Genomic DNA, 922,746 nt, shown 5'->3' on the forward strand with positions numbered 1-922,746 from the left:
GGCAGCTACCCGCGCTTTGCAGGCAGCTACGAAGTGGAGCGGATGAAAGAGGGGAATTATTACGATGATTTTTCCATGTGGGATATTTACCGCGCGCAGCTGCCCCTGTTCGAAATATTGCAGCTCGGCCTTATCAATGATTTTGTGCGCTCCATGATACTGAAAGGCGAACAGGGCGGATGGCTGCCTATTTTCCCCTGCTGGAACAATTACACCGCCGCCATGATAGGCGATCATGTTACCGCCTTTATTGCATCTGCCTGGAACAAGAACATCCGGGGGTATGATGCGGAAAAAGCCTATGCCCTCATGCGCAGGAACGCTTTCAACCCAGCCCCAGCTGAAGATTACAAAAACGGTAAAGGCCGCCGGGCGCTGGATTCCTACCTGCAATACGGCTATGTACCGCTGGAAGACGGCGTGCCGGATGCCTTCCATAAAAATGAACAGGTATCCCGCACACTGGAATATGCTTATGATGACTATGCCTTGTCTATTGTAGCCGCGGGCCTGGGCAAAAAAGCAGACCAGCAGGCGCTGGCAAAACGCGCGCAAAACTATCGTAACATATTTGACCGCAGGCAGGGCTTAATGAACGGCCGCTCTGCTACCGGCAGCTTTTACACACCTTTCCATCCTGACAAAAAGCTGTCTTTCATCACCGAAGGCACGCCCCGCCAGTATACCTTTTATGTACCGCATGATATTAAAGGCCTGCAGGCATTGATGGGCGGGGAAAAGGCATTTGAGAACGCGCTGGACAGTCTTTTCCTTAAAAACGAATACTGGCATGGCAACGAGCCGGGCCACCACATTCCTTTCCTCTACAACTATACCGCATCGCCGTATAAAACCCAGCGGGTGGTGAAACGCATCCTGGAAGAAGAGTACAGCAACGGCACCGGTGGCCTCAGCGGCAACGACGATGCTGGCCAGATGAGCGCCTGGTACGTGTTTGCGGCCATGGGCCTCTACCCGGTAGATCCCGTAAGCGGGGAGTACCAGCTATGCACGCCGTTGTTTGAACGCATCAGGCTGAAATTACCCAATGGTAAAACAATGGAGATCACGGTGAAGGGGGGCGGTGATCATATCCGTTCCATCCGCATCAACGGGCGTACCCATGCCGGCATGAGCATTACGCATGCCATGCTGACGGCAGGAGGGAAGATGGAGATCACAACGGGGAATGATTAGCACTGACAAAACAGTTGCTCTGAGAATATCTCTATCTTAGTTGTATGAAAGGCTTTTGGAAATACTTCTGGATCGTCTACACCCTGTTTTTTGCCATTCCTTTCCCCATGATCATCTACTACAACACCGGTTACCGGTTAGATGGCACGGGAACAAACCCCTGGCTGGCGTTGTTTTACCTGCTGCTATCCATGGTGGCCTGGGGGCTGGTGCTCTGGAGCTTTTTCCGCAGCTTCATCTGGGCCCCGGTGAGGGCTAAACGGGATGTTGCGTACCTGCTGCGCGAAGGGGCCCGTAAAGAGGCGGTGATTGTACAGGCGGACCAGAAAGGCCCGATGGTAGATGGTTTCTCTACTTATGTCCTCACGCTGGCGCTGCGCAATTTCGTCGGGGAGGAAATAACGGAGCAGGTGGCGGTGACAGACAGCCGCCCGGAAGAACGGCGGTTTGAAAAAGGCAAAAGAGTAACACTGCGCATAGATGAACGCCTGAAAACCAATCCTTTGCTGGTACTTGAAGACGCCAGGGCCAGCCTGCGCCCCGGTGTGCTCTTCCTGCTGGCGCTGGTATGGCTGGCCATTGCCGCTGCTATTGTGTGGTACTACGTGTATTCATACAGGTTGCAAAGCGGCGGTACGGGCTGGCGGTTCCTGGTATTTTACCACCCGCTGGTACTGTGCCCGCTCATCCTGCTGTTCACCGGCTTTGGCATTGGCAGGCTGTTGAGGGCATTGGCCGGCATTCCCCGAAACGCACAGCAACTTAAATATTACGGCCGCCGGGCATCTGCCAGCGTGCTTTCTGCCTCACAAACAGGCACTTATATCAATAACCAGCCGCAGGTACGCTTTGAGCTGCGGTACACGGACCACCTGGGGCAAGCGCATACCGCCAGCCTGAAAAAAGTGGTGCCGCTGATTAATATGGGAATTACACAAATGCCTTATCTTCCTGTTTTTTACCTGGAAGACCAGCCAGGGCAGGTAGTTCTGGCCAGTGACCTGGAAAGTTAAACGCGGAAACATGAAAAGAACAGCATTTTGGGTACTTGCTGCCGCTGGCGGCCTTTTAATGACCGCCTCCTGCCAGCAGTTCACCAATACTATCAGGGACACCTTCAACCCGGCCGAAGGCCCAACGGCCGCAGATGCTGAGGGAACATACCTTCCCAGGCGCCCGCGCCGCACCGTTGATTTCCTGAAGGATGCCGGCCGCCTGGGCGCCGCGCAGCAGAAATTGCGGGCGCTGCCGGCTTTTGCGGGCAAAACCATTTATCTCTGCCAGCACGTGCACTTTTATGACGATGGCCGCATTATGGCCAGGTTGCAGCACCCTGAAAACCCGGAATATGCAGACCAGTACAACTATGAAGGGGGTGAATGGACAGGCCCCGTGCCCGTGCAGCTCTCTGTAAGTGAAAATATTGCGGAGCACCGGGTGCCGCTTGACTCCGTGCAGTTTGCCACCATAGCCACCATTTACCGCAACTACACGCAGAAGGCAGACAGCATACAGGGCGCCATGCCGTTCACGCACGCGTACATGATTATCCGGAACCGCAACTTCCAATGGTACCCCCAGCACATCAGCGGCAGCCGGGAAATTTACTACATCAGCTTCCGGCATGATGGCGCTGTTGACCGGTTTTACCGCAAATAGGGCCCCGGTATCTGCCAAAAACGCTTAACTTTGCGCAAAAATTATCGTTTCCGATGCCGTTGAAGAAAGGAAAACTGGTTGGCTGGGGTAATTATCCCGTTGCAGAATCATACATATTAACCCCTCGCAGCGAAAACGACTCCCGGAATATTTTACAGGATACCCCGCTGATTGCCCGCGGGCTGGGCAGAAGCTACGGAGACCAGGCGGTGAACAACAACCGCTATGTGGCCCTCTGCACCCATCTCAACCATTTTATTTCCTGGAATGAGGCGGAAGGCATACTGACCTGCCAGGCCGGTGTAAGCCTGGACGAGATCATTACCGTATTCGCCCCCAAAGGCTGGTTTCCCATGATCTGCCCAGGCACCAAATTCGTGACCCTGGGCGGGGCCATTGCCAATGATATTCACGGCAAGGCCCACCATATAGACGGCTCTTTCGTCAACTGTGTCATTTCTTTCACCATCCTGCTGGCAGACGGCACCATCGTCACCGCTTCCCGAACTGAAAACGCAGACCTCTTCTGGGCCAACTTCGGGGGCCTGGGCCTGCTGGGCATCATACTCACCGTTACGATGAAAATGCGGAAAATAGAGACCACCTATTTCCGACAGAAGTCCATTGCCATCCGCAACCTGGACCATATGCTGGAGGCGCTGGAAACCTATGACCAGGAATACAACTACTCCGTAGCCTGGATAGATGCGGTGGCAAAAGGCAAAAAACTGGGCCGCGGCGTGCTGTCACTCGGCAATGGCGCAGCTTTCAACGAGCTGCCGGAAAGGCTGAAACACCATCCTCTCAAGCTGCATTCTCCCACCAAACTCACCGTGCCCTTCTTTTTACCAGGCTTTGCGCTCAACAGCCTCACGGTAAGAGTGCTGAATAAAGTGATTGCCGTGGTACAGAACTCCCCGAAAGAGTTTGTGCACTACGACAAGTTTTTCTTCCCGCTGGATATGATCAACAACTGGAACAAGGGATACGGCAAAAGAGGCTTCATCCAGTACCAGTTTGTGATACCGGAAGAAGACGGGAAAAAGAACCTGACGGAAATACTGGAGATGATAGCCGATAGCGGATGTACGCCTTTCCTGAACGTATTCAAGAAAATGGGCGAAGGTCAGGGCATCCTTTCTTTCCCTTTCCGGGGTTATACGCTGGCCATAGACTTCCCCGTAACTTCCCGGCTGCTGGCCTTTACGCCGAAGCTGGATGAGAAAGTGCTCTCCTGCGGCGGCCGCCTCTACCTGGGCAAAGACGCGCTGCTGGAAGAAAAAATGTTCAAGGAAATGTACCCCCAATACCCGGAATGGCTGTCTGTGAAGCAGAAATACGATCCCCAGAACAAGTTCAGCTCCGATATTTCCCGCCGTTTGGGGTTGGAAGCCATGTAATTCATACGCGTTAACGTTCCTTATACGCCAGCAACCGCAGGGCATTAAACACCACTACCAGCGTAGACCCTTCATGCGCCATTACCGCCGGGCCAATAGACGCCACGCCGAAAATGGTGAGCGGTACCAGCAGGGCTACCATGCCCAAACTGATCACCAGGTTTTGTTTGATGATGCGGCGGGCCTGCCGGCTGAGGCCTATGGCAAAGGGCAACAGTGTCAGCTGGTCGCCCATCAGCGCAATGTCTGCCGTTTCAAGGGCCACGTCGCTGCCTGCCGCTCCCATGGCAATGCCTACGGTACTTTTGGCCATGGCCGGGGCGTCGTTCACGCCATCTCCCACCATGGCCACTTTATTTTCCCTTGCGGCCAGTTGCTGAATGGCTTCCACCTTCTGCTCAGGCAACAGGTTGCCCCGCGCCTCGGTGATGCCGGTTTGCGCTGCAATGGCTTCGGCTACCTGCTGGTTATCTCCCGTGAGCATGATCATTTTCTGAATGCCGGTTTGCTGCAGCTTTTGCAGGGCTTCCTTTGCTTCCTTGCGAGGGGTATCCATCACGGCAATAATACCGATGAACTGCTTGTCTTTCCTGATCAGCATGGTAGTGTTGCCTGCCGCTTCCAGTTGCTGGACCGCGGTTGTGATCTCTGCATTGTCCAGCGGTGCAAAAAGCGCCATGTTGCCTGCTACAATGATGCTGCTGCCCAGGGTTGCTTTGATGCCCTTACCCAAAACAGCCTCCATGTTCTGCGCTTGCGGTATAGGGGTGTTGCCCAGTTTCTCCAACCCGTCACGAACAATGGCTTTGGCCAGCGGGTGGTCACTCAGGGCTTCTACCGCTACTAAGGTTTTAAGCAGTTCTGTTTCATCCGTACCGGCCAACGGTACTATATGGGTGAGCTTGGGTTTGCCTTCTGTAAGCGTGCCCGTTTTGTCAAATGCCAGGGCTGTGAGCGTTCCAAGATCTTCCAGCGGCCGGCCGCCTTTTATCAGCACACCTGCCCGCGCTGCCCTGGCTACGCCGCTCAGCACCGCACTGGGCGTGGAAATGGCCAGTGCACAGGGGCTTGCGGCCACCAGTACCGCCATGGCCCGGTAAAAACTGCGGCTGAAGGGTTCATCTATCACTACAAAAGCAAAACACAGCAACGCCACCAGTATGAGCACCGCCGGCACAAAGTAGCGTTCAAAGCGGTCTGTGAACTGTTGGGTAGGCGATTTCTGCGTCTGGGCTTCGTTCACCATTTTTACCAGTCGCGCCAGGGTAGAATCTGCCGCCTCTTTGGAGACCTTGATCTCCAGGAGTTCATTGCCGTTGATGGTGCCGGCAAATACACGATGTTTGGCATCCATTTGCGCAGCGTCCGCATCCGGGTTAGCTGCCGCCACCTTATCCACCGGCATGCTTTCTCCCGTAATAGGCGCCTGGTTTACGCTGCCGCTGCCGCTTACCACAATACCATCTGCTGCAATTTTAGTGTGTGGCCGTACAACAATTACATCCCCTTTCCGGAGCTTTTCCAGCGGTACTTCCTGCGTTTGGCCGCCTGTTTTCAGCAGGGCAGTTTTGGGCGCGAGGTCTGTAAGTGCGGCAATGGATTTGCGCGCCTTTTCCATCGCGAAATGTTCCAATGCATGCCCCAGGCTGAACAGGAAAAGCAATAGCGCCCCTTCCGCCCAGCTGCCCAGAATGGCCGCGCCAACAGCCGCTGCCAACATCAGGAAGTCGATTTCGAAACCGCCTTTCCGGATAGTTTCAAAAGCCTCTTTGGCAGTGAAGAAACCGCCAAAGAAATAGGCCGCTATATAACACAGCAGGGCGGGCAGGTCCGCAACGTAAGACAGCCCGTAGCCGGCGCCCAGTAAAGCGCCGCAAAGAAGACTGAAGACAAGCTCCGTGTTTTTGCCGAAGATGCCACCATGTGCGTGATCATGGTCATGTTTGTGCTCATGCGCCTTTATTTGCAGGCCTTCCTTTTTGACAAGCGCTTCAATTTTTTCTTCGCTGGTTATTTCGTTGTCATATTCTATCATAACGGAGCCCGCCGCAGAAACAGCGGCGGAAAGAATACCCTTGTTGCGCAGCAGGGAAGTTTCGATCAGCCGCGTTTGCCGCTGGTGCCGGATGCCTTCCACTTCCAGCAGGAGATGGCCATACCTGCGCGTAATGCCCGCTCCTGCCTGTTCTGCCATTTTCTGTACATGCGCCAGCGTGATCACGTCCGGGTTGTAGTGAAAACAAAGCTGCGGCCGGGTGTTGGCCGTACCGGGTATCACATGTATCTTTTCTATGCCGGGCCTGCCTTCCAGCGTAGTGATGATGCGCTGTACACAGGCGTCCTTTTCGTCAGGAACATCGGGTAGCACCAGGTCTATATTGATCTTGAGTTTTTCCATGTCAGGTTTATTGATGGGGTGGGATAACAATATGAAATTAGGGAATTAGTGGTAATGGGGTTGAAATATTAAATATACGTGGTTGCAGAAATGGGGTGTTCGTTACTTTTTAACCTAACTACCCGCATGCCATTGGAGCAGGTCAATGAAACGGCTTTTAGCGTATTCATTTTCAGTTGGTCTGCATGTGAGCCCAAGCCAAACTGATACGGTCAAATTTGTCAAAACTGCATCTGTACTGAAACGGATATTTTCCGCAATTTTATTGTTATGAAAACATATATCATCGGCTCCGGGGCCATTGGGAAAGCATTGGCCGTAGCGCTGCAGCTGCAGGGGAAAGATGTGGTGCTGATCCGGGGAAGCGTTGATAACGCGGCCGCGCACACGGAGCGTATACAGATCAGGCTGGAAGATGACAGCGTACAGGAAGCCACCGTGCCGGTGAGCGCCATCGGTAACTTTGAGAGGCTGGATGGCCTGATAGCACTAACCAGCAAGTCTTACGGCAACGAAGCCCTTGCCCGCAGGCTCAAAGATAAAACCGGCGTTTCACCGCTGGTGATATTGCAGAACGGGCTTGGTGTGGAGCAACCGTTTATTAGCGAAAACTACCCGGAGGTTTACCGTTGCGTACTGTTCGTTACCAGCCAAACGATGGCTGAAGGGAGTGTCCGGTTCAAGCCGGTGGCTACATGCCCGGTAGGGATTGTGAAAGGTAATACTGATACGTTGAAAATAGCGGTAGAGCAGCTGAGCGGCGGATACTTCCAGTTCAAAGCAGAGGAGCATATTGAAACAATTGTCTGGAAGAAAGCTATCATCAACAGCGTGTTCAATTCCATATGCCCGCTGCTGGAAATGGATAACGGCATATTTCACCGCAACGCCGCCGCGCTTGCAATGGCGGAAAGAGTGGTGCTGGAGTGCCTGGTGGTAGCGAGGGAAAAAGGCGTTTTTCTTGAAGCGGAAGATGTACTGCAAAACCTGCTGCAGATCAGCAGGCTGTCAGACGGGCAGCTCATTTCCACTTTGCAGGACATCCGCAATAAGAGGCAGACGGAGATAGAAACGCTGAACCTGGAAATAGCCCGTATTGCGCAGGAATTGAAAAAGGAGGATGCAGTGAAGGAAACAAGATTGCTGGGTGAACTGACGAAACTAAAATCGGAGTTAAGCATATGAAAGTAATGTTGATCACAGGCGGCAGCCGCGGTATTGGTGCGGCAACCGCCCTGCTTGCGGCGGAAGCCGGCTATGCCGTTGCCGTGAACTATTGCAGCAATGAGGCCGCGGCGGCGCAGGTTGTGGAAAAGATCAGGGCTGCCGGCGGCACGGCCGTAGCTATTCAGGCGGATATTTCAAAAGAGGAGGAAGTGCTGAAGCTGTTTGCTGAAACTGATAAGCTGCCGGGTACACTGACCGTGCTGGTCAACAACGCCGGCATACTGGAGCACCAGATGCGCCTGGAGAACATGACCGCCGCTCGCCTCAACCGGATATTTGCGGCCAACATTACCGGTCAGTTCATCTGCGCCAGGGAGGCCGTGAAAAGGATGTCAACCAAACATGGCGGCAGCGGCGGCGCCATCGTCAACGTTTCCTCCGTGGCCGCCAAAACAGGGTCGCCCAACGAGTACCTCGACTATGCGGCCTCAAAGGGCGCTATGGACACTTTTACCATCGGGCTGTCTAAAGAAGTGGCGGAAGAAGGGATACGGGTGAATGGCGTGAGACCAGGATTTATTGCTACAGACATCCATGCGGCAGGCGGTGAACCTGGGCGGGTGGAGCGGTTGAAGAGCAGCATTCCGCTGAAAAGGGGTGGAACGGCGGAGGAAGTGGCGGAAGCTATTTTGTGGCTGGCTTCGGATAAGGCGGGGTATTCTACAGGTACTTTTATTGATGTGAGCGGGGGGAGGTAGGCAATGCGGAATTGACAGGTTCATCTGGCTTATTGTCCCTTTCATGGCCGTGGTACAACGCTTCATGGAACAATTTGGTATTTTTATGGAAAAGGAACGTGAGCTGCTCCCACAGGGGCCGTCCGCCGTTTTCCTGCTTTCCGTAAACAAATACCCATGCGTAGAAAATCCATCGTCACCGGCATTATTATCTCGCTGTTTGTAGCCCTGTTAGGTTATGTGCTGCGGCTGAACCGCGAGAACGTGAGCGCGTCGATGGTTGCGCTGCTCTCGTCATTTACAGGAAGCTTCCTGAGCTGGTTGTTCATACAGGCCGTGCTGCAATGGCACAAGCCTGCGGGAAAGCTGCAGAAAGCGGCGCTTGCGGTGATGGGCTGTATGCTGATTTCCACAATTCCTTTCAGCATTACCCGCCATTTTACCGATGTGCAGGAACGCATTGAACTGCTGCCAAGAGGGCTGAAGGCAGTGTATTTTCTTTTACTGATGCGAGGGGCCGTTGTTGGCGGCTTTCTTTATTTTATAGCAGACCTGCTGCGGATGTCTGACATGAAACAGCAGGCACAGCTGGAAAACGAGCGGCTCAAACAGGAGAACCTGCAGGCTAAGCTGAGCATTCTGCAGCAGCAGGTCAGCCCTCACTTTCTCTTCAATTCGCTTGGCACCTTGCGCAGCATGGTGCAGGAAAAAGCGCCCCGCCAGTTCATACAGCGCCTGTCTGACGTTTACCGTTACCTGCTAAGTAACAGGATGGCCGGACTGGTAACGTTGCGGGACGAACTTGATTTTACCCGCGCCTATTTGTACATCCTGCAAGAACGGCTGGAAGACGCCCTGGTAACTGAGATCAATATAGGGGAGGAAGCATTGCAGCAAAAACTCCCTCCCGCAAGCCTGCAGCTGCTGGTGGAAAACGCGGTGAAACACAATGTAGCAAGTGTTGAAACGCCTTTGACCATCAGGGTATATGTAGATGAAGAAGGCTGGCTGGTGGTCAGCAATACCCTGCAAAAGCGGGATACGGTGATAGACAGCCTCGGGCGTGGCCTGGGTAATATAAGGGAAAGATACAGGCTGCTGGCCGGACTGAATATTTCAGTAACTGAAACCAATCACGATTTTACTGTACGCACTCCTTTAATAAAATAGCACCCCGCGCATATGAACATTCTAATCATAGAAGACGAAGCCAAAACGGCGAAGGAGCTTAAACAGATCATCCAGCGGCTGGATGACAGGCTGGTGGTGCTGGATATACTGCCATCCGTAAAAGCCGCCGTAAAGTGGCTGCAAACAAACCCCGCGCCGCAGCTGATATTGTCTGACATACAACTTGCAGACGGGTTGAGCTTTGAGATATTCAGATCGGTAAACATACAATGCCCGGTTGTATTTTGCACCGCTTTTGACAGCTATGCTATTGAAGCCTTCGGATCTTACGGAATAGATTACCTGCTGAAGCCTATTGATGAAGACAAGCTTGCCGCAAGCCTCAGAAAATATGAACAGATGAAACAATGGCTGGCGCCGGGAAGCAACCTGAACGGAGACCGTATGGAGGCTTTGCTGGAGAAGCTGCAGGCTTCAACATACAAAAACGCTTTGCTGGTTTTCAGCAATGAAAAGATCATTCCGGTAAAAACAGCGGATATCGCTTTTATATATTCCGTTGGTGGGGCCATCAAAGTATATACGACGCAGGGAAAAGTTTACCCGGTTAATGAAGTGCTGGACGAGCTGGAACAGCAGCTTGACCCCTCGCGGTTCTTCAGGGCCAACCGGCAATATATCGTGAGCCGGAGCGCAGTAGTGATGGCCGCTCATTATTTCAACAGAAGGCTGGTGCTGAAACTGAACATGGAAACTCCGGAGCCAGTGATCATCAGCAAGATGAAGGCCCCGGAGCTGACTGCATGGTTGCAGCGTTAGACGGGCGTCTTATTCCAGCCTGTATTGCCTGAAAAAGTCCCAGATGAGATCGTTTGCATTAATGGCCGTGGAGGGTGGCGCGGCCCGCGGCCGTACCTGTTTGCCGCCCGGCCAGGAGTGCCCGCCGTCTTGTGTCAGGTAGTGATTGATCATGACGGCGCCTTCCCCGTTTATCCATTGTATTTGCTTGTAGTTTGAATTGTCCGTTACCACCACCGGCTCCTGCCGGCAGCCGTTCCTTAGCGCCCAAACGTTCAGTACCGAATCTACAGGCGGGAAGTAGTAGCCGAACCGGTTGCTGCCGCCGTGGTAGGGAACAATACTATCCAGTACGGAGTGCAGGTGCAGAACAGGTACGTGGCGCGGCTGACTCGCAGCCGGGCTGTACACCATGGAGCAGCTGACCGGCGCAATGGCCGCTATCTTGCCTGACAGTTCAGCCGCCAGGCGGTAGGCCATCATGCCGCCGTTAGACATACCTGTTACATACACTCTTTCGGGATCGATGCGGTAATTGGCGGCCATTTTGTCAATAAGGCCGTTGATGAACGATACGTCGTCTATGCCGTTTTTCATAGCATAATCGCAGCAGGCGCCCGCGTTCCAGGTGCGGAGGCGCAGCCTGTTGGTGCTGGCAACGCCGTCAGGATATACGGCTACAAAACCTGCTTCGTCTGCTTTCCGGGAGAAACCGTAGTCTGCCTCAAATTGTGCTGCGCTGCCGCCTGTCCCATGAAGCGCTATGATCATCGGGTAGAGCATGGTATCGCTATTTTGATAGTACCCCGGCGGCAGGTTTACGATATAGCTGCGTTTCAGGCCATTCACGTTCAGCGTAGCGTCAAAATTCCGCCTGGGTGGCTGGGCATCTTTGCTGCACCCGCTGGAAATATATGACAGGCAGAGCAGGAGTATGCCTGAAAGCGGCCGGATGATTGTTTTCATTTGCATGATTTTCGTTTAAGGTGAAGTAGATACGTTACCGCTTTTTCCTGGTTTTAAGTTCCTCCCGCATCTCTTGCTGCATTTTGCGGTAGGTGTCGTACTGCCGGCTGTCCAGCACAGATTTCATCTGTTTGTCTTTTTCATCATTCAGCTTGCGAAAGGTCTTTAACCTGGACAGCCGCGGGGCGCCTGATTCTTTAAGCCCGGAGAGCGCCTCAAAATAGCGGGTGTTGATCTTCTTTACTTTTTCTTCCTGGGCTTCTGTCAGGTTGAGCTTTGCCTTGTAGCTCTCCATCTTTGCCAGCAGATCCTTTTTTTGCGTTTCGCTCAATTTGGACTGGGCGGTTGCGAAGTATGGGGCAGCACATCCAAGCAGCAACAGCATGCATTTTAATAGTACGTTCATGGTCTTTTTCAGGCAAACTTCCGGGAGATGGGGAAAGAAGGGAAGTGGAAACTGGATGAAGCGGACAGATTGGGGGATGTAACGGCCCAGGTGGAGAGAAGCGCTTGGGGAAACGCTTTGAAGGAATTGCAGTGCCGGGAATTATTTAATTTTCTTCTCCACCCATTTATCCGTCTCATTTACCAGCAATGACAGCACATCCTTTTTCCCTGCCTTGAAAGAATGATCTGCCCCTTCAAATTTTACAAGGGTGGCTTTCCGTAAAGATTTGCATACGGCTTCAATCAGCTCCCAGGTAGCCAGGGTATCTTTGGAGCCCTGTAAAAACAGCATCGGTATTTTTAATGCCTTGAGATGCTCCGCACGCTCTGTAGAAGGTTTGCCGGACGGGTGAAGCGGAAAGCCAAAGAAAATAATGCCGGCAACCGCGCTGTCCGGATGTTCCGCCAGGTATTGGGAGCTCATTCTTCCACCAAAAGATTTGCCGGAAGCAAAAAGCGGGAGGCCAGGGGCCAGTTCATGCGCCTTCGCAATGGCCGCTGCTATGGTTTGGTGGGCAACGGCGGGAGTGTCTGGCCGGCCCTTTTTGTTTTCCGCAAAGGGGAAATTGAACCGCAGCACTGCAATGCCTGCACTGGCCAGCGCATTTGCGAGTGTTTCCATAAATGCATGGTCCATGCCTGCCCCGGCGCCATGCGCGAGCGTGATGATGCACTTTGGTTTGTCAGGGGCGGTGTATTTGGCTGAAACGGCGCCAATGGAGGGGGAGATATTTATTTTGATGGACTTTGTGTTCATACTAAGGTCGGAATTAAGTTGCAAAGAGGGCCAGACAAACTAAAAAGGCTCTAAGTTCAATCACTTAAAGCCTTTCTGGTTTTTGTAGCCCCGCCAAGAATCGAACTTGGATCTAAAGTTTAGGAAACTTCTATTCTATCCATTGAACTACAGGGCCATACCGCCATCAGCGGGAGGGCAAAAATAAGCGTTTTTGGCAATTTTCCTTAAAAATTATGCGTAAATCCGCTCAATGGCGTCCCGGTACTTTTCCTGTATCACTCTCCGTTTGAGTTTGAGGGTGGGGGTCATTTCCCCGCTGCTTACCGTCCATTCATGCGGCATCAGCTCAAATTTCTTGACCTGTTCAATATGGGAAAAGTGCTGGTTATACTTTTCAACAGACTGGCGGTACAGTTGCCGCACCTTCGTGTCATGCAGGGCTCTTTCGGGGCCGGGATAGGTGGCGCCCTGGCGGGTGTACCAGTCTTCCAGGTTCCGGAAGTTCGGAACTATCAGCGCGCCGGTGAATTTGCGGTCTGCGCCCACCACCATGATCTGTTCAATGAAGGGCGATTCCCGGAATTTGTTCTCAATGGGCTGCGGGGCTACAAATTTGCCGCCGGAGGTTTTGAACAGTTCCTTCTTGCGGTCAGTGATCTTGAGGAATTTACCGTTCACCAGCACGCCGATGTCGCCGGTGTGGAACCAGCCGTCTGTAAAGGCATCCGCGGTCAGGTCAGGACGTTTGTAGTAGCCGCTGGTTACGTTGGGACCTTTGCAGAGGATCTCTCCATCGTCTGCCAGCTTCACCTCCACATTACTGATCACGGGGCCTACCGTACCGAACATCCGGTCTTTTTCGGGCATGCGGTTTACCGCAATTACGGGAGATGTTTCTGTAAGGCCGTACCCTTCCAGTATGGGTATACCGGCAGCGGTAAATATTTTCAACAGGCGCACCTGGCAGGCGGCCGCGCCGGTTACAATGCATTGCAGCTCGCCACCAAGGGCTTCGCGCCACTTTTTATATACCAGTTTATCTGCAATGGCCAGCTGCAGGCGGTACCAGGGCGGCAGGGGTTTGTTGATCTCAAATTGTTTGGCCAGGTTGAGGGCCCAGAAGAATAGTTGTTTTTTGATGCCGGTCAGTTCCGTGCCACGTGCAGTGATCTTTTCATAAACCTTTTCCAGCAGGCGGGGCACGGTGGTAAAAATAGAGGGTTTTACCTCCCGGAGATTGTCTGAAATAGCCTCCATGCTTTCTGCATAGTATACGGATACGCCTGCAGTGAGATACACGTAGGTGACCATCCGTTCAAATATGTGGTTGAGCGGCAGAAAGCTGAGAGCGCGGCCGCTGCTGGTTACCGGCAATACAGGCAGGCAGGCCTCTACGTTGCTCATGATGTTGTAGTGGGTGAGCATCACGCCTTTGGGCGTGCCGGTGGTGCCGGAGGTATAAATGACGGTGGCCAGATGATGGGGCGTAATGCTGTTTTTGAGCTCTTCTATCCGCGTGTTGTCCGCATCCCTGGCCAATGATGTAATGGCTGACCAGTGGGGCACGCCGGGAATGATGTCAAAGGAGTAGATATGCTGCAGCCGGGGGAGTTTACTGCGCAGGGCGTCTACCTTTTCATACAGGTCCTGGTTGCTGACAAACAAAACGCCGGCCTCTGCGTCATTCAGCACAAATTCCAGCTCTGCATCGCTGATGGTAGGATAAATGGGTACCAGCACAGCGCCTATTTGCTGGCAGGCCAGGTCTGTAACTATCCATTCCGGGCGGTTGGTGCTGATAATAGCCACCTTGCTGTCCGGCTCAATGCCTGATTGCAGCAGGCCGGAGCTGTACCGTTGCACTATCCCGGCCACTTCGTTGGTGCTGTAGGTTTTCCAGGCGCCTTGCTCCTTGGCGGCCAGCATATCCGGTTTTGAATAGTGGGCCTGCTGATGTGGAATTACATCAAATAAGCGGGTGGGGTGGTGCATGATGATGAGGTTGTCTTAAAGGCCTCGCTGTTGTTTTTCCTGCTGCAACTTTTCGTATTCGCGGGTGGCATCACCAAAAGGGTCCCGATGGTAAGCGTTATAATAAGCAAAGGCCAGGCCAAGCCCCCAGCCGCACATGGGCCATACCGGCCAGGGTACGCCCTGGTGGTGATCGTTGGTAAGGAACCAAATGGCCCAAAGGAAGGCGTTAACGATGGGGTAGGTCATCAGGTGAGTGCGGAATCCGGCCCGGGCTTTGGCTATGCGCCAGAGGCGTTCATCTCTTTGTTGATTCGTTTCCATGTGTAGTGTATTTAGGATCGGAGATCTTACTAAATATACTGAAAAAAAACGGTCCGGGACAGCCTCATTGCTGCCCCGGCGCCTATTTTGTAACTATTTCGAAGCGGATATTGACAATAGAATTGATGAGCTTGTCTTGTAAGGATTTGTCTGCACGGTAGGTCATGCCCCACTGGGTACGGTCTATATTAAAATTGGCGGCGGCCATTACTTTCCCCTCCTTCAGCACAATTTTAGCGGGGAAGCTGATGTTTTTGCTTACGTTTTTGATGGTCAGGTTGCCCTTTATCATGTGGGTGGCATCTTTCAGCAGTACGCTTTTATCTGTGGCGGCAGGGTGGTATTCTTCAACACTGGTGATCTCGAAGCGGGCAGTGGGGTACTGCTGCGCATCAAAGAAATTGGCGCCCCGCAGCTCGTCTTCCAGCTTTGTCCGCATGTCGGGCTGGGAGGCCAGGTCAAGATTGCGGAGGCTGTTGATATCAATCACAAACTGGCCGCTGGTCAATACACTGTCTTTCACATGCAATTTTCCCTGGCTGAAACGGAAAGAGCCTTTGTGTTCACCGGTAGGTTTGGTGCCTATCCAGTACAGGATGCTGGCGGCAGTATCCAGCTGGTGGCTGCGCCCGCTCTCGTCCGGCTGTTTTACGGCCTGGGCGTCCGTTACTTCAGCCTTGTCAGCCTTGGGGGCCTGCTGGCAGGCAACGGCCATTGCCATGAAAAAAAGTAGTCTGACTGTACGCATAGTATGTTTTTTATTCCAGGTACGTTCTGTTGCCCACCCATACAAACCGTTTCACAATAAACTCCTGGTTGGTGAAACTGGCGTTGCCGGCGGGATTGCCGCCTGTTACATGAAAATCTGAAAAGGCGGCATGCTGGTTCACCCAGATGAAACCGGTGAAATTAAAAGAAACGGGCGTGAACGCGCTGTTCATGGCATCTGCGATCTTGTCTTTCACGGTTTCGTCAGTAGTGTATGCGGCGCAGGTAATAGCGCCATGTTTAGCCGCCATTTGCCGCGCCAGCTGTATGGAATGGTCTGTGTCCTTTGTTTTGATGAGCAGTATTACCGGGCCAAACAGCTCTTTTTCATAAATACTGCTGTCTGCCGAGCTGACCTCCACAATGGCGGGAGAAAAAGTGCGGGCATTCCGGTATTCTTCATTAACCACGGGCATGCCGTTGAGCAACACTTTGCCGCCCAGCTGGTGAATGTCTTTGGCGCGTTGCAGCGTGGCCTCATTCTGCACGGCGCCCAGGGTGCCGGCGCCCATTTTCGGGTTGTTGACGAGGGTCATAATGGCGTCTTTCAGCCTGGTGGCCACTTCATTAAAGCCCAGTACGCCGCCGGGCGTAGTGATACCGCTTTCGGGTATAAAAAAGTTCTGCGGGGCGGTACACATTTGCCCGGAGTAGAGGCTCACGGAGAAGGCGAGGTTCTGTACCACGGCGTCTATGTCTTTGACAGCATCCAGTATCACGGAGTTGACGCCTGCTTTTTCGGTAAAAACGGTTTTGCCGCGGGCGGTAAGAGACTCCACGTAGTTGCCGAAGCTGCTGCTGCCGGTGTAGTCTATAAGCACCACGTCCGGGTGCTCGCAAAGCTCTTTGGTAATAAGGTGGTCGCTGCTGTCTGCGGCCAGCTGGCAGGTGTGGGGATCTTGCCCGTTTTCTTCCAGTACCTGCTGAATAACGGCCACCACAATGGCAATGGGCAGTACGGCTTTGGGATGGGGTTTTACCAGCACGGCGTTACCGGTTATAAGGTCTGCGTAAATGCCGGGCAGGGAGTTCCAGATGGGAAAGGTGGAGCAGCCTATCACCAGGCCCAAACCCTTGGGTACGGCGCGGAAAGACTTTTCCAGGCGAATACTGGATTTGCCCATCGGTTTTTCCCATGTCTGTTTTTCCGGGTAGGCCTGCAATTGCTGGTAGCCCATGGCAATGGCCTCCAGTGCGCGGTCGTTAGCGTGGGGGCCGCTGGCCTGGAAGCTCATCATGAAGCTTTGGCCGGTGGTGTGCATGGTGGCGTGGGCTATCTCGAAGAAATGATGCTGTATCTTCTCCAGGGATTCTGTGAGAATGCCCGCCCGGTCTGCAACACCCAGCTGCGCCCAGCGCCGGCCGGCCCTTTTCCCGGCTTGCACCAGCTCTTCCGTATCTGTCAGGGGGTAGGTAATACCGAGGGGCTCACCGGTGTAGGGAGACACTTCTTCGCCCGCCCAACCGGTCACAATTTTTTGTTTCAAACGTGAAAAAGGCTGTTGCAGCAGGCTTTTAAAGGAGGCTTCGCCCTGCGGGGGCGCTTCTTCTCCGTACGCTTTGGGGTGCTCAGGGTACTGCGCGTAAAAAGTTCTGTTCTGGTTGGCTTTTACCGCGTTGTCAATAATGTTTTGGTGTTTTGCGATCAGCATAAGCTCTATGTTTAAGATGTTGTTGTAATTAAACGCGGCCTTCTATGCTGTTCTTCTGCTCCTGCGCTACTTGATAACGGCCAGTTTGCCGGTATTGTAAAACTCGTCTTCCCGGAGCTTCAGCGGGTGGTTGCGCTGCCAGGCAGAAAAGGCATCGTATTCGGTTTTATGCAGGCTGGTCCAGGCTTTGTATTCCGCCTGGTTGGCCACGGGGCCGAACAGCCATTGGTTGTATGACTCAAACATTCCTTCCTTCAGCAGCTTGCGCTGAAAATCAAAAAGGGCGTATGGGTAACGTACACCGTAAAAACTGTACCAGTCCAGCAGAAAGCGGGTGCGCAGCATGATGAGGGACTGCGGCTCAATACCCGTGGCTATTACGCTCACCTGTTTGGCGATGGTGCTTTTGAAGGCATCCATAAACCCGTTGTCATTGCTGCCTTTCCGGCTTTTTTTGTTATCTGTGGTTTCCACCGGTACGCTGTTGAAAATGGCCGGGTCGTCAAATAACTTTTTATAACATTCCACTATCACTTCCCTGATCTCGGCCGTGCGGGTGGTGTAACTTTCCAGGTTCACAAAAGTTTCTCCATAAAGAATGGCCCAGATGGGCTCTTTGGTCCACAGGTAGCTGCGGGCGGCGTGGTAGTAGTTGCCGGGGAAATTGGGGTCTGTTTCGATGCCTTTTACCCACTGGCGCAGCGCGCCGTCAAAATTCTTCATGTTCTGCAGCAGGTCGCCATAGTCGTTATACAGCTCGCCGCTTTTGGGGAACTTCTTCAGGCCGCGAACGTAGAGCTTTTCGGCCCCCTTCCAGTCCTGCTTGCTCTGGTAAATGTTCCCGGCAATCTGGTAGAGGTGAATGTCTGCCTCCTTGCTGTCTACCAGCGGAGATACCACGGTGTAGGCGCGGTTATAGTCCCCTTTCAGGTAGTAGGCAAAGGCCAGGTTCTTTTTCAACTGAATATCGTCAGGCGCATTTTGAATAGCCTGGTTCAATACCAATATGGCATTGGCATAATCTCCCGTGCGGAGAAAAGAATTTGCCGTTTGCTGCAGTTCCGCATTGTCCTGTGCAATGCTCCACTGTACGGTCAATATCCCTGCCAGCACAAGGGCACATTTTTTAGCAACCTTTTGCCATTCCATCATTCAGTTCGTTTTATGTAAATGTAAGAAAAAAGCGTTGACCCCGGAGCAAGGCGGGGCCAACGTTTCAGATGATGATCAGATCAAATGTGTTAAGAGCCCGTCACGCAGCTTGGGCTCAAACCAGGTAGATTTGGGGGGCATCACGTTGCCGCTGTCCGCAATATCAAAAAGCTGCTGAATGGTAACGGGGTAAAGGGCAAAGGCCACTTTCATTTCCCCGCTGTTCACCCTTTTTACCAGCTCTCCCAGGCCGCGGATGCCGCCTACAAAGTCTATACGCTTGTCTGTGCGCGGGTCTTTGATGCCCAGTAATTTGTCCAGCACATTGTTTTGCAGGATGGTAACGTCCAGGATGCCGATGGGGTCAGCGGTATAGGTGCCTTCGCGGGCTACCAGGCGGTACCAGGTGCCGTCCAGGTACATGCTGAACTCGTGCAGCATGCTGGGTTTCTGCTCGTGGTGGCCTACCGGTTCCACAATAAAGTCATACTCCAGCTGGGAAAGGAAATCTTCCTTGCTATGGCCGTTCAGGTCTTTCACCAGGCGGTTGTAGTCAAGGATGGCCAGCTGGCTGGCGGGGAATATGGTGGTGAGGAAGTAGTTGAGATTGGCGCTGCTGTGAACGTTCTCGTTGGTGGCTTTTTGCACCAGTGCGGCGGAGGCGGCGCGGTGGTGGCCGTCAGCAATGTAAGTGGCGGGCACTTTTTCTGCAAACAGCTCCGTGATCTGGTCTCCGGTGGCGGCTTCGTTAATGACCCAGATGGTGTGGGAAATGCCATCGTCAGCCGTAAAGTCGTACACAGGGGCATGATGCTGCTGCCATTGGTCTATGATGGCGTTCAGCTCCGGCACGTCGTTATAGGCGAGGAACACGTTGCCGGTTTGTGCGCGGGTATGGGTAATGTGGTTGATCCGGTCCAGCTCCTTGTCTGGCCGGGTAAATTCGTGCTTTTTAATGATGCCGTTGTTGTAGTCCTCTATGGAAGAAACGCATACCAGGCCGGTTTGGGAGCGGCCGTCCATCACCAGTTTGTAGATATAATAACATGGCTGTTCTTCGTGAATGAGGGTGCCGGAGGCCTGCAGGGCCTGGAGGTTTTCCGCTGCTTTCAGGTACACGGCCTCGCTGTGAATGTCTGTTCCTTCGGGCAGGTCTATTTCTGACTTGGACACATGATAGAACGAATTCGGGTTGCCGGCAGCTTCGGCCGCGGCCTCTTTTGAGTTCAGTACATCATATGGCCTTGCGGCTACTTCTTTTGCTAACGCCGGTTGCGGACGCAGCGCCCGGAAAGGTTTGATAATTGCCATGATATAGTATTTTCTGTTAAGAGGGGGTAAAAATAAGAAAAGCAGGTATAAAAAAGGGCCGGTCTTTTAGACCGGCCCTCATATAAAGAATATTTTATGACTATGCCTTTTTGAGAGAGAAGAATTTCATGGCTTCTACCATTACTTCTACACTTTCTACGGGCAATGCATTGTACAGGGATGCGCGGAAACCGCCAGACAAGCGGTGGCCCTTGATGCCTACGATGTCTTCTTTTTTGCAGAACTTCAAAAACTCCTCTTCCAGTTCGGGTTTGTCTATGGTAAAGGTGACGTTCATTTTGCTGCGGTCTTCCTTTACCACATTGCCGCGGAACAGCGGGTTGTGGTCAATCTCGTCATACAGGAGGGCTGCCTTTTTGGTATTGAGCTTTTCAATAGCGGCAAGGCCTCCCTGGCCTTTCAGCCAGCGCAGGGTGAGCATGGAGATGTATACGGCAAATACGGGCGGGGTATTGAGCATGGAGCCGTTTTCCACGTGCAGGCGGTAATCCAGTATGCTGGGTATTTTGCGGGTTACGCTGCCCAGTATGCTTTTGCGTACGGCCACCATGGTGGTACCGGCGGCGCCCATGTTCTTCTGTGCGCCCGCGTAGATGAGGGCGTACTTGTTGAAGTCCATCTGGCGGCTGAGAATGTCGCTGCTCATATCTGCTATCAGGGGCACGTCCGTTTCCGGGGTGTGCTGCCACTGGGTACCGTAAATGGTATTGTTGGTGGTGATGTGCAGGTATTTGGCTTGCTGGGGTACCGTAAACTGTTTGGGGATGTGATTGTAATTACTTTCCTTGGAGCTGGCTACAACATCTACATAACCGAACAGCTTGGCTTCTTTAATGGCTTTGTTGGACCACACGCCGGTGTCTACATACGCCGCTGTTTCCCCGCTGTCAAGCAGGTTCATGGGCACCTGCATGAACTGGGTGGTAGCCCCGCCCTGCAGGTACAGGATCTCGTAGTCGTCCTCCAGTTGCATCAGTTCCTTTGCAAGGCTGCGTGCTTCCTCCATTACGGCTATAAATGGTTCCGTGCGGTGTCCTATTTCCAGTATAGACATGCCCGTACCGTCAAAGTCAATAAGTGCTTTACTGGCTTTGTACAGTACTTCGTTCGGTAATACAGAAGGACCTGCATTAAAATTGTGCACCTTCATGTTGCGATCTAAATTGAATACGTTTTCTTGTTCCACGTTCTATGGTTTTTCGAAGGAATTGGTAAAAAATCGCGGTCGCATTTAAAAACCGGAAGGATTGGTCAGTGAGGACAGGTTAAAAAGATAGATAGAAGGCCAAAGATAAACTTTCTTTTGTTATTTCTTAGTGGTCCCTCCCAATTATTTTACCAGCCCTCCACAGGCTGTCCAGCCGCGTTGCCGCCGCGTGTTCATCGTCTGTAATACCCGCTGTTCCCGGCTTTCCCAGGGGCGGTTGGCCTGCGTTCACCCAGGCGGTATACCAGCAGGCGGCCACGGCCTGTATGGATGCGCGCATCCGCCTTTCCACCATATTGCCCAGTGCCTGGTGGTAGGCCCTGGTATAGGCTTCGGAGTAGTTGCGGACCAGCCGGCCTTTCCGCAGCTCGTAGGCAAACCGCCTGTCTGCCGGGAACCGGAGGCTGAGCGCCTTCTCCAGGCGGAGCACGGTATCGGCCGCGGCGGCGCTTTCGCCTATTACCTGCCATACCAGCCCACGGAAGTTCCTGATATAGCCGGCGCTTCCTACCCAGTAGTCAAACCGCCCGTCTGCCAGCAGCTCCGGGATGCGGGACTCCCACAACCCGTGGATGCCCTGTTGCCCGGTAAACTGCCCGTTGTGGTTGGAGCTGGCGTGCAACGGCACATGGGCATCGCTCATATAGTGCCCCAGCTCCGCAGACAGCCGCAGGATGCGGGCGGTATTCCGCTGCTCAAAGGCCGCTGTAAGCTGGTGCATCACCCTTTCCAGGTGCCAGGGCAGCACCCCGTAGCGCTCCAGGGTATCTGCCGAAAACCGCTCCACGGCCTCCTGCCAGTGCCGGGGCAGCCCCGGGAAGGGCCAAAGGCCGTAGCGGTCAGCGTCCAGGTAGTGGCGGGCGCCCTCTTCGGCTATCATATACCGTCGTTTATCCGGCGCCGTGGATTGCTGTACGATATATTCAATATGCGGCTTATATAAGAGCAGCATTTCCGGTGGAAGTGCAAACACCGCCAGGCGGTTAATGCGCTCATGGGCAAAAAAGCCCCAGCCCTGTACGTCCGAAAAAGAAAAGATCAACAGCAGCAATACCGCCGCCGGGCGAAACAATGGATGCATTGGCTATAATTTGGGCGCGAAGATCGTGTTTCATCCACACCCGCCTCTCACACCTGTGCGTATTTATTTTGCCGGTTGTGCTGCCTGCGTTTCCGTAATATGCGTAACCCCGCCAGACACCGCAAATTTCATGGCCTCACCGGCTGAAATATTGGTCAGTGGCCGCACTTTCTCCTGCTTCACTATAAAAACCTTGCCTGTAATGGCATAAGCATGCGGTACATACACTGCCAGGTACCCTTCCAGGCCCAGGCTCCTCACATTTTCCTGGGTAATAAACCCCATTTCCCACACATCTTCCCCGTATACGTTCACCAGCACCGGGTGGTCAAACTTCTTCTTTTCCCCCACAAAAGCGTCAAATACGTCTTTCACGGAAGAATAGATGTATTTAATGAACGGTGTACGCTCCAGTATATGGTCAAACATATCTATCAGTCGCCCCACAATGAAAGATGAACTGAGGTATCCCACAAATACTATGAGTATCAATACAATAGCAAATCCTACCCCCTTGTATTTCAGAAAGTTCATGGGGTGGTCTACCGGCAGGATGTCACGCGGCAGCAGGTTGTCAATGGTAATAAACCCCCAGTACAACGTAAAGGCAGTTATACCAATAGGCGCCAGGATGAGCAGACCCTGGAAAAAATAGCGCAGTATCCGCGATAATAATAGCCTGAACCTCAGTTTTGGAGACATGTGATGTGTGTTGAAAGCGCAAAGTTACTGCTTTCATACCCATTCCCCAGCGTCAAATGACAAGTCGGGTTGGTAAGCGGTAAAGCTGTCTCCCGTAACGGGGCAGGTCGTTTTCAGGTGCACCCCCCCGGTATTGCTGCAAAAACTCTCCGGAAATGCCGTTTTCTGCGGGTACCACCCGCAAATGCACCTGACAAACCGCATTCATCATAAAATCTAAAAAATTCATACTGGAAACTTTGGCGGTTTAAATAGTTTCCATAGTTTTGCCCGACTATTTACCAGACCACCCCGTTTTAAAACTGATGGAAGTACAAGAACGAATACTGGACACGGCATTCAACCTGTTCCGGCAATACGGCACGAGGTCTATCACCATGGACGATATAGCCCTGAAGATGGGGATTTCCAAAAAGACGCTCTATGCCCATTTTGCGGACAAAAGTGACCTGGTGGTGAACGTAATGAGCCGCCACCTGAAGCTGATGGAAGACCAGTGTAACGAAAGCCGTGTAAAGAGCAAAGATGCTATAGAAGAACTGTTTATGGTGATGAAAATGCTGGAGGACAAGCTCAGGAACATGAACCCCGTGGCCATGATGGACCTGCAGAAGTTCCACGCCAAAGCTTTCCAGCTGTTTGAAACGCACCGCAATGTGTTCATGCTCCAGACTATCCGGGAAAACCTGGTGCGGGGCATACGGGAAGGGCTGTACCGTGAAGACCTTGACCTGGACATTCTCAGCCACTTCCGCGCGGCTTCGTCTATGTTCTGCTTCCAGCCGGAGCTGTTCCCCATGAACGGGTACGACATGACGCGGGTGCAAAGGGTGCTGCTGGAGCATTTCCTCTATGGTGTGGCCAGTCCAAAGGGTTACAGGGAAATCGAAAAATGCAAGACTAAGGATTATTCGAAATAAACACACGAACTATGCAGTTTAAATGGAAGCTCATCGCCCTTACAGGAACGATGGTGCAGTTTTTAACCTACGCTAATGCCCAGCAGCAGCCCTCAGCGGAAATGGCCCGTTTTTCCGTGCAGGAAGCGGTCCAATATGCGCTGACGCATCAGTACGCCGTACGCAACGCCAAACTGGAAGAGTTGTACACGATTGCCCGTAATAAGGAAGTAAGCGGGCTGGCATTGCCGCAGGTATCTGCCAGCGGTACTTTTCAAGACAACCCGATTATCCAGAAGCAGCTCATTGACGCGTCCAACTTTGACCCCAACGTACCGAAAGGCACCCTGGTGCCCTTTGCCTTCGGCCTCAAATTCAATGCCGCCGGAACGGTAAATATTAACCAGACGTTGTTTGACCCCAGCGTACTGGTAGCCCTCCAGGCCCGGAAAACTTTGGAAGAACTGGCCAGGAAAGGCGTACAGAAGTCAGAGATCGATGTAAAGACCGAAGTATATAAAGCCTATTACAACGTGGTGGCGGCAGACAAGGCGCTGGCCATACTGGACGAAACCACGCAGCGCATCCGCAAAACGCTTGACGAAACCAAAGAGATCTACAAAAACGGCCTGGTGGAAAAGCTGGACGTAGACCGCCTGGTAGTTCAGTACAATAACATCCAGTCTGAAGTAGTGCGCATCCGCAACCTGCGCGAAGTTGGCCTGGCCGCCCTGAAATTCCAGATGGGCATGCCCATAAAGCAGCCGCTGGAACTGACAGATACCCTGGGCAACGATGCGCTCAAGGCAGACATACAGGAAACTGCCGGCTTTAACTACAGCAACCGCATTGAATACCAGTTGATGCAGGCCCAGAAGAAAACGCAGGAATACAACCTGAAAAGATACCGCATGGAAGCCTTGCCTTCCCTTTCAGCCTTTGGCCAGGGCGGCGCTTCCCGGCAAACCAACAGCTTTGACTTCTTCCAGTCGCAAATGTGGTACGGCTACGTGTCCTGGGGCCTCAACCTGAACATCCCCATCTTCTCCGGCATGCAGCGCAGAAGGCGGGTAGACCAGGCCATGATAGACCTCAAGCAGGCCGACCTCGAAATAGAGAATATCAAGAACGTAATTGACCTGGACCAGGTGAACTCCACCACCAACCTGCGCAACAACATCACCACCCTGGAAAACCAGGAAGAGAATATGCAGCTGGCCAAGGACGTACATGCTACCACGATGATCAAATACCGTGAGGGCGTAGGCTCCAGCCTGGAAGTGATCACTGCGGAAACGCAGCTGCTGGAAGCGCAGAATAATTATTTCACCGCCCTGTTCAATGTAATCGTATCTCGCATTGAATATATGAAAGCATATGGCAAACTCTAATCTTTTAAATCAGCATCCGCCTAAAATCTATCATACAATGAACAGCAAATATTTCATACTCCCCCTCGTAACACTTGTACTGGCTGCCTGCGGCGGCGGTGAAGGTAAACCGGAAGAGCAGATCCAGAAAAAGAAACAGGAGATAGCCAAATTGCAGCAGGAGATCAAGGAGCTGGAGAAAAAAACATCGGGATCAGATACTGCGGTAAAAATGAAAACGGTCACCATCGCGGCGGTGGAAGATACCTTGTTTGAGCACTACATAGATGTACAGGGTGCTGTTGACGCGAGAGAAAACGTAGATGTATCCCCGCAGGTGCCTGGTGTGATCAGGTCCATTTTGGTGCGGGAAGGACAGGCTGTATCCAGAGGCCAGGCGCTCGCGCAACTGGACGATGTGGTGATACGCGCTGGAATAGCAGAGCTGCAAACACAGATAGACCTGGCCAAAACGCTTTTTGAAAGGCAAGCTAACCTTTGGAAACAGAAAATAGGCTCCGAAGTGCAATATCTCAATGCCAAAACAAATGTGGAAGGGCTGGAAAGGAAAATGGCTACTATGAAAGAGCAACTGGCGCAGACCCGGATCGTATCGCCCATCAACGGTACGGTAGACGCAGTGATCGCTAAACTGGGAGACGCGGCATCTCCAGGCATGGCGGCCTTTCGCGTGGTGAACAGCAGTAATTTGCGGGTGTTGGCTAATGTAGCAGAGTCTTTTGCCGGTAAGATAAAAACCGGAGATGATGTGATCATCAACTTCCCCGATATCAACAAACAGATCAGAACAAAGATCGGGTTTGCAGCCAAAGTAATAGACCCAGTAAGCCGCACCATTAAAGTAGAAGTGCCGCTGAAAGGCTCTGCAGAGATACGGCCGAACATGACGGCGCAATTGCGGATAGTTGACTACCGCGCCAAAGATGCGATTGTGGTGCCGGTAAGGGTGATCCAGTATTCTCTCGGTAAACCTTATGTGATTACCGTGAAAGGCAGCGGGAACAAATTACAGGCTGTTCGCAAAGATGTTGAGCTGGGCCGTACCTATAACGACCAGGCAGAGATCAAATCCGGCCTGGAGGCAGGAGACAGGATCATCACCGCCGGCTTTCAGGGCCTGAATGACAATGACCTGGTGAAACTGTAAGCATCCACTTCTAAAAAACAACCCGATGAAGGACATAGAAAAAGAGTTTAAACCCACCAGTTGGGCAATTGATAACAAGGTCAGCATCTATGTGGCTACCCTTATCATTTGCGTGATGGGTATACTGAAGTATAATTCCATGCCGAAGGAGCAGTTTCCTGAGGTGGTGTTCCCGCAATTCTATATCAGCACCATCAATGACGGTACTTCTCCGGAAGATATGGAAACCCTGGTAACTAAGCCGCTCGAGAAAGAACTGAAATCAATTCCCGGTGTGAAGGAGATCAAAAGTACGTCCATACAGGACTTCTCTGCTATCATCATAGAGTTTAACCCGGACAAGAATATGATGGAGGCCAGGATGGAGGTACGTGAGAAAGTGGACGAAGCCAAAAAAGACCTGCCCAAAAATCTTACAGAAGAACCGCAGATCACCAAGATAGACGTGTCTCAGATACCGATCATGAACGTGAACATGAGTGGTGATTTTGACCTGCAGACGCTGAAGAAATATGCTGACGAAATGCAGGACAGGATTGAAGCGCTGAATGAGATCACCCGTGTGGAAATTGTGGGGGCGCTGGACAGGGAGATTCATATCGACCTTGACAAATATAAAATGGACGCCGCGAGGATCAGTTTTGATGATGTGATGATGGCCGTGGCCAGTGAAAACAAAACCACATCTGCCGGCCTTGTAACCATGGACGGTCAGAAGCGCTCTCTCAGTGTAAAGGGAGAGTACAAGGACCCGCTTAAATTAAGGGACCTGGTAATTCGCGGCAGCTCCGGTGCGGTAGTTTATCTCCGTGATATAGCCCAGGTAACGGATAGCCATAAGGAGCAGGAAAGTTATGCGCGTTTGAACGGAAAGAGCGTAATTACCCTGAACGTCATCAAGCAGAGCGGGCAGAACCTCATCAATGCCTCCGATAAAATCTTCCAGATCGTGGAAGACATGAAAGCCAATTACCTGCCCAAAGGCCTTGATGTAACCATTACAGCAGACCAATCAGAGTCTACCCGTGTTACGCTCCATGACCTTATCAATACCATCATCATCGGGTTTATTCTGGTAACAGTGGTGCTGATGTTCTTCATGGGCGCGGTAAACGCGATCTTTGTTGCGCTGTCTGTTCCCATATCCATGTTCATCGCCTTCACCGTACTGCCCGCCTTCGGGTTTACGCTGAACATGATGGTGCTGTTCTCCTTCCTGCTGGCGTTGGGTATTGTGGTGGATGATGCTATTGTGGTAATTGAGAACGTGCACCGTATATTCTACGAGCGGAAAGACCTTGGTATTGTAAAGGCAGCTAAAATAGCGGCAGGTGAAGTGTTTTTGCCCGTATTGTCAGGCACTATGACAGTACTGGCGCCATTCTTCCCGCTGCTTTTCTGGCCCGGCATTATCGGCAGCTTCATGTACTTCCTGCCGGTAACACTGATCGTAACTCTTACGGCATCATTGATAGTAGCATATCTCATCAACCCGGTGTTTGCAGTAGACTTTATGGACCGCCATGAAGGGGAGAACCATCCTAAGCCGCGCTTCGATAAAAAGTTTGCGATACTCACCGCAGTATTCGTGTTTATTGCGCTTATCGGGTATTCGGCCGGCAGTATGGGAACCGGTAATCTCGTGCTGTTCATTTACCTGATGATAGCGCTCGAGAGGTTCTGGCTGGGCGGCGTGGCCCGCAAGTTCCAGACCAACTTCTGGCCGCGGGTGCAGAATCGTTACAAGAGAATATTAAGCTGGTGCATTATTGGCTGGCGGCCGGTATATATTCTTTTGGCTACTTTTGGCTTGCTGGTGTTCAGTATTGTGCTCACCGGTATCAGGAATCCGAAAGTAGTGTTCTTTCCTACTTCCGATCCCAACTTCATTTACGCATACATTGAGTTGCCTATCGGTACAGACCAGAAGTATACAGACTCGATTACGCATATTATTGAAGACAGGATTACGAAAGTGGTTGGCGGTACAAAGAACCCCCTTGTAAAATCCATCATTTCCAACGTGGCCGTAGGTGCGGGAGACCCTGCACAAATGGACATGAGCACCGCTTCCAACAAGGGTAAGGTAACCGTAGCCTTTGTGGAGTTTGCCAAACGTAACGGCCAGTCTACCGTAGAGTATCTCGACAAGATCCGCGAAGCGGTAAAAGGTATTCCTGCCGCAGACATTGTGGTGGAGCAGGAGCAGGGTGGCCCTCCCACCGGGAAGCCTATCAATATCGAGATATCGGGAGATGACTTTGAGTTGCTGGCCAGCACGTCAGACCGTCTCAAGCGGTACCTGGACAGCTTGCAGATAGGCGGTGTAGAGGAGCTGAAAAGCGACTTCCAGAGCAACAAACCGGAAATTGTATTGAATATAGACAGGGAGCGGGCTAACCGCGAAGGTATATCCACCGAACAGATCTCTAACTCCCTGCGTGCGGCACTCTTTGGGCTGGAAGTGTCCAAGTTCCGCGATCCGGACGATGATTACCCGATCATTATCCGCCTGCAGGAGCATCAGCGGAATAATATCAATACCCTCATGAACATGAATCTCACTTACCGGGACATGAACATGGGCGGCCAGATCCGCCAGGTGCCGCTGAGCTCCGTAGCAGACATCCGCTACTCCAATACTTACGCAGGTATCAAACACATTGATGAAAAGAGGGTGGTAACACTGTATTCCAACGTGCTTACCGGCTACAACGCCAATGAAGTGGTAATGGCTATCAACGCCGCAGTAACGGAATTTGCGCCGCCAGACGGCATCTCTGTAAAAATGACGGGTGAGCAGGAAGACCAGGCGGAAACCATGAACTTCCTCCTGCTGGCCATGCTGGGCGCCATTGGCCTCATCTTCATGATCATGGTAACGCAGTTCAACTCCGTTGGCCGCGCCCTGGTGATCTTCCTGGAGATCCTGTTCAGCATCATCGGCGTGTTCCTGGGCTTCGCCATCTTCGGTATGGACATTTCCATTGTAATGACCGGTGTGGGTATCATGGCCCTGGCAGGTATTGTGGCCAGGAACGGTATTGTGCTGGTTGAGTTTACAGACTTGCTGGTGATGCAGGGCGTGCCCATGAACGAAGCTGTTGTGGAAGGGGGCAGAACGCGTATGACGCCGGTATTGCTGACCGCTATAGCCGCCATCCTGGGTCTTATTCCGCTGGCCGTGGGCCTCAATATAGACTTCTGGAAAATGTTTGACGAGTTCAACCCGCACCTGTTCTTCGGAGGTGACAACGTGGCCTTCTGGGGCCCGCTGGCCTGGACCATGGTGTTCGGCCTCATTTTCGCCACCTTCCTCACCCTGGTGCTGGTGCCGGTAATGTACTACATGAACAAGCGCTGCATAGACATTCTGGATTATTATGGCTGGCCGCGCGGGCTCAAATACGTGCCCTTCCTGCCGCTGATCCTGAAATTGTTCACCAGAAAAGAAGTGATCCGGAAGCTGCACGACCCGAACTACGTTTCTCCCCGCCCCTATAACTTCTTCAACGGCGAAGCCCACGGAGAAGACAAGGAGCAGGCTAAATCCGCCAAAGGAGTAGTAATGCATTAAATCGTACTGTTTTCTGGTAATAATAAAAGCAAACAGTGTAACAGTTGTAGGTTAACTAGTACCGTCCTGATTCTTCGGGACGGTTTTTTTATATTATTTTTCGGCGGCCCATTCAAAGGCCTTTAAAAAGAAACCACTATACTATGCGTTATTTACTTTTCCTGTTATTACCGTTTACCTGCGCCTATGGCCAGGAAAAAGACAATGCCCGTTATACGGACGCGCGCTCCCTGATGATCATCGGCAAGGGGCTGCCCACAGACCCTGTGTACGTCCGGCTGGATGTGGAGCAAACCAAACCGCTTACGCCTGCCGTCAAGGGCCTGAGCAAGCATAGCGCCGGCATTGCCGTGCTGTTTGAGACCAACTCTACGTACATCCGCGCCAAATGGTCACTGCGGGGCCGCAAGTACTATGCTAACATGACGCCCATCGTGCATAGCGGGCTTGACCTGTATGCGCGCAACAAAAGCGGCAAGTGGCAATGGGTGAGTGTAGGCCGCCCGGCAGATAAAGACACGCTTAACAACCAGCTGATAGTGGAGCATATGGATAACAGCATGAAGCAGTTCATGCTCTACCTGCCTACTTATAATGAACTGGTATCTCTCGAAATAGGGGTGGCGCCTGAAGCCACACTGGCCAAGCCTTCCCGGCCGGCTATAGATACCACCAAACGGGTGGTGATATACGGCTCCAGCATTCTGCAGGGCGCTTCCGCCAGTCGCGCCGGCATGACGTACCCTTCCATCATCAGCCGCAACACTGGCTGGGAAGTGGTGAACCTGGGCTTCAGCGGCGCCGGTAAAATGGAGTTTCCAGTAGCGGAGCTGTTGGCTACCATGAAGGCTTCCTGCTTTGTGCTGGACTGCATTCCCAACCCAACGGCGGCTGAAATCACAGAGAGGGCCTATCCCTTTGTAAAGCACCTGCTCACCAAACGCCCGGAAGTGCCCATTTTGCTGGTGGAGAGCCGCATTCATGAAACCGGTTACTGGAACCTGCGCGTGGGGGAAAGCACGGCTGAAAAGAACCGGTTATGGAAAGAAGTGTACGAGCGGCTGAAAAAGGAAGGGTACAAACAGCTGTATTACCTGCGGGCTACCAACCTCCTGGGACATGACCATGAGGGCACTATTGACGGCTCCCATCTTACAGACCTTGGGTTCATGCGGCAGGCGGCGGAGGTACAGCCTTTGCTCGAAAAGCTGATGAAAAAATCCGGGCCGGCCAGATAGCCATTTTATGTAACTTGCCATTATTAAAACAGCAACAACACCTATGCTTAAAAATCATGAGATCGACTACCATATTCATGGTGAGGAGATGCAAATAGTAGAAATAGAGCTGGACCCGCAGGAGAGCGCTGTGGCGGAGAGCGGCAGCTTTATGATGATGGACCAGGAAATCAGGATGGAAACCCTGTTCGGTGACGGCTCCGGGGCGCAGCAGGGCTTTTTCGGCAAGCTGATGTCTGCCGGTAAACGCCTGATCACGGGGGAAAGCCTTTTTATTACAGCATTTACCAACATAGGGCAGGGTAAAAAGAAGGTGAGCTTTGCAGCTCCTTACCCCGGCAAGATCATACCGATGGACCTCAGCCTCCTGGGCGGCAAGGTAATTTGCCAGAAAGACGCATTCCTTTGCGCGGCCCGTGGGGTAACCGTAGGCATCGAGTTCCAGCGGCGGCTGGGTACCGGTATTTTCGGCGGGGAAGGGTTCATTATGCAAAAGCTGGAGGGCGACGGGCTGGCCTTTGTGCATGCCGGCGGCTATGTAATAGAAAAAGAGCTGCAGCCCGGTGAAGTGCTGAAAGTAGATACCGGCTGTATTGTGGCCTATACCCAGCAGGTAGACTTTGACGTGGAATTTGTACGGGGTATTAAAAATATGGTATTCGGGGGCGAAGGGCTGTTCTTTGCCGTACTGCGGGGCCCCGGCAAGGTATGGATGCAGAGCCTCCCCATCAGCCGTTTGGCCAGCCGCGTGCTGGCTTATGGCATGGGCGCCCGGAAGGAAGAAGGCAGCATCCTGGGCGGACTGGGCAACCTGCTGGACGGGCGGGAGTAAAAATCTGATGGAAGTCCGGCCTGCAGGGCTTTCCCGGCGGGCCGGACTCCCTATATTTGTCACAAAATCTTCCGTTTATCCTTTTTTTGCAAATTATTAACGAACAGATTGCTAGTATTGTATTAATATTGCCCGGAGGCTTAACCAGATACACCGGATTTTTTTGTATATTAGAGTCTGAGAACAGCGGCTGGCACTGTGTGGGTGCCACTACAGTTTTAACTGGCGCAGGCGAAAGACATATTTATCCTGGTGCTATGAAATATGAATAAGATTGAAAAACTTACTCATGTAGAAATTCAGGTGAATCCGAGGCAAAAATAATTTCCCAGGTCTTCTAACGGTAGCCCTGAAAGCATTCCAAAACGCAATTGTGACTGGCATGCCAGGTTTTAGGATCAGATCCGGTTAACCAACTACCTTAAATGCCTGTCGAGACGGTGAGAAAACGAATATTTCCGGACTTTTAAATTTGTAATGCAGGCTACGCTCATTTATTGTGCTCCTGGAAAAAAGAAGTAAAATCAGTATCAGACAACGGAAGCCGGTATAATTTTTATTGAAAAATGGTATATCCTGACGTTATGCAAGGATCGCTCCGGCGCCTGAGTATTATAAAACCTAAAAAAAGTAGGTGAATTTCATTTTTATGAAATCATTGAAAATTCCTTCAACACGCTTTAATCAAGTAAGATGAATTTTGAGAGAAACGAACGCCCCCGAAAGTATTCTCCTGGCTACAGCAGAGACCAGCAAGAACCCAACCAAGACCAGGATGGCGGCAATTCCAAGAAACCCGAATTTGGCAAAGACGAAGACCGTCCGTACACTCCACGCTCTGAAGGCGGCTACACTCCCCGTGAAGGTGGCTATCGTCCGCGCAATGAAGGCGGTTACACGCCCCGGGAAAACAATTTTAACCGTGAAGGTGCCTATAACCGCGAGGGCGGCGGGTACACTCCCCGCAACGAAGGCGGCGGCTACCGCGACCGTGATGGCGGCGGTTACAACCGTGACCGCGACTTTAACCGCGATGGCGGTTACGACCGTGGCGGTGGTGGTTATGACCGTGGCGGCGGTGGCTACAACCGTGGCGGCGGCGGATACGACCGCGGTGGCGGCGGTGGCTATGACCGCGGCGGCGGTGGTTACGACCGTGGCGGTGGTGGCTATGACCGCGGTGGCGGAGGCTACAACCGTGGCGGTGGTGGATACGACCGCGGTGGCGGCGGCTATGACCGCGGCGGCGGTGGTGGTGGTTACAACCGTGGCGGTGGCGGCGGTGGCTATGACCGCGGCGGCGGTGGCGGTGGTTACAACCGTGGCGGTGGCGGCGGTGGCTATAACCGCGGTGGCGGTGGCGGCGGTTTTAACCGTGGCGGCAGCCAGGGCCGTGGCCAGGGTGGCCCCAGAGGAGGCAACCGTCCCCCGAAAGTAGATAACAAGATCTATTTCATTGCCCTGCTGCCCACAGCAGAAGTAGGCAAGGAGATCATTAAAATAAAGCAGGACTTTGCCGAGCAATATGGCCCGGTATACGCCCTGAAAGTACTCCCGCACATTACCCTGCAGGTGCCGTTCACCGCAGATCCCAGCCTCGAAAGGGCCTTCTGCGAAGAACTGACGGAGTTTGCCAAAACCCAGGCGCCTTTTGAAGTGTCTCTGAACGGTTTCGGTACTTTCCCCAACAAGCAGAACCGCGTGCTGTTCATCAACGTGGAAAAAAGCGAGACCATGAGCGCTATGCACAGGCAACTGATCAACTTCCTCCGCAAGGAATTTGGATTCAGCACCATGCTGGCCCGCACGGGCTTCACGCCCCACGTAACCGTAGCCTTCAAAGACCTTGAAGACGCTGTGTTTGAAAAGGCATGGCCGGAGTACGAAAACAAAGAATACAAAGCTTCCTTCAAAGTGAACAACCTTTACTTCCTGCGCCACAACGGCAAATCATGGGAAGTACTGCAGAAATGCAAACTGGGCGGCGCCTGATAGAAGCGATTGGATATTAAAAACCCGGGCCTCCATGAGCACCCGGGTTTTTTATTGCGGTAAAAAAAAGCCCGGGCCCACTTACTGGCCCGGACTCATTTATCAAAAGCTGGCAATTACCGGCTGATGCGGTACACTCCCTGCCCGTCTTCCGTCACTTTTACATCCGCCGCTTTCGAGATCACTTCCAGCAGCTCCTGCAGACCGGGATTTTCGAAGGTACCGTTGAAGTCAAGATTTAGAAGGCTGCTGTCTGTAACAACAATACGTACATTGAAGTAATCTTCCATAGCCGTGAGCGCCTTGTATAGCGGTACTTTCCGGAAAGCCAGGCGGTTTTCCTTCCAGGCCATGAAGTTGGGATCTGTATTCTGCACTTGCTGCGGGGCCTTGTCAGATTGCAAAATGGCGGTGTGGCCGGCAGTAAGCACCAGTGCGCCTGCGTCACCGCTCTTGCCTGAAAAGGCCACCTTACCCGTTACTACGTTCAGCTGTACCGTTTTATGCTCGTACGCCTTGATCACGAAAGAAGTGCCCAACACCCGCGTTTGAGAAGCGCCTGCCTTTACCGTAAAGGGCCGGCCCGCATCGGCGGTTACCTCAAAAAAGGCCTCACCTTCCAGCGTTACGCTGCGGTTGGTTTTGGCGAAATTTTTATTGTAGCTCAGCTGGCTGTTGCGGTTCAGGAATACCTTGCTGCCGTCTGGCAGTATCACCTCTTTTTTGTCTGCGCCGGCCACCAGGGTAGTAGTGCCTGAGCCTTTCAGCAGGGCAAACGCCAGGCCGGCGGCCGCTACCATAACTACCGCCGCGGCAGAAAGACGCCACCAGGTGTTGCGTTTGGCCGCTACCCGCAGCGGGGAGGGGCCCTCCAGGGTGGTACGCGTGAAGCGCTGCCAGTTGGCCTCCACGTCTGGTTCCGGTACGTTTTTGTATGCGTCTGCCGTAAGGCCCCAGGTATCTTTGAGGGCCTCATAATATTGCCGGTTGGCAACATCCTGCTGCAGCCAGTCTTCCAGCTGAGCCCGCTCCGCGGTAGTGATCTCCCCTTCAATTTCCCGGGCAATCAGTGTTTCTATGTGATCGTTGTTCAACATGCTCTTTAATTCAATGACGAATGATTTGGATCTGGTTGATGTGACAGTGTTATTCCAGGAATTCCCGGAGGGACACGCGTAGTTTTTTAAGTGCCGTGATCATCTGGTTCTCCACCGTTTTCACGGATATCTGTAGTGTTTGCGCTATTTCCTTGTAACTCATTTCTTCATACCTGCTCAGCACGAATATTTCCCGGCATTTCTCCGGCAGCGCGTCTACCGCCTGCTGGATGCGGGCCCTTGTTTCCTTTACGTGTACCATCGGCGCGGTGGCCACCAGTTCTTCCTGTGCCGGGCTGATCTCCTGCGGAGCGCCGCCCCGGCGTTTATTTTTGTCTATGTGATCCAGGGCCATATTTACCGCCGCGCGGTGCAGGTAGGCCTTGAAATAGATGTCGCCCAGCTGGTCGCGGCGGTTCCATATCTTGATGAACACTTCCTGGGCCAGGTCTTCCGCCGTGGCCATATCCGGCACCAGGCGGTAAATGGCCTTGCATACCAGGGGGAAAAAGGTTTTGAAAAGCGCCTCCATGAACTGGCGCTCGTCTTCCTGCAATAGTTTTTGTAACCGGGCGTTTTCGGGCATGGTACAAAAATAACCTTTACTGTGATTGACAGTGTGGGCATTCATGCCTAGTGCAGTGGGTGACAGTATTCCGGTAGCTTTCATGTGACAATCCGTTCGCTATAACTTGGTTACCTTGCCGGAGCCGCTCACGGACGTGTTGACCGTGGCGGGCGTTCCTTTGTATCGAATGTTGCCGCTGCCCTGTATGCGGGCATCCAGCTTTTCCGTGACCCATATCTGCTGCTCGCCGGAGCCGTTGATGCGGATGCTGGCATTAACAGATTGAAGGCCGGCCGCGCTGATGTTGCCGCTGCCATTGATCTCAGAGCTGTAGTCTCCGGTGGTGCCCTCCAGTTGCAGGTTGCCGGAGCCATTGACCCATATGTTCACCTCATTGGCCGCTACTCTCAGGTTGGCATTGGCGCTGCCGTTGATCTCGTAACTGAACAGCGTGGTGTTGATGGTGTCTGTACCGGTGCTGTTGAGCGAGCCGGAGCCGGAGAAAACTATTTTGCGGTACTTTTCGCTGTCCACATACACGTGAATGGGTTTGATCCGCTTAAGGTTCACATGGTCCCGGATCTTTACGCGGAGGGTGGCGCCGTTCACAGTGGTTTCTATGAACCGCATCACATTGTCTTCCGCTTCAAGGCGCAGGGGAGCGCCCGTACCTTGTTTGAGGTGCACTTCCAGCGGGCCTTCCAGCACCAGGTCTTCAAACCGTGCCACGGTGCGCTCTTCAGTCACCACCCTGCCTGAGCCGTAGAGATTTTCCTTGGCGCAGCCGGTGAGAATAAGTCCGAAAATAACCAGGAGGCAGAGCAGGAGACCCGTGCAAAGCCCGCTGTAGGTAACGATGGTTTCTTTTTTAGCCGTCATTTTCATATCAAATTGTTTTAGGGATAGCCACAATGGGTGACTTGTATACCCTGATAACGGCAATACGGACGGCTACCCCTAGAAAAGGGCAAAAAAAATGAGCCGGTTCCCGACTTGGCGTCGGAAACCGGCTCGATTAACCCCTATGAAAACCAACTATTGCGCTAACTTGATTTCTCCAAGATCGGTACCTTTACCGTCTTCCACTTTCACGTCTGTGATGGTTGCGTCTTTGAAAGGTTCCTTGGCGTCAACAACTACGGTGTAAGTGCCAGCTTTGGCATCCGCAATGGAGAATGCTCCTTCTGCTATGGGTGCTTTCAGCGTGTCTGTACCAGATACGGCCCATACTTCAGTTGCGCCGTCTGCAGGTACTACTTTACCAGTGATAGATCCGCCTTGGAATCCTTTGAAGGCGAAGGCGCCGAAAGCTACGGCCGCCAGTGCTAACAGGCTCATTTTTGTCCTTTTCATAGCATACAATTTTAAAAGGTTTAATAATAAAGAAATGGTTCAAGTAGTGTTTTCCCGATAGTGATTAAAATTTAGCGATTGTATGTTGAATGAGATTCAGTGTAAAATTTACAATTACCATGCCATAAGCGCCATTCAACGCTATTTAACATTTCTTTAAAGATCCTTTAACATTCAGGCCTGTACTGGATTTGCTGTTTTAACATTTTCGTTTATCCGGGCCCGTTGTAACCGTTCATCCCGGTACGATGGATCTTCTTTTTATTTCAATCAGAGCGGCGCAGCGCTTTTTTCTGCGTGGCTTAGGCAGCACAAATATTTTGCCAAAAGTAACAACAGTAAGGTTTTTGGGACGCTGAAAGCCGCGCCTGCAGGGCATGTCAGGATATTTTCTGAAAAGTCTACCGACTTTGTGTACTTTTGCTCCGGGGAAGGCCGGAAAGTTACCGGTTGATTCCCTAATTTTACGGACTTTATTATTATATATATTCATTATAAAGAATCCACCAATGTCCAATAAAACGATTCAGCAGATAGAGGATGTAGTGATCAAGTTTGCGGGAGACAGCGGGGACGGGATGCAGCTCACCGGCACCCAGTTCTCCAATAATACCGCCCTGATCGGGAACGACCTCAGCACCTTCCCTGACTTCCCGGCGGAGATCCGCGCCCCGCAGGGTACCCTGCCCGGTGTGAGCGGATTCCAGCTACACTTTTCTTCCAACCGCATATTCACCCCCGGAGACGCCTGTGACGTGCTGGTGGCCATGAACGCCGCCGCCCTCAAAGCCAACCTGAAAGGGCTGAAAAAAGGGGGGATCATTATTGCCAATACAGACGGGTTTGACTCCAAAAACCTGCGCCTGGCCAACTACCCTGACGGTGTGAACCCGCTGGAAGACGGCTCCCTGGCCAACTACCAGCTCCATACCATGGACGTGACCAAAATGACCCGGGAGGCCCTGAAAGAGTCTACCCTGGGCATGAAAGAAAAAGACCGCGCCAAAAACATGTTCGTGCTGGGTTTCCTCTACTGGTTATATGACCGGGATATGAGCAGCACGGTGAACTTCCTCACGGATAAATTCGGCAAAAAACCGGAGATACTTGACAGCAACCTGAAAGTTCTGCAGGCAGGCTACAATTTTGCCGAAACGGTAGAGGCCTTCTCCACCCGTTTCAAGGTAGAAAAGGCCCGCATGGAACCCGGCACTTACCGCAGCATTACGGGCAACACGGCCCTGGCTTACGGCCTGGTAGCCGCTTCCCAGAAGGCAGACCTGCCTATTTTCCTGGGTACCTATCCCATTACCCCGGCCTCAGACATTTTGCATGAGCTGAGCCGGTACAAGAACTTTGGCATCCGTACCTTCCAGGCGGAAGATGAAATAGCGGGCATTACCTCCGCCATTGGCGCCTCTTACGGCGGCCATATGGGCGTTACTACCACCTCCGGTCCCGGCATGGCCCTGAAAGGAGAGGCCATGGGCCTGGCTGTAATGCTGGAAATACCGCTCCTGATAGTAGATATTCAACGCGGCGGCCCCTCTACGGGCCTGCCTACCAAAACGGAACAGTCAGACCTGCTGCAGGCTTATTACGGCCGCAATGGCGAGTGCCCTATGCCCATTGTGTCTGCCTCCACGCCGTCAGACTGTTTTGACGGCATTTATGAAGCGTTCCGCATTGCGGTGAACCATATGACCCCCGTTATTTTCCTGAGTGACGGGTATATTGCCAATGGGGCAGAACCCTGGCGCTTTCCGAAGAGCGATGACCTGCAGCCCATTACCGTGAAGTTCAAAAGAGGGCTGGACGAAGGGGAAGAGCAGTTTTTCCCCTACCAGCGGGACGAGAACCTGGTGAGGCCCTGGGCCGTGCCCGGTACTCCCGGCCTGGAACACCGCATTGGCGGCCTGGAAAAGCAGAATATTACCGGTAACGTGAGCTACGATCCTGAAAACCACCAGTTAATGGTGAAAATCAGGGAGGAGAAGGTGAACAAGATAGCAGACCATATTCCCCTGCAGAAAATTGAAGTAGGCCCGGAAAAGGGCAAGGTGCTGGTACTGGGCTGGGGCTCTACTTACGGGGCCATCAAGAGCGCCGTGCTGGAGCTGCTGGCAGAAGGCCACCAGGTAGCCCATGCGCACATCCGCCACCTGCGCCCCTTCCCCAAAAACCTGGCAGAGATACTGCACAGTTACGAGCATGTACTGATCCCGGAAATCAACAACGGTCAGCTGATCAAGATCATCCGTGACCAGTTCCTGATACCGGCTCAGGGATATAATAAAATTATGGGCGTGCCCATTACCAAGGGTGAACTGGTAGCCCGCATCAAGGAGCTGCTGTAATAACCGGTTACCGCAATTTATCCGTAACGGGGCGCGTTGAATAGGAAAGCTTACACCGCGTTTCGTTACGGATTTTCGTATATTGCTATACGTAACAGGCAGCGATGCTTCGCTCATGCACATAACCCGAAAGCCAAACCAACTGAAAAGGATACTGATTATACTGATATTCCCTTTCCTTGCCGCCATGGAGGCCGCCGGGCAATCCCATACATACGAGATATTGTTTGGCAACAACGCCGTAGGCCAGCTTGACGTGAAGCAGGAAACTACCGGCCCCTCCCGCCGCATCACCATCCGCAGCCGCGTCCAGTCCAAGCTGCTTTCCCGTATGGAAACGGATATTGAAACAGTATACCAGCATAATGTGCTGCACCGCGGCAGGGTTACCCGTATACAGGCCCGTCCCAATGACGACAACCGGGAAACGCTCACTGAAAAGGCAGACAGGGGCTATAACGTTACCCGTAAAGGAGTGCGTACACCCTTTCCTGTTCCCCAGATCACTTTTTGCGTTAGTGACCTTTACTTTACAGAACCGAAAGAAATAAAAGAGGTATACTCGGAAACACTGGGCCGCTTTCTGCCCATCAAGCGCCTGGCAGACGGCCGCTATGCCCTGGGCCTGCCGGAAGGCCGGCAGAATTTTTATACCTATTCAAAAGGCCGCCTCATGCAGGTGGAGATCAATCATTCCCTGGGCCGCGCTACCTTCCGGCTGCTGGAGAAAAAATAAAAGCGGGCCGCCATCTGCCGATGGGCCCGCTGTATAAGTAATTATCCTGCCGTTTTACATCACCTGCTCAACGATCTGACCGGTTTTTTTGTCTTTCAGTATCAGCTTGCGGCTGCCGAAGTGGGTCACTTCGTCTTTGATAAGATAAAACTGCTCGTTGTAGCTGGTCAGCGCCTTTTCCTGGTCTGCTCCTTCTTTCCCGCGCCACACTTCCAGCTTCACCGGTTCCCACAGTTTGGACTTGGCTGATCTGTACGCCGCGTCCAGGATGGCGTTCACCACGTACCCGTCGTAAAACGTTTCCTGCGGCTGCTTGCCGGCCTCTACGGCGTTGAACATATCTGCAAACATGTGGTTGTAGCCCAGCTCGTTCAGCTCGTCACCTACGGGAAACAGCCAGCCGGTGTTGCTCTCCGCTTTTTCCGCCACATAATCTGCCCCTTTGCCGGTGGTGAACATGTCAAACCCGGTGCGCAGGAAGCTGTTGAGCCAGATGGTGCCTTCGGAGCCCATTACCTCGTCACGGAGGTCGAGGCCGCCCCGGAAGGTCCAGCTCACTTCAAACTGGCCTATGGCGCCGTTCTCATATTTTACCAGGCCAATGGCATGGTCTTCCGCATCTATGGGTTTCACCTGCGTGTCTGCCCAGCACATTACCTCAAGGGGTTTGATGTCTTTGCCGATGAAGCTGCGGGAAATTTCCACGCAGTGGCAGCCCAGGTCAAGTATACATCCGCCGCCGGCCTGCTCTTTGTCCCAAAACCATTCGCTGTGGGGGCCAGGGTGCGTCTCGCGTGATTTGGCCCAGAGAATACGTCCCAGGGAGCCGCTTTTCACGCTGGCCAGTGCTTTCAGGAATTTAGGGGTGTACACCAGGTCTTCCAGGTAGCCGTTAAAGATGCCGGCTTTCTCTACTGCTTCCAGCATACGTTTGGCTTCTTCCGCGTTCCTGCCCAGCGGCTTGGTGCACATAACGGCTTTTCTGGCCTTGCAGCAGGCCAGTACGGCAGCCTCGTGCAGGTTGTTGGGCAGGGAAATGCAAACCATGTCCACATCAGGGTGGTTAATGGCTTCTTCCATGTTGGTGGTCCAGTGCGCGCAATTATAGTCTGCCGCAAACTTTTTGGCGCTTTCCTCGCGGCGTGAATAGATGCTTACAATTTTGTCCCGGCTGCGTTGGCCCTGCAGAGAGTCTGCATAGAACCGCCCAATGAACCCGGAACCCAGCATTGCAATTTTTGCCATAGTCAATTAGTGTTTTTATAAGTTTCAGACTGGTTTTTTATCTCTGAATGCCAGCATAAAGTAGATCATTACCGCTGCGGCAATATAAACGGGTACCATCCAGATGCTTTGCCACTGGCGTGTGCCGTTGAGCATGTAATAGTCTGCCACCATCCCTGAAAACAGGGTGCCTATCACCATGCCCAGGCCGTAGGTGGCAAAAGTAAAGAGGCCCTGCGCGGCGCTTTTGATCTTTTCCCCGGCCCTGTTCTCCGTATACATATACCCGGTAACGAAGAAAAAGTCGTAGCAGATGCCGTGGAGGATGATGCCGGTGTAAAGCATCCACAGGTTGGCGCCAATATCTCCGTAGGCAAAGCAGATGTACCGCAGCACCCAGGCCGCCATGCCTACCAGCAGCATCTTTTTTACGCCGATGCGGCGCAGCAGGAAGGGAATAGCCAGTATGAACACTGCTTCGGATATCTGCCCGTAGATCATTTTGCCGGCTGCATTCTCCATGCCTGCCTCATTGAGGTAGAGATTGGCAAAGCTGTAATAAAAGCTGAGGGGAATGCAGATGAGCACGGCGGAAATGAAGAATACCACGTAAGACCTGTTCCTGAACAGCACAAATGCTTCTGTGCCCAGTACCTGCGCGGCGGAATCTCCTTTGCCTTTGGGCGGCACGTCTGGCAGGGAAAAGCAGAAGAGGCCCAGTAGAGCGGAGGCGGCCGCGGCTATATAAAAGATGGCGGCGGTCTTTTCAATGGCCAGGTAGCCGATGAGCAACCCTGCAACTATCCAGCCAACGGTGCCGAATGTACGAACGCCGGGGAACTGTTTGCCCGGGTCGGACATCTGGCTGAAGGCCACGCTGTTGCTAAGCGCAATGGTAGGCATGTACAGCAACGAGTACACCAGCACTATGCCGATGAACAGGTAGGTATTGCTGGTAAGGGAAGCCAGCAGCAAGGCTGCGGCGCCGGCGAGGTGCAATACGCCCATGATTTTCTGCGCGGAAAAATAACGGTCTGCTATCATGCCCACAATAAACGGGGAGATCATGGTGGCAATGGCCAGGGCCATATAGGCATAGCTTACCTCCTGGCCGGTGGCCTGCAGGTTGGTAACCATGTAAGTATTAACGGTAACGTACCATGCTCCCCAAATGAAATATTCGAGGAACATCATGAAGGATAATTGAAGTCTTATGCTGGTATTCACGTGGCGAAGGGTTTTGCTATCAAGATAACGAAAACAATTTATCCTTTCATCCGTTGCTGATTGATTTTTTCACTGCCCGGATGGCGTTTGTTAGTACCTCTTTCAGCCAGGCTTTACCAGGGTGCGATAATATTTGCACACCGGCCGCAGCCCGCATTCGCCGCATTTGGGATTGCGCGCCACGCAGATATAGCGGCCATGGAGTATAAGCCAGTGGTGGGCAACATGCACTTTTTCTTCAGGAATGTATTTTAGCAGTTGCTGCTCTGTTTGCAAGGGCGTTTTGGCGTTGGTGGTGAGCCCCAGCCGGGCAGATACCCTGAACACATGTGTATCTACCGCCATATTGGGTTGCTGGTATACCACGCTGGTAATAACGTTGGCAGTTTTGCGGCCCACACCGGGCAGCTTGACCAGTTCCGGTACTGTGGAAGGTATTTCTCCATGAAAATCTTCCATCACCATATTGGCCATGCCAATGAGGTGTTTGGTTTTATTGTTGGGATAGCTGATGCTTTTGATCAGGGGAAAAAGCTCGTCAAAGGTGGCATGGCTGAGGGCTTCCACGTTCGGATAACGTGCAAATATGGCCGGCGTGGTCATGTTCACCCGCTTGTCTGTACACTGGGCAGACAATATCACGGCTACCAGCAACTGATACGGGTTGTCGTAAATAAGTTCTGTTTCTGCGTTGGGGGCATGGTGCTCAAAATAGTCGATTACAAACTGGAACCGTTCTTTTTTCGTCATGCCTGCAAAATAATAAAACTAACGCTGTTCCTCCTGAACATTCCCGGCATGCTCAAAAATGGCCACCAGGGTACTGGTACGGGGGGCGTACTGCAGCGTGTCCAATATTTGCAACGTTTGCAGCTCTTCACGCGTCATTTCCTGTTTCTCTTGCATAGTTTTCCCTTGCGGGTCAGTTACAGCACAGTTAGGAGTTGAATAGGGGAGTGTAAAATTGCTCATGCGATTGATTTGTTAAATTAAATGGAATTTATGTAGATATAACACTTAAATAACGACGAATGACGGGATAGTATTGTTAATTTAAGCCAATTTTTTGGAAAAAGCAATTTTTTAACAATTTGTTGGGGCTTGTAGCGGGTTGAAAACCAGTTGGTTACTTGTTTTTGGGAGGAAGGGGTACAATAAAGAGGTCTTCATCGTCCTTTTTCATGCGGTATTGTTCCCGGGCAAATTTTTCCAGCTTTTCCGGGCTGGAAAGCAGCTCAAACTGGTCTTGCCGGGCGCGGTCTATCTCCTGCCGGTAAAAGGCCTTCTGGGTTTCCAGCTGGTTTACTTCGGAGTAGAGCTGGTATTGGGAAAAGGAGTTATGCCGGTCTAAAAATATCAGCCAGGCAAGGAAGAGAGCGCCGCACACAATGTATTTGTTGCGGAGATAAGAGGGGAGAGTAAAGCGCTTCTTCGTTTCCATGCCCTGCGTTTTAAAGGTCCGGGTACCGGCAGGCCGGCACCCGGAAAATTTTGTATTGATTGACCACTAAAAAGGTGCGTGGTGATTACTTACCAAATTTAATTGAATTTTTCGGATAAAAAGCGCTGCTGTCCAGCAGTTCTTCAATCCTCAGCAACTGGTTGTACTTGGCCATACGGTCTGTACGGCTGGCAGAACCGGTTTTTATCTGGCCGCAGTTGAGGGCCACGGCAAGGTCAGCAATAGTGGTGTCTTCCGTTTCGCCGGAGCGGTGGCTCATAATGGAGGTATAACCTGCCTTGTGCGCCATGTTCACTGCGTTGATGGTTTCGGTAACGGTACCTATCTGGTTTACCTTGATGAGGATGCTGTTGGCAATATTTTGCTCAATACCCTGTTTCAGGCGTTTTACATTGGTCACGAACAGGTCGTCTCCCACCAGTTGCACGCTGCCGCCAACGGTTTCGGTGAGTTTTTTCCAGCCGTTCCAGTCGTCTTCCGCCATACCGTCTTCAATAGAGAGGATGGGATATTTTTTGCACCATTCCGCCCAGTAAGCCACCATTTCATCGCTGCTGATCACTTTCTGGGAGCTTTTATAGAATTTGTAGGTGCCGTCCTTGTCGCTATACATTTCGCTGCTGGCCGCGTCCAGGGCAATGCCTATCTGGGAGCCTGCCTTGTAACCGGCAGCTTCAATAGCCTGCAGCACGGTTTCAATGGCTTCTTCGTTGCTCTGGATCTCGGGGGCAAAGCCGCCTTCGTCACCCACGTTGGTGCTATAGCCTTTTTTCTTCAGTACGGATTTCAGGTGGTGGAAAATTTCCACGCCCCAGCGGAGGCCTTCAGAGAAGCTGTCGGCGCCTACGGGCACAATCATAAATTCCTGGAAATCTATTTTATTATCAGCGTGCGCACCGCCATTCACGATGTTCATGAGGGGAATGGGCAGGGTGGTGGCGTTTACGCCGCCCAGGTAGCGGAACAAGGGCAGGCCGAAGGCTTCTGCAGCGGCTTTGGCTACGGCCATGCTCACCGCCAGGGTGGCATTGGCGCCCAGTTTGCCTTTATTTTCAGTACCATCCAGTTCAATGAGCAGTTTGTCTACACCGGCCTGGTCACTGATGTCCCAGCCAATCAGTTCATCAGCAATTACTTCGTTCACATTGGTCACTGCTTTGATCACGCCTTTGCCCATGTACACGCCCTTGTCGCCATCACGCAGCTCTACGGCCTCATGCTTGCCCGTGGAAGCGCCGGAAGGCACCGCGGCCCGGCCTACGTGGCCGTCTTCTGTGGTTACATCAACTTCTACCGTGGGGTTGCCGCGGCTGTCTAAAATCTGTCTGGCATGGATCTCTGAAATGATACTCATGGGTAAAATTTTTTATTGTTAAATCTAGAAAAAGTGAATTTTCAGCCGCCGGCGCCTACCCGGCTGCGTGTACCACTAGTTTGTCAGTTCCCTGAACACCGCTTCGAGCGACTGCGAATTGCTGTGCAAAGAAAGGATGTTCCGGTTATTATTCAAAGAGAATTGAAGCAGGTTTTTCCGTACGGTTTCCGGTTCGGCCGTATACAGCCGCCATACATGCCCTTCCGCCGCCACGGCGCGGGTTACGCCCGGCAGCTGCTCCAGTTCCCCGGCAGGCACCGCCTCGCTGAACTGCACCTGTATGTAGGCCCCGCCCCCCTGCTGCAGGGCGCTGATGGCGTCGTCTGCTATAATGCGGCCCTTGTTGATGATGATCACCCGGTTGCACATGGCTTCCACTTCCTGCATGATATGGGTGGAGAGCATCACTGTCTTGTCTTCTCCCAGGCTTTTGATGAGAGCCCTTATCTCCGCCAGCTGGTTGGGGTCAAGGCCGGAAGTGGGCTCATCAAGAATCAGTACTTCAGGGTTGTGCAGCAGTGCCTGGGCCAGGCCTACACGCTGTTTATATCCTTTGGAAAGGGCGCCTATCTTTTTGTGCTGCTCCGGTCCCAGCCCGGTAAGGCCTATCATTTCCCTGATGCGCGGCCCGGTTTCCCGCCCCAGGCGGTGCAGGCCGGCCGTAAATTCCAGGAACTCCTTTACGTACATGTCAGGGTACAGCGGGTTGGCTTCCGGCAGGTACCCTACCCGCCGCCGCACTTCCATGGGCTGTTTGGCCACGTCAAACCCGCACACGCTGGCCTGCCCCTCGCTGGGAGGAAGGTAGCTCGTGATGATCTTCATGGTGGTGGATTTGCCGGCGCCGTTAGGCCCCAAAAAGCCTACAATACCGCCCTTCTGCAACTCAAAAGAGATGCCGTCCACTGCTTTTTGCTGCCCGTACAGCTTGGTGATCTGCGATACGATGATAGACATGGATAGTTTTTGCGGAGACTAAAGTAAGACGAAAAAACAGAAAAAACACGGCCCGTGCCCTGGAAGGCACAGGCCGCTCATAAGGCGTCTGTAATGCAATAAACAGTTGTAGGTTGATATTAGCGTTAAGATGCCTTGTTATTAGTAGGAAATGGCCGGCTCCAGGTCTTTGGCCTGGCTGATCATTCCTGTTATTTCTGCCAGGGAGGGCACCCTGCCGCTCAGGTTCTTAAGGGCGTTCAGCTCTGTCACCTTGGCGTGCAGGTTTTCCGGAACGCGGTTGCGCAGTTCCTTTACGGTATCAACGCCGGCGGCTTCCAGCAGTTCTGCAAACTGGTCTCCCACACCGTTGATGCGCATCAGGTCTGCATGGTTCACCCACTTCAGCAGCAGGCTTTCCGGAATGCCGGTAGACTCGGCCAGGCGCAGCCTGCCGGTACGTGTATTGCCGTCTTCCAGCAATTTGGCCACGGTATCTATACCGATGCCTATCAGCTTGCTGGCATAATTGGGGCCAATGCCCTGTATTTCATGAATCGGGTAGCTCATAACTGTTGTTTTGGTAGTTGGAAATTAAGGAAACTCTGTCACCTTTAGTTGAAAAATATGTTAAATGATTGTGTTTCATCGTAATTTTAAACCTTCACAGCATATCAATTACTTTTACAGGATGAAAAGACAGCTAGTTTGGTTGCTAATGATGCCCCAGCTTGTGTTGGCGCAGGCTTTACCGGAAAAACAGTACCCTAAAGGATATTTCAGGAACCCGCTGAACGTGCCCATTGAACTGGCGGGCAACTTCGGGGAATTGCGCCCCAATCACTTCCATTCCGGGCTCGACCTCAAAACCCAGCAACGGGAAAACCTGCCGGTACATGCCGCGGCAGACGGGTATGTCAGCCGTGTTGGGGTATCACACCTGGGCTTCGGCAATGTGCTGTACATCACTCACCCCAACGGTTATACGACGGTGTATGCCCACCTCAACCGGTTCTACCCGCTGCTGGAAGAATATGTGACCCGCAAGCAGTATGAGCAGGAAAGCTGGGCGGCAGACCTTACCATACCGGAGGGCCTGTTTCCCGTTAAAAAAGGTGAGTTTGTAGCCTGGAGCGGCAACACCGGTGGCTCCGCAGGCCCGCACCTCCATTTCGAGATAAGGGACACTCAAACCGAAAAACCGTTGAACCCCATGCTGTTCGGCTTCAACATACCTGACACGAGAGACCCGGAAATATCGCGCATAGTGGTTTACGACCGTAACCGCAGCTTTTATGAACAGACGCCCATTGTGGTGCCGGTGAAAAAGACCGCCGCAGGCTATACGGCCACCCGCCCGGTGGTTACCGTTCCTACAGACAAGGTGGGGCTCGGCATTTCCGCACTTGACAGGCAGAGCAATTCTCCCAATCCCAACGGCATCTATGAAGCCATGCTGATACAGAACGGGGAGATTGACTGCGGTTTCCAGCTGGACAATATCGGCTATGACGAAACCCGCTACCTCAATGCCCATATAGACTACAAAATGAAGAAGGGGGGCGGCCCTTACGTGCAACTGCTGTTTGCGCTGCCCGGCAACCAGCTGGGCATTTACAAGGAAATGATAGGTGACGGCACCATCGATCTGTCTGACAAACAACCGCACCCGGTTACGCTGCGCGTAACGGACGCTTACGGCAATAAATCTGATGTGAAGATTACGCTGCAGCAGTCCGGCACCCCGCCTGCGGTACCGGTTTGCGCCAATACGATGTACCCGGAATCCCGTAATATTTTTGAAAATAATGCTGTGGAATTTTATCTGGAAGAAGGATCTTTGTATGACGAAATTTGTTTCCGGTATGTTGAAATTCCTAACGCTACAGCTTATTCCAACACCTACCGGTTACATACTGCGCTGGTGCCGGTCCACTACAACTTCGGGCTGCGCATCAAGCCTGTAAGGCCGGTGCCCGCGGAGCTGCAAAATAAAATGGTGATTGTGCGGAAAGGAGCGGGAGAAAGCATTTCCGCGGCCGTGTATGAAAACGGCTGGTATAAGGGCACCTTCCGCGACCTGGGAGATTTTTATCTCACGGCGGATACCGTGAAGCCGAGGATCACCCCGCTGGGCGGGCTGAAACCTGGCATCAACCTGTCAAAGGCAGGAAAAATGTCTTTCTCCATGAGTGATGCCAGCGGCATCAAGTCTTACCGCGCGGAGCTGGACGGGAAGTGGCTGCGGTTTTCACGGAGAGGGAATGTGCTCAGCTACAGCTTTGACGAGCACTGCCCCCCCGGTAGCCACACCCTGAAGCTGACCGTAACTGATATTGCGAACAACGAAACCACATATACTTTGACGTTTAAACGCTAGAAACCGTGAAGCATCTTAAACCCGGGGACATTGCTCCCGCCTTTACAGCCAAAGACCAGCATGGCCAGGATGTATCGCTGGCCGACTTTTCAGGAAAGAAAGTGATCCTCTATTTTTACCCGCATGACATGACCCCCGGATGCACCACCCAGGCCTGTAACCTCCGGGACCATCACGCGCGCCTGCTGCAAAAGGGCTACGCCGTGATCGGGGTGAGTGAAGACGACGAAAAGAGCCACCGGAAATTTGCGGAAACATATGATCTGCCTTTCCCGATACTGGTAGACGAAAGCCATACCATCCTGAACGCTTACGGCGTATGGGGTGAGAAGACATTTATGGGCCGTACTTATGACGGTACGCACCGCACCACCTTTCTCATTGACGAGAACGGCGTTATAGCCCACATCATTGAAAGGCCCGACAATGGGGACCATGCCGCGCAGATACTTGCGTTGTGGGAAGGTGAAGAAGCGGCGGGACCGTTCCGGAGCGAGCCTGTTGAAGAAGCCGCGGCTGCGCCTGTGGCAGAAGAAACCAACACGCCTGACGCAGAGGCCATTGAAGAGATCCATGATGTGATGAGCAAGGCCAAAGAAATTTCGACAGCTGCATCCGAGGAAGCGGCTGAGCAGGAAAAAGCTGCTGCTGTAGCAGCTTCGAAGAAGGCTGCGGCGAAGAAAAAGACGGCAGCGAAACCTGCAGCACCGGCGCCCGCGCCAGCAGGAAAGAAAGCTGCCGCCAAAGTGAAACCTGCCGCCAGGAAAGCAGTCACCAAGGCTGCTCCTAAGAAGGCAGCAGCCAAAGCAAAGGCGGCTGCTCCCAAGAAAGCGGCGCCTAAAAAGGCAGCGGCTAAAGCAAAACCAGCAGCAAAGAAAGCCACTCCTAAGAAAGCCGCAGCTAAAAAGGTAGCAGTGAAAGTGAAGCCAGTTGCAAAGAAGGCCGCACCCAAAAAAGCGGCAGCAAAGAAAGCAACTCCTAAAAAAGCTGTAGCTAAAAAGGTGGCAGTGAAGGCAAAACCGGTTGCGAAAAAAGCAGCGGCAAAAAAGGCGGCAACCAGGAAGGTCACTCCTAAAAAAGCTGCGGCTAAAAAGGTAGCGGTGAAAGCGAAGCCGGTTGCAAAGAGGACCGCACCTAAAAAAGCAGCCGCAAAGAAAGCAACTCCTAAAAAGACCGCAGCTAAAAAAGTCGCGGTGAAAGCAAAGCCGGTTGCGAAAAAAGCGGCGCCGAAAAAGGCAGCAGCTAAAAAAGCAGCAGCGAAGAAAGCGGCACCTAAAAAAGCTGCAACCAAAAAGGCCGCGGCCAAAGCCAAATCAAAACGCTGATTCAAACGTAGCAGCCATAAAAGCAAAACGGGAAAGAAGATCATCTTCTTTCCCGTTTTTTTATACCGATAATTGTATGCTGCTATCTTTTCTGGCGTTGTTTCTTGAATACCTGGCCGGTTTTGAACTTGTTGCCTTCGGGGCTGCCCACGCGGTCCATGGCGCAGCGGAAACCAACGGTGTTGGTGGCCATGTCTTCCTGCATGTGGCGGCGGTTACCGGGCGAAAGCCAGTATGCACGGTCATTCCAGCTGCCGCCTTTGATCACCCTTGACTTGTCGTTGATCAGGGAGGTAATGCCGTAGCCGTATTCCACCAGGGAGAGGGAGTCACCGTCAAGGTAGTTGATCACGTCACCTTTCTGGTAGTTGAGGCGGCTGGCAGACTCTTCGTCTGTTACATCACGCATTTTTAGCGCGCCCAGGCTGTCTTTTTCAAATTCTTTTTCTGCGTTCTGGTAAACCGTCTGGAACTTGTTACCGCGGAAGTAGTTGAAGTCGTCACCGTCAATGGTGGTGAGCGGCCTGTATACGTCCTGTACCCATTCGCTTACGTTGCCAGACATGTTATAGATGCCAAAAGTGTTCGGGAAGTAAGATTGAACGGGGGCCGGAATAGACGCACGGTCATTCAGGCCACCGGCCATACCCATGTTGTCACCGGAGCCGCGCTTGAAGTTGGCGAGGAACTGGCCTTGCCAGTTGCCGCGGCGAATATCGCGCAGGCCGCTGTTGTTGGTGCCCCAGGAATAGATCTGTTTGTTGAGAATCAGCTCTTCACCGCGTTTACCTTCTTTTTTGGAAGGGTTCGGGTTCTGGCCTATGTAGCCCAACGCCGCATATTCCCATTCAGCTTCCGTAGGCAGGCGGTAGTTGGGCAGCATGATGCCGTCTTCAAACTGCGCGCCGCGGGGAGACCCGTCAGGATTGCTGAATTGTTTCTTGGCGCTTTTGCTCATTTTACCGGGCGTGCCTTCGTAGAGGCCCGCCATGTATGATTTGCTGTCAAAAGTATTATCGTCTGCCTGGTTCATGATGTCTGCTTTAGAAAGCAGGCCCGCGTCCATCAGCAGCTTTTCATTCACGCGGTTGGAGCGCCATTTGGCATAGTCTGTTGCCTGTTTCCAGGTTACGCCTACAATCGGGTAATCGTTATAGGCCGGGTGGCGGAAATAATATTCCACCAGCGGCTCGTTATAAGCCAGCTCGCTACGCCATACCAGCGTGTCCGGCAGGGCGTTGCGGTATACGTCGGGGAAAGATTCGCCGTACATGCGGGTAAGCCAGTACAGGTACTCGCGGTAGTTTACGTTGGATACTTCCGTTTCATCTATGTAAAACGAAGACACCGTAATACGGCGGGGTATATTGTTCCAGTCAGACATCACGTCCTGCTCCGTAGCGCCCATGGCAAAGGTGCCGCCCTGTACAAATACAAGGCCGGGGCCGGTAAACTGGTCTTTATTTTTGGCAACGGAAAACCCGCCCATCTTCGGGTCGTTATACGTCCACCCGGTAGCGGATGAAGATTCTTTCTTCTTTCCGAAAAGGCCCCCGTTCTTACAGGCCGACATGGACAACATCACACCGGTGCCTACAATCAAGGATAAGGAGGTTAATCTGCGCATGCGATAACAGCTTTTGATCGATACAATTTAGGTATTCAATTAGGTAAACGCAAATGTATGCTTTTTTATTTTATAGCAAAAAAAATTAATCTATAAGCAGGTGGTACATTGCTCCTCCCCCGGTTGCGAAATCCCCTGAGATACATTAGGTTTGTATCAAATATACAAATCCTGCCATCCTGATGACAACCACCCGCTCCGTTCTTTGCGCTCTGGCATGCCTGCTTTGCTGGCTGGGTGAGGCTTACGGGCAACGGGGCTATGCCTCCCGGTCTGTGCTGGCGGATGGCAACTGGTACAAACTGGCGGTCAAAGAGGCCGGGGTGTACCGGGTAGATGTGCCCCTGCTGCAAGCCATGGGCATCAATACCACCAACCTGGCCTCCGCTTCCCTGCGGGTGTATGGTACGGGTGGGCAGATGCTGGCAGAAGACAATGCCTTGCCCCGCCCGGACGACCTTCCGGAAAATGCCGTTTGGGTGGCAGATGGGGGAGACGGGGTGATGAACGGGGGAGACTACCTCCTGTTTTACGCCGAAGGCCCGCATACCTGGGCCAATACTCCTGAAGGGTTCCGCCATGCAAGGCATTTGTATGCAGATTCCGTTTGTTATTTCCTGCATGTCAGTCCGGGCGGTCTCCGTATCGGGGAAGACGCTTCCGCCGCTCCCCCCGGCCCTCCCGTTACCACCTACAACTACCGCGCTTTCTATGAAAAAGATCTTTACAACATCCTTTCCAGCGGAAAAGACTGGCTGGGCGAGGAATTGAACGCCACCCTGCAGGAAAGGAACTTCACCCTGCCCATGCCGGCGGCCGGGCTAACAGATGCGCATCTCCGCATAAGGGCGGTAGCGCGCAGTACGGGCGGCTCCCAGTTCGAGATAGCCGGGCAGCGGCTGGTACCCGGCCCGGTGAGCGGCAATATTTTTGACGAGTATGCCACGGCCGTAGAAGCGTATTTCCCCTATACGGGCGGCGCTGCCATTACCCTCCGGTACCAGGGCAATGCCGCCGCACGGGGCTGGCTGGATTACATAGAAATACTGGGCCGCAGCCCGCTGGTTATGCCCGCGTCTGGCTCGCTGCCTTTCAGAGATACGCGTTGCGCCGGCCCCGCCACCTTCGAGATCACCAATGCCGCCCCTCAAACCCAGGTGTGGGACGTAACGGCCCCCCTGCGGCCGGTGCAGCTGAAAACCCGGCTGGCTGGCAATACCCTGCGTTTCGACCGAAACTGCGGCAGCCTGCGGGAGTATGTGGCCTTTAATCCCGACGCATTGCCCCAACCGCAGTATGTGGGCCCGGTGCCCAACCAAAACCTGCATGGCAGCGCCGTTTCCGGCATGCTGATAGTGACCACCGCCGCCCTGCGCCCGGAAGCGGACAAGCTGGCGGCCTGGCACGGCAGCGCCGGCCTGGATGTGGGGGTGGCCACAACGGAAGAGATCTATAACGAGTTCGGCTCCGGCCTGGCAGACCCTACGGCCCTGCGGGATTTTGTCAAGATGCATTATGACCGCAGCGGCCTGAAGTACCTGCTCCTCTTCGGCCGCGCTTCCTTTATGTACAAAGACGCATCCAACATGGTGCCTACCTGGCAGAGCACGGCCTCGCTGCATGGTATCAACACGCATATGTCTGACGACTATTTCGGATTTCTTGACGACAGTGACCATATTGGCGGCAATCCCCTGCTGGATGTGGCCATTGGCCGCCTGCCCGTGCGTAATATAGCGGAAGCGGCGGCGGTGGTGAACAAGATCATGCAGTATCATTCTCCCGCCGGCTTTGGGCCCTGGCGTAATGAAATGACGTTTGTGGCGGATGATGAAGACGGTAATCTCCATTTCGAGGATGCGGAAAAAGTAAGCCGCATTATTGAACAGGAGCAGCCCCGCTACAACATCGCCAAATATTACCTGGATGCCTTCCCCCAGGTGTCCGGCGCTTCCGGCAGCCGTTACCCCGCTGCCAATGAGGCCATTAACCGCCGCATGTTCAACGGTACGCTGGTGTGGAACTACACCGGCCACGGCAGCTTTTCACGGCTGGCGGAAGAAGCCGTGATGGATGAAACATCCTTGAACGCCTGGAATAATGAGCACCGTTTGCCTTTATTGGTAACTGCCACGTGCGACTTTGCGCCGTTTGACAACCCGCAGTTCCACTCCCTGGGAGAGAAGTTGCTCAGCCGGGAAAAAGGCGGCGCCATAGCGCTGATGACCACCACGCGCCCCGTGTTTGCCAGCTCCAACCTGGTTATGAACGCCAACTATTTCCGGCTGGCCTTTCAGCCCGGCGCGGGCGGGCGCCTGCCTACGCTGGGAGAGGGGGCCATGCGGGCTAAAAATGAAACCTATGCCACCCTGGGAGATATTGTGAACAACCGCAAATTCCAGCTGCTGGGAGACCCGGCCCTGTCACTCGCTTTCCCGAAATGGACGGTGTATACCGACTCCCTTAACGGCCGCCCCGCCGGCACGGCAGACACCTTGCGGGCCCTGGGGCAATACACGGTAGCGGGCAGCGTGAGAGATGCCGCCGGCAACGTGCAAACCGGTTACAACGGCATGCTGTACATGACCGTGTTTGACAAACCTGCCACCTACCGCACCCTGGGCAATGACCCCGGCAGTACGGCGGCAGATTACCAGGTGCAGAACAGGGCCCTGTTCCGGGGCAGCCAGCCTGTGCAGAACGGCCAGTTCCGTTTTACTTTTGTAGTGCCTAAAGACATTGCCGTTACGCCCGGAGCCGGCAAGATCAGCTATTATACCAGCAATGAAACCGAAGACGGCGGCGGCACCTACGCCAACCTGGCTGTTACCGGCACTGCCGCCAATGCCCCCGCAGATAACCAGGGCCCGCTGATCAGGGCCTGGATGAACGACGAGTCTTTCCGGGACGGCGGCCTTACCGCTGAAGATCCGCTGCTGCTGGTGTACCTGCATGACGAGAGCGGCATCAACGCCACCGGTAACGGCATCGGGCATGATATTGTAGCGGTGCTGGATGACAGCACGCAGTTCTACAATATGAACGAATTTTATACCACCGCTCCCGGCAACTTCCGGGAGGGCCGGGTTACCTTCCCGCTGGCAGGCCTGGCTCCCGGCAAACATACCCTTACCATCCGGGCGTGGGACAGCTACAATAATTCTTCAACCATTAACATCTCGTTTACTGTTGTGCCCAAATCCGTGCTGGCAGTGGAAAAAGTATACAATTATCCCAATCCTTTCCGCGGCCAGACCCGTTTTATGTTCAGCCACAACCAGCAAAACACTGATCTTGATGTGCTTATACGTATCTTTACAGCCACCGGCCGGCAGGTGAGCACAATCAAAAGCACAATAAATGGAACAAACGGCCGTTATTCTGGCATTCCGTGGAACGGAAGGAGCGATTCGGGAGTACAATTGACCCCTGGCGTCTATTTTTATCAGGTTATAGTTAAGAGCATGGGTAAGGAAAAAGTGTTTGGAGGAAAAATGATATTATTGTAATTTATATATTAAAAATTGTGTAAATTTGAAATGTAATTATGATGTGTTTTTTTGTGCCCCCGTCACTTGTTATTCATAAATTAGACGTTATTTTTACATTTAGCTATTAAACATATTTTGCATGTTTTCAAGGATTACGACGGTTGCAATATGCGTGTCTGCCCTATTCCTCAGCCAGCAGTCTTTTGCCCAGCAGGACCCTCCCAGCAGAGATGAACTGGACGGGCGCATGAATACCATTAACACAGCCGTACCTTTTCTTCGTATATCCCCTGACGCCAGAAGCGGTGCTATGGGCGATGCCGGCCTTGCCATTTCGCCGGATGCCAACTCCGTTTACTGGAACCTTTCCAAATTGCCTTTTGCCCCTAAGAAATCGGCGGTAGCCGTTACATATACGCCCTGGTTAAAAGAGCTGGTGAACGACGTGTTCCTGGCGCAGCTGGCCGGATACACGCAGATTGACGAACTGCAGGCCATTGGCGGTTCTCTCCGTTATTTTTCACTGGGAGATATTGAGTTCCGCGACATTGGCGGCGCAGACAACGGCACCTTCCGCCCCCGTGAATTTGCCATAGACGCCGGTTATGCCCGTAAGTTGAGTGACCACTGGTCTCTGGGCGTGGCATTGCGTTACATCCACTCCAGCCTGGCCACCGGCCTTACGCCAGACCAGCAGACCATACGCCCCGGCCGCGCCGTGGCAGCTGACCTCAGCGGTTTTTACACCAGGGATTTTGAGAAAGATAATGGCCTGGTGAATAACTGGAGCTTCGGTTTTGCCATTACCAATATCGGTAACCGTATTTCCTACACGCAGTCCGCACAAAAAGACTTCCTGCCCACCAACCTGGGCCTGGGTACCTCTTATACCATCGGGATAGATGAATACAACAAAGTGACCTTTTCGCTGGATGTGAACAAGCTGCTGGTGCCTACGCCCAGGCTTGACAGCACTTATCCTGACAAAAGCATGCTGGAAGGCATGTTCTCCTCTTTCGGGGACGCGCCGGGGGGCTTTAAGGAAGAACTGCATGAGCTGATGTATTCCTTCGGCGGCGAATACTGGTATAACGACCAGTTTGCAGTACGCGCCGGTTATTACAACGAGCACAAGACCAAGGGCAACCGCCGTTATTTTACAGCGGGCCTGGGCGTGAAATACAATATTTTCGGGCTGAACTTCTCTTACCTGGTGCCTTCCGGAACGGGTATACAGCGCAACCCGCTGTCTAACACGCTCCGCTTCACCCTTACATTCGACCTGTCCGGGAATGACGAATAGTGCAGTATCTTTGCCATAATAATAATCGCAAACAACGAATAAATCCTCCGGTACCAAGGGAGGATTTATTATTTTAACAGATCGTAATATTTTTTTTTGACTACTATGAGCAAATTAAGGATTGGATTAGGGGTGGATTTTCACCAACTGGTACCGGAAAGGGACTTTTGGCTGGGCGGCGTGCTGGTGCCTCATCACAAGGGCGCGCTGGGCCACAGCGATGCAGACGTGTTGCTGCATGCTATTTGTGATGCCATGCTGGGCGCGGCAGGCCTTGGAGATATTGGGGTGCATTTCCCCGATACAGACCAGGCGTACAAGGATATAGACAGCAAGATACTGCTGGGCCGCTGCCGGGAGCTGATCGGGGAGAAGGGCTACGGTGTGGTGAACGTTGATTCCTCATTGTGCCTGCAGGCGCCTAAAATAAAACTCTATGTTCCGCAAATGCAGGAGGTAATTGCCCGCCTGCTGGGGCTTACGGTAGAAGAAGTGTCTATCAAGGCCACCACAACGGAAAAGCTGGGCTTTGTGGGCCGGGAAGAAGGGGTAGTGGCCTATGCTACCGTGCTGCTGGAAAAGCAGTAGTGTTTATTTTTAACTGTTTACCTTTGTTCAAATGGCTGATATACAAGTAAAGATCATTAACCGTTCGGAAAATCCGTTACCATCTTACGCCACGGCTGATGCCGCTGGTATGGACCTGCGCGCCAACCTGGCCGCGCCGCTCACCCTGCAGCCGCTGGAGCGCACGCTGGTGCCCACCGGCCTGTTTATGGAGCTGCCTGCCGGCTTTGAAGCGCAGGTACGCCCCCGCAGCGGGCTGGCTATCAAGCAGGGGCTTACCCTGCTGAACACTCCCGGCACGATAGATGCTGATTACAGGGGTGAGATCAAGATCATAATGATCAATTTGTCTAACGAACCGCAAACCATCCAGCATGGAGACCGCATTGCACAGATGGTGATTGCTCCTTTTGTACAGGCAACGCTGGCAGAAGTGCCTGAGTTGTCAGATACAACAAGGGGCGTAGGCGGCTTTGGCCATACGGGAAAATCCTGAGTATGCGTTTAACCGTTATCGTTATAACAATTGCTGTCGCCTTAACGGCCGCAGGCTGCGGAAGCAACCGCAAAGTTGCCTCCGTGCCCGCCGGCGTGCAGCAGCAGGTGCTGGAGCAGCGGGCAGACAGCCTGTTCTTTGCGGCCCAGCGCTCCAAAATGTTAGGCGATTACAAAACGGCCATCACCCAGTACTCTGATTACATCCGCCTCAACCGCAACAACCCCACCGTTTATTACGAGCTGAGCCGCCTCTTCATGGAAGTGCGCAACCCGGCCTACTCCCTGGGCTTTGCCCGCAGGGCCGTACAGCTGGACACTTCCAACAAATGGTTCCGCATGGCCCTGGCAGACGCATATACCGTCAACGAAATGTTTGACAGCGCCGCCGTGGTGTATGACCAGCTGAGCCGGCAATACCCGCAAGACGATGACCTGCTTTTCAACAAAGGCATGTCCCTCTCCAAAGGCCGCCATTTCTCTGAAGCGCTGGAGGTGTTTGATACTATTGAAAGCCGTGTGGGCGTGGTGGAAGACCTGGTGTTCCAGAAGCAGCGCATTTTTATGCGGCTGAACATGGTAGACAAGGCCGCCGCTGAAGTGCGCAAGCTCACCCGGCAGGAACCGGGAGAACTGCGTTACTGGGGCCTGCTGGCGGAAATTTACGATGCTGCGGAACGCGTTCCGGAAGCAAGGGCCGTGTATGATACCATTCTGCAGATAGACCCGTACCACCCGCGTGCCCTGATCGCCATTGCCAACTACGAAAAGAAGAACGGCAATGAGCCCAAGTACCGGGCTTTTTTGGTGAAGGCGTTCCAGAACAAGGAGTATAATATTGACGAAAAGATATCTTTCGTATACCCCTATCTGCAAATGCTGGAAACAGATACTACCAAACGTGCGGAAGGGCTGCTGCTTACCGGCCTCATTGTGGAAGCCCACCCCCGGGAAGCCAAGGCCTATGCCCTGCGGGCGGACATGTTTTCACAGGCAGACCGGCCAGACAGTGCGCTGGTGAACTATAAAAAAGCCATTGCGCTTGATTCTACCCGTTTCAGCGTATGGTACCAGCTAATGTGGATGTACTCCCGCACGGAACAGACGGATTCCCTGCTGCGCGTGAGCGCCCACGTTACCCGCCAGTTCCCGAAAGAGTTCATGGGCTTCTATTTCAATGGTCTTGCCAATTATTTCAGGCAGCGGTACGATACGGCCATCCAGTCTCTCAACACGGCGCTGGCCATCGGTGGTGAAAAACGGTTTGTGGCAGACGTATACGCCCTGCTGGGAGACGCCTACCATGCCAGCGGGCTGCATGCCCGCAGCGACAGCAGTTACGATATGGTGCTGACGCTCCGGCCCAAAGATCATATCGTAATGAACAACTACAGCTATTACCTTTCCGTGCGGGGAGACAACCTGGAGAAGGCTGAGGAGCTCAGCCGCCGCTCGCTGGAGCTGAAGCCGGAAAGTCCTACGTATATGGATACCTACGCCTGGATCCTTTTCAGGATGGGCAAGTATCAGCAGGCCCGGAGCTGGATAGAGAAAGCAATGCAGTACCCGGAAGCGCGGCAGGACCCTGATGTGCTGGAACATTACGGCGATATCCTTTTCAATCTCAACGAAAAAGATAAAGCCGTGGAGTACTGGCAGCTGGCCAAGGCCAGGGGCGCCAACTCGCAGGGGCTGGCCCGCAAAATAGCAGAGAAGCGTTATATCAAAAGCCTGGACCGCTGACCGCATAAGGCACGGGCCATGAAAACTATTACACGTATAATGGAGCAAAAAGCAGTACTACAAATTGTTGCATGTTTATTCAGCCTCGTATTATTTTCATGCAAGGCTACCAAAATAACCCGCGCCACTTTTCCTTCGGATACTACCGGCCGCAGTACAGACGCGCTCAGCCGGGAAAAGGAAGCCGCCCTCGCTAAAGACATTCTCGAAAAAGTACGTGCCAACCGTATTGAGTTCAAAACCTTTTCCGCAGAGCTGAAAATGGACTATGACGATGACCGGGGCAAACGCATGAACAACCTCGGCGTTAACATCCGCATGGAATATGACAGCGCCATCTGGATAAGAGTGGCCGGCCCTGCCAACATTGAAGGCGCCCGCATACTGGTTACGAGAGACAGTATCAAGATCGTGAACCGCCTGGAAGGTACCGTTACCCTCCGCAACGTACAGGAAGGGCAGGAAATGCTGAAGCTCAATATGGACCTCAGAACCCTGCAAGACCTGATTGTGGGGAATGCTGTGTTCCTGTCAGATTCCATTTCCAATGTGGTAACCACCCAGTCAGTGATCTCTTTTGCCTCCATACAGCCCACGCTGGTGAGCCTTTTTAATGTTTTTGCGGACGATTATGTGATACAGCAATGCCGCATTACAGACCGCGACAGCACTGCTGCCAATACCCGCGTGGTAGAACTGACCTATGGCGCGCACAAGATGGTAGACGGGCGAAAGATAGCCTTCCAGCGGAAGATCTATGTGGAAGACAAGAGCGTGGTGAAAGTAGCGCTGGATTTTAAACGGATGGAGTTCAACAAACCACAGTCTTTCCCCTTCCCGGTGCCTGACAAGTATACGCGCCAGTAATTGGGCGCGGCTGGCAATTTCGTAGTATATTTAACGTTATAAAACATCATTGAACATAAAAATGCTGCAATTGAAAAAGTTTATCCCTGTTTTACTGATGGCGTTGACGCTGATGCCGGCTATGCTGCAGGCGCAGAACCAGCCGTCCCGGGAAGAACTGGAACGGCAGAAGCGGGCAATACAAAAGCAGATGGAGGAGGCGCAGAGCATGCTGCGCGAAACCCAGAAAACCAGCAAGGAGAGCCTGGGCCAATTGCGCGCGCTCCGCAACAAGATAGACCTGCGTGCCCGCATGATCCGCAATATCAATGAAGAGATCAATTTCATCAATGGAGATATCAACGCCGCCCTCCGTGATGTGAAAACCCTTGAAAGAGACCTCGATACCCTCAAACAGCAATATGCACAACTGATTGTAGCAGCTTATAAAAACCGGAGCAGCTATGCCATGCTCAACTTTGTTTTTTCGGCAGACAGTTTTAATGAGGCCATCCGCCGCTACCAGTATCTCAAACAATACCGCGAGTTCCGCAAGCGCCAGGCAGATAACATTCTTGAAACGCAGGAGCAGTTGAAGCTGAAGGTGAAGAATTTGCAGGAGCAACGGGGTAAACGTTCTACCGCATTGAAGTCTGAGCAGGAGGAAAGGGCAACGCTGGAGAAAGACCGGAAGGAGAAAGATGAGGTGGTGGCCAAGCTGAAAGGCCGCGAAAAGGAACTGCTGCAGGATATCAATGAGAAAAAGAAAGCACAGAAGAAGGTGCAGGACGCTATCCGCCTGGCCATCCGGAAAGAAATAGAAGACGCCCGCCGCAAGGCGGAAGCTGAAGCGTTGGCTAAGAAGAAAGCCGCCGAAGCGGAGCGCAAGCGCAGGGAAGAAGAGCGGAAACGCGCCCTGGCCGCTGCTGCAGAGGCTGCCAAAAACAACCCTACTGCCGCGGTTACGCAGCCGCCTCCGCCCCCGCCGCCCGTCAAAGAGCCGGAAGTGGCCGCAGAAAAACCAAGCAGGGTGCTGAACGTACTGGAAGCTTCTCCTGAAGCGGCCGCGCTGTCAGACAACTTTGAGGCCAACCGGGGCAAGCTGCCCTGGCCCGTAGAGTCAGGTATGATAGTGAGCTACTTCGGCAAGCAGAAAAATGCCGACATGGAGCGGATCACCGTAGAAAACGATGGTATTGTGTTTGGCACCCGCAAGGGCGGTGCGGTAAGGGCTATATTTGAAGGCACGGTATCCCGCGTGTTCTCCATTCCCGGCGCCGGCTTTGTAATCATCATGAAGCACGGGCAGTACTTCACCAACTATGTAGGTATTCAAAGCCCCAGCGTGCGTGCGGGAGACAAGGTGAGAACAGGCCAGGTGATAGGTTCCGCGCGTTCCAATGAAGATGAGTCTATGGGTGAGGTGGAAGTGCAGGTGTATAAAGGCGGTGCATTGCAGAACGCCAATAACTGGATCAAACTGAGATAAACGGACAATACGGTATGCAAAAAAGGCTGGCCACGTCACATGGCCAGCCTTTTTTTATCAGGCGTCTGCGCAACAGCGCGTGCCGTTTATGATTTTACCAGGGCTTGTTGCAGCACTGCATCATACAGCGCTTCATACTGGGGAATGATATTGTTGATATGGAAGCGGGTGGCCTGTTCCAGCGCGCCCCTGCGCAGGCGGGAAAGCAGGCTTTCATCTTCCAGCACGCGGATGGCGTGGGCGGCCATCTGGTCTACATCGCCCACCGGGCTGCTGAAGCCGGTTACGCCGTCTATATTGATCTCCGGGAGGCCGCCGGCATTGGAAGAGATCACCGGCACCTGGGAGGCCATGGCTTCCAGCGCGGCGAGGCCAAAGCTTTCGTACTCCGAAGGCAATAAAAACAGGTCGCTGATAGACATTACGTCTTCCAGTTGTTCCTGCTTGCCTACAAAGCGGACGTCTTCACAAATGCCCAGATCGCGGCACATGCATTCTATAGTGGGGCGGTCTGGCCCGTCTCCCACCAGCAGCAGCTTGGCCGGCATCACGTCACGTACCTGTTTGAACACCTTCACTACATCAGGTACTCTCTTCACCTTGCGGAAGTTAGACACGTGCAGCAGCACCTTTTCGTTATTGGGCGCTATGGCCTTGCGGAAATGCGGCAGCTCGCGGCGGGCAAAGCGGGCCGTGTCTACAAAGTTGTAGATCACCGAAATGTCTTTTTCGATAGGGAAGTACTTGAAGGTTTCTTCCCGCAGGTTTTCAGATACAGCGGTGATGGCGTCTGACTCGTTGATGGAAAAGGTAACCACAGGGGCGTAGGTTTTATCCTTGCCCACCAGGGTAATGTCTGTGCCGTGCAAAGTAGTGATGAACGGTATATAACGGCCCTGCTTGGCTACTATCTGCTGCGCCATATATGCGGTGGAGGCATGGGGGATGGCGTAATGCACATGCAGGAGGTCCAGTTTCTGGTTCAGGATCACGTCTACCATGGTGCTGCTGAGCGCGCTTTCATAAGGCGGGAAGTCAAACAGCGGGTATGTGGGCACCTGTACTTCGTGATAATAAATATTGGCGTGAAATGCGTTGAGGCGCACCGGTTGCTGGTAGGTGATGAAATGTACCATATGACCTTTGTCTGCCAGTGCTTTTCCCAGTTCGGTAGCCAACACACCGCTACCCCCGTAAGTAGGGTAGCAAACTATTCCTATGCGCATCCTTCTTGTGGATTTTATGAAGTGCTAAGGTAAGTAATTTCAAAACACGGGGCTGCCGGCTCTGTCATGGCAGCTTCATTTGGGGTTGAGTGGCGGATTTATTAGTTTTAATTTTACATCAACAATCTATAATCCGTATATGAGAAAACCAATTCTGGCGCTGGCCGCCTGCTGCATGGCGCAATTTGCCTTTGCGCAGCAGGAAGACTCCCTGGCCATCCGCCGCCTCAGCGATGAGATACTCACCCGTAGCCAGGCTTATGAAAACCTTCGTGTGCTCACCAAAACCATTGGCGGCCGCCTGGCAGGTTCACCGCAGATGGTGAAAGCCGAAAAATGGGGAGAGGCGGCCCTGAAAGCCGCCGGGGCAGACAGGGTGTTTACGCAGGAGTGCAAGGTGCCTCACTGGGTACGCGGGGAAAAGGAGCAGGCCCGCATCATCAGCAACCGGCGAGATCTTGTGCCGCCGCTGAACGTGCTGGCGCTGGGCAACTCTGTTGGTACCGGCCCACAGGGCGTTACCGCGCCCGTGCTGGAAGTACGGTCTTTTGAGGAACTGGAGCAGAAAAAAGACCAGGTGAAGGGAAAGATCGTGTTCTACAACTATCCGTTCAACAACAAATTCATTAAAACCTTCCATTCCTACGGAGATGCGGTACGTTTCCGCTCCCAGGGCCCCAGCCGGGCCTCCAGGTACGGCGCGCTGGCGGTGATTGTACGCTCCATGAGCCACAGTACAGACAACCACCCCCATACCGGCGCTACCCGCTATAACGATTCATTCCCCAAGATAGCCGCTGTGGCCATTGGCCTGCAGGATGCAGACCGCCTCAGCAAAAGGATTGCCGGAGACCCCAGCGCCAGGGTGTTTTTGCGCACCACCTGCCAGATGCTGCCAGACACTATTGGCCACAACGTGATAGGCGAACTGAAAGGCAGCGAGTTCCCGGATGAGTACATCACCGTGGGCGGCCACCTTGACTCCTGGGATGTATGTGAAGGCGCGCATGACGATGGCGCCGGCTGCGTACAGTCCATCGAAATACTCAGGGCCTTTAAAGCCGCCGGCATACGCCCCAAACGTACCCTGCGCGTAGTGTTGTTTGCCAATGAAGAGAACGGCACCCGCGGCGGTCTCAAATACGCCGAGCTGGCCAAAGCCAACCGGGAAAAACACCTTTTTGCCCTGGAGAGCGATGCCGGCGGCTTCACGCCCCGCGGTTTTATGATGGAAGTGACGGAGGCCCAGCGCAGCAAGGTAAAAAGCTGGCTGCCCCTGTTTTTACCCTATGGCCTCTATGATTTTAACGAAGTAGGCGGCGGGGTGGACATAGGCCCGCTGCGCCGGGAGCTGGGCACGCCCGTGGCCGAACTTTCTCCTGATTCCCAGCGTTATTTTGATTACCACCACGCCGCATCAGACGTGTTTGAAGCCGTGAATAAAAGAGAACTTGAACTGGGTGCGGTAGGAATGGGCGCATTGGTGTATCTTGTAGATAAATACGGTTTATAAAAAACCAACAACACCCAAATGAAAAGATTTGTAGTCATCCTTGTGAGCATGCTGCTCCTGATTTTTGCGGCCTTTTTCTTCTACCGCTATTACTTCGTGTTCGGGCGCGGCGCCAAGGCGGGGGAGCTGAACTTTTTTGTGCAGAAAGGCTATGTCTGGAAAACCTATGAAGGCCGCCTGATACAAACGGGCTTCAAGCCCCAGAACCTGGGCGGCGTACAATCTAACGAATTCCAGTTTTCCGTTACGGACGAAAGAATTGCCCAGAAGCTGATGAGCAGCAGCGGTAAGTTCCTGGAGCTGCATTACAAGGAATACCTGGGCGCGCTGCCATGGCGGGGGTACAGTACTTTCATTGTAGACAGCATTATTTCCATTACGGACCCGGCAACGGGAAAGCGGGTGGCGTTCTGACGGTTTAAGATAACAGGAAAGCCGGGCTGTGGTGCATTGCACCCGCAGCCCGGCTTTTTTATTGGAGCGCATCGGGAACGGCCCGGAGCCGGCAAAACAGCCTTTGCATAAACAACGCCATTGTTGCCAGACAGTTCTCCCTCACTCCGCCGCTATCAAAAATATAGCAGGCCTTTTATGAAAGTCAAACGCCTGTTTTGCCCACTGGGCTACGCTTTGCGTACGGATGTACTCTGTGGGCGCAGTGAGGTCAACCGCCACGCATACCTGTGTAGACGGTTTGCAGCTGGCCAGTATATCTTTCAGCAACTGGTTATTACGATAAGGGGCTTCAATGAATATCTGCGTTTGCCCTTTTTTTGCGGATGCCGCCTCCAGCTCGCGGATGGCTTTAGCGCGCTCCGCAGGCTTTACGGGCAGGTAACCTGCAAACTGGAAGTTCTGCCCGTTCATGCCGGAGGCCATCAGGGCCAGCAGCATGGAGTTGGGGCCTACCATGGGTATAACGGCAGCGCCTATACTGTGCGCTGCTTTTACCACCAATTGCCCGGGGTCTGCCACGGCCGGGCAGCCCGCTTCGCTGATAACGCCGATGGAATGCCCTTCTTTCAGCAGTTGCCGGGCCTTTGCCAGGTCTGGCGGCTCATGTTCATTCATGGGCAGCAGCTGCAGGCTGTCTATATCGATACTTTTATCCAGCGCCTTCAGGAACCTGCGCGCCGTGCGCTCATTTTCGACGTAGAAGATGCGCAGCGTGCGCACGGTGTCTGTAATGTAGGCGGGCAGGGAAAACAGGGCGTCTGCGCTGAGCACTGTGGGTACCAGGTATACTTTACCGTACATCGGGCAGCTTTTGTTGTTGTAAATGAATAGTGGCGGCAATTACAGCATAGCAGGGGGCCAGTATCCAGCCCAGGAGCGGAATGAACATGCCCAGGTAAAACACCAGGCCGTTGCCGATGGCCATGCCTTTGTGCTGGCCAATATAGGTGATGCTCTGCCCCATCGTCCACCGCCGGCGCTCAAAACTGTAGTCCATCATGGAAAAGCCAAAATAATAACATTCCACAAAAAGGGCTATCAGCGGCGTAAGCCAGCCCAGTATGGGAATAAATGCCAGGATGGCAATAATGAGCATGAACAGCGTCTGGTACAGCAGGTTGCGGAACGAGAGCCGGATGCCGCGCACCACGTCTTTGAGCAATTGGGAAAAACTGAACGGAAAGTCCTTGTTTTGCATAATGGCTTCCGTTTTTTCCGACAGGTAGGCAAAAAGCGGGGAGCCGATGATGAGGAACAGGTATTTGAAGAAAGAAAAATACATGAGCAGGAACACCATGCGCACCGCAAAGCCTACCAGCAGGAAGAGGAAGTTCACCCAGCCGTTCTGCAGCTCTTCTATCCAGGTTTTGAGGGTGAAGAGGTTCAGCACGTAGTCAATAAAAACACCGGAGTACTGCCAAACGAAATAGATGCCCGTTACGAACAGGATGCAATAGATAATGCCGGGAATAATGATCCACTTCCACAAGCGGTGGCTGGAAATGAATTGATGCGCTTTGCCGTAGGATTGCACTGCTCCCAGTACTTCTCTTAATGAAAACAAAGGTTTAGCTTTTTATGTATGACAGAAATAAGATATGAGGGAGTAAACCTGGAACAACGAATGTAACGCAACTAAATTAATAATATTTTGCAGCATGGCTAAACTTGAACTTGCTTTTTATGAACAGGATGATGTTGTGAAGGTGTCCAGGGCATTGCTTGGTAAGTTGCTGGTAACGGAAATAGACGGTGTGCGCACCTCCGGCCGCATAGTGGAAACGGAGGCCTACGCGGGTGTTACGGACAAGGCATCACACGCATACAACAACCGGCGTACCAACCGCACGGAAATTATATATGCCCCGGGCGGTGTGGCATATGTATACCTCTGTTACGGCATTCATCATCTTTTCAACGTGGTAACGCACGGCAGGGATGTGCCCCACGCCGTGCTGGTGCGCGCGCTGGAGCCCGTAGAAGGGCTGGAGCAGATGCTGCTGCGCACCGGTAAAACGAAAGTAGATTATACGTTGACGGCGGGCCCCGGCAGTCTCACCAAAGCGCTGGGCATCACCACCGGCCATACGGGCCAAAGCCTGCTGGGCAATACGGTGTGGATAGAAGACGCGCCTGCCTTGCCTGCCCGGCAGATTGCCGTTGGCACGCGCGTAGGCGTGGCCTATGCCATGGAAGACGCTTACCGGCCATACCGGTTCTGGGTGAAAGACAATAAATGGGTGAGCAGGGGAAAAGGGCTGGTGCGGAAATAACAACGGCCGGCCGTGTGGCCAACCGTTTTTCAATAAGATATGTGTCTGGTACATCAGAACTTCGGGCAAAGCGTGCCGTTCTTCCTGCTGTCCCCTTTGGTCATGATATAGATGAGTGATAGTTCCGTACCGCCGCGGTAGTTGGAGGCGGGTTTGAGGGTAGATACGTTCAGGTCATAGCTCAGGCCGGCTTTGAAGCTCTTGAACTCCAGCCCCAGGTAAGGGTTGATGGCGTCTTTGAGCCGGTACCAGGAGCCGATGTAAAAGATGGTGGGAGCATCCTGCATGTCATTCAGCATAAACCCGTAGGCCCCGCCGAAGGTGGTTTCTACCGCCTGGTTCTGGCGCATGTAGTGGGCGCTGATGTGAATGCGGTTATTGCCGTTTACCGGGAAAGAGCCGCCGCCGTGTATGGTGTACCGGTAGCTGAGGCGGTTATTGTCTTGCGTCATGAACGTTTCTGTGGGCTGCGTAAAGTGATAGTAGGAAACGCCCAGGTAGAGGTTGGATGATTCTCCTATCAGCCCGCTGTACAATAACCCCACGTTATAGTCCATGTAAGATATTTTCAGGTTGGTCAGCGTTTCGCCGCTGGGCAGCGCAGGGTCATAACCGTTGTCATTGAACTGCGATTCGAACTGCAGCTTGCTGGGGTCTACCCGTTTCTGCACAAAAGCGGCCTGCAGGCCCACGCCCAGGGTATGGTTGCCTTCCACGTCCAGCCCCTTGTGATAAGCCGTGCTCAGGCCAACAAAAGAAGAATTGAGCGCACCTGCGCCCGTTTTGTCATACAAGCCCAGGATGCCCACGCCCCAGGTGTCAGTATAGGAGATCACATTTTTGAGAATGCCGAAGTCTGCAGATACGGTACCCGTGATGTAAGGAGAGGCAATGCTGCGCCATTGGGAACGGTAGTTGCCCGCCAGGCGGAGATCACCTGAAAAATAGCCTGTAAATGCAGGATTGAGCGTAAGCGGTGAGGCGAAGAACTGCGTAAAATGTGGATCCTGCGCTTTAACAGGGTTAAAAGCATACATCAATGCCAATATGGTTAATAGGAGTAGTCTTTTTTTCATCACTTTCAACGGTTAAAGCATATAGGGACACTATATAATGTGAAGGTACAAAATTACTATCATATTTCAAATTAAATCTATATAACAAATTGCCGCTGATATAACTGTTTCATTATGAATTGGCAATCGGTTTTTCCTGTCTGCAACGGATAGTGCCTTCCTGGTGATAACTATAGAACGCAAAAAAATGATATTTGTTACTGCTGCACCTTGGTGCCGAAGGCCAGGTCTCCGGCATCTCCCAGTCCCGGCACTATGTACCCCTTGGCCGTCAGCTCATCGTCTATGTCTCCCGCCCAGATGCTGATGTTGGCGTCTGCATGGCGCTGCACGTATTCAATGCCAATGGTGCAGGCTATGGCGGTAACGATGTGGATGTGGGCGGGTTTGCCGAATTCCACCAGGTGATCTATGGTTTTCACCAGGGAAGCGCCTGTGGCCAGCATGGGATCAGAGAGGATCAGCACCTGCTCGTCAAGCGGCGGGCAGCTTACATATTCCAGGCTGATCTCGAAAGTACCGTCCCGGTTATGTTTGCGGTAAGCGGAAATGTAGGCGTGGTCTGCCTTGTCAAAGTAATTTACCAGCCCCTGGTGCAATGCCAGCCCTGCACGCAGGATGGTGCCCAGTATGGGCTGCTGCCTGATCACCCGGCAATTGGCCGTGCCCAGCGGCGTTTGCACTTCATTATCAACATAAGTGAGCGTTTTGCTGATCTCGTAGGCCGCTACTTCTCCCAGCCGCTCCAGGTTGCGGCGGAAGCGCATCCTGTTGGTCTGGATCTCAGCGTCACGGATCTCGCTCATCCAGTCGCCCACCAGCGAATTGGTTTCACTTAAGTTGATTATCATAGCCCGGTTACGTTTGTTGCTGCCAAAATAGCATTTTTTCAATTAGGAACGCCCAAATATGCATTACGATTTGGTTACAGCGGTAGTTGCCTTCCCCGCAATTCATTCTATATTTGTTGCATGGTATACAATGTTATAGGCTTGATGTCAGGCAGCTCGCTGGACGGGTTGGATATTGCTTTTGTGGAACTGACCGAAACCGGCGGCGTATGGACGTACGAGATACGCCAGGCGGAGTGCAGACCGTATTCACCGGAATGGGTACAGGCGCTGAAAGGCGCGGTAGACCTGCCGGCACGGGAGTACCAGCTGCTGCATACGGACTATGGCCGCTATATAGGTACGCAAGTAAAGGATTTTATTGCCAGCCATGGCCTGGAGCATAAAGTGCATTTTATTTCTTCCCATGGGCACACTACGTTCCACATGCCGGAGCGGCATATGACGGCGCAGCTGGGAGACGGTGCAGCCATTGCGGCCGCCGTGGGCCTGCCTGTGATCAGTGACCTGCGGGCTATGGACGTTGCCCTGGGCGGCCAGGGGGCGCCCATTGTGCCTATCGGGGAGAAGCTGCTGCTGGGCGGGTATGACTACTGGCTGAACCTGGGCGGCATTGCCAACCTCTCCGCCAAAGAGGGCGATACGTTCCGCGCTTTTGACGTATGCCCGGCCAACCGCGTGCTGGACGCGCTGGCAGCCGCGCTGGGAAAACCCTATGACGAGAACGGCGCCCTGGCGGCAGGCGGCGTTACGGATGCTGCGCTCCTGCAGGAACTGAACAATCAGCCCTACTATGCCCAACCTTATCCAAAATCATTAGCTAACGATTTCGGCACCGAAGTGCTGCTGCCGCTGATAGGCCGCTACAGCCTGTCCGTACAGGGCAAGCTGCGCACTTACGTGACCCATATTGCCACGCAGGTGGCTGCTGCCGCGCAGGCGCTCAGCACATCGAAAGAAGGGGAAAAGAAGCTGCTGGTAACGGGCGGCGGGGCATTCAATGCGTTCATGGTGCAGTGCATCAGTGAGCAGCTGGCGCCCCTGGGCATCACCGTGCTGGTGCCCGACGGGCAAACTGCCGCTTACAAGGAAGCGCTCATCATGGCGCTGATAGGCGCCCTCCGCTGGCGCCAGCAGGTGAACGTGCTGGCTTCTGTAACCGGCGCTTCACGAGACAGTGTGAACGGCGCGCTGTGGTTAGGGGAGAGTTAGTTTTTCGAAGGTAAAGGTATCCCCGTTAAACAATCCCTGGTCGCTGAGCTTGAGGCGAGGTATCACCAGCAGGGCCATAAAAGAAAGTGTCATAAAAGGAGCGTCCAGGGTGCTGCCCAGCGCTTTGGCCGCTTTGTCCAGCTGGCTGTAGCGGCGTGCGGTGGCATAACCGTCTTCCGCGCTCATCAGTCCTGCTACAGGTAATGGCAGCACGGCGTTGCCATTTTGCCCCGTTACGCAAATGCCGCCCTGGCAGCGTACCAGCTCGTTAACGGCGTCGCATATACGTTCATCGTTCACGCCCACCGCAATAATGTTGTGGCTGTCATGTGCCACGGTAGAGGCAATGGCGCCTTCTTTCAAACCGAAGTTTTTGATGAACCCGATGGCCGGCGCTTCGTTGCGGTAGCGGTTCACTACTGCTATTTTCAGCACGTCCTGCGCAGGGTCTGCGGCCAGTTGCCCGTTTTGCACCGGCAGCATGGCGGTAATACTGTTGGTGATGAGCTGGCCTTCCAGCGCTTCTATTACCCGCACGGCGGCAGACGTTCCGCTGGCCGGCACCCGGAAGTCTTCCGGCTTTTTCAGCTCACAGCTGAACTGGTTCAGCACCGCCACAGGAACAGGTGCTATCAGCGTTTTGCCTGCTTTTGCTACCAACTGTCCGTTCACATAGGTTTCCAGCACGCGGAGCTCCTCCAGGTTGTTCACCACTATGAAGTCTGCCGCGTGGCCAGGCTGCAGCAGGCCCACGGGCATCTTGTAATGTTGTACGGGGTTGATGCAGGCGGCCTGCAATACGTTATACAGATCGTAGCCTTTGGCCAGCGCCCGTTTTACCAGCTGGTCAATATGACCTTCTTCCAGGTTGTCGGGATGTTTGTCGTCACTGCAGAACATCACCATCTGCGGCTGGCTTTGCAGCAGGGGGGCCAGCGCTTCAAAGTTGCGGGCGGCGCTGCCTTCCCTGATGAGGATGTGCATGCCGTGCTGCAGCTTGTCAAGCGCCTCTTCCAGCGTAAAACATTCATGGTCTGTGCTGATGCCTGCGGCAATGTAAGCGGCCGCGTCAGCGCCCCGGAGGCCGGGGGCATGCCCGTCTATCGGTTTGCCTGCCTGCCGGGCGGCGGCTATTTTGGCCAGTACTTCCGGATCCCGGTGCAGCACGCCGGGGTAGTTCATCATTTCGGAAAGGTAGTAGATGTCCGGCCGCTGCAGCAGGGCTGCTACCTGGGCCGCGTCAATGGCCGCCCCGGCCGTTTCGAACACAGTGGCCGGTACGCAGGAGGGCGCGCCGAAACAGCATTTGAAGGGCACCTGCGCCGCGTTCTCCAGCATGTACTCCACGCCGGCCGTGCCCAGCACGTTGGCTATTTCATGCGGGTCGGAAATGGTGCCTACCGTGCCGTGCACCACGGCCAGCCGCGCAAATTCCGACGGCACCAGCATGGCGCTTTCAATATGTACATGGGCGTCTATAAAACCGGGCAGAATGTATTGCTGCGGCACTTCCTGGGCGGCGGAGGGCCTGATGCCGGCAATGCGGCCGCCTGCAACGGTAACCACGGCGGGGTAGGTGCGTTTGCCGGGAATGTCCACCAGGTGGCCGGCTACCTCAAACTGATTCATGGCCGTAAAACTAAATGGATTTTGCCATTTTCATGAAAAGGATACATTTGTAGCATAATTTGACACTATCACTAAAAACTTTTTTATGAGAACATTACGCGCGTTAACCCTATCCCTCCTCCTGGCAGGCGGCGCGGTCAGCGCTCAGGCACAAACGGCTGACGAAGTGGTGAACAAGCACGTGGAAGCCCTTGGCGGTGCAGACAAGGTAAAATCTTTGCAGTCACAGATCATGGAAGGCACCATGAGCATCCAGGGAATGGAAATACCGCTGAAGGTATCTACCAAGCAGAAAAAAGGCGTACGGGTGGAATTTGAAATAATGGGCACCAAGAACATTACGGTAATGACGCCCACTTCCGGCTGGATGTTTATGCCAATACAGCAGCAAACCGCACCGGTAGACGCTGATGCGGCCGCGGTGAAAGAAGGCGCCATAGATCTTGACCTTACCGGAGAACTGTTCGACTATAAGAACAAAGGCTTCAAGGTGGAGATGAACGGCAAGGAAACCCTGAACGGAGAAGAGCTGTACAAACTGAAGCTGACCCGTGCAGACGGCTCCAGCAGTGATTATTACCTGGACGCTGCCACGTATTACATTACAAAAAGGATCACCAAAAAAGACGTACAGGGCCAGCAGGTGGAAGTGGTGGAACAATTCACCAACTACAAGAAAACGCCGGAAGGGTTCGTGTATGCGGAGTCTGTTGAGCAGCAGCCGATGGGCATGAAAATGAGCTTCAGCAAAGTGCAGAGCAACCCGGTGGTAGATGACAAGATATTCGAGAAACCAGCACAACCATAATTGTTCTAAAAAAGGAAAAGCCGGGCACATAGCCCGGTTTTTTTATGCATATCTTTTGGCGATCTCCCTGGCCTCTTCTGCAATTTTATCTGCCAGGTGTTGCGGCTGTATCACTTTCACGCGGCTCCCCGAACTGAGCAGCAGCATGATCAGCTCCTGGTTCACCACAATTTTTAACCCGATGCGGCATTCTTCCTCATCATCTTTCAGGATAGTCTGGGAGGGGTGCAGGGGCTGCGTTTTCACGTACTTGCCCTGCAGGGGCGTGTAGGAAAGAATGATGTCTTCCGGTGTGTCTGAAGATACGGTGATGCCGATGGCGTGCTGGAAATAGCTGGCATCGTCAAAATTCTTTTCGTCAAAATGTTTGTTGGTAGGCCAGGTGTTCACGATGCGGTCAAGCGCAAAGGTAAGCACGGTACCGCCTTTCGCCTTCTGGCTTTTGCCGATGAGGTAAAAGCGGTGATTGTACTCCCGCAGGTGATAGGGCTCTACCCAGTGTTCCTTGGGCTCTTTACGGTCAAAGCTCTGGTACGCAATACGGATCACTTCCCGTTCCTTGATGGCGTCAACAATTTCCGGTATCAGCTCCGCGCCTTTATACTGGCTGGCCCTGCTGAATTTGATGAGGCCCTGGTTTTCCAGTTGCTGGCGGTTCATTTTCAGGCTGGCCGCAATTTTCAGGATGGCATCTTCAAAACGCTGTATCACCGGCAGGCTGCGGAACTGCTCCAGGATGCCAATGGCCACTTCCAGGCCCTGCAGGTCTGCTTCGTCTATAGGGTTGTTGCTGATGGAATACGATTCGTCTTCATAGTGATAGGCCTTTGAGCTGCGGTTGTATTTAATGGGCGCAAGATAATTCAGCTCAGGGTCGTTGCGCATGTCTTCCAGGTCTTTCTGGATGGTGCGCACTGCAATGGATTTGTCCAGCTTGCCGGACACGAACTCCACGAGGTCATCCAGCGTAGGCTTGGGAAGGCGTTTGTTGCGTAATCTTTCGTCTATCCACCGATACCGGGAGAGGGCATCTTTATTTTTGGGCATGTAACCGGTTTTTTTTCCGGGGTAAAAGTAAAACAATTTTACTACGCAGTTCCCCTGCGCAGTGCACGGATATTTTTGTATCGTTATTAAATCAGCTACTATGAAAAAGGTATCCGTAAACATTGCACAGACCGAGGAAGCAACAGCCATCAAAGTAGGCCAGATCATACTGGATGATTCCCATTACCTGACCTGCTGGGGTTACCTGCAAACGGAAACAGGCTGGCGCAAATGTGATTTTGTAACGAATTACGAAGTGCTCAACACCATGCTGCGCGCTATTGAAGACAAGAGCGAGGCCGTACAGATGGCTATTGTGCAGAAGCTGGAAAACATGGAGCAGATCCCGGAAATGATTGATTTTGAGGCGCAGCTGGGCGAAGCGGTTACTTTTGACAACCTCCGCTTTTACCTGTCCCGCCCCCAGTTCCAGCCCGGAAGTGACTATATGGAATATGCCGGAGACAGCTGTTATTACATCCGCAAGGCAGAATACTGCACCTCCACGGAACTGTACGCCCGCCGCATAGACCAGTGCATGCTGGCGCTGCATAAAAATTACGAGCTGTACCTGGGCTACCTGGAGCTGGAGTTTGAGGAGAACGAAGCCCGGGCCGCCGCCAACCTGGACGATGACATGAAATATACACTGGCCTATTACGCCTGGAAGCAGGCCAACGGCCGTTAACCCCGAAAGGTTGACCCCAAAGGTTTCCATCAGGGGGTAATGGTGCCGCTCAACAAGACCCCAAACGCCATTGCCCCCGCTTACCTTTCTGCCCCGACTGTTCCTGCATCCGGCTTGCCCCACCCGAAATGTCCGCCCGCGGCCATCGCGCCCGCGGCCCTTTCTGCTTCCGGCCCGCTCCACCCGAAATGTCCGCACAGGCCCATCGTCCCCGCTTATCTTTCTGCTTCCGGTGCTTCCGCACCCGGCCCGCTCCGCCCGGAACGCCCGCCCAGGGCCACTGCTCCCCGGTTTTTACCCCTTTCGCCCAAAACCGGAAAAAAATTCCTTAAAGTCTATAAAATTTGTAGGAAATTAGTATTTTTGATTTCTATAAACAGGTGAAATATGAGTTTAAGATTAGGCGATACGGCTCCCAACTTCAAGGCGAAAACAACCGTGGGAGAAATTGATTTTTACGAATACCTTGGCGACAGCTGGGGCGTACTGTTTTCCCATCCTGCGGATTTCACTCCCGTTTGTACAACAGAACTGGGTAAAACAGCCCTGTTAAACGGCGAATTTGCCAAGCGCAATGTAAAAGTGCTGGCGCTCAGCGTTGACCCGCTGGACAAGCACAAGAACTGGATCAACGATATTAACGAAACCCAGCAGTGCAATGTGGACTTCCCCATCATCGCTGACGAAGATAAAACCGTGGCTAACCTTTACGGCATGATCCACCCCAACGCGTCCGAAACCTTTACGGTACGTTCGCTGTTCGTGATCGGGCCGGACAAGAAGGTGAAGCTCACCATTACCTACCCCGCTTCTACCGGCAGAAACTTCTTTGAAGTACTGCGGGTAATCGATTCTCTCCAGTTAACGGCCAACTACAGCGTGGCTACGCCGGCAGACTGGAAAGACGGCGAGGATGTAATTGTGACGGCTGCAGTTAAAACCGAAGACATTCCGGCCAGGTTCCCCAAAGGGCACAAGATCATCAAGCCCTACCTGAGAACTACGCCGCAACCGAATAAATAATCCCGCAAGGGTAAACATATTACAGAAGGGTACGCCCTTCTCACCGATTTTTTTAATGGTTGGTTTTTGATTTTACGAAACGGGGATTTTTCCCCGTTTTTTTTTATGCCTTTTAGGCATGGCAGAACAGGTTTTTGACTTACCGAATAATTGGGTTACTATAGGGCAGGTATGGACCAGCTATGGACCATCCATAGCCAAGGTCATGGGCAGCCATGGAGAAACCCCGGTAATAGGTTAGTTATCAGCTGGTTGTGTGATACTGTAAAGCATGCCAGTATGGCGGGGGGCGAACAAAAAAGCCGCAACTCAAATGAGTCTGCGGCTTGGTTATTTTAGGGGATTTGAACCTGTTTATTTCAGCACCCGGCGGTCTTCCACCAGGCCGGTGAAGCCTTCCGCCCCGGCTGCCTGCATTTGCAGGTTTTCTACAGGGGCCACGGTGCGGGCGTTAGATAACAGCAACTGGTCACGGCCGGTCACTATGCCCGTGTTAATGTAGGAGAGCGCTTTGGAGAGGGAGGTTTCTTCCGGGTCGCCAAAGTCACGCGTGAAATCGTCAAAGGTGATATAGTCAGGCGCGAAGCCGGCGTAATACTCTCCCTTGTCTTCCGAGTTCACACTGGTGAACTGGCTCATGTACACGGTGTATTTGTCTATGCCGATGCCGAAGAAGCCTACGGGTTTGCCGTAGGTGGTATCTCCCATGATCTTTACGTTCATATGCGGCTTCAGGCTGTTGATGGTCAGCTCGCTGGCAGACGCGGAAGCGCCCGTTACAATGAACACTACGTTGGTAATGGCCCCCAATGATCCTTCTTTCTTGAATTTGAAGGTGTTGCGGGCGGGTGTGAAGTCTACATTGGCGTAGGTAAGCGGGTTGCCGCTGTTATCTTTCTTCTGCTGGCCGTTCTCGTCCAGCAGGGGAATGGCTTTCAGAATAGGCGCGTTGCCTTCCTGCAGCAGTTTGTTGAAGATCTCTTTGTACATCACCTTGTCTGTCAGGCTGGCCGGCGCTATCAGGTTAGCCAGGTACTGGAAGGTTTCCACGTAGCCGCCGCCGTTATAACGGAGGTCTATCACCAGGTTGTTCACGCCTTTGGTGGCAAACTCGCTGAAAGCGTTCTGCAGGCTGGCTTTGGCAACGGTGAGGCGGCTGAAACGGCCCAGGTTGATGTACCCGGTTATTTTGCTGCCGTTGGTGAATACCTTCCAGGTATATACGGGGTCATTGGTATAGGCGGTTTTCGTCAGCGTGGCGGCAACACTGGTGGTGGTGCCGGGTTTGCGGAATTCCAGGCTGAGCGTACTGCTGTTCAGCGCGGCGGTTACAGCTGCGTTGGTGAGCACTACAGGAGCCCCGTTTATTTTGGTGATCTCGCAGCCGCGGGTAATGCCCGCTTTGTCTGCCGGGGAACCTCTTTCTACCAGCCTTACGTATAACCATTTGGCCGGTCCGCCAGACCGCTCGCTCACCAGGAAGGTTCCCAGCCCAAGGTCATTGCCTTTGCCTTCCAGGTCTACTACGCCCTGAATGCCCCTGGCGGCATTGCCCTTTTCCACAAAAGAGTATTTGGGAGCGCTGCCGCCCGTATATTCGTAAGGTTTACCGGTAACGGTGTTGATCTTGTACTGGGAGATCTTGAACAGCTCGCTTTGCAGGCTGGCATATTCGTCACTGCCTTCAAAGGAGCGCGGATTGAAGGTGTTGTAGTCTGGCAGCACATCGTACCAGAGGTAGGTTTCTTTGGCATAGAGGTATAACGAATCCAGGCTTAGCTGGGTGCGGGTACCGTCGGCAGGGGGGCCGGACGGCCCGGGGTCCTGTTTTGAGCTTTTTTTACAGGCAGATGCAGCGGCCACGATCAGTAAGCTGAATATGGCAATCCGTGTTCTTCTCATACAAGGGGACGATTTACTTTGAAATTTACTATAATTCGATCAGATTCTGCGGCCTAAACCGGCCAGTAACATAAATTTCACGGCGAACGGGCTTTTTTGCCGCCTGTCTGATATAAACGGTAAAAGCGCATCATTAGTTGCCCTTCCGGGTAAATAAAAAGAGGCCTGGGGGCCTCTTTCGTTTATGCTTTCTTGTGTTTCCGCAATTGTTGCAGAACAGCCGTCATGTCTTTGGGCAGGGGGGCTTCCAGCACGTAGCGGGTGTCATCCATACCTGTAAAGCTCAGTTGCCAGGCATGCAGGGCCAGCCGGGCCAGCAGGGGCGTTTCCTCTTCGGTGAATTTGCCCAGCTTGAATTTCTTTTTGATGGCAGACAGCTTCACCGGCTCCTTGCTGCCGTACAGCTCGTCAACAGCAATGGGGTGGCCCAGGTGTTTCATGTGCACCCGTATCTGGTGGGTGCGGCCGGTGTGGATGCGGAGCTTTACGAGGCTGAAGATGCCGAATGATTCCACCACTTCATAGTCTGTAAGAGAAGGGCGGCCCTTGGCGTTGGTCACCATTTTGCCGCGCTGGACCGGGTGCTCCATAATAGGGGCGTTGATGCTGCCGGCAGGCGTCGGCAGTTCCCCGTTCACAATGCCGAGGTAATACTTCTCCACGTCCCGCGATTCAAATAACTGGGAGAGGTACTTATGGGCGGTTTCGTGTTTGGCGAAGACCACCATGCCGCTGGTATCCCTGTCCAGCCGGTGTACGGTGAATATTTCGCCGTAATGTTTTTTGAGCCGGGTAGAGAGGGCATCCAGCGTAGTGTCGTGCCGGTCGGGAATGGTCAGCAAACCGGAAGGTTTGTTAACCGCTACAAAATCATCGTTCTCGAATATGATGAGCTGTTCTATGCGCATATGCTGAAAACGGGCCGTACCATTGATACGGTCCGGAAGGGAATTATTTGAAATGTTTGAGCAGGATCACTTCCTTGTCGGTAAGGAAGCGCCATTTGCCACGGTTCAGGTTCTTTTTGGTAAGACCGGCGTACATCACCCTGTCCAGCTTCTCCACGGAATATTGCAGGTGTTCGAAGATGCGGCGTACAATGCGGTTTTTACCGCTGTGGATCTCGATGCCGATCTGTTTTTTGTCTTTATTGTCCACGTACCCCAGCGCATCTACAAAGGCCGGCCCGTCTTCCAGGGTAAGCCCGCCCAGTATCTTTTCGAAGTCCGCTTTGGTGAGCGGCTTGTCAAGCTCTACGTGGTATATTTTTTTGATGTTGTGTTTGGGATGGGCCAGCTTCTGGGCCAGCTCTCCGTCGTTGGTGAGCAGCAGCAGGCCGGAGGTGTTCCGGTCAAGGCGGCCAACGGGGTAGAGCCTTTCTTCCGCGGCTTCTTCCACCAGCTCCATTACGGTCTGGCGGCCCTCGGGGTCATCTGTGGTGGTGATGTAGCCTTTCGGTTTGTTGAGCAGTACGTACACCAGGTTCTTTTGGAGGTGGATGCGTTTATCATCCAGCTTCACGGCGTCTTTGCCGGTTACCTTGAACGCAGGTTCTGTTATTTTTTCACCGTTGACGGTTACCCTGCCTTCCTTGATATAGTCTACCGCTTTGCGCCGGCTGCAGATGCCGCAGTGGGCAATGAACTTGTTCAGCGGCATTTCGGCGGTGTCTGCTTCCGCAGGGGTTTCGATGGCTATGCGTTTGCGTGTGCTTTTCGGTTTGTTGGATTTGGTGCCGTGAACGGCGGCCTTGCGTTCGCTTTTGCGGGGACGGGCATCGCTCTTTGAAAAGGACTTTTTAGGGCGGTCTTCTTTGTTTCCGAAAGTTCTTTTCGGTCTGTCGTCGTCATCTTTTGTGAAGCGCTTTTTGGGGCGGTCTTCTCCGTCACCGAAAGTTCTTTTGGGCCGGTCGTCATCACTTCCGAAACGTTTCTTTGGCCTGTCATCATCACCGCCAAAGCGCTTTTTAGGGCGGTCTTCTCTGTCACTGAAAGTTCTTTTGGGCCTGTCGTCATTATCTTTCGCAAAGCGCTTTTTGGGCCTGTCTTCTCCGTCACCGAAAGTTCTTTTGGGCCGGTCGTCATCACTTCCGAAACGTTTCTTTGGCCTGTCGTCATCACCGCCAAAGCGCTTTTTGGGGCGGTCTTCTCTGTCACTGAAAGTCCTTTTCGGCCTGTCGTCATTATCTTTCGCAAAGCGCTTTTTAGGACGGTCTTCTCCGTCACCAAAAGCCCTTTTAGGCCTATCGTTCCCATCCCCGAAACCGCGTTTCGGGCCACGTTCAAATGCCGGTTTGTTGCTGGATTTATTTTCTTTGAAAGGTGTAAACCCTTTTTTGGCGGGCTTGCTTTTTTTCATGCTGTATGTTTAAAGTTGCTGCATTCCTGCAGTAATATCTTTTATGCTTTGTTGGCCAGCTGCCCGCAGGCGGCGTCTATATCTTTCCCACGGCTGCGGCGTAAACGCGCGTTCACCTTGTGTTTGCCGAGGTACGCCATAAACTCGTCTGCCGCCTCCGGTGAGGGTTTCTGGAACCGCGCGTTGTCAATGGGATTGTACTCGATGATATTCACCAGGTCTACCGGTACCTGCCGGTATATTTTGATCAGCTCGTCTGCATCCTGCACCGTGTCATTAAAATCCTTGAAAAGGATGTATTCGAAAGATATTTCATTCTGCGTAGCCTTGTAAAAATAGTTCAGGGCTTCCACCAGCACCTTCAGGTTATTGGTTTCATTGATGGGCATAATTTCGCTCCGTTTCCTGTCATTGGCCGCATGAAGGCTCAGCGCCAGGTTGAAGCGCACCTCGTCGTCTCCCAGTTGTTTGATCATTTTGGCTACCCCCGCGGTAGATACGGTAATGCGTTTGGGGCTCATGCCCAGGCCTTCCGGGGAGGTGATGCGCTCTATGGACCTGAGCACGTTCTTATAGTTCAGCAGGGGCTCGCCCATGCCCATGTATACGATGTTGGTCAGTTTTTTCCCGGATTGCTCCAGCGCCTGTTTGTTGATGAGGGCCACTTCGTCAAATATCTCGTCAAAATCCAGGTTGCGCTTGCGTTCCATATACCCGGTGGCGCAGAACTTGCAGCTCAGGCTGCAGCCCACCTGGGAGGAAACGCAGGCCGTTTGCCGGGTGGCGGTAGGGATCAGCACCCCTTCCACCAGGTGGCCGTCGTGCAGCCGGAAGCGGCTTTTAATGGTACCGTCAGCACTGTGCTGGGTGGCATCCACTTTAATGGAGGGCAGGGAGAACCGCTCTTCCAGGGCGGCCCTCAGGGGCTTGCTCAGGTTGGTCATGGCCTCAAACTCCGGGGCCTGCTTTGCCCACAGCCATTCGTACACCTGTTTGGCCCGGAACGGCTTTTCGCCCATTTCCGCAAATACGTCCTGTATTTCCGGGAGGCTCAAATGCCGTATGTTCTGCTTCTTCATCATCCCGCAAAGGTACGTCCATATTTCGGATTTGGAATTGCGGGGCCGCGGGTAATGCCGAATACTTGCAATAAATTCGCAACTTTAACAAAATACCCACATGCAAGCAGCTTACATCACAGATGCCGTCAGGAGCCCCATAGGCCGCTACGGCGGCGCTTTAAGAACAGTAAGGCCGGATGACCTGCTGGCCCTCATGCTCCGCTCGCTGTTAAAACGCAGTCCCTCCCTTGACCCCGCCGCCATTGAGGACGTGATTGCGGGGGCCACCAACCAGGCCGGGGAAGACAACCGTGACGTGGCCCGCATGGCCGTACTGCTGGCCGGACTGCCCGTTTCTGTGGGGGGCAACACCGTAAACCGCCTCTGCGCCTCCGGCCTGCAGGCCATTATGGACGCCGCCCGCGCCGTGATGTGCGGGGAGGGAGACGTATACATGGCCGGCGGCGTGGAAAGCATGACCCGCGCGCCCCTCGTGATGCCCAAGGCGGAAGGGGCCTTCAGCCGCAAAACCGAAATTTACGACTCCACCATAGGCTGGCGCTTCACCAATGAAAAGCTGGCCGCCCTGTATTACCCCTTCTCCATGGGCGAAACGGCGGAAAACGTGGCCAGGGAGTGGAAGATCAGCCGGGAAGACCAGGACCGGTTTGCCTTTGACAGCCAGCGCAAATACAAACTGGCGCTGGAGGCCGGTACCTGGAAAGAGGAGATCATACCCGTAGAAATTACGCCCAATAAAGAAGAGCAGGTAGTGTTCTCGAAAGACGAGCACCCGCGGGAAACCAGCCTGGAAAAGCTGGCCGGCCTCAAGCCGGCCTTCGCCAAAAACGGCACCGTAACGGCCGGCAACTCCTCCGGTATTAACGACGGGGCCTCCGCCGTGCTGGTAGTATCAGAAAGCGCGCTCAAACGGTTCAACCTGCAGCCCATAGCCCGCATTTGCTCCATGGCCATAGCCGGGGTAGACCCTGCCATCATGGGCATGGGCCCCGTGCCTTCCACCGCCAAGGCCCTGAAACGGGCCGGCCTCCGGGCGGCAGACCTGGACGTAATTGAGCTGAACGAAGCTTTTGCCTCCCAATCCCTGGCCTGCATCCGCGAGCTGGGCCTTGACCCGCGGAAAGTGAATTGCAACGGCGGCTCTATTGCCATTGGCCACCCGCTGGGCTGCAGCGGCGCCCGCATTACCACTACCCTGATGCATGAAATGAAACGCCGGGCGGGCGCCCGCTACGGGCTGGCCACCATGTGCGTGGGAGTAGGGCAGGGAGCGGCCATGGTGTTTGAAAAGACGTAGGGCAACCCGCATTCGTCATTCCGTTGCGGAAAATTGCCGCCGGATGCCCGATCTTTGCGCCATCGTGCCATGAAAAGATCCAGCTTTGCCCTTGGGTTTACCATGGCCCTGGTTGGGGCCATGATGTTTTCCGCCAAGGCTATTTACGTAAAATTAGTATACCGGTCGGAGCCTGCTATTGATGCCATTTCCATGCTGGCGCTGAGAATGCTGTTTTCCCTCCCATTTTACCTGGTCACCGCCTGGCTGCTGGCGCGCCGGCCAGACAATGTAAAGCTCACGCCCCGCCAGTGGGGCGCCATTGCCATACTGGGCCTGCTGGGCTATTACATGAGCAGCCTGCTGGATTTTATGGGCCTGGCCTACATTTCCGCCGGGCTGGAGCGCCTCATCCTCTTCCTGTACCCTACATTTGCCCTGCTCATTGGCGCCCTGGCCTTCAAAAAGAAGATATCCCGCACCCAGTGGCTGGCCCTGCTGATAGCCTATGTGGGCATGGTGATCGCTTTTATGGGAGATGTGCAGGAGCGGTGGGATGCTACCGTGCTTACCGGCAGCCTGCTGGTGCTGGGCTGTGCGGTTACTTACGCCTTTTACATTGTGGGCGGCGGGGAAGTGATCCCCAAAGTGGGCTCCATGAAATTTACCGCCTACGCCCTGGGGTTCTCCTCCATCGGGGTGTTCACCCAATACCTTGTCAAACACGGGGTACAGCCGCAGCAGTTCTCCGGCCACACCTACTGGCTGTGTTTCCAGATGGCCATCGTTTCTACCGTTATCCCCACCTTCCTGACCAGTGAGGGCATCCGCAAAATAGGCTCCGGCAATACGGCCATCATTACCAGCGTAGGGCCGGTGGCCACCATTGTACAGGCTTATATTTTCCTGGGGGAGCCCATTACCTGGCCGCAGCTGCTGGGTACGGCGCTGGTACTGGCGGGCATTCTGCTGATAGGGAAGAAAGGGAAGGAACAGGCCCCAAAGCCGCTGCAGGAGCGGTAAGCAGGAAACAGGGCCGCCATGGGCGCGGCTTACGGCCGACCCGAACGAAGCTACAACGAAGCTACAACGAACCTACAACGAACAATCAAACTTTGGGTGCTTGTTCGTTCTTCTCGGGGGGAAGCTTCGTTGTAGCTTCGTTCGGAACGGTGAAAAAGGGAGGAAAGCAGGGGTTTTCAGCGGGAAAAGCTGAAAGGCATAAAAAAAACGAGCGGTAGACATTACATCCCACCGCCCGTTCATGGCAAGCAAAAAAGGGTACTCACAAACAAATCTGCTTCTCCGTCATCATCTTCCGGAGATTGATCAGGCCGTAGCGCATACGGCCCAATGCAGTATTGATGCTCACATTTGTGAGGTCGGCAATTTCTTTGAAGCTCAGTTCAGCATAATGGCGGAGAATGATCACCTCCCGCTGCTCTTCAGGCAGCAGGTCCAGCATTTTGCGCACGCTGTTGTGGCTTTGCCGGGTCATCATTTTTTCTTCCGCGCTCGGCTCGCTGAAACCCAGCACATTGAAAATATCTTTATCGTCGCTGGTTTTGATCACCGGCGTACGTTTGATCTTGCGGAAATGGTCTACACAAAGGTTATGTGCTATGCGCATGGCCCAGGGCAGGAACTTTCCCTTCTCGGTATACCGCTCCGCGCGGATCGTATCAATAATCTTGATGAATGTATCCTGGAAGATATCTTCGGCGAGAAAGGCGTCTTTAACGAGCAATACGATGGAAGTATAAAGTTTATCCTTGTGGCGGTAAACCAGCTCCTCCAGGGCAGAAGATTGCCCTTTCTTGAACAGCGTGATCAGTTGTTCATCATTCAGTTTGTACATTACTTGCATATACGACTACCAATAGCGTTTATTAAATAGTACGGACTTCAACAGTCAGTAGGTTGTGTGATAGCGTAAAGTTTTACTTATAATGTACAATTTTTAAGTTCAGAATGCTAACCGCGGTTCCAGGTATAAGATGGCGGTTATTGCAAATATAAAGGAATACTTCAATAAAACAACACCCCGCCGGAAATTTGCCGGAAAGAGACACAGCCCGCCCGTATTCCGGGATTTGGGGAAACTTATACCCCTTCAAAAAGCGCCCAAACCCTTAAATTTGTGTTTCTATGTGCGCAAAAGAAAAAACCAGGAAAGTAACCGTTGAACCTGAACCAGTTAGCTCTCCGGACCATATTTTTATCAAAGGGGCCCGGGTGCATAATCTCAAGAACGTCAGCGTTTCCATACCCAGAAATAAATTAGTGGTGGTAACCGGGGTAAGCGGCTCCGGGAAGAGCAGTCTTACCATGGACACCCTCTACGCCGAAGGCCAGCGCCGCTACGCGGAAAGCCTCAGCGCCTACGCCCGCCAGTTCCTCATGCGGATGAACAAGCCGGATGTAGACTACATCAAGGGCATTTGCCCGGCCATTGCCATCGAGCAGAAAGTGGTGACCCGTACCCCCCGCTCTACCGTGGGGTCTATGACGGAGCTGTACGACTATCTCCGCCTGCTGTTTGCCCGTGCCGGCCAGACCTTTTCCCCCGTTTCCGGCCAGCTGGTCAAAAAACATGAGGTGAGCGATGTGGTAGACGCCATTGCCAACCTGCCCAAAGGCAGCAAGGTGCAGATACTGGTACCCTTCCGCCAGCATGCCAACCGCAAAAGCGGGGAAGAACTGGGCATCCTCATGCAGAAAGGCTTTTCACGCCTGTATGTAAAGGGCGCCCTGGTGCGCATTGAAGAGCTGCTGGAAGAAAAAAGCCCCAAAATACCCGCCGGGGCCTACGTGCTGGTAGACCGTATTGTGGTGAAGGACTTTGAGGAAGATGACAAACACCGTATTGCTGATTCCGTGCAAACCGCCTTTTATGAAAGCGAGGGAGACTGCTTCCTGGAGGTAGACGGCGATATATCAAGGCATTTCTCCAACCGGTTTGAGCTGGACGGCATCCAGTTTGAAGAGCCGGTGCCCAATCTCTTCTCTTTCAACAATCCCTACGGCGCCTGCCCCACCTGCGAAGGTTTTGGCCAGGTGCTGGGCATAGATGCGGACCTGGTGATACCAGACCGCCGCCTCAGCGTCTTTGAAGGCGCCATTGCGCCCTGGCGGGGGGAAAAAATGGGAGAATACAAGGAAGCGCTCATCAAAAGCGCCCGCAAGTTCAACTTCCCGGTACACAAACCCGTGGCAGACCTTACAGACGAGCAGCTGAAGCTGCTGTGGACGGGTAACGAGCACTTCTACGGCCTCAACGAGTTCTTCAAAATGGTAGAGCAGAACCTCTACAAAGTGCAATACCGCGTAATGCAGGCCCGCTACCGCGGCCGCACCACCTGCCCCACCTGCAACGGCGCCCGGCTCCGCAAAGAGGCGCTGTACGTGAAGGTAGGCGGCGCCGGCATTGCAGACCTGGTAGACATGCCGGTGGAAAAACTTAAAACCTGGTTCGATAACCTGCAGCTGAATGAATACCAGCAGCAGGTATCGAAAAGGATCATGATAGAGATCAATCACCGTATAAAAACCTTACTTGACGTAGGTTTGAGCTATATCACCCTCAACCGCGTGGCCAATACCCTCAGCGGCGGCGAAAGCCAGCGTATACAGCTCACCCGCACCCTGGGCAGCAACCTCACCAACTCGCTCTACATTCTTGACGAGCCCAGCATTGGCCTGCACGCGCGTGATACCCACCGCCTCATACGCGTGCTGCACGAGCTGCGGGACCTGGGCAATACCGTGGTGGTAGTAGAGCATGACGAGCAGATGATGGAGCAGGCAGACCACATTATTGACATGGGCCCCCTGGCCAGCCACCTGGGCGGAGAGGTGATCTTTTCCGGCTCTTATCCTGAAATTCTGAAAGACGGGAAAAGCCTCACCGGCAAATACCTCAGCGGCCACATGCGCATTGAGCCGCCTGCCCACCTCCGCAAATGGAAACGCTCCATTGTGCTGGAAGGCTGCCGGCAAAACAACCTGAAGAACATAGACGTGGAGTTCCCCCTGGGCATCCTCACCGTGGTAAGCGGCGTAAGCGGCTCCGGTAAAACCACGCTCATCAAACAGATATTATACCCCGCGCTGATGAAGCTGAAAGGGGAGTTTACAGACAGGGTGGGCCATCACCGCCTGATGCGGGGAGACCTGGATTATGTGACGCAGATAGAGATGATTGACCAGAACCCCATCGGCAAATCTTCCCGCTCCAACCCGGTTACCTACATCAAGGCGTATGACGAGATCCGCGATCTCTTCTCCAAACAGCCCCTCAGCAAAATGCGCGGCTTCCAGCCCAAACATTTTTCATTCAACGTAGACGGCGGCCGTTGCGATACCTGCAAGGGAGAGGGCGAAGTGGTAGTGGAAATGCAGTTCCTTGCAGACGTACATCTTACCTGCGAGACCTGCGGCGGCAAACGCTTCAAGGATGAGGTGCTGGAAGTGACCTTCAAGGGAAAGAACATTTACGAGATACTGGAGATGGGCGTTGATGAAGCCATTGAATTTTTCAAGGACGAGAAGGAAGTAGTGAACAAGATACGCCCGCTGAGTGACGTGGGGCTGGGTTATGTGAAGCTGGGCCAGTCGTCAGACACCCTGAGCGGCGGCGAAGCCCAGCGTGTGAAGCTGGCTTCCTTCCTGGGCAAGGGCAAGGCGCAGGGCCACATCCTTTTCATTTTTGACGAGCCCACCACCGGCCTGCATTTCCATGATATCAAAAAACTGCTCAACTCTTTCAATGCGCTGATAGACCAGGGCCACAGCGTGCTGGTAATAGAGCATAACCTTGACGTGATCCGCTCAGCAGACTGGGCCATAGACCTGGGGCCGGAGGGCGGCGAGGGCGGCGGAAGCCTGCTGTACGCGGGCGCGCCGGAAGGGTTGAAGAAGGTGAAAGAAAGTTATACGGGGAAATTTTTATAAAAAAGAAAAGAGGATGTTCACTTAACCGAACATCCTCTTTTTTTATGCGTTCACATCACGCTTACCGCAACCGGTCAAGCGACTTGATGAGCTTCTCGTCTTTATAAATACCCCGCGCCGCCAGGAACAAACATACTATCATCACGATGGGCAGGAAAGCGGGCAGCAAGTAGGTGGCGGAAATAATGGTGGCCCCTTCGTTCTGCAGTGCATTGGCCTTGTCCTGCACCTTGAAATAAATGAGCGCCAGCACGGCAACGGCCAGCAGTATGTTCAGCACCGTTAAACGGAACTGGAGCTTGCGTTTCTTGTAGAGGAAAATGCAGACAAAGGCCAGTATGGTGCTTACCATTAGTACAATGAATATCAGATAGCTGGAGGTAGCGTTGAAATAGTCTTCAACAGCCACATTCCCTTTGGTCAGCTTTGCTTTCCAGAGGTTAAAGCTGCCCATGGCGCCTCCCGCAATGGCGGCGAGCAATAAAAAGAGGCTTTGTATACGTTGTATCATGATATTTGTAAATGTTTAACGTCGTAAAAGTAAATAATTATTGCGAACCTGCACGAACGTATTAGGCCCCGTTCCTCCTTTACTTCGTATATTGCACGCCCAATAACAATCTTATATGGCCAAGAAACTCAATAAACAGGATGCGCTGGACTATCACGCCAAAGGCAGGCCGGGTAAAATAGAGGTGGTGCCTACCAAAGACACCAAAACCCAATGGGACCTTTCACTGGCCTACTCTCCCGGTGTGGCGGAACCCTGCAAGGAAATAGCCCGTGATGTAGAGAACGTTTACAAGTATACCGCCAAAGGCAACCTGGTGGCGGTGATCAGCAATGGCACGGCTGTGCTGGGCCTGGGAGACATTGGCCCCGAGGCAGGCAAGCCTGTAATGGAAGGGAAAGGCGTACTGTTCAAGATATTTGCGGATATAGACGTGTTTGATATTGAGCTGAATACCAGGAACGTAGATGAGTTTGTACAGGTAGTGAAAGCCATGGAGCCCACCTTCGGCGGCATCAACCTGGAAGATATCAAGAGCCCGGAATGTTTTGCCATTGAAGAACGCCTCCGCAAAGAGCTGAAGATCCCCATCATGCATGATGACCAGCATGGTACCGCCATTATTTCCAGCGCGGCCCTGCTTAATGCCCTGTACCTCGTAAAAAAGAAAATAGACAAGGTGAAGTTTGTGGTGAACGGCGCCGGCGCCGCGGCCATGGCCTGTGTGAGGCTCTATGCGTCGCTGGGCGCAAAGCCCGAGAACTTCATTATGTTTGATAAGGACGGGGTGCTTAACAAACAGCGGACAGACCTGGACGAGATGAAGCTGCAGTTTGCCACTTCTTCCAAAGTGACCACCCTGGCGGAAGCCATTAAAGGAGCAGACGTTTTTGTGGGCCTTTCCGTAGGCAACGTGGTAACGGCGGAGATGGTAAAAAGCATGGCCAAGAACCCCGTGGTGTTCGCCATGGCCAACCCTGACCCTGAAATACCCTGGGATACGGCCGTTGGGGCCCGGAAAGACGTGATCATGGCCACGGGCCGCTCAGACTATCCCAACCAGGTCAACAACGTACTGGGTTTCCCTTACATCTTCCGCGGCGCGCTTGACGTGCGCGCCACGCAGATCAATGAGGCCATGAAGCTGGCGGCCGTACATGCCCTGGCAGACCTGGCCAAATCTCCCGTACCGGATATTGTGAACCTGGCCTATAACGAACGCAACCTCGTATTTGGCCCGAACTATATTATACCCAAACCGCTGGACCCGCGCCTGCTCAGCACCGTGGCGCCCGCAGTGGCCAAAGCGGCCATAGAGAGCGGCGTAGCGCAGGCCCCCATTACAGATTGGGACGCCTACCGCGAAGTGCTGAACAACCGCCTGGGCCTTGACAACCAGCTGTTCCGCGCAATAGGTTCCAAAGCCCGTAAAGACCCGCGCCGCGTAGTGTTTGCGGAAGCAGACAACCTGAAGATACTGAAGGCCGCGCAGGTGGTGGAAGAAGAAGGCATTGCCATCCCCATTCTGCTGGGTAATGAAAAACGCATCCGTGGCCTGATGGCGGAAAACGGCATCGAGATAGACAATGTGCAGATCATAGACCCGAAGAGCGATGAAATGTCTCCTACCCGCCACCGCTTCGGAGAACTGTTTTTCCGCAAACGCCAGCGCAAAGGCTTCAACCTGTACGAAGCCAAAAAGATCATGCGCGAGCGCAACTATTTTGGCTGCATGATGGTAGAAACCGGCGAAGCAGACGCCCTTATTTCCGGCCTCACCCGCAAATACCCTGACACCATCCGCCCCGCGTTGCAGGTGATAGGCATGGAGGAAGGCGCCAAACGCGTGGCCGGCATGTACATTATCAACACCAAACGCGGCCCCCTCTTCCTGGCAGACACTACCGTGAACTTCAACCCCACGGCGGAAGAGCTGGCAGACATCACGATGCTGGTAGCCAAGGAAGTACGCCAGTTCAACATCACGCCGCGCATTGCCATGGTATCTTATTCCAACTTCGGCTCCAGCCAGACGCCGGAAGCGCAGATGGTGAGCCGCGCCCGTGAAATTGTAAAACATATGGACCCCACGCTCATAGTAGACGGGGAAATTCAGGCGGCCATGGCCTTTAACAAAGAGATACTGAAAGACAACTATCCCTTCTCCGAACTGATAGATGAAGATGTGAACACCCTCATCTTCCCTAACCTGGCCGCAGGCAACGTGGCTTACAACCTGCTGCAGGAAGTGGCGGGTTTTGACTCCATAGGCCCCATTCTGCTGGGCATGAAAAAACCGGTACACATCCTCCAGCTGGGCTCTACCGTAAGGCAGATCGTGAACGTGGTGCTCATTGCCGTGGTAGATGCGCAGACCAAATGCTGCCGCGAGGTGGAAACGAAGAACGGAAAGAAGAAATAAGCGAAAGGGCGGCGCTGTGGAGGCGCCGCCTTTTTTTTTAAAGCATCATGATTCCGGTACTGCCCCAGTCTTGTTTCAGGAAATTTGAAAGTTCAACTTTCAAATTTCACGATTTTGATAAACAAGGCAGTTTAATGATTCTTCATTAATTTAGCCTAATCAGAGAAACCACCATGCAGTCCATCTCCCGAAAGAAAATATTTTTCCCGCTCAACCCGGCCTTCAGGAAATACCTGAAGCTCTACGAACGTGAGGTGCAGCTGCCCGTTTCTTACGAGGAACTGAAGTACTATGATTACGGCATCCCGCTGTATGACAAGGCCGGCAAAGACACCCTCTGGGAATCTGTGCTCTACCCCCAGAGCATGACGCCCGCGCTCCACGCCGGCCTCAAACGCATCTACTCCATCATGAAAGCCGGGGGAGACCAGGCAGCGGAAGAGCATCTGCATATTGAGCGCATAGACTATTGCACCTTCGGCAACTCCCATCCTTTCCGGATCAAGATCGTCAACAACTACAATGAGGTATACGACTATTTCTACATCAAAATAGCCGATGCCTCCCGTATCTACGGGCTGGAGCTGGAGCACATCCTGTCTCCCTACTGGATGAACTTCCTGGTAGACGGCAACACCCTCGTAGAAGAACATATTGCCGGCGTGCCGGGAGACCAGTTTGCCAAAGACTACCTGTACCGGCCCGAGTTCAACCCGCGGCGTATCGCAAAAGAGTTCGTGAAGTTCAACGAGCGCTGCTTTGTGCGCCTGCTGGGAGATATGCGTTCCTATAACTTCATTTTCGACATCACCCCTGACTTTGATGACGTGCAGTTCCGCATCAGGGCCATAGACTTTGACCAGCAATTCTACGAAGGCAAAAAAACGCTGTACATGCCGCAGTTCTTCAAGGAGAACCGGGTGTTCGTAGAGCTGGCCATGAAGCACCTCAACGCGGAGGTGGTGAAGCAGTACCAGCAGGAAGAGCGTTCCCTGATTGCCCGGCGCATCAAGGCGCAGCGGCACCGCATCAAAGACCTGCGGGACGTGATCATGACAGACCGTGTATCCTTCCCTGAAAAGATCAGCCAGCTGGGGGAAGAGCTGGCGCAACATTATCATGATCCCGTTTTTGCCCGCTGCCGCACCATGGGAGAGATCATAGAAAGGAGCCTGAAACGCCTCCTGGTCAGCAGCTTGCGATAAATATAAATAACTATCTTTGACAGGTTATGGAGTTCAAATTGTTTTACCATTTCGGCAGGTACCTGATGATGCTGAAAGGGATGTTCTCCCGCCCGGAGAACTTCAGGATGTACTGGAAGGAATTTATGCATCAATGCGTGGAGATCGGCATCGGTTCTCTGGGCATTGTGGTGATCATTTCCCTTTTCCTGGGTGCGGTAACCACCGTACAAACAGCTTACCAGCTGGTAAGCGGCTTCATCCCCAAATCTGTAATAGCGCAGGTAGTGCGTGATACCATTATCATAGAGCTGGCCCCCACCATGGTATGTATCGTACTGGGCGGTGTGGTAGGTTCCAAAATTGCTTCCGAGCTGGGCAATATGCGCATATCCGAACAGATAGACGCGCAGGAGATCATGGGCATCAACACCAAGGCTTACCTCATTCTTCCCAAAATACTGGCCGCCATGGTGACCATTCCCTGCCTGGTGGTGATTGCCGCTTTCCTCGGCATCTTCGGCGGCCTGGAAGCGGGCAAGCTGAGCGGCATCATCTCCCACGAGCAGTTCATGGAGGGCCTGCGTGCTTCCTTTGACGGGTACAACGTATTTTTTGCTCTCAGCAAGGCCTATACGTATTCTTTCATCATATCCAGCATTCCCGCCTACTACGGCTACAACGTAACCGGCGGCGCGCTGGAGATAGGACGGGCCAGCACCACCGCGGTAGTGGTGAGCTGCGTGCTCATCCTTTTTGCAGACTACGTGCTGGCGGCCATTTTGCTCTAACAAATTTTGAAGACGGAGTTATGATAGAACTGAAAAATATCAGGAAAAGCTTTGGAGAAAAGGAGATACTGAAGGACGTGTCTTTAAAGATGGAAGCCGGCAAAACCAATCTCATCATAGGCGCCAGCGGCAGCGGTAAAACGGTGCTGATGAAGTGCATGGTGGGGCTGATGAGTGTTGACAGCGGGCAGGTGATCTACAATAATGAAGATTTCACCGCCATGACAGACAAGGAAAAGAAACCCATCCGGCAGGAAATAGGCATGCTGTTCCAGGGCTCCGCCCTCTTTGACAGTATGACGGTGGAGCAGAACGTGATGTTCCCGCTGGACATGTTTTCCAATAAAAGTTACAAGGAGCGCAAGAAGCGCGTGCAGGAAGTGCTTGACCGCGTGCAGCTGAAAGACGCCAACAACAAGTTTCCCGCGGAGATCAGCGGCGGTATGAAAAAACGGGTAGGCATTGCCCGCGCCATAGTGCTCAACCCCAAGTACCTGTTCGTAGATGAGCCCAACTCCGGCCTTGACCCGCAAACATCCCTCGTAATAGATAAACTGATCAAAGACATTACGGTAGATTTTAACATCACCACCGTGGTGAACACCCATGATATGAACACCGTAATGGAAAGCGGTGACCATATCATCTACATGCACCAGGGCAAAAAGCAGTGGGAAGGCAGTAACGAAGACATCATCTTTTCTGATGACAAGCTGCTGAACGATTTCATTTTTGCCTCGGAGTTCTTCCAGGACATCAAGGAAATGCGCAAAATGGAGGTGTTCCGTGACAAGGCCTGGCGGAAAAAAGGGGGAGAAGCTTCATCAAATAGTTAATATTCTTCAACTATCAGGGCTATCCTTTTCTTTTTAGCCATTATCTGTTATTTTTGCCCCACCTTAACGTAAATTAATTAAATCAAGCGCGATGAGTGTTTTAGTAAATAAGCATAGTAAAGTGATTGTGCAGGGATTTACCGGTACCGAAGGTACTTTCCATGCCACCCAAATGATTGAGTACGGCACCAACGTGGTAGGTGGCGTAACGCCCGGCAAAGGCGGCAGCTCCCACCTGGACCGCCCGGTATTCAATACTGTGGCTGATGCCGTAAAGGCCACCGGTGCGGATGTGTCCATCATTTTTGTGCCCCCGGCATTTGCTGCGGACGCCATTATGGAGGCCGCTGACGCGGGCATCGCGCTGGTAGTTTGTATTACGGAAGGCATTCCTGTACAGGACATGGTGAAAGCCAGGAATTACCTGAAAGCATACAGCACCCGCCTGGTTGGGCCTAACTGTCCCGGTGTGATCACCGCGGAAGAGGCCAAAGTAGGCATCATGCCCGGCTTTATCTTCAAGAAAGGCCGTGTGGGCATCGTTTCCAAATCTGGCACCCTCACTTACGAAGCGGCAGACCAGGTGGTGAAAGCCGGCCTGGGCGTATCTACCGCCATCGGTATTGGTGGAGACCCCATCATCGGCACCCCCACCCGTGACGCAGTGGAACTGCTGATGAACGATCCTGAAACCGATGCCATCATCATGATAGGCGAGATCGGCGGCAGCATGGAAGCTGAAGCAGCCCAGTGGATCAAGGAGAACGGCACCAAACCCGTGGTAGGCTTCATTGCCGGCCAAACAGCGCCTCCGGGCCGCCGTATGGGCCACGCCGGCGCCATCATTGGCGGTGCGGACGATACTGCCGCCGCTAAAATGAAGATCATGCGCGAATGTGGTGTTCACGTGGTAGACAGCCCGGCAGACATCGGCAAGAAAATGGCAGAAGTACTGAAAGGCAAGGCTGTGCCCGCCTGATAACATATTGCTGAAAAAGCGCGTCCCCGCTGCCGGAAGGCGGCGGGGACGTTTTGTTTTGCGCCCGGTATATTACTTTTGAGCCTTCAACCATGCATTCATACGACTATATCATCATAGGACAGGGCATTTCCGGCACGGTGCTCAGCTGGCAGCTGGTGCAGGCAGGGCAGCGGGTGCTGGTGTATGACGATGGGCGGCCGGGTACCGCCTCCCGCACGGCCGCAGGCATCATCAACCCCGTATCTGGCCGCCGTTTTGAGCTGGCCTGGCTGTACGATATTATTTATCCCGAAGCGGAGCGCTGCTACCGGGCCATGGAAAAGGAGCTGGGCATAACCTGCTTTCATGAGCGGGATATCTGGAGCGTGTGGCCGTCTGCACAGATGCAGGAGGCGTTTGAGCGTGAAGTGTCTGCACAGCCGGCCGGCTACATGTTCAGGCCCGCCGCCCCCCGCTACGAAGGTTTGTTGCACCAGCCCCACGGCGCCGGCATCATCAAAGGCGCCAATGTACAGCTCAACCACCTGTTGCCCGCCTGGCGGGCATGGCTGCAGCACAGGGGCCTGTTGCGGGAAGAACGGTTTGACATATCCGTACTGGAGATGAAGGAAGGAAGCGTGCAGTATAAAGACGCAAGCGCCAGGGCCGTAATCTTTTGCGAAGGCGTGGAGAGCCCCGCCAATCCATATTTTACCGGGCTGCGGTTTTTGCCGAACAAGGGCGAAGTGCTGCTGGTGGAGATCCCGGGCTTGAACGCCACAGACATCATCAAAAAAAGCATTACCCTGGTGCCGCAAAACGGCCATACCTGGTGGGCAGGGGCCACCTTTTCCTGGGATTATGCAGACGCCCTGCCCGGCGCGGCGGCACGCGCCTCCCTGGAAAATAGCCTGCAACAGTTGTTACGCATCCCCTACACCGTAAAAGACCATATAGCAGCCGTACGCCCCTCCGGCATGGACCGGCGGCCCTTTGTAGGCATGCACCCCCGCTTCCCGCAACTGGGCATTTTCAACGGCATGGGCTCCAAGGGCTGTTCCCTGGCGCCCTGGGCCGCGGGCCAATTCTGCAGGTACCTGCTGCAGGGGGAGCCGCTAAGGCCTGAAATTGATATTAAACGGTATTTTAATGCTTTGAGGTAGAATTTCAGGCATTCATATCTTATCTTTGACCTCCTTTATTAAAAGAATCAGAACAAATGTACAGATCGCACACATGTGGTGAATTGCGCATGGAACATGCAGGCCAGCCCGTGACGCTGGCGGGTTGGGTGCAAACCGTCCGCAAGTTTGGAAGCATTACGTTTATAGACCTGCGTGACCGCTACGGCATTACGCAACTGCTGCTGGGCGAATCGCTGAACGCGCAGCTTGACCAGCAGCCCCTGGGCCGGGAGTTCGTATTACAGGTGAAAGGGACCGTAACCGAACGTACCAACAAAAACCCCAACATCCCCACCGGCGATGTGGAAATAACCGTTTCGGAATTTACCGTGCTGAACGGCTCCAAAACGCCGCCCTTCACCATCCAGGACGATACGGACGGTGGTGACGAGCTGCGCATGAAATACCGCTATCTCGATCTGCGCCGCAACCTCGTGAAACAGAACCTGACCCTGCGCTACCGGGTAAACCGCTCCGTGCGGAACTTCCTGGACAGCCGCGGGTTTATGGACATAGAAACGCCCTACCTCATCAAATCCACGCCGGAAGGGGCCCGGGACTTTGTGGTGCCGAGCCGCATGAACCCCAACCAGTTCTATGCCCTGCCCCAGTCTCCCCAAACCTTCAAGCAGCTGCTGATGGTGAGCGGGTATGACCGGTACTACCAGATAGTGAAGTGCTTCCGGGATGAAGATCTGCGGGCAGACCGCCAGCCGGAGTTTACACAGATAGACTGTGAAATGAGCTTCGTGGAGCAGGAAGACATCCTCCACACCTTCGAGGAAATGACCAAACACGTGTTCCGGGAAATCAAAGGGATCGAGTTCAATGAGCCCTTCCCCCGCATGACCTGGGACGATGCCATGAAGTACTATGGTAACGACAAGCCGGATATCCGCTTCGAGATGAAGCTGACAGACCTGGGCGAGACCGCCCGTGGCAACGGCTTCAAGATATTTGACGAAGCGGAGCTGGTAGTAGGGATCAATGCCGCAGGTTGCTCTGAATACACCCGCAAACAGCTGGATGAGCTGACGGAGTGGGTGAAGCGCCCGCAGATAGGCATGAGCGGCCTGATTTACGTGAAGTACAACACAGACGGCTCCCTGAAAAGCTCTGTAGACAAGTTCTTCAACGAGCGTGGCCTGAAGCTGTTTGCAGAGCAGTGTAACGCCAACCCCGGAGACCTGATACTGATACTGGCGGGTAAGGAAGAACGCACCCGCAAGGCCATGAGCGAGCTGCGCCTCGAAATGGGAGAACGCCTGGGCCTGCGCAATAAAGACGAGTACAAACCCCTCTGGGTAATAGACTTCCCCCTGTTCGAGTATGCGGAGGAAGAGAACCGCTGGGTAGCCCGCCACCATCCTTTCACCGCACCCAAGCCGGAACAGCTCCACCTGATGGACGACCCCTCCAAATTCGGGCAGATCAAGGCCAATGCGTATGACATTGTGCTGAACGGTACCGAAATAGGCGGCGGCTCCATCCGTATTTTCCAGAAAGACCTCCAGGAGAAAATGTTTTCAGCTTTGGGCATGAGCAAGGAAGAAGCGCAGCATAAGTTCGGCTTCCTGCTGGGCGCTTTTGAGTACGGCGCCCCGCCCCATGGCGGCATTGCCTTCGGCTTTGACCGCTTCTGCTCCCTGCTGGGCGGCAGCGAAACCATCCGTGACTTCATTGCCTTCCCGAAAAACAACTCCGGCCGCGATGTTATGCTGGACGCTCCCAGCGAAATTGACCAGGTGCAGCTGGATGAACTGAAATTGTCCCTGCTGAAATAGGCGGGTCAGAATACTGTAACACCGGCCCGGAGCAGATAGCTTCGGGCCGGTGTTTTTAGTCTTAACCAGGTCTAACCTAGGTGTGATATAGGTCTGATATAGGTCTAACATAGGTCTGATATAGGTCTAACATAGGTCTAACATAGGTGTGATATAGGTCTGATATAGGTAGGAACTAGGTCTGACATAGGTACTGGCTGTGTGAACCTATATCAGGGCAAGACCGTTCAGGCAGGATTAATATCCAGCCTGTAAAGGCAAAGCCGTATTAACCTATTCCGCTGTAAAGTTTTTTCAGGATAAGACAAGGATAAGACACTTGCACGTTGCTAGCACCTTACTCCCACCTTACTCCGTAGTAACCCCCACCATACTCCCAGTATACTCCCAGGATAGTGCATAGGGAGTGCGTGTTTTAGGCATAAACGCAAAAAAGGGAAACAATCAACCAGCACATTATCAATCAATTAGGCCCGTTTTTTCGCAAAATGACCCTTATTTTGACGCACTCCGGTACCGAAAACAGGACTGTAACGGTTATCCACAGCATAACTTTTCCACTTTATGACGACTTCCAACTGAATATCATCGTTTTCATGGTAAAATAGTATCGGATAATTGATGAATTATAACTTATTAACATATCAATTACAATTCATGTTTGCGTTTTGTCTTAATATTGCCCCGTGAATCCCGACCGGTGCAGATAGGTAGATTTAAAAGAACAGCATGTTTTTAGTTAAAAGAAGAAACCTGTTGCTCAGCGGCTTGCTGGTATCCGGCCTGGCCGCTTCGGCACAGAAAACGCCCCAAAAGTACTTGGCACAATTTGAGCCCGTTGCAGTTAACCTCATGAAAGAAACCGGTGTTCCGGCCAGTGTGATACTGGGAGTGGCCATGCTTGAATCAGGCATGGGCACCAGCAAAAACGCCCGCCTGCTGCGTAACCATTTTGGTATAGTAGGCAAAAACAACCTGGCCAAAAGAGGCGGCACCTACCGCTCCGTATACCGCGAGTTTGCGTCAGATACGGCCTCTTACCGGCAGTTCGTGAAGCTGGTCATGAAACGTAGATGGTACGCCGGCATGAAAGGGAACGATGATTACAGCGCCTGGCTGGCCAAACTGATCCAGTCTGGTTACTCCTCAGCCGGGCAGATATGGGTAAACAGGGTATCAGGCATGATCAGGCGGTATAAATTATATGAACTGGATGATGAATTAAAGCTGGCAAAACAATAGATTTGCAGCTTAACTGTTACGGTTATACGTAACACGTTGCAATACGCCTACTTATGCCCTCCGGAAACAAACATCCCTACCCGTTCCTGATTACCCTCGGCACATTGGGCTGCCTGGGGCTGTTGTCGCTTTTTAATAATTCCTTTTCGGTAGCGGGCCATACCCTGCGCCCGCTTGACGTGCTGGCAGACCTGCGGGCCGTAGAGGCGGCTCCGGCAGACAGCGTAGTGGTGGCGGCAGTGCCCGATTCCGCAGCCGGCTCTCTTGAGCGGCCCGTAGACTATACCAGCTACACCGGCATTCTCAATTACGGCTATAACAACGGGCGGCAGGGCGCCGGCCTGAAAAATTTTATAGATGCGCTCCGCGCCCTCCGGGCGGGCCACCGCAAAAAAGTGCGTATTGCTTACTTCGGAGATTCCATGATTGAGGGAGACCTCATTACGCAAGACCTTCGTGACAGCCTGCAGGCCAATTTCGGCGGCAAGGGCGTAGGGTATGTGCCGGCCACCTCCGTGGTATCGGGTTTCCGCACCACCATTGCCCACAGCTTTTCTGAAGACTGGATGGATTATCATTTCAAGAACACCCCTCCGCCCGGCACGGAGCTGGGTATTTCCGGCCATGTGTTTGTGCCCGCCCCGCAAAGCTGGGTACGCTACCAGCCGGTGAGGCGCAAGCGGCTGAACGAGTTTAACGAAGTAAGCCTGCTGTACGGTCGCGGCAGCGGAGATGTAAGCATCAACCGCCGCCCCATCAAACTGCAGGGGCAGAAAGGCATCAACGCGTATACTTTTGTGACAGACAGCACAGAAAGGGCCATCACCCTGCGTTTCAACAGCGAAGGCGCGGCGCCCTTTTACGGGGCCTGCTTTGAGAGCAGCAACGGCGTGTTCCTCGATAACTATTCTTTCCGGGGCATCAGCGGCATAGAGCTGGGCAAGCTGAGCCGCCGCGTCTGGCAAGATATGCAGGCTGTACGCCCGTACGATCTGATAGTATTGCATTACGGCGCCAACGTACTGTTCCTGCCTGAAAACACCCGTTTTGACTGGTACGAGAAACCCATGGTGAAAGTGGTAGATTCCCTGCGGCGCATGTTCCCTGAAACGTCTATCCTCATCGTAGGCACGGCAGATAAGGCTTACAAGAAAAAAGGACGGTACATTACGGCGCCCGGGGTAAAGGCGCTTATGAAAATACAGCACAGCTTTGCCGAATCAAGAGGCATGGCGTACTGGAACCTCTTTTCCGCCATGGGTGGGGAGGGGGCCATGGCGCGCTGGGTAGAGGGAGACACCGCGCTGGCCAACCGTGACTATACGCATTTCAACTTCAGGGGCGCATCAAGAATAGGGGCGCTGTTGTATAAAGCCATTATGGATGAATATGAAGACGGCCAGATGTAAGGCGGCCGTTTTGATACTGCTGCTTGTTGCGCTGCAAGGCAATGCCTCGGCGCAGCGCAAGTTCCTGTATAACGATACGGCGCTGTACCGCTTCTACGCATTGCTGCAGCAGGCAGACAGCCAGGTAGTGCGCATCCTGCACCTGGGAGACTCCCATGTACAGGCCGGTTTTTTACCGGCCGCCGTGGCAGCGCCGCTGAAAGCCAAATTTGGTGATGCCGGCCCCGGCTGGGTGTTTCCCTACAACCTGGCGGGTACCAACGGGCCCAACGGCTACCGCTGGAGCAGCAATGTACGCTGGGAAGCCGAGCGGGCGGTGGAAAAGGGCAACAGTGTAATGGAGAGTCCTTCGGGGATGTTCATCCGCAGCAGCCATAGCGCTCCGGTGCTGACCTTCAGCAGCAACCCCGCCATGCCGCTGCGCAGCGCTGCCTGTTTTTATAAGGGGCCGGAGATGGTTGTAACAGGAGAGCATGCCGCGGCCGGAGGAAAGGCCGGTGAGGCAGGGGCCGGAGAGAGCAAGAGGCCTTACGTGCGGGGCGAACAAGCTTCGGGTGAAAGCACCAGGCCTTCCACGGAGAACGGGGAAGACGCCGGTGAAAGCAGCGCGCCTTCCATGCCGGAAAATATTAACCGCACTCTCATTGAATGGGACACCGCCGTTTCCGCCTTCTCCCTCCGCTGGCCCGGCGCAGTAACGTTTTACGGGGCGGTGCTGGCAAACGGGGAGCCCGGCGTTTTGTATCACGGCATTGGCGTAAACGGGGCGCAGTTTGCGCACTACAATAAACCGGGAGAAGCAGTGGCGGCGCAAATGAAAGCACTGGCCCCGCAGCTGGTTATATTGTCTCTCGGCACCAATGAAGCCTTTGGCGGTGTGAGCGCCGCGCAATTACGGCAGGAAATGGGAACCACTGTGGCCGCCATCCGGCGGCACGCCCCGGAAGCCTGCATCCTGTTCACCACCCCGCCCTCCGGCATGATGAAAAAGCGGCAGGTGCCTTACCGTAAAAAGGGCTCGCGCCGGGTGTACTACCGCACCACCTATGCGCGCAACCCGCAGGTGGCCGTTATCAGGGAGGCCATGGTGCAATACTGTAAAGAAAAGGGCTTTGCCTGGTGGGACCTCTACCAGGCCATGCCGCAAGATAAAAGGTTTGCCCGCGCCTGGAGCGGAGACCGTGTACATTTCAACGCCTATGGATACACCCTGCAGGGCACGCTGCTGTATGAAGCGCTGGAGGCAGGCTATTCCGCTTTTAACCGTTAACAGATGTCTTTTGTAGAAAACCTGGCCAAACAACTGCTGTACGATCCTGAGGAGCCCATCCTCTTCAACAGTGCGTTTTTCCTGTACTTTTTTGCGGCCTTCCTGCTGTGTTACCAGCTGGTGCGCAACCACGAACGCGGCCGCGTGTGGGTGTTCACGCTGTTCTCCCTGTATTTTTTTTACAAGGCCTGCGGAATGTTTGTGGGCCTGGTGATTCTCAGCGCCATTGTAGATTTCTACCTCAGCAACCGCATATACCGGGAAGAGAAGGAACGCACACGCCGCGGCCTGCTCTGGTTCAGTATCGTGATCAACCTGGGCATGCTGTTCTACTTCAAGTACACCAACTTCTTTATAGACATCATCAACGGCATCAGCAGCGGCCATATCAGTCCGGTCAACATCCTGCTGCCCATCGGTATTTCATTCTATACTTTCGAGAACCTCAGCTACACCATAGACGTGTACCGCAGGGAAATAAAACCCGTAGGGCGCTTCCTGGACTATCTTTTTTTCCTGTCTTTTTTCCCGAAGCTGATGATGGGCCCCATTGTGCGGGCGGCAGACTTCATTCCGCAGATATACAAACCCTACGTGCTCACGCGGGAAGATGTGGGCAAAGGGTTGTTCCTGATCATGGGCGGCCTGTTCAAGAAAGTAGTGATCTCCGATTTCATTTACCAGAACTTTGTACAGTATATTTTTGACGACCCTACCCGCTACACCGGTATTGAATGCCTCTTTGGCGTGTACGGCTACGCCCTGGTGATCTATTGCGATTTTTCAGGGTATTCAGATATGGCCATCGGCATTGCCCGCTGGATGGGTTTTGTGATCCCTCCCAATTTCGCCAGGCCCTATCAAAGCAGCTCCATCACGGAGTTCTGGCGCCGCTGGCACATCTCCCTTTCCTCCTGGCTGCGGGATTATGTGTACATTCCCCTGGGCGGTAACCGCAAGGGCAAATGGCGGCAGCATCTCAACCTGATGCTCACCATGCTCATCGGCGGCTTCTGGCACGGGGCCAGCTGGAACTTTATTTTCTGGGGCGGCGTGCACGGCGCGGCGCTGGGGCTTGACAAACAATGGAAAAAGCTGGGCCTGCACAAAAACGCCACCGGCCTCAAAGCCCGGCTCTGGAAAATTGGCGGCGTGCTTTTCACCTTCCACCTGGTGTGCTTCTGCTGGGTGTTCTTTAAATGCGAAACTTTCAGTACCGCCGGTAACCTGCTGCACCAGGTGGCTTTCAACTTCCAGGGCGGCCTGGGCCTGCAATTGCTGCAGGCATACCCAAAGGTGTTTGTGATAATGGGCATCGGATACCTGCTGCATTTTCTGCCTGAAAGGGCGGAGCGCCAGGTGGAAACGGGCCTGGTAAAGCTGCCGCTGTGGGGCAGTGTGGCCGTACTGACCCTCTTCATCTGGTTCCTCAACGAAGTAAAGACCCTGGAGCCCATGCTGCCCATCTACCTGCAATTTTAAAGGTGTTGATATAAATCCAAAGTACATACTAAAATAATTACATGTGTATGCGTTTTACTGATAATAAGTGACTAACTTTGCGACCTAACTTTTGTCATTCAAAGTAAAACTTATGCGTACTGTTACACTGAGGAGAGTAGTGATCACCGGAATGGGAGCAATCACACCGATTGGTAATGATGTAAACACGTTCTGGAATAACATGAAAGCCGGGATGAGTGGTGCGGGCCCTATTACCAAATTCGATACCACTGAATTCAAAACAAAATTTGCCTGTGAACTGAAAGGACTTGATATAGATGCATTCATAGAAAAGAAGGAAGCGCGTAAGATGGACACCTTTACGCAGTATGCCATGGTGGTGGCCCAGGAAGCCATCCAGAGCAGCGGGGTAGACCTGGAGAAGATCGACCGCAGCCGTTTTGGCGTGATCTGGGCATCCGGCAACGGGGGTATGCAAACCTTCGAAGACCAGATAGTGGAATTTACGCAGGCCAACTTTGTGCCCAAATTCAGCCCCTTCTTCATTCCCCGCCTTATTTCAGACATTGCTGCCGGCCAGATCGCTATTAAATATGGCCTGATGGGCATCAACTATTGTACCGTGTCTGCCTGCGCTTCTTCCAACAGCGCGCTGGTAGATGCATTCAACTATATCCGCCTGGGCAAGGCCAACATGATCATGGCCGGCGGTTCAGAAGGCCCCATTACCCGCGCAGGCATTGCCGGGTTTAACGCCCTCAAGGCGCTCTCTACCCGTAATGACGATGCCGTGCATGCTTCCCGCCCGTTTGACAAAGACCGGGACGGTTTTGTGATGGGAGAAGGCGCCGGCGCCATCATACTGGAAGATTATGAGCATGCCATTGCCCGCGGCGCTACCATCTACGGAGAAATGGTAGGCGGCGCCATGAGCTGCGATGCATATCACCTCACGGCTACCCATCCCGAAGGCGCAGGCGCGCAGCTGGGCATGAAAGAAGCCCTTGACGATGCCGGCCTGAAGCTGGAAGATGTGGATTACATCAACGCGCACGCCACTTCCACCCCGCTGGGAGATGTGAGCGAGCTGAAAGCCATCAAGGCCCTCTTTGGGGAACATGCTTCCAAGCTGAACATCAGCGCCACCAAATCCATGACCGGCCACCTGCTGGGCGCTGCCGGCGCTATTGAGGCCATTGCCTGCATCAAAGCCATACAGGACGATGTAGTGCCTCCCACCATCAATACCACCGAGCCGGGAGAAGACATTCCCGCAGGCCTGAACCTGACCATTGGCAAAGCGCAGCAACGTGTGATCAACGTTGCGCTGAGCAACACCTTCGGCTTTGGCGGGCACAACGCTATTGCTGCTTTTGCAAAATTCAAGGGGTAGTTTTTATCCTGACAGATACTGTAAACGGAGGCCTTATGGCCTCCGTTTTTTTTGCTGCCGTCTTTGTGTAATGCGTGTGTTTTCCATACGCTGCCCCAACGGCCTCCGTTCCTTGCATCCCCAGCCTCATACGTATGTCAAAAAATAATATCCGCGTTAGCTCTCACTGCTGCCAACCTGCTGCCATTCTGCTGTTCAAGCTCTTCCGGCCCGTTTTTATTTTTCATTCAACCCACAAAAGCGTAGTTTAGTATCTTGAATTTCGTGTTCGGGAACTATATGGCAAAGCAAAAGCAACAAACAGCAGAAAAACCCGCTCCAGTGGCCGCTCAGGAAGAAATGATAGAGGTGTACGGCGCCCGTGAGCATAATCTTAAAAATCTTGACATCCGCATCCCCAAGAACAGCCTGGTGGTAATTACCGGTATCAGCGGCAGCGGCAAGTCTTCCCTGGCCTTTGATACCATCTACGCCGAAGGGCAGCGCCGGTATATGGAAAGTTTTTCCGCCTATGCGCGCCAGTTCATTGGAGACATGGAACGGCCGGATGTGGACAAGATCATGGGGCTTTCTCCCGTGATCTCCATTGAGCAGAAAACTACCAATAAGAACCCGCGTTCTACCGTAGGCACTATTACAGAGATATATGACTTCCTGCGCCTGCTCTACGCCCGTGTGGGAGAGGCCTTTTCCTATAACACCGGCAAACGCATGACGCGTTTTTCCGAAGAGGAAATACTGGCGCATCTGTATTCGCATTACCCGAAAAAGAAACTGGTGATACTGGCCCCCCTGGTGCGCGGCCGCAAAGGGCATTACCGGGAGCTGTTTGAGCAGGTGAGAAAACAGGGCTACCTCAAGGTAAGGGTAGACGGAGAAGTGCTGGATCTCAAGGAGCGCATGCAGGTAGACCGTTACAAGATACATGACATTGAGCTGGTGATAGACCGCGTACAGGTACAGGAAGACGCCCGCACCCGCATCAGCCAGAGCGTGCAGAAAGCGCTGCAGATGGGCAAGGGGCTGATGTTTGTGATGGACCATGACACGGCAAAGGTATCTCAGTACAGCCGCCAGCTGATGTGTGAGGATACGGGCATTTCTTATGAAGAGCCGTCTCCCAACACCTTTTCTTTCAACTCCCCCTATGGCGCCTGCCCCCGCTGCAAGGGGCTGGGCACCATTTACCAGATCAATATGGACGAGGTGCTGCCTGACCGCAGCAAATCCATCAACGAAGGCGGCCTGGTGCCCCTGGGTGAAGCAAGAGATACTTTTACTTTTAAACAGGTACAGCAGCTCGCCAGGAAATACAAGTTCTCGCTTTCCGCCCCTATCGAAAAAATACCGGAAAAGGCCATGAACGTGCTGCTGTTCGGTGACGAGAACGGCAAGCTGGAAGTAGACATGGGTTTTGACGATAACGGCGGGGAAATGTACGCCACGGAGTACGAAGGGGTGGTGAACATGGTGCGCCGCTACTTTAACGATTCCTCTTCAGATGCCGTACGCAGCTGGGCGGAAGGTTTCATGCAGCTTTCCACCTGCCCTGAATGTAACGGCAGCCGCCTGAAAAAGGAAAGCCTGATGTTCAAGGTAGACGGGAAAAATATTTCGGAGCTGGGAGACATGAACCTCAACGGCCTGGCAGCCTGGTTTGCAGACATAGAGAAACGGCTTGATAACAAGCAGAACGTGATTGCCAAAGACGTGCTGAAAGAAATACGGGAGCGGCTGGGCTTTTTGCTGGACGTGGGTTTGACCTACCTCACCCTCAACCGCCCCACGCGTACGCTGAGCGGCGGAGAATCTCAGCGCATCAGGCTGGCCACGCAGATAGGCTCCCAGCTGATGGGCATCACCTATATTCTTGACGAGCCCAGCATAGGCCTGCACCAGCGGGACAACATGCGGCTGATAGAGGCCCTGCGCAACCTCAAAACCATGGGCAACACCGTGATAGTGGTAGAGCACGATAAAGACATTATGCTCAGTGCAGACCACCTGATAGACATCGGCCCCGGCGCGGGTATACACGGCGGCAGCGTGGTGGCCCAGGGCCGCCCTGCTGATATGCTGAAGCTGGGCACGGCCACGGCCGGCTACCTCAACGGGCGCCGGGAAATACCCGTGCCGGAAAAGCGCCGCAAGGGCAACGGCAAGTTCCTGGAGCTGAAAGGCGCCAGCGGCAACAACCTCAAGAACGTGAACCTGAAGCTGCCGCTGGGCGTGTTTATTTGCGTTACCGGCGTGTCCGGCAGCGGCAAGTCAACCCTCATCAACGAAACATTATACCCTATTCTCTCCCGTCATGCGTATGATTCCAAGCTGGTGCCCATGCCTTACAAAAGCATCAAGGGGCTGGAGGAAATAGACAAGGTGATAGAAATTGACCAGTCGCCCATAGGCCGCACGCCGCGCAGTAACCCGGCCACCTATTGCGGCTTTTTCACGGAAATAAGGCAGCTGTTTGCCGCCGTGCCCGAAGCCAAGATAAGAGGCTATAACGCCGGTCGTTTTTCCTTTAACGTTAAGGGCGGCCGCTGCGATGTATGTGAAGGCGCAGGCGTACGGGTGATAGAAATGAACTTTTTGCCGGATGTGTACGTGCATTGCGAAAAATGCAACGGCCGCCGCTACAACCGGGAAACGCTGGAGATACGTTATAAAGGCAAATCTATTTCAGACGTGCTGGACATGACGGTGGAAGAGGCCGTTGAGTTCTTCCAGCCGGTGCCCTATCTTTACCGCAAAATAAAAACCCTGCAGGATGTAGGGCTGGGGTACATCACCCTGGGGCAAAGCGCGGTGACGCTGTCCGGCGGCGAGGCCCAGCGCGTGAAGGTGGCCACGGAGCTGTCCAAGAAAGACACCGGCAAAACCATCTACATCCTGGATGAGCCCACCACCGGTCTGCACTTCCAGGACATTCAGCTGCTGCTGAACGTGCTGAATAAACTGGTGGAAAGAGGCAATACCGTACTGGTGATCGAACATAACCTGGACGTGGTAAAGGTGGCGGATTACGTGGTAGACCTGGGGCCCGAAGGGGGCGAAGGCGGAGGCCGCATACTCTGCACCGGTACGCCGGAAGAAGTAAGCAATTGCAAGGAAAGCCATACCGCCGTATTTTTGAAAAAAGAACTGAAGAAATAGACCGCTGTGCCAACAATGCGCCATATGAAATATTTTCTGCTGATTGCCGGCCTGCTGCTGGCGGGCCTTACGGCGTGTGACGATGATACCAAGGTTTGTGATACGGACACGCGCACGGAGCTGCGCGTAGCATTTGTATATTTCAGGGATTCCACAGACCTGGAAAGGGATACCATTTTCCCGAAGGTAACCTTCGGCGCGCTGAACAAAGACACCATATACCGCCGGCAGCCCAGCCTCACGGGCCTGCAGTTCCAGCTGGACAGGGTGGCAGACAGCAGCCGGTTTTACCTGCAAACAGATTCTACCGCCGCTATAGATACCATTACTTTCCGCTACAGCCGCCAGCCAAAGTTTGTATCTGCCGGCTGCGGCGTGGTGATGCATTATCACCTGGACACCGTTTTTTCTACCCGGAGGGTGATCAGGCGCATACAGATCAATCAACCGGCCATAACCACCGTCAATGAAAAGAATGTCACGCTCCATTTTTAGTACCCTGCTGCTCTTGCTCACCCTTGGCGCCGCTGCCCAGGAGGCGCAGAAGCCCAAAAAGGATACCGCAAAGCCGGTGACCATGATGGTGCCCGCGGGCCTGCGCATAGGGCTGGATATTTCCAGGATAGCCGTGCATTATTTTCAGCCCTACCGTACAGACGTTACCGTTAACCTGGATGCGCGGTATAACGACCGCCTGTACTTTGCGTCAGACCTCAGTTATAACCGCACGTCTCACGAAGACGAGAATTATACCTACCGCAGCAGCGGCATAGGCCTTACGCTGGGCATCAACTACAACTTCCTGAAAAGGCAGGTGCCGAAAGAGAACTTCATGATCTACGGCGGGGCCCGCTACGGCCTGGCTTTTTACAGCTATGAAGTGCCGGAGTACCATGTTTCCAGCGATTATTGGGGGAACTATACCGGCAGTGTGCCTAAAACCAGCCAGCTGGCCCACTGGTTTGAGCTGACGGTAGGCATCAAGGTAGAAGTGCTCAAAAATTTCTACCTGGGCTGGAGCCTGCATGAAAGGCTGCTCATCAGCCGCAATGTATCCAAACAAGATTTTCCGCCGCTGGTGATTCCCGGCTATGGCAAGGGTTACAAGAATAGCAGCTTTGACATGCAATACTCCGTTGCGTACCTCATACCGCTTTACAAGGTAAAACAGGCCATTAAGTTATAGCATGAAATGCAAACGCCGGGAACTGGTCCCGGCGTTTGCGTAATATGTTCTGTGAGATGTATTATTCCTGGTCAAAGTTTTCGGGGGCTGCGCCGCGGTTGCCGCTGTCTTGTCCGCCGCCGTCATAACCGCCGCGTTCCGGGCCGCGGTCATAACCACTGCCACCACGGTCATATCCGCCACGGCCGCCTTCATATCCGCCGCCGCCACGGTCGTACCCGCCGCGTCCGCCACCACGGTCATAGCCGCCACCGCCTCCGCGGTTGTAGCCTCCGCCGCTGCCGCCACGGTCGTACCCGCCGCCGCCGCCACGGTCATATCCGCCGCCACCGCCGCGGTTATAACCTCCTCCTCCGCCCCCACGGTCATACCCGCCGCGGCCGCCGCCGCCTCCGCGGTTGAAACCACCGCCACCGCCGCGGTTAAAGCCGCCACCGCCACCGCGGTTGAAGCCCCCGCCGCCACGGCCGCCGCCAAAGCCGCCGCGCTGCTGCTTTTTCTCTATGCCCCAGAGGTAGCCCTCCCGGTAACGGATAATGCCGCGCGGGTCAGTACTGAACTTGCCCCAGGCAAAACCGGCGCCTACCGGCTGGTTCCGCAGGTCCCCGATGTAATAGTTGTACGGCAGCTGCTCCGCAAAGGCGCGCAGCTCCTCATCTTCAGAATAACGGGCTTCATCACGGGGAATGAGGCCGTCTTCGCGGTTCCAGATATCGTTCACCACTATTTCGTGCACCATGTCAATGCTCGATTTACGGGTTTCTTTACCGTACTCGTGCAGCTGCTGCAGGAATTCCGTGAGGTTTTCAGATTGTTTCACAATAACGGCAGGGTCTGTACATACATAGAACACACTGCCCCAGTTACCCTGGCTGTCTACGTCCAGCACCCAGTAGTTGCCGTAACCGTCACCGGCAATGCGGATAGAGTTGGGGATGAGGTTATAGATCTCAAAATCGCGGGTGCCGTCAAAGGTGATAGCGTCCAGGCCGTAAAAGAGAAAGCCGCTGCTGAACTGTAATAGTTCCCGTATTTCTTCGGGAATATGTTTGGTGCGCAGGTGTTTCGCTATGGTGTCAATTTCCTGGTCAGATAAACCAGGCATCAATTCTACGGTATATTCTTCCTGTTTGTTGGTTTGATACTTCTCATGCAGCATCGTATTCAACTGTTCGAGTGGCCTCATTGTATATGTAATATATTTTAAAAATTGTCTTTTACGCCGGAGTTCTGATCATTTCTATATGCGGGATGTCATCTTCCAGGTACATTTCACTGCTTTTTACAAAACCCAGGGATTCATAAAATCGTTGCAGGTACAGTTGTGCGCCAATCTTAACCGGTATTTTACCCCAATGCGTCTCAAGCGTTGAAATGGAAAACTGCATCAAGATACGCCCAATTCCTTTATTTCTTGCAAAAGGTGCTGTAACAACCCTCCCGATGGCTGCCATATCGAACTTGACACCCGGCGCAAACAACCTTGTGTAAGCGGCCAGCCGCCCGTCTATCCACCCCATTACGTGTATAGCTGCCTGGTCTGCGTTATCCATATCAAGATACGCACACTTTTGTTCCACTACAAATACTTCGCTCCTCAGCCGCAGCACCTGGTATAGTTCCTCCGCGCTTAATTCGTTGAATTGCTTGATTTTCCAATCAATATGCATGCATTCGTTTTTTGGGGGAAGCCCACACTTTTAATACAATTTTATGCTATTGCCGTTATGATTTATCAAAGAGGTTGCCGAAATTGGGCACGGAAACCACTTTTTTTGAATTCAATCAGCGGCATGCTACCATTTCTGTCCCTGGAGCACGTTACCGTGCGCCATCTTGATAAAACGCTTTTCCACAACCTTTCCTGGCAGATCAATACCGGGGAGCACTGGGCCATTACGGGCAACAGCGGTTCCGGTAAAACCAGCCTTCTGCACACAATTCTTGGCAAAAATAATGTTATCAATGGCAGTATCCGACATTATTTTTACGACCGCTACCGGCAAACGCATGAAATTACGGACCCGTATTTCAATTATCGCCGCCTGATTGCCATGGTAGGGCATCATCACGATTTCCGCAACCTGTCTCATACCACGGATTTTTACTACCAGCAACGTTTTAACAGCATGGATTCCGGAGATGCGCCCACCGTGAACGAGTATCTCGAAGGCCGCGCCGCAGACCCTGAGCTGGCGCCCCTGCAGGTGGCCGGGCTGGCAGACAAGGAGCTTATCAAGCTGTCTAACGGGGAAACCCGGCGGGTGCGCATTGCCGGGGCCCTGCTCAGGAAACCCGCCCTGCTGCTGCTGGACAATCCTTTTATTGGCTTGGACGTGCAGGCCCGCAAGGCCTTTCATGGCATTGTAGACCATGTAGCGCAATCAGGCACCACCGTAGTGCTGGTTACTTCTCCCGCTGAAATCCCTCCCGTTATTACCCATGTGCTGCACCTGGAAGAAGGCCGCATTGCCGGCGCCTATACGCGGGAGGCCTTCCTGGAGCAATACCGGGAAGAAGAGCAGCCCGCCGCAGGCCTGCAAATAGACCCCGCCCTGCTGGCCGGCCTCATTGCAGACGCACCGGCAGCCCGCTATGAGCACATGGTGCGCATGGAGAATATTTTTGTGAAGTATGGGGAGAACGTGATACTGGACGGTATCAACTGGACCATCCGCCCCCACGAGCAGTGGGCCCTGCTGGGGCCTAACGGCTCCGGCAAATCTACCCTGCTGAGCCTCATCAATGCAGACAATCCCCAGGCCTACGCCAACAAGATTGAGCTGTTTGACCGCCGGCGCGGCAGCGGGGAAAGCATCTGGGACATTAAAAAGAAAATAGGCTTCGTCTCTCCCGAACTGCACCAGTATTTTAAATCAGACGCTACCTGCCTGCAGGTGGCGGGCTCCGGTTTTTTTGATACTATCGGCTACCTGCGTACCTGTACGCCGGAGCAGCTGCAGAAAGCGGAAGGCTGGCTGAAGGTGCTGGAAACAGACAGGTTTGCGCACGAAAAATTCCAGCAGGTGCCGGAAAGCGTGCAGCGCCTGGTGCTGCTGGCCCGCGCGCTGGTAAAGAACCCGCCCCTCCTCATTTTTGATGAACCCTGCCAGGGGCTTGACGCGCACCAGAAAAATCATTTCAAGAGCGTGGTGGAAGAATTGTGCCGCCACCTGCCCGTTACCCTCATTTATGTAACCCATTATGAAGAAGAGCTGCCTTCCGGCGTACGGCATTTTTTACGCATACGGAACGGTAAGATGATTTAAAGTGATATCTTTATCCATATTCTTAAAACCTCATATATTATGTACCCTCAAAAGTGGCGCATTGCCCTGACCGCCTTGTTTGTTTGCGGCGCCATGGCAGTAATAATATCTGCCTGCAGCACCAAAGCAAAAGAAATGAACCCCGCGTTTGCGAAGTACATTGAAGCGTTTACTTCCGGCGTGATCTCCAAACAAAGCGCCATCCGCATACAGCTGGCCGGAGAAGTGAATGTGACCCATGCGCAGAACGAGCCGCTGGAAGACGATGTTTTTTCCTTCAGCCCCTCCATTAAAGGCAAGGCCTATTGGGTAGATGCCACCACTATTGAGTTCAGGCCGGAGAAAAACCTGGAGCCGGGCCGGGCTTATACCGCAAAGTTCAGGCTGGGCAAGGTGATGAGCGTGCCCTCGGAACTGAAAACATTTGAATTTGATTTCCAGGTGATCAAGCCCTCCTTTGAAGTGGAGCTGTACGGCCTCAAATCTGCCGGCAACAGCGGGGAGAAAATGGTGCTCACCGGCGCCGTGTACACCGCAGACGCGGAAGAGGTGCAGGTGGTGGAGAAGCTGGTAACCGCGCAGTATGCCGGCAGCAATATTACCTGGCAGCACGATGCGGCCAACAGGCTATACCGGTTCACCGTCAACAATATTGCCCGCAAATCTGCCGAAGCCACGTTGAAAATAGGGTGGAACGGCCAACCCATTGGCGCTGATGACGTTAAAGACGAAAGGGAGATCAAAGTGCCGGCAGTGGGTGATTTTAAGGTGCTGGACATAAAACCCATGTATGATCCGGAAGATTATGTGCTGGTGCAGTTCAGCGACCCTGTGAACCAGGGCCAGAGCCTGGACGGCCTCATAGGCATCAGCGGGGCCAGTGACCTGCGGTATACCGTTGAAGGCAGTGAAGTGAAAGTGTTCACCGCACAGCGCCTGGAAGGCAATTACACCGTAGTGGTGAATGAAGGCATTCTCAACGCCTTCGATAAACGGCTGGAAAAATCTTTCACCGGCAGCGTGAACTTCGAGAACCGCCTGCCCTCCGTGAGCATTCCCGGCAAAGGCGTGATCATGCCGCAGAGCGGCAAGCTGGTGATGCCTTTTGACGCCGTAGGCCTCAAGGCGGTAGACGTGATGGTGATCAAGATATACGAAAACAATATTCCTCAATACCTGCAGCGCAACAACCTTAACGGAGATAACGAAATACGGCGTGTAGGCAGGCCAGTGGCCGTGAAAACCATCCGGCTGGACGCAGACCGGTCTGTTAACCTCCATAAGCGCACCCGCTTCAGCCTTGACCTGGAGCAACTGGTGAAAGCGGAGCCGGGCGCCATTTACAGGGTCACCATCGGTTTCAGAAAGGAATATGCGGTGTATGCCTGCAAGGGAACGGCTGGAGAACAAGGTGAGGACGAAGGAAGCGAAAGTGAAGACGACGGCGAATACTACGGCGAAAAGATAGATGAGGAAGATGCTTTCTGGCAGCGGTATGACAGCTACTACCCTTACGGCTACCGCTGGTCTGACCGGGATAACCCCTGCACCAATTCCTATTATAACAAAGAACGATGGGCCTCCCGCAACATCATATCTTCTAACATAGGCCTGATAGCCAAGCGCGGGAATGATAACAGCATGGTAGTGGCCGTTACAGACATCCGCGATGCCAAACCCCTTTCCGGGGTGGAGCTGGAGTTGCTTGACTACCAGCAGCAGGTGATCTTTTCCACCAAAAGCGACGGAGACGGTTTTGCGAAGTTTGAACTGAAACGCAAGCCTTACCTGCTGGTGGCCAAACGAGACGGTGAGCGCGGCTACCTCAAGCTGGATGATGGCAGCTCCCTGCCCCTCAGCCGTTTTGATGTAAAGGGCGAAGAAGTGCAGGAAGGCATGAAAGGATTTATATACGGAGAACGCGGCGTATGGCGCCCCGGAGATTCCATATACCTGACGTTCATGCTGGAAGACAAAGACAGGAAACTGCCGGCCAACCACCCCGTGATGCTGGAGCTGTATAACCCTAAAGGGCAGTTGTACAAACGTATCAACCAGCACCAGTCGCTCAACGGGTTTTACAACTTCCACACCGTTACAGAGCCGGAGGCGCCTACCGGCAGCTGGCTGGCCAAGGTAAAAGTAGGCGGCGCGGAGTTCAGGAAGAACGTACGTATAGAAACCGTGAAGCCCAACCGCCTGAAAGTAAAGCTGGATTTTGGCAACAAAGATTACCTGGTGAAAGATGAAGGCCCGAAGGGCACCCTCACGGCGGCCTGGTTGTTCGGCGCGCCGGCCCAGAGCCTCAAGGCCAAGGTAGACGTATCGCTCACGGCTGCCGCCACGGCCTTTCCCAAGCTGGACGGCTACCATTTTGACGACCCCACAGAGCGCTTCAGCGCGGAGAACAAAACTATTTTTGACGGCAGCCTCAGCGCAGACGGCAACGCCCCCGTGGCCGCCAATATACCGGTAGGCGAGCGCGCCCCCGGCGTGCTGAAGGCTAACTTTGAAGTGAAAGTATTTGAGCCCGGGGGAGATTTCAGCATAGATCATTTTTCCATGCCCTACCATGTGTTTGACTCTTACGTGGGCGTGGCCGCGCCGGAAGGAGACCGCCTCACCGGCATGCTGGTAACCGGTAAAACGCACCAGGTGAGCATTGTGAACGTAGACCCTTCCGGCAAGGCTATTGCCGGCAGCCGCAATGTAGAGGTGCAGTTGTACAAGGTGCGCTGGCGCTGGTGGTGGGATGAGAGCGAGAATGACTACAGCAATTTTACAGACGATAATTACAACCAGCTGCTGCAAACCAGAACAGTTACGCTGCAGAACGGTAAAGGCACCTGGCCCCTGCGCATAGACCAGCCCGAATGGGGGCGCTACCTCATCCGCGTAAAAGACCTGGAAAGCGGCCACATCACCGGCCAGAGCGTGTACATAGACTGGCCTGACTATGCGGAGCGCCTGCAGAAGGAGAACCCCGCGGAAGCCGCCATGCTGGTATTTACATCAGACAAAACCAAATACAAGGTAGGAGAGGAAGTAACGCTCACCATTCCCAGCAGCGAAGGCGGCCGCGGCCTCATCAGCATCGAGTCCGGCAGCAAGGTGCTGAAAACGGACTGGATAGGCACGCAGAAGGGCCAAACCGTGTACAAGTTCAAGGCAGACAAAAACATGGCGCCTAACATATACGTGAACGTGAGCCTGCTGCAGCCGCATGCGCAAACGGCCAACGACCTGCCCATCCGCATGTACGGCACCATTCCCGTACTGGTAGAAGACCCCTCCACCATTCTTAAACCACAGGTAAGCCTGCCCGCTACCCTGCGGCCCGAAACGGAAGCGGCCATCACCGTGTCGGAGGCGTCCGGCAAAGCTATGACCTATACCATTGCATTGGTAGATGAAGGCCTGCTGGACCTCACCCGCTTCAAAACCCCTGACCCTCACAGCGCCTTCTACGCCCGTGAAGCCCTTGGCGTAAAAACCTGGGACCTCTTTGATTACGTGCTGGGCGCCTGGGGCGGAGACCTGGAGCGGATACTGAGCATTGGCGGTGACGAAGGGCTGAACAAGAACGCCAGCACCGCCAAGGCCAACCGGTTCAAGCCGGTAGTGAAATTCATGGGCCCCTATTACCTGAAGAAAGGAGCTAAAGCCACCCATAAAATGCAGTTGCCGCCCTACATAGGTTCGGTAAAAGCCATGGTAGTTGCCGGGCAAGACGGGGCTTACGGCTTTGCGGACAAGACCGCTGCCGTTAAAAAACCGCTCATGCTGCTGGCCACGGTGCCAAGAGTACTGGGCCCCGGAGAAACCATACAACTGCCCGTTACCGTGTTCGGCCTGGAGCCGCATGTGCGGCAGGCCAGCGTAACGCTCAGCTCCAACCCTTACTTTGAAGTAGTGGGAGAAACCACCAAACAGGTGAGCTTCCCCAAACCCGGAGAGCAAATGGTATACTTTGATGTGAAGATCCGCCAGCAGGTGGGCATCGGTACGTTCAAGGTAGTAGCCACCAGCGGTAAGGAAAGGGCGGAAGAGAATGTGGAGCTGGATGTGCGCAATCCCAACCCCTATCTCACCAACGTAATGGAACAAACGCTGGAGCCCGGCGCATCGTGGAACACCGCGTTTGCGGCCGTGGGGATGACCGGCACCAATACCGGCGTGCTGGAAGTATCTACCATTCCCGCCATGAACCTCGGCAAGCGGCTGGAGTACCTTATTCAATACCCGCACGGTTGCCTGGAGCAAACTACTTCTTCCGTATTCCCGCAGCTGGCCCTTTCTCAGCTGATGGACCTCAGTGAGCGCCAGGCCGCGGAAGTAGACCGCAACATCAAGGCGGGCATTAACCGCCTGAAAGGCTACCAGCTGACGGATGGCGGCATGGGCTACTGGCCCGGCGCATCTGAAGCCAATGAATGGAGCACCAACTACGCCGGTCATTTCATGCTCGAAGCGCAGGCGCGCGGCTACACGCTGCCGCCCGGTTTCCTTGACCTGTGGAAGAAATACCAGCGCAATAAAGCCGTAAGCTGGTCTCCCTCCAGCTATACTTATTACGGCGGAGACCTGGTGCAGGCCTATCGTTTGTACCTGCTGGCCATGGCCAAAACGCCGGAGCTGGGCGCCATGAACAGGCTGAAAGAATTCCAGCATCTATCCGTACCCGCCAGGTGGCGGCTGGCCGCGGCTTACCGCCTGGCCGGGCAGGTGGAAGCAGCCAACACGCTAGCCAAGGGCCTGAGCACCGACGTGCAGCCGTATGCGCAACTCAGCGGTACCTTCGGTTCAGACCTCCGCGACAAGGCCATGATACTGGAAACGCTCACCATACTGGGGCAGCGCAATGCGGCCAACGGGCTGGTGAAACAGATTGCAGCAGAGCTGGGACGGGATTACTGGTACAGCACCCAGTCTACCGCCTACAGCCTGATTGCCATTGCCAAATACTGCGGTGAAAACAAGGCTGCCGGTAAAATGACTTATACTTACCGTCTGAACGGCGCTTCAGGTAATATCAACAGCGCCTCATACATAACGCAGACGCCCGTCAATTTCAATACGCTCAACGGCAATGTGAGCCTGCAGAACAAAGGCCAGAACGTACTGTACGCGCGGCTCATACTGCGCGGCCAACCGGAAGCAGGGCAGAACCCGTATGCAGACAACAACCCGGAAATACTTGACATGCATGTGCAATACACCAGCCGTAACGGCCAGCCGGTAAACCCGGAGCAGCTGCGGCAGGGAACAGACTTTGTGGCCACCGTAACGCTGAAGAACCCCGGCAAACGCGGGTTCTATGAGAACATGGCCCTAACGCAGGTATTCCCGTCAGGCTGGGAGATCATCAACACCCGGCTCATCGGCAATGACAGCACCATGCGCTCATCTCCCTACACTTACCGTGACATCAGGGATGACCGCGTGTATACTTATTTCAACCTGGAAGAAACCAAAATGGTTACTTACCAGGTGCTGCTGAACGCCGCTTACCTGGGCCGGTACTACCTCCCGGCAGCTTCCTGTGAGGCCATGTATGACAACAACATTCATGCGTTTGTGCCGGGCAAGTGGGTGGAGGTAACGAAGTAGCGTGTTTTTTGTGATATTATTTTTTGCGCAGATCAAATGTTGAAGCGGTTCAAACAATGGGCAGTGAGAAGAAAGTGGTGGCTGGCTGCAGCGGCAGTGCTGCTGGTGGCGTACTATTTCATGCTGCCCCGCCAATTGTTTACCGCGCCTACTTCTTATGTGATCGAAGATGTAAAGGGAGAGCTGCTGAACGCCGCTATTGCGGCAGACGGGCAGTGGCGCTTCCCGGCAGACAAAACGGTGCCTGATAAATTTGCGAAGTGTATTGTAGCGTACGAAGATAAACGTTTTTATTACCACTGGGGTATAGACCCGCTGGCCGCCGGCCGCGCGCTGAAGCAGAACATGGGCGGCGGCAAGGTGGTGAGCGGCGCCAGCACCATCACCATGCAGGTGATACGCCTGTACCGCAACAAACCGCGTACCCTCTGGCAGAAGCTGGTGGAAATGGTGCTGGCCACGCGGCTGGAATTCAGGTATTCCAAAAAAGCCATCCTGGGCCTGTACGCAGGCAATGCTCCTTTCGGCGGCAATGTGGTGGGGTTGGAGGCCGCATCGTGGCGGTACTACGGCCGCAAGCCGGATCAACTCTCCTGGGCAGAAATGGCCACCCTGGCCGTATTGCCCAACAGTCCAGCCCTGATACACCCCGGCCGCAACCGCCAAACGTTGTTCGAGAAAAGGAATTTGCTGCTGGAAAAGCTGTGGCGGAACGGTACCATAGACAGCGCTACCTGCGCCCTTTCTTCCGCAGAACCGTTGCCAGACAAGCCGCATGCCCTGCCGCAGGAAGCGCCTCACCTGCTCTACCGTTTCCGGCAGGAAAGAAAAAGCGGCAGCACACGCCTGCGCACATCCCTGGAAGGCGCGCTGCAACGGAATGTGAATGACATCCTGTACCGCCATCATCTTCAGCTCAAGGCCAACGGCATCAACAACGCCGCCGCGCTGGTGCTGGACGTGGAAACCGGCCATGCGCTGGCCTACGTAGGCAACGTGTACAACCCGGATAACCCGGAGCTGGAAAGTTATGTAGACATCATACAGGCGCCCCGGAGCCCCGGCAGTACGCTGAAACCGCTGCTGTATGCCGGTATGCTCAACGACGGCCTCATACTGCCGCATACCCTGCTGCCGGACGTGCCCACGCAAATTGCGGGCTACACCCCCCAGAACTTTGACCGCAATTACGACGGCGGCGTGCCCGCTTCCCGCGCGCTGGCCCGCTCCCTCAACATCCCGTCTGTGCGCATGCTGCAGCAATACCGCGCAGAGCGGTTCCTGGTGTTGCTGAAGCGCCTGGGCATTACTACCATGAACAAACCTGTGGCCCACTACGGCCTGTCAATGATATTGGGCGGCGGTGAAACCACGTTGTGGGAGCTGACCGGCGTATACGCCAGCCTGGCCCGTACCCTGCTGCACCAGGAGCAATACAACGGGAAGTATGATGTGGATGATTACCATGCCCCCGGCTACCGCCCTGATGAAACGCTGCCCTCCCGCCAGGCCCCCGAAAAATTCGGGGTGCTGGACGCTGGCGCCATCTGGTACGCTTTTCAGGCCATGGAAGAGGTCATGCGCCCTGGTGAGGAATTTATCTGGCAACACTTTGCCTCTTCCCGCCCTATAGCCTGGAAAACCGGTACCAGCTTTGGGTTCAGGGATGGCTGGGCCATTGGCGTAACCCCGCAGCATGTGGTGGGCGTATGGGTAGGCAATGCAGACGGCGAAGGCCGCCCCGGCCTCACCGGCGTATCTACCGCCGCACCGGTCATGTTCGATATTTTTCGTTTGCTCCACACCGTTAGTTCATTTTCCGCACCTGCAGACAAGCTGCATAATATAGCCGTATGCCGCCAGAGCGGCTACCGCGCAGGGGAGTATTGCACGGAAAAAGACAGCCTGGCCGTTCCCGCTGCAGGCCTCCGCTCCGCAGTATGCCCCTACCACCAGTTGATACACCTGGATGCCACCGGCCGCTACCGCGTAACGGCAGACTGTGAGCGCCCGGAGCTGATGCAGCACCGCCCATGGTTTGTACTGCCGCCTGCCATGGAATATTTTTACAAAGCCACGCATACCTACGAGCCCCTGCCGCCCTTCAAGCCCGGCTGCATCTCCGCCCCGGAGGCCCGCTCCATGGAGTTGATCTACCCGCGCGCGCATGCACGCATCTATGTGCCCATTGAGCTGGACGGCAGCCTTGGTGAAACCGTGTTCAAAGCCACGCACCGGCAGCAGGGCGCAAAGATCTTCTGGCACCTTGACAATAAGTTTGCGGGCACTACATCTGATTTTCATCAGCTGTCACTAAGGCCGCAGCCGGGGAAGCATACCATTACGCTGGTAGATGAAGAGGGTGAGCAGGTGGTGCAGGAGTTTGAGATTTTGGGGAAGGAGACCAGTAAGTTGCCATAAAGTTATTAAGGGAAATTTCTACCATATTATTTCACCCCTATCACAGATAATTTTCATCTATAATAACGGCAAACATTGAATGTCGTTAAAAAAGAAAATTATGGTCAGACGGAGGGAAATAATTGTAAATAATACCGTTATCTGTATAGTCAACCACAATAATGATGACTATATTTCACTTACAGATATGGTGCGGGATATGTCCTCCAGCAATGTTATTATCGGCAACTGGCTTAGGAAGAAAGATACTATTGAGTATTTAGGCCTATGGGAGCAGCTTTATAATCCAAATTTTAAACTCATCGAATTCGATGAGTTTAAAAATGCTGCTGGAACGAACAGATTTGCATTATCTCCTCAGCTCTGGATAAGCAAAACTAATGCTGTTGGGATTATTTCAAAATCCGGCAGATATAGTGGCGTGCCCAATTTCCGGATGGCATGCATAAGTGTAAAACTATACGTGATTGCGCGGATACACATCAGTTAATAGTTTTATCAAACCTGGAAAGCCTGAATGCCACATTCATACGGAAAGGGATCGAAAAGAAAGAGAGGTATGATTTAATGCGCGAAGCCGCTCTCAATCAACTGGAATCTTTAAAAAAAGCAATAGCTGATCCCAAAACCATTGAAAGTCCAAATAAAAGAACTTCTCAATAGTTATACTTCTCCTTCCACAACGCCTTCAGATACTTCCGCAATTCATCCTCCCGCGCGTTCTTCCCCGGATCATAGAATTTCATGCCGCTGATCTCTTTCGGCAAATATTCCTGCGGGGAAAAGTTGTTCTCATAGCTGTGAGAGTACTCATAGCCTTTGCCATAACCCTGCTGTTTCATCAGCTTGGTAGGCGCATTGCGGATGTGGAGCGGTACGGGCAGGTCCCCGGTTTGGGATACCACGCTTTGCGCGTTGCCTATAGCCATGTAGGAGGCATTGCTTTTGGGGGAGGATGCAAGATAGGTGGCGCATTGCGAGAGAATGATGCGGCCTTCCGGGTGGCCTATCATGTTCACGGCGTGGAAGCAGCTGGTGGCCAGCAGCAGGGCGTTGGGGTTGGCGTTGCCGATATCTTCAGAGGCCAGTATCACCAGGCGGCGGGCAATGAACTTCACGTCTTCTCCGCCCGCCAGCATGCGCGCCAGCCAGTATACGGCGCCGTTGGGATCGCTGCCGCGGATGGATTTGATGAAGGCGGAAATGATATCGTAGTGTTGTTCTCCTGCCTTGTCGTAAATGGCTACCCTTTGCTGGGCAATGTCCATTACTTTTTCATTGGTGATGATCACGGGGTGCTCGTCCTGCAGCGTGTCTACCACCAGTTCAAAGAGGTTGAGCAGCTTGCGTGCGTCTCCGCCGGAAATATTGAAGAGCGCTTCTGTTTCGTTCAGTTCAATGGTTTTGGTGGCCAGCCATTCATCTTTGGCCATGGCCTGCTCCAGGAGCTGTTTAAGCTGCGGCTCGTCCAGCGGTTTCAGTACGTATACCTGGCAGCGGGAGAGCAAGGCCGCGTTCACTTCAAACGAAGGGTTTTCCGTGGTGGCGCCAATGAGGGTGATAATGCCTTTTTCCACCGCGCCCAGCAGCGCATCCTGCTGGGATTTGTTGAAGCGGTGTATCTCGTCTATGAACAAGACGGCATGCCGTGATTTGGCGAGATCAATTACTTCGCGGATGTCTTTTACGCCGGAAGAAATAGCGCTGAGCGTGTAGAAAGGTACCTGCAGGGTGTGCGCAATAATATTGGCAATGGTGGTTTTGCCCACTCCCGGCGGGCCCCAGAGTATCATGGAGGGCACTTTGCCTTGTGCCAGCGATTTCTGCAGGATGCTGCCCTGCCCGGTAAGATGTTCCTGCCCTACAAGATCGTTCAATGTGGCGGGCCTTAGTCTTTCTGCCAATGGTGCTCGCATGGTGCTGGTTATTCTTCAGGAAATGAATCAATATCAGTGTTGTCTGCATACAGCTTTTTCCACCTGTTCAGGAATACGCTGCTCAATACGCAGTTTACCGCAATTGCCAGGCCATGTATGAAAGCCAGCACGGTCACAAACTTGCGGATGGCGTTCACCAGCTCCAGGGGGGCCTGCTGGCCGCTCAGCGCGTTCTGGTCCATCATCTTCATAAACTCGTTATCGGAAATGCTCATGAGGAACATGATATTGCGGAATACCAGCATAGCGTAGATAAAGCTCAACACGCTCATCACCATCAGCAAGGTGGGGAAATTGCGCGGCAGCGGTATGGTGGGCCTTACCAGTGACCTTTGCAGGCGAAGGCAGAGAATATTATGGTACAGTACGGCGCCCAGCACCAGCAGGGAGATCAGTACGGAAGACATAGACGGCGCTACTATCATGGCCATGGCTACAAAAAGCATAAAAAATCCCACCACTACCAGGTTTCCATAGGTCAGAAAGCGGAAAAGTCCGAATGAAAAAGCCATACTTGAATTGTTTTGTCCCTGCAAACCTACGAATTATCCCCCTACGCCGGGTTAAAAATCAGGAGCTTCCGGTGGGGGCCGGGGCCACTTTTTCACCCGTTTATCCATCACTTTTAGCAGTAAGTGCCAAATGTTCAATAAATTTAAGCTGCTAAACCTGATTTATATGTACAACCAACGTTCCGCAGGCCGTGCAGTGGTAGCGGGCATTTTGCTGGTGGCAACGGCCGCAGGCGGTGCCATGGCCCAATCTGCCAAAGTACCTGCATTCGATGTTTCTTCAATAGACCGTAAAATTCAGCCCTGTGCTGACTTTGACGGTTTCGCCAACGAAAACTGGAAGAAGGCCAACCCCATACCCGGTACAGACAGCCGCTGGGGCGCATTCAATATTCTTGACAAGGAAAACAAGGAAGTGCGCCTTAAAGGCATTATAGCAGCCATTGCCCAAAAACAGGGGCTGGCAAAAGGCACGGAAGAGCAGCAGATAGCGGATTACTACGCTTCTTTCCTGGATACCGTTACCATTGAAAAAAGAGGCATCAGTCCCCTGAAGCCTTACCTTGACAAGCTGAACAGCGTGAAAGACCTGGCCGCTTACGCCAAAGTGGCGGGCGAGCTGCAGAACCTGGGCGTGAGCACCTGGGCGGGCTTTGCCGTAGAGGCGGATGCGCGCAACAGCAAAATGAACGTGCTGTACGGCGGGCAGGATGGCCTGAGCCTTGGAGAACGCAGCTATTATGACCGTGAAGATGAAAGCACCAAAAACGTACGGAAAGAATTTGTGGCGCACGTCAATAAAATGTTCGCCATGGCAGGTTTTCCGGAGAAAGACCCCGGACAAACCATTCTGGCCTTTGAAACCGCGCTGGCCAAGCTGCAGCTGACCAACGTGCAGCTGCGTGACCCGGTGAAAACCTACAACAAGATAGGTTTCCGCGAGCTGAACACGCTGGCCCCGGAGTTTGACTGGGCCAGCTTTACCAGCACGCAGGGCATTGCGTCAGATTCTGTGGTGCTGCAAGACAAGCCGTACATTACCAATGCGGCCAAATTGCTGAAAAGCACGCCCGTCGAAACCCTGAAAACCTATTCCAAATTCCAGCTGCTGACCTCTTTTGCCGGTTACCTGCCCAAGAAGTTTGACGATGAGAATTTCCGCTTCTTCGGTACCGTCATGACGGGCCGGAAGGCGCAGCGCGCACGGCCGGAGAGGGCCATCCGTTCTACAGACGCCACGCTGGGCATGCCTTTGGGCAAGCTGTTCGTGAAGCAGTATTTTCCTGAAAGCAGCAAGCAGAAAGTGTCTGCCATGATAGAGAACGTACGTACGGTATATGGGGAAAGAATTGACAAGCTCACCTGGATGAGCCCCGCCACCAAACAAATGGCGCATAAAAAACTGGCCGCCTTCACTTACAAGATAGGTTACCCTGACAAATGGAAAGATTATTCTGCTATCAACATACAAAAAGACAAACTGGTAGAGAATATTATCAGCGCCGCGGCTTACCGTGTAGCGGAGCGCAATAAAAAGATAGGCAAGGAAGTAGACCGCTCTGAATGGTACATGACGCCGCAAACAGTGAACGCCTACTACAACCCGTTCAACAATGAAGTGGTGTTCCCCGCAGGCATCCTGCAGCCGCCTTTCTTCAACCCCGATGCAGACGATGCCATTAACTACGGCGGCATTATAGCCGTGATAGGCCACGAGTTCACGCATGGTTTTGACGACCAGGGCTCCCAGTTTGATGCAGAAGGCAACCTGCGTAACTGGTGGACGGAGGAAGACCGCAAAAACTTTGAAGGCCTGGCCAAAAAGTACATCGATTATTTCAGCGGGCTGGAGCCGCTGCCGGGTTTCAAGATCAACGGAGCCCTCACCATCGGCGAAAACATTGCAGACCTGGGCGGCCTTACCCTGGCCTATTACGCCTTGCAAAAGTCGCTGGAGGATAAGCCCGAGCCTGCGCTGATAGACGGCTTTAACTGGAAGCAACGTTTCTTCCTGGGCTGGGCGCAGGTTTGGCACGCCAATATAACAGACGCCGGCCTTCGCAACCAGATACAGACAGACCCTCACAGCCCGGAGCGCTACCGCGTTAACGGGCCCCTGCCGCATATGTCGGAGTTTTCCAATGCCTGGAGCTGCGGGGAGGGCGGCAAAATGGTATTGCCGGCCGCAGAGCGTGTGGTGATCTGGTAAACAACCGGTTATAAAGATATGGAAGGGCTGAAGGCTACGGCTTTCGGCCCTTTTTGCGTAGTTCTACGATGCCAATTTCCAGTAGTACTACGCTTTCAGGAGTAAGCTGAATAACGGAAATTTGGGGAGGATCAAAAAGGTGGTCCAGCGCCGGTTGTGATGCGCGATTATCCCGGATGAAATAACACTGAATTTGCACAACCGGCCGTGCCGTCCGGCCTGTCCGCCGTTGTAACCCCAATTCCAAGGAGCCGGTGCAGGTCCCGTACAACCTGTACCGGCTACCAACGGTGCCGCTTTTAGCCTTATTTTTGCAGAAGATATGACCCCTACAGAACAACCGATACTCCTGCTGGGCGGCACCGGCCGCCTTGGCCGTGAGATTGCCGCCACGCTTTATGCGCACGGGTATGAAACCCATGCCCTGGTGCGCAATATGGCGCGCGCCGGCTCCATCCGCGGGCTGGCCAAACATATTACCAAAGTACAGGCGCTGCAGCCGGCCCACTTCCGTGGTATGGACACCGTAATATCCGCCCTGGGCAAAAGCATCAGCCCGCTTGACAGAGGGCGTTTTTCCTTTGCACAGGTAGATGAGGCCATAAACCTGGCCGCTATTAAAACTGCCGTGGAAGCCGGTGTGCGCAAGTTCATCTATGTGTCTGTATACAATGCGGAGCGGCTGACCCACCTGGAGTATTGCCGCGTGCATGCCAGCGTAGAAAAGGCGCTGGCCGCCAGCGGGCTGGAATATACCATCGTAAAGCCGGTTGCGCTTTTCAGCGCCTTCCGGGATTTGTATGACATGGCGCTGAAGGGCCGCCTCATGAACATGGGCAAGGGCGCCTGCAGGATCAACCCCATTCATGAAAAAGATGTGGCGCGCCTTTGTGTGCAGGCTATTAACGGCCACCGTAAAAGCATCAGCGCGGGCGGCCCTGTGGTATACACCCGCGCCGAGATCAACGAAATAATTGCGGCCGGCGCCGGCCGGCAAAAGCTGCGCAGCATGCCGGCGTGGCCGGTAAAAGCGGCCCTGCCCCTGATGCGCCTGGCTGATGCCAATCTTTACCATAAAATGAAATTCTTCGTCAAAATGATGGAAGAGGACGTGATAGCCCCGGTAGAAGGGCATTTACGCCTGGAGACCTACATAGACGTTCTGTCAAAGTCTACCCGCCGGTTCTGGGACTTACCCTCCGGTGTCTGATAAATTCGGTTAAATAGTATCAGCAACCGGCAATTATCTGGCAATACAATTTTGCAGCCTTTCTTATTCTTGTGCAAAATTACCACGGTATGAGAATTTCAGATTGTAAAAAAGCGTTGTTCCTAACCTGCGGCCTGCTTGCGGCTGCCTGTACAACAGCCATGGGCCAGCAACCGGACCAGCTTTGGGGTAAGGAAGCGGAAGCCGGTAAAGGAGAAAAAACCAAATGGTTCACAGATGCAAAGTTCGGGCTCTTTTTACATTGGGGCCCATATTCCCATTTTGGCGGCGAGATACGCGGGAAGCGGTATTATGGCATTACAGAATGGATCATGCACCGTGACAAAACGCCCGCTGCGGAGTACGCCAAACTGGCCGCTGGTTTCAACCCGGTTGAATTTGACGCGGAAGAGTGGGTAGACATTGCAAAAGCCTCCGGCGTAAAATACATTGTGCTCACCTCCAAGCATCACGACGGTTTTGCCATGTTTGATTCCAAAGTGACAGACTTTGACATTGTGGACGCTACTCCTTACAAAAAAGACCCCATCAAAGCCCTGGCCGCCGCCTGCAAAAAAGCAGGCATCAAGCTGGGCTTTTATTACTCCCAGTACCAGGACTGGCATGAGCCTAATGGCGGCGGCAACAGCTGGGACTTTGATCCTAAAAAGAAAGATTACAGCGCTTATTACCGCGGCAAGTCATTACCGCAGATCACAGAGCTGCTCAGCAATTACGGAGACCTGGGCATCATCTGGTTTGATACGCCCGGCAATATGAGCAAGGAAGAATCTGCCGCCTTCCTGGAAAAGGTGCACCAGTTGCAGCCCGGCTGCCTGGTGAGCAGCCGCGTAGGCAACGGGCTGGGAGACTTCAAGGATTTCGGGGACGGCGAAGTGCCGCCGGGCGTTGTAAAGGGAGCCTGGGAAGCCATTTTCACGCATAACGACAGCTGGGGTTATTCCGCTTTTGACCAGAACTTTAAAACGCCGAAAGAAATGATACGGCTGCTGGCAGAAGTGGCTTCCAAGGGCGGCAACCTGATGATGAACATAGGGCCCATGGGCAGCGGCAAGTTCCCGGAAATGTCAGAAAGGTATTTCAGGGCTGCCGGCGCCTGGCTGAAACGCAATGGTGAAGGCATTTACGGTACCACTTATGGACCCATTCCCCCGCAGCCATGGGGCGTAACCACCGCCAGGCCCGGCAAGCTGTACCTGCATGTGTTTGAACGGCCACGCAACGGGCAGCTGCTGGTGCCCGGCTTTACCGCCAGGGCCACCCGGGCAGATATACTGAGCCTGCCCACCAGGCGGGGCCTGGCCGTCACCCAGCGGGGGAAAGATGTATTGATACAGTTGCCGCCTGTATTGCCTGATGACCGTAACACCGTGATAGTGCTGGATTACAAGGGCCAGCTGGAAGAGCAGACGGCCCTGCCTGTTACCATAGACCCTAATTTTAAAAAGATCAGCCTGCCCGCGCAGGATGCCAAAACCAATGGCAACGCCAAAACCACCCGCTTCACGCACCGGTATTATTTTGGTGACTGGAAACACGCCATTTGCCTCGTAGGCCAGCAGGCACCTGAAGACGAGATCAGCTACCGCCTGCGTTTTACCGCTCCCGGAGATTATAAGATCAGCCTGCAGTATTCCGCAGACAGTTCTCACGAAGGCCGGGAAGGCTTGCTGGAGCTGGCTCCGCCAGACGGGCCGCAGCAAAGCTACCCCTTCCAGGTGCTGCTGAGCGGCAAATTTGATCATAACAAGCCACTGTTGTTCCTTGACCAGGCCGTAGCCGTGGTAAATGTAAAAACGCCGGGAGAATGGACGCTGAAGGTGCGCCCGCTGCGCAATGCCGGGGAACTGTTCCGCCTGCGGCAGATCAACGTGGAGCCGGTGGAGTGATTTTATTGCCTGCATCATAAAAAAGCAGGCCGCTTTTGGAAAATTGCAAATAATTCCTATTTTTGCAGCCCTGCAAGAGCAGGTGAGGTGCCTGAGAGGCCGAAAGGAGCAGTTTGCTAAACTGTCGTACGGGTAACACTGTACCGCGGGTTCGAATCCCGCCCTCACCGCTGATAAAACAAGAAGAAGGTGCCTCAGATATTGGGGCACCTTCTTTAGTTAGCCCCGGGTAATTTTTTTTCATTGATCCGCTAAAAAGCGTAAGTTAGCGGCCATTCAGAGGGGAATAGCAGTTTTTCACGTGATGGAATAACGGAACATCAGCCAAAGTTCACATTTTTATAATACGGCATTTAAAGCCAGATTTGCGAGGGTTTTTAATTTTGCCTTTCTGCTTGGCAATCAAACGGGTTTCAAAATCTTGCATTTTTCTATGGATGAGCGTTTACTCTTGCGCCAGATCGCATCAGGGAATGAGCGGGCCTTCCGTATCATTTTTGACAGATACCGGGCAACCATCTATACCTACGTTTTGAAAATTATCAAATCAGAACAGAAAGCGGAAGAAATTTTACACGATACATTTCTCAAGCTCTGGCAGCAACAAAATACAACGGAAATAGACAACGTGGAAGCTTACCTGCGGGTGGTAGCCCGGAACGCTACGCTTAAAGCGCTCCGGAAAAGCGCGCTGGACGCAAAAATGGCGCTCGCCGTTCAAACGGACGCCGCCAGCGCTTACAGCGAATCCGAAGAAACCTTCATCGGGAAGGAAGCGGAGCAAATACTGGCCCAGGGCATCAGTTTATTACCGCCCCAGCAAAAGCTGGTATACGAGCTTTGCCGCTTCAATGGCCTGAAATATAACCAGGTAGCCGAAAAATTGTCCATCTCTCCCCTGACCGTAAAAACACATATGCAGCACGCCCTGCGCTTTCTCCGGCAGTATTATCTTGATAAGCAGATCAGCATCATCCTGTTGCTGTACCTGCTGTCGTAGCGTGCGGGAAATTTTTTTCATTCCTGACTACTCCATCTGCATTTCCCGGGGATCTTTATAGTATACGGGGAAGCATACACCCTTAAAATATTCAAACAAAGATGAGCGAGCGGCTGAAACTCCTTTATCAACGATACCTCAATGACGACTGCACACCGGAAGAACTGGATGAGCTGCGGGAAATGCTGGCCCTGCCGGAGCACCAGCAACAGCTGCAAGCGCTCATGGACCATACATGGGAGGAGGTAAAGGGAGGCGTTCAGCAGGATTTGGCGGATGAGAAAGCGCGCGGCATCTTTTCGGACATTGTACGGCACAAAAAACGGCGTCCCGTAGTGCGGCTGTGGCTGCAGGCGGCTGCATCGGTGGCCATTATATTGCTGGCGGGTTATTACGTGCTGCATAGAGCAGGGCAAAATTCCCGGCAGCAAGGCTCTACGGAACTGGCCATGGCGAACGATGTGGCGCCGGGCTCCGACAAAGGAAAGCTGCTCCTGGGAGATGGCGCCGTCATAGACCTGGAAAAGGTGAATGAAGGACAGATATGGAAGAATCCCACCGTGGAGATCATCAAGAAAAAAGGAGAACTGGTATTTGTAGCCAATAAAAACGCCGCCGCAACAGACACCATCTGGAACGTGATCACCACGCCCAACGCCGGGAAATATATGGTAGTGCTGCCGGATCAGACGAGAGTATGGCTGAACGCCAACTCCTCCCTGCGCTTTCCGTCCGCATTCTCCGGCAAGGAAAGAAATGTGACGCTCACCGGCGAATGCTACTTTGAAGTAGCAAAGAACAGGCACGCGCCGTTTAAAGTCCATGTAAGGAACACGGTTGTAGAAGTGCTGGGAACGCATTTCAATGTCATGGCGTACGAAAATGAACCATCCGTCAATACAACACTGCTGGAAGGCTCTGTGAGAGTGAGCAACGGCCGGCAGTCCAAAGTGATCGTGCCCGGCCAGCAGGTAGCTTCCACGGAAGAAAGCCTGCAGCTTTCCACAGCAGACACCGAAGAAGTGATTGCCTGGAAGAACGGCCTCTTCCAGTTTAACAGCGCCGGCCTCGCATCCATCATGCATCAGCTGGAACGGTGGTACGACGTAAAAGTGGTCTACAGGAACAACTTTACCGGTAAACGGTATACAGGGTTGATATCCCGGCAGACCAATCTCTCGCAGGTACTTAAAATGCTGGAACTGGCGGGAGGCATTCATTTTACCATAGAGGGCAAAACAGTTATCGTTTCATCATAAGTAGACCGGTTTCTAAAGACGGCCTGATTTCCAAAAAATAATATTTATACAAAATGAAGCTTTTGATCATGTCATTAGCCGCTATGTGCATGCTGTCACATACCGCAGCGTTTTGCCAGAACATTACGCTCGGAAGGAATAATGCAACGCTTAAAGAAGTATTCAAAGACATTCGCGAACAAAGCGGCTATTTCTTTATCTATGATGATGCGATCCTGAAAAACACGAAGCCGATATCGATCCGTGTTGACAACCGGCCGCTGGATGAAGTGCTGAAGAAGTGCCTGGAAGGACAGCCGCTCACCTACGAGATAGTGGCAAAGACCATTGTAGTGCGGCCCGCCAAAAGCGGCCCGGCCACGCAGCAAAAAGGTGTGCTGAAAGGAAGGGTCACGGACGCTGAGGGGCACCCGCTCGCGCGGGCTACTGTAGCGGTGGCCGGCACTGCCACGGGGGCGCTGACGGATTCCAGCGGGTATTACAGTCTTGCTTTGGAACAAGGCACGTACGATATTATAGTCAGCTATGTGGGGTATGACAAGGTGACCCGTTCCCGTGTGCAGGTCAGCAGCGCGGTACAGGTGCTTGATATCAGCATGAGCAGGAACACCCAGCTGCAGGAGGTGGTGGTGTCTTACGGCAGGCAGCGCAGCCGCGAAGTAACAGGCGCTATTGCGCAGGTGAACGCAGACCAGCTGCAGGATATGCCGGTTACGCAATTCTCGCAGCAGCTGCAGGGCAAAGTGGCCGGCGTGCAGATCAACCAGGTGTCTGGCCAGCCCGGCAGGGGAATGGCCTTCCGCATACGCGGCGCCGCTTCTTTAACCGCCGGTTATCAACCGCTATTTGTGGTGGATGGTATCCCGATCACAGGCGATATCAATAATATCAACCCCGCGGAGATCGAAAGCTACACCGTATTGAAAGACGCCGCCGCGGCGGCGCTGTATGGCTCTCGCGCGGCGAACGGCGTGGTGCTGATCACCACGCGGCATGCCAAACCGGGTACAATGCAGGTGGATTTCAACGCCAATTACGGCATTCAGACCATCCCCATGGGCAAGGTACCGAAGATGATGAACGCGAGGGAATTTGCTGCTTTTTATAATGAGCTGTATGAAGACAAGCGGAAGTATGAAAACTCCAACGCCCAGGTGCCCGAAATTTACACCAACCCCGAACGCTACGGCGAAGGCACCAACTGGTTCGATGTGGTAACGCGGCAGGCGCCCATCCAGAACTACGACATTGCCGTGTCGTCCGCCACCGCCAGGTCGCGCTCCACCGTAATTGCCGGGTACCAGCGGCAGGAGGGGGTGATGGTGAATACCGGCACGCAGCTCTTTTCTTTCCGCATTAACCAGGACTTTCATCTGAATGACGATAAGCTGAAGATCGGGTTCGGCCTTGCACCCAGCTACCGATTCGATCATAATAACCGCATGAGCACAGACGGCCTGGCCGGTTTGTTCCAATGGGCGCTGGAAGCTAGTCCGCTCGCCCCCGCCGTGAACCCTGACGGCAGCTATCCCATTCATGCCAACACCGCCGGCATGGTCACCAACGTCAACCCATACGCACAGCTGATGCTGGTAAAGGACGATTATAAAACCAGCCGCCTGCTGGGGAATGCCTATCTTGATTATGAGTTCCTGAAAGGGCTTTCTTTGAAAACGAACATTGCGGTAGACAAGGGCAATGAAACAAGGAACCGCTTTGCGCCGTCCACTATTTCCACCACTTCCATTGCCACCGGCAACAGCAACTCCTGGGACAATTATTCCTGGACGGCGGAAACCAACCTGCAATACAGGCTGCTGCTGAAAGACCATTCCTTTGAGGCGCTGGCCGGCTATTCGGCGCAGAAGTACGAAGGAGAAAGCAGTGGCATCAGCGCGCAGAACTTTCCGGACGATGAAATAAAATGGATCAGCGTGGCTACCAATATCACCGGCGCTACCAGCAACTACACCGCTTATTCCCTGCTGTCCATGATCTCCAGGCTGAACTACGCTTATAAAGGAAAATACCTGCTCTCCGGCGCCATCCGGCGCGATGGCTCCTCCCGCTTCGGCTCCGCCAGGCGGTACGGTAACTTCCCGTCCATATCCGCCGGCTGGATCATCAGCGATGAAAACTTCATGCGGAAGGCTTCTTTCCTGAACCTGTTAAAGCTGCGCGGCAGCTACGGCATCACGGGAAATAACTACTTCGGTAACTATACGCATATTTCTACCATAGGGCAATATAATTATGTAGTGAACGGCGCTGTTGACTTCGGCGCCACAGTGAACAAGCTGGGCAATTCGGAACTGGCCTGGGAAAGGAACAAGCAGTTCAATATCGGACTGGATGTAGTGGCATTCGACAACCGCGTTTCTTTTACATACGACTACTACCGGAAAACATCGGACGGCATGATCCAGGAGCGGAAGATCCCGCGTTCTTCAGGCTTTACCTCCATCAACTTCAATACCGGCGTATTTGAATTCTGGGGGCATGAGCTGACGCTGAATACCGTTAATATCGACGGCAGGCTGAAATGGACTTCCAACCTGAACCTGGCCTTCGAGCGGAACCGGATAAAATCGCTGGTAAGTCCCGGGTTCATTGCCTCCAGTTCCAGCATTACCGGAGACTATTACCGTCACCAGGTAGGGCGCAGCATTGGCGAGTTCTATGGTTTCGTGAACCTTGGTTTCTATAAAGATGCGGCTGATCTGGGCAGCTCCCCGCAATACCAGACCGGCAATTTCCATTCTGATGTGGGAACGATAAAGATGAAAGATGTTTCCGGCCCTAACGGTGTGCCGGACGGTATTATCGACAATATCAACGACCGCACGTTCATCGGAGATCCCACGCCTGATTTCAGCTTCGGCTTCACCAACAATTTCACTTACGGCAACTGGGACCTTAATATTTCCATGGCGGGCGCTGTGGGCGGCAAGATATTGAACGTTGCCAAGTGGACGCACATGGCTAACCTGGACGGTGCGCGCGGATTGCTGGCGGATATAAAGGACCGCTGGCGCTCCGAGGAAAACCCCGGCGCCGGCATGTACCCGCGCACAAAAGCCAACACCACCGTGCTGGCCCGGTACGCCAATTCCCAATGGGTGGAAGACGGCACTCACCTCGCTATTAAGAACATATCGCTCGGTTACACCTTTGCGCTCGGCAACCAGCTCCTGCTGAAAAACCTGCGCGTATATGCTTCCGTTCAGCAGGCGCTTGTATGGTCCGCCTACTCCGGCATGAACCCGGAGATCAGCCTGAGCGGCCTGGACGCTACACGCGGGCTGGGTGTGGACGTGATGGCCTACCCGGTGCCCCGCACATTTTCTCTTGGTATTAATGCAAGATTCAAATAAAGTATATGAGAAAGCTATATATTCTCTTTATCGCGCTTACACTGACAAACGTAGCTTGTAAAGATGATTTTATTGACCTGGCGCCTGAAGATTCGCCGTCCGGAGCAACATATTTCAAAGACGAAGCTGGATTGCGGCAGGCGCTGCTGGCCACTTATAACGCATTGCGCGGGCTGGCGAACGTTGATTACAATATGGCCGAAATGCGGTCGGACAATACGCACTACGAAGACTATACCGTGAACCGCGGTGATGGCTACGTACATCGCGAGAACATTGCTGACTTCCTGGACAACGCCGGCAACTCCTATTCCGCCAACACTTACTTTGCCTGCTACGAGGGCATTGCGAGAGCCAATATTGTGCTTACAAGGGCCAAAGCCGCATCGATAGACGAAGCTGTAAAAATGGATATCGAAGCACAGGCAAAATTCCTCCGCGCCTATTTCTATTTCAAGCTGGTACGGTATTTCGGCGGCGTGTCGCTGCACCTGAAGGAAGTGGAGAAAGCAGACGATGCTTTCGTGGCCCGGTCATCTGCCGAAGAAGTGTATGCACAGATCATTGCGGATGCTGCCGATGCGGTAGATCAGTTGAAGCCGCCCGCCAGCTTCCCGCAGACCGGGCTGGCTACGAAAGGATCTGCCACCATGCTGCTGGCGGAAGTATATATGACCCTGAAGCGGTACCAGGATGCGGAGCTGCTGTTGAAGACGCTGCCGGGGATGGGATACCAGCTGCTGGGTAATTATGGAGATGTGTTTTCAACATCCAGTAAGAACAGCCGCGAGTCCATCTTTGAAGTGCAATACCTGCAAGGCATCGAACAGGGCCAGCAAAGCAATTTTATCTACCAGTTCCTTCCCCGCTCGATGGATACACAGATCATCACAGGCGTGAAAACCAACAACGTCAACACCGGCGGTTACAATATTCCCACGCAGGACCTGATCAACGCCTATGAACCGGGAGACAAAAGGCTGGAAGCTTCCATCGGCATGGCGGAAGGCAGCTATAATACCAGCCTGATCTTCGCTTTTTCCGCTAAAAAGAGCGTAGTTGATTATACGCCCGCGCCGGGGAAAACAGGAGTGCCCTACATCAAAAAATTCCTCCACGCGCACAGCAGCGCCAACAATACAAATGACAACTGGCCGGTTTACCGGTATGCGGATGCATTGCTGCTGTTGGCCGAAGCATTGAATGAACAGAACAAGGCGCCCGAAGCGTTGCCTTATCTGAACCAGGTGCGGGTGCCGCGGAGCGGGCTGAATGCCATCACGGAAACAAATCCTGCATTGCTCAGGCCCATTATTGCCCATGAACGCCGCGTGGAGCTGGCATTTGAGAACCACCGCTGGCACGACCTGGTGAGGACCGGCACGGCCATGGAAACCATGCAGGCGTTTGGTAATGACCTCAAGCTGCGGCTGCACTATTTACCCGCCAATGCCTTCCAGCTCGAATCATATAAGCTGCTGTTCCCCATTCCGCAATCTGAGCGGGAGCTGAACCCGGCATTGACACAGAACACCGGCTATGAGCAATAAAAAAATTTAAAACCCGTCCCCATGAAAACACACACAAAAATGCGTTGCAACGGCCTGGTGATGATCATTTGCATGATGGTTGCCGTGCAATGTAAAAAAGCGGCCGGCCCGGAAGTGGATGCAAAATCCGCCGCCGGCAGCGAGGAGAACACCGTGAATGACATCACCACCTGGACGCCCTGGATCGCCATCAGCAATACGGCTGACAAGACGATAGAAATCTACCGGTACAACCACACTACCTGGGACGCCGCCACCCGCGAGTGGTCGTTTAAGCCCACCACCGCGCTGGGATATTCTTCAGGCGCTGTTTCCGCCATGGGCGTAGGCGTGGGAGACATGCGGCTGCACTATGTCAGCGGCTTTTCCGGTAAAGCGGAATCCGCGTTCGCCATACAGGGCGGGCGTTACCTGGCTATCGGCGCTTACATCCCATCGGGGAGTTATGTGAAGGGGCAGAAATTGTGGGAATATACTTTCCCCACCAACGAGAACCCGAATAACCACGCCATTGAGCTGTTGCCCAACGGCAACCTCGTAGTGGCGGGCTTTGGAGACGGTACAGCTTCCAGCACATACGGCAACTGGGTGCGCATTTACAACACGGCAGACGCTACCGGCGCCAGCTACGCGCAGGTCAATATCCAGGGGCCGCACGCCTTGCTGCTGGACACCATCTACCACCGGCTGTGGGTGGGCGCGGAGATCAATATCGGCGGCGTACGGCACCAGGGGCTCTTCGCTTATATCATCGGGGGCACCAGAACTAGTCCTACGCTGACAGAAGATGTCAGCCTGCGCGCCGTTTTGCCGTTCGGCCATCCCTCCAGCATCCTGGCCGATGCCAACCGTTTGATGTATCCGCATGATCTTACCGCGGAGTATGACAATGATGATGTGCTCATTTACGGTGATCATACGGGCGTGTACCGGTTCAACAAACAAACGAAGGCTTTCACGCCCACGCCCGGGGCTTCCCATTTGTATACCGGCAGCCAGGTGCGGCTGAAGTCCGCTTCCAAAATGCAGGGAGGGTATTATGTCACCACCCATGCCTATAACCCCACCGTTCACGAATATCACACCAATAAGGTTGATTTCTTTGATGCGTCTACGGGTGCTATCGCTTTTTCGAGATACGTGCCGGGATACACCATTTACCGGGCAAGGGTATGGACACATGTTTACCAATAACAGACTGATTATGTACAAGATCATCATCACCATATGCTGTATCATCTCGTTGCAGCCGGCGCTGGCGCAGCAGTTTGATGCACAGGCCCACAGGGGCGGGCGCGGCATGATGCCGGAGAATACCATCGCGGCCATGAAGTACGCCCTTGACCTGGGCGCCACGCTGGAAATGGACCTGTATTTCAGCAAGGACAATAAGATCATCGTATCGCATGATGCGTACATATCGGGCATATTTGCCCGGCACCCGGATGGCCGCCCGGTGCTGAAATCCGAAGAAGCCGGCCTTAAGCTCAATCAGCTTACCTACAACGATATCCGGCAATTCGATGTAGGGCTGCGGCCGCACCCGGAGTTCCCGCAACAAAAAAAGATGGCGGCTGTTATTCCGCTGCTGGCGGAGCTGATAGATTCCGTGGAGGCGTACGCGGCAAGGAAAGGTATACAACCGTCATACAATATTGAAGCGAAAGTGCCTTCTCCCGCAAGCACCGCCACGGATGAATTCCGCGAGCAATTCATCAAGGCAACGATGGAGATCATCCGGAACAAAAAGATACAAAGCCGCGTAATGGTCCAGTCATTCGATCCGGGCATGCTGGAAATCGTGCACAGGGATTATGCGGGGGAAGTAAAAACCTCGTTCCTGACAGCCCGGAATGATGTGGAAACAAACCTGCGGCGGCTAACGTTCGTTCCGGACCTCTATAGCCCGTATTACAAGCTGGTAACGCCGGAGATGGTGAAGGTATGCCATCAGAAAGGCATGAAAGTGCTCCCGTGGACCGTCAATACCAAAGAAGAAATCAACAAACTGAAATCTCTGGGGGTGGATGGCATCATCTCCGATTACCCCCACTTGTTTTAACCATTACGTTATGAAGCTGAAAGCGCTGTTGGCGGCATCTCTGCTGGCCTGCCTGGCCGCATCCGGGCAGAACGTGCATCAATTCCAAGATCCGTCCGACGACTACCGCCCGTGGATATTCTGGGACTGGATCAATGATATGGTGACGAAAAAAGGTATTACTTCCGACCTTGAGCAGTTCAAAAAATTCGGGTTGAGCGGCACCCTGGTCATGCTGGTGGGCAGTGAAACAAACGACCGGCAGATGTGGAGCGATCATCACATGCCCCACCCCATCATCTCGCAAACACCCGCGTTTTTCGATGCCTGGAAATTTGCCGCGGAGGAGTCCGCGCGTGTGGGCCTCACCATTTCCTCCCAATGCGGGCCGGGATGGTGCCATAGCGGCGGGCCATGGGTGAAGCCGGACCAGGCGGTACAGCATATTGCCTATACGGAAATAAAAATAGCGGGAGGGGACCGCGCGGTTACCTTACGGGTGGATGATCAGCCTGTAGGAAAGGCCAAGGCATTTCATTCGGCATTTACTATTGATGATCTTCCCGTTCAGCTGCGGATAGATCTTGATCAGGCTGTTCCTGTAGATGCGGTCTATCTTCATCCTTTCGATAACAATGATAAAAAGCGGTTTGGCATGCCGGCAGCGTTTAACATTACGGTTGCCGGGAAAGAAGATTTTTCGGACAGCGTTACTTACACGCTGCGTACGGAGGATGCGGTGCCGGCGCTTTTCCTGAAGAAAAATAAAAAGAAGGTACAACACATCCGCATCACTACAGCGGGCAACTATTCCGTTTTGCGCGAAGGTAAAACACAATACCTGCTGGCGCTGGAAGAGATCGTGGTGATGTCTGGCGGCCGGAATGTGGCACGGAACGCAGCGGTGCATACCTCCGGTTCAATTGAAGCTTTCGGTTACAGCGCCGCCGCCATCAACGACGGTTTCGGCATGACCTTGTTCAACCGCGTCAACGATAACACCTACACCCTGCTGCGCCCGGGATTTGATTATTATACCAGTGATATTGCCATCGTTGCTTTTCCTGACAAAACGCAGGTGTCTCCCGCGGAAGTCATTGATCTGACCCGCAAAGTGCGGCAGGGAAAGATCACATGGAAGGCGCCCGCGGGCAACTGGGTGATCAGGCGGTATGCTATGCGCAATGCATTGGCATTTAACCGCCCGCCGCCCGTTGGCGGCAAAGGGCTGGAATGCGACAAGCTGGACAAGCTTGCCGTGAACGCAATGTTTGACAGTATGGTGGGACGGTTCATCCGTGAATCGCCGCAGCTCGCCGGCAACACCATCAGGGCCTTTGAAGCGGACAGCTGGGAAGTGGGCAACCCGGAGTGGACGGCGCACTTCCGTGAAGAATTTATCAAACGGAGAGGATACGACCCCGCTCCCTGGCTGATCACGTACAAGAGCGACCGGGTGCTGGGAAATGAAGACCTCGGCAAGCGCTTCGCGAATGATCTTTACCTCACACAGACCGACCTGTTCGCGGAGAACTTCTTTTCAAACCTTTCCGGCAAGGCGGACTCACTCGGCATGCAGTTCATGACCGAACCTTACACCGCGCCTTTCGATCCTGTGCGCATGGCCGGAAGGGTGCAGGTGCCGATGTGCGAGTTCTGGGTGAGCACGGAAAGGATGCACACGGCCAGATGGGCCGCCAGCGCGGCCAATACTTACGGCCGCAAGGAAGTAGCTGCGGAAGCTTACACAGGCCGCTGGAATGATGGAAACTGGAAGATGGACCCTTATGCTATCAAGCGCGTTGGCGACCTGGCTTTCTGCAACGGCGTCAACAAAATGATATTGCATGGAACGGCGTTGCAACCGTGGGGAATGGACCACAAACCGGGCATGAACATGTTCTTCTGGGGAACGATGTTCGTTCCCGCGCAAACCTGGTTGCAACCGGGCCGGGCATGGACGAATTATCTATCCCGGTGCCAGTACATGCTGCAGCAAGGGCGTAATGTGGCGGATGTGGCGGGGCTGCTGCCTACGCTAGACTGGGAATATACCATGCCGATGGGATTGCATAAAAAATATAATTACGACCTGGTGTCCGAAGAGCTGTTGTTAAATAAAATGGATGTGAAGGACGGCTACTTCACGCTTCCTTCCGGTGCAAAATACCGGGTGCTGCTGCTGCCGGAAACGAAAGGGAAAATGTCGCCGGAGATGCTTCGAAGGATCGGGTATCTTTTGCGGAAAGGAGGGAACATTGTGTGTAGGGACAAGCCATATCACGCCCCGGGATTATTGAACTATCAGCAAAACGACAGCCTGGTGCGGCAACTGACGGATGAATTGTGGGGCCGGATGGATGGCAGCACCATATTTGAAAATAAAGTGGGCGCGGGCAGATTGATATGGATGAAAGAGATATGGAAAGATGAATTTGATGCGGAACGGGATTATTTTTTGCGGACACGCACAAAGGAGAAAGAATTCTGGGAAGAGCCGGCGATGACCACCAGATGGTCTCCTGCTTTCATGGAGCTGCTGGCGTCTGTTACGCCTCCTGATGTGGAGGTGCTGCATGCCTCCGGTAAGGCCATGGGCTGGGGCGGCTTTCCTGAAACCGCCGCCGGCATCCGCCAGGGTGAAGATGCGGTAGCATGGACGCACCGCCTGCTGGGTAACACGGATATATACTTTGTATCCAGCCAGGTGGCCACGGAGCAGCAGGCGGAGCTGATGTTCCGGGTGAAGGATAAAATACCGGTGATATGGGACCCGGAAACCGGAAAACAATACCGCTGCAAGGAGTGGGCGCAGGAAGGTGACCGCATCCGTGTTAAAATTCCGTTTACGCCTTTTGGCGCTGTTTTTATCCTATTCAAGTCTGCCGGGAACCTCCCTGCGGGCTTGTACGGCATGCCCGAAATAAAAAATTCCATGCCGCTGGAACTGGCGTGGGACGTGCTTTTTCCTGAAGGCTATGGCGCGCCGCCGCGAGCCCGTTTGACGGCGGGGTCCTGGTCTGCCAGCAAAGAGTTTGGCATTAAATACTTTTCCGGTACGGCAACGTATCATGCGAATATCAACTGTACGAAAAAGCAACTGCGGTCCGGCGTCATCCTGTCGCTCGGAACTGTTAAAAACCTGGCGGAGGTCATCATCAACGGCTCGGTGGTGGATACGTTGTGGAAGCCTCCTTACCAGTCGGACATCAGTGATTTTCTGCATCCCGGGGAGAACAGCGTCACCCTTAAAGTAACCAATACCTGGTGGAACCGCCTGGTGGGAGATGAGCAGCTGCCGCCTGACCTTGCATGGCGGGAGAATCTCCGCTATGCCGGCAACGACTTCAAAGGGTATGAGTTAAAAGAGTTCCCGGCATGGGTGTGGTCGAATGAAGCGAGACCATCCGGCGGGCGGGTGACCTTTACGCCGTGGCGCTTTGTAGAGAAGGATTCAGAATTGCTGCCCGCAGGGTTGATAGGGCCGGTGAAGCTGCTGTTCTACGAGCGGTAAGCAACGGGCCCGGATCCCGCCCTCACACTGATAAAACTGGAAGCCTGTAAATAGATATTTGCAGGCTTTTTTTGTTGAATTTCCCCGGCAGCTTGTTCTCAGCATGTTTCCGTTTTAACCGGGTTTGATGGTCAGCAAATAAACGATTACTTATATGGCTGCAGCGCTTCCTGCAATTCCCGGTAGTCTTTCCGTGTAAGCCCCGGGCCATCGGTAATTTCCCACAAGGCCGCCTGCACCAATGTATAGATCACCCGCCACTCCGGTGTCTGGTATTCTTCACTGAACATTTCCTGCGGATTGTAATGCCGGGTGAGCCGTAAGCCGGGATAGCCTTTCAGCAATGCCAGCAGCTTCAAGAGGTTGGGGTCAGTTGTAACAACGCCCGGCCTGTACATGTCCTTGCCGATGGGGTAATCCCGTGTATCCCACTCCTGATTTTCTTCCCAGGGGAAAGCCATGGAATAGTTGAGGCAGCCCAGGCCCAGATAAACAGTAGTAGTATCATCGGCCGAACCGTCATCTTTAAATGTGGGTGGGACTTCTATGTTCACGGTGGATGTCAGTATGCCGTTCTGCACCCGGCCTTCCCGCTTGAAGAGGCAGATCAGCCCGGCCGGTATCTCAACCGTGATGACCGTATTTTTCCTGTTGACGAAGCTGAGGTCAGCATAGAATGTATTGATGCTGCCAAACAGCAGCCTCAGGTCAGGGTTGAACGGCTTGCCGGGCCGGTCTGTTATTTCAATGCCTTCCGGCAGCTGCCAGCTGGCGCCGGCTGGTGTACCGGCGGTTGGCCCAATGCCTGGCTGATTTTTTGAAGACGCTATAACAATGTCCCAGTCATTCCCTTCACCCGGCTCTTCCAACTCCCCTCCTTTTTTACTGCATCCTGCAAAAATTAAAAGAAGCCCGGCGAAATAAATTAGTTTGTTCATATGCACTGTAATCTGGTTTAATATTCCCGCCGAAGGTAAAGCGTGTACCTCCGCTTCATTCGTTTATTCTACCAACTGCACGTGGGGAAGACGAAGTGCAGCGGGAAGGGGTTTAGTGGCAGCGGTTCCGCAGGCATATAAAAAAATGCAGCCGGAGGGCTGCATTTTTAATTCAGGGGTTAACTGCCAGTGTTGAAGCGGCGTTCCGGTTAACCGGGTTTACTTATCTCGCTGGCAAGGTTATGTTGTCAGTATATCACGATGTATGCATTAATCATCCTCACTCATGATTTTGGGCGCGAGGCGGAAGGTGATCTCCACTTCACTGTCTATGGCCGGGTTACAATCATTGTGGCCATTCCACAGAGTGGAGGTGATCTTTCCTTCCACATATACCACGCCTTTCAGCTCTTCAACTTTCGTAATGGAGATGCCGCCGGGAGAAGCCCGGTGCTCCCGGACGTCATCATTGCAGAACAGCCACCAGGTTTCCGGCGCGTAGAGCTGGCGGTTCACATCAAGGAAAAGCATATAGCTTTTGTGCAGATCAGTATCATAAGAATCCCCGTTGTGCCATGGAAAGTTGCCCACCCTGGGTGCAGACAGGCCGTAGATAATGCCGGAGAAACCCTGTGTTTCACTATGCCAGCCGGCAATCCAGAAATGACCGTCCCCGTCTTGCCCCGTGATGTAGGTGCATTTGCCGGGAATGCCTTCATGAACGCGGCCGCGGTGTTTCACCAGCCAATAGGTATCGTCAGTGATGGCAATTTCTTCCATCAGGATCAGTTTGGTGGCGGGGCCGCCCCTGTTGTCATACAAGGCGGGGGGAATGAAGTTGTGGATCTCCACGCTGACTACGGCAACCGGGTCTAACGGTTTGCGGCCCGGAGCGGTATACACCGCAACATCTTGCGAGGCAACCACGGTGCCCCTGGTAGCGGACCAATTCCTGATATTTTTACTGTTCCGGAGCATGCGTTCCCTGGCTATGCCAATTTCAGACAGGTCAGGTTTCAAGTCTGCAAAGTCATTGGCGGAGTAGACATCAACGCCTGTAGCTTCGCCTACTTTCAGCACTTTCTTTTCCGCGCGTAACCAGAAGAGCGCATAAGGCGTCCAGTCGGAAAAATGCCGGGTTTCAACGGACAGCTTCCGGGAGGCTTTGTCCAGCCTTGTTTTCGGGATGAATTTCCATATGCCGTTGGCAGACTGGTAAGCCATAAACAGCGCATCTTCCGCCGTGCTGTCCAGGTCTGCTGCTTCATAAGCGAAGGTGAGCGTTACCGGTTTCTGAAATTCTATTCCTTCCGGCAGTAGCCGGTAGGTGGGGCATGGGCTGCCTGGCAGCGTATTGCTTACCTGCTGAACGCTGACCTCGGTGGGTGCGGCCAGTGCACCTGCAGGTACGGTCAGCTGGATGCGGTTATCCTGGGAGGTAAGCGTGCCGCCTTCCTGCCCGATGGTCTTTTTAACGGCCTCACCAACGGGCGTGCCCCTGTCATAAACCGCCGGTTCGCTTTGGCCCGGCTCCTGCTGGTCCTGGGCGCCTTTTTTACAGGCCGCGTTGAACAAAAGGAGGCAAGCGCCCAGAATAAGGGATAGATTTTTTGAGATTGTCATTTGCAATGGTGTTTAAAAACAATTCCGCTTCGGGAATGTGGTTGCAAAAATGCGATGGCACGAGACAAAAAAACAGGCTAATCTATAGCCTGCGTTTTTAGACCGATGAAGTACATATAGTGTCTACAAATGACTTTTAACGGGCGGAAATGGAAGCGGTTGAGGGAATAGAAAATTCGAAACACAGACCCTGACGGGCATTGCGGCTAACAAGCAATTTTTCGCCGTAATGCCGCTCCAGCCGACGCGCCATGTTGGAAAGGCCAATGCCCCCGCTTTGAAAGAGGCGGTCTAGCGGCCCGGTATACGGCATGCCGGTGTTGCTGATCATGATAACAACTTTTCCATGGCCGGCCTTGCAGCTGATATCTATATCGCCGCCGTCTAAAGACGGCTCAATGGCGTGTTTAAGGGCATTCTCCACCAATGGCTGCAGCAGCATGGGAGGGATCATGGTTTGCCTGACACCGGCATCGCTCTCAATGCTGAACCGCAGGCGTTTACCGAAGCGGGCCCTTTCCAGCGAAAGATAGGTTTGCATGAAATCCAGCTCGCTGGCCAGCGGAACAACACTTTCTTTTGTGGAAACCAGCGCATAACGGAAAGTATCCGCCAGGCGGGCTATCAGCACCCTGGTGTTTTCCTGTTCCGGCGGCACGGAAGCGCTGATGCTGCTCAAGGTGTTGAACAGGAAATGCGGCTGTATCTGGGCTTTCAGGGCACTGATCTCGCCGGCGTGGGCCAGCTCCCGCAATTCATTCTCCCTGTTCAACTGCGCTTCGCGCTCGCGGAAAAAATGATAGATGTGCAAAATGCTGAATACCTGGATGTAGAACAGCAGGTTTGGGCCCAGGTTCTGCAGCATTTGCAGGCCGGTCATTTTCGGTTTCCCGTCAAGCGGGTTGTACACCTGGTAAAGCATTACCCAGAACATATAATACACCGCCGCGGTAACCAGGTGGAGGAAGAACCTTTTTTTCAGCGACCAGTGCGCCAGCTTCCGAAAATGCAGCCACCATACCGGCAGGCAGGCAATTGCCATGATGAGGCAATCTACGGCCAGCTCCTTCAGGTAATGAGGCGTTATGCCTGCGCTTACCAGGCCCGGCGTGGCATAGAGCACGCTCATGGTAATGAAGCAGGAAACGAACAGCAGGATTTCCTGCCGGGTTGCACGGGTGCGGTAGATTTGCTGGTGCATACGTAATTATCGGGTAAAAGTTTCCAAGTTTACTATAAATAGTTGAAGAAAGCCATTTCTGCCATGCAAGACGGCAAATGGCCGGGAAATTGGCAGAACACTGTTGCAGCTCGTCGACCCATATGGTTGCTCATCGAAAATTTGATTAATTTGGCATATCCACCATAATTTGGCCCCTTATGTCCCGAAAATCTGTTTTGATAGTTGATGACGAAGAACATGCAAGGCTGCTGATCAGGCAATACCTGGCGGCCCACGCCGGGTTTTTCCTGGCGGGGGAGTGCCACAACGGTATCGAGGCCATCAAGTACATCAACATGCTGGAGCCCGACCTGGTATTCCTTGACATCCAGATGCCCGGAGCAAACGGCTTTGAAGTGGTGCAGCGGGTAGAGCATGTGCCCGGTATTATCTTCACCACCGCTTTTGACAGTTATGCCATACAGGCGTTTGAGATCAACGCAATTGATTACCTGCTGAAGCCATACACAAAAGCCCGGTTTGATGATGCCATGGCCCGGGTGCAGCCTGTGCAGCCCCAGTTGCCCGGCCTGGTGGCCCATGTTGCTGCCGGCAAAGGTACCTACCCTGAATACATCATGGTAGAAAACAAAAAACGGTTCGTAAATATCCGCGTGGCCGACATCATTTATATGAAAGCAGACCGCGACTATACGGAAGTATATACCAGCGCCGGCAGCTACATCAGCTCATTTGGCATTGGCGCCATTGGCCAGCGTTTTGACCCCAGCCTGTTCATACGCGTTCACCGCTCCGTTATTGTGAACATGGCGCATGTGCGCGAGCTGTATAAAGACATTCACAAAACTTTCCTGGTGATGGACAACGGCATGGAAATAAATGTGGGAAGGAATTACCTCCCTGATATCAAAAGCCTGATCATTTAGCCTTGAAGGTAGCGGTCAGCACATGCCGTTTGTTTTTGCCCTCAACGTTCTGCTGCAGCACCAGTTTGCCGCCGGTGGCCTCCACCACTGTGTATACCACCGGGCGCGAGCCCTCACTGTTCCTGGTCAGCTGCCGGGTAGCCGGTGCGTATTGCCATGTACCCGCTTCTTCTGTTTCCTCCTCATCTTCATCACACCGGTTGGCCCCGTGATGCCGCAGCACCTGGTTATCTTTCCGGAACATGATGGCATCATCTTTTTCACAAGGTTCCAGTTTGGCCAGGATGTCTGTTTCCGTAGCGCCGTCAAGGTCCCAGTCTATGCCGGGCGCCGCAGTGAACGCGGTCATTACCCAGTACTTGTCCATAAAAGAAGAATTGACTGATGGGCTCCGGGCCGCGCTGTTCTGGCAGCCGGTAACGGGGCAGGCCAATGCAATGGCCAGACATAGCGGTGCTATTGCCGCAAGGTGTTTTGTTATGCTCTCCATACTTTCCGGTATTAGATATTGTCTGCGCCAAAGGTAAAACGGGTGCTTTCCCTCCGTTCATTTATTCTACCAACTGCATATGGAGCAGACGAAAAGCAGGCTGGCGCTGCGGATACATTTGTCGCGCCGGAAGGTATTTTATCCCTGCTATAACAGCATTGGTAGAAATGATCAAAATGAGGTTGCAGGGGGCAGTATTATTGCACCCCGATAAACGAATCCTGATTATGATGAAAAAAACAGTAAGTATTTTATGCGTGTGCCTGGCTCTTCTTGCGGCCTGTTCGAAAACAGATGGCCCCGGGGCAGACGGGCAGAACGATGACCCTGCGGACGTGGTAAGGGAGCCGGTACCTTTTGACCAGCTGCCGTCAGTATCCCGCACGTTTGACGTGCCGGGAACGGTAACACATGTAAATGTAATGGACAACAAACGCAGCGTGCTGCCCGCCTTTCGCAAACTGAACGTGAAAAGCAACACGCTGCGAGGGTATATGAAAGACGTTTACGGCCGGCCGTTGCCCGGCGCGGAAATTGGCGTGCGTTCCTCACTGGTTGGCGGGGCCTACACCTCCGCCGTTGCTCAATCAGACCAGAGCGGCTATTACGAAGTGGTTTTACCGGTGGGCAGTGCAGACATTTTCAAGGCCGGTTGCACCATTGACTACCAGAACGGGCGGGCACCCATTTCCCTGTTCCCGGCAGATAGCAATCTGACACATTTTGTTTCAACAGCCGGCGCTGTCAAGAATTTTGTGCTGTTGCCCTACGGCCGGCGGCACCCGGACGATGTGAGCGAAAGCCCCTGGTGGAGCAGCAACTACCTCGGAGGCTCCGTTCATATCAGCTATAACATCCGCACGCAATCTCTCCCGCTGCCGGGCAGCATACCGGCAGGGGCTGTTATTGTTGTAAAGCTTACCCCTGAGGCGCTTTTTCACGCGGATGAAAAAGTTACTTTCGTTGTGAGGAAAACAGTGGAGAACAACGGTTTTTATATCAACAATATTCCGCTGGGGCGGTACCATATGGAAGTGGGCCTGGAAAACGGCCCTGCGCTACAGCTGGAAGAAAGCATCAACCTGCGCCCTGAATTCGGGATGAGCCCCAAAAAAGTGACCGGCAGCTGCAGTGTGACCTTCATTCCGGGAGACGGGGATGTGTTGCCCTGGTACGGGAACTGGAAAACCGTTCCTGTCAACGCAAGCATACCTGAATAGAACGGCCGCAGTGGCGCTACGCTACAGTTCCTGAAAATCTGTTGTTTTGTTAATTTTATTTTTATACCTTTGCAGCCGATAAAGTGGAGGGGTTCCCTTTCACCGCCAGCTTTAACTATAAAGTGTTTGATGTTCGGGATGTAGCGTAGCCCGGTTATCGCGCCTGGTTTGGGACCAGGAGGTCGCAAGTTCGAATCTTGCCATCCCGACGGAAATTCTAAAAGCCCGCTCTTTTTAAGAGCGGGCTTTTTAGTGCCCCCTACCGGGGAGTATAGATCAATTGCACCACGCCCGCCTTGAATGCCTTTGCATATCTTCTTCCAATATGCACCAATCCAGCTCTCCATTGGCTCCTTCAATAAAGCCGTCCAGTGTTGCGGCTTTGGAAAAAGGCGACAAATTACAACCCGGAAGGAGGCAGGCCGGTATACCGCTTTATTTCATTTGTTAAATGCGCGTGATCGTAATAACCATGTTCAATGGCAATGTGAGCTGCCGGCAGAGCAATTAACACAATTCTGTCACTGTTTTTTATTATATTTAACATACGATTGGTTATTACGCCCCAAAGAAACATCCCGGTTTAACAGCACAACCTTTATTCAACCCCAAATCCTTTTCGTATGTCAATACCTGTAGTAATATTGATCATGCTGGCTGCCGGCGTATTCGGCGGTATTGTGAGCTTTCTGCTGCCTGCTAATGAAAGCTCGGACACCGGCAAAAAACTGAAACCCTGGTGGCAATGCGTGATATTGGGCATTGGAGCAACCGTGCTGGTGCCCCTGTTCCTCGAATTTGCACAAAGCAAGCTGCTGGACAATGGCTATTTTGCCTGGAGCTGGAAAAACCCCGATGTGCCCGCCGCAACGGTGCTCACCAAAGACTACCTGCTGTATGCCGCATATTGCCTGCTGGCCGCTTCTGCAGGGTTCAAGTTCATCAATATGCTCATTAATAACGTGGTAAAAGAAGAGCAGTTCAATAAACTGAAAACAGAAAAGGAAGAGCTGGAGAAACAAAGCATCAAACGCATCAAAAACAACCAGAGCGAATCTCTGAAGGCAGAAGAGAACATCCTGAAGAAGGTGCCGGTCAGCCGGGGCATTGAATCCGCCTCTGACAATGAAAAGCTGCGCAGCGTCATAGCCGGCCTGCCGCCCATCAAAGACCCTAACGACCCGCAGAAGGGCCGCTTTGGCGGCAAGCCGGAACGGAACGGCCGCCGTCTCTCCGCCAGCGTGAAAGCATCTGCCGTTCCCGGTTTCTATAATGTAACGCTGCAGGTGGAAAGCACTGACCCCCAAAAGCCGCTGGATGCGCCCGTAATATTCTACATTCACGATTCTTTCACGCCTTCCGTATATACCGTCAGGCCGGATGAATTTGAGAACGGTGTGGCGGTAGATGACGAAGTGCTTTCTTATGGCGCATTTACAGTGGGTGTTATTGCAGACAACGGGGATACCCTGCTGGAGCTTGACCTCTCTGAAGACAGCAAATTCCCCAAAGAGTTCAGGATGCGCTAGGCTTTTAGTACATTAGCAGGTGTCACAAACGGACGCCATGCAACAGAATAAATACGACGATCCTGAATTTTTCCTGCGTTACAGCAGCATGCCCCGCTCTGTAGAAGGCCTCAACGCTGCCGGAGAGTGGCAAGTGTTCCGCTCGCTGCTGCCGCCTTTGGCACACAAGCGGGTGCTGGACCTTGGCTGCGGCTTCGGCTGGCATTGCCGCTACGCGGCTGAGCAGCAGGCGGCGCAGGTAACCGGCGTAGATATCTCCGAAAAAATGCTGGCGCAAGCCAGGGCACAAACCAGCAGTCCGCTGGTTGAATACCTGCGGATGCCCATAGAAGACATTCAATTCGCCGCCGGCGCATTTGATGTGGTGATCAGCTCCCTGGCATTGCATTATGTAGAAGACTTCAAAAAGGTCTGCCACCGGCTTTACCAGTGCCTGGCCCCCGGTGGTCACTTTGTACTTTCTGTGGAGCACCCCGTTTTTACGGCGCGCCCGGAGCAGGACTGGTACTATAACAAGGAGGGCGCCCGGCTGCACTGGCCGGTGGATGACTACCAGCAACAGGGCCTTCGCCAAACCCGTTTTCTGGATAGTGATGTTATAAAATATCACCGCACTGCAGAAACCTATATCAATACCCTGCTGGATGCAGGTTTTAAGCTAACCCGCCTCTGCGAACCGCAGCCCGCTCCTGAAGTGCTGCAACGGTACCCCGAAATGAAAGACGAAACAAGGCGGCCTATTTTTTTACTGCTGGCAGCGGTGAAACAATAGCCGTAAAAAATGCACTTCAGCAACAATCTTGTTAACAGGTTGTAAATGTTTGCTGTCCCGGAACATGCTCCGTATGCCTGTAATCCTTTGCTGTATTGTATTCCAGCTAAAAAACGTATAAATACCCGACTTTTATTGAGACTCACCCTTTCAGAATGAAAGTTGCATCTTACTTATATACGGGAGAGGGAATTTGAATATCAGATCAACAAAGAACCAACAAAAACAATTAAGAGATGATGATGAATTTAATCACAATGCCCCCGCATGCATTTCTCTGCCTGCTGCTTTCCTGCGCAGGCCTGCCGGAAAAATGGAGCAACTCCAACCTGTTTGAGGTAACTTTCCGTTTCACATCTTTCAAGGCTGATATACCGCTATGGGCACTGTTTGGTGCTGCAACTATCTTTGCGCTGGCAATGCTGGCCGTGCATATCCTGCACTACCGTTTTCTGTTCAAAAGCAAAGTGCAGCCCGCCTGGTTGTTTGCCCTTTTTTTGCTGATGAAATACTTTTTACCGTGGCTGGCGCTGAAATTGACGCTGGTGAACGGAGCGGGGTGGCATACGCTGGCGCCGGCAAGCACCTATGTGATTTACCTGGTGTTCTGTTGCGCTTTCTTGCTGGACAATGTGATCTATCTTTTTAACTGTGGCGCCCGGGATAACCTGCTGCCTGGCATTTCATTTGGCCAGGCATACAAATGGGTGGCTGTGTTGTTATGGGGCGCCATGGCCTGGGTGCTTGTTCAGGAATACCCTGATAACGGCTAGGGAAGGGCGATGGTGAGGGTGTTGAAATGAAAGTTTTGTTATTGAATTGCAAAACAGCCTCATGGTTTAACCCTTCATCAGCAGAAAAATGATCTAGACATAAAGGGTGTGAGAAAAACTGGTAATGTAAACATATCTCACTGCAATCAACCAATTGAGGGTACATAAAATACTAACTATTCACTATGCACTGGCATAGGAGGCGCTGCTGTATCAATCCAACATTAAAAAATTTAAACCATCCGGTATGAAAAAGAGTATGCTAGACGATCTGAGCATTATGCTGCAAACGGCCAGGGACTTCAAGCAAGAATTTATCCTGTACAGGCAATACGCCGAAAAGTCAGGCAGCGGAAGTTACGCAGAACGGAATTTTATTTCAAATACGCTGATGCGTATGTCTTTCATTAACCTGCACCAGTTGACCAGCTTGTCAGGTTACGACTATTTCAGTCTTTGGAATTTCTGGGCAAGAATTGAAAGGGGAGAATACATGGAGGGGGCTATTTGCCCGCTGACGCTTTCAAGATGGCGGCAGTCACTGCTGGTATGGCGAGAACAGATAGAGATAGTGAAGAACCTGAGATGTAAATACGCCGCGCATCCTATGCCGGACGTAAAAGCAAAAGAGTGCGTAATTGCGTTGAAGGATGTGGATGATATGTTCAGTTTCATTGAAGCGGCCATACTTGAAGCATTCAACTCCCTGGTGAACGGTAATTTCACGCATATCGGCACTTTCATTGATCCTCCCTTTGTTGAAGCCGGCAACAACACTGCGCCGGTGGTTAACCTGACCTTTAACGCGGCGTAACTCCACTGCCACACAGAGGGGAAATGCCACCTTCCGGGAACCCGGCCACACGCCGGGCTCCCGCATTTATTGCCCCTGTGTTTGAATTATCCCGATATTGCTTACATTTATAGAATACCACACAACTACCGATACCAATGAATACTACTCAAGCGGCGCCGGCACCCCAGGGCATGGGGCGGCTCTACTCCCTGGATGCGCTTCGTGGTTTTGATATGTTCTGGATAATGGGGGCGGAAGAAATTTTTCACGGACTGGGAAAAGCCACCGGCTCTCCCTTTTGGCAAACCATTGCACAGCAGTTTGTGCATCCTGCCTGGAACGGCTTCCGTTTCTATGATCTTATTTTCCCCCTCTTTCTCTTCATGGCCGGTGTATCTACGCCATATTCCGTAGGCCGCGAGCTGGAAAAAGGCGTACCCAGGCAAAAACTGCTGCTGCGGGTGATCAGGAGGGCCATGATACTGGTGTTGCTGGGCCTGATAGTGAATAACGGCCTGGAGCTGCGCCCTGTTTCAGAGATCAGGTTCGGCAGCGTGCTGGGCCGGATCGGGCTGGCCTATATGTTTGCCAATATCATTTACCTCTATAGCCGGCAGCGCACACAGATCATTTGTTTCTGGGGTTTTATTATTGGCTACTGGCTGCTGCTGAAGTTCACCGCGGCTCCCGGTTACGCGCCCGGAGATCTCAGCATGGAGGGCAATTTTGCTTCTTATGTAGACAGGCTGATAATGCCCGGCAAACTGTACCTGGGCATTCATGACCCGGAAGGCCTCATGTCTACCATCCCCGCCATCAGCACGGCGCTGTTGGGCATATTAACAGGCAATTTGCTGAAACACAGCCCCCTTACGCCGGAAAAGAAAACCCTGCGCATGCTCAGCTGGGGAGTGATCTTTCTTGCACTGGCGCAATTGTGGAACTATGATTTCCCTATCAATAAAAACCTCTGGACCAGCTCCTTTGTATTGCAGGTAGGCGGCATCAGCCTCTTGTTGCTGGGACTGTTCTATTACGTAATAGATGTAAAAGGCTATCGGGGGTGGACGCTTTTCTTCAGGGTAATAGGCATGAACTCCATTCTCATTTACATGTCAGATCACTTTATTAATTGGGGCTACACCACTAACGCCGTATTTGCCTGGTTGGGCCAGCTGGTGGGCAACCCTTTCAACGTGGTAGTGATGGCCATTTGCATGGTGGGCATCAAGTGGCTGTTCCTGTACTTTATGTACCGGAAGAAAGTATTCCTGCGGGTGTAAAGGCCCGCTTGATTTTATGTAATTTCGGTAAAATGAAATATCTGCTCCTTCTGCTCCTGTTTTCCTGCGCTGCCGGCGGCCCCATAGATAAGGCCGGCTGGCTGACCGGTACATGGCAAAGCAATGCCTCCGGCCGCCAGATGCTGGAGACCTGGGTGAAGCTGGATGATTCCACCTTTGCGGGCAAGGGGCTGCTGATCAGGGAAGGTGATACCCTATTGCTGGAGTCCGTTAGCCTGGAGCAGAGAGGCGGGCAATTGTATTATGTACCTACGGTAACCGGGCAGAACAATGGGTTGCCGGTGCGGTTTGCGCTCACGGCCATAGACAGCCGGCGGATGGTGTTTGAAAACCCTGCGCATGATTTCCCCCAAAAAGTAAGTTACACATTGGTGAACCCCGATTCCCTGCTGGCGGAAATTTCAGGTACCGTGAACGGTATACTGAAAACAAGGCAGTTCCCTATGAGGCGGCTGCGCTAAATAGCGCTGTTCCGAGGCGGGGTCGGGCGCTGTTATATGCGGCCAGCTGCCGTTCTTCCCTGAGGTACTTCCGGCCCCCGCCGCAGCAAAATATCGTTGCTGCACGGGCCCTGCTGCTTCAATTCTTCTCTGGGAAATACCTGGTCTCTCTCCGTATGCCAAACACAGATTATGCTCCCTCCAACCGCTTGTCAAATTTTTACCGGGTACGTACACAATCTGGGAAAAATGAGTAATATTATACCGCCGAAATCGAATTTGCCGATGTTAAAAACTATCCACGTCACTGCTGCCAGCTCAAATTTTGAACGGGAACCGCTGGTACGCCCCTTCGGGTTCAAAGGCAACTACCTGACGGAATTATGGCAGGTGGCCGCACACCTGCAGGCTGCTTCCGGCGCTACCGGAACCGGCCTGGCCACGCAAAGCGTGCTGTACGGAGATGCGGACTTTTTTGCCTCACAACAGGAGGCAGGCGGCAACGCACTGATGTATGCCCTTTGCAACCGCGCGCTGGAGCTGGTGAGGAAAACCCCTTTCACCACCCCCGTAGATCTGCTGCATGATATTTTGCCGCCACTAAGGGCAGCAGCAACGCAGCTTACCGGCTGTAACGTGAATGACAATTTTATATTGAACGCACTGGTGAGCGTGGATAACGCAGCCTGGCTGCTGTACGCGGCGGAAAACGGATTTGCCTCTTTTGACGATATGCTGCCCGAAGCCTTCAGGCCGGCGCTGCAGCACCGCAACCAGCACATAGCCATCCTGTACCAGGTATCTTATAACATGCCGGTGGCAGACATTGTGCGCGCAGCCGGGGAAGGTTTTTTTGTGTTCAAGATAAAAACAGGCCACCCCGGCAGCCAGGAAGAAATGCTGCGCCTGGACATGGAGCGCCTCACCGCCATTCACGCGGCGCTCAAAGACCTGCGCACGCCCCACACGGCCAGCGGCAAGCTGCTGTACACGATGGACGCCAATGCGCGGTACGAAAAAAAAGAAACGCTGCTGCGTTACCTGGAGCATGCCCGCAAAATAGGCGCCTTTGACCAGGTGCTGCTGTATGAGGAACCTTTGAACGAAACCAATACGGAATATGTAGGCGATGCAGGCGTAAGGATAGCGGCGGATGACAGCATTCATAACGAGCAGGACGCGCAGGCCCGGCTGGAGCAGGGGTATGGCGCGCTGGTGCTGAAAGGCATTGCCAAAACGCTCAGCCTTTCATTGCCGGTGGCCCGCCTGGCGCATGAAAGAAATGTGCCCTGCATGTGCTCAGACCTGACAGTGAACCCGCTGCTGGTGAACTGGCACAAAAACCTGGCCGCCCGCCTGGCGCCTTTCCCCGGTATTGGCATGGGGCTGATGGAAACCAATGGAGACGCCAATTATTGCAACTGGCAGCAGATGAAGCAGCATGCTCCCGGCTGGCAAGATCCTTCCGGCGGCATGTTTCAGCTGAATAAAGACTTCTACGAACGCAGCGGCGGTATTTTTGAGCCGGTTGCACATTACGAACAAATGTTCCGCAAGCAATCCCGCATATGAAAAAGTTACTCTGGCTGCTGGCCTGCTGTTATGCCGGCTGCTGCATGGCGCAAGACACGCCGGTTATCATTCACATGAAAGTATTGCAGGGCCTGCAGTACGATGTGGTGCGCTTCCACGTGAAGCCGGGCGCTCGCGTAAAACTGGTGTTCACCAATACGGACGATATGAACCACAACCTGCTGATCGTTCGTCCCGGTACGCGGGAGCAGGTGGTGAATATGGCGCAGGAACTGGGCGCACAGGGGCCTGCCACGGATTATATTCCCGCCGGCGAACAGGTGCTCTGGTCTATTCCGGTTACTGAACCGGAACAGGAAAGAACGCTGGAGTTTACAGCGCCCCGGCAGGAAGGCGTGTACCCGTATGTATGTACCTACCCTGGCCATGGCCTCATCATGTATGGCGCCATGTACGTAAAGCAGCACGCGCAGCTGCCAGACCTTGCGGCGGATGTGAACATTCCCCCTTCGCGGCGGCAGTCTGAAGAAAGCCTGGAGGAAGATGAAACGCATCACACGGCTCATCACGGGCATGCGTCCAAGGCATTGCACCCGTACAAGCCGGTACCGCCTTATCATTACCGCGTGTTTATTGAGGGCGCCAGTCCTGCCGCTATAGCCGTAAACCTCCCGCAAAACCTTTCTTATTGCTGGGACGCAGGCAGCTGCAAATTGCGTTTTGCCTGGCAGGGCGGTTTCCTGGATAACTCGGACCTCTGGAAAGGGAAAGGTGATGCGCTGGCGAAAGTGACAGGCAGCATCTTTTTTACAGAAGCGCCTGCATACCCGCTGGCCTTCCTAGGCGCGCCACAGGCGGCGGTTATCCGCTTCAAAGGCTACAGGCTGGTAAACCGGTATCCTGAATTTCACTATACGGTAAACGGAGCTCATGTGTATGAGCTGATCAAACCGAAAGAAGACGGCAAAGGCATTGTACGTTATTTCAGGATCACCGGCCATGCAAAAGGCCTGGTGTTCCGCACTGCGCCGCAAAAAGGCGTTGCCTACACCGCTTCTGCGGGCAAGTGGGAGCAGAACAACCTGTTGTTAACAGCCCTGCAGGCCAGGGAATTTAATGTCACAATTACCGTTTTATGAAGTACCGGGTGCTTTTGTCAGCATGGCTGTTGAGTGCGGGTAGCATTTTTGCGCAGTCATACAAAGTGGAAACTATTCCCATGCCGGAAGGCCTCACCGCGGAAGTGGGCGCTATTGAATTTCTGCCGGACGGCAGGCTGATAGCAGGGTTTACCCGCGGCGAAATAATGACGTACCAGCCTGCAACAAAACAATGGAAACTGTTTGCTGAAGGCCTGCATGACCCATTGGGCATACTGGTGGTCAGCAGATCGGAAGTGCTGGTGATGCAGCGGCCGGAGCTGACACGGTTGAGAGATACGGACGGAGATGGCGTGGCAGACCTGTATGAAACGGTAACGGACGATTTCGGGATTTCGGGCAACTATCACGAGTTCAACTACGGCCCGGTGAAAGATAAGGCGGGTAACCTGTTCATTGCGCTCAACGCATCTTCACCCGGCGGCTCCATGCGGCCGGAAGTACGGGGCGCCATCAGGCCGGAAGGAAGGGACGGCGCAGACGGGCAAAAACAGATGTTCTCCGCCGTACCATACCGCGGCTGGGTGATGAAGCTCACGCCATCCGGCAAGCTGCTGCCTTATGCCAGCGGTTTCCGCTCGCCCAACGGCATCGGGTTCGACCTGGCAGGCAACCTCTTTGTGACGGACAACCAGGGAGACTGGATAGGCACCAGTCCGCTGCTGCATGTAAAAGAAGGCGGCTTCTACGGCCACCCGGCCAGCCTGGTGTGGAAGAAAGGATGGAGCAAGGGCAGCCCCTTTGCATTACCGGTAGCATTGCTTGACAGCATGCGCACCAAACCCGCTGTGCTGTTCCCGCACGGTATTATGGCCAACTCGCCTTCCCAGCCGCTTTGCGATATAACCCGCGGCAAGTTCGGCCCCTTTGCAGGCCAGTTGTTGATAGGGGAAATGAACCAGGGCCGCATTGTAAGGGTGATGCTGGAAAAAGTGGATGGCGAACTGCAGGGCGCCTGCGTGCCTTTCCTTGACGGGCAGGGCCTCCGGAAAGGCAACAACCGCCTTGCCTTTGCGCCTGACGGCAGTTTGTATGTTGGCCAGAATGCGCACGGCTGGCTGGGAGACCTGGGTATTCAACGTATTGTCTACACCGGCACAACGCCGCTGGACGTTCATTCCATGAAAATAACCCGGCAAGGTTTCGACCTTACGTTTACCCTGCCGGTAGACGCTGCTACGGCGCGTAATGCGGCCAATTACTCCATGCGTCATTATAACTACAACTACCATAAAAAATACGGCTCTCATCAAATGCACCTGGACAGTGTGCCCATTAAACGCGTCATGCTGTCTCCTGACCGCAAGCGTGTATCCATCATCCTCAACAGCCTGCAGGCCGGTTATGTGTACGAGCTGAAGCTGGCCAACATCCGCACCACAAGTGGGAAAGAACTGCAGAATAAACTCGTCTGCTATACGGCAAACAGGTTGCTGCCAGACAATACGCCAGCCGTGAAAACACCGGTGTTCGCCAAAAAAGATATTGAGGAAGGCCGGCTGCTGATCACCAAATCAGACTGCGTTGCCTGTCATAAGCCCAACGAAAAGCTGATTGGGCCATCTTATGCGGATATTGCCAAAAAGTACAAGCCTACTGAAGCAAACGTAAACCTTATTGCCCAGAAGATCATCAAGGGTGGCAGCGGCGTATGGGGGCCGGTGCCTATGTCTCCCCACAGCAATATTTCACTGGCAGATACGCGGAAGATAGCCCGCTACATCCTCTCTTTGTAACGAAGTGCTGAAAAAAGCGTAATTTAAATGAGCATTAAACCTGATACACCATGTTTAAAGTACCCGCTCAACCTACAGCAACTTCCACTGCTCTGTTTGTACTGCGCCTGATAGTGGGCATAGCGTTCATTATGCACGGCTGGGGCAAGATCCAGGCTCCGGCGTCATGGATGCCTTCAGGCGGGCCCGTATCTTTATCACCTTTCTGGCAGGTGATGGCCGCATTGTCTGAATTTGGCGGCGGCATTCTCCTGGTGCTGGGTTTAGTTACACCCATTGCATCTCTGGCTATTGGCATCACCATGGCGGTGGCCGTGTATTTTCACAGCGTTGTTTTTAAAGACCCGTTTGTGAACATGACCGGCGGCAGCTCTTTTGAACTGCCTCTTACTTACTTTGGCGTGGCATTGCTGTGCCTCTTTGCAGGGCCGGGCAAAATTTCGCTGGACTACAAGATTTTCGGAAGGCGGTAAAACGGTTCACAGTGTATAATACGGCGCCAGCAGCTTATCTACTTCAGCGTAGCCGCTGGGATATTTTACACCGTCTGTAACGGCGCCTGCGTTCAGCAGCGCGGTTACGGATTCGGGGCTGCGGCGGTCTGTCCAGTAAGAGTCTGTACAGGCCAGCACAGCGAGGGCCAATGCAGTGCGCCCCTGCCCGTCTTTGGCGTTTACGGCGGCGTGGTGTTTGAGCAAAAGTTTTACCGTGTTGTGTTGCGCCCGCCAGGCCGCTACATGCAAGGCGGTGCTGTTTCTCGCAATGCCGAAATACCCGTTGCCGTGTACATAAGGAGCATCTGCGTGGGCGCCCAGCTGCAGCAGCAGTTGCACGCCTTCTGTATTCCCGTTGCCCGAAAATTCCGCCAGCAGCGTACCTTCTTCTGCCAGCAATGCCGTTAGCAGGGCAGGTTCTCCATCAATTATGGCTTGTGCGCGGGCGGCATCGTTGAGGGCGCAGGCGGCTATCAGCGCATCTACGCCATGCAGCTCAAAAGGTTCGCCCCATTGTTCAAACAGGCGCAGCAGGTCTCCCCGGCCGCGCCGCGCTGCCATGACGAGGGAGGAGCGGCCATCAAATTTATTTTCCAGCAGGGGGGTGGCCCCGTGTTCCATCATCAACACTACAATGCGCAGGTCGTTATCCCGCAGTACGGCCTGCTGTAGCGGGCTGCGGCGCCATTGCGTCATAAAGTCAGGGTCCGCTCCCGCGGCCAGCAGGTAACGGATGCCATTGTAGTCGTGCCAGTCCGCTTTTCGCAGCAGCATGGCGTTGAGGCTTTCAGGGCTGAGCTTGCCCGTTTCCACCAGCGCTTCCATGGCATCGTTATGATAGCTTTCCGGTGTATGGTACACTGTTTCCCCGTCATTAGGGTCTGCGCCGTATTGCAGCAGCAGGCGGGTAAGCGGGCCATGGTGGGCAATGCCGGCGGCGCCGTACAGCACGCTTTCCCATGCCGGTTCAGGCAGGTGGTTCTCGTCTGCCCAGCCGGTGTTGGCATTAGCCCCGTGCTCCAGCAGCATGCGGGCGCAGTGTAGATGCCCATTGCCGCCGCGGCGTGTTGAGGGCATCCAAAGGTATCTTGAAAAACAAAGGTAGGTGAGCGCGTCCCAGTGATGCGGGCCGCCCTTTGCGGTGGCGAGCGCCGGCTGCTGTGCAAGCAGTTCTTTCACCCGGTTTTTATCCCCCAGTATGGCGGCCGTGTAAATGCTGTCGGTTGCTACTTCCGGATGCGCTGCCAGTATGGCTTCTGCCGCTTCCAGCGTGCCTGATACATGCGTGTCCCCAACCGGCACGCAGGCCGCTGCTATAAAGGCCGATGCAGGGTTTTGTACAGTTTGCATACAGGGAGGTTTGTAATAAAATTAGGCAAAAATTCAACGGGCCGCTGTATATCAAACATTAAATGATAGTTTCGTTCAATGATCATCAGACCTTACCTCCCGGCTGACAAAGCGGCTTGCCTGGAGGCATTTGAAAGCAACATGCCCCGTTTTTTTGCGCCGGATGAACTGGCGGATTACGCCGGCTGGCTGGATGAGCTGGCGGTGCGGGAAAACAATGAGATTACAAACGGCGCGGAGCATTATTACGTAATGGAGGAGAACGGAGCAATAACAGGCTGCGGAGGTTTTTCTGTTAACCTGCAAAAGCAGGAAGCCTTCATGGCCTGGGGCTTCATCACCAACGCCCTGCATAAAAAAGGGCTGGGCAAGGCGCTGTTCCTGTACAGGCTCCATAAGATCAGGGAAATTTGTCCCGCCTGCACCATTATCCTCGACACTACGCAGCATTCATATCCGTTCTTCGAGAAGCTGGGTTTCCATACTGTCCGTATTACCAAAGATTCCTACGGGCCAGGACTTGACCGGTACGATATGATGCTGCGCCCCGGCCAGTAATTGTTTATATATATTTGCAACGAATTTTGATATGGAAGAACGTCAGCAATCGATCATCAGAACGGTAGATGTAACACGCTACGTAACCCCGCTGCGGGAAGGCGGCTCGCTGCCGGCCATTGCGGAGGCGGACGACGGCTTTTTGTACGTGCTCAAGTTCCGTGGTGCAGGCCAGGGCGTTAAAGCCCTCATTGCGGAGCTGATAGGCGGCGAAATTGCGCGCGCGCTGGGCCTGAAGGTGCCTGAAATAGTGTTTGCCAGCCTCGACGCCGCTTTTGGCCGTACGGAGCCTGACGAAGAAATTCAAGACCTGCTGAAAGCCAGCGTAGGCCTTAGCCTGGGGCTGCATTACCTTTCCGGCGCCATTACATTTGACCCTACGGTTACGGCCGTAGAACCGGCGCTGGCATCACAGATAGTATGGCTGGACAGCCTGCTGACCAATGTAGACCGCACCGCGCGTAACACCAATATGCTGATGTGGCACCGGGAGCTGTGGCTGATTGACCATGGCGCTGCGCTGTATTTCCACCATGCCGGGCAAAACTGGGAGGAGCCTGCCAAACGGCCTTTTGTGCAGGTGAAAGACCATGTGCTGCTGCCGCAGGCCAGCGAGCTGGAAACTACAGACGGCGCTTCCCGTAAAATACTCACGCCCGCCTTCATCCGCGGCGTGGTATCATTGCTGCCGGATGCCTGGTTCCCGGAAGGGGAAGCAGGCGCATACCGCGATATGTATTATAATTTTCTGACCACACGTATAGCCAACTCCGAAGTTTTTGTAAATGAAGCACAACATGCCAGAAAAGCACTCATTTGAATATGCCGTTGTACGCATTGTGCCGAGGGTGGAACGGGAAGAGTTCCTGAACGTGGGCGTGATCCTTTATTGCAAACGCCCCGTTTTTCTGCAGGCCATGATCACGCTGAACGAAGAGCGGCTCCGGGCATTTTGTGCAACCATAGATGTGGAAGAAATAAAGGCATACCTGCATGCCATAGACAATATCAGCAAAGGCGGGCCGGGCGCAGGGCCCATCGGCGCGCTGGACGCCGGCTCCCGTTTCCGCTGGCTCACCGCCACCCGCAGCACCATTGTACAAACCTCAAAAGTGCACGCGGGCCTGTGCACAGACCCGCAGCAAACCCTTTCACAACTGCATGAAGAACTGGTAATGTAGCAATAGCGCTGCACCGGCAAAATCAGGCAACTGCCGGCCGGGGCTGCTTTCTCCTTAGTATCCAGGCGGAAATAAGGGCAATCAGCGTACCCAAAGGCAGCACCTCCAGGTAGGTGATCACTATCACCAGCAGGGGGTTCTTGTACATCTCCTTGAATTTGGCCATTTCTGCGGCTTTGCTGGTCAGTTCCGCGGCCGTGGCCCCTTTTTCCTGCGCCTGCCGCAATACGTTGGCCGTATACCTGTCCATGAAGTCAGGAATGAACACGTAATAGTCCACCAGCCATACCACTGTATACATCGTGGAAGCTACCAGGGCAATGAGGAAGCCCGTTTTGAAAGCCTTGCCGAAGGTGATCACGCCATTGCTGTACTTGTCACGGTAATTTTTGATGCCTACAAAGATCAGGGAGAAGATGAGGATCATACTCACATACCCCACCGTTTCATTTCCTTCAAAATCCGGGTTGGTGTAACACATAACAGTGGAGAAGATCATCATGGCGGTAAGGAGAAGGCCGGCTATTGACCCGAAAATGAGCACATTCTTTTTCATCAGGTTTTGTTTTAAGGTGATGGCCCAAAAATGGCATATCCGCCGCTTTTTTCATTCATACTTTAGCATGAATTTGGCCCCGGAGGGCATTTTTGTACCAAAGCAGGACGCAGCGTCAGGGTATGATGCGCAATCTTTTCCCCATTTCAACCGCCTGGGTGCGCCGCTTTACGTCCATTTTCTCAAAAAGGCGGGAAGTATGGGTTTTGATGGTGCTGAGAGATACGAACAGCCGGGCGGCTATTTCCTGGTTGCTCAACCCTTCCGCCATAAGCTGCAGCACTTCCAGCTCCCGGTTGCTGATGGCCAGGCGCGCCAGCTCCTTTTCATTGAGCTGAAAACTGTTGCCGTTGGGTTGTACCAGTACCTCCTTTTCTACCACAATGGTCCTTACTTTGGGCCGGCTCAGCCGGAGAGCCAGCCAGATGCCCAGCAGGGTGAACAGCAGGGCAATGGCCCCGATGTACAGTTCAAGGGCATGGTTGATGATCATCAGCCGCAGTTCCAGCCATTTCAGCAGAAACAGCAATATGGCCAGTGAGAGACCATAGAGAATGATGTGTTTGTTCTTTGAAAGAAAACCGGGAACCATATACAGTATGTGATTCCCGTCAAAATTAAACATTTTGGCATGAGTAGGGAAGCGGCGGCGCCCTTATTCCCCCGGCGCCGAATACTGCACAATGTCAATACCCACCCCGTTGGGGTCACAGATGGCAAAGTGTTTATCTCCCCAGGGCTCTTCCCGGATGTCTATCGCTATTTCCACGTTCTTTTTCCGGAGGTCTGCGTACACACTGTCTACATTGTCTACCTCAATGGTGAGATACACGCCCTTGCCTTCGAAAGCGGGCTGGAAGAGCGGCTGCTGGCTGGGGTGGTTGGGCAGCAGAAAGCTGATTTCTCCCGTATGACCGGGCGTATGCAGCAGCAGGTAGAATTCATTTTCAAAAGTAACCCCGAAGTTGAGCACTTTCAGGTAGAAATCTTTGGTTTCGCTGAGTTTGGCGGTAATGATGCCTGCGTTGAGTTTCATGGCCTGTTTGTTTGATGGTTTAATGATAACACAAAATTCGGTACAGGCAGGTTGCCGGTATTGTAAAAAACGGACAAATTACCGGAGGGCAATAGTGGGGGTGAGGCCGTACATGGTTTTGAATTCCTTGATGAAATGGGCCTGGTCATAGTACCCGTCATAAAACAGCTTGTTCTTTTTCAGGCTTTCAACGGAAGGTTTGGCATGCAGGATGTGCTGGAAGCGCACCACTTTACTGAAAGTTTTAGGCGTGTCACCAATATAGAAGCTGAACAGGCGCCGCAGCTGCCGGGGGCTGATGCCGGTATCCAACGCGCTTTCTACGGCAAGGGTGCCTTTGGCGTCCAGGATGATGTTGATGGCGTTGAACAGCCGGCTGTCTGCCTGCAGGGAAGCGTTGCTGAGCACCTGCAGAAAGAAGCTGTTCAGGACGGATGGCATTTCCCGTGCAAATGACTGCTGCATGGCCAGTCTGGCCAGGCCTTGAGCAAGGCGGGGCGCTACCAGGGCCAGGTGCTCAAAACGGTTGGTCAGTTCCGCGGCATTGACATTGAAGAGCAACGGAAAAGCGGCGGGCAGAAAGCGGATGCCTGCATAATGGAAAACCGGCGGCAGCGGAAACTCCGTATAGGCGGTGGAGAAGCCCATCACATAGTTGTGCTCCGGCTGATGCAGGTCAAAGAAAATATCCATACAACCATCCGCCACCACCCGGTAGGAAAACGGGCTGGTGAGCGGCTGCAGGGTTTGCAGCTGCCAGTAGCAATAAATGTAAGGCGCCAGGCGCATGTTAGGCAGCAGTTCTGCATACGTAACCTGCCCTGCGGCATCTTTCACCGTGGGTTGCACGGGCTGGAAGCGTTGCCTGAAATCCGGTATCTGCATAGTGAGGGCGTTGTTTTCAACGCCCGGGTAAAAATAACGTTTACCCTGGTTTCAGCGCCATCGGGCAAAAGAAATATCCGCGCAGGGATGTTTGCCCCTGAATACAAGGGAACAGCCCCATCACTTTTTATGCTTCCTGTTTTTCAGATAGTTTTCCAGGTTTTGCATTTTGGCATGCCAGTATACTTCAAAGTAGCTGATCCATTGCTGCACCTCTTCAAAGCCACTATGGTCAAGCTCGCAAAGCCGCTCCCGCCCCTGCTCGCGGATGGCTATGAAGCCGGCCCGCTCCAGCACCTTGATGTGCTTGCTTACCGCAGGGCGGCTGATGTTGAAGTTCTCCGCAATGGCATTGATGCTTTGCTTTTCTTTGGCCAGCAGCAGCAGTATTTCCCGCCTGTTGGGGTCTGCCAGCGCCTGGAAACAATCCAGTGTATTATGCGCCGGCATGGAAGAATTTTTTTACGGTCCTTGCCAGCTTGCGTGCCACGCCGTTCTTCCAGCCCAGCTCCATAATAAAACTGGTAAATACGGCCCGCATGCCTTTGAAGCCGCTGTGCACCAGTTGCAGCTCAGTGCCGTCATTTTTAGGTACCAGCGTCCAGGTCACAATGGTATCCAGCGTCAGGGTGCCGTCTCCCGGGCCGCCCCTGAAGGAGTAGGAGAGCTTTTGCAATGGGACCACTTCCAATACCTCAAAATACATTTTACCGTCCCACTTCATGCGGGGCTTCGGCGGGCGGCTTTCCATCCACCGGAAGCCAGGCTCCGCCCTGAAATCACCTGTGCTGAGAGACCATTCTTTCAAAATGTCTGGCTCGGTAAGGCATGCCCAGATGGTTTCCGGCGGGTGCGGATAAAACCAGCTGAGCCTGATATCTCTTTCCATAATGCGTAACTTTTAAGTTACACAAAATAACATGTAACTTTTGAGTTACGCAAATTTATTTTGCTAAGGCTGTAGAATTTTTTCCCCGGTTACCAGGCCTTTGCCTTGTGCAGGCGGTACGGCACGGTATATGTTTCCGTATCGGCAAACAGCATTTCATGAAAAAAGCAGCTTATCTATTATTGTTAGTGCTGGCCGTTACGCTCAGCAGTTGCGACCTGGTAGAAGGTATCTTCAAGGCTGGTGTATGGACTGGTCTCCTCATTGTAGCGTTGGTACTGGGCCTCATCATCTGGCTATTGTCTCGGGGAAGGAAGTAGCCTGAAAACCGTTATATTCGGGCCATGAACATCCAGCAGACAGACAACGGGAAAAAAGGCAGCTTCAGGGCCCTGAGCAACAACGTGCAGGCCGGTGAAATGACGTACACCTGGGCCGGTACAGACAAATTTATTATTGACCACACAGATGTAGATGAAGCCTTTGCCGGCCAGGGCGTTGGCAAGCAGCTGGTAATGGCCGCTGTGGGCTTTGCCCGCGAAAAGGGCGTGAAAATAATGCCCTTGTGCCCTTTTGCCAGAAGCGTGTTTGATAAAGATGCTTCGCTGGAGGATGTGTTGTTTTGACCGTTACACTTCCCGCGTTATTTCCCGGAAAGATTTTTCATAATCCTGCCCGTAACTTTCCTTGTATTCCTTTGCGAATTTGAGGTAAGCGTCTTGTGCTATTTTATGCCTGCCGGAAAGAATGAGGCAGCGGCATTTGTACGCCAGCGCTTCTTCATTCAGCTGGTCAAACTGGAAAACGGCGTGGGCAAGCTGCAGCACAAACTCCGTTTCGCGCTGCAGGTCCGCATGCGCCATGTAATCCAGCAGCAGGTCGGTTATCCTGATAGAAACGTCTGACTTGATGTTATCCAGCCATTCGTAAGGCACATTTTTCAGGAAGCTGCCCCTGTCGGCAATTTCCCGCAATACAGGTATAGACGCGGGGCCTGCCGCCTGCTGCATGTACACCTGGTAGTCTATGTACAACGCAGGGTCTGTTACCTCCAGCTTCCACCGGCCGGCATCTTTCAGAATCTGCATGCCGCCTGTTTTTTCCAGGATGGCTTTCAGCTTCACCACGTTTACCGAAAAATTGTTGCGCGCGTCTTTCAGCGGCTTGTCTTCCCACAGCAGCTCATACAGCTTTTCAGGCGTGATGCCTTTCCCGTTCCTGATGGTGTGGATGAGCAGCAGCAGGAACAGCTCTTTCAACAGGGGCGTAAACAGTTTGGTACAGTCGTGGCCCTCCTTGTCTACCACTTCAAATTCCCCGAAGAGATAAATGGCAGGGCTTCTTTCTGCAGGAGCCGCGGTCTCCGGCGTTTTTTCAGCAGGCGGGGCCGGGGCAGTTTCCTGCTTGGGCGTATCTGTCTCGTCCAGGAACTGCCAGCGTTTCCACACAAAAAAGAACAGGGCGCCCGCCGTAAGCACGCAGGCCAGGCCCAGCAGCACACGGCCCCGGTTGAACGGCCGCGGCGCGGCAGGTACGGCGGTTATGGCAGGGTTGGGGGGAAAATCAAGCGTATAGGCGTTGAGTTGGGTCACATTGTTTTTGGCGGTATAAAAAGTAACGGCCACCAGTTTTTTGCTGGCGGGCGCATAATAAAGGTCTGCAAAAGACCGGATGTCATGAAAAGAATACGGGATGGAATCCCCCATCCGCTGGTACTCCGGTTTTTGCAGGGAGCCTTTGATGAGGTGGAGCTGTGAGTTGAACCTGTCTTTCGGGTGCACCAGCGCATAAAAATGATGGCGGGCCGCGTCTATCACCAGGCTGTTGGCAAAGCAGAACTGTTGCTCCGGTTCGGGCAACTGGTACACATGGTGGAATGAATGGTCTTTTACACTGTAGGTCAGCAAGTCATACACATATTTGGGGTTAATGGCCTGGTTGCCGGTGATGCTGCCGTAACCGCCTATAATGAAGGCCGTATCTGCGCCTGGCGTAGTGCCCAGCGCGGCCAGGTAGCGCGGCATAAAGCTGTCTCCACGGGAGCCCACCAGCTCCCAGCGTTTGGTGGGGAAGTGATAGCGCTGCACCTTGTTTTTGTATTGCAGCTGGCCGTAGCCGGCAATGATATATAAAGAAGAATCTGCCGGGGAAAGGAACTTGTTGGCATGCCAGTATTCCCCGAGCTCCGCCGGCATGAAGTTATCGCTCCATTCCTTTTCTGCAGGGCGGTAAGTGCTCACGCGCTGCTGGTCTATATAAAAATCATGCAGCAGGCCGGTGTGAACATCATAAACGCCCTGGTGGCCGGGCAGTAACGTATCCCGGCTGCGGGCCAGCTTTTCACCGCCAAACTGCCCGTCTTTAACGGAAAGGTGGTACAAGGTGTCTTTGGTAATAATATAAAGCACTTCCTGCCGCGCATCAAACGCCAGGGCGGGAGAGCTGCCGGTATACATGCGGTGCGCCAGCTCCCAGTGCTGATGGCGTGGTTTGATCCATACCGGGTTCTTGATGGCGGCGCGCAGGCCTTTTACTTCGTCTGTGCCATTGTCTGCCAGCGGAAAAAAATGCGCCAGCCGCCCGTTTTGGGTGATGCGGATGTCTTTCAGGCGCATGGGCGGCAGGTCAAGCGTCTGGAACCTGTCAAGACTGCTGGCGCCAAAAAGCAGGTGGCAGCAGGCAGAAGGCGGCAATGTTGCGCGGCCTTTGCACATCAGCCGGTTGTTGAAGTAGCAGGCCGCTTCCTGCCGCTGCGGGTTGAGGTGTATCCTGAAACGGTTCCAGCCGCCGTAAAGCTGCAGGGTGTCTGCCACAAAACTGCGGGTAAACGTTTCGCCAATTACAAAGTTGAAGGAGAACAGCCGCTGGTTGTACACCAGGTCTATGTTTTGCCCTTCAGTAGTGATGAGCCGCATCACATACCCGAAGTAGGTTTCCATGCCCGGCCTGAACTGAAGGTCGAAAGAGATGTCCGTCTCCCCGTCAATACATATGGGCTTGCCGGCGGTCAGCTGAAGGCCGGTCCTTTTCTCAGGCACTGCCTCATGGCTGGAAAATTCCAGGCCGTGAGACTGCGCAAACCCGGTGCAGTAACAAATAAACGTACAGATTACACTAAGAATATACTTCCCCATGGGACCACAAGCGGCTTGGTTGAATACTTTGTATAACGCGTTTTTAAGATAAGGATAATTTGCAAGAGCAGAAATCAGTTGCGCTTAATACTGGATTAATAGGTTTGAAAATCAGCTATTTAAGCGATTATTTAAAATTAATTTCCCCGTTAGTGCTCCCGTTAATCCTTTTGTTAGTGCCCTGCCGGTTACTTGCAGGAGGTTATGAAAAAACGAGATAAAGCCTGAGAGACCTATTCCGTAATCTATTCCTTCAGCCAAAGAAATCAAATCGTTATGAAAAAAATCTATTATTTATGGATGCTGCTATGCAGCCTGCCGCTATGTGCCCTTGCGCAAGGGCAGTCCATCGGCGGTAAAGTAACCGATGCAAAAGACGGCGCCCCTTTACCTGGCGTAAGTGTTTACACGGTAGATGCGGCGGGAAAACGAACGGGCGTTACCACCAATGCCCGCGGAGAATACCTGCTGCAGGCGCCGGCTGGCGCGGCCGAGGTGTTTTTTGTGTACCTGGGCATGGCCACCGTCAGGGAGCGCATCAACGGCCGGAGCACCATTGACGTAAAAATGACGGCCACGGACGAAATGCTGAGCGGGGTAGTGGTAGTGGGCTACGGCACCCGGCGTAAAGAAACGTTGACGGGCGCGGTGAGCAACATCACGGCCAGGGAGATACAGACCACTACCAATATCAGCCTGGCGCAAAAGCTGCAGGGCAAGGTGGCAGGCCTGCAGATCAGGCAGCTGGGCGGCGAGCCGGGTACTTTCGACAATATGATCAACCTGCGCGGCTTTGGCACACCGCTCTTTGTAATTGACGGTATTGCGAGAGACGGGGCCTCAGAGTTCCAGCGCCTGAATGCGGACGATATTGAAAGCATCTCTTTCCTGAAAGATGCTTCGGCCGCCATTTACGGCCTCCGCGCGGGCAACGGGGTGGTGATAGTAACCACCAGGAAAGGCGCCCGCGGCAAAACCAGCTTCAACTACAACGGCAGCGCAGGCTGGATCAGCCCAACCGATGTGCCTACCATGGCCAATGCGTCCCAGTGGATGCAGATGCGCAACGATGCGGACATTTTCAGCACCGGCACGCCATATGTAACCAAAGACGAGCTGCAGAAATGGATAGCCGGCGGCCCCGGTTATGAAAGCACAGACTGGTACAGCGTGGCCATGAAAAACGCGGCCATGCAGACACAGCATACCTTGTCTGCTTCCGGCGGCTCTGAAAAAACACAATATTTCGTGAGCCTGGCTTTTGCCAACGAAGACGGCCTGCTGCGCAGTAACGACATGAACTACAAACGGTACAACATCCGCTCCAACCTCACCACGGAGCTGCACAAGAACCTGAAAGCGGAAATACTCATGGCCGGACGGTATGACAACCGCACCGTACCCGGCGAGAACTTCTTCAACATCTTCAAAGGCACCCGCGTAACGCTGCCCACGGAAAAGCCTTACGCCAACAACAACCCGGAGTACCCGGCTTTTGTAACGCCTTCCACACAAAACCCGCTGGTGCTTTCGCAGCGCGGTATTACGGGGTATAACGAGAGCGTGACGCGCAACTTCCAGTCGTCTATGGCCCTCACCTACACCGTGCCTTTTGTGGAAGGCCTGTCCATCCGCGGGCTGGCTGCTTATGACATGACAAGTTATTCCAACAAAGACCTGCAGAAAGGTTACAAGCTCTACACGTACGTAAACGGTGCGTATGTGGCGCAGCCGCAGCGGGTGGGCAATTCCAGCATTGCCAACAACTACGGCAACAACAATCGCCTCACCCTGCAGGCGCAGGCCAACTACAACCGGCAGATTGCAGGCCACCACAATGTGGCCGCCACTTTTGTGGTGGAACAGCAGCAATACTGGAGCCGCGACGCCTACCTGCGCCGCTTCTATGATTTTTATACCAATGACCAGATCAATGCCGCGGGCACGGCCAAAATGGAAACCGCCGGCGGGGAAGATCAGCAGGCCAACCTCTCTTACATTGGCCGCCTCAATTACGACTACAAACAGAAATACCTGTTTGAATTTGCGTTCCGGCAAGACGGGTCTTACCGATATCATCCCAGCCAGCGCTGGGGCTTCTTCCCCGTGGTGTCTGCCGGCTGGCGGATGTCTGAAGAACCCTTCATGAAAGAGGCAGTGCCCGTCATCTCCCACCTCAAACTCAAAGCATCTTACGGCCGCGTGGGGCAGGACGCCGGTAACCCTTTCCAGTATATTGCCGGTTTTTCCACGCAGGGCGGCGGGCGTTATGAGTTCGACAACGGCGCGCTCACCAATGGCGCCGCATCACCAGCTATCGTAAATGAAAAGCTGAGCTGGTTCACTTCTACCATTACAGACTTTGGCATAGAGCTGGGCCTCTGGAAAAACAGGCTGAGCGTTGAATTTGACGTGTACCGGCGAGACAGGGAAGGCCTGCTGGCCTACCGCAATGTATCTCTGCCCAATACCTTCGGCGGCACACTGCCGCAGGAAAACCTGAACAGTGACAGGGTGCAGGGTTTTGATCTCACCATTGCCCATCAAAACACCATCGGCGGGTTCCGCTACGGCGTTTCCGCCAACCTCAACTATTCCCGCGGCATGAACCTGTACGTGGAAAGAGGCGCCTACACCAACAGCTACAACCGCTGGCGCAACGGGGCAGACTACCGGTATAACGACCTGGTGTGGGGCTACACCTACCTGGGCCAGTTCACCTCAGAAGAGGAAATTGCCAAATATCCACTGCAGAATGGAGACCAGGCCAACATCCGCGAGCTGCCCGGAGATTTTAAATATGCAGACGTGAACAATGACGGGCTGGTGAACGGCAATGACATGCTGCCGCTCTGGTATGGCGCTGTGGGCACCAACGATAACCAGAACCCGCCCGGCAAAAACCCGAAGTTCAACTACGGCCTCACGCTCAATGCGGCATACAAAGGCTTTGACATCAACGTGCTGTTCCAGGGAGCGGCTGTGTACACCGTGCGTTTCAGTGAAGTGTATGCAGAAGTGATGGCCTTCCGGGGCAACACGCCGGCTTATTTCTTTGACCGCTGGCACAAGGCAGATCCGTATGACCCCAACAGCGAGTGGGTTCCCGGCAAGTGGCCCGCGTCACGCTTCAATTTCAATGTGGGCGCCATGTACGCTGAAAGCTCGGTTTGGCGGAAAGACGCATCGTACGTCAGGTTAAAAAGCCTGGAGCTGGGCTACACCATCCCCACACAACTTTACAAATCTGCCGGCATCAACAGGATCAGGATATATGCCAACGGCTTCAACCTGTTCACCATTGCAGACCCTTTTGTGAAAGCGTTTGACCCGGAGCGGCTGGAAGGTTTGTTCAATGCAGGCTTCAACTACCCGCTTACCAAGAATTTCAACGTGGGCGTCAACCTTAACTTCTAAAACACTGAAATATGCGCAGATTAATATTACTGGCCGCCGGCCTCATGTTGTTCAGCTGCAACCGCGTGCTGGAGCTGCGGCCTACAGACAAGATCAGGGCGGAAGACCTGTTCGGGGATCCCGCCGGCGTTAAACTTTACATGGCCAACCTGTACTACCAGCTGCCCATAGAAGATTTCACCTACTTCCGCGCCGGCTTCAACCAGAACGGCGGAGACCCCAACAACGGCGGCTTTGCGCCGGCTATGGTAACAGATGAAGCGGTACACAGCGAGTTTGGCGACTTTATTGGTAATAACGATTTTGCCTGGTGGGAGCCGGCTTACAAGCTGATACGTGACGTCAACATCCTCTCGGACGCTATTCCTTCATTGCCCATTACGGAAGACGAAAAGAAGGCCCTCACCGGCGAGAGCGCCTTCATCAAGGCCTTTGCCTACTTTGGGCTGGCCAAACGCTACGGCGGCGTTCCGCTCATCAAGAACACGCAGAAGTACGAAGGAGATGTGGAAGCGCTGAAAGTACCCCGCAGCACTGAAAAAGAAACGTGGGACTATGTGATGGAGCAATGTGACGTAGCCATTGCCAGCCTGGGAGAAGGCACGGGCCGCCGCGCCACCAAATGGACGGCCTGCGCGCTCAAATCAAGGGCCGCCCTGCATGCCGCATCTGTTGCCAAATTTGGCCCGCGCGCTGTTATGAGCGGAGACGCGGTAACGCAGCAGCTGATTGGGCTTGATGCGGCTGCCGCCAGCGGTTATTATGATGCCTGTATCAAAGCCAGCGAAATGCTCATGGCTTCCGGTAAATTCGGGCTGTACGAGCCCAACCCTGCTACGCCAGAAGCGGCGGCGGAGAACTACCGGAAGATGTTCCAGGACCCCAACAGCGCGGCAATAGAAGCTATTTTCATCAAAGGCTTCACGCTTCCCGGCAATAACCAGGGCCACAACTATGACATCTGGTACCAGCCCGCACAGGTAGCCAACGGCTGGCCCCACCCCGGCCGCATGAACCCCACGCTTGACCTGGTAGACCTGTACGAGCGGTACGACAATCCCGGTCAGCCCGCTCCCGTGGTAACCACCGCGGAAGGCAACGTGAATGACTACAACGGCTACAACCCCGCGCTCACCTATCTCCGCTTTGACACGCCCAACGATATTTTTAAAGGCAAAGACGCACGCCTCTGGGGCACGGCCATTTTGCCCGGTACCACCTTCAAGGAAACGCCCATCATTATACAGGCCGGTTTTGTAAAGCCAGACGGTCAGGCCGTGATCCGCACTAACGATCAGGTTACGGTAGACGGTACTACCTATTACACTTACGGGGCGCCCAGCACCACCATGTACTCCGGCTTCGACACCTATGGCGGCAATAACACCCGCTCCGGTTTCTCCTTCAAAAAATTCATGAACCAGTCCAGCCCCATTACCGCCGGCTGGAACCAGAGCACTACAGATTTTATGGAGTTCCGCTTTGCTGAAATTCTGCTCAACTATGCGGAGGCCGTGGTGGAAAGCGGCCAGGGAGATGCCGCCGCCGCTGCCAAAGCGCTGAACGACATCCGCAAACGCGCCGGCCACACCGTTAACATACCGCTCACCTCCGCCAACGTGCAGCGGGAAAGAAGGGTGGAGCTGGCCTTTGAGAACAAACGGTATTGGGACCTCATCCGCAGAAGGGAATACCATACTGAATTCAACAACCGCATGATGCATGCCCTGCTGCCTTTGCTTGACCTGCGTGCGCTGCCGGCCAGAAAGTACATTTTTGTGCGCGTCAACGTACCCAATACCAATTCAAAGACCTTCGAGCCCAAACTGTATTATAAACCCATACCCGGCATAGGCGCCAATGGCCTTGTGCAAAACCCGCAGTACTAACCGGTTAAAACAGACTGTTATGAAAAACATAATAATATATATGGCCGCGCTCATTTTTATGGCCTGTGAAAAAGACAATTACGATGGCCCCAATGCCGCCCTCTCCGGCAGTTTCATAGACGCGGAAACAAAGGCGCTGGTAGAGCAGGATATTATCAGGGGTACTACCATAGAAATTGCCGAACATGGTTATGACCCCGTGGAGAAACAGATACTGATCGTAAAGAACGATGGCACTTACGCCAACTCCCTGCTCTTTGCCAACACCTACACGGTGCAGCCCGTGCGCGGCAACTTTATTGACGTAGCGCCGCAGGACGTGCAGATATCAGGCAATACCAGACTGGACTTCACGGTAGTGCCCTATATTCGTATAAAAGAAGCCAGTATTGTGAAGAACGGCACCAAGGTGGTGGCCACTTTCAAGCTGCAGCAAAACGTTACCACCAATGTGAAAAAGATAGGCCTTTATGCTCATCAGGACTCACGCGTGGGAGAGCCTATGCGCTTTGTGGCCGCAGAAGCGGATATCAACGCGGTGGTAGACCCGGGCCATGTTTACACGCTTAGTATAGACCTGCCCTCCAACAGCTCGCAGCTGAAGCCGGGCAAGGCCTACTATTTCCGCATAGGCGCCGTCATAGACAAGGGAGATGCCAAGTTCAACTATGCTCCTGTGGTACAACTGGATATTTGATCACTAAAAGATTCAACATGCGTTTAACAGCTTGCCTTTTATTCATTTTTTTTGTTTCCGTCAGCTGCGCCAAAAAATCAGGCGGCTCCCCCGTGGGACCGCCCATGGCCAAAGACACGGTGTACGATGAAACCGGTTGCCTGTACACGGCTTATCAAAATCTTGTAATGGCCGGCTACCAGGGCTGGTTTGCCGCTGAAGGCGATGAATCGGGCCGTGGCTGGTACCACCTGCAAAACGGTAGCTGCGGCGGCTTCAAGCCCGGCTGCTCCACCGTAGATTTTTTTCCTGACATGGCGGAGTACACCCGGAAGTACAAAACTGCTTTTAAGTATCCAGACGGCAGTGATGTGTACATGTACAGCCCGTATGATGAAGAGACCATAGACCTGCATTTTAAATGGATGAAAGATTACGGGATAGACGGCGTTTTTATGCAGCGTTTTGTAGTGGAGGTGAAAGACAGCAACCCCAAAGGGAAGCGCCATTTCAACAAGGTGCTGGAGAACGCGCTCAAGGCCGCCCGCAAGTACTCGCGCGCCATTTGCGTGATGTATGACCTGAGCGGCTGTACTCCGGCAGACGTAGCCTGGGTAGAAAAAGACTGGGCGGAACTGCAGCAGTTGTTCCATCTCTTTGACAACAAAACCCATCCTACTTACCTGCGTCACAATAAAAAGCCGCTGGTGGTAATATGGGGAGTGGGCTTCAACGACAACCGGAAATACACCATTGCCGATGCTGACCAGCTGGTTACCCGGCTGAAGGGCAATAACAACCGCGTGTCTGTGATGCTGGGCGTACCTTATTACTGGAGGAGCATGACGAAAGACACTGAAAACTCCCCGCTGCTGCACAGCCTTATCAAACGGGCGGACATTGTGATGCCATGGGCCGTGGGCCGCTACAACAACGATAGTTATAACAACGTGGCCGGTACAGAGCTGGCCGGAGATCTGGCCTGGTGCAATGCCAACAAGGTAACCTATGTGCCGCTCGCATTTCCCGGCTTCAGCTGGGGCAATCTCAAAAACGATCCGTCCCTGTACAACGCCATTCCACGCCTGAAGGGGGATTTTCTGTGGAAGCAGGTGGCCGGCGCCAAACTGGCCGGGGCGCAATCTCTCTACGTAGCCATGTTTGATGAAATAGACGAGGGCACCGCCATTTACAAATGCGCACGGGAGGCGGAAGTGCCGCTGCATGGAGACAGAAAGTTCGTAGGCATAGAAAATGATCTCTCTTCGGATTATTATCTCTGGCTCACGGGCCAGGCGGGGCGCTGGTTCAGGGGAGAAAGCGGCTTCAGCGCCGTTAAGCCGGTGCGTTAAGCGGTTGTTGGAAAATTGTGGCCGGCTGGAAGTTTTCTTTCAGCCGGCTTTTTATGCCGCGACGGTAATGGATGCTGTTCTGTAAAAGAGGGGAATCTGCTATATTGCAGTAAATCTTTCAGCCATGGCCTTAAACGAAAAATTAATGGCCCGCGTAAGGGAATTAATTGCAGCAGAAGAGAACGATGTGGAGGAGAAAAAGATGTTCGGCGGCTGCTGTTTTATGGTGAATGATAAAATGTGCGTATGCGTGCGGGACAGTCACATCATGGTACGGCTAAACCCTGCGGGCGTAGAAGAGGCGCTGGAGCTGCCCGGCGCTTCGCAGATGGTGCTGAACGGGCGTACCATGAAAGGGTATGTGTACGTAGATGAATCTGCCCTGGGTACCAGGAAACAGCTGGCCTGGTGGGTTGGCAAGGCACTGGCCTTCAACCATCTGGCCCGGTCTTCAAAGCAAAAGAAAAAATAAAAGATGTTTACCGGAAAAATGTGGAAGCGCCTTGCCTGGTCTGTGCTCAGCCTGTTTGTGCTGCTCAACGTATTTGCCGCCTTTCACGCGTGGAAATTCACCCATTTCACAGATACCGCCGCTCCCCGTACAGACCCTAATAAGCTCGGTATTGCCGGAAAGCTGAAAACCATCTGCTTTGGGGTAGACAATCCGCGCCCCGTCAACAAACGCAAACCAGACCGCCCGTACAAAACAATACACCTGCAAAGCCGGGAACGCCTGGAGTGCTGGTACATGCAGGCGCCCGCCGCGCGTGGCACAGTGGCGCTGTTTCATGGCTATAGCGGAGAAAAATCGGCCATGCTGCCCCGCGCATACGAATTGCTGGCGCTGGGGTATAATACCATGCTGGTAGACTTTATGGGCTCAGGCGGTTCCGGTGGCAACCAGACCACCATCGGTTATAAGGAGGCCGCAGATGTGGCCACCGCCTACCGTTACCTGGCGGCGCAGGGGGAGCAGAATATTTACCTGCTGGGCACTTCACTGGGCGCTGCCGCTGTATTGAAGGCCCTGCACGATGAGCCGCTGAAGCCCAAAGGCATTATCCTGGAATGCCCCTTTGCCACCTTGTACGATGCCGCCTGCGCGCGTTTTGAAGCGGTAGGCGTGCCGGGCTTCCCGCTGGCGGGTTTCCTGGTGTTCTGGGGCGGGGTGGAAAACGGGTTCTGGGCCTTTTCTCACCGCCCTGTTAGCTATGCCGCGGCCGTTACAACGCCTGCCCTGTTTTTTTATGGTGATAAGGATGAAAGAGTGCGCAGAGAAGAAACAGATGCTGTATACGGCGCGCTGGCCGGCAAAAAAAAGCTGGTCGTTTTCCCGGGGGCGGGCCATACCAATTATCTTCCCCGGTACCGGGAAGAGTGGGTGCAGGCCGCAAAAGAATTTTTACTGGAAAATTAATGGATACGGAGCGCCCCGGTTTGGCCGGGGCCGCCGTATCTGAGTTTTTGTCTCAAGTTGGGAAAGGGAAGGGATTTGCCTAATTAGTTCGGCTGTATTATTAGCTAAATTGGAGAAAAACACTACTAGTTATATTCAAAAGAGGGCGTCTGTCAATCCTGATGAAACAAAGATGACAACATTTCCCCACTACATGGTTGTATTTGCTGCGCAAATAATTGTACGAATTGATTTTCCCTCTTGCAGATTAAGAGCCACGGTATTTAGCGCGGTATTGCGCCGGGGTGAGGCCGTATTCGGCCTTGATCAGTTTGGTGAGGTGCGAGGGGCCTGACAAACCCGTTTCGGCGGCTATGGCGCTCAATTTGTTATCTGTACGGCGCAGGCGGAAACGCGCCTCCGCAAACCGCAGGTCTGTAAGGTATTCCCGCATGTTTTTACCGAAGGTTTCATTGAACTGGCGGTTCAGTTCCCGAGGGTCTGCCTTCAAATGCGCCACTACGTCAGTAGGGGTAACGGGCTGATGGTTTTTATTGAGGGAGGCGTAGTGGGTCTGCATATAGTCTACCGCGCGCAATACATCTTTGGGCAATGCGCCGCGTTCCGTCATCAGGGCAAAGTAGCTGACAATCATGAGCCATATCTGTCCGTACAGGTAAGGCGTCAGCCAGCCCGGGTTCTGATCGTACCCTACCATCTGCCTGATTATTTCCGTGTGTTCGCTGCCAAGCGGCAACAACAGGCCCTGTACGCCTTCTGCTTCCTGCTTCTCCTGTTTGTCTACCATGGCCCCAAACTCCCGGTAGCCTTCATGCCCTTTGGCCTGGGCCGCCTTGATGGCGTCCGAGTATTGCTGGTATTGTTGCAGGGGTACGTCCAGCAAGGGCTGGAACAATGTGTACTTTTCCCGGAAACGGGTAATGAAGGCATGTGAGAACGAAATGTACAATGATGTGTAGTGGTACGGCTCAAATTCAGCCTTGTTAAAGCCGCTGGGCGGTACGTAGTAGAAGCCCAGGCGCTTTTCCGGCAGCATCAGCTTGAGCGGGGAACCCTGCAGGTCACAGGGGATATTACCTTCCAGGCCAATATAAAGGGCCAGCAGCGGGTCTTTTGTGATAGGGAAAAGGTTTACCTTCTTTTTGATGTCAAAATTCAGCCAGCCAATGATCCAGTCCTTATCTACCACTTCCTGTTTGAAAAACGCGCCGAAAGGCCCTTCACGGTAAGTTACGTCGGTGCCTTTAATACTGTAATGCTTATACTTTTCAGGTAAGGTATGGGAGGTAATAGTATTACGCTCCATTTCAGGAGGAACGTTGAAATTCATAACGGCTGGATTATCCAGAGTTGACATGGGTATCAGGATTTGGGACTCGTAATTTACTGAATTTTTTCCTTGCTACAGCAAATACTGCTTGCCTACCGGCTCTACCGGTGATGGCAGCGGCTGGTGGCCCAGCATTTCAAGCAGGTTGATCTCTATGGTGCGGCTGATGCTGTCCAGCGGCAGAGACATGGGGTTTTGTTCAAAGGGGTTCATGAGCGCATTGCCGTTCTGGTGGGTGACATGAAAAACGAAACCTACTGCCCAGCCGAAGATAACTGACCAGAAACCGATTGATTCTGCCAGCATGAAAGTATTGAGTATCACAAAGAACCAGATGAAAACACGGGTAAAAAAAAGATAGCTGGGCGGGTAAATAGTGTTACGGATGCGCTCTGAAGCGCCCATGTGGTTGCAATGAGCTGCCAGCATGGTGTTCAATTCACGGAAACAAAACCCGTCTACCGCTCCCAGCATCCTTAGCTGCTGCAGGTCTGCCGCCTGTATGTCAAGTATGGCGTTGGGAATATTGCGGCTGCCGCTGACATCTTCCGCTTCCTTCTTGCTGAGGTAGCCTTCGTAATACGGGTCGGTGGTTTTGCGGAGAGTTGCCTTCAACGCGTAAAGGAAAGCGATATGCCTGAAAATCATACGGCGCGCAATATGCGGCACTTCTCCCGCTTTGGACGCATCACAGTAGTGGAGCAGGTTGCGGGCCCAGGAGCGGGAATCATTCACCAGCGCTCCCCATATTTTACGGCCTTCCCACCAGCGGTCATACGCCTGGTTGTTATTGAAGCCGATAAAGAAAGCAAGGGCCGTGCCTAGTACACCGGTTATACTGGCGGGGATGGAAATATGCCTTTTCAGCCAGTAGGTGTCTGCCACATATGCAAGGGTGCATACCAGTATGATCATGATATCCAGCTTCCACGTTATCCTGAAAACTTCCACCAGGGAAAGCCTGTCTCGTAGCAGCATACGAAGGGGTTTGATTCAGTATTCGGTTATATGGAATTAAGGTAAGATTTCCTGCTGAAATGAACAAGAAATGCATGACGCCGGGCAGCATTATCAACGCCCGGAACTGCATTGGAGTTTCCTCCTGCATGAGCCCGGAATAATTCGTATCTTTCTGTAAATACTGTCATATGGACCAGCGTATCATCAACCTCTTTGACGAGTATACCCACAAGCCGCTCCGGCGCGAAGAATTCCTGAAACGCCTGGTGCAGCTTACCGGTACCATGGCCGCGGCCATGTCTGTGCTGCCCTTGCTGGAATCCAACTATGCCCGCGCAGCGGCAGCGCCACTCCCCGAAGATCTTACGGAGGAAGAGATCACCTATCCCGGAGAAGGTGTCACCATGAAAGGGCTCCTGGTAAAACCGAAGGCACAGGGTAAATACGGCGGAGTGGTGGTGATACATGAAAACCGCGGTCTCACGCCCCATATCAAAGACGTAACGCGCCGCGTGGCGCAGGCCGGTTATATTGCGCTGGGCGTGGATGCGCTCTCTGTTTTCGGGGGTACGCCGGCTAATGAAGATGATGGCAGGAAGCTGATAGGCGAGCTGGATATGGCGCAGAACCTGCAAAACTACCTGAAGGGGCTTAGCTACCTGAGAAGCCGGCCAGACTGCAATGGAAAAACAGGCTGCATCGGGTTTTGCTGGGGCGGCGCCATGGCCAATCAGCTGGCCGTGCACGACCCTGAGCTGAAAGCCGCTGTGGCCTATTACGGCCGCCAGGCTGACGCAGCGGACGTACCCAAAATAAAAGCCCGCCTCCTGTTGCACTACGGGGAAATGGACGAGCGCGTGAATGCCGGCATACCGGCGTATGAAGCCGCCCTGAAAGCAGCGGGCACAAAATATGAGCTGTACATTTACAAGGGAGCGCAGCATGCGTTCAATAACGATGCTTCACCGGCGCGTTACAACGAGGCGGCAGCCAAACTGGCATGGGAACGTACATTGCAGCTTTTTAAGGAAACTTTGCGGTAAACTTTTCATACCACCACCGCGTGAGCAACACAATAGGAATGCCCACCAGCACCATATGTATCAACCAGCCCGTTATTGCGCCCTGCCAGGTGAATTTCAAGGGCGGGGCCTGTGTAAGCGGCACCATTACCAGGTTCATCATCAGCCATACAAACAGGCCGTAGAGGCAGCCTGTTACCCACTTGTTGCCATGCAGCAAAGGCCAGTAGCGGTACGCTACGAAAAATACAACACTCCACAGCACCGCCACCATAAAGTGCAGCGCAACGCCTGCCACCACCATAGTGCCGTCTCCGGTGTAAGCCGCGTTGCCAAACATGGCGCTTGCAATGTATCTGAAAACTCTTTCCGGCGGGGTACCGGACCTTAGCCAGGCATTGATCAATGCCGCGGCCCCATCCAGCACGCCCACGGCGCAGCCTGTAACCAGTACCGCTACTGCGCCGGGGCGCTTGGTGGAAAATTGCATAAGGCAAGATTTAGATTTAGATTCTGGCTGATGCAGCGGGTATATTACAATTTAACTAATTCAAGCTGAATACGGACAACACCCGAAAAACAAATTTGTAATTATATATTTTCCATATGTGTAGGAGGTAAAATATCAGCTGGTTCTTAGGAAATGTAGCGTTTCCTTGAAAAATTAATTTTTCGGTGTTACCTTCACTGCATGAAAGCACACAATTTCATACAGGATACGCAGGTGGCGGCGGCCATGATGAACCCTCTCCGCATCCGCATACTGGAAGAGCTGCGTGAGCCCAATTCCGCCGCAGGCCTTTCACGCGTGCTGAACATGCCGCGGCAGCAGCTGAACTACCACCTGAAGGAACTGGAGAAGAATGAACTGATAGAGCTGGTGGAAGAAAGAAAAAAAGGCAATTGCACAGAGCGCGTATTGCGCGCCACTTCCCGTTCATATATGGTGGTGCTGAACACGGCCGGCGCAGATGCCTCCGCCGTGCAGGACAAATTTTCTTCCGCCTACCTGGTGGCCGCTGCTTCGCAGCTGATACAGGATGTGGCGGCCCTGCAAACGGGCGCGCAGAGGGCCCGGAAAAAATTGCCCACTTTCACCATGCAAACAGAAGTGCGCTTTTCCAGCCCTGAGCAGTTGCAGGCTTTCACGGAAGAACTGGCCAGGGTTATCAGCAGGCTGGCCGTCAAATATCATACAGACAAGGAGCCAGACGGCAGGGCTTACCAGTTCCACTTGTTTTCTCACCCTGTGTTAAAAAAATAGTATCATGAAAAACAGTAACAGGGCCATTCACATGGCCCGGGAAATTAATGCGCCCATAGAGGCGGTATGGAAAGCGCTCACGGAAGCGGGAGAGCTGGAGCGGTGGTTTCCGCGCAGGGCCCGTGTAAAAGACGGGAAGATAGCGCTCTCCTGGGGCAGCGGGGTAGACTGGGAAATGGAAATAGAAGAGCAGCAGGAAAATAAATACCTGCGCCTGGGTTATAACGAAGACCATTACAAAATGGTATCAAACGTACCAAGGCGGCTGGCGGTGGAGTTTTTCCTGGAAGCAAAAGAAGGGAAAACCCTGTTGCGCATTGTACATGCAGGCTTTGGCGGCGAAAGCAATTGGGACGAGATCTATGATGGCGTGCGCCGCGGCTGGGACACAGAATCTCTCAGCCTTCAACATTACCTGGAGCACCATGCCGGTAAAGACCGCCTGGTGGCGCTGGCGCAGATCAAGACAAAACAGTCCCTGCAGGAGGCGTGGAACTTGCTGACCCGTGAGGGCATTACCGTGCAGGGAGACCGTTACGTGTACACCACCCCGTTAGGCGGCCGCTATGAAGGCACGCTGGTATACCTCAACCCCCCGCAAGACCTGTGCGGCACCCTGCTGCAGCTCAACAACGCCATGTTCCGCCTTACGGCAGAACGTTTCACGCCCGGTGCAGACGTTACCATCTGGGCCTGGATAGGCGCTTACGGCGTACCTGCGGAAGATGTAAAAGCAGAGGAGGGGCGCTGGCAGCAACAGCTGAACGAGTTATTTGGATGATGAGGCCTGGAGGTAATCAGCCAGTCCGTTCACCTGGTCTGTATTGATATAGTCTATCCCCAGCCGCATCATGGCAGCCCAGGCGGTGGTTGTATCTGGCGTGGCCCAGAAACGGAATTTCTTTTGCAGGCCGTGCACCTTGTTCACAACAGCCGCTATTTTGGCTTCATCCTGCGCAGGCAATCCGTTTTGCCCCTTCCATTGTGTATAGCTGCGGAAATTGTCGCTGAAAAGAGGAATACGCTGCAGCTGTTCCGCGGTGTAGCTTACATTGGGCAATCCGTCAAACAGGATGTAGGGCGGATACCCCTGCCAGAGCGCCGCATCCGGCCGGCTGCCGCTAATGACCAGTTGTACCTGCGGGTTGGAGGTAATGAGCGGGAAGTCTTGCAGCTGCTGCAGCAAGGCCTGCATGGTAGGCACACCGGCAGTTTTGAAATCTATCAGCAGCAGCAGGCTGCGCCCTGCGCCGGCAGATTCCGCAAACAATCCCCTTTTTTCCGTGATCATTTGCTGCAGCGGCTGCAGGTAAAGCTTGCGCAACGTGCGTGCCGTATCTATTTCAGCAGCTGTATGCGCCACATACAGCGCTCCGTTGCGCTCAAAAACATCTGCCTCCACAGCGCCGAAGCCCCTGTCAAAAGCCAGGTGGAAAGGCCGGGCCTGCAGATAATCGTTATGGGAGTGGGCGTTGGCCGTGGTGTATTGTGCCGTGGCGGGCAGCAGCGCAATGCAGCAGCAAAGGGCGGTGAAGAGGTGGCGTAGCATGATGACGGATGTAAGTTGTGGCCATAAGGTACCAAAAAAAGCGTGGCCTGTCAAGTGACAGGCCACGCCGAATTACTTTGCATTGGTTGCAGGGGTTACATGGCAGCGAGTTGCACTTTTTGTTGCAATTCAATAACGCTGTCCCGGAAGCTGTTGTCAGTATCCATCAGGTCTTTTACAGTCTGGCAGGAGTGGATCACGGTAGTGTGGTCACGGCCGCCAAAGTGCTCGCCAATGGTTTTAAGAGAATTTTTGGTGAAACTTTTTGCCAGGTACATGGTGATTTGCCTTGCCTGCACAATTTCCCGCTTGCGGGTTTTTTGCAGCAATTTATCGTACGGCACATCAAAATACTCACAGACCATTTTCTGGATGCTGTCTATGGTAATTTCCTTGGAAGATGTTTTGACGAAAGACTTCAGCACGCGTTTGGCCAGCTCCAGGTCAATTTCTTTCCTGTTGAGGGATGACTGTGCCAGCAGGGAAATGAGCGCGCCTTCCAGCTCCCTTACGTTGCTCTGGATGTTGTAGGCTACGTACTTCACTACTTCCTTGGGCATTTCCAGCCCGTCATTCCGCATCTTCATTTCCAGTATCTCCATGCGCGTCTCGAAATCAGGCAGCTGGATGTCTGCGCTCAGGCCCCAGCGGAAACGGCTGAGCAGGCGTTCCTGCACCCCGTCCAGGTCTTTGGGCGGTTTGTCTGATGTCAGTATCAGCTGTTTGCCGCTCTGGTGAAGGTGGTTGAAGATGGCAAAAAACGCGTCCTGCGATTTTTCGGCGCGGGCAAAGAACTGGATATCGTCTACGATCAATACATCTATCAATTGGTAAAAATGTATAAAGTCGTTGATGATGTTGTTCTTGGAATGGTCAATGAACTGGTTGATGAATTTTTCCGCGCTCACGTACAGCACCGCCTTGTTGGGGCTTTGCCTTTTCACTTCATTGCCGATGGCCTGCGCCAGGTGGGTTTTACCGAGGCCTACGCTGCCATAGATCACCAGGGGGTTGAAGGAAGTGCCGCCCGGCTTGTCAGATACGGTTTTACCCGCCCTGCGCGCCACGCGGTTGCAGTCGCCTTCAATAAAGGCCTCAAACGTATAATTATGGTTCAGCTGGGAATCTATCTGCACACGTTTGATGCCCGGTATCACAAAGGGATTCTTGACCGGGTTCTGTATCGTCAACGGGAAATCAACTTCGCTGTCTTTCTGCGGCTTGGTAAACTGCGTAGGCATATTCACCGTTTTGGGATGTTGATGGGGAGTACCATTTTCAACCACTATCCGGTATTCCAGCCTGGCTTCCTTTCCTAATTCGCGTTTGATGGTTTTTCCTAACAGACCTACATAATGCTCTTCCAGATATTCATAAAAAAACTGGCTGGGGACCTGAATGGTTAAAACATTGTTTTCAAGCTTTACGGGTTTTATCGGTTCAAACCATGTTTTGAATGGCTGCCATTCCACAATATCCCTGATTATATTCAGACACCTTTCCCAAACTTGTTCGCAAGTTTTGTTCATTTAGATAAAAAAAATTAATCGTGTTTATAATTTGGGTGTTCTCGAATACAAATTCTTCAATACGGGCGGTTGAAGAATTTTTTTGACAGGACGACGAATATCTGATTAAAATGTTGAAAAAAAAAATAAATCTGCCCTTGTTTTATTTCCAACAATTACAGTGTGTAACGCTCCTGTTTATTCAAGTTTTTTCGGCTAAAACACCCGTTTAGCCAGCAATTCCACCACAATGAAAAGTGTTAAACCGTACAAGCATGATTAACAGGTATTTTGTCAAACTGTTTACTGGTTTACATCAAAAACCCAGCTTAACAGGTAAAATACCATTGCTTATAAATCTGGTTGTAGAGGTATGGTCCAGCGGGTATTTAGTTGGCTGTAGACATCTCACTTTTTTGGATACTGCTTTTCTGTTATTCTCAAATTCCGTGCAAATGTATGGTGTTGTTCGCTAAAAAAGTAGAATAACTTGTGCAAAAGTAATTAAGCAATCCTACACTGAAAAACTTATCTTTGGCGCAATTGAAATTTTAAATTTGTTTTTATGAGTTTTGAAATTACCGGAAAGCTGGTAGTGAAGTATAACACCGTTCAACGCAGTGAGTCTTTTAAAACCCGGGAGTTTGTGATTGAGAAAACAGACGATATCAATGGCCGGGTCATCACCAACTATATCAAGTTCCAGTCCGTACAAGATCGCACTACCATTGTGGACCGTCACAATGAAGGAGAAATGGTTAAAGTTTATTTTAATATAAAAGGCACCCGCTGGGAGAAAGACGGCAAGGTGAATTACATCACCAACCTGGACGCCTGGCGCATGGAAAGTATGATGCAGGCCCAACCGGGCGCTGACCGCATGCCGGATTACAACACTTCCCAGGAAGCCCCTTCTTCAGGCAACAGCGGGGACGATCTGCCGTTCTGATAAATACCCGTCAAAATATGAGGCAAAGGGGATACCGTACAAGCGGTATCCCCTTGCTGCATTTATACTATCTTTGTGGCCAGTTTTAGGATAAATACCTAACCGCGCATGATACACCAGCTCTCTCTCAAGCTGCCTCCCCGTGAGGCTGCCCATCACCAGCATATTACACGGCAGGCCGCCGCCGCCCTGGGTGTGAAGCCCGGCGCCATTACCGGCTACAACCTGCTCAAACGCTCTATAGACGCCCGCTCGCGGCAAGTATATTTTGTACTGACGCTGCAGGTGTTTGTGAACGAGCCTTTCCAGGAAAGAACATCCCCACAGTTCCACTACAAGCGGCTTGCCGCCAACGCGCCACGCGTAATAGTGATAGGCGCCGGCCCTGCGGGCCTCTTTGCCGCGCTGCGCCTGGCAGAGCTGGGTTACAAGCCAGTAGTGCTGGAGAGGGGCAAGGATGTACGGGCCCGCCGGCGAGACCTGGCGGCGCTTAATAAAACCGGAGAGGTCAATCCTGAATCTAATTACTGCTTTGGAGAAGGCGGCGCCGGCACCTATTCAGACGGCAAGCTGTACACGCGCTCCAACAAGCGCGGCAGCATCAACCGTATTCTTCACATCTTCCAGCAGTTTGGCGCTGAAGAGAACATTATTACAGACGCTCATCCCCACATAGGCACCAACAAGCTGCCGCATATCATCACCGCCATGCGCGGGCAGATTGAAGACTGCGGCGGAGAAGTGCATTTCGAACAAAAGGTAACAGCCCTGCTGCTACAGGGCAGCCAGGTAACAGGCGTGAAAACGGCGGATGGCGAAAGCTGGCAGGGCGTAGCTGTCATATTGGCTACCGGCCACTCCGCGAGAGATATCTTCACCATGCTGCACCGCCAGCAGGTGCTGATAGAGGCCAAGCCTTTTGCCCTGGGCGTGCGCGTAGAGCACCCCCAGGCGCTGATAGACAGTGCGCAGTACCACAGCCCTTTCAGAGACGAGCACCTGCCGCCCGCCAGCTACAGCCTGGTAGAGCAGGTGCAGGGCCGCGGCGTGTTCTCTTTCTGTATGTGTCCCGGCGGCATCATAGCCCCGGCCGCCACGGCGCCCGGTGAGCTGGTAGTGAACGGCTGGTCTCCCTCCAAACGCAACAATCCCTACGCCAACTCCGGCATGGTAGTAACAGTAGATGAAACTGACTTTGCGCCCTTTGCAAAAGAAGGCCCGCTGGCGGCCATGTATTACCAGCAGGCGGTAGAGCGTGCGGCGTTTGAGGCAGGGGGCGGAAAATTTGTGGCGCCGGCACAACGCATGACGGATTTTGTGAACGGCAAAGTGTCTGCCTCTTTGCCGGACTGTTCTTACATTCCCGGCGTAAAAAGCACAGACCTGCGGCAGGTGCTGCCCGGCGCTGTACATTCCCGCCTGCGGGACGCCTTCAAGGCTTTCGGCAAAAAAATAAAAGGCTATTATACGGAGAACGCCATACTGGTGGCCACAGAATCCCGCACCTCCTCCCCGGTGCGCATTCCCCGCCACGCAGATACACTGGAGCACCCGCAGCTCAGGGGCCTTTACCCCTGCGGGGAAGGCGCCGGTTATGCAGGCGGCATTGTGTCTGCCGCTATGGACGGAGAGCGGGTGGCTGAAGCCATTGCAGCTAAAACCGGTTTGTACCGCTAATCTGCGCGTTGGTGTATTATTACGAAAATCAATCATAAATTCCTTGGCCGCAATATCTCAAATGGGTAATTTGCCGCCATGAACGTACTGGAACTTCAGCATCTGAAAAAGCACTACGCTACCCATAAAGCGGTAGACGATATCAGCTTCTCCATCCCCAAAGGAAGTATTTTCGGCCTGCTTGGCCCCAACGGCGCAGGAAAAACCACCCTGCTGCGCATGATCACCGGCATCTTTTATCCTGATGCAGGCAACATCATCTTTGACGGCAGAGCTTTTGACCCGCAGAATGACGTACAGTACATTGGCTACATGCCGGAAGAACGCGGGCTGTACAAAAAAATGAGAGTGGGAGAGCAGGCCCTCTACCTGGCGCAGCTCAAAGGCCTCAGCCGGAAAGACGCGGAGGAGAAAATAGATTATTGGTTCAACAAGTTCGAGATATCCTCCTGGGCCGGCAAAAAAGTAGAAGAGCTGAGCAAAGGCATGCAGCAGAAAGTACAGTTCATTTCCACCGTAATGCACCACCCCAAGCTGCTGATACTGGACGAGCCCTTCTCCGGCCTTGACCCCATCAATTCCCAGCTGATCCAGAACGAAATATTCGACATGGCCCGCAACGGCACCACCATTATTTTCTCCACGCACCGCATGGAACAGGTAGAGGAGATATGCGACCACATTGTGCTGGTGAACAAAGGCCGCAAGGTGCTGGACGGGCCGGTGAAACAGATCAAGCAGGATTTCAAGCAGCACCTATTTTATATATCGCTGGAGCAGCAGCCCAACCCCGCGCAGATGGCCACCCACCATTTCACCATCATCCAGCAGCACGAAAAGGCTTACACCGTCAAGCTGAACGAATACAGCCAGACGAACGACATCCTCCGTCACTTTATTCATCATGACATACAGGTGAACGCATTCAGGGAAATACTCCCCACCATTCATGAGGTATTTATTACCCAGGTAGCGCAGGCAGCTGTTTAACATTCCTATTATCTCAACAAATTCTGAACAATGAACAAGATCTGGATCATCATAAAAAGAGAATACCTCACCAGGGTGAGGAAAAAATCCTTTATCATCATCACCCTGCTGTTACCCCTGATGTTTGTGGCCATGATGCTCATTCCCGTTTTTGTGATGATGGGAGGAGACGATGAAAAGGTGGCCGTGGTAGACGAGAGCAAAATATTTGAAGGCAAGCTGGCAGATGATGGTGGCGTGCATTATAAATTTATTGATGCCCGGATAGATACGCTCAAAAATACGTACCAGCAACTGGGCTATACCGGCGTGCTGCACATCCCGGCTATGGACATCAACCGTCCGCCCAGCGTGATCTATTACAGCAAGGGCCAGATGAACGTGATGCTGAAAACCAATATGGAGCGCAGGCTGGAGAGCGTGCTGGAAGACAAGCGCATGGAGCTGGCCGGTATAGACAAGGCCAAACTGGAAGGCATCCGCGCAGATGTAGATATCATGAACCTTACCGGCAAGGAGGAAAAGAAAGGCAGCGCGGGCCTGGCCTATGGCATTGGTTATGGCGCGGCTTTCCTGGTGTACATCATCCTGCTGATATTCGGCACCACGGTGATGCGGGGCGTCATGGAAGAAAAGATGAACCGCGTGGCGGAGGTGATGGTGTCTACCGTGAAACCTTTTCAATTGATGATGGGAAAAATAGTAGGCATAGCCGGCGTAGGACTTACGCAGTTCCTGATATGGCTGGTGCTCATCATTGGCCTCTACTCCCTGATGGGCCTGTTCCTCAGCCCTGAAACCATGAACGCCGCTGCCGGCAACGGCATGGCGGGCGGGCAGAATGAGGCAGCCATGAAAGCCATGCAGCAGGTTACCTTTGTAGTGGAAAGCGCCAACTGGCCGCTGATCATTGCCAGTTTCCTCTTCTATTTCCTGGGCGGGTACCTTTTCTACGCGGCGTTGTTTGCAGCGGTGGGCAGCCTGGTGAATGAAGACCCTAATGATGCGCAATCGCTTACTTTCCCTATCACCCTGCCGGTGATCATTTCCATCTTTATCATGTTTGCCGCCGTGCGCAATCCCAACGGGCAGCTGGCGGTGTGGGGCAGCATTATCCCCTTCTCGTCACCTGTGGTCATGATGGCGCGCATCCCCTACGGGGTACCCGGTACGGTGCCCTACTGGCAGCTGGCGTTGTCGGTGATATGCCTGATAGCCGGTTTTATCGGCACTACCTGGGTGGCTGCCAAAATTTACCGCACGGGCATTTTGCTGTACGGCAAAAAGGTGACGATGAAAGAAGTGGTGAAGTGGCTGGGCAGGAAGAATTGAGAAGAACAGTTAAAACAGATATTCGGGACAACAGGGCTCCGGGCAACCGGGGCCTTTTTGTTTTTCAGGGCCTGTTTCATGCTTACGCGCCGGCTTCCGCCAGCCTTTTGCGTACGGTGTTGAACTCTTCCCAGATATGTTGCAGCACGTCTGCCGCGGGCTGAATGTCACGAATGAGCGCGCTCACCTGGCCTATTTCCAGCTCCCCTTCCTCCAGGTTGCCTTCAAACATGCCGCGTTTGGCCCTGCCGCGGCCCAGCAGCGCGGCCAGGGCTTCTGTGCCTGCGCCGGACAGTTCCGCGCGCCGCACTTCGTCAAAGAACGCATTCCTGAGCAAACGTACCGGCGTCAATTGTTTGAGAGACAGCAGTGTGTCTCCCTCTCCGGCTTTCACTACGGCCTCCTTGAAGTTGATGTGTGACGAGGCTTCAGGCGTAGCCACAAAGCGGCTGCCTACCTGCACGCCCTCTGCGCCCAATGCAAAAGCCGCTGCCATGGCCCTGCCGGAGCCTATGCCGCCGGCTGCTATTACGGGAATGCTGACGGCGTTTGCCACGGCGGGAGTAAGCACCATGGTGGTGGTTTCTTCGCGGCCGTTGTGGCCGCCGGCCTCAAAACCTTCGGCTACCACCGCATCTACGCCGGCCTCCTGGCTCTTGACGGCAAATTTTGAGCTGGACACTACATGCACCACGGTAATGCCGTGCTGCTTGAGCAGCGGCGTCCACGTTTTAGGGTTGCCTGCGGAGGTGAACACAATGCGCACGCCTTCGTCCAGTATCACTTGCATATGCTTGTCTATATCAGGGTAGAGCAGGGGCACGTTTACGCCAAAGGAGCGGGTGGTGGCCTGTTTGCATTTTCGGATATGCTCGCGCAGCACTTCCGGGTACATGCTGCCGGAGCCGATCAGCCCCAGACCGCCGGCATTGCTCACCGCGCTGGCCAGGCGCCAGCCGCTGGCCCATACCATGCCGGCCTGCACAATGGGATAGTCTGTTGAGAAAAGCCTGGTGATGCTGTTGCTGAATGCGGCCATGTGTTGTATGATTGGTTAGCCAAGATCGATCTCCGTATTATCCCCGATGTTGAGGCTCTGGCTCAGCCCGCGGATATTGGCATCGCTGCCTATGAGGGAAGATTTCAGCACCACTTCGTACAGGTTGCTGAAAGAGCCGATAATGGAATCTTTCACGATGGAATAGCTCACCACCGTATTGTCTCCGATGGCCACGTTGGGGCCTATGATGCTGTTTTTGATATTGCAGCCTTCTCCGATGCTGACGGGGGGAATGATGATGGTATTTTCATACGGCAGCACCGGGTTGGTGGCCGCCTTGTATTTTTTAAGCAGGGTGGCGTTGGTTTCCAGCAGGGTATCTTTCCGGCCGCAGTCAAACCAGTTGCTCACCTTGAAGGCGTTGAACTGCACGCCGTGCTCTATCATGCACTCCAGCGCATCTGTAAGCTGAAACTCGTCATGAGAGCGCAGCTGCCGCTCAATGTTGTCTTGCAGGCATTGGTACATCTGCTCCGTTTCCCTGATCTTGTACATGCCCACCAGCGCCAGGTTGGATTTGGGTATCTGGGGTTTTTCCACTACCCGTGTAATGGTGTTGTTCTCATTGATCTCCGCCACGCCGAAGTTGCGCGGGTCATCCACCTTTTTAACACCCAGCAGGGAATGGGGGAAGTTGATCACTTCCTTGAAGTCACATTCTACAATGGTATCGCCCAGCACTATCAGCACTTCATCGTTCTGCACCACCTCCCGCGTGAGCAGAATGGCATGGCCGGTGCCTTCCCGCACGTTTTGCTGTACAAAGTGCATGGTAAGGTCAGGGTACTTCTTTTCTACATAATGCTGGATCTTTTCACCCAGGTAGCCTACTACAAATACAAATTCACGGATGCCGGCTTCCACCAGCTGGTCTACAATGATGCTGAGAATGGTGCGGCCCGCCAGCGGGATCAATGCCTTGGGCTGCGTATATGTATGGGGGCGCAGTTTGGTGCCGGCGCCCGCCACTGGAATAATTGCCTTCATGTACCGGGTTTAGATGTGGTTCACTGCTGCGAATAAACCGTTGTCTCATTACTATTTGCGGGCAAATTACGGAATCAATTATTAATAACCGATTAGGAAATCAGATAAACCTACTTATATTAAGAATTTGACCTATATAGCCGGAGTCCTCTTTTCATCAATTCCTAGTTTATAATTAATAAGAAGATGATTAATTTTGCGTCTTAAATTTTCCTTCACCATGCAAAGAGACCAGCAGATATTTGATATCATTGGCCAGGAACTGGAAAGGCAGCGCCATGGCATTGAGCTGATAGCTTCGGAGAACTTCACCAGCCTTCAGGTTATGCAGGCCATGGGCAATGTAATGACCAATAAATACGCGGAAGGGTACCCCGGCCGCCGCTACTATGGCGGTTGCGAGGTGGTAGACCTGAGCGAGCAACTGGCCATTGACCGCGCCAGGCAGATGTTCGGGGCCGTTTACGCCAACGTACAGCCGCACTCCGGCGCACAGGCCAATGCCGCAGTAATGCTGGCCATTCTTCAGCCGGGTGATAAAATACTGGGCCTTGACCTGAGCATGGGCGGCCACCTTACCCACGGCTCTGCCGTCAACTTCTCCGGCAAGCTGTACCAGCCCTTCTTCTACGGTGTGAACAAAGAGACCGGCCTGGTGGAATACGACAAAATGGAGGAAGTGGCCCTGCAGGAAAAGCCGAAACTGATCGTTTGCGGCGCTTCTGCTTACAGCCGCGACTGGGACTATAAACGCATCCGCGAAATTGCAGATAAAGTAGGCGCTTTTGTGCTGGCAGATATTGCCCACCCCGCGGGCCTCATTGCGAAAGGGCTGCTGAACTCTCCCTTTGCGCACTGCCACTTCGTAACCACCACCACCCACAAAACCCTCCGCGGTCCCCGCGGCGGCATGATCATGATGGGACAGGATTTTGAGAACCCCTTCGGCCTCAAAACCCCCAAAGGTGAAATACGCATGATGAGCTCCCTGCTGGATACCGCCGTTTTCCCCGGCATACAGGGCGGCCCGCTGGAGCACGTAATTGCCGCCAAGGCAGTATCTTTCTTCGAGGTGCTCTCTGATGAATACGACGCTTATGCCCGCCAGATGATCCGCAACGCCCAGGCCATGGCCCGTGCGTTCATGGAGAAAAACTACCAGATCGTTTCAGGCGGTACAGATAACCACCTGCTGCTGATAGACCTGCGCAACAAGAACATCAGCGGTAAAAAAGCGGAACAGGTGCTGGTAACGGCAGACATCACCGCCAACAAGAACATGGTGCCGTTTGACGATAAATCTCCCTTCATCACCTCCGGTATACGCGTGGGCGTGCCCGCCGTTACCACCCGTGGCATGAAAGAAGAGCACATGCCGCAGATAGTGGAGTGGATAGACAAGCTGCTGCTGGATGCCGACAATGAAGGCCTGATCAAAAAAGTACGCGGCGAAGTGAACGAGTTTATGAAACAGTTCCCGCTCTACCCTGAGCTGGGTTAAGAAAATATGATGATGTTGTACAAAGGGCTGATCGTTTGTTCGATCAGCCCTTTGTCATTTACTTGCTCACCTGCAGTTCCTGCTGCTGCTGGTTGCGGAATACAACCACGGAAACAGACTGCTTCCAGGCATGCTCCTGGTACAATGAAACAAAATCTTTGATGTTGTTAACCGGCGTGCCCGCAATCTTTATCACCACGTCTCCCGTTCTCAGGCCGGCTTTGTAAGCCTCGCTGCCTTCCGGCACCTGTACAAAATATGCGCCCTTCTCGTCTGGCAGGCCGGTAGCAGAGCGTTCGCCCAGGCCTTCAACATTTTTTGCCGTAGCGCCTTTCCATTTGATGGAAGCGCCGCTGCCTCCCTGTTGTGAAAACAGCTGCGCCGGCAGCGGCACCGGCGCGGCCAGCGCTTTTAAGCGGGCAATGCGGGTGCCGAAGCGCATGCCGAAGTTTTTGAAACCTACGGCCAGCGCCTTGCTGCGGGGTTTTACACGGTAATCTCCCGTTGCAAAATTTTCAAACTGCGGGTCGCCGGCCAGGGAGTGAGCGTCTGTGCCGTTGGCCTGCGCGGCTTTCAACGCGGCCTCATCAGGGAAGAGGTTGTAATCGGTTTCCTTGCCCCAAACCGGCACGTGTATGGGTTTGTAGGCGGTGGTAACAATATTGTGGCGGAACACGTCCCCGCTGTTTTTGAACCATACATGGGGGTGGAAGGAGTTGTTGATCATGATATTGTTTTCCACCGTCCTGAAAAAACCTTCGCGGAGCTTCAGGCCGCCGTTGAGGCATACGTTGTTGTAAATGCGGTAGTTGCCGGAGCCGTCGTCCAGGTCAATATCCCAGCCATGGTCACAGCGGAAGCGGTTGTTGTAGATCACGGTGGGCTGCACGGCGTCAAGCAGGGCCAGCTCGGGGTTGTTGGCGGTGGCGCTGTCCATCACCCGCCTGTCAGGGTGCCAGAAGCGGTCTCTCCCCCAGGAGTTGAAAGCCCCATGGTCTCCGGTTTCCAGCACGGTGTTGTATACATCGTTATACCCTATCATGTGGCCGCCCCAGGTGCCTTCGCTGATGTTGATGCCCGCCCGCGGCACGTTATGGATGGTGTTGTGCTCTACGGTAATGTGCTGGGCCATGGATATCTGCACGCCGGCAGACTGTTTTTCTACTTCGCCGGTATATTGAATGAGGTTGTCCCTGGCATCACATTCCCGCGGGTATTCTTCTGTTTTGGGCCCTTTCGTATAGTCCATCTGGTGGTAGGGCACGAACTGGTTGTACTCAAAAGCGGGAGAACGCACGGCGGAGGGGCTGCCCACAAACGCAATGCCGCTGGCGCCGGCTTTGTAGATGCGGCAGCTGTCTATGTTCACATTTTTGTTGTAGTTGTTGACGAATATGGCATTGCCGCCTACCTCATTGAAAAAGCAATTGCCTACGTAACAATGTTCCGCGTTGTCTATCAGCAGGGCGCCGCCGCGGTAGATCGTCCAGTCGCTCCGCAGCAGCGGCTCCTTTGTCAGCATAAAGCTGCGGGCGTTTTGTGCAAACTGCAGGTTGTTCAGCATCACCTGCCTCACGGGTTCACCGGGCCGGCCTTTGATCACCACCAGTTCTTTCAGTCCGGCGTAAGCGATGGTTGCGGGCGGCGGTGTGCCGGGCGCAGGTTTATAGTATAACTGGTGCTGCGCGGGATCAAAATACCATTCATGCGGCGCGTCCAGCTCTTCCAGCACATTTTCCACGAAGCGGTATTTCGGGTGCAGGCCCATTTGCCGGTTATTTTGCCAGCCGCCTTCCAGCACGGCTTCTCCCTTGTCATTCACACCTGTAATGCGGTAATGATAGCCGCCCCACTCCGCGCGGTGCAGTGCATGCACAATGGCGCCTTCCGGCTTTTTCCACCGTTTGATGCGGTTGGGTGAAATGGCATCTTCAGCTGTGCCATGGTAAAAGCGGGCAGTGGAGTCGTAATCGGGATAGCGGGCCAGCACCTGCTGCCTGCCGTTCACGAACAGGCGGTCCATGCTTTTTACATGCTCCGGCACCCGCGCCCTGAAAATGCCCTGCTGCCAGTGCTCCCATTTTGGCTGCAGCGGCCTGGCGCCGCTGAGCACGGCCTGCTGGCCAACAGCGCCCATAATGAAAAGCACGCGGTCCATGCTGTTATTATCTTCCGGGGTGAGCACCAGTGTGCTGTCCAGGTAATAAGTGCCGCCTGCCAGTACTACCATCACGTTTGGACTGTTATCAGCCCGCCAGAGCTGCTGCGCGCGGTGCAACCCTGCCACCGGCTGCTGCCGTGTGCCGGGATTGGCGTCATTTCCCTGCGGGGATACGTAGATGCGCCGGGTTTGGGCCATTGCGGGCAGCGTTGCCAGTATACAATAAAGAGAAAGCCATTTCAACATAATTGTGAAAATAAGGGCTTCTTCCGGTACAGGGTGATATTTATTACGCAAAAAATGAGTCTGAATGAATGGATGACAATGATTTAGGCAGGAATCCGCCTTTGACACGCTTCATTATTCGCAAACATGTTTGAGTGGAACCGCTTCCGTTATTTCCCTGAATGCTTCGGTCATCCTTCGGTGATCCTTCGGTCAACCTTCGGTTAAACACCCTCAAACCCGTACTGCTACCGAACACCACCGAAGGATCACCGAAGGATGGCAGCAGGATGTCAGTAGGTTGGCCAAAATGGCTGCTGGTAATCAGGGAGCTACATATAAGACGGGTTTTAGCCTGAACAAGCGGATAACAACCTGTGCCGGTAGCATGAATGCATTGTGTGAAAAAAGCGGCTTTGGCAAGCTTAAAACATGAGAAGCGGGGGCCTTGGTTATCTTGCTTTACCCCAATAAAAAAAATCGCCCGCAATTTGGAAATTCGAAAAATCGATCTACATTTGTAGTGTACTATTTAACTAGTACACTATGTTGATCTAAAAATTGCAACGCATGATATCCCTTCAAGATCTCACATTTTCCTACCGAAAAGGCCACCCGGTGCTGAGCAGCCTGCAGCTCAGCTTTGCGCCGGGACGTATTTACGGCCTGTTGGGAAAAAACGGCGCCGGCAAAAGCAGCCTGCTGTACAACATCTGCGGCCTGCTGTACCCCCAGGCCGGCCACTGCCAGGTAATGGGCTTCAACCCCGCCAAACGGCAGCCCGCCTTTCTGCAGCAGATTTACCTGCTGCCAGAGGCCTTTCACCTGCCGGACGTAGACATAGACCAGTATGTACGCCTGAACGCACCGTTCTACCCCGGCTTTGACCGCGCGGCTTTTGACAGGCACCTGGGCGTGTTTGAAGTGCCCCGCCACCAGCAGCTGCATGCCCTCAGCCACGGGCAGCAGAAAAAAGTGCTCATCAGCTTTGCCCTTGCCACTACTGCCCGCGTGCTGATCATGGACGAGCCTACCAACGGGCTGGACATCCCCTCCAAACGCCAGTTCCGCAAGGTGATTGCCGGCTGCCTGCGGGAAGACCAGTGCATGATCATCAGCACTCACCAGGTAAAAGACCTGGACAGCCTGATAGATGAGGTGCTGATACTTGAAAGCGGCCGCATCATTCTCAAAGAACCGGTTACCCGTATTACTGAAAAGCTCTCCTTCCGCCAGGTCATGAGCCTTGAAGAAACGGAAGCGCCCCTTTACAGCGAAGGCGCCTTGAAAGGATACGCCGTAGTAGCTGTTAACCGCAGAGAGGAGCATTCCCGCCTGGATATGGAAATGTTCTTCAACGCGGTGATGGTTGAAAAAGAAAAGATACTTCCCCTGTTTACCCGGTAAATTTTTTTGTATGCAATTTTCATTTTCCCGTTTCATTAATCTTTTCAAACTGCAGCTGGCGGCCAACCGCAGGTTGTACCTGCTGGGCATGGCCGCGCTGGCTGGTATGTTGCTGGCGTTTATGCTGTTTTTCCTGATCACAGACCGTGAGCTGAATTTCAAAACACAGCAGGCCGTGTACCTGGTTGGTCTGGTGCTTTCTTCCGCAGTGTTTACTACCACCGTTTTTAAACAGTATGCGGAAAGAAGCCAGCGCGCACAAGCGCTTATGCTGCCGGTATCCGCGCTGGAGAAAATGGTGCTGGCAGTGGTGCTCACACTGGTGGTGTACCCGCTGGTGTATACTATTATTTGTATTGCCTGTCTCAAGGTGATTAATTACCTGGACATTTATTGGCTGGGGAATCCAAATGCTCTCTACATGCTCAATGACGAGTACACGCCGGGCCTCCTGGTGATTTATTTCTATCTACAATCTTTCGTATTACTGGGCGCCATCTGGTTCAGGAAACAGACGTTCGTAAAAAGCGCCGTGATGATTTGCCTGATTATTATAGGCATGCAGGCCTTTAGCAGCTTCCTTGGAAGAAAGATCATAGGCAGAACGCAGCCGGCCAACGTAGAGGCAGTGTCTCAAAAGCTGGGGGCCACGAAGATCAGACATTTCATGTATGATGGTGCAACACCATATGTTAACACATTACTCATGGCGAATACGGAAATAGAAGGCAAAGTGGATTGGGAGTACTACAAAGTAGAACTGCCCCAACCCGCATTTTCCATCATGCTCGTTGTGCTTATTGCGGTGCCCTTTTTCCTCTGGTTCATCACCTTGCTCAAATTACGTGAGCAGCAGCTTTAAAACTTGACAAATGGAATTCAATAATACGCAGGCCATTTACCTGCAAATAGCAGATTACGTGTGTGACCAGGTGCAGCTGCGCCGCTGGCTGCCGGATGCCAAGGTGCCTTCCGTACGAGATCTGGCGGTAACACTGGAAGTGAACCCCAACACCGTGATGCGTTCTTATGAGCACCTGCAGCAGCAAGGTGTGATCTATACCCGCCGGGGAATGGGATATTTTGTTTCCGAAGATGCGGTGAAAAAAATTACTGCCCTGCGCCGGGAGCAATTCCTGCAGGAAGAGCTGCCGCAGTTTTTCCGGAAAATGTACCTGTTGGGTATTGAGCTGGACGAGCTGAAAACACGGTACGAAAAATACAAGCAGCAACATGCAAAAATCCACTAACCAAAAAGATGTTTACTTATGAAAGCAAGTAATAAATTGTTGATCGCCTTCTTTGTTTTTATGCCCCTGTTGCTGGTGGTGTTCTTTCTCCTGGCCAAAGACCAGATTGTAAAAGGCAACATCAGCAAACGTATAGTGATCAAAAACGAAAAACCAGTTGTACACGAGCTGAAACCCTTCCGCCATGTAGTGTTTGACGGGCGGGTAATATACAAGATCGGCAACCTTGAGAAACCGATGGGTAGCACGGAGCGTTTGGGAATGATCGTGGGCGGGCCCGGAGGTTTCCGCCTCGAGGTAAATTCTAACCGGGAGAAAATCCTGAAGTATGCATACATAGGAGATACACTTTTTATCCGGTACAGGTTGGAAAACTTTAATGACAGGGATCACTGGTGGCGTGGAGGAGTTACTATTTATGCACCTGAAATAGTGTCTATAACCGGCGCTGCAGGCAGAGTGGTAATGGAGTCTTTCCGGCAGAACACGCCGCTGGAGGTGAATGCCGGCCAGGAGGGGGAGTTTTCCGCTTTTGCCTTCCATGTACCCCTGCTGCAATTAAACATGGAAACCGGTTCCAAGCTGGAGCTGCTAAGTGCGCAAATAGATTCACTGGTATACAACATGCAGTCTGCCAGCGAGCTGGTGATCAAACAACCTTATACCATCCGCGCATTGAAACCAGGGAAGGTAGATAGCCTCAGCAACATTACCCTCTCCGGCAGGGCATCATTGATGCAGCCACTGGTACCATTTGAAATGGAAAGCGGGAAGAAGATATCGATAACACAATAATTCTAGTCTCAAAAGATGTAACAACCGTTCCGATGTCTATCGGAACGGTTTATATTTTTCAGAATTGCGTAGCCAGGTAAGCCATGGTGCCGCTGCCTATTTCCAGGGCGCTTTCGTCTACATCAAAGAGAGGGGTATGCACGCCGTGGGTAATGCCGCGGGCCTTGTTGCCGGTGCCGAGCCTGAAGAAGCAGGCGGGTATCACCTGTGAATAGAAGGCAAAGTCTTCGGCGCCCATGCGCAGCTCCGTGTCTTCCACATTGTCTTTGCCCATATAGTCTTCCGCCAGCGAGCGGGCGGTGGCAGTAACGGCTTCGTTGTTGTATACCATGGGGTAGCCCACCAGTATGTCTATATCTATTTCCGCGCCCATGGCCCGCACCAGTTCCGTGCTCTGCTTGCGGATCAGCTCATGCGCCCTGAAGCGCCAGGTTTCGTCCATAGCCCTGAAAGTGCCCATCAGCTTCACTTCACTGGGTATCACGTTGGTGGTGAAACCGCCGTTGAAAGCGCAAATGCTGAGCACAGACGGGGAGAAGGGGTTGTTGTTGCGGCTGACGATCTGCTGCAGGCTCACCACCAGGTTAGACGCAATGAGTATGGTATCTGCCGTGAGGTGAGGCGCTGCGGCGTGCCCGCCTTTGCTTTTTACGGTGATATAAATTTCATCCGCGCTGGCCATGTACTGGCCGGCCCTGAAGCCCAGCTTGCCGGTTTCCATGGTGGGCAGCACGTGCAGGCCCAGGATGGCATCTGGTTTCGGGTTTTCCAGCGCGCCGTCTTTGATCATCAGGCTGGCGCCGCCGGGGTGTTTTTCTTCTCCCGGCTGGAACAATATTTTGACGGTGCCCTCAAATTCGTTGCGCAGCTCCTGTAAAATACGGGCGGCGCCCAATATTACAGTGGTATGCACATCGTGCCCGCAGGCGTGCATAACGCCGGGAGTTTGTGATTTGTAAGGCACATTGTTGGCTTCCTCTATAGGCAGGGCGTCTATATCCGCCCGCAGGGCAATCACTTTCTTTTCAGGGTTTCTGCCCTTGATAAGGGCTACCACGCCGGTTCCCGCCACACCTGCCGTGTAGGGAATACCGTATTCGCCCAGCTTTGACTGGATGAACTTTGATGTTTCATATTCCTGGAAAGAAAGCTCCGGGTGGGAGTGTAAATGTCTTCTGCAGGCTATCAGGTCAGGTGCATAGGTTTTGGCCAGGGATTTGATCCGCTCCTTCATTCTAATTCTTTTTCCGGTGATACGTTGATGATGGTGGGCACTACAAACACGCCCCCGCTGAACTGGCCAGACAATTTTTCGCGCAGCTCTGTGGCCTCCGGCCTGGTTTTAAAATCGCCTACCCGCACTTTGAAATAAGGCGCTTCCCAGTCCAGGTAAGTACGGTACTCCGGGAACAGCTGCATGGCTTTTGCCTTGGCGTCATTGGCCTCATTGCGTTTGTTGGTGGTGAGTATCTGCACCCTGAAGCCGGGCTGGTTGCGGATGGCCAGGGTGTTGATATAGATCTGTTTTTTGATGAGGATGTCTATCCGGCTGTCTTTCACTACTTTCACGCCTCCTGCGGTGCCGGTGTTGTCCTGTGCCCGCAGCATGCCCGCCGCGGAAAGCAATACGATCAATAAACAGCCTGTTCTTAACATCATATATAAATAGTTAGTTTTCAGTTTTTATGGGCCTGGGCCGCTTCTTTCATCAGGGCCACGCCTGCGCTGGTGCCGATGCGGGTGGCGCCTGCATCGATCAGCTGCTGCGCAAAGGCAAAGGTACGAACTCCGCCGGAAGCCTTGATATGAATACCGGCGGGAAGATGTTGGCGCATTAGCGCTACGGCTTCCACGCTGGCCCCTTTTTCCGCGTAACCGGTGGAAGTTTTGACAAAGTCCACCCCGTACCGGGCATACAGCTCGCAGCACCTGATGATCTCATCCTCCAATAATATGCCACTTTCAATGATCACTTTGACAGACCGCTGTTTATTACGTATCAGGGGCATTATGGTGGCTATTTCTTTTTCGAGGTAAGCCCAGTCTCCGTTGCGGATGGCCAGCAGGTTGGCAACCATATCCAGCTCATCCGCCTCATCAATAATAGCCAGCACTGTTTCGGCCACTTTGGCCTCAATGGCGGAGTACCCGAAGGGGAAGCCGGTTACGGTGGCCACTTTGGTAGTGGTGCTGCCTACAAATGTCCTGGCAATTTTCACGAAGGGAGGGGGCACGCAAACGGCGGCAAAATCATACTCAACGGCCTCCATGCAGAGTTTTTTGATATCCTCCAGGGTGGTAAGGGGTTTGAGTATGGTATGATCAATGTAGCGGTTCAGGTCCATAGCGGAGGTTTATGCTGAAAGCAAAACGGAGTTACGCCGGGCGGGCCGTGTAACTCCGTTTTTTGTATTGTTCAAATATGGTTATTACACGTCTTTACCATGACAGTTTTTGAACTTCTTGCCGCTGCCGCAGGGGCAGGGGTCGTTACGGCCTACTTTGGGGCCTACGCGTACCGGCTCAGGGCGGTGTGGCTCTTCAGCCGGCGCATACTCTTCCCGCTGCTGCGGGCCGGGCCTGCCGCCGCCACCGTTCTCGAACTCCTGGTGGGAGGCGCGCATGCGGCTCATGTCCGTTTTTTCTTCACGGCCTTCGGTAATGGGCGCGGCGCTGCTGTCATCGCTTTGCTGGCTGGGAATGCCTGATTTGCAGAGGAAGGAAACAATTTCCTTGCTGGTATCTGCGCTCATTTGTTTGAACAGCTCAAACGCTTCGAATTTATAGATCAGCAGCGGGTCTTTCTGTTCGTATACGGCGCTTTGTACAGACTGCTTCAGGTCGTCCATGGCCCGGAGGTGCTCCTTCCAGGCCTCATCTATCAGGGCCAGGGTGATGCTGCGCTCCAGGGCGGCCACGGTTTCCTTGCCTTCGGTTTCCACTACTTTTTTCAGCGGGGCCAGTACATTGATGCCTTTGCGCCCGTCTGTAAAGGGAATGGAAATATTTTCGATGTGGTGGCCTTGCTCCTTGTGGATCTGCTTGATCACCGGCAGGGTGCCGCTGATCAGCTCTGCCGTTCTGCGGTGGTAGTTGGCCACGGCCTCCCCATACAGTTTCTCAGCAATTTCATTGGGCTGCCCTTTCTGCAGCTCTTCTTCGGAAATAGCGGTGTCTACCGCAAAGTTCATGATCACGTCCAGCTTGAAGGCTTCATAATCCCCGCTTTCACGGTGGGTGGTCACAATGTTCTCTGCTACTTCGTAGAAGGCATTGTCCGTATCAATGGCCAGGCGCTCGCCGAAGAGGGCGTGGTTGCGTTTGGCATAGATCACGGTACGCTGCTTGTTCATCACGTCATCATATTCCAGCAGGCGTTTACGGATGCCGAAGTTATTCTCTTCCACTTTTTTCTGCGCTCTTTCAATGGAGCGGGTGATCATGCTGTGCTGGATCACTTCTCCTTCCTTATAGCCCATACGGTCCATCAGCGCGGCAATACGGTCTGAACCGAACATGCGCATCAGGTCGTCTTCGAGGGACACAAAGAACTGGGAGCTGCCGGGGTCTCCCTGGCGGCCGGCACGGCCGCGCAGCTGGCGGTCTACACGGCGGCTTTCATGGCGTTCCGTACCGATGATGGCCAGACCGCCGGCTTCTTTCACACCGGGGCCCAGCTTGATGTCCGTACCACGGCCGGCCATGTTGGTGGCAATGGTCACTGCGCCGGGCAGGCCTGCTTCCGCAACGATCTGTGCTTCACGGGCGTGCTGCTTGGCGTTGAGTACGTTGTGGGGTATCTTTTCGAAGGTGAGCATTTTGCCCAGCAGCTCGGATACCTCCACGGAGGTGGTACCTACCAGCACGGGGCGGCCTGCGGCCTTCAGCGTTTTGATCTCTTCAATAACTGCCTTGTATTTATCTCGCTTGGTTTTGTATACCAGGTCTTCCGCGTCTTTACGGGTTACGGGCAGGTTGGTGGGGATGCTCACCACGTCCAGTTTATAGATCTCCCAGAACTCGCCGGCTTCCGTGGTGGCCGTACCGGTCATACCGGCCAGCTTGTGGTACATCCTGAAATAGTTCTGGAGGGTGATGGTGGCAAATGTTTGCGTGGCGGCTTCCACCTTCACGTTCTCCTTGGCTTCAATGGCCTGATGCAAACCGTCTGAATAACGGCGCCCGTCCAGGATACGGCCGGTCTGCTCGTCTACGATCTTCACCTTGCCGTCCATCACTACGTATTCCACGTCTTTGTCAAAGAGGGTATAGGCTTTCAGCAGCTGCTGCACGGAGTGGATGCGTTCTGATTTGATAGCGAAGTCTTGCAGCAGCTGGTCTTTCCGCGCCAGTTTCTCTTCGGCGGTGAGGTCCAGCTTTTCCAGTTCCGCAATTTCGGAGCCTACGTCCGGCATGAGGAAGAAGTTAGGATCTTCGCCGGCGCCGGTGATCAGGGCAATGCCTTTCTCCGTCAGCTCCACGCTGTTGTTCTTTTCTTCAATATGGAAATACAGCCCTTCGTCTACTTTCGGCATTTCGCGCTGCTGGTCGGCTATGTAGTAGTTTTCCGCTTTTTGCTGCAGCACCTTGATGCCGGGCTCACTTAAATATTTAATAGTGGCGCTGTTCTTCGGCAAACCGCGGTGCGCCCGCATCAGGGCCAGGCCGCCGGTTTTGGGATCGTCTTTCCCTTCTGCTATCAGCCTTTTGGCTTCCTGCAGGTAGCCGTTCACCACTTTTCTTTGTTCTTCCACCAGGCGCTGGATGCGCGGTTTCAGCGCATGGAACTCCTGCTCGTCCCCGCGGGGAATGGGGCCGGAAATGATGAGCGGGGTACGCGCATCGTCAATCAGCACGCTATCCACCTCATCCACCATGGCAAAATGGTGTTTGCGCTGCACCATTTCCTCAGGGCTGTGTACCATGTTATCACGCAGGTAGTCAAACCCGAACTCGTTATTGGTACCGTAGGTGATATCTGCCTGGTAGGCGGCGCGGCGCTCCGCGGAGTTGGGCATGTGTTTGTCTATACAGTCTACCGTAAGGCCCAGGAACTCAAACAGGGGGCCGTTCCATTCAGAGTCACGTTTTGCCAGGTAGTCATTCACGGTTACGATGTGCACGCCTTCACCGGCCAGTGCGTTGAGGTAGGCGGGCAGCGTAGATACCAGCGTTTTACCTTCACCCGTGGCCATCTCGGCAATCTTGCCCTGGTGCAGCACGCTACCGCCAATGAGCTGAACGTCATAGTGCACCATGTTCCAGGTTACGGGCGTGCCGTTGGCATCCCAGGAGTTGGCCCAGGTCACTTTGTCACCCTCAATGCGGATGTACTGGCGTGTAACGGCCAGCTGCCGGTCCAGTTCCGTGGCGGTGGCAGTGATACTGCTGTTTTCTTTCAGCCTGCGGGCGGTTTCCTTCACAACGGCAAATGCCTCAGGCAACAGCTCCTGCAGTATTTCTTCAATTTTTTTATCGCGGTCTTTGGTGAGTTTGTCTATTTCGCGGTAGGTGAGGTCTTTGGTGTTTACATCTTCTTCAGTTTCGGCGGCTGCTTTTTTATCGCTCAGCTGCCGGTCAATGTCTGCCAGGTGTGATTGTATACGTGCACGGAAATCCTGCGTTTTACGGCGCAGGTCGTCTATAGGCAGGGAAGACAGTTTTTCATACTCCTCATTAATCTGCTTCACAATGGGGAGAATCAGCTTGATGTCACGATCAGACTTGTTTCCTCCAAAAAGCTTTGTTAAAAAACCTAGCATGTTAAAATTTTCGATTTCGTAAGATAAAAGTAACCTCTGCGGCCGTTCTTCTATATAGTCAAATATTGCGCCCGGCCGGGAGGTTGTGCCAAGGTGTCAGGCCGGGGCCTGTTTCCGAAGGCTCGTAAAATTAGGAATTTTTAGGTGAAAACATTGAAAATAGCGGACTAGGGAGGGTTTTAATGAAAATTTAAGGGAAAGCAGTTACAACCGTTGATCAAAAAAAGTTTAATTTCCCGCTCTTTCCGGAAACGGATTGTTAATTTGTTCAATAATCCGGGGTTATCTGGGATAAAAAGATAACAATGTGTAAATACTTTTTATAAATTTAAACGTTTTAAACTAGCTGTTGAATTTTGTACAAAACACGTCTATGAAGCAGATACGGCCTGGGAGTCTTTTCGTTGCAAGTTGTCTTGCCTTGCTTGTTACATCACTATCATTCGGCATCCGCGCCGGTATTCTCGGGCAGCTGGGAGTAGAGTTCCATCTCAGCGGCCAGGAGCTGGCCATTATAACAGGTACGGCCTTCTGGGGCTTTCCGCTGGCAGTAGTAATAGGAGGGTTCATTGTGGATGTTATTGGTATGAAGCGTTTGCTGGTAGCGGCTTTTGTACTGCATCTGCTGGGTATTGTGCTCACCGTGAGCACGCCTTATTTTTCATCCGGCTTCTGGCCGCTGTTCATCTCCACCCTGTTCATAGGCATGGCCAACGGAACGGTGGAAGCCGCCTGTAACCCGCTGGTGGCCACCATTTTCCCCGACAATAAAACCACCAAACTCAACCACTTCCACCTCTGGTTCCCCGGCGGCATCGTAGTGGGTACTTTGCTGGTGTTCCTCTTTAATGAAATTGGCCTGGGCTGGCAGGTGCAGGTGGCTACCATGATCATTCCCACGCTCATTTACGGGTACCTCTTCCTGAAGCTGGACTTCCCCGTTACGGAACGTGTGGCGGCAGGGGTATCTACCAGCCAGATGTACCGCTCCATCGGCAGCCCGCTTTTTATATTTATGTTCATCTGCATGTTCGGCACGGCTATTACAGAGCTGTTCACCAACCAGTGGGTAGATATATTATTGAAGAACGTGACCAGCTACGGTATTCTCATCCTGGCGCTTACCGCCGGGGTGCAGGTGCTGGGCCGCGCAATGGCCGGGCCTATTGTACACCGCATGTCTCCCGCCGGCGTTCTGCTGGCCTCTGCCATGCTTTCCGCCCTGGGCCTCTACCTGATGGGCAGCGTAAGCGGCAGCATGCTGTTTGTGGCCGCTATCATATTCGGCATGGGCATCACCTATTTCTGGCCTACCATGCTGGGTTTTGTATCGGAGAACATCCCGGAGTCAGGCGCCCTGGGCATGAACCTGATGGGCGGCGCGGGCATGTTTGCCGTATCGCTCTACACCATTTTCATGGGCGGGTTTTATGACAATATTATTGCGAAAAACCTGCCGGCAGGCGCTTCGCTGGATGCATACCGCTCCGCCGCCGCGGGCACTGCGGAGGCCACCGCCTTTTCGCAGGCGCAGGCCGTAGCCGGCCCGGAGATCATTAACGTAACACTGGTGATCCCCATGGTCCTCATTGTTGCGTTCGGCGGCCTCTTTTTCTATATGAAAGGCAAAAGAAAACAAACATTACAAACCGCATAAAATCATACGTGAAACATATGAACAGGAAACTCAGAATGGGAATGATCGGCGGGGGGAAAGACGCTTTCATTGGCGCCATTCACCGCATCGCCGCTAATATGGACGGCCTCATTGAGCTGAAGGCCGGCGCTTTGAGCATCAACCCTGACATTGCGAAAGATTCAGGGCGCTCCCTCTTCCTAGATGAAGACCGCATCTACCTCGACTTCAAGACCATGCTCGAAAAAGAAGCGGCCATGCCGGCAGACAAGCGGCTGGACTTCGTCACCATCGTGACGCCTAACTTCGCTCACTTTGAGCCTGCCATGATGGCGCTGGACAAAGGTTTTCACGTAGTGATCGAAAAGCCCATCACCTTTACGCTTGACGAAGCCAAACAGCTGAAGGCAAAAGTGGAGCAAACCGGCCTCACCCTGCTGCTGACGCATACTTACACCGGCTACCCCATGGTAAAACAGGCCCGCCAGATGGTGAAGAACGGCCTGCTGGGCAAAATACGCAAGGTGTGGGTAGAGTACCCGCAAGGCTGGCTCAGCAAAATGAGCGAGCGCGAAGGCAATGCCCAGGCCGCCTGGCGTACAGACCCCAAGCGTTCCGGTAAGAGCGGCTGCATGGGAGATATTGGTACCCATGCTGCAAACCTGGCAGAATATATTTCAGGACAAAAAATCGATAAATTGTGTGCCGATCTGAACATCATGGTAGAGGGCCGCGCGCTGGACGATGACGGCGCCGTACTGCTCCGCTTTGACGGCGGCGCTGCCGGTGTGCTCATGGCCTCCCAGGTAGCTGCCGGTGAAGAGAACGCACTGAAAATACGCGTGTATGGCGAAAAAGGCGGCTTGGAATGGGCGCAGCATGAGCCCAACACGCTGCTGGTAAAGTGGCTGGAAAAACCCACGGAAATTCTCCGTGCCGGCGCCGGCAACCCGCACCTGGATGCCTTTGCCACGCATAATTGCCGCACCCCCGGCGGTCACCCTGAAGGGTACCTGGAGGCGTTCGGCAACCTGTACCGCAACTTTGCGCTCACCCTGCAGGCGAAAATAGACGGGCAGCAGCCCACCAACGCCATGCTGGACTTTCCGGGCGTAGACGACGGTATCCGCGGTATGGCTTTCATAGACAACGTGGTGAAGTCTTCCGCCAGCGAAGCCAAATGGACAAAGTTCGAAATCTAGGAACTGAGCAAGATCAGGTCCCAACAAGAGACAGATCAGCGGCGCCCTGCGGGAAAGCACTGATCTTGGTTCATCGATCATAAGGAAAGAGCACATATGAAACCGGGCATGATGGAATGCGAGGTTCCATATGGCCCGAAAAAAAATAAAACTAACAGATGAAAACTATCAAAGGACCCGGTATTTTCCTGGCGCAGTTCCTTGACGATAAAGCGCCTTTCAATACCCTGGAAAGCATCTGTAAATGGTCTGCCGGTCTCGGTTTTAAAGGTGTGCAGATACCCACGTGGGACAGCCGCGTGATAGACCTGCAGAAAGCCGCCGAAAGCAAGACCTACGCAGACGAGATCAAAGGGATTGTGGAAAGCGCCGGCATGCAGATCACGGAATTGTCTACCCACCTGCAGGGACAACTGGTGGCCGTACATCCGGCTTACAACGAGCTGTTTGACGGCTTTGCGCCCAAAGCGGTGCACGGCAACGCCAAAGCCCGTACCGAATGGGCCGTGCAGCAATTGAAATACGCCGCTAAAGCCAGCGCCAACCTGGGCCTCAACGCCCTGGCCACCTTCAGCGGCGCGCTGCTCTGGCACACCGTATACCCCTGGCCGCAGCGCCCCGCAGGCCTGGTGGAAACAGGCTTCAAGGAGCTGGCCGCACGCTGGCTGCCTATTCTCAACGAGATGGATGCGCACGGCGTAGACCTCTGCTACGAGATACACCCCGGAGAGGACCTGCACGACGGCATCAGCTACGAGCAGTTCCTGGCTGCCACCGGCAACCATAGCCGCGCCTGCCTCCTGTACGATCCCAGCCATTTTGTGCTGCAGTGCCTCGACTACCTGGCTTACATCGATATCTACCATGAAAAAATAAAAATGTTCCACGTAAAAGACGCGGAATTTAACCCCACCGGCCGCTCCGGCGTGTACGGCGGGTACCAGGGCTGGATAGACAGGCCCGGCAGGTTCCGCTCCCTGGGAGACGGGCAGGTGGATTTTAAGGCCGTTTTCAGTAAATTGACACAGTACGGCTTTGCCGGATGGGCGGTAATGGAATGGGAATGCTGTATGAAGCACCCCGAAGACGGCGCCCGCGAAGGCGCGCCTTTTATTAAGGAACATATCATCCGCGTAACCGAAAAAGCGTTTGACGATTTCGCAAATACAGGAACGGATGAAAACTTAAATAAAAGAGTGTTAGGTTTGTGAAATGTATAATGCTAAAACGATTTTCTCAATTATAACAAACAACCAAATAAAGATGAAGAAAAACATATGGATGCCGGCTTGCCTCAGCCTGGCAATGTTCCTGGCAGCGTGCGGGGGCGGCAGTGAAAAGAAAGCAGAAGAAAAAAAGGCGGAAGAAACCGTAGCGCCTGCGGCTGACAACTCCATGGTGCAAAGCGTGGAAGGTAAAGGCAAGGAGCTGATGGCTGCGCAGGATTGCGCTACCTGTCACAAGGAAACTGAAAAGGTGATAGGCCCTTCCTTCAAGGAAATTGCGGCAAAATATCCCAACACGGATGAAAATATCAACACCCTGGCAGACAAGATCATCAAGGGTGGCTCCGGCAACTGGGGCGAAGTGCCCATGGCGCCGCACTCCGGCATTTCTCATGATGATGCCAAGGAAATGGTGAAATACATCCTCACGGTTAAATAGCGCTAAACATCATTTATGAAAAAGATACTATCCTCCGCGCTGCTGGTAGCCCTGCTTGCAGGTTCAGCAGCCACATACGCCCAGAGCGGCCCCACTCTCAGCAAAAAAGAGAAAAAGGCCGGCTGGAAACTGCTGTTTGACGGCACTTCCACCGCAGGGTGGCGCGGTTACCTGAAAAAAGAAACCCCCGGCGCCTGGAAGGTGCAGGACGGCGCGCTTTTCCTGGATACCGATGCCAAAAAGGCCGGCGCTTCCGGCGGTGATCTCATTACAGACGGCGAGTATGAAAACTATGAGCTGGAGCTGGAATGGAAAATATCCGAAGGCGGCAACAGTGGCATCATCTTCGGCGTGCATGAAGATCCGAAGTTCAAGGCCACCTATGCTACCGGCCCTGAAATGCAGGTGCTGGACGACGATAAACATGCAGACGGAAAGATCCACAAACACAACTCCGGTGACCTGTATGACCTGATAGCCTCACCTGCCCGCTACGCAAAACCGGTAGGCGAGTGGAACAAGGCCAAGATCATCAAAAAAGACGGCAAGCTCACCCTCATCTTCAACGGCCACAAAACCGCTGAAGTGACCATGGGCAGCGCGCAGTGGAAAGAGCTGGTAGGCAAAAGCAAGTTCAAGACCTGGGAAGGTTTCGGCGCGTATGCCAAAGGCCACATTGCCCTGCAAGACCACGGTGACAAAGTATGGTACCGGAATATCAAGATCCGCGAACTCTAAACTATGACAAGGCATAAATACCTCCTGCTGCTGGCAGGGCTGCTGATAGCAGTGGCCGGCTCCGCTTTCAAAAAAGCGAAGCCCCGCCTGCTGGTGTTTTCCAAAACGGCCGGCTTCCGGCATGATTGCATACCCGATGCCAAACTGGCCATGCTCAAGATGGGCGCGGAAAACGGCTTTGAGGTAGATACCACGGAAGATGCCGGCCTGTTCACAGAAAAGAACCTGCAACGCTACAAGGCCGTGATGTTCCTCAACACTACCGGCAATGTGCTGAACGATGCGCAGCAGGCCGCCATGGAATCATATATCCGCAAGGGTGGTGGTTACATAGGCGTGCATGCGGCTACTGATACAGAATATGACTGGCCCTGGTACAACCAGCTGGTAGGCGCGTATTTCCTCAGCCATCCCAAACAGCAAACGGCTACCTTGCATGTGGTAAACCGCCAGCACCCGGCTACGAGGCATCTTGACGATACCTGGGTACGGCGGGATGAATGGTACAATTTCAAAAGCATAGTGCCCGGCCTCAACGTACTGATCAAGATTGATGAGAAAACTTATGAGGGCGGCAAAAACGGGGAAGACCACCCCATGAGCTGGTACCGCGAGTTTGACGGCGGCCGTACATTTTACACGGAGCTGGGCCATACCAAAGAATCCTACAAGGAAGAAGCATTCCTGAAACATGTGCTGGGAGGAATTGAATATGTAACCCGTAAAAAGAAATGATTCAGCCACCCGGCATACCATATTACCGTAGAGACGCATCCATATGCGTCTCTACTCGCTTTAACAACCGCCACGTTTACATTACAATACAATCAAGCATTCTTTCATGAAACAACTATCTCTCGTTCTGTTGCTTGCAGCCTTCGGTTTAGGCATAGCAGCATGCAGCAAATCCCGCCCCGGTAAACCCAAAGTGCTGGTATTCACCAAAACCGCCGGTTTCCGCCATGCTTCTATACCCGCAGGCATCAAAGCTATTCAGCAGCTTGGCCAGGAAAACGGTTTTGATGTAGACACTACGGAAAATGCGGCCCGTTTTACGGAAGACTCCCTGCAACAATATTCCGCCGTGATCTTCCTCAACACCACCGGTGATGTGCTGGATAACCGCCAGGAAGCGGACTTTGAGCGCTATATACAGGCCGGCGGCGGTTTTGTAGGCATACATGCCGCAACAGATACGGAGTATGACTGGCCCTGGTACGGCAAGCTGGCAGGCGCCTACTTCAACGGCCACCCGGAAGGCACGGCCAAAGCAAAACTGGTGGTAACCGATAAAAGCCATGGCTCTACCAAAGACCTGCCGGATACCTGGGAACATACAGACGAGTGGTACAACTTCAAGAACTTCAATAAAGAAACCAAAGTGCTCATCAAGGTGGATGAGAAGACCTATAAAGGCGGCACGATGGGAGACGATCATCCCATCAGCTGGTATCACGAGTATGATGGCGGCCGCGCTTTTTATACCGAACTGGGCCATACAACAGAATCCTACACAGAGGCCAATTTCCTGAAACATGTGCTGGGCGGCATCCAGTACGCTATTGGTAAAAACCTGGTGCTGGACTACGCAAAAGCCACCTCACAACGGGTGCCTGATGAAGACCGCTTCACCAAACAGGTGCTGGCCAGCGGCGAGTTTTTTGAGCCGACGGAAATGACCATACTGCCCAACCTTGACGTACTGGTGGCGCAGCGCCGCGGCGAAATACTGCTTTATAACAACACCACCAAGGCGCTCACGCAGGTAGGCTTCCTGAACGTGTACCACAAAACGGACGTACCCAAAGTGAACGCGGAGGAAGGCCTGATGGGCCTGGCGGCAGATCCTGACTTTGCCAAAAACAATTTCATCTACGTTTTCTATTCCCCCTCAGATACTTCCGTGAACCGCCTGAGCCGCTTTGAGTTCAAAGACAACAAGGTGGTGCCGGAAAGTGAAAAAGTGATCCTGCAATTTTACTCACAACGCCAGATCTGCTGCCACACCGGCGGTTCCATTGCTTTCGGCAGTGACGGGCTGTTGTACCTCTCCACCGGAGACAACACCACGCCTTTTGACGAGCCCGGCCAGCCGTATGTAAGCAAAGGGTACGGCCCGGTAGACGACCGCCCCGGCCACCTGCAGTATGATGGCCGCAGAACGTCTTCCAACACCAACGACCTGCGCGGGAAAATACTCCGCATCCGCGTGAAGGCAGACGGCTCTTACGAAATACCCGAAGGCAACCTCTTTAAAGCGTCTGATAAAACAAAACCGGAAATTTATGCCATGGGTACCCGCAACCCTTACCGTATTTCCGTAGACCCGAAAACGAATTACCTCTATTGGGGAGAAGTAGGCCCAGATGCGGCTAACGACGATTCTACCCGCGGCCCGCGCGGTTATGATGAAGTGAACCAGGCCAAAAAAGCCGGTTATTACGGCTACCCGCTGTTTATTGCAGACAACAAGCCTTACCGCGCTTTCAATTATGAAACCGGAGAATCAGGCCCTTATCACAATCCTGAGAAGCCCATCAACAATTCCCGCAATAACACCGGTTTAACGGAGCTGCCGCCCGCGCAGAAAGCCTTCATCTGGTACCCTTACGCCAAGTCTGAAGAGTTCCCGCTGGTGGGCAGCGGCGGCCGCAACGCAGAAGCCGGCCCCGTATATTACAGTGACCTGTACCCCGCCGCCACGCGCTTCCCTGACTACTACAATGGCAAGCTGTTTATTTATGACTGGATACGCGGCTGGGTGATAGCCGTTACTATGGACAAAGACGGCAACTACCAGAAAATGGAAAAGTTCATGCCTTCTACCAAGTTCAACGCGCCGATAGATATGGAAATGGGGCCCGACGGGCGCATGTACATCCTCGAATACGGCAAGGGCTGGTTCAGCAAAAACCCTGACGCCGCGCTGGTACGCATAGATTATAACGGTGGTAACCGTGCGCCCAAAACAGGTTTGAAGGTAGACAAGCTCACCGGCGGCCTGCCCTTTAAAGTGAAGCTGGAAGCAGAAGGCGCCACAGACCCTGATGGAGATGCCATCACGTTTGTATGGAACTTCGGCAACGGCACCAAAAAAGAAACGAAAGAGCCTTTTGTAGAACAGACCTACACCGTGGCCGGTGAATACCCTGTGTTCGTTGATGTAACAGACAGCCATGGCGCTACTGTGCGCAGCAAGATGATCAACCTCTATGCCGGCAACGAAACGCCGGAAGTGCAGATCAACCTCACCGGCAACAGCATGTTCTACTTCCCCGGCAAACAGGTGCAGTACAGCGTTACTGTGAAAGATAAGGAAGACACTGTGCCTGACCCGGCCAATCTCTACATCAAGGGCATGTACATAGAAGGGAAAGACAAAGCGGCCATGCCGCAGGGCCACCAGATTGTTTCCGGTGCTATTGCGGGCAAGAACATTATAGAATCATCAGACTGCCGCACCTGTCATAAACCCGATGAAAAATCCATCGGCCCCAGCTTTATGGACATTGCAGGCAAGTACAAAGACGATCCCAAATCTCCGGACTACCTGGCTGAGAAGATCATTAAAGGCGGTGGTGGCGTTTGGGGAGAAACGGTAATGTCTGCCCACCCCTCTATCAGCACGGGTGAAGCCAAACAAATTGTTGAGTACATTTTCTCCCTGGCCGGCAAGGCCCGGCAGGAGCCTTCACTGCCGGCATCCGGCAGTGTATCTCCCACCATGGGCGGCGAGCTGAAAGACGGCGGCGTCCTTTACCTGATGGCCAGCTATACAGACAAGGGCGGTGCGGGCATACGCCCCATCACCGGTTTGGCAGACGTGGAACTGAGAAACCCGCGGTTCCAGGCAGAGAACTATAAAACTGCAGACGGCGCTGCCGTGGTGGAGATCAGCGGTATGAAGCTGCTGATACCTACGGCCAATGCTGTAGTAAGGTATAAAGACATGGACTTTGCCACGGTGGACGGCATTGAGCTGACCTATTTCGTACAGGAGCAGCCGCAGTACGGCTACATTGTGTCAGCACACCTTGACAAGCCTGACGGTGAAAAGCTGGGTGAGGTGAACATTGGCGCAGGCGCCAAAAAAGAAGCCCCCAACACTGCGGTGATCAGCTTCCCCGCCCGTACAGACAACAAGCGGCGGGCGCTGTACCTCGTATTCAAGGCAGATGCTGCGGAGAAAGCGCCGGTAGGTATAGACGTGATCAAGCTGCTTTCCAGGTAGTATTTCCTGCAGGCAAAGAGAAAGGCCCGGTGCAATTGCGCCGGGCCTTTTTCTTTATTATCATTTGATTTTCATCATTTTCTTTCGCATCTTTTTAGCCGTTTTCTGCCCGGCATTTACATAATTGATCAATAGTACAAGAATGATGATGAACAAGCCGAAGAACTCGCGGGTATCTTCTATCCAGGGCTTTTCCGCCTTCATGCTGCCGGCAATGTTTTCGGCATGGTGCTCCGTCATCCAGCTCAGCACGCCGTCTTTTGCAAAAAACAAGGTTACCGCATATACCAGGCAGGCCACTATGCCAAACAGGTACCAGCCTTTGTAATACCGCCCGGTGACGGCCAGGGCGCAAAAAATGGCCCCGTAGAGGTAAATGGGCACCCAGATGTACGGGTCAGGGTCATTCCATTGCAGTGCGGCAAACAGCACAAACAGCACACAAAAAACAACATTGAAGATTTTCATGATAAATTGAATGAAAATGAAATAGCTAAATTGTTTAAACTTACGTAAATTCCATCATACAAAGCCATTTCGGTCTTTGTAAAAAATATTTTAGAAAAAATGAGCCAGATGTTTGCGGTTGTTAAATTAATGTTATAATTTACAAACAGATCAAACGGAACTCGAAACTAAACCTTTTGCATTTATAAGAAACATCCACACTTTGACCGGTTATCCAGAAAAATATTTGCCTTTATAAATTCCACTTTGTTCAGCCTGAATTGCTGATCCACACGCAATAAACGGGCAACCGGTCAATTTTTTCTTTTCTTGCAAAATCGTTTTTCCAAAGAGAATGTTAATATTTTGACACGTTGGGGTGAGCGTTGAACGGTTTTTAATCATTATATTGCATTGCAAAACTGCTTAAAATTATAGGGCATAGCCCTTGAAGAATATCCTGGTTACTAATCAGGTTTTAGAATGGCGGAAGGAGAGGCACTAGTTGCCTCTCTTTTATTTTACGGAAACAGCTTCCCTGCGGGCTATGCGGCATACGGTAAAGGCCGGCCGGGCTTGAGGCAGGGCGAAAAAAATAGTACATTAGCTACATGGGATACGTATACGACGAGCAAACAACAGCAGCACTGTTACGCCAGATCATTTCCCGCCACACTACGGAAAGGGGAGCACAATGGCTGGAGGACCGCCTCACCGAATGGCAGCAGCAACAAGCTTTATCCGTTTTCAACATGGCCTTTGCCGCAGCCCCGCGTTTCCTGGGCCGGGAGCCGGTAGCCGCCACTCTGGCGGAACAAGCCGCCCTGCCGGTTCACCTGGAAGGTTATACCGCAGACCGCCTGTTCCGCATCTGGTGGCTGCTGCAACTACCTGTAAATGACAAAAAAAAGTATATCGAAATAATTGAAAACCTGTTTCATGCCGCAGAAATGAACGAACTGGTAGCCCTGTACGGCGCACTGCCGCTGCTGGCGTTCCCTGAAGCCTGGCGGCTGCGCACCGCGGAAGGCATCCGCTCCAACATCGGCAACGTGCTGGAAGCCATTATGCTCCATAATCCCTACCCGGCGTCCAACCTGGACCAGCCGGCCTGGAACCAGCTGGTGCTCAAGGCGTTCTTTACGGAAAAACCGGTACACCTCATTGTAGGGCTGGACAGGCGCGCCAACCCTGAGCTGGCCCGCATCCTGCTGGATTACAGCCATGAGCGCCGCGCCGCCAGCCGGCCTGTGCACCCCATGCTGTGGCGCCTGGTAGGCCCTTTCCTGGAAGAAACGGGTTTTGAGGACATTGAACGGCTCTGGCTCTCGGAGTATAACGTGGAAAGAGAAGCCGCCGCGCTGGCCTGCCATGCTTCCGGCTATGGCCCGGCCCGTGAGCTGCTGGAAAAAAGGCCGGAACTGAAAGCGGAAATAGAGGCCGGCCAGCTTACCTGGGAAACAGTGGCCCACCGCGTGAATATGGCCAATTAATGCTATTCTCCGGTAGCGGTTTTATGATTAATTTAATGACAATTGTAATTTATAATTTATATGTGTTGCAGTGCTCAGTTGACGGAAAAAGACCTGGCGCCCGAAGCGATGAACCCGGCTTACCTGGACGCCATTAAAGGAATGCGCTTTTTTGACCCGCATATTCATATGACCTCCCGTACAACAGATGACTACCAGGCCATGGCGGATGCCGGCGTGGCAGCCATTATAGAGCCCGCCTTCTGGCTGGGCCAGCCCAGAACGGGCGTGGATACCTTCAGGGATTATTACAGCAGCCTGGTGGGCTGGGAACGCTTCCGCTCCTCCCAGTTCGGCATCAAACATTATTGCACCATCGGCCTCAATTCCAAAGAAGCCAATAATGAAAAGCTGAGTGAACAGGTGATGGAAATACTCCCGCTCTTCATTTACAAGGAAGGCGTGGTAGGCATCGGCGAAATTGGTTTTGACGACCAGACGGCGCTGGAAGAAAAATATTACCGCGCCCAGCTGCAACTAGCTAAGGACGCAGGTTTGCCCGTGCAGATACATACGCCCCACCGGGATAAAAAACAAGGCACCCAGCGCAGCATGGACATTGCCGTGGAAATGGGCCTGGACCCCTACATGGTGATCGTAGACCACAACAATGAAGAAACGGTGAAAGAAGTGCTGGACCGTGGCTTCTGGGCAGCTTTCACCATTTATCCCTTCACCAAAATGGGTAATGAACGCATGGTGGAAATAGTGAAGCAGTACGGTACGGAGCGCATTATGGTCAACTCCGCGGCAGACTGGGGCATCAGTGACCCGCTGGCAGTGCCGAAAACCGCCGCCCTCATGCTGGAAAGAGGCATCAGCCGGGCAGACGTGGAGCTGGTTACCTACCGCAACGCCATCACGGCCTTTGCACAAAGCGGGCAGATCAACGAAGCTGATTTTGAACGCGTGCAGGAAATTGATCAGAGCCTGAAATATAACGGCAGCACCATTTTGCGCGGCGGGCAGCAGCCAAGGCCCAACAAACAGTCCACCATTATCAGGTAGCGCCAAACCACAGATCCTTTGTACCCGGAAAACCTAACTGAAAACGTGAACTATATCTTGCATAAACTGGGCGGCTACCTCCGTTTAATGAGGCCCGCCAACATCCTGACCGCTATCACAGATATCATGGCCGGCATTGCCATAGCCGGTTTTCTGACGCATGGCCTGCAAGACCTGCAGGGCGTGTTGCAGGTGATTTGCCTGGCCATTGCGGCCATAGGGCTGTATGGCGGCGGCGTTGTATTTAACGATGTATTTGATGCGGAGCTTGACCGCATAGAGCGGCCGGAAAGGCCCATTCCCAGCGGGGTGGTATCCCGTACGCAGGCTACCGTGCTGGGCATATACTTATTGCTGCTGGGCATACTGGCAGCTTTCTCCGTAGGGGAATGGCCGGGTGGCCTGGCTACGGGCGTGGCCATTTCTGCCCTGGTATATAACAAATGGGGTAAACACAACGCCCTGTTAGGCCCGCTGAACATGGGGCTTTGCCGTGGGCTGAACCTGCTCATGGGCATGAGCATTTTACCGGAAGCGCTTGCCGTTCACGGATGGCTGGCATTTGTGCCCATTCTCTACATTGCCGCTATTACCATGATCAGTCGTGACGAAGTGCACGGCGGCAAAAAACGCACCCTCTACTGGGCTGCTATTGGCTACGGCGCCGTGTGCGCCATCATACTGGCGGAGGCGGTCAAGCAGCATAAGCTGCCGGAAGTGGTGCCTTACATGCTGGTATTCGCCTGGCTCATTATGCGCCCCCTGCTGAGGGCCATCCGCGAGCCCGTTGGGCCTAATATAGGCAAGGCCGTAAAAGGCGGCATTATAGGCCTTATAGCCATGAACGCGGCCTGGGTGGCAGCCTTTGCCATATTCCCCTATCCCCTGATCGTACTGGCTTTTCTGCCCCTGTCTTTCCTGCTGTCACGCGCTTTTGCCGTTACCTGATCCCTTTTGCCGGCAGGGGAGAAAAATGGCCGTATTATCCCCCTTTTTTGTACATTTAAACGTTTTTAAAATTTCAACGGACCTGCGTAGGGCGATTCAGCTATGTCATACATTCAGCAATCTTTCAAAGTTCAGTTTGAATACAAGGTTTTCTTCACAGAAAAAATATTCGATCCCACCAATACCTGTTTTGCCGGCTTCCTGGGTTCGCTTGCGGATGAAGGAACAAGAAGGAAACTTTTGTTCATTGTAGATGACGGCGTTACCAAACACCACGAGCAGCTGCAAAGCCAGATAACGGCCTATTGCAGCGCGCTGGACAATTTTGAGCTGGTGGAAGACATTATTGTGATACCCGGCGGAGAAGCGGCCAAAAACGACCTGCAGCTGTTTTACTGGCTGGTGAACGAAGTAGACCAGCATGCCATAGACCGGCATTCTTTTATAGTAGGCATCGGCGGCGGCTCCGTGCTTGACCTGGTAGGGTATGTGGCCGCAGTAAGCCACCGTGGCGTGAAACACGTTCGTATACCCACTACGGTATTATCGCAAAACGACTCCGGCGTGGGCGTGAAGAACGGCATCAACTACCATGGCAAAAAGAACTTCCTGGGCACCTTTGCACCGCCCGCGGCCGTGTTTAATGACGCGCAGTTCCTGACCACGCTCGATGAGCGGGACTGGCGCTCCGGCATGATAGAAGCAGTGAAAGTAGCGCTCATCAAAGACGCGGCTTTTTTTGAGTGGATGGAAACCTACGCGCACCTGCTTGCAGAAGCGGATGCGCAAAGCATGCAATACCTTATTTACCGTTGTGCGGAGCTGCATATGGCGCACATCGGCGGCGCCGGAGACCCGTTCGAGAGCGGCTCTTCACGCCCGCTTGACTTTGGCCACTGGAGCGCGCACAAGCTGGAACAGCTGACGGATTTTGAGCTGCGGCACGGTGAAGCCGTGTCTATCGGCATTGCGCTTGACAGCGTGTACTCATGGCTGTTGGGCATGCTGGACGAAAAATCGCTGCACCGCATCATTCACCTCCTCAAAACGCTGCGGCTGCCCCTGTACCACCCGCTGCTGGAAATTGAAGACGGCGAGTCCGCCATTGTGGCCGGCCTGGAAGAGTTCCGCGAACATCTGGGCGGAAGGCTTACCATTTCCCTGCTGCGCGCCATCGGCAAAGGAGAGGAAGTGCATACCATGGACCTTGAGCTGCTGTGCAAGGCCGTGAACATGCTGCGCGAAAAATGGTGATATACCTGATCTGTTTATTTGAACAACTATATACGTCATGAACACTCCATTCGGGCACCTTACGTATTGTACCAACATTCACGCGGGGGAAAACTGGGGAGAGCATTTTTCTCAATTGAAGCAGTACATCCCTGCCGTGAAAGCGCAGGTATCGCCCGATGCCCCTTTTGGCATTGGCCTGCGGCTTAGCAACCTGGCCAGTCTTGAACTGGCCAAAGAACCGGCGCAGCAGGAGCTGAAGGAATGGCTCCAGGCAAACGGCTGTTATGTGTTTACCATGAACGGCTTCCCCTACGGCGGCTTTCATGGAGAACGGGTGAAAGACCAGGTGCATATGCCGGATTGGGCTACTGCCGAGCGCGTAGCCTATACCATCCGCCTCTTCCGTATACTGGCCGCATTACTGCCCGCAGGCATGGAAGGCGGTATCTCTACTTCGCCCCTGTCTTACAAACTATGGCACCGCTGCGGGGAAGAGCACAAGGCTATTATGGAAAGCGCCACGCTTAACATGCTGCTGGTGGTAGAGCAGCTCATTGCCATACACCGCAACGGCGGCCCCTTGCTGCACCTGGATGTGGAGCCGGAGCCGGACGGCATGCTCGAAAATTCCAAAGAGTACATAGACTGGTATTTTCAACACCTGCTGCCTGCAGGCGTGCTCATGTTCGGAGATAAATTCGGCATGGGAGAAGAGGAAGCCATTGCCGCCATCAAGCAGCATGTACAGCTGTGTTATGACGTGTGCCACTTTGCCGTGTCTTATGAAGACCCGCTGGTAGTGCTGGAGCGCCTGCATTACTTCGGGCTGAAAGTAGGCAAGGTGCAGATCAGCGCTGCCCTCAAAGCCATGCTGCCGAAAGATGGCGGCCGGCAGCAGATAGTGGCCGCTTTTAAAGACTTTAATGAGTCTACCTACCTGCACCAGGTGATAGCCCGCAGGAACAACGATACAAAAATTCATTATCCTGATTTGCCGGAGGCCCTGGCAGACGCTGAAAACCCTGATGTGGAAGAATGGCGCGCACATTTTCATGTGCCCGTGTTCGTCAAAGACTTTGGTGTGCTCAGCTCTACGAGAGATGATATCAGCCGCGTGCTGGCGCGGCAAACGGCCAAACCCTTCACACAACACCTGGAGGTGGAAACATATACCTGGGAGGTGCTGCCCGCAGGCCTCAAGCAGGAAATGGGCGGCTCCCTGGCCCGTGAGATGAAATGGGTACTGCAACAGTTGGAATTATCCTGAGAGCGCGGTAGCTTTGAAACGGATTAGAAACGGAGAACGATATCTATGAGAAAAACTGTGGTATTAGACGTTGTAGGCCTTTCTGCAACACTGGTTGGAGAACATACGCCATTTCTGGCAGCATATGCAAAGAAGCACCATCAATCCACGATAGCGCCCATGCTGCCGGCGGTGACCACCACTGTGCAATCTACCTACCTCACCGGGCAGTGGCCCGGCGAGCACGGCATTGTGGGCAACGGCTGGTACGACAGAACAGACGCAGAGATCAAATTCTGGAAACAGTCCAACCACCTGGTACAGGCGGAGAAAGTGTGGGAGCGCGCCAGGCGCCTGCATCCCGGCTTTACCTGCTCAAAAATGTTCTGGTGGTACAACATGTACTCCAGCGCAGATTTTTCCGTAACCCCGCGCCCGCAATATTTGTCTGACGGCCGAAAAATGCCGGACTGTTACGCCCATCCGGCGTCTCTGCGAGACGCGCTGCAAAAGGAACTGGGCCAGTTTCCGCTTTTTCAGTTCTGGGGCCCCGGCGCCAACATTGTTTCTTCCAAATGGATCGCAGACGCATCCATCTTAACTGATAAATGGTATAACCCTTCCCTCACGCTTATCTATCTTCCCCACCTGGACTATTGCCTGCAAAAATACGGGCACGATGATACGAAGATTGCGCCTGAGCTGCGGGCCATTGACGAGCTATGCAGGCAGTTGGTGGAACATTATGAAAAGCAGGGCTGCGAGATCATTATTCTGTCTGAATACGGCATCACCAACGTCAGCAAACCTGTTCACCTCAACCGCCTGCTGCGGGAGCATGGCCTGATCGCCGTGCGGGAAGAGCGGGGGCTGGAGCTGCTGGATGCTGGCGCTTCGCGGGCTTTTGCGGTGGCAGATCACCAGGTGGCGCATGTGTATGTGAACGATGGCTCCTGCTTCAGAAAAGTCAGGGAGCTGGTAGAACAGCTGCCCGGCGTAGAGCTGGTACTGGACCGTGAAGGTAAACGCAAACATCACCTGGCGCATGAGCGCAGCGGAGACCTGGTGCTGGTAGCCGATGCAGACAGCTGGTTTACGTATTATTACTGGCTGGATGATGCCAAGGCGCCTGATTTTGCCCGCATTGTAGATATTCACCGCAAGCCCGGCTATGACCCTGTTGAAATGTTCCTCAACCCGGCAGATCCTTTCGTAAAGCTGAAAGTGATCGGGAAAGTGCTGAAAAAGAAACTGGGCTTTCGTTACCTGATGGATGTTATTCCGCTGGATGCCACGCTCATCAAAGGCTCTCACGGCAGAATGGCGGAAGACAGCCGGCATCACCCCGTGCTCATCACCACCCAGCCCGTGAAAGAAAAGGTGGTGGCTACAGATGTGCATGATATTATCCTGCAGCACCTGGGGCTGTAACACGCCTTATGAAGTCATATGTGTTGATTTCACACTTCCACCCATCATTATTTGCGTAAAAACTAATCAAGCTGTTTTATATCTTTATTATAACGGTTACTATTGACCGGCATAATTCCACGTAAAAAAGATATCAGCATGAAACGAAGAGACTTTCTCAAAACCGGTACCATGGCCGGCGTAGGGGCAGGGCTTACTATCCTCAACTTTCCCGTATTCGGGAAGAACGCCCCCAGTAATAAAATAATAGTAGGTGTGATGGGCGTCAACTCCCGCGGTAACTGGCTGGCGCAGGTAACCTCCAAACTGCCGGGCGCGGAAATCGGTTTTATCTGTGATGTGGAAGACGGCGCTGTGCAAAAGGGCCTCAAGGCCGTTAGCGCCCAGTCCCGCAAACCGGAAGTGATCAAAGACATCCGCAAGCTGCTGGCCCGAAAGGATATGGACGGCATTATGATAGCCGCTCCTGACCACTGGCACGCTCCCGCCGCCATCATGGCCTGCGCTGCCGGCAAACAGGTATACGTGGAAAAACCCCTGAGCCACAACCCGCAGGAGGGGGAGTGGCTGATAGAGGCCTCCCGCAAATATAACCGGCTGGTGCAAATGGGCAACCAGCGCCGCTCCTGGCCTAATATGCAGCAAGCAGCAAAAGAAGTGCGCGAGGAAGGGATCATTGGCCGTGTATACTACGCCCGCGGCTGGTATGCGAATGACCGCAAGCCTATTGGCACAGGCAAAAAAATAGCGGTGCCTGCCACCCTGGACTGGAATCTTTGGCAGGGCCCTGCGCCACGTACAGATTACCTGGACAATATTGTGCATTATGACTGGCACTGGCGGTGGGTATGGGGCACAGGCGAAGCCTGTAACAATGGTACACATGAAATAGATTGCATGCGCTGGTTCATGGGCGTGGATTATCCCGTTAAGGTCACTTCTTCAGGCGGCCGCTTTGCTTACTCCGGAGACGATTGGGAAACGCCGGACACACAATCCATCACCTTTGAATTTGAAGGTAACCGCGCTATTACCTGGGAAGGCCGCAGCTGCAACCCTTACAAGCTGGAAGGTACCGGGCGCGGCTTTGCTATTTTCGGAGACAAAGGCGCGCTGTACTGTGATGGTGGGGACAGCTACCGCGTGCTGGACAATAAGGGAAAGGTAGTGAAGGAGGTGAAGCAGAATACAGCAGAGAACCGGGAGTCTACCAATGTGGTAAGCCCTGCCGGCGAGTTCCTGGATGCTGTACATATCAACAACTGGCTGGAGAGTATCCGCGGCAAGGCAAAGCTTAATTCAGCGGTTGCTGAGGGGCACAAGAGCGTACTGCTTTGCCAGTTGGGCAACATATCGCAACGCACAGGAGACATACTGCATACAGACAGTAAAAACGGTCACATCCTGCAGAATGAGGAAGCGGCCGAACTCTGGGGCCGCAGTTATGCGGAAGGGTGGCGGCCGAAAGTATAATACCGGAGAAAGGCGGAACGTTTGTTCCGCCTTTCTTTTGCAACACCCCCAAAAAAAGGACATCCCGAAGAATCGGGATGTCGGTTGAAAAACAGTGAACAATGAAATAGTCGCTGACTATCTCAAAATCTTTATCAGAGTGTTTTTATTTTGATGCTGCGGAAGCTCACGGCATTGCCATGGTCTTGCAACAAAATACGTCCTTTTTGCGCCAGGCCAAAATTATCGAACTTGGCATATTTACTACGGGCCACCAGGGCCTTGTAAATGTTGTCTCCACGCTTGTAGCTCACTACCAGGTGCCCGTTCAGCCAGTGCTCCACCCGGTTGTCCGGGTAAACTACCACCCGGCCGTGGTTCCATTCACCAATTTTTTTGTGGGAATTGTTGAATTTATAGGCCGGTATCAGGTCGTACAGGGAACCTACCTTGCGGTTACCTGCTGCGCCCAGCTTGGCATCAGGGTGCTTGTCATCGTCCAGCACCTGGAACTCCAGGCCAATGGCGGAGCCGCTGTTGCCTTCTTTTTCCGTTACAAAATATTTCACACCGCTGTTGGCGCCTTCCGTGAGTTTAAAATCAAATTCCAGGTCAAAAGCGCTGAATTCTTCTTCCGTCACAATATCCCCGCCGTTGGTAGACTCGCCGCCGTCTGAGGGAGCTACGTTGAGCGTACCGCCTTTAATTTCCCAGCCTTTGGAAGGGAAAGCCGGTTTGTAAGCCCCGCGCCAGCCTTTGGTGGTAGCGCCGTCCCACAGCAGGCGTACGCCGTTGCGTTTTTCCTGCGGAGACAGGTTGTTGGGGATGTTATTCACCACGTAAATGCTGTCATACGGGGAATACTGGGAAGCCGCCGGATTCTCTATGATCCGGATGTTGCGCCAGCGGATCTTTTTGCCTACATCCTCCTGTTTTTTGCCGATGCCGTGCACCTGCAGGGCTATGAAGCCTGAGGGCAGCTCCGGGTCTATCAGGTGCGCTGCCGGTACTCCGTTGATAAATGTACGGATTTCCGGGCCGCGGCACTCAATGCGGTATTTGTTCCAGTTATTGGCCTTGTAGGCGTTCTGTGCCGCCGGGTTCAGGTCCAGCGGGTACAGCCAGCCACGGCGCGCCTCTTCGTAAATGCCACCGCTCCAGCGGCGGGCTGAAGGATCTACCTCCATCTGGTAGCCATACACCCGGCCGTTGTTAAACTCCGGTTTGCTCTGGCTGCGGAACTGGATGCCGGAATTGAAGTCCTGGTCCAGCTTGTACTCCACCTCAAAAATAAAATCGCCGTAATTTTTTTCTGTTGCCAGGAAAGAATTAGGCTCTGCAATTACCGTTGTGCCTATGATCTCGCCGTTCTTTACTTCATAGGTGGCTTTACCGTTCAGTTGTTTCCAGCCTTTGAGATCTTTACCGTTGAACAGGTTCTGCCATTTGCCGTTCTGTGCCTGCGTGGCTGTCATCAGAAGCAATCCACAGCCAAGAAGGAAATACTTTTTCATGGAATTTTGTTTGTATCAGAAAAGCCGCTGTATGCAATACGGGCTTTTTGCACTGCTGCTCTCTTGTTTAGTTGACCATCCGCGCACGCTGCCCGTGGTGGCGCGCCGCCAAGGCCCAATACTCTAGAAAATTGGCCTCCGCGAAGCCAAGATAGAAAATTCCTGCCAATATTTGCAAACGATTGCAAAAAAGATATTCCACATGATTTCCGGTTCCCAAGATAAGCGAAAATCTCGTTTTGGTGGTATGCCCGGGCAGAAATATCTTTATACAGATAAGTTGACCTTAAAAAAATCATACATATGGCAAAGAAAAAGATAGTGTTCCTGACCGGGGACTACGCTGAAGACTATGAAACGATGGTGCCTTTCCAGATGCTGCAGATGATAGGGCACGATGTGCATGCCGTTTGCCCGGACAAGGCCGCCGGGGAAAAGATCGTAACGGCTATTCACGATTTTGAGGGAGATCAGACCTACAGCGAGAAGCGGGGGCACCTGTTTGTGCTCAACGCCTCCTTTTCAGATGTGAACCCGGCAGAATATGACGCCCTGGTGATAGCCGGCGGCCGTGCTCCTGAATATCTCCGGCTCAACAGGAAGGTGATTGACATGGTAAAGCACTTTGCGGCCGCCAATAAGCCCATAGCGGCCGTATGCCATGGTATTCAGATACTTACCGCGGCAGATGTGGTGCGCGGCAAAAAATTGACCGCCTACCCGGCCGTGGAGCCGGAAGTGACCATGGCCGGAGGAACATATGAGGCTGTAAATGTATATGAGGCGGTTACGGACGGCAACCTGGTAACTGCGCCCGCCTGGCCGGCCCATCCGCAGTGGATGGCCGCTTTCCTCAAGGTATTGGGCACTACGGTTACTTTGTAAAAATCCTGACCAGAATCAGGGAAATATATCGGGCGGGGATTTCCGAATTATACCGCCTTTACTTACCTTTGCAGCCAAAATTTCATACATAATATATGTCTGGACAGCTTAAAGAAGTTCGTAACCGCATTAAATCCATCCAATCTACCCAGCAGATCACCAAAGCCATGAAAATGGTAAGTGCTGCCAAGCTGCGCCGTGCCCAGGACGCTATTCTCCAGATGCGCCCCTATGCTGAAAAGCTGCAGGAAATGCTGCAGAACATTGTCAGCAATTCCGAGGGAGACATCAATATGGCACTGGCGGCTAACCGTGCGGTAGAAAAGGTATTGATAGTGGCTATCACGTCAGACCGCGGATTGTGCGGGGCTTATAATGCCAACGTGATCAAGCTGGCCAAACAGACCATCCGCGAAAAATATTCCGCCCAGTTTGCCAAAGGCCACGTAGAAGTGCTGCCCATCGGCAAAAAAGCATATGAGCATTTTTCCAAGAACGGTTACAAGGTGAATGATCACTTCTGGAACCTCTTCGGCCACCTCACCTTCGAAAACGTAAAAGAGGCCGCTGCCGTGGCCCTCAACGGTTTTGTAAAAGGAGAGTATGATGCGGTGGATATTGTGTACAGCGAATTTAAAAACGCTGCTACCCAACGCTTTAAAGTGGAGCAGTTCCTGCCCATAGCCAAGGTGGAGCAGCAGGAAGGCGCCAAACAAACCAAGGCAGATTTTATTTTTGAGCCGGCAAAAGACACCCTCATCACGGAGCTGATGCCGAAGATCCTCAATACCCAGTTTTTCAAGGCCGTACTGGACGCCCACGCCTCCGAGCATGGCGCCCGTATGACCGCTATGGACAAGGCCACGGAAAACGCCGGGGAACTGCTGCGCAGCCTGAAGATAGAGTACAACCGCGCCCGCCAGGCCGCCATTACAACGGAGCTGACGGAGATCGTAAGCGGCGCCGCTGCGCTGATGGGTTGATCTTATTCACAACTAATCAACAACAGGATATTTATATTTCTAAAAGAATGTCAAAGGTCTTATTTTCGGCCTTTGACATTTTTGTTTACGGCCCGCGCACCGGGCAAATTGAAGAACCATGGAAATTTCCCAGCTCATACCGCATGTAGAAGCGCTGATATTTGCCGCAGACCGCCCGCTGCCGGCGGCAGACATACTGGAGCTGCTCAATAATGCCCTGGCTTTCCTGGAAGACCGCGCCACCCCCGAACAGGTAGACGCGGCCATAGAGGCCATCCAGGAAAAATACAACTCGGAATTTTATGCCTTCAGCGTACGCGAAAGCGGCGGCGGGTACCAGTTCCTGACCAAAAAAGACTATTACCAGACGGTGGCCCAGCTCAATGGCGAAAAGTTCCTGAAACGCCTCTCCACAGCCGCCCTGGAAACCCTGGCCATTATTGCCTATAAGCAGCCCATTTCCAAAGGTGAAATAGAGCACATCCGTGGGGTGAGCACAGACTATTCCATTACCAAACTGCTGGAAAAAGAACTGATAGTGATCTCCGGCCGCAGCGAAGACCTGCCCGGAAAACCGTTGCTGTACTCCACTTCCAAGGCCTTCATGGACTATTTCGGCCTCAATTCTCCGGCAGACCTGCCCAAGCTGAAAGAAGTGTTTGAGGAAGATTTTGTAGCGCCCACCCAGTTAACGATAGACAACGTTGAACAGGCTGAAACCGTGGCGGAAGATGAAGATGGCTTCCTGGTGGTATCTGAAAACGGGGAGTTGACCGAAACCACTACCACTATTATGATGGATGATGATACCGTGCCCGAAGAGCCAACAGAAGAGCACGAAGCGGATAGTACAGAAGTGGAGAACGTGGTGATGGAGAGTGATGAGGTGGAAGAGGAGCCGCGGAGAGAGGAGGATGAAGATGAGGAGGACGAGGAAGAAGACGAAGATGATGACGATGAAGACGATGATGAGGAAGATGAAGATGATGATGAGGAGGAAGATGATGATGAGGAGGAGGATGAGGAGGAGGAAAAAGACGATGAAGATGATGAAGAAGCAGGGAATGACGAGGAAGAGGATGATGAGGATGAAGGCGAGGAAGGGGAAGAAGACGAGCCGGAAAATGAAACAGTAGAATTTAAGGACGACACGTATGATGAGAATGATATAGAAAAAGAAGACGATGCAGACGCTGAGATAGAAGATGCTGACGACAGGTTGACTGATGAAGAGTCTGACGAAGAAGAGGACGAAGAACCAAAAAACTGATTCCAGGAGTAAACTGCTTATCCTTGCAAACAAGGCACATGCCTGGTTTGCAAGGATTTTTTTATTATATTTAGTAGCGTATTGTAGAAACCCATATACCCAAACCTAAAACCCGAAAAAATGAAATTATCCCGTACCTGTGGCCTGTTACCCAAGGCCGCTTTGTTATTGACCGCCCTCTTTTTTACAGCATATCACAGCGCCCGGAGCCAGCAGCAGGAGTACTTCCAGGGCATGGTACAAATATTCGGCAATGAGGAGGGGGCAGCGTTTGTCAATTCCCAGCAATGGACGGCGGTTACTAAAACGCTTTATACTTATATGGTTGGTGAAATGTTTCCTACGCAGGTGCCCGGTACTATTAGGGAATACTATTTGGTGATCCGGAAAGCAGACGATGTATACAACTGTGCTGTGGGGCCTTCTTTCAGATTCTGGTTTACCCATATGGGAAAGGCGGGACACGAATTTGTAGCCGGTTTTGACTGGGGGAGTATTGAAGCAGGTACCGTTAGATGGTATAAAATACCTGACAACATTGAACAAGTCAATGCGGTACGGGCTCGGGATGGCATTGTGGGTAACTATCAAGACTTCTATTTCCGCCTGGATGCAAAATTACCTTCCACCTGTCCGGCGGACCGCAGGTTAAGAATTTTCTCAATCTACATAGCGGCAATCGATAAAACAACAGGTGGTAGTACTGCTCCCATTAACCTGAATAACGATCCGGTTGCTACGCAGTACCCAATTTATACGCTGGGTGCACCGGGAGGCGGGCTGCTGGTCACACAGGAGAGCATAACCAATAATACTTTAAAACCCGTCACCAATCTCGATATGAACGGCACACTCACCGCCAGAAAAGTAAAGGTTACCATGAACGGCTGGTCAGATTTTGTATTGAAAGAAAACTACCCCCTCCGCTCCCTCGAAGACCTGGAACAATTTATCAAAACCCATCAGCACCTGCCGGACGTGCCATCTGAAAAGGAAGTGCTGGCGCAGGGAAATGACCTTGGCGAGATGGATAAAAAGTTGCTGCAGAAAATAGAAGAACTGACTCTCTACATGATTGAGCTGAAAAAAGAGAACGCGGCAATCAGGAGGAAGCTGGAGGAGTTGAAGAAATAGCTACAACCCCATCACCACCTCCGCAAAAATCCCGCTCAGCACTTTATCCGCTTTGGCCGCCACTGCAAGAATTTCTGCAAGAGACACAGGTTGCAGGTTGTCAGGGTCGCACTCATCTGTTACTACTGAAACGGCGGCGCAGGGAAGCCCTACCTGGTTGGCAACAATTACTTCCGGCACGGTGCTCATGCCTACTACGTCTGCGCCAATCATCCGCAGAAAGCGGTATTCTGCCCGCGTTTCAAGGTTGGGGCCCATTACGGCGGCGTATACGCCTTTGTGCAGGATGTTGCCGGAGGCGGCTTGCAGCCGCGCGCTGAGGTCTGCATCGTAAGGCCGGCTCATGTCCGGGAAGCGGGGGCCGAAATCCGGGGAATTTAAACCCCTTAAAGGGTTTTCAGGTTGCAGGTTGATATGATCGTCCAGCAGCACCAGGTCACCCTTTTTCAGGGCCTTGTTCATGCCGCCTGCCGCATTGCTCAGCAGCAGCTTTGAAACACCCAGGGCTTTCATGACGCGGATGGGGAAAGTGATCTGCTGCATGGTGTACCCTTCATAGTAATGGAACCGGCCCTGCATGGCAATCACGGCCGTTTTACCGATGTGGCCGAAAATGAGATGCCCTTTGTGAGATTCTACGGTAGACTCAGGGAAGTGGGGAATGTCTCCGTAGGCAATACTTTTTACGATATCTATTTTATGGACCAGTTCGCCAAGGCCGGTGCCAAGCACAATGCCCGCTTTTGCGCCTTCGAACCCTTGCCGGCGCAGGTGCAGAACGGTTTCTGCCAGTTGCTGTTGTAAAGTCATGCTGCAAATTAACGGAATAAAACGTGAGCTTGCACCGGCGTGGCGGTACACAAAAAAGGCGGCCATGCAGCCGCCTCTTCATATCGATCTTCGCAAATTACGATTTCAGTTCCTTGATCCTGATATTTTTCCAGCGTACTTTGATGCCGCCGCCGGAGTGTATCTGCAGGGCGATCTGTCCGCCTTTGGCGCCAATTTTCTCATCATCCAGCGTAATCATTTCCACGCCGTTGAGATAGGTAGTTACGTTGTTGCCTTTCACCACCACTTTCATGGTATTCCATTCGCCCATTTTCAGGTTCTTGTCTTTTTCCGCAGCGGGTTTAATGAGCCAGCCGCGACCGTAAGATTCGTAGATGCCGCCGGTGTTGTGGCCGGGAGGAGCTACTTCCGCCTGCCAGCCGGCTATTTTGGTGCCTTCCAGTGAAGAGTGGAAGAATACGCCGCTGTTGCCGTTGGCTTCCTGTTTGAATTGCACGGTCAGCTCAAAATCCTTGAAGGTCTTTTCCGTGGCCAGGTAGCCGTACTCTTTGTCGGGGCCGCTTTCGCACACCAGTTCACCTTTCTCTACATACCATTTTTCTGTACCGTGTATTTTCCAGCCGTCAAGGTTCTTGCCGTTGAACAGCTTTTGTTGTTTTTGCGCAAACGCAGTGCTGATGGAGAGCAGGCCCAGTACTGCCAGCGTCATGAATCTCTTTTTCATACAACCGTAGTTTTTTTGATGGGGTGAAAGATAGCCATTATTGAAATCAGAAGCAATAAAAAAAGGCGCACCGGTAAAGTGCGCCTTTGAAGTGTAAATATCCTGTATAATTAACGTGCAACGTTTACGGCGCGGCGTTCGCGGATGACGGTCACCTTGATCTGGCCGGGGTATTGCATGTCGTTCTGGATCTTGTTGGCGATTTCGAAGCTGAGGCGGTCTGCATCGTTGTCCGATACTTTTTCGCTTTCCACAATTACGCGCAGCTCGCGGCCTGCCTGGATGGCGTAGGCTTTTTCCACACCGTCATAAGCCATGGCCAGGTTCTCGAGGTCTTTGATCCTTTGCAGGTAGCTCTGCATAATTTCGCGGCGGGCGCCGGGGCGGGCGCCGCTGATAGCGTCACAGGCCTGTACAATGGGGGAGATCACGTAAGCCATTTCCATCTCGTCGTGGTGAGCGCCGATGGCGTTCACAATGGCGGGGTGCTCTCCGTATTTTTCGGCCAGTTTGGCGCCCAGCAGGGCGTGGCTCAGTTCAGATTCTTCATCGGGCACTTTACCGATATCGTGCAGCAGGCCTGCGCGCTTGGCCAGTTTGGGATTCAGGCCCAGCTCTGCGGCCATCACGGCGCAAAGGTTGGCGGTTTCCTTGGAGTGCATGAGCAGGTTCTGGCCGTAAGAGGAACGGAAACGCATTTTACCTACCATGCGCACCAGTTCTTTATGCAGGCCGTGAATGCCCAGCTCTATAACGGTACGCTCGCCTATTTCCATCACCTGCTCTTCCAGCTGGCGTTTTGTTTTCTCTACCACTTCCTCAATACGGGCGGGGTGAATACGGCCGTCCTGCACCAGGCGTTGCAGGCTGAGGCGGGCAATTTCGCGGCGCAGCGGGTCGAAGGAAGACAGTACGATGGCCTCCGGGGTGTCGTCAACGATCAGGTCTACCCCTGTTGCGGCTTCAATGGCGCGGATGTTGCGGCCTTCACGACCAATGATCTGACCTTTGATCTCATCGCTTTCCAGGTTGAACACCGTAATGGCGTTCTCAATGGTCTGCTCCGCAGCGGTGCGCTGAATGGACTGGATGATGATCTTTTTGGCTTCCTTGTTCGCTTTTATTTTGGCGTCTTCTATAATTTCCTGGATGTGGCTGAGCGCCTGGCTGCGGGCTTCTTCTTTCAGGCTTTCTATCAGCTGGTGGCGTGCTTCTTCAGCCGTGAGGGCGGCTACTTTTTCGAGGCGGCGGATGTGCTCTTCCTGGTGTTTCTCCAGCTCTGAGCGTTTGATGTTTACCAGCTCTATCTGGCGGCCGAGGTTTTCTTTAATGGCCTCATTTTCGGCTGCCTGTTTCTGCAGTTGTTCTGTTTTCTGGTTCAGGTTGTGCTCTTTCTGTTTGATGCGGTTTTCGGACTCTGCCAGTTTCTGGTTACGCTGCATCACCTCTTTCTCGTGCTCCGATTTCATCTGCAGGTACTTTTCTTTTGCTTCCAGCAGCTTGTCCTTTTTCAGGGTTTCGGCGGTGAGTTGCCCTTCGGCTACTATCCGCTTTGCCTGTTCTTCCGCTTCCTGGATCTTTATCTGGGTGTTTTTTGAGAAAATCAGTTTTCCTAGCAGTATACCTAACGCCAGCGCAACAACTCCGGCCACTATGATCATTAAAGGATCTGTCATATTTTAATTAGTTTAAGAAAGTATTTATAAATGCCTCCCCGGCCCATTTTTTGTGAACAGGCGGGAACAGACCCGCGAAAATAACAAAAAAATGGCACCAAAGCACAGGAGGTTGTGATAATGAGTGGATTAGGGATTAAAAATGCAGCACGGGCGGTTATTTTAAATGCTCATCCAGCAGATTGTCAAGGTGTTGCAGTTTTTCCAGTAAAAAAGGCGCCACGCCGGCCTGGGCCTTTCCGCCGCTGGTGGCGGGATGGGTGGCGTACATGATGAGGGCCATGGCAATATAATCCTGGATGTCTTTGCCCGCATACGCAGCTTTGAACTCAATGATCTTTTCGTTCACCTCCTTCATGACACGGCGTACATCCTCCTCCTCTTCCGTCCGGATCTTGATCCGGTAAGTGCGGTCTGCCACCACGATATTTACAGGTATGAGTGTTTCCATCAGTATTGTATTGTTGTACTTGTGTGTGATGTTTACAAATGTAAACAAAAGGAACGGGATAGCTGCGGCTGCTGATTTTTTTCTGCACAGTGCCTTCTGCCGTACTGCGCCCATGGCTGCTTTGAATTTTTTCTTTCTTATATGTGAATATCTTCAGAAGAAATAACGCAGCGTTTCAATAATATTGGGCAGTCATGCGCACAAAAATGTGCATGTATTTGTTCAATATTTAAATCGCTGTTCTGAATGAATGCATTGCCTGGCAGGGGCAAATCCGGGAAAGAAGATAGTGGAAAGGGGGCTTTTTTTGCGAAAAAAAACACAGGTGATCTCTTGAGTACATTTGAGTCTATTCTGGGTTTGCAAACAATTCCATTTACAGAAAAGGAAAAAATTGTAAAGCGCGGTATTTCGAAAGACGAACTGGCCACGCTGAAGGAAATTTTTGAGTTTGACTATAACACGCTCAGTGACCTGCTGGCGGTAACAGACCGTACGTTGCACCTGAAAAAAGGGAAAGACACGTTCAGCCTGATCGTGAGTGACCGCATTATGGCCATTGTAGAGCTGTACAGCCATGGTTATACCGTTTTCGGTGACCGTGAGCTGTTCCATACGTGGATGAAAAGCCCCAACCGCGCCCTGGGCGGCCGCACCCCGCTGGAGGCCATAGAAACGCATCCCGGGCTGCTGGAAGTCAGAAGCCTGATCCACAAAGTAAAAAAGGGGGCGTAAGGTATGCGGTTGTTCAAACTCGGGCACTGGGAAGAGGCGTATGACCTGAAAGGGGCGTACCTGGAAAGCGGCCGCTGGAACCTGGCGGCAGACAGCTGCATTTATGTGTTCGATTCCTGGCCGCTCTGCATCCTGGAAAGCAATATTTACGCCGCCACCGGAAAACTGCCGCCCACCATGGTAATATCCGAACTCGACGTGCCTGACGGCAGTTGTGAACTGTTCGATGAAGAAAGCCTGCCGCCTCACTGGCGGGAAGAGCCGCGCCCGCCGGCCGCCCTGGAATTTGGTTCCGCCGTACTGCAGGCGGGCCGCACGCTGGTAGTCGGTTTCCCTTCTATCTACTGGCCGGGACAAAAAAATTACCTCCTTAATCCGAAGCATGAGCTGATGAAGGAGGTAAGTATTGTGAAAGTGGATAAATGCAGCTATTGATCAGGAATTCAACAATGCAATACACCGGTCTATTTCCCTGATATAATCATTGATCTTCCCACGCACTTCTTTCCGGAAGGCTTCTTCTTCTTCAGACAAGCCATTTCCCTGCGTAACCGTGGCTATCCTGGCCAGCTTCAGCTTTTCATCAAGGCCGGCAATAACGGCTTCCTGCCGGCGCAGCTCCTCCTGGTGTTCCAGCAGCTGCGTGCGCAGCATGGCATTATCTGCCTGCGACTGCTGCAGCTTTTTAATGAGCTGCTGCAGTTTGTCCTCAATGCGTTGTATGGTTTGTTCCAGTGCCATTATTTGCGGATCTCCGCCTGTAATTGCGTTTCAAATGCTTTGATGAATTTGCCCATCAGTGCGTCCGTTTCCTGGTCAGTAAGCGTTTTTTCCCTGTTCTGGAAAGTAAAGCTCACGGCGTAAGACTTTTTGCCGGCGCCCAGCTTCTCGCTCTCAAAAACATCGAACAGGTTGATATGTTGCAACAGGTTCGTTTTCACAGAGCGGGCGGCTGTTTCCACGGCGGCAAAGCTTACCTGTTTATCCAGCACCAGCGCAAGGTCTCTTCTTACAGCAGGGAATTTAGGTATTTCTTCGAAGAAAGTATCTTTTACCTGCAATTGCTGCAGTATTACGTCCCAATAAAAATCCGCGTACCAAACGGGTTGTTTGATGTCAAAGGCTTTTAGCTGTTTACCGTCCACGCCGCCTAATACCGCTACGGTACGGCCGTTTACGCTTACTTCAAAAGCAGGCTGAAGGCCGTGTACGGTGGTGGCCGTCATTTGCGGAGCGGGCAGGGCCAGCTGCTGCAATATGTTGGCCACATAACCTTTCAGGTAGTAGAAGTCTACCGCCTGCGGCTTGTGCACCCAGTTCTCCGGCAGCTTCTGCCCGGTAAGGTAGAGGCTGAGGTGGGCGGCTTCCGGGTATTGGCCGGTGGCCTCACGTGTGTAGGTTTTCCCGAACTCGAAGAACAGCAGGTCATCGTTGCGGCGGTTCAGGTTATACGCAATCCGCTCCAGGCCAGATTCCAGCATGGAGGGGCGCATCACGTCCAGCTCAGCGCTCAGGCTGTTCAGCATTTTCACTAGGCTGTCAGGGTCAAGGTGCGTGTAGTACTGGCTGTTGGTGATGGAGTTGGTGAATATCTCGGAAAAGCCGTTGGCGGCCAGGTAGTCGGCAATTTTTTCCTTTACCCGTTCCTTGTCAGGCTGCGCCTGGCGGGAGGGCACCATGTTGACGAATTCTGGGATGGGGATGTTGTCCAGCCCGTCTATCCGCATAATTTCCTCCACAATATCAGCCGGAATGGTAATATCGGGCTTGTACAGGGGAGGGCTTACCCGCAGTTCCTCATCAGATTCGGCATGGATGGTGAAACCCAGGCTGTGCAGGATGTTTTTTACCTGTTCCGGTGCGTACTGGTGGCCGCTGAGGCGGTTAATGTACGCATAGGTAACGGTGATGGAGGGGCTTTCTACGGGTTTGGGATATACGTCCGTAATGCCGGAAGCCGGCAGGCCCTGCGCTATTTCAGCAATAAGGGCTACGGCGCGTTCCAGCGCAAAAGGCGCCAGGCTCACATCCAGCCCTTTTTCGAAGCGCACGGCGGCGTCTGTACGAAGGCCGTGGCGCATGGAGGTTTTACGAATGCCGGTTGCACTGAAGTAAGCGCTTTCCAGGAAGATGTTGACCGTGGTGTCTTTCACGCCGGAGTTCAGTCCACCGAAAACACCTGCAATACAAAGCCCGTTGTTCTCCCCGTCGCAGATCATGAGGTCTCCCTCATCCAGCTTGCGTTCCTTGCCGTCAAGAGACACAAAGGGCGTGCCGGTGGGCAGGTTCTGTATCACCACCTTGCCGCCCTTGATCTGGTCTGCGTCAAAGGCATGCAGCGGCTGGCCGGTTTCGTGGAGCACATAGTTGGTGATGTCAACAATATTATTGATGGGCCGCACCCCGATGGCCTGCAGGCGGTGCTGCATCCAGGCCGGGGAGGGGCCGGTTTTAACGCCGGTAATGGTTTGCCCGCAGTAACGGGGACAGGCTTCGGTGTTTTTCACCTCCACGCCTATCTGCAAGGGTTGTTCCGCAGCGCAGGCCGTATTGAGGCCGGGCCTGCGCACGTGGTAGGCCTGGGTCTTTTCCCGGTTATTAAGGTAGGCGCATACGTCACGGGCCACGCCTATATGGCTCATGGCGTCCATATGGTTGGGGGTGAGGCCAATTTCGTATACCCAGTCCTGTGCGGGCTGGAACAGCTCCCGCGCGGTGAGGCCCGGTTTCAGGGCGGGGTCCAGCACCATAATGCCTTCATGGCTGGCGCCAAGGCCAATTTCGTCTTCCGCGCAGATCATGCCGTAGCTTTCTTCCCCACGGATCTTTGCTTTTTTCATGGTCATGGGCTCGCCTGAAGCGGGGTAGATGGTGGCGCCAACGGGGGCTACCACTACCTTCTGGCCGGCGGCTACGTTGGGCGCGCCGCAGACAATGCTGAGCGGCTCGCCGTTGCCGATGTTCACCCGCGTCAACCGCAGCTTGTCTGCATTGGGGTGGGGCTCCACGCTCAGCACTTCGCCAATTACCAGGCCTTCCAGGCTTCCTTTCACGCTTTCAAACTTTTCCAGGCTCTCTACTTCCAGGCCTATTGCCGTCAGTATCACAGAAAGTTCCTCCGGGCTGGGTTTTACCGGCAAATAGTCACATAACCAGTTATACGAAATTGTCATCTGTTCTTCCTATCAGCACCCAGGGCGCTGTTTTAATTTTGTGAAAATCAATTATTTCCATCACTTTTGCAGCCTTTGCGCTGGCGTGGTGGCGCCGCGTAAAGTTAACAACTTCCGCTGTATGGAACGGGGGAAATTTACGCAAGGAAAATGTGGAAAATCTTTTTACACAAGAAATGTGAATAATCGGAACTTTGCTAGGGATTTTTATTGTTTTTGGTGGATAACTCCCCCTTAAACGGTGGATAACCCGGTATACGTGTTGGCATAACCTGTGCGTTATTGATTGATAAATATAGTTCCGGAGAATGAAGGTTATATTGGAAAAATGCCGTTACCTTAGTTTTCCCGGCTTAAAAAAATTTACAATTTGTTAAAGTTGATGAACGCCATGACATGCCCGAAAAGTTGTAAACCTATAGAGTCACAAGGAGCCTTCGGTAACCATTTTTTTAACCTTCTTTAACTAACTGATATAAATGGATCTTAATCTTAAGAAAGACCGTAATACACGTCGCAAGCCGGGTATCGACATTTCCACAATGGTGTATGGCAAAGTTCCGCCCCAGGCCAAAGAGCTGGAGGAAGCGGTGCTGGGCGCCCTGATGCTGGAAAAAGGCGCATTTGATACGGTCATAGAGATCCTTAAAGCGGAGTGCTTTTACGTAGAGGCGCACCAGAAAGTATTTGCCGCCATGCAGCGGCTGGCGGCCAAATCCATGCCGGTAGACATCCTTACAGTTGTTGAGGAACTGAAGTCTACCGCGGAGCTGGAAGCCGTGGGCGGCCCGTTTTTTATTACCCGCCTCACCAACATGGTGGTTTCTTCTGCCAACATTGAAGCGCACGCCCGTATTGTGCTGCAGAAGTTCATCCAGCGGGAGCTGATCCGTATTTCGGGCGAGATTATCAGCGAGGCGTATGAAGACACGGCGGACGTGTTCGACCTGCTGGACGCAGCAGAATCCAAGCTGTTTGAAGTAACCAATAACCATCTCCGTAAGAATTACGATTCCATTGACCGCATTCTCGTAAATACCATCAAACGTATTGAAGACCTGCGGAACAAGGGAGATGATATTACCGGGGTGCCTTCCGGCTTTCCCACGCTTGACAAGATCACCTACGGGTGGCAGCCTTCTGACCTTATCATCCTGGCGGCGCGCCCCGCGGTGGGTAAAACGGCCTTTGCGCTCAACCTGGTGCGCAACGCCGCCATGCACCCCAAGTTTGCGAAAGGCGCGGCGGTGTTCTCCCTGGAGATGTCCAGCGGACAGATCGTACAACGTATCCTCTCCGCGGAATCAGAGATAAAGCTGGAAAAAATTACCCGCGGCAAGCTGGAAGAGCATGAAATGCGCAAGCTGATGACGCATGGTATTGAAAGGCTGGCCAAAGCGCCCATCTTTATAGACGACACCCCGGGCCTCAACATCTTCGAGCTGCGCGCCAAAGCGCGCAGGCTGGTGCATAACCACGGCGTGGGTCTCATCGTGATTGACTACCTCCAGCTGATGAGCGGCGCCAATGACGGCCGCAATACCAACCGTGAGCAGGAGATCAGTAAAATTTCGAGAGACCTGAAAATGCTGGCCAAGGAGCTGCACATCCCCGTGATAGCACTTTCCCAGCTGAGCCGCGACGTGGAGAAACGTAAAGACGGCAATAAAATGCCGCAATTGAGCGACCTTCGTGAATCAGGCGCCATTGAGCAGGATGCGGACATGGTAATGTTCATTTACCGCCCCGAATACTACGACATCACCACCAATGAAATGGGGGAGTCTAACAAAGGGGAAACGCACGTGCGTATTGCCAAGCACCGTAACGGCCAGCTGGATACCGTAAAGCTCCGCGCCATACTGGAGTTTCAGCGCTTTGAAGACGACGGCTTCGTAGACGGCCCCCCGCAACCCGCCAGCAATCCCTTTGCGGGCATGAAAGGCCATGGCGGCGGCGGGCATGATGAAGCAAAGATCTTCATCCAGAAAGGGTCGAAGATGAACGACATGAATTTTGATGACGACGCATTCGGAGATGCTCCATTCTGATAAAAGGAGCAGGGAAATATACAGAGAGCCGGCGTCAGTATACTGAACGCCGGCTTTTAATTTGAACGGAACCATGAAGCAGCTTTTTAACAAGTACAAGGCACATTACCAGGACAATTTTTACCTCGCCTACCCCGTAGTGATATCGCAGCTGGGCCACACGCTGGTGGCGCTGAGTGACAGTATTATCATAGGCCACACCGGCAAAGTGCCCCTGGCCGCCGTTTCTCTGGGCAACAGCATGTTCACCGTGTTTATGGTAACAGGCATCGGCATGTCTTACGGCCTTACCCCGCTTATTGCACAGGAAAACGGCCGCGGCAACCGCAGCAACTGCGGCAACCTGCTGTCTCACAGCCTGATCATCAATATTATTACCGGTATTGTGCTCTTTGGCGCCATCTGGCTGGTGGGCCAGAACCTGGAAAGAATGGACCAGCCCGCAGATGTGGCGGCGGAAGCCAAGATCTTCCTCCGGTACCTGGCCTTCTCATTTTTGCCGCTGATGATATTTCTCACCTTCAAACAGTTTGCGGAAGGGCTGGGTTTTACGCGGCAGGCCATGAACATCAGCATTATCGGCAACATACTCAACATTCTGCTGGGCATAACACTGGTGTACGGCCTGTTCGGCATTCCCAAAATGGGCATTGCCGGCGTGGGCATTGCAACGTTTACAGACCGGCTGCTGATGGGCGTTACCATGACGTGGTACGTGATGAGATCTCCCCGCTTTAAGGAATACCTGCAAACGTTCAGCCTGCGTAACATCAAAGCCGCCACCCTGCGTAAAATAGCGGGCCTGGGCACGCCCGTGGCGCTGCAGTATATTTTTGAAGTGAGCGCTTTCAGCGGTGCGGCGCTGATGGTGGGTTGGATAGGGGCCACAGAACTGGCGGCACACCAGATAGCCATCAGCCTTGCCGCCATGACGTATATGATGGCCAGCGGTATTTCAGCCGCGGCCGGCATCCGCAGCGGCAACAACCTGGGCCGCGGCAATTTTACAGACCTGCGGCGTTCCGCCATTGCCAGCTATCATATGGTGCTGGTGCTGATGGGCATTACGGCGCTCATTTTTATGTTCGGCAGCCGGCTGCTGCCCGCCATGTATATCAATGACCCGGCGGTGATACACGTAGCGTCCGGCCTGTTGCTCATTGCTGCCTTCTTCCAGCTGTTTGACGGTACGCAGGTAGTAGGCCTGGGCGTGCTGAGGGGCTTGGGAGACGTGAAGGTGCCTACCATCATTACCATGCTGGCCTACTGGGGCCTGGGGCTGCCTGTAGGTTATGTGCTGGGCTTCACTTTCAACTTTGGCGTGCAGGGTATCTGGTGGGGCCTCTTGCTGGGGTTGCTGGGCGCTTCGGTGCTGCTGTTCTTCCGTTTCCAGTCTATTACCCGCGGGCTGGAAAGGCAGGCGGAAACCGGGCATGAAAAATCAGCTATGAACGGATGAAAGCTATAATTTTACAGCATGGAACTACCGGTTTTTTACGCCAGGGATGCGCAGGCGGGTCTTTATACCATGGATGAGCCAACATCCAAATACTGTATACAGGTGTTACGGAAAGAAAAGGGCGATGGGGTGCTGCTGGCCGACGGGCGCGGCACGCGGTACGATGCCGTGATTGTGGACGATCATCGGAAGAAGTGTGTTGTAGAGGTTACTGCGCAAACCCTCATGCCGGCGCCCGCCGTTGCATTGCGTATAGCCATTGCCTTTACCAAAAACGCCGCCCGCATGGAGTGGTTCCTTGAAAAAGCAGTGGAAATAGGCGTGCAGGAAATTGTGCCGCTCCTTACCCTGCGCACGGAAAAGGAAAAGCTAAAAGCCGAAAGGCTGCAGAATATACTGGTATCTGCCATGCTCCAGTCACGGCAATGGTATTTACCGCTGCTGGCGGAGCCTGCGCCGCTGGAAAGCCTGATGGCTGCCACGGAGCAGCGGTTTATTGCGCATTGCCTGCCTGATGAAAAGAAACACCTGCTGGATGCCATGCAGCCGGGGCAGAACAGCCTGCTGCTGATTGGCCCGGAGGGAGACTTTGCGCCCGCAGAAATAGAACTGGCGTTGCAGTACGGCTTTGTGCCGGTTACGCTGGGCAACACCCGGCTGCGCACGGAAACGGCAGGGCTGGTGGCTTGTACGCTGATGGCGGCGGTGAACAGGTGAGGGGTTTTCTTGAAGAGCTTTCTGATATAAAAAACGCGGGCGTTCCATTGAGGAGTGCCCGCGTTCGTTTTTCAAAACGGTATCTTAACCCTTGCCATCGGTGATCTTCGGTTCCCGCAGCTCCACCGGGGGTGCTGTTTTCTTCCGCATCCGCATGTTCAGCAGCTCTACAGAGAAAGAGAAGGCCATGGCAAAGTATACATAGTTCTTGAGGTGGAAATCATGCACTACAGTGGGGTTCCAGCCTTCAATGATGAGAATGCCGCCCACCATGATGAGGAAAGAAAGCGCCAGCATCTTGAGCGTGGGGTGCTTGTGGATGAAGTTGCTGATGCGGGGTGCAAAGGAGAACATGATGAACATGGCAATGATCACTGCCACTATCATGATCTCCACATGTTTGGCGAGGCCTACGGCCGTAATGATGCTGTCAAAGGAAAACACCATGTCTATGAGGATGATCTGCCCCACCACGTTCATGAGCGTGGCCGCGCCTTTGCCGCCTGCCTTGGGTGAGGTTTCTTCCTCTCCCTCCAGTTTGTGGTGTATTTCAAGTGTGGTCTTTACCAGCAGGAAGAGGCCGCCGGCCAGCATAATGAGGTCGCGGAGGCTGATGCCTTTTCCGAAAATGTAGAAGAGCGGGTTCACGGCCTTTACAATATAGCCGATGCAGAGTAGTAATATCACGCGCACGGCTATGCCGGTAAACATCCAGATGCGGCGGGCTTTCAACCGCTGCTGTTCCGGGAGGCGGTTCATGACAATAGATACGAAAATAACATTGTCGATACCCAGCACTACTTCCATGAGCGTAAGCGTAAGCAGGCTGATGAGCGCATCGAGGGTGAGGAGGTCTTGCATATATTATGGATGTTGAGATAATCCCTGGCAAATTTTCTTCACAATGGCGGGCCCTTCATAAATAAAACCGGTGTATACCTGTACGAGGGAGGCCCCTGCGTCCAGTTTTTCCTGTGCATCGGCGGCGGTGAAAATGCCCCCTACGGCAATGATGGGTATTTTGCCGCCTGACTGTTGATGAATATAACGGATCACTTCAGTGGCCCTTTCCTTTACGGGCAGCCCGCTTAGTCCGCCGGCGCCTATCTGCTCCAGGGTTTCTGCCGGTGTTTCCAGGTGCTCCCGGCTAATGGTGGTATTGGTGGCAACAATGCCGGCCAGGCCGGTTTCCGTTACGATCTCGATGATGTCGTTCAACTGCTCGTTCGTAAGGTCAGGCGCTATTTTAAGCAGAATGGGTTTCGATTTGCTTTTTTGCTTATTCAGCGTTTGCAGGTGATGCAGCAGTTGCTTCAGGGGTTCCTTTTCCTGCAGGGCACGCAGGTTGGGCGTGTTGGGAGAGCTGACGTTCACCACAAAATAGTCTACCACGTCAAACAGGGCATGGAAACACTTTTCGTAGTCACTGATAGCCTCCTCGTTAGGCGTGGTTTTGTTTTTGCCGATGTTGCCGCCGATGATGATGTTGGTACGGCGCTTCTGCAGGCGTTTGGCGGCAGCCCTGGCCCCTTCGTTGTTAAAGCCCATGCGGTTGATGAGCGCCTGGTCTGCCGGCAGTCTGAACAGCCGCGGCTGATCATTACCGGGTTGCGGCAGGGGCGTTACAGTGCCTATTTCCACGAAGCCGAAACCCAGCCGGGCCAGCTCATCTATATATTTACCGTCTTTATCGAAGCCGGCAGCCAATCCAACGGGATTGGGGAAACGAAGTCCCCACAAAATTCTTTCAAGCCCGACATTTTTTGGCTGGCAGAAAGCGTCCAGCAGGTTCTTGCCAAAGGGCAGGCCGTTCACTACCTTTAAGCCCCGCATCACGCTGTGGTGAATGCTTTCAGGAGGGAAACCGAAGAGTATTTTTTTGATGAAACCGTACATGTAGGGGCAAAGATATAAAATCGATGCCTATTTGGTTAATCAGCCGTAGCCGCCTAATTTTGCCAGCGTTGTAACATGCTGGACCTCCGCACCTTCGAAAGGATATTCAAAGAGCATCACCCGCACTGTCTCGCCTTCGCCATTCATTACACCGGCGATCCCCACGACGCAGAGGAAGTGGTGCAGCTCGTGTTTTCCCAGTTATGGGAGAAGCGGGAGCATATTGCCATTACCGGCTCGGAACGTTCTTACCTGTTTACCGCCATCCGCAATACGGCCATCAGCCAGTGGCGCAAGCAGACGGTACGGTCTGAGAAGGAACAGTCTTTCGGCCAGATGCAGGAAGTGGAGGTGCATTTGTCACTACAGGCCCGTGAGCTGGAAAACCGGCTGGAGCAGGCGCTGGAAAAGCTGCCGGAACGCTGCCGCGAAGTATTTCTCCTGAGCCGCCGCCAGCAGCTGAAATACGCTGAAATTGCCGCGGTGATGGATATTTCTGTTAAAACTGTTGAAAACCAGATGGGTAAGGCGCTCAAAATACTCCACCAGGAGCTGAGAGAGTACCTGCGCCTGTTTTTATAAAGTGCCGGCATAGGGGGAGCGCGCAGCCGCAAACGTCCTCTAACCGGAAAATCTGTTAACATTACAACTGTACATGAGCAATTTGCAACCTGATGAGGCTTTATATTCCCTGCTTTGCAAGTACCTGCTGAACGAAGCGGATGCTACGGAGCGCCAGTGGGTGGAAGCATGGCGCATGCAACAGCCTGTTAATGAGGAAGTGCTGAACGCCGTTAGCCGTGTGCTGGAGGCTTCCATGCAGGCTGCCGCGCACCCGGCCAGGGATACGGAAGCCAGCTGGCAAAGGTTGCTGAAAGATATTGGCCGCGGGCAGGCGAAAGAAAGGCCGGAATCTCCTGACGGAAGCCGGCCGCAACCGGAGGCTGCAATTATCCCGATGCAGGGCCGTGAACCGGAAGCTTCAGCAGAAGCCGCCGTCATCCCCATGCGCCGCCGCTTCACCTGGCCCGCCGCCGCAGCCATATTAGTAATAGCCCTGGGCCTGGGTTACTGGCTCTGGCCCGGCCCCGCCGCGGAACCGCAGGTATTTGCCGGCGGCCAGCAGGCCGTGCTGGAAGACGGCAGCCGCGTGGCCCTGGAACAAAATGCCGCGCTCAAAGTAGCGGAAAGCTTCGGGAAGAAGGAACGCCGCGTCCAGTTCTCCGGCAAGGCCGTGTTCAACGTTGCTCAAAACCCGGGAAACCCCTTTGTAGTGGAGCTGGGGCAAACAGAGATCAAGGTGCTGGGCACGGAGTTTTCTGTAGATTATGACGGGCATGCGGAACTTACCATACACGTCAGCAGCGGCAAAATACTGGTAACAGACCGGCAGCAGGGAGACAGCGTGGTGCTCACCCAGGGCATGATGCTCCGCCGCGAAGAGCAGAAAGCTCATTTTTCAGTGGCCGAAAATATTCCGGACCTGTCCGGCAAACAATTGGTGTTCCATAATGTACCTTTACACAAAGTGCTGGCCGCCGTTGAAGCCGTGTATAATATACAGGTATCAGTGGCGGACTCCACGCTGTTGCAGAAAGAGGTAACCGCCAATTTTGAGAATGAGTCTGTAGATAACGTGATGGCCACTATCGCCTATATGACCAACTCACAGGCCGAAAAAACCGGTGAGCAGCAGTTTTCCATCAAATAGAGGACCTAACTAAAAAAAACTTGTATAATGTCGTTGGCGAGGAAGCTCCTGCTTGGGCTGGTCATTGCTTGTATTCCTATACAGGTTTTTGCCTGGAACTGGCGCACAAAAATTTCTTTATCGCTCAAAGACCAACCCCTTTCCGTTGCTTGTGAATGGATGGAGAAAGAATACGGTATTCATTTCTCCTACAGCCGCGATGTGGTGACCATGACCCGCCGCGTGAACATCCGGGTGAAAGACGTACCCCTTCGCCGTGTATTGGACCAGTTGTTCACTGAAAACGGCATCCAGTACAAACGCATCGGCGATCAGCTGGTGCTCACCGTGAAACATTCCGCCAGCCGCACCATCAGCGGTTTTGTGGAAGACGCCGTAACGGGAGAAAAGCTGATTGGCGCCACCGTATATGCCCCCGGCCTGCATACCGGCACCACCTCTAACCAGTACGGCTTTTACAGCCTCACTACGGCAAAAGATACCAGCAGCCTGTCCGTCTCCTACATCGGCTATAAACCCGTGAACATCCCGCTGAAAGACGGCGAAAGCCGCCGCGTGAACATCAAACTGTCTCCCGCCAACACCCTGCAGGAAGTAGAGGTAACAGACAATTTCCCCAAGCTGCAGGAGCAAACGCAAATGAGCAAGGTGAACCTGGCCGTGTCACAAACCAAGACCATGCCCCGCATGCTGGGAGAAGCAGACGTATTGCGCACCATACAGGCCATGCCCGGCGTGAGCGGCGGTATGGAAGGCTCCAGCGGCATTCATGTGCGGGGCGGCAGCCCTGACCAGAACCTCATTTTGCTGGATGGCACGCCGGTATACAATTCCACCCATGCCTTCGGTATCTTTTCCGTATTCAACCCGGATATGGTCAAGAACGTGGAGCTGTACAAAGGCGCGTTCCCCGCGCGGTATGGCGGCCGCCTTTCTTCGGTGGTGGATATTTCCATGAAAGACGGTGATATGCATGAGTATCACGGAGAAGTATCGCTGGGCCTGCTGGCTTCCAAAATAATGGTGGAAGGCCCCATTGCCAAAGGCAAAACATCTTTCATTGTTACCGGCCGCCGCACCTATGCAGACCTGCTGGCGCAGGACGTGGCCAAGAACCAGCTGAACCTGGGAAAAGAAGGGGAGTTCTGGCTTTATTTCTTTGATGCCAACGCCAAGATCAATCATATCTTTTCACAGAAAGACCGGCTGTACCTCAGCGCCTACGGCGGCAGAGACCATCTCAGCGTAAAACGTGACCATGAGTTTGATACCATGAACGGAGAAGCCAAGCGGTATCATGAACAAATGCGTTTCCGGCTGGGCTGGGGCAACCAGGCTTATTCCCTGCGCTGGAACCACATTTTCAGCCCGCGCCTTTTTTCCAACACTACGCTCAACTATTCGCAATTCAATTTCAATACAGACTACCAGTACAACTACCTGGCGCTGGATACGCCGCGGGTGCGGGAATCTGACAATATGAACGGCCGGTATTTTTCAAAAGTGCAGAACGCCGGCGGCAAAATAGATTTCGATTATCGCCCTAATCCCAATCATGCCGTGCGTTTCGGCCTGCAGGCCACCTACAATATCTTCCAGCCCGGCATCCTCCGTTTCAACAATATTTCAGACAACCAGCAGCTTACAGACACGTCTTATAACGATGAAACCTCCGGCGGGCTTGAGCTGGCCGTGTACTTTGAAGATGACTGGAGAATAGGGGATTCCGTTCACCTCAATCTGGGCGTGCACGCATCGTCTTTCCTGGTGCCGGGGCGCTCCTACCTGTCTGTGCAGCCCCGGCTGGGCTTTCGTTACCTGCTGCCGCGCAGGTGGGCATTGAAGCTGTCTAATACCATGATGACGCAGTATCTCCACCTGCTGACCAACAGCGCCACCTATATGCCAACAGACCTTTGGGTAGCCGCAACAGACAAGGTGCCGCCCATGTTTGCCAACCAGGTGGCGGCAGGCCTGGCAAAAACCAGCCAGAGCGGTACGTATGAAATATCTGTGGAAGGCTACTACAAAACCATGCTCAACGTAATAGAGTACAACGAGCTGGCAGACAACTTCCAGTCAGCCACCCGCAGCTGGGAAGACAATGTGATTGTTGGCCGGGGCTGGAGCTACGGCGGGGAATTCTTCCTGCAGAAAAAGAAAGGAGATTTCCGGGGATGGGTGGGTTATACCCTTGCCTGGTCTCAGCGCGCATTCCCCAATGTGAACCAGGGCAGGGTATTCCCGTACAAGTATGACCGCCGGCACGATGTAGAGCTGGTGCTTACCCAGCGCCTGGGCAAACGCTGGGAGCTGTCTGCACAATGGCAGTACTCCAGCGGCGCGCCGCTTTCCCTGCCCGTGGGCAGCTATGAAGAAACGGGAGAATCGTCTCCACACATGCCGCCGGGGCTGGAGCCGGGTGGGGAAGTGGATGTTGCAGGCAACCGCAACATGCTGCGCATGCAGGACGTACACCGGCTTGACGTGGGCGCCACGCACGTAAAGGAAAGGAAGAACGTAAGGTATACGCTGAACATCAGCCTGTACAATGTGTACAACCAGCAGAACCCGTTTTTCTATTATTATAAACGGAACAACGAGACCAGGGAGCGGGAGCTGACCATGCTCAGCATATTGCCCATACTGCCCAGCGTTTCCTACTCAATCAGGTTTTAACATGAGAAAGATATTGTTTTATATCATCCTGGCCTTTTCATTGGCTGCCTGTGAAAAAAAGGTAGACATACCCACTCCTTATGACGGAGACAAGATTGTGGTGAACGGGCTGATGCAGCCAGACAGTGTGCTGTACATCCGCATTACCCGCTCCCAGCCGCCGGGCGCCAGCGTATTCCCTGAAATTACGGATGCCGGGGTGGAAGTTAAAGCCGGTGGACATTTGCTGCTCATGCAGCGGCAGCAAATAGGCGGCAAGGGATACTTTGTATCAACAGAGCCGGTAGCGGCCCATCTTTCATACAGCATTACCGTTACCGCGCCGGGCCTCGATACGGTACATGCCGCAGATACCCTGCCCCGCAGTCCCGCTATCAAGGAGCCGTTTGCACAGGCCGGTGGCAACCGGGTGAAGTTTTTATTGAAAGACCTCCCCGGCAAGGATTTTTACCGGTTCAGGCTCTTCAGCGGGGAGAAAAATGCCGCAGGGGCAGTGATGCCGGTGAAAAGATTGCGGTACCGTTTTGACCCTTCGTACAACAACAGCTTTACAGACCTCATTACCAACAATTACCTGGAAAGCACGCTGATACCTGATGAAAGGTTTGACGGCCGGGAAACCACTATTGTGATGCAAACGGAGCAGATGAACAAGGCGGGTGATTACCTGCTGCTGGAAGTAACCGGGCTTACTTATGATACCTGGCATTACATGAAAACGCTGGAAGTGCAGAACGCCAACGAAGGCAACCTGCTGGTGGAGCAAAACCGCGTACACAGCAACGTAAACGGCGGCTATGGCATCTTTGGCGGCCTCAATGCAGCGTATTTGGAGATAGAGATCAAATAAGGGCTAAAATCCTTAAATTTGAATAGTATCAAAAAAAAGGAGTAGATCATGCAGGACGCATATATAGTAGCAGGATTCAGAACGGCGGTAACAAAGTCCAAAAGAGGCGGTTTCCGCTTTTACCGGCCGGATGACCTGGCGGTGGACGTTATTACCGGGTTATTAAAAACCATTCCGCAGCTGGAGCCGAACAGGGTAGATGATCTGATTGTTGGCAACGCCGTGCCGGAGGCAGAGCAGGGCCTGCAGATAGGCCGTATGATCTCCGTACGCGCCCTCGGCATTGAGGTGCCCGGCATGACGGTGAACAGGTATTGCGCTTCCGGCCTGGAAACCATTGCCATTGCCACTGCCAAGATACAGACGGGGCAGGCGCATTGCATCATTGCCGGTGGAACGGAAAGCATGAGCCTGGTACCTGTGGCCGGCTGGAAAACAGTGCCCGCCTACAGTGTGGCTTCCACCACGCCAGACTATTACCTGAGCATGGGCCACACCGCGGAGGCAGTAGCCAAAGAATTTTCGGTAAGCCGCGAAGAGCAGGACGCTTTTGCCCTCCGCTCTCACCAGCGCGCCATCAACGCCATCAAAAACGGGTATTTCAAAAACGGTATTCTTCCCATCAACGTGGAAGAAGTATATGTGAACGAAAAAGGGAAAAAACAAACCCGCAGTTACGTAGTAGATACAGACGAAGGCCCGCGGCCGGACACTTCACCCGAAGCCCTGGCCAAGCTCAAGCCGGTGTTTGCCGCAGGCGGCTCCGTGACGGCCGGTAACTCTTCCCAAACCAGTGACGGCGCTGCGTTTGTGGTAGTGATGAGTGAAAAGATGATGAAAGAGCTGAACCTGCAGCCCATTGGCCGCCTGGTTTCCTGCGTGAGCGCAGGCGTGCATCCGCGCATCATGGGCATAGGCCCCGTGGCCGCAGTGCCCAAAGCCTTGCAGGTAGCCGGCAAAACCCTGCAGAACATAGACCTGGTGGAGCTGAATGAAGCCTTTGCTTCGCAGTCCGTGGCCGTTATCCGCGAGCTGGGCCTTGACCCTGAAAAAGTTAACATTAACGGCGGGGCCATTGCCTTGGGCCACCCCCTGGGCTGTACCGGCGCCAAACTGACCGTACAATTGCTGCATGACATGAAGCGGCTGAACAAAAAGTACGGCATTGTTACGGCCTGCGTGGGCGGCGGACAGGGAATTGCCGGCGTAATCGAGAACCTTGCCTAGAAAAATATGTTCCCCCGTAAAAAGCCTGCCATTAACGGCAGGCTTTTTTATGCCCGGTCACCACATTTCATATAAAATAATATGATTGAATTAAACTTTTTACTAATTTGCTTCCGGAAAACCGCTATTGCCTTGCCTTAAATTAAGGCAACAGCCGCCTAAAACCGTATCCCAGATGGACCGTAGAGACTTCTTAACACTAGCCCCTTCCCGCAAAAAAACGGTGAAAGTGAACGCTGCCAGAACTTATTCCGGCCTTACGCCTTATACAGGCGAATGGGGTACGGCGCAAGTGGTGCATTTGTTGAAAAGGGCCATGTTCGGCGCCAAACCCGCCGATGTAAAGCATTTTGCCGCCATGAGCCTGGATGCGGCGGTAGACGCGCTCCTGCAAACCAATGTGGCAACGCCGGCCCCGCCTGTCAACAACTACAGCCAGGGCGCGCCAGACAGTACGGGCGTTGCGCCGGGGGCCAGCTGGGCTGCGGCCCCGGAGGGAGATGAAGATCTGAATAACGACCGCCGCGGTTCTTACAAAGCCTGGTGGATAGGCCTCATGCTCAACCAGGAACGGAACATCCATGAAAAACTGGTGCTTTTCTGGCACAATCACTGGGCCACAGAAACACAAACCATACAGGATGCACGGTTCATGTACCTGCATAACGTGACCCTGCGCAACCACGCGCTGGGCAACTTCAAGGCCATGGCCAAAGCCATTACTCTTGACCCCGGCATGCTGGTATACCTGAACGGTTACCTCAATGAAAAGACAGCGGCAGACGAAAACTATGCGCGTGAGCTGCTGGAGCTGTTTACCTGCGGCAAAGGCCCTGATTCACTTTACCAGGAAGAAGATGTGCGCGCCGCCGCACACGTGCTCACCGGCTACAAGGTAGACAAGGTGAACATCCGCTCCTACTTCGACCCCAGCAAGCACGACATCACCAACAAGCAGTTCTCCAGCTGGTTTTCCAATAAAGTGATCAGCGGCAAAACGGGAGAAATGGGCGCTACCGAGCTGGATGATATGCTCAATATCATTTTTACGCAGCACGAAGTGGCGAAGTTCATCTGCCGCAAGTTTTACCAGTTCTTTATTTACTACGAAATAGACGAAGCGGCGGAAACCAACGTGATAGAGCCGCTGGCCAAGGTGTTCCGCGATTCCGGGTATGAGATAAAACCCTTGCTGCAGGCGCTGTTCAAAAGCGAGCATTTTTACGACCCGCTGAACATGAGCTGCCTCATCAAAAGCCCGGTAGACTATACCGTGGGCCTTTGCCGCGAATTTGGCGTTGCCTTTGCCCCGGCCGCGGATTATGCCAACGCTTATCCGCAATGGGCCGCCGTACAAAGCGCCGCCGCCCGGCAGCAGCAGAACATTGGCGATCCGCCCGGTGTATCAGGCTGGGAAGCGTATTACCTGGCGCCGCAGTTCCATGAGCTGTGGATCAATACAGACACGCTGCCGCAGCGCAACATGTTCGCAGACCAGATGATAGGCCCCGGCTTTCGCGGGTTGCGCATAGACCCCATAGTGTTTGCAGACCAGATGTCTGAGCCCGGCAATCCCGTAACGCTTGTAAAAGATTCGCTGGACGTTCTTTACAGGATGGGCGTTTCAGACACCACCAAAGCTTTCCTGAAAGACAAGATATTGCTGCTGGGCCAGGAACAGGACTATTACTGGACGGAAGCCTGGAACCTGTACAAATCGGACCCCTCCAATGCTGCCAACAGGAACGTAGTGGTGAAACACCTGACCGACCTGTACAAATACATCATGAACCTGTCTGAATACCATTTAGCCTAGATCACGTTGAAAACCTATTTATGAAACGTAGAGACTTCCTTAAATATACCGCACCCGCAGCCATACTGCCTTCTTTCATCAACGGCTTTGCGGTGAAGGCCTTCGGCGCCTCGCCCTTGCTGGCGGCCTTGCAGGGCGCGGCGGAGGAGAATGATCATGTGCTGGTGATGATACAGCTGAACGGCGGTAATGACGGGTTGAACATGGTGATACCGCTTGACCAGTACGGCAAGTACCAGGCCGCCCGTACAAATATCGCTATTCCGGAAGGAAGCGTGCTGAGGCTGGCGGGGCAAACCAAAACAGGGCTGCACCCGGCCATGACCGGCGTTCGTGACCTGTATAACGACGGGCATGTGGGCATCATTCACAGCGTAGGCTATCCCTCCGCTAACTTCTCGCACTTCCGCGCTACGGATATCTGGCTGACAGGTTCGGATGCCAATGAAGTGCTGCCTACGGGCTGGGGCGGCCGTTTCCTGGAAACGCAATACCCCGGCTTTCCGCAGGGTTATCCCAATGCAGAAATGCCTGATCCGCTGGCCATACAGATCGGTTCTGTAGTGTCTCCCGCCTTCCAGGGTACAGACGTGAACATGGGCATGGCGGTAACCAGCGCTACTGATTTTTACAATCTCATCAACGGCATAGAAGACCCCGTGCCCAACACCAGGGCCGGCAAGGAATTGAAATACATCCGCCTCATCCAGCAGCAAACCAACAAATTTGCAGACTCCATCAAGCTGGCCGCTTCAAAAGTGACCAACCAGGGCGCCTACCCGGCCAACAACCACCTGGCGGAACAGCTGAAGATCGTGGCAAGGCTGGTGGCAGGCGGCCTCAAAACGCGGCTGTACATGGTGAGCATTGGCGGGTTTGACACCCATGCCAGCCAAACCAACAGCGGAGATACCACCACGGGCGTGCACGCCAAACTGCTGGGAGATGTGTCTTCCGCCGTGAAGGCTTTTATGGATGACCTGAAAGGCCTCAAAAAATCGCAGCGCGTAGTAGGCATGACCTTCTCCGAATTTGGCCGCCGCATCCGCTCCAATGGCAGCATGGGCACAGACCATGGCGCCTCCGCCCCCATGATCATTTTTGGTGACTATGTGAACCAGCAGGTGCTGGGCAACAACCCCACCATGCCAGACGCTGCTTCTCCCACAGATAATGTGCCCATGCAATACGACTTCCGTTCCGTATATGCGTCTCTGTTAGAGCAATGGTTCTGCGTGAAAAGCGCAGACCTCAACCACATCATGCTCCGCAACTACCAGAGCCTGCCGCTTGTGAACGGCCTGGCCTGCGGCGTGGTGACCAATGTGCCCGGCATTAATGACGGGCTGGAGTTCATCAGCAACTATCCCAATCCCTTCTCTGCAAAAACCACTATCACCTACAAGTCCAAAGGTGGTCATACCATGATCCAGATCTTTGACACCATGGGCCGGCTGGTAGCTACGCCGGTAGATAAAGTGCATGCCGCGGGAGACTATACCATTCCCTTTGACGGTGAAAGGCTGGCCAACGGCGTATATTATGCCCGCCTGCAAAACGGTGTGATACAGCAGGTGAGAAGCATGCTGAAGGTGAGATAGGGCTGCAACGGCGTTGCATTCTTCTGATTTTATGTATCTTTGCCCTGCAAACCAGGCAGGTGAAGAAGCTTTTACAACAAATAGGGGCCATTATACTGCTGGGCGTGTTTTGTTTATACATTACGCCCCGGGATTATGTGCACCATTTTGTAGGGCATGAAGATACGGTAGACGAGGCCTGCAGCCTGGTATATGCAGATGCGCCGGTACTCTCCGGGCAGCACCAGCACTGTGACTGGCTGCATTGGGAAGTGGAGGCCTACCTGCCTTCCTACCACACCAGCATCCCCGCTGTGCCGCATCAATATGCGGTGGTGAACCAGCCGCTTCCCCTGCATTTCTTCTCTTACCCCGCCTATTATTTTTCGCTCCGCGCGCCCCCATTGGCCTGAGCCCTCATCCTCCCCATCAGGTACCTGATTTTATATGTGGCGGCAGCATGCTGCCAATGATCTTCTGTTCACATGCAAATGATTAGAAAATTCGCATTGACGGGCGTTTTGCTGCAATTGTTGTTTGTAGCGGCGGCCAGTGCGCAGTGTACCATCCGCCTCAGCGGTACGGTAACAGACAGCGAAACAAAGCAGCCGCTGCCGGGCGCTACTATTGTGGTAAAGGAAAACGGCATGGCGGTAAAAAGTGACGATAAAGGTTTTTACCGGCTGGAAGGCCTCTGCCCCGGTTTCTACACGGTTCACATCAGCCATATCGGCTGTCTGCCGGTAGAGGTGGCCTGGCAGGTGAGCGCGGACGAGCGCCGCAATATTTCCCTGCCGCACAGTGTTACGCAGCTGCAGGAAATAGCCGTAACCGGCCACGCCGCCAAGGAAGTAACTACCGCCCCGGTAGAATCGCTCAGCGGCAGGGAGCTGGAAAAAACGCGCGGCCTCACGCTGGGCGAAGCGCTGAAAAAAGTAAATGGCGTTACCTCCATGACCACCGGGCCCAATGTGTCGAAACCCGTCATCAACGGGCTGCATAGCAACCGCGTGCTTATCCTCAACAACGGCATCCGCCAGGAAGGCCAGCAATGGGGCTCGGAACACGCGCCGGAAGTAGACCCGTTCCTTGCCAATAAAATGGTGGTGATCAAAGGCGCAGGGGCGTTGCGTTATGGCGGAGATGCCATTGGCGGCGTGGTGCTGGTAGAGCCCAAAGCCCTGCCGGTGAAACCGGGGCTGGGCGGCGAGCTGAACCTGGCCGGGTTCTCCAATAACAGGCTGGGCGCGGTGTCTGCCATTATTGAGCAGCAGGTGCCGAAGCTGCCTGCCCTCAGCTGGCGGCTGCAGGGTACCCTCCGTAAAGGCGGCAACGTAAAAACGCCGGGCTACTGGCTGGATAATACCGGTGTGGAAGAATACAACTTCTCCGGCGCCGTGGGCTGGAAAAAACCGGCGTATGGCGTGGAGCTGTTCTACAGCCAGTTCAATACCAACCTGGGGGTGTTTGAAGGCTCACACATCGGCAACCGGGAAGACCTGGAGCAGGTTATTCAGCAAGAACGCCCGCTGCCGGAATTTACAGAAGGCTTTACCTACAAAATAAACCGGCCGTACCAGCATGTGGAGCATGAGCTGTTCAAAATAAAAAGTTACCTGAACACCGGCAAGGCCGGCCGCCTCAACCTGGTGCTGGCCCGCCAGTTCAATTATCGTGATGAGCTGGATGCCAAGTCTGCACTGTCTGTGAACCAGATGAACCTCAACCTCACCACTTACAACGGGGAGCTGTTGTGGGACCATTTCAGCTGGAAAGGCCTGCGCGGCACCATTGGCGCTACAGGTACCTATCAGCAGAACAGCTACCGCAGCAGGCTCTTTGTGCCGAATTATGAAAGCCTGCAGTGGGGCGCCTTCTGGACGGAAAAATGGGAGAGCGCCAACCAGAAATGGCTGGTGGAGGGCGGTATCCGTTACGACAACAAACAATACTACAACATTGGTGACAATGCCGGCAGCATCAACTATCCAGAACAGGACTATGCCAGCATTTCCGGCTCGCTGGGCGCGCAGTACCGCGTTACAGACAACTTTCACGTATCTGTGAACGCCGCCCGCGCATGGCGCCCGCCGGGGGTGAACGAATTGTATGCCAGCGGCCTGCACCACGGCGCGGCCGTATATGTAGACGGTGACGCATACCTCAAGGCCGAGAACGCCGCCAAATTCAACACTACCCTGCATTATGATATCAGTGACAAGCTGGAAGCAGATATGAACCTGTATTACAACTACATCCGCAATTTCATTTTCCAGCAGCCTACAGACAGCATAGTGGTCACCGTACGCGGTGCTTTCCCCTATACTTTCTTCCGCCAGGCAGACGTGAGCATGAAAGGGCTAGATGCGCAGCTGCGCTGGCAGTTCCTTCCCAAATGGCAGCTCACTTCCAAGGCGTCCATCTTGCGGGCGTACAACGAAACGGAAAAAGACTGGCTCATCAATATGCCGGCAGACCGGTTCGAGAACGAGCTGAGCTTTTCACCGGGGAACTACAAGGCATTCACCGAGAACTATATATCCGTTTCCGTTAGTAACGTATTGAAACAGACGCGTACGCCGGCTAACCCGGATAATAAAAACGATCCCCGCGGGCAAGACCTGATAGCACCGCCTTCCGGCTATACATTACTGGGCCTGGAAGCAGGCAGCACCGTGCACTTCGGCCGGCAGCCGGTATCCTTCATTGCAGGCGCCGCCAACCTGCTGAACGCACGCTATCGCGATTACCTGAACTTCTTCCGCTACTTCGCGGACGAACCGGGCAGAAATATTTATCTCAAAGTAAAGATGCCGCTCCTGTTCGGGAAAAAAGCATCCTAGTAAAAACATTATAACCGAAAAAACATGAAAAAGAACCTTCGACTGACTTTGTTTGCCGCCGCGGCCGCACTGGTATTTGCAGCCTGCAAAAAGGAAAAGAACGAGAAACCGAATGAGAATGAGAACGAAGAAATTACAACCGTGAAACTGACGTTCACCAACACGGCCAATGAAGCGGAAAAAGTGGTGGCCAACTGGAAAGACCTGACCGGCGGCAACCCCGTGATAGATAAAATTGTGCTCAAAGCCAACACCACCTATCACCTCACTACGGAGCTGTTTGACGAGCGCAAGAACCCGGCAGACACCATTACGCATGAAGTAGAAGAGGAAGGGGACGAGCACCGCCTGTTCCACCTGTTTTTCAGCCAGGCCAACGCCAATGTAGCTGATTCTCTTACTACAGTGGCCACGGTTACCCCGCTTGACAAGGATGCCAACAACCTGCCCATCGGGCTGGAAGTGAACGTAGCCACTAAGGGTGCGTTTACCGGCTTTTTGCGCATGGTGGTGCGCCACCAGCCCGGCAATAAGAACGGCAGCTACGGCCCCGGCAGTACGGATGCGCAAACGGAGTTTCCGCTGGAGATCAAATGATTTTTCCCTGAAAACCCTGTAAATTGATACTATTTTAACATAGGGCTTTGAGCGAACCTCAAGCGAACGAGAAGCGAAGGTGAAGCGAAGGAGAAGCGAAGGAAAACAGGGGGGAGACGAGGTTAAAATAGTATTGTCACAAACAAGTTAGAGGCCGGCCTGAAAGACCGGCCTCCTGCATGCCTGGATGGTTGTTCTAATGCTCATCTACGTCCAGGCCTTCCTGGTCTCCAATAACCAGCACCTTGAACGGTTTGTTGCCCACCGGTATGGAACCGAGCTCTTTCAGGCTGGCAGCCTCAAACATTTTGATAGCGCCGCCCGCCTGGTCTGTTACATAAATGCATTTGCGCGATACGCCGAAGTAAGGCTTTTGTGCGGCCGTTGCCCCTGCGGGGATAGCGGGCGCAATTTTGCCTTCTTTTTTCAGCTGGGCGGCGGCAGCGTCAAATATTTTGATGGTGCCGTCCGTGAGCAGCACATACAGGTTGCGGCCGTTTTCATCCAGCATGTACTGGTGAATGTTGCTGTTTTCGTTTTTCAGCACCAGCGAGATCTTTTGGGTGGCCGGGTCTATCTTGTAAAGGCCCAGGGCCAGGTAGCCGAAGAAGTGAGGCAGCGCCTTGTTGCCCAGCACCGTGCCTATCCAGGCCGTACCGAAATTTGCAGGATAGGGAATGAGGGATTGTTTGCCGCCTGGCTCCACTATCAGCACGCCGTCAGGACTGCCAAAGGCGGCCAGCTTGCCGTTGCCCGCGTCACCATGAATGCCCTGGGTGGCAATGGTGCCCTCATGCAGCACGGCGCCAAAGCGGTCTATGATCCTCACTTTTTCCGGCAGGGTACCGCTTACCGGACCGTCTTTTTGTGTAACGGCAATGGTCTGATCGTCAAAGATCACCATGGCGCCATGGTGCGGGGCCGCTACGGGCAATATTTTGCCGGTGGCGCTTTCCAGCTCGCTGTCTTTAAACAGGCTGAGGCTGCCGGTGCCATCATTAAAAATGGCGTTGAGACCGTTATGTGCAAAAAAGTGTGTAGGGCCTGCTTCTGTGAACTGCTGGGCGGCCATTTCCGCGTCGTGTACGTGCAGGTGGCCGCCGTGTTTCTCAATACCGGAATTAAAGAACTCCACCGTATTGGCCGCCCGGCTGAGAATGGCCGCAAACTGGCCGGTGCTGGTAGCATACAGGGCAGGTTGCGCGGCCTTTACAGGGTAAACGGTGGTCTTCTTTGTTAAAGGCTCCAGTACGGTGATCTGGGCTTTGTCTACATCAGACACTACCAGCCGGAGGTACGCCGCTTCCGGCTGCTGGGGGGCTGCGGGTTTGTCGTTCTTGCGGCAACCGGCTGCCACGAGGGCCAGCAACAAACCGGGGATCAGGATTTTTTTCATATAAGAGGGTGTTTTTAGAAGTGCAACAAAGTTGCAAATTTATATATTTGCAACAAAGATGCAAATAGTCTTTTCAGCTGCAGGGCAAGGCAGGGTGTACCGGTCATAACAAAATCCCGCCGGGCAGGAGAGAGTTTCGTAACCGCTCACATAAACAGGGCCGGAAAAAGTAAAGGAGAAAAATTATATTTGTTAGTTATTGCACCGTTAACCGGGAAACCGGTTTCAACATATTGAAATGCACTAAAGATGATCTGACATACTGCTCAGATTTTGGATGAAAAGCAAAAAGGGCCGTTTTTACGGCCCTTGATAAACAAAATGTCTTTATGTCTTTTTAATGTGAATGCCCTGCCGGATGCGGAGAGGAGTGTTCACCATGCTTATGAACCGTGTCCGGCAGGCGCTCCGTCTCTTCATCGTAATACACGAAGAAATAGAGATAGATGGTGCGCGAAATTCGCATCAACCAGGGTTGCAATACCAGCAGTATAACCCCGTTCACCCCCAGCCAGTAGAAGATGCTGTTGTCTTTCCAGGAAATACCGAACAGCAGCCAGTACCAGATCAGGTTAAAAACAGACAGGGCCACGGCAAGCGCATAGCTGACGTAACCGGTACCGAACCAGAAACCCGTTTCCAGCTCATATTGCTGGTTGCAGACGGGGCAGCGCTCATACATGTCAAAAATCTTCGAAAAACGCCAGTGAAAAGGGTTTTTTGTACGGTACATGTTGCCCCTTCTGCAACGGGGGCATTTCATTTTGAGCATGCTGAGAAAGTAGTTCGGTCTTTTGGCCATGGTACCGCAAATTTACAAATTTCCCCCGGCTATGCGGGTTGTATGCTTTCCTGGGTTTTGCGCTCGCCTATCTGCTGGCGCCACATGGCATAATAAAGGCCTTTCTCTGCCAGCAGGGCATGGTGTGCGCCGGTTTCCACAATGCGGCCTTTTTCCAGCACGTAAATGCGGTCTGCATGCATGATGGTAGACAAGCGGTGGGCAATCATTACCGTAATATGTTCCTTGCTGGAAGTAACGTTCCGCACGGTTTGGGTGATCTCTTCTTCGGTGATGGAATCCAGCGCGGAGGTGGCTTCATCAAACACCAGCAGCCGCGGTTGCCGCAGCAATGCGCGGGCAATGGAGAGGCGTTGTTTTTCCCCGCCTGATATTTTGATACCGCCTTCGCCTATCACCGTATCTATCCCTTTTTCCGCACGCGCCAGCAAGCTGTAGCAGGCGGCCCGCTGCAGGGCGCTCATCAGTTCTTCTTCTGTGGCCCTGGGGTTGACGAACAGCAGGTTTTCCCGGATGGTGCCGGAGAACAGCTGGGTGTCTTGCGTAACAAAGCCTATCTGGTGGCGCAGTTCCTCAATATCAATGTCTGACGCGTTCATGCCGTTGTACAGGATGCGGCCTTCACCGGGCTTGTACAGGCCTACCAGCAATTTTACCAGCGTGGTTTTGCCGCTGCCGGAGGGGCCTACAAAGGCAATGGTCTCGCCTATTTTTACATCAAAATTGATATCGTCCAGCGCCTTGTTGAGCGCCGTGAGGTGCTTAAAGCTTACGCCGTCAAATTGCAGCTCCCGTATACCGGAGAGCTTCGGCGGGTTTTGCGGCGTTTCTTCTACCGGCGTTTGCAGGATGCGCTCAAAATTACCCAGCGATACTTCTGCTTCGCGGTAAGCCAGTATGATGTTGCCCAGCTCCTGCAAGGGGCCGAACAGGAAGAAAGAATACAGCTGGAGGGTGAATATCTGCCCCAGCGTGGCCGTATCCCTGTACACCAGGTACAGCAGCAGGAAGAGGATGCTGGAGCGCAGCAGGTTCACAAACGTGCCCTGCACAAAGGCAATACTGCGTACGCTTCTCACTTTCTTCAGCTCCAGCAGCAATATTTTCATGGTGTTGGTATTCAGGCGGCGTATTTCCTGGTTGGTGAGCCCCAGGCTTTTTACCAGCTCAATATTGCGCAATGACTCGGTAGTGGCGCCGGCCAGCACGGTAGTCTCCTTTACAATGTTTTTCTGGATGAACTTGATCTTTCTGCTCAGCACGTTCATCAGCCAGCCCAGCAGCACGCAGCCGCCAAAGTATACGAACACTAATGACCAGTGCACGCGGTAAGCGAACACCATTACAAACACCACGCCCACCAGGGTAGTGAACAGGATGTTAATGAACTGGGAAATGAACTTCTCGGAATCGAGCCGCACCTTTTGCAGTATGGCCAGCGTTTCACCGGAGCGCTGGTCTTCAAACTCCTGGTAAGGCAGGCGCATGGAATGCCGCAAGCCGTCTGTATACATCTGCGCCCCCAGCTTCTGGGTAATGGCGCTCACAAAATAATCCTGGAAAGCCTTGGCAATGCGGGATACCATGGCCACCCCTATGGAGGCCAGCAACAGCAGCAGCACACCGTACAGGTACTGATTTTCGCTGCGGGGTACTACCGTTTCGCCTATCTTGTTGAATGAGTGGGGATGGGCGGCAAACTGGTCTACTATTTTCCCGAATATCCAGGGGTCCATCAGGGAAAACACCTGGTTCACCGTAGCCAGCAACAAAGCCAGCGCAATCAGCCATTTATAGTTCCGGAGGTATTTCAATAATAATTTCATGCGTATATAAGTGGTCTTTTGGGGGCATGGCATTGTAGTTCCCACCGCAGGAGAAATACAGCGGCCCCGGGTTATGCCGCAAAGGTAGGGGAAAATGGGCCTGTAATGATGTTGGAACATCAATTTTAAGCTGCACTTATCACGGTATTTACCCTAAAAATTGCGTAATTTAATAGTACAAGCCGGGAAATCTAAGCAGCATGTTGTAAGCCTGGAAAACTGATATTTTACCCCCTTGACCGGTCATACGCAATAACCCGGCATTGCTCACCACGTTAAAATGCCTGCCGTATGAAAATGTATGATGAAAAACACTTGAAAAACGTTGTGCTCATTGGCGCTGCCAAGAGCGGCAAAACAACGCTGGCTGAGGACATGCTGTTCGAAGCCGGCATCATCAGTAAACGGGGCACCGTAGAAGAAATGAACACGGTGTCTGACTATCACGAAGTGGAACACGAAAGGGGCAATTCCGTATACGCCACTACCCTGCATACGGAATGGAAAGATTACAAGATCAATATCATAGACACGCCGGGGCTGGAGGACTTTGCGGGGGAGCTAATATCTTCCATCCGCGTTTGTGACACGGCAGTAATGCTGCTGCATGCTTACAACGGGGTGGAAGTAGGTACGGAACTGATCTGGGACTATGTTGACCGTTACAACAAACCGACCATTCTGGCCATTAACCACCTGGACCATGAGAATGCCAATTACGCCCAGGTGCTTGAACAGGCCAAAAAGTTTTTTGGTAACGCCGTTACCGTGATGCAATACCCGGTGAACCAGGGCCCGGGGTTCAATGCCATCATAGACCTGCTGAAAATGACCATGTACCGCTTTCCGCCCGGCGGCGGCAAGCCGGAAAAGCTGCCTATACCCCCGGAAGAAAAGGAGCAGGCGGATGCCCTGCATAATGAGCTGGTAGAAAAAGCAGCTGAAAACGATGATGCCCTGATGGAACTGTTCTTTGAAAAAGGAAGCCTGGATGAAGATGAGCTGCGGCAAGGCCTGAAAATAGGCATGATGAAACACCAGGTGTTCCCCGTTTTCTGCCTCAGCGCGCGCAACAACATGGGTAGCGGCCGCCTGATGGGTTTTATTGACAACGTGGCGCCGTCCGCCGTGGAAATGCCGCCTGAACAGGCGGAAGACGGCAAGGAGATACCCTGTGACCCGGCCGGCCCCACCTGCCTGTTCGTTTTCAAAACCTTGCTGGAACCCCACATTGGCAAGCTCTCCTTTTTCAAGGTAATGAGCGGCGAATTAAAAACAGGGCAGGAACTGTACAACGAAAAAGGCGATACTACCGAACGGCTCAACCAGCTCTTCATTGCAGACGGCAAAAACCGGCAGCCCGTGGAGCGCCTCCGTTCAGGGGACATTGGCTGTACCCTCAAGCTCAAGAACACTTTCACCAATCATACGCTGAATGAAAAAAACTTTACCGCGCAAATAGACCCTATCCACTTTCCGCCGCCCAAGGTCAGAGTGGCCATAGTGGCCAAAAACAAGGGAGACGATGAAAAGCTGGGAGAAGTGCTGGCGGAGATCCATACGGAAGACCCTACCCTGGAAATAGAGTATAACCGCGAGCTGAAACAGGTCATATTGCACGGGCAGGGAGACCTGCACCTGGCGGTTACCAAATGGCGGCTGGAAAATATCTACAACATGCAGGTGGAATACCTGCCCGCCCGCATCCCCTACCGCGAAACCATCCAGAAACCCGCCATGGCCTCTTACCGCCACAAAAAACAATCAGGCGGCGCCGGCCAGTTCGGGGAAGTATACATGAAAATTGAACCTTATTATGACGGCATGCCGGTGAGCAAAGAGTTTCCCGTTCGTGAAACGGAAGAAATAGCCCTGAACTGGGGCGGCAAGCTGGTGTTCAATAACTGCATTGTAGGCGGCGCCATAGACGCCCGTTTTCTGCCTTCCATTCTCAAAGGCGTGATGGAAAAAATGCAGGAAGGCCCGCTTACCGGCTCCTACGTGCGTGATGTACGCGTGAGTGTGTATGATGGCAAGATGCACCCCGTAGACAGCAACGATATTTCTTTCAAAATAGCCGGCATGATGGCCTTCCGCGACGCCTTTCACCAGGCCGCCCCGCAACTGCTGGAGCCGGTGTATGACCTCGAGGCCACTGCTCCTGATGTAATGATGGGAGACATTATGAGCGAGCTGCAAACTCACCGCAGCGTCATCACCGGTATGGACAGCGGCAAGGCCAGCCAGGTGATCAAGGCCAAAACCCCGCAGGCCGAGCTGGACAAACTGTTTGCCGCCCTGCGCAACGTTACCCAGGGCAAAGCCAAGGTGAAGGCTGTATTTGCGGAATACGCCCCCGTTCCGTCTGATGTACAGCGGAAACTCAGCGAAGAGTACAAAAAGGTGGAGCAGCAGAACGGTCAGCATTGAAAGCGGCCCCAGTTCCCCCTGTCCAGCGTTCTGAACTGTATGGCCTCCGCAATATGCTCCGCTGCAATATCCGTGCTGCCCGCCAGGTCTGCAATGGTGCGGCTCACCTTCAGAATGCGGTCATACGCCCGCGCTGAAAGCTGCAGGCGCGTCATGGCATTTTCCAGCAGTGATTGAGCGGCCTGGGGGAGGCGGCAATGCCGCTGAAGCAGGCGGTTGTTCATTTGTGCATTGCGGTGGATCTCTTGCGCATTTTTCATGAAACGTTCCAGCTGAATGGCACGCGCGGCCACTACCCGTTCACGGATCGTCTGGCTTGGCTCCTCCGGCAATGCGGAGGTGCGGGCTATGTCAGAGGGAGCTACCGGAGTGACTTCCACATGCAGGTCAATCCGGTCAAGCAGCGGGCCGGATATTTTGTTCAGGTATTTCTGAACAATACCCGGCGGACATGAACAGTCCTTTTCCGGATGATTAAAATATCCGCAAGGGCAAGGGTTCATAGAAGCTATCAGCATAAATGCAGCGGGAAAGTCAACAGAAAAACGTGCCCTCGAAATCGTGATCCTTCTTTCTTCCATGGGCTGCCTTAGTGCTTCAAGCACTGAGCGTTTAAATTCAGGAAGCTCATCAAGGAATAATATGCCATGATGGGCCAGCGATATTTCTCCCGGAACGGGCATACTGCCTCCTCCTGCCAGCGCAATGTCACTAATGGTATGATGGGGTGAACGGAAGGGAGGGTTGGTAATGATGCTTGTGCCACCGGGCAGCTTTCCGGCCACAGAATGTATTTTTGTGCTTTCCAGGGCCTCATCGAGCGTCAGGGGAGGGAGTATGGTGGGCAACCGTTTGGCCAGCATTGTTTTGCCCGCGCCGGGAGGGCCTATCAGAATAAGGTTGTGGCCTCCGGCGGCAGCAATTTCCATGGCCCTTTTAATAGAACGCTGGCCTTTTACTTCATCAAAATCTATGTCAAACTGCCTGGCACCGGTTGTTTCACAATTGCGCACGCCTGAACATTGCCTTTCCATCGCCTGTGAATGATCCGTGATCGGGCTCTCCTGCCCCTTAGAAAAATCCACCTCAAATCTTTCCTGTATGGCATGGCTGCCGCGCGGCTGCGGCTCAAGCGTTTCCTTACCCTGCAAAAAATCTGTCACCTCGCCGCAGTGCTTCGCGCCATACACTTCCAGGCCCTCTACCATAGCGGCTTCCTGCGCGTTCTGGTATGGCAGTATAATGCCCCTGAACCCTTCTTTTTTTGCCTGCAATGCCATGGAGAGCGCTCCCCTGACGGGGCGCAAAGAACCGTCCAGCGATAGCTCTCCCATGATGATGTATGCCTCCGGAGAGCGGGTGTATACTACCTGTTTTGAGGCGGCCAGTATGCCGGCGGTGATGGGAAGGTCATATGCTGCGCCCGCTTTGCGGATGTCTGCCGGCGCCATGTTGACCACCGTGCGCAGCCGCGGCATTTTGTAGCCGGTGTTCTTGATAACGGTCTCTATGCGGTAGGCGCTTTCTTTTACCGCGTTATCAGGCAGGCCCACCAGGAAGAATTTGGTGCCCTGGCCTACGTTGACCTCAATGGTGATGGTGATGGCTTCCACGCCATGTACGGCGCTTCCGAATACTTTAGTGAGCATGTAACAAACAATGGTTGGTGCCCTCCGAAGATAGTCAATTTCCTTCTTTCATCGCTGCCAGCAGCTCAATAACTTTTTCTTTTTTCAGGATCAGGTAGCCCAGTTTCTCTTTCGCAATGCCGTTCTTCAATTCATAGGTGAAGCGCAGGTTATCATCTACCACTTCTGACTGGAAGTATTTGAAAATGATCTGGTCTTCCTGCTGCAGCTCTTCCGCAATTTCGTACAGGTGGGTGGAGAGGATGTAGAGGCACTGGTGGTTATGCAGCAGCCCGTGAATAACGGCCAGGGAACAGTTTTTGGCGTCTTCCACATTGGTGCCCTTGAACATTTCGTCTATCAGTATCAGCCAGTTTTTTTGGTTGCTGATCTTGATGATGGTGTTCTTGATACGCTGCACCTCGTTATAGAAGTAACTTTCGCCCTTGAAAATATTGTCTTTCACATCAATATTGCTGAGTATGCCGTGGAAGAAGCTGAGCTGCATTTCTTTGGCCGGCACGCCCAGGCCCAGGTGGGCCAGGAATACGGAGATGCCTACAGCCTTGATGAAGGTGGTTTTACCGGCCATGTTGGCGCCCGTCAGGAAAATGAAATGGCGGTGCGGGTCCATGGCCACATCGTACGCTACCGGCTGCGGTAATATGAGGTGATACAGTTGTTTGATGGCAATGTGCGGTTTGTTCTCTTCGGAGAAAACCGGAAAGTTGAGCGAGAAGTGGCGCATGGCCATGGCCATGCTGTGATACGCATCCAGGCGGGTGTAAAGCTCCGTCAGCTCCCACAGCGCTTTTTTGTGACGGCTGCGGATCAGCTTATCGTACCGCAGTATCTGCACGAAGTTAAAATTGTCGTTGGCCTTGAGCTGCACCACGTCCTGGAATTCCTTGTGCTGTATCAGCACCCGCGCTCTTTCCAGTATGGAGCGCAGGGTAACGGGCGCGTGCTCAACATCTACCGTTTGGGTGAGATGGGTGAAGCCGTTGATGAGGTTGATGATCTGGTCAAAGGAAAATTTGATGAACCCGAAGTCAGGCGCATAAATGGTTTTGGTGATCACCGCGTTCAGGTAGAGGGCGGGGCCTTCTGAATTGGAGATAGGCTCTATTTCCGCGTTCAGGTAGTTCTCCACCACTACAATGGTACCATTGGAGATCATGGGCGGCCAGGCATCCGCATGGTCAAGCAGGTATTGCAGCATTTGCTGGCGGTTGTGGATGGAGGCAATGTCCTTCAGCGGGTTGCTGAACAACGTGCGCAGGTACTCGCGGCCGCCGGAGGTAGTGGTGAAATCCAGTTTATGGAACAGGGAGTATTCGTCTTCACGGTTGAAGATAGAAAGATCGAGATAGGTTGTTTTATCCAGCTCCATTCGCAGAAATTTATGTGAATTTACAGTGAATCGTATTACGGAGGTAGATGCAGGATAGTAAAAATTCCATATAAATTTTATACGGCAGGGCAGATTTTTTCCTGCCGTATAAAATTATGCGTTGAACAGGAGGCGCTGTCCTAACTGATTTTCATTGAATTGCCCGTTTTCGTAAGCCAGGTGGCCGTTTACGAAGGTATGCGTAACGGCCGCCGGGAAGGTGTGGCCTTCAAAGGGGCTCCAGCCGCATTTATAGTAGATATTGTTTTTGTTTACCGTTGTGGAGGCGGCCAGGTCTGCTATCACGGCGTCTGCATAGTATCCTTCACGCAGGTAACCCCTTTCTTTAATGCGGAAGCACTCCGCCGGGGCGTGGCTCATTTTCTGCACCATTTTTTCTATGGTAAAGCGGCCTGCCTTTACCTGCTCCAGCATCATCAGCAGGCTGTGCTGTACCAGCGGCACACCGGAGGGCGCCTGCAGGTAGGGCTGCTGTTTTTCGTCCCAGGTATGGGGCGCATGGTCTGTGGCAATGATGTCCAGCCGGTCATCCAGCAAGCCTTTCCAGAGCGCTTCGCGGTGGTGAGGCGCTTTAATGGCGGGATTGCATTTGATGAGGTTGCCGTATTTCGTATAGTCATCTGCGGTAAACCACAGGTGGTGCACGCATACTTCCGCCGTAATCCTTTTTTCCTGCAGGGGCAGCAGGTTGCCGAACAGCTGCAGCTCCTTTTCAGTGGAGATGTGCAGGATGTGCAGGCGGGAGTTGTGCTTTTTGGCAAACTGGATGGCTACCAGGGAAGATTCAAAACAGGCTTCCTCATTGCGGATGAGGGGATGATCTGCCGCGGTGAGGGCATCTCCTTTTGCCTGTTTGAACTGTTCCATATTGGCGCGGATGATCTTCTCATCTTCACAGTGGGTGGCAATGAGCAGTTCCGTTTCCGAGAATATCTTTTCGAGGGTGAGGTAATTGTCTACCAGCATGTTGCCGGTAGACGAGCCCATGAATATTTTTACGCCTGCTACGCGGTCTTTTTTGGCGTTGGTTTTCAGCACTTCCTCCGCATTATCATTAGCCACGCCCATGAAGAAAGAATAGTTGGCGAGGGAGCCGGCGGCCGCAATGCTGTATTTATCTTCCAGCCTTTCCTGGGTAACGGCTTCCGGCTTGGTATTGGGCATTTCCATGAAGCTGGTGGTACCTCCTGCCACGGCGGCGCGGGCTTCTGAGGCTATGGTGGCTTTGTGGGTAAGGCCCGGCTCACGGAAGTGCACCTGGTCATCTATAACCCCGGGGAGCAGATGTTTCCCTTCCCCGTTTATTTCCCTGCCTTGGGCGTTGATCTGCGACGCTATTTTTTCTATGCGGCCATTGCGGATGAGTACGTCCTGCACTTTGGTGCTGCCCTCATTCACTACGGCTATATTGCGGAGGATGATATTTTGCATGGCGCAAAGGTAAGAACTTTACCCTTGCAGATGGATGGAAAACACGATCATGCGGGAATGCAGCTGGTCTATCACGTTGGAGTAGCGCAGGTTGGGGTCTTTCACATGCACGTTGTTAAGGCCGTTGCTGATCTTGAACTCAGGGGTGAAAATGAAAGACGGGAAATAAAATTCGAACCCGGCGCCAAGTTCAAAGCCGTAGGTGGTTTTGTTGATCTTCACCAGGTCTTCCGCCATGCGCGCGCTTTTGTTCGAAGCAAGGTCATGGTCTACCTTCACGCCGGCTATAGTATATACCCGCATGTTGTTGATGCGGTCTGATTTGAACTTGATCTGGAGGGGAAAGCTGACTACAATAGATTCCACTTTCTTTTCCGTATCTCTCTTGGGATAGTTTTCCTTGAAAAAGAGGTTTTTATTGGCAAACAGCAGCTGGGGGTTCACCCGCAGGTCAAAACGGTTGCTGAGGCGCAGGTTGGCCAGCAGGCCCAGGTTAAAGCCCACGGTTTTCAGCGGTTCTGCCACCATGATGGAATCCTGGTGGAGGAAAATATCGGAATGGGTCAGCCGGAGGGAAGACTGGTTGGCCGCCAGGGTGATGCCGAAATAATAAGGTTTGCGGTCATGTTCCTCCATATTGATCTGTGCCCTGGCCGGCAGTGCACTGAGCAGGAGCAACAACGCGCCCGCTAGCGGGTAGCGCAATAAATGGAACATATGCCGAAGGTTAGCGTTTTGCATGTAACAGCCTGAAACCCAACTTTGTGTAAAATATCGCACATTGCCTGGCCCTGGGGGAACGCCTTTACGGAACTTGGCAGGTAGGTGTAGGCTGCTTTATTACGTGCGATCCATTTCCCGATCCAGGGAGTAATATAACGAAAATAAAAATTATATAATTGTTTCACGGGCGTTTTGGTGGGATTGGAAAACTCCAGTATCACCGCCTTTCCGCCGGGTTTGAGCACCCTGCACATTTCAGACAGCCCCTTTTCCAGGTTTTCAAAGTTCCGCACGCCAAAGGCCGCCGTTATGGCATCAAACGTTGCATCGGGAAAATTTATTGTTTCGCTGTCTCCCTGCTGCAGCGTGATCTTGCCGTCAAAACCGGCTTTGCTCACCTTGGCGCGGCCCAGCTCCAGCATGCCTTCGGAAATGTCTATGCCGGTGATATGGTCAGGCTGCAGCATGCGCTGGGCCATGATGGCCACGTCTCCGGTGCCGGTGGCCACGTCCAGCATCTGTTTGGGCTGCAGGCTTTTCAGCATGCGGAGGGCTTTTTTACGCCAGGTAACGTCAATGCCAAGGCTCATAAAGCGGTTCAGGAAATCGTACCGGCCCGCAATGTCGTCAAACATGTGGGCTATCTGCTCCTTCTTGCTTAATTTTGACCCTTCAAACGGGACCACCTTCTGTACATCTTTACTGGCCATAGTGCCGCAAAGGTAGTTGAGGGGCCGCAAATGGAAAAATTATGGTGATCAAATCTGCAGAATACCTGATCAGTAATGTAGACTGGGAAAAATGCCCGGTGGCGGACAAACCGGAATACGCCTTTATCGGCCGTTCCAATGTGGGCAAGTCCAGCCTGATCAATATGCTGGCCAATCAGCAAAAGCTGGCCAAAACGTCCGGCACGCCGGGTAAAACGCAGCTGATCAATCATTTCCTGATCAACAAGGAATGGTACCTGGTAGATTTGCCGGGCTATGGTTTTGCAAAAGTATCTCAAAGCCAGCGCAGAAGCTGGGAGCAGATGATCGAGAACTATCTGCGCAAGCGACCTAACCTGGTGAATGTATTTGTGCTGATAGACAGCCGGTTAACGCCGCAGAAAATAGATATCGAGTTTATCAATCAGTTGGGGGAGTGGCAGATACCTTTCCAGCTGGTGTTCACAAAGGCAGACAAGAACACGCAACTGGAAACCAGTCGGAATGTGAAGGCTTTTTTGAACAAGCTCCGGGAAACCTGGCAGTTCCTGCCCGCCAATTACGTTACGTCAACGGTAAAAAAGACAGGCCGGGACCAGATCCTGGCGTTTATTGAGGAAATGAACGCGCGCTTCCGCGGAATAGCCTAGTTCACTATTTTGTTGGCACAGCTGCTGCTGGCAAAGGCTTCAGGCTTGGCCTTGAAAGCAAAGCCCATACCCAGGATGTAGCCCATGGCCTCACGCAGGGCCAGGTTGCTCTTGAACTGCGGATTGGTGTTGATGTCCGCATGCACTTCCATATCCACGTCATACTCCGTGAACAGGTCGCACAGCTCATAAGCGATCTCGATGCTTTTGGCTACTTCTACCAGCATTCTTTCTTTGATGGAATACACATCGCGGGTCCTTTCATTGTGGATGAACATGAACCCGCCGTGCCCCTCGCGGAGGAACACAATTACGGTGGCAAATTCCGTATCAGGCCCTTTAACCTGGGAGTCTGTGCCGATGCAGACTTTTAAGCGGTTGCCAAGGCCGGTTTCCCGGACAATGGCATGCCGCACTTCCTCCTTAATGGGCAGGTGAATAGGATCGCCATTAAATCTTCTCCATTTCATGAGATGATGTTTGAGAGTGAAATACTAACGGTAACGGATATCCGGTCTGATGGGTCTTTATGCCGAGAGGGTCAACAAGAATGCATGTAAGATTATCCGAATATACAACTTTTTACTGCAGTTACAGCAAAGGGCGGGGAGCAGGGGCCCGGTTTGGGGAAACGATGTGGATTATTATGCGGCCAGCGCCTGGCATATGGCAGTGAGGTCAGTACTGCCCCGTGCTCAGCATCACCAGGGTGCAGGCCTCTTTGGCCTCAATGCCGTTTTCCCCGGCCTTGGCGATCAGTTCGGTGTTTTCCGTGCCGGGGTTGAAAATGATACGTTTCGGGTGCAGGCCCAGGATGTAGTCGTAATACTCCTGCTGCAGCGTGGGGTTAAGATATAACGTAACGGTATCAACGTTTTGAAGGGGCGGATGTTCTTTGGTGATGGGCGTATCGCCTATCTGCCCCGCTCTTTTCCCGATGGCCACCACCGGATGCCCGTTGGCCCGCAGGCGGTTCACGGCCAGAAAGCTGTAGCGCTGCGGGTTTTCTGATGCGCCAATTACCACGGTCAGTTTAGGAGTGCTCATATGGCTACAGCAGCAAAACACATACCAAGGCCAATTACCGACGTACTGTCAGTTGATTCAGAACAGGTGGTAACGCCGGCGCGGCAGGCTGCCGATGATCTGCGCCATGGCCCCTTCCAGCTGCGGGTACCGGAAGCTGAAGCCGGCCTGTGTAATGCGCGTGGGCAACACCCAGCGGCTTTTCAGGAGCAGTTCTGTTTCCGTGCCTATCAGCGCAGCGCCTATTTTCAGCATCCACGCGGGGGCGGGCAAGCCAAAGAGGTGGCCGGCGGCTTTGCGCAGGGTGGCCATGAACTCACGGTTGGTAACCGGGCCTGGCGCGGCGCAGTTATAGGTGCCGCTGCACTCCGGGTGCTCAAACAACCATTCCATCATACGGGCCACGTCTGTGATGTGCACCCAGCTATACATCTGGCGGCCGTTGCCCTGGTAACCGCCCAGGCCGAACTTCACCAGGTTGAGGTAAGGTTCCATCACGCCCTGTTTGCCGAGCGTAATGGCAATGCGCAATACCGCTTTACGTGTATGCGGCAGGGTGAGATCATTGAAGGTTTTTTCCCAGAGCCGGCACACCTGCACGGAAAAATCGTCATGGAACTCGCCCGTAAATTCATCCATGGGCCGGTCTTCCGCATGGCGGTAAATGGTAGCGGAGGCGGCATTGATCCAGAGCGCCGGGGGCTTTTGCAGGCTTTTGACGGCTTCGCCCAGTATGGCGGTACTTTGCCGGCGGCTGTCGAAAATGGCGGCTTTATTGGCTTCATTATACCGGCAGTTCACGCTTTTGCCCGCCAGGTTCACCAGCAGATCTGCTCCCTCCAGCTCCTGCACCCAGGGGCCGGGGCTTTTCCCGTCCCACTGCACGTAGCTTACTGTACCGGAACGGCGGGCTTTGGCCCTGCTGAGCACTACAATGCTGTTCTCCGGGCCGAAGTATTCTATCAGGCCTGCGCCTATGAACCCGCTGCCGCCGGCAATCACGATCTTTTTATTTTTCATGGCAAGGATATTTTAAATCTTTCAGAAAACATTGAAACATTGTGGTATAATGAAAAACAATGGATGGAAGGCTCCGTTGTTAGCGGATCACTTTCAGCAAAGTGCTGTAAAACCAGTTCTCTTCTGACTTGATAAAGGCGTTGAGGGCCGCGTCTGTCTGGTTGGCGAACTTCTGGATGTTCTGTATGGTTTCGCGGAAGGCCTTTACGTGTTTATCTTTTTGGTCCCCTTCTACTTTGTTGAGCTGCAGTAACACTTTGAGCACCGGGTCCAGCTCGCGTTTTTTTCTTTCCCTGGCAATGGCAATGCCTACTTTCCAGATGTCTTTTTCGGCAACGAAGAATTCTTTCCTTTCGCCCGGCACCAGTATTTTTTCCACGATGCCCCAGTTCATGAGCTCGCGCACGTTCATGTTGGCATTACCCCGCGAAATGTCAAGCGCTTCCATGATCTCTTCGGCGCTCAGCGGGTCAGGGGCAATCAGCAGCAGGGCATGTATCTGGGCCATGGTGCGGTTAACGCCCCATTGCGCGCCCAGCAGGCCCCATGCCTGGATGAATTGTGCTTTGGCTTCTGACAATTTCATATACCAAAGCTATAGAATGTTTTTGAACTTTCAAAACTTATTGAAATATAAATGGGGGAATTATTCATCTCCGTACAGGGCTACCCGGTTGCCTTCGCTGTCGAGAATAATGGCGTACCGCCCCGCATCGGGGAACGGGGTTACTTCCCGTTCAATACGCCCGCCCGCAGCCACCACGCGTTCCAGCACGCCGGTTACGCCGTTGCCGCAGTAGAGGTAAACGAGGCATCCGCGCTGGCTGCTCAGGAAATCGGGGCCCTGCACAATGGCGCCGCCTACTCCGCCTTCGGCCGCATCAAACTGCAGCAGCCCCCGGCGGTCTGCGCCCTGGAAGTATTCCTGGATGTCTGCCTGGAGTATGGCGCTGTAGAACTGCTTCGCCCGTTCGAAGTTCATCACAGGAATTTCAAACCAATGTATAGCATTTTTGGCGTGCGGCATTGCGTTACGTTTGGGGGTACGAATATAAATTTAGCAAAATATGGTGGGATTTTTTAGGATTTTTCCAAGAGTGGCAGGGATGGCGATGCAGGCGGAAACAGGATTGCCGGTTACCTGGCTTGGGCGTGAAAAACACACCGGGCCGGGGTAGGGAGCCGGCCGGAAACGGTGTTGCATCCAGCTTGCTATCTGGGCCGGGCATTTTTAGAACATTCCGGCCAGGGTACGTCAAAAAAGAACGCCCCCGGTTGTACCGGAGGCGTTCAGGCATATGCTGCAATGATCTTATACGAACATGGTTACCGGGTTTTCCAGGAAACCTTTCAGGGTTACGAGGAAACGGGCGCCCACAGCTCCGTCTACCGTTCTGTGGTCGCAGCTCATGGTCACTTTCATGATGTTGGTGGCCTTGAACTGGCCGTTTTCCACCACTACGGTCTCTTTAATGCCGCCTACAGCCAGGATGGCGGAGTCTGGCGGGTTGATGATGGCGGTGAACTCTTCAATGCCCATCATGCCCAGGTTGGACACGGTGAAGGTATTGCCGGTAAACTCCTGCGGCTGCAGTTTTTTGTTTTTGGCTTTATCGTTCAGGGCTTTGGTTTCAGCGGCAATCTGTGAGAAGCTCTTCTGGTCGGCAAAGCGGATCACCGGAACAATCAGCCCTTCGTCTACCGCTACGGCGGAGCCGATGTGGATATGCTGGTTGTGGCGGATGAAATCACCCATCCAGCTGCTGTTCACGTCAGGGTGGAGGCGCAGGGCCATAGCGCAGGCCTTGATCACCATGTCGTTGAAAGAAACTTTCACGGGAGATACCTTGTTGATGCCTTCGCGGGCTTCTATGGCCTTGTCCATGTTAATTTCCATGGTAAGGTAGAAGTGCGGCGCGCTGAACTTGCTTTCTCCCAGGCGGCGGGCTATCACCTTCCGCATCTGGGAAACGGGGGTATCTGTATAACCTTCCTGGCCTGCGGGGGCAAACGGCGCCACTTTGGGGGCGGCGGCGGGAGCGCCTGCTGCGGGGGCAGCGGCTGGCGCGGCTTTGGAAGGTACAAAACTGTCAATGTCTTTTTTCACAATGCGGCCGCCATCTCCGGTACCGGTTACCTGGTTGATGTCTATGCCTTTTTCCTCTGCCAGTTTTTTGGCAAGGGGAGAGGCTTTCACCCGGCCTCCGTCTGTACCGCCGGCAGCGGCGGGTGCTGCTTCAGCGGCGGCCTGTGCCGGCGCGGCAGCAGCTGCTTCAGGGGCTGCGGCCTTGGCGGGAGCGGCGCCACCTGCTTTTTCAGCGGCCAGGATGGCTTCTATATTGGCTTCCTTTTTACCTACAATGGCAATAATACCGTTCACCTTGGCGGCTTCGCCTTCGGGAACGCCTATGTACAGCAGGGTACCGTCTGCATATCCTATCACTTCCATGGTAGCCTTGTCGGTTTCCACTTCCGCCAGCACATCATCACTTTTAACGGTATCGCCTACTTTTTTATTCCAGGCCACGATCTTGCCTTCCGTCATGGTATCGCTAAGCAGGGGCATACGGATCACCGTAGCATCTTTCAGCGCTTTTTCCAGGGCGGCGTTATCAACGGCAGGTTTTTCTTCTGCTGCGGGAGCGGCTTCTTTGGCCGGCGCCTCTTTTGCGGCCGGAGCGGCGGCTGTGGCGGCGCTTCCGTTGCCTTCCAGCAGCGGCTTGTAATCTTCTCCCGGTTTACCCACAATGGCAATGATGTCATTTACCTTGGCGGCCTTTCCTTTCTCCACACCTATATATAACAACGTTCCGTCCACGTAGCCGATCACTTCCATGGTGGCCTTGTCGGTTTCCACTTCTGCAATCACATCGTCTGACTTAACGGTATCGCCTACCTTCTTATGCCATTCCGCAATCACCCCTTCCGTCATGGTATCGCTTAAAAGGGGCATTCTGATAACTTCTGCCATAGTGTTTCTTCGAAATTTTGCCCAAACCTACAAGTTTTTGCGCAAAAACGCAAAGCATACGGGTGAAGGGTGTTTAAAAAATAGATATTATCAAAAACGGACTGCCTAAAAGTCCAGTTCCATGTTCAGCCTGTCTTTCAGCTCTTTCACCAGCGGGTATTTTTCAACCATGCGGGCGTACTGCTCCCGGCTTGAAAGCGGTGCGGGGCCGGTATCTGCTACTTCCTGCTGGCTTTCGTCCAGCGAGAGGGTGAGCACCAGGTCTTTGTTCCTGAATTTCTTTTTGAAGAAATCTGATATTTCGAGCTTTTCTTCTTCCATGAACCGGTACTGCACAATGTTACGGCTGATGAGCCCTATTTCTTCAGGCCCCAGCAGCACTACCTGTGCCAGTTGCAGGTTGCCCACCACGGTCATTTTATTGGCCTGGCGGAAGCGGTCTATAAATTCTTCCCAGTAAACTGCCAGTGCGCCGGCGGTAAGGGGTACGCTGGCGGAGGCGGCCGCCGCGGCTGCAGCGTTCTCATGCTGCTGTTTTGCGGCCAGGGCTTCTCTCATGGCGGCCAGGCCGGTGAGCTTGGTGGTGGGTGCCGTGGCGGGATTGCCTGATGCGGGCCGTGACGATGGCGGCGGCATGGCGCCGGATACCGGTGATTGGCCAACGCTTCCCGTACCGGGAGCACCGGCTGTGTGAGCCGCGCCTGAAACGCCTGCAGGCGCAGCTGAACCTGCAGTTCCTGCACCAGCTGGCGTAGCCAAACCTGAGGCGCCCGTTGCCGGGCTCGCAGTGCCTGCCGGCGTAGCCATAGCGGCGGCTGCTACGGCGCCATGAGCGTGCGTTGCAGAACCGGTTGCAGTTTGTACGCCCGGTTGCGGCATATTGCCCGTGCCCGCCTGCCCCTTCTCCACTTCAATGGTCAGCCGGGGGGTATCTGCCGCAATACTCTTGCTGGTAGCGGGTTTGCCATAAATGGGCTGGGCCATCGGAGCCCGCAGCCGTTGCGGCGCCCCTTCAGGGATCAGGTTTTTTTTTACCACTTCGCCGCTCTGGTCGTTGCTGACGAGGGTAACGGCCTGCTGCAGGTAACAGAGCCTGATCAGCGCCATTTCCACATGCAGGCGCTTGTTGCGCGCCATGCGGTAGCCTATTTCATTTTCATTCAGCAGGTGCAGGGCGGTAACCAGGTAGGCGGCGCTCACCCGGCCGCTCATCTGCTTGTAACGGTCTTTCAGGTTGGCGCTTACTTCCATCAGGTGCAGCACCTTCTCGTCTTTACACACCAGCAGGTTGCGCAGAAATTCCGCCCAGCCGCCGAGGAAGTTGTCTCCTTCAAAACCCTTCTGCAGAATTTCGTCATAGATCAGCAGGGCGCCGGCTACATCCTGTGTCAGCACGGCGTCCATTACCTTGAAGAAATAATCGTAGTCCAGTATGTTGAGGTGCTCCAGCGTATTCTGGTAGGTGAGGTGGCCGCCGGTAAAGCTCACGATCTTGTCAAGCGTGCTGAGGGAATCCCGCATGCAGCCGTCGGTTTTCTGGGCTATCAGGTGCAGCGCGTCGCCTTCCGCCGTCATACCTTCCTTGCCCACGATCTCCTGCAGGTGGTCTACCGTATCCTGTATGGTGATGCGCTTGAAGTCGAATATCTGGCAGCGGCTCAGGATGGTGGGCAGAATTTTGTGCTTTTCCGTGGTGGCCAGTATAAAAATGGCATAGGAGGGGGGCTCTTCCAGCGTTTTCAGAAAGGCGTTGAAGGCCGAAGAGCTGAGCATGTGCACCTCATCTATGATATAGATCTTGTACTTGCCGGCCTGGGGAGCAAACCGTACCTGGTCTACCAGGGTGCGGATATCGTCTACGGAGTTATTGGAGGCCGCATCCAGCTCATGAATATTAAAAGAGCTGCCCTCATTGAAGGTGCGGCAGGAATTACACGCGTTACAGGCCTCCCCGTCTGGCTGCAAATTCTCGCAGTTGATGGTTTTGGCCAGTATGCGGGCACAGGTGGTTTTACCTACGCCGCGCGGCCCGCAAAACAGGAAGGCATGCGCCAGCTGGTTGTTGCGGATGGCATTTTTAAGCGTTGTGGTGATATGGGCTTGCCCAACTACCGTTGAGAAGTTCTGCGGACGGTACTTACGGGCGGATACAATAAAATTTTCCATGATGGGACTGACTCCTTTCCAAAGTTCGAAAGTAACGCAAAAAGTAGGAACTAAAAAGTGATTTCGCGGCGGCCCGCCGGCAAGGCTTCACGGCCTACACTATAGGGTGCCGCCTGAACTCCTTCTCCCGGTCAAACAGGTAGCGGTAGGTAACCAGCCGCCGGCTGCGGTAGGTGCCCAGGCTTTCTGCGATATTGATCATTTTGGGGTTAAAATCCCCTATCCACTGCATCTCATAGTCATCATACAACATTTGGCCCTGGATAATGGAAGCCCCCTCCATGATCAGGTAGGCGTCTACCCCCTTGCCCTGGAACTCAGGCACCACGCCAAACACAATGCCCGTGAACTTGCGGCAGGCCCCGGTCATTTTCAGCCACAGGAACTGCAGCTTCTGCAGCAGGCCAAACTTGCCGCCCATGTGTTTGAAGTACTGGTTCAGCTCCGGCAGGTTCAGCCAGCAGGCAATGGGCTCGTTGTTATAGTAGGCAAACCACACTATTTTCTCATCCATCACGGGTTTCATCTTTTTGAACAGCACCAGGGTCTGTTCTTTGGTAATTTCCTTGCCGCCGCCATGGCCTGCCCATGCCTTATTATAAATGGTGGTAAAATCTTGCGCAAAATCTTCCAGCCGGTCCTTTTTGATATGCCGGGCCGAGTAGGCCGGGTCTTTGGCCAGCGCGGCATGCCGGGTGTAGAATTTTTCCTGTACGCGGTCTTTCACGTTCAGGGCAAAGCAGATCTGGTTAAAAAACAGCCTGAAACCGTAATTCTCAAACAATTGCTGGTAATAGGGCGGGTTGTAAGACATGCCGTAGGGCGGGTTTTTATAGCCTTCCACCTGCAGCCCCCACCACCGGTCCCGGTCCCCGAAGTTAATAGGGCCGTCCATAGCGCCCATGCCCCTTTCCTGCAGCCAGGCTTTGGCGGTGTTGAACAGCAGGTTGGCCGCCTCCTGGTCATTGATGCAGTCAAAAAAACCAACGCCGCCAACGGGCACGTCGTCTCCCTTGGAGCGGTATTTTTTGTTCACAAATGCGGCAATGCGCCCGGCAAGGCGCCCCTGCGCGTCCGTCATCACCCAGCGGATGCACTCCCCCGAGCGGAAGGCCTTGTTCCTGGCAGGGTCGAATACTTCTTCTATATCCTTGTCCAGCGGCTGGATCCAGCCATCCTGCTCCCGGTTCAGCTCCACGTGAACATCCAGGAACTGACGGGCGGTTTTTTCATTTTCTACAACAATTAATTGCATCGGGCGCATTTTACAAAAATAAAAGTTAATGTTGTTCCGTTAATTATTTCTGCAGAGATATCCGGTCTTTTCAGCACTTTATCCCAGCGCCCGTGCAGTCTGTCACAATTAACATTTCGTTTAGTCTTCGGCGTCTATATTTATGAAAAGAATCCGCGTAGAGTTGGATGGAAAGAAATCCCTGAATTTTTTATGGAAAAAGTGATCCCGTGCATCCCGGTTAGGAAACCATAGAAGCAGCAGAATGGACGCAGCGCTCAATTGACCCTTTGATAACTTAACTATTCACACACGCATTTTGCCTATGTTCAAGAAAAAATGGTGGCTCATTGCCGCATCCCTCATTGTTTGCCTGGTAGTGTTTTACTACGTATTTGCAAATAAGCCTGCGGGCGTTATCCCGATCATTGAAGTAAAAAAAGGCAATTTCCGCGATGTGGTGGTCAGCCCCGGGGAGCTGATGGCGGAAAACACCGTTTACATCCAGGCCCCCTCCGGCCTCCAATCCAACCAGATCTACGAAGAGATCAAGATACAGGACATGGTGGCTGAAGGCAGCCATGTGAAGGAAGGCGACTACATTGCCTCTCTTGACCCTGCCGTGGTGAACAAAAAGATAGGGGACGTGCAGCTGGAGCTGGACAGGGCCGTTACCACCCTGTCTCAAACCTCCCTGGACACTACCCTGCAGATGCGGGAATCACGAGACAATATGCAGAACCTCAGGTTCCAGATGGAGCAGAAGAAGCTGGCCCTGGAGCTGAGCAAGTTTGAGCCCCCGGCCACCATCCGCCAGGCGGAGCTTGACCTGGAAAAGGCCCAGCGTGACCTTGACCAGCTCGTGGAGAAATACAAGATCCAGCAGCGGCAGGCCGCCGCCAAAATGGACCAGGCCGCACGTGAAGTGAAACGCCGCCAGGAGCAGGTAAGCAGCCTGGAAGAGCTGCGCAGCAAATTCCGCATTACCGCCCCCAAAAAAGGACTGCTGGTATATATAGTAGATTATGCGGCAGGCGGCAAAAAGAAAGCCGGCTCCGCCATCCGCTCCTGGGACCCCCGCCTGGCCATGCTGCCAGACCTTTCCAGCATGATGTCCAAAACCTACATTAATGAGGTAGACATCAGCAAGATCAAAAGAGAACAGAAAGTGACCATGGGCCTTGACGCCTTCCCCGAAGTAAAGCTCAGCGGCATCGTCACCTCCGTGGCCAACATCGGCGAGAACCGCCCTGGTTCCAATGCCAAGGTGTTTGAAGTGATGATCAAGCTGGACAAGGTAGATTCCATTCTCAAACCCGGCATGACCACCTCCAACAACATCCTCATCAACCAGATACCTGACAAAATGATCATCCCGCTGGAATGCGTGTTCAGCGAAAAAACGCACAGCTACGTATACTTGAGCAAAGGCAACGCCATAGAGAAGCGCGAAGTAAAGCTGGGTAAAAGCAACGATGAGGAAGTGGTGGTAGAAAAAGGGCTGGAAAAAGGGGACAGGCTGTACATGGCAGAGCCCCCCGCCGCAAAAGACAACAAGCTCACTCTCCTCAAATAAAAACCAACAGCATGCGAAAAATATGGGGAGCCCGTAACATGAACAATCTCAACATTGCGCTGGATTCGCTCGTGGCCAACCGTCTCAGGTCTTTCCTGACCGCGCTGGGCATTATTTTCGGCGTAGGCGCGGTAATAGCCATGCTGGCCATTGGCCGCGGCGCCAAAGAAGAGATCATGAACCAGATGAAACTGGTGGGCGTTAATAACATTGTGATCAAACCGGTGCTGGAAGACAAGAAAGACGAGGAAGAAAAAGCAGCGCAGGGCAAGAATACGGAAGAAGAAAAGAAAAAGTTCTCCAAAGGCCTCAGCCTGCAGGATGCGCACAGCATCCTGAAAATGGTGCCCACCGTGGAAGCCATCAGCCCTGAAATGATACTGGAGCAGGATGTGATTTACAGCGGCAAAAGCAAACGCCTGAAAATGGTGGGCGTGGAACCGTCTTTTTTTGCGCTCAACAACATCGGCCTTTCCTCCGGCAAAATGTTCAATGAACAGCACCTGGGCGGCGGGGAAGGCGTATGTATCATTGGCGCGGGAGTGAAAAGAAAGTTCTTCATTTCTGAAGACCCCCTGGGCAAAGTGATCAAATGCGGCCAGCAGTGGCTCAAGATCATAGGGGTGACGGATGAAAAGCTGATCAGCAGCGCCACCAAGCAGAACCTTGGCATCCGCGACTATAACATGGACATTTACGTGCCCATCCGCACCACCCTGGTGCGTTACCGCAACCCGGCCATCCGCATCGAGCACCGCAGCTGGTTTGAAGATGACGATAGCCGCAACCAGCCCGTTAACCAGTCTGTTCACCAGCTGGACCAGCTGGTGGTAAAAGTACAGCAGCCGGAGCAGCTCACCGCCTCCGCCGGCATCATCAGCCGCATGCTGAAGCGCCGGCACAGTGATGTGATGGACTTTGAAGTGAGCATACCGGAGCAGCTGCTGCAGCAGCAACAGAAAACGAAAGACGTGTTCAACATAGTGCTCAGCGCCATTGCAGGCATTTCCCTGCTGGTGGGCGGCATCGGCATTATGAACATCATGCTGGCCTCCGTGCTGGAGCGCACCAAGGAAATCGGCATCCGCATGGCCCTGGGCGCGCAGAAAAGGGACATTGTGATGCAGTTTCTCTTCGAGGCCGTGCTCATCAGCCTCTGCGGCGGTTTTATAGGCATTATCCTGGGTGTGCTGGGCGCTTATATTGTAGACAAGGTGGCCGATATCAAAACCATCATTTCCGTTATTTCCATCTTCTTATCTTTTGTACTGGCTTCTTCCGTTGGGCTGATATTCGGAATATCCCCCGCCCGGAAGGCGGCTAACCAGAACCCGATTGAATGTTTACGTCATGCCTAGATTCAAATTCTTTTTATGTTCCCTCTGCGCTATGAGTATTGCAACGGCAGCCGCTGCGCAGCAAAAAATGGTATTGCAGGATGTAGTGGGTATGGCGCAACGCAGTTCGCCCTCCTATTACCGCGCGCAAAGCCGGGCGCTGAACTCGTTGTACGCTTACCGGTATTTTAAAGCGGGGCAAATGCCGCGCCTGGTGCTGAACTTCAACAACGCCAGCAGCCCTATGGGAGAAACCACTACCATAGAGCAGCCGAACGGTGAAATAGAAGTGCGCCGCCGCTCTACTTCCAACTCTACGCTGGGCCTGGGCCTGCAGCAAATAGTACCGTGGACGGGCGGCATCTTTTCAGTGCGCTCGGACCTGGGGCGGGTAGACGTTTTTTCACCGGAAAGCAAAACCAGCTACTGGGCCACTCCCTTTACCCTCAACTATAACCAGCCCACTTTCCTGTACAATCCTTACAACTGGGAGCGTAAAATATCGCCGTTGATGTACGAGGAAAGCAAACGCACCTACGTAGAAGACCTGGAGCGCGTGGCGCTGGATGCTTCCGCCTTTTTCTTTGCCGCCCTGTCCGCGCAGACGCAGGAAAAGATCTACCAGCTGAATGTACAGAATACGGACACGCTGTATAAAATATCCAAAGGCCGCTTTGACCTGGGTAGAATTGCGGAGAACGAGCTGCTGCAGATAGAGCTGAGCCTGCTGAACGCGCGCAACTCCCTGGAGCAGGCCACCCTGCAGAAAGAGATTGCCTACCAGGAGCTGAAACGTTTCCTGAACATGCCGAAAGACGCGGATATAGAGCTGACGCTTCCCAATAACACGCCCACTTTTGACGTGCCGCTGGACAAGGCCGTGGCCGAGGCCGGCAACAACCGGCAGTCCGTGCTGGAATTTCGCCGGCGGCGGCTGGAAGCGGAGCAGGATGTGGCCCAGGCGCGTGGCAACAGCGGCTACGAGCTGAACCTTTCCGCGCAGATGGGGCAAGCCGGCGGCGGGCTGGACCCCAGTACCATAAAAGGCGCGTACAGCGGGGGAGAGGTGCAGCAGCGGTTCAATGTAGGCGTTTCCATTCCCGTAATGGACTGGGGCCGCGCCCGCAACCGCGTGAGGCAGGCCAAGGCCAACCGTGACCTGATAGAGATAGACGTGCAGCAGGCGGAGCGCTCCTTTGAGCAGGAGGTATACCTGCAAACCCAGCAGTTCAATATCCAGAAAAAGCTGCTGGCCAGCGCCACCAAGGCAGATACGATTGCCCAGCTGCGTTACGAGATTACCAAACAGCGCTACCTGATCGGTAAAATATCTATTACAGACCTCAACCTGGCGCAGCAGGAAAAAGACCAGGCCAGCCAGGGATATATTTCCGCCCTGCGCAATTTCTGGAATGCCTACTACACCGTGCGCAGGCTGACCCTGTATGATTTTGAACGGGACGGGAAGATACGCTACGAGTTTAATGAAGAGTAAGGAACTACCACCGCTTCCCGCTCTTGTAACGGGCAAGGAAGCGCTCAAAGATACGTGAGGAACTGGTTGCCATCAACTGCGCAATTTCGCTTCCGGCCGCGCAACCGGTACGGGAAAAGCTCGCTGAAATACGCATATGGCCTCCAGATGCCCGTCAAATGCCGGGTTTTACCAAATCCGGCATTATTTTTTCTGTAACAACCGTATGACGCAAAGATGGATCTTGTTTGCCGTATTGGGCATTTTTATTATAGCGCTGGGGGTCAAATCCTGTGCAGAACAGAAACGCGCGGGCCAATTGCTCCGGGAAAACGAAAGGCTGATCAGGGAAAACCGTGACCTGCGCAACAGCCTTACCCTCAGTAGCCGCAACGCACAGCAGATAGCAGACCGTAAAGACCTGCAGGTGCAAGCCCAGGCCCAGTTCGTAGACAGGCGGGAGTATTACCGCCGCAACTGGAAACAATACATCTCCGTGAATACAGGAGATTATAAAACCGGTTTCCTGGGCGGCATCAAAGACCTCAAGATCACCGTCCGCAACCAGACCGAGTACCCGCTTGATAATGCAGTAGTGGCCGTGCAATACCTCCGTGGCAACGGCAACGTATTCAAAACCGAACAGTATACCGTACACAACATCCCCGAAAAAGGCACCGGCTCCGTACAGGCCTCCAACTCCCGCAAAGGCACCAAAGTGAACATTGTGCTGGTGAGCGTTACCAGCCAGCCTATGAACTTTTGCTGGTCTAAAGACAAGCGCGTGGCGCCGGGAGACCAGGACCCGTTTGCATGCGTGCCGGCTAAATAAGCTGCAAAGCCTGCTCTTTTGCGTGTATAGCTTATCGTTTGCTCTTCAGATCTACCCGCCCCACTTCCGTACCATCATCCTTGATCATCACCAGGTTCAGGTCCTTCTCCGTAGCCTTCACCCGCATGATCGTGCGGAAGCCTTCCTTGGGCCCGCCGCCAATCACGATGGGGTAGGAATGTTGCCCGGCTACCGGCTGGTGAATGCCGTAACGGTGCGTATGGCCGGATATGCTGAGGTCTACCTTGTGTTTTTCGAACAGCGGCGCAAAGAGGCGGCGGCATTCCATGGTGCCGTGCCAGTCCCCGGAATAATAATGCGGGATGTGCATCATCACCACCCTGAAGGCCGCTTTTTTGAAGGCCGGCGTTTGTGCCACCCGGGCAAACCATTGCGCCTGTTTTTCCCGGTACTGGTCAAAGTTGACGATGCCGGCGTATACGGGGTGGGTATCTTCCTTGTCTTCTCCCGTATCTATCACCGTAAAATGTACCGGGCCCCAGGTTTTGGCGAAATAATAGGGGCCGTCAAAGTAATTGCCCAGCTCCCGGCGGTATTTGCCGCGGGTTTCGTGGTTGCCGCGGGTGAAGATGAACGGCTTTTGCGAGGCGAAGGCCTGGCCGGCCGGCAGCAGCAGGTGGTCTATCACCTGTTGTTCATCTACCTGGTAATCAAATATATCGCCGTTGAAAAACACAAAATCGTACGGGTCTTTGTTCAGGCCCACCAGGTGGGGGATGCTTTTGGGCCGGTCGTGAATATCGTTCATCACCAGCCAGCTTACCTCCTTGGGCTTCAGGGCGGGTGTTTTGAAGCTGAATACCTCGCTGGTAATAGTTTCGCCGTAGGTGAGCTTATATGGCTGGAATTCAGCTATTTCCTTTGATTTTACGGCGTAATAATAAGTAGTGTCCGGCTTCAGGTTTTCCAGCCGTACGCGGTGCAGGCGGTTGTACGAGTCTACAATGCCCCCTTCTGCGTGATGGGCAACATTGCCCAGCGCGGAGGTTTCGCCGTGCTCTACCCAGCTGTAAGACGGGCGGTTGCTCATCCACATGATGGTGACGGCGGTAGGCTCCGGGTTTTGCAGGTAGGGCGGGCAGGCAAAGGCGTAAGGCGCCGGCTCCGCGGCCTTGTCTTCTTTCACCGCCGCGGCGGCAACTGCAAGGGGCGAGAGGCTGATGCTGCCGGCAATACCGGCCTTGGCAAAGGCGCCCAGGAAACTGCGGCGGTCTACAACTTGCTTATCTTCCATGGATCGGGTTTTTTAAAGGTTGAGTAGCCATGTAAAAGTAGTGCGCGGAAAGGGAAAATTCTATCTTATAACACAAACTTAATATATTTGCCGCGCGGCCGTAAACCTGACGAAAATCACCCCAAATCAAATTCTCATAATTTTGGGTTTTCAGGCTTCAAATATTACCTTTGCGCAAAATTTTGCTTTAGCATTAATAAACTTCTAAGAAATATGCCTAACACAGGTAAGATCAAACAAATCATCGGTCCCGTTGTGGACGTGCATTTTGAAGGAAAATTGCCCGAAATTTATAACGCCCTCGAACTTACCCGTGAAAACGGCCAGAAAGTGGTGCTGGAAGTACAGCAACACCTGGGAGAGGACAGCGTTCGTACCGTAGCGATGGACTCTACGGACGGCCTGGTTCGCGGAATGGCCGTTGTTGACAAGGGCGCCCCCATCAAAATGCCTACTGGTGATGCCATCAAAGGCCGTTTGTTCAACGTGGTAGGAGAAGCTATTGACGGTCTGGGCCAGCTGGACGCTACCAATGGCGCTCCCATCCACCGTCAGCCCCCCCGTTTCGAAGACCTCGCCACAGATACAGAAGTGCTCTTTACCGGTATCAAGGTAATTGACCTGATCGAGCCTTATGCAAAAGGTGGTAAGATCGGTCTGTTCGGTGGTGCGGGTGTAGGTAAAACCGTATTGATCCAGGAACTGATCAACAATATCGCCAAAGGCCACGCCGGTCTGTCCGTATTTGCCGGTGTAGGTGAACGTACCCGTGAAGGGAATGACCTGATGCGCGAAATGATCGAGGCAGGCATTGTGAAATATGGCGAGAAATTTAAAGAATCCATGGAGCATGGCGGCTGGGACCTGTCTGCAGTAGACAGGGAAGAGCTGAAAGAATCCCAGGCCACCTTCATTTTCGGCCAGATGAACGAGCCCCCCGGCGCCCGTGCGCGTGTAGCCCTCTCCGGTCTTACCATGGCGGAATACTTCCGTGATGGTGACGGTACTGCAGGCGGCGGCCGTGACATCCTCTTCTTCGTAGATAACATCTTCCGTTTCACCCAGGCAGGTTCCGAAGTATCCGCCCTGTTAGGCCGTATGCCTTCCGCGGTAGGTTACCAGCCCACCCTGGCCACTGAAATGGGCCTGATGCAGGAACGTATCACTTCCACCAAAAACGGTTCTATTACCTCCGTACAGGCGGTATATGTACCGGCGGATGACCTGACCGACCCTGCTCCGGCCACTACCTTCTCCCACCTTGACGCTACCACGGTACTGTCCCGCAAGATCTCCGACAAGGGTATTTACCCCGCGGTAGACCCGCTGGACTCTACCAGCCGCATCCTGAGCCCCGCCATCGTAGGTGAGGCCCACTACAACTGCGCACAGCGTGTGAAAATGATCCTCCAGCGCTACAAAGAGCTGCAAGACATCATTGCCATCCTGGGTATGGACGAGCTGAGCGACGAGGACAAACTGACCGTATCCCGCGCCCGCCGTGTGGAACGTTTCCTCAGCCAGCCCTTCCACGTGGCAGAGCAGTTCACCGGCCTCAAAGGCGTACTGGTGCCCATCGAAGAAACCATCCGCGGTTTTAACATGATCATGGACGGCGAGGTGGACGAGTATCCGGAAGCAGCTTTCAACCTGGTTGGTTCTATTGACGATGCCATCGAAAAAGGCAAAAAACTGCTGTCTTCCGCCAAATAAGGCAGCCGGACGATCCATCATTAAACTGATTAACATGTTATTGGAAATATTAACACCTGAAAGAAAGCTGTACACAGGCAATGTGTATGGAATCCAGTTGCCGGGTGTAGACGGCTCCTTTGAAGTGCTGGACCGCCACGCTCCCCTTATTGCGGCGCTGGGCAAAGGCAAAATGAAGGTGCTGAAAGACAAGAACCAGGCGGAGCATTACACCATTGAAGGTGGCTTCGTAGAGGTGCTGAACAACAAGGCTACCGTACTGGTAGAAGGCGCTACTGTTGCTTAAATCACCTTACAGGTAAAGATACCAGAGGGCCGGGCTATATGCCTGGCCTTTTGTTTTTAGTTCAGGGAAGGGTCTATGGGGAAATTGGCCATCATGGCAAAGTTGTTGCCTTTGTCCTGCAGAGACTGTTTCCAGATTTCCTGCTCGTTCTCCGAAAACAGCAGTGGCGGGTTAATGTTGGAAATGATCCAGCTTTTTTCCGTCAGTTCCCCTTCCAGCTGGCCGCTGCTCCAGCCGGAGTAGCCAATGAAAAACTTGATTTTCTGGAGGTCAATTGCGCCGGCATTGATCAGCTCTACTACGGCCGCAAAGTCGCCTCCCCAGTAAATGCCGGGAAATACTTCAAAACCGCCTTCTATCAGCTCGGGCAGCTGGTGTATGAAATGAATGGTGTCCATTTGTACGGGGCCGCCAAAAAAAACGGGGATATTGGGGGTTAAAACGGCCGGTATCAGTTCGTCCAGCTTCTGTTCAAACTGCCGGTTTACTACAAAGCCGAAGCTGCCTTCCTCCTGGTGCTCGCAGAGCAGCACCACCGTTCGGGCAAAATTCGGATCTTTCAGAAAAGGGTCCGCTATCAGCAATATTCCAGGCGCCAGTGTATCCATACCTTTTTTCCTTAAGCTCTGACCAAATTTAGCCAAGAAAAGGGAAAAACCGGGGTTATTTTTCGGGTAATTTGCCGGGGGAGGTTTGTTGACCATGGTTATTTCGGGACAATTTCCAAGTACCCGGGCGCCCCTGCCTGCACCCTGCTTACACCCTGTTTTGACCCTGCTTTGGTACTGTAAACAGGGTCAAGACAGGGTGTAAGCAGGGTCAAAACAGGGTATGGCCCTGATGATATGAAGAATAAATTGAATGAGTGTTAAGGATCTCCGGTAAGGTACCCGCTCCGGGGCAGGGGCAAAAGAAAAAGGGACCTAGAAAGATCCCTTACCATTTTATCAACCAAAATCTAAATCGCTTATGGAACGAATCCACGTCGATGTATGTAGAAAGTTTATTCGCTTGTTTTGTGTGTTATCTGAATACATCAAATTTGGTACCAGATGACAATGCAAAGTTATGGAAACTGGAAATAATTACAGCATAAAATCCGCGTTAAAATTACGTTAAAGTGGTAGTTTATAGCAGAGCGGGCCACGGATAAGCCTTTCCACGGATTAATTTTGTACCATAGTTGCTATAGCAATTAGTTCACCAGGAGGGGATTTTCCCTATATTTATCGTTTTATTACCAGACCGTAACATGCTGCCGTTAAAGAAGATATTTCCTGTCATCATTGCATTGATCACCTTGTCCCTGTTGGGGATCATATACATTCAATACAGCTGGATAGACAGCGTGGCCCGTATCAAAAGGGAAGAGAAGGAACAGAAAACGCAGGAAGCCATTTTTGCCGTAGGAGAGGCCATGGTGAACCGCCAGATACAGGTACTGAACCGCCTGAAAATAGATGCTTATAAACAGACCGGACCGGCCGGCTCCCTCTTCCTGCCGGAAGTAGTGAATCCTAACATTTCTGTGGGCCAGCGTTTTGACCAGCAGGAAGTGTCCGAGATGCTGAAAAGTGCATTTAAAGATCGAAAACTGGACACTGTGTTTGAATTTGGCGTATTGAACAAAGGGTATGCATTGTTCAGTTCTCCTCGTTTTTTAGACAGGTTATTAGGTGCCGCAGAAGACTCGGCGCTATACCTGCAATACATCACCCCCCTCTCTGACATTGGCACTACATCCACAGAAGCGCTGGTGGTATTTGTACCGCAGAGCAGCCTCACGGTATTTAAATCTTTGGGATGGATGATATTCGGCGGTATCCTTTTCACCATCATCATCGTCACCGCTTTTGCCCTCACCATCCGCACCATGCTGGGACAGAAAAAACTGTCGGAGATCAAGAGCGATTTCATCAACAACATGACGCACGAGCTAAAAACGCCGCTGGCCACCATTTCCCTGGCCATAGACGCCATCGGCAACGAGCGCGTGATGGACAACCGTGACAAGATCCGTTACTTCTCCGGCATCATCAAGGAAGAGAACCGGCGCATGAACAAACAGGTGGAATCCATCCTGCAATCTGCGCTGATGGAAAAGGAAGAAATTGCGCTGAACCTCCAGCCCATAGACGTGCACCAGCTGATCAACAGCACGGTAGAAAATCTGCAGCTGCAGCTGGAGGGCAAGAACGGCAGGGTAGACCTGCAGCTCAACGCGGTGCAGCCCATCATCAAGGCGGACGAAGTGCATTTTTCCAATCTCATTTTCAACCTGCTTGACAATGCCATCAAATATTCCAAAGACAACCTGGAAATACGCATCACCACCGGCAATACCCGCAAGAACCTGGTGATCTCCATTGCAGACAATGGTATTGGCATGAGCAGGGACACGGTATCCCGCATTTTCGAGAAATTTTACCGCGCGCATACCGGCAACGTGCACAACGTAAAAGGTTTCGGCCTGGGCCTGAGCTACGTAAAGGCCATTGTAGATGCGCACAAGGGCAAGATCAGGGTGGAGAGCATACTGGGCAAGGGAAGCCGCTTTACCATGGAGTTCCCGCAGGAGTAAAAAGCGCTTTCTCCCTATCTTTGCATTATTGAATCAATAGCTTCGCTCTCATGCTGTCAGAAAAAGAACTGGAACGATATAAACACCCCATTGCAGTGCCGGGTATGGGCATAGGCCTGCAGGAAACGCTGAAAACGTCCCGCATCCTGGTAATAGGGGCCGGCGGTTTGGGCGGCCCTTTGATACAATACCTCAGTGCGGCCGGTACCGGTGTAATCGGTATTGCGGACTATGGCGTGATACTGGAAGAAGACCTGCACCGCCAGCCGCTTTTCAACATGCAGGACCTGCGCAAGCATAAAGCCAAAATGGCTGCCAGCCGCCTCTTTTCCTTCAATCCCTGGAACAAGCATTACCCCCTGCTGGTGCAGGTGAAGCCGGATAATGTGGAGCAGGTGATCAGCGGGTTTGACCTGGTGATAGACTGTTCCCAGCACCGCGCCACCCACCTGGTAGTGAGTGATGCCTGCCTGCTGCATAACAAACCGTTCATGACCGGTGAAGTGCATAACTGGATGGCCTGGTGGGGCGGCTTCAACATGGTGCTCGACACTGGCGCCCGCTCAGGCTCTTACCGCTGCAGCGAGCTGCAGATAGACGAGTTCCGCAACTTCGACGCCGGCGCCATGGGCGCCACCCACGGCGCTACCGCCCTGCTGATGGTGAACGAAGTGATCAAGTACCTGGCCGGCGTGCCGGGGCTGGCAGGCAAGCTGCACACGTTCGATTACCTTCACCAGAAATTTGAAGTGTCTGAACTGGCGGCAGACGCCGCGGGTATAGCGGCCGTGAAAACGCGCGGCCTGCTTACCGCCGAGGAGTACGGGCTGGAAGTGGTGCCCGATGTGGAAGACTAGAAATGTCCCCCACCGTTATATACATTATTGCCGCATACCTGGTGCTGCTGCTCCTGGTCTACTTCGTGCAGGAACGGTTTATTTTCAAACCGGAAAAACTGCGGCCTGATTTTGTGTTCCGGTACGATCAGCCTTTTAAAGAACTGTTTTTTGAACCGGCCGCGGGCGTGCGCATCAACGGGCTGCATTTCACCGTAGCGCAGCCGCGGGGCATACTGCTGTACTTCCATGGCAACACGCGCAGCATCAAAGGCTGGGGAAAATTTGCGCGTGATTTTACCCGTTACGGCTATGAAGTGGTGATGATAGACTACCGCGGGTTTGGCAAAAGCACCGGTAAAAGAAGCGAGTCCCAGCTGATGCACGATGCGCAGTTTGTTTACAGCTCCCTGGTGGCCGTACATCCGGAAAACCACATACTGGTGTACGGGCGCAGCATAGGCAGCGGCTTTGCGGCCAAGCTGGCCAGTGACAATCATCCCCGTTATCTCATACTGGACGCGCCGTATTACAGTTTTGCCAGGGTGGTAAAGCGTTTTTTGCCTATTTTACCGCTGCGCTGGGTGCTGCGGTACCATTTGCGGACAGACCTGTGGATCAGGAAGGTGCAATGCCATACCTACATCCTGCACGGCACCCGTGACCGGCTGATACCCATCCGCCACAGCCAGCGCCTGCAGGCGCTCAACCCGCGCAGGATCACGCTGATACGCATTGAAGGCGGCGGCCACAACAACCTGCCTTCCTTCCCGGAGTATCATGCGTTCATCAGGGATATTTTACAGGAGTAATTGTATGGAAAAGACGAAAGTGCTGAAATACGTAAAGAAAATTGCCATCTGGGCCATCGGGCTGTACTTTGCCGCCGGGGTGATACTTTATTTTGTGCAGAACAAGCTCCTTTTCCACCCGGAGGTGCTGCCGGTGAACTACCAGTACAAGTTTGACATTCCCTTCCAGGAACTGCTGATACCCGTCAATAAAAAGGTAAAGCTCAGCGCCGTATTGTTCAAGGCCAACCGGCCGCGGGGCATGGTGCTGTATTTTCACGGCAATTCCACCAACATCAACCGCTACGCCAAAGCGGCGCCTGATTTTACCAGACATGGTTACGACGTGCTGATGATGGATTACCGGGAGTTTGGCAAAAGCACCGGCCGCCTCACGGAAGCGGCTATGTATGAGGATGCGCTGCTGATGTACAAGGTGGCGCGCAGCCGGTTTGCGCCCTGGCAGATAGTGATCTACGGCAAGTCACTGGGAACGGGCATTGCCGCCCACCTGGCCTCCGTGCGGGATTGCCGGCGCCTGCTGCTGGAAACGCCGTATTACAGCATTGAAGACGTAGCCTCCAGCGCGGCGCCCATTTACCCTTACAGCCTGATGCTGGATTTTAACCTGCCCACCTATGAATACCTGCCGGCCGTAACGGCTCCCGTCACCATTTTTCATGGTACGGAAGACGAAACGGTGCCGTATAAATCCGGTAAAAAGCTGGAAGAATTGTTGAAGAAAGACGATGAATTTGTGACTATTCCCGACGGCGGGCATAACAACCTGCGGGATTACCCGCTGTACCGCCGCAAGCTGGATTCCGTGATGGCGTTGTAGGGTTATTTCATCTCCTCCAGGCTCACGCCTTTGCTGCTCACTTTCAATTCATGCGGAATGCCCAGCTTCAGGGCAAAATTTTGCTCCTGGTGGCCTACAGGAAAGCCGTATGCCACCGGGTAATCATACTCCTGTACCAGGTTGCGGATAATTTCATACTCCGTTTGGCCGAAAGGGGTCTCTGTTTCCCTTTCGTCCGTAAACGAGCCTACCACCAGCCCGGCCAGGTTATCCAGCCAGCCGGCGCGTTTGAGGTTGTACATCATCCGGTCTACATTGTACCGGTACTCCCCGATGTCTTCCAGCACCAGTATTTTTCCTTTGGTATTGATCTGCGAGCGGGAGCCGGAAACATTGGCCAGCAGCGAGAGGTTGCCGCCTACCAGGGCGCCTTTGGCCTTGCCGCCGCGGTCCATGGCATGGGGCTGGCAGGTGTAGCGGCTGCGTTTGCCCAGCAGGGCTTCCCGCAGGCTGTTGACGTATATGTTCTCGTGCGTGGCCATGGTAATGCCGCTGCACATCATGGAGTGGATGCTGGCTATTTTCTGCCGCTGCTGCAGGTGGGCGTGCAGTGCGGTAATGTCGCTGTAGCCGCAGAGCCACTTGGGGTGCTTGCGGAAACGGCTGAAATCTATACGGTCAAGGATGCAGATCATGCCATAGCCCCCACGGCCGAAAATGATGGCCTTGATGTCCGGATGGTCCATCATATCCTGCAATTCCTCCAGCCGCAGCTCGTCAGGAGCGGAAAAATTATGAAAACTGGTGCCCACCGTAATGCCCAGGTGCACCCTGAAGCCCCAGCTTTCTATCACACCGGCCGCATATTCGGCCGCGGCCAGCTCCATTTTGCTGCTGGGGCAGGTGATGCCTATCAGGTCGCCTTTTTTGAGATAGGGCGGAATTTTGATCATTCTATAGCGCTTTAGTTTACCTTTGCTGATTAAAAATCGGGTACTTTTACCCGGCGCACAAAATAAATGATATTGCCACAATTTTAATTTTTAAATAGACGAATCATATTCAGATGCAAAAATTTAACAGATACCTGGTGACCGCAGCACTACCTTATGCAAATGGCCCCGTACACATCGGCCACCTGGCCGGGTGTTACCTGCCGTCGGACATCTATGTGCGGTATCTGAGAGCCAGGAAAACAGATGTCAAATTTGTGGGCGGTACAGACGAGCACGGCGTTCCCATCACCATCAAGGCCATGCAGGAAAACGTAAGCCCGCAAGACATCGTAGACAAATACTACGCTATCATCAAAGACAGCTTCGATGCCATGGGCATCTCTTTCGATATATTCTCCCGCACTTCCCGCCCCATTCATCACCAGACGGCTTCAGACTTCTTCCTGAAAATGTATAACGACGGCGTTTTCGAAGAGAAGGAGTCCGAACAGTATTTTGACGAAGTGAAACAGGTGTTCCTGGCAGACCGCTACATCATCGGCACCTGCCCCAAGTGCGGGAACGAAAAAGCTTATGGTGACCAGTGCGAGCGCTGCGGCAGCGCCCTCAGTCCTGACGAGCTGATCAACCCCCGCTCCGCCCTCAGTGACGCTGTGCCCGTGAAAAGGAAAACCAAACACTGGTACATGCCGCTGCAAAACTATGAGCCCTGGCTGAAACAATACGTCATTGAAGACCATAAGGAATGGAAAAATAACGTGTACGGCCAGTGCAAGAGCTGGCTGGATAACGGGCTGCAGAGCCGCGCCATGACGAGAGACAGTAACTGGGGCATCAAGGTGCCGCTGAAAGACGCCGAAGGCAAGGTGCTGTACGTATGGTTCGATGCGCCTATCGGCTACATTTCCGCCACCAAGGAGCTGACGGAAAACTGGGCGGATTACTGGTGCAGGGAAGATACAAGGCTCATCCACTTCATCGGGAAAGACAACATTGTGTTCCACTGCATTATTTTCCCGGCCATGCTCAAGGCCCACGGCGGTTTTGTGGTGCCAGACAATGTGCCTGCCAACGAGTTCCTGAACATAGAAGGCGAAAAAGTGTCTACCTCCCGCAACTGGGCGGTATGGGTGCATGAGTACATCAAGGATTTTCCCGACCAGCAGGACGTGCTGCGCTACGTGCTTTGCGCCACGGCCCCTGAAACGAAGGATAATGACTTTACCTGGAAAGATTTCCAGGACCGGAATAACAACGAACTGGTAGCTATTTTCGGCAATTTTGTGAACCGTACCATGGTATTGATGCACAAACTTTGCGGCGGAAAAGTGCCCCCCATGCATGCTGCGGCGAAAGACGCGGCAGACGATGCCATTTACGCCATGCTGCAGGAAGCGAAAGTGAGAATATCGGAATCACTGGAAACTTTCCGCTTCCGCGACGCCCTGGCCGAAGTAATGAACGTGGCCCGCGAAGGCAACCGCTACCTGCAGGAAAAGCAGCCCTGGATACTGGCCAAAACGCCTGAACTGCAGGCGCAGAACCAGCAGGTGATAGACAATTGCCTGCATGTATGCCTGCAGCTGACGGCCAACCTCGCCATTTTCGCCAATCCCTTCCTGCCCTTCACCGCGCAGAAGATCTGCCACATGCTGAAAGTGGTAGACCGTATGCTGGAATGGGAAAATGCCGGCAGCATGAAGCTGGTAAGCGTGGGTTATTCCCTGCGCGCGCCGGAGCTGCTGTTCAAAAAAGTGGAAGACGAACAGGTGAAAGCGCAGGTAGACAAGCTGCACGCCGGCCTGCAACAGGCCACTGCCCAGCAAGCTGCGCCCGCCGCCGCTCCCGCGCCGGAAAAACCAACAAAAGCGGAGATACAGTATGACGACTTTGCCAAACTGGACCTGAAAGTAGGTACCATAGTACAGGCAGAGAAAGTGGAAAAGGCGGATAAACTGCTGAAACTGACGGTAGACCTGGGAGATGAGCAACGCACCGTAGTGAGCGGCATTGCCATGCACTACGCACCCGAAGCCATTGTAGGCAAACAGGTAACGCTGGTGGCCAACCTGGCGCCGCGCAAAATGAGGGGTATTGAAAGCCAGGGCATGATACTGATGGCGGAAGATAAAGACGGCCGCCTGGTGTTCGTGAACCCCTCGGAAGCTGTAGCTCCGGGCAGCGGTGTGAGCTGAGAAAAATTGACATATACTTATAAAGTGAAAGCCCTGCGGCCATATAACGCTGCAGGGCTTTTTGTTTGCCGGCCACCGTCTCCCTCCGCGGCTGTTTTGCCGCAGGGTTTTTTCATGCCCTTCGCCGTTCCAAGCGCAAAAAATGCTAAATTCATCATTCAAAAGCTGGAATACTATGCAAAGAAGGATCAACAAAGTTGCCGTGCTGGGCTCAGGCGTAATGGGATCAAGAATAGCCTGTCACTTTGCCGGTGTAGGCGTGAAGGTGCTGTTGCTGGATATTGTGCCCAAAGAGCCCAACGATGCGGAAAAAGCGAAAGGATTAACCACAGACCATCCGGCTGTTAGGAACAGGATCGTGAACGAGGCGCTGCAGGCTGCCATCAAGTCCAATCCCTCTCCACTGTATACAAAATCTGCCGCCAAACATATTACCACCGGCAACTTTGATGACAATATGAAAGATATTGCGGGTTGCGACTGGGTGATTGAAGTAGTGGTGGAAAATCTCGATATCAAGAAAAAAGTATTTGATCAGGTAGAGCAGTTCCGTAAACCCGGCACGCTCATCACTTCCAATACTTCCGGCATTCCCATTCACCTGATGGCGGAAGGCCGCAGTGACGATTTTAAGAAACATTTCTGCGGCACGCACTTCTTCAACCCGCCGCGGTACCTGCGACTGCTGGAAATCATTCCCACCCCGCATACAGACCCTGCCGTAACAGACTTCCTGATGCATTACGGAGACCTGGTGCTGGGCAAAACCACCGTGCTGTGTAAAGACACGCCGGCCTTCATTGCCAACCGCGTTGGTGTGTTCTCCATCATGGCCATTTTCCACATCATGCAGCAGATGAAGCTGGGCATAGATGAGGTAGACGCGCTTACCGGCCCTGTGATCGGCCGGCCCAAATCAGCCACCTTCCGCACGGCAGATGTGGTGGGCATAGACACGCTGGTGAAAGTGGCGAAGGGGGTGGAAGAGAATTGTCCAAATGATGAAGCGCGGGACATCATGAAAATCCCTCCCTTCCTGCAAAAGGTAGTGGAGAACAACTGGCTGGGAGATAAAACGGGGCAGGGGTTCTACAAGAAAACAAAAGGGGAGGGCGGCAGCAAGGAGATACTGACCCTCAACCTGGATACCATGGAGTACGGCCCCAAACAGAAAGCGAAATTTGCCAGCATTGAGGCCGCCAAACCGGTAGAAGACCTGAAGCAGCGCATTAAAATGCTGGCCGGCTCCTCTGACAAGGCGGGGCAGTTCTACCAGCAGTTCCATGCACGGCTGTTTTCCTATGTATCTCACCGCATCCCTGAAATTGCGGACGATCTCTATAAAGTGGACGATGCCATGAAAGCCGGCTTCGGCTGGGAAATAGGCGCGTTCGAAACCTGGGACCTGCTGGGTGTGGAAGCCGGTATCAAAACCATTACAGACAACGGCCTCACGGTGGCAGACTGGGTGAAAGACATGCTGGCCGCCGGTATCAAACAATTCTACAAGGTAGAGAACGGCAAAAAGTTTTACTACGACCTGGCAGCCAAAGGTTACAAGGCGGTACCGGGCGCAGACAGCTTCATCATTCTCGAAAACTACAGCAGCAATATTGTCTGGAAAAACAGCGCCGCCAATGTGTATGACCTGGGAGACGGCATACTGGGGCTGGACTGGAAAACCAAAATGAACTCCATTGGCGGGGAAGTGCTGGAAGGCGTGCACAAGGCCATAGACCTCGCGGAAAAAGACTTCCGCGGGCTGGTGATCGGGAACGACGGCGCCAATTTCTCCGCGGGCGCCAACGTGGCCATGATCTTCATGCTGGCGGCAGAGCAAGAGTATGATGAGCTGGATATGGCCGTTCGCCTCTTCCAGCGCAGCACCATGCGCATCCGCTACTCTTCCATACCTGTAATAGTGGCGCCGCATGCCCTTACCCTGGGCGGCGGTTGTGAAATGAGCCTGCATGCAGACAAGGTGCAGGCCGCGGCGGAAACCTACATAGGCCTGGTAGAGCTGGGCGTAGGCCTCATTCCCGGCGGCGGCGGCACCAAAGAGCTGACGCTGCGGGCCTCGGACGAGTACCAGGAAGGCCGCATCGAGATGCCCATTTTGCAGGAAAAATACCTCACCATTGCGCAGGCCAAGGTAAGCACCTCCGCGCATGAAGCTTTTGAGCTGGGCATTTTGCGCCATGGCGTGGATGATATCAGCTATAACCAGAGCCGCGTCATAGCAGATGCCAAGGAGAAGGCCATAGAGCTGGCCAACGAAGGGTACGTACGCCCTATAGAGCGTACAGACGTGAAGGTGATGGGCCGCTCCGCCCTGGGCGCCATGCTGGCCGGCGTAAACGGCATGCGCTTCGGCAACTACATCTCTGACCACGATGTGAAGATTGCCCAGAAGCTGGCCTACGTCATGTGCGGCGGAGACCTCAGCGAGCCAACGCTGGTCAGCGAACAGTATTTGCTTGACCTGGAAAGGGAGGCTTTCCTCAGCCTCTGCGGAGAGCGCAAAACCCTGGAAAGATTGCAGAGCGTGATCAAAACCGGTAAACCGCTGCGGAATTAGTTATATATTGCATTAATTATAATATAAATTTTCATTGGAACAGCAGCAACAAATCCTATCCCTAAACCAGGTATCCAAACGGTACGGGCGCATTCAGGCGTTGAACACGGTGTCTTTCACCGTACCCGCCGGCAGCGTCTATGGCGTACTGGGCCCCAACGGCAGCGGCAAAACCACACTGCTGGGCATTATCATGGACGTATTGAAGGCAGACGCCGGTACGTACACCTGGTTTGGGCAAACCCCGCATGAAGACCTCCGTAAAAGGATCGGCTCCCTGTTGGAAACCCCTAACTTTTATCACTATTATTCCGCCATCCGCAACCTGCAGATCACCGCCGCCATCAAAGGCCGCGGGGAAGATGACATAGAAAGGGTGCTGAAGCTGACGGAATTGTGGGAGCGGAGAGATTCCCGCTTTTCCACCTTCTCCCTGGGCATGAAGCAACGCCTGGCCATTGCCAATGCCCTCCTGGGGCGGCCGGAGGTGCTGCTGCTGGACGAGCCCACCAATGGCCTTGACCCCGCCGGCATTGCAGAGATCCGCGAGCTGATCCGCAACCTGGGGCAGCAGGGTACTACGGTGATCATGGCCAGCCATCTGCTGGATGAAGTGGAGAAGGTGTGCAGCCACGTGGCCATCCTCAAAAAAGGCGTATTGCTGACCTCCGGCCATGTAGATGAAGTGCTGGCCAATGAAGACATGATAGAAATAGGCGCCGCTGACCTGGGCAGGCTGGAAGGCCTGCTGAAAAGCCTGCCGGAGCTGAAATCCATCCGCCGCCACAACGGCAGCTTCCAGGTGGTGTTTTCAGACAGCCGCTCCGCGGAGCAGGTGAACCGCTACTGTTTTGAGAATGGCATTACCCTCAGCTACCTGGCCGTAAAACGGAAAAGCCTCGAAGCCCGGTTTATAGAACTCACCAACTAACCCTCTTCCAGCATGATACAATTACTGAAAATAGAGTGGATGAAAGTAAAGGCCTACCGCACTTTCTGGATACTCATCGCCATCTTTACCGTGGCAGGCCCGCTGCTTACCTCCGCCTACAAAAGCGTGAACACGCAGGTGTTTTCCAAGCTGCCCATGTTTCAAAACCCCTTCACCTTCCCGGAAGTGTACGAAACAGTAGCCTGGCTCACCAGCTTCATGACGCCCGTTATGGGCATATTGCTGATCATACTGCTCACCAACGAAAATAATTTCCGCACCATCCGCCAGAACATTATAGACGGCTGGAGCCGTGACCAGTACATTGCCGCCAAATTCGGCGTGATGCTGGTGATGGTATTGTTCATTACCCTCATCATCACGCTCACTGCCCTGGTATTTGGCGCGCAGGCCGGGGGAGACCCTTCGGAGAACACCTATATCATTCTCTGGTCTGCCCTGCAAAGCCTCACTTACCTTTCCGTTGCATTTTTCCTGGGTACCTTTATGAAGCGCTCCGGCATTGCCATTGCCATTTACGTGTTCTACGCTTACGTAGGAGAGTTTATGCTGGCCATGACGCTTGACTTCAAGGTGAAGTTCCACTCCGGCGCCTTTCTGCCCATGGAGTGTACAGACCGTTTGCTGCCGGGGCAGGGAAAAATATTCAGGCAGCTGATGCAGAAAGCCACGCCGCCTTCAGATACCACGTACATACTGATAGCCGCCGCTTACATCCTGCTGTTCGGTTATCTCAGCTGGCGTAAAATGAAGAAAGCAGACCTGTAACAACGGTTTATATAAATGTTAATGTGAGGAATTGTAAAACACAGCCTGTAAATTTGTTGATAAAAGTAAAATAGTGAAGAAGCAACCGCTCATATTGGTAACGAACGATGATGGCATTACTTCGCCGGGAATAAGAACGTTGATAGAAGCGGTGAAGCCGCTGGGCAAGGTGGTGGTGGTAGCGCCAGACAGTCCGCAGTCCGGCAAGGGCCACGCCATTACACTGGGTTTTCCGCTGCGCCTGAGCGAAGTGAACATTTTTGACGGCGTGGAAGCCTGGACGTGCTCGGGTACTCCGGTAGACTGTGTGAAGCTGGCGCGTGACAAAATACTCGATCATGTGCCGGACCTTTGCGTGAGCGGTATCAACCATGGCGCCAATCATTCCATCAACATTATTTATTCAGGCACCATGTCTGCCGCCATGGAAGCCGCTATTGAAGGCATCCCGTCCGTAGGCTTCTCTTATCTCAACTATTCTTACGATGCAGACCTGAGCATTTGCAAGCAAGTGGCAGAAGAAGTGACCAGGAAAATGCTGGCCACGCCCCTGCCGCCGCATACTCTGTTCAACGTGAACATACCGGATGTAGAAGCTTCCCAATACAGAGGCATCCGCATTACCCGCCAGGCCAACGCCAAATGGGTAGAGGAGTTTGACGAGCGCAGAGACCCTACCGGCAAAAAATACTACTGGCTCACCGGCGAGTTCAAGAACCTGGATGCCGGCGAAGACACAGACGTGTGGGCACTGGACAACGGCTACACCTCACTGGTGCCCGTACAGTTCGACCTCACGGATTTCCGATTGAAGAAAAAACTGGAAGATGAGTGGAGCTTCCAGGCCTAATCCTATAGCCATGTTGAAACAGGACAAATTATCGCTGGGTATTTTGCTGGGGTTGTTAACCCCCGGCATTGCCTTTTTTATCTATTACCTGGCAGTTTTCCTGCCCCGCGATCTGAGCCTGCCTGATTTTTTTGTGATGCTGAAGAACAACAAACAGCTTATCCCCAAGATCATCAGCATCTGCCTGCTGGCCAACGGCGTGGTGTTTTACCTGTACACCCGCAAGCGGCGGGACCTTACGGCCCGCGGCATTTTCCTCATTACATTATTGTACGCAATCGTTATCTTGCTGCTCAAAATTATCTGAGTTGAAGTATTACCTCATAGCCGGTGAAGCCTCCGGAGACCTGCACGGCAGCAACCTCGTCAAACAGATCAGGCGGCTGGACGCTGCTGCCAACATCCGTTGCTGGGGCGGAGACCTCATGGAGCAGGCAGGCGCAACGGTAGTGAAACATTACCGGGAGCTGGCGTTTATGGGCTTTATTGAGGTGGTGATGAACCTGCGCACCATCCTGAAAAACCTTGACCAGTGCAAGGCGGATATACAATCCTTTCAGCCTGACGTGCTGGTGCTGATAGACTACCCCGGCTTCAACATCCGCATAGCGGAATGGGCGAAGCAGCAGGGATTGAAAGTAGTGTATTACATCAGTCCGCAGGTATGGGCCTGGAAAGAAGGCCGTGTGAAAAAGATCAGGGAGTATGTAGACAAGATGCTGGTTATACTGCCGTTTGAAAAGGAATTTTACCGCAAGTGGGAATATGAGGTGGAGTATGTTGGCCACCCGCTGATAGAAGCTGTAAAGGCCGCCAGGGAAGCCCCGGCCTTACCCCGTTTTTCGGACAAACCCATTATAGCCCTGTTACCCGGCAGCCGCAAGCAGGAAGTGAAAGAAAAACTGCCGGTGATGCTGTCTATGGCCAAATATTACCCGGAGTACCAGTTTGTGATGGCGCAGGCCCCCAGCCTTGACGATAGTTTTATCCGCCCCTTTACCGCCGCTTACCCCAATGTATCCGTAGTAAAAGGGCAAACCTACCAGCTGCTGCTGCAGGCTTCCGCCGCGCTGGTTACCTCCGGCACGGCCACGCTTGAAACGGCGTTGTTCGGCGTACCGGAAGTGGTGTGTTACAAAGGCAGCCCCGTATCTTATTTTTTTGCCAAACGCCTCATCAAGGTAAAATACATTTCGCTCGTTAACCTCATTATGGACAAACCCGTGGTGAAAGAGCTGATCCAGCATGACCTTACGGAAGAGAACCTCCTGAAAGAACTGACGTTGCTGCTGAAAGATGAGGCGCGCCGGGAGCAGATGAAGGCAGACTACGCCATGCTCTGGACGCTGCTGGGAGACGGTACTGCTTCACGCAAGGCTGCGGAAGCCATCGTTGGCATGCTTAATGCCTGATCAGTTTAATAATCAGAATAATAATGGCCACCAGGAAAAGGATGATGGAGATCCTGTTCATGCCGTGCATCAGTTTGATGTTGGTGTTAGTGGGATCATTGGGATCTCTTTTCCGGATATAGAGGTATTGCAGTATTTGCCGCCAGATGCTTTTCATAAAGCAAATATCCGCATTTCGGCGCTCCCGGAGAACAGGAATCCGTATTTTTACGCCGCTATGAGGAATATACTGAAAGGCCTGCTGTTCTCCCTGCTGGCCGTGCCTGTATTTGCACAGGAAAAGATCGAACTGAACAGGAACTGGGAGTTTCGCCGCGCAGACGAAACTGAGTGGAAGAGCGCAACCGTACCCGGTACGGTGCATACAGACCTGCTGCGCCACCAGCTGATACCCGACCCTTTCGCCGGCGCCAATGAGAAAGGCCTGCAATGGATAGACAAAAAAGACTGGGAATACCAATGCACTTTTGACGTTACACCCGCACTGCTGGCGCATGATGCGCTGGCGCTGGACTTCACCGGGCTGGATACCTACGCAGATGTATATGTGAACGATGTACCCGTGCTCAAGGCCAGGAACATGTTTGTGGGCAAGGAAGTGATGGTGAAACCCCACCTGAAGGCCGGCCGCAACCGTCTGCGTATCTACTTTCACAGTCCTGTTGCATATGATATGCCCAAATTCCTGGCAGAGCGGCTGGTATACCCCGCCGGCAATGACGCCAGCGATATTCCCCTGAGCATTTACGCCCGTAAAGCACCCTACCACTACGGCTGGGACTGGGGCCCGCGGTACGTGACCAGCGGCATCTGGCGGCCGGTGTACCTCAAGGCATGGAACAAGGTGCAATTGCAGGATAGCTGGCTGCGCCAGCAATCTCTCGGCAAAGAGGCCGCGGCCATCAACGCGGAGCTGACGCTGAACGTACAGCAGGCCGGTACTTACCGCCTGCTGGTAATGCATGAAAAGGGTATAAAAGAACTCAGCCGTACGCTGCAGCCCGGCACGCAAAAGATCACCATCCCCTTCACCATCCGGAAGCCGGAACTGTGGTGGCCCAACGGGCTGGGGGCGCAACGCCTGTACAATATCAAAGTAGCGGTATTGCAGGAAAAAGACACGCTGCAACAGCAGCAGCGGCGCATTGGCCTGAGAACCATTGCCGTGCGCAATGAGCAGGACGCGCAGGGCACCAGCTTCACCGTGGTGGTCAACGGCCATCCCGTTTTTATGAAAGGAACCAACTACATTCCTTCAGATAATTTCCTGCCGCGCGTTACGGAAGAACGTTACAGGAAAATGTTCGCAGACATGCAAACATCCCATTTCAACATGGTGCGCGTATGGGGCGGGGGCATTTATGAGAAAGACCTGTTTTATGACCTCGCGGATGAAAAGGGCATACTGGTGTGGCAGGATTTTATGTTTGCCTGTACCCTCTACCCATCAGACAGCGGCTTTCTGCAACAGGTGAAGGAAGAAGCGGCCTATAACATCCGGCGGCTGCGCAACCACCCGTCCCTGGCGCTGTGGTGCGGCAACAATGAAGTGGCTGTGGCCATTAAGAACTGGGGCTGGAAAGAAGGTTATGCCTATACAGACGGGCAATGGGCCAGGCTGCTGAAAGGTTATGATACGCTGTTCCGGGACCTGCTGCGGCAGGAGGTGGCCACTCATGACCCCGGCCGTTTTTATTTTCCTTCTTCTCCCATCAGCAACTGGGGCAAGCCGGAAGACTTCCTGCATGGAGATAATCACTACTGGGGCGTATGGCATGGCATGGAATGGTTTGAGGCCTTCACTACGCATGTTCCCCGTTTTATGAGCGAATACGGTTTCCAGTCATTCCCTGACATCCACACCGTACGCCGCTATGCGGATACCAGCCAGTGGAACGTTCACAGTTACGTGATGCAGGCCCACCAGAAGAGTTTCACCCGCGGCAACGCCGCCATTCAAACGTATATGGAGCATTATTACCATGCCCCGAAAGATTTCCCTTCCTTCCTCTACCTCAGCCAGGTATTGCAGGCCGAAGGCATGAAAACAGGTATGGAAGCACACAGGAGAGCCATGGGCTTTTGTATGGGCACGCTCTACTGGCAGTTTAACGACTGCTGGCCAGGCGCCTCCTGGAGTGGTATTGATTATTACGGCCGGTGGAAAGCGCTGCAGTATTACGTGAAAAAAGCCTATGCCCCGCTGCTGGCAAGTACAGTGCAGGAAAATGGGAAAGTGAGCACCTATATAGTGAATGATTACCTCAGCAGCCAAACCCTTACGCTGGATATGCGGCTGACAGACCTGAACGGCCGCCTCATCTGGGAAAAGCAGGTGCCGGTAAAGACAACAGCCAATGCCAGCGCGGTGGCCCACAGCATTGGGCGAAACGAGATGCTGAAGGGGGAAGACAGCACAAGGGTAATATTGTACACCAAACTGTTAAAGGACAATAAGGTAGTGAGCGATAATGTGTTTTACTTTGCTGCACCCCGCCAGATGCCGCTGCCCGATGCAACGGTGCAGGTGCTGGCGGAGGAAAAGAACGGCGTGAAAACGCTGCGGCTGAAAAGCAGCCAGCTGGCCAGAAACGTGTACCTGTTGCTGAACGGGGACAATGAAAGCCATTTTTCCGACAACTACTTTGACCTGCTGCCCGGGCAGGAAACGGCCGTAACGGTACAAACCACGCTGCCGCTGGAAGAAGTGAGGAAACAATTGCAGGTGCAACACCTGGCCAATGCATACCGGTAGAAAAACAGTGACAATATGAAAAAGATCATGCTGGCAGGCTGCCTTCTCATGGCTGGCCTTGCCCTGAAAGCACAGCAGGAGCCTTATGTAAAGGAGAAAGACCCGCAGGTGCTGCAAAAACTGGAAGAGTGGCAGAACTGGAAGTTCGGCCTCATGATGCACTGGGGCACTTACTCCCAGTGGGGCATAGTGGAATCATGGAGCCTTTGCCCGGAAGATGAGGGCTGGACGCAGCGCAAGCCCGCCGGTATTCCTTACTACGAGTACGTGCAGAAGTATGAGGCCCTGGCCAATACCTTCAACCCCGTCAGGTTCGACCCCGCCAAATGGGCCGCCGCCGCAAAAAAGGCCGGTATGAAGTACATGGTGTTCACCACCAAACATCACGACGGGTTCAACATGTTTGACACCAAACAGTCCAATTACAAAATAACCGCGCCCAATGTGCCCTTCAGTAAAGACCCGCGGGCAGATGTTACCAAAGAAACGTTCAACGCCTTCCGCAAGGAGGGTATCCACATCGGCGCTTATTTCTCCAAGCCAGACTGGAACGTAGACAGTTACTGGTGGCGCTATTTTCCGCCAAAGGACCGCAACCCCAGCTACGACCTGGAAAAGTACCCCGAGCGCTGGAAGCAGTTCCAGCAGTTCACCTACAACCAGATAGAGGAGCTGATGACAGGTTACGGCAACATAGACATTCTCTGGCTGGACGGCGGCTGGGTGCGCCCGCTCACCATGCAAACGGAGGAATCCCGCTCCTGGAGCAAAACACCGCCGCAAAACCAGGACATCAACATGCCCGGCATTGCGGCCATGGCCCGCAAACACCAGCCCGGCCTCATTGTGGTAGACAGGAGCGTGCACGGCCCTTACGAGAACTACCGTACGCCGGAGCAGCAAATTCCCGCCCAGCCGCTGGATTTTCCCTGGGAAACCTGCATGACCATGGGCGGCTCCTGGTCTTACGCGCCGGATGATCAATACAAGCCGGTGAACACCATTATTCACAACCTGGTAGATATTGTGGCCAAAGGCGGCAACTACCTGCTCAATATCGGCCCCGGTCCTGACGGTACCTGGCATGATGAGGCTTACCGCAAGCTGGACAGCATCGGCGCCTGGATGCAAAGGAACGGCGAAGCTATTTATGACACCCGTTCCGTAGCGCCCTACAAAAGCGGTAATGTATGTTTCTCTCAAAAGAAAGACGGTACCGTGTACGCCATTTACCTGCTGAAGGAAGGAGAAACGCTGCCTGCGGAGATCCGCTTCAGCGGCTTTACGCCCCGCAAGGGCGCGGCCATGCAGGTAGTAGGGGAGAAAAAGAAATTGAAATGGAAAAAAGAAGGAGAAGAGATAGTGGTGCAGTTACCTGCGGCCTATACCGGCCAGGGATGGAAACATGCCGTGGCAGTGAAGATCAAATGATCAAAGCACATACATAAAAAAAGCAGGCTGCTCCAAGGGCAGCCTGCTTTTTTTATGTATGAGAAACGGTTATTTTCTTCCCGCATCTTTCACCCACTGCCCGAAGTTGAGTGTAACGCCCATGGTAACGGACACCGGCTGGAAATAATCGTTCACGTTGTAGTTGTTGTACGTTTCATCGTTCATTGGAACGGAGAACATCAGCTGCCCGTACCACTTGATGTAACGGTACCCCGCGCGCACCGTAAAGGTGGGCTCAAAGAAAGGCACGGCCTTGTCTCCCAGCCGCATGAAGTTGTCGCGGCGCTGCGTGTCATTTTCAAAGGCTTTGACGCCCAGCGTCTGGTCGTGAAACTTCACGATGGAAAAGCGGGAGGTAAACGCCGCTTCCACCACTTTGTGGGCCAGGCCGAAGCTGGGTTGCACAAAAAATTTATGGAAGCGGGTACGCAGCAGGTAATCATTGGCCACAGAGCCGTCAGGGGCGGAGTTGTACGCCCTGTCCAACGTTTTGAAGGCCCCTGCGCCATAACCGGCGTATACGTCAAATACGGCCCTTTTGCGGGTGTCTACGGCCTTGAAGAAACCTACGCCGCCTTCAATCAGCCCGCCGCGGGTGTTTTTGTCTACAAACAGATCGTCATCGTTGTCATTATCATTATCATCCACATCCAGCCACCCGCGGTGTACGTACTGGCCGTTCACCATCAGGGCAATATTGTCTGTGATGGAATAGGCCGCCTGCCAGTTGGTGAGTGACAGGTTGGCTTTCAATTCATTTTTCTCCTTCAGCAAAGGCACGTTCACCTGGTTGGGCACATAAATGTCACGGCTGCAGGAAAACAGCGCACACACAGGCAGGGCCATCAGAAAAAGGCGGAATTTTTTCATGTTTAAGTGGTTGTAGGGTTTAAGTAATGCCTATCGTTTGGAAGACTCCCTTTGGATAAGCTCTACTTCAAATACGAAATTTTTGGTGACTTTGATTTTTTCGTCCTTGTTGATCAGTTGTACCAGCGTTTCCACGGCCTTTTCGCCCATTTTGTAGCCGGATTGCTCAATGGTGCTGAGAGACGGGCTGATGATGCGGGAAGACAGGTCGTTAGAATAACCCACTACCTTCACCTGTTCCGGCACCTTGACCCCTTTCTTTTTGGCCTCCTGGATAAAGGCCACTGCGGAAGAGTCGTTAGCGGCAAAAAGCCCGTCTGGCAGGGAGCCGGCGGCAAAGATCTGGCGGGCTGCTTCCGCGCCTGCATCTAACGTAAGGTTATGCACGTACACCAGAGACTCGTCAAAAGGGATCTTGTACTTTGCCAGGGCGGCCTTGTAGCCGGCCAGCCTTTGCTGGTAAAGGTTGCAGGTAAGCACGCCGGCATAGTGGGCAATGCGTTTGCAGCCTTGCTGAATCAGGTGTTCCGTGGCAAGGTAGCCGCCTTTGAAATCGTCCCCGGTAATGGTATAGCCCGGAAAGTCGAGCGGCACGCGGTCATAAAAAACAAGGGGAATGTTATTCCTGATAAATGGAGAGAAATGGTCAAAGTTGGTGGTAAACATGGAGGATACCGCCAGCAGGCCGTCTACGCGCAGCGAAAAGAAGGTTTGCACCAGTTCTTTTTCCATGGCCACCGTTTCATCAGACTGCCCTATTACAATGCTGAACCCGTACTTGTGCGCTTCGTGCTGAATACCGCTGATGGCGGTGCTCTGGAAGTACATGCTGGCACGCGGCACTATCAGCCCCAGGATGTTGGAGCGTTTTTTACGCAGGCTCGAAGCTATCCAGTTGGGCACATAATTCATCTCGGCAGCCAGCTCCTGCACCTTGTTGCGGGTTTCCTCATTGATCAGGGGATTGTTCTGCAAGGCCCTTGATACCGTGGAAGCGCTGAGGCCCAGCTTCTGCGCTATGTCGTAAATGGTGATCTTGTTGGTATTATGTCGATCTTTCACTTGGAGATGAATAATGTAGGGCGATATTAAGAAAATTTATTGATAGGTGTATTTTTGCACCCCAAATGAAACAACGAATCAAACGCAGCTACCGGATTGCCCGATACGTGATCTACAGGGAAACGCTGGTAGACAAGGGGGATATAGCCTGGTCTTTCACCGGGGCCTTCCTGGGAGTGGGCCTCATTGGCCTTTTGAACCATTTTTACCTGCCCGCGCGGGACAATCTTTTTATGCTGGGCTCTTTCGGAGCATCGGCCGTGCTGATCTACGGCCACACCCAAAGCCCGCTGGCGCAGCCGCGGAACGTGGTGGGCGGCCACGTGCTGAGCGCGGCGGTAGGCGTTGCTATCTGTGAGCTGATACCCTGGGCAGACTGGGAGTGGCTGGCAGGGGCGCTGGCGGTAGCCTCATCCATTGTGGTGATGCAGGTCACCAAAACGCTGCACCCTCCGGGCGGCGCTACAGCCCTGCTGGCGGTGGCCGGCAGTGAAAAGATCAGGGCATTGGGGTTCTGGTATGTGCTTTCGCCCGTGGCCAGCGGAGTGTTCCTCCTGCTGCTGGTGGCTTTTATTGTGAACAATATTCCCGGTAACAGGAGCTATCCGGCCCGGGGCAAATGGTGGTAGCGCTGCGCAAATAGGCTGCATACCGCCGGCATATCTTTGCCCTGTACTTTTATTAGTATAGGGAAATATTACGGACCGCCTAGTCATAGGCGGTCTTTTTTATGCTTGTCTGCAGGATGAAGAAAGGGCCGTCTCCGGATGAGAGACGGCCCTTTGTGTATGCTGATGGCAGCGTTTATTTCTTCGGTTCCAGCAGGTTGGTGATCCTTTCAGCAAGGTCTTGCAGGTGATAGCGGCTCATGTTGTCAGCAGAGCCTGCGGCGGCGGCGCGTACATCATTACGCAGCGCCACCAGGTGCGCACGGCCTACACTTGATACGTCAGACTTCTGCGGGTTGGGCATCATGCTGGCAAAAGCTGCAGGGAAGCCGGCTGGCATTTGCGGCTCTTTCAGCAGGTTGCCCAGGCTGTTCACATAGGCTTTCTGCAGGTTGCGGCGGTAAATGTCTATTGGCTTGCGGGAATAAAGCTCGCTGAAAATACCTTTTTTCATATCGTTCATATACTCCGTTACCGTGTAGGTATTGCTGTACATGGTTTCTGCGTTCAGCAGCTTGGTAAGCGTGTTTACACCCAGCAGGCGGCCCAGGACAGCCTCCTGGCGGTTCAGCACCAGCGTGGTGGGGTTGCCGTTGATGCGGGCCAGTATATCTTTATCCAGCAGCCAGACGGGCGTGGTGAAGAACTGCGCCTGCAGGAACTGTACGGCTTCTTTCTGGGTGGCTTTGGGCACTACTTCATACACAGCGCCGGCCTGCTCTACCGTTTTGGGCGTTTCGTAAATGCCGCCCACGTTTTTGGCCACGTGGCCCATATAGCGGCTGTACTGTCCCCATACTTCAGTGTACAGCTCGTTGAGCGTAGCGTAACCTTCATTGTCCTGGCGCGTCCAGGCCATCAGGTTGGGCACAATGCGTTTCAGGTTCTTTACGCCGTAAGCGCTGGCCTTCATGGCATCGTCTCCCAGGTCTTCGTTCTGTGAACGAGGATCGTCAGGATTGGTTTCCGTACCGAACCAGAATTTTTTGTCTTGCAGGCGGTTAATGGTCCACTGGTTCAGGATGGGTTTTTCGCTGTCTGCATCTTTGCCCGGAATGATCTTGTAGCCCCATTCAATGGCCCATTTGTCGTAGTAGTTGATGCGGGGGTAGAGGTCAGCCCCGGTAATACCGTCTCCCGGCTGCGCCACGTAGTTGAAGCGGGCGTAGTCCATAATGGAGGCGGCATGGCCGTTCTTTTTCACCCATTCCTTGTCACGCAGCTTTTCAACCGGGTAGGTGGAGCTGGAGCCAAAGTTGTGGCGCAGGCCCAGGGTATGCCCTACTTCGTGAGAAGATACAAAGCGGATCAGTTCACCCATCAGCTCATCGTCAAACTGCATTTTACGGGCGCGCTCATCGTTGGGAGAGGCCTGTATGAAGTACCAGTTGCGCAGCAGGCGCATTACGTTGTGATACCAGTTGATGTGGCTTTCCAGTATTTCACCGGAGCGGGGGTCATGTACGTGCGGGCCGCTGGCATTGGGCACTTCAGAAGGTTTGTACACGATGGCGGAAAAACGGGCATCCTCCAGGCTCCAGGTGGAATCTTCCGCCGGGGTGGGGGCCATTTTGGCGTAGATGGCATTTTTGAAGCCCGCCTGTTCAAAGGCGGATTGCCAGTCGTTCACCCCCTGAATGAGGTATTTGCGCCATTTTGCCGGGGTAGCCGGGTCTATATAAAATACGATGGGTTTTTTCGGTTCTACCAGTTCCCCTTTGCGGAACTTCTCCATGTCTTCCGGTTTGGGCTCCAGGCGCCAGCGGGTGATCATGGTAAGTCTTTTTACGCTTTGAGGGTCAGCGTCAAAGTCGGTAAGGCTGGTGGCAAAGTAGCCCACGCGCGGGTCAAAATAACGGGGCTGCATGGGTACCAGGGGCAGCAGCACCAGGGAGCTGTTAAGCTCAACCGTAGCGTAGCCGCCGCCAACGGGCGGCATGCCCGGCATGGGGGAACTGCCGCTTTTGGTGTAGGTCTTCACTGTTTTGATCTCCAGGTTTTCCGGGTAAGACCTTACGTCCTGGATGTAGGATTTGTCTGCCTGGGGGGCGCCCAGCTTCGCCTGTGATTTGAGGCGGGAGTCAAAGAAGAGCACATCATTGTCGCCATTGATGTAATCCGTCATATCCACCACGGCGCCGTTGTTGTTTTTGGAAAAGGCCTTGATGTCAAAAGAGGCCACAATGGGCTGGATGTTGGAGTTCATGACGGAGATGAACATGGGCTGGGTGGAGTCTTTAGACCTTTCGGCAAACGAAATGTTCTTGAGGAATATGCGGTTGTTGGGGCCTTTTTCGAAGCGGATCACGTTTTCGTTGATCTGGTCTCCCCCGAAGCCGAACATGCCTACGCGCATACCGGCGGCAGCTTTGGACATGCGGCTTACCACCAGGATGTCGCGCCCCAGCAGCTGGTCAGGTATCTCGATGAACACGCGGTCGTCCTGTTTGTAGACGTTGAACATGCCGGAGTCCGCTTTGGCTTTGGGCGTAATAACGTCCGTAAACTTCTTGGGCGCTGCTTTGGGAGGGCCGCCGGGGCCCATGGGCGGGCGGGCGGTAGAGTCTTTGGCCGGAGCGGTGGCAGGTACGGGAGTTTTTCCTTTTTTCTTCCGCTGGGCCAGGGCAGAAGTGGCTGTGAGCAAGCAGGTTGCGCACATCAAACCCGCCAGCGCAGCAGCAAAATTACGCTGTAAATGCATGGGAATAGTGTTGGTTTATTTGATTTGTAAAGACAGTTTAAGACAGATTTAGCAGCAGCAAAAGAAAGCGGAAAGGTTGATAAAAAATCGTTAAAATCCACAAATGTGCAAAAAGATGTTAAGAGCGGAAATAAAAAGCCGTAAATTGCTCAAATGAGGTGGGAGCACAGAAAATGCAGGTTTTAAAAATTTAGTTGGAACATTTGGAAATTTTCTTAAATTGTGCGTCCAACTTTGAAAAAAAATCAATCGATTTCGGTTGCCACGGACTAGAAGTTGGAGGGACAGTAAGAACAATATTATTCTTTTTGTTTATTTAAGTGTTTGCTCAACAAAGATGTGAAGATGGAAATGCCCCACAGGTGGGGCTTTGACGGGTTGGTTAAATTTTTTGGGTGACACTTGTTTTTTTGAGTAAGGCTTATAACTTTGCGAATCACTGATTATGAGCCACTAAGGGCGTGAATTTGAATAAGCAATCGATCTAAATCTTAATTACTAACAAACAAACAGTTTAATTTTTAACACTAAAATTCAATCAACATGGCTGAGACTAAAACAACTGTGACTGCAGCTGCTGCCAAAACCTCTTCACATCAGGCAAAAAAGTCGTCCAACTTGTTTGCTTTACTGGCTGTGCCCATTTGCATCGCCATTGCTTATGTATTTTTCTACCTTGTACTGGGTAATCCTGACAACTTCCAGGGCGGCAATCCTGCAAATCACCCTGTTGAGGAAGGTATCGGCAAATGGTTCGGTACTGTTTATAAAGGAGGTCTCATTGTACCCATCCTGATCTCAGTACTGTTGATCTGTCTGACTTTCGTGATCGAGCGTTTCCTGTACCTGGCCAAAGCAAAAGGTAAATTCAGCGGCGCCGAGCTGGTACGTAAAGTACAGTACCACCTGGCCAACAAGAATGTTGACGCGGCCCTGGCTGAGTGCGACAAACAGAAAGGTTCCGTTGGTAACGTGATCAAAGCCGGTCTCCGGAAATACAAGGAGATGATCTCCAACACCGAGCTGGACACTGACCAGAAGATCCTGTCTATCAAAAATGAAATTGAGGAGACCACTGCGCTGGAACTGCCTATGATGGAGAAAAACCTGGTGTTCCTGTCTACCATTGCTTCCGTGGCTACCCTGCTGGGTCTGTTCGGTACGGTACTGGGTATGATCAAGGCGTTTGCGGCTATGTCTTCCGGTGGTGCGCCCGATTCTGCCCAGCTGGCATTAGGTATCTCTGAGGCCCTGATCAACACGGCGCTGGGTATCGGTACTTCCGCTGTGGCAATCATCATGTATAACTACTTCACTACCAATATCGACAGCATCACTTATGCTATCGACGAGTCTGGTTTTACTTTAACGCAGAGCTTCGCTGCAAATCACAAATAATTTTCGTAAATTATCTGTGGAAATAGCGGAGAATTGAATCTTATAAGTGAACCAAATTAAAAAGGAGTAAAGATGCCAAAAGTAAAAATGCCCAGGAAAAGCACGAACATCGACATGACGGCGATGTGTGACGTGGCGTTCCTGCTGCTGACTTTCTTCATGCTGGCAACCAAGTTCAAACCGGACGAGCCGGTGGCCGTGGTTACTCCGTCTTCTATCAATACCCAGTTACTGCCTGATTCCGATGTTATTCTGCTGACAGTAGCAGCGGATGGCAGGGTGTTCTTTAGCATGGACGGTCAGCCCAAAAGAAAGCAGCTCATAGAAGATCTGAACACCAACTTCAAACTGGGGTTGGAGCAAAAACAGATCAACAGCTTCATAGTTGGTTCAAGCGTAGGTACAGACTTCAAGAACCTGAAACAGGTGCTGAGCATGAGTGCTGACCAGCGTAAGGCCTCCAATATCGAGAAGGGCATTCCTCTTGACTCAGCCAATAACGAGCTGGCCATCTGGATAGAATATGCCCGTGCTGCGCAGGGAGGTATGAACAACAAACTGAAGTATTGCATCCAGGCGGACAATGACGTGCCTTACCCGGTTATCAAAAAGATACTGGACACCTTCAAGGAAAAGAAGATCCAGAAGCTGAACCTGGTAACCAACCTGGAAGCAAAACCGGCAGGCTCTGCCGCCGCTATTTTTGAAGCGGAACAGCAGGCGCTGGAAAAGAAAAAGTAGTAACGGGGGGACCGTTAATACAATTGTTTCAACAAAAAAAAGTATGCTACCATGGCTGAAATGGATACCAGCAGTAGTGGCGGTGGTAAGAAACACCAGGGTACGAAATCAAAAAAGCTTTCTACCCGTGTTGACATGACCCCGATGGTGGATTTGGGTTTTCTCCTGATCACCTTCTTCATGCTCACCACCACTATGTCTAAGCCGAAAACGATGGACCTGGTGATGCCCAAGGATACCGAGAAGGAAGAGGAGCAGAACAAGGTGAAGGAAAGCACCGCGCTTACCATCCTGCTTGGCAAAAAGGACCAGGTTTATTACTATGAGGGATTGGCGCAAGACCCCAATGCCTCTAGCAACCCGGACTTCTTTAAAGCAACTTCTTTTGCCAACACCAACGGCATCCGCGATGTGATCATCAAAAAGCGTGATGAGGTGGCCAGGCTGAGAAACGCTAAAGGCGAGCCCGAGGATGTGGTGGTGATCATCAAGGCAGATGACGGCTCCACATACAAGAACTTTGTAGATTTATTGGATGAAATGGCTATCAACCGTATCCAGCGTTATGCAACGGTGGATATCAGCGACCAGGACAAGCAATGGATCAAGTCTACTGAAGCCAGCAACGGCATACAGTAGTAGTATGGAAAAACTAATTTTTTTGCATCCATCAATAAACATGTAACAATGGATTCAGCTAAAATCCTTAAGGCCGAGTTTCTTGACATCCTGTTTGAAGACAGGAACAAGAGCTACGGTGCTTATGAACTTCGCAAGAAGTACGACAAACGCGTGCGGAATTCCATTCTGGGAACGGCGGGCCTGGCCCTGCTGATTGTTGGCGGCTATTTCATTTATTTAAATGCAAAGGGCGACAACACGGAAATGGTAAAGAAGCCGGTTGTGGAGGATATCAAACTGGAGGACGTAAAGTTGCCGGATGACCCGAAAACACCGCCTCCGCCGCCCCCGCCGCCCGCACCGCCGCCGCCGGTGAAGCCGTCTGTGCAGTTCACGCCGCCGGTGATTAAAAAAGACGAAGAAGTAAAAGAAGAAGAGGAACTGGTGAAGATCGAAGAGATCAAAGATAAAGCCGTAAGTACCAAAACCGTAGAAGGTGACCCGAACGGTATTGACCCCGGGTTGATCAATGACAGTAAAGGTACCGGTGTAATCGACGCCCCTGCGCCTCCCCCGAAAGACGAGATCTTCACGTTCGTGGAGCAACCTCCAACCTTCCCGGGTGGTGAAGAGGCACTGGCCAAGTACCTCAATAACAACATCCGTTACCCGCCAATGGCAACGGAAAACGGCATCTCCGGTACGGTATTCGTGTCATTTGTGGTAGACTCTGAAGGTACCATCAAGGATGTGAAAACCGTAGGTGCGCCCAAAGGTGGTGGTCTTGAAGAAGAAGCCATCCGCGTGGTGAAAAAAATGCCGAAGTGGAAACCGGGTAAGCAAAACGGACGCCAGGTATCTGTGCAGTTCAACCTGCCCATCCGCTTTACCCTGCAAGAATAGTACACAGACACAGTCTCACGCTAGTAGGAATAAATGTTCCCCCGGCCGTCAGCCGGGGGAATTTTTTTATGGGTACTTCCTTTTTCATACCTAACGCAGGATTAGTTAATTTCGGCCTATGATTGGAAAAACCGGAGGTCATGACGATACCATCGTAGCTATTGCAACCGCGCCAGGAGTAGGCGCCATAGCCGTTATCCGCCTGAGCGGCCCTGAAGCCATACAGATCACTGACAAACTGTTCCCCGCCAAACAACTGGCCGAACAGCCCGGCCACACCCTCCACTTTGGCAGCCTGCAGCAATACGGCAGGGTGATAGATGAAGTGGTGGTCAGCCTCTACCGCGCTCCAAAATCCTACACCGGTGAAGAAGTGGTGGAAATATCCTGCCACGGCTCCCCTTACATCCAGCAGCAAATACTTGAAGCCTGCATTACCAGCGGCGCCCGCATGGCCCGGCCGGGAGAATTTACTCAGCGCGCCTTCCTCAACGGTAAGCTTGACCTGACGCAGGCGGAGTCTGTGGCAGACCTCATTGCCAGCAATACTGCTGCTTCCCACCAAACCGCCATGCAGCAAATGCGCGGCGGCTTCTCCCGCGAGCTGTTTGCCCTCCGGGAACAGCTGATCAAATTCTCCGCCCTCATAGAGCTGGAGCTTGATTTCAGCCAGGAAGATGTGGAGTTTGCAGATCGCAGTGCGCTGTATACGCTCGTAAATGAAGCGCTGGCTGAAGTGGAACGGCTGGTGCAGTCTTTCAAGGCTGGTAATGTGATCAAGAACGGTGTTAACACCGCTATTATAGGCCGCCCCAACGCCGGCAAGTCCACCCTGCTTAATACTCTTCTCAACGAGAACCGCGCCATTGTCAGCGATATTGCCGGTACCACGCGGGATACGATTGAAGAAGTGCTCAACATCGGCGGCATCCTCTTCCGCCTCATAGATACCGCCGGCATCCGGGAAAGCACGGATACCATTGAAAGCATCGGGGTGCAGAAATCGCTTGAGAAAATGCGCGAAGCTGGCATTGTGCTATACCTCTTTGACGTGTCTGAGCTGTCCGTAGACGAGCTGCTGGCGCAGGTGCGGGAGTTTGATAAGGAGGGGCTGCAGTTCATGCTGGTCGGGAATAAGGCGGATGTGCTGGGGTTTGAGGAAGCACGTGCCAAGTTTAGCCTGGTACCGGGCGTGATCTTCATTTCTGCGAAGGAGCATGGGCATATTGACGAATTGAAGGAGAAGCTGGTGGCACATGTGATAGGTGGGGCCATCAACACCGAGAATACTATTATTACGAACGTGCGGCATTATGCGGCGTTGCAGGAGGTGTATGCGGCGTTGAGGGATGTGAAGAACGGGATGGATAACAGGTTGCCGGGGGATTTGCTGGCGTTGGATATTAGGAGGAGCTTGCATTTTCTGGCGGATATTGCCGGGGAGGTGACGAATGAGGATAGGTTGGATTATATTTTTTCGAAGTTTTGTATCGGGAAGTAGCTATTTCTCCTTGATTAAAATATTTAAATATGCGGCCTTGGTATAATAAAATAGACCCCGTATTGAAAGACGTTGTCCAATCTATCTTGGTTCTTGATAGTGCCGATCCTCCCGGGTCCGAAGACTTGCCAATATTTACCAACGGTATGCCCGCCCTATTGTGTACATCACAAAACAACCAACACCACCTGTCACTGTATGGAAAAACCGTTCCAACAGAAAGATTGGCCGAATGGAGGAATGGTACCCTGATCGCTTTTTTCTTCAAACCGTTTGCCATGGGGCCTGTTTTTAAATTATCAGCCCAACAGCTCAGGAATGAAGCCGTAGAGCTGAACAGGTGGAATGCACAAAAGGCAATGGCCTTGACCATTCAATTGACCTATGCTCCATCTGCGGCCGAAAAAATGAAGGCGCTACAGCAGTTTATTATTTCCCAGGTTACAGCGAATCAGCGGGAGTGTATGATCATCTGGTATGCTACGGACAAAATATTAGAGAACCCGGAAGTTGATGTGCTGGCTCAAATGTTGCCCGAACTTAACCTCACAGAAAGAACATTTCAACGGATATTTAAAAAATATGTGGGTATAACGCCCAGCGAGTACCGGAGAATTTGCCAGTTTCAGCTGGCTTTTTACCAGTTAAAGTCGGGCCAGTTTGATAAATTGACCGATGTGGCTTATGCCAACGGTTATTTTGATCAGAGCCATTATATCCGTTCTTTTAAAGAATTTACAGCAACCACCCCCCATGATTACCTGCATTTTGGGCTGAAGAAAAAATAATGTCGGTTTTATACAAGGCCATCTTTTGTGGCTGAATCATCTTTACATAAAATTTATAATGTATGAAAGAACTGATCACTCCTTGCCTTTGGTTCGATAACCAGGCAAAAGAAGCAGCTGCTTTGTATAGCAAATTAATTCCGGGTACGAAAGTAGTAGCGCAGTCTCCAGTTGTAACGGAAATAGAGATAGCCGGGCAGCATATTACTTTACTGGATGGCGGTCCAATGTACAGACCCAACCCGTCCATATCGTTGTATTACGTCTGCGAAACAGAAGAAGAGTTGAAGCGTGTTTGGGAAGGATTGTCCGAGGGCGGTTTTATAATGATGCCGCTTGACAAATATCCCTGGAGTGAAAAATACGGCTGGCTGAGCGACCGGTTTGGCATTTCATGGCAGATCACTCTAGGCGCAATAGCAGCCGTTGGGCAAAAGATCACGCCCTTTTTAATGTTTGTTGGAGATCAATATGGCCGGGCGGAAGAGGCCATCCAGCACTATACCTCCATATTTAAGAATTCGGGAACAGATGGTATACTCCGCTACGAACAAAATGAACAACCTGATGTAGCGGGAAAAGTAAAGCATGCAATGATAACCCTCAGCGGCCAGAAGTTTATGCTGATGGAAAGCGCACATGCCCATAAATTTGCTTTTAACGAAGGCGTTTCCCTGACAATCCATTGCAATACGCAGGAAGAAATAGATTACTACTGGGAAAAATTAACGGAAAGCGGCATGGAAAGCAGGTGCGGCTGGTTAAAAGACAAATTCGGCGTTTCCTGGCAGGTAATACCTACTATTCTCGGCAAGTTAATGACAGACCCGGACAAGGCCGGTAAAGCCGCCCAGGCGTTTATGCAAATGCGAAAGTTTGACATCGAAAAGATTGTGCAGGCAACGCTTGAGTAAGCATGTTACCTGTCGTCATACCCGAACTTTCCGTGAAGTTTTAGTGTTTCAAACAAACGTCCTGGCCAGCGCAAGGCCCGTTAGTTCTTTTGCTACCGGGCCTTTTCGCTGGATGAAAACTTTCAGTTTTGTCCCTATGCCATTCAGCAGGCTGTGGATGGCTATCGCTTTTTCGTGACAGCGGGAGCCGGCTTCTGCATTTTCTTCGGATGTTCTCAGGTAATCCATTAGTCCGAGGGCCCGGAGGAAATAACCCTGGCCGGCAATGGATATTTTACCGGCGGGAGCGACAGCCCTGTCTGGTTTGTTCAATACTGGTTTAAGCTGGACGATAATTTCGATTGGGGCAATAGCACTTATGGTGGTGCCAATGCTAATCTTTCCAATGTGAAATACTTCCGTATGTGGACTACAGGCTCGGCTTCTGAAAATTTCGTTATTGCCACCCACGGCTTTTCCGGAGGTAGATCTATCTGGACGAATGAATACATCGACAGCAGCAGCGGCTATTTCTGGAACACCAGCGGGCAAACTACGCACAATGAAATGACCAAAGGCGTGTGGCATAGTCTTGAATTTGAATTTAAAGATTCCGATGTGAATGTACCCAACGGAGAAATACGTGTCTGGTTTGACGGCGTGAAAAAGCTTGATGTGAACAACATGATCACACGTAAAGCTTCTTCAAGCTACAAACGCCCATACCATGTCGGCTTCTATGATTCCTGGAACGATAGCAACACTGATTCTGATTTCTATTATATAGACGACGCATACATTGACAATTCCTGGTCGCGTGTGGCGCTCGGCAATGCTGCTAGCTACGCATCCTGTACTGTACGCGAAATACAGCCTACCCGCAGTTGATCAGGAACGTCCATTACGGTGAAAGCAAACCCTGGAAGCTTTACCTCCGGCCAAACAGCATACCTCTACGTGTTGGATTCCGCCGGTGTTGCCAATGCAAACGGTTTCCCGGTTACAATTCCGTAATCAGGCGGGGCGTTGGTTAGTGTTCCAGAGACGCCCGCCTTTTATTATCTGACTTTTGTTTGTTGATATAATGTGTTTATCAGCAGGGCAGCCCTTCGGGGTTGCCTTTTTTTATCTGACAGGGTTCCCCTCCATATTCCGGCTTTTCAGAAAGTCAGCTACAAAAACATCGTCAATTTGGTCGGGGTACGCCGCTCGTACACGGTCTATTTCAGCTTGCTGGCCCTCCGAAAGTTTTTCGTCAGCCCGGAGGCACCATGTTCCTTTCATCAGGCCCTGCTGGTACAACACCTGGTGGATGCCGGGAATGCAGCCGTGGAAGTGGTTTGCGGGGTCGAAGATGGCCGCGTTCATATCGGTTACTGCCGCGCCCTTTTGCAGGAGAGCGGACGCATTACCTGCGCCATGCCGCTGAAAGGCCTTGATTTCAGCGAACAGCTTTACTGCAGCCTTTGTCCAAACGGCCCAGTGTCCCAGCAGTCCCCCGGAAAAGTGTTTGACAACCGGTTTGCCATTGGCCTGAAGCCGGAACGGCGTTATCAGGTCTGCCACAATGTTATCGTCATTGCCGGTATACAAGGCAATGTCATTGCTTCTTTCCGATCCGGCCACAGCCCTTACCACATCCAGCGTCTGATACCGGGAAAAAGCCGCCACCTTGATGGCATGTACATTTTTAATTTCTGCGAAAGCCCGCCAGAATGAGTAACTGAACACCCGGCCGCCTACCGCAGGTTGCAGGTAGAATCCGAATACAGGAATAACCTGAGCAATGTCTGCAATGTGGCGTAATATTTCTGCTTCCGACATATTCCGCAGCCCACCAGGACTTACCAGTCCGAGGTGATAACCGCAATCCACCGCGAGCCTGGCTTCGTGCAGGGCTTGCGCCGTATTGCCGCAAATGCCGGCTACCTTGATGAAATTGGCAGGCGTTTTAACACGGGCTATTTCTTCTGCTGCAAGCTGTAAAACGGGGCGCAGCAAGTCAGTTTCCGGATTTCTGATCTCAAATTGGGTGGTGTGTACACCCACGGCAATGCCTCCGGACCCGGCCGCCATGTAATATTGGGTAAGCAGGCGCTGTCCCGCCTCATTGAGGCTGCGGTCTTCGTGCAGCGCAAGCGGGTGAGCCGGTATTACGGTGCCTTCTGATAAAAGATATTTGATGTCTTGCGAAAGTTGCATAAAAGATTATTTGATCAGTATTTTCCGTCGCGTTGTTGATAGTGGGTTGGTTTGTTGATTGTTTTTCTGCCTTCCAGCAGCCATTTTGCCTGCACTTCGATCATTTGCAGCAGGCTTACTTTAGGATAGCCGAACAGTTGCAGGCTTTCTGCCGCATTGCTCAAAAGCGCTGAAGGCTGCGGCTCGTTAAGGAATACAGGCTGCTTGTCAAAACAGCGGCCAAATGTCATAGCCGCCCATTGCACGGAAATTGTTTCCGGCCCCGTGACATTGAGCGTTTTTGGTGGCGCTGAGCAATGAAGCAGCGACCGGATAGCCATTTCATTGGCGTCAGATTGCCAGATGGCATTTACATGCCCCATGCTGAGATCAATCGGCTTCCCCTGCAATACAGAACGCCCTATTTCCAGCAGAACACCGTACGTCACATCGTTGGCGTAATTCAAACGGTATATCAGCACAGGCGTTTGGTGAACACTGCTGAAATGTTCGAATACCCGCTCACGCCCAAGACAGGACTGTGCGTATTCTCCTACAGGCCCCGGCGGGTATTTTTCAGTTGCTCCCCCGGAAGCAACCGGCACCAGGGGATATACATTGCCGGTGGAGAACACTACGATCCGTGATTGCCGGTAGTGATTGGCCACCCGCCCGGGCAGGTAGCTGTTCATGGCCCAGGTCAGATGTTCCTTGCCTGCCGTTCCAAACTTTGTACCTGCGAGATAAAGCACATTGGGTGCGTGGGGCAGGGCTTGCAGTTCCTCGTCGTTCAGCAGGTTGGCGTTGATGGTTTTAATGCCTGCCTGTTGCAGTTCTTCCTGCGTCTGTTTGTCTGAAAACCTTGATACGGCAATGATGTTCCGTGGTGTCTCCGCTACATCGCTGGAATGGCGTGCAAGCCTGCAAAGGTCTGGCCCCATTTTGCCGCCGGCTCCGAGAATAAGGATATCTCCTTCGATGCGCCGTAAGTCTTTGATCAAGGCCGCAGACGGCGCTAACAGTTGCTGATAATGGGATAAAGTGTCGGTCATATGAAATATTTTAAAAAGGCTAAAAGAATAATTGGCGTGCGTTCACGATGGCTAGTATGATCAATATTGCCAGGCCTGCGAATCCCAACGCATTTTGAATAAAGCTGTTGGCCGAATTGCTCATCACGGCTTTATCGTTGGCAAGCAGGAGCAAGCCGGCCCCGATAACAGGGACAATAAAAATTGTGAGGCTCTGCGCTATAACAATAGCCTGTAACGGTACCCGGCCGAATACGATGGCGATGGCAGCGCCCGCTATCATGATAAATGCAATGGACCAACGCACCTTTGGGGATTCCAGCCCGGATTCGTTATATAACGCGTCTGCCAGCATTGTGCCGCCTAAAGTGGCATTGCCTACAAGCGACGAAAAGGACGCGCCGAACAGTCCGGCCAGGAACAGGTGTGCGGCATAGGGGCCAAACAGTGGTTCAAGCGCACTGGCCATGTCCATAGCTGAACTGACGGAAACGCCCCGGCTGTATAGTGCTGTGCCGGCGCACAACATTACGATCAATACAAGTAGCCCAAGCAGAAGAATCCCAGGAATGGCGCTCCGGGCGGAGCCTCCGGATAATGGCAGTCCCTGTTTCTTTTGTTCCTGAACGAGGTATGCCTGATAGAATGCCGCCACCAGTGAAAAGCAGCTCGCCGTAAAGGCGATTACAAGCCCGATGGACCCGTCGGGAATGTGTGGGACAAAGCCGCCTAAAATATCTTCCCCGCCAGGCCGGATAACGGTCAGCGTTGCGCAGAATGCCAGCAACATCAAAACGACTAACGCTATCATCAGTTTTTCGAGGATGTGGTAAAATGCTCTGAAAAACAGGAGTGATAAGGCTAATATAGTAAAAACAAGCACCCACCAGTCCGCAGGCGTTTGTGTCATTTCCGCTACGGCTATGCCTGTTCCGATAGCGTTGCCGGCCTGGAAAGAAGTGGTGACAAGAAAAATGCCCACACCGACCGTAATGCTGGCCCAACTGCCCCATTTGCGTCGGATCGTGGCGAGAAGGGATACGTCTGTTGCCTGCGCAATACGGGTGGCCATGCCGGTATATACGATCATAAAAAGGATGGCGGCCGCTACCACCCAAAGAAGATCGTAGCCGTAGCTGGCGCCCATCTTGGATGTAATAGTGATCTTGCTGGGGCCGAATACGATTGCTGCAGTGATAATGCCAGGTATAATTTGCCTGGCCCATTTGGTGATGGCAAAAGGTTGTTTGATGGAACGCATGTTTGAATTGGGGATCAGGATGAGTATTGAGGAAGCCAGTATTGCGTGTTGCCTTGTTCCGCCGCCAGGTTGCCCATATGAATTGCGATGGAGCTGTCTTTGGCAGTCTGGATGTCAGACAGGGGCGAGGCGCCTTCCCGTATGCACCGCAGGAAGTCTTCCAGCGCATACCGGGTAGGTTCCAGTACGGGAGCGCCTTTTTCCATCCACCCGATCTCTTCAGCTTCTCCATGTGTTTTAACACTAATGGTGGCGTCTGTTACACCGTCTACCATTCCGCGCCTGTTAACCCTGCTTTCTGCGTAGATGAAGGCTTTCTCCCGCTGAATCTCCACAGTAGCCTTCTCGCCGAATATTTTGATGTTGTACCCGTTGTAGGCATTTGACAATACGGAGGATACGCTGGATTGTATGCCGCCGGGATATTCATACACCGCGCGGATGTGATCGTATGTATCCCGCCCGTCATTCCAGTAATTGATGCCGCCCATGGCCACTACTTTTGCGGGATTGCTGTCCAGGAGGTACCGGATGATGTCGATCTGGTGGGCGCATAGTTCAGACAGCGGCCCGCCGCAATATTCTTTATACATACGCCAGTTGATGATGCGTTCCTGTGCCGGATTTTTTACAGGGTTGCGCCAATCGGAGTTCCGGTTGTACTGGCTCTCCAGGTGAGTGATTTTCCCCAGCCAGTTTTGTTGTATTATCTCTTTTATCCTTTTATACAGGCCATAATAGCGGTATTGGTATCCGACCTGAAAAACCAGCCGGCTTTTTCTGACGATGCCTGCCAGGTGCAGGGCTTCCTGGATATTATATGACAACGACTTTTCCAGGTATACATGTTTGCCTGCATCGAGTGCGGCGGTAGCCATGGGGCAATGCAGAAACAGCGGCGTGGCTATAATGACGGCATCCACTTCCTTGTCATTCAGCAAAGCCCTGTAATCTTTATAGGCCCGGGCCTTGCTGCCGGCTGCCAGAATGGCCCTGCTCAGGTTTTCGGGAATGATATCGCAACAGGCGATTACTGTAAAGCCGGGAATTTTCTGTAAAAGGGAAATCAACCCGGTACCCCTGCTGCCGGTGCCGATAACGCCTATTCTTACAACGGCGCTTGCGGCCTTTGTTGTCAAGGGCTGACGGAGCACCAGGCCGGCCAGCGTAGCGGCGCCTGTTCTCAGGAAGCGCCGGCGGTGAATGCTGAATTCGCTCATAACTTTTATGATAACGTTAGAAAAGGTCTCAGGAAATAAAAATCAGACCATGTGAAAATTTTAAGTTCGGCAAATGTAGAAGAAAATTTTATTTTTTCTTGTTTTTGGGTCGTTTAATCAAATTTTTCGCCTCTTTTATCTTTTGTTTCTTTGTTTTTAGACATTTTATCCTTCGTTTTTGATGTGGGATGGTGAAAAAATATAAGAAATATAATAGTGAATTCCCACTTAAGTAGGAAAATTTCAAAAATAGGGTAAATTTTAATAAGGAAATGAAAAAATGTTTGTTTCCGAAAGCTTTTTATTTACTTTTATGGAGGTGGGTTTTAAAACATAACGACATGATGAAAGAAAAAATTCAACTAAAATTTCTAATCGCTTTCCTTGCCTTTATTGCTGTTTCCCTATACGCAACAGGGCAAGATGTAACCGTTGCTGGAACCGTAACCAGCGAAAAAGACGGGCAACCACTCCCTGGTGTTACGATTACCGTAGTCAATTCAACCAAAGTTGCCATTACCGATGAACAAGGACAGTACCGGATTTCCCTGCCTTCCTTAACAGGCGCGCTGGAGTTCTCTTACATCGGGTTTGAAAAACGCAGGGAGGAGATTAACGGCCGGCAGGTTGTTAACATTCAACTGGTCCAGGCCGCCGGCGCTCTCCAGGAAGTAGTGGTAACTGCCATCGGTATTGAAAGAAAACGGGCCGCACTCGGTTATTCGGCGCAGGTCATAAAAGGCAGCGAGCTTACCGAAGCCCGTGAAACCAACGTGGCTAATTCACTGAAAGGTAAAGTGGCCGGGGTGTTCGTGAGTGCATCTGCTACGGGCCCGGGCGGTTCCAGTTACGTCAATATCAGGGGCGCCAGCTCGTTCCAGGGCAACAACCAGCCGCTTTATGTAATTGACGGTGTGCCGATAGACAATCAGACCATCGGCGCGCCGGATCTCGGCAACGCGCGCGGTACCTCCCGCGATTACGGGGATGGCATCGGCAATATCCTGCCGGACGACATCGAAACCATTACCGTATTGAAAGGGCCGAACGGTGCATCGCTCTATGGCGCCCGTGGAGCTAACGGCGTTATCCTTATTACCACCAAAAAAGGAAAAGCCGGTAAACGTGCCAAGATCGAATTCAATTCCAACGCCACCTATGAAAAACCGCTGGTTACACCCAAGCGTCAAAACGCCTACGGCCCCGGATATGGTCAGTCTATCGACTCGTGGGACCTTGTCACCATCGACGGCCAGCAGGTAAGAAGGCTGCCCGACTGGATCCCCGATATGTGGGGCGCGAAGTTTGACGGGCAGCCCATTGCCTTGCTGATGTGGCCGGACCTGGGTGTGATACCTTATACCGGCCGGGGTGATGACGAAGCCCGGAAGTTTTATCAGACCGGCAGTACTTACACCAATTCTCTCGCCGTGTCTGGCGGTACAGACAAGGTTAACTACCGCGTGTCTCTCTCCGACCTCCGCAATCAGGGCATTTATCCCACTTCTACGTTAAAACGCCAGACGGTAAATACTACTCTGGGCTTTCAGGCCACTGATAAACTATATGTAGAAACCAGGGTCAACTATATCCGTCAGGCCGGGGAAAACAGGCCCGGCTATGGTACAGATATTAACACAGTAGCCATGGCGCTGAACCGCTTCCCTGCCTTTCTGACCATGGATATGATGAAAAACTACAAAACGCCTGCGGGTATTGCCAATAACTGGACAGATGGACGGCCTTATAATCCTTACTGGGTGGTGAATGAATTTCTCAGTACGGATAGCCGGGACCGTGTGAACGGTTACCTGTTGGCCAGATACCGCTTCACGCCCTGGCTTACGCTTCAGGCCCGCGGTGGTACCGACTTCTTTATGGACGTAAGGGATTCGCGCATTGGCATTAACACGCCTACCAGCTCGGGCAATCTGCGCCGCGGCCAGGTAAATAACGACCGGATCAAGATGCGGGAAGATAACTTCGACGTGCTGCTTACTGCCAATGGTAAGCTCAGCGACCGCTTTACGGGTACGTTTTCTCTCGGCGGCAACCGTCTTGAGCGCAGGCAGCAGGAGATGTCCCTGCAAGGCAATAACCTGATCATTGACGGGCTGTACAATATTATTAATGCAGGTTTGGTAGTGCCGGCTGACCGCATTGTGAGGAAGCGGATGAACTCCGCATATTTCACCGGGCAGCTGGGTTATAACAACTATTTGTTCCTTGATATCTCCGGAAGGAACGACTGGTCGTCTACCCTCGGCATCAATAATTATTCATTTTTCTACCCCGCCGTAAGCGCCAGCTTTGTTTTTACCGATGCTTTCAATATCAGGAGCGATGCGTTTAATTTCGGAAAGCTGCGCCTTTCTTACGCGCAGGCGGGTAAAGATGCCAGCGCTTACCAGACGCAGATAGGTTATAACCTGAGCACCATCAGTTTCAGCGGGCAACGGATGGTAAGTACGCCGTCTACTATTCCGCTGGTGGACCTTAAGAATGAACTGACGACCTCCATAGAAGGTGGCGTGGAGCTTAAATTCCTGAAGGATCGCGTGGGGCTCGATTTTACTTATTACACCGCAAGGGCGAAGAACCAGATACTTGGTGTAGATGTGCCCGCGGCAACCGGTTTTTCCCGTAAGCTGATCAACGCCGGCGAGATCCGTAACAGGGGTATTGAGGTAATGTTGTCTGCTACGCCGGTGAAATCCGGGAATTTCAACTGGAACCTCTTGCTCAATGTTTCACGTAACAGATCGGAAGTAGTGTCGCTGGCGCCTGATATCAATTCGCTCAATCTTTACAGCACAGCCGAGATGAGCATTGAGGCGCGGCCTGGATTGCCTTACGGTAATATTGTAGGTTATGCGTACAAACGGACGCCAACAGGTGAGAAATTGCTGACATCTGCAGGGAAATACCAGCGCGAAACCACTACTTCGGTGCTAGGCAATATTCAGCCGGATTATCTGGCGGGCATTACCAACAACTTCTCGTATAAGGGGGCCAGCCTTTCTTTCCTGATAGACGTGCGGCAGGGAGGCAAGATATTCTCTTATTCCAAGTTCCAGCAATGGTCAGTGGGTACGGGCAAGGGTACGGAAAACGGGGATAATCTCATTTCTGACGGCGTGATCGAAGGCCCGGACGGCAAGTTTACCAAAAGTACTATCGTATTAGGGCGGGAAGCGTATTATACCAGCATGAGTTATGGCAACATCGGGGAGGAATTTGTGCTTGACGCTTCTTATGTGGCGCTGCGTGAAGTGACGGTAGGTTACAATATCGGCAAACATTTCAGGCAAAACTTTTTCCTGAAATCCGCCAAACTTTCCGCTGTATGCCGGAATGTGCTGTACCTCTATCAGAACAAGGAGATAAAAGAAATGGGGGCTAATCCGGAAGGTGGCTTCGGGCCGTTTACAGTGGCGCAGGGCTTTGAGTCCACAGGTGTTCCGGTTACCCGCAATTTTGGCGTCAATCTGTCTTTTTCTCTTTAATTCAAACCTGAAATCAAACTCTATGCGAATCAAAAAAATGATGTACATACTTGCAGCAGGAAGCATGGCTTTTTCAGGGTGTACGAAAGACTTTAAGGAAATAAATACCAATCCCACGCTGATCGGGAAAGATATTGTGCAGCCCCAGCTGTTGTTTACGACGGCCATTCGGGGATTCGTGTTCCAAAGCCAGACGCATTCGCTTATTGCGGATTATGCGGGGTATTACAAGAATCCCGCATCGGGGAATATTTTTTTGAACAGGGATTGGTCCAACCCTTACAATACGCACTACAGGACCTATCTGATCAATTTGTCTGAAATGATGCGGCTCACTGAAAGTGACACGCTCCGCCGGAATCAGCACCATATTGCCAGGATAGCCAGGGCAATGGTATTTCAGCAACTCACAGATTGTTACGGTGATGTGCCTTATTTTGATGCTGTGAAAAATGTGGAAGCGGTTATTGTGCAGCCCAAATACGATACGCAGGAAGCTATTTACCGCGATATGCTGAAAGAATTGAAAGAAGCGTATGATGGCCTGGTGAGCAGCCCCACACAGCTATCGTTGGGGAATGCGGATATTTTGCTGAAAGGGAATGTAGACGGCTGGAAGCGCCTGGCCAATTCGTTGCGCCTCCGTATGGCCATGCGCGTGCGCTACGCCGCGCCTGATCTGGCCAGAGAGCATATTCAGGATGCGTTAACCAGGCAACTGATCACCACAAATACGCAAAACGTCAAACTTGCAACGCTCAACGATGGCAATGCAGACAATGCCAATGTATTCTATACGAGAAACTCAACTTCCCCGAATAACATGCTGGTATCTTTCACGGTAACGGATAACCTGAAACGGTTGAACGATCCGCGTTTGCCGTTGTTTGCCAGGCCGGCCACCGCACCGGCTGCGGGTTACAGGGGCGTGCCGCTGCAGTTTGAAGTGCCCCCTAACGTGCCAAGCCCTTACCAGACAGACTCGGTATCCCGTATGGCTACGTCCTTCCTTCAACCGGTGATCGATATTGTTGTGATGAATGCCGCCGAAGTGTTTTTTCTGCGCGCTGAAGCGGCGCTGGCGGGCATTTCTACTGAAGATGCCGGGGGCATGTACCGGCAGGGCATTCAGCTGGCAATGGCGCAGTATGGTGTTGCCGGTGCGGCTATTACAAGTTATATGGCATCGCCTGCCGCAACGCTATCGGGAACAGACGAGGAAAAGCTGGAGCAGATCATTGTTCAGAAATGGTTGGGCATTTATTATAACATCTACGAAGGATGGGCCGAGTTCAGAAGAACCGGCTATCCGCGGATATGGACCGGTAAAGTGCCGGGCGATACCGAAGGTAATGTGCCGCGGAGGCTCACTTATCCTGTTGCCGAATCGCTGCGGAACGGGCCTAATCTGAATGAGGCGCTGGCCAGGCTCGCCGGCGGAGACAAGCTGATGAGCAAGGTGTGGTGGGATAAAAAAGGAGGTCTGCCGCTGCTGCATCCAAAGCAAGGACAGGATTTTCCCGAATAAACCGGAACTCTTTAGTTATAACATGGAAATTCAAGCGTTTGTTTGCCCTCAAAAGCCCTGATGCAATTGCAATCAGGGCTTTCTTTTGGTTTTGGGAGAAGTTATTTCCCGCCAACTGTGATGCTGAAGGTGCCCCAGGTGACGTTGCGTTTAATGGTTTTCCATTCTTTTACCTCGTAACAGGCAAGAAAGCGGATAACGTGCCCGGGTGGGCAGTCTTTCGATATGCGTATCAGGGAGGAGAGCGCATATCCGTCTCCCCATTTGTCAGGCTGAAGGTCGTCGTGCAGCTTTTCGCTTTCAATGTAAGGATCTTCGAAGTAGAGTTTTGTGCGGTGGCTGTATTGGTAGATCATGACCGTTTCTCCCGGCTCCGCAATGTTGTTCCCGTTCCCGCTGCCAAATATCTCGCTGTCCCCGTCGTCAACACCAATCTCTGTAAATTCCGGAACGTTGAACATTGCGAGGGATTCAAATTCATCTTTCCAGACATGGCCCTCCTGATCAATTATTTCTACCTGGAAGCGGATGTAAGGAGAGCTGCCGTCGCGGGGCGGCTCGTTGGCTGCGGTAACCTGGAATGCGGCCGGGCTCCAGGCAAGCTGACCTGCCGGTATTTCACGGAGCTGCAGGTGCGGATTTTGAATGGATACACCGGGCGTGGTGGTGGAGAGTTTTATAGAAAGCCCCCGCGCAGTTTTACCGCCTCTGTTTAACAGGCGTAAACGGAGGGTGGCCGGTTGTTGATGAGGAAGAAGATGTTTACCGCCCGCTGCCTGGAAATCTGCGAGCACAACTTCAGGTGGTGAGTTTTTGTTGTAGATGCCGAAAACGTGCGGTTGGTAATCTGTGGAAAACCGCAAGGCGCCGCTGGCATCGGTGGTGACTGTTTGGAGGCGGATAGTATCGGCCTGCCGGTTGAAATCCAGCAGCGTGTAATTTGTGTTGGGCCGGTACAGCGGTGAGGTTTTGATGTGTAGTTCCGTGCCCGGAATGCCGCCGCCATCCGGTTGCCATTTCCGGGTCATGGTGGTTAGCCCGCCGGTGGTTACGCCCCGCAATTCGATAAAGCCCGGTGTTTTCAGGTTGCTGGTAACGTGATAACCCCAAATGTCAAACTCCGGATAAATGTCCGCATGATGCCAGCGGTCAGGTTTGGGGAGCGGGTGTTTTAGCGCTTCGGCCGTAAAACGGAATGCGTCGCGGAACTGCTCAAAATTAAGTTCATGCGGACCGCCATAAGCCTCGTAATCGTAATGCAGGAACGGTTCCTGTGATGCCGCTTTATGTACTTCGGTGTTGAGGTGCACCAATTCTTCATCTGGGCCGCCGTTCTGAAAACGAAGATGCAGGCCTTTAAGGTTCCTGAACATATGACGTTGCTGGTAAAGTGTATGCCGGGCGTGCATGCCCACAAAAAACTCCGGCGATCCCTTTGAGTTAACGGCAGCGCTGATCATGTCCGGATATTTGCCGGCCAGGAAAAAAGACATGAAGCCACCCATACTGTGCCCGATCACGGCCCGGTGAATACGGTCAGGCTGCGTGCGGTAGCTGGAATCTATATGGTGTACCAGTTCAGGGAAATAGTCCTTGAACTGGACGGCGTAGTTAATATTGGAGTGATAGCCGATATTGTACGGCCGGTCATCTTCCGGAACCGAGCGGCCATTCCAGCAAACGAGTATCACAGCTGAACTGTCCACGAGGCTGGCAACGCCGTCAAAAGGGAGCCGATGGTCTCCTTTATTGCCATGGAAATAGTAGATCACGGGATATTTTTTTGCGGGTTGGGCTTCGTATTCCGCAGGCAAAAAAATCCGGTATGGTTTCGGGCCGTTGAAAACGGCGCTGTAGTGCAGGGTATCCTTTTGTGCCTGGATCGTGCCCGGCAGCAACGCCAGGCTAATGAGCCACGGTTTGGCGAATAAATTACCAGTCATTTTTATAATCTTATTTTCTAAAACTTGATTTATATAAAAATAAGGTTTTGAAATGAATGAAAGAAGTATTTTATTTGCGTTATCTTGTTTTTTCTATTCTTTATTTTTAAAAAATTGACATTTGTTTATGAAGGGTTTTCTGTTTTTCCTGGTAGCAAGCCTTGTTCTGGAGGCTTCCGCTGTTGCGCATACGGGGAACGCGTCGGCGGATACCGGACGGGTGTTTATCATTAATGCGCCTGTAAAGGACCTGGGGGAATTCAAAATCCTGGTGCGGCAACTGGAGATGCTCAGGCCCTATGGCAAAATCCAGGTAAACGTCAGTACGCTGGCGGATAAAAGTTTTCATGAAATACCTCAAACGGGAAGCGCCTGGCATGAGTACGCTTCAAGTAATCCTACGCCGTTTAAATTTTTTCCGGATGCCCGTCTCGCTCCTTTTATTCCCGCCGAATTTGTCAGGAAAAACAGGGCACTGCTGCTGGAAAAAACAAAGGTGCTGCGAGAAGCCGGTATGGAGGCGGCCTTTATAGGCTACGAACCCAACTTTATGCCGGCGGCGTTCTTTGATGCTTATCCTGCTTTTATGGGCCCCCGCGTGGACCATCCCCGGAGAAGCGCGCAAAAAGAGTTTGCCCCCTGCATCCATATGCCGGAAACACAGGAAATGTTTGCTGGAATGATGGAACAACTGCTTAAACAGGCTCCTGAGATCACGTCCTTTTCATTCAAAACAAATGATGCGGGCGCTGGCATTTGCTGGGCGGATTGGCTGTACACAGGGTCGAATGGCCCGGCCCCCTGCAGGCATCTGAACATGGGCGAAAGAATGGAAGCGCTGCTGCAGGCATATCAGAAAGGTGCGGCGCGCGCAGGCAGGAAACTGTCTATCTATATTGATGAAGCTTCATCCAATTTCTCTGCACAGGAACGTACGGAAATTGAAGCCCGTCTTCCCGAAAACTGTTATTTCCGCGGCAATGAAGTGCGTGCGCTTGCCAGCATTAGCGGTACGCTGGCCAGTTTATACCCGGTTACGGGAATTATTAACCCGGTTTTATTGCAGGCGCAACTGCGCTCCTTGCCGGCCAACCGGAACAAAACGATTTTTATCCATTTGCGCGCGGCATATGACAGAGGATTGGAGCCGCAGGATGTGACCGGCCTGTTCCTGGGGCTGATTACCCGGCAATTCAGCCACCCACGGACGGAGACAGGCCCTGATGCGGAACTGAACTGGCTGAAAGACCTGTGTGAAGCATGGGGAGGAAAACAATCGGGCCCGGTACTGGTAAACGCATTCATGGCCCTGAATGAAGCCATGACATATAAAACTGCTACTTTTTCCCGCGTGCATTCCCTGTATTGGGGTGTAACTGAACGCCTTATCACGCGCCCGCTTGTGATAGCACCGCAACGGCTCGCAGCAAATGAAGAAGCTTACTTTCTGCCATATGTGTTTAATGTCAATACCGAGGAAGCCAGAATGGACTACATGGATATTCATGGCGGCCGGTTTACCGTTCCACCTGGCGTAACTGAAAACTATGCGGCCCGGATCCTGCGCGCTGCCATGCTCTTTAGCGAGCTGGACCCCGCTGCGCCTCAAAAGGCTTTTTTTGACCGCATGGCGCTCTCTCTGAAAATTCATGCAAGCATCATCCGCAGCTGCGGGAATTTTGCCGCCGCACAGGCCATCCGCGACCGCAATAATGACCTCGTGCGCGGCCATCCGCAACGGCCTGATAAAGAACCCAGTTGGACGGGGCATCCGGACTTCATTGCATTCAATAATATCATGCGCAATGAGCTGGACAATACCGTAGAGTTGATCCGGCTGCTGGAAGGCGGCGGGCTTAAACAGGTGGTCGTAGCTTCGCAGTCACTGTATGAAGACAGGTTCCTGCTGGGGCCGGACCTGGTAGGTCAGCTGAAGAAAAAACGGAAGATCATGATGGGCCACTGGCGGGATGTGGAAGATTATCTTGCCTCTCCGCTGAAATAGTTTGCCTCACAAATAATTCTCACTGCATGAAAAAAATAATCATCAGCGTACTTTTTATTGCGGGGCTCATCCTGCTGGTAATCAATATTACAGGTCTGTTCAAGACCATGCGCAATCCCGAGCTGTACACGCTGGAAAACCAGATTAAAAACAGGATTGGCGACGTCAAGATACCTTACCCTGATATCAGGGAGCGCCTGGTCCGGAGGGAAGGTGAGTCGGAGAAGGATTTTATGACCCGTGTCAACAGCCTGGTGCACGACGGGTTTGCGCACTATTGGAAAAAAGAGGGGATTGACAAGTTTTACATGCGGGTACCCATATGGGAGAATTACTTGCTGTATGCGGCGTCTTACATTAACCCGGCGCGCTATGAGCGGTACGAGTTCAGTAGCTACAAAAAAGGGCTTGAAAGAGGGGTCGGTGTATGTTCTGGCCATTCTATAGTAGTGAAGGGTGTGCTGAAGGAAAATGGCATCAATGCGGAATTGCTGGATGTGGGCGGGCGCCACGTAGTTGTGCGTGCCGCATTGGGCGATTCGGCCATTATTCTGGACCCGGATTTCGGCATAGTAGTGCCATTTGATACGGCATCCCTGACGGCCAACCCGGAACTGGCGAGGGCGCCTTATTCGCGGATGGCCGCGCTTTACTACCCGGAAGCCAAAGAGCCGTATACAACTGAACTGATGGTAGAAATTTTCGGCAAACACAAGCATGTGTATGATGTTAACAACTGGTTTGAGTATTTTTCATATTGGGCAATCTGGTTTATTCCCCTGCTGTTGATGCTGCCTTTACTGCTGGCGCTTCTCCGCAGGAGCAATTAAAAATGATTGTCAGAAAATGTAAAATATAAACAATGCGAAGATTCGTTGCCGGTAATTTGATCTTTTTTATGGCATTGCCTGCTCTTGCGCAGTATAAACCAGCTCCGCACCGCGCGCTAATGCCGGGGGAATTACCGGTGAGCGGGCCTGGCAACTACACCGGGCCGGGAAAGACCTTCGTGCTGACAAATGATATTGTGTCTGGTACAAGTGCTATCTTCCTGGGAAAAGATGTAACACTCGATCTGAACGGCTACACTATCAGGTATGCCGATGCTGGTTATGCCCACATTCCTAATCGCGGGTTTGAAGAAGGATTAAAAGGATGGGATGTTTCCAAAGCGCCGGGCGCACGGGTGATGAACACGGCAGACGTGCATGTGTTTGTAGGAGAAAAACTGCTGAGCCTTGAGGCGGGTGATGAAATCACATCATCTTACGTGCACCTGCCGGTGGCGAACCGTTCCTACGTTGCCATGTGCGGCATCACTGGCCGCCACTATCACGATCCGCGCATGAATGCCGATGTGCGCAACGAAATGAAAGTAAGTGTGTTTGTGGAGGACGAGCAAGGCCGCGAAGTACGCTGCAAAACGCAGTACCGTGACTCGGCGATGATCAGCGCACCGGTAGAACGCCGTAGCCCGCGCCTTGGCGGCGGTTTTGTATACGCGCACCTGACGGGCCTTCCGGCTGGGAAGTACCGTATACGGGTGCGTGCGGATACAGATTGCCTGGTGGATGAAATAGACATTCGCCCGGCGTTTGACGTGGGCATCGGCGTAGTGCATGAAACCTGGGCAAGGGGGCATTACGATCATCTCTACCAATCGCTGCCGTCCGCTTTTTTTGACTATACGCAAGATGCGGCACGGGGCGCTCCTTTGCCGGGCATTCCTATTGTGGAAGGGTGTGGCTCCGTGACTATCCGCAATGGGAGCATTGAAAGCGGGGCGGTGGGCGCCATTTCCTGGGGGATCCAGTCTACCGCGCCTGAAGCGAGGATGGTTTTATCCAATTTGTCAATAAAGACTGCCGGCATTAATGCCATTGCCATAGACGTTCCCCAGGCCACTATCACCAGCTGCCGTTTTGATGTGGATAATCCCTTTCTTGTAAATCGGCACGGCAGCAGCTTTTATGGAGTTGACCTGCGCGGGGAGCAGGCTTCGCAAGTAGCTTACTCGGAATTTTACGGTGGGCAGGGCTGTCTTGTTTTTAAAGGGAAACATTCGGATATACATCACAATCGTTTTGTCAACCGGCAAATGGTCACCAACCACTACAGCATCATGGCTATGGGTGACAGCTCGCGGGTATTCGACAATCATATTGAGCCCGAAACCGGTTCCGGCATCGAGATATTTTCCAGGAAGTACATCGATATATTCAATAATACCATCAAAATAAAATCATCTCCGCCTACCTGTGAATATGGCCGTGAAGAATATAGCGCCAATGCGGTGCGGATTGCCGACTACCGTGCGCTGCCGGGAGCGCCCAACGGCGCTTATGGCAACAGGGTGTATAACAACAAGATCTTTATCAGGGCGGTCAATTATCCGGAACCTTCGGAGTATATACCGCTTTCATGGGCTTTTTTCTATAGCGCGAGTGGCGGAGATAATGACATTTTCGGGAACGACATCGTGATAGAACATACTGCGCCGGCAAGCAAGGCCCTTGCGGCGGCATTTTTCATTACAGGAGGTGCCGAAGGTTTTGGCGGCAATTTTTATAATAACCGCATTACGTCCAATGTACCGGCCATATGGATAGCAGGCAAATACGGCGGCGCAAGCCGTACCCGCATAGCAGGGAATACGATCATCAGGTCCGCAGGCGCACCGCCTGATTATACGCCATTCCTGATGGGGTATAAAGGGTGTAAAGATTGTACCGCTAAAAATGTGGTGATCAGTTCCAACAAGATCGTTAACGATACCTTTGCGATCAGGGTTGCCGGCAGCGAACATAGTTATGCGGTGCGCTGGCAGTTGCTGTTGAAAGTTACTGATCGTGAAAATGTACCGCTTGCAGGCAGGGAAGTGCAGATTGTTGACAAGGCCGGCGAAATAGTGCTGCGACGGCAGACCGGCCCCCGAGGCGAGCTGGAATGCGAATTGGAGCAATTTGCCGTTAATGACGACGTAAGAAGCAGCCGCGCCCCTTATACAATTCAAGTAGGGAATACGGTGCGCTCCTTCCATCCTGTATCGGATACCACATTAAGGATAATGGTGAAAAAATAACTGTTCAGAAGGATGACAAAAGCAGTACTTGTACTATGCTGCCTGTGTGCCGTACTGACCCTTTTGCCGGGGTGCCGCCACCAGATGGCCGCATTGCAAACGGCGGAAGGCGTGGAGCTCCGGGAGGGCGACAAAAGGATATTGTTTTACCGGACACGTCCGTTGAAGATGGAAGATAAGTATGAACGGGCCGGATATGTTCATCCACTGTATGACCTCAACGGAAACGTGATGACCGAAGATGGGCCGGCAGATCATCCCTATCACCGGGGCATATTTTGGGCCTGGCACCAGGTGGCAAGCCGGGGTGTATTGGTGGCTGATGGCTGGATGTCTGAAGGCGTGGCGTTTGTGCCTTTGTCTGTCAAGTGCGGGGCAGGCCGCGGGAGCACGTTCTTGTCGGCCGGGATGCTATGGCGCGCTACCGCTGCTCCACATGATCTGTTGCGGGAGCATGTCATCATCCGCGCATACCCGGCTAAAAAGGGCTACCGTATTGTGGATTTCGATATCAGCCTGGTGCCGCTGACGGATAGCCTTGCATTGGGCGGTGCTGACGATGTCAAAGGGTATGGCGGCTTCTGCCTCCGGCTGTTGTTGCCGCCGGATATTTCCTTTTGGTCCTGCGGGCAAGAAGTAGAGGCGCAGGAGGCGGCGGTAGCTGCCGGGCCGTGGATGGATTTTTCAGGATCGCATGAGGGTATGCGCCGAGGGTTGACGGTGTTTTGCCATCCGGGTAGCACCGGAGCTTCTCAGAATTGGATTTTGCGGAAGCGCAAAAGCATGCAAAATGTAGTATTTCCCGGCCGGCATCCCAAAATGCTTCCGCCCCAGGGCTGGAGAATGCGGTATCGGCTGATTGTGCACAATGGTGAAATGACGCAAGTGGAGCTGGAAGAGTTGTACCGCCTATATAACAAAAGGTGAATTCCCGGCGTTTATGAAAACATAGATGAACAGCCGTATGGCCCGAGGGGTTATACGGCTATTTCTTTACCCTACCGTCCGGGATGGCCTGACCGTTTCAAGTTTGGCTTTTACCAGTTCGCTGACAGCGCTTATGGCGAAGGGGAATATTTTGCGTAGGTCTATTTCGGGATTGTTGCTCAGGTGCTGCTGCAGTGTTTTCATGAAAATATTTTTGATCTCCGTTGCCAGGTTGATCTTGCAGATACCGCGCTGAATGGCTTCCTGCAGCATATTGGAGGGGATGCCTGAAGACCCGTGCAAAACCAAGCTGGCGGGAGTATTCTCATGAATGGCAGAGAGCCGTTGCATATCCAGCCTTGGGGCGTCTGTATAAAATCCGTGTGCGGAACCGATGGCGATGGCAAGCGCATGTACGCCGGTGGCTTCTACAAAATGGGTGGCTTGCCAGGGCTCGGTGAAGCCGGTTTTTTTGGTAGATTGGCCGAGTTTGGCAACATAGCCCAGCTCGGCTTCCACGTGGGCATTGTATTTTTCCGCGAGCAGCACTACTTTCCTGGTGAGGGCAATGTTTTCTTCGAACGATTTTTCGCTGGCGTCTATCATTACAGAATCGAAGCCCGCGTCCAGGCATTCATGAATAAGATCGTATGAATCGGAGTGGTCGAGATGAAGCCAGCCAGTGACGTTGTTTTCCAGGAGAGTGGCCCTGGCCATCTGAACGGCGGTTTTCAGGCCGATGTATTCGATAGAGCTGCGTGTAAGCTGGAGGATGACTGGGGAGTGGGCGGCGGCGGCGGAATGGATGATTCCCTTGAGCGTTTCAAAGTTGTAAAAATTGGTGGCGAGCAAGGCGCCTTGTCTGGACTGCATATGCTGCAGTTCTCTATGTAACGCAGGCAACAGGGTATCCGAATTTTTCTTTTGCATATTGATCTAGGCTTTTTAATTCTTGAAAGGCGGCGGTGCCCCCGCACGCGGTGGTAGAAATGGCGCCGGCCATATTTCCATAATCCTGGCAAATGTTGACCGGGGCATTCTTCAGGTACTGGTACAGGAATCCCGCATTAAAGCTGTCACCGGCGCCTATGGCGTCTACCACTTCTGTTACCTGAAAAGCAGGGCGCATGATCCGCCTGCCGCCATGCACAGTGAGTGATCCCTTTTCTCCCAGTTTCAGGGCAAGTATGGGCACAAGATGGCTGATGGCCGTAATAGCTTCTTCCGTATCTTTTTTACGGGTAATCTGCTGTATTTCATTCTCGTTGGGGAAAAAGATGTCTACATGCCGGAGTATGTTGTGATAATCAATTTCCCAACGGTGTTCAGGGTCTGTCTGCATGTCAAAAGAAGTGGAGAGCCCCAGTTTTTTGGCGGTTGAGAACAGGCTCTTCAGGCCGGGTTGCATGCCCGGCTGGAAAAAATATGACGAGAAGTGGAGGTGCCGGGCCAGTTGCAGCGAGTTTAGCGGGATGTCATTGAGAGACAGGTGCTTCATGGCGCCGGCGTATGTTACCATGCCACGGTCACCATTGAACTGAAGGCCAATGCTGGCGCCTGTGTTGAGCAATGCGTCCCGGATGATCATGCCGGTATGTACGCCCGCTCTTTCAAGATGGGCGATGACCACGTCACCGAACAGGTCTGTGCCGATTTTGCCGATCATGGCCACTTTCATTCCGAAACTGCTAAGATTGCTGGCGAGGATGGCAGCGGAACTGCCCAGGGTAAGCGTCATCTGTCCGGCAAAAATTTCACGGCCCGGTACCGGCATTTCCGGCAACTGGTTGAGGATGAGGTCTACATTCAGCTCTCCTACTATTATTACGTCGTATTTTTTTTCAGTGCTCATGTAAATGAATTGTAGGCGTAAATGTATTAATTCATACAAGCTTTACGCCTATGTCCGTCAGGTATCAGCTTTTTTTTCCTGTCCGTTCCCAGGTTCTGGCGGAGTATATATAGTAACGCCCTGCACTACGCGGGTAATGGTGCCGTTAAGGGAGGGTGAGTCTGGGTTCAGCCCCAGCGCAAGCGACCGGAATAAACCGAGCATTTGCGCGGGCAGCACGTAACAAATGGCGAGAAATTCTTCGTCGAGCCGCTCCTGACCGTTATTCAGTATAATTGATGCATCTGTATAGGGCCTGGCCTCGCCGGTGTGTTCGCTGACCATGATGCGGAGTACGCCTTTTTCGCCATGGTGGATGGATTTGATAAGGTCCAGCTCATATTGCGCCACATACGGATCATTGGAGCACAGGTACACGATCAGGGTGGAGGGGGTGATCACTACTTTCGGGCCATGCCGGAAGCTGAGAAATGAATCGTATTTGCAGATTGTTTTGCCGTCTGTCAGTTCCTGGACCTTCAGATGTGATTCCAGCGCGGCGCCATACAGGGGGCCTGAGCCAAGAAAAACCGTGCGGTCAAAATGCAGCTCCGCGATGTTTTGAAGGAGCGGGCCGTATTCTTCCAGGATTTTTTTGCCGTAGCGCCCGAGCAGGTCCAGTTCCTTCTGCAAGGAGGGCAGTTCGTTGAGCCGCGCAATGAGAAGGCCTGCGAGTAGCATGGAAGTGAAACTGCCGGTCATGGCCAGGCCCTGATCGTTGCTTTCCGGCGGCAGCAGCAGTACATAGCCCGGGCGGATGTGCTGGCTCTGCCCAAGTTTGCCGGAGGCGCTGCAGGTAATGATAAGATGATATACTTTTTTGCAATAACGGTTGGCAAGGTGAACAGCGGCTTCGCTTTCGGGACTGTTTCCCGAACGGGCAAACGAAACCAGCAGTATTGTTTTCCCTTTCCCGAAATAGTTCTGTGGATGCGTCAGCAAGTGCGTGGTGGCGTAAGCTGACGATTTCCGGCCAGTATATTTTTGATAGGCCCCTTCCAGGATCACGCCAATAAAAGCGGAGCTGCCTGCGCCTGTCAGTACAATTTCCAGGTCCGGGTGGCTGAATGCAATGTCCAGGAATTGTCGGATGGAGGCTTCCTGTGAGCGCAGAACATCAGCTGTTTTCTTCCAAAGCCAAGGCTGCTGGGCAATTTCGCCGGCGGTGTGCCCCGCCTGAGATTGCTGCCATTCTTCGAGGGATTTCCCGAAAATCAGGGGATTGTTCACATTTTCAACATGGCTATATGCCATAATTTTTATTTTTTCTTGTTAATTGAGTTTCGTTTCGTTGTTTTGCAAATATATAAATTGTATTTCCTTTTATAAAGAATTATTTAGCCTTGTTTTTTCTTTTTTAATATTTTTGTTACGCGGGTGGGAAAAAAATATTTTCGTTTCATTATTTTAATATTATTATTGTTTGCAGTTCATCCGGTTAATTCATATATCATGACAGATGTAAAAAAGACTTCAACAGTTGGTCGCCGCGCCGTTATCCTTGAAAAACTGGAAAAAGACGGCCAGGTAGACGTGCTTTCGCTAGCCTCGGAATTACAGGTAAGCGATGTAACGATCCGTAATGATCTTATCAGGCTCGAACAAAAGAACATGCTGATCAGGGCGCGTGGCGGGGCAATCAAAATTGACCGGGTTGGGATCGATGTGGCCCTGTCAGACAAAAACAAGCAGCATTACGAAGAAAAGAGGAGGATTGGCAAGGCTGCCGCGGGGCTCGTGGAAGATGGGGATACCATCATTCTCGATTCAGGTTCTACCACCATGGAAATTGCCCGTAATCTCAGCAACGTGCATAATCTCACCGTGATCACGAATGCCTTGAACGTGGCGAACCAGATGGCCGACCATCAGCACGCCAACGTCATCATACCTGGTGGTTTCCTTCGGAAAAACTCGCTGAGCCTGGTTGGCGGCGCCGCCGAGGAAAATTTCAAAAATTATTTCTGTGACAAATTATTCCTGGCTGTAGACGGTTTCAGTACCGACCACGGCTTGTCTACCCCCAACGTGGAAGAAGCGCATCTCAACCGCGTCATGATCGAGATATCCAAACAGGTAGTGGTGGTAGCTGATTCCAGCAAATTTCACCGTAGAAGTTTCGCGTTTATTGCCCCCATCACGGAAGTGGATATTGTGGTAACGGATGCCGATATTCCCCTGGACGACAGGAAAAAGCTGGAAAATGCCGGCATCAAAGTGATCATTGTCTAACATGGCAGTACTGCCATTCTTCAACATTACAGCATTGAAAATAAAACCCTGGCAACTCTATACCCTCACTACAACTTTGTTCTGGGGGGTATGGGGGGCTTTTATCGAAATCCCGGAGAAGAACGGGTTCCCCGCCACGTTAGGATACGCCGTATGGGCGTTCACCATGGTACCTTGCGCAATTGTGGCCTTATATATAATACGCTGGAAAGTGGAATGGAACTTAAGCGCCGCAGTTGCCGGCTCTATTGTGGGGTTTTCCGGTGCTGGCGGCCAGCTGATGTTGTTCCAGGCTCTCCGGGACGGCCCTGCGTACATTGTTTTTCCCATCGTTTCGTTGTATCCAGTGGTAACAGTGATATTGTCGGTGCTTTTCCTGAAAGAGACCACTAACCGCCGTCATTGGGCGGGAATTGCCCTCGCACTTGTGGCTATTCTGCTTCTGTCCTACTCCCCGCCCTCACATACCGGCGCCCGCGGATTGCAGTGGTTGCTGCTGGCTATCGGCGTATTTCTGTCCTGGGGTGTGCAGGCATATGTTATGAAAGCGGCCAATGCTACAATGAAGGCGGAAAGCATCTTTTTTTACATGATGCTCACAGGGCTGCTCCTTGTGCCGGTAGCCGTGGCTATGACAGATTTCAGGGTAGCGGTCAACTGGGGTTGGAATGGCCCAGGCCTTGCGGCGGCCATACAGGCCCTCAACGCAATCGGCGCGCTGACGCTGGTGTACGCGCTCCGGTATGGAAAAGCGATCATAGTAGTGCCCATCACAGCGCTGGCACCGGTCATTACCATCGTTTTGTCTCTGGTGATTTATGGCGTTTTTCCCGCACCGGTGATCATTGCCGGGCTTTGCCTGGCTGTACTGGCCATCTATCTGCTGGCGGAGTAGTGTAAGAATTTTGTACCCAAAACGCGACAATAAAACAATAGAAACCCCGTCCTTCCTCATATCGCTACAATTCTTACAGATTTGAATACAATAGTGATAAGTCCGGGAGGAAGCTGCTTTTATCTTAGGCACATCAAATTCTATAAGAGTGCCTGTGACAAAATTTCATGGTTTCTTAGTGCTGGCTGCCGTTTTGTTCAGTCAGACCGTTTGCGGCCAGGTCCGGAAATCTGAAGGCGCGGCCGTCAGAAAACCGAACGTGCTGTTCATCGTGGCCGATGACATGAACCGGTACAGCGTGTTGAAAAACTACCCGGTGCTGCAGACCCCGGCCATTGACAAGCTCGTGAGCCAATCTTACCTGTTTACCAATGCCAGCTGCGCAGCCCCGGTATGCATTCCTTCAAGGACCTCTTTTTTCAGCGGCCGTTATCCGCATAACACCGGCGCATATTTTAACGGCGTGAACCCCTGGGAGAACCCCTTGCTTGCCGCCACCGAAGTAATTCCTGAAACATTTAAAAAGAACGGCTATGAAACATGGGGCCGTGGAAAGAGCTTTCATGTGGAGTTACCTGATGGCCGGGAACAGGCCATGTTTGACAATAAGATATTCAAAGGCGGCTACGGCCCCTTCGGGCTTAAAAAAGATTGGTACGGCCGCAACAGGTGGTCGGTGATCAAACCCTGGGAAGGCCCCGATACCGATTTCCCCGATGTAAAAAATGCGGACGCTGCCATAGCATTCCTTTCACAGGCTCATGACAGACCCTTCTTCATGTACCTGGGCCTCTTCCGGCCGCACACTCCCTATACGGCCCCCAAGCGGTTCTGGGACTTATATAAAGACGTTCAGTTCACCCTGCCGCCGGGCTACCTGGAGAGCGACCTGGATGATGTACCGGGTTTAGGCCGGGAGCTGGTTGATTCCATGAAAAATTATTCAAGGGAAGGAATGACCAGGGAGGAAGTATTGCTGACCATGCTGAGGGCCTATTGTGCCAACACCTCCTTTGCAGACTGGAATCTGGGCCGGGTGCTGGAGGCCTTGAACAAGAGCCCCTTCGCTCAAAATACTATCGTCATTTTTTGTTCTGACAACGGTTTTCATACAGGCGCCAAGAATCACTGGGTTAAAAGCACCTTGTGGGACCAGGCCGATATGGTCCCCATGTTAATAAGGTTGCCTGACGGCAAAGCCTACCGCTGCCCCCAAACCGTAAGCCTCATTGATATTTACCCAACGCTGGTAGACTACTGCGGCTTGAAAGGGCCCGGTCATCCGCTGGATGGCAGGAGCATGGTGCCCATCCTGAAAAACCCTGCGGCAAAATGGGAAAGGAACGGCTATACCGTTTACGGGGCCGGATATTCCGGCGTATGTGATGAACGCTATCGTTACATACGTTATCCTGACGGCTCGGAAGAATTGTATGACCATAAAAGTGATCCTTACGAGCATAAGAACATCGCCAGTCAAAAGGGAATGGAAACCGTGAAAAAGAGATTGGCGGCAACCATTCCGGCAAAATTCGCGAAGTCAATGGGCGGGCGGGGAGAGATCAGGTCTGAAGAGTAAACAACAACAAAGCATAGCACCTTTATTAAATACAAAATCATATTGAATGAGGCATTTCCTTTTAACAGCACTGATAGGCACTGCGCTAACAGCAAACGGTCAAAGTTATCATCCGGCAAAAGTCAGCTTAACAACGAGGTGGGGCAAAGAACTTACGCCGGCCAACGCCTGGAAGGAGTACCCGCGGCCTCAGCTGCAGAGAGAATTATGGATGAACCTGAATGGCTTGTGGAATTACGCCGTTGTTAATAAAGGTCAGCCTGCACCCGCAAAGTTTGATGGTGAAATACTGGTGCCATTTTGTATTGAGTCTTCCCTTTCGGGAGTAGGGAAGCCTTTATTGCCCACGCAGGAATTGTGGTACCACCGCACTTTTATCGTTCCCGCCGAATGGAAGGGAAAAGATATTGTGCTGCATTTTGATGCGGTAGACTGGGAAGCCAAACTTTGGGTGAACGGCAAAAAAGTGGGCGAGCACAAGGGCGGTTCTGATCCGTTCTCGTTTAACATCACCCCTTATCTCAATAAAACCGGTCAGCAGGAAATAAAACTTTCCGTGTGGGACCCTACTGATTCCGGCTTGCAGGCAAGAGGCAAACAGGTGTTGGACCCGAAGGGCATCTGGTATACCGCCGTTTCCGGCATCTGGCAAACAGTGTGGCTGGAGCCTGTGAATAAAACCACGGTGCAGCAGTTTGTTCCTGTAGCGGATATAGACCAGAACACCATCAGCTTCAACACCACAGCCGCCGGCCTTACCGGTAAGGAAAAGCTGCATCTGGTAATCAGGAACGAAGGGAAGCTTGTAAAAGATACCATTGCCGCTTTCAGCAACAAGGTTACGGTGAATATTCCATCCGCCAGGCTCTGGACACCAGAACATCCCAATATTTATACGGTGGATGTGGAATTGTTAAACAATCGCGGCACGGCAGATAAATTCAGCACGTATTTCGCCATGCGCAAAATTTCACTGGGGAAAGACAAAAACGGCTACATGCGGCTGATGTTGAATAACCAGCCTGTATTCCAGTACGGCACCCTTGACCAGGGGTGGTGGCCGGACGGTTTGTTGACGCCTCCTTCTGATGAAGCCATGCTGTTTGATATGGTGAAGCTGAAGGAAACGGGCTTTAATATGCTGCGCAAGCACATCAAAGTAGAGCCGTCACGTTATTATTACCATGCTGATACCATGGGCCTCTTGTTGTGGCAGGATATGCCATCGGGTTTTGAAGGAGGGGGTACACCATCTCACGTAGCGGCAGATGCGGCAACGGACTGGGTGCGCCCGGCTGAATCTGCCAGGCAGTTTGAAACGGAGTGGAAGGCCATTATGGACCATTTGCGGTTTTTTTCCAGCATAGTCATGTGGGTGCCGCTGAATGAAGGCTGGGGACAGTACGATACCAAAAGAATTGCCGAACTCACTAAAAATTATGACCCCACAAGACTGGTGGATGCGCCAAGCGGCTGGACAGACCGCGGCGTAGGTGATGTATATGACGTTCACCAGTACCCTGGGCCGGGCATGGAGCCTCCTGCGGCCAACGAGGGCAGGGCTGTTGTATTAGGTGAATTCGGTGGTCTTGGGCTGGTGGTGAAAGATCATATCTGGGACCCCAACAAACGCAACTGGGGCTACAAAACCTACCTGGAAAGCCAGATACTGATATCGGAATACGCACAGCTGATGTATAACATGGAGTTGATGATACCCAGGGGCCTGGCTGCGGCCATCTACACCCAGACCACTGATGTGGAAGGCGAAGTGAACGGGCTGCTTACATATGACCGGGAGGTGGTGAAGATACCGGAAGACCTGCTGCGCATATTGCACGCGCCGCTGTACAGGCAAACGGACGGCAAGATCAGTTTTATCAATATGGAGAATGAGCTGACCCCCAACAAGTATAAGGTATTGCTGGGCAAAGCGGGTAACGGCTGGCTCCAGAACGCCACCCCTGCAGGTTTTGCGGACAATAATAAAAAGGTGGAACTGAAGAAAGGGGAATCGGTGTATGCCTACCAGGATTTTACCGTGAGCAATATGCCACGGGGGCTGGGCATGAAGCTCTTTGGATTTGGTGACGCAAAAGTGTATCTGAATGGTAAACTGATATGGCAGGAAGACAAGATCAGGACCAAAAGGCATTACGATGACATCAACCTTTCGGACAAGATCAAATTGCTGAAGCCGGGCGCCAACCGCATTGCTATTGAATGTACCAATGCCACCCAGAACACGAAATTTGATTTTTCACTGTACCGCCTGGATTAATATAATGCCTGTTATGCTGACAAGAAGCTGTTTATTCTGCTGTTTGCTGGCGCTGGTAGCGGCACTGCGCGCAGAGGCCCAGCAAAATGACGTCCGCCCCAATATCATCATCATCATGGCGGATGATATGGGTTATTCCGATATTGGTTGTTATGGCGGCGAGATTGCAACGCCTAACATTGATTACCTGGCCAGGAACGGCCTGCGGTTCTCTCAATTTTATAATACATCCCGGTGCTGTCCAACGCGCGCTTCGCTGCTGACCGGTCTGTACAGCCACCAGGCAGGTATCGGTAACATGAGCTTTGACCAGGGCGTGGCAGGCTACCGGGGATATATCATGGAAAACACCATCACCCTGGCTGAGTTGCTAAAAACCGGCGGCTACAACACGGGCATGGTAGGCAAATGGCACGTGGCCAATACTGTACAGCAAAAATCGAAAGAGGAGCACCTCGCCTGGCTGAATCACCAGGCTGACCATGAGTTGTTTGCGCCATTGGAACAATACCCCACCAGTCGTGGTTTTGATAAATATTACGGTACTATCTGGGGCGTTGTCAATTTTTTTGACCCGTTCAGTCTCGTAAATGGTACAGAGCCGGTAAAGAAAATACCCGAAGGTTATTATTATACAGACGCCATTAATGATACGGCGGCAGCTTATGTGAGGCAGTTCAGCAGGCAGAAGGCCCCCTTCTTTTTATATGTGGCGCAAACCGCTCCGCACTGGCCACTGCACGCTCTGCCGGAAGATATAAAAAAGTACAGGGACGTTTATAAAGCGGGCTGGGACGTTATCAGGGAAGCGAGATACAAAAAAATGATCAGTGAAGGTGTATTTTCTGCGGATAAGAATATTTTATCTCCCCGTTTTGACAAGGAACGCAGGTGGGAAGACAATCCTGACAAGGAGTGGGATGCTTATGCCATGGCTGTTCGTGCTGCCATGGTAGACCGGATGGACCAGGGTATTGGCCGGATCATCAATGCGTTGCGGGAAACAGGGGAGCTCGAAAACACGCTGATCTTTTTTTTAAGTGATAATGGCGCCAGTTCCGATGATGCACAGAGATACGGCCCAGGGCTTGACCGGCCGGGCGAAACGAGAAACGGGAAAAAGATCATTTACCCGGTAGATAAAAAAGCCTTGCCGGGTACTGAAACCACCTTTGCTTCTACGGACAACATGTGGAGCAACGTGGCCAATACACCCTTCCGCTACTGGAAATCGGAATCTTACGAAGGCGGCATCTGCACACCGCTGATCGCTTACTGGCCCGCGGGGCTGAAAGCGCAGAAAGGGAGCGTGACAGACCAGCCGGGCCATGTGATGGATTTTATGGGCACGGTGCAGGAGCTGGCTGGCGTACCTTACCCGAAAGAGTTTAAAGGGCATGTCATTACGCCTGCAGACGGGCAAAGCCTTGTGCCGGTACTGAAGGGTAAACAGCGAAAGGGGCATGAGTATTTGTTTTTCGAACATATTGGGGGCAGGGCCGTGCGCTGGGGAGACTGGAAGCTGGTAACGCTGGACGCAAAAAAAGACTGGGAGCTGTACAACATCAAGGATGACCGTACGGAAGTTAACAACCTTGCTGCCCAACATCCCCAGCTGGTAGAGCAGCTCAGGAACAAATGGATGGAATGGGCCAGGGCCAGTCATGTATTGCCAAAGCCCAATGCGCGGTAAAGAGAGTAGAAATGGCGATCATCATTATTGTTATTGATATATGAAGAAGTTTTTTTATTCCTTTTTGTTGCTTGCGGTATTTTTACCTGCCGCCAGGGCACAACAGCCGAAGCCAAACGTTGTCATCATTTTCATTGACGATATGGGCTATGGTGATCTTGGTTGTTATGGCAATACACAGGCGCAAACAAAAAATATTGATGCGCTGGCCCGGCAGGGCACGCGGTTCACGCAGTTCTATGTGAACTCGCCTGTATGCTCGCCATCCCGGGTGGCTATGATGACGGGCCAATATCCCGCCCGCCACCAGTTCTATACTTACCTGGCAGACAGAAAAAAGAACGCGGAAAATGGAATGCCCGATTTTTTGCCGGCTACGGTGCCAACGCTCGCTAAAATGATGCGTGCAAACGGGTATGCCACGGCGCATATCGGTAAATGGCATTTGGGCGGCGGAAGGGATGTAGGTGACGCGCCACTCCCGTCTGAATATGGCTTTGACAAATCGTTTACCAGCTTTGAGGGGTTGGGAGACCGCACCCTGACCATGGCAGATAACCTTAACAGGCAAAGTGCGGCATTGGGCAGAGGACACATCACGGAGGCTCCGCAGCATCAACAAACCGAAATGTATGTAGACAGCGCGCTCGTTTTTGTAAAAGGCATCGGTGACCGGCCGTTCCTGCTGAATTTTTTCCCCAACGATGTGCATGACCCCTATAATCCTGTTGAAGGGGCGGAAAAAGAGTTTGCCGCATTAACAGATAATGTGCACCAGCAAAAATTCCTGGCAACGCTTAAAGAATTGGACAAACAGATCGGCCGCCTGCTGGCTGGCCTTGATAAAATGGGAAAGCTGCAGAATACCCTGATACTCCTGACAAGCGACAATGGCCCTACAGACTGGCCGCACTACTACAAAAACGGAGGCCTGCCGCCCTGCAGCGCCGGAGATCTGCATGGCAGGAAATGGAGCTTGTATGAAGGGGGTATCCGTGTACCCTTCATTGCCGTATGGCCCGGCAATATTCCAGCAGGCAAGGTAAATGACAGGGCCGTAATGAGCGTAGTAGATATTGTGCCCACCGTTGCGGCATTGACGGGCGCGGCAACACCGGCTGGTTACCGTTCAGACGGGGACAATGAAAGCAGAATACTGCTTGGCGGGAAGCAAAAGGCGGGCAGGGACATTTACTGGTATTACACCAACAAGCCGGTACCCGGCAAGGCAGAGAATATTTCTCCCGTATTGGCCATTCGTTCAGGTAAATGGAAATTGCTGATGAACCCGGACGGCTCGGATATGCAATTGTTCAACCTCGAGGAAGATCACAGGGAGACAAAGGATGTTGCTGCTGAAGAAAAGAAAAAAGCAAAAGCGCTGCGTGCCAGGCTGGAGAAGTGGTATGCGGAAGTAGTACAGAAAAGTGCGAAGCAGCCAAGTAAACGAATATAGCTGCTATTCCGTGCGGTCACTATGGTATTTTATTATTCGATATACGTATTGTGCTGAATGATATTTAGACACTTCTAATCAGACAGATTCAACCAATGTAGGCCAATCAAGGCTCCTGATACAAATTTTACATTCAAAGAAACAATTGTGACAGCGTGAACGGGGTGAGCAGCCTTAAATTGCTGTCAGAACAACCGCGCCTTTGAAGATCCCGTTGAAGCCCTTCGTGAGCTTCCTTAAACCATTATTTATCAACTGTTAAATTGCCACGATGACTAAAGCCAATTCCACAACCACTTCCCTTGCACCAAACGATCTGCGGGGCATGTCTTCCGCCACGTTTTTCCTGCTGATGGTTTTACTGGCCATTTTATTTATTCCCTTTTCGGGCCGGGGCCAGGAAAAAGACCACCTGGTTAAAGGTATTGTGACGGATAGTGACGGTAATGCCATTTTTGGCGCCAGTGTTAATATAAAAGGAACGAAAACCGGAACGGTAACGAACGAGAAGGGAGAGTTCCTTTTGGCGGCTACGCCCAGAAGCATATTGGTGTTCACACACCTGAATTACAAAAGGCAGGAAATAGCTCCGGGAAACCGAAGACAGCTGGAGGTTACAATGGAGTCTTCAGTTTCCAATATGAATGAAGTGATGGTGGTGGGTTATGGTAAACTAAAGAAAAGCGATATGTCAGGGGCTATCAGTACCTTAAAGATAGACCGGATAGAAAATAAGGCGGTATCTCTCCCGGAAGCGCTGCAGGGCAGGGTGGCCGGCGTGCAGATCATCACCAATACCGGTGAGCCGGGTTCCGGTATCACCTTCAACATCCGGGGCAAAACGTCCGTAACAGGCAGCAATCAGCCCCTGATCGTTCTTGACGGTCAGCCCATTGAATCAGGCTTGGGTACCACCATGGCCGGCATTGCCGTAGATGGCGGCGCCGAAATTCCGCCTGCAGACCCGCTTGCCGGCATCAATCCGAATGATATTGCCTCCATTGAAATATTAAAAGACGCCTCTTCCACAGCCATCTATGGTTCAAGGGGCGCAAATGGCGTGGTGCTGATCACCACCAAGTCCGGCAAAGCGGGGAGAGACAAGGTTACCTACAGCAACCGCTTTGACGTTGGGCGCCTGCCTAAAAAGATAAAAATGCTCAGCTCCATGGATTATGCCCATTTCAGGAATGAGGCCTACCTCAATGAAGGAGGCGATTCTACAGAACTGGGCACAGCCGCCGGCACCTATTCACTGGCGCAGATAGATTCACTGGGAACAACAAAAAACGTCAACTGGCAGGATGAGATCTACCGCAGCGCCCTTTCCCAGGATCACCAGATTACGATTTCAGGCAGAGATGCCAAAAACAGGTACCTGGTGTCAGGAAATTATTCGGACCAGCAAAGCATTGTCAGAAAGGCAGCCTTTCAGCGCTACGGCCTGAGGGTTAACTACCAGAGGGAAGTGTCCAAAAAACTGACAGTTGGCGTTCACAGCTATCTCTCGCTGGCCAACCGGATTTACGGGCAGCAATCCAACTGGACAGGTATCCTGGGCTCTTCTGCCGTAATGGGTGCGCTTGCTTTCAACCCTTTACGGACGGCCTACGAGCCAGATGGTACGCTGGATGAGGAATTTGCCAACAACCCCTTGCTGGTGACCGAGCTGGTGAAAGACAAAACCCAGATACGTACCATACTGGTCAATCTCTCTGTTGATTACAAGATCACCAAAGACCTTACCTATCAACTCAAGGGCGCCGTCAATGATCTGTACTCCCTGAGAAATTTATACTATCCAACAGGTACTTTTATCGGCAACACAGCCCCCGGCGGTTCCGCCACCAGAGCAGACCAGACCAACTCAAATGCCCTGCTGGACAATATCCTGACCTTTAATAAAGTGTTTGCCAAAAAACATTCCGTCAACTGGGTAGCGGGGTTCTCATACCAGGCCTGGAAAACGGCGCAAACCAGCGTAACAAGCATGGATTTCCCGTCCAATGCGCTGGAATACTACAATTTTGCTGCGGCCTCTGCGCCGGGCAGGTTTTACAACCCGGAAAAAACAAGGGCCCTGGCCTCTGTGATCAGCAGGCTTAATTACACCTACGATAGACGGTATATACTCACCCTCACCGGCCGGTACGATGGCGCCACCCGCCTGGCAGACGGCAATAAATGGCAGCTTTTCCCGTCCGTGGGCGTGGGTTGGAACGTGTCTAACGAGAAATTCTTTGATAATCTTTCCAAATCCGTTTCCCTGTTTAAAATAAGGGCCAGCTATGGCATTGCCGGCAACGAAAATATTGCCATTGGGGCTACGCAGGCCAGTTATGGGATCAACTATGTGGTGATAGGCGGCAGCATCCAGCCGGGATACGTGGTGGGGGATTTTGCCAACGGTACCCTGGGCTGGGAAACCACCAGGCAACTGAATGTAGGCACAGACCTGGGTTTCCTGAAAGACAGGATCACGGTTACAGCCGATGTTTATAAGAAGACGACCACGGATCTGCTCATCAACCTCTCCCTTCCGGGTTCTGCCGGGTATGCAAATTATTACACCAACGTAGGGAAAGTTGAAAACAGGGGCCTTGACCTGGAAGTGAGTGCAGATATTTTAAGGGGAAAACTGAAATGGGACGTGAGCGGCAACTTTTCCATTTTTGATAACAAGGTATTGAACATGGGGGCGTCTGATATAGTTTATGGCCGTACTTACCTTGCAGGCGGTGCGGTGCTGTTGGGCCAGCCTTTACAGGTAGCCAAAGTAGGGTACCCGGTTTCATCTTTCTGGGGTTATAAAACCAATGGCGTGTATCAGAACGAGGACGAAGTAAGCAAGGGGCCTGAAGCGTCTACCGCTAAACCTGGTGATGTGAAATGGGTGGATGTGAGCGGGGACGGGCAGATAACGGATGCTGATAAAACCATTATCGGTAATCCCAATCCGGATTTCACATACGGGTTCAATATGGGCTTTTCTTACAAAGGTTTTTCACTCAATATGTCTGTGTTCGGGAGCCATGGCAATGAGTTGCTGAACATTAACCGCTGGATTGTTGGCGGGGGCAGTACCAACGGCAACTACAACCTCATGCAAGACAGGTGGGACGGCAGATGGCACGGAGAAGGGACCAGCAACCTCTACCCGAAAGTTACCACCAACCCGGTAAGGCTCAACCAGCGTTTCCCTGACTGGATGGTGGAAGATGCTTCCTTCATCAGGCTGCAAAGCCTGACGCTGGCTTATAATTTTACAATGCCCCGCCGCTCTCCGCTCTCTGCTTTAAGGGTGTTTGCAAGCGGCACCAACCTGATCACCATTACAAAATATACCGGCTATGACCCCAACGTAAACTCATTTGGCCATAATTCGCTGAACAGTGGGGTAGATTTTGGTACGCTGCCGCAACCGCGCACGGTTTCAGCAGGCTTAGAAGTTTCGTTTTAATTTTTAAAACTACCAACATGAAATCTTTACAATATATATATCTGCTGTTGCTGGCCACTGGTTTGCTGACCGGCGCCACTTCCTGCCTGAAAGAAACAATAAGAGATACGCCCAACCCTTCCCTTATTAAAAATGAAGCGGATGTGGCCGCTGTTATCAGGGGCGCTTATGCGGAGCTGAATGACGCCGCCACTTTTAAATACCAGGGCATGATGATGCTGTTCCTGGGCGCAGACGATATCTATACCCAGGCAGGCTCCGAGCTGGGGGCATATGGGAGCAAGGTGTTTACAGGCGCCCATACCCAGCCTTTCTGGAACCGCTTGCATGCCACAGTGGCCAATGCCAACGCATTGATGGAAGTATTGGACAAGCTGGAGCTGGAGAGCGAATTTGAAAAAAGAGCTTATGGGGAAGCCTATTTTTTAAGGGCTTTCAGCTATTATTACCTGGTCCGGTTATATGGTGGAGTGCCTATCCGGACGGAGCCCGTTAATGTGGGCAGCAATTTCTACTTGCCCAGGGAGACGGTAGACAAAGTATATGAACAGATCTTTTCAGACCTGAAAACAGCCTCCGGGCTGCTTCCCTTGTCTTCCCAGATACCCGGTACCGAGCTGGGCCGTGCTTCCAAGGGCGCCGCGCAGGGCATTCTGGCACAGGCGTACCTTACTTATGGTAACCAGTTGTCATTAAAAGGCCAGTCGCCTGTAGAACAGTATCAAAATGCCGTATTATATGCTGATTCGGTGATCAACAGCGGCCAGTACAGGCTGTTGAATAATTATGGGGACCTGTTTGACATCACCAAAGAAGCTGGCGCTTACAATGAAGTGCTGTTTGGCGTACGTTTCCAGGTAGACCAGCAGGCAAGGGCCCAGCCGGCCGCGGGTTCGGAGTTCGCATTGCGTTTTGGCGCGCCTAACACCCATTTTATCAGCGGCAACGGGGAAATCGGTAACGGAGACGGGTCTATGCGCATAATGCCCTGGATAGCGGATTACTACCGTACGGGAGATTACGCCGCCGGGACGGGACCTGCCAAAGTGATAGACTACCGTAATGAAAAGGCCTTTTACCAGAAAGGGTTCCACAGTGTTCAGAATAAGTACTACGCCGTGTATCCCAATATTCCGGCAGCAAACGAAGGCGTTATAGAAACGCCGCTTCTGTCCAAATATATAGACCCTAACGGCAAGGATTCCCGCAATAATGGCAATGACCACTTCATCACCCGGTTGGCCGAAGTCTACCTTATAAAGGCAGAAGCCGAAAATGAGCTGAACGGGCCCACGACCAGTGCACTGACCGCTTTCAACGCCGTAAGGGCAAGGGCCAGGAAGGCGGATGGTACTGCAAGGGTTGTGCCTGCAGACCTTCTTCCAGGTCTTACACAAGACCAGTTCAGGATGAAGGTATTTGACGAGCGCGGCCTGGAACTGATAGGAGAAGGCCAGCGGTGGTTTGACCTGGTGCGGATGCGCAGCCCGCAGAGCCCGTCTCAAACAATGTATGAATACCAGTTTAAGGTGGTGTTGCCAACCAAGCCGAAAGCATTGCCCAAATACCAGCCCGCCACCCAGAAATACAGCAATTCAGGCGCAGTATACGCGGGGGCGCTGAATGTAACGGTACCCAAATTCCTGCTGTATCCTGTTCCTTTCAGTGAAATGACGATCAATCCCAATTTTGGCGATCAGAATACGGGATGGTAAAAGAACGGCAAGAGCATTAAATTTATAACATGAGCAGACACCACCTTTTTGTTTTTTTTATACTCCTGAGCCTTCAGGCCTTTTCGCAAAAGAAGCCCAATATTGTACTGATAATGGCGGACGATATGGGGTACTCGGACATCGGCTGCTACGGCGGAGAAGTGCATACCCCCGCTATTGACCAGCTGGCAAAAGAAGGGCTTCGGTACAGGCAGTTTTACAATGCCGCACGTTGCTGCCCAACCAGGGCGTCCCTGATGACGGGACTTTACCCCCACCAGGCCGGCATGGGGTGGATGGCCGCGGCAGACCTAGGTACAAAAGCCTACCAGGATGATCTGAACAAGGAATCCGTTACCATTGCAGAAGTGTTGAAGGGGGCGGGCTACAGCACCTTCATGACCGGCAAGTGGCATTTAACCAATGAAAGGAAAATTGATGGTATGGTGACAGACAGCTGGCCGTATCAACGGGGTTTTGACCGCTATTTTGGGATCATTCCCGGCGGCGCCAATTATTTTACCCCGGTTATTTACAGCAACAACACCCGTTACCAGGCGCCCGACAATTTTTACCTCACCAATGCCATCAGCGATACCAGCGTGAAATTTATTGAAGAGCACCTGGCCGGTAAAAAAGAAAAGCCTTTTTTTATGTATGTGGCCTACACAGCCCCCCACTGGCCCCTTCACGCTTTACAGAACGATATTGAAAAGTATAAGGACGTTTACATGAAAGGCTGGGACGCCATCAGGAAGGAGCGCTTTGAACGGCAGAAAAAAACGGGGCTGATCCCTCAAAATGCTGTTCTCTCTCCAAGAGACACAGTGGTGGCTGCCTGGGATGCGCTTTCTGAAAAAGATAAAAAGGAGTTTGCCATGCGCATGGCCATCTATGCCGCGCAGATAGATGCTATGGACAGGGGCATCGGTAAAATTGTAGCCACCCTGAAAGAGAAAGGCGTGCTGGATAATACGCTGATCTTTTTCCTGAGTGATAACGGGGCTTGCGCTGAATTTATCAGCAGCGGCAAAAGCAAGGAAGTAGACGGCACGGCCGCAACCTTCGAAAGCTACCGGATCAACTGGGCCAATGTGAGCAGCACTCCCTTTAAGGAATATAAGCATTACACATACGAAGGTGGTATTGCCACACCGCTGATTGTTCACTGGCCTGAGGGAATCGCCAAAAACCTGGCCAATTCCTTTGTTACCGGCTACGGGCATTTGACAGATATTATGGCCACCTGCGTGGATGTGGCCGGGGCCACCTATCCGGCGGTGTTTCAGGGCAACAAGATCCACCCCATGCAGGGGAAGAGCCTGACCCCGCATTTTTCCGGCCAGCCGAACAACCGCGGCAAGATCTACTGGGAGCACGAAGCAAATATTGCACTGCGTAACGGCAAATGGAAAATGGTGGCCAAAACCGGCCAGGGAGAAGAATTCAACATGAACACGGTGCATTTGTACGACATGGATGCCGACCCCACCGAGATGAACAACCTGTCTGCAAAATTCCCTGACAGGGTGAGCAGCATGTATGCAGATTGGCTGCAATGGGCTAAGGACGTGGGCGCTTTTCCGCTTGATACACGCGAATATGGTGAAAGGATGCAGGCCTTCAGGCGCAAGGTGAATGGAAGCTTTGATGACAACCTGGGCGGCTGGAATATTAGAAAAACCCCTGATGTTGATGGTGACATAGCTGTAGATGCCACAGCGCAGGTAACGGGGAAGAAATCTGCGCTGGTTACTGTCGGGAAACCTGGTAACCGGCCCAATGACCTGGTGATGAACTGGCCCTTTAAAGCGGAGAAAGGCGAGAAGTTCATTGTAAAACTTTCTGCAAAGGCCAACAGGCAAACTACCTTCCTGGTACGCCTCGAAAAAGCAGGAGAGGGCTCCGGCAAGGTGATTGACAGGGAGCTTGTTGCTTCACCTGCTGTCAAACAATCCGTTTACCGTTCAGATGAGGTGCCGGAAAATGGCATGTACCGGATTGCGCTGTATTTCGGCAAACTGGCAGCAGGTGATAAAGTGTGGATAGATGACATAGAACTGGTGCCCGTAAAATAGATACGTATGAAAAAAATGATCTTGTTTTTAGGAATGCTTTGCAGCGCGCCCGCGCTTACTGCGCAGGTAAAACATGTGATCCTGATCAGCATTGACGGTTTCCGGCCAGATTTTTACAAAGACGCTTCCTGGCCGGCGAAGCACCTGCAACGCTGGAAGGAAGCAGGCGTTTACGCTGACGGCGTCAGGAGTGTTTTCCCTTCTGTAACTTATCCTGCTCACACTTCCATTATAACAGGCGCTTTACCAGCGCGTCATGGCATTTATTATAATGTTCCTTTTGGTGAGAAAAAGGGGCATTGGTATTGGGAAGAAAGCTACATCAAAACCCCTACCCTGTGGGATGCCGTGAAAAAGGCAGGCCTGCGTTCGGGCGCTGTAATGTGGCCCGTGACCGTGGGCGCCCCCATTGACTATAACTTCCCGGTGCGCCGGGCAGATAAAGATGAAAAAGCAGATCAGCTGACCATCACCCTCCCTTATGTAACGCCAGCCGGGCTGATGGACGAAATACAGGCCAAGGCCACCGGAAAGTTATCCGCTAAAAGTTTTGATGACGAGCATCTTGATGTCACCATCGGGCTGATGGGAGCATATATTTTTAAAACATACCACCCCAACCTGCTGGCCCTGCATTTTCTGGGAGCGGACCATATGCAGCATCAGCACGGCAGGGACGCGGCTGAAACAAAACACGCCGTATCGGTTATTGACAGCATGGTCAACGTGGTGATGAAATCTGTTACAGATGCCGGCCTGCAAAACCAGACGGCGGTTATCATTACCGGAGATCACGGCTTTGTGGATTCAAAGTATACGTTCTCGCCCAATATTTTATTGCAGCAGGCGGGCCTGATCCGGGAGAACGGCTGGGCCGCTAAGTTCCACGGTGTGGGCGGCTCCGCTTTCCTGTATGTGAAAAACAAAAATGATAAAGCAACGGTAAATAAAGTGAAAGAACTGTTGAACGGGCTGCCGGAAGAACAGCGGAAGCTGTTCTGCATTATTGACCGGGACGAGCTGGACAAAGCCGGCGCTAACCCGGAAGTAGCCATGGCATTGGCTATGGAAAAGGGCATAGTTGTCAATAATGATGTTTCCGGGGAATTGATCAAACCAAGAAAAAATGGTGGTAATCATGGTTACTTCCCTGATTTTGACGAGATCAACACCGGATTCATCGCCTTTGGCGCCGGCATAACAAAACAACAGCGGATTGGAGAAATGGGTGTGAAAGACATTGCACCGCTGGTTGCAGCGCTTCTTAACCTTCCGTTCACCGCTCCGGACGGCGTTCTGACGCCGGGAATCTTAACCGAAAAAAAATAAAGTATGAGAAATCTGTTTGTGAAATCTTTTTACGGCTGGATGGCCTGCATGCTGTGCTGCTGCCTTGTTTCGGCCAAAGACTCTCTGGTGGTGGAAAAGAAACGGCCGAACATTGTCATCATCATGGCGGACGACCTTGACTCGCGGCAATTGAGCTGTTATGGCGGGAAGAACATCCGGACAAAAAATATCGACCAGCTTGCCGCCCAGGGCATGAGGTTTGACCAGATGATTGCTTCGGAAGCCATGTGCGTGCCCACCAGGGCTTCTCTTTTCACCGGCCTCTACCCGGTACGGCATGGCTCGTTTCAGAACCATAAACCAGTATACGATGGACTGAAAAGTGTTTGCCACTACCTGGGAGACCAGGGCTATACCGTAGCGCTGACGGGCAAGAACCACAGCACAAAACCCGCCTCTGTATTCCCGTTCAAGTTTATTGAAGGCTTTCAGCCTAATTGCGTGGCGCCTACTGATGACTACTCTCTTGATGAAATAAAAAAGTTTATCACCAGCAAAGAGACGGGGCCGTTTTGCCTCTTCGTGATGAGCATCAATCCACATGCCCCCTGGACTATGGGAGACCCTTCCGAGTTTGACGCCGGCAAACTGGTACTTCCGCCGCATTGGGTAGATACCCGTGATGTACGGGAGGCATTCACCAAGTACCTGGCCGAAGTGAGGCGGCTGGATAACCAGGTAGGCGATGTGATGCAATTGTTGAAAGAAACAGGCCAGGAAGATAATACCATCTTCATTTTCCTGGGAGAGCAGGGGCCGCAGTTCCCCGGCGGCAAATGGACGCTTTGGGATAACGGCCAGAGAAGTTCCATGATCGTAAAATGGCCTGGAAAGGTCAAGGCTGGTACGCATACAGACGCCATTGTACAGTATGAAGACATTACGCCCACACTGGTAGCTATTGCTGGCGGCAAACCTGTAAACGGCCTGGACGGTAAAAGCTTTTTACCGGTGTTAGCGGGTGAAAGCAGCCAGCACAGGGAGTATGCCTTCGGCATCCATAATAATGGGCCGGAGGGCCCGTCCTATCCCATCCGCGACATCAGGGACCAACGCTATAAGCTGATACTCAATCTTACCCCGGATAAAAGTTATTACATCAAACACATGATGAACCCGGAAAAGAAAAAAAGCTACTGGAATACCTGGAAGGCACAGGCAGAAGTGTCTGCCGCAGACAGCAAGCTGGTAAAGCGTATAGAAACACGGCCTGCCGTTGAATTTTATGACCTGAAGAATGACCCCTTTGAATTGAATAATCTGGCTGCCGACGCCCGGTACAAGAGCAAGATAGAAGAATATACCAGGCGGTTGAAAGAGTGGATGAAACAACAGGGAGATACAGGCGCCGATATTGATAAGTCATATGCAAAAGAAAAATAAGCTGATTAATATGAGGAAGAACCATATAGGGTTAATATGTGCGCTGCTGCTGACGCAGCTGATGACTTATGCGCAAGACCGGAAGCCTAATATCATTTTTATTATGGCAGATGACCTGGGATGGGGAGAATTAGGCTGTTATGGCAACAACTTCAATGAAACGCCCAACCTGGACAAGTTGTCAATGCAGGGAATGAAGTTCATGCAGGCCTATGCAGCAGCTCCTCTTTGTTCACCCACCAGGGCCAGCATCATGACCGGGCAATACCCCGCCAGGGTGGGCATTACCGATTTTCTGCCGGCAAAAACGGAACGTTTCCTTGACCCGGCAAAGTACGTTACGGTGAATGAAGCCCTGTCTAAAGCGGGGTACCATACCGGCATTATCGGTAAATGGCATCTTGATACGGATTATCAGGACCCGAAAGGCAGTCCGCAGCAACATGGTTTTGACGAGGTGATCGGTTCTGAAACCAAATACATTGCAGACGGGGATTATTTCTTTCCTTATGACAAGATCAGCACATTTGCAACGGGCAGGGACAATGAATACCTGACAGACCGGCAATGTGAGGAGGCCTCACGCTTCATAGAAAAAAACCAAAAAGCCCCTTTCTTTCTTTATCTTTCTTTTTACAGTGTACATACGCGGCTGGATGCGCCGGAGCACCTTGTAGAGAAATACAAAAAGAAATTCGATGCCCGTTACGGCGAAGGCCAGGCGGAAAAGTTTTATGGGGCCGGGAATAAAAGGCATGAAGCGGATCATAAAGATAATCCTTACCTGGCAGCCATGTTGGAAAGCATTGACGCCGGTGTGGGATTGATCATGGAAACGCTGGAAAAACATGAGCTGGACAAAAACACGCTGCTGGTATTTTTTTCCGACAACGGAGGGGCGGGCAAAGTTGCTAACAACGGGCATCTGAGGGCCGGCAAAACCTGGCTGTATGAAGGCGGCATAAGGGAGTGCCTGATCATGAAATGGCCCGGAAAGATAAAGCCAGGTACTACCAGCCAGGAGCCCGTTACCAGTCTTGATTTTTACCCAACCTTCCTTGAAGCGGCCGGCGGTAAAAACGCTCCGGGCTACCTGCTGGACGGCAAAAGCATCCTGCCCTTGCTCACCGGCGGCAAAGCGCCGCAAAGAGACGCTTTTTTCTGGCACTACCCGTCTGAAACAGGGAAGTGGAAACCGCGCATGGCAAGCGCTGTCAGGAAGGGCAATTATAAATTACTGGAGTTTTACCTGGATAAGCGGATAGAATTGTACGACCTGAAAAACGATCCCGGAGAAAAAAATAATCTGGCAGGTAGTGCGCCTGCAAAGGCAAAAGAGCTGAAGGAGCTGCTGGACCGGTGGAAGAAAGAGGTAAATGCTGAAGCGCCAGATTTGTCTGCAGGCAAACCTCAGGCAAAGCACTAGCATCCAGGGTCCGCGTATATTGTCAAACGAAGGAGCGTGTTATGATGATCCACCTTAAAAAATTGATTCCTGTCCTGCTGACGCTGCTTTGTACGCAGGCGTTCGGCCAGCAGATACTTCTCCGGAACTATTCCGCCATAAATGGTCTTTGTTCCAATACAGTATGGAATATCATGCAGGATGACAGAGGCTATATGTGGTTTGGTACTAAAAATGGGCTGAACCGGTTTGACGGCTACCAGTTTAAATCTTACCAGGCAGGTAAGGGGAAACAAACACTGGGTAACAATTTCATTCATGCTATTTGCCGGTTTGACAGTAAAACGTTCTGGCTGGGAACTGCGGGTGGGGTTTACATCCTGGACCTGGAAACTGAAAAGTTTACGTTGCTGGAAGCCATGGGCAGAAAACCCGTTTTTGAGATACTCAAAGGCAGCAACGGCATCATCTGGATGGGAACAAAGGGCGGCGGTTTGTGGAGGTATGATCCGGACGGGAAACAGCTCAGGCAGTTCCGGGCAATACCCAATGACAGCAATACGGTGTCTGTGAACCAGATACGCAAACTGGTTGAGGACAACGAAGGCAATATCTGGATCGGTACTTTTGGCGGTGGCATAGACGTGCTGGACCCCAAAACGCTCTCGTTCAGGCATTACAAAGCAGGAAACAAGGATGGTGATCTGTCCAGCAACCAGATTCTCACCATGTACAAAGACCTGAAAGGCGACATTTGGGCGGGCACGCTGTCCGGCGGGTTGAGCGTATGGTCGAAAAGCACCGGCAAATTCAGAACGTATAAAGCAGGCGGCTCCAATGCCATCAGCGACAATATAGTGCGCGCCATTTTTCAGCCCTCTCCTGACAAGTTGTATATCGGAACAGAAAAAGGGCTGAATATTCTTGACATAGCTACGCAACGGTTCACCGTTTACACTAATAAAAGCAACGATCCGTTCAGTATAAGCGACAATGCCGTGTATGCTATTCACCCTGACAAGGAAGGCGGCATATGGGTGGGTACTTATTTTGGCGGCGTTAACTATTTCCCCGGCAAAGGGTCAAATTTTGAATTGTATTACGCTACCGGCGAAAGTAATTCTTTGTCGGGGAATGCTGTAAGCAGCTTCCTGGAAGACAAGCCAGGCTATTTCTGGATCGGTACGGAAAATGCCGGGCTCAATTATTTTGATGCGCATAACAAAACGTTCAGGCATTTCCCCTTTGTTTCCTCACAGCAAAATCTCTCTTACCATAACATACATGCTTTATTCAAAGACAAAAAAGGCAGGTTGTGGATCGGTACCTTTACGGGCGGCCTGAATATTTATGACCCTCAGACCGGGGCTGTAAAAAAATATACTCATAATCCTCATGATACTACGTCGTTAAGCAATAATAGCATCTATACCATTTATGAAGACAGGCAGGGCGTAATTTGGGTAGGTACCGTGGCAGGCCTGAACATTTACAACCCGGAAAAAGACGCATTCATCAGGGTACACGAAATGAACCTACGGAATAACTGCATATACGCGGTATATGAAGATGATTTTAATAATATCTGGATTGCCACGTATGACAACGGTCTCATCGGCAAAAACAGGAAAACCAACAGCTGGATGCGTTTTTCCGCAAATGGCAGACCTGGCAGCATTAGTTCCAACCGGGTTATCTCCCTGCTGGACGATCATGAAGGAAATTTATGGCTGGGCACCGATGGCGGAGGGCTGAACTGTTTTAATATAAAGAGCAAAACATTCAAGGCGTATAACGGGCAACAGGGAATAAGCACCATTGTGTTCGGCATTTTGCAGGATGGTAACAGCGATCTCTGGTTATCTACCAACGAAGGCATTATTAAATTTTCTCCCGGGTCGCAAAAGAGCAGGCTGTTTACCAATTGGGATAACCTGCAGAGTAAACAATTCAACTACAAGGCTTACCTCAAGGCTTCTGACGGCAAATTTTATTTCGGCGGTGTTCACGGCTTCAATGCTTTTTCACCGGATAGTATTCATGACGCAGTGCTCCCGAGTTATATTGCACTCACCAATTTTCAGCTGTTCAATAAAGATGTAGCCATTGACGGGGAAAAAGGCCCGTTGAGCAAGCTGGTAGGGTTTGAGCAATCAATTACCCTGCAGCACCACCAGTCTGTTTTGAGTTTTGAATATGCCGCATTGAGTTACCTGGCCCCTGAAAAGATACAATATGCTTACAAAATGGAGGGGTTTGACGATAACTGGAATTATGTAGGCACCCAGCGTAAGGCCACCTACACCAACCTGCCGCCCGGAAAGTATGTTTTCCACGTAAAGTCAACCGATAACGCCGGTAACTGGAATGAAAAGACGGCCAATATTGCCGTGATCGTAAAACCTCCCTTTTACCGGTCAACGCTGGCCTATATCTTTTATACCATTCTGCTCATAGCCGCCATTATTGGTTTCAGGAACTTTTCGATCAGGCAGGCCAGGAAGAGAAATGAAGCTAACCTGGAGCGGTTAAAAATTCAGCGGGAAAAAGAATTCTATAACCAAAAGATCGAGTTCTTTACCACCATGGCGCATGAGATCCGTACTCCCTTGTCGCTCATTATTGCGCCGCTGGAAAAGCTGATGGAAATAGAAGAATGGAAACCGGAGGTAAAAGAGCAGTTGGAGATCATGGACGAAAACTCTGACCGCCTGCTGAAGCTGGTGAGCCAGCTGCTTGATTTCAGGAGGATTGAAAGCGATATTTATACCATCCGCACGGAGGAGATAGAGCTGATCTCGTTCATCCACTCCGTCTACTCAAGATTCTCCGCTATTTCTTATCAAAAGGGCATCCGTTTCACCATGGTTACCAATATCAACCGGCTGATGGTGCATGCTGACCCGGAAGCGGTGATAAAGATCCTGAACAACCTGCTGATCAATGCTTTTAAATTTACGCGCAGCAAGGTGGAGATCCGCGTCAATGAGCCTGTTACCAATGAACAGGGTCAGCAGCTGTTTTCCGTAAGCGTTGAAGATGATGGTATAGGCATACCCGCCAGCCAGCTTGATAATATTTTCAAGGCATTTTTCAAGCTGCCGTCTGAACAGCAGCACAATAACATGGGCGGAACGGGCATTGGCCTTGCATTGGCAAAATCACTTACTGAAAAGCACGGCGGAAAGCTGAAAGTGGAAAGCAAGGAAGGTGTGAAAACCGTTTTTACTGTGCTTATCCCCTATGAGGCAAAAGAAACGGGAGCAATTGTGCAGGACATTCCCAGGCAGGAGCCAAAGGAGCAGACGGAAGACCAGCAGGTGATACTTATAGCAGAGGACGATCTTTCCCTGCTTGAATTCCTTTCGAAAAGCCTTAAATCAGAAGGTTATAAATGCCTTTGCGCTACCAACGGTAAAGAGGCCCTGAAGCTGCTGGAGACAAATGCCGTTGAGCTGATCGTTTCAGACGTGATGATGCCTGAAATAGACGGGATCGAATTTTGCAGGGAGGTGAAGGGCAATATCAATTACAGCCATATTCCCCTCATCCTGCTGACGGCAAAGGGTAATACAGACTCAGAGATATCCGGTATTGAAAGCGGCGCAGATGCCTACATCACCAAACCTTTCAAGTGGAAGCACGTGGCTGTGGTTATTAAAAACCTGTTTGAATCGAGAGCCCGGCTGATGCATAAGTTTACCCAACAGCCCTTTGCCGATGTGAACACGCTGACCACCAATACACACGATAAGAAATTTGTAGAGAAACTGATCACTATTATTGAGGAAAGGATTACCGATTCACAATTGTCAGTAGAAGAACTAAGCCGGGAAATGGCCATGAGCCGGTCAAGCCTGCATAAAAAATTAAAGGCTATTTCAGGGCATGTGCCCAACGAGTTTATCCGTTTGATCCGTTTGAAGAATGCGGCCAAATTGTTGCTGAGCGGTGAACACAATATTTCCGAAGTAGGCTATCTCACCGGCTTCAATTCACCGTCTTATTTTTCCAAATGTTTTATGCAGCAGTTCAACCTTACGCCCCGTGAGTTCACAGAAAAGTATGCAGGAAAATCAAATATTACGATAGACGATATTACCGGGTAAAAAAACGTTTTTGTTCTTGTATGAAAATAGGTTTCCTTTTTATGGTGCTTGCCCTTCTGACGGGCAATTTGAAGAATGCCTGCGGCCAATCGGCCCGGCGCCCCAATATCATCATCATACTGGCTGATGACCTGGGTTGGGCCGATGTAGGTTTTCATGGCAGTAAAATAAAAACACCTCACCTTGACCAGTTGGCCAGGGAAGGGGTTATTCTCAGCCGTTATTATACCGCCCCTATTTGCTCGCCTACAAGGGCCGGGCTGATGACGGGCAGGTATCCCAACCGTTTCGGGCTCCGCCAGACGGTGGTGCCGCCATGGAGCAGTTTTGGGGTAGACGTGACGGAAGAATACATTCCGCAAATGTTGCAGCAGGCAGGGTATGCCAACAGGGCCGTTATCGGTAAATGGCACCTGGGCCACGCGTCACGGAAATATCTTCCGTTGCAAAGAGGTTTTACTCATTTTTATGGGCATTACAACGGCGCTATCAATTATTTTACACATGAAAGGGAGGGTGAGCTTGATTGGCACAATGATGAGCAAACTTCTTATGACAAAGGCTACTCTACAGACCTCATTTCCGATGAGGCGGTGAGGTGTATAAAGAAATACGCTGCGGAAGACCCGCCTTTTTTCATGTATGTGGCCTACAACGCGCCGCACGGCCCGCTGCAGGCCAAAAAGGAAGACCTGCTTCTGTATGGTTATGATGAGAGTAAACCCGGCTTCGGGAAGCCCGGTGGCGGCGAAGCGGATGGCGAAGGCGCAGAAGGCAGGGGAAACACCCGCTGGCAAACCTACGCAGCCATGGTTACCTGTATGGACAGGGGCATTGGAAGAATATTGCAAACACTCAAAGACCTGAATATAGATGATAACACCCTGGTGTTGTTTCATAGCGACAACGGGGCGGCGCCGGGAGAAGGCGGCAGCAGCGGCGAGCTGAGAGGATTGAAATTCCAGGAATGGGACGGCGGGGTAAGATCTCCGGCAATCATTAAATGGCCGAATGGTTTTAAGGGGGGAAGAACAGTGAGGCAGGTGATCGGTTACGTAGATGTGGCGCCTACCTTGCGTGCAATTGCAGGTGTAAAAACAGCGCCTGCCAAACCTTATGATGGCGTTGACATGCTTGCTGTTTTAAAAGGTGATAAAAAAGAAATTGACAGGAACTTTTATCTGGGGTACGGGAGCATTATACACAATCAATGGAAACTGGTAAAGGCCAATAGCGGCAACAACAAAATGGTGCATACGGAGGATATGCTTTTTAATATCCTGGCCGATCCTTTCGAAAAGAAGGACGTAAAGGCGCAGCATCCTGATATTTACTGGCAACTGAATGAGCTGGTGGCAACGTATGATGAGATCAAACCGGCTGTAGAAGTGCCTCCTTATGGCCAGGGGCGGAAGGGGTACAAGGCGCCCAGGGAATGGAAGATCACGCAATAACCTCCAGAGAATACAAATGAAAAAAATATGGCTGCCTGATGGCAGCCATATTTTTTTCATTACTACAGCTTTTGGCCGTCTATCTTCACCCCTTCCACCGGTTGCCGGCCAAATTCTATCAACTGCGAGTTGCCGCCATGGCTGACAATGTTCCTGAAGGTTGCGTTCTTCAGGGTGCCCACGATCTTTACGGCAGATTTGGCTCTTGTCCGTACATTGTCTACCACTATGTTGTATGTTTCTCCGAGCACGTTCATCCGGGATGACCAGTAGTGCTCTTCGCCTATCCTGATGCCGGCAGCGGGCCTGATCTCATTTTCAGTAGATGTATCCAGGATATCGGATACAAAGATGTTATAGAGTTTGATCCCGTCCTGGTTCAGCAGGCGTACCAGCGCGTGCCCGCCTATTACCTTGGCTTGTATATTGCGGATGGTGATATTGTAAATATCATCGTTAGCGCGCGGCAGGCGCCCGCCTACCTGCATGCTGGTTTTGGCGGTATCATTAGGAGTGGCCAGGCCGGTGAGCGCAATCACGTCATCGCCGGTTACGCCGGTAATGTTCTCGATTACAATGTCGTGGCAGCCTTTGCGTACATCCACGCCATCCTGGTTAGGAAACTTGTTGGTGTTGGCAAAATTGATATTGGCCACCCTGCCGTAGGCGCAACCGTGTTCCATGGAGATGGCCCAAGCCTGCGTTTCTTCCATCGTGAAGCCTTCTATGGTGAAGTGTTCTGTGTCATACAACAAAATCCCGATGGTGCGGTAGCCGCTCTTGTCTCCCGGTGGGTTGAAGTGAGCCTGCAGGCCTCCGCTGAGCACAGCGTTGCCTTTACCAATGATGCGGATGTTTTTGTTGGATGACAAGGGTGTGGTACGGGCCCCGGTATTGGTGATAATGTTGTCTGCCGTGCCGGGCGAAAGCCTTATAAGGCAATCATTCAATACCAGCGTAAAATCAGACGGCACCAGTATAGCCCTGTCTATCAGCCATTGCGCCGCCTTGCGCTGCTGGTTCCACCGGGGGATCTCGATGGAATTAACACCGGTGCGCAGCGCTTCGCGTATGGCCGCCTCAATCCGGTCGCTATCAGTTCCTTTCTTAAAATCGTTGGGAGTGACCGGGTTGGCCATTGCCGCAGTACAGCATAGCAAACCCAGCAACATTGCAATTAACCTCATATCTGTGCTTGTTTAACTCTTCAATAAATCAATCGTACCCTTCGTTCTGCGACAGCGCAGGGTTCAGGCTCCGTTCCCTGAACGGTATGGGATACAGTACATTCCGGTCCTTAATATCGTAGTTCTCCACGAGATACCCAACACCGGTATACTTTTCCTTGTAATCCCTCATTACCTGCAGCATGCTGCCGGTACGCAGCAAATCAAGCCAGCGGTGGCCTTCAAAACAAAGCTCTACGCGGCGCTCTTTCTGGATAATGTTGCGCAGTGCCGGCTGTCCCTCATCTGCTACATTTCCCAGGCCGGCGCGTTTGCGCACTTCGTTCAGCGGCTTGATAGCTTCGCCGGTGGCCCCGGTTTCGTTGAGCGCTTCCGCGTACATCAGCAGCACGTCTGCATACCGGATTACGGGCCAGTTGTTCCTGCCTTCGTTGGAGGCAATGGGCCGGTCTATGAACTTCCGGGTGTAAAGGGCATTGGTGGAGGGATAGCGCGCAATAGCCACGTTTTTACGAAGGTCTCCCGTCTCAAAGGCATTAAACAGGTCTTCCGTACCCTGGTTGGAGCCCGCAGGGAAACCGCCTGTTGTCACTTCCGTACCAGAGCCGAACGGGGCAAAGGCGATGCAGAAGTTGCTGCCCTCGCCGTTGCCGGCGGCGAGATATTGCACGGAGTAAATGATCTCCCGGTTGTTGCGGTTGGTAGCGCTGAATACCGCCTCATAGCTGTCAAGCAGCCCGAAATTGCCCGCTTCTGTAATGGCTTTCAATACAGGCACAGCTTTTCCGAACTGCCTGGTGGCAATATACATTTTGGCCAGCAATGCCTGCGCGGCAGCTTTGGGAGCACGGCCCAGGGCGGTGCCGGTATGAACAGGCGGCAGCCCTTCCGCAGCAGTCTGCAGGTCTGTTTCCAGCTGCGCATAAATTTTGCTGACTGCTTCACGCTGGTAGCTATAAGCTTCGGCTTCCGTTTTTACTTCCTTCAGAATGAGCGGCACGTCCCCAAAAAACTGGGCCAGCTGAAAATACATTAGCGAGCGCACGAAGAGGGCCTCACCCTTGTACTGGTTCTTCAGGTTATCGTTCATTGTTACCCCGTCTATCTTGTCGAGGATAATATTGGCGCGGCTGATGGTGGAGTAGGAGTTCAGCCAGAGCGACTGCACGTACCCGTTATTGTTCAGCCAGGTTTGCTGGTCCATATCTGCATAACCAAGGTTGGCGCCGTTTGCTTCCGTATTGTCTGATGGTATTTCCGCTACAATGAAGTAGTTGCCATAGTACCCGCGGAGGCTGTTGTACATGCCGTTAACAGCGGCCGTTATATCTGATTCGCGATTGAAATAGTCGTCCCTGTTCACAACCGTGGGCGATTTCAGGTCCACAAAGTCCTTGCAGCTCTGCCCCAGGGCCAACGTCAGCGCGGCTATGCCCATCAGTTTATATGTATGCGATTTCATCTGCTCTTAATTTTTTCGTGATCAATTAAAACCCAATGTTGATACCAACCATAATGCTTTTTGCAAGCGGATAGCCGCCCTGGTCTGTACCCGGCTGGTAAACGGACGCGCCGTACTGGCTGGGTTCAGGGTTGAAGCCGGGGTATTCCGTGAGGGTAAAGAGGTTCTGCGCCGTTACATACAGGCGGGCAGATTGCAGCATCATTCTTTTAGCAATGGCGTCCGGCAGGCTATAACCCAGCGTAACGTTCCTCAGCCGGAGGAATGACCCGCTGTACACGGCATAAGAGCTTAAATGGCTGGCCGTGGCAAAACCTGCGCGGGGGCCTACACGGGCGTACTTTACATCCCTGTCAGGCTCTTCCGGACGGAAGTAATTATTGGCCATATCCTTAACGGCATTGAACTTGCCTATCCACAACTGGGAGTGGCGCGCCGCGCCGTTAATGATGCCATTACCCAGGGTACCCTGGAACAGGATGCTCAGATCGAAGTTCCTGTAAGAGAAATTGTTGGTGATACCGTACACATAATCGGGGAAACCGTTGCCCAGCAGGGTGCGGTCTCCTTCGTTGATCTCGCCGTCACCATTCACGTCACGGATCTTGTAATCACCTACGCCGGAACCAGGCCATTTCGGGCTTTTTTGCAGTTCTTCAGCATTCTTGAACACGCCATCTATAATGAACCCGTAGAAGCTGCCCAGTGGTTTGCCTACCTCTACCCGGTATACGTTGGGCCAGCCGCCGGTACCGGCAAATGTATTGAGTGACGACCTGCCACCCAGGTCCATCACCTCCGAGCGGTTGTAAGCAATGTTGAAATTGGTGTTCCATTTGAAGGCACCCTGCATGTTGCGGGTATTGAGCTCTACTTCAAAACCCCTGTTGCGCAGTTTGCCGATATTGGTCTGGAAAGAAGTAGCATAGCCGATTACGCCGGGCAGTTCTTTGGAGAAGAGCATGCCGTCGGTTTCCTTGTTGTAAAGATCTACCGTCAGGTAAATCCTTTCCTTGAGAAAAGCCGCTTCCAGGCCAATACCCAGCTGCTTGTTCTTTTCCCACGTCAGTTCCTTGTTCATGTACCCGCTTTGGAACACACCGGGTACCCGCTGGTCTCCCAGGCTATAGTTGGCATAACCGATGCCGCTCATCCAGGTAAAGTCACCGATGTTGGCATTGCCGGTTTCGCCATAGCTGGCCCTTATTTTCAGTTCGTCGAAGATCCGCTGGTTTTGCATGAAAGCTTCTTCAGTGATGCGCCAGCCGGCGGAGTAGGACTGGAATACCCCGTACCGGTTGTCAGGGCCGAAGCGGGAAGAAGCGTCTGTACGAATGGAGGCGGAAAGGAGATATTTGTTCTTGTAATCGTAGTTCACGCGCGCGGCATAAGAAAGAAAACTGTTCAGCTCATAACCCAGCGAGCCGATCTGGTCGGTGGCCGCAGCGGGGTTATGTACCTGGTCGTTCACGAATGAACCTGCCCTGCCGCGCGTGGCAGTGCTGGTACCGCTGTATCGCTGCATGGAATACAGCAACATACCGGAAAGGTTATGACCGCCTTTCAGGCTGCGGCTGTAGTTGAGAGTGTTTTCCCACAACCAGCCGGCTATGCGGTTGCTCGATACCTGGCTGGCGAGGCCGGTCAGCAGGGGATTGGAAAGGTTGGCGAAGGGCGCGCTTGCGTACGCGAGCGTAGAAGGTGTGTACTCGCTATACGTGGTGGCGCCGGCGGTTACACCGCCCTGAGATTTGAATTGCAGCCCTTTTATGGGTTCCCATTGCAGGAAAATATTGCTGAGCAGGCCGGAATAATTCTGTTTGTTCTCATACAGTTCCAGTACTGCCAGCGGGTTGTGAATACCCGGCTCGCTGAAGCCGTACTGTGTATACGGCAGCACGTTGTTTTGCCCATAGTCGCCATTGGGCAGGTGTACCGGCACTACCGGTGGCATCAGCATGGCTGCGTATACCGGCACATAAGAAGCAGGGCCGCCCGTACCGGGGCCTGGCTTCAGGTTGCGGGTAGTAAAAGAAGGGGCAAAGCTTGCGCCGATTTTCAGTTTTGAGCTGAGGTCCGCATCTATATTGGCATTCACGGTACCCATCTTGTAGTCGGTACCGATCATCACGCCTTTTTGCGTGGTATAGTTGCCCGAAATAGAGAAGCGCACCTTTTCGTTGCCGCCGCGGGCGCTTACCTGTATGTCTGACATAGGGGCGGAGCGGAAAATCACATCCTGCCAGTCGGTATCCGGCAGCAGCTCAGGCGTGTCAAATATGTCCGGGTAACGGCCGTTCATGGCCCTGGTAGCATCTTTCGCATATTGCAGGTACTCGCTTTTGTTCATCATGTCCATTTTACGGTATACGCTTTGCACACCGGTATAGGCGCTGACGTTAAAGCTTGTTTTACCAGCCTTTCCGCGTTTGGTTGTAACGATCACCACGCCATTGGCGGCACGGGAGCCGTAAATAGCGGCAGAAGCAGCATCTTTCAGCAGTTCAATGGATTCTATATCGGCCACGTTGATACGCTGGAACTGTGCGGCATTGGGCAGAGGGTAGCCATCTACCACGTACAGCGGATCGTTGGCTGCGCCCATGGAGCCGATGCCGCGAATGCGGATAGTAGGCGTTTCACCCGGCATGCTGCCTGAAGCGGACTGCACCTGCACACCAGCGGCCAGGCCGGCCAGTGCGTCTCCGGGATTGGTAACTGGTTGTTTGGCGATATCAGCGCCGGACACTTTGGCGATAGCCGTGGTCAGTCGGCGTTTGGAAGAAGTGCCATACCCTACCACCACCACTTCATCAAGGTCTGACAGGCTGCGTTCCAGCACTACGGCGGGAATTCCCTTGTCCCCAACAATTACGCTGAGCTCTTTGTATCCTACAATACGGAACACGAGCACATCTCCTTTGGCGGCGTCCAGTTCAAAACGGCCATCTTCATTGGTGGCGGTTCCCCGCTGCGTACCCTTTACAAATACGGATACCCCCTCCAGCGGCTGGCCGGCGGCATCCGTTACCCTGCCGGTTACAGGCGGGCGGGCCGCGGTGTGGCTGATGCCGGCAGGCTGTGTGATTCCGGGGGCCGGTGCGGCGTTGGCGGCGCCGGCCATACCCAGAGACATTGCGATCATTAAAACAGCTGATACATTCATAGCGGTATACTTCAAAAAATTCAAAAAAAAGTCACCGAGCCGTTTGCGGAAACGGCTGTGCGTGGTTGATAATGCTTATTTGTTCTGGTTGAAAAAGGCTCCCTCAAGCCTTTTCAAAAATAGTTCGTATTCCATTCCTAAATGGACACGTGGTTATCCAAGTATGACATCATATTTGCATCGTACAAAAGAATTGTTGCCATTTGATGCAAATGGCAAGTGCGGCCTGATTCATCCCTTTGCCGGTAAACCAATGATCTTGTGCCCTATATGCCTGTAGGGCAGCCTTGCAAGATTGCTGGTACACAGACCGGGACTGTCAATATAAAACGATGCGGCGGCCACCGGGTCATACGCCTGCTTGTGAGACACCGCGGCTTTTACAATGATGTAGTGCGCCGCCTCCGGTACAATTCCCTGTGAACGTAACTGCCCCAGGTCCATTGGCGGTGTTTTATGCGTAGTGAGCAATATGGTGGCCTGTTTGTTCGATACCACGGCGCAGGGGCCCATGTTCACATGCGTACCGGTGATGGAAGCCAGGTGGGAGTTTTTATTCTCCAGTTCAAAGCGGCCGTCAGTCAGATTCTGTACTGTTCCTTCAAATTCCACCGGCTCTCCGTGAAAACTGTCTGTTTTTGCGCCTATCCGCAACAATACATTTCGGCCCGTACCTGCATTAAAACATTCCTGCACGGCCGCAGCATCATTCAATACGGCAACTACCCCTTTTTTACCAGCAGCCAGCAGCGGCAAAAGAATACCGGTGCCATCTCCAGGCGTACCACCGCCGATATTATCTGATGCTTCTATCAGCAATACGGGTGTTTGTTGCCCGGTAAGCGCCAGCACCTCGTCAAGTGTGTTCTCTTCGGGATATGCAGCATACAGGTATTTTGTTAATTCCAGTTCCAGCTCCGCGAGCCATGCCTCTGCCTGTTCCGCACTTCCACGGGTGCAGCAGGTAAAGCTGAAACCACAATCTTCGATGTCAGCGTAGGCGAACCCTCCCAATACGTTGATGCAAAGTATTTCCGGGTTAGCCGCCTCTATAGTGGCAGCTTTATGCAGCACCGCTTTCATTGGGTCTGCATCTGTCCCCAGGCCGGTGGGCGGAATAATGTAGGGAGTGGCATGGAACACCTGCTGTACACCCGGCTTCATCATGATCTTTTCCAGCAGCATGGCAGCCCTGATGGCTGCTTCCCTGGCATCCGTATGCGGATTTTTCCGGTACGCATACAGGCAGGTGCTGTTTTCAACCATTAGTGGTGATATATTGGCATGCAGGTCCAGCACAGCCACTACTGGTATATGTTTTCCCCGGCTGGAGAGAAATTGCTGCAGTTCCTGCAGTACCCGGCCTTCTACATCGTGCGTGTTTTCGCAGACCATTGCGCCGTGCAGTACCAGGTACACTGCGTTCAGCGAGGCCCAGCTTTTCTCCAGCGCAGCAAAAAAATGCTCCCTGAAATAGTTCAAAACTTCCTCTTCCACCATGCCGGAAGGCATGGCCGCCATCTGGATGCCTGGTATTACATGCCAGTGCCTTTCCCTGGCAAAGGAGAGAAAGCCGTCCATTGGAGAACCGGAGCCGTTGTTGTTCGCAATGATCTCCTGCCCATGGAACAGCGCCATTTTCCTGAAGCTGTCCAACCCGGTTCTTTCGTTAAGAAAGGTATGCGTTTCATGAAAGAGGCCGGCAACAAAAACAGTTGGTACCATATCTGATGTTTATGACTTGCGCATTGCCGCAAAAGTATGATCAATAGCCTGCCGGGTGGCAGCCAGTTCCACATCCGTATGCGTAATGCCAATATACCACCGTCCGTCTGGCAGCAGGTGAATGCCTTCTTCGAGCATCAGGCCCCTGAATTTTGCAAATAGCGTGGTATCGGCCGCCAGGGTATCTGCATAGTTACGTGGCGCCTCCGTTAAGCCGAAGTGCATGCTGAATACACTGCCCGCGCCGGTGGTCACCAGGTTGAGGCCTGCATTGGCAGCGGCCAGCTGCAGGTGCTCGCGCAGGGCATGGCCGTACGCATGCAGCTGTGCAAAACAATTTTCTCCGGATAGAATATTGAGCGTAGCCAGCGCCGCCGCAAGGTTCACAGAAGCGCCGTTGTAAGTGCCCGCGTGAATGGTTTTACCTTCGCGTATCACCTCAAAGATATCTTTCCGGCCGCCAAGCGCCGCCATGGTAAAACCGCCCGCTATCGCTTTTGCGTAGACTGACAGGTCTGGCCGGAGACCGAAATACTCGCGCGCGCCCCCAAGTGCCAGGCGGAAGCCGGTGATCACTTCATCGAATATAGATACCACACCGTGCTCCTGGCAGCAATCGATGATTCCCTGCAGATACCCGTCATTGGGCATGCAACAGCCTGAATTGGCTAGCACCGGTTCTGTGATCACACAGGCAATTTCGTGGCCGCGTGTGGCCAGCAGTTCTTTTACCGCCTCCAGATTATTCCAGGGCAATACCAGCGTATCCTCGAATTCAGGCGCAGGCTGACCGCCGCAGCTGGCCGAGGGACTGCCCAGCTGGGCGGGCTGCGGTTTATAGCTGACCAATATGTTGTTCAGCCACCCGTGATAGTGGCCCTCAAATTTCACGATCTTGCTGCGGCCCGTATAAGTGCGGGCAATCCGGATGGCGGACTGCACCGCTTCGCTGCCCGTGTTGCTGAAAGCTACCTGCTCCAAACCCGGCAGGATACTGGTGAGTTTTTGGGCCAGCGCTACCTCCAGCGGATGCTGCGCACCCAGCGTATAACTTTTCTGCAATTGCTCGGCCACCGCTTTGTTAATCAATGGATGATTGCTGCCTGCTATCAGCGGGCCCCATGCCAATGTGTAATCTATATACCGGTTGCCGTCCACATCAAAATAATACGGCCCGTCTGCCCGCTCAAAAAAAAGCAGGGGCTTCACATTTTTTCGCATTGAGCTGGATACGCCGCAGGGTATGATCTCACATGCTTCCGCGTACAATTGTTCCGAACGTATATGTTCCATGCTTTCAATTTTTATGGTTGCCACACAGTTGCCCTGTAGGCGGGATTTGTTTCACTGAATAATTCAGGCAGCCAGGCCGCGCCGATTCCCGGCCGCAGCGGGGCCGGTATGCCGCCCTTTTCCACCGTAATGTCTGTATCTATCAGTTTTTTATAGGCTACGCGCAGGTGGGCGCGAACGCTCTCCTGGTATACCACGTTATGATTACTGATGCCTACATGTACGCCGGCAAGCAGGGTAAGCGGGCCGGTACAATCGTGCATGGTAACGGGTATGTTATAGGGAATGGCCATTTCCGTGATGCGGCGTGTTTCGGAAATGCCGCCTACCCAGGTGGGGTCTATCATAATATAGTCTGCCCCTCCGTTTTCCAATACCTGGCGGTAATCATCGCGTACGGTGAGCATCTCGCTTACCGCAATGGGAACGCCGGCCGCGTCCCGGAAGCGTTTCAGTGCGTCCATATTGTCTGTGCGGAGTACGTCTTCCATCCAGAGCGGCTTGATGTCCCGCATTACTTCGGCTATGCGCATGGCGGCGGGCCATTGGAAGAAGCCGTGACCGTCCAGCATGATCTCGATATCGTACCCCACCTTTTCCCTTACCTTGAACAGTGGCGCCAATGCCGCCTTCAGCTCTTTCCAGCCCAGGTGCAGGGTTCCCCCGGCGCGGTGCGCGAGCGGATCAAGCGCCCACATTTTCATGGCGGTGTATCCTTCGCGTATCAGTTCTTCCGCATATTCTGCCGGCCGGTGAATGCTGGCCCAGTTGTCTTCCAGCGGGCCATCAAATCCCGCGCTGCCGTGGCCGGGCCAGAAAAGCGGCTGCCTGCGCTGGTCTGCGCCACCGGAAACGGGAACGCCATAGCTGGTACCGCCGGCGCTGTTGTAGGCAGGCAATATGGCTTGCGTGCAACCGCCAAGCAATTGCCACACGGGCAGGCCGCAGCTTTGCCCCAGAATGTCCCAGAGCGCGAGGTCAAGCGCTGAAATGGCGCGAATTTCCGCTCCCCGGCCGCCGAAGTTCATGAAGCGCTGATAAAAAAAACGCCAGTGTTTTTCTATGTCCAGCGCGTTGGCGCCAAGCAGTTTTTCAGACATCCAGTCGTGCAGCATGGCGGCTACTGCGCCTGGTGCGTAATATGTTTCGCCGCAGCCGGTAATGCCTGCGTCTGTATGCACGCGCAGCATCAGCAGGTGAGAGATGTGTACGGTTTCTATTTTTGTGATCCTGATCATTGACATCGTGCTTTTGTATGATTGACTTATCCCATGTACCATCCGCCGTTCACATGCAGTTCGTGGCCGGTGATGAAGCGGCTTTGTTCCGATATGAGGAAAAATACCGCATCTGCTACGTCTTGCGGTGTGGCGCGAAATTTCAGGGCCTGTTTGTCGAGAATGAATTTGTCCAGCTCCTCACGGCTGTCTGTCCAGAATTTACGTTCCATATTGGTGGGGATGGCGCCGGGGCTGACCGCGTTCACGCGAATGTTGAAAGGTCCCAGCTCCCGTGCCAGTGCACGGGTAAGGCCGAGCAGAGAGCCTTTAGACATGGCATATGGCACGCGCGCGTTCCAGCCGCCACTGAGTATAATGCTCATGATGTTCACGATCTGCCCGCCTCCCTGTTGTTTCATGCCCGGGCTCAGCGCCTGCGAGAGCACAAATGCTGCGCTGGAGTTGATAGTTTGCGTGTCCTGGAATTCATGAAGGGAGACGCCATCCAGTTCCCCAATGGTATCGATGCCGCCGTTGTTGACCAGCACATCAATGTTGCCTTCTTCCTGCAGCAGCAGGTCTGCCTGGCAGCGGAGGGCATCCAGGTCTGCAAGGTTGCCGGAGAGGAATGTAACGCGCGGGGCGCCTGCTGCAGCATTGATCTGCGCTGCCACTTCCGCTCCGGGTGATGTAGGGAGGTCATGCAGGAACACACGGTACCCCGCCATGCAAAGCGTAGTACAAATAGCTGTGCCCAGGCCTCCCGCTCCTCCTGTTACCAGGCACTTCTTTCCCGGCCCGCCATCGTTATTTTCTTTCATTGAATATTGAATTAGAAATGCTGATCGTATAACAACAAAAGTATCCAGGAGGCTGCATTTAATCAGCCACTATAGTTTCATATCGCGACACTATATTCGTATTAATGAGGGAAGGGGTGGTAATGTCTAGAACAACCCGTTGATCAGCCGCAGCGTTTCTTCCACCAGCACAGCCCCGCCGTCTGGCCCAACAGGCGTGGCTATGGCGCTGTAGCCACCACCTTCAATGGCCGTTTGTGTAGGCAGGTAGTCATAGTAATCGTCGCTGAGTTGTACAATGAAAGTTTGTGCCGCTTTGCTGCGGCCTTTGATGCGGGCGCCGTAGTCAACGAACAGTTCAAAAGGGTTGGTTGCCATCACCGCGTTGCCAATGCGGATAGCATGTATGAGCACGGGGTAGAAGGGCTGTTCTTTATGCCTGGCATATTGCGAGAGGATGATCTCTTTTTTACGGAGGATGCCGTAATCTGTATTTTTGTTATCCCAGGGGCCGTATTCACGTAGGGCCTCATTGGCCCTGATCTCTGCGAGGAAGCGGTTGAATGCTGTATGTGGAGAGGCAGGGTCTTCCGGTTCACGGGAACGGATATCTTCCACCATGATTTTTGCTTCTTCAAATTCCTGCTCTGTTACAGTCCTTGCCGGAATCTGCACTTCGGCCACAGCATGTCTGAAAACGGGCTGGTACTGAACGGCCTTTTCCGCTGGCGGATATGCGGCCATCAAGGCGCGGGCCAACCTGCGGCCGGCTTCTTCCATGCCGGGGAGGTCCCACATATTAGGTTCGTCTGGTGTATAGGGGCGCGTGAGGTTACGGGGAGAAATATCTCCCGCGGCGCCGCATTGCGGGAGCAGGTGCACTCCTTCACCAAATTGTTGCCGGAGATGTCTTCTTACTTCACTCCAGAAATCGGCAGATACAAAATACTTTGCTTCCGTTACCTGTGCTGGGCAGGGTACGTTCATCACAACGCCGGTGAGCCGGCCGGCGGCATCCCAGCAAAACAGCATATCCACCGCGCTGTCTGTGGGGCCTTCTATACCTGTGAAATCAGGCCGGTCGATTGCGCCGTACATTTCAGCAGACCCGTCTGCATACCGCACGCGGCGGTTATGGCCTACCACGGCATATTCCAGTGCGCGGCTGATGCCTGCGGGCTTCCTGTTCTGCCATGCCTTTACGGCCAATGCCCCTAGCTTATCCAGCAATTGCCGCCCGTAGTCCGTTTCAATGTCAGGCGCCGGTGCAGAATGGGTATGAGTGGCGTTAACCACCAGGTACCGGCTGTCAAAGCCGGGAAGTTGCGTTTGCAATACCGATTTGAGCGCCTGCAGCAGGGCGGCGGTACACCAGATAAGATCTACCGAGATCAGTATGGCCTGCTCTTTCCCGTTGCCAGACTCCATAGCGCATGCCGTAGCAGTGAGCGCACTTTGCACGTAACGGGAATGCCTGTCATAATACTGCCCGAAAAGCACCACAGGGCCGTGAGGAGTAATGTCCTCTACGGCCCAGCCAATTAACAGTTCATCACTTTTCATCATAAAAACACTGCCTGGTCATTTGATCTCTCAATTATATCCAAATCAAATGTAAAAAGCAATAGGCTTCAGTGGCTTCATGTATGCTCCAGCAAATTATTTTTCACATAGCTGCTTTCCGTGCCTTTCTTTCCCCAGAAACTACCTATTTCTTCAAGGCTGAGGCCTTTGGTTTCAGGCACTTTTTTCCAGGAGAACCATACGCAGGCAGAACATACAGCGGCAAACAGCAGGTATACACCGGCCGCGTTGCCAAAGTTGCGGGTGAAATAATCCGTTATTACGGGGAAGAACTGCGCAATGAGGAAAGATGACAGGTAGAGGAAGAAACAAACCACTGCCAGCGCCTTGCTGCGGATGCGCGTGGGGAATATTTCTGACACAATGATCCAGCTGAGCGGCGCAAAACCAAGCGTGAACGCGCCTGTACCGATCAGCATGGGTATAAGCGTATACATGGGCGGCCAGCCCAGTTGTAAGTTAACGGCCATTACCAGGTGCCCCAACGCCATCAGTGAAACGCTGGCAATCAGCAAGCCGCGGCGGCTGAACTTTTTGATGAGCGGAAAAGCCAGCAGGGTGCACAGGAAGATGACGAAATATACGGGAATGGAGCTGAGAATAGCGCTGGAGCCCATGCTCACGCCAGCCTCCGCCATAATGGTGGGCGCATATAACAGGATCATGTTCACACCGTTGATCTGTGAAAATATCATGAGGATAGTGCCAATGATCACCGCCGTTCTGATACCCGGCTGGAAGAGCTCACCGAACCCTCCTCCCGCTTCCTGCTGCAGGCCGGCTTGGATCTCGCCAAGCTCCTGCTCCGCACGTTTTCTTCCGTTGATCTTCTCCAGTATTTTCAGGGCCTCCCCGCCGCGTTGCCGGGTTACCAGCCAGCGGGGGCTTTCGGGTATCACCAGCAGACCCAGTATGAGAAACACCACAGGCACGCCTTCGGAAAACATCATCCACCGCCAGCCCCAGCCGTCAAAAGAAAAAAAGTAGCCCGCTATTACCGCCAGGTTGATGCCGATAACGTTGGAAAGCTGGTTAACATTCACCAGCACGCCGCGCATCTGCGGGGGCGCCAGTTCCGCAATGTAGATGGGGGATGACATCATGGCCAGCCCGATTCCCAGGCCGCCCACGAACCGCCATAGCCCAAAGTCCCAGATGCCTGCAGCAAGCCCGCTGCCAATGGCCGATATCATAAAGAAGAAAGAAGCAAGCATCATTGTTTTGCGGCGGCCCAGCCTGTCAGCAAACCACAGGCCCACCAGGGGGCCTGATATGGCGCCAAGGATAGCGCTGCTCACGGCAAAACCCTTCAGAGCGGGTGTAAGACCAAAATCCTGCTCCAGGAAGGGTAACGCGCCGGAGATGATCACAAGATCGTACCCGAACAGAAACCCGCCGATAGACGCTACCAGCGATATGATGTAGATGTAGAATTTTCCTGAGCCTTTGTCTGTCATAATCAACAAAACTATCCTTCAACCATGTTGAAAGCAACGCCTATATTTTCTGCTTACGACACTATATTTGCATGTATTTCCTTTATTTCTTATTTTCACAAGCAATATAAATGTGTAATTGATGCAACCGGCCCTTGAAAAGATCTTTTTGAGCGATTCTTCGTCCCTGGCTGTAAAGCGGGAAATTACGGATTACATGGATTATCCATGGCACTATCACCCGGAGTACGAGATCATTTTCGTAGAAAAAAGCTATGGCATCCGGTTCATGGGCAACCATATCGGCAACTTCACGGATGGGGACCTGATGTTCATCGGCTCCAATCTGCCGCATGTATGGCGTAATGACAAGGATTTCTACCAGCAAAATGAAGACCTGAAGGTGGACGTATACGTGATACACTTTAAAGAAGATTCACTGGGCAACGGTTTCTTTGACCTGGTGGAGTTCACGCATATTCAAAAGCTGTTCCAGCGCGGGCAGCAAGGTGTACTGATACAGGGCGGTGACCATGCGGAGATAGCAGAGCTGATCAAAAGCACCTACCGGGCTTCCGGTATTGAGCGGCTGAGCCTCTTTCTGAAAACGCTGGACAAGATTGCGCACACGAAAGATTACACGTTGCTGTCCAGTCCCGGTTACGCCAATTCCGTCAATACCAACGATACGGAGCGCATCAACACGGTGATGAATTTCCTGATGAAAAATTTTAACCGGGATGTAACCATTGAGGAAGTGGCGGCGCTGGTGAACCTGAGCAAGGCGTCTTTCTGCCGGTACTTCAAGTCACGTACCAACAAAACCTGCTTCCAGGTGCTGAACGAGATCAGGGTGCTCAATGCGTGCAAGCTGCTGATCAAAAATGACATGACCATTTCTGAGATATCATTCGAGTCTGGCTACAACAACCTTTCCCATTTCAACCGGCAGTTCAAGCTCATTACGGGGCTTACGGCCAAGGCCTATGCCAAGAAGTATCTGAAAGAGATATAGCAATATCTACCGGTTACGGCCTGTACGAAACACCACCCCGTTAATTTCAGTATCTTGTTATAGCATTCAACAAGATGGCCTTTATGCAAAGAAGGGATTTTCTAAAGAATACACTGGTCACAGCAACGGGCATGCTTATACTACCGGCATTGAGCCATGGTGCCAATGCCGAAGAAGCGCTGAATGAAACCGGTTTCTTGCGGCCGCCCGGCCGGTACCGCCCGCAGGTGCTCTGGATCTGGCTCAATGGCCATATATCTGAAGAAGGCATCCGCAAAGATCTTGAAGCAATGCGGCAAATGGGGCTTGGCGGCGCTTTGCTCTTTAATACGGAAGGCGCAGTGCCGCGCGGGCCTGTAGATATGGGAGGGCCGCAATGGCGCAGCCTGTTGTTATATGCCCTGCAGGAAGCCAGGCGGCTGCAGTTGCAGATCATGTTACACAATTCGGCGGGCTTTTCCGGCACCGGTGGTTCATTTGTAAAGCCGGAGCAAAGCATGCAGCAACTGGTGTGGCGTACCGTGCAGGCTACAGCCGGCGGCAATCAGCACCACATTCCTCAACCCTTCACCAAACTAGGCTACTATCGTGATATTGCCGTTCTGGCCTTTCCTGAACCACCTGCTCCACCGCTGCTGAAATTATGGTTGAACGGGAAAGAAGAAAATCCTGGCGCATGTACTGACCAGCACCCGGAAACAGCCCTGCGGCTGGAGAAAACCGGTGATATGGTATTTGAATTTGCAGAAGAAGGTACTTTTCAGTCCGTTACCATCTGGCGCAGGCCAGAAGTGCCGCCGGATGTGTATGACGGCCCGCCAGACAGCCCGCCCACTTTCCAGCTCGAAAGCTCCGGTGACGGGCAGCATTATTCCACGGTATGTACTATTGTAATGCCACAATTGCGAAAAATGAACGCACCCGGTGCAGCGGTTTTTCCTGCCGTACGGGCAAAATATTTCCGGCTGCGTACTAATATCAGCACCTGGTTGTCCGAGGTGCAGTGGCATGCACATGCTGGCGTGCGTAACTGGCCTGGCAAGGCCCATTTTTACCAGTATGTGGCGGAAGGCGCCACCACTGTTGCGGACGCAGAAGGAGGCATAGAGAAGAGCAAAGTGTTGGACCTTACCCGCCTGCTGCAGCCAGATGGGATGCTGCAATGGGAAGCGCCGGCTGGCCACTGGACAATATTGCGCATCGGGCATACCGCCACGGGCCAGCTTGGCGCATCACAACCGGATGCTGCGGTGGGGCTGGAACTGAACAAGTTCAGTAGTGAGGCGGTAGACGATTGGTTCCGGCATATGGATGAATACCTGTTCAACGCGGTGCAGCCCTATTCCTCTTTCCGCGGCCTCCTGATAGACAGTTGGGAGGTAGGTGTGCAGAACTGGACGCAGCGGATGCCGGAGGCTTTTCTTCAACAGAATAATTATAACATCGTCCAATGGCTGCCTGCGTTAACCGGCCGCATTGTAGAAAGTGCAGCGGCTACCAATGCTTTCCTGTTCGATTTCAGGCATACGCAGGCCACGCTGGTGGCAAAGGAATACTACGGCGGCTTCAGGGCCCATTGTGTTGCCAAAGGCTGGCAGTTGTGGGGAGAACCCTATGGCGACGGCATGTTTGACAGCCTGCAGATATCACAGGCGCTTGACCTGCCCATGGGTGAGTTCTGGACAAGATATGCGCCCGGCACTATGAACAGTATCAGTGTGGCGCTTTCTGCCGGCCACACCGCTGGTAAACGGGTAATTGGCGCAGAGGCATTCACCGGCCTGCCGGAAACATCACGGTGGACGGAGTACCCCTATGCGCTTAAAGTACAGGGAGATCATTTTTATTCCCTTGGCATCAACCAGCTGATGCTTTCTGTAATGGTGCACCAGCCATACCGGTATGGTATGCCCGGCTTCAGTATGGGGCCCTTCGGTTCCCACTTTGACCGTACCAGCACATGGGCGGCCTTTATGCATGGATGGACGGGCTACATGACCCGTGCGCAATACATGCTGCAGCAAGGTCATTATGCAGCAGACTTTGTGTTCTTTAAGGGAGAAGAACCGGCCGCTTCCATTCCGGATATTGACCATGTGATGCCAACCAACCCTACCGGATATGGCGCCGATGTAATAGGGCCGGACGCATTGATGCAGGACATCCAGATCCGTGACAACCAGATCTTTTTCCCGGACGGGATGCAGTATAAAGTGATGGTGATGATACAATTGCGCCAGGTATCGCTGCCTGTGCTGCAAAGACTGAAAACACTGGTCGAAGCCGGTATGTGGCTGGCGGTCAATGAACAGCCGGAAGCCGCGCCGGGCCTTGGCGGGGACGCAGAAGCTTTGCTTGCGCTTGTCAAAGAAATGTGGGGTGATCTGGATGGTGTAACGGTACAGGAGCGCAGGCTGGGAAAAGGAATGATGTTCAGGGGCAAGCTGTTGGCTGATATTGTACAACTGCCGCCTGACTTTACCTATACCGCTGCCCGCCGCGATGCGGCCATCCGTTTTACCCACCGCCGTATGGCGGGCGCGGATATTTATTTTGTGAGCAACCGGCTGCGCCGCCACGAGCGCATTACTGCTGAATTTCGTGTAAAGGGCATGTTGCCGGAACTATGGAATGCGGAAGACGGTAGTATAACAGAAGCAGTCATGTACCAGTCTACTACAAACGGCATCCGCTTGCCGCTGGAGTTTACGCCTGCAGGCTCGTGGTTTGTAGTGTTCCGGAAACCCTTGCCCGGCAAGGGAATTGAAGCGCTTGCAAAGAACGGAGAACTATTGTGTTCTGTGCTGCCTGCTGCCGTGCCGGATGCGGCTTACTGGGGGCAGGTGCAGCAGACGTTTTCAATAGAAGTATGGATCAAGCCGGATACTTATGCTATGCCGGGAAAAGGTTTTGTAGTGTTTCCGGCAGAAGGAGAATCGGTTTATGGCAAGGGGTATGTTTCCGCAGGAATTGCGGCGGGGCAGAATGTGATCCGCATTTGTGAACGTACAAAAGGCCCTGCCTATTTCTCAAAAAATGTAGTAGCCGTAAATCAGCCCGTTTCCGGCTGGACGCACGTGGTGGCAGTATATGACCAGGGAGCGCCTGCATTGTATGTCAACGGACAACTGGCTGGCCATGCCGCTGCGGGTGAAAATAAAGTAGTGCCGGGCCTTGATACCAAGCCTACCGGTGAACTGCATTCCAGCGTTTTTGAAGGTAATGCCACTACGCCAAAGTTGTACCGCGAGGCGCTCAGCCAGCAGAAAATAGCGGCGTTGTATGCCGAAAAACTTCCCCCGCCTGAATTGCCGGATGGTCTTATGCTCCGGCGGCAGGGAAACAATATCAAAGCGCTGGTATGGCAGAACGGCAGTTATCATTTAGGCACACACGAAATCAATGTGGTGGATAAATGTACCATGCAAACTGTAGAGGGCCCCTGGCAACTGTATTTTGAGCCGGGCCGCGGCGCACCGCAGCACATAAGCCTGCCTCAACTGGCGTCCCTGCACCGGCATCCAGACTTTGGCGTGCGTCATTTTGCCGGCGTGGTAACGTATAAAAGGCAAATCACTATTCCGCCGGCAGCACTGCAGAAAGGCAAACGGGTATTTCTTGACCTGGGCAGGGTAGAGGTTATTGCCAGCATAAGCATCAATGGAAAAGAAGCGGGTTTGTGCTGGAAAGAGCCTTACCGCCTTGATATCACCCGTTCCATCAAACCGGGAGTGAACCACCTGAGCATACAAGTAGCCACGCTTTGGCCCAACCGCCAGATCGGGGATGAACATCTGCCTGCCGAGCATTCTTTCACGCCTTCCCACTATATATCTGCCATGCCAGAATGGTTCGTGCAAAACAAACCAAATCCCGGCAGGCGCATCACGCTTGCTACCTGGAACAATTACAAAGCGGGCGACCCCTTGCTGGAAGCAGGTTTGTTGGGACCGGTACGTTTGGTTACGGCCTGGGAGTGGGAGTGCCAATGCCCGCCAACAGCAGAACAGTAGTCAGCAATAAGTGATGTGTCCATGCTGCGCACCAATTCGCCGAGCGCTTTCATTCAGGCATTCCGGGTCATTCTCTCACTTCAAAAGCACCAATAGCCCGTTGCCGCCGGAACTGCCGGCCGGCATGATCTTTCTCCGGTTGCGACAACGGGAGCCCGGCCAGTGCGGCAGGACTGTTGGGTGCAATCGAAAAATCTTCCTTGTTTATATTGTTGAACAGCGGATCTTTGCCGGTCAATGCGTCTTTATCAGGCGCGGGCAATTGCGGGCCGGCCCAGCGGTCGTTACCGGCATGGTACCACAGGTTGTTGGAGAAGGTAAAACTTTCCGGCGCCGTGCCGGGCCCAATGCTGCAGGCGGTGCGCAGCTGGTTGTCTACTGCAACCATATTATTGCGGAAAGTATTGTTGCCGCATTTTCCAAAGCGGGCCGTATCCTTATTTTCCTGCAGGATGCGGATGACCCACCTGCCAGGGTTGCAGATGGTGTTGTTCACCACTTCAGACCTCGTACAGCCTACAAAAGCTACCGATACTTCCGACCCGATAAATACATTGCTGTAAACCTGCAGATCAGCCGCCTCCCAGGCGGCATTGGCTGGCCTGAAGAAAGCCAGGCCCGTGCTGCCGCCAAGATTGATGGCCCTGCTGCCTGCGTTTTTAAATAAACAGGCTTCTACACGGATGTGACTGCTGCCGCCTTTCATTTGCACCGCATTAGCGCCCATGTTTTCAAACCGGCATTGAAGGATGAGGCTGTTGTGACAACCCACCATGTCAATGCCGCTGCCGCCGGGAGAGCCGTTCAGGAAGGTGCATTGCTGAATGGTGACATCATCCGCGCCTGACAGTTTAAGCAGGTCATTGTTGCCGGTGGCGGCCATATCGCGGAAAGTGCATTGCTGAAATATAATATGATGTGCGGGAGAGGCGTAGGTGCCGCCATCATCCATATTGACACCATTGCCTGTTTGCCCGGTAAATACGATCCCCTCAATTTGGATGTATGCCAGATCACTGCCCCGCCAGGCCGCCGCTCCTCCTTTGAACAATACGCTCCCTTTTTTTTCTGCAATGATGTATATCCATTTACCGGGGGCTCCGCGCAGGCCGTCCAGTAACTGATCTCCGGGGTAAGTGCCATTATGCAGCAGGATGGTGTCTCCGGGAATAGCTGCTTTTGCGGCCGTGGCAACAGTGGTGTACCGTTGCCCGTGGCCTGTATGCAGCACTGCAGCATATAGAGGGCATTGGCATGCAATGAGCAGGAGTGTAATGAGAAGGCGCATAGCGGCAGCATTTGCCTAAAAGTAGTAAAAAACTGTTCGTTAAATAGTGGCGCGGCTCCTGATCCTGCTATGCACCGCGCCGCCATAGAGGAGCTTGCATCAGTCAGTCTTCCAGTTGAATATGGGCAATTCCGCCGGTGTTTTTGACTGCCGGGCGAGTGTATAGAGCTCCTTCACCTTTGCCGGGTGCTGCCGGGCGATGTTGTTTGTTTCGCCAATGTCTTTCCCGAGATCATACAGCTCCATTATTTCCGGCTGTCCTTTCGGTTTCAGCCGCACCAGTTTCCAGTTGCCTTGCACCACCGCCTCCTTGTACTGTTTTTCATTGAATTGCCAGTAGAGATGGGAGTGCTGCTGCGGCTGCTTTTTGCCATGCAGCACGCTGCTGAAGCTGATGCCGTCAATGCCTGCGGGAACAGGTGTATTGGAGATGCCGCAAAGGGTAGGCAGCATGTCCCAAAAAGCCCAAACGTCGTCACGGACAATGCCGGCGGGCACTTTCCCCGGCGCTCTCACGAGCAGGGGCACGCGGATGCCACCTTCGTAGAGATCCCGCTTAATGCCCCGCAGCGGGCCATTGCTGTCAAAATATTCGGGGTCTGCGCCGCCTTCCTTATGCGGCCCGTTGTCACTGGTAAAAAAGATGTAGGTATTGTTGTCCAGTCCCAGCTCTTTTACAAGCGCAAGCACGCGGGCCACGTTTTCATCCAGCTTGGTGATCATGCCTGCAAAAGCGGCGTGAGGCTGCTTTTGCGGATGGTACGATTTTACTTCGCTTGTCCCGAAAGGCGTTTCCGGCTGCAGTTTGCTGCTGCCGTCCGCATTCAGCCAGGGTTGCATGTATTGTTGCGGCACATGCAGCTCCGCGTGAGGAATGGTGAGCGGCAGGTAGAGGAAGAAAGGCTTTTCCCTGTTTTGTTTTATGAAGGCCAGGGCTTTCTGCATAATCAGTTCATCTGTGTACTCCGTGGAGTCCAGCGCCACGCGTACCGTTTTGCCGTTCTGTATCTCAAACAGGCGGTTGGTGTAATAATGATGTGCGTGAGTCTGGTTGAGATAGCCGTAGAAAGCGTCAAAACCATGGTTTTCAGGCGCGCCTGTGGTATTCTCTTCTCCCAGCCCCCATTTGCCGAACATGCCGGTCGCATACCCGTTGTTATGCAGGCGGGAGGCCATGGTAGTGTCTTGCAGGCGTAGCGGAGCCCGGCTGTTGCCCCTGATGTAGGCGTGCCCCATGTGTTTGCCGGTCATCAATGCGCAGCGGCTGGGAGCGCAAACAGTGCTTCCGGAGTAGAAACGCGTGAACTTTATGCCTTCTTTTGCCAGCCGGTCTATGTTAGGGGTTGGTACCTTGTGCTGCGGGTTGTAGGCTGTGAGGTTGCCATAGCCCAGGTCATCTGCTATGATGAAAATGATGTTGGGCCGTGCCTGCTTTTGCTGGGCTTGCGCAGCCTGCGCGAACAGGAACAGGCAAAGGCCGGTAACGAGCATTCTGGTGGTCATATAAAAGTGTTGATAGTTATGTGGTTTTACTCCGGATACATTCCGGAAACAATAAACAAAATAGAAAAGTCCTCCGGATTATTTATGCCATGCCGCCGCAGCGAGCTTGTTTCGATCATGAAGCTTTCTATATTTATAGTACATAATAGCAAAATAATCGGAAAGATGAAAGAAGCATCCAATGAAATTTCCGGCCACGCAGGACATTGCTGGGCCAATTGCACGCTGCACGGGCCCAGAATAACAAAATCGCACACTCTCCCCATTCTCAAACCGAATCCCGAATGCCAGGAATGAAAAATGCCGTAATGCTTGTGTTGCTATGCTGTACGCTGCTGGCAAAGGGCCAGGACCCGCCCGGGAAAACAGAATTGTGGAGGGCCAATGAAGAGGGGATTTTTGCTCATTTTGTTTATGGGCTGGTGGTTACCACACAAGGTACTATACTGGCCTTTGCTGAAGCGCGAATCAAAGATGGCAAGGATGACGGAGCGCACCATATTGTAATGAAACGTAGTACGGACGGGGGCAATACTTTTTCCGCATCCCGGGTACTGGTAAACAGCATGCATGGCCAGTCCTGGGCCAACCCCACCATTGTGCAGGATAAAAAGACGGGGGAGCTGTTCCTCTTCTATGCCCTGAATCAAAAAAACGACAGCAGCCAGGTGTTCTATATGACCAGTACAGACGATGGGCTCACCTGGCAAGATGCCAAAGAGGTTACGCACCTTTTTGCCGGGAGCCAGCAGGGATGGACGTTTCATTTGCCCGGCCCGGGACACGGCATTCAGTTAAAGAACAAGCGGCTGATCGTTCCGGTGTGGCACCGGAAATCTGTTTCTTTTGCAGCGGCCGACCGCAAATACGGGGTGAATTGCATCTACAGTGATGATCATGGTAAAACCTGGAAGAGCGGCGGAGATGCTCCGGTAGGAGAATTTAACGAGTCACAGATAGTGGAAAAAGCTAATGGAGACATTTTGCTGCTGGGGCGTACACATTCCCCGGAAAACGGTTCATTCCAGGCAAAGGTGATCAGCAGAAACAGGGGCGCCAGTTGGTCTGCCCCCATCGAGTATGACGAAGGCCTTGCCGGAGCCGTTTGTGACATCGGGCTGACCCGTTATTCACTTAAGCCTAACATTATTCTTGTTTCGCAGCCCGCAGACCCTAAAAAGAGGCGGGACCTTACTATCAGGCTTAGCAGGAACGAAGGCGCCACATGGCCCGTGAGCAAACTGCTCCAGCAAGGTAGCGCCACGTATTCAGACCTGGCGGTGCTTCCTGACGGTACCATTGTATGTTTATACGGCCACGGTGGAAGCAGGCATATGCCGGACGTTGTCAGCCTCGCACGCTTCAGTTTAAAATGGATACTGCGAAACGGGGAATAATCAGACAGCCATATTTAACCCAAACTTTAAAAAAATAGTTTGTAGTTTGGTTGCTTTGCTATTAATTTTACAGCCTGTCTAATAATATCGAAGCCAGATGATACGGCTGCTAATTGGATTTATTTTATCGTTATATGTGTTCTCGCCAGGGGGCCATGCTCATGCTTTTCAGCACTCCATAGATCATGCGCCCAAACGGACGCATGTAGTATATGCTTTTTTTGACGACTTTCAACTTTGCCCGGATGGTTTGCCGGGCGCAAGAAGAGCAAGCGAGAAAATAAAAGCAGTGGAAATACAGGAAGACGATGAGCCTGGCTCTTCCCGGAAACACCCCGAAGTCCACAACCCCTATATTACTTTACGTAGCATGCTGGCCCATCAATGCGCCCCCCGCGACCTGAACCGCCAGTTACCGCTCTTCGCACATTCTTTTTCCTCTTCTTCTCACAAATTTATTGTTCACCGCGTCATCAGGATCTGATCTGACGGTTTACGTCAGGAACAGGCTTCATCTGGTCTTCCTGGCCGTTATCTTATACGCTTCCCGCATGGCACCGGCTATGATGGGTGGCTGTGTTATACCCCGTCTCAAATAAATAACCGAAAAAAGCATTAAGAACATATATTATTTATGAAGCAAATTCTCGTGCTAATGGGCTTGTGCGCCTTGTTGTGTCATACAGGCTGCAAATCCAAAGAAGAAACCAGGGAAGAGTCAGCAAAACTGCTTGTGACCAGTGCCTTGAAAATGGATACCACCATCACCAAAGAATATGTGTGCCAGATACGTTCCATCCGCAATATCGAAATAAGGGCACAGGAGAAAGGGTACCTGCAGAACGTTTTTGTAGATGAAGGGCAGTTTGTAAAAGCAGGGCAGCTGCTGTTCAAGATCATGCCCAAACTGTATGAGGCTGAATTACTGAAGGCGGAAGCAGAAGCGCAGGCCGCTGAAATAGAAGTACAGAACACACGGTCACTGGCAGAAAGGAACGTTGTGTCCAAAAACGAACTGGCACTGGCCAATGCCAAACTTAAAAAAGCCCAGGCGGAACTGGCGCTGGCGCAGGTACACCTGGCCTTCACCGAAATCAGGGCGCCCTTTGACGGTATTATTGACCATCTTCACCTGAAGCTGGGCAGCCTGGTGGAAGAGGGTGACCTGCTTACCAGCCTGTCAGACAACAGCCGCATGTGGGTGTATTTCAACGTATCGGAACCGGAATACCTGGATTATGCCGGGAATATTAAACCTAAAGAAAAACTGAAAGTAAACCTGCTAATGGCCAACAAACAGGAATTCAGTCACCCCGGCGTGGTAGAAACTATTGAAGGCGAGTTTAACCACGAAACAGGCAACATTGCTTTCAGGGCCACTTTCCCTAATCAGGAAGGATTGTTGCGGCATGGGGAAACAGGTTCCATCCTGATCCGCGAGCCGCTCAAAGACGCCATCATCATACCGCAAAAAGCCACCCTGGAGATCCTAGACAAAAAATACGTGTATGTAGTAGGTAAAGACAACGTAGTGCAGCTGCGGCCCATCACCATTGGCGCGGAAGTGCCAGACCTGTATGTGGTGAAGGAAGGGCTGGCTGAAAACGAGAAGATATTGCTGGAGGGGCTGCGAAAAGTGAAGAATAACGACAAGATATCTTTTGACTACGAAGCGCCCAGGCAGATCATTTCCCAGCTGATGCTGCCGTCGGAATAATGTAAGGACTCAAAAAAAAGACAACAACATGTTTAATATATTCATGAAAAGGCCGGTGTTCGCTATTGTGATCTCCCTTTTCATTATTTTCCTGGGGGTACTGGCCATCAATACGCTGCCTACCTCCCAGTTCCCTTCCATTGCGCCACCCAGGGTAATTGTTAGTGTGGCGTACCCCGGCGCCAGCGCAGACGTGCTGGTACAGTCCGTTCTCATTCCCATGGAAAAGGCGGTGAACGGTGTTCCGGGCATGAAGTACATGACGTCTGACGCTACCAGCGCGGGGGAAGCCAACATTCAGGTGGTTTTCGACCTGGGTACAGACCCTAACCAGGCGGTGGTGAACGTAAAGAACCGCATTGAACAGGTAACCAGCAGGCTCCCGCCACTGGTGCAGCGGGAGGGCATTGTGGTAAATATCCTGCAGCCCAACATGCTGATGTACGTGAATGTATACAGTACAGACGCGAAAGCGGATGAAAATTTCCTCTACAACTATGCCAACATCAACATACTGCAGGAGCTGAGGCGGGTGAAAGGAATAGGCAGCGCACAGATCCTGGGCAGCAGGCAATACGCCATGCGCATCTGGCTGAAGCCAGACAGGATGAGGGCCTACAACGTTTCAACAGATGAAGTGATGGAGGCCCTCAGCAACCAGAGCATTATAGGCTCGCCGGGCAGGCTGGGCAGAAGTGACGGCAAACGCTCTGAAGCGCTGGAATACGTATTGACGTACCAGGGCAGGTATAACAAACCGGAACAGTACAAAGACGTGATCATCCGCGCTAATTCAGATGGAGAGATACTTTACCTGAAAGACATAGCAGACGTAGAATTTGGGAGCGAGTTTTACGACATCTATTCCAACCTCAACAACCATCCCTCCGCGGCCATTGTGCTGAAACAAACCTACGGCAGCAATGCCAGCGAAGTGATCAAAAGCATCAAGGCCAAGCTGGAAGAGATCAAAGGCAGCTCTTTTCCACCGGGCATGGATTACGAGATCAGCTATGACGTGTCCAGCTTCCTGAACGCCTCTATTGACAAGGTGCTGCATACATTGGGAGAGGCTTTTGTGTTGGTGGCCATTGTGGTATTCCTCTTCCTGGGAGACTGGCGCTCTACGCTTATCCCAACGCTGGCGGTGCCGGTTTCACTGGTAGGCGCGTTCTTTTTCATGCAGTTGTTCGGCCTTACCATCAATCTCATCACCCTCTTTGCGCTGGTGCTTGCCATCGGTATTGTGGTAGATAACGCCATTGTGGTGATAGAGGCCGTGCATGCCAAAATGGAAGAAGAGCATCTTTCCCCGTACCAGGCTACCTATAAGGTAATACATGAAATAGCCGGCGCTATTGTGGCTATCACCTTTGTGATGGCCGCGGTGTTCATTCCGGTGGCCTTCATGTCTGGCCCAGTGGGCATCTTCTACCGGCAGTTCTCCATTACCATGGCCACTGCCATTATACTGTCCGGCCTTGTAGCGCTTACGCTCACGCCGGTGCTTTGCGCCATGATCCTGAAAAACCCGCATGGGAAGCCGAAAAAGAAATCTCCGGTAGACCGGTTTATGGACGGCTTTAATAACGTATTCGGGAAACTGACCGGCAAATACGAGCGCCTGCTGAGAATGATCGTGAACAGGAGAGTGGTTACGTTTGGCATACTGCTGGCGTTCTGTGCCGGCATTGCGGGCATATTCAAAGACCTGCCTTCCGGTTTTATACCCAATGAAGACCAGGGTATGATCTATGCCATCATCCAGACCCCGCCGGGCTCTACGCTGGAGCGTACCAATGACCTGGCGCGGAAGCTGCAGGAAATTGCGGAACATGTGGAAGGCATCCGGTCTGTTTCGGCGCTGGCGGGTTATGAAGTGTTGACAGAAGGGCGCGGCTCCAACGCCGGTACCTGTCTTATCAACCTGAAAGACTGGTCTGAGCGGAAACATTCTGTCAACGAGATCATCCGGGAGCTGGAAGAAAAAGCGCATGAAATTCCCGGCGCCACCATAGAATTTTTCGGCCCGCCGGCGGTGCCCGGCTATGGCGCGGCGGGTGGTTTTGCCTTACGCCTGCTAGATAAAACCAATAATGACGATTACCGGGAACTGGAAAAAGTGAATGACCAGTTTATGGCAGCGCTGGAAAAACGCAAGGAGCTTACCGGCCTGTTCACCTTCTTCAGTGCCAACTATCCGCAGTACGAGCTGGAGATAGACAACAAGGCAGCTATGCAGAAAGGCGTTTCCATCGGCAAGGCCATGGATAACCTGTCTATCCTGATAGGCAGCACCTACGAGCTGGGCTTTGTACGGTTCGGCACTTCTCTCAAGGTATACGTGCAGGCCTCCCCGGAATACCGGCGGCTGCCGGATGACCTGATGAAACTTTATGTGAAGAATGACCGGGATGAAATGGTGCCCTATTCGGCATTTATGAGCATTAAAAAGTCACACGGCCTGAACGAGATCACCCGTTACAACATGTACACCTCATCAGCCATCAGGGGCGAGCCCGCACCGGGTTACAGCAGCGGAGAGGCCACCAGGGTTATCCAGGAAGTAGCGGCCCAAACCTTGCCCCGTGGCTATGACATAGACTGGGAGGGACTTTCCAAAGACGAGACGGAGCGTGGCAACGAAGCGCTGTACATCTTCCTGGTGGTACTGGCATTTGTGTACCTGATACTCGCTGCGCAATATGAAAGCTTCTGGCTGCCGCTGGCGGTGTTGCTATCCTTGCCGGCGGGCGTGTTCGGATCATTCCTGCTGGTGAAAGTGATGGGGCTGGCCAATGATATTTATGCCCAGGTGGGATTGGTAATGCTGGTTGGTTTGCTGGGTAAGAATGCCGTGTTGATCGTGGAATTTGCCGTGCAGCAGCACCGCGCCGGCAAGTCTTTATTTGAAGCAGCCGTAGAAGGCGCCAGGGTGCGCTTTCGCCCCATACTCATGACGTCCCTGGCCTTTATTGCCGGCCTCGTTCCGCTGGTATTTGCCACCGGACCGGGCGCTATCGGCAACCGTACTATTGGCGCGGCTTCAGCCGGAGGCATGCTGATAGGTACGGTTTGCGGTGTGATAGTGATTCCCGGGCTGTACTACATATTCGGTGGCCTGGCATCCAGGCGGAAGCTGATCAGGGACGAAGATGAGAATCCATTAACAGAAGAAATCGATCATAATGTTTAAAAGCAATTTATACAGGTACATCATCATTGGCTGCATCTGCATGACCTATGCAGCCTGCAAAATACCCACGCTGGTGGGAAGGGCGGAAAACAAAGCGGTGCCGGCGCAGTACGGCAGTTCCGCGGATAGCCTGAACGCGGCGCATGTACGGTGGAAGGAGTTTTTTGCCGACCCCTACCTGGCAGCCATCATAGATACCGCTTTAGAGCACAACCAGGAGCTGAACATTGCCCTGCAGGAAATTGAAATGGCCCGCAACGAGGCCAGGGCCAGCAAAGGAGAATATCTGCCTTTTGTTGGTTTGAAAGGCGGTGCGGGTGTGGAAAAGGTAGGCCGGTATACCAGCCAGGGCGCCAATGACGCCAATACAGACATCAAGCCTGGAAAGGAAATGCCGGAGCCGCTGGCAGACTACATGATCGGGGCCTACGCTACCTGGGAGGTGGATGTGTGGCATAAGTTGCGGAACGCCCGGAAGGCGGCGGTAACCCGATACCTGTCTAGCATTGAGGGCAGGAATTTTTTGATGACCAACCTCATTGCCGAAATCGCCAATTCCTATTATGAATTACTGGCGCTTGACAATCAGCTGAACATTGTAAAACAAAATATAGAGATACAGAACAACGCGCTGGAGATAGTGAAACTGCAGAAAGATGCTACCCGCGTTACAGAATTGGCAGTACGCAAGTTTGAAGCGGAGGTGTTGCATACCAGAAGCCTTCAGTATGATATTTTGCAGAAGATAACGGAAACCGAAAACCGTATTAACTTCCTGGCAGGCCGCTACCCCGCGCCTGTTCCCAGAAAAGGCGGGCAGTTCGGGAGCAACATGCCCGGCGCCATTCATGCCGGTCTTCCTTCCCAGCTGCTGGCTAACCGTCCTGATATAAAGCGGGCGGAGCTGGAGCTGGCTGCGGCCAGGCTGGACGTGCAAGTGGCCAGGGCCCGGTTTTACCCGTCACTGGGTATTTCCGCTTCTATTGGTTACCGTGCGTTTAACCCGGCATACCTCATAAAAACACCTGAATCCCTGTTGTATTCGCTAACCGGAGACCTGGTAGCGCCGCTGATCAACAGGAATGCCATCAAGGCGGCTTACAGCAATGCCAACGCAAAGCAGATGCAGGCGGTTTACAACTATGAGCGCACCGTTCTGAACGCGTATGTGGAAGTGGCCAACCAATTGTCAAAGATCGGCAACCTGGCAAAGCGTTATGACCTGAAAGCGCAACAGGTAGCAGCGCTGACGCAATCCATCACTATTTCGAACGACCTGTTCAGATCAGCCCGTGCAGATTATATGGAGGTGCTGATGACCCAGCGTGATGCGCTGGAATCGAAATTTGAGCTGATTGAAACGCAGAAGGAACAAATGGGCGCCATGGTGCAGATCTACCGGGCGCTGGGAGGAGGATGGAATTAACTCACCGCAGCTGAATGAGCATGCCCGTGAGGCAGCCGGCGGAAGGGAGCTCCTTTCCGCCGGTTTATTTTGCAGATCATATACGCTATGTGACATCTTGATAAGAAGCAGGAAGATGCCTGTATGAAATTACCCAGATTCACTATCTTGGGAGTAAATATCCCTTACCATGAAAAGAGCATTTGCAACCTATGCTGTCACTGCCATTGCGGCATTGAGCCTTTCTTCCTGCGCTACTATTTTTTCCGGCACCAAACACACCTTTGTTCTCAATACCAAACCTGAAGACGCCAAGGTAACCGTAACAGATAAAAAGGGAAAGGAGGTTTTCTCCGGTCAAACGCCTGCGCAGGTACGCCTGAAATCCGGAGCTGGTTATTTCTCGCCTGCGCGTTACGTGATCACGTTCAGCAAACCGGGGTATGCAGACCAAACCGTGCCGGTTGATTTCAAGATCAGCGGCTGGTATTTTGGCAACATCTTTATTGGCGGCGCTTTGGGCATGTTGATAGTAGATCCGCTTACAGGTGGTATGTGGACGGTGGGCAATTCTGCCAAGAACATTTACCGGCCTCTTCGGCCGCAGGGTGTAGCACTGGAGATCATAGACATCCGTGATCTAAACGAAGAACAGCGGCAGCAGTTAGTGAAGGTTAAATAAGACTGGCAAGGGGTTGAATGTACCCTGTTCTCCACAACCTGTAGAAAAATTCCCATTATTCCACCGCCGGCAGCAACAGTAATGGAACAGATGAATTGTAAGCCAGCTTTTTTGAAATGCTCTTGTGGAATAAGGCAGAGAAGCCGCCGTGTTTTTTGGGAACAGCCATGATCAGTGAAGCCTGGCGCTCATCAGAAAATGTGAGTATGCCCTCTACTACATCGTTCCTGCTGATGTAACCGAAGGTGGGCTCGTATTTTTCCAGCAGCCGGTGCAGGTCTGTAATGGCTTCAAAGGTTTCGGGGTCATATTTCTCCTGGGTTTCGGGCATTACGTTCACAACGTATAGGCGGGCGCCGAACGCGTCCAGGAAAGCATATAGGCGGCTGAGAGACACCTGGGTAACTTCTTCCAGGTCTGTTGCAAAAACAACTGTTTTCATCGGCCGCCCTACCAGCGCGTTTTGCGGTACAACCAGCACCGGCATTTCGCTGCTCTTCAGTATTTGCGCCGTCATGCTGCCTACCAGCAGTTTCTCGAGGTTGGATTTACCGGAAACACCCATCACCACAGCTACTATTTCCTCCTGCCGGTATCGTTCGTTGAGCCTCTCTCCCAAAACAGCTTCCTCCGCTACCAGCTCAATTTCCAAGGAGGTGCCTGCCAGGGCCTTCAGCCTGTCATGCAGCAACCCCAGGGATTGCATGCTTTCGATGTAGACTTCCTGGCTGTCTTGCACAACAGGTATTTCCGTACCTCCTACAATGGTCTGGTAAGCATGATAGAGGATGAGCCGCCTTACCTGTAGTGAGGCTGCAATGCCGCAGGCATATTCCGCAGCGCGGAAGGCAGCTTCTGAAAAGTCTGTGAGTATCAGCAGTGATTTCATCAGAAAAGAACGCGGAAAAATTGTGCCAGCCTGTTTGCAGGTCTGGATTTTGAGAGGAAAAGGGCGGATGGAACAACCGTTATCATTACTGCACCGCTACTGGCAGGCGGCCAACTATCTTGCCGCCGCTCAGATCTATCTCAGGGCCAATCCGCTGCTGCGGGAGCCTTTGCGGCCGGAGCATATCAGGCCCCGCCTGATGGGGCATTGGGGGACCTGCCCCGGTCTGAACCTCGTTTATGCGCACCTGAACCGGCTGATCAGCAATACCGGCGCAGATGTGCTGTTTATTGCAGGGCCGGGACACGGTGCGCCGGCGGTTCTGGCTAACGTATACCTGGAAGGTACATACGGTGATATGTATCCGTCGTTTACGGCAGATGAAAAAGGAATGGCCCTGCTGTGCAGGCAGTTTTCCGCACCAGGCGGCATACCCACGCACGTAAACGCCGCAACACCCGGCGCTATTCATGAAGGTGGAGAGCTGGGCTACTGCCTGATGCATGCTGCCGGCGCTGTATTTGACAACCCCCACCTGCTGGCCGTGTGTGTGGTAGGAGATGGAGAGGCGGAGACAGCGCCGCTGGAAGGCAGCTGGAAATATACCCGCTTTCTTAACCCAAAGAAAGATGGTGCGGTATTACCTGTTCTTCACCTCAATGGCTATAAGATATCCAGCGCCACTGTACCTGCGAGGTTGAATAAAAAGGATCTTGCAGCGCTACTCGAAGGTTACGGTTATGCTGTTCATTTTGTGGAAGGTGATGATCCCTTAACTATTCACACGCCGCTGGCGGAAGCTTTTGACGGCGCGTATGCTGCCATCAGGAATATACAGGCGGCCGCCCGCAATGGAGAGGAGTATCTTCATCTGCGCTGGCCGCTGATTGTATTGGATACGCCCAAAGGATGGACGGGGCCGGAAAAATGGAAGGATACACAAATAGAAGGTACGTTTCACGCTCACCAGGTACCCTTGATGCGCGTAAAGGAAGACCCGGAACAGTTGCAGGTTTTGGAGGAATGGCTGCGCAGCTATCAGCCTGAAACATTGTTTGACCGCAATGGTACCCTGCTGCCGGAGTTATATGCACTTGTTCCCGCCCGTAGCAAAAGAATGGGAAACAACCGGCACGCCAACGGAGGGGACTTATGGAAGGAGCTTCGCTTGCCGGGGGCGCACAACTACGCCCTGAGCGTGCCCCAGCCCGGCAGGGAGGTGGCGGAAAATACCCGGCAGCTTGAGAAGTACGTCAGGGACGTGTTCCGGCTGAACAGTGATACGGAAAATTTCAGGATGTTTTGCCCTGACGAAATGGAATCCAACCGGATGGAAGCAGTTTTTGAAGCTACCGGTCGCGCTTACACCGGGCGTATACGGCCGGAGGACGAGCATTTGTCTCACCAAGGAAGAGTAATGGAGGTACTGAGCGAGCACCTCTGCCAGGGCTGGATGGAAGGGTACCTGTTAACCGGCAGGCACGGGCTGTTTGCCTGTTATGAAGCTTTTGTGGTGATCATAGATTCCATGTTCAATCAATACGCGAAATGGCTGAAGAACAGCATGGAAACAGGCTGGCGAAAGCCCCTTGCATCTTTTAACTACCTGCTTACTTCACACACCTGGCGGCAGGACCATAACGGCTACAGCCACCAGGGGCCGGGCTTTATAGACACCGTTGTCAACAAAAAAAGCGAGGTGATCCGCATTTACTTCCCCCCTGATGCCAATTGCCTGCTGAACATAATGGAGCACTGCCTGGCCAGCAGGGACTATATTAACCTGGTGGTGGCCGGCAAACAACCCCAACTGCAGTGGCTTGATATGGAAGAAGCACGGGTACATTGCGACGCCGGCGCCTCTCAATGGCATTGGGCCGGTAATACAGACGGTGAGCCAGACGTAGTACTGGCGGGTTGCGGAGATGTTCCTACGCTGGAAGTAGTGGCCGCTGCCTGGCTGTTGCGGAAACATGTCCCCCAGCTGAAAGTGCGGGTAGTGAATGTGGTGGACCTGATGTCCCTCTCGCCTCCGGAGCAGCACCCTCACGGAATGGAGAATACGCCGTTCAATGACCTGTTCACGTCCGCAGCGCCGGTTATTTTTGCTTTTCATGGTTATGTGCGCATCATTCATGACCTGATACATGGCCGCTCCGAACCTGAACGCTTCCATGTAAGGGGCTTTATGGAAGAAGGCACTACCACTACACCTTTTGACATGGTGGTGCTGAATGAGATCAGCCGCTACCACCTGGCCATGGAAGCCATCCGCAGACGCGGCTACGGCCCGGAACATACCGCCGTGCGTTTGTTTGAGCAGAAATTGCAGGAGCATTATCAATATATCAGGGAGCACATGGAAGATATGCCGGAGGTCAGGGAATGGCGGTGGGAGGCGGTTTGAACTCCGCGTACGGTGGTACTTTCGTGAGCATACCGCATATTGACGCCATCGGCAAAGTACTGGCAGTGGATGCACTATCTATTGCAGCAGCTCATTAAACTTCGCATAAGCAATATTGTTAGCCGCAAAACCGAATGTTCCCTTGTTCCTGATCTCTTCCGCCGCATGCAGGAAACCGCTGTAGGCAGCCCGCACCAGGGACGAGCCAAGGCTTACGCGCTTGACGCCAAGCGCTGCCAGCTCCTCCAGTGTGAAAACACCAGGCCCCAGTCCCATCACCACATTCACCGGTTTGGGCGCTACGGCCTTTACCACAGCTGCTATTTCTTCACGGGTTTTCAGGCCAGGGGCAAATAACACATCAGCGCCCGCTTCTGCATAGGCAGCCAGGCGGCGGATGGTGTCTTGCAGGTCTGGCCGCCCATAGATAAGGTTTTCTGCGCGTGCGGTAAAGGTAAACGGCTGTGGCAGACTGTGGGCAGCAAGCGCAGCGGCGCGTACCCTCTCCACCGCCAGTTCAAAGGGGTAGATAGGATCATCCGGCCGACCGGTGGCATCTTCAATAGAACCACCAGCAAGCCCTGCCATACCCGCTTGTACAATCGTTTCCGCACAGCTCTCCGGCTTGTCTCCATACCCGTTCTCCAGGTCCGCGGAAACCGGCAGGGCGGTGGCGGCAATAATGTCCTGTACGTTTTTCAGCGTTTCTTCCCGTGTAATGGCGCCCTGCCCGTCTGGCTTGCCGAGTGAAAAAGCGAGGCCGGCGCTGGTGGTGGCCAGGGCTTCAAAACCAAGACTTGCTAATATTTTGGCGGAGCCGGCATCCCAGGGGTTGGGAGCTACAAAAATACCGGGCCGCTCATGGAGCGCCCTGAAAGCAACGGCGCGTTGGTATGCAGGTGTTTCCATGACAGAAAGTTACTGAATCAGTACGGGGCAGAAAAAACAAATTGTTTCCGCTGGAAAGAAACACGGCGTATTCCTGCCGAATGTTCAATTGATTGAAATACAAGTCGTTAATATCTGCATATAAAAACCTCTAGCATGCCAGTGATACATTTCACCGGTAATTCAGCACATTTTGACCGGCATTTGCAATAGCGTGGTGCAGTAGTTTTAGGATGATAAAAACTGTTTTTCAACCAAAACCTATTCTATGTTATTGAATGCTACCTTGAAACCTGTATGCAGGGGGCTTTGTGCCATCCTGCTATGGCTGCTCGCCACGTTACCCGCACTGGCCGCCGCGCCTCCCTCCGGTTACTTCAACATGATAGCCCGCAACGTTTGGGAACTGACGCAAATACCCAATATTGCCACGGAGACCGGCCGGATTAAGACCTCGCTGCAAGTGGCCGATTTTGAGCCGGTGGGCCTGAGAGCTACGGCCAATACAGCGCTGACCGTATATGTGGAGCAACTGAGCGGCACCGGCCTGCCCAAACTGATCATGGGTACCTATGACCGGCAGACAGTAGCTACCTATGACCTGGTGGCGGGTGTGAACACCATCACCAATGTAAATGGCGGAGACCTTTACTTGCAGTATTCATCCGCCACGCCCTCCGATAATAATAAGGTAAGGGTCACTTTCCAGGGCGGTTACCAGCAAATGCCGCTCTATATATTAGGCTCCACCACACACCAGCAGTGGCTGGATATGCTGGATGCCGACAGCCTTTCGCCCAATGCTACCCTGGTGTCTGACAGGGTCTTTATTGTAGTGTCCCGCATCAAGGCAGACGCTTTCCGGAACGAGAACCAGGACACCCTGCTCACGCTTATGGACAGGGTGATGCAGGCAGAAGGTGATATCAGCGGGCTGGACAACAGTTCCCCGCTGCATGCGCCCATTGTAAAAAACAAACTGATGCTGCTGGAAAAGGCGAGCGGTAACCCGGATGCCACTTCCCTGGGCAGGGTACGCATCCCTACCGGCAGCATTAACTGGATATTGTCTCCCTCCTATATTCTTGACAGCGGAGGCTGGGGCGTGTTTCACGAAATAGGCCACCATCATCAGCATTGGGCCTGGACTTGGTCTACCTGCATTGAGGTGTGTGTGAACATCTATTCCCTGGCGGCCAAACGGGCCATTCATCCTGGCCAGCAAGGCATGAGCACGGGTGACTGGAACACGGTGATGAACTACCTGGCCCTGCCGCAGGCCTCTAAAAATTTCAATGCCTCCAGCGTGTCGCTGTTTACGCGGCTGGGTATGTTCCACCAGTTGTGGCTGGCTTATGGTGATGCATTTTATCATACCCTGCATAAACGTGTAAGGGAAGAAGCGCCCGCCCCCAGCGGGGATGCAGCTGAAATGCGTTTGTTCATGCTCTACGCCTGCCAGATCAGCGGGGAAAATCTGGGGCAGTTTTTCCGTAATTGGGGCCTCAACGTGAACCAGTCTGTTTACGATGAAATTGATGCGCTGGGCTACCCATCGCCGGCTATTGAACCCTCCACCCTGCGGGAAGACCTGGTAGCCACCATTACCTCTCCCGCTAATGGTGCTGTATTTGCTGCCGGTTCAGACATTCCGCTCACCGCTACCGCGTTTGGCCCCCGCGCTGTAACGAAGGTGGAATTTTTTGAAGGCAGCAACAAACTGGGTGAAGATACCTCCGCCCCTTATACCTTCCAGTGGACGGGCGTACAGCCAGGTGCCTATGCCGTCATGGCCAGGGTTACCGCGCAAAACGGTACCACGGTAACCTCCGCAGCGGTGAACGTTACCATGGAAGCGATCTCTGTTACTGCGCCCGTAGAAAACACCGCATTTGCCGCAGGCACGGCCGTTAATATTACGGCCAGCACCGGCGGAGGCGGAAGCGCTGTCAGCAAGGTGGAGTTTTATGCAGACAGTGTCAAGATAGGTGAAGCGGCCGCTGCGCCTTATTCCTTCTCCTGGCAGAACGCCGCGCCGGGCGTACATACGCTGACCGCCCGCGCCCTTTATCAGAATGGGGATACGGCCAGCTCTACCGGCGTGGGCATAGTAATAGGCGGCGCCTTTCCTGTTGCGGATGCTTATGTGCGGGATGGCGGCAGCGCTGGCACCAATTTTGGCAATGCCACCTCCATAGTGGTGAAAAAAGACGGCAATAACGGCTACAGCAGGATATCTTACCTGAAGTTTGACTTGAGCGGCCTCACCAACCCGGGCATTACCAAACTTCGTTTGTCTATTATCGGTGCAGGGTCCAGCGTAACAGGTACGCAGTGGCAGGTCTGGAAGTGTGATAATGACAGCTGGACGGAAACCGGCATCAACTGGAATAACAAGCCCGCCACCACCACACTGCTGGCCAGTTTGCCCGGCAAACGCAGTGGCGTGGCGGAATGGGACATCAGCGCGCAGGTGGCCGAAGAAGCGGCCGGAGACAAAACGCTTACCCTGGCCATTGTTTCCTCCGTGTCTGGCCAGACCAATGATGCCACTTTCCACTCCAGGGAGGCCGCAGAAGCCATATTGAGGCCGGTGTTGCTGGTAGACAACTATCCGGGCATCACCCTCATCCAACCCGCTAACGGAGATACATTAACAGAGCATCAGCCGCTTTCTGTAAAAGCAGATGCGGGAGATGACCGGCAGGTAGACAGTGTAACGTTCTACATGAACGGCCAGCAAAAAGCTGTGGTGACCACTGCACCATATGAATGGAATTGGGCAGATGCCGCACCCGGTACGTATGGCTTGCGCGCCAGGGTAACAGACAGTGCGCAGCTCAGCACATGGTCAGATTCTGTAACTGTGGTTGTAGTAAAAGATACCATTGCCCCCCTTGTGACCGCTCCACCAGCTATTACCGCCTTTACAGAGGCCGGTGCGCCGGAGATGCCGGTCAGCATTGGCCAGGCCACGGCTACAGACAATGGCAGCGTAGCCACCATTACGCATAATGCCCCCGCGTTGTTCCCCCTGGGCCTTACTACTGTAACCTGGACGGCTACAGACCGCAGCGGTAATACTGCCACCGCTACACAGGCAATAACGGTGCAGCATCCCAAAAGCACTTTTGGCCCGCTCACCATTTTTGCCGGTACAGCAAACGGGAATGATAACACCCGGCGTGTAGACTTTATGGCCAGGTTGTACCTGAACGGCGCATTGGTAAGTACCGGTACTTTGCTGAATCAGCCTATATCTGGCAATGGCCTGGGCAACTGCCAAAAATTCCTTTTGCCGCTGAATGCAGACAGCATCACCTACACGGCCGCTGATGTGCTGCAACTGAAAATACTGGTACGGTGCGCAGGCGGCAATGGTAGTTTCAGTATCAAATGCTGGTATAATGAAGATTCTGTGAACGCGGCATCAAAAGGGTTTAGCCGTTTTGTAAAATATACACCCACACAACCGGCCGGTACCTTCTTCTATCTGGGCCGGCAAATGGAGTTGAGTACATCGTCCGAAACAGGAGAAGCAGAAAGGATTATTTGCCTTGCGGGGGCAGATTTCCGGGAAGTAGGCACCTGGTCTACCGTGCCTGATGCCGGGCCTGCCGGTGCCGCCGTAACTATCAGTCGCATGCCGGGGCACCCGTACACCACAATGCCGGCGGAGTTCAGCATCAAGGCTTATCCCAACCCCAGTGCGCATGAATTTACGCTTACAGTGCAAAGTGAAAGCAGTAAAGTTATTCACGTAAAGGTGATGGACGTGGCCGGCAGACTGGTGAAACAATTATACACCACCTCCGGGCAGTTGCTCCGGTTCGGACAAGACCTCAAGGCCGGAATTTATTTTGTAGAAGTGCAGCAGGCAGAAAAACGGGAAGTAGTGAAGCTGATAAAACAGTAGAGAGAATGTGATATACCAAGGGGGATGGGGCTTTGCTTCATCCCCCTTGCCGTTGAACGTCCGTTTCGGGGAAGCTGCCCGGTTTCGAAAAGTGCATTTCACCGAAAACCGGTTAATACCGGTGCCTGATAGCGGACAACGGGCCTTTAAACCGGCTACAAAGTAGTAAAAGTGACCGGCAACAGCTTCAAAATTGCAGGTTTCTGACAAGCCATAGGAGCCTTGCCTGCTAAAAATTCCGAAGGGCTTCACCAGGAAACTGGTGGGCCTTTTGTAGTATATAGATAATGCAATTAAAATAATACATTGCAGGCTGTTATGATCAGCAAAAAAAATATATCCGGATGGGTTATAACAGGGGCCATGCCGCTGCTGTTTTCTTGCGGTATGTTTAATCAGTCAGCGCCGCTGCGGCAATGTTATGTGAAAGACAGCCTGAAAGTGGTGTTGCGCGGGAAAGATGCAACAGGTGGCGAACTCTATATTTACAGGAATGGGCAACAAATACATGCAGAAGGCTTGCAGCCTTATGCTGCCATCATCGGTCATATTGATAAAGACACAATTCACTTGTATTATTTCCAGGGGAAAGAGGACGTCCTAAAGGAAGGGCGCACCCATGCAGGCGGCAACATATGGCTGAAGTGGGAGCTTCGCCCACGCCGGGAAATGGCTACGGCAAGCACAATAGAGGCCGCGAAGTTCGACTTCGCGAAGAACCGGCTGGAGGTACAGTCAGCCGGGGCAGATGTCAGGCTTTCTTTTCCGCTGAATAATATTCTGCTGGAGCAAAACAGGGTAGTGGCGGTTGCCCACGGGCCGCTTAAGAGCACCGTCCGGGAAATCCGGTTGCCGGAAGATGGATTGAAAATATTTGTAAAGAAGTTTGAAAAATATGGCGATGAAGGGGTAACGAAAGAAAAATAGCGCCCGGCCACTGCACGGTTTTTACTGGGAAATCCTCTTAATTATTTTAATATCAATAAGTTAACCCGTTTCTGCATCTCCCTTCTGACTTTTTTATATGTTATACATAATACAATCAGATTATTTTCCCTACCTTTATTATGTTATACATAATACAACCAAAATTCGTCCCGTATGAAATTCGCTAGATTACAAGGCTTATTATTACTGGTATGCCTGTTGGTATCCGGCTCTGCCTGGTCACAGGCACTAAAGGTCTCAGGCAAGGTAGTGTCTGATGATGACAGCCAGCCGCTTATTGGAGTGAACGTGGTGATAAAAGCCACTAAAAAAGGAGTGCAGACCAATGCCAACGGCCAGTTCTCCATTGATGCCAGCCCGGGAGAAGTGCTGGTGTTTTCCTACATCGGTTTTGAACAGCAGGAAATTACTGTAGGAAGCAGCAACACCGTAAATATCCGCCTGAAAGCGGGTGCGTCCAAAATGGATGAAGTGGTGATTACCGGCTATGGTACAGCCAAACGTTCCAAACTCACATCTTCTATTTCCAAGCTTGACAAAAAGATACTGGAAACGGGGATGCGCGCCAACCCGGCACAGGCCCTGGCCGGTACCATTCCGGGCCTGCGGGTGTCTACCACCTCCGGCCGCCCCGGCGCCCTGCCTAACATCATTCTGCGCGGCGGCACCAACTTTGACGGCAGCGGCAGTCCTTTAATTATGGTAGACGGGCAAATGCGTGGTTCTCTCAGCGACATTAACCCGGAAGACATTGAAAGCATGGAGGTATTGAAAGATGCCTCCGCCACGGCCATTTACGGCGCCCGCGCCAGCAATGGCGTGATCCTCATCACCACCAAACGTGGCAAGGAAGGGAGCTCGTCCATCTCCTTGAAGGCGCAAAGAGGTTTCAGTTACCTGAATGTTCCTTACAAATTTCTCAATGCGGAAGATTATATCACCTGGCAACGCCGGGCCGTAGTAGAGGCCATTAAAAACGGAACACTGGCGCCCAGTGCACTGGCGGCGGTAGGTCCCAGGGGTACCGGCAATCTTTATAAAGATGCGGCGGGCAATGTGCTGGACGGGAATTATGATTCCCGCGCAGTATGGAGCACCATGCGCCTTACAGATGCCAATCGTGAGCTGCTGGACATGAATGATGGCTGGAAGGTGATGAAAGACCCATTGCCCACCAACGCAGCAGGCGTTTACGATCCCAACGGCACACAAGCAGAGCTGATCTATAAGGATTTTAATTACGGAGACTATGCATTCAACTCCCCCGCCAGCTCGCAGGATTATAACATCGGCATGACGGGCGGTAACAACAAGGGACGGTATTATGCCAACATCGGTTACTTTGATGAAAAGGGGCTTCCGCTCAAAACCTTCTACCGCCGCATCAATTTTACCTTGAATGGTGACTACAAAATCAAAGACTGGCTCACCTCTGAAAGCAGCGTGCAATATACGGTAGCCAACTGGCGGGACCAGGCGCTTACCAACGGCGAAGGTAACTACTGGGGCCGCATGCTGTCTGCGCCGCCCACCATGCGCGGCACGAATGCTGCCGGAGAGCTGATACTAGGCAGAGACGCCAGTGATGGTAACCCGGTTATCAATATAGATAAATACATCCGTAAAAATCAGACGGACAAATTTACCTTCTCCCAGGCTTTCCGCTTTGATGCAGGCCATGGCCTCAGCTTCAAGCTGGGCGGCATCCTGTATTACAACGAAGGCTTCAACGAGAGTTTCAACCGCGATTTCCGTACGGGCCTGCTCAGTTACACCAATCCCAATACCGGCTGGAACAGAACAAGGGCCAGCTCTGCTGCATTTGACAGGACCATCAATCAAACCTACAATGCCATAGCCAGTTACAAAAAGCAGTTTGCCGGCCGGCATAACATAGACGCCATGGCGGGGTTTGAATTTTTTGATGCGTACCAGAAAGGTGTTAGTGCCAGCGGCTCTCTGGCGCCCACTGATGATTTTATGGACCTTGGCCTGACACTCAACAATGCTACCACCCAAACGCGCGGCACGGATTCTTATCACTCCCGCGAGCGTATCATGTCAGGCTTCGGGCAATTGCTGTATGATTGGGACGGCAAATACCTGGCTTCTTTTACTATTCGCCACGACGGGTATTCCCGCCTAATTGGAGATAACCAGTACGGTACCTTTCCCGCTGCGTCTATAGGCTGGTTGGCCCATAATGAACGTTTCATGAGCCCGCTTAAAAACTGGCTCTCCTACCTGAAGCTGCGTGGCAGCTGGGGCATCAACGGCAACATCGGCATCGGTACCAACAACGCCATCGGCATTTATGAGCTGCAAGGCGCTTATGGTGCGCAAACGGCGTACAACGGTACCATCGGCTTCCTGCAAACCAGCGTGGCCAACCCTACACTGAAGTGGGAAAAATCTAATACAGTGGAAGTGGGTGCTGACATGGGTTTCTTCAATAACCGGCTCACCGCTTCGGCCGCGTATTACAACCGCCTCACTTCAGACAAGATCACCTTTGTGAACCTGCCTACTTCTGCGGGCGTAGCCAGCATCCGCACTAATAACGGCTCCCTGCGCAACAAGGGTGTGGAGCTGGAAGCGGCTTACAAGGTGGTGCAGAAAAAAGATTTCACCTGGCAGGTAGCGGCCAATGCGGCTTATAACCGTAACACCGTGGTGAAGCTGCCTTACAACGGCAACGAGAATAACCGCCAGGGAGGCCAGCAGGTATATGACCCAGCCAGCGGAAAGGTAATATGGGTAGGCGGTCTGCAGGAAGGCCAGGAGTGGGGCGCTATCTACGGTTTTGTGAGTGATGGCATCATCCGCAATGAGAAAGACCTGGCGGACTACAATAAAATTGACATGGCCGCTGGTGAAGTGCAGTTCGGGGCTTCAGCAGGTAAACGTGTAGCCAGCCAGAAGCTGATTACCGAAAGGGGGCTGACCAATTTTATCAGCACTAAACCGGGAGACATGATGTGGAAAGATATTGACCGTAACGATACTATAGATTACCGTGACATGGTGCAGATAGGCCGTGTACTGCCCCGCTGGACAGGCGGTTTCAATACCACCCTCACCTACAAGGGCCTCCGCCTCTTTGCCCGTTTTGACTTTGCTACCGGCCATAGCCAGCAGGACTTTATGCAAATGTGGGCACTGGGCAGCTTCCAGGGTGAGTTTAATGCTACCGAAATAGTGAAAGATACCTGGACGCCGGAAAACCCTGACGCCAAATACCCGCGCTATACCTGGGCAGACCAGTTGAACACTAAAAACTTTGACCGGCCCAGCAATATGTTCTACGTGAAATCCAACTACCTGGCCATCCGTGAAATATCGCTCAGTTACGGTATTCCGGCCCGCCTGCTGAAACCGCTCAGAATTTCAGCGCTCAACCTGAGCGTGAGCGGCCAGAACCTTGGCTACATCACCAACAGCATGATCAAGCTGCCGGAACGTACAGGCGAGCAAAACAGCGCCTACACCGTGCCCACGCAACTGATTTTTGCAGCAAACCTTACTTTTTGATAACGGCTTCTTAAAAATATTGACATGATAAAGTACAGATATTTATGCTGGATGCTGATAATGGCCATCTCCGCCACATCTTGCCACAAGTCACTGGAGCTGGCGCCGGAAGATTATTTCGGGGACGGCAACTTTTGGCAGAACGAGTCGCAGATCAGCAATTTTATGGTGGGCCTGCACAAGCAGCTGCGTGACAACCAGTTTATGTTTTACCGCCTGGGCGAAATGCGTGGCGGCAGTCTCAGCAATGTTGACGTACAGAATACTTCCCTCAATGAGCTGCCGGTGGTGGAACAGCGGCTGGAGGAAACCTCTGCCGGCGTCAGCAGTTGGGCAGGCCTCTACGGCCCCATTTTGCAGGTAAACCTGTTTATCCAGAAGGTGGAGCCGGTTACCTTCCTGACAGAAGAACGGAAGAACTTCTTGCTGGGCCAGGCCTATGCATTGCGCGCCTTCTATTATTTTCACCTGTTGCGTACCTATGGCGGGGTGCCACTGCGCCTGAGCGCTGAAGTGCTCAACGGGGTTACTGACCCGGTGGCCCTGCGGAAAGCAAGGGCTACAGAAGCGGAGGTGCTTGCGCAGGTGAAAAGCGATGTAGACAAGTCTCTGGCACTCTTTGGCGGCTCTGCCTCTGCAGACAAAAGCATGTTTACGCCCAACGCGGCGCGCATGCTGAAGGGCGAAATATACCTCTGGTCTGCCAAAATATACGGTACGGCGGCAGACCTTTCGGAAGCCAGGTCCGCTTTAACAGCTGTTACCGGCTACTCTTTGCTGCCAAAATTTGCGGATGTGTTTGCCTATGCCCAAAAGCGGAACAGCGAGATCATCCTGTCTTTAAACTTCCGGGTGGGTGAAGCGGAAATGAGCGGCGTATCCATGTTCACCTATTCCACTTTTAACTTCAACGGCCTGCATTACAAAGATTCCACAGTGAGCGCCGGCCCCGGCAACTTCCTCATAGACCCGTTGAAAATTGCTGATGTAAACTCGCAGCAGATCATACAGCGCTACCGTTACAAGTTTGAATTTTTCCAGTCTTTTGATGTGGCAGATACCCGCCGCAATGCTACTTTTTATGATTATTACCAGGTCAATACGTCCGTAACGCCCTACGTTACTACGGTGAGAAACACGGCGCTGGCGAAATTCCTGGGTACCATTGATGCCAATAAACGGTATTTTTCTGATGACTGGCCTTTGTACCGCGAGGCAGACCGTTTGCTGATGCTGGCGGAAATTGCGAATGCACAAGGTGAAGACCCGGCTCAGTACATAAAACAGATCAGGGACAGGGCGTACGGGGGCGCCGGTAAAGACCCCTCACCATTTGTGAACGGGAGCAAGGATGCCAATGAGCTGGCTATTTTTAACGAAAGGAGCAAGGAGTTTGTATTTGAAGGCAAACGCTGGTATGACCTGAGAAGGATGAAATACGGCACTGAGCCGCTCGTATACAAAAGCGCACAGCATCCGTACGGCGTGCTTGATAAAGGAACCAACGGCTACAAAATACTTTGGCCGGTGGAAACGGCCATCTGGACAAATGACCCGCTGGTGAACCAGACGCCGGGGTATATGACGGCCAAGCAGTAACCGGTACCCTGAAAATATCAGCCACACTGATTGGAAGTGCCCCTGGAAGCCTGGCTTCCAGGGGCACTTCGCTTTTTTTTAATATCCCTTTTTCAAGAACCTTCACCCCGCAAACAGCCTTTTTCATCACATTTCTTTCCGGCCGGGAAAGAGAATTGCGAGCTTTATAACGTGCAACCGCTGCGGTGCCTGTGGTAAACATTTTATGCTTTTCTTATGCTGAAATATTATTTCAGAACGGCCTGGAGAAACTTGATGCGAAGCAAGGCATATGCCGCGGTAAACATTACCGGGCTAACGCTGGGCATTGTGGCCTGCCTGGCTATTTTTATGATTACCCGCTTTGAGATGGGGTTTGATACTTTTCACCCTGCCAAAGAGCGCATTTACCGTGTGGTGGGCAGCCAGCAGGTGGCCGGAAATCTTTACCATCACGGTTATGTGCCCGGGCCGATGGTGGCGGGAGCTTACCAACCGCTCACCGGCATTGAAAAGGCCGCCGGTTTTTACAATTATTATGCAAAGGTAACCGTCCCCCGTTCCGACGGTGATGCGCTGCAATTTGACAGTCCTGCCAGGGAAGCCGCTTCCCCGGTTATCATTGCCCAGCCGGGATATTTTGAAATTTTCCAGTATGAATGGCTGGCCGGTAACCCCCGTACCGCCCTGCAGGCGCCTTTCTCAGTAGTGCTCACAGATAAAGAGGCGCGGCGTTACTTTGGTAGTGAAGCTCCCCGGCAGCTAACGGGCCGCCAGCTGATCTATAATGATTCGCTGCGCGTTACGGTAACGGGTATCGTAAAGGCCTGGCAAGGCCATACAGACCTCGCTTTCAGCAATTTTATCTCGTTTGCCACCATTGCCGGCAGTTTTTTGAAAGAGGAAACAGACCTGCATAACTGGCGCAACTGGAACTCTTATGCGCAGCTTTTTGTGAAGCTGGCACCCAACGTGCGTCCGGAACAGGTGGCAAGCCAGTTCCCGGCTTTGGTAAAAGAACATTTTGGGCCGGGAGAAGAGCACAATGTCAACCTGCAGCTGCAGCCGCTGCACAACCTGCATTTTAACAGTGTTTATGAAGATGCTTATATCCGCAAGGCTCACCAGCCTACCTTGCGCATATTGATGGCAGTTGCGCTGTTTATATTGGTGATTGCGGCTATTAATTATGCCAATCTCACCGCCGCGCAAGCGGTTAAAAAAGAAAGAAGCGCCGGTATCCGTAAAATTATGGGAAGTAGTCGCACGGGGCTGGCACTGCAGTTTTTTTGCGAAACAGCACTGGTAGTGCTGGCGGCCATTGTATTGTCTGCTTTGCTCGTTAGCCCGGTGCTGCGCCTGTTCGATGCCTTTTTGCCGGCAGGCATTCACCTGCGCCTTTTTAGTGTATCTACCTGGGCATTTTTTGCGGGAGCATTACTGTTCACGGTACTGCTGGCCGGTGCTTATCCGGCGTATATACTTTCATCTCCCCGGGCCGTGCAGGCGCTGGCCGGTGGCAGGGCACAGCGGCAGCAGTTCCGCGGCATACTGGGCAAATCACTCATTGCCGCGCAGTTCACCATTTCACTGGTGTTTGTAACGGCACTGCTGATAGTGGAAAAACAAGTGCATTATATGATGCATAAAGACCTTGGTTTTAAGGAGGAAGGAATTGTGACAGTGCCGCTGCCTGCCGGCTCAGCCGCTGCGGGTAGGTTGTTTGCAGAAAAAACAAGGCAACTGCCCGGTGTGGAGGCGGTGAGCCTTCACCGCGGCGCCCCGCTTTCTGCCCGGCATGGGAACACCAGCATTAAAAAGGCGGCTGGGGGCGAAGATGTGATGTCCGCATTCGAGTTTTGTGATGAGAACATGCTACCCCTATACGGCATACAGCTGGCTGCCGGCCGGAATCTCTTGCCGGGTGACACTATACGGGAATTTCTGATCAATGAGACCTGCGCCAAACGCCTTGGTTTTGCCATTCCGGCAGATGCAGTGGGCCAGCTGGTGCAAGTAGGCATTGGCGGCAAAACGGGCCCGGTGGCAGGTGTGGTGCGAGACTTCCATACTGCATCACTACATCAGCCCATAGCGCCCTTTTTTATGACCAGCAACGCCAACGCTGCACGTACGGTAGGCATCAGGCTGCACCATTCGGCTCTTTCGGATGTTCAACGGGCGTGGGACCAGGTATTCCCCGGTCAAAAATTCAGCTTTGCTTTTCTTGACGAGACCATTGCCGGCTATTATGATACAGAGCAAAGGACCAAACAACTCATCCGCTTTGCCATGCTCACGGCTATTATTATTTCCTGTATAGGGCTGTTTGGTATGGCTGCCCTCACCGCGGGCCACCGCACTAAAGAGATCGGCATTCGCAAGGTGTTGGGCGCCAGTGTGGGCAGCATTGCTGCCCGGTTCATGCTGGAGTTCCTGAAGCCCGTAATGGCCGCCATTATGCTGGGCTTGCCGCTGGCCTGGCTGGGCGCACGGCAATGGTTGCAGCATTTCCCGTTCAGAGTCAGCCTTGGACCGTCCATATGGCTGGCTGCGGCATTGGCAGGCATTGGCATTGCCATGCTCACGCTCTGTTTTCAAACCATGAGAACGGCAACCGCCAACCCGGTGAAGGCACTGCAAAGCGAAAGCTAGGCTGCCAGGAGCGTTTTATTTCCTTTGAAGCACATACTGACTGGGGCTCATCCCGAACTGCTTGATGAAGTTTTTGCCGAAGTGTGTCTGTGATTTGTAGCCCACCATCATGGCTACCTCGTAGATTTTATACTGCTGCGTGCTCAGCAGTTCAGCCGCTTTTTTCAGCCGGGTAACGTTGATCAGCTCATGGGGGGTAAGGTCTGATATGGCTTTGATTTTACGGTAGAGGCTCACCCGGCTCATGTTCACGGAGCGGGAGAGATGCTCTACGTCCAGTTCCGTATTCTCAATTTCCCGCAGTATGCAATTGTGGATGTTTTCAAGAAAGGCCTCATCTTCCCGCGTGTGTGCCATGGTATTGATATGTACCAGCGGGGTTTGCGCAAAGTACTCCCTTATTTTGTGGCGGTTCATCAGCAGGTTGGCCATCTGCACTTTGAGGTGCGCGGGTGAGAAGGGTTTTTCAATGTAAGCGTCCGCACCGGTTTCAAGCCCCTCTATTTTTGACTGCAGCGTGTTTTTGGCTGTGAGCAGAATAACGGGTATGTGGCTGATCTCAAACGTGGTTTTGATGCGCTTGCAAAGCTCAAAGCCGTCCATCACAGGCATCATGACATCGCTGATCACAAGATCTACGCTTTCTGTATGAAGAATGGAAATGGCCTCCTCCCCGTTTTCCGCGGTCAGAATAGCGTAGTCCGCCAGCAGAATGGAAGTTACAAATTCAACAATTTCCTCATTGTCGTCTACAAGCAAAATAGTAGGTTGCATAGCGTGGTTAAATTTTGGTCAATCAATCAGGATGTTACCGCCAGCACGGGAAACCTGAAGATAAATACGTTCATGTTGTGTTGCTGTGTAACGGAAAGGCTGCCCCGGTGCAGGTCTGCCAGCGAGCGGCTGATGGACAGCCCTATGCCGGTGCCTTTCTGTTTCTCATTCTCTTTCAGCCGTACAAAAGGAACAAATATCTTTTCGCGCATATTTTCCGGTATCAGCAGCCCGTCATTGCTCACTTCCAGCTGAAGCATGCTGCCGTTGTCCGTTTCCTTCAGCTCTGCCAGCACCGTTGCCTCTGCGTACTTCAGCGCGTTGCTGAACAGGTTGCTGAATATTTTGTTGATCCCTTCTTCGTCTGCATAGGCATACAGTTCCTTTTCGGGCATCCGCAGCCGGAAGTGCAGCTTCTTCTGCTGCGCGGGCAGCTTGAAGTTATCATATGTGTCTTGCAGAATAGCGGAAATATTGAGGTGCGAGAAGTGCAGGCGGAAGCCGGTAGACTCTGTTTGCCGGAAGTCAAGCAACTGGTTGGTAAGCTGCACCAGGCGGTTGGTGTTGCGTTCCATAATGAGCAGGTTGTGATGGTTGGCCCGGATGTTTTCCGGGTGCTCTATTACCTGCTCCAGCGGGCCCTTGATCAGGGTCAAAGGAGTGTTGATCTCATGCGCCACGTTGGTGAGAAAATCTATTTTGGCCTGGTACAGTTCCTTTTCCTTTTTATGCTGCAGCTCTTCCAGCTTGCGTTTGTGCTTCAGGTTTTGCCTGTGGTGGTATTGGCTGATGAAATAATAAAGCAGGTTGATGCCCACCAGGAAGTATAGCAAATAAGCCCAGGAGGTGGCCCAGAAAGGAGGTTCTATCACTATTTCCAGGGCGGCATGTTGCGGCGCCAGCCGGCCGTTATTGTCTGTGGTGGTAACCATAAAGGTGTACTGGCCTGGTTTGAGGTCTGTAAAGTAAGCCAGCCGGTTGGTTTTCAGATATGTCCACTCCCGGTCAAGCCCCTCCATTTTGTATGCGTAGGAGATCATATCCGGCGCGGTGAAGCTGAGGGCGGAAAAATCTATACTGAAAGAAGACTGGTAATGCGGAAGGGTTATTTTCCTGGTGAAGAGGATGGCTTTTTTATGGTTGAGGCTGGTTTCCCCGTCTTGCAGATGAAAGCCCGTGATGTAGATGGGGGCAGTGAATGTGTCTTTCATAAAACGGTCCGGGTAAAAGCTGATCATGCCTTTTACGCTGCCGAAGTACATTTTCCCTTTTTTGTCTTTGTAGCCGGAGTTGTAGTTGAACTGGTCGTTGAGCAGGCCGTTGATGCTGGTGTACACCTGCATTTCGCCGGTGGCGGGCGTAAGGCAGGCCAGCCCGCGGGAGGTGGTGATCCACATGCGGTTGCTGTTATCCTGCAGTATTTTGAACACATAGCCGCTGGGCAGGCCGTGTTGCGTGCCGTAGTGGGTGAAGCAATTGCTGCGCCTGTTGAGCATGCTGAGGCCGGCGCCCTCGCTGCCAGCCCAGATGTTTTGCCGGCTGTCTACCATCAGGGTATTGATGGTGTTGCTGATGAGGCTGCAAGGGTCTTTTTCGTCATGCTGGTAATGCCCCTTCAGACCGGTGTGGGTGTTGTAGTAAAATATACCCTGGCCTGCCGTGCCTACCCAGATGGTGCCTTCTCCGTCTTCCACAATGGAGCGGATATTGCTGTACGGCACTTCCTCCACCTTCACAAAGTTGGCGCGGGCCGTATCGTAACGGGCCAGTTCGCGGCCGGTGCCTGCCAGCAATTGCCCCGTACGGGTTTTATGAAAGGTGAGAATAAAATTGTCGCGGAAGGTTTCCGGGCTGGCGGAATAGTGGCGTATTACTTTGCCGGTACGGATGTCCATCTGGTCCATTCCATTGTCCAGCGTGCCTATCCAAAGGTTATTGCCTTCCGCATACAGTCCGTGTATGTTGGTGTGTGAAATGCTCCGGCCTTTCTGGCTGGGGGTGTATTGGGTGATTTTACCGGTGGCCGGGTCCAGCTTGTTGATGCCGTTGTCTTCCGTGCCTATCCACACATTGCCGTACATGTCTTCACATATTTCACGCACGGCGTTGCCGCTGATGGAGTTACTGCTGTTGTCAGGAAAGTGTTTTTCAAAGTAGGTGTACTGCCGGGGGTAATAGTTCACCCCACCGAAATAGGTGCCGGCCCACATGCCGCCTTCCTTGTCTTTTTCCAGGAAATAGATGGCATTGTCTGACAGGGAATAGGGGTTGTTGTATTGCTTTCGGAGGTTGATGTAGCGGCGGGTGGCCAGGTTGTAGATGTATATGCCTGATTCTGTGGCTATCCAGTATTCATCTCCATTATAATGATGAATGTCTCGCACGTACACAGGCAGTTCATCAGGGTTGTAGCAGAGCAGGTCTTCATACTGGCCTGTATTGGTATGCAGCAGCTTCAGGCCCTGGTTAGCCGTGCCTACCAGCAGGCTGCCGCCGGCCGTTTCCATGATCCGGCAGATGTGGCGGCTCAGGGAACGCGGGGAGCGGTTAAACAGGTCAAACTTTTTTTCCGGGTGCTGAAAACAGCTTACCATGCCCTGGTAGTTGGCCAGCCACAGCGTACCGTCTTTGGCCCGGTGCATGTCTGTAATACCATCCAGGCCGCCGGCCTTTTCGTATTGAATGGTGGTGTCGCGCAGGGGATCGTACCGCATCACGCGGCCGCCGAAGATGTACCACACATGCCCTGCAGTATCGCAATGCAGGGCGCCAATGTTACCATGGCCGGAGCTTTCCACGCGTTTAAAACTTTCTGTAACAGCTATATACCGGTACAGGCCGTCTCCGGTGCCCACCCATATCTGCCCGTTGGTATCTTCACAGAGGTTGAATACAAAGTTGTGGCCAATGCTGGTGCTGTCTCCCGGTACGTGACGGAATATTTTGAAGATATTACCGTCAAACCGGTTCAGGCCGTCTTTGGTGCCTATCCATACAAATCCCCGCCGGTCTTGCAGCACAGAAAATACCGTGTTGTGAGACAAGCCGTCTTCCACCTGGTAATGCCGGAAATAATATTGCTGTGCTGTTCCCCCGCGGGCGGAAAGCACGAAGAGCAGTAGCAGGATGTGGAATTTGTATTTCAACAGGAGTTGTTTACGCGCTTTGTCCAAATATAATTATAAAGGCATAATGTTTATAGCAATTCGAAATTGTTACATTTTAACGAAAGAATGAAATGAATTGACCAATGCCTGTAAAAAGATTGTTCTTTCTTTGACCCGCATTCAAAAGTTGATTAACCGGTTAGCACAGCAGATGCCTTAGAGAAACAAAAGAAGATACCCACGTTGATGGAATTGATACCATGAAGACCCGGCGTGTGCGCTGTATTCAATTCCGCTGATTATTTCCAAACAATTGACTGGCGTTTTAAACAGTGAAAACAGCCTGGAGGGAATACCATGTCTTCCTCATCACCAAAATCCATTTCACATTATGAAAGAAATTAAACACTCATTCCACTTTACAACATGCCGTTCCGGCGGAAGCGCCGGTAAATTGTGGCTGTTGTTGCTGCTGGCATGTACATCGTTTCTCAGCCCCGCCTTTTCACAAACAGCCGTAAAAGTGTCCGGTACGGTAAAAGACAGTGCGGGCGCGGTATTACCCAACGTAACCATCTACGAAAAAGGCACGCGCAACGGCACGCTCTCCAGCGCAGACGGTGCCTATACTATTTCCGTAAAACCGAACGGTATACTGGTGTTTACCATGGTAGGCTTCAAAAACCAGGAGGTAGCCGTGGAAGGCCGCAGCAGCCTGAACATAGTGCTGCAATCTTCCGCTACAGACCTTACAGACGTGGTGGTGGTGGGTTATGGATCTACCAAAAAACAATCGCTTACCAATGCTATTTCCGTGGTATCCGCGGAAGACATCGGTAATGTGCGGGGCGGCGCCACTACCAGTACCACGCTGGCGGGCAAGGTGCCCGGCGTGTCTTTCCGCATGCCTGACGGCAGGCCGGGAGCCTCTGCCAATATAGAGATACGCAACATGGGCGCGCCCCTGTACGTGATAGACGGGGTGCAGCAGGATGCAGGACAGTTCAATAATATCGCCGCACAGGACATCGAAAGCATTTCCTTCCTCAAAGATGCGGCCGCGGCTATTTACGGCGTACGCGCCGCCAACGGGGTAGTGGTAGTGCAAACCAAAAGAGGCCGGCTGGGCAGCCGCAGCTCCATCAATCTTGATGTCAGCCTGGGCATGCAAAGCTGGACGCGCTTCATAAACGTGCTGGACAATTCTTACGAATACATGAGCCTGCGCGCGGAAGCGGAAATGAACCGCACCCTTGCAATTGGCGCCAACCCCATCACCACCAACATTACCCCTGAGGAGCTGGCCAAATACAAAGCAGGTACGGAATACGGGTACAAGAGCTTTAACTGGCGGGATTTTATAGTGAAAGAAAATACGCCGCTCAATGTATACAATCTCAACTTTACCGGCGGTACGGATAAGGTAACGTACTACGTTTCTGCCACCCGCACTTTCCAGAACTCTGTACTGGGCCGCGAGTATAAATTTGAACGGACCAACATACAGTCTAATATCACGGCCAGGGTAGCCAATGGCCTGAAAGTGGGCAGCTCTATCAACGGCCGCATTGAAACGAGGGACAACCCGGGCGTGCCGGGCGGAGACGACTACTGGCAGGCGCGTTTTGCCATTCTCCGCAACACGCCTATGGAAAGGCCTTACGCCAATGATAACCCGCAGTACCTTAATGACATCAAGCACAATGAGACCAACTGGGGTTACCTCAATACCCAGTACGCCGGCAAGTTCAAGAGCGAATGGCGGCAGTTGCAGATGAATCTTGATGCGGAGTGGGAAATACCCGGCATTGACGGCCTCAAGCTTTCCGGATTATACTCTTATTACATTGCAGATAATTTACTCAATAACCACGAATACACGTACGACACATATACCTACAATCCCGCCAACGACACCTACACCCGCACCGGCGGCAGTACCAACCCCTGGAGGGAGCGTAACCAGGAGAAGGTGATCAACATCAGCTCTCAGGTAAGCCTCGCCTACAACAAGACCTTTGGCAAGCACACGGTTTCTGCCATGATAGTATCTGAACGTATCAGGAACCAGCGGTTGCGGAACTGGATACATGCCGTGCCCATTTCCAATAACCTGCCGCTCATCTATTTTAATACGGCAGATACTTATACGGATGAAGACTTCCGCCAGGCCAGAACAGGTATTGCGGGCCGCCTGAATTACGTATACGGCAACAAATATTTCCTGGAAGGCATTATGCGCCGCGATGCCTCCTACCTTTTTGCTCCCGGTAAAAGGGTGGGTTATTTCCCCAGCGTGTCAGCCGGCTGGCGTATTACAGAAGAATCTTTCATGAAAAACCTGCTGGGAAACAACAAGGTACTGACAGACCTCAAGCTGCGCGCTTCTTACGGTTTACTGGGAGATGACGGTTTGGCGTTGGGCCTGGGCGAATTTGCCTACCTGGAAGGTTATGGATACAACGTAGGCATGGCTATCCTTGACGGCAAGGTAGTGTTGGGTTCCCGTGACAGGGGGATTCCCATTACCAATATTTCCTGGCTGGAAAGCTCCATTTTTGACGCAGGTTTTGACTTCAGCCTCTTTGGCGGCAAGCTCAACGGCTCCTACGATTATTTCTACCGGAAGAGAACAGGCCTGCGCGGCCGGAAATCTGACGTGCTGATGCCCTCGGAGTTGGGGTATGCCTTGCCGGATGAGAACATCAACAGTGATGCGCGCTACGGGCAGGAATTTTCACTGAACTACCGTGCAGACCTGGGGGATGTAAAACTGACCATCGGCGGTAACGTGTCTTATTCCCGCGGCAAGTTCCTTAAATCTTACAACCCCGTTTTCTTCAACTCGGTAGACCGTTATTTTTCCTCCAATGAAGGCCGTGTGCAAGGTTTTGAATGGGGATGGGAAGCCATAGGCCAGTTCACTTCACAGGAAGAGATCAACAACTACCCGGTTAATATTGATGGTGAAGGCAACAGAACGCTGCTGCCCGGAGACCTCATTTACAAGGATGTAGACGGAGACGGCAGAATTACTGACAATGACCGCCGCCCCATTGGCTGGGCTACCTGGCGTACGCCCAATATGAACTTCGGCTTGCAGATAGGCGCCACCTGGAAGGGTTTTGATTTTACCGCGGATTTTTCAGGAGCCTCCCACTTTACCTGGTTCCAGGAATGGGAAATGAAAGTGCCTTTCGTTAACGATGGTAACCTGAACAAGATATTCACAGACCGCTGGCACAGAACAGACCCGTTTGACCGCAACAGCGCCTGGGTGCCCGGCAAGTACCCGGCCCTGCGCTACAACGACAACGGGCACAGCAACAACCGCTGGTCTACCTTCTGGGGGCATGATGTGAGCTATTTCCGCGCGCGAACCATAGAAATTGGGTACACACTGCCTGCGTCTCTCGTGAGCAGGGCTAAAATGCAGCGCGCCCGTTTTTATGTGAACACGTTCAACCTGTTCTCGCTGGATAATATGCGGCAGTATGATACAGACGCGGAAATAACGGAAACCAACGGACTGCAATACCCGCAGAGCAAGGTGTTCAATGTAGGCGTTAACCTGTCCTTTTAAATTAATCTTACCACTATGCACACAAGGAATATTTTATATACCGCAGTATTGGCCGCTACCATTGCAGGGGCGGGCAGCTGCAAAAAGGAAAGTGACTTCCTGAACGTTCAGCCCACCAATATTTTCACGAACGAGCAGGCATTGTCAGACCCTGCGCAGGCGCTTGCCATCCTGGCCAACCTGTATAGCCGGCAGCTGGATATTTCAACGGTGAAAAGCTGGCAGTCTATGGCTGATTTCAGTGAAAGTTTCCCGTCCCAGAACGGGGGAGACCTTGACATTGTACGGCGTACCGGCTGGGGATATGGCAGCTGGAGCAATTGGGACTATGCTTACATCCGCGAAATGAACCTGTTCCTGGAACGCTGTGAGGCGGCGGAAAAGTTGTCTGCAGACGACAAGAAACGCTTCCTGGCGGAAGGCCGGTTCCTGCGGGCCAACTTCTACTTTGAGCTGACGAAGAGAATGGGAGGAGTGCCGCTGATCCTGGAATCTATGGAGTACGATTACAAGGGAGACCCTACCTACCTGCAGCATCCGCGCGCAAAGGAGTCAGAAATGTATGATTTTGTGATCAGCGAAGCGGAAGCCATCAAGATGGACCTGCCGGCAGATGTTTCCGTAAAATCGCGCGCTTCAAGAGGCGCGGCGCTGGCCATGGCTGCACGCGCCGCCCTGTATGCAGGCTCCATTGCCAAATATGGTGTGAATACCCCGCAGGTGAGCCTGCCCGGTGGCGAAGTGGGTATACCCGCGGCAAAGGCCAATGAATATTACACCAAAGCTCTCACGCTGGCGCGGGAAATAATCAGCGGTTCTGCCGGCGCTTATGCCCTGTATACTTTCAAAACCGATCTGCAGGAGAATTTTGCCGCTATTTTTTACGATAAAGGCAATAATCCTGAGTCTATTTTTATTGAAGACTTCAAGCTGAAAAGCGGCAAGGTACATGGCTTCACGCAGTGGAACCAGCCCCGTTTCGGCGCGGAGGAAGAAGAAGGCGGCCGCATCAACCCCTCACTCAACCTGGTGCAAAGTTTTGAAAAGCTGGACAACACCTTTGCGCCTCTTCCCGTAAAAGACGGCAACGGCAATCCCATCTACTATAACAACCAGCTGGATATTTTTGCCGGCCGTGATGCCCGCCTTGGAGGCACGGTAATGCTGCCCGGCACTTCCTTTAAAGGCCGCCCTGTAGACATATGGGCCGGCTACATATTGGGAGACGGCGGCATTGTAACCGGAGATGACCGGGGCCAGCAAAAGGTATTGCCCGGCACCACCTCTCCCGTGCAGGTAGTAGGCTTTGACGGCCCCATCACCGGCAAGGAACACACCGCCCAATCCGGCTTTTACCTCCGCAAGTACATAGATCCTGCTATAGGCTCCGGCTCACGGGGTACCGGCAGTGAAGTGCCGTTCATCCGCTACCGCTACGCGGAGGTATTGTTGAATGCCGCAGAAGCTGCTTTTGAGCTGGGCCAGGCAGATGTAGCAGCAGGGTATATGAACGAAGTGCGCAAGCGTGCCGGGCTGGTGGTGCCCCTGGCCGCCGGAGACATTACATTTGACCGTATTGTACATGAACGCCGCGCCGAGCTTTCTTTTGAAGGGCACGTGCTGTTTGACAACAAACGCTGGAGAAGGGCTCATACGCTGTGGGACGGCGTGCCCCTGTCGGAATCGGACCTGCTTTCCAACATTGGCTCCGCTGCCAAGCGGAACACCCAGCCCTGGGCGCTGTGGTCTTACAAGGTGCACAACCCCGGTGGCGCCAACCACGGCAAGTGGACGTACAGGGTAGTAAAATCGTCCCTGGTAACGGGTACCAACCGGTTCCTGCTCGGGAACTACTACTCGTTCATCAATGATGACATCCGTTCCAACAATCCCAAAATTGTGAAACAACCCAACCAGGACTAACCGTAAAAATGACATCATGAAAAAACTCGCAATATTAGTAGGCGCTCTTACGCTATTTGCCTGCAAGAAAGACAACTATGACCCGCCCACGTCCAAACTGAGCGGCCGCGTGGTATACCAGGGAGAGCCCATTCATCTGGAGTTTAACCAGGTGCCGTTTCAGCTCTACCAGTTCGGCTTCGGCAAGGTGGGGCCGGTGAGCAACACCACCTTCACACAGGAAGGTACTTTCTCCGTGCTGCTTTTTGACGGGGAGTACAAACTCATCATCCCTGACAACCAGGGGCCTTTCCTCTGGAAGAAAAACGCAGCTGGCGCGCCAGATACCGTAGTGGTGAATATGAGCGGCAACAAGGAGCTTGACCTGGAAGTAACGCCTTTTTATATGATCAGGGACCATCAGTTCAGCGCGGCGGCGGGCAAGGTGACCGGTACTTTCAAAATAGAAAAGATTATTACCGGTACCGGCGCGCGTAACATAGAAAGAGTGAACCTCTACATCAACAAAACCGCCTTTGTGTCCGGCAACGGCGCCAACTACAGCATTGCTTCCGCATCTATCAGCGGCGGCAATATTACGGACCCGAACAATGTATCCATGACGGTAACCGTACCAACGCTGGTGCCCGCGCAATCTTACGTATTTGCGCGCATCGGCCTGAAGGTGGCCGGTGTGGAAGACATGATTTTTTCACCAGTTGTAAAGCTCTCGCTTTAAAGATAATACCGGCCGGTGGTTGCCCGCAGAACGTGGACACGTGGGTAGCCATCCGGTTCCGGTATCTTAATCGGATTCAATGGACATAGCATCAACAGCAGCGGGGCAGCAGATAAAGGTACAGGCAGCGCACCATCAGGAAAACCACCGCATTCTTTTCTGGGGCTGCTTTACCGTACTGGTGGCCTCCGCCTTCGGCTTTGTGTTCCGCTCTTTTCTTATGGATGGCTGGGGCGTTCAGTTCGGGCTCAGCAAAACGCAGCAGGGAGAAATTTTCGGTGTCAGCTTCTGGCCGTTCGGCATCAGCATTGTGCTGTTCAGCCTTATCATAGACAAGGTGGGATATAAAATGGCCATGGTGTTTGCTTTTGCCTGCCATGTGCTGTCTGTGCTGCTCACCATTATGGCCGGTGGTTACTGGATGTTGTATTGGGGCACTTTGCTGTTTGCGCTGGGCAACAGAGCGGCGGAAGCTGTGGTAAACCCCGTAGTAGCCACCATGTACCCCCATGAAAAAACCAAGTGGCTCAACATCCTGCACGCAGGCTGGCCTACAGGGCTGGTGCTGGCCGGGCTTGCCGGTATTGCCATGATGCACGGCGGCCTCCGCTGGGAGTGGATCATTGGTGTAATACTGGTACCCGTGCTGTTGTACGGCGGTATGATCTTCAAACGCAGCTTCCCCGTCAGCGAGCGGGTGCAGGCCGGTGTCAGCTACCTTGATATGGTGAAGGAAGTAGGCATAGGCGGCATGTTCATCATTATCAGCCTGTGCACGTTTCAGCTGGGCAGCTTGCTGGATTGGTCACTTACCGGTAAAATAGTGATCACCCTGGCGGCTACTGCCATCTTGGGCGCGGTGGTGCGTTCCTGGGGGCGGCCGATGTTCATATTGTTGCTATTGGTAATGATATTGCTGGCTACCACAGAGCTGGGTACAGATAGCTGGATCACAGACCTCATGACGCCGGAAATGGCGAAAGCCGGCTTGAGTGGCGGCTGGGTGCTGATCTATACATCACTCATCATGGCGGTGCTGCGTTTTTATTCAGGCCCTTTCGTACACCGCTTTGCGCCGCTGGGCCTGCTGGCATTGAGCGCGCTGATAGCCATTGCCGGTTTGCAGTTCCTTTCTTATGCCGCCGGTTTTATGATCATTGTGGCGGCCACCGTGTACGCCCTGGGCAAAACATTTTTATGGGGCACCATGCTGGGCGTAGTGGCGGAGCAGTTTCCCAGAGGGGGCGTGCTGGCGCTCAACTTTACCGGCGCCGTGGGGCAGGTGGGCGTTGGCGTTATTGGCGCGGTAGTACTTGGTTTTGTGCAGGATAAGCAACTGGATGCCAACCTGGAAAAATATGATGCGCTAAACGGCACCGCATTGCATAGCACCTATGTGACAGAGCAGCGCACCAGCTTCTTTGGTGATTACCTGGTGATAGACCCCGACAAACTCACCACCGCCGCACCGCAAACGCTGGCCACCATCCAGGCCGTAAAGGAAAATGCCAAGAAAGACGCATTGCGCACCGTGTCGCTGTTTCCCGTAGTGATGCTGGCGGCCTATGTTTTTATGATCCTGTATTACCGGTCAAAAGGCGGGTACAGGGCCGTGCTGCTTCCCCGGCTGAAGCAGCCAAAGTGATTATTGTTTTTTCAAATAGAAAGAGAAGATGAAAAGAATTGGATTTTTATTGCTGGTAGTGGTAGCATGTTCTTTTGCATATTCCACAATGGAGAAAAAAGGAAGAGCGGAAATTCTGTTCCTGGGGCAGGCTGGTACCTCGCAACACGCCACCTGGATGGCCACCAAATTATTCAAGAGCGGCATCAACCTCACCTTTACCGCTTCGCTGAATGACCTGACGCCTGCCCGGCTGGCGCATTATGACGCACTGGTGATTCATGGTAACTTTCCCGCGCTGCCGGCCGCCGGTGAAGCGGCACTGAAAGGTTTTGTAGAAGGCGGGAAGGGGCTGATATTGCTCAACTCCGCCTCCGGCAGTTTTTTAAACTCCGCCTGGTATGCGGGCGCTCTTGGCGGCCGCCTGAAGAACAGTAGGGAAGGAGCTGCCGCCATGCAAATAGAAAATCCGTCCCACGCGGTAATGCAGGGGGTGCATACATTTTTCACCAAAGATGCATTGCTCTCGCACCAGCAGCTGGCATCAGATATAACGGTACTTACTAAACGAAGTGCAGAACCTACCACCTGGACGCGTACACAGGGCCGGGGCCGTGTCTTTTACACCGCCTATGGCAGCAGTGACGATACCTGGAAGAACCGTGATTTTCTGAACATGCTCCGCAACGGTATATGCTGGGCAATGGGAGATGAGGTGATGCAACGGGTGGCGGCCCTCAATATTCCTGATGTGGACATTTACCAGTCGGATACTATTTCAGACTACACCCGCCGTTACCTGGTGCCTAAAATGCAGGAGGCGCTTTCCCCCGCGGAGTCCAATAAACTCACCCAAATGCCGGCAGGTTTTGATATAGCGCTGTTTGCAGCGGAGCCTGATATTACCAAACCCATTGCCATGACCTGGGATGAAAGGGGAAGACTGTGGATAGTGGAGTCTGTCGATTACCCCAATGCATTTACTGAAATAGACAGTGTGGCCAACGACCGCATCAAGATATGTGAAGATACGGACGGAGATGGCAAGGCAGACAAGTTCACCGTGTTTGCGGACAGTCTCAACATCCCTACCAGCATCGTATTGACCAATGGCGGTGCCATTGTGTCTATGGCCCCGCATTTTCTTTTTCTGAAAGATACGGATGGGGATGACAAGGCAGACGTCAGGGAAACGCTGATGACCGGCTGGGGCAAGCAAGACACACATGCCGGCCCCTCCAACCTGCAATACGGCTTTGACAACAAGATATGGGGTGTGGTGGGTTACTCCGGTTTTGACGGGAAGATAGGCGGAAAGCCTTTCCGCTTCCCCATGGGCGTATACCGCTTCAAGCCTGACGGGAGCGATTTTGAGTTCCTGGCCAAAAGTTCCAACAATACCTGGGGGCTTGGCTTCACGGAAGATAACCATGTATTTATTTCTACCGCCAACAACACACACAGCGCATACTATTCCATGCCCGCCCGGCATATGCAGCGTGCTGCCGGCAGCCAGGAGGCGCTGGACGCCATCCAGAAGATAGACGGCCACTACGATGTGCATGCCATGACGCCTAACCTCCGGCAGGTAGATGTGGTGGGCGGTTTCACTTCCGCCACCGGCCACCATTTTTACACCGCCCGCAGTTTCCCGAAAGAGTACTGGAACAGGGTGGCCTTTGTGAACGAGCCTACTGTGCGCCTGGTGCATAATGCTATCATAGAGCCGGATGGCGCGGGCTTCCGCGAAGCAGACGGCTGGAACCTGCTGGCCAGCTCAGATGAATGGTTTGGCCCTGTGCAGGCGCAAACCGGCCCTGATGGCGCGGTGTGGGTAGCAGACTGGTACAACTTCATCATCCAGCATAATGTATTCGTAAAAGAGCAGGCCCCGCGGGAAACAGTGCTGCCCTTTACAGAGCAGCCGCACGGCAAGGGCAACGCTTTCGAGAGCAACCTGCGGGATTCGGCGCATGGCCGCATTTACCGCGTTGTGTACAAAGATGCAAAACCGTACCAGCCGCTTCATTTATCTGCTTCGGATGCACCGGCCCTGCTGGCCGCGCTGGAGAACGACAATATGTTCTGGAGAATGACGGCTCAGCGTTTGTTGGTGGAAGGTAAGCGGCTGGAGGTAATACCCGGTCTGTACAAGATCATCAACAATCAGAAGGTAGACGCAGTGGGATTGAATAGTCCCGCCGTACATGCCCTCTGGGCGCTGCACGGTTTAGGTGAGCTGAACGCCGCCTCCATGGCCGTTGTGAGCAGGGCGCTCCACCACCCTGCGGCAGGCGTACGCAAAGCGGCCGTGGAAGTATTACCCAAAAACAAAGCCGGCCTTGACGCCATTGTTAAAAGTAACATCCTGAACGACAAAGATCTGCATGCCCGCGTAGCCGCCTTCCGCGTACTGGCAGATTTCCCGGCTTCCGGTACCGCCGGAGCAATGGTATATAAAGCCGCCGGCCTCAATCAGAATGCGAAAGACCCCTGGCTGGCACGTGCATTGTTTGCCGCTGCCATTGCCCATGAAAAAGGTTTCCTGGCCGCCGCCGCGCTGCAGACCGCAGGCAGCAATGCGTTCAGGACCGCCATTCTTAAAGGCCTCCATCATGCTGCTTACAAGGTAGACAGGGGCGGCACGCCTTTCTCTGCAGACGCGGCAGGAAAAGAGATATCCATCAAAGCCATGGTAAGCAAGCCGAGGGAACGCGCGCTGAATGGTATGATACTGGCGCACGGCAATGGGCAGAACGGCTACGGCCTTTATATTGCCGACGGCGCCGTGCACATGGTTGTGAACCAGAAAGGCATTACCTATAAAGCCAGTACCACCGGGCCCTTGCCAGACAAGTTCGAAGCCGGCGCCACCCTGCTGAAAAACGGCAGCATTCAATTGCTGATAGACGGCAAGGAAGTGGCCCGCGCCAAAGCCCCTGCACTGTTTACCGTTGCGCCGGAGGCGCCGGTGCGGGCCGGGGAAGATGTGCTGGAAGATAGTCACATTGCAGACTACAACGGGCGGTTCCCCTTTGCCGGCGGCCTCCAGAACATTACGCTGGAGCTGAACCGGCCCGTGGCTAAAGCTACGGAAGCTGCCGGGGCAAGCGCGGCGCCGCCGCTGGTGATAGACCTTAAAGTGGTGAAAGACATCATGCAGTATGACAAAAAGAAGATTGCCGTAAAGGCCGGCCAGCAGGTAACCATCCGCCTGGAGAACCCTGACGGTATGCAGCACAACCTGCTCATCATCAAACCCGGCTCCCTGCAAAAGGTAGGCGCCGCCGCAGATGCCATGGTGCGTGATCCTAAGGCATCTCAAATGCAGTACGTGCCCAAAGTACCGGAAGTACTCTGGGCAACCCGCCTGGTGAGCCCGGGAGAAACGGTGACGCTCAGGTTTACCGCCCCAAGGGTACCGGGCGACTATCCCTTTGTATGCACCTTCCCCGGCCACTGGCGTGGTATGAACGGAATTATGCAGGTGACCAGATAACTTAATTACTCCAGATATGAAAATGTTTATCCGATGTATGATTTGCTGTGCTGTGCTGCTCAACGCCGGCCTGTACAGTTTTGCACAATCCATCCGCGTACTGATGGTAGGCGGCGGCGGTTCGCACAACTTTGAACGCTGGTACGGGCAGGAAGACGCGGCCACGCTTGAAAAAGACGGTCTTGCCACTGTAACCTACACGCAAGACCCCTCTACCATCCTGCAGCACCTGCCGCAAACAGACGTGCTCTTCCTTTGTAACAACCAGCCTATCAAAGACTCTGCTACCCGCAATGCCATTTTTGATTTTGTGGAGCAGGGTAAGGGCCTGGTGCTGGCGCATGCGGCCATCTGGTACAACTGGCAAGACTGGCCTATGTACAACTTTAAGCTGGTAAGCGGCGGCAGCCGCGGGCATGAGAAGTACGGCGAGTTCAGCGTAACGGTGAACAACAGGAAACACCCGGTGACCAAAGGCCTGCCGGCAAAATTTACCCTTAAGGATGAGCTGTACTACTACAAGGAAGACGTAAGCGGTCCCGGAATAAAGGTACTGGCCACTACCAGTCCCGATGCTTCCGGGCAAACCTATCCCAGCCTGTTTGTGGTAAATAACCCGAAAGCGCGTATTGTGGGTTTTGCGCTGGGGCACGATGCGGCGGCGCACGAGCTGCCGGAGTACCGTACCATTTTGAGGAACGCTGTAAAGTGGGTGGCGAAAAAATAATTTTATTCATCTTAATAAGCATTTGTAATGAAACAGATCACTGTAGTTATTGTAGGCATGGGCTTTGGCAAGGAATTCATACCTATTTACCAGCAACACCCGGCTATCAAAAAAGTGGGTATCTGTACCCGCAACCGCAAAACGCTGGACGAGCTGAAAGCCCGCTTTAACCTGGACGAAGATCTACTGTTCACCAATTACGACGACGTGCCCAAACGCGCAGATGTAGATGCCATCCATATTGTAACCCCCGTGCCCGAACATGCCCGCATGACGCTGGCCTCCCTCAACGCCGGGAAACATACCGCCTGTACCATTCCGATGGCCATGACGGTAGAAGACTGCAAGGCCATTGTAGAAGCCAAACGCAAAGCCGGCAAAGTGTATATGATGATGGAAACCGCGTTGTACACCCGCGAGTTCCTGTATGGCCTGCAACTGGCAGAAAGCGGGCAGCTGGGCCGCATCCAGTTTGTACGCGGCTCCCATATCCAGGATATGAGCATGGAAGGATGGGATGAATACTGGAAAGGTTTCCCGCCCATGCTCAACGGTACTCATGCCATATCGCCCCTGTTGCGCATCAACAATACCAAGGCGGAAACCGTGGTATGCCATGGTTCCGGCCGGCTCAGTGGAGACCTGGCTAAACGCTATGGTTCTCCCTTTGCCGTGGAAACCGCCACGTTCACGCTCAAAAATTCAGATGTGGTAGCGGAAGCCACCCGCTCCCTGTTTGACGTAGTGCGCCAGTACCGGGAGAGTTACGATGTGTATGGTACCAAGATGTCTTTTGAATGGGAGCAGCTGCAGGATGAAAGCCACGTGGTGTTTGACGGCGGCGAGAACGCTGCCCGCGTGGAGGTGCCAGACACAGACGCTATGCTGATCCCGGAAATTGCGCACTTCACGCGCCGTGAAAAAATTGACGACCCCAATCACGTGTCTTTCCTGCAGGGGGCCGGCCACGGCGGCTCACACCCGCACCTGGTACAGGAGTTCCTGGCGGCCATCGTAGAAGGAAGGGATTCCGCGGTAGACGCCCATATAGCGGCCAACTATACCTGCGCCGGCATCTGCGCGCATGAGTCTGCCATGAAGGGCGGCGTGCGCATCAATATTCCGGATTTTGAAGCATAAGCATATTTTATACGGGGGCTGCCATGCCCCCGCTTCCTGTTAAACACCTTATTCATGACATTCGGCATCAGCACCTTTGTATGGGTATCTCCATTTTCCACCGCACATTTTCACCTGCTACCCAAAATAAAAGAAGCAGGGTACGATATTGTAGAAGTGGCGGTAGAAGACGCATCACTGATCAACTGGCCGGAGCTGTTGCTGCGCACGCGTGACCTTGGGTTGAAAATCACCATCAGCGGCGCTTTCGGGCCAGACAGGGATATTTCCTCCACGGACGCGTCTGTCCGGAAGAACGGCCTGCGGTACATCACAGATTGTGTGGCCATAGCCGCGCAAATGGGCAGCCCTGTGTTTGGCGGCCCGGTATATTCCGCCGTGGGTAAAACAAGGATAGTACCTCCCGAACAAAAAAAGCAGGAGCGTGCCTGGTGTATAGAAAACCTGCGGGAAGCGGCCAAAGTGGCGGCAGACCATGGCGTTACCATTGGGTTAGAACCGCTCAACCGTTTTGAAACGGATATGATCAATACCGTAGACCAGGCGCTGGAGCTGCTGCAGGAAACGGGCAGCCCGCACATCAAGCTGCTGCTGGATACTTTTCATGCCAACATAGAAGAGAAGAACATTCCCGCTGCCATCCGGAAAATTGGCAAAGACCGGTTGTGCCATATACAGGGCAATGAAAGTGACCGGGGTACGCCGGGAACCGGCCATCTTGACTGGCCGGGCATCAGGGCGGCGCTGGCAGACATTGGTTATACCGGCGCTATTGTGCTGGAAACGTTCGGCGCCCCGTCTAAAGAGCTGGCGCGGGCGGCCTGCATCTGGCGGCCGCTGGCGGGTAGCGCGGATGAACTGGCTACTGAAGGGTTACAATTTTACCGGGCTGCTTTTTAAAAGCGGCCTTTTTGCCAATGCCCTGCCACCCGCCATTATCACAGCACCGAGCAGGAGAAAGAGCACCAATATCAGCGCGGCGTTCTGCAGCGCTTTGGGATAGCCCAGCTGCACTACGTCAATAAAAGGATAGGGGTAGAAGCCGGAGAAAGCGCCGCGGATAATGACGTATATCATATAAGCCAGCGGGTATAGCAGCCAGGAGGGGGCCTGCTTCCAGGCCAGCCCTTGTTTGGGCGCAAATACCAGCCAGTACGCCAGGTACAGTAAAGGTATCACCGCGTGCAACAGTTCGTCTACCAGCCGCTGTATGCCCTGCGGCGCCCATAAAAAACGGAGTATTACATTGTATACCAGCCCCACTATCAGGATGTACAGCAACAATGCTGCCTGGGTAGACGCTCTGGCAAAGAAACCGCCCGGTTTCAGCAGCAGAGCCGTACTGCAAACTGCAATCAATATGTTGGTTTGTACCGTAAAAAAGCTGAAGAACCGGATAATGGCTTCTCCCAGGGGAAGCTGGCCGTTGGCAATAAGCAGGTAGAGCTGGGCAATAATGGCAAACCAGCCCAATAAGGCCAGCAGGGTAAGGGTGTAACGTTTCGCTTGTTGCATATGTTTAAATTACGCTTTATCCGGCATTGTTGCAAGCGGTCCGGATTTCCTGAAATCAAAGATTAAGGTTAGTTTTGGGCGCAACAAAAAATGTTTGGACATGAGCGCAAAAATCCTGAAAGACGAAATCTATGAGCAGGTAGAACTGATTTCAGAAGCCGGTAACGATTTTGCCGACGATGAGGAGTATGCTGCCGCCGCGGAAAAATTCAAAGAGGCGCTGCAACTGGTGCCGGAGCCTAAAACAGACTGGGAAGCTTCCACATGGCTGTATTCCAGTATTGGTAATATGTATTTTATGCTGGATGATTTTGAACAGGCCGGCGAATATTTTCAGCAGGCTATCATTTGCCCTGATGGAAAGATCAATTCATTTATACAGATGAGGCTGGGCCAGGTAGCGCTGGAGCAGCAGCAGGAAGACAAGGCGCTGGAGCACCTGCTGAAAGCCTACCGCCTGGGCGGCAAAAGCCTGTTTGCTGAAGAGGATACCAAATACCTTGCTTTCCTGGCCAAGCGGGTGAAATTGTAAACCTGAATAGTATGGTAAAAGCGGACGTATCACCGGTACGTCCGCTTTTTTATTTTAACGAAAAGATTTCTTTCTGCGCCTGCATTTCAACTCTCAAAAGACGCTTTTTCAGGATAACTGCCGGAATATCCGGACGGGCGGTTCGGCTTTGCGGAATTTTGCGCTTATTTTAGGCCATGTGTTTAGATGACCTCACGGGGAATATTTATATCGATTATGAAAAGAAGGAATTTTTTAGGCATGATGGCCATGAGTACCGGCGCAGCATTATCCGCCCCGCTGGCAGGTTTTACTCCTCCGGCAGATACTTCTGCTGAAACCGGCAATACTCCGCCTCCGGCGGGCAACCTGATGCAGGCGGACCTGGTAGTAGCCGGGGCCGGCTTGGGCGGCTGCGCGGCAGCTCTGGCGGCCCTGCGCAATAACCTCACTGTGATCATGACGGAAGAAACAGACTGGATAGGAGGGCAGCTCACCCAGCAAGGCGTTCCCCCAGACGAGCACAGCGCTATTGAAACGCACGGCGCCACGCAATTGTACCGCAATTTCAGAACGGCCATCCGCCAATACTACATTCGCCACTACCCGCTTACGGAAGCGGCTGCCCAACGGCCTCACCTGAACCCGGGAGACGGCGCGGTGTCTCGCCTCTGTCACGAGCCGAGAGCGGCGGTGGCAGTGCTGGAAGCCATGCTGGCGCCTTATATCAGCGCCGGCAAGCTGGTGCTGCTGCCCGAGCATAAAGTAAAAAAAGCTGCTGTATCCGGCAACCGTGTGCAGAGCCTGCAGGTAGTGAACCTGCGCAGCAAGCGGGAGTATACGCTGGCTGCACCATATTTTGCGGATGCCACGGAAACGGGAGAATTGCTGCCGTTGACGGGTACGGAATTTGTGACCGGCGCCGAATCAAAGAAGGACACCGGCGAGCTGCATGCGCAGGAAACGGCTAACCCGCGCAACCAGCAGGCGTTCACCGTTTGTTTTGCGATGGATTATGTACCGGGAGAGAATCACGTAATAGAAAAGCCGCGGGAGTATAACTTCTGGCGCAACCACGTTCCCGCGGTTACGCCCGCCTGGCCGGGCAAGCTGCTGGAGCTGCATTACCCCCGGCCTACCACCCTGAAGCCCACTAAGCTGGGTTTTCATCCGGAGGGTATCAAAACAGGCAGCATGCTCAACCTCTGGAACTACCGGCGCATCATCAGCAAGGAAAATTTTGTGCCCGGCGCCTACAAGGGAGACATCACCATCGTGAACTGGCCGCAGAATGATTACATGCTGGGCAACCTGGTAGGCGTGAGCGATAAGGAGTTTAACCAGCATGTTGAGCGCGCCAAACAGCTGAACTTGTCCCTGCTGTACTGGCTGCAAACGGAAGCGCCACGACCGGATGGTGGCAAAGGCTGGCCCGGGCTGCGCCTGCGGAAAGACATCATGGGCACGGAAGACGGGATGGCCAAATATCCATACATCCGCGAATCCCGCCGCATCAAGGCCGTTTTCACGGTGCTGGAAGAACATGTGGGCAGCCTCAACCGTGCGCAGGTAACCGGCCAGGCCACCGGCAACAAGGCAGCGGAGTTTTTTGACAGCGTAGGTGTGGGGCATTATAGCATAGACCTTCATCCCAGCAGCGCCGGCAATAACTATTTCCACCTTGACTGCCTGCGTTTCCAGATACCGCTGGGCGCGCTGCTGCCCGTGCGCATGGAAAACCTGTTGCCTGCCAATAAAAACATCGGCACTACCCACATCACCAACGGTTGCTACCGCCTCCACCCGGTGGAGTGGGGTATTGGGGAGGCTGCAGGCATGCTGGCCGCCTATGCGCTGGAAAAGAACGTGATTCCCCGCCGGGTGCGTGAAGACAGGGAGCTGCTGACGCAGTTCCAGCAACGGATCCGCTCCCAGGGTATTGAAACGGAATGGCGGCAACAGTAGCTGGAGGAGCGCCGCCGGCAATTATGCCCCTTTCGGGTAGAGAACGGAATGGTTGCCATTATTGCGCTTTGTTGGGCTGGCTGCGGTGCCCGGTCAAAGCCGGCACTGCCCTGCGCGTCAAAGTTGCATCCACCGGAAATCTGTATTATTTTAAAGCCCATGAAAAAAATTCCCGTTATGCTCATTATGCTGCTGCTGGCACAAGCCGCCGCCGCGCAGCAACCCCGTTTTATCAATGAGCCAGATTCAGGCTACCGCGGCATCTGGTACAGCATTGGCCCAACCGGTAACGAATATGCCTATAAATACGGCGGAGGCCTGGGCACGTACCCTTCCAATCACTACCCCTTTTCGGTGTATGCGCCTGCCGTTAATAAAACGTTTTTTTGTTATGGCGGCACAGATTCTTCCGGCAAAACCCTGTTGCATGAAGTGGGTTGTTTCGATCATGCTACCGGCATGGTATCACGCCCAACCGTGGTGATGGACAAAGCTACGGATGATGCGCACGATAACCCGGTGATACAGATAGACAGCAAAGGCTATATCTGGTTATTCTCCACCTCTCACGGCGTTACCCGCCCGTCTTTTGTATACCGCAGCAGCCAACCTTACAACATCAGCAGCTTTGAAAAGGTGCAGGCGTACAAGGGAGACCAGGTGATGGATAACTTCTCTTACCTGCAAATGTACTACCAGCCCGGGGATGGTTTCCTGGGTCTTTTCACCCATTATGAAACGCAGGCGCTGCGGTACGGCAAAAAGAACTGCCGCATTATTGCCTATATGACCAGCAAAGACGGCATACACTGGTCTCCCTGGAAAGACCTGGCCAATATGGAAGAAGGCCATTACCAGACAACCGGTCAGCAGGGCCGCCGGGTGGGCAGCGCGTTCAATCATCATCCCAATGTTCAGAAAGGCGCCGGGCTGGACTACCGTACCAACCTTTATTACCTGCAGACAAATGATTTCGGCCGTACATGGACAACCGCAGATGGCCGCCCCGCGGCCCTGCCGCTGCGCACGGGAGACACTTCCGCGCTGGTGAAAGACTATGCGTCTGAAGGCCTGAACGTATATATCAATGATGTGAACTTTGACGCAGCCGGCAACCCCGTGATCCTCTATGAAACCTCCCGCGGCCCCGCGCCCGGCCCGGTGAATGGCATGCGCCAGTGGTATACCGCCCACTGGAAGAACGGGCAGTGGCAGATATTGCCTTTTGCCGCGTCAGACAATAACTATGATATGGGCTCGCTGATAATAGAAAAAGGCGGCGTATGGCGGGTGATAGCTCCCACAACCGAGGGCCCGCAGGCGTACAACACCGGAGGGGAAATAGTGATGTGGGAAAGCAGGAATGAAGGAAAACGATGGACGTCCAAACAACTTACCCGCAACAGCACCCGCAATCATTCCTATCCCCGCCGCCCCGTGAACGCCCATGAAGGGTTCTATGCCTTTTGGGCAGACGGCCATGGCCGCCAGCCATCCGCATCCAGGCTGTATTTTTCAGACCGCAACGGCAACGTATATATGTTGCCGGAAAAGATGAGCAAGGAATGGGAGCGCCCCCGGCGCCTGAAACCCTGACCTGCAAAATATACCGGGTAAAAAATACCTGAACAACAGATGATTAACAGGGCTGCGGTCCATTCCCGGACATGCAGCCCTGTTTTATTTCTTAACCGTTTCATAATCTTCTCTTTACATTCCGGTTACGCTGCCGCCGTATTATTACGGCGGAATGTTCGTATCCAAATTCGCTGTAACAATATCTCATGCTAAAAGTAAAGCCCGGTATCTACCGGGCTTGCGCTTTATCAGAAATGATCATGATCGTTCTGGTCTGTCAGTATTTTTCTTTCCACCAGCGATTTATGGTACACAGAATGCTTCACATACCTGCGGGTAATGAAATAAGAAATAGCCGTTACGATCATGAGCGGGATGAACAGTTTGTACCCGCCTGAAATTTCCGCCAGCAAAAAAATGGCTGTGAGCGGGGCATGCATAACGCCCGCCAGTACTCCTGCCATGGCCGTAATAATGAAGTTGGGCGTATTGAGGTGATAAATGCCGGAAAGGTTGACGAGATAGGCAAAGAGGAACCCCGTAAGCCCGCCGGTGATCATGGATGGCGCAAAAATGCCTCCGTTGCCGCCCGCACTGATGGTAAGGCAGGAGCATACTACCTTGAATACCAGCAGCAGCACCGTCATTAAGACGATAGCCCAGGAATAGCTGCTGTATTGCTGCAGCAGGGAATGGGCGGTAAGGCTGTTGTAGTCTCCGCGGAGAAGGCTGGTAATAGTGGAGTACCCTTCCCCATAAAGGTTAGGCAAAAGGAAAATAAGCACGCACAAGGGCACGCCGGCAATCAGCCAGGTTTTCCAGTTCATGGTCTTTTTTTCGAAATATCCTTCAATGTAGTCTACAGAACGGGTGATGTATACAGATACCAGGCCGCAAAAAATACCCAGCAGAATGTAAAACGGTATGGCTGGTATGCTCCAGCTTTCGCTGGCCACAAACATAAACTTGCCGGGATAGAGCAATTGCGAAACAACGGTGGCGGTAGCCGTGGAGATCAGGAGGGGAATAAAGAAAGGAATGCTGAAATCCAGCAGGAAGATCTCCAGCACAAAAATGATACCTGCAAAGGGGCTGTTAAATACGGCGGCAATGCCGCTGGCGGTGCCGCAGGCCAGCAGCAGAACAGTGTCCTTTTCGGAGAGGCGGAGATCATGGCCGGTGTTGGAGCCAATGGCCGCGCCGGTGGCCACAATGGGCGCTTCCAGGCCTACGCTGCCGCCAAAGGCCACTGTAATGGCACTGGTAAGAATATGGCCGTAGGTATGCCGCTTCTCAATGCGGCCTTTGTTGGTAATGATGTTATGTATAATGAAACCTACGCCCCGGTTCAGCCTGTGCCTGAAAAAACGGGTGAGCAGGAGCAGGGAAATACCGGTGCCTATGAGCGGGAGCGTGGCAGACAACCAGTTGCTGTTCATCCAGTTGTTCATCACATCTACCCTGTGCTCGAAGAACTGTACGGTTATTTTCAGCAAAACCGCTGCTACGGCGGCTATTACGCCAACAATAAAGCTGAGGATGATGAGAAAATTGCGGTGAGACGTATATTTTGTTCTATACCGCCCTATCTTCACCAATAGCCTGTAGAACCTGTTTCCCGTTACTTCCATGGCCCGAAAATAGGGAATCCGCTATAAAACGGTTTTACAGGGAATAAAAAACCCGGCAGCTGTGCAGCGCCGGGTTCCGGAAAGATTTCTAAATGCATGTTACTGGTAAGTTTTGAACACCACCTTGTCTACCACCACGCCCAGCTTTTTCAGGCCGCTGTTATCTGAGCGGAATTTCTTTTCGCCGGTAAACTGGTCATAGAGCTTGGGGTCTCCGCTGTTAATGGCGCGGAAGAGGATCTGCACGCCTTTTTTATCCATGGCGCCGCCTTCCCAGCTGTCTACAATGCCGCCGTTGGTCCATTCAAAGCCGTTCACCCTGAAGGCCCGGGCATTTACCTTGTTTACCTTATCTATCGGGTCTCCGGGTTTGATGCCGAAGGGCGATTTCCATTTGGAGCGTTCATGCGTGAAGGTGATGGTTTTGGAAGAGTCTGCGTTGAAGATCACCTGCATTTCATTGTCAGTATCAGGGTATACGTACCAGGCCTTGCCGGTGTAGTTGCCGTCCAGGTCAGTGGCATCCCTGAGCTCTACGTTCTCTTTTCCGTACAGGGCCTGCAGGTCATCAGGCCTGGTCATCGCAAATACGCTGCGAACTTCCCAGTTGCGGGTATCTTCTACCGGCGCTGCGGCCGCGGGAACGTTGCCCTGGGCGGCCGGTGCTGACGCGGGCTGGGTAGCGCCGGCAGGCGTTTCTGTGGTGGCGTTAGCCACTACGCCGGGCTGGTTGGCGGGCGGGGCCACCATTACGGAAGTAACGGCCGGAATGGCGCCTATGCGCAGCAGTTCAGCCTTTTCATCCTGCAGTGCTTTGGTTTCCCCCTTATTCTTGTTTACGATATAAGTGGCCAGCGGGAACACGTTGCCGGATTTCACGTCCATATTGCGCAGGTTGGCAATCAGGGTCTGCCGGTTGCAGTCACTGTACTGGTACAGGAACTTCAGCGCAGCATCCAGGGCGGCGGGGTCTTTTCCCAATTCCATCATGGTTTTGTCTACTTCCAGTCCACCGGAGCCAGATCTGCTCATTTGTTCCGTCACAAACACCAGCGCCGGGTCATTGCGGAGCTGGAACTTTGCGGCCATCTTTGCAGAAATGTCTTCCACCGCAGACTCAGACAGCGTTTGGGCGCCGGCAGCCAGCGGCAGGGCAAATAACAGGAATAACAGGAACCGTTTCATGTAAGATCGATTTATAACTGGATGTATATAACGTACATCATTCTCACTAAATTATGCAATATTCCCCATTCTGCTGCAAATAGCAGGCCAGCCGCTGTTTTTCCCAATTGCGTAAATCAAATTTCCGATTGGAGTTGCCGTCCCTGCCGCGGGCCTTTACTTTTACCGCAAAAAAAAAGATGCACTACAGATCGATGATGATGGCGGTGCTGCTGGTCCTGGCCGGCCTCCGCGTATCCGCCCACGCTCTCTGGATTGAGACCAGCCCCACCGGCAAGAAAGGACAGCCGCAGGAAGTAAGGGTTTTCTGGGGCGAATTTGCAGATAAGGACATTTCCCCGCTGGACAAATGGTTCTCCGACACCAAATCTTACAAACTCTCGGTTATTACGCCTGATAAAAAAGTGATACCGCTCACTTCCGCCCCCGGAACAGACCACTATAAAGCGTTCTTTACGCCTGAATCTGACGGTGTGTATACGGTGGTGATGATCCACTCTGTAAAAGACCTTTACCATGGCAGCCGGCTGGATTATCATGCCAGCGCCGCCGTTGTGGTGGGCAATAACGCCGCCGCTGCCGCTTCCGCCAATGCCAACCCGCTGAAAGTGGAAACGCCCGCCCGCCATACCTATAAAGTGAATGAAAGCATCAACCTGGGCGTGCTGGCAGACCAGGCGCCCGCCAAATCAAGTGAAGTAGAGGTGGTTGCACCCAACGGCTGGATCAAAAAGCTGTATACAGACAGCACCGGCACTACTACCTTCACGCCCCTCTGGCCCGGCCGTTATATGGTTGAAGTAGCCAAAACAGAGAAAAAAGCCGGTGATCACAACGGCAAGCCCTATGAGGCTATCTGGCGTTGTGCTACTTACTGCATTGAAGTAGTTGAAAAATAGCTCATACAGGAATTAGAGAGGGCTGACCATTTTTTGGGTCAGCCCTTTTTTGTTATCTCAGGAGGGCCGTGGCGCACCACAGCAGCGGCGCCTGTCCGTGCATATCCCCCGTAAGGCGTTTTCTGTCAAGGTAATACTGGTGATCGTTTTTCATATTGGTGCCTTCGCAAACATCGCTGATGTCTCCGTCTTCATTAATGTAGGTGATCAGCTTCAGCCAGGCTTTCCTGGCGGCAGGGCCGTACACTTTCTTGTCCAGCCAGCCGTTTTTTACGCCGGTGATCATGGCATAGGTGAACATACCGGTACAGGAAGTTTCAGGCCATGACTGCGGGTCGTCTACCAGCTGCCGCCACATGCCGTCTTCCGCCTGGTATTTGAGCAGGCTGGCCATCATGGTCTGGTAAGCTTTCAGAATGCGGGGACGGTTGGGGTTGTCTTCCGGCACAGAGCGCAGCAGCTCGCTCATGCCTGCCGCCATCCAGCCATTGCCGCGTCCCCAGAAGAAAGGAGCGTTGGGGGCATGGTAAAAAAGACCGTTGGGTTTTTGCAGCGAATCAAGGTAGAACACCATTTCGTTGGCCGCCTTATCTATATAAGACCGGTCTCCGGTGGCGCGGGTGGCCTGTGACTGAACTGCCGTGATCATGAACATGTCATCTATCCACAGCCGGGTTTGCCAGGTATAGCCTTTGGCGTAGAAGCGGCGGGAATCGTCTGTTACCCGCTTGCCTTCCGGCGGGCCCCATTGTTTGTCTGCAAACCGTTTCCCGATGGCCAGGTAACGCGCATCTTTGGTTTGCTGGTACAGTTCCAGGGGTACAGCGCCGAACACGGTGTAGTCCACATGGTCCGGTACAGGGACCAGTGTATCCCGGGCGCCGAACAGCGGCTCAAAACGGGCCGCCAGCTGCTGCAACAGGGCTTTGTTGCCGCTCTCTTTTGCAAAGGTCAGAGAGCCGTACCAGGCGCAGGTTTCCGGATACGTGATAACCCTGGGCGGGGTAGGGCGGCCGAAATTAGGGTGCGGGGAGGCCACAAACCGGCTGGCAATGCGCTGCCCTATTTCCTGCGGCGTAGCGCCTTTAGGGAATTTGGTGAGGTCTCCGGACTGGGCGTGGCCATTGCCGGCAGACAGCAGCAAGCAAGCCACTGCCAGCCCCTGAAGGAATGATGTAGTTTTCATATCGTGAAATCATGGAATTTTAAAGAACCAAGTTATGCAAACGTTTGCGTTAATCCAAACCGTATAATGATATACGCCGGTGCGTAGAAATACGCATTGTTGTAAATCAGCGGTTGTACTGGTGTCATTATGAAAACCGGCCACTAATTTTGCGACAGCTAGTCTGAATAATTAAACTGTTTGTTATCCCGCTCCCTTTAGTGAATGCGCATTCCCCGATGCGCATTTTTTTTATTCCCCCGGCTGCCGTATTCCGCGCTATAGTGAGTTTTTCCGGTCCATTTGCTAATTTTAGGGATGCGCTATCTGTTTTTCCTCTGCTGCCTTTTCTGCAGCTTCTCATCCAACGCCCAGTTCTTTAAAAAGGGAGACCGTGTTTGTTTTGTCGGTAATAGCATTACCCATAACGGAGATTACTGGCACAATGTTCAACTGTATTACAGCACCCGTTATCCGCAACTGGGCGTGCAGTTCTTCAACTGCGGCATTTCCGGAGATGTGACAGGGGGCATTCTGCGGCGTATGGACCACGACATCCTGGTACACCGCCCCACCTGGGCTGTGATCATGATAGGCATGAACGACGTGAACCGGCCGCTGTATGATGCCAAACGGAAAAATGAAGCCGGCATACGTGAAAAACAGCAGGCGGCGCTGGCCACCTATCGCAAAAACCTCGACAGTATTATACGCATCTTCCTGGCAAAGAATATCCGCGTGGTGTTGCAAACACCGTCCATTTATGACCAGACCTCAAAAATGGCCGGCAACAACCTCCGCGGCGTAAATGATGCATTGAAAGTATGCGCTGGCTATGCCAGGGAATTTGCCGGGCGGGATAGCCTGCTGGTGGTAGACTACTGGGGCATGCTCACCAAACTGAACGCGGAAGTACAGGCAACAGACAGCACAGCCACCCTCATCGGGAAAGACCGCGTGCATCCGGGTGGGGTAGGGCACCTGCTGATGGCCTGGGAGTTCCTGAAAACCATTAAAGCGCCGGCTACCGTGGCCAATATAGTGGCAGACCGGGATGTGAAGAGCAGCCAGGCCAAAAGCCAGCAATGCACCATTTCGGATTTTTCCCGCAAAGACGGGCAGATACAGTTCACCGCCCTCGAAAAAGCCCTGCCGTTCCCCATCCGGGAAGACCAGTTGAAGGCAACTGAACTGGTACCTTTTGTGGACAATCTCAACCGGGAGATCTTGAAGTTCAATTACCTGGTACCGGGAAATTATGTGCTGGCCATAGATGACGTGGAAATTGGCCGTTTCTTTTCCGGGGAGCTGGAAAGGGGCATCAACCTGGCCACCGTACAGCAGACACCGCAATACCAGCAGGCCCTGAAAGTGCAGGCGCTGCTACAGAAGCGCTGGCAGCTGGAAGCCCAGCTCAGGGCGCTCCGGCTGATAGAGCATCGTTATATCAATACACTGCCGGGTAACGAAAACATTGAAACTGTGCGCCGGTTCTACGATACGGCGCATGCGCAGAAGCCTGATTCGGATTATGTAAAAAAGATGTTCGTCACTTATCTTGACAGCAAGCCCAAAGAGGCGCAGATCAGGCAGCAGTGGGAACGGTCGCTGGACTCTTTGCCGGCGCTAAGCAAGCCCAGACCGCACCGCTACTTGCTGAAAAAGGGTTGAGACCATTCAGTTGCGTATACCGTCACTTCCGGGCATCGTTCACCTCTATCCAATACCCGTCAGGGTCTTGCAGGTAGATCTGTTTCACCCCGTCTACCCGCAGAGTGATCTTTTTCTTTTCCCCTGCCCAGTTCATATATTCCATGCCGGCTTTTTCCAGCCGTTCAATAAACGCTTCCACGGAAGGCACGCTGAAGCAGATGTGGGTATTACGGTCTCCCCGGTGCGGAGCTTTGGCGCCGGCAATCAGGTGCAGGTGGCTAACAGGGCCTACGGCAAACCAGGTATGTTTGCCGTCATGAAAGGGCTCCGGGATAGTGTCCAGTCCCAGCAGGTCACGGTAAAAGCCGGTAGCCTTCCCCAGGTCTTGCACATAGAGGGCCAGGTGGTTCAGCACGGGACGGGCTGATGTTTGCGCCTGCGCGGAAACAGCGGTAGCGCCGCAGCAGAATAAAATGAGCAGGAAAAACGTTTTCATGACATACAAGATACAGCGCCGGTTTTAATTGAACAATCCCGGCAACAAGCTGTTGGTATTGACGTCCTGCTCTCCCCATATCCATTCCGGCACCTTTAAACCACATATCATGAAAAACCTGCTACTTGCCTGCCTTTGCGTTATGGCCGTTTTCAGCGCCTGCAACAGTAATGACGACACGCCGGCCCTGCCCGTTGCCAAACTCCAGATCACCCATGCCTCACCCGGTACCGGCGGGCTGGACCTTGGAATGGACGGTCTGCGCATCAACAACCTGCCTTTCAACTACCTGGCCAACACCGGCTACCTGGATGCCTACACCGGGCAGCGCCAGTTCCAGGCCAACCTGGCCGGCACCAGTACCAGCGTGGTAAACCAGCGTATTCAGCTGCAGGAAGACCACCGTTATACCATGTTTGTGTATGACACAGGCTCCCGCGTGAAAGGGTTGTTTGTGGAAGATGTGTTCCCGGCAGTGGAAGCCGGCAAGGCGCATATCAGGTTTTTCCATTTTACGCCAGACGCCCCTGCAGTTACCATCGGGTATGTAAAAGACGGGGCCTTTACCCCCATTTTCCCCAACCGCTCCTTTGAAACGCCGGAGAGCGGCGTGGCCAACCAGGGTTTTACGGCGGTAGCCGCCAGTACCTATACCATTGAGGTAAGAAGGGCCTCAGATGACTCCCTGGTGTTCACCCGGCCGGGCGTTACCCTCACGGAAGGAAAAATATACACGGTGTACGCCAAAGGTCTGATAGGCTCGCAGGCAACGCCGCTGGGGGCGGAGATGGTCATTAACCGCTAACCGGCTATTTCCTGTTATATAGCGGCATTCTCCGGGGCAGGTGCAGGGGAATGATGAGCAGGATAGACATACAGAATGCCCCGGCTATAAAAAGAATAGCGCTCCGGAGCCCGGCCGAGGGCGTGCCGCCCGCTGCGCGGACATCTACCATTTCATCAAACCAGGCCAGTGAAAAATAAAGGGAAAGGAACAGCATGAGCAGCCCCACCGTCATGCGGGCGTATGTACGCCTGATGAAGAGCAGTGCCAGGAAGAGGACAAGCATGGCTGGCGCTATAATGTTATTATGAAATTCAAAGAATATACATAACGCAAGGAAAATGAAATACAAGCATGGCAGGTAATGCTTAAAAATGGTTCCTGTTTTCATGGGGTCGGGATTAATACTGTAATTTATGCCGCTTATACCACTTTTCCTATAGCATTTTTGTGCCTATTTTTGTTGAATGAGTGCACCTGTACATATGTAGGCATTTCCGGCAATAGCCGATTTCCCAACACAATTGCAAAAATAATAGTGGCTAAATGGCTAATTTCGCCGCACAATTCAGTTAATATACTCTATGGCAAACAGCTTGTATGAATTTGGAATGATCGGCCTGGGCGTAATGGGGCGCAATCTCCTGCTCAATATGGCAGACCATGGTTTTGCCGTGATCGGGTTTGATAAAGACACCGAAAAGGCACAGGCCCTTGAAACTTCGGCATCTGCCGGCACCCGCGTAAAAGGGGTGGTATCGCTGGAAGAAATGATCAGCCAGCTGCAGAAGCCCCGCCGGGTAATGATGCTGGTGCCCGCCGGCAAACCGGTAGATGACGTGCTGGCATCTCTCCGCCCGTTGCTGGAGCCGGGGGATATTGTGATTGACGGGGGCAACTCCCATTTTACGGATACCCTTCGCCGCGTGTCTTCCATGAAAGATGCCGGGTTCCATTTTATGGGCGTGGGCGTTTCCGGCGGCGAACAAGGGGCCCGTACCGGCCCCAGCATTATGCCGGGGGGTGACCAGGAGGCCTATGCGCATGTAAAACCCATGCTGGAAGCCATTTCTGCCAAAGTGAACGGGGAGCCCTGCGTGGCGTACCTTGGCAAAGGTGCTGCCGGCCACTACGTTAAGATGGTGCACAACGGTATAGAGTATGCCATCATGCAGCTGATCAGCGAAAGCTACCGCCTGCTGAAAGCCGTCGGTCTCAACAATGACCAGCTGCACCAGGTATACAAGGAATGGAACGAAGGGGAAATGCAGTCTTTCCTGCTGGAGATCACTGCAGACATCTTCCTCCAGAATGACGATAAATCAGGCCAGCGCCTCATTGATGTCATCTCTGACAAGGCTGGCTCCAAAGGCACGGGTAAATGGACGTCTCAGGAGGCCATGGACCTGGGCGTGCCTGCTACCGTCATTGATACTGCCGTAGCCATGCGTACCATCTCCGCTTTCAAAGAGGAAAGGGTAGAAGCGGCAAAGGTGTACGAAGAGCCTAAAATACCGGTTTCGGCCGAAACGAAGCTGTTCATATCCCAGGTGAAAGATGCCTTGCAATTTGCCACCATTATGTGTTACGCGCAAGGCATGGCCATGCTGTACAACGCTTCCACCGCTCACCAGATGGACATTCCCCTGCCGGAAGCCGTGAAGGTTTGGCGTGGCGGCTGCATCATCCGCTCTGCCCTGCTGGGTACCTTCTACTCCGCGCTCAAACAGGCGCCGGAGCTGCCCAACCTGCTGCTCAACAAGGCGGTGGCAGACATCGTGAAAAGCAAGGAGCATAACACCCGCGCCGTAGTGGTACAGGCGGCACAGGCCGGCCTGCCAGCAGCAGGGTTCATGGCGGCGTTGTCTTATTTCGATGCCTACCGCAACGAAAAACTGCCCACCAACCTGGTACAGGCACAGCGGGACTATTTCGGCGCCCATACATATCAGCGTATAGACATGCCCGGTAGCTTCCATACTTCCTGGCAACACCATTCATAATTTTTGATTTTTTATGCAACATCATAAACGCCCGCCTGCCTCCATTCTCTTTATCTTCGGCGGCAGCGGGGACCTGAACTACCGCAAGCTGACACCGGCGCTGTATAATCTTTTCCTGGACGAGTGGATGCCGGAGCAATTTGCCATAGTAGGCATCGGACGTACAGAGTACAGCGCGGAAAACTACCGCGCCCATTTACAGGAAGGCATTTCCAAGTTCAGCCGCCGCAAGGCGGAGGCCAACGGCCACTACAAGGAGTTTTTCGAACATGTGAACTACCTGCAGCTGGACGCGGGCGATATCGAATCCTACCAGCGCATAGCAGAGTACGTACAAACAAAGGAACAGGAATGGGGCACTCATCCCAACGTGATCTTCTACCTGGCCGTAGCCCCGCAGCTGGTGCCTTCCATTGCGCAGGAGCTGGGTACGCTCAACCTCTGTAAAGACAAGAGCACCACCCGCATTGTGATCGAAAAACCTTTCGGCCACGACCTTGCCAGCGCGCATGAGCTGAACGACCTGCTGGCCGGCCTTTTTGCTGAAGAGCAGATATTCCGCATAGATCACTACCTGGGCAAGGAAACGGTACAGAATATCCTGGCGCTCCGCTTTGCCAACGCTCTTTTTGAGCCGGTATGGAACCGCCATTATATAGATCACATCCAGATCACGGCGGCGGAAAGTGTTGGACTGGAAGGTCGCGGCGGATATTACGAGCACTCCGGCGCCCTGCGTGACATGGTGCAGAACCATATTCTGCAGCTGATGTGTATGGTAGCCATGGAAGCCCCTGTTTCTTTCGACGCTAACGAGATCCGCAATAAAAAGGTGGACGTGCTCAACGCCATCCGCCCCATCAAAAAAGAAGACGTGCATGAGAACGCCGTGCGCGGCCAGTATGGCGCCGGCTGGATGAAAGGCAAGCAGGTAACAGGCTACCGCGAAGAAAAAGGCGTAGACCCGGTTTCCAACACGGAAACATATGCCGCCGTCAAGTTTTATGTAGATAACTGGCGCTGGCAGGGCGTACCGTTTTATGTGCGTACCGGCAAACTGATGCATCAGAAATCCACCCACATCACCATACAGTTCAAAGACGCCCCCACTTTCGCCTTCCCTTCGGAAGCCGCGGAATCCTGGCGCTCCAACCGCCTCACCATCAGCATACAGCCTGAAATGGACATCCGCATCCGCTTCCAGGCCAAACGTCCGGGCCAGACCATGACGCTTGACCCTGTGAATATGACCTTCAACTATGAAGGCTCTGATGATCATACCCCCGAAGCGTATGAAACGCTGCTGCTGGACGTGATGGAAGGTGATGCCACGCTCTTCATGCGGGCAGACCAGGTAGAGGCGGCTTGGAAAGTGATCATGCCCATCCTGGAAACATGGGAGCACCGCAGCCCGCAAGATTTCCCGAACTATGTACCGGACTCATGGGGGCCTGAAGATGCTGATGCGCTCATTGCGCGGGACGGCCATTCATGGATCAACCTGCCGCCGGCGAAATAACATTTTTTCTAACCTGTAATTCAACTCATGGAACTGCATGTAGCAAAAGACCCGCAGCAACTCAGCGAAAACCTGGCCGCTTTTATCAGCCAGCAGATACAGGACGTGCTGCAGCAACAGGACCGGTTCACGTTTGCCCTCTCCGGCGGCAATACCCCCAAGGCATTATACGCCCTGCTGGCAAAGGAACCTTATGTGAATATGATAGACTGGCAGAAAGTGCATTTTTTCTGGGGCGATGAAAGGGCCGTGCCTTTTGAGGACGCCCGTAACAACGCCCGCATGGCTTATGACGTACTGCTGGACAAGGTGGGCGCCCTGCCGGAAAACATCCATGTGATGCGCACAGACATTGAGCCGGAAGCCGCGGCCGCCGAATACGAAAAAACGCTTCACCGTTATTTTGACGGTAAACAATATACGTTTGACCTGGTGTTGCTGGGAATGGGAGATGACGGGCATACCCTCTCGCTGTTTCCCGGCCTGCCTATTGTACATGAGCGCAAAGCCTGGGCAAAAGCCTTCTGGCTGGAAGCACAGAACATGTACCGTATTACCCTCACGGCCCCTGTTACCAACCTGGCCCGTTGCGTGGTGTTCATGGCCACCGGCGCCGGCAAGGCGCTCACGCTCAAAAGCGTGATAGACGGCGCCCCCGACCCCGACCGTTTCCCCTCCCAGCTTATCCGACCGGAAAATGGCGAGCTGCACTGGTTTGTAGATGAAGCGGCGGCGGAGGCGTTGCAGGTGTAAACGAAAAAAGCAACCGCCTGATAATAGACCGAATTTAGAAGAAGTCTTATGGTACATCACCATAAGACTTTTTTTACCCCTGAGCATTTTGCCTCCCCCGGTATGTTGCCTTGCAAGGTCAAACGCATGCAGCGCCCCGCTCCACTTCCCCGGAATTTCTCTAACTTTAGCACAGCAGGCCCCCCTGAGGCCGCCTGCGGGCACTAACCAATTTATAATTCCTAACTCATTGTTATCATTGAAGATCCTCGTTCTTTTCGCCCATCCGGCCTTTGAACGGTCGCGCATACACGCCCGGCTGCTGCGGGCAGCAGCTACTGTGCAGGACGTCACCATCCGTGACCTCTACCAGGTCTACCCTGACTTTGACGTGTCTCCCCAGGCCGAACAACCTATCGTGGAGCAGCATGATGTGATCATTTTCCAGCACCCTTTTTACTGGTACAGCGGCCCTGCGCTCATTAAACAGTGGATGGACCTGGTGCTGGAGCACGGCTGGGCCTATGGTAAAAACGGCACCCGCCTGCAGGGAAAACGGATGATGAACGTACTGTCTATGGCGGGCAATGAGCAGGCGTACAGCACGGAGGGGCATCACGGCCACCCGGTGAACGCTTTCCTGCTGCCTTTTGAACAGACGGCCCGTCTTTGTTACATGCAGTATCTGCCTCCTTTTGTGGTGCATAGTTCCAATACCCTCAATGACCAGCAATTGAATGAACATGCCAACCGCTACATACAACTGCTGGAACAACTGAAAATGAACACAGCCGCTTTGATCGTTAACCCGCAGCCAGATCCATCAGGCCATTCCTAATTCTAATTCGCAATTAACTATGTCTAACGAATCATTCTTCTATCAGGCGCTAGTTTATCTCGCTACCATGGTAGTCTTTGTGCCCCTGGCCAAAAAGCTGAACCTGGGCTCCGTGCTGGGTTACCTTATGGGTGGCATCATTATAGGGCCGGCGCTGCTGGGGCTTATCGGGCATGGCGGGGAAGACCTGATGCATTTTGCGGAGTTCGGGGTGGTGATGATGCTTTTCCTGATTGGCCTTGAGCTGGAACCGTCCCTGCTCTGGAAATTGCGGGCGCCTATTCTGGGTCTTGGAGGTCTGCAGGTAGTGGTTACGGCCGTGGCGGTAGCGGGCCTGGGCATAGCTTTCGGCTTGCCATGGAACCAGGCGCTGGTGCTGGGTATGATCCTTTCCCTTTCTTCTACGGCCATAGTGCTGCAAATATTGAATGAAAAAGGGCAGATGGGCTCTGCCGCGGGACAAAGCGCTTTTTCCGTGCTGCTTTTCCAGGATGTGGCGGTGATACCCATGCTGGCTATTTTCCCGCTCCTGGGCCCGGCGGGAGCCGCGGGTACGGTAGAAGACGGGCAGTCTCTCATAGCGCACCAGCCCGCCTGGGTGAAAACCCTGGTGGTGTTCGGCGCTGTGTCTGCCCTGGTGGTAGGAGGGCGTTATATCGTGAAGCCCATCCTGCATATTGTGGCCCGCACGCGGCTGCGGGAGCTGTTTACGGCATCTGCCCTGCTGCTGGTAGTGGCTATTGCCGTACTGATGACGCTGGTGGGCCTGAGCCCTGCGCTGGGCGCTTTCCTGGGCGGGGTGGTACTGGCCAACAGCGAGTACCGGCATGAGCTGGAGAGTGACATTGAGCCTTTTAAAGGCCTGCTGCTGGGGCTGTTTTTTATTGGTGTGGGCGCTACCATCAACTTCGGGCTCATTGTAGAGCAACCCTGGCTCATTGCCGGCCTGGTGGCCGGCGTTTTAGTGGTGAAGTTCCTGGTGCTGGCGGGATTGGGGAAACTGTTCCGCCTTAGCGGGGAGCAAAACCTGTTGTTCGCCTTTGCATTGCCGCAGGTAGGTGAGTTCGCTTTTGTGCTGTTCTCCTTTTCCGAAGAGTCCAAACTGCTGCCGCCGGCGCTGGTAGACATTATGACGGCCGTGGTGGCCATTACCATGGCGCTTACGCCCTTGCTGATGCTGGTATATGACAAGGTGATTGTGCCGCGCTTCGGCTGCACGGCCAACCGCGAAGAGCGGGAGCCGGATGCCATAGACGAAAAGAACCCCGTCATCATTGCCGGCTTTGACCACTTCGGTACGGTGGTAGGCCGTTTTCTGCGCGCCAGCGGTGTTCATGCTACCGTGCTTGACCTTGATTCTGACCGGGTAGACCTCTTGCGGCAGATGGGGCTGAAAGTGTACTATGGTGATGCGGCGCGCGCAGACATGCTGAAGTCTGCGGGAGCAGAACAGGCGCGCCTGATCGTGATCGCCATGGCTACGCCCGAGAAGAACCTGGAGGTGGTAGATACCGTAAAAAAACATTACCCGCACCTGCAAATGCTGGTAAGGGCCACGCAGAACGCTGATGCCTTTGATCTCATGAACGCGGGCGTGCTGCATATTTACCGGGAAACAGTAGACACTTCCCTGCGCCTGGCGGCTGATGTGCTGGAAATGCTGGGCCGCCGCGCCTACCAGTCACAACGCGCGGCGCGCATGTTCCGGCGCTTTGACGAGAAATCGCTGAAAGGGCTGGCGGCTTACCGTGACGACAAGCAGTACGTCAACATAGCGCGGGAAAGAATGGAGGAGCTGCAAAAGCTCATACAGGCAGATGCATATACCAACATGCTGATCCGCGACGGCGGATGGGACAAGGAGAACGCTGAAGAAAGGAATTGATCAATGCTGCGGTGCGGCGGGCGGCGGGTTCTTCCTGCCCTCTTCCTCCAGCTGCGCCAGCTTCTTTTTACCGTACGCCAGCCGGGTGATCAGCACATACAATACCGGCACGCTGAAAATGGCCAGCAAGGTGGCTGCCAGCATGCCGCCTATTACTGTGAAACCGATGTTGACCCTTGCGGCAGCGCCCGCGCCTTTGGCCAGTGCCAGCGGCAATACCCCCAGGATGAACGCAAAGGAGGTCATCAGGATGGGCCTGAAACGCAGGCTCACCGCCTCCAGGGTGGCCTGGATCAGCGGCATGCCTTTGTCTACGCGTTCTTTACAGAACTCTACGATCAATATGGCGTTTTTGGCAGATAACCCTATCAGCGTGATCAAACCGATCTGCGAATAAACGCTGTTTGCCTGGCCGGTGAGCCACAGGGCAATAATAGACCCGAACAGGGCTACCGGTACGGCCAGCAGTACAGAGAATGGGACAGACCAACTTTCATATAATGCAGTGAGCAACAGGAATACGAACAGGATAGACAAGGCAAAGATCATGGTGCTTTTATTGCCGGCCTCTATTTCCTGCTTGGAAATATTAGACCATTCATACCCGAAGTTAGCGGGCAGCACTTCTTTGGAAACTTCTTCCATGGCCTTGATGGCGTCACCGCTGCTGAAGCCGGGGTTGCTGGTGCCGCTGATCTCCGCGGAGCGGTACAGGTTGAAGTGGTTGATAACCGGTGCGCCTGCGCCCAGCTTGGTTTTAATGAGAGAGCTGAGGGGTACCATTTCACCGTTCTGGTTGCGTACATGGTAAAAGCTCAGATCGTTAACCGTTTGGCGGAAGCTGCTGTCTGCCTGCAATACCACGCGGAAGCTGCGCCCGAAACGGGTAAAGTCGTTCACATACATACCGCCCAGGAAGGTTTGCAGGGCATTGAACACATCGTTTACCGCCACGCCCATCTGTTTGCAGCGCTCGCGGTCTACTTCCACGTTAAACTCCGGTGTAGTAGCGCTGAAGAACGCATAGGCCCTGGCTATTTCCGGGCGCTTGTTGGCGGCCACCAGCAGGTTTTGCAATACCTTGGAAAACTCGGCCACGTCTGTACCGCTGCGCTGCTCCAGCACATAGGTGAAGCCCGTGGAGGTACCCATGCCGCGCAGGGTGGGAGAAGGCAGCGCCAGGGCCGTGGCCTCCGTGATCTGCGCCAGCTTCATCTGTATGCGGCCGGATACGGTGTTGATATCGTCTCCATACGCAAGCCGCTCGTCCCAGGGTTTAAGGTTCACGAAGAACGTGGCGGAGTTGGGCTTGATGGCATTAGCCACGAAATTGATGCCGGATACGCCCATAAAGTGGGCTACGGAAGTGTCTGCCAGCAATATGTTGTTGATGCGCTCTACTACTTCACGTGTGCGTACGGAAGAAGATGCGTCAGGCAGCTCCACTACCAGGAACAGGGCGCCCATATCTTCCTGCGGCACAAAGGTGGTGGGCACCTTCTTGAACAGCGCAAACGCGGCGCCGAACAGGATGCCCAGCAATATCAGTACAAAGGCCGTTTGTTTGATGGCACGGCGTACGCCATGGGTATATCTTTCCGTGAAGCGGGTAAACCACTTGTTGAACTTGTAATGCAGCTTGTTGATACCCCTGGAGTTCTCATCCAGCCGGCTGGGGCGCAGCACCACGGCACAAAGGGCCGGTGTAAGCGAGAGCGCCAGGAATGCGGACAGTATTACAGAGAACGCAATGGTCAACGCAAACTGCTGGTACAACTTGCCGCTCACGCCGGGAATGAACGCCACGGGCACAAACACCGCGGCCAGTATCAGCCCGATGGCAATTACCGGCGCCTGTACCTCCGTCATGGCCTTGTACGTGGCCTCCAGCGGGTTCATGCCGTTCACGTCAATATGGTGCTGCACGGCCTCTACCACCACAATGGCATCGTCTACCACTATCCCGATGGCCAGCACAAAGCCGAACAACGTAAGGGTGTTGATGGAAAAACCCAGCAGCGTAAAGAAGATGAACGTGCCTATCAGCGAAACGGGAATTACCAATACCGGTACCAGCGTAGCCCGCCAGCTTTGGAGGAAGAGGTACACCACCAGTATTACCAGTATCATGGCCTCAACAAAGGTCTGTATTACCTCGTTGATGGATATTTTTACGAAAGAGACGGTTTCAAAAGGCACCAGCCAGTTCACATCTTCCGGGAAGGACCGGGCCAGCTCCTTGAACTTGGTTTCCACCCTTTCCGCCACGTCAAGCGCATTGGCGCCGGGCGCCAGGTAAATGGCCATACCGGTACCGTTTTTCCCGTCTGGCTTCACTTCCACGGCATAGGAGAAAGAGCCGAGCTGCTGCCGGGAAATATCCTGGAGCCGTACCAGCGAACCGGTTTGCGGGTTGGTGGCCACAATGATGTTGCCAAATTCTTCCGCCGTGAGCAGGCGGCCTTTCACTTTTACGGTGTATTCAAATGCTTGCCCCTTTTTGGCCGGCGGCGCGCCGATGATGCCTGCCGGGGCTTGTGTGTTCTGCTCCTGTATGGCGCGGGCCACGTCTGCCGCGGTGATGTTGAGCGCGGCCATCTTGTCCGGGTTCAGCCAGATGCGCATGCTGTAGTCTTGCGAAAAGGCGTTCACGTCGCCTACGCCAGGTACGCGCAATATTTCAGGCCTTACGTAGATATTGAGGTAGTTGTTGAGAAATTCGGAGTTGTGGGTGCCGTTGGGAGAATTAAGGGCCACCACCATCAACATGTCGTTAGACCGTTTTTTGGTGGTTACGCCTACCCTGCGCACATCGTCTGGTACGGAAGGCAGCGCAAAGTTCACACGGTTTTGTACGTCCAGCGCCGAAATATCCGGGTTGGTGCCTATTTCAAAGGTAACGGTGATGCTCATGGAGCCGTCGTTAGCGCTTACGGACTGTATGTACATGGCGCCGGGCGTACCGTTCACCTGGTTCTCAATGGGCGTGGTGACCGTTTCTTCTACCGTTGTGGAGTTGGCGCCGATGTAATTGGCCCTCACGTCAACAACGGGCGGGGCAATATCCGGCAGCTGGGCAATGGGCAGGTTGATCATACAGATCAAACCTACAATCACCAAAATGACCGCAATAACAATAGTAGTATTTTTCCTTTCTATGAACGTTTTTGAGATCATGCTGCCCTGCTGTTAACTGTTATTTGATATTGACCGTGTCTCCCTGGTGCACTTTCTGAATGCCGTCTACCACTACGCGGTCTCCCGCCTGCAGTCCGGAATGCACAATCATCATGCTGTCTACCACCGCGCCGCGTTCAACCGGGCGCATCTGCACCACGTTGTTGCGGTCTACCACGTAGGCCTTCACTTCTCCCAGCAGTTCCACAATAGCCCTTGAGGGAATGGCCACCTGGTTGCTGCCGGCTGCGGAATGTATCTCCACCGCTCCCGTCATGCCGCTTTTCAGCGTGCCTTGCGGGTTGGGGAAGGTGAGCCGCATACGGATGGTACCTGTTCTTGGGTCAACCACGTTGTTGACCAGCAATATTTTCCCTTCATGTGCGTAGCGCTCGCCTGTGCCGGAGAGCAGGTAGAACTGCTGCCCGCCTTTGCTGAAATCTGCATACCTGCTTTGCGGCAGGTCTATGTCTGCATAAATCGGATCTTCATTCACCAGGGTGTTGATCACCGTTTGGCCGGCCGTTACCAGGTCGCCTATACGAATGGTGGCAATGCCTATTTTACCGTTAATGGGCGCGCGCAGCACGGCATGGTTAATATCTGTGCCGCTGCGGGCACGGGCTGCCTTGGCCGCTACCAGGTTGGCTTCCGCGGTGCGGAGGGCGGTTTCTGCCTGGTCTACCGTCTGGCGGGAAATAGCATCCTGTTTCAGCAGGTTGCTGTAGCGCTCAAAATCTTTCTTTTTCAGCGCAAGGTCTGCCTCCGCCAGCCTTACGCTGGCCTCAGACTGCTCGTAGGTGGCCTGGCTGCGGCTTTTGTCCACCTCATACAATACCTGCCCCTTTTTAACGGTGCTGCCGTCTTTGGCACGGATGGCCTCCAGGAAGCCGGTTACATCGGATTTGATATCTACTATCACATTGCCTGTCAGCGTGGCCGGAAATTTTTCTGTTACCTTGAACGTAGCCGGTTTCACTTCATACACAGACACAGAAGGCTTGGGCATAGGGCCGGCCGGGGCCTGCTTTTTGCCGCCGCAGGCACTGAGCAGCGGCAGTAACAGACCTATATAAATGTTCCGGGTGCGGTGCATAAAAAATATTTTATTGTGGTTTGATTTTGCCCATAGCCTGGTCAAGCTTCACTTTGCTCACCAGCGCATTGATCAGGGCCTGTATGTAATCGCTCTGGGCCTGCTTCAGGTCACTGTCTGCCGTGGTAACGTCAAGGCTTGACGATACGCCTTCCTTGAACTTCAGCAATACCCGGTCATACACGCCCTGCGTGAGCGCCATGTTCTTTTCTTCGGTGGCCAGGGAAGCGGTGTTGTTCCGGTAGGTGGTCCACGCTTCTTTTACCTCCAGTTGTATCTGCTGGCCCAGGTAGGCAAGATTGTTCTCAGACTGTTGCAGGGCGATCTGCCGCTGCCGTACCTGGTAGAGTCTTTCCGTGCCGGTAAACAGGGGCATGGAAAGACTTACGCCCAGGGCGGATACGCCGAAGCCCTGTTTGTACAGGTCGGAAAAAGAATCGGAGAACCAGTTCACGCCATAGTTGATGTGGGCGTTGAGGGAGGGCAGTATTTCCAGCTTTTTGCTTTTCAGGTTCAGCCTGTCCAGTTCCACCTGCGTGCGCTGCATGGAGTATTCCGGCCGGTCCTGCACGCTGTAGTTCGTGCTGTCCGGCATTTCCGTGGTAAAACTTTTGAGATCGTCTTCCAGCTCCAGCGTTTCCTGCAGGGGCATGCCCATTTCAAATTTCAGCACGTCCATGGAGAATTGCAGCAAGCGCTCCAGGTTGGCCCGCTGGGTTTCAGATTTATTGTAAGATACCTGCAGCCTGTCAACATCGATCCTTTCAGAAACGCCTTGCTCGTAACGGGCACGGGTGTCTTGCAGGGCTTTGGAGGTTTGCACCAGGTTGGCGTCCGTAAGGCGGATGCTTTCCCGGTTTACCAGCACGTTAAAGAACGCGTTGCTCACGGCCACGCGGGTGGCAATGGCAGTGCGTTCAAAATCCTTCACGGAAAGCTGGTCATACACCCTGGCCGCCCGCAGCCCCAGGAAGTAATTGCTGTTCAGCAAGGTTTGCGTGGCTTCTGCCTGTACCATAGAAGAATACTTGGTGCCGAACTGCACGGGTATCTTGTTATTGGGATCATTGGCGAAGTCAGGAATATAGGAGGTCTGCAGTTTAAGATTGTCCGTAAAGCTGCCGTTCAGGTTTACATGGGGGAACAGTTTGCCCCTGCTTTCCCGGATCTTTTCAAGAGATGCCTGCCGGTTGAGACGGGCATTTACCACATCATTCTGGTGGCGGAGCGCATACTGAATGGATTCTTCCAGTGTAAAGGAATGGGCCCCGGAGGTGTCCTGCTGGGCGGAAAGGGGTTGCAATGTTGCCACTAGAGCGGCCAGCAGCAACCATTTACGGAGCTTTTTATGGATAGTCGAACGCGTCATAGTTCCCGGGTGCAATACTTGAACAATTACAAATATAAAAGGTTCAACGGTTTATAAAAATATTATGGAAAAGAAATATGCCCGCATCTTCCTGTTAAACTAACTGCCATGGAAACAACCAAACTCCTCAAATCAGATTTTCTCGACATTCTTTTTGATGACCGGAACAAGGATTATGGCGCTTATGAGCTGCGGCGCCGGTACAACGGGCGTGTACGCAGCGCCGTGCTGGGCATGTCTGCCATTGTGCTGATAGTGATAGGGGGCTATACGGCAAGCTCGCGGCTGATGGCCTCCAACGAGGTGAACGTTCCCCTGAGGCCGGTCATCACAGAAACAAAACTGACTAACATTGTAGAGGAAAAACCGGTGTTTACGCCGCCGCCCACGGTACGGGAGCCGGCCCCGGCCATTTCCAGGCCCACCGTTAAGCATGCCACTTTTGTTATTAAGCCGGATGAAGATGTACGGCCGGAAGATGAGCCCGGCAAGAACGCTGACCTGGAAAAGGTGGCCATTGGGGTGAAAACAGACCTGAGCGGTGACCCCAACGGCGCGGACAACGGCATTCCTGAAGGCGTTACCGGCGGCAGCAACGTAGTGGAAGCGCCCAAAGTAGAGAAGAAAGACGAGGTGCAGACCTTTGTGGAAATAATGCCTGAGTTTCCGGGCGGGGAAGCGGCGCTGGCCAGATTTTTAACAAATAACCTCCGCTACCCGGGCATGGCGGCAGAAAACGGGGTGCAGGGCGTTGTATTTGTAAAGTTTGTAGTGAGGGCTACCGGGGAGATCAGTGACGTGGAGCTGATAGGTGCCAAAAAAGGGGCAGGCCTGGATGAAGAGGCGCTCCGCGTGGTGAAAAGAATGCCGAAATGGAAGCCCGGCAAGCAGAACGGGCAGCATGTGTCTGTGTATTTCAACCTGCCTATCAACTTCAAGTTGCAGGACCAGTGAAATTATTATAACCCCATTTATGGAATCATGGGAAACCATGCATCCACCCCGTAGCATCTCAGCAGTAGATGACGCTAAAATGTGGAAATGATATAGCCATCCCGGTGTCTACCGGGGTGGTTTTGCTGATGGCAGGGAAATACGCTATATTTATTGTATGCGTTATCTATCCTTGCCAGCTAAAAGCGCCATAGTGGCGTTTTTGTTTGTTTTGACGGGTTCCACGGCCTTTATTCCCGCCCCGCCGAAAGCTCCCCGGCCGGTTGTTATTGCCTATGTAGGCGGCTTCCGCGGGCTGGTGCAAAACCCTTCCTCCATTATGGCGGAGAAGCTCACACATATCAATTATGCATTTGTAGACGTGAAAAACGGGCAGGCCTGGCTCACCAACGAGGCCACGGACTCCATTAATTTCCGGGAACTGAACGCCCTCAAACTCCGTAACCCCGCCCTGAAAGTTCTCATCTCCATTGGCGGATGGGCCTGGAGCGAAAACTTTTCCGATGCAGTGCTCACGGAAGAAGGGCGAAAGCTTTTTGCCTTCACCGCCGTGGATATTGTACGCCGCTACAAGCTGGACGGGGTGGACATTGACTGGGAATACCCCGGCGTACCGGGGGAAGAAGGGAACGTTTTCCGCCCGGAAGACAAACAGAACTATACCCTGATGTTCAAAGCCCTCCGCGAGTCGCTGGACTCCCTGCAGCAGGAGACCGGGCGCGTTTATCAGCTCACCACGGCCGTGGGCGGCGGGCGGTATTTCACAGACCACACGGAAATGGCCAAAGCCCAGCAGTACCTGGACTACGTGAACATCATGAGCTACGATTACAAAACCAACCCCACCGGCATTGCCGGCCATCATACTAACCTGTACGGTTCTACGAAAGATACGGCAGAATCTTCCGCCCACCGCTCTGTGCAGATCTTCATGGAAGCGGGAGTGCCGGCGGAAAAGCTGGTGATGGGCATTGCCTTCTACGGCCGCGCCTGGGCCATGAAAGACGGTACAGCCAGGGGCCTTAACCAGCCGGCCCTCAAAGGCGCCAGGGGCGGCGGCTACACCCGCCTGAAAGACAGTTTGATGCAGCAGGGGTATAGAAGGCACTGGGACAGGCGGGCCCGCGCTCCCTATCTTTTTCACCCCGTTCAAAATATTTTTGTCACCTTCGATGATGAACGCTCCGTGCGTGCCAAGTGCAGATACGTGAAAAAGCACAAGCTGGCCGGGGTCATGTTCTGGGAGTACTCCAGTGATCCGAAAGGGTACCTCCTGAACACCATTCACAACGCATTCAATTAAAAGTAATTGCGCCGGTTAAACCGGGAAAGGGCTTCCTCACAGGCGGCTTTTCTCTTTTTTGGCCCCGCAGTTAAATCCTGATCATATGCAGTTCAGATTCACAAGCATGCTTTTGCTGCTCTCCGGTTTTTCTTTCGCACAAGCTCCCGCCTTTCCGGCGGGCGGCCTGCAGGTAAAGTGGGAGGTGGTGGAAAACGGCTACCAGGGCAAGGCCCAAACGCTCTCCACTTTTACGCTCATTAACAAAACCAAACAGGCGTTCCCCGCTTCCGGCTGGACGTTCTATTACAATTTCATCCGCTACGTGACACCGGGCGAAACCAGTCCGGGTATTGAGGCCGCACACATTAACGGCCCGCTCTTCACCCTGCGGCCGAAGGCCGGCTTTAAAGGCATTGCGCCCGGAGATTCATTGAAGGTCAACATTGTATCTGTGGCCTGGGTAACCGGCATTACAGACGGGCCGGAAGGCCCTTACCTGGTGTGGGACCAGCAGCCGGCCAAAGGTTACGCCCTCACGGACTATGTGGTGGTACCGTCTGTTACAGATAAACAATTGCGCCGCACCACGGCAGACCGCCACCCGCAAACCACCGCGGAGGAAATTTACCGCCGCAATGCGCTGGTGAGCAACGTGCCGCTGGAGCAGCTGCCCAAAATATTTCCCACCCCTGCCAGTTACGAAGAAAAGCCCGGCGCTTTTGTGCTGGATGCGGCCACTACCATCGGCTACGATCCAGACTTCAGGCAGGAAGCCGCCTACCTGGCGGCTGTATTGGGTGAGGCATTGGGCAAAACCGTACGCCTGGCGGAAGGCAGCGGCCAGGGCCGGATCAGGCTTGAGAAAACAGCTGCCGCAGACGCGGTGGCCGGCGCTTACCAGCTGCAAGGTAACCCAGACGGCTATACTATTTCCGCTGCCAACGCTACGGGAATTTTTTATGGTATCCAGTCGCTGCGCAGCATGCTGCCGGCCGGCAAGAGCGCTTCCATCCGCCTGCCGCTGGTAGAAGTGAGAGACGCACCCCGCTTCGGTTTCCGTTCCCTCATGCTGGACGTGGCCCGCAACTTCCATCCCAAACAGCAGGTGATGAAGGTGCTTGACCTGATGGCGCTTTACAAGCTGAACGTGCTGCACCTCCATATGAGTGATGATGAGGGCTGGCGCGTGGAAATACCCGGCTTGCCGGAGCTGACGGCCGTTGGCGGCCGCCGCGGGCATGGAGTGGACGAGCTGTCTGCCCTGCTGCCTTCCTACGGTTCCGGGCCTGATGTCAACAATACTACCGGCAGCGGTTTCTACACCCGCGCAGATTACATCGAGATACTCCGTTACGCCCGCCAGCGGCATATCAAAGTGATACCCGAAGTGGAAATGCCCGGCCACGCCCGCGCCGCTATAAAATCTATGGACGCGCGCCATGCCCGGCTCATGAAGGAAGGCAAAGCCGCCGAAGCGGCGGAATACCGCCTCAGTGACCCTGAAGACAAAAGCGAGTACCGCTCCGTGCAGGAATGGAAAGACAACGTGATGAACGTAGCCCTGCCCTCCACCTACAAATTCCTGGAGAAGGTGGTAGACGAGCTGGTAGCCATGCACCGGGAGGCCGGCGCCCCGCTCGATATTATTCACATGGGCGGAGATGAAACGCCCGCCGGCGTGTGGGAAAGATCTCCCGCCTGCTCCACGCTCATAGCCCGCGAAAAACTGGGCGACGTAAACGATCTCTGGTACTACTTCTATGACAGGGTGGCCAGAATAGTGAACCAGCGCGGCCTGCAGCTGTATGGCTGGGAAGAGGCCGCCATGCGTAAAACCCGGAGAGACGGGCGTACCGTGATGATTGCCAACCCTGATTTCGGGAACCGCAATTTCCAGGTAGACGTGTGGAACAATGTAATGGGCGAGGGCATGGAAGACCTGACCTACCGCCTCGCCAATGCCGGGTATAAAGTTGTGCTGTCAGGCGTCAGCAATTATTATTTCGATATGGCCTATGTGAAAGATTATAACGAGCCCGGCTTTTACTGGGGCGGGTATGTGGATGTGGACAAACCTTTCTATTTCATCCCCTTCGACCTCTACAAGAACGCCAAAGAAGACGATCAGGGCAACGCCCTGCCGGCCAGCACCTTCACAGGAAAAGACCGGCTTACGGAGTACGGCCGGCACAACATAGTAGGTATACAGGCCGCGCTCTGGAGCGAAACGGTAAAAACCGCTGCTCGGCAGGAGTATATGCTGCTGCCTAAATTGCTGGGCATGGCGGAACGGGCCTGGGCGCCAGACCCGGCCTGGGCGCGGGAAAAAGACGAAGCCGCCGCGGCCCGCCTCTATGCGGAGGCCTGGAGCAGCTTTGCCAGCATTGTGGGTAAAAAGGAACTGCCCCGCCTGGCCACCCTCAACGGCGGGTACCAGTACCGGATACCCACGGCCGGCGCCATGGTGGAAAACGGAAAAGTTTTGGCCAACGTACAACTTCCGGGCATGGTGGTCCGTTATACAGTAGACGGTAAGGAACCCACGGCTAAAAGTCCCGTGTATACGGCGCCGGTAGCGGCAAAGGGTACCGTTAAGCTGAAGGTGTTTGACAGTGCGGGAAGGAGCGGCAGGACCGTTGCAGTGCAGCTATAGCACGAATATTACGAAAATGCATACCGCAAAGGGAAGGCGCTGACGTTACGTTCACCTTCCCTTTGTTGTTCCCGACCGTGCTGAAATTGGTTAGAAATTTGTATTGTTGTCACAATTAAACGCAAATTTGGATCGTTGCCTGAAAATAACCATCATTGCGTCCCTAAGCTGTTACCTGATATTGTTTTGCCTTCCGCAACAGTCTTTTGCGCAGGCAGATACCCTTCCTCCGCAGGGAAAGAAGTGGTTCAAAAAACTGAATGAGTATGTAGATTCCCTGAAGAGCCGGCGTTACCGTGATTCGCTGTTGTCCAGCATTTCCCGGCATAATGACCCGCCGCCTTCAACGGATGACAGCAGCATGACCAGGAGCGAACAGGGATTTTTGCCGCATGCCGGTAAAGTGATCCGTCATATCCGGTACCGCCGCGTAAAGGTGTTCGGCCCGCGCAATATCAATGATACCACCTTCACTACCAGCATGAAGTTGATACACCTGGCCAACCGCCTCCACTTTGACTCCGAGGAGTGGGTGATCAGGCAATCCCTCTTTTTCCGGCAGAAAGATACCGTGAATGCCTACCAGCTGGCAGACAACGAGCGTTATCTCCGTAACCGCCCGTTCATCCAGGATGCCCGCATCATTACGGTGGAAACGGGGTATCCTGATTCGGTAGACATTGAAGTAGTGACCAAAGACGTGTTCGAATATGGCCTTGACCTCCGGGAACTGACCCCCACGGTAGCCGCCGCCCGGGTGTACAGCAATAACCTTTTCGGGGCGGGGCAGGGCCTCACAGTGGGCTTCCGCTGGGATAATTCCTATACCCGCCCCTGGGGTACGGAAGCACGGTATACCAAATACAACCTGCTGGGCAGTTTTACAGACATAACACTTGGCTATTCCGCCCTTAATAACCAGATACCGATTGACAGCGGCGTGTATGAAGGCTCTTATTTCATACAGGCCAGCCGCCCGCTGTACCGTACCTCCGCCCGGTATGCAGGCGGCTTCAGCCTGGCGCGCAATTATTCCATTAATATTCATGGCTACCCTGATACCGTTTTCAGGGATTACGCCTATAAAACGCTGGACGTATGGAGCGGCTACAGCTTCCGCAACCGCTATGCGAAAGACGGCAGTTTTGACAACAAGCCCAATATAGCCCTGCTGTTCCGGTACAATAACCTGCGTTTTGACAAAACGCCGGAGCAGGAGAAATATAAAGAAGACCCGCTTTACAACAACCGCCACTACTACCTGGGGCAGGTTCTGCTCTTCAAGCAAGACTTCTTCAAGGCGCATCAGTTCTTCGGCTTCGGGCGTACGGAAGATATTCCCTATGGTTATTCCGCCAGCCTCACCGGGGGCTGGGAAAACTGGATGGACCGGCGGCGGTTCTATACCGGCGCAGAGGTGCAAAAATACTGGCATACCCGGCTCAACGGGCTGCTCAGCCTCAACGCGGGCCTGGGCTCCTTCTGGCAGCGGAATGTTTCTGAAGACATGGTGATACATGCCAACATCAGTTATTACAGCAAGCTGATGCCCATGTGGAAGGGCCACTGGCGCCTGTTCCTCAGCGGAGATTACCTGGGCAATCCCAATAACTATTTTTACAGGCCGCTGAACATCAATATGGAAAACGGCATCTGGGGCTTCCGGAATACCCTGGTCAGCGGATTTCACCGCCTGACGGTCCGCTCTGAATCAGTATACTACAGTCCGTGGAAAGTATATGGCTTCAAGTTCAATTTTTTTGCCTCCGCAGAGGCCGTTCAGCTCTCCCACGAAAAACATTACCTGGTGGAAAACCCCGTGTACTCGGGTTTGGGGCTGGGCGTGCGTATCAGGAACGAAAACCTCTCCCTGAACACCCTGAAGCTGGCCGGCTACTATTACCCCAACGCGCCGCAACCCATGCGTAACCTCTATTTCGAGATCACCACCGTGGTAGACTTCCGCTTTGACATTTACGGCATGAAGGCGCCTTCTTTCCTGCAGTTCAGGTAGCGGCGTTACGGCATTATGATTTTTCAGGGAGGATGAGTAATTTAAGACCCTCAAACTATAAATGCCCATCATGCCACGTTTACTCGTTACCGTATGCCTGTTATTGGCCTCACTGGGGGCTTTTGCCCAGCTTCGCCTGCCTGCATTGATTGCTGACAATATGGTGCTGCAGCAGAATGCCACCGTTAAATTATGGGGATGGGCCAGCCCCGGAGAGAAAATAAAGGTGCGTGTGCCGTGGAGCAACCGCGTGGATTCCGTGGTCACCAGCCGTGACGCCACCTGGGGCCTTTCCGTGCAAACGCCCGCTGCCGGTGGCCCTTACACCATTACCATACAAGGCAACACCAGCATAGAGCTGAAAAATGTGCTGATAGGGGAAGTGTGGGTATGCAGCGGCCAAAGCAACATGGAATGGAGCGGCAACCACGGTTTGAAAGATATCAAAGCTGAGCTGCCTGTTTGTGCAGACAACAACATCCGCTTTTTTCACGTGCCCAAATCTACGTCTCCCTATCCGCAAGACGATGTGAAGGCGAAATGGGCGGCCTGTGATTCCAACGTGCTGAAAAGCTTCAGCGCGGTGGCCTATTTCTTCGGCAAAACACTGAAGAAAAACCTCAATGTGCCCATCGGTCTCATCAACACCAGCTGGGGCGGCACGGCAGCCGAAGTATGGACGCCGGCCGAAGCGGTGGAAAAAGACGCCACGCTCAAAGCCGCTGCCGCCAAGCTCACGCCCAGCAACCACTGGCCGTACCACCCCGGCTACAGCTATAACGCCATGATCTACCCCCTCATACAGTTCCGCATTGCCGGCTCCATCTGGTACCAGGGAGAAAGCAATGTTGGCACAGCTTCAACGTATACACAATTGTTCAATACCATGATAGGTGAGTGGCGCAAGGCGTGGGGGTACGATTTTCCGTTCTATTATGTGCAGATTGCACCTTACCGCTACGGCCCCGGCATTAACGGCGCCCTGCTGCGTGAAGCGCAGACCGCTACGCTGAAATACCCCCGCACGGGCATGGCCGTTATTACAGATCTGGTAGATGATACCACCAACATTCACCCGCAAAACAAGCATGACGTAGGCTTGCGCCTGGCCAACTGGGCGCTGGGAGATACCTACGGCAAAACCGGCCTGGTGTACAAAAGCCCGGTGTATGAAAGGATGGAACAGCAGAAGGGGAAAATAGTGGTGTATTTCACCAATGCTGAAGGCGGCCTCAAAACCAGCGGCGGCAAACCAGCGCTGTTCTTTATTGCCGGGGCGGACAAAAAATTTGTGCCGGCCGATGTAAAGCTGGATGGCAACAAAGCCATTGTGTCTGCCAAAACAGTGAAACAACCGGAGGCGGTGCGGTTCTCGTTCACCAATTCAGGCATCGGGAACGTGTTCAATGCGGCCGGGCTGCCGTTGAACCCCTTCCGTACGGATAGCTGGGCAGAGTAAACTCTTTCGATGCAAACATGTTTGCGAGATATGCGGAGCCGGGTAAATCCCGGCTCCGTTTTTTATGGCCGTTTTGCGATAAACGCCCGGAAAAAGGTGCGGGGAAAGCCCCCTCACTTATCTTCATTCCCTTTACTGTAGCGGGTTTGAAGGTGTTTGCGAAGTTGAAATGCTTGTTCATGGCCGTTTCCAACGAAGAAGTAACGAAGGAGTAACGAAGGAGTAACGAACAAGTAAACTTTGGTTACTCCTTCGTTCGTCTCCGAAGGAAGGTTCGTTACTTCTTCGTTGAAAACCGTTTATTCCCCGGCAAGTAAGGGGAGAATCTGCAGTTAGGCTAAATAAATCTCCCTTTATGCTAAATCTCCCTCAGCAGCAACCCCGAACTTTGGCAGTAAAAAGGATGTCCAAGGCTGTTGCAGCACGTTGAACAACACCCCGCGCATCCGCGTTGGTATTACTGATCAAAGTTGCACTCATGAAAAAGATCGCCTGTTTCATACTGCTGTTTTCTTCCGCCGCCGGCGCCAATGCCCAGCAAAGCACCTTTATCCGCAACCTGCTGCAGCGCATGACGCTGGATGAAAAGATCGGGCAGCTGAACCTGCTCACCAGTGACATGGACGTTACCGGCCCTTTCATGAAGGAAAACTATAAACAGGACATCCTCAGCGGCGCCTGCGGCGCTATTTTCAACGCATATACCCCGCAATACACCCGCAAGCTGCAAGACATGGCCATGCAGACGCGTCTCAAAATTCCCCTGCTTTTCGGGTACGACGTGATTCACGGGCACAAAACCATCTTCCCCATCCCGCTGGGAGAAGCCTGTACCTGGGATATGACGCTCATGGAAAAAAGCGCCCGCATAGCGGCGGAAGAGGCCAGCGCAGATGGCCTGCACTGGACGTTCTCGCCCATGGTAGACATAGCCCGCGATCCGCGCTGGGGCCGCGTGGCGGAAGGCGTGGGGGAAGATACCTGGTACGGCATGCAGGTAGCGAAAGCCAAAGTGAAAGGCTACCAGGGCAGCGATCTTGCCGCGAACAATACCATACTGGCCTGTGTGAAGCACTTCGCCTTATACGGCGCGGCGGAGGCCGGCAGGGACTACAATACGGTGGATATGAGCCGCCGCCAGATGTACCAGTTTTACCTGCCTCCCTATAAAGCGGCCGTAGACGCCGGGGTGGCCACGGTGATGACCTCGTTCAACGAAATAGACGGCATTCCCGCCACCGGCAATTACTGGCTGCTGTCGGAATTGCTGCGGAAGGAGTGGGGTTTTAAGGGATTTGTGGTAACAGACTATACTTCCATCAACGAAATGATTCCCCACGGCATTGTGAAAGACGAATATGAAGCCGGTGCGCTGGCGCTCAAAGCCGGTGTGGACATGGATATGCAGGGCAGCATCTACGCCGGTCAGCTGAAGAAGCTGGTACAGCACAAAAAGATCAGCATGCCGGAAATAGACCGGGCCGTAACCCGCGTGCTGGAAGCCAAATACAAGCTGGGCCTCTTTTCTGACCCCTACCGCTATTGTGACAGCCAGCGGGCTGCCCGCCAGATCATGAGCGCCGCTCACCTGCAGGCGGCTCGTGAAATAGCACAACGCTCTATTGTGCTGCTCAAAAACGGCAACAACCTGCTGCCGCTGAAAAAAGGCGCCAAGGTTGCGCTCATAGGGCCGCTGGCAGATTCGAAAAAAGACATGATCGGCAACTGGTCTGCCGCCGGGGATTACAAGAAAGCCGTTACCCTGCGGGAAGGGCTCCAGGGCCGTGTGAACCTCACTTACGCGCAGGGCGCCAACATTACCGGAGATACCGCACTCCTGAAAAAACTCAACATCACAGACACCGGCAGAACGGAGGAATTGCTGCAGGCCGCCGTAGACGCCGCCCGCAAGGCTGATGTGGCCGTTCTGGCACTGGGAGAATCTCAGGGTATGAGCGGGGAAGCCGCCAGCCGGTCAGACATTGGCCTGCCCGCCAGCCAGCGGCGCCTGCTGGAAGCGGTACTGGCCGCGGGAAAACCGGTGGTGCTGGTATTGATGAACGGCCGGCCCCTCACGCTGGAGTGGGAAGATGCGCATGTGCCGGCCATACTGGAAACCTGGTTCCTGGGAACGCAGGCGGGCCATGCCATAGCAGACGTGCTGCTGGGAGATTACAACCCTTCCGGGAAGATCACCATGACCTTTCCGCGCAACGTAGGCCAGGTGCCCATCTACTACAACCATAAAAACACCGGCCGCCCCCTCGACCCGAATAACAAATACACCTCCAAGTACCTGGATGTGAGCAACGAGCCGCTCTACCCCTTTGGCTACGGCCTGAGCTATACCACCTTTGCCTATGATAACCTGCGGCTGGACAAGAACGCCTTGCGCATGCAGGACAAATTACGTGTGACCGTTACCGTTACCAACAGCGGCGCATATGACGGGGAAGAGGTAGTACAGCTGTACATACAGGATGTGACCGCCAGCGTAACCCGGCCGGTGAAGGAGCTGAAAGGCTTTCAGAAAATTGCGCTCAAAAAAGGGGAAAGCCGGGAAGTGGTGTTCACCATCACGGCGGAAGACCTCAAATTTTACGACAGGAATATGAAGTACACGGCAGAACCGGGCGCGTTTAAAGTATTTGTAGGCACCAACAGCCGGGATGTGGCGGAGGCGGTGTTTGAGCTGCAATAGCGTCTTGCCGGCGCATAGTATGGTTCACGGTAGCAGGAATAGCTGCAAGGCTCCGGCGGCAATCGTACACATGGCGTAATTTTCTCAGTACAGCAGTTTCCTTAGCAAATCAGGCTGCACAATGCGGATGCGCGTGCCCTGCATTTCAATCAGTTTTTCAGACTTGAAATCACTCAGCGTGCGGATCAGGGATTCTGTGGCGGTACCTACAAACCGGGCAATATCATCGCGGGAAAGTTCAATGAGGGCGCCGGGTTGCTGCTCCAGGTGCAGCTTGTCATGAATGGCCAGCAAGCCGTTGGCCACGCGTTTGCGGAGGGAGTCATAGGCCAGTTGCAGCAGGCGGTCTTCTTTCTCCTTCACCTCCGAAGCAATGCGTTTAATGAAAGTACGCGCCACGCCTATGTTGTTCAGCAATTGCTCAAGGAACACTTCTTTGGGTATCTGCACCAGCTCTGTGTGTTCCAGCGCTTCCGCGTTTTCTTCGTAAGGATGGTCTTCCAGCAGCGGTACATAGCCAAAGTAATCACCCTGGCCAAAGAGGTTGGTGATGTATTCCTTGCCATCGTCATTCAAACGGAAGGCTTTCACTTTCCCGCTTTTTACGTAGTAGAGGAACTGCGGGTGTTTGCCTTCCCGGTAAACGGGCTGCTTTTTGCTGAACTGCGCCACGTCATAGGCGTCAAGGTCGAGGTGCAGCAAGCCGGACGCCTGCCAGTCCTGCAGCATTACGCCAATTGACTGTGACTGGGCGGCCGCAAATTTTTCCTGCAGGAACTGCTGCTTCCTCAGCCGGGTTTCCACGGCGGTGAGCAGCTCCACGTCTTCAAAAGGTTTGGTAATATAATCGTCCGCGCCCATTTCCATGCCTTTCCGGAAATCGCTGCGGTCTGTTTTGGCGGTGAGGAAAATGAAGGGAATGTGTTCGGTTTCCGGGTATTTGCGCAGCATATGCAGCACGCCGTAGCCATCCAGCTCCGGCATCATAATATCACATACAATGAGGTCAGGGCGCTGTTCCTTGGCCATTTCCACGGCCTGTTTCCCGTTTTCTGCTTCCAGGGCGTTATACCCCGCAAGCGTGAGGATTTCCGCAACGTTCTCGCGGATACCGGGGTGGTCGTCTACTACCAGGATGGTGGCTGTCATGATGCTTTCAGATTTGGAAAATGAATGAATATGCTCGTGCCTTTGCCCAGGGCGCTTTCAACGCTGATCTCGCCTTCCAGCATGTCTACATACCGCTTTACGATGTGCAGCCCCAGGCCGGTGCCCTGTATATTGGTCACATTGCGGCCGCGGAAGAAGCTGCTGAAAAGGTAAGCTTTATCTTCTTCCGGGATGCCCATGCCACGGTCTGCCACAATAGCGTTGATCTGCCCGTTTTCCTGCCACAGCTTCCACTCAATGGGCGTATCTGCGGGAGAAAACTTGGAGGCATTGGTGAGCAGGTTCACGAATATATGCTTGAGCAATCTTTTGTCTGATGTCACTTCCAGTGACTGGTCCACCTCCGGATGCAGTACCTGCCCGGCTTTCAGGAGGCCCTGCACCTCTTCTACCGTTTCAATGGCAAAGTTGTGGAGAGATATTTTTTCGGGATGCACATGGATCTTGCCCTCTTCTATGCGGCCCAGCGAAAGGAAGTCTTCCAGCAGTTCATTGAGGTGCGTAACTGCTTCACGGATCTTCTGCACGTGTTTTTCCCGCCGGGGCTGGTCTTCCTGCGCAGGGTATTTGCCGATCAGCGCGGCGGAAGAAAGGATGGCGCTCAGCGGTGTTCTGAACTCGTGGCTGGCCATTGATACAAAGCGGGATTTGATCTCGTTCAGCTCTTTTTCCTTCTCCAGCGCGTCTTTCAGCTCCGCCTGCGAAGAGGCCAGGTGGGAAAGCGCCAGCTCCAGGTTGGCGGTACGTTTCTCCACTTCGCGCTCCAGCGCCTGGTTCAGCTCCTGCATGGTACGGTACAGCCGTTTCAGGAACAGCACCAGCAGGGTAGAGCTGATCACCAGTATCAGCGAAAAAAAGTGCTCGATGAATACTTCGGCCAGGTTGGGGTTTTTATGCGGCAAACAGGCTATCACCACCACCAGCAGCGTACAGGCAATGCCCATAAAATAGGTGGCCCCGTCTTTTTTGATAAAGATGGTGAGCAGTATGGCCGTGATGAGGCCGCCGTCAAAAAAGTTGTAGTCCGGCCGCCACACCAGCAAACATGCTGTCAACAGCATGATGAGGATAGAAATAATGAGCGTGGTGCGCTGGCTGAAGTGAAACATGAACGGGCACAATTTATGTGAATGGCAAAGATAGCACTTGCGGCCGTATTGCCAGCGGGTATGACGAATGTCAGGATTCCTGCGTATTCGCCTCCGGCGGCTATTCTACCCGGTATGTTTCCCCTTTGGCCGTGGTAAAGCTCACCTGTTGCCCGTTATCTGCGGCTTGCGCCAATATTTTCCCGCGGCGGTCTTTTACCTTTTTGCCGGCCGGCAACAGCAGGCGGCAGGTTTCGCCTTTGAGGGAGGTGATGGCAGCGGTGGAGATGCGGCCCTGCTGCCAGGCCATATCCACTACAAACGCTCCCCTTGCCCGCAAGCCTTTCACACGGCCGCTTTGCCAGTCTGCATGCGTGGGCAGGGCGGGCAGCATACGTATTACCGCGGTGTCTCCGTGGCTTTGCAGCAGCATTTCTGCAATGCCGGAGGTACCGCCAAAATTGCCGTCTATCTGGAACGGCGGATGCGCGCAAAACAGGTTGGGATAAGAGCCGCCGCCGGCCGGTTTGACGGGGTCTACCGGGCGCAGCAATTGATGCAGCAACAACAGCGCATGGTCTCCGTCTCCCAGGCGCGCCCAGAAGTTGATCTTCCATGCCAGTGACCAGCCGGTACCGTTATCGCCACGCTGGCGCAGTGTTTCGCGGGCGGCTTGGGTGAGCCCGGGCGTACCCCAGGGGGTAATTTCGTCGTAGGGGTGCAGGCCGTAGAGATGGCTCACGTGGCGGTGGTGCGGTTCGGCGTCTTTCCAGTCGTGCAGCCATTCGTTCAGGTCTCCCGCAGCGCCCACCTGGTTAGGGGCCAGCTGTTGCCGCACTGTTTCCATTTCCTGCTTCCAGGTCTGGTCTGTTTGCAGGATATCTGCCGCGGCTATGCAGGCGCCAAACAGCTCCCTGCATATTTGCATGTCCATAGCCGGGCCCATGGCGGTATTGCCCCGCGTACCGTCTGGCATCACGTAGGCATGTTCCGGGGAGTTGGAGGGCGCGGTTACCAGCCAGCCATGTTGCGGTTCTTTGATCAGGATGCTGCGCAGGAACTCGGCAGCGCCTTTCATCACCGGATAATACGTACGGAGAAAAGCAGTATCACGCGTGTAGCGGAAATGCTCCCATACGTGCTCGCAGAGCCAGGCGCCGCCGGTGAGGGTAGAGCCCCATTCCGCGCCTTCTCCCGGAGAGGTGAAACCCCAGGGGTTGCAGATCACGTGTGCCACCCAGCCAGGGGCGTTATAATATGCCTTGGCCGTTTTGGCGCCAGGAGCCTGGAGGTTTTTGATGTAGCGGTGAAGCGGCTCGGCCAGGTCATCCAGCCCGGTGATGGGAGCCAGCCAGTAATTCATTTGCAGGTTGATGTTGATGTGATAGTCGCCGTTCCAGGGTGTTTGATATTCCGGCGCCCAGAGGCCCTGGAGGTTGGCAGGCAGGCTGCCGGGGCGGGAAGAGCCGATGAGCAGGTAACGCCCGTAGTTGTAATATAACACGGGCAATTGCGCGTCTGACCGGCTGGTATAATAGCGGGCCAGCCGCTCCGGCGTGCTCAGTGTATCGGTGGGCAAAGGCGCATCCAGGTAAAAACGGTTGCGGTTGAAAAGTTGGCTGTGGGCCTGTATTTGCGCTTTGTGAAGATCATTGTAAGATTTACCGGCTGCCGCCGCCAGTACTTTCTGTACAACAGGCGCGGGTGCGGGGCCTCTTTGCGTATAGTCGGTATGGTTATAGTCTGTTGCGGCCGTGAACAGCAGCAGGCACTCATCTGCATTTTCAATCCGGATATCCTTTTCTGTTACCACCTGCTTGCCGCCGCTGGTGCTGAGCTGCAGCGCGGAGGCATAACGCAGTCCGGGCAATTGTCCGTTGGGAAGCTGGCCTTCCAGGGTGATCAGGCCTTTTTGCGTGCGGACGGTGGCATGTTCTGCCCGTTGCAGGCTGGCAGCCAGTGATATTTTCCCTTTCCGGGAGGCGGTGAGGCGGATGGCTATTACGTTGGCCGGTATGCTGGCCCAGGCTTCCTGTTTGTAGGTAACGCCGTTGCGTTCCCAGGTGGTGGTAGCCACGGCGTTCTCCAGGTTGAGCGTGCGGCGGTAGTTGCGCCAGGCGCTGATACTGTCTTGCCACTGTAGCTGCAGCGTGCCCAGCACCTGGTAAGCGCCGTAGGGCACATTTGCACCGCTGCCGCGGCCGGAGCCTTCTCCCTTGCAGATAAAATACTGCTGCAGCAATTGCTGCGCCGCCTTGTTCTCTCCACGCAGCAGCTTTTCCTGTATGCGGGGAAGAATGCGGTAAGCGGTATCACTATCGGCGTCCTGCACGCCGCCAGACCACATGGAAATTTCATTGAGCACAATGCGGTCTTTGACCGGGTGCCCGCCAATGAGCGCGCCAATGCGGCCGTTGCCCAGGGGCAGCGCTTCAAGATAGCTGGCGGCGGGTTGTTTGAATTGCAGGCTAACGTCTGGTTGCTGGGCAGACGCAAACAGGGGAAGGGCCAGCAAGCCCAGTAACAGTTTGACGTGGTTCATGAACTAAATATATCCACTGGCCCCGTAATTTGGAAACGGCCGCTAAAATGGTATCAGCATCAGCCAGTAAAATATTAAATTACAGCATGCCCCTCAAACCCCTCATATCCATTCTTGCATTGGCGGCTTTGGGCGCCTGCCGGCAGCTGCCTGCCCCGCCGCAGAAAGCGGGATATCTGTTGCTGGAAGACTACCGTTTTCACCAACCCTGCGGCCAGCCGGTGCTTTCCGGCAATATGCCCGGCGGTTATTATTTTGCTTTTGTGCTGACGGACAGCTTACAGGTAGCAGATTGTGTAGATAGCAGCAACCGGGAGCCCGCAGTGCTGCGGAGCGGCCGGGATTTCCTGCTCATCCTGCAAGGCAGCCGGCCTTGCGCCTTTGATCTGCAAGGCATGGAGCTGGCAGACAGTATCCTGAACATCACCCTGGCGGCAGACACGGTTGCCAGGGGCGCCAACATTTGGAAAATAGACGGGGAGGGCGTAAAGCTGATACGGCTTATGGCAGACCCGCTGCATTATGCTTACGTGCCGGGCCCGCAATGGGATGGGATAGCGCCGGGGCTGGAAAGCCTCTACCGGAAAGAACGGTCGGCAGGTGACTGAAAAGAAACCTGCCTTACCCATTTAAGTCATTTTGAGAATCTAAACCTTTGTTATGAGAAAAGAAGTTTGCCGGGAATGCTGAAAACAAAAAAAGGCACTTCTATTTTGATGCCTGCTGAATGACGGGCATCAAAATAGTACAGTGCCTGAAATGGCGGAGTTAATAGTTCGTTAACCAGCCGCCCTGTTTGTTAATTGAACATGTTTACGCAAACATGTTGGTCTAGTCGTTCACAAGAAACGTCACATCATGGGAGCGGCAGTCATCAAACTTTTGGTGAACTTGATGTTAAAGCCACCTTTTTCTCCATAATAGTAACTTTCCTTGTACCTATCGTATTCTATAGGCGCGCCCAGGTCTTTCATGAGTTTGAGGAACTCATAAAGCGTACGTTCTGAAATGCGCATCCGCTTGGCCAGCTGCGAAGGCTTGCCGGTACCTTTGATGCGAATAAGATAGTCGATGGTCTGTAGTCTTTCGAAATAACGCTTTGGCATGGATCAACAGGGGGTTTAAGCTAAATTGTAAATCGGGTTTCAGTCAAAAATTTTATCAGGCCAATGGTAGCAAATGTCTTTAATGTTATGCATATCCCTTGTTGCAATGGATTTATACGGGTAACTGATACTTCGAAGTTAACATACCTCACTGCAACATTTTTACAGTAATTATTTTATCCTGCCTAAAAAAAAGCAACCAATCATGAACGGGACCGGTTGCCTTTTAATCAATGGTTAACATGGGCTTGATGCATATTGTGATAAATATGTGTTCAAACGCATATCCAATATTACGCTCATCTGTTTGTGGTAAATGTTAATGCCGTGTTAAAGAAATGTCATATTTCGGGGTTTTTGTTAACAGAAGTATGAAACCGGGGGTGTCAAAATAATAAGGCCGCCCTTGTATAAAAGCGGCGGCCTGTGGTCGAAAATCAAATTGGAGCGCTAGCGGGTAGCTATATAAAAAGATGATTTCGCTGCAGCAATGTTACAGTGAAAATATTTTTATCAATGTTAATCGGTTGTTAATCACTGTTAACTGTTGATGACCACACGACGGGTTAAAATTGCGGAAGCATCGGCGTAAATAATACCTTTGGAATATTTGCACTTTGTTTACTTTGTCTAAACATCGAAACGGTTCTTTTTTTTACATGCCGCAACACGTTCTAACAGTAAATTGAAGCATGATAAAGCAATTCCTTCTGCTGCTGGTCTGCAGCATTTCAGGCGCCTTTTGCCTGCATGCGCAGCAGCGCGACTGGCTGATAGACAATTCCGCTTACAAGGCCAGGGTAGAAACCGGCCAGCCTGGTACCATCACCCTCAGCAACGGTCTGCTTTCCCGCAGTTTCAGCCTGCGGCAGAACCTGGTGTGTACTGACTACCGCAACCTTATGAACGGGGAGCAGTTGCTGCGGGCCGTACAGCCGGAAGCGCGCGTTACGCTCAATGGTACCACCTACCGTGTGGGCGGCCTTCATGGCCAGCCGCAGCAAGCTTACCTGGTGCCCGCATGGCTGGATACCATGAAAGCCGGCGACGGGGATTTTGTGTACACACGTTATGCCCTGCCGGCAGTGCAGCCTTACGTGCAATGGCAACCGCGGCGCTGGGCCGGTAACCCGCGGCAACCGGCATGCAAGGCGCTTGACCTGGTGTTCACTTCCGGCCAGCCAGCCATGAAAGGAGTAGAGATCACGGTGCACTATAAAGTATACGATGGCATTCCCCTTCTCTCCAAAAGCATCAGCATCCGCAACAACAGCGGCCGGCCGTTGGAGGTAGACCAGGTGGTGAATGAAATACTGGCCGCGCCTGAAGAAGAAAGCGCCGTGGTAGGAAGCGTACAGCAAATGAAAGTGCCGCACGGCATTTACGTGGAGAGCAACTATTCGTTCAACAACGCCATGAAGGCCAGCCTGAGTGACCAGACCACCCATTGGAAAACAGACAGCTCCTACACTTCTCAGGTAAACTATAATTACCAGACGCCCTGCCTGCTGGAAGTGTATCCTGAACAGGGTATTCACATCACGCTGCAGCCAGGCGGAACGTTCAGCTCCATCACTACGTATGAACTGCTGCTGGACAGCTATGACCGGGAACGCAACGGGCTGGCGCAACGAGCCATGTACCGCACCATAGCGCCATGGACCACGGAGAACCCCATCTTCATGCACCTGGTCACCACAGCGCCAGACAAAGTGAAGGCGGCTATTGACCAGTGCGCGGAAACCGGCTATGAAGGCGTGATACTGAGCTTCGGCAGCCGGCTGAACATGGAAGATACCAGCGCCGTCAACATCAGCCGGTTCAGGGAGCTGGCAGATTACGCGCACCGGAAAAATATACTGCTGGGCGGGTATTCCCTTTTTTCCAGCCGCCGCATCAGTGATGAGGATGACGTGATAGACCCGGCCACCGGCAAGCCGGGCGGCGCCATGTTTGGCGGCCATGCGCCCTGCCTGGGCAGTAAATGGGGCATTGCCTACCTGCAGAAGATCAAATACTTCATTAAAGCAACAGGCTTCGATATTTTCGAGAACGACGGGCCTTACCCCGGAGACCTTTGCGCCTCCACCTCACACCCCGGCCACAAAGGTCTTCACGACTCCCAGTGGACGCAAATGGAGCAGCAGAAAAGATTCTACCGGGAGCTGAACGCCATGGGCGTGTACATCAACGCGCCTGACTGGTATTTCCTGGACGGTACGCATAAAATTGCACTGGGCTACCGCGAAGTGAATTTTTCCCTGCCAAGGGAGCAGCAGGTAATACTCAACCGCCAGAATATTTTTGACGGCACCTGGGAAAAAACGCCCGCCATGGGCTGGGGGTTCGTGCCGCTTACCCAGTACCATGGCGGGGGCGCCGCAGCCACGCTGGAGCCGCTGAAAGACCACTTGCATGCCTATGAGAACCTGATGATGCAATACTACGGCGCCGGCGTGCAGGCCTGTTACCGGGGCCCGCGCCTGTATGATACAGACAGCACGAAAAAGCTGGTGCAGCGGGTAGTTAGCTGGTACAAAAAATACCGCAACATTCTCAATGCAGACATCATTCACCTGCGCCGGGCAGATGGCCGGGACTGGGACGGCTTTATGCATGTAAGCCCCCGCCTGCCGCAAAAAGCGCTGGTAATGCTGTTTAACCCGCTGCCGGTAAGCATTACGCGGGAAGTGGCTTTGCCGCTGTACTACACCGGCCTGGATAAAACGGCCAGCATACGGGTACAGGAAGGCCCTGCCCGCAAGTACACGCTTGCGCGCAACTACGCCGCGGCAGTGAAGGTGAACATACCTGCACAGGGTTATACCTGGCTGGTGGTAGAATAAAAGAGATGGAATAAAATACGCATACCGGCCAATATCCTATGAGTGCAGGCTGTTCCGAAAACCTAACTTGTACGCCTCTTAAATCTATATGAGCATGAAACGCAACGTTCTGCTGCTTGTTTGCGGCCTATTGCTGGCAACAAGCGCCACGTCACAGGAAAAGAAACTGTTTAACGAAACACCGCAGCAAAAAGAAAAACGCCTGGCATGGTGGACGAATGACCGCTTCGGGATGTTTATCCACTGGGGTTTGTACGCCCTGCCCGCCCGGCACGAATGGGTGAAAACACGGGAGCAGATACCTGATTCCGTTTACCAGCAGTACTTTGATTATTTTAACCCCGATCTCTATAACCCGCGTGAATGGGCCAGGAAAGCGAAAGAAGCGGGCATGAAGTACGCGGTGATCACCACCAAGCACCACGATGGTTTCTGCCTCTTCGATTCCAGATTCACAGACTATAAAGCTACCAATACGCCCATCAAAAAAGACCTTATCAAAGAATGGGTGGATGCCTTCCGGGCGGAAGGGCTGAAAATAGGGTTCTATTATTCGCTGATAGACTGGCATCATCCTGACTTTACCATAGACCGCAGCCATCCCCTGCGCCCGAAAAATGAGGCGGATTATGCCGTACTGAACAAAAACCGGGATATGGGCAAATACCGCACTTACCTTTCCAACCAGGTAAAGGAGCTGCTCACCAACTACGGCAAAGTAGACATTCTCTGGCTTGACTTTTCATACCCCGGCAAATTCGGGAAAGACCATAACGACTGGAACTCCGTAGAATTGATCAAAATGGTGCGCAAGCTGCAGCCGGGTGTTATTGTGAACGACCGGCTCGACCTGAAAGAGTATGCGGATGGGGGAGATTTTGTAACGCCTGAGCAGTACAAGGTGACCGCCTGGCCCACAGAGAATGGCCAGCGCGTACCCTGGGAAACCTGCCAGACCTTCTCGGGCTCATGGGGCTACTACCGCGATGAAACTACCTGGAAGAACGTAAAGCAACTGCTGGTGCTGCTGATAGAATCTGTGAGCAAAGGCGGCAATGTGCTGCTCAACGTGGGGCCCACCGCCCGCGGGAAGTTTGACAACCGCGCCAATACCGCCTTAAGCGGCATGGGCGCGTGGATGGAGCTGAACGGCCGCGCTATTTACGGCTGCACCCAGGCGCCAGACCAGTACACCCGGCCAGATAATACCCTGCTTACCTATAATCCCGTTACCAAACGCCTGTACGTGCATTTGCTGGACTATCCCCTGCAAAACTTCACGCTGCCGGGGTACAAGGGCAAGATCAAATATGCGCAGTTCCTGCACGATGGTTCGGAGATCCGTTTCAGCGCCCCTGTGGGTCATGGATATAAAACCGGCGGCCTGGCGGAGAACGATCTGAACCTGAGCCTGCCCGTGCTCAAGCCGGATGTAGAGATACCGGTAATAGAGCTGATGCTGGCAGATTAAAAATTGCCGTAAATTATAAATACTGGGAACACTGCGTTAAATTTAGCGCAGTGTTCCTTTTTTTTAGTAAAAACCCGCTCAATGTATGATAAAGAAAATTTTGGCCAGCCTAATACTCGCCGCCGCTGTGGCCGGTATTTGCAGCTTTGTTCCTCCCAAAGCGACCACGCCTAATGTGGTCATCATTTTTATGGACGATATGGGGTATGGCGATCCTGCCAGCTACGGCGGAGGGCCCTACAAAACGCCGAACCTTGACCGTATGGCCGCCCGCGGTATGCGCTTTACGCATTTTTACGCGGCACAAGCCGTATGTTCCGCTTCCCGTGCAGGGTTGCTCACAGGTTGTTATCCCAACCGCATTGGCATTCATGGCGCATTGTTTCCCACGGCGCCTACCGCGCTCAGTAATGACGAAGAGACCATTGCGGAGCTGCTGAAAGCAAAAGGCTACAGCACCGGCATGGTAGGCAAATGGCATTTAGGCAGCAAGCCTCCCTTTTTGCCCCTGCAAAACGGTTTTGACGAGTACCTGGGGCTTCCTTATTCCAATGATATGTGGCCGGTAGATTACGATGGCAAGCCTATTACGGACACCGCCAACCGGCGTGGCAAGTACCCGCCGCTGCCGCTGATTGAGGGTAACAATACACTGCGCATCATCAAAACGCTGGCTGACCAGGCGGAGCTGACCTCTTTGTACACAGAACGCGCCTGCCGTTTCATCCGCGAGCACAAGAAACAGCCATTTTTCCTGTACATGGCGCACAGCATGCCGCACGTGCCCATTGCCGTGTCTTCCAAATTTAAAGGCAAAAGCGGCGCGGGCCTCTTCGGGGATTTGATGGAGGAGCTGGACGCCTCCGTGGGCGCGGTGCTGAAAACACTGGAAGAGAACGGGCTGGATAAAAATACGCTGGTCATTTTCACCAGTGATAACGGCCCCTGGCTGAACTTCGGCAACCATGCCGGCAACACCGGCGGCCTGCGGGAAGGCAAGGGCACCAGCTTTGAAGGCGGCCAGCGCGTGCCCTGCATCATGCAGTGGCCGGGCCAGATACCGGCCGGCGCCGTTACCAGCGCGGTGGCTTCCACTATTGATATTTTGCCTACCGTGGCCAACATCTGCGGCGCAAAAATGCCCGCCAAAAAAATAGACGGCCTTAACATTCTGTCCCTCCTGAAACAGGAAAAAGGCGCTAATCCGCGAGACCATTTTGTGTACTACTATGGCACCAACAACCTGGAAGCCATCCGCAAAGGGAGGTACAAACTGGTGTTTCCCCACAAAGCCCGCACGTACAAAAACAACCTGCCGGGCTACGATGGTTTCCCCGGCGCGCAGCCCAATATTCCCGTTCCCCTGGCGTTGTATGACCTCCATGCAGACCCTGGAGAAACGCTGGACGTGCAGGCGAAGTTCCCCGAAGTGGTGAAGGAGCTGGAAGCGCTGGCAGACCAGTACCGGCAAACGCTGGGAGACGATCTGAAGAATATGAAAGGAACGGAGCGGAGGGAACCGGGAAGAGTGGCCATGAACTGATAAACTGATCACCTGGTTAAAAGCGGGCTGTATCGTATTGATACGGCCCGCTTTTTTTATGGCAGTTCCAGTTCCTGCTCCACAAGATATTCCAGTTGTTACTGAACATTCACCCCGCTCTGTTGTAGTACATGATGTACCCCCTGAAACCCGGCCTGTCCTTTTTCTCTCTGTACATCTCTGCAAAAACCAAAAACTGCTTGTGTATGAAACCATGCTTACTGCTACTGTATTTACTATTCATTTCAAGGCTGGCGGTTGCGCATTACGTGCCCGTAAAAGGCACGGTGAAAGATGCGGAGGGCAACCCCATTCCCGGCGTTACCATCCAGGTGAAAGGCACCACCCAGGGCACCGTCTCCCAGCCTGACGGCACTTATACGCTCGAAGTGCAGGATGCCAACGCCACGCTGCTGTTCTCCTTCATTGGCTACGAACCGCAGGAAATTCCCCTGGAAGGCCGTACCACGCTAGACGTAACACTGGCCACTTCCGCCAGCCAACTGGAGCAGGTGGTGGTGGTGGGTTACGGCACGCAGCGCAAGCGGGACCTTACCGGCTCCATCGGCAGCGTGAAAGGGGAAGAGATCACCAAACAACCGGTGAACACGGCTACCCAGGGCATACAGGGCAAGCTGGCCGGTGTGCAGATCATCAGCTCCGGTGCGCCCGGTTCACAGCCGCAGGTGCGCGTGCGCGGTACGGGCAGCATGCTGGCCGGCGCAGAGCCGCTGTACGTGGTAGACGGTGTGCTCACCAATGATATCCGCAACATCAATACTGCAGACATAGTGACCATGGACGTATTGAAAGACGCATCCTCCGCCGCCATCTACGGCGTAAGGGCGGCCAACGGCGTGATCATCATCACCACCAAACGCGGGCGCGCCGGTACCATGGAAGTGAGCTACAACGTGAACGTAGGCTGGCGCGAAGTGGCCAACCTTGTGAAAATGGCCAACAGCACGCAGTATACGGAATACCTCAGGGATGTGGCGCCAAACGCCAGCATTCCGCCGTATAACGTATCAACTGACTGGTATGATGCTATCCTGCGCAAAGGCTTCCAGCAAACGCACAACATTTCCCTCTCCGGCGGCAGCGAAAAAGTGCTGTACTACTTTAACGCAGGCTATCTCACGGATGCGGGCGTGGTGAACAAGAATAATTTTGAACGGCTCACCATCCGCTCCAATACGGAATACAGCATCACCAAAGAGCTGAAATTTGTAGCGCAGCTGTCTTACATGCGCAACAGCACTGACTATGTAGACCTGCAGGGTATCTACACCAATACCTATCGCGCAGCGCCTGTAATACCCGTGATGCAGAACGGCAAATACGGCAATACGTCCGCATTCGGCAACGTGGGCAACCCCGTGCTCACGTCAGACAAAACAAGCGATAACCTGAAAGAAAGCCGCCTGCAGGGCACCACCTACCTGGAATACTCGCCCTGGACCTTCCTGAAATTGCGCAGCAGTCTGAGCGTGAACCAGGGCGTATTTAACCGCAAACGGTATAACGATAAATATCTTAATGATGAAAGCACCTTCCTGGTGGCAGGCGGCAACCAGCAGCGGCCGGAAAGCCAGCTTACCATGGTAAAGGAAGAAGGCTTGGAATGGGTGTGGGACAATACGGCCACCTACCAGCAACGTTTCGGAGATCATGATGTTACTGCGCTGGTGGGCTTTACCGCGCAGAAGTACCGGGCAGACTACCTGGAAGCAGCGCGGCGCAATGTGCCCAACAGCGTTAACCTCTGGTACCTCATTGCCGGAGACCCCAATACCGCTACGAATACTTCTGACGGCGATATGTACTCCCGTACTTCCGTGCTGGCGCGTGTCAACTACGGGTATAAAGACAAATACCTGCTCACTGCATCTTTCCGGAACGACGCTTCTTCCCGCTTCCCGTCAGATAACCGGCAGGGTTACTTCCCCGCCGTAGGCCTGGGCTGGGTTATTTCCGAAGAGCCTTTTATGAAAGACAGGGAAAACCAGGTGTTCGATTTCCTGAAGCTCCGCGGCAGCTGGGGGCGTATCGGCAACGACAATATTGCTTCCAATCTCTATATACTTACCGCCAACTCCGGGCTGCTGTACTTTTTCAATGGCACGCCTACCCTGGGCACCAGCCTCTCGGACATCAAGAACCGTAACCTTAAATGGGAAACTACGGAAGAATATGATGTAGGCCTGGAATTTTCTACCCTGGCCAAACGCCTCACCGGTGAGGTGAACTACTATCACAAAAAAACGATAGATGCCCTGGTCAGCGTGCGCATACCCGGTTTGCTGGGAGACCCGGACAATGAATACACCACCAACGCCGGCTCTTTCGTGAACAAAGGCTGGGAATTCACCCTGCAGTGGCGCGATAATATTTCGGAAGATTTTAACTACACCTTTGGCGGCAACCTTACGCTGAACGATAACAACGTAACCGGTCTCAACCAGGGCCAGCCGCTGTTCCGCGGCGGCGTAGGCCAGCAGGGGCCTGTTACGCAAACTGCCAGCGGCCACCCTATTGGCAGTTTTTATGTGTATGATGCCGCAGGTGTATTTGTAGATCAGGCGGCGGTAGACGCATGGGTGAATAAAGACGGGCAGAAGCTGCAGCCCAATGCACAACCCGGAGACCTCCGCTATCGGGACACAGATGGCAATGGTGTGATCAATGATAACGACAAGATATTTGCCGGTTCTTACCAGCCCAAGCTCTACTACGGCATCAACGCCGGCCTGAACTACAAAGGCATAGACCTGAGCATGGATTTTTACGGCAATGCCGGCAACAAGATATACAATGGTAAAAAAGCGTTCCGCTATGAGCTGACAGATAACATAGAAGCGTCTTACGCAGATAAACGCTGGACGCCCACGCGCCCGTCTTCCACAGACCCGCGTGCCTTGCTGGCCAGCACGCTGCCTTCCACCTACTTCGTGGAGTCAGGTAACTTTTTCAGGTTGAACAATCTCACGCTGGGTTATACGCTGCCCAAAAGCTGGCTTGATCAGATCAAAATTGAGCGCATCCGCGTATACCTCACGTCGCAAAACCTGTTCACCGTGAAACGGTTCAGCGGCTTCTCGCCTGAAATGATCTCCACCAATCCCAAGGCAGACGGGTTCATTTCCCTGCAAAACTCTACCAGTCCGCTGGAGGCCGGTATTGAGCTGATGCCGTACCCCACCACCAGAACGTACGCAGCGGGGTTGAACGTCACTTTTTAAACCATGCAGGCCGGTTCACCCGGCCGTTAAAAAATATAGCCATGAAAAAACTGATCATACTTGCTGGTATAATGTTTTTAGCGGGATGCAAGGATTTCCTGGACATCCCTCCGCAGGGCCGCGTTACGGAAGAAGAGATAAGAACGAACCCCACCGCCGCGCAAGACCTCGTGAACGGCGTATACAACGTGATGTGGCTGGGCGGCTTTGGCCCCGATGTACATGGCCTGCAGTTTATCACCATCACATCTATTGTGAGTGATGATGCCGACAAAGGCAGCACGCCCACAGACTATGGGCCCGCGCTGGAAATAGATAATTTCACCTACGGCGCTTCCAACGCCAATGTGCAGAACTTCTGGACGGGCTACTACCAGGCCATAGCCCGCGCCAACCAGGCGTTAGACAAGCTGCCGCTGTCTCCGCTGGAAGAAACGGAGAAAAATAAACTGATAGGGGAAGTGCGTTTTCTCCGCGGTTATTTTTATTTTAATCTGGTACGCACCTTTGGCGGGGTGCCCAAGCTGGATAGAGTGCCTACGCCGGAAGAGGCCAATTCTGACCAGTTCCAGACCAGGGCCAGCGCGGCAGAGATCTATGAGCTGATCATCGGAGACCTGCAGTTTGCCGTAGATAACCTGCCGCTGAAGGGCGCCACCCCGGTGGGCCGCATCACTAAAGGAGCGGCAGAAACGCTGCTGGCCAAAGTGTACCTGTACCAGAAGAACTGGCAGAAAGCCTTTGAGCTGTCCAAAGCCGTTATTGATTCAAGGCTGTACGATACCTTGTCCAATTACGCGGACATCTGGCGGGTAAAAGGCGCCAATTCTATTGAATCGATCTTTGAAGTGCAAACGGGTACCAATGCCGCCTGCAACGCCGCTATTGAGCTATACGCCAACAGTCAGGGCATCCGCGCCCGCAGGGGCTGGACGGATTTCGGTTTCGGGTTCAACAATCCCACGGCAGACCTGGCGGCGGCATATGAGCCGGGAGACAAGCGGAAAGATGCCACCATCATCACCATTCTGCCGGCCGGCACCGTGTTGTGGGATGGTTTCAGGGTACCTTCCCGTGATTCTGTGGAGAATGACCGGTATAATTACAAAGCGTACCACAGCCGCTCTATGGAGCCGTATTGCGGCAGTCCCGACCGTACGCCCAAAAACCTGCGGGTGCTGCGATACGGGGAGTTGCTGCTGATCTATGCAGAGGCGGCCAACGAGCTGGGCAATGTTACAGAAGCGCTTGACAAGCTGAACATTGTGCGCAAAAGGGCCGGTTTGCCGAATGCTGCCGGCGGGCAGGCAGAGCTGCGGCTGAAGATATGGAATGAAAGAAGGGTAGAGCTGGCCATGGAGCATGACCGTTTCTGGGACCTGGTGCGGCAGGGAAGGGCAGGGCAGGTAATGCGCGCGCACGGAAAAAATTTCGTGGACGGGAAACATGAATTGTTCCCTATTCCGCAGGAACAGATACTTTTGAGTAATAACAGGTTGACACAAAATCCAGGCTATAATTAATGAGAACATTCCTGACCGTAGTACTGCTGCTCAGTACGTTTATGCAAGCTGCCGCGCAAAAGAGGCCGCAGCTGGGAGATTCCGCTTTGCTCACACTGGTGCAGCAAAAAACTTTTGATTACTTCTGGTCATTTGCCCACCCTGTGTCTGGCCTGGCGCCGGAGCGCACGGCTACGCCCAATGTGGTGACCATTGGCGGCTCCGGCTTTGGCGTAATGGCCATACTGGTAGGGATAGAGCGTGGCTTCATTACGCGCGAAAAAGGGCTGGAGCGGATGCTGAAGATCGTGAACTTTTTATCAAAAGCAGAGCATTACCACGGCATCTGGGCGCACTGGCTGGACGGTACCACCGGAAAAACCGTGCCTTTCAGCCGGAAAGACGACGGGGGAGACCTGGTGGAGTCTGCCTTTATGTTCCAGGGCCTGCTGGCCGTGCGCCAGTATTTTGACCGTGACGTGCCTAAGGAAAGGGAATTGCGCAACAAGATCAACAACCTCTGGCGGGATGCTGAATGGGACTGGTATACGAGAGACGGACAGGATGTATTGTACTGGCACTGGTCTCCCAACAACGGATGGGCCATGAACCACCAGGTGCGCGGCTGGAACGAATGCCTGATAGCTTATGTGCTGGGTGCTTCATCTCCCACTTATCCCATCTCTCCCCGCGTGTATCACCGCGGCTGGACCGTGAGCAACCATTTCCTGAACGGCCGGGAGTACCTGGGCATCAAGCTGCCGCTGGGCTTTGATTACGGCGGCCCGCTGTTTTTTACGCACTACTCTTTCCTGGGGCTTGACCCGCGCGGGCTCAAAGACCGTTATGCGGATTACTGGGAGCAGAACCGCAATCATACACTCATTAACCGGCAATACTGCATCAACAATCCCAAAAAGTACAAGGGCTACGGCGCAGACTGCTGGGGGCTGACCGCCAGTGACAATCACCAGGGCTACAGCGCCCATTCTCCCACCAATGACCTTGGCGTGATCACGCCTACGGCCGCTCTTTCCGCTTTCCCGTATACGCCTGAGTACTCCATGCAGGCCCTCAAATACTTCTATAATAAGGTGGGCAACAAGCTGTGGGGCAAATACGGGTTTTACGATGCGTTCAATGAAACCGTCAACTGGTACGACCATCAGTACCTGGCTATTGACCAGGGGCCCATTGTAGTGATGATCGAAAACTACCGGAGCGGGCTGCTGTGGCGGCTTTTCATGAGCTGCCCGGAGGTAAGGCAAGGGCTCCGTTCACTGGGTTTTACCAGTCCCGCGGTGCCCGCCGGCTAAAATTTTAGCAGGTACATGTGAATTTATTACTAGTAAAAGATAAAATAAAGGCTAAATAAGTGCAACCGATTGCATAATTTGCATATCATATTCAGGGCGATAAATTTTATCCCCGCAGCCAGAATAATGCAAACGTTTGCAACAAATCTAAACGCACGGTCATTCAACTAAACTTTTTTTAAATATGCCCTCGGAGGGCACCGCGTTATGAAAACTAGGTCATGTTTATTTTTATTCTGACATGCCTTTGCTGCATTCCATGGGAAAGTACAGTATGTAGATGAACTGTACTCCCATGGAGCAGCCGTTTCAGCGCCCTTTTAATTCACGCTACATGAAGAGATTATTTTTTCCTGTTTTCTTATTGGTCACAATGTCTATGCCGGGGTTCAGCCAGGACCCCTTGCTGAAGCTCTGGTACCAGCAGCCGGCAAAGAACTGGAATGAGGCGTTGCCCGTCGGGAATGGCCGCGTTGGCGCTATGGTGTTCGGACAGGTACAGGAAGAAAGATTGCAGCTTAACGAAGGTTTTTTATGGAGCGGCGGCCCGCGGGACGGGAATAATCCCGGCGCCAAAGCCATGCTGCCCAAAGTGCGGGAAGCATTGTGGAAGGGGGAGTACATGCTGGCAGACTCGCTCAGCCGCCAGATGCTGGGCCCTTATTCTGCCCGGTACATTACGCTGGGAGACCTGCTGCTGCGCAACACGGCGCCCGCGGGTAAACCGGAAAAATATGAACGCAGCCTTGATCTGAATACGGCCATAGCCACCGTAAAATATACAGATAAAGGGGTGGAATACACGAGGGAAACCTTCGTCAGCTACCCTGACCAGTTGCTGGTGATCCGCTGGCGGAGCAGCCGCCCCGGCGCCCTGAATTTTCATGCCGGGTTCAACAATCCGATGCCTTCAAAGATCACCAAACGCAGCGATGCGCATGTAGTAATGAGCGGCCAGGCGCCATCTTACGTGCCTCACCGCCCATATGAAAAAAGGCAAATAGAGTATGATGGCAAGACAGGCACCAAATACGAAGTGCATGTACAGGCCAGTCTGAAAGGCGGCAGCAGCAAGGCAGACGCACAAGGGCTGCAGATCAGCAACGCTACGGAAGCGGTGCTGCTGGTGTCTATCGGCACCAGTTACAACGGCCCGTTCAAAAATTCTGCTACGGAAGGCAAAGACGCTGCGGCGGCCGCACTGCAATACCTGTCGCGCTCCAAAACCTATGACGCTTTGTTAAAAAGCCACCTGGATGACTATACGAAGCTCTTCAACCGGGTACGCCTCGATCTGGGGGATGACGGCAGCTCATCCAAAGCCACGGATACCCGCCTGATAGCATATACCAAAGCCGGCGGCAACCGTGATCCACAATTGACCACCCTGCTCTACCAATACGGCCGTTACCTCATGATAGCCGGTTCCCGCAAGGGCGGCCCGGCCATGAACCTGCAAGGGCTCTGGAATGACAAGATGCAGCCGCCATGGGGCTCCAACTATACTACCAACATCAATACTGAAATGAATTACTGGCCGGCAGAAACGGCCAACCTCAGCGAATGCGCGCAGCCCTTGTTCGAGTTCATAGGCCAGCTGGCGCAAAATGGCCGCAAAACGGCCACGGTGAACTATGGCATGAAGGGCTGGGCCGCGCATCATAACGCAGACATCTGGGCGCTCACATCCCCCTCCGGCGGCTTTGACTGGAAAGACCCGAAGGGAGACCCGCGCTGGGCTATCTGGCCCATGGCGGGCGCCTGGTTCTGCCGCCACCTCTGGGAGCATTACACCTACACCGGTAATACCGCTTTCCTGCGTACTACGGCGTATCCGCTGATGAAAGGCGCTTCGGAGTTTATGCTGGACTGGCTGGTGAAAAACCCGGAAGGGCAATGGGTGACCAATCCTTCCACTTCCCCGGAAAATAATTTCCTCATCAATGGCCAGCGCAAAGGCTCCGTGAGCATTGCCTCCACCATGGATATTTCCATTATACATGATCTTTTCACCCGCACCATTGCGGCAGCGGAAGAGATCAAAACAGATGCGGCGTTTGCCGCCCGGCTCAGACAGGTGCTGAAAGAGCTGTATCCGCTCCACACCGGCCGCCTTGGCCAGCTGCAGGAATGGTACCTGGATTGGGATGATCCTAATGACAAACACCGTCATCTTTCTCATCTATATGGTTTGTTTCCCGGCAATATGATCAGTCCCCGCAGGCAGCCGGAACTGGCGGCAGCCGCCAAACGCAGTCTTGAGCTGCGCGGAGACGGCGGGACCGGCTGGTCCAAGGCCTGGAAGATCAACTGGTGGGCACGGCTGGAAGATGGTGACCATGCTTACCTGATGCTTAACAAACAATTGTTCCTGGCGGAGTCAGACTCCATCAGCGTGGCAGACAACAGCGGCGGTTCTTACGCCAATCTGTTTGATGCGCACCCGCCCTTCCAGATAGACGGCAACTTTGGCGTTACTTCCGGCATCACGGAAATGCTGGTGCAAAGTCATGACGGCGCCATTCACCTGCTGCCCGCGCTTCCTTCAGCATGGCCTGACGGCAGCGTGAAAGGGTTGAAAGTAAAAGGCGGCGGAGAAGTAGACATCACCTGGAAAAACGGGAAACTTGCCGCAGCGGAGATCCGCTTTGACGGCTCGTTTGGCGGACAGTTCACCTTGCGCACCTTTGAGCCGGTGAAAGTAGCTGCACCAACTACCGGACAGGCCCCGCAGAAATCTTTCAAAGACTACGGCACGGCGGTGAACAAGGTGGTCAAAGACCGGGGCCAGCTGCCTGCGTTACCACTGAAAAAGGTATACGATACCAATATTACCATCACCAAAGGCACCATGAAGATTACAGTGATATGAACCGCAGGATGAATAGAGGATGGCTGGCAGCAGCACTGCTGGGACTTTCAGTACAGGGTTTTTCCCAGTACAAGGGAGATGATGACGGTATTCTCATGCAGCAAGCTGCCGCGAGAGACAGCGTGGCCATGGCAGACGCCGTGCACGGCTGGTGGAAAGCTTCCATGAAAGGCCACAACAGCCGCATTGCCTGGTGGAGAGAAGCGAAATTCGGATGTTTTATTCACTGGGGCGTGTACTCCGTACCGGGCGGGGAGTGGAAAGGCAAAAAGGTAGGCGGCTATGCGGAACACCTGATGCGAAAGGAAAAGATCTCCAGGGAGGAGTACAGGGAAAAACTCGTCCGCACTTTCAATCCTGTGGAGTTTGACGCGGAAGCATGGGTGAAGCTGATCAAAGAAGCGGGCATGAAGTACCTGGTGATCACCGCCAAACATCACGATGGCATTGCCATGTACCCTTCCGCCATTGGCGATTACACCCTTTCGCAGAGCGCATTCAAACGAGACCCTATGCAGGAACTGTCAGACGCCTGCAAAAAATACGGCATCCGCTTCGGGTTTTATTACTCCCATGCTTTTGACTGGGAACACCCGGATGCGCCGGGCAATGACTGGGACTACAACAATCCCGGTGGGGACAAGAACCTTTTCGGGGGTACCAACTGGTATGACCATCACCCGGAGCTGCTGCCGAAAGCGGTGAAGTATGTAAATGAAAAATCCATTCCGCAGATACAGGAACTGCTGAAAAAATACCATCCGGATATTATCTGGTTCGATACGCCGCATAAGCTGCCCCTGTCTGAAAACATCCGCATACTCCAGGCCATCCGGGAAACAGACCCGAACGTGGTGGTAAACGGGCGCCTGGCGCGTAGTTCCGCAGTGTCTTTCGGGGATTATAAGAACACGGCAGACAGGCCTGCGGAATTTTATCCCGTGGAAGGAGACTGGGAAGCCATTCCCACTACCAACGAATCTTACGGGTATTCCCGCTTTGACAACAGTCACAAGCCGCCGGGTTTCTTCATTCAGCTCATGGCAAAGGCAGCCGCCAAAGGCGGTAACCTGCTGATGAACATTGGCCCAATGGGCAATGGCCTGATTGACCCGCGGGATACAGTGATACTGCACGGCATCGGGCAGTGGATGGGCAAATATGGCGAGAGCATTTACGGCACTACGGCGCTGAACAGGCATGAGCAGTATTGGGGTGTTATAACGCGAAAGAACGCCCGGGCATATCTCCATGTTTTTGAGTGGCCGGCCAACGGCAAGCTGGTGGTGAACGGTATCAGCGAAATAAAGAACGCTGTCCTGCTGGGTAACGGCAAACCGCTGCAGGTAAAGAAAACAGCGCCCGCCCGTTGGGAAATTGCCGTGCCCGCCACAGCGCCAGACCCTTACAACAGTGTGGTGAAAATTACTACTTCCGGCGGCGAAGAACCGGTAGTGCCGCGCCTGCTGGCTACCAGCGGCTCGGCCAACACGTTGCTGGCCTTTGATGCGGAGCTGCAGGGAGAAGGCTGGGCTTATGGAGACGGGAAAGCCGCAAAATATTACGTGCAGCGCTGGAGCAGCAAAACGCAAACCTTGCGTTGGCAGGTGACCACAGACGCACCGGTGCGGTATAAAGTGAAGATCAAATACGCTGTAGATGCAGGAACAGAGGGTGCTTTCCGCTTGCTGGCAGACGGGAAAGGCGCGGAGTATGCGGTGAAGCCGGCGGCAAAGGGAGAAAATATAGTGGAGCAGGAGCTGGCAGATATATTGCTTGCGCCCGGCCATCATATTTTACAGATTGAACCGGTCAACATCAAGGGAAAAGAACTGATGAAATTATTCGGGATCACATTAACGCCGGCAGGCCGGCAATAAAAAAGACAGAACATCATGAAACAACGGCTGCTGATCATCATTGGTATATTGCTGACGCAACTGGCGCAGGCGGCAGATACAGACTGGCTGAAAGAGGCGGTGATAGTACGCCGGGCAGACATTATGGCCAAGGCCGAATGGGCCATGCAGCAACAGCCCGTAACCGTTACCGCATCCCGCTGTGAACGCAGCGCCGGTGGCCTGCACGATTTTTATTCGGAAGGGGATTACTGGTGGCCCAACCCCGTGCATCCAGATAGTCCGTATATCCAGAAAGACGGGCAAACCAACCCGGATAATTTTCTGGCGCACCGCCAGGCCATGGTGCGCTTCAGCCGGGTGGCCGGCGCATTGGCTGCGGCCTATGTAGCCACCGGCGATAAAAAATACCTGGCGCATGCGCTCACGCATATACGCGCATGGTTCGTTACACCCGCTACCCGCATGACCCCGCATTTGCTGTACGCACAGGCCATCAAGGGCAGGGTTACCGGCCGCGGCATCGGCATCATAGATACGGTACATTTTCTGGAAGTAGCGCAGGCGCTGCGTATCATGGAAAAAGCAGGCGCCATTCCTCCCGCAGACCTCTCGGCTGTTAAAGAGTGGTTTGCCGCCTATCTGAAATGGATGACGGAGCATAAATACGGCATTGACGAAATGAATGCCGCCAATAACCACGGCACCTGCTGGGTGATGCAGGTGGCTGCCTTTGCGAAGTTTTTGAACAACACCGAATGGCTCAACTTCTGCACAAAACGGTATAAAGAAGTGCTGCTGCCCCGGCAAATGGCAGACAATGGCAGCTTCCCGCTGGAGCTGCGCCGAACAAAACCTTACGGTTACGCGTTATTTAACCTGGACGCAATGGCTACCGTTTGCCAGATACTCAGCAGCTCCGGCAATGATCTGTGGACGTACACCGAAACAACAGGAAAATCAATATCCAAAGGCATTGCGTACATGTACCCTTATGTAAACAACAAAAACACCTGGCCTTTTGCCAAAGACGTGATGTATTGGGACGAGTGGCCGGTGGCACATCCCTTCCTCCTTTTTGGAGCGGCGGCTTACAATAACAAAGACTATTTCACTCTGTGGCAGCGGCTGGAACATGACCCGCAGGTGGAAGAAGTACTGCGCAACCTGCCGGTTCGCAATCCTGAAATATGGATGGTGAAATTATAAACGTAAAAAGATAATCATAAACGTAGTAAAGATTTTACTGTAGACGTGGAATATGATAACGCCGGTCTCGTCTGAGCCGGCATCTTTTTTCTACAGCTCTTTCAGCAACTGCTGCGCCCGTTCGTAGTTGTCCGCCCCTTCCGGGATTTTCAGCAGCCACTCCCGGCATGCTTTCCGGTTCCTTTGTTTCAGATAGCTCAGCGCTGTATAAAAAGCCCCGTCATATTTAAACGCAGACGAGCCGTTATAGATGATCTCAAGATCAGGCCGGGAAAGCGCCGGCTGGTGGTTTTCAAGATAAGCCAGGCCCCTGTACAGCCGTGCATAAGCATCATCTGGCCGCTGCCCGAGCACCGTATTGAGTGAGCTGATGGCGGCAGGGTAGTGGCGGTGGTTGAATTGCAGGGCGGCCTGCTCCATGGTGCTGTCAGGTTCTTCACCGCGCTCCTCGGGTGTCATCATGGCTTCGGAGGCGTACTGGATAGAAAGGTCACGCTTCCAGGGGCCCAGGAATAACAACAACGCAGCTACGATAGCCAGGGAAGCGATTCCGATTGAAAAGCGCCGAAGCTTCACCACGGCAGAGCGGGCACGCAGCTTTGACACTTCACTTGTCTGCGCAGCCGGTACACGACGCTGCAGTTCTTCCTGCAAGGCCGGTTCCACCCGCAGCCTGTCTTCAAAGGCCTGCCTCGCCGCCTCACTCATATCTCCTGAAATGTAGCGGTCTATCAGCTCATGATCAAGCGTGTTCATGTCAATCCTTTTTTTCTACAGCCGAGGGAAAAATTACCTGCACCAGCCTGTAAAGGACGTCCCGCAATACCTCCGCGTCAGATTCTCCTATGATGCTGGTGTAATATCGCTGCACCTCATGCACCACTTTGTTGGTATCTATCACCAGTTGTTTGCCTTTGTCACTCAGAAAGATCACCGTAGCCCTGTTGTCTGTTTCATGTTTACGGGTATAGATGTACCCGGTAGCCTCCAGGTTTTTTACCACTTTGCTCATGGCCTGCTTGGTAATGCGTGCTTTCTTGGCCAGTTCATTGTTAATAGTGCCTTCCTGCGAAATGTTCACAATGAGCACCATGTCTCCAATTTTAAAGTCTTTGTAACCAGCTTGTTGCAGTTTTTCCGTAAGCCGGGCGTCGAAGTCCTTTTTCACGATGCTAAGCAGCCGTATCAGTAAACGGGGCCGGTTGGCCACTATTTCGGCCAATTGTTGGTCTAAGGTCGCTGTGGTCATATAACAGTTGTTTGAGGCTGAATTGTCATGCAAAGATAATAATTTACCTATATAGTCAACTTAATTGTCTAATATGGTAAGCTTGGTTTACCTTTGCGTCCATCAAATACAATACTACAAAACACATACTACAATGGAAACTGCAAATTCCAATCCAAGCCCGCGTAAGGGTAAATTAGCGGTGCGTCTTATTTTCATCGGCATCCTCATATTGGCCGGTATTTTCGGCGTTCGCCAGTGGTTGTACGCCCGTCATCACGAAACTACGGACAACGCCCAGGTAGAAGGCCATGCGGCCCCGGTAATTGCCCGCGTGTCTGGTTACGTGAAAGACCTCTACGTGCAGGATTACGGCACGGTAAAACAAAAAGATACCCTCCTGGCCATTGATGATGAAGAGTACCGCATTGCGTTGCAGCAGGCCGAGGCGGATTATCGTCAGGCCGTGGCAGACCTGCAAACGGCAAAGGCCAACCTGGGCAATGCACAGGCCGGTATTGACGTAGCCAATGCCAATGCACAGGTGGCGCTGGTACACAAAAACAAGGCGGCGGCAGACCTGAGCCGTGACCAGAACCTGTTTAACGACCAGGCTATTACCAACCGCCAGCTGGATGACACCAAGGCTGCCAGCCTCACCAGTGAAAAACAATACCAGGCTGCGCAGGACAATATCACCCTGGCCCGTTCCGGCGTACAGGTAGCCACGGCCAAAGTGGCCCAGGCGGAAGCGCTGGTTGCCAGCAAACAGGCAGCTGTGGAGCAAATGAAGCTCAAGCTGGGCTATACCAGCATTACCGCCAACATTTCCGGCCGCATCGGCAAAAAGAACGTGGAGCCGGGCCAGTTTGTGCAAGCCGGCCAAAGTCTTTTCACTATTGTGGATGAAAACGGTTTTTACATTGTGGCCAACTTCAAGGAAACACAACTGGCGCATATTCACCAGGGCCAGGAAGCGGAAATTGAAGTGGACGGCTTCAGCGATCTGAAGCTGACGGGCCATGTTACCGCCATCTCCAAAGCTACCGGCGCCAAATTTTCCCTGCTGCCGCCAGATAATGCTACCGGCAACTTTGTGAAAATCGTGCAACGGGTACCTGTTAAAATTTCTATCGATAACGCAGACCAATACCTCGACAAGCTCCGTGCAGGCCTGAGCGTGGAAGTGGCCTTAAAATACTAGCCATATGTCACCCAAACCGAAAGGATTTGCCAAGTGGATCATAGTGGCCACGGTCATTTCGGCTACCATGCTGGAGCTGATAGACACCACTATTGTGAACGTGGCATTGTCGCAGATCAGCGGCAACCTGGGCGCAACCATTGAAGATGCCTCCTGGGTCATTACCGCCTATGCAATTGCGAACGTGATCGTGATCCCCATGACGGGCTTCCTGGCTTCGTACTTCGGGAGGAAAAATTACTACCTCGCGTCCATCCTCATCTTTACCTTTTCTTCCTACATGTGCGGCAACGCGGGCGGGCTCTGGGAGCTGGTAGCCTGGCGCTTTCTGCAGGGCGTAGGCGGCGGGGCGCTGTTATCTACCTCTCAGTCCATTCTCTTTGATACATTCGAAATATCTGAAAGACCTATTGCCTCGGCCATTTTCGGGATGGGCGTGATCATTGGTCCCACCATAGGCCCTACCCTGGGCGGCATCATAGTAGACAACTACCACTGGTCGCTCATCTTTGACATTAACGTGCCGGTGGGCATCATTGCGGCGTTCCTGGTATTCAATTACATTGACAAGCAGCCCAATGAGTACAACATCAACCGCAAGGCCATCAAGATAGATTATGTGGGTATTCTGCTGCTGATCATCTGGGTGGGCAGCCTGCAGTACATACTGGAGAAAGGACAGTCTGAAGACTGGTTTGCGGCCCCTCATATTGTAGTGCTTACAGTTGCGGCGGCGGTGGCCTTCATCCTGTTCATATGGTGGGAGCTGAGAACGGATGCGCCGGCGGTTAACCTGAGCGTACTGAAAAACCGCACCCTGGCCATTACCACGCTGCTTACCTTCATCATGGGCATGGGCATTTATTGTTCCATGTTCGTATACCCGGTATGGATGCAGCGCATCATGGGCTTTACGCCCACACTCACCGGTGAGTCATTATTTCCCGGCGCTATTATGGCGGCGGTGATGATGCCGCTGGTGGGCAAGGCCATACAACGCGGCGTACCGCCTAAATACCTGATCACCGCAGGCTTCCTCACGTTTGCCATTTTCTGTTTCTGGATGTCTGGCGCCAGCCCGGAGGCAGGTGTGCTCTTTTTCTTTACACCACTGCTGCTGCGCGGCGTAGGCTCGGCCATGCTGAGCGTACCGCTCACCAACCAGGCGGTATCTGGCCTGGCGCCGCAGGAAATGCCGCAGGGCATTGCCATCAACAACATGCTGCGGCAACTGGGCGGCTCTTTCGGTATCGCCTTTATGAACACCTATGTGGCGCGGCAATACGCGCTGCACCGCACGCAGCTATTGAACTATGTAACGGCAGACAGTCCGCAGGCCATAGACCGGCTCAACCAGACTGCCGGCGCCCTGACGGGTAAAGGCATCAACCCGCTGCAGGCGCACCAGGTGGGCCTGAATATACTGGACGGGCTGGTAACCAAACAGGCGTATGTACTGACGTACCTGGATGCTTTCCGCATTGTGGGCATCTTCTTCGTGTGCGTGCTGCCTTTAATGTTATTCGTCAAAAAACGTAATCTCAGCGCAACGGCCATGAAAGAAGCGGCAGAGCATGCGCACTAATAAAACACATTACAACAGATGAAAAAGATATTATTCATGATCTGCACCGTTTCCGCCCTGGGGGCTTCCGCCCAGCAGGTACCGGAAAACCTCAAAAGCATGGTGCAGCATACTTTCGATCATTTTGCGAAAATAAAAGCAATGGAAACGCAACAACGCATTGCGGCAGACCAGACGCAGCTGGCCAAAGCCAGTCGCCTGCCGGAAATCAGCGGCGTTGCCTCCTATAACCATGTATACCCGGTGCCCAAGGTGCAATTGCCGGGCAGCGATTTTACCTTTCAGCCGGTACCTTCAGAAAATGTGAACGCCGGCGTGGAAGCACGGCAATTGCTGCTGGATTTCGGCAAGTCAGGCAGCCAGATCAAACAAAGCGAGGCTCAAGCCAGCTTGCTTACCCTGCAAACGGCGGAGCTGCGGGAGCAGCTGGCTTACCAGGTGGCCAACGTGTACCTGGGCATTGCATTCCTGAACAACAACATTGCCGTGCAGAACGCCAACATCCACCTGCTGGAAGAAACGGAGCATATGGTGGAAAACAAGCTGAAGCATGGAGACGCTATTGACCTTGACCTGCTGAACACGCGCGTGAAGCTGGAAACTTACCGCAACCGCAAGGTAGATTACGAGAATTCCCTGCAAAAACAACTGGCCAACCTGGAGTACCTCACCGGCGAGCCGTTGCAAGACTCCATCAGCACATCATTTGAATGGCCCGCACCGGTTGTGCAGGTGGCAGATGACTATAATAGCAATGCTACTGTAAAGTCTTCACTGGAGCAGGAGAAAGTGGCGGAGCTGGGGCTGGATGCGGCCAAATCGCAATATAAACCATCTCTCTTCCTGGATGCCGGTACGGGTTTTAAAAACGCCTACCTGCCTGATATCAACACACCAAAATTCAATTACGCCGCGGGCGTAAGCCTTTCCGTGCCCATTTTTCACGGTAAGAAGCTGCGCACGCAGGAACATATGGCTGCCGCCGAAGTGGAAGTGGCCAAGTGGAACACGAAGAGTATAAAAGATAATATACGGAAAGAGGTGCTGCAGCAGCAGTCAGATATTGCGGCCAACAAACAGCGGCTGCAAACTGCGGAGGTACTGCTGCAGCAGGCGCAACGCGCGCTGGAGCTGGCGCAAAGCCGCTACAGGAACGGGGTGATCACCTATCTCGACCTGCAGAACGCGCAAACCTCCATGCTGGAAGCGCAGCTGTCAAAAATACAATACCAATACCAGTTGTCTGTTTCAAGCCTGGCATTGTTACAACTGAATGGCAATGAGTTCTGGAAATAGAACTTGTTGTTTTTGTAGTGTGTGTTAATAGAAAAGCCCGGCCCATCTGAGCCGGGCTTAATTATTTGGGGGATAGTCAGTTTTTACCTGCTATGCCCATTTCAAGGCCGCGCAGCTCAGCCAGCCCGCGGAGGCGGCCAATGGCGCTGTAGCCGGGGTTGGTCTTTTTGTGAAGGTCATCCAGCATCTGGTGGCCGTGGTCAGGGCGCATGGGGATGGATACGTTCCTTTTTTGCATAACGGCCAGTATGTTCTTCACCACACTGTACATATCTACGTCCCCTTCCAGGTGGTTGGCTTCGTAGAAATTACCCAGCGCATCGCGCTTGGTGGAGCGGAGGTGAATGAAGTGGATGTGGTCTCCCAGGCGCTCTACCATGCCGGGCAGGTCATTGTCTTCCCGCACGCCGTAAGAGCCGGTGCAGAAACAAAGCCCGTTGGCCGGTGAGGGGGCTGTGGCCAGCAGCTCACGCGCATCTTGCTCTGTGCTTACCACGCGGGGCAGGCCCAGAATAGGATACGGGGGATCGTCAGGGTGGATGGCCAGCTTGATGCCCACTTCTTCCGCTACCGGAACGATCTGTTGCAGGAAGTAAAACAGGTGCAGCTTCAGCTTGATGGCGTCCACGTCTTTATACTTGTCAAGCGCGGCCTGGAACTGCTCCAGCGTGAAGCTTTCTTCAGAGCCCGGCAAACCGGCTATGATGTTGCGTTGCAGCAGGGCTTTCTCTTCGTCCGTCATGCTGTCGAACTGTTCTTTGGCGCGGGATATTTCTTCTTCCGGGTAGTCGTTTTCCGCACCCGGCCGCTGCAGCATGAACAGGTCAAAGGCCATGAACTGCGCCTTGTCGAAACGCAGGGCTTTGGAACCATCTTCTACGGTGTAGGAGAGGTCTGTACGCGTCCAGTCAAGCACGGGCATAAAATTATACGTTACCGTATACACGCCGCAGGCAGCCAGGTTACGCAGGCTCTGCTGGTAGTTTTTGATATATTCCTTGAACCGGCCGGTTTGCGTTTTAATGTCCTCATGTACGGGAACACTTTCAACAACAGACCAGGTGAGGCCCGCCGCTTCTATTTCCTGTTTGCGCTGCATGATCTCTTCCTTGCTCCATACAACGCCGTTGGGAACGTGATGCAATGCGGTAACGATGCCCGTGGCGCCCGCCTGGCGGATATCTGAAAGGCTTACAGGGTCTTTGGGACCGAACCAACGCCAGGTCTGTTCCATTCTCAACATACTCTGAATGTTTTTTTAGTTTCCCAAAAATAGAATCAAAAGTGAGATATGCAAATAATCCGGGTGAAATATCCGTGATATGATAAAAAACGGAGGCGTAATGAAGGTGTGTATATAACGCCTGCATGGTGGCTGCTACGGTGGGCCGGCACTATGGGAACTCCGGCGGCTGCTGCAGCAGTATTACCACCATATCCATTACATTGGTGTGCGTATGGCCGGTTTTGAGGAGGGAACCGGTTTTTTCGAAAAAGTGATACGCGTCGTTGTTGTGAAGAAAGGGCAGCGGGTCTGGCGCGCCTTGCAGCAGATGAGCGTTGATGACGGCGCCTGCGGCGTCTGTTGGCCCGTCTATGCCGTCAGTACCGGCGGCCAGGAACGTGATGTGGCGCGCGTCTTTGATGGTCATGCCGGCCGCCAGCGCCAGTTCCTGGTTGCGGCCGCCTTTACCGGTGCCGCTTACCTGTACGGTGCTTTCCCCTCCGGCCAGCAGGCATGCGGGAAAAGGGCCGTTGTAAGCCAGCGCTTGCCGCGCCAGGCGCTGCGCCAGTTCCCGCGCTTCTCCGGTGGCCGTGTTTGTTAATATGGTGGTATGATAACCCAGTTGCTCCGCCTTTTCTTTGGCGGCGGCCAGGGCTATGCTGTTGCTGGCGGCTATGCAATATTGTGCGTGCGGAATGCTGCCGGGCTTGGGCGTTTCCGCTACCGCGCCAGTGAGCCCTTGCTCCAGGTGATGGCGGATGCCGGCGGGCAGCGTATCAATGAGCCGGTATTTTTCCAGCACGGCCCAGGCTTCCGTAAAGGTAGACGGGTCTGCCACTGTGGGGCCGGAACCTATTACGGCAGGGTCGTTGCCGGGCACGTCTGACAGAATGATGGTGTAAATCCTGGCCGGGTGTAGCCGGCGGGCCAGCTGGCCGCCTTTGATGGCGGAGAGGTGCTTGCGCACGGTATTCATTTCGCGGATGTCTGCGCCGCTTTTCAGCAGCGCATTGAACAATTGCTGCAGCTCTTCCATGGTAACGCCATCGGGCACATCGGCCAGCAGGGAGGAGGCGCCGCCGGAAAGCAGGAACAGCACCAGGTCTCCCGGCTGCATGGCGCCGGCCATTTCAAGCATGGCGGTGCCGGCAATGAGGCTGTTCTCGTCTGGCACCGGGTGGCCGGCAATAACGGTTTGTATGCGGGAAAGCGGAGCGGCGGCGGGGTCATTGGTCACTATCAGGCCTTGCATGATTTTGCCGCCCAGGAGGGATTCAGCTTCCCGCGCCATAGCGGTGGCGGCTTTGCCGGCGCCCAGCACAAAAATGCGGGTGGCTTCCTGAACAAATTCCATGGGCAGGCAGCTGCGCATAAACTGCTGCGGCTGCACCGCGGCCACGCCCTGCCGGAATATCTGGTATGCCTGTTGCGCAAAATGCTCCATCAGCGGTTGGCTTTACGGGCCAGCTTCTTGTCTTGTTTGCGGTCCATTTTAGCCTCCAGCTGCTCTTTCTTCTGCAATTGCCAGTCATTCCACTTTTTGTATTGCGCAGGCGTAAGCACTGTTTTAAACCGGTTGCTGCGCTCGGCGTCCAGCTGCTGGCGGAGCTGCATTTTACGGCGGGTGTCGAGCGTGGTGTCTCTGCGGGAGGCGTCGCGGCGGCGGGCAATGTCGTCATTGATAGCATGTATCTGCTGGTTCTGCTCTTTGGTGAGGTTCAGCTCACGGTACAGCTTGTCAGACATCTTGTCTGCCTTGGAAGCAGCGTCCCATCTTTCTTTTTTGACCCTGGCTGGTTCCTGGGCCTGCCCGGCCAGTGCTGCAAGCAGCAGAAGCACCATCATAATGCCTGTATTCTTTTTCATAAACGATCTGTTAACCGGTTTTCCGCAACTTTTATACCGCTTGTAAAATTTCTACTAAAATAGGCGATAAGCGGTCAATCATTTGTTAAATTTAACGCTTGTAGCTGTATTGTGACCTGATGCCGGACATAATTTAATCTAAACCTGTACCGGTGGTATGATTATCAGCCATCAACTAATTTCTAAAAGTAAATCGAACATGAAACCAGATTTGTTACAACAGAGGCCGCAACGCTACCTCTCCCGGCTGGCGCATGCGCGCCGCCGCGCCGTATTGGGGGCCGTTGCCCTGCTGCTGGCGGGCTTCAGCGCCCGGGCGCAGGAAACCTGGCCGGTAAACGGCGTGGCAGACCCGAAAAACGATTGTTACGCCTTTACCCATGCCACCATCGTAAAAGATGCACAAACCACGCTCAACAACGCCACTCTTGTGATACGGGACGGCAAGATTGCCGCAGTGGGGGCATCTGTGTCCATTCCGAAAGATGCCGTGGTGATAGACTGCAAGGGCAAATTCATCTATCCTTCTTTTGTAGACGTGTACAGCGACTATGGTATGCCGGCCGTGCAGCGGCGCAGCGGCGGTTTCGGCAGCAGCACCGGCCCGCAGTTCCTCTCCAATACCAAGGGCGCTTACGGCTGGAACCAGGCCATTAAAAGCGAAGTGAACGCCGTACAATTGTTCAACACAGACGAAGCCAAAGCCAAAAGCCTGCGGGAACAAGGGTTTGGCGCGGTGCTCACCCACCAGAACGACGGCATTGCCCGCGGTACCGGCGCGCTGGTGAGCCTGGCGGCAGAAAGGGAAAACAAAATCGTACTGCTGCCCAGGGTATCCGCACATTACTCATTTGATAAAGGAACTTCTACGCAAGATTATCCTTCTTCCCTCATGGGCACCATTGCCCTGCTCCGCCAGCAGTACCTTGATGCGCAATGGTATAAGTCAGGCCCCGCCAAAGAAGGGCTTAACCTCAGCCTGCAGGCCTGGAATGAAAACCAGCCGCTTCTCCAGGTATTTGAGGCTAACGATAAATGGAACGCACTGCGGGCAGATAAAATAGGTGATGAATTTGGCGTTCAGTATGTGATCAAAGCCGGAGGCAACGAGTACCAGCGCCTGCCGGAAATGGCTGCCACCAAAGCCACCTTCATCCTCCCGCTGAACTATCCCCAGGCTATGGACGTGGAAGACCCTAATGACGCACGTTTTGTAGCACTGGCAGATATGAAACACTGGGAGCTGGCGCCCACCGCCGCGGGGGCTTTTGAAAAAGCCAATATCCCCTTTTGCCTTTCAGCCGCAGATCTGAAAGACGTGAAGACCTTCCTTGGCAACTTGCGTAAAGCGATAGAATATGGTCTTTCAGAGCAAAAAGCACTGGAAGCGCTGACTAAAACCCCGGCCACGCTCATCAAGGCGTATGATAAAATAGGCAGCCTTGAAGCCGGCAAACTGGCCAACTTCCTCATCACCTCCGGCCCTATCTTCGCGGAAAGCACCGCTATTCATCAAAACTGGGTGCAGGGCATTAAATATGCGGTGAAGGAAGACGGCTGGAAAGACCTGCGCGGCTCTTACAACATCACCTTCAATAACACCACCTACCCCATTGAAATTAAGGGAACGCCCGCCTCACTCAGCCTGGTGAACAAAGACAGCATAGCCGGCAAAATTGAGGTAGACGGGCAACTGGTGAAACTGGTCATCAACAGATCAAAAGACGGCAAGCAGCAACTGCGGCTGAGCGGCGCCATAGGCCCGGACAATACCTGGAATGGTTCCGGGCAGGACGAAAAGGGCACTTACGGCAACTGGACGGCTTCCCTCACCAAAGCCTTTACGCCAAAGGCGGATACCGCCAAAAAGAAAACCGCGCCGGAGCTGGGTAAAATATATTACCCGTTTGTAGGGTACGGATATGAAACCCTGCCCAAACAGGAAGACATCCTGATCCGCAACGCCACGGTGTGGACCAACGAGAAGGAAGGAAAGCTGGAAGGCACGGACGTGCTGGTGCGCAATGGTAAAATAGCACAGGTAGGGAAAGGCCTTTCCGCCGGTAATGCCCGCGTGGTAGACGGTACAGGTAAACACCTTACGCCCGGCATCCTGGACGAGCACTCCCACATCGCTATTTCCCGCGGGGTAAATGAAGGCTCACAGTCTGTTACATCCGAAGTGCGCATTGCAGACGTAGTGAACCCTGATGATGTGAACATTTACCGTCAATTGAGCGGCGGTGTTACTTCTTCCCACCTGCTGCACGGCTCCGCCAACACCATCGGCGGCCAAAGCCAGCTGATCAAGCTGCGCTGGGGCGCCAATGCCGAGCAGCTGAAGTTCCAGAACTGGGATGGTTTCATCAAGTTTGCATTGGGCGAGAACGTGAAACAGTCTAACTGGGGAGAACGCCAGCGTAGCCGTTTCCCGCAAACCCGCATGGGCGTGGAGCAGGTGCTGGCCGATGCCTTTACCCGCGCCAAAGACTATGAAAAAGCAGGCGCCAACAAGCGGCGAGACCTGGAGCTGGACGCGCTGGTGGAGATACTCAATAAAAAACGTTTCATCACCTGCCACTCATACGTGCAGAGCGAGATCAACATGCTGATGAAAACCGCGGACCGCTTTGGCTTCAAGGTCAGCACCTTTACGCACATACTGGAAGGGTATAAAGTGGCGGACAAGATGAAGGCCCATGGCGCCGGCGCTTCCACCTTTGCAGACTGGTGGGCTTACAAGATGGAGGTGGTAGACGCCATTCCCCAGAACGCCGCCATCATGCAACGTGTAGGCCTTACCGTGGCCATCAACTCAGACGATGCGGAAATGGCCCGCCGCCTCAACCAGGAGGCTGCCAAAAGCGTAAAATACGGTGGCATGTCTGAAGAAGACGCTCTCAAAATGGTAACCCTCAACCCCGCGCTGCTGCTGCACGTGGCAGACCGCATCGGCAGCATCAAAACCGGGAAAGACGCAGACCTGGTACTCTGGAGCGACCATCCGCTGAGCATTTACGCCAAACCGGAAAAAACCATGGTAGACGGTATTGTATACTTTGACAAGGAAAAAGACCTGGAGCTGCGGGCCCGTATTGCAGCTGAGCGCAGCCGCCTCATCGGCAAAATGCTGGGAGATAAAAAGAAAGGGCTGCCTACACAGCGGCCGGTGCCCAGCAGGGAAGAGATCTACCATTGTGAAGATCTGCAGGCCGGCCACCAGCATCACATCCTTGACGAGCATGGCCTCGAAACGCTTAACCAGTAAACTGTATTTAACATGAACAAATTTCTCAGCTATATACTTGGTTTCACCGCCTGCAGCCTGCAGTTACAGGCGCAGGAAACGGTGTACCCTGCCAAACCGCAGCAGGGCCCCATTTACCTGAAAAATGCCACTATTCACACAGGCAACGGGGAGGTGATCACCGGCGGCACCATTGGCTTCAACGGCGGAAAAATTATTGCCGTGGGCGGCAACGTGCCCATTCCCGCGGACGATGTAAAGGTGTTTGACATGCAGGGGCAACATGTATACCCCGGCCTGATTGCGCCTGAAACCACGCTGGGCCTCACGGAAGTAACCAGCGTACGCGCTACTAACGACTACCAGGAAGTAGGAGAGATCAACCCCTCCGTGCGTTCCATCGTATCTTACAACACAGACTCCAAAGTGATAGGCACACTGCGCACTAACGGCATACTGCTGGCGCATACCGTGCCCCAGGGCGGCCTCATCAGCGGCAGCTCTTCCGTGGTGCAGCTCGACGCCTGGAACTGGGAAGATGCGGCCTACAAAACAGACAACGCCATCCATTTCAACATGCCCCGGCTCATGGCCAGGAGCAATCCTTTTGGCGCAGCGGCCAGCGGCCCCAGCACGGATGCTGTAAAGGCCGCCATGGCCAGAATTGAAGAAGTGAAAGATTTTTTCCGCGCCGCCCAGGGTTACCTGCAGCAGCCCAAACACGGCGCTACCAATCTTAAGTATGAAGCCGTGAAAGGCCTGTTTGACCGCTCACAGAAGCTTTTCATTCACTGTGACCTGGTGAAGGAGCTGATTGTGGCTGCAGACATTGCCAGGGAATTTAAATTTGATGTAGTGATAGTAGGTGGTACAGACGCCTGGCTGATCCCTGATGTGCTGAAGAAAAACAACATTCCTGTGGTGCTGACCCAGCAGCACAGCCTGCCCGTAACGGCAGACGATGATGTAGACCAGCCGTACAAAACGGCGGCACAGCTGCAGAAAGCCGGCATCCTGTTCTGTATCAGCAACGAAGGTTTCTGGCAGCAGCGCAACCTGCCGTTCAATGCCGGCACCGCCGCGGCTTATGGCCTCAGCAAGGAAGAAGCGCTCAGCGCGGTTACCCTCAACGCCGCCAAAATTCTGGGTATTGCAGATAAAACCGGCTCGCTGGAAGCAGGAAAAGATGCCAATATTGTAGTAAGCACCGGAGATATCCTGGACATGAAAAGCAGCGTGATCACCCGCGCTTACATACAGGGGAGAGAAGTAAGCCTGGAAGACAAACACAAACAATTGTACGAAAGGTATAAATACAAATATGGCCTTAACTAGGTGTTTAGATGATATAAAAAGGGCTGACCGGTTTTATGCTGGTCAGCCCTTTTCTTATTTTTTCTTCTTCGCTTCAAAAGTGCCGTTGGGCTGGAGGAAGGTAATCGTTTCCACCTCCTGGCCTTTCAGCCCGAAACGCACCCGGTAGCCGTTCAGTTTTGTTAACGTAAAGGTATGGTTACCCGTGGGGGTGGTTTCATATTCCGGCTGCCCCGGTACAAACACATACAACACATCTCCTTTCATGTAAACGCGTACGCTGGAAGCGCCCAGCATGTATTCTCCCGTATATTTTTCCAGCGTGCTTTTGGGAACGGCTGCCCGTTTGGGTTGGTAGGTAAATTCCAGCGGGTTTTTCAGGGAAGATTCAAGCGGCGCCAGCAACTTTTCTACACGCCCCGTATCATTATAACGGAACGTGAAACGGAGGCCGGTACCGGTGGTATCTATCACTCCTTTATCATCTATCCCCCTTGCCTCAAAAACATCGTAATGAAAATGGGAGAGGTACATGGAATCTTTCTCCGGCGCTATTTTCAGATAGAGGCCATTCTTGTGTTGCACTATTGAGATAGTGCCGTACCCCGGATGATAGAAATCACCTTCGTAAGCTGAAAGCTGGTGAGAGGGCTTTGTGCCTTTAATGCGGTCATGGTCTTTACTCTTGCCGGAATTCTTCCGGTTGGCAATGGCCTTCCGGATGTTGTCTCTTACTTCGGCATTCCAGTCTACCGGCTTCAGCTGCAGCATACGGTCTGCAATGATCTTGCGGGCGTAGTCGGGCACGGCAGAACCGTTCTGGTTGCTGAGCACTACAATACCCAGCTTGTCTGAAGGGTAAAAACCAACGCTGGCGGAGAAGCCATCTATATTACCGCCGTGCTCCACTTCATAGTGGCCCCGGTAGGAATCAATAAACCAGCCCAGCCCGTAAGACAGGAGGTGGATATCACTATGCTTTTTGGGCAATGCCGCGCCTGGGATGACCATTTGCGGTGCCGCGGCTGCTTCAATGTAGGCGGGGGGCAAAATGTCTTTCCCGTTGTATTTTCCTGCGTTGATCCACGTCATCAGCCATGCCGCTATTTCGTTGGCGCTGCTGTTGATACTGCCGGCCGGCCCTATCACCGTCAGGTCATGAAAGTCCATTTTTTCAATAATGCTGTCTTTTTTAACGGTATAGCCATAGGAAAAATCTTTGTCTTGCTGCATCTCTGCCACGGAAAAGTTGGTGCGGGCCATGCCCAGGGGCGTTAGTATCCTTTCCCTGATATTGTCTTCCCATGACTTGCCGGTTATTTTTTCGGCAATCATGCCCTGCGCCAGGTACATCAGGTTGTTGTATTGCCAGTACTCGCGGTTTTCCCTGTTAGGTTCCAGGTATTGCAACCGTTTCATCAGGCTGTCTCTCGACCCGGTTTTGAAGGCGTACCAGCTCCAGTCGTGCCGCGGCAGGCCGGTGCGGTGGCTCATCATATCGCGGATGGTGATGTTGGCGTCCATTTTTTCATTGTAAAAATGATAACCGGGCAGGTAGCTGAGAGCCGGCTTGTCAAGGCTCAGATCGCCTTTATGGGCCAGCTGCCCCATAAGCGCACAGGTAAAGGCTTTGGTGCTGGAGCCGATGGCGAAGAGGGTATTGGGCGTTACCGGCAGTTTTTCTGCATAATTACGGTAGCCGAATCCCCTGGCGTAAACGATCTTGTCTTTCTCCACCACGGCTACGGCAAAGCCGGCGGCCTTGCAATCTGTAAGCAGGGCGGAAAGCAGGCTGTCTACTCCTGCCAGCCTTTTATCGGTCAGGGAATCGCTTTGCTGGGCTTTTGCATGGGTAAAGGCCAGCAAAGCAAGGCCAAAGAGGGGAATCAATTTCATGGCGGGTTGAAAGGTTTAGGATGTGAAAATAAGATTTTTTCCGCCGCTGCCGTTCCTGCTGACATACCCTTGTCACCATCCGGTGCCACATTTGTATAAAAAAGTATGAGAATCACCACTACCAGGCTCTTCGGGCTTGCGGAGATAAGTCCTGAAGATGTAAAACAAAAGCTGGGGCAGCCCGGATTCATTGCCATAGACAATAATACTATTTCCTCCTTCCGCCGCCACCACCTCCCGGGGGCCAGGCACCTGGACCCGGGAGACTATGGCCCTGAAGACCTGGGGCCGGACAAAAAAGCCCTGATCGTGTTCTATTGTTCGGATGCGCTTTGCGGCGCGGGGCCTTATGCCGCCAAGCGGGCGCGTAACATGGGGTATGAGAACGTGTTTGTGATGACGGCGGGCCTTTCCGTATGGCTGCGGAAGGGATACCCGGTAGAGGCTGAAATAAAAAACGGCGCAGTACCGGAGTAGCTGCGCCGCTGTTATCGTAAAATGCTGGTTTACACTACTTTTACGAGAATATAATTTTTCTTCCCTTTCTGGAACAGGATGTTTTTGCCGATGATGAGCGCATCCTGGTTTACCGGCTGGTCAATGGCGGTCACTTTGCTGCCGTTCATGCTCACGCCGCCGTTCTGGATGGTTTTGCGCGCCTCTCCCTTGCTGGGGAAAATACCGGCATCCGCCAGGAAGCTGACCACGTCTTTACCCTCCGCCAGGTCTGCCGCAGGTACTTCAAACTGGGGCACGCCGGCCATCACCTTCAGCAGCTGCTCTTCTGAAAGTGACTTCAGCACCTCTACAGACGCGTTGCCGAACAGTATCTGAGTAGTGGTAATGGCAAATTCATACTCCTGCTCGCCGTGGATGAAGCTGGTTACTTCTTTGGCCAGGCGCCGCTGCAGCACGCGTTTGCCGGGGTCTTGCCGGTGTTCTGTAATGAGCGCGGTAATGGTGGCCTCATCCAGGAAAGTGAATATTTTGATATAGCTCTCCGCGTCTTCGTCTCCCGCGTTCAGCCAGAACTGGTAAAACTCGTACGGGCTGGTTTTTTGAGGGTCCAGCCAGATGTTCCCTTTTTCTGACTTGCCGAATTTGGTGCCGTCTGCCTTTTTAATGAGCGGACAGGTAAACGCGTAGGCCTCCCCGCCACCGATGCGGCGTACCAGCTCAGTGCCGGTCACTATATTGCCCCATTGGTCTGAGCCGCCCATCTGCATCTTGCAGTTTTTGGTATTGTACAGATGGTAAAAATCGTAGCCCTGTATCATCTGGTAGGAAAACTCCGTAAAAGACATCCCGTTATCTCCTTCCAGCCGCTTCTTCACAGAATCTTTAGCCATCATATAGTTTACGGTGATGTGTTTGCCCACGTCACGGATGAAGCTGAGAAAGCTGATGTTCTTGAACCAGTCGTAGTTGTTCACCATTTCCGCTGCATTGGGCTTTGTGGTATCAAAGTCCAGGAAGCGCTCCAGCTGGGCTTTAATGCAGCGCTGGTTGTGCAGCAGCGTGGCCTCATCCAGCATCTTTCTTTCCTCAGCCTTGAAGGAAGGGTCTCCCACCATGCCGGTGGCCCCGCCTACCAGCGCCAGCGGCTTGTGCCCGGCCTTCTGCAGGTGCACCAGCAGCATAATAGGCACCAGGTTACCCACATGCAGGGAGTCTGCCGTAGGGTCAAAGCCCACGTAAGCAGTGGTCATTTCCTTCTGCAATTGTTCCTCCGTGCCCGGCTTGATATCCTGCACCATTCCTCTCCAGCGCAGTTCCTTGATAAGATCCATGAATAAGAAAAATTTTTGCAAAGCTACGCATTCAATTACGAATAACGAAGATTGAAGCGGTAACTGTTTGGTATACAGCGTGTTTGATGTGGCTGGTTACTTCCTGGGCCTCCAGGGGATTTCTTCCACCTGCAGCCGGTGGCCGGCGTAGCGGGCCAGCACAAAAAGATAATCGCTCAGGCGGTTGATATACTGCAACACCAGCGGTTCTATATACATGTCCTGCTCCTGCATGTTCACGCACAGCCTTTCCGCGCGGCGGCATACGCAGCGGGCCACGTGGCAGTGAGATACGGCTTTGTGGCCGCCGGGCAGCACAAAGAACTTCATTTCCGGCAGCACCGTGTTCATGGCGTCTATGTGGTTTTCCAGCAGCTGTACGTCAGCTTCATGCAGGTCTGGCACCTTCATTTTGCTGTCTTTATCAGGGTCTGTGGCCAGGGAGGCACCTACCGTGAAAAGGCGGTCCTGTATTTCCCGGAGCTGTTGTCTGACGGCATCTTCCTCCACATAATCACCTACCAGGCCCAGCCAGGAGTTCAGCTCGTCTACCGTGCCGTAGGTTTCTATGCGGAGGTGGCTTTTGGGCACCTTGGTGCCGCCAATCAGTGAAGTTTTGCCCTTGTCACCCGTTTTGGTGTATATCTTCATTGCCATAACAGCCTTTTTTGCGAAGGTAAAGAAATAAAAAAGGCGGCAGTTGCTGCTGCCGCCTTCCATATAGTTGATGAGTGTCAGTGGCTGTGTGCCGCTGCTACTTCATTCAGTTTATCTGATTCTATCAGGCCGTCTCTCAGCCTGATGATGCGGCGGGCGTGGGCCGCAATGTCTTCCTCATGGGTTACCAGCACCACCGTGTTGCCGGAAGCGTGGATGTTACCGAAAATTTCCATGATCTCCACGGAAGTTTTTGTGTCCAGGTTACCGGTAGGTTCGTCTGCCAGGATGAGGGAAGGGTCGTTCACCAGGGCGCGCGCAATGGCCACACGCTGGCACTGGCCGCCTGAAAGCTCGTTAGGCTTATGTTTGTAACGGTCCCCCAGGCCTACTTTCTCCAGCATAAGCCGGGCTTTGTCTTCCCGCTCCTTTTTGCCGATGCCAGCGTAGATCAGCGGTACGGCCACATTTTCCAGGGCGGAAAGGCGGGGCATCAGGTTGAACTGCTGGAATACGAAGCCGATCTCCTGGTTGCGGATACGGGCCAGCTCATTGTCTTCCATCCTGCTTACATCATGGCCGCTCAGCACATACTTGCCGGAAGTAGGCGTGTCAAGCGCCCCCAGTATGTTCATGAGAGTAGACTTGCCGGAGCCGGAGGGGCCCATCAAGGCTACATACTCGTTTTTGAAAATATCGAGCGAAACGCCTTTCAGTACGGGCAACTCGTTCTTTCCGATAAAATAGCTTTTACGGATTTGTTCAAGATGGATAACAGACTGGGCCATATTTATTTCTTGATTACTTTAGGGACGCTGAAATATTCTTCGGTATGGGCAGGCGCATTTTTAAGGCCTTCTTCGCGGCTGATACCGGGCAGTACTTCATCGTTCCTGAGCACATTGGTATCTGCCGTCATATGCAGCAATGGTTTCACGTTGGCGGTGTCAAGCTCTGCCAGCTTTTCTACAAAGGTGATCATCCGTTGCAGGTCCTGCCGGATCTCTTCACTTTCTGCCGGGTTAATGTCCAGCCTTGCCAGGGTCCCCAGTTGCCGGATCAGGGCATCATTCACTTCCATGAGTTCAAATTAACGATTAAATCTAACAAATAGTATTAATATCTCCGATAAATGTTGACCGGTTCGGCAAAATTAGGGATAAATGGCGGTCAATTTTCTTAAATTGCGCCCCGATATGGGAAAGGAAAAAGAAATCGTTGTGAGCGGCATCCGCTCTACCGGCATTTTACACCTTGGTAACTACTTTGGCGCCATCCGGAATTACATCCGCATGCAGGAGGAATTTAACTGTTATTTCTTCGTGGCAGACTGGCACTCGCTGACCACTCACCCGGACCCCAAGGCCCTTCGCGGCAACGTGTTCAGGGTGCTGGCGGAAAACATCGCTTCCGGGCTTGACCCGGAAAAGGTGACCCTGTATGTACAGAGTGACATCCCGGAAATTGCCGAGCTGTATCTCCTGCTGAACATGATGGCCTATAAAGGGGAGCTGGAAAAGGTGCCTACCTTCAAAGACAAGGTGCGCCAGAACCCGGATAATGTGAATGCCGGCCTGCTGACCTACCCGGTGCTGATGTCTGCAGACATCCTCATTCACCGCGGTCTGAAAGTGCCGGTAGGCAAAGACCAGGAGCAGCACCTGGAAATGAGCCGCAACTTTGCGCAACGTTTCAACAACCGTTACGGTTACCTTTTCCCTGAGCCCGTTCCTTTCAATTTCGGGAGTGACCTGATCCGCATCATGAGCCTTGACGGCAATGGTAAAATGAGCAAGAGCGAAAACCAGAACGCCACCATTTACCTCAATGACACGGACGATGCCATCCGCAACAAGATCAAAAAAGCCAAAACGGACGCCGGCCCGCAAGCGCCCAATTCCGCGAAGCCAGACTATATTGCCAACCTCTTCACCATTATGGGCCTGGTATCTACACCTGATACCGTGCAGCATTTTGAAGATGCGTTTAATAACTGCAGCATCCGCTACGGCGATATGAAAAAGCAGCTGGCTGAGGATACGGCCGCATTCATCAGGCCCATCCGCGAAAAGGCGGAGGCCATTGAGCACGACTCCGCTTACCTGAACCGCATAATGCGCATGGGCGCTGAAAAAGCGCGTGAATCTGCCGCGCTTACCCTGCGGGAGGCCCGGAAGCTGATGGGTATTAACTTTTACTGATTCATACACCCCCTTGCATGGCAAAGAACAAGATCAAGCACATTGCAATAGCCGGCAATATTGGCGCAGGAAAAACCACGCTCACTGAAATGCTGGCCCGGCACTACAAATGGACGCCCCAGTTTGAGGATGTGGAGCATAACCCCTACCTGAGCGACTTTTATGACGACATGCCCCGCTGGTCTTTCAACCTGCAGGTGTATTTCCTGCATAGCAGGCTCAAGCAGCTGGTAGACATACAGCATGGAAAAGAAACCGTGATCCAGGACCGTACCATCTATGAAGACGCCCACATTTTTGCGCCCAACCTGTATGAAATGGGGTTGATGACGAAGCGCGACTTTGACAACTACTTCAATTTCTTTGAAACGTTGAAGTCTATGGTGAAGCCGCCGGACCTGCTCATTTACCTGCAGGCTTCCGTGCCAACACTGGTGGCGCAGATACAAAAAAGGGGGAGAGAGTATGAGGAGAACATTCGTTTGGACTATCTTAAACGGCTAAACGAATTTTATAATTCCTGGATAGAGAAGTATAAAGACGGGCCGCTGCTGATCATAGATGTAGACAAGAACAAGTTTCCCGAAAAAGAGGAAGACCTGGGCGAGATCATCTCCCGTATTGACTCTGAGCTGTACGGGTTGTTTTAAATAACCGCAATCGTTTGTATCTCCGGAACAGGAAAAAGACATCCTGTTTCCGGAGATATTTTTTTTGGTGGGAGTGCTGATGACGATTAATTTGCTGCCGAGAAAAAAAAGTTTGTTAACCAGCAAAAGCGCATATGAAATTCCTTGTTTGTTTATTGGGCATGCAATTCAGCATGTATTTTCCGCAGGTTTATGCCGTCAGAAATTTCCCGGTTGCCTCTTCCCAGAGCGTGCAGCCACCGGTGTTCCCGGCCAGCAGTTTTTCTCCTGTTATGCAGGTGTTCCGCAATCCCGGTGCTCTCGCAGACATGCAGCATTTGGCGGCTGGCTTGTATACTGAGCGGCGTTTCCTCCTGAAAGAACTGAACGTGTATTCGATGGCGTTAGGTATACCGCTGGCCGCCGGTGTTTTGGGTTTCAAGCTATGGCAATTGGGCTACCCGTTATATCGTGAGCAACTGGCAGGTTTGGGTTATGCCTTGCCGCTGGGCAGCCGGCTACGGGCCGCGGTTTTCCTGGATTATGGCACTTATGGTATGGATGCAGAGCTGGGACTGGCATGGCAACTGACAAAGGAAGCCGGTCTAAGCCTGCACCTGTGGGGGCCGGGCAAACGCTATGGCGTGTATACGGCCTGGGTGAGCTACATGCCTTCCGCCGGTTTACGGCTGGAAGGTGAGTGGCGGAAAGAGGCACAATGGCCGGTGTTTATGAGGGTACAGTGCCTCTACAGGCCGGCCGGCGCCATATGGCTGCTGGCCGGTTTTTCCGCCGCTCCCGCCACGCAGTTTGCCGGTGCGGCTTTCAGGGCAGGGCGGCTGCAGATAGGGGTTACAGGCAGCTATCATTCGCTGCTGGGCATTACACCGGGTATTATGTTGGTATGGGAAAAAGAGTAAGCAGGCTGCATGCCATGGCGGTAGCGTTGTTGCTGTGGGGTACATTGAAGGCTGCCGGGCAGGAAATACCGCAGGAAGAGAACCAGCACGAGCCACCCTACGAAGCGGAACTGGAGCAGCTGCCGGAGGAAGAGCAGGCACGGCTGGAGAACGATGAGGCGTTGCAGCAAAGAGAAGCGCTGGCCGGCAGGCGGCTCAACCTGAATACGGCCGACGAAGCGGCACTGTACACGTTGGGGTTGCTTTCCGGTTTGCAGGTACAACAGTTCCTGGCATACCGGCAACTGCTGGGCCCTTTGATCAGCCTGTACGAGTTGCAGGCGGTACCCGGCTTCGACCTTCCGCTCATCCGTTCTTTGCTGCCTTATGTACGTGCAGGTACAGGCCTGGAGCCGGCTTATACCCTGAAAGATTATTGGACGAAGGGAAAACATACAGTGTTGTTGCGCTATCAGCGGCCATTACAGGAAGTGGAAGAGAACAAATATAACGGCAGCGTTGACAAGGTGATGCTGCGGTACCGCTACCAGTTTTCCCCATACATGAGTTGGGGCGTGGTAATGGAAAAAGATGCAGGAGAGCAGTTTTTCAGTGGAGCACAAAAACAGGGATTTGATCACTATGGCGCCCACCTTTTTCTGCGCAGAGGCAACATCAAGGCGTTGGCGCTGGGAGATTATACTGTCAACATGGGGCAAGGGCTTATTCAGTGGCACGGCCTTTCATTCGGTAAAAGCGGGCAGGTAATGCAGGTGAAGCGCGAAGGAGAAGTGCTTCGGCCTTATGCTTCCGCGGGAGAATTTTATTTCTACCGTGGAGCGGGCATTACAGTAAAGGACCGCCGCAGCGAGTGGACGGCATTCCTTTCCCGCCGCGCGCTGGATGCGGCAGACAGCAGCGGCTCACTTACCACCGGTGGCTACCACCGCACGGCTGCCGAAGCAGGCAAGCGCGGGAGCATGCTGCAATACACTGTCGGCGCCGTATACAAAAGATGGCTGCCACATGGGCATGCTGCCTTGAATGTGCTGGCTCACCGGTTTTCTAGGCCTTTTGTGAAAGGGGATGCGCCGTACCGGCTGTATGGCGCTGACGGGCGTAACTTCCTGAACGCAGGGGTTGATTATGCGTGGGGCTGGCGCAACCTGCATTTTTTTGGTGAGGCGGCGGTGGATAAAAACAGGCAGTATGCTGTTTTACAGGGACTGTTGGCTACGCTTTCCCGCGGAGTGGATGCGGCTTTTGTATACCGTCATGAAACGCCCGGTTACCAGGCGTTTTATGCAGATGCGCTTGGGGAGAACGCCGCTGCAGGTAATGAATCCGGATTTTATACAGGGCTGCAGGCACGATGGGGCAGCCGCTGGCTGATAGCGGCCTATGCTGACGTATTCCGCTTCCCCTGGCTGCGGTATCGCATTAATGCGCCGTCTGAAGGGCATGATGCTTTGGTGATGTGTACCTGGCAACCCGACAAGCTCACAACTCTCACCCTGCGGTATTACTATAAACGCAAAGCCTCAACAGATACACTACCCGCCAATGTTGAACAATTGATACGTTGCCAGATGAGCCTGCCGGTGATAACAAAGTGTCTTCAGTGGAAGTGCCGCATGCAGGCCAGTGCTGCTGCGTGGCTGGTACATCAGCAATGGGAAGCCCGCTGGGAGCAGTGGCGTTTCAGTGCAGGATACACCTGGTATGAAACAGCGGAGAAAAAAGCAGTGTTTCTTGCCGGACAGGGATTTCCGGGAGATAATTCACTGGCCCGTTATTCCGGCAGTGGCTGGGGGCTGCAGGTACAGGCCCAGCGGCGTATTGGCCGGGCTGTTACACTATGGTGCCGCTGGCAGCTGACGCCGGGTGTCAGTTCGGTTCAGGTGCAATGGCGTTGTGATTTATAGCGGGCCTCAGCAAAAAAGACTGCGAAACTGCGCAGACAATGTGAAAAAATGCCCTCACTGCGAAATGGGTGAAGTGGGAATAAATATTTTTTAAAATAATGTGATAATCTTATCTAGTTGATATTCATTTGATTATAAAGTTATCTTGTAAGATTTTTTAACAAACTTTTAACCGGCGCATTTTTGAAAATAAAAAATACACTATCTTAGAAATATCATCCAAAATTTGATACTGACTGAAGGGAGAAAAAGAAGTCAAAAACTTTTTAGAGTATTTCAGAAAAACTAAAGCCAAAATTTAAACCGAGAAAAAGATCCAGAGCATCTAAACGTTTCATCAACCGACGGTAAAGACTGCCATTCTATTACCTAGACACTACTTTATTACCATAACCCGGATTTGGATTAGAAAACAGTTTTTAATCACGGGATACCTGTGTACAAACTAACCGTAAAACCTATATGACAAAAACATCGTGTCAATCTCTGTATCAATTTGAGCAACATCTGGATACCTGCATCACCTAGCTTCAGTTTCAATAATAAAAATTGCGTCAACCACTATATCAATTAAACAAAATCTAAATCGCTATGACTTAAATCTGCTCATGTATTTTTTCATTTCCGCCAATTTTTAGAATTAAAAGTTCATCATCCAAAATCTGAATCTTTCTTTTATGAAACAAGCTTTACTGTTCATCACCATGCTTATGGTGAGTGTCAGCCTTGCGTATGCACAGCAGCGCAAGGTGACAGGTAAGGTGGTAGGAGACGACGGCGCTCCAATTCCTTTTGCCACCATACAGATTAAAGGCACAACATCGGGAACCACTGCTGACCAACAAGGCAATTTCAACCTCACCGTTTCCGGAGACAATGTTGTAATCATTATCAGAAGTGTTGGGTTCACCCAACAGGAAATTCCCCTGGGAAGCCAGACGTCTGTCAACGTAACGCTGGCCTCAGATTCCAAAAGCCTGCAGGAAGTAGTAGTAACAGCGCTTGGTATGAACCGCGCAAAAAAATCACTGGGCTACGCCGTGCAGGAAATCAAGGCAGACAAAATCACCCAAACCAAACAGGCAGACCTCAACACCGCTATTGCGGGTAAAGTGGCCGGCGTGCAGCTACGCGGCGGCTCCGGCGCCAAGTTTGGTACTACTACTATCCGCCTTCGCGGGGTAAACAACCTCACCGGCGGTAATCCTATTTATGTGGTAGATGGGGTAATTACTCCTTCCACCGCTATCAACCCTGACGATGTAGCTTCGCTCACCGTACTGAAAGGCCCCGCTGCCACTGCATTGTACGGCCAGCGTGCTTCTGAGGGCGCCGTGGTGATCTCTACCAAAAAATCAAGCGGCTCCGGTATTGGTGTTACGCTGAACCACACCACTACTTTCGAAAGGGTATACGTGCTGCCGGAATACCAGAATGAATACGGTGGCGGTAGCTCACAGAGCTGGCGCACCTTTGTATTCAACCCGGCCTCGCACGATCCGGCTTTGCAAGTGCTGGACGGAGCCAAGTACTACAACTATGAGGTGGATGAAAGCTGGGGCCCCCGCATGGATGGTACTATGCATGCTCCCTGGTACGCGTGGGACAAAACAGTGAGCCCGGAAGACTTCGGCAAACAGAAGCCCTTTGTAGCGCACCCCAATAACGTGCGAGACTTTTTTGAAACGGGCATTGCCAACAACACCACCGCTTCTTTTGCCAAAAGCGGCGAAGGGTACAGCAACCGCTTTTCCTTTACCAATCTTACCCGTACCGGCGTGATCCCCAATTCCAAACAACAAAAGAACTGGCTCACCTACACCGGCTCACTTAACCTGACAGACAGGCTGGTAGTATCTACCGGCATCAACTACGTGTATGAATATCTTTTCAATGTACCGCGGGAAGGGTACAGCACGCAAACAACCGGCTCTTTCAACCAGTGGTTTCACCGTAACCTCGAAACAGACAAGCTCAAACAGTACTACAAACGCCCTGACGGCAGCTTCCGCAGCTGGAACATCACCGGGCCTACCAATCCTGCAGTGAAATATTGGGACAACCCTTACACTGAAGCGTATGAAAATGTGAGCAACAACTGGGAACAGACCATTTTCGGCCATGCAACCCTGGCGTACAGCTTCCTGGACGGGTTCAAGGCCCAGGTGATCACACGCGGAACATTCATCAACGAGAACGCAGATAACCGCGTGGCCTCCTTTACGCTGAACCCCGCGTTCTATGGCACCAACCAGGACAAACGCACGGAAACGGCCTTCCTGGGCAGCCTGGAATATGAAAAGAACGTGAACGACTTTTCTGTCAGGGCAGGTATCTGGGGTGAGATCAACAAACGCAAACGCAATCAGGTTTCCTCTCAAACCGCGGGCGGCTTCATTGTGCCCAACGTATACAATGTCAGCAACTCGCTGAATGAAAAAGTGACCAGCAATTTTGTTCAGAACCGGCAGATCAACAGCTTGTTCGGGTACGCCTCCGTTGGCTACCGCGATATGGTGTTCCTTGACGGGTCTTTGCGGAACGATGTGTCTTCCACCTTGCCCGCAGATAACAACTCTTACGTGTACGGCAGCTTGTCAGGTTCTTTTGTTTTCACGCAATTATTTGAGAACAAAAACTTCCTGAGCTTTGGTAAGGTGCGCGCATCTGTAGCCCGCCTGGGTACAGATACCGATCCTTATGGTTTGTTTGAAACATTCCCGCTTGGCACCAACTACAGCAAACCTATTGTATCTCCTTCCGGGGCTACAAGCACTGTGGTGTATTCCCGGCAGAATGTGCCTGATACAAGGCCAAATGATGAGCTGCGCCCTGCCATGTCTACCAGCTATGAGGTGGGTACGGAGCTGCAATTTGCAAATAACAGGGCCCGCCTGGATGTAAACTACTTTTACCGCAACAACAAAGACCAGATCGTGAACGTAACCGTGCCCAGTTCATCTGGTTACGGCAGCCGCCTGATCAACGCCGGTGAAATGGAAAACAAGGGATGGGAATTCACCATCGGCGCAAGCCCCCTGAAAAGCAAGGACTGGAATTGGGACGTTGATATCAATTTTGCGTTCATGAAGAACAAGATCATTTCCATAGCGCCTGGTGTAGACAACCTGCAGGTAGCGCTGGACGGTTCCGCTCTTTCTTTCGGGTTTGTAGGCTCTCCCCGTGTTTCCCTGAACGCCACCAAGGGTAAATCTTACGGCCAGATATTGGGAGGAGGCTTTGAGCGGGATGAAGCAACCGGTAAAATACTGGTAGATGACGATGGGTATCCCCTGATGAAGAACCAGGTGGAACTGGGTTATGTAACGCCAGACTGGACCGGTGGTCTTGCATCCGGTTTAACGTACAAAAACTTTTACCTGAACTTCTCACTTGACTTCCAGAAGGGCGGCCGCTTTGTATCTATCTCCAAGATGTTCAACGCCGGGTCTGGCCTGGGCATAGAAACCGTAGGGAATAACGATAAAGGCATTCCCAAACGTGACCCTGTGGAAGATGGCGGCGGCATCAAGCTGGATGCTATCAATGCCAACACCGGTAAGCAGAATGAGGCCTACGCTGATACCAAAGATCTCTATGAATCTTATCTGTTCTCTATGTGGGAGAACTGGACGTATGATGCTTCTTATGTTAAACTTCGTGAACTGTCTTTCGGATACTCCCTGCCGGCAAAGATCTTTAACAGAACGCCTATTAAAGGTATTAACGTGGCAGTGATAGGTCAGAACCTCTGGCTCATTTATTCAAAAGCCAAAGGCCTTGACCCCTCAGAACTGGAATCCTCCTGGATTGAGGGCGGCCAGCTGCCCGGTACACGGTCAATCGGCTTTAATGTAAAAGTTAATTTCTAATATCTAAACCGCAGAAGAAATGAAACAGATCAGGTTTAAATATATAACATCGGCGGTGATGCTTGGATTAATGCTTACATCCGCCGTTTCCTGCAAGAAGGATTTTGGGAACATGAACGTGAACCCGAATACTCCCGCGGAGCCCAGCACCAAGTTCCTGTTCGGCAGCTCCGTGTTAGGTCTCGCCGGCGTTACCAATGCCGCGGGCGGCGTATTGTACGTACAGCATCTGGGAGAATTCATCTATAACAATGAATCCCGTTATTTTAACCGGGAATACAGCTATAATGGAATTTACGCCGGCCCGTTAATGGACCTCACCCGTATGATCCAGCTCAATACCGACCCGGCTACGAAAGACACGAAAGCAGTAACGGATAACGGCCCTAACGATAACCAGCTGGGCCATGCCAGGATATTGCGTGCATTCCTTATGATGCATATGACAGACAGATGGGGAGCCATTCCCTATTCTGATGCATTGAAAGGGATAGAACAGTTGCAGCCCGCATTTGATCAGCAAAAAGCCATTTATGCCGATTTGCTGAAAGAATTGAAAGAGGCGCCGGCGCAGATTACACGGGCTATGCCCAATGACCCGCTTTTCGACGGTAATTTTCAGCGCTGGAAAAGATGGGGCAATTCACTGAGGGCCATAGCAGCCATGCGTATTGTTAAAACAGAAGATGCTGAGGCCGGCAAAGCTGCTTTCCAGGAAGCTGTTGCGGCTGGCATCATGACCAGTTCTGATGACGATGCCGCTTACGCCTACCTGGCGCAGCAGGCATTTGAAAGTCCCTGGTATACCAACTACCGTAGCCGCTACGACTATGGCGTAAGTGAAACGTTCATAAACAAGCTGACTGCGCTTTCTGACCCCCGTTTGCCCATCATGGCCCGTGCACCCAAGTTGGCGCCCGGAACATTTAAGGGGGTGCCATATGGGAGAAATGTTCAATATCAAACCGACGAGTACAGCCTTATTGGTACTACGCCGGCAGCCCAGGCTTTTCCCGCGGTATTGACCTCCTACGCCCAGATGTGCTTTACCATGGCTGAAGCGGCATTGCGCGGATGGGTCCCGGGAGGCGATGCTGAAGTGATTGCCTGGTACAATAAAGGCATAGATGCGTCTATCAGGAAATGGAAAAAGCTGGCCGGCGCCGTTGCTACAGACGTTGAGATTGCCACTTACCAGGCCCTGCCGGTGGTGCTTTTGCAGCCTGCGCAAACCTTTGACCAGAAACTGGAACGCATCATGACCCAGAAATGGATCAACTTCTATCTTGGCAACGGCTACGAGGCCTGGGCAGAATGGCGCCGCACCGGCTACCCTGTGCTGTCTCCTGCGCCTGATGCCGTGAATGTGGACAAGCAGATTCCCCGCCGCCAATGCTACATTGGTACAGAGCGGGACCTGAATAAGGCCAATTATGATGCGGCCCTTGCCGCGCAGGGCCCGGACGAACTGTCTACCCGCCTCTGGTGGGATAAACCCTGAACTGTCATCCTTACCGCGACTTTAGCCTGTTGTGGCTTTTTTATAGCATGATTTAGATTTTGAAGTCACCCGGCTACAATGTCAAAGGTCGGCCTCTTCCGGGGCCGGCCTTTTTTTCGTGGCATTCAGCAGGCTTTTTATATTTTTGTACCACATTAATCCACACATAATGGAAAAACAAGAAGAGCAACAGCAGCTCAATATTGAGCTGAGTGAAGAAATTGCAGACGGAACATACGCCAACCTGGCAATTATTACGCATTCTCCTTCTGAGTTTGTGGTTGATTTTATTAATGTGATGCCCGGCCTGCCGAAGGCCAAGGTAAAATCGCGCATTATTCTTACGCCGCAGCATGCCAAACGCCTGATGAAGGCGCTCGTAGATAACATTAAAAAATATGAATCCGCTCACGGCACCATCCAGGACCAGGAGCCGGTTTCCATTCCCATGAACTTCGGAGGCCCTACCGCGCAGGCATAATTGAACAGAATGGAGCAAGTTTTTCCTTACGAGCACCTGCACGCATTTACACAGGATGTTTTTATAAAGATGGGCTGCCCGGCAGACCAGGCCAGCCTGGCTACCACTGTATTATTATCTGCAGACCTCCGGGGCATAGATTCCCACGGCGTGGCGCGGCTTTCAGGGTACGTGCGGCTGTGGGAGGCAGGGCGTATCAATGCCCGGCCCAATATACAGGTGGTGCACGAAACGCCCAGCACGGCCGTTGTTGACGGAGATAGCGGCCTGGGCCTGGTGGTGGCGCCCTTTGCCATGCAAGTGGCCATGGATAAAGCCCGCAACGCCGGCACCGGCTGGGTGAGCGTACGCAATTCCAACCACTTCGGCATAGCCGGCTACCACGCCATGATGCCCCTGGAGCAGGATATGATAGGCATGGCCATGACCAACGCCAGCCCGCTGGTTGCGCCCACCTTTGCTACGGAACGCATGCTGGGCACCAATCCCATTGCCGTGGCCATCCCCGCCGGCAGCCAGCCCGCTTTTGTAGCTGATTTTGCCACTACTACGGCCGCCAACGGCAAGCTGGAAATTCTGCAACGCAAGGAGCAGGAGGCGCCGCTGGGCTGGATCCAGGACAAAAGCGGCACGCCCAGCACTAACCCCAATGAGCTGAAAAGCGGCGGGGCTTTGCTGCCGCTTGGCGGAGACCGTGAGCATGGAAGTCATAAAGGGTATTGCCTGGGTGCAATAGTTGATATATTTTCGGCCGTGTTTTCAGGCGCCAATTACGGCCCCTGGGCGCCGCCGTTCGTAAGTTTTCTGCCGCTGCCGCCAGACCCGGTGGGCAAAGGCCTGGGCCACTTTTTCGGCGCTATGCGCGTAGATGCGTTCCGTCCGGCAGACGAGTTCAAGGAGCATATGGACAAGTGGATAGGCCGCTTCAGAAGCGCCGCCACGGTAAGCGGGCAGGAAAAAGTACTGATACCGGGAGACCCGGAGCGGGAAATGGAAGCGGAAAGGAGAAAAACGGGCATTCCCCTTTTAGGGCCGGTAGTAAAGGACCTGGGAGAAATAGCCATGAAGTTTAAAATCGATTTTTAAGTAATACATATTATACCTTAACTACAAATGAAAGTCTTGAAATTTGGCGGGACCTCAGTGGGTAAACCTGAGCGTATGCATGCCGTAGCGAAGTTGATCACCGCAGATACCGATGCCAAAATAGTGGTATTGTCTGCCTTGTCTGGTACCACTAACGCCCTCGTGGAAATCAGCCAGTCACTGCTTGACGGTAAAAAAGAGCAGGCCAAACAGCAGATAGACAAACTGGAAACCCATTACCGCAGCTTCTGCAATGAGCTGGTGAAGGGAGAGGCCGCCCGCGAAAAAGCCAAAGAGATCGTAGACGAACATTTTGAGTTTCTGAACATTATCCTGAAAATATCTTTCAACGAAGCGCTGAACAAAGACATCCTGGCGCAGGGAGAGCTGCTCTCTACCAAACTGTTCTGCGTCCACCTGGAGGATGCCGGTATAAAGGCCGTGTTGCTGCCGGCGCTGGACTTCATGAGCATAGACGAGTTTGAGGAGCCTGAAATTCCCCGCATGAAGGTGAAGCTGAGCGCACTGATAGACAAACATAAAGGCGAAACCCTCTTCATCACCCAGGGTTACATTTGCCGCAATGCGCGCGGTGAGGTAGACAACCTCAAACGCGGCGGCAGCGATTATTCCGCTTCTCTTATCGGCGCGGCCATCAGGGCGTCCGAAATCCAGATCTGGACAGACATTGACGGCATGCACAACAATGACCCACGGGTGGTGAAAAAAACCTTCCCCATTGAGCAGCTGTCTTTCGACGAAGCGGCAGAGCTGGCCTACTTCGGCGCCAAAATTCTGCACCCTGCCTCTATCTGGCCGGCGCAGCATTTCAACATCCCCGTGAAATTGCTCAATACCATGCAGCCGGAAGCCAAAGGCACCATCATCACGGAATTGCCGAACGGAAACGGTGTAAAGGCCATTGCCGCCAAAGACGGCATCATTGCCATCAAGATCAAGTCCAGCCGCATGCTGCTGGCTTACGGTTTCCTGCGCAAAATATTTGAGGTGTTTGAAAAGTACCGCACGCCAATTGACATGATCACCACGTCTGAAGTGGCGGTATCACTCACTATTGACGATCAGAAGCACCTTGACCAGATACTGAAAGAGCTGCAGCCTTTCGGCACCGTGGAGCTTGACCATCACCAGGCCATTGTATCCATTGTAGGTAACGAAGTGGCGGCTACGCCTTCCATCCTCAAAAAACTGTTTGAGGCCATGAATGAAGTGCCCCTGAGAATGATCTCTTACGGTGGCAGCCGTCATAACATTTCCATTCTGGTAGGCGGGCAGTACAAGGAAAAGACCCTGCAACTGCTCAATAAAGGGTTGTTCGGGCTGGATTGAGCCTGGTAACTGCTTTTCACTCGTATAAAGATATCACGAACGCTCCGCTTCACGCGGGGCGTTCTTCTTTTACAGCGCAGGGTCCAGCGCCTGCATTGCGGCCTTTAACGCCGGCTGGTCTTCAAAATATCCTATCTTCCGCATATAACCCACATCCAGCGTATACACGCCAAACTCTTCCGTTACCCTGCCTTCCAGTATATAAAAACCACCTTTCATAAATGGATATTTGCGGATGCTGTCCGGGAAATGTACCGTGTCCAGGAAGTCACCTTGACTGTCAAGGAAGGTGCCGAAACACATCGGTTCATTTTTACTGGTATACACGTGTTTGAGGCAGACAAAATAGCCCAGCATTTTCACCTGCTGTCCCTGATGGTCTTTCATGGCAGACACGGGCAGGTAACCCCGCTGGTCGTGCTGCAATATGTCAAACGGAGAGCACAGCGGAAAGCCCAGCAATTCTATTTCGTCAAAGGCGTCTTCGTGATGATGATAGGAGAGCGCCGGCAAATCCCAGTTCCGGGATGCTTCCCGGAAAAGGCGCGGTTTGTCATCTTCGTGGCCAGACAATTTCAGCAATGCGGAGCTTTTCCACAGCAGCTGTTTTTTGGTGTGGCCGGTAAACCTGAATGCGCCGATGCGCACCAGTATTTCCAGTTGTTCCGGTTTGGGATGGGTGCGTTCGGTAAAGTTTTCCAGGCTCGCGTATGGGCCATTGGCAGTGCGTTCCCGGAGCACGCGTTCTATAAACGCCTGCTCCAGGCTGTCAACATGAATAAAGCCTGTATACACATCGTTCCCGGTAATACGGGTAGCATATTCGCTGTTGTTCATACATGGCGGGTGCAGGTTGACGCCGGTTTTCTGCAGTTCGCGGAAATAAAGCTCGCGGTTGTAGAAGCCGCCGAAATTATTGATCACTGCCACCATGAACTCGGCGGGGAAATGCGTTTTCAGGTAAAGGCTCTGGTAGCTTTCCACGGCAAAGCTGGCGGAGTGAGCCTTTGAAAAGGAAAAATTGGCGAAGCTGGATATCTGCCGCCATACTTCCTCACTCACCGCAGCGTCGCGGCCCAGGCGGGCGCAGTTGTCAAAGAATTGCTGCCTGATCTTTTCAAAATTGTTGTGGCCGCGGTATTTGCCGGCCATGGCGCGCCGCAGGATGTCTGCGTCCGCCAGGTCGAGATCAGCAAAGTGATGCGCTACCCTGATCACATCTTCCTGGTACACCATCACCCCGAAAGTTTCTTTCATCAGCTCTTCCATCACTGGGTGCAGGTACTTCACTTCCTGGGGGTGATTGTAATTGTATACATACTGCCGCATCATGCCCGCCTGCGCCACACCCGGGCGTATAATGGAGCTGGCGGCCACCAGCGTAAGGTAATCCTCACACCGGAGCTTCTGCAGCAATTGCCGCATGGCGGGAGACTCTATATAAAAGCAACCGATGGTGTTCACCGTTTTCAGGTTGTTTTTTACAGCTTCGTCTTCCATAAAAAACTCCCGGTTATGAAAATCGTTGAGCTCGATAGTGATACCCCGGTTCTCCCTGATATAGTCCAGCGTGTTGCGGATGTGCCCAAGGCCACGCTGGCTGAGGATGTCGAATTTATGAAGCCCGATGGCTTCGGCCATATGCATGTCCAGCTGCGCGGTGGGAAATCCTTTAGGCGGCATATGCGTAGTGCAATGCTGGAAAATGGGGGCTTCGCTGATGAGAATGCCGCCGGCGTGTATGCTCAGCTGGTTGGGGAAGGGTTTGGACTTTCCCTGGCTGTCTTCCACCAGCATTTTACCGAACCGGATGATACGCTGGTGTATGTTGTCTCCGCCCAGCGTTACCTGGTAGGGGTTTTCCAGTATTTTATCTATCTCCCGTTTGGGCAGGCCGTATACTTTGCCCAGCTCTCTCACAATGGAATTGGTCTGGAAAGTAGACACCGTGCCCAGCAGCGCTGTATGGTCTGGCGTGTATTTATCGAAGATGTAACGGGTCACCTCATCCCGGTCACGCCAGGAAAAATCAATATCAAAATCCGGCGGGGAACTGCGGTAGGGGTTAAGGAAGCGTTCAAAATACAGGTTGAGGCTGATGGGGTCTACATCTGTGATACCCAGGCAGTACGCAACAATGGAATTGGCCCCGCTGCCCCGGCCCACGTGGAAGAAGCCACGGTGTTTGGCAAAACGGATAATGTCCCAGGTGATCAGGAAATAGGCGTTGAACTGATGATGATCAATAATGTTCAGCTCTTTTTCCACCCGCTCCCGCGCTTCTTTGTGATGCAGGCCATAACGGTATTCCATGCCTTCAAAAGCGAGATCGCGCAGCAGGTCACGGTCTGCCTGACGGCTATGCGTAAAACATTTTTTATTGAGCTGCCGGCCGGGCGGTAAACAGATCTCGCATTGGTCCATTACCAGCAGCGTGTTCCGTACTATGTGCGGCAGTTCTTTAAAATGTTCGAGCAACTGCCACGGCGGCATAAAACATTCATCGGCGCCGGCCGCTTCCCCCGCCGGTAACTGGCTGATGAGCAGGTTATTGTCTATGGCGCGGAGCACGGTGTGCAGCTCATGTTTTTCCGCGTTCTGAAAGGTGAGCGGTTGCAATATCACCAGTTTGTGCGCATATTTTTGTGTATCGAACCGGAACAGCTTGTTGATTTCCCGCGGCCGGATGCCTGCAAGCTCGTGGGCCTCCAGGCTGTCCGGTGTGCGGGCGCCCCAGCCGTATATCACATAGGTATGCGGCAGGAAGGGGGCTTTATCGGGGAATGGAATATTTTGCTGCAGGTGGCGGGAGAGAAACTGGTTGATATGCAGCCAGCCTTCCATATTGCGGGCCAGCAACACGTACCTGAACGCCGCACCGTTCCGGCATTCCAGACCAAGAATGGGTTTGATGCCCGCTTCCTGGCACTCCAGCACAAAAGTCCAGGCATCTGTAGTGGCGTTGATATTGGTCAGCGCCAGTGACGTGATGCCGTTATCTTTCGCCAGTGCCACCAGCTCCGATGTACGGATGGTACCGTAGCGGAGGCTGAACCATGTTTTGCAGTTGAGATACATGCAGTTTGTTTATACGTTTACATCATTTCCACCGTTCACGCCCTGCTCCCCGGGTACCGCCGTTTAAACACCACGCTCCGCTCCGGCGGTCTTTTATCTTTCATAAATGGCTGCAGGCCCGCCTCAAACCTGGGCGCGCTGCTGCTGCCGCGCATGATGTACTCCCAGCCGAACTGGCTTTTAATGCTGTCTATGGCCTGGTAGAGGGAGATCATTTCATGTGTGTCCTCAAACAGGCTGATCTGGTAATTGCCGGACACCAGGTGGCTGAAACGCACGCCTATCAGGCGCACCAGCAAGCGCCTGTCATACAGCCGCTCAAAGAGCTCCTTCACTTTCTCCAGCAGCACATGGTCACTGGAGGTGTAGGGGATGCTCACCTGTTTGGTAACGGTCTCAAAATCGGAGTACCTTATTTTGACGGTCACACAGCCGGTGAGGCGGTTCTGCTGCCGCAGCTCGAAGCCGATCTTTTCCGTCATCCGCACCAGCTCGCTGTGCAGGAACTGCAGGTCTATGGTATCAGCGGAAAAAGTATTTTCCGTCGAAATGGATTTCTGTTCGTGGTAGGGAATCACCGGCGTCTCGTCAATCCCGTTGGCTTTTTTCCACAGGGAAATACCGTTCTTCCCCAGCCAGGCCTCCAGGAGCCCCACCGGTATCTCGCTCAGCGTTTTCACCGTTTCCACCCCCCGCCGCCGCAACTGCGCGGCCGTTTCTTTCCCCACCATGGGAATTTTTTCAACGGCCATAGGCGCCAGGAAGTTTTTTTCCTGCCCGAATGGAATGGATAGTTGCCCATTGGGCTTGGCCTCATTGGTGGCTACTTTAGACACCATTTTGTTGGAGGCCAGCCCCAGGGAAATAGGCAACCGGGTTTTACGGATAATTTTTTGTCTCAGCTCGCTCGTCCATTTCATGGAACCGAAATATTTGTCCATCCCGGTGAGATCGAGATAAAATTCATCAATGGAAGATTTTTCATACAAAGGCGCCTCTTCCGCAATCATGCCCGTTACCTCTGCCGAAAAACGGCTGTACTCTTCGGCGTCCCCACCGCGCACAATGGCATGGGGACATAAACGCAACGCCATCTTCATGGGCATGGCAGAGTGGATGCCGAACGTGCGCGCCTCATAGCTGCAGGCCGCCACCACGCCCCGGTCTCCCCGCCCGCCTACCAGCAGCGGCTTGCCAACAAGGCTCCGGTCCTTCAGGCACTCCACGGACACGAAAAAACAGTCCATGTCAAAATGAGCAATGGTCCTTTGACCGTCCAGCAACATAAGCCAGTGTATTTATTTTATTTCAAAAATACTAAAAATATTAGTAAAACTAAAGTTGTTAGCATAAAAAATTTTAAACCATTTTGGCACGAAGGGTGTAGTATTATATAGCACTAATCCAATCTGCCCCCCTGCTTTCACGGGCCATTGAAAAACTTTTAAAACATTTTTTTCATGAAACATCCGGATTATGTCAAAGAATTGCTGTTGCTCGCCTTGTTATTAGGTCCCATGGTCTACCTGGGCATTATCTGGGGCAGCCTGCCGGAAACCATCCCCACCAATTTTAACCTGAACGGGGTGCCGGACAGGGTGGGAGACAAAAGCGAGTTCCTGCTGCTGATGATCTTCCTGTTCTTTACCAATTTTTTACTGTACGCGCTGTTCCGCTACATTCCCAAGCCGGAGGAAGACGAAGAGCACCCGGAACATACGCCCGAGCACATCAGGGCCTACTATCGCATCCGTTTCCGCATTCATATCTACCTCGCTGTTTTCACCACCATTATCATTTACCTGGTGAGCGTTGGCCGGGAAATTTTCCTGGAAAAATGGGTGTTTGTGGGGGTGGGACTGATGATCGCTTTCATCGGGGTTTACCTGCGGCACCTCAAACCCAACAATTTTGTAGGCGTGCGTACGCCCTGGACGCTGAAAAGCGACGAGATCTGGGTGGAAACGCATGATATGGCAGGAAAGTTGTGGCTTTACGGTGGACTGGTCATCATCGTGGCAGGCATGTTCCTCCCCGTGGTGAGCGGCGTGTTCCTGTTCATTTTTGCGGCCGGCGCGCTGGCCGCGCTGCCTTACATTTATTCTTACCGTTTATTTTACAAAACACAGGGATAAGGCAAGCATCCCTGCATAAAAAAAGTAAGGGCCATATTACAATATGGCCCTTACTTTTTTTACATCGTATTGAAATAATATCAGAAGGATGGGAACAGCGCCCTGCCTATTACTTCCCGGCCGGGCCAGGGAATGAGTGCAAGCAGGAGCACCAGCGCCAGCCCGAAAAATATGAGAGCGGTCTTGTGCTTTTTGCCGTCATCCGCCAGCTTTTTGATCTTGCTGCGGCCAATATGTACAAGGGCTATGGCAGCAATGGCCAGCACGGTGTGCTCCACACTGAAGAAGCGGAGGCCTTTGTTGCCCATGGCCGCGCCCATATCACTGAAGGCTGTTTGTGCAATGGGGCTTATGAAGAGCAGGATGATGCCCAGCAGGAACTGGATGTCTAGAAAGATCATGAAAAAGAGGCCGGCTTTGGTATCTGCGGCGGTGTAGGCAGATTTGCCGCTAACGCCCATGATTGCACGAATAACGGCCCAGAGCCCGAAGAGCAGTATCAGCCATCTTACGATGGAGTGAATACCCAGTACAGTTTGCATATGAATTGAGTTTGTCCAACAACAAAAATAAGCCTTGCAAAGAGAATAATTTGGTAATTACAAAAAATATTTGCTAATTTTGTTAGCATTGTTGTACTAAATAATTTAGGGATGTCTACTGTTTGCCGTAATCTGAAATACCTGCGCAAGCAAAAAGGTTGGACGCAGCAGGAATTTGCCGACCGTCTCAACATCAAACGTTCTTTACTGGGAGCGTATGAAGAAGAACGTGCGGAACCTCGTACGGAAGTACTGGAACAGGTCAGTGATATGTTCCGCGTATCGATTGACGACCTGTTGCGCCGTGACCTCAGCTCTCAGAAAGAGAGTTTCCTGGAAAGGCGCCGCCAGCAAAAGCTGGGGAATACCTCCCGCCAGAACGTGGTGTTTGTGCCGGTAAAGGCCGCAGCCGGTTACCTGGCCGGGTTCAATGACGATGAGTTCATTGAAGAGCTGAACACCTTTACCCTGCCCATGCTGGGTGCAGGCAGCTACCGCGCTTTCGAGATAGCGGGAGATTCCATGTTGCCCACCCCTTCCGGCTCTGTAGTAGTATGCCATAAAGTAGAAGGCTGGGATGATATCCGGAACAATGAGGCCTACATTGTAGTCACCAACCGGGAAGGCATCGTGTACAAGCGTGTGGTGAAAAGCAACCGCTCCAAAAGCAAGGTCACCCTCGTGTCAGACAACCCCCAGTACGATCCGTACCCCGTAAATATGGATGAAGTGCTGGAAATCTGGCAGGCCGATGCCGTTATCCAGAAAATGGGCCAGCAACACCGCATGAGCGTCAACCACCTGGCAGGCATGGTCAGCCAGCTGCAGGAGCAGGTAAGCATGCTCAAAAAGCAAATGAAAAATTAATGGGAACTTTTTAGACCACGGAAGAATGCGATCCTGAGGTCTTTATATGCAAGGGAACTTCATCTATGATTTGTACCCCGGAAATGTTATGCCTTATATTAAGGCAGACAGTTGTTCAGAGTTGTTTGTTCGCCTCTCCTTCAGCCATTGCTCCCCAAGTTAGCCATTGACAGGTGCCGGAATGTTTTCCGGCACTTTTTTATGCGTATCAAACCCGCAACACCTTCTTCTCCGCAATCACAAACACCTCCGCCGCAGCTTCCCGCTCCAGGGCATAAGTGCCGGTAAAACCGCTGAAAGCAGGCAGTATGGCCACCTCTTCCCCAAAATAAAAACAGGGCAGCCGCAGGCTCTGGCGCCCGTAACCTACCAGCCGCACACCGGGATGGATGTGGCCGGAGAGTACATAGCTGTTGGTGAGCGTGGCGGGTTTGTCTTCCGCGTCATGTATAAAGTAAATGTCCTGTACCTCCAGGAAATCATGCTGCCGTATGTCAAGAGCGGCATATACGGCGGCTTCCATAATGTCATGGTTGCCGGTTACGAGGTCAAATGTAATATGCGGGAACTGTTGCCGCCATATCCTGAAATACTGTACATCATTGTTGGCGGAGCTGTGGAACATATCTCCCACCACAATGATGCGCTGCGGCAGGTATTGTGTGATGAGCTGCTGCAGGCGGTAAAGGTCTTCCTGCACAATATTGGCGGGCACCGCAATGCCTGCTTTCCGGAAGTGCGCGGATTTTCCCACATGCAGGTCTGCCACTATCAGCAGCTGTTCCTGCTCCCAATAAATGGCCCTGCCGGCGGAGAGTTTCCAGCTATGGCCCCTGAAATCAAATGTCACATCCTCCACGTCTTCAATTGCAAATTAATAGTTACGAAAATAGTCAGCCGGCTTTATCCGCGTTTGGAGCGCATGGCTTTTACGTGTTGCAGGCGTTTGTCTTTCGCCAGTTTTTTATATTCGGCAGATTCCACGGCGTACAGGGCTATTCTTCCTTTTTCATCTGCATGCACGCCCCAGCCGTAGCGCTTTGTCAGCGGGGAGGCCCGGAAACAGGGCTGCCCCTTCGAAAAGAACTTTTCCCGCTCGGCGGCCAGCGCGCTGCCATTGATCTTGTTCTTTTGCGCATACACTTTAAACAATACATCATCCGAGGTGAACTGGTAGGGATGGTCTATCAACGTTTCAAACTGGATATTGGCGGCCGTTTTTTCCGTACCGCGGGTACCGGGTACTTCAGCGGCGGTAACGGGACAATCATCCGCTACTTCAATAAACGTGTTGATGTAATTGGTCGTTTTCATATGCGCTTCAAATTTATTGAAATCTCACCATACGATCATTTTTTTGATGCGGTCTTCCAGCTTCTCGCTGGTAAGCTGTTCCCGCAGGCTGTCTACCTTGATGGGGAAGCAGAAAGGCGTAAGCCGCCGGGGGAAGGTGATCACTATCTGCTGCCCGGCAATTCTCTCCAGCGTGTCCCGCAGGCGGGCTTCTTCCATCTGGTAAAAGAAGGCTTCGTTGAATGCCTGGCGCAGCAACAGGTTCTGCGGGTCGTAGTCATGGAAAACGTTGAACAGCAGGGAAGCGGAAGATTGCAGGTGGCGATTGGCCTTGTGTTTGCCGGGGTATCCCTGGAAAATGAGGCCGGCTATCACGGCTATATCCCTGAACTTGCGGCGGGCCATTTCTGTAGAATTTACGCTGCTTTGCAGGTCTGCGGCCAGGTTTTCCGGGGAAAGCAGCTCGTGGGCGTTGGTATCGTCTACCGGGATGGGCTGGTCAGACAGCAGCTCAAAACCATAATCATTCATGGCAATGGAAAACGAAATGGAATGCTGCTGGCTGATGCGCCAGGCCAGCAGGGCGGCCATCACTTCATGCACCAGCCTGCCTTCAAACGGGTATACAAAAAGATGGTAACCGTCTTTTGTTTCGATGTGTTCCATCAGCAGCTCGTTTTCCTGCGGAATATGCGAGAGCATTTGCTGCAGGTCAAACAGCGGCCGCAGGATGGTGATCTCTTCTTCCTGCGCAATGCCGTTCATGGCCTCGTGGAACTTGCGGCGCAGCATCATGCCCAGGTTGGCGGAAAGCGGCATGCGGCCGCCGTTCCAGCTGGGTACAATGCTTTTTTTTGATTTGGACTTGCGCACCAGCACCGTCATATCCTTGATCATCACAAACTCGAGGTTATTGCCGCTGAGGCTGAAGCTGTCGCCGGGAGAGAGGCGGGAAATAAAATATTCTTCAATAAGGCCAATGAAGCCGCCGGTCATGTACCGCACTTTCAGCATGGCGTCGCTCACAATGGTGCCGATGTGCAGGCGGTGGCGCATGGCCAGCTGGCGGCTGGTGCAATAATAGCGGTCGCCTACCAGGTGAAGTTTATGGAACTCGTCATAGCTGTTGAGCGCTTCTCCGCCGGTGGTCATGAAAGCGAGCATCCACTGCCATTCTTCGGGCTCCAGGCTCTGGAAGCAAAAGGTAGATTTTACTTCGGCCCATGTTTCTTCGGCGTTGAAGCCGTCAGATACGGCCAGCGTCATGAGGTACTGGAGCAGCACATCGTAGGCCAATACAACCGGCATGCGGCTTTCAATGAGGTTGGCTTTCATGGCGTCTTTGAGGGCAGCGGCCTCCACCAGCTCCAGGGAGTGGGTGGGCAGGAACCAGATGTGGCTCACCGCGTCCGGCTGGTGGCCGCTGCGGCCGGCCCGCTGCAGGAAACGGGCCACGCCTTTGGGGCTGCCTACCTGTATCACCGTATCTACCGGCCTGAAGTCAACGCCCAGGTCAAGGCTGGAGGTGCATACCACCAGCTTCAGGGTGCCGGTGTGCAGCGCTTCTTCCACCCAGATACGCAGCTCTGCATCAATAGAGCCGTGGTGCAGGGCCATGACGCCGGCCATTTCAGGGTAGGCCTTTAATATCTGCTGGTACCAGATCTCCGACTGGCCGCGGGTGTTGGTGAACAGCAAGGTAGTGCGGCTGTTCTGGATAACGGGCAGCACTTTGTGCAGCAGCCGTATGCCCAGGTGGCCGGCCCAGGGATATTTTTCAATTTCATCCGGCAGTATGCAATGCACCTCTATGGCCTTGTTTACTTCCGCGCGTACAATGGCCCTGTTGGCGGTGGTGGCGCCCATGAGCACGTCCAGCGCTTCATCCAGGTTGCCGATGGTGGCGGAGATGCCCCAGGTCTGCAATTGCGGCCGCAGGCTGCGCAGGCGGCTGAGCCCCAGCTCTACCAGCACGCCGCGCTTGCTGCCCAGCAGCTCGTGCCATTCGTCTATCACTACGGTATGCAGGCCTTCAAAGCGTTTGGCGTATTCTTTTTGCGCCAGCAGTATGTGAATGGATTCCGGGGTGATGATGAGTATTTCCGGCATGCGGCGTTTCTGCTGCTCGCGCTCGCTGGTGGCCGTATCTCCGCTGCGGATGCCCACCTTCCAGGGAATGTGCAGCTCATGCAGCGCTTCTTCCATGGCTCTGCCAATATCTTTGGCCAGCGCGCGCAGCGGGGTAACCCACAGCATTTGCAGGCCCGTGGTTTTTGGGCTTCCTTCGTTCACCCACCGTATCAGCACGGCCAGGAACAACGAAAATGTTTTACCAAAACCGGTAGGGGCGTTCACCAGGCCGGAGCGGCCATGGAGGTAATTTTCCCATGCTTCTTCCTGGAATGCGAACGGCTTCAGTTCCTTTGCCGCCAGCCACTGTTCTATCTTTTGCCAGCCGGGTGTGTTTTTCATGCGGAATGAAATTAGGAAAAAATTACTCAAACGCTACCTTTGTTGCATGCGTGATTTTTTTCGCCTGAAAGAGCATCATTCAAACCTGAAAAAAGAAGTGCTGGCCGGACTGACCACCTTCTCCACCATGGCTTACATTCTGGCCGTCAACCCCATGATCCTTTCCAAAACAGGGATGGACTTTAACGCCCTTATTACCGCCACGGCGCTGGCTGCGGCCATCGGCACGCTGGTAATGGGCCTGTACGCCCGCCTGCCTATTGGTCTGGCGCCGGGCATGGGCCTCAATGCGTTTTTCGCCTACACCATTGTGCTGGGCATGGGCTACAGCTGGCAGTTTGCGTTAACGGCCGTTTTCCTCGAAGGCATTATTTTCATTTTCCTCTCGCTGTTTCATATACGGGAAGCCATCATCAACAGCATCCCCGAAAATCTCAAACACGCCATATCCGTAGGCATCGGTTTGCTGATTGCGCTCATTGGCATGGCCAACGCTGGTATTATTGAAACGGGCATGCGGCATGTGGGAGAGGGGAGGCTGGAAGGGGTGATCCTCAAGATAGGGCATATTACCGGCCCCGGCCCGCTGATAGCGCTAACGGGGCTGGTGGTCAGCGCCGTATTGATGTACCGGAAGGTGAACGCCGCTTTGCTGCTGGGCATCCTGGCGGCCACGCTGGCGGGTATTCCGCTGGGCATCACTGCCTGGCCCGCTTCGGGCTCCCTCATCAGCCTGCCGCCTTCACTGGGACCTATTGCCTTTCAGCTGGAGTTCAGCAAGGTATTTACGATGGATATGGTGGTGATCCTCTTCACCCTGCTCATGGTGAACCTGTTTGATACCGTCGGCACGCTCATAGGCCTTTGCAGCAAGGCTGGTTTGCTGGATGCGCAGGGCCGCATTCCGCGCGCCAAGCAGGCTTTGTTTGCAGACGCGGTAGGCACTACAGCGGGCGCCCTGCTGGGCACCAGCGTGGTAACGGCTTACGTGGAAAGCGCCAGCGGCATTGCTTCCGGAGGCAGAACGGGCCTCACGGCGGTAACGGTGGCCGCCATGTTTTTGCTGGCACTGTTCTTTGCGCCGCTCTTTGCCATGATCCCTCCCGCGGCTACGGCCCCGGCCCTGATCATGGTAGGCATGCTGATGATGGGAGCGGTGGTGAAGATCAATTTTGAAGATACTACAGAAGCCATTCCCGCCTTCCTGGCCATTGTGATGATGCCCTACACCTACAGCATCGCGGAGGGGATCGTATTCGGCATGCTGTCTTACGTGCTGCTGAAAGTATTTACCGGCCAGCACCGGAAAATAAGCCCGGTGATGTATGTTTTGTCCGTACTGTTCGTGTTGAGCTTTTTATTGCAGTGATCAGGCAAAGATCAGCCGGATGCCCACCAGGAACAAGGCGCCTGCCAAAGCCAGTATGATGCCTTTAGGCTTCACCTTGCTGCTGAGGCCCGCGCCCAGCTGCGCACCCGCTATCACGCCAATGCCAATGGCCAGCGCGGTTTGCCAGCCCTCCCAGAAACTTCCCTGGATCATATGGACTACGGTGCCGGAGGCAGACATGATGGCCAGTATCAGGTGGCTGGTGGCGGTGGCTATGTGAATGGGGAAATTGAGCAGGCTGATCAGCGCCGGTACGTGAATAATGCCGCCGCCAATGCCCAGCAGGCTGCTGAGAAAACCCACTACAAAGCTGATGCCGATGCCGTACCAGATGTTGAATGAAAAATGATGGGCTTCCCCGCTTCTTTCCGTAATGTGACGGTCTACAAGCCGCCCTTTACCTGCTGTTCCCGCATAACCGCCCTGCCTTGGTTTCAGCATCAGGAAAATGGCGATCACCATCAGCAGGCCGCCCAGTATCATGTTGAAGGTATGCCGGGAAATTGCGGTGGTGGCCAGCGCGCCCAGGATGGAGCCGGGCAGGGTGGCTACGGAAAATACCAGGGCGGATTTGTAGTCTATCCGTTTTTTACGGGCGTATGCAATGGAGCCGGAGGTGGCGTTGAGGCATACTACGGCCAGGGAAATGCTGGTGAGCACGTCCGGCGGCATGTCAGGGTAGATCAGCAGCAGCAGGGGCATCAGTATGAAGCCGCCTCCCGCGCCAATGAGGGTGCCGAAAGTGCCGATTAAAAATCCTAATCCTACCAGTAATAAAGCAGACAGCAGGTCCATGCCCGTACGTATTTTTCACGTGAATAGTTAACAAAGCATCCGGTGCTGCAAAGGGGAAAAAGAAACAAATATCATAGCAATGGTTGGTGGTCGCCTGCGTATGCGAACAATTGCGTTTTTCTTAATGTTGGTTTGCGTATGATTGGTTCCTTTTCCTTAATGCTCCTTCACATTAAGGATGTTTTGGCGGCCGGTTTTTACCCGGCGCAATAAAGGTAAATCAGTTTTCCGACACTAGTTCTGTAGACTAAAGGGAGATTCCGTTCAGCAGCTGTTTGAGATCGTCCAGCGTATTGATCTCTTCTACCGGTTTGTCTTTCCGCCAGCGGTGTATGCGCGGAAAACGCAGGGCAATGCCGGACTTGTGGCGGTTGGAGGCGGCAATGCCTTCAAAGGCGATCTCGAACACCAGTTCGGGTTTTACCGTGCGCACCGGCCCGAACTTTTCTATGGAGTGGCGTTTCACCCAGTTGTCTACCTCCGCGATCTCCTTGTCTGTAAGGCCGGAGTAAGCCTTGGCAAAGGGCACCAGCTGATCTCCGTTGCGCACGGCAAAGGTGTAGTCTGTATACAGGTTGGAGCGGCGGCCATGCCCTTTCTGGGCGTAGATCATTACGGCATCTACGGTGTAGGGGTCTATTTTCCACTTCCACCAGTCGCCCCGCCGCCGGCCGGTTTGATACGCGGAGCTTTTTCTTTTGAGCATAATGCCTTCACTGCCGTTATTGCGGGAAAGCTCCCGCAGCTGCGCCAATGCTTCCCAGTCTGTGAATTCGATCAGGGGCGATATTTTGAGCGCCGGCTGCGCGGCTTGGGCCACCAGCTCTTCCAGCAGCCGCCTGCGCTCGCTGAGCGGGCGCTCCCGCTGGTCTTGCTGCTGCCACTCCAGCAGGTCATAACTGTAAAAGATCACGGGGGCTTCCTGCAATTGTTTTTTGGTAACATTTTTCCGGCCAATGCGGGTCTGCAAGGCCTGGAAGGGCAGGGGGCGGCCCGCCGCCTCATCAAACGTGAGTATTTCCCCGTCTATAGCCGTACCGTCTGGCAGTGAGCCGAACAAGGCGGTCAATTCGGGGAATTTGTCTGTGATCAGCTCTTCGCCCCTTGACCAGATGAACAACTGGCCGTTGCGGCGTATGAGCTGCCCGCGGATGCCGTCCCATTTCCATTCCGCCTGCCAGTCTGCCGGCGTGCCCAGCTCCTGCGGCGGTGTTTCCAGCGCGTAGGCGAGGAAAAACGGGTAAGGCCGCGAATCATCCGCGTTCCGCAGCTCTTCACTGAGCAGGGCGGCCATGGTGGTCTGCTGCGGGTCCCAGTTGCCGCTGATCATGTGGGAAACGGTGGCAGGCGGGAGCTGGTAGGTTTGCGCCAGGGCATTCACTATCATGCTTTGCGACACGCCGATGCGGAAGCCGCCGGTGATCAGTTTGTTGAACACGAACCGTTCCGGGGGCTGCATCTGGTCCCAGGCGTTCCTGATGAAAGCCGCTTTTTCGGCTTCGGGCGCCTCGCCCAGCCGGATGAGCGCTTCCAGCCAGTAGTGCAGCGGCTGCGTGCCGGTATTGACAGAGGGCGGGGGCAGCAGCAGGGCAATGGTTTCCGCCAGGTCTCCCACCGTATGGTAACACTCTTCAAACAGCCAGGGCTGCAGGCCGGTGGCATCGAGGCACCACTGCCGCAACTGCGTGGAGTTAACGGCCCTTTTGGGCCGGCGGCCGCTGAAAAGGGCCAGTACCCAGGGCTTGTCCCGCTCATCCGCCGTGGCAAAGTAGCGGCGCAGCGCTTCCAGCTTTTCATTGGTTTTGGTGCGCTGCGAGAGGGTGGATATGAGTTGTGAAAAGTGTTGCATATGCTGAAATGTGCGGTTCGTTTATTGCGGGGCCACTGTGAACGCCGTTCCGCGGCGAAGAGGCGTTGCAGCGCTGGTGCCCAGATGAAGGTTGCGGCGCATCCCCGGCTTTGTGGCGGTCCTTCGCTCCTTGTGCCCGATGTTCCCGCTTGCCGGGCTTGCTTCACAGCTTCATGCAGGCGGCGCTTCCTCCCTTGTTTCCACAGCCGTTTCCTCCTCCCCGCCATACGCCGTTCTCACCTCTTCGGCCGGCAACCCGTTTTCCTGCAGGTACCGTGCCAGCACGCTGCTGAACCCGTGGGTAACGTATACTTTTTCCGCTCCCGTTTGCCGAATGGTTTGCAGCAGCCCCTGCCAGTCAGCATGGTCGGAAATGGCAAAACCGGCGTCCGCATTTTGCCGCCGTGCGTTGCCGCGCACCTGCATCCAGCCGCTGCACACGCCCAGCGCGTAGGGGCTGAACTTTCGCATCCACGCGGAATCCGCAGCGGAAGGCGGGGATATGATGAGGCTGCCCGCAAAGTGCTCTTTGGGCGTATTGGGCGTGATCAGCTCCACCGGCGGCAGGGGCCAGCCATGCTGCAGCAACGCTTCGTGCGCGTTGTATATGGCGCCGTGTACCAGGAAGCGCTCCACCACCCCGCGGAGGTTATAGATCAGCCGCTGCGCTTTGCCGAGGCTGTACGCCAGCAGTACGCTGTTTTTTCCCGCCTGGCGGTTTTCGTATATCCATGCCTGTATGTCACTCATCACTTGCTGCTGCGTTTTCCAGTGGTAAATGGGCAGCCCGAAAGTAGATTCGGTAATGAACACATGGCATTTCACGGGCTCAAAGGCGCCGGAAATACCGTCGTTCTCCGTTTTGTAATCTCCGCTGGCTACCCAGGTTTGTCCGTCTACCGCCACTTTCACCTGTGCGGAGCCGATCATGTGCCCGGCGGGGTGGAAAGATACCCGGGCGCTGTTGAACCGCAGTGTTTCTCCATATGAGAGGCCCTGCACGCTGATGTCTTTCCCCAGCCGCAACTGCAGCAGGGGCACACTGTCTTTGGTGCAGAGGTAATGCCGGTTGCCCCAGCGCGCATGGTCTGCGTGGGCATGCGTGATCACCGCACGGGGAACGGGTTTCCAGGGGTCTATGTAAAAATCCCCGGCGGGGCAATAAATGCCGCTGTCTGTAAAAGTGAGTACGGCTTGCATGTGGTAATGAAGTTAACGAGAAAAAAAATGCGGCCCGCCATTATTAAACAGCCATATCGTGCATGCAACAAAAAAAAGCTATAAAAATGCAGGAGCAGCCACTATATTTGTAGCAATAGTTGAATAACTGAAATTTAAATCGGGACCATATTCGCAACAGTGAACAGGACCTATCGTACCATGCAGCTATCATGCCGTTAACCTGGTATTGACCTGCGAAAACCTATTTGTTCCATTTCAAAAATATTGCACCGGCTAAAGACAGCATAGCGCAATGCGCCGGCGTTTTCCGTTGCAACATGAAAAACTAACATTATGACATGCCGATCGAGAGGGCCATGAGCATTGTTATGCGCATGACCATTATTCTTTTACCGCTATCCAACTCTGGCGGGTTTCCGTGATGGAACCATTTCTCAACGAACAAAACCTATTATGATGCATTCAACTATTCCAGGCGCAGGGCGCAGCTACCCACCGGCTGCAGACGCCCGCCGCAACGCGCAAGGTATGGGCCGCGCCCTTTTCCGTTGCCTGCAGGTACTGCTCTTTTTTTGCTGCGTAGCCGCCAGCACCGGCGCTTACGCTTATGATCAACGTATTACGGGTAAAGTAACGGACGATACGGGCTCCCCCTTGCCCGGCGTATCTATTGCCATTAAAGGTACCACGCAGGGCACTGTTACGAATATTAAGGGCGAATATGCCCTTACCGTGCCGGATACCAGCGCCGTACTGGTTTTCCGCTTTGTGGGCTTTGAGCAGCAGGAAGTGCCTGTTGGCGCCCAAACCCAGATAAATGTGACCATGGTCACTGCTGCCAAAGGCCTCAATGAGCTGGTGGTGGTAGGGTACGGCCAGCAGAAAAAAGTGAACCTCACCGGCGCTATTACGGCCGTTAAAGCGGCAGACATCCAGAACATTGCGCCCTCCAACCTCTCCAATGCCCTGGCGGGGCGCGCACCGGGCGTAAACGTTACCAATACTTCCGGCCTTTCCGGCGCCAGCTCTTCGGTGCGCATCCGCGGCAGCTTTGCTGACCCGCTGTATGTGATAGACGGGGTGGTGCGCGAGAAGGCGGACTTTGACGCGCTGGAAGCGGCGGAAGTAGACCAGATGAGCTTTCTGAAAGATGCGGCCACGGCTTCTGTATACGGCTCCCGCGCGGGTAACGGCGTAGTGCTGGTGACCACCAAAAAAGGGGCTAACCAGAAACCGGTGTTCAACTTCCAGACCAACTACACCACCAGCCGCCCTACCATGACGCTGCTCTCTGATAAAACCACCGCTACGGACGAGCTGATCTACCAGAACCGCGTGGCGGAATTCAACGGTACAGCGCTGCCCAACGGGCAGGAGGAGTTCGACTATTTCAGGAACAGGAGCTATAACGTGCACGACTTCATCTGGCAAAATCCCTACAGCCACCGCCACTCCCTGAGCGTAGCCGGCGGTACGGACAGGATCACGTATTATTCACTGCTCAGCTACCGCGGGGAGGAAGGCTCTTACAAAAACCTTTCCCACAACAAGTTCAACCTGCGCAGCAACGTAACCGCCAAAGTGAGTGACGCTATCAAAGTGAGCCTCAATGTGGCCGGTACACAGCAGAACCTGGACAGGTTCTACTGGCCGTTTACGGGAGATGACGACTTTGATGTGTCTGACCTCTACCGCGTTACGTTCAACTGGCCTAAAACCTATCCCTTCTACCTGGAGGCAGATGGTACGCCGGCTGATCACGTAACGGAGTTTCCCGTGCAAACGCCCATGGGCAGCTGGCAGGCGTGGAGCGTGATAGACCAGGTGATAGGCAACCGCTACATCAAAACGCGGGAGCGCCAGATGAGCAGCATCCTGACGCTTGACATCAGCCTGGACAAATACGTGAAAGGCCTTTCCACCAAAGTGATGGGTAACTACGTAGGAGAAGACTTTATGCGCAAGCGTTTTCTCACCTACCAGAAAAACTATGTGTTCAACCAGGCAGACCCTACGGGCAACCGCTTTCTGCCCGCCCCGCCTGACCCTGACAAGACCAATATTTTTACCTTCAGCCAGAACCAGCCGTTCATGAACTACGAGATCTTCACCACCTGGAGTTATCAGTTCAACTGGTTCGTGAACTACAACCGCAACTTCGGCAAGCACGGCATTGACGCGATTGCCGTGTTCGAGCAAGCGGAAATGGGCGGTTATGGCGCCATGGCACGCGCTGAGAACCCCGTTGCGCCTATAGACCAGTTTTTTGCCTACCCTTCAGACAGGCAGTTCAGGAACTCCGGTGGATGGGACTCCATTGGCGCCCGCCAGTCATGGATAGGCCGTATCAACTATAACTATGACAGCCGCTACATCGCGGAATTTTCTTTCCGGTACGATGGGAATGCCCTCTTTCCGCCTGAAAGCCGTTGGGGCTTTTTCCCCTCCGTGTCTGCCGCATGGCGTATTTCTGAAGAGAGCTGGTTCCGTAATCTGACCAAAGCGTTTGATGATCTGAAGCTCCGCGCTTCCTACGGTACAACGGGTAACGACCTGGACGTGTTCGGCCGCAGGATAGGGCCTTTTATGTTCAACGAAGTGTTCATCAACTCCGGCGGTTACATGTTTGGAGACCGGCTGTACCAGGGCATTTCACCCGGGGCTACGCCCAACCCCAACCTCACATGGACTACCTCCCGCTCCTATAATGCAGGCCTGGACTTTGCCACGTTGAGCGGCCGCCTGACCGGTAGTGTGGATGTGTTTGTACGCAAGGAAACAGATATTCTTGGCCTCCGCCAGGAAACCGTGCCGGACAACTACGGGCGGCAGCTGGCGCCGGAAAACTATGCTGCGCGCTCTTACCGCGGCGGCGAACTGTTCCTGGAGTGGAGAGACAAAGCGGCCGGTAACAAGATCAACTATTCCGTTACCGCCAACATGGGTTATGCGCGTGACCGCTGGGATATTTATGACGAGCTTCCCACGTTTGCGCCCGGCGGAGACCGTCATTTCCAGAGCCGCATAGGCCGGCCGGAGAACCGCATCATCGGCCTCAAATCCCTGGGCATTGTGCGCACGCAGGAGCAGCTGGATGAGTTGCTGGCCAAAGGCTTCACCCAATACGGCCGCAAGCCTTACCTGGGCGGGCTTATTTTTGAAGATGTGCGGGGTGATGGCTATAAACCCGGCCCAGACGGTAAAATTGACGGGAATGATATTCAGCTGCTGAGCGAGAACGCCGCTCCCCGCATCAACTTCGGCATAGGGCTGAACATCTCGTGGAAAAACCTGGCGCTGCAATCGCTCTTCCAGGGTGTAAGCGCGTATGACCGTATCATCAGCAACCAGGAGGGCGAAGGCATGCGTCAGCACGGCGGCGCCATCCGCCCCTACTATCCCATCTGGGCAGGTGACGTATGGACGCCGGAGAACCCGAACGCCAAATACCCGCGCCCCATCGGCCAGAACTGGTACGAGTCGGGCACAGGCGCCACTTCTTTCTGGATCCGCAACGGCGCCTACATGCGCCTGAAAATGCTGAACCTGTCTTACACGCTGCCCAGAACATGGATGAGTGCTATCGGCGTAAGCAGCGCGCAGCTCTATTTCAACGGTACCAACCTGTTTGCCTTCTCGGCCATGAAAGAGTTCCATGACCCGGAGCAGAAGAACTATGATTCTTACCCCGTCATGAAAACGTTCACCATAGGCGCAGACATTAAATTCTAGTGGTAAAGCATGATGATTATGAAAAAGATAACCTTAGCAATATTGCTCTTTGCAGGTACGTTCGCTTCCTGCAAACGGGTGCTTGATATAGAAGATCTCAAAAATTACAACCCTGACCAGGTCTGGAATGATGAGAATCTTGCCAATGCCTACATGACGGGCATCTACCCGATGTTCGGGAACTGGAGCCCTGGGCTGGAGCAGAAAAGCGAGCAGCTGGCCGGTATTTACTGGTATGCAGACCGCATTACCATTTCCAACGGCGAATTTAAGATATGGCCTTATGACCGTATCCGCCTTATTAATACCGCTATCCAGGATGTGGCAAAAGGCTCCCTGAAGCAGGAAATTAAAGATGCCATCACCGGCCAGGCGCTGTTTATGCGGGCGTACACGTATTTTGAAATGGTGACCTACTACGGCGGGGTGCCTTACATTACCGTGCCGCAGGATAAGGATGATCCCAACCTGGCCACGCCGCGCAACTCCACCAAAGAATGCTTTGACCTCATCATCAAAGACCTGGATGAGGCCATTGCCAAGCTGCCGAAGCACAACCTGCCCTCTTCTCCCGACTATGGGAAAATAGACGGCAATTTTGCGCTGGCCTTTAAAGCGAAGGTGCTGCTGTACAAGGCATCCCCCCAGTTCAACCCCGCCAACCCATGGGGCAACGCCTACTGGGCGGAAGCATATACGGCCAGCAAACAGGCGTATGACGAGCTGAAGGCCCAGGGTTACAAGCTGGTGGAAGACTACAGCAACATTGCCCTGGTGGAGAAAGGCCCGGAAACGGTGTTTGCCGTAGTGAACCAGTACCCTAACAAAACCACGGAGTGGGACAATGGCGTGCGCCCCGGCTCTGAAAGCCGCGGCCCGGCCAATTCCTGCCCCACCTGGGAGTTTGTGAAAGCCTTCCCCATGAAAGACGGCAAGCTGTACAATGATCCCTCGGGGTTGTACTACAGATCCGACGCGGACTTTCTGCAGCGCTACTGGGAAAACCGAGATCCCCGTTTCAATAAATCCATTGTATGGAACGGCAAGGAGTACCCCGTATCAGGCAAGGCCGGCAAGCGCCAGTACACCGCATTGGGCGTTGCCCATGAGCTGGACGATTTTGGCGTTAACCCGGCAGCGCAGACCAACTCTACCAACCTGAACCGCTACACCGGTTTCTTCATCCTCAAAAACAGCCTGCTGCGCCTGAAACAGGCGGAAGTGCAGCAGTATGACGTAGATTTTGTGCTGATGCGTTTTGCGGAGGTAATGCTGAACTATGCGGAAACGGCCAATGAAACCGGCCACATGGCGGAAGCGCTGGCCATATTGAAAGAGATCCGCCAACGTGCAGGCATTGAGCCCGGTGCGGATGGCAACTACGGCATTGCCGCCGCCACCCGTGAAGAAATGCGCGAAGCTATTCTTGCTGAACGCAATATAGAACTGTGTTTTGAAGGCCAGCGCTTCTGGGACCTCCGCCGTCTGCGTATGCTCAATCGCCTCAACGGTACTACCAAAACCGGTGTGGAAGCCATTGCCGTCCGGCCTGACGGTACAGACATGCCGATCAACGAGGCACGTGACCAGGCCAATGCGTACGCGCTGACGGAAACGAACTTCAAGTACAGCCTGTTGCAGATACCCCGCAGCGGCGTACAGGTAAGCACGCTGCCTGACACGTACTATTTCTTCCCCATCCAGAGCGATATCCTGGACAGGAACCCCAACCTGGAACAGAACGCCAACTGGGGCGGGTCATTCAACCCAACGCTGGAATAATTTTTGTATATTCGTACAGCACAGGCTGGCCAAAAGGTATTACACCTTTTGGCCAGCCTCTTTTTTATGATACTATTTTAACCATTGGCTCGGGACTACCTCAAGCGAACCTCAAGCGAACGAGAAGCGAAGGAGAAGCCTCCGGGTACACAGGTAAAATAGTATCAAAAACAAGGGCGGCCAACCTGGCCGCCCTTGTTTTGTCATTTTTGTCATATCCGGGAGGATTACATTACAAAGCCGAATTCATCTTGAAATCAGCGCTGTCTCCCTTCTGGATGATATAAATATTCTTGTTCTCGAAATAGTCCGGCATCACTTCCGTTGATGACTCACCATCTTTCAGGTACACCGGCTGAAAATTGAAGCTGGTGAACACACGGTTGCCCGGTTTGTTCAGGTCTTTGTTGAAATATACCCCATCCTGCGTGAGCAGTTTTACAAAGTAGTAAGTAAGCTCAAAACCTTTGAAGGCCATGTCTGAGGGGCGGGATTTGTATACCCTCCTGAAATGGTCTGTAATGTAGCGGCTGTACAGGTCTGTTTTGTCGTTGTAATATGGGGAGGAGTAATACATGGTGATGCCTGCAAACTCCGGTTCTTTAAACTTCATCACGTCCCAGGTGGGCATGCCGAACACATGCATGGGGTAAGTGCCCCTGTGGGGAGCCAGCTTGCGCAGTATGGTTTTGGCGCCCGCTTCGTCCAGCGCGGTGATGATGAGCAGGTTGGGCCGGTCTGCCAGCAGGTATTGCGTCAGCTGCTGGTCTGTAGTGGCATCGCTCCAGATCACCTCGCGGACGCGGCTCTTTTTGTCATAGTTCAGCCGGTCATGCGCTGCCTTGATGCTGTTGGCTATGCTGGCCTCAAAGCTGGAAGCGCGCCGTACCACCAGTATGTTCTTGTTGGCAAAACCTTTCTGCGCATAGTCATGAATAGCCTCCACGTGAGAGCGGAGGGTGCTGTTGCTGATGAGCAGAAAGGGGTTATCCGTAATGCCGCCATCGTTAGGGTAGGTGGCAGATACCAGGTTGATCTCTTTTTGTTTGGCAAAATCGCTGAGCGGCTTCAGCTCCGGCGTGCTTACCGCGCCAATGATCAGGTCTGTATTGTCAAGCCGGTGCGTGCGGATGAGGGAGGCCACGTCTGTATTGCGTGACTTGTTGTCAAATACCTGTACGTTCAGCTGCGCGCCTTGTGTTTGCAGGCTGTCCAGGGCCAGTTGCACGCCTTCATAGAACTCGAGGCCGGGCAGTACATACCGGGGCATGGTACGGCCGGGAATTTCGAGGGAGGTGGCAAATACGGAATCCAGGTAGAGCGGTGCAAAAACGGCAATGTTGTAACTGCTGCGCTTCACTTCCCTGGCAAAGGCCGGTACGTTGAACGGAGCAGCTTTCGCCTCCGGCTTTTTCTCTTCAGGTTTTTTCTCCTCTGGTTTCGGCTTGGACAGCTCCGGGGGAGGCCCGTCCGTTTTTGCCGGCGCCGAGCGGAAAATGCTACAGGCTTGCAGTACTACCAGGAAAGATGCGAGAACGGCAAGACTGGTTAAAGTTTTCATTCGGTTCATAAGCTGCCAAAATTGCAAAAATCATTCCGCAATGGTCAATGACGGCCCGGAATTACCGGGCCGCCCCGTTCCGCTATTCCCATTCAATAGTAGCGGGCGGTTTGGAACTGATGTCGTACACCACGCGGTTGATGCCTTTTACTTTATTGATGATGTCGTTAGATACTTTAGCGAGGAACTCGTAAGGGAGGTGTGCCCAGTCTGCCGTCATGCCGTCTGTAGACGTTACGGCGCGCAGCGCCACGGTGAACTCGTACGTTCTTTCATCTCCCATTACGCCAACGCTCTGCACCGGCAGCAGAATGGTACCGGCCTGCCAAACCTGGTTGTACAGCTCGGCTTCGCGGAGGTTCTCTATATAGATGGCATCTGCTTCCTGCAGCATGGCCACTTTTTCAGGCGTGATCTCTCCCAGTATGCGGATGGCCAGGCCAGGGCCGGGGAAGGGGTGGCGGGCCAGGAAGATGTCGCTGATGCCTATTTCCTTGCCTACGCGGCGTACTTCGTCCTTGAACAGGAAGCGCAGGGGCTCCACCAGGCCCATGTTCATTTTTTCGGGCAGGCCCCCTACGTTGTGGTGGCTTTTGATGGTGGCGGAGGGGCCGTTTACGGAAACAGACTCTATCACGTCAGGGTAAATGGTGCCCTGGCCCAGGAAGGCAATGTCTTTCAGGGTAGTGGCCTCCTGCTGGAACACCTCGATAAAGAGGCGGCCAATGATCTTGCGTTTGGTTTCCGGGTCTGTAACGCCTTTCAGCTCGCCATAGAACAGGTCTTTGGCATCTACGCCTTTCACGTTGAGGCCCATGTGCTTGTAAGAGTCCAGTACGGTGCTGAATTCGTCTTTTCTCAGCAGGCCGTTGTCTACAAAAACGCAGTACAGGTTCTGGCCAATGGCCTTGTGGATCAGCTCTGCGGCCACGGTAGAGTCAACCCCGCCGCTGAGGGCCATCACCACTTTTTTATCACCCACTTCCTGCCGGATGCGGGCCACGGTTTCCTGTACAAAAGCTGCGGGCGTCCAGTTCTGCTGCATGCCGCAGATGTGTACCAGGAAGTTGCGGATAATGAGCTTGCCTTCCAGGGAATGTGTTACTTCCGGGTGGAACTGCAGGGCAAAGAGCGGGTGTTTGGCCAGCGTAAAGCTTTTGAAGGCCGCTACCGGTATATTTTCCGTATGGGCAATGGGTGTAAAGGCTTCCGGCAGGCGCACAATAGTGTCTGCATGGCTCATCCACACCTGGCTTTTAGGTGAAATGTCGTATAACAGGGGTTCTTCCTTGTCCGCATGCTCCATGAAGGCGCGGCCGTACTCGCGGTGGCTGCTTTTGGCCACTTCCCCGCCAAATACCTTGGCCATAAGCTGCGCGCCGTAGCAAACACCCAGCACGGGCACCTTGTCTGCCATAGCGGCAATGTCTACCACAGGGGCCTGCGGGTCGTTCACGGAGAACGGGGAACCGGAGAGGATGATGCCTTTAATGCTGCTTTCCCAGGTGACGGGTTTGGTACATGGTTGTATTTCACAATAAATGTTCAGCTCCCGGATGCTGCGTGCAATCAATTGTGTGTATTGGGAACCGAAATCGAGGATCAGGATCTTTTCTGTCATGGTGGTGCAAAGATAGCGTTTGCCTATTAAATACCCTGCGCTTCCGGATTGAAGAATTCTTTGTATTTTTCCCCCGCACCATTTATCTATAAACCTTATTATATGAAAGCAACTTACCTGCCCCTCTTGCTGCTGCCTGTTATGGCGGCCTGCGATTCCGTGAGCGGAAGCCGCCATATGGCCAGGGAAGAACGCCGCCCCGGCGAGTTCTCCCAGGTGGAAGTAAGCGGTTCTATGGATGTTTACATTACCCAGGGCAGCGCTCACCTGCTGTCTATAGAAGCAGAAGACAATATTGTTCCGCTGGTGGAAACAGACATAGACGGCGGGGAGCTGCGTATCCGCTTCCGCCGCAATACCAACATCCGCGCGCATAAGCCGGTAAAGGTATACGTTACCACGCCCGTGCTGGAAGGGATAGACCTCAACGGCTCCGGTGATGTGGAGGTGAAGAGCCATTTCTCTTCTCCCGGCCGCATGCATTTTGGCCTTTCCGGCAGCGGAGACCTCTCCGGCAGCTTCAACGCACCGATAGTGGCGGTAGACCTGGCCGGCTCCGGCAATGTAGAGCTGAAAGGGCAAACGCGGGACCTGCGCATCAACATTGCCGGCAGCGGCAACTGCGAGGCGGATGAGCTGCTGGCGGAAACGGTGGATGTGAACATAGCCGGCAGCGGTAATGCGCAGGTGCATGCCAGCAGGGAGCTGAAGACCAACACCCTCGGCTCCGGAGACGTGCGCTACAAAGGCGAGCCTTCTATCAAGAGCAGCAAGCTGGGCTCCGGCTCCGTCAGAAAGCTATAGCATAACAAATTCGAAATCTTTTGTATGTTTACAGATTTTTTGGAACATCAGACCCGTTTATGAGTCAACTACCGAAGATACTTGTAGTCTATTTCACACAAACCGGCCAGCTGAAAAGGATCATTGACAACGTGCTGGGCCCCCTGCAGGGGAAGGCCACCGTGGTGTATGAAGAAATTGAGCCGGTAAGCCCCTTTCCCTTCCCCTGGTCCAAACAGGCTTTTTTTGACGCCATGCCGGAAACCGTGCTGGCGCGGCCCAGGGCCATTAAACCCCTGAAAGTCAACCCCGATGAACATTTTGACCTCGTGATCATGGCATACCAGCCCTGGTTCCTTTCCCCTTCACAGCCTACCGCCGCCTTCCTGCAAAGCCCGGAAGCCGCCAGGCTGCTGAAAGGCAAACCGGTGGTGACCCTGCTGGGCTGCCGCAATATGTGGATCAATGCGCAGGAGAAGATGAAAAGGTACCTGCATCAGCTGGGCGCCAACCTGGTAGGTAATATTGCCATGGTAGACACGCATCACAACCTGGTATCGCTCATCACCATTCTCCGCTGGTCTACCAAAGGAAAAAAAGACGCGTTCTTTATATTCCCTCCGGCCGGCGTGCAGGAGAAAGACATCGTGGAATCTGCACGTTTTGCCGCTCCCATAGCGGAGGCACTGGAGAAAAAGGAGTTTGGCGGGCTGCATGCGCAGCTGCTGGCGCTCCGGAGCGTGGAAATGAGGCCCGGCCTCATTGTGCTGGAAATGCGCGGGGTAAAGCCGTTCCGCTTTTTTGCCAATTTTATCAGCGCCAAGGGCGGGCCGGGAGATGCCGCGCGCCAGGGCCGCGTTACCCTGTACCGCGTAATATTGCTGCTGGCCATCCCCTTCCTGTCGCCCTTTACCACCGTAGCCTCCTGGTTAAAGCTGTTATTGCGCCGCAAGCAGCTGAATGAGGACGTGACCTACTACAAAGGCGTCTCGCTCCGGGAAGGATGATACTTTCTGCGTAAATTTGCCGTTAGGAAAATGCCGCAGGTGAAGTGTTATTTTCAGGTTACTGCATGCCCGCAGAGTTAATTAATTCATGCAAAATTCTATATTTACGGCCGTTTAAACTGTCACCAGCATTGATCTGGCCTGATAAAGAAGCCAATTAAAAAGACGAATAACTACAAATGAAAGAAGTATATATCACGAGGCTCTCCAAATTTCTGCCGAATGAGCCAGTAGGGAATGATGAAATGGAAAGCATCCTCGGAATGGTGGATGGCAAGCCTTCCCGGGCGCGCAACATGATCCTGGGAAATAACAAGATCAAGACCCGGTATTACGCGCTGGATAAAACAGGGAACTCTACCCACACCAACGCTGAGATGACTGCCGAAGCCGTTAGAACGTTGTTTGACAACAAGTTTCCCATAGAACGTTTACAGCTGCTGGCCTGCGGCACCACGTCTCCTGACCAGTTGCTGCCCAACCATGCCGCCATGGTGCACGGCCTGCTGAAATGCCAGCCCGTGGAGCTGATTGCGGCCACCGGCGCCTGTGCGGCCGGCATGCAGGCGTTCAAGTACGCCTATATGTCTATTAAATGCGGCAACACCAGCAACGCCGTGAGCACCGGTTCGGAGAAGTTCTCCGCCTGGATGCTGTCTCGCAAATTTGAGCCGGAAACCGAAAACCTCAAATCACTGGCGGAAAACCCCATCATCGCCTTTGAAAAAGACTTTTTAAGATGGATGCTCTCTGACGGCGCCAGCGCCGCCCTGTTTGAAGACAAACCCAACCCTGACGGGTTGTCTCTCCGGGTAGACTGGGTAGAGATAGCCTCCTACGCCAATAACCTGGATACCTGCATGTACGCAGGCGCCATCAAGAATGAAGACGGCTCCACCAAGGGCTGGACGGACATGACGCCCGAAGAATGGGCCGCCAACAGCGTGTTCTCCTTCAAGCAAGACACCCGCCTGCTGGGCAAGAACATTGTGCCTTCCGGCGCCCAGATGTGGAAAGAGCTGGTAGAAAAATATAATATCGATATTGACAAGATCACCTACTTCCTGCCCCACCTTTCTTCCGAATATTTCCGCTTCAGGATAGATGAGGAAATTGCCAGGCTGGGCGTGCACATCCCGCAGGAAAAATGGTTCACCAACCTCACCCGCGTGGGCAACGTAGGCACCGCCTCCCCGTACTTCATGCTGGAAGAGCTGCTGAACCAGGGCCTGCTGAAGAAAGGCGATATCATTGTGATGATGGTGCCGGAGAGTGCAAGGTTCTCCTATGCATACGCACACATCACGGTAGTGTAAGTCAATTACCCGTTACGGACCAGGTTGCGTGTTACGGAAGTACACCCTGGTTCGTATTTGTTTTAAAGCTGTATATATGAAGAAAGATGAAGTTCCGCAGGACGGCGACAACCTGCACCATGGTACATTCAAACAGTTATTCTATGCAGTGGATGCTTCCGGAGACTACACCCCGGTGTCGAGCGTGGGTTGGGAGCCGGAAAACGTAGCGTTGGGGCAGGCCTGGGAAGAAGTGGAGCACCGCGTGGAAGCCACCCGCGGCAAGGTGCTGAAAGGAGAGCTGAGCCCCGTGGCGTTCTATATGGAACGTACCCTGCTTGACCTGCCGCTGCTGGCAAGGAAAGTGGGCAAGTTCCAGTGGCAGGTGAAAAGGCATATGAAACCCGCCGTGTTCAAAAACCTGAGCGCCGCCATGCTGGCCAAATATGCCGCGGTGTTCGGCATTGCCGCCGAAACATTGCAAAAGGGAGAGCTGCTGCCTTTTCAGCGCCCCGAATAAAAAAAGACCATGACACAATTCAATCACGTACAGACAGCACATTGCGAGAGCGGCGTAATATCCAATATCTTCCGGCACTATGGCTTGCAGATCAGCGAGCCTATGGCCTTCGGTATCGGGGCCGGTATTTTCTTCGGCCATTTACCCTTTGTGAAAGTGAACGGTGTGCCCGGCACTACGTACCGCATATGGCCCGGCGCCATTTTTTCACGGGTGTGCAAACGCCTGGGCGTTAAAATGGAGTCCCGCAAGTTCAGCAGTCCTGCCAAAGCCAAACAGGCGCTGGATGAGGTGATTGCCAGGGGCATACCGGTAGGCATGCAGTCAAGCGTGTATTACCTCCCGTATTTTCCCGCTTCTTACCGTTTTCACTTCAACGCGCACAACCTGGTGGTGTTCGGTAAAGAGAACGGCCACTACCTGGTCAGCGACCCGATTATGGACACCGTGACGCAGATAGACCCTGAAAGCCTGGAGCAGGCGCGCTTTGCCAAAGGTTTCCCGGAGCCGAAAGGGAAAATGTACTACCCCGTAAGCGTTCCACAACAGGTAGATTTTGCCGGCCCCATCCGGGAAGGCATCAGGCAAGCCTGTCATTATATGCTGAAGATACCCGTGCCGTTCTTCGGCGTAAAGGGCATCCGTTTCCTGGCCCGGCGCGTGAAAGATTATCCCGCCAAAGAGGGAGACCGCAGGGCCGCCCTGTACCTGGGCAACATCATCCGCATGCAGGAAGAGATCGGCACCGGCGGCGCCGGTTTCCGTTTCATGTACGCCGCGTTTCTCCGGGAAGCCGGCGCCTACCTGGGCAGCCAGGAGCTGAAAGACCTGGGCACCGAGCTGACCGCCGTGGGCGATCTCTGGCGCAACTTTGCCTTTGCCGCCGGCCGCGTATGCAAGGCCCGCTCGGCAGATAACGTGTCTTACGCGGAGCTCAGCAATATGTTGCTGCACATAGCTGATGAGGAAGAAAAAGTATTCCGCCGCTTATCCAAAGTGAAATTCTGATGAACAGCATTGTGGTGAAAGAGTTGCACAAAACCTACGCAGGAGCCCTCGTGCCAAGCCTGCAGGGGCTTTCATTTGCTTTTGAAGCGGGCAGGATGGTGGGTTTGCTGGGCCCCAACGGCGCCGGGAAAACCACCACCATTTCCATTCTCTGCGGGCTGGTGAAAGCAGGCAGCGGCCATGTGCAGATCTTTGACCTGCCGCAGGACGCGGCGCACCGCGAAGCCATTAAACGCATCATTGGCGTGGTGCCGCAGCAGATAGCGCTTTTCCCGCAGCTGACTGCGCTGGAGAACCTGCGGTATTTCGGTAACCTGTACGGGTTCAAAGGCAAGCCGCTGTTGCAGAAAATACATCATTACCTGGAACTGTTCGGCCTGGAGAAGGCCGCCAATAAAGAAGTAGGCCGCTTCTCCGGCGGCATGAAGCGCCGCGCCAACATTATTGCCGCCATTCTGCACGAGCCCCAACTGCTGGTGCTGGATGAGCCTACCGCCGGGGTAGACGTACAATCCCGCAGCATGATACTGCAGTTCCTGCGGGATTATAACCGGCAGGGCAACAGCGTGCTCTATACGTCTCACCTGCTGGAAGAAGCACAGCAATTGTGTGAAGATGTGGTGATCATAGACGAAGGAAAAATGGTGGTGCAGGGCAGTCCTGCCGCACTGATACAACAAAACCCCGACAGCCGCAACCTGGAAGATGTGTTCCTGCATTACACCGGGCATGCGGTGAGGGATTAACCGATCACATGTTAAGGCTCATTGCTACCATACGGAAAGAATGGCTGCTGCTGCTGAGAGACAGGGCCGGGCTTGCATTGCTGTTTGCCATGCCCGTGGTGCTCATTACCGTGATGGCCCTGATACAGGATGCGCCTTTTAAAGATTACCAGGAAATAAAGTTCGATATACTGACGGTAGACAATGACCAGGGCCGCCTGGGCCGCTACATCCGGGAAGGGCTGGGCAAGAGCGGGCAGTTCAACGTGATAGACTCCCTGCAGCAGCAACCCGTTACTGAAACACAGGCCCGGCAGCTGGTGGCGGAAGGAGCGTACAAGATCAGCATCACCATACCCAAAGGCGCCACGGGAGAGATTGTCAGCAATGCCAACAAGATCGTGAACGATATTTCCAAAAGGATGGGCATGGCCGCACAGCTGCCGGTAAAAGCCGCCGAGGCAGACTCGCTGGCCGTACAGCTGTATTTTGACCCCGCCGCCAAAAAAGCGTTCAAAAGCGCCATCCAGCAGGCGCTGGACAATTTCCTGACCCAGGTGCAGACAGACCTTTTGCTGGAACGTATACAGCTGCAGCTCCGCAAGCGTGACAGTACCGCTGCTGCAGACACTTTCCCCGCCATCAAACTGAAAGCCGTAGGCCTGCAGGAAACCAGCATCGGTACCGGCAAACAGATAGACGTGATATCCAACTCCGTGCAGCATAACGTGCCCGCCTGGAGCATCTTTGCCATGTTCTTCATCGTGATCCCCATTGCCGGCAACATGATACGGGAGCGGGAAGACGGCAGCCTGGTGCGGATGAAGCTGATACCCGGCAATTATGGCGATATACTCGGCGGCAAATTGCTGTTCTTTGTAGGCGTTTGCGTAGTGCAGTTCTACCTCATGATGCTCATCGGCATTTACGGCATGCCGCTGCTGGGCCTGCCCCGCCTGCAGCTGGGAGTAGACCACCTGGCCGGTTTCATCACCGCTTTCAGCATCGGCATCACCGCCACGGCTTACGGCATACTGGTAGGCACCCTCTTCAAAACCCCCAACCAGGCGCTCAACTTCGGGGCCATTTCCGTAGTGATACTCAGCGCCATTGGCGGCATATGGATACCGCTGGAAGTGATGCCGGAAAAGATACAAAGTGTGGGCCGCCTGTCTCCCTTAAGCTGGGGGCTGGATGCCATTAACGATATTTATTTGCGCAACGGCAATACCCGGTATATTCTGCCGGATATTGCACGGTTATTGAGCTGTGGTTTGATAATGCTGGGAATAGCGGCATGGGTGGAACAGCGCCGGACCGGTTGAGCAACAAACATTTTCAAAACAACCGTAAAACCTTTATTTTTGATCCCTTGGAATGCGCCATGGGCAATACCCTGAAGCGCAGCAACCTACAACATTATGGAAGCGTTAAAATTGAAATTGAAACAGCAGATAATTGAGGCATTGAATTTGCAGGATACCCGCCCCGAAGACATTGATGACAACGCGCCGTTGTTTGGAGAAGGGCTGGGGCTTGACAGCATTGACTCCCTGGAGCTGATGGTGCTGCTGGAAAGGCAATACCAGATCAAGGTGGAAGATCCCCGCGAAGGCCGTAAAATTCTGCAGTCTGTACAAACAATGGCTGAGTTTATCAAAAGTAAACAAGCAGCATAACACCAGGTAAATGGCGGAAAGGGTTTTTATTACCGGCATGGGCATGATATCCGCCATTGGCAACAATGTGGTGGAAAACCTGCGCAGCCTGCGCTTGCAGCAGAGCGGCCTGGGCTATACCCGGTATATTGACACCATCCACAAGAATGTGCTGCCCGTGGCGGAAGTGAAGCTGAGCACGGAAGAGCTGGCTGCCCTGGCCGGTTTTGAAAATGCCGGCGGTTACACCCGCACCACGCTGCTGGGCCTCATGGCCATCAGCGAAGCCCTGGTCTCCGCCGGCATTGCCGATGCCAGGGAGCTGCCCGCCGCCCTCATCAACGCCTCTACCGTAGGCGGCATGTGCGATACGGAAAAAGTATATTTCGATATACTCGATCCCCAAAAAGAAGGCACCTTCCTGCAATACATAGATACGCTTGACTGTGCGGACTGTACCCAGCGGATGGTAGACATTACCGGCATCCGGGAATATGTGACCACCATTTCCACCGCCTGCTCTTCCTCCGCCAACGCCCTCATGTACGGCGCCCGCCTTATTCAGCAGGGCATGGTGCAACGGGCCGTCTGCGGCGGCACGGAAGCGCTCACCCGTTTTACCATCAACGGTTTCAACTCGCTCAAGAACATAGACAAACAATTCTGCCGCCCCTTTGACCAGCAGCGCAATGGCCTGAACCTGGGGGAAGGCGCAGCGTACCTCGTACTGGAAAGCGAATCGCTGGCGAGGCAACGCGGCGCCAGGGTACTGGCGGAATTGACCGGATGGTGCAACACCAACGAAGCATTTCACCCCACCGCCCCCTCTCCCGAAGGAGACGGCGCTTATGAAGCCATGAAGAACGCGCTGGCCATGAGCGGCAGAACGGTAGGTGAAGTGCAGTATGTGAATGTGCACGGCACCGCTACTTTAAATAACGACGTGTCAGAAGGGAAAGCATTGGAAAGGCTGTTTGGCGCCAGCGTGCCGCGTTTCAGCTCTACCAAGCCTTTTACAGGGCATACCCTGGCCGCGGCCGGCGCCATAGAAGCCATCTATGCCGTGCTGTCCATCGGCCAGCAAATGATCTTTCCCAACCTGCATTTCTCTGAAAAAATGGAAGAACTGGCCATTGTGCCCGAAACCCGGTTGCTGGAAGAGTATCCCGTGCAGAACGTGATCTCCAATTCATTCGGTTTCGGCGGCAACAATGCATCGCTGGTGTTCAGCAAATATGAAGGGTAAGGTTTACATACAGGGCTGCGCCGCCATTTCTCCCCAGGAGAGCTTCAGCGGCAGTTTTGTACCGCAGCCGGTGCTGGCGGAAGATAACATCCTGCGCGCAAAAGAGCCGGACTACAAGGCCTTCATTGCGCCCAACAACCTGCGCCGCATGAGCCGCATGCTCAAAATGGGCCTCACGGCCGCGCTGCAATGCCTGCAAAACGCCGGCATCACCGTGCCTGACGCTATCATCACCGGTACCGGCAGGGGAAGCCTGCAGGACACAGAACGTTTCCTGCATGACATCCGCCAGTATGCCGAAGCAGCCCTCAACCCCACGCCTTTCATACAATCCACCTACAATTCCGTAAACGGCCTCATTGCCCTGCAGCAGCAATGCACCCGCTACAACAATACCTTCGTGCACCGCGGTTTCTCTTTTGAACACGCTGTGCTGGACAGTCTCATGCTGCTCCAGGAAGGCAACGCCGCCAACGTGCTCACCGGCGGTTTTGACGAGATCACCAAAGAACACTTTTATATCAAAAGCCGCATCGGCTACTGGAAAACAGATCAGACCCAGCCTGCAGACCTCTTCAGCAGCAACACGCCCGGCGCCCTGGCTGGTGAAGGCGCCGTATTTTTTGTGCTCGGCACCACACCGGCAAACATCAGCCTGGAAGGCATAAAAATGATGTACAAACCCACGCAGGAAAGCCTGGGCCGCTCGCTGGAAACCTTCCTGTCCCAACACCAGCTTACGCCTGCAGACATCCACCTGCTGGTAACCGGGCAGAGTGGAGACAGTAATCACGACCATTGGTATCAATACCTTCAACAAACATATTTTCCTTCCACCGCCTCCACGCCATTTAAACACTTATGCGGCGAGTACGATACCGCCGGCGCATTCGCCATGTGGATGGCAGTGCAGCAAATGCAGCAGCCGCAGCTGAAACATGTGCTGATCTACAACCAGTTTTTCGGGGAACAGCATACGTTTATTTTGCTGGGGAGATGATGTGTGGTCTTTTTAAAACTTGCCCCATGCGCTACTTTTTATGGATCATCTTCGGCGCCTGCCTCGGAAGTTGCAGGACCTATCCGGCCAATGTAACCGGTCATCTTTATGTACAGAAAGAAGGACGTGCTGACAAGAAATGGACGCTGGTATGGGAAGATAACTTCAACAGCCCGGAACTGGACACCTCCAAATGGACGAAAATACCGCCCAACAAAGCAGACTGGGGAAGGCACATGAGCAGCCACCCGGATTGTTTTGCATTAAAAGACGGTAAAATATTCCTGCGCGGCATCAATAATCCTGACACGCTCTCAGACCCGCGCCCCTTTCTCACTGGCGGTATCTATACCAAAGGCAAATTCGCTTTCCAGTACGGCAGAATTGAGATACACGCTAAACTGGAAGGCGCACAGGGCGCATGGCCGGCCATGTGGATGCTGGCGGAAACAGACAGGTACGGCAAATACCCGAAGAACGGCGAGATAGACATCATGGAACACCTCAACCACGACAGCCTCATCTATCAAACCACCCACTCCTGGTATACGCTGGAACTGAAACAAACCAAAAATCCCCCGCACGGCGGCACTGCCCGCATGGACCCCGGCATATTCAATACATTCGGGTTAGAGTGGTACCCTGACAAGCTGGTGTTTACGCTGAACGGGAAAGAAACCTTCCGCTATCCGCGGGTGCAGGGTGTTGACCCGTCTCAATGGCCGTATGATCAGCCTTTTTATGTGCTGATAGATCAGCAGCTGGGCGGTAACTGGGTGGGCAAGGTGGATACGAAGCAGCTGCCTGTGCAGATGGTGGTGGATTGGGTGAGGGTGTATCAATAAATTGGGATAATTGGTATATTGAGGTATAAACCCGGTATCTATGAAAAAAAAAGTACTCTCCATTGTGTTGCTATTATCCAGCATTTCCGTTTCTTACGCGCAGATCTCGTCCAACACACATTTTATAACAGGAGATAACCGTCCAGCCGGCGATCCGCCAGGTGGAACATTAGGCCTGGAGTTTAGACAAGCTGTCGGCTATATATTTGCGCATAACTATGCCACCGGCTATTATCTTCCCGTATCTACCAGCCACTCCCGGTTACTTGTATGTAACGCTGCAGACGATGGTTCTTCTGCACTTCAGGTAAACGGGGTATCCACTTTCCGCAGTGGAATGCAGCAGATAGCTTTGCTGACTGGAACTAACACTTCCGGCTACGCACTGGGCATTGGAGTCAACGACGATGGGATCAACTTCACCAATGACAGCCAGGTGCGCGGTTTCAACTTCAGCAATGAGCGGGGCCGTATAATGACCATGGCCTATAATGGATGGGTGGGCATTGGTACTTCCAATCCTCAGTCTCTGCTGGCCGTTGCCGGAACGGTTACTGCACAAAAGGTAAAGGTGACCAGCAACGGCTGGGCGGATTTTGTGTTTGGAGATGGGTATCGTCTGCCCACATTGTACGAATTGGAAAAATTTGTCAGACACAACAAACACCTGCCTGATGTACCCTCTGCCGCAGAAGTGGCCGAACATGGAGTTGATTTGGGCGAGATGGACAAAAAGCTGTTACAGAAAATAGAAGAGCTCACGTTGTACATCATTGAGCTGCAAAAGCAAGTGGACAGGCAGCGGAACGAGATGGATCAATTTACAAAAAAGCTAAGCGACAGGTAGCACTTTTATATGAAGCAAGCGCAAGCTTTACTTCACTTTAGGCTTATTGAGGAACACCCTTTCCATTTCAGCAATGATCTCAGCCAGATCGCTTTGTTCGATGAGTTCCGCTCCAATAGCATCCTCATTGCTCCAAACACGTTTTTCATAGTCTGCAATCAGATCTCGCAGTTTCTTGCGGAGATTTTTAAAGTGGCTGCTTGTTTTTGCGAGCAGACGTAATTTTCTATCGGCAATCATAGCCCTCTGGTAATCCAGCTCATTATTAATGATGCCGGATTTAATTAGCTTTTCAATATCCATTTGCGTTTTCATTGTTCTATGTACCCGTTTTTTCTAAGCCACTTTTCGATGGGGGGCTCATTGTCTCCGCAGTGCGGAGAAATTCTGGATAGAGATACTTTTGCCAATAATTGGAGATAGACGAAGGTAAGTTTTCATTTTGTTACGGGTAAACAATTTCAGTATAGCTCAGAAATTCCCGCTCATTCCTTTTGCTTCCTTCTGCCCAACTTCCACAACCACCCTCCAATCACCGCCGCAGTTATACGCGCCGGCCAGTTGTCAAGGCCCAATGAAAGCATCAGGATAAAAGCTGTGCAAAGAAAAATCTGCAGCAACGTGGGCTCTTCCGCAGAGGCCGGTTTGCTGCTCCGGCGCAATGCAGCAGCCAGCAGAAAGAGATGCAGCAATACTACTGCCGAGGTCAGGGTTGTCATAGGTACAGTTTTCAGGATGCAATTTATTTCACTACGCGGAAGACGGGGTACCGCATAAAGCCCGGCTCATTCCAGGGCGAGAGGCGATACACAAAATTGAGCTGTGCCTGGGCGCTGTTCGCAAAGGCCGTGTCTGTGGCGCGTTTTTCTTCCAGCGCTTTTTTTATTTCAGGGTGGGATTGCAGGAATTCCGCCGCCGTGTCTTCAAACACATAGGTAGAATAACCTTCCTTCTGCCCCAGGATGGCGTCAAAGAAATTCCATGCAAAAAAAGAATCTCCGGCTTGCGGTTCCAGTGTTTCTACCAGGTAGCGGTTGGCTTCCTGGTTCATCGGGATATAATAATCCCCTTTCAGGAATTTGATGGTTTGTTTGCTGGTGCTTACCGTGGTGCCGGAGTGCAGGTAGTGTTTTTCGTATGGGCGCTGAGGCGTGTTGTAGTTCTCAATTTTGTAAGCCTCTACCGTAATGGTGGTGTCTTGCGTGAAGCGCCGCATTTTGACGCCGTTGAGCTGCAGCAATTCCGTTACGGCCCACCAGCCCTGGGGAACGATGTACGCTTCCGGTTTGGTCACAAAATCTCCCGGCAGAAAGGTGTTGTATATCTTGATCTGTTTTTCGTAGGGCTGAGCACGGTCATAGTAGAGACGGGGCAGGCCGGAAACGGCGCTGGTTTTCATGCCGGCCTTATATCCCTTGAAAGTATAAAGATCGTATTGCGTTTTGTCAGGCGCCCAGCTCAGGGGGAATTTTTCCTGCGTTTTCACGGCGTTTTTGGTTTGCTGGCGCAGCTTGTTGATCTGTTCGCTATACCGGGAGGTAAACTCGATAAAACATTCCATGAGCGCGTAGGTGGCGGCTACCCGTTGGGGGTAGGGCTTCAGCATGTGAGTTTCCGGTACAAAGCCGAACGTATGAAAAAGGGTGGTATAGCCGCTGGAGTAGCGGGGGCCGTCTGCGTAGGCCGTCCAGCCGCTGTCTGGTGTGCTGCCGAAATGATTGACGTACGGTAGCAGATCGTATCCCTTGGTTTTCATCATTTTATATAGCTCGGGCTCAAAGGTTTGATGCAGGAACTCGCCCATGGGCCCGCCCATTTTGCCGTGCTGGGTGGTAAGCAGGGTCATGACGTGTTGATAATCAGCGCCGTTGCTCACATGGTTGTCAATGAAAACGTCCGGGTCGGTGAGGTGGTATATTTTGTGGAAAGCGCGCGCATTGCGGGAATCGGCCTTGATAAAATCCCGGTTCAGGTCAAGGTTCTGGCCATTGCCACGGGAGCCGAACTCGGCGGGGCCGTTCTGGTCTACCCGGTAAAAGGCGCTGCGGTTGAGCGCTCCGCCAATATTGTAGAGGGGTATTACCGCCAGCACCACGTTGGCGGGCAGTTTCTTTTTGCCTTGCAGAATATCGCGTAGCAGCATCATGCTGGCGTCTACACCGTCCGGTTCACCGGGGTGAATGCCGTTATTGACCAGTATGACCCGTTTATTCTTCTTTTTAAGGCTGGGGAAGGAGAAATCCCTGTCTTGGGACAGAACGGCCAGGTGAAGGGGATATCCGCTGTCTGTTTGCCCAATTTCCAGCAGCTTCAGCTGGGGGAAGCGGGCGGCCAGGGTTTTGTAATAGGCAATGCACTCAAAGTAAGTGGCCGTTTCTTTGCCTTTGCTCCGCTCGTAACGGGTAATGAGGTCTTGCGCGGAGAGGGAAAGGGTAGCGGCCGTCAATGCCAGGGTAACCAGGAGATTCCTCATAAAATATTGAAAGTCAGAATGTTTAGATTTGTTGATGGATGTTGACGGGGTAAATGTACGATGTGAGGAGGAAAAATGGAAGTGCGTTGGTTTTTTCCGGGTATTGTTGGGTAAGAGCCTTTGCCTGCAGCGGGTTTGAGGGTGCTGGCAGGCATCAAACGCTTACCTGGTAAGGAGTTGAACGAAGAAGTAACGAACAAGTAACGAAGGAGTAACGAACAAGTAGATTTTGTCTGCTTGTTCGTTCGTCTCCGGGGGAAGGTTCGTTATTCCTTCGTTGAAAACGGTAAAAAGTGGCGATGGAGACGGATTGGCGGGGAAAAAAGGCGCAGAAGCCGCCCGGGCCGCCGGACTGGAATGGGAGTAGCGGTGCCCAGCTTCGTATGGGATTGAAAATAAACCAGTTAGGGGGTATGGGCAATAAAAAAAGCCCTTCCCGTTTGCAGGGAAGAGCCTGAATATGTTAAAACTGCGGTAGCAATTAAGCCAGTGTATTCACTTTTTTGGCGAGCTTGCTCTTCAGGTTGGCAGCTTTGTTCTTGTGAATAACATTGCGTTTCGCCAGTTTGTCAATCATGGAAATTACATCGGGTAAATTCTCGGAAGCGGCAGCCTTGTCGGTCAGCTTCTTCAGGTCCCGTATGGCATTACGGGTAGTTTTACCGTAGTAACGGTTACGCTCATTACGCTTTCTGCTCTGACGTACGTCTTTTTTCGTTGCTTTATGGTTTGCCATTGTATAAATTTCAAGTTTCGGACGGCAAAGGTAAGTTTTATCTTTTTATAAACAAAAATAAAAAGCAGGTATTTCCAGACGCCGCCCGGATTAATAGCCCGTAAAAATAATAAATTATATACATATCATGCTGTTTTAAATCATAAAACAGCTATGGGAAATACCTTAAAATCCCAAATCTTTAGCGATATTTGCAATCCCGTTTGCCGGTTTTTTGTGTTAATAAACAGGTAAAGGAGAAAGAGAATAAAAGACCAAGCTTAAATTTCGTTGTAAATGAAGGACTTTTCGTTTGTCACCAACTCGCACCCGGCGTATATTGAATCGTTGTACCAGGAGTACCGCAGAGATCCGGCCGCTGTAGACCCGGAATGGATCAAATTTTTTGAAGGCTTCGACTTTGCGGTGAGCAATACCAACGGGAAAGCGGCCACAGCCACGGGTGCCGCTTCTTTGCCGGTGAGCAGCGAACAGCTTGTGAAAGAACTGGGAGTATACCGCCTCATACAGGCGTACCGTAAAAAAGGGCACCTGGTTGCCAAAACCAACCCCATCCGCGAGCGGAAAGACCGTCAGGCCAATCTTGACCTCAACTTCTTCGGCCTTTCCGATGCCGATCTGAAAACCGAATTTTTTGCCGGCCAGGTAATAGGGCTGGGCAAAACCTCCCTCGAAAAAATTGTACAGCACCTCAAAGAGGTATACGCCGCTTCCGTAGGCATTGAATTCACCTATATCAACGACGCCGCTAAAATTGAGTGGCTGCAGAAGGAGGTAGAAGCCGCCGTCCGCAAATCGCTGGCGCCGGAGCAGAAAAAACGCATCCTGATGAAGCTGAACCAGGGTGTGATGTTCGAAAAATTCCTGCATACAAAATATATCGGCCAGAAACGTTTTTCGCTGGAAGGCGGTGAGACCACCATTCCCGCGCTGGACGCCATGATCAACACCGCCGCGGAATACGGCGTGCAGGAAGCGGTGATAGGCATGGCCCACCGTGGCCGCCTCAACGTGCTGGCCAACATACTTGGCAAAACTTACGAACAGATATTCTCGGAATTTGAAGGCACCGCCACGCCGGATACTACCATGGGCAGCGGTGACGTGAAATACCACCTGGGTTTCCGCGCCAGCATTCAGACGCCGGCAGGCAAAGAGGTGAACGTGCAGCTCACGCCCAACCCTTCCCACCTGGAAGTGGTAGACCCCGTAGTGGTGGGCTTTGCTCGCAGCAAGGCAGATGTGATCTATGACAGTGACTATGACAAGATACTGCCCATCCTCATTCACGGAGATGCGGCCATTGCGGGCCAGGGCGTCGTGTATGAAGTGGCCCAGATGAGCAAGCTGAGAGGTTATTACACGGGTGGTACCATGCACTTCGTGATCAACAACCAGATCGGCTTCACCACAGATTTTGAAGACGCCCGCTCGTCTGACTACTGCACCAGCGTTGCTTCAATAGTGCAGGCGCCGGTGTTCCATGTGAACGGAGACGATGTGGAAGCCGTCATAAAAATAGCGGAAATTGCCACCCGCTACCGCCAGGAATTCAATTCAGACATTTACATAGACATGGTGTGCTACCGCAAGCACGGCCACAACGAGGGCGATGATCCGAAGTTCACCCAGCCCAAGCTGTACGCCGCTATTGACAAGCACCCCAATCCCCGCGAAGTATATTCCCAGCAGCTGATTGCCAAGGGAGATGTAGACGCGGCCATTGCCCAGGAAATGGAAAAGGCCTTCTGGGCAGACCTGCAGGAGCGGCTGGATGAAGTAAAACAACACCCGCTGCCCTATACGTACCAGAAACCTGAAAAATGGTGGCAGGAGCTGCGCAAGTCTACCCCGGAAGATTTTATCAAATCTCCGGACACCGCCATTACCAAAGCGCAGCTGGACAGCCTGTTCAAAGCCATCATGACCATTCCGGAAGGTTTCAAGCCTTTGCGTAAAGTGGAAAAGCTGCTGCAGGACAAACAGAAGCTGTTTGATGAACAGCATTTGCTGGACTGGGCTTCCGGCGAACTGCTGGCTTATGGCAGCATACTGGCCGAAGGCCGTGACGTACGCCTGAGCGGGCAGGATGTGAAGAGGGGCACCTTCTCACACCGCCACGCCGTGTTAAGAAGCGAAGAAACAGACCAGGAATACAGCCGCCTCAGCCAGGTAGCCGAGAAGCAGGGCAAGTTCCGCATTTATAACTCCCTGCTCAGCGAGTTTGCCGTGCTGGGTTTTGAGTATGGCTACTCCATTGCCAACCCTTACGCGCTCACCATCTGGGAAGCGCAGTTTGGCGATTTCATGAACGGCGGACAAACATTGATAGACCAGTTCATTACCTCTGCGGAAACCAAGTGGCAAAAACAGAGCGGCCTGGTAATGCTGCTGCCTCACGGTTACGAAGGCCAGGGCCCGGAGCACTCCAGCGCCCGCCTGGAACGTTTCCTGCAGCAGTGCGCGGAATACAATATCATTGTAACCAATTGCACCACGGCAGCCAGCTTCTTCCATGCGCTGCGCCGCCAGCTGGCCATGCCGTTCCGCAAGCCCATGATCAATTTCTCACCCAAGGCCAACCTGCGCCACGTGCGCAGCTACAGCCCGGTAACCGAATTTACGCAGGGCGGTTTCAAAGAGGTGCTGGACGATCCGTTCATCACCGATGCATCACGCGTGAAGAAGGTGTTGCTTTGCAGCGGCAAGATGTACTTTGACCTGAGCGAAAAACAAATGAAAGAAGACCGGAAAGATGTGGCCATTGTGCGGCTGGAACAATTGTACCCGCTGCCCGTTGCCCAGCTGGAAGGTATTCAGCAGAAATACAAAGGCGCCACCTGGTTCTGGGTGCAGGAAGAGCCGCTGAACATGGGCGCCGCCAGCTTCCTGCAAATGAACCTGAAGCAGTTCAACTACGGCGTGATCAGCCGTAACCCCAGCGCAGCAACGGCCACAGGCTATGCAAAAGTGCATGCGCAGGAGCAGCAGGAGATCATAGACACGGCTTTTAACATCTAATTATTTACTTATCTGGAGGGTATAACACATGATCATCGAAATTAAAGTTCCTACGGTAGGAGAATCAATCAGCGAAGTGACCATTGCAAAATGGCTGAAGAAAGACGGCGATTTTGTTCAGCAAGACGAAGTATTGTGCGAAATGGAATCAGAGAAGGCCACGTTTGAACTGAATGCGGAAAAGCCCGGCGTTTTGAAAATAATGGCGGAAGAAGGCGCCACGTTGAAGATAGGGGATGTAGCCTGCACCATTGATACGGATGCCCAGGGCGCCGCCCCGGCCCCCGCAGCCGCTCCCGCCGCCCAAGCCGCGGAAGCAGCGCCCGAAAAAACGGAAGCCGCCCCCGCAGCCGCCGCGCCTGCCGTGAACAAAGGCACTATAGATATTAAAGTGCCTACCATCGGTGAATCCATCAGTGAAGTAACCCTCATCAAATGGACGAAACAGACCGGTGATTATGTAGAGCGGGATGAAGTGCTCTGCGAGCTGGAGTCTGAAAAGGCCACCTTTGAGCTGAACGCGGAAGAAGCGGGCGTGCTCAAAACCATTGCCAAAGAAGGTGATACCCTCAACATAGGCGACGTAGCCTGCCAGATAGATACCTCCGCCGCCCGCCCTGCCGGTAAAGCGCAACCCGCGCCGCAACCACAGGCCGCTGCGCCCCAAGCCCAGCAACAGGCCCAGCAGGCGCCCGTTACCAGCATCCCCAACGATATTAAAGCAACCCCCGTAGCCGCCGCCGTTATTGCGGACAAAAAAGTAGACCCGGCTACCATCAAAGGTTCCGGCGCACAGGGCAAGATCATGAAAGATGACGTGTTTGCCGCCCTGCAAAACCCCGGCGTAGCCATCGGCCACGAGCTGTTCTCCCGGAACGACCGCCGCGAGAAAATGAGCAACCTCCGCAAAGTGGTATCCCGCAGGCTGGTGGAAGCCAAAAACACTACGGCCATGCTCACTACTTTCAACGAAGTAGACATGACCAACGTGATGGCCATCCGCAGCAAATACAAAGAAACGTTCAAAACACAGCACGGTGTAAACCTTGGTTTCATGAGCTTCTTCACCAAAGCATGCTGCTTTGCCCTGCAGGAGTTCCCGGCTGTAAACGCTTATATTGACGGGGAAGAGATCGTGTACCACGATTATTGCGATGTATCCATTGCCGTATCAGCACCGAAAGGCCTGGTAGTACCGGTGATCCGCAACGCGGAAAGCCTGGGCATGGCGGATATTGAGAAAAAGGTGCTGGAACTGGCTACCAAGGCCAGAGACAATAAATTGTCCATGGAAGAAATGACCGGCGGTACTTTCACCATTACCAACGGCGGCGTATTCGGTTCTCTCATGAGCACGCCCATCATCAACATTCCGCAGTCTGCTATTCTCGGCATGCACAAAATACAGGAGCGCCCCATGGCCGTGAACGGCCAGGTAGTGATCCGCCCCATGATGTACGTGGCCCTCAGCTACGACCACCGCATTATTGACGGCCGCGAGTCTGTGAGCTTCCTGGTACGTGTGAAAGAAATGCTGGAAAACCCTGAGCAGCTGCTCTTTGGTAAAGACCCGCTGAAAGCGTTGTTGAAATTGTAATTATTTGTAACTGATATCGTCATAAACCGTTCCGCTATGCCGGGGCGGTTTTTTTTATTTATGGTGTGCCCTGCTTTGCCTGTTTCGGGAACCGCATTTCCTGTCCCATTTGCCTGGCCACCAGGTCAAAGCCGGAGCTGGTTTTATCGAACCGCAAATACATCGGCATCTCCGTTAGTACAAAATTGCCTGGAGCAGTGAAATGCGCTTGCATGGGTGTGCTGCCGTTCAATGCAAGATAGAGCCGGCCGCCGTTGAGCGTCACGTCTATTTTTTGACCCCGGCCGGCGTACTGCCCCGTATATTGCTGCAAAGTATCAGCCGGTATTTGCACGCTTTTCTCCACAACAGGGTCATAAAAGTCATTCCAGCCATAAGTGATGGCAATGCTGCGCATTACTTCGCTCACAATGCCGAAATCATCTGAATTGGTCATCACCACAAAACCGTACCCGCCGTCAAGACTGCCGTAGTAGGTGCATTTAAACCCTTCGTTGCCGCCGTTATGACTGAAGTATTTATTGCCATTGGTGAGAAATACGCCCAGCGCCGCTTCGTTCATAAAAGGTGTGAGCCGTGTTTTGGTGGTGGTCGGTGTCAGCACTTTGGAGGATTTACCGGCGTAGGAAAGTTGTGTTTCAATTATGTAGCGGGCCAGGTCTGTAGGGGTGGTCCACAGCCCGGCAGCGGCCATTTCTGGGTATACATGGTATTTGCCTTCTACCGGTTTGCCATTCTGCCGGTAGGCCGTGGCCAGCAGATTTTTTTTGGCGGCAGGTGCGGGCTGGGTAAAGAAGCTGCTTGTCATACCCATAGGGTCTAACACCTCGCGCTGCAGGAACTGGTCATACGGCATGCCCGTTACGGTAGTGAGTATCAACTGCGTAACAGTGGTGCCGCCGCCGGAATACTGCACTTTTTTACCCGGCGCAAATGCAGGTTTTACTTCTTTGGTATTGGCAGGCGGTACGCCTCGCAATATCTGCTCCACCGCTGGCAGTGTATCTGTTATGGCATACCCCGGGAAGCCATGTATGGTAAGCCCTGCTGTATGGCTTAGCAGGTGGGCCAGCGTTATTTTCCCTGAATCTTCGGAAGGATGCCAGGTTTTGAGATACCGGTTGATGTCTTCGTCGAGGCGCAGCTTGCCTTGTTGCACCAGCTTCAAAATGGCCACCCCGTTCAGTGATTTGCTGATGGAAGCCGCCTGGAAGAGTGTTTGCGAAGTAACTGGCCTTTTTCCCTCTATATCGGCAAAGCCATACCCGCGGGCCCAATGTACCTTGTAGTCTTTTATGACCGCTATGCTCACACCGGGCAGCTTGTTGGCCTGCAATCTTTCCTGCAGGTTCCAGCGGGTGGGTGGTTCGTTTTCAAAAGTGACCCAGCTGGCCAGGTTGTTTTCCACCTGGCGGATGGTGTCTTCAACAGTCTGGCCTTTTACCAACAGGGGCAGGCATAGCAAAAGAAGGATCTTGAACGGGGATATCATACAGCAAGGTTATAACATATAAGTTACGCAGAAATCCTGGCCCGGAGAAGGGCCCGGCGGCTAGGATTTTCTGGAAAATATCACTACTATTGTCTGAAGGGCAGATGTCATACGGAGATGTCTATAATGAACGAGGCGTTATTTACCGCAACATACGAGCAATACTGGTCCAGATTATACAGTATATGTTATTTTACGATAGGATCGAGAGAGGCCGCGGAAGACACGGTGACGGAAATATTTCTTTCACTGTGGAAGAACCGCGACCATGCTGTTATTGATAATATGGAACACTACCTGGTGCGGGCAGCAAAAAATCTCTCCCTTAAATACCTGGTCAGGCAACGAAAAATGGATGCGGCCTTGCTGCGGATGGTAGATACCTTGCAGGGCCAGGATCTTTATGATGCTTCAGACCACCCGCTGAAAGTGAAGGAAATTACCGCCGCTGCCCGGGAAGCGCTGGCCCTGCTGCCGGAAAAGACCCGCCAGATATTTCTGCTTAACCGGGAAGAAGGGCTCACCTATCAACAGATCGCAAAACATACCGGCCTTTCCGTGAAGGCTGTGGAATACCATATCTCCAAAGCGCTCCGGGCGCTTAGCCGCAGCATGCTGATCACGCTGCTGGAATTCATCCGCCAAACTTCCTGAAAAAAAATCTACATCTCTTTTAGGGTACCTGGTCCGAAAAGGAACTTGTTAGTAGGACCCGTCCGGAAATTACCATGAACAGAATAAAAACGCTGATCGACAAGTTTAGCCGTGGAGAGTGTACACCCATGGAGCTGGAAGAGGTGGCCCGATGGCTGCAGGATGGGCAGGCGGAAGATGTTCCGCCCGCAGCAGGCAACCGCGAAGCGATCTGGCAAAAAATTGAGCGCCGCCGCCGGCCGCCGCTGCTTATGCGGCTGGCGCGCTGGGCGCCCGCCGCTGCGGTATTGCTGGGCCTTATTGTCCTTTACTGGCTTTGGAAGCCGGCCGTACAGGAAAGAACGGTGCGTGCCGCCGCGGCGCAAAGCATAAAGGTGGTGCTGCCAGACAGCTCTGTAGCTTTCCTGCGGGGCCCGGCAGTACTCCGTTACCCGGCGGAATTCGAGCATGGCAAGCGGGTGGTATGCCTGGAAGGGGCGGCAACGTTTGAAGTTAAAAGCAGTCCCGGCCACCTGTTCACCGTTGTCAGCGGGAAAGTAAGCACCACAGCGATGGGTACTTCGTTTGAAGTAATAGCCCCGGCGGGCAGCGACTCGGTGAATGTGATGCTGCGCTACGGTAAAGTGGTGGTGGCGCGGGATCGGGACAGCGTTTACCTGCGGCCCGGGGAGGGCTTGCATTACACCGGCGCGCACAGAACAGTGCGGCGGCTTGAGCCGGGCAGCTCCCGGAACGGGGTGCTGTATTTCCAGGAAGCCGGCCTGAAAGAAGTGATGGGCAAACTTGCGGCCCACTACGGTCTCCACGTAACGGCGGATACCGCACTCTATAACCGCCCATGGCGCATAAACGGCGAGTTTACCGGGAAAGATGCGGCATTCGTTACACGGTCTATCGCCTTCATCGCAGACGTGTCTTACCGGCTGGAAGGGGATTCGCTCCGGTTTGTACCAGTTGCGCAGCAACCATGATACACAATATAGCATACATGTCATGACATCGTAAAGCCATCATCTTGCCTTTTGTTAACCTGCGGCGGTACGGATGTGCCGCGGGGAATCGTATTGCCCATATTAAAGTATACGTCCAAAGTCAACTATGTAGAAACATGCAACATGTTCCACCACGTAACACAAGAAAAACGGCATCCCGGCTGTTGCGGCTATTGCTGCTGCTAGCCATGTTGCCCCTGTCTGTTCTGGCGCATTCCCAGGAACTGGATACACGTAAGGTGTACCTGACACTATCTTATGAGCAACTCACCCTGAGCCGCGTGTTTGCCGAAATAGAAAAACAGGCGCAGGTCCGCTTCTTGTATGATGCGGCCATGTGTAATGCTGAGCAGACAGTTAAGCTACATGTGAAAAATGAGTCGCTGTTTAGCCTGCTGAACTACCTAAGGGAAGCCACCGGCCTGGAGTTCCGGCAAGCCGACCGGTATTTTTCGGTGCGGCCGGTAAAAAAGAAGCCGCTAAATACCGCTCCGGTTGCATCCGCGGCCGCTGTTGTAGCGGACAATGTTATCAGCGGCAAGGTGACAGACGCGGCTGACATTCCGCTCATAGGCGTAAGCGTGCAATTAAAAGGCACCACTACAGGCGTTGTTACGGACAATGAAGGGAAATACCGCATTACGGCGCCTGCAAATGCCGTGCTGGTCTTTTCTTATGTGGGTTATGAAAAACAGGAGATCGAACTTTCCGGCGAAACAACGGTGAACATTATGATGAAAACCAACGCTGGCGGGTTGGACGAAGTAGTGGTAGTGGGCTACAGCAAGCAGAAGAAGATATCCATTGTAGGATCGCTGGTGACGGTAACGGGCGATGAGCTGAAACAAAGCCCGGCCTCTAATTTATCTAACGCCCTGGCCGGTCGCCTTCCAGGCCTGATAGCCATGCAGAACAGCGGTGCGCCGGGGGCGGATCATTCCCGCATCCTGATCCGTGGATATTCCACCTCGGGAGATAATACACCGCTCATCCTGATAGACGGGGTGGAGCGGAGCATGAACAATATTGATGTGCAGGAAATCGAATCCATTACGGTGTTGAAAGATGCTTCCGCAACAGCTCAGTACGGTATACGCGGTGCCAACGGCGTGGTAGTGGTAACCACCCGCCGCGGCAAGGCCGGGCCGCCGAAAGTAGACTTCAATGCCAACTACGCCGTTAACCAGGCTACGCAGCTCCCCAGGTTCCTGGGCAGCTATGACCACGCATTGTTATATAACGAAGCGCTGGCCAACGACGGGAAGGCGCCGCAGTATAACGAAGAGGTATTGCAAAAGTTCAGGGACGGATCAGACCCCATAAAATATCCCAATACGGATTGGGTAGGCCTGCTCTTCCGGGAAACCTCCCCCACACAGCGTTATAACCTGAATGTGAATGGAGGGAATGACAAGGTGAAATACTTTGTATCTGCCGCTTATCTCAACCAGCAGGGCATTTTGCGGAAGTACAGCAATCCGGATTACGATACGAGGGACGTGTTCCGGCGCTGGAACTTCCGGTCTAACATCGACATTGCGTTGTCGAAGGACTTTAACATCGCCGTAGACCTTGCGGGCATGATCACCAGCAAACATGCGCCAACGGCAGGAGTGGAGGCAGACATGCTCCGCCAGGTGTACTGGTACCAGCCTTCCTACCTCGCCCTCCTGCCAGACGGCAAAATTGCGCAGCCCGGCGCACATACGCAAAACCCCATCGGAGATCTCAGTCGCACAGGGTATACGGAAACATTTGACGGCACCGCGCAAGGTACCGTGCGGGCGGTCCGGAAGCTGGATTTCATTACTCAAGGGCTCAGCACCGGCCTCAACTATTCTTTTGACCGGGCCTTCACCTATCAAATGAACCGTACGCAGGGGTACGGCATGTACGTATGGGACGAAGCCACGCAGTCTTCAAGACTGTCTATCGGGAACGACACCAACCTGGAGCCCATCACCGAATATTCCAGCTCGCCCAACTATGCGCTGAACTTCGAATATTTTTTTAACTACCAGCGCCAGTTCCGCAAGCACAATGTATCAGGTATGGTGCTCTATAACCAGCGGAAAAGGGTGATACAAGGTTCCCAATACGGCAAACCGTTCATGGTGCAAGGCGTGATGGGCCGGTTTACCTACAACTATCACAACAAATATTTTCTTGACCTCAACGGCCGGTACGACGGGTCTGAGAATTTCCCCGAAGGTTCCCGTTTCGGATTTTTTCCGTCTGTAGCTGCGGGCTGGGTATTGACCAGCGAGCCGTTTATGCAGCAGGTTACCTTCATGAACTACCTCAAGCTGCGCGCTTCTTACGGCGTGGTGGGCAACGACCAGATCGGCGGACGGCGTTTTCTCTGGCAGAGCATTTACCAGCAAGGCACCGGGTATAACTTCGGGCAAAACGGAGAAGTAGTGCAAACAGGCCTTACCGAAGGTTCTGTAGGCACACCTGACGTAACCTGGGAAAAACACAAGATATTCAACGGCGGCCTGGAAGCCCGGTTCTTCCGGGATAAGCTGGCCGTTAACCTCGACGTTTTTGCCAAAAATGTAACAGACATCCTGATTACGCCCGGCACTATTGTGGGTATCTACGGCGGCCCGCTGCCCGCTATCAACATGGGAGAGACCCAAAGCCACGGCTTTGAGCTGGAGGTGATGCACAACAACGAGGTGAACAAGAACTGGGGATACTATCTCAAAGGAAATATCAACTTCACCAAAAGCCAGATCGTTTTCGCAGACGAGCCGCCGCGGCTTTACCCCTGGCTGAGGCGCACCGGCCATCCCATCAACCAGTATTTTGGTTATAAAGCGCTGGGCTTTTTCAACGACCAGCGCGATATTGACAACAGCGCCAGGCAATTTGGCCAGGTGATACCCGGAGATATCAAGTATGCAGATCTGAATGAAGACGGTGTGATAGACCCGAACGACCAAGCGTCCATAGCCGGCACGGATATTCCCACCCATACGCTGGGCGCATCTTTTGGTGTGCATTACAGGCAGTTCGACTTCAGTGTCCTCTTTCAGGGCGCATTAGGGGCCTTTACGCTGATGGAAGGATTTGCCGCGTACGAATTTTTCAGCAACGGCAAAGTAACAGAAAAACATCTTGGCCGGTGGACGCCGCAAACCGCAGCAACCGCCACCTACCCTGCGCTGCACGCTACTCTGAACACGAACAATACGGTGGTGTCTGATTTCTGGTTGAAACGTACAGACTACGTGCGCCTCAAGAACTTCGAGATAGGGTACAACATGCCGAAGTACCTTGTTAACCGCCTGAAGCTGCAAGGTGTGCGTTTCTACGTTAACGGGCAAAACCTGTGGACGCATATGAAGGGGATGAAAGATTTCCAGTTTGACCCGGAAGCCCCTTCCGGCAACGGTACTTTTTACCCACAGCAAAAGATCTACAACTTCGGTGCAACAGTGAGCTTTTAATGTCTGATCTCAAAGAAAACATCATGAACAAAATAAACGCGTATCTTCTCCTGCTGGCCTGTCTTACAGGGGCGCTGTCCTGCAAAAAGGTGCTGGACCAGGCCCCCCAGCTGGATTATGACGAAACCAAGGTTTTCGGGGACATCGATCTTACCAACCGGTTCCTGACGGATGTATATGCCTTTACATTCACTAAACCTGGCAACTTTATGGATATCGGCAACTCCACTACCGGTGCGGCCACGGATGAGCTTGACCAGTCTTTTGGCGGTACGCCGGTAGAAAAATACCAGAACGGGTCCTGGAGCCCAAGTGATAACCCGGACGATGTCTGGAACTATACTTACCAGACCATCCGTAAATGTAATCTGCTGCTGCAGAAGATAGACCAGGTGCCGAACAAGCATGAGGGGCTTACTACGCAAACAGATCTGACCCCTAAACGGATCAAGGGCGAAGCTTTTTTTCTCCGGGCCTGGAACTATTTTGAGCTGTTTAAGCGATACGGAAGGGTACCCCTCATCAGCCTGCCGCTGGGCGCGGATTCTGAAGAGCTGCGCAGTGCGCCCCGCGCCTCAGTGGATGAAGTAGTGCAGTTCATCCTGAAAGACCTGGACAGCTGTTATGCCAATCCTGAGATACCACTGGTATGGTTCGGCGCCGATCCCAACAACCCTTCCCGGGAAATGAACCGAGGTAATATAGGCCGCGCTACCAAGTCGCTCGTAAAGGCGTTGAAATCCCGGCTGCTGCTGTATTATGCAAGCCCGCTCCATAACCCGGCCAACGATGCGTCACGCTGGAAAGATGCGGCGGATATCTCGAAGTCCCTTATTGACGACGGCAAGTACAAACTGTTTTCGTCCTATCAGAATATATTTCTGTTCACCGACAACCAGGAGGTGATCCTTTCCAGCAACAGGCCGGCTTTTTCCGAAGCCATTGCAGACCCGGCCGGTATGGGCTGGGGTGGTACCAATCCTGCCCAGAATATGGTGGACAAGTACAATATGATCAACGGCAAGGAAATTCATGAAGCCGGGAGCGGGTACAACCCGCAGGAGCCATATAAAGACCGGGACCCGCGTTTTTACGCTTCTATCAACTACCATGGCGCCGTGCACAAGAACGTTACGCTGAACATGCTCCCGGGTGGCAACCAGGATCCCGCTATTGGCGGAGACTGGAGTAAAACCGGGTACTATATGCGTAAATTCCAGAACGCGAACAACCAGAGCGGCGTATTGCGCTTCTTCCCCATCATCCGCCTGGCGGAGATCTACCTGAACTACGCAGAGGCGCTGAACGAATTTCAGGGGCCTGTACCGGATGTTCACGCCATGATGAACGCCATCAGGCGGAGGGCCGGTATTACGCAAGACCTGCCCGCAGGCCTCAGCAGAGATCAGATGAGGGAGCGCATCCATAACGAGCGCGCCGTGGAGCTGGCGTTCGAGAAACATCGTTTCTGGGATGCCCGCCGCTGGAAGAAGGGCCCGGAAATACTGGGCTCGGACATCTTCGGCGTACGCGTTACAAAAAATGCGGCAGGTACGCTGGTATTCAGCTATATCAAGATAGAATCCCGCGCGTTCAGTGACAAGATGTACCTCTTTCCCGTACCGCAGTCCGAAATAGACAAGAACCCAGGTGTGCTTAAACAAAACGAAGAGTGGCAACCATGATACAATATCTGATAATGATGGCCGGCCTTTTGCAGCAGTCCCCAGGCCCAGGCCCGGCGCAGCCTGAAATGCCCAAATACATGTGGTTTGACGCCGAAGCAAATTTTTCTCGTTTCTCCAGCAAAGATTCCATAGCGTATTACCTTGATAAAACAAAGGCTGCCGGCTTTAACCAGGTGGTAGTAGATGTACGCCCCATTTATGGGGACGTGCTGTATAAAAAGACCCGCAGCATGCAGCAACTGAGGCAGATCGGGAAGATAAGGCGCACTGGTAAGTGGGACTATTTGCAGGTATTTATCCGTGAGGCGCGAAAACGGAACCTGAAAGTAAGTGTTTCTACCGCCATTTTTCCCGCAGGCCGCCCGGAAACCAGCGAAGGGCCTGCCTTTCGTGACAAACGCTTTGCCGGCAAAACAACCGTGGAGCACACTCCCGGCGGTATGAAAGACATCCGGGAAGATACCCGCAAAGTAGCCGCATTTCTGAACCCGCTGATGCCGGAAGTGCAGGAGTACGCGCTGAACTTTATCAGGGAGATCGTAAGCGGGTATGACATAGACGGGTATGTGCTGGATTATTGCCGATTTGCGGATGTGGAGAATGATTTCTCACCTTACACCCGGCAGCGGTTTGAACAGCACATCGGCAAAAAAATAGAGCGTTTCCCGGAAGATATTTTCTCTTGGGAAACACATAACGGGAAAGCCGTACGGAAAGACGGACCGTATGCCAAAGCCTGGTTTGCGTTCAGGGCCGGTATTATCCATGATTTTATTGCGCGCGCTAAAAAAGAGATCAAGGCCATTCAACCAGACGTGCAGCTGGAATATTGGGCCGCATCCTGGTACGGCCATCTATACAGCAATGGCCAAAACTGGGCCAGCAACACGTATGACGCTACGGCAGAATACTCCTGGGCTTCTCCCGCTTATAATAAAGCCGGTTTTGCAGGGGAGCTGGATGTGTTCATGAACGGTACCTATCTGGAAAAGACGTATGGCATGGATGACCCTGAATCTATAGAGTTCGGGCTGGCAAGAGGGAAACGCCTGATCAACGGTGCATGTAAAATGTACGGCAGCCTGTATGCCCTGAACCATAAAGACATTGAAGACCAGATATACGTTTGTATGACCCAGAGCGAAGGCCTCGTGATGTTCGATATTGTGCAGGTAATCGAATTTAACCTGTGGGGCCGCTTAAAGGCCGGTATAGACCGTGCGGAGAAGGAACTATCTGGAAAGCAGGATAGGCACGAACTGTAAGACAAGGGATGCCAGGCGAAAGATTGGAACTGGAGGGCTCCAATTCTTTCCGACGGCATCCCTATCTTTGCGCACATGACACGCTGGGAAAATTACATGAATGCAGCTGAAAAGGTGATAACAGGGTACGATGGCTCGCTGCCGCTGCATCACTACCTGAAAACCTTTTTCAAGGCCCATCCCCACATGGGCAGCAGAGACAGGAAATGGGTGCAGCAACTGGTATATCAGTATTATCGCCTGGGGTGCTGGCAAAAAGAGCGGCCGGTGCAGGAGCGTATTCTGCTAGGCGCCTTTCTCAGCTCGCAAGGGCCGGATGAACTGCTGGCTTTTTTCAACCAGGAGTGGAACCAGCAAGCCGCCGCTACGCTAGAACAAAAGCTGGCATTGACAGGTATAGCGTGGGACGCGAAAGCCGCATTCCCTTTTCTGGACCACCTTTCCGCGGGTATAGACGGTGAAGCTTTCACCCGTTCCCACCTGCAGCAGCCGCATCTGTTCATTCGCGCAAGGCCCGGTAAAAAGGCCGCCATATTGCGTTTGCTGGACGCGGCAGGTGTCCCGGCACAACAAATAGCGGAACATACACTGGCGTTGCCTAACGGCACCAAAACAGACAGCATTATCGCAGACAAAAGCTGGTACGAAGTGCAGGACCTTTCTTCGCAGGAAACAGGCCTGCGTTTCCAACCAAAGGCCGGAGAGCATTGGTGGGACTGCTGCGCAGCCAGCGGCGGCAAGTCTATCCTGCTTTTCGATAAAGAACCCAACATTCATCTCTTTGCCAGCGACGTTCGCGCCAGCATTCTGGAAAACCTGAAAAAACGGTTTGCGGAAGCCGGCCTGAAGAATTATTCCTCCAAAGTGCTAGACCTCACTTCCCACGCGTTACGCGCGCAGATGCCGCGTACCCGTTTTGCCGGCATCATCCTGGATGCGCCTTGCAGCGGCTCCGGCACCTGGGGCAGAACGCCGGAGAATATCTGTTATTTCAAAGAAGCGCAGATAGCTGAGTACGCCATGCTGCAAAAAAACATTGCCGCCAATGTAACGCCATTCCTGCAACCCGGTGGCACGCTTGTGTATATTACCTGCTCGGTGTTCCGGGAAGAGAATGAAGAGGCGGTGGAATTTCTTCGGGGCCATTGCGGGCTGGAGATAGCGGAGAGCGGGGTGATCAGCGGGTATGAACGCGGGGCGGATACGATGTTTGTGGCGGTGGGGAGGAAAATAAAAACGATTGAGGCATGACATGTACACCGTTAAACCGTAATTTAATGATATGAACATTGATAAATCTGTAAAAAAGGCCATAGATAGCGACTGGCTGAATGAATTCCCACAATGGTCGTCATATGGCGTAAACAGATACTACAAGATCATTGGTCCGGTTTTGGCGGGAGTTGAGTTGATAAGATTACGAGGCGGGGATGAGTACAGGCCACATTTTACAATTTATCCCTTGTGGAAAAAGGATATAAATGATTGTTTTAACTATCCCATTGTGATGTACGAATTCCACAATGAAAGGAATCTTCAATTCTCAATAAAATATCTAAGACACGCTGTTTATTTTGAGGAGATGGTAAAAAACGTAAAGGCACAGATACCCGGAATACTAGAGGGCAATATTCAACTAAATGCGGTACTTAACTTTTTTGATGAGTATGCAAGAACGCCGCCACTAAGCGCGGCATTGAATTCATTTTTGCAGGCAGAACTTAAGGCAGATAAACTTGCCATTGCATTATATATAAGTCAGGAAGAAGCTCGCAAGGTTTTTTTTGACATAACACAACAGGACTGGGATCTTCAGCATTTTAAAGCCTGTGGCATTGATATCAACAAATGGCTGCATGAGCTTCAAGACCGAATCAATAATCGTGAGGCATTTCTCCGGCAAATCATCACAAACACCAATCACAAGAAGCTGGTAAAACTGAAACGGTCGGAACTAATACTATAGTACCACTCACTTTTTTTCTTTCATCAACGCGTCAATCAACACCTGCTGTTTCTCCAACTTTTTGTTCAATTCAATGATATACAGCGTCAGCTCCTCAATCTTCTTCATCTGTTGCCGCTGCATCTCCCCAACGTCAACACCTTTTTCCGCCACTTCCCCTGCGGATGGAATTTCCGGCAGCCGTTTATTGGCCCTGATGTACCGTTCCACATCCGCCAGGGCAGGCAATTGATAGGTGGAATCGAATACGTAATCCGGCCAGTTGTTGTAATTCTTTACAATTGCTTTCGTAAAAATTGCGGAGCCATTCACGGCCAGTTGGTGGCCTTTGGTGTCCGTAGTACCAATACCAACATTACCATTACTGTTCCAAATGCCATTTGCCGGCATGAATACATTACCGGAAAAGCGGTTTTCATAAGGCACCTGGACAACGGCCGTAGCGCCCGCGGTCAGTGCTTCATCCACAACCGTCCAGCCGGAGAAGTTGGCCGGCGTTTCGCCGGTGCCGTTTCCTGAGAACACCCTGATGGAAAACCGTTGAAAATACCCACGGTCATCCAGCATAATCACCACCTTCCCGCCTTCATTAGCCAGGTAAATAGGAGGGGCATAAGCCCCAAAAGAGGAGGCTTTGTAGGCATAAAATCCGTCAAACCAGGTATGGTAAGTCAATAATATGCCTATGGGAGATGCGGAAGTGTAGTTAAACCCCTCTATGATGATTGTAGGTTGCTGGTTACCGTTCTCTACCGGCAAATTCGTTTTGATCTTGACGGCGTTTGTTGGTGTTACCTGACTGTAGTGGTTGTATACTTCATTGAAAAACTGTTGAGCATTCACTTCAAAAAAACATAGCATGAGCGGGATCAGGATGATTTTTTTCATGGTAAGGGTGGGTTTTACGAATGGAATATATAAAAAAAAAAGGCCAATCATTACAATTGGCCTTCATCTATCAAAAAAAGATATCATCTCCTGATAATCCCCCCTGCAATCACATCATCCCCCTCATAGAAAACAGCACTCTGCCCAGGGGCAATCCCTTTCACCTGCTCATAAAAATGCACTTTTACCTGTCCGTCCGCACTGTTGTACACATTGGCGAGGGCGCCTTTGTCTTTATACCGGATCTTCACGGTAGATTCAAAGCCTTCCGGCATATGGTCATATTTCACATAGTTGAGGCCGCCCACGTTCATTTCGCTGCGGTTCAGCTCATGTTCGTCTCCCAGCACCACGGTATTGGTTTCGGGGATGATCTCGGTCACGAAGATGGGCCTGCCAAGGGCAATTTCAAGGCCTTTGCGTTGGCCGATGGTATAGAAGGGGTAACCTTTGTGCTTGCCTACAATAGTGCCGTCTGCCAGCACAAAATTGCCGCCGTTCACTCTTTCTTCCAGGCCGTCTACCTTGCGTTTCAGGAAACCGCGGTAGTCGTTGTCAGGCACAAAGCAGATCTCGTAGCTTTCCGCCTTTTTGGCCAGTTCGGGGTAGCCGAAGTCAAGCGCCATCTGGCGGATCTCCGTTTTCCGGTAGGTGCCCAGGGGCAGCAGGGTGCGTTTCACCACGTCCTGGTCAAGCCCCCAGAGCACGTAGCTCTGGTCTTTGGTCTCATCAAGGCCCTTGCTGATCACCCCACGGCCGTTTTCCATGCGCAGGCGCGCATAGTGGCCGGTGGCAATGAACTCGCAGTCCATGGCGTCTGCCCGCTTCATCAGCGCGCGCCATTTGATGTGCGTATTGCACAGCACGCAAGGGTTGGGCGTGCGGCCGGCTATATATTCGTCTACAAAATTGTTGATCACAAAATCGCCGAATTCCTCCCGTATATCCAGTATGAAATGCGGAAAACCATGATGCACGGCGGCCGCGCGGGCATCGTTGAAAGAGTCCAGGTTACAGCAGCCGGTCTCCTTTTTGGAAGGGCCCGCACTCGCGTAATCCCAGGTCTTCATGGTGATGCCCACCACTTCATACCCCTGCTCATGCAGCATGAGGGCAGTAACCGTACTGTCAATGCCCCCGCTCATGGCTACCAACACTTTTCCATGCTTGCTCATCAGTTCATTGAATTAAGGATGCAAAATTACTGAAATCCCCGTAAATCGGGGTATTGACCCCATAGATACTCGTAATAGGGTCATAGATACACTTGTTTCTAAAATGATTTACATCGATTGATTCCCACAAATCTTTAGTAAATTGTCAAAAATTTCCAAGGCTAGTTATATATTTATCTGGAATTGGCTATGTTATTTAATAAATTATCCATGCATGCTACCAAGACTGAATAAGCAACACGTTATGAACAACCCCTCCTGGGGCATTACACCTGACTATTTTCAATTTCCCGAGAAGATCCTCCAATTCGGCACCGGCGTGCTGCTGCGCGGCCTGGTAGACTACCTCGTAGACAAGGCCAACAAGGCAGGCGTTTTTGAAGGCAGGATAGTGGTGGTAAAATCTACAGATGGCGATGCGGGCGCTTTCGGCACGCAAGACGGCCTTTACACTACACACATCAAGGGCGTTGCCCAGGGGCAACCTGTTGATCAGCGTCTGGTGAACGCTTCTATTAGCCGCGTTTTGCAATCGAATGCAGAATGGGAGGCTATATTAGCGGCCGCCACACAGCCTTCACTGAACATTATTATTTCCAACACCACAGAAGTAGGCATCCAGTATGTGGAGGAAAATATTGCCGCAGGCGTGCCGGCTTCCTATCCTGGCAAACTGCTGGCTATCTTGTACGAGCGCTTCCGCAAGGGCATGGGCGGTTTGGTGATCATCCCCACGGAACTGGTGGTAGACAACGGCAAACTGCTGAAAGAGACCGTGCTGCAGCTAGCCGCATTCAACAAGCTGCCGGAAGATTTTATGCAGTGGATCTCCGCTGCCAACCGCTTCTGCAGCTCGCTGGTAGACCGAATTGTGCCGGGCAAGCCTAAAAACCTGCGGGAATGCTGGGAACAGGCGGGTTATGAAGATGAATTATGGATAGATGCCGAGCCTTTCCTGCTCTGGGCTATTGAGGGAGATGCGGCAGTGGCACAGCAGCTGGCTTTCCATCAAACGGACGACCGGATGCTGATTGCCCCCAGCATCACTCCTTACCGCGAGCAGAAATTGCGCATCCTCAACGGCAGCCATACGGCGGCGGTATGCGTAGGGTATTTGTCGGGCCTCAACACCGTATATGAGTGCATGCAAGACGCATACATGCGCCGTTTCTTTGAAACCGTGGTAACAGAAGAAATTCTGCCTACCCTCAGCGCTCTGGGGCCGCAAACGGCCGTTTTTGCGCGGGATGTGCTGGACCGTTTCGCCAACCCGTACATAGAACATAAACTAATCAGCATCACCTTCCAGCAAAGCTCTAAAATGAACGCCCGCAATGTGCAAACGCTGCTGCGTTACCGGGAGGCCAAAGGCGTTCTGCCGGAAATGATGCTGCTGGGGTTTGCGGCCACCCTGCTGTTCCTCAGGCCGGCCCGTGAAGTAAATGGTAAATACCAGGGCCAGCGCGGCAAAGATGCTTTCTATGATATTACGGACGATAATGCGGCCGTATTTGCAAGCCACTGGCAATCCGTGGAAAAGACCGGCTACCCGGAAGTATCGGCCATGGTGCGTGCTGTCTGCAAAGACAGCCGCCTCTGGGAAACAGACCTGAACAATATTCCCGGGTTTGCCGACACTGTAACAGACCACCTGGTGGGCATGGTGCAGAATGGCGTTCAATCATACATCACTCATCACTCTAAGGTATTATAAGCAGCATAATGAAAACTTTTTTGTCAGAAGATTTTCTGCTCCAGACGGAGACAGCTAAACGGCTTTATTTCGATTTTGCGAAAGACATGCCGGTGATAGATTACCATAATCACCTGCCGCCGGACGAAATTGCCGATAACAAACAGTTCCAGAACATTACGGAAGCCTGGCTGAAAGGTGACCACTATAAATGGCGCGCTATGCGGGCCAACGGGGTGAACGAAGACCAGATTACCGGCAGCGCGGATGATTTCACCAAGTTCAAAGTGTGGGCGGAAACCGTGCCCTATACCATGCGCAACCCGCTCTATCACTGGACGCACATGGAACTGCTCAATCCCTTCGGCGTGAAGGAAGTGCTGAACGGCGGCAATGCGGCCAAAGTATACGAAACCTGCAACGCGCAGCTGCCGCGGTTTACCACCAAAGCCCTGCTGCAGCATTTCAAGGTAGATGCGTTGTGTACTACTGACGATCCTTCGGATTCACTGGAGCACCACATCTCCATCCGCCAGCAAGGTTTTGCAGTAAAAGTGCTGCCCACCTTCCGGCCTGATAAAGCCATTGCGGTAGAAGATCCCGCAGCTTTCCAGGCATACATGAAGAAGCTGGGTGCAGCGGCCAATACAGACATCAACAGCTATAGTGCACTGCTGGACGCTTTGAAGAAACGCCATGATTATTTTCATGCGCAGGGCGGGCGGCTGTCTGACCATGGCCTGAACTTCTTTATTTATGCAGACTTCACGGAAGCGGCGCTGGAAAAATCCTTTGCCGCACTGATGGCCGGCAAGCCGCTGTCAGCCGCGGATGCGGATATGTTCAAATCCGCCACCCTTCACTTTATCTGCACCTGGAACCACGAGAAAGGCTGGACGCAGCAGTTCCATGCAGGCGCTATCCGCAACAATAATTCCCGGCTGCTGAAAAGGCTGGGGGCTGATGCTGGTGTAGATTCTATTGGCGACTGGCCGATGGCGGAAGCCATGAGCCGCTTTTTTGACCGGCTTGACAAGAATGACCAGCTGGCCAAAACCATCGTGTACAATCTCAATCCTTCCCATAACGAAGTGTATGCCACCATGGTAGGCAATTTCCAGGATGGTACCGTAGCCGGTAAAATGCAGTTCGGTTCCGGCTGGTGGTTCCTTGACCAGAAAGACGGTATGGAAAAACAGATGAACACGCTCAGCAACATGGGCCTGCTTAGCAGGTTTGTGGGCATGCTCACAGATTCCCGCAGCTTTCTTTCTTACTCCCGCCATGAGTATTTCAGGAGAATATTGTGTAATTTGATCGGTAATGATGTGGAGAACGGTGAACTGCCGGCTGATATTCCCTGGTTGGGGAAAATGGTACAGGATATTTGCTACAACAACGCCAAAGCCTATTTTAATTTCTGATGCAACCGGTTTCTGTAATTACGTTTGGAGAATTATTATTGAGATTAAGCCCGGATTGGGCGGCGCAACGTGCATCACTTTTTGTCGGTGGCGCGGAAGCGAATGTGGCTGCGGCTTTGGCCACATGGGGCAACCCGGTGGCATATATCAGCAAAGCGCCTGATAACGGGCTTTCCCGGCAGGTGCTGGCGCAGCTGGAAGCTGTTGGCATTCATACAGACAGGATGTTGTGGGGCGGAGACCGCATCGGCGCTTATTACCTGGCGCAGGGGGCAGATCTGAAACATGCGGAAGTAGTGTATGACCGCAAGTATTCCAGCTTTTCTGAAATAAAGCCTGGAACGGTGGATTGGGACGCCCTGCTGGGTGATGCCTCCTGGTTTCACTGGAGCGCCATTTCTCCGGCGCTGAACAAAGATGCGGCGGTAATTTGCAGGGAAGTGCTGGAAGCGGCCACCCGTAAGGGAATGACCATTTCCACAGACCTCAACTACCGCAGCAAGCTCTGGCAATACGGACAATCACCGCTGGAGGTAATGCCGGCGCTGACCCAATACTGCCATGTGATCATGGGTAACATCTGGGCCGCCAATATGATGCTGGGCACGCCGCTTAACCAGGAAGCGGTAAAGGAAGATACCAGAGATGCCTACCTCCGCGCCGCGCGGGAATCTGCACAGGCCATAGTGCAGCAGTTCCCGAAATGTGACCGCGTGGCCTTCACTTTCCGTTTTTCTTCAGCGCCCACGCATAACCTGTATTATGCGGTGTACTGGAAAGACGGGGAACTGTACGTATCCCGGCAGTACGAGACCAATGAGGTGGTAGACAGGGTAGGCAGCGGAGACAGCTTTATGGCAGGGCTTATACATGCTAACCTGAACGGGCACACGAACCAGGAAACAATTTCATTTGCCGCCGCGGCAGCCTATTCCAAGCTGTTCCGCACCGGCGATTTTAACCTTACCGCAAAGGAATCCATTGCGCAACTGATGTAGCATATGACACCACAACCAGATATAGTTCTACAAGCATTTGAGGCCACAAAAGTGGTCCCGGTGTTTTATCACGATGATCCCGCAGTGTGCGCGGAGGTAATGAAGGCCTGTTACGAAGGCGGCATCCGTGTATTTGAGTTTACCAACCGGGGAGAGTATGCCCGGCAAAACTTTGCACAGCTCCGCGATCTGAAAACCAAGTCTATGCCGGATATGCACCTGGGCATTGGCACCATTAAGAACGCGGGTGATGCCAGAACATTTACGGAAATGGGGGCAGACTTCATTGTAAGCCCGATCATAGACGAGGCTACCGCTACTTATTGCAAATCTGCCGGTATTCTGTGGGTGCCCGGCTGCATGACGCCTTCGGAAATTGCGATGGCGGAAAAAAGCGGCGCGGCGTTGGTGAAACTCTTCCCCGGCAGCACGCTGGGCCCTGGTTTTGTAAAAGCTATCAAACCGCTGTTCCCCGGCTTGCGCTTTATGCCTACCGGCGGGGTGGAGCCGGAGCAGGCCAACCTGCAGGCGTGGTTTGAAGCGGGCGTAGTGTGTGTAGGCCTGGGTTCTAACCTTTTACCCAAGTCTGTGATTGATAAACAGGACTGGAAAGGGCTGACCGGAAAAGTAACGCAAACGTTTGCATATATAAAGGCATTGAAGTAATTTGTTGCCAACATGTATTTATCCTAAACAATCAACGAAATGAATTCCACTGTAATTGGCCGGTACCGCTGGCGCATTGTAGCTTTATTGTTTTTTGCCACAACCATTAACTATATTGACCGGCAGGTGATCGGGATTCTGAAACCGCTGTTGGAAAAGGAATTTCACTGGTCAGAAACAGAGTATGGTGAAATTGTGATGGTGTTCTCCGCCTGCTATGCACTTGGCTTGCTGGTATTTGGCCGGTTTGTGGACAAAGTAGGCACCAAAATGGGATATACGGTTTCCATTGTAGTATGGAGCGTTGCGGCCATGGCGCATGCACTGGCTAAATCTACTTTCGGCTTTGGCGCTGCCCGTGCTTTGCTGGGGCTTGGTGAAGCCGGCAACTTTCCGGTAGCGGTAAAGTCCGTAGCGGAGTGGTTTCCGAAGAAGGAAAGGGCTTTTGCCACCGGTCTGTTCAACTCCGGCGCCAACATTGGCGCAGTAGCGGCCCCGGCTGTAGTGCCCTGGCTGGCTTCTGCGTACGGATGGCAGGAGGCCTTCATCTGGACCGGTGTGATCGGTTTTATATGGCTTATTTTCTGGCTGGTGATGTATGAGCTGCCTACCCGTCATAAAAAAGTAGGCGCGGCCGAACTGGCGCATATCCAGAGTGATGGGGAAGAAGAAGTAACGGTGGAAAAGAAAGTATCCTGGGGCAAATTATTCGCTATTCGTCAAACATGGGCTTTTGTGTTCGGCAAGCTGCTGACAGACCCTATCTGGTGGTTCTTCCTGTTCTGGCTGCCATCTTATTTCTCTACCACGTTCAACCTCGATATTAAAAACCTGGGCCTGCCCCTGATCATTGTGTACACGGCTACTACCGTGGGCAGCATTGGCGGCGGCTACCTGCCGGGCTGGTTGATCAGCAAGGGATGGCCGGTGTTCAAAGCCCGCAAAATGTCTATGCTGTTTTTCGCTATCTGCGTAATTCCCATCATGACGGCGCGTTATGCGGAAAACATGTGGGTGGCTGTGGCGCTGATCAGTTTAGCTGCCGCGGCGCATCAGGCCTGGTCTGCCAACATTTTCACCACCGCGTCAGACATGTTCCCGAAATATACGCTCAGCTCTGTAGTGGGCATTGGCGGTATGGCCGGTTCCCTGGGCGGCATGTTGTTCCCGCTGGTGGTGGGCGCGCTGCTTGACCACTATAAGGCACTGGGCAATATCAATGCAGGGTACAACATCCTCTTCCTGATCTGCGGCTCCATGTACCTGCTGGCATGGATCACGATGCACTTCTTTGCACCGCGTATGGAAAAGGTGGAAGTAAACGCATAACAACTTCGTTGTAACATAAAAAAAGGCTTCCTGCAGAGGAGGCCTTTTTTATGCTGAGCTGGCAGCAATAAAAAACGGTGCGGGATTCAATGCCGCACCGTTTTCATATATCTTGTATTGCTTTACAAACTTACGCCGCGTTTCCAGGGAATAAAATCATCCTGGTGCAGCAGCTCGGCTTTGGTGAAAACTTCCCCGCTGGCTACTTTCACAACATAGTCAAGAATGTCTTCTCCCATTTGGGCAATCGTTTTCTGACCGCTGATAATGCTGCCGGTATCGATGTCTATGATATCCGGCATGCGCTGGGCAAGGCGGGTGTTGGTAGATAATTTGATTACCGGGGCAATAGGGTTGCCGGTAGGCGTACCCAAGCCGGTGGTAAACAGTACCACAGAAGCACCGGAGCCAACTTCGGCGGAGGTGGATTCTACGTCATTGCCAGGCGTGCAAAGCAGGTTGAGGCCTGGTTTGGTGGCGTATTCCGTATAGTCCAGCACATCTTTCACCGGAGAGGTGCCGCCTTTCTTGGCCGCACCGGCAGATTTGATGGCATCCGTAATGAGGCCGTCCTTGATGTTGCCGGGAGACGGGTTCATGTAAAACCCTGAGCCTACAGATTGGGCCTGGGTTTCATATGCCCGCATAATGGAGATGAACTTGTCTGCCGTGGCATTGTTTTCGCAACGGTTGATCAGCTCCTGCTCCACACCGCAAAGCTCCGGGAACTCAGATAAAATGGTGGTGCCGCCAAGGGCTACCAGCAGGTCTGAAGTATGGCCGATGGCCGGGTTGGCGGAAATGCCTGAAAAGCCATCTGAGCCGCCGCATTCCAGGCCTATCACTATTTTGGACAGGGGAGCGGGTTTGCGTTCCTGTTTATTGGCTTCGACCAGTGCCAGGAAAGTTTCCCGGATGGCGGTAGATAACATATTGAATTCGGAGCCGCTGGTCTGCTGTTCATACACCAGCACCGGCTTGTTGAAGTTCGGGTTCAGCCTTTTGAGGGCATCCTGCAGAATAGACACCTGCGCATGCTGGCAACCCAGGCTCAGCACGGTAGCGCCCGCTACGTTGGGATGGTGTATGTAACCTGCCAGCAGGGCGCAGAGCGCGTCAGAATCCTGCCGGGTGCCGCCGCAGCCGCCTTCATGTATAAGAAACTTGATGCCGTCTATGTTGGGGAACACCGCGTTTTTGCGAGATTCAGCGGAGGCTTCTTTTGGCTTGTAGTCACGGATGGCATCCAGCCGGCCGCTTTTATAGAGGCCCACCAGGTCGTTCACCTGCTCATTGTATACCTCCGGCGGCGCAAAACCAAGGCCTTTTTCAAAGGCTGTTTTAATAACGCCCACATTCCTGTTCTCACAAAATACCATGGGTATTACCAGCCAGTAATTACGGGTGCCCACCTGCCCGTCTTCCCGGTGAAAACCCTGGAAAGTCTGGTTGGCCCAGCGGCTCACGTCGGGCGCCTGCCACTGGAAGCTGGCGTCTTTTTCATGGAAAGCATTGGCGTCATGCTGCAAATTCCTGACCGTAATAGTTTCCCCTTCCTGGATGGGCGCCACCGCCTTGCCTACCAATACACCGTACATCAATACGGGATCTCCCGGCTGCAGAGGTTTTAATGGGAATTTATGTTTAGCGGGAACGTTCTGCTTCAATTGTATTGTTGAACCATTGAACTCTATTTGCTTTCCAGCCGGCAGGTCCTGTAAAGCCACCAGCACATTGTCTTTCGGGTGAATCTGAAGATACGTGTTCATGATTTGCTAAAATAGCGTATTTGGGAACTTGCCGTTAATACTAAAATCTGATTTCTTGATTGGATATTAACCAACTGCAAAGTTAACGAAACACTATAGTATTTTGCGGCTGAAGCCCCCGTGTCACCGTTATTTGACGCTTTTATAGCAATTTAATGCAAACGTTTGCATTTCTCGGTATTTCATATTACCTTTCCATGAATATTGTTAATTTTTGGTTATACCTTATCGAAAACGGAATCTCTTAAAATTTTATGATGAGCACGTCTATAGAAACCAGATATGCCAGCAGTCCCGCAGAAGCCAAAGCATGGGACACTGCGCAGGCCAGGGAAGCATTATTGATCACCCCGCTGTTTGAGGCCGGCAAGGTACGGCTGGTATACAGCCATTACGACCGTTTTATTACCGGCGGCGTAATGCCGGCAGACAAGCCGGTGAAGCTGGAAACAGTAGACCCGCTGAAAGCGGAATACTTCCTGGAACGCCGGGAGCTGGGCATTATCAATACGGGCGGAGATGGTACTGTTACGGTTGATGGAGAGGTGTTTGAAGTGGCCTTCAAGGAAGCGCTGTATATTGGCAAAGGAAAGCGGGAGGTGGTGTTTGCCAGCAAAAGCGCGGCAAGTCCCGCCCGGTTCTATCTCAATTCCACGCCTGCGCACATGAACTACCCTACCCGCCGCATCACGCGCGCGGAAGCAGACGTGGTAACGCTGGGTGCACAGGAAACCTCCAACCACCGTACCATCAACAAGCTGCTCGTTAACTCCGTACTGCCTACCTGCCAGCTGCAAATGGGCATGACGGAGCTGAAACCAGGCAATACCTGGAACACTATGCCGGCACATACGCACGACCGCCGCATGGAGGTATATTTTTATTTTGAGGTGCCGGAAGGCCAGTCTGTTTGCCACTTCTGGGGGCAGCCGCAGGAAACCCGCCACATCTGGATGCAGAACAACGAAGCGGTGATCTCCCCGCCCTGGTCCATCCACTCCGGTGCGGGCACCAGCAACTATACCTTCATCTGGGGCATGGCCGGTGAAAACCTGGACTACGGGGATATGGACCATTGCGCCATTACTGAATTACGGTAACGACTATACGTATAATAGAAAATCATGAAGAAATTCATCATCAACTGTTTATGCGCGGGTATACTGTCCGGCACGGCACTGGCTGCCGCCGCCCAGGCCCCGCTTTCTGTAGCGCTCCACAACCCGGCCGGGGTAACTGGCGGGCTGGTGGAAGTAGACTATGCAATGGTAGCCGCCCAATGGTCGCCCCTGGGCAAAGGCGCCTTCAAGGTATTGAACGCCGCTACGGGCAAGGAAGTACCTTACCAGGTGCTTACCGAAGGCACCGGCCGTCCCGTAAAAATATTGCTGGATATTCCGCTGAAAGCGGGCGCCAGCGCTACCATCAGGTTTGTGGAAGGCAAGCCGGCCCCGGTAGCGGCCAAAACCTACGGCCGTTACGTGCCGGAGCGGAAAGATGATTTTGCCTGGGAAAATGACCGGGTGGCTTTCCGTATGTATGGCAAGGCCCTGGAAGCTACACCCAAAGAAATGGCCTATGGCGTGGATTTCTGGAATAAACGCACGGAAAACCTGGTGATCAACAAATGGTACAAACGCGCCAACTACCATAAAGACGAAGGTGAGGGGCTGGATTATTATCATGTAGGCCTTACCCTGGGTGCTGGCGGCATTGCGCCTTACCTGGAAGACAGCATCTGGTTCTCCAGGAACTACACCGGCCACCGTACGCTTGATAGCGGGCCCCTCCGTACTACCTTTGAGCTGAGCTACGATGCCTGGCAGGTAGGCGGCAAGCCTGTAACCGTTACCAAAACCGTGTCTCTGGACGCGCACGCGCAACTGAGCAAAATGCAGGTGCGTTACAGTCAAAGCCTGCCCGTGGCCATTGGCATCATCAAAAGGAAAGAGCCCGGCGCTATTTTGCTGCAGGAAGCCAGCGGCGTAATGGGCTACTGGGAGCCGCAGCATGGCGCAGACGGTACCACAGGCATAGGCTGCATTGTACTGGCGCCGGTGAAGGAAATGAAGGTGGAGAAAGGACACGTGCTGTCGGTTTCAGCTACAGACGGGAGCGGGGCTATCACGTATTACACCGGCGGCGCCTGGGATAAAGCCGGTCTTATTAAAAACGCAGACCAATGGTTCCGCTACCTGCAGGAGCAGGCGGAAACACTGCGGCAGCCGGTTACAGCTAAAATTATCCAGAAAAAATAATTTGACATCATGAGTGTTTTAAACCTGTTCAGCCTGAAAGGGAAAACGGCCATTGTTACCGGGTGCAAAAGAGGCATCGGAAAGGCCATGGCCGTGGCATTGGCAGAGGCCGGCGCGGATATTATAGGGGTGTCTGCCTCCCTGGAGTTATCAGGCAGCGATGTGGAAAAGGAGGTGCTGGCCACCGGACGCCGGTTCAAAGCCTATCAATGTGATTTTGGGAAGCGCCAAGCATTGTATAATTTTATCGGAACGGTACAAAAGGATTTTCCGGTAATCGATATCCTCGTGAACAATGCTGGCACCATTATGCGCAAACCGGCTGCAGAACATCCGGACGAATATTGGGACGAAGTAATTGCCATTAACCAGAGCGCACAGTTCATCCTCACCCGCGAAATCGGGAAGCAGATGATAGCGCGGGGCAGCGGCAAGGTGATATTCACCGCTTCGTTGCTCACCTTCCAGGGCGGCATCAATGTTCCGGGCTATGCGGCCAGCAAAGGCGCGGTAGGGCAGCTCACCAAGGCTTTTGCCAATGAATGGGCGGCCCGCGGCGTAAATGTGAACGCCATTGCGCCGGGTTATATTTCCACGGATAACACGGCCGCCTTGCGCGCAGACGAAAAACGCAGCCAAAGCATCCTGGAACGTATACCTGCCTCCCGCTGGGGAGAGCCGGAAGATTTTATGGGACCGGTAGTATTCCTGGCATCTGCCGCGTCTGACTACATGCATGGTACCGTTATGACGGTAGATGGCGGTTGGATGGGCAGGTAAAATCCCCTAAAAAGCAATCATATGTCGTCCCTTCGTTCTGAAAAAACAATTGTAGACATTGCCGAAGAACTGGAACTTTCAGTGTCTACCGTATCCCGGGCATTGAATGACCATCCCAACATCAGCGCCAAAACCAAAGAGCGCGTTAAAAAGATGGCGCGTAAAATGGGTTATCGCCCTAACGCCATGGCCGCGGGCCTGCGCAACAACAAGAGCAAGACCATAGGCCTCATTGTTCCGCGCATTTCCATGTTCTTCCCCGCCGCCATCAGCACCATCATCCAGAACAAACTGCAGGAGTTCGGGTACAACCTGATCATTTGCCAGAGCAATGACTCCCTGCAGCAGGAAATAGAACTGGCCAATACGCTGTATTCTGCCAGGGTAGACGGGCTGGCGGTGTCTGCCACGCTCTATACCACGGATTTTTCCCACTTCGACATATTCAAGCAGCAAAACACGCCCATCGTGTTTTTTGACCGTACGCCCAAAGATTACAATGTAAAAGTGATCAAGGGAGATGATTTTCTGGGCGGCTTCAAAGCCACGGAGCACCTGGTGGAAAAGGGCTGCAAGGATATTGTGCACATCTCGGGGCCGCTTACCTGCAACCTGTACACAGAACGGCTGGCAGGCTACAAGGAAGCTCTGCAGAAAAACCGGCTGCCCTACAAAAAGAACCGCGTGTTCTTTCATGAACTGACAAGGGAGAACGCCTGGCAAACCGCAGAAAAAATATTCTCGCAAAAACCTTATCCTGACGGCATTTTTGCCACTAATGACACTACTGCCATCACCATACTGGAGTATTGCCGCAAGCACGGCATCAGGGTGCCTGAAGACTGCAAGATAGCAGGGTATTCCAATGACCCGCGTACGGAAATTGTGACGCCTTCCATCACTTCGGTAGACCAGTATCCTACCACCATGGGTGAACGGATAGTGGCCGCGCTGATGGACCTGATCCAGGCCCGGCATCCCGCAGCTTACCGCCACTCGCAGGAGATAGTGCCCATTCAGCTGATAGAAAGGGAATCTACCGGGGGAATGCCCAGGGAAATTGTGGCGCCTGCAGGCATCAAAGTGCCCGCCGCCAACGGAGCGGCCGTAAAAGCCGTCAAAAAGAAAAAATAACACGCCCGGTGCGCAGCCACCGGGGCATAAAAGTAAAATTCACACGGAATGAAAAGCAAGATCGTTTTTTTGTTACTGATGGCCTGGGGCGCCGGCGCCCACGCGCAAACGAAATTATCAACCAAACAGATGAAAGCGCTGGTAGACGAAAGTCTCCGCTTTTCTGCAAAGCAGTACAAACACATGATGCAGGCGCTGCCTGACTCATTGTTCCCCCGCTCCACCAATAAAGACGGCAGCCTGATGACGGCCAAATACAACTGGTGGACGGCAGGTTTTTACCCCGGCTCCTGCTGGTACCTGTACGAATACACGAAAGACCCGGCTTTTAAACAGGAAGCGGAAAAGCGCCAGCAATACCTGCTGCCGGACCAGTACCGCACCAATACGCATGACCTCGGCTTCCTCATGTACTGCAGCTTTGGCAACGGCCTGCGCCTTGTTGGCACACCGGCTTACAAGGATGTGCTGATGACCAGCTCCCGTTCCCTCATCACCCGCTACAAACCCACCATAAAAGCCATCCGCTCCTGGGACCACCGCGGCTGGAAGTGCCCGGTGATCATAGACAATATGATGAACCTGGAAATGCTGGCATGGGCCACCCGTAACAGCGGAGATTCCACTTTCATCAAAATAGCCATTGACCACGCCAATACCACTATCAAGAACCATTTCCGGGATGATTACAGCTCTTACCATGTAATAGATTATGATACCACCACCGGCCAGGTGCTGGCCAAAAAGACCCATCAGGGCCACTCGGATGCTTCTGCCTGGAGCCGCGGGCAGGCCTGGGGCCTGTATGGTTACACCATGATGTACCGGGAAACGAAAGACAAAAAGTACCTTGACCAGGCGCGCCATATTGCGGACTACATGCTCAACCATCCCCGCATGCCGAAAGACCTGGTGCCGTACTATGACTATGATGCGCCTGAGATACCGAACGCCATCCGCGACGCTTCCGCCGCTGCTGTTATGGCCTCGGCACTCCTGGAGCTGAGCAAGTACACAAATAAAGCGGAAAAGAAACGCTACTGGAACGCCGGTGCAGATGCGCTGGCCAGCCTGGCCTCGCCCGCCTACCGCGCAAAGGAAGGGCAGAACAATAACTTTATTCTCATGCATAGCACCGGTTCCATGCCCGGCAATTCTGAAATTGATGTGCCGCTTTCCTATGCGGACTATTATTTTATAGAAGCGCTGCTCCGGTATAAAAACTGGGCCGGTAAATGATATTTTAATGTTATTTTAATGCAGAATTGACAAGGAATGTGTGCTTTTGGCCGCATTCCTTGTATTTTATTACCCCTCCCTCCCGCATTTTTTTATTATTTTGCCAACATCATATATAAAAGAAAACAGACGGGCGGATGATCCATTTACCAAACCTTATTATAGACCTTGCCCTTCTGCTGGGCTCGGCGGCCATAACAACCCTGATCTTCAAAAAATTAAAGCAGCCCCTGGTACTCGGTTATCTGATAGCCGGCTTCCTGGTGGGGCCGTATTTTGACTTGTTCCCCACAGTCAGGGAAGAAGGCAACATCCGCGTATGGTCAGAAATAGGGGTGATCTTTTTATTATTCAGCCTGGGCCTTGAGTTCAGCTTCAAAAAGCTGATGAAGGTAGGCGGCGCCTCTTCCATTACGGCGCTGGTGGAGGTGGCTTTTATGCTGGGGCTGGGTTATGCCACCGGGCAGCTGCTGGGCTGGTCTATGATGGACAGTATTTTCCTGGGTGGCGTGCTGTCGGTATCTTCCACCACTATTATTATACGGGCGTTTGAAGAGCTGGGCGTGAAAGGGCAAAAGTTTGCAGGGCTGGTGTTCGGCATATTGGTGGTAGAGGACCTGATTGCTATTGTGCTGTTGGTATTATTATCTACTCTGGCCGTCAGCCAGCAGTTTGCCGGCACCGAAATGCTCATATCTGTAGTGAAGCTCGTGTTCTTCCTTATACTCTGGTTTGTGGGCGGTATCTTCTTCATCCCTACCTTGTTGAAGAAAACCAAATCGCTCATGAGTGAAGAAACCATGCTGGTAACGGCCATTGCCCTTTGCCTGGGCATGGTGGTGCTGGCTACGCAGGTAGGTTTTTCCCCGGCGCTGGGCGCTTTCATCATGGGGTCCATTCTGGCAGAAACCACGCAGGCGGAGAAGATCGAGCACCTGGTAAAGTCTGTGAAAGACCTGTTTGGCGCCATTTTCTTTGTATCGGTAGGCATGCTGATAGATCCTGCCATGCTGCAGAAGTACCTGGGGCCGGTGGTGTTGCTTACGCTCATCACCCTGGTGGGCAAAACGGTGAGCACCACGCTGGGTGCGGTTATTTCCGGGCAGCCGTTAAAAACTTCTGTGCAGGCCGGCATGAGCCTGGCGCAGATCGGGGAGTTCTCTTTCATTATTGCCACCCTGGGCCTCACGCTGAAGGTAACCAGTGATTTCCTGTATCCCATTGCGGTGGCGGTTTCTGCCGTTACCACCTTTACCACGCCGTACCTTATTAAAGTAGCAGAGCCGTTTTACGGGTGGCTTGACAAGCGGATACCCGCCGGTTGGAAGGCGGCGCTGGCCCGCTATAGCACCGGTGCGCAAACCATTTCCCAGGCCAGTGACTGGCAGGTGGTGTTGAAAGGATATGTGATCAACATGATAGTGTGTACCGTTATTATACTGGCTATAGGACTGCTTTCTTCCCTGTATGTGCTGCCGGAAATGGAAGAGCTGGCCGGGCTGAAATGGGGAAGGGCCATCACTGCCATTGGCACCTTCCTGGTAATGATGCCCTTTTTGTGGGCGCTGGCCGTAAGGCGTGTGGAAACCACGGCATTCTCCAACCTCTATGCGCAAAACAGGTACAAAGGCCCGCTCTGGCTGCTTCGTATAGCCAGGATAGTGCTGGCCGTATTTCTCATAGGTTTGATGCTGGACAGGTTCTATTCATTTGCGGTGGCCTTTTCCGTTACGGCCGTATTCCTCATAGTACTGGTTATTTTTTCCCGGCGTATACAGGTGTTTTACGACCGGCTGGAAGCCCGGTTCTTTACCAACTTCAATGCCCGCGAAGCGGCGCAGGCAGCGGCGGAAAAAGAACGCACACCCGTGCTGGCGCCCTGGGATGCGCACCTGGCCTCATTTAACGTGCGGGCTGACTGGGAGGGGGTGGGCAAAACGCTGGAGGAGCTTGGGCTGCGGGAGAAGTACGGAGTTAATATAGCCGTAATTGAAAGGGGCGAGCGCCTGCTGCCCATTCCGCCCAAATCAGAGCGTTTGTACCCTGGAGACCGGCTGCAGGTAATAGGCACTGACGAACAGATCAGCTTGTTCAGGGAATATATAGATCAGCACCTGCCTGAGATCAAGCCGGTGAAAACGGAAATAGAGCTGCGCCGTTACGAGGTGCTGCCGGGCTCGCATGTGTTCGGGAAAACCATCCGCCAGTCGGGCATCCGCGAGCAGGCCCGCGGCCTCGTTGTAGGCATTGAGCGCGATACGAACCGTATATTGAACCCCGTTTCAGATATGATGTTGGAAAACGGGGATGTGGTGTGGGTAGTGGGTAACCCCAAACGTACAGCCGCTTTGTTCAGGGTAAAGGGAGAATCGCAGAAACCGGTAGCATAGTTTTTTCAGCCGTAGAGGAGGCGGCAAGATCTTTGTACCTTTGTATGGTAAACAGAAAAGGTATGAAAGTGATCTATCGCAAACTTGGACGTGAAAAAGCGTACGGTATGTCTGATTACGGTTGTAATACCATAGTGATAGACAGCCGGTTGCAAGGCCGTAAACATCTCGAAGTAAGTCTGCACGAAGCATTGCACATCTACTTCCCCGAAAAGAGCGAAACTTTTGTGAAGAACACAGCACGCAAACTTGCGAATGTGTTATGGAAGATGAGTTACCGCAGAGTGGATAATTCGCTTGGGATCTAGTGTATATATGCCCGTTGAGGCTTACCGGCCATGCCGGTACAGCTTTTTCATGAGCCTTCGTCTGCAAAAATCAGCCCTTATCCCGATTTTTCATTGTAAATTCCCTACCTGTATACCAATTGTCAACCTCGCGCCGCATACAGGCCATTAAAAAATTAAAAGAAGTACAGCAAAATCATGAAAGAGAAGAAAGGCCAGGGCATGAAGCGTTTATCTCTCAAAGATGTAGCACAGATGGCAGGCGTAGCCCCATCCACCGTATCTTTTGTATTGAATGGGAAAGCGCGCCAGATGCGCATTAGCGACGAGCTTGCTGAAAAAGTGCAGGCCGTGGTGAAAAAAACGGGCTACCAGCCGCATTCCGTTGCCGTGAACCTGCGCACGGGCCAGTCCAAAACCCTGGGCCTGATGGTAGAGAGCATTTCCGGCAGCTTCTTTGCCGCCCTGGCTAGGGTCATAGAATCGGAAGCAGACCGCTACGGGTACAATATTGTATACTGCAGTACGGAAAATAACGCGCAAAAAGGCGCGGAACTGATCCGCATGCTGAACCGGCAGCAGGTAGACGGCTTCCTGATCACCCCTGCGGCCGGTATGGAGAAGGATATAGAACAGCTGCTTGCGCATAAACGGCCGGTAGTGTTAATGGACAGCTATTTCCCCGAAGTGGCTGTTCCGTATGTATTGATAGACAACTACGGCGGGGTGCGGCAGGGCATGAAACACCTGCTGGAAAAAGGGTACAGGAAGATCGGTTTTATTACGGTAGATATGGAGCTGGTGCAGATACAACAGCGTTTCCAGGGATATAAAGATGCATTGAAGGATGAAGGCATAGCCTTCAGAAGCAAACAGGTGCTGAAAATTTCTTACAACAGTCCGCGTGAAGAAGCGGTAAAGGCCATACAGGACTTTATTGCCGCAAACAAGGGAATGGACGCCCTGTTCTTTTCCACCAACTACCTGGGCATATTGGGACTGGAAAGTCTTGCAGGCCTTGATATGCGGATGCCTGATGACATTGCCATGATCTGCTTTGATGACCATGATATTTTCCGCTTGTACCCACCGGGTATTACTGTTGTTCAACAACCTGTGGAAGAAATTGCAAAGACTGCCATCAGTTTGCTGATGCATCAGCTGGATAAAGGAGTGCGTGTAACGAAAAAGAGCCAGGTGCAGGTGCCTGGGAAGTTTATCAAACGGGGGTCTGCCTGAGAAATATAAGCGGCTGCAGTGTTTACCTGTTGTTATTAGACAGCCTGCATTACTTTCGTTCTCATCATCACATGTGTTAAGCGTATCTACTACATCATTCTTGCTGCTCTTTCGGGTTTTGCTTCCATGACTTCCGCCCCCAAGAACCTTTGCTGCACTGTATTTGCAGTAAACTAAAAGCACCGTTCAAATAATTTTTGAGAAAAATATTTTGAATGCCATAAATTAATTCTACATTTATGGTGCGTATTACTTCCTTTGGTGACGCTGGTACAGGTCCTTCCGGATCTTTTTTTAAGAGACAATGCTAAATCGATTTTGCATTTAGTGCAAAAACAAGGAGGGTAACGCGGAGAAATTCCAGGTTATTATAGCCTAACTATATACTGTAAACTCAGCGGAAATACCCCGGCCGGCCCAATGCCTTTTAGAAGCAGTGAACTGTGAAAACCGCGGCCGTTAGGGGGTTCAGGGTGTCAACAGCGAACAGGAATAGTAAACAGTGAAACTAGAATTAAAACAGGAGTGGTGCTTTCCGCCAACGCATCATCATTATATGCGCTAACTAAACTTAGATATCAGGAAATCCATTGGAAACGTTATGACGATTCCTCAACTAGCAATCATTTAATTATCATCAAAAAATTTACGCAACAATGAAAGGATAGCAACCGGCACCATATTGCCGAAAATTCCAGCTTAAAGTCCTTTAGCTAAATCGATTTTGCAGGCATGACAGCACTCATGCATGCGGGGAGTTGTTTGGCTTTCCCCAAGGTTTCTTTCCGTGAAGCCCTGGAGATCCTTTGCCCGGCGCCCGGCATGTGCAGCTATCAGGCATGCATAAAAGGAGTGGTATGCCCTGTTCGTAACGGTGTCAAAATGCATTTCGAATAGGTTTTCGCCATCCGGTATGCAGCCCATGATGTTAGCATGCAGCAGGAGCATCTGCCTCACGGCTCCCCGCAAGGGCGCCGAATGGAATTGCTATTGCTAAAAGACTTCACCAGAACTGTTTCCAGATTATTAACCAAATCAATTTCAATTGCAATGAAAAAGACATCTACGTTTTTCATGCGTGTGAGTTGGCTGGGTGCCCTGATGCTCCTCACAGCCTCCCTGGCCTATTCCCAATCACGGACCATCCGGGGCACTGTGAAAGACGCAAAAGACCAGTCGCCCCTGCCCGGTGTAACCGTCAGGGTAGTGGGTACCAGTACCGGTACGCAAACGGGCGGTGACGGTACTTACAGCCTCAACATCACCAACGGCTCCCAACTGGAGTTTTCCTACATCGGCTACGAAACGCTGACGGTAGCGATTGGCAGCGGCAACACTGTGAACGCATCGCTCTCCCTTTCTTCCAAAACACTGGAAGATGTAGTAGTGGTGGGTTACGGCACCTTGAAGAAAAAAGAAGTGACCTCCGCGGTTACTTCTATCAAAGCTGAAAACTTCAACCCGGGTGTGGCCCGCTCTCCCATGGACCTGGTGCAGGGTAAAGTGCCCGGCCTCAGCATTACCCGCGTAAGCGGCAACAATCCTAACGCGGGCGCTTCCGTGCAGATGCGCGGCATCACCAGCCTTAGCGGCACCATTGGCCCGCTGATAGTGATAGACGGCGTGCCGGGCGGCAACCTGGACCTGCTGCAGCAGGAAGACATTGCTTCTATTGACGTGCTGAGAGACGGCTCGGCCGCTGCTATTTACGGCACCCGCGCCAACGGCGGCGTAATATTGGTAACCACCAAAAAAGGCCGCTCAGGGGAGCCGCAGTTCAATTTCTCCAGCTACCTGCAGCGGGACGCCATTGCCAAAAAGCCGCGCTTCCTCAATGCGGAAGAATTTAAGGCCAATGCCCCGGCCGGCAATGACCTGGGCAGCAGTACAGACATTTACGATCTGCTGATCAACAAAAAGAACCTTTCGCAGTATTATACCCTTTCTGCTACCGGCGGCACCGACAAGTCCAATTATCGCGTAGCGGGTTATTACAACGAAGGTGAAGGCATTGCCAAACGCAATAGCCGCAAGCAGTATGGCGGACGCCTGAACGTGAACCAGACCGGTTTGCAAGGCAAAATGACCCTGCAGGCCAACCTGGCGGCAAACTTCAACAAGGCAGACCTGCTCGGCGGCTCCAACGGAGACTTTGAGCAGGCGGTTCAAAGAAACCCCACCGCGCCGGTTAAAAAACCGGACGGTACTTATCTCGAAACCACGGGCTTCAATAACTTCAACCCTATAGCCCGCCTGGAGCAGGAACTGTCTGAACGGGACCAGCAAACCATACAGGGAGACGGCAAGGTATCAATAGAGGTATACAAAGGTCTCCGTGTATCTGCCTTTGGCGCCGTGGTACGCAATACCTGGAATGACCGCCAGTACAGGCTGCGGGCATCCCGTTCGTCCCAGCAGGATTACCAGGGCGGCGGCTATGCCTACAAGGGCAACCGGGTGGAGCTGGATAAGACCTTCGAATCAGTGATCGATTACAACAACAACTTTGGTGAGCATGGTATTACGGCGCTGGCGGGCTACAGCTACCAGTACAGCACCATTGAGACCTATAGCGCCAACAACGCAGGTTTTCTCACAGATGCTTTCCAGGACTGGAACCTGGGCAACGGCCTTTACCGCACCCTGGGACGTGCAGGCATGGCCAGCAATAAGGTGGATAATACGCTGGTGGCCTTCTTTGGCCGCGTGAACTACACGTTCCGCCAGAAGTACTTTGCCCAGGCCATTCTCCGGCACGAAGGCTCATCCCGCTTCGGCGCCAATCACAAATGGGCCAACTTCCCGGCTTTCTCCGCGGGCTGGACCATCAGTGAAGAAGATTTCCTGAAAGGCAACCGCGTCATCAACCAGCTGAAATTGCGCGCAGGTTACGGCGTTACCGGCAACCAGGGCTTTGCCAACTACCAGTCGCTCATCCTCCTGAGCACCGGTGGCGCATACCTGCAAAACGGCTCCTGGTTTGAAACATACGGGCCTTCCCGCAACCCCAACCCTGATCTTCGCTGGGAAAAGAAAAAGGAATGGAACATTGGCGTAGACTTCAGCCTCTGGAGCAACCGCCTGGGTGGTTCTTTCGATGTGTACCAGCGTAAAACGGAAGACCTGCTGGCCAACTATGACACGCAGCTGCCGCCGTTTGTGACCAGCCAGATCTTTACCAACGTGGGCACTATTTCCAACAAAGGTTTCGAGATCGTATTGAACGCGGTGCCGGTACAAACCAAGAATTTCACGTACAACATCGACCTTACCTTTAACCGCCAGCAGAACGAAATGACCAGCATCACCAATGACCAGTACCGCCTGGAGAAGCTGGAATTTGGCGGTCTGCCGTCTCCCGGCGCGCTGGGCAACGCCATCAGGGTAGTAGAAGGCGGCGCCCTGGGTAACTTCTTCGGAAAACGTTTTGCCGGTTTTGATGATAACGGCAAATGGCTGTTCTATAAAAAAGATGGCTCCAAAGTGCCCGCTGGCCAGATCACGCAAGATGATCTGACCGTAATAGGCAACGGCGTACCCAAAATGATGTTTTCCTGGAACAACGTATTCCGTTACAAAAACTGGGACCTGAGCCTGTTTTTCCGCGGCAAGCTGGGATATGACATCCTGAACCTGCAGGAGCTGTATTTCGGCAACAGGGCCTGGTTCCCCAACAACGTGCTGCAAAGCGCTGTCACCAAACACAAGGCCCTGAACGATGTGCCGCAGTACTCTGATTACTACCTGGAAAAAGGCGGCTTCATGAAGCTGGACAATATAGCGCTGGGCTACAACTTCAAGCTGAGGTCCAGCTACGTGCGCAGCTTGCGTATTTACGCGGCCGGCCGCAACGTGCTGACCTTTACCAAATACAGCGGGCTTGATCCGGAACTGGAAGACAATGGCCTTACCACAGGTATAGACGGCCGGGGTTTTTATCCCAGGACCCAGTCTTACACGATTGGTCTTAATCTTGGATTTTAAAAATTCCTAAAAATGAAGAACATGCAAAAGAAATATATCGTAGCAGGCCTCGCTTCCCTGATGATAGGCATGAGCGCCTGCACCAACCTGGAAGAAACAGTGTACAGTGAAATACCGGCGCAGAACTTTTACAAGAACCGGACGGAGGTGATGGCGGCGGTGCTCCGCCCCTTCACCCACGCCAACGCCTGGGCAGCTCCCACCGGCCAGGTAGGCCACTGGCGGGTGAGCGAGCTCTCTGCGGACCAGCTTGCCTGGCCGCAGAAAGGCCGCCACGGCTTTGATGGTGGCGACTGGATACGCCTGCACAACCATGCCTGGATAGCCAATGACAACAACGCCTGGAACCCATGGCGGCTGATGTTCTGGGGCATGGGGTTCTGTAACAACACCATTAAAGACCTCTCCGCCATTGACTTCAAGACCATTGGCATGACGGACGAGGACAAGGCGGCCATTATTGCCGAAACCAAGGTGCTGCGCGCCTGGCACTACCTGAAGCTGATGGACCTGTATGGGAACATTCCCATTGTAACGGAAGTAGGCGTGCCCGTTAGTCCGGCAAACGCCCCGCGGGCAGAGGTGTGGGCCTTTATTGAGAAAGAGCTGAAAGAGAACGTAGACCTGCTGCCCCCCCTGGCGCCCGCGCTGGTGGGCCGTGTTACCCGGGCTGCCGGTTATGCCATGCTGGCGGAGCTGTACCTGAATGCGGAAAAGTGGGCTGGTGCGCCCAAATGGGACGAGTGCATTGCCGCCTGCAATAAAATACTGGACGGCTCCTGCGGTTCCTTGTCTGGCGCGGCTCCCAGGCTGGAAACAGACCTGCTCAAACCTTTTGACAACCTGAACCACACGTCTCCTGAAAACCTGTTCCAGATCACTTATGACTATACGGTGGGCAACTTCCGTTTTGGCTGGAATGGAGATCTGTGGCATTATGAGCAAAAAAAGCTGTATAATGCGAACTTTAACGGCAATAACGGTATTGTGGTGATACCCACAGCTTTTGATGCATTTTCAGATAAAGACCTGCGGAAAAAGACCTGGCTGCTGATAGATACGGCTAAAATAGACGTGGCTTTCCGGACTAACTTTAACGATAGTATTGTAAAAGGCACTGAAGAATATGCCGGCAGACCGCTGGTATTTGTGAAGGAAATACGCCGTAACTCGGAAGGAGAGGCCGGAGAAGGCGGTATGACGAGGGGAGAGGAAAACAGCGGAGCGCGCTTTAACAAGTACCGGCCCGGCCCGCAAACCTCCAGTGTATACTGGAACAATGACTTTGTGCTGTACCGCCTGGCGGAGATCTATTTTAACAAGGCCGAAGCACTTATGAGGAAGAACGGCGGCACCGCCACCCAGGAAGCAGTAGACCTGGTGAACGAAGTGCGTAAGCGGGCGTTCTCTGCAACAGATTGGCCCACAGAGGCTTATACAGTTGCAAAATTAACTTTGGACGAATTCTTGGCAGAACGGGGCCGTGAGTTTATTTTTGAGGGGAAAAGAAGAACAGATATGATCAGGTTCGGTAAATTCACTACCGCTTCCTGGTGGGACCACCCGGCGTCAGGACAAGATAAATGGGAGCTTTTCCCGATCCCTTATAATCAGATGATCCTGAACAAAAACCTTAAACAGAATCCGGGGTACGAATAACTGTTATTAACAAGTGCTTATCATACAAACAATAAAGAGTAGCATCTAACGGCTGGCCCAATCCTGGGCCGGCCCCTTCTTTTTGAAAAATCGATTTTGCAATCAAAACATCACGTCAAGGCGATATGAAAAAAATTGGATGGATTTTTTTGCTGGCTTCCTATGCTGCGCCGGCCGTACAGGCTCAAACGGTATCCCGCATTACAGACCCGGTAGAATGGGTGAACCCGCTGATGGGAACAGACTCCAAGGGAAGTTTGTCTAACGGCAACACTTACCCGGCTATTGCCACGCCCTGGGGAATGAACTTCTGGATGCCGCAAACCAACACCATCGGCAATGGCTGGGCTTACCAGTATAGTGCAGACAAACTCCGCGGCTTCAAGCAGACGCATCAACCCTCCCCATGGATCAATGACTACGGGCAATTTGCCATTATGCCGGTTACCGGCTCGCTGAAGTTCACGCAAGATGACCGTGCCAGCTGGTATTCCCACAAAGCGGAAACTGCCAAACCTTATTATTACAGCGTGTACCTGGCAGATGCAGACGTCACCACGGAAATTACGCCCACAGAAAGGGCCGCCCAGTTCCGCTTCACCTTTCCGCGTACAGACAGCGCTTTTGTTGTGGTAGACGCCTTTGACCGCGGGTCATACATCAAGGTCATTCCCAAAGAGAACAAAATAATAGGCTACACCACCCGCAACAGCGGGGGCGTGCCGGAAAATTTCAAGAACTATTTTGTGCTGGAATTCAGCAAACCCTTCAGCATAGCCCATACCTGGAATGGCAACCGCCTGGCGGGAGATACGCTGGAACTGCAGGCCGGCCACGTAGGGGCCGTGGTGGGCTTCAAAACCGGCAAAGGTGAAAAGGTACACGTGAAAGTGGCTTCCTCCTTCATCAGCTTTGAGCAGGCTGCCCTCAACCTGCAAAGGGAAGTTGGGAAAGACAGCTTTGAGGCCACGCAACAGAAGGCCAAAGCCGCCTGGAACAAGGAGCTGGGCCGTATACTGGTAGAAGGCGGTACGGTAGACCAGGTGCGCACTTTTTACTCCTGCCTGTACCGCGTGCTGCTGTTCCCCCGCAAATTTTACGAATATGACGCGCAGAACCATATTGTGCATTACAGCCCCTACAACGGCAAAGTACTGCCCGGCTACATGTTTACGGACAATGGTTTCTGGGATACCTTCCGCGCCGTATTCCCCTTCTTCACCCTCATGTACCCGGAGCTGAACAGCCACATTATGGAAGGTTTGGCAAATACGTATAAAGAAAGCGGATGGCTGCCGGAATGGGCCAGCCCCGGCCACCGGGACTGCATGATAGGTTCCAACTCTGCATCTATTATTGCAGACGCCTACCTGAAAGGCATCCGCGGTTTTGACATCAATACGCTCTACGAAGCCATCCTGAAAAATTCAGAGAATGAAGGCCCGCTATCTTCCGTGGGCCGCAAAGGTGTTAAATTTTATAACGAGCTGGGGTATGTGCCGTACGATGTGAATGTGAACGAAAACGCCGCCCGCACGCTGGAATATGCGTATGACGATTTCACTATTTACAAGCTGGCCACCGCCCTGGGCCGCCCGCAGGCGGAAATAGACCGCTTTGCCAAGCGCAGCCAGAACTTCCGCAACCTGTTTGACCCGGAAACCAAACTGATGCGCGGTAAAAACAAAGACGGCCGCTTCCAGGCGCCTTTCAATCCTTTTAAATGGGGAGATGCTTTTACCGAAGGCAACAGCTGGCATTACACCTGGTCTGTGTTTCACGATGTACAAGGCCTGGCAGACCTGATGGGCGGCCGGGAAATGTTTGCCCGCATGCTTGACTCCGTGTTCGTGATGCCGCCGGTATACGACGAAAGCTACTACCGCAGCGTTATTCACGAGATCCGCGAAATGCAGATCAGCAATATGGGCCAGTATGCACATGGCAACCAGCCCATTCAGCATATGATCTACCTCTACAACTACGCCGGCCAGCCCTGGAAAGCCCAATACTGGCTGCGGCAGGTAATGGATAGATTGTACCATGCCGGGCCAGACGGGTATTGCGGAGATGAAGACAACGGGCAAACCTCTGCCTGGTACGTATTTACCGCCATGGGTTTTTATCCCGTTTGTCCGGGTACGGACCAGTATGTGCTGGGCGCGCCCCTGTTCCCTAAAATGACCGTTACGCTGGAGAATGGGAAACGTTTTGTAGTGGAAGCACCGGGCAATAGCGCCACCAACCTGTATACGCAAAGCGTGCTGCTGAACGGAAAGCCGCACTCCAAAAACTGGATCAGCCACCAGGCCATTCAGCAGGGTGGCGTAATGCGTGTCAACATGGGGCCGCAGCCTCAAAAAACAAGAGGCACCCAGCCGGATGCCTTCCCGTATTCTTATTCAAACGCTAAAAAATAATCAAGATCCTGGAGTAGCAGCAACTTGCTATTTCATTGTTCACTGTATACATATTACATCCCGATTCTTCGGGATGTTTTTTTATGTCTACTTCACCGGTTTGCGGCTCATGTAAAATACCAGCTTTCCGCCGGCCATTACATCACTATGATTGATGAAGGGCTGCCGCAGCGGTTTGCCGTTCAGTTCCACTTTCCTGACATATACGTTTTGCGGGCTTTGGTCAACAGCTTCAACCGTAAAGGTTTTGCCGTTCTCCAGCTGCAGGCTGGCCGAGCGAATGGCCGGGCTGCCCAGCGCATACTCCGCAGAGCTGGGGCATACGGGGTAGAATCCCAGCGTGCTGAAAAGATACCAGGCACTCATCTGCCCGCAGTCATCATTTCCTCCCAAACCGTCTGAGGCTGGTTTGTACATTTTTTCCAGTATCATACGCACTCTTTCCTGTGTTTTCCAGGGAGCGCCCGTCCAGTTGTAGAGATAGGCGGCGTGGTGGGCGGGCTCGTTGCCGTGTACGTAATTGCCGATGATGCCGTCCCGGGTAATGTCTTCCGTTTCGGCGAAAAAGGCGTCCGGCAGGTGCATGGTAAAGAGCGAATCAAGATGCTGTGTGAACTGTTTTTTGCCGCCCATCATCTCAATCATTTCAGCCGGGTAATGTGGTACGTAGAGGCTGTAGTTCCAGGCATTGCCTTCAATGAAACCCTGGCCGTGGGTGCTGAGCACGTCAAACTCTTTCCGGAAAGTACCATTGCCGAGCCGGGGCCGCATAAAGCCGGTAGAGGCGTCGTACACATTACGGTAGTTTTGGGAACGTTTGATGAACTCGTTGTACAGGTCTGTTCGGCCCAGTTTTTTTGCCACCTGCGCAATACACCAGTCGTCATACGCATATTCCAGCGTTTTGGAAACGGAGGAGCTGTTTTTATCTTCGGGCACATAACCCAGTTCCATATAGTATTCAAGGCCGTCATACTTTTTGTAGCGGGCCGTATTGGCACAGGCTTCCAGTGCCTGCATGGCATCATATCCCCTGATGTTGCCTTTCATAATAGCATCTGCAATTACAGAAACGCTGTGGTAGCCTATCATACACCAGTTTTCATTGGCATGATGGCTCCACACGGGCAGCATTTTGTGTACGCTCTGGTTGTAGTGTTCCAGCATGGAGCGTACCATGTCCGCATTGCGTGCGGGTTGCAGGATGTTGAAAAGCGGATGCAGCGCGCGGTAGGTATCCCAGAGGGAGAACGTGGTGTAGTTGGTGAAACCTTGGGCCTGGTGGTTCAACTGGTCAAGCCCGCGGTAGGCGCCGTCTACGTCCATATACGTGGTAGGACTGAGATAGGTGTGATAAAGCGCGGTGTAAAAGTTGATGAGGTCATTTTCGGAGAGCGCTTTTACGGTTACTTTAGACAATTCCCGGTTCCAGTCTTCCCGGCTTTTTCTTTTCGCCGCTTCAAAGTCCCAGCCCGGCGCTTCAGCCGCCAGATTGCGAAGTGCGCCGGCAGTGCTCACGGGTGAAAGCGCGAATTTTATCTGTAGCTGTTCATCCGCTTTGGCATCAAAATCGAACCAGGCCGTTATGCGGCGGCCGGCCATTTCGGGGAAGTTGGTTGTTTGGTCAAATTTGCGGTAAAAGCCTTTATACACGCTGCTGTCGGTATTTTGATGCCCGTACCGTTTAATGGGTTTTGAAAACACCATGGCAAAGTACAGGGTGCGGGTGCGCGCCCAGCCGCTGGTTTGGCGGTAGCCGGTAACGAGCGTATCGTTTTCCACCCTTACAAAAGTCCAGACGTTCTTTTTATCGTAATTATAGATCCCTGATACCAGGTCAAGAATAATGTGCGCCTGGTCTGCCTGCGGAAAGGTGTACCGGTGAAGCCCAACGCGATTGGTGGCGGTCAGCTCCGCAAGAATGTTGTGATCATCCAGCTTCACCTTGTAATACCCCGCCTCTGCCGTTTCGTTCTCATGAGAGAAACGGGAGCGGTAGCCGCTTTCCGGCCTGTTTGCCGTACCAGGGTTGAGCTGGAGCGGCCCGGTGGTGGGCATAATAAGAAAATCTCCCAGGTCTGAGTGGCCCGTGCCGCTGAAATGTGTATGGCTGAAACCTACAATCGTTTTGTCTGTATACTGGTACCCCGCGCAATATTTATACACGTCAGGGTTGTACTTCCCGTTCATTTCGTAGGGAATGGTATCCGTATCCGGACTGAGCTGCACCATGCCGAACGGCACGGTGGCGCCGGGGTAGGTGTGCCCCATTTTCTGGGTGCCGATGATGGGCTTTACATATTGTGCCGGATCTTGCGCGGGCAGCACATAAGGCAGCAGCAGCATGGGCAGGAAAAGAGATTTTCTCATTGCTTCGGGTGATTGATTTTGCAAGCTAAAGATAAAGGGTTTTAAGGTTCGGAGGTAATGATTATGGGTAGCAAAATCGATTGAGCAAAGGGAAAACAAGATAACCTGGGTATGGTATTTATCCCGGAGGGGTGAACAGCAGTGCAGTACAAAGGCAATTGCGGTGTTGTTTGGAGCAAAGGATATGGTGGTTCACGCAGCTGCCGCAGCCTTCCCAGAAAAGCGGGTCTGCCGGCAGCGCAGCGTAGGTAACCGGTACAAAGCCCAGACGGGAGTTGAGTTTCATAACGGCGGCGCTGGTGGTAATGCTGAAGAGGCGCGCGGCAGGGTAGAGCAGGCGCGAGAGCTGGAAGATCTTTACTTTAAGGAGCGCCGCCAGGCCCCTCTCGCGGAATGCCGGGGCTACAATGAGGCCGCTGTTGGATACAAATATTTCCTGCTGCCAGGTTTGCAGGTAAGAAAAGCCCGCCCAGATGCCGTTTCTACAGAGCGCAATGACGGCTTTGCCCTGGAGTATTTTTTCCCGGATGAGAGATGGAGGACGTTTAGAAATGCCGGTGCCGCGGGCCAGGGCGGAAGCTTCCATTTCGGCGGAGATCGTTTCCGCATATATAACGTCGCTGGCCTTCGCCACACGAACAATAATGTCTCCCATGGTTTCCGGGGCAACGTCTTCCTCTGTTTTTGCTGCTGTTTCCATTATTGATGATTGATGTTCAGGTGCAGTTGCATGAACTGGTTATAAAGACTGGCGGGTATCAGTGAGTACAGTTTGATCTGGCTCATGTTATCCGGCAGTATCTCACGGGAGAGGCCGGGCAGGATAATGTCTGCCACCGCTTGCCGTACCTGCGGGTTGCCCCGGTCATATAGCCTGCCGGTCAGCCTGAGGCTTTTTTCAAGGAGATCATAGTTCCTGTTGCGAAGCTGCTGTAGCAGGAAATTATGCAGGCACTGTACAGTTTCGTATATGTGAAATATGGCCGGGAACTGGTGCAATGCCTTGCCGAGCTGCGGAAGTGCGTCTTCGATCAGTGCGGGCACTTCAAACCGATTGATCATGTTAGTATTTTTATAAGTACCTGTACAATGATGGCCAGTGCTACCGCGGAGGTAAGCACGTAATACATTGTGTGTTTTTCAGGTGCCGGTTTCATGTGAATTGTTTTACCCGGGTATGCCAAAAGGCATTCCATTCGGGCATAAAAAACCGGAAGGGGGATGGGATGCAGTACGGTAAAGGATTTGAGGAGAAGACGGGAATAACGGCGGCAGCGGACACCCTTCCGTTTCTGCATGGTGAGTGCAAAAACGGAAAAATCCTTAACTTCCGGTACACCCTACCGGGTTTGAAAATCCGTCTTAAATATAGACCCCCGATAAAAATATGGAAGCAGATCTCGAATACATCAGGCAATTGTACCTGCAAAAACTGACAGGTACGCTCTCCGAAGAGGAGGAGAAAGAGCTGGAGGCTGCTATGATGGAGCCCCGTGTACGTAAGATGTGTAAGGAGCTGGACGAGCTGTACCGCTCGCCGGATATGCTGGAACTGCTGAGAGTACGCCCCACCAGCAAGCGTTGGAACGAACTGGCCGAGAAGGTAATGGAAAACACCGGAGAGCCGGTGCGGTACCTGCGTATATTCAGATGGCTTGCGGCAGCTTGTGTGCTGGCGCTCGTCGGTTTTGCCGGTTATGTGTTCCTGGCGCCGCCACGGCTGGGGGAAGGGCAGCTGGCCGCCAACTCAAGGGAGGAGCCGGAAATGTATGATATAAGGCTGCGCTTGTCAAACGGGGAGCGCATGGCGCTGAAACCTGACCATTCCATGCTGCTGGGGGATGTACAGCTTCAAACCGAGGGCAATACCCTGCGGTTTCACCAGCGGCATGACGGTGTGAGCCAGTGGAGCACCCTGGAAATACCCGTAAAAAAAGATTACAAGGTAATACTGGCAGATGGCACGGAAGTATGGCTGAATGCCGCATCTACCCTGAGGTTCCCGTTCTCGTTCAAGGGAAATGTCCGGGAAGTGGAAATTGAGGGAGAGGCCTACTTTAATGTGGCCCGGAACGCGGAGAAGCCGTTTATTGTGCATACCCCTGACGGAGACATCAGGGTACTGGGCACTGCGTTCAACGTAAATACTTACCGGGCTGGCAAAGTTACGGCTTCACTGGTGCGGGGCAGCATTCAGGCCGTTTCCGGGGCCACTGCGGTAGTGTTGCAGCCGGGGCAGGTGGCGGCCTGGAGTAAGGGCGCGGAGGCCATTGACGTAACCCGTTTTGAACAGGGAGAAGTGCTGGGCTGGATGCAGGGGGTGTATTATTTCAAGGGGGCCGGCCTGGTGGAGCTGTCTGAGGCCATCCACCGTTTGTACGATATGAAGGTGCAGATCGATAACCCTTTGTTAACAAATTTCCGCTTTGCTGGTAAGCTGGACAAGAACAGGCCTATTGAAGATTTTCTGGAGGTGTTGAACATTACCAGGGGCGTGAAGCACCGGATAATGGGCAATACCCTGCATTTATTCTAAAATTGGTTGAACTACTAATAATAATGTATTATGAACAACGTTAATCTCACAAACCGCCTGCAGTATATTTTCCTGGCAGACAATCTGACCTGGGAAGAATTTGCGTACCGGGCCGGTGAAAACGGCAACAACCTGCGGGATGAGTTGCTGGAGTTACTGGATGGGGCCAGTGAGCTGTTAACCCATATTGGTTACCATATCGAAATTGTAAAGAATACGGAAAGAATCCGTTAAAAATCGTATATTCATCACAGGTTTTGCCTCGTCAGGGGGGTGTTGTCCCCCTTGCCAACGGGCGGGGCTGTTAACTGAAGATTAACAACTTCGGTCTCTCCCGACTGTCCTTTTTTCACTATCTTGAGTGAAAAGTTCCTTGCCATTTGCAGGTTTTTTTTCAAGGTACGCATCCGAAAAACGGACGTGCGGGTTGGACTTTATCCATTTAATGTTCACCATATTACAATAGCCATGAGTGAAGAATGCATATCACCGAACAACCCGCGGCATTTGCCTGAAGTGTTCAAGCACCTGTTTTTCAAATACAGGGAGCCGCTGATACTGGAAGCAGTGTCTATCCTGCACGATGTAACGGAAGCTGAAGATGTAGTGCAGGAAACTTTTATTGTGCTTTGGGAGAAGAACCATCTGGCCAATGTGATGCCGGCCAATTACCGCAGCTATTTGTTTTCCGCCGTAAGGAACAACTGTTTAAGCCAGCAGCGCAAGCTGCAGACGGCAGAACGGAAAAAGGCATTTTTCCTGGAATCTGCGCCTATGTTTGATTTGACAAACCAGGGAGATGCCTGGGAAGTACGCCACCGTATCAATCAGGCCGTACAGGAATTACCCGAACAAAGACGCTGGGCGTTCATCAAAGCCCACCTGGACCGGAAATCCTATCGCGAAGTAAGCCAGGAAATGGGATTAAAAATGGAAACAGTGCGCAGTCATGTGAAAATTGCCCTACGAAACCTCCGGATGATGCTGGCCAATCTGAAGTAGCATCCGGGTACTTATGGAGCTTTAGACATGATGCTAAATCCTATCAGGCATAGGATTTTATTCATTTTAGCAAGTCAGTTCCCCCAATGTGAAAACCGTTTGAGACAACCGAAATTTACCATGCCCGACAACGAGAAGAGATTTTCTATCCCGAAAAATATACCCGGATGGGTTACATTGCTGACTTAAAGATGATACGGCACCATTTTCTCCCAAGGCTCCACAGGCTTCTGGTGCTGACCGTATTGTTTTTCCTCAGCATACAAATTCACGGCCATGCCCAGCAACCCCCGGAAGGGCGTACTTTAATACTCTCCGGCACCTATACTATAGAAGATATTTTCAGCGCCATACAGACACAAATGGGTTTAACCGTTACCTATGAATATTCTGTGGTAAACCGGCTGCAAAAGTTGCGTGTCAGTTTCAAAAATGCTACACTGAAGGAAGTAATGGAACGGGTGCTGCGCGGCCAGAAAGTGGGCTGGGCACTGGTGAGAGGAGAAGTGCTGTTGTTCGGCAACAAAGAACCCGCTGTGGTTAAAAAAGAAGAAGAACCCGAACAGGTCACCGTTGCCGGCGTCATAACAGATCCGGAAGGGAATCCCATCCCCGGCGTAACCGTAATGGTAAAAGGTGGTTTCAAAGGCACCAAAACAAACGCACAGGGCCGCTTCCGCCTGGAAGGCGCCCCGCGCAACGGCATACTGGAAATTTCTTCCATGGGCTACCTGGCCCGCCAGTTCAGGCTGGAAGGGGAAGAGCATCTCAAATTTGTACTCACGCCCGCCGTTACCCAAATAGCGCCCATCGTTGTAGTGTCTACCGGTTACCAGGACCTGCCCAGGGAACGCTCCACCGGCTCTTTTGTGTTCATAGACAGCGCCTTGCTGCACAGGCGGGTAGGTATGAATATCCTTGACCGGCTGGAGGGCGTCACCAGCGGCTTGTTGAATTATAAGACGGCTACCATGAACAGCGTCTCAAAAATGCCAACCGGTGTACCGCTGGGAATTTCCCTCAGGGGTTTGAGCACTTTATCGCCAAACCGGGTTAACACCAACCCGCTGGTAATATTGGACAACTTTCCCTATGAAGGGGATATCCGGAATATAAACCCCAATGATATTGAGTCTGCCACGGTTTTGAAAGACGCGGCGTCTGCCGGTATCTGGGGCGCCCGAAGCGGTAATGGCGTAATTGTGCTGACTACCAAGAGGGGAAGGTATGGACAGAAAATGACGGTGGACTTCAATACCAACCTTACCATTGTCAGCAAGCCCAATTTGTATAAGGACCGGAACTACATGAGCGCGGAAGATTACATAGATGTAGAAACCACCTTGTTCAATAACGGATATTTTGATGCTGATATTAATAACAGGATCACCCGGCCCCCTGTTTCCCCTTTAGTAGAAATACTGGCCCAGCAAAGAGAAGGATCTATTACGGGCGCAGAAGCGCAGAACCAGATCAATGCGCTTACATCCAATGATTTAAGAAGGGATATGCTGAAGTATGTGTATCAACGTGGGGTACGCCAGCAGTACCAGGTGAATTTGAGGGGCGGCATAGATAAACTGGCTTATTTTTTCTCGCTGGGTTATGATCACGAGAAAGACAATTTAGTGAGGAATGGCGCCCGCAGGGCTACAATGACATCCGCAATCAAGTACCGGCCCGTTAAAAGGCTTGAGATAGAGGGTTATGTGAACTATAGCCACAATACAATTTTGCAGCATAACGAACTGGGATATGGAGATATACTGGTCGGGGGCTCAAAGTACAGGTTATTATACCCTTATGCCAGCCTGGCGGATGGTAATGGACATCCGCTTCCCACTGTTAAGGACTACAGGGCGAACTATGTGGACAGCACGGGAGGATTGGGCTTCCTTGACTGGAGATACCGGCCGCTGGATGAGATCCGTAATGCAAAAAGGTATATGAATTTAAGCGATCTTGTATTAAGGGGCAGCTTGAAGTACCGGATAGCCTCCTTTTTATATGCGGATGTGCAGTTTCAGAACGAAACGCAGACCATTTTCTCAAAGAACTACAGAAGTGAGAACAGCTATTTTACGCGCAACCTGATAAACAGGTTTACAGTATATGATGATGCCAATAATCAGTTATCATATAATTTTCCCCGGGGAGGTATACTTGAGGCTGAAAATTATGATTGGCGGAGCTATAGCGTCAGGGCCAGCTTAAATTACAAACAGCAAATAGGGGACCATTCGGTGACAGGTATTATTGGCAGTGAGATGAGGGAGCTTTCTGCTACGGGAACAGAGCTAAGTACCGTGGGGCATGCTGATGAACACAGTGCAGCCGCATCGGGGCTTGATTTAACAACCCTGTTCCCGGTAAATCCTGCCGGCCAGTCAACGCTTAATTCTGCGTTATCAATGAGGGGAAGCGTCTTCGGATTGCTAAACCGGTTTATATCGTACTATACTGTTGCGGGTTATTCATACAAAAAGAGGTACGATATAACTGCCAGCGCCCGCAGAGATGGCGCAAATCTATTTGGAGCCCGTACTAACCAAAAACTGGTACCGCTGTGGTCTGTTGGTGGAGGATGGAGCATAAGTAAGGAACCCTTTTATAAATCGGATTGGCTGCCAAATTTGAGGCTACGGATGTCATATGGGTTTAACGGGAATGTATATAATGGAGCCGCGTATCTGACAGGTACCCGTATAACCGATCCTTTGACGGGCTTGCCCTCAATTGTCAATCTTGTCCCTCCAAATGAAGAGCTACGCTGGGAGAAAGTTAAAATAATCAATACCGGATTGGACTTTTCACTTTGGAACTCCCGGATTTCAGGAACGATTGAATATTATCGCAAAGAAGGTCTTGATCTGGTAGAACAGATTTCCAATCCGTTACAGACGGGGCTAGGCGCTGTCAACAGGAATTCAGGCAGCATTCTGACGAAAGGGTTTGATATAAACCTTAATGCCAGGATTATGGATAAGAAACTTATCTGGGATGCGACATTTATTGTCAGTCATCTCAAAGACGAGATTACGCAGTATTCCAAAAAGCCAACGGCTGCATCTGTTGTGTTTCAAGACCCCTTGAACCTTTTATATGTTGTAGGAAAGCCCTTACGTGGGGTACTAAGCTACAGATGGGCTGGCCTGGATCCTAAAAACGGAGATCCTCACGGCTATCTGAATGGCCAGGTGAGTAAAGATTATGCAGGTATAAGGCAGAACTTTAACCCGGACAGTTTGGTTTATCATGGATCAGTAACTCCTACTTTTTTTGGCGCGTTAAGGAATGACCTCGCATTTAAAGGAATTCGGCTTTCCTTTAATATTACCTATAAATTTGGGTACTATTTTCGCAGGCCTAACCTCAATTTGAACTATCAGAATGTTTTAAACGAAGGCATGAATGCTGACTATCCCAGACGATGGAAGGCTCCGGGAGACGAGAAATATACTGATGTTCCTTCCCTTTCCTATCCATCGAATTTAGACAGGAACTTATTTTACCGGTTTTCTGAGATAATGGTAGAAAAGGGGGATCACATAAGGCTTCAGGATGTTAGGTTGGGATACAATATTCCATTGCGGGAAAATGCTTCATTAAAGAAGATAGAGGCATATTGTTACCTAAACAATGTTGGGGTTATCTGGCGGGCTAATAAACTTAATCTTGATCCGGACGTGTATTCTACTCAGTTTGCAAATAATGTTCCAATTCCTTTTTCGGTCTCAATTGGTTTGCAGGCAAATTTTTAATCAATGAAGTATGAAAGATTTTCTTGTCATAGTGGTTGCTTTTTTCTTTTTCGGCTGTACGAAGCAGAACGAATGGCTGGACGCAAAAAGGCAGGAATCAGATGTTGTTCCAACAACACTGGAAGACTTTCAGGCTATTTTGAACAATACGATACTAATGAATTCAAGTTATCCTTCTATTGGCCTTTTGGGGTGTGATAACTATTATTATGCCGACGAAACCATCAATTCATTGAATTCAATAAGCAAAAATTCATACTTCTGGAATAAAGAGATCTTCGAAGGTCAGAATTCTAGCGATTATTCGAATAGTTACAATATCATAGCCGCTGCTAATATAATACTGGAGCGATTGGAGCCAGAGCGTTTCCCCAATAACCAGGTTGAAGTGAACAATATAAAAGGGCAGGCACTTTTTTTTAGGGCAATGATTTTTTCCGAACTGGCAAGTGCTTTCTGTAAGCCGTATATCCGATCAACTGCGACCACAGATCTCGGTATTTGCATGAGATTAAAATCTGATATCTATCATATTGAGCCAAGGTCAACTGTTCAAAAAACTTACGAGCAAATAACAGAAGATTTGAAAAAAGCAGCCGACTTATTGTCAGTGGCTTCTCTTTACAAAAATCGCCCCATCAAACCGGCAGCTTTTGCTTTACTTGCACGCATATATTTGTTGATGGACGATTATGCACTTGCGAAAAATTATGCGGACTCATCGCTACACTATTCGAATAAATTGCTTGATTTCAATAGTGGAGAAGTAACGCTTGCGCGACCATACAGATTCCCTGCTTTTACAGAAACAAACAGTGAAATTTTATTTTATGCTACAGGTGTGGGGCATGTGGCAATTGTTCCTGATGAAGCATTTAATCTCTCGCAGGTAGATAGTCTCCTTTATAAGAGCTATGATGATAACGATCTAAGAAGAACTTACTATTATAATCGAGACGCTTCTAATAGAATAAAGTTCAGGGGAACATACGCTGGTGCAGGAAAAATATTTTCAGGACTGGCAACAAACGAAGTTTATTTTATCAGAGCCGAGTGCAATGCGAGAATCGGAAATCTTGAATTGGCCTTAAAAGATTTGAATAAGGTATTAATGAACCGCTATAAGCAAGGTTCGTACGTTGATTTTTTCACTAACGATGAAGAGGCTCTGCTGAAAAAGATACTGGAGGAGAGAAGAAAGGAGTTTCCCTTTACAGGGCAGATCCGCTGGCAGGATTTAAGGAGATTAAACAGAGATGCACGTTTTGCTACAACACTATATAGAAAAAGCTTTGGGATGACTTATGAGCTTTTGCCTAACGACCGAAAGTACATCTATCCATTGCCACAACGTGAAATAGACGAGTCCGGCGTGCAGCAGAACGAGCGATAAAGGGGGGATTTTTGCCTTTTATAGAGATGGAAAGATGATTTTTATTCATATACGGTCAGAATCATGGCATCCTGTGACGGAATTGCATAAGTTGGAGGAAGATTTTCTTCGGCCAAAACAGTGCAAACCCAGCCTGATTCTCCGGCTATGCAATCAGGAGAAGGCGGATTAGGAGAAACAATGAAATAATCTGCAGCAACAGAGGTTGTTGGCGCAATGTAATACACGTCCATCATCTTCTTATACTTCCCATAAGCCCCAATTCCCCCGCATAACAATGCCAGTGCCAGTACGGCCAATTTGATCTTTTTCATAGTAAAATGGTTTTAAAAAAGGTGAGAGCAATAGACTGTTTACCGGAAACAGCCGTGTTCCAATTAAAAGGTGTGTAGATTTATTGACGACTTTCTACGACAGTTTAAGCTGCGGCTGCTGTGGTGCAGATGGCGGCAGCTTGTAAAGCACTATTCCCGCAATATTGATCCCAATAAAGAACAGGTTGAAAAATAGATGCTGTGTCCAGCTGAGGCGCTCTATTACCCCGCCGCAGGAGCACGGGATGGAGCCAAAATAATTTAGTTTTATCAAAATGATATACGCCGTGAAAGCTATGAGCATGCTGAGTGATGCCCACAAACCGGCTTTTATCGTTCTCTTGAATATCAGGCATGCGGCAATGGCAAATTCCATCAGCAACAGCCCTACTGCCAGCGGGAGGGTATACTGGTTATCGAACGGCTGGGCGTCCATCTGGAAAAGGAACAGTTTATAGTTTGCAAGTTTGCTGCCGGCGGCATAGGTAAACAGGATAAAGAGCAGCATGGTAATTGATTCCAAGGTCCACTTACGTGTCATGGCTAGCGCTTTTATATGGTTATTAACTTAGGAGCTGTACTGTGGCTGCACTGCCACGAAAGGATGACCGGATGTGCTTCGACGCGTTTTTTACGGTACTCATGTCATCTTCTCAGTGCTGACCCGTTTATGAAGGTGATATAAAATTCGTTTCTCTGTTTAATAATGCGATAGCCGATTTGATCGAAAAGCTATCAAAATTATCAAACAATTTTAATAATGGTTTTGCGGAAGTCGCTTGGAGATTGCTGGAAATGCATTGTAAATACCCTGGTGAAGCTGGTAGACGATTCGTACCCTACCTCCCAGGCTATTTCATGCACGCTGAGCGTGGTGTTTTGCAGCAGGTTGCGGGCATGGGCCAGGCGCACTTCGCGGATATAGTCGCACAGGTGCCGGTGAAACACCTTCTTGTAGCCCCTTCGCAGAAAGCTGGGCTCAATGGAGAAGCGGGTGGCAAGTGTCTGTACGGAGAGTTTCTTGTGGATGTTGCGTTGCACGTAGTCTTTTACCTGTTTCAGCGTATCGTAATCGCGGTGATAGGTGGACGCTTGTTGTTTCTTGTAGCTCACGCCTATTTCGTCCAGCGTTTTGAAGAGCAGGTCAAGTATGATCACCTGCCTTTTGAGCTGCCATATTTCGCCGGAGTAATGGTGCTGATGAAGGCTGCGCAACAGTTTCCGGCATTCTTCCGTGATCTGGCCGGGCTGGTGGTCTTGCAGTGGAATGTTGATATGGCTTTCGTCCAGCAGGGAGCGGAGCGGGGCTGTGAGCTGCAGGAAGAGCACCCGGCAATGGCCCGTGGCGTCCAGCGTATGTTGTTGTGGTTGCAGGGAAAAGAAGCTATAGCTGTTCTCAAAAAGGCGCGTGGTGTGAAACGGCCTTGTTTTCAACGTTACTTCACCCTGCAGTACATATACCATCATGGCGGCGGTTTGCGGCAGGGCAACGTGCAGCGTGGTTTCCTGCTGCAGTTGCATATCATACAGCCAGGCGCGGGCATAATGGTCGTAGAAGTGCTGGGCCAGTATGTTGCCGGTTTCATTGCTTGCGCGGGCTGCCGTGGTTTCATTGAGCAGTTGCGGATAACGGGCTTCAGGCGGCAGGGGCAGAAATTGAAAGTTCTTTCCCTGTAGAATACTCCAGGTGTTCTTCATGTGCTTTGGCATTGGTTTTCAGGTAACGAAAAATTGTGGCATAAGCTAGTCGGCAGAAAAAATGGCCGTGCATTACGGCAGTAGAATGTTGAAACATTCATGTATCATACTGAAACAATACCGCAGTGAAAATGTTCTAAGCGGCTGTAGCGTTAGTTATGCGGGAGATCGTGTTTTATCCCTGTGAACTACACAACTTCTTTTTTTAGCTGGCTGCGGATCTTTTCGCGGTGCATGGTACCCCATTCCCGAAGGGCGTCTACCACGTTGCCAAGGGTGTTGCTGTAATCCGTCAGCTCATATTCCACCGCAATGGGCGTGGTATTGTGCACGCGGCGTATCACAAAACCGTTCAGCTCCATTTCTTTTAATTCGTGCGAAAGTACTTTTGCAGCAATGCCTTTCACCGTTTTCTGCAACTCGTTAAAACGTTTGTTGCCGGAGCTGAGCGCAACAATAATAGGCAGTTTCCACTTGCCGTTCAAAACATACAGGGCGTCCTGCACGGCACTTAATGCTGTACAGGCTTCCCATTCTGCCGAAATTGTCTGTAACTTTACCATGATCCCGGATTTTAACTTACCTGAAAGTAAGTGCTTACCTTTAGGTAACTGCTAACCAATTGTTAGCGAATATACATAAGTTTGCATTCCGTAAAAAAACAAACACATATTTATGAAAAAGATCACCTGCTTAGCATTGCTGTTGGCTGTTGCTCTCAGCTCCTTTGCGCAATCTTCCTGGAAATCGGACAAGGCACACTCCCAGTTGAAGTTTGATATTCAACACCTTGGCGTATCTACCGTTTCCGGCGCTTTTACCGACTTTGACGCTACCGTTACTGCTTCCAAGCCGGATTTCAGCGATGCCACCTTTGAGCTTACCGCGCAGGCTACTTCTATCAATACCGGTATTGAACAACGGGACAACCACCTGAAAAGCGCTGACTTCTTTGACGTGGCCAACATCCCCACCCTTACTTTCAAAAGCACTTCCCTGAAGAAAGTAAGCGAAGGCAAGTACCAGGTAACCGGCAACCTGACCCTCCATGGCGTAACCAAGCCCGTAACGCTGGACCTCTGGTACCGCGGCACCATTGAAAACCCGATGAGCAAAAAGCCCACAGCAGGTTTCCGTGTAACCGGCAACATCAAACGCTCTGACTTCGGTGTAGGCGCCAAATTCCCTGCTCCCATGCTGAGCGAAGAAGTGGCTATTGTGGCCGATGGCGAGTTTGTGAAACAATAATTCTCCCCCAGCAAAATTTTAGAGGGCTGACCGGATTCGGTTAGCCCTTTTTTATTCCCGTAAATCAGCCACCATGGCTGAAAGCTGTTTTATTTCATATAAAGTCTACAGATTTAGTAGGATAATAGAAATATTCCCCTTATCTTTACATCGCAATACCCGTTTTAAAGATCAAAACCATCATTAAAAGTATAGTATGCGCACCACCAACCCTTATGCAGATTTTCTGCCACTGTACCCCGACATCAGGAGCACCAAACCCCTGAACGACAGAACACGCATCAAACCTGCCGTAGCCGGCAGCACCTTGCCGCTGTTCCAGCTACATAAAGATGCTTTCATCACTCCTTTCCCCTTCCTGAACCGGGAAAACAATTACATGGTAGGCAGTGAGCTGCTGAACCAGCCGCTGGTACTGGCTTTCTTTTCCATTCACTGGAACGGGTATGGAGACCGCTACCTGCAGCAGTTGCAAGACCTTTATGCGGATATACAGGTAATGGGCGGCCAGTTGCTGGTAATATCTGCAGACAGCCGTAAGGAGCTGGAATACCTGGTTAAACAACATCAGCTGACTTTCCCGCTGGCTATTGATAATGACCACCAGATAGCGAGGGCAGCAGGCCTTTACCGGGAGTCTGACCCGCTGTGGGACAGGGTGAGCGGCATTGAAGAAAACGCCCCCCTGCCGGCAGTATATGTTATCGGGCAGTCTCAGCGCATCAGCTATCACTTCCTTGACCACTACCTGCAGCAATCAATCAATACCCGTGACCTGCTCAGCCAGGTGTACAGCACCGGGCAGGCCCAGGCTTTGAGCCGCGCCATAGCCTAGAGGTATTGTTTCATTTCGTCCTCAATATTCTTGCGGAGGTCCATCAGCCGGTGGGCGTACTGCTCCATATTGCGCTCATCTTCCGTTTCCGGCACCCATTTGGGAACGGGCACTGTTTGCCCTTTTTCGTCTATAGCCGCAAAAACCATAATACAGTGGGTGGTTTTGATCTTTTCCTGCTGGCGCGGGCTGCCGGCATACACATGTATGGAAATATGCATGCTGGTAGTGCCGGTATAAATGATAGACGCAGATATCTCCACCAGGTCACCAATGGCAATGGGCTTGTAGAAGCGGATGCCCCCCACGTAAACGGTTACACAATACTGGCCGCTCCAGTTGGCGGCACAGGTAAAACCGGCCTGGTCTATCCATTTCATCACGGAACCCCCGTGTACCTTTCCTCCGAAATTAACATCCGAAGGCTCTGCCAGGAAACGTAACGTAACGGTGTGTTGCGGTCTGCTCATATAATAAATGATTGTGAGGATGATTTAACGGGCAGGGGCGTAGTGAGTGCCTTTTTTCTTGCGCCAGTTCCAGGGCGCCACCGGCGACGCATCTGCCCAAAGGCCCAGTTTTTCCTGCCGTGCCTTTTTCTCCGCCAGTGCCAGCGATTCGTTTTTGCTGAACTTTTTATAATGCCAGGCGTAGCCCGCTTTTACCAGCGTTGCATTCAGTGAACGCTGGTCTGGCAGATACACTTCCGCCACTACCCGGCCATAAGGGTCTCTGCTTTGCTGTACGGCTTTCACCTGTTTGCCAAAACAAAGGCCGGCCGTATACTGCCGGGCTTTTTCGCCAAAGGGCTGGCCCTTCTCCGGGCAATCCACTCCAAACAGCCGCACACGGATGGTTTTGCCGGCCACCAGCATTTCTATGGTATCGCCGTCTTTTACGGCGGTCACTTTGCCGGTATAGGTTTGGGCGTGCAGGCAGGAGGAAAATAAAAAAAGTAGTACCGGGAGTATGTATCGCATGCACAAGTATAAAAATAATACTTGTGAAATTCGATGCATTTGTTATTTTTATGCAAACGTTTGCACAGTATTATCACGTTTACGGTCATTAAAATTATTCCACAACATGACATCCACTTTAGGAAAACTGACGAAAGCGGCCGCCCTGGCCATGTTACTGCCACTGGCCACGCAGGCGCAGAAAGCCTCCAAAGCACAAATGCGGCAGCTCATTGACGAGAACATGAAATTTGCGGTGAAACAGTACGCCGTACTGAGAGACAGCACGCCCGCCGACAAGATGCCCCGTACTTTCCAGAACGGCCGCTCTGTCAACGCCAAAACAGACTGGTGGTGCAGCGGCTTTTATCCCGGTACGCTCTGGTACATTTATGAGTACACGAAAGACGCCGGTATCAAGGCGGAAGCGGAAAAACGCCTGGCCATCCTGGAAAAGGAGAAACGTTATACCGGTAATCATGACATCGGCTTTATGATCTTCTGCTCTTTCGGCAATGCCTACCGTATCACCGGCAACAAACAATATAAAGACGTGGTAGACACGGCAGCGGTGTACCAGATTACCCGCTACCGGCCTTCTATTCATTCCATCCAAAGCTGGAACAAGAGTGATAAATTCAACTGCCCCGTGATCATAGACAATATGATGAACCTGGAGCAGTTACTGTGGGCCAGCCAGCAAGGCGGCAGCCCCCGCTTCCGTGAAATAGCGGTAACGCATGCCAATACCACCATGAAAAACCACTACCGGCCGGACTTCAGCTCTTACCATGTGGTAGATTACGACCTGGGTAACGGCCAGATACTGGGCAGAAGAACGCACCAGGGCGCGCACGATACCTCGGCCTGGAGCAGGGGGCAGGCCTGGGGGCTGTATGGATTTACCATGATGTACCGCTTTACAAAAGACAAGGCCTACCTGCAGCATGCGCAGAAAATAGCCGACTTCGTTCTCAGCCATCCCAACCTGCCGGAAGACAAAATTCCTTACTGGGACTTTAACGCCCCGGAAATGCCCACCAAACGCGATGCCTCCGCCGGCGCCATTATTGCCTCCGCACTGCTGGAGCTGGGCCAATACACGGCCAAAGCAGACCGGGCCCGGTATGTAGATGCGGCCACCGTTATGCTGAAAGCCCTTTCCTCAGACGCTTACCGCGCCAAACTGGGCAGCAATGGTGGTTTCCTGCTGGAACACAATGTAGGCCACTACCGTGCCAACAGTGAAGTAGACGTGCCGCTTACCTACGCGGACTATTACTTCCTGGAGGGATTGCTGCGGTATAAGAAATGGTACCTGTAGTTTTTGATGATAAAAAGGAAAGGGGAAACAATTTGTTTCCCCTTCTTTTATAATGTAATGGCCTCCGCTTGTTGTGGTTGTGGCTGTATCCGCCTGAATGCCGGCGTTTTCTTCTTTTTCTGTTTCTTCTTTTTACCCCACCAGATGTAGAAGCCGGTGATGGGGAGGCTGGCACAGATGAGGCTCACAAGGAACATGAGCACCTTGCCGGGCAACCCCGCAATGGCGCCTACGTGAATATCATAGTTCATCCGGTAGAGTTTTTCCCCGCGGGAGGTAGCCTCGTATGGCGTGGCGAACGAACCGCCGCCAGGCACGCGCTGCAGCGTGTACCGGTCATAAAACCAGAACTCCCTTTTGTAATAAGTGCCTTCTTCCGGGTTGTAGGTAACGCTGATGGGGTCTGCGGGCTTTTGGGCAAACTGTATTTGAATGTTCCCTTGCAGGTGGTTCACTTTAGCCCATATCTTGTCTTCCGCGTATTGGAGATCGTTGATGCCTGTAGTGTCTGACTTTCCTCTCTCCCAGGCTACAAAAGATTTGCCGCCGGTTAACGTCCAGTAATAAGACTTGGAGAACCACTGAAAACCCCACACCAGTCCGGTGATACCCAGTACCAGCGCAATGGTGAGCGCATAAAAGCCGAGCACATTGTGCAGGTCATAATTCACCCGTTTGGCGCCGGCGGTGGTTTTGATCTTGAAACTCTTGTTACGGTTGGCTTTGTTCCATTTTTTAGGCCACCACATAATGAGACCGCTGATGAGCAGCACAATAAAGATGAGGGTAGCCGTGGCCACAATGGGCTGCCCTATGGGGCGGGGAAGCCAAAGGTTGAAGTGCCCTTCCAGGATGATCCTGAAAAAGTCGTTTTTTAATATTTTTTCCTTGAGGATGGCGCCGGTATAGGGGTTCATGTAGATCATGGTATACCCGTTCTCCTTGTCCATATAGGCTGCAATGGCCGCTTTACCTGTGTGCCCGTAGTTAACGCCCAGCACCGGGTTTTCGCCCGCCCGGGCGGCGGCTGCTTTTTGGAGTACAGACGGAGGGAGGAAAGGCCGGTTTTCAACTTCTACGAAGCGGTAAGGCTGTGTGAGATCGGAAATCTCTTCCTGGAAGGCATAAATACAGCCGGTAATGCTGACAATCACGATGATAATGCCCGATACAAGGCCCAGCCACAGGTGCAACCAGTCATTAATACGGCGGAAAAGAGATTTGCGTTTGGCCATCCGGATAAAAACTTTGGGCAAAAATCGGGCAGGCTGGCCAAAAGGACCTTCGCAATCGGGAAAAAGATTTACGCAAAAGGGAAACTTATTGCTTTTCCATATAATAAAAATCTCTCAGGTAACTGCAGCGGTCGAATGTTTCCTTGTAAAAGGCGGTATTGCCGCAATCCCTGATCAGCTGCCGGAAATGCGGGTTTTTTCCTGAGGCCAGGAGGTACCAGTCCGTGTCGGGAGCGTACAGGTGCTTTTGGGCGCAGCGGGCGGCCATATAGAGGCTACGGGCCTTAAACTCAGGGTCTTGCGCGGCATCGGCGGCCTTTTTATAGTACTCTTCGGCACGGTAGCAGCCAAAATACTGCTTCAGGCCTGGGTGCTCGTCGTACCCCGGCTGGTACCAGCAGGTGCTGGGCCGATAGGAGGCCGAAAAGTGATAGGAATGGCCGTAATAAGAAATACTGAAGAGGCCGGTGGCATATTTATAGTAGTCCTGGGCGGTAGCCTTGCCGTTTTTCATCTTTTTCTCCAGTTCCACCATGGTGGCGGCGTACTCCAGCTGGGAAATGCCGGTTTCCGCGGTGTCAAGCCCATAGTCTTGCAGCTGCTCCGTGAAAACCATGCCCGCGGAAAGGCTGCTGCGGGATTTCTTGAACCAGCTGACGGCATCGGCAAAATTGTGCTGGCGCACGTAGTTGATGGCAATGGCTTCGCCCACTTCATCTTCCGTCATCTGAAATTCATCGCAGAGGTATTGCTCAAAAGGCGTTTTCCTTTTTTGCTGCAACAGGCTGTAGAGGTTTTCAAGCTGAGGCGCCTGCATGCTGTCTTTTATAAAATCCGTGGCGGATGCGTAGTCAAAATTGAAACTGTAGGACAATACCTTGTCCCGCTTGGAGAGCACCAGCGCCATGCGGTTAATGTCTCCCTGCTCCTGGTAGCGGGTGGCTACCACATAGTCCAGCAGGTTGCGGTACATGACCGTATAAAAATTGCGGTTGATGGCCTGGTTATCAGGACTGGAGTAATAATGGTCTTTCCGGGCGGAGGTATCCAGCCGGCTGTCCAGCCAGTTGAAAGAGGCCAGCAGCTCCGCCTCAAACTTCCTGTCTATCCGCGGTTGTTCGCTGATTGCCACCAGCAGGCGTACTATTTCCCATTGATCTTGCAGTTGGGGGCGGCCTGTGCCCGCTTTGGCGGCAGCCAGTTTCTGACGGGCGCCCGCATAATCTTTCAGCATATAGGAAAGGTAGGCAGATGAAACCTGCCAGAGGGCGGGCTCATTCACCCGGCCGCCGGCGGCCAGGCTGTCTGCCAGGTGCTGCAGCTCCGTGACCTGGGTGGCGGGAATTTCTGAGTAGTGGTAGCCCGCACTGCCATAGCGCTCCAGGTTCAGGCGGTTGTGTAGATAACCGTCTTCCAGCTTGCTGATCTCCCGCGCCAGCAGCACGTCCAGCATGGGAGATTGGGGATGGAGACCATATATTTTGCGGATGCCCTGAGGATACGGCTCATATTGCCGGAAAGCGAACATAGCTGCTACAGTGGCTTTTTCTTCATTGTTCCTGCACAGTTCCATCACCTGCTGCTCCGTAGCGCCGGCCCATCTCACGTTGAGGAAGGCCATCTGGCGCTGGGAGGGGGCTTTTTCGAATACCTGTGAAAAAATATAGGCGCTCTGGGCCCCGGCGCCGGTCCGCATCAGGGCGCCCGCTTTGAGGGCCAGCGTTTTGTAGTGCATCAGGGAAGTGGAGCGGATGGGGGCGGCCAGCGAATCATAATATTGGAGGGCCTGGGCGTAATTGCGGCCATAGTGGGCCAGGCGGGTGGCCTGGAAGGCGTACCGCTCGCGGATGCGTTCATCTTTACAGGCCTTGTATAGCTGAACGCCGTTGCGGGAGAGCTTGAGCATGGTGGAAGAGTCCCGGACGGGCGTTTCCCAGCTGTCTTTCCCGCCGGTGTGGGCTTCGCATTGTTTGGCATACATCAGGTAACCCAGCGTTTCCCGGTCTTTACTGCCGATGAAATACTGTGTGAGCGTGTTTTTCCTGACGCTGTCAGGCGCTTCCAGCGTACTGCCTTTTTCAATATGGTTGTAGAGCGTCGCCATCTGCGGGCGGGTGTAAGTATAGATAAACTCCCGGATGTCTTTTTCAGTGGCCTTGCCGGAAAAGAAGGCATGCCAGTCGCGCAGGTTGAGGTCTTCTTCCGATGCTTCACTGCCGTAATATTCCGCCAGCCCGGTGTAATAAAACGGTTCAAAGCCGTTAGCGGCAGGGAGGGCCGGGTTGTAGAAGCTGGTGTAATAGTCATAGGGATCCGGCTCCGGGCCACAGGAGAGTACATACACGGCCCCTGTCAGAAAAATGGCCAGGAAACTAGCGCAAAATATCGTAAATCTCTTCCAGTTCATGCACTTGATGCTTGGTAAGGGTTAGTGAATCCAGGTGATATAAAATGATGACGGGCGAATACGTCTGCTGCTGCCGGGCCAGGTACTTTGCCGCCTTTTGCAGCACCGCCGGGTCGGAAGTTTCGTGACGCAGCACTTCCCCCGCCCGCAGGGGATAGCCATTCAGCACGGTATCTTTCAGCACCGTGTACAGGAAACTGCCTTCGGGCCGGAAAACCTTGCGGTCTTCCAGCTGCCGCCGCTCCAGGTTGCGCAGCAGCCCGGCATATTGCCGGTTGCGGAAAAGCACCGTCCATTCAAACAGCGGCAAAGCCAGGTCCAAAGGTAAGGGATAACTGCTGATACGGTTGTTACCGGTGTAGGCTTTCAGGGATTCCATGTTCAGGATGGAATTATGGTCTCCCCATTTGCGCAGGTCTCCCATGTTATAACACATCAGCAGGCCCTTTTCCACCGGGGGGATTCCGCTGCTTTGCAGGTATTTGACCTGGTGCATGCGGATGGTGGCGGATAGTTGTTTGCCAGCAAAGAACGGCTGGCTGCGCAGGTGCCGGAGAAAGGCAAAGTAGGCTGCCTGGCTGTTGCGCGTCCAGTCGCAGTCCAGCTGAATTTCCCAGATGGGCCTTTTGGGGGTAGCCTGCTGCAGGAGCCCGGCTACCTTTTGCGCCATGGCGGCGGGCCAGGCGGTGTCTCCGTGTTGCCACACGTCGTTCACCAAAAACACTACCGGCACCAGTTCCACACTGTCCGGCAGCGCTTCCCGGAAATCTGCAATGGCCACGGGGTAGGCTACACGCCTGGGGGCATCCCAGTTCACATCGAACATTTTCACATACAGCTTTCGGGCGCCGGTAGCCTGCAGGACCTGCTTTTCCGTGCCGTTCAATTGCACCCGCTGCTTCCAGAAATAGAAAGCAGGCGTGATCTTCCGCTCCGGCCGGGTGCAGGCAGCCAGCAACAAGGCCATGAAGAAATGGTACCGGTACTTTTTCATCCGGGTGCAAATATCGGGTGCCGTGCCGTAACAGCAATGGGGGACGGTTTACTTGTTGATGGCAATGATCCGGTAACCTTCCGGGAAGGAGCTGAACCATATTTCCCCATTGCCCAGCATGGCACCCTGGTAGTTCCGGAAAATGCGGTCCAGCCGCTGGGTGTCTACCACCGCTTTCAGGGAGGCGTCAAAAATCTTGTTGTACTGCTGGCGGAAGGCGTCTGCCGTTTTATATTTTTTGAGCGGGAAGCGGATGTGGGCGGTGATGCTGTCTACCTGGTCTGCCTTTACCCAGTTTTTGAAAGATACCAGGAACTGTTTGAATTCCGCCGGCTGGTCGAAGCCGGCATCGGCCCAGCTGGTGGGTTTGCTGCCGTCATCAAACAGGGTGTCCTGCGCGGCAATTTCCGCCTCGTAGGGGTTGGCGGGGGGAGGCGGGGGCGCTACGGGCACCAGGGTTTGGGCGCCGTCTACAATGGTGCTGTCTTCAGATTTCTTTTCCGGGGCGGTATTGCAGGCGGCGGCCAGCAAGAGGGCGGGTATCAGTAAGCGGTAGGTCATAGCAGCGCGTTTTATTATATAGTGAAATTAAGGAAGATTTATATGTGGCTGTGCAGTATGAAAAAACTGTAAAAAGATTTGCAGGAATGATTTTTTTGTACTTATCTTTGCAGTCCCAAAACGGAAGAGCTGAAAGGCGCTGAAGTTTTTGCGGAGGATCGGTAGTTCAGTCGGTTAGAATGCCGCCCTGTCACGGCGGAGGTCGCGGGTTCGAGTCCCGTCCGGTCCGCAAGAGTTTTCAGAAACCCGCGCATTAGCGCGGGTTTTCTGTTTTTAGTCGAGTATTAGCTGACCCCCTTTTTGGGATCAAGATGAAATCTTGGGGAGTGAAGGGTACTGGATTTTACAAAATGATTTTTTTGGTAAATTTGGGTGTATTCCAATACAAACTATTAGCTTAACGTTATGAATCATTTCCATACATCGATAATACAAGACCCAAAGGGGCTTGCTGTTTATGCCAGGATCAACTGGTAGCTTTTACACGATCCAAATTGCGGTTATCTGTTCACCAAAATAAATTTCAATTAAGTAGTTGGAAAAAGATAGAGTAATTATGAATGATAGCATTCTTGTTATTGACGACAATGAGGATGTCCTGGATTTCTTATCTATTATTTTAGGTGAGAACTACAAGATCCTGCTGGCCTCGAATGGAGAAATTGCAAAGGGCATACTGGACACAGAGGTGGTAAACCTTATTATATCAGACATTATGATGCCGGGTATTGACGGCTTTGAACTATGCAGGCTGGTTAAGTCTAATGTTGAATACTGCCATATCCCCATCATTTTATTAACTTCCAAAAATACTTATCAGGCCCACATTGAGGGATTGGAAGTAGGTGCGGATGCGTATATCCAGAAACCTTTCTCACAAGAACTATTACTGATGCAGATTTCCAATCTGCTTAAAAACCGGTTGAAAATAAAAGAGCATTTTGCCAGTTCTCCTTTTGAAGATGTAAGGGTAATGGCGCATTCAAAAACAGACGAAGCATTTCTTAAAAAGCTGGATGAATATATTCGTGACAATATCAAAGATCCCAATATTGATATTGATAAACTGGCTGAGCATATGTTTATGAGCCGCACTACCTTCTACCGGAAAATAAAATCTCTTTCTTCATTATCGCCCAAAGAACTAATTGACATTACACGCCTGAAAAAAGCCGCCGGTTTGGTTGCTGAGAATGAATTTTCTTTATATGAAATTTCAAAAATGGTGGGGTATAGTTCACAAAGCCTTTTTACCCGGAATTTTCAAAAGTATTTTAAGGTTAACCCTTTGGAATATGCTAAATCTCTCCAGAAAGAACGATAGACCAAGTTATTTAGTTTATACGCTTTATTCTATCTTTTTCCAACTACTTAATTGAAATTCAATTTTTTGGTGTACGGGCAATTGCAGTTCAAAAATAATTAGGTCCTGCTTGCCGGAAACCAGTTCCAGCGATCCGTTGTGCAGCTCAGTGAGCGCTTTTGCAAGCGATAGTCCGATGCCGGTTCCCGGCTTGCTGTTACCCCTCAACCTGACAAAGGGCTCGAATATCTGCTGTCTGAACTCTTCAGGGATGCCTTTACCATCATTCATAAAAAGAATAGTAAAGTGTTTGTCGGAGTCTTTTACGGGATTGATAGTTACTGTTGCCTTCTCAGCTGCATACTTAACAGCGTTCGAGATCATATTAGTGCATATTTTAATAAGGGCTTCTCTATCAACATATGCCATAATGCGGCTTTCCGGTAATTCCAGGTTTAAATCAACATTCTTACTGTCAGCCTGTTGTTTGAATACAGTGACAAGATCAGCAACCAGCGTATTGATATCTGTTTTTACAAAGTTTAGGCTGAACTGGTTGGCCTCGGTTTTCCTGAAATCAAGCAACTGGCTGGATAATGCTACCAGTCTTTTGATATTCTTTTCGGCTATTGTAAGGCTTTTCTTAACGTCCGGCTCTTTACCAAATTTTTTGATCAGCCACTCGATGGGGCCCGCAATGAGTGTAAGCGGAGTTTGAATTTCGTGAGTGATATTGGTAAAGAACTCGATCTTTGCCTTGTAAATTTCTTTTTCTTTTTCGTGCTCAAAAAGTTGCAGTTTTCGAAGATTTTTTCTTTCGAGATGCCGGTGATAAAACCGCACCAGGAAATATAAGCAGGTAACAAGGGCTATTGTATATAATATATACGCTGCATTACTCTTCCAAAAAGGTGGCAGTATCCTGATGGTCAAATGACGTTCTTTGCTTACCCAGCTTCCGGTATTGCTTTCGGCTTGTACTATAAACTCATATTTCCCTGGCGCCAAATCTGTAAAATAAGCGTTGCGATTGGTGCTGAGATAGGTCCAGGATTCGTCAAGGCCTTTCATCCGGAATTTATATCTTGTTACTTCGGGAGCAGAAAAATTTAATGCTGCAAATTCAATGCTGAAATTATTTTGGTTGTATTGAAGTACGATGGTATCGGTATATAAAATTGATTTGGAAAACGGGCTGTTTGTTGCATCAGGTATAACTTCTTTATTATTGATCTGGAATCCTGTAATAAAGATAGGAGGGCTTGGTTCTTTTTGGTCAAATGAAGACGGGTGGAAAGCGATCATCCCTTTAACTGAACCGAAGTACATTTTCCCGTCGGTGTGTTTATACGCAGAGTTATAGTTGAATTGGTCAGTTGTCAATCCATTGGCCTGAGTATAAACATTTACTTCTTCTGTTTCGATATTTAAACGGATGATGCCCTTGAGAGAGCTGATCCATAAATGTTTCGAATCATCTTCCAGGATAGCATATAATACATTCGTGGGCAGCCCGTTTTTTGTAGTGTACTTTTTGATGATTTTCCTGTCCGGGCTTAATTTTATTAATCCGCCGCCGGTTGTAGCAAACCATAAAGAATGATCGCTGTCTTCAAAAATATTATATACTGCAAATTCATTTATAATTTTGTTATTCAAAGTGTCACCGAATCTTACGTTGCCATGCAGGCCTGTTTTAGGGTTGTAATAAAATGCCCCGCATGCTACGCTGCCTGTCCAGATATTACCCTGGCTGTCTTCTGTTATGGCGAATGTATAAACGTTGTGTGGAATTTGTGGAACATTGCTGAATGTCTTGTGCAGAGGATCATAGACAAACAAACTCGGCCCACGATAGGCTGTGCCAATAAGTAAAGTGCTGTCCTTTGTGAGGTAAATACAGCTTACAAAATCACTGGTTTCATCGCCGTTGTTTTTTATGAGTTTGAACCGGTCTGTAATCTTGCCGCTACGCGTATCCATTATGTCAAGGCCATTATAAAACATCCCGATGAAAAGCTGATTGCCTAAAGCCAGTAATCCATGTACGTTATAGTATGAGATGCTTTCTTTTTTTTCATGTGTAGTGTAATTAATGAACTTTTCTGTATTCAGATCAAGCTTATTAATTCCCGCATCTTCGGTGCCGATCCATAGGTTGTTATGTTCATCAGGAACAATTTTTCTTACGGCGTGCCCTGATATGGAGTTAATCCCGGGAAGAGGATAGTACTTTTTAAATTTTGCATTTTCTTTTGAATAATAATTAATGCCGCCAAAATAGGTGCCCACCCACATGCTGCCCTCGCGGTCTTTGAAAAGGGTATACACTGCATTATCTGATATCGAATATGGGTCTCCGGTTATTTTTTTCAGGTGCTGCACAACATTAGTGGCGAGGTTGTAAATATATATGCCAGACTCTGTTGCTATCCAGTATTGCTGCTCATCTCCCTTTATAATATCCCGCACGTATATTGATGCCCGGTTGTTGCTTTCCAACGTTAAAGACCTGCAGACCTTGGTTTTATGATTGTAAATTTTAAGCCCCTGAGTGAAATACCCTACCAGCAGTTCATCTTCATTAATGGGGTATATCCTGCTGATAGATCTTAAGTTCAAAGGAATGTTTTGGTCAATTATACTGATATTCTCAATAGACCGTGTCTCAAAATCATATCTGCCAATTGTGCCGTCTTCTCTTCCTATCCAAAGCTCTTTGCTCCCATCAACCGCAATGCACGACCCGGTAATTTCCAGGTTTTCCACCATTTGGGTGTTGTTGTTATACCTGTATAAACGGTTGCCGGTTAAAAACAAAAGATTATTGTGGTTATCCATTGCCAGGTGGCTGATATAAGTTGCAGGTACAGCTTCTATTTTTGTAGAAACTTCTTTGTATTGGTCATATTTAAATAAACCTTTTCCTGTCCCTACCCATAAAGCTTTATCAGGGTCTTCCAGGAGGACCGTTATTACATTATTGCCGATATTGTTGATGGGGTGTTTTTGGTTTTCATAGGATTTAAATGTATAGCCATCAAAGCTGTTTAAGCCTCCCCTTGTTCCTATCCAGATCAAACCGTTCCTGTCCTGTATTATTGAAGAAACTGCATTATGAGCCAATCCATTTTCTACCTGGTAATGTCTGAAGTAATATTGGCCATGGCATGGGAAAATGGTAATGGACAGTATTAGGTTCAGCAAGGCAATATAACAGCGGAATTTCATCATGATTAAATTCAAATATAAAAAATGATCGTAGAATATGTAAACTATTGTATAAGGTACCTGCTATTTGACACAATTCGTCAAAATATTGAACAGCGCATTTCGTACAGGTTTATTTATTTTGACAAGTTGACTTACCCAGGGTTATCTGGCAGAACTGATGAGTAATAGCTATTGGCTTTACTAATTGGGAAGAATTGCTATCTGAGGATTGTAGCTATTACTAAAATTGATATTATGCGTTTGTTTTTATCGTTGCTGTTGTGCGCTCTTTTTACTATAACTAAAGCACAGCAGTTGGTGTTGCCGGGAGATCATCCTGACCCTTCAGTAGTAAAAATTGGTGATGAATACTGGGCCGCAGGCACCACTTCTAACTGGTTCCCGATTTTTCCACTGTATCGTTCTAAAGATCTTGTAAACTGGAAAGCGGCAGGGCATGTGTTTACAGAGAAGCCGGTATGGGCTGATTATTATATGTGGGCCCCCGAAATCACTTATGATAACGGGAAAGTATACATGTATTATACGGCTCATAAAAAAGATGGAAGTTTATGTATAGCGGTTGCAGTGGCAGACAATCCTGAAGGTCAGTATAAAGATCTGGGCCCGCTTGTATGTCAGGAGTATGGATCAATAGACGCTTTTCCAATGAGGGATGAGAACGGTAAATTGTATATGATATGGAAGGAAGATGGGAATAGTGCAGGTAAACCTACGCCTATATGGGCCGCGGAAATGCGGGAGGACAGAACAGCGCTGGCAGGGGAGAAGAAAGAGCTTTTTCGTGCAGATGCGCCCTGGGAAAAAGGTTTGGTGGAAGGCGTTTCTGTAATAAAGCACAACAATTACTTCTATGCACTGTATGCAGCAGCGGCTTGCTGCGGCAAGAAGTGCAATTATGGAACGGGTGTTGCCAGGGCAAAAAAGCTGCTGGGGCCCTGGGAGAAATTTCCGGGGAATCCAGTATTGTCGGATAGTGACGATTGGAAGTGTCCCGGCCATGGAACACCTGTTGAAAAGGATGGCAGGTTTTATTTTCTTTATCATGCGTACAGCACAAGTAGCGGGGCTTATGGCGGACGGCAGGGTTTGCTGAACGAATTCGAGTTTACGCCCGATGGATGGATCCGGTTTTTAAACAATAATAATTATGCGGATCTGACAACAACCCAAAAATTTGTGGATGATTTTTCCGCCGTCAAGCTTGCTGATAGCTGGTATTGGAGCATATTTCAGGACGTGCGGTATGCCATTTCACAAAATACTTTAAAGCTAAAGGCTCTTCCTGCCATTTGCGGCGCATATCTTGGCCGCTCCGTTTTGTCCGGGAATTATAGTGCGGAAGTTACCATACTGAAAAAATCCACATCGCAGGCTGGGCTTGCCCTGATAGGGGATGACATGAATATGGTATATGCAAACATTTACAACGGTCATATTTGCCTGGTAGAACTAAAGAAGGGTAAACCAGCTATAATTGCCCAAAAGGCAATCAAAATGCCTTCACAGCTGGTGCTGAAAGTAAAGGTTGAGAACAACACACAGGCCTCATTCATGTACAGTACCGATGGCGTTCAGTTCAAAACATTGAATGCCAAAGCGGCTGATATTTCTTTCCTGCCGCCGTGGGACAGGGCGGTGCGTGTAGGATTGGTTTCGAAAGGGCCGCTGGGATCGGAGGCGCTCTTCCGGAAGTTTGCCCTTGTCAGCGAGTAGCACCATAAATACGGAACTGCGAGCGTGATTTGATACGATTCGACAAAATGTTGAACAGAATTTATGATCGGGATATATTTCCTTTGTACAGTGTTACATCCACAATGCATTGGATGACTGCGTCTGACCGGTGACCGGGATTTTAGGCCCATACTTATGCCCATACTATGATAGACCGGGTAATAATAAATATAAAGGAAGCGGTATGAAAATATCTGTTTTGATTGCCGGAGTATTTTTCACTTCGGTTTTGCTGGCAGGTTGCAGCAAAGGAAGTGGTGGCCCCAAGGCAGACCCCGGCCCGGATGTAAAAGATGACTCCGCGGCGTATGACCTGAAAAACTTTCCGGAAGGGGCGCAGCCTGAAAAAATAGGCGTAAAACTAACAGAACGTTTTCTGCAGACAAAGTACTCCTATTGGGGCAATGTAAATTCCCAGTATACAGCCGATCATATTACCTATCCAGATGTATGTGCCTGGCTGGGAGCATTCTGGTTTGCAAAGGCCGTCAAAAATGAGGAGCTGCAAAATGCGCTGGTCGGCAAGTTTGAGCCATTATTTACGACGGAAAAGCACTTGCAGCCAAACTTGAATACCACCGCTGGCAATAAGGTGGATTATTATGTTTTTGGTGCCGTCCCGCTTGAGATATATAACGGGAAAAGAGAAAGCAGGTATAAGGAACTCGGAATGAAATACGCCGACGGGCAATGGACCTTGCCTTCCAATGCAACGCAACCGCAAAAAGACTGGTACGCAGATGGTTATTCCTGGCAGACCCGCCTGTGGATTGATGACATGTTTATGATAACGGCATTGCAGGCCCAGGCATACCTGGCTACAGGAGATGAAAAGTACATTGAGCGTACTGCAAGGGAAATGGTGCTGTACCTTGACCGGCTGCAACGCGGCAACGGCTTGTTCTTTCACGCTCCTGACGCTCCGTTTTTCTGGGGGCGCGGCAATGGCTGGATGGCTGTCGGGATGGCAGAAGTACTGCGCATCCTGCCTAAAGAGCCCCGTTATAATGTTTACCGGGAAAGAATTATGAAGGGCTATCAGGCAATGATGGCCACTTTACTGAAATACCAGATGAGTGACGGCATGTGGGGACAGTTGATTGATAATATGTCGGCATGGAAAGAAACATCCGGGAGTGCCATGTTCACATACGCGCTGATCACGGGTGTCAGGAACGGTTGGCTCGAGAAGGAAAAATATGGCGTTGCTGCCCGCAAAGGGTGGCTGGCGCTTCTGACATACCTGGATGCAAACTACGATATCAGGAATGTGTGCGAAGGTACCGGGGCCAAGAACGATTATCAATACTATCTGGACAGAAGGCGGTGGACAGGAGACCTGCATGGCCAGGCAGCCCTTTTGTGGTGCGCTTATGCTTTGTCTGGTCCGGATCAGCCTGACTGATACAAAGAAACCAAGGAAAAAAATAACGAGAATATCAAATCCACGATTATGAGAAGACTTCTAAAGAAAGTAAAAGGCCCGCAGTGTGCTTCAGCACTGCGCAGGATACCGCGTCTTGGAGCGCTCGCCATGCTCTTCCAATTGCTAGGGACAGGTATCGCCTATTCACAAAATGATCCTGTTGTGCCAAAGGAGACGCAACAGAACAAAAAGCGTATTACGGGCCGGATAACGGCTCCTAATGGAGAGCCGCTGCCAGGGGCTTCCGTGAGGATCCGGAACACAAGTATCGGCACTGCCGCGAATAATGACGGGCTCTATGTTATTGACGCGCTTGCTACGGATGTGCTTTCGTTCAGCTATACGGGCTTCCTGGCAAAAGACACTACCTCGAATGGCAGCAACGTTTTGAATGTTATACTTCAACCGGATGTTCTGTTGAACGAGGAGGTGGTAGTAGTAGGTTATGGCAAGCAGAAGAGGGCGGCTATGGTTAGCTCGATAAGCACAGTCAGCTCGCAGGAATTGAGGTCTCCTTCCGGTAATCTTACAGGTAATCTTGCCGGTCAGCTTTCGGGTCTTATAAGCATACAGCGTACTGCGGAGCCTGGCAGGGACGATGCGGAGTTCTGGATCCGGGGCATCAGCACCTTTAAGGGAGGCTCCAAACCTTTGATCCTGGTGGATGGCATACCACGTGAGATAAATGATATTGAACCAGACGAAATCGAGACATTTTCCGTGTTGAAGGACGCGGCGGCCACGGCGGTTTACGGTGCTGAAGGCGCAAACGGCGTTATTCTTGTAACCACCAAGCGGGGCATTGTATCCAAGCCCAGGATATCTTTCCGTGCCGAACACTCAATGGCCAGTCCTCAAAGGCTGCCCAAGTTTGTAGATTCATGGGAATACCTTGAACTGGCCAATGAAGCCTTGTTTAACGATGGCTTTGACCCCTATATGACCAAGGAGCAGATAGAAAAGTACCGCAGCCGGGAGGATAATGATTTGTATCCAAACACCAACTGGATGAATGAACTGCTGTCGAAAAACGTGCAGAACCAGCGCTACACTTTAAATTTCAGGGGCGGAGCGGAAAATGCCCGGTACTTCGTATCGATGGCTTATTTCAACCAGGAAGGGGTGTTTAAGAAAAACCCGTTGGGCAAGTATGACAGCGACTTTGACTTTCAGCGGTATAACCTCCGCAGCAATATAGATCTGAAAGTAAGCAAGACCACTCAACTGAATATCGACCTTGGCGGCCAATATGTCAACAGGCTTACCGCCAACCGGTCGCCCGATGACATTTTCGGCTTTATGCTCAATACGCCGCCACACCTGTTCCCCGCTATTTACAGTGACGGGACCCTGGCTACCTACCAGATACAAAGTGATGCCAACAACCGCAGCCCGTACAATATGCTGTACAACCAGGGGTACCGGAAGGAGTTTAGCACACAGATACAATCCAACGTAGGTCTTACACAGGATTTGAAGGTGATCACCGCCGGCCTGAGCGCCAATGCCAAGGTCAGCCTGGACTATGAGGGTAATGCGTCTACGCTGCGTAACTACTGGCCCAGCCTTTATCACGCCACCGGGCGCGATGCAGAGGGTAATCTTGTTTATATTACTTCTGTTTCCGGCAGCCCCCAGCTGACAGATCCTGAATTTACAGGTACCAGTTCCTATCGCAATTTATATGTGGAAGGCTCGCTCAACTATCTGCGTTCTTTCGGACGGCATAATGTGGGAGGCATGTTGCTCTATATGCAGAAGGAGAACCAGCGGAGCGATGCAGTGCTTCCCTACAGGAAACAGGGCATTGTGGGACGTGCAACCTATTCTTTCGATAATCGTTATTTTATCGAAGGGAATTTCGGATATACCGGTAGCGAAACATTTGCGAAAGGAAACCGGTTTGGATTTTTTCCCGCCGTGGGCGTAAGCTATTTTGTTTCCAACGAGCCTTTTTATCCCGAAGCACTGAAGAATGTGCTGAACAGCGCCAAGATCAGGCTGTCCTACGGCCGTACCGGTAATGACAATACAGGCGGCTCCCGTTTCCTTTACCGGGCCACCTTCAAAACAGACGGTTATACATTCAACCAGGGCATAGGTTCTACAGGCGGTACCAATGGCATGGGAGCGGGCATCAACGACCTGCTGTTCGTCAATAATACCATTGCCTGGGAAATTGAGAACAAACGTAACGTGGGCCTTGATCTGGGATTTTTCAACAACAGGATCGAGCTGACAGCAGACTACTTCAACAACCGCCGTTCGGGCATCCTGGTACAGCGTAATACCATCTCTGCTGTAGCGGGATTCCATGCCAACCCGTGGGAAAATTACGGTATTGTGGATAATCATGGTGTGGACGCAAGCCTGAAAAGCAGCCATAATATCGGCCAGGTCAGGATAACTACCAGGGGGACTTTCACTTTTGCCCGCAACAAAATTGTAGAATACGATGAGCTGCCGCAAAACCATCCCTGGATGGCAGTTACCGGTACGCGGGTGGGAGATCGTTCTGTCTATATTGCAGAGAGACTCTATACAGATGCCGATTTCGTCAAAACACAAAATGCCAACGGCACTTACTCCTACCAGTTAAAGCCGGGGTTGCCTGTGGTATCCATGCAGGGAACACTGGGGCCGGGCGATATTAAATTTGCTGACCTGAACCATGACAATATTATTGACAACAATGACAGGAAAAGAGGAGTAGGCCATCCCGAAAACCCCGAGATCAATTATGGTTTTGGTATAAATGCAGAGTATAAAGGAGCCTATATAAGCGTCTTCTTCCAGGGGACCGGCAATTCCGCTACTTTGCTGGGCGAGGGTAACAGTACTTTCTGGCCTTTCAACTGGGGTGTGGAGAAAGCGAATTACCGGACGGCCTTTCTGGACCGCTGGACGGCAGACAATCCCCGGCAAGACGTTGTTATGCCGAGAATACACAGTCATTATTCCTATAACGTGAACAAAGAGCCTAATACCTGGTGGTTACGGAACAGCAGCTTTCTTCGTTTGAAGAATGTTGAGATAGGCTATACCCTGCCAAAAGCGCTGGTCCAAAAACTCAGGCTGGGCGGGGCCAGGGTGTACCTGATGGGGTACAATATTTATGTTTGGGATGATGTAAAATATTGGGACCCGGAAATGGGCAATCGTAACAAGGGCATGAGCTACCCCATGTCCCGCTCTTTTACGTTCGGTCTTGAGCTGAACCTGTAGCATTCGGAAGGAAAATTACCATTTAGGCAGTGCAGGCTATCAGGCCTTAAAATTTACGAATGAAACCGGGCATGATACATTTTATCACACAGGGCTATGTTAATGCCAGGTTCCATCCGGCCCCTGAAAAATTAAATATTAACAGATGAAAACAAAAATTATAAATACGCTTTTGATAACACTTTCCCTGGGATATTTTACTTCCTGTAGTAAGTACCTGGATGTGTCCGATGAGCTGGCGGGCGGCATCAGCGATATCTCCCAGGTATTCGATAACGTGGACCGTACAAGGAAGTGGTATTCCCAGGTTTTTAACAGCCTACCCGATTATTCTATGGTATGGGTAGAAACAGACGGTATGGGCAACCCGTGGACTGCTTACGCCGATGAGATATATACAAGGCTGGCCAATAACTCCGGAAAATACAACGAGTGGAACTCCTCAAACTCCGCCGCGCAAAGATGGGGAAGGCTTTATGAAAGTATCCGGCAGGCCAATATATTTCTGGAACAGGTAAAGCCTATTGTTGAAGAAGGCGGCCCCGGCGCTGCAGTGCTTACCGAGCCGGAAGTAGCGAGGTACAAAGCCAACGTGCGGTTTATGAGGGCGTTGTATCACTATTATCTGATGGAGCTTTATGGGCCCATACCGATTGTTGACCATTCTATGACTTTGACAGATGAGCTGGACCTGCCCCGGAATTCGCTCGATGAAGTGATAAACTTTATCGATGCGGAACTGCTCGCAGCTATGCAGGGCATGGAGCAGGAGCCTTACCACAACAATGAATCTTATCGTGCCGTTCCCACTAAGGGAGCCGCACTGGCCGTCCGGGCAAAGTTGTGGGCCTACGCCGCCAGCCCGCTCTTCAACGGAGGGTTTGCCGAGGGGAAACAATTGACGAACAAGGACGGCAAACGCCTGTTCCCCGACCGCGACGAAAGCAAACTGCAGAAAGCTTTGCAGACGTGTAAAGATCTTATCGAATATGCCGGGCAAGGCGGCCGGTATCAGCTTTACAAAAATGCCGGCACGTTCGATCCCGCTAAATCTGTATACGAACTGTTCCAGCAATACAATACAGAAATCATCTGGGCCAACTCGGCCACATCCTGGAAGGCCTACAATGGCGGTGGTTTTGATCAGTACGCCACTCCAAGAAGCGAGCCTTCTGGTCTGGGAGGCTTTCACGTATTGCAGGAGCTCGTTGATGATTTTTATATGACGGACGGTTATCCTGCCAAAAGCACTTCTTTCCTTCCCGCATCTCCTTCATACAGCGAGAGCGGCTTTGGCATGCTGGATGGCGTGGAAGTTTCCAGAATGTATATCGGACGTGAACCCCGTTTTTATAACACAGTCACTTTTTCAGGCAAAAAATGGCATGTCAGCAATAATGAAGTGCAGTTTTATAAAGGTGGTAATTCGGATAACTCGGTAGGAGATGGCGCCCCTTTTACGGGATATCTTTTATACAAGCGGATGAACCGTACGGTGTATGGCCGCTCTCCTGGCGTAACCTCCATGTACAGGCCTTCCATCATTTTCCGCCTGGCAGAGTTTTACCTGTTGTATGCCGAAATGCTCAACGAAGTGTCGCCTTCAGATCCGGATGTGCTGAAATACGTTAACCTTATACGGGACCGTGCCGGTTTGCCGAAGCTGGAAGATCTGAACCCTGCCATAACAGGCAACCAGGAGTTACAGCGCGGGGCCATACGCCACGAAAGGCGTATAGAGCTGGCTACCGAAGGCCAGCGTTATTTCGATGTACGCCGGTGGATGATAGCCGAAAATGCACCCGGCCAGGGTGGCCAGGGCGGTGACTTTACAGGTATGACGCCGGATGGGAACAAGGCGGCATATCATGTACGCAGAAAGGTACAGACCCGGAGCTTCAAACGTAAGAACTATCTGTTCCCTATACCACTGGCCGAAATGCAAAGAAGTGAAAATCTTGTACAGAACCCTGGCTGGTAACATAAAAAACCTATGTACTTTAAATTGAATTGTATGTTGAACAATAATAAAGTATTCGCATTTGCGGCTACGTTCCTGCTGTTTGGCCTGTTGCTCGCAGGCTGCGGCAAAAATATCCCGGAGGTAAGAGAAGTAGGCGTGGAAAGCATTACGTTAAGCGAAGAGCTCACCAATGGCGTTACGCTGCTGAAAGGCACTACGCTCAATGTTGGCTGGAAAGTGACCGTACTGCCAGAAAATGCAACGGACAGGGCGGAGAACTTTTCTTCCGCTAACCCGGATGTGGCCTCAGTAAACGGTAATGGCCTGGTAACAGCCAATACCGAAGGTACTGCTGCCATTACCATATCAGTAGGTGGAAAGAATGTTGAATTTACGGTAACAGTGGTAAACAAAATTATTGTACCGGCTACAGGCATCCAATTCATGTCATCCGAACTGAAGCTAAAAAAGGGAGAAACGCTCAGCTTGCCTGGCCAGATTACGCTTACGCCGGCTGATGCAAATGACGGGTTGAATTATACCTCTTCTGATCCGGGCGTGGTTTCAGTAAACGCGGAAGGCCTGCTGGAAGGCATTTCGTTGGGAACGGCAACCATCACTGCAGCATCCATAAAAAATCCATCTGTTAAGGCTACGCTGACGGTGCAGGTAATGCCCTTCAGCGGCGATTACCCAAGGGCCGGCTGGACGATGACGGCCTCTCATGAGCTGATGATAGCCACCAACAATCCGGAAGGAAATTCATTGCTGGCTGCCATTGACGGTGATCTCGCCACCAATTTCTGCCTCGTAAGGCCGGGTAAAACATCCGGCACTACTACTAAAGTAACGGTGCCGTCAGGAGCGGCTATTTATTTTGTTGTAGACATGAAGACCGCACAGGATGTGAATTACTTTAGAATACGTCACAGGGACATTACGCAAGCCTTTATAAGATGGTACGCATTCGATGAAATATCAGGCAGCAACGATGGTACAAATTTCGAGGTGATTGCAACAGATGTGGCTATTCCCAATGCCGCAACAGCATCCGTGCAGGAGACTGTGAATATAGCCCTGCCAAAATCCAGCTACCGTTACCTGAAGTTCTATGCGCAGAAAGCACAATGCTTTAACCAGTCATCGTACACATCACAGGGCAATACGGTACAAATACAGGAGTTATACCTGGGTGTAGCACCCTAAGCCCTGTAAGAGAACATAAAAGGTGGTTAATTGAATATATAAATGCATTATATGAAACGATTCATAGTTGCGGTATGCATGCTCGCCGGTGTATTAATGGGCAATGCCTGCCATAAATCATCGGATACTCCCGGTGCGCCGCCGCCGGAAAACCCGCCTCCTTCATCCGGAGGAGATGATTTGTCCGCATTTACCATAGACAGTACGTTTACCAACCCGCTCATGCCCGGCGGTGCTGATCCCTGGGTGATCGAAAAAAACGGGACATACTACTATACTTATACCCAGGGCAGCAAACTGGTTATCCTGGAAACCCGAAATATGTCATCGCTTGCATCGGCCCGCAGGCATGAAGTTTGGACACCCCCCTCCGGTCAGCCTTATTCAAAAAACCTGTGGGCGCCCGAGCTTCATGAGATCGACGGGAAATGGTACTTTTATTTTGCTGCTGATGACGGCACGAATGCCAACCATCGCATGTATGTGCTGGAGAACTCTTCGCCCACTCCTGTAGAAGGGAACTGGTTGATAAAGGGGAAAGTATCGGACGCGTCCAATCAATGGGCAATCGATGGTACCGTATTGCGGCATAACGGCCAGATGTATATGATCTGGTCAGGAGGTAATGCCGGGGCGCCGCCGCAGCACATTTATATTGCAAAGATGAGCAATCCCTGGACCATCTCAAGCGAAAAAGTGATCATAGCTTCGCCTGCCTATGATTGGGAAAAGAAGGGTAACCCTATCAATGAAGGACCGCAGGTGCTGATCAATCCACAGGGCCGGGTATTTGTGGTGTATTCAGGCAGCGGTTACTGGGTAGATGGCTACTGCCTGGGGTTACTCACGCTTAAAGAAAACGGGGACCCTATGGACCCTGCTGACTGGACGAAGAAAGACCAGCCGGTTTTTTCCATGAGAGCTGAAAGCAGCGCCTATGGCCCGGGACACAATGGCTTTTTTAAATCGCCCGACGGCAAAGAGGACTGGCTTATTTACCATGCACGTACACGCCCGGGCGGGGGGGATGATAATGGCCGCAACCCGCGGATCCAGCGTTTTACCTGGAACGCTGATGGTTCTCCCAACTTTGGTGCCCCGGTGAATATTGCCATACCGCAAAACCGCCCTTCCGGTGAGAAATGGCGATACATATACCCCAAGGCTAAATGGACTATTGCAGCATTTAGCTCGGAGGAAACTGTTAACGGCCGTTTGGCATCCCGCCTGATAGATAACAATACGGCTACTTTCTGGATTGCACGGTATTCTTCCGATCCAACGGATTATCCCGGACATTGGGTTACAATAGATATGGGAGAAGTATCCGGTGTTGATGGCGTTATCATCAACCAGAAAGAAGGTGACCGCAAAATAAAGGAACTGCAGTTGCTGATCAGTAATGATAATAATTCCTGGGAAAGCCTGGGGGTATTTACCCTCAATAATATCGATCTGTTGAAACAATACATAGATCTGCCCCAACGCAAGCAGTTCCGGTATTTCAGGCTGGCTCCCAGGTCCGGCTACGATACGCAGCGTCAACCCGGTCTGGCAGAAGTATCCGTATTCAGGTTTAAAGATCAATAGTGGAGAACAGAAAGACGTTTGATAAAAAAATAAGTATAATGTACAAGCACATCCTTACGTTATTATTGTTATTGCCTTTTCAGCTTTTATTTGCTCAAAAAAGCAGTCTGAATAAATTTCCCGAAGGTTATACGCCTGAAGAGGTGGGTAAGCTAATAGCATACCGTTTTATAGATGCGAAACATGCATTACATGCGGGCAAATGGATTAGCTATCCTGAAACATTCTATTGGAATGGGGCGCTTAAATTTGCATCGTTAACCAATGATGCGGTGCTGCTTGATCTTTTAGAAAAAAAATTCCAACCGCTTTTTACAACAGAAAAAGCGCTTTTGCCGGTTAAAAATCATGTTGATCTGAATATGTTTGGCAGCCTGCCGCTGGAACTTTATCAAATAACAAAAAACACGAAGTATTTGGAGCTGGGTTTGCCTTATGCCGATACTCAGTGGGAAGTTCCTGCAACCGCCAGTACTAAAGAAAGATCATGGGCGGAAGATGGGTTCTCCTGGCAAACACGCCTCTGGATCGATGATATGTATATGATCACTATAGTACAGTCACAGGCATATAAAGTAACCAAAGATGTGAATTATATTGATCGTGCTGCCAAGGAAATGGTGCTTTATTTAGAAAAGCTGCAACGGCCGAATGGCCTGTTCTATCATGCCCCGGATGTTCCGTTTTACTGGGGGCGTGGTAATGGATGGATGGCTGCGGGCATGGCAGAGTTGCTACGTTTTTTACCCCCGGATAATAGATACCGCCCGCGTATTATGCAGGGCTACCAGGCAATGATGGAGAGTTTAAAAGCGCATCAGACACCTGGCGGTTTATGGAATCAGTTAATTGATGAAAAGGATAGTTGGGCGGAAACATCAGGGTCAGCGATGTTTACTTATGCATTAATTACAGGCGTGAAGCAAAAATGGCTGAATGCTAAAAGGTATGCTCCTGTGGCCCGGAAAGCCTGGATGGCTTTAGTGCCTTATGTTGATAAAAAAGGAGCGGTTGCTGAAGTTTGTGTGGGGACCAATAAAAAGAACGATAAACAGTATTATTATGACCGTCCGCGCAGAACGGGTGATTATCACGGGCAGGCGCCATACCTTTGGTGTGTTGCGGCGCTGCTTGAGAAATAAACGTCACAGCGCGGTGAAGTGCCTGCGGGAGCAAAAAAACGCCTGGTCCAACCCAGGCGTTTTTTTTGCTTACCGTGCTGCTTTTACCGCAGCCAGGTTCTCCTTTTTCCGGAACTCAATGATCTTCCTGATCAGCTTCTCTGGTAAAGGCCGGTTGTGGGGGATCTGGATGGCCGATTTGCTTGTTTTGTACCCTTCCAGGTCTGCCTTGAAGTGTTCCCAGAATGCCGCACTATATGGGTGTGAGATGGTGAGGTGTTTGGGAAATGCACAGTAGTAGATCAAATAGCCATGGTACTTGAAACACGGTATTTGATAACTGATCGTCTCTTCTGCATCAGGCGCCACATTGTGAATGATTTCCCTTATGGTTTTCATTCTGTCCAGTACGTCTCCCGAAAAATTCTCGTGGTACTGATCAATTGTTTTGTAGTCCGTCTTTGCCATTTTAGTCAGGTTTGATGTATGCAATTTGGTTAATTACTCAGGCAATGCTCCCCTGCAGTACCCTGGCATCCTGCTTTTGTTTGCTATAAGCCATTTGCATTTTTCCGCTGCTGAAATAAGACAGCGCCAGAATGATCATCACCACTACAGGCGTGAGTATAAACGCTATGTTCCCATCTACGACAATGTGGCTGATAACGGCGAACAGCAGGTTGAACGTAAGGCCAGCGTAGGCCCATTCTTTTAACCGGGCGGGTATTGCGGGCAGCAATATGGCTAATGCGCCTGAAAACTTCATAATGATCAGTGAGATGGCAAAGTAGTCAGGGTAGCCGAGCGGCCTGGTGCCCACATAGGCATATGCTGGTGTGAACAACAAAGTACTGAGAGGCATGATGCCTTCAAATAGAAAAATAAAAACCGTAGATACCCAAAAGATGATTTTAGTCTTTTTCATTTTTGCATAATTTATTAATTAACACTCAGGATCCAGTTGATACGGTACATGTCAATGATATTAACTAACGGGCTGTTATTTTCCATGGAACAGCAGTTTCTGCCTATGAGCTTGCCAATCAGTCTCGTCCGCTCGGTAAAAGAGGCGCATGCTATCAGGATACTTACATTGTTGCCTGAGACAATATTGCCGTCATCGGTCAGGTCTGTTCCCACCAGCTTGAAATACTGGTTTTCCAAAGTAGCCCATACAACCGCCTTGCACATTTCCTGGCTCATTCCGCTGCAATGTGGCATGTCCGCCAGTGTTTGCACCGTCAGTTCTCCTCCAAAACATGTTTTGTAATAGTTGAAAGCCTGTCTGCAATTCCCGTTAAAGGACAGATGTATTGCGAATGCGAATTGATCTTTCAACACTCAGTTGTTTTTTTATTAACCGGGAAGCTTGCTCATATCCATGTATAATACTTCCCAGTGGTTGCCATCCAGGTCAGTAAAGCTTCTTTGCTGCATGAACCCGTAATCTTTCGGGGAATTGGGCTCGCTGCCGCCGGCGTTTAAAGCAGCATCAGCCATGGTATTGACTTCCTCCAGGCTGTCAACCGAAACAGAGTTGATCACGCCAATGCCCGTTTTGGCATCAATGATCTTTTTGTTTGTGAAGTCAGAGAACTTGTTGTGCGTCAGCAGCATAACGTAAATCTCTTCGCTCAATACCATGCAGGCCGCCGTATCGTCCGTAAAGGCCGGGTTGTTGGTGAAGCCGATCCTGGTGTAGAATTCCATTGACTTTTTAAGATCAGTTACCGGTAAGTTGATGAATATTTTCTTTGCCATGTGTGTGAATTTTAGTGGTTATTTTGATAAGGCAAAGATGGGGCAAATACAGGAAACCGGTGTTGTATGAATGCGTCAAAATAGGGGGGTGAAAACGGCAACCATGCATTATCTTTACTAATAAGTATTCAGCATCTATGCAAGTAACAGTTTTTGCACCTGAAAAAGGCGTTATTGAAGCCGTAACGCCACCGTACCGGGCTTTTAAGGCAGCCAATGATTTTTTGACGGCCCTGGGCAAAGAGCCGATATTCCAGGTGGAGTATGCCGGCCTTACCCAATTTGTATCTGCCAACGACGGCGAGTATACCATAAAGACCGACCGTTTGCTGCAGGATGTGAATGAAACCGATTTGCTGATTATTCCCCCCGTATATGGGAGTATTGAGGATGGAATAAAAATAAACAGCGATGCGATCCCTTACATCCGGAAGTTGTACAAACAGGGCTGTAGCGTTGCCAGCCTGTGCCTGGGCGCTTTCCTGCTGGCCGAAACGGGTTTGCTGACCGGCAAAAAATGTTCCACGCATTGGGCCTACCTTGACGAGTTCAGAGCGCGGTACCCGGACATAGACGTGGTAGACGGCGCTATTATCACTGAAGTAGGCAATATATACAGCAGCGGGGGCGCCAGCAGCCTTTGGAACCTGGTCTTATACCTGATTGAGAAATTTTCAGACAGGGAAACGGCTGTATTGATCTCAAAAAACTTCGCCCTGGATATTGGCCGCAACAGCCAGGCTGTATTTACGGTGTTTAAAGGCCAGAAGAAGCATGCAGATGAGGAGATTATGAAGGTCCAGGAGTACATAGAGAAGAATTACAACGAAAAAATGACGATAGACGAGTTGGCCGCCATCGTTAATTCCGCACGCAGGACCTTTGAACGGAGGTTCAGACTGGCAACCAACAACACGCCTCTGGAATATATACAAAGAGTGCGCATAGAAGCCGCCAAGCGCTTCTTTGAAGCTTCCAGGAAAAATGTGGGCGAGGTAATGTTTGATGTGGGATATACCGATACCCGCGCTTTCCGGGATACGTTTAAAAAAGTGACCGGGCTAACACCTGTGGAATACCGGAACAAATATGCCAAGGTTGCTGCGGAAGTGTAGCCGCCGCCTCTTTAAACCCCGGTATGCCTTTACAGGCTTTAAGAAAACCCCATTGCCCGTCTTTCGTCATTTGCCCAAAAACGAAAAAGCTGCATAGATCTACAGACCTATACAGCTTTTCCGGAATCCCGCATACAAGTCACCGAAGCTTTGTATTCCTTACTTCCGGCAGGTAAACAGGCGGCACATACCGCCCATGTTCATCCAGCGGCGGTTTATCTGCAATGGCTGGAATAAAGAACTTTGCGGCGGCAGAGTCTTTTTTGAACCGCGCCGTCATTTCCGTTTGCAGCCGCGCTGCCCGTGGGTTGTTGTAAAGGTTCTTTTTTTCGCCGGGGTCATTTTTCAGATCGTATAGCTCAGACCAGTCTGGCTGGCCGGGGTAATAGATCAGCTTGGCGTGTTGCGTGCGCTCCGCGATGATGGTGGGAATGGCATACGGCGTTTCGTAAAAGTATTCGTAAAAGAACGAAGTGCGCCATTTGACGGGTTTGCCTTTGGCTAGTGCCAGCCAGCTATTGCCCTGAAAACTTTCGGGCGTTGGCGCACCGGCCAGTTCGGTAAAGGTGGGCGCAAGGTCCAGGTTGAGCACCAGTTTGTCAACCACCTTGCCGGCGGGCAGCTGGGCGGGGTAACGCACCAGCAAAGGCACCCGCAGCGATTCTTCGTATGCGGCCCGCTTGTCAGACAGGTTGCGTTCTCCAAGAAAGTACCCGTTGTCCGATGAATAGACCACCACGGTGTTTTCCGCGAGGTGGAGAGAGTCCAGCAGGTCCAGCACGCGGCCTACGTTTTCATCTATTGCGGCCAGCACGGTAAAGTATTTCCTGATAATGGTATCGTTGGTTTCCGCCCACGATGCGGGAGCAGCCGGTGGGCGGGGTATTGCCCTCCCATCCCCGATCTTGCCGCGGTATGCAACATTCGCCGCTTCATTGGCCGGTTTTTTCAGGGGTACATGGTCAAACCGGTGTGCAAGCCTTTCCGGCGGCGTCCAGTTGTAGTGGGAAGATTTAAAGGCGAGCGACAGCTGGAAAGTGGTGTCTTTACAGCGGCGGATGAAGGCCAGTGCACTGTCTGTCGATACATCATCTACCCAGCCCTTTGTTTCCACCACCCGTTCACCGTTCAGCTCAAAGGGGCAATCAATGTAACGGCCCTGCCCCACAAAGCTGAATGAGTGTGTAAATCCCGGCCGTTTGCCCTGCTGCCGGGCCATGTGCCACTTGCCGAAAAAAGCGGTCACATATCCCGCAGCCGTCAGTGCGGTGGCATAAGTGTCTGTTGTATCCGCCAGTTCCGTATGATTGTTGGTAACGCCGTTCAGATGATTGTAGCGGCCGGTGAGCATCGTGGCGCGACTGGGGGAACAGAGCGAGCTCACCACAAAAGCATTGCTGAAGCGAACCCCTTCTCTGGCAATTCTGTCCATATTCGGCGTTTTAAACCAGGGAAACCGGGCTTTGATGCCCTGCGCCTGTTGCACTACGCTCATGGCATCGTACCGCTGATCGTCCGTATAAATGTAGATGATATTGGGCCGGGTAGGCATCTTCGCTTTCCCGTTTTGGGCAACGGCGGCGGGTGGCAGCCATGCCGCGCATAACAGGAAGAGGAAATAATATGGTTTCATATGTAGTTGTTTAGTCGAAAAATTCGCTGGGCGCGGTGTCTATGGTATGGGTGCTGTCTTTCGCGGCTTCATGCATTTTTTTGTTCTGCCTGCCTTCCCATCCGCTTTTGCCGTTGTTCATATATACTTCTTCCAGCGTCCGTGACACACGTTGGTCTACTTCTTCCACCAGTTGCAGGCGCAACGGGTGCTGGAGGCGTTTTTGCCATGCCTGCACGGGGGCATAGGGTGTGCTGCCTTCGTTGGTGCGGTACACGAGATAGGCCCATTTTTCAGAGAACATACTGCCCTTCATGGCGGGTACTACCTGTTGCATGTTGGAAGAAAGGTAAGTGTGCGAAAGCCCGCGTGCCCAGTAGATCCATGGGCCGGCGGTGATATAGAAGAAGGGGTTCAGCAAGCGGGGACCGGATTCAAGGCCCGCGTTGGCGTATTCGAGCTGTATGCCAGCAAAGCCGATACCAGTGGTCTCATTGTAAAAAGCGATCCACGGAACGTCGGCTTCCATCCGCAGATCGGTCAGGTCGGGCATGTGCTGCACGTCGCAGGTAATTACGGTATCCCTGATCACATCATACCAGGCAGCATGGGTGATCAGCTCACGCTTGAACACCATTTCGGCGTTGCGCAGGGCAAGGCAGTTCACGGTTTCGTTGATGCGCATGGATGTACTGGCAATGAAATAAGGCACGCCGGGGAAAAATTCATACCGTACGGATGCATCTACTTCCGGCACCTGGGGCATGGGGCCCCATATTTCGCTTTGGGTGATGACCGGGCCGGTTACCGAATGCATGTGGGCCGGCGGAGACCAGTCTGAGGTATGCGTCCATGGCCGTGGGGGAATATACACGTCCGGGTTCCAGTGTATGGCGCCGTTGGTTTCCAGGTGGTGGAACAGCGGCGCCTGCGGCAGGCTGTTCAGCTTCACTTCATCGAGGTGGCCGGATTTGGGGTGGAGCGTGAGGGAGAACGTGTTATTGCGTACCTGCAGCCCGGGCATTTTACCGGTTGTTTGCAGATCGCTGCCATACCGCGGCGCCGGCGCGTCCGCATTGTTATAGTAGATGAGGTATACGCGGCTTTGACGGGCGGGCACGGTGGCGGAGAAAGCAACCTGCGCTGTGACGGTGGGCAGCCATAGCGGAACGGCGCGCGTGGGTTTGCCGTTTTTGTCCGGCGCGCGGTCGTCTTCCTGCAGGTGCTGTTGTACGTCAAACACCTGTGAGCTCACCTCCGTGGCCGCATGTGTTTCCGGGTCTATGGCTACTACCCGTACTTCTTTCACCAGCCCGTGCTGCTCGTCCGGGTAAAACGCCAGCAGCGCTTTTACGGGCTCGTTGGTCCTGCTGATGCCGGCCGTTTCGCTCACCACCACGGCTTTGTAGTTTTTCCATTTGGTGCTGAACACGGCAGGGCCGGCGGGCGCCCGCAATGTTTTGACGGCAGAGAGTATTACATCATCTTTCGATGCATGGGCGGTTTTCTTTAACCGCACGGTAAGGCGCACCGTATAGGTTTTGCCGGGTTCCCACCGCGCCCAGCCTATCACCTGCGGTTGCTCGTACACAGACCCGTCTTGCGCCATGCTATAGCCGGAGGGAGACCGTGACGCTATGGGCGGGCGTGCCGGCGTTTCCAGGCCATCTGTTTTCCGCAGGTCCGTGGCCCGCAGTGGTTTGCCGTCAATGGCGGCCTCCACTTCTATGATGGAAGGGTGGGGCAATTGCAGCACAGCTTTGAAATGATAGTAAGGAATATTAGGGCTGGGGTAGTCCAGCCTGATATCCGTAATGTTGAGCTGCCCGGTTTTTGCCGGCTGTTGCGCGCTGGCCGGTAAGGCCAGGATAACAGCGGCGAAAAGGAGGCGGCATATGCCTGTTGTATAAGTTTTTATTGTCGGGTAATGCATGGTGGATCATTTAAAAGGTCAATGGTGGCTGAGGGTTACCAGGTTCCTGCCCCGCAATGCTGCCACTCCGCGCTGCCAGGGCCCGGCGGAAGCCCACAGGTAATACGAGAAATACATGGTGCTTTTCTGGTAGATGCGTACCCAGGGCTGCATTTCCGAATAGAAATAGTGGGAGCCGGGGTTTGAGGGGTGGTTCATCCACAGGTGCAGAAAAATCGGCTGATCTACCGGGAAGGCCCCTACAAAGGTGATGTCTTCGTTACGGTCATATGCGGCGTTCCATCCTTCACGGGGAAAGAACACCCTGCCGTAATATTTCGTTGGGTCCATCGTGAACTCGCGCAGCCCGCCGCGGTCGGGGAAAATATGTACGTCTTCCGGCCCATGCGCTTTACCAAGCGCCAGCATGGGCTGAGGCCCCAGCATCTTGAGCTCCGGATTCTTAAACGTAAGGGCAAAACGTGCCTCCACTAAAGGGGAGCTGCCGTACAGCGTGTATATTTTTTCAAGTTTGTTGCCGTAGTAGTCTGCCGTCATTTTCACCTGAACATAGTCGCCTTCTTTTTTCAGGACGGTGACATCGTAGTTTTTACCCGTTTCAATACTGGGCTGGCCAAGAAAATCTTCAAAACCTCCATAGGGGTAGAACTCCTGCTTCCTGAAAGGGCGCCGGTCATCTACCGGTTTGTCCGGCCATAGTTTGAACAGCACATTGTCTTTCTTCTCTTTGACGATGTATTCGATGATACGTGCGCCGGTGGACAGCAGCGTAACTTTTACGCTGTCGTTCTCCAGCATGTATTCATTAATGCCGTCGTTGTTGAGGTCCGCCTCCGTCAGTTTTGCCGTGCCTGCGGCGGCGCCCACGCCCAGCTGGCTGGTGGTTTCCGTGCCCAGGGCGGTCACTTTTACTGTATAGTTTCCTGGAGGGACTTTCAGATCGAATTGCAGGTTGCTGAATTGTGATGTGGCGGTGGTGCAGTTTTGGCGCGCTTCAAATACGGGGCGGGCGGGTTGTGCGCTGTCTATTACTGTAACAGTAACGGGAAACGCCGTGTCTTTACTGAAGTTGTGGACGGCAACGGGGTACGTGACTACCGGCGTGTGCCCATACAGCAGGCGGTGTACGGAAATGGTGGGCGGCAGGTCCAGCATGGCGAGCGTGCTTTTTTTTGTGTTGCCCCATTTGTAATGTACGGCAATGGGGTGTGCGGCGCCCATGGCGGCGGCTTCTGGCTGCAGGCGGAAGGAGAGCTGTTTTGTGCCGGCGGCGGGTATCTGTACCGGTATTACGGCATCACCGGCTATTTTCAGCCCGCCCGGCAGCCTCAGGTCTAGGGCGCCCGAAATTTCCTGCGGACAAGTGCTCCGGAGTGTTATCTGCAGGTTATATCCGTCTACCGCAGCTTCAATGTTTACCTGGTCTCCGAAGTACTTTTCGAGGAATGCCCGGTCAAGCAGCAGCATGTTGAGCGCATGCCGGTAAGTGGCCGGGCCCATCATTTTGCCTTCCGCCAATACAGCTACGCCCCGCCGGTCCAGTATCGCTTTCCACAGCGCGGCGGCAGACAAAGGTTCGCCTTTGGGATGAAACAGCACCATGCTGGGTACTGCGCCTGATTCCAGCAGGCCGGTGGTATACACGAAGGGAATGCTGTCCCGGTCTATCCATTCCTTGTCTCCCTCCGTGGCAAAGTACCCGTCATACGGCAGGTGGGCGGCATCAGCAAGCGTATCATACACTTTCCGGAAGGCATACCCTTTTTTGCTGTGCGCGTAAGCTACCCACCACTCAGGCCCGTTCATGGCCTGCACCTGCAGGCTGTCATAGTTCTCGCAGGCGAAGATGGCCGGAAAGGGGCCGGCCACGCCAACGTCTGTCACCACCGGCAGCGTCACTTTTTCCATCCAGTCCCGCAGTTCATTTTTAGACAGGAACTCCATGTAGCCGTCAAACACGAACCAGCTGTTGCCTTCGTTCATGCCCTTGCCGATCACCTCCAGCGGGTGGCCGGGTGAGCAGGTAACGCTGTTGTAGAGCGTTTGTGCACCAAACCAGCCGCGGTGCAGGTCATACTTTTTCAGCAAGGCTATGGTGCTGGTAGAAAGTTGCTGCACCTGGCGGGCAACGCCCGGGTTGGGAGATGATATCACAAACAGCCGGCGGCTGCCATTCTTCAGCACATAGGCATTTACCCGTTCGCTGCTGCCGGAATGGCTGGTAATGAACCGCAATGCTTCGCTGTTATCTGTGAATTTTTTATCCAGCGCCTGCCCCGTTTCGGAAGCGGGCGTAGTGATGACCAGTACATTGTTTTGCTGCAGCGAATCTTCCAGCTGTTGCAGGCCGGGTTGGTCCAGTACGGTATATGGCGCGGCCTGCAGCTCATCCAGAAAACCCTCCTGCATAAAGAGGCCCGGTATGCCGAGGTCGTCTGCTACGTCCAGCTTGCTGCGCAGCACCGCTTTTTCCGGCGCGGCGGAAAGGGTCTTGAACAGATTGCCATACCTGCTCCATTGCTGGTGCGTGCCGTGCCAGTGGTCAGTAAAACCGTCAAAGTCAAAATCGTTACGTACAATGTGCTCGCGCGGATGAAAGGTTTCCGTGTAGGTAAACCCTTCAACGCCCCGGCGGGTGCTGCAGCTGCTGACAATCAGGGCAATGAGCGCCGGTAGCAGTATCAGTTTATGATGTGTGTGCATGAAATGGTATTTGCGTTATCTCACTTCTATTTCGTCTATGTAGGTGCTGACGGGCATGCCGGCCTTTCTGCCGGAGAATGCCAGGTCATGCCGGGTTATTTTCAGCTGAATGTATCTTGCTTCCGTATCGGTTTTGAAAGAATATACATATCGCCAGTCTGCCTCTCCTTTTTTCTCCTGCCCGTTCTGCCACGTTTGTGTGCCGATGGGTGAAAAATCTTTGTCCGCAAAGCGGGATACGGAACACTGGACGGATGCGGGCGGTATGGTAGGCCCGTCCCGCCAGAGCGTACCCATGTCTATCGAAGAGATCTTTTTCACAGCGCCAAGGTCTACCGTGAGGGTAAATTCCTTGTCAGGCCAAATGAGCCAGAACAGGTTGCGGGTAGCATCGTCCCCGCGGGCGCCATCGGTCAGCATGCCGAGGTCAGCGCTGTAAAACCGGTGCTGTTTTTCGCGTGGCATTATGTCAGCGCTCACTTTCTGGCGGAAGGCGAGGTTGCCGGTAGCGGCTTTGTTGGACGTGCTGAAGAGGGTATGTTTTTTATAGTCTTCGAGGCGGTAGTGGTTCTCGTTGATGTCGGTGATGCCCTCCCGTTGAAGGGTGTTGTAGAAATCGTTGAGCAGCCCGTCCAGCCGCTTGTTTCTGACCGTACCGGCCTTGTTCCACCAGCCTGCGGGGCCGTACATGTTGTGCTTGGCTATTTCCATTTCAGCGAAGTTCAGGGGCATGCGGGCCAGGTGCACATGGCGGGCAAAAACGCTGTTGCCTTTCACGGCGGCTTCAGCTGCGTCAAACGCGAGGTTGTAGGCTTTGAGGTTTTCGGGGCTCAGATAGGTGTCCTGGTAATAGGAAGGGGGCGTGTTGATGATCAGCGGTTTGACGGCTTTGGTTTTTTCATAAGCCGTGCTGATGAGGTCTATGTATTGGCGGATGTGTGGCGCGGCGGGCCCGTAGTAACCTTTCAGAAATTCGTTGATAGTGGCCGATACGTCAACGTTGGGGTTCCAGGCAATGCGCGAATAGAGGTAAAGGCGCAGCTCGGCGAACTCCATGCCGTAATCTATGTTCCCCTGGATGAAAAATTCATTGGCGCCTTTGCTCACCTGGTCCTGCACCTGCGGCTGGGCCAGGAAAAGGCTGGGATAGGGGCTCTGGTAGTGGAAATAGTTGACCACATAATCCCATACGTAAATATGTTTGGCTATTTTACCCCAGGCGGCAAGGTCTCCGCCGCAGTACATGATCTGCACATTGTCAAGCGGTTTGGTGACAGCGGGCGGTACCAGCGAATAATAATAGGCGAGGGTGGAAATGATCTTGTCAGGAAACTCCGCGGCCACCTGGTTCACAAACCGGATAATGGGGCCTGCCACGCTTTTTTCTTCTTCAATGGCTTTTTTGCAAAGGGCGCACTGGCAGTACAACGGCCCGTCTGCCTGGCTGACCGACCAATACAGCCTGTCCGGCTGCAGGGGAATGTCTTTTTTCAGCTGTTTGATCACTTCCTGCACTACATCGGGGTTCGACATGCAAAGCTGATCGCGGATGCGCTGGCCGCCTATTTCGGCAAAATATTCCGGGTGGCTGGCATAAAAAACGTCGGGCGGCACCAGCCTGTGTGTAAAGGTGTGGCAGTAATAGTCATCGGCGAAAGGAGGAAAGCGGTTGGTGGTGCGGTGCCAGTCAAGCAGGTCTTCGTCTTTGCTGAATTCGTTCATCGTAAATACGATGCGGAGGTTGTTGACAGACGAATCTGCTTCGTGAACATCCGGCAGGCGCAGGGTTTTACTGGCGGGTATCACCTTGTACCGCGGGCTGTACAAGCGGCAGCCGAAGTACTTGTCGAGCAGCTGCACCGCGCCGTAAATGCACCCGCGGCTTTTGCCGCCTTCAATGTGCAGCGAGCCGTCCGGCCGGGTGTTGATCCTGTACCCGTCGTACAGGAGGCCGCCTGTTTCCCTGATGAAAACGCCTTTCTGGCCGGGCGCAAGCGCTGTAACTACCGGCAGCCTGCAGCCTGACATTTTTTCGATATACCGCTGAAGTAGCGTAGCGGCCCGCTGTTCCTGCGCAGCGGGTGTGGCGGGTATCACTACGGCGTAATTGCTTTTGCCGTTGTTGACGAGCGTTACGGCTGGCTGGTCATTTACAGGCTGCGCTGTAGCGGGCAAGCGCTTTGCAAACGCCGGTATGATGGCTGCAATTACCGCTATCAGTATGCCGATGCGTACGTATTGATGCGTTCTGGTCATCTTGAATCAGTTTTAATGTTGCGTTGGGCGGGCTGCCCATGAATATTACTGACCGGCATAGTCGCGGCCTTTTTTATTAGCGGTTTCCCATTTTCTGCCGGTGGCAAACACTTTTACCTGGAAGGGGCGCAGCCGCGTAACGAACTGTCCGTTTTTTACCTGTACTTCGTCCGTGCCGTACAGCTCTACCAGCTGCTGGCCGTTCAATAAGTGAAGGTCCTGCACAACGGCGGCAAGCTGGGACGTGTCTGCGCTGTTGACGATCACCACCATCCAGTCCCGGCCATACTGCCGTGCTGTGGCCGCCACGCGGTTGTCTCCGCTTAGTTCCGGCTGCCAGGCGGTGACGGTAACGGCTTTCGGCTCGGTTGACAGCAGGGGCTGCAAGGCTTTGAATTCCCTGGCCAGGCCGTACAGCGACTGGCGGAACGGGTCAGACGTGAGGTACCGCATATCCCAATACAGGATACCCGCTGCGCCGTTGGCAATGGCGTCATACGCCATAAAGCGGGACTCTTCGAAGGAGGGATAGGCTACCGGCCTGCCCACTGCGTTCTCCGGCTCAACGGCCAGCAGCTCGTTCCATGAAAAGCCCTGCAGCACCATCCACACCGGTTTCTGCTGGCTGATGGCGGTCCATTTGCGGGTGGCTTTGCCGATGATCTGTATTTCCTTGCGCGGAGCGGTGCTGCCGGCGGGGAGCCTGGTCTTGATCGGGTAAATATCGCAGCCGGCAATATCTATCGCGTTCATATAGTCGCCCACATACGCCATGTCGCTGGCTTCGGCTTCATTCATCCATATCTGCAGGTTGCCGCGGTCTGCGCTTCTCACATAGGCGGCTGCTTCCTGCAATTTGGGCAGCAATGAGGCTGCCTGTTGCCTGCCGTAGGCGAGCGCTTCCGGCGTGAGCTTTTTCCAGGCGCCCGGCACGCTGTGAATGCCTTCTTTCCGGTACAGCTTGCTATGAGCGGTAAAGTTCCATACCAGTTCATCCGGCCCGCTCCATAAGGCCAGCGCCGGGTGGCCGGCGTTTTCGGTAACGGTTTTTTTCAGTTCAGGCGTTATGCCTTTGTGCAGGTGCACCCACATCCAGCCCTGCACGCCGCGTTTTTGCAGCCGGTCAAGCTCCTGCTTGTTCCTGCAGGAGAACAGGTTGAAGCCCGCATCTGTCATTTCTTTCAGCGTGTCGTCAGCGGCGGGCAGGTAATAGCTGCCGAACACAAATGTGCGTTGCCCGTTCTTGTATATAAAGCCGTCTCCCTGCGCAAGCGTGCGGCCGTGCCGGCAACACAGCAGGAGCGCGATAAAAACCGTCAGTTTCGTGTATACATGCATGTGATAATGGTTTTTGCAATGGCATGCCCTGCCTGTGCGCCTTTACAGGCGCCAGGCAATGGCGGTGATATTTGTAAATGGATGTTAAAGCTGCACGTACCCGGTATTTTGCGTCAAGGCACCGGGGGCGGTGAGCATGGCGTTTTGCGGAATGGGCAGCGCATAGTCGCGGTCGTTCCAGCTAACGTTCGTGTTCTCGTCTGCGGCGAGGGCGGGCGGCATTACCTGCGGTGCGCGTTGCGTCCTGACAAGGTCGTACCAGCGTTTGTTCTCAAGGGCAAACTCCACTCTTGATTCGTTCTCGATGGCGAGGAGGAACGCAGCGTCAGACGCAAAGTCTGCCAGCACATAATCCTTGAGCGTAACAGCCGGGTTGCCGGTGTTCCAATCCGGGAACTGTGTTTCTATTACGCCGATGGTGACGTCTTCGGTTTTGCTGGTAGTGCGGGCGCGTTCCCTTATTTTGTTGAGGTACAGCAGGGCGGTGTTTTTGTCCCCTCCGGAGCGTATCAGTGCTTCTGCATACAAGAGGTATACTTCCGCAAGGCGCATTTCTTTCCAGTTGCAGTTCCAGTTGAGATAGCTGTCTACGCTCGACTTTTCTTCGCCCAGCTTCTGCCAGTATTTATGCCCGTATGCTTCCCTGCGGTAAACGCCGCCGGCATCTTTATACCCCGGGCGAAAAGCCACTGATTTACGCGGGTCGCCCGCTGCGTAAGCACTCAGCAGGGAGGAGGCGGGTTTGTTGTCTCCGCTGCCCGCATCACCCGCCGGTACCAGCGCCGCGGCGGCGGCATTTGATAACATTTGTGACTGGAAGGCGTTGCCGGTCTTGTTGGTAAGGTCAGACTGGTATTGTATTTCTATGATAGATTCTTTCGAGTTCTTGTTGGCCGCATTAAAAAGCTGCACATAGCTGGGAACGAGGCTGAGCGCCGAGTTTTCGGCCACTGCCTTCAGTTCCGCCGCCGCTTTGGTGTAATATTCAGTGCCCTTGTTGAGCGGGTAGCCTGCCATGAACATGTACACCTTGCCCAGGAGCGCGCGGGCAGACACGCCGGTGAAACGGCCGCCGTTGTCTCCGGGGGCCGTGGCGGGCAGGTTTTGAACGGCATCGGCCAGGTCATTGGTGATCAGTTTATAAGTATCTTCCAAAGAGGCCCTGGGCATTTCCCTCGCGGCCTGTGCGCCTACCTGCCGGGTAACCAGCGGCACGCCCAGCAGTTTGCCGTCCAGCGCATATCCGCCGTAGGTGCGGGCCAGGTAAAAATAGGCGAGCGCCCTGATCACTTCCGCCTCACCAATGTGCTGTTTCTTCACGTTCTCGTCTGTATAAACAGCGCCGTCTGCTTTCTCCAATATGGCGTTGGCGGCTATAATGGCCATGTACAGGCTGTTCCAGAAATTTTCTACTTCAGCGTAGTTCTCCCGTACCGGTATCAGCAGGTTTACGCTGTTCTTATCGATGGAGGGATTGTAAAAACCGGTATTGTCAGACCGTATTTCGCCCCAGAAATAAAAGTGCCCGTTGTATACGTCCCGAAGTTTGCCGTAGGCGCCAATAACGGCGGCGTCCATATCGGCTTGTGTTTTATAGAACAACTGCGGTGTGAAATTGCCGGGGTCGTTCAGGTTCAACATATCTTTCCCGCAGGCGCATAACCCGGCGGTGATGATGAGGAAATATAATGTTCGTTTCATGATATACCAGTTAAGCAGATCAAAAGGTCAGGTTCAAGCCAATGCTGTATGTGCGGGAAGACGGGTAGGCCAGGTAATCCGCCCCGCTGACGGACGAGCCGCCGGTACCGTCTGGCGAATCGTAGAAATACGAAGTGTTCGCTTCCGGATCGTACCCGAGATATTTGGTAAAGGTGTACAGGTTGTACGCGGAAGCGTATACCCGCAGCCTCGTGATGTTCATCCGTTTGGGCAGCATGGGGGAGAAATCGTAGCTGAGGCTTACGTTGCGGATGCGCAGGTAAGAATTGTCCTGCACCCAATAAGACGAGCCGTTGCCTTCAAACCCTCTGCCAACACTTGTTACCGCCGGCACTTTGCCGTTGCCGGGCTGCTCCGGAGAGCGCCACCGGTCATTCAGGAACTTCGGCATGCCGCGGGCGCCATCGGTGCCCTTTACCAGTTCCTTGAACAGGAGGTTGTATGTTTGGCCGCCATAGCTGCCGTTCAGCTGAATGTCAAGCGCAAAGTGCCCGTACGTGAAATGATTGGTGATACCGGCGGTAAAGTCCGGGTAGTTGTCACCAATGGTGGTACGGTCGTTTACGTCTATAATACCGTCGGGTTTACCGGCGGGACCGCTGACATCCCGGTAATACAGCTGCCCGGGCCGGTCTTTGCCGGGGCTCACCTGCGGGTGTTTGGCAAGGTCTGCTTCATCGCGGAACACGCCGTCTGCCTGGTAGCCCCAGAAGGTAGCCAGCGGGTAACCCACGGCCGTTCTGAACCAGGGCCCGCCCGCAATGAACGAGCGCGGAAAAATGGGCGCATCACCCGGGCCGAGGGCCAGCACTTCGTTTTGGTTGTGAGATATGTTAAAGTCAGTGCTCCAGGAAAAGCGCGGCTTCGCAATGTTTTGTGTAGACACGGTGAGCTCTACGCCCCGGTTGCGCATTTTGCCATTGTTGACCAGGAAAGTTGTTTGACCGGTGAGAATGGGCACCGGCACGCTCAGCAACAGGTCGTAAGACGTTCTGTTGTAATAGTCCCCATGCAGCGTAACGCGGTTGCGGAACAGGCCGAGGTCGAACCCGATGTTATATTCCCGCGTTTTTTCCCAGGTCAGCGCATCGTTTTGTGCCTTGCTGCCGGGCGGTACGCCCAGCGTGCCTTTTGCGGGATTGCCGAGCGGGTACCAGTTGGTACCCATGTTGCCCTGCCACTCAAAATTGCCGATGTTGTTGTTGCCGGAAATACCCCACCCGCCGCGGAGCTTCAGGTCGCTGACAGTACCTGCATTTTCCATGAATGCTTCCTGTGAAATATTCCATGCGGCAGATACAGAGGGGAAAAAGCCCCATTTGTGCCCTTCGCTGAAACGGGAGGAGCCGTCCCACCGCACGGTGGCCGTGAGCATATAACGCTGGTCGTAATTATACATCACCCGGCCGAGGGCAGACAGCAGCGAATATTCAGAAGCGCCCGTAGCGGCGGCAATCGGCGTGCCGGTTACCAGCTGCACATAGTTGGTGGCTGCGTTGTTGGCAGATGCGTTGATGTTGCCGAACGTTGCATTTTCTACCGTAAAGCCGCCCAGCAAGGCGATGTTGTTTTTGCCGCCAAGGGTGAGGTTGTAGTTCACCAGGTTCTCTACCAGGTAGGTGCTGCTGCGGTTTTGCATGTTGGTGGAGGTGGTGCCGGTAGTGGAAATGCCGTAGTCATTTACGCCTTTCGGCTCGAAGAAGCTGTTTTCGTTGTTGGCATACTGGCCGTTCAGCGTGAACTTGTATTTGAGCCGCGGCACTATTTCCCATTCCACAAAGCTGAAGGCAGACCAGCCGGAGCTTTTTTGATAATGATAACGGTTGTTGGCCAGTTCTACCGGGTTAAAACCGGGTTGCCCGGCGCCAAGAATATCAGGGTTCCTTTGCATGTCTGCATAAGAACCATCGGGATTGGTAACGGGGAATACCGGCGCAATGGACAGGGAGGCGAGGTTTACGCCCCAGCCGCCGCCAAAACGTTCGTTGCGCCCCTGCGCCTGCAGGCGGCCGTTGCCGGAATAGCCCATCAGCTGCAAGCCGATGGTAAGGTTCTTGCGCAGCTTTGTTTCAATGCGCGCCCTTGTATTGAAACGCTGGAAAGTAGAGTTGATAACGATGCCGTCTTGTTTTTCGTAGTTGCCTGAAATAAAATAACGGGTATTGTCCGTGCCGCCGGAAACAGACAGCTCATTCTGGGTTACCAGCGCGTTGCGGTATATCTCGTCCTGCCAGTCGGTATCCGGCATCCTGGCTACATCGGCGGGGTCAAGGATATTGTATTTGAAGGTGCCCCAGGAGTTGTTGCCGCCGTCCGGGATGATGTACTTGATGCTGCCGCCGTTGCGCGCTTTGCGGGTGGCGTTATCGTCCGTTGGTTTGTTCAGCGCAGGGTTCAGGTCTACCCACGAGTTGTTTTTGGCTTCAATGAGGGCCTGCAGGTATTCATCACGCCCCATCATCGGTATTTTGCGCGCTATCTGCTGCATGCCCACGGAGGTGTTGAGCGATACCACGGGAGCGCCGCTTTTCGCCCTTTTCGTAGTAATGAGCACCACGCCGCTGGAGCCGCGAGAACCGTAAATGGCGGTGGCGGACACGTCTTTCAGCACGGTAATGTTCTCAATGTCGTTAACACTCACTGCGGCTAGCGCATTGGGCATGGGCACGCCGTCTACCACGTACAGGGGGTCGGAGCTGCCGCTGATGGAATTGGTGCCCCGTACCCTTATTTTGGTGTTGGCGCCACCGGGCTGGCCGCCGCCCTGCTGAATGTCTACCCCGGCCATTTGCCCGGCCATGGCTTCAAGCGCGCCCATTACCGGGCGGTTTTCCAGTTGTTTGGAGGTAACCGTGGCAACGGCCGTGGTTACATCTGTTTTTTTGATGGTACCGTACCCCACTACCACCACCTCATCCAGCCCCTTGGTTTTAGGCTGCAGGACCACGTTCACCGCGCCGTCTGCAGCTACGTTCAGCTCCGTTTCCGCATAGCCGATGAAAGAGAAAAGCAGTGTTACGGGATACTTGTCTACCGTCAGCAGGAACATGCCGTTGGCATCTGTGGCCGTGCCATTGGCGGTTCCTTTCACTTTTATGGTAACGCCGGGGAGAGGGACACCTTCCGGCGTTGTCACTTTCCCTTTCACCTGCCTGGCTACGACGGCCGCGGTAACGGGAGAAGGACGGGCGCGCCGGATGAAGATGGTGTTGGCCTCTATCGAGTACTCGAAAGGCTGACCGGTTAATGCCCGCCTGATGAAGCGTTCAACCGGCTCGTTGCGGGCGGAGATGGTAACAGGCCTGGCAAGGCGAAGCAGTTGTTCATTGTAGGCAACCAGGTAGCCGGTTTGCTGTTTTACAATGTTCAGGACCTTCACCAGCGAAACGTTTTCTCCTGAATAGGTAACGGTTTGCGACGCGGTGCGTGCACTTACGTGCAAGCCGGCTACCAGCAGGAGCAAGGTAGTGAGTCTCATGACGCGCATAATTTTGGTTGAGTGCCTGTTTTTCAGGCGCAACATGGCGTTACAAAGAGCATTTTTCATTACTTTTGTAAAGTTTTGGGTTTGGAATAAAGCTGTTTCTGGCAATCAAGAACAGGCAGACCCGAAACGTCCGCCGGGCGTGGTCTCAACACTCCCGGTTTTCTTTTTTTTCAGGAAACCTGTTAATAATATCGATGTTGTTTTTGAAGACGTCAGGGCAGCACCACCAGTCTGTTACCCGGCTCAAGCCGGCAATTCACTTCCAGGTCGGCCAACCCTTTTATTACCTGCTGCAAGCTCAGGTTCATGCCCATTTCCCCCCTTAGTTTGATATCCGGAATATCCTTTTCGTATACAATGGTCAGGTCGTACCACCTGGCCAGTTCGCGCAATACCTGCTTTAATGTTTTCCCGTCGAAAGAGAACACTTTGTTTTTCCAAGACATCACCTGGTTTACATCAACCGTTCCGTTCATCTGCGCGCCGGAAGATTGCTGGCCGGGGCGGAGAATGAGCGAGGTGCTGCCTTCCGTTACTTTTACCTTGCCTTCAAGCAGCGTAGTGGTAACGGCTTGCTCGTCGTTGTATGCATTGATGTTGAAATGTGTGCCCAGCACTTCTACTTTGTTTTGCCGGCCGATGCTGATGGTGAACGGCCGGTCTTTGTCAGGCGCCACTTCGAAGTAGGCTTCCCCGGTGATGGACACGTTGCGCTGGCCGCCGGTAAACCGCGCGGGGAAGGTGATAGACGATGCGGCGTTGAGCCAGACCGCCGTACCATCAGCCAGTGTCAATTGGTATTGCCCTCCCCTGGGTGTTTTGACCACATTTTCCAGTTCGGTTTCCCCCGCGCCGCTTTCCTCCGCGCCAGCAGGCACGTACCGGATATTGCCGTCTGCTCCTTTTATGACCTTCATGCCTCCCTGCACCACCGATGCGCCGTTGCCCAGACTGTCAAGCGAAACCACCGATTTGTCACCCAGTATCAGCACCGCTTTATTGCCGCCCGGCGGCACATCCCTGAGGGGCGTTGCCGGTGCTTCCGCAACAATGCCGGGCGGTTTGGGCTGCAACAGCTGGTAAACGCCTATTGCCAACACCAGCATGGCCGCTGCGGCGCCCGCAAGCCACCATACTTTTGCCGGGGAGCGTTTAATGGCCGGTGTATCCGTGTTGCCCACGGGGATGTTGCCGGCCCGGACAATATTGCCGTACAACCGTTCGCGCTGCTGTTTGCCCAGCCAGCCGGTCCATTCCGCTTCCAGGAAATCCATGTCTATGCGGTCTGCGTACCGTGCACGGAACGCTTCATCCTCCAGAAAGGAGAAGAACAGCGGAATTTCTTCAGCGGTTAGTCGCTCGCTGATGAAGCGCTCTATGAGCTCATCGTAAGAATTGGATGCCGGCATATAATAGTAAGTCGCGCGAAGTTGTCAGAAGTATTAGTGCGTCAGCATATTTTTTTAAAAAAAAGCGGTTCAGCCGTTTTTCCGCTGGTCTATCAGGAAAAAGATGGCCGCCAGCAGGGAGGCATTGCCGCGGTGAGCCAGCATAAAGCGGCGGAGAGACTCCATGGCTTTGAACAAGTGGACCCTCACCGTATTGGGGGAAATGCCCATCCGCTGCCCTATCTGCGCATAGCTCAATCCTTCTTCGTGCTGCAGCAGCAGGGCTTTCTGCTGCTGGGCGCTGAGCTGCCCGATGGCCTCCCGCATGAGGTGCTGCCGCTCTTTGCGCAGCAGCCCGGCCTCCGGTTGCTCCCCGGCCAGTTCCATGCGCTGTTTCAGGAAATTGAGGTAACTGGCCTGCGTACCCTGTTTGCGCAGGGTGGAAATGATGGTGTTGCGGGTGAGTGTATGCAGCCAGCCTGCAAAGGCCTGTACATTCGCCAGTTGCTGGCGGCTTTCCCAGATGGTAAGAAAAACGGACTGTACAAGGTCTTCAGCGAGGTCTATCCGTTTGAGATGTAGTATGGCCATGGAATATACGCTATCGGCATAGTGGTGGTACAGTTGCCTGAAGGCATATTCTTCTCCCGCGGCTAGTTTCCGGAGAATGATCTGCTCGTTGTCTAATGGTTCAAATTTCACAGATGGTGGAACTACAAGACTAATATAGAAATTATTTGCGACAAAACGGGAAAAGGGAATTTTTGGGGAGTTGCGGCCTATCATAAGTTTATACACTGGAATGCTGCATTCACAATATCCCGCTTCTCTTCCTAAATCGTATCTTTAGACAAACCGTAAACCCGGAACGCATGTGGTACCAATTCCTGAACATCTTCTTCTTTGTATTTCACACGGTTTTTACCCTGTTCAATATCACAGGCTGGATGTTCCCCGCAATCCGGAAGTGGAACCTCATCACCCTCCTGTTAACTGCCTTCTCATGGTTCGTATTAGGGATCTGGTATGGATGGGGGTATTGTTTTTGTACAGACTGGCATTGGGATGTACGGGGACGGCTAGGTTACCACGATGCACAGAATTCATATATACATTTCCTGCTAGTGAAGCTTACAGGCCTTGATATGAATGCGCAAACGGTTGAACTGCTTACGCTCATTGTGTTCCTAGCAAGTTTGGTGTTCAGTGTGTGGCTGAACGTCAGGGATTATAATGGAAACAAAAAAGGAGATTATAGGCACTACTAAGCAAGCTTAATATATTATGCCTGCGCAATTCTTCTTTGCCATGCATTTACTTCATTAGAAATAGATGATTTCCACTGCGGAGCCCGAACATTGCGAAGTACCAGGCATTTTTCAATTAGATTTCTAAAATCCACATTAGTATAGCGTCTAATGGTCAAACTTTCAACCACTTTAATGAAATCGGAGAGATTCATTGGAACAATATTGACAAATTCCTCTCTATCCTGCTTGTACCAAACTCCTATTCTAAATGTTTCCGCTACGTTGTTATCTACGTTTGGTGCAATAAATAAGCAATACACATCTTTGTCAGGGAACTGTTCTTTGTATTGTACTGTGTGTCTCCTCACAGGCTCGCTTTCAACTGCCATTTGCCGATTGGAATTAGTTAAAGTAACTTCAACAACGAGCACATATGTTTCAAATTCGAATAACAGATCTGCTCCACCCCCGGGAGCTGTGCTGCGAGGTTGAAAGTCTTGATCAACAAGGAATCTCCTAGTTTTATATACAGGGGAAACAATTTCATTTATTGCAAGGAAGCTTCTCCAGACGGCCCATTCCAAATAAGCCGGCCTGTCGTCAATTTCTGGCCCGTCTGGTACAGCCTCACCATTTAAAACTTTCAGGTACCTAAGAATGTCTGCTATAGCCCCAGGTGATTGTTGCTCAGCCGCAAAGTCTGTTTCACGCTCTCGGTTATTATATTCAGTTAACAAAAATCTTACTGTTTGAACTTCTTGTATATCAGTGTCTTCATTCAAAACATTTGCTTCTGCCCACAAGGGACTTGATCTGTCTCTGATTTCGTTCTTTAGGATGTTAATTTCTTCAAGTGCAAAAATAGTATTGTCAGTAGGTAAAGGGAATGTGCCCTTGTAAAAATATTCTAAATATCTAGTTGGATTAGTGGAATATAGAAAAGCTGGCTGTGATTCAAGCAAAGAATTTACAAAGGCCATCTTATTATGTCTGATAGTTATACGTTGACCTATAAGAGTGAATAACCCTGATAGGGAAAAATACCGGAACGTGGTATCTGCATAGTCACCTACTACCGAATTCGGGTTGATGCCTACTTCCCGTCCCAACGCTTCCTTGTGCCTGTTTCTAAGTTCCCTGGCTTCGGCTGACGATGTACATTCAGCTAATTGCCTTCTGAAGTCTAAAACTTCATGAGCAATTTGCTGTGGCAATTGCGGAGTATGATTCCTGAATCTTTGTAAAAATAAACCGGTTTCAAATTTATTGAGACCTTCGTGTCCTTCGTTTTGAAGCAATTTTAAAACCTGAAGAAATAATATAAAAGGCTTCATTGATGCACGAGCGAAATTGCTTTCCAAAGCATTCGGTAACTCATAACAAGCAAATTGGCGAGTATATATTTCTTCCATTTCAGGAACCAGTCTGGCATTTATCAGCTTGGTACCCGCAGGTGTAAGTTGATAGCTGGAATGAATGTCAGGTACTCCGATAGTAGTAAAAAAACCTTCAACTGAAAATCTGGTGCCGCCTATATTGTACCGCTCGTAACTGATGAAGCCAAGCTGATAAAATGCAGCCCGCCATTTTCGGCCGTTCCAATCAGACGGGTTTCCTTCAAATTCAAGCACTCCTTTTTCTTTTAGCTTTGCGTGCAGGCGTGCTTCAGCCTCCGACCCTTTTGCATTTCCCGAAAAACCTTCCTCAACAAATATTTTTAGGGCGGTTTCAATTCGTTTAGGATTTCTAACAGTTGTATTTCCTATGTTCCAGACGTTAGGCATATAAGTTAATTGAATATGTTAGCGTTGTAAATTAAGGAAGGGCAACTCGGCTGATGCTCTTTCGCTTCCATGCAGTGTATTATCTCCGTTCCATATGAGGTGAATGCCTCTGTCCTGTTCAAGATATTCCAGTCTCCACCCTTCAGTTATTGATAATTGGTTTTCGATTACAAGTATAAGCTGTGCCTGGGGCTTGTTTTGCAAGTATCGATATTCATATAGTTGGCTTATGCCTGCTCGTATTTGGGACCTTTCATTATTTGCAGTTGTTGATTTCATTTCAAAAATATAATCGACATTGTTGAGATGAGCCGCTAAGTCAATAAACTGGTTGTATTTCGGTATTGATCCCGCATTCCTGATCTTTTCCGAAGTCAGGTTTACCAAATGCCGGTGGGCATTGTCAGCTCTTTCAATCTGTGCTGCATTGCTATAACTAATTAATGATTGATTAGCAGCTCTAGCTCTTTGTCGAACGGTAGTGTACTCATTTAACCTATTCGTACCAGGTAGCAGAGGCTCATCAGAATTCTTAAACTCAATCATATCAACCCGCTGATTGATGGCTGGGGTAGAAAGTATATACCTGTCATTAACAAGTTGCACTATCTTCAGATCAATTAACCAGCTTGTAATCGTGCTCATTCTCCTATGGGCCACTGTTTGGGTGCCCAAATCAGCTATGTTGACAACAAACATCTCCAGTTCATCCTTTGAAACTCCAACATTACTTCTTGATTCAAGAAAAGGAATTATTCTTTGAAAAATTCTTGAATTCAAGATGCCATGTAATAGGAGCGGGTTTGTCAGGAGAGGATTTGATCGAATAAACTGCTCTCCCAATGCAGTTAGGGCTGCGTAATTTGGCCTGGGAGTGCTAATCATTCCAATGATTTCGGCGGCTTTTCTGTAATACCTGCCTTGTCGCTCACCTTTGTCAACAGACGCTGCAATTTGTTGAAATGTATGCGCCCCATGAGAGACGGCCAGCACGGTTTTGATAACATCAGTCAGATTGTCTGCCTGGGGAATATCTTCACTTGGTACTTTCATATTAAAACCCAACAAATAGGTATTCCTTAACTCTATTGGCAGTGTTGCCAATCTTGTGGTTTTGATTTCCAAAGGAATACACGTGATCAATTTCATGAACAACCACATTTTCCTTGGCTTCTGCCAGCATTTTTAATAATTCATTCTTACCTGGTTGAGAATTCGAACTATAAGAAATAGCGATAACAGAATTTTTAAATTTTTCAATAAGCTTTTCAAATGCATTATATGCTCCACTTCTTTTTGAAAAAGGTGAATAATAGCTTTTGAATTTTTTAGTTTTTGTATGTTCTTGAATATCTATGCCTTGCCAATTTTTTACCAAACCTTCAACAAAGTGGTAACGCCGAACGTAGTCATTATCTGAATTTGGTGTAAAATACGGCGGATCTAAATAGACTAGGTCTGCTTTGACGTTTAGATTTTCAGTTTGAACATTGTGGGATCGACAACTTTTTTGATTATCAAAAACGGCTCTATTGAAAAGATCGACATTTAGTATAAAATGCTCTTCCAATGTCAGTAACATATCCTGTCGCCCATCGTCATACCGGTGCCCAGTGAAAGTGAATATGCCCCTGGGCCTTTTCTTCATGCATGAACGGGTCAGGGCGGACAATGCAAGTGCTTGCTTATATTCTGATGTAAGGCATGGGATATTGTTCCTTACTTTATCAAGGAACTGATTATCTCGGTCCTCAAAATAAAGTCCCTGAAACTTTTCGGCAATGAATGTTTGATTTGAAGGATTGTTCAATAGGAGGTCGATATCAGCACTTGATAAGGTTTCTTTATGGTTTTCAATAATTGCCTTTGAAAGTGTGTAACTTAGAGCCATAAAGTCATTTGTGATCACCTCTTTGCCAAGCGACTTGAAAAAGTAACCTACCACATTGCTCCCTGCAAATGCGTCATAAATAGAGTCAAATTTATATTGAAGAAGTATTTCTCCTATTTCTTGGATGATCTTGTTCTTGCTCCCCATGTACCTTGTCCCGGGGAAAAGCCTGAATTGATCATTGAGCAAATCAGTTTCAATTTCTTTATTAGTCATTACTTCCAATTACAATTATGTCTTTTCCTGTTCTTGTTTTGGCATTACTGCTAATCATTCTTTTGGTATTTATGGTTTTTATCTCATAATTTGCATAAAGGTCAAGTATGATTTGGTGGTCTGAATTAGTGAGCAAAACATGACACCCCATGTTAACCAGTCGGTCAAACTCTTTTTTCAGATTGATTTGATCTTCCAAGTGAAAAAATTCTTTGGTGTACCTTTTAAAGTCTGAATATTTGCTTATAGGATAGTACGGGGGATCTAAGAAGATAAAATCGCCGGGATTAGCATTTTCCCTCAGAATATTCAAATAGTCTCCATGTTGAATAACAGCATTTTGAAGGAATCCATTGGCATTTCGCAAAACCTCTTCATGTAGAAACTTAGTGGTCTTTTTGCCGAAAGGTACATTGAAATGTCCTTTTTTGTTTACACGATAAAGACCATTAAAGCAGGTTTTATTCAGGTAGATCAGTCGAGCTGCTCTGAAATCAGGCGTTAGCTGGGATGGATCCATTTGTCGGATCTCATAGTAATATTCCTCATTGTTATGAAATGTTCTTAAATGGTTTATTACTTCTTCTACATTAGATTGGACTTGTTGGTAGGCAATGATTAGTTCTTCGTTTGAGTCGGCTATGATTGATTGCTCTGCATTGAGGCTAAAATACATTGCACCACCACCGATAAATGGCTCTATGTACTTGTTAAAAGTCTTTGGAGCATAGTGGTGTAGATGTCGTAAAAGTTGAGTTTTCCCACCTGCCCATTTTAAAAATGGTCTTATTCCTGTTTCATTGAATAATAGTTCGAGCGGTTCTTCTATCGTCATTTCGGTATTTGAAATTTCCTTATGCATGCATCGTAGGTTTACAACGTTTCGAAAGATTATTTACAATTTGAAACCTCGTTAGTTTTATGATCTTTAAAATGCTGTGACGCTATATTGGGCAAGCTAAGTTGTCAATTGTTCAATTGATATGTTTTCAACGCTTTAGTTAGTTGCATTGCCTGCCATTTGTTCCGGTCGATTTTACCAAATGAGCGCCTCAATTTTAGAGTGCCGCTAACCAAGTTATAGGAATTCTTTGCTTCCAAGAGTGCGTTGATATGCTTGCCAAAACGTAGTGCCTTTCACATATAACTTATCAAATTTTTGCTAATTTAAGAAAAGAAATAGTAACAGTCGTACGGAACATCCTAGCTTACTTCTTCCGCGCCACCAGCAAATCCTTCGCCTCCACATCCAACGCCTCCGCAATCCGGAAAAGCATCTCAACAGTAGGCTGCATACTATTCGTACACCATTTGGACACGCTCACCCTGTTAACGCCCAATTGATCAGCGAGCCAATTATTAGTTTTCCCCCTTTCGGCCAGTACTGCCTTAATCCTGTTAAATACTTTATCACTCATAAACGAAACCAAATAAAGACAATTTCCTTCAATTAACGTAGTAAGCGGATAAGTAATGTTAATAACTTTATTTGTAGCTTTTAAAGCTAATTTTGTAAATTAGTGTATTACTCACAAACACCATTGTTCATGCACCTCCTTCAACATACCCACCTCTCCGAAACAGAACAACAAAACCCGCAACTGGCCCTTTCCCGCTTCTGCAACCGGAACGATCTGCCTCATCTACGCCATCAATTATGGGCCTGGCTTCGGGAATCGCTCTCCGCAGATAATTCCTCCTACGACTCCGCCCCCGCCCGTGACGAGCTCCTGCACACCTTCGAAGAACTTAACCGCCTCCTGGATGCCGTTTTCCTCCTGCACAATATGGAGACCACCCAATTATTGAACACAGCCTGAAAGACGAACCTACAACGAACCCAGAACGAACCTACAACGAACCTACGTAAAAAACCGTAGGTTCGTTATTCCCCCTATGAAGCTTCGTTGTAGGTTCGTCTTTCACGGCCAGAATCTACACAAAAGCTAAATCTTTCTGCACTTATGCTAAATCCGCGCCAGCCGCATGAAATAATTTCGTGGAAAAAAAGATGGCAAAGAGCATTGACAACGTTATGACCTACGGCGCCAGCGGCCTGCTGGGCAATGTGGTATTCCGCCGGGTGGGCAACAAGGTATTCATCTGCAAGCGCCCCACGCCTTCAGACAAACCGCCCACTGCGGAGCAGCTGGAATGCCGAGAACATTTCAGAAAGGCGCAGCGCTACGCCGCTGACGCTATCAGAACGCCTCACCTGAAGGCCTATTACGAGACGGGTAAAGGTTCCGCCTACCACGCTGCGCTCCGAGACGCGCGCAAGGCGCCGGAAATCAAAGACATCCGGCCAGGCCCCGTGATCCGCATCAAGGCGCGGGACAACTTCCGGGTACAAGCTGTTTGGGTGGTGATCCTCCAGCCGTCTGGCGCATTATGGGAAGAAGGGCATGCCGTAAATACAAACATGTTTGAATGGGAGTATACGGTGAAGAAAACACCGCCAACGGATATGATACTGCACGTGAGTGCTACAGACCTTCCGGGAAACGTTACCCGGCAGGAAGTGACGCTCCCGGTGGCCCTGTTTGCAAGCCCTCAAGAGGATTCACATAATATACCGCCGCGTCCATGGGAACATTCCCTCAAGCTGGGAACATTCCCACTGAAAATATTATTCCTGTTTTGTTGGGCCCACATGGCTTTTTACGTTACTTGGTTGCTTACAAGTAATTCCACATGAAAAAAATTGTCCACGTTCTCACCTATGTATTATTCGTGTCCAATTGTTTTGCCCAGTCATTTACTCCTGGAAATTTTGTGGTGGTCAGGATCGGTTCGGGGGCAGATTCCCTGGCGGCCGGTGTAGCCCAGCCTGTGTTCCTGGATGAGTACAATCCCTGCGGCAACCTGGTACGAAGCATCCCGATGCCCGTGTCCGTGTCGGGCAGCAACAAAAGGCTTACACTGCCTGTTTCAACAAGCGATTATACCGAAGGGTATATCAGCCTGTCTGAAGACGGGGGCAAGCTGGCATTAGCCGGTTATGATGCTGATCCTGGTACGGCCGGCGTGTCTTCGTTATCCGCCAATACGGCCAAAAGGGTGGTTGCGGTGGTCAATAACGATGGTACCGTCAATACCGCCACCGCGTTAAGCGCGTTCAGCGGCCAGGTGGTGCGGGCAGCGGTGATTGACGGTTCAGGTATTTGGGTGAGCGGCGGCTCCGGCGGTGTTATGTATACCACGCTGGGCGGCACTGCCCATGTACAGCTGACCAATGCCACCGCGCGCTGCCTGGTGGTATCAAACGGGCAGCTGTACGCCACTTCCACCTCCGGCTCGTTGCGGCTGGCTGCTGTGGGCACGGGCCTTCCGGTAACCGCGGGGCAAACCATGGTGAACCTTCCCGGCCTTCCCGCCACCGGCAGCCCCTACCAGTTCCTGATCGTCAACGCCGGCAGCGGGTCTGACGTGTTGTACGTGGCGGATGATAACCTGCTGCGGAAATATTCGTTATCAGGCGGCGCATGGCTGAGCAACGGCACTATCGGCGTAGCGTCTGACAAATACCGCGCAGTTACGGGGCAACGCAATACCGATGGAACGGTGAAATTGTACGCCATCCGCAGAAACGATAATGCCACCGGCAAAGGCGGGGAAATAGTTACGTTGACAGACAGCACCGGCTACAACAGCAACTTCTCCGCTATTGTGCCTACCCTCATCGTCAAAGCTAACGACAACAACGTTTTCAGGTCTGTAGTAATGGCGCCTGATCAAACAGCGGCCAATGTGCTGGCCCGGAAGCATGAGCCGGCAGATTCCCTCGGCCTGCAGCTGACCCCGAATGCGGCGAGGGAAAAGGTGGTGGTCACCTTCCAGGCAAAGCAACTTTCCAGTCCCCTTATTATCATCACCAATACCACCGGGCAGATAGTACGGCAGGTAGCGCCTGCGTCCATACAGGCGGGAAAGGTTACAATAGACGTACAGGGCCTGCCCAAAGGCGTATACTATGTAACGTTAAGCGACGGGAAGAAAAAAGAAACGAAGACGCTGCTGGTGTTGTAACCTGCGCAGTATCGAACCATAAAAACAAGCAGAAAAATGAAACTTACTTACAGGCTCTTGCATCTTTGTGTTTGGCTGGCGGCCGCCATCGTTTCCAAAGCCCAGGAACTGCCGGATCTGAAAACCCTCCTGGATGCGCAGCAAGGCAACCCGGTTATTGAGATACCGGCAGGCAAATACCGGCTGAACAATATGACATATGGCGCGTACCAGTTCACCAACCTGAGCAATGTAGAGATCAGGGGGAATGGCGCTTCCATCATTTGCAACTCCCAGGAGCTGGCGTTCCGGTTCTATAATTGTACGAACATTAAAATATCCGGGTTCTCTATTGACTATGACCCGCTCTGTTTTACGCAGGGCGCTATTGTGGCCAAAGACAATGTGAGTAACCTGTGGTTTGAGGTAGAAATTGACCCTGGCTATCCCGTAGACAACGTAAAGAACCACCGGGTGCAATTCTATGACGCGGCTACCCGGCAGTTAAAGAGGAACAGCATCACCACCGGTGAAGGCCACTATTCATCCTTTCAGCGAATTCCAAACACCAGGCGCTTCAAGCTGACTAAAAGCAATGCATGGGTGGCGAATGAAAAGGTAGGTGACCTGGTGGTGCTGGATGTAGTATCTACCAAAGCCAATGCCGCCGCACACGCCTTCCAGCTGGAAAAATGCACGAACGCCACGGTGGAGGATGTGACCATCTACGGTTCCAACAGCTTCTCCTTCTTTGAAAGGGATTGCAGCGGCACGCATTACAACCGCTGCAAGGTAGACCGCGGCCCTGTGGCGCCGGGCATGCCGGCCCGCCTGCGCTCCAGCAATGCAGACGGTATTCACAGCAGCCTGGCCAGTGTTGGCCCGCTGGTGGAGAACTGTGATATTAAACATAACGGGGACGATTGCATCATTGTATGCGGCCGTTCCTTCCCCGTATGCAGAATTGACAGCGCTGCCAAATCCATCTACCTGCTAGCGCGCGAAGCCAACCTGGTGTTCTATGTGGGAGACACCCTGCAGCATGTGCTGTATGCCGGTACAAAAAGCGGCAAGGTAAAGGTGCAGGCGGTTGAACCGTACACGCCCACCACAGCAGAGCGCGAGGCCATCGTTGCGCTGTACCCTGACTTGCTGTTCAAACCTAACTACACGCGCGGCGTGCGTATTACGCTGGATGCGCTGCCGGCCATGGGGATCGGCGATATCATCTACAATGAAAGCCATACCGGGAAAGGTTTTGTTATCCGCAATAATAAAGTGGGATATAACCGCTCCCGTGGTATTCTCATCAAAAGCAGCAACGGTGTTGTGTACAACAACGAAATTACCGGTACGGCCATGAACGGCATACTGGTGGCGCCGGAAATTCACTGGATGGGCGGCGGTTTTGCAGACCATGTGGAGATCAGCTACAACCGTTTTTTTGAATGCATGTTTGAGAAAACCAACCAGGGCATGCCGCCGGGCGTATTGTCTGTATTTTATGCCAATGGAGCAGCCAAGGTACCGGCGGCCGGTGCGTTTGGGCAGATCAACGTGCATCATAACACCATCCAGAAATCACCGTATCCCGGATTTGTGTTTACTTCCGTGATCGGGTTGCAGCATTCGGCCAATACGGCGGAGCCGTATCCATGTACCAGCAGGGAGCATGGGAAGAAGTTTGAGGTGACGTTTGATGCGCCGGTGTGGGAGAAGAATAATACGCCGTAGGTGAAGTATTGGAATGAAGAGATTTTATAAGACCGCGCCCTTTTCCTGGTGCGGGTCTTTGTTTATGAAAGGTCGCCAACAAAAAAAGGGGCCGCCTCCCGGCAGCCCCCGTCCTCTCGATTCAAACAGGTTGTTCACTACTCTTCAACCGTTATGGTTTCTTATCCCACCATACTCTTGAAACGTAAGAGTCTCCCTGCGCCAACCGGCTCACAGCAGCCTGGTAGTTATCACCGTTCAGCAGCACCTCCAGCGATGAATACACCGCCCTGCGCGGAATGGTGCCATTGGTGGAGCCCTGGTTGCCGCCGGGTGTCAGTACCGGGTAGCCGGTGCGGCGCCATTCGGTGAAGGCTTCATAATCCCGGCCAAAGAGCAGTATCCATTTCTGGGTCATGATCTTTTCAAGCTGCTGTTCAGTAGTGAGGCCGGCGAAGCTGAGCTCTGCGGCTTCATAAGCGGGCGGTATGGTGGTAATGTTATATGGTTGCAACGCCATGGCTGCCTTTACGCCGTCTTTGAAGAACGTTTCAGCATTGGCGGCGGTGGCGCCCCAGCCCAGCAGGGCGGCTTCGGCCTTGAAGAAACAAACGTCTGCATACGTGAACACATAACAGGGGATGGGCGTGCTGAGCGTTCTGTTAAAATAGGTGGTGGTAGATGCGGTTGAATAATCGTCTTTGATGATGGCCAGCAGCTGCGCATCGGTGAGCGCTACGCCCATGCCGCGGTAATCCGGCGTGCCGGCTTTCACGGAGTTGACGGTGGGGGCGGCTATCAGGGGCAGGCGCGGGTCGTTTTTGGTTTTCAGCGTGCGTACCAATGCATCGGCCAGGTAACGCAGGTCAGGACTGCCGCCTATGAATTGCTGCAGCACCGGGTGTGCGTTGGTGGTTTGTGCGTTGTTGTAAGTGGGGATGGCGGCATTGTCTGCGTTGCCGGTAAGCAACGGCTGCGCCATGGCCTCACGCACGGTTTTTTCCGCCAGTTGCGGCGCCGCGTAGCGGATGCGCATGCCCAGGCGCAGTTTCAGGGAGTTGGCAAAACGTTTCCACTTGGCCACATCTCCTTTGAAATAGAAATCTGCGTTGCCGTAAGAGGCGTCGGCCGGGTTGAGCTGTGCCATGGCATTGTCCAGGTCTGCAATGAGGCGGGTGTAAATGGCTTCCTGTGTATCATACACCGGTTTGGTGTTAACGTGAGAAGCGTCTTCGCTGGTTTCGGAAGAGGGTACGTCGCCAAACAGGTCTGTCAGCCTTTGCCACACGGTCACTTCCATAATTTTGGCGATGGCCAGTTTGCTTCTGCCGGCGGGATTGCTTTCCATGCCTTTGAGGCTCTGGGTGCGTATCTGCATCAGGTTGCGCAGCAGCGCGTAGTGGGAGGCCCACACGCCGTCTGTAGGCTGCTGAATGTAGCGGCTCACCGGCGCCACCTGGCCCCCGGCCCAGTGTTGTATCCATGAGCCGAACTCGATGTTGGCCCTTTCGTTGCCTTCCACCATGGCCGCGTCTTTCTGCACTTTGGACAGCAGCAGGCCGGCGTCTACGTCTGTTACGGAAGTAGGCGGCGTGTTCAGTTTTTCAAAATCTTTGGTGCAACCGGTCGTGAGCAGCATGGTACTTACCAGGCCGCCCGTGATGTATGTCAGAAATTTCCTGTTTTTCATGTTCTTGTTTTTTACAGCTTAAAACTCCAGGTTCAGGTTAATGCCAAAATTCCGCATCATGGGCAGGGAGGTAGACTCCAGGCCCAGGGAGGAATTGTTCACGTTAAAGGACGATGCTTCAGGGGAGATGCCGTCTGTTTTACGCTGGAAGTAAAAGAGGTTCCTGCCGTACAGGCCTATGCCCGCGCGTTTGATGAACTTGCCGTTCAGCATCTTTGACGGGAGCTGATAGCTCAGGCTTATTTCCCGCATGGCAATGTAGCTGGCGTCGTTGAGCATTTCTTCAGACACTACGCTTTCCTTATCGCTGGCCACTACATTCCAGTAGTCTTGCGCAAATACGGGTTTGGTATTGGCCTGGCCGGTGCCTTCCCAGCTGCCGTCTGCCTTCTGCTGTGCTACCACGCCGGAGGCTACGTAGCTGCCGTCACGCCCGGGGAGCGTTTTTTTGGTGGTGCCGTAGATCAGCTCTTCGCGGTTGCTTTGGGAGTATACCATGCCGCCCTGGCGGATGTCTATCAAACCGGTGAGCTGGAAACCCTTGTAACGGAAGCTGTTGAAGAAGCCGCCTGTCCAGTCGGGCATGGCGTTGCCCAGTTCTTCCTGCACGCGGCCGCTGGTGCGCAGGGGCAGGCCGGTGTTGGGATCGATGAGCCTTCTGCCCTGATCGTCTTTCAGCCATGCAAAGCCATTGCTCACTATTACGCCAAAGGGTTTGCCGGGCTCCGCCTTTACAATTACGCCGCGGTCTGAGCCCAGTACAAAGGCATCTACGCCGTCTGCCAGGGATACTACCATGTTGCGGTTACGTGCAAAGTTAAAAGAGCTTTCCCAGGTGAAGCCGTTTGCCAGTTTGAGCGGTGTGCCGTTCAAAGACAATTCGATGCCCCGGTTACGGATCTCGCCGGCATTCACGCGGCGGTATTCGAACAGGCTGGAAAGCGGCAGGGGCACGTCCAGTATCTGGTTTTTGGTGGATGCGTTGTACCAGGTGAAGCTGGCGCCCAGCCTGTTGTTCAGCACACGCACATCCGCCCCGAACTCTGTGGAGGTGGTCAGCTCGTTCTTCAGGTTAGGGTCAGGGATGATGGAAGAGAAAGAAGCCATGGGCTGGCCGCCGTGCGTAAACTGGTCAAGGCTGTAGGTGCCGGTGAGCTGGTAAGGGTTACCGCTGCTGCCGGCCTGCGCCCATGAAGCGCGCACTTTGAGGAAGCTGAGGGTGTTGCTCTGTATTTTTAACGCGTCTGTGAGTATCACGCTGGTGCTGACAGACGGGTAGAAGAACGAGTTGTTTTCCGGTGAAAGGGTGGAAGACCAGTCGTTCCGTGCGGAGAAATCTACAAACCAGAACTCGCGGAAGCTGAACTGGCCGGAAGCATAGGCGGAGTTGATCTGCGACTCCTGCAGGTCAAACAGGTAGCTGTTGGTGAGCGTGTTGTTGATCACATACAGTTTGGGAACGATGAACTCCTGCCCGGTGTTGCCCGTGAGGCGCATGAACCGTTTCTGGTGGCTGCCGCCCAGGTTGAGGCCGAGGCCGATGTCTTCGGAGAGCTTCAGGTTGCTGCTCAGTAACAGGTCGTAGTTATCTTCCCGCACGCGGGTTACCTGCTCTTCAATATCCCCGTTCCTGTTCCGGCTCTGGTAGGTGCCTATCTGGCGGTAGCGCTGGCGCTGGTCTGTATAGAAATCAGTACCGCCGCGGGCCGTCAGTTTGAGCCAGTTGGTGAAATCGTAAGAAAGGCGCAGCATGCCTATCACACGGTCACGGTTGTCTTCGTTATGCGTGTTGTAGATGGTCCAGTATGGATTGGCGGTAGAGCTGTTGGTGGCGTATGTTTTTTCCAGGCCGGGGAATACGCCGCTGTAGCCGAACTGTTTGGCCACGTCTTCCGCCGTCCAGGTATAGTCGGCCAGGGTGTGCATGGGCATGCTCCGGGGCTGGCTGATGAAGAGGTAGGCCGGGTTGTCTGATGCATCGGAAAGGGTGGGACGGTTTTTCCCTTTCTGCGCAATGTAGTTGATCTTGGCGTCCAGCTGCAGCTTGGGCGTAATGCTGGCCTGCGTGCGCAGGTTGAAAGTATTACGGTCAAGTGTATTGGTGGGCACGTAGCCATTCACATGGGTGTTGGAGTAGGAGAAACGATAGTTGATCTTCTCATTGCCGCCGTCTACGCTGATGTTGTTGATAAACTGTTTCTCGGTATTGAAAAACTCCTTGTAGGTGTTGGGTTGCGGCGTCATCCTCAATACGTTGCCCCATTGGTCTTCATACTCCTGCCCTTCCATTTTGGCGCCCCAGCTGCTGCGCATGATCCTGTCACGCCCGGCGCTCATTTTGGGCATGCCCTGCAGGCCCAGTGTTTTGGCTTCCGCCATGGTGTATACTTTACCATCGGTGGCGCGGAAGTGGGTGAAGTCGCCATTGAGGCCCTGGCCGTATTCGTTCTGGAAATCCGGTGTTACCAGGGCGTTGCCGATGGAATAGTCTGAGCTGAAGCGTACGCCCAGGCCTTTGCCGGCCGAGCCGGTTTTGGTGGTGATGAGCACCACGCCGTTGCTGCCCCGCTGGCCGTAGAGGGCTGCGGCGTTGGGGCCTTTCAGCAGGGAGATGCTTTCAATATCTTCCGGGTTGATGTTGGAAATACCGTCGCCGTAATCTATACCGCCGGTGGCGCTGGCGGGCTTCAGGTTCTGGTTGTCCAGCGGAATGCCGTCTACCACGTACAGGGGCTGGCTGTTGCCCTGCAGGGAGTTATTGCCGCGAATCACTATTTTGGAAGACCCGCCGGCGCCGGATGCGGCACGGCTCACCTGTACGCCGGCCACTTTACCGGAAAGGGCGTTGGCCACGTTGGCCTCCTTGCCCTGGGACAGCTCTGCGCCTTTCAGTTCGGCCACAGTATAGCCGAGCGCTTTTTTATCCCGTTTAATGCCAAGTGCCGTTACTACCACTTCGGAGAGGGCCTTGGTACTTTCCGCCAGCTTTATCTGCAGGTTGGTGGCGCCGGTCAGTTCCACCCGCTGTTGCGTAAACCCCATGAAGGAAAACACCAGCGCGCGGGCCCCGGAGGGCAGGCGCAGGGAGAAGCTGCCGTCAGCATTGGTGATGGCGCCTTGGGATGAGCCTTCTACCGCAATGGTAACGCCCGGCAAGGGGTTATTCTTTTCGTCAGTCACCTTGCCGGTGATCACCGTGTCTGCCGCAGGCTTATTAACGGGAGCCGGCTCCGGCGCTTTTTCCTGGATGGTGATGGTCTGGTCAATGATCTTGTACGTCAGCTGCCGGCCGGCCAGGCATATTTTCAATACCTTGTCTATGGCGGCGTCTTTTACATCAATGTTCACCTTTCCTGCTTTTTTCACAACATCGTTGCTGTACAGGAAGTAATAACCTGTTTGCTGCCTGATGGCGCTGAACACCTGTTCAAGCGTAGCATTGCGCATAGATAAGGAGATCTGCTGCTGTGCCGCCGCGGAAACCCGCAGGCAGATGACCAGCAGCAGGCAGGAGCCGATCATTACGGCCCGCTTTGCGAATGTCAGTTTGTTCATCATCGGTTTTTTAGATTAAAAGCGATTGAATAGTATGGTTGATCGTTAAAATTGAATAGTGACGGTACGGCCTTCTACAGCACTTTTGGCGCCGCTCACGTAACCCAGCATGTCAAGCACCTGCGCCAGGGAGGCCTGCCGGCGGATGTTGCCCGAAAACAGGCGGGTGGGCATGGGGCCTTTTACGCTAACCTCCACATCGTACCACCTTGCCAGTTGCGCAATGATGTCTGCCATGGCATCATCTTTAAAATAAAAGAGCCCGTTTTTCCAGGCCAGCGCCTTGTCAATATCTGCCGGCATTATTGTTACGTCATTGCCTGTGGCTACTAGGGCTTGCTGGCCCGGCTTCAGGTTCCAGCTGCGGTCACCGGCGAGCTGTATTTTCACGGCGCCTTCGGTGAGGGTGGTCCTGGTAATCCCGTTGTATCCCATCACGTTGAAGCGGGTGCCCAATACCACTACTTTCATTCCGTTTATGGACACGTAAAACGGCTTATGGTCTTTGGCCACTTCAAAATATCCTTCGCCGGTCAGTTCCACGGTGCGGTCTTTGGCCGTAAAACGGGTAGGGAAGCGGATGGAGGAGGAGGCATTGAGCCATACCTGCGTGCCGTCTGCCAGCGTGAGCCTGAACTGGCCGCCCCTGGGCGTAGTGAGGGTATTGTAGGTAACGGCTTCACTGGCCGCAGCCTCATCGTACACCAGTTGTCCGCTTTGTCCGCTGATGCGGGAACCGCCTTCGCTGAGCACGGTATCTCCCGCCAGCTGGCCGAGGCTTACGGTTTGGCCGTTGGAAAGCTGCAGCATGGCTTTATTGCCACCGGGCTGAGGGCTGGCAGCGGGAGCAGCGGAGGCCAGTTGGGCGGGGGCAGTGGCCGGCCGGTTGGGCCAGAGCAGGAAGGTGCCTGCGGCCAGGAGGATGCTGGCAGCGGCAGACCAGTACAGCAGGCGGCGGCGTGGACGGGCGCTGCGGCTGGTATCATACCCGGCGCGCACGGCCACGGCTTCCCAGTCGGCCGCCATATCAAGCCGGTCAAAAAACGCCATCTCCTTTTCGAGGATGGCCGGGTTGCTGAAAGACTCAAACAGGGCGCGGTTCTTTGCATCGGCTGCCAGCCAGGTATTTAGCCGGGCCTGTTCATCCGGGTGCAAACCTTCCCTGAAGTGTTTGAATATCAGTTCCGCAATGTTGTACGGTAATTGCTGCTGTTCCATATCGGGTATTAAGAAACGCAGCGGGGTGAAAAGGGTGACAAACGAATAAAAAAAATTTCGGGACCCGGCAGTCAGCTCATCAGTACATATGCCACCAGCATATATGTTTCCGGCGGCAGCCGCAGCCGGAGCAGTTGCAGGCCGCGCCGCTTCTGGGTTTTGACGGTGTTTACGCTGATATTGAGCATCCTGGCTATCTCCTGGTTTTTCAGGCCGTCAATATACCCCATGCGAACAATGCGGCCGCATTCTTCCGGCAGGCTTTCCAGCGCCTGGTGTATGGCGGCCAGCACCTCCGTGCGGATGATGGCGTTAATAGCGGCGGTTTCTGTTTCAGGCGCCCCGGCGGCCTGCTCCTGCACAAACTTTTCTATCACCTTGTTGTGGCGGAGGGTATTGAGGCAGGCGTTGCGTACAGAGCTGTACAGGAAGTTACGGACAGCGGAGGGGTGAGTGGAAACCTCCGCCTGCCGGGCCAGGTAGCTTACAAAAGATTCCTGCGCAATGTCCCGCGCCAGCTCCGCATCTGCCGTGAACTGGAAGGCGTAGTGGCACAAACGGGCATAATACTCCCTGAACAGCGTTTCTGCTGCCGTCACGTTCAATTTCACCGTTGCTTTACGTGGCGCCCCCATGCGTATTCATTTTTTAAGCCCCTTGTTTGACCTGGTACAGCGGGATTTAAATATACACAAAATACAGGAAGGCCTTTCTTCCCGTGTATCATAGCGGAGTAATAACTAACAGGGATGTTATCTTGTACTGATCATCTGGTAGGCCTTTGGTGTGATGCCTTCCATCTTTTTAAAGATCCTGATAAAATAATTGGCATCGGTAAAGCCGCATTCCGCGCTGACCTTGTTAACACTGTTGCCGGGTATGGCCAGCAGTTTTTTGGCCATGTTCACCCGCTCGCGGTTGATGTAGTCCAGCGGGGTGATGCCAAACTGGTCGCGGAACCATTTGAAGAACATGTTGCGGCTCAGGTAGGCCTTCCGGCTCAGGGCGTCTACTGCTATCTTTTCCGTCAGGTGCTCATGAATGTATTGCAGTACAAAATGGTGACGGCTCCGGTTGCTGCCGGAAAGGGCGGCTTCCTGCGCTACCTGTTGCAGCTGTTGGCTTTGCAGGAGGCGGATGAGCAGCTCCTTCAGGTTCAGGTCCGCAAAAATATTCTTGTCCCCATTGCCGCTGCTGCAAATGCGGATCAGCTTGTTGATGAGCGCGCTCACCTCCGTATCGTTCTCAAAATGATATTGGTTGAACTGCAGCTTCCATTGGTGCCGCTCGTCTGCGGCATTGTAATAATTGTTGAGATAATCTACCGTTTCGTGAATATACCCCGCGTCTACCGCCAGCGCCACGCACTGGGTGGGCGCTTGCAGCGCCGCCTCCGGGAAGTCTATGATCATGGTTTCATTGGCCGGTACTATCACCGTTTCTCCGGGCAGGTAGTCAAAAGACGGTTTGTCGAACAGGTGCATCACCTTTTTGCCCCGCACCATGCTGGTGATCACCAGGTCATTAAAAGTAAGGGGGATGTGGTAAGCCTGCTGGTAGCTTTCATATACGTTCAGCTCGCAATTGTCAAGACTGAACACACGGCGGTTCTCCACCAGCGTCTGCAGCTGCTTCGGGTGGGTAAGGTCTATTTTATCCAGCTCGTTCCTCCGTTTCATGACGGTAACAATTTAAGGCTATTTTGCCACTCCGGACAGGAGCGGGTACAATTGTGCTATAAAAAGATACAAAAATACCCTGTATTTGGTTTTTAGTGACGGAACTTGCCGGCACGGTTTCATAGTAGAATTTTACGTTATGAGTCTGCCCTCCCGGCTGAACCGGCCAACAAAATCGTGCTCATATCCTATCATATACAACAGACCGGCTCTTTTTAACACAGGATGGATTTGTTTGAATTATCAATATAGCATGGGCGGCCCGCTGTCGGGGTTGCCCGTGCTTTTCCTGGGCTGGCACCGCTTTTAGGTTAAACGGATACCAGAGAGGCTGACCGGAAAGTGGTTTGGGAACGGAAGTACGCTCAACAGGCGCTCCATCCCAATCCCTTTTGGGTCAGCCTTTTCTGTGCCCTTCCGGGTAAAAAATTCCGTTTTGCGTAAATGAAACTCCGCTTTTGACACACCCTGCCCCGCCCGGTTCCGGAACTTTGCAGCCTGAATCGACCAAAATAGCCTCCTCATGCGAATATTTACGATAGTCTTATTGCTGCTTTTGGCAACCGGCTCCTATGGCCAATCTGTTAAAGGCACGGTGAGAGACCAGGAAAACAACCTCGTACCCGGCGTGAGCATCATGCTGGGAAAAGGGAAAAATACCGTAACAGACGCCGAAGGCCGCTTTTCCTTCAGCAACGTGGAGCCCGGTAAATATACCCTTCGCTTCACCTTTGTAGGGTACGAGCCCACGGCCCGCAGCATAGACCTGAAGGCGGGGGAGACCCGGGTGGTGGATGTGGTGCTCAGCTCTTCTGCGGAGCAATTGCAATCTGTAGAGATCACCGGCCGCAAGGAATCCGGTTACAAGAACACCAATTCTTTTGTAGGCACCAAAACGGCCACCGCCTTGAAAGACGTGCCCCAGTCTATCAGCTATGTTACCAAAGAGCTGATGTATGACCAGCAGGCCATGCGCGTGGGAGATGTAGTGAAGTACATGAGCGGGGTGAACCAGTACACGGCGTATGATGACTTTACCATCCGCGGGTTCCGCACGCAAAACAACTCCTCCGTTCAGCTGCTCAACGGCCTGCGCACCATCACCGGTTTCTGGAAACAACCGCTTACCAATTACCTGGAGCGGGTGGAGGTGATCAAAGGCCCGGCAGCGGCGCTCTTCGGCAACAGCTCTCCCGGCGGCATCATCAACCGCGTTACCAAAAAGCCGTTGCGGGAAAAACGCCAGAGCATCAGCTTCACCACCGGCAGCTTCAACACCTTCCGCACCCAGGCAGATTTTACCGGCCCGCTGAATGAGTCCAGAACGCTGCTGTACCGCCTCAACCTGGGCTACGAGAATGCCCAGAGTTTCCGTGACCTGCAATTCGACAAGAATTTCATTGTGGCCCCCTCCATTTCTTTCATCCCTACAGATAAAACCCAGGTAAACTTTGACGTGGTGTACAACCGGAGCATGAGCCGCCTTGACAGGGGACAAGCTGTGTTCGGCAATAACGATATCTATTCTACTCCCGTCTCCAAAAGCCTCAACGCGGTTAACGACCGGCTGAATGAGGACAATCTCATGATCACGGCCTCCCTCATCCATAAGTTTTCGGAGCGGATACATTTCAATATTGCTTACCTGCGCACCGCCTGGGATGAAGACCTGCTGGAGCACCGCAGCTCCAACACCTACGCGAAAGACAGCGCAGGCAATAACATCCCCACGCTGGTGGAAATGCAGGTGTTTGACCGCAGGCGCCGCATGTTCTCGGACAATATTTCCACCTACTTTACTTTTGACGTGAACACCGGCCCGCTGAACCACAAGCTGCTGGCAGGGTATGATTTTGCGCAGTCCAAAACGCCCTGGGGCGCTTCACAGCTTACGGCCAGCGGTTACCGCAATAATGCCAATACGGCCGCGGGCAGTTACAATGCCGCACAACCGGGCCGCTTCCTGTACGAGACGGTCAACGGCATCAAACGCCCCGTACCCAATGTTCCGCACTTTGACCTCACCGCCGCCAGCCCGTACCAGTTGTATGATATGAGCAAGTACTTTTTTGTTAAAGCCGCTTATGACCCTACGCTGTACAACGCGCACGGCATTTACGTGCAGGACCAGATCAAAATAGGCCGCTTCCAGGCCCTGCTGGGCCTGCGGTATGACGCCTACCGCGACTGGAAAGATTACCAGAAGCCCACACAGGAAGTGGTGAAGCAAGACGCTATTATTCCCAGGCTGGGCCTCGTATACGCCGTTACGAAAGACATCAACCTGTACGCCACCTATTCCAAAGGGTACAACCCGCAAACCTCCGTAAGCCTCACCAACCCGAACGCCGGCGGCCCGTTTGACCCCGTGAAGAGCAACCTGGTAGAAGTGGGCGCCAAGGGAGATTTTTTCCAGAACCGGTTGTCCGCCACCTTGGCCGTGTACCGCATTTACCAGAAAAACATGCTGATCAACGCCCAGGCACAGGGGCAGCCGGATTTGCTGCGCGCAATAGATGTGGAATCCAAAGGTGTGGAGCTGGACGTGAAAGGCCAGCTTACGCCAGACTGGTTCGTGACCCTGGCATACGCCTATAACGATATGCCCATCAAAGCCAGCACCAAACCCAAAGAGATAGGCCGGCAGAGCCCCGGCGCACCGCAGCACCAGGGTTCCTTCTGGACGAAGTACACTATATCCGCCGGCGTGCTGCGCGGCATCGGCTTCGGCGCCGGCGGCAATTTTGTAACACAGCGGTTTATGGACTCCAATGTAGACCAGACGCTGCCTGCGTACGAAATATTAAATGCCGCCGTATATTACAGGGTAGACAAGTTCCAGATACAGTTCAACCTGAACAACGTGCTGAACAAAACGTACTGGGTGGGCGGGTATGATTACCTGCGCCTCTTCCCCGGCGCGCCGCGTAACTGGCTGACGTCTGTAGCATACACATTCTGATGACCGCAAAAAAGATCATACGGCAATTGCATCTGTGGCTGGGGCTTGTCTCCGGCCTTGTTGTGCTGGTGGTTACCCTTTCCGGCGCCGTACTGGTATTTGAAAAAGAAATTGACCACCTGGCCAGCGCTGGCCTGTACTTCGTTGAACCGGGCGCGCAACGCCTGCCGGTAGACAGTTTAAAGAAACAAGCGGAGCGCTATAACCCGGCCATGAAGCTGGTGCGTGTGGAAATGGAGCCGCATGCCGCCAACCGCACCGCGCTGTTTTTCGGCAAGGAGGGCAGCGTTACCTGGATGCTGGCCATCAACCCTTACACTGGCGCCGTTATTAAAGCGGTGGATTATGAAAAGCGTTTTTTCCGCATCATGCTCAACCTGCACCGCTACCTGCTGGCCAATGAGGTGGGCAAGGCCGTTACCGGCGTATCCTGCCTTATTTTCCTGGCGCTGATCGTCTCCGGTATTGTGCTTTGGTGGCCCCGCCGCTGGAAATACTTCCGTCAGCGTACCACCATCAAATGGAGCGGCAGCTTCAAGCGGGTGGTGTGGGACATGCATGCGGCAGGCGGCTTTTACGTGCACCTCCTCATTTTTGTGATTGCGCTCACCGGCCTCACCTGGAGTTATAAATGGTTCAACAACGCCATCTTCCTGTTCTTTGACGGCAAGCCTATGGTAGCTTACAAAGCGCCCGCCAACAAGGTGCAGCAGCCTCCGGCCGCCGGCTTCTACGAGCAGGTGTACCAGCAGGCCAACCGGGAGCTGGCTTACAAAGGGCTGATGGTGATCCAGTTCCCGCCGTCAGACAGTGTGTCTGTTACCGTTACCAAGGAAAATTACGAGGCCCGTATCACCAATGTGGTAGATTTCATCTATTACGAGCAGGGTACGGGCAACCTGCTGCAGAAGCGGTTGTATAAAGACCAGAGTACGGGCATGAAGGTGCGGCGGGCCGTATACCCCATACACACCGGGGAGATCTTTGGCTGGCCTACCAAGCTGCTGGCTTTGCTGGCCTGCCTGGTGGCGGCTTCCCTGCCGGTAACGGGCCTGCTCATTTGGCTGAAAGGGGCCAGGGGAGGGGAGCCGAAGAAAAAAGTGAAAAGAAAAAGGATTGTGCTGCATACATTGGCGGAGGTGGAGGCAGCACGCATAAATAAGGGCTGACCGTTTTTGCCGGCCAGCCCTTTCAGGTATGAGGGATCAATACCTAGTTGATCTTTATATTGGCCACTACCGGCCTGTGATCTGATGAATATACCTTCTTCTCTGCATGATACCCCGTAATGGCATTGTAGAACGTTACCGTAAACTTCCCCGTGGGCGCCGTCATGATGTAGTCAATGGTGCGGTTGGGATTGTCTGAAGGAAACGTAAGCGGGCACTGCTGCAGGCAGCCCAGGTTCATGAAACTTTTCAGGATGCCGATGGTCTGCGATTCCGGCACGGCGTTGAAATCACCACCCATGATCACCGGCAGGTCAAGCGCCGTGACTATTTTCTTCAGCTCCTGCGCCTGCAGTATCCGGCTGTCTTCCTGCTGCAGATGGTCAAGATGGGTGGAGGCGAAATAAAAATCCTTTCCTTCCTTGTTTACCCTGATCATGGCCACAGACCTGAACTCTCCGCTAACGTTCGGCGCAACGGGCAGCGCATAGCGCTTGCTCTCTTTAATAGGCAGCTTTGACAGCACAGCGTCCCCATATTCCCCGCCGCCCTGGTCTATGGCTTTGGTGAAGAACCATTCCATGCCGGTAAGCGCGGCCAGGTCTTTTGCCTGGTGAACGTTCTTACCGGTGCGCTGGGTGTATACGTCTACCTCCTGCAAGGCCACCAGGTCAGGCTTTTCATCGTTGATGATCCTGGCCAGCACTTCCAGGTCTGCCGGCGTACCGGAGGAAGCGCGCGCGCCATAGATGTTGAACGTCATCACTTTCACCTGCGGCGCCGGCGGAGGTGGTTCCGGGTTGTCAGGAGCGGGGGCGGATTTTTTGCCGCAGGCCATGGCCAGCAGCAGGGCGGCGCCCAGGAGCAACTTTTTCATGTGCGGGTCAGAAAGCATTTATTTCAGCAATATTGGTGAGGTATACATCTCCCTGGCTGGTGTTGATGGTGATCCTGAAATACCGGGCCTGCTGTGAATAGGCCAGGTAGAAGGTGCTGAGCTTGATGTTTTCCAGGGTGAAATTCTCTGCGTAATTCCAGGTAGTGCCGTCCAGGCTGGTTTCCACAATGATGTCTTTCGGGTTGCCGGTGGCCTTTACGTTGCCGGTGCTCTTGTCTGTACGGCCCGTGAGGGTAAAGCCATGTATTTTGGTGGCAGCCTGCATATCCACTACAATGTGATGCGGCGGCCCGGGTTTGGCGGCTTTCCATTCGGTTGTCCAGAAAGTATCATCGTTACCGTCCAGCGCATGAATGGTACGGCCATTGGCGGTACCTTCCCCGGTTTTTTCTTCAGAAGAGAAGCCGGTCACTTTCCAGGCCGTTCTGTCTATGGCCGGGAAGGGATTGGTGTTGTACAGCGCTTTTACCAGGAAGAAGGTGGTGCGCAGCTTTTCATTCACCTTTGAATTGGCCTGTACGGTTACGGGCAGCAGGTAGCCGCCCACGCCGTCCAGCTTGTCGAGGTGCAGCGTGATGCTGAGAGGCGCGGTGTTCACTTTGCCAGCAGGGATAACGGCACTGGTCTGTTCCAGTTCATAGCTGCCTGCGGGCATCAGCGGGTAGCTGGTAAAGTGCTCGTTGTTGAAATGGCCCGCCAGGGCAGGGTCTGTGGAGAACTGTACCTGTATCTCACCTTTGGGCATATGCGGCCCGCCATAGCAGGCGCCATAGGTGAGCTGAACGGTGGCTTCGCTGCGGTCAAAAGTGAACGCTGCTGGCAGCCTGGCGGCTTGCGGCATGTACACCACGGCGGTGCTGTCTGATATATGGCTTATCAGGTCCCGGTTGCGGCCGCAGCTGCTGAGCAGCACTACGGCGCAGAGAGGAGCGAGAATATATTGTTTCATGGTTTGTAAGGTTTACAGTTTGCAATAATTACCAACCGGGGTTTTGTACCAGGTTAGGGTCCCGGTCTATTTCAGACTGGGGAATGGGCTGCAGGTAATAGTTCTTCAAGAACACCCTTCTTTCAAATACGGTACGCTGGTAAAACACCAGGTCTGTCAGTTTGGTGCCTGCGTCTACATTCATGCCATAGAAGGGGCCGCCGTCTGTTTGCTCCGCAATTTTCCAGCGGCGGGTGTCAAAATAACGGAGGTTCTCCAGGCAGAGCTCCACCCTTCTTTCATGGCGGATCTTTGCGCGCATGTCATCCTGCCCCAGGCCCGGCGCCACATCCGGCAAACCGGCGCGGTTGCGGATCTCGTTGAGGTATTTGGCGATGTCTGCATTGCCGGGCTCGTATTCGTTGAGCGCTTCAATGTAATTGAGCAGGAACTCCGCATAACGCATCATCACAAACGGCCGTGCCACGTACTGGCTGATGCGCGGGTTGCTGTTGGGGTGCAGGTTCTTGCGGGCTATGTAACCGGTGCGGGGATGGTCCCACGAGCCTTTCTTTCCCGTGTTGCCGGTAAAGAAGGTTTCGATCACCTTGGTGCCTTCGCTCGTATTGATCCAGGGGCTGCCATTGTAGCTTACGTTCACGTAGAAACGCGGCTCACGGCCTACGTACATATTGTAAGTGCCTTTGAGCGCGTATTTGGTAGCTGCCGTAGAAAAACCGGTTTCCACGTAGCCGGAGCCTGCTTCTTTGATCCCTTTCCCGTTTTCCATTTCAAACTCGTCTACCAGCTGCTGGGTAACGGCAACTGCTGCATAACCATTGCACAGGCGGGGAGAGATGGAACGCTCCCATCCGCTAAGGCCATTGGTAGTGCGGGCAAAGATCACTTCGGTGTTCCATGGGTCGAGGAACACATCGCGGGTGGAAAGATAAGGGTCGAAATTGCCGGACGCGTCATTTTTACGGTACAGCGCCAGGCCGAAACCGGTCATCAGTTCTTTGGCCGCGTCTGCCGCACGTTTCCACTTATTAGCATCGTACTGCTGGCTGATGAGCTGTTTGCCGTCTTTATTCCTGAAGCCGGCGTAGTCTGTATTGCCGTTGAATTGCGGGCTGGCTGCCAGCAAAGTTACCTGGCTTTTTACGGCCTTGCAGAAGGCCTGTGTAACGCGGCCGTATTCTGTTTCGCTTTGCGCGGTAAAATGTTTGGGAAGGTTTTGAGCGGCCATGTCCAGCTCGGATACTATGTAGTCCACACATTCATCGTAGCTGTTGCGCGGCAGCTGCATCTCTTCCGCGGAAGGGGCCAGGTCTCCGGCAATGGGCGTATCTCCCAGCAGAATAACGGGGCCGTACTGGCGCAGCAGGCAGTAGTAGTAATAGGCGCGCAGGGCGCGGGCTTCCGCTTTGTATTGTTCAATGAGGTCGCCGCCATTGGGAAGCGCCAGTATTTCTACGTTTTCGCCAATGCGTTGCATGAAATAGGTAGCGGAGCGGATGCCCTGGTAGTACTTGGCCCAGTAGTTGAAATAGTTGGACGCGGCGCTCCAGTTGCCCAGGTTGGCCGGGTAAGTATCGTAGCCGGAACCGGGCCTGTCATAGGTAATGTCCGCATCGTCAGACATGCCTTCCCAGGGAGAAGTGTTGCGGTACGCATCGTTGGGCAATGTATTGTAGATATTGGCCAGGTATTCTTCAGAGTATTTGCGCCGGGCAAACACCTGGTCTATGGTAATGCGGTCATCCGGCACCTGGTTCAGGAAGTCCTTGTTGCAGGCCGGTAATATAAATACAGCGGCAATAAGCAGCAGGCTAAAATGTGTTATTTTCATCAGTAGCTGATTAAAAGATCATAATGGATTTAGAAATTCACGGCAATACCAGCGGTGTAAGAGCGGGTGCTGGAATAAGCCGCGCCGCGCCCGTTACCTACTTCCACATCCCATAGTTTAAAGGGAGAAATGGTGAACAGGTTCACGCCCTGTACAAACAGGCTGGTGGATTTTAGCCGCATCCGCCGCATCCAGGAAGACGGGAGGTTGTAGCTGAGCTGCAGTGTTTTCAGGCGCACGTAGTTGGAGTTTTTCACCCACCAGGTGCTGGCAGCGTAGTTGTCGTTCAGTGACCCGGCCATTAACCGCGGATAAAATGCGTTCGGGTCCGGATTATCTTCCGTCCACCGGTCAGTAATATTGCTGAACAGGTTGCCGCGGGCAAGGCCCTGCTGGAACGGCATAGTGCCTTCTCCGCTGAGCAGTACATCTACATTGGCCGCGCCCTGGAAAAGGGCGGAAACCGCAAAAGCTTTGTAACCAATGGTGAAGCCGGCCCCGTACATGATTTCCGGAACGTCTCCAAAACCGATAGGCACCTGGTCATAGGAATCTATCACGCCATCGCCGTTGATGTCTTTATACTTGATATCGCCGGCACGTACATCGCCCGTCTGGCGGGGAGAGTTTTCCACTTCTTTATCGCTTTCAAATAGCCCCAGTGCCACGTAACCAAAGCGCTGGTTCACTTTCTGCCCTTTGCGGTTCAGCCAGGGATATTTCCAGGCCGGGTCATCGTTCTCTACCGCTTTGTTGCGGTTAAAGCTGAAGTTGCCCATCAGCTGCAGCGAGACGTCTCCGATCATATCATTGTAAGTCAGGGAAACGTCTATGCCTTTGTTTTCTATGATGCCCACGTTGCCGAACGGCGCATTGATCATGCCTATGTAAGCAGGCAGTGAGCGGCGGCGGAGGAAGATGCCGCTGCGGTATTCCTTGAACAGGTCTACCTGTACGGACAAGGCTTCTTTCAGCACGCGGATGTCGAAGCCCAGGTTGGTTTTGCGGGAAGTTTCCCATTGAACGTCTACTGAATATTCGCCTATTTCCTTGCCGGTAAAGGACGTGTTGGGTGTTTTGCCGAATGTGTAAGTACCCGTATTAGCCACCGTGGCCAGGTACGCAAATCGTCTTCCGTCTATCTGGCTATTGCCCACAATACCGTGTGAGAAGCGGGCCTTGAAAAAAGGAATAATGCTCTTAATGGGACGGTAAAAGTTTTCTTCGGATATCACCCAGCCAATACCACCTGAAGGGAAGAAGCCATACCTTCTGTCCGGATAAAAGTTTTCGGAACCATTATATCCGAAGTTGGCTTCCAGGAAGTACCGGTTGTTATAAGCATAAGTAGCACGCCCCGCCAGGCCCTGGAAACGGTAGGGCATAGACTCTTCAAGGTTGCCCGCATAGGTATTGATCTTGTCATTCTTGTTGTAAAGCAGCATGCCGCTTACATCGTGCTTGCCAAAACTGCGGTTGTAGTTGAGGGCCAGTTCGGAATAGATGATACGTTCGCCCTGGTTAGACTTGGTATAAGCGAGGAATTCCGTACCAATGGCGGTTTGCTCAAACATCAGCTCTCCGTTTGCATCTCTGCCAATGGCCAGCCATGTATCCGGTGTTTTAGTATAGCGGTTGCTGGTATAATTGTAAGCATCGAAAGCGAACATGCCGGTAACGGAAAGGCCTTTGGTGATGAAGGGCAGTTCCTGCGTAAGGCGCAGGTTGGAGTTGATCTGGCTTCTCCACTGGTTAGCATAGCCTACTTGTGTAAGACTGGCCCAGGGATTGGAAAGGCTGCCGCTGCGTACGTCTGCTACTTTGCCATCAGGATAGCGGAGCGGGATCTGTACCGGGGTCATAAAGTAGGCATCCGCAAAAATATCATTCACACCGGTGGTAGGCAGGTTGATATTGTCAAGATAGCCGTTGATGCCCAGCTTCACTGTAGTTGTAGAAGATGGCTGCAGGGTGAGGTTAGACGTAACGTTATATCTTTTTTTGAAGATGGAAGAATTGTACTTGGCAAGTTCGTCAATATTATACAATCCCATTTCGTCATAAAAGCCCAGTCCCACGTAATATACGGCTCTTTCAGAACCACCGCTGATGTTGGCGTTGGCATTGCGAATACGGCCGTGTTTGTTGAACAGCTCTTTGAACCAGTCTACGTTGGGGTAGAGGTAGGGATCGCTGCCGTCACGTGTTTTTTGGATGGCTTCTTCGGAGTATTGCGTGGCATTGCCGCGGGTGGTAAGCGCTTCATTAGACATTTCCATGTAAGTGGCGCCGTCTGCAAAAGAGGGCAGCTTGGCGAAGTTTGTAACACCTTCCGTATAACGAATGTTGTAGCTGGGCTTACCCGCCTTGCCGGCCTTGGTGGTAACAAGTATCACCCCATTGGCGCCCCGTACGCCGTACACGGCGGTAGCGGCAGCATCTTTCAGCACGGAAAAACTCTCAATATCTTCCGGATCGAGGTTGGCAATATTGCGCGGCACGCCGTCTACCAGCATCAGCGGAGCGCTGAGGCTGCTGGTGAAGGTGGAAATACCGCGGATGTAGATATTGGCATCGTTATAACCCAGCTCGCTGCTGCGCTGCACGCTCACCATCCCCGCAATGCGGCCGCCCAGCGAATTGGTAAGGTTGGAAACCGGCTGTTTCAGGTCTTTGGGCGAAACAGTGGTTTGCGCGCCTACCAGGCTCACTTTTCTCTGCTGCCCAAAGCCCACTACCACTACTTCTTCCAGGGCAGAAGAAGCTTCGTGCATCACCACGTCCAGCTTGCTGCGGCCGGCCACCGGAATTTCCTGCTTGCGGTAGCTGATCATGCTGAACACCAGCACGGCATCATCCTCCACGGAAAGAATATAACGCCCGTTAATGTCTGTACCGGTGCCGTTGCGGGTATCTTTTATCATAATGGTAACGCCTACCATGGGTTGGCCCGTGGAGTCCCGCACAATGCCGGTGATCTCCCTTTTGCCGTTGCCGACGGGGGCGGTGGCGGCAGGTTGCTGGCCGCGGGTGGTTACCGAAATATTGTTGCCGGTGGTTTTGAACTGCAGCCCGGCCTGTTTGCCAATTTCAGACAGCAGCTTTTCTACGGTAATGGTCTTGTAGTTCAGCGTGAGGTTGCGGGGAGCAGCCTCCAGGGATTTGTCATACAGGAACCGGAACGTAGTTTGTTTTTCAATACTGCGGAATACTTCCGTTACCCCGGCATTTTTCACTGAAATGCTAACGGTTTGTGCTTCTGTGCCTTGCGCCAGGGAGGGCATGGCAAGTGCCAGCAGCGGAATAGCGAAGAGCAGCAGCCTGAGATGCCGCAGCTTTCTTTGTAGAACTGGATTCATACACTCTGTTTTGAACGTGTTAGGTGGTTATTTTTTGCGGATAAGAACGGTATTGCCATCCTGCGTATACTGCAGTTGGAAAATGAAACAAATAGATTCCAGGGTGCTGTTCAGGGAAGTGTTGGCCTGCGTGCCGGACAGGATATAGTCTCCTATGCCGGGCGTTTCCAGCACCACCTTGATGCTGTACCATCTTTCCAGTACGGCGCTTACCTCCTGCAGCGTCAGGTTGTTCATATTGATGATACCCTGCTGCCAGTTGCTCATCAGCGCCGGGTCTGCCGTGGCGCTGATGAAATGGTCATTGTCCGTGTTATAGGAGGCCTGCTCTCCCTGGGCCAGCACAATGCTTTTGCCCTGCGGGTCAGCCACTTTTACCTTACCCGTAAGCACTGCTATGCGGGGCGTTTCCCGCGGGTAAGACCTTACATCGAATGAAGTGCCGAGCACCTGCGTGCTTAGTTCTCCACTGTGTACCACAAAGGGGCGGTGCTGGTCCTGCCGCACGTCAAAGTATGCCTGGCCTTGCAGGTATACCGTGCGGGCGCCGGTAGAGGAGAAACTGTAGCGGATGCTGGAGCGGGCGTTGAGCGTTACTACGGAGCTGTCTGGCAGGCGGAGCGTTCTGATCTCTCCATCTGCGGTGCTGGCGGTCATCCAGTCTGTGGCAGGCTGCGGCGTGGAGGCTGGCCATAATAGCCGGATGGCTACCAGCAATACCGCGGCTGCGGCAGCGTAGGGCAGCAGGCGGCGGAGCAGCGGCTGTTTGGGCGCAGCCTTGCGGAGGATGCGCTGTTCCAGGCGGGCAGGCAGCTGCTGAGGGGATGCCTGTTCCCACTCCTGGTAAGGCAATGTTTCCTGCTGGTCTTCCTTTTCCGTCAGTTCAAGAAAAAGGCGCAGTTCCTCCGGTGTGGCGGTGTTTTGCTGTATCTTTTCAAATAGTTCCCTGATACGCGTGGAATGGCGTTGGCTCATATGGTAAGAAGCTTCTTTCCCATATATACACGGAAACCGTCCTCACTACTTAGCCGGGAGTTAAATTTTTTTAGCGGAGGAAAAGGAGCACCAGTAGTATATAGCTGTCTTTCAGCTCTGCCCTGATCACTTTGAGGCTGCTGTGAATGTGGGCTTCCACAGTGCGGATGGAGATGCCGAGCCGGTCTGCAATTTCGCGGTGGGAGAGGCCTTCCTCCCTGCTCATTTTGAATACTGTGCGCTGTTTGTCACCCAGCTTGCCCAATATATTATTGTACTGGCGGTACAGTTCATTGTAATCCAGCTTGCGGAGAATGCCGTCTTCCTGGTGCAGGGCGGCATCTGCCGGGCTGGCAGCGGCCAGCTGGCGCACGGCCTTGTTGCGCATGAAATTGATGATATGGTTGCGGGCTATGGTAAATATGAGTATTTCCGGGTTGGCCTCAGGGTCCAGCTTGTCCCGGAAATGCCAGAGCTTGAGGAAGATGTCCAGCACCAGCTCTTCTGCATCTTCATCGTTCCCTGTTTTCTTTTTACAATATCCCAGTACTTTTGGGCCAAGGATGCCGAGTAATTCCCGGAGCGCGTTCTCCTCGCCCTTTTTGAACCGGAGCATCAGGCCCGGCGGCATGTGGTTCACACTAGTCTCCATGATGAACGCAAAATTAAAAAGCGAATGTTATCGTAAGGTTATGCTTCGTCTGTAGAAGTGCCTGTCTTTCATTTGACCTGAAATGTGGAATTAGCTACGGCCAATATTAGTAAAATAAAAATTAAGTTTTCACCGGTAAATTCGCCTTCCCCTGATTATGGGTGGTGCTGGCCGGTAATTTTGTATTGATATGGGGCAAATATTTATGCGTAGAAATTTGGCTATTTGAAATAAATATTTCTATATTTGCAGCCCCGAAAGGGAACAACAGATAGGCTGAAAGGCTTGTCTGTGGTGAGGATCGGTAGTTCAGTCGGTTAGAATGCCGCCCTGTCACGGCGGAGGTCGCGGGTTCGAGTCCCGTCCGGTCCGCACGATTTAGAAGAGACCCGCGCCAGGCGCGGGTTTTTTGTTTTTGGGTCGGGTTCAAACGAACTTTGAATGCTCGTTCTCCGCCGGTATGCCTTCGCATTCCCTTTCTTTTACCTGCTGGGCTGCAATCTCCAGGTGCATATTTGAGTAGTACGGGAAGGCCCCTTTACGCCTGTATTTTTATTTTTGTTAAATTTGTTTAATATAATACTGGGTTTACCAGGGAAGGGCGGCTGATTTGTTGTACCCGTTACGCTTGCCCAAATTTTGGCTATATATGTCAAAGTCATTAGCTTTATAAAAACTTACTCACCATTAATGCCTAAAAGTCAAAACATTGAAGATCATCGGCAATGGCGGCTATTACAAACGGGGAATATGAGTGCGTTAACCTATTTCTACGAGAAATATGTACATCTCATATTTAACTATGGGCAGAGATTCACCAGGGAAGACGATCTGATCGATGATGCTATACAGGACCTTTTTATTCGCATCTGGCAAAAACGGGAGAATCTGACTACGCCTGATTTTGTTGAATATTACCTGCTTAAATCCTTCAGAAATATTCTTTTCAGGAAATTGTCCCAGAGAGTTAAACGTGCCCATAGCGAGTTGGAAGAAGAACATGTAGTTGATGCCGAACCATCCTTTGAAGCACAATTGATCGTGGCGGAGCATGCAATTGAAACGGGCGAAAAATTAAAAAGGGCCTGGCAGCAATTACCTGCCAGGCAAAAGGAGGCTTTGTACCTGCGTTTTTATACGGATGCTTCTTATGACGACATAGCCGGGATCATGGGCATTTCGGTAAAAGCTACCTATAAAACGGTTTTCAGGGGCCTCGAGAAGCTGCGGGAAATGGTGATCATCACACTGGTATTGCTCCTGTGCGCGGGCGGCATACTTTCTTTTGAAAGATTGCCGCTATCAGAGGGTAAAATAGCTTCGGCCAGGTGTCTTTTTCTTAAATTATATAAAATAATACCTTCGAATGACGGTAGTTGGAGAGATTTATGAAAAATGATCATTCCATAGGGACCTATGCCGGATACGGGCTGAATGACTTTCTTGCGGATGAGGATTTCCAGGAGTGGGTGAAGAAAGATCTTCCACAGGACAGCGAATTCTGGCAAAAGTTTATACAGACCTATCCCCACAAAGAGAAAGAGGTGAGGGAAGCGCATCAGTTGCTTAGCAAATTGAAGTTTGTTGAAACACCTCCTGATCATACCCGCTATCAGCGTATTTGGGAAAATATCCAGGCTGGTGCGGAAGCTGCTGGAACAGTAACCCCGGAAACAGTGGTACGCCGTATGTCTCCGGTAAAAATGTGGATATCTGTTGCTGCGTCTGTAATCATACTGTTTTCCCTGGGTATGTGGTGGCTGAACAGCAGGACCCTCACCCTCCAAACCGGTAGCGCTGAAGTACAGGAGTTTGTACTGGCAGACCAGTCGACCGTTACGCTGAATGCAAATAGCAGCCTTGATTATCGCAAAAGCTTCAATCGTACCGCCAAACGGGAGGTATGGCTGGAAGGGGAAGCATATTTTAACGTTAGGCATTTTGCAGAAGGTGCTGCCGAAGCTCCGCGCCGTTTCATTGTACATACGCGGGAGCTTGACCTGGAGGTACTGGGTACCACCTTTAATGTCAAGACGCGCCGCTCGGCTACCAGTGTTATGTTAGCGCACGGAAGCGTGCTTGTCCGCTTCAGGAATAAATCTCATGATACCGTGCTGCTTAAACCCGGGGAAATGCTGGAGTTCACGCCAGGCCAGCCACCCGTATTGCATAAAGCTGTAGATTCTCTTCATATCAGCGCATGGAAACAGAAGCGGTTCGTTTTCTCCAATACCCCCCTTGACCAGGCCATACAACAGGTGGAGGATTTTTACAATTGCACGATAACGGTGAAAGACCCCTCGCTGCTTCATTACAGGATTACCGCTGCGGTAACGGCGCCGCCGGCGCAGGAGCTGGAAACAGCGCTTTCTGAAATATTGAATGTGAAAGTAAGCAGGAAGGGAGATGTATTTGAGATCGTCAGTGTACAGCAGTAGCGCCCGAGCGTTCTTATACAACAGCCTTATTTAGGGATATGATCAAAAAATGGTTATGTTGGTCATTGTACATTACCCTTACCTTGTTCTTTTCCCGGCAAGCGGCCGCCCAGGGCCGGTTATCGCTGGGTTTTGACGGGGCCGGCCTTGAAGAGGTTTTTCTAAAGGTCGGGGAGAAGTACAATGTTACTTTTTTGTACCCCCCTGCCGTAATGGCGACCGGAATAAAGGTTGCCTTGCCCGCCAAAAGGCGAACCCTGGCTGAAATGCTGGACGTTCTCGGAAAGGAGACGCGTCTGCGGTTTGACCTCGCAGGAAGGACGGTAACCGTACATCGGCCCTTTCCTTCACCGGCACCAACTGTGCCGGCTGAGACAAGCCTGTTGCTTCGCGGCAGGGTCCTGGACAATATGGGAACACCCCTGGCAGGCGTTACCATACGCAATCATAACAATGGTACCGGCAGCCTTACCGGTGAAAAGGGGGAGTATAGCATTCACACCTTCCCAGGCCATCAACTCAGCTTCAGCCTTATTGGTTACAAAACCCGGCAGGTAATGGCCGGACAGGAAACATCATCAACTATTCTTTTGGAGGAAAATATTTTAAACCTTGAAACTACCATAGTAACAGGATATACTGTTAAACGTGTTGAAGAACTTACCGGTGCGCTGTCAAAATTGAAGGGGGAAGAGATCAGGCGCGGTGTAACCAGCGCTGACGCAACGTCTATGGTCAAGGGAAGAGTAGCAGGCCTATATATCACTGAACAGCTGTCTGCAAACCCCGCCGGCGGAGGTGGAAAAATGCTGATGAGAGGCCAGAGTACGCTGCTGGGAACACAGGCCGTTCAGTTAACGACCAGCAATGGTGCTCCTTATCCGATAGTTCCCAACACCGTATTCGGGCCTTTGATAGTAATTGACGGCATTATCTCGCCCTACGGGGAGCTGAAAGACGCCGTTAACCCGGGGGATATAGAAGAGCTGGTAGTGCTGAAAGATGCGGCAGCTACGGCCATCTATGGATCAAGGGCGGCGGCAGGCGTTATAGACATTACAACCCGGCGGGGCAAGCCGGGAAAGATAAAAATTGACCTGGAAACAAAGCTGGGGCTTAATTCTCCCAACCGGGGCAAATTCAGGTGGATGAATGCCCGCGAGTTATACGATGCAAGAACAGCGCTTTTTACACAGGGGTGGGCTGATAACGGGGACTACTGGAGGTATTTGTTCAATGTTAATTCTCTCCAGGAACTGTTGAATAAGGCATTACCTACTGATGAGATGATGTCGCAGGCATTTGACTGGAGTAAATATTACTATGTACGTTCCCGTTTACAGGAAATCAATATATCCGCCAGTGGCGGCAATGACAGGAGCCGTTACTACTTTGCGGCAGGTCATTATGACGAACAGGGGACCATGAAGGATAATGGCCTCAAACGCATATCTCTTCGCCTGAACCTTGATCATGACTTTAACAGGATGTTTTCGCTCAAGGTGGGGCTGAATGGTATATTTGATCATGAAACGCAGCCGGTAGTTCCCCCGGGTTTACATAAGATGCCATCCTGGTTGTCTCCTTATGACGCAAACGGTGAACTGAAGCCCTGGCTAGGCACAATAGGCATCCCGGATGAGCGGCAGCCAAATTTCTTATTCGAGCGGCAGTTCAATAGCAAGGGTTACCGGGAGCATAATCTCTGGGGGAACGTAAAGCTGACGTTACGGCCCACCAGCTGGCTCACTATCTCATCCGGTAATGCAGGCAACCTTGTGCAGGGCGCCGGCAGGTTTAATGCGGACGCACGTTCATTTATGGGTAGCGAGTACGGTCTGGATAATAACGGCTTTCTGATAAGCAGCGATAATAACAGCGATTATTTCATTACGTCGAACACGCTGATCCTTGAACGGAAATCTGAAAAACACTGGTTCCGTTTTTTGGCAGGCCAGGAATATCAACAGGTTTCCAGCGAAACGAAGGGTTGGAATTTGCAAGGGGTGAATCCGGCAGCCGGATATAACTTTTATTTAATGCTGCCCAACATTGGAACACGGGAGCTGCCACTGCTCCCTTATTATAATGCCACTCTGGTCTGGGAAGATCTCCATGGCGGAAGAAGGAAGTCCCGGATGTTGTCTTTATTTGGCGGGCTTACTTATAGCTACCGGAGCAGATATTTCGTCAGCACCTCTTTGCGGAACGACGCCTCATCGGAATTTAGCCCCCACCACCGCAATGCCGCCTTTTGGTCGGCCGGGGCCTCCTGGTTAATGAATAAGGAGCCTTTTATGCAGGCCTGGAAGGCTGTTAACTTGTTGAAGCTAAAGGTGAATGTGGGCACGAGCGGTTCACAGCTGGGAAACCTGCCCCTTACAAAAACCATATATGGACTGAACAGCATACTGGGCTTTTATTCTGGAGACAGGTACAATGGAGCGCCCGGCGTTTACCCGTTCTATACAGGTAACCCGGGATTGGCCTGGGAAACCACGCGTACATTGAATGTTGGGCTGGATGTGGGATTGTTGGACCGTATAGCGCTCAGTTTGGACTATTACCGGAGACGTTCCTTTGATTTGATCCAGGAGGTGCCTCAATCGGCAGCTACCGGCAATCTGTCCCGGCAATTCCGTAATGCCGGCGTAATTGGCAACTATGGACTGGAGCTGAACCTGAATACCCGGAATATATCCGGGAATAAATTCAGCTGGTCCAGCCATCTGAATATCGCCTTTAATACAAACCGGCTTATAAGCGTATATGGCGGAGCACTGGAGGCAGGTTACGGAACACAGATAAGAAGTGGAAATAATCCGGTGGCTACATATTACATATATCCGGGAGAAGACGTCAACACATTAAAAGGGGTTATCTATGCGGGCGTGGACCCGGCAAACGGCCAGCCCTTGTTTGAGAAACCGGTGAGAGACGGGAACGGGAAAATTGTCAGCATAGAAAAGGTGGGTAGTATACAAGAGGCTTTGGGGCCGGATGGGAAGGATTTCCGTACGCTGGGCACTAAAACCCCGAAGTTTAACGGGGGCGTTTCCAATACGATGAGATATGGAAACTTTACATTAAGCATGCTGGCCGAATTTGTGTATGGTACGCGCTCGCTGAATTTTGAGCGGATGGAGTTCCAGGCGGCTGATGGCGGCATTGACTTTAGCACAGCTAACAGGGTGGCATATGCTTCGTTCCAGCACCCCTGGCGATATCCCGGAGACAGGGAAGCGAATATGCCCTCCATATCAGCGCAACGGGGCCCATTTTCTGATATCAGGAACTCCTATTTCTATGAAAACAACAGCTTTTTAAGAATACGTAATGTCCGGCTGGATTACCAGTTCCCGGAAGATTGGCTGAACCGTTATATGGAAAGAGCGGGAATTTATCTAAGCATAGATAACCTTCATACTTTTACCAGCAAGTATTTTACGCAGGTTGACCCCGAAGGCGCATATGTGGGCGGCAACCAGTTCAGCTCTCTTAGCGGCGTGGGCGGCGGTCTCGGTCTACCCAGGCGTTACCTGGTGGGCCTGCTCTTCAGTTTTAAATAAAAGGCGATGAAAAAAGTATTTTACTGTTATGTCTTCTTCGCGCTATTGGTACTTTCTGCTTGTCGCAGACAACTGGACCTTGTTCCCGCCAACGACAACTGGACGGAAGGTGAGGAACAGTTGTCTTCCTTCGAAGGTATCATGGAAGCAGTGAACGGTAACTACGTACAGCTGAGAAACAACAATGGCAGGTTATATGTGTTGAGCGAACTAAGGGGTACCACATTTCTGATACCATTGCCCAGCCATTTGACGGAATACTTCGATATCTACAGTTATCGGCAGGATCCCCGCCTTTTGTCAACAGATAACTACTGGAAAACCGCTTATGCACTGATCATTGCCTGCAACAGGGTATTGGAAGGCCTGGGGCGCTTTGAAAAAAGCAGGCTGTTTACCGATCTTTCGCTCGCCCGGAGAGCTTTATTACTGCATGCAAAAGGAGAGACCCTTTTCCTCCGCGGATATACTTATTTCAACCTGGTAAGGTTGTTCGGGCGTCCTTACTACCAGCGCCCGCAGCTGAACCCCGGAGTGATGGTTAAAAACAATACAGATATAAACTTTATTCCCGGCCGCAGTACAGTGAGCGAAGTATATATGCAGATCATTGAAGACCTGAAGTTGGCAGACAGCCTAATGACAACGGATGCCGGGCGTACCAGCGCATTTGCCAGCAGACCGGCGGCATGGGCCTTGCTTTCTCGGGTTTACCTTTATATGGGAGGTACATTCGATACCCCTGATAAAACGCTCAATCAGCAGGCTTTGCTGTATGCCAACAAAGTAATTGATACGGGCAAATTTCAGTTGTTAAAGGGGAATGCATATGATACCCTGTTATATGATAGCAATTACAATAATCCCGAAACCATTTTCGCCTCTACTTATATAGATATTTACAATAACCTGTGGGAAGATACAAGAGCGGGAGGTCTGGTGGCCGCACCCTCTCTTCTGGGGGCTTTTTCGCAGAACGACTACCGTCGTGATTTTTTTGAGGTCGAACAGCAAGGCCAGACCGTGTTTACTGCAAAATATCGAAGTTCATCTCCCTTTATACACCTGCGCCTCGCGGAAGTCTATCTGAACAAGGCAGAAGCCCTTTTTAAACTGGACAGCACTTCACAGGCCCTGGATGCCCTCAACGTGATACATACCCGGGCCGGCCTGCCGGCCCTGTCTTACTCAGACTGGGCGCAACTCCAAAAAGACATTATCCGGGAGCGGCGCCTGGAGCTTTGTTTCGAAGGGCATAGCGGGTTCGATGATTATCGCAATGGCTTGCCCATGATGCGCCCTGCAATTGATGCAGGCACTGCCACCGAAGTGCTCCCGGCAGACAAGAGAATAGTACTGCTCATACCCCAAAGCGAAATGGATGCCAACCCCAGGATGGTACAAAATGAACAATGATATCTAATAGCCTGTAAGTCAATATCAAAGCGTTAACCAAATTTTTGGCGGGTTCTCCGGCCCGAGCCTGTGTTTTCCCTTTAAAAGCTGGTAAATGGGTTGCTAAAAAATCATCATGTAAAAATATTTCTACCAGTCGCGGGTAAATTTTAATGGAACGGGTCTCTATAGTACATAACATCAAATTACTATGAGTACGCTGCAGGAACATATACTTGGATTCGTGCCATCTTGTGACAGGAAGCTGATAGATCATATCACCCCGCTGATCAGGACGAAGACAATCAGGAAAAATGATTTTCTCCTGTCAGCTGGCACAACATGCAGAAAACTGAGCTTCATTACCCGGGGAATATGTTATAAGTATCTGGCAGAACGGACAAGGGAATGCGTTACCCAGTTTTACGATAAGGGAGACCTTGCGGGTGATTATGGCAGTTTTGCCAACCAGGTACCCAGCAGGTGCTGTATTAAAACATTGGAGAATGTAGAGGTACAGGAATTGCACTATAGCGACATTATCCTTTTATACAACACTGATCCTGCTTTTGAGCGTATATCACGGAAGATGACGGACCATTACTTCTGCCGCAAAACGGACCGTCTGCATTCTTTTCAGCATGAGTGCCCTGAAACGCGTTATCTAAGATTTCTGAGAGAACGGCCGGCGCTTATGCAACAGGTGCCTCAATATCTGATCGCTTCTTATTTAGGCATTACGCCTGTAGGGCTGAGCAAGATACGGTCCAGGCTATCCAATAGCAGGCCGTCTGTATTTGCGCATGGAAGGGAGTTGACCGTAATGTCTTACTTAAGCTGAAAAATAAAATATTTCAGGAGGGTAAAATGATTGTGTAGGTGTCTCTTCTGAATAGTAACAGGTCTCATTAATGGTTGAAGGTACGGGTGCTACTCTCGTACCGAAATACAGTGCTAGGTAAATTAAGGGGCTGGTGTTCACCCCAGCCCCCAATTCTTCACAACATTAATGAGTTATCCGGTTTACCAATTATATCTCCCTGATGATGGAATAAATGTGCTGTTCAGGGAAACTTATTAAACAACTTTAATGACATGGGTTTTTCGTTCCGATAATTTTGCGCCTTGAAACCAACGTATGCTGTATCTCCCCGTCAGTCCTGAGAAAGGGCTGACGCTTCGGGAATGCACTACCGGGCCATTCCGAGGAATTTTATGGACAAAAAACAGTGGCAGGCCCCTGATAGCATCAGGGGAGTGGATCTTCGTGCGCATGCTGCATGCGCTATTAATAACTATTGCGAAAACGGAAGTAATATTTTGAAAATAACATAGTAAGTACTAATAGCCAAGTCTCATGGAAACACATTTACACGTGTCGAACTCGCAGATGTTCATCCGTCAATCATTCCGGACGGGTTTAGAGTCCTGCATTGCAAAGCCAGGCTCCCTTTTAGGTAAGGCGGGTCTCTGTTTGCTTTTGTTGATTTTGATGTTCACAAATTTTGCTGCGTATGCGCAGCAGGATTGCGGCAGGCCAACGAAGGCATCCGGTACCCAGGGGGGGATCAAGCTGATGGGCAGTACGTCCGTCAATAACCCGCAGTTTGCTATTGACAATGATATGAAAACGGCGGCTACATTAAACAATGGGCCGGTCAGCCTTTTGGATGCCGGCTCCGAGTTGAATATTGAATTTGGTACGCCGCTCAGGATACGCGATGGCGTTCCAGATACCGTTACCATTAAGTGGCAGTTACCTGCAGCCTTCAGGCTGGACGTGGCCGGTGCCGTTGTGGTAACAATGTATAAAAATGGCAACCAGCAGGTAGGGTCCTATGATATGAAAGGCAGGAGCTTGCTGACGCTTAATGAGTGGCAGAACGGCTCACAGCCATATAGCATATTCAAACAAGCGGTTCCAGATGATGTAGATCGTGTTAGCATCACACTGAAATCCGGGCTTCTTGCGCTGGATGTAAGCCAGTTGTTCGCCCCCCTTGGTGTGGTAAATGAAAACACCGCCCTTAAAGTGTATGAAGTATATGGAGCGCTGGGCGTACCCAGGATGGACAGTATTCTCAGAAAAAACGAGATTATTATCAGGAATGGGGAAACGGCTACCTTCTCGGTAAGAGAAGACAAGCGGAACCTCGGTTACAGGTTTAAGTGGTTTAAAGGATATCGTGATCAGGCACCTGTATACACCGGGTTCGATTTTAAGCCGGAAGTGCTGCCGTCTGTTACAGAACAGCGGTATACTTACTATGTAACCATTGAGAAAGACGGGTGTTTGCTGCAAAGCAAATTACCTGTTTATTTGATTGTAAACCCCCAGGCCCAGCTCCTGGGCAGCATAGCGCCCTCACGGACGAAGGTGAGCAGCGCAACACCAGGTGAGACGGGACGCCTGGATTATTCTATTCTGTTGGTAAATAAAGGAGCGGCCCAACTCCAGCCTTCCGCAAGAATATTCATAAAAGATATACCAATGCCGGTTGACCGGTACCAGATACAACGCATCACGCTTCCGCAGGGCAACATTGGAAGGTATGATGCTACAACCGGCTCGCTGACCGGCGTCACGCTTGATCCCGGAGATACCATTCGCCTGGAAGTACGGGGCGTTGTGGACACTACCTATAAAGGAATACTGAGAAATAGCGCCAACGGCATTGATGAACTGGGCCTTCCGATACCCATCACGGAATCCCCCTTCGTTTTTGTCAATGTAAGTGACAGCACATCAGGTAATAACGGTACTGCAAATACATGCCCGACTGTGGAGAGAACCTGTAACAGGCCTGATCGTATTACGTATGAGACTGCAATGGACCCCGAATGGGGAAAAAGTATACAAGACGATATAGCATCAGTTCTCAAATCGCCCGTAAACGCGCTCCTTACATTGGGCAATGGAGTGAAGAATGTTCTTCAGGGAATACTCACATTAAACCCTGTTGCAGTTGCAGAAAAAGCTTGGAATGCTGTTACTGGTTTCTTTTCAAGCCTTTTGGGTGGAGGTCTCCAGCAGCCGTCAAACCTTCAATATGCGGGAGACGGGAACGAGGGAACAGCTGTTGCTTTTGAGCCTGATATTCTTCAATTGGGGCAATGGCAGGCTGTAAGCGCACATTTTGATTCAAGCCCCCTGATGGCCGGAGACTCTGCTGTTATCCTGTACAGCGAAGACGCCACCTTCCGTGTACAGATAGGAACTGTACGTGTATACATGTATTATAAAGATAAGCAGGTGGGTGAGTATGTAGACCTGAAAGAGGCGTTTGCCCTACAGAATATAGTTCCCTGGGTGAGCGGTGGTATGGCGTTCAAGCGGGTTGCCATCCCTATATCACAGCAAGTTGACCGGGTGCAGGTAAGCGTTACCGGGGTTGGTGCCGACCTTGGCTTAAAAAGTACGCGTATTTATGAAATTTCACGCAAGCCTCAACAACCCAGGATCGAAACCTTTATAGACAAACTTTCCGTTCAGGTGGAGCAGGGTGAAGAAGTGCGCCTGAAAGTGAAGGAGGAGAAGCGTGGCGAATGCATGATCTATAAATGGTACACTGAGGAAGACCTGGGCAAAGCCCCCTTCGCTACGGGCCCTGAAGCCGTGGCGAAGATCCCCGCCGGATTTACCGGAACAAAATATTATTACCTCCAGGCATTGGCTAATGCCTGTAGCGATAACCCCACCGCTCCGCTGGAGGTGAAAGTGGACATATTACCTTCTCCCATGCTCGAAGGTGTAGTTACCACAGAAGATGCAAATCCCAAAGTGGAGAGAGGTGGCAGAATAAGATATATACTGACTATTAACAACAACGGCTTACGAACGCTGTCTGATACGGCCCGTCTGAAAATAAAGGCCATCTCTGAAAATGACAAGAATTTCAAGATAGACAGCATCACTGTTTTGGGCCGCGGACGTTTTGACATGACCACCGGAGAATTCACCGGTGATTCCATCCCGCCGAACGGAAAAATAACACTGGTGATCAGTGGAGGCATTCCGCCAACATATGCCGGTCAGCCAATCAATATTAATGTATCTGGCTGGCACATGAACGGCAAGCAGATACCCATTAGGCAGGCGCCGCCGGTAATGCCCAACTACCACCTGAAGGTAAAAAAGGTGCCTGATCAGCTAAAAGTAGGCAGGGAACAGAAACTGGACTATACCATTACTATCACCAATACGGGAACAGAGAGCTTCCCGTCAGCTTCAAAGCTGTATATCAAAGATGTACCGAGAGAAAAAGGGTATAGAATTGACAGGATGTACGTTCCCGAAGGTAGCTCCACAGGTGGTTACTATGTGATGGAAGACTCTACGCTCCGGGGTGCTGAAATTCCGGTGGGCGGAACTGTTGAAATACGTGTGGAAGGCTTCCTGACCAAGGAATACCAGGGCGGGCCCATCAATAATGATGTGATCGCAACGGATGAAAACGGGAATCCGCTCGAAGTGGAACCTACGCCTACCGTGAACGCCGAAACAGACAAGTATGCGCTGTACGGGAACAAGTATGCAATTGGGCGCGAAGGCGATGTGAAGGCAGGAGACCAGCTGGACTTTGTGATCATTCTGTACAATAAAGGTCCGGAAACCATGCCTGAGAGCGCCAAAACCTATATCCGAGACATGGCGCCCAAAGATTATATTATACAGGAAATTTCCGTAGCAGACGGTAAAGGCCAGTATAATGAACCGGTATTGACCGGCGTAAAACTGGCCCCCGGAGATTCCGTAAGGTTGAACGTAAGAGGTTACCTCTCCAATAACTACAGGGGAGATACCCTTGTCAACAGGGTTGTTGGCAGAACGGAAAACGGTACCCCGATTGATATCACGCCTTCGCCCGTGATCAATCCCGGATTCAAACTCAGCGGGGACAAACAGCCCGACAAGCTGAGGGCCAATGCGGGTGAGGCATTGAATTATACCATCACACTTTTCAATAGCGGAAAGATAGCAATGCCGGCAGGACAGAAGGTTTACATAAAAGATGTACCGCAATCGGAATTCTATGTTATTGACAACATCAGCGTAATAGGCAATACCGGTGTGTATGACATGAAGACGTTAACGCTTAAAACCTCCGCTCCTTTGGAGCCGAACGGGAAAATCAGCTTGCTGGTGAAAGGGCATATCAGGGAAGACTATAAGACCGGTGAGATCGGTAACAGGGTAGAAGTCCGCACGGATAGTACCAAACATGACATACCGCCCGCCCCGATAGTAAACGAGGTGAAATACAGGATGCAGCTTGCCAAGGTTGCAAATAGCCAGGAACCTGTAGGGCCCGGTTTCCCGGTAGAATTTACCATCACGCTCCGTCATAAGGGGGTTGTGGATATCAAACCCACAGACAAGGTAATGGTTGTAGATACGCTGCCGGCCGGATTTGAGCTGATCGGATTTGAACCGTCAGCAGGTACTTACGACCCTGCAACACACTACTGGACCGGCTTGGCCCTGATTTCCGGTCAAAGTGAAAGACTGCTGGTAAAAGGCCGGGTAAGCCCTGACTTCAGGGGAGATTCACTGGTCAACAAAGTAAGCGGCAAAGCGCCGGATGGAACTGCTATAGACATTGATAGCACCGCTAAACAAGCCGTTGTGAAAATTGATACCACTAAACGGATGAGCAAGCTGGAGCTGCGCAAGGTGGCAGACAAGAAGGAGGTTACTTCCGGAGATTTGCTTGGTTTTACAATTATCCTGAAGAACCTTGGTGATACAGTGTTTGCAGCGGACAGGATCACTGTACAGGATATGATTCCGGAAGGTTATGTAATTGGCAAGAAAGAGGAAGTAGTAGTAAGCGCTGGTGAATATGATGCCGCAACCGGTTACTGGACAAATCTCAAAATTCCGGCCGGGGATAGTGCAACTATCCGGCTGAATGGCCAGGTACTGGGTACCTATTGGGGTGAAATGACCAATAGGGCCCTGGGCTTTGACCAGCATAACATACCGATCCCGGTTGCCGGAAGTACGGATAATATTGCCCGGGCAACTGTACGGGTAAATCCCCCTGCGTCTGAGTACAACCTGCTGCTTAAAAAGAAAGCAGACAAATCCAGCGTGAAATCAGGTGATCCGCTTAACTATACGATCACTTTACTCAACAACGGTAAGCTGAACCTCACGGATACTATCATAACGGTGAATGATACCCTGGCCGGAGGTTATATCGTAACAAACAGCTACCGGGCTAATGCCGTAACGGTGAAGGACTCCCTGCCCGCAGGTTATATCGTAGACAGTTACCAGGTTGACAATGGCAGCTACGATCCTCAAACTGGCCGCTGGACCAACCTGACGCTTCCTGCAGGCCAAAGCGTTACCCTGGTACTGAAGGGCCGGGTAAGCAGCACCTTTAGCGGCAAGCTTGTAAATACAGTAGGCGGCCTTGACCCCAAGGGAATTCCCATCAAAAATACACCTGAAAGCAGGTCGGAAGTAAATGTAGACCCAGTTAAACCGGTTTACAAACTTGCCCTTGGCAAGGTCTTGAAATCAAACCAGCGCCCGATCAGGCCTGGAGATCCGCTCAACTTCGAGATCACATTATATAATAATGGTGGAGAGGCAATAACGCCGAAAGATACCGTAACTGTTGTAGATCAGATACCCGCCGGCTATGATGTACAAAGCTTTGAGGCCAGCCGTGGCAGCTACAACAGCACTACCGGGAAATGGACAGGGTTTGACCTGAAATCGGGCGATAGTGTTGCCATCCAGGTAAAAGGCGTGTTGAGCAAGGATTTTGCCGGCAGTTCCCTGACCAACAAGGTAATTGGTAAAGATCCTAATACAGACCCGATCCCTGCGGTGCCTGGCAGAGAAGAGGCGCGGGTAGATGTTGATACTGCAAAACACAATCTGCTGCTGAGCAAACAGGCCAACAGCGCTACGGCTAAACCAGGTGGTGATCTTGACTTTACGATCACGTTGAAGAACCAGGGCCCGAAAGCGATCCAGCGGGGTGACGTGGTAACGGTTACAGACCTGTTGCCGGCAGGTTACGATGTGAAGAGCTTTGAACCGTCATCAGGCACTTATGATGCAGTCAGCGGTTACTGGACAAGCCTGAATGTGGCAGCCGGGCAGAGTGCGACCTTGTTAGTAAAAGGTACGGTGCGTGCGGACTACTCCGGCAGCAACCTGACCAACAAGGTAATCGGCCGTACACCGAACGGAGATGATATACCGGTTGAAAACGGTGGTGGCGCCACAGTAGTAATAGACGGTGGGGACAGTACCTATCACCTGTTGCTGAGCAAACAGGCCAACAGCGCCACGGCTAAACCAGGTGGTGATCTTGACTTTACGATCACGTTGAAGAACCAGGGCCCGAAAGCGATCCAGCGGGGTGACGTGGTAACGGTTACAGACCTGTTGCCGGCAGGTTACGATGTGAAGAGCTTTGAACCGTCATCAGGCACTTATGATGCAGTCAGCGGTTACTGGACAAGCCTGAATGTGGCAACCGGGCAGAGTGTGACCTTGTTAGTAAAAGGTACGGTGCGTGCGGACTACTCCGGCAGCAACCTGACCAACAAGGTAACCGGCCGTACACCGAACGGAGATGATATACCGGTTGAAAACGGTGGTGGCGCCACAGTAGTAATAGACGGTGGGGACAGTACCTATCACCTGTTGCTGAGCAAACAAGCCAACAGCGCTACGGCTACGGCAGGCGGCCCGCTTGACTTTACGATCACGTTGAAGAACCAGGGCCCGAAAGCGATCCGGCCGGGTGACGTGGTAACGGTTACAGACCAGTTGCCGGCAGGTTACGATGTGAAGATCTTTGAGCCGTCATCAGGCACTTATAACATGAACAACGGTCAGTGGACCGGCCTGAATATGACGGCCGGGCAAAGTGTGACCATGTTAGTGAAAGGTACAGTGCGTGCTGACTACTCCGGCAGCAACCTGACCAACAAGGTAACCGGCCGTACACCGAACGGAGATGATATACCGGTTGAAAACGGCGGTGGCGCCACGGTAGTGATCAATGGCGGAAACGATGCCTACCACCTGCTGCTGAGCAAAAAAGCGAACAGCGCCACAGCTACAGCAGGCGGCCCGCTTGACTTTACGATCACGTTGAAAAACCAGGGCCCGAAAGCGATCCGGCCGGGTGACGTGGTAACGGTTACAGACCAGTTGCCGGCAGGTTATACAGTAATCAGCTTTATGCCATCATCAGGCACTTATGACGCAGCCAGCGGTCAGTGGACAGGTCTGAGTATGGCAGCAGGTCAGAGCGAAACCTTATCAGTGAAGGGTACCGTACGCCCGGACTACTCAAGTATCCGCCTGATCAATACAGTAACTGGCCGTACGCCGAACGGAGATAACATACCGGTTGAAAATGACGGTACCGCAACAGTGGAAATAGACCAGGACCTGGTGGTGCCGAATGTGATCACACCTAATGGAGATGGAGTAAATGATGTACTGCGGATAAGAGGATTGGAAAGGTATAAAAATCCTGAGCTGATAATCATTAACCGCTGGAACAACCTGGTATATAAGAACAATAATTACGACAACACCTGGAACGGGTCAGGCTTGTTAGAAGGGACTTATTTCTATGTATTGACCATTAAGGATAATGCTGGAAAACCGATAGTAAAGCGTGGATATATTATGGTTTTACGTTAAAGCACTTGTTATGTCAAAATTTAAATTTATAAATAGTTTGATAATCGGAGGGATGTCTTTGTGGTCCCTCACTGTACAGGCCCAACAGGCCCCTCAGATAAGTCAGTATATGTTTCATGGACTGTTCATCAACCCTGCCTACGCAGGGTACCGTGAACAGCTGAATATAACCGGTGTTTACCGGAATCAGTGGACAGGCGTGGAAGGAGCGCCAAGAACTGGTTCTGTGGCAGTAGATGGAACTGTGAATGAAGACAAGGTAGGGCTGGGTTTTAATGTTGTTGCCGATAAACTGGGTGCGGCCACCAATCTGAGTGCTTACCTCAATTATGCGTACCGCATCAAATTTGACAGTTATGAGGGGATACCCAGAACTCTGGCAATAGGGATTTCCGGTGGCGTAGCCCAGCAGTCGCTGGATGGCACCAAGCTGAAACCGGACGAGACGAATGACCTCCGGCTGCTGAATGAGCGGAGAACGATAACAATGCCGGATGCACGCGTTGGTATCTTGTATCATACCGATAGATTTTATGCAGGGCTTTCCGCTGACAATATTGGTGTGCACTTTCTAAAACCCAAAAAAGACCCAGACCGTTTACTGCCGGAAACAAAAATAAATCTGTATCTGCTTGCAGGATATCTCCTTCCGGTATCGGAAGGGCTGGCGGTGCGGCCGTCTATGCTGCTGAAGAATGACCTGGCGGGCCCCAGCAGCCTGGATTTGAATGCCTATTTGCTGATTCAGCAAATGGTGTGGGTAGGAGCTACTTACAGGACCGGTATCAACCTGTTCAAAAAGAACGTTGACCCCAGGCTGGAAAAACCGTCTGCCGTTGTGTTTGGCGCGCAGTTCTATCTGGGAGAACGGTTCCGGCTTGGGTATTCATATGACCGTTCCCTGAAAAGCACAGCAACATTGGGGGCCAGCAGTCATGAGGTATCCATCGGGATCCTTTTCCCAAGAAGGGATGAACAGATGCTGACTCCCAGGTTCTTCTGACAACAGATATCACTAACGATAGAAACTAATCGGATGCATATTTTTAATATACTCAGATTCGGCATTGCATTACTGTGCGGCAGTTTGTGTACGATTGATGTAATGGCACAGTACAGCCTGAAAGAAGCAGATCGTGAATTTGAAAAGTTCAACTTTTCCATTGCGGCAAAAAGATATGAAAAAGCGTATGTAAGCAAACCCTCCACCCCGGCGGTAGAGGGCATGGCGAAGTCCTATCTTCAAATGAGGAATTTCCAGCTTGCGGAGTCGTGGTACAGCAAACTGGTGGCAATGAAGGATGCTCCTGCAGACAGCTACATCAGCTACGCAGAGGTGCTGAAAAATAACGGCAAGTATGCAGAGGCCAGAAAGCAGTACCAATATCTCCGGGATAATCATTTTCCTGGAGTGGATGTTGCAGATATGAACAGAATGATCCGTTCCTGCGATTCTGCCGTTTTCTGGATGAATAATCCCTCAGATATCCAGGTACGGAACCTGTCCGCTATCAACTCTGAATATGCTGACTGGGGAGGTGTTTCATTCAGCGGAGGGTTGCTGTTCCTGTCTGACCGTTTGGAGCGTGGGTTCGACAATAAAAAATATGGATGGACCGGTAACGGGTATACCCGCTTATATTTTGCGGATGCAGGCAACGCCATCAAACCGCTGGATACCGATAACATTAATGGCGCTTTCCACACCGGGCTGGTTGCCCTGAACGCTGATGCATCAGAAATGGTGCTCAGCAAAACAGATAATTCTGTGCTAAGGGAATACAAGTTCGGAGACAGGCAAATAAATACAGTGGGGTTCAGCCTGTACGACAGCCGCTTTGTTAACGGGAAATGGTCCAGGATCACCCCGCTGTCATTTGGAGCGGCCACGAAAGGTTATTCTGTTGGAGACCCTTTTCTGACAAGTGACGGCAAGTTCCTCTACTTTTCTTCCGATATGCCCGGCGGTTATGGCGGAACAGATATTTACCAGGTGGAACGCTTGTCTGATGGCAGTTGGAGCACGCCGAGGAACTTAGGCCCTAAAATCAATACGAAAGGCCAGGAAAGATGTCCCGCATTTGATGAAAAGGGAAACTTCTATTTCGCTTCAGATAACCTGATCGGTATGGGGGGGCTGGATATATATGTTGTGCCGGGAGGGAACTTCTGGAAAGACGCTCCCGTCAATATGGGGTACCCTGTTAATAGTCCCGAAGATGACTTTGCTTTCCGGTTTAAAGATGCTACAACCGGGTTCCTGTCTTCCAACCGCCAGGGTGGAAAAGGGAACGATGATGTCTACAGCTTTCAGATGAACGCATCTGCCATGACGCCATCCTTTATAAAATTGAATGGTAAAGTGGTTAACAAAACAACATTGGCGCCGATTGCCAACGCTGTTGTGACCATCACTGACAGCAGCAGGAATGAACGGAGACAAATATCTACCGACAATGACGGCCTTTTCAGCTTCCGGCTGGATACGATCTCTACCTACCGGGTAAAAGCAGAGAAGACCGGGTACCTGCGCGATTATGGAACATCTGTCGACATCAGCACACTGGAGAGCAGAGATAGCGTGTTTGTATTGGTGAAGCTGGATAGCATTCTTCTTAACCAGCCGCAACGGCTGTTCGGACAGATTGAAAATATTTATTTCGACTACGATAAATGGGATTTGAAACCGGAGATGAAGCTTGAAGTGGATAAGCTGGTAAATATCCTGCGGGAAGAGCCTACGCTGAAAGTGGAAATCAGTGCATATACTGATTCAAGGGGGAAAGCTTCCTATAATATGAAACTTTCGCAGAAAAGAGCGCAAAGCGTGGTAAACTACCTGATAGAAAAAGGGATCACTGAAGATAGACTGGAGGCCAAAGGTTATGGAGAAACAAACCTGGTGAACGGTTGCAAGGATGGTGTACCCTGTACGGAGGTTGAACATTTGAGGAACAGAAGAGTTGAATTTACGTTGTTTAAAAGATAATGCATGAGACTGAAAATGAGGTGCAATATGCTTTTACTGATCCTGGTAATGATGGGGCTGCTGCTCTCCTGCAGAGCAGGGTATTATGCAGGCGGGCATATGAGCAGGAAGCGGAGCGGAATTATACCCTGCCCAACGGTCGGAGAGCATAAAGAGCGAAGAATATTCAGCCGGTCTTTCTACCAGTAAGACATAGTAGTTAACCAACCAACCGGTGCCCAGGCACCACCCCGTGAAAAGCGGCATTATAACAATGCCAACATGGCTATATCAATACCAGTGCAGATATTCTGGCAGGAGAACTGCTACTGTGAGATATAGCCTTTTTTTGAGTAGACGGAGAAGTTTTTTTCATCGGGACTTATAGGTTAATGGCACAAACGGCCGGGTGACTCTTCACCTGGCCTATTTTATACTTCGTAATTGTTAATTATAAGTTAACGTTTGGTGCATGCCGGGTAAAAATACGACAATGATGTATCCCATATATGAGCATCGCATATAGAATTCCTATCCTGGTTAGACCGATCATAGGTGACTGCATTAGTTATCTTGATCCGGAGGACGGGGAAAATTCTTCGTCCTCCATATTTGTTTTTCGTCAAAGTAGGATCAATAACGATTTGATTGTTGTTATAGGGTAGTTGACGGTCGATAAGGTCCACTTTAGTGTTTAGCGATAAAGCGCTGATGATCTCATCAGCGCTTTATTATTACCAGGATGTACCATGGTCTAACGGCGGGTTATGCCAACGGCCTGGTTTTTGATGCGCTGCTACAATGGTGAACGGTCATCGTGCACAGTAAATTCAAAAAGCTAATACTATGAGTAAAACAATAGGTATTATAGCAGGCAGCCTGCGGAAGGAGTCTTTTTCAAAAAAAGTGGCCAATGTCATACAGGCAATGGCGCCTCCCGGTTTTGAGTTTAAAATGGTCTCCATTGACAATTTGCCCCTCTATAACCAGGACTTTGACGATAATAACGAGGTGCCGGAGTCCTGCACGGCTTTCCGGAAAACGATCAAGGAGCTGGATGGTGTAATATTTGTAACGCCGGAATATAACCGCTCCATTCCCGGGGCATTAAAAAATGCCATAGATGTAGCATCAAGGCCGTTTGGCAAAAACAATTGGGATGGAAAGCCGGGCGCTATTTTCAGCAATTCTCCCGGGCAGATTTCCGGCTTTGGCGCCAACCATCATCTTCGCCAATGTATGGTGTTTTTAAATGTGGCAGTAATGCAACAGCCTGAAGTATATATTGCCGGCGTAAATAAGTTGTTTGATGAAAGCGGCAACCTGAAAGATGAAAAAACAAAAGCGTTCTTGCAAAAAGCGGTAGATGCGTATATTGTTTGGTTTAATAAGATAGCAGGCTGATAGCGATCCAATTAGTCGCAAACGGCCCCTACATTGCCGCGAATGCCCCTGATGCAGTTCCTCCTTCCGTTATACCTTTGATAAGGTATTAACCTAACTGCAACAAGCATGAACAATATCAACAACACCATTGCGGCGCTTGAGCTGGCCCAGATAGGCTGGGTGGTGCCGGATATTCACGCCGCCGTGCAATTCCTTTCAAACGCCCTGGGTATCAACTTCCCCCAGCCGGAACACGTCCGCGCGCAAGACGTGGGGCTGAGCTATTACGGCCAGTCCCTGGCCGGAGAATGGCTGACCACCCAGGCCTATAACGGGGGCACCTTCATAGAGCTCGTTCAGCCGGTTTCCGGCCAAAGCATGTTCCACGATTACCTTGCCCGGTATCCTGCAGGCGGTACGCAGCACATAGCCTTCCGCCTGCCGGTCAGTGATTTTGAGCGCATTACCGGAGATCTGCGCAAGCAGGGTTATGCGGTTATAGGTGAAGTAGACCACCCGATTGCACGGATGGCTTTCTTTGATACCTACCAGACGCTTGGCGTTGTTACTGAAATTATGGGCATTACGCCGGAAGGGTGGGAGGCGGTGGAACAGATGAAGAAGGCCCGGTGAGGATAATCACCCTCCTTACAGTATTATTTTCCTGTCTGGTTTTGAAGTGAATGGTGACCACCATTCCCCGCAAGCTATTGCAATTCTCCCCGGAAATTTGCAAATTAGCGTCCTTCCGGGTTTTTCCACAACTTCAAAAACGGACATGCGCAATTATTTTACACTTCTTTGGCACATTGCCATCCTCCCCTGCCTCTTTTTTTCTATTAATGTATTTGGCCAGGCCCAAAAGAAAATTTACCGCTTCAACGCGGCCGAAGCAACCATCAACAAGGCAACTGCTGAAGTGGTGGCAGATGAGCGGCTGGGCAATAAAAAGGGCACGGCCCTGAAAGCCGGTGTTGCCGCCACCGTTGAGGGCAGCAGCCCGGAGGCAGACCTTGTCTTCCACGTGAAGCTTCCCACGGCGGGCCGATATATGATGCATAGCTACGCCGTTACGGATGCGGAAGGCGCAGCGCTCATGAAAAAGGCGAAAACGAAGTTCGAGTCTTTATTTATGAAGCTCCAGATCGGCAACAGCCGCGCAACAAAGCGGGTGGTATATGTTCCGTGGGACAGACCGCGGCAGGAAACCGGTAAATTCGAGTTCGGCGGCGGAGAGGAAGTAGTGAAGATCTGGTTGCCCAGAGGCGTACGGCTGGAATACATTGAGCTGGTCCCCTATACGCCGCCCGCAGTACCGCCCCAGGCGCAAAACTATCAGCCCGCGGTAGTACCGCCGGCCTCACACCCCCGGCTTTGGGTAAACCAACAATCTTTGCCGCAGATAAAAAGCCGCCTGACCGCCCCTGAAAACCAGGCTGCCTGGGAAAAGGTAAAAAAAGCGGCGCTTGCACCCTTTGTTTTCGAATTTGACCCGGCCAAAGAAGTGGCTTACAATGCCGAGCTGGAAATTGCGGCGGAAAATAAAGCATTCTATTACCTGATGACGGGCAACAGGAAAGCAGGCCGCGAAGCCATCACCCTGATGTCTGATTATTTATCTCATGTAGAGTTTGGCAACATCCTGGACATTACGCGGGAAATAGGAAGGGCCATCTATTACGGGTCTGAGGTATACGACTGGTGTTATGATCTCCTGAGCGAAGAGGAAAAAAAGCAGCTCTGCCATCACCTGCTCCGCCTGGCAGATGATATGGAGATTGGCTGGCCGCCCTTCCTGCAGAAAATTGTCAACGGGCATGGCAACGAGGCGCAGGTAAACCGCGATCTGCTGTCCATGAGCATTGCTATCTATAATGAAAACCCCTTGCCTTACCAGTACTGTTCTTATGCCGTGCTGGAAGACCTGGTGCCCATGCGCAGGTTCGAATACCAATCCCCACGGCATAACCAGGGGGTGAATTATGGCGCCTACCGCATGGGTTGGGAAATGCATGCAGCCTGGCTGCTGTACAGGATGACGGGGCAGGAAGTGTTTGACGCCAACATCAAAAACGTTCGCAGGTTCTGGCAATACATGCGCATGCCTAACGGGCAAATGCTGCGGGATGGTGATGGCTTCGGGGCCGGGAAGCCGGGAGAAGCGTATTACTGGAAGTCTCCGCTCACCATGTTGCTCTTTTACGCTTATGCGGCAGACCCCGTGCTGAAAGGCGAGTTTGTGCGGCAGGGCGGTTTGCCGGGAAACCCGGTATTATTCCTGCTGCTCAATGATCCTGCTTTGAAAGCCGAGCCCAGCCTGCAGTCTCTGCCATTGACAATGGACTTTGGGCCAGTGTTGGGATCTATGGTAGCCCGTACCGGCTGGAACATGGGAGAGAACAGCAATGACGTGGTGGTGGAGATCAAGGGTGGCGGTTATCACTTCGGCAACCACCAGCATAGCGACGCCGGCGCTATGCAGTTGTACTACCGCGGCATGCAGTTCGGTGACCTTGGTGTGTACAAATTCTATGGTACCCCGTATGACTTCAATTTCAACAAACGCTCCATAGCGCATAGCATGATGCTGGCCGTAGACACCGCTGAAAAATTCCTGCGTGCGGAGGCTAATGACGGCGGAACAAAATTCAACCAACGTGCGCCCCTTAGCCCGCAAGAGGTGCAGACAGACCCCTGGTTCAATAACGGCAAAGTGTTGTCTGCGGATTTTGGCCCTTCAAAGAATAGCCCCCTCTATAGTTATTTTGCGGTAGACCTCACCGGCGCCTATACGTCCAAGATCAGCGGCTACAACCGCGGTTTCTGCTTCCTCAACCTGGGCCGTGAAGATGTGCCTGCTGCTATTATCCTGACGGATGATATGGCCACCTCTTCGCCAGACATCAGAAAGTACTGGCAGATAAACGCGCTCAACGCCCCGCAAACAACGGCAGAAGGTGTGGTGCTGACCAGCCGGCAGGGAAGCCTGACGGGTAAAACCCATATCAGCATGCTGATACCTGCGGCAGCCAACCGCCAGATGGAAGTGGTCAGCGGGAAAGATGCCAACAACGTTTTCCAGTACAAATATGAAGTGCCCAACGTTGGCCAGCCCGAAGAACAGGGACATCGTATCATGATCTCCCCGAAAGCGCCGGCCCAAAGAGACCGTTTTCTGACGGTTTTCCAGCTGACGGATGGAGACAAGGCCCCTTTGGCGGTCAAATATTATGAAACCCCGGTAAGTTATGTTGTAATGCTGGCAGACCGCGTGGTGAGCATGAGCAATAGCAGGGAGCTGATCAGCAAAGGATTTTCCATAAAAGTTCCCGGTGGTGCAGAATACCAGGTAGTGCTTACCGGCATGGCGCCCGGTAAATGGAATATTAAAGGAACGAAAGGGAAAATGAATTTGAATGCAACGGTAGACGCCGGCAGGAATACGATCTTTTTCAAGGCAAAAGATGGAGAGTATACCATCAGCCCACAGTAGAAGAAATATACGGCCTGCAGGGGATTTCGCTCTGCAGGCCCCGTACCTGGCTTTCCCGGCTGCGCGGCATGTTTTTGTTAATGATTTGAAATTATCTGCCTGATTTGCTACATTCGGTTGCAAATCGATATAAAACTTTGAGCCCCGTTATCTATGAGCATTTGTAACATTAGCCCCGGTAGTCAATAAATCTGCAATTCCTTTTTATTATTTTTCCCCGATTAATGCCTGACATTTAGAAGAGCCTTATATGAAGTTAAAGTCGTACCTGCTTTTGGTAGCAGTGCTTGCCTGTGCCGGTAGCGTTGCCCGCGCGCAGTCGAATAATAGTGCCTATCCCTTCTCCCAGGATGCTATCAAGATAGACCCGGTTTCCCTCAAACCGGAAAAACAAATCCCGTTTGACAAGCCCTTTTCCCTGTTGCTGAGTATGGACGATGTGGAAAGTGTGGTTGCTGTACACGCATATGAAGTGAAATACCGGAAATGGGAGAAGGGAGATGCTGCATTCAATTATCTTAAAAGAGGAGGGAGGATCAGGGACATTGCACTGAAAAATGGAGTTGCTGACCCCATCCCTGGAGTTGGGATGCGGAAAGATGTGAAACAAAAATTGCTCATTATCGATTTCCCGCCCATGCCGCCAAATTTCCACTTCGACTTTGCAGTGATAAAACAGCTTTCCGGAGCCGCGCTGGAAAAACTGCGCGGATATACCAGCGCCATTGCAGACAGCCTGATCTGGAAGAATAAGATAGGCCTGAAGAAACTGGAGATTTCTTTGTATGATTTCTGGAACAAGATAGACAAACGTGTCTATCCCGGGCAAGGCCGAAAGTTCATGGTGTCAACTATCAATTTTGATCTAAGCGTCCAGGGAAACAAGAATACCTCAAATCTGTATTACTGCTATGACACAGAGCAGCTGGACAGCGCTTACCTGGCATTATACAACTTCAGTTTTGCTGCCGCTTTCCCAGACGCAGATGATGCTAAAGCCATTTACCAGTTGCTGGCGGCACAAAAGACAGACAACGTTGGCTATGCTCACCTGTTGACGGCTATTGCAGGAGGTTACCGCACATTTTATGAAAATGGCCGCCTGGCGCTGGGGCAGCTGGCGGAAGATTCCACGGGTTTCTTTGACCTAGACCAGCGGGTGAGTAACCTAGACACCAGCATGGCTCATCTGAAAAAAATGAGAGCCGCCCTGGAAAAGCTGGTGGGTGTTCCCCAACAGTCTTTGGTAACTGCGTTCAAAATAAAGATGGACACCCTGTTCAACAACGTCAGCAAAAACAGGGAAAAGCTCTCAAAAATAACTTCGTACATCAATAAAAAAATACTGGGCAACCCGGATATGCATTATACGCAATGGTATGTCAGTACCAACGTGGTGCAAGACCTGCAAACAAAATCCAGTTTTATTTTTACCCCGCAGGTAGGCCTTTCGGCTTTATATGTGAGGAACAATGCCAATGAAATTAAAGTAGTTCCCAAGCTGAACTGGGGTGTCAACATCAATTTCCGGTCTATAGACAAGCTGGTGGGCAGAAAGTACCTGCCCAACCGTACGCCCTGGCACTACCTGTCACTTCACCTGGGGCTTACCATAGGCGGTTTCCGTGACAAGGAGTATGAGAATTTGTATAACAGCACCTCCCTGTTGATAGGCCCCAGCTACCGCATCAATAAAGCCCTGTATTTTTCAACCGGGTTAAGCCTTTTCAGGCAAAAAGACAGGAACCCGCTTATCAACGAATATAACGTGGCCGGCGGCTTGTACAGCACGCTGCTGCTGGACCTGGATATCACCAATGCCATATCGACCATCAGAGGTTTACTTTTTAAATGACAGAACATGCACACAATAAAGAAGCAAATAATCATGCTTTCCCTTTTACTACTGGGGGCAGGGTGTAAAAAGGACGAAGTAACCCTGTCAGATATTTTCAGATCACTGGAGCTGAGCAAAACAACGGCCAGCGGAGACGGGGCGGAAACCGTGGGCATTGTTTGCGAGATCAACCCGGATGTTTCTCCTGACAAGCAGGAGTTTGTGCTGAAAACCAGCATGGGGAGTTTTGTAGAAGGCGGAGAGGCCAGGCTTGTAAAAAAGCCGGAGTTTGTGGAAGGCAGGCTGGTTATTATTACAACGGCTAAGGTGCCGCTTGGAGCGGGTAATATGGTAATTTCGGTGGAGCCCAACCAGCCTTTGGAAAAAACCGATTACATTATTAAAGATTCGCTTACCGTTGTCAAATCCATAGCCGCCGCTCTTAAACTTGAAACGTCCGTATTGGGCATAGGAAGCAATTACCTTACAGAAGCGGTGCTTACCGGCACGCTCACCAATGACAAAGGCGGCAAGGTGGCAACGGGCTATAAAGTCATTTTCGAGGACTACCTGCCGGGCGGTACGCCGGCGAACGGGCGGTTCAGAGACATGAAGGCATCTTCTGGTGCAGATTCCAAAGTAAGCGCGGTGTATGGCGCAGGCAGCTTTCCTGTAGGCACCGATATTTACCTGAAAGCCACATTGCTGGATGAAAATGGCCTGCCGGGAACCATTAAAGATTCCCTGTTGGTCCGTATTAACCTTTAAAATTTTTTGTATGGCAAGGTTCAATAAAAAAACACGCGAAAAGGTACAGCCCAAAATAGAGGACCTTTTCGAAAAGTTCAATGAAATTCTCAGTCAGTCAGGCATGGGAGAGTTCTCCGTAAAAGAATTTAAAGTTGTTGCGAATGATGGGCCGAAGGCACTGAATTGTCCCTGCGGAATAGAAAGGGTAATGTTGCCATCCGGAAGAATTGTGGAGCAATGCCGGCCATGCCCGCCTTCCGATGAATGAGGCCCGCTGATCATCGTTTGAAGAAATGCGTAATGCAATACGGTTTTTTTCTATTTTCGCCGTTCAATTTATTACAAAGACATGAGTTCATTAGGCTGGAAACTAGTCAGGAATTTTGAGCAGAATTTTATAGTGGAAGGGCAGGAAGTAACCGTGAAGTTTGTTACCATGAGCTGCGTACATAAACAATTGTACCAGGTTTATGTGCCCTACAACGGGAAAACGGTACGTTTCCATATACAAAAAAATGAAGCCGGTGAGTTCAAAATCGTAGGAAGCGGCGTGTGCCCGCCGCCCTATTTACCGCTGGAGGCAGATTTTGCGGCCGCCATTGAGGCCTCGCCGGTGGGATAAAATCCCTGCAATAACCATCAAACTAACATCATTTTAACCCTTCTTAATGTTATTTTATCCTCTTGCTTTCTACTTCTTAAAAAAAATAAAAAGTTTCTTGTTCATTTTAAAAATGTCAGTATCTTGTAGTCGTTATTTCACTCCATGAAAAAGGATGAACAATATAAACGCCTGATTCTTCGTGAGTTTTATTATTCGAACATTCTATCGGCAACGGAACTGAGTGAACGCATAGGAAAGAGCTTGCCATTAATTATACGGACGGTCAATAACCTGGTGAAGGAGAAAATTTTGCAGGAGTCCGGTTATGCACCTTCCAGCGGCGGCCGCCGCCCCATCATCTACACCATCAACAAAAAAGCGCTGTACATCCTCTCCGTTTCCATGGACCAACTGGTAACGCGCATATCGTTGATGGACCTGGAGAACCGCCACGTAAAGGGTATAGAGAAATTTGAACTGCCGCTGAAGAACAACCCTGACGTGCTGAAAAAACTGGCTAAGAAACTACTGGGGGTTATAAAAGAATCAGGGATCAGCAAATCAAAGATCATTGGCATAGGCATAGGCATGCCGGGATTTATAGATGTGAAAAAGGGCGTGAATTATTCATTCCCGCAGATGAGCAACGGTGCAGGTACCATCGTAGAGTACCTTTCAGCTGCCACCAGGCTGCCGGTATACATCGATAATGATTCCAGCGTGATTGCCCTGGCAGAGTACCGCTTCGGCAATGCCCAGCAGAAGCTCAACAGCATGGTGATCAACATCGGCTGGGGCGTAGGGCTGGGCATGATACTCAACGGCCGCCTCTTCCGTGGCAACAACGGGTTTGCGGGGGAGTTCAGCCACATACCGCTTTTTAACAACAACAAACTGTGCAGTTGCGGAAAGAGCGGCTGCCTGGAAACTGAAACATCGCTGCTGGTGCTGCTGGAAAAAGCAGCGGAGGGGTTAAAGGCCGGCAAAATATCATCGTTGCCGAAACATTTCCCCACCGGCGATATTGAGAAAGATTGTGAAAGCATTGTAGAGGCCGCTACGCGGGGAGACAAGTTCTGCGTGGAGCTGCTGGCGCAAATTGCCTATAACATCGGCCGGGGCATGGCCATCCTCATCCACATCCTCAACCCCCAGTCTGTAGTGCTGAGCGGAAGAGGGTCACTGGCCGGCAAATTATGGATGGCCCCGGTACAGCAGGCATTGAATGAGCATTGTATACCCCGGCTGGCAGACCATACGGAGGTAGAAGTGTCAAAGCTGGGGTATGAAGCGGAACTGATAGGATCGGCCGCGCTGGTGATGGAGAACTATGTACATCAGAATTAGGTTATTATAGTATTGACAGATAAAACGTAAAATGATTATCCCGGAAAAAGGGAGCAGGTTATGAATGAAAAACAGGGCAATGAATAGTCGCTGACTATCAAATTTATTCGTATACAGTGAACAATTTTTTTTCTCGACAGTGAACGTCGTAACAGTGAACATTTAATATTTCCAGCTTTCATTGCCACTTGAGACAGGTGTTGAGCATTAGCACGCTTCCCAAAATCTAATTTTTAAATCGAAACAGATGAACAGATGTAGACTGCCCCTGCGGGGTGCAATTTCCATGCAGTAGCGGCGTGGGAATAACAGACAGATCAACCAAATACCAGAATCTACGACTCTAAAATTCCATTCTCATGAACAGATGTAAACTGCTCTTGTGGGCAATATCCCTATTGCTCATAAGTAACGCCCCGTTATTTGCCCAGGTGAAACGTACCATCACCGGTGTTGTAAGGGGTACAGACGGTAATCCCATTCCTTATGCCACGGTACAGATCAAAGGTGCCAAACAGGGGACGGCGGCAGATGAAACGGGCATGTACGCCATTATCATAGACAACCCCAATACCGTACTGGTATTCAGTTCTGTAGGCTTCTCCTCCAAAGAAGCGGCCATTGGGCCAGACAATGTGCTGAATATTACGTTAGACCCTCCGGTGGCCATGAATGAAATTGTGGTAACGGCCATGGGTATTAAGCGGGAAGCCAAATCTATCGGCTATTCCGCCCAGAAAGTAAGCAGCGTGGAAATCACCAAAGCGGCCGCGCCTGATATTGCTTCCGGTCTCATGGGCAAGTCTGCCGGCCTTAACATCACCCCTAATAACGGTGTGCAGGGCGGTTCCAGCCGCATTGTGATCCGCGGGAATAACAGCATCCTCGGTAACAACCAGCCCCTTATTGTAATGGACGGCATCCAGGTACAGAACGACCCCGTAGGCGGCTCCGCGCAAACGGCGTCTACCAGCCTGGAGAATCCAAAAGACTGGGGCTCTTTCATGAACTTTATCAACCCTGATGAGGTAGAAGACATTACCGTGCTGAAAGGCGCCACCGCCGCTGCGTTGTACGGCGCCAGGGGCGCCAACGGCGTTATTCTCATCACCAGCAAAAAAGGGGCGAAAAGACAGGGCATCGGCGTGGATTATAACTACTCCAGCCTCTACACCAAAGCTTACCGGTTCCAGGACATGCAGAACGAATACGGCTATGGCGGCTCCAACGCCATGTGGTCTGCCGTACCGGAATTTCCCACTACAGCTTCCGGGGAGCTGCGCTACCCCGGCAACTATCCCTGGGACGGGCAGCCGGCGGGAGACAAATACCAGGCCGCGGGCGCCATACCGGGCGGCTATTCCACCTGGGACATCTTTAGCTGGTACGGACCCGCCGCTTCCTGGGGCCACCGGCTGGACGGTACGGAAATAGTGTGGTGGGACGGTGTAAAACGTTCCTGGTCTCCCCAGCCAGACAACCGAAAGGCGTTTTTCCGCACCGGCAATACACAAACGCATAACCTGTCTTTCAGCGGCGGGGGAGATTTTGGTACCATCCGCGTAGGCCTCACGCACATCGACAATAAGTCTGTGCAGCTCAACAGCCACTATGACCAGAACAATGTGAACCTCGGTTCCAATCTGAATATCTCCAAAAAGCTGAAGGCAGAGATCAATGCCAGCTACACCAACTACAACCGCCTCAACACGCCGGACGTAGGCTCTGAAAACGGCATCAGCAAGTTCCTGATCCACGGCATGTCCAGAGACTACCGTCCGCTGGAGATGGACATCTATAAAAATGCGGACGGCAGCAAGAATATTTTTGACCAGACCTCTCCGCTGCGTTTTTATCCATACAACAACAACGCTTTCAAAGACCTGTTCTGGAACCTGTTTGAGCACAACCAGCGCCTCAGCCGCAACCAACTGCTGGGCTCTGTACGGCTCTCCGCGGATGTTACGTCCTGGCTCAACTTTTCCGGCCGTGCGTCTCTCAACTACGCCAACACTTCCGTAGAAAGCAAGTACACGCCCATAGATGCCCTTGGTGTACGCGGCCAGTACGGCATGGAAAACATCCGCAACCAGGATGTGAACTTTGAGCTGTTCACCACGCTGCATAAAGAAAACCTTTTCACCAAAGGCTTCAACGCCAGCCTGCTGGTGGGCAACAGTGCCCTGAAAAGCCGCATGTACGGCAACAGCGCCTGGAACAACGGGGAGAAAACGGCTTTCTCCGTACCGCATAAATATTTCCTGGCCAATACCACCGGTACGCTTGACCTGCCGAAGGAAACGTTTGCCAATTATAACCTAAACTCGCTGTTCGGCGTGCTGGACCTGTCTTATAACGATTATCTCTTCCTGCAGCTCACCGGCCGTAATGACTGGTCTTCCACGCTGCCGGTAGAAACTTCCTCCTACTTTTTCCCTTCGGCCAGCCTGAGCTTTGTGTTTACAGAGGCGATCAAAAAAATGCAGAACATCAGCTGGCTCACTTATGGCAAGCTGAAGGTATCTGCCGCCCAGAGCGCCAATGGGGCCAATCCGTATCAAACCACGTACACGTATAATTCAAGGGTGATCTCCAATTACCTGAACGTGGCGGCGGAAAGCGCACCCACTACTTTTGGCGGCCTCACCGTGAGAAGGCTGCAACCCAACCTGCCGCCGGCAGACCTGCTGGTGCCGCAGCGCAATACTTCCTATGAGCTGGGCCTCGAAATGGGTTTCCTGAACAACCGGCTGAATGCGGAAATCACTTACTACCAGGCAAAAGCCACCAGCCAGATCATGAGCGGCTCCCTGGCCTGGTCTGCAGGCGCCAATGCCATTACGTTCAACAGCGGCGAGCTATCTAATAAAGGCGTTGAGTTCATTATCAGGGCCACGCCCGTTTCAGGCCGTAACTTCCGCTGGAACCTGGCGCTGAACGGCGCCCACAATACCAACAAGGTGGTAGCGCTGGCGGAAGGTATTGACAAATACCTGCTGCAAGACCTCTGGGGTAACAATGGCGTGCAGATGTATGTGAAAGTAGGGGAGAACTACGGCACTATTTACGGGTACGATTATACGTATCTGGACGGCCGGAAAGTAGTGCAGAAAGTGCTGGACAAGAACGATCCCGCCAAAGTAGTGGGCACGCAATACGTCACCACTGCAGACCCTGTGCCCATCGGTAACGCCACGCCCAAGCTCACAGGCGGTTTGAGCAATACCTTCAGCTACAAGAACTTCAGCCTGTACGTGCTCACAGATTTCAAGCTGGGTGGAGATATTTACTCTGCAGATTACGCCGGGGCAGTGGGCATGGGCCTTTCTCCCTCCACGCTGAAGGAACGCAACGGCGGCGGCCTGGCTTACACGTATCCAGACGGTACCACGGCCAACCACGGCGTGATACTGGACGGCGTGTTTGCAGACGGCAAACCCAATACGGACGTGGTGCATTACATGTATAAATACGCCGGCATATCACAAGGCTGGTCTAATGTAAAAATGCCGCGCAGTGAAGGCATTTTTGAGAACTCCTGGGCAAAATTGCGCGAGCTGACCATCACTTACAGCCTGCCTTCCCGCATTGTGAAGCGCACGCGCATTTTCCAGGGCCTGGATGTTTCCCTCATAGGGCGTAACCTGTTTTACCTGTATTCTTCCCTGCCAGACAACCTGAACCCCGAGGCCATCAACGGCATCGGCAACGGGCAGGGCATACAGTGGGCGCAATATCCGGCTATGCGTGATTTCGGTTTCTCCATTAAAACACGGCTCTAACCCAAAAAATGAACATCATGAACTATATCAAATATATCAGGAACATTTGCCTCTTTGCCGGCTTGCTGGCAGCGGCATCCTGTAAAAAGAACTTCGAGACCATCAACACGCCGCCGTTAGATGCTACTGATGCCTCCACCCCGGAGGTGTTCAACGCGGTGATCAGCTCCCTGCCGCTGGATGCGGGAGAGCAGTCTGTGCTGCATGCATGGATCTATCCCATCACCCAGCAGGCCATTATCACATCCGGTTCTTACCCGTATGAAAATGCCATCAACGGGCTCTGGGCCAACTATTACGGTGCGCTGGCCAACTACCGCATTATAGAAGACAGGATCAGCAAGGAAAACAATCCCGCCAGCATGAACAATGTGTATGCCATGCTGAAAACGGTGATGGCCTACAAGACCATCAAAATGACCAATTATTTCGGCAGCATGCCCTATTCACAGGCGGGATATGCAGCTATCAAAAAAGCAGCGGCCTACAAAGTGCCGTATGACAAGCAGCAGGATATCTACGCCGCGGTGCTGACAGACCTTAAATGGGCGGTAGACAACCTGGCCGCGGGCTCGGAGCAGTACTCCGTAGGCAATCATGAAACCCTGCTTAAAAATAATATTCCCCTGTGGGTAAAGTTTGCCAACAGTTTGCGTTTGCAGGTGGCCCTTACCATGTATGACAAAAACCAGGCGCTGGCCACCACGCATATTACGGAAGCGCTCGGCAAACCGCTGCTGGAGGCAGGGGAAAACATCGGCCTGTGGCCGGCACAGATACCGGGCCTAAAGCTGGAATGGCGGCAATGGTCTTTCTCCGCCAACTGCTACCTGCGTTTAGGCTCAACCATGTGGAATCTGATGTCTTCCAGCAACAACCCTGACGGCAGCGGCATTTTTGATGTGCGTGCAAAGGTTTTCTTTGAAGGCAATAATGCCAACCAGTGGGCAGCTTACCCGCAGAACCCGCTCACCACCACCCCCTCGGAAGGCGGTGCGCCCTATGATTTCAACAAGCGCAACGCTGCCTGGGCAGACAAGGGAGCAGGCTGCATCTATTCGCCGTTCAACTTTTATTTCGAGAAAGACATTACCACCATTCCCGAACTGATGCTGACGGCCGCGCAAGTATACTTTCTGAAGGCAGAAGCCTACAACAGGGGGATTGGCGTAGCCGCCAGCCCCGCCCTGGCAAAGGCTGAGTACGATAAAGGCATTGTCGCCTCCGTGAACATGTGGAAAGGAATTGCTTTCAACTCGCCGGAGTGGACGGAAAACAAACCTGCTTCAGCCACTGCCACGCCGGCGGAACTGACGGCCATTACCACCAATCCCGTTACGGCTTACAACCTGGCCAACGCGGCTGCCGCCCTGCGCCAGATCTACGCGCAATACTGGATAGATGCTTTCCGCCAGCCCTGGGACGCCTGGACGCTGCTGCGCAGAACGGGCGGCAAAACGCCCATGTCTCCTGACAACACAGAGTACTATGCCAAAAACTTCGGCAGCTACACCCGGTTTGTATACCCGCAGGAAGAGTTCAATTTCAACTTTGAGAACTGGCGGGCAGAAACCAATTCTACAGACGTATCATCTGCCAGGCTCTGGATCATGCCATAATTCGTTTTCGTTTATCAGAGGAGTATGGTTGCCAGCGGCCCTGTGTGGCCGCTGGTTTTTTATTCCCCGAACGGGGCATGGCATCTTTGCTGTTTTATTGACATCTTTGTAAAATTTACCGAAGAGATGGGGGAGCAAAAAAAGAAACTAGGCTGGCGTGACCTCTTATTGGGCCCCGGCATACTCGTTACCTTGCTGCTGGCCAACTCTGTTGTTGGCGCACGCCTGATGCAGGGGCAGGGGCTGAACGTGGTGAACCTGGCAGGCTCCCAGGTAGTGATCTCCTTCTGGTGCTTTTGCGTGTGGATAGTTTCGGTGCTCATTGTGCATTCCCCCATCCGCAACCGGCTGCTGCAAATACTGGCCGTGTTGCTGGCAGCTGCGGTCTGCTCGGTTGCCGGCTATTACTTTTCCGCGTTTGAAGATTATCCGCTGGACCCGCTGCATAACCATGGCTTGCCAAGGGCGCTGCTGCGCCTTACGTACCGGGGCGCGCTGGTGGGGCTGATCATGTATCCCATCGTATACCACCTCACCGGTTCCCGGAAAATAAAAGCCGAACGGGAAGCCATGGAAAAACAGCGGCAGGTCCTGCTGGAAGAAAAGGCACGGCAGCTGGAAGAGGAAGTGGCGGAGCGTACAAAAGAACTGGAAAACGTTATTGTTCAGCTGGAACGGTCGGAGTGGGAGCTGGCGGAAAGCAACAAAACAAAAGATAAAGTGATCACCATGGTGCTGCACGATCTGCGCACGCCCCTGGGTTTCCTGCAAACCGTCAGCAAAAAGCTTGTGAACGAGCACCGCCAGATGGACGAAGCGTCTTTGGGAGAGCAGGTACAGCAACTGAACAACAGCATTTTGCTGCTGAATGAATTTACGCAGCAATTCTTTACCTGGGCAGTTGCCCAGCATGCCGGTTTCAAGGTGAACATCCGGAAAGTAGCGGTACAGGAGCTGTTTGAGAATATCAGGGAACTGTACAGCGATATTGTGAAGGTGAATAACAACTCCATTGCAGTAATGCCTGTGGATATTACCTGTGAAACGGACTATGATATTTTATCTACCATTCTCCGCAACCTGGTAGATAATGCGAACAAACATATGAAGAACGGGCGCATTACGCTCAGCGCTTCCATGGTGGAAGGGAAGCTGCATATTACCGTGACGGATACCGGTTCCGGCCTGACGGCTTCCCAGCAACGGGCATTTGTGACCAATAGTGATTTTAATACGGCAGGCGGCAATGGCAGCAGCCTGGTAGGCAACCTGCTGCAAAAGATAGGAGGACAACTGAAAATAGGAAAGGGAGGGGAGGAAGGCGCTGCGTTTACGGTAGTGCTCCAGCCTGGTCAGCCGGCTCTGTAAAGCTCTACTTTCTGCAACAGTTCCACCAGGTTCTGCACTTCCAGCTTGGTATAGATCCTCGTTTTGTAAGTGCTCACCGTGCTTACATGCAGGCTTAGCATTTCCGCTATTTTGGCTACCGGGTGGCCTTGCAGCAGGAAGTTCAGCACATCGGTTTCCCTGGCGGAAAGCGCTGCAAGCGGGTTTTCAGGAGGCTGGCCGCCGTGACGGTACAGCCACTGCTGCCGCGTGGCCGGGCTCATATATTTTTCGTTGCGCAGAATGGTGCTGATAGCGTTTTTGATCTCCACGTTAGACGTTGATTTTTCAAGATACCCGTCTGCCCCTGCCTGCAGGTATTTAACGGCATACACCTTTTCATCGAACCCGGAAAAGACCAGTATTTTCAGTGCGGGCTGGCGCAGCCGAATGGTCTCAAGCATGCCCAGGTGAGTGCCTCCCGGCAGGTTGATGTCCAGCACCAGCAGGTCAAAGGGGTTCCGCTCCACCAGCTCTACCACTTCGTCAAAGCTGGAAGCTTCTTTCACGGTAGAAGGAATGAAGGAGGTAGAAATGATCTGTTTGAGGCCGAAACGGATAATACTGTGGTCGTCCGCAATTAAAAACTTGGTCATGGTGATGAAAAGAGCATGGTATACAAAGCGCTAAATTAACCAATTTATCCGCAAACGGAGCAGGGCCCTTGCTCTATGGCCTTTGGGCTAATAATGTTATATTTAGGAACAGTACCAAAATCAGGAGGCCCTATGTTACAGAAGCTATTGTTTTACGCCGTCCTCATATTGCCTTGCATTGTTTCCTGCAGCAGCAGGGAAACGGCCGCCAGCAAGGGAAAGCTGTTGCTTAAAGATCTTACGCTGATAGACGGCACAGGCCGTGCGCCGCAGCCGCATATGGACGTGCTGATAGTGGGAGATACCATTGCCGCCATAGGCCAGGGCCTGCAGGCAGAGGGCGCCACTGTGATACCCTGCAGCGGCAAAACCGTCATGCCCGCGCTCATCAGCGCACACGTGCATGTAGGCACGCTGAAAGGCACCACGGCGGCCGCCGGGAACTATACACGGGAAAACGTATTGCGGCAACTGGCCATGTACCAGCGGTATGGTGTGCTGCAGGTGCTGGTAATGGGTACAGACCGCCCGCTGCTGTTCGCAAACAAGCTGTATGATTCACTGCTGAACGGCGCCTTGCCCGGCGCGCGCCTTCACTCCGCCGGTTACGGCTTTGCCGCGCCGGGAGGCACGCCGCCGCCGGTAAACGGTATGGACCGTGTGAACCGCCCGGCCAGTGCCCTGCAGGCGCAGCAGCAGGTAGACAGCCTGGCCGCGCTGGGCATACAAACCATCAAAATGTGGGTAGACAATTATAGCGGCGGCCCTGGAATGGATGCGGCCATCAGCCGCGCCCTCATCCAGGCGGCACACCGCCATGGCATGAAAGCCGCGGCCCACCTGTTTTACAAGGCGGATGCAGAGCAACTGGTGAGTGACAGTTTAGACATCATTGCCCACAGCATTCGTGACAAAGAGGTAGATGACACGTTGCTGGCCCGGCTCCGGGAGCAGCGCATCATTTATATTCCCACCCTTTCGCTGGACAAATTTGCTTACGCCTACGGTGAAACGCCTCCGTGGACCAACGATGAATTTTTTAAACGTTCCCTGGAACCCGGTACCTTCCAGATGATCACAGATACGGCCTACCGGCGTAAAATGCGGGAGTCTGCCGGTTACCGGCGCAGCAAGGCCGCTTTTGAAACCGCCCTGAAGAACGTGTACAAAATTCACAAAGCCGGCATTCCGGTGGCGCTGGGCACAGACTCGGGGGCCAGTGCCGTAAGGGCGCAAGGGTTCTCTGAGCACCTGGAGCTGGAATTGCTGGTGCAGGCGGGCTTCACGCCGCTGGAAGCTATTACCGCAGGCACGCTCAATGCGGCCAGGGCATTACGGGCAGATGACCGGTACGGTACGCTGGAGGCTGGCAAGGTGGCTGATCTGCTGATACTGGAGGCAGACCCCTCCACCAACATCTCCAATACCCGTCGCATTGCTGCGGTGTACAAAGCCGGTGAAGAAGTAAGCAAAGGGCCCTTGCAGGGAGAATAGGCGTGCAAAAGATATTTGCACGCCCTGTGCGCTTTGGCGCGTGGATACGGAAACCTGTAAGAAATGAGGTGTTTGCTAACAGGCAGACAGTTACTTCCCCCTGATAGCCGTAATGTCTTCCAGTGAATAAGCGGGCCACCCGCCCGTTCTGGAAGCAACCAGCGCGCCCAGCGCCGCCGCAAAATCAAGCGTTTCGGCCACGGGCGTTTGCCGGATGGTGCCGGAAAGGAAGGCGGCCAGGAATGCATCTCCGCTGCCTACCGTATCCGCTACTTCCACTTTATAACCCGCGTGGCGGTGGAGCTGACCTGCTACGTCTACCGCCGCCCCGTCTGCGCCCATCGTTACTATGATGGTGGGAATACGAAAACGGTCCCGCAGCAGGTCTGTTTTTTCCGCAAGGGTAGCGGCGTTGCCATACCAGCTGCTGATCAGCTCCAGTTCGGAAAGGTTCATTTTCAGCACGTCTGCCTTGTGCAGCAGGGTTTCAAGGGTTGGGGGGCTGAAGTGGGGCGGGCGCAGGTTGATGTCAAGCACCTTGATGGCCGGGGTGTCAAGCAGGCGCAGCAGGGTATTGGCAGACACCGGCTGCCGCGCCGCCAGGCTGCCAAACACAAAATAGGCGGCCTTTGCGATCTCTCCGGCCAGCGCTTCATTATAGGCAATATTGTCCCACGCGGCCGGCGCCACAATATCATAATGCATTTCGTGGTTCTCCCCCGGTTGGGCCAGCACTATGCCTGTGGGCGTATCCGGGTCTACCTGGATGCCTGCTGCGCTGATGCCCTTCTCTTTCACAATGCCCAGCAGCCCCCGGCCTCTTTCATCTGCGCCTACACGCGTAACCAGTGAGGCGGGAAGGCCCAGCCGGTGCAGGTGATAGGCTACGTTCATAGGTGCGCCGCCAGGCAGGGCGCCGGTGGGCAGAATGTCCCAGAGCAGTTCCCCGAAACAGACAATGTGTGGAGTTTGCATATGTGGATGGCTTTTTTTGTTGATCATATGTTCGCCTGTGCCGGCGGTGGCTACGCTGCATTTCCGCTTTCCTTACTTTCCTTTCCTTGCCGCCAGTTGCGCCTCATACAGTGATGCGGGCGTTACCCCGGGTTTGTTCTGCCCTTCCCACTCTGCATCAGGCCTGCCTTTCAGGCGGCCGTCATATTTTTCTCCCGTTAAACCGATGCAGTAGTTTTTGCCGGATGCCCAGGGGCTTTGTATGGCGGCCCGTTTCACCGTACAGTTCCACAGCACCTGTGTAACGCCGGCCCAGCCGTGCCCGCTGCCCCAGTTGCCGCGGTCCTGCACATTGATCTCCCCGTCCGTTACTATATTGTCATACAGCGTTCCGCTGGCCCAGCGGTGATGCGGGCCAATGTCTGCATGCGTGCGTTTTGCCGTGCAATGTACAAATACGTTGGGGCCGCAGGTAATGGCGCCGGTCACATAATCATGCCGCCCGTCTGTAGCGTGGCAGTTCATAAACAGGTTCAGCTGGCCGGAGTTGTTGAAGGAATAACGGCGGCTGCCGGTGATGATGGACTTGTGTTCAAAGCAGTTGCTGTTGAGCACGGAAATGTTGCGGGCATCCCGTTTCAGGTTCACACAGCTATAGCCGAAGTAGCGGGCGGTTACGCCCTTCACCCAGCAATGCTCCGCCTTGCCGAAGGCCACTGCGTCCCAGGCGTGGTTTTCCGCGGTGTCCGAATCAAAGGCAGACTCACACAGCAGGTCTTCCACGCCTACATGACGGATGCGGCCGTCAAAGGTGTATTTGTACAGCTCCCCGCCGCCGTACCTGGTTTCCAGTGGCATTACCACGGGATTGTCAAGCGTAACTTTGTTGCCTTCTATTTTGGTGATGGTGCGCTCATAGCGCAGATCGTATTCTCTGGGTTGCCACTGTTTTGTACCCTGCCGCGCTTCTATCTGGTCCATTTTGAGGTCTGTGATCCATTGCTGTGTGCCGGGGCGGAACAGCACCACAGGGTCTCCAGGCCTGAAGCCTGCGGCGCTGGCTACGTGAAAGCTGGTAGCGCCGGTGGGCACATATGCGTCCGTGATCTTCACGCGGCTGCCGGGCACCTCCCGCAATTGCCCGTTGCCGCTTACGTCTATGAGTGATACCTGTGTTTTAGCTGTGGCCACCAGGCGGGCGCCGGCCTCGCCGCGCAGCACAATGCCGCTGGTATTGATGCGGATGCGGTCGGGTATGTGGTAGGTGCCTTTTTTTAACAGCAATGCCCCCCGGAAGCCATTGGCGTCAGGCGTTCTTTTGGCCACTTCATCAATGGCGGCCTGTATATGCTGCTGGTCGTTATCCGTACCGGTGGGGCTGATGGTTTTCACCACGGCTATACCGGGCAGCGGCTTGTCACCGTAATAGTAGCCTACCCGGCTGAAGTCGGGGATGGTATTGCCCTGTGCATCAGGCACATACTCCAGCGCGCCCGTTCCGGACACTTTGACGAATTTACTTTCCCAGTGCGGCGCCGGCAGCACAAAGAAGAGAAAACACCCAATGGCCGGCAGCAGCAGGGGAAAAAGGATCTTTTTAGACAATTTCATAACGTGAATGGTTTGACGCCGGTAATTTTACATAATATTCAGAATATTTTCTCATTTTCTGCTCCTCCACCGGGTGCTAATCCGCCAATCCGGAGGGTTGGATGCGACATCATTTTACCCTACTTTCGGGGTATGAAACACATCACCGTTATTGTACCCGAAGGCGGTTCCATGGCCAGTATAGAATGCCCCCGCTTTGTATTCACGGAAGTGAACAGATACCTGGCGCGGAAAGGCCAACCCGCGCTGTTCGATGTGCATATGGCAGGCCTCTCCTCCTCCGTGACCCTTAACGGCGGCATGTATACCGTACAAACGGAGCCCATCGGGTCTGTCAGCAAAACGGACCTGGTGGTGATACCTGCGCTGGAGGAAGATTTCGAGAAATACCTGGCAGCCAACCAGCCTTTCCAGCAATGGATCGTTGACCAGTATGCCGGCGGCGCGGAAGTAGCCAGCCTTTGCGTAGGCGCGTTCCTGCTGGCCTCCACGGGCCTGCTCATTGGCAGAAAATGCGCTACCCACTGGATGGGCGCCAACGATTTCAGGAAGATGTTTCCCGATGTGAACCTGGTGGAAGACAAGATCATTACCGATGAATTTGGCATCTACTCCAGCGGCGGCGGCTTTTCCTTCATGAACCTCATCCTTTACATTGTAGAGAAATATGCCGGCCGGGAAGTAGCGCTTTACTGCGCCAAGTTTTTCCAGATAGACTTTGACCGCAGCAGCCAGTCTCCCTTTATCATTTTCGAAGGCCAGAAATGGCATGAAGATGAAGGGGTGAAAAAAGCGCAGGAGTTTATTGAGCTGAATTTCAAGGATAAAATAACCGTAGAGCACCTCTCCACCCTGCTGGCCCTCAGCCGCCGCAGCCTGGAAAGGCGGTTCAAGAAGGCTACCAGCAATACCGTATCTGAATACATACAGCGCGTCAAGATAGAAGCGGCCAAAAAACAGCTGGAAGCCAGCGGCAAGAACATTTCGGAAGTGATGTACGAAGTGGGGTATACAGACCAGAAAGCGTTCAGGGCATGCTTTAAAACCATCACTGGTTTATCTCCCGCAGAATACAGGAACAAGTATAACAAGGGCATGATCACGGCGTAAACACATCACTCACGGCTGGCCGTTCAAATGCGCCAGCTCGCTCTTCAGGGATTTTAAAGCCCTGTTCATCTGCACTTCTATGGTGCCCGTGGCTATTTTCATTTGTGCGGATATCTGTTTGTAACTCAGCGCATGCTCTTTATGCAGCCTGAATATCAGCTGCTGCTGCGGGGGTAGTTTGTTGATGGCCGCCTGCAGCTGCGCGTGCAGCTCCCGGTTGCGCACATAGTCTTCGGGGGAGTCCGTTTTTTCTTCCGGTACATGATGCTGCATGCCCTGCTGCTTCCGCGCCGCCTTCCGTACTTCATCCAGGAAAATATTGCGGGCGTAGGTACGCAGCAGCGCCAGCACTGCCTCATCGTCTCTCACCTGCTCCAGGTTGTTCCATAACCTGATATAGGCCTCCTGCATAATATCTTCACACATCGCCCTGTCTTTACACAAAGGGTAAAGAGACGCGTACAACCGGTCTACCGTCTGCTCCACGATCTTTTTAAACCGTTGTTGCGATATGTTTCGTATCAGCGTCATTTCAGCAAATCTAAACGTCTAAAGTTAATAAATCGTTAACGAAAAGAAACTTGTATAGGCAAGTTTCCAAAAAAACGTGTTTATCTGCAAGGATTGACTTAAAAAAACTTTCGGAGATCAAAGAACAACCAAAATGGACCATCAGTTATTAGAAAAATATTTAAAGGGAGAAGCATCTCCGGAGGAATGCAAAGAAGTGGAAGCATGGCTGGAAAATGCGCCGGAAGATTGGGTAGACGCCTTTATGGAAGCCCATGAACAAGGCGGAGAACCGTTGCCGGCCCCGGAAAAGGAGGCGTTCACCGCCAGGGTGATGCAGCGGGTAAAACCCCGTAGAAACCGCTGGATGCAGGTGGCGGCCGTTATGGCGGGCCTGCTGGCCGCCGGCTGGTACCTGGTGAAGCCGGGCAAGGTGAAGGTGCCTGCGCTGGAAATGGTAGACATCTCCATTCCCGCCAATAAAACCGGTAAAATAACGCTGCCAGACGGCTCAAAGGTGGTCATGAACGCCGGCAGTACGCTGCGGTACATCAAAAATTTTGAGGGCAGCACGCGTGCCGTTACCCTTACGGGAGAGGCTTTTTTTGACGTAAGCCCCGATACGGAGAAGCCTTTCATTATACAAGCCGGCGCGCTCAGCACCCGCGTACTGGGCACGTCTCTCAATATTTCCGCGTACCCCGGCGCCCGGCGCCAGACGGTGACGGTGTTGTCAGGCAAGGTATCTGTAACAGATACGCTCAGCAGCCGCGCCGTTACGCTGCTGCCTAAGCAGCAAGCCGTTTTCCTGCCGGCGTCCGCATCGCTGGCTGCGGAAACTGTAGCGCACCCGGAAAACGAAATAGCCTGGCAGCAGGGCCGCATGGTGTTTGACGAAACGCCGCTGTCTGAAGTGGCGGAAAAGCTGTCCCGGCGGTATGATGTGCACATTGTGCTCACCAACGGCCGGCTCGCCAATTGCCGCTTCAACGGCCAGTTTGAAAAAGAGCCGCTGGACGTGATCTTGAAAATGATCACCACCCTTACCAGCACACGCGCCAAACGCGAGGGAGATACGGTGTACCTCTCCGGCAAAGGCTGTGCGCCCGCCAACTGATTTTTTCACCCTTAAAACATATGTCCTTATGCAGCTATGATCAGACATCTACATCCTTCCTGAACATTTTAATTAAGAATGCACAACAATCAAAATTATGTGGAACAAACTACTCCCGTTGAAATGGATAGCTGTGCCCGTTATGTTACTGCTGCTGGTTATTTCCACAGGAGCCATGGGCCAGGCAAACTTGTCCAAAAAGATCAATGTCAACTTTAGGAGCACGCCCCTCAAGGAGGCGCTCAAAACCATTACACAACAGGCTGGTACGGTATTCGTTTACACGTCTAACGACGCGGCCTTTCAATCTCCCGTTACCTACTCGGCCAATGCAGAAAGCGTAGAAAACGTCATTAAAAAAATACTCGCGCCGCAGCAGCTGCAATACAGGGTAATGGAAGGCAAAGTGCTGATAGAGAAGGCCAGGCCCGCGCCCCCGCAGGAGAAACCGCTCAGCATCACCGGCAAGGTGGTGGATGCGGAGAACGGCCAGCCTATGCCCGGCGTATCTGTGAGCGTTAAAGGCACTAACCTGGGCGCGTCTACAGACGCGGAAGGCATTTACCACCTCAAAGGCGTACCGCCCAATGCCACACTGGCTTTTTCCCTGCTGGGCTATGCCCGCCAGGAGCAGCCGCTGAACGGCCGCGGCGTGCTCAACGTGAACATGAAGATCTCTGCCAGCGAACTGAGCGAAACCGTAGTGATAGGCTACGGTACCCAAAAACGGTCAGACCTCACCGGCGCCGTGGGCAGCGTGAACATGAACGATATGAACAAAGCCCCTGTAGCTTCTTTTGATGAAGCGCTGGCCGGCCGCGTGGCAGGTGTAATGGTGTCTTCTACGGAAGGCCAGCCGGGCGCAGGCATTAACATCTCCATCCGCGGCAACAACTCCCTCACGCAAGACAATTCCCCCTTGTATGTAATTGACGGTTTCCCCATTGAAGGGCCGGACAATAACATGATCAATCCGGACGATATAGAGTCTATCGATGTACTGAAAGACGCCTCTGCCACCGCCATTTACGGCGCCCGCGGCGCTAACGGCGTTATCATCATCACCACCAAAAGAGGCAAAACCGGCGCTCCTTCCATCTCTTACAATGGCCGCTATGGCTGGATGGAAAACATTCAGCGCATCCCCGTTATGAACGCTTACGAGTTCGTAAAACTGCAGCAGGAGATCAACGTGGGAGACCTGGACGAGACCTACCTGGCCAACGGTGTTACGGTAGACGACTACAAAAATGTGGAAAGCATAGACTGGCAGGGCAAGCTCTACCGCGTGGCCCCGCAGCAGAACCACAGCATTTCCCTGAGGGGCGGCTCCGAAAGAACAAAGTATGCTGTATCAGGCCAGGCATTGGACCAGCAGGGCACCATCATCAATTCCGCGTTTAAACGTTATCAGGCCAAAATGAGCCTTGACCAGCAGATCAATGATCAGCTGAAGGTAGGCGGCAACGTGACTTACACCAACACCAAAACCACCGGTACCACTCCTTCCGCGCCCAGCCTGTCTTCCATGAACAACCTGCTATACAGCGCCTGGGGCTACCGCCCAACGGGGCCCATCAACTCTTCAAAGCCCATCAATGAAAACTTTGAGGACGAGCTGATAGATGACATGGTGAACTCCGGCACAGATTACCGCATCAATCCCTTCCTCAGCGCGGAAAATGAATACCGGCTGAGGAACATGGACAACCTCATTGCGAACGCCTTCGGGGAATATACGATCATACCCGGCCTGCGCCTGCGCGTAACCGGGGGGCTCAACAAAACCACCCAGCGGAACGATGCGTTCAACAACTCCAAAACCAGGAGCGGTAACCCCTACACCGTGTACAAGGTGAACGGGTCTATCATGTACTACGAAACCACCAACTGGCTGAACGAGAATACGCTCACGTATGACAAAAAGTTCAACAAGTACCACCGCATCAACGCCGTAGCCGGCTTTACGGCACAGGGCAACCACGTTGGCGTGCACGGCATGTCTGCCAACCAGCTGCCCAACGAAAGCCTGGGCCTCAACGGCCTCAGCCAGGGCGTGCCGCAGCCCATTACCAGTCGCGAGGCTGAATGGGCGCTGGCTTCCATGCTGGCCAGGGTGAACTACGTGTACCGGGATAAATATTTCCTCACCGCCTCCTTCCGCAGTGACGGTTCTTCCAAGTTCAGGGCCAACAACCAGTGGAGCTACTTCCCCTCCGGCGCCATAGCCTGGGAAATAACCAAGGAAAAGTTCATGAAGGAGATCAAATTCATCAACAGCGCCAAGCTCCGTGCCAGCTGGGGTATTACGGGCAACAACCGTGTAAGTGAGTATGCCACCTACGCGCTGCTTGACTTTGGTGTGCGCAACTCCTACTACTCCTTTAACAACGAACTGCAGCAAAGCGCCATCCCCACCTCCATGGCCAGCACTGACCTGAAATGGGAAAATACTTCGCAGACAGACGTAGGGCTGGACGTTGCTTTCCTGAAATCACGCATTTCACTGGGAGTAGATTATTACAAGAAAGTAACTTCAGACCTGTTGCTGTACGCACGCCTGCCGCCCACCGTTGGGTATGGCAACGCTTACAAGAACGTGGGTAAGACCAGCAACGAAGGCCTTGAAATATCGCTGAACACCCGTAACGTGGAAACGAAAGATTTCACCTGGAGCAGCAGCTTCAACATCTCTTTCAACCGCAGCAAGGTGCTGGCGCTTACGCAAAACCAGGAATCACTCACGTCTACCATGGGCTGGGACTCCTGGTACAGCAGCGTGGCCCTTTACATTGCCAAGATAGGCCAGCCCGTAGGCCAGTTCTACGGCTACATCTGGGACGGTGTATATGGGTATGACGATTTTGATGCGCTGCCCAACGGCGGCTACCTGCTGAAAGAAGGCATTCCCACCAACGGCAATACCCGTGCGGCCATCAAGCCGGGAGATATCAAGTACCGTGACCTGAATGGAGACGGCGTGGTGAACGTGTCTGACCAGACGGTGATAGGCAGGGGCTTCCCCGTGCACGTGGGCGGCTTCTCCAACAACTTCACCTACCGCGGTTTTGACCTTAACGTGTTCTTCCAGTGGTCTTACGGCAACGAGGTGATGAACGCTAACCGCATCAACTTCGAGAATGGCAACAAAACCTACCTGAACCAGTACAAGAGCTTTGAAAACAGGTGGACGCCGGACAACCCCACCAGCACTATTCCCCGTGCAGGCGGCCAGTACGGTTACGTGTATTCTACCAGAACGCTGGAAGACGCTTCTTTCCTGCGCCTGAAAACCGTATCGCTGGGTTACAACATACCCGCGTCCCTGTTGAGAAGGGCCCGCATCAAGAGCCTGCGGGTGTTTGCCGCCGCCCAGAACCTCATTACCTGGACGAAGTACACCGGTTCCGATCCGGAGGTGGCCATTGGTTACAGCGCCCTCACGCCCGGGTTTGACTATTCTTCTTACCCGCGTGCAAGGACCGCTACCATTGGTGTAAACCTTGGCCTGTAATTCTCAAATTTTAAAAAGAAAGATTATGAAGAAGCTAATTTCCATCTCCTGCATAGCGCTGCTTACAATAGCATCAGGCTGCAGCAAGTTCCTGGACAAGAAGCCCATCTCCACGGTATCTCCCAATAATTATTATAATAATGAATCGGAGGTGAACTCCGCCCTGGCAGGTGTGTATGCCATTTGCGGCATGGAGTTCATGTGGGGCGGCAGAATACCCATCCGCCACAACGCCAGCACAGACGAGAGCTTTTATTCCGTTACCAACCAGCTGGTAGGCGTATGGTGGTTTAACTATGACGCCTCAGACCCGGTTGTGACCGAAATGTGGACCTACCTCTACACCGGTATTGAAAGGGCCAACATGCTGCTGGCCAATATTGAGAAAACAGAGATGGACGCCGCCAGGAAAACCGCCGTTATCGGCGAGGCCAAATTCCTGCGCGCCTGGTATTACTTTACACTGGTGCAGTATTGGGGCGGCGTGCCGCTGAAAACGGAACCTTCTAGTTCCGTAAACAATGTAGACATTGCCCGTACCCCTGCGGCTGATATTTATGCCTTTGTTGAAAAGGAAATGAAAGAAGCGGAAGGCATGGTGAGGGAAGTGACAGACATCAACACCACGGAGCGTATTTCCAAATCTACCGTGCGCAGCGCCCTGGCCCGCGTGTACCTGCAATGGGCCGGCGAGCCGCTGAAGAACACGGCCAAGTACCAGGATGCGCGCGATATGGCGCTGAAAGTGGTACAATCCGGTGTACACGTGCTGAACCCTGACTACAAGCAGATCTACATCAATGAATGCCAGGATATCAATGACTGGAAAGAATGCATATGGGAAACCGGCAACTGGGGCAATAACAGCGATGCCAACCGTATTGGCGGCCGCCACGGCAACGAGAACGGCGTGCGCTGCACGTCTAACAACGACCAGGTAATAGGTTACGCGTACGGTTTCAACAGCACCACTTACAAGCTGTACCATCTCTACGGCGCGGGAGACCAGCGCAGGGACTGGGCTATCAGCACCTACACCCTCAACTCTTCCGGCGTAAAGACCAACATTGGCGCCACCAGCATTTACAACCGCAACTGCGCCAAATGGCGCCGGGAGTACGAACTGCTGCGCCCGCTCAATAAAAACTATACGCCCACCAACTTCCCCATCATCCGGTATGCAGACGTGCTGCTGATGCTGGCAGAGGCGGAGAACGAAGTAAACGGCCCGGCCGCAGCCTATGAGTACATCAACATGGTAAGAAGAAGGGGATACGGCAAACCCGCTACTGTGCCCGACGCTACTGCAGACCTTACAGGCCTTGACCAGGTCAGCTTCCGGGAGGCCATCCAGGATGAAAGGGCGCGGGAGCTGTGTTTTGAAGGCCTCCGAAAAATGGACCTCATCCGCTGGGGCATTTACCTCACGGCCATGAGAGACCAGGCCCTGGAAATCAAGGCAAGGGCCTCTGCAACTTACCAGTATGCGGCGCTGGCGGCAGACAGGGTGGCGGAAAGGCACCTGCTGTATCCCATCCCGGCCATTGAAATGTCTCTCAACAAACTGATCCAGCAAAACCCAGGTTGGTAAAAGATAAACAAAGCATTTATGAAGAAACTCCTGTATATACTCATGGGCGGCGTGCTGGCAACAAGCTGCAGCACCAAGGACTCCCCTTCGCCCGACTTTAACGTGACGGTCAGAAGCGACTCCTATCAACTGGGAGACACATCGTTCTTCTACCTCACGGGCAACCCGTACACGCTTACTTTCTGGGCGGGAGACAGCACGCACCAGTACAAATACCGCAACCGCACCACCGCAACCGGTAAACCGGAAATGCAGTTCACCTCCTACCGCCAGGGCGGCAACCAGGACAATTCACTGCAGCTGCTGGTGTCTACAGACTTTCCCGGTGTGTATGACTCCGCCAGCGTGTACAGTCCCAATACGCACTGGACGGACATCACTGCCAAGGCAAAATTGTCTACCGGCACCACGGGCACCGCATCTGGCGTGATAGACCTGTCTGAGTTCCTGAGCGGGGACAGGCCCATCTACATTGCCTACCGCTACACGGGGCAGAAGAGCAACGTGGCCCAGCGTACCTGGACCATCCAGAGCTTTTCCGTTACCAACGTAACGGACGAAGACAAGGCCCGCATGCCCGTAGCGGCAGATGTAGCTGCCGGCGCCTGGGCCATTGTGAAAATGAAGAACCCGGCCGTGCAATGGGTGCTTTCCGCCGCTTCCTTTAAAGTGACCGGGGGCGCAGCCAACAGTGATGAAGCGGAAAGCTGGATCATTTCCAAACCGCTGCAGCTCAACAAGGCCATTCCTGACGTGGGCGTGCCCATCAAAAAAATGTCAGACAACCGGCTGGAAACCTATTTCTCCATTTACAAAACTGCCGGCCAGTTTACCGCCACGTTTGAAGCGGCCACCACTACGGTGTACGACAGTAAAACAGCGGTGAGGTCTGTAGACGTGAACATTCTCCCCTAGTAATACACTTAAAATCGGGGCCGGTACCTTTTCAGGGCCGGCCTTTTTGTTTGCCCCGAATCCTCGTTTACGTACCCGAATGTTTACGTACCCGCTTTGATTATCCGCTTCCTTTGCTTATTTTTCATACGTCCCGCGGGCACAGGAAAACCAGGCATATGGAAAACGAGCTGTTCATACAAATCACGCAGGGGAGCGAAGCGGCTTTTGAAACGGTGTTCCGCACACATTTCAAAAGCATGTGCTTTTATGCCGGGCTGCTGGGCCTGCGGCCGGAGGAGGCCGCGGAGGTTACCCAGCTTACCTTTATGCGTTTCTGGGAACGGCGGCTGGAGCTGCGGGCCGAAGGCAGGCTGGACGCCTACCTGTACACCGCCCTCCGCAACAACTGCCTTGACCAGCTGCGCCGCCAGAAGAAGCGGGGCGTTATGGAAGCAGTACCGGAAGACGCCCTCTCCGCCAATCCCGACTGGCTGGCCTACAAGGAGCTGGAGCAGCGCTTCCGCGAGGTGCTGGACAGCCTTCCCCATCAAATGAAACAGGTATTCACCCTCAGCCGCCTGGAAGGCATGAAATACAAAGAGATATCCGCCGCATTGAACATCTCCGTTAAAACGGTGGAAACGCAGATGACGCGCGCACTGAAGCGCCTGCGTACAGACCTGAAGGACTACATGCCCTTCCTGCTCTTCCTGTTCCTGCAAGAATAATTTTTTTTACAGCGTGTAAGGGTAAGCCCCTTTTCTAACATTATTATAGTATGGATGAGCTGCTGGAAGACATACCATTGATGCGCCACATGATGGGAGAGGAAAATGAAAGCATTGACCTGGCCCTTCGCTGCAACGAAAAGTTCCGGCAGCATTACGAGACGTTGCGCGCCAGGTGGGAGGCTTCCGGCCTGCTGGGCGCTGTAGCGGCCATAGATGTTGACCGGCAGTGGGAGCAGTTCAAACGCCGGCGTGAAAAACGGGTGTGGCCGCTGGTAATCAAGGTAGCGGCTGCTGTGGCCGGCGTGGCGGTATTGGCCGCCCTGCTCTGGCGGCAGCCCGTAAAACAACCGCTCATTCATCTTGTTACGCCGCCGGGCCAAAAGAAGACCATTACCCTGCCCGACAGTACCAAAGTATGGCTGAACGCCGGTTCCGAACTGGTGTACGACCCTGGCGAAAGAGCGGCAATACTGAAAGGAGAGGCCTACTTTGAAGTGCAGGCAGACCCGGAGCATCCTTTTTTTGTAGAGGCCGGCCATGTAAAAGTAGAGGTGCTGGGCACGCGCTTTAACCTGATGGCTTATGAAGGAGACTCGCTGGTGAGTACTTCTCTGCTGCAGGGAAGGGTGCGCCTGCACAGCGGTGAAGATACGCTCACGGTGAAGCCGGGAGAAAGGGCGGTATGGCACGGGAATGAAGCGGTGTTCAGAACGGAAGGTACGGGAACGGAAACGGATACACGCTGGAAGGAGGGCGAGCTGGTGTTCCGCAAGGAACCGGTTGAAAGGGCCTTTGCCACTATTGAAAGGTGGTTCGGCGCCAAAGTGGTGTACACCCGCGGCAGCCTGGCCGGCCATGTAATTACGGCGCGGCTGGAAAAAGGAGAGACCCTGGAGCGCACCTTTATGCTGCTGCGGGAAATTCTGCCCATGCAATACGAGATCAGTAACAACGTCGTATACGTACGGCATCAATAACCATATATTATACTCAGCCAGATTTTAATCATCGCTTAATTCAGACATGTTATGGCCTTTCACGCAACCCGCTGTGCGCTCCTGCGCCGCAGCCTGAGAATGTTATGCCTGGTGCTGGTCATGCAGTGCCCGCTGCACGGCTTCGCCACCACGGCGCCGCAACCTTTGCTGCTCACCTTCTCTCTTAAAGAACAGCCCATTACCGTACTGCTGGAAACCATAGAAAAGGTCAGCCGCTTCAAGGTGGTGTATGACCACCACCATGCAGACCTGCAGAAGAAGATCACCCTGGCGGTTAAAGACCAGCCGCTGGACGATGTGCTGAAAGCCGCCTTCCGCAACACCCGGTTGAAGTACAAGATCATTGACAACTACCTGGTGGTTACCGCTGAAGCCCCGGTGACAGCACCACCGGCGGAGGGGCCTGCGCCCGCGCCGCCGCCTCCGCAGCAAGACAAGGCGGTGACCGGCACCGTAAAAGGCAAGGGCGGCGAGCCGCTTCCCGGCGTCAGCGTATCGGTTAAAGGCAGCAGCACCGGCACCCAGACAGACGGTGAGGGTAAGTTCCGCCTCTCCGTTCCTGACAAAGACGCGGTACTGCATTTCACCTTTATGGGGTTTCTCCCGCAAGACCTGCCTGCCACACCCGGCGCGGTGTTGAACATTGTGCTGGAGGAAGACGTAAAAGCGCTGGAAGAAGTGATAGTAGTGGGCTATGGTACGCAGCGCAGGAAGGAGCTGACCGGCGCCGTAGCGTCCATCAAGTCAGCTGACCTCGGCAAGTTGCCCACCACCAGCGTAACCGCCGGGCTGCAGGGCAAAGTGCCGGGCGTATATGTTTCCCAGGTATCCGGCGCGCCCGGCGCCCAGGCCTCGGTGCGCATCCGGGGCATTGGCACTACCGGCGGCAACCAGCCGTTGTACGTGGTAGATGGTTTCCCTATCAATACCGGCGCGCTGAACATCGGCGGCAGCAGCGACAGAATAGACGGCCTGTCCATTGTGAATCCCAGTGACATTGAATCGGTGGAGGTGCTCAAAGATGCTGCCGCTGCGGCTATTTACGGCGCGCGCGCCGCCAATGGGGTTATCCTGATCACCACCAAACGCGGCAAGGAAGGTATTACCCGCGTAAACCTCGGCATCTCCACCGGCGTGCAGCAGCTGTGGAAAAAGCCGGAATACCTCAACGCGCAGGAGTTTGCCACCCTCGCCAATGAAATACACACCAATTCAGGCATCACACCTAACCCGGAATGGGCGGAGCCTGAAAAGCTGGGCAAGGGAACAGACTGGATAGACCTCATTTTCCGCAATGCGCTCATACAGGAATACAACATTGGCGTAACCGGCGGCAACAGCAAGCTGCAAAGCGCCCTTTCCGCCGGTTACCTGAAACAGGAAGGTACCATGACCGGTACCTGGTACGAGCGCTACACCGCGCGGGCCAATGTAGATTATAAAGCTACTGACAGGCTGCGCTTCGGAGGCACCTTCTCTTTTTCTTTCTCTCAGGCTAAAGCCAATACCAACAACGAATTCAGGCTGGGCATTTTCAACCTCGCCAAAATGATGTACCCCACGCTGGGGCCTGATGATGTGATCCAGGGCAAGCCGGAATATTACACCACGCAGGGAGATAACCCGCTGCTCCGCGCGCAGTCTATGGACCAGCGCATGAAAGATTTCCGCACCCTTCTTTCCGTATACGGGGAATGGGAGATACTAAATGGCCTGAAATGGAAAACCAGCGTAGGGGCAGATGTGGGCAACAACCGCAACCGCTCCTGGCTGGACAAATTCGAAAGAGGTTTTGCCCGTAACCTGTCTGCCACGCTCAATGAAACCTACACGCAGAATTATACCTGGCTGATAGAGAATACGCTCAGCTACGCCCGTTCGTTTGCCGGGCACCAGCTCAACGTGGTGCTGGGGCAGTCTGCCCAGAAGAATAACACTTCCTGGATATCCGCCACCGGTATAGATTACCTGAATGACCAGTTGCAGGTGATCAACGGCAGCAAGGAAGACCTGCGCCGGGCCGGCGGCACGGAGGGGCAATATGCGCTGGCCTCTTACTTTGGCCGTGTGAACTATGACTATAAAGGCAAATACCTGCTGTCTGCCAGCTTGCGGCGGGACGGCTCTTCCAACTTCGGCCCGCGCAACAAATGGGGCATGTTCCCCTCCGTGTCCGCCGGCTGGAACGTGGTGGAAGAACCTTTCCTGCAGAACGTGAAAGCGATAGACATGCTGAAGCTCCGCGTATCCTGGGGGCAGCTGGGTAATGATGCCATTGGCGCATACAACTATATGAGCACTTTCAGGCTGGGTAATGCGGCAGACAACTATGTGCTCGGCACCGGGCAAGACCTGGTGGTGGGCGCCTCCATGCTCCGCCCCGGCAACCCCGATCTGAAATGGGAAGCCAGCGAGCAGGTGAACATAGGCCTGGATGCGGCATTCTTCAAAGGCAATGTTTACCTCACGGCAGACTATTATATCAAGAACACCCGCAACATGCTGGTGAGCCCGCCCGTGTCTATAGAAGCAGGTTTCCAGAACGCGCCGTTCATCAATGCCGGTTTGATCACCAACCGCGGCCTCGAATTGCTGCTGGGCTACCGGAACAAGGCAGGGAATTTCACGTATGACGTGAGCGGCAATATTGCCACGTTGAAAAATAAAGTGGTCAGCCTGGGCGTAGGTCAACCCATTGTCGGCGCCTCACTTTCCAGCTACTTTGACCTGCGCGGTACGTACACCGAAGTGGGCATGCCCATCGGGTATTACAGGGGCTACCAGGTAGGCGGCATTTACCAGACCAAAGAAGAAGTGAACAAAACATTGCAGCCCAACGCCACCGCCGGAGACTTCCGTTTCATAGACCAGAACGGGGATAACAAACTCTCAGACCTTGATAAGGTCTACCTTGGCAAACCCTGGCCGGACCTTACTTACGGCCTCAACGTGAACCTGGGCTGGAAAGGTTTTGACCTCAACCTTTTCCTGCAGGGCATGGCCGGCCTGCAGATCTACAACATCAGCAAGATGACCGGCTACGCCATTAAATACTTCGGCGGTTCAGGCCTCATGAACGGCACCCGCGGCGCGCTGGACCGCTGGACGCCCGGCAGCGGCCGCAACAGCGTACCCCGCCTCACTTATACAGATGTGAACGGCAACTACTTCAACAGCTCCGACTTTTATGTGGAAGACGGAGATTTCATGCGCGTGCGCAACCTGCAGATAGGGTACAACCTCCCGCAGCAACTGCTGCAGCGTGTGAAACCCCTGCACACCGTGCGCGTGTACCTCGCCGCGCAAAACCTGTTCACATTCACGAAATACAGCGGCTTTGATCCGGAAATAGGTGACACCTCACCGCTGGCCAGCGGTATAGACGACGGGGTGTACCCTCAGCCCAGAACGTTCAGGGCCGGTCTCAATGTTGGTTTCTAACTATTAAAATGTTTGCATTATGATACGCATTTCCAAGATAACGGTCCGCATGCTGTGCATCACCCTGCTGCTGACCGGTTGCACGAAAGACTTCCTGACGTTGCAGCCGCGGGATACGCTCACGTCTGACAATTTTTTCAAAACAGAGAATGATGCCCAGGCCGCGCTCATTGGCATATACAATATCCTGGAGCGGGAAACCGGCTTTGCCAATGTGCGTGATGCGGCAGATATTGAATGGTCTATCAGCGGAGATATGGAAGAGGAAGACGGCAGCGCCAACAGGGTAGAGCTGCAAACGCTCAACTTCCCCGCCAGCAACACCATTCTGCGGGATGTATACGAAACCGCCTACCTCGGCATTGGCCGCGCCAACATCGTGATAGGCCGGGTAGCGCAGATGAGCTTGCCGGAGAATGTGAAGAACGTGATAGTGGCACAGGCAAAATTCCTGCGCGGCATATTTTATTACCGGCTGGTGAACTACTGGGGCGGCGTGCCGCTGGTGCTGGAAGAGCTGGATGCCAGCTCCAACCTGGAAATACCGCGCTCTGCTGCTGAAGAGGTATGGACACAGGTAGAGAAAGACCTGCTGGAAGCCGCGCCCCATCTGCCGCTGGAATGGGATGCCAAAAACAAGGGGCGCATTACCCGCGCCGCCGCCTGGGGCTTCCTCGTGAAAGCGGCGCTCTGGCGTTCCAAATGGGACGCGGCCATACAGTACAGCGACAGTATTATCAAAATGCCGCAGCATCACCTGCTGCCGGTGTTCCGCGATGTGTTCAGGGAAAAGAACGAGAACAATGCGGAGGTGATTTTCAGCACGCAGTTCCGGCCAGACCGTACCTCTCAAGGCAACAACCTCGTGAAAAGGACCGCTCCCCGCGGAGCGCCGTCTCAGTACGTGGGAGACGGCTCCTGGAGCAATTTTGTGCCGCAGCAGCACTGGGTGAACGCCTATGAAAAAGACGGCACCGGGAAGATCAAAGACCGGCGTTACTGGCAAACCATCATTGGGCCAGGAGAGCAGCACCAGGTCAATGGTTTCGTGATGCCCGTGCCCGTACCCGCAGGTTACTCCAGCACCGGTTATATTATGACCAAATACTGGGAATTTCCGCCGAAAGACAACCTGCCCAACGCAGGCATCAATCCGCCTGGCCTGCGCTATGCGGAAGTACTGTTGAATTACGCCGAGGCGCTTAACGAAAAGGCGCGTACCGCTGAAGCCCTGGAGCAGGTGAACAAGATCAGGGAGCGCGCCGGGCTTGACGCGCTGCCGCTTACATTGGGTAAAGACGCTACGCTTGATGCCATTTTCTATGAAAGGCGCATGGAGTTTATCTGGGAGCCCACCGGCGCATTTTCCGACCTCAACCGCCGCGGCCGCTTCATAGATTTCATTAAAAAGAACAGGAAAGATATTGCCACGCTGGAGATAGAAAAGAAACCCTGGCTTACCGCCAATCCCATCCTGCTGCCCATTCCCCGTGCGGCCTGGGAGCGGAATAAAAAACTGGAACAGAACCCGCATTACACCTTCTGAAAAAACGGGACCATCACACAGAACGGCCGCACCGGAAAACGGTGCGGCCGTTTCACTTGCGATCAGCCATGGAAGCCAGCCGCCGAAAAATATTTGATAATATACCCTGAAGTACTACATTTGCAGGCGCAACCCGGGAGAGCCCGGGTTTGTCGTTTATGCGAAATCCCTCTACCACAGCAGGCTTTTTGGTCTGATGGAAGGGTTTACTATCTTTATGATGTACTTTAACCTTTTTAAACCTGAGTATGCAATTTCTGGATTTTGAAAAACCAATTGCGGATCTGTACGAACAACTGACGAAGCTGAAAGAGAACGGTGAAAAGTCCGGTGTGGATGTTTCCGCTACCGTAAAGGAGTACGAACAAAAAATCATCGACACAAAACAACAGATCTATAACAACCTTACCAGCTGGCAAAAAGTGCAACTGAGCCGCCATCCGGAGCGCCCGTATACAATGGAATACATAGAGCGCATGACCACAGATTTCGTAGAGCTGCACGGAGACCGGAATGTGAAAGACGATAAGGCCATGGTAGGCGGTTTTGCCAATCTTGACGGGGAAACTGTAATGTTCATAGGCCAGCAGAAGGGTGTGAACACCAAAATGCGCCAGATCCGCAACTTCGGTATGGCCAACCCGGAAGGGTACCGCAAGGCGCTGCGCCTCATGAAGCTGGCGGAAAGGTTCAACAAGCCCATTATCACCCTCATAGATACGCCCGGTGCTTACCCCGGCCTGGAAGCCGAAGAGCGCGGGCAGGGAGAGGCCATTGCGCGCAACCTGTTTGAAATGGTGAAACTGCGCGTGCCCGTGATTTGTGTAATTATTGGCGAAGGCGCCTCCGGCGGGGCTTTGGGCATAGGCATCGGAGACCGCATCTTTATGCTGGAAAACAGCTGGTATACTGTTATTTCCCCGGAGAACTGCTCCACCATTTTGTGGAGAAGCTGGAACTTCAAGGAAAAAGCGGCTGAAGAGCTGAAGCTCACCAGCGGTTATATGAGCCAGTTCGGACTGGTAGACGGGGTGATCCAGGAGCCGGTAGGCGGCGCCCATTCCAACCACGAAGAAATGGCCGCCATTCTCAAGGCCAAGCTGAAAACCACCCTGGCTGAACTGAAACAGATCAACCCGGAAACGCGTATTACACAACGCATTGAGAAGTTTTCGAATATGGGCTTTTTTGAAGAGCGATAAAGGATAGCTATTGCGGGAACCGATCCAAATTTCCATATTTGCACTTTTTTAGGGGCCCGCAAGGCAATTTTGACAAGTTTTGATATGCTACAGCAACAACTGAGGGGTACCGGCGTAGCGCTGGTAACGCCCTTTACTACACAAGGAGCAATAGATTGGACAGGCCTGGAAAGGCTGATCGATCACGTGATCGGGGGAGGGGTGAATTACGTGGTAACATTAGGTACCACCGGTGAGACCCCCACTTTATCTTCCGACGAAAAGCTTGACCTGATAAAGTTCACCTTCGAAAAGGTGAATAAACGGGTGCCCGTGGTAGTAGGGGTGGGTGACTACAACACCCGGGATGTTGTGAAGCGCCTGGAAACCTGCCCGCTGGATGAGGCGGCCGCTGTGCTCAGCGTAGCGCCCTATTACAGCAAACCAACGCAGGAAGGTATTTTCCAGCATTATAAAGCCATTGCAGCCGCTTCTCCCAAGCCGGTGATCCTCTACAACGTACCCGCCCGCACCGGCCGCAACATGACGGCAGAAACCACCATCCGCCTGGCCAATGAAGTAGACAATATCATTGCCATGAAAGAAGCCTCCGGGGATATGGTGCAGTGCATGCAGATCATCCGTGACAAACCCGAAGGTTTCCTCGTGATCAGCGGAGACGATGCTATTGCCATGCCACAGATAGCCTGCGGCATGGACGGGGTGATCTCCGTAGCCGCCAACTACTTTGCCAAAGACATGTCTGCCATGGTGAAAGCCTCCCTGGAAGGCAATTACGAAGAAGCCCGCCGCTTCCACTACAAAATGCTGCAAGCCTTTGACCTGATGTTTGCCGAAAACAACCCGGCCGGCATCAAGGCCTTCCTGCACGCCGCCGGGCTCATGGAAAACGAGTTCCGCCTGCCGGTAGTACCGGTTACAGACGGTCTGTACGGCAAAATCAAGTCCTTCCTGGGCAGTTACTAGATTTTTTCTTTATGTGCTAAGTATACGGGGCCGCATCAGGGATGCGGCCTTTTTTTGTGGCTGCTTGGGGCCAATAGGCACCTTACGATATAAAGGTCTTCTTTACGCGTCATCTTTCTGACAGTATTTAGCCTCCATTCAGCCAGGAATGAGTTACCCGTATATATGGTGGCTCATAGATGGCTCATAGGTGGCTCATAGGTAGCTCATAGGTAGCTCATATAGTAGAAAAACAGAAGAATGCAATAGGGAAAACGGGCAATTTGCCGGGAGTTGCCGGGGCGGCGGGCATTAACTGCCTGAAAATCAGGCAAAGAAAAGGCCGTACTGCACAGTACGGCCTTTTGCTGCATATATCTGCCGGTCTAAAAAGCGAACCCAATGGTCAGCCCCAGGCCGCGTACGCCCAGGAACGGCAGTTTCACGTCTGCGTACATCCCGTCATTCCGCACTTCTGCCGTAATGTTCTTTTTACCGCCAATGTCTATCAGGGATTCCACTTCCTCCTTCAGGTCTGCCCGTTCCTGCTCGTCCAGCATGCTCAGGTCTGTAGGCGCGTCTACCTTGCCGCTCATGCTGCCGTAATGGCCGCCTATGATGAAGAGGTCTATAATCACGCGTTTGTGGATGTTGAACTGTCCGCCCAGTATCACGCCGCCGCCGATGCCGCTGCTTTTGCCTTTCATGGGCACCAGCACCATGCTCTCGTCCGGCCGCTCAAAGTCATACGGGTAATCATATTTGAAAGACGAGTAACGGCCGTATACGCCTGCATAAAAGCCTTTGGCGCCTGGGCGGCGGCCGGTGTAAAAGCGTATTTCGGCGGTAATGGCGTTGCCGCTCATTTTCAGCTTGTCCAACTGTTCTGACATATCTCCGTCTTCTTCCCTGAAGTAGTCCATCACTTTTTCCGTGAGCGGCGTTTGGGTGAGGCCGGTTTTGGGCATGAAACGGTAGCCCAGGGAGGCGGATATCTTCCGGGCAATCAGGCGCTCGTACGTAAGGCCGTAGTTGCCGAGGGCAATGGTAGAAAGGTTGGTTTTGATGATGTTGGAGAAGTAAGGCTGGTTGCGGAGCCTGTCCTTGCGGCTGGGGGCTTCTTCAGCCGTTTGCACCGGTGTGGTTTGAGCCGTGGCGTGCAGGCACACGGAGAGCAGTAACAGAACAGGTAATGCTGTTTGTTTCATAGTTATAGGAATTATTATTTTAATGTGTAAAGATAATTGCAGCTAATACATTACGCAATACCAATTAGTAGGTATTTATTAAATTTTAAATAAGGTAGGTGGCGCCTTCCAGGGCCAGTTCGGTTTGGGGGAAGATGGGCAGGCTTTCGTCCAGGAAGGGCTGGAGCTCCGTGTATTTGGAAGAAAAATGGCCAATGAGCAGGCGTTTGGCGCCGGCCATGCGGGCCAGGGTGGCGGCTTGTACGGCCGTGCTGTGAAAACGGTCCTGCGCGCGTTGCACCAGCTCGTGGAGGTAGGTGGTTTCATGATATACCAGGTCTGCGTTCTGCAGGTGGGGCACCAGCTCTTCGTCATAAATGCTGTCTGCACAGAACACGTACCGTTTGCCGGGGGCAGGGGGCAGGGTGACCCAGTCGTTTTTCACCACTTTCCCGTTTTTCTGCTCATAGTCCGCCCCTTCCTGCAGGTGGGAGTAATAGGCGGCCGGGATATCGTACGCCCGTGCCTGTTCAGGTATTACGCGGCGTTTGCGGCGCTGCAGGTTAAAGGAGAAGCCGTAGCAGGGAATGCGGTGTTTGGTGGGGAAGTAGCTTACTTCCATGTCTTTTTCACGGAACAGCAGGCCTGTACGGTCTGGCAGCAGGGCGTGGAAAGAGAGGTTGAAGCGGAGGGTGGTGGCGGCGCACTGCAACTGCAGCCGCAGTATCTCCTCCAGCTCCGGCGGGGCGTAGAGGGAGAGGGGCTCCGTGCGGCCCAGCAGGCTCATGCTGTTGATAAGGCCTATCAGCCCGAAGTAATGGTCACCATGCAGGTGGCTGATGAAGATATGCCGTATTTTGCCGCGGCGCACCTTGTACTTTGTGAGCTGCATCTGTGTGCCTTCGCCGCAATCTACCAGCATCAGCTGATCATTCCAGGTGATCACCTGTGCGGTGGGGTGGCGGTCTGGCGTGGGAATGGCCGAGTTATTACCTAATATCGTTACAGCAAACATAGCATTTCAGAATGTTGGTTATTCCTCACCCAGGTTCAGTTCCCGCTCCAGGTCTTCCATCATCACCATATCAATGGCTTCAGAAAGCGTGGGTACTATATTGAGCATATCAGGGTGGGCGGCAGAGAGCCGGGCTGTTAAATCTGTGTTAAGATGGGCAACGGCGGCGGAGAGGCCCCGCTCATACTGGCGGTTGTACACTGTAAAAATGGCTTCTACGCCCTCAGCGCCCGCTGAACGCACAGAACCCAGGTCCAGTATAAGGTTCTTTTCTTCCAGCGCCGGTATATTGCCGGCCTCTTCTACCAGCGCTGCTGCCATTTTAGCATCCAGCTCATGCTCTTCCAGCCGTAAAATCACTATTTTTTCTTTGGTATCAATTTTGAATTGCATATTGCCGGATGTTATTATTTTAACATTTTAAAAAAAGGACAAGCAAAAAGGAAACCTGTCCGATAATTATCCTTGCCGGAAGCAAATACCCGATCACAACATCCATTCTTCTCGTAAGTATATTTACCAAACACGGCCCTTCAGCGCAAAAGTAAATCTTAACTTTTTATGTACAAGGATAAAAACTAAATCCAAATTTATTTGGTAATATTGTATAAGCAAGCCCCCGTAAGGGTTTAACAAAATCAACTACAATGGATCAGAATTTTTCACCGCAAGTAAAGGAGATCATTTCGTTTAGCAGGGAGGAGGCTTTACGCTTGGGAAATGATTTCATCGGTACGGAACACCTGCTATTAGGTATTATTCGTGAAGGTGAAGGAACGGCTGTTAAAATTCTACAAGCTTTGAACGTAGATCTGTATGAGCTGCGCAAAGAAGTGGAACTGGCTATAAAGGACAAGACGGGAAAGAACATAGCGAATATCAATAGCCTGCCGCTGACACGCCAGGCAGAGAAAGTGATCCGTGTAACCGTACTGGAAGCCAAGGCGCTCAAGAGCCCCACCGTGGAAACAGAGCACCTGATGCTGTCCATCCTCAAGAATAAAGAAAACGTATGTACTCAAATCCTTCAACAGTTTGACGTGGACTACGATACTTTTAAAAACGAATTGGGCTTCGTAAAATCTACCGATCCGAAGGCAGAATTTGACGACCCCGGAGAAGAGGAGTTTGAAGACGAACGCAAAAGTTATGCTTCCAAAGCAAAACAGGCGAACACCAAGTCTAAAACACCTGTACTCGACAACTTTGGCCGTGACATCACGAAGCTGGCCGAAAGCGGCAGCCTGGACCCCATTGTGGGCCGTGAGCAGGAGATAGAACGCGTTTCGCAGATACTCTCCCGCCGCAAGAAGAACAATCCCATCCTCATAGGGGAACCGGGTGTTGGTAAAACCGCCATTGTGGAAGGCCTGGCCCTCCGCATTGTTCAGCGCAAGGTTTCCCGCGTGCTGTTCGATAAAAGGGTGGTGAGCCTCGACCTGGCCGCCCTGGTGGCCGGTACCAAATACCGCGGCCAGTTTGAGGAAAGGATGAAGGCCATCATGAACGAGCTGGAAAAGAACCGTGACGTGATCCTGTTCATAGACGAGATCCACACCATTGTGGGCGCCGGCGGCGCCTCCGGCTCGCTGGACGCTTCCAACATTTTCAAACCCGCCCTGGCGCGTGGCGAGCTCCAGTGCATCGGCGCATCCACCCTGGATGAATACCGCATGTACATCGAGAAAGACGGCGCGCTGGACAGAAGATTCCAGAAAGTGATGGTAGACCCGCCCACCGTAGATGAAACCATCCAGATACTCAATAACATCAAGCCGCGCTACGAAGAATACCACAACGTAAGCTATACGGACGATGCCATTGACGCCTGCGTGAAGCTGAGCGACCGGTACATGACCGACCGCCTGCTGCCTGACAAGGCCATTGACGTACTGGATGAAGTGGGCGCTCGCGTTCACCTCAAAAACATCAATGTGCCGCAGAACATCCTCGACCTGGAAAAACAGATCGAAGACATCAAGCAGGAAAAAAACAAGGTAGTGAAGAGCCAGCGCTTTGAAGAAGCCGCGGCCCTGCGGGATACGGAAAAGAAACTCGGTGAAGACCTTGAAAAGGCCAAAGCCGTGTGGGAAGAGGAAGTGAAGCACAAACGCTACCCCATTGATGAAGAGGCCATTGCCGAAGTAGTGAGCATGATGACCGGCATCCCCGTAAAACGGATGGTGCAGGCGGAGAACGAAAAGCTGCGCCGCATGGGCGAAGACCTGAAAGGCGCCGTAGTAGGGCAAGATGAGGCTATCAGCAAGGTAACCAAAGCCATTCAGCGTAACCGCGTAGGCTTGAAAGACCCGAAAAAGCCCATCGGTACCTTCATCTTCCTGGGACCTACCGGGGTGGGTAAAACCGAGCTGGCCAAAGCGCTCGCCAAATACATGTTTGACTCTGAAGATGCGCTCATCCGCATAGATATGAGCGAATACATGGAGAAATTCTCCGTAAGCCGCCTCATTGGTGCGCCTCCGGGATATGTAGGCTATGAGGAAGGCGGTCAGCTCACTGAAAAAGTGCGCCGCAAACCTTACTCCGTGATCCTGCTGGACGAGATCGAAAAAGCGCATCCGGACATCTACAACATCCTGCTGCAGGTGCTGGACGATGGTATACTCACCGATGGCCTGGGCCGGAAAGTGGACTTCAAGAACACCCTCATCATCATGACGTCTAACATTGGCGTACGCCAGCTGAAAGACTTCGGTGCAGGGGTAGGCTTCACCACCACCGCCAGGGCCGTTACGGAAGAAGAGAACACCAAAGCCGTGATAGAAAAAGCGCTGAAACGCACCTTCTCTCCGGAGTTCCTCAACCGTATAGATGATGTGATCATCTTCAACTCACTGAGCAAGGAGCACATCTACACCATTATAGACATCACTATGAAAGGTGTACTGGCCCGCCTGCAGAACCTGGGCTTCAGCCTGGAACTGACAGACGAAGCCAAAGGCTTCCTGGCAGAGAAAGGGTACGACCAGCAGTTTGGCGCACGCCCGCTGCACAGGGCCATCCAGAAATACCTGGAAGACCCGCTGGCCGAAGAGATCCTCAATATGAACATCCATAACGGAGACATATTGATTGCCGACCTGGACAAGGAAAACCAGAAGCTGGTGTTCTCCCTGAAGAACCCTTCCAGGAGCAAATCGGAAAAATCAGAAGCATAATTTTTAAGGACTGTTAAATAGAGAAAAGACTGCCGGACTGGTTCCGGCAGTCTTTTTTTCTGGCTGTTCCATTTGAGAATCAATCTTTATAATCATACAATGGATTAAATGAATAAAAAACATGATGAAAATAACGTATTAATCAAAATATATATGTAATATTGTACATGCGTTGTTACCCTGAGATTGGAGAACGAAAACATTGAGCATTGAAGGCATGGCCGCTCCTATCTTGAAGGGTTGCTGCACTAAAAAAGGCATGATCGGAAAAATCATACATCGTAACATTTAAGGACTTATTTTTTTAACCTATTACCTATGAAAACATCGTTACGCATAACCAGTATGCTACTGGCAGCGCTATTGTTCCATTCCATCAACAACAGTTTGAAAGCACAGGTCAAGATTGGCGGCAACCCTGCCATAGTTGACAAAAATGCCATTCTTGAGCTGGAGAGCGTCCGCAAGGGCCTTTTGCTGCCCAGGCTGACAGACGCCGGTTTCCAGACATTAAATACCAACACGCCCATTGCGGACGGGTTGCTGATCTACCTCACCGCCACTTCCATGGGATTTACGCCCGGCTTTTATGTAAGGGAAAATAATTCATGGAAACGGATTGATGCAGACGGTGCCGCCGCTACCCCCTGGCGCACCAATGGTAACGACGGGGCCGCAGGCCAATGGCTGGGCACCAAAAACCTCTTTCCACTGAATTTCAGGACCAACAACACGCCGCGCATGGTGATTGACGGAGACGGTAATTTCAACTTTACCGGCGCCAGCTATGTGTTCAACAACCTCACCAATGCCGCGCCCACGGAGAATGACGTGCTGGTGATCAACGCCAGCGGGCAGATCTTCAAGAAGACGCTTAATAACGTATCGGTTACTTCGCTGCAAGACCTCTCCGGAGATCTTGACCTGGCCATCAGCTCCAGCAACGCGCACACCCAAACCGGCATTACCACCGCGGGCCAGGTGATCTCGCTCAACCTGCCGGTAATGGCAGACGCCACCACCCAGCAGTACGGTTTTATTACCGCCGCGGATTTTGACAAGCTGCAGAAGCTCACCTCCGCCGGCGGCCTCACCTTTGCCGATGTCGTAACAGACAATACATTGGGAGATGCGGGCGGCAAGTTTGAGTGGGACGCTGCCAACAAAAGATGGACGCTCACCCTCAATGCAGCCGGAGAAACCCACGCCGGTGTGGTAACCACCACAGACCAGACATTTGCCGGTAACAAAACTTTCCTGGGCAATGTAATACTGGGAGACGCCGCGGGTACCGGTGAAGCAACCGTAAACAGCGTGCTGGCGCTCAACAAGGCAGACTTTGTTGATCCCGCCGGGCCTGAAACAGAATATAACCTGCTGTTGAAGAACGCCACCAACCAGGTGCAGGCGGTAACCGTACCCAAGTGGAAAATGAATGCCGAAGGCATTTCCGCCATCACTATTGAAGGCACTACACCGGTAGACGTAACCGGCAGTACGGCAGACGGCAAGCTGAGCTTTGAACAGGTATCTACCGGTACAGACTTCACTATCAAAAATGCCGGCGCCAACAAGATCGTATTTGAAATGCCCAGCGCTTCAGAAACCAACCGCGGTTTGGTAACTACCGGCGCGCAGGACATTGCGGGCGTTAAAACCTTCAAAGCCGAAGTAGTAGCGGGCTCTAGCACTGGCAATGCATTGAACATACAAGGCGGCGTTACCGTGAAGCAGCGCGCGTTCACCGGTGGCAGCGTGGGCGTGGGAGATTATATCCTGCTGGTGAAAGGCAGCGGCTCTTCCGTAGTGAGCGCAGACCTTCCGCCTTCCACCGCCAATGCCGGCAAGGTGTACATTTTCTCCAGGCTGCCGCAAGACGCGGTAGACCCCGCAGATGAGGCCAACTCCACCGTGCGCATCACAGATAACGGCGGCGCCACCGTAGCAGAAATAGACGAGCCTTATACTTCCCTGACCGTATTGAGCGATGGTACCAAATGGATCGTAATGAGCAGGAACATGGCTGGTTTGTAAACTTTATCCGATTGAAGGGAATGGCCGGTAAAATGGCCGGCCGTTCCCTTATAATCCAAATAAAAGTCTATGCATCAATTGTACAAAAAGAGCCTGGCAATTTTTTACTGCCTGCTGATGGGTGCCGCATTGCCGGCCGCAGCGCAGATGAAGTTCGGGGGAGACGGTTCCCTGCGCAAAGATGCCATTCTTGAACTGGGCTCTACCCGGAAAGGGTTGTTATTACCACGTGTGAACAATGCAGCTTTAGGCTCCAATCCCCTGGATACCGCCGCTGCCGGTATGATGGTGTTTAATACCAATGACCAGAGCCTCTATATCAAAAAACTGGACGGCCTCACACCCTGGACGCGGGTGAACGATGGCGGCAACCTCAGCCTGGCCAGCCTCAGTGATGCGCAGCTGGCTGCTCCGGCCAATGGCCAGCTGCTGAAATTCGAGTCAGGCAAATGGACCAACTGGATACCCAACTATGTTACACCAACCCACCCGCTGACCTTTTCCGGTGGCGACATAACAGGCAACGGAGCGCTTTCCGGCAACATTTTACTGAGCCTCGGCAATATTCACAGCGGCGGCACTTTCCCTAAAGTGACCTACAACGCGAAAGGCCTTGTAACAGGCGGTTCCGCACTGGCGGCTGCAGACATTCCGGCCGGCTCCACCTACTACATCCAGAACCAGACCGCTTCCCCGCAGGCATCGGCAGGGTTTAACATAGATGGTACCGGGGCTATGAAAGACCTCACCGTGAGAGATATGAACGTGAACGGCGGCATTCTGTTTACCAGCGGTACCGGCGGCGCCGTGGCGCAGGATGCAGGGCAGCTGGTGTGGGATGCGGGCGCTAATGAACTGGGCATAGGCACCGGCAACCCGGCCGCGAAACTGGATGTGAACGGCAGATTTAAATTGGGGGCGTCTGGTACCGTGCTGGCCAATGTTCAAAAAACAACGGTCACTTTCGGAGACAATACGCAGTTCGGCTATAATGCGGTGAGAAAGTTCACCGTAACGCTGCCTGCTGGCATAGTGCTGACCGATAACGACAACATCATCATCAACCCGCGGTCTGACCTGCCCACAAGGATCGGTATAGGCTGGTGCAGGGTAACGGACGCAGGCGCCCGCCAGATCACGGTCTGCTTTACGAATACAGGAGACAATATTGCAGTAGGCAGCCGTCAATACGATATCACCATCATTCAAGATTAACATCCATTATCCCGTGCGTACCATCATCACCATATTGCTCCTCCTGGCCGCCCTGCCGCTGATAGCGCAGCAAGACCTTTACATTGCGCCCGGTACGCGCCTGCAGGTGGGCAATACAGAGGCCGTGAGCATTTACGGCAGCGTGGTGAATGATGGCGCGTTGGGTACGGCAGACGATGCGCTCGTCCACTTCTTCGGCAAGGCATGGAGAAACGGTATGGGCGCAGCATTGCCGGATAACAGCCAGAACGGCTTCAGCGCAAAGGGAGGCCTTTTCCGCTTCTCCGGAGATAACCCTTTGTACGGCAACGTAGGCGCGCAGCAGGTATTTGGCGGTTACAGCATTGTTTCCCGGCTGGGGGCTACCTTTCCCAACCTGGAAGTGAACAACCGCCTGGGCGTGTTGCTGGCAGACCTCAGTGACCTGAAAGTGCGCAACAACCTCCATTTTTCAAGCGGCCACCTCTTCCTGAACGGCTGGAACCTGGTGGTGGGAGACGGCCGGCCCGGTACCATCACCGGCTACAGCGAACAATCTTTTGTGATAACGGGTACCGGTATTGCCGGCGGCTTCCTGTACCGGGAGCAGGTAGATGCTTCCGCGGGCAAAGTGGTATTTCCCATCGGCACTTCTATTTCCACTTACGCGCCTGCCGTGATAGAGTATGCAGGCGCCGCTGATGATGTGCGTGCGCGCGTGTTTGACAGCGTATACCAGTATGCCATTTCAGGCCTTACCAACAAGCTGGACTTTGCCAACAAAACCTGGAACATTGCCAAAACAAAGCCTGACGCCGCGGAAACAAAGCTCACGCTGCAGCACATGGATGCAGATGAAGGGCGAGACTATGCTGCTTTCCGCGCTGCCAGCTATGTAACGCGGTTCATGAACAATGAATGGGATTACCAGGAAAACCCCGTCAGCCTGCCGGTAGCCGGCAACATTACCACCACCGGCACCTTGCAGCACGCCACCATGCATTACCGTATTCTGAAAGACGGCATTTCTACCAACGAATATTTTACAAAGGCCTCCGTATTGTATGGGCCATACGCACCGGCCGTGTTCATACAGCTTAACGCGTACCGTCTCAACGAAAACTTTGTGCAGCTGGAATGGGCGGTTAGCAGCGAGCTGAATAATGATCATTTTGACATAGAAAGACGGTACGACAATGAGCCTGATTTCACCAAAGCCGGTGAAGCACCTTCCATAGCGCCCAACGGCAACACCAGCATCCGCATGGATTACCGGCATGCAGACCCTAACGGCTACGATGGCTGGACGTATTACCGCATCAAAGCCGTATCGAAAAACGGGCGCGTAAGTTATTCCGAAATAAAGGCCGTGCCGCCCTTCCTGCGGGTAGATGTCTGGCCCAACCCCAACATGGGGCAGTTTGAAGTACGCGTACGCGGGCAGCAAACGGAGCTGCTGATGCAGATCGTGAACAGCATGGGCCAGCTGGTGGAACAGTACGAAATAGCGGGAGAGCGTACCATCAGGGTGCAGCACCTCGCCAAAGGCACGTACCTGCTGGTGTTTTACGACAAGGCCACCCAGCGCCTGGTGCGCACCTTCAAAGTGATTGTCATAGACCGGCGCTGACAGAAAAGTCTTTGATTATTCCCGGATTTGCGGCAAATTTGCAGAAGCAATTGTTACCGCTTGTACCGCTAAAAAATCCGGGCGTGAAAAAGATCATCATTACCATAGACGGTTATTCTTCCTGCGGGAAGAGCACGCTGGCCAGGCAGCTGGCAGAGCAGCTGGACTACCTGTATATTGACAGCGGCGCCATGTACCGGGCTATCACCCTGTATTTTATGCAGCAGCGGGTAGACTGGGCAGATCACGTACAGGTGATGAACGCCCTGGAAAATATTCATCTGCAATTTGTGTACAACCAGATTTCCGGTCGCAATGAAATGTACCTCAATGAGGAAAATGTAGAGCAGCTCATCCGTGAAATGCTGGTAGCGGAGAAAGTAAGCGAAGTGGCCGCCATCCGCGAGGTGCGCGAGTTTGCGGTGGCACAGCAGCAAAAGATGGGCTTGCAGAAAGGGATCGTGATGGACGGGCGTGACATCGGCACCGTGGTATTCCCGCAAGCGGAGCTGAAAATATTTATGACCGCAGATCCCGCTGTACGCGTGGAGCGCCGGTTTAAAGAGCTATACGAAAAGAACAAGAACATCACCCTGCACGAAGTAAAAGAAAACCTGGAGCTGCGTGACTATATAGACGCCAACCGCGAAGTAAGTCCCCTGCGCAAGGCAGATGATGCCATTATATTGGATAACAGCCAGTTATCAATAGAAGAACAGCTGGAACTGGTGAAGCAATGGGTGGAAGACGCCGTAATGGAACATTCTTCTTGAATTTTTTTTGTATATATCAAAAACGTTATTACCTTTGGAATAACGACGGGAGCAATCCCTGTTGATATATTTTTACCTCATCCTCCGAAATTCCTCAATTTTACTGGTCTTGGCCCTGAAATTCCGTATAGAGCGGAAAGTGAAAGATATATGCCGCAGATACTTTTGGACCGGAAGTGACTCATAACCTGGAAAAGAACCTGAAATTTTGTTGCACATCAGAAATGATCTGAGCTACCGGATGGCGCTTGGCGGGTCCCGTAACTTTTGTCAGCAGCAAACTGGTTCAACGTGATGATTGTCCAAAAAAAGGCTTTTTGCCATATCCCGGACTTATATCCAGAAAAAGACCACACTATTAACCGTATATAAACGAACTACAATATATATCAGGTATGCAGGCCATGGCCGTGCTGCCTTAAAATTAATGTGAGATTCGGCCGTACAGCGGCCCTGTTTCATATTTTCAGTAGGTGTATTCGGTTAATAGGAAAGGGGCGAATTCTTTCGCCCCTTCATTTTTTTGTAAATGATTATCTTTAATTGCACTGTTTCACCCTTTTACCATGTTCCGTAAAGCGCTGATCTTTATTGCAAGCCTGTATCTGTTCCTGTGGGCGCCTGCCTCCGCGCAGGATTCAGCGCAGGTTTTCCGCAGTCTTGACTCCATCCGCAAAATGCCGGACGATACGGTAAAGGTGAACCTCCTGATGGCCCGGGCCCGCAGCCTGTACCGCTTTTTTGACGGGCGCCGGCAGGAAAACGCCTTTTTGCAGGAAGCCATCAGCACCTCCCAGAAAATGCGCTACGCCAAAGGCCTGGCCGAAGCATACAACGAGCTGGGCACCTCCAAACGCAACAAATCCCAGTACCTGCTGGCCACGGAATACCACGAAAGGGCGCTGAAAAGCGCGCAGGACGCCAAAGATACCCGCCTGATCACCATCTCGCTCAACAATGTAGGGGTAGACTACCGCCGGCGGGACATGCTGGAAAAGGCGTTCGACTTTCACTTCAGGGCCCTCAAGTCTGCCGAAAAAGATAAAGATGACCGCAACCTGGCCATTGCCACCAACTCCATCGGCAATATCAAACTCTCTGACGCCAAGTATGATGAAGCCATAGAGGTGTTTAACCGCAGCCTCCGCATTGAGCAGGAAAGAGATAACGAGCTGGGCATTGCCATCAACCTTGGCAACCTGGGTTACGCCTATGAAGGCCTCGGCAAGCTGGACCTCGCCATTGACTACTACAAACGCTCCCTGGCCGTGAACGAGCGCATTAACAGCATCACCGGCATGTCTATCTGCTACACCTGCCTGGGCACGGCTTACCAGAAAAAGAAAAACTACCCCTTGGCCATGGAGTACCTGCAAAAGGCCCTGGCGTTGAATGACAAGGTGGAAGACAAGATACACTCCGCGGACAGCTACATCAGCATTGGCCGCCTGCTCAACGAAGAAGGCAAGTATGAGGAAGCGCGCAAATACCTGCAGCAGGCTATTGACCTGGGCCTGAAATGGGGCTTCAAGTCAACGCTCATGGAAGCCTACAAATCTATGAGCGATAACTACAAACGTGCCGGAGACCTTAACCAGGCTATGGACTTCAACAACTACTCCATCCTGTACAAAGACAGCCTGCTGCGGGAAAAGTCAAGCACGGAGTTTGCGCAGATGCAAACCCTGCATGACGTGCACCAGAAAGACAACCAGATCAAACAGCTGCAGCAGGAGCAAGACCTGAGCCAGCTTCGCATACGCCGCAACCTGGCGCTGGCCATTGCCCTGGCGGGTTTCCTGTTCATGCTGATAGTGGGCGGCTTCTTTTACATCCGCCACCGCAACCTGCAGGCCAACCGCCAAACACTACAGCTGGAGCTGCGCTCGCTCCGTGCGCAAATGAACCCTCACTTCATTTTCAACTCCCTCAGCTCCATTCACCGCTACATCTGGAGCAATAACCAGGAAGAGGCGTCAGATTACCTCACCAAGTTTTCCAAGCTGATGCGCATGATACTGGATAACAGCCAGCACACTTTCATTCCGCTCAACAGAGAGCTGGAATCCCTAAAGCTGTACCTTGACCTGGAGGCGTTGCGCTGCAATAACATGTTTGATTACAGCATCGCCGTGGGGGAAAATATTAATGAAGAAGAAGTGCTGATACCGCCCATGATCATCCAGCCTTACGTGGAGAACGCCATCTGGCACGGGCTGGTACACCGCAAGGAGAAAGGCATGCTGGAAATAGCGGTGCTGCTGCGGGGCAAGGTGCTGGAGGTAACGGTAACGGATAATGGAATTGGCCGTAAAATGGCCATGGAAATAAAAGAAAAGAAAGACCGCATGCACAATTCCATGGGCATGAAAGTAACAGAAGGCCGTATAGCCCTCATCCGCAAGATCAATAATACCAAAGATGCGAATGTAGAGATCCACGACTTGCAGGATAACGGTCAGGCAACCGGCACTAAAGTGAGAATAGTGCTGCCGGCAGAATTTTTATTTTAAGCAGGGAAAATTTTAAAAATCACCACATGAGCGAAATCAAAGCTATCATTGTTGATGACGAGCAGCATTGTATTGATGCGTTACAGGCAATGCTGCAGAAAAAATGCCCGGAAGTGACCGTACTGGCAGGAGTGAACAGCGTGGAAGAAGCGCGGCGGGTAATTGACGAGCTGGCGCCTGACCTGGTATTTCTCGACGTGGAAATGCCGCATCAAAACGGGTTTGAGCTGCTGAAGCAATATGACCGCATACAGTTTGACGTAATTTTTACCACTGCTTATGAACAGTATGCCCTCAAAGCCATCAAGTTCAATGCGCTGGATTACCTGCTGAAGCCCTTCAGCGTGCAAGACCTGCAGGAAGCGCTGCGCAAGTTCCAGGAGCGGCGGGCGGAGAAGGGTACAGACCCTGCCATTGCCCCGCTGGAGGTATTTTTGCAGAACATGAAAACTATGCAGCAGTCTAACCGGAAAATAGCGCTGCCTACTATTAACGGCCTGGTATTCATGCCCGTGCAGAATATTGTACGCTGCGAGTCTACCGGTAACTATACCAAGCTGTTCTTCACAGACCGCAAGCAGCTGCTGGTATCCAAACCTTTGAAAGAATTTGAGGAGCTGCTGACGGATGTTGACTTTTTCCGCGTGCACAATTCCCACCTCATCAACCTGCAGCAAATGGAGTCTTACATCCAGGGAGAAGGCGGTTTTGCCCTTATGAGTGACGGTACGCAGGTGGAGGTTTCCCGCCGGCGCAAGGCGGATTTCCTGAAAAAGGCCATGCAGTTCTGAGTAGAAGGGAGGGGGGAACCGGCTTTTAAACCCTGGCCCGGCCGCCGTTGTGTCACTCCCTTCAGCTGCCGGAAGGCTGTGAGCCATGTCCTGGGCTCAACCGGATTTACAGCCATTCATACCACTTATCGGTCTGGGGATACCGGATATTAAATCGCGGTTGCGGTGGCTTTTTTGAGATTGTATTTTTGTTTCACAATCAGAAAATCAATTGTTTGTTAGATACAAAAAAGAATTTTCTCTGCATTACTAGCGTTTGATTAGCCCCAAAGGAAAAAGGCACCTTCTGGTGTCTTTTTTGTTTATGGCCGGGGGTGGCAGGATTATTCCGGTTGCGGGTTGCCGGAGGCGTCTATGCCTCAGTTGAAAGCAGCCGCTTTTTCTTCCACTTTCTCTTCCAGCCCGTAAAATGAGAGCAGTTTGCGGATAACGCCTTCCACAACCGCGTCAGGGCAGGAGGCGCCGCTGGTCAGCAGCAGGGTTACCACTTCCTTTTCTGGTAAAAAGCCGCTGGTGTGCAGCTCCTGGTGGTGGTGAAAGTCCCAGTGAAGTATTTCGTTGCGGGAAAGGAGCTTTTCTTCCGAGCTTACAAAATAGGTGGGCAGTTTTTCTTCGCAAAGCTCTACCAGGTGGGAGGTGTTGGAGCTGTTGTAGCCGCCCACCACTATGGCCAGGTCCGCTTCCACGTCCAGCATGCCGGTAACGGCCGTCTGGTTGTCGTTGGTGGCGTAGCAAAGCGTATCCCGGGTGTCTGCAAAACGGGCGGCCACCTCCTGGTCTGCCAGCTGGTATTTTTCCCGGATGGCCTGTTTGACATAATCTGCAATGGCCTGTGTTTCAGAGGCCAGCATGGTGGTCTGGTTCACTACGCCCACTTTCTCCAGGTGGCGCGTTACGTCAAAGCCTTCGGAATACTGGCCTTTGAACTCCTCATAAAACTGCTCCGCGGGTTTGCGGCCATGGATGTAGTCTGCCAGCCGGTGGGTTTCCTCCATATCTTTCACCACCACGGTGGGCGTATGGAAGCGGCTGTGGGAGAAGGTAGCGCGGGTTTCCTCATGTTTGGGTTTGCCGTGTACTATTACGGTGTAGCCCCGGGCCGCAATCTGTTCCGCCTTGTTCCATACCCTTTCCACAAAGGGGCAGGTGGTATTGTATTGCAGCGGCGTAATGCCGATGGCCTGCAGGCGGGACTCTATTTCCAGGGTGGTGCCGAAAGCGGGTATGATCACAATGTCATCGGCGTTCAGCTCTTCCCAGGGTATCAGCTGCCGGCCGCCGGTATCCATCAGGAAACGTACCCCGCGGGAAAGCAGGTCGCTGTTCACCTGGGGGTTGTGTATCATTTCACTGAGCAGGAAAATGCGTTTGCCTTCATTTTCTTCAATGGTTTTGAAAGCGATCTCTATGGCGTTTTCCACCCCGTAACAAAAACCGAAGTGGCGGGCCAGCAAGATGCGCACCGGGCCAAAATCAAGCAGGGTAGGGCTGAAATCCTTTTTCATGCGGTCCTGCTGCTTGCGGTATTGTTTGATGGCGGAGATCAGCGGACTGCGGTATATGATGGGAACGTTGAATGTTTTCATGTGATCTGCCTCAATTTGGCAAAGATAATCATAATCGGCCGAATGCCCCCGGCGGCAAAAACTGGTAAATGTCAACTTTTCTAGTTAACTTCCGGTTACTATTAAAACCTGTACGTTGAAAGCATCCAAAATCGCACTATGTCTGGGCATAGCTTTATGCCTGCAGGTCTTTTCCGCGTATGCGCAAAGCCCCCGTGATTTCAGGGATTCTCTCATAGCTGACGCCGTGAAGGCCCTGCTGGTGAAAAAACAGTTCATCTTTTTTGTGCAATCGGTGGTGCCGCCCGGCGGGCAGAGCATGCCCATTGCCGGGGAGAACTATACGCTGCGGCTGTTCGGGGATTCCCTGCAAATGAACCTGCCTTACGTGGGGCGCTCCCATCAGGCCATTACAGACTATTCCCAGGTGGGTTTCAATTTCAGGACGGGCGGGCTGGATTATGTGATCAAAGACCGCAAGCGGGGCGGCTGGAATGTGGAGATCAGGCCCCGTAACTCCACCAATGTGAGCCAGCTGATGCTGAACGTGCTGAAGAACGGCAGTGCCACGCTGCACCTGACGCCCAGGAACAAGCAGCCTATTTCGTACCAGGGAAATATAGCGGAAAGAGAGTGATGCAAGCGGATGACGCCCGGCTGACAAATTTTGCAGGGGGCGGGCAGGTATTTATCCGCAGGCGGTCTTTTGTGAGGCGTTGAGCATACGCTTTGTTTTGAGCCGGCCTTATCTTACCTGCTGCAATACCAGCATTTTACGTTTACTGATATAGATAAATGCAGTAGCCCCGGGTCTCCGGGGCTTTTTATTTTAATGCGGCTTCAGGAGGGTTATTTCTCGTCGCTGTACTTTTTCAGCCACTGCTTTTCATCCGAGGTAAGGCTGTTATAGCCTTTTTCGTTGATCTTGTCCAGCAGCTGGTCAAGTTTGGTGGCATGGGAGGGTTCCGGGTTGCGTACCACGCGCAGGGGCGATTTTTTGGGTTTGAACTTGCGCGGGCGGGGCTGCCGGGAAAAGAGGCCGGAAATTTTTTCGAACAGGGAAATGAGGGGGGCGCAGAGATCTGTGCCGTTGTTCTGCAGGATGCGCACATAGGCGTAGCCGAAGGCCGCGCCGCCCAGGTGGGCCAGGATGCCGCCTACGTTGCCGCCGGGGATGGCAATGATGTCAATGATGATGACGCCTATGGCCACCCATTTGAGGCGGATGTGGCCCAGGAACAGCAGGCTTATTTCGACGTTGGGCATCAGGGTGGCGCTGGCCACCAGGAAGCACATCACTGCGGCGGAAGCGCCTATCATGGGGCCGCCCAGCATATTGGTGGGTGGCAGGGCGTAGTAGAAAAGGATGTATACCAGCGCGCCGATGATGCCGGCCAGCAGGTATAGCGGCAGTACGCGTTTGTTGCCCAGGGTGCTGCGGAACATATTGCCGAACCAGTAGAGGTTGAGCATGTTGAAGAAAATGTGGAAAATGCCCGTGTGAACGAACATGTAGGTCAGGAGGCCCCAGGGCTTATATAGTAAAGTGTCATTATATATATTTAATTGAAGATTTTCCAGCAGGAAGGCGTGGGTGACAACTGCGAAGTGAATGTGAAACGTGTTGGGAGCCGCCAGAACAAACAATAGTCCCAGCACAATAAAGATCACAATATTCACAAACATGAGGTGGTTCACTGTGTTCTCCTGTTTGAGCCAATATCTGATGTCCGATTGAAAAGAAGTGCCGTTCATACCGGAAAATTAAAGAAAATAGTTGAGCTAAACGCGCAGGGGCCTGCCTGCCGGGCGAAAGCGGCTGCTGCGGGGTAGCGATTAATAATATATATAAACAATTGGGTTACAGGGTTTGTTTGGCCTAAATAAAATTGCGCGAAAGGGAATATCTCCGTATCTTTGCCTCCCTTAAAATACTTTACTTTAAAAGGAGGAAACAAATTTTGACAGAAAACAACATTACTAACGAACAAAACGCTGAACAACAGGCCCCGGCAGCAGCCGCTCCGGCAGAAACAGCGACAACAAATGCTCCTGTTGCCACCGCTCATGACGATTTTGACTGGAGCGTGGACAAACGCAACGTATCTTCTTACAGCAAAGAAGAGAAAGAAAAGTATGACCAGACTTATGACAGCACTTTCAAAGTGATCGAAGAGAACGGTCTGCTTTCCGGCACCATTGTAGGTATTACCAAAACCGACGTGGTGATCAACATCGGGTTCAAATCCGACGGCCTTATCTCCCTCAACGAGTTCCGCGATCTGCCGGGCCTGAAAGTAGGTGACGAGGTTGAAGTACTGGTAGTTGAAAAAGAAGACCGCGACGGCAACCTGCACCTGAGCCGCAAACAGGCTCGCATGCAACGTGCATGGGAACGCATCGTGGAAGTTTACAAAACCGGCGAAGTGGTTACTGGTACCGTTACCAGCAAAACCAAAGGCGGCCTGATCGTGGACGTTTACGGCATGGAAACCTTCCTGCCCGGTTCTCAGATCGACGTTAAACCGGTTACCGACTACGATCAGTTTGTTGGCAAGACCATGGAGTTCAAGGTAGTGAAAGTGAACGAAGCTATCCGCAACGCCGTGGTATCTCACAAAGCCCTGATCGAAAGCGACATCGAACAACAACGTGTAGACATCATCTCCAAACTGGAGAAAGGCCAGGTACTGGAAGGTACTATCAAGAACATCACCGACTTCGGTGCGTTCATTGACCTGGGTGGCCTTGACGGTCTGCTCTATATCACCGACATCAGCTGGGGCCGTATTTCTCACCCGAGCGAAGTACTGCAGATGGATCAGAAGATCAACGTGGTGGTACTGGACTTCGACGACGAGAAAAAACGCATCAGCCTGGGTTACAAACAACTGACCCCCCATCCGTGGGATACCTTGCCCGCTACCATCACCGAAGGTGCAAAAGTAAAAGGCAAAGTGGTGAACATCGAAGATTACGGCGCATTCCTGGAAATCCTTCCCGGTGTGGAAGGCCTGGTGCACGTATCAGAGATCTCATGGGCTTCTACCCCCATCAACGCCAAAGAGTTCTTCAAACTGGGCGAAGAATACGAAGCAGTGGTAGTTACCCTGAGCAAAGACGAGCGCAAAATGAGCCTGTCTATCAAACAACTCACCGAAGATCCCTGGTCTACCATCGAAACCAAATTCCCGCTTGACAGCCGCCATAAAGGCATCGTGAAAAATATCACTCCCTACGGCGTATTTGTTGAACTGGAAACCGGCATCGGCGGTATGATCCACATCTCCGACCTGAGCTGGATCAAACGCTTCAACCATCCGAGCGAGTACACGAAAGTGGGCAACGAAATTGAAGTAGTGATCCTGGGTATTGATAAGGACAACCGCAAACTGAGCCTCGGTCACAAACAGATCGAAGAAGATCCCTGGAACACTTTCGAAACTATATTCCCCATCGGTTCTATCCATGAAGGAACTGTAGTGAAGAAAGATGACAAAGGCGCTACTGTACAGCTGCAATACGGCCTGGAAGCATACGCTCCCGCCCGTCACCTGCGCACCGAAGATGAAAAACCGATTGCCGTTGAAGATGTGAAAGAATTCATGATCATTGAATTTGACCGCAACGAAAAACGCATCCTGGTTTCTCACACCAAGGTTTGGGAACAAGCTAAAGCCGATGAGAAAGACGCTGTGATCAAAGAAAAACGCGCTGAAGCTGAAAAGACCCGCAAAACGGTGAAAAACATCCAGTCCAAAGTAGAAAAAGCCACCCTGGGAGACCTGGGCGCGCTGGCCGAACTGAGAGAAAAACTGAAACAGTCTGAAGGTGGTGAAGAAAAGAAAGGTGAATAAGTAACCTGATTGTTTTAAAGATAAAAATCCTCCGGTGTTATGCCGGAGGATTTTTTTTGTTCAGGAAAATGTTTGTAGATTTGTATTGCCTGTTGCAATTGAAAGTCGTTCTAAGAACGTGGCAGTATACAAAGGCTGCTTAGGTTGTGGATGGGCTTTTTTTATGCCCTGTTGGCAACATATCTTCCTGCCCCATTCTCCTGATGCCGCCGGGCATGCCGCTGTGGTAAAGATGTATGATCATACTGAACTTATCCATGACGTAGTGATAAAATCTTTTTTCACCCTTTTCTTACACACGTTGCAGGCTCCAGCACAGATAATCCGCTATGTTTAACAGCGGTTCATTAACCTGGTCTTGCACATTAAACACCACATCCGGTGTGATACTGGTTCCGGGAGAGTCTTCCTGAAAGAGCAATACGGCTTTTTGCAAGCCGGATGCAAGGTTATCATGCCGCGTACTGGCTGCACGCTTTGCAATATTGAGCACGAGCCGGTGTTCCGATGGAATGTGCCGGTGTAACAAGTGTGACAGCAAGGCGGCGTAAAACTCGTTGGAGCCATTGCCGCCGGCCAGGCAATAAACATCTGGTATTTTCGCTGCTACCACCGCCTCAATGAACATTCGAGCGTTTTAATGAAGTCAAAGAACAACTTGCGTATTTCCGGTATATCATCCGTTGCATGGAAGAAGTAACCAGATTGCGCCTTCTTCTTTTCTATACTGGCAATACCTTCAAAATAGGGAGAGGTCAACACTTCCCGCTGTAAGGCCATTATGCGCGCCCTGATGACGTTCAGGTCTTCCCCAAAACGCACCATCCCCAATATAAAATGCGAAGAAACACCCTGCTCGCCTATAATGACCCTTCGCCCTTTTCCATAAAACACCGGATCTCCCGCCTCGTCTAAAAAATAATGTTGCTTTTGCATATTTCTGTTTTACAAATGCGAAATACGCCCAGCGGGTGCTACAACATGAGATGAATCAACAATGATCTGATAAATATAAGCTTTTCAATTATTCCACCAATCGTATTCACTATTCGTAATGCCCCATAAATAATATTTATTAGGTTAGTTTTAACACTTCGCATACCTTCGCACTCTATAAAGTCTATATAATTAATAGGGTAATCATCATGAGACATTTGTACAAGCTTACCCTGCTTTTGCTGCTGACTAACCTGACTATTTATGCGCAAAACAGGAAAATTACCGGCAGGGTCACTGCCGGCAGTGGACAACCATTACCAGGCGTATCTGTATTTATCAAAGGCACCGGTACCGGTACCGCCACTACGCCAGACGGCAATTATGCCCTCAACGTGCCAGACACGGCCACCCAACTCACTTTCGCTTTTATTGGCATGGAAACACAGTCTGTGGCCATCAACGGGCAAACGTCCATTAACGTGGTGCTGCAGCCGGCTGATAAACAGTTACAGGAAGTGGTGGTAACCGCATTGGGTATTTCCCGCAGCAAAAAAGCCCTGGGGTATGCTGTGCAGGAAGTAAAAAGCACGGAACTGCAAACCCGCCCTACCAACGCACTGAGCGCCCTTTCCGGTAAAGTGGCCGGCTTGCAGGTGATCTCCTCCGGCGGTAACATGGGCGGCTCCAGCAGGGTGCTGCTCCGCGGCATCAACTCCATCTCCGGCAACAACCAGCCGCTCTTTGTGATTGACGGAATTACGATAGATAACGCAGACCTCAATACTAAAAGCACCGTGAACGGCTCCGCAGGTAAAGATGTGGGCAACATGGTGCAAGACCTCAACCCGGACGATATTGAAAGCGTGAACGTGCTGAAAGGTCCCGCTGCGGCAGCGCTGTACGGCACCCGTGCCGCCAACGGCGTTATTGTGATCACCACCAAAAAAGGCCGGGCCGGCAAGGGGCTTGACGTAACCGTGAACTCCGGTATTGAGCTGGAACGCGTAGTACGCCTGCCGGAACGCCAGAAACTCTATGGCGGCGGCAAGAGCAACACTTTCCAGGAAGCCGTTATCAACGGGCAAACTTACAAGATAGTAGACTACGGCATGGACGAAAGCTGGGGCCCAAAACTGGATGGTACCCCGGTGCTGCACTGGTACAACCTTGACCCGGAGTATGCAGACACCTACCTGAAACCGGAACCCTGGGCCTATCCGGAGCATGACGTGAAGTCTTTCTTCCGCACTGGCGTTGCGGCCACCAACAACGTATCTGTAAGTGGCGGTGGAGAGAACCAGACCTTCCGGCTTTCTTACACCAACCGCACGGTACGTGGTACTGTACCCAATTCCAGCCTGCACCGCAATACGGTGAACTTCTCCGGCTCATCCCGCTTTTCCCGCTTCCTGGCCACGGCCAACTTCAACTATGTGAAGAACCAGAGCACCGGCCGGCCGTGGACGGGCGCATCCAACCGTAACATCATGCTGGAAGCTTTCCAGTGGGGCCAAACGCAGGTTGACTATGAAAAACTGCGTGAATACAAACGGCCGGATGGTACCCCCCGCGCCTGGAACCGCAACAGCTGGGAAAACACCGCCGCTGGCCGCGCCACCAAATACATAGACAACCCTTACTGGTCTGCTTACGAAAGTTACCTGGAAGAAAACCGCGACCGTTTTTATGGTAACGTCGGTCTTGCCTATGACGTGAACAACTGGCTGCAGCTCAGTTCCAAAGTGAATGCAGACCTGTACAACTACCAGCAGCAAGACAGGATTGCCGTGTACTCCCGCAGCCAGAGCAACTATTCTGAGTATGCCAACAACTTCAGCGAATTCAACTATGAGTTCCTGGCCAACGTGAACAAACGCTGGAACACCATTTCGCTGACTGCCTATGCAGGTGGTAATATCATGAACCAGAAGCGCCGGGTAAACAGCGCCATCACGCAAGGCGGGCTCATCATTCCCAACTATTACAACCTGAAGAACGCCAGCAGTGTGCTCAACGAGTCCAACTTCTACCATAAAAGCATTTACTCCCTCTTCGGGAGCGTATCTCTCGGGTACAAAAATTTCTGGTTCATAGACGGTACGCTGCGTAACGACTGGAGCAGCACCCTGCCGCTGGACCGGAATTCCTTTGCGTACCCCTCCGTATCTTCCAGCCTCATTCTTTCCGAGCTGGCGCCCTTTAAGGAAAGCAACTGGCTGAACCTGCTGAAGCTGCGCCTCAGCTGGGCGCAGGTGGGTAACGATACCGATCCTTACCAGCTGCAGCAGGCCTATGAAGCCACACAGGCCTTTAATGGCAACCCCGGCTACAAGCTGCCCAGCGTGCTGGCCAATAAAGATCTCAAACCGGAAATCACCAGCTCCACAGAAGCTGGCGTGAGCATGCGCGCATTCTCCAACCGCCTGGGCCTGGATGTAACGGTGTATAACAACAACAGCCGCAACCAGATCATCAACATACCGGTGTCTACCGCATTCGGTTATGAATCCAAATACATCAACGCGGGCAAGATCAATAACCGCGGCATTGAAGTGACGCTCACCGGCGTACCGGTGCAAACGGCCCATTTCACCTGGGATGCCGCCCTCAACTGGTCTGCCAACCGCAACAAGGTAGTGCAGCTCAGTGAAGGGGTGACCACCTTCCCGCTCACAGACCCTTCCGGCTCGCTGGCTACACTGGTAGCGCGGGAGGGCGAGCCTTACGGCCAGCTGCTGGGGTATGATTTTGTATATGCTCCTGACGGCAGCAAGGTGATCGATGACAGGGGGCAATACCTGCGCACACAACAGCTGGTACCCATCGGCAGCGTGTTGCCTGACTGGCAGTTCGGCATCCAGCAGCATTTTTCTTACAAAAGGTTTGACGCCGGCTTCCTGGTAGACGGGCGCGTGGGAGGCAAATTCTTCTCGCAGACCTATAAAGTAGGCACGCAGACCGGTGCGCTGAAACACACGGCAGACAATGGCATCCGCGAAAACGGGCTTATACTGGACGGCGTGAACGGCACGGTGGTCTTTAACGCGGACGGTTCGTACACCGTGTCTAATACCAAACCCAACACTACCCGCGTATCTGCGTACGATTGGGCATACGGTTACAGCACCGGCCCCACCACACAGAGCATTCTTGACGCTACCTTCGTGAAGCTGCGTGAAGTAACTGCCGGGTATACCATTCCTTTCGGTAAAACGGCTGCCGTGCGCCAGGTACGTGTGGCGGCCTATGGCAGAAACCTCTGGAATATTTATACGGCGAGCAAATACATTGACCCCGAGCTGACCAACAGCGGCGGCAACATACAGGGCGTGGAAGGCGGCAACCTGCCTGTGCCCGCCACCTTTGGCCTGAACGTACAGGTTAAATTCTGATAAAAAGAACCGACATGAAAAAACAATTCATCTTAGTATATACATTAACGTTAGCAGTGGTGCTGGGCCTGGCAGCGTGCAGCGATAAAAAGTTTGAAGAGATCAATACAGATCCCAACCGCCCGGCAGACGTGCCTACCACCACTATTCTTTCCGTAGCCCAGAAGCTGGTGATAGACAATGCCCGCGGCTCTGCCGGCAACTTCAGGAGCGCCATGCTTTTTGCGCAGTATTTTTCACAGAACCAGTACGTGAACGAATCCCGGTATGACCTGCCGCGCAGCGCCTCAGACACTTATTGGGATAACGCCTACAAAGCGCTCAACAACCTGGAGCAGATCATCCGCCTCAATACAGACCCGGCCACCAAAGTAAAGGTAACCGCCAACGTGGGGCCTAACGACAACCAGATCGCTATTGCACGCATCCTGAAAGTGTACACTTTTCTCTCGCTGACAGACGCTTTCGGGAACATACCTTACAGCTCATATGGCAATAATGATGCGGATTTCCAGGCGCTGAAAATCAACCCGGAAATAGTATCGCCCAAATATGCGCCGCAGGAGAAGATCTACCCTGATCTGCTCAACGAGCTGAAAGAAGCCGCCGCGCAGATAGACGTGACCGCCAATACCTTTGGCAACTACGATGGCATTTACAAAGGCAAGCCGGACCTGTGGAAAAAGTTTGCCAATTCCCTGCGCCTGCGCATTGCCACCCGCGTGCGCACCAAACTGCCGCAGGTGGCAGAAACCCATATACAGGAAGCTATTGCAAGCGGTCTCATTTCCGGCAACGCTGAAAACGCGGTGCTGAAGTATGAAACCAAAGCGCCCAATGAAGCGCCGTTGTACCGCAGTACGGTTACGGAAAACCGGAGAGATTTTTCCGTGTCCCACATCCTGATCAATGTGCTGAAAGGCACGGCCGGGCCCTTCACGGCCCCTGATCCCCGCTTGCCCATCTACGCCCGTCCCAACAACAGGGGAGAGTACATCGGCCAGCCGTACGGACTGGACGCGCGCGTGGCGTCTATCCTGAAAGCGGAAGACATCAGCCTGCCCGGTACCCTGGTCAATGCTGCAGATTATGGCGAAGTGCTGATGGAATATGCTGAGGTATGTTTCCTGCTGTCCGAGTACCGGAACTGGGACGCCGCTGAATACGTCAAAGGCGTACGTGCCTCCCTGCAGAAGTGGGGTGTGGCCACCAACGCGGAAAATGCTTACGTGAATGCGCTGCCCGCTGCCTCCCGGGAAACGGTGCTTTCCCAGAAATACCTGGCGTTATACATGCAGGGTAACGAAGCCTGGGCGGAAATACGCCGTACCGGTTTCCCGAAATTCCTGGTGAAACCCGGTGATGTGGTATGGCCCAACGCGCCTTTCCCCGAAACGGAATACACGAAGTTCAACCCTGTAGTAGGAAGCGGTATCCCTTCCAGGATATACTACCCGCAGAAGGAACAAACCGTGAACCTCTCCAATTATGAGGCGGCGGTGGCGGCACAAGGCAATGATGTGTTGGACACAAAGCTCTGGTGGAATAAATAAAACCAACCGGTATATATGAGAAAACGGCGCAAATGAGCATTTGTGCCGTTTTTTTATTAGTTTGACTGTATAAAACCCTTATCTATGAGATCTATTGTATTTGTACCCGTATTGTTATTTGGTCTGAACGCCGAAAAACTGTTAGCCCAAACACCAGTGTCTTCCATAAAAATATTTGACAATACCGCTCCCGCAACGCTTCACATTGGAAGAGATGCAGACTATTTTTTTCTGCAGCGGTACTCGCCAGACAGCGCGTATTTGCAGGAATCTTTCAGGGATGCCGGGGGCTTCCATGTGGTAGCGCAGAAGTTCAAATCGCACATGAATATTTCACGAGTGGGGATCAACAATCCGACTCCAGTGGGCAGGCTCGATGTCAACGGCAACATGAGGGCCAACTCTGCTTTGGTGATGCTGGGCCCAGGCAGTTATGAGAACAACAATTTCGACGACGGTGCTAATATGAAAAGAGGGCTGTATATCGACAATAGCGTTAGCACCAGTTGGGAGTTCCTGTCACTCAGAAACGTGAACGGCGAGCATTTCCGCATCAATGGCAACGGCTATACCGGCCTGGGCATAAACCCCGGTTACCGCCTGCATTTGATGCAAAAAGACGGAAGCTTTGCCGAAGGCATTGGTCTCACGAACGGGAGTATAACCTGGAACATTCTGTCAGACGGATATGGTGCCCGCCTGCTGGTTTGCCAGAATGGAGACCCGTCTAAAGGTATGTCTCTGCTTAATGGGAACATGGGCGTTGGCATGGATGCGCCGGCTGGCTACCGGTTGGCGGTTAATGGTACGGCAGTTGCCAAAAAAGTAAAAGTGACCGAAACGCCCTGGGCTGATTTTGTGTTTGAGCCGGATTATGATCTGAGGCCTTTGCCCGAACTGGAGCAGTACGTGCAGAAGAACAGGCATTTGCCTGGCATACCCACAGTGCATGAAGTGGAAAGAGAAGGCATAGACCTTGGAGAGATCAATGCAAAACTCCTTCAGAAAATTGAAGAGTTGACGCTCTACCTCATTGAGCAGAACAAGGAAATGAAACAGATGAAACAGGAATTGGCCGAATTGAAAGCTGCCGCAAAATAAAACGCTCTATACTACCTGCACAACTCCTCCAGCCTGGCATCGTCAAACTCCAGCAGGGAGTTCAGCTGAAGGTCTGCCAGCCCGAAGCGCGGGTCTGAGCGTTTGTGCGGCTCCGGCACCACTATCGTTTTAACGCGAGCGGCCTTGGCCGCTATCATGCCGGTTACAGAATCTTCAAAGGCCAGGCAGTGCAGCGGGTGGCTGTTCAGCTCCTGGGCGCAAGACAGGTACACGGCGGGGTGGGGTTTGCCGTGCGGCTCAAATTCTGCGGAAATAACGGCGTGGAACCTGTCGCGGATGGCCAGATGGTCCAATACGGATTGTATCAGGCGCATGGGAGAGGAGGAGGCCAGCCCCACCTTGAAGCTGCGGCTATGGAAAAAATCCAGGATGTAGGCCAGTCCTTCCATGGCGCGGCCTTCGCGCAGTATTTTATGCGTTACGTTGTCAATGATCTCCACGGTTACTTCTTCGGCGCTTTTGTTGTTCCATTGAAAATGATCATGCCAGTAGCTGACCACTTCCTTTGTACGCAGCCCTGTGGTGCGGCTGGTCAGTTCAGGAGAAAGGGTTACCCCCACCGTTGAAAACACTTCCCGCATGGCCTGCCCCCAAAGCGGTTCAGAATCAATCAGAAGGCCGTCCATGTCAAAAATCACCGTGTTGATCATATCGTTCGTATTTGCGCCGCAAAGGTACGGCAAAATGAGGGGAATTGCAGCTGCCAGCGGGGTGGATGTGATATAATTAACTGGTAATCTGTGTTTTGTAAAGGAAGAGAGAACCAGCTGAGGTGCCAGGCCCGGCCGCCGTTGTGTCACTCCCTTCAGCGGCAGTGCAGTGCCGGGCCGGGCGGTACTGCCTCATAACTATTTGTTATAGCCCATAACCCCGTTGCAGTTCTCCCATATGCCCCCTTATTCTCACCTTCCGGCTGTAACGGCTTCTGGTGGCTGGTTCCGGGGAGGCAGTCAGCTAGTATCCAAGTGCGCTGTTCTACCCGTTCCACCCCGGCCATTAGATATTTTCTAATTTACCCCCCTCTTTTTTTACGAAAAAAGTTTTGCGTTTACAGGCCCAGGCTATACCTTTGTATTACTCTACAAAATCTATAGGATTATGGGTTATAAAATTCCGGTGATGATGAATATGTGCGTGTGCTGTTGGGAAATCTCAACAGACTAGGAGGGTTTCAACATATGAGTGAAATAAAGTTTTCAAGATCATACAACGAAGGCCTCCGATATGCAACGGGGGCCTTGTTTTTCAGGGCTATATACCGGGAAAACGAACTGGCACCACGATGAATACCAATTTTATCACGAGCAACTAAATTATTATGCAAAGCTTCAGAACCGAACTGGAAAATCCCATCGTAGAAAAAGACATTATCGAACTGGAACAAAAGATCAGACTGTTTCGCGAGGGAAAAATAGCGGATGAGAAATTCCGCAGCCTCCGCCTGGCCCGCGGTGTTTACGGCCAGCGCCAACAAGGGGTACAGATGGTCCGCATCAAACTGCCCTATGGCAGAATGACTTTGCAGCAGTGGAAACGTATCTCCGATATTTCTGACGAATATGCTACCGGCAACCTGCACCTTACTACCCGGCAAGACATCCAGATCCACTTCGTGTCGCTGGACAGAACGCCGGAGCTGTGGCATAAACTGGAGCAGGATGATATCACCATCCGGGAAGCCTGCGGCAACACCGTCCGCAACATCACCGGTTCAGACCGCGCCGGTATAGACCCGGAAGAACCGTTTGATGTTACTCCTTACGCTGATGCGGCTTTCCGCTATTTCCTCCGCAATCCCATTTGCCAGGAAATGGGCCGCAAGTTCAAAATATCTTTTTCCTCCAGTGAAAAAGACACGGCCATGGGTTATATGCACGATATAGGGGTGATCCCCAAGGTCCGCATTGTAGACGGCAAAGAAGTGCGCGGCTTCAAGGTAATGGTGGGCGGCGGCCTGGGGGCGCAGCCTTACCTGGCCAAAACGGCCTTCGAGTTCCTGGAAACCGAGCAGCTCATCCCCTACATTGAAAGCGTACTGCGCGTGTTTGACCGCTACGGCGAAAGAAGCAGCCGCCACAAAGCCCGCCTGAAGTTCCTCATCCAGAAAATAGGTTTTGAAGAATTTGAACGCCTGGTAAAAGAAGAATTTAAAGCGGTAAAGAGCAAAACTTACCCGGTAGACCATGCGGCCTGGCCTGAAACAGCGGCGCCTGCAGCGGGTGTGGAGCTGCCTGCTTTTACCATCAAAAACGAAAAGCAGTTCGAAGCCTGGAAAAAGACCAATACGTTTGAACAGAAACAGAAAGGTTTTTACGGCGCGTACATCCGCGTACCGCTGGGAGACATCAGCTCTTCTACTTCCCGTACGCTGATAGAAAAACTGCGCCCCGTGGTGGCAGATGATGTACGTGTAACGGCCAACCAGGGCCTGCTGCTGCGCTTTGTTCGTCCTGAGTACCTGCCGTACGTGTTCAGCCTGCTGGAAGAAGCGGGTTTCTCCGCCGCAGGTTTTGACAGCATTGCAGACATCACGGCCTGCCCCGGTACAGATACCTGTAACCTGGCCATTTCCAGCAGCACAGGCATTGCCGCGGCACTGGAAAACGTGATACACGACGAGTTCCCGGACCTTATTTACAACAACGACATCAAGATAAAGATCAGCGGCTGTATGAACTCCTGCGGCCAGCACGGCCTCGCCCACATCGGCTTCCACGGTTCTTCCCTGAAAGCCGGCGGCAAGGTGCTGCCTGCCCTGCAGGTATTGCTGGGCGGTGGTACCCTGGGAGACGGGCATGGCCGCGTGGCAGACAAAGTGCTGAAAGTGCCCAGCCGCCGCGGTCCTGACGTATTGCGCACCCTGCTGTACGACTATGAGACCAATGCCAAAAACGGTGAGCTGTTTCACGATTACTATGACCGCAACGGTGAAAAATATTTCTACGAGCTGCTGAAACCGCTGGCAGACCTCACCGCTGTAAAAGACGATGATTTTATAGACTGGGGCAAGGAAGATACGTTTGCTACTGCCATTGGGGTAGGAGAGTGCGCCGGCGTAATGATAGACCTGATTGCCACCCTGCTGTTTGAAGCAGAAGAGAAAATGGAATGGGCCGCACAGTCTTTCGCCAACAACGCCTGGGCAGACGGTATTTACCACGCCTACGCCTGTATGATACAAACGGCCAAGTCCATCCTGCTTGACGAGAACGTGAACTGCAACACGCAGCATGGCATCATGAACGATTTCGACAAACACTTTGTAGAAACCGGCCGCTTCAAGCTGGACGGCTCTTTCCGTAACATGGTGCTGCAGATCAACCAGCACGAGCCAACAGAAAGCTTTGCCAAACAGTATTATCAGCAGGCCAAAGCATTTTACGATAGCGCGCAGCAATACCGCACTGAAAAACAGGCGGCCAACGTAAGCGCCTGAACCAATCAACCTTAAAAAAAGTACGATCATGCAAACAACACAACCGAAAGTGACGCTGGTAGGGGCAGGGCCCGGAGATCCGGACCTGATTACCGTGAAGGGGCTGAAGGCCATTCAGAACGCCCGGGTGATACTGTACGATGCGCTGAGCAACAATGAGCTGCTTGACCACGCACCGCAGAACTGTCTGAAAAGGTTTGTAGGCAAACGCGCGGGCATGCATGTATACACACAGGCGGAGATCAACCGCATGATCGTCAAATACGCGCTTACCTACGGCAGCGTGGTACGGCTCAAGGGAGGAGACTCCTTTGTGTTTGGCCGCGGCCAGGAAGAGCTGGCGGCCGCGCAGCAGTACGGCATTGAAACGGAAGTTGTGCCGGGGGTGAGCAGCGCCATTTCCGTACCGGGGGTAAATAAGATTCCCGTTACGGCCCGCAACGTAAGCGAAGGGTTTTGGGTGATCACCGGCACCACGCAGAACGGCAAGCTCTCCCGTGACCTGGAGTACGCCATACAGGCAGATACCACCGTAGTGATACTCATGGGCATGAGCAAGCTGGAGGAGATTGCCGCCATCTATAGCCAAATGGGCAAAGGCCAGGTACCGGCCGCTATTATCCAGAACGGTACCCTGCCAGACCAGAAAGTAGGCGTAGGCGTGGCGGCAGACCTGGCGGTGTTTGCCGCGGAACAAGGCCTTCGCAACCCCGCCATTATCGTAATTGGCGAGGTGGTGCGTTTTCATGAAGCATTCCAGGAATTACAGAGTAAATTAGCGGAGAATTACAAACTGGCCGTTTAATAAAATCTGCTGTATGGAAGCCAATCATTTATTTCCTGTTTTCTTCAAGCTGGAGCAGCTGCAGGTGCTGGTAGTAGGAGGGGGCAACGTAGGCTGTGAAAAGGTGAACGCCATTTTACAGAATTGTCCTGCCGCCCGTGTTACCGTTGTAGCCACCTGGTTTCTGCCGGAAATGGAGACCATTACCGCCGGCTACCCCAATGTAACCCTGGTGCAAAAGGAATTTTCCTGCGGGGACATTTTCGGGAAAGACCTGGTAATAGCCGCTACGGCAGACAAGGAGCTGAACAGCTGCATCTGGGAAAAGGCCAAGGCTTCCAAAGTGCTCATCAACGTGGCAGACACGCCCGCGCTCTGCGACTTTTACCTGGGCTCCGTGGTGCAGAAAGGCAACCTGAAAATAGCCATTTCCACCAACGGCAAATCTCCCACCATCGCCAAACGGCTCAGGGAAGTGCTGGCAGACGCCATTCCTGACTCCCTGGAAAACGTGCTGCAACACCTCAACGCCATCCGTGACCGGCTTAAAGGAGATTTTGCGGACAAGGTGAAAAAGCTGAACGAGCTGACGAGCGTGCTGGTGGAGCGGAAATAACCATAAAACAATGATATGGGACTATAAAAAGAACGAGGTTGTACCGTAAGGAACAACCTCGTTGCTGTTTGGAGGGGGCCGTTTACTGCTCGTAAAACAGGGCCTTCAGCTCTCCCGCGTCCGCAGGCTTCATCTTCCCGCCCAGTATCAGGCGCAGCTGCCGGCGGCGGAGGGCGCCTTCATATAATTTTTTTTCTTCTTCAGATTCTGCTATGACAGGGGGCACCGGGCGTGATTTGCCGTGAGGGTCCAGCGCCACAAAGGTCATAAATGCCTCGTTGGACTTGTAGCGGTACTGCAGTACCGGGTCTTCTCCCCAAACCCGCATGTGCACTTCCATAGAGGTGGTAAAGGCGCGGGTGATAATGGCCTCAATATGCACCACGTTCCCCAGCTTGATAGGTGTTTCAAAGGAAATATTGTCTACGGAGGCGGTCACCACCGGGGCGGCGCAGTGTTTCATGCAGGCCAGGGCGGCGGCAATGTCCATCCAGTACATCAAACGGCCGCCCATGAGGTTGCCGAAGGTATTGGTATCGTTGGGCAGTACCAGCTCCGTCATCTGTACCAGGGATTCCTGTGCCTTTTTTGGCGTTAAGGTCATAGCGAGTGTATTTCGTCAGCCCGCAAATTTACGGGAATGGCGGCAGAATTCCCCGGCGCCGGGGAAAAGTGCAACCGGCCGCACTTTGGAAATTTTTTGAAATGCAATGTAGTGGCGGGTTTGAGGGGCCTCCGGAGCGGCGCATGCAAAAATAGACTTGGGCGCGCAGCAAATTTGTGTAACTTTGCATGACCTTACGGAAGTAAATTACTTGACAGGATACACCAATACAGTCCGGCATCACTTCCTCTACAGGTCAAGTAAAATTTCGGGAACTTAGTTTTTATGGCAAAATATATCTTCGTTACGGGAGGTGTTACTTCCTCATTGGGTAAAGGAATTATCGCAGCGTCCCTCGCTAAACTATTGCAGGCACGTGGCTTTAAGGTGACAATTCAGAAATTTGATCCATATATCAACGTGGATCCCGGTACATTAAACCCCTATGAGCACGGGGAATGCTATGTAACCGAAGATGGCGCCGAAACAGACCTTGACCTGGGGCACTATGAGCGTTTCCTCAACACGCCCACCTCACAGGCCAACAACGTAACCACCGGCCGTATTTACCAGACGGTGATCAACAAGGAGCGCGAAGGCGCTTACCTGGGTAAAACGGTACAGGTGATCCCCCATATCACAGACGAGATCAAACGCCGCATACTGCTGCTGGGCAAAGACGGCAAGTACGATATTGTAATTACCGAGCTGGGCGGTACCGTGGGTGACATTGAGTCTCTCCCCTATATTGAGGCGGTACGCCAGCTGCAGTGGGAGCTGGGCGAAGAAGATTGCCTGGTGGTGCACCTCACCCTCATTCCTTACCTGCGGGCGGCTAAAGAGCTGAAAACCAAGCCTACACAGCACTCTGTAAGGCTGCTGAGCGAAAACGGGGTACATCCTGACATCATTGTATGCCGCACGGAAGAGCCCATGTACCGTGAGCTGAAGAAGAAAATAGCCCTGTTCTGCAACGTGCAGGTAGACGCGGTGATAGAAGCCAATGACGTAGGCACCATCTATGAGGTGCCGCTGGAAATGATGCGCGAAAAGCTGGACGTGATCTGCCTCAAAAAAATGAACCTGCCGGTAGAAAAAGAGCCGGAGCTGGTAAAATGGCGGGAATTCCTGGACAAGCTGAAATACCCCAAGTCCAAGGTGACCATCGGGCTCATTGGCAAGTACGTAGAGCTGCAGGACGCTTACAAGTCCATCCTGGAGTCTTTCATACACGCCGGTGCTGTGAACGAGTGCAAGGTGATTGTCCAAAATATTCATTCCGAACATATTACGCCTGAAAATGTATGTGAGAAGCTGAAGAACCTGGATGGGCTGCTGGTAGCCCCCGGTTTCGGCCACCGTGGCATAGAGGGCAAGATCACCGCTATCCAGTACGCCCGTGAAAACAGCCTGCCTTTCTTCGGCATCTGCCTGGGCATGCAAATGGCGGTAGTGGAATATGCCCGCAATGTGCTGGGCCTGCGTGAGGCGCACTCTACGGAAATGAACCCGGAAACGCCTTACCCCGTGATCAACCTCATGGAAGAACAGAAAAAGATCACCAAAATGGGCGGCACCATGCGCCTGGGCGCTTACGCCTGTGATCTGAAGCCCGGCTCCCAGGCTTCCGCCATTTACGGCGGGGCTACGGCCATCAGCGAGCGCCACCGCCACCGTTACGAGTTCAACAATGACTTCCTGAGCCAGATGGAACAGGCAGGCCTCGTAGCCTCCGGCAAAAACCCGGAAACAGGCCTGGTGGAAATGATAGAACTGCCATCCCACCCCTTCTTTGTAGGCGGCCAGTTTCACCCGGAGCTGAAAAGCACCGTGGAAAGCCCGGCCCCTCTCTTCGTAAGTTTCATCAACGCCGCCAAAAGCTTCGCTGAAAACAAAAACGGCAAGGCTAAAGCGGCCGAAGAGAAAGTTATACACGATTAATATTTTTACTATATGATGTACGCGCACCGGCAGATGGATTTTAACAATATCATCTGCCGGAAAGCGTACATCATTGTCCCTTATATATTACCTTTGCTCCTTAAATTTTAATTTTCGACATGGATAGAAATTCGGTCATTGGTTTTGTTCTGTTAGGAGCGTTACTGATCGGTTATATTTTCTGGAACCAGAAATCAACGGAAACGGCAAGACTGGAAAAGGCTCGTCAGGATTCTATTGCCAATCTGAATAAACCCAAGGAAGAACAGGTACGGGTAGATACGGCCCTGGTGGCGCTGGGAGACTCCAACCGCCCTGCGGCCGCCTTCGGGCAGGATGCCCTGGCCGGCGAAACGGAAACCGTGCTGGAAAACGAACTGGTGAAGATCACCTTTTCCAATAAAGGGGGCATTCCCAAAACCGTGCTGCTGAAAGCCCTGCAAACCTCTGAAAAGGAAGGCAACAACAAGCTGAAAGAGTTCAAAACCTCAGACGGCCAGCCCCTCTACCTCCAGAAAGGCTCCTTTAACCGGATGGGCCTGAAAATACCCTCTTCCACAGGGGAGCTGAATACGGCAGACCTTTATTTCTCCCCCGCTACAGTAGAAAAAACAACAGACGGCGGTCAGCGCATTGCTTTCCGGCTCAATAAGAACAGCGGCGCCAACCAGTACATCGAGTATGTGTACACACTGAAGCCAGACAGCTACCTGGTAGATTTTACCATCAACGCCGTGGGCCTGCAGGCAGACCTGCCCAAAGGCAGCATCCCTTTCCAGTGGAACAGCCAGGCAGACCGGCAGGAGCATGACATGCACCAGGAGCGGCTGAACAACCAGGTACACTGGCGGCTGGCAGACAAGGAGCATGATTATTTCACCCTGCAGAACCGCGCCGAAGAAAAGCTGGGCCCCCTGCAGTGGCTGAGCTTCAAGCAACAGTTCTTCAACATTACGCTGCTGGCCAAAAAAGACAACTTCGCTTCCGCGGAGATCCATAGCAAAGTACCGGAAAGCGGCAACATCGTAGGCCAGGAAATGACTACCCTGGGTATCCCTTACAACGGCGCCTCCACCTTCAGCTTCCCCATGGAAATTTATTATGGCCCCAACCACTATAAAACGCTGAAGTCTATGGACGTTGACCTGGAGAAGATCATTCCGCTGGGCACCGGCATCTTTGCGTTCGTGAAGTATGTGAACAAGTGGATCATCATCCCCGTGTTCAACTTCCTGGGCGGCCTCACCACTCATTACGGCCTCATCATTCTGCTGCTGACCATCTTCATCCGTATCATTATTGCGCCTTTCACGTACCAGAGCTATGTGTCTGCCGCAAAAATGAAAGTGCTGAAACCGGAGCTGGACGAGCTGCGCGCCAAGCATAAAGATGACCAGCAGGCGTTTGGCATGGAGCAGATGAAGCTCTTCCGCAGCGCCGGCGTAAACCCGCTGGGAGGCTGTTTACCCGCCCTGCTGCAGCTGCCTATACTGGTGGCCATGTACTCTTTCTTCCCGTCTTCCATTGAGCTGCGGCAGGAAAGTTTCCTGTGGGCCAAAGACCTGTCTACCTACGATTCCATCTATAACTTCGGCTTCACCATACCGCTCTACGGAGATCACATCAGCCTGTTCACCATCCTGATGACCATTTCCAGCCTCATCCTGGCGTTCTACAACAGGGGCATGACGGACCAGAGCAACCCGGTAATGAAATACATGCCGTACGTGTTCCCGGTAATGCTGCTGGGCATTTTCAACAGCATGGCCGCGGCGCTGACCTACTACTACTTCCTCAGTAACGTGATCAGCATCTTGCTGCAGTGGGTGATACAAACTTTCATTATTGACCACGACAAGATCCACGCAAAAATCCAGGCCAACAAGCTGAAGCCCGCAGGCAAAAGCAAGTGGGCGGAAAGGCTGGAAGAAATGCAGAAGCGCCAGCAGGAAATGCAGAAAACGAAAAAGAAATAACCATCATACCGAAGGCTCCGAAAACGGGGCCTTCGTTCTTTAAACAGTGAACATGCGATCTATTCTAGTAACAGGATTATTGCTGACAGGCTTATGCAGCATGGCGCAGGAATACGCTCCTTCGCCTGACAGGATTACAAAAATGGTACATTACCTGGCCTCCGGAAAGCTGAAGGGCCGCGGCACCAATGAAAAAGGCGGCCTCAAAGCCAGCAGCTACGTAGCCAGGCAATTCAGGAAGCTGGGCCTGGAACCGGGCAACAACGGGCAGTATTACCAGCCTTTCACCTTCACCCGCGGCAAACATGTAAACATCCCCAGCCGCAACGTGATCGGCTACCTGGATAACAGCGCCGCCTACACTATCGTCATCGGCGCGCATTATGACCACCTGGGCACCGCCGCGCTGTTTGACGGGCGTTACCCCATCGGGCAGGTCCATAACGGCGCAGACGACAATGCTTCCGGCGTGGCAGGACTGTTGGAGCTGGCCAGGTATTACACGCAAAACGGGGAGAAAGAACCTTTCAACTTTATGTTCATTGCCTTCGGCGGTGAAGAGCTGGGCCTGCAGGGCTCCAAATATTATACGCAACACCCGGTAGACTCGCTTGACAATATCCACTTCATGCTCAATATGGACATGATAGGCCGCTACAACCCGTCCCGCGGCGTGGGCATTGGCGGTTATGGCTCCGCTGTGGAATGGCCGGAGATATTCAAAGGCGTACAGGCAGACAGCATTAAATTCTTTACGGATGCAGCGGGCAAGGGCGGTTCAGACCATCACAGCTTTTATGTGGCCGGCGTACCGGTGCTCTTTTTCCATACCGGCGGGCATGATGACTACCACAAACCTACAGATGATGCGCACAAAGTGGATGCGGCGGCGGAAGCCGGTATTCTCAAGATCGGCATCCAGCTGATCAATAATGCCATGAAAGTGGACAAACTGGAATATGTGGGAGAAGCGCAGGCGGCTAAATAAACCGGTGACAATTAATTGAAAAGGGCTGACCATCATTTTTGGTCAGCCCTTTGTTTATGTCTTTACTGGTTATTACTCTTCGGTTTCGGCGGCATCACGGCCTTGGGTGTAGCGCCGGGAGGCGTGGCCTCATCTTTCTTTTTGTCTTTCGGAGCGTCTTTTTTGTCCTTTTCCTTCGGCGTTTCCTTTGCAGGGGGGGCTACCGTTTCTACCGGCTCGCCGTAATCTCTCAGGTCTATGGTCTCATAGTCACTGGCGGCGCCATTGCCCACATCTTCAGCTTCCGCGCCCGGCTGCACGTTGTTCTCATAGTTGAAGTAGAGATCGTTGCGCATATTGGCCGGTACCGGGAAGGTGGATTTGGGGTCTATGCCCAGGGTTTTATCTGCATACACTTTCTGCATGAACAGCGCCCAGATGGGCAGGCCGGTGTTGGCGCCCTGGCCCAGGGCCGTGCTGTTGAAGCGGAGGTAGTTATTGTCGCAACCCACCCACGCGCCGGCCAGCAATTGCGGTGTATAGCCAATGAACCAGCCGTCCGTATTATCGTTGGTGGTACCGGTTTTACCGGCTATTTCACCCGGCAGGTTGTAGCGGAAGCGCAGGCGTGCGCCGGTACCGCCGGTGGTGGTAACGCCTTCCATCATTTTTACCATGGTGTAGGCGTCAGTTTCGCTGATCACTTCGCGTTTTTCAGGTACGTTCGTTTCGAGGATGTTGCCGTTGCGGTCTTCAATGCGGGTAATGTACACCGGTTTGGTGATCACCCCGCGCGCCGGGAACATGGTGTAGGCGCGCATCATATCAAAGAGAGACAGTTCGGAAACACCCAGGGAAATAGAAGGGTAGGGATCTATCTTGTTAGACTCGAAGCCTATTTTTGAATTGGCGAAGTTGGCAAAGGCCTGCGCGCCGAATTGTTTGATGAGGTATACGCTCACCAGGTTCAGTGATTTGGCCAGCGCGCCTGCCATGGTGATGGAGCCGCCCACGCTGCCTTCGGAGTTGCGGCTGATGGTCCAGTTGCCGATGGTAACCGGTTCATTGGGCAGCATGGTATTGGGGCTGAACCCGTTCATCAGCGCAAAGCAGTACAGGAAGGGCTTGAAGGTAGAACCTACCTGCCGGCGAGACTTGAACACGTGATCGTTCTTGAAATACCGGAAATCGGGGCCGCCCACCCATGCTTTCACTTCACCGCTTTCAGGGTCCATGGCCATAAAACCGGTCTGCAGTATGGCGCGGGAATATTTGATGGAGTCAAGCGGCGTCATCACGGTATCAATTTCGTTCTGAGACGCGTCCGTGAAGCTGCGCCATGCAAACACCTTCATTTTGGTAGGTGTTTTGAAGGCTTTTACGATCTCTTCTTCCGGCACCTCATCTTCCAGCATTTGTTTGTAGCGGTCAGATTCTTTCATGAAGCGCACCAGGTCTTTTTTGGCGTCTTCCCTTTTTGTCCACACATTGCCGCTTTTGATATTGGCCTGCTGGAAGAAAGATTTCTGCAGGTCTTTCAGGTGTTTGGCCACCGCTTCTTCCGCATACAGCTGCATGCGGGGATTGATGGTGGTGTATATCTTCAGCCCGTCGCGGTACAGGTTGTATTCCGTGCCGTCCGCTTTTTTGTGTTCCTTGCACCAGTTCTTCATTTCGCCCCTCAGCACTTCACGGAAGTAAGGAGCCAGGCCGCTGTTGTGGTCTATCTTGTTGTAGCGCAGTACAATGGGGCGGCTTTTGGCGGCGTCTCCTTCGGCTTTGGTAATGTAGCCGGTTTCCACCATGTTCTCTATCACCGTATTACGCCTGTCAAGCGCCATTTTAGGATTGCGGCGCGGGTTGTACATGGTGGAGCCTTTCAGCAGGCCTACCAGCAGGGCGGCCTCTTCTACGGAAAGGCGGCCAGGGTCTTTGCTGAAAAATGTACGGGCGCCGTTCTCTATACCGTACACATTGTCACCGAAAGTAACGGTGTTGAGGTACAGCGTAATGATTTCCTTCTTGGTAAAATTCCTTTCCAGCTTGATGGCAATCACCCATTCCGTCAGCTTCTGGAAAGAGCGGATGAGCAGGTTGCGGGAGCGTGATTTACCCTCCACGTCTGCCTGCAGGTTGAGGGCCAGCTGTTGAGTGATGGTGCTGGAGCCGCGCTTTTTACCTACCAGCAGGTAAAAGGGAATGGCTGCCGTGCCCTTCGGGTCTATGCCGGAGTGGTCGTAAAAATTACGGTCTTCCGTGGCCAGCAGGGCGTTGATCACGTTCTGCGAAATATCCTTGTAATCAACATTGGAGCGGTCTACAGACAGGAACTTGCCCATAATGGTGCCATCTTCCGCAATCACTTCGGAAGCCAGCGCCGTTCTGGGGTTTTCCAACTCCTCCAGGCTGGGCATATGCCCTATCAGGCGGAGATTGATGAGCAGTAACAGCAGCAGGAAAAAAGCCACGCCGGCGCCGAATACGACCCATAATATCTTGATGGATTTTCTCATATGTTAAATTGTGTGAAACAGTCTACAGTGCAAAATTACCAATTTCCCCCGGTATTCATAGGCCAGGGCGATACGTACAGTATTGCAAATATTATTCCGTTATATAGTTGTCGCCAAAGAATTTACGGTACCCGTTCAGGTCTTTGGTGTTGTTCAGCAGGATGAAGTTTTCCCTGGAAATGATAAAGAATTTATACTCAGTGGGTTTGATTCTCGGGATGATGACGGTGGAGGCGGAGCGCACGGCCTCGTCAAAGTAATTGAGCGCCTTTTCTTCGTTGGGGAAAAGCCTGACAATCACCATTATTTCCGTGGGCGTAAGCACAAAGCTGCTGGTTTCCAGCTTTTCTTCCGCATGTTTTTCCGCATTATAACGGGAAAACTGGGCTACAGCCTCATCTACCAGCACTTTAGACACCCGGTTGAAATACATCACCACAAAATGCGGGACGGCGGCTTTTTCGTCTCCCAGCTTATACGGCGTTACCGGCGGCGGGGGAGGAGGCGGCGGCACATTGGCCAGGGAGTCTGCCCGCGCCTGCGCTATTTTGGCAGAATCTACGGCAAACTGCGGCTGCGGCGTTTGCCAGGGGTAGCGGATGGATACGTTCTCGTCCATCATGGCTGTTTCAGAACTGTCTCTCCGCAATTGCAGACGGCTCAGGTAATCTGTTACCTCTCCCTTGCGGTTGAGCGCGTCCATAATGTCATTGGCCTGGTTAAGAATGCCGGGCTCTCCGGGATATTTGCTGATGATGGCGGCAATAGCGGCCTTGCCGGCGCTGTCTGACTGCGTTTTGATAATGGCCATGGCTTCCAGCAGGTCCCATTTGGGCTGCAGGGAAGAATAGCCGTAGCTGGAATCTGCCAGCTTTTTAAGCTGGAAAACAGTATCGTACCGGCCGGTGAGGTAAGCCATATACGCCGTGTCATAAATGGCGCTTACGGCATTTGTTTTTTCCTTGTTTTCGTCTTTGGGCAGGCCGAATTGCAGGATGTTGGCGTAGTTGGTGCCGGCAAACTGCGTCATCACCATCTGTTTGTAGTGATTGGCCTGCTGTGTATTGTTCAGCTTGTTATGCCAAACGTAGAGCGAGTAGAGTATTTCCGCTTTTCGGGGGTGCTCGGGGAAGCGCTCCAGCAGGGAATCATAAGAGGAGATGGCTTCACGCGGGTCTTCCAGTTTGTCGTGGTACAGTTTGCCCAGCTCATACCAGGCATCCATTTGTTTGCCGCGGGATTCGGCGAGCTTTTCCGGCGTAAGGGGCAGGTTGGCCGCCAGTACGCTGGTATTGATACTGTCTGCAGGCAACTGGTTGATATTGGCCGCCACATCGTCTGCCGGCATTTCAGCTCCCGGTGCGGGCGTATTATTGAATACGGCTGCGGCGCCCTGGCTACGGCGCCAGTTGTCTGCCAGCGGGCGGTTGCCCCAGCGGCGTTTAAATTCCGAATAGCCGGAAGATTTGCTGCCCACGTTGTAGAAGTACCAGTCACCACTGCCTTCTTCCGGTTTGGGCGCAAAAGAGTTGTTATTGGGGAAATTATTGGGAAAGGCCGGGTTGTTGAGGGCGTTGCCGCCGCGTTCTCCCTTGCCTTTTTCTTTCTCCGGCGTGGCGCGCGCGGTGCGGATGGCCGCTACCTGCTGGGCCAGCAGCGAATCACGCAGGGCGGGGGGCATGGCGGCAATCTGCTGCAGGCTGTCTTCCTGCCTGATGAGGCGGGTGCGCTGCACCACGTCTCCCAGCGCCTCCTTGCGGGTGTTGACCAGCGCGGCTTCCTCAAAATCAGGCCCCATTACAGCGGCCGTGCTGTCATAGAACCGCTGGGCGGAGGCATAGTCTTTCCGGAAATAGTATATATCTGCAATGCCTTTGAACGTAAGGGTCCTTTGCAGGGAGTTGGCGCTTTCTATTTTGAGGGATTTGCTCAGGTAATCCAGCGCCCTTTCCGGCTGCTCGTTGGCGCAGAGCACGGCCATGTTGTAGTAAATAGCGTCACGGAAGGGGATGAACCTTTCCTTGCGCAGCATGCTTTGCAGCGCGGCAATGCTTTCTTCCATGCTGCCGCCGTTGGCTTTGGTATTGCAGCGGGCAATCTGCACGCGGGCATTGAAGTCAATGGTAGCGTCAGGCTTGTAGGCAATCACGTCCCGGAAGGCGTTCATGGCGGAATCCAGCGTGCCCTGGGAGGCGTACAGCTGGCCCAGTATGAAGCTCATGCGGGCCTTCTGGTCCCGGCCGGAGTTCCCTTTTTTGATGGCAATGATCAGCGGGTCAATGGTTTCCGCGTACCGGCCCTGTTTGTAGAAGCGGTAGGCTTGCAGCTCCGCCAGCTGGCCTTCCAGCCGTTTGGGAAAATAGGGGTCTCCCTCCAGTATGTTCAGCAGGCTTTGCGCCTCGTCATATTGTTGCTGCTCCAGGTGCACCCTTGCCTGCCAGAGGAAAGCCTCGTTACGGGCTGATTTGTGCCTGAAACGGTCAAACAGCCCCTTCTCTTTTTCCCTGGTGGAAATAGACATGCGGGAGTCTTCGCTTCGCCCTACTACGGTATTGTACTCAGATTTCTTTTTAGGGGCAAAGGTGGTGTTGATGAATTTGAAGGTGTTGGCGGCATTTTCCCAGTCGCCCTTATAATAATAGGCTTTGCCCACCAGCAGGTAACAATCGTCTATCCAGCGCCCGCGGGGGTCATGTATCTGCACCGCTACGGAGGCCTTCTGTATCACGGAGTCCAGGTCGTTGGTGTTGAGGTTCAGCTTTTCTACCGTAAAAGGGTAAAAGGGGAGAAATACGTTGTAATTGTCTTGCCGCTGCCGGTTAATGCCTTTTAACACGGCTTCCAGCTTCAGCTTGGCGTGATAGTAATAGTTATACCGCGTAACGGTGTTCTGCACCACTTTACGCTTGAAAGTGAAAGGCTTTTCGGCCATTTTTTCAGAAGGCGGGCGGCGGTCTTCCTGTTTTTGAGGCTTTTCCGGCGCCTGGTTTTGCCCAAATACGGTAAGCACTCCGGAACACATCATCAATCCCACCAACCAGGCACGCATATATAAGGATCTAGAACAATTCATGAAAAATACCAGGGTCGATATTATATAACATTAAAATGGCGAAAATATTTTAAAGATAGCGAAAATCAATCACGATTTACGAATTAGGAATAACAGGCCGCTCCGGCAAGCGGGTTGAAAATCAGGGCTTCAGGTGAAGCGGGCCGTAAATGGCGGCCGGGTGCCGGATTATTTTATGAAGAAATTTAGCCCAATCTTGCTATTTTACGGCTTTATTCTGAATCTATAATCATAATTTCACATTCGTAATCCGTAATTGAGAAGCATGGCTTTGGACGATAAACATAAGGGGCGGAGCCTTGACCGGTTGAACCACAAGTACAGGCTGGTGATCATGAATGATGACACCTACGAGGAAGTGACGGCCTTCCGCCTTTCCCGCATGAGCGTGTACGTGGCGCTCAGCACCTTGTTTGTGCTGCTGGTAGCCATTACGGTAGCCACGGTGGTGTTTACCCCCCTGCGGTACTATATTCCCGGCTATGGAGACCTGAAGCAGCGCAAGGAAGTGCTGCAGCTGCGCATGCGCACAGACTCGCTGGAGCGCGCCATTACTAGCCGGGACCAGTACCTGGAAAACCTGAAGAACGTTATTGGCGGCAATATAAAGCTGGATACCAATATGCTGAAAGTACCGAAAGTGGACAACAGTACTTATTAAATATTTTTTAACTATCTTGTAACTGTCTTTATAAACAGAAAAACCTTGAGAACCTATGTTTAACCAAAGCAAGAAAGGTGAGAGCAAAGGCCTGATGCCCACCTCCAACATCAACCTTATTGGCAGCGGCACTTCTATCCATGGAGATATTGAGTGCGAAGGAGATATCCGTATAGACGGCCGCGTGAACGGCATTGTGTCTACCAAGGCCAAAATAGTGGTAGGCCCGGAGGGGGAGATCACCGGTGATATGGTATGCCAGAGTGCGGACATACTGGGCAAAGTGACCGGTATCATCAAAGTGGAAGACCTCCTGTTCCTGAAGGGGAATGCCATTATCAAAGGGGATATTTACACTGCTCATTTTGAAATGGAGCCTACGGTGAAGTTCAACGGGCGTTGCTATATGGACCCCGCGGAGGCGCCTGCTCCGTCTCATACATCATCAGAAAACCATTCGGATTCCAAATATGGAAGACCCGTCCTCGAGGAAGAAGCCGTATAACCTGCTCTGGCGCTATGCCGGACTGGCTTTTCAAATGATGGCAGCCATTGGTATTGCCTTGTGGGTGGGCTATAAGCTGGATCAATGGATAGGGATGCGTTTCCCGCTCTTTATGATCATTTTTTCTTTACTTGCTTTAGCCCTACTTTTGTGGCGAATTGTAAAAGATACCGGCAAGCATGACCGATAAGTTTATTCAATGGCTGGCAGTCGTTTTCATCCTGATCTCGGCGGCATTGTTCCTTTTAAAAGCCTGGCTTCAGCAAACGCTGGGCGTGCATTTTGGTGTATTGATGGGTGGCAACCTGGCCCTGGCCCTGATAACGCTGATCAGTTATTCACTGGGCAGCAAGGGGCTGGCGGCGGAAAATCCCAATGCCATGGTGCGCGCCGTGTATGCTTCCACGCTGGCCAAACTGATGCTTTGTGTGGCCTGCATTGCCGTGTATATATTCATGAGCCGGCAAAATGTGAGCAAGGCCACTATTTTCCTGTTCATGTTCTTTTACCTGGTGTACACGGTGTTTGAGACCATTCACCTGTACCGCAAAAGTATACGGCAAAAGAAATCCTGACGGCGTTGAAGCAAGAAGCACCTTTACATGCACTGGCGGCCTATTTACCGGACGGCACTTTTGAACAGGTGATCGCGTACATTACGGAGCACAGGGTGCACCTCACCATTACGCGTGAAAGGCAAAGTGTGCTGGGAGACTACCGCCATCCTTACGAAAACAAGGGGCACCGCATCAGTATCAATGGCGGGCTCAATAAATATGCTTTTCTCCTGACCCTGCTGCATGAAATTGCGCACCTCATCACGTTCAACCTGTACGGCAACCGCGTGAACGCCCATGGCCGGGAGTGGAAGCAGGAATACAGCAAAATACTCCGGGAGTTTGTTGGAAAGAATTATTTACCGGCCGACGTAGAAGCAGCCGTGCGTGACAGCCTGCACAATCCCGCGGCCAGTTCCTGCGCGGATGAAGACCTGATGCGGGTGCTGAAGCGGTACGACCGGAAAAAGGATAATCATTACCTGGTGGAGCAGCTGCCGCCGGGCCAGTTATTCAAAACAAAAGACGGGCGCGTGTTCCGCCGAGGCGAGCGCATCCGCAAGCGGTTCCGCTGTGAAGAAGTGCAAACCAGGCGGGTGTACCTGTTCAGCCCGGTGTATGAGGTGGAATTGGTGAGCGAGTGATGGTGCGGCCTTCGTGCAGCCTGAGGCTTTTAGATGTTCCGCAGGATGGCGTACGGTACTTATACCGGTTGCAAGAGCTGGCGTTCTGGCAGGCAATGCCCTTACCTGCTGTATCAGATACAGCTTGCCTGCAGATTGCATAGCCAACGCCCCGGCTCATTCCCCGCTACTTTGTAACCTCACGTAAAACCTCCACCCCATTCAGTTTCACCGCTGTGCCCACCCGCAGGGTATGGGGTATCTCCGCCACCTGGTCTGTATGTTTGATCAGGTCTTCCGTTTCCTGACGCGATGCGTTTGACTGCACCCTGATATCGTACCGGATGTTCCTTGCCTGCGCCGGTTCCCCGCTCCAGTCACCGTTAATGATGATCTCCACCCGGTATAGCTCAATACCCCGGTTGGCCGCTTCCCTGTACAGATCGTTACAGATGCTGGCGCCGATAGACATCATGAACAGTTCTTCCCCGCTGAAACCTATGCCCAGCCCGCCTGCACGCGGCGTACGGTCTATCACCAGGCTTCTGGGCCCCGCCCAGCCGGCGGCGGCGCTGCTTTCGTGGATCGTTTTGAGGTGTACTTGCATAATATGTTTAATCTACGCAAAGTTGAGGTCAAAAACAAAAGTTGCAGGGGTAAAAACAGAAGGCCGCCTCGTAGTTGCGAGACAGCCTCCTCTTATCCCGGCAATGCCCGGTATCTTCATCTTGTTTTAACATGGCTTCCGGTGCAATGCAACCTGGCAGGTATCAATTCAGGTTCACCACCTTGTCTTTCGGGAACTTCACCGCATAACGCAGCTGCATTTTCTTCTCTTCACGGGAAGGAATGCTGAGGTCCCAGGTCACCTGGCGGGAGTCTTCGTCCAGCCGGGCGCCCGCGTAGTCCATTTTACTGATCTCGATCTCCTTCTGCGTGGAAATGGGCAGCTGGTCTTCCACCAGTATACGTACAGGTTCCCGCTTGTTGTTCTTCACGCTGATCTCCCAGTTATGCGTCACCGTATGCGCATTGCTGAACAGTTGCTTTTGCGAATAGTCTTTCTGCAGCTTCCGGTTCACCACAATGTTCTTGTCTTTGCCCAGGGAAATGAACAAGGTATCTGCAGCCGTTTGCAGGTTCAGCAGGGTTTTGCCAAGGTAGGCGCCTTCGTAATAAATGCTGGCCTCGCCTTCCATCAGGTTCAGCGCTTCCCAGCCCGTGAGGCCCGCCAGCAGGTACGCGGAGGGATCTATTTTGGGCGCTGTGTGGTACTCATAAATAGCAGGCACTTCCATTTCCCGGATAGACACCGCGTAGGCCTTGCCGTCTGAAGGAATGGAGTAGGGCGTGGCAATGTCAAAGCTGACGGTGGTGGTGTTGTATACTTCCGACACTTCCAGGGGGATGCTGGCAGGGGGCGGCGCCGGTGCCGCCGTGGCCAGGCCGCGCACCATTACTGAAGAGCCGGTAACTGCTTTTTTATGCTGCGTACCGTACCCTACCACCACCACTTCTTCCAGGTTTTGCTGATTTTCTATCATGGTCACCCTGAGCGGGCGGCCCGTTACAGAGATCTGCTGTTTGGCGAAACCCACATAAGACACTTCCAGTGAACGGGTATTAGGCGGCAGCTGCAGGCTGAACTGGCCGTTTTCATTGGTAACGGTGCCAATACTGCGTTCCGGCACAAAAACAGATACACCTGCCAGCGGCTGGCCATTACGGTCTGTAACGGTGCCTTGTGCCTCGGAGCTGCCCGTGCGGGCCAGTACAGAACGGGTGGCCAGCATTTCCTGCCGGGAGCTGAAAGTGCGCAAATGCCAGGGCTGCAGCTCCGGCTTTTGGCCATTTTCAGAAGGGTTACCGCTGGAAAGGCGCAGCTTCACGTTTTTCCAGTCTTCTCCGCATTGCTGGAACACATTGGCCTTGTATTCCATGTTCAGCGGGCGGCTGATGCTTTCCACCCGCAGGGCGTAGTTAGGGTACCAGCCCGCGTTCTTCACCAGGTAGTTGAGGCTGAACTTGCCGCTGATGGCTTCTTTGGCAGATACAGTGATCAGCAGGTCACTGGTGGAAGTGTCTTTCGGCTCCATGAGCGCGCGCTGCTGCGCCTGCAGCCGGCCGATGTTATCGGACAGCGTTTTGATGCTCCGGCGTATGGTCAGCTGCTGCTCCAGCACCTCCGCCAGCCTGGCCCGCTGAAAGTCCATGGCTTCCCGGAGGTCTTGTGTTTTGATGCCGGTGTTGGCGCCGCGTATCTCCTGGTTTTTGGAGAGCATCTCTTCTTCCTGCGTGTATACTTTCAACCGGTTATTTTCCCGCTGCAGCTTTTCCTGCAGGCCTTCTTCCTGCTGCTGCAGCTGGCGGATGCCTTCCTGCTGCGTTTGTGACCGGAGGTAATTGCGGTCCCGCGTTACAGACAAAATGGTAAAAGCCCCCTGCCCCTGTACCTGGATGCTCTTTTCTTCCAGCTCAGGGGATATGTCGGGGAACACGAGCACGGTAGTGCCGGCAGGGATGCTGGCCGTGGCGGAGCGCTGTACCTGCGCTCCCTGCGTAAATACGGTTACCTGGTCAATGGAGGAATGAACGGTGATCTTTTTCGTTTGCGCGTAAACGTTATAAGCTGATGCTACTGTCAACAGCAGGAAAAAAAATGATTTCATATGCGGGCATTTTGGAGAAGGATGCGCGGGAGTGGGGAAATTCCATAAATGCCCGTAAAAAATACTGCCTTCTGCACCCCGCGCCGCTATGAGGTAAAGGTGTTATATCACCACCTGTCCCACATGCTGCCCACTACGCCCCGTCCTTTTCGCAATGCGCTCCTCCGTTTCCGCGCTGAGGATGGCTTTCTTTTCCTTTTTGTGCATAATGAAAGCGTATTCGTGCTGCTCCAGCAGATCATCGTAGGGGCCGCGGGGAGAAATCAGCTTGACGAATACCGGGGCGGTTTCTATGGCAATGAACAGCAGCATGATGAACCAGTTGGCCCAGCGGATGGGGGCGCTGGTTTTGGTGAGGGTGCCCAGGGCGTCCAGCCGGGAGGCCAGCCCGTCAAGGCTGCCGCGTTTGAGCTGGGTTACGGCGGCGGCAGTGGCAGAATCCTGTGTGGCCAGCTCCTGCTGCAGGCCGGCATACTGGTGTTGCAGGCGGGTAAGGGCGGCGGTGGCGCTGTCTGCATCGGCTTTTTTGGCCTTATAGATGGGCCCCAGGTTTTTCACGCGGGAGCCGCCGGTGCCGTCTGCTTCCTGCTGGGCCAGCAGCAGCAGGGTATCACGCCGGGCCGTCTGCACGTCTATCTGTTGCTGAAGGGCCTGCAGGCGGCCGGCTAGTTCCTGTGTGCGGCCCTGGTAGCGCTCTTTCACCTTGTCTTCCTGGGCCTTGAACTTGGCCTGTTCCATCAACACCAGCTCCGCCTGTATTTCCCGGTCAAATATCTGCAGCTCCAGCGGTTTGGAGATCACTACGGCAATGAGCACGGCCAGGATGATACGGGGTGTGGCCATCCACAGCTCCTGGCCAAAACGTTCCCGCTTTTTCATGCTGGACACAATGTACCGGTCAAGGTTGAAGATCATCAGCCCCCATATTCCGCCAAAGAGCACGGCGGCCCATGGCTCCCGGAATACCGTCCACAGCGCATACCCGCCTGACAGGGCGGCCAGCAGGCCGGTGAAGAAAATAGTGCCGCCAATACCGGCGTATTTGTTGGTTTCAACAGGCGCGCGGCGAAGCATGGGCAAATGAGCGCCCGAACAAATGAGAAAAAACTGTCTGATGCGTAACATGAAATATGCGTGTTAATGGTATACCAGTAACCGGATCATGTGAAGGCAGTAAAAGGATGGATAATAAAGGTAATAGTTTTTTACCATCTTTTGGCCGAAATGACACCAAAATGCCTTTCCGTGTGACGGGCCTTCAATGCAGGGTTGTTGCCGGAAAACAGGACTGAAACCGAAGGTGGAAGCAAGGATAACTGAAGGGTAGGTGGACTTGGTACGGAAATGCCCCGGATTTGGTGTAGAAATGAGGTGGGGTTGATGTGCTTACATATAGCAAAAAAAGATGCTTCACACGGGTGAAGCATCTTTCCATATCAACATATTTTCTCTTGCCGGATCAGGCGCTTACTGCCTTGTTCACCAGTTCGGCCGCTTCGCTCAGGAGGATGGCAGACTGTACTTTCAGGCCGCTTTTCTCGATCAGCTCTTTTGCTTCCGGGGCATTGGTGCCTTGCAGGCGCACAATGATGGGTACGTTGATGGTGCCGATGGAGTTGTAGGCGTCAATTACGCCCTGTGCAACCCTGTCGCAACGAACAATACCGCCGAAGATATTGATGAGGATGGCTTTTACCTTGGGATCTTTCAGAATGATGCGGAAACCGGCTTCAACGGTCTGGGCATTGGCGGTCCCGCCTACGTCCAGGAAGTTGGCAGGTTCGCCGCCGCTGAGCTTGATCATGTCCATGGTGGCCATGGCCAGGCCGGCGCCGTTTACCATACAGCCCACGTTACCGTCCAGCTTCACGAAGTTCAGGTTGTGTTTGCCTGCTTCCACTTCTGTGGGGTCTTCTTCCGTCACGTCACGGAGGGCAACCAGGTCGGGGTGGCGCAGCAGGGCGTTATCGTCCAGGTTCAGCTTGCAGTCAACCGCAATGATCTTCTCGTCGCTGGTTTTGAAGAGGGGGTTGATCTCCAGCATGGCGGCGTCCAGGCCTACGTACGCATTGTAGAGGTTGGTCACGAATTTCACCATGTTTTTGAATGCTTCCCCGCTCAAACCGAAGTTAAAAGCTATTTTACGGGCCTGGAACGGCTGGAGGCCGCCACCGGGGTGTACCCATTCCTTGAATATCTTTTCAGGCGTGTTATGGGCCACTTCTTCAATGTCCATACCGCCTTCGGTAGAGTACATGATCACGTTCTGGCCTTTCGCCCTGTCCAGCAGGATGGAGAGGTACAGTTCCTTGATAGGATTGGGGCCGGGATAGTATACGTCCTGTGCCACCAGTACTTTATTCACCACTTTACCGGCTTCGCCTGTCTGTATAGTTACCAGGGTGCCGCCAAGAATATTGCCGGCAATGGTTTTAACGTCTTCTGAATTTTTACCCACTGCCACGCCGCGCTGTTCCGTACCTCTAATTTTACCCTTACCACGGCCACCGGCGTGGATCTGGGCTTTAACTACGGCAAACTCGTTGCCAAACTGCACTTTCAGTTGCTTGTAAGCTTCTGCCGCCGCTTCGGGAGTATCTACCGGGATACCTTCCTGTACCGGTACGTTATATTTTTTCAACAGTTCTTTAGCCTGGTACTCGTGTAAATTCATCGGTAATTAAATTTGGCCGCTAATTTAGGCAATTTATGTTTTAGTAGGGTGATTTCTTTGGGACAGGCTGATGGTATGGTTTATAGAATTAACTTTGCCGGGCATAAATATTGGCGCATGCTGGCACAAATAAAGGAAGCAACCGCTTACATACAACAGTTCGGCAAGGAAACTCCGGAGGTGGGCATTATCCTGGGCAGCGGCCTGGGCAACCTGGCCGCGGATATCACCGGCAAGGTGGAAATATCCTACAGCGATATTCCCCATTTTCCGCCGGCCACGGTAGAAGGGCATTCCGGCAAGCTCATACTGGGCCGCCTGGGCGGGCGCCCCGTGGTGGCCATGGCGGGCCGTTTTCACTATTATGAAGGGCTGAGCATGCAGCAGGTCACCTTCCCGGTACGGGTCATGAAAGCGCTGGGCATCCATACGCTGCTTATTTCCAATGCGGCGGGCGGTATGAACAAAAACTTCCGGGTGGGAGACCTGATGGTGATCACAGACCACATCAACCTGCAGCCGGAGCACCCGCTGCGGGGCCGGAACATAGACGAGCTGGGCCCCCGCTTCCCTGATATGAGCGAGCCTTATGCAAAGCCGCTGATTGCCAAAGCCAGGGCCATTGCCGCGGCCAAAGGCATATCTTTACACAGCGGCGTCTATGTAGGTGTACAAGGGCCTACCTTTGAAACCCGCGCGGAATACAGGTACATGCATGCCATTGGAGGAGATGCCGTAGGCATGAGCACGGTGCCGGAAGTGATCGTAGCCATCCACAGCGGCCTGAAGGTGTTTGCCATGAGCGTGATCACAGACATCGGCATACGGGAAGAAGACAACGTGATCACCCATGACGAGGTACTGGCGGCCGCCAAAGCAGCAGAACCACATTTAACATATATTTTCAGCGAACTGGTCCAACAATTGTAGAGAATTGCGGGCCCTACACGAATCATCAGGATGAGGCATTTCACGATAGTATTTCTTTTGCTGGTTTGCACCGGCGGCGCCCTGCGGGCGCAATTCAACACCAACCGCCTGCCGGGGGGCGGTGGGGGAGGCAATGCCAGCATGCAGCGGGATACTTCTTCCCATGACCATGAGCCCGATACGCTGACCATCCGCTACCGCTACCTGGGAGAGCCTACAGACTTTATGATGGACTCCACCATTGCAGACTTTACACTGAACTATCTCGGCGTGCCCGCCACCTATACCAACCTGGGCAACAACGGCAGCGCCTCCCGCAACCTGCTGTTCTCACCCCGCATGATACCCGGCTTCGACCCCGGTTTCCATTCTTTCGACATATACGGGTTCAACCACCAGAACGCGCAGTTCTTCAACACCAACCGCCCGTATTCCGAGCTGGGCTACCTCATAGGGGGCAAGCAGGAGCAGATGATCAACGTGATGCACACACAGAACCGCGGAGAGAAATTCAATTTCCATTTCGCCTACCGCAAGATCAACTCGCCCGGCTATTTCCGGAACCAGTCTACCAACCACGACAATTATAAAGTAACTGCCAACTACAACAGCCAGAACAAAAGGTACCACCTGATGATGAGCTATTACCTCAACAAGCTCAACGGCGGTGAAAATGGCGGTATTATAGATTCGCTGGAGCTGCTGAACAACCCGGAGTACAACCAGCGCCGCCTGATACCCACCAAGCTGGGAGGCGCCAGCGCACAGTCCAATTCCTTTTTCAATACCAACATACCCCTCAAGAACGATTTCCAGGAATCAAGCATACTGCTGCGCCAGCAATTTGACTGGGGCCGTGGAGACACCATACATGTGAACGACACTACGGATTATTACAAGTTCGACCCCCGTTTCCGGGTAGAGCATACCTTCACCTATACGCAGAACACATACGAGTTCATAGACCAGAGCCCTGATTCCGCCTATTACGCCCGCAATTACAATTTCAGCCTCTGGCCGCGGGAATTCGGGTCAGACACCGTGTTCACCCAGCACCAGTGGCGCATTCTCAGCAACGATCTTTCCGTGATATCTTTTCCCGTATTGGGTAACCAGGCGCACTTCATCAGGCTGGGGGGCGGCTTTGACTACATCACCGGCAACTTCCTGACGGCCAGCACCAAGTTTTCCAACCTGCGCCTGCACGGCGAGTACCGTAATAAAACCCGTAACCAGAAATGGGACCTTTCGGCCAAAGGCGAATTTTACGCCCTGGGAGAAAACATTGGAGACTATGCGCTGAGCGGCACGCTCAGCCGCTACCTGAATGAGACTTTCGGCAACGTGAGCCTGCGGGTGAGCAACGTAAACCGGGAGCCGTCTTACGTATACAAATTTTTCGGCACCAACCACTTCAGGGAATACGTGAATGATGACATGGGCAAGGAAAACGTTACCCAGCTGCAGTTCAAGGCAGACAACCGCAAGCTGAAATACAACATAGAGGCAAATTATTACCTCTTCAATAAATACAGCTACTTCAAAAGCTATTACGAAAGCGAGCAGTTCACCGGCCTCTTTAACCTGCTGCAAATTGTGGCTTACAAGCGGTTTGACGTGCGCAGCTTCACCTTTGACGCCAACTTCGCTTTCCAGCAGCTGGCAGGCAACGCCCCCCTGCAGCTGCCTACCGTATGGGCGCGGCTGCGTGTGGCCTACAACGCCCGCCTGTTCAAGAACCTGAACCTGTACACGGGGCTGGAAGGGAAGTATAATTCACCGTACTATGCGGATGATTATTCGCCCATGCTGAGCCAGTTCGTATATCAGAACCAGTATAATATTTCCAACTACCCTGATGTGGCCGCATTCGCCCACTTCCGCATCAAATCTTTTACAGCGTATGTGCGCGGGGAAAACCTGAACACCTTCCTGTGGACGAATAACTTCACCGCGCCGTTTTACCCTTCTAACAATTTTGCGTTGCGGGTAGGGTTGAGATGGTGGTTTGTGAACTAGGGATTCAATTTCTTTTCCAGTACTTTATTGGCTTCCTGCAGGGCGCTTACTTTCTTGTCCATTTCAATCAGGTACAGGGTGAGCTCTTCTATTTTGCGGAGCAGCGTTTTGTTCATTTCTTCCATATCGATGCCGTCTTTCTTTACGTCGGCTGCGGATGGAACGTTGGGGAGGTGGCCGTTTTGCGCAATAAACCTGTCCAGCTCCTGTAAGGAAGGCAAAGAGTATTCTTTGCTGAATACATAGTCAGGCCAGGCGCCCTGCAGTTTCACTTTAATTTTTTCGGCAATCATGTTGCCGGCAACGGCCAGTTTGTAGCCTGCGGGGGGATAGCTGGTGCCGATGCCAACGGTATTGTCTGCACGAACAAACAGCGCCGGAGTGGTGGGGTATTGCAGCATTTCGTAGGAGGTAGTGGAAGGAGCCCCAACGATGTAAAGCCCCTGACCATAGGAGTCAACATTAGCACCGATCCGTATGGCATATGAGTTTTCCATGCTGGTGTGATTCACAAATTCAAGGAAAGCACCCCCGTTCCCGGCCTGGCCCAGCGTGGTTTTCTCGAAGTTATAAACACCAGGAAAGGTAAGCTTGCTTTGATTGTTGCCATAGTATTCACCGATCTGGAAAGCAGATTGAGGGTTACTTGTACCAACACCCGCATTGCCGCTGGAAGGGAACGAATTCTGGGCATTCGCATTAACACTAAAAAGGGTAACGGCCAGCGGAATAAACAGGAGTTTTTGCAGTTTGCTCATGGCAAAGGGTTTTAGAAGAGTGATTGGGTTATATTCAGGTAAATGTATGCATTGCCGCAAGCCTCTTGCTCACACCTTTGTGTAACATCCACATAAAAAAAGGCCGCACCTGAAAGATGCGGCCCCTATATCGATTAAAAATTACAAAAACTTCAACACCTCCTCGCCAATCGCTTCCGTCCCCAGCACCTTCTCCGCCGGAGTTTGTGCATCTGCAATGTCTCTTGTACGGAAGCCGGCTTTCAGCACTTTGTCTACCGCGCTGATCACGGCTTCAGACTCGGCTTTCAGGCCAAAGGAAATATCCAGCAGCAGGGCGGCGGAAAGGATGGAGGCCAGCGGGTTGGCTACGCCTTTGCCGGTAATGTCATGCGCGGAGCCATGGATGGGTTCATATACGCCGGTGCCGTCACCTACGGAGGCGGAGGCCAGCATGCCCATGGAGCCTGCTATCTGGGAGGCCTCATCTGTCAGAATATCTCCAAAGAGGTTGGCGGTCACCACCACGTCAAAGCGGCGCGGGTCTTTGATCAGCAGCATGGCGGTAGCGTCTACGAACTGGTGCTCTACCTCCACGTCAGGATATTCAGGCGCTATTTTCTGTATCACTTCCCTCCACAGGCGGGAGGTCTCAATTACATTGGCCTTGTCTACGGAGCAGAGCTTTTTGCGGCGCGTGCGGGCGGCTTCAAAGGCTTTGCGGGCAATGCGCTCTACTTCATAACGACTGTATTCTGCAATATCGTAAGCCGTATCGCCATCGTTTTTACGGCCTTTTTCACCAAAGTAAATATCGCCGGTCAGCTCGCGGAAAAACAGGATGTCTGCGCCTTTCAGTATTTCCGGTTTGATGCTGGAAGCGCCCAGCAGCTCGTCAAACAGCTTGATGGGGCGCAGGTTGGCGTACAGGCCCAGTTCCTTGCGCATTTTCAGCAGGCCCTGTTCGGGGCGTACTTTGGCGGTAGGATCATTATCGTATTTCGGGTGGCCTACAGCGCCGAACAGTACGGCGTCTGACCGGCGCATCTTTTCCAGCGTCTCGTCGGGGAGGGGATTGCCGGTGGCTTCAATGGCTACGTGGCCTATGAGGGCTTCGTCATACGTAAAAGTATGGCCGAATTTTGCGGCTATCTTTTCCAGTACTTTTTTACCAACTGCGGTTACTTCCTGTCCTATTCCATCTCCTGGAACTACTAAAATATGTTTGGTTGCCATGCTGTATGTTATGAAAGTTTCAAATCAGGTTGAGCATTTTTTGCGTGGCTTTGATGGCAGACACGGTCTGGTCGCTGTCAAGCCCGCGGGTTTTGAACTCCCGGTTGTTCCACCGCCAGGTAATGATGGTTTCGCAAAGGGCGTCGCTTTTGCCGCCGGGGGGGATGCGTACGGCATAGTCTGAAAGGGCGGGCAGCTCCTGTTTCTGTTTCTTGTACACCTTTTTAAGGGCGTTCATAAAAGCATCGTACTGCCCGTCTCCCTGGGAGTGCTCTTCAAACACTTCGCCTTTGATAGACAGGCGCAGGGTTACAGACGGTTTGAGGTTTTTGGAGTGGGTGAGCACATAGTTCTCGATACGCACTTTTTCCTCAATGGTGTTACTGTCGAGTATATCCGAAATAATGTACGGCAGGTCTGCCTGGGTCACTACTTCCTTTTTGTCTCCCAGCTCAATGATGCGCTGTGTCACCTTTTTGAGGTCGGGGTCGGAGAGCTGTATGCCCAGCTGCTGCAGGTTGTTTTCGATGTTGGCTTTGCCGCTGGTTTTGCCCAGGGCGTATTTGCGCTGGCGGCCGAAGCGTTCGGGCATCAGGTCACTGAAATAAAGCTTGTTCTTCTTGTCACCGTCTGCGTGGATGCCGGCGGTTTGGGTGAACACGTTTTCGCCTACCACGGGTTTGTTGGCGGGAATACGGAAGCCGGAGAATGTTTCCACCAGCTTGCTCACGCTGTACAGGGACGCTTCCGCCACGCTGGTTTTCACCGTGGGCATAAAATCGTTCAGTACGGCAATGGCGCTGGCCAGGGGGGCGTTGCCCGCTCTTTCTCCCATACCGTTAATAGTAAGGTGAAGGCCGTGCGCGCCGGCTTTTACGCCTTCCAGCACGTTGGCGGTGCCCAGGTCATAGTCATTATGCGCATGAAAGTCGAAGTGGGCCTTCGGGTAACGTTGTACTATCTGCGTAATGTAGTCATGCACTTCCGCGGGTGTGAGCACGCCCAGCGTATCCGGCAGCATGACCCTTTTTATGGGCTGCTGCTGCAGGAAATCAAGGTACTGGAACACGTAGTCACGGGAGTGGCGCATGCCGTTGCTCCAGTCTTCCAGGTATACATTACACTCCAGCCCTTTTTTGCGGGCCAGGGCAATTACGGCGGCTACCTCGGCAAAGTGCTGCTCCGGTTTTTTCTTCAGCTGGTGCGTTAAATGGTTGAGGGAACCTTTGGTGAGCAGGTTCATCACTTTGGCGCCGGCTTTCTGCATCCATTGTACAGATACGTCTCCGTCAACAAAGGTGAGCACTTCCACCCGGTTCAGGAAACCGTTGGCTTTTGCCCATTTGGTAATGGCCTTTACCGCGGCCAGCTCTCCGTCAGATACGCGGGCAGACGCAATTTCAATGCGGTCTACCTTCACTTCCGTGAGCAGCAGCTGGGCAATGGTCAGTTTTTCAGAAGGGGAAAAAGACACTCCGCTGGTTTGTTCGCCATCGCGGAGTGTGGTATCCATTATTTCTATATAACGCTTTTCAACGGGCATTTTTTAGTACATGCTTTTTGAAGCAAATTCCTGTATCTCGCCCTTCATGGCCTGCAGATAGTCTATATCGTCAAAACCGTTGGTGAGGTTATGCTTCTTGTAAGAATTGATGTCAAAAGATTCCTGTTCGCCGGTGGCAGCAATGGTGATGGTTTGCGCAGGCAGGTCTACTACCAGTTCCGCTTTGGGATCTGCTTCAATGGCAGTGAAGATCTTGTCCAGGAAGGCAGGGCTCACCGTTACGGGCAGAATGCCTACGTTGAGGGCATTGCCTTTGAAGATGTCTGCAAAGAAGCTGCTTACCACGCAGCGGAAACCATAGTCGTAAATAGCCCAGGCGGCGTGCTCGCGACTGCTGCCGCTGCCGAAGTTCTTGCCGGCTACCAGTATTTTGCCGGAGTACACGGGGTTGTTCAGCACAAAGTCTTTTTTCGGCGTATCGTCGTTATTGTACCGCCAGTCGCGGAACAGGTTGTCTCCAAAGCCTTTGCGTTCAGTGGCTTTGAGGAAGCGGGCAGGAATGATCTGGTCTGTGTCCACGTTCTCAATGGGCATGGGCACGGCTGAGCTCTTAAGTATGGTGAATTTATCGTAAGCCATTTGTTGTGTTTTTTGTTGCGGGTAAAAATCAGGCAATCAGTTCTCGCGGGTCGGTTACAACACCGGTTACCGCTGCGGCAGCGGCTACCAGCGGGCTGGCCAGCAAGGTGCGCGCACCGGGGCCCTGGCGGCCTTCAAAGTTGCGGTTGCTGGTGCTTACCGCGTATTTGCCGGCGGGTATCTTGTCGTCGTTCATGGCCAGGCAAGCGGAGCAGCCGGGTTGGCGGAGCTGGAAGCCTGCGGCGGTGAGAATGTCGAGTATGCCTTCTTCTTTGATCTGCTGCTCTACAATGTGGGAGCCGGGCACTATCCATGCTGTAACATGGTCTGCCTTTTTGCGGCCTTTCACAATGGAGGCAAAAGCGCGGAAGTCTTCAATACGGCCGTTGGTACAGCTGCCAATGAACACATAGTCTACCTTCTTGCCCAGCATGGCGTCGTTTTCATGGAAGCCCATATAGTCCAGCGATTTTTCGTAGCTGGCTTTGCTGCCACCGGCTGCCTGCGCGGCGGGAATGTGCTGGGTGATGCCCATGCCCATGCCCGGGTTGGTGCCGTAGGTGATCATGGGCTCAATATCGGCCGCCTGGTAAGTATATTCTACGTCGAAGGTGGCGCCTTCGTCTGTTTTCAGTGTTTTCCAGTAAGCCAGGGCTTTGTCCCATGCATCGCCTTTAGGTGCTTTTTCACGGCCCTTGATGTAGGCGAAAGTGGTTTCGTCAGGAGCGATCATGCCGCCGCGGGCGCCCATTTCAATGCTCATGTTGCACACGGTCATACGCCCTTCCATGCTCATATTGCGGAACACTTCGCCCGCATATTCCACAAAGTAACCGGTAGCGCCTGCTGCGGTGAGCCGGGAAATGATGTAGAGGATCACGTCTTTGGGCGTGATGCCTTTGCCCAGCTGGCCGTTTACGTTGATGCGCATTTTTTTAGGTTTGGGCTGCATGATGCACTGGGAAGAGAGCACCATTTCCACTTCAGAGGTGCCGATGCCGAAGGCAATGGCTCCGAAAGCGCCGTGGGTAGAGGTGTGAGAGTCCCCGCATACAATGGTCATGCCCGGCAGGGTAATGCCGTTTTCAGGGCCTACCACGTGCACAATGCCGTTCTTCGGGTTGCCCAGGCCCCAGTGGGAAATGCCGTATTTGGCGGAGTTGGTTTCCAGCGCCTTCAGCTGGTTGGCGGAAAGCGGGTCCTGCACGGGCAGGTGCTGGTTGATGGTAGGTGTATTATGGTCTGCCGTAGCAAATGTTCTTTCGGAAAACATCACTTTCAGGCCGCGGTTTTCCAGCCCCAGAAAGGCAACCGGGCTGGTTACTTCATGAATAAAGTGCCGGTCAATAAAAAACACGTCAGGCCCATCTTCTATCTTCCTGACTACGTGTGAATCCCATACTTTGTCAAATAATGTAGCGGGTACTTTGCTCATTTTTTATATTTTATAAACGTAACTGCAAAATTGTTAAAATATATCCACAAAATTTGCTTTTTCGTGACATTTTCTCTAAGAAAATACATCAAAATGTAAAAAATTGGCCAGATGATGGTCAGAGCCTATAGTGGTATATTGATTATCAATAAGTTGTAAATCTTTCCTCCCTTTTTGTCCATTTCCGCGGGCGCCATTCGTATTAACGTCAAAAGCCATTATTTTAACAATTAAATCAATTTCTCATGAACGAATTTATGATGATCTTCAGGCATCCCGTACCCGGAGAGACAACGCTTTCCCCGGAACAGCTGCAGGCCGGCATTGAGCTGTGGCAAAACTGGATAGGCGGCATTGCCGCCCAGGGTAAATTTGTCAGCACCAACCAGCTGGGTTTCCAGGGTAAAACGCTCAGGCCGGGGCGTGTTGTTACAGACGGGCCTTATGCGGAAGTGAAGGAAATGGTGGGCGGGTACGTGATAGTGAAGGCCGCATCGCTTCAGGAGGCCGCAGATCTGGCGGAAGGATGCCCTATCTTGGCCATGGGCGGGCATGTAGAGGTGAGAGACATTATGAAAATAGATTAAACCGATACCAATGGAATTACCGAACATTTTCACACAACCTGTGGCCGGCGCCGTTATCAGCCGTATTGAGCAGCTGCAGCCCGGCAGCCGGCCCGGCTGGGGCAAGATGAACGTGGGGCAGATGCTGGCCCACTGCAATGTGCAGTATGAAATGGTGTATGACAGCCACAAGTTTCCCCGGCCTAACTTTTTCATGCGGTTCATTTTAAAGTCGTTCATAAAAAAAGTAGTGACCAGCGCTGCGCCTTACAAACGTAACGCACAAACGGCGCCGGCTTTCCTGGTCAGGGGAGACCGTGACTTTGACCATGAAAAGGCGCGGCTGATCGGTTACATCCAGCAAACGGCCAACCTGGGAGAGGCCGGGTTTGACGGCAAGGCATCCCATTCTTTTGGCGTGCTGAGCAAAAATGAATGGAACAACCTCTTCTACAAACATCTCGACCATCATCTGCAACAATTCGGCGTGTAAGGAGGCATGCAGGAAAGAGAACTGATACCGCGCCTGTTCAAAACCGAGTACAGCAAAATTATTGCGGTGCTTTGCAAGCTGTTTGGCATCAGGCACCTGGCCGAGGCGGAAGACATTGTGAACGACACTTTCCTGCTGGCTACAGAAACCTGGGGCCTCAAGGGCATCCCGGCAGACCCGGCGGCATGGCTCTACAGGGTGGCCAAAAACAAGACCATAGATTACCTGCGGCACAACAAGGTGTTTTCCGAAAAGGTATCTGCCGCCCTGGGCGCAGCCTCATGGCATACGGAGGCGCCGGAGCTGGACCTTTCCCCGCCCAATGTGCAGGACAGCCAGTTACGGATGCTGTTTGTGGTATGCCATCCGGCCATACCGCAGGAAGCGCAGGTAGGGCTGGCCCTGCGCATTTTGTGCGGTTTCGGGATAGATGAAATTGCCGAGGCCTTCCTTACCGGCAAAGAAACCATTAGCAAAAGACTGTTGCGCGCCCGGCAGAAGCTGCGGGAAACCGGTGTCACCACTGCGCTGCCGGGAGAAAAGGAAATGGAAGCGCGGCTGGAAGCCGTGCTCACCACCATTTACCTGTTGTTCAACGAAGGGTATTATTCTTCCACGAAGAACAGCGTATTGCGGAAAGAGCTTTGTATGGAAGCCATGCGCTTGTGTTACCTGCTGCTGCAGCAACGGCATACGGATACGCCGGCAGTCAGCGCCCTGCTGTCACTGATGTGTTTTCACGCATCACGGTTTGATGCCAGGGTAGACGCGGCAGGTGAGCAGATACTTTACGAAGCGCAGAACAGGGAGCTGTGGAACGATGCGCTGATCGAAAAGGGCAATTATTACCTGATACGCAGCGCCCAGGGCGCCGCGGGCAAATACCACCTGGAGGCGGCCATTGCTTACCACCACTGCGAAAAAACAGATTCCCCTGAAAAGTGGCGGCACATCCTGGAGCTGTATAACCGCCTGCTGCAGCTGGAATATTCACCGGTAGCCGCCCTGAACAGAACGTACGCGCTTTCCAAAGTACAGGGAAATGCCGCGGCTATCACGGAAGCCAGCCGGTTGCAGCTGTCCGGCTCGCATCTCTACCATTCCCTGATGGGCTACCTGTATGCCGGTACAGATCGGCAGAAGGCCGCCGCTCACTATGAAGAAGCGCTGCAGCTGGCCAAAACAGCGCATGACAGGGCCCTGATTTCCCGGCGCCTGAAACAACTGTAACAGATCCGGATCATTTTCCTATTTTGTAACCCGAACAAAATTCCACGTACTCAACCAGTAAACAAAAATGAAACAACTCTTTGTGTATACGGCAGGCGCCATATGCCTGCTTTCCTCCATCAACAGCCGGGCACAGGTGAAAGATCAGCTGCACCCCGCCACTACTATCAAGGTAGGCGGCGTAGTAGGCCAGCGTTTAGACAGCTCATATGAAAACAGGGTACTGGCGCAGGATGTAGACCGCCTGGTAAACGCCTTCCGCCAGCGCAATGAAACCAGCCGCTGGCAGTCGGAATTCTGGGGCAAATGGTTTACTTCCGCCGTACTGGCTTATCGTTACAATCCGCAGCCGAAGCTGAAAAAAGTGCTGGAGCATGCCGTGGCGGGGCTGCTCGCTACCCAGTCTGCAGACGGGTACATCGGCAACTATGCAGACAGCGCGCGGCTGCGGGGATGGGACATATGGGGCAGAAAATACTGCATGCTGGGCCTTCTGGATTATTACGACCTGACGGGCGATAAAAAAAGCCTGCAGGCCGCGGCCCGCGTGGCAGATAACCTGATGAACGAGCTGGCCGCCCGCGGCAGCAGCATTGTACAATGCGGCAGCTACCGGGGTATGGCGGCCTCTTCCGTACTGGAACCGGTGGTGTTGCTGTACACGCGCACGCGGCAAAAAAAATACCTTGACTTTGCGGAGGCCATTGTACGCGATTGGGAAACGCCCGCAGGGCCGCAATTGCTCAGCAAGGCCTCGGTAAACGTGGCGCAGCGTTTCCCCGGTGTAACGGCAAAGGAATGGTACGGCCCGCGGCAAGGGCAGAAGGCGTACGAAATGATGTCTTGCTACGAAGGGCTGCTGGAGCTGTACCGGGTTACCGGCAATGAAAAGTATAAGGATGCAGTAGTACAAACCTGGCAGAACATTTACGATACGGAGATCAATATAGCCGGTTCTGGTGCGTCTGCGGAGATGTGGTTTGGCGGCAAGGGCCTGCAAGCCATGCCCGTGTATCACTTCCAGGAAACCTGTGTAACGGTTACCTGGCTGAAACTGAGCGAGCAGCTGTTGCGCCTCACCGGTGAAGCCAAGTACGCCGATGCGGTAGAGAACAGTTTCTACAACGCCTTGCTGGGCTCTATGAGCGCAGACGGTGCTCACTGGGCTAAATACACACCCCTTACCGGAGAACGGCTGCCGGGCAGCGAGCAGTGCGGCATGGGGCTGAATTGCTGTGAGGCCAGCGGGCCGCGCGGTTTGTTCAACGTGCCGCTGTTTATTGCCACCGGCACGCAGCAGGGCGCTCAGGTCAATTATTTTGTGGAAGGCGCTGCCGCAGTAAGATCGCCACGCGGGCAGACGGTTACATTGGCGCAGCATACAGACTACCCGGTTTCCGGAAATGTGCAAATGGCAATAAGCCTGCCCGGGCCGGAAGAGATGAGCATCGGCATCCGCATCCCGTCCTGGAGCAAAACCACGGTGCTCAAAGTGAACGGGGAAGCGATAAGCGGCGTGCAGCCCGGCGCTTATACACAAATCAGGCGCACCTGGAAAAACGGTGACAAGGTAACGCTGGAGCTGGACATGCGGGGCCGTGTGGTTACCATGGGCCAAACGCCGCGCTACGCCGCCATTATGCGCGGCCCCGTGCTGCTGGCGCGTGATGCCAGGCTGCCGGGCGTAAAGACCGGTATTATTGTACACCCTATTGCTGACAAAGACGGTTATATAAACCTCAAACCGGTCGCCCCCGCGGGCCAAACAACGTGGATGCAGTACAAAGCCTCATTCTACCCTGAATCCTACATGGAGAAAGCGCCTGAACCGGTAGAAGTATACCTGTGCGATTATGCGTCTGCCGGCAACGGAAAGGAAAAATCGTTCTTTCAAAGCTGGATGCCCTACCTGGTAGACCCTAAAACGTTGCAGCAGCAATAACGGAAGATATCTGTAAGTTTGTCTAACTGTTGAATCATACAAACTTTTTATGACCATGCAACTACGACTTTCTGTGATGGCCCTGCTGCTGGCCGCAATACCGGTTTTCAGCACCACCGCTACGGATGCGCCCGTTAAAAAAGGCATCATCACCGGTGCAGACCAGGTAAACTTGTACCTGCCGTACCTCAAAGGGAAACGGGTGGGCATGGTAGTGAACCAGACTTCCATTATCGGCAATAAACTGAGCGTAGACAGTCTGCGAACGCTGGGTGTCAACATCAAAACCATATTTGGCCCGGAGCACGGGTTCAGGGGCAATGCCAGCAACGGCGCTGAAGTGGATGATGAGGTAGATCCGGCAACCGGCATTCCTATCATTTCCCTGTATGGCCAGAAAAGAAAACCTTCCCGGGAAGACCTGCAGAAAATAGACATCATGGTGTTTGATATTGCAGACGTGGGCTGCCGCTTCTACACCAATATCAATACGCTGCGGGACATCATGGAATCCTGCGCGGAGTCCGGGAAAGAGCTGGTGATCCTTGACAGGCCCAATCCCAACGGGTATGTAGACGGGCCCATTCTCGATATGAAATACAGGTCAGGCATCGGCCAGTTCCCCATTCCCATCACGCATGGCATGACCATTGGCGAGTTTGCGCAAATGCTGAACGGCGAAGGATGGCTGAAGAATAAAGTGAAGTGCAAGATAAAAGTGATACCGGTGGCCAATTACCGGCACGATATGGATTACACCCTGCCGGTAGCGCCATCTCCCAATCTGAACACCCAGCAGTCCATCTTGCTGTACCCTTCGCTTTGTTTGTTTGAAGGCACCATAGTCAGCCAGGGCCGCGGTACCTACATGCCGTTTACCGTACTGGGCGCACCGGCGCTCAAGGGTATTTTTGATTTTACATTTAAACCGGTAAGCATACCCGGCATGTCGGAAACGCCGCTGCATAAGAATGAAACCTGCTACGGCCTTGACCTGAGAAAATATGACGTAACGCCTCACCGCAAGGCAGGCAAGGTCAACATCAAATGGATCATGGACATGTACAAGGCCTACCCTGATAAATCAAAATTCTTTGACCGGTCTTACAGCGCGCAGATAGGAAATATTGACGGACTGGCCGGTACAGCGCTGTTCAAACAACAGATCATTGCCGGTAAAAGCGAAGAAGAGATCCGTAAAAGCTGGGAGCCGGGGCTGAGCGCGTACAAGCAAATGAGGAAAAAATATTTGCTGTATCAATAATTGATGCGTACATCAGCAATGCCGGTAAAAGAATGACAGTATTCATTTACCGGCATTTTTATTTTGCCCGTGCCTGATATCTTTTAACGTTTGCCCGTGGTACTGCAGGTTGTCTGTTTTGGCGCCTGCCAACCGCTGGCTCTGGTAAATGCCGGAATGCCCGCTGAAGTAATAGGCGGTAAAGCAGGCCACCGCGTAATAAAGGGTATATTCTCCTCCAAACAGCTCTACGCCCATAATGGTGCAGGCAATGGGCGTATTGGTAGCGCCTGCAAATACCGCAATAAAACCTAGGCCGGCCAACAGGTCTACCGGCGCGCCGGTGAGGCTGGCAAAGGTATTGCCCAGCGCGGCGCCAATAAAGAACAGCGGTGTTACTTCCCCGCCTTTGAAACCCATGCCCAGTGTAATGGCGGTGAACAGCAGCTTCCAGAACCAGCTGAAGTAACCTGCTCCGCCTTCTGTGAAAGAAGATACAATAGATACGCTGTTGGGGTCAGGGTTGGTAACGCCCAGGCCCAGGTAGTCCGTTGTGCCCAGCAGCATGGTGAGCGCTATAACAATGAGGCCGCCGGTGAGGGGTACCAGCCAGGGCCGTGTAATGAACCTGGTGCTATATTTTTTGATATTGTGGGAAAGGGTGGAGAAGCCGTAACCCGCCAGGCCGAAGCAGATGCCGGCCAATATTACTTTGAGCAGCAATACAAAATCGAAGTGAATAAAACTTACCGTGCTGTTTACCGCTTCATGAATGGCAATATGGTAATGCGTATGATGTATCTGCCAGGCGGAGCAGGTAATATCAGCCAGTACGCTGGCCATGAGGCAGGGCAGCAGCGCCTTGTGGCTGATGCGGCCAATGGTGAGCACCTCCAGCGCAAATATGGCGCCGGTAAGCGGTGTGCCGAACACGGCGCCGAAACCGGCTGCAATACCCGTGGTGAGCATGATCTTCACATCTTCCTTGTTTAACCTGAACCATTTGCCCAGCTGGCCGGCCAGGCTGCCGCCTATCTGCACGGCCGTACCTTCCCGCCCGGCGGAGCCGCCGAAAAGATGGGTGATGATGGTGGTGGCCAGTACCAGCGGCGCCATGCGGAGCGGTACGCCGCCGCCCGGCTCATGAATTTCGTCCATGATCAGGTTGTTACCGGCTTCCGCGTTTTTGCCCAGGTACTTGTACAGCGCCCAGATGAGCACGCCTGCCAGGGGCAAGAGGTACAGCAGCCAGCCGTGCTGATGGCGGATGCGCGTTACTTCATCCAGCAACCATAAAAACAAAGCAACAAGGGAACCTGCCGTGAGGGCAACGGGAATGGTCAATGCCGTCCATTTCAGGAGGTGCGAAGTGATCAGCACCTGTTCAAACGATGATCTTGTTTTTTTCATACCTACAAATTAAGATGAAGGCCTTGCGCGCAAAGCCCCGTTTGTAGGCGCCATCAGTCGTTTCTATGGAGAAAGACGGTTGTGGGAAGGAAGACACCATTTCCTTTTTACCCTGTAAATATAGGGAGAAATGGCAGGAATGCAATAGGGGAGCCCGAAAGCTCCCCTGTTTTCAATGCTGTTGGCAGTGCAGGCATCACCTGCCCCAAATAAAAAGTGCTGCGCTGCCGGGTGTTATAATGGCACGGCGGCCTTTATCTTCATCATCTCCCAGTTGTCTTGTTTCCCGTACCAGCACAAACGTAATATCTGATGTGGGATGTTTTCTCACCAGCTCCGTAACGTCCAGCCAATGGTCTGCCGCTGTACCGGTAAGCGCCAGCTCTCCTGCTACAAAGGCTTTGCGGCCCACTTCTTTTATCAGTGCTTCTTTTCCATCCAGCAGCGGCGCATTTTGCCAGTTCAGTGAGGCGGCGTTCCAGCGGGTATCGGGAATGCCGTACACATGGAACCGGAAGGGCCGGCCGCCGTCACTGCTGCGGCCGTTAACGCGCAGCAGCACACGGCCTGCGCGGGGTATGTTTTGCCCCGCCAGGTTGAAACGCAGGTAGGTTGCACGGTTCTTGGCGGGCGTGGCGGCGTTCAGCTCCACCTGCAATTGTCCGGATGTATTGGCGCTCATGCTGATCCCGGCTGCAGCTGCGGCTTTCAGCTGGCGGGCGGCCTGCGCCTGTTTCGGGATGGTGAGCAGCATCACTGTTTGCGGGGGCAATACCACGTCTATTTTTTTGTTGGCGGCAAGGGGGCCCAGCAGGCTGGCCTCTCCGTACTTTTCCGCGTTCACCGCTTCTGCCGTCACTGGTACGGCCGCGGCTATGTTGAGCGCCGAAACGTCCAGCTGCAGGCGGTATTCAAAAGGCCCGCGCTGCACCAGCCAGATGTAGTAGTTGCCCGTTTTTTCATCGTAGGCGGTACAGGCGTCCAGCCCGCTGTCGTTCACAGATGCTGTGGTCTCGTATAAGGGCCTGCTGCCGCGGAAGCCTTTGGCAAAGAGACGCACTACTTCGCCCGTACGCTGAATGCCGGACACGTTGTAGTTGGGCTGCGCAGCAGGGCCGTCTCCGGCGGCAAACAGTTTTATTTCACGTACGGTGAGGCTGCCTTTATCTGTGCTGACAAAACGTACCTTGCTGGTAGTAACCGGCTGTTTGAAGGTGCTGTATACCTGTGCATATTTGTTGTTCTCTTCCGCTGCGCCTGCAATATCTTTCCAGCCGTCTGCCGCGGCATACTGCAATTTGAAATTGCGGATGCGGTCAGGGGCGGTGTACACGCCACCGTCACTGCCGGTGTAGATCACGGCGCTGCCTATGGCTTGCGGGGCGCCCAGGTCTATTTCCACCCATTTTTCAGCAGTGATGGTATCTGATGTCCACGCAGACAGGTTGGATTTGTTGCCGTCCGTTACTGCGGCTGCGTTGCCGCCTGAGCTGCGCACGGGCTTGTTGAGCGCCAGGTTGCGGTAAGCGTCTTCCACAATGCGCCTGCCTTGCCAGATAAAGTGATGGCCTGATTTGATGCCTCTGGGATAAGTGCCGCTGGCAGTATTGGCAAATTTGAAGGCCCACATGCCATAGCCGCCGTTTTTCATATTGTTGGTGTAGATGCCCGCCCATTCAGTGAAAAGAGAAGGCGAGTCCATCGTCTCTTCCTTGTCTATGAGGTAGGCGTTCATCCAGCGGCCTATTTCGGTATAGACAATGGGCAGCGCCTTGCCGGCAGGGTGGTTTTCCTGCAGGATGCTGCGGATGTTGTTGATACGCGATGCGTAACCTACTGCCGGAGAGTTGTAAGAATGGGTGGAAAAAATGTCCAGCAGGTCTTTATCTACCTTCTTTCCGTGATAATCTGTACGGATGGCGCGGGCTATACCGGCCCACCAGTCTGTGTTCTGGCCTGCTGTTACAGGGCCTACGAATTTGGGCGCCAGGCGGGTGCCGTATTTTTTGTTCACGTCTTCCACGGCCGCATGAATAGCGTCAGACACTACCTGCATGCCCATGATCCACTGGTCCAGCTGCATGGGGCCTGAATGGCGGTGGTTAGGCTCGTTCTGCATGGCAAACATGGCCACGTTGCCTTTGCGGGCGGCGTGGTAGGCCAGGGCGTAATAACGCTGCCATTGTTTCCATTTGTTCTCCCAGTTGTCTTTGAAGTCTGTGCTCCCCATTTGCAATACCACCTCAATGCCCAGCCGCTTGAGTTCCGTGAGGGCATAGTTGAATACCATGGCGTTGGTGGAGGAAGTGTCAGGCAGGTCATACAGCGGCAGCAATTGCTCCCATTTGATGAAGCGGTTGCGTTCCGGGCTGGCGCGCAGTTCTGCTTTCCGTTTATCAAATTCAGCTGCGGAGCTGAGCGTTTTATCTACCTGCACGCTGGCTTCGGGCACAAAAGCATTCATGGATGCCCACACCCTTAAACTGTTTACCTGGGAGTATTCCAGCCAGCCAGATACATTGCTGCCGGGCAGGTAGTACCCCTGGTTGTAGCCCACGTATTGCATGGTGGTGCCGCTTACCTTGTTGGCAACGGTAATAGATGCCTCCCGTGGAGCGGTAGATACTTCCTGCAGCTGCAGGGAAGAGGTGGCTGCGGGCGGTTCCGGCATGTTGGGCGCGGGAGTGCCGAAGGCCTCTATTTCCATCACGTTCACCGGTTCTCCATCGTCACATACCAGCCGTATTTTGTAGGTGCCAACGGTTGGGCTATACTTGAAAACTACCGTGGTCAGCCGGTTTTCATGCACTTCGCTTTTAGGAAAGTCACTCCAGTTGGCATCGTCCCAGTACTGCATCTTAAAATTCTTCATAGACCAGAAGCCCGCGGCCTGCGTGGTCTCATCCGGCTGCTTCTCCGCATCTGCAATGCCGGTATGGATGCGCAGTTCGTTGATGTTGTAGTATTTTTTCAGGTCTATTTCGATAATGTGCGGCGCTTTGCCGTTGGCAGCCTCCCAGCGGGCGTGGCGGGATATTTTCCCGTCTGTAATATTGGCGGCGGGGCCGGCGGCGGTTTGTGAAGTAACAGCCACCGGCTTGTGCAGGGCAACATTCTGTTGCTGTGCGGCGGCTTGCAAACCGGCCAGGAGGCTGTATGAGAAAAAAAGAAGTTTTGCGTTCATGTCAAGCTATCTGAAAATTGTTTCCAATAATACCAGTCTTCTGTCTCCACGGTATTGCATCTTTATGGTACTGCCGTTCAGCGGGCAATCTACCCAGGTGCGGGCGCCTGCTGCAATTTCCTTGCGTACCGGCGGCTGTCCGTTTACCTGTACGGTGACGGGCAGCGGTTCATCCGCCTGGTTCCAAACCAGGGTGGCGGCGGTGGTGCGGCCTTCCGGCACGCGGCACCAGAAGAAGCCTTCGCCGGTATTGCCGGCAGTGTCCAGCGGTTCGGGTACATTCCCAAAGCCGCGGAGATAATAGGGCCCGTACATGCGGCGGCCGTTGGCTACATACTGTACGCCGGGCCTGGTGTTGAAGCCGCCTGCAGCACCCTGGAAGCGGCTGCCTTCACGGGTGAGGCGCACGCTGCTTTTGATGTTGGCAGGTGCACGGGGAACGGCGTGTACCATCAGCCCGCTGTTAACACCGGTCAACACACCCTTTTCAGTGGCATAGTCTCCCCATACAATGGGCGCGGTAATAAGCGGGTAACGGTGATGCCCTTGCACAGTGGCCATATAGTTCACCAGGTTGCCCAGCATTCGGTCAGCCACAGGGTCTATACCTGCGCGGCCGGCCAGGTCAAGGCCGCAGAGCAGCAGGCTGCCCTTGCCGTCAAAAAATTCCGCGAGGGCCATGCCTTCGAGTGCTACGCCGTAGTTGCCCAGCACGGCAATATGTTCCAGGTCTTTTTTATGAACGGGCACAAAACCGTCTGTAACCGGGTAAACTGCCGGGAAGCCGGGCTGTGATTCATTCCAGCCGGTGTAGTCAGACCATACGCGCAGCTGCTCCCGCGTGATGCCGTCAAACACAGGGTGCTCCGGCCTTTCAGGGTTCAGGTATAACCCGTTGCGGGAAGGCCGCGGCGGCGGGGGATAGGCTGGCACGTCCAGCGGAACGGTAATATTCTTTATAGGTGCAGGCAGTATGTTGTTCAGGGCAGGCATGTGCGCACTGTCTTGCCGGAGGCACAACACCCGGCCGCCGACCCGCACAAAAGCCCGCAGGCTGCCCATTTGCGTACGCATGCTGTTTTCGCCCATTACCAGCGTAGCGCCGGCAGGCAGCTGCTGCAGGGATGAAAGCGCTCTGAACGGAATGCTGTTGCGGGTAAATGCGGCAGCCGTTTTGCCGGAAGGGTCGTAGAGATATACTGATGATGCCACCGGCGGCGTGTTTTTTACACCGATGTAAAGGGCATCATAATTTTCTGCTATTACTTTACCATCCCGTAATATTTTCCCTGCCAGCTCGTAGTTGCCGCCTTGCAGTGTGGCCGGCAGCGCTATGGAAAGCTTTTTTTGCCATGTGCTGTAATAGGCTATGGCCGGCAGCTCCAGCGTATCGCTGAGGATGGTGAGGTGCCCGTTGTTGCGGAGCTGGTATACCAGCCGGGCGTTGCGCAGGTCTTCAAACCGGTCATCGTCATTCACCACATGCAGTACCGGGTGAATGGTGGCGCCGGCATATACCTGTGTGGCCCAGTTTTCCCAGCTTACCAATAGCGGCTGGTAAGAAAGGCGGGCCTGGCGGGTAACGGGCTTGGGCCCCATGTCTACAAACTGCTGCACGTTGTTCCAGTGATAGAACAGGATGGTGAACGGGAATACGCCGCTCAGCTCCGGATTGATCACCCGCATGCGCCTGAACAGCTCTGTGGCCTTTTTGAAGGTGAAAGACTGGTGCTCGTCTGCCAGCCGGGCCTGTTCGCTCCACGGCGCATGGCCCGTCCAGTTCAGCTGGGAACCGGGATTTTTATGGTCCGGCGTGAGGTTGTACTTACCATCAGGGCCGGTGTAGTTGCCCACACATTCCGTGAAGGTAACGGGCTGCACTTTTTTCGGGAAAGGTACAATGGCCGTATTGTTGCGGATGTTGATGAAGTTGAAGGGAGAACAGTAATACCAGCCCCAGTAGCGGTGCAGGTCACAGATGTCACCAGACTTGCCGTAGCCGTAACCGGGGTTGCCGATGTAGAGGCGGGTACTGTCCCAGCGGCGGAGGGCGGTATGCGCATAGGTCAGGAACTTGTCCCAGCGTTCGCCCAATTCGCCTTCATAGGCTACCTCATTGGTCATGGCGTATATCATCAGGCTGGGATGGCCGGCAATGTTGGCATACGCTTCGTTCTTGTACCAGCTTACCGCTTTATCATAGGCGGCAGGCGGTTTTTCTCCCATTACGGTGCTGCTGTAGTTGCCGCCAAACACCATCATGCCCAGCTCGTCACACACATCATACCAGGTCTCATTGTTAGGAATGCGGATGATGTTGACATGCAGGCTTTTCATGTACCGCACGTACTCTTCCGCAAACCGGCGGCTTTTTTCAATGGTATCAGGAATGCCGCGGGCAGGGGGATTGATGGCAATGCCGCGAAGGAAGACGGGCTTGCCATTAAGCCAGAGCTGCCCGTTGCGGGACTCGAAGAAGCGGAAGCCGATGCGCCGCTGCAGCGTTTGCTCCTGCCCGCCCGCGCCGCTAACGGTGAAACGCAGGTGATAAAGGTATGGAGCGGCAGGCGTCCATGCCTGCGCGTTAACAGGGCCGGTATGGAAGATGAGCTTTTTTTCTTCCGCCAGTACGGCGGAAGGTGCCAGCGTCTTGTCAAAGATGGTTTTGCCGGTGAGGCTGTCTGTTATCCTGACCCTGTACTGCGCGCCTGCCGCGGGCAACCCGTCAAAGACAGCTTCCAGCTTTACCGTGCTCAGCGTAGTAAAAGCGGTGATGCGTTGCGGCACGCCGGTGGCGTACAGGTGGCATGAGAATAGCAGGGCCATGTACAACAAGGCCAGTTTCCTGAATACGTTCATCAATTTTTACATTTTATGACTTGCGCTTTTGCAAGGCTTTCATTTTTGCCGCAAAGCGTTTGCCGTATGCAGCGGCAGACGCAGCGTCAAAATGTGTATTGTCTCCTTTATGGGTCAGTCCTTCGGAAGTGGCTACGGCCGTGTAAGGTACCAGTTGCGGCAGCTTGTGCAGCTCAACATTGAACTGGCGGTAGTTGTCCCTGAATTGGCCCAGTTCCCCGGCCACAAAGGGCAGCTGGGGGTTGCCGGCTACCGTGCGGATGCGTTCTATCAGCGCCTGCAATTTGGACAGGTAGGTCTTGACCTTTTCCGGGCTGGAATCAGACTCTCCCTGCAGCCAGATCACGCCGCGCAGGGTGCCGCTTTTCATGGCTTCCTGCAGCCGCACCAGCATATCGTCATACGGGTGAGTGCCGGTAGGTTTGTCAAAACCGCCGGGCACCCATGATTCAATGGAGCTGCCGCCTACGGAGCAGGGTATCAGTGCAATGGTTTTCCGTTTCCGCTTTTTGGCCATGATCTCCGCAAAAGAAATGCCCGGGCCTACGCCCGCCACTTTCGGCTTGTCGAAGTGCAGCGGGTGTCTGGCCTGTACCCATTGCAGGTCTTTGGTGAGCATCACCACGTGGCGCGGCGCTTCCATAGCGTAAGCGCCGCTTATTTCGCCACGGCCGGCCATGTTAGACTGGCCAATTACCAGGTAAAGGTCATAATCCGATTGCTGCTGTGCCTTAACGCCGTTTACCATCAGCAGCGCCGTACAGCAGGCAGCTGCCAGTTTCAGAAGGTGTTGTATCATCATTGGTCGTACCCCGGGTTTTGTTCCATGGGTTTGGTAAGGTTTGCGTCTATGACACTCTGCGGTATGGGCAGCAGCGTGTCTCTCGGTACTATTTTAGCGCCGGTGAACCGGTTGTATTGTTTGGTGCGGTTGAACCAGGTGCCGGTGCGCAGCAACGTATACCGCCGGTGCTCTTCAGAAAACAGCTCACGGGAGCGCTCATCCAGGATGAATTCCATGGTTACGTCTCCGGCCGTAATAGGTGTGGCGTGGGCACGGTTGCGGATGGCGTTGATGGTAATAGCTGCGGCGGGCGCATCACCCAGTTTGAACTGGGCTTCTGCCAGCAGCAGGTACGTTTCCGCCAGGCGCAGGTACACCTGGTCGTTATAATTGGATGAGTTCTCTACATCCGGCGGCGGCGGCGCCCAGTCCCATTTGCGCGTGCTGGGCCAGTTCTGTGCCGTGGTGGCGCTGGGGTTGGGCTCGTTGCAATTGATGCTGAGCTTTACCGTATCTCCCAATTTTGAACCCGTCCAGCCCGGTGAAGCGCAGGTGGCGTTGGGTTGTGAGCCGGAAGGCAGGGAAGAAGGGTAGTTCATGATGTAAAAAAAGCGCCATGCATGGTAAGAACCACGGTCGTCATTAGCCCCGTAAACGGAAAACGCGTATTTGGTAGCGGCAAACCGGCCAATGCCACGGCCACCGTTCTCTACCGAGAAAGTAATGGGCGTTTTATTGTTCACTTTGATGGTATTATAACGGTTCACCCACCATCTTCTCATGATGTTCACATCGCCGCCTACCGTCAGGTACTCGTTCTGGAAGGTCCACAGCACTTCGCGGTTGCCTTCGCTGCGGTTGGAATTTTTGTCCAGGAACATATCGGTAAAGGCCGTGCCGGGCTGGTTGGCGTTTACGCCGTAACGGGCGGTCATGAGGTTGTAGTTGGTATTAGACACTACAGCCTGCGCCTTTTCCCTGGCCTTTTCATTGTTGCCGATGGTGAGGTACAGTTCCGCCAGGTAGTGCTGTGCTACCGCTTTGCTGGCCCTGCCGTCCATTACGGGTACATCAGGCAGGTGGGCTTCGGCAAACAGCCAGTCTTGCTCCATGGCCGCGCGCACTTCCGCTACCGGCGTTCTATCCCAGTCCGTGCGGATGTTGTTGCCGTCAGATTCATGCAGGTTCAGCGGTACGTTGCCCCAGAGGTAGGTGAGGTGGCGGTAGGCCCAGGCCCTGATGAGGCGCGCTTCCGCAACTACCTGGTTCTTTTCGTCTTCCGTCCATTCCACATCAGGGTTTTCAGCCCGGTCTACAATGGTGTTGGCGGCGTTGATAGTCTGGTAGAGATATTCCCAGAGGTTGCGGATATAACCGGCTGTGGGGTTCATACGTACGCCAAAATCGTTGAACACGGATTCCGCGGCGCCGCCGGCGGGGTAGAGGCTGTAAGCATTGTCTACGCCAATAACGGCGGCGGTGCTGGTAAGGTCGTTGCTGGCGCCGTTGATGCCCTTGCGTTCAGACCGTACCCTGTTGTACAGGCCGTAGAGGCCTGCGTCAAAACCGGCCTTGTTTACGTACAGGTTGTCAGGCGCAATGATGGCCTTGGGCTCTTCATCGAGAAAACCCTTGTGGCATTGCAGGCCGCTGAGTACTAATATGGTGGAAAGCGATAGCTTGATGACTTTGTTCATAACATTTGTTTTCTGATAAAAACCGATTATAACCCAATGGTAAGGCCCACTACAATTTCCCGCTGCAGCGGAATGCCGTTCTGGTCTGTCAGCTCGGGATCAAGCCCTTTGTATTTGGTAACGGTGGCCAGGTTGCGCGCGGTCACGTAGCATTTGGCCGCATTCAGCTGCAGTCTCTTTTTGAGGGAGGCAGGCAGCTCGTAAGCCAGTGATACGTCTTTCAGGCGCATGAAGCTGCCGTTCTCGTATTGCTGCACGCTCAGCTTGTTGGCATTGGCATCGTTGGAGAAATGGGTGCCGTTGGGGTTCTTGGGAGACCACCAGTCTTTTTTCACGGTATTGCGGCGGGTGTCTGCAAACACGTTGTCGCTTTGCAGCGGGTTGTTTTTGGTGACACCCTGTACGCCGTGCAGAAACACCATCAGGCTGAACTCCTTGTAGCGGAAGGTGTTGGTGAGGCCCCAGGTGAACTTCGGGTCCTGCTGGCCAATAAAGGTGCGGTCAGATGCGGTGTTGATGGTGCCGCTGCCGTCTACGTCCTTCACCCTTACCCAGCCGGGCTGAGCGTCTTTCTGGGCAGAGGCGGCCACTTCTTCTTCAGACCTGAAAATGCCGTCATATTGCAGGGCGTAGATCATACGGATGGGTTTGTTGATGAACCAGCCGTTCAGCACATCGTCTTTCCCGTCTCCATACAGGTCCAGTATCCTGTTGCGGTTGCTGGAAAAGTTGGCGTTGGTGTTCCAGGTAAAGTTCCGGGATTTGATATTGGTGGAGGTAATGCCTATCTCTATGCCCTTGTTAGACGTTTTGCCGATGTTCTGCAATACTTCGGTGATACCCTGTACGGAAGATATGCTCCGCAGCAGCAACAGGTCTTCCGTGCGTGCTGAATACAGGTCTATTGTACCCTGGATGCGGTTGGCGAGCAAGCCGAAATCCAGGCCCAGGGAGAAAGAGCGGGTAGATTCCCAGCCAAGGTTCTCGTTAGATAACTTGTTGGGAATATAGCCGGGGTACAGCGTGGTACCGCTGATATAGGGCGCGCTGGTCATGGTAGCCAGCGAGCTGTAGCTGCTCACGGCCTGGTTGCCGTTGAGACCGTAAGAGGCGCGCAGCTTCAGGTTGCTGAGTACTTCAACCGGCTTCATGAAGTTTTCTTCCGTAATATTCCAGGCTACTGCAGCGGAGGGGAATATACCGTACTTTTTATCCTTGCCGAAGGCGGAGTAGCCGTCTCTCCGGGCCGTGAGCGTCAGCAGGTACCGCCCGTCATAGCCGTAGTTGATGCGGGCCATTTGAGAGAGCAGGTTCTGCTTGAAGTTGGTGGAAGACGGCGTGAGCAGCGAGGCCTGGTTCATCTGGTAGTTGGTGAGCACATCGTTGGGAAAGTCTACACCTTCCAACTGGTCACGGTCAAAATCTTCGCTCTGGCTGCTGTACAACGCCGTGATGTTGAGGCTGTGCACGCCAAACTCGCGGGAATAGTTCAGGATGTTCTCGATGGTGAAGTTGCGGCCCAGGGAGTTGTAGTTGATGGCGTTGCCGTTCTTTTCCAGCCCAACGGCCACGTTCCTGCCGTAGTAGGTTTTGCGTGACACGTTCTCGTATTCAACACCTGTGTTCAGCTTGTAGCTGAGGCCTTTTACAAAAGGAATTTCTACTTTCAGGCTGTTGGTGCTGAAGATGCGGTAGGAATTATCCTGGTTCTTTACGAGTATGTTGCCCAGCGGGTTACGGGCCTGCTTGTTGTCAAGGTAAGCGTATACTGCAATGCTGCCGTCTTCGTTAAACGGTGCGGTGAGCGGGTTGAAGAAGTTGGCGCCGCCGCCCGCGTTCCGGCTGTCGTCAAATTCCACCGGCAGGCCTGAACGGTCCTGGAAAGATATCTGTGTGCTCGTAGCCATGGAAAGCCACGGAGTTATTTTTATGTCTAATGATGGCCGGATGGAATAACGTTTAAAACGGTCATTGCGGGCTATGCCTTTTACATCAAGATAAGTTCCGCCTACGTAGTAGGATACTTTGTCTGTACCGCCGCGCACGGAGAGAGAATGCTGCATTTTGCTGCCCTGCTGGGTGGCCAGGTCATACCAGTCTACCCATTTGCCGGCGTCATACACTTCCTGCTCCTGCGGGCTGAGCACGTTGGTGTTGGCGTTGAGGCGGGTGGTTTTGAATTCGTAGAACTCCGGCCCCGTGAGCAGCCGCGGTTTGTTAATGAGGGTCTGGGTGGAATAGAACCCGTCGTAGGTAATATCCGCCTTTCCCTTTTTGCCCTGTTTGCTGGTAATGAGAATAACGCCGTTAGAGCCTCTTGACCCGTAGATGGCGGCTGCGGAAGCGTCTTTCAGCACTTCTATAGATTCCACATCGTTGGGGTTGATCTCAGAAATGCCGCCGGTATAGGGAATACCGTCCCAGATAATAAGGGGGCTGTTGCTGGCGCTGATGGAGTTACGGCCCCTCACCAGAATGGAAAGATCGTTACCTTCGGCGCCTCCGCCGTTGGTATTGATCTGCAGGCCGGGCACGGAGCCCTGCAATGCCTCTGCCACATTGGTGTTGGGCAGCTGCTGCAATCTTTCTTTCGGGATGGAGGCCACGGCCCCGGTTACGTCCCTTTTACGCTGTGTGCCGTAACCTACCACCACTACGGCGTTGAGGGACTGTTCAGATTTTTCGAGCAGCACGTTGTAAAATGTGTTGCTGCCCACCGTTACTTCCTTTTCGGCAAAGCCAAGTGAGGAAATAACGAGTACAAGGCCGTCCGTTCTGGAGACCTGCAGGGAAAATGTGCCGTCTGGCAGTGTGCTGGTGCCGGACGAAGTGCCTTTAACAGCCACAGCGGCGCCGGGAATGGGATTTCCATCCGCATCTGCTACCCGCCCTTTGATGAGCGTGGTCTGCGCAAAAGCCAGCCGTGGAATAATCAGCAATACCATAATGGTAAGTCGTAACGTGGCGGAGATCGACATAGGCAATCGTTTATTAATGAAAAATGGTAAGATTGGTCCGGTCAGTAATTTTTTGGTTGCATTCCGATAGCCTAATTTATGTACAATCTCCGTCTAAAACCAGCAGGAAAGGGCTAAACGGCTACTACAACGATTGAAATAGAATGTGAAAGCGGTACTTCCGTGTTTCAATTAAGATATTTTTGTATGAATAACCGGCAAAATAAATTCCCGATGAAAAGAGGCGTTACATTGAAAGACATTGCGCAGAAGCTGAACATGTCTGTTTCCACGGTATCCAAATCACTGAGCAACGATCCCTCCATCAGCCCGCCTACCAAGGCACGTGTGAAAAAGCTGGCGGATGAATGGAACTATATTCCCAATGAGGCGGCGCGGCATTTTAAATTGAGCAGAACGTATACCATCGGCCTCATCATTCCCAACCTGATGGACCAGTACTATGCGCTGGCCATTAACGGCGCGGAGAAAGTGGCCGGCCAGCACCAGTACAATGTGATCATTTCACAATCTCACGAAGACCCTGCGCGGGAAGATAAAATTGTGGACCTGATGTTGCGCAACCGCGTAGACGGGCTGCTGGTGGCCATTTCAAAGAACAGGGAAGACATGTCTGTTTTCAAGAAGACCGCCTACACCGGTATCCCCGTCATATTTTTTGCCCGCCCGCCCATGGAAGACGGTTTTGATGCCGTTATTTCAGACAATGAGCACGGCGCTTTCAAGGCCACTGAATTCCTGATCAAAAAAGGGCACAAACAGATAGGGCACATCATGGGCCCGGAGTCTATGTCTGTAAGTTATACACGGCTGGAGGGGTACCGCCGTGCGCTGGAGAAATACAAGCTGCCGTATAACAGCGCGCTGGTAAAATCTTCAGATTTTACGCAGGAAGCTACTTTTGCCGCCATGCGGCGTTTCATGAAAATGGCCACGCCGCCTACGGCTTTCTTTGCGTTCAAGAACTACATTGCGCTTGACGCCATCGAATATCTTAAAAGAAAACACCCGGCCACACTGCATAAAATTGATTTTGCCGGCTTCGGCAACCTGCCGCTGCTGCAGTACCTTGACCACAAGCCTGTAGCTTCCATAGAAGAAAGCTCTTATGAAATGGGAGAAGAGGCCGCGCGGCTGCTGCTGCGCACTATTCACGAAGAGGCGCCGGAGGAGGGGCGCCCGGTGCAGCATATACAGATCAGCTGCAGGCTGCTGGCGCATAAATAAGCAAAACATTGTTTATTTTCCATTATGAAAACGCTGGTGCCACGTTCTTTTCTTCCTTTCGTTTTTCTTCTGACGGCCCTGCCCGCTGCCACACGGGCGCAGCACGTCATGGACAGCAACGGCCTTTCCCGCCAAACGCTGGAGTACTACCTCAGCCGCGCCGTTACCATGGCGGAGTTTCTGGCGGCAGACCCTTTTGGTAATGACGGCCCTTACCCTTACAAGGCAGACGATGTTCGGCTCATTCAAAACATTGGCGCCAAATTCATTGGCCGCGCCATTTACCGCTGGGGCAACGAGCGGGTGTTGAACAACCCCGCTTTCCTGGAGCAGGCGCGCCGCCTCATGCAGCAGGTGCACGCCCGTGACCCGGAAGTAATTTTCCAGGCTGCTGTTTTTGAGGCAGTATCTGAAAAAGTAAATGAAGTGCCCATTCCCGCCTGGGCATTTGAAGCATTAGAGCTGCCGGTGGAAAGGCGCAATTTCCGGTATGCAGACATGCTGAACCTGAACGGAAAATTTGTGGACCATTGGGGCCGCTGGGGCAGCGTGCCTGATATTACGCGCCAGGAGGCGCAGCTATGGCTGATGTACCTCTGCGGCACCTACATGAACCTGGGCTGTGAAGCGCTGCATATGGGCCAGATAGCGCTGATGGGCATGGAAGACAAAGGCCTCCGCAAGTGGGCAGAGTTTATGGCGCATGTGCGCGCTTACGCCAAAAAACATACCCGCCGCCACTGGGTGCTGCTGGATGCGCACACGCCGGCGGGCGGTATGGTGGTAGACGGCAAGAGCCTGCTTGATTTCAATTCTTTCCCCTTGCGCATCAAGCCGGTAACAGGCAAACCCATGGAAGGGATGCTGCAGGTAGGGCATGTAGATGCCATTTATGGCAGAAGCAAAGCCTGCGTTACGCCCAGCGGCTGGCAGTGTGATGCGCTGCCTTACCTGGTAGAGTTCGATAACTTCGGCATCAGCAAAACGCCCGGCGTGGCGGATACTGCTTCGCATTTCATATGGGGATATGACGAGATCACCTGGCTTTACCTGCAGCCGGAAGCCTACCGCGGCAAGTGGCTGAAATACGCTTACAACTGGCTGGCCGCACATGATGCCAGCGCTTTCCTGCAAATGCCCGTAAGCCGTATTATTTCACGGGGAAGAGGTTTTCATGGCGAACGTTTCCGTGGTAACATCAATTCTGCGGCGTGCCCGCAGGGGAACAACATGGAGCTGGTGATCAAAGAGATTTGGAAGGAGTAACGTCTCTTTAAATAAATTCATAGAGCTACGTGTTTTGCCCATGTTCCGCCGGTGTTTTACCGGTGTTCTCCCGGTGTTTAGCCGTTCGCACTTCGGTCTCACTTTGGTGTTTGCTGGTTATAAGCCGTGTATAAGCCGTCTATATCTTGTGTTTCAGTTGTGTATATATTGTCCCTATATAGGGACGGCTCATTCACGGCTGAAAAACCGTTTCCCTATAATTTCCCCGCAACGGAAAACGATGGTTAACGGCTTGTAACACCGGAGAAACGGGGGCGGAGGGCATTGTGATACTAGGCAAAACACCCTCATGGTCCGGCTCTTTTTTATGTTCATGAGCGATAAACCGGGTTTCATGCGCTGAAAACCGCATTTCGCCGCACTTGTGCGGAACGTGTTTGTTCCCGTTCTACATTTGGTGCATGAAACGCAATAACAGGATATTTTATGCTTACGTTGCCCGGGAATGCTGCTACAGTTCCGGCAGGGATAAAAATGCCTGTAAAAAGCGATTTACATGGGGATTTTTGCTTAAATTAAAGAACGCAGTTAAGTATTGTTTGCACGTAACCCGATTTTTTCACGTTAATGAAAACCAAGTAAACATGAATCATCTGAAATCCATGAGCGCTGGTATGCTATTGTTATGCCTCATAGCTACTGCATGCAGCAAGCCCGCCACCTCGGAAAGCACGCCCCTTCTTGCAAATGAAAACAACCTGGCCGCTACGGATGTGTCTATTGCCGCCATCAACAGTTCTATTTCCGAAAACTGGAACAGTTACACCCACGGTACGCAATACACGCAGGCCCAGGCGGAAGCAGACTTTGGCAACATCAGCGGCTGGAACAGCTCCCGGTCTATGATCTCCAACGGCAACCTCCGCATCACCCTGCTGAAAGATGCGCTGAGCGGCGCAGGCGGCGTAATAGCCAGAACGGATATTTCTGACGGCTCGGAGTATGAACTGTCTTACACCGTGCGCTTTCACAGCGCATTTGACTGGAGCCGCGGCGGCAAGCTGGGCTTCGGCTTCCTGGTGGGAGACGGCAATACGGGCGGAGACCCTGGCTGGGACGGTAATGGCGGCAGCATGCGGCTGATGTGGTACAACAACGGCAGCCGCGTATACTTCCATCCCTACATCTATTACCGTGACCAGCCGGGGCAGTATGGTGACAACTTCGGCAAGTCTTACCCTTCCTCCGGCAGCCTCAACCTGGGCCAGACCTACACGGTACAGATGTACATAAAAAGCAACACAGGCACCAGCACCAACGGCCGGGCCAGGATAGTGATAGACGGCACTACCGTGCTGGATACGCCCATCCGCTGGACTACCAATGACAGCAAGCGATTGATCAGGAACCTGTCTTTCCATACCTTCCGCGGCGGCAGCCAGACTTACTGGCAGTCTTCCACAGACGGTTATATTTACTATGATAACCTGGTGGTGAACAAGATACAGTAAACCACCCGTCAATATTTAACTGCCGGAGGCCGGCCGCAGGTAAAGCGGCCGGCTTTCTTATTGCAGCGCAGGCACAAAAAAACGGCCGCTCCCCTTACAGAGAACGGCCGCTCCACAGTGTTGTTTCGACTATAATTCTTTCAGCATAATATCCTTGTACTCCACCTTCATGGGCGGGCCTACATGTACCTGCATACCGAGAAAGCCTTTGCGGCTGCCGTTTACGGTATCATTGTCGGTTACATCACTCATGAGCACGCCGTTGATATAGTGTTGCAGGCGGTTGCCTTTTGCCACTATGCGGCAGGTGTTCCAGTCTTCGCTTTTGATCTTGGCCTTCAGCTCGTCACTGGTGCCAAGGGAGCCGGTGACCTGCATGGGCGTCCATGCGTTTTTCTGGCTGCCTTCCTTGAGGGTCAGGTTGGTGGGAGGGATGGTTACCTGCTGGCCGCGGTAAGCCAGGGTGGTACGTTTCCGCTCTTCGTAGTTCTGCCCGGTGTAGCGGTTGGCTCCGTCAATATCCGCCTGGTAGCCCCTGAGCGCATGCGGAATGTCTGTCAGCTTTTCACTGCGGTAATTGATGCCGCTGTTGCCTTTTTCGCTGATCCTGAACCGGAGGGTCAGCTCAAAGTCTCCGGGCTGGCCGCCCTGCCATACAATGAAGCTGTTTGTTTTCAGCGGCTTGTCCGGTTTGATCTCGCCCACCAGGCAGCCGTTTTCCACGCGCCAGTAGTTGGCGTCACCTTCCCAGCCGTTGAGGGTTTTGCCGTCGAATATTTTTTTGGTCTTTTGTGCGCAGGCCAGTTGCGGCAGCAGCACGGCCAATAATAAAGTGTGCCTGAATAATTTCAGCATATAACTGTTTTATTTTGATGCAAGGTTTACGATTTCCCATGCGCCTGCGGCAGCAGAGTTGAGCACAGCTTCGCATACGGCCTGCGTTTCATATGCTTCCCGGAAAGTGGGAGAGCAGGGTTTGCCGTTTTCCAGGCTTTGCAGGAAGTCTGCCACCTGGTGTACAAACGAATGTTCGTACCCGATGCCCAGGCCCGGCACCCACCATTTATCCATATAGGGCTGCTCGCCGTCGGTAACATGTATGGAGCGCCAGCCGCGCAGTTTGGAATCATCCGAGTTCTCGAAATATTCGAGGCGGTTGAGGTCATGCAGGTCCCAGCGGATGGAGGCGTGCTCGCCATTGATCTCGAAGGTGTACAAAGCCTTGTGGCCGCGTGCGTAGCGGGTAGACTCAAACAGGCCCAGGGAGCCGTTCTCGAAGCGGCAGAGGAAAGCGCAGGCATCGTCTATCTTCACTTTTTCCACCTTGCCGGTAAGCTGGTGCATTCTTTCTTTCACGAAAGTTTCCGTCATGGCGGTTACGTTCTTGATGCTGCCGTTCAGCCAGATGGCAGTGTCTATGCAGTGAGACAGCAGGTCTCCGGTAACGCCTGAGCCGGCCACGTCTGCGTCCATACGCCAGAGGGCGGCGCCGCCCTGCGGCAGGTTGGCGTTAATGGTCCAGTCTTGCAGGAAGTTGGCGCGGTAATGAAAAATGCGCCCCAGCTTGCCGGAGTCAATGATCTGTTTGGCCAGTGTAACGGCGGGCAGGCGGCGGTAGTTGTACCATACGGTGTTGGCCACGCCGGCTTTTTCGATGGCGTCTACCATTGTTTTGGATTCTGCCAAAGTACGGGCCAGCGGTTTTTCGCAAAGCACCATTTTGCCTTTTTCCGCGGCGGCAATGGCAATTTCCGCATGCATATCGTTCGGCGTGCAGATGTCTACCGCATCTATGCTTTCATCAGCTATTACTTTCTTCCAGTCTGTTTCCGCTTTTTCATATCCCCACTGTTTGGCAAAGGCGTTCGCTTTTTCTGCGTTGCGGGAGCATACTGTTTTTAACACTGGCTGGTATTGCAGGTCAGGAAAGAAGTTGGGGATGCGGTTGTAGCCGTTGGAGTGCGTTCTTCCCATAAATCCGGTGCCTATCAGCGCTATGTTGAGTTGTTTTTTCTGGCTCATGTTGTTGGTTTAAGATGAATCGTATAAATATTACCGGGCCTCATACCAGCCGTGTTGCTCCCGTACCTTGATCATGGCGGCAAGAATGTTGTTCCAGGTGTCCGGCAGCATCATTTTCTGGTTGGGGAACATACAGCCGTCCCAGCAGATGTGTTTGAATGCCTTGGTAAGCTGGCCTTTCTCGTCGCGCAGCCAATAACCTGCATCATGGGCAATGTTCAGCTTGCCGTTAGGGTCATTGGCCAGGCAGTGGCGGCCGGTTTTGTCATGAGAGCCGGTGCCGTGCACGGTGCCGTCGTTTTGTGCCACATGGAAGTCTATTGTCCAGGGGCGGAGAGCAGCGGTGAGGGTTTTGAGGCCTTCTTCCAGCGCGGCGCGGTTGCTCCAGTCAAAATTTTCGGGCAGTATACGGTCTTCCGGTTTGTTGTACCCCATCAGGTACAGCAGGGTATGCGCCATATCTGCCTGGAAGCCCATATTGGGGCGGCCCACGGCTTCCAGCGTTTCTATCATGGTTTTCCAGCTATGCATGCCGCCCCAGCATATTTCGCCTTCAGCGGCCAGCTTTTCACCATAGTCTGCGGCTACGTCGCAGGCTTCGCGGAAGGTTTCGGCAATGAGCTTTGTATTGCCGGCGGGATCTTTAGACCAGGCTTCCGGTGTGCTGGCGGAGTCTATACGTACCACGCCGTGGGGGCGGATGCCGATTTCCCGCAGGGTTTTGGCTACGTGGCAGGATTTACGTACCTGCTCCACAAAACGTTTCCGCTCTTCCTTGCTGCCCATGGCGGGGCCACCGTCCGGCGGCCAGATGGGGGCTACCAGGCTGCCTATTTCCAGGCCATGTGCGGCCACCTTGTCTGCCAGTTTTTTAATGCCGTCATCACCACCGTTTACGTCAAAGTGGGGGTTGAAAAGGCCGATGTCTACGCCGTCAAACTTTACGCCGTTCACTTCTGCGGCGGCGGTCATTTCCAGCATTTTGTCAAAAGCGATCACCGGCTCGGAGCCGTCTCCCTTGCCTACAATGCCGGGCCAGGTGGCATTGTGCAGTTTCGGATAATTATTTTGCTGCATGTGCATGTAGATTGAAAAGTTAAAAAATTACAACACCAGGTCAGGGTTACCGGGACCGAAGTGTTTCAGCATCACGATGGGGTCTGTGGCGGAGGCGTTGGTGATGGTCACGCCTTCCCTTGCGGCGCTTTCGCTCACAAAATATTCATCGTGCGTAAGCTGGCCGTAGCGGATCAGCGCGGGTGTTTCAATATCCCACACGCCCATTTTGCCATGGCCCTGCATCATGATAAGACCGTAGGCGGCTGCGTCTTTGATCACCACGGTGGCGCCGGGCTCAATGGTCAGTTCTTTGGCGCTGAACGCGTCTGACTTGTAGCATACCCAGTTTTCCGTATAGCCTTTGGCGCCGCCGGCTACAGGTTTGGGCGCCATGAAGCGGTTCTGGTGAAGGTTGGGATCGAGGTTGAGGTCCCAGTCAATTACATCCAGCAGGGCTTCATAATCCCCGATGCTTTCTTTGGGCGTGCCGTTCCACAGCAGCTCTTCCGGTATTACGGCTTTGTTTACGAGAGACTGGTACATGGCAAACACATCGGAAGCTTTCTGCGGCTCGTAGGTGCAGAGGCTGCCCGGTGCGTGCAGCAGGCCTGGAGGCACGTCCCAGCCGGTGCCGGGCCTGAGCAGGAAGGCCTGTGAAAGATCGGTGATCTTGTTATCCCCTTTCGTGAAATTGCGCAGGCATTCGCCTATCTGCTCGCGGGTAGTGCCGGGGGCAATGCCCATGAAGGTGTAGGGGAAGTCTCCGCCGTGGTTGTTCAGCTGCGGCGGGAAGTAATATGCTTCCGGTTTTCCCAGCTGCCCTATCAGCGCGGCCTTTTCGTCGTTATGATGTATGTGGTGGGGCAGGGGGCCCTGGTTGTCGAAAAACTTGGAATACATGGGCCAGCTTTTGTATGCGTTCCAAAGCCGGTCTCCTATCAGCTCGCCTTTCAGCTCGTCTACCGCGTCTTTCAGCAGCAGGAGCACTTCCTTGCCGCCGTCGTTGAACACTATTTTGCTCAGGCCTTCATGTTCGCCGGTAAGCGGGCCGTTTTTGGCGGGAGTAGTGGAAGACAGCCAGCGTTCATCAATACCGCCGCGCACGCCGCCCAGTACATAATAATCATCGGGATGCAGCTTGATCCTGCGGCCGGGCACACAAAAGGAACGGGGGACCCAGGTGGGAGCGAGGCGGAGAATACCTTTGCCCTGTTCCAGCGCTTTGGCCGCTAAACTTGTTTTTTCCATTGGCATTGCGTTGAGAGTGTTAGTGGATTGTTTCATCGTGGAAATATTTTATGGATGTTATTTTTTTCAGTCAGTACACTTAGCTCCAGCTCGTAAGAGCGGCTTTCTCCCGGCTGCAGCAGAATGAGGGTGCCCTGTTTCCTGGCGGCGGCCTGCCCAATGGGCGGGTGGGTGCCTGGCTCCAGGCCTGTTACGTACTCTCCGGGGCCCCAGTGCTGCCAGTTGGTGAGCCATGGCAGCTGCTCTTTTTTGAACCGCAGCACGGCGGCCAGGCCTATCTGCGGGTTGTGCAGGCCGCAGGTGCTCCAGCCGTCTTCTCCGGCCGCTACGTCAATAAACGCGGCGGCTTCTCCTGTGCCTGCGTGGTTTGCCAAGGGCGGTGCGCATCTCCTGAAATTATAATTTTTATTGAAGATTTGCACACTTAATTCGTCTCTTGGCTGTAAAGGCCCGTCCCAGTAGAGTTCGGCGCCTTCGTCTGCCAGCGGCCAGCCGAAGTTGAAGTGGTAGAGCAGCATGTGCGGCGCGGTGGTATTGCCGCGGTTGGTCACCTGGTCGTGTATGCGGAGCGTGGCTTCACCGATGCGCGCGGAAATGGTGCGGCGCAGCTCCAGGCAGGTGCCGAGCGCGGTGGCCTCTTTGATGATGCCGGTAATGCTCATGTCCAGGTTGCCGGTGACGGGGTCTGGCTGTACCACGGAAATGATTTCCGCGGGCGTGTTGCTCATGCGGCCATGCAGCCCTCTTTCGCCATGCTCGTCCTGTTCCGGGCCGCCGGCGTGGGTGAGGCCGCAGGTGGTGCAAAGGCCGCCGCCAAAGGTCTTTAACCAGGCAATGCCCCTGTCCGATGAAGGATCAGGGGCAGTCTGGCCGGCGTAGCTCAGCCACACCAGGCTGTGCTGGTTAAAAAAAGCTTCCGCAATATCCATACACCTGTCTATCACCACTTTGAACCGAAGGCCCGTGCCGGTGTTGACCCAGGCAATGCGGTTGCCCCTGCCGGGGCCGTTGTCAAGCACAGATGTTTCTATGCCACCCAGTTGTGCATGGTGCGATATTTTGTTATGCCATTGAGGCTGTTGCGGTACCATATGTTGCGGTTTTAAAGTGGTAGTATCAGCGTTTGCCAATCTTCACAGGATTAACAAACATACTATCTTCTTTATTACCGCCTGATTTCAAATATGCCATCAGGTCACGCAGCTCATCCGGGTTCAGCCGGTTAATGAGGCCGGGCAGCATCACAGACACCTGTGAGGCCTTGGTGCCGCTTACCTCTTTTTTCGGCAGCTCCCTGTGCATCTGCGGGGAGAAGGGATTCTGGGAAATAACGTACTTCCCGTCATCTTCATTTACCAGCCTGCCGGTGATGGTGCTGCCGTCTTTCATGGTGAACACGGTGGCGCCGTACTGGTCAGAGATGGTTTTGCTGGGCTCTATGATGGCTTCCAGGATGTCTTTACTGGAAAAGCGGGTGCCCAGCTGCGTCAGGTCAGGGCCGGCGGTGCCGCCTTCGCCTTTCATGATGTGGCAGGAAGCACAGAGCGTGGCGTTGAACATGGCCTTGCCCTGCTCAAAATCCCTGTTGGCCAGGCCGCTGTCTATTACCAGCAGCGCTTCTTCCAGCTGCCACCTTCTGCCGGGGCCCTTGGGCTGGGCGCCGCCCTGCGCCAGGCGACCGTTGCTGTTGAGCAGCGAATCTCCTGAAATGGTGTTGAAATGTGCATACTGGTCTTTCGACACATTTTTCAGCGCGTTCTTGCGGGCCGTGTTGATGAAGCCCAGGAAGCTGTGGCCGCCCTTGAACCCGAAGGCATTGTAGAACCATTTAAAATATTGCTCGTGCAGCTCCGGCGTCCACCCGGCTTTGGCCTCACTTAGCACGGTGGCGTAAAAGGTTTGCTGCAGCGGCGGCATTTTGGAGAGCATACCTGCAATATCCAGCCCGTACTGCGGGTTACGCATGATGAGGTCTGCGGAAGACATGGCGGTTTTCATGGCCGTGGTATCATCTTTCGCTACGGCCAGCAAACCTACGGTCTTTTTAACGGCGTCGGGCGCCTGCAGGTGTACCAGCAGCTTGCTCAACGGGCTGTTCAGCTCGTTGGCAGCGGCAGGGTAGTGCTCGTCCAGGTAAGCAATGGTAGATGTTTTAGCGGCCGCGCCCGGTTCTCCCATGCGCACCAGCACCAGTTCAAAGGCGCGGAGCAGGTCTATTTGCTGTGCGGGGGAAAGCCGGGTGTAGCCGATGGTTTGCAACTGCAGCAGCAGGCTGTCCCTGATGGCTTTATCACCTCTTCTCGCCAGCGCAATAGTGGTCTCAATAACGGTGGCCGGGTCTTTTTCCGCCAGGGCTTTTTGCTGCCAGTTGGCTACAGGCTGGTTTTCCAGCACTGTTCTGGCGGCATAGCGGACAAAGCGGTCTTCATGTTTCAGGTAAGGCCAGGCGGCTTCTATGGCACCGGGTTTTTCGCCGCCATGGTAGCTTTCCAGCTGCCGGCGGATCTTATGAGCTTCTGTAAGCTGGGGCGCTTCGGTTTCCTTGCTGTCTATCTTCTTCCCGTCATCATAATACACACGGTACAGGTCAGACTCCAGCCTGCGGCCGCCGGTGAGGAAGTACATGGCGCCATCAGGGCCAACTACGCCGTCAGTAAGCGGCAGGGGAGCGCCCGACAAAAATTCTTCCGCTTCTGCTTTATAGGAAGCGCCGTCAGGCTGCAGGTGAATGGCGTAAATGATGCCGAAGCTCCAGTCAAATGCAAAAAGCGCCTTGCGGTATTTTTCCGGGAAGTTGGCATTGGCGCAAGACATGAAGTTGGTAGGAGAGCCCTGGCCGATGTTCAGCACAGCGGGCAGGTTATCAGGCCAGGAGGGAGACCATTTATCCGTACCGGGTCGCCAGCCGAACTCGCTGCCGCTGCTTACAAAACAGATGCGCGTGGGGCGGTACCAGGGTGTTCCAAAGTCCCACTCCATATCTGAATCGTAGGTGAACATATCTCCCGCTTCGTTAAACGCAAGGTCAAACGGGTTGCGGTAGCCGGAGCTGATCAGTTCCCAGTTGGAGCCGGTGGAGTCTATATGAGCAATCCATCCGCCATGAGTGTTCACCACATTGTCATGCCCGTTAGGGTCGCGGATGAGCGGCAGGAGGTTGTCTATTTCCCAGGAAGGCGGCATCCTGTAGCTGTTCATTTCCGGTATTTTGGTGAAGTTACCGGCAATCACATACAGCGATTTTTTATCCGGCGCCATCACAATGCTGTGCGGCCCGTGCTCGCCTTCGCCCTCCAGCTCCTTGATCAGCGTGATCTTGTCAAACTGGTCGTCTCCGTCCGTATCCTGCAAGCGGTACAGGCCGCTGCCCTTGTCAAACTTTTTGTCTTTGTTGTGGTTCACCATCACATAAAGACTGTTGAAGGCATAGAGCAGGCCCTGCGCATAGCCCATGGATACTTTGGGCACGGAGTCTGTAGAATCTGCGGGGCCGATGTTCAGCTGCTCAATTTTAAAAGCAGAAGAATCCTGCCCGATGGCAGGCAGCTGCAGGCGGTACAGGAAACCGAACTGGTCGGATACAATAAGCCTGCCTTTGTCATCAAAGGTCATGGATACCCAGGAGCCCTGCTTGTTGTCTCCGGGACTGTACAGGTGCTCCACGTTGAACCTGTCGGGCAATTTGAGTTTGTCGATCTTGGGGTTGCCGGTCAGTTTTCTTTCCTGCGGTTGCTGGCAAGCCACTGCTGTTGCCAGTACCGCCCATAGGCCCCATAATAGTTTTTGTTTCACTCCCATATTTGTTTTTATTTCTCTAAAGGTGGATAATGCAAATGCCTACCAGCCTGTATTCTGCTCAAACCCGTTGAGCCGTACCTCACGGTCCGGGACGGGGAAGAGCAGTTTGTAGGGCGCCAGCGTATAGGTGGCGCTGCTCAGGCGCGTGAGCCGTGCTTTTTCTTCTATGCCGTGCTGTGTCATTACTTCAATTGTTTTGCCGGTGCGCAGCAACTGGTACCAGCGGTGGTCCTCAAACGCCAGCTCTACCCGCTGCTCATGCTGCACGGCATCCCGGAAGGCAGCCTGTCCTAACCCGGCCAGCGGTTGCAGGCCGGCCCGTTCACGAACGGGATTGATGTACTGGTAGGGATCGCCGTTGCCGGTCTCATTCACCGCTTCGGCGAGCATGAGCAATACGTGCGCATAGCGGTACACGGGCCAGTTCTCGTTGGCGCGCCCATCCCGCGCGTAAGGCGGGTGGTAGAACTTTTTCACCAGCGGCAGCTTGCCGCCAAAGGCCTTTGACTCTTCGTAAGCACTATTGGAGGGACTGTCATACAGGAAAATGGACGCGTCCCTCCGCTTGTCATTGGCTTCATATGCATTGTAGATGCTGGGTGTGGGAATGTTATTGCCGCCCAGGTTGCCGTTATAACCGGTCAGGTCTTTTTTGCCGTTGATAGGGCCGAACACAAAAATGTAATTGCTGCTTTCGGTTTCCAGGCCGGCATTAAACTGTACGGAGAACACAGACTCTACGTTGTTCTTTTTGGCGGGGTCAAAATTGTCCGCATACTCCGGCGTGAGGCCGTAATTGAGCGTGAGCACCTGCGCCAGGGTAGTTTGAGCATTGGCGTAATCTTTCAGCGTGAGGTATACTTCCCCCAGCAGGGTGAGCGCGGCGCCTTTGGTGGCGCGGCCCACGTCTGCACCGGTGTAGGAGGGCGGCAGGCCTTCTGCTGCATCTTTGGCGTCTGCTATAATTTGTGCGTACACTTCATCAACAGCTGCGCGGGTAGGCGTAAAGGCATTGGCCGGACTTTCCGCCTCTTTGGTGATGAGGGGCACGGCGCCGAAGAGACGCACCAGGTGGAAGTAGTGCAAGGCCCGCAGGAACTTGGCTTCGCCGGCGTACTGCACCTTGGTGGCTTCCTTGCTGAACTTCACGCCGTCTATACGGCTGATGATCACGTTACACTGGTTGATGTTGCGGTACAGCTGCGTCCATACGGTGTTGATGTAGTTGTTACTGGAAGTGATCAGGAACTCGTCTATCTCTTCCCGTTGCTGCGCACCGCGGTCGCTGGCGTTGTACTGGTAATTGGTATTGTCTGCAGACATTTCGGCCAGCGCCCAGTAGTCGCTGGTGTAGAGGTTTTGCAGCACCCCGTAGGCGCCGTTTACAGCACGCAGCACCTGCTGCTCTGTTTGATAGTAGGTTTCTCCGCTGGAGAAAGATGCCGGCTTTACGTCCAGCAAATGGTTACAAGCAGTGGAAGAGAAGGCCAGCAGGCAAAAGCAAAATATTTTCGTTTTCATGATAGCGTGTTTTGAAGCATACGGTTAAAAAGTAAGGTTCGTGCCCAGTGAAAAAATGCGCGGTACCGGGTAATTGGAATAGTCAATGCCCGGGACCAGCGCACCGCTGCCGCCTTTGCCAAGGTAATTGCTCACTTCAGGGTTGCCGCTGTATTTGGTGAACAGGAAGGCGTTCTGAATGCTGGCGTAAATGCGGGCGCTGGAAAGGAACCCTTTTTTAGGAATGGTGTAGCCCAGGGTGATGTTCTTGATCCAGGCGTAGTCATTCTTTTCTACCGTGAGAGAGCTTACATCGCGGTACATCACGCGTCCGCGGCCGGTGCCGTTGGTGGTGGGAATGCGGCCGTTGCCCGGCTGCGATTCGGAACGCCAGCGGTCTTTTATTTCTTTCCTCACGTTAAACACACCGTCTATGTTGCCGTTATAATCATTGGTGGCATGCAGCCTGTCTGCTCCCATAGAGCCTACCACCAGCACGCGCAGGTCAAAGGCGCCGTAGGTGAGCGTATTGGTCATGCCCCAGGTAAAATCAGGGTACGGGTTGCCGATGATGTCAAAATCCTGCCGCGGCGTAATCTGCCCGTCTCCGTTAATGTCCTTGTAGCGGATGTTGCCGGGGATGGCGCCGGGGAAGGCGGGGCCTCTTTCCACTTCTGCCTGGTTCTGGTAAATGCCGTCAAACACATAGCCGTACAGCATGGCCAGCGGGCGGCCTATGACCGTAATGTTGGTCGGGTTGCCTTCGCTGCTGTTGCCGGAATATATCGGGTCGTTGGTGCGGCCCAGGGCCAGTACCTTGTTGCGGTTGAAGGCAATGTTGAAGCTGGTGTTCCAGGTGAGGCGGCTGTTCTCGATGTTGCGGGAACTGATGCCGATCTCAACGCCCTTGTTTTCCAGGTCTCCACGGTTTTCCGTTACGTTCACAAAACCGGAGGAGGCGGGAATTTCGGTTTGCAGCAGGAGGTCTTCCGTATTCCGTTTGTAGAAGTCTGCGGTAATGTACAGGCGGTCTTTCCACAGGCCTATGTCAAGGCCTATGTTCAGCTCTCTCATTTTTTCCCATCCCAGGTTGGGGTTGCCGAAAGCGTTCATTACACGGCCGCCGGCCAGCCCGCCGCCCAGCACGTAGTCTGCCGTGCCGATGTTGCTCATGTAGGAGTAGTTGCCGATGTTGAAGTTGCCGGTGAAACCATAGGAAGCCCTTATTTTCAGGTCGCTGAACAGGTGGGAGTTCAGCATGAACTGCTCCTGCGAAATGCGCCAGCCCACTGCCAGTGAGGGAAAGGTACCCCAGCGGTTGTTGGCGCCGAAGCGGGAAGAACCGTCGCTACGGATGGTAGCCGTAACCAGGTACCTGTCTTTATAGGCGTAGTTCACCCTGGCCAGGTAAGAGAGCAGCGCCCACTCCAGCTTGTCTGTACCGCCGGTGAGTGTGGCTGCGGCGTTAAGGGTCTTGATATCGTCATCCGGGAAATTGGTGCCGGTGAAATTGGCGTATGTTTCCTTCTGCTGCTGCACAGTATACCCCAGCAGCGCGGTCACGTTGTGGCCGCTGGTGGCAGACCAGTTGTAGGTGAGCGTGTTTTCGTTCAGCCAGTTCATGATGTTGGCGTTCCCCACGCTGCCGGAGGGAATGCTGGGCGGAGCGGTGTTTACGCCGCCGAGCGTGGAAGGGCGGAAGTATTCCGCCTTGGCGCTTTGCCAGTCAACATTGAAGGTGGTCTTGAATTTCAGGCCTTTGATGATCTCATATTCACCAAAGCCGTTTATGATCAGGCGGTTGTTTTGCGCGTTGTTGACGGTTTCGTTCAGCAGCATCACAGGGTTAGGTAGCCCGAAGGTGCCGGGGCTCTGGATGAAGGCGTTGTACGATCCGTCTGGCAGGTACGCCGGCTCAATGGGGCTGGCTATGCCAAACACCTCATCCCTGCCTTCTCCGCGGATGGAACCTTTTTTGGTGGCAAAAGAGGGCGCTACGTTTACACCTACTTTTATTTTATCGCTCAGCATGGTTTCTACGTTAGCCCTTACGGAGTAACGTTTGTAGCCGGTGTTGATCATTACCCCGTCCTGGTTGAGGTAACCGGCAGATACGTAGGTGCGGGTTTTTTCGCCGCCGCCGCTTACGCTTACGTTCACTTCGTGCATGGGCGCTACGCGGGTCACTTCTTCAAACCAGTCTGTTCCCTTGCCGATGGCGGCGGGGTTGCGGTAAATTTCGGGGATGTCTGCGTCTGTGGGCTCGCGGTGCTCTTCGAAGCGTATCTTGTCTTCCGTCAGCTCTTTCCAGAACTGGGCAAACTCCTGCCCGTTCATCAGATCTGGCCGGCCTTTCTGCGGCACTACCTGCCAGCCCGTGCTGGCGCTGATCTGCACGGTAGGTTTGCCGCTGCTGCCTCTTTTGGTGGTGATGAGCACTACGCCGTTGGCCCCGCGGGAGCCGTAGATGGCGGTGGCGGAGGCGTCTTTGAGCACGGCCATGGACTCAATGTCTGCCGGGTTGATGGCATTCATGGGGTTAGACACTTCTACAGAGGTGGTAGAAAGCGGGAACCCGTCTACCACATACAGCGGCTGGCTGCCCGCGCCTACCGCGCCAATGCCCCTTACCTGTACCTGCGGCCCGCCGCCGGGTATGCCGTTAGAGGTATTGACCTGTATGCCCGCAATCTGGCCGGAGAGCGCCTGGTCTATACCGGCTACGGGCAGGTCTTTAATGTTTTTCATGGGCACAATGCCCACAGAACCGGTTACATCTTTTTTCTGCTGGGTACCGTAACCTACCACCACTACCTGGTTCAGCACTTTGTTGCTGTTTTCCAGCTGAATGTTGATCTTGTCGCGGTTGCCCACCAGCACGGTTTGGGTAACAAAGCCTATCATGCTGAACACCAGCGAGTCTGTGGCGGCGGCCTGCAGGCTGTAGCGGCCGCCGGCATCCGTAAAGGTGCCTTTATTGCTTCCCTTCACCCCCACGGTAACGCTGGGAAGGGAGGCGCCGGTAGCGGCGTCTGTAAGCTGGCCTGTAATAGTTTTTTGTGCGTAAGAGATGGAAGAGATGCAGAGTAATACCATCAGCATCTTTCCTGCCCGGGTTAGACGTGGGTTAAGGGCTCGATTTAGGAAAGTGGTTTTCATCATAACTGCTGGAAATTATAAGGTGGAATATGAATGTGCATGGGTACCGCATCTAATTTATGGGAAGCATCCTATATTCCTGTCCTGTTGCGTCCTGTGCCGTCCTGTACTGTCCTGCTTTTGTGGGGGAGGGAAATGTTTGGGGGAGGGCGGGCAGGTTGTTCCGGAAATGCACAGGGGCAGGCCATTTTTTCATGGCCTGCCCCTGCGGGTATTACGCGCCTGTAACAGGCGGTGTTGTTTTATTCCTTTGTAAAAATGATGCCTTCGGCGCGGGTACTGCTGGCGGTAAAGCCGGGTTTGCGCTGGTCAAACAGGTACAATACCTGGTCTGCGGAAGTGAAGCCTGTAATACTTCCCTGCCGGAATGCGGGCTTCAGTACGCTTTTGTTGGAGGGGTGGCGGATGATGAGCAGGCGGCCGTTCTTCAGGGTAATCTCTTGGCTGGCATCACATTCCTCACTGAAGAACGTACCGGTGTACCCTGCCAGCTCCTGCGGGGACGGCCGGTAGGGCTGTACTCGTGTATACGTTACCGTGTCATCTGCCGTGATCAGCTGCAGGCGTTGTTTATCTGCGGCCAGTAGGAATTTCCTTGAACCGGGCGCCAGCAGAAGGCTGGGTGAAGAAGCCTGCAGCCTGATGCTGTCAGCCATGTAGAGGTTTTTGCCGCTTGCCGTGATGCGCAGCAGCTCATGCCCCTGGTCATTCCTGTAAATGCCGGCGGCGGCAGCTGCCTGCACAGCGGTGAGGCTTACAGTATCCTGCGGTTTTTCGGCAGGGCTGCCCAGCAGCAGGGCAGTCACTTTTTTACTGAGCACCACGGGGCTGGTAGCCGCATCGTTGCTCAGGCATACTACGCTTAGCGCAGGTTCAGGGTACCAGGCCATCCAGGCCCGGTAACCGGCAGTAGCGCCGCTGTGGCTGATTTCTGTATAACCATTATACTGGTTCACAAATACGCCTCCGGCGTAAGTGATCTTTTTACCATTGTTCAACACCCCCTGGGTTGTTCTCATATTACCCACAGCGCCGCCGAACGCCTGTTTTGCCCAGCTCTGGTTCCAGGTGCTGAGATCTTCCGTGGTGGTAAGCAGGGCCGCGTGGCCGTAGGTATTCTCGAAAGGCATGGTTTGTTCGTAACCTTGCCTGTTCTTGCTGTAGGCCACTGTGCGGCCGGGTATGATCTGGCGGAAGTTGTTGCGCCATTGCGTGTGTGTCATACCCAGGGGTTTGAAAATACGGCTGGCGGTAAACTCCGGCAGCTTTTGCCCGCTGACGCGTTCTGCAATATAACAGAGCAGGGTGTAGTTGGAGTTGCTGTAGATATAACGTTCACCGGGGGCATGGTTAAGCCCCTTTTGGCGGGTAATATAGTCGAGCGCGTTAGCCTGTGTATATACGCGGGTGGTACGTTCCCAGCCCGCTATGCCGGCCACCACGCCCCAATCCCGCAGGCCGCTGGTGTGGTTCAGCAAGTGGCGGATGGTGATGGTTTTACCGTAATCAGGCAGTTCGGGGATGTACTTGCGCACATCATCGTCCAGTGACAGCTTTTTGTCATTGGCCAATAACAATACCGCGGTGGCGGTAAATTGTTTGGATACGGAGCCTGCTTCAAAAAGGGAGGCGGTGGTAACCGGTACCTGCAGTTCCAGGTCTGCCATACCGAAGGCTTTCTGATAATACAATTGTCCGTTGCGGAAAATAGTCAGCACGCCGCCGGGCGTCTGTTCGTTCCACTTGTCCATTATTTTGTCTATCATGGCCAGTGTGTCTGCCTGCGGGGCCTGGGCTGCCGCCATAAAGGGCGCCAGACAGCAAAAGAGAAAAAGTCGTTTCATACAGTCATTTTATGGAGTGACGGCCTGCATCAGCAAGCCGCATAAATAAGCCGCATAGGTACCGATGGCATAGCCGCATACGGCCAGCAGCACGGCTACCGGCACCAGCGACGTATGGAAGGCGGCAGCCGCCACCGAAGCGGAGGCCGGGCCGCCAATATTGCTCATACTGCCCACCGCAACAAAAAAGAAGGGGGCTTTTATCAGCTTTCCCACCAGCAACAGCAGCAGGCCATGTATAGCGATCCAGACGAGGCCCACCACTAACAGGCCAGGTCTGTTAAAGATAGCATATATGTCCATTTGCATGCCTATGGTAGCGATGAGGAAATACAGGAATACGTTGCCGATCCTGGATGCCCCGGCCCCCTCCAATGTACGGGCTTTTGTAAAAGACAGCAGTAAACCGAGTATGCTGGCTATCAGTATCAGCCAGAAGAAGCCAGATGTCAGGCTGAACTTCTCCAGGTAGGGCGCGTTGGTGGTTATCCACGGTGTGATGATATCCGCCAGCCAGTGCGCAAGCCCTGTGGCGCCGGCTCCCACGCCCAGTATCAGCATGGTGTCCGTCAGCTCCGGTATGCGCCGCATGCCTTCTTCCCTGGCTTCCATGCGCGTGGTGAGGTCTTTAACTATCTGCGGGTCTGCTTTGAACAGCGCATCTATTTTTTCTTTTTTCCCCGCCGCGAATAACATAAGCGTCATCCAGCCGTATGCAATAATAACGTCAAGCGCCACTACTGCGGAAAACAGGGAGGCGGAGGGTTGAAACACCTTGTACATGGCAGCCTGGTTGGGCCCTCCGCCTATCCAGGTGCCTGCCAGCGTGGCCAGGCCGCGCCAGGCGGCGTCTGGCCCTTCGCCGCCTACAATGCCGGGGTTGACGGCCCCTACTATCATCACCGCCAGCGGCCCTCCAATGAGCACGCTGATGCTGGCCGTGAGAAACATGATGCCCGCCTTGTGCCGCAGTTTCCATACGGCGCCCAGGTCAAGCCCAAGCGTGAACAACACCAGGCAGGCGGGCAGCAGATAGCCAGACGCTACGGAATACAAGGCAGACCGGCTGCCAGATATAACGCCGAAGGTATTCAGCAGGCCGGGAATAAAATAGCAGAGCAATATGGGCGGTATGATGTTGTAGAGGCGCCGGAAGAAAGGGTTGTTCAGCCGGGATGTACCGAATATCACAGCCAGGATGCTCATCAGCAGGCCAAATACTACCGCGTCGTTCGTGATCAGGGGATGTTGTTCCATTCACTAGTTGATTGAACAGGGAACAATAGCGTCCCAGTTGGTGTTTTCAAGTCCCAGGCCGGGTTTGCCGGTTGTATGCAGCTGGCCGCTGGTTACAAAAGCTCCCTTGTAAGGATCGTTCTGCGCGTCCAGGTTGCCGTCAAGGTCTACCCAGTCTGCCAGCGCGCCCAGCTGGGCGGCGGCGGAAATAGCGCAGGACGTTTCAGACATGCAGCCCAGCATTACTTTAAGACCCAGCGCTTTGGCGGTAATGGCCATTTTGAAACCTTCCCGCAGGCCGGTAGATTTCATGAGCTTGATATTGATGCCATGATACAGGTCTGGCGCTTCGCGCAGGTCTGTGAGCCGCTGAATACCCTCATCTCCAATGATGGGCAGCGGGCTGTGGAGGCGCAGCCAGGCCAGGTCTTTTTTATTTTCTTTCAGCATGGGCTGCTCAATGAACACGGCGCCTTTTTCCTTCAGCCAGCCAATCATGTCAAGCGCTTCTTCCCGGTCTTTCCAGCCCTGGTTGGCGTCAATAAAAAGCGGTGCGTCTGATACGGAACGGATGGCGTTGATCATATCCCGGTCATTGGTCGTGCCCAGTTTTATTTTAAGGTACTGGAAACTGGCGTGTTCCTGTGCCCGCTGCGCCATTTCCGCCGGACTGTCTATGCCGATGGTCATGGAGGTATCCATCACCTGCGCGGGCAGGCCGAAATACTGGTGCAGCGGCACGTTCAGGAGCTTGCCCACCAGGTCATGCAGCGCAATGTCTATAGAAGCTTTTACGGCCTGGTTGCCGGGTGCAATATTATTGACGTATTGAAGAATGGTGTCTGTTTCGAAAGGGGAAGAAAATTGAGAAAGGTCTACCTGGGAAAGAAAAGCGGCGGCAGATTCAAAAGATTCTCCGTACAACGCGGGCATGGAAGCTTCCCCAAAGCCTTCCTGGCCGCCGAATGTGAGGCGGGTAAGAATGAGCGGCGCGCTGCTGCGGGAGCCGCGCGCTATGGTGAATACTCTTTTTAACTGCAGCAGGTATGGCTTGTAACTTAATTGAAGCATATTTCCGGTTTAAAAAAGGTCTACGTTAGGCCATGCAATGGTGGAGCTGAGCAGCATGCGTTGTACCAGCTGTAGCAAGTCGTTTGAAAAGGCGCTGCTGGTAGAGCGGGAATTGACGAGCGCAATGCCGCTCATGCCATCGTTACGGCGCATCCAGAAGCTGCTGGAGCCGGGAAAGCTGCCGGCATGGTACCAGCTGCCCTGGGCGCTGATGTTCCACCCGCAGGCGTAAGCCTGGTTGGCGAAGAAGGGCGTGATCATGGTGTCTTTAATGGCCGGAGTCAGAATATCAGGCACGGAGCTAAGGCCGTCTACATGCACCATTAACCGCATCATATCTGTAGGAGAAGCAATCCAGCCGCCGTTGGCATCTCGCCGCGTGAAATTCTCGCCGTAAGGGTTTTGACCGCCCTGCCCGTAATAAACAACTTCATTCGTTTTGCGGTCTGCCAGCGTACTGCCGCCAATGTCCATAGCGGTAATGCCGGAAGGCTGCAGCACATTTGTTTTTACGTAGTTCTCATAGGTTTGGCCAGTCAGTTTTTCTATCACGCGGCCAAGTATCATGTACCCCACGTTGGAATACAGGTAGGTGGTGCCCGGCGCGGAAGAAAGCGGCCTGTTATCCAGTATCCAGCTGATGAGCTGCTCTGCGTTCATGGCATCATTGGTGAGCGTAGGGTCATTGCTGGCATTGCTCCATCCGCCGTTATAATGTTGCAGCAGATGCCGTACGCGCAGATCTGTAATGTAGGTGCCGTAAGGCAGTGTGCCATACTGGGTGCCCAGTATGCTGCCGGGGCCGAATATTTTGTCATCCAGTGAAAGAGTGCCGGCGGCCAGCAGTTTCATAATAGCCACCGAAGTAACGCATTTGGAAATGCTTGAAATCCGGAACCGGCTGCTGTCTGTAACGGGCGTGGCGGCAGACTGGTCTGCATATCCATATCCTTTCGCATACACCAGTTTCCCGTTTTTTACAATGGCAATGGAAACGCCGGGGATGCTGTGTTTCTGCATAAAAGAACGAACGGAGTCGTCTACGGCCGCAATAGCGGTATCGCTGTCTGTAACGGTCTTTTTACCAACTATTTCTACTGTGTTCTTTTCCGTGCAGGCAAACAGCTGGAGGGTTGCCAGCAACGACATGTACAGTATGTTCCTTTTGATGATCATGATGATGGGTTTTATTATTCAGGGAAAAATTCCGCGGCGCTGATAGGATGGTTGCCCGGCGCTCCGGAGAAAAATGAATTGCTGTTGCCGGCCTGCGTCAGTGTCAGCGTTTCGCTGCCGGCGGCTTTTGTGATGCGGAACGCCTGCGTGTTGAAGTAGTCATCTATCAGCGGGCCAACACCGGGCCTGATGGCGTTGCCGTTGGCGGTTTGGGTAAGGAAGGCCAGCTTCACCACGCCGTCATGGTCTATACGCGCCTGGTAATCGTACCGGGCCAGTACTTTGCCGTTGGTGGAGGTGAAATAATAGATGAGCACTTTGGCGCCGTTAAAATCCGCGTCGAAAGACACCAGCATTTTATGGATGCGGCGGCCGCCAATTAGCAGTACAGCGGCTTTTGACGTTTCCCAGCGGGTCTTGAAATCTTCAGATTGTACGGCTTCTGCCGGGTCTACAAGAATGGAGCTGTACCGCGGGGCGCCCTGCCTGCCGAACAACTGATCAATAGCGGGGGAGGAAGGCAAAGGCCAGCTGTCTGCATTGACGGTTTCTATGGAAGATATAGGGCCGAACAGGAAAGAAGCAGGTTCATCAGCTTTGAAAACGCCGCCTATGTGCCCTTTCTGCGGCGCAGGTATAACGCCGGGGTCTACCCAATCTACACGGAACTCATATTTTTCCAGGTAGTCTTCCAGCAGCGGCTGCATCCTGGGGCGGAGGTTGGTGGCGTTGGTATTGCCGGAAACAAATACAAAGCGGCCCTTGCCGGAGGCATCTGCTTCAAATTTATAAGTCCACACGGCCTGCGCTTTGCCGGAACCGGAGTAGTACCAGGCAACGGCTTCTACCTCCTGGCTGGTGGTAAAACGAAGGGAAAATGATTGCAGTATGCGGCCGCCATAATCCAGCACCTGTTGAGCGGCATTGCTCCAGCGGGTCTGCAGGTCTTGTGGGAGGCCGGGGTACAGCGGGTCAAGCGTAATGGTGTTGTAGTAGTTGTCTCCGCCCAGTTGTTCCAAAAGCGGGAGGCCGGGGTACAATTCTCCCGGTACAACAATGCCTCTGCGGTTAATGGGGATGCCAATGCGTTTGTAGTTTTCACTGGCCTTCACCGTTTCATTGCCCGTCAGTTCCAGCACCAGCATCAGCTCTCCGGAGGCGGGCGGGAAGTCAAGTATTTCCACGCCAATGCTGTCTATGCTGGCAGCAGCCTGCAGGGGCATGTTGCCGCTTTGCAGCAGCCGGAAATGAACGCCTTCCTGCGCGGTGGTTTCTTCCGGTACAATGCGGTACCCGATGTTTTGCGCGGCCGGCAGCTGGCCGCCTATGAGGTTTACCTTGTAGTGATAAACGCCGCTGCCGCGGTTCACCACCGGCATCAGGGGGTATGTTTTGCCCGGCGCCTTGTTTTGCCAGGTAGCGGCGTCAAATTCCACCTGCAGCCCCCGGAAGAAAAAATCTTCTTCGTATTTCTTGAAACAACCGGAGAAAAGCAGCAGCGCCGCTGCCAGGCAGCAGGTCATGATGCTTCCTGTTAGATACGGCTGGTATGTTGTTTTCATGTTCATGCGCGTTTAGAATTAATAACCATCATTTTGCACCAGGTTGGGATTGGCCTGCACCTCACGGATAGGGATGCGTGCCAGTATGCGGTGCTCACTGAAGAGCACGGTGCCTGATTCTTTTTTAATATCCATACCCAGCCGTTTCATGTCAAAGAAACGGTGGCCCTCAAAGGCCAGCTCCAGCCTTCTCTGCAGTAATATTTCGTTGATGAGGGCTACGCCGGAAAGTGTTTCCTCTACAGCGGGCAGGCCGGCACGGGTGCGTATCCTGTTAAGATCGGCCCTGGCCTCATCCGGGAAGCCCAGCCGCGCATAGGCTTCAGCGCGGTTCAGGTAAACTTCCGAAATCCTGATTACCGGCACATTGTCCAGGTTGGCGGTGCCGTTCTTGCTGATGAACTTGTACATTTCATTCAGCGCGCTGTTGCGGCCCAGGCCTTTCATGATCAGCTGGCGGCGCACGTCTTCCGGCTTGTAGAGCTCATACAGCTCGTTGCTGAGCACTACATGGCCGCGGTTGGTGAAAGTGGTGCCGGTGAGCGTAAGGCGGGAGGTGAAGGTGGCGCGGAGAGATTCGTTTACGCCGATATTGTCCGGAGGCAGGTATACCAGCTCAAACATGCTCTCCGGGTGTACCGGGCTGCGCCAGGCGGAAATGTAGGCGCCGTTAGACTGGAACACGCCTACGCCTGATGCAAGGGCATTATCTGCTTCCACCAGCACTTTTTCATAGTCTCCGTTATACAGTGCAACCCTGGTGTACAGCGCGGCGGCGGCGCCGGCGGTGGCGTAATGGGGCGCCCTGTTGGTGGAGTAGTCCTGCAGCAGCAGCAACGCGGAATCAAGGTTGTGATAAATATGCTCATATACGGTGTGAATAGGCTCGCGCGCGGCCAGGGAGATCTGCTCTGCTGCACGTACCGCATGCCGCATCACGGGCACGCCGCCCTTGTTAACGTCTTCTCGGATGGCCGTAGGGTCATAGGCATAGATGCGCATCAAGTTATGATAGTACAGCGCCCGCAGGAAATAGAGCTGCCCGGCAATGCGGTCTTTGAACTCCTGGGAAGCATTCAATGCCTGCAGCGCATCAAACAGGTTATTGATCTCGTTGATGGCAAAGTAACTGGACTGCCAGTTGTTGATGTGGGCGCCGGGCTGGTTCAGCGCTTCCGCCACCAGCGCGCCGGAGTTGCCGGTGTTGATGGCGTTGTCTGCCAGCAGTTCCGGAATAGCTACCAGGTCTCTTCCATACTGGCTGGCCTGGCGCAGGTAGGCGTATACGGAGTTCAACGCAGCCTCCACGGCAGCCTCGTTGCTCAGGGCGTCACGGGAGTCTATGGACTGGCGCGGCTTAACATCCAGTATCTGGTCGCATCCCGTCAGCAATGCCGTGCAGCTCAATATGCAGATGATGATCTTCTTTTTCATGCTAACTGTTTTTATAGTCCTACTTGAATACCAGCGGTAAAGCTGCGGGTTTGCGGAATGATGCCGGTATTGTTTTCCACGGTGCCGGTCAGGGCAATTTCAGGGTCGTACCCTGTCCATTCCGTCCATGTATGAAGGTTTACGGCGGTGAAATAGATCCTGGCGGAGGAGAGGCGTATGCGTTTGAGCAGTGCGTTCTGGAAACGGTATGCCAGCGTTACTTCCCGCAAGCGGATGAAGGAGGCGTCTTCCAGGAAACGGGTGGAGGCAGTTTGCTGGGAGGCGCTGTTGGTTTCGGCGCCGCCGTGTATCAGCCGGGGAATGGAGGTAATCTGCCCGGGCGTTGTCCACCTGTTTTCATATAGCCGCAGCAGCGTGTTGGAACCAACAGTGTTGCCATGGTGGTTGTACCACACGGCATTCATCTGGTTCACCAGGTACCTGCCCATATCAAAATGGAACATGGTATTCAGCTCAAACCCTTTGTAGCGGAAAGTGTTGGTAAGGCCGCCGAAGTAGTCTGACAGCGCGCCTTTTTTGGTAGATACGTTGTCTGCGGCAACGGGAAGGTAGGTGATGTTGCCATTGATGTCATACCACATGGGCCTGCCGTTGGCGGAGTTAACGCCGGCGTAACGGGGCCTGAAATATGTTTTCAGCGGATGTCCTACCCTGATGGTGTTGCTGATGGATTGCAGCCCATCATACAGCTCCGTTACTTCGTTATGCAGGAAGGAGATGTTGAAGCCGGTGTTCCAGCTGAAGTGCTGTGTTTTAACATTGACGGTGTTCAGTTCTATTTCAAGGCCCTTGTTCACTACTTCGCCCACATTATCATCTATATTGTCAAAGCCGCTGAGCCAGGGCACAGGGCGGTTCAGCAGCAGGTCTTTGCTGGCTCTCCTGTATACTTCCACCGCGCCGGCAATGCGGCCTTTCAGCAGGGAGAAGTCTGTGCCCAGGTTGAGGGTTACGTTCCTTTCCCAGCCCAGTCTTGTATTGGCCATGGTCATCAGGCGGAGGCCTGCTTTGCCGTTGTAAACGCCGCCGCCCTGGTAGAAGCCCCGGGAAGAAACGTTGTTGATCTGATCGTTGCCGGTTTCTCCGTAGCCCACGCGCAGCTTCAGCTGGTCTACCCAGTTATGGTCTTCCATGAAAGGTTCACGGGCAATGTCCCAGCCGGCTGAAATGGCGGGGAAGAGCCCCATCTGGTTGTCTGCGCCAAACCTGGAAGAGCCGTCGTAACGAAGGGTGGCGCTCAGCATATATTTTTTGCGGAAATCATAGTTGGCCTGTGTGAAAAAGCCCAGGCGGCGAAAACCGGTCCAGCTGCCGGTAGTGCTGGCGGCTACGGCGGCAGACTGCATGGTGCGGAGCTGATAGGTGGCGAACCCTTCGCCGCGGGCAGAGGCGTATTCGCTAACGTCGCTGCGGTACTCTGCGCCCAGCAGCACAGACAGGTTGTGAACGTTGTTGAACTGACGCTGGTAATTGAGCGTTTGGGTGGTGGTGAAATTGATGTTCTCGATGTCTTCTATGATCAGGTAACCGTTCCAGACGGCGCCGTTGGGCGTGCGGTGGTCCCGGTAATAGTCGGTTTTGATATAGCGGTAGTCTAACCCGTAAAAGGAGCGGAAGGAGAGATTGTCCAGTATTTTATAGGTGGCGCTGAAATTGCCTACCAGCGCGCGGTGGCGAATGCGGTTGTCATCCACTACCGCGGCCTGTACCGGGTTGAAGCCGGTGCCGGGCATGCCGGGGTAGCTGTTGAAGCTGCCGTCTGCCTTGTAAACAGGTACCGTGGGGGGCATGAACACGGCGCTGTACTGCGGAGAGGCGTACCCGGTGGTGTTGCCCTGGGAGCCGGTGTTGCCGTTTTGCGTAATGAGGCTCATGTTGATGCCCAGGTCAAAAGAGAGGCGTTTGCTGGCCTGGTGGCCGATGCGTACCTTGGCGGTGCCTTTCTTGAAATCGATGCCGATCACATTCCCGTCATGATTATTAAATGCGCCGGAAACGTAGAAAGTGGTTTTCTCATTACCGCCGGATGCGCTCAGCTCAATATTCTGCACCTGCCCTACCCGGAAAGTGGCATTCTGCCAGTCATAAGTAGGCAGCGCAGCAATATCCTCATCAGAAAGCCCTGCTTCCAGCCCGTATTCCTGCAGTACGTCCGCGCGGATGCTGGCGTCTGAACGGTCTGGGTAGCGGTTTTTCAGCGCTTCCTGGCGCATGGCCAGCACCTGCTGCGTGTTGAGCACGTCTACTTTTGCCATGGGCAGTGAAACGCCCTGGTAGTAGTTGACGTTTACGTTCGTTTTGCCGCTCTTGCCCGTTTTGGTAGTGATCAGCACCACGCCGTTGGCGGCCTGGGCGCCGTATACGGAGGCTGCTGCCGCGTCTTTCAGTATTTCTATAGATTCAATATCGTTTGGGTTGATGTAGGCCAGGGGATTGTTGGAAGTACGTGAGGTGAGGGAAGACGAGTTGAACTGCACGCCGTCTACAATGTATAGCGGTTCCGTACCGGCGGTAATTGAACCTTCGCCCCTGATGCTGATCTTTACCGCCCCGCCCGGAACGCCGGTGGCCGTTTGCACCAGCACGCCGGCGGCCTTGCCCTGGATGGCCTTGTCAAAAGATTGCAGCGGAATGTTCTCAATATCTTCTCCCTTTACTTTGGCAATAGACCCTGTTACGGCGCGTTTGGCCTGTACCTGGTAACCGGTTACCACTATGGCATCCAGCTCGCTTACATCTTCTTCCAGCACTACCTCCGTCAGCGGCGCCTGGCCGGCAACAATTTTACGCGGTTTAAAACCGATCATGGAAAATTGCAGGGTGGCGCCGCTTTTTATACGAATGGCAAAATTTCCCTGTTCGTCTGTAAGCGTACCGGTAGAGGCGCCTTCTTCAGAAACGCTTACTCCCGGCGCTGGTTGCAGTACGCCTTTAATGCGCACCTTTACCGTTCCCCGTATCAGGGAGTCTGCCTGAAGCGCGTTACCGGCCTGTACCAGGTCTTGCGCGCTCCGCGAAAGCACAATGGTGTTGCGGATAATTTTGTAGCCGATGCCCTGGTTTTTCAGGCATAGCTGCAATACCTGCTCAAGACTGGCGTCTTTTACGGAGAGGCTGACCTTCCGCGCGGGTTTCAGCAGCTTTTCATCGTACCAGAAAAGAAAACCGCTTTGCTGCTCAATAGACAGGAAAACCTTCTCCAGTGGTACGTCCTTCACATTGATGGTGATCTTTTGCGACAGCGCTCTTCCGCTGGCATGCATAGCCAGGGTAAGCAGCAGAAAGAATGAAACTTTCATGATCCATGCAGGTTTACAGCGCCAGGAAAAAAATTGGTGAACTTTACCGGGCCGGCGTAGCGCCTCCCGGCTGATCTTTTGACGTACGGTGAAGACCATAGTGAAAATTTGGTTGATAAAGAATAGTGCCGGCAAATATCCCCCATGCCGGAGAAGCGGGCTTCCCGGCAGATCAAAGCGTATTCAGGCAATGTTACTGTATGTTGATTTTTTCTCTCTTGTCTATGGCAAAACGGTCAGTTTTTTCCCATTGAGCCGGAAGTGCACGTCACTGGCCTGCAGCACGGACAATACTTCCTGCAGCGTATAGCTCCTTGATATTTTACCGGCAAATTCACGGGCCGTTGGCACTCCTTCGTATACCACGTCCACATCGTACCAGCGGCTTATTTCGCGCATGACGGTTTGTATATCTGCTGTTTTGAAAACGAACAACCCGTTTTTCCATGCCATCACGTCACCGGTGTTTACCCGCGTTACGGAAAGCACGCCGTCAGCGTCTACCTGTGCTTGTTCTCCCGGCTTCAGCGTACTGCTGCCTTTCCGGCCGGTTACTTTTACGGCTCCCTGCAGCAGCGTGGTGTTGATGGTCTGCTCGTCCGCATAGGCCTTGATGTTAAAATATGTGCCCAGCACCAGTATTTTTATGCCGCCTGCGGTTACATGAAACGGGCTGGCGGCGTTTTTAGCCACTTCAAAATAGGCCTCCCCGCTCAGCTCCACGGCCCGCTCAGCACCGGCAAAGGCTGCGGGATATTTGAGAGACGAACCGGCATTCATCCATACCGTGGTGCCGTCTGACAGCTGCAGCCTGAAGTGTCCGCCCCTGGGAGTTTTCAGCTCATTGTACGCAAGGCTGCCCTCCGGCTTGTTCTGCGCGGTGTATTGCAGCTGCCCGTTGGCCTGCGTAACGGCCGCGCTGCCCTGTTGCAGGGTGCGGTTGCCCGTACTGTCCAGCGTAACAGTGTCGCCGTCTGCCAGCACCAGCACTGCCTGGCTTTTGCCGGGCGGAACATCCGCTGCATAGGCCGGGGCCGCATCCGGACGGTCATTTTGTTTCACCAGCAGGTAAGTACCCAGGGCCACCATGCCGGTAATAACGGCCGCGGCCACCCACCTGGTAACAAGTGGGATTCGCCTGGTTTTGGCAGGGGCGTTTATTTCCCCGGCCTGGAAAATGGCTTCCAGAATATGTCCTGCATGCTCCGGCGGCATGGCGTGGCCTGCGTCTTCCGTTGCCATCACCTGGCCGATCCACTCTTCCACCACCTGCTGATGGGCCGGTTCTGCCAGCAGGGCCACCAGTTCTTCTTCTTCCCCTGGTGTGATGGTGCCGCGCTGGTACTGCGCCAGCAGATATTCTATACGTGATGAAGACATATTGCGGAATTATTAAGGCGGCCATTAACCGGGCCTGTGTTATAAAGAGTATTTGAAAAAGGCGGTTGGGTCAGTGCCCCGGAAAAAAAATTTCATTGGCCGGCCGCAGCAGCACCAGGGCAATGATCAGATCGGGATGGGAGAGGAGGTATGCCCTGATGTTGCGCATGGCCTGGGCAATATGCCGTTTGACGGTTTCCGGCTTTATATTGAGGCGTTCCGCCACTTCGTCCCTTTTCAGCGCCTGTTCTTTCATTAAATGATACACCTGTTGCTGCATGAAAGGTAAACGGCTCACCGCCGTTTTCAGCAGCGCGGCGTATTCTTTTTCCAGTAATTGCTGTTGTACGTTGTTATGCGCAATTGTTACCTCTTCTTCTTCCAGCTCCCGCAGCCTGGCCCGGCGGGTGGAGAGGTTGCGCAGCGTGCGGTAGGCTTCATTACGGGTAACAATGAACAGGTATGCGTTGAAATCGCGGACCTTCAGCAGGTCTTCCCGCTTCAGCCAGATCATGGTAAAAATATCCTGCACCATTTCCTCCGCTATAATGGTTGAATGCGTAAGCCGGATGGCAATATCGTATATGCGGCGCTGGTAGCGGTGAAACAATGCTGTAAATGCAGACTTGTCCCCCCGGGCCACCTTTTCCAGTAATTCCTCCTCTAAAGGCATCTCGTCCATACCTGGTAAATTTTATCCGGGGATTGCCGGTTGATAAATATGCATGGTGCGTAACGCCTGTAAATCTAAAAAAAACGAAATGAAGATCAAATATGGAAAGCCCCTGGGCCTGTTTTTCCGGCAATACCGTTTTATTCCCTAGGTTTGTAGTATGGCCTTAAAACTTAATGAAAAGTGAAAGTATTCCAGGCATTCTTCCAGCTGCCTCCTAAAAAAAGAGGCTTCCACCTCATCACGTCAGAAGTGATGCAGGCGCTGCCGCAGCTGCGGGAAATAAAGGCAGGTATTTGCCAGGTGTTCATTCAGCACACATCCGCCTCGCTCACTATTAACGAGAACGCAGACCCTACGGTGCGGAAAGACTTTGAAACATACTTCAACAAGGCGGTGCCTGAAAACGACCCGCAGTATGTGCATAACGATGAGGGGCCTGATGACATGCCCGCCCATCTGAAGGCCGCCCTGCTGGGCAGCTCCGTTACCTTTCCCATCCGCAGCGGCCGGCCCGCGCTGGGCACCTGGCAGGGCATTTACCTCTGCGAACATCGCAACTATGGCGGCTCCCGCAGCCTGGTGGTGACGGCCTGGGGAGAAACCGCATAGATGGGAGAAAAACCGTAACTTTGGGCCTGTACAGCACATGAAGAAGCTAATAATCATATGTATTGCAATGCTTTACACGCTGATAACCAGCGGGTTCAGTGTTAATTTGCATTATTGTATGGGGGAGCTGGCTTCTGTAGACCTGCACAATACCCATAACGAGGGCTGCGGCAAATGCGGCATGCCGGTAAAAGGGGATTGCTGTAAGGACGAGGCCAAATTCCTGAAGCTGGACAATACTCACCAGGCCGCGAAGACTTTTGCCGGCCTCACCACCACCGTCATTGCACTTCCCGTCAGCACGCAGCCGCTGTGGTTGCAGGCCGTACATGCCGCCCCTGTGCTGCATGCCTGGGCGCCGCTGCACGCTCCACCGCTGATAACGGATAAACCGCTCTACCTGCATCATTGCATTTTACTTGTCTGATACGCGTATCCCCTTTTCCCCCATCAATCCGGGAAAAGGCGTAATCCGTTTATTTATCATCAGGCAAAGCCATTAAAAATCAATGATCATGAAAACTATTCTCTTGGCAATAGCGCTCCTGGGCGCACAATTCACGGCTTCGGCGCAGTATAAGAAAGCTTCGCTGCAGGCAGCAGGCCTGACCTGCGCCATGTGCTCCAACGCCACTTTCAAGGCGCTGAAAACACTGCCGTTCGTAGACAAGATAGACACCGACCTCAACAATACTACCTTCATCCTGCATTTCAAACCTAACGCCGCGGTTAATCTTGACCAGATCCGTGACAAGGTGGAAAACGCAGGTTTTTCCGTGGCCAAACTTACCGTTACGGCCAATTTTGACAAGGTGAAGGTGGAGAATGACACTCATATTTCTTTTGCAGGGCAAACATTACACTTCCTGAACATTACACCGCAGGTACTGCAAGGTGAAAAAGACATCACGATTGTAGACAAGAACTTCGTATCTGCGAAGACCTTCAAAAAATACAGCGCCCAAACCAAAATGGCCTGCTACGCCACCGGCACCATGGCAGATTGCTGTAAAGGCGGCGCTGCGGGCAAACGCGTGTATCACGGTACCATTTAAAAAACCGGCAGCATGAAGAAATTTTTTATACTGCTGGCACTGGCTTGCACGGGCGTTGCTGCACGGGCGCAGGAGCTGTACGTGAATACGGAGCCGGCCAGTAACATGCCGGCCAATTCCCTGGGCCTGCGGCTTTCCAACAAACTCTTCCCGATGGACCATGCGGACTATATCGGTTACCGCCTGGCGCCGGAGGTAATGGTGGGTTTTTCCAAAAAGCTGATGGTGCATGCCACCGGTTATTTTTCCAACATGATGCAGCGGCAGTTCCAGTTTGAAGGGGGCAGCCTGTACGCCAAGTACCGTTTTTTGTCTAAAGACGAGGTGCATTCCCATTTCAGGATGGCGGCATTCGTAAAAGGGGCGCTCATCAACAACCCCTATTACCCGGAAACGGGAGCGGGGCATGATCATAACGCCAGGCAGTATTACAATGAGGAGCTGGACCTTGATGGCACCACCTCCGGTGTAAGCGGCGGCCTCATTGCCACGCAGCTGCTGCACAAACTGGCCGTTTCCGGCACGCTGGGGTACGACCGGTATTTCAAGAACGTGAAGGATGAAATGCCTTTGTTCTTTTCCCGGAACGCGCTCAACTACAGCCTGTCTGCCGGGTACCTGCTGCTGCCCCGCACGTATACCAGCTATAAACAGACCAACCTGAACCTCTACGTGGAGCTGCTGGGCAAATCCAACCTTGACCAATACCGCCGCAATTACTACGTAGACGTGGCGCCCGCCGTACAGTTCATTTTCAACAGCACCACGCGGGTAGACCTGAGTTACCGTACGCAGCTGTTCGGGGACATGGCACGGAATATGACCACCGTGTACATGGTGAAGCTGGAGCATAATATTTTCAACATCAGAAAAAAATAGGAATGGAGAATACCACATTGTATATCAAAAACATGGTGTGCCCCCGCTGCATTAAAATGGTGCGGCAGGTGCTGGAACAGCAAGGGCTTGACGTGGCGGATGTAGGATTGGGAAAGGCCATGCTGAATGCCAGCCCCGGTGAGGAACAAACAGCTGCTATTGCCAAAGCGCTGGAGGCGGAGGGTTTTTTGCTGCTGGACGACAAGCGTCACCAGCTGGTGGAAGGCATCAAGAATTTTGTAGTGGAAACAGTGCATTATGGGGACCTGGAAGAGCTGAACGAAAACTTCTCCTCCCTGCTGGCGCAACGGCTGCAAAAGGATTATCACCAGTTGAGCAAACTTTTCTCGGAAGTGGAAAACACCACCATAGAGCAATATATCATTCATCAGAAAATTGAACGGGTGAAAGAGCTGCTCATGTACGGTGAGCTGACGCTCAGCGAAATTTCATACAAGCTGGGTTATAGCAGCGTGGCGCATCTTTCCGGCCAGTTCAAAAAAGTGACGGGCCTTACGCCCAGCCAGTTCAGGCAGCTGAAGGAAAGCGTACGCAAGCCGCTTGACAAGATCTGATTCAGATGGCGCCGCTGAACACCCGCGTGTTCGGTGAATTTTTCCACAGGTAAGCATCAAAGGCCATACATATGTTACGTATGTATGGCTTTCCTTTTTCTGTAACGGCCACGCGGCCGGGTTGAACCGCTACCAGCCCGTCACGCAGCGGCTCCTGCAAGTGCTCCATTACTGTGAGGGAAGGTGTGCAGGCGGTTTCAAAATTGCACATCAGCTCCCGGATGTGGCGGCCAAGGTACAGGTCTTCCTGGCTTTGTACATGGGAGCGCACCACCGGCAGCCTGCCTTCTTCCAGCGCCTGCTGGTATGCGGCCAGGCTTTTTTCGTTCTGCGTGTATGCCGTACCGTGATCGCTGATGGCAGACATGCCAAGCCCCAGCAAGCGGTTGCCCCGGTGAATGGTATAGCCCATGAAGTTGCGGTGAAGCGTACCGCTCTGTTGCGCCTTGTATAGCTCATCGTCCGGCAGGGCAAAGTGGTCCATGCCTATTTCCTCATAATAATGTTCCGTCAGCATGGAGCGGCCCAGTTCATACAGGCCCCGTTTTACGGCGGGGGCCGGAAGGTCTCGCTCCGTGAAGAGGCGCTGCCCGTTGCCTTTCACCCAGGGTACATGGGCGTAGCTGTAAAATGAAATACGGTCAGGGTAGAGATGCATCACTTTTTCGATGGTAGCGCTGATGCTTTGCGGCGTTTGGAGGGGCAGGCCGTAAATGAGGTCGAAGTTGATGGAGGTGTATCCCAGCTCACGCGCTTCCCGCACTACTTTTTCTACATTCTCATACGGCTGGATGCGGTTGATGATGGTTTGCACGGCCAGGTCAAAATCCTGTATGCCCAGGCTCACCCTTTTGAAACCCAGCTCGTACAGCGTTTGCAGGTGCTCATAGGTGGTGTTGTTGGGGTGGCCTTCAAAGGCAAAGGCGGCGCCGGGCAGCACATCGCAGCTTTGAAGGATGGTTTCCAGCAGGTAGCGCAGGTTACGGGGACTGAAAAAGGTGGGCGTGCCGCCGCCCAGGTGCAGCTCCTGCAGCTGCGGGCGCGTGGTGGACCGCTGCAGGTATAATGCCCACTCTTTCAGCACGGCCGCTATGTACGGCGCCTCATGATCATGATTAACGGTGATGTATTTGTTGCAACTGCAATAAGTGCACAGCCTTTCGCAAAACGGCAGGTGGATGTAGAGGCTCAGGGGTTCCGTGCTGCTTTGCGCCAGGGCTGCTTCCCAGCCGGGCTCGTTGTTCCAGAAAGGAACGGTGGGGTAACTGGTGTATCTCGGAGCAGGTATGTTGTATTTCTGTATGAGGTCCATGTTATGACGGTTTATGACAACAATTGACGGCGGCGGGTTGCATGGCAGGGCTGATATACGGGATGCCCAGGTTCATGCCGCGCAGAATAAGCAGTACGGCCATTACCCCCACTGCAAAAGGGATCAGCCGGCGGATGTGGCGGCGCACCGGCAGGCTCACCAGCTGGCTGAACCAGGTAACGGCAGCCATGGCGGGCAGGGTGCCTGCGCCAAAGGCCCCCATGAAGAGCATGCCTTCCAGCACGTCTCCGCTGGCCAGCGCCCCGGCTATGCCCAGGTAAACCAGGCCGCAGGGCAGCAGGCCGTTCAGGAACCCTATAGCATAGAGCGTACTGAAGCGCTGCTGTACCAGCAGGCCTCCCAGCGTTTTTTTGATGATGTGCAGTTTGGGCACGGGCATGAACCGGTAAAAGAACATGCCGGCCAGCAGCAGTATGCCCAGGGAAACAGACAGCCACTGCTGCAGGCCGCCCAGGTAAAACTGCCTGCCCAGCCAGCCGAACAAAAGGCCCAGCAGCATGTAGGTGGTAACCCGGCCGGCATTGTAGAGCAGGATGCCTCCCATTTTTTTTGCGCCCCGGAGATGCTGCACCGGCAAGGTGAGCGCTATGGGGCCGCACATGCCGATGCAGTGAAAGCTCCCCAGGAATCCCAGTAATAATGCGGCTATCATTGGATGTAATATTGTGTTTCCTGGTAATAAGGTTTGCCTGCCGCTTCCCATTGCAGCTTGATGCTGTAGTTGCCTTTATGCAGCTGGCTGCGGCTTACAAAAATGCGCCCGTCCGCATCCGGGGTGAGCGGCAACCTGACATCCTGCCGGGCGTCTGAAGGCCGGTAAAAGTGCACCTCGCCGGTCATCTGTTCCGCATGCATTTCAGCGGGAAAAACAATTTCCAGCACATCTCCCTGCTGCCTGATGCGTACAGGAGCGGTGAGCGCATGGGCATTGGCCTGTGCATCCATGTTTTGCTGATGCTTCAGCTCCGCGGCATAATAGTCTGTTGTGGCCATGTCTATGCGCGTGCGCATGCTTTTGATCACCAATGTGAGAATGCCGGCGGCAAACAGTACAAATACGATAATGATCTTATGTCCCCAGTTCATACCTGATATGTTTTAATGTTAATGGCTCACAGGGCCCAGAAAAGTGGTCTGCTTTTCATCTAGCCGCTTTGTTCCTTCATATAAACCGATGGTAAGCGTTGTTTTTCTTTCTGTGATCTCTTTACGGGGCAGCACAATAAAAAAGGTGCCTTCTCCCTGGCCTTCCGCCTTGATGTGGATGGGAGTATGGCCTATTACTTCCAGCTGCCCGTTACGCCGCTCCAGCCGCAATGTGAGCGGCACGTCTGCCGTAGTTTTGTTCACCAGCTTGATGCGGTAGAGGTTGCTGACGCTGTCTGCTCCCCGTTCCTGGAAAAGCATGCCTGCCGTGCGGATAATGGTGCCGCTCACCGGCTTGCGGCTGATGAGCAGAAACGTAATGGCGCCGGTAATGAGCAGCAGCACCATGGTGTATGCTTTCATTCTGCCGGTGAAGCGCAAGGGTTTTTTCTCCGCAATGCCGTTCTCGGAGGCATAGCGGACCAGGCCCTTGGCGCGGCCTGTTTTTTCCATCATAAAATCACAGGCATCCATGCAGGCGGTGCAGTTAATGCATTCCAGCTGGGTGCCGTTGCGGATGTCTATACCTGTTGGACAAACATGCACACACTGGAAACAGTCTATACAGTCGCCAAGGGTCGTTTCTTCCTTGTCTGCGCGCTGCGGGCTTTTTTTCCTGAACTTGCCCCTGGGCTCGCCCCGCACATAGTCATAGGCCACCACTACGGAGTTTTTGTCAAGCAACACGCTTTGCAGGCGGCCGTATGGGCATACTACGGTGCATACCTGTTCACGGAAGAAGGCGAACACGCTGTAGAACACGGCGGAGAAAACGATCATGGCCGCAAAGCCGCCGGGGTGTTCAGATACCGGCGCCGTTACAATGGCCTGCAGTTCTTTAATACCAATAATATACGCCAGGAAAGTATTGGCTATCAATACAGACAGGGAGAAGAACAAAGCATGTTTGATCACCTTCTTCCTGATCTTTTCCCCGTTCCAGGGGCCTGCGTTCAGCAGCCGTTGCGCGGGTGCGTCTCCCTCAACCCAGTATTCTATTTTCCGGAAGATCATTTCCATGAATACTGTTTGCGGGCACACCCAGCCGCAAAAAAGCCGGCCAAAGGCCATGGTGAAAAGCACGATGAAGAGGATGAAAGCCAGCATGGCCAGGCCGAAAATGAAAAAATCCTGCGGCCAGAAAATAGCGCCGAACAGGATGAAACGCCCCTGCGTTACATCAAACAGGAACAGGGGCCTGCCGTCTATTTGCACAAACGGCAGGCTGAAAAACGCTATGAAGAAACACCAGCTTACTATGCTCCTGATGTTATAGAGCCTGCCTTTTGGTCTTTTAGCATAGATCCAGTGACGTTTGCCCTGTTCATTTACGGTGGCCAGCTTGTCTCTGAAAATTTCTTCTGCTTCCATCATCCTGCTTTACTCTCCGTTATATAAAGTACCTTCTTTTGCTTTGGGGTTGGGCGGGTTGGTGCCGTGAATGGATTTGATAAAGGCGGTAAGCTGCGCCAGCTGTTTGGGAGAAAAATCTTCCTTCCAGGATTTCATTCCTTTCTCCGGTACGCCGTATTTGATGGTAGAGAAGATATCCTTCACCTCTCCACCGTGCAGCCAGTACTCATCCGTAAGGTTAGGCCCTACCATGCCCTGGCCTTCCTGCCCGTGGCAGGCGGCGCAGTTGGCGGCAAAGAGCGTTTTACCGCCGGCAATATCTGCCGCGTCTGTGAGCAGCGTTACATTGTTCTCGTCAATATTGTTGGCCGCATTTTGCAGGTAGGCGGCTTTGGCTTCTTCTGCCTTGGCCTGTGCAATGGCCAGCTCTTCCAGCTGCAGCGGGGCGGCGTGAGACACATGGTAACGCCAGAGGTACACTACGGCAAACAGCATGCTGAAGTAAAAGCTCCAGCGCCACCACGGCGGGGTGGGATTGTTCAGCTCCCGGATGCCGTCATAATCGTGCCCCATATCTATATCTGCTTCCGTAACGGCATCTACGCTTTGGGTCTTGTTCAGCTTTTCCAGCCAGTTCACCCGTGTTTTGGCGGTAACGGCCCGTGGCTTGCGTTTGTTCTGAATGCCGGTCAGTACGCGTAAGGCATACAGCAGCATCAGGATCACCAGCAGCTCCAGCGCAATCACGGATGTGAGCACGTAGAAGCTGCTGTTGGCCAGCCCGCTTACAATGTTCTTTTTCACTTCCTGCGCCTGCGCATTTTGCGCCAGCAGGGTGCCTGCGGCCATGAGTACAAGGATGACCGGGGTCTTTTTGATCTTTTCGCGGTAAATGTCCATAGCGCCCAGCACCGTATAAGCCAGCGCGCCGATGGCAATCAGCAGGCCGAAGGCTACGCAGACCAGCATGAGGGCCACGGGGTGGTTGAGGCCTGCAAAGGGGCTGGGCGGAGTTTGTGATAATATGAGGAGACTAAACATTGCGTTCTTGATTTTCAGGTTTGTCGTTATCCAGGGGAATGTGGCTGATGCTGTCCATCATTTTTTTATCCGCTTTTAAAGCCCAGAAGGCGGCCAGCAAAAAGAATGCGGTGAATATCAGCAGGGAGGCCATCGGGTAGATGCTGACGCCTGCTATGCTTTCAAGGTATTTGATGAATTTCATGACGATCTAGTTTTTTGCTTCACTCACTTTAATGTCTGTGCCCAGCCGCTGCAGGTACGCAATGAGCGCTACTATCTCCCGGTCTGCCGGTATCTCCAGCTTGTCTCTTTTCAGGTTGTCTGCTATCTGGCCCGCCTGCTTGTCAAAGTCTGCTTTTGCCTGCTGCTCATATCCTTCGGGGTAAGGCACGCCCAGTTTGCGCATCACGTTGATCATGGCGGGCGTTTTGCCTTTATCAACCCGGTTGTCAAACAGCCAGGGGTAGGGGGGCATAATAGAGCCGGGAGACATAGACACGGGGTCCAGCATGTGATTGTAGTGCCAGGAGTCAGGGTACTTGCCGCCCAGCCGCGCCAGGTCTGGCCCGGTACGTTTGGAGCCCCATTGGAAGGGGTGATCGTACACAAACTCGCCGGCTTTGGAATAGTCGCCATAACGCGCCACTTCATCACGGAAGGGACGTATCATTTGTGAGTGGCAGGTGTAGCAGCCTTCGCGGATGTAGATATCGCGGCCGTGCAATTCAAGCGGCGTGTATGGTTTTACGCTGCTGATGGTGGGAATGTTGCTGCGTACCAGGAAGGTGGGCACCATTTCCAGTATACCGCCAATACCTACTACTACCAGGCTGAAAATGACCATTTGTACAGGGCGGCGCTCTATCCAGTTATGCCAGTGCGCTTTGCCGTAGGTAGCGGTTACTTTAGCTAATGGCGGCGCTTCGGCGGCTTCGTCAGCCACAAAGGTACCGCGACGGATGGTTTTGGCCAGGTTCACGATCATCAGCACCAGCCCGCTGATGTACAGCAGCCCGCCTACGGAGCGCAGGGCGTACATGGGCACAATGGTGGTAACGGTTTCCAGGAACTGGAATTTGAGCGTGCCTTCTTCGGTGAACTGCTTCCACATCATGCTTTGTGTAAAGGCGGCCCAATACAGGGGAATCACGTAGAAGATGATGCCCAGGGTACCTATCCAGAAGTGGGTGTTGGCCCATTTGCGGGAGTAAAGCTGTGTGGAGAAGATGCGCGGTATCATCCAGTACAGGATGCCGAAGGTGAGGAAGCCGTTCCAGCCCAGCGCGCCTACGTGAACGTGCGCAATGGTCCAGTCTGTATAGTGGCTGATGGCGTTCACGTTTTTAAGAGACAGCATAGGCCCTTCAAAAGTGGCCATGCCGTAACAGGTGAGCGCCACCACAAAAAATTTCAGGATGGCATCTTCCCGCACGCGGTCCCAGGCGCCGCGCAGGGTGAGCAAGCCGTTGAGCATACCGCCCCAGGAGGGAGCTATGAGCATGATGGAAAATACCGTACCCAGTGATTGCGCCCATTCCGGCAATGCGGTGTAGAGCAGGTGGTGAGGCCCGGCCCAGATGTAAATAAAGATGAGCGCCCAGAAGTGGATGATTGACCAGCGGTAGGAATAAACAGGGCGGTTGGCTGCTTTGGGAATAAAGTAGTACATCAGCCCCAGGTAAGGAGTGGTGAGGAAAAACGCTACAGCGTTGTGACCGTACCACCATTGCACCAGGGCATCCTGCACGCCGGCATACCAGGAGTAGCTTTTGAAAAGCGAAAGCGGCATTTCAAAAGAGTTGATGATATGCAGCATGGCAATGGCCACCCAAGTACCGATGTAGAACCAGATGGCAACGTACAGGTGAGATACGCGGCGGCGGAGAATGGTTCCCAGCATGTTGGCGCCAAACACCAGCCAGATGAGGGTGATGGCGATATCGAACGGCCACTCCAGCTCGGCGTATTCCTTGCCGGTAGTGTAACCCATCAGCAGGGTGAGGGCCCCGCCCGCAATAATGGCCTGCCAGCCCCAGAAGTGGATTTTGCTCAGCACGTCACTGAACATGCGGGCTTTACACAGGCGTTGCAGGGAATAATATACGCCCATGAAAATGCCGTTGCCCACAAACGCAAAAATAACGGCGTTGGTGTGAACAGGTCTCAGGCGGCCAAAAGTAGTGGGCGCGTAGCCCAGGTTCAGGTCGGGATAAACAAGGGCAGTGGCCGCCCACAAACCTGCCAGCATGCCTACAAGGCCCCAGAACATGGTGGCGTAGGCAAACCATTTTACGGTGCGGTTGTCGTACGAGAATTTTTCGAGAGACATAGTGTTGATTTATTCGTTGTCGGTTTTATCGTCAAATAACATGCGGTGCGCGGGAGAAAAATCATCTTCATATTGCCCGTCTTTAACAGACCAGATAAAAGCGAAGAGAAAGAACAGCGCAACTATGAGGCTTGCGCCCAGGAGAAGTATGATCACGCTCATGGCTGACAGTTTAGGCAAAAGTAGCGGTATGCGGCAGGAGGGTTTATGATGGCCATCACGGGCGGTGATGACTGTCATCACCCAGCAACCTGTTGCCGGCCCACTCGCTCAGCGCCCAGGTGAGCAGCACAATGCTGATGGAGCTGGCGGGCATCAGTATGGCGGCGGTGAGAGGTGAGAGTTTGCCCTGCACGGCAAAGAACAGGCCGGTGATATTGTACAGTACGGATATTGCAAAACTGATCAGGATCACCCGCTTGCCGGATTGGCAGAACCGGATGAAGGCTGGTAACCGCCGCAGTTGGGAGGCTTCCATAATACCGTCGCTGGCGGGGATGAAGTTGTTGCTGTTCTCCGTCAGGGATATACCGGTGTTGCTTTGTTTGAGCGCGCCGGCATCGTTCAGCCCATCCCCGATCATCAGCACCTGCTTGCCCTGCTGCTGCAAGGCGATAATATGGTCCAGCTTCTGATGGGGCTGCTGCCGGAAACGCAGGTCTGCCTGCTGCCCCATCATATTGCGGAGCAAGGGCGCATCTCCGTCATGGTCTCCGGAGAGCAGCGTCAGCGGGTAGGGCAGGGCGTGCAGCATTTCGTTAATGCCTTCGCGGTAGGTGTGGGACAGCAGGAAGTAACCGGCGTAGTCTCCGTTGATATTTACGTGCACCTGGCTGCCAATACCTTCTTTAGCGCCGGTATAGGCAGCGCTGCCCAATTGTATATGCATTTGACGCGCCCAGCCTTGGAGGCCCTGGCCGGTATCTTCCGTGAAGCGCAGCACTTCCGCGTTTGCCGGTTTGCTGCATACGGCCATCACCGCCCGGCTGGCGGGGTGCTGAGACTGGCCGCTTACCGCGCCAATGGCCAGCTGCTCTTCTACGGTAAGCGCACGGCCGTGCCAGGTGGTGGCAGACTGCGCCTTGCCGGTAAGCGTGCCGGTTTTATCGAATACTATATGTGTTGTAGCGGCCAGCGTTTCAATAGCCTGCGCGTTGCGCAGGTACAGGCGGTGCCTGCTGAGTATGCGCAGCGTATGCCCGTTGGTGAAAGAGGCCGCCAGCAGCAAGGCACAGGGGCAGGCTACTATCAGGATGGAAGTAACGGCAGGCCATATTTTTGACGTATCATAGATGCCCCAGTAAATGGTGGTAACCGCGGCAATGAACAATACAATCCACGTAAAATTCCTGCCCAGCAGATGGATGAAGGAGGCTTGCTGTTCCTTGTGCTGCATTTCATCGCGGTTCCACAGGCTGGTAAGGTAGCTCTGTGCTACCTCCTTGATGGTGAGTATCTCCATATTCCCTTCCAGCTGCCGCCCGCCGGCATAAATGATCTCGCCCATCTGCCTGGTAACAGGGGCGGATTCACCGGTTACAAAACTGTAATCTATGAGGGCCTTGCCTTTTACAAGGATGCCGTCTGCCGGTACCAGCTCCTGGTGATGTATGAGGAGCGTATCCCCGGTTTTGACATCGGGCAGCTGTACGGGAACCTCCTGCTGCTCTTTTATAACAGTAACGGCTATGGGGAAATAGGAGGTATAGTCCCGGTCAAAAGAAAGGCCTTTATACGTTTTGTCTTGCAGCACGCGGCCGGTGAGCATAAAGAGCACAATGCCCGTCATGGAATCAAAGTAGCCGGCGCCGGCGCCCGTCAGTACGTCTGTAACGCTGCGCACAAATGTGACCACAATGGCCAGTACAATGGGCACGTCTATGTTAAGGAAACCATGTTTCAGGCCTTTCCATGCGGAAGCGTAAAAAGGTTGTGCGCTGAAGAAGAACACCGGCAGTGAAAGCGCCAGGTTCAGGTAGCGGAATACGAGGCCCATGGTACCGTCCATATGGTTTTCACCGGAGAAGTATTCCGGGAAGCTGAGCAGCATGATGTTGGCAAAACAAAAGCCTGCTACGCCCAGCTGGTAGAGGATGCGCCGGTTCACGGGCGGCTTTTTCTTTTGCAGGTCCTGCAGGCTGATATAGGGTTCGTACCCTATGCCGGCCAGCGTTTCCACCACTTTCCGGAGGGTGGTTTGCTGCGGCATGAAAATTACCCGGGCTTCTTTTTTGCTGAAGTTCACGTTGACCTGCTGCACGCCGGGGTTCACCTTGTGCAGGTTTTCCAGCAGCCAGAGACAGGAGCTGCAATGAATGTTGGGAATATAAAAGGTAACATGCGCCTGTTGCTCATCTTCATACTGGATGAGCTGGCGGTGAATGGGCGCTTCATCAAGAAACGCAAATTTGTGCTGCCGTACAGGCACCCGTTGCGCAGTGCCGGGGCGGGCATTGAGGGTATAATAAGCGCAAAGCCCATGCTCGTTCAGCAGCTCGTACACCATCTTGCAACCATGGCAGCAGAATTGTTCTCCTTTGGCGCAGGGCTCGCCGCAATGGGCGCATTGGGAAACGGCAGTGGCTGTTTGCATGCCCCAAAAGTAAGCCCGCGGCCATTGGTGGCCGATGAGGCGCGTCACGGGAAAAAATGATGCTCATCAGCCGTAAACGGAGGGAATCCTGTAACACATTCCCATAATTATATAAGGTGCACGCCTGGAAAGAGGGCTACCTTTGTAAAAACCTGGTACCATGGGAAAAATGATGTTAAACGTACTCCGGTTCATCCGGTCGTTATTTGTAAAGAAAAATTGCTGTAAATAAAACAAGCAGTATGAAAAGGTTAACAGGATTATTAGCAGTACTAACTATATGGGCAGGCGTTGCGCAGGCGCAGCATGAGCATCACATGCCTGCAAAGAAAGATACAACGCCTGCAAAAAGACATGAGCACCATATGCCGGAGCAAAAAGACACGGCGGCGGATCACAGCGCTCACCAGATGCATGGAGACCATAGCATGCACAACATGACCAGCGCTTACTCGCTGAACCTCCCCATGAACCGCAACGGCTCCGGCACCAGCTGGCTGACGGATAATACGCCGATGTACATGTACATGGCGCAAAGGGGCAATACATCGTTCATGCTTCACGGCAATATCTTCCTTCGTTATACATCTACAGACTTCACTGCCAAAGGCTCCCGCGGCGATACCAAGTTTGACGCGCCCAACTGGCTGATGGGCATGATGAACCACCGGGTAGGGAAGAGAGGTTTGCTGAACGCTACGGTAATGCTCAGCTTTGACCGGGCGGTAATGGGCGGCGCGGGCTACCCGCTGCTTTTCCAGTCTGGCGAAACATGGCAGGGCCAGCCGCTGGTAGACCGGCAGCACCCGCATGATATGTTTGCCGCCCTGAGCGTGGGGTATACTCATGCCATCAATAAAGACATGGACGTGTACGCCTACATCGGCTACCCCGGTGAGCCGGCTATCAGCGCACCCGCCTTCATGCACCGCGTATCCGCCATGAACAATCCTGATGCGCCGCTGGGCCACCACTGGCAGGATGCTACGCATATCACCTTTGGCGTGGGTACGCTGGGCTTCCGGTACAAACAGGTGAAAGCGGAATTTTCCAGCTTTACCGGCCGGGAGCCGGATGAAGACCGCTACAATTTTGACAAGCCGCTGTTTGACAGCTACGCCTACCGTGTGAGCTACAATCCTTCCCGCCAGTGGGCTTTGCAATTCTCACAGGCCTTTGTGCACAGTCCTGAAGCGCTGGAGCCGGAAGAGAACGTAACCCGCACCACGGCTTCCGCTATCCATACCGCCCAGTTCAGGCAGCCCGGCAACTTCATTGCTTCCGCGGCGGTGTGGGGCCTCAACAGCAAAAGTGACAACCACCGGGAGCATTCCTTCCTGCTGGAAAGCAACCTGCAGCTGCAAAAGAACGCGGTATACGGCCGGTATGAGTTTGTGGAAAAGTCAACACATGAGCTTCACCTGGAAGACCAGTTGCCGCATGCCAAATTCAATGTACACGCCTTTACGGTAGGGTATGCCCGCACGCTGGCCACTATCTGGAAAACCAACCTTTCCATAGGCGCGCAGGGTACCATCAACGTAGAAGACCAGGCACTGTACAGCATTTACGGCAAAAATCCGCTGAGCGCCCAGGTATATTTGCGCATCAACCCGGCGCTGCACCGCTAGCCCCCATGTGAATATCCCGTTAATTCCTGCACGGTATTTGTAATTTATTCTACATTAGATGCGTAAATCATAGAATGTAACCCGGATGAATTACTTGAGAGCAGGCTGGACCATATTGATTATCATAGGCATATCAGCCTGTGGCCGTAAAAAGGGGCAGCCCAGGCAACAGGAAATTGTACAGGACCCGCGCCAACTGAATGAGGTAGTGGCGGCCCAGGTGGCTGAACGGCTGGAATATGTGAGCGGTAATGAGGGCATGATGGAAGACAGTGTGCCCGCCTTCCGCCTGAGCGCCCTGCAGCATGCCTACCGCCAGCACCAGGGCGCGGCTTTCTGGTCAGACAATGGCCGCACGCATAAAGCCGTGTACAGCCTGATGGACTGGATCACCAATGCAGACAATTACGGTCTGCCGCCCGCGCGTTACCACCTGGCCGCGCTGCAGGGCGCCCGGCAGCAACTGGAGCGGTCACGGAAAGATGCGGCCCTCTGGGCAAAAGTGGATGTACTGCTCACAGACGCTTTTATGAAAATGGCCAGTGACCTGCATTTTGGCATTGCGCCGAAAGACAGCATCACCCTCCGCAAAGATTCTCTTTTTTCAGATACCGTGCTCACCGCTTTTTTGCAGCAGGCGCTGCAGGCGGGAGATGTAAGCGCGCTGCTGCAGCAACAGGAGCCGGTACATGAAGGGTACCTCAGCCTGAAAGAAGGCATCCGGCTGTACAAGGCCCAATACGGCGGCAAGCAGTGGGATACCCTGCCCCAGACGTATGCAGACACACCGCAGTTCCGCCGGCAGCTTGCCATCCGCCTCATGGCGGGCGGGCATTACGATACCACCGGCATTCCGGAAACAGACACCGTGCCGCTTAAAAATGCCGTGAAGGCTTTTCAGCGGGAGTTTAACATATACCCTGACGGTATTGCCGGCAAACGCACCATCCAGACGCTGAACAAGCAGCCGGCAGACTGGCTGCTGCAGGCGGCCCTGAACCTTGACCGCTGGCGCAAATTCCCTGATTCCCTGCCAGACCGTTACCTGCTCGTGAACATACCCGCTTTCCGGATGCACGTAATGGAAAATGATACCATGATGCTGGAATCTCGCGTGATAGTGGGCGCCCCGCGTACACGCACACCCCTGCTCAACTCCGTGATGACCAATTTTGTGCTCTACCCTTACTGGCGTGTGCCCTACAGCATTGTGTTCAAAGAAATGCTGCCGCAGATCAAAAAGAACGTATACTACCTTGCTGAAAAGAACCTGGAAGTGGTAGACCATAAAGGCAACGTGGTAAACCCGGACACTATTCACTGGGAGCGGCTGAGCAAAAAATATTTTCCTTATGTATTGCGGCAGATGGACGGGCTGGACAATTCCCTGGGCGTTATGAAATTTAATTTCATGAACAAGTACAGCGTGTATCTGCACGATACCAATAACCGCAGCCTCTTCAGTAATTCCAACCGCGCGCTCAGCCATGGCTGCGTAAGGGTGCAGCAGTGGGACAGCCTGGCCATGTACATGGTGCGCAATGACCCCCGTCCCGGCATTCGGGACAGCGTCCGTACCTGGCTTGATACCGAGCAGCAGAAGCAGTATACCATGCATAAAAGGCTGCCTATTTACATCCGGTACTTCACCGCTGAGTTGAGAAACGGCAAAATGCAGTTTTATGAAGATGTGTACGGGGAAGACCAGGTGATGATGCGGTACTTCAAATAAAAAAAGCCGCCTCCTTTCGGAAGCGGCTTATTCTTTTGTTTTATAGCATGATCTCAGATTATTTGATCAATTCCGCCAGCTTCTTCTGAAGGGCTTCTCCCCTCAGGTTTTTGGCAACAATAACGCCGTTCGGGTCCAGGAGGAAGTTCTGGGGAATGGAGCTGACAGCGTAGAGCTGCGCTGCTTCATTTTTCCAGTAAGCAAGGTCTGAAACCTGCGTCCAGGCCAGGTTATCGTCCTGGATAGCCTGCAGCCACTTGTCTTTATCATCAGGCCTGTCAAGCGATACGCCCAGGATAGTGAAGTTCTTGTCTTTGAACTCGTTGTATGCTTTCACCACATGCGGGTTTTCGGCACGGCAGGGGCCGCACCAGCTGGCCCAGAAATCTATCAGTACGTATTTTCCCCTGAAAGATGCGAGAGATACAGGTTTACCGTCCGGGTCATTTTGCGTGAACGCGGGCGCTACCTGGCCAATGCCTACTGCTTTTACTTTCTCGAGGCGTTCTGCATAACTAACGCCGCTTTTGCTGTTGCGCACTTCAGGCGCCAGTTTGGCGAAGAGCGGCTGTATTTCGCTATAGTCAGGCGTGGAGCCGGCAAACTCTTTCAGCGCGTCAAGGCCTACTATAGTGCCGGTATGCGTTTCGTAGAATTTTTTGAGAATGGTTTTACGTTCTTCGTAGTACTGTTTGCTCCTGTTTTGCAGGCTGGCAATAAAGTCCTTGTCTTTCCGTTCTTCTTCCGGTTTGGACATATACTCGTCCATCAGTGCCTTGTTTTGATCATTGTTGGTTTTGAGCGCGGCTTCCAGGGCAGCATTGTCTGTATTCACGGCCCCGCCCTTTATTTTGGCAACTTTCAGGGAGTCTGCACTTTCAACGTAGATGAGGCCTTTTTCCAGGTAAAGCCGCGCATTCTCCATAACAGGGCGCGGCGTGCCGGGGGCGTAGTTAAGAAATAACTGGGCCTTAACAGGTTCTGCTATAGTACCAGTGAACTCGAAGACGCCGTTGCTCAGTACGGCAGAGTCTGTAACGGGTTTGCCATCTTGTGCGTAACGGAGGTAGGCCTTAACGGGGGCGCTATTGTTCCCAACCTTGCCTTTAATGGTGAATGTGTCTTGCGCGCCGGCCAGGGCAGGCAATAGCAGCAGCGCGGGGAAAATGTGGCTCTTTTTCATAAATGGTGTTGGTTTTGACGCATTAAATGTAAGGAAAAGTAGCGGTACGGGCAGGATACTTTCTGATGAGCGGGATTTTAAGGCCCATAAAAAAACGTCCCGCGTGGTGCGGGACGTTTTCATTATCAGCTATATAGACAAAATTTTATTTCTTCAGTTTGGCTTTCAGCGCAGTGTCAAGCGCTTCCAGGAACTCTTCGGTGTACAGGTAATGTTTACCGTGCTCCACCTTGTTGCCATGGATACAAACGGCCAGGTCTTTGGTCATTTTACCGCTTTCTACGGTTTCAATACAAACCTGCTCCAGCGCCTGGCAGAAGTTGATCAGCTCCTGGTTGCCGTCCAGCTTGCCGCGGAACTCCAGGCCACGCGTCCATGCAAAGATGGAAGCAATGGGGTTGGTGGAAGTGGGCTTGCCGGCCTGGTGGTCCCGGTAGTGGCGGGTAACGGTACCATGTGCCGCTTCTGCTTCCATGGTTTTACCGTCAGGCGTAACCAGGGTAGAGGTCATGAGGCCCAGGGAGCCGAAGCCTTGCGCAACGGTGTCTGACTGTACGTCGCCATCGTAGTTCTTACAGGCCCATACAAAGTTGCCGTTCCATTTCAAGGCGCTGGCCACCATGTCATCAATGAGGCGGTGCTCATAGGTGAGGCCTGCCTTGTCAAATTCGGCTTTGAACTCGTTCTGGTAGGTTTCTTCAAAAATATCCTTGAAACGGCCATCGTATTTTTTCAGGATGGTGTTTTTGGTGCTGAGGTACAGCGGCCATTTTTTGAGCAGGGCCTGGTTGAAGCAGGCGCGTGCAAAACCGCGGATAGACTCGTCTGTGTTGTACATGGCCAGCGCTACGCCGTCTCCCTTGAACTGGTATACTTCGTGTTCGATCACTTCGCCGTTCTCGCCTTCAAATTTGATGGTCAGTTTGCCTTTTCCTTTTACTATGAAATCGGTTGCACGGTACTGGTCACCAAAAGCGTGACGGCCTATACAGATAGGGGCGGTCCAGTTGGGAACCAGGCGGGGCACGTTCTTCATCACAATAGGCTCGCGGAAAACGGTGCCGTCAAGGATGTTACGGATGGTGCCGTTGGGAGACTTCCACATCTGTTTCAGCTTGAACTCCTGTACACGCTGCTCGTCAGGCGTAATGGTAGCGCATTTGATGCCTACGTTGTATTGTTTGATAGCGTTGGCGGCGTCTATGGTCACCTGGTCATTGGTGGCATCCCTGTGCTCCATGCCCAGATCGAAATATTTGATATCTAAATCGAGATATGGAATGATCAGTTTGTCCTTGATAAACTTCCAGATGATCCGCGTCATTTCGTCGCCATCCAGTTCAACCACAGGGTTTGCAACTTTAATTTTTTGTGACATCGATGTAATGTTTTTTTAATATGTGCTGATAGTAAACACGAAATATACAAAAGTCAATTTCGAATTTCAAATAACGGGTCACGAATTATGGATTTTATCCATGTTTCGTAACCCGTTGTATGCATTATAACTGTTTGATGATCTCGTCTGCGAACTCGCTGCATTTCACGAGCGTGGCGTCATCCATCAGTTTGTAGAAGTCGATGGTGACCCTTTTGCGCATAATGGCGGTGCTGAGGCCGTCAACAATGATGTCTGCCGCTTCTTTCCAGCCCATGTATTCCAGCATCATTACGCCGGAGAGTATTACGGAGGAGGGGTTCATGGTGTCGGTATTGGCAAAGCGGGGCGCGGTGCCGTGCGTGGCTTCAAATACGGCGTGGCCGGTAGCGTAGTTGATGTTGCCGCCGGGCGCAATGCCGATGCCGCCTACAGCCGCTGCCAGGGCGTCGGAAATATAGTCGCCGTTCAGGTTGAGGGTGGCAATTACGGAATAGTCTTGCGGCGCCAGCAGTATCTGCTGCAGGAAGTTGTCGGCAATCACATCGTTGATGATGATCTTGTTATGCGCCTGCGCTACTTTCATTTCGCGGTTGGCTTCATCTTCGCCTTTTTCCTTTTTGGTTTTTTCCCACTGTTCCCAGGTATATACCTGGTCTCCGAACTCGCGGGCGGCCAGCTCGTAGCCCCAGTTCTTGAAGCCGCCTTCGGTGAACTTCATGATGTTGCCCTTGTGCACCAGGCTCACGGTAGGCCGTTTGTGCTCAATGGCGTATTTGATGGCCGCGCGCACCAGGCGTTCGGTACCTTCTTTGCTCACGGGTTTAATACCCAGGGAAGAGGTTTCAGGGAAGCGGATCTGTTTTACGCCCAGCTCTTCCTGCAAGAATTTCAGAAGCTTGTCGGCGCCTTCCGTTCCGTACATGTATTCAATGCCGGCGTAAATATCTTCCGTGTTTTCCCGGAAAATCACCATATCTACCTTGTCCGGGCGTTTCACCGGAGACGGCACTTTGTTGAACCAGCGTACCGGGCGCACGCAGGCGTAAAGGTCCAGCTCCTGCCGCATGGCCACGTTGAGGGAACGGATGCCGCCGCCCACCGGGGTGGTGAGGGGGCCTTTGATAGATACCAGGTATTCCTTCAATGCATCCAGCGTGGTTTTGGGAAGCCATTCCCCCGTTTCCTGGAAAGCTTTTTCACCCGCCAGTACTTCCTTCCATTCAATTTTCCGCGTGCCGCCGTAGGCTTTTTCCACGGCCGCATCAAACACCCGCACACTGGCACGCCAGATGTCCGGCCCAATACCATCTCCAATAATAAACGGAATAACAGGGTGGGCAGGGACCTTTATCTGCCCGTCAATCATCTGAATTTTTTCTGCCGGCATATTGCTGATTTGTTGTTTTAATTATTGACCGCAAAGGTAACACATTTGAAGGTGGGATGAAGGCCGTAAGTGTGATAATTAACTTAAATTAGAAGAAGAATAAACTGAGGCACCATGGAAGAACATATAGTATCAATTTTAGATGTAACCCCCGTTACCCATAACGTGAAGCGTTTTACCGTTGAAAAGCCCGCAGGTTACCGTTTTATACCCGGCCAGGCCACAGAGGTGGCCGTTAACAGGCCCGGCTGGGAAAAAGAGCGGCGCCCTTTCACCTTTACGGCACTCAACAGCTGGGACCACCTGGAGTTCACCATCAAGATATACCCGGAAAGGCAGGGCGTTACCAACCAGCTGGGCATGCTGCAGGCGGGAGACAGCCTTCTTATACACGATGTGTGGGGCGCCATCCAGTACCGCGGAGAGGGTACCTTTATTGCCGGCGGGGCCGGCGTGACCCCCTTTATTGCCATTTTCAGGCAGCTCCAGGCAGACGGGCAGGTGGGCGGCAACAAGCTCATTTTTTCCAACAAAGCCAAAGCGGATATTATACTGGAAGACGAGTTCAGGGAAATACTGGGCCCCAATTTCATTAATACGCTTACAGAAGAGGCCCGTGCCGGGTATGATAACCATCGGATAGACGAAGTGTACCTCCGCGCCCGTATCAAGGATTTTCAGCAGCCCTTTTACATTTGCGGGCCAGACGCCATGGTGGCCGATCTGAAAGGTACGCTGGAGAAGCTGGGCGGCGAAACCATTGTGGTAGAGCTGTAACCCCGTTTTCACCGGCATTTTCCCCATACAGGCTGATGCAGCCCGCTGCCCCGTCATTTTCACCGGCAATTTCCCCCCTTTTACCGGTAAAAGCCCTCTGCCCGCCTAAGCTGTGTTGTTGCCCCGGCGCGGTGGTGGTAGATTTGTGTCATAAACTTAAAAAACGATACAATTTATGGGCAGATATGATCGTCTTCCAGATAATAGCAATAATAGCCTTTGGGGCGGGGTGATAGTGCTGGTGATCGGTGTGGTGTTCCTCCTCCGAAAAATGGACCTCCATTTGCCCGGCTGGGTGTTTTCCTGGCCCATGCTCCTGATCCTGATCGGGTTTGTGATGGGCGCCAAAAACAGGTTCCAGGGCGCGGGATGGTTCATTCTCACCTTTGTAGGCGTGGTGTTCCTTATTAACGACATGTTGCCGTTTGAGTGGCACCTGCAGCGCTTCTTCTGGCCAATTATCCTCATTGTGATAGGGCTGTACATGATCAGCCGGGCCAGTAGCCGGAGCAAGCGGTATGAGGAAATTATTGCGGACAGCAGCAACATGGCCAGCAAGGAAGACTTTTTGCAAAGCACCACTATTTTCAGTGGCACCAACAAGGTCATTTTGTCCAAAAACTTCCGGGGCGGTAACATTACTGCCATGTTTGGCGGCACGGAGCTGAACTTCATGCAGGCAGACATCAACGGAGAAGCGGTGATAGACATCACCATCATGTTCGGCGCTGTGGAGCTGGTAGTGCCTTCTCACTGGGACGTGAAGCTGGATGTGAACACCGTGTTCGGCGGCATTGAAGACAAACGTACCATAGTGCCCGCCTCTACCAATAAAGTACTGGTGTTGAAAGGCTCCTGTACATTCGGTGGAATTGACCTGAAAAGTTATTGATCCTTTCCTTTCGCCATTCACTTTTATCCATTGTTTTGCCGCCCTCCATTCCATTCTTATATCACCTGAAAATCGTTTAACATGTATTGGTTTGTTGCGAAGATAGTTTACCAGATCATCTGCGGAAAAGGGGAGCACCTCCCCCAATTCGATGAACAGCTGCGCCTCATCAGTGCGGTGACCAAACAGGAAGCCTGGAAAAAAGCCCAGCAGATAGGGGAGCAGGAGCAATACGCCTTCCGCAACCAGAAAGAAGAGCTGGTAGAATGGCGTTTCATCAACGTGCCTGAGCTGATTGCGCTTGACGAGCTGAAAGACGGCATGGAACTGTATTCCCGCGTGGAAGAACCTGATAATGCCGGCAGCTATGTAGCCTTGCTGCAGATGAAAGCGGCCCAGCTGCAATCTCAGAAATTGTTTGAGCTGAACGTCTAACCTAAAAACACCCGTTTTGGCCACCCACCTGCTCAAAGAGAAGCCCTACCGGTGGACTTTCATCGTAGGCTTTGTACTGTTCCTGAACCTGCACCGCATTATTGTGCATCACTGGCTGGGCCAGCCGTTTATGATGGCTGTTGTAGACAGTCTTATACACAACACGCTCCTGTTCCTGGCGCTGACCGCTATTGTGCAGATGCATGCCAACTACCGGCCGGTAAAGGGCAAGTACTCTTATGTAGCTATTCTTACGCTGGTGATGAGCGCACTGTGGGTCACGCTTACCATCTGCCTGCTCAAGCTCATTTACAACAACGGTCAAAATCCGCTCTACATACAATGGCTGTCAGACACGCTGCCCATCCGCTTTGCGCTGGGCTGGACGCTCATTACCGGTACCGGCTTCATCAGCTTTTTCATGTATGAGGTAGAGGAGCAGCGTGAGGCGCTGGCCCGCAAGGAGGCCACGGAAAAGCTGGCCAAAGAGGCGGAGCTGTATAAGCTGCGCCAGCAGCTGCAGCCGCACTTTCTCTTCAACAGCCTCAACTCCATCAACGCGCTGGTAACCATCCGGCCCGAAGAGGCCCGGCAGATGATACAGAAGCTGAGTGACTTTCTGCGGGGTACCCTGAAGAAAGAAGACCAGCTCTGGATCCCCCTGCGGGAAGAGCTGCAATACCTGCAGCTGTACCTGGATATCGAAAAAGTCCGCTTCCGGCACCGGTTAACCACCACCGTTATACAGCATGAAGAAACGGCTCCCCTGCAAATACCGCCCATGCTGCTGCAGCCCGTGGTGGAGAACGCCATCAAGTTCGGGCTGTATGACACTACGGAGGCCATCAACATCACCATTGACGCGCGGACGGAAAACGGCCTGCTGCTGGTTACGGTATCCAACCCTTTTGACCCCGCCATGCACCAGCAGGTGCAGCAGGGTACCGGCTTCGGGCTCAACTCCATCCGCCGCAGGCTGTTCCTGCTCTTTGGCCGGCAAGATCTTTTGGAAACAAAGGCTGATCTGAATATATTCACTACCACTATTAAAGTACCACAGCTCCATGATAAAAACAGTGTTGATAGATGATGAACCGCTGGCCCGTGAACTGGTACGGGAATACCTGCAGGCCTACCCGCAAATAGAGGTGGTGGCGGAGTGTAACGACGGGTTTGAAGGCCTCAAGGCCATACAGCAATACCAGCCGGACCTGCTTTTCCTGGACATCCAGATGCCGAAGATCAACGGGTTTGAGATGCTGGAACTGGTAGACAAGCTGCCCTGCGTAATATTTACCACCGCGTTTGAAGAATACGCCATCAGGGCTTTTGAAGTGAATGCGATAGACTACCTGCTGAAACCCTTCTCCCGCGAGCGGTTCGATAAGGCCCTTCAGAAAATGCTGGAGCGGAAAACAGAAGTATCCCCGGAACTGCTGGACGCCGCGGGCCGGGAGCTGCCCACGCAGCATAACCGCGTGGTGGTGAAGATCAACGGCCGCATCAAGATCATTCCCGTGCAGGACATTCACTACATGGAAGCGGCTGATGACTATGTAAAGATCGTTACGCAGGAAGGCGCTTTCCTGAAAAACAAAACCATGGCCTTTTTCGAGAAAACGCTGGATGCGCAGCAATTCATCCGCGTACACCGTTCCTACATCCTGAACGTAAGCCAGATCACCCGCCTGGACCCTTATGAAAAAGAGACCTACCTGGCCGTGCTCAAAAGCGGCAGCAAAATACTGGTGAGCAAAACCGGCTATCCCCGCCTGAAAGAAGTGCTGGGGCTTTGATGCCGGCTACACCTTGATGAATATCTTCTTCCGGTACATCCAGTACAAGATCAGCCATTCTATGGCCAGCACCGGTACCCCCCTTACCAGTGGCGCATAGGCGCTGCCCAGCAACTGGTCAAAGTTGCGGCCCAGGTGTATGTACAGGGAATCACTGATGAAACTGCCGAAACCGTCTGCAATTACATATGCTGCAATGGAGTTCATGCCTATTACCACCAGCGGCAGTATATACTTCCTGTGCCCGGCCACATCCGTCAGCCAGTAAAAGAAAGTGAGGAAAAAGAAGCAGAGCCCGCCGCTGAAAAGCGTCCACGCGGGCGTCCAGATGCGTTTAACAATGGGGCAGATGCCGGTGAAGTGCAGCAACGCGGAGGCGGCTACCAGGCAGGCGCCGGTGACCAGGAAAAACCGGATGCGCTCACGCGGGGAGTCTGTACCCTTCAGGGCGTGGCCGGCAAAGAGGCCCAGCACCATGGTACCAAGGGTAGGAATAAAACTCAGCGTGGCATAGCCGCCGCCGTTATAAACAAATGGTTTTTCACGCGGGAAGAGATTGAGGAACCACTGGTCAAAGGCGGTGGCCAGGTTGGTGTTCTTGTTCCAGTGCGCGGCCAGGCCCTCCATGTTGTGCGGCCAGTTTGCCGGAACGCCTGCTACGGTAGTGTCAAAGCCCGGAGCTGGGAGCGGGTAGAGGGCAAAAGCCAGCCAGTAACCGGCCAGTATGAGCGTGAGCGTTATTACCTGCGTTCTTTTGGTGGCAAAGCCCAGCAGGAACAGGAAGGGGTAGCCCAGGCCTATCTGTGTGAGCGTATCTTCAAATGTAAAATTGGTTTGGCTGGAGTGCATGGAGCGGAGAAAAATGCCCAGCAATACCAGTATGAGAGAACGCACCAGCGTATGTTTCAGGAGCGAGCCGAAAGTAGCGCCCCTGGCGGTGCGGCTGGCAATGGAAAAGGGCAGGGCAACGCCCACCAGGAAGGAAAAGGAGGGCTGTATCATGTCATGCAGCGAGCCGCCCGTCCACGGCACATGGCTTTGGTTCCAGCCAAGGAACTGCCAGAAGGCATTGCCGGGCAGCGCGCCGGCCACACGTGAAAGACGCAGTACTTCCGCCATCATCAGCAGCATCACAAACCCGCGGTATACATCTATGGAAACAATTCTGGCGGGCATAGGGGCAGGGCCGGTCACAGGGGGTGGAATTTTCATGTACCTAAGATAGTTTTTTTACGGGAGTGGAGGGAGCGGGTTTATTTTTCCTGCAAAAAGAGCTGCGTCAGCCTGCTCTTTTTCAGCACTTTCTGCTCCTGTTCTCCGCGTGCTACCAGGCGGCTGCCTGCGTGGGCCTCAAAGCGGCAGAGCAGGGTGTGCGCTTCGGCTTTCACTACTGTGGCGGTGAAAGTAACGGCAGTGCCTGCCGTGGCGGGAGACAGGTGTTCCACATGTACCATGGTGCCAATGCCTTCTTCATCTTCCTCCTTCATATCCAGCACAAACAACCTGCAGCACCATTCCGCATCCCGGGCCAGCGCAAAGGTGGCATACACGGGGTGTACACGGCCGCTGTCAAACGCGGCACAATCTTCCGCCCGCACCGTGCGGGTAAAGGTCTTGATATCTCCGGGCCTGAATATCTGTTGCATACGCGTTATTGTATCACTAGTACGGGTATATGCACATAATGCCGCACGTAGTTCACCGTTTCACCGTACAGCCAGTCTTTAAGGCCGGTATGGCCGTGGCCGCCCAGCACCAGCAGGTCTGCCTGCTCCTGTTTCACAATGCGCACAATGGATTTGGCGCGGTGCTTGTACCCCAGCACGCCCCTTGCCTTGATGCCTTTGCTGGCCAGCAGGGCGAGATAAGTGTCTATCTGCTCCTGGTCTTTCTGCGTTTCAAAATCATTGGCCTCCTTGCCGAAATAGCGGGCGGAGGCGCTTTCCACCACGTGTATCAGGATGTACTCTGTATCTGGCTGCCCCTGCGCCAGGGCGTTGGCAATGATCTTCTCGTCGTTCTGGGAAAAGTCCAGGGCCATGGCTATTTTTTTGTACACGGGCGCTTCCAGGCTGCCCAGGGTTACTTTGGTAGCATGCATACGGGCGGAACCTTTTTGCCGGTAACGGCTGATGAACGGATATAATACGGTGATGACCAGCAAAGCGAGGAAAGAGAAGCCGGAAACGTATATCAGCACATCTACCCACCACACCTGGTTTTCACTGATGAAGGAGCCGGCTTCCGCCCAAACCATGCGCACATTTAGATATACCAGTACAGAAGAAATGAGCCAGGCGGCCACTTTCACCAACGGCTTGATGGCAAAGCCGCCCATGGTATGTTTGTCACTCACAAAGTGAATGAGCGGAATAATGGCAAAGCCCAGCTGCAGGCTGAGCAGCACCTGGCTGAACACCAGCAGCTCACCAATTTTTTCTTCCCCCGCCATCCATATTACGAGGAGGGCGGGAATGATGGCCACCAGCCTTGTGAGCAGGCGGCGCAGCCAGGGGTTGATACGCAGGCGCAGGTAGCCTTCCATCACTATTTGCCCTGCCAGTGTGCCCGTTACCGTAGAGCTTTGCCCTGCGGCTATCAGGGCCACCGCAAAGAGAATGGGGGCCAGCTTGCTGCCCAGCAGCGGTTCCAGCATGCGGTGCGCCTCATGCAGGTCCGCAATTTCAGTATGCCCGGCGGTAAAGAATACGGAAGCGGCCAGTATCAGGATGGCGGCATTCACGAAGAAGGCCAGGTTAAGGGCTATGGCCGTGTCCCAGAAGTTGATCTTCAACGCCTGTTTAATGCCGGCATCGGTTTTCTGGATCTTGCGGGTCTGCACCAGTGCGGAATGAAGATAGAGGTTGTGGGGCATCACCGTGGCGCCTATAATGCCGATGGCAATATATAATGCTGTATCATCAGGCAGGGAAGGCACAAAACCTTTGGCCACCTCCGGCAGGTCTGGTTTGGCCAGCAATAGCTGAATGAGGAAGGATGTGCCAACAATGGCCACCAGCGCTATAATGAAGGCTTCCATTTTACGGATGCCGTAACGTTGCAGCAGCAACAATAAAAAAGTGTCCAGCACGGTGAGAGACACACCCCACATCAGCGGCAGGCCGGTGAGCAGCTGTATACCGATGGCCATGCCCAGCACTTCCGCCAGGTCTGTGGCCGCAATGGCCACTTCCGCCAGTATATACAGTAAAAAGTTGACCGGGGCGGGATAGGTTTCCCGGTTGGCCTGCGCCAGGTCACGGCCGCGCACAATGCCCAGCCGCGCGCTGAGGCTCTGCAGCAGCAGGGCCATCAGGTTGCTCATGAGCAATACCCAGATGAGCGTATAGCCGTATTTGCTGCCGCCCGCCAGGTCTGTAGCCCAGTTGCCGGGGTCCATATACCCTACGCTCACAAGATAGGCCGGCCCGAAAAAGGCCAGTATTTTGCGAAAGCCCGATTTGTGCCTGCCTGTTGTATCTACGCTCTGATGTACTTCACTGAGTGAAGCGGCGTGGTCTTGTATCTTCATCTGAAGTGATTCGACTTTTTTTACAATGGTTTCACCATAATGGTTTTAGACACCTGCTCGCTGATAGTGAAAGCGGGCTGGTTCTTTATTTTGATCTCCACGGAATTGTCAAATTCATACCGCTCTATCACATCTATCTGCGTGCCCAGTTTGATGCCTTTGGCGTGGAGGAACTCCAGCAGGGCTGAAGACTGGTCGCTCACCCCCGAAACCTCCAGGCGGCGGGTGGTAGCCTTGTCCAGCGAAACCAGCTGTTTGCTTTTGCTGATCTTTCCCTGCGCATCGGGGATGGGGTCTCCGTGAGGGTCTGTGGTTGGGTTGCCCAGGAAGTCACTCAGGCGGTTCACCAGCTTTTCACTGCCAACATGCTCCAGCTCCTCTGCAATTTCATGTACTTCATCCCAGCTGAAAGACAGCTTCTCCACCAGGAAACACTCCCACAGCCGGTGCCGCCGCACTATCTGCAGGGCCATTTTGCGGCCTTCGGCCGTAAGGGTGATGCCCTGGTATTTTTCGTAGTCTATCAGTTTTTTTTCCTTGAGCTTTTTGGCCATGTCCGTTACCGAAGCAGGCTTGGTATCCAGCTCGTACGCAATGGCATTGGTATTTACCGCCGTACTGCCGTCCTGCAGCTTGTAAATGGACTTGATGTAGTTCTCTTCTGCTACCGTCAACTTCATGATATCTAAAATATAATTTAGACAAATCTAAATAATAATTTCCAAATACAATAATTTATGCGGATATATGGAATATTATTTACCTTTTCGCTCCAGAAAACATACTATGCGCAGAATCCTACTCCTGACACTATTGACCGGCCTGCTGGCGGCTTGCAACAACAAACCGAAACAGGTGAACGATGAAGACCGTGTGCTCACTTTTGAAGATTTCAGGAATTTTTTCCCGGCCGGCGGTAAAAGTTACCGTCTCAACGCAGACTCCCTGCGGCGTTCCCAGCCAGACAGCCTGGCGCTGAAGGCGCGGGTGGTGAAGCAGTTTTTGCCGGATACCCTGGCCAAAGGCGTCTTTACCGCGGCGGAGAAACCCCGCTTTTTTCCCAGGGTGCTGATTGAACGGGAAGACATGCTGTATTTTGTGGTGGAAGGCCGGGCAAAGAAAGGCAGCGCGGCCTGGCTGAGCCTGTACGACAAGAACGGCGCCTTTCTGCAGCGCCACCTCGTAGCGCAGAACATCAGCGGCAAACCGCGCACGGGTTTTCTGCTGGACGACAAATTTAACATCCGCGTCACCACAGAATTACAGCGCGGCACGCGTGATGATGTGTATGCCGCCAACCCTGACGGCAGCCTGGTATTGATACTCACCAATTCCAGCGAGCCCGTGAACGCAGGCCTGTACAACCCCATAGACACCCTGCCCCGCAAACACAAGTATTCAGCCAACTATGGTACCGGAGAGCATAGCCTTGTAGCTATACGGGACGGGGAAACGTCTAAAGAGTTCCAGTTCTTTATCCATTTCTCGAAAGACAACGGGGCCTGCACCGGTGAGCTGGACGGCGTGGGCCGCTTCACTTCCGCCAATACCGGCCAGTTCCGTGACAAGCGTACTTCCTGCATTCTGGAATTCAAGTTCAGCAGCAGCAGGGTTACCATTTCTGAAACCGGCTGCGGCGCTTACCGCGGTATTAAATGTTTTTTTGAGGGGTCTTATACGAAGAAGAGAGAAAAGAAGAAGTAGGCGGCTGACCGGGCGTTTCGGGCGCGTGCTGGCTGGCCCGCTACCGGTGGGGGGTATGCTGGGCCTCACCCCGCATACCGCTGCACCATATCTACAAAGCTCACCCGGCTGATGAACCTTGCGCCCAGTGAGGCCAGGTGGTGCGTGTGCACCTGGCAGTCAATTATTTCCAGCTCGGTACGGTATTGCTCCACAAAAGTGATGAAGGCGGCTTTGGAAGCATTGCTTACGCTGGAAAACATGCTTTCCCCGAAAAAGCAGCGGCCCAGCCTGACGCCGTAAAGCCCGCCCACCAGCTCTCCTTCTTGCCTGCACTCCACGGAGAGCGCGTAACCGGCCTTGTGCAGCCGGAGGTAGGCCTCCAGCATATCTCGCGTAATCCAGGTGCCATCCTGCCCGCTGCGGGGAATAGTGCGGCACTGGCTGATAACGCCTTCAAAGTCTGTGTTCACGCTGATCTGGAAATGCCCTTTCCGCAGCACCTGCCGCATGCTGTGGGACACTCTCAGCTCTTTCGGGAAAAGTACAAAGCGTGGGTCTGGCGCCCACCAGAGAATGGGTTTGCGGCTGTACCAGGGGAAAATACCGGAGCGGTAAGCGAGCAGCAGCCGCTCTGTACTGAGGTCGCCGCCAATGGCCAGCAGTCCGTCAGGCTCAGCGCCTGACAGCGGCGGAAAAATCAGTTCATCTTCAGGTATATAAAACAGGGGCATTAAGTAGATACCGTTTCAACAATGGTTGCGCTGATACCGCGGTCCAGCAGGGCTTCGCACATCGGCTTCAGTTCCCTGTACTCGCCTTCCTTTACGGCGTACTTGCCGTTGTAGTGAATAATAAGGGCACATTGCTCCGCCTGCTCTTCTGTATGGCCGCATACTTCCATCAGGGAGGTGATCACCCATTCGAAAGTATTCACATCATCGTTCCACACTACTAAACTGAAGGGGAACTGCTCAGCTGTTTCCACCAGCGTTTCTTCCTGTTCTTTCACGGATACGCCTGTTCCCGTATAACTCATGGTCAGTCAACTGTTTTCACAAAGTTACATTTTTTTGGCAATGCCGTGGTTTGAAAGAATGGTTGTAAATTAACAGCCATGTAACCAGGCAGATATGCCGGTTGTGCTGACTATTGAAAAGATAAACATTTGTTGATGAAAGGATTGGTTTTATTAATGAGTTTCAGTTTGCCGCTAAAAGACCCGGTGCCCATTTTCTCGCTGGTATTGTTCATCATCCTGCTTGCGCCCATCATCCTCCGCAAGTTCCGCATTCCCAGCATCATCGGCCTCATACTGGCCGGCATGGCCATCGGAGATCATGGTTTCAAAATCATAGAGAAAGGAAGCATAGACCTGTTCGGTAATGCGGGCCTGCTGTACATCATGTTCCTGGCGGGCCTTGAGCTGGACATGACGGAGTTCCGCAAAAACCGCCACCGCAGCATGGTGTTTGGCGCATTCACCTTTTTTATACCGCTGGTGCTGGGCTACCTGCTCTGTGCGTATGTGCTGAACCTTTCGCTGATGGCTTCCCTGCTCATATCCAGCATGTTTGCCACCCATACGCTGGTAGCCTATCCGCTGGCCAGCCGCCTGGGCATCACAAAGAACGAAGCCGTTACCGTGGCCGTGGGCGGCACCATCATTACAGATACCGCTGTGCTCCTCATCCTGGCCATTATCACCGGTGCGGAGCAGGGCAACCTCAATACGGCCTTCTGGCTGAAGCTGGGCATATCGCTGGCTATTTTTACCGTTATTGTAATATGGGGGTTCCCGGCAGTGGGCCGGTGGTTCTTCAAAAAAATAAAGGACGATAAAACCTCCCACTTCATTTTTGTATTAGCCCTGGTGTTCCTGGCTGCCTTCCTGGCGGAGCTGGCCGGCGTGGAAGCCATCATCGGCGCCTTCCTGGCCGGCCTGGCGCTCAACCAGCTGATACCGCATACTTCCCCGTTGATGAACCGCATAGAGTTTGTAGGCAACGCGCTGTTCATTCCTTTTTTCCTGATCTCGGTGGGCATGATAGTAGACCTGCGCGTGCTGCTCCGCGGCCCGGAGGCACTCATCGTAGCGGGCGCGCTCACCGCCATGGCCTTGCTCAGCAAGTGGCTGGCCGCCTTTTTCACGCAGCTCTCTTTCGGTTATACGGCCACCCAGCGCAACGTCATATTCGGCCTCAGCAGCTCCCATGCGGCGGCTACCATTGCCGTGGTATTGATAGGGTTCAACATGGGCATCATTAACGAAAATGTGCTCAACGGCACCATTGTGCTGATACTGGTTACCTGCATGGTGGGCTCTTTTGTGACGGAGAACGCCGGCCGCAAACTGGCCATCAGGGAGGCGGAGAAGAAACCGGAAATAGCCGGCGGGCCGGAGCATTTCCTCATTCCCATTGCCAACCCGGAAAGAATGGAATCATTGCTCGATTTTGCCCTGATGGTGAAAAATCCCGCCAATGCCGCACCGGTATACCCGCTGGTTGTGGTGCAGGACGATGAGGAGGCCAAGGAAAAGATATTCATCAGCAATAAAATGATGGAAAAGGCCGTGATACACGCCGCCGCGTCAGAAAGCAATGTGCAGGTGGTTACCCGCGTAGACCTGAACGTGACAGACGGTATTTCCAGGGCTGTGAAAGAGCTGCTGATATCTGACGTGGTGCTGGGCTGGAGTGACAAGAACAGCGCTACAGACCGCCTGTTCGGCAACATTTTCGGCACCACTACAGACAACGTGTTGCAAAGCGTCTGGGAAACGGTGTACGTGTGCCAGTTCCATCACCCCATCAACACCACCAAAAAACTGGTGCTGGTGCTGCCGCAAAATACGGAGTACGAGCTGGGCTTTACGCACTACATCCAGAAGATCATACTGCTGGCCAAACAAGCCGGGGCAAGGATGGTGGTGTACAGCGATGTGCGCACCCAGGCGGCCGTTCAACGTTTTGTGACGGAGGTAAAAGCCAGCGTGGAGCTGACGTTCAAGAAGCTGGACAACCTCGAAGACTTCCTGGTACTGGCCCGCAATGTATCCCGTGATGATCTGCTGGTAGTGGTATCTGCCCGCAAAGGCACGCTTTCTTACCAGCCCTACCTGGAAGGCATACCCGGAAGGATTTCCCGGCATTTCAAAGACAACAATGTGATACTGGTATACCCTGAGCAACGTACCACGGAAAACAACGAGCCTGGTATGCAGGAAGGGGATATTACCCTGCGGCCCATACAGGAGCAGCTGATGAACATCAACAGGATCGGCAAGGCCGTGAAGCGGATATTCAAGGGAGGGGAGAAGAAGAACCCGCTGGAAGAAGACGATACGCAATAAGAAAACAGGCATAGCCTGCAAAAAAAATCGGGCTGACCCTGCAATAAGGGGTCAGCCCTTTGTATTCCCGCACATTTTCATCCCTTTCTTTATTATTTTGGGGTGGTCAACAGATGATCTTCTGGGGTGGCTAACGGATGACGGTACAAAGAAACGGCGCCCTGCCTGCTTTTGCATGGCACATTTAACGGAAAGGGAATTTGGATTAATGTATACGCGGTTGTATTATTTTTATATTAACTTGCCGTTATCCGCACAGGGATTCAACCAATATTTAGAATATTTGCCGGCCGTATCATAAATCAACAAGCTAAGAGGCATGTCTTCCAAAGAGTCCGCAGAAATAGCATTAGTAGCAGCATTGCAGGAGGATAGTGTAGCGGCATTCGATGCCCTTTACCACATGTATTTTCCTGCAGTGTACGCCAATATTCTCCACCTGGTGAAAGAGGAAGCTGCTGCACAGGATATTGTGCAGGAAGTGTTCATCCGCCTCTGGGAGAAGCGAAAACTGCTGCATGCCGGCCAGCCTGCGGGCAACTGGCTTTTTGTGGTGAGTTATAACCGCTCCCTTAACTACCTGCGCTCCAGCCTGCGGCAGCGGCTGAAAGCGGCGGAGCTGGCGCCTGATGTGGCGGAGCCGGAGCAAGACGAGTGGCAGGTTGCCTCCATTCAGCTGGACATGCTGGAACGGGCCATTGACCAGCTGCCCCCGCAGCGCAAAAAAGTATTCCTGCTATGCAAGATGCAGGGCAAAACTTACGCGGAGGCTGCCCGAGAATTGCAGATATCCCACTACACCGTAAAGGAGCACATCACGAAAGCCAGCCGCTTCATCCGTGAGTACGTACGCCTGCAGCCTGAATGGCAGGCGCTGGTGGCGGTTTTTCCGCTGTTTGCGAAGGTGTTTGAACAGTGAGATGGCCGCTCCCGGAAAACTCTTCCCTGATTTTTTAGAAAAACTTTCCCGCCCAACCCCCCTTTTTGGTACCCCCGGTGTATTTACCGTAAAGCTGATCTTTTGAATCAACCTGAAACATATTTACGTGAGCTGCTGGCCAAAGCGCGCTGGACGGATGAAGAATGCCGCTGGTTGCTGCATTACCTGGAGCATACGCCCGGCACGGAGCTGAAGGCCTACATGCTGGAGCGTTTCAGGCAGCAAGGGTTTGAAATGCCTGCGCCGGAACTGTCTGAAACGCTGCTGGCCCGGATTCATGACCGCATGCAGCTGCCTGCGCCACAAGCTGCGCCCGCCACACAAACGCCGGTGGTGCCCATGTTCCGCCGCTGGCGGGGCATAGCCGCCGCAGCCGTTGTAGCGGGCCTGGCTGCCGCCGCAGCTATCTTCCTGCTGCGCCCCGGCCAGCCGCAACCAGTTGCGGAACTTCCTCAGGCCACACCGCTGCACGATGTGGCGCCCGGCGGCAACAAAGCCCGCCTGGTACTGGGTAACGGCCAATCAGTTTTGTTGGACCAGGCTGCAGACGGCCCCATTACCGCCGGTAACGGGGAGCGGGTACACAAGCAGGACGCGGAGCTGGTATACGGCCCCGGCGGCAACGGCAGCAACACGCTGATCACTCCCAATGGCGGGCAGTACCGCGTGCAGCTGGCAGACGGCACCAGGGTGTGGCTGAACGCAGCCAGCTCCCTGCAATACCCCGCTGCCTTCAACAGCAGCGAACGCACGGTAACCCTCACCGGTGAGGCCTATTTTGAAGTGGCGCAAGATGCCGCGCGCCCGTTTTTTGTAAAGGTGAACGGCATGACGGTGCAGGTGCTGGGCACCAGCTTTAACATCAATGCCTACACAGAAGAACGCCATTTCACCACCACGCTGCTGCAGGGTGCTGTGCGCGTAGTAGCCGGCAACCAGCGCGTGACGCTTGTACCGGGTGAGCAAACCACGCTGGAGCAGCGCTCCGGCCTGCTGCAACGCTCCGCCGGTGATGTGGAGAACGCAGTAGCCTGGAAGAACGGCATCTTCACCTTTAAAAATGATGAGCTGGCGGCCGTGATGCGTGACATCAGCCGCTGGTACGATGTGGAAGTGGCATACAGTGAGGGACTGGACGGGAAAATTCATGTATCCGGCGCCATGCGCAGGCAAGAGTCCCTGCTGCAGGCCCTGAAAATACTGGAACTAACAGCAGACCTGCATTTTGAGGTGCAGGGAAGAAAAGTAACTGTCAGCAAAAAATAAACATCATCACACGCACAACATCAGCTAACCCGGCAGGCGCCTGCCGGAGCCGCTATGCCCATGCGTAAAAAGCTTAACTGAATTATAAAACCGGCTCAATCTATGAAACGATCATTATGCAACAAACGCAGCATCCGCCCGCTTGCAGGGAGGTCTTTTAAAACGCTGCTGCTGTTGATGCTGGTGGCAGGCCTGCAACTTTCCGCCGCCGCCAAAGGTCAAAGCAAACGCCTGAACGTGGAGGTCAGCAACGCCAGCCTGGAAACGGTGTTCCGCATTGTACGCCAGCAAAGCAACTACCTCTTTATTTTCAAAGATGAGAACCTGGCCGCCGCCGCTGCCAAAATCACCCTGCGCCTCAAAGATGCTACTATTGAGCAGGTGATGGACCGCTGCCTGGAAGGCTCGCCGCTCACGTACAAGATCGTGGATAACACGGTTATTCTTGTGCGGCGCGGAGAAACGCCCCAGGCCACGCAGCAGCAGGCTGTCAGGCTCACCGGTTCCGTAAGGGACGCGGAGAACGGAGATCCGCTGCCGGGCGTAACCGTCAGCGTGAAAGGAACTTCCCTGGGCACCACTACAGACGGCAACGGCCAGTTTGTGCTGAACAACGTAACGCCGCCCGCCACCCTGGTGTTCTCCTACATCGGGTTTTCTACACAAACCGTTGAAACAGGAGAGCGCAGGGAGTTTAACATACAATTGAAACGCGAAAGCCAGGATATGCAGCAGGTGGTGGTGATAGGCTACGGCACGCAGAAAAAAACGGAGCTGACGGGCGCCATCGCCACCTTTCGCCCGGATGACCTGAATGCCCGCCCCGTGCTCGGGCCTGACCAGCTGCTGCAAGGCCGTGTGGCAGGCGTAAACGTATCTTCCGCCTCCGGTATGCCCGGCGGCGCCATGCGCGTGAGCGTGCGCGGCATAGGTTCTCTCAGCGCCAGCAACGAGCCGCTGTACGTGATAGATGGCGTGCCCATCATCCCGCATGATGCGGCCATGACCAACTTCGGTACCAAAATGAACCCGCTCTCTCAGCTCAACCCCGGAGACATTGCGTCTGTGGAAGTGCTGAAAGATGCCGCCTCCGCCGCTATCTATGGCTCACGCGCCACCAACGGCGTAATTCTCATCACCACCAAAAGCGGCCGCAAAGGCAGCGGCCAGTTGACCGTCAACGCCTTTACCGGCGTGTCTGAAGTGCCCAACCTCCACAAGGTGGAAATGGCAGATTCAAAGCTGTACCTGGAAGTGGTGAACGAAGCCATAGACAACTATAACAAACAGTACGGTTATATGCCCGGCAACAGCAAGTTCATTCCCGGCGTAGACCACCCGTACCCCGGCCTTCCGGATACAGACTGGATGGACCAGGTGCTGCGCAAAGGCTGGACGCAGAATATAGACCTTTCCGTATCCGGCGGCAACGACAAAACAACGTACTATATCTCCGGCGGCTTCCTGAACCAGCAAGGCACCGTGATTTATAACGACCTGAAGAAGTATACCGGCCGCATCAACCTCAGCAGCGAACCTTTGAGCTGGCTGCGTACCGGCGTCAATCTCAGCTTCAGCTATTCAGACAACAACCGCGTGCCCGGCTCCAACCTGGGTTCTACAGTAATGGGCAGAAGCCTGCCGCAACGCCCGTTCGACAGGCCCTACAAGCCTAATGGCGACTATTATGTAGGCGGCACGGCAGACCTGGTGTACCACAACCCCATCCAGATACTGAAGGAGGAAGTGGCCAACCTGAAGAATTACCGCATGCTGGGCAATGCATTTGCAGAAGTGAAGTTCACCAAAGACCTCACCTTCAAAACTTCCTTCGGTTCAGACATCGGTTATACGCATGACTATATCTATTATAACCAGAAACATCCCTATGGCACGGGCAACGGCCGCATTGTAGACGAGCGCAGGCTGCTCACCAACCTGCTGCTGGAAAACACGCTCACGTACTCCCGCACCTTCGGGGAGCTGAAGCTCGACCTGCTGGGCGGCCACTCTTTCCAGCGCATGACGGTGTCTGACAACGGCATTGACGGCAACGGTTTCCCCGCGCCTTCCTTTGACGTATTGGCCGCCGCTTCCGTGATCAACAACGCCTCCACCAACCTGTACGGCAACGCCATGGAGTCTTACTTCGGCCGTGCCAACCTGGCATGGAAAAACAAATACCTGCTGGGCATGTCTATCCGTACAGACGGCTCTTCCCGCTTTTCGCCAGACAACCGGTACGGTTATTTCCCCTCCGTGTCTGCAGGCTGGCAGGTATCCCGCGAGTCTTTCTGGAATATGCCTGCTACAGACCTGAAGCTGCGCGCCAGCTACGGCTCTACCGGCAACCAGGAAGGGGTGAGCAACTATGCCTACCAGTCCCTCACCGGCGGCGGTTACAACTATGACGGCAAGAGCGGTATTGCCATCACCGGTTTCGGCAACAACCTGCTTACCTGGGAAAAAGCCAACCAGCTGGATGCAGGAGTGGAACTGGGCCTGCTTCGCGGCGCCCTCAACATCACGCTGGATTATTTCCGCAAAAACACCACCAACCTGCTGTATAACATGCCTATTCACGGCACCTCCGGCTTCACCAGCATTACCAGCAACATTGGCTCCATGCTGAACCACGGCCTGGAAGCTTCCGTGAATACCGACTTTAATTTTGGCGAGCTGAACTGGAAATCAGACTTCAACATTTCCTTCATCAAAAACCGCGTTACCTCACTCATCGGCAACAATGACGTACTGTCTATCGGAGACAACCGCGCCCTGCAGGTAGGTTACGACATCGGCAGCATTTGGGTGTATAAAATGACAGGCATTTTCCAGGATGACAAGGAAGTACCCGAACCGCTGCAAAAGATAGGCGTGCGTGCGGGAGACGTGCGGTATGAAGATGTGAACGGCGACGGCAATATTGATATCAACGACCGCCAGATAGTAGGCAGCTCCAATCCCAGTTTTTACGGCGGATGGAATAACACCTTCCGCTACAAGAACTTCGACCTGTCTGTTTTCCTGAACTACACCTACGGCCAGGAAGTGTACGCCACTTCCCGCATCACTATTGAAAGGCTGGGCCAGAACGCGGTGAACGTGGTGAAAAGAGTAGCCGAAAACAGGTGGACGGGGCCTGGCACCAGCAATACCATCCCGCGTGCCATTTACAACCATGCCTATAACCTGTACAATTCCAGCCGCTGGATGGAAGATGGTTCTTTCCTGCGGTTGCGCACCGTTTCCCTGGGTTATGAATTGCCGGCTTCCTGGTTGTCAAGAGCCAGGATCAGGCGCCTGAGGGTGTACCTGCAGGCAGACAACCTGGCGTTGCTCACCAACTACTCCGGCCTGGATCCGGAAGTAAGCTCAGACATGGACCCCCGCTATATGGGGCAGGATAACCTGGTGCTGCCGCAGCCGCGCTCCTTCAACCTGGGCATTAACCTGAATTTCTAAACCGATGCAAAATATTCTCATGAAACGAATCGTATTACCGGCGTTGTTCACAGGCCTGTGCCTGTTTACCTCCTGCAGTAAAATGCTCGATGTAAAATCACATTCCGCCGTGGCCACCAATACTTTGTCTGCCGCTGACGTGGAAGCCTTCCTGGTGGGTATTTACAATCGTGTGCAAAATGCGCCCGGCGCAGAGTCTTATATTTCTTTTGATGTGGTAGGCGGCAACCTCATTAACGCCGGCGCCACCAGTGACGGCGGGCTGAACACTTTCATCAGCAACGTGCTGCGCCCCGAGAACGGGCTGATGTCTGGCGCATGGAACGGTTACTATTCCGCGCTGTACCAGGTGAACAACCTGCTGCAGGCCGTGGAAGGCCTGCCGGTGACCCAGCGCAACACGGAAATATCCGGCATTGCCCATTTCTTCCGCGGGTACCTCTACTACAACCTGGTAGCCCGTTGGGGCGGCGTGCCGGTGCTGGAAAAAAACACGCAGGAAAAAGTGAAGCGCAATACGGAACAGGAAGTATGGGCCTTTATTGAAAAGGAGCTGCAGCTGGCCATAGACGGGGCGCCGGCCTATGCGGCAGGGCAGTACTACCAGGTGTCTTCCGTGGCCGCCAAAGCATTGATGGCACGGGTAAAGCTGGCACAGAACAAAAAGGCAGAAGCCGCTGCGCTGGCAGAAGAAGTGATTGGCAGCGGATTGTTCAAGCTGGATGCTTTTGAGAAGATTTTCAGGGCCACTGCCAATACCGAAGAGATCTTTTCTTTCAAGAACCTCACCATTGAATCTTCCGTACGTGTGAGCACGCTGTTCTATACCTATGCGCACGCCGTGAAGGGCAGTTATGTTTACCGCCCCACACAAGAGGTGATGGACATGTTCTCCGCCACGGACAAGCGCACCGCTATTTCTGTAGATACCTACCAGGGCCTTCGCGTGATCAACAAATACCCCAGCGGCCAGTCTGGCACCGACCCGCAGGTGATCATCCGCCTGGCGGAAATGTACCTGATCAGCGCGGAAGCGCAGGGCCTGGCCGGCCTGCCCCGCCTCAACGAGCTGCGGGCGGAAAGAGGCCTGGCAGCTATCTCGCCTGCTGATGAAAATGCCTACCTGGATGCTGTGCTGCTGGAAAGGAGAAAAGAATTTTTAGGAGAAGGGTACAGGTGGTTTGACCTGGTGCGCACCGGTAAAACGGCAGAACTGGGCCTGGCCGCCAGGGAATCCAGGTATCCCATTCCCATGAACGAGCTGGCGTTGAATAACCTGCTTGAACAAAACAAAGACTACTAACACCATCAATCAGAAAAGATATGAACAAGCTGAAACTTGTACCTGCACTGATGCTGCTGTGTTTTGCAGCCGCCAGCTGCAAAAAAGACTCACAGGCGCAGGTGCCGCATACAGTGATACAAAGCCCGCTCACACAGCGGATAGCAGATAGCACAGACCTGGTGGCGCAGGTGTTTTCAGACACGGTTTTCCAGGTGGCGGAAGGCATCCGGGAAACGGACGTGCACTACCTCAGTAAAACCGGCTATGCCATGCACATGTTTATACTGGAAGTAGACCTCACCCATCCAAAGCTCAAGGTGGAAGCTGCCACGCCTTATAATGTAGACGCCTACGCCATGCAAACCGTGCCGGATATGGCCAAATACCTGCAGGCAGCCGAAGGCCGCGTATTGGCCGGCGTGAACGCGGACTTCTTCAATACCACCACCGGGGAGCCGCGCGGCATCCTCATCCGCAATGGCAAGGTGCTCAAAACCACCTGGGCCAATGCCCGCAGCGCCACTTTCATGGGCGTGCGGAAAAACGGAGAACTGTTCATTGGGGACCGGGAAGATTTTGCCGCCATGAAAGATGATTTTGAAGATGCGCTGGGTGGCGGCCCCATGCTGGTGAAAGACAATGTGATTCTGACCCAGACGGATCTTTCCATAGAGCCGCGCACCGGCGTGGGCATGAGTAACGACGGCAAGCTGTATTTCATGGTGGTAGACGGCCGCAGTTTTTATTATTCCAACGGCGTTACCATTACAGAACTGGGACAAATGCTGAAAGCATGCGGCGCCTCCAAAGCTATCAACGTAGATGGCGGCGGTTCCTCCACTTTCATGATCAAACATCCGCTGGCGGAAGTATGGCAGGTGCGCAACCGCCCGTCTGACGGCAGCAACAGGCCCGTAGGCAATGCCTGGATGATTGTTTCCAAACCTTAAAACTCCCTATCGCTATGCAAAAGATCATACAATGCTGCCTGGCCCTGCTGCTAACGGCCATGCTGGCATGTAATAAAGATAATGAGCCCACCGCCGCGTTCACCCCGGTGATCAACACCGTATGGCCGCTGGAAGGCACGCCGTCTACCATTGTGACCATACGCGGCAAACACTTCAGCGGCGTGCGCACGGAAAACATTGTGAAGTTTAATGGCCTGGAGGCTATTGTGATTGAGGCCAACGAAGGCCAGCTGCAGGTGGTGAGCCCTGAAGGTGGCGCTACCGGCACTATTACCGTAGCCGTGCGCAACGTGGAAATAACCGGCCCTGTATTTACCTACATAGCGCCGCCGGAAGAGTATACGGTAAAAGTGTTTGTGGGTGATGTGAATGCCGGTTCCGTAGATGGCCCTGTGGCCGTTGCGCGGCTGAAAAGCCCGGAAGGAGTGGTGGTAGACGCTGCCGGCAACCTCATTATTACAGACCGTGGCAATAACCGCATCCGCAAAGTGTCTGCCGCAGGTGTAATGAGCACCGTAGCCGGTGCAGACGCTGCCGGTTTTGTAAACGGTACCGCCACTGCCGCAAGGTTCAGGCTGCCCTGGAAATCGGCAGTAGACGCTGCGGGTAATATTTTTGTGGCAGACCGTGATAATCACTGCATCCGTAAAATAACGCCAGACGGCACGGTGAGCACCTTTGCCGGCAAAGGCACGGCAGGTTTTGCAGATGGCGATAAAAACACCGCCATGTTTAACCAGCCGCTGGATGTAGCGGTAGACGCGGCAGGGAATGTATACGTAGCAGACAACCTGAACCACCGCATCCGCAAAATAACGCCAGACGGCAGTGTGAGCACCCTGGCCGGAGATGGTACTGCAGCTTATGCAGACGGCGCCGGTACCGCCGCCAAACTGAAAAACCCCAGCGGCCTTTCCCTCGATGCCGCAGGCAACCTGGTGGTGGCAGACCGGCTCAATCACCGCATCCGCAAAGTGACCATGGCCGGAGAAGTAACTACCCTGGCCGGAGACGGTACTTCCGGTTACAAAGACGGGGAGGCTGCTGCTGCACGGTTTGCAGACCCTTACGGCATTACGGTAGACGGTAACGGCAATATACTGGTGGCTGACCTCAACAATAACAAGGTGCGCAAGCTGGCGGGCACTATTGTAAGCACAATAGCCGGTACGGGCAAAGGTTTCCTGGACGGGCCGGGCACGTCTGCGCAGCTTAACCAGCCTACGGACATCTGTACAGACGCTGCAGGGAATATTTTTGTGGCAGACCTGGGTAATAATTGCATCCGGAAAATATCGCTGCTGAAATAAGCAATTTTTGAGCAGAGGAAGGGTGCGCCGGGAACGGCGCACCTTTTTTGTTACCGGAGGCACGGCCGGTATCTGCTCGGCATCACCGCCGGAGGGGGCGGTTTGCCGCAAAAAGCAGTCAATTTTTTGCGAATGCGTAAAACATTGGTGAATACGTAACGGCATGTTGATCCTTTTCTGCAAAGGTGGCCGGTCTGCACGGGAAGCATTTGACATTAGTGCAGAATTATTTAGCCCAAGTGCAGATTCCGGTACCTGTACCGCAAAAAGGCCGTTTTCAACGAAGGAATAACGAACCTTCCCCCGGAGATGAACGAACAAGCAACCAAAGTTTGTTTGTTCGTTACTTGTTCGTTACTCCTTCGTTACTCCTTCGTTGCTCACCCGCTCAAACCCGTGCCAGATATGGGCTAAACCCGCTTTGGAGGCCTGGAACACAACACTGGCATGCGTTTTTACACTGACTTGCCCCGGCAAAAACAATGATTCAGGCGGAAAGAAACCCGGCTGGTCTGGCATGAAATAAAATAAAAAGGTATCTGTAACCGTGTGGACCAAAAGGGAAGATGACAACAACGGTCTTCGGGGCATAAAAAAAGGCCTTGCAATACTGCAAGGCCTTTCGTGGGAGTTGACGGGGTCGAACCGCCGACCCTCTGCTTGTAAGGCAGATGCTCTGAACCAACTGAGCTAAACTCCCGGTAATTTCAAGTTTTTTTGAGCTTTCCGACCACAGTTTCCGGGCTGTGTGGAAAGAGATGTGGGAGTTGACGGGGTCGAACCGCCGACCCTCTGCTTGTAAGGCAGATGCTCTGAACCAACTGAGCTAAACTCCCGGATATTCGTTTTTTTGATACTGTCTAACGCTTTTCGTTTGACGGGATTGCAAAGGTAAAAACTTATTTCATTCTGCCAAATAATTTTTAAAAATTTTGGTCAGAAAGCCCTGTAGCGGGGCGTCTTTAGCGCAACGCCCAATCTACGATGCTGTTCTCCCATTCTTTCCGGAAAGGGGTTGATATCCTGATATAATTATCCGTATATCCTTCCATCATCCCGTCTTTCTGCATGCCTTCAAACAGCACCTTCCTGGTTTGGCCGGTATGCTGCTCCGTGAAATACTGCATTTTTTTATGGCTGAGATTGCGCAGCGCCTTGTTCCGCTCGTGGCGGATGTTCACCGGCACTACGGGCTGTATGTCAAGGGCATGGGTGTTGGCCCTTTCGGAATAGGTGAAAACGTGCAGGTAGGAAATATCCAGGCCGTGCAGGAAATTGTAGGTTTCCATGAAATGCCCGTCAGACTCCGAAGGGAAGCCTACAATCACGTCTACGCCAATACAGCAGTGCGGCATGAACTGTTTGATGAGGCCTACTTTTTCAGCGTACAGCTCCCGGCGGTACCGGCGCCGCATCAGGCCCAGTATCTCGTTGCTGCCGCTTTGCAGCGGAATGTGGAAGTGCGGCATGAATTTTTTGCTGCCCGCCACAAATTCAATGATCTCGTTGCTGAGCAGGTTCGGCTCTATGGAGGAAATACGGTAGCGCTCAATGCCTTCCACCTCGTCCAGCGCCTGTACCAGCTCGTAAAAAGACTCTTCGCGCTTTTTGCCGCCTTCGAAACCCTTGCCGAAGTCTCCCAGGTTCACCCCCGTCAGCACTATCTCCTTCACTCCGCCCGCAGCCAGCGCCCGGGCATGGGTTATTACGTTGGCCACACTATCGCTGCGGCTGATGCCGCGGGCCATCGGGATGGTACAGAAAGAACAGTTGTAATCACAGCCGTCCTGCACTTTCAGGAAGGTGCGGGTACGGTCGTTCACAGACCAGGAAGCATGGAAGGTGTTCACCTCCTCAATGTCGCAGGAGCAGATCCTGGCGCTGTCTCCCTTGGCCAGCTCGCGGATGTGGTCTGCAATGTTGAACTTCTCCGCTGCCCCCAATACCAGGTCTACCCCCGGTATGTCCGCAATTTCTTTGGGTTTCAGCTGGGCATAGCACCCCGTGATCACCACCAGGCTTTCCGGGGAGCGGCGCTGTATGCGGCGCACCAGCTGCCGGCACTCCTTGTCCGCATTGTCTGTCACGGAACAGGTGTTGATCACATAAACGTCTGCCTGGTCGTCAAAATCCTTTTTGACAAACCCGTCCTTCTCCAGTAACCTGCTGATGGTGGAGGTTTCTGAAAAGTTCAGCTTACAGCCGAGCGTGTGGAATGCTACTGATTTTTCCCGTGTCATAAGAGGGGCAAAGGTACGATATTGCACTATAATTCTGTATCTTTCGGCTTTTTATGCACGTGCTACTGAAATGTTGCCAGGCGCTGTACAGCGTGTACGCCCTGATAGTATGGCTGGCCATCATGTTCCTGATCCTGCCTCCCATTGTACTGGTGTCTTTCCTGGGAAAGGTGAGGGGAGGGAACATTGTATTCTATTTCCTCCGCTTCTGGGCGCATGTGTGGTTCCCCGCCGTGGGCATTTTTGTGAAAAAGACCTGGAAAACACCCAAAAACAACGATCCCTGCATTTACCTGGCTAATCACTCCTCTTACCTGGACGCGGCCCTGGCCGTAAAAGTGATGCCGCTGCCCTTCCGCCCCCTGGGTAAAAGCGAACTGTCCCGCATACCCCTCTTCGGCCTTATTTACAGCCGTTCCGTTGTACCGGTAGACCGTACTACGGCAAAAGGCCGGGCGCAAAGCATGCGGGATATGTTATATATGATAAGGAAAAATGTATCTCTGCTGATATTCCCCGAAGGCACCACCAATGAAACGGAGCAGCCCCTGTTGCCCTTTCACAGCGGCGCCTTCAGGATTGCCATAGAAACGCAAACCCCCATCAGGCCGGTGCTGTACGTAGACAACCATGCCCGGCTGGCCAAGATCAAGTTCCTTTCCCTCAACCCCGGCCCCTGCCGCGTGGTGTTTCTGCCGGTGGTACCGGTAGCGGGACTGACCATGGACGATGTGCCGCAGCTGAAAAAGCAGGTGCGCCACATGATGGAAGAAGAACTACGCAAATACCGCAACTACCCCGCTTTACAGGCCATATGAAGTATGCCGATGTCATATTACCGCTGGCACTGCCCAGGAATTATACGTATGCCGTACCCCCTGAAATGGAAGCCTCCATTCAGCCGGGCAGCCGCGTAGCCGTACCCCTGGGCCGCCAGAAGAAATATACCGGTATTGTAAAGGCGGTGCATGAGCAGGCGCCCGCCGCTTACAAAACGAAACCCATCATGGACCTGATGGACAAGGAACCTGTTGTATACCCCACGCAGCTGGTTTTTTGGGAGTGGATAGCGCAGTATTACATGTGTAACGAAGGAGACGTGCTCAACGCCGCCCTGCCGGCACACCTCAAGCTTTCCAGTGAAACGGTGCTGCTGTACAACGATGCCTTTGGGGATGATTTTACCATGCTGGACGAGCATGAGTACCTGATAGCGGAGGCGCTGCACATACGGAAGGAGCTGCGGATAGGGGAGGTGCAGCTCATCCTTGACCGGTCTGACGTTTATTCCGTTATCAAAAAACTGATAGAAAAAAAGGTATGCCTGGTATATGAAGAGCTGAAAGAAGTATACAAGGAGAAAACGGAAAATTTCATCCTGCTCAATCCCGCATACGACAGTGACGAAGCCTTTGCCCCGCTGTTTGACGAGCTGGCCCGTGCACCCAAACAACTGGAGCTGCTGCTGGCTTACCTGCACCTCATCAAAACGCAGGGAGAAGTGGCGCAAAGCGAACTGCTGAAAAAATCAGGCGCTTCTTCCGCCCAGCTGAAAGCATTAGTAGACAAGAACATTCTGCAAATAGACAAACGCATTGTAGGCCGTGTGCGGATGGGCAAGGTGGAGGTGCAATTGAACTTCGACCTGAGCCCTGTACAGGAAAACGCGCTGGCCGCCATCCGCACCTGCTTTACGGAAAAACAGGTTACGCTCCTGCACGGCGTTACCTCCAGCGGCAAAACGGAGGTCTATGTAAAGCTGATAGAGGAATACCTGGCCACCGGTAAACAGGTGCTGTATCTGCTGCCGGAAATAGCCCTCACCGCGCAGATCATCCGCCGCCTGCAAAAGCACTTCGGCGGCCAGATAGGCATTTATCACTCCCGTTTTTCCAATAACGAAAGGGTGGAGATATGGAACAAGGTGAAAAGCGGGGAGATCAGGATATTGCTGGGCGCCCGCTCCAGCCTGCTGCTGCCTTTCCGGGACCTGGGCCTCATTATCCTGGACGAAGAGCATGACGCGTCTTTCAAGCAGCAAGACCCCGCCCCCCGCTACCATGCGCGGGATGCGGCCATCTACTACGCCGGCCTGTTCAAGGCCAAAGTGCTGCTGGGATCGGCTACACCGTCACTCGAATCTTACTATAACGCACTGCAGGGCAAATATGCGCTGGTAGAACTGCAGGAGCGCTACGGCGGCATTGCCATGCCGGCCATTGAAATTGTAGACCTGAAAAAGGAAATGGCGCTGAAAGAAATGGTGCACAACTTTTCTTCCGTGCTGCGGCAAAACATCCGTCAGTCGCTAGACGCCGGAAAGCAGGTGATCCTGTTCCAGAACCGCCGCGGTTATGCGCCCTTCCTGCTATGCACTACCTGCGGCTGGATACCCAACTGCAAACAATGTGACGTATCCCTCACCTACCACAAGCACCAGGACAAGCTGCATTGCCACTACTGCGGCACCCGCTACCCGTACATCTACACCTGCGCCGCCTGCGGCAGCCAGACGCTGGTGCCCAAAAATTTCGGTACGGAAAAAATTGAGGAAGACCTGCAGGAGCTGTTCCCCGAAGCGCGCATTGCCCGCATGGACATGGACGCCATCCGCAGCAAGGACAGTCACAACAAAATGATACAGCTCCTGGAAGACGGGGAAATAGATATACTGGTGGGCACGCAAATGGTGGTAAAGGGGCTGGATTTCCAGAACGTGAACCTGGTAGGCATCCTGAGCGCAGACAGCCTGTTGAGCTATCCTGATTTCCGGGTGAACGAGCGCGCCTTTCAGCTGATGGAACAGGTCAGCGGCCGTTCCGGCAGGAGAGACGGGCAGGGGAAAGTGATCATCCAGGCCAGCAACACCCGCCACCATGTGCTGGACTTTGTTACGCAGCACAATTACAAAGCCATGTATGAAGCGGAAATAGCGGAGCGCGAACAGTTTGCCTATCCGCCGTTTTCCCGCATCATCAAAATAACCATCCGCCATAAAAAACAGCCCACGGTCAATGAAGCCGCCCTGGTGTTGAGCAACTGGCTGCGGCCTCACCTGGGTGCGCAACTGGTAGGCCCGGCAGCGCCGCTGGTAAGCAAGGTAAGAGATTTCTACCTGCAGGAGATGCTGATCAAGCTGCCGCGTGATAGCCGGCGTATTGCCCAGGTAAAAACGATGCTGAGAGAATTTTTTGGTCAGCTGACCATTGAAAAACAATTCCGTTCCGTAGTGATCACGCCTGATGTAGACGGGGTATGATCAATCTGCAAAGCCTTCTACCACCGTTACCCCCTTCTCCCCGCTTTTAGCTTTTGTTATCATGGCAGCTGCCACAGTTTCCGCCTTTACCGGCCTGTATTTGCGCCACCGCCCTTTCATGAATAAGTTGAAGGCCGGCATCAGCAGCTGCGCCACCTGCTCACCGAAGCGCACTTCTTTGCGGTTGCCCAGCAGCAGGGAGGGGCGGTAAATGAACAGGGAAGGGAAGCCCAATTGTATGAGCGCCTCTTCCGTTTGCCCTTTTGTACGGAGGTAGAAGTTGGAAGAACGGGCGTTGGCGCCTACGGCGGAAACCAGGTGGTATTGCCGCACGCCGTTGCGCAGCGCTATCTGGCCGGTGTTGACGGGGATGGCATAGTCTACCGCGGTAAAAGCCGCCTGGCTGCCCGCGGTTTTGATGGTGGTGCCAATGCAGCAAAACAGCACATCGCCCTGCAAAGCCTTTTCCAGCGCGTCCGCATCGTTGAAAGACACTACGGCGTTCTCCAGCCGGGGATGTTCGAGCAGCAGCGGTTTGCGTACCACGGCCCGCACGCGGTCGAAGCTATCGTCCTGCAAAAGCGCCTGCACCAGCAGGTTGCCGATAAGACCGGAGGCGCCTGTAACAATTGCTGTTTTTGGCATTTTATAGTTAACTATATTTGTTCCGGTAATAAAGATAGGATATTTGAATACTACGCTATGAGGGTAACCGAAAATGTTTCACTAAGGCCTTACAATACTTTCAGCCTGGACGCTACGGCCCGTTATTTCACTACTTTCCACTCTATGGAGTCGCTGCAGGAAATACTGCGGGAGCCCCGCTGGCAGCAGGTGCCGAAAATGGTGCTGGGCGGCGGCAGCAACGTATTGTTCACACAGAACTTTGACGGGCTGGTGCTGAAGAACGAGATCAAAGGCATTGACAAAGTGGGGGAAGACGAAGATTACGTGTATGTAAAAGCCGGCGCCGGGGAAAACTGGCATCAGTTTGTGATGCACTGCATTGAGCAGGACCTGGGCGGCCTGGAAAACCTCTCCCTGATACCCGGCAACGTAGGCGCCAGTCCCATGCAAAACATCGGCGCTTACGGCGTGGAAATAAAAGATACCTTTTACGAGCTGGAAGCCCTGGAAACCGCCAGCCAGCAGTCCATGCACTTCAACAATGCAGCCTGCGAGTTCGGCTACCGCGAAAGCGTATTCAAGCGGCAATACAAAAACCAGTTCGTGATACTCAGCGTTACTTACCGCCTGCTCAAAAAACCGGCCATCAACACCAGCTACGGCGCTATAGAGCAGGAGCTGGAGAGAATGGGCATCACCCGGCCCACCATCCGTGACGTGAGCCAGGCGGTGATCAACATCCGGTCTTCGAAACTGCCCAATCCCGCTGAAATAGGCAATGCCGGCAGCTTCTTCAAAAACCCTGAGATCAGCGCTGAAAAATATGAACAGCTAAAAGCCGCCTTCCCCGATATAGTGGCCTACCCCTTGCCCAATAACCATTACAAGCTGGCAGCCGGCTGGCTGATAGAGCAATGCGGCTGGAAAGGCTTCCGCGAGGGAGATGCCGGCGTGCACGCCCGGCAGGCGCTGGTGCTGGTGAATTACGGCCATGCAAAGGGCGCTGATATCTACGCCTTGTCTACCAGGGTGCTGGAAAGTGTGGAAGCGAAGTTTGGGGTGGTGCTGGAGCGGGAGGTGAATGTGATGTAAGACCTGTTATTTTTTCAGTCTCTCTGATAATACCTCTCAATAGTCAGCAAGTTTTTCAGGATTCACAAATAATTGTTTTTTAGGTGTAGTGAATGGAATAATTTCATGCTGCACTCAAAAAATAATTAACAATGGCATATGCTATCTTCGTTTACATGGTTGCGGTAGTATTCTTTTCGGTGGTATACTATCCATTCGTACTGCTGGTTATTGTCCGCATCTGGACGCCCAATACAGTAAAGCTGGTCAGCAAAACCGGGGAAGTGGTAAAGATCAATTTCAAGAAAGAAAGAGACCCGGAGGTGATCATTAAAGCAGCAGAAATATTAACAGGCCGCAGATAAGACACTCAACATTGAATAACGTTAACCCACAGCCGGCTTCCAGGCCGCAGCAGAACAATATTGAGGATATAGCAGGAGGAGGTGGCGGTATGATACTGGTGAGCCTGGCACAAAACATTTCTGACGATAACATTCTCAAGTCCTGGCTGCTCATACTTACCCCGGCTTTTACGCTGTTTCTCAGGTACATCTGGCGGCATGCTTCTGCCGAAGCGGTCTTTTTGATAAAAGAGGTTTGTGCCTATTTTAACAGGAGGAAGCTGATCAGGGGAATAGACTCCCTGCTGCGGGATGACACTATCAGCGAACCACAAAAGCATAAATTCCGGATAGAGCGGGAACGGATAAAGTTATCTGCTATTGAAGCTCTTCTAAAGCACTATGAAAAGAATAACAGCAGTTAGGAAGTTTTGCTGATATGCCCCACTATCCTGTCCGCATGCTCCCTTGAATTTTCTATAAACCACACATGCGTATTCATACCGCCGCATACCACACCAGCCAGGTAAATGCCGGGCAGGTTGGTTTCCATGGTTTCCGGGTTGTAGGAAGGGGCTCTTACCGCATCTTGTGAAAGGGTAATGCCCGTTTTTTCCAGGAAGTTGAAATCAGGCTGGTAGCCCGTGGCGGCAATCACAAAGTTGTTGGGAATAGTAATGAGGCCTTCCGGGGTACTGATGTCTACCTCCGTGTCACGTATGGCAGTGAGGTGTGAATGAAAGTACGCTTTGATGCTGCCTTCCTTGATGCGGTTCTCTATATCCGGTTTTACCCAGTATTTCACGCGCCGGCCAATTTCACCCTCGCGTATCACCATGGTTACATCCGCGCCCTTGCGGTAGGTTTCGAGCGCGGCATCTACGGAGGAGTTATTGGCGCCTACCACCAGCACCTTTTGCGTGGCGTAATAATGCGGGTCTTTGTAATAGTGGGTCACCTTGGCCAGGTCTTCCCCGGGGATGTTGAGCAGGTTGGGAATGTCGTAAAAGCCGGTGGCGATAATGATGTAGCGGGTATGATAAATTTCTTTGCCGGTGATGACGGTATAGCCGTTATCATTGGGCCGGATGTTTTCCACTTTTTCAAACAGGCTGATGCGGATGTTTTGAGAAGATGCCACCCGGCGGTAATATTCCAGCGCTTCCGGCCGCGTAGGTTTGGCGTTGTTGGAAACAAACGGTACACCGCCTATTTCTAGCCGCTCGCTGGTAGAGAAAAAGGTCATATTGATGGGGTAGCGGTAAAGGGAGTTGACAAGACAGCCTTTTTCCACCACCAGGTAATCTATGCCTGCCTTTTGTGCCGCCAGCGCGCACGCCAGTCCTATAGGGCCTCCGCCTACAATGAGTAATTCCACTTGCTTTGCCATGCCCTAAATTAAACCAATTTTTCCAACCGGTTGAGCAGGGCCTGCATCCACACGTTATTGTCTGCTGCAAAGCGGGCGCCGGCACGGATATCATCAGCTGTTTGCACATAGGCGGCGGGTTGCAGCTCGTGCCCAAGGTGCTGCAGCATGCTTTCCATGGCGGCAGGCGTTACCTCAAAATGAAATTGCAGGCCATACACCTTGTCACCGATGCGGTAAGCCTGGTTTTTGCAGGCGGGCGTTTCTGCCAGGTGTACCGCGCCTTCCGGCAGGTCAAATGTATCTCCGTGCCAGTGGAACACGGTAGCGCTGGAAGGGGCCAGGTCTTCATGGAATTGTACAGGAAACCAGCCGATCTCCTTTTCACGGTTGGGATACACTTTGGCGCCCAGGGCTGCCGCAATCAGTTGTGCTCCCAGGCAGATGCCCAGTACGGGCTTGCCGGCCGCAATAGCGCCGCGTATCAGCTCTTTTTCAGGCGCCAGCCAGGCGTATTGGTCTTCTTCGTAAACGCCCATCGGGCCTCCCATTACGATCAGCATGTCTGCCTCTACCGCGGCGGGCGGAGCAGGGTTGTTGTACCAGCGGGTGGCGCTGAGGGTATGACCGCGCGCGGCGGCCCAGTCTTCAATGCAGGCCAGGCCTTCAAATGGGGCGTGCTGGAAATAGTGGATATGCATTAGTTAGTTGATGTTGATACGTTCAGCCCACTGCAAAGGCACGGGCAATTCGCGGTTACAGAATTCGATGTGCAGTACCTTACGGTTCCTGCCATTGGTGGTCCGGCCTGACGCATGCAGCAACAATGGTTTCATCACCATCACGCCACCTTGCGATACACAACAGGTTTCTTCGGTTTCCCGCTGCCAGTCAATATCTGCGGCACGGTAAATTTCCTTGCGGTGAGAGCCGGGTATTACACGCAGCGCGCCGTTGTTTTCATCCGTTTCGTCCAGGTGAATACGGAGGGTGAACATGTTTTGCAGAATGTGCAGGGGAGGCTGTACGGCATATTGTTGCTCCTTCACCGTCCATGGCCCAAAACCGGCAATATCTGTTTTAGTATTGACGGATATGGTAAGGTCCTGATGGTAGGATACAAACCAGTTGGATGCTCCGGGCTTGTCGAAATAAATGGATTTTACCATGAAGTAGCTGGGCCCAAACAGTTCATGCACCCACCGGAGCAATGCAGGCGTGAAAACTGCCGATTGGAGCGCGGGTATTTCCTGCAATACGCGCCGTATCGCAAAAAGGTCTGCTGTTCTGCGGAAGTTGGCATTTCCTGTTCCCGCCCGCTCGATGGTCTTGATTATGTGCCGGATGGCTGCACTGTCATAAACGGGCGGTAGTATGGTGAATCCTTTTTGTGCCAGTGCATGCTGATGGTCCATCTATTGTTGTTTTCGTTTTATATGCCTTCCTGCCCGTCGCGCCCCTTCACCTCTTTATCCGGAAAGAGAATATCCATCTCCGCCGTCACATCCGCCGGCAGGGTTTTATTTGTTTTGGCATCCAGGTGGCGGATGTTCTCAAACCGCCCGATGATGGTATCTCCTTTACGTTTCCCGTCCTTCAGCTTGTTCATGGCCTCATCGTAAGCGCGTCCCGCCTGCCTGAGCTGGTGCCCCAGGGTTTGCATCTCTTCCAGGAAGAGGGCAAACTTGTCATACAGCAAGCCGCATTGCCGGAATATCTCTTCCACGTTCCTGGCGCGGTTTTCATGTTGCCAGAGCAGCCGCACTATTTTGAAAGTGGCTACCATGGTAGAAGGCGTGATCAGCACGATCTTTTTCTGCAGGGCACGGTTGAAGATGTCCGGATTTTCGTTCAGTGCCAGCGTGAGGGCTGATTCAAAGTGCATGAACAGGAACACGAAGTCTGGCGTGTGGAGGCCGCTGAGGGAATGGTAATTGCGCGCGGCCAGCCCGTCAATGTGGTCATTGATGTTTTTGACCAGCTGGCGGAGGTGGGCCTTTTTTTCTTCCGGGTTGGCCGCGTTGAAATAAGCTACGTAAGCGTTCAGGGACACCTTGCTGTCTATCACCAGGTGTTTGCCGTCAGGCAGCTTCAGGATGAAGTCGGGACGGCGTTTGCCGTCTGTTTCCGCGTCGCGGTACACTTCTTCACGGGTATAGTCTATGTACGGCTGCAGGCCTTCGGCTTCGAGTATCAGGCGGAGGCGGTCTTCTCCCCAGTTGCCCTGTACCTTTACGTCTGACTTCAGGGCGCCGGCCAGGTGGCGGGCGTCTTCGCTCAACTGCTGGTTGAGCCGCTGCAGGGACTCTATTTCCTTTTTCAGGGAAGTAATGTCCTGTATATCTTCCTTGCGGGTGTCTTCAATGGTTTTTTTGAACTGGCCGATGTCTGACTTCAATGGCGCCAGTATATGGTCCATAGCGGTTTTATTGGTATCAACAAAGTCACGGCTCTTTTCTTTCAGAATGTCTGCGGCCATATTCCGGAACTCTTCCCGGTTGGCCTCATGTATCTTTTTCAGCTCCTGGCGCAGCAGGCCGCTTTCTGCGCCGGCGGCGGAAAGGCGGCCGCTGAGGCTGATGATCTCGCGGGTTTGGGCAGCTATTTCTTTCTCTCTTTCTCCCAGGGTGTACAGCATGTTATCGTACATATCGCGCAGCACGTAGTCATCCTGCACCTGTTGCCGGGTTAAACGCTGTGCCAGTTCGGCTTCCAGGGCCTGCGCTTTTTGCAGGGCCTGCTGCAGGGGGGGGGTGAAGTATTGACGGAGGAAGAGATAGCCGGCCAGGCCGCCGGTGAGCAGCCCGATGATCAATGCGGATAAGAGGCTCCAGGTCATATCTTTCAAAGTTAAATAAAAAACGGTCCGGGCGTACACCCGGACCGCGTTACAAACATATCTCCAAAGTTGAACTTACATGAAGTGGTAGCGAACGAAAGCCTCCATGGCGGCGTATTTCTGCAGGCCAAGCTTGTCGTACAGGTCTGCCGTGTTGGCGTTCCTTTCCTCCGCGCGTTGCCAGAACTCGCGCGCGTCTGTTCCCTGGAAGGGAACCACGTCTTTCTGGCTCTGGTGGATGAAGATGCCGAGGCGTTTCTGCATGATCTGGTCGGGGCTCATGGGCACGGCCATTTCAATTTCATGGATGTCCCATTCCTGCCATGCGCCTTTGTACAGCCATACCCAGCAATCTTTGGCCCAGTCGTCGTTTTTCACGATGTCGAGGGCGGCAAAGATAATATCGAGACATACCTTGTGGGTGCCGTGGGGGTCTGCCAGGTCTCCGGCGCAGAAGATCTGTTGCGGTTTCAGCTGGCGCAGCAGGTCTACGGTGAGCTGCACGTCTTCCGGGCCCATGGGTTTTTTCTCTACCAGCCCTGTTTCGTAGAAGGGCAGGTTCTGGAAGTGGGCATGATCGTCACCTACACCTACGTAGCGGCAGGTAGCCTTGGCTTCGCAACGGCGGATGAGGCCTTTGATGGCGCGGATCTCCGGCGTGTCTTTCTGGCTGGGCTTTTTAGCGGCTATGAAAGCTTTGGCGTCTTCCAGTATCTGGGAGCTTTTGCTGCGGTCTATGTCAAACATGCCTTCAAAACCCACGGCAAAGTCGATGAAACGGAGCACAAACTCATCTGTAACGGCAATGTTGCCGGAAGTTTGGTAGGCCACGTGCACATCGTGCCCCTGCTCGTGCAGGCGGATGAAGGTACCACCCATGGAAATGATGTCGTCATCGGGGTGGGGGGAGAAAATGAGGGCGCGTTTCCTTTCGGGTGTGGAACGCTCCGGGTGGTTGGGCAGGTCTGCACCGGGCTTGCCGCCGGGCCAGCCGGTAATGGTATCGCGGATGCCGTTGAACTCCTTGATGTTCAGCTCATAGGCGGAGCCGTACTGCACTATCAGGTCGTTCAGGCCGTTGTTATTGTAGTCTTTGTCCGTCAGCATCAGGATGGGCTTGTTCAGCTTCAGGGCCAGGCCGGTTACGGCCTTGCGGATCAGCTTGGGCGTCCATTCACAGTCTCCGGTGAGCCAGGGCTCTTTATTGCGGGTCAGTTCCAGCGCGGCCTGCTCGTCTACCACAAACTTGCAGTTGCGGTGCTGCTGCAGCAGGGAGGCGGGTACCTGGTCTGTGCTGTTGCCTTCTACGGAGCGGCGTACAATTTTGGCTTTGTGCTGGCCCCAGGCCAGGAGCACCACTTTCTTAGCCTTCATGATGGTGTTGATGCCCATGGTCACAGCCAGGCGGGGCACCGCACTCATGTTGGAAAATTCATATGCGTTAGCCAGGCGGGTGGAATTGTCCAGCGTTACCAGGCGGGTATGGGAGTTGATGTTGGAGCCCGGCTCGTTGAAGCCGATGTGGCCGTTGTTGCCGATGCCCAGTATCTGGATGTCTATGCCGCCTGCCTCTTCTATTTTACGCTCATAGGCCTCGGCGTGGGCTTTGATCTGCTCTTTGGGCACAGTACCGTCAGGAATGTGGTAATTGCCTTCGGGGATGTCGATATGATTGAACAAATGTTCTTTCATGAAGCGGTTGTAGCTCTGTAAAGCATCCGGTTCAATGGGGTAATACTCGTCAAGATTGAAAGTAACCACGTTTTTAAAGCTCAGGCCTTCTTCTTTGTGAAGGCGCACCAGTTCTGCGTACAGGTATTTGGGAGTAGACCCTGTGGCCAGGCCCAGTACGGCCGGTTCTTTAGCTGCCTGTTTTTCACGAATGAGTGCGGCAATCTCCTGCGCAACTGCTTTTGAGCCATCCTTGGCTGTAGGGTGGATTTCCACGGAAATCTGCTCGAAACTGTCTATCAGTTCAATTTCCTGGTGATTGATGGTCATTGTTCAAGTTTTTTAATGCGTTTTTAAAAACGAGCCCGAAAATTAAATAAAATACAGGGATTCTTGCGGAAAATTTATCATTTACAATCTGAAAGGGCCTATAGTAAGGGAAAACCTAATATCATCTCCTGCTAAAATCCAAAAACATTTTATCAACGTAACTATATCCACAAGCCTGCAGGCAATTACCCAAAAAAGAGAGTCATCATGAAAAAGTCATTCTTGCCGTTATTGGGCACTGTACTATTGATGCTGGCGGGCCTGGCGGTTACTCCAACCGCGGTGGCAGGGATTTACAAACAGGTATGGAACCAGGACTGGGAAAAGTCCAAAACGGGCACATGGGTCGGGAAGAAAGACGGGAAGACCTACTGGTACAAGCTGGACAGGAACGCCCAGCTGTGGTGGAGCGCAGACGGCAAAAAATGGGCGGCGGTAGAAGGGGGTATGTGGGCAGACAAGGATAACCGCTGGATAAAAATAGGGGATGGCAAACTGTGGTGGACAATAGACGCCGGCAAGAACTTCAGTGAAGTGCCGGAGTGGAAATGGGAAGCCCCTGACGGTAAATGGTACAAATTTGATGCAAAGTGGACTTTGTGGGTAAACAGGTAAAGATGCTCACAGTGTATGAATGAGTCACGAATAGTATACAAGATGTATGGGGCCGGTACTTAGCGTACCGGTCAAAACAACAAAAGGCCGCCCCGGCAAAACCGGGGCGGCCTTTTTATTTTGTGCGCTAACAGTTACTTCACATAGATCTCGTCTACAAACAGCCAGGCGGGATTGCCTTCTCCCGGCGCTCCCTTGGGAATGGCGCCGGCGTTGCGGGCAAATATCTTCACGTACCGCCCTTTCGCTTTCTCGGGGCGGGCAGTGAATTTTCTAAGGCCTTTCTGCTTCACATCAATTTCGCGCAGCTTGTACACGTTCTTGAAGTTCTTCCCGTCTTCAGATACAAAAAAGTCCAGCTCTTTGGGAACGTATATCCATTGATCAGGGTTGCCCAGCGTGCCGATGGCAATCTCTGTGATGTCAACCGAATCTACGCCCAGGTCTACCACCGCTTCAAAGTTGCCGCCGTTGAAGCCGGACCACTGGTTGTCATTAAACTCCTTCACACCTGCAATACCGTTCACCAGCGCAAAGGGGCTGCCCGGGTTGTAATTGTTGTGCGGCGGTTTGGTGAGCTTCACTTCCCTGCCCGTTGCCTTGTTCAAGGTAAACGCCTGCTGAAATTCATTGCCATACTGTTTGTCTCCCTGGAATACGGCGGCCCTTATCATGCCCGTCTTTTCTACCCGTACGGGGCCGGTGTAGCGGGTGCTTTGGGCGGTAGGCGCGGTGCTGTCTGTGGTGTAGGTGATGATGCCACCGTCCAGCTTGCTGACCAGGTTTACCTGTACGCCGCCTTTATGATCGCTTTCCACCTTGCCGGTAATTTCGAATACGTGTTTGGCATAGTTCACGCCTTTCATTTCAAGGCGGGGGAGGTGGGTTTTCAGCCTGTCAATGAAGTTGTCGTAATTCTTCTTTTCCGCGGGTGACCACAGTACTTCCGCCAGCGCAATGGCGCGGGGGTATACCATATATTCCACGTGTTCCGAATTTTTGATGTACTCCGTCCATACGTTAGCCTGGGCGCCCTTGATGTAGCGGCTTTCCTCCTTGCTCAGTTCCTGCGGCACCGGCTCATAGGCATATACCTTGCTTACGGGCGTAAAACCGCCAATAGCCAGCGGCTCATTTTTGCCCTGGCTCTGGTAGTGGTCAAAGTATACGTGGCTGCCGGGCGTCATGATCACCTCGTGATGCTGTTTGGCCGCGGCTATGCCGCCTTCGGTACCCCGCCAACTCATTACGGTGGCGTTGGGCGCCAGGCCGCCTTCCAGTATTTCATCCCAGCCAATGATCTGCCGGTCTTTACTGTTGAGGTATTTTTCAATACGCTGTATGAAATAGCTCTGCAGGGCATGCTCGTCTTTCAGGCCCAGCTGTTTCATGCGCTGCTGGCATTTCGGGCATTTTTCCCACCGTACCTTGGGGCTTTCATCTCCGCCAATGTGAATGTATCTGGAAGGGAACAGCATCATCACTTCATCCAGCACATCCTGTAAGAACGTGAATACGGTATCGTTGCCTGCGCAGTATACATCGTCATACACGCCCCAGCGGGTACCTACTTCATATGGGCCGCCGGTGCAGCCCAGGTGCGGGTAGGCGGCGAGCGCGGCCAGGGAGTGGCCGGGCAGCTCTATTTCGGGTATCACGGTTACATGGCGGCCGGCGGCGTATTGTACCACATCCTTGATCTGTTCCTGTGTATAAAAACCGCCGTATGGTTTGCCGTCATATTTCTGGTCGTTGTAATGGCCCTGCATGGTTTCCTTGCGGCGGGAGGCCACTTCCTGCAGCTTCGGGTATTTTTTGATCTCTATGCGCCAGCCCTGGTCTTCCGTGAGGTGCCAGTGAAAGGTGTTGAACTTGTGCATAGCCATGAGGTCTATGTACTTCTTGATGAAGTCTACGGAGAACATGTGGCGGCCTACGTCCAGGTGAAGGCCCCTGTAGGCAAAACGCGGCTGATCAAAAATGTCTACTCCCGCAATCCAGAAGGCTTCCGCTTTTTGAACGGGCAGCAGCTGGATCAGCGTTTGCATGCCATAAAAAGTGCCGGCCGCATCGTCTCCGTTAATGCTCACCTGGTCTGCGCTCACTTTCAGGTGGTATGTTTCCGGCAGGCCTTGTTGCGTGGCTGGCATGCTGCTGAAGATGATGGCGTTCTGCGTGCCGCTGTCCTGCATTTTCAGCTCATAGCCGCTCAGGCTTTTGAAATATTCGTTGAACAGGGCGGCGGCCTCTTTGTCAGCTTCGGAGGTGGCTACCAGTACGGTCTGCTTGTCTACCAAAAAAGAATCTTTCAGTTCCGTCAGCCGCGCCGGCATGGGTATGATGTTAACGGCCGCTTTTGGCGCCGTGGCGGCCGGCCCGCGTTGGCTGCAGGCGGCAAAGCCTGTAGCGGCGGCACAAAGCGCCAGGTGGAATAAGCTTTTTATAGTCATGGAATGATGATTAGCTTCCGGAAAATACTACTCAATAATGATTTCGTCCGCAAAAATATGACAAGGCTCTCCCTTGCCGGGGTGCCAGTCAGGGATGGCGCCGTGGGTAGTGGCCACCACTTTCACATAGCGTGCTTTCAGGTTTACGGGCTGGCTCAGCACCTGGGTGAAACTGCCGTACTCCCGGTCAGAGAAAGTATTTTTCACGACGCCCGCGGAGGTAAAATCTTTCCCGTTGTCAGACACCAGGAATTCTACCTGCGTGGGGTACCATATCCACACGCCCAGGTCTTGCAGTACGCTGAGGCCCAGCTTTTTCAACTGGCGCGGGGCCTTGAGGTCTACAATGGCCTCCAGGTTGCCGGGGTAGTGGCTCTGCCAGGCGCCCAGCCTGAAATCGTTCTGGCCGCGGATGCCGTCTATCAAACCATCCGGCCCGCCGGCGTCAAACTGCGGATGGACCTTTGACAGCACCTGTATAGACTTGTCTGTAGGAATGCGGTAAAACGGCGTTTGCATCACCTGGCTGTACTGGCCGTTGCGGAAAGCCACGGCTTTCAGCGTGGTGGTGTTGGTGAGCGTGATGGGTTTGGTATAGCGGGTGGAGCGGTTGGTAGGCGTGCTGCCGTTCAGCGTATAATAGATCACGGTGTTGGGCTCCACTTCTTTCAGCGTTACCTGCACGCTGCCTGTAAAGCGGTCTGAGGGCGCTTCGGCATAAGGCACGGCCACTACCGGGTTGTCTGTAATAGCGCTGTGCGGCTGGTTGGCTTCCGCAGCTGCCCAGGTTTTGTTGGGTATGGCGCCCATGGTAAATTCCATGCTGCCGCCCTGCATGATGGTGCTGTGCGCTATCCAGGAGTGCGGCAATTGTTTGCCGTTCACGGTAACACCCTGCACGTAGAAGTTTTTATTGGAAAGGTTGCCGGCCTTGATGGTGAAAGATTTACCGTTTTCGAAGTGCAGCTTTACCTCATCAAAGGTGGGCGTACCCAGTGCATAGATGCCAGAGCCGGGCGTAACAGGATAAATGCCCATGGCGCTCATCACGTACCAGGCGCTCATCTGGCCGCAATCTTCATTGCCGCTCAACCCGTCAGGCGCGTTGTGGTACAGGGTGCTCATCACCTGGTGTACCAGTTCCTGCGTGCGCCAGGGCTGGCCTGCGTAGTTGAAGAGGTAAGCAATGTGATGGCTGGGCTCGTTGCCGTGGGCGTACTGGCCAATAAGACCTGTGATGTCTGACTGATGGCGGCCGGATAGTTTGTCTTCCGTAGTGAACAGCTGGTTCAGCTTTTTGGTGAATTGTTCCTTGCCGCCGTTGAGCCTGATGAGCCCGCTTACATCCTGCGGTACGGCAAAGCTGTATTGCCAGGAGTTGGCTTCGGTGAAGAAGTTGTTCACTTCCGTGGGGTCAAAGGGGCTCATCCAGCGGCCGCCTATTTTACCGCGCATAAAGCCGGTAGAAGCGTCATACACGTTTTTATAGCTTTGTGCGCGTTTCATGTAGCGGTTGTACACTTCCGTGTTGCCGAGCATTTTGCCCATCTGTGCAATGCACCAGTCGTCATACGCATATTCCAGTGTGCGGGATACTGATTCCGGCTGTGTGTCCATGCTGAGGTAGCCCTGTCGGATGTAGTGCTGCATGCCAAAACGTTCTCCTTCCGCATAGCTGCGCATAGCTTCCAGCGCGTATTTGGCATCGTAACCGCGGATGCCTTTCTGGTAAGCGTCTACAATTACCGGCACGGAGTGGTAACCTATCATGCAAAAAGTTTCGTTGCCGCTCAGCTCCCACACCGGCAGCATGCCGCCGTGCTTGTACTGGGCCAGGAAGGTGTTGATCCAGTCGTTTGTTTTTTGCTGGTTGATGAGCGTCATGAGGGGGTGGAGGGCGCGGTGGGTATCCCACAGGGAGAATACGCTGTAGTTATCGAAACTTTCGGCTTTATGCACCTGCAGGTCTGTGCCTCGGTATTGCCCGTCTACGTCCATGTAGAGGTTGGGATTGAGGCAGGCGTGGTACAGGGCGCTGTAGAAGATGGTTTGCTGATCTTCCGTACCGCCTTTCACTTCAATTTTTCCCAGCTCTTTATTCCATGCGGCTTTGGCGGAGGCCAGCGTCTGGTCAAAATCAAAGCCGGGCATTTCAGCGTTCAGGTTTTTCAATGCACCTTCTTCGCTCACGCCGGAAAGGGACACTTTTACATACAACGGCTGTGTGGTGTTGCCGAAGGTGAAGTATGCCTTGATGTTGCGGCCTTCCGCCTGTTGCAGGGCGCCTTTGGCGGTATCTCCAAGCGCTACGTTGTGGGAGCGGAAGGGCTGTGAAAACTTCATGGCAAAGAACAATATCTGGTCTTTCGCCCAGGAAGTGGAGCGGCGCATGCCGATGACGGTGCTGTCATTCACCACTTTGAGACTGGAATTGATCACGATATCACGATGGTAGAGGTCCAGCAGCACATGCCCTTCTTTGGCGCCGGCGGGAAACTCGTATTTGTGCAGGCCCACACGTTTGGTGGCGGTGAGTGATGCCTGGATGTTGTATTTGTCCAGCTTCACGCTGTAAAAGCCGGCGTAGGCCTTTTCGTTTTTGTGGGAGAAGGGAGAGGCGTATTCTTCATTGTTCCATGAAGGCTGGCCGGTAACTGGCATCAGCAATACGTCACAATAATCTTCAATACCGGTGCCGCTGAGGTGGGTGTGTGAAAAGCCGTACATCACGGAGTCTGTGTAGTGATAACCGGAGCAGCCGTCCCAGCCTTTGAGGCGGGTGTCAGGGCTCAGCTGCACCATGCCGAAGGGCAGGCTGGGCCCGGGGTAGGTGTGGCCGTGGCCGCCGGTGCCAATGAACGGGTTTACTTTCTCTGCGTAATTTTTTTGCTGGGCTTGTGCAGCACATGCCAGCCCCAGGGCCAGCGCAACCAACCATTTTTTCATTCACTGTTTTTTTAGTTCAAGCCCGGCATGGGTGCCGGAAGGGCTAAAATAAGAAAAGAATCGCTAAAACGTTTTAGTGATTTGATGGGCGGTGAAGTTTTTAATTGAGGGAGGCTGCGCGGTACGGGCCGGCAGAAAGGCAAATAAAAACTGTGCCTTGGCTCAGGGAATTCTGCGGCTGGCGTATAAAAAAGCGAAGCTGTACCGGCGAGATACAGCTTCGTTAGATGAATAATGAGCATTTTATTTCAGCAGCAGCTCGCAGATCACCGGCCGGTGATCAGACGCTACCGTTTCTTCTATCACAGTGGCGCTCATCACATGCCATTGGGAAGTATTGTTGACCAGAACATAGTCCAGCTTCTGCGTGGGTTTGTCTGAAGGCCAGGTAGGGCCCAGCTTTTCTGTGGCGTCTGTGAACAGGCTTTTGAGCGTGGTGATCTCTTTGGAAGCGGGTGTTGCGTTCATATCTCCCGCCAGTATCACGGGCCGGGTGTGCTCCCCGAAATGTTTGAGCAATATGCCGCATTGCGCCAGCCGGTCTGCCGGATTTTCCCGGTGGTCAAGATGCGCGCTGGCAAAGTTGAGCAGCAGGCTGTCTCCCGGCAGCTTTACGGTTACTACCGCCGCGGTGCGGGGTTCGCTGCCGGCGCCGGCTGCCGGCAGCTCTACACTGTAACTTTCCTGGATAGGGTAGCGGGAGAGAATGCCGTTGCCATAACCGCCGCCTTGCAGGGCCATGGCCTTGCCAAAGTAGATGTACATGCCCGTGGCCTCTGCCAGTTGCTGCAACTGGTTGGCTTTTTTTACGCGGGCGGTGGCGCTGTCAACCTCCTGCAAGGCCACCAGGTCTGGATTGGTGGCCAGTATCACGTTGGCAATACCCTGTATGTCAAGTTCACCTTTGTTGTTGACACCGTGGTGAATGTTGTAGCTGAGCACTTTGATCACCTGCCCCTGCACCTGTGCCGGCAGCGGTGAAGCGCCGGCCATGCAGAGCATGAATACTAATACGGATCGCTGCATATGTATCGGATTATATAGATAAAATGTCTGCTTCATCAGTGACGGTACAAGTTTCGTGCCTTGCCCGTCATAATCCGGCATGCCTGCTATTTCGCAAATGCTTCTTTCACAGGTCTGCCCGTCCACACGCGGGGTGTTTTCAAGCCGAAAATATAGGCAATGGTGGCGGCGGTATCGTACGTAACAATGCTTTCTTTCACTTCGTTGCCTTTTTTGATGCCTTTGCCGCGGATGATCCAGGGAATCTGCATCTCCGCCATTGTTTTGCCGCCATGGCCCTTGTTGATGCCGCCGTGGTCGGAAGAAAGGATAATGATACTGTTATCCCACATGCCCGCATCTTTTATGGCCTGCAGGATGTTGCCTAAAAGAATATCGTTTTTCCTGACTTGTTCATAGTATTCTGGAATATCATGCCCTATGCCATGTCCAACGCCGTCTGGCTGGTCAAAATGAATGAACAGGAAGGCCGGCTTTTTGTCTTTGATATAGCTCACCGCCGCTTCCGTGGTGAGCGTGTCATTGGCGCAGGGCTGGTCTTTGTTCACCGCCTGTTTAGGAAACAGGTAACCAATGCCGCCCCAGCTATAAATGACGCCTATTTCAGCGGAAGGTTTCTGCTCACGCAGCAGGGTGAAAATGGAAGGGAAGAGGCCGTACTGGTCAAGCTCCCGCGATTCCAGCTCCGGTTTTTTGCTGCCCCACTCCGTGAACCCGTGCAGCTCCGGCCCTGCGCCCATGGTCATAGACGCCCAGTTCACCGCACTGGAAGACGGCAGCACGCTGCGGGCCTCCAGCGTCCAGGAACCATCTGCCATGAGCTGTTTCATGTTCGGGTTGTCCGCTTTCTGAATGGCGTACGCTCCCAGGCCATCCATGCCTATGAGGATCACGTGTTTCACTCCCTTTACCTGCGCGTGCAGGGCCATGTAGCTGAATAAGAAGAATGCAAGAAATCCCGCCTTTTTCATGTCTGGTGTAATTTATAAAATTATTTAATGTGTTGCCGGGAAATGGTGGCCCATTTATCCAGTGTGGATAAATGTAGTGAATGCGTACTATACCTTGTTTAGCTACAGTAAATATTGAAAGGGTTTTAATATCGGGACGCCTAGTTGTTCAACCCTTTCTCCGCTTCTTCGCGGATCAGCTTCACCTGTGTTGCCTGAGTAACGGCAATGCCGTATTCCGGCACGCCGGGAATGCCGCCCATGCTCACGTTGGGGTTGCGGAACTGCATGCGGCTGTCTATATAATCTTTTGCGGTAGTATGATATTCCTGTGCTTTGGTAGCGGCGGCCAGCGCGGCCACATTGCCCGCGCGCACGCCGGAGCCGGCCATGATGGCAATTCTGCCGGCGGCTTTCTCCACCAGCTGTTGAATAAGTTCAGCGCCTTCCGGGGCGGTATTGCGCTGCCCGGAGGTGAGTATGCGCTCGCAGCCTGTTTCAATGATATCTTCCAATGCCTGGAACGCATCGTCCGTCATATCAAAAGCGCGGTGAAAGGTAACGCCCATGGGCCAGGCCAGCTCCACCAGCACGCGGGTGCGCACTTTATCCACTTTCCCGTCCGCGGTCAGCAGGCCAATCACTACACCGTCACACCCCAGGTCTTTGCACAGCGCAATATCTTTTTGCATGATGGCAAATTCCATATCGTCATACAAAAAGTCACCGCCGCGCGGGCGGATGATGGGGTAGAGGGCTATCTTCACCTTTTCACGCGCCAGGGCAATAGTGGCGTAGCTGGGCGTGGTGCCGCCTTCCAGCAGGTTATCGCACAGCTCAATGCGGTCTGCGCCGCCTTCTTCAGCGGCTATGCAGGAGGCCAGTGAGGCGGCGCATATTTCAAGCGTGATCTTTTCCATTAAAAATGATGTTTTCCCTGAATAAGCTGTTCCTGCCCGGCGGCGGTTACGGCATAGCTAAAACCTTTCTGCAGGCAGAATGCGCCATGCTGGCCTTTTTTGTTCAGGGCCAGGAAGCCGATCTGTATCTCTTTTGCCTTGGCGGACTTTTTCTTCACAATGCGCATCACAGCCTCCTTGCAGGCGGCTTCGGGAGAATAGCCCTGGCGCATCAGCTCCACTACCAGGAAGCTGCCTACCACGCGTATCACTTCTTCTCCCACGCCGGTGGCGGTAGCGGCGCCTACTTCGTTATCTACGTACAGGCCGGCGCCAATAATGGGAGAGTCTCCCACGCGCCCGCGCATTTTGAAGGCCATGCCGCTGGTGGTACAGGCGCCGGAGAGGTTACCGGCCGCATCCAGGGCTACCATGCCAATAGTATCGTGGTTGTATACGTTGCCGGGGAGCTGCAGCGGGTTGAAGGCGGTGGCGCCTTTGCCGTCTCCCTGGTAAGATTTGTTCTCTATATTGATCACCGGCTTGTATTCGGCTTTTTTCAGCCACTCCTTCCAGGCTTTTTCAGATTCGGGCGTAAGCAGGTTTTCCTTTTTGAAACCGTTTTCCAGCGCAAACTGCAGGGCGCCTTCTCCCACCAGCATCACGTGGGGCGTTTTTTCCATCACCTTGCGGGCTACGGAAATGGGGTGCATAATGTGCTCCAGCGCAGCCACGGAGCCGCAGTTGCCCAGTTCGTCCATAATGCAGGCATCCAGCGTAACGCGGCCATCACGGTCCGGGAAACCGCTGTAACCAACGGTATGGTTGTTGGGGTCTGCTTCGGGCACTTTTACGCCGGCCTCCACCGCGTCAAGCGCGCGGCCGCCGTTCTTGAGCACATCAAAGGCGGCCTTGTTGGCAGCAATGCCAAAGTCCCAGGTGCTCACCACAACGGGTTTGCGTACCTTGCCTTTGCTGTTCTGCGCAGTTGCAGGAAGCCCGTCAAGGGAAAGAGCCGCCGCCCCCAAAGCGGCTGTTTTGAGAAAATTGCGTCTGCTGTTCATTGTTCACGTTTGCTTTGGTCCAAAAAAAGGAATGTCAATTGCAAATGAACGAACATTTCATCATTTACAATTGACATTTCCCGGTAGTTTTTTAGTCTTTCATTTCCCAGGCCAGTGCGCTGGCGCCCAGAATGGCCGCGTCGCTCTCCTTAAGTTCGGAGAACACCAGCTTCACCTTGTTCTGGAAAATGGGCAACAGGTTCTTTTCCATGTGGTGGCGGACCGGGCGCATGATCAGATCTCCCGCCTGGGTGAGCCCGCCAAACAGCACAATGGCCTCCGGACTGGAGAACATCACAAAGTTGGCCAGCGCTTCTCCCAGCACTTTGCCGGTGTACTCATATATTTCCATGGCCAGCTTGTCTCCCTTGATAGCGGCCTCATAGATCATTTTTGAATCTATTTCCTCCCGCGTGTGGTTGCGGAGCAGGCTTTCTTCATCCGGCCGGGCTTCCAGCAGCTCCAGCGCGGTATTGGTAACGCCGGTGGCGGAAGCGTAGGCTTCAAGCGAGCCGTGCGCGCCGGTACCGGGGTGCAGGCGGCCGCCGGGTATCACGATGACGTGGCCCAGTTCCCCTGCAAAACCATCGTGCCCGTAAATGAGCTGGCCGTTGGCCACAATACCGCTGCCAACGCCGGTGCCCAGGGTGATGGTGATAAAATCTTTCATGCCACGGGCAGAGCCATAGGTCATTTCACCGATGGCGGCCGCATTTGCGTCGTTGGTCAATACGGTAGGGAGATTA

The 922,746-nt window shown here is 52.9% G+C and carries 691 protein-coding genes, 7 tRNA genes, 1 pseudogene and 1 riboswitch (2 of these 700 only partly in view); of the genes and pseudogenes, 408 read left to right on the forward strand and 291 right to left on the reverse strand.

Annotation, left to right across the window (positions count from 1 at the left end; genetic code table 11):
• The 4 genes in view from ABDW36_RS05810 to ABDW36_RS05825 are tightly spaced (at most 53 nt apart) and all read left to right on the forward strand, a layout consistent with a single transcriptional unit that may run on beyond the window.
• Nucleotides 1-1,197 carry the 3' portion of a GH92 family glycosyl hydrolase gene (locus tag ABDW36_RS05810; protein WP_343700934.1) on the forward strand. It extends 999 nt beyond the left edge of the window, so 1,197 of the gene's 2,196 nt are visible here — the last part of the coding sequence; its start codon lies beyond the left edge, outside the window; its stop codon occupies nucleotides 1,195-1,197.
• Between the two features lie 44 nt (nucleotides 1,198-1,241).
• On the forward strand, nucleotides 1,242-2,210 hold the full coding sequence (locus tag ABDW36_RS05815) for a hypothetical protein (RefSeq protein WP_343700935.1): 969 nt from the start codon (nucleotides 1,242-1,244) through the stop codon (nucleotides 2,208-2,210).
• 10 nt (nucleotides 2,211-2,220) lie between these two features.
• Nucleotides 2,221-2,856 (forward strand): hypothetical protein, encoded by a 636-nt coding sequence (locus ABDW36_RS05820; protein WP_343700936.1) that lies wholly within the window; start codon nucleotides 2,221-2,223, stop codon nucleotides 2,854-2,856.
• A 53-nt stretch (nucleotides 2,857-2,909) separates the two neighbouring features.
• Complete coding sequence (locus tag ABDW36_RS05825) at nucleotides 2,910-4,256, forward strand: FAD-binding oxidoreductase (protein ID WP_343700937.1); 1,347 nt, start codon at nucleotides 2,910-2,912, stop codon at nucleotides 4,254-4,256.
• A 10-nt stretch (nucleotides 4,257-4,266) separates the two neighbouring features.
• Here ABDW36_RS05825 and ABDW36_RS05830 read toward each other — a convergent pair whose 3' ends face one another.
• The gene (locus tag ABDW36_RS05830; RefSeq protein ID WP_343700938.1) at nucleotides 4,267-6,654 is read right to left on the reverse strand and encodes a heavy metal translocating P-type ATPase; all 2,388 of its coding nucleotides are present in this window, start codon (nucleotides 6,652-6,654) and stop codon (nucleotides 4,267-4,269) included.
• Nucleotides 6,655-6,924: 270 nt separating this feature from the next.
• On the opposite strand from ABDW36_RS05830, the gene ABDW36_RS05835 reads away from it, so the two are divergent.
• The 4 genes from ABDW36_RS05835 (at nucleotide 6,925) to ABDW36_RS05850 (ending at nucleotide 10,508) form a co-directional block, all read left to right on the forward strand.
• Nucleotides 6,925-7,839, forward strand: coding sequence for a 2-dehydropantoate 2-reductase (locus tag ABDW36_RS05835; RefSeq protein ID WP_343700939.1), 915 nt, complete (start codon nucleotides 6,925-6,927; stop codon nucleotides 7,837-7,839).
• Nucleotides 7,836-8,579, forward strand: coding sequence for an SDR family oxidoreductase (locus ABDW36_RS05840; protein ID WP_343700940.1), 744 nt, complete (start codon nucleotides 7,836-7,838; stop codon nucleotides 8,577-8,579). Before ABDW36_RS05835 ends, ABDW36_RS05840 begins: the two co-directional genes overlap by 4 nt.
• A gap of 156 nt (nucleotides 8,580-8,735) precedes the next feature.
• Nucleotides 8,736-9,728 (forward strand): histidine kinase, encoded by a 993-nt coding sequence (locus tag ABDW36_RS05845; protein ID WP_343700941.1) that lies wholly within the window; start codon nucleotides 8,736-8,738, stop codon nucleotides 9,726-9,728.
• 12 nt (nucleotides 9,729-9,740) lie between these two features.
• Nucleotides 9,741-10,508: a LytTR family DNA-binding domain-containing protein gene (locus ABDW36_RS05850; RefSeq protein WP_343700942.1), complete on the forward strand. Its 768-nt coding sequence runs from the start codon at nucleotides 9,741-9,743 to the stop codon at nucleotides 10,506-10,508.
• Between the two features lie 9 nt (nucleotides 10,509-10,517).
• Here ABDW36_RS05850 and ABDW36_RS05855 read toward each other — a convergent pair whose 3' ends face one another.
• The 13 genes from ABDW36_RS05855 to ABDW36_RS05915 all read right to left on the reverse strand — a co-directional run bounded on the left by ABDW36_RS05855 (nucleotide 10,518) and on the right by ABDW36_RS05915 (nucleotide 22,828).
• Nucleotides 10,518-11,453 (reverse strand): PHB depolymerase family esterase, encoded by a 936-nt coding sequence (locus ABDW36_RS05855; protein ID WP_343700943.1) that lies wholly within the window; start codon nucleotides 11,451-11,453, stop codon nucleotides 10,518-10,520.
• Nucleotides 11,454-11,487: 34 nt separating this feature from the next.
• A complete protein-coding gene (locus ABDW36_RS05860) occupies nucleotides 11,488-11,859 on the reverse strand; it encodes a hypothetical protein (RefSeq protein WP_343700944.1) in 372 nt (123 codons plus the stop codon).
• Between the two features lie 141 nt (nucleotides 11,860-12,000).
• Nucleotides 12,001-12,657 (reverse strand): alpha/beta fold hydrolase, encoded by a 657-nt coding sequence (locus ABDW36_RS05865; protein ID WP_343700945.1) that lies wholly within the window; start codon nucleotides 12,655-12,657, stop codon nucleotides 12,001-12,003.
• 85 nt (nucleotides 12,658-12,742) lie between these two features.
• Nucleotides 12,743-12,814 (reverse strand) — tRNA-Arg (locus tag ABDW36_RS05870).
• A gap of 56 nt (nucleotides 12,815-12,870) precedes the next feature.
• The gene (locus ABDW36_RS05875; RefSeq protein ID WP_343700946.1) at nucleotides 12,871-14,631 is read right to left on the reverse strand and encodes a long-chain fatty acid--CoA ligase; all 1,761 of its coding nucleotides are present in this window, start codon (nucleotides 14,629-14,631) and stop codon (nucleotides 12,871-12,873) included.
• Between the two features lie 15 nt (nucleotides 14,632-14,646).
• Nucleotides 14,647-14,934 carry a 2TM domain-containing protein gene (locus ABDW36_RS05880; RefSeq protein ID WP_343700947.1) on the reverse strand — a complete coding sequence of 96 codons (288 nt, stop codon included), beginning with the start codon at nucleotides 14,932-14,934 and terminating at the stop codon, nucleotides 14,647-14,649.
• Nucleotides 14,935-15,016: 82 nt separating this feature from the next.
• Nucleotides 15,017-15,682: a YceI family protein gene (locus tag ABDW36_RS05885; RefSeq protein ID WP_343700948.1), complete on the reverse strand. Its 666-nt coding sequence runs from the start codon at nucleotides 15,680-15,682 to the stop codon at nucleotides 15,017-15,019.
• Nucleotides 15,683-15,692: 10 nt separating this feature from the next.
• Nucleotides 15,693-17,354, reverse strand: a complete 1,662-nt coding sequence (gene paaN / locus ABDW36_RS05890; RefSeq protein WP_343700949.1) for a phenylacetic acid degradation protein PaaN — start codon at nucleotides 17,352-17,354, stop codon at nucleotides 15,693-15,695.
• A gap of 66 nt (nucleotides 17,355-17,420) precedes the next feature.
• A complete protein-coding gene (locus ABDW36_RS05895) occupies nucleotides 17,421-18,506 on the reverse strand; it encodes a tetratricopeptide repeat protein (protein WP_343700950.1) in 1,086 nt (361 codons plus the stop codon).
• A gap of 75 nt (nucleotides 18,507-18,581) precedes the next feature.
• On the reverse strand, nucleotides 18,582-19,817 hold the full coding sequence (locus ABDW36_RS05900; protein ID WP_343700951.1) for a DUF1015 family protein: 1,236 nt from the start codon (nucleotides 19,815-19,817) through the stop codon (nucleotides 18,582-18,584).
• A gap of 100 nt (nucleotides 19,818-19,917) precedes the next feature.
• On the reverse strand, nucleotides 19,918-21,024 hold the full coding sequence (gene serC, locus ABDW36_RS05905) for a 3-phosphoserine/phosphohydroxythreonine transaminase (protein ID WP_343700952.1): 1,107 nt from the start codon (nucleotides 21,022-21,024) through the stop codon (nucleotides 19,918-19,920).
• Nucleotides 21,025-21,151: 127 nt separating this feature from the next.
• Entirely contained in the window at nucleotides 21,152-22,126 is a 975-nt protein-coding gene (locus tag ABDW36_RS05910; RefSeq protein WP_343700953.1) for a zinc dependent phospholipase C family protein, read from the reverse strand.
• Nucleotides 22,127-22,189: 63 nt separating this feature from the next.
• Nucleotides 22,190-22,828: a DUF502 domain-containing protein gene (locus ABDW36_RS05915; protein ID WP_343700954.1), complete on the reverse strand. Its 639-nt coding sequence runs from the start codon at nucleotides 22,826-22,828 to the stop codon at nucleotides 22,190-22,192.
• Nucleotides 22,829-23,133: 305 nt separating this feature from the next.
• On the opposite strand from ABDW36_RS05915, the gene ABDW36_RS05920 reads away from it, so the two are divergent.
• The 7 genes from ABDW36_RS05920 (at nucleotide 23,134) to ABDW36_RS05950 (ending at nucleotide 33,904) form a co-directional block, all read left to right on the forward strand.
• Entirely contained in the window at nucleotides 23,134-23,748 is a 615-nt protein-coding gene (locus ABDW36_RS05920; RefSeq protein WP_343700955.1) for a TetR/AcrR family transcriptional regulator, read from the forward strand.
• A gap of 11 nt (nucleotides 23,749-23,759) precedes the next feature.
• On the forward strand, nucleotides 23,760-25,118 hold the full coding sequence (locus ABDW36_RS05925) for a TolC family protein (protein ID WP_343700956.1): 1,359 nt from the start codon (nucleotides 23,760-23,762) through the stop codon (nucleotides 25,116-25,118).
• 37 nt (nucleotides 25,119-25,155) lie between these two features.
• Entirely contained in the window at nucleotides 25,156-26,265 is a 1,110-nt protein-coding gene (locus ABDW36_RS05930) for an efflux RND transporter periplasmic adaptor subunit (RefSeq protein ID WP_343700957.1), read from the forward strand.
• 25 nt (nucleotides 26,266-26,290) lie between these two features.
• Nucleotides 26,291-29,842 (forward strand): efflux RND transporter permease subunit, encoded by a 3,552-nt coding sequence (locus ABDW36_RS05935; RefSeq protein ID WP_343700958.1) that lies wholly within the window; start codon nucleotides 26,291-26,293, stop codon nucleotides 29,840-29,842.
• A gap of 143 nt (nucleotides 29,843-29,985) precedes the next feature.
• Nucleotides 29,986-31,080, forward strand: coding sequence for an SGNH/GDSL hydrolase family protein (locus ABDW36_RS05940; protein ID WP_343700959.1), 1,095 nt, complete (start codon nucleotides 29,986-29,988; stop codon nucleotides 31,078-31,080).
• 43 nt (nucleotides 31,081-31,123) lie between these two features.
• Nucleotides 31,124-31,912, forward strand: a complete 789-nt coding sequence (locus ABDW36_RS05945) for a TIGR00266 family protein (protein ID WP_343700960.1) — start codon at nucleotides 31,124-31,126, stop codon at nucleotides 31,910-31,912.
• A 693-nt stretch (nucleotides 31,913-32,605) separates the two neighbouring features.
• On the forward strand, nucleotides 32,606-33,904 hold the full coding sequence (locus tag ABDW36_RS05950; protein WP_343700961.1) for a 2'-5' RNA ligase family protein: 1,299 nt from the start codon (nucleotides 32,606-32,608) through the stop codon (nucleotides 33,902-33,904).
• A gap of 116 nt (nucleotides 33,905-34,020) precedes the next feature.
• On the opposite strand, the gene ABDW36_RS05955 is transcribed toward ABDW36_RS05950, so the two are convergent.
• The 4 genes from ABDW36_RS05955 to ABDW36_RS05970 form a co-directional block, all read right to left on the reverse strand.
• The gene (locus ABDW36_RS05955) at nucleotides 34,021-35,001 is read right to left on the reverse strand and encodes a FecR domain-containing protein (protein ID WP_343700962.1); all 981 of its coding nucleotides are present in this window, start codon (nucleotides 34,999-35,001) and stop codon (nucleotides 34,021-34,023) included.
• 49 nt (nucleotides 35,002-35,050) lie between these two features.
• On the reverse strand, nucleotides 35,051-35,587 hold the full coding sequence (locus ABDW36_RS05960) for an RNA polymerase sigma-70 factor (protein WP_343700963.1): 537 nt from the start codon (nucleotides 35,585-35,587) through the stop codon (nucleotides 35,051-35,053).
• Nucleotides 35,588-35,686: 99 nt separating this feature from the next.
• Nucleotides 35,687-36,454 (reverse strand): head GIN domain-containing protein, encoded by a 768-nt coding sequence (locus ABDW36_RS05965; RefSeq protein WP_343700964.1) that lies wholly within the window; start codon nucleotides 36,452-36,454, stop codon nucleotides 35,687-35,689.
• Between the two features lie 150 nt (nucleotides 36,455-36,604).
• Complete coding sequence (locus ABDW36_RS05970; protein ID WP_343700965.1) at nucleotides 36,605-36,922, reverse strand: carboxypeptidase-like regulatory domain-containing protein; 318 nt, start codon at nucleotides 36,920-36,922, stop codon at nucleotides 36,605-36,607.
• A 509-nt stretch (nucleotides 36,923-37,431) separates the two neighbouring features.
• Between ABDW36_RS05970 and ABDW36_RS05975 the strand changes: the two genes are divergently transcribed.
• Nucleotides 37,432-39,279 carry a 2-oxoacid:acceptor oxidoreductase subunit alpha gene (locus tag ABDW36_RS05975; protein ID WP_343700966.1) on the forward strand — a complete coding sequence of 616 codons (1,848 nt, stop codon included), beginning with the start codon at nucleotides 37,432-37,434 and terminating at the stop codon, nucleotides 39,277-39,279.
• 115 nt (nucleotides 39,280-39,394) lie between these two features.
• Nucleotides 39,395-40,015 carry a DUF6134 family protein gene (locus tag ABDW36_RS05980; protein ID WP_343700967.1) on the forward strand — a complete coding sequence of 207 codons (621 nt, stop codon included), beginning with the start codon at nucleotides 39,395-39,397 and terminating at the stop codon, nucleotides 40,013-40,015.
• Nucleotides 40,016-40,069: 54 nt separating this feature from the next.
• Here the strand turns inward: ABDW36_RS05980 and ABDW36_RS05985 are convergent, their stop codons facing one another.
• The 8 genes from ABDW36_RS05985 to ABDW36_RS06020 form a co-directional block, all read right to left on the reverse strand.
• Complete coding sequence (locus tag ABDW36_RS05985) at nucleotides 40,070-41,260, reverse strand: Gfo/Idh/MocA family oxidoreductase (RefSeq protein ID WP_343700968.1); 1,191 nt, start codon at nucleotides 41,258-41,260, stop codon at nucleotides 40,070-40,072.
• 24 nt (nucleotides 41,261-41,284) lie between these two features.
• A complete protein-coding gene (locus tag ABDW36_RS05990) occupies nucleotides 41,285-42,466 on the reverse strand; it encodes a nucleoside permease (RefSeq protein ID WP_343700969.1) in 1,182 nt (393 codons plus the stop codon).
• Nucleotides 42,467-42,568: 102 nt separating this feature from the next.
• On the reverse strand, nucleotides 42,569-43,216 hold the full coding sequence (gene nth / locus ABDW36_RS05995) for an endonuclease III (RefSeq protein WP_343700970.1): 648 nt from the start codon (nucleotides 43,214-43,216) through the stop codon (nucleotides 42,569-42,571).
• 18 nt (nucleotides 43,217-43,234) lie between these two features.
• Nucleotides 43,235-43,372, reverse strand: a complete 138-nt coding sequence (locus ABDW36_RS06000; protein WP_157986358.1) for a hypothetical protein — start codon at nucleotides 43,370-43,372, stop codon at nucleotides 43,235-43,237.
• 220 nt (nucleotides 43,373-43,592) lie between these two features.
• Nucleotides 43,593-43,907 (reverse strand): septum formation initiator family protein, encoded by a 315-nt coding sequence (locus tag ABDW36_RS06005; RefSeq protein WP_343700971.1) that lies wholly within the window; start codon nucleotides 43,905-43,907, stop codon nucleotides 43,593-43,595.
• Nucleotides 43,908-43,992: 85 nt separating this feature from the next.
• Nucleotides 43,993-45,282 carry a phosphopyruvate hydratase gene (gene eno / locus ABDW36_RS06010; protein ID WP_343700972.1) on the reverse strand — a complete coding sequence of 430 codons (1,290 nt, stop codon included), beginning with the start codon at nucleotides 45,280-45,282 and terminating at the stop codon, nucleotides 43,993-43,995.
• Nucleotides 45,283-45,357: 75 nt separating this feature from the next.
• Nucleotides 45,358-46,260, reverse strand: a complete 903-nt coding sequence (gldA, locus tag ABDW36_RS06015) for a gliding motility-associated ABC transporter ATP-binding subunit GldA (protein WP_343700973.1) — start codon at nucleotides 46,258-46,260, stop codon at nucleotides 45,358-45,360.
• 141 nt (nucleotides 46,261-46,401) lie between these two features.
• Complete coding sequence (locus ABDW36_RS06020; RefSeq protein WP_343700974.1) at nucleotides 46,402-46,809, reverse strand: DUF4332 domain-containing protein; 408 nt, start codon at nucleotides 46,807-46,809, stop codon at nucleotides 46,402-46,404.
• Nucleotides 46,810-46,930: 121 nt separating this feature from the next.
• On the opposite strand from ABDW36_RS06020, the gene ABDW36_RS06025 reads away from it, so the two are divergent.
• A complete protein-coding gene (locus tag ABDW36_RS06025; protein WP_343700975.1) occupies nucleotides 46,931-48,619 on the forward strand; it encodes a M23 family metallopeptidase in 1,689 nt (562 codons plus the stop codon).
• Nucleotides 48,620-48,624: 5 nt separating this feature from the next.
• Nucleotides 48,625-49,944: a thioredoxin-dependent thiol peroxidase gene (gene bcp / locus ABDW36_RS06030; RefSeq protein ID WP_343700976.1), complete on the forward strand. Its 1,320-nt coding sequence runs from the start codon at nucleotides 48,625-48,627 to the stop codon at nucleotides 49,942-49,944.
• A gap of 82 nt (nucleotides 49,945-50,026) precedes the next feature.
• Here bcp and ABDW36_RS06035 read toward each other — a convergent pair whose 3' ends face one another.
• Nucleotides 50,027-51,571 (reverse strand): SUMF1/EgtB/PvdO family nonheme iron enzyme, encoded by a 1,545-nt coding sequence (locus tag ABDW36_RS06035; RefSeq protein ID WP_343700977.1) that lies wholly within the window; start codon nucleotides 51,569-51,571, stop codon nucleotides 50,027-50,029.
• A gap of 182 nt (nucleotides 51,572-51,753) precedes the next feature.
• Here ABDW36_RS06035 and porU point away from each other — a divergent pair, with 182 nt between their 5' ends.
• The 7 genes from porU to ABDW36_RS06070 all read left to right on the forward strand — a co-directional run bounded on the left by porU (nucleotide 51,754) and on the right by ABDW36_RS06070 (nucleotide 61,505).
• Entirely contained in the window at nucleotides 51,754-55,080 is a 3,327-nt protein-coding gene (gene porU, locus ABDW36_RS06040) for a type IX secretion system sortase PorU (protein ID WP_343700978.1), read from the forward strand.
• A 154-nt stretch (nucleotides 55,081-55,234) separates the two neighbouring features.
• Complete coding sequence (gene porV, locus ABDW36_RS06045) at nucleotides 55,235-56,365, forward strand: type IX secretion system outer membrane channel protein PorV (protein WP_343700979.1); 1,131 nt, start codon at nucleotides 55,235-55,237, stop codon at nucleotides 56,363-56,365.
• 105 nt (nucleotides 56,366-56,470) lie between these two features.
• Nucleotides 56,471-56,953, forward strand: coding sequence for a 2-C-methyl-D-erythritol 2,4-cyclodiphosphate synthase (ispF, locus tag ABDW36_RS06050; protein WP_343700980.1), 483 nt, complete (start codon nucleotides 56,471-56,473; stop codon nucleotides 56,951-56,953).
• Nucleotides 56,954-56,984: 31 nt separating this feature from the next.
• Nucleotides 56,985-57,428, forward strand: a complete 444-nt coding sequence (gene dut / locus ABDW36_RS06055) for a dUTP diphosphatase (RefSeq protein ID WP_343700981.1) — start codon at nucleotides 56,985-56,987, stop codon at nucleotides 57,426-57,428.
• A gap of 2 nt (nucleotides 57,429-57,430) precedes the next feature.
• On the forward strand, nucleotides 57,431-59,170 hold the full coding sequence (locus tag ABDW36_RS06060; protein WP_343700982.1) for a tetratricopeptide repeat protein: 1,740 nt from the start codon (nucleotides 57,431-57,433) through the stop codon (nucleotides 59,168-59,170).
• 39 nt (nucleotides 59,171-59,209) lie between these two features.
• Nucleotides 59,210-60,037: a DUF4292 domain-containing protein gene (locus ABDW36_RS06065; RefSeq protein WP_343700983.1), complete on the forward strand. Its 828-nt coding sequence runs from the start codon at nucleotides 59,210-59,212 to the stop codon at nucleotides 60,035-60,037.
• 70 nt (nucleotides 60,038-60,107) lie between these two features.
• Nucleotides 60,108-61,505, forward strand: a complete 1,398-nt coding sequence (locus ABDW36_RS06070; RefSeq protein ID WP_343700984.1) for a peptidoglycan DD-metalloendopeptidase family protein — start codon at nucleotides 60,108-60,110, stop codon at nucleotides 61,503-61,505.
• A gap of 86 nt (nucleotides 61,506-61,591) precedes the next feature.
• Here ABDW36_RS06070 and bshA read toward each other — a convergent pair whose 3' ends face one another.
• A complete protein-coding gene (bshA, locus tag ABDW36_RS06075; protein WP_343700985.1) occupies nucleotides 61,592-62,731 on the reverse strand; it encodes an N-acetyl-alpha-D-glucosaminyl L-malate synthase BshA in 1,140 nt (379 codons plus the stop codon).
• A gap of 139 nt (nucleotides 62,732-62,870) precedes the next feature.
• Between bshA and ABDW36_RS06080 the strand changes: the two genes are divergently transcribed.
• Together ABDW36_RS06080 and ABDW36_RS06085 are read left to right on the forward strand one after the other, a co-directional pair.
• On the forward strand, nucleotides 62,871-64,244 hold the full coding sequence (locus ABDW36_RS06080; RefSeq protein ID WP_343700986.1) for a M20/M25/M40 family metallo-hydrolase: 1,374 nt from the start codon (nucleotides 62,871-62,873) through the stop codon (nucleotides 64,242-64,244).
• 18 nt (nucleotides 64,245-64,262) lie between these two features.
• A complete protein-coding gene (locus ABDW36_RS06085; protein ID WP_343700987.1) occupies nucleotides 64,263-64,658 on the forward strand; it encodes a hypothetical protein in 396 nt (131 codons plus the stop codon).
• A 141-nt stretch (nucleotides 64,659-64,799) separates the two neighbouring features.
• On the opposite strand, the gene ABDW36_RS06090 is transcribed toward ABDW36_RS06085, so the two are convergent.
• Complete coding sequence (locus ABDW36_RS06090; RefSeq protein WP_343700988.1) at nucleotides 64,800-65,501, reverse strand: SAM-dependent methyltransferase; 702 nt, start codon at nucleotides 65,499-65,501, stop codon at nucleotides 64,800-64,802.
• The gene (locus ABDW36_RS06095; RefSeq protein WP_343700989.1) at nucleotides 65,491-66,264 is read right to left on the reverse strand and encodes an EI24 domain-containing protein; all 774 of its coding nucleotides are present in this window, start codon (nucleotides 66,262-66,264) and stop codon (nucleotides 65,491-65,493) included. Before ABDW36_RS06095 ends, ABDW36_RS06090 begins: the two co-directional genes overlap by 11 nt.
• A gap of 94 nt (nucleotides 66,265-66,358) precedes the next feature.
• Here ABDW36_RS06095 and ABDW36_RS06100 point away from each other — a divergent pair, with 94 nt between their 5' ends.
• Nucleotides 66,359-66,973: a DNA-3-methyladenine glycosylase gene (locus tag ABDW36_RS06100; protein WP_343700990.1), complete on the forward strand. Its 615-nt coding sequence runs from the start codon at nucleotides 66,359-66,361 to the stop codon at nucleotides 66,971-66,973.
• A gap of 53 nt (nucleotides 66,974-67,026) precedes the next feature.
• Here the strand turns inward: ABDW36_RS06100 and ABDW36_RS06105 are convergent, their stop codons facing one another.
• Both ABDW36_RS06105 and upp read right to left on the reverse strand, forming a co-directional pair.
• A complete protein-coding gene (locus tag ABDW36_RS06105) occupies nucleotides 67,027-68,049 on the reverse strand; it encodes a PorP/SprF family type IX secretion system membrane protein (RefSeq protein ID WP_343700991.1) in 1,023 nt (340 codons plus the stop codon).
• A 197-nt stretch (nucleotides 68,050-68,246) separates the two neighbouring features.
• A complete protein-coding gene (upp, locus tag ABDW36_RS06110; RefSeq protein WP_343700992.1) occupies nucleotides 68,247-68,900 on the reverse strand; it encodes a uracil phosphoribosyltransferase in 654 nt (217 codons plus the stop codon).
• 120 nt (nucleotides 68,901-69,020) lie between these two features.
• Between upp and ABDW36_RS06115 the strand changes: the two genes are divergently transcribed.
• On the forward strand, nucleotides 69,021-70,112 hold the full coding sequence (locus ABDW36_RS06115) for an anhydro-N-acetylmuramic acid kinase (RefSeq protein WP_343700993.1): 1,092 nt from the start codon (nucleotides 69,021-69,023) through the stop codon (nucleotides 70,110-70,112).
• On the opposite strand, the gene ade is transcribed toward ABDW36_RS06115, so the two are convergent.
• On the reverse strand, nucleotides 70,098-71,741 hold the full coding sequence (gene ade, locus ABDW36_RS06120) for an adenine deaminase (protein WP_343700994.1): 1,644 nt from the start codon (nucleotides 71,739-71,741) through the stop codon (nucleotides 70,098-70,100). The two genes, ABDW36_RS06115 and ade, sit on opposite strands and share 15 nt — an antisense overlap.
• Before the next feature lie 85 nt (nucleotides 71,742-71,826).
• Here ade and ABDW36_RS06125 point away from each other — a divergent pair, with 85 nt between their 5' ends.
• Nucleotides 71,827-72,549, forward strand: coding sequence for a hypothetical protein (locus ABDW36_RS06125; RefSeq protein WP_343700995.1), 723 nt, complete (start codon nucleotides 71,827-71,829; stop codon nucleotides 72,547-72,549).
• A 42-nt stretch (nucleotides 72,550-72,591) separates the two neighbouring features.
• Here ABDW36_RS06125 and ABDW36_RS06130 read toward each other — a convergent pair whose 3' ends face one another.
• Entirely contained in the window at nucleotides 72,592-73,596 is a 1,005-nt protein-coding gene (locus ABDW36_RS06130; RefSeq protein WP_343700996.1) for a WYL domain-containing protein, read from the reverse strand.
• Between the two features lie 100 nt (nucleotides 73,597-73,696).
• Here ABDW36_RS06130 and ABDW36_RS06135 point away from each other — a divergent pair, with 100 nt between their 5' ends.
• Both ABDW36_RS06135 and ABDW36_RS06140 read left to right on the forward strand, forming a co-directional pair.
• A complete protein-coding gene (locus ABDW36_RS06135; protein ID WP_343700997.1) occupies nucleotides 73,697-74,284 on the forward strand; it encodes a hypothetical protein in 588 nt (195 codons plus the stop codon).
• Between the two features lie 387 nt (nucleotides 74,285-74,671).
• Nucleotides 74,672-75,307 carry a peroxiredoxin gene (locus tag ABDW36_RS06140; RefSeq protein WP_343700998.1) on the forward strand — a complete coding sequence of 212 codons (636 nt, stop codon included), beginning with the start codon at nucleotides 74,672-74,674 and terminating at the stop codon, nucleotides 75,305-75,307.
• 354 nt (nucleotides 75,308-75,661) lie between these two features.
• Here ABDW36_RS06140 and ABDW36_RS06145 read toward each other — a convergent pair whose 3' ends face one another.
• From ABDW36_RS06145 to rlmN, 4 genes are all read right to left on the reverse strand, one after another.
• The gene (locus ABDW36_RS06145) at nucleotides 75,662-77,209 is read right to left on the reverse strand and encodes a S41 family peptidase (RefSeq protein ID WP_343700999.1); all 1,548 of its coding nucleotides are present in this window, start codon (nucleotides 77,207-77,209) and stop codon (nucleotides 75,662-75,664) included.
• Between the two features lie 182 nt (nucleotides 77,210-77,391).
• A complete protein-coding gene (locus ABDW36_RS06150; RefSeq protein WP_343701702.1) occupies nucleotides 77,392-78,171 on the reverse strand; it encodes an RluA family pseudouridine synthase in 780 nt (259 codons plus the stop codon).
• The gene (locus ABDW36_RS06155; RefSeq protein ID WP_343701000.1) at nucleotides 78,161-79,567 is read right to left on the reverse strand and encodes a pseudouridine synthase; all 1,407 of its coding nucleotides are present in this window, start codon (nucleotides 79,565-79,567) and stop codon (nucleotides 78,161-78,163) included. The genes ABDW36_RS06150 and ABDW36_RS06155 overlap by 11 nt, the downstream gene beginning before the upstream one ends.
• Nucleotides 79,568-79,608: 41 nt before the next feature.
• Nucleotides 79,609-80,649 carry a 23S rRNA (adenine(2503)-C(2))-methyltransferase RlmN gene (rlmN, locus tag ABDW36_RS06160; RefSeq protein ID WP_343701001.1) on the reverse strand — a complete coding sequence of 347 codons (1,041 nt, stop codon included), beginning with the start codon at nucleotides 80,647-80,649 and terminating at the stop codon, nucleotides 79,609-79,611.
• Between the two features lie 97 nt (nucleotides 80,650-80,746).
• Between rlmN and ABDW36_RS06165 the strand changes: the two genes are divergently transcribed.
• Both ABDW36_RS06165 and ABDW36_RS06170 read left to right on the forward strand, forming a co-directional pair.
• Complete coding sequence (locus ABDW36_RS06165) at nucleotides 80,747-81,946, forward strand: acetyl-CoA C-acyltransferase (protein ID WP_343701002.1); 1,200 nt, start codon at nucleotides 80,747-80,749, stop codon at nucleotides 81,944-81,946.
• Nucleotides 81,947-82,015: 69 nt separating this feature from the next.
• A complete protein-coding gene (locus ABDW36_RS06170) occupies nucleotides 82,016-82,948 on the forward strand; it encodes a DMT family transporter (RefSeq protein ID WP_343701003.1) in 933 nt (310 codons plus the stop codon).
• Between the two features lie 262 nt (nucleotides 82,949-83,210).
• Here ABDW36_RS06170 and ABDW36_RS06175 read toward each other — a convergent pair whose 3' ends face one another.
• The gene (locus tag ABDW36_RS06175; RefSeq protein ID WP_343701004.1) at nucleotides 83,211-83,783 is read right to left on the reverse strand and encodes a sigma-70 family RNA polymerase sigma factor; all 573 of its coding nucleotides are present in this window, start codon (nucleotides 83,781-83,783) and stop codon (nucleotides 83,211-83,213) included.
• A gap of 290 nt (nucleotides 83,784-84,073) precedes the next feature.
• Between ABDW36_RS06175 and uvrA (ABDW36_RS06180) the strand changes: the two genes are divergently transcribed.
• Nucleotides 84,074-86,878, forward strand: coding sequence for an excinuclease ABC subunit UvrA (gene uvrA / locus ABDW36_RS06180; RefSeq protein ID WP_343701005.1), 2,805 nt, complete (start codon nucleotides 84,074-84,076; stop codon nucleotides 86,876-86,878).
• Nucleotides 86,879-86,939: 61 nt separating this feature from the next.
• On the opposite strand, the gene ABDW36_RS06185 is transcribed toward uvrA (ABDW36_RS06180), so the two are convergent.
• Nucleotides 86,940-87,389 (reverse strand): DUF4293 domain-containing protein, encoded by a 450-nt coding sequence (locus ABDW36_RS06185; protein ID WP_343701006.1) that lies wholly within the window; start codon nucleotides 87,387-87,389, stop codon nucleotides 86,940-86,942.
• Nucleotides 87,390-87,504: 115 nt separating this feature from the next.
• On the opposite strand from ABDW36_RS06185, the gene ABDW36_RS06190 reads away from it, so the two are divergent.
• The 15 genes from ABDW36_RS06190 to ABDW36_RS06260 all read left to right on the forward strand — a co-directional run bounded on the left by ABDW36_RS06190 (nucleotide 87,505) and on the right by ABDW36_RS06260 (nucleotide 107,671).
• Nucleotides 87,505-89,811, forward strand: a complete 2,307-nt coding sequence (locus ABDW36_RS06190) for an NADP-dependent malic enzyme (protein WP_343701007.1) — start codon at nucleotides 87,505-87,507, stop codon at nucleotides 89,809-89,811.
• A 173-nt stretch (nucleotides 89,812-89,984) separates the two neighbouring features.
• Nucleotides 89,985-91,016 (forward strand): hypothetical protein, encoded by a 1,032-nt coding sequence (locus tag ABDW36_RS06195; protein WP_343701008.1) that lies wholly within the window; start codon nucleotides 89,985-89,987, stop codon nucleotides 91,014-91,016.
• A 26-nt stretch (nucleotides 91,017-91,042) separates the two neighbouring features.
• Nucleotides 91,043-91,786, forward strand: a complete 744-nt coding sequence (locus ABDW36_RS06200) for an ABC transporter permease (protein WP_343701009.1) — start codon at nucleotides 91,043-91,045, stop codon at nucleotides 91,784-91,786.
• Nucleotides 91,787-91,806: 20 nt separating this feature from the next.
• Entirely contained in the window at nucleotides 91,807-92,622 is an 816-nt protein-coding gene (locus tag ABDW36_RS06205) for an ATP-binding cassette domain-containing protein (protein WP_343701010.1), read from the forward strand.
• A gap of 91 nt (nucleotides 92,623-92,713) precedes the next feature.
• Entirely contained in the window at nucleotides 92,714-93,601 is an 888-nt protein-coding gene (sucD, locus tag ABDW36_RS06210; protein WP_343701011.1) for a succinate--CoA ligase subunit alpha, read from the forward strand.
• A 92-nt stretch (nucleotides 93,602-93,693) separates the two neighbouring features.
• Nucleotides 93,694-94,746, forward strand: coding sequence for an FAD-dependent oxidoreductase (locus ABDW36_RS06215; RefSeq protein WP_343701012.1), 1,053 nt, complete (start codon nucleotides 93,694-93,696; stop codon nucleotides 94,744-94,746).
• A 56-nt stretch (nucleotides 94,747-94,802) separates the two neighbouring features.
• The gene (aspS, locus tag ABDW36_RS06220) at nucleotides 94,803-96,551 is read left to right on the forward strand and encodes an aspartate--tRNA ligase (protein ID WP_343701013.1); all 1,749 of its coding nucleotides are present in this window, start codon (nucleotides 94,803-94,805) and stop codon (nucleotides 96,549-96,551) included.
• Between the two features lie 729 nt (nucleotides 96,552-97,280).
• Entirely contained in the window at nucleotides 97,281-97,793 is a 513-nt protein-coding gene (locus ABDW36_RS06225; protein ID WP_343701014.1) for a glucosaminidase domain-containing protein, read from the forward strand.
• A 53-nt stretch (nucleotides 97,794-97,846) separates the two neighbouring features.
• Entirely contained in the window at nucleotides 97,847-99,202 is a 1,356-nt protein-coding gene (locus ABDW36_RS06230; RefSeq protein ID WP_343701015.1) for a hypothetical protein, read from the forward strand.
• Nucleotides 99,183-100,472: a GDSL-type esterase/lipase family protein gene (locus ABDW36_RS06235; protein ID WP_343701016.1), complete on the forward strand. Its 1,290-nt coding sequence runs from the start codon at nucleotides 99,183-99,185 to the stop codon at nucleotides 100,470-100,472. Before ABDW36_RS06230 ends, ABDW36_RS06235 begins: the two co-directional genes overlap by 20 nt.
• 3 nt (nucleotides 100,473-100,475) lie before the next feature.
• A complete protein-coding gene (locus tag ABDW36_RS06240) occupies nucleotides 100,476-101,954 on the forward strand; it encodes an MBOAT family O-acyltransferase (protein ID WP_343701017.1) in 1,479 nt (492 codons plus the stop codon).
• A gap of 112 nt (nucleotides 101,955-102,066) precedes the next feature.
• The gene (gene fabF, locus ABDW36_RS06245) at nucleotides 102,067-103,329 is read left to right on the forward strand and encodes a beta-ketoacyl-ACP synthase II (RefSeq protein ID WP_343701018.1); all 1,263 of its coding nucleotides are present in this window, start codon (nucleotides 102,067-102,069) and stop codon (nucleotides 103,327-103,329) included.
• Between the two features lie 339 nt (nucleotides 103,330-103,668).
• Nucleotides 103,669-106,485, forward strand: a complete 2,817-nt coding sequence (uvrA, locus tag ABDW36_RS06250; RefSeq protein WP_343701703.1) for an excinuclease ABC subunit UvrA — start codon at nucleotides 103,669-103,671, stop codon at nucleotides 106,483-106,485.
• A 24-nt stretch (nucleotides 106,486-106,509) separates the two neighbouring features.
• Nucleotides 106,510-106,980, forward strand: a complete 471-nt coding sequence (locus ABDW36_RS06255) for a DUF6452 family protein (RefSeq protein ID WP_343701019.1) — start codon at nucleotides 106,510-106,512, stop codon at nucleotides 106,978-106,980.
• Nucleotides 106,952-107,671, forward strand: coding sequence for a DUF6048 family protein (locus ABDW36_RS06260; protein WP_343701020.1), 720 nt, complete (start codon nucleotides 106,952-106,954; stop codon nucleotides 107,669-107,671). The genes ABDW36_RS06255 and ABDW36_RS06260 overlap by 29 nt, the downstream gene beginning before the upstream one ends.
• Nucleotides 107,672-107,732: 61 nt before the next feature.
• Here the strand turns inward: ABDW36_RS06260 and ABDW36_RS06265 are convergent, their stop codons facing one another.
• Nucleotides 107,733-108,857 carry an SMI1/KNR4 family protein gene (locus ABDW36_RS06265; protein ID WP_343701021.1) on the reverse strand — a complete coding sequence of 375 codons (1,125 nt, stop codon included), beginning with the start codon at nucleotides 108,855-108,857 and terminating at the stop codon, nucleotides 107,733-107,735.
• A gap of 31 nt (nucleotides 108,858-108,888) precedes the next feature.
• Complete coding sequence (locus ABDW36_RS06270; RefSeq protein WP_343701022.1) at nucleotides 108,889-109,341, reverse strand: GNAT family N-acetyltransferase; 453 nt, start codon at nucleotides 109,339-109,341, stop codon at nucleotides 108,889-108,891.
• A 123-nt stretch (nucleotides 109,342-109,464) separates the two neighbouring features.
• Here ABDW36_RS06270 and ABDW36_RS06275 point away from each other — a divergent pair, with 123 nt between their 5' ends.
• From ABDW36_RS06275 to ABDW36_RS06290, 4 genes are all read left to right on the forward strand, one after another.
• Nucleotides 109,465-110,940, forward strand: a complete 1,476-nt coding sequence (locus ABDW36_RS06275; RefSeq protein ID WP_343701023.1) for an ATP-binding cassette domain-containing protein — start codon at nucleotides 109,465-109,467, stop codon at nucleotides 110,938-110,940.
• A gap of 39 nt (nucleotides 110,941-110,979) precedes the next feature.
• On the forward strand, nucleotides 110,980-116,550 hold the full coding sequence (locus ABDW36_RS06280) for an MG2 domain-containing protein (protein ID WP_343701024.1): 5,571 nt from the start codon (nucleotides 110,980-110,982) through the stop codon (nucleotides 116,548-116,550).
• Between the two features lie 36 nt (nucleotides 116,551-116,586).
• Nucleotides 116,587-118,971, forward strand: a complete 2,385-nt coding sequence (gene pbpC / locus ABDW36_RS06285; protein WP_343701025.1) for a penicillin-binding protein 1C — start codon at nucleotides 116,587-116,589, stop codon at nucleotides 118,969-118,971.
• 100 nt (nucleotides 118,972-119,071) lie between these two features.
• Nucleotides 119,072-119,461, forward strand: a complete 390-nt coding sequence (locus tag ABDW36_RS06290; RefSeq protein WP_343701026.1) for a KilA-N domain-containing protein — start codon at nucleotides 119,072-119,074, stop codon at nucleotides 119,459-119,461.
• Between the two features lie 166 nt (nucleotides 119,462-119,627).
• Here the strand turns inward: ABDW36_RS06290 and ABDW36_RS06295 are convergent, their stop codons facing one another.
• Both ABDW36_RS06295 and ABDW36_RS06300 read right to left on the reverse strand, forming a co-directional pair.
• Complete coding sequence (locus tag ABDW36_RS06295) at nucleotides 119,628-120,887, reverse strand: replication-associated recombination protein A (RefSeq protein WP_343701027.1); 1,260 nt, start codon at nucleotides 120,885-120,887, stop codon at nucleotides 119,628-119,630.
• 8 nt (nucleotides 120,888-120,895) lie between these two features.
• Nucleotides 120,896-121,420: a hypothetical protein gene (locus tag ABDW36_RS06300; RefSeq protein ID WP_343701028.1), complete on the reverse strand. Its 525-nt coding sequence runs from the start codon at nucleotides 121,418-121,420 to the stop codon at nucleotides 120,896-120,898.
• Nucleotides 121,421-121,586: 166 nt separating this feature from the next.
• Between ABDW36_RS06300 and ABDW36_RS06305 the strand changes: the two genes are divergently transcribed.
• The 11 genes from ABDW36_RS06305 to ABDW36_RS06355 all read left to right on the forward strand — a co-directional run bounded on the left by ABDW36_RS06305 (nucleotide 121,587) and on the right by ABDW36_RS06355 (nucleotide 139,487).
• Nucleotides 121,587-123,629: a M13 family metallopeptidase gene (locus ABDW36_RS06305; protein WP_343701029.1), complete on the forward strand. Its 2,043-nt coding sequence runs from the start codon at nucleotides 121,587-121,589 to the stop codon at nucleotides 123,627-123,629.
• Between the two features lie 322 nt (nucleotides 123,630-123,951).
• Nucleotides 123,952-124,839 carry an NAD(P)H-binding protein gene (locus ABDW36_RS06310; protein ID WP_343701030.1) on the forward strand — a complete coding sequence of 296 codons (888 nt, stop codon included), beginning with the start codon at nucleotides 123,952-123,954 and terminating at the stop codon, nucleotides 124,837-124,839.
• Between the two features lie 89 nt (nucleotides 124,840-124,928).
• Entirely contained in the window at nucleotides 124,929-126,749 is a 1,821-nt protein-coding gene (locus ABDW36_RS06315; RefSeq protein ID WP_343701031.1) for an alpha-L-fucosidase, read from the forward strand.
• Between the two features lie 81 nt (nucleotides 126,750-126,830).
• Nucleotides 126,831-126,919, forward strand: a tRNA-Ser gene (locus ABDW36_RS06320).
• 263 nt (nucleotides 126,920-127,182) lie between these two features.
• Nucleotides 127,183-127,749, forward strand: a complete 567-nt coding sequence (locus tag ABDW36_RS06325; protein WP_343701032.1) for an RNA polymerase sigma-70 factor — start codon at nucleotides 127,183-127,185, stop codon at nucleotides 127,747-127,749.
• Nucleotides 127,750-127,850: 101 nt separating this feature from the next.
• Nucleotides 127,851-129,008 carry a FecR domain-containing protein gene (locus ABDW36_RS06330; RefSeq protein WP_343701033.1) on the forward strand — a complete coding sequence of 386 codons (1,158 nt, stop codon included), beginning with the start codon at nucleotides 127,851-127,853 and terminating at the stop codon, nucleotides 129,006-129,008.
• 68 nt (nucleotides 129,009-129,076) lie between these two features.
• On the forward strand, nucleotides 129,077-132,382 hold the full coding sequence (locus tag ABDW36_RS06335) for a TonB-dependent receptor (RefSeq protein WP_343701034.1): 3,306 nt from the start codon (nucleotides 129,077-129,079) through the stop codon (nucleotides 132,380-132,382).
• A gap of 5 nt (nucleotides 132,383-132,387) precedes the next feature.
• Complete coding sequence (locus ABDW36_RS06340) at nucleotides 132,388-133,932, forward strand: RagB/SusD family nutrient uptake outer membrane protein (protein ID WP_343701035.1); 1,545 nt, start codon at nucleotides 132,388-132,390, stop codon at nucleotides 133,930-133,932.
• 21 nt (nucleotides 133,933-133,953) lie between these two features.
• Nucleotides 133,954-135,126 carry a hypothetical protein gene (locus ABDW36_RS06345; protein ID WP_343701036.1) on the forward strand — a complete coding sequence of 391 codons (1,173 nt, stop codon included), beginning with the start codon at nucleotides 133,954-133,956 and terminating at the stop codon, nucleotides 135,124-135,126.
• Nucleotides 135,127-135,136: 10 nt separating this feature from the next.
• Entirely contained in the window at nucleotides 135,137-135,994 is an 858-nt protein-coding gene (locus tag ABDW36_RS06350; RefSeq protein WP_343701037.1) for a glycerophosphodiester phosphodiesterase family protein, read from the forward strand.
• A 10-nt stretch (nucleotides 135,995-136,004) separates the two neighbouring features.
• Nucleotides 136,005-139,487 (forward strand): glycosyl hydrolase, encoded by a 3,483-nt coding sequence (locus ABDW36_RS06355; protein ID WP_343701038.1) that lies wholly within the window; start codon nucleotides 136,005-136,007, stop codon nucleotides 139,485-139,487.
• A 146-nt stretch (nucleotides 139,488-139,633) separates the two neighbouring features.
• Here ABDW36_RS06355 and ABDW36_RS06360 read toward each other — a convergent pair whose 3' ends face one another.
• The 3 genes from ABDW36_RS06360 to ABDW36_RS06370 form a co-directional block, all read right to left on the reverse strand.
• Nucleotides 139,634-140,356 (reverse strand): hypothetical protein, encoded by a 723-nt coding sequence (locus tag ABDW36_RS06360; RefSeq protein ID WP_343701039.1) that lies wholly within the window; start codon nucleotides 140,354-140,356, stop codon nucleotides 139,634-139,636.
• Nucleotides 140,357-140,695: 339 nt separating this feature from the next.
• On the reverse strand, nucleotides 140,696-142,048 hold the full coding sequence (locus ABDW36_RS06365) for a hypothetical protein (RefSeq protein WP_343701040.1): 1,353 nt from the start codon (nucleotides 142,046-142,048) through the stop codon (nucleotides 140,696-140,698).
• A gap of 136 nt (nucleotides 142,049-142,184) precedes the next feature.
• On the reverse strand, nucleotides 142,185-143,249 hold the full coding sequence (locus ABDW36_RS06370; RefSeq protein ID WP_343701041.1) for a histidine kinase: 1,065 nt from the start codon (nucleotides 143,247-143,249) through the stop codon (nucleotides 142,185-142,187).
• Nucleotides 143,250-143,428: 179 nt separating this feature from the next.
• Here ABDW36_RS06370 and ABDW36_RS06375 point away from each other — a divergent pair, with 179 nt between their 5' ends.
• The gene (locus tag ABDW36_RS06375; RefSeq protein WP_343701042.1) at nucleotides 143,429-144,157 is read left to right on the forward strand and encodes a LytTR family DNA-binding domain-containing protein; all 729 of its coding nucleotides are present in this window, start codon (nucleotides 143,429-143,431) and stop codon (nucleotides 144,155-144,157) included.
• Here ABDW36_RS06375 and ABDW36_RS06380 read toward each other — a convergent pair.
• The gene (locus tag ABDW36_RS06380) at nucleotides 144,150-144,647 is read right to left on the reverse strand and encodes a lipocalin family protein (protein ID WP_343701043.1); all 498 of its coding nucleotides are present in this window, start codon (nucleotides 144,645-144,647) and stop codon (nucleotides 144,150-144,152) included. The genes ABDW36_RS06375 and ABDW36_RS06380 overlap by 8 nt on opposite strands.
• Before the next feature lie 227 nt (nucleotides 144,648-144,874).
• Here ABDW36_RS06380 and ABDW36_RS06385 point away from each other — a divergent pair, with 227 nt between their 5' ends.
• The 12 genes from ABDW36_RS06385 (at nucleotide 144,875) to ABDW36_RS06440 (ending at nucleotide 156,383) form a co-directional block, all read left to right on the forward strand.
• Nucleotides 144,875-145,867, forward strand: a complete 993-nt coding sequence (locus tag ABDW36_RS06385; protein ID WP_343701044.1) for a hypothetical protein — start codon at nucleotides 144,875-144,877, stop codon at nucleotides 145,865-145,867.
• Nucleotides 145,868-146,001: 134 nt separating this feature from the next.
• A tRNA-Pro gene (locus ABDW36_RS06390) sits at nucleotides 146,002-146,076 on the forward strand.
• A gap of 414 nt (nucleotides 146,077-146,490) precedes the next feature.
• A complete protein-coding gene (locus ABDW36_RS06395; protein WP_343701045.1) occupies nucleotides 146,491-147,396 on the forward strand; it encodes a YEATS-associated helix-containing protein in 906 nt (301 codons plus the stop codon).
• 37 nt (nucleotides 147,397-147,433) lie between these two features.
• Nucleotides 147,434-148,168, forward strand: a complete 735-nt coding sequence (locus ABDW36_RS06400) for a class I SAM-dependent methyltransferase (RefSeq protein WP_343701046.1) — start codon at nucleotides 147,434-147,436, stop codon at nucleotides 148,166-148,168.
• A 236-nt stretch (nucleotides 148,169-148,404) separates the two neighbouring features.
• The gene (locus ABDW36_RS06405; protein WP_343701047.1) at nucleotides 148,405-148,941 is read left to right on the forward strand and encodes a hypothetical protein; all 537 of its coding nucleotides are present in this window, start codon (nucleotides 148,405-148,407) and stop codon (nucleotides 148,939-148,941) included.
• A gap of 247 nt (nucleotides 148,942-149,188) precedes the next feature.
• Entirely contained in the window at nucleotides 149,189-149,755 is a 567-nt protein-coding gene (locus ABDW36_RS06410; RefSeq protein ID WP_343701048.1) for a hypothetical protein, read from the forward strand.
• A gap of 137 nt (nucleotides 149,756-149,892) precedes the next feature.
• Nucleotides 149,893-151,020, forward strand: a complete 1,128-nt coding sequence (locus tag ABDW36_RS06415; RefSeq protein ID WP_343701049.1) for a DUF5009 domain-containing protein — start codon at nucleotides 149,893-149,895, stop codon at nucleotides 151,018-151,020.
• A gap of 32 nt (nucleotides 151,021-151,052) precedes the next feature.
• Nucleotides 151,053-151,502, forward strand: a complete 450-nt coding sequence (locus ABDW36_RS06420; RefSeq protein ID WP_343701050.1) for a DUF6265 family protein — start codon at nucleotides 151,053-151,055, stop codon at nucleotides 151,500-151,502.
• Between the two features lie 264 nt (nucleotides 151,503-151,766).
• The gene (locus ABDW36_RS06425; protein ID WP_343701051.1) at nucleotides 151,767-153,053 is read left to right on the forward strand and encodes an enolase C-terminal domain-like protein; all 1,287 of its coding nucleotides are present in this window, start codon (nucleotides 151,767-151,769) and stop codon (nucleotides 153,051-153,053) included.
• Nucleotides 153,050-154,153 carry a plastocyanin/azurin family copper-binding protein gene (locus tag ABDW36_RS06430; protein WP_343701052.1) on the forward strand — a complete coding sequence of 368 codons (1,104 nt, stop codon included), beginning with the start codon at nucleotides 153,050-153,052 and terminating at the stop codon, nucleotides 154,151-154,153. The genes ABDW36_RS06425 and ABDW36_RS06430 overlap by 4 nt, the downstream gene beginning before the upstream one ends.
• The gene (locus ABDW36_RS06435; protein ID WP_343701053.1) at nucleotides 154,150-155,910 is read left to right on the forward strand and encodes a c-type cytochrome; all 1,761 of its coding nucleotides are present in this window, start codon (nucleotides 154,150-154,152) and stop codon (nucleotides 155,908-155,910) included. Before ABDW36_RS06430 ends, ABDW36_RS06435 begins: the two co-directional genes overlap by 4 nt.
• Before the next feature lie 50 nt (nucleotides 155,911-155,960).
• Nucleotides 155,961-156,383, forward strand: coding sequence for a DoxX family protein (locus tag ABDW36_RS06440; RefSeq protein ID WP_343701054.1), 423 nt, complete (start codon nucleotides 155,961-155,963; stop codon nucleotides 156,381-156,383).
• Nucleotides 156,384-156,389: 6 nt separating this feature from the next.
• Here ABDW36_RS06440 and ABDW36_RS06445 read toward each other — a convergent pair whose 3' ends face one another.
• Entirely contained in the window at nucleotides 156,390-157,754 is a 1,365-nt protein-coding gene (locus ABDW36_RS06445; RefSeq protein ID WP_343701055.1) for an ankyrin repeat domain-containing protein, read from the reverse strand.
• Nucleotides 157,755-157,832: 78 nt separating this feature from the next.
• Here ABDW36_RS06445 and ABDW36_RS06450 point away from each other — a divergent pair, with 78 nt between their 5' ends.
• From ABDW36_RS06450 to ABDW36_RS06460, 3 genes are read left to right on the forward strand one after another with little or no spacing between them, the layout of a single operon-like run.
• Nucleotides 157,833-158,312 carry a GNAT family N-acetyltransferase gene (locus ABDW36_RS06450; protein ID WP_343701056.1) on the forward strand — a complete coding sequence of 160 codons (480 nt, stop codon included), beginning with the start codon at nucleotides 157,833-157,835 and terminating at the stop codon, nucleotides 158,310-158,312.
• A 31-nt stretch (nucleotides 158,313-158,343) separates the two neighbouring features.
• Nucleotides 158,344-159,132, forward strand: coding sequence for a HipA family kinase (locus ABDW36_RS06455; protein ID WP_343701057.1), 789 nt, complete (start codon nucleotides 158,344-158,346; stop codon nucleotides 159,130-159,132).
• On the forward strand, nucleotides 159,110-159,493 hold the full coding sequence (locus ABDW36_RS06460) for a DUF3037 domain-containing protein (protein ID WP_343701058.1): 384 nt from the start codon (nucleotides 159,110-159,112) through the stop codon (nucleotides 159,491-159,493). The genes ABDW36_RS06455 and ABDW36_RS06460 overlap by 23 nt, the downstream gene beginning before the upstream one ends.
• A gap of 22 nt (nucleotides 159,494-159,515) precedes the next feature.
• Here the strand turns inward: ABDW36_RS06460 and ABDW36_RS06465 are convergent, their stop codons facing one another.
• The 6 genes from ABDW36_RS06465 to ABDW36_RS06490 all read right to left on the reverse strand — a co-directional run bounded on the left by ABDW36_RS06465 (nucleotide 159,516) and on the right by ABDW36_RS06490 (nucleotide 162,859).
• The gene (locus tag ABDW36_RS06465) at nucleotides 159,516-160,049 is read right to left on the reverse strand and encodes a DUF4199 domain-containing protein (protein WP_343701059.1); all 534 of its coding nucleotides are present in this window, start codon (nucleotides 160,047-160,049) and stop codon (nucleotides 159,516-159,518) included.
• Between the two features lie 115 nt (nucleotides 160,050-160,164).
• The gene (locus ABDW36_RS06470) at nucleotides 160,165-160,641 is read right to left on the reverse strand and encodes a LuxR C-terminal-related transcriptional regulator (protein ID WP_343701060.1); all 477 of its coding nucleotides are present in this window, start codon (nucleotides 160,639-160,641) and stop codon (nucleotides 160,165-160,167) included.
• A 63-nt stretch (nucleotides 160,642-160,704) separates the two neighbouring features.
• Nucleotides 160,705-161,085, reverse strand: coding sequence for a VOC family protein (locus tag ABDW36_RS06475; protein WP_343701061.1), 381 nt, complete (start codon nucleotides 161,083-161,085; stop codon nucleotides 160,705-160,707).
• Between the two features lie 78 nt (nucleotides 161,086-161,163).
• Nucleotides 161,164-161,970, reverse strand: a complete 807-nt coding sequence (locus ABDW36_RS06480) for a helix-turn-helix domain-containing protein (protein ID WP_343701062.1) — start codon at nucleotides 161,968-161,970, stop codon at nucleotides 161,164-161,166.
• A 120-nt stretch (nucleotides 161,971-162,090) separates the two neighbouring features.
• Complete coding sequence (locus ABDW36_RS06485; RefSeq protein WP_343701063.1) at nucleotides 162,091-162,420, reverse strand: metalloregulator ArsR/SmtB family transcription factor; 330 nt, start codon at nucleotides 162,418-162,420, stop codon at nucleotides 162,091-162,093.
• Nucleotides 162,407-162,859, reverse strand: coding sequence for an SRPBCC domain-containing protein (locus tag ABDW36_RS06490; RefSeq protein ID WP_343701064.1), 453 nt, complete (start codon nucleotides 162,857-162,859; stop codon nucleotides 162,407-162,409). The genes ABDW36_RS06485 and ABDW36_RS06490 overlap by 14 nt, the downstream gene beginning before the upstream one ends.
• Before the next feature lie 158 nt (nucleotides 162,860-163,017).
• Here ABDW36_RS06490 and ABDW36_RS06495 point away from each other — a divergent pair, with 158 nt between their 5' ends.
• Together ABDW36_RS06495 and ABDW36_RS06500 are read left to right on the forward strand one after the other, a co-directional pair.
• A complete protein-coding gene (locus ABDW36_RS06495; protein WP_343701065.1) occupies nucleotides 163,018-163,179 on the forward strand; it encodes a phosphatidate cytidylyltransferase in 162 nt (53 codons plus the stop codon).
• 24 nt (nucleotides 163,180-163,203) lie between these two features.
• Complete coding sequence (locus ABDW36_RS06500; protein ID WP_343701066.1) at nucleotides 163,204-163,485, forward strand: GNAT family N-acetyltransferase; 282 nt, start codon at nucleotides 163,204-163,206, stop codon at nucleotides 163,483-163,485.
• 3 nt (nucleotides 163,486-163,488) lie between these two features.
• On the opposite strand, the gene ABDW36_RS06505 is transcribed toward ABDW36_RS06500, so the two are convergent.
• Nucleotides 163,489-165,993, reverse strand: a complete 2,505-nt coding sequence (locus tag ABDW36_RS06505) for a hypothetical protein (RefSeq protein WP_343701067.1) — start codon at nucleotides 165,991-165,993, stop codon at nucleotides 163,489-163,491.
• A 276-nt stretch (nucleotides 165,994-166,269) separates the two neighbouring features.
• Here ABDW36_RS06505 and ABDW36_RS06510 point away from each other — a divergent pair, with 276 nt between their 5' ends.
• From ABDW36_RS06510 to ABDW36_RS06535, 6 genes are all read left to right on the forward strand, one after another.
• On the forward strand, nucleotides 166,270-169,410 hold the full coding sequence (locus ABDW36_RS06510) for a TonB-dependent receptor (protein ID WP_343701068.1): 3,141 nt from the start codon (nucleotides 166,270-166,272) through the stop codon (nucleotides 169,408-169,410).
• An 11-nt stretch (nucleotides 169,411-169,421) separates the two neighbouring features.
• Nucleotides 169,422-171,299, forward strand: a complete 1,878-nt coding sequence (locus tag ABDW36_RS06515; RefSeq protein WP_343701069.1) for a RagB/SusD family nutrient uptake outer membrane protein — start codon at nucleotides 169,422-169,424, stop codon at nucleotides 171,297-171,299.
• 19 nt (nucleotides 171,300-171,318) lie between these two features.
• The gene (locus ABDW36_RS06520; RefSeq protein ID WP_343701070.1) at nucleotides 171,319-171,996 is read left to right on the forward strand and encodes a DUF3823 domain-containing protein; all 678 of its coding nucleotides are present in this window, start codon (nucleotides 171,319-171,321) and stop codon (nucleotides 171,994-171,996) included.
• 17 nt (nucleotides 171,997-172,013) lie between these two features.
• Nucleotides 172,014-173,327: a glycoside hydrolase family 71/99-like protein gene (locus tag ABDW36_RS06525; RefSeq protein WP_343701071.1), complete on the forward strand. Its 1,314-nt coding sequence runs from the start codon at nucleotides 172,014-172,016 to the stop codon at nucleotides 173,325-173,327.
• Nucleotides 173,328-173,451: 124 nt separating this feature from the next.
• Nucleotides 173,452-173,799 carry a TfoX/Sxy family protein gene (locus ABDW36_RS06530; RefSeq protein WP_343701072.1) on the forward strand — a complete coding sequence of 116 codons (348 nt, stop codon included), beginning with the start codon at nucleotides 173,452-173,454 and terminating at the stop codon, nucleotides 173,797-173,799.
• A gap of 3 nt (nucleotides 173,800-173,802) precedes the next feature.
• A complete protein-coding gene (locus tag ABDW36_RS06535; RefSeq protein ID WP_343701073.1) occupies nucleotides 173,803-174,744 on the forward strand; it encodes an alpha/beta fold hydrolase in 942 nt (313 codons plus the stop codon).
• Between the two features lie 247 nt (nucleotides 174,745-174,991).
• Here ABDW36_RS06535 and ABDW36_RS06540 read toward each other — a convergent pair whose 3' ends face one another.
• Together ABDW36_RS06540 and ABDW36_RS06545 are read right to left on the reverse strand one after the other, a co-directional pair.
• Nucleotides 174,992-176,074: an AraC family transcriptional regulator gene (locus ABDW36_RS06540; RefSeq protein ID WP_343701074.1), complete on the reverse strand. Its 1,083-nt coding sequence runs from the start codon at nucleotides 176,072-176,074 to the stop codon at nucleotides 174,992-174,994.
• 72 nt (nucleotides 176,075-176,146) lie between these two features.
• Nucleotides 176,147-177,052: a bestrophin family ion channel gene (locus ABDW36_RS06545; RefSeq protein ID WP_343701075.1), complete on the reverse strand. Its 906-nt coding sequence runs from the start codon at nucleotides 177,050-177,052 to the stop codon at nucleotides 176,147-176,149.
• A 170-nt stretch (nucleotides 177,053-177,222) separates the two neighbouring features.
• On the opposite strand from ABDW36_RS06545, the gene ABDW36_RS06550 reads away from it, so the two are divergent.
• Nucleotides 177,223-178,077 carry a dienelactone hydrolase family protein gene (locus ABDW36_RS06550; RefSeq protein WP_343701076.1) on the forward strand — a complete coding sequence of 285 codons (855 nt, stop codon included), beginning with the start codon at nucleotides 177,223-177,225 and terminating at the stop codon, nucleotides 178,075-178,077.
• Here the strand turns inward: ABDW36_RS06550 and ABDW36_RS06555 are convergent.
• Nucleotides 178,058-178,546: a hypothetical protein gene (locus tag ABDW36_RS06555; RefSeq protein ID WP_343701077.1), complete on the reverse strand. Its 489-nt coding sequence runs from the start codon at nucleotides 178,544-178,546 to the stop codon at nucleotides 178,058-178,060. The genes ABDW36_RS06550 and ABDW36_RS06555 overlap by 20 nt on opposite strands.
• Nucleotides 178,547-178,747: 201 nt before the next feature.
• Between ABDW36_RS06555 and ABDW36_RS06560 the strand changes: the two genes are divergently transcribed.
• Together ABDW36_RS06560 and ABDW36_RS06565 are read left to right on the forward strand one after the other, a co-directional pair.
• Nucleotides 178,748-179,320, forward strand: a complete 573-nt coding sequence (locus tag ABDW36_RS06560) for a helix-turn-helix domain-containing protein (RefSeq protein ID WP_343701078.1) — start codon at nucleotides 178,748-178,750, stop codon at nucleotides 179,318-179,320.
• A 4-nt stretch (nucleotides 179,321-179,324) separates the two neighbouring features.
• Nucleotides 179,325-180,101, forward strand: coding sequence for an SRPBCC domain-containing protein (locus ABDW36_RS06565; protein ID WP_343701079.1), 777 nt, complete (start codon nucleotides 179,325-179,327; stop codon nucleotides 180,099-180,101).
• Here ABDW36_RS06565 and ABDW36_RS06570 read toward each other — a convergent pair.
• Together ABDW36_RS06570 and dnaA are read right to left on the reverse strand one after the other, a co-directional pair.
• Entirely contained in the window at nucleotides 180,090-180,869 is a 780-nt protein-coding gene (locus ABDW36_RS06570) for a phosphatidylinositol-specific phospholipase C/glycerophosphodiester phosphodiesterase family protein (protein ID WP_343701080.1), read from the reverse strand. The genes ABDW36_RS06565 and ABDW36_RS06570 overlap by 12 nt on opposite strands.
• 95 nt (nucleotides 180,870-180,964) lie before the next feature.
• Nucleotides 180,965-182,398: a chromosomal replication initiator protein DnaA gene (gene dnaA / locus ABDW36_RS06575; protein ID WP_119076992.1), complete on the reverse strand. Its 1,434-nt coding sequence runs from the start codon at nucleotides 182,396-182,398 to the stop codon at nucleotides 180,965-180,967.
• 544 nt (nucleotides 182,399-182,942) lie between these two features.
• Between dnaA and ABDW36_RS06580 the strand changes: the two genes are divergently transcribed.
• From ABDW36_RS06580 to ABDW36_RS06595, 4 genes are all read left to right on the forward strand, one after another.
• Nucleotides 182,943-183,326 (forward strand): DUF3127 domain-containing protein, encoded by a 384-nt coding sequence (locus ABDW36_RS06580; RefSeq protein ID WP_343701081.1) that lies wholly within the window; start codon nucleotides 182,943-182,945, stop codon nucleotides 183,324-183,326.
• 108 nt (nucleotides 183,327-183,434) lie between these two features.
• Nucleotides 183,435-185,003 carry an FAD-dependent protein gene (locus ABDW36_RS06585; RefSeq protein ID WP_343701082.1) on the forward strand — a complete coding sequence of 523 codons (1,569 nt, stop codon included), beginning with the start codon at nucleotides 183,435-183,437 and terminating at the stop codon, nucleotides 185,001-185,003.
• Nucleotides 185,004-185,081: 78 nt separating this feature from the next.
• A complete protein-coding gene (locus tag ABDW36_RS06590; protein WP_343701083.1) occupies nucleotides 185,082-185,993 on the forward strand; it encodes an ABC transporter ATP-binding protein in 912 nt (303 codons plus the stop codon).
• 30 nt (nucleotides 185,994-186,023) lie between these two features.
• Entirely contained in the window at nucleotides 186,024-187,325 is a 1,302-nt protein-coding gene (locus ABDW36_RS06595; protein WP_343701084.1) for an ABC transporter permease, read from the forward strand.
• Nucleotides 187,326-187,407: 82 nt separating this feature from the next.
• Here the strand turns inward: ABDW36_RS06595 and ABDW36_RS06600 are convergent, their stop codons facing one another.
• Nucleotides 187,408-188,364, reverse strand: a complete 957-nt coding sequence (locus ABDW36_RS06600) for a nitronate monooxygenase (RefSeq protein ID WP_343701085.1) — start codon at nucleotides 188,362-188,364, stop codon at nucleotides 187,408-187,410.
• Between the two features lie 15 nt (nucleotides 188,365-188,379).
• Nucleotides 188,380-189,372: a sugar phosphate nucleotidyltransferase gene (locus ABDW36_RS06605; RefSeq protein WP_343701086.1), complete on the reverse strand. Its 993-nt coding sequence runs from the start codon at nucleotides 189,370-189,372 to the stop codon at nucleotides 188,380-188,382.
• Between the two features lie 220 nt (nucleotides 189,373-189,592).
• Here ABDW36_RS06605 and glyA point away from each other — a divergent pair, with 220 nt between their 5' ends.
• The gene (gene glyA, locus ABDW36_RS06610) at nucleotides 189,593-190,873 is read left to right on the forward strand and encodes a serine hydroxymethyltransferase (protein WP_343701087.1); all 1,281 of its coding nucleotides are present in this window, start codon (nucleotides 189,593-189,595) and stop codon (nucleotides 190,871-190,873) included.
• A 58-nt stretch (nucleotides 190,874-190,931) separates the two neighbouring features.
• On the opposite strand, the gene ABDW36_RS06615 is transcribed toward glyA, so the two are convergent.
• The gene (locus ABDW36_RS06615) at nucleotides 190,932-193,280 is read right to left on the reverse strand and encodes a PDZ domain-containing protein (protein WP_343701088.1); all 2,349 of its coding nucleotides are present in this window, start codon (nucleotides 193,278-193,280) and stop codon (nucleotides 190,932-190,934) included.
• A gap of 549 nt (nucleotides 193,281-193,829) precedes the next feature.
• Between ABDW36_RS06615 and ABDW36_RS06620 the strand changes: the two genes are divergently transcribed.
• From ABDW36_RS06620 to ABDW36_RS06635, 4 genes are read left to right on the forward strand one after another with little or no spacing between them, the layout of a single operon-like run.
• Nucleotides 193,830-194,666: an ABC transporter ATP-binding protein gene (locus ABDW36_RS06620; RefSeq protein WP_343701089.1), complete on the forward strand. Its 837-nt coding sequence runs from the start codon at nucleotides 193,830-193,832 to the stop codon at nucleotides 194,664-194,666.
• A 10-nt stretch (nucleotides 194,667-194,676) separates the two neighbouring features.
• Nucleotides 194,677-195,528, forward strand: coding sequence for a hypothetical protein (locus ABDW36_RS06625; protein ID WP_343701090.1), 852 nt, complete (start codon nucleotides 194,677-194,679; stop codon nucleotides 195,526-195,528).
• A 10-nt stretch (nucleotides 195,529-195,538) separates the two neighbouring features.
• A complete protein-coding gene (locus tag ABDW36_RS06630; protein WP_343701091.1) occupies nucleotides 195,539-195,916 on the forward strand; it encodes a GntR family transcriptional regulator in 378 nt (125 codons plus the stop codon).
• A gap of 18 nt (nucleotides 195,917-195,934) precedes the next feature.
• Nucleotides 195,935-196,711, forward strand: a complete 777-nt coding sequence (locus ABDW36_RS06635; RefSeq protein ID WP_343701092.1) for a hypothetical protein — start codon at nucleotides 195,935-195,937, stop codon at nucleotides 196,709-196,711.
• Nucleotides 196,712-196,769: 58 nt separating this feature from the next.
• On the opposite strand, the gene ABDW36_RS06640 is transcribed toward ABDW36_RS06635, so the two are convergent.
• The 4 genes from ABDW36_RS06640 to secA form a co-directional block, all read right to left on the reverse strand.
• Nucleotides 196,770-197,945 (reverse strand): M20 family metallopeptidase, encoded by a 1,176-nt coding sequence (locus ABDW36_RS06640; protein WP_343701093.1) that lies wholly within the window; start codon nucleotides 197,943-197,945, stop codon nucleotides 196,770-196,772.
• The gene (locus ABDW36_RS06645; RefSeq protein WP_343701094.1) at nucleotides 197,942-198,370 is read right to left on the reverse strand and encodes an SPOR domain-containing protein; all 429 of its coding nucleotides are present in this window, start codon (nucleotides 198,368-198,370) and stop codon (nucleotides 197,942-197,944) included. Before ABDW36_RS06645 ends, ABDW36_RS06640 begins: the two co-directional genes overlap by 4 nt.
• A 17-nt stretch (nucleotides 198,371-198,387) precedes the next feature.
• On the reverse strand, nucleotides 198,388-199,056 hold the full coding sequence (deoC, locus tag ABDW36_RS06650) for a deoxyribose-phosphate aldolase (RefSeq protein WP_343701095.1): 669 nt from the start codon (nucleotides 199,054-199,056) through the stop codon (nucleotides 198,388-198,390).
• 84 nt (nucleotides 199,057-199,140) lie between these two features.
• Nucleotides 199,141-202,473, reverse strand: a complete 3,333-nt coding sequence (gene secA / locus ABDW36_RS06655) for a preprotein translocase subunit SecA (RefSeq protein ID WP_343701096.1) — start codon at nucleotides 202,471-202,473, stop codon at nucleotides 199,141-199,143.
• Between the two features lie 421 nt (nucleotides 202,474-202,894).
• Between secA and ABDW36_RS06660 the strand changes: the two genes are divergently transcribed.
• From ABDW36_RS06660 to ABDW36_RS06690, 7 genes are all read left to right on the forward strand, one after another.
• On the forward strand, nucleotides 202,895-204,130 hold the full coding sequence (locus ABDW36_RS06660) for an MFS transporter (RefSeq protein ID WP_343701097.1): 1,236 nt from the start codon (nucleotides 202,895-202,897) through the stop codon (nucleotides 204,128-204,130).
• Between the two features lie 17 nt (nucleotides 204,131-204,147).
• Nucleotides 204,148-205,311: a Gfo/Idh/MocA family oxidoreductase gene (locus ABDW36_RS06665; protein ID WP_343701098.1), complete on the forward strand. Its 1,164-nt coding sequence runs from the start codon at nucleotides 204,148-204,150 to the stop codon at nucleotides 205,309-205,311.
• A gap of 158 nt (nucleotides 205,312-205,469) precedes the next feature.
• Nucleotides 205,470-206,522, forward strand: a complete 1,053-nt coding sequence (locus tag ABDW36_RS06670) for a sugar phosphate isomerase/epimerase (protein ID WP_343701099.1) — start codon at nucleotides 205,470-205,472, stop codon at nucleotides 206,520-206,522.
• A gap of 52 nt (nucleotides 206,523-206,574) precedes the next feature.
• Nucleotides 206,575-206,976, forward strand: coding sequence for a c-type cytochrome (locus tag ABDW36_RS06675; protein ID WP_343701100.1), 402 nt, complete (start codon nucleotides 206,575-206,577; stop codon nucleotides 206,974-206,976).
• A gap of 15 nt (nucleotides 206,977-206,991) precedes the next feature.
• Nucleotides 206,992-207,714, forward strand: a complete 723-nt coding sequence (locus ABDW36_RS06680) for a DUF1080 domain-containing protein (RefSeq protein ID WP_343701101.1) — start codon at nucleotides 206,992-206,994, stop codon at nucleotides 207,712-207,714.
• A 3-nt stretch (nucleotides 207,715-207,717) separates the two neighbouring features.
• Nucleotides 207,718-208,449: a ThuA domain-containing protein gene (locus ABDW36_RS06685; RefSeq protein WP_343701102.1), complete on the forward strand. Its 732-nt coding sequence runs from the start codon at nucleotides 207,718-207,720 to the stop codon at nucleotides 208,447-208,449.
• A 106-nt stretch (nucleotides 208,450-208,555) separates the two neighbouring features.
• A complete protein-coding gene (locus tag ABDW36_RS06690) occupies nucleotides 208,556-211,945 on the forward strand; it encodes a ThuA domain-containing protein (protein ID WP_343701103.1) in 3,390 nt (1,129 codons plus the stop codon).
• A gap of 60 nt (nucleotides 211,946-212,005) precedes the next feature.
• Here the strand turns inward: ABDW36_RS06690 and ABDW36_RS06695 are convergent, their stop codons facing one another.
• Nucleotides 212,006-212,413: a transmembrane 220 family protein gene (locus ABDW36_RS06695; RefSeq protein WP_343701104.1), complete on the reverse strand. Its 408-nt coding sequence runs from the start codon at nucleotides 212,411-212,413 to the stop codon at nucleotides 212,006-212,008.
• Between the two features lie 590 nt (nucleotides 212,414-213,003).
• On the opposite strand from ABDW36_RS06695, the gene ABDW36_RS06700 reads away from it, so the two are divergent.
• The 7 genes from ABDW36_RS06700 (at nucleotide 213,004) to ABDW36_RS06730 (ending at nucleotide 221,266) form a co-directional block, all read left to right on the forward strand.
• A complete protein-coding gene (locus tag ABDW36_RS06700) occupies nucleotides 213,004-213,885 on the forward strand; it encodes an EboA domain-containing protein (protein ID WP_343701105.1) in 882 nt (293 codons plus the stop codon).
• Nucleotides 213,886-213,945: 60 nt separating this feature from the next.
• Nucleotides 213,946-214,932: a TatD family hydrolase gene (locus ABDW36_RS06705; protein WP_343701106.1), complete on the forward strand. Its 987-nt coding sequence runs from the start codon at nucleotides 213,946-213,948 to the stop codon at nucleotides 214,930-214,932.
• Nucleotides 214,933-214,977: 45 nt separating this feature from the next.
• The gene (gene eboC, locus ABDW36_RS06710; RefSeq protein ID WP_343701107.1) at nucleotides 214,978-215,880 is read left to right on the forward strand and encodes a UbiA-like protein EboC; all 903 of its coding nucleotides are present in this window, start codon (nucleotides 214,978-214,980) and stop codon (nucleotides 215,878-215,880) included.
• A gap of 102 nt (nucleotides 215,881-215,982) precedes the next feature.
• A complete protein-coding gene (locus ABDW36_RS06715) occupies nucleotides 215,983-217,134 on the forward strand; it encodes a 3-dehydroquinate synthase (protein ID WP_343701108.1) in 1,152 nt (383 codons plus the stop codon).
• 37 nt (nucleotides 217,135-217,171) lie between these two features.
• On the forward strand, nucleotides 217,172-218,383 hold the full coding sequence (gene eboE / locus ABDW36_RS06720; RefSeq protein ID WP_343701109.1) for a metabolite traffic protein EboE: 1,212 nt from the start codon (nucleotides 217,172-217,174) through the stop codon (nucleotides 218,381-218,383).
• Nucleotides 218,384-218,428: 45 nt separating this feature from the next.
• Complete coding sequence (locus tag ABDW36_RS06725) at nucleotides 218,429-219,793, forward strand: nucleotide pyrophosphatase/phosphodiesterase family protein (RefSeq protein WP_343701110.1); 1,365 nt, start codon at nucleotides 218,429-218,431, stop codon at nucleotides 219,791-219,793.
• A 138-nt stretch (nucleotides 219,794-219,931) separates the two neighbouring features.
• On the forward strand, nucleotides 219,932-221,266 hold the full coding sequence (locus tag ABDW36_RS06730; protein WP_343701111.1) for a Gfo/Idh/MocA family oxidoreductase: 1,335 nt from the start codon (nucleotides 219,932-219,934) through the stop codon (nucleotides 221,264-221,266).
• A gap of 134 nt (nucleotides 221,267-221,400) precedes the next feature.
• On the opposite strand, the gene ABDW36_RS06735 is transcribed toward ABDW36_RS06730, so the two are convergent.
• On the reverse strand, nucleotides 221,401-222,759 hold the full coding sequence (locus ABDW36_RS06735) for a DUF1080 domain-containing protein (protein WP_343701112.1): 1,359 nt from the start codon (nucleotides 222,757-222,759) through the stop codon (nucleotides 221,401-221,403).
• A gap of 303 nt (nucleotides 222,760-223,062) precedes the next feature.
• Between ABDW36_RS06735 and ABDW36_RS06740 the strand changes: the two genes are divergently transcribed.
• The 4 genes from ABDW36_RS06740 (at nucleotide 223,063) to ABDW36_RS06755 (ending at nucleotide 227,031) form a co-directional block, all read left to right on the forward strand.
• Entirely contained in the window at nucleotides 223,063-223,644 is a 582-nt protein-coding gene (locus tag ABDW36_RS06740) for a DJ-1/PfpI family protein (RefSeq protein WP_343701113.1), read from the forward strand.
• A 95-nt stretch (nucleotides 223,645-223,739) separates the two neighbouring features.
• Entirely contained in the window at nucleotides 223,740-224,627 is an 888-nt protein-coding gene (atpG, locus tag ABDW36_RS06745; protein WP_343701114.1) for an ATP synthase F1 subunit gamma, read from the forward strand.
• Between the two features lie 118 nt (nucleotides 224,628-224,745).
• The gene (gene scpB / locus ABDW36_RS06750; protein ID WP_343701115.1) at nucleotides 224,746-225,897 is read left to right on the forward strand and encodes an SMC-Scp complex subunit ScpB; all 1,152 of its coding nucleotides are present in this window, start codon (nucleotides 224,746-224,748) and stop codon (nucleotides 225,895-225,897) included.
• Between the two features lie 120 nt (nucleotides 225,898-226,017).
• Entirely contained in the window at nucleotides 226,018-227,031 is a 1,014-nt protein-coding gene (locus tag ABDW36_RS06755; RefSeq protein ID WP_343701116.1) for a hypothetical protein, read from the forward strand.
• Here ABDW36_RS06755 and ABDW36_RS06760 read toward each other — a convergent pair whose 3' ends face one another.
• The 4 genes from ABDW36_RS06760 to ABDW36_RS06775 form a co-directional block, all read right to left on the reverse strand.
• On the reverse strand, nucleotides 227,032-227,841 hold the full coding sequence (locus ABDW36_RS06760; protein WP_343701117.1) for a purine-nucleoside phosphorylase: 810 nt from the start codon (nucleotides 227,839-227,841) through the stop codon (nucleotides 227,032-227,034).
• A 97-nt stretch (nucleotides 227,842-227,938) separates the two neighbouring features.
• A complete protein-coding gene (locus tag ABDW36_RS06765) occupies nucleotides 227,939-228,547 on the reverse strand; it encodes a DUF1080 domain-containing protein (RefSeq protein ID WP_343701118.1) in 609 nt (202 codons plus the stop codon).
• 110 nt (nucleotides 228,548-228,657) lie between these two features.
• Nucleotides 228,658-230,223, reverse strand: a complete 1,566-nt coding sequence (gene rny, locus ABDW36_RS06770) for a ribonuclease Y (RefSeq protein ID WP_343701119.1) — start codon at nucleotides 230,221-230,223, stop codon at nucleotides 228,658-228,660.
• 157 nt (nucleotides 230,224-230,380) lie between these two features.
• Nucleotides 230,381-230,674 carry a cell division protein ZapA gene (locus ABDW36_RS06775; protein WP_119076914.1) on the reverse strand — a complete coding sequence of 98 codons (294 nt, stop codon included), beginning with the start codon at nucleotides 230,672-230,674 and terminating at the stop codon, nucleotides 230,381-230,383.
• Between the two features lie 333 nt (nucleotides 230,675-231,007).
• Between ABDW36_RS06775 and ABDW36_RS06780 the strand changes: the two genes are divergently transcribed.
• The gene (locus ABDW36_RS06780) at nucleotides 231,008-231,409 is read left to right on the forward strand and encodes an antitoxin Xre/MbcA/ParS toxin-binding domain-containing protein (RefSeq protein ID WP_343701120.1); all 402 of its coding nucleotides are present in this window, start codon (nucleotides 231,008-231,010) and stop codon (nucleotides 231,407-231,409) included.
• 3 nt (nucleotides 231,410-231,412) lie between these two features.
• Entirely contained in the window at nucleotides 231,413-231,844 is a 432-nt protein-coding gene (locus ABDW36_RS06785) for an RES family NAD+ phosphorylase (protein WP_343701121.1), read from the forward strand.
• Here ABDW36_RS06785 and ABDW36_RS06790 read toward each other — a convergent pair whose 3' ends face one another.
• On the reverse strand, nucleotides 231,845-232,150 hold the full coding sequence (locus ABDW36_RS06790; protein WP_343701122.1) for a hypothetical protein: 306 nt from the start codon (nucleotides 232,148-232,150) through the stop codon (nucleotides 231,845-231,847).
• Complete coding sequence (pheT, locus tag ABDW36_RS06795) at nucleotides 232,150-234,582, reverse strand: phenylalanine--tRNA ligase subunit beta (RefSeq protein WP_343701123.1); 2,433 nt, start codon at nucleotides 234,580-234,582, stop codon at nucleotides 232,150-232,152. Before pheT ends, ABDW36_RS06790 begins: the two co-directional genes overlap by 1 nt.
• A 479-nt stretch (nucleotides 234,583-235,061) precedes the next feature.
• Here pheT and dnaB point away from each other — a divergent pair, with 479 nt between their 5' ends.
• From dnaB to ABDW36_RS06810, 3 genes are all read left to right on the forward strand, one after another.
• Nucleotides 235,062-236,633: a replicative DNA helicase gene (gene dnaB / locus ABDW36_RS06800; protein WP_343701124.1), complete on the forward strand. Its 1,572-nt coding sequence runs from the start codon at nucleotides 235,062-235,064 to the stop codon at nucleotides 236,631-236,633.
• Between the two features lie 73 nt (nucleotides 236,634-236,706).
• The gene (locus ABDW36_RS06805) at nucleotides 236,707-238,092 is read left to right on the forward strand and encodes an MATE family efflux transporter (RefSeq protein WP_343701125.1); all 1,386 of its coding nucleotides are present in this window, start codon (nucleotides 236,707-236,709) and stop codon (nucleotides 238,090-238,092) included.
• Nucleotides 238,093-238,110: 18 nt separating this feature from the next.
• A complete protein-coding gene (locus ABDW36_RS06810; RefSeq protein ID WP_343701126.1) occupies nucleotides 238,111-238,809 on the forward strand; it encodes an RsmE family RNA methyltransferase in 699 nt (232 codons plus the stop codon).
• A gap of 84 nt (nucleotides 238,810-238,893) precedes the next feature.
• Here the strand turns inward: ABDW36_RS06810 and ABDW36_RS06815 are convergent, their stop codons facing one another.
• The gene (locus tag ABDW36_RS06815; protein WP_343701127.1) at nucleotides 238,894-239,670 is read right to left on the reverse strand and encodes a TerC family protein; all 777 of its coding nucleotides are present in this window, start codon (nucleotides 239,668-239,670) and stop codon (nucleotides 238,894-238,896) included.
• Nucleotides 239,671-239,673: 3 nt separating this feature from the next.
• The gene (locus tag ABDW36_RS06820) at nucleotides 239,674-240,705 is read right to left on the reverse strand and encodes a quinone-dependent dihydroorotate dehydrogenase (RefSeq protein WP_343701128.1); all 1,032 of its coding nucleotides are present in this window, start codon (nucleotides 240,703-240,705) and stop codon (nucleotides 239,674-239,676) included.
• A 75-nt stretch (nucleotides 240,706-240,780) separates the two neighbouring features.
• On the opposite strand from ABDW36_RS06820, the gene ABDW36_RS06825 reads away from it, so the two are divergent.
• From ABDW36_RS06825 to ABDW36_RS06870, 10 genes are all read left to right on the forward strand, one after another.
• Nucleotides 240,781-241,287, forward strand: coding sequence for an RNA polymerase sigma-70 factor (locus tag ABDW36_RS06825; protein WP_343701129.1), 507 nt, complete (start codon nucleotides 240,781-240,783; stop codon nucleotides 241,285-241,287).
• A gap of 73 nt (nucleotides 241,288-241,360) precedes the next feature.
• The gene (locus ABDW36_RS06830; protein ID WP_343701130.1) at nucleotides 241,361-242,416 is read left to right on the forward strand and encodes a FecR domain-containing protein; all 1,056 of its coding nucleotides are present in this window, start codon (nucleotides 241,361-241,363) and stop codon (nucleotides 242,414-242,416) included.
• A 27-nt stretch (nucleotides 242,417-242,443) separates the two neighbouring features.
• Entirely contained in the window at nucleotides 242,444-245,095 is a 2,652-nt protein-coding gene (locus ABDW36_RS06835; RefSeq protein WP_343701131.1) for a TonB-dependent receptor, read from the forward strand.
• 1 nt (nucleotide 245,096) lies between these two features.
• Nucleotides 245,097-245,945 (forward strand): DUF4249 domain-containing protein, encoded by an 849-nt coding sequence (locus tag ABDW36_RS06840; RefSeq protein ID WP_343701132.1) that lies wholly within the window; start codon nucleotides 245,097-245,099, stop codon nucleotides 245,943-245,945.
• A gap of 48 nt (nucleotides 245,946-245,993) precedes the next feature.
• Nucleotides 245,994-247,172: an acetyl-CoA C-acyltransferase gene (locus ABDW36_RS06845; RefSeq protein ID WP_343701133.1), complete on the forward strand. Its 1,179-nt coding sequence runs from the start codon at nucleotides 245,994-245,996 to the stop codon at nucleotides 247,170-247,172.
• Nucleotides 247,173-247,347: 175 nt separating this feature from the next.
• Nucleotides 247,348-248,988, forward strand: a complete 1,641-nt coding sequence (locus ABDW36_RS06850) for a DUF1800 domain-containing protein (protein ID WP_343701134.1) — start codon at nucleotides 247,348-247,350, stop codon at nucleotides 248,986-248,988.
• Between the two features lie 20 nt (nucleotides 248,989-249,008).
• Nucleotides 249,009-250,589 (forward strand): DUF1501 domain-containing protein, encoded by a 1,581-nt coding sequence (locus tag ABDW36_RS06855; RefSeq protein WP_343701135.1) that lies wholly within the window; start codon nucleotides 249,009-249,011, stop codon nucleotides 250,587-250,589.
• 59 nt (nucleotides 250,590-250,648) lie between these two features.
• The gene (locus ABDW36_RS06860) at nucleotides 250,649-250,981 is read left to right on the forward strand and encodes a hypothetical protein (protein ID WP_343701136.1); all 333 of its coding nucleotides are present in this window, start codon (nucleotides 250,649-250,651) and stop codon (nucleotides 250,979-250,981) included.
• 72 nt (nucleotides 250,982-251,053) lie between these two features.
• Nucleotides 251,054-253,411 carry a TonB-dependent receptor gene (locus ABDW36_RS06865; RefSeq protein ID WP_343701137.1) on the forward strand — a complete coding sequence of 786 codons (2,358 nt, stop codon included), beginning with the start codon at nucleotides 251,054-251,056 and terminating at the stop codon, nucleotides 253,409-253,411.
• Between the two features lie 24 nt (nucleotides 253,412-253,435).
• A complete protein-coding gene (locus ABDW36_RS06870) occupies nucleotides 253,436-254,008 on the forward strand; it encodes a hypothetical protein (protein ID WP_343701138.1) in 573 nt (190 codons plus the stop codon).
• A 196-nt stretch (nucleotides 254,009-254,204) separates the two neighbouring features.
• Here the strand turns inward: ABDW36_RS06870 and ABDW36_RS06875 are convergent, their stop codons facing one another.
• From ABDW36_RS06875 to ABDW36_RS06885, 3 genes are all read right to left on the reverse strand, one after another.
• Complete coding sequence (locus tag ABDW36_RS06875; RefSeq protein ID WP_343701139.1) at nucleotides 254,205-255,404, reverse strand: hypothetical protein; 1,200 nt, start codon at nucleotides 255,402-255,404, stop codon at nucleotides 254,205-254,207.
• 337 nt (nucleotides 255,405-255,741) lie between these two features.
• Nucleotides 255,742-256,206: a DUF983 domain-containing protein gene (locus ABDW36_RS06880; RefSeq protein WP_343701140.1), complete on the reverse strand. Its 465-nt coding sequence runs from the start codon at nucleotides 256,204-256,206 to the stop codon at nucleotides 255,742-255,744.
• Between the two features lie 29 nt (nucleotides 256,207-256,235).
• Nucleotides 256,236-258,032: an ABC transporter ATP-binding protein gene (locus ABDW36_RS06885; protein ID WP_343701141.1), complete on the reverse strand. Its 1,797-nt coding sequence runs from the start codon at nucleotides 258,030-258,032 to the stop codon at nucleotides 256,236-256,238.
• A 291-nt stretch (nucleotides 258,033-258,323) separates the two neighbouring features.
• On the opposite strand from ABDW36_RS06885, the gene ABDW36_RS06890 reads away from it, so the two are divergent.
• Nucleotides 258,324-260,462, forward strand: coding sequence for an elongation factor G (locus ABDW36_RS06890; RefSeq protein WP_343701142.1), 2,139 nt, complete (start codon nucleotides 258,324-258,326; stop codon nucleotides 260,460-260,462).
• Here the strand turns inward: ABDW36_RS06890 and ABDW36_RS06895 are convergent.
• The 5 genes from ABDW36_RS06895 to ubiE all read right to left on the reverse strand — a co-directional run bounded on the left by ABDW36_RS06895 (nucleotide 260,453) and on the right by ubiE (nucleotide 266,368).
• Nucleotides 260,453-262,111: a YifB family Mg chelatase-like AAA ATPase gene (locus ABDW36_RS06895; RefSeq protein ID WP_343701143.1), complete on the reverse strand. Its 1,659-nt coding sequence runs from the start codon at nucleotides 262,109-262,111 to the stop codon at nucleotides 260,453-260,455. The two genes, ABDW36_RS06890 and ABDW36_RS06895, sit on opposite strands and share 10 nt — an antisense overlap.
• A gap of 34 nt (nucleotides 262,112-262,145) precedes the next feature.
• Nucleotides 262,146-263,483 (reverse strand): DNA mismatch repair protein MutS, encoded by a 1,338-nt coding sequence (locus ABDW36_RS06900; RefSeq protein WP_343701144.1) that lies wholly within the window; start codon nucleotides 263,481-263,483, stop codon nucleotides 262,146-262,148.
• Between the two features lie 114 nt (nucleotides 263,484-263,597).
• Entirely contained in the window at nucleotides 263,598-264,935 is a 1,338-nt protein-coding gene (locus ABDW36_RS06905) for a dihydroorotase (protein ID WP_343701145.1), read from the reverse strand.
• A gap of 18 nt (nucleotides 264,936-264,953) precedes the next feature.
• Nucleotides 264,954-265,652 (reverse strand): porin family protein, encoded by a 699-nt coding sequence (locus ABDW36_RS06910; RefSeq protein WP_343701146.1) that lies wholly within the window; start codon nucleotides 265,650-265,652, stop codon nucleotides 264,954-264,956.
• Nucleotides 265,625-266,368: a bifunctional demethylmenaquinone methyltransferase/2-methoxy-6-polyprenyl-1,4-benzoquinol methylase UbiE gene (gene ubiE / locus ABDW36_RS06915; RefSeq protein WP_343701147.1), complete on the reverse strand. Its 744-nt coding sequence runs from the start codon at nucleotides 266,366-266,368 to the stop codon at nucleotides 265,625-265,627. The genes ABDW36_RS06910 and ubiE overlap by 28 nt, the downstream gene beginning before the upstream one ends.
• 41 nt (nucleotides 266,369-266,409) lie before the next feature.
• Here ubiE and yihA point away from each other — a divergent pair, with 41 nt between their 5' ends.
• On the forward strand, nucleotides 266,410-267,018 hold the full coding sequence (gene yihA, locus ABDW36_RS06920) for a ribosome biogenesis GTP-binding protein YihA/YsxC (RefSeq protein WP_343701148.1): 609 nt from the start codon (nucleotides 266,410-266,412) through the stop codon (nucleotides 267,016-267,018).
• Here yihA and ABDW36_RS06925 read toward each other — a convergent pair.
• From ABDW36_RS06925 to ABDW36_RS06960, 8 genes are all read right to left on the reverse strand, one after another.
• Nucleotides 267,015-267,488 (reverse strand): ribonuclease H-like YkuK family protein, encoded by a 474-nt coding sequence (locus ABDW36_RS06925; RefSeq protein WP_119076844.1) that lies wholly within the window; start codon nucleotides 267,486-267,488, stop codon nucleotides 267,015-267,017. The genes yihA and ABDW36_RS06925 overlap by 4 nt on opposite strands.
• A 208-nt stretch (nucleotides 267,489-267,696) precedes the next feature.
• A complete protein-coding gene (locus tag ABDW36_RS06930) occupies nucleotides 267,697-268,065 on the reverse strand; it encodes a CoA-binding protein (protein WP_343701149.1) in 369 nt (122 codons plus the stop codon).
• A gap of 57 nt (nucleotides 268,066-268,122) precedes the next feature.
• Nucleotides 268,123-269,064, reverse strand: coding sequence for a TIGR01777 family oxidoreductase (locus ABDW36_RS06935; RefSeq protein ID WP_343701150.1), 942 nt, complete (start codon nucleotides 269,062-269,064; stop codon nucleotides 268,123-268,125).
• Nucleotides 269,065-269,143: 79 nt separating this feature from the next.
• A complete protein-coding gene (locus ABDW36_RS06940) occupies nucleotides 269,144-269,650 on the reverse strand; it encodes a MarR family transcriptional regulator (protein ID WP_343701151.1) in 507 nt (168 codons plus the stop codon).
• A 60-nt stretch (nucleotides 269,651-269,710) separates the two neighbouring features.
• Nucleotides 269,711-270,091: a VOC family protein gene (locus ABDW36_RS06945; RefSeq protein WP_343701152.1), complete on the reverse strand. Its 381-nt coding sequence runs from the start codon at nucleotides 270,089-270,091 to the stop codon at nucleotides 269,711-269,713.
• Nucleotides 270,092-270,376: 285 nt separating this feature from the next.
• Nucleotides 270,377-272,035, reverse strand: a complete 1,659-nt coding sequence (locus ABDW36_RS06950) for a pyruvate dehydrogenase complex dihydrolipoamide acetyltransferase (RefSeq protein ID WP_343701153.1) — start codon at nucleotides 272,033-272,035, stop codon at nucleotides 270,377-270,379.
• A 105-nt stretch (nucleotides 272,036-272,140) separates the two neighbouring features.
• Nucleotides 272,141-274,201 carry a DNA polymerase III subunit gamma/tau gene (locus ABDW36_RS06955; protein ID WP_343701154.1) on the reverse strand — a complete coding sequence of 687 codons (2,061 nt, stop codon included), beginning with the start codon at nucleotides 274,199-274,201 and terminating at the stop codon, nucleotides 272,141-272,143.
• 94 nt (nucleotides 274,202-274,295) lie between these two features.
• Entirely contained in the window at nucleotides 274,296-275,456 is a 1,161-nt protein-coding gene (locus ABDW36_RS06960) for a hypothetical protein (RefSeq protein ID WP_343701155.1), read from the reverse strand.
• Nucleotides 275,457-275,760: 304 nt separating this feature from the next.
• On the opposite strand from ABDW36_RS06960, the gene ABDW36_RS06965 reads away from it, so the two are divergent.
• The 4 genes from ABDW36_RS06965 (at nucleotide 275,761) to ABDW36_RS06980 (ending at nucleotide 280,654) form a co-directional block, all read left to right on the forward strand.
• Entirely contained in the window at nucleotides 275,761-277,011 is a 1,251-nt protein-coding gene (locus ABDW36_RS06965) for an efflux RND transporter periplasmic adaptor subunit (protein WP_343701156.1), read from the forward strand.
• Between the two features lie 11 nt (nucleotides 277,012-277,022).
• Nucleotides 277,023-278,369, forward strand: coding sequence for an ABC transporter permease (locus ABDW36_RS06970; RefSeq protein ID WP_343701157.1), 1,347 nt, complete (start codon nucleotides 277,023-277,025; stop codon nucleotides 278,367-278,369).
• Nucleotides 278,362-279,843 (forward strand): TolC family protein, encoded by a 1,482-nt coding sequence (locus ABDW36_RS06975; protein ID WP_343701158.1) that lies wholly within the window; start codon nucleotides 278,362-278,364, stop codon nucleotides 279,841-279,843. The genes ABDW36_RS06970 and ABDW36_RS06975 overlap by 8 nt, the downstream gene beginning before the upstream one ends.
• A gap of 205 nt (nucleotides 279,844-280,048) precedes the next feature.
• Nucleotides 280,049-280,654, forward strand: a complete 606-nt coding sequence (locus ABDW36_RS06980; RefSeq protein ID WP_343701159.1) for a hypothetical protein — start codon at nucleotides 280,049-280,051, stop codon at nucleotides 280,652-280,654.
• A gap of 31 nt (nucleotides 280,655-280,685) precedes the next feature.
• Here the strand turns inward: ABDW36_RS06980 and ABDW36_RS06985 are convergent, their stop codons facing one another.
• The gene (locus ABDW36_RS06985) at nucleotides 280,686-281,909 is read right to left on the reverse strand and encodes a metallophosphoesterase family protein (RefSeq protein ID WP_343701160.1); all 1,224 of its coding nucleotides are present in this window, start codon (nucleotides 281,907-281,909) and stop codon (nucleotides 280,686-280,688) included.
• 213 nt (nucleotides 281,910-282,122) lie between these two features.
• Between ABDW36_RS06985 and atpD the strand changes: the two genes are divergently transcribed.
• Together atpD and atpC are read left to right on the forward strand one after the other, a co-directional pair.
• Complete coding sequence (gene atpD / locus ABDW36_RS06990; RefSeq protein WP_343701161.1) at nucleotides 282,123-283,622, forward strand: F0F1 ATP synthase subunit beta; 1,500 nt, start codon at nucleotides 282,123-282,125, stop codon at nucleotides 283,620-283,622.
• 34 nt (nucleotides 283,623-283,656) lie between these two features.
• Nucleotides 283,657-283,908 (forward strand): ATP synthase F1 subunit epsilon, encoded by a 252-nt coding sequence (gene atpC, locus ABDW36_RS06995; protein WP_343701162.1) that lies wholly within the window; start codon nucleotides 283,657-283,659, stop codon nucleotides 283,906-283,908.
• 56 nt (nucleotides 283,909-283,964) lie between these two features.
• Here atpC and ABDW36_RS07000 read toward each other — a convergent pair whose 3' ends face one another.
• Nucleotides 283,965-284,516, reverse strand: a complete 552-nt coding sequence (locus ABDW36_RS07000; RefSeq protein ID WP_343701163.1) for a YqgE/AlgH family protein — start codon at nucleotides 284,514-284,516, stop codon at nucleotides 283,965-283,967.
• A gap of 644 nt (nucleotides 284,517-285,160) precedes the next feature.
• Here ABDW36_RS07000 and ABDW36_RS07005 point away from each other — a divergent pair.
• From ABDW36_RS07005 to ABDW36_RS07020, 4 genes are read left to right on the forward strand one after another with little or no spacing between them, the layout of a single operon-like run.
• Nucleotides 285,161-286,489: a HAMP domain-containing sensor histidine kinase gene (locus ABDW36_RS07005; protein ID WP_343701164.1), complete on the forward strand. Its 1,329-nt coding sequence runs from the start codon at nucleotides 285,161-285,163 to the stop codon at nucleotides 286,487-286,489.
• Between the two features lie 50 nt (nucleotides 286,490-286,539).
• Complete coding sequence (locus ABDW36_RS07010) at nucleotides 286,540-287,346, forward strand: HesA/MoeB/ThiF family protein (RefSeq protein ID WP_343701165.1); 807 nt, start codon at nucleotides 286,540-286,542, stop codon at nucleotides 287,344-287,346.
• Between the two features lie 2 nt (nucleotides 287,347-287,348).
• Nucleotides 287,349-288,137 carry an alpha/beta fold hydrolase gene (locus tag ABDW36_RS07015; protein WP_343701166.1) on the forward strand — a complete coding sequence of 263 codons (789 nt, stop codon included), beginning with the start codon at nucleotides 287,349-287,351 and terminating at the stop codon, nucleotides 288,135-288,137.
• A 4-nt stretch (nucleotides 288,138-288,141) separates the two neighbouring features.
• Entirely contained in the window at nucleotides 288,142-288,957 is an 816-nt protein-coding gene (locus ABDW36_RS07020; protein WP_343701167.1) for an alpha/beta fold hydrolase, read from the forward strand.
• 2 nt (nucleotides 288,958-288,959) lie between these two features.
• Here ABDW36_RS07020 and ABDW36_RS07025 read toward each other — a convergent pair whose 3' ends face one another.
• Nucleotides 288,960-289,871, reverse strand: a complete 912-nt coding sequence (locus ABDW36_RS07025; RefSeq protein ID WP_343701168.1) for an LD-carboxypeptidase — start codon at nucleotides 289,869-289,871, stop codon at nucleotides 288,960-288,962.
• Nucleotides 289,872-289,984: 113 nt separating this feature from the next.
• Here ABDW36_RS07025 and metG point away from each other — a divergent pair, with 113 nt between their 5' ends.
• The 7 genes from metG (at nucleotide 289,985) to lpxB (ending at nucleotide 298,629) form a co-directional block, all read left to right on the forward strand.
• The gene (gene metG, locus ABDW36_RS07030; protein ID WP_343701169.1) at nucleotides 289,985-292,069 is read left to right on the forward strand and encodes a methionine--tRNA ligase; all 2,085 of its coding nucleotides are present in this window, start codon (nucleotides 289,985-289,987) and stop codon (nucleotides 292,067-292,069) included.
• Nucleotides 292,070-292,244: 175 nt separating this feature from the next.
• Nucleotides 292,245-294,647, forward strand: a complete 2,403-nt coding sequence (locus ABDW36_RS07035; protein WP_343701170.1) for a 3-hydroxyacyl-CoA dehydrogenase/enoyl-CoA hydratase family protein — start codon at nucleotides 292,245-292,247, stop codon at nucleotides 294,645-294,647.
• 34 nt (nucleotides 294,648-294,681) lie between these two features.
• The gene (locus tag ABDW36_RS07040) at nucleotides 294,682-295,578 is read left to right on the forward strand and encodes an ATP-binding cassette domain-containing protein (RefSeq protein WP_343701171.1); all 897 of its coding nucleotides are present in this window, start codon (nucleotides 294,682-294,684) and stop codon (nucleotides 295,576-295,578) included.
• A 12-nt stretch (nucleotides 295,579-295,590) separates the two neighbouring features.
• A complete protein-coding gene (locus ABDW36_RS07045) occupies nucleotides 295,591-296,367 on the forward strand; it encodes an ABC transporter permease (RefSeq protein ID WP_343701172.1) in 777 nt (258 codons plus the stop codon).
• Between the two features lie 73 nt (nucleotides 296,368-296,440).
• Complete coding sequence (surE, locus tag ABDW36_RS07050) at nucleotides 296,441-297,217, forward strand: 5'/3'-nucleotidase SurE (RefSeq protein ID WP_343701173.1); 777 nt, start codon at nucleotides 296,441-296,443, stop codon at nucleotides 297,215-297,217.
• A 10-nt stretch (nucleotides 297,218-297,227) separates the two neighbouring features.
• Nucleotides 297,228-297,524, forward strand: coding sequence for a hypothetical protein (locus tag ABDW36_RS07055; protein WP_343701174.1), 297 nt, complete (start codon nucleotides 297,228-297,230; stop codon nucleotides 297,522-297,524).
• 1 nt (nucleotide 297,525) lies between these two features.
• Complete coding sequence (gene lpxB, locus ABDW36_RS07060) at nucleotides 297,526-298,629, forward strand: lipid-A-disaccharide synthase (protein WP_343701175.1); 1,104 nt, start codon at nucleotides 297,526-297,528, stop codon at nucleotides 298,627-298,629.
• On the opposite strand, the gene ABDW36_RS07065 is transcribed toward lpxB, so the two are convergent.
• Nucleotides 298,619-298,786 carry a DUF6728 family protein gene (locus ABDW36_RS07065; RefSeq protein WP_343701176.1) on the reverse strand — a complete coding sequence of 56 codons (168 nt, stop codon included), beginning with the start codon at nucleotides 298,784-298,786 and terminating at the stop codon, nucleotides 298,619-298,621. The genes lpxB and ABDW36_RS07065 overlap by 11 nt on opposite strands.
• A 60-nt stretch (nucleotides 298,787-298,846) precedes the next feature.
• On the opposite strand from ABDW36_RS07065, the gene ABDW36_RS07070 reads away from it, so the two are divergent.
• Together ABDW36_RS07070 and ABDW36_RS07075 are read left to right on the forward strand one after the other, a co-directional pair.
• Complete coding sequence (locus ABDW36_RS07070) at nucleotides 298,847-301,384, forward strand: glycoside hydrolase family 2 protein (RefSeq protein WP_343701177.1); 2,538 nt, start codon at nucleotides 298,847-298,849, stop codon at nucleotides 301,382-301,384.
• Nucleotides 301,385-301,399: 15 nt separating this feature from the next.
• Complete coding sequence (locus tag ABDW36_RS07075) at nucleotides 301,400-302,815, forward strand: alpha-L-fucosidase (protein WP_343701178.1); 1,416 nt, start codon at nucleotides 301,400-301,402, stop codon at nucleotides 302,813-302,815.
• 69 nt (nucleotides 302,816-302,884) lie between these two features.
• Here ABDW36_RS07075 and ABDW36_RS07080 read toward each other — a convergent pair whose 3' ends face one another.
• Together ABDW36_RS07080 and ABDW36_RS07085 are read right to left on the reverse strand one after the other, a co-directional pair.
• Nucleotides 302,885-303,706, reverse strand: coding sequence for a hypothetical protein (locus tag ABDW36_RS07080; protein ID WP_343701179.1), 822 nt, complete (start codon nucleotides 303,704-303,706; stop codon nucleotides 302,885-302,887).
• 30 nt (nucleotides 303,707-303,736) lie between these two features.
• Nucleotides 303,737-304,768, reverse strand: a complete 1,032-nt coding sequence (locus ABDW36_RS07085; protein WP_343701180.1) for a LacI family DNA-binding transcriptional regulator — start codon at nucleotides 304,766-304,768, stop codon at nucleotides 303,737-303,739.
• A gap of 65 nt (nucleotides 304,769-304,833) precedes the next feature.
• Between ABDW36_RS07085 and ABDW36_RS07090 the strand changes: the two genes are divergently transcribed.
• Nucleotides 304,834-305,397 carry an HPP family protein gene (locus ABDW36_RS07090; protein WP_343701181.1) on the forward strand — a complete coding sequence of 188 codons (564 nt, stop codon included), beginning with the start codon at nucleotides 304,834-304,836 and terminating at the stop codon, nucleotides 305,395-305,397.
• A 175-nt stretch (nucleotides 305,398-305,572) separates the two neighbouring features.
• Here the strand turns inward: ABDW36_RS07090 and ABDW36_RS07095 are convergent, their stop codons facing one another.
• Nucleotides 305,573-308,137 carry a zinc-dependent metalloprotease gene (locus ABDW36_RS07095; protein ID WP_343701182.1) on the reverse strand — a complete coding sequence of 855 codons (2,565 nt, stop codon included), beginning with the start codon at nucleotides 308,135-308,137 and terminating at the stop codon, nucleotides 305,573-305,575.
• A 618-nt stretch (nucleotides 308,138-308,755) separates the two neighbouring features.
• On the opposite strand from ABDW36_RS07095, the gene ABDW36_RS07100 reads away from it, so the two are divergent.
• The 7 genes from ABDW36_RS07100 (at nucleotide 308,756) to ABDW36_RS07130 (ending at nucleotide 315,003) form a co-directional block, all read left to right on the forward strand.
• On the forward strand, nucleotides 308,756-309,535 hold the full coding sequence (locus ABDW36_RS07100) for a MotA/TolQ/ExbB proton channel family protein (RefSeq protein WP_343701183.1): 780 nt from the start codon (nucleotides 308,756-308,758) through the stop codon (nucleotides 309,533-309,535).
• A gap of 72 nt (nucleotides 309,536-309,607) precedes the next feature.
• A complete protein-coding gene (locus ABDW36_RS07105; RefSeq protein WP_343701184.1) occupies nucleotides 309,608-310,276 on the forward strand; it encodes a biopolymer transporter ExbD in 669 nt (222 codons plus the stop codon).
• A 51-nt stretch (nucleotides 310,277-310,327) separates the two neighbouring features.
• Nucleotides 310,328-310,915 carry a biopolymer transporter ExbD gene (locus tag ABDW36_RS07110; protein WP_343701185.1) on the forward strand — a complete coding sequence of 196 codons (588 nt, stop codon included), beginning with the start codon at nucleotides 310,328-310,330 and terminating at the stop codon, nucleotides 310,913-310,915.
• A gap of 48 nt (nucleotides 310,916-310,963) precedes the next feature.
• Complete coding sequence (locus ABDW36_RS07115) at nucleotides 310,964-311,800, forward strand: energy transducer TonB (protein ID WP_343701186.1); 837 nt, start codon at nucleotides 310,964-310,966, stop codon at nucleotides 311,798-311,800.
• Between the two features lie 118 nt (nucleotides 311,801-311,918).
• On the forward strand, nucleotides 311,919-313,301 hold the full coding sequence (gene mnmE, locus ABDW36_RS07120; RefSeq protein ID WP_343701187.1) for a tRNA uridine-5-carboxymethylaminomethyl(34) synthesis GTPase MnmE: 1,383 nt from the start codon (nucleotides 311,919-311,921) through the stop codon (nucleotides 313,299-313,301).
• 62 nt (nucleotides 313,302-313,363) lie between these two features.
• A complete protein-coding gene (locus ABDW36_RS07125) occupies nucleotides 313,364-314,089 on the forward strand; it encodes a helix-turn-helix domain-containing protein (RefSeq protein WP_343701188.1) in 726 nt (241 codons plus the stop codon).
• Between the two features lie 62 nt (nucleotides 314,090-314,151).
• Nucleotides 314,152-315,003, forward strand: a complete 852-nt coding sequence (locus ABDW36_RS07130) for a VOC family protein (RefSeq protein WP_343701189.1) — start codon at nucleotides 314,152-314,154, stop codon at nucleotides 315,001-315,003.
• A gap of 48 nt (nucleotides 315,004-315,051) precedes the next feature.
• On the opposite strand, the gene ABDW36_RS07135 is transcribed toward ABDW36_RS07130, so the two are convergent.
• On the reverse strand, nucleotides 315,052-315,315 hold the full coding sequence (locus ABDW36_RS07135; RefSeq protein WP_343701190.1) for a hypothetical protein: 264 nt from the start codon (nucleotides 315,313-315,315) through the stop codon (nucleotides 315,052-315,054).
• A 90-nt stretch (nucleotides 315,316-315,405) separates the two neighbouring features.
• Between ABDW36_RS07135 and ABDW36_RS07140 the strand changes: the two genes are divergently transcribed.
• Nucleotides 315,406-315,870 carry a heparin lyase I family protein gene (locus ABDW36_RS07140; RefSeq protein ID WP_343701191.1) on the forward strand — a complete coding sequence of 155 codons (465 nt, stop codon included), beginning with the start codon at nucleotides 315,406-315,408 and terminating at the stop codon, nucleotides 315,868-315,870.
• 237 nt (nucleotides 315,871-316,107) lie between these two features.
• Here the strand turns inward: ABDW36_RS07140 and ABDW36_RS07145 are convergent, their stop codons facing one another.
• The 4 genes from ABDW36_RS07145 to ABDW36_RS07160 are packed head-to-tail and all read right to left on the reverse strand — an operon-like array spanning nucleotide 316,108 to nucleotide 320,675.
• Nucleotides 316,108-317,184, reverse strand: coding sequence for a dihydrodipicolinate synthase family protein (locus ABDW36_RS07145; RefSeq protein ID WP_343701192.1), 1,077 nt, complete (start codon nucleotides 317,182-317,184; stop codon nucleotides 316,108-316,110).
• Nucleotides 317,185-317,198: 14 nt separating this feature from the next.
• Nucleotides 317,199-318,215, reverse strand: coding sequence for an NAD-dependent epimerase/dehydratase family protein (locus ABDW36_RS07150; RefSeq protein ID WP_343701193.1), 1,017 nt, complete (start codon nucleotides 318,213-318,215; stop codon nucleotides 317,199-317,201).
• A gap of 19 nt (nucleotides 318,216-318,234) precedes the next feature.
• Nucleotides 318,235-319,455 carry an Nramp family divalent metal transporter gene (locus tag ABDW36_RS07155; RefSeq protein ID WP_343701194.1) on the reverse strand — a complete coding sequence of 407 codons (1,221 nt, stop codon included), beginning with the start codon at nucleotides 319,453-319,455 and terminating at the stop codon, nucleotides 318,235-318,237.
• A gap of 14 nt (nucleotides 319,456-319,469) precedes the next feature.
• Nucleotides 319,470-320,675 (reverse strand): Gfo/Idh/MocA family oxidoreductase, encoded by a 1,206-nt coding sequence (locus ABDW36_RS07160; RefSeq protein ID WP_343701195.1) that lies wholly within the window; start codon nucleotides 320,673-320,675, stop codon nucleotides 319,470-319,472.
• 341 nt (nucleotides 320,676-321,016) lie between these two features.
• Here ABDW36_RS07160 and ABDW36_RS07165 point away from each other — a divergent pair, with 341 nt between their 5' ends.
• Both ABDW36_RS07165 and ABDW36_RS07170 read left to right on the forward strand, forming a co-directional pair.
• Nucleotides 321,017-324,181 carry a SusC/RagA family TonB-linked outer membrane protein gene (locus ABDW36_RS07165; protein ID WP_343701196.1) on the forward strand — a complete coding sequence of 1,055 codons (3,165 nt, stop codon included), beginning with the start codon at nucleotides 321,017-321,019 and terminating at the stop codon, nucleotides 324,179-324,181.
• Between the two features lie 22 nt (nucleotides 324,182-324,203).
• Nucleotides 324,204-325,709, forward strand: coding sequence for a SusD/RagB family nutrient-binding outer membrane lipoprotein (locus ABDW36_RS07170; RefSeq protein WP_343701197.1), 1,506 nt, complete (start codon nucleotides 324,204-324,206; stop codon nucleotides 325,707-325,709).
• Between the two features lie 101 nt (nucleotides 325,710-325,810).
• Here the strand turns inward: ABDW36_RS07170 and ABDW36_RS07175 are convergent, their stop codons facing one another.
• A complete protein-coding gene (locus ABDW36_RS07175; protein WP_343701198.1) occupies nucleotides 325,811-327,652 on the reverse strand; it encodes an alpha/beta hydrolase-fold protein in 1,842 nt (613 codons plus the stop codon).
• Nucleotides 327,653-327,779: 127 nt separating this feature from the next.
• Here ABDW36_RS07175 and ABDW36_RS07180 point away from each other — a divergent pair, with 127 nt between their 5' ends.
• From ABDW36_RS07180 to ABDW36_RS07195, 4 genes are read left to right on the forward strand one after another with little or no spacing between them, the layout of a single operon-like run.
• On the forward strand, nucleotides 327,780-329,657 hold the full coding sequence (locus ABDW36_RS07180; protein ID WP_343701199.1) for a hypothetical protein: 1,878 nt from the start codon (nucleotides 327,780-327,782) through the stop codon (nucleotides 329,655-329,657).
• Between the two features lie 26 nt (nucleotides 329,658-329,683).
• Entirely contained in the window at nucleotides 329,684-330,487 is an 804-nt protein-coding gene (locus tag ABDW36_RS07185; RefSeq protein WP_343701200.1) for a hypothetical protein, read from the forward strand.
• A gap of 32 nt (nucleotides 330,488-330,519) precedes the next feature.
• On the forward strand, nucleotides 330,520-332,739 hold the full coding sequence (locus tag ABDW36_RS07190; protein WP_343701201.1) for a right-handed parallel beta-helix repeat-containing protein: 2,220 nt from the start codon (nucleotides 330,520-330,522) through the stop codon (nucleotides 332,737-332,739).
• Nucleotides 332,740-332,751: 12 nt separating this feature from the next.
• Entirely contained in the window at nucleotides 332,752-333,666 is a 915-nt protein-coding gene (locus tag ABDW36_RS07195; protein WP_343701202.1) for a DUF6807 family protein, read from the forward strand.
• A 66-nt stretch (nucleotides 333,667-333,732) separates the two neighbouring features.
• Here ABDW36_RS07195 and ABDW36_RS07200 read toward each other — a convergent pair whose 3' ends face one another.
• The 3 genes from ABDW36_RS07200 to ABDW36_RS07210 are packed head-to-tail and all read right to left on the reverse strand — an operon-like array spanning nucleotide 333,733 to nucleotide 336,811.
• Nucleotides 333,733-334,539 (reverse strand): class II fructose-bisphosphate aldolase, encoded by an 807-nt coding sequence (locus ABDW36_RS07200; protein ID WP_343701203.1) that lies wholly within the window; start codon nucleotides 334,537-334,539, stop codon nucleotides 333,733-333,735.
• 13 nt (nucleotides 334,540-334,552) lie between these two features.
• Nucleotides 334,553-335,518 carry a carbohydrate kinase family protein gene (locus ABDW36_RS07205; RefSeq protein WP_343701204.1) on the reverse strand — a complete coding sequence of 322 codons (966 nt, stop codon included), beginning with the start codon at nucleotides 335,516-335,518 and terminating at the stop codon, nucleotides 334,553-334,555.
• A 57-nt stretch (nucleotides 335,519-335,575) separates the two neighbouring features.
• The gene (locus tag ABDW36_RS07210; protein WP_343701205.1) at nucleotides 335,576-336,811 is read right to left on the reverse strand and encodes an SIS domain-containing protein; all 1,236 of its coding nucleotides are present in this window, start codon (nucleotides 336,809-336,811) and stop codon (nucleotides 335,576-335,578) included.
• A gap of 198 nt (nucleotides 336,812-337,009) precedes the next feature.
• On the opposite strand from ABDW36_RS07210, the gene agaR reads away from it, so the two are divergent.
• The 14 genes from agaR (at nucleotide 337,010) to ABDW36_RS07280 (ending at nucleotide 362,647) form a co-directional block, all read left to right on the forward strand.
• Nucleotides 337,010-337,789 (forward strand): transcriptional repressor AgaR, encoded by a 780-nt coding sequence (agaR, locus tag ABDW36_RS07215; RefSeq protein ID WP_343701206.1) that lies wholly within the window; start codon nucleotides 337,010-337,012, stop codon nucleotides 337,787-337,789.
• A gap of 1 nt (nucleotide 337,790) precedes the next feature.
• Complete coding sequence (locus tag ABDW36_RS07220; protein WP_343701207.1) at nucleotides 337,791-338,684, forward strand: DMT family transporter; 894 nt, start codon at nucleotides 337,791-337,793, stop codon at nucleotides 338,682-338,684.
• 154 nt (nucleotides 338,685-338,838) lie between these two features.
• Nucleotides 338,839-340,263, forward strand: a complete 1,425-nt coding sequence (locus ABDW36_RS07225; protein ID WP_343701208.1) for a sulfatase — start codon at nucleotides 338,839-338,841, stop codon at nucleotides 340,261-340,263.
• A gap of 46 nt (nucleotides 340,264-340,309) precedes the next feature.
• On the forward strand, nucleotides 340,310-342,544 hold the full coding sequence (locus tag ABDW36_RS07230; RefSeq protein WP_343701209.1) for a sugar-binding domain-containing protein: 2,235 nt from the start codon (nucleotides 340,310-340,312) through the stop codon (nucleotides 342,542-342,544).
• 13 nt (nucleotides 342,545-342,557) lie between these two features.
• On the forward strand, nucleotides 342,558-344,237 hold the full coding sequence (locus ABDW36_RS07235; RefSeq protein WP_343701210.1) for an arylsulfatase: 1,680 nt from the start codon (nucleotides 342,558-342,560) through the stop codon (nucleotides 344,235-344,237).
• A 40-nt stretch (nucleotides 344,238-344,277) separates the two neighbouring features.
• Nucleotides 344,278-345,693 carry a sulfatase-like hydrolase/transferase gene (locus ABDW36_RS07240; RefSeq protein WP_343701211.1) on the forward strand — a complete coding sequence of 472 codons (1,416 nt, stop codon included), beginning with the start codon at nucleotides 344,278-344,280 and terminating at the stop codon, nucleotides 345,691-345,693.
• A 271-nt stretch (nucleotides 345,694-345,964) separates the two neighbouring features.
• Nucleotides 345,965-349,153: a TonB-dependent receptor gene (locus tag ABDW36_RS07245; RefSeq protein ID WP_343701212.1), complete on the forward strand. Its 3,189-nt coding sequence runs from the start codon at nucleotides 345,965-345,967 to the stop codon at nucleotides 349,151-349,153.
• A 17-nt stretch (nucleotides 349,154-349,170) separates the two neighbouring features.
• A complete protein-coding gene (locus tag ABDW36_RS07250; protein WP_343701213.1) occupies nucleotides 349,171-350,868 on the forward strand; it encodes a RagB/SusD family nutrient uptake outer membrane protein in 1,698 nt (565 codons plus the stop codon).
• A gap of 29 nt (nucleotides 350,869-350,897) precedes the next feature.
• Nucleotides 350,898-352,946 (forward strand): arylsulfatase, encoded by a 2,049-nt coding sequence (locus ABDW36_RS07255; protein WP_343701214.1) that lies wholly within the window; start codon nucleotides 350,898-350,900, stop codon nucleotides 352,944-352,946.
• Nucleotides 352,947-352,952: 6 nt separating this feature from the next.
• Nucleotides 352,953-354,275: an alkaline phosphatase family protein gene (locus ABDW36_RS07260; RefSeq protein ID WP_343701215.1), complete on the forward strand. Its 1,323-nt coding sequence runs from the start codon at nucleotides 352,953-352,955 to the stop codon at nucleotides 354,273-354,275.
• Between the two features lie 3 nt (nucleotides 354,276-354,278).
• Nucleotides 354,279-355,679 carry a sulfatase gene (locus ABDW36_RS07265; RefSeq protein ID WP_343701216.1) on the forward strand — a complete coding sequence of 467 codons (1,401 nt, stop codon included), beginning with the start codon at nucleotides 354,279-354,281 and terminating at the stop codon, nucleotides 355,677-355,679.
• Between the two features lie 10 nt (nucleotides 355,680-355,689).
• On the forward strand, nucleotides 355,690-357,105 hold the full coding sequence (locus ABDW36_RS07270; RefSeq protein ID WP_343701217.1) for a sulfatase: 1,416 nt from the start codon (nucleotides 355,690-355,692) through the stop codon (nucleotides 357,103-357,105).
• A gap of 44 nt (nucleotides 357,106-357,149) precedes the next feature.
• A complete protein-coding gene (locus tag ABDW36_RS07275; RefSeq protein WP_343701704.1) occupies nucleotides 357,150-361,193 on the forward strand; it encodes a two-component regulator propeller domain-containing protein in 4,044 nt (1,347 codons plus the stop codon).
• 20 nt (nucleotides 361,194-361,213) lie between these two features.
• Entirely contained in the window at nucleotides 361,214-362,647 is a 1,434-nt protein-coding gene (locus ABDW36_RS07280; RefSeq protein ID WP_343701218.1) for an arylsulfatase, read from the forward strand.
• A 62-nt stretch (nucleotides 362,648-362,709) separates the two neighbouring features.
• Here the strand turns inward: ABDW36_RS07280 and ABDW36_RS07285 are convergent, their stop codons facing one another.
• From ABDW36_RS07285 to ABDW36_RS07325, 9 genes are all read right to left on the reverse strand, one after another.
• A complete protein-coding gene (locus tag ABDW36_RS07285) occupies nucleotides 362,710-363,834 on the reverse strand; it encodes a hypothetical protein (protein ID WP_343701219.1) in 1,125 nt (374 codons plus the stop codon).
• A 28-nt stretch (nucleotides 363,835-363,862) separates the two neighbouring features.
• Nucleotides 363,863-365,296 carry a RagB/SusD family nutrient uptake outer membrane protein gene (locus tag ABDW36_RS07290; protein WP_343701220.1) on the reverse strand — a complete coding sequence of 478 codons (1,434 nt, stop codon included), beginning with the start codon at nucleotides 365,294-365,296 and terminating at the stop codon, nucleotides 363,863-363,865.
• A 25-nt stretch (nucleotides 365,297-365,321) separates the two neighbouring features.
• Nucleotides 365,322-368,441, reverse strand: coding sequence for a TonB-dependent receptor (locus tag ABDW36_RS07295; RefSeq protein WP_343701221.1), 3,120 nt, complete (start codon nucleotides 368,439-368,441; stop codon nucleotides 365,322-365,324).
• Nucleotides 368,442-368,693: 252 nt separating this feature from the next.
• Complete coding sequence (locus ABDW36_RS07300) at nucleotides 368,694-370,187, reverse strand: M81 family metallopeptidase (protein ID WP_343701222.1); 1,494 nt, start codon at nucleotides 370,185-370,187, stop codon at nucleotides 368,694-368,696.
• Nucleotides 370,188-370,196: 9 nt separating this feature from the next.
• A complete protein-coding gene (locus ABDW36_RS07305) occupies nucleotides 370,197-371,480 on the reverse strand; it encodes an aspartate aminotransferase family protein (RefSeq protein ID WP_343701223.1) in 1,284 nt (427 codons plus the stop codon).
• An 11-nt stretch (nucleotides 371,481-371,491) separates the two neighbouring features.
• Complete coding sequence (locus ABDW36_RS07310) at nucleotides 371,492-372,718, reverse strand: mandelate racemase/muconate lactonizing enzyme family protein (RefSeq protein WP_343701224.1); 1,227 nt, start codon at nucleotides 372,716-372,718, stop codon at nucleotides 371,492-371,494.
• 26 nt (nucleotides 372,719-372,744) lie between these two features.
• Nucleotides 372,745-373,521 (reverse strand): SDR family oxidoreductase, encoded by a 777-nt coding sequence (locus ABDW36_RS07315; RefSeq protein ID WP_343701225.1) that lies wholly within the window; start codon nucleotides 373,519-373,521, stop codon nucleotides 372,745-372,747.
• 126 nt (nucleotides 373,522-373,647) lie between these two features.
• Entirely contained in the window at nucleotides 373,648-375,066 is a 1,419-nt protein-coding gene (locus ABDW36_RS07320) for a hypothetical protein (protein WP_343701226.1), read from the reverse strand.
• 74 nt (nucleotides 375,067-375,140) lie between these two features.
• Nucleotides 375,141-376,541, reverse strand: coding sequence for a sugar porter family MFS transporter (locus ABDW36_RS07325; protein WP_343701227.1), 1,401 nt, complete (start codon nucleotides 376,539-376,541; stop codon nucleotides 375,141-375,143).
• Between the two features lie 121 nt (nucleotides 376,542-376,662).
• Between ABDW36_RS07325 and ABDW36_RS07330 the strand changes: the two genes are divergently transcribed.
• Nucleotides 376,663-377,535: an AraC family transcriptional regulator gene (locus tag ABDW36_RS07330; protein WP_343701228.1), complete on the forward strand. Its 873-nt coding sequence runs from the start codon at nucleotides 376,663-376,665 to the stop codon at nucleotides 377,533-377,535.
• 131 nt (nucleotides 377,536-377,666) lie between these two features.
• Nucleotides 377,667-381,548: a glycosyl hydrolase gene (locus ABDW36_RS07335; protein WP_343701229.1), complete on the forward strand. Its 3,882-nt coding sequence runs from the start codon at nucleotides 377,667-377,669 to the stop codon at nucleotides 381,546-381,548.
• A 67-nt stretch (nucleotides 381,549-381,615) separates the two neighbouring features.
• Here the strand turns inward: ABDW36_RS07335 and ABDW36_RS07340 are convergent, their stop codons facing one another.
• Nucleotides 381,616-382,836, reverse strand: a complete 1,221-nt coding sequence (locus ABDW36_RS07340) for a right-handed parallel beta-helix repeat-containing protein (protein WP_343701230.1) — start codon at nucleotides 382,834-382,836, stop codon at nucleotides 381,616-381,618.
• A 99-nt stretch (nucleotides 382,837-382,935) separates the two neighbouring features.
• Complete coding sequence (locus ABDW36_RS07345; protein WP_343701231.1) at nucleotides 382,936-384,339, reverse strand: arylsulfatase; 1,404 nt, start codon at nucleotides 384,337-384,339, stop codon at nucleotides 382,936-382,938.
• A gap of 284 nt (nucleotides 384,340-384,623) precedes the next feature.
• Between ABDW36_RS07345 and ABDW36_RS07350 the strand changes: the two genes are divergently transcribed.
• The 6 genes from ABDW36_RS07350 (at nucleotide 384,624) to ABDW36_RS07375 (ending at nucleotide 392,736) form a co-directional block, all read left to right on the forward strand.
• Entirely contained in the window at nucleotides 384,624-385,736 is a 1,113-nt protein-coding gene (locus tag ABDW36_RS07350; RefSeq protein ID WP_343701232.1) for a sialidase family protein, read from the forward strand.
• Nucleotides 385,737-385,833: 97 nt separating this feature from the next.
• Entirely contained in the window at nucleotides 385,834-386,220 is a 387-nt protein-coding gene (locus ABDW36_RS07355) for a hypothetical protein (RefSeq protein ID WP_343701233.1), read from the forward strand.
• A gap of 150 nt (nucleotides 386,221-386,370) precedes the next feature.
• Nucleotides 386,371-387,453 carry an efflux RND transporter periplasmic adaptor subunit gene (locus ABDW36_RS07360; RefSeq protein WP_343701234.1) on the forward strand — a complete coding sequence of 361 codons (1,083 nt, stop codon included), beginning with the start codon at nucleotides 386,371-386,373 and terminating at the stop codon, nucleotides 387,451-387,453.
• Nucleotides 387,454-387,481: 28 nt separating this feature from the next.
• A complete protein-coding gene (locus ABDW36_RS07365) occupies nucleotides 387,482-390,649 on the forward strand; it encodes an efflux RND transporter permease subunit (RefSeq protein WP_343701235.1) in 3,168 nt (1,055 codons plus the stop codon).
• Nucleotides 390,642-392,075: an efflux transporter outer membrane subunit gene (locus ABDW36_RS07370; RefSeq protein ID WP_343701236.1), complete on the forward strand. Its 1,434-nt coding sequence runs from the start codon at nucleotides 390,642-390,644 to the stop codon at nucleotides 392,073-392,075. The genes ABDW36_RS07365 and ABDW36_RS07370 overlap by 8 nt, the downstream gene beginning before the upstream one ends.
• A gap of 169 nt (nucleotides 392,076-392,244) precedes the next feature.
• Entirely contained in the window at nucleotides 392,245-392,736 is a 492-nt protein-coding gene (locus tag ABDW36_RS07375) for a hypothetical protein (protein ID WP_343701237.1), read from the forward strand.
• A 55-nt stretch (nucleotides 392,737-392,791) separates the two neighbouring features.
• Here ABDW36_RS07375 and ABDW36_RS07380 read toward each other — a convergent pair whose 3' ends face one another.
• Entirely contained in the window at nucleotides 392,792-393,625 is an 834-nt protein-coding gene (locus ABDW36_RS07380) for a universal stress protein (RefSeq protein ID WP_343701238.1), read from the reverse strand.
• A gap of 67 nt (nucleotides 393,626-393,692) precedes the next feature.
• Between ABDW36_RS07380 and ABDW36_RS07385 the strand changes: the two genes are divergently transcribed.
• Complete coding sequence (locus tag ABDW36_RS07385; RefSeq protein ID WP_343701239.1) at nucleotides 393,693-396,032, forward strand: phosphoketolase family protein; 2,340 nt, start codon at nucleotides 393,693-393,695, stop codon at nucleotides 396,030-396,032.
• Between the two features lie 78 nt (nucleotides 396,033-396,110).
• Here ABDW36_RS07385 and ABDW36_RS07390 read toward each other — a convergent pair whose 3' ends face one another.
• Complete coding sequence (locus tag ABDW36_RS07390) at nucleotides 396,111-396,941, reverse strand: isocitrate lyase/phosphoenolpyruvate mutase family protein (protein ID WP_343701240.1); 831 nt, start codon at nucleotides 396,939-396,941, stop codon at nucleotides 396,111-396,113.
• A 247-nt stretch (nucleotides 396,942-397,188) separates the two neighbouring features.
• Between ABDW36_RS07390 and ABDW36_RS07395 the strand changes: the two genes are divergently transcribed.
• The 5 genes from ABDW36_RS07395 (at nucleotide 397,189) to ABDW36_RS07415 (ending at nucleotide 409,548) form a co-directional block, all read left to right on the forward strand.
• Entirely contained in the window at nucleotides 397,189-400,836 is a 3,648-nt protein-coding gene (locus ABDW36_RS07395) for a M60 family metallopeptidase (protein ID WP_343701241.1), read from the forward strand.
• Between the two features lie 318 nt (nucleotides 400,837-401,154).
• Nucleotides 401,155-401,763, forward strand: a complete 609-nt coding sequence (locus ABDW36_RS07400; RefSeq protein WP_343701242.1) for a hypothetical protein — start codon at nucleotides 401,155-401,157, stop codon at nucleotides 401,761-401,763.
• Nucleotides 401,764-401,937: 174 nt separating this feature from the next.
• A complete protein-coding gene (locus ABDW36_RS07405) occupies nucleotides 401,938-405,315 on the forward strand; it encodes a SusC/RagA family TonB-linked outer membrane protein (RefSeq protein WP_343701243.1) in 3,378 nt (1,125 codons plus the stop codon).
• A gap of 24 nt (nucleotides 405,316-405,339) precedes the next feature.
• Nucleotides 405,340-406,914 carry a RagB/SusD family nutrient uptake outer membrane protein gene (locus tag ABDW36_RS07410; protein WP_343701244.1) on the forward strand — a complete coding sequence of 525 codons (1,575 nt, stop codon included), beginning with the start codon at nucleotides 405,340-405,342 and terminating at the stop codon, nucleotides 406,912-406,914.
• Nucleotides 406,915-407,130: 216 nt separating this feature from the next.
• Nucleotides 407,131-409,548, forward strand: coding sequence for an ABC transporter permease (locus ABDW36_RS07415; protein ID WP_343701245.1), 2,418 nt, complete (start codon nucleotides 407,131-407,133; stop codon nucleotides 409,546-409,548).
• Between the two features lie 15 nt (nucleotides 409,549-409,563).
• Here ABDW36_RS07415 and ABDW36_RS07420 read toward each other — a convergent pair whose 3' ends face one another.
• Nucleotides 409,564-410,322 (reverse strand): response regulator, encoded by a 759-nt coding sequence (locus tag ABDW36_RS07420; protein ID WP_343701246.1) that lies wholly within the window; start codon nucleotides 410,320-410,322, stop codon nucleotides 409,564-409,566.
• A gap of 26 nt (nucleotides 410,323-410,348) precedes the next feature.
• On the reverse strand, nucleotides 410,349-413,468 hold the full coding sequence (locus ABDW36_RS07425) for a two-component regulator propeller domain-containing protein (RefSeq protein WP_343701247.1): 3,120 nt from the start codon (nucleotides 413,466-413,468) through the stop codon (nucleotides 410,349-410,351).
• 352 nt (nucleotides 413,469-413,820) lie between these two features.
• On the opposite strand from ABDW36_RS07425, the gene ABDW36_RS07430 reads away from it, so the two are divergent.
• The 8 genes from ABDW36_RS07430 to ABDW36_RS07465 all read left to right on the forward strand — a co-directional run bounded on the left by ABDW36_RS07430 (nucleotide 413,821) and on the right by ABDW36_RS07465 (nucleotide 427,543).
• The gene (locus ABDW36_RS07430) at nucleotides 413,821-417,012 is read left to right on the forward strand and encodes a TonB-dependent receptor (protein ID WP_343701248.1); all 3,192 of its coding nucleotides are present in this window, start codon (nucleotides 413,821-413,823) and stop codon (nucleotides 417,010-417,012) included.
• Between the two features lie 15 nt (nucleotides 417,013-417,027).
• Nucleotides 417,028-418,935 (forward strand): RagB/SusD family nutrient uptake outer membrane protein, encoded by a 1,908-nt coding sequence (locus ABDW36_RS07435; protein WP_343701249.1) that lies wholly within the window; start codon nucleotides 417,028-417,030, stop codon nucleotides 418,933-418,935.
• A 16-nt stretch (nucleotides 418,936-418,951) separates the two neighbouring features.
• Entirely contained in the window at nucleotides 418,952-419,653 is a 702-nt protein-coding gene (locus ABDW36_RS07440; RefSeq protein WP_343701250.1) for a DUF3823 domain-containing protein, read from the forward strand.
• A gap of 79 nt (nucleotides 419,654-419,732) precedes the next feature.
• Nucleotides 419,733-421,298, forward strand: coding sequence for an MFS transporter (locus ABDW36_RS07445; protein WP_343701251.1), 1,566 nt, complete (start codon nucleotides 419,733-419,735; stop codon nucleotides 421,296-421,298).
• 28 nt (nucleotides 421,299-421,326) lie between these two features.
• Entirely contained in the window at nucleotides 421,327-424,776 is a 3,450-nt protein-coding gene (locus tag ABDW36_RS07450; RefSeq protein WP_343701252.1) for a PVC-type heme-binding CxxCH protein, read from the forward strand.
• Between the two features lie 37 nt (nucleotides 424,777-424,813).
• Nucleotides 424,814-425,503: a ThuA domain-containing protein gene (locus ABDW36_RS07455; protein WP_343701253.1), complete on the forward strand. Its 690-nt coding sequence runs from the start codon at nucleotides 424,814-424,816 to the stop codon at nucleotides 425,501-425,503.
• Between the two features lie 27 nt (nucleotides 425,504-425,530).
• On the forward strand, nucleotides 425,531-426,643 hold the full coding sequence (locus ABDW36_RS07460) for a Gfo/Idh/MocA family oxidoreductase (RefSeq protein ID WP_343701254.1): 1,113 nt from the start codon (nucleotides 425,531-425,533) through the stop codon (nucleotides 426,641-426,643).
• Between the two features lie 54 nt (nucleotides 426,644-426,697).
• Nucleotides 426,698-427,543, forward strand: coding sequence for a sugar phosphate isomerase/epimerase family protein (locus ABDW36_RS07465; RefSeq protein ID WP_343701255.1), 846 nt, complete (start codon nucleotides 426,698-426,700; stop codon nucleotides 427,541-427,543).
• Here the strand turns inward: ABDW36_RS07465 and ABDW36_RS07470 are convergent.
• Nucleotides 427,517-428,158, reverse strand: coding sequence for a Pr6Pr family membrane protein (locus ABDW36_RS07470; protein WP_343701256.1), 642 nt, complete (start codon nucleotides 428,156-428,158; stop codon nucleotides 427,517-427,519). The two genes, ABDW36_RS07465 and ABDW36_RS07470, sit on opposite strands and share 27 nt — an antisense overlap.
• A gap of 100 nt (nucleotides 428,159-428,258) precedes the next feature.
• On the opposite strand from ABDW36_RS07470, the gene ABDW36_RS07475 reads away from it, so the two are divergent.
• The 3 genes from ABDW36_RS07475 (at nucleotide 428,259) to ABDW36_RS07485 (ending at nucleotide 432,230) form a co-directional block, all read left to right on the forward strand.
• Nucleotides 428,259-428,690: a tetratricopeptide repeat protein gene (locus tag ABDW36_RS07475; RefSeq protein WP_343701257.1), complete on the forward strand. Its 432-nt coding sequence runs from the start codon at nucleotides 428,259-428,261 to the stop codon at nucleotides 428,688-428,690.
• A 216-nt stretch (nucleotides 428,691-428,906) separates the two neighbouring features.
• The gene (locus ABDW36_RS07480; protein ID WP_343701258.1) at nucleotides 428,907-430,634 is read left to right on the forward strand and encodes an FAD-dependent oxidoreductase; all 1,728 of its coding nucleotides are present in this window, start codon (nucleotides 428,907-428,909) and stop codon (nucleotides 430,632-430,634) included.
• A 177-nt stretch (nucleotides 430,635-430,811) separates the two neighbouring features.
• Nucleotides 430,812-432,230 (forward strand): BNR-4 repeat-containing protein, encoded by a 1,419-nt coding sequence (locus tag ABDW36_RS07485; RefSeq protein ID WP_343701259.1) that lies wholly within the window; start codon nucleotides 430,812-430,814, stop codon nucleotides 432,228-432,230.
• 230 nt (nucleotides 432,231-432,460) lie between these two features.
• On the opposite strand, the gene ABDW36_RS07490 is transcribed toward ABDW36_RS07485, so the two are convergent.
• Nucleotides 432,461-433,843, reverse strand: coding sequence for a chloride channel protein (locus tag ABDW36_RS07490; RefSeq protein ID WP_343701260.1), 1,383 nt, complete (start codon nucleotides 433,841-433,843; stop codon nucleotides 432,461-432,463).
• Between the two features lie 99 nt (nucleotides 433,844-433,942).
• The gene (locus ABDW36_RS07495) at nucleotides 433,943-435,028 is read right to left on the reverse strand and encodes a hypothetical protein (protein WP_343701261.1); all 1,086 of its coding nucleotides are present in this window, start codon (nucleotides 435,026-435,028) and stop codon (nucleotides 433,943-433,945) included.
• Between the two features lie 179 nt (nucleotides 435,029-435,207).
• Here ABDW36_RS07495 and ABDW36_RS07500 point away from each other — a divergent pair, with 179 nt between their 5' ends.
• Nucleotides 435,208-435,927, forward strand: coding sequence for a DUF4198 domain-containing protein (locus tag ABDW36_RS07500; RefSeq protein ID WP_343701262.1), 720 nt, complete (start codon nucleotides 435,208-435,210; stop codon nucleotides 435,925-435,927).
• 52 nt (nucleotides 435,928-435,979) lie between these two features.
• On the opposite strand, the gene ABDW36_RS07505 is transcribed toward ABDW36_RS07500, so the two are convergent.
• The gene (locus ABDW36_RS07505) at nucleotides 435,980-437,113 is read right to left on the reverse strand and encodes a glycoside hydrolase family 88 protein (protein WP_343701263.1); all 1,134 of its coding nucleotides are present in this window, start codon (nucleotides 437,111-437,113) and stop codon (nucleotides 435,980-435,982) included.
• A 297-nt stretch (nucleotides 437,114-437,410) separates the two neighbouring features.
• On the opposite strand from ABDW36_RS07505, the gene ABDW36_RS07510 reads away from it, so the two are divergent.
• On the forward strand, nucleotides 437,411-438,763 hold the full coding sequence (locus tag ABDW36_RS07510) for an SGNH/GDSL hydrolase family protein (RefSeq protein WP_343701264.1): 1,353 nt from the start codon (nucleotides 437,411-437,413) through the stop codon (nucleotides 438,761-438,763).
• A gap of 22 nt (nucleotides 438,764-438,785) precedes the next feature.
• Here ABDW36_RS07510 and ABDW36_RS07515 read toward each other — a convergent pair whose 3' ends face one another.
• Nucleotides 438,786-439,241: a VOC family protein gene (locus tag ABDW36_RS07515; protein WP_343701265.1), complete on the reverse strand. Its 456-nt coding sequence runs from the start codon at nucleotides 439,239-439,241 to the stop codon at nucleotides 438,786-438,788.
• Between the two features lie 109 nt (nucleotides 439,242-439,350).
• Here ABDW36_RS07515 and ABDW36_RS07520 point away from each other — a divergent pair, with 109 nt between their 5' ends.
• Nucleotides 439,351-440,046 (forward strand): DUF4397 domain-containing protein, encoded by a 696-nt coding sequence (locus ABDW36_RS07520; RefSeq protein WP_343701266.1) that lies wholly within the window; start codon nucleotides 439,351-439,353, stop codon nucleotides 440,044-440,046.
• Nucleotides 440,047-440,050: 4 nt separating this feature from the next.
• On the opposite strand, the gene ABDW36_RS07525 is transcribed toward ABDW36_RS07520, so the two are convergent.
• Nucleotides 440,051-440,311: a hypothetical protein gene (locus ABDW36_RS07525; RefSeq protein WP_343701267.1), complete on the reverse strand. Its 261-nt coding sequence runs from the start codon at nucleotides 440,309-440,311 to the stop codon at nucleotides 440,051-440,053.
• 298 nt (nucleotides 440,312-440,609) lie between these two features.
• On the opposite strand from ABDW36_RS07525, the gene gndA reads away from it, so the two are divergent.
• From gndA to ABDW36_RS07550, 5 genes are all read left to right on the forward strand, one after another.
• Complete coding sequence (gene gndA / locus ABDW36_RS07530) at nucleotides 440,610-442,028, forward strand: NADP-dependent phosphogluconate dehydrogenase (protein ID WP_343701268.1); 1,419 nt, start codon at nucleotides 440,610-440,612, stop codon at nucleotides 442,026-442,028.
• Nucleotides 442,029-442,041: 13 nt separating this feature from the next.
• Nucleotides 442,042-443,547, forward strand: a complete 1,506-nt coding sequence (gene zwf, locus ABDW36_RS07535) for a glucose-6-phosphate dehydrogenase (RefSeq protein WP_343701269.1) — start codon at nucleotides 442,042-442,044, stop codon at nucleotides 443,545-443,547.
• A gap of 27 nt (nucleotides 443,548-443,574) precedes the next feature.
• Nucleotides 443,575-444,300, forward strand: coding sequence for a 6-phosphogluconolactonase (gene pgl / locus ABDW36_RS07540; RefSeq protein ID WP_343701270.1), 726 nt, complete (start codon nucleotides 443,575-443,577; stop codon nucleotides 444,298-444,300).
• 238 nt (nucleotides 444,301-444,538) lie between these two features.
• The gene (locus tag ABDW36_RS07545) at nucleotides 444,539-445,117 is read left to right on the forward strand and encodes an NAD(P)H-dependent oxidoreductase (protein ID WP_343701271.1); all 579 of its coding nucleotides are present in this window, start codon (nucleotides 444,539-444,541) and stop codon (nucleotides 445,115-445,117) included.
• A 19-nt stretch (nucleotides 445,118-445,136) separates the two neighbouring features.
• Entirely contained in the window at nucleotides 445,137-447,002 is a 1,866-nt protein-coding gene (locus ABDW36_RS07550; RefSeq protein ID WP_343701272.1) for a monovalent cation:proton antiporter-2 (CPA2) family protein, read from the forward strand.
• Here ABDW36_RS07550 and ABDW36_RS07555 read toward each other — a convergent pair whose 3' ends face one another.
• The 3 genes from ABDW36_RS07555 to ABDW36_RS07565 are packed head-to-tail and all read right to left on the reverse strand — an operon-like array spanning nucleotide 447,003 to nucleotide 452,644.
• The gene (locus ABDW36_RS07555; protein WP_343701273.1) at nucleotides 447,003-450,179 is read right to left on the reverse strand and encodes a multidrug efflux RND transporter permease subunit; all 3,177 of its coding nucleotides are present in this window, start codon (nucleotides 450,177-450,179) and stop codon (nucleotides 447,003-447,005) included.
• A 19-nt stretch (nucleotides 450,180-450,198) separates the two neighbouring features.
• Nucleotides 450,199-451,275: an efflux RND transporter periplasmic adaptor subunit gene (locus ABDW36_RS07560; protein WP_343701274.1), complete on the reverse strand. Its 1,077-nt coding sequence runs from the start codon at nucleotides 451,273-451,275 to the stop codon at nucleotides 450,199-450,201.
• A 10-nt stretch (nucleotides 451,276-451,285) separates the two neighbouring features.
• Complete coding sequence (locus ABDW36_RS07565) at nucleotides 451,286-452,644, reverse strand: TolC family protein (RefSeq protein ID WP_343701275.1); 1,359 nt, start codon at nucleotides 452,642-452,644, stop codon at nucleotides 451,286-451,288.
• 108 nt (nucleotides 452,645-452,752) lie between these two features.
• Here ABDW36_RS07565 and ABDW36_RS07570 point away from each other — a divergent pair, with 108 nt between their 5' ends.
• From ABDW36_RS07570 to bglX, 6 genes are all read left to right on the forward strand, one after another.
• Complete coding sequence (locus ABDW36_RS07570; RefSeq protein ID WP_343701276.1) at nucleotides 452,753-453,598, forward strand: TonB family protein; 846 nt, start codon at nucleotides 452,753-452,755, stop codon at nucleotides 453,596-453,598.
• Nucleotides 453,599-453,755: 157 nt separating this feature from the next.
• Nucleotides 453,756-454,901: a glycoside hydrolase family 18 protein gene (locus ABDW36_RS07575; RefSeq protein ID WP_343701277.1), complete on the forward strand. Its 1,146-nt coding sequence runs from the start codon at nucleotides 453,756-453,758 to the stop codon at nucleotides 454,899-454,901.
• 85 nt (nucleotides 454,902-454,986) lie between these two features.
• Nucleotides 454,987-457,536 carry a family 20 glycosylhydrolase gene (locus ABDW36_RS07580; protein WP_343701278.1) on the forward strand — a complete coding sequence of 850 codons (2,550 nt, stop codon included), beginning with the start codon at nucleotides 454,987-454,989 and terminating at the stop codon, nucleotides 457,534-457,536.
• A gap of 127 nt (nucleotides 457,537-457,663) precedes the next feature.
• On the forward strand, nucleotides 457,664-459,550 hold the full coding sequence (locus ABDW36_RS07585) for a hypothetical protein (RefSeq protein WP_343701279.1): 1,887 nt from the start codon (nucleotides 457,664-457,666) through the stop codon (nucleotides 459,548-459,550).
• A gap of 70 nt (nucleotides 459,551-459,620) precedes the next feature.
• Nucleotides 459,621-461,009, forward strand: a complete 1,389-nt coding sequence (locus tag ABDW36_RS07590; RefSeq protein ID WP_343701280.1) for a sialate O-acetylesterase — start codon at nucleotides 459,621-459,623, stop codon at nucleotides 461,007-461,009.
• Between the two features lie 451 nt (nucleotides 461,010-461,460).
• A complete protein-coding gene (bglX, locus tag ABDW36_RS07595; protein ID WP_343701281.1) occupies nucleotides 461,461-463,710 on the forward strand; it encodes a beta-glucosidase BglX in 2,250 nt (749 codons plus the stop codon).
• 84 nt (nucleotides 463,711-463,794) lie between these two features.
• Here bglX and ABDW36_RS07600 read toward each other — a convergent pair whose 3' ends face one another.
• From ABDW36_RS07600 to ABDW36_RS07610, 3 genes are all read right to left on the reverse strand, one after another.
• On the reverse strand, nucleotides 463,795-464,859 hold the full coding sequence (locus ABDW36_RS07600; RefSeq protein ID WP_343701282.1) for a response regulator: 1,065 nt from the start codon (nucleotides 464,857-464,859) through the stop codon (nucleotides 463,795-463,797).
• Nucleotides 464,856-465,989 (reverse strand): HAMP domain-containing sensor histidine kinase, encoded by a 1,134-nt coding sequence (locus ABDW36_RS07605; protein ID WP_343701283.1) that lies wholly within the window; start codon nucleotides 465,987-465,989, stop codon nucleotides 464,856-464,858. Before ABDW36_RS07605 ends, ABDW36_RS07600 begins: the two co-directional genes overlap by 4 nt.
• 100 nt (nucleotides 465,990-466,089) lie before the next feature.
• Nucleotides 466,090-468,510 carry a glycoside hydrolase N-terminal domain-containing protein gene (locus tag ABDW36_RS07610; RefSeq protein WP_343701284.1) on the reverse strand — a complete coding sequence of 807 codons (2,421 nt, stop codon included), beginning with the start codon at nucleotides 468,508-468,510 and terminating at the stop codon, nucleotides 466,090-466,092.
• Nucleotides 468,511-468,596: 86 nt separating this feature from the next.
• On the opposite strand from ABDW36_RS07610, the gene ABDW36_RS07615 reads away from it, so the two are divergent.
• Nucleotides 468,597-469,118 (forward strand): hypothetical protein, encoded by a 522-nt coding sequence (locus ABDW36_RS07615; RefSeq protein ID WP_343701285.1) that lies wholly within the window; start codon nucleotides 468,597-468,599, stop codon nucleotides 469,116-469,118.
• Nucleotides 469,119-469,361: 243 nt separating this feature from the next.
• Here ABDW36_RS07615 and ABDW36_RS07620 read toward each other — a convergent pair whose 3' ends face one another.
• Nucleotides 469,362-469,616 (reverse strand): HTH domain-containing protein, encoded by a 255-nt coding sequence (locus ABDW36_RS07620; RefSeq protein WP_343701286.1) that lies wholly within the window; start codon nucleotides 469,614-469,616, stop codon nucleotides 469,362-469,364.
• Between the two features lie 692 nt (nucleotides 469,617-470,308).
• Here ABDW36_RS07620 and ABDW36_RS07625 point away from each other — a divergent pair.
• The 9 genes from ABDW36_RS07625 (at nucleotide 470,309) to ABDW36_RS07665 (ending at nucleotide 487,476) form a co-directional block, all read left to right on the forward strand.
• On the forward strand, nucleotides 470,309-472,462 hold the full coding sequence (locus ABDW36_RS07625) for an alpha-galactosidase (RefSeq protein ID WP_343701287.1): 2,154 nt from the start codon (nucleotides 470,309-470,311) through the stop codon (nucleotides 472,460-472,462).
• Nucleotides 472,463-472,556: 94 nt separating this feature from the next.
• Complete coding sequence (locus tag ABDW36_RS07630) at nucleotides 472,557-473,933, forward strand: alpha-L-fucosidase (protein ID WP_343701288.1); 1,377 nt, start codon at nucleotides 472,557-472,559, stop codon at nucleotides 473,931-473,933.
• An 85-nt stretch (nucleotides 473,934-474,018) separates the two neighbouring features.
• Nucleotides 474,019-475,476, forward strand: a complete 1,458-nt coding sequence (locus ABDW36_RS07635) for a sulfatase (protein WP_343701289.1) — start codon at nucleotides 474,019-474,021, stop codon at nucleotides 475,474-475,476.
• Nucleotides 475,477-475,682: 206 nt separating this feature from the next.
• A complete protein-coding gene (locus tag ABDW36_RS07640) occupies nucleotides 475,683-478,718 on the forward strand; it encodes a TonB-dependent receptor (RefSeq protein ID WP_343701290.1) in 3,036 nt (1,011 codons plus the stop codon).
• 41 nt (nucleotides 478,719-478,759) lie between these two features.
• Entirely contained in the window at nucleotides 478,760-480,241 is a 1,482-nt protein-coding gene (locus ABDW36_RS07645) for a RagB/SusD family nutrient uptake outer membrane protein (protein ID WP_343701291.1), read from the forward strand.
• Complete coding sequence (locus ABDW36_RS07650) at nucleotides 480,241-481,536, forward strand: glucoamylase family protein (RefSeq protein WP_343701292.1); 1,296 nt, start codon at nucleotides 480,241-480,243, stop codon at nucleotides 481,534-481,536. The genes ABDW36_RS07645 and ABDW36_RS07650 overlap by 1 nt, the downstream gene beginning before the upstream one ends.
• A gap of 334 nt (nucleotides 481,537-481,870) precedes the next feature.
• The gene (locus tag ABDW36_RS07655; RefSeq protein WP_343701293.1) at nucleotides 481,871-484,408 is read left to right on the forward strand and encodes a glycoside hydrolase family 95 protein; all 2,538 of its coding nucleotides are present in this window, start codon (nucleotides 481,871-481,873) and stop codon (nucleotides 484,406-484,408) included.
• On the forward strand, nucleotides 484,405-486,288 hold the full coding sequence (locus ABDW36_RS07660) for an alpha-L-fucosidase (RefSeq protein WP_343701294.1): 1,884 nt from the start codon (nucleotides 484,405-484,407) through the stop codon (nucleotides 486,286-486,288). The genes ABDW36_RS07655 and ABDW36_RS07660 overlap by 4 nt, the downstream gene beginning before the upstream one ends.
• Nucleotides 486,289-486,303: 15 nt before the next feature.
• On the forward strand, nucleotides 486,304-487,476 hold the full coding sequence (locus ABDW36_RS07665) for an alginate lyase family protein (protein WP_343701295.1): 1,173 nt from the start codon (nucleotides 486,304-486,306) through the stop codon (nucleotides 487,474-487,476).
• Nucleotides 487,477-487,566: 90 nt separating this feature from the next.
• On the opposite strand, the gene ABDW36_RS07670 is transcribed toward ABDW36_RS07665, so the two are convergent.
• Both ABDW36_RS07670 and ABDW36_RS07675 read right to left on the reverse strand, forming a co-directional pair.
• Nucleotides 487,567-488,232, reverse strand: coding sequence for a hypothetical protein (locus tag ABDW36_RS07670; protein WP_343701296.1), 666 nt, complete (start codon nucleotides 488,230-488,232; stop codon nucleotides 487,567-487,569).
• Between the two features lies 1 nt (nucleotide 488,233).
• Nucleotides 488,234-488,725 (reverse strand): MarR family transcriptional regulator, encoded by a 492-nt coding sequence (locus tag ABDW36_RS07675; protein WP_343701297.1) that lies wholly within the window; start codon nucleotides 488,723-488,725, stop codon nucleotides 488,234-488,236.
• A gap of 133 nt (nucleotides 488,726-488,858) precedes the next feature.
• Between ABDW36_RS07675 and ABDW36_RS07680 the strand changes: the two genes are divergently transcribed.
• Genes ABDW36_RS07680 through ABDW36_RS07690 form a run of 3 tightly spaced genes read left to right on the forward strand, consistent with a single transcriptional unit; the run spans nucleotide 488,859 to nucleotide 492,789 of the window.
• Nucleotides 488,859-489,908, forward strand: a complete 1,050-nt coding sequence (locus ABDW36_RS07680; protein WP_343701298.1) for an HlyD family secretion protein — start codon at nucleotides 488,859-488,861, stop codon at nucleotides 489,906-489,908.
• Nucleotides 489,909-489,912: 4 nt separating this feature from the next.
• Entirely contained in the window at nucleotides 489,913-491,493 is a 1,581-nt protein-coding gene (locus tag ABDW36_RS07685) for an MDR family MFS transporter (RefSeq protein WP_343701299.1), read from the forward strand.
• A gap of 18 nt (nucleotides 491,494-491,511) precedes the next feature.
• Nucleotides 491,512-492,789: a TolC family protein gene (locus ABDW36_RS07690; RefSeq protein ID WP_343701300.1), complete on the forward strand. Its 1,278-nt coding sequence runs from the start codon at nucleotides 491,512-491,514 to the stop codon at nucleotides 492,787-492,789.
• A gap of 76 nt (nucleotides 492,790-492,865) precedes the next feature.
• Here the strand turns inward: ABDW36_RS07690 and uxuA are convergent, their stop codons facing one another.
• The 3 genes from uxuA to ABDW36_RS07705 form a co-directional block, all read right to left on the reverse strand.
• On the reverse strand, nucleotides 492,866-494,032 hold the full coding sequence (gene uxuA / locus ABDW36_RS07695; protein ID WP_343701301.1) for a mannonate dehydratase: 1,167 nt from the start codon (nucleotides 494,030-494,032) through the stop codon (nucleotides 492,866-492,868).
• A gap of 151 nt (nucleotides 494,033-494,183) precedes the next feature.
• Nucleotides 494,184-495,458: a glycerate kinase gene (locus ABDW36_RS07700; protein ID WP_343701302.1), complete on the reverse strand. Its 1,275-nt coding sequence runs from the start codon at nucleotides 495,456-495,458 to the stop codon at nucleotides 494,184-494,186.
• Nucleotides 495,458-495,880 (reverse strand): hypothetical protein, encoded by a 423-nt coding sequence (locus ABDW36_RS07705; RefSeq protein ID WP_343701303.1) that lies wholly within the window; start codon nucleotides 495,878-495,880, stop codon nucleotides 495,458-495,460. Before ABDW36_RS07705 ends, ABDW36_RS07700 begins: the two co-directional genes overlap by 1 nt.
• Nucleotides 495,881-496,079: 199 nt before the next feature.
• Here ABDW36_RS07705 and ABDW36_RS07710 point away from each other — a divergent pair, with 199 nt between their 5' ends.
• Nucleotides 496,080-499,148, forward strand: a complete 3,069-nt coding sequence (locus tag ABDW36_RS07710) for an amidohydrolase family protein (RefSeq protein ID WP_343701304.1) — start codon at nucleotides 496,080-496,082, stop codon at nucleotides 499,146-499,148.
• Nucleotides 499,149-499,160: 12 nt separating this feature from the next.
• The gene (locus ABDW36_RS07715; RefSeq protein ID WP_343701305.1) at nucleotides 499,161-500,462 is read left to right on the forward strand and encodes an amidohydrolase family protein; all 1,302 of its coding nucleotides are present in this window, start codon (nucleotides 499,161-499,163) and stop codon (nucleotides 500,460-500,462) included.
• Nucleotides 500,463-500,516: 54 nt separating this feature from the next.
• Here ABDW36_RS07715 and ABDW36_RS07720 read toward each other — a convergent pair whose 3' ends face one another.
• Nucleotides 500,517-502,337, reverse strand: coding sequence for a serine hydrolase (locus ABDW36_RS07720; protein WP_343701306.1), 1,821 nt, complete (start codon nucleotides 502,335-502,337; stop codon nucleotides 500,517-500,519).
• 105 nt (nucleotides 502,338-502,442) lie between these two features.
• Between ABDW36_RS07720 and ABDW36_RS07725 the strand changes: the two genes are divergently transcribed.
• A complete protein-coding gene (locus ABDW36_RS07725) occupies nucleotides 502,443-502,814 on the forward strand; it encodes a rhodanese-like domain-containing protein (protein ID WP_343701307.1) in 372 nt (123 codons plus the stop codon).
• A 29-nt stretch (nucleotides 502,815-502,843) separates the two neighbouring features.
• Here ABDW36_RS07725 and tyrS read toward each other — a convergent pair whose 3' ends face one another.
• The 4 genes from tyrS to gatC form a co-directional block, all read right to left on the reverse strand.
• Nucleotides 502,844-504,127 (reverse strand): tyrosine--tRNA ligase, encoded by a 1,284-nt coding sequence (gene tyrS, locus ABDW36_RS07730; protein ID WP_343701308.1) that lies wholly within the window; start codon nucleotides 504,125-504,127, stop codon nucleotides 502,844-502,846.
• A gap of 96 nt (nucleotides 504,128-504,223) precedes the next feature.
• Complete coding sequence (locus ABDW36_RS07735) at nucleotides 504,224-504,784, reverse strand: cob(I)yrinic acid a,c-diamide adenosyltransferase (protein WP_343701309.1); 561 nt, start codon at nucleotides 504,782-504,784, stop codon at nucleotides 504,224-504,226.
• A 77-nt stretch (nucleotides 504,785-504,861) separates the two neighbouring features.
• Nucleotides 504,862-505,572: an ABC transporter ATP-binding protein gene (locus tag ABDW36_RS07740; RefSeq protein WP_343701310.1), complete on the reverse strand. Its 711-nt coding sequence runs from the start codon at nucleotides 505,570-505,572 to the stop codon at nucleotides 504,862-504,864.
• Between the two features lie 2 nt (nucleotides 505,573-505,574).
• Entirely contained in the window at nucleotides 505,575-505,865 is a 291-nt protein-coding gene (gene gatC, locus ABDW36_RS07745; protein WP_343701311.1) for an Asp-tRNA(Asn)/Glu-tRNA(Gln) amidotransferase subunit GatC, read from the reverse strand.
• A 115-nt stretch (nucleotides 505,866-505,980) separates the two neighbouring features.
• Here gatC and trpS point away from each other — a divergent pair, with 115 nt between their 5' ends.
• The 9 genes from trpS to ABDW36_RS07790 all read left to right on the forward strand — a co-directional run bounded on the left by trpS (nucleotide 505,981) and on the right by ABDW36_RS07790 (nucleotide 518,728).
• Nucleotides 505,981-506,985, forward strand: a complete 1,005-nt coding sequence (gene trpS / locus ABDW36_RS07750) for a tryptophan--tRNA ligase (protein WP_343701312.1) — start codon at nucleotides 505,981-505,983, stop codon at nucleotides 506,983-506,985.
• A gap of 17 nt (nucleotides 506,986-507,002) precedes the next feature.
• On the forward strand, nucleotides 507,003-507,635 hold the full coding sequence (locus ABDW36_RS07755; RefSeq protein ID WP_119076545.1) for a deoxynucleoside kinase: 633 nt from the start codon (nucleotides 507,003-507,005) through the stop codon (nucleotides 507,633-507,635).
• 134 nt (nucleotides 507,636-507,769) lie between these two features.
• Nucleotides 507,770-508,534: a hypothetical protein gene (locus tag ABDW36_RS07760; protein ID WP_343701313.1), complete on the forward strand. Its 765-nt coding sequence runs from the start codon at nucleotides 507,770-507,772 to the stop codon at nucleotides 508,532-508,534.
• Complete coding sequence (locus tag ABDW36_RS07765) at nucleotides 508,519-510,438, forward strand: hypothetical protein (RefSeq protein ID WP_343701314.1); 1,920 nt, start codon at nucleotides 508,519-508,521, stop codon at nucleotides 510,436-510,438. The genes ABDW36_RS07760 and ABDW36_RS07765 overlap by 16 nt, the downstream gene beginning before the upstream one ends.
• Nucleotides 510,439-511,115: 677 nt before the next feature.
• Entirely contained in the window at nucleotides 511,116-514,310 is a 3,195-nt protein-coding gene (locus tag ABDW36_RS07770) for a SusC/RagA family TonB-linked outer membrane protein (protein ID WP_343701315.1), read from the forward strand.
• 58 nt (nucleotides 514,311-514,368) lie between these two features.
• Complete coding sequence (locus tag ABDW36_RS07775) at nucleotides 514,369-515,811, forward strand: SusD/RagB family nutrient-binding outer membrane lipoprotein (protein ID WP_343701316.1); 1,443 nt, start codon at nucleotides 514,369-514,371, stop codon at nucleotides 515,809-515,811.
• Nucleotides 515,812-515,980: 169 nt separating this feature from the next.
• Complete coding sequence (locus ABDW36_RS07780) at nucleotides 515,981-516,292, forward strand: DUF3467 domain-containing protein (protein ID WP_343701317.1); 312 nt, start codon at nucleotides 515,981-515,983, stop codon at nucleotides 516,290-516,292.
• A 9-nt stretch (nucleotides 516,293-516,301) separates the two neighbouring features.
• The gene (locus ABDW36_RS07785) at nucleotides 516,302-517,378 is read left to right on the forward strand and encodes an Ldh family oxidoreductase (RefSeq protein WP_343701318.1); all 1,077 of its coding nucleotides are present in this window, start codon (nucleotides 516,302-516,304) and stop codon (nucleotides 517,376-517,378) included.
• A gap of 27 nt (nucleotides 517,379-517,405) precedes the next feature.
• Complete coding sequence (locus tag ABDW36_RS07790) at nucleotides 517,406-518,728, forward strand: aspartate kinase (RefSeq protein WP_343701319.1); 1,323 nt, start codon at nucleotides 517,406-517,408, stop codon at nucleotides 518,726-518,728.
• Nucleotides 518,729-518,797: 69 nt separating this feature from the next.
• Here ABDW36_RS07790 and dnaE read toward each other — a convergent pair whose 3' ends face one another.
• Together dnaE and dinB are read right to left on the reverse strand one after the other, a co-directional pair.
• Nucleotides 518,798-521,806 carry a DNA polymerase III subunit alpha gene (gene dnaE, locus ABDW36_RS07795; RefSeq protein ID WP_343701320.1) on the reverse strand — a complete coding sequence of 1,003 codons (3,009 nt, stop codon included), beginning with the start codon at nucleotides 521,804-521,806 and terminating at the stop codon, nucleotides 518,798-518,800.
• A gap of 35 nt (nucleotides 521,807-521,841) precedes the next feature.
• Nucleotides 521,842-523,092 (reverse strand): DNA polymerase IV, encoded by a 1,251-nt coding sequence (dinB, locus tag ABDW36_RS07800; RefSeq protein ID WP_343701321.1) that lies wholly within the window; start codon nucleotides 523,090-523,092, stop codon nucleotides 521,842-521,844.
• A gap of 174 nt (nucleotides 523,093-523,266) precedes the next feature.
• Here dinB and ABDW36_RS07805 point away from each other — a divergent pair, with 174 nt between their 5' ends.
• Nucleotides 523,267-523,941, forward strand: coding sequence for an SdpI family protein (locus ABDW36_RS07805; RefSeq protein WP_343701322.1), 675 nt, complete (start codon nucleotides 523,267-523,269; stop codon nucleotides 523,939-523,941).
• A gap of 80 nt (nucleotides 523,942-524,021) precedes the next feature.
• Here the strand turns inward: ABDW36_RS07805 and ABDW36_RS07810 are convergent, their stop codons facing one another.
• Complete coding sequence (locus ABDW36_RS07810; protein ID WP_343701323.1) at nucleotides 524,022-524,483, reverse strand: hypothetical protein; 462 nt, start codon at nucleotides 524,481-524,483, stop codon at nucleotides 524,022-524,024.
• Nucleotides 524,484-524,594: 111 nt separating this feature from the next.
• On the opposite strand from ABDW36_RS07810, the gene ABDW36_RS07815 reads away from it, so the two are divergent.
• Nucleotides 524,595-525,350 carry a LexA family transcriptional regulator gene (locus tag ABDW36_RS07815; protein ID WP_343701324.1) on the forward strand — a complete coding sequence of 252 codons (756 nt, stop codon included), beginning with the start codon at nucleotides 524,595-524,597 and terminating at the stop codon, nucleotides 525,348-525,350.
• 208 nt (nucleotides 525,351-525,558) lie between these two features.
• Here the strand turns inward: ABDW36_RS07815 and pdeM are convergent, their stop codons facing one another.
• From pdeM to ABDW36_RS07830, 3 genes are read right to left on the reverse strand one after another with little or no spacing between them, the layout of a single operon-like run.
• The gene (pdeM, locus tag ABDW36_RS07820) at nucleotides 525,559-526,209 is read right to left on the reverse strand and encodes a ligase-associated DNA damage response endonuclease PdeM (RefSeq protein ID WP_343701325.1); all 651 of its coding nucleotides are present in this window, start codon (nucleotides 526,207-526,209) and stop codon (nucleotides 525,559-525,561) included.
• A 44-nt stretch (nucleotides 526,210-526,253) separates the two neighbouring features.
• Nucleotides 526,254-526,664, reverse strand: a complete 411-nt coding sequence (locus ABDW36_RS07825; RefSeq protein WP_343701326.1) for a DUF6157 family protein — start codon at nucleotides 526,662-526,664, stop codon at nucleotides 526,254-526,256.
• A 24-nt stretch (nucleotides 526,665-526,688) separates the two neighbouring features.
• Nucleotides 526,689-529,115: a ligase-associated DNA damage response DEXH box helicase gene (locus ABDW36_RS07830; protein WP_343701327.1), complete on the reverse strand. Its 2,427-nt coding sequence runs from the start codon at nucleotides 529,113-529,115 to the stop codon at nucleotides 526,689-526,691.
• 46 nt (nucleotides 529,116-529,161) lie between these two features.
• Here ABDW36_RS07830 and ABDW36_RS07835 point away from each other — a divergent pair, with 46 nt between their 5' ends.
• Nucleotides 529,162-530,484, forward strand: coding sequence for an NCS2 family permease (locus ABDW36_RS07835; protein ID WP_343701328.1), 1,323 nt, complete (start codon nucleotides 529,162-529,164; stop codon nucleotides 530,482-530,484).
• Here the strand turns inward: ABDW36_RS07835 and ABDW36_RS07840 are convergent, their stop codons facing one another.
• The 3 genes from ABDW36_RS07840 to ABDW36_RS07850 form a co-directional block, all read right to left on the reverse strand.
• Entirely contained in the window at nucleotides 530,485-531,300 is an 816-nt protein-coding gene (locus ABDW36_RS07840) for a sulfite exporter TauE/SafE family protein (protein WP_343701329.1), read from the reverse strand.
• Between the two features lie 247 nt (nucleotides 531,301-531,547).
• Nucleotides 531,548-533,149 carry an ATP-dependent DNA ligase gene (locus ABDW36_RS07845; protein WP_343701330.1) on the reverse strand — a complete coding sequence of 534 codons (1,602 nt, stop codon included), beginning with the start codon at nucleotides 533,147-533,149 and terminating at the stop codon, nucleotides 531,548-531,550.
• A gap of 171 nt (nucleotides 533,150-533,320) precedes the next feature.
• The gene (locus ABDW36_RS07850; protein ID WP_343701331.1) at nucleotides 533,321-534,349 is read right to left on the reverse strand and encodes a ligase-associated DNA damage response exonuclease; all 1,029 of its coding nucleotides are present in this window, start codon (nucleotides 534,347-534,349) and stop codon (nucleotides 533,321-533,323) included.
• 435 nt (nucleotides 534,350-534,784) lie between these two features.
• Here ABDW36_RS07850 and ABDW36_RS07855 point away from each other — a divergent pair, with 435 nt between their 5' ends.
• Entirely contained in the window at nucleotides 534,785-538,063 is a 3,279-nt protein-coding gene (locus ABDW36_RS07855) for a TonB-dependent receptor (protein ID WP_343701332.1), read from the forward strand.
• 18 nt (nucleotides 538,064-538,081) lie between these two features.
• Complete coding sequence (locus ABDW36_RS07860) at nucleotides 538,082-539,845, forward strand: RagB/SusD family nutrient uptake outer membrane protein (protein WP_343701333.1); 1,764 nt, start codon at nucleotides 538,082-538,084, stop codon at nucleotides 539,843-539,845.
• 232 nt (nucleotides 539,846-540,077) lie between these two features.
• On the opposite strand, the gene ABDW36_RS07865 is transcribed toward ABDW36_RS07860, so the two are convergent.
• A complete protein-coding gene (locus ABDW36_RS07865) occupies nucleotides 540,078-541,415 on the reverse strand; it encodes an ABC transporter substrate-binding protein (RefSeq protein ID WP_343701334.1) in 1,338 nt (445 codons plus the stop codon).
• A gap of 73 nt (nucleotides 541,416-541,488) precedes the next feature.
• Nucleotides 541,489-543,027 carry a glutamine-hydrolyzing GMP synthase gene (guaA, locus tag ABDW36_RS07870; protein WP_343701335.1) on the reverse strand — a complete coding sequence of 513 codons (1,539 nt, stop codon included), beginning with the start codon at nucleotides 543,025-543,027 and terminating at the stop codon, nucleotides 541,489-541,491.
• Nucleotides 543,028-543,129: 102 nt separating this feature from the next.
• Here guaA and ABDW36_RS07875 point away from each other — a divergent pair, with 102 nt between their 5' ends.
• From ABDW36_RS07875 to ABDW36_RS07930, 12 genes are all read left to right on the forward strand, one after another.
• Nucleotides 543,130-543,831 (forward strand): head GIN domain-containing protein, encoded by a 702-nt coding sequence (locus ABDW36_RS07875; protein ID WP_343701336.1) that lies wholly within the window; start codon nucleotides 543,130-543,132, stop codon nucleotides 543,829-543,831.
• A 59-nt stretch (nucleotides 543,832-543,890) separates the two neighbouring features.
• Entirely contained in the window at nucleotides 543,891-544,817 is a 927-nt protein-coding gene (locus ABDW36_RS07880) for a hypothetical protein (protein ID WP_343701337.1), read from the forward strand.
• 179 nt (nucleotides 544,818-544,996) lie between these two features.
• A complete protein-coding gene (locus ABDW36_RS07885; protein ID WP_343701338.1) occupies nucleotides 544,997-546,133 on the forward strand; it encodes a beta-ketoacyl-ACP synthase III in 1,137 nt (378 codons plus the stop codon).
• A 76-nt stretch (nucleotides 546,134-546,209) separates the two neighbouring features.
• Nucleotides 546,210-546,632, forward strand: coding sequence for a hypothetical protein (locus ABDW36_RS07890; protein ID WP_343701339.1), 423 nt, complete (start codon nucleotides 546,210-546,212; stop codon nucleotides 546,630-546,632).
• A 9-nt stretch (nucleotides 546,633-546,641) separates the two neighbouring features.
• Nucleotides 546,642-547,640, forward strand: a complete 999-nt coding sequence (locus ABDW36_RS07895) for a BtrH N-terminal domain-containing protein (RefSeq protein WP_343701340.1) — start codon at nucleotides 546,642-546,644, stop codon at nucleotides 547,638-547,640.
• The gene (locus tag ABDW36_RS07900; RefSeq protein WP_343701341.1) at nucleotides 547,640-548,386 is read left to right on the forward strand and encodes an ABC transporter ATP-binding protein; all 747 of its coding nucleotides are present in this window, start codon (nucleotides 547,640-547,642) and stop codon (nucleotides 548,384-548,386) included. Before ABDW36_RS07895 ends, ABDW36_RS07900 begins: the two co-directional genes overlap by 1 nt.
• A gap of 8 nt (nucleotides 548,387-548,394) precedes the next feature.
• Nucleotides 548,395-549,690 (forward strand): ABC transporter permease, encoded by a 1,296-nt coding sequence (locus tag ABDW36_RS07905; RefSeq protein WP_343701342.1) that lies wholly within the window; start codon nucleotides 548,395-548,397, stop codon nucleotides 549,688-549,690.
• A gap of 96 nt (nucleotides 549,691-549,786) precedes the next feature.
• Nucleotides 549,787-550,044 carry a phosphopantetheine-binding protein gene (locus ABDW36_RS07910; RefSeq protein WP_119076491.1) on the forward strand — a complete coding sequence of 86 codons (258 nt, stop codon included), beginning with the start codon at nucleotides 549,787-549,789 and terminating at the stop codon, nucleotides 550,042-550,044.
• A gap of 10 nt (nucleotides 550,045-550,054) precedes the next feature.
• Entirely contained in the window at nucleotides 550,055-551,269 is a 1,215-nt protein-coding gene (locus ABDW36_RS07915; RefSeq protein ID WP_343701343.1) for a beta-ketoacyl-[acyl-carrier-protein] synthase family protein, read from the forward strand.
• On the forward strand, nucleotides 551,259-552,269 hold the full coding sequence (locus ABDW36_RS07920; RefSeq protein ID WP_343701344.1) for a beta-ketoacyl synthase chain length factor: 1,011 nt from the start codon (nucleotides 551,259-551,261) through the stop codon (nucleotides 552,267-552,269). Before ABDW36_RS07915 ends, ABDW36_RS07920 begins: the two co-directional genes overlap by 11 nt.
• 26 nt (nucleotides 552,270-552,295) lie before the next feature.
• Nucleotides 552,296-553,114: a glycoside hydrolase family 16 protein gene (locus ABDW36_RS07925; RefSeq protein WP_343701345.1), complete on the forward strand. Its 819-nt coding sequence runs from the start codon at nucleotides 552,296-552,298 to the stop codon at nucleotides 553,112-553,114.
• A 40-nt stretch (nucleotides 553,115-553,154) separates the two neighbouring features.
• Complete coding sequence (locus ABDW36_RS07930) at nucleotides 553,155-553,961, forward strand: hypothetical protein (RefSeq protein ID WP_343701346.1); 807 nt, start codon at nucleotides 553,155-553,157, stop codon at nucleotides 553,959-553,961.
• Between the two features lie 27 nt (nucleotides 553,962-553,988).
• Here ABDW36_RS07930 and ABDW36_RS07935 read toward each other — a convergent pair whose 3' ends face one another.
• The 4 genes from ABDW36_RS07935 to rpsT form a co-directional block, all read right to left on the reverse strand.
• Complete coding sequence (locus ABDW36_RS07935) at nucleotides 553,989-554,276, reverse strand: hypothetical protein (protein ID WP_343701347.1); 288 nt, start codon at nucleotides 554,274-554,276, stop codon at nucleotides 553,989-553,991.
• A gap of 170 nt (nucleotides 554,277-554,446) precedes the next feature.
• Nucleotides 554,447-554,680: a hypothetical protein gene (locus ABDW36_RS07940; RefSeq protein ID WP_343701348.1), complete on the reverse strand. Its 234-nt coding sequence runs from the start codon at nucleotides 554,678-554,680 to the stop codon at nucleotides 554,447-554,449.
• A 23-nt stretch (nucleotides 554,681-554,703) separates the two neighbouring features.
• Nucleotides 554,704-556,434, reverse strand: a complete 1,731-nt coding sequence (locus ABDW36_RS07945; RefSeq protein WP_343701349.1) for a M14 family metallopeptidase — start codon at nucleotides 556,432-556,434, stop codon at nucleotides 554,704-554,706.
• 481 nt (nucleotides 556,435-556,915) lie between these two features.
• Complete coding sequence (gene rpsT / locus ABDW36_RS07950) at nucleotides 556,916-557,170, reverse strand: 30S ribosomal protein S20 (protein ID WP_343701350.1); 255 nt, start codon at nucleotides 557,168-557,170, stop codon at nucleotides 556,916-556,918.
• A gap of 276 nt (nucleotides 557,171-557,446) precedes the next feature.
• Here rpsT and ABDW36_RS07955 point away from each other — a divergent pair, with 276 nt between their 5' ends.
• The 3 genes and pseudogenes from ABDW36_RS07955 to odhB all read left to right on the forward strand — a co-directional run bounded on the left by ABDW36_RS07955 (nucleotide 557,447) and on the right by odhB (nucleotide 561,788).
• Nucleotides 557,447-560,191 (forward strand): 2-oxoglutarate dehydrogenase E1 component, encoded by a 2,745-nt coding sequence (locus ABDW36_RS07955; RefSeq protein WP_343701351.1) that lies wholly within the window; start codon nucleotides 557,447-557,449, stop codon nucleotides 560,189-560,191.
• A 28-nt stretch (nucleotides 560,192-560,219) separates the two neighbouring features.
• Nucleotides 560,220-560,432 (forward strand): annotated as a pseudogene (locus tag ABDW36_RS07960) (biotin/lipoyl-containing protein); the annotation flags it as partial.
• 138 nt (nucleotides 560,433-560,570) lie between these two features.
• Nucleotides 560,571-561,788: a 2-oxoglutarate dehydrogenase complex dihydrolipoyllysine-residue succinyltransferase gene (odhB, locus tag ABDW36_RS07965; protein ID WP_343701705.1), complete on the forward strand. Its 1,218-nt coding sequence runs from the start codon at nucleotides 560,571-560,573 to the stop codon at nucleotides 561,786-561,788.
• Nucleotides 561,789-561,846: 58 nt separating this feature from the next.
• On the opposite strand, the gene ABDW36_RS07970 is transcribed toward odhB, so the two are convergent.
• Nucleotides 561,847-563,280, reverse strand: a complete 1,434-nt coding sequence (locus ABDW36_RS07970) for a serine hydrolase (protein WP_343701352.1) — start codon at nucleotides 563,278-563,280, stop codon at nucleotides 561,847-561,849.
• A gap of 126 nt (nucleotides 563,281-563,406) precedes the next feature.
• On the opposite strand from ABDW36_RS07970, the gene ABDW36_RS07975 reads away from it, so the two are divergent.
• The 7 genes from ABDW36_RS07975 (at nucleotide 563,407) to ABDW36_RS08005 (ending at nucleotide 573,300) form a co-directional block, all read left to right on the forward strand.
• A complete protein-coding gene (locus ABDW36_RS07975) occupies nucleotides 563,407-563,934 on the forward strand; it encodes an RNA polymerase sigma-70 factor (RefSeq protein ID WP_343701353.1) in 528 nt (175 codons plus the stop codon).
• 74 nt (nucleotides 563,935-564,008) lie between these two features.
• Nucleotides 564,009-564,905 (forward strand): FecR domain-containing protein, encoded by an 897-nt coding sequence (locus ABDW36_RS07980; protein WP_343701354.1) that lies wholly within the window; start codon nucleotides 564,009-564,011, stop codon nucleotides 564,903-564,905.
• Nucleotides 564,906-565,042: 137 nt separating this feature from the next.
• The gene (locus tag ABDW36_RS07985) at nucleotides 565,043-568,381 is read left to right on the forward strand and encodes a TonB-dependent receptor (protein ID WP_343701355.1); all 3,339 of its coding nucleotides are present in this window, start codon (nucleotides 565,043-565,045) and stop codon (nucleotides 568,379-568,381) included.
• A gap of 23 nt (nucleotides 568,382-568,404) precedes the next feature.
• Entirely contained in the window at nucleotides 568,405-570,066 is a 1,662-nt protein-coding gene (locus ABDW36_RS07990) for a RagB/SusD family nutrient uptake outer membrane protein (RefSeq protein WP_343701356.1), read from the forward strand.
• Nucleotides 570,063-571,334: a family 10 glycosylhydrolase gene (locus tag ABDW36_RS07995; RefSeq protein ID WP_343701357.1), complete on the forward strand. Its 1,272-nt coding sequence runs from the start codon at nucleotides 570,063-570,065 to the stop codon at nucleotides 571,332-571,334. The genes ABDW36_RS07990 and ABDW36_RS07995 overlap by 4 nt, the downstream gene beginning before the upstream one ends.
• Before the next feature lie 75 nt (nucleotides 571,335-571,409).
• Nucleotides 571,410-572,585, forward strand: coding sequence for an Fmu (Sun) domain-containing protein (locus tag ABDW36_RS08000; protein ID WP_343701358.1), 1,176 nt, complete (start codon nucleotides 571,410-571,412; stop codon nucleotides 572,583-572,585).
• A gap of 31 nt (nucleotides 572,586-572,616) precedes the next feature.
• Nucleotides 572,617-573,300 (forward strand): hypothetical protein, encoded by a 684-nt coding sequence (locus ABDW36_RS08005; RefSeq protein WP_343701359.1) that lies wholly within the window; start codon nucleotides 572,617-572,619, stop codon nucleotides 573,298-573,300.
• Between the two features lie 6 nt (nucleotides 573,301-573,306).
• Here the strand turns inward: ABDW36_RS08005 and ABDW36_RS08010 are convergent, their stop codons facing one another.
• Together ABDW36_RS08010 and mnmA are read right to left on the reverse strand one after the other, a co-directional pair.
• Nucleotides 573,307-574,188 carry a hypothetical protein gene (locus tag ABDW36_RS08010; RefSeq protein ID WP_343701360.1) on the reverse strand — a complete coding sequence of 294 codons (882 nt, stop codon included), beginning with the start codon at nucleotides 574,186-574,188 and terminating at the stop codon, nucleotides 573,307-573,309.
• A gap of 83 nt (nucleotides 574,189-574,271) precedes the next feature.
• Nucleotides 574,272-575,363: a tRNA 2-thiouridine(34) synthase MnmA gene (gene mnmA / locus ABDW36_RS08015; protein WP_343701361.1), complete on the reverse strand. Its 1,092-nt coding sequence runs from the start codon at nucleotides 575,361-575,363 to the stop codon at nucleotides 574,272-574,274.
• 214 nt (nucleotides 575,364-575,577) lie between these two features.
• Between mnmA and ABDW36_RS08020 the strand changes: the two genes are divergently transcribed.
• Genes ABDW36_RS08020 through ABDW36_RS08040 form a run of 5 tightly spaced genes read left to right on the forward strand, consistent with a single transcriptional unit; the run spans nucleotide 575,578 to nucleotide 581,473 of the window.
• Nucleotides 575,578-577,077, forward strand: a complete 1,500-nt coding sequence (locus ABDW36_RS08020; protein WP_343701362.1) for a tagaturonate reductase — start codon at nucleotides 575,578-575,580, stop codon at nucleotides 577,075-577,077.
• A gap of 8 nt (nucleotides 577,078-577,085) precedes the next feature.
• A complete protein-coding gene (gene uxaC / locus ABDW36_RS08025) occupies nucleotides 577,086-578,480 on the forward strand; it encodes a glucuronate isomerase (protein WP_343701363.1) in 1,395 nt (464 codons plus the stop codon).
• Complete coding sequence (locus ABDW36_RS08030) at nucleotides 578,480-579,478, forward strand: sugar kinase (protein WP_343701364.1); 999 nt, start codon at nucleotides 578,480-578,482, stop codon at nucleotides 579,476-579,478. The genes uxaC and ABDW36_RS08030 overlap by 1 nt, the downstream gene beginning before the upstream one ends.
• A 3-nt stretch (nucleotides 579,479-579,481) precedes the next feature.
• Complete coding sequence (gene eda, locus ABDW36_RS08035) at nucleotides 579,482-580,144, forward strand: bifunctional 4-hydroxy-2-oxoglutarate aldolase/2-dehydro-3-deoxy-phosphogluconate aldolase (RefSeq protein WP_343701365.1); 663 nt, start codon at nucleotides 579,482-579,484, stop codon at nucleotides 580,142-580,144.
• 39 nt (nucleotides 580,145-580,183) lie between these two features.
• Nucleotides 580,184-581,473, forward strand: coding sequence for an MFS transporter (locus ABDW36_RS08040; RefSeq protein WP_343701366.1), 1,290 nt, complete (start codon nucleotides 580,184-580,186; stop codon nucleotides 581,471-581,473).
• Nucleotides 581,474-581,595: 122 nt separating this feature from the next.
• On the opposite strand, the gene ABDW36_RS08045 is transcribed toward ABDW36_RS08040, so the two are convergent.
• Nucleotides 581,596-583,242, reverse strand: coding sequence for an altronate dehydratase family protein (locus ABDW36_RS08045; RefSeq protein WP_343701367.1), 1,647 nt, complete (start codon nucleotides 583,240-583,242; stop codon nucleotides 581,596-581,598).
• Between the two features lie 254 nt (nucleotides 583,243-583,496).
• On the opposite strand from ABDW36_RS08045, the gene kduI reads away from it, so the two are divergent.
• The 11 genes from kduI (at nucleotide 583,497) to ABDW36_RS08100 (ending at nucleotide 600,632) form a co-directional block, all read left to right on the forward strand.
• Nucleotides 583,497-584,342, forward strand: coding sequence for a 5-dehydro-4-deoxy-D-glucuronate isomerase (kduI, locus tag ABDW36_RS08050; protein ID WP_343701368.1), 846 nt, complete (start codon nucleotides 583,497-583,499; stop codon nucleotides 584,340-584,342).
• A 24-nt stretch (nucleotides 584,343-584,366) separates the two neighbouring features.
• Nucleotides 584,367-585,500: a DUF4861 family protein gene (locus ABDW36_RS08055; RefSeq protein WP_343701369.1), complete on the forward strand. Its 1,134-nt coding sequence runs from the start codon at nucleotides 584,367-584,369 to the stop codon at nucleotides 585,498-585,500.
• A gap of 9 nt (nucleotides 585,501-585,509) precedes the next feature.
• On the forward strand, nucleotides 585,510-586,280 hold the full coding sequence (locus ABDW36_RS08060) for an SDR family NAD(P)-dependent oxidoreductase (RefSeq protein WP_343701370.1): 771 nt from the start codon (nucleotides 585,510-585,512) through the stop codon (nucleotides 586,278-586,280).
• A 21-nt stretch (nucleotides 586,281-586,301) separates the two neighbouring features.
• Nucleotides 586,302-587,414: a LacI family DNA-binding transcriptional regulator gene (locus tag ABDW36_RS08065; RefSeq protein WP_343701371.1), complete on the forward strand. Its 1,113-nt coding sequence runs from the start codon at nucleotides 586,302-586,304 to the stop codon at nucleotides 587,412-587,414.
• Nucleotides 587,415-587,462: 48 nt separating this feature from the next.
• Nucleotides 587,463-588,653 carry a glucuronyl hydrolase gene (locus ABDW36_RS08070; protein ID WP_343701372.1) on the forward strand — a complete coding sequence of 397 codons (1,191 nt, stop codon included), beginning with the start codon at nucleotides 587,463-587,465 and terminating at the stop codon, nucleotides 588,651-588,653.
• A gap of 137 nt (nucleotides 588,654-588,790) precedes the next feature.
• Nucleotides 588,791-591,043, forward strand: a complete 2,253-nt coding sequence (locus ABDW36_RS08075) for a cation:proton antiporter (protein WP_343701373.1) — start codon at nucleotides 588,791-588,793, stop codon at nucleotides 591,041-591,043.
• 62 nt (nucleotides 591,044-591,105) lie between these two features.
• Nucleotides 591,106-591,351: a hypothetical protein gene (locus tag ABDW36_RS08080; RefSeq protein WP_343701374.1), complete on the forward strand. Its 246-nt coding sequence runs from the start codon at nucleotides 591,106-591,108 to the stop codon at nucleotides 591,349-591,351.
• A gap of 177 nt (nucleotides 591,352-591,528) precedes the next feature.
• Nucleotides 591,529-592,569: a substrate-binding domain-containing protein gene (locus tag ABDW36_RS08085; protein ID WP_343701375.1), complete on the forward strand. Its 1,041-nt coding sequence runs from the start codon at nucleotides 591,529-591,531 to the stop codon at nucleotides 592,567-592,569.
• 1,050 nt (nucleotides 592,570-593,619) lie between these two features.
• Entirely contained in the window at nucleotides 593,620-596,553 is a 2,934-nt protein-coding gene (locus ABDW36_RS08090) for a SusC/RagA family TonB-linked outer membrane protein (protein ID WP_343701376.1), read from the forward strand.
• A 21-nt stretch (nucleotides 596,554-596,574) separates the two neighbouring features.
• Nucleotides 596,575-598,212 carry a RagB/SusD family nutrient uptake outer membrane protein gene (locus ABDW36_RS08095; protein ID WP_343701377.1) on the forward strand — a complete coding sequence of 546 codons (1,638 nt, stop codon included), beginning with the start codon at nucleotides 596,575-596,577 and terminating at the stop codon, nucleotides 598,210-598,212.
• Between the two features lie 125 nt (nucleotides 598,213-598,337).
• Nucleotides 598,338-600,632, forward strand: coding sequence for a GH92 family glycosyl hydrolase (locus ABDW36_RS08100; protein ID WP_343701378.1), 2,295 nt, complete (start codon nucleotides 598,338-598,340; stop codon nucleotides 600,630-600,632).
• Between the two features lie 87 nt (nucleotides 600,633-600,719).
• Here ABDW36_RS08100 and ABDW36_RS08105 read toward each other — a convergent pair whose 3' ends face one another.
• From ABDW36_RS08105 to ABDW36_RS08115, 3 genes are all read right to left on the reverse strand, one after another.
• Nucleotides 600,720-603,002 (reverse strand): GH92 family glycosyl hydrolase, encoded by a 2,283-nt coding sequence (locus ABDW36_RS08105; RefSeq protein WP_343701379.1) that lies wholly within the window; start codon nucleotides 603,000-603,002, stop codon nucleotides 600,720-600,722.
• A 118-nt stretch (nucleotides 603,003-603,120) separates the two neighbouring features.
• A complete protein-coding gene (locus ABDW36_RS08110; protein ID WP_343701380.1) occupies nucleotides 603,121-603,702 on the reverse strand; it encodes an N-acetyltransferase in 582 nt (193 codons plus the stop codon).
• A complete protein-coding gene (locus ABDW36_RS08115) occupies nucleotides 603,702-604,064 on the reverse strand; it encodes a hypothetical protein (protein WP_343701381.1) in 363 nt (120 codons plus the stop codon). The genes ABDW36_RS08110 and ABDW36_RS08115 overlap by 1 nt, the downstream gene beginning before the upstream one ends.
• A 325-nt stretch (nucleotides 604,065-604,389) precedes the next feature.
• Here ABDW36_RS08115 and ABDW36_RS08120 point away from each other — a divergent pair, with 325 nt between their 5' ends.
• From ABDW36_RS08120 to ABDW36_RS08140, 5 genes are all read left to right on the forward strand, one after another.
• Entirely contained in the window at nucleotides 604,390-605,538 is a 1,149-nt protein-coding gene (locus ABDW36_RS08120) for a FecR domain-containing protein (RefSeq protein ID WP_343701382.1), read from the forward strand.
• 30 nt (nucleotides 605,539-605,568) lie between these two features.
• On the forward strand, nucleotides 605,569-605,772 hold the full coding sequence (locus ABDW36_RS08125; protein ID WP_343701383.1) for a hypothetical protein: 204 nt from the start codon (nucleotides 605,569-605,571) through the stop codon (nucleotides 605,770-605,772).
• 234 nt (nucleotides 605,773-606,006) lie between these two features.
• A complete protein-coding gene (locus tag ABDW36_RS08130) occupies nucleotides 606,007-606,540 on the forward strand; it encodes a sigma-70 family RNA polymerase sigma factor (protein WP_343701384.1) in 534 nt (177 codons plus the stop codon).
• A gap of 167 nt (nucleotides 606,541-606,707) precedes the next feature.
• Nucleotides 606,708-610,301 (forward strand): SusC/RagA family TonB-linked outer membrane protein, encoded by a 3,594-nt coding sequence (locus tag ABDW36_RS08135; RefSeq protein WP_343701385.1) that lies wholly within the window; start codon nucleotides 606,708-606,710, stop codon nucleotides 610,299-610,301.
• A gap of 10 nt (nucleotides 610,302-610,311) precedes the next feature.
• Nucleotides 610,312-611,694: a RagB/SusD family nutrient uptake outer membrane protein gene (locus tag ABDW36_RS08140; RefSeq protein WP_343701386.1), complete on the forward strand. Its 1,383-nt coding sequence runs from the start codon at nucleotides 610,312-610,314 to the stop codon at nucleotides 611,692-611,694.
• Between the two features lie 41 nt (nucleotides 611,695-611,735).
• Here the strand turns inward: ABDW36_RS08140 and ABDW36_RS08145 are convergent, their stop codons facing one another.
• The 4 genes from ABDW36_RS08145 to ABDW36_RS08160 all read right to left on the reverse strand — a co-directional run bounded on the left by ABDW36_RS08145 (nucleotide 611,736) and on the right by ABDW36_RS08160 (nucleotide 614,269).
• Complete coding sequence (locus ABDW36_RS08145; RefSeq protein ID WP_343701387.1) at nucleotides 611,736-612,008, reverse strand: hypothetical protein; 273 nt, start codon at nucleotides 612,006-612,008, stop codon at nucleotides 611,736-611,738.
• Nucleotides 612,009-612,102: 94 nt separating this feature from the next.
• A complete protein-coding gene (locus ABDW36_RS08150; protein ID WP_343701388.1) occupies nucleotides 612,103-612,549 on the reverse strand; it encodes a MauE/DoxX family redox-associated membrane protein in 447 nt (148 codons plus the stop codon).
• Nucleotides 612,550-612,752: 203 nt separating this feature from the next.
• Nucleotides 612,753-613,706 (reverse strand): AraC family transcriptional regulator, encoded by a 954-nt coding sequence (locus ABDW36_RS08155; RefSeq protein WP_343701389.1) that lies wholly within the window; start codon nucleotides 613,704-613,706, stop codon nucleotides 612,753-612,755.
• A gap of 188 nt (nucleotides 613,707-613,894) precedes the next feature.
• Nucleotides 613,895-614,269 carry a helix-turn-helix domain-containing protein gene (locus ABDW36_RS08160; protein ID WP_343701390.1) on the reverse strand — a complete coding sequence of 125 codons (375 nt, stop codon included), beginning with the start codon at nucleotides 614,267-614,269 and terminating at the stop codon, nucleotides 613,895-613,897.
• Nucleotides 614,270-614,381: 112 nt separating this feature from the next.
• Between ABDW36_RS08160 and ABDW36_RS08165 the strand changes: the two genes are divergently transcribed.
• Both ABDW36_RS08165 and ABDW36_RS08170 read left to right on the forward strand, forming a co-directional pair.
• Nucleotides 614,382-614,954 (forward strand): YceI family protein, encoded by a 573-nt coding sequence (locus ABDW36_RS08165; RefSeq protein WP_343701391.1) that lies wholly within the window; start codon nucleotides 614,382-614,384, stop codon nucleotides 614,952-614,954.
• A 196-nt stretch (nucleotides 614,955-615,150) separates the two neighbouring features.
• Nucleotides 615,151-615,789, forward strand: a complete 639-nt coding sequence (locus ABDW36_RS08170; RefSeq protein ID WP_343701392.1) for a redoxin domain-containing protein — start codon at nucleotides 615,151-615,153, stop codon at nucleotides 615,787-615,789.
• Here ABDW36_RS08170 and ABDW36_RS08175 read toward each other — a convergent pair.
• Together ABDW36_RS08175 and ABDW36_RS08180 are read right to left on the reverse strand one after the other, a co-directional pair.
• Nucleotides 615,786-616,259 (reverse strand): acyl-CoA thioesterase, encoded by a 474-nt coding sequence (locus ABDW36_RS08175; RefSeq protein ID WP_343701393.1) that lies wholly within the window; start codon nucleotides 616,257-616,259, stop codon nucleotides 615,786-615,788. The genes ABDW36_RS08170 and ABDW36_RS08175 overlap by 4 nt on opposite strands.
• Nucleotides 616,260-616,283: 24 nt before the next feature.
• Nucleotides 616,284-616,769, reverse strand: a complete 486-nt coding sequence (locus ABDW36_RS08180; RefSeq protein WP_343701394.1) for a thermonuclease family protein — start codon at nucleotides 616,767-616,769, stop codon at nucleotides 616,284-616,286.
• A 106-nt stretch (nucleotides 616,770-616,875) separates the two neighbouring features.
• On the opposite strand from ABDW36_RS08180, the gene ABDW36_RS08185 reads away from it, so the two are divergent.
• Nucleotides 616,876-618,072, forward strand: coding sequence for a glycoside hydrolase family 88 protein (locus ABDW36_RS08185; protein WP_343701395.1), 1,197 nt, complete (start codon nucleotides 616,876-616,878; stop codon nucleotides 618,070-618,072).
• A gap of 47 nt (nucleotides 618,073-618,119) precedes the next feature.
• Here the strand turns inward: ABDW36_RS08185 and ABDW36_RS08190 are convergent, their stop codons facing one another.
• The 4 genes from ABDW36_RS08190 to ABDW36_RS08205 all read right to left on the reverse strand — a co-directional run bounded on the left by ABDW36_RS08190 (nucleotide 618,120) and on the right by ABDW36_RS08205 (nucleotide 623,269).
• Nucleotides 618,120-619,307: a PepSY-associated TM helix domain-containing protein gene (locus ABDW36_RS08190; RefSeq protein ID WP_343701396.1), complete on the reverse strand. Its 1,188-nt coding sequence runs from the start codon at nucleotides 619,305-619,307 to the stop codon at nucleotides 618,120-618,122.
• 85 nt (nucleotides 619,308-619,392) lie between these two features.
• A complete protein-coding gene (locus ABDW36_RS08195) occupies nucleotides 619,393-621,714 on the reverse strand; it encodes a hypothetical protein (RefSeq protein ID WP_343701397.1) in 2,322 nt (773 codons plus the stop codon).
• Nucleotides 621,680-622,708, reverse strand: a complete 1,029-nt coding sequence (locus tag ABDW36_RS08200; RefSeq protein ID WP_343701398.1) for a hypothetical protein — start codon at nucleotides 622,706-622,708, stop codon at nucleotides 621,680-621,682. The genes ABDW36_RS08195 and ABDW36_RS08200 overlap by 35 nt, the downstream gene beginning before the upstream one ends.
• 48 nt (nucleotides 622,709-622,756) lie before the next feature.
• Complete coding sequence (locus ABDW36_RS08205) at nucleotides 622,757-623,269, reverse strand: hypothetical protein (protein WP_343701399.1); 513 nt, start codon at nucleotides 623,267-623,269, stop codon at nucleotides 622,757-622,759.
• Nucleotides 623,270-623,424: 155 nt separating this feature from the next.
• Here ABDW36_RS08205 and ABDW36_RS08210 point away from each other — a divergent pair.
• A tRNA-Asp gene (locus tag ABDW36_RS08210) sits at nucleotides 623,425-623,498 on the forward strand.
• A 306-nt stretch (nucleotides 623,499-623,804) separates the two neighbouring features.
• Nucleotides 623,805-624,593, forward strand: coding sequence for a DNA-binding response regulator (locus ABDW36_RS08215; protein ID WP_343701400.1), 789 nt, complete (start codon nucleotides 623,805-623,807; stop codon nucleotides 624,591-624,593).
• Nucleotides 624,594-624,617: 24 nt separating this feature from the next.
• Here the strand turns inward: ABDW36_RS08215 and ABDW36_RS08220 are convergent, their stop codons facing one another.
• Nucleotides 624,618-627,806 (reverse strand): two-component regulator propeller domain-containing protein, encoded by a 3,189-nt coding sequence (locus tag ABDW36_RS08220; protein ID WP_343701401.1) that lies wholly within the window; start codon nucleotides 627,804-627,806, stop codon nucleotides 624,618-624,620.
• Between the two features lie 234 nt (nucleotides 627,807-628,040).
• Between ABDW36_RS08220 and ABDW36_RS08225 the strand changes: the two genes are divergently transcribed.
• From ABDW36_RS08225 to ABDW36_RS08255, 7 genes are all read left to right on the forward strand, one after another.
• A complete protein-coding gene (locus tag ABDW36_RS08225) occupies nucleotides 628,041-629,522 on the forward strand; it encodes a family 43 glycosylhydrolase (RefSeq protein WP_343701402.1) in 1,482 nt (493 codons plus the stop codon).
• A 205-nt stretch (nucleotides 629,523-629,727) separates the two neighbouring features.
• Nucleotides 629,728-630,948: a glycoside hydrolase family 88 protein gene (locus ABDW36_RS08230; RefSeq protein ID WP_343701403.1), complete on the forward strand. Its 1,221-nt coding sequence runs from the start codon at nucleotides 629,728-629,730 to the stop codon at nucleotides 630,946-630,948.
• Nucleotides 630,949-630,996: 48 nt separating this feature from the next.
• Nucleotides 630,997-634,194, forward strand: coding sequence for a TonB-dependent receptor (locus tag ABDW36_RS08235; RefSeq protein WP_343701404.1), 3,198 nt, complete (start codon nucleotides 630,997-630,999; stop codon nucleotides 634,192-634,194).
• A gap of 172 nt (nucleotides 634,195-634,366) precedes the next feature.
• The gene (locus tag ABDW36_RS08240) at nucleotides 634,367-636,175 is read left to right on the forward strand and encodes a RagB/SusD family nutrient uptake outer membrane protein (protein ID WP_343701405.1); all 1,809 of its coding nucleotides are present in this window, start codon (nucleotides 634,367-634,369) and stop codon (nucleotides 636,173-636,175) included.
• Nucleotides 636,176-636,208: 33 nt separating this feature from the next.
• Nucleotides 636,209-637,363, forward strand: coding sequence for an Ig-like domain-containing protein (locus tag ABDW36_RS08245; RefSeq protein WP_343701406.1), 1,155 nt, complete (start codon nucleotides 636,209-636,211; stop codon nucleotides 637,361-637,363).
• A 51-nt stretch (nucleotides 637,364-637,414) separates the two neighbouring features.
• Nucleotides 637,415-638,953 carry a family 43 glycosylhydrolase gene (locus ABDW36_RS08250; RefSeq protein WP_343701407.1) on the forward strand — a complete coding sequence of 513 codons (1,539 nt, stop codon included), beginning with the start codon at nucleotides 637,415-637,417 and terminating at the stop codon, nucleotides 638,951-638,953.
• A 38-nt stretch (nucleotides 638,954-638,991) separates the two neighbouring features.
• Nucleotides 638,992-640,095, forward strand: a complete 1,104-nt coding sequence (locus ABDW36_RS08255; protein ID WP_343701408.1) for a glycoside hydrolase family 88 protein — start codon at nucleotides 638,992-638,994, stop codon at nucleotides 640,093-640,095.
• 69 nt (nucleotides 640,096-640,164) lie between these two features.
• Here the strand turns inward: ABDW36_RS08255 and ABDW36_RS08260 are convergent, their stop codons facing one another.
• Genes ABDW36_RS08260 through ABDW36_RS08275 form a run of 4 tightly spaced genes read right to left on the reverse strand, consistent with a single transcriptional unit; the run spans nucleotide 640,165 to nucleotide 641,835 of the window.
• Nucleotides 640,165-640,542: a DUF1801 domain-containing protein gene (locus tag ABDW36_RS08260; protein WP_343701409.1), complete on the reverse strand. Its 378-nt coding sequence runs from the start codon at nucleotides 640,540-640,542 to the stop codon at nucleotides 640,165-640,167.
• A 37-nt stretch (nucleotides 640,543-640,579) separates the two neighbouring features.
• Nucleotides 640,580-640,999: a DoxX family protein gene (locus ABDW36_RS08265; RefSeq protein ID WP_343701410.1), complete on the reverse strand. Its 420-nt coding sequence runs from the start codon at nucleotides 640,997-640,999 to the stop codon at nucleotides 640,580-640,582.
• A gap of 14 nt (nucleotides 641,000-641,013) precedes the next feature.
• Entirely contained in the window at nucleotides 641,014-641,412 is a 399-nt protein-coding gene (locus tag ABDW36_RS08270; RefSeq protein WP_343701411.1) for a hypothetical protein, read from the reverse strand.
• 18 nt (nucleotides 641,413-641,430) lie between these two features.
• A complete protein-coding gene (locus tag ABDW36_RS08275) occupies nucleotides 641,431-641,835 on the reverse strand; it encodes a VOC family protein (protein ID WP_343701412.1) in 405 nt (134 codons plus the stop codon).
• A 137-nt stretch (nucleotides 641,836-641,972) separates the two neighbouring features.
• Between ABDW36_RS08275 and ABDW36_RS08280 the strand changes: the two genes are divergently transcribed.
• The gene (locus tag ABDW36_RS08280) at nucleotides 641,973-642,950 is read left to right on the forward strand and encodes a helix-turn-helix domain-containing protein (protein WP_343701413.1); all 978 of its coding nucleotides are present in this window, start codon (nucleotides 641,973-641,975) and stop codon (nucleotides 642,948-642,950) included.
• Nucleotides 642,951-643,089: 139 nt separating this feature from the next.
• Here ABDW36_RS08280 and ABDW36_RS08285 read toward each other — a convergent pair whose 3' ends face one another.
• From ABDW36_RS08285 to ABDW36_RS08325, 9 genes are all read right to left on the reverse strand, one after another.
• Nucleotides 643,090-644,583, reverse strand: a complete 1,494-nt coding sequence (locus tag ABDW36_RS08285) for a sulfatase (RefSeq protein ID WP_343701414.1) — start codon at nucleotides 644,581-644,583, stop codon at nucleotides 643,090-643,092.
• 10 nt (nucleotides 644,584-644,593) lie between these two features.
• Complete coding sequence (locus ABDW36_RS08290; protein WP_343701415.1) at nucleotides 644,594-646,495, reverse strand: hypothetical protein; 1,902 nt, start codon at nucleotides 646,493-646,495, stop codon at nucleotides 644,594-644,596.
• 18 nt (nucleotides 646,496-646,513) lie between these two features.
• Complete coding sequence (locus tag ABDW36_RS08295; protein ID WP_343701416.1) at nucleotides 646,514-649,198, reverse strand: hypothetical protein; 2,685 nt, start codon at nucleotides 649,196-649,198, stop codon at nucleotides 646,514-646,516.
• Nucleotides 649,199-649,213: 15 nt separating this feature from the next.
• Nucleotides 649,214-651,454 (reverse strand): DUF4838 domain-containing protein, encoded by a 2,241-nt coding sequence (locus ABDW36_RS08300; protein WP_343701417.1) that lies wholly within the window; start codon nucleotides 651,452-651,454, stop codon nucleotides 649,214-649,216.
• A gap of 45 nt (nucleotides 651,455-651,499) precedes the next feature.
• On the reverse strand, nucleotides 651,500-652,792 hold the full coding sequence (locus ABDW36_RS08305; RefSeq protein WP_343701418.1) for a hypothetical protein: 1,293 nt from the start codon (nucleotides 652,790-652,792) through the stop codon (nucleotides 651,500-651,502).
• An 84-nt stretch (nucleotides 652,793-652,876) separates the two neighbouring features.
• Nucleotides 652,877-654,493: a RagB/SusD family nutrient uptake outer membrane protein gene (locus ABDW36_RS08310; RefSeq protein WP_343701419.1), complete on the reverse strand. Its 1,617-nt coding sequence runs from the start codon at nucleotides 654,491-654,493 to the stop codon at nucleotides 652,877-652,879.
• Nucleotides 654,494-654,512: 19 nt separating this feature from the next.
• Complete coding sequence (locus ABDW36_RS08315; protein ID WP_343701420.1) at nucleotides 654,513-657,992, reverse strand: TonB-dependent receptor; 3,480 nt, start codon at nucleotides 657,990-657,992, stop codon at nucleotides 654,513-654,515.
• Between the two features lie 221 nt (nucleotides 657,993-658,213).
• On the reverse strand, nucleotides 658,214-659,410 hold the full coding sequence (locus tag ABDW36_RS08320) for a FecR domain-containing protein (protein ID WP_343701421.1): 1,197 nt from the start codon (nucleotides 659,408-659,410) through the stop codon (nucleotides 658,214-658,216).
• Between the two features lie 69 nt (nucleotides 659,411-659,479).
• Nucleotides 659,480-660,091 (reverse strand): sigma-70 family RNA polymerase sigma factor, encoded by a 612-nt coding sequence (locus ABDW36_RS08325; protein WP_343701422.1) that lies wholly within the window; start codon nucleotides 660,089-660,091, stop codon nucleotides 659,480-659,482.
• 170 nt (nucleotides 660,092-660,261) lie between these two features.
• Here ABDW36_RS08325 and ABDW36_RS08330 point away from each other — a divergent pair, with 170 nt between their 5' ends.
• Entirely contained in the window at nucleotides 660,262-660,657 is a 396-nt protein-coding gene (locus ABDW36_RS08330; RefSeq protein WP_343701423.1) for a DUF2784 family protein, read from the forward strand.
• Between the two features lie 14 nt (nucleotides 660,658-660,671).
• Here the strand turns inward: ABDW36_RS08330 and ABDW36_RS08335 are convergent, their stop codons facing one another.
• The 5 genes from ABDW36_RS08335 to ABDW36_RS08355 all read right to left on the reverse strand — a co-directional run bounded on the left by ABDW36_RS08335 (nucleotide 660,672) and on the right by ABDW36_RS08355 (nucleotide 665,948).
• Entirely contained in the window at nucleotides 660,672-662,423 is a 1,752-nt protein-coding gene (locus tag ABDW36_RS08335; protein ID WP_343701424.1) for an AlwI family type II restriction endonuclease, read from the reverse strand.
• 18 nt (nucleotides 662,424-662,441) lie between these two features.
• Entirely contained in the window at nucleotides 662,442-663,572 is a 1,131-nt protein-coding gene (locus ABDW36_RS08340; RefSeq protein WP_343701425.1) for a hypothetical protein, read from the reverse strand.
• Complete coding sequence (locus ABDW36_RS08345; protein ID WP_343701426.1) at nucleotides 663,478-664,530, reverse strand: DNA adenine methylase; 1,053 nt, start codon at nucleotides 664,528-664,530, stop codon at nucleotides 663,478-663,480. Before ABDW36_RS08345 ends, ABDW36_RS08340 begins: the two co-directional genes overlap by 95 nt.
• Entirely contained in the window at nucleotides 664,523-665,392 is an 870-nt protein-coding gene (locus tag ABDW36_RS08350; protein ID WP_343701427.1) for a Dam family site-specific DNA-(adenine-N6)-methyltransferase, read from the reverse strand. The genes ABDW36_RS08345 and ABDW36_RS08350 overlap by 8 nt, the downstream gene beginning before the upstream one ends.
• Before the next feature lie 346 nt (nucleotides 665,393-665,738).
• A complete protein-coding gene (locus ABDW36_RS08355) occupies nucleotides 665,739-665,948 on the reverse strand; it encodes a helix-turn-helix transcriptional regulator (protein WP_343701428.1) in 210 nt (69 codons plus the stop codon).
• A 129-nt stretch (nucleotides 665,949-666,077) separates the two neighbouring features.
• Here ABDW36_RS08355 and ABDW36_RS08360 point away from each other — a divergent pair, with 129 nt between their 5' ends.
• From ABDW36_RS08360 to ABDW36_RS08375, 4 genes are all read left to right on the forward strand, one after another.
• Complete coding sequence (locus ABDW36_RS08360; protein WP_343701429.1) at nucleotides 666,078-666,350, forward strand: hypothetical protein; 273 nt, start codon at nucleotides 666,078-666,080, stop codon at nucleotides 666,348-666,350.
• A 191-nt stretch (nucleotides 666,351-666,541) separates the two neighbouring features.
• A complete protein-coding gene (locus ABDW36_RS08365) occupies nucleotides 666,542-667,228 on the forward strand; it encodes a hypothetical protein (protein WP_343701430.1) in 687 nt (228 codons plus the stop codon).
• The gene (locus ABDW36_RS08370) at nucleotides 667,225-668,559 is read left to right on the forward strand and encodes a T9SS type A sorting domain-containing protein (RefSeq protein ID WP_343701431.1); all 1,335 of its coding nucleotides are present in this window, start codon (nucleotides 667,225-667,227) and stop codon (nucleotides 668,557-668,559) included. The genes ABDW36_RS08365 and ABDW36_RS08370 overlap by 4 nt, the downstream gene beginning before the upstream one ends.
• Before the next feature lie 36 nt (nucleotides 668,560-668,595).
• Nucleotides 668,596-670,272, forward strand: a complete 1,677-nt coding sequence (locus tag ABDW36_RS08375) for a glycosyl hydrolase family 28 protein (protein ID WP_343701432.1) — start codon at nucleotides 668,596-668,598, stop codon at nucleotides 670,270-670,272.
• A 151-nt stretch (nucleotides 670,273-670,423) separates the two neighbouring features.
• On the opposite strand, the gene ABDW36_RS08380 is transcribed toward ABDW36_RS08375, so the two are convergent.
• The 5 genes from ABDW36_RS08380 to ABDW36_RS08400 all read right to left on the reverse strand — a co-directional run bounded on the left by ABDW36_RS08380 (nucleotide 670,424) and on the right by ABDW36_RS08400 (nucleotide 678,393).
• Nucleotides 670,424-671,941 carry a SusD/RagB family nutrient-binding outer membrane lipoprotein gene (locus tag ABDW36_RS08380; protein ID WP_343701433.1) on the reverse strand — a complete coding sequence of 506 codons (1,518 nt, stop codon included), beginning with the start codon at nucleotides 671,939-671,941 and terminating at the stop codon, nucleotides 670,424-670,426.
• An 18-nt stretch (nucleotides 671,942-671,959) separates the two neighbouring features.
• Nucleotides 671,960-675,496, reverse strand: coding sequence for a SusC/RagA family TonB-linked outer membrane protein (locus tag ABDW36_RS08385; protein WP_343701434.1), 3,537 nt, complete (start codon nucleotides 675,494-675,496; stop codon nucleotides 671,960-671,962).
• 45 nt (nucleotides 675,497-675,541) lie between these two features.
• Nucleotides 675,542-676,714, reverse strand: coding sequence for a FecR domain-containing protein (locus tag ABDW36_RS08390; RefSeq protein WP_343701435.1), 1,173 nt, complete (start codon nucleotides 676,712-676,714; stop codon nucleotides 675,542-675,544).
• 71 nt (nucleotides 676,715-676,785) lie between these two features.
• Nucleotides 676,786-677,349, reverse strand: a complete 564-nt coding sequence (locus ABDW36_RS08395; protein WP_343701436.1) for an RNA polymerase sigma-70 factor — start codon at nucleotides 677,347-677,349, stop codon at nucleotides 676,786-676,788.
• Nucleotides 677,350-677,466: 117 nt separating this feature from the next.
• Nucleotides 677,467-678,393 (reverse strand): AraC family transcriptional regulator, encoded by a 927-nt coding sequence (locus ABDW36_RS08400; protein WP_343701437.1) that lies wholly within the window; start codon nucleotides 678,391-678,393, stop codon nucleotides 677,467-677,469.
• A gap of 523 nt (nucleotides 678,394-678,916) precedes the next feature.
• Between ABDW36_RS08400 and ABDW36_RS08405 the strand changes: the two genes are divergently transcribed.
• Together ABDW36_RS08405 and ABDW36_RS08410 are read left to right on the forward strand one after the other, a co-directional pair.
• The gene (locus tag ABDW36_RS08405; RefSeq protein ID WP_343701438.1) at nucleotides 678,917-681,355 is read left to right on the forward strand and encodes a TonB-dependent receptor; all 2,439 of its coding nucleotides are present in this window, start codon (nucleotides 678,917-678,919) and stop codon (nucleotides 681,353-681,355) included.
• A complete protein-coding gene (locus ABDW36_RS08410) occupies nucleotides 681,355-682,524 on the forward strand; it encodes a PepSY-associated TM helix domain-containing protein (RefSeq protein ID WP_343701439.1) in 1,170 nt (389 codons plus the stop codon). Before ABDW36_RS08405 ends, ABDW36_RS08410 begins: the two co-directional genes overlap by 1 nt.
• 43 nt (nucleotides 682,525-682,567) lie before the next feature.
• Here ABDW36_RS08410 and ABDW36_RS08415 read toward each other — a convergent pair whose 3' ends face one another.
• From ABDW36_RS08415 to ABDW36_RS08440, 6 genes are all read right to left on the reverse strand, one after another.
• Nucleotides 682,568-683,401: an endonuclease/exonuclease/phosphatase family protein gene (locus tag ABDW36_RS08415; RefSeq protein WP_343701440.1), complete on the reverse strand. Its 834-nt coding sequence runs from the start codon at nucleotides 683,399-683,401 to the stop codon at nucleotides 682,568-682,570.
• 7 nt (nucleotides 683,402-683,408) lie between these two features.
• Entirely contained in the window at nucleotides 683,409-684,371 is a 963-nt protein-coding gene (locus ABDW36_RS08420) for a DUF1735 domain-containing protein (RefSeq protein ID WP_343701441.1), read from the reverse strand.
• Nucleotides 684,372-684,399: 28 nt separating this feature from the next.
• Nucleotides 684,400-686,202, reverse strand: coding sequence for a RagB/SusD family nutrient uptake outer membrane protein (locus tag ABDW36_RS08425; protein ID WP_343701442.1), 1,803 nt, complete (start codon nucleotides 686,200-686,202; stop codon nucleotides 684,400-684,402).
• 29 nt (nucleotides 686,203-686,231) lie between these two features.
• A complete protein-coding gene (locus ABDW36_RS08430) occupies nucleotides 686,232-689,561 on the reverse strand; it encodes a TonB-dependent receptor (RefSeq protein WP_343701443.1) in 3,330 nt (1,109 codons plus the stop codon).
• 27 nt (nucleotides 689,562-689,588) lie between these two features.
• On the reverse strand, nucleotides 689,589-690,536 hold the full coding sequence (locus tag ABDW36_RS08435) for a FecR domain-containing protein (RefSeq protein WP_343701444.1): 948 nt from the start codon (nucleotides 690,534-690,536) through the stop codon (nucleotides 689,589-689,591).
• 70 nt (nucleotides 690,537-690,606) lie between these two features.
• On the reverse strand, nucleotides 690,607-691,188 hold the full coding sequence (locus ABDW36_RS08440) for an RNA polymerase sigma-70 factor (protein WP_343701445.1): 582 nt from the start codon (nucleotides 691,186-691,188) through the stop codon (nucleotides 690,607-690,609).
• 298 nt (nucleotides 691,189-691,486) lie between these two features.
• Here ABDW36_RS08440 and ABDW36_RS08445 point away from each other — a divergent pair.
• From ABDW36_RS08445 to ABDW36_RS08540, 20 genes are all read left to right on the forward strand, one after another.
• Nucleotides 691,487-691,560 (forward strand) — tRNA-Asp (locus tag ABDW36_RS08445).
• Between the two features lie 318 nt (nucleotides 691,561-691,878).
• A complete protein-coding gene (locus tag ABDW36_RS08450) occupies nucleotides 691,879-692,580 on the forward strand; it encodes a sigma-70 family RNA polymerase sigma factor (RefSeq protein ID WP_343701446.1) in 702 nt (233 codons plus the stop codon).
• Complete coding sequence (locus ABDW36_RS08455) at nucleotides 692,577-693,626, forward strand: FecR domain-containing protein (RefSeq protein ID WP_343701447.1); 1,050 nt, start codon at nucleotides 692,577-692,579, stop codon at nucleotides 693,624-693,626. Before ABDW36_RS08450 ends, ABDW36_RS08455 begins: the two co-directional genes overlap by 4 nt.
• Before the next feature lie 38 nt (nucleotides 693,627-693,664).
• Nucleotides 693,665-697,195 (forward strand): SusC/RagA family TonB-linked outer membrane protein, encoded by a 3,531-nt coding sequence (locus ABDW36_RS08460; protein WP_343701448.1) that lies wholly within the window; start codon nucleotides 693,665-693,667, stop codon nucleotides 697,193-697,195.
• A 6-nt stretch (nucleotides 697,196-697,201) separates the two neighbouring features.
• Nucleotides 697,202-698,611, forward strand: coding sequence for a RagB/SusD family nutrient uptake outer membrane protein (locus tag ABDW36_RS08465; protein WP_343701449.1), 1,410 nt, complete (start codon nucleotides 697,202-697,204; stop codon nucleotides 698,609-698,611).
• 1,471 nt (nucleotides 698,612-700,082) lie between these two features.
• Nucleotides 700,083-707,276 (forward strand): gliding motility-associated C-terminal domain-containing protein, encoded by a 7,194-nt coding sequence (locus tag ABDW36_RS08470; protein ID WP_343701450.1) that lies wholly within the window; start codon nucleotides 700,083-700,085, stop codon nucleotides 707,274-707,276.
• 10 nt (nucleotides 707,277-707,286) lie between these two features.
• Complete coding sequence (locus ABDW36_RS08475; RefSeq protein WP_343701451.1) at nucleotides 707,287-708,279, forward strand: type IX secretion system membrane protein PorP/SprF; 993 nt, start codon at nucleotides 707,287-707,289, stop codon at nucleotides 708,277-708,279.
• Between the two features lie 102 nt (nucleotides 708,280-708,381).
• Nucleotides 708,382-710,265, forward strand: a complete 1,884-nt coding sequence (locus ABDW36_RS08480) for an OmpA family protein (protein ID WP_343701452.1) — start codon at nucleotides 708,382-708,384, stop codon at nucleotides 710,263-710,265.
• Nucleotides 710,266-710,292: 27 nt separating this feature from the next.
• On the forward strand, nucleotides 710,293-710,454 hold the full coding sequence (locus ABDW36_RS08485) for a hypothetical protein (RefSeq protein WP_343701453.1): 162 nt from the start codon (nucleotides 710,293-710,295) through the stop codon (nucleotides 710,452-710,454).
• A 636-nt stretch (nucleotides 710,455-711,090) separates the two neighbouring features.
• Nucleotides 711,091-711,648 carry an NAD(P)H-dependent oxidoreductase gene (locus ABDW36_RS08490; RefSeq protein WP_343701454.1) on the forward strand — a complete coding sequence of 186 codons (558 nt, stop codon included), beginning with the start codon at nucleotides 711,091-711,093 and terminating at the stop codon, nucleotides 711,646-711,648.
• A 108-nt stretch (nucleotides 711,649-711,756) separates the two neighbouring features.
• Complete coding sequence (locus tag ABDW36_RS08495) at nucleotides 711,757-712,263, forward strand: VOC family protein (RefSeq protein ID WP_343701455.1); 507 nt, start codon at nucleotides 711,757-711,759, stop codon at nucleotides 712,261-712,263.
• A gap of 145 nt (nucleotides 712,264-712,408) precedes the next feature.
• Nucleotides 712,409-715,123: a hypothetical protein gene (locus ABDW36_RS08500; protein WP_343701456.1), complete on the forward strand. Its 2,715-nt coding sequence runs from the start codon at nucleotides 712,409-712,411 to the stop codon at nucleotides 715,121-715,123.
• A 250-nt stretch (nucleotides 715,124-715,373) separates the two neighbouring features.
• Complete coding sequence (locus tag ABDW36_RS08505) at nucleotides 715,374-716,978, forward strand: hypothetical protein (protein ID WP_343701457.1); 1,605 nt, start codon at nucleotides 715,374-715,376, stop codon at nucleotides 716,976-716,978.
• Between the two features lie 33 nt (nucleotides 716,979-717,011).
• The gene (locus ABDW36_RS08510; RefSeq protein ID WP_343701458.1) at nucleotides 717,012-717,728 is read left to right on the forward strand and encodes a hypothetical protein; all 717 of its coding nucleotides are present in this window, start codon (nucleotides 717,012-717,014) and stop codon (nucleotides 717,726-717,728) included.
• 10 nt (nucleotides 717,729-717,738) lie between these two features.
• Complete coding sequence (locus tag ABDW36_RS08515) at nucleotides 717,739-717,978, forward strand: hypothetical protein (protein ID WP_343701459.1); 240 nt, start codon at nucleotides 717,739-717,741, stop codon at nucleotides 717,976-717,978.
• 81 nt (nucleotides 717,979-718,059) lie between these two features.
• Nucleotides 718,060-718,332 carry a hypothetical protein gene (locus tag ABDW36_RS08520; RefSeq protein WP_343701460.1) on the forward strand — a complete coding sequence of 91 codons (273 nt, stop codon included), beginning with the start codon at nucleotides 718,060-718,062 and terminating at the stop codon, nucleotides 718,330-718,332.
• Between the two features lie 243 nt (nucleotides 718,333-718,575).
• Nucleotides 718,576-719,661, forward strand: a complete 1,086-nt coding sequence (locus ABDW36_RS08525) for an ROK family protein (RefSeq protein WP_343701461.1) — start codon at nucleotides 718,576-718,578, stop codon at nucleotides 719,659-719,661.
• A 359-nt stretch (nucleotides 719,662-720,020) separates the two neighbouring features.
• Nucleotides 720,021-723,443: a SusC/RagA family TonB-linked outer membrane protein gene (locus ABDW36_RS08530; protein WP_343701462.1), complete on the forward strand. Its 3,423-nt coding sequence runs from the start codon at nucleotides 720,021-720,023 to the stop codon at nucleotides 723,441-723,443.
• Nucleotides 723,444-723,460: 17 nt separating this feature from the next.
• Nucleotides 723,461-725,062 carry a SusD/RagB family nutrient-binding outer membrane lipoprotein gene (locus tag ABDW36_RS08535; RefSeq protein ID WP_343701463.1) on the forward strand — a complete coding sequence of 534 codons (1,602 nt, stop codon included), beginning with the start codon at nucleotides 723,461-723,463 and terminating at the stop codon, nucleotides 725,060-725,062.
• Nucleotides 725,063-725,188: 126 nt separating this feature from the next.
• Complete coding sequence (locus ABDW36_RS08540) at nucleotides 725,189-726,430, forward strand: HAMP domain-containing sensor histidine kinase (protein WP_343701464.1); 1,242 nt, start codon at nucleotides 725,189-725,191, stop codon at nucleotides 726,428-726,430.
• Here the strand turns inward: ABDW36_RS08540 and ABDW36_RS08545 are convergent.
• Nucleotides 726,415-727,044 (reverse strand): response regulator transcription factor, encoded by a 630-nt coding sequence (locus ABDW36_RS08545; protein ID WP_343701465.1) that lies wholly within the window; start codon nucleotides 727,042-727,044, stop codon nucleotides 726,415-726,417. The genes ABDW36_RS08540 and ABDW36_RS08545 overlap by 16 nt on opposite strands.
• Before the next feature lie 132 nt (nucleotides 727,045-727,176).
• Between ABDW36_RS08545 and ABDW36_RS08550 the strand changes: the two genes are divergently transcribed.
• Nucleotides 727,177-728,538, forward strand: a complete 1,362-nt coding sequence (locus ABDW36_RS08550) for an amidohydrolase family protein (protein ID WP_343701466.1) — start codon at nucleotides 727,177-727,179, stop codon at nucleotides 728,536-728,538.
• A gap of 90 nt (nucleotides 728,539-728,628) precedes the next feature.
• On the opposite strand, the gene ABDW36_RS08555 is transcribed toward ABDW36_RS08550, so the two are convergent.
• On the reverse strand, nucleotides 728,629-729,513 hold the full coding sequence (locus tag ABDW36_RS08555; protein ID WP_343701467.1) for a carbohydrate kinase: 885 nt from the start codon (nucleotides 729,511-729,513) through the stop codon (nucleotides 728,629-728,631).
• Between the two features lie 72 nt (nucleotides 729,514-729,585).
• A complete protein-coding gene (locus ABDW36_RS08560) occupies nucleotides 729,586-731,103 on the reverse strand; it encodes a hypothetical protein (protein ID WP_343701468.1) in 1,518 nt (505 codons plus the stop codon).
• A 132-nt stretch (nucleotides 731,104-731,235) separates the two neighbouring features.
• Here ABDW36_RS08560 and ABDW36_RS08565 point away from each other — a divergent pair, with 132 nt between their 5' ends.
• Nucleotides 731,236-732,213, forward strand: coding sequence for a helix-turn-helix domain-containing protein (locus ABDW36_RS08565; RefSeq protein ID WP_343701469.1), 978 nt, complete (start codon nucleotides 731,236-731,238; stop codon nucleotides 732,211-732,213).
• A 9-nt stretch (nucleotides 732,214-732,222) separates the two neighbouring features.
• Here the strand turns inward: ABDW36_RS08565 and ABDW36_RS08570 are convergent, their stop codons facing one another.
• On the reverse strand, nucleotides 732,223-732,744 hold the full coding sequence (locus ABDW36_RS08570) for a sigma-70 family RNA polymerase sigma factor (RefSeq protein ID WP_343701470.1): 522 nt from the start codon (nucleotides 732,742-732,744) through the stop codon (nucleotides 732,223-732,225).
• Nucleotides 732,745-732,877: 133 nt separating this feature from the next.
• Here ABDW36_RS08570 and ABDW36_RS08575 point away from each other — a divergent pair, with 133 nt between their 5' ends.
• The 10 genes from ABDW36_RS08575 (at nucleotide 732,878) to dapA (ending at nucleotide 748,726) form a co-directional block, all read left to right on the forward strand.
• Nucleotides 732,878-733,840 (forward strand): FecR domain-containing protein, encoded by a 963-nt coding sequence (locus ABDW36_RS08575; RefSeq protein WP_343701471.1) that lies wholly within the window; start codon nucleotides 732,878-732,880, stop codon nucleotides 733,838-733,840.
• A gap of 97 nt (nucleotides 733,841-733,937) precedes the next feature.
• On the forward strand, nucleotides 733,938-737,354 hold the full coding sequence (locus ABDW36_RS08580) for a TonB-dependent receptor (RefSeq protein ID WP_343701472.1): 3,417 nt from the start codon (nucleotides 733,938-733,940) through the stop codon (nucleotides 737,352-737,354).
• A 25-nt stretch (nucleotides 737,355-737,379) separates the two neighbouring features.
• Nucleotides 737,380-738,945, forward strand: coding sequence for a RagB/SusD family nutrient uptake outer membrane protein (locus tag ABDW36_RS08585; RefSeq protein ID WP_343701473.1), 1,566 nt, complete (start codon nucleotides 737,380-737,382; stop codon nucleotides 738,943-738,945).
• 18 nt (nucleotides 738,946-738,963) lie between these two features.
• Complete coding sequence (locus ABDW36_RS08590; protein ID WP_343701474.1) at nucleotides 738,964-739,860, forward strand: DUF5017 domain-containing protein; 897 nt, start codon at nucleotides 738,964-738,966, stop codon at nucleotides 739,858-739,860.
• A gap of 158 nt (nucleotides 739,861-740,018) precedes the next feature.
• Complete coding sequence (locus ABDW36_RS08595) at nucleotides 740,019-740,570, forward strand: RNA polymerase sigma-70 factor (RefSeq protein WP_343701475.1); 552 nt, start codon at nucleotides 740,019-740,021, stop codon at nucleotides 740,568-740,570.
• Between the two features lie 50 nt (nucleotides 740,571-740,620).
• Nucleotides 740,621-741,550 (forward strand): FecR domain-containing protein, encoded by a 930-nt coding sequence (locus ABDW36_RS08600; protein ID WP_343701476.1) that lies wholly within the window; start codon nucleotides 740,621-740,623, stop codon nucleotides 741,548-741,550.
• Between the two features lie 51 nt (nucleotides 741,551-741,601).
• Complete coding sequence (locus ABDW36_RS08605; RefSeq protein WP_343701477.1) at nucleotides 741,602-745,012, forward strand: TonB-dependent receptor; 3,411 nt, start codon at nucleotides 741,602-741,604, stop codon at nucleotides 745,010-745,012.
• A 19-nt stretch (nucleotides 745,013-745,031) separates the two neighbouring features.
• A complete protein-coding gene (locus ABDW36_RS08610) occupies nucleotides 745,032-746,558 on the forward strand; it encodes a RagB/SusD family nutrient uptake outer membrane protein (protein ID WP_343701478.1) in 1,527 nt (508 codons plus the stop codon).
• Nucleotides 746,559-746,806: 248 nt separating this feature from the next.
• On the forward strand, nucleotides 746,807-747,760 hold the full coding sequence (locus ABDW36_RS08615) for an acetyl-CoA carboxylase carboxyltransferase subunit alpha (RefSeq protein WP_343701479.1): 954 nt from the start codon (nucleotides 746,807-746,809) through the stop codon (nucleotides 747,758-747,760).
• 84 nt (nucleotides 747,761-747,844) lie between these two features.
• On the forward strand, nucleotides 747,845-748,726 hold the full coding sequence (gene dapA, locus ABDW36_RS08620; protein ID WP_343701480.1) for a 4-hydroxy-tetrahydrodipicolinate synthase: 882 nt from the start codon (nucleotides 747,845-747,847) through the stop codon (nucleotides 748,724-748,726).
• A 365-nt stretch (nucleotides 748,727-749,091) separates the two neighbouring features.
• Here dapA and ABDW36_RS08625 read toward each other — a convergent pair whose 3' ends face one another.
• The 3 genes from ABDW36_RS08625 to ABDW36_RS08635 all read right to left on the reverse strand — a co-directional run bounded on the left by ABDW36_RS08625 (nucleotide 749,092) and on the right by ABDW36_RS08635 (nucleotide 751,300).
• Nucleotides 749,092-749,913, reverse strand: coding sequence for a hypothetical protein (locus ABDW36_RS08625; protein WP_343701481.1), 822 nt, complete (start codon nucleotides 749,911-749,913; stop codon nucleotides 749,092-749,094).
• A gap of 85 nt (nucleotides 749,914-749,998) precedes the next feature.
• Nucleotides 749,999-750,907, reverse strand: a complete 909-nt coding sequence (locus tag ABDW36_RS08630) for a ribonuclease Z (RefSeq protein ID WP_343701482.1) — start codon at nucleotides 750,905-750,907, stop codon at nucleotides 749,999-750,001.
• Nucleotides 750,908-750,925: 18 nt separating this feature from the next.
• Complete coding sequence (locus tag ABDW36_RS08635) at nucleotides 750,926-751,300, reverse strand: STAS domain-containing protein (protein WP_343701483.1); 375 nt, start codon at nucleotides 751,298-751,300, stop codon at nucleotides 750,926-750,928.
• Between the two features lie 254 nt (nucleotides 751,301-751,554).
• Here ABDW36_RS08635 and ABDW36_RS08640 point away from each other — a divergent pair, with 254 nt between their 5' ends.
• From ABDW36_RS08640 to ABDW36_RS08670, 7 genes are all read left to right on the forward strand, one after another.
• Complete coding sequence (locus ABDW36_RS08640; RefSeq protein ID WP_343701484.1) at nucleotides 751,555-754,086, forward strand: ATP-dependent Clp protease ATP-binding subunit; 2,532 nt, start codon at nucleotides 751,555-751,557, stop codon at nucleotides 754,084-754,086.
• A 318-nt stretch (nucleotides 754,087-754,404) separates the two neighbouring features.
• Nucleotides 754,405-756,120: a hypothetical protein gene (locus ABDW36_RS08645; protein WP_343701485.1), complete on the forward strand. Its 1,716-nt coding sequence runs from the start codon at nucleotides 754,405-754,407 to the stop codon at nucleotides 756,118-756,120.
• A gap of 69 nt (nucleotides 756,121-756,189) precedes the next feature.
• Nucleotides 756,190-757,335 (forward strand): hypothetical protein, encoded by a 1,146-nt coding sequence (locus ABDW36_RS08650; RefSeq protein WP_343701486.1) that lies wholly within the window; start codon nucleotides 756,190-756,192, stop codon nucleotides 757,333-757,335.
• 13 nt (nucleotides 757,336-757,348) lie between these two features.
• A complete protein-coding gene (locus ABDW36_RS08655; protein WP_343701487.1) occupies nucleotides 757,349-758,944 on the forward strand; it encodes a T9SS type A sorting domain-containing protein in 1,596 nt (531 codons plus the stop codon).
• A gap of 83 nt (nucleotides 758,945-759,027) precedes the next feature.
• A complete protein-coding gene (cmk, locus tag ABDW36_RS08660) occupies nucleotides 759,028-759,717 on the forward strand; it encodes a (d)CMP kinase (RefSeq protein ID WP_343701488.1) in 690 nt (229 codons plus the stop codon).
• A gap of 566 nt (nucleotides 759,718-760,283) precedes the next feature.
• Entirely contained in the window at nucleotides 760,284-762,230 is a 1,947-nt protein-coding gene (locus ABDW36_RS08665; RefSeq protein ID WP_343701489.1) for a tetratricopeptide repeat protein, read from the forward strand.
• Between the two features lie 26 nt (nucleotides 762,231-762,256).
• The gene (locus ABDW36_RS08670) at nucleotides 762,257-763,021 is read left to right on the forward strand and encodes a LytTR family DNA-binding domain-containing protein (protein ID WP_343701490.1); all 765 of its coding nucleotides are present in this window, start codon (nucleotides 762,257-762,259) and stop codon (nucleotides 763,019-763,021) included.
• A gap of 359 nt (nucleotides 763,022-763,380) precedes the next feature.
• Here ABDW36_RS08670 and ABDW36_RS08675 read toward each other — a convergent pair whose 3' ends face one another.
• Nucleotides 763,381-764,607, reverse strand: coding sequence for a 4-hydroxy-3-methylbut-2-enyl diphosphate reductase (locus tag ABDW36_RS08675; protein ID WP_343701491.1), 1,227 nt, complete (start codon nucleotides 764,605-764,607; stop codon nucleotides 763,381-763,383).
• 115 nt (nucleotides 764,608-764,722) lie between these two features.
• On the opposite strand from ABDW36_RS08675, the gene ABDW36_RS08680 reads away from it, so the two are divergent.
• Nucleotides 764,723-765,223, forward strand: coding sequence for a DUF4251 domain-containing protein (locus tag ABDW36_RS08680; RefSeq protein WP_343701492.1), 501 nt, complete (start codon nucleotides 764,723-764,725; stop codon nucleotides 765,221-765,223).
• A gap of 212 nt (nucleotides 765,224-765,435) precedes the next feature.
• Here the strand turns inward: ABDW36_RS08680 and ABDW36_RS08685 are convergent, their stop codons facing one another.
• On the reverse strand, nucleotides 765,436-766,341 hold the full coding sequence (locus tag ABDW36_RS08685; protein ID WP_343701493.1) for a rhomboid family intramembrane serine protease: 906 nt from the start codon (nucleotides 766,339-766,341) through the stop codon (nucleotides 765,436-765,438).
• Nucleotides 766,342-766,547: 206 nt separating this feature from the next.
• On the opposite strand from ABDW36_RS08685, the gene rpsA reads away from it, so the two are divergent.
• Complete coding sequence (gene rpsA, locus ABDW36_RS08690) at nucleotides 766,548-768,443, forward strand: 30S ribosomal protein S1 (RefSeq protein WP_343701494.1); 1,896 nt, start codon at nucleotides 766,548-766,550, stop codon at nucleotides 768,441-768,443.
• A 292-nt stretch (nucleotides 768,444-768,735) separates the two neighbouring features.
• Here rpsA and ABDW36_RS08695 read toward each other — a convergent pair whose 3' ends face one another.
• The gene (locus ABDW36_RS08695; protein WP_343701495.1) at nucleotides 768,736-769,071 is read right to left on the reverse strand and encodes a hypothetical protein; all 336 of its coding nucleotides are present in this window, start codon (nucleotides 769,069-769,071) and stop codon (nucleotides 768,736-768,738) included.
• On the reverse strand, nucleotides 769,050-769,379 hold the full coding sequence (locus ABDW36_RS08700; RefSeq protein WP_343701496.1) for a hypothetical protein: 330 nt from the start codon (nucleotides 769,377-769,379) through the stop codon (nucleotides 769,050-769,052). Before ABDW36_RS08700 ends, ABDW36_RS08695 begins: the two co-directional genes overlap by 22 nt.
• A 209-nt stretch (nucleotides 769,380-769,588) precedes the next feature.
• On the opposite strand from ABDW36_RS08700, the gene ABDW36_RS08705 reads away from it, so the two are divergent.
• From ABDW36_RS08705 to ABDW36_RS08715, 3 genes are all read left to right on the forward strand, one after another.
• The gene (locus ABDW36_RS08705; RefSeq protein WP_343701497.1) at nucleotides 769,589-772,774 is read left to right on the forward strand and encodes a SusC/RagA family TonB-linked outer membrane protein; all 3,186 of its coding nucleotides are present in this window, start codon (nucleotides 769,589-769,591) and stop codon (nucleotides 772,772-772,774) included.
• Between the two features lie 14 nt (nucleotides 772,775-772,788).
• A complete protein-coding gene (locus ABDW36_RS08710; RefSeq protein ID WP_343701498.1) occupies nucleotides 772,789-774,327 on the forward strand; it encodes a SusD/RagB family nutrient-binding outer membrane lipoprotein in 1,539 nt (512 codons plus the stop codon).
• 84 nt (nucleotides 774,328-774,411) lie between these two features.
• The gene (locus ABDW36_RS08715; RefSeq protein ID WP_343701499.1) at nucleotides 774,412-775,428 is read left to right on the forward strand and encodes a hypothetical protein; all 1,017 of its coding nucleotides are present in this window, start codon (nucleotides 774,412-774,414) and stop codon (nucleotides 775,426-775,428) included.
• A gap of 11 nt (nucleotides 775,429-775,439) precedes the next feature.
• Here ABDW36_RS08715 and hxpB read toward each other — a convergent pair whose 3' ends face one another.
• Nucleotides 775,440-776,099 carry a hexitol phosphatase HxpB gene (gene hxpB, locus ABDW36_RS08720; protein WP_343701500.1) on the reverse strand — a complete coding sequence of 220 codons (660 nt, stop codon included), beginning with the start codon at nucleotides 776,097-776,099 and terminating at the stop codon, nucleotides 775,440-775,442.
• A 668-nt stretch (nucleotides 776,100-776,767) separates the two neighbouring features.
• Between hxpB and ABDW36_RS08725 the strand changes: the two genes are divergently transcribed.
• Genes ABDW36_RS08725 through ABDW36_RS08735 form a run of 3 tightly spaced genes read left to right on the forward strand, consistent with a single transcriptional unit; the run spans nucleotide 776,768 to nucleotide 780,285 of the window.
• On the forward strand, nucleotides 776,768-778,885 hold the full coding sequence (locus tag ABDW36_RS08725; RefSeq protein WP_343701501.1) for a nitrite reductase: 2,118 nt from the start codon (nucleotides 776,768-776,770) through the stop codon (nucleotides 778,883-778,885).
• Nucleotides 778,886-778,913: 28 nt separating this feature from the next.
• On the forward strand, nucleotides 778,914-779,690 hold the full coding sequence (gene cobA, locus ABDW36_RS08730; protein WP_343701502.1) for a uroporphyrinogen-III C-methyltransferase: 777 nt from the start codon (nucleotides 778,914-778,916) through the stop codon (nucleotides 779,688-779,690).
• A 13-nt stretch (nucleotides 779,691-779,703) separates the two neighbouring features.
• The gene (locus ABDW36_RS08735) at nucleotides 779,704-780,285 is read left to right on the forward strand and encodes a bifunctional precorrin-2 dehydrogenase/sirohydrochlorin ferrochelatase (protein ID WP_343701503.1); all 582 of its coding nucleotides are present in this window, start codon (nucleotides 779,704-779,706) and stop codon (nucleotides 780,283-780,285) included.
• An 82-nt stretch (nucleotides 780,286-780,367) separates the two neighbouring features.
• On the opposite strand, the gene ABDW36_RS08740 is transcribed toward ABDW36_RS08735, so the two are convergent.
• The gene (locus ABDW36_RS08740; protein WP_343701504.1) at nucleotides 780,368-780,889 is read right to left on the reverse strand and encodes an acyl-CoA thioesterase; all 522 of its coding nucleotides are present in this window, start codon (nucleotides 780,887-780,889) and stop codon (nucleotides 780,368-780,370) included.
• 285 nt (nucleotides 780,890-781,174) lie between these two features.
• Here ABDW36_RS08740 and ABDW36_RS08745 point away from each other — a divergent pair, with 285 nt between their 5' ends.
• The 3 genes from ABDW36_RS08745 to ABDW36_RS08755 all read left to right on the forward strand — a co-directional run bounded on the left by ABDW36_RS08745 (nucleotide 781,175) and on the right by ABDW36_RS08755 (nucleotide 785,794).
• A complete protein-coding gene (locus ABDW36_RS08745) occupies nucleotides 781,175-782,830 on the forward strand; it encodes a CTP synthase (RefSeq protein ID WP_343701505.1) in 1,656 nt (551 codons plus the stop codon).
• Nucleotides 782,831-782,949: 119 nt separating this feature from the next.
• Complete coding sequence (yidC, locus tag ABDW36_RS08750; protein ID WP_343701506.1) at nucleotides 782,950-784,806, forward strand: membrane protein insertase YidC; 1,857 nt, start codon at nucleotides 782,950-782,952, stop codon at nucleotides 784,804-784,806.
• A 52-nt stretch (nucleotides 784,807-784,858) separates the two neighbouring features.
• On the forward strand, nucleotides 784,859-785,794 hold the full coding sequence (locus ABDW36_RS08755) for a M20/M25/M40 family metallo-hydrolase (protein WP_343701507.1): 936 nt from the start codon (nucleotides 784,859-784,861) through the stop codon (nucleotides 785,792-785,794).
• A gap of 62 nt (nucleotides 785,795-785,856) precedes the next feature.
• Here the strand turns inward: ABDW36_RS08755 and ABDW36_RS08760 are convergent, their stop codons facing one another.
• A complete protein-coding gene (locus ABDW36_RS08760; protein ID WP_343701508.1) occupies nucleotides 785,857-788,286 on the reverse strand; it encodes a transglycosylase domain-containing protein in 2,430 nt (809 codons plus the stop codon).
• A 91-nt stretch (nucleotides 788,287-788,377) separates the two neighbouring features.
• A complete protein-coding gene (locus tag ABDW36_RS08765) occupies nucleotides 788,378-791,335 on the reverse strand; it encodes a tetratricopeptide repeat protein (RefSeq protein WP_343701509.1) in 2,958 nt (985 codons plus the stop codon).
• Nucleotides 791,336-791,624: 289 nt separating this feature from the next.
• Between ABDW36_RS08765 and ABDW36_RS08770 the strand changes: the two genes are divergently transcribed.
• Genes ABDW36_RS08770 through ABDW36_RS08790 form a run of 5 tightly spaced genes read left to right on the forward strand, consistent with a single transcriptional unit; the run spans nucleotide 791,625 to nucleotide 793,726 of the window.
• A complete protein-coding gene (locus ABDW36_RS08770; RefSeq protein ID WP_343701510.1) occupies nucleotides 791,625-792,020 on the forward strand; it encodes a hypothetical protein in 396 nt (131 codons plus the stop codon).
• A gap of 55 nt (nucleotides 792,021-792,075) precedes the next feature.
• The gene (locus tag ABDW36_RS08775) at nucleotides 792,076-792,525 is read left to right on the forward strand and encodes a polymer-forming cytoskeletal protein (RefSeq protein WP_343701511.1); all 450 of its coding nucleotides are present in this window, start codon (nucleotides 792,076-792,078) and stop codon (nucleotides 792,523-792,525) included.
• Nucleotides 792,491-792,715, forward strand: coding sequence for an AtpZ/AtpI family protein (locus ABDW36_RS08780; protein ID WP_343701512.1), 225 nt, complete (start codon nucleotides 792,491-792,493; stop codon nucleotides 792,713-792,715). Before ABDW36_RS08775 ends, ABDW36_RS08780 begins: the two co-directional genes overlap by 35 nt.
• A complete protein-coding gene (locus tag ABDW36_RS08785) occupies nucleotides 792,705-793,100 on the forward strand; it encodes a hypothetical protein (RefSeq protein WP_343701513.1) in 396 nt (131 codons plus the stop codon). The genes ABDW36_RS08780 and ABDW36_RS08785 overlap by 11 nt, the downstream gene beginning before the upstream one ends.
• A 5-nt stretch (nucleotides 793,101-793,105) precedes the next feature.
• Complete coding sequence (locus ABDW36_RS08790) at nucleotides 793,106-793,726, forward strand: SprT-like domain-containing protein (RefSeq protein ID WP_343701514.1); 621 nt, start codon at nucleotides 793,106-793,108, stop codon at nucleotides 793,724-793,726.
• A 166-nt stretch (nucleotides 793,727-793,892) separates the two neighbouring features.
• Here the strand turns inward: ABDW36_RS08790 and ABDW36_RS08795 are convergent, their stop codons facing one another.
• From ABDW36_RS08795 to sucC, 4 genes are all read right to left on the reverse strand, one after another.
• A complete protein-coding gene (locus tag ABDW36_RS08795) occupies nucleotides 793,893-794,312 on the reverse strand; it encodes an OsmC family protein (protein ID WP_343701515.1) in 420 nt (139 codons plus the stop codon).
• 163 nt (nucleotides 794,313-794,475) lie between these two features.
• Nucleotides 794,476-796,374: a mucoidy inhibitor MuiA family protein gene (locus ABDW36_RS08800; RefSeq protein ID WP_343701516.1), complete on the reverse strand. Its 1,899-nt coding sequence runs from the start codon at nucleotides 796,372-796,374 to the stop codon at nucleotides 794,476-794,478.
• A gap of 102 nt (nucleotides 796,375-796,476) precedes the next feature.
• A complete protein-coding gene (locus tag ABDW36_RS08805) occupies nucleotides 796,477-797,499 on the reverse strand; it encodes a DUF4407 domain-containing protein (RefSeq protein ID WP_343701517.1) in 1,023 nt (340 codons plus the stop codon).
• Between the two features lie 334 nt (nucleotides 797,500-797,833).
• Nucleotides 797,834-799,048: an ADP-forming succinate--CoA ligase subunit beta gene (gene sucC / locus ABDW36_RS08810; protein ID WP_343701518.1), complete on the reverse strand. Its 1,215-nt coding sequence runs from the start codon at nucleotides 799,046-799,048 to the stop codon at nucleotides 797,834-797,836.
• A 117-nt stretch (nucleotides 799,049-799,165) separates the two neighbouring features.
• On the opposite strand from sucC, the gene ABDW36_RS08815 reads away from it, so the two are divergent.
• Both ABDW36_RS08815 and ABDW36_RS08820 read left to right on the forward strand, forming a co-directional pair.
• A complete protein-coding gene (locus ABDW36_RS08815; protein WP_343701519.1) occupies nucleotides 799,166-799,978 on the forward strand; it encodes a purine-nucleoside phosphorylase in 813 nt (270 codons plus the stop codon).
• Nucleotides 799,979-800,008: 30 nt separating this feature from the next.
• On the forward strand, nucleotides 800,009-801,997 hold the full coding sequence (locus tag ABDW36_RS08820; protein WP_343701520.1) for a putative porin: 1,989 nt from the start codon (nucleotides 800,009-800,011) through the stop codon (nucleotides 801,995-801,997).
• Here the strand turns inward: ABDW36_RS08820 and ABDW36_RS08825 are convergent.
• The 5 genes from ABDW36_RS08825 to leuC form a co-directional block, all read right to left on the reverse strand.
• Nucleotides 801,994-802,755: a hypothetical protein gene (locus ABDW36_RS08825; RefSeq protein ID WP_343701521.1), complete on the reverse strand. Its 762-nt coding sequence runs from the start codon at nucleotides 802,753-802,755 to the stop codon at nucleotides 801,994-801,996. The two genes, ABDW36_RS08820 and ABDW36_RS08825, sit on opposite strands and share 4 nt — an antisense overlap.
• 141 nt (nucleotides 802,756-802,896) lie before the next feature.
• The gene (gene leuB, locus ABDW36_RS08830) at nucleotides 802,897-803,970 is read right to left on the reverse strand and encodes a 3-isopropylmalate dehydrogenase (RefSeq protein ID WP_343701522.1); all 1,074 of its coding nucleotides are present in this window, start codon (nucleotides 803,968-803,970) and stop codon (nucleotides 802,897-802,899) included.
• A 19-nt stretch (nucleotides 803,971-803,989) separates the two neighbouring features.
• Nucleotides 803,990-805,483 (reverse strand): alpha-isopropylmalate synthase regulatory domain-containing protein, encoded by a 1,494-nt coding sequence (locus ABDW36_RS08835; RefSeq protein WP_343701523.1) that lies wholly within the window; start codon nucleotides 805,481-805,483, stop codon nucleotides 803,990-803,992.
• Between the two features lie 33 nt (nucleotides 805,484-805,516).
• A complete protein-coding gene (leuD, locus tag ABDW36_RS08840; protein ID WP_343701524.1) occupies nucleotides 805,517-806,113 on the reverse strand; it encodes a 3-isopropylmalate dehydratase small subunit in 597 nt (198 codons plus the stop codon).
• A 28-nt stretch (nucleotides 806,114-806,141) separates the two neighbouring features.
• Nucleotides 806,142-807,548, reverse strand: coding sequence for a 3-isopropylmalate dehydratase large subunit (leuC, locus tag ABDW36_RS08845; RefSeq protein WP_343701525.1), 1,407 nt, complete (start codon nucleotides 807,546-807,548; stop codon nucleotides 806,142-806,144).
• Nucleotides 807,549-807,793: 245 nt separating this feature from the next.
• On the opposite strand from leuC, the gene ABDW36_RS08850 reads away from it, so the two are divergent.
• The 5 genes from ABDW36_RS08850 to ABDW36_RS08870 all read left to right on the forward strand — a co-directional run bounded on the left by ABDW36_RS08850 (nucleotide 807,794) and on the right by ABDW36_RS08870 (nucleotide 813,043).
• Nucleotides 807,794-808,135 carry a YciI family protein gene (locus ABDW36_RS08850; protein WP_343701526.1) on the forward strand — a complete coding sequence of 114 codons (342 nt, stop codon included), beginning with the start codon at nucleotides 807,794-807,796 and terminating at the stop codon, nucleotides 808,133-808,135.
• A gap of 10 nt (nucleotides 808,136-808,145) precedes the next feature.
• Nucleotides 808,146-808,607 (forward strand): DUF1569 domain-containing protein, encoded by a 462-nt coding sequence (locus tag ABDW36_RS08855; RefSeq protein ID WP_343701527.1) that lies wholly within the window; start codon nucleotides 808,146-808,148, stop codon nucleotides 808,605-808,607.
• Nucleotides 808,608-808,613: 6 nt separating this feature from the next.
• Nucleotides 808,614-809,837, forward strand: a complete 1,224-nt coding sequence (locus ABDW36_RS08860; RefSeq protein ID WP_343701528.1) for a sigma-70 family RNA polymerase sigma factor — start codon at nucleotides 808,614-808,616, stop codon at nucleotides 809,835-809,837.
• 67 nt (nucleotides 809,838-809,904) lie between these two features.
• Nucleotides 809,905-811,779, forward strand: coding sequence for a beta-L-arabinofuranosidase domain-containing protein (locus ABDW36_RS08865; protein WP_343701529.1), 1,875 nt, complete (start codon nucleotides 809,905-809,907; stop codon nucleotides 811,777-811,779).
• A gap of 55 nt (nucleotides 811,780-811,834) precedes the next feature.
• Nucleotides 811,835-813,043: a DUF1343 domain-containing protein gene (locus tag ABDW36_RS08870; RefSeq protein ID WP_343701530.1), complete on the forward strand. Its 1,209-nt coding sequence runs from the start codon at nucleotides 811,835-811,837 to the stop codon at nucleotides 813,041-813,043.
• A 42-nt stretch (nucleotides 813,044-813,085) separates the two neighbouring features.
• On the opposite strand, the gene ABDW36_RS08875 is transcribed toward ABDW36_RS08870, so the two are convergent.
• The 6 genes from ABDW36_RS08875 to ABDW36_RS08900 form a co-directional block, all read right to left on the reverse strand.
• Nucleotides 813,086-814,432, reverse strand: a complete 1,347-nt coding sequence (locus ABDW36_RS08875; RefSeq protein WP_343701531.1) for a voltage-gated chloride channel family protein — start codon at nucleotides 814,430-814,432, stop codon at nucleotides 813,086-813,088.
• A 37-nt stretch (nucleotides 814,433-814,469) separates the two neighbouring features.
• A riboswitch (Fluoride riboswitch) is annotated at nucleotides 814,470-814,545 on the reverse strand.
• 83 nt (nucleotides 814,546-814,628) lie between these two features.
• Complete coding sequence (locus ABDW36_RS08880; RefSeq protein ID WP_343701532.1) at nucleotides 814,629-817,616, reverse strand: discoidin domain-containing protein; 2,988 nt, start codon at nucleotides 817,614-817,616, stop codon at nucleotides 814,629-814,631.
• A 6-nt stretch (nucleotides 817,617-817,622) separates the two neighbouring features.
• A complete protein-coding gene (locus ABDW36_RS08885; protein WP_343701533.1) occupies nucleotides 817,623-820,475 on the reverse strand; it encodes a glycoside hydrolase family 2 TIM barrel-domain containing protein in 2,853 nt (950 codons plus the stop codon).
• A 13-nt stretch (nucleotides 820,476-820,488) separates the two neighbouring features.
• A complete protein-coding gene (locus ABDW36_RS08890) occupies nucleotides 820,489-821,277 on the reverse strand; it encodes a sialate O-acetylesterase (RefSeq protein WP_343701534.1) in 789 nt (262 codons plus the stop codon).
• Entirely contained in the window at nucleotides 821,274-822,956 is a 1,683-nt protein-coding gene (locus ABDW36_RS08895; protein WP_343701535.1) for a RagB/SusD family nutrient uptake outer membrane protein, read from the reverse strand. The genes ABDW36_RS08890 and ABDW36_RS08895 overlap by 4 nt, the downstream gene beginning before the upstream one ends.
• 26 nt (nucleotides 822,957-822,982) lie before the next feature.
• Nucleotides 822,983-825,934 carry a TonB-dependent receptor gene (locus ABDW36_RS08900; RefSeq protein ID WP_343701536.1) on the reverse strand — a complete coding sequence of 984 codons (2,952 nt, stop codon included), beginning with the start codon at nucleotides 825,932-825,934 and terminating at the stop codon, nucleotides 822,983-822,985.
• 213 nt (nucleotides 825,935-826,147) lie between these two features.
• Between ABDW36_RS08900 and ABDW36_RS08905 the strand changes: the two genes are divergently transcribed.
• The 3 genes from ABDW36_RS08905 (at nucleotide 826,148) to ABDW36_RS08915 (ending at nucleotide 829,899) form a co-directional block, all read left to right on the forward strand.
• Nucleotides 826,148-827,161, forward strand: a complete 1,014-nt coding sequence (locus tag ABDW36_RS08905) for a LacI family DNA-binding transcriptional regulator (RefSeq protein ID WP_343701537.1) — start codon at nucleotides 826,148-826,150, stop codon at nucleotides 827,159-827,161.
• Nucleotides 827,162-827,185: 24 nt separating this feature from the next.
• Nucleotides 827,186-828,427: a hypothetical protein gene (locus ABDW36_RS08910; protein ID WP_343701538.1), complete on the forward strand. Its 1,242-nt coding sequence runs from the start codon at nucleotides 827,186-827,188 to the stop codon at nucleotides 828,425-828,427.
• A 605-nt stretch (nucleotides 828,428-829,032) separates the two neighbouring features.
• Complete coding sequence (locus ABDW36_RS08915; protein WP_343701539.1) at nucleotides 829,033-829,899, forward strand: polysaccharide lyase; 867 nt, start codon at nucleotides 829,033-829,035, stop codon at nucleotides 829,897-829,899.
• Nucleotides 829,900-830,028: 129 nt separating this feature from the next.
• Here the strand turns inward: ABDW36_RS08915 and ABDW36_RS08920 are convergent, their stop codons facing one another.
• The 17 genes from ABDW36_RS08920 to ABDW36_RS09000 all read right to left on the reverse strand — a co-directional run bounded on the left by ABDW36_RS08920 (nucleotide 830,029) and on the right by ABDW36_RS09000 (nucleotide 856,390).
• Nucleotides 830,029-830,754: a DUF1080 domain-containing protein gene (locus tag ABDW36_RS08920; protein ID WP_343701540.1), complete on the reverse strand. Its 726-nt coding sequence runs from the start codon at nucleotides 830,752-830,754 to the stop codon at nucleotides 830,029-830,031.
• 9 nt (nucleotides 830,755-830,763) lie between these two features.
• Nucleotides 830,764-831,921, reverse strand: coding sequence for a Gfo/Idh/MocA family oxidoreductase (locus ABDW36_RS08925; protein ID WP_343701541.1), 1,158 nt, complete (start codon nucleotides 831,919-831,921; stop codon nucleotides 830,764-830,766).
• A 30-nt stretch (nucleotides 831,922-831,951) separates the two neighbouring features.
• Nucleotides 831,952-832,998: a TIM barrel protein gene (locus tag ABDW36_RS08930; protein ID WP_343701542.1), complete on the reverse strand. Its 1,047-nt coding sequence runs from the start codon at nucleotides 832,996-832,998 to the stop codon at nucleotides 831,952-831,954.
• Nucleotides 832,999-833,025: 27 nt separating this feature from the next.
• A complete protein-coding gene (locus tag ABDW36_RS08935; protein WP_343701543.1) occupies nucleotides 833,026-834,264 on the reverse strand; it encodes a hypothetical protein in 1,239 nt (412 codons plus the stop codon).
• The gene (locus ABDW36_RS08940; protein WP_343701544.1) at nucleotides 834,261-835,319 is read right to left on the reverse strand and encodes an aldose 1-epimerase family protein; all 1,059 of its coding nucleotides are present in this window, start codon (nucleotides 835,317-835,319) and stop codon (nucleotides 834,261-834,263) included. The genes ABDW36_RS08935 and ABDW36_RS08940 overlap by 4 nt, the downstream gene beginning before the upstream one ends.
• A gap of 25 nt (nucleotides 835,320-835,344) precedes the next feature.
• A complete protein-coding gene (locus ABDW36_RS08945) occupies nucleotides 835,345-838,020 on the reverse strand; it encodes a c-type cytochrome (RefSeq protein ID WP_343701545.1) in 2,676 nt (891 codons plus the stop codon).
• A 45-nt stretch (nucleotides 838,021-838,065) separates the two neighbouring features.
• Complete coding sequence (locus ABDW36_RS08950; RefSeq protein WP_343701546.1) at nucleotides 838,066-839,547, reverse strand: RagB/SusD family nutrient uptake outer membrane protein; 1,482 nt, start codon at nucleotides 839,545-839,547, stop codon at nucleotides 838,066-838,068.
• Nucleotides 839,548-839,571: 24 nt separating this feature from the next.
• Nucleotides 839,572-842,628 (reverse strand): TonB-dependent receptor, encoded by a 3,057-nt coding sequence (locus ABDW36_RS08955; protein WP_343701547.1) that lies wholly within the window; start codon nucleotides 842,626-842,628, stop codon nucleotides 839,572-839,574.
• 299 nt (nucleotides 842,629-842,927) lie between these two features.
• Nucleotides 842,928-844,529, reverse strand: a complete 1,602-nt coding sequence (locus tag ABDW36_RS08960) for a serine hydrolase domain-containing protein (RefSeq protein ID WP_343701548.1) — start codon at nucleotides 844,527-844,529, stop codon at nucleotides 842,928-842,930.
• Between the two features lie 9 nt (nucleotides 844,530-844,538).
• Complete coding sequence (locus tag ABDW36_RS08965; RefSeq protein ID WP_343701549.1) at nucleotides 844,539-845,786, reverse strand: DUF819 family protein; 1,248 nt, start codon at nucleotides 845,784-845,786, stop codon at nucleotides 844,539-844,541.
• Between the two features lie 3 nt (nucleotides 845,787-845,789).
• On the reverse strand, nucleotides 845,790-846,836 hold the full coding sequence (locus ABDW36_RS08970) for a dipeptide epimerase (protein WP_343701550.1): 1,047 nt from the start codon (nucleotides 846,834-846,836) through the stop codon (nucleotides 845,790-845,792).
• Between the two features lie 9 nt (nucleotides 846,837-846,845).
• Nucleotides 846,846-848,012 carry a serine hydrolase domain-containing protein gene (locus ABDW36_RS08975; protein ID WP_343701551.1) on the reverse strand — a complete coding sequence of 389 codons (1,167 nt, stop codon included), beginning with the start codon at nucleotides 848,010-848,012 and terminating at the stop codon, nucleotides 846,846-846,848.
• Between the two features lie 14 nt (nucleotides 848,013-848,026).
• On the reverse strand, nucleotides 848,027-849,574 hold the full coding sequence (locus ABDW36_RS08980) for a hypothetical protein (RefSeq protein ID WP_343701552.1): 1,548 nt from the start codon (nucleotides 849,572-849,574) through the stop codon (nucleotides 848,027-848,029).
• Between the two features lie 18 nt (nucleotides 849,575-849,592).
• Complete coding sequence (locus ABDW36_RS08985) at nucleotides 849,593-851,008, reverse strand: RagB/SusD family nutrient uptake outer membrane protein (RefSeq protein ID WP_343701553.1); 1,416 nt, start codon at nucleotides 851,006-851,008, stop codon at nucleotides 849,593-849,595.
• Between the two features lie 11 nt (nucleotides 851,009-851,019).
• On the reverse strand, nucleotides 851,020-854,328 hold the full coding sequence (locus ABDW36_RS08990) for a TonB-dependent receptor (RefSeq protein WP_343701554.1): 3,309 nt from the start codon (nucleotides 854,326-854,328) through the stop codon (nucleotides 851,020-851,022).
• Between the two features lie 222 nt (nucleotides 854,329-854,550).
• On the reverse strand, nucleotides 854,551-855,708 hold the full coding sequence (locus tag ABDW36_RS08995; RefSeq protein WP_343701555.1) for a FecR domain-containing protein: 1,158 nt from the start codon (nucleotides 855,706-855,708) through the stop codon (nucleotides 854,551-854,553).
• Nucleotides 855,709-855,778: 70 nt separating this feature from the next.
• Nucleotides 855,779-856,390: a sigma-70 family RNA polymerase sigma factor gene (locus tag ABDW36_RS09000; RefSeq protein ID WP_343701556.1), complete on the reverse strand. Its 612-nt coding sequence runs from the start codon at nucleotides 856,388-856,390 to the stop codon at nucleotides 855,779-855,781.
• 174 nt (nucleotides 856,391-856,564) lie between these two features.
• Here ABDW36_RS09000 and ABDW36_RS09005 point away from each other — a divergent pair, with 174 nt between their 5' ends.
• The 5 genes from ABDW36_RS09005 (at nucleotide 856,565) to ABDW36_RS09025 (ending at nucleotide 859,502) form a co-directional block, all read left to right on the forward strand.
• On the forward strand, nucleotides 856,565-856,993 hold the full coding sequence (locus ABDW36_RS09005) for a secondary thiamine-phosphate synthase enzyme YjbQ (protein ID WP_343701557.1): 429 nt from the start codon (nucleotides 856,565-856,567) through the stop codon (nucleotides 856,991-856,993).
• Nucleotides 856,994-857,111: 118 nt separating this feature from the next.
• Complete coding sequence (locus ABDW36_RS09010) at nucleotides 857,112-857,420, forward strand: hypothetical protein (protein ID WP_343701558.1); 309 nt, start codon at nucleotides 857,112-857,114, stop codon at nucleotides 857,418-857,420.
• A gap of 88 nt (nucleotides 857,421-857,508) precedes the next feature.
• Nucleotides 857,509-858,048 (forward strand): heavy-metal-associated domain-containing protein, encoded by a 540-nt coding sequence (locus ABDW36_RS09015; RefSeq protein ID WP_343701559.1) that lies wholly within the window; start codon nucleotides 857,509-857,511, stop codon nucleotides 858,046-858,048.
• A 12-nt stretch (nucleotides 858,049-858,060) separates the two neighbouring features.
• Nucleotides 858,061-858,927, forward strand: a complete 867-nt coding sequence (locus ABDW36_RS09020; protein ID WP_343701560.1) for a hypothetical protein — start codon at nucleotides 858,061-858,063, stop codon at nucleotides 858,925-858,927.
• A 2-nt stretch (nucleotides 858,928-858,929) separates the two neighbouring features.
• Nucleotides 858,930-859,502 carry an AraC family transcriptional regulator gene (locus tag ABDW36_RS09025; RefSeq protein ID WP_343701561.1) on the forward strand — a complete coding sequence of 191 codons (573 nt, stop codon included), beginning with the start codon at nucleotides 858,930-858,932 and terminating at the stop codon, nucleotides 859,500-859,502.
• Between the two features lies 1 nt (nucleotide 859,503).
• Here ABDW36_RS09025 and hemN read toward each other — a convergent pair whose 3' ends face one another.
• The 9 genes from hemN to ABDW36_RS09070 are packed head-to-tail and all read right to left on the reverse strand — an operon-like array spanning nucleotide 859,504 to nucleotide 869,279.
• The gene (gene hemN, locus ABDW36_RS09030) at nucleotides 859,504-860,814 is read right to left on the reverse strand and encodes an oxygen-independent coproporphyrinogen III oxidase (RefSeq protein WP_343701562.1); all 1,311 of its coding nucleotides are present in this window, start codon (nucleotides 860,812-860,814) and stop codon (nucleotides 859,504-859,506) included.
• 1 nt (nucleotide 860,815) lies between these two features.
• Nucleotides 860,816-861,487: a sulfite exporter TauE/SafE family protein gene (locus ABDW36_RS09035; protein WP_343701563.1), complete on the reverse strand. Its 672-nt coding sequence runs from the start codon at nucleotides 861,485-861,487 to the stop codon at nucleotides 860,816-860,818.
• Nucleotides 861,484-861,921: a FixH family protein gene (locus ABDW36_RS09040; protein WP_343701564.1), complete on the reverse strand. Its 438-nt coding sequence runs from the start codon at nucleotides 861,919-861,921 to the stop codon at nucleotides 861,484-861,486. The genes ABDW36_RS09035 and ABDW36_RS09040 overlap by 4 nt, the downstream gene beginning before the upstream one ends.
• 18 nt (nucleotides 861,922-861,939) lie before the next feature.
• A complete protein-coding gene (gene ccoG / locus ABDW36_RS09045) occupies nucleotides 861,940-863,352 on the reverse strand; it encodes a cytochrome c oxidase accessory protein CcoG (RefSeq protein ID WP_343701565.1) in 1,413 nt (470 codons plus the stop codon).
• Between the two features lie 9 nt (nucleotides 863,353-863,361).
• Nucleotides 863,362-864,375 (reverse strand): cbb3-type cytochrome c oxidase N-terminal domain-containing protein, encoded by a 1,014-nt coding sequence (locus ABDW36_RS09050; RefSeq protein WP_343701566.1) that lies wholly within the window; start codon nucleotides 864,373-864,375, stop codon nucleotides 863,362-863,364.
• Nucleotides 864,368-864,559, reverse strand: coding sequence for a CcoQ/FixQ family Cbb3-type cytochrome c oxidase assembly chaperone (locus ABDW36_RS09055; RefSeq protein ID WP_343701567.1), 192 nt, complete (start codon nucleotides 864,557-864,559; stop codon nucleotides 864,368-864,370). The genes ABDW36_RS09050 and ABDW36_RS09055 overlap by 8 nt, the downstream gene beginning before the upstream one ends.
• Before the next feature lie 6 nt (nucleotides 864,560-864,565).
• Nucleotides 864,566-866,686, reverse strand: a complete 2,121-nt coding sequence (ccoN, locus tag ABDW36_RS09060; RefSeq protein WP_343701568.1) for a cytochrome-c oxidase, cbb3-type subunit I — start codon at nucleotides 866,684-866,686, stop codon at nucleotides 864,566-864,568.
• Between the two features lie 9 nt (nucleotides 866,687-866,695).
• A complete protein-coding gene (ccoS, locus tag ABDW36_RS09065; RefSeq protein WP_119076131.1) occupies nucleotides 866,696-866,848 on the reverse strand; it encodes a cbb3-type cytochrome oxidase assembly protein CcoS in 153 nt (50 codons plus the stop codon).
• A gap of 55 nt (nucleotides 866,849-866,903) precedes the next feature.
• On the reverse strand, nucleotides 866,904-869,279 hold the full coding sequence (locus tag ABDW36_RS09070; RefSeq protein ID WP_343701569.1) for a heavy metal translocating P-type ATPase metal-binding domain-containing protein: 2,376 nt from the start codon (nucleotides 869,277-869,279) through the stop codon (nucleotides 866,904-866,906).
• Between the two features lie 242 nt (nucleotides 869,280-869,521).
• Here ABDW36_RS09070 and ABDW36_RS09075 point away from each other — a divergent pair, with 242 nt between their 5' ends.
• Complete coding sequence (locus tag ABDW36_RS09075) at nucleotides 869,522-870,910, forward strand: hypothetical protein (RefSeq protein ID WP_343701570.1); 1,389 nt, start codon at nucleotides 869,522-869,524, stop codon at nucleotides 870,908-870,910.
• Between the two features lie 85 nt (nucleotides 870,911-870,995).
• Complete coding sequence (locus ABDW36_RS09080) at nucleotides 870,996-872,642, forward strand: L,D-transpeptidase family protein (RefSeq protein WP_343701571.1); 1,647 nt, start codon at nucleotides 870,996-870,998, stop codon at nucleotides 872,640-872,642.
• A gap of 58 nt (nucleotides 872,643-872,700) precedes the next feature.
• Here ABDW36_RS09080 and ABDW36_RS09085 read toward each other — a convergent pair whose 3' ends face one another.
• The 3 genes from ABDW36_RS09085 to icd form a co-directional block, all read right to left on the reverse strand.
• Complete coding sequence (locus ABDW36_RS09085) at nucleotides 872,701-873,825, reverse strand: TlpA disulfide reductase family protein (protein WP_343701572.1); 1,125 nt, start codon at nucleotides 873,823-873,825, stop codon at nucleotides 872,701-872,703.
• A 145-nt stretch (nucleotides 873,826-873,970) separates the two neighbouring features.
• The gene (locus ABDW36_RS09090) at nucleotides 873,971-875,203 is read right to left on the reverse strand and encodes an NADP-dependent isocitrate dehydrogenase (RefSeq protein WP_343701573.1); all 1,233 of its coding nucleotides are present in this window, start codon (nucleotides 875,201-875,203) and stop codon (nucleotides 873,971-873,973) included.
• A gap of 124 nt (nucleotides 875,204-875,327) precedes the next feature.
• Nucleotides 875,328-876,593, reverse strand: coding sequence for an NADP-dependent isocitrate dehydrogenase (icd, locus tag ABDW36_RS09095; RefSeq protein WP_343701574.1), 1,266 nt, complete (start codon nucleotides 876,591-876,593; stop codon nucleotides 875,328-875,330).
• Between the two features lie 114 nt (nucleotides 876,594-876,707).
• Between icd and ABDW36_RS09100 the strand changes: the two genes are divergently transcribed.
• From ABDW36_RS09100 to ABDW36_RS09120, 5 genes are all read left to right on the forward strand, one after another.
• Complete coding sequence (locus ABDW36_RS09100; RefSeq protein WP_343701575.1) at nucleotides 876,708-877,370, forward strand: FAD-binding oxidoreductase; 663 nt, start codon at nucleotides 876,708-876,710, stop codon at nucleotides 877,368-877,370.
• 175 nt (nucleotides 877,371-877,545) lie between these two features.
• Nucleotides 877,546-878,262, forward strand: a complete 717-nt coding sequence (locus tag ABDW36_RS09105) for a DUF5668 domain-containing protein (protein ID WP_343701576.1) — start codon at nucleotides 877,546-877,548, stop codon at nucleotides 878,260-878,262.
• An 81-nt stretch (nucleotides 878,263-878,343) separates the two neighbouring features.
• Nucleotides 878,344-878,697, forward strand: a complete 354-nt coding sequence (locus ABDW36_RS09110) for a DUF4288 domain-containing protein (protein ID WP_343701577.1) — start codon at nucleotides 878,344-878,346, stop codon at nucleotides 878,695-878,697.
• A gap of 16 nt (nucleotides 878,698-878,713) precedes the next feature.
• On the forward strand, nucleotides 878,714-879,787 hold the full coding sequence (locus ABDW36_RS09115) for a histidine kinase (protein WP_343701578.1): 1,074 nt from the start codon (nucleotides 878,714-878,716) through the stop codon (nucleotides 879,785-879,787).
• Entirely contained in the window at nucleotides 879,762-880,493 is a 732-nt protein-coding gene (locus tag ABDW36_RS09120; protein WP_343701579.1) for a LytTR family transcriptional regulator DNA-binding domain-containing protein, read from the forward strand. Before ABDW36_RS09115 ends, ABDW36_RS09120 begins: the two co-directional genes overlap by 26 nt.
• A gap of 6 nt (nucleotides 880,494-880,499) precedes the next feature.
• Here ABDW36_RS09120 and ABDW36_RS09125 read toward each other — a convergent pair whose 3' ends face one another.
• The 4 genes from ABDW36_RS09125 to ABDW36_RS09140 are packed head-to-tail and all read right to left on the reverse strand — an operon-like array spanning nucleotide 880,500 to nucleotide 884,705.
• Nucleotides 880,500-881,705, reverse strand: a complete 1,206-nt coding sequence (locus ABDW36_RS09125; protein WP_343701580.1) for a DUF5009 domain-containing protein — start codon at nucleotides 881,703-881,705, stop codon at nucleotides 880,500-880,502.
• A gap of 41 nt (nucleotides 881,706-881,746) precedes the next feature.
• Complete coding sequence (locus ABDW36_RS09130; protein WP_343701581.1) at nucleotides 881,747-882,139, reverse strand: hypothetical protein; 393 nt, start codon at nucleotides 882,137-882,139, stop codon at nucleotides 881,747-881,749.
• 5 nt (nucleotides 882,140-882,144) lie between these two features.
• Nucleotides 882,145-884,025, reverse strand: coding sequence for an Nramp family divalent metal transporter (locus ABDW36_RS09135; RefSeq protein ID WP_343701582.1), 1,881 nt, complete (start codon nucleotides 884,023-884,025; stop codon nucleotides 882,145-882,147).
• 20 nt (nucleotides 884,026-884,045) lie between these two features.
• Nucleotides 884,046-884,705 (reverse strand): metal-dependent transcriptional regulator, encoded by a 660-nt coding sequence (locus ABDW36_RS09140; protein ID WP_343701583.1) that lies wholly within the window; start codon nucleotides 884,703-884,705, stop codon nucleotides 884,046-884,048.
• Nucleotides 884,706-884,811: 106 nt separating this feature from the next.
• On the opposite strand from ABDW36_RS09140, the gene ABDW36_RS09145 reads away from it, so the two are divergent.
• Complete coding sequence (locus ABDW36_RS09145; RefSeq protein ID WP_343701584.1) at nucleotides 884,812-885,729, forward strand: hypothetical protein; 918 nt, start codon at nucleotides 884,812-884,814, stop codon at nucleotides 885,727-885,729.
• Nucleotides 885,730-885,794: 65 nt separating this feature from the next.
• On the opposite strand, the gene aat is transcribed toward ABDW36_RS09145, so the two are convergent.
• Both aat and ABDW36_RS09155 read right to left on the reverse strand, forming a co-directional pair.
• Complete coding sequence (aat, locus tag ABDW36_RS09150; protein ID WP_343701585.1) at nucleotides 885,795-886,442, reverse strand: leucyl/phenylalanyl-tRNA--protein transferase; 648 nt, start codon at nucleotides 886,440-886,442, stop codon at nucleotides 885,795-885,797.
• Entirely contained in the window at nucleotides 886,442-886,747 is a 306-nt protein-coding gene (locus ABDW36_RS09155; protein WP_343701586.1) for an ATP-dependent Clp protease adaptor ClpS, read from the reverse strand. Before ABDW36_RS09155 ends, aat begins: the two co-directional genes overlap by 1 nt.
• Nucleotides 886,748-886,903: 156 nt before the next feature.
• On the opposite strand from ABDW36_RS09155, the gene ABDW36_RS09160 reads away from it, so the two are divergent.
• The 7 genes from ABDW36_RS09160 (at nucleotide 886,904) to ABDW36_RS09190 (ending at nucleotide 898,300) form a co-directional block, all read left to right on the forward strand.
• A complete protein-coding gene (locus ABDW36_RS09160; RefSeq protein WP_343701587.1) occupies nucleotides 886,904-889,063 on the forward strand; it encodes a cation:proton antiporter in 2,160 nt (719 codons plus the stop codon).
• Nucleotides 889,064-889,382: 319 nt separating this feature from the next.
• A complete protein-coding gene (locus ABDW36_RS09165; protein ID WP_343701588.1) occupies nucleotides 889,383-889,982 on the forward strand; it encodes an RNA polymerase sigma-70 factor in 600 nt (199 codons plus the stop codon).
• A 102-nt stretch (nucleotides 889,983-890,084) separates the two neighbouring features.
• The gene (locus ABDW36_RS09170) at nucleotides 890,085-891,269 is read left to right on the forward strand and encodes a FecR domain-containing protein (RefSeq protein ID WP_343701589.1); all 1,185 of its coding nucleotides are present in this window, start codon (nucleotides 890,085-890,087) and stop codon (nucleotides 891,267-891,269) included.
• A gap of 102 nt (nucleotides 891,270-891,371) precedes the next feature.
• Nucleotides 891,372-894,734 (forward strand): TonB-dependent receptor, encoded by a 3,363-nt coding sequence (locus ABDW36_RS09175; RefSeq protein ID WP_343701590.1) that lies wholly within the window; start codon nucleotides 891,372-891,374, stop codon nucleotides 894,732-894,734.
• 19 nt (nucleotides 894,735-894,753) lie between these two features.
• Nucleotides 894,754-896,037 carry a RagB/SusD family nutrient uptake outer membrane protein gene (locus tag ABDW36_RS09180; protein ID WP_343701591.1) on the forward strand — a complete coding sequence of 428 codons (1,284 nt, stop codon included), beginning with the start codon at nucleotides 894,754-894,756 and terminating at the stop codon, nucleotides 896,035-896,037.
• Nucleotides 896,038-896,057: 20 nt separating this feature from the next.
• Complete coding sequence (locus ABDW36_RS09185; RefSeq protein ID WP_343701592.1) at nucleotides 896,058-896,969, forward strand: phosphodiester glycosidase family protein; 912 nt, start codon at nucleotides 896,058-896,060, stop codon at nucleotides 896,967-896,969.
• A gap of 14 nt (nucleotides 896,970-896,983) precedes the next feature.
• The gene (locus ABDW36_RS09190; RefSeq protein WP_343701593.1) at nucleotides 896,984-898,300 is read left to right on the forward strand and encodes an IPT/TIG domain-containing protein; all 1,317 of its coding nucleotides are present in this window, start codon (nucleotides 896,984-896,986) and stop codon (nucleotides 898,298-898,300) included.
• A 625-nt stretch (nucleotides 898,301-898,925) separates the two neighbouring features.
• Here ABDW36_RS09190 and ABDW36_RS09195 read toward each other — a convergent pair.
• From ABDW36_RS09195 to mtaB, 3 genes are all read right to left on the reverse strand, one after another.
• A tRNA-Val gene (locus tag ABDW36_RS09195) sits at nucleotides 898,926-899,000 on the reverse strand.
• Between the two features lie 61 nt (nucleotides 899,001-899,061).
• Nucleotides 899,062-899,136 (reverse strand) — tRNA-Val (locus ABDW36_RS09200).
• A 126-nt stretch (nucleotides 899,137-899,262) separates the two neighbouring features.
• Nucleotides 899,263-900,540 carry a tRNA (N(6)-L-threonylcarbamoyladenosine(37)-C(2))-methylthiotransferase MtaB gene (gene mtaB, locus ABDW36_RS09205; protein WP_343701594.1) on the reverse strand — a complete coding sequence of 426 codons (1,278 nt, stop codon included), beginning with the start codon at nucleotides 900,538-900,540 and terminating at the stop codon, nucleotides 899,263-899,265.
• 53 nt (nucleotides 900,541-900,593) lie between these two features.
• On the opposite strand from mtaB, the gene ABDW36_RS09210 reads away from it, so the two are divergent.
• Together ABDW36_RS09210 and priA are read left to right on the forward strand one after the other, a co-directional pair.
• Complete coding sequence (locus tag ABDW36_RS09210; protein ID WP_343701595.1) at nucleotides 900,594-901,358, forward strand: lysophospholipid acyltransferase family protein; 765 nt, start codon at nucleotides 900,594-900,596, stop codon at nucleotides 901,356-901,358.
• Nucleotides 901,355-903,799 (forward strand): primosomal protein N', encoded by a 2,445-nt coding sequence (priA, locus tag ABDW36_RS09215; RefSeq protein ID WP_343701596.1) that lies wholly within the window; start codon nucleotides 901,355-901,357, stop codon nucleotides 903,797-903,799. Before ABDW36_RS09210 ends, priA begins: the two co-directional genes overlap by 4 nt.
• On the opposite strand, the gene ABDW36_RS09220 is transcribed toward priA, so the two are convergent.
• Complete coding sequence (locus ABDW36_RS09220; RefSeq protein ID WP_343701597.1) at nucleotides 903,800-904,444, reverse strand: NAD(P)H-binding protein; 645 nt, start codon at nucleotides 904,442-904,444, stop codon at nucleotides 903,800-903,802.
• A 57-nt stretch (nucleotides 904,445-904,501) separates the two neighbouring features.
• Here ABDW36_RS09220 and murB point away from each other — a divergent pair, with 57 nt between their 5' ends.
• The 3 genes from murB to ABDW36_RS09235 all read left to right on the forward strand — a co-directional run bounded on the left by murB (nucleotide 904,502) and on the right by ABDW36_RS09235 (nucleotide 906,266).
• Entirely contained in the window at nucleotides 904,502-905,518 is a 1,017-nt protein-coding gene (gene murB / locus ABDW36_RS09225; protein ID WP_343701598.1) for a UDP-N-acetylmuramate dehydrogenase, read from the forward strand.
• 131 nt (nucleotides 905,519-905,649) lie between these two features.
• Nucleotides 905,650-905,862, forward strand: a complete 213-nt coding sequence (locus ABDW36_RS09230; protein ID WP_343701599.1) for a hypothetical protein — start codon at nucleotides 905,650-905,652, stop codon at nucleotides 905,860-905,862.
• An 11-nt stretch (nucleotides 905,863-905,873) separates the two neighbouring features.
• Nucleotides 905,874-906,266, forward strand: a complete 393-nt coding sequence (locus tag ABDW36_RS09235; RefSeq protein ID WP_343701600.1) for a hypothetical protein — start codon at nucleotides 905,874-905,876, stop codon at nucleotides 906,264-906,266.
• Here the strand turns inward: ABDW36_RS09235 and ABDW36_RS09240 are convergent.
• The 5 genes from ABDW36_RS09240 to nagB all read right to left on the reverse strand — a co-directional run bounded on the left by ABDW36_RS09240 (nucleotide 906,263) and on the right by nagB (nucleotide 912,050).
• Nucleotides 906,263-907,231 (reverse strand): YpdA family putative bacillithiol disulfide reductase, encoded by a 969-nt coding sequence (locus tag ABDW36_RS09240; protein ID WP_343701601.1) that lies wholly within the window; start codon nucleotides 907,229-907,231, stop codon nucleotides 906,263-906,265. The genes ABDW36_RS09235 and ABDW36_RS09240 overlap by 4 nt on opposite strands.
• Before the next feature lie 8 nt (nucleotides 907,232-907,239).
• Nucleotides 907,240-907,911, reverse strand: a complete 672-nt coding sequence (locus tag ABDW36_RS09245; RefSeq protein ID WP_343701602.1) for a gamma-glutamyl-gamma-aminobutyrate hydrolase family protein — start codon at nucleotides 907,909-907,911, stop codon at nucleotides 907,240-907,242.
• Nucleotides 907,912-907,914: 3 nt separating this feature from the next.
• Entirely contained in the window at nucleotides 907,915-908,625 is a 711-nt protein-coding gene (locus tag ABDW36_RS09250; RefSeq protein WP_343701603.1) for a phytanoyl-CoA dioxygenase family protein, read from the reverse strand.
• A 17-nt stretch (nucleotides 908,626-908,642) separates the two neighbouring features.
• Nucleotides 908,643-910,049, reverse strand: a complete 1,407-nt coding sequence (locus ABDW36_RS09255) for a DNA recombination protein RmuC (protein WP_343701604.1) — start codon at nucleotides 910,047-910,049, stop codon at nucleotides 908,643-908,645.
• Between the two features lie 75 nt (nucleotides 910,050-910,124).
• On the reverse strand, nucleotides 910,125-912,050 hold the full coding sequence (nagB, locus tag ABDW36_RS09260; RefSeq protein ID WP_343701605.1) for a glucosamine-6-phosphate deaminase: 1,926 nt from the start codon (nucleotides 912,048-912,050) through the stop codon (nucleotides 910,125-910,127).
• 207 nt (nucleotides 912,051-912,257) lie between these two features.
• On the opposite strand from nagB, the gene ABDW36_RS09265 reads away from it, so the two are divergent.
• Entirely contained in the window at nucleotides 912,258-912,665 is a 408-nt protein-coding gene (locus tag ABDW36_RS09265; protein WP_343701606.1) for a hypothetical protein, read from the forward strand.
• Nucleotides 912,666-912,799: 134 nt separating this feature from the next.
• Here ABDW36_RS09265 and ABDW36_RS09270 read toward each other — a convergent pair whose 3' ends face one another.
• From ABDW36_RS09270 to ABDW36_RS09300, 7 genes are all read right to left on the reverse strand, one after another.
• Nucleotides 912,800-915,115 (reverse strand): family 20 glycosylhydrolase, encoded by a 2,316-nt coding sequence (locus ABDW36_RS09270; protein WP_343701607.1) that lies wholly within the window; start codon nucleotides 915,113-915,115, stop codon nucleotides 912,800-912,802.
• A 27-nt stretch (nucleotides 915,116-915,142) separates the two neighbouring features.
• Nucleotides 915,143-918,061: a GH92 family glycosyl hydrolase gene (locus tag ABDW36_RS09275; protein WP_343701608.1), complete on the reverse strand. Its 2,919-nt coding sequence runs from the start codon at nucleotides 918,059-918,061 to the stop codon at nucleotides 915,143-915,145.
• Between the two features lie 243 nt (nucleotides 918,062-918,304).
• Entirely contained in the window at nucleotides 918,305-919,087 is a 783-nt protein-coding gene (locus tag ABDW36_RS09280) for an endonuclease/exonuclease/phosphatase family protein (RefSeq protein WP_343701609.1), read from the reverse strand.
• Between the two features lie 86 nt (nucleotides 919,088-919,173).
• Nucleotides 919,174-920,058 carry an alkaline phosphatase gene (locus ABDW36_RS09285; protein WP_343701610.1) on the reverse strand — a complete coding sequence of 295 codons (885 nt, stop codon included), beginning with the start codon at nucleotides 920,056-920,058 and terminating at the stop codon, nucleotides 919,174-919,176.
• A 140-nt stretch (nucleotides 920,059-920,198) separates the two neighbouring features.
• Nucleotides 920,199-920,957, reverse strand: a complete 759-nt coding sequence (locus ABDW36_RS09290; protein ID WP_343701611.1) for a copper homeostasis protein CutC — start codon at nucleotides 920,955-920,957, stop codon at nucleotides 920,199-920,201.
• Entirely contained in the window at nucleotides 920,957-922,000 is a 1,044-nt protein-coding gene (locus ABDW36_RS09295) for a N(4)-(beta-N-acetylglucosaminyl)-L-asparaginase (protein ID WP_343701612.1), read from the reverse strand. Before ABDW36_RS09295 ends, ABDW36_RS09290 begins: the two co-directional genes overlap by 1 nt.
• 91 nt (nucleotides 922,001-922,091) lie before the next feature.
• Nucleotides 922,092-922,746: the 3' portion of an ROK family protein gene (locus ABDW36_RS09300; protein ID WP_343701613.1), read on the reverse strand. 311 nt of this gene lie beyond the right edge of the window; 655 of the gene's 966 nt are visible here — the last part of the coding sequence; the start codon falls outside the window, past its right edge; it ends in the stop codon at nucleotides 922,092-922,094.

Origin of the sequence: Chitinophaga sp. (genome assembly GCF_039596455.1) — a bacterium.
In the GTDB taxonomy this organism is placed as follows: domain Bacteria; phylum Bacteroidota; class Bacteroidia; order Chitinophagales; family Chitinophagaceae; genus Chitinophaga.

Coding starts and splice junctions, on each gene's coding strand:
- ABDW36_RS05815 (WP_343700935.1), top strand. CDS start 1,242: ATGAAAGGCTTTTGGAAATACTTCTGGATCGTCTACACCCTGTTTTTT.
- ABDW36_RS05820 (WP_343700936.1), top strand. CDS start 2,221: ATGAAAAGAACAGCATTTTGGGTACTTGCTGCCGCTGGCGGCCTTTTA.
- ABDW36_RS05825 (WP_343700937.1), top strand. CDS start 2,910: ATGCCGTTGAAGAAAGGAAAACTGGTTGGCTGGGGTAATTATCCCGTT.
- ABDW36_RS05830 (WP_343700938.1), bottom strand. CDS start 6,654: ATGGAAAAACTCAAGATCAATATAGACCTGGTGCTACCCGATGTTCCT.
- ABDW36_RS05835 (WP_343700939.1), top strand. CDS start 6,925: ATGAAAACATATATCATCGGCTCCGGGGCCATTGGGAAAGCATTGGCC.
- ABDW36_RS05840 (WP_343700940.1), top strand. CDS start 7,836: ATGAAAGTAATGTTGATCACAGGCGGCAGCCGCGGTATTGGTGCGGCA.
- ABDW36_RS05845 (WP_343700941.1), top strand. CDS start 8,736: ATGCGTAGAAAATCCATCGTCACCGGCATTATTATCTCGCTGTTTGTA.
- ABDW36_RS05850 (WP_343700942.1), top strand. CDS start 9,741: ATGAACATTCTAATCATAGAAGACGAAGCCAAAACGGCGAAGGAGCTT.
- ABDW36_RS05855 (WP_343700943.1), bottom strand. CDS start 11,453: ATGAAAACAATCATCCGGCCGCTTTCAGGCATACTCCTGCTCTGCCTG.
- ABDW36_RS05860 (WP_343700944.1), bottom strand. CDS start 11,859: ATGAACGTACTATTAAAATGCATGCTGTTGCTGCTTGGATGTGCTGCC.
- ABDW36_RS05865 (WP_343700945.1), bottom strand. CDS start 12,657: ATGAACACAAAGTCCATCAAAATAAATATCTCCCCCTCCATTGGCGCC.
- ABDW36_RS05875 (WP_343700946.1), bottom strand. CDS start 14,631: ATGCACCACCCCACCCGCTTATTTGATGTAATTCCACATCAGCAGGCC.
- ABDW36_RS05880 (WP_343700947.1), bottom strand. CDS start 14,934: ATGGAAACGAATCAACAAAGAGATGAACGCCTCTGGCGCATAGCCAAA.
- ABDW36_RS05885 (WP_343700948.1), bottom strand. CDS start 15,682: ATGCGTACAGTCAGACTACTTTTTTTCATGGCAATGGCCGTTGCCTGC.
- paaN (WP_343700949.1), bottom strand. CDS start 17,354: ATGCTGATCGCAAAACACCAAAACATTATTGACAACGCGGTAAAAGCC.
- ABDW36_RS05895 (WP_343700950.1), bottom strand. CDS start 18,506: ATGATGGAATGGCAAAAGGTTGCTAAAAAATGTGCCCTTGTGCTGGCA.
- ABDW36_RS05900 (WP_343700951.1), bottom strand. CDS start 19,817: ATGGCAATTATCAAACCTTTCCGGGCGCTGCGTCCGCAACCGGCGTTA.
- ABDW36_RS05910 (WP_343700953.1), bottom strand. CDS start 22,126: ATGCATCCATTGTTTCGCCCGGCGGCGGTATTGCTGCTGTTGATCTTT.
- ABDW36_RS05915 (WP_343700954.1), bottom strand. CDS start 22,828: ATGTCTCCAAAACTGAGGTTCAGGCTATTATTATCGCGGATACTGCGC.
- ABDW36_RS05920 (WP_343700955.1), top strand. CDS start 23,134: ATGGAAGTACAAGAACGAATACTGGACACGGCATTCAACCTGTTCCGG.
- ABDW36_RS05925 (WP_343700956.1), top strand. CDS start 23,760: ATGCAGTTTAAATGGAAGCTCATCGCCCTTACAGGAACGATGGTGCAG.
- ABDW36_RS05930 (WP_343700957.1), top strand. CDS start 25,156: ATGAACAGCAAATATTTCATACTCCCCCTCGTAACACTTGTACTGGCT.
- ABDW36_RS05935 (WP_343700958.1), top strand. CDS start 26,291: ATGAAGGACATAGAAAAAGAGTTTAAACCCACCAGTTGGGCAATTGAT.
- ABDW36_RS05940 (WP_343700959.1), top strand. CDS start 29,986: ATGCGTTATTTACTTTTCCTGTTATTACCGTTTACCTGCGCCTATGGC.
- ABDW36_RS05945 (WP_343700960.1), top strand. CDS start 31,124: ATGCTTAAAAATCATGAGATCGACTACCATATTCATGGTGAGGAGATG.
- ABDW36_RS05950 (WP_343700961.1), top strand. CDS start 32,606: ATGAATTTTGAGAGAAACGAACGCCCCCGAAAGTATTCTCCTGGCTAC.
- ABDW36_RS05955 (WP_343700962.1), bottom strand. CDS start 35,001: ATGTTGAACAACGATCACATAGAAACACTGATTGCCCGGGAAATTGAA.
- ABDW36_RS05960 (WP_343700963.1), bottom strand. CDS start 35,587: ATGCCCGAAAACGCCCGGTTACAAAAACTATTGCAGGAAGACGAGCGC.
- ABDW36_RS05965 (WP_343700964.1), bottom strand. CDS start 36,454: ATGAAAATGACGGCTAAAAAAGAAACCATCGTTACCTACAGCGGGCTT.
- ABDW36_RS05970 (WP_343700965.1), bottom strand. CDS start 36,922: ATGAAAAGGACAAAAATGAGCCTGTTAGCACTGGCGGCCGTAGCTTTC.
- ABDW36_RS05975 (WP_343700966.1), top strand. CDS start 37,432: ATGTCCAATAAAACGATTCAGCAGATAGAGGATGTAGTGATCAAGTTT.
- ABDW36_RS05980 (WP_343700967.1), top strand. CDS start 39,395: ATGCACATAACCCGAAAGCCAAACCAACTGAAAAGGATACTGATTATA.
- ABDW36_RS05985 (WP_343700968.1), bottom strand. CDS start 41,260: ATGGCAAAAATTGCAATGCTGGGTTCCGGGTTCATTGGGCGGTTCTAT.
- nth (WP_343700970.1), bottom strand. CDS start 43,216: ATGACGAAAAAAGAACGGTTCCAGTTTGTAATCGACTATTTTGAGCAC.
- ABDW36_RS06000 (WP_157986358.1), bottom strand. CDS start 43,372: ATGCAAGAGAAACAGGAAATGACGCGTGAAGAGCTGCAAACGTTGCAA.
- ABDW36_RS06005 (WP_343700971.1), bottom strand. CDS start 43,907: ATGGAAACGAAGAAGCGCTTTACTCTCCCCTCTTATCTCCGCAACAAA.
- eno (WP_343700972.1), bottom strand. CDS start 45,282: ATGAGTATCATTTCAGAGATCCATGCCAGACAGATTTTAGACAGCCGC.
- gldA (WP_343700973.1), bottom strand. CDS start 46,260: ATGTCTATCATCGTATCGCAGATCACCAAGCTGTACGGGCAGCAAAAA.
- ABDW36_RS06020 (WP_343700974.1), bottom strand. CDS start 46,809: ATGAGCTACCCGATTCATGAAATACAGGGCATTGGCCCCAATTATGCC.
- ABDW36_RS06025 (WP_343700975.1), top strand. CDS start 46,931: ATGAAAAGACAGCTAGTTTGGTTGCTAATGATGCCCCAGCTTGTGTTG.
- ABDW36_RS06035 (WP_343700977.1), bottom strand. CDS start 51,571: ATGCGCAGATTAACCTCCTTATCCTTGATTGTAGGCACCGGTGTGATG.
- porU (WP_343700978.1), top strand. CDS start 51,754: ATGACAACCACCCGCTCCGTTCTTTGCGCTCTGGCATGCCTGCTTTGC.
- ispF (WP_343700980.1), top strand. CDS start 56,471: ATGAGCAAATTAAGGATTGGATTAGGGGTGGATTTTCACCAACTGGTA.
- dut (WP_343700981.1), top strand. CDS start 56,985: ATGGCTGATATACAAGTAAAGATCATTAACCGTTCGGAAAATCCGTTA.
- ABDW36_RS06060 (WP_343700982.1), top strand. CDS start 57,431: ATGCGTTTAACCGTTATCGTTATAACAATTGCTGTCGCCTTAACGGCC.
- ABDW36_RS06065 (WP_343700983.1), top strand. CDS start 59,210: ATGGAGCAAAAAGCAGTACTACAAATTGTTGCATGTTTATTCAGCCTC.
- bshA (WP_343700985.1), bottom strand. CDS start 62,731: ATGCGCATAGGAATAGTTTGCTACCCTACTTACGGGGGTAGCGGTGTG.
- ABDW36_RS06080 (WP_343700986.1), top strand. CDS start 62,871: ATGAGAAAACCAATTCTGGCGCTGGCCGCCTGCTGCATGGCGCAATTT.
- ABDW36_RS06085 (WP_343700987.1), top strand. CDS start 64,263: ATGAAAAGATTTGTAGTCATCCTTGTGAGCATGCTGCTCCTGATTTTT.
- ABDW36_RS06090 (WP_343700988.1), bottom strand. CDS start 65,501: ATGTACGGTAAAGTATACCTGGTACCCACAGTGCTCAGCGCAGACGCC.
- ABDW36_RS06100 (WP_343700990.1), top strand. CDS start 66,359: ATGGCTAAACTTGAACTTGCTTTTTATGAACAGGATGATGTTGTGAAG.
- ABDW36_RS06105 (WP_343700991.1), bottom strand. CDS start 68,049: ATGAAAAAAAGACTACTCCTATTAACCATATTGGCATTGATGTATGCT.
- upp (WP_343700992.1), bottom strand. CDS start 68,900: ATGATAATCAACTTAAGTGAAACCAATTCGCTGGTGGGCGACTGGATG.
- ABDW36_RS06115 (WP_343700993.1), top strand. CDS start 69,021: ATGGTATACAATGTTATAGGCTTGATGTCAGGCAGCTCGCTGGACGGG.
- ade (WP_343700994.1), bottom strand. CDS start 71,741: ATGAATCAGTTTGAGGTAGCCGGCCACCTGGTGGACATTCCCGGCAAA.
- ABDW36_RS06125 (WP_343700995.1), top strand. CDS start 71,827: ATGAGAACATTACGCGCGTTAACCCTATCCCTCCTCCTGGCAGGCGGC.
- ABDW36_RS06130 (WP_343700996.1), bottom strand. CDS start 73,596: ATGCCCAAAAATAAAGATGCCCTCTCCCGGTATCGGTGGATAGACGAA.
- ABDW36_RS06135 (WP_343700997.1), top strand. CDS start 73,697: ATGAAAAAGGTATCCGTAAACATTGCACAGACCGAGGAAGCAACAGCC.
- ABDW36_RS06140 (WP_343700998.1), top strand. CDS start 74,672: ATGAGTTTAAGATTAGGCGATACGGCTCCCAACTTCAAGGCGAAAACA.
- ABDW36_RS06145 (WP_343700999.1), bottom strand. CDS start 77,209: ATGAGAAGAACACGGATTGCCATATTCAGCTTACTGATCGTGGCCGCT.
- ABDW36_RS06155 (WP_343701000.1), bottom strand. CDS start 79,567: ATGAAAAAAAGCAAGCCCGCCAAAAAAGGGTTTACACCTTTCAAAGAA.
- rlmN (WP_343701001.1), bottom strand. CDS start 80,649: ATGATGAAGAAGCAGAACATACGGCATTTGAGCCTCCCGGAAATACAG.
- ABDW36_RS06165 (WP_343701002.1), top strand. CDS start 80,747: ATGCAAGCAGCTTACATCACAGATGCCGTCAGGAGCCCCATAGGCCGC.
- ABDW36_RS06170 (WP_343701003.1), top strand. CDS start 82,016: ATGAAAAGATCCAGCTTTGCCCTTGGGTTTACCATGGCCCTGGTTGGG.
- ABDW36_RS06175 (WP_343701004.1), bottom strand. CDS start 83,783: ATGTACAAACTGAATGATGAACAACTGATCACGCTGTTCAAGAAAGGG.
- uvrA (WP_343701005.1), top strand. CDS start 84,074: ATGTGCGCAAAAGAAAAAACCAGGAAAGTAACCGTTGAACCTGAACCA.
- ABDW36_RS06185 (WP_343701006.1), bottom strand. CDS start 87,389: ATGATACAACGTATACAAAGCCTCTTTTTATTGCTCGCCGCCATTGCG.
- ABDW36_RS06190 (WP_343701007.1), top strand. CDS start 87,505: ATGGCCAAGAAACTCAATAAACAGGATGCGCTGGACTATCACGCCAAA.
- ABDW36_RS06195 (WP_343701008.1), top strand. CDS start 89,985: ATGCAGTCCATCTCCCGAAAGAAAATATTTTTCCCGCTCAACCCGGCC.
- ABDW36_RS06200 (WP_343701009.1), top strand. CDS start 91,043: ATGGAGTTCAAATTGTTTTACCATTTCGGCAGGTACCTGATGATGCTG.
- ABDW36_RS06205 (WP_343701010.1), top strand. CDS start 91,807: ATGATAGAACTGAAAAATATCAGGAAAAGCTTTGGAGAAAAGGAGATA.
- sucD (WP_343701011.1), top strand. CDS start 92,714: ATGAGTGTTTTAGTAAATAAGCATAGTAAAGTGATTGTGCAGGGATTT.
- ABDW36_RS06215 (WP_343701012.1), top strand. CDS start 93,694: ATGCATTCATACGACTATATCATCATAGGACAGGGCATTTCCGGCACG.
- aspS (WP_343701013.1), top strand. CDS start 94,803: ATGTACAGATCGCACACATGTGGTGAATTGCGCATGGAACATGCAGGC.
- ABDW36_RS06225 (WP_343701014.1), top strand. CDS start 97,281: ATGTTTTTAGTTAAAAGAAGAAACCTGTTGCTCAGCGGCTTGCTGGTA.
- ABDW36_RS06230 (WP_343701015.1), top strand. CDS start 97,847: ATGCCCTCCGGAAACAAACATCCCTACCCGTTCCTGATTACCCTCGGC.
- ABDW36_RS06235 (WP_343701016.1), top strand. CDS start 99,183: ATGAAGACGGCCAGATGTAAGGCGGCCGTTTTGATACTGCTGCTTGTT.
- ABDW36_RS06240 (WP_343701017.1), top strand. CDS start 100,476: ATGTCTTTTGTAGAAAACCTGGCCAAACAACTGCTGTACGATCCTGAG.
- fabF (WP_343701018.1), top strand. CDS start 102,067: ATGCGTACTGTTACACTGAGGAGAGTAGTGATCACCGGAATGGGAGCA.
- uvrA (WP_343701703.1), top strand. CDS start 103,669: ATGATAGAGGTGTACGGCGCCCGTGAGCATAATCTTAAAAATCTTGAC.
- ABDW36_RS06255 (WP_343701019.1), top strand. CDS start 106,510: ATGAAATATTTTCTGCTGATTGCCGGCCTGCTGCTGGCGGGCCTTACG.
- ABDW36_RS06260 (WP_343701020.1), top strand. CDS start 106,952: ATGAAAAGAATGTCACGCTCCATTTTTAGTACCCTGCTGCTCTTGCTC.
- ABDW36_RS06265 (WP_343701021.1), bottom strand. CDS start 108,857: ATGAGGCCACTCGAACAGTTGAATACGATGCTGCATGAGAAGTATCAA.
- ABDW36_RS06270 (WP_343701022.1), bottom strand. CDS start 109,341: ATGCATATTGATTGGAAAATCAAGCAATTCAACGAATTAAGCGCGGAG.
- ABDW36_RS06275 (WP_343701023.1), top strand. CDS start 109,465: ATGCTACCATTTCTGTCCCTGGAGCACGTTACCGTGCGCCATCTTGAT.
- ABDW36_RS06280 (WP_343701024.1), top strand. CDS start 110,980: ATGTACCCTCAAAAGTGGCGCATTGCCCTGACCGCCTTGTTTGTTTGC.
- pbpC (WP_343701025.1), top strand. CDS start 116,587: ATGTTGAAGCGGTTCAAACAATGGGCAGTGAGAAGAAAGTGGTGGCTG.
- ABDW36_RS06290 (WP_343701026.1), top strand. CDS start 119,072: ATGGTCAGACGGAGGGAAATAATTGTAAATAATACCGTTATCTGTATA.
- ABDW36_RS06295 (WP_343701027.1), bottom strand. CDS start 120,887: ATGCGAGCACCATTGGCAGAAAGACTAAGGCCCGCCACATTGAACGAT.
- ABDW36_RS06300 (WP_343701028.1), bottom strand. CDS start 121,420: ATGGCTTTTTCATTCGGACTTTTCCGCTTTCTGACCTATGGAAACCTG.
- ABDW36_RS06305 (WP_343701029.1), top strand. CDS start 121,587: ATGTACAACCAACGTTCCGCAGGCCGTGCAGTGGTAGCGGGCATTTTG.
- ABDW36_RS06310 (WP_343701030.1), top strand. CDS start 123,952: ATGACCCCTACAGAACAACCGATACTCCTGCTGGGCGGCACCGGCCGC.
- ABDW36_RS06315 (WP_343701031.1), top strand. CDS start 124,929: ATGAGAATTTCAGATTGTAAAAAAGCGTTGTTCCTAACCTGCGGCCTG.
- ABDW36_RS06325 (WP_343701032.1), top strand. CDS start 127,183: ATGGATGAGCGTTTACTCTTGCGCCAGATCGCATCAGGGAATGAGCGG.
- ABDW36_RS06330 (WP_343701033.1), top strand. CDS start 127,851: ATGAGCGAGCGGCTGAAACTCCTTTATCAACGATACCTCAATGACGAC.
- ABDW36_RS06335 (WP_343701034.1), top strand. CDS start 129,077: ATGTCATTAGCCGCTATGTGCATGCTGTCACATACCGCAGCGTTTTGC.
- ABDW36_RS06340 (WP_343701035.1), top strand. CDS start 132,388: ATGAGAAAGCTATATATTCTCTTTATCGCGCTTACACTGACAAACGTA.
- ABDW36_RS06345 (WP_343701036.1), top strand. CDS start 133,954: ATGAAAACACACACAAAAATGCGTTGCAACGGCCTGGTGATGATCATT.
- ABDW36_RS06350 (WP_343701037.1), top strand. CDS start 135,137: ATGTACAAGATCATCATCACCATATGCTGTATCATCTCGTTGCAGCCG.
- ABDW36_RS06355 (WP_343701038.1), top strand. CDS start 136,005: ATGAAGCTGAAAGCGCTGTTGGCGGCATCTCTGCTGGCCTGCCTGGCC.
- ABDW36_RS06365 (WP_343701040.1), bottom strand. CDS start 142,048: ATGACAATCTCAAAAAATCTATCCCTTATTCTGGGCGCTTGCCTCCTT.
- ABDW36_RS06370 (WP_343701041.1), bottom strand. CDS start 143,249: ATGCACCAGCAAATCTACCGCACCCGTGCAACCCGGCAGGAAATCCTG.
- ABDW36_RS06375 (WP_343701042.1), top strand. CDS start 143,429: ATGTCCCGAAAATCTGTTTTGATAGTTGATGACGAAGAACATGCAAGG.
- ABDW36_RS06380 (WP_343701043.1), bottom strand. CDS start 144,647: ATGGAGAGCATAACAAAACACCTTGCGGCAATAGCACCGCTATGTCTG.
- ABDW36_RS06385 (WP_343701044.1), top strand. CDS start 144,875: ATGATGAAAAAAACAGTAAGTATTTTATGCGTGTGCCTGGCTCTTCTT.
- ABDW36_RS06395 (WP_343701045.1), top strand. CDS start 146,491: ATGTCAATACCTGTAGTAATATTGATCATGCTGGCTGCCGGCGTATTC.
- ABDW36_RS06400 (WP_343701046.1), top strand. CDS start 147,434: ATGCAACAGAATAAATACGACGATCCTGAATTTTTCCTGCGTTACAGC.
- ABDW36_RS06405 (WP_343701047.1), top strand. CDS start 148,405: ATGATGATGAATTTAATCACAATGCCCCCGCATGCATTTCTCTGCCTG.
- ABDW36_RS06410 (WP_343701048.1), top strand. CDS start 149,189: ATGAAAAAGAGTATGCTAGACGATCTGAGCATTATGCTGCAAACGGCC.
- ABDW36_RS06415 (WP_343701049.1), top strand. CDS start 149,893: ATGAATACTACTCAAGCGGCGCCGGCACCCCAGGGCATGGGGCGGCTC.
- ABDW36_RS06420 (WP_343701050.1), top strand. CDS start 151,053: ATGAAATATCTGCTCCTTCTGCTCCTGTTTTCCTGCGCTGCCGGCGGC.
- ABDW36_RS06425 (WP_343701051.1), top strand. CDS start 151,767: ATGTTAAAAACTATCCACGTCACTGCTGCCAGCTCAAATTTTGAACGG.
- ABDW36_RS06430 (WP_343701052.1), top strand. CDS start 153,050: ATGAAAAAGTTACTCTGGCTGCTGGCCTGCTGTTATGCCGGCTGCTGC.
- ABDW36_RS06435 (WP_343701053.1), top strand. CDS start 154,150: ATGAAGTACCGGGTGCTTTTGTCAGCATGGCTGTTGAGTGCGGGTAGC.
- ABDW36_RS06440 (WP_343701054.1), top strand. CDS start 155,961: ATGTTTAAAGTACCCGCTCAACCTACAGCAACTTCCACTGCTCTGTTT.
- ABDW36_RS06445 (WP_343701055.1), bottom strand. CDS start 157,754: ATGCAAACTGTACAAAACCCTGCATCGGCCTTTATAGCAGCGGCCTGC.
- ABDW36_RS06450 (WP_343701056.1), top strand. CDS start 157,833: ATGATCATCAGACCTTACCTCCCGGCTGACAAAGCGGCTTGCCTGGAG.
- ABDW36_RS06455 (WP_343701057.1), top strand. CDS start 158,344: ATGGAAGAACGTCAGCAATCGATCATCAGAACGGTAGATGTAACACGC.
- ABDW36_RS06460 (WP_343701058.1), top strand. CDS start 159,110: ATGCCAGAAAAGCACTCATTTGAATATGCCGTTGTACGCATTGTGCCG.
- ABDW36_RS06465 (WP_343701059.1), bottom strand. CDS start 160,049: ATGAAAAAGAATGTGCTCATTTTCGGGTCAATAGCCGGCCTTCTCCTT.
- ABDW36_RS06470 (WP_343701060.1), bottom strand. CDS start 160,641: ATGGTTCCCGGTTTTCTTTCAAAGAACAAACACATCATTCTCTATGGT.
- ABDW36_RS06475 (WP_343701061.1), bottom strand. CDS start 161,085: ATGAAACTCAACGCAGGCATCATTACCGCCAAACTCAGCGAAACCAAA.
- ABDW36_RS06480 (WP_343701062.1), bottom strand. CDS start 161,970: ATGCAGATACCGGATTTCAGGCAACGCTTCCAGCCCGTGCAACCCACG.
- ABDW36_RS06485 (WP_343701063.1), bottom strand. CDS start 162,420: ATGCCGGCGCATAATACACTGGATTGTTTCCAGGCGCTGGCAGACCCC.
- ABDW36_RS06490 (WP_343701064.1), bottom strand. CDS start 162,859: ATGGAAAGAGATATCAGGCTCAGCTGGTTTTATCCGCACCCGCCGGAA.
- ABDW36_RS06495 (WP_343701065.1), top strand. CDS start 163,018: ATGAAAAAAGCAGCTTATCTATTATTGTTAGTGCTGGCCGTTACGCTC.
- ABDW36_RS06500 (WP_343701066.1), top strand. CDS start 163,204: ATGAACATCCAGCAGACAGACAACGGGAAAAAAGGCAGCTTCAGGGCC.
- ABDW36_RS06505 (WP_343701067.1), bottom strand. CDS start 165,993: ATGGGGAAGTATATTCTTAGTGTAATCTGTACGTTTATTTGTTACTGC.
- ABDW36_RS06510 (WP_343701068.1), top strand. CDS start 166,270: ATGAAAAAAATCTATTATTTATGGATGCTGCTATGCAGCCTGCCGCTA.
- ABDW36_RS06515 (WP_343701069.1), top strand. CDS start 169,422: ATGCGCAGATTAATATTACTGGCCGCCGGCCTCATGTTGTTCAGCTGC.
- ABDW36_RS06520 (WP_343701070.1), top strand. CDS start 171,319: ATGAAAAACATAATAATATATATGGCCGCGCTCATTTTTATGGCCTGT.
- ABDW36_RS06525 (WP_343701071.1), top strand. CDS start 172,014: ATGCGTTTAACAGCTTGCCTTTTATTCATTTTTTTTGTTTCCGTCAGC.
- ABDW36_RS06530 (WP_343701072.1), top strand. CDS start 173,452: ATGGCCTTAAACGAAAAATTAATGGCCCGCGTAAGGGAATTAATTGCA.
- ABDW36_RS06535 (WP_343701073.1), top strand. CDS start 173,803: ATGTTTACCGGAAAAATGTGGAAGCGCCTTGCCTGGTCTGTGCTCAGC.
- ABDW36_RS06540 (WP_343701074.1), bottom strand. CDS start 176,074: ATGAATTTCAACGTTCCTCCTGAAATGGAGCGTAATACTATTACCTCC.
- ABDW36_RS06545 (WP_343701075.1), bottom strand. CDS start 177,052: ATGCTGCTACGAGACAGGCTTTCCCTGGTGGAAGTTTTCAGGATAACG.
- ABDW36_RS06550 (WP_343701076.1), top strand. CDS start 177,223: ATGGACCAGCGTATCATCAACCTCTTTGACGAGTATACCCACAAGCCG.
- ABDW36_RS06555 (WP_343701077.1), bottom strand. CDS start 178,546: ATGCAATTTTCCACCAAGCGCCCCGGCGCAGTAGCGGTACTGGTTACA.
- ABDW36_RS06560 (WP_343701078.1), top strand. CDS start 178,748: ATGAAAGCACACAATTTCATACAGGATACGCAGGTGGCGGCGGCCATG.
- ABDW36_RS06565 (WP_343701079.1), top strand. CDS start 179,325: ATGAAAAACAGTAACAGGGCCATTCACATGGCCCGGGAAATTAATGCG.
- ABDW36_RS06570 (WP_343701080.1), bottom strand. CDS start 180,869: ATGCTACGCCACCTCTTCACCGCCCTTTGCTGCTGCATTGCGCTGCTG.
- dnaA (WP_119076992.1), bottom strand. CDS start 182,398: ATGAACAAAACTTGCGAACAAGTTTGGGAAAGGTGTCTGAATATAATC.
- ABDW36_RS06580 (WP_343701081.1), top strand. CDS start 182,943: ATGAGTTTTGAAATTACCGGAAAGCTGGTAGTGAAGTATAACACCGTT.
- ABDW36_RS06585 (WP_343701082.1), top strand. CDS start 183,435: ATGATACACCAGCTCTCTCTCAAGCTGCCTCCCCGTGAGGCTGCCCAT.
- ABDW36_RS06590 (WP_343701083.1), top strand. CDS start 185,082: ATGAACGTACTGGAACTTCAGCATCTGAAAAAGCACTACGCTACCCAT.
- ABDW36_RS06595 (WP_343701084.1), top strand. CDS start 186,024: ATGAACAAGATCTGGATCATCATAAAAAGAGAATACCTCACCAGGGTG.
- ABDW36_RS06600 (WP_343701085.1), bottom strand. CDS start 188,364: ATGGCCGCATTCAGCAACAGCATCACCAGGCTTTTCTCAACAGACTAT.
- ABDW36_RS06605 (WP_343701086.1), bottom strand. CDS start 189,372: ATGAAGGCAATTATTCCAGTGGCGGGCGCCGGCACCAAACTGCGCCCC.
- glyA (WP_343701087.1), top strand. CDS start 189,593: ATGCAAAGAGACCAGCAGATATTTGATATCATTGGCCAGGAACTGGAA.
- ABDW36_RS06615 (WP_343701088.1), bottom strand. CDS start 193,280: ATGTTGAAATGGCTTTCTCTTTATTGTATACTGGCAACGCTGCCCGCA.
- ABDW36_RS06620 (WP_343701089.1), top strand. CDS start 193,830: ATGATATCCCTTCAAGATCTCACATTTTCCTACCGAAAAGGCCACCCG.
- ABDW36_RS06625 (WP_343701090.1), top strand. CDS start 194,677: ATGCAATTTTCATTTTCCCGTTTCATTAATCTTTTCAAACTGCAGCTG.
- ABDW36_RS06630 (WP_343701091.1), top strand. CDS start 195,539: ATGGAATTCAATAATACGCAGGCCATTTACCTGCAAATAGCAGATTAC.
- ABDW36_RS06635 (WP_343701092.1), top strand. CDS start 195,935: ATGAAAGCAAGTAATAAATTGTTGATCGCCTTCTTTGTTTTTATGCCC.
- ABDW36_RS06640 (WP_343701093.1), bottom strand. CDS start 197,945: ATGAAGGAGCGGATCAAATCCCTGGCCAAAACCTATGCACCTGACCTG.
- ABDW36_RS06645 (WP_343701094.1), bottom strand. CDS start 198,370: ATGATGTTAAGAACAGGCTGTTTATTGATCGTATTGCTTTCCGCGGCG.
- deoC (WP_343701095.1), bottom strand. CDS start 199,056: ATGGACCTGAACCGCTACATTGATCATACCATACTCAAACCCCTTACC.
- secA (WP_343701096.1), bottom strand. CDS start 202,473: ATGCTAGGTTTTTTAACAAAGCTTTTTGGAGGAAACAAGTCTGATCGT.
- ABDW36_RS06665 (WP_343701098.1), top strand. CDS start 204,148: ATGAACAGGAAACTCAGAATGGGAATGATCGGCGGGGGGAAAGACGCT.
- ABDW36_RS06670 (WP_343701099.1), top strand. CDS start 205,470: ATGAAAACTATCAAAGGACCCGGTATTTTCCTGGCGCAGTTCCTTGAC.
- ABDW36_RS06675 (WP_343701100.1), top strand. CDS start 206,575: ATGAAGAAAAACATATGGATGCCGGCTTGCCTCAGCCTGGCAATGTTC.
- ABDW36_RS06680 (WP_343701101.1), top strand. CDS start 206,992: ATGAAAAAGATACTATCCTCCGCGCTGCTGGTAGCCCTGCTTGCAGGT.
- ABDW36_RS06685 (WP_343701102.1), top strand. CDS start 207,718: ATGACAAGGCATAAATACCTCCTGCTGCTGGCAGGGCTGCTGATAGCA.
- ABDW36_RS06690 (WP_343701103.1), top strand. CDS start 208,556: ATGAAACAACTATCTCTCGTTCTGTTGCTTGCAGCCTTCGGTTTAGGC.
- ABDW36_RS06695 (WP_343701104.1), bottom strand. CDS start 212,413: ATGAAAATCTTCAATGTTGTTTTTTGTGTGCTGTTTGTGCTGTTTGCC.
- ABDW36_RS06700 (WP_343701105.1), top strand. CDS start 213,004: ATGGGATACGTATACGACGAGCAAACAACAGCAGCACTGTTACGCCAG.
- ABDW36_RS06705 (WP_343701106.1), top strand. CDS start 213,946: ATGTGTTGCAGTGCTCAGTTGACGGAAAAAGACCTGGCGCCCGAAGCG.
- ABDW36_RS06715 (WP_343701108.1), top strand. CDS start 215,983: ATGTCATACATTCAGCAATCTTTCAAAGTTCAGTTTGAATACAAGGTT.
- eboE (WP_343701109.1), top strand. CDS start 217,172: ATGAACACTCCATTCGGGCACCTTACGTATTGTACCAACATTCACGCG.
- ABDW36_RS06725 (WP_343701110.1), top strand. CDS start 218,429: ATGAGAAAAACTGTGGTATTAGACGTTGTAGGCCTTTCTGCAACACTG.
- ABDW36_RS06730 (WP_343701111.1), top strand. CDS start 219,932: ATGAAACGAAGAGACTTTCTCAAAACCGGTACCATGGCCGGCGTAGGG.
- ABDW36_RS06735 (WP_343701112.1), bottom strand. CDS start 222,759: ATGAAAAAGTATTTCCTTCTTGGCTGTGGATTGCTTCTGATGACAGCC.
- ABDW36_RS06740 (WP_343701113.1), top strand. CDS start 223,063: ATGGCAAAGAAAAAGATAGTGTTCCTGACCGGGGACTACGCTGAAGAC.
- atpG (WP_343701114.1), top strand. CDS start 223,740: ATGTCTGGACAGCTTAAAGAAGTTCGTAACCGCATTAAATCCATCCAA.
- scpB (WP_343701115.1), top strand. CDS start 224,746: ATGGAAATTTCCCAGCTCATACCGCATGTAGAAGCGCTGATATTTGCC.
- ABDW36_RS06755 (WP_343701116.1), top strand. CDS start 226,018: ATGAAATTATCCCGTACCTGTGGCCTGTTACCCAAGGCCGCTTTGTTA.
- ABDW36_RS06760 (WP_343701117.1), bottom strand. CDS start 227,841: ATGACTTTACAACAGCAACTGGCAGAAACCGTTCTGCACCTGCGCCGG.
- ABDW36_RS06765 (WP_343701118.1), bottom strand. CDS start 228,547: ATGAAAAAGAGATTCATGACGCTGGCAGTACTGGGCCTGCTCTCCATC.
- rny (WP_343701119.1), bottom strand. CDS start 230,223: ATGACAGATCCTTTAATGATCATAGTGGCCGGAGTTGTTGCGCTGGCG.
- ABDW36_RS06775 (WP_119076914.1), bottom strand. CDS start 230,674: ATGGAAACACTCATACCTGTAAATATCGTGGTGGCAGACCGCACTTAC.
- ABDW36_RS06785 (WP_343701121.1), top strand. CDS start 231,413: ATGCGGTTGTTCAAACTCGGGCACTGGGAAGAGGCGTATGACCTGAAA.
- ABDW36_RS06790 (WP_343701122.1), bottom strand. CDS start 232,150: ATGGCACTGGAACAAACCATACAACGCATTGAGGACAAACTGCAGCAG.
- pheT (WP_343701123.1), bottom strand. CDS start 234,582: ATGACAATTTCGTATAACTGGTTATGTGACTATTTGCCGGTAAAACCC.
- dnaB (WP_343701124.1), top strand. CDS start 235,062: ATGGATCTTAATCTTAAGAAAGACCGTAATACACGTCGCAAGCCGGGT.
- ABDW36_RS06805 (WP_343701125.1), top strand. CDS start 236,707: ATGAAGCAGCTTTTTAACAAGTACAAGGCACATTACCAGGACAATTTT.
- ABDW36_RS06810 (WP_343701126.1), top strand. CDS start 238,111: ATGGAACTACCGGTTTTTTACGCCAGGGATGCGCAGGCGGGTCTTTAT.
- ABDW36_RS06815 (WP_343701127.1), bottom strand. CDS start 239,670: ATGCAAGACCTCCTCACCCTCGATGCGCTCATCAGCCTGCTTACGCTT.
- ABDW36_RS06820 (WP_343701128.1), bottom strand. CDS start 240,705: ATGTACGGTTTCATCAAAAAAATACTCTTCGGTTTCCCTCCTGAAAGC.
- ABDW36_RS06825 (WP_343701129.1), top strand. CDS start 240,781: ATGCTGGACCTCCGCACCTTCGAAAGGATATTCAAAGAGCATCACCCG.
- ABDW36_RS06830 (WP_343701130.1), top strand. CDS start 241,361: ATGAGCAATTTGCAACCTGATGAGGCTTTATATTCCCTGCTTTGCAAG.
- ABDW36_RS06835 (WP_343701131.1), top strand. CDS start 242,444: ATGTCGTTGGCGAGGAAGCTCCTGCTTGGGCTGGTCATTGCTTGTATT.
- ABDW36_RS06840 (WP_343701132.1), top strand. CDS start 245,097: ATGAGAAAGATATTGTTTTATATCATCCTGGCCTTTTCATTGGCTGCC.
- ABDW36_RS06845 (WP_343701133.1), top strand. CDS start 245,994: ATGCAGGACGCATATATAGTAGCAGGATTCAGAACGGCGGTAACAAAG.
- ABDW36_RS06850 (WP_343701134.1), top strand. CDS start 247,348: ATGGACCGTAGAGACTTCTTAACACTAGCCCCTTCCCGCAAAAAAACG.
- ABDW36_RS06855 (WP_343701135.1), top strand. CDS start 249,009: ATGAAACGTAGAGACTTCCTTAAATATACCGCACCCGCAGCCATACTG.
- ABDW36_RS06865 (WP_343701137.1), top strand. CDS start 251,054: ATGCAAATGATTAGAAAATTCGCATTGACGGGCGTTTTGCTGCAATTG.
- ABDW36_RS06870 (WP_343701138.1), top strand. CDS start 253,436: ATGAAAAAGAACCTTCGACTGACTTTGTTTGCCGCCGCGGCCGCACTG.
- ABDW36_RS06875 (WP_343701139.1), bottom strand. CDS start 255,404: ATGAAAAAAATCCTGATCCCCGGTTTGTTGCTGGCCCTCGTGGCAGCC.
- ABDW36_RS06880 (WP_343701140.1), bottom strand. CDS start 256,206: ATGGCCAAAAGACCGAACTACTTTCTCAGCATGCTCAAAATGAAATGC.
- ABDW36_RS06885 (WP_343701141.1), bottom strand. CDS start 258,032: ATGAAATTATTATTGAAATACCTCCGGAACTATAAATGGCTGATTGCG.
- ABDW36_RS06890 (WP_343701142.1), top strand. CDS start 258,324: ATGAAAATGTATGATGAAAAACACTTGAAAAACGTTGTGCTCATTGGC.
- ABDW36_RS06895 (WP_343701143.1), bottom strand. CDS start 262,111: ATGCTCACTAAAGTATTCGGAAGCGCCGTACATGGCGTGGAAGCCATC.
- ABDW36_RS06900 (WP_343701144.1), bottom strand. CDS start 263,483: ATGGAGCTGGATAAAACAACCTATCTCGATCTTTCTATCTTCAACCGT.
- ABDW36_RS06905 (WP_343701145.1), bottom strand. CDS start 264,935: ATGCAAAATATCATCCTCCGCAATATAGCCGTAGTGAATGAGGGCAGC.
- ABDW36_RS06910 (WP_343701146.1), bottom strand. CDS start 265,652: ATGTTCCATTTATTGCGCTACCCGCTAGCGGGCGCGTTGTTGCTCCTG.
- ubiE (WP_343701147.1), bottom strand. CDS start 266,368: ATGGCCAGTAAAGATGTACAGAAGGTGGTCCCGTTTGAAGGGTCAAAA.
- yihA (WP_343701148.1), top strand. CDS start 266,410: ATGGTGATCAAATCTGCAGAATACCTGATCAGTAATGTAGACTGGGAA.
- ABDW36_RS06925 (WP_119076844.1), bottom strand. CDS start 267,488: ATGAAATGGAGAAGATTTAATGGCGATCCTATTCACCTGCCCATTAAG.
- ABDW36_RS06930 (WP_343701149.1), bottom strand. CDS start 268,065: ATGAGCACTCCTAAACTGACCGTGGTAATTGGCGCATCAGAAAACCCG.
- ABDW36_RS06935 (WP_343701150.1), bottom strand. CDS start 269,064: ATGAAAAATAAAAAGATCGTGATTGCCGGCGGCAGCGGGTTCATAGGC.
- ABDW36_RS06940 (WP_343701151.1), bottom strand. CDS start 269,650: ATGAAATTGTCAGAAGCCAAAGCACAATTCATCCAGGCATGGGGCCTG.
- ABDW36_RS06945 (WP_343701152.1), bottom strand. CDS start 270,091: ATGCCGCACGCCAAAAATGCTATACATTGGTTTGAAATTCCTGTGATG.
- ABDW36_RS06950 (WP_343701153.1), bottom strand. CDS start 272,035: ATGGCAGAAGTTATCAGAATGCCCCTTTTAAGCGATACCATGACGGAA.
- ABDW36_RS06955 (WP_343701154.1), bottom strand. CDS start 274,201: ATGGAAAATTTTATTGTATCCGCCCGTAAGTACCGTCCGCAGAACTTC.
- ABDW36_RS06960 (WP_343701155.1), bottom strand. CDS start 275,456: ATGCAATTAATTGTTGTAGAAAATGAAAAAACCGCCCGTCAGTTCCTG.
- ABDW36_RS06965 (WP_343701156.1), top strand. CDS start 275,761: ATGTTCAAGAAAAAATGGTGGCTCATTGCCGCATCCCTCATTGTTTGC.
- ABDW36_RS06970 (WP_343701157.1), top strand. CDS start 277,023: ATGCGAAAAATATGGGGAGCCCGTAACATGAACAATCTCAACATTGCG.
- ABDW36_RS06975 (WP_343701158.1), top strand. CDS start 278,362: ATGCCTAGATTCAAATTCTTTTTATGTTCCCTCTGCGCTATGAGTATT.
- ABDW36_RS06980 (WP_343701159.1), top strand. CDS start 280,049: ATGACGCAAAGATGGATCTTGTTTGCCGTATTGGGCATTTTTATTATA.
- ABDW36_RS06985 (WP_343701160.1), bottom strand. CDS start 281,909: ATGGAAGATAAGCAAGTTGTAGACCGCCGCAGTTTCCTGGGCGCCTTT.
- atpD (WP_343701161.1), top strand. CDS start 282,123: ATGCCTAACACAGGTAAGATCAAACAAATCATCGGTCCCGTTGTGGAC.
- atpC (WP_343701162.1), top strand. CDS start 283,657: ATGTTATTGGAAATATTAACACCTGAAAGAAAGCTGTACACAGGCAAT.
- ABDW36_RS07000 (WP_343701163.1), bottom strand. CDS start 284,516: ATGGATACACTGGCGCCTGGAATATTGCTGATAGCGGACCCTTTTCTG.
- ABDW36_RS07005 (WP_343701164.1), top strand. CDS start 285,161: ATGCTGCCGTTAAAGAAGATATTTCCTGTCATCATTGCATTGATCACC.
- ABDW36_RS07010 (WP_343701165.1), top strand. CDS start 286,540: ATGCTGTCAGAAAAAGAACTGGAACGATATAAACACCCCATTGCAGTG.
- ABDW36_RS07015 (WP_343701166.1), top strand. CDS start 287,349: ATGTCCCCCACCGTTATATACATTATTGCCGCATACCTGGTGCTGCTG.
- ABDW36_RS07020 (WP_343701167.1), top strand. CDS start 288,142: ATGGAAAAGACGAAAGTGCTGAAATACGTAAAGAAAATTGCCATCTGG.
- ABDW36_RS07025 (WP_343701168.1), bottom strand. CDS start 289,871: ATGATCAAAATTCCGCCCTATCTCAAAAAAGGCGACCTGATAGGCATC.
- metG (WP_343701169.1), top strand. CDS start 289,985: ATGCAAAAATTTAACAGATACCTGGTGACCGCAGCACTACCTTATGCA.
- ABDW36_RS07035 (WP_343701170.1), top strand. CDS start 292,245: ATGCAAAGAAGGATCAACAAAGTTGCCGTGCTGGGCTCAGGCGTAATG.
- ABDW36_RS07045 (WP_343701172.1), top strand. CDS start 295,591: ATGATACAATTACTGAAAATAGAGTGGATGAAAGTAAAGGCCTACCGC.
- ABDW36_RS07055 (WP_343701174.1), top strand. CDS start 297,228: ATGTTGAAACAGGACAAATTATCGCTGGGTATTTTGCTGGGGTTGTTA.
- ABDW36_RS07065 (WP_343701176.1), bottom strand. CDS start 298,786: ATGAAAAGCATCTGGCGGCAAATACTGCAATACCTCTATATCCGGAAA.
- ABDW36_RS07070 (WP_343701177.1), top strand. CDS start 298,847: ATGAGGAATATACTGAAAGGCCTGCTGTTCTCCCTGCTGGCCGTGCCT.
- ABDW36_RS07075 (WP_343701178.1), top strand. CDS start 301,400: ATGAAAAAGATCATGCTGGCAGGCTGCCTTCTCATGGCTGGCCTTGCC.
- ABDW36_RS07080 (WP_343701179.1), bottom strand. CDS start 303,706: ATGAAAAAATTCCGCCTTTTTCTGATGGCCCTGCCTGTGTGTGCGCTG.
- ABDW36_RS07090 (WP_343701181.1), top strand. CDS start 304,834: ATGAAACAACGAATCAAACGCAGCTACCGGATTGCCCGATACGTGATC.
- ABDW36_RS07095 (WP_343701182.1), bottom strand. CDS start 308,137: ATGCATTTACAGCGTAATTTTGCTGCTGCGCTGGCGGGTTTGATGTGC.
- ABDW36_RS07105 (WP_343701184.1), top strand. CDS start 309,608: ATGCCAAAAGTAAAAATGCCCAGGAAAAGCACGAACATCGACATGACG.
- ABDW36_RS07110 (WP_343701185.1), top strand. CDS start 310,328: ATGGCTGAAATGGATACCAGCAGTAGTGGCGGTGGTAAGAAACACCAG.
- ABDW36_RS07115 (WP_343701186.1), top strand. CDS start 310,964: ATGGATTCAGCTAAAATCCTTAAGGCCGAGTTTCTTGACATCCTGTTT.
- mnmE (WP_343701187.1), top strand. CDS start 311,919: ATGATTGGAAAAACCGGAGGTCATGACGATACCATCGTAGCTATTGCA.
- ABDW36_RS07130 (WP_343701189.1), top strand. CDS start 314,152: ATGAAAGAACTGATCACTCCTTGCCTTTGGTTCGATAACCAGGCAAAA.
- ABDW36_RS07140 (WP_343701191.1), top strand. CDS start 315,406: ATGTGGACTACAGGCTCGGCTTCTGAAAATTTCGTTATTGCCACCCAC.
- ABDW36_RS07145 (WP_343701192.1), bottom strand. CDS start 317,184: ATGCAACTTTCGCAAGACATCAAATATCTTTTATCAGAAGGCACCGTA.
- ABDW36_RS07150 (WP_343701193.1), bottom strand. CDS start 318,215: ATGACCGACACTTTATCCCATTATCAGCAACTGTTAGCGCCGTCTGCG.
- ABDW36_RS07155 (WP_343701194.1), bottom strand. CDS start 319,455: ATGCGTTCCATCAAACAACCTTTTGCCATCACCAAATGGGCCAGGCAA.
- ABDW36_RS07160 (WP_343701195.1), bottom strand. CDS start 320,675: ATGAGCGAATTCAGCATTCACCGCCGGCGCTTCCTGAGAACAGGCGCC.
- ABDW36_RS07165 (WP_343701196.1), top strand. CDS start 321,017: ATGATGAAAGAAAAAATTCAACTAAAATTTCTAATCGCTTTCCTTGCC.
- ABDW36_RS07170 (WP_343701197.1), top strand. CDS start 324,204: ATGCGAATCAAAAAAATGATGTACATACTTGCAGCAGGAAGCATGGCT.
- ABDW36_RS07175 (WP_343701198.1), bottom strand. CDS start 327,652: ATGACTGGTAATTTATTCGCCAAACCGTGGCTCATTAGCCTGGCGTTG.
- ABDW36_RS07180 (WP_343701199.1), top strand. CDS start 327,780: ATGAAGGGTTTTCTGTTTTTCCTGGTAGCAAGCCTTGTTCTGGAGGCT.
- ABDW36_RS07185 (WP_343701200.1), top strand. CDS start 329,684: ATGAAAAAAATAATCATCAGCGTACTTTTTATTGCGGGGCTCATCCTG.
- ABDW36_RS07190 (WP_343701201.1), top strand. CDS start 330,520: ATGCGAAGATTCGTTGCCGGTAATTTGATCTTTTTTATGGCATTGCCT.
- ABDW36_RS07195 (WP_343701202.1), top strand. CDS start 332,752: ATGACAAAAGCAGTACTTGTACTATGCTGCCTGTGTGCCGTACTGACC.
- ABDW36_RS07200 (WP_343701203.1), bottom strand. CDS start 334,539: ATGCAGTCCAGACAAGGCGCCTTGCTCGCCACCAATTTTTACAACTTT.
- ABDW36_RS07205 (WP_343701204.1), bottom strand. CDS start 335,518: ATGAGCACTGAAAAAAAATACGACGTAATAATAGTAGGAGAGCTGAAT.
- ABDW36_RS07210 (WP_343701205.1), bottom strand. CDS start 336,811: ATGGCATATAGCCATGTTGAAAATGTGAACAATCCCCTGATTTTCGGG.
- agaR (WP_343701206.1), top strand. CDS start 337,010: ATGACAGATGTAAAAAAGACTTCAACAGTTGGTCGCCGCGCCGTTATC.
- ABDW36_RS07220 (WP_343701207.1), top strand. CDS start 337,791: ATGGCAGTACTGCCATTCTTCAACATTACAGCATTGAAAATAAAACCC.
- ABDW36_RS07230 (WP_343701209.1), top strand. CDS start 340,310: ATGAGGCATTTCCTTTTAACAGCACTGATAGGCACTGCGCTAACAGCA.
- ABDW36_RS07235 (WP_343701210.1), top strand. CDS start 342,558: ATGCTGACAAGAAGCTGTTTATTCTGCTGTTTGCTGGCGCTGGTAGCG.
- ABDW36_RS07240 (WP_343701211.1), top strand. CDS start 344,278: ATGAAGAAGTTTTTTTATTCCTTTTTGTTGCTTGCGGTATTTTTACCT.
- ABDW36_RS07245 (WP_343701212.1), top strand. CDS start 345,965: ATGACTAAAGCCAATTCCACAACCACTTCCCTTGCACCAAACGATCTG.
- ABDW36_RS07250 (WP_343701213.1), top strand. CDS start 349,171: ATGAAATCTTTACAATATATATATCTGCTGTTGCTGGCCACTGGTTTG.
- ABDW36_RS07255 (WP_343701214.1), top strand. CDS start 350,898: ATGAGCAGACACCACCTTTTTGTTTTTTTTATACTCCTGAGCCTTCAG.
- ABDW36_RS07260 (WP_343701215.1), top strand. CDS start 352,953: ATGAAAAAAATGATCTTGTTTTTAGGAATGCTTTGCAGCGCGCCCGCG.
- ABDW36_RS07265 (WP_343701216.1), top strand. CDS start 354,279: ATGAGAAATCTGTTTGTGAAATCTTTTTACGGCTGGATGGCCTGCATG.
- ABDW36_RS07270 (WP_343701217.1), top strand. CDS start 355,690: ATGAGGAAGAACCATATAGGGTTAATATGTGCGCTGCTGCTGACGCAG.
- ABDW36_RS07275 (WP_343701704.1), top strand. CDS start 357,150: ATGATCCACCTTAAAAAATTGATTCCTGTCCTGCTGACGCTGCTTTGT.
- ABDW36_RS07280 (WP_343701218.1), top strand. CDS start 361,214: ATGAAAATAGGTTTCCTTTTTATGGTGCTTGCCCTTCTGACGGGCAAT.
- ABDW36_RS07285 (WP_343701219.1), bottom strand. CDS start 363,834: ATGAGGTTAATTGCAATGTTGCTGGGTTTGCTATGCTGTACTGCGGCA.
- ABDW36_RS07290 (WP_343701220.1), bottom strand. CDS start 365,296: ATGAAATCGCATACATATAAACTGATGGGCATAGCCGCGCTGACGTTG.
- ABDW36_RS07295 (WP_343701221.1), bottom strand. CDS start 368,441: ATGATCGCAATGTCTCTGGGTATGGCCGGCGCCGCCAACGCCGCACCG.
- ABDW36_RS07300 (WP_343701222.1), bottom strand. CDS start 370,187: ATGGTACCAACTGTTTTTGTTGCCGGCCTCTTTCATGAAACGCATACC.
- ABDW36_RS07305 (WP_343701223.1), bottom strand. CDS start 371,480: ATGGAACATATACGTTCGGAACAATTGTACGCGGAAGCATGTGAGATC.
- ABDW36_RS07310 (WP_343701224.1), bottom strand. CDS start 372,718: ATGATCAGGATCACAAAAATAGAAACCGTACACATCTCTCACCTGCTG.
- ABDW36_RS07315 (WP_343701225.1), bottom strand. CDS start 373,521: ATGAAAGAAAATAACGATGGCGGGCCGGGAAAGAAGTGCCTGGTAACA.
- ABDW36_RS07320 (WP_343701226.1), bottom strand. CDS start 375,066: ATGATGAAAAGTGATGAACTGTTAATTGGCTGGGCCGTAGAGGACATT.
- ABDW36_RS07325 (WP_343701227.1), bottom strand. CDS start 376,541: ATGACAGACAAAGGCTCAGGAAAATTCTACATCTACATCATATCGCTG.
- ABDW36_RS07330 (WP_343701228.1), top strand. CDS start 376,663: ATGCAACCGGCCCTTGAAAAGATCTTTTTGAGCGATTCTTCGTCCCTG.
- ABDW36_RS07335 (WP_343701229.1), top strand. CDS start 377,667: ATGCTTATACTACCGGCATTGAGCCATGGTGCCAATGCCGAAGAAGCG.
- ABDW36_RS07340 (WP_343701230.1), bottom strand. CDS start 382,836: ATGCGCCTTCTCATTACACTCCTGCTCATTGCATGCCAATGCCCTCTA.
- ABDW36_RS07345 (WP_343701231.1), bottom strand. CDS start 384,339: ATGACCACCAGAATGCTCGTTACCGGCCTTTGCCTGTTCCTGTTCGCG.
- ABDW36_RS07350 (WP_343701232.1), top strand. CDS start 384,624: ATGCCAGGAATGAAAAATGCCGTAATGCTTGTGTTGCTATGCTGTACG.
- ABDW36_RS07355 (WP_343701233.1), top strand. CDS start 385,834: ATGATACGGCTGCTAATTGGATTTATTTTATCGTTATATGTGTTCTCG.
- ABDW36_RS07360 (WP_343701234.1), top strand. CDS start 386,371: ATGAAGCAAATTCTCGTGCTAATGGGCTTGTGCGCCTTGTTGTGTCAT.
- ABDW36_RS07365 (WP_343701235.1), top strand. CDS start 387,482: ATGTTTAATATATTCATGAAAAGGCCGGTGTTCGCTATTGTGATCTCC.
- ABDW36_RS07370 (WP_343701236.1), top strand. CDS start 390,642: ATGTTTAAAAGCAATTTATACAGGTACATCATCATTGGCTGCATCTGC.
- ABDW36_RS07375 (WP_343701237.1), top strand. CDS start 392,245: ATGAAAAGAGCATTTGCAACCTATGCTGTCACTGCCATTGCGGCATTG.
- ABDW36_RS07380 (WP_343701238.1), bottom strand. CDS start 393,625: ATGAAATCACTGCTGATACTCACAGACTTTTCAGAAGCTGCCTTCCGC.
- ABDW36_RS07385 (WP_343701239.1), top strand. CDS start 393,693: ATGGAACAACCGTTATCATTACTGCACCGCTACTGGCAGGCGGCCAAC.
- ABDW36_RS07390 (WP_343701240.1), bottom strand. CDS start 396,941: ATGGAAACACCTGCATACCAACGCGCCGTTGCTTTCAGGGCGCTCCAT.
- ABDW36_RS07395 (WP_343701241.1), top strand. CDS start 397,189: ATGTTATTGAATGCTACCTTGAAACCTGTATGCAGGGGGCTTTGTGCC.
- ABDW36_RS07400 (WP_343701242.1), top strand. CDS start 401,155: ATGATCAGCAAAAAAAATATATCCGGATGGGTTATAACAGGGGCCATG.
- ABDW36_RS07405 (WP_343701243.1), top strand. CDS start 401,938: ATGAAATTCGCTAGATTACAAGGCTTATTATTACTGGTATGCCTGTTG.
- ABDW36_RS07410 (WP_343701244.1), top strand. CDS start 405,340: ATGATAAAGTACAGATATTTATGCTGGATGCTGATAATGGCCATCTCC.
- ABDW36_RS07415 (WP_343701245.1), top strand. CDS start 407,131: ATGCTGAAATATTATTTCAGAACGGCCTGGAGAAACTTGATGCGAAGC.
- ABDW36_RS07420 (WP_343701246.1), bottom strand. CDS start 410,322: ATGCAACCTACTATTTTGCTTGTAGACGACAATGAGGAAATTGTTGAA.
- ABDW36_RS07430 (WP_343701248.1), top strand. CDS start 413,821: ATGAAAGAAATTAAACACTCATTCCACTTTACAACATGCCGTTCCGGC.
- ABDW36_RS07435 (WP_343701249.1), top strand. CDS start 417,028: ATGCACACAAGGAATATTTTATATACCGCAGTATTGGCCGCTACCATT.
- ABDW36_RS07440 (WP_343701250.1), top strand. CDS start 418,952: ATGAAAAAACTCGCAATATTAGTAGGCGCTCTTACGCTATTTGCCTGC.
- ABDW36_RS07445 (WP_343701251.1), top strand. CDS start 419,733: ATGGACATAGCATCAACAGCAGCGGGGCAGCAGATAAAGGTACAGGCA.
- ABDW36_RS07450 (WP_343701252.1), top strand. CDS start 421,327: ATGAAAAGAATTGGATTTTTATTGCTGGTAGTGGTAGCATGTTCTTTT.
- ABDW36_RS07455 (WP_343701253.1), top strand. CDS start 424,814: ATGATTTGCTGTGCTGTGCTGCTCAACGCCGGCCTGTACAGTTTTGCA.
- ABDW36_RS07460 (WP_343701254.1), top strand. CDS start 425,531: ATGAAACAGATCACTGTAGTTATTGTAGGCATGGGCTTTGGCAAGGAA.
- ABDW36_RS07465 (WP_343701255.1), top strand. CDS start 426,698: ATGACATTCGGCATCAGCACCTTTGTATGGGTATCTCCATTTTCCACC.
- ABDW36_RS07470 (WP_343701256.1), bottom strand. CDS start 428,158: ATGCAACAAGCGAAACGTTACACCCTTACCCTGCTGGCCTTATTGGGC.
- ABDW36_RS07475 (WP_343701257.1), top strand. CDS start 428,259: ATGAGCGCAAAAATCCTGAAAGACGAAATCTATGAGCAGGTAGAACTG.
- ABDW36_RS07480 (WP_343701258.1), top strand. CDS start 428,907: ATGAAAAGAAGGAATTTTTTAGGCATGATGGCCATGAGTACCGGCGCA.
- ABDW36_RS07485 (WP_343701259.1), top strand. CDS start 430,812: ATGCTCATTATGCTGCTGCTGGCACAAGCCGCCGCCGCGCAGCAACCC.
- ABDW36_RS07490 (WP_343701260.1), bottom strand. CDS start 433,843: ATGGAAGTAACGGGAAACAGGTTCTACAGGCTATTGGTGAAGATAGGG.
- ABDW36_RS07495 (WP_343701261.1), bottom strand. CDS start 435,028: ATGAAACGGTTCCTGTTATTCCTGTTATTTGCCCTGCCGCTGGCTGCC.
- ABDW36_RS07500 (WP_343701262.1), top strand. CDS start 435,208: ATGCACTACAGATCGATGATGATGGCGGTGCTGCTGGTCCTGGCCGGC.
- ABDW36_RS07505 (WP_343701263.1), bottom strand. CDS start 437,113: ATGAAAACTACATCATTCCTTCAGGGGCTGGCAGTGGCTTGCTTGCTG.
- ABDW36_RS07510 (WP_343701264.1), top strand. CDS start 437,411: ATGCGCTATCTGTTTTTCCTCTGCTGCCTTTTCTGCAGCTTCTCATCC.
- ABDW36_RS07515 (WP_343701265.1), bottom strand. CDS start 439,241: ATGAAAACGTTTTTCCTGCTCATTTTATTCTGCTGCGGCGCTACCGCT.
- ABDW36_RS07520 (WP_343701266.1), top strand. CDS start 439,351: ATGAAAAACCTGCTACTTGCCTGCCTTTGCGTTATGGCCGTTTTCAGC.
- ABDW36_RS07525 (WP_343701267.1), bottom strand. CDS start 440,311: ATGCTTGTCCTCTTCCTGGCACTGCTCTTCATCAGGCGTACATACGCC.
- gndA (WP_343701268.1), top strand. CDS start 440,610: ATGGCAAACAGCTTGTATGAATTTGGAATGATCGGCCTGGGCGTAATG.
- zwf (WP_343701269.1), top strand. CDS start 442,042: ATGCAACATCATAAACGCCCGCCTGCCTCCATTCTCTTTATCTTCGGC.
- pgl (WP_343701270.1), top strand. CDS start 443,575: ATGGAACTGCATGTAGCAAAAGACCCGCAGCAACTCAGCGAAAACCTG.
- ABDW36_RS07550 (WP_343701272.1), top strand. CDS start 445,137: ATGTCTAACGAATCATTCTTCTATCAGGCGCTAGTTTATCTCGCTACC.
- ABDW36_RS07555 (WP_343701273.1), bottom strand. CDS start 450,179: ATGATCTCAAAAACGTTCATAGAAAGGAAAAATACTACTATTGTTATT.
- ABDW36_RS07560 (WP_343701274.1), bottom strand. CDS start 451,275: ATGCACCGCACCCGGAACATTTATATAGGTCTGTTACTGCCGCTGCTC.
- ABDW36_RS07565 (WP_343701275.1), bottom strand. CDS start 452,644: ATGACGCGTTCGACTATCCATAAAAAGCTCCGTAAATGGTTGCTGCTG.
- ABDW36_RS07570 (WP_343701276.1), top strand. CDS start 452,753: ATGGAAACAACCAAACTCCTCAAATCAGATTTTCTCGACATTCTTTTT.
- ABDW36_RS07575 (WP_343701277.1), top strand. CDS start 453,756: ATGCGTTATCTATCCTTGCCAGCTAAAAGCGCCATAGTGGCGTTTTTG.
- ABDW36_RS07580 (WP_343701278.1), top strand. CDS start 454,987: ATGCAGTTCAGATTCACAAGCATGCTTTTGCTGCTCTCCGGTTTTTCT.
- ABDW36_RS07590 (WP_343701280.1), top strand. CDS start 459,621: ATGCCACGTTTACTCGTTACCGTATGCCTGTTATTGGCCTCACTGGGG.
- ABDW36_RS07600 (WP_343701282.1), bottom strand. CDS start 464,859: ATGACAGCCACCATCCTGGTAGTAGACGACCACCCCGGTATCCGCGAG.
- ABDW36_RS07605 (WP_343701283.1), bottom strand. CDS start 465,989: ATGTTTCACTTCAGCCAGCGCACCACGCTCATTATTTCTATCCTCATC.
- ABDW36_RS07610 (WP_343701284.1), bottom strand. CDS start 468,510: ATGAACCACGTCAAACTGTTACTGGGCTTGCTGGCCCTTCCCCTGTTT.
- ABDW36_RS07615 (WP_343701285.1), top strand. CDS start 468,597: ATGCCCCTCAAACCCCTCATATCCATTCTTGCATTGGCGGCTTTGGGC.
- ABDW36_RS07620 (WP_343701286.1), bottom strand. CDS start 469,616: ATGCCAAAGCGTTATTTCGAAAGACTACAGACCATCGACTATCTTATT.
- ABDW36_RS07625 (WP_343701287.1), top strand. CDS start 470,309: ATGATAAAGCAATTCCTTCTGCTGCTGGTCTGCAGCATTTCAGGCGCC.
- ABDW36_RS07630 (WP_343701288.1), top strand. CDS start 472,557: ATGAAACGCAACGTTCTGCTGCTTGTTTGCGGCCTATTGCTGGCAACA.
- ABDW36_RS07635 (WP_343701289.1), top strand. CDS start 474,019: ATGATAAAGAAAATTTTGGCCAGCCTAATACTCGCCGCCGCTGTGGCC.
- ABDW36_RS07640 (WP_343701290.1), top strand. CDS start 475,683: ATGAAACCATGCTTACTGCTACTGTATTTACTATTCATTTCAAGGCTG.
- ABDW36_RS07645 (WP_343701291.1), top strand. CDS start 478,760: ATGAAAAAACTGATCATACTTGCTGGTATAATGTTTTTAGCGGGATGC.
- ABDW36_RS07650 (WP_343701292.1), top strand. CDS start 480,241: ATGAGAACATTCCTGACCGTAGTACTGCTGCTCAGTACGTTTATGCAA.
- ABDW36_RS07655 (WP_343701293.1), top strand. CDS start 481,871: ATGAAGAGATTATTTTTTCCTGTTTTCTTATTGGTCACAATGTCTATG.
- ABDW36_RS07660 (WP_343701294.1), top strand. CDS start 484,405: ATGAACCGCAGGATGAATAGAGGATGGCTGGCAGCAGCACTGCTGGGA.
- ABDW36_RS07665 (WP_343701295.1), top strand. CDS start 486,304: ATGAAACAACGGCTGCTGATCATCATTGGTATATTGCTGACGCAACTG.
- ABDW36_RS07670 (WP_343701296.1), bottom strand. CDS start 488,232: ATGAACACGCTTGATCATGAGCTGATAGACCGCTACATTTCAGGAGAT.
- ABDW36_RS07675 (WP_343701297.1), bottom strand. CDS start 488,725: ATGACCACAGCGACCTTAGACCAACAATTGGCCGAAATAGTGGCCAAC.
- ABDW36_RS07680 (WP_343701298.1), top strand. CDS start 488,859: ATGGAAACTGCAAATTCCAATCCAAGCCCGCGTAAGGGTAAATTAGCG.
- ABDW36_RS07685 (WP_343701299.1), top strand. CDS start 489,913: ATGTCACCCAAACCGAAAGGATTTGCCAAGTGGATCATAGTGGCCACG.
- ABDW36_RS07690 (WP_343701300.1), top strand. CDS start 491,512: ATGAAAAAGATATTATTCATGATCTGCACCGTTTCCGCCCTGGGGGCT.
- uxuA (WP_343701301.1), bottom strand. CDS start 494,032: ATGTTGAGAATGGAACAGACCTGGCGTTGGTTCGGTCCCAAAGACCCT.
- ABDW36_RS07700 (WP_343701302.1), bottom strand. CDS start 495,458: ATGGAGCATTTTGCGCAACAGGCATACCAGATATTCCGGCAGGGCGTG.
- ABDW36_RS07705 (WP_343701303.1), bottom strand. CDS start 495,880: ATGAAAAAGAATACAGGCATTATGATGGTGCTTCTGCTGCTTGCAGCA.
- ABDW36_RS07710 (WP_343701304.1), top strand. CDS start 496,080: ATGAAACCAGATTTGTTACAACAGAGGCCGCAACGCTACCTCTCCCGG.
- ABDW36_RS07715 (WP_343701305.1), top strand. CDS start 499,161: ATGAACAAATTTCTCAGCTATATACTTGGTTTCACCGCCTGCAGCCTG.
- ABDW36_RS07720 (WP_343701306.1), bottom strand. CDS start 502,337: ATGAAATTGATTCCCCTCTTTGGCCTTGCTTTGCTGGCCTTTACCCAT.
- ABDW36_RS07725 (WP_343701307.1), top strand. CDS start 502,443: ATGAGAATCACCACTACCAGGCTCTTCGGGCTTGCGGAGATAAGTCCT.
- tyrS (WP_343701308.1), bottom strand. CDS start 504,127: ATGGATCTTATCAAGGAACTGCGCTGGAGAGGAATGGTGCAGGATATC.
- ABDW36_RS07735 (WP_343701309.1), bottom strand. CDS start 504,784: ATGGCAATGAAGATATACACCAAAACGGGTGACAAGGGCAAAACTTCA.
- ABDW36_RS07740 (WP_343701310.1), bottom strand. CDS start 505,572: ATGGCCCAGTCTGTTATCCATCTTGAACAAATCCGTAAAAGCTATTTT.
- gatC (WP_343701311.1), bottom strand. CDS start 505,865: ATGGAAGTGAATGATGCCCTGATCCGGCAACTGGGGACCCTGGCAAGG.
- trpS (WP_343701312.1), top strand. CDS start 505,981: ATGGGAAAGGAAAAAGAAATCGTTGTGAGCGGCATCCGCTCTACCGGC.
- ABDW36_RS07755 (WP_119076545.1), top strand. CDS start 507,003: ATGGCAAAGAACAAGATCAAGCACATTGCAATAGCCGGCAATATTGGC.
- ABDW36_RS07760 (WP_343701313.1), top strand. CDS start 507,770: ATGAAATTCCTTGTTTGTTTATTGGGCATGCAATTCAGCATGTATTTT.
- ABDW36_RS07765 (WP_343701314.1), top strand. CDS start 508,519: ATGGGAAAAAGAGTAAGCAGGCTGCATGCCATGGCGGTAGCGTTGTTG.
- ABDW36_RS07770 (WP_343701315.1), top strand. CDS start 511,116: ATGAAACAAGCTTTACTGTTCATCACCATGCTTATGGTGAGTGTCAGC.
- ABDW36_RS07775 (WP_343701316.1), top strand. CDS start 514,369: ATGCTTGGATTAATGCTTACATCCGCCGTTTCCTGCAAGAAGGATTTT.
- ABDW36_RS07780 (WP_343701317.1), top strand. CDS start 515,981: ATGGAAAAACAAGAAGAGCAACAGCAGCTCAATATTGAGCTGAGTGAA.
- ABDW36_RS07785 (WP_343701318.1), top strand. CDS start 516,302: ATGGAGCAAGTTTTTCCTTACGAGCACCTGCACGCATTTACACAGGAT.
- ABDW36_RS07790 (WP_343701319.1), top strand. CDS start 517,406: ATGAAAGTCTTGAAATTTGGCGGGACCTCAGTGGGTAAACCTGAGCGT.
- dnaE (WP_343701320.1), bottom strand. CDS start 521,806: ATGTATCTCAACTGCAAAACATGGTTCAGCCTCCGCTACGGTACCATC.
- dinB (WP_343701321.1), bottom strand. CDS start 523,092: ATGTTGCTGGACGGTCAAAGGACCATTGCTCATTTTGACATGGACTGT.
- ABDW36_RS07805 (WP_343701322.1), top strand. CDS start 523,267: ATGAAACATCCGGATTATGTCAAAGAATTGCTGTTGCTCGCCTTGTTA.
- ABDW36_RS07810 (WP_343701323.1), bottom strand. CDS start 524,483: ATGCAAACTGTACTGGGTATTCACTCCATCGTAAGATGGCTGATACTG.
- ABDW36_RS07815 (WP_343701324.1), top strand. CDS start 524,595: ATGTCTACTGTTTGCCGTAATCTGAAATACCTGCGCAAGCAAAAAGGT.
- ABDW36_RS07825 (WP_343701326.1), bottom strand. CDS start 526,664: ATGAAAACGACCAATTACATCAACACGTTTATTGAAGTAGCGGATGAT.
- ABDW36_RS07830 (WP_343701327.1), bottom strand. CDS start 529,115: ATGAAAAACACACCCGGCTGGCAAAAGATAGAACAGTGGCTGGCGGCA.
- ABDW36_RS07835 (WP_343701328.1), top strand. CDS start 529,162: ATGCGTGATTTTTTTCGCCTGAAAGAGCATCATTCAAACCTGAAAAAA.
- ABDW36_RS07840 (WP_343701329.1), bottom strand. CDS start 531,300: ATGGACCTGCTGTCTGCTTTATTACTGGTAGGATTAGGATTTTTAATC.
- ABDW36_RS07845 (WP_343701330.1), bottom strand. CDS start 533,149: ATGCAACACTTTTCACAACTCATATCCACCCTCTCGCAGCGCACCAAA.
- ABDW36_RS07850 (WP_343701331.1), bottom strand. CDS start 534,349: ATGCAAGCCGTACTCACTTTTACAGACAGCGGCATTTATTGCCCCGCC.
- ABDW36_RS07855 (WP_343701332.1), top strand. CDS start 534,785: ATGATGCATTCAACTATTCCAGGCGCAGGGCGCAGCTACCCACCGGCT.
- ABDW36_RS07860 (WP_343701333.1), top strand. CDS start 538,082: ATGAAAAAGATAACCTTAGCAATATTGCTCTTTGCAGGTACGTTCGCT.
- ABDW36_RS07865 (WP_343701334.1), bottom strand. CDS start 541,415: ATGAACCGAATGAAAACTTTAACCAGTCTTGCCGTTCTCGCATCTTTC.
- guaA (WP_343701335.1), bottom strand. CDS start 543,027: ATGACAGAAAAGATCCTGATCCTCGATTTCGGTTCCCAATACACACAA.
- ABDW36_RS07875 (WP_343701336.1), top strand. CDS start 543,130: ATGAAAGCAACTTACCTGCCCCTCTTGCTGCTGCCTGTTATGGCGGCC.
- ABDW36_RS07880 (WP_343701337.1), top strand. CDS start 543,891: ATGAGTCAACTACCGAAGATACTTGTAGTCTATTTCACACAAACCGGC.
- ABDW36_RS07885 (WP_343701338.1), top strand. CDS start 544,997: ATGAAAGAAGTATATATCACGAGGCTCTCCAAATTTCTGCCGAATGAG.
- ABDW36_RS07890 (WP_343701339.1), top strand. CDS start 546,210: ATGAAGAAAGATGAAGTTCCGCAGGACGGCGACAACCTGCACCATGGT.
- ABDW36_RS07895 (WP_343701340.1), top strand. CDS start 546,642: ATGACACAATTCAATCACGTACAGACAGCACATTGCGAGAGCGGCGTA.
- ABDW36_RS07900 (WP_343701341.1), top strand. CDS start 547,640: ATGAACAGCATTGTGGTGAAAGAGTTGCACAAAACCTACGCAGGAGCC.
- ABDW36_RS07905 (WP_343701342.1), top strand. CDS start 548,395: ATGTTAAGGCTCATTGCTACCATACGGAAAGAATGGCTGCTGCTGCTG.
- ABDW36_RS07910 (WP_119076491.1), top strand. CDS start 549,787: ATGGAAGCGTTAAAATTGAAATTGAAACAGCAGATAATTGAGGCATTG.
- ABDW36_RS07915 (WP_343701343.1), top strand. CDS start 550,055: ATGGCGGAAAGGGTTTTTATTACCGGCATGGGCATGATATCCGCCATT.
- ABDW36_RS07920 (WP_343701344.1), top strand. CDS start 551,259: ATGAAGGGTAAGGTTTACATACAGGGCTGCGCCGCCATTTCTCCCCAG.
- ABDW36_RS07925 (WP_343701345.1), top strand. CDS start 552,296: ATGCGCTACTTTTTATGGATCATCTTCGGCGCCTGCCTCGGAAGTTGC.
- ABDW36_RS07930 (WP_343701346.1), top strand. CDS start 553,155: ATGAAAAAAAAAGTACTCTCCATTGTGTTGCTATTATCCAGCATTTCC.
- ABDW36_RS07935 (WP_343701347.1), bottom strand. CDS start 554,276: ATGAAAACGCAAATGGATATTGAAAAGCTAATTAAATCCGGCATCATT.
- ABDW36_RS07940 (WP_343701348.1), bottom strand. CDS start 554,680: ATGACAACCCTGACCTCGGCAGTAGTATTGCTGCATCTCTTTCTGCTG.
- ABDW36_RS07945 (WP_343701349.1), bottom strand. CDS start 556,434: ATGAGGAATCTCCTGGTTACCCTGGCATTGACGGCCGCTACCCTTTCC.
- rpsT (WP_343701350.1), bottom strand. CDS start 557,170: ATGGCAAACCATAAAGCAACGAAAAAAGACGTACGTCAGAGCAGAAAG.
- ABDW36_RS07955 (WP_343701351.1), top strand. CDS start 557,447: ATGAAGGACTTTTCGTTTGTCACCAACTCGCACCCGGCGTATATTGAA.
- ABDW36_RS07970 (WP_343701352.1), bottom strand. CDS start 563,280: ATGATATCCCCGTTCAAGATCCTTCTTTTGCTATGCCTGCCCCTGTTG.
- ABDW36_RS07975 (WP_343701353.1), top strand. CDS start 563,407: ATGAACGAGGCGTTATTTACCGCAACATACGAGCAATACTGGTCCAGA.
- ABDW36_RS07980 (WP_343701354.1), top strand. CDS start 564,009: ATGAACAGAATAAAAACGCTGATCGACAAGTTTAGCCGTGGAGAGTGT.
- ABDW36_RS07985 (WP_343701355.1), top strand. CDS start 565,043: ATGCAACATGTTCCACCACGTAACACAAGAAAAACGGCATCCCGGCTG.
- ABDW36_RS07990 (WP_343701356.1), top strand. CDS start 568,405: ATGAACAAAATAAACGCGTATCTTCTCCTGCTGGCCTGTCTTACAGGG.
- ABDW36_RS07995 (WP_343701357.1), top strand. CDS start 570,063: ATGATACAATATCTGATAATGATGGCCGGCCTTTTGCAGCAGTCCCCA.
- ABDW36_RS08000 (WP_343701358.1), top strand. CDS start 571,410: ATGACACGCTGGGAAAATTACATGAATGCAGCTGAAAAGGTGATAACA.
- ABDW36_RS08005 (WP_343701359.1), top strand. CDS start 572,617: ATGAACATTGATAAATCTGTAAAAAAGGCCATAGATAGCGACTGGCTG.
- ABDW36_RS08010 (WP_343701360.1), bottom strand. CDS start 574,188: ATGAAAAAAATCATCCTGATCCCGCTCATGCTATGTTTTTTTGAAGTG.
- mnmA (WP_343701361.1), bottom strand. CDS start 575,363: ATGAGCAAGCATGGAAAAGTGTTGGTAGCCATGAGCGGGGGCATTGAC.
- ABDW36_RS08020 (WP_343701362.1), top strand. CDS start 575,578: ATGCTACCAAGACTGAATAAGCAACACGTTATGAACAACCCCTCCTGG.
- uxaC (WP_343701363.1), top strand. CDS start 577,086: ATGAAAACTTTTTTGTCAGAAGATTTTCTGCTCCAGACGGAGACAGCT.
- ABDW36_RS08030 (WP_343701364.1), top strand. CDS start 578,480: ATGCAACCGGTTTCTGTAATTACGTTTGGAGAATTATTATTGAGATTA.
- eda (WP_343701365.1), top strand. CDS start 579,482: ATGACACCACAACCAGATATAGTTCTACAAGCATTTGAGGCCACAAAA.
- ABDW36_RS08040 (WP_343701366.1), top strand. CDS start 580,184: ATGAATTCCACTGTAATTGGCCGGTACCGCTGGCGCATTGTAGCTTTA.
- ABDW36_RS08045 (WP_343701367.1), bottom strand. CDS start 583,242: ATGAACACGTATCTTCAGATTCACCCGAAAGACAATGTGCTGGTGGCT.
- kduI (WP_343701368.1), top strand. CDS start 583,497: ATGATGAGCACGTCTATAGAAACCAGATATGCCAGCAGTCCCGCAGAA.
- ABDW36_RS08055 (WP_343701369.1), top strand. CDS start 584,367: ATGAAGAAATTCATCATCAACTGTTTATGCGCGGGTATACTGTCCGGC.
- ABDW36_RS08060 (WP_343701370.1), top strand. CDS start 585,510: ATGAGTGTTTTAAACCTGTTCAGCCTGAAAGGGAAAACGGCCATTGTT.
- ABDW36_RS08065 (WP_343701371.1), top strand. CDS start 586,302: ATGTCGTCCCTTCGTTCTGAAAAAACAATTGTAGACATTGCCGAAGAA.
- ABDW36_RS08070 (WP_343701372.1), top strand. CDS start 587,463: ATGAAAAGCAAGATCGTTTTTTTGTTACTGATGGCCTGGGGCGCCGGC.
- ABDW36_RS08075 (WP_343701373.1), top strand. CDS start 588,791: ATGATCCATTTACCAAACCTTATTATAGACCTTGCCCTTCTGCTGGGC.
- ABDW36_RS08080 (WP_343701374.1), top strand. CDS start 591,106: ATGAAAGTGATCTATCGCAAACTTGGACGTGAAAAAGCGTACGGTATG.
- ABDW36_RS08085 (WP_343701375.1), top strand. CDS start 591,529: ATGAAAGAGAAGAAAGGCCAGGGCATGAAGCGTTTATCTCTCAAAGAT.
- ABDW36_RS08090 (WP_343701376.1), top strand. CDS start 593,620: ATGAAAAAGACATCTACGTTTTTCATGCGTGTGAGTTGGCTGGGTGCC.
- ABDW36_RS08095 (WP_343701377.1), top strand. CDS start 596,575: ATGCAAAAGAAATATATCGTAGCAGGCCTCGCTTCCCTGATGATAGGC.
- ABDW36_RS08100 (WP_343701378.1), top strand. CDS start 598,338: ATGAAAAAAATTGGATGGATTTTTTTGCTGGCTTCCTATGCTGCGCCG.
- ABDW36_RS08105 (WP_343701379.1), bottom strand. CDS start 603,002: ATGAGAAAATCTCTTTTCCTGCCCATGCTGCTGCTGCCTTATGTGCTG.
- ABDW36_RS08110 (WP_343701380.1), bottom strand. CDS start 603,702: ATGGAAACAGCAGCAAAAACAGAGGAAGACGTTGCCCCGGAAACCATG.
- ABDW36_RS08115 (WP_343701381.1), bottom strand. CDS start 604,064: ATGATCAATCGGTTTGAAGTGCCCGCACTGATCGAAGACGCACTTCCG.
- ABDW36_RS08120 (WP_343701382.1), top strand. CDS start 604,390: ATGGAAGCAGATCTCGAATACATCAGGCAATTGTACCTGCAAAAACTG.
- ABDW36_RS08125 (WP_343701383.1), top strand. CDS start 605,569: ATGAACAACGTTAATCTCACAAACCGCCTGCAGTATATTTTCCTGGCA.
- ABDW36_RS08130 (WP_343701384.1), top strand. CDS start 606,007: ATGAGTGAAGAATGCATATCACCGAACAACCCGCGGCATTTGCCTGAA.
- ABDW36_RS08135 (WP_343701385.1), top strand. CDS start 606,708: ATGGGTTACATTGCTGACTTAAAGATGATACGGCACCATTTTCTCCCA.
- ABDW36_RS08140 (WP_343701386.1), top strand. CDS start 610,312: ATGAAAGATTTTCTTGTCATAGTGGTTGCTTTTTTCTTTTTCGGCTGT.
- ABDW36_RS08145 (WP_343701387.1), bottom strand. CDS start 612,008: ATGAAAAAGATCAAATTGGCCGTACTGGCACTGGCATTGTTATGCGGG.
- ABDW36_RS08150 (WP_343701388.1), bottom strand. CDS start 612,549: ATGACACGTAAGTGGACCTTGGAATCAATTACCATGCTGCTCTTTATC.
- ABDW36_RS08155 (WP_343701389.1), bottom strand. CDS start 613,706: ATGAAGAACACCTGGAGTATTCTACAGGGAAAGAACTTTCAATTTCTG.
- ABDW36_RS08160 (WP_343701390.1), bottom strand. CDS start 614,269: ATGGTAAAGTTACAGACAATTTCGGCAGAATGGGAAGCCTGTACAGCA.
- ABDW36_RS08165 (WP_343701391.1), top strand. CDS start 614,382: ATGAAAAAGATCACCTGCTTAGCATTGCTGTTGGCTGTTGCTCTCAGC.
- ABDW36_RS08170 (WP_343701392.1), top strand. CDS start 615,151: ATGCGCACCACCAACCCTTATGCAGATTTTCTGCCACTGTACCCCGAC.
- ABDW36_RS08175 (WP_343701393.1), bottom strand. CDS start 616,259: ATGAGCAGACCGCAACACACCGTTACGTTACGTTTCCTGGCAGAGCCT.
- ABDW36_RS08180 (WP_343701394.1), bottom strand. CDS start 616,769: ATGCGATACATACTCCCGGTACTACTTTTTTTATTTTCCTCCTGCCTG.
- ABDW36_RS08185 (WP_343701395.1), top strand. CDS start 616,876: ATGACATCCACTTTAGGAAAACTGACGAAAGCGGCCGCCCTGGCCATG.
- ABDW36_RS08190 (WP_343701396.1), bottom strand. CDS start 619,307: ATGGCCAAACGCAAATCTCTTTTCCGCCGTATTAATGACTGGTTGCAC.
- ABDW36_RS08195 (WP_343701397.1), bottom strand. CDS start 621,714: ATGAACTGGAAGAGATTTACGATATTTTGCGCTAGTTTCCTGGCCATT.
- ABDW36_RS08200 (WP_343701398.1), bottom strand. CDS start 622,708: ATGAAAAAGTACCGGTACCATTTCTTCATGGCCTTGTTGCTGGCTGCC.
- ABDW36_RS08205 (WP_343701399.1), bottom strand. CDS start 623,269: ATGACCTACCGCTTACTGATACCCGCCCTCTTGCTGGCCGCCGCCTGC.
- ABDW36_RS08220 (WP_343701401.1), bottom strand. CDS start 627,806: ATGATGAAATTCCGCTGTTATATTGCCTTGCTGAACCTAATACTGTCC.
- ABDW36_RS08225 (WP_343701402.1), top strand. CDS start 628,041: ATGCGTTTGTTTTTATCGTTGCTGTTGTGCGCTCTTTTTACTATAACT.
- ABDW36_RS08230 (WP_343701403.1), top strand. CDS start 629,728: ATGAAAATATCTGTTTTGATTGCCGGAGTATTTTTCACTTCGGTTTTG.
- ABDW36_RS08235 (WP_343701404.1), top strand. CDS start 630,997: ATGAGAAGACTTCTAAAGAAAGTAAAAGGCCCGCAGTGTGCTTCAGCA.
- ABDW36_RS08245 (WP_343701406.1), top strand. CDS start 636,209: ATGTTGAACAATAATAAAGTATTCGCATTTGCGGCTACGTTCCTGCTG.
- ABDW36_RS08250 (WP_343701407.1), top strand. CDS start 637,415: ATGAAACGATTCATAGTTGCGGTATGCATGCTCGCCGGTGTATTAATG.
- ABDW36_RS08255 (WP_343701408.1), top strand. CDS start 638,992: ATGTACAAGCACATCCTTACGTTATTATTGTTATTGCCTTTTCAGCTT.
- ABDW36_RS08260 (WP_343701409.1), bottom strand. CDS start 640,542: ATGGCAAAGACGGACTACAAAACAATTGATCAGTACCACGAGAATTTT.
- ABDW36_RS08265 (WP_343701410.1), bottom strand. CDS start 640,999: ATGAAAAAGACTAAAATCATCTTTTGGGTATCTACGGTTTTTATTTTT.
- ABDW36_RS08275 (WP_343701412.1), bottom strand. CDS start 641,835: ATGGCAAAGAAAATATTCATCAACTTACCGGTAACTGATCTTAAAAAG.
- ABDW36_RS08280 (WP_343701413.1), top strand. CDS start 641,973: ATGCAAGTAACAGTTTTTGCACCTGAAAAAGGCGTTATTGAAGCCGTA.
- ABDW36_RS08285 (WP_343701414.1), bottom strand. CDS start 644,583: ATGAAACCATATTATTTCCTCTTCCTGTTATGCGCGGCATGGCTGCCA.
- ABDW36_RS08290 (WP_343701415.1), bottom strand. CDS start 646,495: ATGCATTACCCGACAATAAAAACTTATACAACAGGCATATGCCGCCTC.
- ABDW36_RS08295 (WP_343701416.1), bottom strand. CDS start 649,198: ATGCACACACATCATAAACTGATACTGCTACCGGCGCTCATTGCCCTG.
- ABDW36_RS08300 (WP_343701417.1), bottom strand. CDS start 651,454: ATGACCAGAACGCATCAATACGTACGCATCGGCATACTGATAGCGGTA.
- ABDW36_RS08305 (WP_343701418.1), bottom strand. CDS start 652,792: ATGCATGTATACACGAAACTGACGGTTTTTATCGCGCTCCTGCTGTGT.
- ABDW36_RS08310 (WP_343701419.1), bottom strand. CDS start 654,493: ATGAAACGAACATTATATTTCCTCATCATCACCGCCGGGTTATGCGCC.
- ABDW36_RS08315 (WP_343701420.1), bottom strand. CDS start 657,992: ATGAGACTCACTACCTTGCTCCTGCTGGTAGCCGGCTTGCACGTAAGT.
- ABDW36_RS08320 (WP_343701421.1), bottom strand. CDS start 659,410: ATGCCGGCATCCAATTCTTACGATGAGCTCATAGAGCGCTTCATCAGC.
- ABDW36_RS08330 (WP_343701423.1), top strand. CDS start 660,262: ATGTGGTACCAATTCCTGAACATCTTCTTCTTTGTATTTCACACGGTT.
- ABDW36_RS08335 (WP_343701424.1), bottom strand. CDS start 662,423: ATGCCTAACGTCTGGAACATAGGAAATACAACTGTTAGAAATCCTAAA.
- ABDW36_RS08340 (WP_343701425.1), bottom strand. CDS start 663,572: ATGAAATTGATCACGTGTATTCCTTTGGAAATCAAAACCACAAGATTG.
- ABDW36_RS08345 (WP_343701426.1), bottom strand. CDS start 664,530: ATGACTAATAAAGAAATTGAAACTGATTTGCTCAATGATCAATTCAGG.
- ABDW36_RS08350 (WP_343701427.1), bottom strand. CDS start 665,392: ATGCATAAGGAAATTTCAAATACCGAAATGACGATAGAAGAACCGCTC.
- ABDW36_RS08355 (WP_343701428.1), bottom strand. CDS start 665,948: ATGAGTGATAAAGTATTTAACAGGATTAAGGCAGTACTGGCCGAAAGG.
- ABDW36_RS08360 (WP_343701429.1), top strand. CDS start 666,078: ATGCACCTCCTTCAACATACCCACCTCTCCGAAACAGAACAACAAAAC.
- ABDW36_RS08365 (WP_343701430.1), top strand. CDS start 666,542: ATGGCAAAGAGCATTGACAACGTTATGACCTACGGCGCCAGCGGCCTG.
- ABDW36_RS08370 (WP_343701431.1), top strand. CDS start 667,225: ATGAAAAAAATTGTCCACGTTCTCACCTATGTATTATTCGTGTCCAAT.
- ABDW36_RS08375 (WP_343701432.1), top strand. CDS start 668,596: ATGAAACTTACTTACAGGCTCTTGCATCTTTGTGTTTGGCTGGCGGCC.
- ABDW36_RS08380 (WP_343701433.1), bottom strand. CDS start 671,941: ATGAAAAACAGGAAATTTCTGACATACATCACGGGCGGCCTGGTAAGT.
- ABDW36_RS08385 (WP_343701434.1), bottom strand. CDS start 675,496: ATGAACAAACTGACATTCGCAAAGCGGGCCGTAATGATCGGCTCCTGC.
- ABDW36_RS08390 (WP_343701435.1), bottom strand. CDS start 676,714: ATGGAACAGCAGCAATTACCGTACAACATTGCGGAACTGATATTCAAA.
- ABDW36_RS08395 (WP_343701436.1), bottom strand. CDS start 677,349: ATGGGGGCGCCACGTAAAGCAACGGTGAAATTGAACGTGACGGCAGCA.
- ABDW36_RS08400 (WP_343701437.1), bottom strand. CDS start 678,393: ATGAAACGGAGGAACGAGCTGGATAAAATAGACCTTACCCACCCGAAG.
- ABDW36_RS08405 (WP_343701438.1), top strand. CDS start 678,917: ATGCGAATATTTACGATAGTCTTATTGCTGCTTTTGGCAACCGGCTCC.
- ABDW36_RS08410 (WP_343701439.1), top strand. CDS start 681,355: ATGACCGCAAAAAAGATCATACGGCAATTGCATCTGTGGCTGGGGCTT.
- ABDW36_RS08415 (WP_343701440.1), bottom strand. CDS start 683,401: ATGAAAAAGTTGCTCCTGGGCGCCGCCCTGCTGCTGGCCATGGCCTGC.
- ABDW36_RS08420 (WP_343701441.1), bottom strand. CDS start 684,371: ATGAAACAATATATTCTCGCTCCTCTCTGCGCCGTAGTGCTGCTCAGC.
- ABDW36_RS08425 (WP_343701442.1), bottom strand. CDS start 686,202: ATGAAAATAACACATTTTAGCCTGCTGCTTATTGCCGCTGTATTTATA.
- ABDW36_RS08430 (WP_343701443.1), bottom strand. CDS start 689,561: ATGAATCCAGTTCTACAAAGAAAGCTGCGGCATCTCAGGCTGCTGCTC.
- ABDW36_RS08435 (WP_343701444.1), bottom strand. CDS start 690,536: ATGAGCCAACGCCATTCCACGCGTATCAGGGAACTATTTGAAAAGATA.
- ABDW36_RS08440 (WP_343701445.1), bottom strand. CDS start 691,188: ATGGAGACTAGTGTGAACCACATGCCGCCGGGCCTGATGCTCCGGTTC.
- ABDW36_RS08450 (WP_343701446.1), top strand. CDS start 691,879: ATGCCTAAAAGTCAAAACATTGAAGATCATCGGCAATGGCGGCTATTA.
- ABDW36_RS08455 (WP_343701447.1), top strand. CDS start 692,577: ATGAAAAATGATCATTCCATAGGGACCTATGCCGGATACGGGCTGAAT.
- ABDW36_RS08460 (WP_343701448.1), top strand. CDS start 693,665: ATGATCAAAAAATGGTTATGTTGGTCATTGTACATTACCCTTACCTTG.
- ABDW36_RS08465 (WP_343701449.1), top strand. CDS start 697,202: ATGAAAAAAGTATTTTACTGTTATGTCTTCTTCGCGCTATTGGTACTT.
- ABDW36_RS08470 (WP_343701450.1), top strand. CDS start 700,083: ATGTTCACAAATTTTGCTGCGTATGCGCAGCAGGATTGCGGCAGGCCA.
- ABDW36_RS08475 (WP_343701451.1), top strand. CDS start 707,287: ATGTCAAAATTTAAATTTATAAATAGTTTGATAATCGGAGGGATGTCT.
- ABDW36_RS08480 (WP_343701452.1), top strand. CDS start 708,382: ATGGCACAGTACAGCCTGAAAGAAGCAGATCGTGAATTTGAAAAGTTC.
- ABDW36_RS08485 (WP_343701453.1), top strand. CDS start 710,293: ATGCTTTTACTGATCCTGGTAATGATGGGGCTGCTGCTCTCCTGCAGA.
- ABDW36_RS08490 (WP_343701454.1), top strand. CDS start 711,091: ATGAGTAAAACAATAGGTATTATAGCAGGCAGCCTGCGGAAGGAGTCT.
- ABDW36_RS08495 (WP_343701455.1), top strand. CDS start 711,757: ATGAACAATATCAACAACACCATTGCGGCGCTTGAGCTGGCCCAGATA.
- ABDW36_RS08500 (WP_343701456.1), top strand. CDS start 712,409: ATGCGCAATTATTTTACACTTCTTTGGCACATTGCCATCCTCCCCTGC.
- ABDW36_RS08505 (WP_343701457.1), top strand. CDS start 715,374: ATGAAGTTAAAGTCGTACCTGCTTTTGGTAGCAGTGCTTGCCTGTGCC.
- ABDW36_RS08510 (WP_343701458.1), top strand. CDS start 717,012: ATGCTTTCCCTTTTACTACTGGGGGCAGGGTGTAAAAAGGACGAAGTA.
- ABDW36_RS08515 (WP_343701459.1), top strand. CDS start 717,739: ATGGCAAGGTTCAATAAAAAAACACGCGAAAAGGTACAGCCCAAAATA.
- ABDW36_RS08520 (WP_343701460.1), top strand. CDS start 718,060: ATGAGTTCATTAGGCTGGAAACTAGTCAGGAATTTTGAGCAGAATTTT.
- ABDW36_RS08530 (WP_343701462.1), top strand. CDS start 720,021: ATGAACAGATGTAAACTGCTCTTGTGGGCAATATCCCTATTGCTCATA.
- ABDW36_RS08535 (WP_343701463.1), top strand. CDS start 723,461: ATGAACTATATCAAATATATCAGGAACATTTGCCTCTTTGCCGGCTTG.
- ABDW36_RS08540 (WP_343701464.1), top strand. CDS start 725,189: ATGGGGGAGCAAAAAAAGAAACTAGGCTGGCGTGACCTCTTATTGGGC.
- ABDW36_RS08545 (WP_343701465.1), bottom strand. CDS start 727,044: ATGACCAAGTTTTTAATTGCGGACGACCACAGTATTATCCGTTTCGGC.
- ABDW36_RS08550 (WP_343701466.1), top strand. CDS start 727,177: ATGTTACAGAAGCTATTGTTTTACGCCGTCCTCATATTGCCTTGCATT.
- ABDW36_RS08555 (WP_343701467.1), bottom strand. CDS start 729,513: ATGCAAACTCCACACATTGTCTGTTTCGGGGAACTGCTCTGGGACATT.
- ABDW36_RS08560 (WP_343701468.1), bottom strand. CDS start 731,103: ATGAAATTGTCTAAAAAGATCCTTTTTCCCCTGCTGCTGCCGGCCATT.
- ABDW36_RS08565 (WP_343701469.1), top strand. CDS start 731,236: ATGAAACACATCACCGTTATTGTACCCGAAGGCGGTTCCATGGCCAGT.
- ABDW36_RS08570 (WP_343701470.1), bottom strand. CDS start 732,744: ATGACGCTGATACGAAACATATCGCAACAACGGTTTAAAAAGATCGTG.
- ABDW36_RS08575 (WP_343701471.1), top strand. CDS start 732,878: ATGGACCATCAGTTATTAGAAAAATATTTAAAGGGAGAAGCATCTCCG.
- ABDW36_RS08580 (WP_343701472.1), top strand. CDS start 733,938: ATGTGGAACAAACTACTCCCGTTGAAATGGATAGCTGTGCCCGTTATG.
- ABDW36_RS08585 (WP_343701473.1), top strand. CDS start 737,380: ATGAAGAAGCTAATTTCCATCTCCTGCATAGCGCTGCTTACAATAGCA.
- ABDW36_RS08590 (WP_343701474.1), top strand. CDS start 738,964: ATGAAGAAACTCCTGTATATACTCATGGGCGGCGTGCTGGCAACAAGC.
- ABDW36_RS08595 (WP_343701475.1), top strand. CDS start 740,019: ATGGAAAACGAGCTGTTCATACAAATCACGCAGGGGAGCGAAGCGGCT.
- ABDW36_RS08600 (WP_343701476.1), top strand. CDS start 740,621: ATGGATGAGCTGCTGGAAGACATACCATTGATGCGCCACATGATGGGA.
- ABDW36_RS08605 (WP_343701477.1), top strand. CDS start 741,602: ATGGCCTTTCACGCAACCCGCTGTGCGCTCCTGCGCCGCAGCCTGAGA.
- ABDW36_RS08610 (WP_343701478.1), top strand. CDS start 745,032: ATGATACGCATTTCCAAGATAACGGTCCGCATGCTGTGCATCACCCTG.
- ABDW36_RS08615 (WP_343701479.1), top strand. CDS start 746,807: ATGCAATTTCTGGATTTTGAAAAACCAATTGCGGATCTGTACGAACAA.
- dapA (WP_343701480.1), top strand. CDS start 747,845: ATGCTACAGCAACAACTGAGGGGTACCGGCGTAGCGCTGGTAACGCCC.
- ABDW36_RS08625 (WP_343701481.1), bottom strand. CDS start 749,913: ATGAAACAAACAGCATTACCTGTTCTGTTACTGCTCTCCGTGTGCCTG.
- ABDW36_RS08630 (WP_343701482.1), bottom strand. CDS start 750,907: ATGTTTGCTGTAACGATATTAGGTAATAACTCGGCCATTCCCACGCCA.
- ABDW36_RS08635 (WP_343701483.1), bottom strand. CDS start 751,300: ATGCAATTCAAAATTGATACCAAAGAAAAAATAGTGATTTTACGGCTG.
- ABDW36_RS08640 (WP_343701484.1), top strand. CDS start 751,555: ATGGATCAGAATTTTTCACCGCAAGTAAAGGAGATCATTTCGTTTAGC.
- ABDW36_RS08645 (WP_343701485.1), top strand. CDS start 754,405: ATGAAAACATCGTTACGCATAACCAGTATGCTACTGGCAGCGCTATTG.
- ABDW36_RS08650 (WP_343701486.1), top strand. CDS start 756,190: ATGCATCAATTGTACAAAAAGAGCCTGGCAATTTTTTACTGCCTGCTG.
- ABDW36_RS08665 (WP_343701489.1), top strand. CDS start 760,284: ATGTTCCGTAAAGCGCTGATCTTTATTGCAAGCCTGTATCTGTTCCTG.
- ABDW36_RS08670 (WP_343701490.1), top strand. CDS start 762,257: ATGAGCGAAATCAAAGCTATCATTGTTGATGACGAGCAGCATTGTATT.
- ABDW36_RS08675 (WP_343701491.1), bottom strand. CDS start 764,607: ATGAAAACATTCAACGTTCCCATCATATACCGCAGTCCGCTGATCTCC.
- ABDW36_RS08685 (WP_343701493.1), bottom strand. CDS start 766,341: ATGAACGGCACTTCTTTTCAATCGGACATCAGATATTGGCTCAAACAG.
- ABDW36_RS08695 (WP_343701495.1), bottom strand. CDS start 769,071: ATGTTCATTGAGGCGGTGGTAGCAGCGAAAATACCAGATGTTTATTGC.
- ABDW36_RS08700 (WP_343701496.1), bottom strand. CDS start 769,379: ATGCAAAAGCAACATTATTTTTTAGACGAGGCGGGAGATCCGGTGTTT.
- ABDW36_RS08705 (WP_343701497.1), top strand. CDS start 769,589: ATGAGACATTTGTACAAGCTTACCCTGCTTTTGCTGCTGACTAACCTG.
- ABDW36_RS08710 (WP_343701498.1), top strand. CDS start 772,789: ATGAAAAAACAATTCATCTTAGTATATACATTAACGTTAGCAGTGGTG.
- ABDW36_RS08715 (WP_343701499.1), top strand. CDS start 774,412: ATGAGATCTATTGTATTTGTACCCGTATTGTTATTTGGTCTGAACGCC.
- hxpB (WP_343701500.1), bottom strand. CDS start 776,099: ATGATCAACACGGTGATTTTTGACATGGACGGCCTTCTGATTGATTCT.
- ABDW36_RS08725 (WP_343701501.1), top strand. CDS start 776,768: ATGCAAAGCTTCAGAACCGAACTGGAAAATCCCATCGTAGAAAAAGAC.
- cobA (WP_343701502.1), top strand. CDS start 778,914: ATGCAAACAACACAACCGAAAGTGACGCTGGTAGGGGCAGGGCCCGGA.
- ABDW36_RS08735 (WP_343701503.1), top strand. CDS start 779,704: ATGGAAGCCAATCATTTATTTCCTGTTTTCTTCAAGCTGGAGCAGCTG.
- ABDW36_RS08740 (WP_343701504.1), bottom strand. CDS start 780,889: ATGACCTTAACGCCAAAAAAGGCACAGGAATCCCTGGTACAGATGACG.
- ABDW36_RS08745 (WP_343701505.1), top strand. CDS start 781,175: ATGGCAAAATATATCTTCGTTACGGGAGGTGTTACTTCCTCATTGGGT.
- yidC (WP_343701506.1), top strand. CDS start 782,950: ATGGATAGAAATTCGGTCATTGGTTTTGTTCTGTTAGGAGCGTTACTG.
- ABDW36_RS08755 (WP_343701507.1), top strand. CDS start 784,859: ATGCGATCTATTCTAGTAACAGGATTATTGCTGACAGGCTTATGCAGC.
- ABDW36_RS08760 (WP_343701508.1), bottom strand. CDS start 788,286: ATGAGAAAATCCATCAAGATATTATGGGTCGTATTCGGCGCCGGCGTG.
- ABDW36_RS08765 (WP_343701509.1), bottom strand. CDS start 791,335: ATGCGTGCCTGGTTGGTGGGATTGATGATGTGTTCCGGAGTGCTTACC.
- ABDW36_RS08770 (WP_343701510.1), top strand. CDS start 791,625: ATGGCTTTGGACGATAAACATAAGGGGCGGAGCCTTGACCGGTTGAAC.
- ABDW36_RS08775 (WP_343701511.1), top strand. CDS start 792,076: ATGTTTAACCAAAGCAAGAAAGGTGAGAGCAAAGGCCTGATGCCCACC.
- ABDW36_RS08780 (WP_343701512.1), top strand. CDS start 792,491: ATGGAAGACCCGTCCTCGAGGAAGAAGCCGTATAACCTGCTCTGGCGC.
- ABDW36_RS08785 (WP_343701513.1), top strand. CDS start 792,705: ATGACCGATAAGTTTATTCAATGGCTGGCAGTCGTTTTCATCCTGATC.
- ABDW36_RS08795 (WP_343701515.1), bottom strand. CDS start 794,312: ATGCAAGTACACCTCAAAACGATCCACGAAAGCAGCGCCGCCGCCGGC.
- ABDW36_RS08800 (WP_343701516.1), bottom strand. CDS start 796,374: ATGAAATCATTTTTTTTCCTGCTGTTGACAGTAGCATCAGCTTATAAC.
- ABDW36_RS08805 (WP_343701517.1), bottom strand. CDS start 797,499: ATGTTACGCATCAGACAGTTTTTTCTCATTTGTTCGGGCGCTCATTTG.
- sucC (WP_343701518.1), bottom strand. CDS start 799,048: ATGAATTTACACGAGTACCAGGCTAAAGAACTGTTGAAAAAATATAAC.
- ABDW36_RS08815 (WP_343701519.1), top strand. CDS start 799,166: ATGCTGGCACAAATAAAGGAAGCAACCGCTTACATACAACAGTTCGGC.
- ABDW36_RS08820 (WP_343701520.1), top strand. CDS start 800,009: ATGAGGCATTTCACGATAGTATTTCTTTTGCTGGTTTGCACCGGCGGC.
- ABDW36_RS08825 (WP_343701521.1), bottom strand. CDS start 802,755: ATGAGCAAACTGCAAAAACTCCTGTTTATTCCGCTGGCCGTTACCCTT.
- leuB (WP_343701522.1), bottom strand. CDS start 803,970: ATGGCAACCAAACATATTTTAGTAGTTCCAGGAGATGGAATAGGACAG.
- ABDW36_RS08835 (WP_343701523.1), bottom strand. CDS start 805,483: ATGGATACCACACTCCGCGATGGCGAACAAACCAGCGGAGTGTCTTTT.
- leuD (WP_343701524.1), bottom strand. CDS start 806,113: ATGGCTTACGATAAATTCACCATACTTAAGAGCTCAGCCGTGCCCATG.
- leuC (WP_343701525.1), bottom strand. CDS start 807,548: ATGAGCAAAGTACCCGCTACATTATTTGACAAAGTATGGGATTCACAC.
- ABDW36_RS08850 (WP_343701526.1), top strand. CDS start 807,794: ATGAACGAATTTATGATGATCTTCAGGCATCCCGTACCCGGAGAGACA.
- ABDW36_RS08855 (WP_343701527.1), top strand. CDS start 808,146: ATGGAATTACCGAACATTTTCACACAACCTGTGGCCGGCGCCGTTATC.
- ABDW36_RS08860 (WP_343701528.1), top strand. CDS start 808,614: ATGCAGGAAAGAGAACTGATACCGCGCCTGTTCAAAACCGAGTACAGC.
- ABDW36_RS08865 (WP_343701529.1), top strand. CDS start 809,905: ATGAAACAACTCTTTGTGTATACGGCAGGCGCCATATGCCTGCTTTCC.
- ABDW36_RS08870 (WP_343701530.1), top strand. CDS start 811,835: ATGCAACTACGACTTTCTGTGATGGCCCTGCTGCTGGCCGCAATACCG.
- ABDW36_RS08875 (WP_343701531.1), bottom strand. CDS start 814,432: ATGAAAAAAACAAGATCATCGTTTGAACAGGTGCTGATCACTTCGCAC.
- ABDW36_RS08880 (WP_343701532.1), bottom strand. CDS start 817,616: ATGAACGCAAAACTTCTTTTTTTCTCATACAGCCTCCTGGCCGGTTTG.
- ABDW36_RS08885 (WP_343701533.1), bottom strand. CDS start 820,475: ATGAACGTATTCAGGAAACTGGCCTTGTTGTACATGGCCCTGCTATTC.
- ABDW36_RS08890 (WP_343701534.1), bottom strand. CDS start 821,277: ATGATGATACAACACCTTCTGAAACTGGCAGCTGCCTGCTGTACGGCG.
- ABDW36_RS08895 (WP_343701535.1), bottom strand. CDS start 822,956: ATGAACAAAGTCATCAAGCTATCGCTTTCCACCATATTAGTACTCAGC.
- ABDW36_RS08900 (WP_343701536.1), bottom strand. CDS start 825,934: ATGTCGATCTCCGCCACGTTACGACTTACCATTATGGTATTGCTGATT.
- ABDW36_RS08905 (WP_343701537.1), top strand. CDS start 826,148: ATGAAAAGAGGCGTTACATTGAAAGACATTGCGCAGAAGCTGAACATG.
- ABDW36_RS08910 (WP_343701538.1), top strand. CDS start 827,186: ATGAAAACGCTGGTGCCACGTTCTTTTCTTCCTTTCGTTTTTCTTCTG.
- ABDW36_RS08915 (WP_343701539.1), top strand. CDS start 829,033: ATGAATCATCTGAAATCCATGAGCGCTGGTATGCTATTGTTATGCCTC.
- ABDW36_RS08920 (WP_343701540.1), bottom strand. CDS start 830,754: ATGCTGAAATTATTCAGGCACACTTTATTATTGGCCGTGCTGCTGCCG.
- ABDW36_RS08925 (WP_343701541.1), bottom strand. CDS start 831,921: ATGAGCCAGAAAAAACAACTCAACATAGCGCTGATAGGCACCGGATTT.
- ABDW36_RS08930 (WP_343701542.1), bottom strand. CDS start 832,998: ATGCAGCAAAATAATTATCCGAAACTGCACAATGCCACCTGGCCCGGC.
- ABDW36_RS08935 (WP_343701543.1), bottom strand. CDS start 834,264: ATGAAACAATCCACTAACACTCTCAACGCAATGCCAATGGAAAAAACA.
- ABDW36_RS08940 (WP_343701544.1), bottom strand. CDS start 835,319: ATGGTACCGCAACAGCCTCAATGGCATAACAAAATATCGCACCATGCA.
- ABDW36_RS08950 (WP_343701546.1), bottom strand. CDS start 839,547: ATGAAAACGAAAATATTTTGCTTTTGCCTGCTGGCCTTCTCTTCCACT.
- ABDW36_RS08955 (WP_343701547.1), bottom strand. CDS start 842,628: ATGCTGATGGTATTACTCTGCATCTCTTCCATCTCTTACGCACAAAAA.
- ABDW36_RS08960 (WP_343701548.1), bottom strand. CDS start 844,529: ATGAAACGACTTTTTCTCTTTTGCTGTCTGGCGCCCTTTATGGCGGCA.
- ABDW36_RS08965 (WP_343701549.1), bottom strand. CDS start 845,786: ATGGAACAACATCCCCTGATCACGAACGACGCGGTAGTATTTGGCCTG.
- ABDW36_RS08970 (WP_343701550.1), bottom strand. CDS start 846,836: ATGCTTCAATTAAGTTACAAGCCATACCTGCTGCAGTTAAAAAGAGTA.
- ABDW36_RS08975 (WP_343701551.1), bottom strand. CDS start 848,012: ATGATCATCAAAAGGAACATACTGTACATGTCGTTGCTGGCAACCCTC.
- ABDW36_RS08980 (WP_343701552.1), bottom strand. CDS start 849,574: ATGAAAACAACATACCAGCCGTATCTAACAGGAAGCATCATGACCTGC.
- ABDW36_RS08985 (WP_343701553.1), bottom strand. CDS start 851,008: ATGAAAAAGAAGATCATCATCTGCATATTGAGCTGCACGGCATTGCTG.
- ABDW36_RS08990 (WP_343701554.1), bottom strand. CDS start 854,328: ATGAAAGTTTCATTCTTTCTGCTGCTTACCCTGGCTATGCATGCCAGC.
- ABDW36_RS08995 (WP_343701555.1), bottom strand. CDS start 855,708: ATGTCTTCATCACGTATAGAATATCTGCTGGCGCAGTACCAGCGCGGC.
- ABDW36_RS09000 (WP_343701556.1), bottom strand. CDS start 856,390: ATGGACGAGATGCCTTTAGAGGAGGAATTACTGGAAAAGGTGGCCCGG.
- ABDW36_RS09010 (WP_343701558.1), top strand. CDS start 857,112: ATGGGGGAGCTGGCTTCTGTAGACCTGCACAATACCCATAACGAGGGC.
- ABDW36_RS09015 (WP_343701559.1), top strand. CDS start 857,509: ATGAAAACTATTCTCTTGGCAATAGCGCTCCTGGGCGCACAATTCACG.
- ABDW36_RS09020 (WP_343701560.1), top strand. CDS start 858,061: ATGAAGAAATTTTTTATACTGCTGGCACTGGCTTGCACGGGCGTTGCT.
- ABDW36_RS09025 (WP_343701561.1), top strand. CDS start 858,930: ATGGAGAATACCACATTGTATATCAAAAACATGGTGTGCCCCCGCTGC.
- hemN (WP_343701562.1), bottom strand. CDS start 860,814: ATGGACCTCATACAGAAATACAACATACCTGCTCCGAGATACACCAGT.
- ABDW36_RS09035 (WP_343701563.1), bottom strand. CDS start 861,487: ATGATAGCCGCATTATTACTGGGATTCCTGGGGAGCTTTCACTGCATC.
- ABDW36_RS09040 (WP_343701564.1), bottom strand. CDS start 861,921: ATGAACTGGGGACATAAGATCATTATCGTATTTGTACTGTTTGCCGCC.
- ccoG (WP_343701565.1), bottom strand. CDS start 863,352: ATGGAAGCAGAAGAAATTTTCAGAGACAAGCTGGCCACCGTAAATGAA.
- ABDW36_RS09050 (WP_343701566.1), bottom strand. CDS start 864,375: ATGTTTAGTCTCCTCATATTATCACAAACTCCGCCCAGCCCCTTTGCA.
- ABDW36_RS09055 (WP_343701567.1), bottom strand. CDS start 864,559: ATGAAATTCATCAAATACCTTGAAAGCATAGCAGGCGTCAGCATCTAC.
- ccoN (WP_343701568.1), bottom strand. CDS start 866,686: ATGTCTCTCGAAAAATTCTCGTACGACAACCGCACCGTAAAATGGTTT.
- ccoS (WP_119076131.1), bottom strand. CDS start 866,848: ATGAGCGTGATCATACTTCTCCTGGGCGCAAGCCTCATAGTTGCGCTG.
- ABDW36_RS09070 (WP_343701569.1), bottom strand. CDS start 869,279: ATGCAAACAGCCACTGCCGTTTCCCAATGCGCCCATTGCGGCGAGCCC.
- ABDW36_RS09075 (WP_343701570.1), top strand. CDS start 869,522: ATGAAAAGGTTAACAGGATTATTAGCAGTACTAACTATATGGGCAGGC.
- ABDW36_RS09080 (WP_343701571.1), top strand. CDS start 870,996: ATGAATTACTTGAGAGCAGGCTGGACCATATTGATTATCATAGGCATA.
- ABDW36_RS09085 (WP_343701572.1), bottom strand. CDS start 873,825: ATGAAAAAGAGCCACATTTTCCCCGCGCTGCTGCTATTGCCTGCCCTG.
- ABDW36_RS09090 (WP_343701573.1), bottom strand. CDS start 875,203: ATGTCACAAAAAATTAAAGTTGCAAACCCTGTGGTTGAACTGGATGGC.
- icd (WP_343701574.1), bottom strand. CDS start 876,593: ATGCCGGCAGAAAAAATTCAGATGATTGACGGGCAGATAAAGGTCCCT.
- ABDW36_RS09100 (WP_343701575.1), top strand. CDS start 876,708: ATGGAAGAACATATAGTATCAATTTTAGATGTAACCCCCGTTACCCAT.
- ABDW36_RS09105 (WP_343701576.1), top strand. CDS start 877,546: ATGGGCAGATATGATCGTCTTCCAGATAATAGCAATAATAGCCTTTGG.
- ABDW36_RS09110 (WP_343701577.1), top strand. CDS start 878,344: ATGTATTGGTTTGTTGCGAAGATAGTTTACCAGATCATCTGCGGAAAA.
- ABDW36_RS09120 (WP_343701579.1), top strand. CDS start 879,762: ATGATAAAAACAGTGTTGATAGATGATGAACCGCTGGCCCGTGAACTG.
- ABDW36_RS09125 (WP_343701580.1), bottom strand. CDS start 881,705: ATGAAAATTCCACCCCCTGTGACCGGCCCTGCCCCTATGCCCGCCAGA.
- ABDW36_RS09130 (WP_343701581.1), bottom strand. CDS start 882,139: ATGCAACAGATATTCAGGCCCGGAGATATCAAGACCTTTACCCGCACG.
- ABDW36_RS09135 (WP_343701582.1), bottom strand. CDS start 884,025: ATGAAGATACAAGACCACGCCGCTTCACTCAGTGAAGTACATCAGAGC.
- ABDW36_RS09140 (WP_343701583.1), bottom strand. CDS start 884,705: ATGAAGTTGACGGTAGCAGAAGAGAACTACATCAAGTCCATTTACAAG.
- ABDW36_RS09145 (WP_343701584.1), top strand. CDS start 884,812: ATGCGCAGAATCCTACTCCTGACACTATTGACCGGCCTGCTGGCGGCT.
- aat (WP_343701585.1), bottom strand. CDS start 886,442: ATGCCCCTGTTTTATATACCTGAAGATGAACTGATTTTTCCGCCGCTG.
- ABDW36_RS09155 (WP_343701586.1), bottom strand. CDS start 886,747: ATGAGTTATACGGGAACAGGCGTATCCGTGAAAGAACAGGAAGAAACG.
- ABDW36_RS09160 (WP_343701587.1), top strand. CDS start 886,904: ATGAGTTTCAGTTTGCCGCTAAAAGACCCGGTGCCCATTTTCTCGCTG.
- ABDW36_RS09165 (WP_343701588.1), top strand. CDS start 889,383: ATGTCTTCCAAAGAGTCCGCAGAAATAGCATTAGTAGCAGCATTGCAG.
- ABDW36_RS09175 (WP_343701590.1), top strand. CDS start 891,372: ATGAAACGATCATTATGCAACAAACGCAGCATCCGCCCGCTTGCAGGG.
- ABDW36_RS09180 (WP_343701591.1), top strand. CDS start 894,754: ATGAAACGAATCGTATTACCGGCGTTGTTCACAGGCCTGTGCCTGTTT.
- ABDW36_RS09185 (WP_343701592.1), top strand. CDS start 896,058: ATGAACAAGCTGAAACTTGTACCTGCACTGATGCTGCTGTGTTTTGCA.
- ABDW36_RS09190 (WP_343701593.1), top strand. CDS start 896,984: ATGCAAAAGATCATACAATGCTGCCTGGCCCTGCTGCTAACGGCCATG.
- mtaB (WP_343701594.1), bottom strand. CDS start 900,540: ATGACACGGGAAAAATCAGTAGCATTCCACACGCTCGGCTGTAAGCTG.
- ABDW36_RS09210 (WP_343701595.1), top strand. CDS start 900,594: ATGCACGTGCTACTGAAATGTTGCCAGGCGCTGTACAGCGTGTACGCC.
- priA (WP_343701596.1), top strand. CDS start 901,355: ATGAAGTATGCCGATGTCATATTACCGCTGGCACTGCCCAGGAATTAT.
- ABDW36_RS09220 (WP_343701597.1), bottom strand. CDS start 904,444: ATGCCAAAAACAGCAATTGTTACAGGCGCCTCCGGTCTTATCGGCAAC.
- murB (WP_343701598.1), top strand. CDS start 904,502: ATGAGGGTAACCGAAAATGTTTCACTAAGGCCTTACAATACTTTCAGC.
- ABDW36_RS09230 (WP_343701599.1), top strand. CDS start 905,650: ATGGCATATGCTATCTTCGTTTACATGGTTGCGGTAGTATTCTTTTCG.
- ABDW36_RS09240 (WP_343701601.1), bottom strand. CDS start 907,231: ATGGCAAAGCAAGTGGAATTACTCATTGTAGGCGGAGGCCCTATAGGA.
- ABDW36_RS09245 (WP_343701602.1), bottom strand. CDS start 907,911: ATGCATATCCACTATTTCCAGCACGCCCCATTTGAAGGCCTGGCCTGC.
- ABDW36_RS09250 (WP_343701603.1), bottom strand. CDS start 908,625: ATGGACCATCAGCATGCACTGGCACAAAAAGGATTCACCATACTACCG.
- ABDW36_RS09255 (WP_343701604.1), bottom strand. CDS start 910,049: ATGACCTGGAGCCTCTTATCCGCATTGATCATCGGGCTGCTCACCGGC.
- nagB (WP_343701605.1), bottom strand. CDS start 912,050: ATGACCATCAATCACCAGGAAATTGAACTGATAGACAGTTTCGAGCAG.
- ABDW36_RS09265 (WP_343701606.1), top strand. CDS start 912,258: ATGAAAAAGTCATTCTTGCCGTTATTGGGCACTGTACTATTGATGCTG.
- ABDW36_RS09270 (WP_343701607.1), bottom strand. CDS start 915,115: ATGACTATAAAAAGCTTATTCCACCTGGCGCTTTGTGCCGCCGCTACA.
- ABDW36_RS09275 (WP_343701608.1), bottom strand. CDS start 918,061: ATGAAAAAATGGTTGGTTGCGCTGGCCCTGGGGCTGGCATGTGCTGCA.
- ABDW36_RS09280 (WP_343701609.1), bottom strand. CDS start 919,087: ATGCAGCGATCCGTATTAGTATTCATGCTCTGCATGGCCGGCGCTTCA.
- ABDW36_RS09285 (WP_343701610.1), bottom strand. CDS start 920,058: ATGAAAAAGGCGGGATTTCTTGCATTCTTCTTATTCAGCTACATGGCC.
- ABDW36_RS09290 (WP_343701611.1), bottom strand. CDS start 920,957: ATGGAAAAGATCACGCTTGAAATATGCGCCGCCTCACTGGCCTCCTGC.
- ABDW36_RS09295 (WP_343701612.1), bottom strand. CDS start 922,000: ATGAACAGCAGACGCAATTTTCTCAAAACAGCCGCTTTGGGGGCGGCG.